Annotated in this window: 728 protein-coding genes, 3 tRNA genes, 86 pseudogenes and 1 riboswitch (2 of these 818 only partly in view); of the genes and pseudogenes, 414 read left to right on the top strand and 403 right to left on the bottom strand. The window is 62.4% G+C overall.

Features of this window, described 5'->3' with window-relative positions; all coding sequences use genetic code 11:
• From modC to AB5975_27880, 6 genes are all read right to left on the bottom strand, one after another.
• A protein-coding gene (modC, locus tag AB5975_27905) for a molybdenum ABC transporter ATP-binding protein (GenBank protein ID XDR20214.1) crosses the window boundary here: on the bottom strand, positions 1 to 131 show its 5' end (the start). 961 nt of this gene lie to the left of the window's left edge; the window shows 131 of its 1,092 coding nt (coding positions 1–131); the start codon lies at positions 129 to 131; its stop codon lies beyond the left edge, outside the window.
• A gap of 1 nt (position 132) precedes the next feature.
• Complete coding sequence (gene modB, locus AB5975_27900) at positions 133 to 813, bottom strand: molybdate ABC transporter permease subunit (GenBank protein ID XDR20213.1); 681 nt, start codon at positions 811 to 813, stop codon at positions 133 to 135.
• Complete coding sequence (gene modA, locus AB5975_27895; protein XDR20212.1) at positions 813 to 1,571, bottom strand: molybdate ABC transporter substrate-binding protein; 759 nt, start codon at positions 1,569 to 1,571, stop codon at positions 813 to 815. The genes modB and modA overlap by 1 nt, the downstream gene beginning before the upstream one ends.
• 82 nt (positions 1,572 to 1,653) lie before the next feature.
• Positions 1,654 to 2,739 carry an NAD(P)H-dependent flavin oxidoreductase gene (locus tag AB5975_27890; GenBank protein ID XDR20211.1) on the bottom strand — a complete coding sequence of 362 codons (1,086 nt, stop codon included), beginning with the start codon at positions 2,737 to 2,739 and terminating at the stop codon, positions 1,654 to 1,656.
• A gap of 51 nt (positions 2,740 to 2,790) precedes the next feature.
• Positions 2,791 to 2,961: a hypothetical protein gene (locus tag AB5975_27885; GenBank protein ID XDR20210.1), complete on the bottom strand. Its 171-nt coding sequence runs from the start codon at positions 2,959 to 2,961 to the stop codon at positions 2,791 to 2,793.
• Positions 2,958 to 3,272: a DUF1883 domain-containing protein gene (locus tag AB5975_27880; protein XDR20209.1), complete on the bottom strand. Its 315-nt coding sequence runs from the start codon at positions 3,270 to 3,272 to the stop codon at positions 2,958 to 2,960. The genes AB5975_27885 and AB5975_27880 overlap by 4 nt, the downstream gene beginning before the upstream one ends.
• A gap of 159 nt (positions 3,273 to 3,431) precedes the next feature.
• Between AB5975_27880 and AB5975_27875 the strand changes: the two genes are divergently transcribed.
• The 8 genes and pseudogenes from AB5975_27875 to AB5975_27840 all read left to right on the top strand — a co-directional run bounded on the left by AB5975_27875 (position 3,432) and on the right by AB5975_27840 (position 10,795).
• On the top strand, positions 3,432 to 3,791 hold the full coding sequence (locus tag AB5975_27875) for a hypothetical protein (protein ID XDR23049.1): 360 nt from the start codon (positions 3,432 to 3,434) through the stop codon (positions 3,789 to 3,791).
• Between the two features lie 77 nt (positions 3,792 to 3,868).
• Positions 3,869 to 4,519, top strand: coding sequence for a cytochrome c (locus AB5975_27870; protein XDR20208.1), 651 nt, complete (start codon positions 3,869 to 3,871; stop codon positions 4,517 to 4,519).
• Positions 4,516 to 5,429, top strand: a pseudogene (locus AB5975_27865) (c-type cytochrome). Before AB5975_27870 ends, AB5975_27865 begins: the two are co-directional and overlap by 4 nt.
• Before the next feature lie 229 nt (positions 5,430 to 5,658).
• Complete coding sequence (gene galU / locus AB5975_27860) at positions 5,659 to 6,498, top strand: UTP--glucose-1-phosphate uridylyltransferase GalU (GenBank protein XDR20207.1); 840 nt, start codon at positions 5,659 to 5,661, stop codon at positions 6,496 to 6,498.
• Positions 6,499 to 6,597: 99 nt separating this feature from the next.
• Positions 6,598 to 7,953, top strand: a complete 1,356-nt coding sequence (gorA, locus tag AB5975_27855; protein XDR20206.1) for a glutathione-disulfide reductase — start codon at positions 6,598 to 6,600, stop codon at positions 7,951 to 7,953.
• A gap of 231 nt (positions 7,954 to 8,184) precedes the next feature.
• Positions 8,185 to 8,748: an alkyl hydroperoxide reductase subunit C gene (gene ahpC, locus AB5975_27850; protein XDR20205.1), complete on the top strand. Its 564-nt coding sequence runs from the start codon at positions 8,185 to 8,187 to the stop codon at positions 8,746 to 8,748.
• A 124-nt stretch (positions 8,749 to 8,872) separates the two neighbouring features.
• Entirely contained in the window at positions 8,873 to 10,438 is a 1,566-nt protein-coding gene (gene ahpF / locus AB5975_27845; GenBank protein ID XDR20204.1) for an alkyl hydroperoxide reductase subunit F, read from the top strand.
• 167 nt (positions 10,439 to 10,605) lie between these two features.
• Positions 10,606 to 10,795, top strand: a pseudogene (locus AB5975_27840) (hypothetical protein).
• A 4-nt stretch (positions 10,796 to 10,799) separates the two neighbouring features.
• On the opposite strand, the gene AB5975_27835 reads toward AB5975_27840, so the two are convergent.
• From AB5975_27835 to nhaR, 3 genes and pseudogenes are all read right to left on the bottom strand, one after another.
• The gene (locus AB5975_27835; protein XDR20203.1) at positions 10,800 to 11,447 is read right to left on the bottom strand and encodes a YceH family protein; all 648 of its coding nucleotides are present in this window, start codon (positions 11,445 to 11,447) and stop codon (positions 10,800 to 10,802) included.
• 88 nt (positions 11,448 to 11,535) lie between these two features.
• Positions 11,536 to 12,747 carry a serine/threonine transporter SstT gene (gene sstT / locus AB5975_27830; protein ID XDR20202.1) on the bottom strand — a complete coding sequence of 404 codons (1,212 nt, stop codon included), beginning with the start codon at positions 12,745 to 12,747 and terminating at the stop codon, positions 11,536 to 11,538.
• Positions 12,748 to 12,818: 71 nt separating this feature from the next.
• Positions 12,819 to 13,711: pseudogene (gene nhaR, locus AB5975_27825) on the bottom strand (transcriptional activator NhaR).
• Positions 13,712 to 13,841: 130 nt separating this feature from the next.
• Between nhaR and AB5975_27820 the strand changes: the two are divergent.
• A complete protein-coding gene (locus AB5975_27820) occupies positions 13,842 to 14,081 on the top strand; it encodes a hypothetical protein (GenBank protein ID XDR20201.1) in 240 nt (79 codons plus the stop codon).
• Positions 14,082 to 14,109: 28 nt separating this feature from the next.
• Positions 14,110 to 14,862: a TerC family protein gene (locus AB5975_27815; GenBank protein XDR20200.1), complete on the top strand. Its 753-nt coding sequence runs from the start codon at positions 14,110 to 14,112 to the stop codon at positions 14,860 to 14,862.
• A 68-nt stretch (positions 14,863 to 14,930) separates the two neighbouring features.
• Here the strand turns inward: AB5975_27815 and AB5975_27810 are convergent, their stop codons facing one another.
• Entirely contained in the window at positions 14,931 to 15,110 is a 180-nt protein-coding gene (locus tag AB5975_27810; GenBank protein ID XDR20199.1) for a hypothetical protein, read from the bottom strand.
• Positions 15,111 to 15,276: 166 nt separating this feature from the next.
• Here AB5975_27810 and AB5975_27805 point away from each other — a divergent pair, with 166 nt between their 5' ends.
• Positions 15,277 to 16,011, top strand: a complete 735-nt coding sequence (locus tag AB5975_27805; GenBank protein XDR20198.1) for a peptidase C39 family protein — start codon at positions 15,277 to 15,279, stop codon at positions 16,009 to 16,011.
• 117 nt (positions 16,012 to 16,128) lie between these two features.
• Here AB5975_27805 and AB5975_27800 read toward each other — a convergent pair whose 3' ends face one another.
• Entirely contained in the window at positions 16,129 to 17,412 is a 1,284-nt protein-coding gene (locus AB5975_27800; GenBank protein ID XDR20197.1) for an NAD(P)/FAD-dependent oxidoreductase, read from the bottom strand.
• A 202-nt stretch (positions 17,413 to 17,614) separates the two neighbouring features.
• Between AB5975_27800 and AB5975_27795 the strand changes: the two genes are divergently transcribed.
• The 4 genes from AB5975_27795 (at position 17,615) to AB5975_27780 (ending at position 19,159) form a co-directional block, all read left to right on the top strand.
• Positions 17,615 to 17,691, top strand: a tRNA-Val gene (locus AB5975_27795).
• Positions 17,692 to 17,858: 167 nt separating this feature from the next.
• A tRNA-Val gene (locus AB5975_27790) sits at positions 17,859 to 17,935 on the top strand.
• 131 nt (positions 17,936 to 18,066) lie between these two features.
• Positions 18,067 to 18,636, top strand: coding sequence for an SPOR domain-containing protein (locus AB5975_27785; GenBank protein XDR20196.1), 570 nt, complete (start codon positions 18,067 to 18,069; stop codon positions 18,634 to 18,636).
• A gap of 97 nt (positions 18,637 to 18,733) precedes the next feature.
• On the top strand, positions 18,734 to 19,159 hold the full coding sequence (locus AB5975_27780) for a GTP pyrophosphokinase (GenBank protein XDR20195.1): 426 nt from the start codon (positions 18,734 to 18,736) through the stop codon (positions 19,157 to 19,159).
• Between the two features lie 3 nt (positions 19,160 to 19,162).
• Here the strand turns inward: AB5975_27780 and AB5975_27775 are convergent, their stop codons facing one another.
• On the bottom strand, positions 19,163 to 19,855 hold the full coding sequence (locus AB5975_27775) for an endonuclease (GenBank protein XDR20194.1): 693 nt from the start codon (positions 19,853 to 19,855) through the stop codon (positions 19,163 to 19,165).
• 6 nt (positions 19,856 to 19,861) lie between these two features.
• On the bottom strand, positions 19,862 to 20,104 hold the full coding sequence (locus AB5975_27770; protein XDR20193.1) for a DUF1654 domain-containing protein: 243 nt from the start codon (positions 20,102 to 20,104) through the stop codon (positions 19,862 to 19,864).
• Positions 20,105 to 20,320: 216 nt separating this feature from the next.
• Between AB5975_27770 and AB5975_27765 the strand changes: the two genes are divergently transcribed.
• On the top strand, positions 20,321 to 22,366 hold the full coding sequence (locus AB5975_27765; protein XDR20192.1) for a TonB-dependent receptor family protein: 2,046 nt from the start codon (positions 20,321 to 20,323) through the stop codon (positions 22,364 to 22,366).
• Between the two features lie 150 nt (positions 22,367 to 22,516).
• Here AB5975_27765 and AB5975_27760 read toward each other — a convergent pair whose 3' ends face one another.
• The 6 genes from AB5975_27760 to AB5975_27735 all read right to left on the bottom strand — a co-directional run bounded on the left by AB5975_27760 (position 22,517) and on the right by AB5975_27735 (position 29,994).
• Positions 22,517 to 23,812, bottom strand: coding sequence for an NAD(P)/FAD-dependent oxidoreductase (locus tag AB5975_27760; protein ID XDR20191.1), 1,296 nt, complete (start codon positions 23,810 to 23,812; stop codon positions 22,517 to 22,519).
• A 53-nt stretch (positions 23,813 to 23,865) separates the two neighbouring features.
• Positions 23,866 to 24,288: a RidA family protein gene (locus AB5975_27755; protein XDR20190.1), complete on the bottom strand. Its 423-nt coding sequence runs from the start codon at positions 24,286 to 24,288 to the stop codon at positions 23,866 to 23,868.
• Positions 24,289 to 24,320: 32 nt separating this feature from the next.
• Entirely contained in the window at positions 24,321 to 25,460 is a 1,140-nt protein-coding gene (locus AB5975_27750) for a tyramine oxidase subunit B (protein ID XDR20189.1), read from the bottom strand.
• 125 nt (positions 25,461 to 25,585) lie between these two features.
• Entirely contained in the window at positions 25,586 to 26,803 is a 1,218-nt protein-coding gene (locus tag AB5975_27745) for a multidrug effflux MFS transporter (GenBank protein ID XDR20188.1), read from the bottom strand.
• Between the two features lie 215 nt (positions 26,804 to 27,018).
• Positions 27,019 to 28,329, bottom strand: a complete 1,311-nt coding sequence (locus AB5975_27740) for a hypothetical protein (GenBank protein XDR20187.1) — start codon at positions 28,327 to 28,329, stop codon at positions 27,019 to 27,021.
• A gap of 177 nt (positions 28,330 to 28,506) precedes the next feature.
• Positions 28,507 to 29,994, bottom strand: a complete 1,488-nt coding sequence (locus AB5975_27735) for an aldehyde dehydrogenase family protein (protein XDR20186.1) — start codon at positions 29,992 to 29,994, stop codon at positions 28,507 to 28,509.
• A 376-nt stretch (positions 29,995 to 30,370) separates the two neighbouring features.
• Here AB5975_27735 and AB5975_27730 point away from each other — a divergent pair, with 376 nt between their 5' ends.
• The 3 genes and pseudogenes from AB5975_27730 to feaR all read left to right on the top strand — a co-directional run bounded on the left by AB5975_27730 (position 30,371) and on the right by feaR (position 33,477).
• A complete protein-coding gene (locus AB5975_27730; GenBank protein XDR20185.1) occupies positions 30,371 to 31,867 on the top strand; it encodes an APC family permease in 1,497 nt (498 codons plus the stop codon).
• Positions 31,848 to 32,420 (top strand): DUF3156 family protein, encoded by a 573-nt coding sequence (locus AB5975_27725; protein XDR20184.1) that lies wholly within the window; start codon positions 31,848 to 31,850, stop codon positions 32,418 to 32,420. The genes AB5975_27730 and AB5975_27725 overlap by 20 nt, the downstream gene beginning before the upstream one ends.
• 113 nt (positions 32,421 to 32,533) lie before the next feature.
• Positions 32,534 to 33,477: pseudogene (feaR, locus tag AB5975_27720) on the top strand (transcriptional regulator FeaR).
• On the opposite strand, the gene AB5975_27715 reads toward feaR, so the two are convergent.
• Both AB5975_27715 and AB5975_27710 read right to left on the bottom strand, forming a co-directional pair.
• Complete coding sequence (locus tag AB5975_27715) at positions 33,459 to 33,824, bottom strand: cupin domain-containing protein (GenBank protein XDR20183.1); 366 nt, start codon at positions 33,822 to 33,824, stop codon at positions 33,459 to 33,461. The pseudogene feaR and the gene AB5975_27715 sit on opposite strands and share 19 nt — an antisense overlap.
• A gap of 30 nt (positions 33,825 to 33,854) precedes the next feature.
• The gene (locus AB5975_27710) at positions 33,855 to 35,153 is read right to left on the bottom strand and encodes an NAD(P)/FAD-dependent oxidoreductase (protein ID XDR20182.1); all 1,299 of its coding nucleotides are present in this window, start codon (positions 35,151 to 35,153) and stop codon (positions 33,855 to 33,857) included.
• 245 nt (positions 35,154 to 35,398) lie between these two features.
• Here AB5975_27710 and hpaR (AB5975_27705) point away from each other — a divergent pair, with 245 nt between their 5' ends.
• Complete coding sequence (gene hpaR, locus AB5975_27705) at positions 35,399 to 35,821, top strand: homoprotocatechuate degradation operon regulator HpaR (protein ID XDR20181.1); 423 nt, start codon at positions 35,399 to 35,401, stop codon at positions 35,819 to 35,821.
• Between the two features lie 11 nt (positions 35,822 to 35,832).
• Here hpaR (AB5975_27705) and AB5975_27700 read toward each other — a convergent pair whose 3' ends face one another.
• Positions 35,833 to 36,432 carry a TetR/AcrR family transcriptional regulator gene (locus tag AB5975_27700; GenBank protein XDR20180.1) on the bottom strand — a complete coding sequence of 200 codons (600 nt, stop codon included), beginning with the start codon at positions 36,430 to 36,432 and terminating at the stop codon, positions 35,833 to 35,835.
• Between the two features lie 202 nt (positions 36,433 to 36,634).
• Here AB5975_27700 and AB5975_27695 point away from each other — a divergent pair, with 202 nt between their 5' ends.
• Together AB5975_27695 and AB5975_27690 are read left to right on the top strand one after the other, a co-directional pair.
• Positions 36,635 to 37,804, top strand: a complete 1,170-nt coding sequence (locus AB5975_27695) for a p-hydroxyphenylacetate 3-hydroxylase oxygenase component (protein ID XDR20179.1) — start codon at positions 36,635 to 36,637, stop codon at positions 37,802 to 37,804.
• A gap of 78 nt (positions 37,805 to 37,882) precedes the next feature.
• Positions 37,883 to 38,812: a p-hydroxyphenylacetate 3-hydroxylase reductase component gene (locus tag AB5975_27690; protein XDR20178.1), complete on the top strand. Its 930-nt coding sequence runs from the start codon at positions 37,883 to 37,885 to the stop codon at positions 38,810 to 38,812.
• A gap of 49 nt (positions 38,813 to 38,861) precedes the next feature.
• Here AB5975_27690 and hpaI read toward each other — a convergent pair whose 3' ends face one another.
• From hpaI to AB5975_27650, 8 genes are all read right to left on the bottom strand, one after another.
• The gene (gene hpaI, locus AB5975_27685) at positions 38,862 to 39,665 is read right to left on the bottom strand and encodes a 4-hydroxy-2-oxoheptanedioate aldolase (GenBank protein ID XDR20177.1); all 804 of its coding nucleotides are present in this window, start codon (positions 39,663 to 39,665) and stop codon (positions 38,862 to 38,864) included.
• A 10-nt stretch (positions 39,666 to 39,675) separates the two neighbouring features.
• On the bottom strand, positions 39,676 to 40,479 hold the full coding sequence (gene hpaH, locus AB5975_27680) for a 2-oxo-hept-4-ene-1,7-dioate hydratase (GenBank protein ID XDR20176.1): 804 nt from the start codon (positions 40,477 to 40,479) through the stop codon (positions 39,676 to 39,678).
• A 17-nt stretch (positions 40,480 to 40,496) separates the two neighbouring features.
• On the bottom strand, positions 40,497 to 41,804 hold the full coding sequence (locus AB5975_27675; GenBank protein ID XDR20175.1) for an MFS transporter: 1,308 nt from the start codon (positions 41,802 to 41,804) through the stop codon (positions 40,497 to 40,499).
• A 53-nt stretch (positions 41,805 to 41,857) separates the two neighbouring features.
• Entirely contained in the window at positions 41,858 to 42,262 is a 405-nt protein-coding gene (locus AB5975_27670; protein XDR20174.1) for a 5-carboxymethyl-2-hydroxymuconate Delta-isomerase, read from the bottom strand.
• A gap of 63 nt (positions 42,263 to 42,325) precedes the next feature.
• Entirely contained in the window at positions 42,326 to 43,249 is a 924-nt protein-coding gene (gene hpaD / locus AB5975_27665; protein ID XDR20173.1) for a 3,4-dihydroxyphenylacetate 2,3-dioxygenase, read from the bottom strand.
• A gap of 77 nt (positions 43,250 to 43,326) precedes the next feature.
• Positions 43,327 to 44,787 carry a 5-carboxymethyl-2-hydroxymuconate semialdehyde dehydrogenase gene (gene hpaE, locus AB5975_27660; GenBank protein ID XDR23048.1) on the bottom strand — a complete coding sequence of 487 codons (1,461 nt, stop codon included), beginning with the start codon at positions 44,785 to 44,787 and terminating at the stop codon, positions 43,327 to 43,329.
• 5 nt (positions 44,788 to 44,792) lie between these two features.
• Positions 44,793 to 45,557, bottom strand: a complete 765-nt coding sequence (locus AB5975_27655; GenBank protein ID XDR20172.1) for a fumarylacetoacetate hydrolase family protein — start codon at positions 45,555 to 45,557, stop codon at positions 44,793 to 44,795.
• Positions 45,558 to 45,567: 10 nt separating this feature from the next.
• On the bottom strand, positions 45,568 to 46,227 hold the full coding sequence (locus tag AB5975_27650; GenBank protein XDR20171.1) for a fumarylacetoacetate hydrolase family protein: 660 nt from the start codon (positions 46,225 to 46,227) through the stop codon (positions 45,568 to 45,570).
• Between the two features lie 171 nt (positions 46,228 to 46,398).
• Between AB5975_27650 and hpaA the strand changes: the two genes are divergently transcribed.
• Both hpaA and hpaR (AB5975_27640) read left to right on the top strand, forming a co-directional pair.
• On the top strand, positions 46,399 to 47,304 hold the full coding sequence (hpaA, locus tag AB5975_27645; GenBank protein ID XDR23047.1) for a 4-hydroxyphenylacetate catabolism regulatory protein HpaA: 906 nt from the start codon (positions 46,399 to 46,401) through the stop codon (positions 47,302 to 47,304).
• 155 nt (positions 47,305 to 47,459) lie between these two features.
• On the top strand, positions 47,460 to 47,882 hold the full coding sequence (hpaR, locus tag AB5975_27640) for a homoprotocatechuate degradation operon regulator HpaR (protein XDR20170.1): 423 nt from the start codon (positions 47,460 to 47,462) through the stop codon (positions 47,880 to 47,882).
• Positions 47,883 to 48,062: 180 nt separating this feature from the next.
• Here hpaR (AB5975_27640) and AB5975_27635 read toward each other — a convergent pair whose 3' ends face one another.
• A complete protein-coding gene (locus tag AB5975_27635) occupies positions 48,063 to 49,151 on the bottom strand; it encodes an asparaginase (GenBank protein ID XDR20169.1) in 1,089 nt (362 codons plus the stop codon).
• Positions 49,152 to 49,459: 308 nt separating this feature from the next.
• Between AB5975_27635 and AB5975_27630 the strand changes: the two genes are divergently transcribed.
• The 7 genes and pseudogenes from AB5975_27630 (at position 49,460) to AB5975_27600 (ending at position 56,387) form a co-directional block, all read left to right on the top strand.
• Positions 49,460 to 50,419, top strand: a complete 960-nt coding sequence (locus tag AB5975_27630; protein ID XDR20168.1) for a sugar ABC transporter substrate-binding protein — start codon at positions 49,460 to 49,462, stop codon at positions 50,417 to 50,419.
• Between the two features lie 19 nt (positions 50,420 to 50,438).
• Entirely contained in the window at positions 50,439 to 51,992 is a 1,554-nt protein-coding gene (locus tag AB5975_27625; protein ID XDR20167.1) for a sugar ABC transporter ATP-binding protein, read from the top strand.
• On the top strand, positions 51,989 to 52,984 hold the full coding sequence (locus tag AB5975_27620) for an ABC transporter permease (GenBank protein ID XDR20166.1): 996 nt from the start codon (positions 51,989 to 51,991) through the stop codon (positions 52,982 to 52,984). Before AB5975_27625 ends, AB5975_27620 begins: the two co-directional genes overlap by 4 nt.
• A 4-nt stretch (positions 52,985 to 52,988) precedes the next feature.
• A complete protein-coding gene (locus AB5975_27615) occupies positions 52,989 to 54,011 on the top strand; it encodes a LacI family DNA-binding transcriptional regulator (protein ID XDR20165.1) in 1,023 nt (340 codons plus the stop codon).
• 15 nt (positions 54,012 to 54,026) lie between these two features.
• Positions 54,027 to 54,934: pseudogene (gene rbsK / locus AB5975_27610) on the top strand (ribokinase).
• Positions 54,931 to 55,329, top strand: a complete 399-nt coding sequence (gene rbsD, locus AB5975_27605) for a D-ribose pyranase (GenBank protein XDR20164.1) — start codon at positions 54,931 to 54,933, stop codon at positions 55,327 to 55,329. Before rbsK ends, rbsD begins: the two are co-directional and overlap by 4 nt.
• Before the next feature lie 56 nt (positions 55,330 to 55,385).
• A complete protein-coding gene (locus tag AB5975_27600) occupies positions 55,386 to 56,387 on the top strand; it encodes a nucleoside hydrolase (GenBank protein ID XDR20163.1) in 1,002 nt (333 codons plus the stop codon).
• Here the strand turns inward: AB5975_27600 and AB5975_27595 are convergent.
• On the bottom strand, positions 56,359 to 56,571 hold the full coding sequence (locus tag AB5975_27595; protein ID XDR20162.1) for a hypothetical protein: 213 nt from the start codon (positions 56,569 to 56,571) through the stop codon (positions 56,359 to 56,361). The genes AB5975_27600 and AB5975_27595 overlap by 29 nt on opposite strands.
• Before the next feature lie 273 nt (positions 56,572 to 56,844).
• Here AB5975_27595 and AB5975_27590 point away from each other — a divergent pair, with 273 nt between their 5' ends.
• Positions 56,845 to 57,165 (top strand): I78 family peptidase inhibitor, encoded by a 321-nt coding sequence (locus AB5975_27590; GenBank protein ID XDR20161.1) that lies wholly within the window; start codon positions 56,845 to 56,847, stop codon positions 57,163 to 57,165.
• A gap of 124 nt (positions 57,166 to 57,289) precedes the next feature.
• On the opposite strand, the gene AB5975_27585 is transcribed toward AB5975_27590, so the two are convergent.
• Both AB5975_27585 and AB5975_27580 read right to left on the bottom strand, forming a co-directional pair.
• Positions 57,290 to 57,502: a cold-shock protein gene (locus tag AB5975_27585; GenBank protein XDR20160.1), complete on the bottom strand. Its 213-nt coding sequence runs from the start codon at positions 57,500 to 57,502 to the stop codon at positions 57,290 to 57,292.
• A gap of 163 nt (positions 57,503 to 57,665) precedes the next feature.
• Positions 57,666 to 57,971 (bottom strand): hypothetical protein, encoded by a 306-nt coding sequence (locus AB5975_27580; protein XDR20159.1) that lies wholly within the window; start codon positions 57,969 to 57,971, stop codon positions 57,666 to 57,668.
• A gap of 337 nt (positions 57,972 to 58,308) precedes the next feature.
• On the opposite strand from AB5975_27580, the gene thrS reads away from it, so the two are divergent.
• The 9 genes from thrS to AB5975_27535 all read left to right on the top strand — a co-directional run bounded on the left by thrS (position 58,309) and on the right by AB5975_27535 (position 65,784).
• Positions 58,309 to 60,231, top strand: coding sequence for a threonine--tRNA ligase (gene thrS / locus AB5975_27575; GenBank protein XDR20158.1), 1,923 nt, complete (start codon positions 58,309 to 58,311; stop codon positions 60,229 to 60,231).
• On the top strand, positions 60,231 to 60,782 hold the full coding sequence (gene infC / locus AB5975_27570) for a translation initiation factor IF-3 (GenBank protein XDR20157.1): 552 nt from the start codon (positions 60,231 to 60,233) through the stop codon (positions 60,780 to 60,782). Before thrS ends, infC begins: the two co-directional genes overlap by 1 nt.
• A gap of 60 nt (positions 60,783 to 60,842) precedes the next feature.
• Entirely contained in the window at positions 60,843 to 61,037 is a 195-nt protein-coding gene (rpmI, locus tag AB5975_27565) for a 50S ribosomal protein L35 (GenBank protein ID XDR20156.1), read from the top strand.
• 27 nt (positions 61,038 to 61,064) lie between these two features.
• Positions 61,065 to 61,421 (top strand): 50S ribosomal protein L20, encoded by a 357-nt coding sequence (rplT, locus tag AB5975_27560; GenBank protein ID XDR20155.1) that lies wholly within the window; start codon positions 61,065 to 61,067, stop codon positions 61,419 to 61,421.
• Positions 61,422 to 61,530: 109 nt separating this feature from the next.
• Entirely contained in the window at positions 61,531 to 62,547 is a 1,017-nt protein-coding gene (gene pheS / locus AB5975_27555; protein XDR20154.1) for a phenylalanine--tRNA ligase subunit alpha, read from the top strand.
• A 33-nt stretch (positions 62,548 to 62,580) separates the two neighbouring features.
• Entirely contained in the window at positions 62,581 to 64,962 is a 2,382-nt protein-coding gene (pheT, locus tag AB5975_27550) for a phenylalanine--tRNA ligase subunit beta (GenBank protein ID XDR20153.1), read from the top strand.
• A 4-nt stretch (positions 64,963 to 64,966) separates the two neighbouring features.
• Positions 64,967 to 65,269, top strand: a complete 303-nt coding sequence (gene ihfA / locus AB5975_27545) for an integration host factor subunit alpha (protein XDR20152.1) — start codon at positions 64,967 to 64,969, stop codon at positions 65,267 to 65,269.
• Positions 65,250 to 65,606 carry a MerR family transcriptional regulator gene (locus tag AB5975_27540; GenBank protein ID XDR20151.1) on the top strand — a complete coding sequence of 119 codons (357 nt, stop codon included), beginning with the start codon at positions 65,250 to 65,252 and terminating at the stop codon, positions 65,604 to 65,606. The genes ihfA and AB5975_27540 overlap by 20 nt, the downstream gene beginning before the upstream one ends.
• A gap of 101 nt (positions 65,607 to 65,707) precedes the next feature.
• A tRNA-Pro gene (locus tag AB5975_27535) sits at positions 65,708 to 65,784 on the top strand.
• A gap of 79 nt (positions 65,785 to 65,863) precedes the next feature.
• On the opposite strand, the pseudogene AB5975_27530 reads toward AB5975_27535, so the two are convergent.
• A pseudogene (locus AB5975_27530) lies at positions 65,864 to 66,091 on the bottom strand (integrase).
• Between the two features lie 256 nt (positions 66,092 to 66,347).
• Positions 66,348 to 66,887 (bottom strand): hypothetical protein, encoded by a 540-nt coding sequence (locus AB5975_27525; GenBank protein ID XDR20150.1) that lies wholly within the window; start codon positions 66,885 to 66,887, stop codon positions 66,348 to 66,350.
• Positions 66,888 to 67,065: 178 nt separating this feature from the next.
• Here AB5975_27525 and AB5975_27520 point away from each other — a divergent pair, with 178 nt between their 5' ends.
• A complete protein-coding gene (locus AB5975_27520) occupies positions 67,066 to 67,674 on the top strand; it encodes a hypothetical protein (protein ID XDR20149.1) in 609 nt (202 codons plus the stop codon).
• 113 nt (positions 67,675 to 67,787) lie between these two features.
• On the opposite strand, the gene AB5975_27515 is transcribed toward AB5975_27520, so the two are convergent.
• Entirely contained in the window at positions 67,788 to 68,618 is an 831-nt protein-coding gene (locus tag AB5975_27515; GenBank protein XDR20148.1) for a hypothetical protein, read from the bottom strand.
• Positions 68,619 to 69,098: 480 nt separating this feature from the next.
• On the opposite strand from AB5975_27515, the gene AB5975_27510 reads away from it, so the two are divergent.
• Both AB5975_27510 and AB5975_27505 read left to right on the top strand, forming a co-directional pair.
• On the top strand, positions 69,099 to 69,503 hold the full coding sequence (locus AB5975_27510) for a DUF3224 domain-containing protein (protein ID XDR20147.1): 405 nt from the start codon (positions 69,099 to 69,101) through the stop codon (positions 69,501 to 69,503).
• Positions 69,504 to 69,641: 138 nt separating this feature from the next.
• Positions 69,642 to 70,100: a GNAT family N-acetyltransferase gene (locus tag AB5975_27505; GenBank protein ID XDR23046.1), complete on the top strand. Its 459-nt coding sequence runs from the start codon at positions 69,642 to 69,644 to the stop codon at positions 70,098 to 70,100.
• 25 nt (positions 70,101 to 70,125) lie between these two features.
• Here the strand turns inward: AB5975_27505 and AB5975_27500 are convergent, their stop codons facing one another.
• Positions 70,126 to 71,052: a LysR substrate-binding domain-containing protein gene (locus AB5975_27500; GenBank protein XDR20146.1), complete on the bottom strand. Its 927-nt coding sequence runs from the start codon at positions 71,050 to 71,052 to the stop codon at positions 70,126 to 70,128.
• A 135-nt stretch (positions 71,053 to 71,187) separates the two neighbouring features.
• On the opposite strand from AB5975_27500, the gene AB5975_27495 reads away from it, so the two are divergent.
• The 3 genes from AB5975_27495 (at position 71,188) to tam (ending at position 74,397) form a co-directional block, all read left to right on the top strand.
• Entirely contained in the window at positions 71,188 to 72,012 is an 825-nt protein-coding gene (locus tag AB5975_27495) for a phytanoyl-CoA dioxygenase family protein (GenBank protein XDR20145.1), read from the top strand.
• An 80-nt stretch (positions 72,013 to 72,092) separates the two neighbouring features.
• Positions 72,093 to 73,484 carry an amino acid permease gene (locus AB5975_27490; protein ID XDR20144.1) on the top strand — a complete coding sequence of 464 codons (1,392 nt, stop codon included), beginning with the start codon at positions 72,093 to 72,095 and terminating at the stop codon, positions 73,482 to 73,484.
• Between the two features lie 136 nt (positions 73,485 to 73,620).
• The gene (gene tam, locus AB5975_27485; protein ID XDR20143.1) at positions 73,621 to 74,397 is read left to right on the top strand and encodes a trans-aconitate 2-methyltransferase; all 777 of its coding nucleotides are present in this window, start codon (positions 73,621 to 73,623) and stop codon (positions 74,395 to 74,397) included.
• On the opposite strand, the gene AB5975_27480 is transcribed toward tam, so the two are convergent.
• Both AB5975_27480 and AB5975_27475 read right to left on the bottom strand, forming a co-directional pair.
• Positions 74,387 to 74,758, bottom strand: coding sequence for a DUF2784 domain-containing protein (locus AB5975_27480; protein ID XDR20142.1), 372 nt, complete (start codon positions 74,756 to 74,758; stop codon positions 74,387 to 74,389). The genes tam and AB5975_27480 overlap by 11 nt on opposite strands.
• A 23-nt stretch (positions 74,759 to 74,781) precedes the next feature.
• The gene (locus tag AB5975_27475; GenBank protein XDR20141.1) at positions 74,782 to 75,678 is read right to left on the bottom strand and encodes a LysR substrate-binding domain-containing protein; all 897 of its coding nucleotides are present in this window, start codon (positions 75,676 to 75,678) and stop codon (positions 74,782 to 74,784) included.
• 243 nt (positions 75,679 to 75,921) lie between these two features.
• Here AB5975_27475 and AB5975_27470 point away from each other — a divergent pair, with 243 nt between their 5' ends.
• From AB5975_27470 to AB5975_27450, 5 genes and pseudogenes are all read left to right on the top strand, one after another.
• Positions 75,922 to 77,238 carry an MFS transporter gene (locus AB5975_27470; protein ID XDR20140.1) on the top strand — a complete coding sequence of 439 codons (1,317 nt, stop codon included), beginning with the start codon at positions 75,922 to 75,924 and terminating at the stop codon, positions 77,236 to 77,238.
• A 14-nt stretch (positions 77,239 to 77,252) separates the two neighbouring features.
• Entirely contained in the window at positions 77,253 to 78,644 is a 1,392-nt protein-coding gene (locus AB5975_27465; protein XDR20139.1) for an FAD-dependent oxidoreductase, read from the top strand.
• 97 nt (positions 78,645 to 78,741) lie between these two features.
• Positions 78,742 to 79,455: a YebC/PmpR family DNA-binding transcriptional regulator gene (locus AB5975_27460; GenBank protein XDR20138.1), complete on the top strand. Its 714-nt coding sequence runs from the start codon at positions 78,742 to 78,744 to the stop codon at positions 79,453 to 79,455.
• 138 nt (positions 79,456 to 79,593) lie between these two features.
• A complete protein-coding gene (locus tag AB5975_27455) occupies positions 79,594 to 80,538 on the top strand; it encodes a LysR family transcriptional regulator (GenBank protein XDR20137.1) in 945 nt (314 codons plus the stop codon).
• Between the two features lie 82 nt (positions 80,539 to 80,620).
• Positions 80,621 to 82,032 (top strand): annotated as a pseudogene (locus AB5975_27450) (DOPA decarboxylase).
• Between the two features lie 35 nt (positions 82,033 to 82,067).
• Here AB5975_27450 and AB5975_27445 read toward each other — a convergent pair.
• Positions 82,068 to 83,441, bottom strand: a complete 1,374-nt coding sequence (locus AB5975_27445; GenBank protein XDR20136.1) for an MFS transporter — start codon at positions 83,439 to 83,441, stop codon at positions 82,068 to 82,070.
• A gap of 288 nt (positions 83,442 to 83,729) precedes the next feature.
• Between AB5975_27445 and quiC the strand changes: the two genes are divergently transcribed.
• Positions 83,730 to 85,637 (top strand): 3-dehydroshikimate dehydratase QuiC, encoded by a 1,908-nt coding sequence (gene quiC / locus AB5975_27440; GenBank protein XDR20135.1) that lies wholly within the window; start codon positions 83,730 to 83,732, stop codon positions 85,635 to 85,637.
• Positions 85,638 to 85,773: 136 nt separating this feature from the next.
• Here quiC and AB5975_27435 read toward each other — a convergent pair whose 3' ends face one another.
• Complete coding sequence (locus tag AB5975_27435) at positions 85,774 to 86,442, bottom strand: class I SAM-dependent methyltransferase (GenBank protein ID XDR20134.1); 669 nt, start codon at positions 86,440 to 86,442, stop codon at positions 85,774 to 85,776.
• Positions 86,443 to 86,532: 90 nt separating this feature from the next.
• On the opposite strand from AB5975_27435, the gene AB5975_27430 reads away from it, so the two are divergent.
• From AB5975_27430 to AB5975_27420, 3 genes and pseudogenes are all read left to right on the top strand, one after another.
• On the top strand, positions 86,533 to 87,045 hold the full coding sequence (locus tag AB5975_27430) for a sigma-70 family RNA polymerase sigma factor (GenBank protein XDR20133.1): 513 nt from the start codon (positions 86,533 to 86,535) through the stop codon (positions 87,043 to 87,045).
• Positions 87,046 to 88,029 carry a FecR domain-containing protein gene (locus tag AB5975_27425; protein XDR20132.1) on the top strand — a complete coding sequence of 328 codons (984 nt, stop codon included), beginning with the start codon at positions 87,046 to 87,048 and terminating at the stop codon, positions 88,027 to 88,029.
• A 108-nt stretch (positions 88,030 to 88,137) separates the two neighbouring features.
• Positions 88,138 to 90,563 (top strand): annotated as a pseudogene (locus tag AB5975_27420) (TonB-dependent siderophore receptor).
• Positions 90,564 to 90,596: 33 nt separating this feature from the next.
• Here AB5975_27420 and AB5975_27415 read toward each other — a convergent pair.
• The 4 genes from AB5975_27415 to AB5975_27400 form a co-directional block, all read right to left on the bottom strand.
• Positions 90,597 to 91,460, bottom strand: coding sequence for a diguanylate cyclase (locus AB5975_27415; protein ID XDR20131.1), 864 nt, complete (start codon positions 91,458 to 91,460; stop codon positions 90,597 to 90,599).
• A gap of 72 nt (positions 91,461 to 91,532) precedes the next feature.
• Complete coding sequence (locus AB5975_27410) at positions 91,533 to 92,861, bottom strand: TolC family outer membrane protein (protein ID XDR20130.1); 1,329 nt, start codon at positions 92,859 to 92,861, stop codon at positions 91,533 to 91,535.
• Between the two features lies 1 nt (position 92,862).
• The gene (locus AB5975_27405; protein ID XDR20129.1) at positions 92,863 to 94,203 is read right to left on the bottom strand and encodes an HlyD family type I secretion periplasmic adaptor subunit; all 1,341 of its coding nucleotides are present in this window, start codon (positions 94,201 to 94,203) and stop codon (positions 92,863 to 92,865) included.
• A 6-nt stretch (positions 94,204 to 94,209) separates the two neighbouring features.
• Entirely contained in the window at positions 94,210 to 95,946 is a 1,737-nt protein-coding gene (locus AB5975_27400) for a type I secretion system permease/ATPase (protein XDR20128.1), read from the bottom strand.
• 545 nt (positions 95,947 to 96,491) lie between these two features.
• Here AB5975_27400 and AB5975_27395 point away from each other — a divergent pair.
• Positions 96,492 to 107,312 (top strand): annotated as a pseudogene (locus AB5975_27395) (peroxidase family protein).
• 58 nt (positions 107,313 to 107,370) lie between these two features.
• Here the strand turns inward: AB5975_27395 and AB5975_27390 are convergent.
• The 11 genes and pseudogenes from AB5975_27390 to AB5975_27340 all read right to left on the bottom strand — a co-directional run bounded on the left by AB5975_27390 (position 107,371) and on the right by AB5975_27340 (position 123,423).
• Positions 107,371 to 108,156 carry an ABC transporter ATP-binding protein gene (locus AB5975_27390; GenBank protein XDR20127.1) on the bottom strand — a complete coding sequence of 262 codons (786 nt, stop codon included), beginning with the start codon at positions 108,154 to 108,156 and terminating at the stop codon, positions 107,371 to 107,373.
• An 11-nt stretch (positions 108,157 to 108,167) separates the two neighbouring features.
• The gene (locus tag AB5975_27385) at positions 108,168 to 108,923 is read right to left on the bottom strand and encodes an ABC transporter permease (protein ID XDR20126.1); all 756 of its coding nucleotides are present in this window, start codon (positions 108,921 to 108,923) and stop codon (positions 108,168 to 108,170) included.
• A 10-nt stretch (positions 108,924 to 108,933) separates the two neighbouring features.
• Positions 108,934 to 109,685 (bottom strand): annotated as a pseudogene (locus tag AB5975_27380) (ABC transporter permease).
• Positions 109,686 to 109,882: 197 nt separating this feature from the next.
• Positions 109,883 to 112,330 carry a TonB-dependent receptor plug domain-containing protein gene (locus AB5975_27375; protein ID XDR20125.1) on the bottom strand — a complete coding sequence of 816 codons (2,448 nt, stop codon included), beginning with the start codon at positions 112,328 to 112,330 and terminating at the stop codon, positions 109,883 to 109,885.
• A 117-nt stretch (positions 112,331 to 112,447) separates the two neighbouring features.
• Positions 112,448 to 114,691 (bottom strand): TonB-dependent receptor, encoded by a 2,244-nt coding sequence (locus tag AB5975_27370; protein XDR20124.1) that lies wholly within the window; start codon positions 114,689 to 114,691, stop codon positions 112,448 to 112,450.
• Positions 114,692 to 114,895: 204 nt separating this feature from the next.
• Positions 114,896 to 115,954 carry an ABC transporter substrate-binding protein gene (locus AB5975_27365; GenBank protein XDR20123.1) on the bottom strand — a complete coding sequence of 353 codons (1,059 nt, stop codon included), beginning with the start codon at positions 115,952 to 115,954 and terminating at the stop codon, positions 114,896 to 114,898.
• Entirely contained in the window at positions 115,951 to 117,015 is a 1,065-nt protein-coding gene (locus AB5975_27360; GenBank protein ID XDR20122.1) for an ABC transporter substrate-binding protein, read from the bottom strand. Before AB5975_27360 ends, AB5975_27365 begins: the two co-directional genes overlap by 4 nt.
• A gap of 19 nt (positions 117,016 to 117,034) precedes the next feature.
• Entirely contained in the window at positions 117,035 to 118,183 is a 1,149-nt protein-coding gene (locus AB5975_27355; protein XDR20121.1) for an LLM class flavin-dependent oxidoreductase, read from the bottom strand.
• 300 nt (positions 118,184 to 118,483) lie between these two features.
• Positions 118,484 to 120,331: an ABC transporter ATP-binding protein gene (locus tag AB5975_27350; protein XDR20120.1), complete on the bottom strand. Its 1,848-nt coding sequence runs from the start codon at positions 120,329 to 120,331 to the stop codon at positions 118,484 to 118,486.
• Positions 120,324 to 122,099 (bottom strand): ABC transporter ATP-binding protein, encoded by a 1,776-nt coding sequence (locus AB5975_27345; GenBank protein ID XDR20119.1) that lies wholly within the window; start codon positions 122,097 to 122,099, stop codon positions 120,324 to 120,326. Before AB5975_27345 ends, AB5975_27350 begins: the two co-directional genes overlap by 8 nt.
• A 91-nt stretch (positions 122,100 to 122,190) precedes the next feature.
• Positions 122,191 to 123,423, bottom strand: a complete 1,233-nt coding sequence (locus AB5975_27340; protein ID XDR20118.1) for an acyl-CoA dehydrogenase family protein — start codon at positions 123,421 to 123,423, stop codon at positions 122,191 to 122,193.
• 290 nt (positions 123,424 to 123,713) lie between these two features.
• On the opposite strand from AB5975_27340, the gene AB5975_27335 reads away from it, so the two are divergent.
• From AB5975_27335 to AB5975_27305, 7 genes are all read left to right on the top strand, one after another.
• Positions 123,714 to 124,775 carry an ABC transporter substrate-binding protein gene (locus AB5975_27335; GenBank protein XDR20117.1) on the top strand — a complete coding sequence of 354 codons (1,062 nt, stop codon included), beginning with the start codon at positions 123,714 to 123,716 and terminating at the stop codon, positions 124,773 to 124,775.
• Between the two features lie 18 nt (positions 124,776 to 124,793).
• Positions 124,794 to 125,525 (top strand): class II aldolase/adducin family protein, encoded by a 732-nt coding sequence (locus tag AB5975_27330; GenBank protein ID XDR20116.1) that lies wholly within the window; start codon positions 124,794 to 124,796, stop codon positions 125,523 to 125,525.
• A gap of 73 nt (positions 125,526 to 125,598) precedes the next feature.
• The gene (locus AB5975_27325; protein XDR20115.1) at positions 125,599 to 126,786 is read left to right on the top strand and encodes an LLM class flavin-dependent oxidoreductase; all 1,188 of its coding nucleotides are present in this window, start codon (positions 125,599 to 125,601) and stop codon (positions 126,784 to 126,786) included.
• A 10-nt stretch (positions 126,787 to 126,796) separates the two neighbouring features.
• Entirely contained in the window at positions 126,797 to 128,371 is a 1,575-nt protein-coding gene (locus tag AB5975_27320; protein ID XDR20114.1) for an ABC transporter substrate-binding protein, read from the top strand.
• The gene (locus AB5975_27315; protein ID XDR20113.1) at positions 128,364 to 129,440 is read left to right on the top strand and encodes an ABC transporter permease; all 1,077 of its coding nucleotides are present in this window, start codon (positions 128,364 to 128,366) and stop codon (positions 129,438 to 129,440) included. The genes AB5975_27320 and AB5975_27315 overlap by 8 nt, the downstream gene beginning before the upstream one ends.
• Positions 129,433 to 130,260, top strand: a complete 828-nt coding sequence (locus AB5975_27310; protein ID XDR20112.1) for an ABC transporter permease — start codon at positions 129,433 to 129,435, stop codon at positions 130,258 to 130,260. The genes AB5975_27315 and AB5975_27310 overlap by 8 nt, the downstream gene beginning before the upstream one ends.
• Complete coding sequence (locus AB5975_27305) at positions 130,257 to 132,041, top strand: dipeptide ABC transporter ATP-binding protein (protein ID XDR20111.1); 1,785 nt, start codon at positions 130,257 to 130,259, stop codon at positions 132,039 to 132,041. Before AB5975_27310 ends, AB5975_27305 begins: the two co-directional genes overlap by 4 nt.
• A gap of 132 nt (positions 132,042 to 132,173) precedes the next feature.
• Here AB5975_27305 and AB5975_27300 read toward each other — a convergent pair whose 3' ends face one another.
• The 6 genes and pseudogenes from AB5975_27300 to AB5975_27275 form a co-directional block, all read right to left on the bottom strand.
• Positions 132,174 to 133,262 carry an LLM class flavin-dependent oxidoreductase gene (locus AB5975_27300; protein ID XDR20110.1) on the bottom strand — a complete coding sequence of 363 codons (1,089 nt, stop codon included), beginning with the start codon at positions 133,260 to 133,262 and terminating at the stop codon, positions 132,174 to 132,176.
• Between the two features lie 27 nt (positions 133,263 to 133,289).
• Positions 133,290 to 135,867: pseudogene (locus AB5975_27295) on the bottom strand (TonB-dependent receptor).
• Positions 135,868 to 136,094: 227 nt separating this feature from the next.
• Positions 136,095 to 137,648: an ABC transporter substrate-binding protein gene (locus AB5975_27290; GenBank protein ID XDR20109.1), complete on the bottom strand. Its 1,554-nt coding sequence runs from the start codon at positions 137,646 to 137,648 to the stop codon at positions 136,095 to 136,097.
• Positions 137,649 to 137,652: 4 nt separating this feature from the next.
• Positions 137,653 to 138,852, bottom strand: coding sequence for an LLM class flavin-dependent oxidoreductase (locus AB5975_27285; protein ID XDR20108.1), 1,200 nt, complete (start codon positions 138,850 to 138,852; stop codon positions 137,653 to 137,655).
• A 12-nt stretch (positions 138,853 to 138,864) separates the two neighbouring features.
• Positions 138,865 to 140,088, bottom strand: coding sequence for a lipase family protein (locus AB5975_27280; protein XDR20107.1), 1,224 nt, complete (start codon positions 140,086 to 140,088; stop codon positions 138,865 to 138,867).
• An 11-nt stretch (positions 140,089 to 140,099) separates the two neighbouring features.
• A complete protein-coding gene (locus tag AB5975_27275; protein XDR20106.1) occupies positions 140,100 to 141,173 on the bottom strand; it encodes an ABC transporter substrate-binding protein in 1,074 nt (357 codons plus the stop codon).
• A 294-nt stretch (positions 141,174 to 141,467) separates the two neighbouring features.
• Here AB5975_27275 and AB5975_27270 point away from each other — a divergent pair.
• A pseudogene (locus tag AB5975_27270) lies at positions 141,468 to 142,525 on the top strand (sigma-54 interaction domain-containing protein).
• A gap of 72 nt (positions 142,526 to 142,597) precedes the next feature.
• On the opposite strand, the gene AB5975_27265 reads toward AB5975_27270, so the two are convergent.
• From AB5975_27265 to AB5975_27255, 3 genes are all read right to left on the bottom strand, one after another.
• Positions 142,598 to 144,988 (bottom strand): TonB-dependent siderophore receptor, encoded by a 2,391-nt coding sequence (locus tag AB5975_27265; GenBank protein ID XDR20105.1) that lies wholly within the window; start codon positions 144,986 to 144,988, stop codon positions 142,598 to 142,600.
• 98 nt (positions 144,989 to 145,086) lie between these two features.
• Positions 145,087 to 146,058: a FecR domain-containing protein gene (locus AB5975_27260; protein ID XDR20104.1), complete on the bottom strand. Its 972-nt coding sequence runs from the start codon at positions 146,056 to 146,058 to the stop codon at positions 145,087 to 145,089.
• Entirely contained in the window at positions 146,055 to 146,573 is a 519-nt protein-coding gene (locus AB5975_27255; GenBank protein ID XDR20103.1) for a sigma-70 family RNA polymerase sigma factor, read from the bottom strand. Before AB5975_27255 ends, AB5975_27260 begins: the two co-directional genes overlap by 4 nt.
• Before the next feature lie 171 nt (positions 146,574 to 146,744).
• On the opposite strand from AB5975_27255, the gene AB5975_27250 reads away from it, so the two are divergent.
• The 5 genes and pseudogenes from AB5975_27250 to AB5975_27230 all read left to right on the top strand — a co-directional run bounded on the left by AB5975_27250 (position 146,745) and on the right by AB5975_27230 (position 153,278).
• Entirely contained in the window at positions 146,745 to 147,254 is a 510-nt protein-coding gene (locus tag AB5975_27250; GenBank protein ID XDR20102.1) for a sigma-70 family RNA polymerase sigma factor, read from the top strand.
• Between the two features lie 3 nt (positions 147,255 to 147,257).
• Entirely contained in the window at positions 147,258 to 148,205 is a 948-nt protein-coding gene (locus AB5975_27245) for a FecR domain-containing protein (GenBank protein XDR20101.1), read from the top strand.
• 114 nt (positions 148,206 to 148,319) lie between these two features.
• Positions 148,320 to 150,804: pseudogene (locus AB5975_27240) on the top strand (TonB-dependent siderophore receptor).
• A gap of 58 nt (positions 150,805 to 150,862) precedes the next feature.
• Positions 150,863 to 151,348: an isochorismatase family cysteine hydrolase gene (locus AB5975_27235; GenBank protein XDR20100.1), complete on the top strand. Its 486-nt coding sequence runs from the start codon at positions 150,863 to 150,865 to the stop codon at positions 151,346 to 151,348.
• Positions 151,349 to 151,427: 79 nt separating this feature from the next.
• Entirely contained in the window at positions 151,428 to 153,278 is a 1,851-nt protein-coding gene (locus AB5975_27230; protein ID XDR20099.1) for a DUF3857 domain-containing transglutaminase family protein, read from the top strand.
• Between the two features lie 22 nt (positions 153,279 to 153,300).
• Here the strand turns inward: AB5975_27230 and AB5975_27225 are convergent.
• Positions 153,301 to 154,190, bottom strand: a pseudogene (locus tag AB5975_27225) (LysR substrate-binding domain-containing protein).
• 150 nt (positions 154,191 to 154,340) lie between these two features.
• Here AB5975_27225 and AB5975_27220 point away from each other — a divergent pair.
• A pseudogene (locus AB5975_27220) lies at positions 154,341 to 155,358 on the top strand (LLM class oxidoreductase).
• Positions 155,359 to 155,393: 35 nt separating this feature from the next.
• Here AB5975_27220 and AB5975_27215 read toward each other — a convergent pair.
• From AB5975_27215 to catA (AB5975_27190), 6 genes and pseudogenes are all read right to left on the bottom strand, one after another.
• On the bottom strand, positions 155,394 to 157,844 hold the full coding sequence (locus tag AB5975_27215) for a TonB-dependent siderophore receptor (protein ID XDR20098.1): 2,451 nt from the start codon (positions 157,842 to 157,844) through the stop codon (positions 155,394 to 155,396).
• A gap of 84 nt (positions 157,845 to 157,928) precedes the next feature.
• Positions 157,929 to 158,609 (bottom strand): FecR domain-containing protein, encoded by a 681-nt coding sequence (locus tag AB5975_27210; GenBank protein ID XDR20097.1) that lies wholly within the window; start codon positions 158,607 to 158,609, stop codon positions 157,929 to 157,931.
• Positions 158,585 to 158,881: a DUF4880 domain-containing protein gene (locus tag AB5975_27205; GenBank protein ID XDR20096.1), complete on the bottom strand. Its 297-nt coding sequence runs from the start codon at positions 158,879 to 158,881 to the stop codon at positions 158,585 to 158,587. The genes AB5975_27210 and AB5975_27205 overlap by 25 nt, the downstream gene beginning before the upstream one ends.
• Entirely contained in the window at positions 158,878 to 159,408 is a 531-nt protein-coding gene (locus AB5975_27200; GenBank protein XDR20095.1) for a sigma-70 family RNA polymerase sigma factor, read from the bottom strand. The genes AB5975_27205 and AB5975_27200 overlap by 4 nt, the downstream gene beginning before the upstream one ends.
• 97 nt (positions 159,409 to 159,505) lie before the next feature.
• On the bottom strand, positions 159,506 to 162,250 hold the full coding sequence (locus AB5975_27195) for an amino acid adenylation domain-containing protein (protein XDR23045.1): 2,745 nt from the start codon (positions 162,248 to 162,250) through the stop codon (positions 159,506 to 159,508).
• Positions 162,251 to 162,525: 275 nt separating this feature from the next.
• Positions 162,526 to 163,430: pseudogene (gene catA / locus AB5975_27190) on the bottom strand (catechol 1,2-dioxygenase).
• On the opposite strand from catA (AB5975_27190), the gene AB5975_27185 reads away from it, so the two are divergent.
• A complete protein-coding gene (locus tag AB5975_27185) occupies positions 163,429 to 163,566 on the top strand; it encodes a hypothetical protein (GenBank protein ID XDR20094.1) in 138 nt (45 codons plus the stop codon). The pseudogene catA (AB5975_27190) and the gene AB5975_27185 overlap by 2 nt on opposite strands.
• Before the next feature lie 31 nt (positions 163,567 to 163,597).
• Here AB5975_27185 and AB5975_27180 read toward each other — a convergent pair whose 3' ends face one another.
• Positions 163,598 to 165,286 (bottom strand): sigma 54-interacting transcriptional regulator, encoded by a 1,689-nt coding sequence (locus AB5975_27180; GenBank protein XDR20093.1) that lies wholly within the window; start codon positions 165,284 to 165,286, stop codon positions 163,598 to 163,600.
• A 375-nt stretch (positions 165,287 to 165,661) separates the two neighbouring features.
• On the opposite strand from AB5975_27180, the gene AB5975_27175 reads away from it, so the two are divergent.
• The 7 genes from AB5975_27175 to AB5975_27145 all read left to right on the top strand — a co-directional run bounded on the left by AB5975_27175 (position 165,662) and on the right by AB5975_27145 (position 171,257).
• Positions 165,662 to 165,919, top strand: a complete 258-nt coding sequence (locus AB5975_27175) for a phenol hydroxylase subunit (protein XDR20092.1) — start codon at positions 165,662 to 165,664, stop codon at positions 165,917 to 165,919.
• Between the two features lie 55 nt (positions 165,920 to 165,974).
• The gene (locus AB5975_27170; GenBank protein ID XDR20091.1) at positions 165,975 to 166,970 is read left to right on the top strand and encodes an aromatic/alkene monooxygenase hydroxylase subunit beta; all 996 of its coding nucleotides are present in this window, start codon (positions 165,975 to 165,977) and stop codon (positions 166,968 to 166,970) included.
• The gene (locus AB5975_27165; GenBank protein ID XDR20090.1) at positions 166,967 to 167,236 is read left to right on the top strand and encodes an MmoB/DmpM family protein; all 270 of its coding nucleotides are present in this window, start codon (positions 166,967 to 166,969) and stop codon (positions 167,234 to 167,236) included. Before AB5975_27170 ends, AB5975_27165 begins: the two co-directional genes overlap by 4 nt.
• A 32-nt stretch (positions 167,237 to 167,268) precedes the next feature.
• Positions 167,269 to 168,783 (top strand): aromatic/alkene/methane monooxygenase hydroxylase/oxygenase subunit alpha, encoded by a 1,515-nt coding sequence (locus tag AB5975_27160; GenBank protein XDR20089.1) that lies wholly within the window; start codon positions 167,269 to 167,271, stop codon positions 168,781 to 168,783.
• 65 nt (positions 168,784 to 168,848) lie between these two features.
• Positions 168,849 to 169,208, top strand: a complete 360-nt coding sequence (locus tag AB5975_27155) for a phenol hydroxylase subunit P4 (protein ID XDR20088.1) — start codon at positions 168,849 to 168,851, stop codon at positions 169,206 to 169,208.
• Positions 169,209 to 169,219: 11 nt separating this feature from the next.
• A complete protein-coding gene (locus tag AB5975_27150) occupies positions 169,220 to 170,281 on the top strand; it encodes an NADH:ubiquinone reductase (Na(+)-transporting) subunit F (protein ID XDR20087.1) in 1,062 nt (353 codons plus the stop codon).
• 76 nt (positions 170,282 to 170,357) lie between these two features.
• The gene (locus AB5975_27145) at positions 170,358 to 171,257 is read left to right on the top strand and encodes a transporter (protein XDR20086.1); all 900 of its coding nucleotides are present in this window, start codon (positions 170,358 to 170,360) and stop codon (positions 171,255 to 171,257) included.
• 152 nt (positions 171,258 to 171,409) lie between these two features.
• Here the strand turns inward: AB5975_27145 and AB5975_27140 are convergent, their stop codons facing one another.
• Positions 171,410 to 172,108: a pirin family protein gene (locus AB5975_27140; GenBank protein XDR20085.1), complete on the bottom strand. Its 699-nt coding sequence runs from the start codon at positions 172,106 to 172,108 to the stop codon at positions 171,410 to 171,412.
• Positions 172,109 to 172,294: 186 nt separating this feature from the next.
• On the opposite strand from AB5975_27140, the gene AB5975_27135 reads away from it, so the two are divergent.
• On the top strand, positions 172,295 to 174,739 hold the full coding sequence (locus AB5975_27135) for a UvrD-helicase domain-containing protein (protein XDR20084.1): 2,445 nt from the start codon (positions 172,295 to 172,297) through the stop codon (positions 174,737 to 174,739).
• A gap of 4 nt (positions 174,740 to 174,743) precedes the next feature.
• On the opposite strand, the gene AB5975_27130 is transcribed toward AB5975_27135, so the two are convergent.
• Both AB5975_27130 and AB5975_27125 read right to left on the bottom strand, forming a co-directional pair.
• On the bottom strand, positions 174,744 to 176,447 hold the full coding sequence (locus tag AB5975_27130; GenBank protein ID XDR23044.1) for an NEL-type E3 ubiquitin ligase domain-containing protein: 1,704 nt from the start codon (positions 176,445 to 176,447) through the stop codon (positions 174,744 to 174,746).
• Entirely contained in the window at positions 176,336 to 179,212 is a 2,877-nt protein-coding gene (locus AB5975_27125; protein ID XDR20083.1) for a DUF6543 domain-containing protein, read from the bottom strand. Before AB5975_27125 ends, AB5975_27130 begins: the two co-directional genes overlap by 112 nt.
• Before the next feature lie 191 nt (positions 179,213 to 179,403).
• On the opposite strand from AB5975_27125, the gene AB5975_27120 reads away from it, so the two are divergent.
• The 4 genes from AB5975_27120 (at position 179,404) to AB5975_27105 (ending at position 182,601) form a co-directional block, all read left to right on the top strand.
• Positions 179,404 to 180,330, top strand: a complete 927-nt coding sequence (locus AB5975_27120) for an alpha/beta fold hydrolase (protein ID XDR20082.1) — start codon at positions 179,404 to 179,406, stop codon at positions 180,328 to 180,330.
• 75 nt (positions 180,331 to 180,405) lie between these two features.
• A complete protein-coding gene (locus AB5975_27115; protein ID XDR20081.1) occupies positions 180,406 to 180,825 on the top strand; it encodes a VOC family protein in 420 nt (139 codons plus the stop codon).
• The gene (locus tag AB5975_27110) at positions 180,822 to 181,601 is read left to right on the top strand and encodes an alpha/beta fold hydrolase (GenBank protein ID XDR20080.1); all 780 of its coding nucleotides are present in this window, start codon (positions 180,822 to 180,824) and stop codon (positions 181,599 to 181,601) included. The genes AB5975_27115 and AB5975_27110 overlap by 4 nt, the downstream gene beginning before the upstream one ends.
• A gap of 118 nt (positions 181,602 to 181,719) precedes the next feature.
• Positions 181,720 to 182,601, top strand: a complete 882-nt coding sequence (locus tag AB5975_27105; GenBank protein XDR20079.1) for a sterol desaturase family protein — start codon at positions 181,720 to 181,722, stop codon at positions 182,599 to 182,601.
• Here the strand turns inward: AB5975_27105 and AB5975_27100 are convergent.
• Positions 182,584 to 183,270 carry a helix-turn-helix domain-containing protein gene (locus AB5975_27100; protein ID XDR20078.1) on the bottom strand — a complete coding sequence of 229 codons (687 nt, stop codon included), beginning with the start codon at positions 183,268 to 183,270 and terminating at the stop codon, positions 182,584 to 182,586. The genes AB5975_27105 and AB5975_27100 overlap by 18 nt on opposite strands.
• Before the next feature lie 194 nt (positions 183,271 to 183,464).
• Here AB5975_27100 and AB5975_27095 point away from each other — a divergent pair, with 194 nt between their 5' ends.
• On the top strand, positions 183,465 to 185,144 hold the full coding sequence (locus AB5975_27095; protein XDR20077.1) for an MFS transporter: 1,680 nt from the start codon (positions 183,465 to 183,467) through the stop codon (positions 185,142 to 185,144).
• Between the two features lie 63 nt (positions 185,145 to 185,207).
• On the opposite strand, the gene AB5975_27090 is transcribed toward AB5975_27095, so the two are convergent.
• The gene (locus tag AB5975_27090) at positions 185,208 to 185,777 is read right to left on the bottom strand and encodes a hypothetical protein (GenBank protein ID XDR20076.1); all 570 of its coding nucleotides are present in this window, start codon (positions 185,775 to 185,777) and stop codon (positions 185,208 to 185,210) included.
• A gap of 36 nt (positions 185,778 to 185,813) precedes the next feature.
• Entirely contained in the window at positions 185,814 to 186,200 is a 387-nt protein-coding gene (locus AB5975_27085) for a VOC family protein (protein XDR20075.1), read from the bottom strand.
• Between the two features lie 164 nt (positions 186,201 to 186,364).
• Between AB5975_27085 and AB5975_27080 the strand changes: the two genes are divergently transcribed.
• Positions 186,365 to 186,547 (top strand): hypothetical protein, encoded by a 183-nt coding sequence (locus AB5975_27080; protein ID XDR20074.1) that lies wholly within the window; start codon positions 186,365 to 186,367, stop codon positions 186,545 to 186,547.
• Positions 186,548 to 186,697: 150 nt separating this feature from the next.
• Positions 186,698 to 187,603 (top strand): LysR family transcriptional regulator, encoded by a 906-nt coding sequence (locus tag AB5975_27075; protein XDR20073.1) that lies wholly within the window; start codon positions 186,698 to 186,700, stop codon positions 187,601 to 187,603.
• 48 nt (positions 187,604 to 187,651) lie between these two features.
• Here AB5975_27075 and AB5975_27070 read toward each other — a convergent pair whose 3' ends face one another.
• A complete protein-coding gene (locus AB5975_27070; GenBank protein ID XDR20072.1) occupies positions 187,652 to 188,125 on the bottom strand; it encodes a YMGG-like glycine zipper-containing protein in 474 nt (157 codons plus the stop codon).
• Between the two features lie 428 nt (positions 188,126 to 188,553).
• Here AB5975_27070 and AB5975_27065 point away from each other — a divergent pair, with 428 nt between their 5' ends.
• The 6 genes and pseudogenes from AB5975_27065 (at position 188,554) to AB5975_27040 (ending at position 194,823) form a co-directional block, all read left to right on the top strand.
• The gene (locus tag AB5975_27065) at positions 188,554 to 189,900 is read left to right on the top strand and encodes a hypothetical protein (protein ID XDR20071.1); all 1,347 of its coding nucleotides are present in this window, start codon (positions 188,554 to 188,556) and stop codon (positions 189,898 to 189,900) included.
• A gap of 132 nt (positions 189,901 to 190,032) precedes the next feature.
• On the top strand, positions 190,033 to 190,629 hold the full coding sequence (locus AB5975_27060; GenBank protein ID XDR20070.1) for a paraquat-inducible protein A: 597 nt from the start codon (positions 190,033 to 190,035) through the stop codon (positions 190,627 to 190,629).
• Positions 190,626 to 191,270: a paraquat-inducible protein A gene (locus AB5975_27055; protein ID XDR20069.1), complete on the top strand. Its 645-nt coding sequence runs from the start codon at positions 190,626 to 190,628 to the stop codon at positions 191,268 to 191,270. Before AB5975_27060 ends, AB5975_27055 begins: the two co-directional genes overlap by 4 nt.
• A pseudogene (locus AB5975_27050) lies at positions 191,254 to 192,892 on the top strand (intermembrane transport protein PqiB). Before AB5975_27055 ends, AB5975_27050 begins: the two are co-directional and overlap by 17 nt.
• Positions 192,893 to 192,903: 11 nt before the next feature.
• Positions 192,904 to 193,439: pseudogene (locus tag AB5975_27045) on the top strand (membrane integrity-associated transporter subunit PqiC).
• A 130-nt stretch (positions 193,440 to 193,569) separates the two neighbouring features.
• Entirely contained in the window at positions 193,570 to 194,823 is a 1,254-nt protein-coding gene (locus tag AB5975_27040) for an MFS transporter (protein XDR20068.1), read from the top strand.
• A gap of 160 nt (positions 194,824 to 194,983) precedes the next feature.
• On the opposite strand, the pseudogene AB5975_27035 reads toward AB5975_27040, so the two are convergent.
• From AB5975_27035 to AB5975_27025, 3 genes and pseudogenes are all read right to left on the bottom strand, one after another.
• A pseudogene (locus tag AB5975_27035) lies at positions 194,984 to 196,162 on the bottom strand (MDR family MFS transporter).
• Positions 196,163 to 196,259: 97 nt separating this feature from the next.
• On the bottom strand, positions 196,260 to 196,928 hold the full coding sequence (locus AB5975_27030) for a TetR/AcrR family transcriptional regulator (GenBank protein ID XDR20067.1): 669 nt from the start codon (positions 196,926 to 196,928) through the stop codon (positions 196,260 to 196,262).
• 168 nt (positions 196,929 to 197,096) lie between these two features.
• Complete coding sequence (locus AB5975_27025; GenBank protein XDR23043.1) at positions 197,097 to 198,878, bottom strand: phosphoethanolamine transferase CptA; 1,782 nt, start codon at positions 198,876 to 198,878, stop codon at positions 197,097 to 197,099.
• 188 nt (positions 198,879 to 199,066) lie between these two features.
• Between AB5975_27025 and AB5975_27020 the strand changes: the two genes are divergently transcribed.
• The 4 genes and pseudogenes from AB5975_27020 (at position 199,067) to AB5975_27005 (ending at position 203,013) form a co-directional block, all read left to right on the top strand.
• Positions 199,067 to 199,582 carry a sigma-70 family RNA polymerase sigma factor gene (locus AB5975_27020; protein ID XDR20066.1) on the top strand — a complete coding sequence of 172 codons (516 nt, stop codon included), beginning with the start codon at positions 199,067 to 199,069 and terminating at the stop codon, positions 199,580 to 199,582.
• Positions 199,579 to 200,502, top strand: a complete 924-nt coding sequence (locus AB5975_27015; GenBank protein ID XDR20065.1) for a FecR domain-containing protein — start codon at positions 199,579 to 199,581, stop codon at positions 200,500 to 200,502. The genes AB5975_27020 and AB5975_27015 overlap by 4 nt, the downstream gene beginning before the upstream one ends.
• Positions 200,503 to 200,605: 103 nt before the next feature.
• Positions 200,606 to 200,818, top strand: a pseudogene (locus AB5975_27010) (hypothetical protein).
• A 95-nt stretch (positions 200,819 to 200,913) separates the two neighbouring features.
• Positions 200,914 to 203,013, top strand: a complete 2,100-nt coding sequence (locus AB5975_27005; protein ID XDR20064.1) for a TonB-dependent siderophore receptor — start codon at positions 200,914 to 200,916, stop codon at positions 203,011 to 203,013.
• Positions 203,014 to 203,067: 54 nt separating this feature from the next.
• Here AB5975_27005 and AB5975_27000 read toward each other — a convergent pair whose 3' ends face one another.
• Complete coding sequence (locus AB5975_27000) at positions 203,068 to 203,514, bottom strand: MarR family winged helix-turn-helix transcriptional regulator (GenBank protein XDR20063.1); 447 nt, start codon at positions 203,512 to 203,514, stop codon at positions 203,068 to 203,070.
• An 82-nt stretch (positions 203,515 to 203,596) separates the two neighbouring features.
• On the opposite strand from AB5975_27000, the gene AB5975_26995 reads away from it, so the two are divergent.
• Both AB5975_26995 and AB5975_26990 read left to right on the top strand, forming a co-directional pair.
• Positions 203,597 to 204,760, top strand: coding sequence for a PLP-dependent aminotransferase family protein (locus tag AB5975_26995; GenBank protein XDR20062.1), 1,164 nt, complete (start codon positions 203,597 to 203,599; stop codon positions 204,758 to 204,760).
• 38 nt (positions 204,761 to 204,798) lie between these two features.
• Positions 204,799 to 204,954, top strand: a complete 156-nt coding sequence (locus AB5975_26990) for a DUF2986 domain-containing protein (protein XDR20061.1) — start codon at positions 204,799 to 204,801, stop codon at positions 204,952 to 204,954.
• Positions 204,955 to 205,017: 63 nt separating this feature from the next.
• Here AB5975_26990 and AB5975_26985 read toward each other — a convergent pair whose 3' ends face one another.
• The 3 genes from AB5975_26985 to AB5975_26975 form a co-directional block, all read right to left on the bottom strand.
• Complete coding sequence (locus tag AB5975_26985; GenBank protein ID XDR20060.1) at positions 205,018 to 205,392, bottom strand: hypothetical protein; 375 nt, start codon at positions 205,390 to 205,392, stop codon at positions 205,018 to 205,020.
• Between the two features lie 161 nt (positions 205,393 to 205,553).
• A complete protein-coding gene (locus tag AB5975_26980) occupies positions 205,554 to 206,381 on the bottom strand; it encodes a PLP-dependent aminotransferase family protein (GenBank protein XDR20059.1) in 828 nt (275 codons plus the stop codon).
• Complete coding sequence (locus AB5975_26975; GenBank protein ID XDR20058.1) at positions 206,312 to 206,863, bottom strand: GntR family transcriptional regulator; 552 nt, start codon at positions 206,861 to 206,863, stop codon at positions 206,312 to 206,314. Before AB5975_26975 ends, AB5975_26980 begins: the two co-directional genes overlap by 70 nt.
• A gap of 264 nt (positions 206,864 to 207,127) precedes the next feature.
• On the opposite strand from AB5975_26975, the pseudogene AB5975_26970 reads away from it, so the two are divergent.
• The 4 genes and pseudogenes from AB5975_26970 (at position 207,128) to cydB (ending at position 212,048) form a co-directional block, all read left to right on the top strand.
• Positions 207,128 to 209,136, top strand: a pseudogene (locus tag AB5975_26970) (DUF2849 domain-containing protein).
• The gene (locus AB5975_26965) at positions 209,126 to 209,602 is read left to right on the top strand and encodes a DUF934 domain-containing protein (protein XDR20057.1); all 477 of its coding nucleotides are present in this window, start codon (positions 209,126 to 209,128) and stop codon (positions 209,600 to 209,602) included. Before AB5975_26970 ends, AB5975_26965 begins: the two are co-directional and overlap by 11 nt.
• A gap of 2 nt (positions 209,603 to 209,604) precedes the next feature.
• Positions 209,605 to 211,026, top strand: coding sequence for a cytochrome ubiquinol oxidase subunit I (locus AB5975_26960; GenBank protein ID XDR20056.1), 1,422 nt, complete (start codon positions 209,605 to 209,607; stop codon positions 211,024 to 211,026).
• 14 nt (positions 211,027 to 211,040) lie between these two features.
• The gene (gene cydB, locus AB5975_26955) at positions 211,041 to 212,048 is read left to right on the top strand and encodes a cytochrome d ubiquinol oxidase subunit II (GenBank protein XDR20055.1); all 1,008 of its coding nucleotides are present in this window, start codon (positions 211,041 to 211,043) and stop codon (positions 212,046 to 212,048) included.
• A 31-nt stretch (positions 212,049 to 212,079) separates the two neighbouring features.
• On the opposite strand, the gene AB5975_26950 is transcribed toward cydB, so the two are convergent.
• The 4 genes from AB5975_26950 to AB5975_26935 all read right to left on the bottom strand — a co-directional run bounded on the left by AB5975_26950 (position 212,080) and on the right by AB5975_26935 (position 215,579).
• Positions 212,080 to 212,673 carry a biliverdin-producing heme oxygenase gene (locus AB5975_26950; protein XDR20054.1) on the bottom strand — a complete coding sequence of 198 codons (594 nt, stop codon included), beginning with the start codon at positions 212,671 to 212,673 and terminating at the stop codon, positions 212,080 to 212,082.
• 74 nt (positions 212,674 to 212,747) lie between these two features.
• Positions 212,748 to 213,539, bottom strand: a complete 792-nt coding sequence (locus AB5975_26945; protein XDR20053.1) for an ABC transporter ATP-binding protein — start codon at positions 213,537 to 213,539, stop codon at positions 212,748 to 212,750.
• Positions 213,533 to 214,528, bottom strand: coding sequence for an ABC transporter permease (locus AB5975_26940; protein XDR20052.1), 996 nt, complete (start codon positions 214,526 to 214,528; stop codon positions 213,533 to 213,535). Before AB5975_26940 ends, AB5975_26945 begins: the two co-directional genes overlap by 7 nt.
• On the bottom strand, positions 214,509 to 215,579 hold the full coding sequence (locus AB5975_26935) for an ABC transporter substrate-binding protein (GenBank protein XDR20051.1): 1,071 nt from the start codon (positions 215,577 to 215,579) through the stop codon (positions 214,509 to 214,511). The genes AB5975_26940 and AB5975_26935 overlap by 20 nt, the downstream gene beginning before the upstream one ends.
• A 288-nt stretch (positions 215,580 to 215,867) precedes the next feature.
• Between AB5975_26935 and AB5975_26930 the strand changes: the two genes are divergently transcribed.
• On the top strand, positions 215,868 to 216,332 hold the full coding sequence (locus AB5975_26930) for a GNAT family N-acetyltransferase (GenBank protein ID XDR23042.1): 465 nt from the start codon (positions 215,868 to 215,870) through the stop codon (positions 216,330 to 216,332).
• 17 nt (positions 216,333 to 216,349) lie between these two features.
• Here AB5975_26930 and AB5975_26925 read toward each other — a convergent pair whose 3' ends face one another.
• Entirely contained in the window at positions 216,350 to 217,123 is a 774-nt protein-coding gene (locus AB5975_26925; GenBank protein XDR20050.1) for a LysR family transcriptional regulator, read from the bottom strand.
• 122 nt (positions 217,124 to 217,245) lie between these two features.
• Here AB5975_26925 and AB5975_26920 point away from each other — a divergent pair, with 122 nt between their 5' ends.
• Complete coding sequence (locus tag AB5975_26920) at positions 217,246 to 217,977, top strand: SDR family oxidoreductase (protein XDR20049.1); 732 nt, start codon at positions 217,246 to 217,248, stop codon at positions 217,975 to 217,977.
• Between the two features lie 62 nt (positions 217,978 to 218,039).
• On the opposite strand, the gene AB5975_26915 is transcribed toward AB5975_26920, so the two are convergent.
• From AB5975_26915 to phnD, 9 genes are all read right to left on the bottom strand, one after another.
• Positions 218,040 to 219,545 (bottom strand): nucleobase:cation symporter-2 family protein, encoded by a 1,506-nt coding sequence (locus AB5975_26915; protein XDR20048.1) that lies wholly within the window; start codon positions 219,543 to 219,545, stop codon positions 218,040 to 218,042.
• Between the two features lie 122 nt (positions 219,546 to 219,667).
• Positions 219,668 to 221,041: an 8-oxoguanine deaminase gene (locus AB5975_26910; GenBank protein XDR20047.1), complete on the bottom strand. Its 1,374-nt coding sequence runs from the start codon at positions 221,039 to 221,041 to the stop codon at positions 219,668 to 219,670.
• A 205-nt stretch (positions 221,042 to 221,246) separates the two neighbouring features.
• Positions 221,247 to 222,074, bottom strand: coding sequence for a phosphonoacetaldehyde hydrolase (gene phnX / locus AB5975_26905; protein ID XDR20046.1), 828 nt, complete (start codon positions 222,072 to 222,074; stop codon positions 221,247 to 221,249).
• Between the two features lie 81 nt (positions 222,075 to 222,155).
• The gene (locus AB5975_26900; GenBank protein ID XDR20045.1) at positions 222,156 to 223,022 is read right to left on the bottom strand and encodes a LysR substrate-binding domain-containing protein; all 867 of its coding nucleotides are present in this window, start codon (positions 223,020 to 223,022) and stop codon (positions 222,156 to 222,158) included.
• A gap of 42 nt (positions 223,023 to 223,064) precedes the next feature.
• A complete protein-coding gene (locus AB5975_26895; protein XDR20044.1) occupies positions 223,065 to 224,360 on the bottom strand; it encodes an MFS transporter in 1,296 nt (431 codons plus the stop codon).
• 88 nt (positions 224,361 to 224,448) lie between these two features.
• The gene (gene psrA, locus AB5975_26890) at positions 224,449 to 225,537 is read right to left on the bottom strand and encodes an iron-containing alcohol dehydrogenase PsrA (GenBank protein XDR23041.1); all 1,089 of its coding nucleotides are present in this window, start codon (positions 225,535 to 225,537) and stop codon (positions 224,449 to 224,451) included.
• A 202-nt stretch (positions 225,538 to 225,739) separates the two neighbouring features.
• Positions 225,740 to 226,558 carry a phosphonate ABC transporter, permease protein PhnE gene (phnE, locus tag AB5975_26885; protein ID XDR20043.1) on the bottom strand — a complete coding sequence of 273 codons (819 nt, stop codon included), beginning with the start codon at positions 226,556 to 226,558 and terminating at the stop codon, positions 225,740 to 225,742.
• Positions 226,555 to 227,355: a phosphonate ABC transporter ATP-binding protein gene (gene phnC, locus AB5975_26880; protein XDR20042.1), complete on the bottom strand. Its 801-nt coding sequence runs from the start codon at positions 227,353 to 227,355 to the stop codon at positions 226,555 to 226,557. Before phnC ends, phnE begins: the two co-directional genes overlap by 4 nt.
• Positions 227,352 to 228,221 (bottom strand): phosphonate ABC transporter substrate-binding protein, encoded by an 870-nt coding sequence (phnD, locus tag AB5975_26875; protein ID XDR20041.1) that lies wholly within the window; start codon positions 228,219 to 228,221, stop codon positions 227,352 to 227,354. Before phnD ends, phnC begins: the two co-directional genes overlap by 4 nt.
• A 112-nt stretch (positions 228,222 to 228,333) precedes the next feature.
• On the opposite strand from phnD, the gene AB5975_26870 reads away from it, so the two are divergent.
• Complete coding sequence (locus AB5975_26870) at positions 228,334 to 229,200, top strand: LysR substrate-binding domain-containing protein (GenBank protein XDR20040.1); 867 nt, start codon at positions 228,334 to 228,336, stop codon at positions 229,198 to 229,200.
• Positions 229,201 to 229,230: 30 nt separating this feature from the next.
• Here the strand turns inward: AB5975_26870 and AB5975_26865 are convergent, their stop codons facing one another.
• Positions 229,231 to 230,811 (bottom strand): aldehyde dehydrogenase (NADP(+)), encoded by a 1,581-nt coding sequence (locus AB5975_26865; protein XDR20039.1) that lies wholly within the window; start codon positions 230,809 to 230,811, stop codon positions 229,231 to 229,233.
• Positions 230,812 to 230,929: 118 nt separating this feature from the next.
• Positions 230,930 to 232,324 carry an APC family permease gene (locus AB5975_26860; protein ID XDR20038.1) on the bottom strand — a complete coding sequence of 465 codons (1,395 nt, stop codon included), beginning with the start codon at positions 232,322 to 232,324 and terminating at the stop codon, positions 230,930 to 230,932.
• Between the two features lie 281 nt (positions 232,325 to 232,605).
• Between AB5975_26860 and AB5975_26855 the strand changes: the two genes are divergently transcribed.
• The 4 genes from AB5975_26855 (at position 232,606) to AB5975_26840 (ending at position 239,562) form a co-directional block, all read left to right on the top strand.
• Complete coding sequence (locus AB5975_26855) at positions 232,606 to 233,448, top strand: helix-turn-helix transcriptional regulator (protein XDR20037.1); 843 nt, start codon at positions 232,606 to 232,608, stop codon at positions 233,446 to 233,448.
• A 42-nt stretch (positions 233,449 to 233,490) separates the two neighbouring features.
• Positions 233,491 to 234,873 (top strand): aspartate aminotransferase family protein, encoded by a 1,383-nt coding sequence (locus tag AB5975_26850; GenBank protein XDR20036.1) that lies wholly within the window; start codon positions 233,491 to 233,493, stop codon positions 234,871 to 234,873.
• Positions 234,874 to 234,979: 106 nt separating this feature from the next.
• The gene (locus AB5975_26845) at positions 234,980 to 236,473 is read left to right on the top strand and encodes an aldehyde dehydrogenase (protein ID XDR20035.1); all 1,494 of its coding nucleotides are present in this window, start codon (positions 234,980 to 234,982) and stop codon (positions 236,471 to 236,473) included.
• Positions 236,474 to 236,676: 203 nt separating this feature from the next.
• A complete protein-coding gene (locus AB5975_26840; protein XDR20034.1) occupies positions 236,677 to 239,562 on the top strand; it encodes an HD domain-containing phosphohydrolase in 2,886 nt (961 codons plus the stop codon).
• A 3-nt stretch (positions 239,563 to 239,565) separates the two neighbouring features.
• Here the strand turns inward: AB5975_26840 and AB5975_26835 are convergent, their stop codons facing one another.
• From AB5975_26835 to AB5975_26815, 5 genes are all read right to left on the bottom strand, one after another.
• On the bottom strand, positions 239,566 to 241,356 hold the full coding sequence (locus tag AB5975_26835; GenBank protein XDR20033.1) for a sigma-54-dependent Fis family transcriptional regulator: 1,791 nt from the start codon (positions 241,354 to 241,356) through the stop codon (positions 239,566 to 239,568).
• Positions 241,357 to 241,439: 83 nt separating this feature from the next.
• Complete coding sequence (locus tag AB5975_26830; GenBank protein XDR20032.1) at positions 241,440 to 242,330, bottom strand: transporter; 891 nt, start codon at positions 242,328 to 242,330, stop codon at positions 241,440 to 241,442.
• Between the two features lie 60 nt (positions 242,331 to 242,390).
• Positions 242,391 to 243,515 (bottom strand): NAD(P)-dependent alcohol dehydrogenase, encoded by a 1,125-nt coding sequence (locus AB5975_26825; GenBank protein ID XDR20031.1) that lies wholly within the window; start codon positions 243,513 to 243,515, stop codon positions 242,391 to 242,393.
• A gap of 18 nt (positions 243,516 to 243,533) precedes the next feature.
• On the bottom strand, positions 243,534 to 245,003 hold the full coding sequence (locus AB5975_26820; protein ID XDR20030.1) for a benzaldehyde dehydrogenase: 1,470 nt from the start codon (positions 245,001 to 245,003) through the stop codon (positions 243,534 to 243,536).
• Positions 245,004 to 245,167: 164 nt separating this feature from the next.
• Positions 245,168 to 246,880 (bottom strand): FAD-dependent oxidoreductase, encoded by a 1,713-nt coding sequence (locus tag AB5975_26815; GenBank protein XDR20029.1) that lies wholly within the window; start codon positions 246,878 to 246,880, stop codon positions 245,168 to 245,170.
• A 194-nt stretch (positions 246,881 to 247,074) separates the two neighbouring features.
• Here AB5975_26815 and AB5975_26810 point away from each other — a divergent pair, with 194 nt between their 5' ends.
• From AB5975_26810 to AB5975_26800, 3 genes and pseudogenes are all read left to right on the top strand, one after another.
• Complete coding sequence (locus AB5975_26810; GenBank protein ID XDR20028.1) at positions 247,075 to 247,851, top strand: IclR family transcriptional regulator; 777 nt, start codon at positions 247,075 to 247,077, stop codon at positions 247,849 to 247,851.
• 139 nt (positions 247,852 to 247,990) lie between these two features.
• Positions 247,991 to 249,042, top strand: a pseudogene (locus AB5975_26805) (Gfo/Idh/MocA family protein).
• A gap of 30 nt (positions 249,043 to 249,072) precedes the next feature.
• Positions 249,073 to 249,888 carry a sugar phosphate isomerase/epimerase family protein gene (locus tag AB5975_26800; GenBank protein ID XDR20027.1) on the top strand — a complete coding sequence of 272 codons (816 nt, stop codon included), beginning with the start codon at positions 249,073 to 249,075 and terminating at the stop codon, positions 249,886 to 249,888.
• Positions 249,889 to 250,099: 211 nt separating this feature from the next.
• Here the strand turns inward: AB5975_26800 and AB5975_26795 are convergent, their stop codons facing one another.
• From AB5975_26795 to AB5975_26775, 5 genes are all read right to left on the bottom strand, one after another.
• On the bottom strand, positions 250,100 to 251,425 hold the full coding sequence (locus AB5975_26795; protein XDR20026.1) for an MFS transporter: 1,326 nt from the start codon (positions 251,423 to 251,425) through the stop codon (positions 250,100 to 250,102).
• Between the two features lie 378 nt (positions 251,426 to 251,803).
• Positions 251,804 to 253,486, bottom strand: a complete 1,683-nt coding sequence (locus AB5975_26790; GenBank protein XDR20025.1) for an FAD-dependent oxidoreductase — start codon at positions 253,484 to 253,486, stop codon at positions 251,804 to 251,806.
• Positions 253,487 to 253,527: 41 nt separating this feature from the next.
• Positions 253,528 to 253,848 carry an NIPSNAP family protein gene (locus AB5975_26785; GenBank protein XDR20024.1) on the bottom strand — a complete coding sequence of 107 codons (321 nt, stop codon included), beginning with the start codon at positions 253,846 to 253,848 and terminating at the stop codon, positions 253,528 to 253,530.
• A complete protein-coding gene (locus AB5975_26780) occupies positions 253,833 to 255,566 on the bottom strand; it encodes an FAD-dependent oxidoreductase (GenBank protein XDR20023.1) in 1,734 nt (577 codons plus the stop codon). Before AB5975_26780 ends, AB5975_26785 begins: the two co-directional genes overlap by 16 nt.
• Before the next feature lie 4 nt (positions 255,567 to 255,570).
• Positions 255,571 to 256,380, bottom strand: coding sequence for a shikimate dehydrogenase (locus AB5975_26775; protein ID XDR20022.1), 810 nt, complete (start codon positions 256,378 to 256,380; stop codon positions 255,571 to 255,573).
• A 155-nt stretch (positions 256,381 to 256,535) separates the two neighbouring features.
• Between AB5975_26775 and AB5975_26770 the strand changes: the two genes are divergently transcribed.
• The gene (locus tag AB5975_26770) at positions 256,536 to 257,306 is read left to right on the top strand and encodes an IclR family transcriptional regulator (protein ID XDR20021.1); all 771 of its coding nucleotides are present in this window, start codon (positions 256,536 to 256,538) and stop codon (positions 257,304 to 257,306) included.
• Positions 257,307 to 257,357: 51 nt separating this feature from the next.
• On the opposite strand, the gene AB5975_26765 is transcribed toward AB5975_26770, so the two are convergent.
• The gene (locus AB5975_26765) at positions 257,358 to 258,032 is read right to left on the bottom strand and encodes a GntR family transcriptional regulator (protein XDR20020.1); all 675 of its coding nucleotides are present in this window, start codon (positions 258,030 to 258,032) and stop codon (positions 257,358 to 257,360) included.
• Between the two features lie 280 nt (positions 258,033 to 258,312).
• Here AB5975_26765 and AB5975_26760 point away from each other — a divergent pair, with 280 nt between their 5' ends.
• Entirely contained in the window at positions 258,313 to 259,635 is a 1,323-nt protein-coding gene (locus tag AB5975_26760; protein ID XDR20019.1) for an MFS transporter, read from the top strand.
• Between the two features lie 13 nt (positions 259,636 to 259,648).
• Positions 259,649 to 260,389 carry an aldolase gene (locus AB5975_26755; GenBank protein XDR20018.1) on the top strand — a complete coding sequence of 247 codons (741 nt, stop codon included), beginning with the start codon at positions 259,649 to 259,651 and terminating at the stop codon, positions 260,387 to 260,389.
• Between the two features lie 56 nt (positions 260,390 to 260,445).
• Here AB5975_26755 and AB5975_26750 read toward each other — a convergent pair whose 3' ends face one another.
• From AB5975_26750 to AB5975_26715, 8 genes are all read right to left on the bottom strand, one after another.
• Positions 260,446 to 261,690 carry an OprD family porin gene (locus AB5975_26750; GenBank protein ID XDR20017.1) on the bottom strand — a complete coding sequence of 415 codons (1,245 nt, stop codon included), beginning with the start codon at positions 261,688 to 261,690 and terminating at the stop codon, positions 260,446 to 260,448.
• A 194-nt stretch (positions 261,691 to 261,884) separates the two neighbouring features.
• Positions 261,885 to 262,928, bottom strand: a complete 1,044-nt coding sequence (locus AB5975_26745; GenBank protein ID XDR20016.1) for a polyamine ABC transporter substrate-binding protein — start codon at positions 262,926 to 262,928, stop codon at positions 261,885 to 261,887.
• The gene (locus AB5975_26740) at positions 262,925 to 264,061 is read right to left on the bottom strand and encodes an NAD(P)/FAD-dependent oxidoreductase (GenBank protein ID XDR20015.1); all 1,137 of its coding nucleotides are present in this window, start codon (positions 264,059 to 264,061) and stop codon (positions 262,925 to 262,927) included. Before AB5975_26740 ends, AB5975_26745 begins: the two co-directional genes overlap by 4 nt.
• Positions 264,058 to 265,416 (bottom strand): FAD-dependent oxidoreductase, encoded by a 1,359-nt coding sequence (locus tag AB5975_26735; GenBank protein ID XDR20014.1) that lies wholly within the window; start codon positions 265,414 to 265,416, stop codon positions 264,058 to 264,060. The genes AB5975_26740 and AB5975_26735 overlap by 4 nt, the downstream gene beginning before the upstream one ends.
• On the bottom strand, positions 265,413 to 265,703 hold the full coding sequence (locus AB5975_26730) for a (2Fe-2S)-binding protein (protein ID XDR20013.1): 291 nt from the start codon (positions 265,701 to 265,703) through the stop codon (positions 265,413 to 265,415). Before AB5975_26730 ends, AB5975_26735 begins: the two co-directional genes overlap by 4 nt.
• Positions 265,704 to 265,717: 14 nt before the next feature.
• On the bottom strand, positions 265,718 to 266,512 hold the full coding sequence (locus AB5975_26725; GenBank protein XDR20012.1) for an ABC transporter permease: 795 nt from the start codon (positions 266,510 to 266,512) through the stop codon (positions 265,718 to 265,720).
• 4 nt (positions 266,513 to 266,516) lie between these two features.
• Positions 266,517 to 267,386 carry an ABC transporter permease gene (locus AB5975_26720; protein ID XDR20011.1) on the bottom strand — a complete coding sequence of 290 codons (870 nt, stop codon included), beginning with the start codon at positions 267,384 to 267,386 and terminating at the stop codon, positions 266,517 to 266,519.
• Positions 267,383 to 268,402 (bottom strand): ABC transporter ATP-binding protein, encoded by a 1,020-nt coding sequence (locus AB5975_26715; GenBank protein XDR20010.1) that lies wholly within the window; start codon positions 268,400 to 268,402, stop codon positions 267,383 to 267,385. Before AB5975_26715 ends, AB5975_26720 begins: the two co-directional genes overlap by 4 nt.
• A gap of 249 nt (positions 268,403 to 268,651) precedes the next feature.
• Here AB5975_26715 and AB5975_26710 point away from each other — a divergent pair, with 249 nt between their 5' ends.
• Complete coding sequence (locus AB5975_26710; protein ID XDR20009.1) at positions 268,652 to 269,479, top strand: IclR family transcriptional regulator; 828 nt, start codon at positions 268,652 to 268,654, stop codon at positions 269,477 to 269,479.
• A 68-nt stretch (positions 269,480 to 269,547) separates the two neighbouring features.
• Here the strand turns inward: AB5975_26710 and AB5975_26705 are convergent.
• A pseudogene (locus AB5975_26705) lies at positions 269,548 to 271,399 on the bottom strand (ABC transporter ATP-binding protein).
• Positions 271,400 to 271,735: 336 nt separating this feature from the next.
• On the opposite strand from AB5975_26705, the gene bcsE reads away from it, so the two are divergent.
• The 12 genes and pseudogenes from bcsE to AB5975_26645 all read left to right on the top strand — a co-directional run bounded on the left by bcsE (position 271,736) and on the right by AB5975_26645 (position 289,313).
• Complete coding sequence (gene bcsE, locus AB5975_26700) at positions 271,736 to 273,226, top strand: cellulose biosynthesis protein BcsE (protein ID XDR20008.1); 1,491 nt, start codon at positions 271,736 to 271,738, stop codon at positions 273,224 to 273,226.
• Positions 273,223 to 273,408, top strand: a complete 186-nt coding sequence (bcsF, locus tag AB5975_26695; GenBank protein ID XDR20007.1) for a cellulose biosynthesis protein BcsF — start codon at positions 273,223 to 273,225, stop codon at positions 273,406 to 273,408. Before bcsE ends, bcsF begins: the two co-directional genes overlap by 4 nt.
• Positions 273,401 to 275,013: pseudogene (gene bcsG, locus AB5975_26690) on the top strand (cellulose biosynthesis protein BcsG). The gene bcsF and the pseudogene bcsG overlap by 8 nt, the downstream one beginning before the upstream one ends.
• Positions 275,010 to 275,228 (top strand): cellulose biosynthesis protein BcsR, encoded by a 219-nt coding sequence (bcsR, locus tag AB5975_26685; GenBank protein ID XDR20006.1) that lies wholly within the window; start codon positions 275,010 to 275,012, stop codon positions 275,226 to 275,228. Before bcsG ends, bcsR begins: the two are co-directional and overlap by 4 nt.
• On the top strand, positions 275,225 to 275,932 hold the full coding sequence (bcsQ, locus tag AB5975_26680; GenBank protein XDR20005.1) for a cellulose biosynthesis protein BcsQ: 708 nt from the start codon (positions 275,225 to 275,227) through the stop codon (positions 275,930 to 275,932). Before bcsR ends, bcsQ begins: the two co-directional genes overlap by 4 nt.
• Positions 275,929 to 278,537: pseudogene (gene bcsA, locus AB5975_26675) on the top strand (UDP-forming cellulose synthase catalytic subunit). Before bcsQ ends, bcsA begins: the two are co-directional and overlap by 4 nt.
• A pseudogene (gene bcsB, locus AB5975_26670) lies at positions 278,537 to 280,823 on the top strand (cellulose biosynthesis cyclic di-GMP-binding regulatory protein BcsB). Before bcsA ends, bcsB begins: the two co-directional pseudogenes overlap by 1 nt.
• Positions 280,823 to 281,938 (top strand): cellulose synthase complex periplasmic endoglucanase BcsZ, encoded by a 1,116-nt coding sequence (bcsZ, locus tag AB5975_26665; protein ID XDR20004.1) that lies wholly within the window; start codon positions 280,823 to 280,825, stop codon positions 281,936 to 281,938. The pseudogene bcsB and the gene bcsZ overlap by 1 nt, the downstream one beginning before the upstream one ends.
• Positions 281,926 to 285,444: a cellulose synthase complex outer membrane protein BcsC gene (gene bcsC, locus AB5975_26660; protein XDR20003.1), complete on the top strand. Its 3,519-nt coding sequence runs from the start codon at positions 281,926 to 281,928 to the stop codon at positions 285,442 to 285,444. Before bcsZ ends, bcsC begins: the two co-directional genes overlap by 13 nt.
• 303 nt (positions 285,445 to 285,747) lie before the next feature.
• Entirely contained in the window at positions 285,748 to 286,617 is an 870-nt protein-coding gene (gene dapA, locus AB5975_26655; protein XDR20002.1) for a 4-hydroxy-tetrahydrodipicolinate synthase, read from the top strand.
• A 208-nt stretch (positions 286,618 to 286,825) separates the two neighbouring features.
• Complete coding sequence (locus AB5975_26650) at positions 286,826 to 288,607, top strand: hypothetical protein (protein ID XDR20001.1); 1,782 nt, start codon at positions 286,826 to 286,828, stop codon at positions 288,605 to 288,607.
• A 289-nt stretch (positions 288,608 to 288,896) separates the two neighbouring features.
• Positions 288,897 to 289,313 (top strand): annotated as a pseudogene (locus AB5975_26645) (dihydrodipicolinate synthase family protein).
• Positions 289,314 to 289,389: 76 nt separating this feature from the next.
• Here AB5975_26645 and AB5975_26640 read toward each other — a convergent pair.
• The 3 genes from AB5975_26640 to AB5975_26630 all read right to left on the bottom strand — a co-directional run bounded on the left by AB5975_26640 (position 289,390) and on the right by AB5975_26630 (position 293,617).
• Complete coding sequence (locus AB5975_26640) at positions 289,390 to 289,926, bottom strand: hypothetical protein (protein ID XDR20000.1); 537 nt, start codon at positions 289,924 to 289,926, stop codon at positions 289,390 to 289,392.
• 31 nt (positions 289,927 to 289,957) lie between these two features.
• Positions 289,958 to 291,652, bottom strand: coding sequence for a DUF262 domain-containing HNH endonuclease family protein (locus tag AB5975_26635; GenBank protein ID XDR19999.1), 1,695 nt, complete (start codon positions 291,650 to 291,652; stop codon positions 289,958 to 289,960).
• Between the two features lie 198 nt (positions 291,653 to 291,850).
• A complete protein-coding gene (locus AB5975_26630; GenBank protein XDR19998.1) occupies positions 291,851 to 293,617 on the bottom strand; it encodes a M24 family metallopeptidase in 1,767 nt (588 codons plus the stop codon).
• Here AB5975_26630 and AB5975_26625 point away from each other — a divergent pair, their 5' ends adjacent.
• A complete protein-coding gene (locus AB5975_26625) occupies positions 293,618 to 295,114 on the top strand; it encodes a PLP-dependent aminotransferase family protein (protein ID XDR19997.1) in 1,497 nt (498 codons plus the stop codon).
• Between the two features lie 27 nt (positions 295,115 to 295,141).
• Here AB5975_26625 and AB5975_26620 read toward each other — a convergent pair whose 3' ends face one another.
• Positions 295,142 to 296,386, bottom strand: a complete 1,245-nt coding sequence (locus AB5975_26620; protein ID XDR19996.1) for a DUF1835 domain-containing protein — start codon at positions 296,384 to 296,386, stop codon at positions 295,142 to 295,144.
• A gap of 226 nt (positions 296,387 to 296,612) precedes the next feature.
• Between AB5975_26620 and AB5975_26615 the strand changes: the two genes are divergently transcribed.
• The 3 genes from AB5975_26615 to mgtA all read left to right on the top strand — a co-directional run bounded on the left by AB5975_26615 (position 296,613) and on the right by mgtA (position 302,728).
• Positions 296,613 to 297,503, top strand: coding sequence for an alpha/beta fold hydrolase (locus AB5975_26615; protein XDR19995.1), 891 nt, complete (start codon positions 296,613 to 296,615; stop codon positions 297,501 to 297,503).
• A gap of 140 nt (positions 297,504 to 297,643) precedes the next feature.
• Positions 297,644 to 299,269, top strand: a complete 1,626-nt coding sequence (locus tag AB5975_26610) for a methyl-accepting chemotaxis protein (protein XDR19994.1) — start codon at positions 297,644 to 297,646, stop codon at positions 299,267 to 299,269.
• A gap of 744 nt (positions 299,270 to 300,013) precedes the next feature.
• Positions 300,014 to 302,728, top strand: a complete 2,715-nt coding sequence (mgtA, locus tag AB5975_26605; protein ID XDR19993.1) for a magnesium-translocating P-type ATPase — start codon at positions 300,014 to 300,016, stop codon at positions 302,726 to 302,728.
• Positions 302,729 to 302,742: 14 nt separating this feature from the next.
• Here the strand turns inward: mgtA and AB5975_26600 are convergent, their stop codons facing one another.
• A complete protein-coding gene (locus AB5975_26600) occupies positions 302,743 to 303,969 on the bottom strand; it encodes an MFS transporter (GenBank protein ID XDR23040.1) in 1,227 nt (408 codons plus the stop codon).
• Positions 303,970 to 304,125: 156 nt separating this feature from the next.
• A complete protein-coding gene (locus AB5975_26595) occupies positions 304,126 to 304,971 on the bottom strand; it encodes a DMT family transporter (GenBank protein XDR19992.1) in 846 nt (281 codons plus the stop codon).
• Between the two features lie 107 nt (positions 304,972 to 305,078).
• Here AB5975_26595 and AB5975_26590 point away from each other — a divergent pair, with 107 nt between their 5' ends.
• Positions 305,079 to 305,555, top strand: a complete 477-nt coding sequence (locus AB5975_26590) for an Lrp/AsnC family transcriptional regulator (protein XDR19991.1) — start codon at positions 305,079 to 305,081, stop codon at positions 305,553 to 305,555.
• Between the two features lie 301 nt (positions 305,556 to 305,856).
• Here the strand turns inward: AB5975_26590 and AB5975_26585 are convergent.
• Positions 305,857 to 306,542, bottom strand: a pseudogene (locus tag AB5975_26585) (TetR/AcrR family transcriptional regulator).
• 149 nt (positions 306,543 to 306,691) lie between these two features.
• Between AB5975_26585 and AB5975_26580 the strand changes: the two are divergent.
• The 8 genes from AB5975_26580 to AB5975_26545 all read left to right on the top strand — a co-directional run bounded on the left by AB5975_26580 (position 306,692) and on the right by AB5975_26545 (position 312,115).
• On the top strand, positions 306,692 to 307,072 hold the full coding sequence (locus tag AB5975_26580; protein XDR19990.1) for a DUF2946 domain-containing protein: 381 nt from the start codon (positions 306,692 to 306,694) through the stop codon (positions 307,070 to 307,072).
• A 352-nt stretch (positions 307,073 to 307,424) separates the two neighbouring features.
• Positions 307,425 to 307,949 carry a putative natural product biosynthesis protein gene (locus AB5975_26575; GenBank protein XDR19989.1) on the top strand — a complete coding sequence of 175 codons (525 nt, stop codon included), beginning with the start codon at positions 307,425 to 307,427 and terminating at the stop codon, positions 307,947 to 307,949.
• Between the two features lie 231 nt (positions 307,950 to 308,180).
• On the top strand, positions 308,181 to 308,888 hold the full coding sequence (locus AB5975_26570) for a hypothetical protein (GenBank protein XDR19988.1): 708 nt from the start codon (positions 308,181 to 308,183) through the stop codon (positions 308,886 to 308,888).
• A 51-nt stretch (positions 308,889 to 308,939) separates the two neighbouring features.
• Positions 308,940 to 310,160 carry a hypothetical protein gene (locus tag AB5975_26565; GenBank protein XDR19987.1) on the top strand — a complete coding sequence of 407 codons (1,221 nt, stop codon included), beginning with the start codon at positions 308,940 to 308,942 and terminating at the stop codon, positions 310,158 to 310,160.
• The gene (locus AB5975_26560; GenBank protein XDR23039.1) at positions 310,082 to 310,594 is read left to right on the top strand and encodes an ATP-binding cassette domain-containing protein; all 513 of its coding nucleotides are present in this window, start codon (positions 310,082 to 310,084) and stop codon (positions 310,592 to 310,594) included. The genes AB5975_26565 and AB5975_26560 overlap by 79 nt, the downstream gene beginning before the upstream one ends.
• 9 nt (positions 310,595 to 310,603) lie before the next feature.
• A complete protein-coding gene (locus tag AB5975_26555) occupies positions 310,604 to 311,515 on the top strand; it encodes a cupin domain-containing protein (GenBank protein XDR19986.1) in 912 nt (303 codons plus the stop codon).
• Positions 311,508 to 311,747: a DUF2164 domain-containing protein gene (locus tag AB5975_26550; GenBank protein XDR19985.1), complete on the top strand. Its 240-nt coding sequence runs from the start codon at positions 311,508 to 311,510 to the stop codon at positions 311,745 to 311,747. The genes AB5975_26555 and AB5975_26550 overlap by 8 nt, the downstream gene beginning before the upstream one ends.
• The gene (locus AB5975_26545) at positions 311,744 to 312,115 is read left to right on the top strand and encodes a nuclear transport factor 2 family protein (GenBank protein XDR19984.1); all 372 of its coding nucleotides are present in this window, start codon (positions 311,744 to 311,746) and stop codon (positions 312,113 to 312,115) included. The genes AB5975_26550 and AB5975_26545 overlap by 4 nt, the downstream gene beginning before the upstream one ends.
• Before the next feature lie 85 nt (positions 312,116 to 312,200).
• Here AB5975_26545 and AB5975_26540 read toward each other — a convergent pair.
• The 3 genes and pseudogenes from AB5975_26540 to AB5975_26530 all read right to left on the bottom strand — a co-directional run bounded on the left by AB5975_26540 (position 312,201) and on the right by AB5975_26530 (position 314,252).
• Positions 312,201 to 313,075 (bottom strand): annotated as a pseudogene (locus AB5975_26540) (universal stress protein).
• 158 nt (positions 313,076 to 313,233) lie between these two features.
• Positions 313,234 to 313,536, bottom strand: coding sequence for an AzlD family protein (locus AB5975_26535; protein ID XDR19983.1), 303 nt, complete (start codon positions 313,534 to 313,536; stop codon positions 313,234 to 313,236).
• Complete coding sequence (locus tag AB5975_26530; GenBank protein ID XDR19982.1) at positions 313,533 to 314,252, bottom strand: AzlC family ABC transporter permease; 720 nt, start codon at positions 314,250 to 314,252, stop codon at positions 313,533 to 313,535. Before AB5975_26530 ends, AB5975_26535 begins: the two co-directional genes overlap by 4 nt.
• 119 nt (positions 314,253 to 314,371) lie before the next feature.
• Between AB5975_26530 and AB5975_26525 the strand changes: the two genes are divergently transcribed.
• Complete coding sequence (locus tag AB5975_26525; protein ID XDR19981.1) at positions 314,372 to 314,836, top strand: Lrp/AsnC family transcriptional regulator; 465 nt, start codon at positions 314,372 to 314,374, stop codon at positions 314,834 to 314,836.
• An 18-nt stretch (positions 314,837 to 314,854) separates the two neighbouring features.
• Here AB5975_26525 and AB5975_26520 read toward each other — a convergent pair whose 3' ends face one another.
• Positions 314,855 to 315,706: a LysR substrate-binding domain-containing protein gene (locus AB5975_26520; GenBank protein ID XDR19980.1), complete on the bottom strand. Its 852-nt coding sequence runs from the start codon at positions 315,704 to 315,706 to the stop codon at positions 314,855 to 314,857.
• A gap of 279 nt (positions 315,707 to 315,985) precedes the next feature.
• On the opposite strand from AB5975_26520, the gene AB5975_26515 reads away from it, so the two are divergent.
• From AB5975_26515 to metC, 6 genes are read left to right on the top strand one after another with little or no spacing between them, the layout of a single operon-like run.
• Complete coding sequence (locus AB5975_26515; protein XDR19979.1) at positions 315,986 to 316,825, top strand: transporter substrate-binding domain-containing protein; 840 nt, start codon at positions 315,986 to 315,988, stop codon at positions 316,823 to 316,825.
• Positions 316,825 to 317,559 carry an ABC transporter permease subunit gene (locus AB5975_26510; GenBank protein XDR19978.1) on the top strand — a complete coding sequence of 245 codons (735 nt, stop codon included), beginning with the start codon at positions 316,825 to 316,827 and terminating at the stop codon, positions 317,557 to 317,559. The genes AB5975_26515 and AB5975_26510 overlap by 1 nt, the downstream gene beginning before the upstream one ends.
• The gene (locus tag AB5975_26505) at positions 317,549 to 318,229 is read left to right on the top strand and encodes an amino acid ABC transporter permease (protein XDR19977.1); all 681 of its coding nucleotides are present in this window, start codon (positions 317,549 to 317,551) and stop codon (positions 318,227 to 318,229) included. The genes AB5975_26510 and AB5975_26505 overlap by 11 nt, the downstream gene beginning before the upstream one ends.
• Positions 318,219 to 319,037: an amino acid ABC transporter ATP-binding protein gene (locus tag AB5975_26500; GenBank protein ID XDR19976.1), complete on the top strand. Its 819-nt coding sequence runs from the start codon at positions 318,219 to 318,221 to the stop codon at positions 319,035 to 319,037. Before AB5975_26505 ends, AB5975_26500 begins: the two co-directional genes overlap by 11 nt.
• A gap of 29 nt (positions 319,038 to 319,066) precedes the next feature.
• Complete coding sequence (locus AB5975_26495; GenBank protein ID XDR19975.1) at positions 319,067 to 319,657, top strand: cysteine dioxygenase family protein; 591 nt, start codon at positions 319,067 to 319,069, stop codon at positions 319,655 to 319,657.
• Between the two features lie 48 nt (positions 319,658 to 319,705).
• Positions 319,706 to 322,396, top strand: a complete 2,691-nt coding sequence (metC, locus tag AB5975_26490; GenBank protein XDR19974.1) for a cystathionine beta-lyase — start codon at positions 319,706 to 319,708, stop codon at positions 322,394 to 322,396.
• Here metC and AB5975_26485 read toward each other — a convergent pair whose 3' ends face one another.
• From AB5975_26485 to AB5975_26465, 5 genes are all read right to left on the bottom strand, one after another.
• Positions 322,397 to 323,410, bottom strand: coding sequence for a methionine ABC transporter ATP-binding protein (locus AB5975_26485; GenBank protein ID XDR19973.1), 1,014 nt, complete (start codon positions 323,408 to 323,410; stop codon positions 322,397 to 322,399). It lies immediately after the preceding gene.
• Positions 323,411 to 323,451: 41 nt separating this feature from the next.
• On the bottom strand, positions 323,452 to 324,222 hold the full coding sequence (locus AB5975_26480) for a MetQ/NlpA family ABC transporter substrate-binding protein (protein ID XDR19972.1): 771 nt from the start codon (positions 324,220 to 324,222) through the stop codon (positions 323,452 to 323,454).
• A gap of 26 nt (positions 324,223 to 324,248) precedes the next feature.
• Positions 324,249 to 324,914, bottom strand: a complete 666-nt coding sequence (locus tag AB5975_26475; protein ID XDR23038.1) for a methionine ABC transporter permease — start codon at positions 324,912 to 324,914, stop codon at positions 324,249 to 324,251.
• A 10-nt stretch (positions 324,915 to 324,924) separates the two neighbouring features.
• Positions 324,925 to 326,148: an SfnB family sulfur acquisition oxidoreductase gene (locus AB5975_26470; GenBank protein ID XDR19971.1), complete on the bottom strand. Its 1,224-nt coding sequence runs from the start codon at positions 326,146 to 326,148 to the stop codon at positions 324,925 to 324,927.
• Positions 326,149 to 326,265: 117 nt separating this feature from the next.
• Entirely contained in the window at positions 326,266 to 327,207 is a 942-nt protein-coding gene (locus AB5975_26465; GenBank protein XDR19970.1) for a LysR family transcriptional regulator, read from the bottom strand.
• Between the two features lie 220 nt (positions 327,208 to 327,427).
• Here AB5975_26465 and AB5975_26460 point away from each other — a divergent pair.
• The 3 genes and pseudogenes from AB5975_26460 (at position 327,428) to AB5975_26450 (ending at position 330,781) form a co-directional block, all read left to right on the top strand.
• Positions 327,428 to 328,491 (top strand): annotated as a pseudogene (locus tag AB5975_26460) (iron-containing alcohol dehydrogenase).
• A gap of 44 nt (positions 328,492 to 328,535) precedes the next feature.
• A pseudogene (locus AB5975_26455) lies at positions 328,536 to 329,878 on the top strand (MFS transporter).
• A gap of 117 nt (positions 329,879 to 329,995) precedes the next feature.
• On the top strand, positions 329,996 to 330,781 hold the full coding sequence (locus AB5975_26450; protein XDR19969.1) for a 2-keto-4-pentenoate hydratase: 786 nt from the start codon (positions 329,996 to 329,998) through the stop codon (positions 330,779 to 330,781).
• Here AB5975_26450 and AB5975_26445 read toward each other — a convergent pair.
• Positions 330,771 to 331,586 carry a helix-turn-helix transcriptional regulator gene (locus tag AB5975_26445; protein XDR19968.1) on the bottom strand — a complete coding sequence of 272 codons (816 nt, stop codon included), beginning with the start codon at positions 331,584 to 331,586 and terminating at the stop codon, positions 330,771 to 330,773. The two genes, AB5975_26450 and AB5975_26445, sit on opposite strands and share 11 nt — an antisense overlap.
• A gap of 105 nt (positions 331,587 to 331,691) precedes the next feature.
• Here AB5975_26445 and AB5975_26440 point away from each other — a divergent pair, with 105 nt between their 5' ends.
• The 3 genes from AB5975_26440 (at position 331,692) to AB5975_26430 (ending at position 332,758) form a co-directional block, all read left to right on the top strand.
• A complete protein-coding gene (locus AB5975_26440; protein XDR19967.1) occupies positions 331,692 to 332,006 on the top strand; it encodes a DUF2834 domain-containing protein in 315 nt (104 codons plus the stop codon).
• A complete protein-coding gene (locus tag AB5975_26435) occupies positions 332,003 to 332,440 on the top strand; it encodes an MAPEG family protein (GenBank protein XDR19966.1) in 438 nt (145 codons plus the stop codon). Before AB5975_26440 ends, AB5975_26435 begins: the two co-directional genes overlap by 4 nt.
• 84 nt (positions 332,441 to 332,524) lie before the next feature.
• A complete protein-coding gene (locus AB5975_26430; protein XDR19965.1) occupies positions 332,525 to 332,758 on the top strand; it encodes a hypothetical protein in 234 nt (77 codons plus the stop codon).
• A 73-nt stretch (positions 332,759 to 332,831) separates the two neighbouring features.
• Here AB5975_26430 and ppk2 read toward each other — a convergent pair whose 3' ends face one another.
• A complete protein-coding gene (ppk2, locus tag AB5975_26425; GenBank protein ID XDR19964.1) occupies positions 332,832 to 333,749 on the bottom strand; it encodes a polyphosphate kinase 2 in 918 nt (305 codons plus the stop codon).
• Between the two features lie 181 nt (positions 333,750 to 333,930).
• Between ppk2 and pstS the strand changes: the two genes are divergently transcribed.
• From pstS to AB5975_26380, 9 genes and pseudogenes are all read left to right on the top strand, one after another.
• Positions 333,931 to 334,962 carry a phosphate ABC transporter substrate-binding protein PstS gene (gene pstS / locus AB5975_26420; protein XDR19963.1) on the top strand — a complete coding sequence of 344 codons (1,032 nt, stop codon included), beginning with the start codon at positions 333,931 to 333,933 and terminating at the stop codon, positions 334,960 to 334,962.
• Positions 334,963 to 335,032: 70 nt separating this feature from the next.
• Positions 335,033 to 336,001, top strand: a complete 969-nt coding sequence (pstC, locus tag AB5975_26415; protein ID XDR19962.1) for a phosphate ABC transporter permease subunit PstC — start codon at positions 335,033 to 335,035, stop codon at positions 335,999 to 336,001.
• Positions 335,998 to 336,890, top strand: a pseudogene (gene pstA / locus AB5975_26410) (phosphate ABC transporter permease PstA). The gene pstC and the pseudogene pstA overlap by 4 nt, the downstream one beginning before the upstream one ends.
• 50 nt (positions 336,891 to 336,940) lie before the next feature.
• Positions 336,941 to 337,729 carry a phosphate ABC transporter ATP-binding protein PstB gene (gene pstB / locus AB5975_26405; protein XDR19961.1) on the top strand — a complete coding sequence of 263 codons (789 nt, stop codon included), beginning with the start codon at positions 336,941 to 336,943 and terminating at the stop codon, positions 337,727 to 337,729.
• Positions 337,730 to 337,823: 94 nt separating this feature from the next.
• Complete coding sequence (locus AB5975_26400) at positions 337,824 to 338,522, top strand: hypothetical protein (GenBank protein XDR19960.1); 699 nt, start codon at positions 337,824 to 337,826, stop codon at positions 338,520 to 338,522.
• Positions 338,522 to 339,121, top strand: coding sequence for a hypothetical protein (locus tag AB5975_26395; GenBank protein ID XDR19959.1), 600 nt, complete (start codon positions 338,522 to 338,524; stop codon positions 339,119 to 339,121). Before AB5975_26400 ends, AB5975_26395 begins: the two co-directional genes overlap by 1 nt.
• 241 nt (positions 339,122 to 339,362) lie before the next feature.
• The gene (locus AB5975_26390; GenBank protein XDR19958.1) at positions 339,363 to 340,547 is read left to right on the top strand and encodes a porin; all 1,185 of its coding nucleotides are present in this window, start codon (positions 339,363 to 339,365) and stop codon (positions 340,545 to 340,547) included.
• Positions 340,548 to 340,693: 146 nt separating this feature from the next.
• Positions 340,694 to 341,857: a nitric oxide-sensing protein NosP gene (gene nosP, locus AB5975_26385; GenBank protein ID XDR19957.1), complete on the top strand. Its 1,164-nt coding sequence runs from the start codon at positions 340,694 to 340,696 to the stop codon at positions 341,855 to 341,857.
• Positions 341,826 to 343,733, top strand: coding sequence for a NahK/ErcS family hybrid sensor histidine kinase/response regulator (locus tag AB5975_26380; GenBank protein XDR19956.1), 1,908 nt, complete (start codon positions 341,826 to 341,828; stop codon positions 343,731 to 343,733). The genes nosP and AB5975_26380 overlap by 32 nt, the downstream gene beginning before the upstream one ends.
• On the opposite strand, the gene AB5975_26375 is transcribed toward AB5975_26380, so the two are convergent.
• From AB5975_26375 to AB5975_26350, 6 genes are all read right to left on the bottom strand, one after another.
• Positions 343,718 to 344,383: a response regulator gene (locus AB5975_26375; protein XDR19955.1), complete on the bottom strand. Its 666-nt coding sequence runs from the start codon at positions 344,381 to 344,383 to the stop codon at positions 343,718 to 343,720. The genes AB5975_26380 and AB5975_26375 overlap by 16 nt on opposite strands.
• 58 nt (positions 344,384 to 344,441) lie before the next feature.
• Positions 344,442 to 344,990 carry a PQQ-dependent catabolism-associated CXXCW motif protein gene (locus AB5975_26370; protein XDR19954.1) on the bottom strand — a complete coding sequence of 183 codons (549 nt, stop codon included), beginning with the start codon at positions 344,988 to 344,990 and terminating at the stop codon, positions 344,442 to 344,444.
• A gap of 137 nt (positions 344,991 to 345,127) precedes the next feature.
• Positions 345,128 to 345,919 carry an ABC transporter permease gene (locus tag AB5975_26365; protein ID XDR19953.1) on the bottom strand — a complete coding sequence of 264 codons (792 nt, stop codon included), beginning with the start codon at positions 345,917 to 345,919 and terminating at the stop codon, positions 345,128 to 345,130.
• Positions 345,916 to 346,656 (bottom strand): ABC transporter ATP-binding protein, encoded by a 741-nt coding sequence (locus AB5975_26360; protein ID XDR19952.1) that lies wholly within the window; start codon positions 346,654 to 346,656, stop codon positions 345,916 to 345,918. Before AB5975_26360 ends, AB5975_26365 begins: the two co-directional genes overlap by 4 nt.
• On the bottom strand, positions 346,653 to 347,642 hold the full coding sequence (locus AB5975_26355) for a YVTN family beta-propeller repeat protein (protein ID XDR19951.1): 990 nt from the start codon (positions 347,640 to 347,642) through the stop codon (positions 346,653 to 346,655). Before AB5975_26355 ends, AB5975_26360 begins: the two co-directional genes overlap by 4 nt.
• A 30-nt stretch (positions 347,643 to 347,672) precedes the next feature.
• On the bottom strand, positions 347,673 to 348,851 hold the full coding sequence (locus AB5975_26350) for an ABC transporter substrate-binding protein (GenBank protein ID XDR19950.1): 1,179 nt from the start codon (positions 348,849 to 348,851) through the stop codon (positions 347,673 to 347,675).
• A 150-nt stretch (positions 348,852 to 349,001) separates the two neighbouring features.
• Here AB5975_26350 and AB5975_26345 point away from each other — a divergent pair, with 150 nt between their 5' ends.
• Both AB5975_26345 and AB5975_26340 read left to right on the top strand, forming a co-directional pair.
• Positions 349,002 to 350,276 (top strand): histidine kinase, encoded by a 1,275-nt coding sequence (locus AB5975_26345; protein ID XDR19949.1) that lies wholly within the window; start codon positions 349,002 to 349,004, stop codon positions 350,274 to 350,276.
• Positions 350,276 to 350,914: a response regulator gene (locus tag AB5975_26340; protein XDR19948.1), complete on the top strand. Its 639-nt coding sequence runs from the start codon at positions 350,276 to 350,278 to the stop codon at positions 350,912 to 350,914. The genes AB5975_26345 and AB5975_26340 overlap by 1 nt, the downstream gene beginning before the upstream one ends.
• A gap of 66 nt (positions 350,915 to 350,980) precedes the next feature.
• Here AB5975_26340 and AB5975_26335 read toward each other — a convergent pair whose 3' ends face one another.
• Both AB5975_26335 and exaA read right to left on the bottom strand, forming a co-directional pair.
• Entirely contained in the window at positions 350,981 to 351,640 is a 660-nt protein-coding gene (locus tag AB5975_26335; protein XDR19947.1) for a pentapeptide repeat-containing protein, read from the bottom strand.
• A gap of 67 nt (positions 351,641 to 351,707) precedes the next feature.
• On the bottom strand, positions 351,708 to 353,603 hold the full coding sequence (exaA, locus tag AB5975_26330) for a quinoprotein ethanol dehydrogenase (protein ID XDR19946.1): 1,896 nt from the start codon (positions 353,601 to 353,603) through the stop codon (positions 351,708 to 351,710).
• Positions 353,604 to 353,857: 254 nt separating this feature from the next.
• Here exaA and pedF point away from each other — a divergent pair, with 254 nt between their 5' ends.
• The 10 genes from pedF to AB5975_26280 all read left to right on the top strand — a co-directional run bounded on the left by pedF (position 353,858) and on the right by AB5975_26280 (position 364,088).
• Complete coding sequence (pedF, locus tag AB5975_26325) at positions 353,858 to 354,319, top strand: cytochrome c-550 PedF (GenBank protein XDR19945.1); 462 nt, start codon at positions 353,858 to 353,860, stop codon at positions 354,317 to 354,319.
• Positions 354,320 to 354,324: 5 nt separating this feature from the next.
• Entirely contained in the window at positions 354,325 to 355,200 is an 876-nt protein-coding gene (locus AB5975_26320) for a substrate-binding periplasmic protein (GenBank protein XDR19944.1), read from the top strand.
• Positions 355,201 to 355,208: 8 nt separating this feature from the next.
• Positions 355,209 to 355,970, top strand: coding sequence for a quinoprotein dehydrogenase-associated SoxYZ-like carrier (locus AB5975_26315; GenBank protein XDR19943.1), 762 nt, complete (start codon positions 355,209 to 355,211; stop codon positions 355,968 to 355,970).
• Between the two features lie 38 nt (positions 355,971 to 356,008).
• Positions 356,009 to 356,950, top strand: a complete 942-nt coding sequence (locus tag AB5975_26310; GenBank protein ID XDR19942.1) for a quinoprotein relay system zinc metallohydrolase 1 — start codon at positions 356,009 to 356,011, stop codon at positions 356,948 to 356,950.
• 208 nt (positions 356,951 to 357,158) lie between these two features.
• Positions 357,159 to 358,946: a PQQ-dependent alcohol dehydrogenase PedH gene (gene pedH, locus AB5975_26305; GenBank protein XDR19941.1), complete on the top strand. Its 1,788-nt coding sequence runs from the start codon at positions 357,159 to 357,161 to the stop codon at positions 358,944 to 358,946.
• A gap of 126 nt (positions 358,947 to 359,072) precedes the next feature.
• On the top strand, positions 359,073 to 360,593 hold the full coding sequence (locus AB5975_26300; protein XDR19940.1) for an aldehyde dehydrogenase family protein: 1,521 nt from the start codon (positions 359,073 to 359,075) through the stop codon (positions 360,591 to 360,593).
• Positions 360,594 to 360,791: 198 nt separating this feature from the next.
• Positions 360,792 to 360,863 carry a pyrroloquinoline quinone precursor peptide PqqA gene (gene pqqA / locus AB5975_26295; protein ID XDR23037.1) on the top strand — a complete coding sequence of 24 codons (72 nt, stop codon included), beginning with the start codon at positions 360,792 to 360,794 and terminating at the stop codon, positions 360,861 to 360,863.
• A 51-nt stretch (positions 360,864 to 360,914) separates the two neighbouring features.
• On the top strand, positions 360,915 to 361,187 hold the full coding sequence (gene pqqD, locus AB5975_26290; GenBank protein XDR19939.1) for a pyrroloquinoline quinone biosynthesis peptide chaperone PqqD: 273 nt from the start codon (positions 360,915 to 360,917) through the stop codon (positions 361,185 to 361,187).
• 89 nt (positions 361,188 to 361,276) lie between these two features.
• Entirely contained in the window at positions 361,277 to 362,440 is a 1,164-nt protein-coding gene (ercA, locus tag AB5975_26285) for an alcohol dehydrogenase-like regulatory protein ErcA (GenBank protein XDR19938.1), read from the top strand.
• Positions 362,424 to 364,088 carry a NahK/ErcS family hybrid sensor histidine kinase/response regulator gene (locus tag AB5975_26280; GenBank protein ID XDR19937.1) on the top strand — a complete coding sequence of 555 codons (1,665 nt, stop codon included), beginning with the start codon at positions 362,424 to 362,426 and terminating at the stop codon, positions 364,086 to 364,088. Before ercA ends, AB5975_26280 begins: the two co-directional genes overlap by 17 nt.
• A gap of 35 nt (positions 364,089 to 364,123) precedes the next feature.
• On the opposite strand, the gene AB5975_26275 is transcribed toward AB5975_26280, so the two are convergent.
• The 4 genes from AB5975_26275 to AB5975_26260 all read right to left on the bottom strand — a co-directional run bounded on the left by AB5975_26275 (position 364,124) and on the right by AB5975_26260 (position 369,671).
• The gene (locus tag AB5975_26275) at positions 364,124 to 364,423 is read right to left on the bottom strand and encodes a hypothetical protein (protein ID XDR19936.1); all 300 of its coding nucleotides are present in this window, start codon (positions 364,421 to 364,423) and stop codon (positions 364,124 to 364,126) included.
• Between the two features lie 79 nt (positions 364,424 to 364,502).
• Entirely contained in the window at positions 364,503 to 365,660 is a 1,158-nt protein-coding gene (locus tag AB5975_26270) for a 3'-5' exonuclease (protein XDR19935.1), read from the bottom strand.
• Positions 365,594 to 367,693 carry a UvrD-helicase domain-containing protein gene (locus AB5975_26265; protein XDR19934.1) on the bottom strand — a complete coding sequence of 700 codons (2,100 nt, stop codon included), beginning with the start codon at positions 367,691 to 367,693 and terminating at the stop codon, positions 365,594 to 365,596. The genes AB5975_26270 and AB5975_26265 overlap by 67 nt, the downstream gene beginning before the upstream one ends.
• Before the next feature lie 103 nt (positions 367,694 to 367,796).
• Entirely contained in the window at positions 367,797 to 369,671 is a 1,875-nt protein-coding gene (locus AB5975_26260) for a PD-(D/E)XK nuclease family protein (GenBank protein ID XDR19933.1), read from the bottom strand.
• A 125-nt stretch (positions 369,672 to 369,796) separates the two neighbouring features.
• Here AB5975_26260 and AB5975_26255 point away from each other — a divergent pair, with 125 nt between their 5' ends.
• Positions 369,797 to 370,243 (top strand): hypothetical protein, encoded by a 447-nt coding sequence (locus AB5975_26255; GenBank protein XDR19932.1) that lies wholly within the window; start codon positions 369,797 to 369,799, stop codon positions 370,241 to 370,243.
• A gap of 249 nt (positions 370,244 to 370,492) precedes the next feature.
• On the opposite strand, the gene AB5975_26250 is transcribed toward AB5975_26255, so the two are convergent.
• The 11 genes and pseudogenes from AB5975_26250 to AB5975_26200 all read right to left on the bottom strand — a co-directional run bounded on the left by AB5975_26250 (position 370,493) and on the right by AB5975_26200 (position 383,661).
• On the bottom strand, positions 370,493 to 371,143 hold the full coding sequence (locus tag AB5975_26250; protein ID XDR19931.1) for a HEPN domain-containing protein: 651 nt from the start codon (positions 371,141 to 371,143) through the stop codon (positions 370,493 to 370,495).
• A 151-nt stretch (positions 371,144 to 371,294) separates the two neighbouring features.
• Positions 371,295 to 372,317 (bottom strand): helix-turn-helix transcriptional regulator, encoded by a 1,023-nt coding sequence (locus AB5975_26245; protein XDR19930.1) that lies wholly within the window; start codon positions 372,315 to 372,317, stop codon positions 371,295 to 371,297.
• Positions 372,318 to 372,399: 82 nt separating this feature from the next.
• A pseudogene (locus AB5975_26240) lies at positions 372,400 to 374,492 on the bottom strand (AAA family ATPase).
• A gap of 185 nt (positions 374,493 to 374,677) precedes the next feature.
• Positions 374,678 to 375,622, bottom strand: a pseudogene (dsdC, locus tag AB5975_26235) (DNA-binding transcriptional regulator DsdC).
• Between the two features lie 35 nt (positions 375,623 to 375,657).
• Complete coding sequence (locus AB5975_26230; protein XDR19929.1) at positions 375,658 to 376,995, bottom strand: D-serine ammonia-lyase; 1,338 nt, start codon at positions 376,993 to 376,995, stop codon at positions 375,658 to 375,660.
• A 34-nt stretch (positions 376,996 to 377,029) separates the two neighbouring features.
• Positions 377,030 to 378,373: a gluconate:H+ symporter gene (locus AB5975_26225; GenBank protein XDR19928.1), complete on the bottom strand. Its 1,344-nt coding sequence runs from the start codon at positions 378,371 to 378,373 to the stop codon at positions 377,030 to 377,032.
• Positions 378,374 to 378,512: 139 nt separating this feature from the next.
• Complete coding sequence (locus AB5975_26220) at positions 378,513 to 379,649, bottom strand: MFS transporter (protein ID XDR19927.1); 1,137 nt, start codon at positions 379,647 to 379,649, stop codon at positions 378,513 to 378,515.
• A gap of 76 nt (positions 379,650 to 379,725) precedes the next feature.
• Positions 379,726 to 380,448 (bottom strand): proteasome-type protease, encoded by a 723-nt coding sequence (locus tag AB5975_26215; protein XDR19926.1) that lies wholly within the window; start codon positions 380,446 to 380,448, stop codon positions 379,726 to 379,728.
• Positions 380,449 to 380,521: 73 nt separating this feature from the next.
• Complete coding sequence (locus tag AB5975_26210) at positions 380,522 to 381,301, bottom strand: transglutaminase domain-containing protein (GenBank protein ID XDR19925.1); 780 nt, start codon at positions 381,299 to 381,301, stop codon at positions 380,522 to 380,524.
• Positions 381,298 to 382,248, bottom strand: coding sequence for an alpha-E domain-containing protein (locus AB5975_26205; protein ID XDR19924.1), 951 nt, complete (start codon positions 382,246 to 382,248; stop codon positions 381,298 to 381,300). Before AB5975_26205 ends, AB5975_26210 begins: the two co-directional genes overlap by 4 nt.
• Before the next feature lie 3 nt (positions 382,249 to 382,251).
• A complete protein-coding gene (locus AB5975_26200; protein XDR19923.1) occupies positions 382,252 to 383,661 on the bottom strand; it encodes a circularly permuted type 2 ATP-grasp protein in 1,410 nt (469 codons plus the stop codon).
• A gap of 551 nt (positions 383,662 to 384,212) precedes the next feature.
• On the opposite strand from AB5975_26200, the gene AB5975_26195 reads away from it, so the two are divergent.
• On the top strand, positions 384,213 to 384,776 hold the full coding sequence (locus AB5975_26195; GenBank protein XDR19922.1) for a hypothetical protein: 564 nt from the start codon (positions 384,213 to 384,215) through the stop codon (positions 384,774 to 384,776).
• A gap of 107 nt (positions 384,777 to 384,883) precedes the next feature.
• Here the strand turns inward: AB5975_26195 and AB5975_26190 are convergent, their stop codons facing one another.
• A complete protein-coding gene (locus AB5975_26190) occupies positions 384,884 to 385,810 on the bottom strand; it encodes a LysR family transcriptional regulator (GenBank protein ID XDR19921.1) in 927 nt (308 codons plus the stop codon).
• Positions 385,811 to 386,078: 268 nt separating this feature from the next.
• Between AB5975_26190 and speB (AB5975_26185) the strand changes: the two genes are divergently transcribed.
• The 11 genes and pseudogenes from speB (AB5975_26185) to lipA all read left to right on the top strand — a co-directional run bounded on the left by speB (AB5975_26185) (position 386,079) and on the right by lipA (position 401,224).
• A complete protein-coding gene (speB, locus tag AB5975_26185; GenBank protein XDR19920.1) occupies positions 386,079 to 387,050 on the top strand; it encodes an agmatinase in 972 nt (323 codons plus the stop codon).
• A gap of 15 nt (positions 387,051 to 387,065) precedes the next feature.
• Positions 387,066 to 388,574 (top strand): aldehyde dehydrogenase, encoded by a 1,509-nt coding sequence (locus AB5975_26180; protein ID XDR19919.1) that lies wholly within the window; start codon positions 387,066 to 387,068, stop codon positions 388,572 to 388,574.
• Positions 388,575 to 388,670: 96 nt separating this feature from the next.
• A complete protein-coding gene (locus AB5975_26175; GenBank protein XDR19918.1) occupies positions 388,671 to 388,850 on the top strand; it encodes a hypothetical protein in 180 nt (59 codons plus the stop codon).
• Entirely contained in the window at positions 388,847 to 390,316 is a 1,470-nt protein-coding gene (locus tag AB5975_26170) for a cytosine permease (protein ID XDR19917.1), read from the top strand. The genes AB5975_26175 and AB5975_26170 overlap by 4 nt, the downstream gene beginning before the upstream one ends.
• 4 nt (positions 390,317 to 390,320) lie before the next feature.
• Entirely contained in the window at positions 390,321 to 392,009 is a 1,689-nt protein-coding gene (betA, locus tag AB5975_26165; GenBank protein ID XDR19916.1) for a choline dehydrogenase, read from the top strand.
• Between the two features lie 353 nt (positions 392,010 to 392,362).
• Positions 392,363 to 393,786 (top strand): annotated as a pseudogene (gene cycA, locus AB5975_26160) (D-serine/D-alanine/glycine transporter).
• A gap of 93 nt (positions 393,787 to 393,879) precedes the next feature.
• Positions 393,880 to 395,412, top strand: a complete 1,533-nt coding sequence (locus AB5975_26155; protein XDR19915.1) for a sigma 54-interacting transcriptional regulator — start codon at positions 393,880 to 393,882, stop codon at positions 395,410 to 395,412.
• Positions 395,413 to 395,668: 256 nt separating this feature from the next.
• Positions 395,669 to 396,045: pseudogene (gene gcvH / locus AB5975_26150) on the top strand (glycine cleavage system protein GcvH).
• A gap of 15 nt (positions 396,046 to 396,060) precedes the next feature.
• Positions 396,061 to 398,930, top strand: a pseudogene (gcvP, locus tag AB5975_26145) (aminomethyl-transferring glycine dehydrogenase).
• A 32-nt stretch (positions 398,931 to 398,962) separates the two neighbouring features.
• Complete coding sequence (gene glyA, locus AB5975_26140; protein ID XDR19914.1) at positions 398,963 to 400,216, top strand: serine hydroxymethyltransferase; 1,254 nt, start codon at positions 398,963 to 398,965, stop codon at positions 400,214 to 400,216.
• A 90-nt stretch (positions 400,217 to 400,306) separates the two neighbouring features.
• Entirely contained in the window at positions 400,307 to 401,224 is a 918-nt protein-coding gene (lipA, locus tag AB5975_26135; protein ID XDR19913.1) for a lipoyl synthase, read from the top strand.
• A 45-nt stretch (positions 401,225 to 401,269) separates the two neighbouring features.
• On the opposite strand, the gene AB5975_26130 is transcribed toward lipA, so the two are convergent.
• The 4 genes from AB5975_26130 to AB5975_26115 all read right to left on the bottom strand — a co-directional run bounded on the left by AB5975_26130 (position 401,270) and on the right by AB5975_26115 (position 404,878).
• Positions 401,270 to 402,199 (bottom strand): LysR family transcriptional regulator, encoded by a 930-nt coding sequence (locus tag AB5975_26130; protein XDR19912.1) that lies wholly within the window; start codon positions 402,197 to 402,199, stop codon positions 401,270 to 401,272.
• Positions 402,200 to 402,297: 98 nt separating this feature from the next.
• Positions 402,298 to 402,807: a flavin reductase family protein gene (locus AB5975_26125; protein XDR19911.1), complete on the bottom strand. Its 510-nt coding sequence runs from the start codon at positions 402,805 to 402,807 to the stop codon at positions 402,298 to 402,300.
• Between the two features lie 25 nt (positions 402,808 to 402,832).
• Positions 402,833 to 403,867: a methionine synthase gene (locus AB5975_26120; GenBank protein ID XDR19910.1), complete on the bottom strand. Its 1,035-nt coding sequence runs from the start codon at positions 403,865 to 403,867 to the stop codon at positions 402,833 to 402,835.
• A 27-nt stretch (positions 403,868 to 403,894) separates the two neighbouring features.
• A complete protein-coding gene (locus tag AB5975_26115) occupies positions 403,895 to 404,878 on the bottom strand; it encodes a DUF1852 domain-containing protein (GenBank protein ID XDR19909.1) in 984 nt (327 codons plus the stop codon).
• A 499-nt stretch (positions 404,879 to 405,377) separates the two neighbouring features.
• On the opposite strand from AB5975_26115, the gene AB5975_26110 reads away from it, so the two are divergent.
• The 3 genes from AB5975_26110 (at position 405,378) to AB5975_26100 (ending at position 407,147) form a co-directional block, all read left to right on the top strand.
• Positions 405,378 to 405,518, top strand: a complete 141-nt coding sequence (locus AB5975_26110) for a hypothetical protein (GenBank protein ID XDR19908.1) — start codon at positions 405,378 to 405,380, stop codon at positions 405,516 to 405,518.
• Positions 405,519 to 405,621: 103 nt separating this feature from the next.
• The gene (locus AB5975_26105; protein ID XDR19907.1) at positions 405,622 to 406,122 is read left to right on the top strand and encodes a peroxiredoxin; all 501 of its coding nucleotides are present in this window, start codon (positions 405,622 to 405,624) and stop codon (positions 406,120 to 406,122) included.
• Positions 406,123 to 406,208: 86 nt separating this feature from the next.
• Positions 406,209 to 407,147 carry a LysR family transcriptional regulator gene (locus tag AB5975_26100; protein XDR19906.1) on the top strand — a complete coding sequence of 313 codons (939 nt, stop codon included), beginning with the start codon at positions 406,209 to 406,211 and terminating at the stop codon, positions 407,145 to 407,147.
• Here the strand turns inward: AB5975_26100 and AB5975_26095 are convergent.
• On the bottom strand, positions 407,124 to 408,254 hold the full coding sequence (locus AB5975_26095; protein ID XDR19905.1) for a porin: 1,131 nt from the start codon (positions 408,252 to 408,254) through the stop codon (positions 407,124 to 407,126). The two genes, AB5975_26100 and AB5975_26095, sit on opposite strands and share 24 nt — an antisense overlap.
• 373 nt (positions 408,255 to 408,627) lie before the next feature.
• Between AB5975_26095 and AB5975_26090 the strand changes: the two genes are divergently transcribed.
• The 4 genes from AB5975_26090 (at position 408,628) to AB5975_26075 (ending at position 412,026) form a co-directional block, all read left to right on the top strand.
• On the top strand, positions 408,628 to 409,929 hold the full coding sequence (locus AB5975_26090; GenBank protein ID XDR19904.1) for an MFS transporter: 1,302 nt from the start codon (positions 408,628 to 408,630) through the stop codon (positions 409,927 to 409,929).
• Position 409,930: 1 nt separating this feature from the next.
• Positions 409,931 to 411,115, top strand: coding sequence for a M20 aminoacylase family protein (locus AB5975_26085; GenBank protein ID XDR19903.1), 1,185 nt, complete (start codon positions 409,931 to 409,933; stop codon positions 411,113 to 411,115).
• Between the two features lie 194 nt (positions 411,116 to 411,309).
• Entirely contained in the window at positions 411,310 to 411,567 is a 258-nt protein-coding gene (locus AB5975_26080) for a hypothetical protein (GenBank protein ID XDR19902.1), read from the top strand.
• Between the two features lie 168 nt (positions 411,568 to 411,735).
• Positions 411,736 to 412,026 carry a hypothetical protein gene (locus AB5975_26075; GenBank protein XDR19901.1) on the top strand — a complete coding sequence of 97 codons (291 nt, stop codon included), beginning with the start codon at positions 411,736 to 411,738 and terminating at the stop codon, positions 412,024 to 412,026.
• Positions 412,027 to 412,080: 54 nt separating this feature from the next.
• Here AB5975_26075 and arsH read toward each other — a convergent pair whose 3' ends face one another.
• The 11 genes and pseudogenes from arsH to AB5975_26020 all read right to left on the bottom strand — a co-directional run bounded on the left by arsH (position 412,081) and on the right by AB5975_26020 (position 433,555).
• A complete protein-coding gene (arsH, locus tag AB5975_26070) occupies positions 412,081 to 412,782 on the bottom strand; it encodes an arsenical resistance protein ArsH (GenBank protein ID XDR19900.1) in 702 nt (233 codons plus the stop codon).
• A 13-nt stretch (positions 412,783 to 412,795) separates the two neighbouring features.
• Entirely contained in the window at positions 412,796 to 413,266 is a 471-nt protein-coding gene (locus AB5975_26065; protein ID XDR19899.1) for an arsenate reductase ArsC, read from the bottom strand.
• A gap of 28 nt (positions 413,267 to 413,294) precedes the next feature.
• Entirely contained in the window at positions 413,295 to 414,578 is a 1,284-nt protein-coding gene (locus AB5975_26060; protein ID XDR19898.1) for an arsenic transporter, read from the bottom strand.
• 21 nt (positions 414,579 to 414,599) lie between these two features.
• Positions 414,600 to 414,946, bottom strand: a pseudogene (locus tag AB5975_26055) (metalloregulator ArsR/SmtB family transcription factor).
• A 120-nt stretch (positions 414,947 to 415,066) separates the two neighbouring features.
• A complete protein-coding gene (locus AB5975_26050) occupies positions 415,067 to 416,575 on the bottom strand; it encodes a TolC family protein (GenBank protein XDR19897.1) in 1,509 nt (502 codons plus the stop codon).
• Between the two features lie 37 nt (positions 416,576 to 416,612).
• Positions 416,613 to 427,137 (bottom strand): annotated as a pseudogene (locus tag AB5975_26045) (VCBS domain-containing protein).
• Positions 427,138 to 427,231: 94 nt separating this feature from the next.
• Positions 427,232 to 429,322, bottom strand: coding sequence for an HlyD family efflux transporter periplasmic adaptor subunit (locus AB5975_26040; GenBank protein XDR23036.1), 2,091 nt, complete (start codon positions 429,320 to 429,322; stop codon positions 427,232 to 427,234).
• Entirely contained in the window at positions 429,322 to 430,668 is a 1,347-nt protein-coding gene (locus tag AB5975_26035; protein ID XDR19896.1) for an efflux RND transporter periplasmic adaptor subunit, read from the bottom strand. The genes AB5975_26040 and AB5975_26035 overlap by 1 nt, the downstream gene beginning before the upstream one ends.
• Positions 430,669 to 430,673: 5 nt before the next feature.
• Positions 430,674 to 431,416: pseudogene (locus tag AB5975_26030) on the bottom strand (efflux RND transporter periplasmic adaptor subunit).
• A gap of 182 nt (positions 431,417 to 431,598) precedes the next feature.
• Positions 431,599 to 432,606, bottom strand: a complete 1,008-nt coding sequence (locus AB5975_26025) for a zinc-binding alcohol dehydrogenase family protein (GenBank protein ID XDR19895.1) — start codon at positions 432,604 to 432,606, stop codon at positions 431,599 to 431,601.
• Positions 432,607 to 432,757: 151 nt separating this feature from the next.
• Positions 432,758 to 433,555 (bottom strand): SDR family NAD(P)-dependent oxidoreductase, encoded by a 798-nt coding sequence (locus tag AB5975_26020; GenBank protein XDR19894.1) that lies wholly within the window; start codon positions 433,553 to 433,555, stop codon positions 432,758 to 432,760.
• A gap of 108 nt (positions 433,556 to 433,663) precedes the next feature.
• On the opposite strand from AB5975_26020, the gene AB5975_26015 reads away from it, so the two are divergent.
• Complete coding sequence (locus AB5975_26015; GenBank protein XDR19893.1) at positions 433,664 to 434,614, top strand: GlxA family transcriptional regulator; 951 nt, start codon at positions 433,664 to 433,666, stop codon at positions 434,612 to 434,614.
• A 14-nt stretch (positions 434,615 to 434,628) separates the two neighbouring features.
• On the opposite strand, the pseudogene AB5975_26010 reads toward AB5975_26015, so the two are convergent.
• From AB5975_26010 to AB5975_25995, 4 genes and pseudogenes are all read right to left on the bottom strand, one after another.
• Positions 434,629 to 435,095 (bottom strand): annotated as a pseudogene (locus AB5975_26010) (DoxX family protein).
• A gap of 10 nt (positions 435,096 to 435,105) precedes the next feature.
• The gene (locus AB5975_26005; protein XDR19892.1) at positions 435,106 to 435,861 is read right to left on the bottom strand and encodes a DNA-binding domain-containing protein; all 756 of its coding nucleotides are present in this window, start codon (positions 435,859 to 435,861) and stop codon (positions 435,106 to 435,108) included.
• A complete protein-coding gene (locus AB5975_26000; GenBank protein ID XDR19891.1) occupies positions 435,858 to 436,691 on the bottom strand; it encodes a DUF692 domain-containing protein in 834 nt (277 codons plus the stop codon). Before AB5975_26000 ends, AB5975_26005 begins: the two co-directional genes overlap by 4 nt.
• Positions 436,692 to 436,707: 16 nt before the next feature.
• On the bottom strand, positions 436,708 to 436,995 hold the full coding sequence (locus AB5975_25995; protein XDR19890.1) for a DUF2282 domain-containing protein: 288 nt from the start codon (positions 436,993 to 436,995) through the stop codon (positions 436,708 to 436,710).
• 186 nt (positions 436,996 to 437,181) lie between these two features.
• Here AB5975_25995 and AB5975_25990 point away from each other — a divergent pair, with 186 nt between their 5' ends.
• Both AB5975_25990 and AB5975_25985 read left to right on the top strand, forming a co-directional pair.
• Positions 437,182 to 437,769 carry a sigma-70 family RNA polymerase sigma factor gene (locus AB5975_25990; GenBank protein XDR19889.1) on the top strand — a complete coding sequence of 196 codons (588 nt, stop codon included), beginning with the start codon at positions 437,182 to 437,184 and terminating at the stop codon, positions 437,767 to 437,769.
• Positions 437,756 to 438,397, top strand: a complete 642-nt coding sequence (locus AB5975_25985; GenBank protein ID XDR19888.1) for a DUF1109 domain-containing protein — start codon at positions 437,756 to 437,758, stop codon at positions 438,395 to 438,397. Before AB5975_25990 ends, AB5975_25985 begins: the two co-directional genes overlap by 14 nt.
• 25 nt (positions 438,398 to 438,422) lie before the next feature.
• On the opposite strand, the gene AB5975_25980 is transcribed toward AB5975_25985, so the two are convergent.
• Positions 438,423 to 439,805: a PLP-dependent aminotransferase family protein gene (locus tag AB5975_25980; GenBank protein XDR19887.1), complete on the bottom strand. Its 1,383-nt coding sequence runs from the start codon at positions 439,803 to 439,805 to the stop codon at positions 438,423 to 438,425.
• A 121-nt stretch (positions 439,806 to 439,926) separates the two neighbouring features.
• Here AB5975_25980 and AB5975_25975 point away from each other — a divergent pair, with 121 nt between their 5' ends.
• The 13 genes and pseudogenes from AB5975_25975 to AB5975_25915 all read left to right on the top strand — a co-directional run bounded on the left by AB5975_25975 (position 439,927) and on the right by AB5975_25915 (position 456,681).
• Positions 439,927 to 440,796 (top strand): DMT family transporter, encoded by an 870-nt coding sequence (locus tag AB5975_25975; protein XDR19886.1) that lies wholly within the window; start codon positions 439,927 to 439,929, stop codon positions 440,794 to 440,796.
• The gene (locus AB5975_25970) at positions 440,797 to 441,009 is read left to right on the top strand and encodes a hypothetical protein (protein ID XDR19885.1); all 213 of its coding nucleotides are present in this window, start codon (positions 440,797 to 440,799) and stop codon (positions 441,007 to 441,009) included.
• Positions 440,988 to 443,302 (top strand): annotated as a pseudogene (locus AB5975_25965) (tetratricopeptide repeat protein). Before AB5975_25970 ends, AB5975_25965 begins: the two are co-directional and overlap by 22 nt.
• 93 nt (positions 443,303 to 443,395) lie before the next feature.
• Positions 443,396 to 444,370: an AAA family ATPase gene (locus AB5975_25960; protein XDR19884.1), complete on the top strand. Its 975-nt coding sequence runs from the start codon at positions 443,396 to 443,398 to the stop codon at positions 444,368 to 444,370.
• An 11-nt stretch (positions 444,371 to 444,381) separates the two neighbouring features.
• Positions 444,382 to 445,332 carry a DUF58 domain-containing protein gene (locus AB5975_25955; protein ID XDR19883.1) on the top strand — a complete coding sequence of 317 codons (951 nt, stop codon included), beginning with the start codon at positions 444,382 to 444,384 and terminating at the stop codon, positions 445,330 to 445,332.
• Positions 445,329 to 445,826 (top strand): DUF4381 domain-containing protein, encoded by a 498-nt coding sequence (locus tag AB5975_25950; protein XDR19882.1) that lies wholly within the window; start codon positions 445,329 to 445,331, stop codon positions 445,824 to 445,826. Before AB5975_25955 ends, AB5975_25950 begins: the two co-directional genes overlap by 4 nt.
• Positions 445,813 to 446,787, top strand: coding sequence for a VWA domain-containing protein (locus AB5975_25945; GenBank protein ID XDR19881.1), 975 nt, complete (start codon positions 445,813 to 445,815; stop codon positions 446,785 to 446,787). Before AB5975_25950 ends, AB5975_25945 begins: the two co-directional genes overlap by 14 nt.
• Positions 446,784 to 448,385, top strand: a complete 1,602-nt coding sequence (locus AB5975_25940; protein XDR19880.1) for a VWA domain-containing protein — start codon at positions 446,784 to 446,786, stop codon at positions 448,383 to 448,385. The genes AB5975_25945 and AB5975_25940 overlap by 4 nt, the downstream gene beginning before the upstream one ends.
• Entirely contained in the window at positions 448,382 to 449,692 is a 1,311-nt protein-coding gene (locus AB5975_25935; protein ID XDR19879.1) for a hypothetical protein, read from the top strand. Before AB5975_25940 ends, AB5975_25935 begins: the two co-directional genes overlap by 4 nt.
• 44 nt (positions 449,693 to 449,736) lie before the next feature.
• Positions 449,737 to 450,747 (top strand): HAD family hydrolase, encoded by a 1,011-nt coding sequence (locus tag AB5975_25930; protein XDR19878.1) that lies wholly within the window; start codon positions 449,737 to 449,739, stop codon positions 450,745 to 450,747.
• Between the two features lie 84 nt (positions 450,748 to 450,831).
• Positions 450,832 to 452,400, top strand: a complete 1,569-nt coding sequence (locus AB5975_25925; GenBank protein ID XDR19877.1) for an arylsulfatase — start codon at positions 450,832 to 450,834, stop codon at positions 452,398 to 452,400.
• An 81-nt stretch (positions 452,401 to 452,481) separates the two neighbouring features.
• Positions 452,482 to 455,009, top strand: a pseudogene (locus AB5975_25920) (fused MFS/spermidine synthase).
• Positions 455,010 to 455,079: 70 nt separating this feature from the next.
• Positions 455,080 to 456,681, top strand: a complete 1,602-nt coding sequence (locus AB5975_25915; GenBank protein XDR23035.1) for a mechanosensitive ion channel family protein — start codon at positions 455,080 to 455,082, stop codon at positions 456,679 to 456,681.
• Between the two features lie 7 nt (positions 456,682 to 456,688).
• Here the strand turns inward: AB5975_25915 and AB5975_25910 are convergent, their stop codons facing one another.
• From AB5975_25910 to aspT, 4 genes and pseudogenes are all read right to left on the bottom strand, one after another.
• On the bottom strand, positions 456,689 to 457,702 hold the full coding sequence (locus AB5975_25910; protein XDR19876.1) for an AraC family transcriptional regulator ligand-binding domain-containing protein: 1,014 nt from the start codon (positions 457,700 to 457,702) through the stop codon (positions 456,689 to 456,691).
• A 72-nt stretch (positions 457,703 to 457,774) separates the two neighbouring features.
• Positions 457,775 to 458,442, bottom strand: a pseudogene (locus AB5975_25905) (DUF3313 domain-containing protein).
• 50 nt (positions 458,443 to 458,492) lie between these two features.
• Positions 458,493 to 459,785 carry an OmpP1/FadL family transporter gene (locus AB5975_25900; GenBank protein XDR19875.1) on the bottom strand — a complete coding sequence of 431 codons (1,293 nt, stop codon included), beginning with the start codon at positions 459,783 to 459,785 and terminating at the stop codon, positions 458,493 to 458,495.
• A gap of 212 nt (positions 459,786 to 459,997) precedes the next feature.
• The gene (gene aspT / locus AB5975_25895) at positions 459,998 to 461,680 is read right to left on the bottom strand and encodes an aspartate-alanine antiporter (GenBank protein ID XDR19874.1); all 1,683 of its coding nucleotides are present in this window, start codon (positions 461,678 to 461,680) and stop codon (positions 459,998 to 460,000) included.
• Between the two features lie 309 nt (positions 461,681 to 461,989).
• Between aspT and AB5975_25890 the strand changes: the two genes are divergently transcribed.
• Complete coding sequence (locus AB5975_25890; protein ID XDR19873.1) at positions 461,990 to 462,967, top strand: methyl-accepting chemotaxis protein; 978 nt, start codon at positions 461,990 to 461,992, stop codon at positions 462,965 to 462,967.
• 170 nt (positions 462,968 to 463,137) lie between these two features.
• Here AB5975_25890 and AB5975_25885 read toward each other — a convergent pair whose 3' ends face one another.
• The 9 genes and pseudogenes from AB5975_25885 to AB5975_25845 all read right to left on the bottom strand — a co-directional run bounded on the left by AB5975_25885 (position 463,138) and on the right by AB5975_25845 (position 475,016).
• Positions 463,138 to 466,284, bottom strand: coding sequence for an efflux RND transporter permease subunit (locus AB5975_25885; GenBank protein ID XDR19872.1), 3,147 nt, complete (start codon positions 466,282 to 466,284; stop codon positions 463,138 to 463,140).
• Positions 466,281 to 467,744: an efflux RND transporter periplasmic adaptor subunit gene (locus AB5975_25880; protein ID XDR19871.1), complete on the bottom strand. Its 1,464-nt coding sequence runs from the start codon at positions 467,742 to 467,744 to the stop codon at positions 466,281 to 466,283. Before AB5975_25880 ends, AB5975_25885 begins: the two co-directional genes overlap by 4 nt.
• A complete protein-coding gene (locus tag AB5975_25875; GenBank protein ID XDR19870.1) occupies positions 467,741 to 468,994 on the bottom strand; it encodes a TolC family protein in 1,254 nt (417 codons plus the stop codon). The genes AB5975_25880 and AB5975_25875 overlap by 4 nt, the downstream gene beginning before the upstream one ends.
• Positions 468,995 to 469,084: 90 nt before the next feature.
• Positions 469,085 to 469,321, bottom strand: coding sequence for a hypothetical protein (locus tag AB5975_25870; GenBank protein ID XDR19869.1), 237 nt, complete (start codon positions 469,319 to 469,321; stop codon positions 469,085 to 469,087).
• Between the two features lie 212 nt (positions 469,322 to 469,533).
• Positions 469,534 to 470,006: pseudogene (locus AB5975_25865) on the bottom strand (OsmC family protein).
• A 401-nt stretch (positions 470,007 to 470,407) separates the two neighbouring features.
• Complete coding sequence (locus AB5975_25860; GenBank protein XDR19868.1) at positions 470,408 to 471,703, bottom strand: DUF1254 domain-containing protein; 1,296 nt, start codon at positions 471,701 to 471,703, stop codon at positions 470,408 to 470,410.
• A 63-nt stretch (positions 471,704 to 471,766) separates the two neighbouring features.
• Positions 471,767 to 473,257, bottom strand: coding sequence for a DUF1254 domain-containing protein (locus tag AB5975_25855; protein XDR19867.1), 1,491 nt, complete (start codon positions 473,255 to 473,257; stop codon positions 471,767 to 471,769).
• Positions 473,258 to 473,552: 295 nt separating this feature from the next.
• Positions 473,553 to 474,110 carry a GNAT family N-acetyltransferase gene (locus tag AB5975_25850; protein ID XDR19866.1) on the bottom strand — a complete coding sequence of 186 codons (558 nt, stop codon included), beginning with the start codon at positions 474,108 to 474,110 and terminating at the stop codon, positions 473,553 to 473,555.
• A gap of 111 nt (positions 474,111 to 474,221) precedes the next feature.
• Positions 474,222 to 475,016, bottom strand: coding sequence for an aminoglycoside phosphotransferase family protein (locus AB5975_25845; GenBank protein XDR19865.1), 795 nt, complete (start codon positions 475,014 to 475,016; stop codon positions 474,222 to 474,224).
• A gap of 170 nt (positions 475,017 to 475,186) precedes the next feature.
• Here AB5975_25845 and AB5975_25840 point away from each other — a divergent pair, with 170 nt between their 5' ends.
• Positions 475,187 to 475,807, top strand: a complete 621-nt coding sequence (locus tag AB5975_25840) for a tyrosine-type recombinase/integrase (protein XDR19864.1) — start codon at positions 475,187 to 475,189, stop codon at positions 475,805 to 475,807.
• 113 nt (positions 475,808 to 475,920) lie between these two features.
• Here AB5975_25840 and AB5975_25835 read toward each other — a convergent pair whose 3' ends face one another.
• The gene (locus tag AB5975_25835) at positions 475,921 to 477,330 is read right to left on the bottom strand and encodes a diguanylate cyclase (GenBank protein XDR19863.1); all 1,410 of its coding nucleotides are present in this window, start codon (positions 477,328 to 477,330) and stop codon (positions 475,921 to 475,923) included.
• Positions 477,331 to 478,053: 723 nt separating this feature from the next.
• Here AB5975_25835 and AB5975_25830 point away from each other — a divergent pair.
• The 10 genes and pseudogenes from AB5975_25830 (at position 478,054) to AB5975_25785 (ending at position 487,497) form a co-directional block, all read left to right on the top strand.
• The gene (locus tag AB5975_25830; GenBank protein ID XDR19862.1) at positions 478,054 to 478,920 is read left to right on the top strand and encodes a pirin family protein; all 867 of its coding nucleotides are present in this window, start codon (positions 478,054 to 478,056) and stop codon (positions 478,918 to 478,920) included.
• A gap of 115 nt (positions 478,921 to 479,035) precedes the next feature.
• Positions 479,036 to 479,725 carry a hydrolase gene (locus AB5975_25825; protein ID XDR19861.1) on the top strand — a complete coding sequence of 230 codons (690 nt, stop codon included), beginning with the start codon at positions 479,036 to 479,038 and terminating at the stop codon, positions 479,723 to 479,725.
• 29 nt (positions 479,726 to 479,754) lie between these two features.
• The gene (gene ycaC / locus AB5975_25820) at positions 479,755 to 480,381 is read left to right on the top strand and encodes an isochorismate family cysteine hydrolase YcaC (GenBank protein ID XDR19860.1); all 627 of its coding nucleotides are present in this window, start codon (positions 479,755 to 479,757) and stop codon (positions 480,379 to 480,381) included.
• Positions 480,382 to 480,453: 72 nt separating this feature from the next.
• Positions 480,454 to 480,861 carry an OsmC family protein gene (locus tag AB5975_25815; GenBank protein XDR19859.1) on the top strand — a complete coding sequence of 136 codons (408 nt, stop codon included), beginning with the start codon at positions 480,454 to 480,456 and terminating at the stop codon, positions 480,859 to 480,861.
• A gap of 45 nt (positions 480,862 to 480,906) precedes the next feature.
• On the top strand, positions 480,907 to 481,848 hold the full coding sequence (locus AB5975_25810; protein XDR19858.1) for a pirin family protein: 942 nt from the start codon (positions 480,907 to 480,909) through the stop codon (positions 481,846 to 481,848).
• Positions 481,849 to 481,850: 2 nt separating this feature from the next.
• Positions 481,851 to 483,275, top strand: a complete 1,425-nt coding sequence (locus AB5975_25805; GenBank protein ID XDR19857.1) for an OprD family porin — start codon at positions 481,851 to 481,853, stop codon at positions 483,273 to 483,275.
• 8 nt (positions 483,276 to 483,283) lie between these two features.
• Positions 483,284 to 485,437, top strand: coding sequence for an FUSC family protein (locus AB5975_25800; GenBank protein ID XDR19856.1), 2,154 nt, complete (start codon positions 483,284 to 483,286; stop codon positions 485,435 to 485,437).
• Entirely contained in the window at positions 485,427 to 485,633 is a 207-nt protein-coding gene (locus AB5975_25795) for a DUF1656 domain-containing protein (GenBank protein ID XDR19855.1), read from the top strand. The genes AB5975_25800 and AB5975_25795 overlap by 11 nt, the downstream gene beginning before the upstream one ends.
• 2 nt (positions 485,634 to 485,635) lie before the next feature.
• Positions 485,636 to 486,582: pseudogene (locus AB5975_25790) on the top strand (HlyD family secretion protein).
• Between the two features lie 6 nt (positions 486,583 to 486,588).
• The gene (locus AB5975_25785) at positions 486,589 to 487,497 is read left to right on the top strand and encodes a LysR substrate-binding domain-containing protein (protein XDR19854.1); all 909 of its coding nucleotides are present in this window, start codon (positions 486,589 to 486,591) and stop codon (positions 487,495 to 487,497) included.
• Positions 487,498 to 487,669: 172 nt separating this feature from the next.
• Here the strand turns inward: AB5975_25785 and AB5975_25780 are convergent, their stop codons facing one another.
• Complete coding sequence (locus AB5975_25780; GenBank protein XDR19853.1) at positions 487,670 to 487,909, bottom strand: hypothetical protein; 240 nt, start codon at positions 487,907 to 487,909, stop codon at positions 487,670 to 487,672.
• A gap of 443 nt (positions 487,910 to 488,352) precedes the next feature.
• On the opposite strand from AB5975_25780, the gene AB5975_25775 reads away from it, so the two are divergent.
• Entirely contained in the window at positions 488,353 to 489,228 is an 876-nt protein-coding gene (locus tag AB5975_25775; GenBank protein ID XDR19852.1) for a hypothetical protein, read from the top strand.
• Positions 489,229 to 489,503: 275 nt separating this feature from the next.
• Here the strand turns inward: AB5975_25775 and AB5975_25770 are convergent, their stop codons facing one another.
• The 3 genes from AB5975_25770 to AB5975_25760 form a co-directional block, all read right to left on the bottom strand.
• Positions 489,504 to 489,911, bottom strand: coding sequence for an ACT domain-containing protein (locus tag AB5975_25770; protein XDR19851.1), 408 nt, complete (start codon positions 489,909 to 489,911; stop codon positions 489,504 to 489,506).
• A 266-nt stretch (positions 489,912 to 490,177) separates the two neighbouring features.
• Positions 490,178 to 490,537: a cupin domain-containing protein gene (locus AB5975_25765; protein XDR19850.1), complete on the bottom strand. Its 360-nt coding sequence runs from the start codon at positions 490,535 to 490,537 to the stop codon at positions 490,178 to 490,180.
• Complete coding sequence (locus AB5975_25760) at positions 490,534 to 491,142, bottom strand: N-acetyltransferase family protein (protein XDR19849.1); 609 nt, start codon at positions 491,140 to 491,142, stop codon at positions 490,534 to 490,536. Before AB5975_25760 ends, AB5975_25765 begins: the two co-directional genes overlap by 4 nt.
• A 268-nt stretch (positions 491,143 to 491,410) precedes the next feature.
• Between AB5975_25760 and AB5975_25755 the strand changes: the two are divergent.
• Positions 491,411 to 491,775, top strand: a pseudogene (locus AB5975_25755) (EamA family transporter).
• Between the two features lie 8 nt (positions 491,776 to 491,783).
• Here AB5975_25755 and AB5975_25750 read toward each other — a convergent pair.
• A complete protein-coding gene (locus AB5975_25750; GenBank protein XDR19848.1) occupies positions 491,784 to 493,253 on the bottom strand; it encodes an aldehyde dehydrogenase family protein in 1,470 nt (489 codons plus the stop codon).
• A 202-nt stretch (positions 493,254 to 493,455) separates the two neighbouring features.
• Between AB5975_25750 and AB5975_25745 the strand changes: the two genes are divergently transcribed.
• Together AB5975_25745 and AB5975_25740 are read left to right on the top strand one after the other, a co-directional pair.
• A complete protein-coding gene (locus AB5975_25745; GenBank protein ID XDR19847.1) occupies positions 493,456 to 494,205 on the top strand; it encodes a class II aldolase and adducin N-terminal domain-containing protein in 750 nt (249 codons plus the stop codon).
• 55 nt (positions 494,206 to 494,260) lie between these two features.
• The gene (locus AB5975_25740) at positions 494,261 to 495,208 is read left to right on the top strand and encodes a choline ABC transporter substrate-binding protein (GenBank protein XDR19846.1); all 948 of its coding nucleotides are present in this window, start codon (positions 494,261 to 494,263) and stop codon (positions 495,206 to 495,208) included.
• 71 nt (positions 495,209 to 495,279) lie between these two features.
• On the opposite strand, the gene AB5975_25735 is transcribed toward AB5975_25740, so the two are convergent.
• From AB5975_25735 to AB5975_25725, 3 genes are all read right to left on the bottom strand, one after another.
• Entirely contained in the window at positions 495,280 to 496,329 is a 1,050-nt protein-coding gene (locus AB5975_25735; protein ID XDR19845.1) for a GlxA family transcriptional regulator, read from the bottom strand.
• Between the two features lie 111 nt (positions 496,330 to 496,440).
• The gene (locus AB5975_25730; GenBank protein ID XDR19844.1) at positions 496,441 to 498,102 is read right to left on the bottom strand and encodes a choline dehydrogenase; all 1,662 of its coding nucleotides are present in this window, start codon (positions 498,100 to 498,102) and stop codon (positions 496,441 to 496,443) included.
• Between the two features lie 22 nt (positions 498,103 to 498,124).
• Entirely contained in the window at positions 498,125 to 499,288 is a 1,164-nt protein-coding gene (locus tag AB5975_25725) for an aromatic ring-hydroxylating dioxygenase subunit alpha (protein ID XDR19843.1), read from the bottom strand.
• 455 nt (positions 499,289 to 499,743) lie between these two features.
• Here AB5975_25725 and AB5975_25720 point away from each other — a divergent pair, with 455 nt between their 5' ends.
• Positions 499,744 to 500,574, top strand: a complete 831-nt coding sequence (locus AB5975_25720) for a hypothetical protein (GenBank protein XDR19842.1) — start codon at positions 499,744 to 499,746, stop codon at positions 500,572 to 500,574.
• A gap of 47 nt (positions 500,575 to 500,621) precedes the next feature.
• Here the strand turns inward: AB5975_25720 and AB5975_25715 are convergent, their stop codons facing one another.
• Positions 500,622 to 500,855 (bottom strand): hypothetical protein, encoded by a 234-nt coding sequence (locus AB5975_25715; GenBank protein XDR19841.1) that lies wholly within the window; start codon positions 500,853 to 500,855, stop codon positions 500,622 to 500,624.
• Between the two features lie 585 nt (positions 500,856 to 501,440).
• Between AB5975_25715 and AB5975_25710 the strand changes: the two are divergent.
• Positions 501,441 to 501,563: pseudogene (locus AB5975_25710) on the top strand (MgtC/SapB family protein).
• A 46-nt stretch (positions 501,564 to 501,609) separates the two neighbouring features.
• Here the strand turns inward: AB5975_25710 and AB5975_25705 are convergent.
• The 3 pseudogenes from AB5975_25705 to mrdA all read right to left on the bottom strand — a co-directional run bounded on the left by AB5975_25705 (position 501,610) and on the right by mrdA (position 506,346).
• Positions 501,610 to 501,834, bottom strand: a pseudogene (locus AB5975_25705) (LysR family transcriptional regulator).
• 199 nt (positions 501,835 to 502,033) lie between these two features.
• A pseudogene (locus AB5975_25700) lies at positions 502,034 to 504,375 on the bottom strand (penicillin-binding protein 1A).
• A 43-nt stretch (positions 504,376 to 504,418) separates the two neighbouring features.
• Positions 504,419 to 506,346 (bottom strand): annotated as a pseudogene (gene mrdA / locus AB5975_25695) (penicillin-binding protein 2).
• Positions 506,347 to 506,611: 265 nt separating this feature from the next.
• On the opposite strand from mrdA, the gene AB5975_25690 reads away from it, so the two are divergent.
• From AB5975_25690 to AB5975_25680, 3 genes are all read left to right on the top strand, one after another.
• Positions 506,612 to 507,535 (top strand): carbon-nitrogen hydrolase family protein, encoded by a 924-nt coding sequence (locus AB5975_25690; protein XDR19840.1) that lies wholly within the window; start codon positions 506,612 to 506,614, stop codon positions 507,533 to 507,535.
• Between the two features lie 148 nt (positions 507,536 to 507,683).
• Positions 507,684 to 508,997: an MFS transporter gene (locus AB5975_25685; protein XDR19839.1), complete on the top strand. Its 1,314-nt coding sequence runs from the start codon at positions 507,684 to 507,686 to the stop codon at positions 508,995 to 508,997.
• Positions 508,998 to 509,068: 71 nt separating this feature from the next.
• A complete protein-coding gene (locus AB5975_25680; GenBank protein ID XDR19838.1) occupies positions 509,069 to 510,598 on the top strand; it encodes an aspartate/glutamate racemase family protein in 1,530 nt (509 codons plus the stop codon).
• Here the strand turns inward: AB5975_25680 and AB5975_25675 are convergent.
• Complete coding sequence (locus AB5975_25675; protein ID XDR19837.1) at positions 510,561 to 511,472, bottom strand: LysR family transcriptional regulator; 912 nt, start codon at positions 511,470 to 511,472, stop codon at positions 510,561 to 510,563. The genes AB5975_25680 and AB5975_25675 overlap by 38 nt on opposite strands.
• A gap of 100 nt (positions 511,473 to 511,572) precedes the next feature.
• On the opposite strand from AB5975_25675, the gene AB5975_25670 reads away from it, so the two are divergent.
• Together AB5975_25670 and AB5975_25665 are read left to right on the top strand one after the other, a co-directional pair.
• On the top strand, positions 511,573 to 511,902 hold the full coding sequence (locus AB5975_25670) for a peptidoglycan-binding protein (protein XDR19836.1): 330 nt from the start codon (positions 511,573 to 511,575) through the stop codon (positions 511,900 to 511,902).
• 25 nt (positions 511,903 to 511,927) lie between these two features.
• Positions 511,928 to 513,628 carry a peptidoglycan D,D-transpeptidase FtsI family protein gene (locus AB5975_25665; GenBank protein XDR19835.1) on the top strand — a complete coding sequence of 567 codons (1,701 nt, stop codon included), beginning with the start codon at positions 511,928 to 511,930 and terminating at the stop codon, positions 513,626 to 513,628.
• A 211-nt stretch (positions 513,629 to 513,839) separates the two neighbouring features.
• On the opposite strand, the gene AB5975_25660 is transcribed toward AB5975_25665, so the two are convergent.
• A complete protein-coding gene (locus tag AB5975_25660) occupies positions 513,840 to 514,811 on the bottom strand; it encodes a LysR substrate-binding domain-containing protein (protein XDR19834.1) in 972 nt (323 codons plus the stop codon).
• A gap of 155 nt (positions 514,812 to 514,966) precedes the next feature.
• Between AB5975_25660 and AB5975_25655 the strand changes: the two genes are divergently transcribed.
• Positions 514,967 to 515,722: a class II aldolase/adducin family protein gene (locus AB5975_25655; protein XDR19833.1), complete on the top strand. Its 756-nt coding sequence runs from the start codon at positions 514,967 to 514,969 to the stop codon at positions 515,720 to 515,722.
• 59 nt (positions 515,723 to 515,781) lie between these two features.
• On the opposite strand, the gene AB5975_25650 is transcribed toward AB5975_25655, so the two are convergent.
• The 14 genes and pseudogenes from AB5975_25650 to AB5975_25585 all read right to left on the bottom strand — a co-directional run bounded on the left by AB5975_25650 (position 515,782) and on the right by AB5975_25585 (position 530,970).
• Positions 515,782 to 516,717 (bottom strand): LysR family transcriptional regulator, encoded by a 936-nt coding sequence (locus AB5975_25650; protein XDR19832.1) that lies wholly within the window; start codon positions 516,715 to 516,717, stop codon positions 515,782 to 515,784.
• A 67-nt stretch (positions 516,718 to 516,784) separates the two neighbouring features.
• Positions 516,785 to 517,510 carry an SDR family NAD(P)-dependent oxidoreductase gene (locus AB5975_25645; protein ID XDR19831.1) on the bottom strand — a complete coding sequence of 242 codons (726 nt, stop codon included), beginning with the start codon at positions 517,508 to 517,510 and terminating at the stop codon, positions 516,785 to 516,787.
• A 14-nt stretch (positions 517,511 to 517,524) separates the two neighbouring features.
• A complete protein-coding gene (locus tag AB5975_25640) occupies positions 517,525 to 518,448 on the bottom strand; it encodes an NAD-dependent epimerase/dehydratase family protein (protein ID XDR19830.1) in 924 nt (307 codons plus the stop codon).
• 10 nt (positions 518,449 to 518,458) lie between these two features.
• Positions 518,459 to 519,289: a polysaccharide deacetylase gene (locus AB5975_25635; protein ID XDR19829.1), complete on the bottom strand. Its 831-nt coding sequence runs from the start codon at positions 519,287 to 519,289 to the stop codon at positions 518,459 to 518,461.
• Positions 519,286 to 520,710, bottom strand: a complete 1,425-nt coding sequence (locus AB5975_25630; protein ID XDR19828.1) for an APC family permease — start codon at positions 520,708 to 520,710, stop codon at positions 519,286 to 519,288. The genes AB5975_25635 and AB5975_25630 overlap by 4 nt, the downstream gene beginning before the upstream one ends.
• Positions 520,711 to 520,727: 17 nt before the next feature.
• Positions 520,728 to 521,684, bottom strand: a complete 957-nt coding sequence (gene speB, locus AB5975_25625) for an agmatinase (protein XDR19827.1) — start codon at positions 521,682 to 521,684, stop codon at positions 520,728 to 520,730.
• 310 nt (positions 521,685 to 521,994) lie between these two features.
• Positions 521,995 to 523,407 carry a cytosine permease gene (locus tag AB5975_25620; protein ID XDR19826.1) on the bottom strand — a complete coding sequence of 471 codons (1,413 nt, stop codon included), beginning with the start codon at positions 523,405 to 523,407 and terminating at the stop codon, positions 521,995 to 521,997.
• Positions 523,408 to 524,023: 616 nt separating this feature from the next.
• Positions 524,024 to 524,803 carry an ABC transporter substrate-binding protein gene (locus AB5975_25615; protein ID XDR23034.1) on the bottom strand — a complete coding sequence of 260 codons (780 nt, stop codon included), beginning with the start codon at positions 524,801 to 524,803 and terminating at the stop codon, positions 524,024 to 524,026.
• 76 nt (positions 524,804 to 524,879) lie between these two features.
• A complete protein-coding gene (locus AB5975_25610; GenBank protein XDR19825.1) occupies positions 524,880 to 525,827 on the bottom strand; it encodes an ornithine cyclodeaminase family protein in 948 nt (315 codons plus the stop codon).
• Entirely contained in the window at positions 525,824 to 526,801 is a 978-nt protein-coding gene (locus AB5975_25605; GenBank protein XDR23033.1) for a threonine/serine dehydratase, read from the bottom strand. Before AB5975_25605 ends, AB5975_25610 begins: the two co-directional genes overlap by 4 nt.
• A 141-nt stretch (positions 526,802 to 526,942) precedes the next feature.
• On the bottom strand, positions 526,943 to 527,941 hold the full coding sequence (locus AB5975_25600; protein ID XDR19824.1) for a succinylglutamate desuccinylase/aspartoacylase family protein: 999 nt from the start codon (positions 527,939 to 527,941) through the stop codon (positions 526,943 to 526,945).
• 399 nt (positions 527,942 to 528,340) lie between these two features.
• Positions 528,341 to 528,946 carry a transcriptional regulator gene (locus AB5975_25595; protein XDR23032.1) on the bottom strand — a complete coding sequence of 202 codons (606 nt, stop codon included), beginning with the start codon at positions 528,944 to 528,946 and terminating at the stop codon, positions 528,341 to 528,343.
• Positions 528,947 to 529,208: 262 nt separating this feature from the next.
• Positions 529,209 to 529,903: pseudogene (locus tag AB5975_25590) on the bottom strand (tyrosine-type recombinase/integrase).
• A gap of 152 nt (positions 529,904 to 530,055) precedes the next feature.
• The gene (locus AB5975_25585; protein XDR19823.1) at positions 530,056 to 530,970 is read right to left on the bottom strand and encodes a LysR family transcriptional regulator; all 915 of its coding nucleotides are present in this window, start codon (positions 530,968 to 530,970) and stop codon (positions 530,056 to 530,058) included.
• Between the two features lie 206 nt (positions 530,971 to 531,176).
• Here AB5975_25585 and AB5975_25580 point away from each other — a divergent pair, with 206 nt between their 5' ends.
• The 3 genes and pseudogenes from AB5975_25580 to AB5975_25570 all read left to right on the top strand — a co-directional run bounded on the left by AB5975_25580 (position 531,177) and on the right by AB5975_25570 (position 535,456).
• A complete protein-coding gene (locus AB5975_25580; protein ID XDR19822.1) occupies positions 531,177 to 532,199 on the top strand; it encodes a zinc-dependent alcohol dehydrogenase family protein in 1,023 nt (340 codons plus the stop codon).
• Positions 532,200 to 532,719: 520 nt separating this feature from the next.
• Positions 532,720 to 534,104 (top strand): annotated as a pseudogene (locus AB5975_25575) (hypothetical protein).
• Positions 534,104 to 535,456 (top strand): GntR family transcriptional regulator, encoded by a 1,353-nt coding sequence (locus AB5975_25570; protein XDR19821.1) that lies wholly within the window; start codon positions 534,104 to 534,106, stop codon positions 535,454 to 535,456. Before AB5975_25575 ends, AB5975_25570 begins: the two are co-directional and overlap by 1 nt.
• Before the next feature lie 111 nt (positions 535,457 to 535,567).
• Here AB5975_25570 and AB5975_25565 read toward each other — a convergent pair whose 3' ends face one another.
• Both AB5975_25565 and AB5975_25560 read right to left on the bottom strand, forming a co-directional pair.
• Positions 535,568 to 536,869 (bottom strand): MFS transporter, encoded by a 1,302-nt coding sequence (locus AB5975_25565; protein XDR19820.1) that lies wholly within the window; start codon positions 536,867 to 536,869, stop codon positions 535,568 to 535,570.
• Positions 536,870 to 536,935: 66 nt separating this feature from the next.
• On the bottom strand, positions 536,936 to 538,249 hold the full coding sequence (locus tag AB5975_25560; GenBank protein XDR19819.1) for an L-fuconate dehydratase: 1,314 nt from the start codon (positions 538,247 to 538,249) through the stop codon (positions 536,936 to 536,938).
• A gap of 101 nt (positions 538,250 to 538,350) precedes the next feature.
• Between AB5975_25560 and AB5975_25555 the strand changes: the two genes are divergently transcribed.
• The 9 genes and pseudogenes from AB5975_25555 (at position 538,351) to AB5975_25515 (ending at position 551,037) form a co-directional block, all read left to right on the top strand.
• Complete coding sequence (locus AB5975_25555; GenBank protein ID XDR19818.1) at positions 538,351 to 539,298, top strand: LysR family transcriptional regulator; 948 nt, start codon at positions 538,351 to 538,353, stop codon at positions 539,296 to 539,298.
• 27 nt (positions 539,299 to 539,325) lie between these two features.
• Entirely contained in the window at positions 539,326 to 540,279 is a 954-nt protein-coding gene (locus tag AB5975_25550) for a LysR family transcriptional regulator (GenBank protein ID XDR19817.1), read from the top strand.
• Positions 540,280 to 540,464: 185 nt separating this feature from the next.
• Positions 540,465 to 542,004, top strand: a pseudogene (locus AB5975_25545) (UxaA family hydrolase).
• 35 nt (positions 542,005 to 542,039) lie between these two features.
• The gene (locus tag AB5975_25540) at positions 542,040 to 543,098 is read left to right on the top strand and encodes an Ldh family oxidoreductase (GenBank protein XDR19816.1); all 1,059 of its coding nucleotides are present in this window, start codon (positions 542,040 to 542,042) and stop codon (positions 543,096 to 543,098) included.
• A gap of 20 nt (positions 543,099 to 543,118) precedes the next feature.
• Positions 543,119 to 544,336 (top strand): fumarylacetoacetate hydrolase family protein, encoded by a 1,218-nt coding sequence (locus AB5975_25535; GenBank protein XDR19815.1) that lies wholly within the window; start codon positions 543,119 to 543,121, stop codon positions 544,334 to 544,336.
• 99 nt (positions 544,337 to 544,435) lie between these two features.
• The gene (locus AB5975_25530) at positions 544,436 to 545,737 is read left to right on the top strand and encodes an MFS transporter (protein XDR23031.1); all 1,302 of its coding nucleotides are present in this window, start codon (positions 544,436 to 544,438) and stop codon (positions 545,735 to 545,737) included.
• 228 nt (positions 545,738 to 545,965) lie between these two features.
• A pseudogene (locus AB5975_25525) lies at positions 545,966 to 547,614 on the top strand (VRR-NUC domain-containing protein).
• Positions 547,611 to 549,871 (top strand): annotated as a pseudogene (locus tag AB5975_25520) (ATP-dependent DNA helicase). The pseudogenes AB5975_25525 and AB5975_25520 overlap by 4 nt, the downstream one beginning before the upstream one ends.
• A 134-nt stretch (positions 549,872 to 550,005) precedes the next feature.
• On the top strand, positions 550,006 to 551,037 hold the full coding sequence (locus AB5975_25515) for a hypothetical protein (protein ID XDR19814.1): 1,032 nt from the start codon (positions 550,006 to 550,008) through the stop codon (positions 551,035 to 551,037).
• Positions 551,038 to 551,068: 31 nt separating this feature from the next.
• On the opposite strand, the gene AB5975_25510 is transcribed toward AB5975_25515, so the two are convergent.
• Entirely contained in the window at positions 551,069 to 552,250 is a 1,182-nt protein-coding gene (locus AB5975_25510) for an NnrS family protein (GenBank protein XDR19813.1), read from the bottom strand.
• A gap of 214 nt (positions 552,251 to 552,464) precedes the next feature.
• Here AB5975_25510 and xerC point away from each other — a divergent pair.
• The 9 genes and pseudogenes from xerC (at position 552,465) to ureG (ending at position 559,214) form a co-directional block, all read left to right on the top strand.
• Positions 552,465 to 553,378, top strand: a pseudogene (xerC, locus tag AB5975_25505) (tyrosine recombinase XerC).
• A 273-nt stretch (positions 553,379 to 553,651) separates the two neighbouring features.
• Entirely contained in the window at positions 553,652 to 554,485 is an 834-nt protein-coding gene (locus AB5975_25500; GenBank protein ID XDR19812.1) for an urease accessory protein UreD, read from the top strand.
• Between the two features lie 9 nt (positions 554,486 to 554,494).
• Positions 554,495 to 554,797, top strand: coding sequence for an urease subunit gamma (locus AB5975_25495; protein ID XDR19811.1), 303 nt, complete (start codon positions 554,495 to 554,497; stop codon positions 554,795 to 554,797).
• A 19-nt stretch (positions 554,798 to 554,816) separates the two neighbouring features.
• Complete coding sequence (locus AB5975_25490) at positions 554,817 to 555,134, top strand: urease subunit beta (GenBank protein XDR23030.1); 318 nt, start codon at positions 554,817 to 554,819, stop codon at positions 555,132 to 555,134.
• Entirely contained in the window at positions 555,131 to 556,834 is a 1,704-nt protein-coding gene (gene ureC / locus AB5975_25485) for an urease subunit alpha (protein XDR19810.1), read from the top strand. The genes AB5975_25490 and ureC overlap by 4 nt, the downstream gene beginning before the upstream one ends.
• Positions 556,835 to 556,844: 10 nt before the next feature.
• A pseudogene (gene ureE / locus AB5975_25480) lies at positions 556,845 to 557,341 on the top strand (urease accessory protein UreE).
• A gap of 18 nt (positions 557,342 to 557,359) precedes the next feature.
• Positions 557,360 to 557,905: a HupE/UreJ family protein gene (locus tag AB5975_25475; protein XDR19809.1), complete on the top strand. Its 546-nt coding sequence runs from the start codon at positions 557,360 to 557,362 to the stop codon at positions 557,903 to 557,905.
• Positions 557,905 to 558,579, top strand: coding sequence for an urease accessory protein UreF (locus tag AB5975_25470; GenBank protein XDR19808.1), 675 nt, complete (start codon positions 557,905 to 557,907; stop codon positions 558,577 to 558,579). The genes AB5975_25475 and AB5975_25470 overlap by 1 nt, the downstream gene beginning before the upstream one ends.
• 11 nt (positions 558,580 to 558,590) lie before the next feature.
• Positions 558,591 to 559,214, top strand: coding sequence for an urease accessory protein UreG (gene ureG, locus AB5975_25465; GenBank protein XDR19807.1), 624 nt, complete (start codon positions 558,591 to 558,593; stop codon positions 559,212 to 559,214).
• Between the two features lie 18 nt (positions 559,215 to 559,232).
• Here ureG and AB5975_25460 read toward each other — a convergent pair whose 3' ends face one another.
• The 11 genes and pseudogenes from AB5975_25460 to mcpP form a co-directional block, all read right to left on the bottom strand.
• On the bottom strand, positions 559,233 to 559,961 hold the full coding sequence (locus AB5975_25460; protein ID XDR19806.1) for a DUF899 domain-containing protein: 729 nt from the start codon (positions 559,959 to 559,961) through the stop codon (positions 559,233 to 559,235).
• A 94-nt stretch (positions 559,962 to 560,055) separates the two neighbouring features.
• Positions 560,056 to 562,257, bottom strand: coding sequence for an LTA synthase family protein (locus tag AB5975_25455; GenBank protein ID XDR19805.1), 2,202 nt, complete (start codon positions 562,255 to 562,257; stop codon positions 560,056 to 560,058).
• A 136-nt stretch (positions 562,258 to 562,393) separates the two neighbouring features.
• Positions 562,394 to 563,674: a hypothetical protein gene (locus AB5975_25450; GenBank protein ID XDR19804.1), complete on the bottom strand. Its 1,281-nt coding sequence runs from the start codon at positions 563,672 to 563,674 to the stop codon at positions 562,394 to 562,396.
• A gap of 46 nt (positions 563,675 to 563,720) precedes the next feature.
• Positions 563,721 to 564,473 carry a hypothetical protein gene (locus tag AB5975_25445; protein XDR19803.1) on the bottom strand — a complete coding sequence of 251 codons (753 nt, stop codon included), beginning with the start codon at positions 564,471 to 564,473 and terminating at the stop codon, positions 563,721 to 563,723.
• 45 nt (positions 564,474 to 564,518) lie between these two features.
• Positions 564,519 to 565,199 (bottom strand): C39 family peptidase, encoded by a 681-nt coding sequence (locus AB5975_25440; protein XDR19802.1) that lies wholly within the window; start codon positions 565,197 to 565,199, stop codon positions 564,519 to 564,521.
• Positions 565,200 to 565,260: 61 nt separating this feature from the next.
• The gene (locus tag AB5975_25435) at positions 565,261 to 566,712 is read right to left on the bottom strand and encodes a heme utilization protein (GenBank protein ID XDR19801.1); all 1,452 of its coding nucleotides are present in this window, start codon (positions 566,710 to 566,712) and stop codon (positions 565,261 to 565,263) included.
• Positions 566,713 to 566,761: 49 nt separating this feature from the next.
• Positions 566,762 to 567,340, bottom strand: a complete 579-nt coding sequence (locus tag AB5975_25430; protein XDR19800.1) for an adhesin — start codon at positions 567,338 to 567,340, stop codon at positions 566,762 to 566,764.
• Position 567,341: 1 nt separating this feature from the next.
• A complete protein-coding gene (locus AB5975_25425) occupies positions 567,342 to 567,782 on the bottom strand; it encodes a hypothetical protein (protein XDR19799.1) in 441 nt (146 codons plus the stop codon).
• 297 nt (positions 567,783 to 568,079) lie between these two features.
• Positions 568,080 to 568,649 carry an AAA family ATPase gene (locus AB5975_25420; protein ID XDR19798.1) on the bottom strand — a complete coding sequence of 190 codons (570 nt, stop codon included), beginning with the start codon at positions 568,647 to 568,649 and terminating at the stop codon, positions 568,080 to 568,082.
• The gene (gene pnuC, locus AB5975_25415; protein XDR19797.1) at positions 568,646 to 569,212 is read right to left on the bottom strand and encodes a nicotinamide riboside transporter PnuC; all 567 of its coding nucleotides are present in this window, start codon (positions 569,210 to 569,212) and stop codon (positions 568,646 to 568,648) included. Before pnuC ends, AB5975_25420 begins: the two co-directional genes overlap by 4 nt.
• 194 nt (positions 569,213 to 569,406) lie before the next feature.
• Positions 569,407 to 571,040: pseudogene (mcpP, locus tag AB5975_25410) on the bottom strand (methyl-accepting chemotaxis protein McpP).
• Between the two features lie 298 nt (positions 571,041 to 571,338).
• Between mcpP and AB5975_25405 the strand changes: the two are divergent.
• On the top strand, positions 571,339 to 572,169 hold the full coding sequence (locus AB5975_25405; protein XDR19796.1) for an undecaprenyl-diphosphate phosphatase: 831 nt from the start codon (positions 571,339 to 571,341) through the stop codon (positions 572,167 to 572,169).
• Positions 572,162 to 572,575 carry a DUF1294 domain-containing protein gene (locus AB5975_25400; GenBank protein XDR19795.1) on the top strand — a complete coding sequence of 138 codons (414 nt, stop codon included), beginning with the start codon at positions 572,162 to 572,164 and terminating at the stop codon, positions 572,573 to 572,575. Before AB5975_25405 ends, AB5975_25400 begins: the two co-directional genes overlap by 8 nt.
• Positions 572,576 to 572,613: 38 nt before the next feature.
• Here the strand turns inward: AB5975_25400 and AB5975_25395 are convergent, their stop codons facing one another.
• Together AB5975_25395 and AB5975_25390 are read right to left on the bottom strand one after the other, a co-directional pair.
• Positions 572,614 to 572,973 carry an MmcQ/YjbR family DNA-binding protein gene (locus AB5975_25395; GenBank protein ID XDR19794.1) on the bottom strand — a complete coding sequence of 120 codons (360 nt, stop codon included), beginning with the start codon at positions 572,971 to 572,973 and terminating at the stop codon, positions 572,614 to 572,616.
• On the bottom strand, positions 572,966 to 573,868 hold the full coding sequence (locus AB5975_25390) for a LysR substrate-binding domain-containing protein (GenBank protein XDR19793.1): 903 nt from the start codon (positions 573,866 to 573,868) through the stop codon (positions 572,966 to 572,968). The genes AB5975_25395 and AB5975_25390 overlap by 8 nt, the downstream gene beginning before the upstream one ends.
• A 133-nt stretch (positions 573,869 to 574,001) precedes the next feature.
• Between AB5975_25390 and AB5975_25385 the strand changes: the two genes are divergently transcribed.
• Positions 574,002 to 574,613, top strand: a complete 612-nt coding sequence (locus AB5975_25385) for an FMN-dependent NADH-azoreductase (GenBank protein ID XDR19792.1) — start codon at positions 574,002 to 574,004, stop codon at positions 574,611 to 574,613.
• Between the two features lie 62 nt (positions 574,614 to 574,675).
• On the opposite strand, the gene AB5975_25380 is transcribed toward AB5975_25385, so the two are convergent.
• From AB5975_25380 to AB5975_25370, 3 genes are all read right to left on the bottom strand, one after another.
• Positions 574,676 to 575,878 (bottom strand): NAD(P)/FAD-dependent oxidoreductase, encoded by a 1,203-nt coding sequence (locus AB5975_25380; protein ID XDR19791.1) that lies wholly within the window; start codon positions 575,876 to 575,878, stop codon positions 574,676 to 574,678.
• Between the two features lie 80 nt (positions 575,879 to 575,958).
• Complete coding sequence (locus tag AB5975_25375) at positions 575,959 to 576,558, bottom strand: helix-turn-helix domain-containing protein (GenBank protein XDR19790.1); 600 nt, start codon at positions 576,556 to 576,558, stop codon at positions 575,959 to 575,961.
• A 39-nt stretch (positions 576,559 to 576,597) separates the two neighbouring features.
• Positions 576,598 to 578,550: an FAD-dependent oxidoreductase gene (locus AB5975_25370; protein ID XDR19789.1), complete on the bottom strand. Its 1,953-nt coding sequence runs from the start codon at positions 578,548 to 578,550 to the stop codon at positions 576,598 to 576,600.
• A 177-nt stretch (positions 578,551 to 578,727) separates the two neighbouring features.
• On the opposite strand from AB5975_25370, the pseudogene AB5975_25365 reads away from it, so the two are divergent.
• From AB5975_25365 to AB5975_25345, 5 genes and pseudogenes are all read left to right on the top strand, one after another.
• Positions 578,728 to 579,770, top strand: a pseudogene (locus AB5975_25365) (ABC transporter substrate-binding protein).
• Positions 579,771 to 580,010: 240 nt separating this feature from the next.
• Positions 580,011 to 580,895, top strand: coding sequence for an EamA family transporter (locus tag AB5975_25360; GenBank protein XDR19788.1), 885 nt, complete (start codon positions 580,011 to 580,013; stop codon positions 580,893 to 580,895).
• 70 nt (positions 580,896 to 580,965) lie between these two features.
• A complete protein-coding gene (locus tag AB5975_25355) occupies positions 580,966 to 581,286 on the top strand; it encodes a YbjQ family protein (protein ID XDR19787.1) in 321 nt (106 codons plus the stop codon).
• Positions 581,287 to 581,424: 138 nt separating this feature from the next.
• Positions 581,425 to 581,613, top strand: coding sequence for a hypothetical protein (locus AB5975_25350; GenBank protein XDR19786.1), 189 nt, complete (start codon positions 581,425 to 581,427; stop codon positions 581,611 to 581,613).
• 140 nt (positions 581,614 to 581,753) lie between these two features.
• Complete coding sequence (locus AB5975_25345; GenBank protein XDR19785.1) at positions 581,754 to 582,065, top strand: hypothetical protein; 312 nt, start codon at positions 581,754 to 581,756, stop codon at positions 582,063 to 582,065.
• A gap of 46 nt (positions 582,066 to 582,111) precedes the next feature.
• On the opposite strand, the gene AB5975_25340 is transcribed toward AB5975_25345, so the two are convergent.
• Positions 582,112 to 582,444: a hypothetical protein gene (locus AB5975_25340; protein ID XDR19784.1), complete on the bottom strand. Its 333-nt coding sequence runs from the start codon at positions 582,442 to 582,444 to the stop codon at positions 582,112 to 582,114.
• 301 nt (positions 582,445 to 582,745) lie between these two features.
• Positions 582,746 to 583,888 carry a class C beta-lactamase gene (gene ampC / locus AB5975_25335; GenBank protein XDR19783.1) on the bottom strand — a complete coding sequence of 381 codons (1,143 nt, stop codon included), beginning with the start codon at positions 583,886 to 583,888 and terminating at the stop codon, positions 582,746 to 582,748.
• 118 nt (positions 583,889 to 584,006) lie between these two features.
• Between ampC and AB5975_25330 the strand changes: the two genes are divergently transcribed.
• On the top strand, positions 584,007 to 584,999 hold the full coding sequence (locus AB5975_25330) for a bile acid:sodium symporter family protein (GenBank protein ID XDR19782.1): 993 nt from the start codon (positions 584,007 to 584,009) through the stop codon (positions 584,997 to 584,999).
• A gap of 46 nt (positions 585,000 to 585,045) precedes the next feature.
• On the opposite strand, the pseudogene AB5975_25325 reads toward AB5975_25330, so the two are convergent.
• Together AB5975_25325 and AB5975_25320 are read right to left on the bottom strand one after the other, a co-directional pair.
• Positions 585,046 to 585,637 (bottom strand): annotated as a pseudogene (locus AB5975_25325) (DUF4157 domain-containing protein).
• The gene (locus tag AB5975_25320; protein XDR19781.1) at positions 585,624 to 586,187 is read right to left on the bottom strand and encodes a TetR/AcrR family transcriptional regulator; all 564 of its coding nucleotides are present in this window, start codon (positions 586,185 to 586,187) and stop codon (positions 585,624 to 585,626) included. Before AB5975_25320 ends, AB5975_25325 begins: the two are co-directional and overlap by 14 nt.
• Positions 586,188 to 586,276: 89 nt before the next feature.
• Between AB5975_25320 and AB5975_25315 the strand changes: the two genes are divergently transcribed.
• Both AB5975_25315 and AB5975_25310 read left to right on the top strand, forming a co-directional pair.
• Complete coding sequence (locus AB5975_25315; protein ID XDR19780.1) at positions 586,277 to 587,008, top strand: SDR family oxidoreductase; 732 nt, start codon at positions 586,277 to 586,279, stop codon at positions 587,006 to 587,008.
• 29 nt (positions 587,009 to 587,037) lie between these two features.
• The gene (locus AB5975_25310) at positions 587,038 to 587,652 is read left to right on the top strand and encodes a 2-hydroxychromene-2-carboxylate isomerase (protein ID XDR19779.1); all 615 of its coding nucleotides are present in this window, start codon (positions 587,038 to 587,040) and stop codon (positions 587,650 to 587,652) included.
• Here the strand turns inward: AB5975_25310 and AB5975_25305 are convergent.
• From AB5975_25305 to AB5975_25285, 5 genes are all read right to left on the bottom strand, one after another.
• Positions 587,625 to 587,924, bottom strand: a complete 300-nt coding sequence (locus AB5975_25305; GenBank protein XDR19778.1) for a hypothetical protein — start codon at positions 587,922 to 587,924, stop codon at positions 587,625 to 587,627. The genes AB5975_25310 and AB5975_25305 overlap by 28 nt on opposite strands.
• Before the next feature lie 2 nt (positions 587,925 to 587,926).
• Positions 587,927 to 588,472 carry a cupin domain-containing protein gene (locus tag AB5975_25300; protein ID XDR19777.1) on the bottom strand — a complete coding sequence of 182 codons (546 nt, stop codon included), beginning with the start codon at positions 588,470 to 588,472 and terminating at the stop codon, positions 587,927 to 587,929.
• A gap of 81 nt (positions 588,473 to 588,553) precedes the next feature.
• Positions 588,554 to 589,759, bottom strand: a complete 1,206-nt coding sequence (locus AB5975_25295; protein XDR19776.1) for an MFS transporter — start codon at positions 589,757 to 589,759, stop codon at positions 588,554 to 588,556.
• A gap of 86 nt (positions 589,760 to 589,845) precedes the next feature.
• Positions 589,846 to 590,379, bottom strand: a complete 534-nt coding sequence (locus AB5975_25290) for a cytochrome b (GenBank protein XDR19775.1) — start codon at positions 590,377 to 590,379, stop codon at positions 589,846 to 589,848.
• Positions 590,376 to 591,428, bottom strand: coding sequence for a catalase family peroxidase (locus AB5975_25285; protein XDR19774.1), 1,053 nt, complete (start codon positions 591,426 to 591,428; stop codon positions 590,376 to 590,378). The genes AB5975_25290 and AB5975_25285 overlap by 4 nt, the downstream gene beginning before the upstream one ends.
• A gap of 124 nt (positions 591,429 to 591,552) precedes the next feature.
• Here AB5975_25285 and AB5975_25280 point away from each other — a divergent pair, with 124 nt between their 5' ends.
• The gene (locus AB5975_25280) at positions 591,553 to 592,074 is read left to right on the top strand and encodes a sigma-70 family RNA polymerase sigma factor (protein XDR19773.1); all 522 of its coding nucleotides are present in this window, start codon (positions 591,553 to 591,555) and stop codon (positions 592,072 to 592,074) included.
• Entirely contained in the window at positions 592,071 to 592,823 is a 753-nt protein-coding gene (locus AB5975_25275) for an anti-sigma factor (GenBank protein ID XDR19772.1), read from the top strand. The genes AB5975_25280 and AB5975_25275 overlap by 4 nt, the downstream gene beginning before the upstream one ends.
• Positions 592,824 to 592,862: 39 nt before the next feature.
• On the opposite strand, the gene xthA is transcribed toward AB5975_25275, so the two are convergent.
• Positions 592,863 to 593,675, bottom strand: a complete 813-nt coding sequence (gene xthA, locus AB5975_25270) for an exodeoxyribonuclease III (protein XDR19771.1) — start codon at positions 593,673 to 593,675, stop codon at positions 592,863 to 592,865.
• 162 nt (positions 593,676 to 593,837) lie between these two features.
• Here xthA and AB5975_25265 point away from each other — a divergent pair, with 162 nt between their 5' ends.
• Genes AB5975_25265 through AB5975_25255 form a run of 3 tightly spaced genes read left to right on the top strand, consistent with a single transcriptional unit; the run spans position 593,838 to position 599,954 of the window.
• A complete protein-coding gene (locus AB5975_25265; GenBank protein XDR19770.1) occupies positions 593,838 to 594,488 on the top strand; it encodes a GNAT family N-acetyltransferase in 651 nt (216 codons plus the stop codon).
• Positions 594,489 to 594,540: 52 nt separating this feature from the next.
• Complete coding sequence (locus AB5975_25260; protein ID XDR19769.1) at positions 594,541 to 596,283, top strand: autotransporter assembly complex family protein; 1,743 nt, start codon at positions 594,541 to 594,543, stop codon at positions 596,281 to 596,283.
• The gene (locus AB5975_25255; protein ID XDR19768.1) at positions 596,280 to 599,954 is read left to right on the top strand and encodes a translocation/assembly module TamB domain-containing protein; all 3,675 of its coding nucleotides are present in this window, start codon (positions 596,280 to 596,282) and stop codon (positions 599,952 to 599,954) included. The genes AB5975_25260 and AB5975_25255 overlap by 4 nt, the downstream gene beginning before the upstream one ends.
• Positions 599,955 to 599,973: 19 nt before the next feature.
• Here AB5975_25255 and AB5975_25250 read toward each other — a convergent pair whose 3' ends face one another.
• The 4 genes from AB5975_25250 to AB5975_25235 all read right to left on the bottom strand — a co-directional run bounded on the left by AB5975_25250 (position 599,974) and on the right by AB5975_25235 (position 602,400).
• Positions 599,974 to 600,528, bottom strand: a complete 555-nt coding sequence (locus tag AB5975_25250) for a DUF2589 domain-containing protein (protein ID XDR19767.1) — start codon at positions 600,526 to 600,528, stop codon at positions 599,974 to 599,976.
• Between the two features lie 74 nt (positions 600,529 to 600,602).
• Positions 600,603 to 601,247, bottom strand: coding sequence for a DUF2589 domain-containing protein (locus AB5975_25245; GenBank protein XDR19766.1), 645 nt, complete (start codon positions 601,245 to 601,247; stop codon positions 600,603 to 600,605).
• Between the two features lie 64 nt (positions 601,248 to 601,311).
• A complete protein-coding gene (locus AB5975_25240) occupies positions 601,312 to 601,692 on the bottom strand; it encodes a Mor transcription activator family protein (GenBank protein XDR19765.1) in 381 nt (126 codons plus the stop codon).
• 249 nt (positions 601,693 to 601,941) lie between these two features.
• Positions 601,942 to 602,400, bottom strand: coding sequence for a hypothetical protein (locus AB5975_25235; GenBank protein XDR19764.1), 459 nt, complete (start codon positions 602,398 to 602,400; stop codon positions 601,942 to 601,944).
• A 151-nt stretch (positions 602,401 to 602,551) separates the two neighbouring features.
• Here AB5975_25235 and AB5975_25230 point away from each other — a divergent pair, with 151 nt between their 5' ends.
• A complete protein-coding gene (locus tag AB5975_25230; protein ID XDR19763.1) occupies positions 602,552 to 602,740 on the top strand; it encodes a hypothetical protein in 189 nt (62 codons plus the stop codon).
• 36 nt (positions 602,741 to 602,776) lie between these two features.
• Here AB5975_25230 and AB5975_25225 read toward each other — a convergent pair whose 3' ends face one another.
• Positions 602,777 to 603,151, bottom strand: a complete 375-nt coding sequence (locus AB5975_25225) for a fe2+ zn2+ uptake regulation protein (protein ID XDR19762.1) — start codon at positions 603,149 to 603,151, stop codon at positions 602,777 to 602,779.
• A 196-nt stretch (positions 603,152 to 603,347) separates the two neighbouring features.
• On the opposite strand from AB5975_25225, the gene AB5975_25220 reads away from it, so the two are divergent.
• Positions 603,348 to 605,657 (top strand): acylase, encoded by a 2,310-nt coding sequence (locus tag AB5975_25220; GenBank protein ID XDR19761.1) that lies wholly within the window; start codon positions 603,348 to 603,350, stop codon positions 605,655 to 605,657.
• 66 nt (positions 605,658 to 605,723) lie between these two features.
• On the opposite strand, the pseudogene AB5975_25215 reads toward AB5975_25220, so the two are convergent.
• A pseudogene (locus tag AB5975_25215) lies at positions 605,724 to 606,445 on the bottom strand (UDP-2,3-diacylglucosamine diphosphatase).
• Positions 606,442 to 606,942, bottom strand: coding sequence for a peptidylprolyl isomerase (locus tag AB5975_25210; GenBank protein XDR19760.1), 501 nt, complete (start codon positions 606,940 to 606,942; stop codon positions 606,442 to 606,444). Before AB5975_25210 ends, AB5975_25215 begins: the two are co-directional and overlap by 4 nt.
• A gap of 248 nt (positions 606,943 to 607,190) precedes the next feature.
• Here AB5975_25210 and AB5975_25205 point away from each other — a divergent pair, with 248 nt between their 5' ends.
• Together AB5975_25205 and cysS are read left to right on the top strand one after the other, a co-directional pair.
• Complete coding sequence (locus AB5975_25205) at positions 607,191 to 608,894, top strand: glutamine--tRNA ligase/YqeY domain fusion protein (protein ID XDR19759.1); 1,704 nt, start codon at positions 607,191 to 607,193, stop codon at positions 608,892 to 608,894.
• Between the two features lie 9 nt (positions 608,895 to 608,903).
• Positions 608,904 to 610,286 (top strand): cysteine--tRNA ligase, encoded by a 1,383-nt coding sequence (gene cysS / locus AB5975_25200; protein XDR19758.1) that lies wholly within the window; start codon positions 608,904 to 608,906, stop codon positions 610,284 to 610,286.
• Positions 610,287 to 610,319: 33 nt separating this feature from the next.
• Here cysS and AB5975_25195 read toward each other — a convergent pair whose 3' ends face one another.
• From AB5975_25195 to csiR, 3 genes are all read right to left on the bottom strand, one after another.
• Positions 610,320 to 611,711 (bottom strand): sensor histidine kinase, encoded by a 1,392-nt coding sequence (locus AB5975_25195; GenBank protein XDR19757.1) that lies wholly within the window; start codon positions 611,709 to 611,711, stop codon positions 610,320 to 610,322.
• Positions 611,689 to 612,369, bottom strand: coding sequence for a response regulator transcription factor (locus tag AB5975_25190; protein ID XDR19756.1), 681 nt, complete (start codon positions 612,367 to 612,369; stop codon positions 611,689 to 611,691). Before AB5975_25190 ends, AB5975_25195 begins: the two co-directional genes overlap by 23 nt.
• Before the next feature lie 74 nt (positions 612,370 to 612,443).
• Positions 612,444 to 613,139 carry a DNA-binding transcriptional regulator CsiR gene (gene csiR, locus AB5975_25185; GenBank protein ID XDR19755.1) on the bottom strand — a complete coding sequence of 232 codons (696 nt, stop codon included), beginning with the start codon at positions 613,137 to 613,139 and terminating at the stop codon, positions 612,444 to 612,446.
• A 196-nt stretch (positions 613,140 to 613,335) separates the two neighbouring features.
• On the opposite strand from csiR, the gene glaH reads away from it, so the two are divergent.
• From glaH to proP, 6 genes and pseudogenes are all read left to right on the top strand, one after another.
• Entirely contained in the window at positions 613,336 to 614,313 is a 978-nt protein-coding gene (gene glaH / locus AB5975_25180) for a glutarate dioxygenase GlaH (protein ID XDR19754.1), read from the top strand.
• Positions 614,314 to 614,427: 114 nt separating this feature from the next.
• Complete coding sequence (gene lhgO, locus AB5975_25175) at positions 614,428 to 615,678, top strand: L-2-hydroxyglutarate oxidase (protein XDR19753.1); 1,251 nt, start codon at positions 614,428 to 614,430, stop codon at positions 615,676 to 615,678.
• Between the two features lie 150 nt (positions 615,679 to 615,828).
• A pseudogene (gabP, locus tag AB5975_25170) lies at positions 615,829 to 617,204 on the top strand (GABA permease).
• 101 nt (positions 617,205 to 617,305) lie between these two features.
• Positions 617,306 to 618,199, top strand: a complete 894-nt coding sequence (locus AB5975_25165) for a PA4780 family RIO1-like protein kinase (GenBank protein XDR19752.1) — start codon at positions 617,306 to 617,308, stop codon at positions 618,197 to 618,199.
• Between the two features lie 173 nt (positions 618,200 to 618,372).
• Positions 618,373 to 619,347, top strand: coding sequence for a porphobilinogen synthase (hemB, locus tag AB5975_25160; protein XDR19751.1), 975 nt, complete (start codon positions 618,373 to 618,375; stop codon positions 619,345 to 619,347).
• 140 nt (positions 619,348 to 619,487) lie between these two features.
• Complete coding sequence (gene proP / locus AB5975_25155) at positions 619,488 to 620,990, top strand: glycine betaine/L-proline transporter ProP (protein ID XDR19750.1); 1,503 nt, start codon at positions 619,488 to 619,490, stop codon at positions 620,988 to 620,990.
• Here proP and AB5975_25150 read toward each other — a convergent pair whose 3' ends face one another.
• From AB5975_25150 to AB5975_25125, 6 genes are all read right to left on the bottom strand, one after another.
• The gene (locus AB5975_25150; protein XDR19749.1) at positions 620,991 to 621,692 is read right to left on the bottom strand and encodes a YoaK family protein; all 702 of its coding nucleotides are present in this window, start codon (positions 621,690 to 621,692) and stop codon (positions 620,991 to 620,993) included.
• Positions 621,693 to 621,701: 9 nt separating this feature from the next.
• Positions 621,702 to 622,331 carry a riboflavin synthase gene (locus AB5975_25145; GenBank protein ID XDR19748.1) on the bottom strand — a complete coding sequence of 210 codons (630 nt, stop codon included), beginning with the start codon at positions 622,329 to 622,331 and terminating at the stop codon, positions 621,702 to 621,704.
• Between the two features lie 133 nt (positions 622,332 to 622,464).
• A complete protein-coding gene (locus AB5975_25140) occupies positions 622,465 to 624,621 on the bottom strand; it encodes a hypothetical protein (protein XDR19747.1) in 2,157 nt (718 codons plus the stop codon).
• Between the two features lie 255 nt (positions 624,622 to 624,876).
• A complete protein-coding gene (locus tag AB5975_25135) occupies positions 624,877 to 627,861 on the bottom strand; it encodes an autotransporter domain-containing protein (GenBank protein XDR19746.1) in 2,985 nt (994 codons plus the stop codon).
• Positions 627,862 to 627,950: 89 nt separating this feature from the next.
• Positions 627,951 to 630,017, bottom strand: coding sequence for a maltose alpha-D-glucosyltransferase (gene treS, locus AB5975_25130; GenBank protein ID XDR19745.1), 2,067 nt, complete (start codon positions 630,015 to 630,017; stop codon positions 627,951 to 627,953).
• Between the two features lie 87 nt (positions 630,018 to 630,104).
• Positions 630,105 to 631,022 (bottom strand): LysR family transcriptional regulator, encoded by a 918-nt coding sequence (locus AB5975_25125; protein XDR19744.1) that lies wholly within the window; start codon positions 631,020 to 631,022, stop codon positions 630,105 to 630,107.
• A gap of 120 nt (positions 631,023 to 631,142) precedes the next feature.
• Between AB5975_25125 and AB5975_25120 the strand changes: the two genes are divergently transcribed.
• From AB5975_25120 to AB5975_25110, 3 genes are all read left to right on the top strand, one after another.
• Positions 631,143 to 631,901 (top strand): 5-oxoprolinase subunit PxpA, encoded by a 759-nt coding sequence (locus AB5975_25120; protein XDR19743.1) that lies wholly within the window; start codon positions 631,143 to 631,145, stop codon positions 631,899 to 631,901.
• Between the two features lie 92 nt (positions 631,902 to 631,993).
• Positions 631,994 to 632,881 (top strand): allophanate hydrolase subunit 1, encoded by an 888-nt coding sequence (locus tag AB5975_25115; GenBank protein XDR19742.1) that lies wholly within the window; start codon positions 631,994 to 631,996, stop codon positions 632,879 to 632,881.
• Positions 632,878 to 633,849, top strand: coding sequence for a biotin-dependent carboxyltransferase family protein (locus AB5975_25110; GenBank protein ID XDR19741.1), 972 nt, complete (start codon positions 632,878 to 632,880; stop codon positions 633,847 to 633,849). Before AB5975_25115 ends, AB5975_25110 begins: the two co-directional genes overlap by 4 nt.
• 136 nt (positions 633,850 to 633,985) lie before the next feature.
• Here the strand turns inward: AB5975_25110 and AB5975_25105 are convergent, their stop codons facing one another.
• Positions 633,986 to 634,834: a TIGR03915 family putative DNA repair protein gene (locus AB5975_25105; GenBank protein ID XDR19740.1), complete on the bottom strand. Its 849-nt coding sequence runs from the start codon at positions 634,832 to 634,834 to the stop codon at positions 633,986 to 633,988.
• Positions 634,825 to 636,045: a putative DNA modification/repair radical SAM protein gene (locus tag AB5975_25100; GenBank protein XDR19739.1), complete on the bottom strand. Its 1,221-nt coding sequence runs from the start codon at positions 636,043 to 636,045 to the stop codon at positions 634,825 to 634,827. Before AB5975_25100 ends, AB5975_25105 begins: the two co-directional genes overlap by 10 nt.
• Positions 636,046 to 636,190: 145 nt before the next feature.
• Here AB5975_25100 and mqo point away from each other — a divergent pair, with 145 nt between their 5' ends.
• On the top strand, positions 636,191 to 637,756 hold the full coding sequence (mqo, locus tag AB5975_25095) for a malate dehydrogenase (quinone) (GenBank protein XDR19738.1): 1,566 nt from the start codon (positions 636,191 to 636,193) through the stop codon (positions 637,754 to 637,756).
• On the opposite strand, the gene AB5975_25090 is transcribed toward mqo, so the two are convergent.
• Genes AB5975_25090 through AB5975_25070 form a run of 5 tightly spaced genes read right to left on the bottom strand, consistent with a single transcriptional unit; the run spans position 637,737 to position 642,614 of the window.
• Entirely contained in the window at positions 637,737 to 639,263 is a 1,527-nt protein-coding gene (locus AB5975_25090) for an ArnT family glycosyltransferase (GenBank protein XDR19737.1), read from the bottom strand. The genes mqo and AB5975_25090 overlap by 20 nt on opposite strands.
• A gap of 4 nt (positions 639,264 to 639,267) precedes the next feature.
• Positions 639,268 to 639,540, bottom strand: a complete 273-nt coding sequence (locus tag AB5975_25085; GenBank protein XDR19736.1) for a lipid-A-disaccharide synthase N-terminal domain-containing protein — start codon at positions 639,538 to 639,540, stop codon at positions 639,268 to 639,270.
• Positions 639,537 to 640,280 carry a glycosyltransferase family 2 protein gene (locus tag AB5975_25080; protein XDR19735.1) on the bottom strand — a complete coding sequence of 248 codons (744 nt, stop codon included), beginning with the start codon at positions 640,278 to 640,280 and terminating at the stop codon, positions 639,537 to 639,539. Before AB5975_25080 ends, AB5975_25085 begins: the two co-directional genes overlap by 4 nt.
• A gap of 34 nt (positions 640,281 to 640,314) precedes the next feature.
• Complete coding sequence (locus AB5975_25075) at positions 640,315 to 641,289, bottom strand: NAD-dependent epimerase/dehydratase family protein (GenBank protein XDR19734.1); 975 nt, start codon at positions 641,287 to 641,289, stop codon at positions 640,315 to 640,317.
• Positions 641,277 to 642,614, bottom strand: a complete 1,338-nt coding sequence (locus AB5975_25070; GenBank protein XDR19733.1) for a UDP-glucose/GDP-mannose dehydrogenase family protein — start codon at positions 642,612 to 642,614, stop codon at positions 641,277 to 641,279. The genes AB5975_25075 and AB5975_25070 overlap by 13 nt, the downstream gene beginning before the upstream one ends.
• Before the next feature lie 244 nt (positions 642,615 to 642,858).
• Between AB5975_25070 and AB5975_25065 the strand changes: the two genes are divergently transcribed.
• Positions 642,859 to 643,905, top strand: a complete 1,047-nt coding sequence (locus AB5975_25065) for a class I SAM-dependent methyltransferase (GenBank protein XDR19732.1) — start codon at positions 642,859 to 642,861, stop codon at positions 643,903 to 643,905.
• Positions 643,906 to 643,962: 57 nt separating this feature from the next.
• On the opposite strand, the gene AB5975_25060 is transcribed toward AB5975_25065, so the two are convergent.
• From AB5975_25060 to yghU, 6 genes and pseudogenes are all read right to left on the bottom strand, one after another.
• A complete protein-coding gene (locus AB5975_25060; protein ID XDR19731.1) occupies positions 643,963 to 645,207 on the bottom strand; it encodes a saccharopine dehydrogenase family protein in 1,245 nt (414 codons plus the stop codon).
• A gap of 33 nt (positions 645,208 to 645,240) precedes the next feature.
• Positions 645,241 to 646,338, bottom strand: coding sequence for a carboxynorspermidine decarboxylase (locus AB5975_25055; protein XDR19730.1), 1,098 nt, complete (start codon positions 646,336 to 646,338; stop codon positions 645,241 to 645,243).
• Positions 646,339 to 646,523: 185 nt separating this feature from the next.
• Positions 646,524 to 647,441: a pyridoxal-phosphate dependent enzyme gene (locus tag AB5975_25050; GenBank protein XDR19729.1), complete on the bottom strand. Its 918-nt coding sequence runs from the start codon at positions 647,439 to 647,441 to the stop codon at positions 646,524 to 646,526.
• Entirely contained in the window at positions 647,438 to 648,112 is a 675-nt protein-coding gene (locus AB5975_25045; GenBank protein ID XDR19728.1) for a transcriptional regulator, read from the bottom strand. Before AB5975_25045 ends, AB5975_25050 begins: the two co-directional genes overlap by 4 nt.
• A 184-nt stretch (positions 648,113 to 648,296) precedes the next feature.
• Positions 648,297 to 649,999, bottom strand: a pseudogene (locus tag AB5975_25040) (amidase).
• A 140-nt stretch (positions 650,000 to 650,139) separates the two neighbouring features.
• The gene (gene yghU, locus AB5975_25035) at positions 650,140 to 650,979 is read right to left on the bottom strand and encodes a glutathione-dependent disulfide-bond oxidoreductase (protein ID XDR19727.1); all 840 of its coding nucleotides are present in this window, start codon (positions 650,977 to 650,979) and stop codon (positions 650,140 to 650,142) included.
• Positions 650,980 to 651,178: 199 nt separating this feature from the next.
• Here yghU and AB5975_25030 point away from each other — a divergent pair, with 199 nt between their 5' ends.
• Positions 651,179 to 652,225, top strand: a complete 1,047-nt coding sequence (locus AB5975_25030; GenBank protein XDR19726.1) for an alpha/beta hydrolase family protein — start codon at positions 651,179 to 651,181, stop codon at positions 652,223 to 652,225.
• Here AB5975_25030 and AB5975_25025 read toward each other — a convergent pair.
• The 4 genes and pseudogenes from AB5975_25025 to AB5975_25010 all read right to left on the bottom strand — a co-directional run bounded on the left by AB5975_25025 (position 652,187) and on the right by AB5975_25010 (position 656,122).
• Positions 652,187 to 653,380, bottom strand: coding sequence for an MFS transporter (locus tag AB5975_25025; protein ID XDR23029.1), 1,194 nt, complete (start codon positions 653,378 to 653,380; stop codon positions 652,187 to 652,189). The genes AB5975_25030 and AB5975_25025 overlap by 39 nt on opposite strands.
• A gap of 195 nt (positions 653,381 to 653,575) precedes the next feature.
• Positions 653,576 to 655,162 (bottom strand): ABC-F family ATPase, encoded by a 1,587-nt coding sequence (locus AB5975_25020; GenBank protein ID XDR19725.1) that lies wholly within the window; start codon positions 655,160 to 655,162, stop codon positions 653,576 to 653,578.
• A 20-nt stretch (positions 655,163 to 655,182) separates the two neighbouring features.
• Positions 655,183 to 655,427, bottom strand: a pseudogene (locus AB5975_25015) (site-specific integrase).
• A 5-nt stretch (positions 655,428 to 655,432) separates the two neighbouring features.
• Entirely contained in the window at positions 655,433 to 656,122 is a 690-nt protein-coding gene (locus AB5975_25010; protein ID XDR19724.1) for an SOS response-associated peptidase, read from the bottom strand.
• Positions 656,123 to 656,366: 244 nt separating this feature from the next.
• On the opposite strand from AB5975_25010, the gene AB5975_25005 reads away from it, so the two are divergent.
• The 5 genes from AB5975_25005 (at position 656,367) to AB5975_24985 (ending at position 658,783) form a co-directional block, all read left to right on the top strand.
• Positions 656,367 to 656,654: a hypothetical protein gene (locus tag AB5975_25005; GenBank protein XDR19723.1), complete on the top strand. Its 288-nt coding sequence runs from the start codon at positions 656,367 to 656,369 to the stop codon at positions 656,652 to 656,654.
• Between the two features lie 376 nt (positions 656,655 to 657,030).
• Positions 657,031 to 657,171 carry a hypothetical protein gene (locus tag AB5975_25000; GenBank protein ID XDR19722.1) on the top strand — a complete coding sequence of 47 codons (141 nt, stop codon included), beginning with the start codon at positions 657,031 to 657,033 and terminating at the stop codon, positions 657,169 to 657,171.
• Positions 657,172 to 657,327: 156 nt separating this feature from the next.
• Positions 657,328 to 657,696 (top strand): hypothetical protein, encoded by a 369-nt coding sequence (locus AB5975_24995; GenBank protein ID XDR19721.1) that lies wholly within the window; start codon positions 657,328 to 657,330, stop codon positions 657,694 to 657,696.
• Positions 657,697 to 657,858: 162 nt separating this feature from the next.
• Positions 657,859 to 658,380, top strand: coding sequence for a DapH/DapD/GlmU-related protein (locus AB5975_24990; GenBank protein XDR19720.1), 522 nt, complete (start codon positions 657,859 to 657,861; stop codon positions 658,378 to 658,380).
• Between the two features lie 94 nt (positions 658,381 to 658,474).
• Positions 658,475 to 658,783, top strand: coding sequence for a hypothetical protein (locus tag AB5975_24985; GenBank protein XDR23028.1), 309 nt, complete (start codon positions 658,475 to 658,477; stop codon positions 658,781 to 658,783).
• 237 nt (positions 658,784 to 659,020) lie between these two features.
• Here AB5975_24985 and AB5975_24980 read toward each other — a convergent pair whose 3' ends face one another.
• The 3 genes from AB5975_24980 to AB5975_24970 all read right to left on the bottom strand — a co-directional run bounded on the left by AB5975_24980 (position 659,021) and on the right by AB5975_24970 (position 659,966).
• The gene (locus AB5975_24980) at positions 659,021 to 659,236 is read right to left on the bottom strand and encodes a hypothetical protein (GenBank protein XDR19719.1); all 216 of its coding nucleotides are present in this window, start codon (positions 659,234 to 659,236) and stop codon (positions 659,021 to 659,023) included.
• Positions 659,237 to 659,339: 103 nt separating this feature from the next.
• Positions 659,340 to 659,540, bottom strand: a complete 201-nt coding sequence (locus AB5975_24975; GenBank protein XDR19718.1) for a hypothetical protein — start codon at positions 659,538 to 659,540, stop codon at positions 659,340 to 659,342.
• A 111-nt stretch (positions 659,541 to 659,651) separates the two neighbouring features.
• Positions 659,652 to 659,966: a hypothetical protein gene (locus tag AB5975_24970; GenBank protein ID XDR19717.1), complete on the bottom strand. Its 315-nt coding sequence runs from the start codon at positions 659,964 to 659,966 to the stop codon at positions 659,652 to 659,654.
• A 259-nt stretch (positions 659,967 to 660,225) separates the two neighbouring features.
• Here AB5975_24970 and AB5975_24965 point away from each other — a divergent pair, with 259 nt between their 5' ends.
• Complete coding sequence (locus AB5975_24965) at positions 660,226 to 660,585, top strand: hypothetical protein (GenBank protein XDR19716.1); 360 nt, start codon at positions 660,226 to 660,228, stop codon at positions 660,583 to 660,585.
• Between the two features lies 1 nt (position 660,586).
• Here AB5975_24965 and osmE read toward each other — a convergent pair whose 3' ends face one another.
• Positions 660,587 to 660,943: an osmotically-inducible lipoprotein OsmE gene (gene osmE / locus AB5975_24960; GenBank protein XDR19715.1), complete on the bottom strand. Its 357-nt coding sequence runs from the start codon at positions 660,941 to 660,943 to the stop codon at positions 660,587 to 660,589.
• A gap of 65 nt (positions 660,944 to 661,008) precedes the next feature.
• The gene (locus AB5975_24955; protein ID XDR19714.1) at positions 661,009 to 662,244 is read right to left on the bottom strand and encodes an NADH:flavin oxidoreductase/NADH oxidase family protein; all 1,236 of its coding nucleotides are present in this window, start codon (positions 662,242 to 662,244) and stop codon (positions 661,009 to 661,011) included.
• Positions 662,245 to 662,356: 112 nt separating this feature from the next.
• Between AB5975_24955 and AB5975_24950 the strand changes: the two genes are divergently transcribed.
• From AB5975_24950 to AB5975_24920, 7 genes and pseudogenes are all read left to right on the top strand, one after another.
• On the top strand, positions 662,357 to 662,773 hold the full coding sequence (locus AB5975_24950) for a MerR family transcriptional regulator (protein ID XDR19713.1): 417 nt from the start codon (positions 662,357 to 662,359) through the stop codon (positions 662,771 to 662,773).
• Between the two features lie 156 nt (positions 662,774 to 662,929).
• A pseudogene (locus AB5975_24945) lies at positions 662,930 to 663,909 on the top strand (quinone oxidoreductase).
• A 13-nt stretch (positions 663,910 to 663,922) separates the two neighbouring features.
• Positions 663,923 to 664,771, top strand: coding sequence for a TauD/TfdA dioxygenase family protein (locus AB5975_24940; protein XDR19712.1), 849 nt, complete (start codon positions 663,923 to 663,925; stop codon positions 664,769 to 664,771).
• Between the two features lie 45 nt (positions 664,772 to 664,816).
• Positions 664,817 to 665,868: pseudogene (locus AB5975_24935) on the top strand (3-keto-5-aminohexanoate cleavage protein).
• Positions 665,869 to 666,060: 192 nt separating this feature from the next.
• The gene (locus AB5975_24930) at positions 666,061 to 667,341 is read left to right on the top strand and encodes an MFS transporter (GenBank protein XDR19711.1); all 1,281 of its coding nucleotides are present in this window, start codon (positions 666,061 to 666,063) and stop codon (positions 667,339 to 667,341) included.
• Positions 667,342 to 667,345: 4 nt separating this feature from the next.
• Positions 667,346 to 667,999, top strand: coding sequence for a DsbA family protein (locus tag AB5975_24925; GenBank protein ID XDR19710.1), 654 nt, complete (start codon positions 667,346 to 667,348; stop codon positions 667,997 to 667,999).
• On the top strand, positions 667,996 to 668,319 hold the full coding sequence (locus AB5975_24920) for a Rieske (2Fe-2S) protein (GenBank protein XDR19709.1): 324 nt from the start codon (positions 667,996 to 667,998) through the stop codon (positions 668,317 to 668,319). The genes AB5975_24925 and AB5975_24920 overlap by 4 nt, the downstream gene beginning before the upstream one ends.
• Before the next feature lie 24 nt (positions 668,320 to 668,343).
• On the opposite strand, the gene AB5975_24915 is transcribed toward AB5975_24920, so the two are convergent.
• On the bottom strand, positions 668,344 to 669,351 hold the full coding sequence (locus tag AB5975_24915) for an AraC family transcriptional regulator (GenBank protein ID XDR19708.1): 1,008 nt from the start codon (positions 669,349 to 669,351) through the stop codon (positions 668,344 to 668,346).
• Between the two features lie 193 nt (positions 669,352 to 669,544).
• On the opposite strand from AB5975_24915, the gene AB5975_24910 reads away from it, so the two are divergent.
• The 8 genes from AB5975_24910 (at position 669,545) to AB5975_24875 (ending at position 682,003) form a co-directional block, all read left to right on the top strand.
• The gene (locus tag AB5975_24910; GenBank protein ID XDR19707.1) at positions 669,545 to 670,123 is read left to right on the top strand and encodes an RBBP9/YdeN family alpha/beta hydrolase; all 579 of its coding nucleotides are present in this window, start codon (positions 669,545 to 669,547) and stop codon (positions 670,121 to 670,123) included.
• Between the two features lie 73 nt (positions 670,124 to 670,196).
• Positions 670,197 to 672,152, top strand: a complete 1,956-nt coding sequence (locus AB5975_24905) for a DUF1302 domain-containing protein (GenBank protein ID XDR19706.1) — start codon at positions 670,197 to 670,199, stop codon at positions 672,150 to 672,152.
• 38 nt (positions 672,153 to 672,190) lie between these two features.
• Positions 672,191 to 673,549, top strand: coding sequence for a DUF1329 domain-containing protein (locus tag AB5975_24900; GenBank protein XDR19705.1), 1,359 nt, complete (start codon positions 672,191 to 672,193; stop codon positions 673,547 to 673,549).
• Positions 673,550 to 673,570: 21 nt separating this feature from the next.
• Positions 673,571 to 674,566, top strand: coding sequence for a WD40/YVTN/BNR-like repeat-containing protein (locus AB5975_24895; GenBank protein ID XDR19704.1), 996 nt, complete (start codon positions 673,571 to 673,573; stop codon positions 674,564 to 674,566).
• A gap of 15 nt (positions 674,567 to 674,581) precedes the next feature.
• A complete protein-coding gene (locus AB5975_24890) occupies positions 674,582 to 677,047 on the top strand; it encodes an RND family transporter (protein ID XDR19703.1) in 2,466 nt (821 codons plus the stop codon).
• The gene (locus AB5975_24885) at positions 677,040 to 680,468 is read left to right on the top strand and encodes a long-chain-fatty-acid--CoA ligase (GenBank protein ID XDR19702.1); all 3,429 of its coding nucleotides are present in this window, start codon (positions 677,040 to 677,042) and stop codon (positions 680,466 to 680,468) included. The genes AB5975_24890 and AB5975_24885 overlap by 8 nt, the downstream gene beginning before the upstream one ends.
• Positions 680,469 to 680,631: 163 nt before the next feature.
• On the top strand, positions 680,632 to 681,432 hold the full coding sequence (locus AB5975_24880; GenBank protein XDR19701.1) for a lipopolysaccharide biosynthesis protein: 801 nt from the start codon (positions 680,632 to 680,634) through the stop codon (positions 681,430 to 681,432).
• 70 nt (positions 681,433 to 681,502) lie between these two features.
• On the top strand, positions 681,503 to 682,003 hold the full coding sequence (locus AB5975_24875) for a methylated-DNA--[protein]-cysteine S-methyltransferase (GenBank protein XDR19700.1): 501 nt from the start codon (positions 681,503 to 681,505) through the stop codon (positions 682,001 to 682,003).
• Positions 682,004 to 682,007: 4 nt separating this feature from the next.
• Here the strand turns inward: AB5975_24875 and AB5975_24870 are convergent, their stop codons facing one another.
• The 3 genes from AB5975_24870 to AB5975_24860 form a co-directional block, all read right to left on the bottom strand.
• Positions 682,008 to 682,250, bottom strand: coding sequence for a hypothetical protein (locus AB5975_24870; GenBank protein XDR19699.1), 243 nt, complete (start codon positions 682,248 to 682,250; stop codon positions 682,008 to 682,010).
• The gene (locus tag AB5975_24865) at positions 682,247 to 682,990 is read right to left on the bottom strand and encodes a carbon-nitrogen hydrolase family protein (protein ID XDR19698.1); all 744 of its coding nucleotides are present in this window, start codon (positions 682,988 to 682,990) and stop codon (positions 682,247 to 682,249) included. Before AB5975_24865 ends, AB5975_24870 begins: the two co-directional genes overlap by 4 nt.
• A gap of 75 nt (positions 682,991 to 683,065) precedes the next feature.
• Positions 683,066 to 683,581: a DUF3016 domain-containing protein gene (locus AB5975_24860; GenBank protein XDR19697.1), complete on the bottom strand. Its 516-nt coding sequence runs from the start codon at positions 683,579 to 683,581 to the stop codon at positions 683,066 to 683,068.
• A gap of 75 nt (positions 683,582 to 683,656) precedes the next feature.
• On the opposite strand from AB5975_24860, the gene AB5975_24855 reads away from it, so the two are divergent.
• Positions 683,657 to 684,382, top strand: a complete 726-nt coding sequence (locus tag AB5975_24855) for a metallophosphoesterase (GenBank protein ID XDR19696.1) — start codon at positions 683,657 to 683,659, stop codon at positions 684,380 to 684,382.
• Here the strand turns inward: AB5975_24855 and AB5975_24850 are convergent.
• Both AB5975_24850 and AB5975_24845 read right to left on the bottom strand, forming a co-directional pair.
• On the bottom strand, positions 684,330 to 684,944 hold the full coding sequence (locus AB5975_24850) for a LysE family translocator (GenBank protein XDR19695.1): 615 nt from the start codon (positions 684,942 to 684,944) through the stop codon (positions 684,330 to 684,332). The genes AB5975_24855 and AB5975_24850 overlap by 53 nt on opposite strands.
• A gap of 115 nt (positions 684,945 to 685,059) precedes the next feature.
• Positions 685,060 to 685,869, bottom strand: coding sequence for an AraC family transcriptional regulator (locus AB5975_24845; GenBank protein ID XDR19694.1), 810 nt, complete (start codon positions 685,867 to 685,869; stop codon positions 685,060 to 685,062).
• A 131-nt stretch (positions 685,870 to 686,000) separates the two neighbouring features.
• Here AB5975_24845 and AB5975_24840 point away from each other — a divergent pair, with 131 nt between their 5' ends.
• Positions 686,001 to 686,624 (top strand): LysE family translocator, encoded by a 624-nt coding sequence (locus AB5975_24840; GenBank protein XDR19693.1) that lies wholly within the window; start codon positions 686,001 to 686,003, stop codon positions 686,622 to 686,624.
• On the opposite strand, the pseudogene AB5975_24835 reads toward AB5975_24840, so the two are convergent.
• From AB5975_24835 to AB5975_24765, 15 genes and pseudogenes are all read right to left on the bottom strand, one after another.
• Positions 686,621 to 689,075, bottom strand: a pseudogene (locus AB5975_24835) (autotransporter outer membrane beta-barrel domain-containing protein). The gene AB5975_24840 and the pseudogene AB5975_24835 overlap by 4 nt on opposite strands.
• A gap of 120 nt (positions 689,076 to 689,195) precedes the next feature.
• The gene (locus AB5975_24830; protein XDR19692.1) at positions 689,196 to 689,471 is read right to left on the bottom strand and encodes a peptidylprolyl isomerase; all 276 of its coding nucleotides are present in this window, start codon (positions 689,469 to 689,471) and stop codon (positions 689,196 to 689,198) included.
• Between the two features lie 32 nt (positions 689,472 to 689,503).
• A pseudogene (locus AB5975_24825) lies at positions 689,504 to 691,461 on the bottom strand (acetoacetate--CoA ligase).
• Positions 691,462 to 691,528: 67 nt separating this feature from the next.
• Positions 691,529 to 692,008: a serine protease inhibitor ecotin gene (eco, locus tag AB5975_24820; protein ID XDR19691.1), complete on the bottom strand. Its 480-nt coding sequence runs from the start codon at positions 692,006 to 692,008 to the stop codon at positions 691,529 to 691,531.
• 55 nt (positions 692,009 to 692,063) lie between these two features.
• Positions 692,064 to 692,834: a 3-hydroxybutyrate dehydrogenase gene (gene hbdH, locus AB5975_24815; protein ID XDR19690.1), complete on the bottom strand. Its 771-nt coding sequence runs from the start codon at positions 692,832 to 692,834 to the stop codon at positions 692,064 to 692,066.
• 10 nt (positions 692,835 to 692,844) lie between these two features.
• Positions 692,845 to 694,236, bottom strand: coding sequence for a GntP family permease (locus AB5975_24810; GenBank protein ID XDR19689.1), 1,392 nt, complete (start codon positions 694,234 to 694,236; stop codon positions 692,845 to 692,847).
• A gap of 269 nt (positions 694,237 to 694,505) precedes the next feature.
• Positions 694,506 to 695,893: pseudogene (locus AB5975_24805) on the bottom strand (sigma-54 interaction domain-containing protein).
• A 19-nt stretch (positions 695,894 to 695,912) separates the two neighbouring features.
• Complete coding sequence (locus tag AB5975_24800; GenBank protein ID XDR19688.1) at positions 695,913 to 696,929, bottom strand: ABC transporter permease; 1,017 nt, start codon at positions 696,927 to 696,929, stop codon at positions 695,913 to 695,915.
• Positions 696,929 to 697,987: a microcin C ABC transporter permease YejB gene (locus AB5975_24795; protein ID XDR19687.1), complete on the bottom strand. Its 1,059-nt coding sequence runs from the start codon at positions 697,985 to 697,987 to the stop codon at positions 696,929 to 696,931. Before AB5975_24795 ends, AB5975_24800 begins: the two co-directional genes overlap by 1 nt.
• A complete protein-coding gene (locus tag AB5975_24790) occupies positions 697,984 to 699,852 on the bottom strand; it encodes an extracellular solute-binding protein (GenBank protein XDR19686.1) in 1,869 nt (622 codons plus the stop codon). Before AB5975_24790 ends, AB5975_24795 begins: the two co-directional genes overlap by 4 nt.
• A gap of 70 nt (positions 699,853 to 699,922) precedes the next feature.
• On the bottom strand, positions 699,923 to 700,204 hold the full coding sequence (locus AB5975_24785) for a peptidylprolyl isomerase (GenBank protein ID XDR19685.1): 282 nt from the start codon (positions 700,202 to 700,204) through the stop codon (positions 699,923 to 699,925).
• A 79-nt stretch (positions 700,205 to 700,283) separates the two neighbouring features.
• A complete protein-coding gene (locus AB5975_24780; protein XDR19684.1) occupies positions 700,284 to 701,345 on the bottom strand; it encodes a 3-deoxy-7-phosphoheptulonate synthase in 1,062 nt (353 codons plus the stop codon).
• 554 nt (positions 701,346 to 701,899) lie between these two features.
• Positions 701,900 to 702,451 (bottom strand): YbhB/YbcL family Raf kinase inhibitor-like protein, encoded by a 552-nt coding sequence (locus tag AB5975_24775; protein XDR19683.1) that lies wholly within the window; start codon positions 702,449 to 702,451, stop codon positions 701,900 to 701,902.
• Between the two features lie 48 nt (positions 702,452 to 702,499).
• Complete coding sequence (locus tag AB5975_24770; GenBank protein ID XDR19682.1) at positions 702,500 to 702,808, bottom strand: hypothetical protein; 309 nt, start codon at positions 702,806 to 702,808, stop codon at positions 702,500 to 702,502.
• A gap of 112 nt (positions 702,809 to 702,920) precedes the next feature.
• Entirely contained in the window at positions 702,921 to 704,216 is a 1,296-nt protein-coding gene (locus AB5975_24765; protein ID XDR19681.1) for an MFS transporter, read from the bottom strand.
• A gap of 426 nt (positions 704,217 to 704,642) precedes the next feature.
• Here AB5975_24765 and AB5975_24760 point away from each other — a divergent pair, with 426 nt between their 5' ends.
• Entirely contained in the window at positions 704,643 to 705,518 is an 876-nt protein-coding gene (locus AB5975_24760; protein XDR19680.1) for an AEC family transporter, read from the top strand.
• 116 nt (positions 705,519 to 705,634) lie between these two features.
• Here AB5975_24760 and AB5975_24755 read toward each other — a convergent pair whose 3' ends face one another.
• The 19 genes from AB5975_24755 to AB5975_24665 form a co-directional block, all read right to left on the bottom strand.
• Entirely contained in the window at positions 705,635 to 708,052 is a 2,418-nt protein-coding gene (locus AB5975_24755) for a TonB-dependent siderophore receptor (GenBank protein XDR19679.1), read from the bottom strand.
• 101 nt (positions 708,053 to 708,153) lie between these two features.
• Positions 708,154 to 709,116: a FecR domain-containing protein gene (locus AB5975_24750; protein XDR19678.1), complete on the bottom strand. Its 963-nt coding sequence runs from the start codon at positions 709,114 to 709,116 to the stop codon at positions 708,154 to 708,156.
• Positions 709,116 to 709,622, bottom strand: coding sequence for a sigma-70 family RNA polymerase sigma factor (locus AB5975_24745; GenBank protein XDR19677.1), 507 nt, complete (start codon positions 709,620 to 709,622; stop codon positions 709,116 to 709,118). The genes AB5975_24750 and AB5975_24745 overlap by 1 nt, the downstream gene beginning before the upstream one ends.
• Before the next feature lie 87 nt (positions 709,623 to 709,709).
• Complete coding sequence (locus tag AB5975_24740; GenBank protein XDR19676.1) at positions 709,710 to 712,226, bottom strand: excinuclease ABC subunit A; 2,517 nt, start codon at positions 712,224 to 712,226, stop codon at positions 709,710 to 709,712.
• A gap of 114 nt (positions 712,227 to 712,340) precedes the next feature.
• On the bottom strand, positions 712,341 to 713,438 hold the full coding sequence (gene tssA, locus AB5975_24735) for a type VI secretion system protein TssA (protein XDR19675.1): 1,098 nt from the start codon (positions 713,436 to 713,438) through the stop codon (positions 712,341 to 712,343).
• 84 nt (positions 713,439 to 713,522) lie between these two features.
• Positions 713,523 to 714,041: an Hcp family type VI secretion system effector gene (locus tag AB5975_24730; GenBank protein XDR19674.1), complete on the bottom strand. Its 519-nt coding sequence runs from the start codon at positions 714,039 to 714,041 to the stop codon at positions 713,523 to 713,525.
• A 143-nt stretch (positions 714,042 to 714,184) separates the two neighbouring features.
• On the bottom strand, positions 714,185 to 716,680 hold the full coding sequence (gene tssM / locus AB5975_24725) for a type VI secretion system membrane subunit TssM (GenBank protein ID XDR19673.1): 2,496 nt from the start codon (positions 716,678 to 716,680) through the stop codon (positions 714,185 to 714,187).
• Positions 716,677 to 717,585, bottom strand: a complete 909-nt coding sequence (gene tagF / locus AB5975_24720; GenBank protein XDR19672.1) for a type VI secretion system-associated protein TagF — start codon at positions 717,583 to 717,585, stop codon at positions 716,677 to 716,679. The genes tssM and tagF overlap by 4 nt, the downstream gene beginning before the upstream one ends.
• A complete protein-coding gene (locus tag AB5975_24715; protein ID XDR19671.1) occupies positions 717,582 to 721,379 on the bottom strand; it encodes a type VI secretion protein IcmF/TssM N-terminal domain-containing protein in 3,798 nt (1,265 codons plus the stop codon). The genes tagF and AB5975_24715 overlap by 4 nt, the downstream gene beginning before the upstream one ends.
• A 30-nt stretch (positions 721,380 to 721,409) precedes the next feature.
• Entirely contained in the window at positions 721,410 to 722,126 is a 717-nt protein-coding gene (icmH, locus tag AB5975_24710) for a type IVB secretion system protein IcmH/DotU (GenBank protein ID XDR19670.1), read from the bottom strand.
• Positions 722,123 to 723,466 (bottom strand): type VI secretion system baseplate subunit TssK, encoded by a 1,344-nt coding sequence (tssK, locus tag AB5975_24705; GenBank protein ID XDR19669.1) that lies wholly within the window; start codon positions 723,464 to 723,466, stop codon positions 722,123 to 722,125. The genes icmH and tssK overlap by 4 nt, the downstream gene beginning before the upstream one ends.
• On the bottom strand, positions 723,463 to 724,185 hold the full coding sequence (gene tssJ, locus AB5975_24700; protein XDR19668.1) for a type VI secretion system lipoprotein TssJ: 723 nt from the start codon (positions 724,183 to 724,185) through the stop codon (positions 723,463 to 723,465). The genes tssK and tssJ overlap by 4 nt, the downstream gene beginning before the upstream one ends.
• 24 nt (positions 724,186 to 724,209) lie before the next feature.
• Positions 724,210 to 726,795, bottom strand: a complete 2,586-nt coding sequence (tssH, locus tag AB5975_24695) for a type VI secretion system ATPase TssH (protein XDR19667.1) — start codon at positions 726,793 to 726,795, stop codon at positions 724,210 to 724,212.
• Positions 726,792 to 727,862, bottom strand: a complete 1,071-nt coding sequence (gene tssG / locus AB5975_24690) for a type VI secretion system baseplate subunit TssG (protein ID XDR19666.1) — start codon at positions 727,860 to 727,862, stop codon at positions 726,792 to 726,794. The genes tssH and tssG overlap by 4 nt, the downstream gene beginning before the upstream one ends.
• Complete coding sequence (gene tssF / locus AB5975_24685) at positions 727,826 to 729,646, bottom strand: type VI secretion system baseplate subunit TssF (protein ID XDR19665.1); 1,821 nt, start codon at positions 729,644 to 729,646, stop codon at positions 727,826 to 727,828. Before tssF ends, tssG begins: the two co-directional genes overlap by 37 nt.
• Positions 729,646 to 730,131 (bottom strand): type VI secretion system baseplate subunit TssE, encoded by a 486-nt coding sequence (tssE, locus tag AB5975_24680; GenBank protein XDR19664.1) that lies wholly within the window; start codon positions 730,129 to 730,131, stop codon positions 729,646 to 729,648. Before tssE ends, tssF begins: the two co-directional genes overlap by 1 nt.
• 26 nt (positions 730,132 to 730,157) lie before the next feature.
• Positions 730,158 to 731,660, bottom strand: coding sequence for a type VI secretion system contractile sheath large subunit (gene tssC, locus AB5975_24675; GenBank protein XDR19663.1), 1,503 nt, complete (start codon positions 731,658 to 731,660; stop codon positions 730,158 to 730,160).
• A 14-nt stretch (positions 731,661 to 731,674) separates the two neighbouring features.
• Positions 731,675 to 732,214 carry a type VI secretion system contractile sheath small subunit gene (gene tssB / locus AB5975_24670; GenBank protein ID XDR19662.1) on the bottom strand — a complete coding sequence of 180 codons (540 nt, stop codon included), beginning with the start codon at positions 732,212 to 732,214 and terminating at the stop codon, positions 731,675 to 731,677.
• 64 nt (positions 732,215 to 732,278) lie between these two features.
• A complete protein-coding gene (locus AB5975_24665) occupies positions 732,279 to 733,028 on the bottom strand; it encodes a hypothetical protein (GenBank protein XDR19661.1) in 750 nt (249 codons plus the stop codon).
• Positions 733,029 to 733,934: 906 nt separating this feature from the next.
• On the opposite strand from AB5975_24665, the gene tre1 reads away from it, so the two are divergent.
• The 13 genes and pseudogenes from tre1 to AB5975_24600 all read left to right on the top strand — a co-directional run bounded on the left by tre1 (position 733,935) and on the right by AB5975_24600 (position 747,971).
• A complete protein-coding gene (gene tre1 / locus AB5975_24660) occupies positions 733,935 to 735,422 on the top strand; it encodes an NAD(+)--protein-arginine ADP-ribosyltransferase Tre1 (protein XDR19660.1) in 1,488 nt (495 codons plus the stop codon).
• Positions 735,419 to 736,533, top strand: a pseudogene (tri1, locus tag AB5975_24655) (ADP-ribosylarginine hydrolase Tri1). Before tre1 ends, tri1 begins: the two are co-directional and overlap by 4 nt.
• A gap of 192 nt (positions 736,534 to 736,725) precedes the next feature.
• The gene (gene tssI, locus AB5975_24650) at positions 736,726 to 738,567 is read left to right on the top strand and encodes a type VI secretion system tip protein TssI/VgrG (protein XDR19659.1); all 1,842 of its coding nucleotides are present in this window, start codon (positions 736,726 to 736,728) and stop codon (positions 738,565 to 738,567) included.
• Between the two features lie 21 nt (positions 738,568 to 738,588).
• Positions 738,589 to 739,182, top strand: coding sequence for a DcrB-related protein (locus AB5975_24645; protein XDR19658.1), 594 nt, complete (start codon positions 738,589 to 738,591; stop codon positions 739,180 to 739,182).
• A complete protein-coding gene (locus tag AB5975_24640) occupies positions 739,179 to 740,411 on the top strand; it encodes a PAAR domain-containing protein (protein ID XDR19657.1) in 1,233 nt (410 codons plus the stop codon). The genes AB5975_24645 and AB5975_24640 overlap by 4 nt, the downstream gene beginning before the upstream one ends.
• Positions 740,412 to 740,675: 264 nt before the next feature.
• A complete protein-coding gene (locus tag AB5975_24635) occupies positions 740,676 to 741,107 on the top strand; it encodes an SMI1/KNR4 family protein (protein XDR19656.1) in 432 nt (143 codons plus the stop codon).
• Between the two features lie 69 nt (positions 741,108 to 741,176).
• Positions 741,177 to 741,513 (top strand): annotated as a pseudogene (locus AB5975_24630) (hypothetical protein).
• Between the two features lie 709 nt (positions 741,514 to 742,222).
• On the top strand, positions 742,223 to 742,537 hold the full coding sequence (locus AB5975_24625) for a hypothetical protein (GenBank protein XDR19655.1): 315 nt from the start codon (positions 742,223 to 742,225) through the stop codon (positions 742,535 to 742,537).
• Between the two features lie 203 nt (positions 742,538 to 742,740).
• Positions 742,741 to 742,866 (top strand): hypothetical protein, encoded by a 126-nt coding sequence (locus tag AB5975_24620; GenBank protein ID XDR19654.1) that lies wholly within the window; start codon positions 742,741 to 742,743, stop codon positions 742,864 to 742,866.
• 241 nt (positions 742,867 to 743,107) lie between these two features.
• The gene (locus AB5975_24615; protein ID XDR19653.1) at positions 743,108 to 744,283 is read left to right on the top strand and encodes a M20 aminoacylase family protein; all 1,176 of its coding nucleotides are present in this window, start codon (positions 743,108 to 743,110) and stop codon (positions 744,281 to 744,283) included.
• 84 nt (positions 744,284 to 744,367) lie between these two features.
• On the top strand, positions 744,368 to 745,678 hold the full coding sequence (locus tag AB5975_24610; GenBank protein ID XDR19652.1) for a citrate-proton symporter: 1,311 nt from the start codon (positions 744,368 to 744,370) through the stop codon (positions 745,676 to 745,678).
• Positions 745,675 to 747,132, top strand: a complete 1,458-nt coding sequence (locus AB5975_24605) for an amidase (protein XDR19651.1) — start codon at positions 745,675 to 745,677, stop codon at positions 747,130 to 747,132. Before AB5975_24610 ends, AB5975_24605 begins: the two co-directional genes overlap by 4 nt.
• 65 nt (positions 747,133 to 747,197) lie before the next feature.
• Complete coding sequence (locus AB5975_24600; GenBank protein XDR19650.1) at positions 747,198 to 747,971, top strand: IclR family transcriptional regulator; 774 nt, start codon at positions 747,198 to 747,200, stop codon at positions 747,969 to 747,971.
• Between the two features lie 26 nt (positions 747,972 to 747,997).
• On the opposite strand, the gene AB5975_24595 is transcribed toward AB5975_24600, so the two are convergent.
• Positions 747,998 to 748,870, bottom strand: a complete 873-nt coding sequence (locus tag AB5975_24595) for a helix-turn-helix domain-containing protein (GenBank protein XDR19649.1) — start codon at positions 748,868 to 748,870, stop codon at positions 747,998 to 748,000.
• A 177-nt stretch (positions 748,871 to 749,047) separates the two neighbouring features.
• On the opposite strand from AB5975_24595, the gene AB5975_24590 reads away from it, so the two are divergent.
• From AB5975_24590 to AB5975_24570, 5 genes are all read left to right on the top strand, one after another.
• Entirely contained in the window at positions 749,048 to 749,875 is an 828-nt protein-coding gene (locus AB5975_24590) for an SDR family NAD(P)-dependent oxidoreductase (protein ID XDR19648.1), read from the top strand.
• Positions 749,872 to 751,590 (top strand): FAD-dependent oxidoreductase, encoded by a 1,719-nt coding sequence (locus AB5975_24585; GenBank protein ID XDR19647.1) that lies wholly within the window; start codon positions 749,872 to 749,874, stop codon positions 751,588 to 751,590. The genes AB5975_24590 and AB5975_24585 overlap by 4 nt, the downstream gene beginning before the upstream one ends.
• Positions 751,590 to 751,913 carry an NIPSNAP family protein gene (locus AB5975_24580; protein ID XDR19646.1) on the top strand — a complete coding sequence of 108 codons (324 nt, stop codon included), beginning with the start codon at positions 751,590 to 751,592 and terminating at the stop codon, positions 751,911 to 751,913. Before AB5975_24585 ends, AB5975_24580 begins: the two co-directional genes overlap by 1 nt.
• A 34-nt stretch (positions 751,914 to 751,947) precedes the next feature.
• Complete coding sequence (locus tag AB5975_24575; protein XDR19645.1) at positions 751,948 to 753,297, top strand: MFS transporter; 1,350 nt, start codon at positions 751,948 to 751,950, stop codon at positions 753,295 to 753,297.
• A 103-nt stretch (positions 753,298 to 753,400) separates the two neighbouring features.
• Complete coding sequence (locus AB5975_24570) at positions 753,401 to 755,461, top strand: TonB-dependent receptor (GenBank protein XDR19644.1); 2,061 nt, start codon at positions 753,401 to 753,403, stop codon at positions 755,459 to 755,461.
• 36 nt (positions 755,462 to 755,497) lie between these two features.
• On the opposite strand, the gene AB5975_24565 is transcribed toward AB5975_24570, so the two are convergent.
• Together AB5975_24565 and AB5975_24560 are read right to left on the bottom strand one after the other, a co-directional pair.
• Positions 755,498 to 756,409, bottom strand: a complete 912-nt coding sequence (locus tag AB5975_24565) for a LysR substrate-binding domain-containing protein (protein XDR19643.1) — start codon at positions 756,407 to 756,409, stop codon at positions 755,498 to 755,500.
• 15 nt (positions 756,410 to 756,424) lie between these two features.
• Positions 756,425 to 757,081 carry an HAD family hydrolase gene (locus AB5975_24560; GenBank protein XDR19642.1) on the bottom strand — a complete coding sequence of 219 codons (657 nt, stop codon included), beginning with the start codon at positions 757,079 to 757,081 and terminating at the stop codon, positions 756,425 to 756,427.
• A 92-nt stretch (positions 757,082 to 757,173) separates the two neighbouring features.
• Between AB5975_24560 and lexA the strand changes: the two genes are divergently transcribed.
• The 4 genes and pseudogenes from lexA (at position 757,174) to AB5975_24540 (ending at position 762,911) form a co-directional block, all read left to right on the top strand.
• Positions 757,174 to 757,791 (top strand): transcriptional repressor LexA, encoded by a 618-nt coding sequence (gene lexA / locus AB5975_24555; GenBank protein XDR19641.1) that lies wholly within the window; start codon positions 757,174 to 757,176, stop codon positions 757,789 to 757,791.
• Positions 757,791 to 758,411 carry a translesion DNA synthesis-associated protein ImuA gene (gene imuA / locus AB5975_24550; protein XDR19640.1) on the top strand — a complete coding sequence of 207 codons (621 nt, stop codon included), beginning with the start codon at positions 757,791 to 757,793 and terminating at the stop codon, positions 758,409 to 758,411. Before lexA ends, imuA begins: the two co-directional genes overlap by 1 nt.
• Before the next feature lie 6 nt (positions 758,412 to 758,417).
• Positions 758,418 to 759,836: a DNA polymerase Y family protein gene (locus AB5975_24545; protein XDR19639.1), complete on the top strand. Its 1,419-nt coding sequence runs from the start codon at positions 758,418 to 758,420 to the stop codon at positions 759,834 to 759,836.
• Positions 759,833 to 762,911 (top strand): annotated as a pseudogene (locus AB5975_24540) (error-prone DNA polymerase). Before AB5975_24545 ends, AB5975_24540 begins: the two are co-directional and overlap by 4 nt.
• 58 nt (positions 762,912 to 762,969) lie before the next feature.
• Here AB5975_24540 and AB5975_24535 read toward each other — a convergent pair.
• Positions 762,970 to 763,790: pseudogene (locus tag AB5975_24535) on the bottom strand (aldo/keto reductase).
• Complete coding sequence (locus tag AB5975_24530) at positions 763,778 to 764,683, bottom strand: LysR family transcriptional regulator (GenBank protein ID XDR19638.1); 906 nt, start codon at positions 764,681 to 764,683, stop codon at positions 763,778 to 763,780. The pseudogene AB5975_24535 and the gene AB5975_24530 overlap by 13 nt, the downstream one beginning before the upstream one ends.
• A 140-nt stretch (positions 764,684 to 764,823) precedes the next feature.
• Here AB5975_24530 and AB5975_24525 point away from each other — a divergent pair, with 140 nt between their 5' ends.
• From AB5975_24525 to AB5975_24485, 9 genes and pseudogenes are all read left to right on the top strand, one after another.
• Positions 764,824 to 765,522 carry a CoA transferase subunit A gene (locus AB5975_24525; protein ID XDR19637.1) on the top strand — a complete coding sequence of 233 codons (699 nt, stop codon included), beginning with the start codon at positions 764,824 to 764,826 and terminating at the stop codon, positions 765,520 to 765,522.
• 34 nt (positions 765,523 to 765,556) lie between these two features.
• A complete protein-coding gene (locus tag AB5975_24520) occupies positions 765,557 to 766,213 on the top strand; it encodes a CoA transferase subunit B (GenBank protein ID XDR19636.1) in 657 nt (218 codons plus the stop codon).
• Positions 766,214 to 766,365: 152 nt separating this feature from the next.
• Positions 766,366 to 767,784, top strand: a complete 1,419-nt coding sequence (locus tag AB5975_24515; GenBank protein ID XDR19635.1) for a short-chain fatty acid transporter — start codon at positions 766,366 to 766,368, stop codon at positions 767,782 to 767,784.
• A 79-nt stretch (positions 767,785 to 767,863) separates the two neighbouring features.
• Positions 767,864 to 768,406: a helix-turn-helix domain-containing protein gene (locus AB5975_24510; GenBank protein ID XDR19634.1), complete on the top strand. Its 543-nt coding sequence runs from the start codon at positions 767,864 to 767,866 to the stop codon at positions 768,404 to 768,406.
• Between the two features lie 251 nt (positions 768,407 to 768,657).
• Positions 768,658 to 768,834, top strand: a complete 177-nt coding sequence (gene eppA, locus AB5975_24505) for an EPS-associated small membrane protein EppA (protein ID XDR19633.1) — start codon at positions 768,658 to 768,660, stop codon at positions 768,832 to 768,834.
• Positions 768,835 to 769,095: 261 nt separating this feature from the next.
• Entirely contained in the window at positions 769,096 to 769,653 is a 558-nt protein-coding gene (locus AB5975_24500; protein ID XDR19632.1) for a polysaccharide biosynthesis/export family protein, read from the top strand.
• 25 nt (positions 769,654 to 769,678) lie between these two features.
• Positions 769,679 to 770,794, top strand: coding sequence for a hypothetical protein (locus tag AB5975_24495; GenBank protein XDR19631.1), 1,116 nt, complete (start codon positions 769,679 to 769,681; stop codon positions 770,792 to 770,794).
• A gap of 19 nt (positions 770,795 to 770,813) precedes the next feature.
• Positions 770,814 to 772,376, top strand: coding sequence for a GumC family protein (locus AB5975_24490; GenBank protein ID XDR19630.1), 1,563 nt, complete (start codon positions 770,814 to 770,816; stop codon positions 772,374 to 772,376).
• Positions 772,377 to 772,387: 11 nt separating this feature from the next.
• Positions 772,388 to 773,193, top strand: a pseudogene (locus AB5975_24485) (CpsD/CapB family tyrosine-protein kinase).
• Positions 773,194 to 773,324: 131 nt separating this feature from the next.
• Here the strand turns inward: AB5975_24485 and galE are convergent.
• From galE to AB5975_24470, 3 genes are all read right to left on the bottom strand, one after another.
• Complete coding sequence (gene galE, locus AB5975_24480; protein ID XDR19629.1) at positions 773,325 to 774,299, bottom strand: UDP-glucose 4-epimerase GalE; 975 nt, start codon at positions 774,297 to 774,299, stop codon at positions 773,325 to 773,327.
• A 105-nt stretch (positions 774,300 to 774,404) separates the two neighbouring features.
• Positions 774,405 to 777,005 (bottom strand): cellulase family glycosylhydrolase, encoded by a 2,601-nt coding sequence (locus AB5975_24475; protein ID XDR19628.1) that lies wholly within the window; start codon positions 777,003 to 777,005, stop codon positions 774,405 to 774,407.
• A 4-nt stretch (positions 777,006 to 777,009) separates the two neighbouring features.
• Entirely contained in the window at positions 777,010 to 778,536 is a 1,527-nt protein-coding gene (locus AB5975_24470) for an O-antigen ligase family protein (GenBank protein ID XDR19627.1), read from the bottom strand.
• Between the two features lie 95 nt (positions 778,537 to 778,631).
• Here AB5975_24470 and AB5975_24465 point away from each other — a divergent pair.
• The 11 genes and pseudogenes from AB5975_24465 (at position 778,632) to AB5975_24415 (ending at position 790,697) form a co-directional block, all read left to right on the top strand.
• Positions 778,632 to 780,007: pseudogene (locus AB5975_24465) on the top strand (oligosaccharide flippase family protein).
• Positions 780,008 to 780,243: 236 nt separating this feature from the next.
• The gene (locus AB5975_24460) at positions 780,244 to 781,710 is read left to right on the top strand and encodes a GMC oxidoreductase (GenBank protein ID XDR19626.1); all 1,467 of its coding nucleotides are present in this window, start codon (positions 780,244 to 780,246) and stop codon (positions 781,708 to 781,710) included.
• Between the two features lie 104 nt (positions 781,711 to 781,814).
• On the top strand, positions 781,815 to 782,432 hold the full coding sequence (locus tag AB5975_24455; protein ID XDR19625.1) for an acyltransferase: 618 nt from the start codon (positions 781,815 to 781,817) through the stop codon (positions 782,430 to 782,432).
• A complete protein-coding gene (locus AB5975_24450; GenBank protein XDR19624.1) occupies positions 782,425 to 783,381 on the top strand; it encodes a glycosyltransferase family 2 protein in 957 nt (318 codons plus the stop codon). Before AB5975_24455 ends, AB5975_24450 begins: the two co-directional genes overlap by 8 nt.
• An 8-nt stretch (positions 783,382 to 783,389) precedes the next feature.
• Positions 783,390 to 783,914 (top strand): serine O-acetyltransferase, encoded by a 525-nt coding sequence (locus tag AB5975_24445; protein XDR19623.1) that lies wholly within the window; start codon positions 783,390 to 783,392, stop codon positions 783,912 to 783,914.
• A gap of 5 nt (positions 783,915 to 783,919) precedes the next feature.
• Positions 783,920 to 784,897, top strand: coding sequence for a glycosyltransferase family 2 protein (locus tag AB5975_24440; GenBank protein XDR19622.1), 978 nt, complete (start codon positions 783,920 to 783,922; stop codon positions 784,895 to 784,897).
• Positions 784,898 to 784,906: 9 nt separating this feature from the next.
• Positions 784,907 to 785,911: a VirK/YbjX family protein gene (locus AB5975_24435; protein ID XDR19621.1), complete on the top strand. Its 1,005-nt coding sequence runs from the start codon at positions 784,907 to 784,909 to the stop codon at positions 785,909 to 785,911.
• A 49-nt stretch (positions 785,912 to 785,960) separates the two neighbouring features.
• A pseudogene (locus AB5975_24430) lies at positions 785,961 to 787,162 on the top strand (glycosyltransferase).
• Complete coding sequence (locus AB5975_24425; GenBank protein ID XDR19620.1) at positions 787,159 to 788,346, top strand: glycosyltransferase family 2 protein; 1,188 nt, start codon at positions 787,159 to 787,161, stop codon at positions 788,344 to 788,346. Before AB5975_24430 ends, AB5975_24425 begins: the two are co-directional and overlap by 4 nt.
• Positions 788,346 to 789,098 carry a WecB/TagA/CpsF family glycosyltransferase gene (locus AB5975_24420; protein ID XDR19619.1) on the top strand — a complete coding sequence of 251 codons (753 nt, stop codon included), beginning with the start codon at positions 788,346 to 788,348 and terminating at the stop codon, positions 789,096 to 789,098. The genes AB5975_24425 and AB5975_24420 overlap by 1 nt, the downstream gene beginning before the upstream one ends.
• Positions 789,099 to 789,275: 177 nt before the next feature.
• Positions 789,276 to 790,697 carry an undecaprenyl-phosphate glucose phosphotransferase gene (locus AB5975_24415; protein ID XDR19618.1) on the top strand — a complete coding sequence of 474 codons (1,422 nt, stop codon included), beginning with the start codon at positions 789,276 to 789,278 and terminating at the stop codon, positions 790,695 to 790,697.
• Positions 790,698 to 790,707: 10 nt separating this feature from the next.
• On the opposite strand, the gene AB5975_24410 is transcribed toward AB5975_24415, so the two are convergent.
• The gene (locus AB5975_24410) at positions 790,708 to 791,649 is read right to left on the bottom strand and encodes a LysR substrate-binding domain-containing protein (protein XDR19617.1); all 942 of its coding nucleotides are present in this window, start codon (positions 791,647 to 791,649) and stop codon (positions 790,708 to 790,710) included.
• Between the two features lie 146 nt (positions 791,650 to 791,795).
• On the opposite strand from AB5975_24410, the pseudogene AB5975_24405 reads away from it, so the two are divergent.
• Positions 791,796 to 793,171, top strand: a pseudogene (locus AB5975_24405) (L-serine ammonia-lyase).
• 69 nt (positions 793,172 to 793,240) lie between these two features.
• Here the strand turns inward: AB5975_24405 and AB5975_24400 are convergent.
• The 4 genes and pseudogenes from AB5975_24400 to AB5975_24385 form a co-directional block, all read right to left on the bottom strand.
• Positions 793,241 to 793,918, bottom strand: a complete 678-nt coding sequence (locus AB5975_24400) for a DUF3313 domain-containing protein (GenBank protein XDR19616.1) — start codon at positions 793,916 to 793,918, stop codon at positions 793,241 to 793,243.
• A gap of 169 nt (positions 793,919 to 794,087) precedes the next feature.
• Positions 794,088 to 795,383: an NAD(P)/FAD-dependent oxidoreductase gene (locus AB5975_24395; GenBank protein XDR19615.1), complete on the bottom strand. Its 1,296-nt coding sequence runs from the start codon at positions 795,381 to 795,383 to the stop codon at positions 794,088 to 794,090.
• Positions 795,384 to 795,396: 13 nt separating this feature from the next.
• Positions 795,397 to 796,484 (bottom strand): annotated as a pseudogene (locus AB5975_24390) (polyamine ABC transporter substrate-binding protein).
• Positions 796,485 to 796,549: 65 nt separating this feature from the next.
• Positions 796,550 to 797,908 (bottom strand): glutamine synthetase family protein, encoded by a 1,359-nt coding sequence (locus tag AB5975_24385; protein XDR19614.1) that lies wholly within the window; start codon positions 797,906 to 797,908, stop codon positions 796,550 to 796,552.
• Between the two features lie 182 nt (positions 797,909 to 798,090).
• Here AB5975_24385 and AB5975_24380 point away from each other — a divergent pair, with 182 nt between their 5' ends.
• Together AB5975_24380 and AB5975_24375 are read left to right on the top strand one after the other, a co-directional pair.
• Positions 798,091 to 798,990 (top strand): helix-turn-helix domain-containing protein, encoded by a 900-nt coding sequence (locus AB5975_24380; GenBank protein ID XDR19613.1) that lies wholly within the window; start codon positions 798,091 to 798,093, stop codon positions 798,988 to 798,990.
• Positions 798,991 to 799,049: 59 nt separating this feature from the next.
• Complete coding sequence (locus tag AB5975_24375) at positions 799,050 to 800,960, top strand: AAA family ATPase (GenBank protein XDR19612.1); 1,911 nt, start codon at positions 799,050 to 799,052, stop codon at positions 800,958 to 800,960.
• Between the two features lie 38 nt (positions 800,961 to 800,998).
• Here AB5975_24375 and AB5975_24370 read toward each other — a convergent pair whose 3' ends face one another.
• Positions 800,999 to 802,384, bottom strand: a complete 1,386-nt coding sequence (locus AB5975_24370) for an aldehyde dehydrogenase family protein (protein XDR19611.1) — start codon at positions 802,382 to 802,384, stop codon at positions 800,999 to 801,001.
• Between the two features lie 107 nt (positions 802,385 to 802,491).
• On the opposite strand from AB5975_24370, the gene AB5975_24365 reads away from it, so the two are divergent.
• From AB5975_24365 to AB5975_24350, 4 genes are all read left to right on the top strand, one after another.
• Positions 802,492 to 803,361: a LysR substrate-binding domain-containing protein gene (locus AB5975_24365; GenBank protein ID XDR19610.1), complete on the top strand. Its 870-nt coding sequence runs from the start codon at positions 802,492 to 802,494 to the stop codon at positions 803,359 to 803,361.
• Positions 803,362 to 803,494: 133 nt separating this feature from the next.
• A complete protein-coding gene (locus AB5975_24360; GenBank protein ID XDR19609.1) occupies positions 803,495 to 803,938 on the top strand; it encodes a carboxypeptidase regulatory-like domain-containing protein in 444 nt (147 codons plus the stop codon).
• Between the two features lie 54 nt (positions 803,939 to 803,992).
• Positions 803,993 to 804,739 (top strand): phytanoyl-CoA dioxygenase family protein, encoded by a 747-nt coding sequence (locus tag AB5975_24355; protein XDR19608.1) that lies wholly within the window; start codon positions 803,993 to 803,995, stop codon positions 804,737 to 804,739.
• 196 nt (positions 804,740 to 804,935) lie between these two features.
• A complete protein-coding gene (locus tag AB5975_24350; protein XDR19607.1) occupies positions 804,936 to 805,457 on the top strand; it encodes an acyloxyacyl hydrolase in 522 nt (173 codons plus the stop codon).
• Positions 805,458 to 805,528: 71 nt separating this feature from the next.
• Here AB5975_24350 and AB5975_24345 read toward each other — a convergent pair whose 3' ends face one another.
• The gene (locus AB5975_24345; protein XDR19606.1) at positions 805,529 to 806,419 is read right to left on the bottom strand and encodes a universal stress protein; all 891 of its coding nucleotides are present in this window, start codon (positions 806,417 to 806,419) and stop codon (positions 805,529 to 805,531) included.
• 288 nt (positions 806,420 to 806,707) lie between these two features.
• On the opposite strand from AB5975_24345, the gene mntP reads away from it, so the two are divergent.
• The 3 genes from mntP to AB5975_24330 all read left to right on the top strand — a co-directional run bounded on the left by mntP (position 806,708) and on the right by AB5975_24330 (position 809,082).
• Positions 806,708 to 807,274: a manganese efflux pump MntP gene (gene mntP, locus AB5975_24340; GenBank protein XDR19605.1), complete on the top strand. Its 567-nt coding sequence runs from the start codon at positions 806,708 to 806,710 to the stop codon at positions 807,272 to 807,274.
• 62 nt (positions 807,275 to 807,336) lie between these two features.
• Positions 807,337 to 808,128 carry a histidinol-phosphatase gene (gene hisN / locus AB5975_24335; protein ID XDR19604.1) on the top strand — a complete coding sequence of 264 codons (792 nt, stop codon included), beginning with the start codon at positions 807,337 to 807,339 and terminating at the stop codon, positions 808,126 to 808,128.
• A 315-nt stretch (positions 808,129 to 808,443) separates the two neighbouring features.
• Positions 808,444 to 809,082, top strand: coding sequence for a hypothetical protein (locus AB5975_24330; GenBank protein XDR19603.1), 639 nt, complete (start codon positions 808,444 to 808,446; stop codon positions 809,080 to 809,082).
• Between the two features lie 2 nt (positions 809,083 to 809,084).
• Here AB5975_24330 and AB5975_24325 read toward each other — a convergent pair whose 3' ends face one another.
• Together AB5975_24325 and AB5975_24320 are read right to left on the bottom strand one after the other, a co-directional pair.
• Positions 809,085 to 809,969: an alpha/beta hydrolase gene (locus AB5975_24325; GenBank protein ID XDR19602.1), complete on the bottom strand. Its 885-nt coding sequence runs from the start codon at positions 809,967 to 809,969 to the stop codon at positions 809,085 to 809,087.
• 93 nt (positions 809,970 to 810,062) lie between these two features.
• Positions 810,063 to 811,041: pseudogene (locus tag AB5975_24320) on the bottom strand (LysR family transcriptional regulator).
• A 361-nt stretch (positions 811,042 to 811,402) separates the two neighbouring features.
• Here AB5975_24320 and AB5975_24315 point away from each other — a divergent pair.
• From AB5975_24315 to AB5975_24240, 16 genes and pseudogenes are all read left to right on the top strand, one after another.
• The gene (locus AB5975_24315) at positions 811,403 to 812,563 is read left to right on the top strand and encodes a glycine betaine/L-proline ABC transporter ATP-binding protein (GenBank protein ID XDR19601.1); all 1,161 of its coding nucleotides are present in this window, start codon (positions 811,403 to 811,405) and stop codon (positions 812,561 to 812,563) included.
• Positions 812,564 to 812,606: 43 nt separating this feature from the next.
• Positions 812,607 to 813,560, top strand: a complete 954-nt coding sequence (gene proW, locus AB5975_24310) for a glycine betaine/L-proline ABC transporter permease ProW (GenBank protein ID XDR19600.1) — start codon at positions 812,607 to 812,609, stop codon at positions 813,558 to 813,560.
• A gap of 70 nt (positions 813,561 to 813,630) precedes the next feature.
• Positions 813,631 to 814,659, top strand: a complete 1,029-nt coding sequence (proX, locus tag AB5975_24305; GenBank protein XDR19599.1) for a glycine betaine/L-proline ABC transporter substrate-binding protein ProX — start codon at positions 813,631 to 813,633, stop codon at positions 814,657 to 814,659.
• A gap of 78 nt (positions 814,660 to 814,737) precedes the next feature.
• Positions 814,738 to 815,793 carry a GlxA family transcriptional regulator gene (locus AB5975_24300; GenBank protein XDR19598.1) on the top strand — a complete coding sequence of 352 codons (1,056 nt, stop codon included), beginning with the start codon at positions 814,738 to 814,740 and terminating at the stop codon, positions 815,791 to 815,793.
• A 223-nt stretch (positions 815,794 to 816,016) separates the two neighbouring features.
• Positions 816,017 to 816,973, top strand: a complete 957-nt coding sequence (locus AB5975_24295; GenBank protein ID XDR19597.1) for an AraC family transcriptional regulator — start codon at positions 816,017 to 816,019, stop codon at positions 816,971 to 816,973.
• Positions 816,974 to 817,100: 127 nt separating this feature from the next.
• Positions 817,101 to 818,460: pseudogene (gene benA, locus AB5975_24290) on the top strand (benzoate 1,2-dioxygenase large subunit).
• Positions 818,457 to 818,942, top strand: coding sequence for a benzoate 1,2-dioxygenase small subunit (gene benB, locus AB5975_24285; protein XDR19596.1), 486 nt, complete (start codon positions 818,457 to 818,459; stop codon positions 818,940 to 818,942). Before benA ends, benB begins: the two are co-directional and overlap by 4 nt.
• Positions 818,943 to 819,014: 72 nt before the next feature.
• The gene (benC, locus tag AB5975_24280) at positions 819,015 to 820,025 is read left to right on the top strand and encodes a benzoate 1,2-dioxygenase electron transfer component BenC (GenBank protein ID XDR19595.1); all 1,011 of its coding nucleotides are present in this window, start codon (positions 819,015 to 819,017) and stop codon (positions 820,023 to 820,025) included.
• A 145-nt stretch (positions 820,026 to 820,170) separates the two neighbouring features.
• Complete coding sequence (locus tag AB5975_24275; protein XDR19594.1) at positions 820,171 to 820,932, top strand: 1,6-dihydroxycyclohexa-2,4-diene-1-carboxylate dehydrogenase; 762 nt, start codon at positions 820,171 to 820,173, stop codon at positions 820,930 to 820,932.
• Between the two features lie 57 nt (positions 820,933 to 820,989).
• A complete protein-coding gene (locus tag AB5975_24270; GenBank protein ID XDR19593.1) occupies positions 820,990 to 822,318 on the top strand; it encodes an MFS transporter in 1,329 nt (442 codons plus the stop codon).
• A gap of 28 nt (positions 822,319 to 822,346) precedes the next feature.
• Entirely contained in the window at positions 822,347 to 823,261 is a 915-nt protein-coding gene (gene catA / locus AB5975_24265; GenBank protein ID XDR19592.1) for a catechol 1,2-dioxygenase, read from the top strand.
• Between the two features lie 116 nt (positions 823,262 to 823,377).
• Entirely contained in the window at positions 823,378 to 824,577 is a 1,200-nt protein-coding gene (locus AB5975_24260; protein ID XDR19591.1) for a benzoate/H(+) symporter BenE family transporter, read from the top strand.
• Between the two features lie 54 nt (positions 824,578 to 824,631).
• Positions 824,632 to 825,882, top strand: a complete 1,251-nt coding sequence (locus tag AB5975_24255) for an OprD family porin (GenBank protein XDR19590.1) — start codon at positions 824,632 to 824,634, stop codon at positions 825,880 to 825,882.
• A gap of 74 nt (positions 825,883 to 825,956) precedes the next feature.
• Positions 825,957 to 827,014, top strand: a pseudogene (locus tag AB5975_24250) (metal-dependent hydrolase).
• Between the two features lie 69 nt (positions 827,015 to 827,083).
• A complete protein-coding gene (locus tag AB5975_24245; protein ID XDR19589.1) occupies positions 827,084 to 827,995 on the top strand; it encodes a LysR substrate-binding domain-containing protein in 912 nt (303 codons plus the stop codon).
• A 100-nt stretch (positions 827,996 to 828,095) separates the two neighbouring features.
• A complete protein-coding gene (locus AB5975_24240; protein ID XDR19588.1) occupies positions 828,096 to 829,076 on the top strand; it encodes an LLM class flavin-dependent oxidoreductase in 981 nt (326 codons plus the stop codon).
• A gap of 47 nt (positions 829,077 to 829,123) precedes the next feature.
• On the opposite strand, the gene AB5975_24235 is transcribed toward AB5975_24240, so the two are convergent.
• The 4 genes from AB5975_24235 to AB5975_24220 all read right to left on the bottom strand — a co-directional run bounded on the left by AB5975_24235 (position 829,124) and on the right by AB5975_24220 (position 834,435).
• Positions 829,124 to 830,221, bottom strand: coding sequence for an alkene reductase (locus AB5975_24235; GenBank protein XDR19587.1), 1,098 nt, complete (start codon positions 830,219 to 830,221; stop codon positions 829,124 to 829,126).
• A gap of 95 nt (positions 830,222 to 830,316) precedes the next feature.
• Positions 830,317 to 831,327: an aldo/keto reductase gene (locus tag AB5975_24230; protein XDR19586.1), complete on the bottom strand. Its 1,011-nt coding sequence runs from the start codon at positions 831,325 to 831,327 to the stop codon at positions 830,317 to 830,319.
• A gap of 72 nt (positions 831,328 to 831,399) precedes the next feature.
• Positions 831,400 to 832,920, bottom strand: a complete 1,521-nt coding sequence (locus AB5975_24225; GenBank protein ID XDR19585.1) for an FAD-dependent oxidoreductase — start codon at positions 832,918 to 832,920, stop codon at positions 831,400 to 831,402.
• A 186-nt stretch (positions 832,921 to 833,106) separates the two neighbouring features.
• The gene (locus AB5975_24220; protein ID XDR19584.1) at positions 833,107 to 834,435 is read right to left on the bottom strand and encodes an MFS transporter; all 1,329 of its coding nucleotides are present in this window, start codon (positions 834,433 to 834,435) and stop codon (positions 833,107 to 833,109) included.
• 163 nt (positions 834,436 to 834,598) lie between these two features.
• On the opposite strand from AB5975_24220, the gene AB5975_24215 reads away from it, so the two are divergent.
• Together AB5975_24215 and AB5975_24210 are read left to right on the top strand one after the other, a co-directional pair.
• Complete coding sequence (locus AB5975_24215; protein XDR19583.1) at positions 834,599 to 835,696, top strand: sugar diacid recognition domain-containing protein; 1,098 nt, start codon at positions 834,599 to 834,601, stop codon at positions 835,694 to 835,696.
• Positions 835,697 to 835,821: 125 nt separating this feature from the next.
• Positions 835,822 to 836,967 (top strand): glycerate kinase, encoded by a 1,146-nt coding sequence (locus AB5975_24210; protein XDR19582.1) that lies wholly within the window; start codon positions 835,822 to 835,824, stop codon positions 836,965 to 836,967.
• Positions 836,968 to 836,973: 6 nt separating this feature from the next.
• On the opposite strand, the gene AB5975_24205 is transcribed toward AB5975_24210, so the two are convergent.
• Positions 836,974 to 837,873, bottom strand: a complete 900-nt coding sequence (locus AB5975_24205) for a LysR family transcriptional regulator (GenBank protein XDR19581.1) — start codon at positions 837,871 to 837,873, stop codon at positions 836,974 to 836,976.
• 127 nt (positions 837,874 to 838,000) lie between these two features.
• Here AB5975_24205 and AB5975_24200 point away from each other — a divergent pair.
• A pseudogene (locus AB5975_24200) lies at positions 838,001 to 838,561 on the top strand (SDR family NAD(P)-dependent oxidoreductase).
• Positions 838,562 to 838,615: 54 nt separating this feature from the next.
• Positions 838,616 to 839,724: pseudogene (locus tag AB5975_24195) on the top strand (SMP-30/gluconolactonase/LRE family protein).
• On the opposite strand, the gene AB5975_24190 reads toward AB5975_24195, so the two are convergent.
• The 5 genes from AB5975_24190 to AB5975_24170 form a co-directional block, all read right to left on the bottom strand.
• Complete coding sequence (locus AB5975_24190; GenBank protein ID XDR19580.1) at positions 839,714 to 840,664, bottom strand: site-specific integrase; 951 nt, start codon at positions 840,662 to 840,664, stop codon at positions 839,714 to 839,716. The pseudogene AB5975_24195 and the gene AB5975_24190 sit on opposite strands and share 11 nt — an antisense overlap.
• Before the next feature lie 65 nt (positions 840,665 to 840,729).
• Complete coding sequence (locus AB5975_24185; GenBank protein XDR19579.1) at positions 840,730 to 841,602, bottom strand: phosphate/phosphite/phosphonate ABC transporter substrate-binding protein; 873 nt, start codon at positions 841,600 to 841,602, stop codon at positions 840,730 to 840,732.
• Positions 841,590 to 843,917: a putative bifunctional diguanylate cyclase/phosphodiesterase gene (locus AB5975_24180; GenBank protein ID XDR19578.1), complete on the bottom strand. Its 2,328-nt coding sequence runs from the start codon at positions 843,915 to 843,917 to the stop codon at positions 841,590 to 841,592. Before AB5975_24180 ends, AB5975_24185 begins: the two co-directional genes overlap by 13 nt.
• An 81-nt stretch (positions 843,918 to 843,998) precedes the next feature.
• Positions 843,999 to 844,982 (bottom strand): SCO family protein, encoded by a 984-nt coding sequence (locus AB5975_24175; protein XDR19577.1) that lies wholly within the window; start codon positions 844,980 to 844,982, stop codon positions 843,999 to 844,001.
• Positions 844,983 to 845,043: 61 nt separating this feature from the next.
• Positions 845,044 to 848,439, bottom strand: coding sequence for an Ig-like domain-containing protein (locus AB5975_24170; GenBank protein XDR19576.1), 3,396 nt, complete (start codon positions 848,437 to 848,439; stop codon positions 845,044 to 845,046).
• 251 nt (positions 848,440 to 848,690) lie between these two features.
• A riboswitch (TPP riboswitch) is annotated at positions 848,691 to 848,805 on the top strand.
• A 79-nt stretch (positions 848,806 to 848,884) separates the two neighbouring features.
• Between AB5975_24170 and AB5975_24165 the strand changes: the two genes are divergently transcribed.
• On the top strand, positions 848,885 to 849,532 hold the full coding sequence (locus AB5975_24165; GenBank protein XDR19575.1) for a TenA family protein: 648 nt from the start codon (positions 848,885 to 848,887) through the stop codon (positions 849,530 to 849,532).
• Positions 849,533 to 849,534: 2 nt separating this feature from the next.
• Positions 849,535 to 850,194: a thiaminase II gene (gene tenA / locus AB5975_24160; protein XDR23027.1), complete on the top strand. Its 660-nt coding sequence runs from the start codon at positions 849,535 to 849,537 to the stop codon at positions 850,192 to 850,194.
• Between the two features lie 118 nt (positions 850,195 to 850,312).
• Here the strand turns inward: tenA and AB5975_24155 are convergent, their stop codons facing one another.
• From AB5975_24155 to AB5975_24120, 8 genes are all read right to left on the bottom strand, one after another.
• A complete protein-coding gene (locus tag AB5975_24155) occupies positions 850,313 to 851,929 on the bottom strand; it encodes a dipeptide ABC transporter ATP-binding protein (protein XDR19574.1) in 1,617 nt (538 codons plus the stop codon).
• Complete coding sequence (locus AB5975_24150) at positions 851,926 to 852,768, bottom strand: ABC transporter permease (GenBank protein ID XDR19573.1); 843 nt, start codon at positions 852,766 to 852,768, stop codon at positions 851,926 to 851,928. The genes AB5975_24155 and AB5975_24150 overlap by 4 nt, the downstream gene beginning before the upstream one ends.
• Positions 852,765 to 853,724, bottom strand: coding sequence for an ABC transporter permease (locus tag AB5975_24145; GenBank protein ID XDR19572.1), 960 nt, complete (start codon positions 853,722 to 853,724; stop codon positions 852,765 to 852,767). Before AB5975_24145 ends, AB5975_24150 begins: the two co-directional genes overlap by 4 nt.
• Positions 853,721 to 855,328: an ABC transporter substrate-binding protein gene (locus AB5975_24140; protein XDR19571.1), complete on the bottom strand. Its 1,608-nt coding sequence runs from the start codon at positions 855,326 to 855,328 to the stop codon at positions 853,721 to 853,723. The genes AB5975_24145 and AB5975_24140 overlap by 4 nt, the downstream gene beginning before the upstream one ends.
• Positions 855,329 to 855,337: 9 nt before the next feature.
• The gene (locus AB5975_24135) at positions 855,338 to 856,657 is read right to left on the bottom strand and encodes an LLM class flavin-dependent oxidoreductase (GenBank protein XDR19570.1); all 1,320 of its coding nucleotides are present in this window, start codon (positions 856,655 to 856,657) and stop codon (positions 855,338 to 855,340) included.
• 50 nt (positions 856,658 to 856,707) lie between these two features.
• Positions 856,708 to 859,143: a TonB-dependent receptor plug domain-containing protein gene (locus tag AB5975_24130; protein XDR19569.1), complete on the bottom strand. Its 2,436-nt coding sequence runs from the start codon at positions 859,141 to 859,143 to the stop codon at positions 856,708 to 856,710.
• A 173-nt stretch (positions 859,144 to 859,316) separates the two neighbouring features.
• Positions 859,317 to 860,285 (bottom strand): ABC transporter substrate-binding protein, encoded by a 969-nt coding sequence (locus tag AB5975_24125; protein ID XDR19568.1) that lies wholly within the window; start codon positions 860,283 to 860,285, stop codon positions 859,317 to 859,319.
• Positions 860,286 to 860,295: 10 nt separating this feature from the next.
• On the bottom strand, positions 860,296 to 861,120 hold the full coding sequence (locus AB5975_24120) for a class II aldolase/adducin family protein (protein ID XDR19567.1): 825 nt from the start codon (positions 861,118 to 861,120) through the stop codon (positions 860,296 to 860,298).
• A gap of 490 nt (positions 861,121 to 861,610) precedes the next feature.
• Between AB5975_24120 and codB the strand changes: the two genes are divergently transcribed.
• From codB to AB5975_24100, 4 genes are all read left to right on the top strand, one after another.
• Positions 861,611 to 862,876, top strand: coding sequence for a cytosine permease (gene codB / locus AB5975_24115; GenBank protein ID XDR19566.1), 1,266 nt, complete (start codon positions 861,611 to 861,613; stop codon positions 862,874 to 862,876).
• A complete protein-coding gene (locus AB5975_24110) occupies positions 862,873 to 864,090 on the top strand; it encodes a PucR family transcriptional regulator (GenBank protein ID XDR19565.1) in 1,218 nt (405 codons plus the stop codon). Before codB ends, AB5975_24110 begins: the two co-directional genes overlap by 4 nt.
• Before the next feature lie 4 nt (positions 864,091 to 864,094).
• The gene (gene codA / locus AB5975_24105) at positions 864,095 to 865,336 is read left to right on the top strand and encodes a cytosine deaminase (GenBank protein XDR19564.1); all 1,242 of its coding nucleotides are present in this window, start codon (positions 864,095 to 864,097) and stop codon (positions 865,334 to 865,336) included.
• A 225-nt stretch (positions 865,337 to 865,561) separates the two neighbouring features.
• Positions 865,562 to 866,542, top strand: coding sequence for a DNA-binding protein (locus AB5975_24100; GenBank protein XDR19563.1), 981 nt, complete (start codon positions 865,562 to 865,564; stop codon positions 866,540 to 866,542).
• Position 866,543: 1 nt separating this feature from the next.
• On the opposite strand, the gene AB5975_24095 is transcribed toward AB5975_24100, so the two are convergent.
• Both AB5975_24095 and AB5975_24090 read right to left on the bottom strand, forming a co-directional pair.
• A complete protein-coding gene (locus tag AB5975_24095; protein XDR19562.1) occupies positions 866,544 to 867,053 on the bottom strand; it encodes a GNAT family N-acetyltransferase in 510 nt (169 codons plus the stop codon).
• A 17-nt stretch (positions 867,054 to 867,070) separates the two neighbouring features.
• Positions 867,071 to 867,784: an MgtC/SapB family protein gene (locus tag AB5975_24090; GenBank protein ID XDR19561.1), complete on the bottom strand. Its 714-nt coding sequence runs from the start codon at positions 867,782 to 867,784 to the stop codon at positions 867,071 to 867,073.
• Positions 867,785 to 868,180: 396 nt separating this feature from the next.
• On the opposite strand from AB5975_24090, the gene AB5975_24085 reads away from it, so the two are divergent.
• A complete protein-coding gene (locus tag AB5975_24085) occupies positions 868,181 to 868,648 on the top strand; it encodes a sterol desaturase family protein (protein ID XDR19560.1) in 468 nt (155 codons plus the stop codon).
• 15 nt (positions 868,649 to 868,663) lie between these two features.
• On the opposite strand, the gene AB5975_24080 is transcribed toward AB5975_24085, so the two are convergent.
• Positions 868,664 to 869,557 carry a bile acid:sodium symporter family protein gene (locus tag AB5975_24080; GenBank protein XDR19559.1) on the bottom strand — a complete coding sequence of 298 codons (894 nt, stop codon included), beginning with the start codon at positions 869,555 to 869,557 and terminating at the stop codon, positions 868,664 to 868,666.
• 184 nt (positions 869,558 to 869,741) lie between these two features.
• Between AB5975_24080 and AB5975_24075 the strand changes: the two are divergent.
• The 6 genes and pseudogenes from AB5975_24075 (at position 869,742) to AB5975_24050 (ending at position 874,858) form a co-directional block, all read left to right on the top strand.
• Positions 869,742 to 870,604: pseudogene (locus tag AB5975_24075) on the top strand (Dyp-type peroxidase).
• A gap of 89 nt (positions 870,605 to 870,693) precedes the next feature.
• Entirely contained in the window at positions 870,694 to 871,605 is a 912-nt protein-coding gene (locus AB5975_24070; GenBank protein XDR19558.1) for an aldo/keto reductase, read from the top strand.
• Between the two features lie 4 nt (positions 871,606 to 871,609).
• Positions 871,610 to 872,893, top strand: a complete 1,284-nt coding sequence (locus AB5975_24065; protein ID XDR19557.1) for an NTP/NDP exchange transporter — start codon at positions 871,610 to 871,612, stop codon at positions 872,891 to 872,893.
• 147 nt (positions 872,894 to 873,040) lie between these two features.
• Positions 873,041 to 873,223, top strand: coding sequence for a general stress protein (locus AB5975_24060; protein ID XDR19556.1), 183 nt, complete (start codon positions 873,041 to 873,043; stop codon positions 873,221 to 873,223).
• Between the two features lie 137 nt (positions 873,224 to 873,360).
• Positions 873,361 to 873,948, top strand: a complete 588-nt coding sequence (locus tag AB5975_24055) for a nucleosidase (GenBank protein ID XDR19555.1) — start codon at positions 873,361 to 873,363, stop codon at positions 873,946 to 873,948.
• 88 nt (positions 873,949 to 874,036) lie between these two features.
• Positions 874,037 to 874,858 carry a Ku protein gene (locus AB5975_24050; GenBank protein XDR19554.1) on the top strand — a complete coding sequence of 274 codons (822 nt, stop codon included), beginning with the start codon at positions 874,037 to 874,039 and terminating at the stop codon, positions 874,856 to 874,858.
• Here the strand turns inward: AB5975_24050 and AB5975_24045 are convergent.
• From AB5975_24045 to ligD, 5 genes are read right to left on the bottom strand one after another with little or no spacing between them, the layout of a single operon-like run.
• The gene (locus tag AB5975_24045; GenBank protein XDR19553.1) at positions 874,853 to 875,551 is read right to left on the bottom strand and encodes a glycosyltransferase family 2 protein; all 699 of its coding nucleotides are present in this window, start codon (positions 875,549 to 875,551) and stop codon (positions 874,853 to 874,855) included. The two genes, AB5975_24050 and AB5975_24045, sit on opposite strands and share 6 nt — an antisense overlap.
• The gene (locus AB5975_24040) at positions 875,548 to 876,147 is read right to left on the bottom strand and encodes a class I SAM-dependent methyltransferase (GenBank protein XDR19552.1); all 600 of its coding nucleotides are present in this window, start codon (positions 876,145 to 876,147) and stop codon (positions 875,548 to 875,550) included. The genes AB5975_24045 and AB5975_24040 overlap by 4 nt, the downstream gene beginning before the upstream one ends.
• 10 nt (positions 876,148 to 876,157) lie before the next feature.
• Positions 876,158 to 876,910, bottom strand: a complete 753-nt coding sequence (locus AB5975_24035) for a PIG-L deacetylase family protein (GenBank protein ID XDR19551.1) — start codon at positions 876,908 to 876,910, stop codon at positions 876,158 to 876,160.
• A complete protein-coding gene (locus AB5975_24030; GenBank protein XDR19550.1) occupies positions 876,907 to 877,950 on the bottom strand; it encodes an acyl-CoA dehydrogenase in 1,044 nt (347 codons plus the stop codon). Before AB5975_24030 ends, AB5975_24035 begins: the two co-directional genes overlap by 4 nt.
• Before the next feature lie 40 nt (positions 877,951 to 877,990).
• On the bottom strand, positions 877,991 to 880,492 hold the full coding sequence (gene ligD / locus AB5975_24025) for a DNA ligase D (protein XDR19549.1): 2,502 nt from the start codon (positions 880,490 to 880,492) through the stop codon (positions 877,991 to 877,993).
• 127 nt (positions 880,493 to 880,619) lie between these two features.
• On the opposite strand from ligD, the gene AB5975_24020 reads away from it, so the two are divergent.
• Positions 880,620 to 881,084 (top strand): phosphotransferase system, HPr-related protein, encoded by a 465-nt coding sequence (locus AB5975_24020; protein XDR19548.1) that lies wholly within the window; start codon positions 880,620 to 880,622, stop codon positions 881,082 to 881,084.
• 45 nt (positions 881,085 to 881,129) lie between these two features.
• Here AB5975_24020 and AB5975_24015 read toward each other — a convergent pair whose 3' ends face one another.
• The 3 genes from AB5975_24015 to AB5975_24005 are packed head-to-tail and all read right to left on the bottom strand — an operon-like array spanning position 881,130 to position 884,055.
• Positions 881,130 to 882,083, bottom strand: a complete 954-nt coding sequence (locus AB5975_24015; GenBank protein XDR19547.1) for a lysylphosphatidylglycerol synthase domain-containing protein — start codon at positions 882,081 to 882,083, stop codon at positions 881,130 to 881,132.
• Positions 882,083 to 883,285: a cardiolipin synthase ClsB gene (gene clsB, locus AB5975_24010; protein XDR19546.1), complete on the bottom strand. Its 1,203-nt coding sequence runs from the start codon at positions 883,283 to 883,285 to the stop codon at positions 882,083 to 882,085. The genes AB5975_24015 and clsB overlap by 1 nt, the downstream gene beginning before the upstream one ends.
• The gene (locus AB5975_24005; GenBank protein XDR19545.1) at positions 883,282 to 884,055 is read right to left on the bottom strand and encodes an endonuclease/exonuclease/phosphatase family protein; all 774 of its coding nucleotides are present in this window, start codon (positions 884,053 to 884,055) and stop codon (positions 883,282 to 883,284) included. Before AB5975_24005 ends, clsB begins: the two co-directional genes overlap by 4 nt.
• A gap of 152 nt (positions 884,056 to 884,207) precedes the next feature.
• Between AB5975_24005 and AB5975_24000 the strand changes: the two genes are divergently transcribed.
• The 4 genes from AB5975_24000 (at position 884,208) to AB5975_23985 (ending at position 885,861) form a co-directional block, all read left to right on the top strand.
• On the top strand, positions 884,208 to 884,582 hold the full coding sequence (locus AB5975_24000; GenBank protein ID XDR19544.1) for a low affinity iron permease family protein: 375 nt from the start codon (positions 884,208 to 884,210) through the stop codon (positions 884,580 to 884,582).
• A gap of 22 nt (positions 884,583 to 884,604) precedes the next feature.
• Positions 884,605 to 885,156, top strand: a complete 552-nt coding sequence (locus AB5975_23995; protein XDR19543.1) for an ATP-dependent Clp protease proteolytic subunit — start codon at positions 884,605 to 884,607, stop codon at positions 885,154 to 885,156.
• 119 nt (positions 885,157 to 885,275) lie between these two features.
• Positions 885,276 to 885,485 (top strand): general stress protein, encoded by a 210-nt coding sequence (locus tag AB5975_23990; protein XDR19542.1) that lies wholly within the window; start codon positions 885,276 to 885,278, stop codon positions 885,483 to 885,485.
• Between the two features lie 106 nt (positions 885,486 to 885,591).
• Positions 885,592 to 885,861: a DUF6555 family protein gene (locus AB5975_23985; protein ID XDR19541.1), complete on the top strand. Its 270-nt coding sequence runs from the start codon at positions 885,592 to 885,594 to the stop codon at positions 885,859 to 885,861.
• A gap of 48 nt (positions 885,862 to 885,909) precedes the next feature.
• Here AB5975_23985 and paaZ read toward each other — a convergent pair whose 3' ends face one another.
• The 15 genes and pseudogenes from paaZ to paaF form a co-directional block, all read right to left on the bottom strand.
• Positions 885,910 to 887,964, bottom strand: coding sequence for a phenylacetic acid degradation bifunctional protein PaaZ (paaZ, locus tag AB5975_23980; GenBank protein ID XDR19540.1), 2,055 nt, complete (start codon positions 887,962 to 887,964; stop codon positions 885,910 to 885,912).
• Between the two features lie 38 nt (positions 887,965 to 888,002).
• Positions 888,003 to 889,235, bottom strand: coding sequence for an OprD family porin (locus AB5975_23975; GenBank protein XDR23026.1), 1,233 nt, complete (start codon positions 889,233 to 889,235; stop codon positions 888,003 to 888,005).
• Between the two features lie 39 nt (positions 889,236 to 889,274).
• A pseudogene (locus AB5975_23970) lies at positions 889,275 to 890,842 on the bottom strand (cation acetate symporter).
• Entirely contained in the window at positions 890,833 to 891,141 is a 309-nt protein-coding gene (locus AB5975_23965) for a DUF485 domain-containing protein (GenBank protein ID XDR19539.1), read from the bottom strand. Before AB5975_23965 ends, AB5975_23970 begins: the two are co-directional and overlap by 10 nt.
• A 169-nt stretch (positions 891,142 to 891,310) precedes the next feature.
• Positions 891,311 to 892,387 (bottom strand): 1,2-phenylacetyl-CoA epoxidase subunit PaaE, encoded by a 1,077-nt coding sequence (gene paaE, locus AB5975_23960; GenBank protein ID XDR19538.1) that lies wholly within the window; start codon positions 892,385 to 892,387, stop codon positions 891,311 to 891,313.
• A gap of 15 nt (positions 892,388 to 892,402) precedes the next feature.
• Entirely contained in the window at positions 892,403 to 892,936 is a 534-nt protein-coding gene (gene paaD, locus AB5975_23955; GenBank protein ID XDR19537.1) for a 1,2-phenylacetyl-CoA epoxidase subunit PaaD, read from the bottom strand.
• Entirely contained in the window at positions 892,923 to 893,681 is a 759-nt protein-coding gene (paaC, locus tag AB5975_23950; protein ID XDR19536.1) for a 1,2-phenylacetyl-CoA epoxidase subunit PaaC, read from the bottom strand. The genes paaD and paaC overlap by 14 nt, the downstream gene beginning before the upstream one ends.
• 8 nt (positions 893,682 to 893,689) lie before the next feature.
• Positions 893,690 to 893,971 (bottom strand): 1,2-phenylacetyl-CoA epoxidase subunit PaaB, encoded by a 282-nt coding sequence (gene paaB / locus AB5975_23945; protein ID XDR19535.1) that lies wholly within the window; start codon positions 893,969 to 893,971, stop codon positions 893,690 to 893,692.
• 25 nt (positions 893,972 to 893,996) lie between these two features.
• Entirely contained in the window at positions 893,997 to 894,986 is a 990-nt protein-coding gene (paaA, locus tag AB5975_23940; protein XDR19534.1) for a 1,2-phenylacetyl-CoA epoxidase subunit PaaA, read from the bottom strand.
• Positions 894,987 to 895,191: 205 nt separating this feature from the next.
• A complete protein-coding gene (gene paaK, locus AB5975_23935; protein ID XDR19533.1) occupies positions 895,192 to 896,511 on the bottom strand; it encodes a phenylacetate--CoA ligase PaaK in 1,320 nt (439 codons plus the stop codon).
• Positions 896,512 to 896,632: 121 nt separating this feature from the next.
• Positions 896,633 to 897,853, bottom strand: coding sequence for a 3-oxoadipyl-CoA thiolase (gene pcaF, locus AB5975_23930; GenBank protein XDR19532.1), 1,221 nt, complete (start codon positions 897,851 to 897,853; stop codon positions 896,633 to 896,635).
• Positions 897,846 to 898,286, bottom strand: a complete 441-nt coding sequence (paaI, locus tag AB5975_23925; GenBank protein ID XDR19531.1) for a hydroxyphenylacetyl-CoA thioesterase PaaI — start codon at positions 898,284 to 898,286, stop codon at positions 897,846 to 897,848. Before paaI ends, pcaF begins: the two co-directional genes overlap by 8 nt.
• Positions 898,279 to 899,796: a 3-hydroxyacyl-CoA dehydrogenase PaaH gene (paaH, locus tag AB5975_23920; GenBank protein ID XDR19530.1), complete on the bottom strand. Its 1,518-nt coding sequence runs from the start codon at positions 899,794 to 899,796 to the stop codon at positions 898,279 to 898,281. Before paaH ends, paaI begins: the two co-directional genes overlap by 8 nt.
• Positions 899,797 to 899,798: 2 nt before the next feature.
• Entirely contained in the window at positions 899,799 to 900,590 is a 792-nt protein-coding gene (paaG, locus tag AB5975_23915) for a 2-(1,2-epoxy-1,2-dihydrophenyl)acetyl-CoA isomerase PaaG (protein ID XDR19529.1), read from the bottom strand.
• A gap of 34 nt (positions 900,591 to 900,624) precedes the next feature.
• Positions 900,625 to 901,398, bottom strand: coding sequence for a 2,3-dehydroadipyl-CoA hydratase PaaF (gene paaF / locus AB5975_23910; GenBank protein ID XDR19528.1), 774 nt, complete (start codon positions 901,396 to 901,398; stop codon positions 900,625 to 900,627).
• Positions 901,399 to 901,752: 354 nt separating this feature from the next.
• Between paaF and paaY the strand changes: the two genes are divergently transcribed.
• Positions 901,753 to 902,352, top strand: a complete 600-nt coding sequence (gene paaY / locus AB5975_23905) for a phenylacetic acid degradation protein PaaY (GenBank protein ID XDR19527.1) — start codon at positions 901,753 to 901,755, stop codon at positions 902,350 to 902,352.
• A gap of 77 nt (positions 902,353 to 902,429) precedes the next feature.
• Positions 902,430 to 903,353: a phenylacetic acid degradation operon negative regulatory protein PaaX gene (gene paaX / locus AB5975_23900; protein XDR19526.1), complete on the top strand. Its 924-nt coding sequence runs from the start codon at positions 902,430 to 902,432 to the stop codon at positions 903,351 to 903,353.
• Between the two features lie 137 nt (positions 903,354 to 903,490).
• On the opposite strand, the gene rfaD is transcribed toward paaX, so the two are convergent.
• Positions 903,491 to 904,522: an ADP-glyceromanno-heptose 6-epimerase gene (gene rfaD, locus AB5975_23895; protein ID XDR19525.1), complete on the bottom strand. Its 1,032-nt coding sequence runs from the start codon at positions 904,520 to 904,522 to the stop codon at positions 903,491 to 903,493.
• Between the two features lie 808 nt (positions 904,523 to 905,330).
• Between rfaD and AB5975_23890 the strand changes: the two genes are divergently transcribed.
• Entirely contained in the window at positions 905,331 to 906,974 is a 1,644-nt protein-coding gene (locus AB5975_23890; protein ID XDR19524.1) for a hypothetical protein, read from the top strand.
• 254 nt (positions 906,975 to 907,228) lie between these two features.
• Positions 907,229 to 908,775 (top strand): IS3 family transposase gene (locus tag AB5975_23885; protein XDR19523.1). Its coding sequence is split into 2 segments (ribosomal slippage): positions 907,229 to 907,715 and positions 907,715 to 908,775, totalling 1,548 coding nucleotides; the frame shifts between segments, so codons are not numbered across the junction.
• Between the two features lie 260 nt (positions 908,776 to 909,035).
• On the opposite strand, the gene AB5975_23880 is transcribed toward AB5975_23885, so the two are convergent.
• Positions 909,036 to 909,824 (bottom strand): tetratricopeptide repeat protein, encoded by a 789-nt coding sequence (locus AB5975_23880; protein XDR19522.1) that lies wholly within the window; start codon positions 909,822 to 909,824, stop codon positions 909,036 to 909,038.
• 43 nt (positions 909,825 to 909,867) lie between these two features.
• Between AB5975_23880 and AB5975_23875 the strand changes: the two genes are divergently transcribed.
• The 3 genes from AB5975_23875 (at position 909,868) to AB5975_23865 (ending at position 911,117) form a co-directional block, all read left to right on the top strand.
• A complete protein-coding gene (locus tag AB5975_23875; protein XDR19521.1) occupies positions 909,868 to 910,335 on the top strand; it encodes a zinc-binding dehydrogenase in 468 nt (155 codons plus the stop codon).
• Between the two features lie 12 nt (positions 910,336 to 910,347).
• Positions 910,348 to 910,782 carry a 4-oxalocrotonate tautomerase family protein gene (locus AB5975_23870; GenBank protein ID XDR19520.1) on the top strand — a complete coding sequence of 145 codons (435 nt, stop codon included), beginning with the start codon at positions 910,348 to 910,350 and terminating at the stop codon, positions 910,780 to 910,782.
• Between the two features lie 152 nt (positions 910,783 to 910,934).
• Positions 910,935 to 911,117, top strand: coding sequence for a hypothetical protein (locus tag AB5975_23865; protein XDR19519.1), 183 nt, complete (start codon positions 910,935 to 910,937; stop codon positions 911,115 to 911,117).
• A 48-nt stretch (positions 911,118 to 911,165) separates the two neighbouring features.
• Here AB5975_23865 and AB5975_23860 read toward each other — a convergent pair whose 3' ends face one another.
• Positions 911,166 to 912,158 (bottom strand): DNA-binding protein, encoded by a 993-nt coding sequence (locus AB5975_23860; protein ID XDR19518.1) that lies wholly within the window; start codon positions 912,156 to 912,158, stop codon positions 911,166 to 911,168.
• Between the two features lie 178 nt (positions 912,159 to 912,336).
• On the opposite strand from AB5975_23860, the gene AB5975_23855 reads away from it, so the two are divergent.
• The 3 genes from AB5975_23855 (at position 912,337) to AB5975_23845 (ending at position 916,075) form a co-directional block, all read left to right on the top strand.
• On the top strand, positions 912,337 to 913,287 hold the full coding sequence (locus AB5975_23855) for a site-specific integrase (protein XDR19517.1): 951 nt from the start codon (positions 912,337 to 912,339) through the stop codon (positions 913,285 to 913,287).
• Between the two features lie 180 nt (positions 913,288 to 913,467).
• Entirely contained in the window at positions 913,468 to 913,743 is a 276-nt protein-coding gene (locus tag AB5975_23850) for a helix-turn-helix domain-containing protein (GenBank protein XDR19516.1), read from the top strand.
• Between the two features lie 277 nt (positions 913,744 to 914,020).
• The gene (locus tag AB5975_23845) at positions 914,021 to 916,075 is read left to right on the top strand and encodes a hypothetical protein (protein ID XDR19515.1); all 2,055 of its coding nucleotides are present in this window, start codon (positions 914,021 to 914,023) and stop codon (positions 916,073 to 916,075) included.
• Positions 916,076 to 916,167: 92 nt separating this feature from the next.
• Here the strand turns inward: AB5975_23845 and AB5975_23840 are convergent, their stop codons facing one another.
• Genes AB5975_23840 through AB5975_23830 form a run of 3 tightly spaced genes read right to left on the bottom strand, consistent with a single transcriptional unit; the run spans position 916,168 to position 922,171 of the window.
• Positions 916,168 to 918,252, bottom strand: coding sequence for a hypothetical protein (locus tag AB5975_23840; GenBank protein XDR19514.1), 2,085 nt, complete (start codon positions 918,250 to 918,252; stop codon positions 916,168 to 916,170).
• The gene (locus AB5975_23835; protein XDR19513.1) at positions 918,249 to 921,065 is read right to left on the bottom strand and encodes a hypothetical protein; all 2,817 of its coding nucleotides are present in this window, start codon (positions 921,063 to 921,065) and stop codon (positions 918,249 to 918,251) included. The genes AB5975_23840 and AB5975_23835 overlap by 4 nt, the downstream gene beginning before the upstream one ends.
• Positions 921,065 to 922,171 (bottom strand): hypothetical protein, encoded by a 1,107-nt coding sequence (locus AB5975_23830; GenBank protein XDR19512.1) that lies wholly within the window; start codon positions 922,169 to 922,171, stop codon positions 921,065 to 921,067. Before AB5975_23830 ends, AB5975_23835 begins: the two co-directional genes overlap by 1 nt.
• Positions 922,172 to 922,395: 224 nt before the next feature.
• On the opposite strand from AB5975_23830, the gene AB5975_23825 reads away from it, so the two are divergent.
• Positions 922,396 to 922,746, top strand: partial view of an NAD-dependent deacetylase gene (locus AB5975_23825; GenBank protein XDR19511.1) — the start only. Its footprint extends 399 nt past the window's final position; the window shows 351 of its 750 coding nt (coding positions 1–351); it begins with the start codon at positions 922,396 to 922,398; the stop codon falls past the right edge of the window.

Below are 922,746 nucleotides of genomic sequence, written 5' to 3'. Positions count from 1 at the left end.
AGGCAGCTGGTCTTGCCAGAGCCGGAGTGGCCAAACAGCGCGCTGATACCGCGCCCAGGTAGGTGCAGGTCGACGTCCAGGGTAAAGTCGTCGCGCGCCAGTTTCAGGCGCGCCACAATCGATGCGGTCATTTCAGCTCCAGCCAGCTTTGCCGCGGCGTCCGGCGTACAGCAGGAGCAGCACCAGGAAAGAGAACACCAGCATGGCACCGGCCAGCCAGTGGGCTTGCGAATACTCCATGGCTTCGACGTGATCGAAGATTTGCACCGAGACCACGCGGGTCTTGTCGGGGATGTTGCCACCGATCATCAGCACCACGCCAAACTCGCCCACGGTATGGGCGAAGCCGAGGATGCTGGCAGTGACGAAGCCGGGGCGGGCCAGCGGCAGTACCACATGAACGAAGGTGTCCCATGGGCTGGCGCGCAGCGTCGCGGCGACTTCCAGCGGCCGCTGGCCGATCGCGCCAAAGGCATTTTGCAGCGGCTGCACCACGAACGGCATGGAATACACCGTCGAGCCGATCACCAGGCCCGTGAAGCTGAACACCACGCTACCCAGGCCCAGCGCCTGGGTAGCCTGGCCGAGCCAGCCGTGTGGGCCGAGGGCGATCAGCAGGTAGAAACCGATCACCGTTGGTGGCAGCACCAGGGGCAATGCCACCACCGCCCCCACCGGCCCGCGCAGCCATGAGCGCGTGCGCGCCAGCCACCAGGCGATGGGTGTGCCGATAACCAGCAGGATCAGGGTGGTCAGGCTGGCCAGTTTCACGGTCAGCCAGATGGCACCTAGGTCACTGGCATCCAGTGGCATCAGAGTTCATAACCGTAGGACTTGATCACCGCTGCGGCTTTCGGGCCTTTGAGGTATTCGACCAGTGCTTTGGCGGCCGCATTGTCCTTGCCTTTGTTGAGGATGACGGCGTCCTGGCGGATCGGGTCGTGCAGGTTGGACGGCACGATCCAGGCCGAGCCATTGGTCACCTTGCCGTCCTTGTAGATCTGCGACAGGGCGACGAAGCCCAGCTCGGCGTTGCCGGTGGAAACAAACTGGAAGGCCTGGGTGATGTTCTGGCCTTCGACAATCTTGCCTTTGGTGGCTTCGGTGAGCTTCAGCTTGTCCAGTACCTGAGTGGCGGCCAGGCCGTAAGGTGCCGCTTTCGGGTTGGCGATGGACAGGTGTTTGTATGCGTTCTTTTTCAACACTTCACCCTTGGCATCCACGTAGCCTTCCTTCGCAGACCACAGGGCCAAGGTGCCGATGGCGTAGGTAAAGCGCGAGCCGGGGACGATTTCCTTCTCTTCTTCAAGCTTCTTCGGGGTGCTGTCGTCGGCGGCGAGGAACACTTCGAAGGGTGCGCCGTTCTTGATCTGGGCGTAGAACTGCCCGGTGGCACCGTAGGCAGCGACCAGTTTGTGTCCGGTGTCTTTCTCGAAGTCTTTGGCGATGGCCTGGATGGGGGCTGTGAAGTTGGCTGCGACCGCGACCTGGACTTCGTCGGCCCAGGCAGTGTTGAAGGCGAACAGGCTGGCCAGGGCAGTGAAGGCCAGGTGGGACGGGCGGATACGCATGAAGACAGCTCCTTGGGGTTATCGTTATGTCCTGAACTATATAGCGATAAGCCATTTGCCGGGAAGAGGCCAGACCTGCCTTTCAAAAAGCCTGGTGCCCAACCACGGCCAGTGCCTTTTCGGCAATTTCCTGGGTCAGCTCACCTGCCGGCATGTGCCGTCCCAGCCGCAACGCCTGCCCCGACCACAGATTGCTGAAGTCACTATTGCCCAGCGGATCGGTGATCGCCCGCAAAGGCATCAATGCCCCACCCGCCAGCGGGAAGCGTGGCGCCAGCGCGCTCATCGGCCCCAGCTCGCGCATGATGCGGTTGTTGATACCCCGCGCGGGGCGGCCGGTGAACAGGTTGGTCAGCGCCGTGTCGCTGGCAGACGCGCTGTCCAGCGCCCGGCGATGCGCTGGCGAAACCTTGGCCTCGGGGCAAAACAGGTAAGCCGTGCCGATCTGCACTGCCGAGGCACCCAGGGCCAGCGCCGCCACCAGCCCACGGTGGTCGCCGATGCCACCCGCGGCAATCACCGGGACGCCGACCGCATCGGCAATCTGGGGTACCAGGGCGAACGTACCGATCTGGCTGGTGATGTCGTCACTCAGGAACATGCCGCGATGGCCACCGGCTTCATACCCCATGGCGATGATCGCGTCGCAACCGTTGTGTTCCAGCCAGATGGCCTCTTCCACCGTAGTGGCACTGGAGAGCACCTTGGCACCGCTGGCTTTTACCCGCTGCAGCAGTTCGGCCTGGGGTAGGCCGAAGTGGAAGCTCACCACCTCCGGGCGCAAGGCTTCGACCAGCTGGCAGCTTTGCTCGTCGAAAGGCGCACGGTTGGACACCGGCGTGGGCGCCGCGAAATCGGCACCCACTTCGTTGTAATAAGGTTCAAGGGCCTGCTTCCAACGCGCATCGTGCTCGGCATCGGGCGCTGGCGGCTGGTGGCAAAAGAAGTTCAGGTTAAGTGGGCGCCCCGGGCAGCCAGCGCGGAACGCGGCGATTTCGGCGCGCACTTGCTCGCCGCTGAGCATGGCGCAGGGCAGGGCGCCCAGCCCACCTGCCAGGCCCACGGCAATGGCCATGGGTGAGCCGGTCGCCCCCGCCATGGGCGCCTGCAGAATGGGCAACTCGATGCCCAGCAGGTCGAGGATACGGCGGTCGGGCCAGTGGCTCATGCGATTCTCCTTGCGTGGGGCGAGCGGCGCGGCGGGGGCTTGTGGCGGTTTTTACAGGGCTTTGCTGACCTGGATGTCGCTGATTTTCTCGGCGTCTTCACCGTGGATCTTGCGCAGGGCCTCAAGGGCTTGTTCCTGCGAGGCATCGGGCATCAGCGCGAAGTCCCAACGACGCTGGCCGTCGAGCTTGTATTTGATGACGTACTTGATGGTCTGGGTCATGGTGGCCTTATCTGAGTTTTCGACGACGAACGACGGATGATCTTGATCTTGTGGGTCAGGGTTGGCTTGCGAGTGACCGAGATCGGGCGTGTGGTCACGGTATCGATGGTGATGTTCCAGAAGCCGGTGCTGGGCACGGTGATCTTCGCCGGGAACTTCTCGAAATGGCCGCCGTGGTAAGTATGACGGCCGCCGTTCTTGAAGCTGCGGAAGTTGGCGTCGTTCATCAGGCGGATATTGCAGCGCTGAGAGCACTCGATGACGACGATGTCGTCCTCGTTGAGGTGCTCGCGCTGGTGTACGAATTTCATGTGATGCTCCGCAAGGTTTGGATCTGCAAAGGCAAAAGATACCACGATGTACCGTTACACTGCCGCGCTGTTCGCCAGGCGCAGATAATTCTGCCAAAGCAGGGAGCAAAACCGCCTGGCAGTGGTCGAAGCGAATTCTTGATGGCAGAGGTGCTGCAAATGAAGTGGATGGTGGCGGCGTTGACGGTGACGCTCGGTGGCTGCGTGAGCGTTACCGAGCTGGAGCAATCGCGTGAAACGCTGGATGTGATCTCTGGCAAGAGCCCGCGCGCCTATGCCGATTGCGTCAAGCAGAAGCTGGCCGATACGCGTGGCCCGCTGACTGAAGAGCAGCGTGGTGACGGCCTGCGGCTGATCGTGCCGCAGAAGCTCACCTCGGGGGCAGGCCCGGCGGCGCTGGTGGATATCGACAAGCGCGGCAGCGGTAGCAGCATCAAACTGCATGAGCGGCTGAACAATTTCCCGCTGCGCCTGGGTGATGTGCGCACTGCTGCAACCCAATGCATCTCCGGAAGTTGATCTGAGGCAACGGCTGTTCCTTGCTTTACTTATATGTTTTGAGCCTAAACATATAACAAAAGAAAAGGAGCTTCGTGATGACACCGTTGAGACGCGTCGTGATCGGCAGCCTGCTGATCCTGGCCTTGCCCAAGGCGCATGCCGTCGATGGCCAGAAGGTCTTCTCCCAGGGCGGGGCCAACCCCGCCGCCATGGCCTGCCTCGGTTGCCATGGCCCGGACGGCAAGGGCATTGCCGCTGCCGGCTTCCCACGCTTGGCTGGGCTTCCAGCCGGTTACCTCAGCAAACAGTTGCATGACTGGCGCAACGGCAGCCGCAAGCAGCCGGTGATGGAGCCGCTGGCCAAAGCCCTGAGCGAAGATGAAATCGAGGCAGTCAGCAGCTACCTGGCCGGCCTGCCGGCAGCCCCCACTGGCGACCTGCGCCGCCAGCAAATTGCCAATGACCCTACCACCCGCGTGGCCCTGTACGGCGACTGGAGCCGGCAGATTCCCGGCTGCGTGCAATGCCATGGGCCGGGTGGCGGCGGGGTCGGTGAACACTTCCCGCCCTTGGCCGGCCAGCCCGCCAGTTACCTGATAGCGCAGCTCAATGCCTGGCGTGACGGCAGCCGCAGCAATGACCCCAACCAACTGATGGTCGGTGTGGCCAAGGCCATGACCGATGACGAGATCAAGGCTGTTGCCGAGTTCTTCGCCCACCCCGCCAGCCAGGAGGTCACGCCATGAAGCCGTTGATTCCAGCCATGTTGCTGCTGGCCGTGGGCAGTGCCCAGGCCGCGCCGATTGCCATGGAAGACCAGTCGCAGTTGAAAGTGCCCGGCGTGCAGGCTGCGCCGCAGTTCGTACCCCCGATGAAAGCGATTTGCCCGACAATGCCTTTGGCAAGATGGTGCGCGAAGGCCATGCCTTGTTCGTCGACACCCGCCGGCTGATGCCCGAGGCCGTGGGCAATGGCATGAACTGCAGCAACTGCCACCTCGACCAAGGGCGGCTGGCGCATTCAGCACCGATGTGGGGCGCGTACCCGATGTACCCGGCTTACCGCAAGAAGAACGACAAGGTGAATACCTACGCCGAGCGTATCCAGGGCTGCTTCCAGTTCAGCATGAACGGCAAGCCGCCGGCCGCCGACAGCCCGCAAATGACGGCGCTGGCGGTGTACGCCTACTGGCTGTCGACCAAGGCGCCGACCGGCGTGGAACTCGCCGGGCGCGGATACCCCGAGGTGGCGCAGCCACAGGGTGGTTATGACTTCAAGCGTGGCCAGCAGGTTTACCGTGAGCAGTGCGCCATTTGCCATGGTGACAACGGTGAAGGGCAGCAGGTTGCGGGCGAGTATGTGATGCCGCCGCTGTGGGGCAAGGACTCCTACAACTGGGGCGCCGGCATGCACCGCATCAACACGGCGGCGTCGTTCATCAAGTACAACATGCCGCTGGGCAAGCCCGGCAGCCTCAGCGACCAGCAAGCCTGGGACGTGGCGGCGTGGATCAACCGCCATGAACGGCCACAGGACCCTCGCCTGGTAGAGGGTTCCATCGAGAAAACGCGGGTGAAGTTTCATGCCAATGATGGCGTGAACCTGTATGGGCAGAAGGTTGATGGGGTGCTGGTGGGGCAGGGCACTGGAAGTTGATGGGGCACTGCCTCTTCGCGGGTGAACCCGTGAAGAGGCGGTATAGGCACCATTATTTTGCTGTCATCCGCCTGTCATGAATGACCGTAATATTCACGATCCCCCGGAACTATCTACACTGGGATATCTCTATGATGGCATCGGTCGCTATCGGGGGGCATTGTAAGGTGACTGCCGCCTGATTAGACTGCGCCGAATTCCACAGGCCTAGCCTTTTGTAAGGACGTTTATGATCAAGAAATGCTTGTTCCCGGCAGCCGGCTACGGCACTCGCTTCCTGCCTGCTACCAAAGCCATGCCCAAGGAAATGCTGCCGGTGGTCAACAAGCCACTGATCCAGTATGGCGTTGAAGAAGCATTGGATGCTGGTCTGAACGAGATCTCCATCGTGACCGGTCGCGGCAAGCGCGCCCTGGAAGACCACTTCGACATCAGCTACGAGCTGGAAAACCAGATCAAGGGCACCGACAAGGAAAAATACCTGGTTGGCATCCGTCGTCTGCTCGATGAGTGCTCGTTCTCCTACACCCGCCAGACCGAAATGAAAGGCCTGGGCCACGCTATCCTCACCGGCCGCCCGTTGATCGGTGACGAGCCTTTCGCCGTGGTGCTGGCGGATGACCTGTGCGTCAACCTTGAAGGTGACGGCGTGCTGGCGCAGATGGTTGCGCTTTACAAGAAGTACCGTTGCTCGATCGTTGCCATCCAGGAAGTCGATCCGCAGGAAACCAACAAGTACGGCGTCATCGCCGGTGAAGAGATCAAGGACGGCATCTTCCGTGTCGACTCCATGGTCGAGAAACCGAAGCCTGAAGATGCCCCTTCGAACCTGGCCATCATCGGCCGTTACATCCTGACCCCGGACATTTTCGAGAAGATTGAGCAGACCGAACCGGGCAAGGGTGGCGAGATCCAGATCACCGACGCGCTGATGAAGCAAGCGGCCGAAGGTAACGTGATCGCCTACAAGTTCAAGGGCAAGCGTTTCGACTGCGGTGGTGCCGAAGGCTACATCGAGGCGACCAACTTCTGCTTCGAGAACTTCTACAAGGCTGGCAAGGCTTACTGATAAGCCCTGTTGGTATTGGAAAGCCACCCTTCGGGGTGGCTTTTTTGTTTGTGGCGGCCAACGGCGTTATGCTGGGCGCCTGCCTAGGAGACTGAATACATGGCCTACGATTTTGATCTGTTCGTGATTGGCGCCGGGTCCGGCGGCGTGCGCGCGGCGCGCTTTGCCGCGGGCTTCGGTGCAAAAGTGGCAGTGGCTGAAAGCCGCTACCTGGGCGGTACCTGTGTCAATGTCGGCTGTGTTCCGAAAAAGCTGCTGGTGTATGGCGCGCACGTTGCCGACGAACTGGAGCAGGCCGCAGGTTTCGGCTGGACCTTGGAAGAAGGGCATTTCGACTGGGGCACCCTGATTGCCAACAAGAACCGGGAAATCGAACGCCTCAATGGCATCTACCGCAACCTGCTGGTCAACAGCGGGGTGACCCTGCTGCAGGGCCACGCACGCCTGACCGGTGCCAATGAAGTGGAAGTGGACGGTCAGCGCTACAGCGCCGAACACATCCTCATCGCTACCGGTGGCTGGCCACAGGTGCCGGATATCCCCGGCAAGGAACTGGCCATCACCTCCAATGAAGCCTTCTACCTCAAAGACCTGCCTCGCCGGGTGCTGGTGGTGGGCGGTGGCTACATCGCCGTCGAGTTCGCTGGCATCTTCCAGGGCCTGGGGGCTAACACCACGCTGCTGTACCGTGGTGACTTGTTCCTGCGCGGCTTCGATGGCTCGGTGCGCACCCACTTGAAGGAAGAGTTGGAAAAGCGCGGCCTCGACCTGCAGTTCAATGCCGACATTCAGCGTATCGACAAACTTGAAGATGGCAGCCTCAAGGCCACCCTCAAGGATGGCCGAGAGCTGGTTGCCGATTGCGTATTCTATGCCACTGGCCGGCGCCCGATGCTGGACAACCTGGGCCTGGAAAACACCGGCGTCGAACTGGATGCGCGCGGCTACATTCGGGTTGATGAGCAGTTCCAGACCACCGCGCCGTCAATCCTTGCCATTGGCGACGTCATCGGGCGTGTGCAGTTGACGCCAGTGGCCCTGGCCGAAGGCATGGCCGTGGCGCGGCGCCTGTTCAAACCAGAGCAATACCGCCCGGTGGACTACCAGAACATCCCTACTGCGGTGTTCAGCCAGCCGCCGATCGGCACCGTAGGCTTGACCGAGGAGCAGGCGCTGGCGGCCGGGCACAAGGTGCAGGTGTTCGAAAGCCGCTTCCGCGCCATGAAGCTGACCCTGACCGACATTCAGGAAAAGACCCTGATGAAGCTGGTGGTCGATGCCGAGACCGACAAGGTGCTGGGGTGTCACATGGTTGGCCCTGATGCCGGTGAAATCATCCAGGGCCTGGGTATTGCGCTGAAAGCCGGTGCGACCAAGCAGCAGTTCGACGAAACCATCGGCGTGCACCCGACGGCGGCCGAAGAGTTCGTGACCATGCGTACGGTCACCCGCTGATAACGCGTAGCCTGCAGGAGCAGCACAAGGCTGCTCCTGCAGGGGTGTGCCGATCCGTGTCACGGCGCGCCGGTCCGCAATCCTTTGCTCAGCCCATTCCCTTCTATTAATTAACCCCGGTTATAGCCAAAACCAATCGCAAGCATGAGCTTTGCCAATGAGCCTTCAGCGGGATGATTAGTTAGGATTCTATCCATCAACTGATTCCAACCCCATGAAGGAGCGTCTCTCATGCCAATCATCAACAGCCAGGTCAAACCGTTCAACGCCACCGCCTACCACAAAGGCGAGTTCGTTCAGGTCAGCGAAGCCGACCTGAAAGGCAAGTGGTCTGTCGTGTTCTTCTACCCGGCCGACTTCACCTTCGTTTGCCCGACCGAGCTGGGTGACCTTGCCGACAACTACGCAGAGTTCCAGAAGCTGGGCGTGGAAATCTACGGCGTGTCCACCGACACCCACTTCACCCACAAAGCCTGGCACGACACTTCGGACACCATCGGCAAGATCGAGTACCCGCTGATCGGTGACCCGACTCACGTCATCTCGCGCAACTTCGACGTGCTGATCGAAGAAGCCGGCCTGGCCGATCGCGGTACCTTCGTGATCAACCCGGAAGGCCAGATCAAAATCGTCGAACTGAACGACGGTGGTGTAGGCCGCGATGCTGCCGAACTGCTGCGTAAAGTGAAGGCTGCCCAGTACGTTGCCGCTCACCCAGGCGAAGTGTGCCCGGCCAAGTGGAAAGAAGGCGAAGCCACCCTGGCGCCGTCCCTGGACCTGGTCGGCAAGATCTAAGACTGTGAGCCAGTCGCGGGCGGTAGTCAGCCGCCAAAGCTGAAGTTGTTACCGCCCCGTCAAACGCCCGGGCGACCTCGCCTGGGCGTTTTTGTATCCGAGTTTTGAAAAAGGAATCGCCCGTATGTTGGACGCCACGCTTAAATCGCAACTGAAAACCTACCTGGAGCGGGTCACCCAGCCGATCGAGATCGTTGCCTCCCTCGACGACGGCGCGAAGTCCCGCGAATTGCATGACTTGCTGGTGGAAATTGCCGGCCTGTCGAACCTCATTACATTCAGCGCGGACGGTACCGATGCCCGTCGCCCGTCGTTCTCGCTGAACCGCCCGGGTGACAGCATCAGCCTGCGCTTCGCCGGCATCCCCATGGGCCACGAGTTCACCTCGCTGGTGCTGGCGCTGCTGCAAGTCGGCGGCCACCCATCCAAGGCCAGTGCTGAAGTGATCGAGCAGATCCAGGCCCTGGAAGGCGAATTCACCTTCGAAACCTACTTCTCGCTGTCGTGCCAGAACTGCCCGGACGTGGTCCAGGCGTTGAACCTGATGGCGGTGCTCAACCCCAACGTGCGCCATGTGGCCATCGACGGTGCGCTGTTCCAGGAAGAAGTGGAAGCGCGCAAGATCATGGCGGTGCCGAGCATCTACCTGAACGGTGAAGTGTTTGGCCAGGGCCGCATGGGCCTGGAAGAAATCCTTGGCAAGATCGACACCAGCGCCGGCGCCCGCCAGGCCGAGAAGATCAACGCCAAGGACGCCTTCGACGTGCTGGTGGTCGGCGGTGGCCCCGCTGGCGCCGCTGCTGCCATCTATGCTGCGCGTAAAGGCATCCGCACTGGCGTTGCAGCAGCCGAGCGCTTCGGCGGCCAGGTGCTCGACACCCTGGCCATCGAGAACTTCATCTCGGTGCAGGAAACCGAAGGGCCTAAGCTGGCCACGGCGCTGGAAGAGCACGTCAAGCAGTACGATGTCGACATCATGAACCTGCAGCGCGGCGAAGCGTTGATTCCGGCCAGCGAGGGTGGCTTGCACGAAGTACGCCTGGCAGGCGGCGCCTCGCTTAAAGCCAAGACCGTGATCTTGGCCACCGGCGCCCGCTGGCGCGAAATGAACGTGCCAGGTGAGCAGGAATACCGTGGCCGTGGCGTGGCCTACTGCCCGCACTGTGATGGCCCCCTGTTCAAGGGCAAGCGCGTAGCGGTGATCGGCGGCGGCAACTCGGGCGTGGAGGCGGCCATCGACCTGGCCGGTATCGTCGCCCAGGTGACGCTGATCGAGTTCGACAGCCAACTGCGTGCCGACGCGGTTTTGCAGCGCAAGTTGCACAGTTTGCCGAACGTGAAAGTCATTACCAGCGCACTCACCACCGAGGTGCTGGGCAATGGCGAGAAAGTGACTGGCTTGCGCTACAAGGACCGCACCACCGATGAACAGCATGACGTGGCGCTGGAAGGTATCTTCGTGCAGATCGGACTGTTGCCCAACACCGACTGGCTCAAAGGCACCGTCGAGCTGTCGCCGCGTGGCGAGATCATCGTCGACGCCAAGGGCCAGACCAGTATCCCGGGTGTGTTTGCAGCGGGTGACGTGACGACCGTGCCGTACAAGCAGATCGTGATTGCGGTGGGTGAGGGGGCCAAGGCTTCGCTGGCGGCCTTCGACCACCTGATTCGCACTTCGGCGCCGGCGTAAGCCTGTACCGGCCCTTTCGCGGCTAAAGCCGCTCCCACAGGTACTGCACAGATTTTGAATGCTGTGCGGTCCCTGTGGGAGCGGCTTTAGCCGCGAAAGGGCCGGCACAAGCAAAGCAGAAACTGAGGGTGTCTATGATTAGTGCAGACACCCTCAGGAGCTTGAACATGACCCTGATCAGCCGCGAACCCTGGTGGCTAGTCCCCCCCCAAGCCCGGGCAGAAAGAGCAGGACCTGCACTGGGGCTACCTGGAAATCTACGCCGACGGGCGCACCGTGTTCGTCGACCAGCGCCCCAGTGACCGGGAGCTGGCCGAGCGCAAGAGCTGCCGCAACTTCCCCGACCCCGAGCCGTGAAGGCTCAGCCTTCCAGCTCGGCCAGCCGTGCTTCCAGCGCTGCAATGCGTGCTTCGAGGGCTTCGATGCGTTCTTCCGACACACTGGCGCCACTGCTGCGTGCGCCACCTTCCTGCTGGCGTGCAGCGAGGATCGCCTCGATTTCCGCCGGGTCGCCCAAGGCGTGGGTGTAGCGGTCCTCACGCTGGCCGGCCTGACGCGGCAGGTGCAAGGCCAGGTCCCGCGAGATCAGGCGCTCCAGCTGATGCTGAATCTGCTCGGTGTCGTCGAAGTCGTGCAGGCGGTTGCTGCGGGTCAGCAGTTCGTTGAGCGTTTGCGGGCCGCGCAGGAACATCAGGCCCATCAGTACCAGCTGTGCGGGCACCAGCTCCAGTGCCTTGTCTACCCGCTGTTCCCAGCGGTCGGCACGGCTGCCCATCTGCAAGCGGGTCAGGTCCTGCCCTTCAAGCGCACGCAGGGCTTGGCCAACCTGGCCTTGGGTGAGGTTCATCACAGGTTCGCGGCTGGTCTTCTGGTTGCAGGCCAGGACCAGGGCATTGAGGGTCAGCGGGTAGCTTTCCGGGCTGGTGGCCTGCTTTTCGATCAGCGAACCGAGAATGCGGATCTCAACGCTGTTGAAGCGGCCAACACCGGCGGTTTCGTGTTCTGACATGGCCCTGTCTCATTACTGGGGAAAGGCCACTAGGGTAGGTAATGCCACCGTGTAAGGCAATTGGGGCCGCACAGCGGCCCCGGCAATCTCAAGGGTTGCGCCGCTCTTCGGCCAGGCAGGCCGCCGCAGTGAACAGCACATCGGTCGAAGAATTCAGCGCCGTTTCGGCCGAATCCTGCAGCACGCCGATAATGAAGCCTACCGCCACCACCTGCATGGCAATTTCGCTGGGGATGCCAAACAGGCTGCATGCCAGTGGAATCAGTAGCAGCGAGCCCCCAGCCACGCCCGAGGCACCGCAGGCGCACACCGCCGCCACCACGCTGAGCAGCACGGCAGTTGGCAGGTCCACCGGGATGCCCAAGGTATGCACGGCGGCCAGGGTCAGTACGGTAATGGTGATCGCCGCACCGGCCATGTTGATGGTCGCGCCCAGCGGGATCGACACCGAATAGGTGTCTTCATGCAGGCCAAGGCGTTCCGACAATGCCAGGTTGACCGGAATGTTGGCGGCCGAGCTGCGGGTGAAGAATGCGGTAATGCCGCTTTCGCGCAGGCACAGCAGCGTCAGTGGGTAAGGGTTGCGGCGGATCTTCCAGAACACGATGAGTGGGTTCATCACCAGCGCCACGAACAGCATGCAGCCGATCAGTACCGCCAGCAGGTGCAGGTAGCCGAGCAGCGCGTTCAGGCCTGACTGGGCCAGGGTGGAGCTGACCAGCCCAAAGATGCCCAGCGGGGCGAAACGGATGACCATGCGCACGATCAAGGTCACGCCATTGGACAGGTCGTCTACTACGGTACGGGTGGTTTCGCCGGCATGACGCAGGGCCACGCCCAGGCCGATGGCCCAGGTGAGTATGCCGATGAAGTTGGCGTTGAGCAGGGCATTGACCGGGTTGTCGACCGCGCTCAGCACCAGGTTCTGCATCACCTCGGTAATGCCGCCTGGTGCGCTCAGCGTGGCCTCGCCCGTGCTCAGCACCAGGTGCGACGGGAACAGCATGCTGGCGACCACGGCCACCACCGCTGCGGCAAAGGTGCCCAGCAGGTACAACCAGAGGATCGGGCGAATGTGGGTTTCCTGGCCGTGACGATGGTTGGCGATCGAAGCCATGACCAGGATGAACACCAGCACGGGCGCAACCGCTTTCAGGGCGCTGACGAATACCTTGCCGAGGAAAGCCAGGTCGCGGGCGATGGCAGGTGCCAGCAGCGCAAGGGCGATGCCGGCGAGCAAACCGATGACGATCTGCGTGACCAGGCTGGTGCGGTTGAGGAAACGGAGGAGGGGGGTCATGTGCAGCGGTATCTCGGAATCTGGAAAGGGCGGACTTTACCATAGCGGCTTGTAGGGCTGCTCCGAGCGCCTCACCAATGAAACAACTCCCGCCGCGCCCCCTCGGTAATCGCCACGATCCCTGGGTGCTTGACCTTGCGCTCCACCGAAATGGCATAGAACGACTCGTGTACGGCTTCGGTCTGGCCGATCAACTGCACGCCATACTGGCGGCACACCTCTTCGGCGATAACGCTGGGGGCAACGAAAATGCCGCTACCCGACTGCCCGAACGCCTGCATCAAGGCACTGTCATCGAACTCCCCCACGATCCGAGGCTGCACCTGCTGTTCGCCCAGCCACCGCAGCAGGCGGCTGCGCACCACGGTTTCCTGGCCTGGAACAAGCAGCGGCGCATCCTGCAAGCAGGCCGGAAAAGGGCCGTCCAGCCGTTGCGCCAGTGCAGGGGTGGCGAAAAGCTCAGCCCGCATTCGCCGAGCTTCTGGCTGTAACCTTTGATGTCCAGGTGGCTGGGCATGGGGCTGTCGGAAATCACAAGGTCCAGGCGCTGGATGGCCAGGTCTGCCAGCAGCCGTTCAAGTTTGTCTTCGCGGCAGTTGATGCGCAGCACCTCGTCCAGTTCCATGGTAGGTGCCAGCAAGCGGTAGACGATGGATTTGGGGACCACGTCGGCTACCCCAACGCGGAACAGGATCTGCTCTTGGGGGCCGGCCCGCAGCAGGGCTTCCAGCTCGCCGCCGATCTGGAACATCTGCTCGGCGTACACCAGCGCCTGGCGGCCGGTTTCGGTCAGCTCAAGCTGGCGTCCGGCGCGCTGGAACAGTTCCAGGCCGTAGGTTTGCTCGAACAGGGTGATCTGCCCGCTGATGGTTTGCGGTGTGAGGTTCAGCTGTTGGCTGGCACGGGTGATGCTGCCAGTCTTGGCCACGGCCCAGAAGTAATGCAGCTGGCGATAATTGAGCACCGTTGGTCGTCCCGATTCGTAAAAACCGAAGTATACGTCATGAAAATACGAATTTTACTGAACTATCGGCGTCTCTAGAATGCACGGCATCAGGCGCCATGCGCCGCCGGAATTTTCAAGCGAGGACACCATGCTGCAACTCAAATCCATCGGCACCCCGTTGGTGCTGGCCTTGGCCCTGTTCACCCTGGCAGGTTGCGACCAGGCCGAGAAATCTGCCCAGCAGATGCTCGACCAGGCCGCGCAGTCGGCCAAGCAGGCCATCGACGATACCAACAAGGCTGCCCAGCAGGCGTTGAGCGATGCCATCGGCAGCGAAGGGCAGAAGCCCAAGGATGCCGAGAAAAAAGAACAAACCCAGGACATTTGACCCCAACCGCCGCTGCAGGATCTGAACAATGGAATATTTGCTGGAACTCGCCGCTAGCCCTACCGCCTGGGTTGCCCTGGCTACGCTGGTGGCCATGGAAGTTGTACTGGGTATCGACAACCTGATCTTCATCTCGATCCTGACCAACAAGCTGCCGGTGGAGTACCGCTCCAAGGCACGGCGTATCGGCATCAGCATGGCCTTGGTCATGCGCCTGGCCTTGCTCAGCACGGTGGCCTGGATCGTCCAGTTGACCGACCCGGTGTTCGAAGTGTTCGGCAACGCCTTCTCGTGGAAGGATGTGATCCTGATTGCCGGTGGCCTGTTCCTGCTGTGGAAGGCGACCAAGGAGATTCACGAAAGCGTCGACCCGCACGGTGCCAAGGAAGAAGCCAAGGTTGGCTCGACCGTTACCCTGGGCTTTGCTGCGGCAATCTTCCAGATCCTGCTGCTGGACATCGTCTTCTCGGTCGACAGCATCATCACCGCCGTGGGTATGACCGAGCACCTGCCGATCATGATCATTGCCGTGATCACTGCGGTGATCGTAATGATGGTGGCCGCCGACCCGCTGGCCAACTTCATCAACGACAACCCGACCGTCGTGATGCTGGCCCTGGGCTTCCTGATCATGATCGGTATGACGCTGATCGCCGAAGGGTTTGGCGCTCATGTACCGAAGGGTTATGTGTATGCCGCCATGGCGTTCTCGACGGCTATCGAGATCCTCAACATCCTGGCGCGTCGGGCGCGTTTGAAGCGTGAGGCAGCTGAAGGTTGATATAAAAGCGGGGCGCATTGCGCCCATTCGCCGGCAAGCCCGCGAATGGGCTTTAGTAAATTTTGAGGTCAGTGCACCCCGGCATGCCGCCGCGCCCGCCTTATTGGCTGTGGCTTGGCCAGGGGCTGCGGTGGCAGGTGGTGATGTTGTGCATGACGCCGCACAATGCGCAGTACACCCCACAGCATGGCGGCTGCAACGCTTAGCCACATGCCTACCAGCATGAGAATTGCCATGGTCAGGCTCATCTGTGCCTCCATCTCTACGGCAAGCCTTCGATTGGCCAGCGCTTGCCTTCCAGACACTGCTTTAGTCTAGCCCTTCGCCTGTGACGTTCCATCGAACAAAGGTCTATCTCTGGGGCCGATTCGCTCTAAGCCGTTGTCGGACTATACCCGCGCCGCTGTCGGACCTATGATCGGTGGCCAGAGCCGGGCGCTGCCTGCCTGGCGTTGGAACAAGCGAGTGTCCATGGAGCAACATTCCGTCAAAACCGCCTACCGACGGCTGCTGGCCGCCTGTCTGATGGCTGCCACCCTGGCCGGTTGTGCCAGCGCACCGCCTGCCAACCTCAAGGGCTTGCCTCAGCGAGTGGAGATCAGCAGCGTGCCGTTCTACCGTGGCAACGCCAACCACAGCGGGGCTATGGCACTGGCGGCCGTGCTGTCGCAACAGGGGGCTCCGATCACACCGGGGCTTCTGGACAAACCGTTGAACCTGCCCCAGGGCGCCGAAGCGCTGGATACCGGTATCCCCCGCGTGGCGCGGGACTACGGCATGGTGGTATACCCGCTGGACAAACAACTGGACGCGCTGTTGACCCAAGTGGCGGCGGGCAACCCAGTGCTGCTGCGTTACGAGGAAGGTTCGGCCTGGTGGGGTGAGCCGCGTTATGCGGTGCTGATCGGTTATGACCGTTACAAGCAGCGGGTGTTGTTGCGCTCGGGCATGCACCGGCGGCAGGTGATGGCATTCGATGAGTTTGCCTCGGCGTGGGCGAAGCAGGGGAGCTGGGCGGTGCTGGTGCAGCCACCGCGACAATTGCCGGCCCAGGTGGATCGCCAGCGCTGGTTGATGGCTGCCGATGAGCTGGCCAAGGCGGGGCAGGAAGTTGCAGCGAAACAGGCGGTGAATAGCCTGAACAAATGAAATGGCCTGAACCGGCCCTATCGCCGACAAGCCTGCCCCCACAGAAATTGCACATTCGAAAATGGTGCGGTTCCTGTGGGGGCAGGCTTGCCGGCGATAGGGTCAGGCCTGTTTACATCAGAAGCCCAGACGATCGCGCAGGCTGTAGTACCAGGCACCGATGGCGCTGAACGGCACGCGCAGCATCTGGCCACCCGGGAATGGGTAGTGCGGCAGGCCGGCGAAGGCGTCGAAACGCTCCGCCTGGCCGCGCAGGGCTTCGGCCAGTACCTTGCCCGCCAGGTGGGTGTAGGTCACGCCGTGGCCCGAGCAACCCTGCGAGTAATAGATGTTGTCGCCGATACGGCCAACCTGTGGCAGGCGCGACAGGGTCAGCAGGAAGTTGCCGGTCCAGGCGTAATCGATCTTCACGTTCTTCAGCTGCGGGAAGGCCTTGAGCATCTTCGGACGGATGATCGCCTCGATGTTGGCCGGGTCACGCGCGCCGTACACCACGCCACCGCCGAAGATCAGGCGCTTGTCGCTGGTCAGGCGGTAGTAGTCGAGCAGGTAGTTGCAGTCCTCGACGCAGTAGTCCTGCGGCAGCAGGGTGCGTGCCAGTTCTTCGCCCAGCGGCTCGGTGGTGATCACCTGGGTGCCGCATGGCATGGACTTGGCGGCCAGCTCTGGCACCAGGTTGCCCAGGTAGGCGTTGCCGGCAACGATGATGAACTTGGCGCGGACTTTGCCCTGCGGGGTGTGAACGACCGGGTTGGCACCACGTTCGATGCGTACCGCCGGGGTTTGTTCATAGATGATGCCACCCAGCGACTCGACTGCAGCCGCTTCGCCCAAGGCCAGGTTCAATGGGTGGATGTGGCCGCCGCTCATGTCGAGCATGCCGCCGACGTAACTGTCACAGGCAACCACTTCGCGGATGCGCTTCTGGTCCATCAGCTCCAGCTGATTGTGGCCAAAACGTTCCCACAGGCGCTTTTGCGACTCCAGGTGGCCCATCTGCTTGCTGGTGATGGCGGCGAACACGCCACCGTCTTTCAGGTCGCACTGGATGTTGTATTTGGCCACGCGCTCACGAATGATGCGGCCGCCTTCGAAGGCCATATGGCCCAGCAGTTGCGCCTGCTTGGGGCCAACGGTGCGTTCGATGACGTCGATGTCGCGGCTATAGCTGTTGACGATCTGGCCGCCGTTGCGGCCCGACGCGCCGAAGCCGACCTTGGCCGCTTCGACGATGCTCACCTTGAAGCCGTTCTCGAGCAGGAACAGGGCGCTGGACAGGCCGGTGTAGCCGGCGCCGATGATGCATACATCGGTTTCCACCTCACCCTGCAGCGCCGGACGTGGCGGCACCGGGTTGGCCGAGGCGGCGTAGTAGGACTGGGGGTAGGGGGTGTTAGCCATGCTGCAGGAACCTCGTGTTTTATATTTTTAACGAATGTACCGATGCTATCAATAATAATAAACACCCGCTAGTCGTCTGGTGAAAATCCTTTACGGGGCGCTTGTCGGCCCTCCTTATATAAAGAGTTTAAGATTCAGTAGCTTAGCGCGAAAAAAAGTGTTGACAGGGTTTTTGGAATGCGTAGAATGCGCACCACACGACAGGCACATAGCTCAGTTGGTTAGAGCACCACCTTGACATGGTGGGGGTCGTTGGTTCGAGTCCAATTGTGCCTACCAAATCGAAGAAGGGGTGATCCGCAAGGGTCACCCCTTTTTTCATTGGGCTCGCGACCGGCCCGAGTCGCATATAGACTCCTCGTGCACGAACCCCGAAAGTTTTTGATTTTTATCAAAAAAAAGCTTTACAGGTACGCATTCGATCACTAGTATGCGCACCACACGACAGGCACATAGCTCAGTTGGTTAGAGCACCACCTTGACATGGTGGGGGTCGTTGGTTCGAGTCCAATTGTGCCTACCAAATCGAAAAAGGGCGATCAGCAATGATCGCCCTTTTTTCATTTGCGCACGAAGCAGCGTGTAACGTTTGGTCGCGGTTCGGGTATGGCCCGCCATGCTAGAATCCGCCCCTTCGAATCTGGAGGTACACGCGTGCGCAAACTGGCTGTGGTAATGGCAGTGCTCGCCCTGGCGGGCTGTGAGAACGAGGTCGAAGGCGTGCACAAGCAGGTGGCCGAACACTTGCACAACCCCAAGACTGCCAAGTTCGGCAACGTACGGATCGACACCCAGGGCACCATTTGCGGCCAGGTCCGCGGCAAGGACGATGCCGGGCAATACGAAGCCTATCGCAGCTATGTGGCGATCAAGCGCGATGGCCAGTACGACATCATCGTCGACGACACCGGCAACAACCTGCGTATCCGCGAGCTTTGCGGCGGTGCCGACCTGCAGCGACGTGCCGAAGCGCTCGCCGACCAGCCGGCGCCCCAGGGTTGGGATGTGGAAGTGGTGCAGGGCGCCAACATGGGCGCGCTGAGCGACATGACCGCACGGCTGATCGAGAAGGGCATCCCATCTTCGGTGGAGTACCGCGACGGCAAGCCGGTGGTGCTGATGGGGCCGTTCCCGACCCGCGAAGAGGCCCAGGCGCGCCGGGACGAGGTGATGGCCAAGCTGGGTACCGATTCGGTGGTCATTCAGCACGGCGCAGCACGCTAAGCCTATGCCGAAGTGTTGGCGGCCTGGCCTGTACTAGACATTGTTCACACAAGTTTGGCTATGCTTGGGTTGGGAGATGCCAGACGGGGAGGGCCTCATGTCTACACTGGAGCGGGCCATTGCCGTGGCCGCCAGGGCGCATGAAGGGCAATACGACAAGGGTGGGGCGGCTTATATCCTCCACCCGTTACGCGTGATGATGCGGGTTGCCACGCCCGAGCAACGGATTGTCGCGGTGCTTCACGATGTGATCGAAGATACCCCGCTGACCCTGTCCGACCTGGCGCGCGAGGGCTTCGCGCTGAAAATCCTTGCCGCGTTGCTGGCGCTAAGCCGCCGCGAGGGCGAGGCCTACCAGGACTTCGTGGTGCGCCTGGGCGATGACCCGCTGGCGCGCACCGTCAAGCTGGCCGACCTGGCCGACAACAGTGACCTCTCACGCATTCCCTGCCCAAGCCCCGCTGACCTGGCGCGGCTGGCCCGCTATCGGGAAGCCAGCGCCTACTTGCAGGCGCTGGTGTGAGGCTCAGCCACAGGCCTTGAGGTTGACCGGCCCGACAAACGCGTTGCCCCGCCCCATCACGCAGGCCACTCGCTGGTTGCGTTGCTGCTCCCAGGCTTGCGGCGGGTAGGTCTTGTTCCAGGCCTCGAACAGCTGGCGGTCCTGGCTGGACAACCGCAGGTTGTACTGCTGGCTCATGTAGAAGTAGGTGCGCGCGATCATGCCGCGGATCGAAGGGCGCGGCATCACCTTCTTGGCCTTGAAGTCGACCTGGGTCAGGCAACGGCCGTACTGGCCGCGTTGTTCGGGCAGCCAGCCGAAACTGAAATTGCTGCGGTCGCCGTTGACCTCGCCGATGCTGGGCACCAGGTTGTGCAGGTCAGCTTCGGCGCGCTTGTACACGTCGTCATGCTGCGCGCACTGCTTGCGCCCGCCGGCCTGCCAGCACTGGCGCTGATGGCCGATCTGCCATGCCGGTACGATGTGCTCCCATTCGATGCGCGAGGCGCGCTGGGCATTCTTGCGCGGGGCATAGCCACAGGACGCCAGGTCGACCTTGTTGCCCTTGTATTTGCAGCCGCAATAAAACTCGGTCGATTGCGGCGCATACAGCTTCCAGGCGACCTTCTTGGCCTCCTGGAAGGTACGCGGGGCGTCGGCTTGAACAAAGGGGGCGGTCAGCAGCAGGCAGGTTGCAGCGAAAAGCGAAACTCTCATGCGTGGTCAGTCTTCCTTCGGCACGGTCCAGAAAATCTGCACGCCGCCATCGTCCCGGTGGGCGAGGGTGACGTTGTCGTTCTCGGCGATTTCCTCGAGCAGCGTCTCCCAGTCATCCGGGCTTTCCTGTTCCAGGCGGAAGATCAGCGCCGCACGGCTGCGCTGGGCGGTGGGGCTGTTGATGATCTTCTGGATGCGTACACCCAGCTGTTCATAGCTGCTCGGGGTGGCAGAGGCGGTGCTGGACACAGGGAATTCCTTATTTTGCTGTATGTGCATACAGTATTTCACTGTAAGTAAAATCGCAACAGCTTGCCAGAGGAAATCCAGCGTTAACCCGTCTTGGCGTTCGCGCTGGCGCTGCTGGTCTGGTGTAATACCGGCAATTTCCGGAAGCTGCGCATGTATCGATTTCTTTTTCGTGTTCCCTCATCTACAAGCCTGGCCCTGCTGTTTGCAGGCGGCATGAGCGCCAATAGCGTTGCCAGGGCCCATTCGCCCGATGTCGTCGTCATGGATCCGCTGGTGGTTACCGGCGCCTACACGCCCACCAGCAGCTTTGACCTGCCGTTTTCGGTCGATACCGTTGACCTGTCCCACGGCACTGATGGCCAGCTTGGCGTCAACCTGTCGGAAGTGCTGAGCAAGGTGCCCGGCCTGGTGGTGCAGAACCGGCAGAACTATGCCCAGGACCTGCAGATTTCCTCACGGGGCTACGGTGCCCGTTCAGCGTTCGGTGTGCGCGGTATCAAGTTGCTGAGCGATGGTATTCCTGCCAGTACCCCCGACGGGCAAGGGCAGGCAGCCACACTGAACCTGGACGTGGCCGAGCGCATCGAGGTGCTGCGTGGCCCGGCTGCGACGTTGTATGGCAGCAACGCCGGTGGCGTGATCCAGATGTTCACCCGCGACGGGCAGGGCCCGGCCCGCGTTGGCGCTGAAACCACGTTCGGCAGTGACGGCTTCAACAAGAATCACCTGTCCGCCGAGGGCGGTAACGACACCGCCGGTTTCGTGCTGGATGCCTCGCGCATGGACACCGATGGTTACCGCGACCACAGTGCAGCACGCCGCGACCAGACGTTCGCCAAGGTCAATTTCAAGCCCGACGACGACTCGCGCATGGCGCTGATCTACAGCAGCCTGGAGCAGAACGACACGCAGGACCCGCTGGGGCAGAAGTGGGATGCCTACAAGCACGACCCTCGTTCTACCGCGGTCGAGGCAGAGAAATACAACACGCGTAAAAGCATCGATCATCAACAGCTGGGCATGAACTACGAGCGCTATTTCGGTGATGCCACATTGCAGTTCAACCTGTACGCGGGGCGACGCAGTGTTGTGCAGTACCTGTCCATATCAGAAAAAGCACCTTCAAACGTGCAGCGTGGTGGCGGAGTCGTTGACTTCGACCGCGAATTCCACGGCGGCACCCTGCGCTGGATCCAGCCGGTTGTCGAGGTGCCCGGTAACCTCACGTTCACCGTCGGCGCCGATTACGACCAGAGCACGGATGACCGCCGCGGCTACCAGAACTTCAGCGGCGACCAGTTGGGCGTCAAGGGCGAACTGCGCCGCGACGAGCAGGACACGGCCACCAGCCTGGACCCCTACCTGCAGGCGCACTGGGAAATCGGCAACTGGACCAGCGAACTGGGGCTGCGCTACAGCACCATGAAAATGCGCGTCGATGACCATTACCTGGCCAACGGTGATTCGAGTGGTTCGAAGACGTACCAGCAGGCCACCCCGTCGCTGTCGGTGATGTATGCGTTCACCCCCGACCTGCGCGGCTACGCAAGCGTTGGTAAAGGTTTCGAAACCCCCACGCAGGCCGAAATGGCCTATGCGCCGGGTGAGGTCGAACGTTTCAACTTCGGGCTCAAACCTGCCACCAGCATGCAGTATGAAGTGGGTGTGAAGTATCGCCTGGGCGAACGCACGCGCTTGAATGCGGCGGTGTATGAAATTCAAACCGATGACGAAATCGTCGTTGCCAACGCTACGGCTGGCCGCACCAGTTATCGCAATGCAGGGCGCACGACAAGACGCGGTTTCGAGGCGAGCCTGCAGAGTGACCTGGGCGAGCAATGGCAGACCACGGTGGTGTACACCCGCACCGATGCGCGCTATGCCGAAGATGTCAGTTCGGCCATCGAACGTGGCAACCGGCTGCCGGGTGTGCCGCTCGACAACCTGTATGGCGAGCTGGTGTGGAAACCCGTTCCGTCGGTCAGCATGGGGGTAGAAGGGCAATACCGCAGCAAGGTGTATGTGGACGACAGCAACAACGCCAAACCGGCACCTGCGTATGCCGTATTCAACTGGCGGACGCGTTTCGAACAGCACGTCGGGCCCTGGACGTTCCATCAACTGGTGCGTTTGGACAACCTGTTCGACCGGCAGTATGTGGGGTCGGTGATCGTTGGCGACAGCAACGGGCGTTATTACGAGGCAGCGCCTGGGCGATCGTGGTATGCGGGGGCGGGGTTGGAGTACCAGTTCAGATAGCTTCGTGGCCATCTTGGGTGTCGCTCCACGCGGCGATGATGCTGGGGGCGCGAAGCGCCCCCTCTATCTCCCTTCGGGACTGGCGCCCAGGGCACCATTGGGTAGGCTGTACACCGAGTACAGCACGTTCATCCACCCTGGCGTGTTAGTTCAGGCGAAGCGCTCGAAGCGGTAAGGGCTTGGGTCAATCAGGGGTGCAGCCTGGGATACCAGGTCCGCCGCCAACTGGCCGGCAGCGGGCGAGGTGCCGAAGCCATGCCCGGAAAAACCGGTGGCCAGGGTCAGGCCTGGGATGCTGGCCACCGGGCCGATTACCGGGTTGGAGTCGGGGGTGACGTCAATCGTGCCAGCCCAGGCGCTGGCGATGCGTGCCTGTTCGAATACCGGCCAGGCCGCTTTGAGGTTGCGCATGGCCTCGTCGTTGAGTGCTGGGTTGGCGTGTGGGTCTTGTACCCTTACGCGCTCGAAAGGGGTCACATCCGTGGCTTTCCAACGCCGGGCCAGGGCCAGGTCCTTGAAGAAGTATTTGCCAAAGCTGATGCGCAAAAAGTCCCGCTGCGCACGCAGCTGGGGCAGGTAACGCTTGCCCAGCAGCAGGTGGTCGAGGGTGAGGAAAGCATCCAGTGCGCCGCGCTGGGTGATGATGTAACCGCCGTCCTTGTGCTTGCGAAACGAAAAGTCCGGTGCGCCGACGGCGATATCGGTAGGCCCGTCCATTGGCTCGGTGCGCAGCACGGAACAGGTCAGCGGCAAGGTCGGCAGGTTGATGCCCAGGTTGCCGAGGAACTTGCGCGACCATAGGCCACCGGCCAGCAATACCTGGTCGCAGCGGATTTCGCCTTGCTCGGTGACCACCCCGCTGATACGGCCGGTTGCGGTGACCAGCGTACGCACCGCGCAGTTCTCCACCACTACCGCGCCTTTGGCAATGGCCGCACCGGCGATGGCGCTGGCGGCCAGCGTCGGTTCTGCGCGGGCATCGGAGGGTGTGAAGATGCCGCCTGCCCAATCCGCCCGACCACCCGGCACTTTCTGGGCGATTTCACGCGCGCTCAGCAGGCGCGAATCCAGGCCCAGCGCCTCGACACTTTTAAGCCAGCCTTCATGCATGCCCATCTGCGTGTCGTTGCGGCCGATGAACATGATGCCCGCCTGGCGATAGCCAACGTCACTGCCTACGCGCGCTGGCATCTCGGCCCACAGCCGGTCGGCCGCCAGTGCCAGGGGGATGTCGTGGGCGTGACGGTTGGTCTTGCGCACCCAGCCCAAGTTGCGCGACGACTGCTCGCCAGCGATGCGCCCCTTTTCCAGCACCACCACCGGTATGTTGCGCTCGGCGAGCGTCAGTGCGGCAGTCAGGCCGATGATGCCGCCACCGATGATCACCACAGTCGTGGCGGCGGGGTGGCGGGTGCTGGTTTGCACGGGGGCGATCGTGGGAGACATGGCTTTACTCATTGTGGTTCGGGCAGAGGAGTGCTCAGCGGCAGCCAGCGGTTTTACTGGCCAAGGCGGATCAGGGTCACTTGCGCTTGCCCCGCACCGCGGTAGGCAGTGACTTCCAGCTCGACCTTGTACACGGTGGAGCCCAACGGCGGGCAGGTGACCGTGGTGGCCGGGTCGATGCCGCGGAACTTCTGGCCGATCACGTCCATGACCTGCGGCACATCGGCCGGGTCCTGAATGAATACCCGCGAATTGATGACGTCGGCCAGGCTGGCATCGACCGCGGCCAAGGCGGTTTCGATATTGGCGAACACCTGGTGGGTCTGTTCGATCACGTCCTCCGGGATCAGCTGGGTCTGCGGGTTGCGCCCGGCGGTGTTGGAAACGTGAATCCAGTTGTCCACCGCCACCAGGCGGGAGTAGCTGGCCATGTCTTCGAATTTGGAGCCGGTTTTCAGTTTGGTGATCTGTGTCATGGGTTTTGCCTCGTTGTCCGGTAATGGGTGAATCAGCTGAGAACGGGGGTTTCCCAAAGGTTGAGCTTCACGCCGATGCCTTGCTCCAGCGCCTTGCGGTACACCACGGTGCCCCAGGCCACATCCTCGACAGGCATGCCGCCTACCGACATCAGGATGATTTCGTCGTCATGCAGACGCCCTGGTGCGTCGCCGCTGATGATCTTGCCGATGTCTTCCACCTGCTCGGCGGCCAGCTTGCCTTCGTGAATCATGTCCATGAAACGCACGCCTACCAGCGGCACGTGGTTATGCGCAGGCTTGGGCAGTTCTTCGAACCAGGCCTCGTAAAGGCCGGTGTTGTCGACCACCTTGCGGACGTCGTCCTGCTCCATGCCGGCATCGATGCTGCACGGGGCTGGCATCGCCAGGAATGCGCCAGGCTTGACCCATTCGCGACGCACCAGGGGGTACTGGCTGGGGTCGCCCACTTCGCCCGAGCTGCAGTAGGTGACCAGGTCGGAGCCGCGTACCACCTCTTCCAGGGTTTCAACCACCTGGACGTTGACGATTTGCGGGAAGCTGGCTTTGACCCAGGCGACGAAGGCATCCAGGTTTTTCTGGCCGCGGCCCTTGATCTTGATGGTGTCGATCAGTGGGCAGACAGCCATGAACGCGGCGACCGTGGTTTTGCCCATCACCCCCGGGCCGGCCAGGCCGATGACCTTGGCGTCCTTGCGCGCCAGGTGGCGGGCACCTACGCCTGGGATGGCGCCGGTACGGTAGGCCGACAGCAGGTTGGCCGACATGTGCGCCAGTGGTGCGCCAGTGTCGGCATCGTTGAGGGTGAACATCAGGATCGAGCGGGGCAGGCCTTTCTCGCGGTTGGCGATGTTCGAGCCGTACCACTTGGCGCCGGCGGTCTGGAAGTTGCCGCCGAGGTAGGCTGGCATCGCCATCATGCGCCGGTCGGCGGTGGGCTTGGGCATATTGGGGAAGGGCGAGTGCTCGGGGAAGGTGATCATCGCACCGTGCGAGTCGCTGTTCGGGCCGGCCATGCGGTAGTCGCCCTGGTACAGCAAGCCGAACATTTCTTCCATGGTGTCGACACAGGCGGGCATGTCGGTGACGCCGGCGCGGATCATGTCCTGCTCGGACAGGTAGATGAAGTCAATTCTGGTATCGAGGGTCATAGCGGGTCTCGCAGGGCTGGCTGCCATCGGATTTATTGTTGGTATCGAGGCAGCCAGTTTCGCTAACGACTGGTAGGTCGTCTTGTGCCTGCCTGCCAGCCGAGTTGACCGTCAGTGCCAGGGCTTCAATGGCCAGCGAGCGAGAAGCTGGCGGGGGTATCGCGCAGGCTGAGAGCGGTCAGCAGGCACACCACCAAGGTGCACAGGGCCAGCAGCGCGGCCCAGGCGGTCGGGCCGTGGTCGAGCACCACGGCGGCCAACGGGGCTGCGCCGGCAGATGCAGACAGCTGAATAGCGCCCAGCAGCGCTGCGGTGGAGCCCAGCGCCTTGTCTTGCGAGGCCATGACCAGCGACATCAGCGTCGATTCGGCTATGCCCAGGCCGAACAGCGCCACCACCATGCCGCCAGCCACACCCGGCAGCCCCAGGCCGGTCAGCGCACCGAGCAGGCTGATGCAGGCGCCGCCAGCCATGCATAGCACGCCCAGGCGGGTCAGGGTATTCAAGCCCAGGCGGCTGATCAGGCGGCTGGCGGCCATGGCGCCAAACAGGATCGATACCCCGGTAGCGCCGAACAGCAGGCCGAAGGCCTGGGCGCTCAGGCCGTAGTGGGCCTGGTACACCAGGGTGGCACCGCCGATGTAGGCGAACAGGAAGAAGAACACCGCGGCCACTGCTAGGGTCGGGCGCAGGAAGCGGCGGTCGGCCAGAATGGCCAGGTAGGTACGGCAGGCGTGGCCCAGGCGCAGCGGTTCGCGTTTGCCCGGGGGCAGGGTTTCCGGCAGGTTCAGCAGGCTGTTGAGCAGCACCGCCAGCCCCATGCCGGCGAGTACCAACATCACCGCGCGCCAGCCGAAATGCGCGTCGATCACGCCGCCCAGGGCCGGTGCCAGGATCGGTGCCACACCTTCGATGGTCATCAGCAGGGCGAACAGTTTGGTCGCGGCAACGCCCTGGCTCACATCACGCACCATGCTCATGATCACGACCAGGGTCAGCGCGCTGCCCAGCCCCTGGAAGAAGCGCAGCATGATCAGGGTGTCGAGGCTGGGGGCCGCGGCTGCGCCGAGTGAGCAGAGGATGAACAGCAGCAGGCCGGCCAGCAGCGGTTTGCGCCGGCCATAGGCGTCGACGATGGGGCCGAAGATCAGCTGGCCGGCGCCCATGGCCAGCAGGAAGAAGGTCAGCGTCAGCTGCACACGCGTGAAACTGGCCTGATAGTGGCTGGCGATTTCCGGCAGGCTCGACAGGTACATGTCGACGGCGGAAGGGCCGAGTGCGCCAATCAGGCCGAGGCCCAGGGCGAAGCTGAAACGTATTGGGGGAGAGGGATCTGCGTGCATGGTCTTCTCTGTCTGTTTTTCGCCTACCGATCGGTAGGTTGGCGAATCTTGTTTGCCCAATCAGAGAAGGTCAAACGCTTCTGGAGGTCAGTCACCCATCCCTGTGGGAGCGGGCATGCCCGCGAACACCGGCAAAGCCGGTGCCATACACCGAGTCGCCTTCTTCGCGGGCATGCCCGCTCCCACGGGTATTCCGAAAGCCTTTAGTGGTTGCTTTAGAACGGCACGGCCACGGTCAGCTGGCTGTACACGTTGGTGCCGTTGCCGCCGACCTGATTGCCACCGTTGCTTTCATCCTTGCGTGGCTGGTACAGGCCCACCAGCGGGCTGATGATCAGGTGGTCGTTGACTGCCCATTCCACATACAGGTCCAGCTCCCTGGCATCGAGGTTGAGGCTATCGCGGGTGCGTACGGTGTCGAAATCGAAGTACAGCGCGCCAACCGTGAGGTTTTCCAACGGCGTCGCCTTCACGCCCACATGGTGGATGCCGGTATTGCTGTTGAACGGGCCGGCGTAGTTGGCGGCGACTTCGCCCTGGAACCAGGTGCCATAACCGGAGGACAAGCCGCTGAACAGCGAGTCCCAGCCGGCTGAGTAGCGGGTGTAGCGGTAGGTGATCGACGGTGCCCAGGGCAGGTCGGCGAAGGTGTAGCCGGCCTGCAGGTACCAGGCTTGCTCGGGGCCGTCGGTCTTGTCCTGCCAAGCGTACTCAAAGGCGAAGCTGGCATTGTCGATGCCGGCGCTGCCTTCGCCGCGCAGGCTGTACACGTCCATGCCTTCGCGGGCTTTCTGGAACTCGCTGGCCCACTGGTCGGCGACGTCGATGCCGTGAATCCAGGTCAGCCCCAAAGTGCCCAGGGCGTGGGTGTAGTCCAGCGTGCCAGCGGCCAGTTCGGTTTCGGCCTGGGCGCGGTTGTCGGATTTCAGCCACAGCAGGCTGCCATGCAGGCCATCGCTGCCACCCAGGCGCAGCATGGCGGTGCGGTCGAAGGCATGGCGGGCGGCCAGATAGTAGGCACCACCCCGATCGAGGGCGCCGTCGGCCACGCCATTACCGAGGTTCGGGCCGTCGTCGTTGATCAGGAAACCACTGCCCAGGCGAATGGTCTGGCGGCCTGCGGAAAGGTCCACGCCATCCTTGCCCAATACCGGGAACAGATCGCCTGAGCGCCAACCCAGGAAGGCGTCCTCGATCTTGGTGGTGCGTTCCGAACCATCGGTATTGCCGGCCGCATCGCCGTCGCCCCAGGTGGCCGAGCTTACCCAGTTCAGGCTGCCATACAGCGTGCCGTTGCCGGCCAGGCCCTGGTCACCGCTGAGGCCATACTTGATGAAGCCTTCGCGCCAGGTCGAGCCGCCCGTGGTGCCGTCGTAGTTCTTGCGGCTATTGAACATGCCCCATACCGCCAGCATGTCGGCGTTCAGGTGGCTGTCCTCGTCGGCGTACAGCTCAACGGCCGGCGCGGCCTGGCTGGCCAGCAAGGTTGCCAGTGCCAGGCTGGACAGCGTCTGTGGTTTGACCATTTGCACATCCCTCGTTTTCTCGGCCGCCTGCAAGGCGGCCCTTGTTGTTCGGGGGCACCCTCGGTCTGGCGAGGGGCCATCGCGGTTGGCGGCGATGGCCTATTAGGGCGTGTGCGGTAGGGCGGGGTCTTGTTCGTGGCTGCCAAGGCGTTTGCACGCCTTGGCCAAGGGGTGTGGTCAGTAGCGAATCATCACCGACTTGAGTTCGGTGAAGTCATCGATGAACGCCGAGCCGAACTCGCGGCCAACGCCGGATGCCTTGATGCCACCAAACGGCACAGCCGGGTCGAGTAGTGTGTGCATGTTCACCCACAGGGTGCCGGCCTGGATTTGCGGGATCATGCGCATGGCCTTGCCCAGGTCGTTGGTCCACAGGCTGGCACTGAGGCCGTAGGGCGAGGCGTTCATCAACTGCAGCAGCTCGTCTTCGTCGTCATACGGCAGGAAGGTCGCCACCGGGCCAAAGGTTTCCTGGTTGAGCAGGGTGTCGTTGGCCGACCTGGCGAGGATTACCGTAGGTTCGACAAAGCAACCGGGGCCGTCGCCCAGCTTGCCGCCATGGATGATTTGGCTACCTTCGGCGCGCGCAGTGGCGAACAGTTCCGCCAGCTTCTGCTGGTGTGGCTTGTTGGCCACCGGGCCGAACTGAGTGGATTCGTCCAGCGGCGAGCCGATCTTCAGTTGGCCCAGGCGCTGGGACAGCGCGTCCAGCAACGGGTCGATGCGCGAATGGTGCACGTAGAAGCGTTCGCCAGCCGCGCAGATTTGCCCCGAGTGCAGGAAGCCGGCTTCGATGATGCCGTCCACGGCCTTGTCGGTTGCCACATCGGGCAGGAAGGCCACCGCATTCTTGCCACCCAGTTCCAGTGTCGCCCGGGTCAGCTTGGCACCCATGGCAGCCTGGCCGACGGCGATGCCGGTTGGGACCGAGCCGGTGAATGAAACTTTGTCGGTACCGGCGTGCTCGATCAGTGCCTTGCCCACCAGGCCGCCACCGGTCAGCACGTTCAGCGCCCCGGCCGGCAGGCCGGCTTGTGTGGCCAGTTCGGCGATGCGCAGCAGCGTCAGTGGGGTAAATTCACTCGGCTTGAGGATGATGCTGCAGCCGGTGGTCAGGGCCGAGGCCAGCTTCCAGATGGCGATCATGGTGGCGAAGTTCCACGGCACGATGCCCACCACCACGCCGATCGGCTCGCGCAGGGTGAAGGCACTGTAGCGCTCACCGGCGAACGAGGGCAGCGACGGGGTGATGGTCTGGCCGGTGATCTTGGTGGCCCAGCCGGCGTAGTAGCGCAGGAAGTGCGCGGCCTGCTCTACTTCGAAGGCGCGGGAGATACCAATCAGTTTGCCGGACTGCACAGTTTCCAGCTGCGCCAGCTCTTCGCGGTAGGCTTCCAGCAGGTCGGCCAGCTTGAACAGCACCGCCGCGCGGGCGGCGGGGCTGGTGTGCGACCAGGTGGCAAAGCCTTGGCGCGAGGAGCTGACGGCATGGTCGACATCGGCCTGGTTGGCGTCGGCGATGTGGGCGATGGTCTGGCCGTTGGCTGGGTTGACCACGGCGATTGTCGACGACGACTGGCTGGCGAGGTGCTGGCCGTGGATGAACACGCCATGCTCGCGGGCCAGGAAGGCCGTGACGGCAGGTAGGAGGGTGATGTCGCTCATGCAAACTCCGGGGCAGGTGGCCAAAGCTTGCAGCTTAGTGAGCGGGGCAGAGCGGTTCTTGTGCCTGCGTGACAGGGGCATGACTGTGGCTGCCAAGCGATGAGTCAGCCTTGCGCGATCCCTTGTAGGAGCGGCCTTGTGTCGCGATCGGGCTGCGCAGCAGCCCCCGTTTTTTGCATCACAGCCAATATCGCCGGGGCCGCTTTGCGGCCCGATCGCGACACAAGGCCGCTCCTACAGGGGCATCGCCAGGCTCTGGAGCTGATTGCTGGCAGGCAGCAACAAGCCCGGCGGCAGCCATCGGCAAGACGGCATGCCACCTGCAGCGCACAGTAATCACTCGTTCAACGCCACAAAAACAAGCCGGGGCATAACGATGTCACTCAATAACAAGCTCACCGAGCACCTCAACCGCGGCACGGTCGGTTTCCCCACCGCACTGGCCAGCACCGTCGGGCTGATCATGGCCAGCCCGGTGATCCTCACCGCAACCATGGGCTTTGGCATCGGCGGCAGCGCCTTCGCTGTGGCCATGGTCATGGCCGCACTGATGATGCTGGCGCAATCCACCACCTTTGCCGAGGCGGCGTCGATCCTGCCGACCACGGGCTCGGTGTACGACTACATCAACTGCGGCATGGGCCGCTTCTTCGCCATCACCGGCACACTGTCGGCCTACCTGATCGTGCATGTGTTCGCCGGTACCGCCGAAACCATCCTGTCGGGGGTGATGGCGCTGGTGAACTTCGAGCACCTCAACACCCTGGCAGAGTCAGCCGGTGGTTCGTGGTTGCTGGGGGTGTGTTTCGTGGTGGCGTTCGCGGTGCTCAATGCCTTTGGCGTCAGCGCGTTCAGCCGCGCCGAAGTGGTGCTGACCTTCGGCATGTGGACCACCTTGATGGTGTTCGGCGTGCTGGGCCTGATCGCAGCACCTGCGGTGGAGCTGGACGGCCCGTTCGGCGTGTCGCTGGTGGGCACCGACCTGATGACCATCCTGTCGTTGGTCGGCATGGCCATGTTCATGTTCGTCGGCTGCGAGTTCGTCACGCCGCTGGCGCCCGAGCTGCGACGCTCGGCCTGGGTGCTGCCACGGGCCATGGCGCTGGGCCTGTTCGGCGTTGCCAGTTGCATGTTCATCTACGGTGCGGCGATGAAGCGCCAGGTGGAAAACGTGGTGCTGGATGCCGCCAGTGGCGTGCACCTGCTGGACACGCCCATGGCCATCCCGCGCTTCGCCGAGCAGGTGATGGGCGACATCGGCCCGGTGTGGCTTGGTATCGGATTCCTGTTCGCCGGTGCGGCGACCATCAACACACTGATGGCCGGCGTACCGCGCATTCTCTATGGCATGGCGGTCGACGGCGCGTTGCCCAAGGTGTTCACCTACCTGCACCCGCGCTTCAAGACGCCGCTGCTGTGCATTCTGGTGGTGGCGTTGATCCCTTGCCTGCATGCCTGGTACCTGGGTGGCAACCCGGACAACATCCTGCACCTGGTGCTGGCCGCCGTGTGCGCCTGGAGCACCGCCTACCTGCTGGTGACGCTATCGGTGGTGATTTTGCGCATCCGTCGCCCGGACCTGCCGCGTGCCTACCGCTCGCCGCTGTTCCCGCTGCCGCAGATCCTCTCGAGCAGCGGCATCCTGATCGGCATGGCGTTCATCACGCCGCCAGGCATGAACCCCGCCGATGTCTACGTGCCGTTCGCCATCATGCTCGGTGCTACGGCGGCCTACGCGTTGTTCTGGACGCTGTGCGTGCAGAAGGTCAACCCGTTCAAGCCGGCGCGGGTCGAGGATGTGCTTGAGAAAGAATTCGCCGCCGAACCTGGCCACGCCGTGGAGCACCTGCAGCATGATCAGAAGTTTGCGTGAGCACCTGCTGGCGCCTCGGGCGCCTTCAGGTTACCGCCCAGGGGCGACGCTGATGTGCTTGGCGCGCAACCTGGGGCAGCAGGACCTTGCAGTTGCGGGGGTGCTCCACGACCCGGCTCAGGGCTGGCAGGCCAAGGTGCACGAACGCGTCGAGGCCCACCTGCTGATGCACATCGTCACCTGTGAGTTCCAGCTGCAGTTGCCTGCCCCGCAACAAGGCGAGGTCAGCCTGGAGCTGCGCCATACCGGTGCGCTGCGCCGTACCGGCCTTGCCTGCGTGTACCGCAAGGGTGATCGGGCACGCTTCGCTCAGTTGCGCGACCGCTTGCTGCAGCAGACCGCGCTGGTGGCGGCGCTGATGCCGCTGGATTTCAAGCGCCTGAGCCTGGCCTGTCGCGACGGTCAATGGCTGCTGACGCTGGAGCACATGGGCGGCAGCGAAGTGGTCAACCGTATGCCGGCGTTTCGTCGCTACATCCCTATCAGCCCGCAACAGCGGGCGCACCTGATGGCCAGCCTGGCTCAGTTCAGCCGTTTGCTCCCCAGCCTCTGACGCAGCTTGGCACATGCCTTGCTGTGTCTAACGACCAATGATGACAGTTGTGCGTGCATTGATAACATGTTAACAATGTGCGCATAACAACAAATCCTGCGTCGAGGGCAGCCATGCATACTCAACAATCCAACCGTCAGGGGCTGGAACGCTGGACCACGGCCATGCAACAGATCTGTGGCCGTTTCGAGACGGAGCTTGCGTCCAATCACTCGCTGTTCATCGGCGAGGTCTCCACCTTTTCCCGCGCTGGCTTGCCGCTGGCCAACCTGCGCACCAATGCCGGCAACATCCGTCGGCTGGGCGAAAACCCCACGCTCGACGATGACCAGCATTGCTTTCTGGTCAGCCAGCGTGCGGGTCACTCCACTGTATCTCAGGGTGGCCTGCAGGTTAGCCTGGCGCCGGGTGAGCTGCTGCTGATGGATTCGGTCGGGCGTTGTGAAATCACCCCAGCGGCCTGATCGAGCATGTCTCGCTGGCGCTGTCGCGCGAGCAGGTGCGCAAGTACGTGCAGGGCAGCGGCCCGATGTTCGGCAAGATATCGTCGAGCAACGCCTGCGGGCGCATGCTGCATGTGTTGATGGACCAGCTGTGCAAGGACGGCAACGTCAGCGGTGATGGTGCCCAGGGTGATGCGCTGCAGACCGCCTTCATCGCCTTGCTGGAGCCGGGCTTCGAGCGTAATGGCGAGGCGCCGGGCAACCTTGGGGCATTGAGCGGTGCCAACCTGCGCGGCTATGTGCAACAGGTGATCGACGAGTCGCTGTCACAGCCTGGGCTGACCCCAGCCAACCTTGCCGGGCGCCTTAACATCTCGGTACGCCACCTGTATCGGCTGTTCGAGGAGGAGGGGGATAGCGTGTGCCGCTACATTCAGCGGGCGCGCCTGATGCGCAGCGCCGATGATCTGGCCAACCCGTTCTTCAAGGGCGAGTCGATCACCTCGATCGCCTACAAGTGGGGGTTTACCGACTCGGCGCATTTCAGCCGTTCGTTCAAGAAGCAGTTCGAACGCTCGCCCAAGGACTACCGGGCTCAGGCCACCGCCAGGTAATGCTTGACGAATGAATCGCTCAACACTTCCCAAAGCACCGGGGTGCCCTTGGTCACGAACCAGGCATCACCGGGCTTGTAGCGGGTGACCTGGCCGTTGGATTCATCGGTCAGCTGGATTTCGCCGGTCACGATCACGGCCTGTTCGTCGAACGGGTAGACCATGCGGAACTTGCCGCGCGTAGTGCCGAAATAAGCACTGCTGACCGCGTCGTCAGGCGCGCCGTAGGTCATCTTGCCAAAGGCTTTCACGTCGCCTTCGAGTATTTCCGAGCCCAAATCGGCAACGCTGCCCCAGGCATCGAGTTCGGATAATTGTACGCCTTGCTTGGCGGCGGTAAGGGTCATGGCAGTTCTCCAGGGTTGAGTCGAACAGGTTCAGCGGCGGCCGTTGAAGTAGCCAGACAGCTGGTGCACGGTCTTGCCGGCGGTGAGCAGCAGCGGGCGCAGGTAGTCCTTGCCGAGGATGCGCGCATGCTTGACCGAACTGACCAGGTCATAGCGCCTGGAGCCTTCGAGCATGCCCTCGGCGAGGATCTTGCAGATGATGTGGCTGGGGGTGACGCCAAAGCCGGAGTAACCCTGCACGTAGAAGGCATTGGGCCGGTTGCCGAGGGTGCCGATTTGCGGAAACAGGTTGGCACTGGTGGCCATTGGTCCGCCCCAGGCCAGGTCGATGCGCACGTTTTTCAGGTAGGGAAAAATCTTCAGCATCAGCGCGCGGTTCCAGGCCTTCAGGTCCAGCGGAACGTGCTCGACGAAGGGGGTGGCGGCGCCGAACAGCAGGCGGTTCTCACGCGTGACCCGGTAGTAGTCGATCACCGGGCGGATATCGCTGTAGGCACCACGTATCGGGCTGATACGCTCGATCAGTTCATCCGGCAACGGCTCGGTCATCATCTGGAAGGCATAGGTGTTGATGGTGCGTGCGTGCAGCTCCGGCTCCAGCTTGTTGAGGAAGCTGTCGCACGCCCACAGCAGCTTGCTGGCGCGTACCGAACCGCGGCCGGTGCGGACCTTGATGCGTTCGCCGTAGGTCACTTCCAGGGCCGGGCTGTGTTCGAAGATGCGCGCGCCATGGCTGACCAGCGCCTGTGCTTCGCCCAGCAGCAGGTTCAGTGAATGCACATGGCCACCGCCCATATGCAGCAGGGCGCTGCTGTAGGCGGTGCTGCCGATGATCTGGTGCACCTCACTGCCGCCGAGAAAGCGGATTTCGTCGCGGGTGTTGATTGCCTTGAATGCCTTTTCCCACTTGCGCAGGGTTTGTTCCTGGCGGTGGTTGAAGCCCATGTAGCCATAGCCGTGGCAAAAGTCGGCGTCGATGGCGTAGCGGGCGATGCGTTCCTTGATGATGCCTGCGCCCAGCTCGCTGATCTCGAACATTTCCTTCACGCCTTGGTCACCCACGCTGCTGCGGATGTTTTCCAGGTCGTGGCCGATACCTGCCATGATCTGCCCACCGTTGCGCCCGGTACCGCCGTAGCCCAGGTAGCGGGCTTCGAGCACGACCACATTGGCCACACCCTGTTCTGCCAGCTCCAGCGCGGTGTTGATACCGGAGAAGCCACCGCCGATCACCACGACATCGGCTTCGATGTCATTTTCCAGGGTGGGGAAATTCAGGTTGTACTTCTTGGTCGCCGAGTAATACGTGGGGCTCTCGAGGGTGATCATGACGCAGCCTGCTGAATTGGAATTGTGATAGGGCCGTTTGCCGGGCGCTGGCACATGAGGCCATTGAGCGCCTGCCGATCATCAGCTGTCTTGCGCTTGCCTGCCAGCAAGTGTAACCAGCCTGCCACACGCAATCGGCGGCTGGCGCTGCTTCTTGGCAATGGGTAGAAAACATTCTATTAATGTATTAATGATTGTGCACTGGCATACTCGCCGGTTTGCTATTCCCAGCCCCACGAGCCCGCATGACCACACCAAGACCCTCCCTGACCCTGACCCTGTTGCAGGCGCGCGAAGCCACCATGGCGTTTTTCCGCCCAGCGTTGAATGCCCATGACCTGACCGAGCAGCAATGGCGGGTAATCCGTATCTTGCGCCAGCAAGGCGAGCTGGAAAGCCATCAGTTGGCTGAGCTGGCGTGCATTCTCAAACCCAGCATGAGTGGTGTGCTCAAGCGCCTGGAACGCGATGGGATCGTGGCGCGGCGCAAGTCGGCAGAAGACCAGCGCCGGGTGTTCATCAACCTGACCGACGCGGGGCAGCAGGCATTTGTGGCGATGAGTGAGGAAATGGCGCGCAACTACGACAAGATCCTCGCCCAGTTTGGCGAGGACAAGCTGCAGCAACTGATGCAGTTGCTGGATGAAATGAAGCGGATCAAACCCTGACGCGCCAGCCGTCAGCGGTTGAGTGACAGCGAGTCTTCGAGCACTTTCAGCAAGGCTGTCGCGCGCCGCTCATAGGCGGCGGGGCCTGCGTACATCAGCTCTACATACAGGCTGTCGATGATGCCCAGGTAGGCATTGGCGTACAGCGCCAGGCGGCTTTGCTGCTCATCAGCCCAGTTGTTCCGAGCTTGCAGGGCCTTGCAGAACCCTTCGCGTATGCCGTCCAGGTACTTTTCGAAGCCGCAAGTGACAACCGGCTTGATGCCCGCCGGGGGCAGGAAGGCCGTGCGCAACACGAAGCGCAGCGCAGCGGAGCCGCGATAACGCTCGGCCAGGTGCAAGGCCAGCCAGTGCCCGGGCGCCAGGCCGTCGCGATCTTCCTGCGCAAAACCCTGTTCGACAAACGTCGTTTCCTGCACCAGCGCACGCTGGAACACCTCCACGAACAAAGCATCCTTGTTGGCGAAGTGTGCATACAGTGAAGCTTTGCGCATGCCGGCCAGCTGGGCGATTTCGTTCAGCGAAGAGGCATCGTAGCCATACTCGGCGAAGTGGCCGACGGCGGCATCGCACACACGCACCGCAGAAGGGGAAAGGTCTTTCAACAGCATCGCTCCGTCAGGGGCGCGGCAGGCCGCGCGCGTCATATGGGTGGGATTGTGGTGATCGCAAATGCACGGGTCAATGCTTGTGGATGGGCAATTTCTGCACACCATGAAAAGTGCAATGTTCCCCTCGTAACGTGCATTCCGCCGCCCAATCGCGGCTCACATACTGAACGCGTCTTCGAATCCAATAAGAAAGAGACCGTTCATGAAAAAGCCAAACCCCCTGCTGGAAGACCTGAGATCCATCCTGCCGACCATCGCCGCCAATGCCATGCGTGCAGAACAGGACCGCAGCGTGCCGGCAGAGAACATCACCCTGCTGAAAAGCATCGGCATGCACCGCGCTTTCTTGCCCAAACACTACGGCGGCATGGAAATCACCCTGCCGCAATTCGCCGAGTGCATCGCCCAGCTGGCGGGCGCCTGCGCCAGCACCGCCTGGGCCATGAGCTTGCTGTGCACCCACAGCCATCAGATGGCGATGTTCTCGCCCAAGCTGCAGCAGGAGGTGTGGGGCAGCGACCCGGATGCCACTGCCAGCAGCAGTATCGCGCCATTTGGCCGTACCGAAGAGGTCGAGGGTGGCGTGTCGTTCAGCGGCGAGATGGGCTGGAGTTCTGGTTGCGACCACGCCGAGTGGGCGATCGTAGGTTTTCGCCGCAACAATGCCGAAGGCACTCAGGATTACTGCTTCGCCATCCTGCCGCGCAGCGATTATGAAATCCGTGATGACTGGTATGCCGTGGGCATGCGCGGCAGTGGCAGCAAGACCTTGATCGTGCGTGACGCCTTCGTGCCTGAGCACCGTATCCAGAAAGCCAAGGACATGATGGAGGGCAAGTCGGCGGGCTTTGGCCTGTACCCGGACAGCAAGATCTTCTTCGCCCCATACCGCCCGTACTTCGCCAGCGGTTTTTCCACCGTGAGCCTCGGCGTTGCCGAGCGCATGCTGGAGGTGTTCCGCGAGAAAACCCGCAACCGCGTGCGTGCCTACACCGGTGCTGCCGTGGGCGCTGCTACCCCAGCGCTGATGCGCCTGGCCGAATCGACCCATCAGGTGGCCGCCGCCCGGGCACTGCTGGAAAAAAGCTGGGACGAAATTGCCGAGCACAGCGCCCGCCATGAATACCCCTCGCGTGGCACGCTGGCATTCTGGCGCACCAACCAGGGCTATGCAGTGAAACTGTGCATCCAGGCCGTGGACCGCCTGATGGAAGCGGCCGGTGGTGGCGCCTGGTTCGAGAGCAACGAACTGCAACGCCTGTTCCGCGATTCGCACATGACCGGCGCCCATGCCTACACCGACTACGACGTTTGCGCGCAGATCCTCGGCCGCGAGTTGATGGGCCTGGAGCCCGACCCGACCATGGTCTGAGTCGCTTTCCGTTTCAATCATCCCTCACAAGCACAACAACAATCAGGGCGGGCTGCCAGGCCTGCCCGGGAGTCTTGCATGTCCAATGAAACCTTCGACGCGCGTGCCTTCCGCCGCGCACTGGGCAACTTCGCCACCGGCGTTACCGTGGTGACCGCAGCCGGCCCCAGTGGCCGCAAGGTGGGCGTCACCGCCAACAGTTTCAACTCGGTGTCGCTGGACCCGGCGCTGATCCTGTGGAGCATCGACAAACGTTCGACCAGCCATGAAGTGTTCGAAGAGGCCTCGCATTTTGCCGTGAACGTTCTGGCTGCGGACCAGATCGACCTGTCCAACAACTTCGCCCGGCCCAAAGAGGACCGCTTTGCCGGTATCGACTACGAGACGGGCGTTGGCGGCGTGCCATTGTTCGTCGATTGCGCGGCACGCTTCGAGTGTGAAAAGTACCAGCAACTGGACGGTGGCGATCACTGGATCCTGATAGGCAGGGTGGTGGCGTTCGATGATTTCGGCCGCTCGCCGCTGCTGTACCACCAGGGCGCCTATTCCATGGTGCTGCCACATACCCGCATGACCCAGCGTGCAGAAGGGCAGGCACCCAGCAGCCACTTCCAGGGCCGCCTGCAACACAACCTGTATTACCTGATGACCCAGGCATTGCGCGCCTACCAGGCTGACTACCAGCCACGCCAGTTGTGCACCGGCCTGCGTACCAGCGAGGCGCGCATGCTGATGGTGCTGGAGAACGATGCGGGGCTGAGCCTGAACGACCTGCAACGGGAAGTGGCGATGCCGGCGCGGGAGATCGAGGAAGCGGTGGCCAACCTCAAGCGCAAAGGGTTGATTGCCGATGATGACGGACGTGTGCGGTTGTCGGTGAACGGCGTGGACGAGACCGAGGCATTGTGGACCATTGCCCGGGAACAGCAGGACAAGGTGTTCGGGCAGTTCAGTGAAGAGCAGCTGGAGACTTTCAAGACAGTGCTCAAGGCACTTATCAACATCTGATCTCGCTGTGGATGGCACCGGAGAGGCCGGTGCCATCCACACAGATACCTCAGTAGACACTCCCCCCGGCACTGCCAACCATCGGCGTACCTTTGAACTTCCCTGCCAGCTCGCGCAGCCCGCGCATCAGCACCGTGGTATCCACACCGACGGCCACAAATGCCGCACCCAGCTCGATATAACGTCGCGCCAGTTTCTCATCCGCGCTGAGAATACCTGCAGCCTTGCCCGCCTTGCCGATGCGTACGATGGCATTCTCGATCGCTGCCTGCACCTGTGGATGCCCAGGGTTGCCCCGATGGCCCATGGCTGCGCTCAAGTCCGCAGGCCCGATGAACACGCCATCCACACCTTCCACCGCAACGATCTCGTCCAGGTTGGCCAGGCCTTCCTTGTTTTCGATCTGCACCAGCAGGCACATCTGTTCATCGGCGTGGTCCAGGTAGCCGGGGATGGTGTTCCAGCGCGATGCCCGTGCCAGTGCGCTGCCCACGCCACGAATGCCGTTGGGCGGGTAATGCATGGCCTTGACCAGTTGCTGCGCCTGTTCAGCGCTTTCCACCATCGGCACCAGCAAGGTCTGAGCGCCGATGTCCAGCACCTGCTTGATCAGCGCGGTATCACCGATTACCGGGCGGATTACCGCCTGGCTGGGGTAGGGGGCCACCGCCTGCAACTGCGCGAGCATGCCGCGCAGGTCGTTGGGGGCGTGTTCGCCGTCGATCAGCAGCCAGTCGAAACCGGCATTGGCGGCCAGCTCTGCGCAGTAGGCATCGGCCAGGCCGAGCCACAGGCCGACCTGCGGCTCGCCGCTGCACAGGCGTTGCTTGAAGTGGTTGATGGGCATGTCCATGGGCTGGTCCTCAAACGAAGCGGCAGGCGATGGCGCCGAGCATGTCGTAGTCGACGTGGAAGGTATCGCCTGGGCGTGCGGCCACCGGGCGGGTGAACGAACCACCGAGGATGATCTGGCCGGGCTGCAAGGTGACGTCGTACGGGGCCAGCTTGTTGGCCAGCCAGGCAACGCCTTTGGCCGGGTGATTGAGCACCGCGGCGCTGACACCGGACTCCTCGATCACGCCGTTGCGGTAGAGCACTGCCGGCACTTTGCGCAGGTCGATCTCGGTGGGGCGCACGGCCCGTCCGCCCATCACCACGCCGGCATTGGCGGCGTTGTCGGAAATGGTGTCGAACACCTTGCGGGTGGCCTGGGTTTGCGGGTCCACCTGCTGGATGCGCGCATCGATGATTTCCAGCGCCGGGATCACCCATTCGGTGGCTTCCAGCACATCGAAAACAGTGACGTTGGGGCCTTTCAGCGGCTTGCCGAGGATGAACGCCAACTCCACTTCAACGCGCGGCACGATGAAGCGTTCGAAGGGGATGTCGCTGCCTTCATCGAACAGCATGTCGTCGAGCAATGCGCCATAGTCGGGCTCGGTGATGTTCGACGACACCTGCATGGCACGCGAGGTCAGGCCGATCTTGTGGCCCACCAGCTTGCGCCCGGCGGCGATCTTTTTCGCCACCCAGGCGCGCTGGATGGCATAGGCGTCTTCGACGCTGATTGCGGGCTGCTCCAGCGAGAACTGGCGCACTTGCTCGCGGGAGCGTTCGGCCTGGTCGAGGCGTTCGGCGGCTTGCTGGATGAAAGCGTTGTCTAGCATGGGGACAGTCTCTTGATTCAAGGGTTGACGATGGCAGCTCGGGTGCGCAGCACCAGCAGGCCACCCAGGGCGATGAAGATGGCGAGCACATACAGGGCCAGGCTGGCGCTGTGGGTGGTGTCGCGCACCCAGCCGATGAAGTAGGGCGTGAAGAACGAGGCGATGCTGCCCAGCGAGCTGATCAGAGCAATGCCGGCGGCCTGGGTGCGGGCGTTGAGGAAGGCCGGCGGCAGTTGCCAGAACATCGGCAGCGCAGCGCTGGCGCCCATGCCGGCCAGCACCAGGCCGGCCATTACCGGCCACGCCTGCTCGGGGGCAAGGGCTGCGATGGCGATGCCGGTGGCGGCCATCAGCAGGGGGACGCACAGGTGCCAGCGGCGTTCGCGCAGGCGGTCGCTGGAGCGGCCGCAGGCCAGCATGAACACGCAGCCGGCCACGTACGGCACAGCGCTGAGCAGGCCGACACTGGCGTCGCTGGCCACCCCGGCACTGTGGATCAGGCTGGGCATCCAGAACGCCAGGGTGTTGACCGCCAGCATCACCGCGCAATACACCGCCACCAGCAGCCACAGTGCACGGCTGGCGAAAATGGCGCTGAACGAGGTCACCGGCTTGCGCTGTTCTTCCTCACCGAATTGCGCGCGCAGCGTGGCTTTCTGCTGATCGTCCAGCCAGCTCACCTTTTCGAAATGCTCCGGCAGCACGGCCAGCACCACCAGGCCCAGCAGCACCACAGGTGCGCCTTCGAGCAGGAACATCCACTGCCAGCCACGCAGCCCTGCGGTGTCGTGCATGAAGGCCAGGATGGCCCCGGACACCGGCCCGCCGACGACTCCGGCCAATGGCACGGCAATGGCGAACAGCGCCGTCACCTGGGCGCGCCGCCCGGCCGGGTACCAGCGGTTGAGGTAGACCAGGATACCTGGGAAGAACCCGGCCTCCGCCGCGCCCAGGGCGAAGCGCAGCAGGTAGAACGCGCTGCTGCTTTCGATCAGCAGCATGCTGGTCGACAACAACCCCCACACCACCATCAGGCAGGCGATCCAGCGGCGTGGGCCGACCCGGTCGAGCATGAGGTTGCTGGGTACGCCAAACAGCGCATAGGCGATGAAGAACAGCCCGGCACCCAGGCCGTAGACGGTGTCGGACAAATGCAGGTCCTGGCTCATCTGCATCTTGGCGAAGCCGATGTTGATGCGGTCCAGGTGGGCGAACAGGTAGCACACCAGCAGCAGCGGCATCAGCCGCCAGGTGACTGCCCGGTGGGTACTGTCGACCCTTTCAGTGTGTGCCTCGCGTGGCGAGGCGTGTTCGAGTGTGCTCATGTTTTTGTACTTGTTCTTCAATGAGGCGGGGAAGGGGCTTTCGAGCCGGCGCGCTAGCGGTTGAACAATGGGTGCAAGGTGCTGTGCTTGGCGTCGTAGACTTGGGCGGTGCTGTGGTCGATCTGTACGGTGATGCCGATTGGGCGCTGTTTCAGCAGTGGGTCCAGGCGGGCTTTCAACACCGCCAGCAGGCTGTCGCCCACCGCCTTGTGCACCTCGGTGCTGCGGCCGGTGGCCATGCGCAGGTTGGCGTACAGGAAACCGTATTCGCCCTTGCCATCTGCCACTGCACTATGGGCGGCGGGGTAGGCCAGCACGCGGGTGCCGCCGGTGGGGAACACAGCTTTGCCTTCACCATCGCGCTGTTCGAGCATGGTGTCGGCCAAGGCGCGGCATAGGCCGGGGATGTCGGCATCGGTTTCCAGGTCGGGGGTGTAGAGCAGAACCAGGTGTGGCATGAAGGGTATCCTCGGCGAGCCGCGCCCGCCATCCGCCGGGACGGCCAGGCGCAAGCAGGTGAATTACAGGCGGCTGGTGGACACCACGGCTGCCGGGTTGGCGGCCTGGGCTGCCGGGATGGCGCTGCCATCCTGCGGGGTAACCGGGAAGATCGCGTTGATCTGGCCGGTGCCGGAAGAGCCGAAGTAGGGCGTGACCACCTCGGCCTTGCCGTCGTAGTCGGACCAGCCCAGCGCACCGAGCAGCATCGCCGTGTCGTGCATGAACCCTTCACCGTGGCCTTTGGCGGCGTATTCAGGGAGCATGCCGCAGAAGGCTTCCCACTCGCCGTCTTGCCACATTTGCACCACGCGATGATCAAGGGTTTCCAGGAACGGGCTCCACACCTTGGTGGCGAAGTCCGGCGCCTGGCCGTTCTGCGCGAAGCGGTGCGACAGCGAACCGCTGGCCAGGAATGCCACGGTGCCGTCGTAGTGGTCTTCTACTGCCTTGCGCATGGCCCAGCCCAGGCGGGCGCTGTCGGCCAGGTAGTGCGAGGTGCACAGTGCCGAGACCGAAACCACCTTGAAGTGCTGGTCCTGGTTCATGTAGCGCATCGGCACCAGGGTGCCGTACTCCGGGGCGAGGGTGGTGGCGTGGTGGGCCATGGTCTCGACATTGAAACGGTTGCATTCCTCTGCCAGCAGCTTGCCCAGCTCGGGGTTACCGGGGAAGGCGTAAGGCATGTTGCTGATGAAGTGCGGCAGTTCGTTGCTGGTGTACACACCCTCGAAATGCGGCCCGCACAACACGTGGTAGTTGGCGTTGACCAGCCAGTGGGTATCGAACACGACGATGGTGTCCACGCCCAGCTCGCGGCAGCGGCGGCTGATTTCGTGATGCCCGTCGATGGCTGCCTGGCGAAAGCCCTGGCGCGGGCCTGGGAGTTCGGACATGTACATGGACGGTACATGGGTAATCTTGGCAGTGAGAGCGAGTTTGCCCATGGAAAGCTCCGGTTACAGAATGTTGTTGTTTTCGGCGGCTGACGCGGTACTTGTGGGAGCGGCCATCTACGGTTTGCTCACACGCCCCAGCGCGGAATGTGGTGGCTACCCATGGAAATACACACGTTCTTGATCTCTGCAAAGACCTCGAAGCTGTACTGCCCGCCTTCACGCCCGGTACCGGAACCTTTCACGCCACCGAATGGCTGGCGCAGGTCGCGTACGTTCTGGCTGTTGATGAACACCATGCCGGCCTCGATGCCACGGGCCAGGCGGTGGGCCTTGCCGATGTCCTGGGTCCAGATGTACGACGCCAGGCCGTACTCGGTGTCGTTGGCCAGTTGCAGCGCTTCTGCTTCGTCCTTGAACGGGATCAGGCACACCACCGGGCCGAAGATTTCTTCCTGGGCAATGCGCATCTTGTTGTTCACATCGGCGAACACGGTGGGCTGGATGAACTGCCCTTTGGCCAAATGCGCCGGCAGGTTGGCCGGGCGTTCCAGGCCACCGGCGACCAGGCGTGCGCCTTCTTCCATGCCGATGCGGATGTAGCCGGTGACCTTGTCGTAGTGCTGCTGGGTGATCATCGAACCGACCTGGGTTTTCGGGTCGGTCGGGTCACCGACGATCAGGCGCTTGGCGCGCGCCGCGAACTCGGCGACGAACTGCGGGTACACGCTTTCCTGGATGAAAATGCGGCTGCCGGCGGTGCAGCGTTCGCCGTTCAGCGAGAAGATGGTGAACAACGCGGCGTCCAGCGCACGCTCAAGGTCGGCATCTTCGAAGATCAGCACCGGCGATTTTCCGCCCAGTTCCATCGAGTACTTTTTCAGGCCAGCGGTCTGCATGATCTTCTTGCCGGTGGCGGTGCCGCCGGTGAAGGAAATAGCGCGTACATCCGGGTGACGTACCAGGGCGTCGCCAGCGGTGGCGCCATAGCCCTGGATCACGTTGAGCACGCCGTTGGGGATGCCGGCTTCGACAGCCAGGCGGCCCAGTTCGTTGGCGGTCAGTGGCGACAGTTCGCTCATCTTCAGCACGGCGGTGTTGCCCAGCGCCAGGCACGGCGCGGTCTTCCAGGTGGCGGTCATGAACGGCACGTTCCAGGGGCTGACCAGGCCGCATACACCCACCGGCTGGTACAGGGTGTAGTTGAGCATCTGGTCGTCGACCGGGTAGGTGTGGCCATCCATGCGTGTGCACACTTCGGCGAAAAAATCGAAGTTGTGCGAGGCACGCGGGATCAGCACGTTCTTGGTCTGGTGGATCGGCAGGCCGGTGTCGAGGGTTTCCAGCTCGGCCAGTTTCGGCACGTTCTGGTCGATCAGCTCACCGAGCTTGCGCATCAGCCGGGCACGTTCCTTGGCCGGGGTGTTGGCCCACTTGGGGAAGGCTTCCTTGGCCGCGGCCACGGCTTGCGCCACTTCTTCGGCGCCACCGCTGGCGACTTCACAAATGGCATCGCCGGTGGCCGGGTTGTAGTTGACGAAGGTGTCTTTGCTCTCGACCTCACGGCCGTTGATCCAGTGCTTGATCATGCTGCTCATGCCTTGTTGTTCTTGAAGAAGTCAGCTTCGCTGACGATGCGGTTGACCAGGCGGCCGACGCCTTCCACTTCCACTACCACTTCATCGCCCGGCACCACGTCGGCCAGGCCTTCTGGCGTGCCGGTGGCGATCATGTCGCCTGGCTGCAGGGTCATGAAGCTGGAGAAGTATTCGATTAGGTGCGGGATGTCGAAGATCATGTCCGCCGTGGTGCCTTCCTGCTTCAGCTCACCGTTGATCCAGGTGCGCAGCTTCAGGTTGCTGACGTCTGGCACATCGGCCGCATCGACGATCCACGGGCCGACCGGGGTGGTGGCGTCGCGGTTTTTCACCCGCAGGTTGGGGCGGTAGTAGTTTTCCAGGTAGTCGCGGATGGCGTAGTCGTTGCACACGGTGTAGCCGGCAACGTAGGCCAGTGCGTCCTCACGCTTGACGTTTTTCGCCGCTTTGCCAATGACCGCGACCAACTCGCACTCGTAGTGCATGTACTCGACGTTGTCCGGGCGCCAGGTGACCTGGCCGTGGCCGGTGTAGGTGCCGGGCGACTTGATGAAGGCCAGAGGTTCGGTGGGCGGCGCGAAGGCCAGTTCCTTGGCGTGATCGGCGTAGTTCAGGCCCAGGGCGAACATGCTGCCGGTGGCGGGCGGCAGCCAGGTGACCTGGTCTTGATGGACCAGGCGGCCATCGGCAAGGCGCAGGTGGTCGCCTTCGACCGTGACATCATGGGCCTGGCCGTCGAACTGGATACGGGCGTGTTTCACAGGTAATTCCTCACTCGGCGACGATGTGGTTGGTCAGCTTGCCCAGGCCGTCGATCTCGATATCGACGCGGTCGCCTGGCTGTACATCGACGCGGCCCTCGGGGGTGCCGGTGATCAGGATGTCGCCAGCGTGCAGGGTCATGAACTCGCTGATTTCGGCAATCAGCTGGGCCACCGTGCGCACGCAGTTGGCGGTGTTGTTGTGCTGGCGCAGTTCGCCATTCACATACAGGCGCAGGCCTAGGGCATCGGGGTTGGCTACCTGGCTGGCCGGCACCAGCGCTGGGCCGATCGGGCAGAAGCCATCACGGCACTTGGCCTTGACGGCCGGGCGGTAGTAGCTGTCTTCGGGCAGGCTGGTTTCGTTGACGATGGTGTAGCCCGCCACATGCTCCAGGGCGTCCTCCACACTGACGCGGCTGGCGTCCTTGCCAATCACCACACCCAGCGCCGGGCCAGGTTGCAGGCGCTGTACGTTGGCCGGGAACAGCACTTGGCCTTCATGCTGGTTGCGCGTGTTCGGGGTTTTGACGAACAGCACTGGCTTGACTGGCAGTTGCTTGTACGGTGCTTCGACGAACGCCGCTTGGTGCTGCTGCAGCAAACCCCGGTAGTTCAGCGCGACGCCGAACAGGGTGCCGTTGGCAACGTCATGCAGGGCATGGCTCATGCTCTTCTCCTGGCAGTGCAGGGCGATGGCCGTCCTGCGAATTTTGTTAATGTGTTAATGTTATAGTTAATATGTTAACGATGGTCAAGAGGTGGCCAGTGGCGCGTGCCGACAAGGCGGTGCACCATGGGCCATCGTCAACAGGGTCAAGCGATTTGCGAGCAAGCAGCCATGAGCGACCGGCATCCGATACCGAACATCAACATCGGCCAGGTCTATGACCAGCGCTACAGCGACAGCGAGGTGCATTACGACCGGCTGGGCAACCTGGCGGGCTTTTTCGGGCGCAACATGCCAGTGCACCGACATGACCGGTTCTTCCAGGTGCATTACGTGAAATCGGGCACGGTGCGGGTGTATCTGGACGACCAGCAGTACATCGAGGCCGGGCCGATGTTCTTCCTCACGCCGCCCACGGTGGCACACGCGTTCGTTACCGAAGCCGACAGCGACGGGCATGTGCTGACTGTGCGCCAGCAACTGGTCTGGCAATTGATCGAAGCCGATGCCAGCCTGCTGCCGGCGGGCATGCAGGTGCAGCCGGCCTGCGTGGCGCTGGGCAACCTGCCGGCCGAATACAGGGCCGAGGCCCACCGCCTGCAAGGCTGGCTGGAAGCGCTGAGCGACGAGTTCGCCACGCAGCAACCGGGGCGCGAGGCGGCGCTGCAGTCGCTGACCCGCTTGATCATGGTCAGCCTGCTGCGGCTGTGCCCCAACTCGCTGGAGTCGACCCCGGCGCGGCATGAGGACTTGAAGATCTTCCACCGTTTCAATGCACTGATCGAAGCGCATTACCTCGAGCACTGGCCGCTGGCCCGCTACGCGCAGCAGGTTGGCGTGACCGAGGCGCGGCTGAACGATGTGTGCCGGCGTATCGCCGACTTGCCATCCAAGCGCCTGGTACTGGAGCGGCTGATGCAGGAGGCCAAGCGCTTGCTGTTGTTTTCCGGTAGCACGGCCAACGAAATCTGTTACCAGCTGGGCTTCAAGGACCCGGCCTATTTCAGCCGCTTCTTCAACCGCTACGCCAAACTCACGCCTGGGGAGTATCGCCAGCGGCAGGCACACTTGCAGTGACAGGGCCATGGCGGCGCACCCGGTATGTGTTGTTATTTGTACCGGATAGTCGCAGCCCGCGCGCTGGGCTTGAATGGGTTTTCCGTGGAACAGATTGCACTTTCCATCGTGCATGCCCTTAAATTTGTGAACTGAGAAAAACCACAGGCTCGACCATGACCAAGACCCAACCTTCGCTCACCCTAAGCCTTTTGCAGGCCCGAGAAGCCGCAATGGCATTTTTCAGGCCGCTGTTGAACGCGCATGACCTGACCGAGCAGCAATGGCGGGTCATCCGCATCCTCAAGCAGCATGGCGAGCTGGAGAATTACCAGCTGGCAGAACTGGCCTGCATCCTCAAGCCGAGCATGACCGGGGTGCTGGGGCGGCTGGAGCGCGATGGGCTGGTGCGGCGGCAGAAGGCAGCGCAGGACCAGCGGCGGGTGTTCGTCAGCCTGACCGAAGGCGGGGAGGCGTGCTTTGCCTCGATGAAGGAAGGGATGGAGGCCAACTACCAGAAGATTCAGGCGCAGTTTGGTGAAGAGAAGCTGCAGCAACTGATGGGCTTGTTGAATGACCTGAAGCGCATTGCGCCCTGAGATCCTGTAGTGGATAGCACCGGTTGTACAGGATGACAGTCGTCGCTGTGGGAGCGGGCATGCCCGCGAAGAGCGCCGCCGCCGGGGCTGGTCATGCGTGGCTCAGAGGCGGTGCCAGGCACCGCAGAGGGAAGGGCGGCAAGAGCCTCAGGGCCGGCGCACCGGCCCTGAGAGGAGCACTCAATACTCCCAGAAGATTCGCTGCAGTTCCTTGCTGTCCTGGGTCTTGGTCATCGCTACCATCGCCAGAATTCGCGCCTTTTGCGGGTTCAGGTCGTGGGCCACCACCCAGTCGTTCTTGTCGTCCGGCTGTTCGGCGTTGCGCAGCACGAAGCCACCCTGGTTGACGTGAGACGAACGGATGATCTGCACGCCGTTCTTGCGCAGCTCTTGCAGCGCCGGCACCACCCGCGACGATACCGAACCGTTGCCGGTGCCGGCATGAATCAGCGCCTTGGCACCGTTTTGCGCCAGTGCCTTGTAGGCAGTGTCGGTGACGTTGCCATAGCCATAGGCAATGTCCACCTGGGGCAGGCTGCTGATCTGCTTGATATCGAACTCGGAATTGACCGTATGGCGCTTGGCCGGCAGGCGGAACCAGTAGGACTTGCCTTCCACTACCATGCCCATGGGGCCCCAGGCGCTCTTGAACGCTTCGGTTTTGATGTTGACCGACTTGCTCACGTCACGCCCGGACTGGATCTCGTCGTTCATGGTCACCAGCACGCCCTTGCCACGCGACTGCTTGTCGCTGGCCACGGCCACGGCGTTATACAGGTTGAGCATGCCGTCAGCGGACATGGCGGTACCTGGACGCATCGAACCGACCACCACGATTGGCTTGTCGGTCTTTTCCACCAGATTGAGGAAATAGGCGGTTTCTTCCAGGGTGTCGGTGCCGTGGGTGATGACGATTCCGTCGACGTCCTTGCTTTCGGCCAGCTCGGCGACGCGTTTGCCCAGCTTTAGCAGGTCGTCGTTGCTGATGCTTTCAGACGCGATCTGCATCACTTGCTCACCGCGCACGTTGGCGATGTCTGCAAGCTCCGGCACGCCGGCGATGAGCTTGTCGACGCCCAGCTTGGCAGCCTGGTAGGTAGCGCTGTTGGCGGCGCTGGCACCGGCGCCGGCAATGGTGCCGCCGGTGGCGAGGATGACCACGTTGGCCAGCTTCTGCTGGGTTTCGGCTTCTTTGGCCGAGGCGGTGGCTGGCAGGATCAGCAGCAGCGCGAGTGCGCTGGGGGCGAAGGTTTTCAGTGCGGCATTCATCGTTATTGTTCTCTCTTCCTAGTGAGATGATTTTTTTGTCGCACCTGGACAAGGCATGTTTCATACCAGCTTGTGTAAATGAGCGTAGGTGCGGACTTGCGCGTTGCCAGGGGGCGTATTGCATTCGGAATCCCGAAAAACATAGGAAAAGGTGTTCGGTTTTTCGGAGAAATCTGGATAATCAGCCGAAGCAGTGCTCTGGCCTCCGACAGCCAAACGGATTTGACAAACCCCGGTCCTGTTTCCATAGTTAGGTACCGCAAACGTTTGCTATCCGATAAAAAACACAAGATTCGGAGTCATCGTCCATGAAACTGCCGTTCCCCGGTCGTCTGCTGGCCCTCGCTGTCGTTTCCTCGCTTTCTCTCGCCCTGCCATTGTCGGCCGCCCACGCCGAAGACAAACCCAAGGTCGCCCTGGTCATGAAGTCGCTGGCCAATGAATTCTTCCGCACCATGGAAGACGGCGCCAAGGACTACCAGAAAGCCCACGCCAGTGAATTCGACCTGGTCGCCAATGGCATCAAGAACGAAACCGACACCGGCGAACAGATCCGCATCGTCGAGCAAATGGTCAATTCCGGCGCCAAGGCGCTGGTGATTGCCCCGGCCGATTCCAAGGCACTGGTGTCGGCGGTGAAGAAGGCCATGGACCAGGGCGTTGTAGTGATCAACATCGACAACCGTCTGGACCCTGATCTGCTCAAGAGCAAAGGCATCAGCGTACCCTTCGTTGGCCCCGACAACCGCAAGGGCGCGCGCCTGGTCGGCGACTACCTGGCCAGCCAGAAGCTCAAGGCCGGCGACCAGGTGGGCATCATCGAAGGCGTGCCGACCACCACCAACGCCCAGCAACGCACCGCCGGCTTCAAGGACGCCATGGAGGCCGCACAGATGAAGATCGTCTCGGTGCAAAGTGGCAACTGGGAAATCGACAAAGGCAACGCTGTCGCGGCGTCCATGCTCAACGAATACCCTGAACTGAAAGCCCTGCTGGCTGGCAACGACAGCATGGCCCTGGGTGCGGTATCGGCCGTGCGTGCTGCCGGTAAGACCGGCCAGGTGCAAGTGGTGGGCTACGACAACATCAACGCCATCAAACCGATGCTTGGTGATGGTCGCGTACTCGCCACCCTCGACCAGGCCGCCAGCCAGCAGGCGGTGTACGGCATCCAGGCGGCGTTGAAAATGGTCAAGGGCGAGAAGCCTGATGTGGATGACGACAACGTCATCCAGACCCCGGTCAAACTCATCACCAAGAAGCCCTGACGCTGCCAGGAGAACGGCCATGCCTGCATTGGCCAACGAAGTGGTACTCGCCGCCCGTGGGTTGGGCAAGACTTACGCCCAGCCCGTGCTAGGCGACGTCAGCCTCAGCCTGCGCGCCGGCGAAGTGCTGGCCCTGACCGGCGAAAACGGTGCGGGCAAGAGTACCCTGTCCAAGCTCATCAGTGGCCTGGAGGTGCCCACCACCGGGCTCATGACCTATCGCGGCCAGGCCTACGCGCCCGCCAGCCGCAGCGAGGCCGAGCGCCTCGGTGTACGCATGGTCATGCAGGAGTTGAACCTGCTGCCGACACTGACCGTGGCGGAAAACCTGTTCCTCGACAACCTGCCCAGCCGCTTTGGCTGGATCAGCCACAAGCGCCTGCGCCAATTGGCCATGGCCGCCATGGCCCAGGTCGGGCTCGATGCCATCGACCCGGATACCCCGGTGGGCGAGTTGGGTATCGGGCATCAGCAGATGGTCGAAATCGCCCGCAACCTGATCGGTGACTGCCATGTGCTGATCTTCGACGAGCCCACTGCCATGCTCACTGCGCGCGAGGTGGAGTTGCTGTTCACCCAGATTGAGCGCTTGCGCCAGCGTGGCGTGGCCATCGTCTATATCTCGCACCGCCTGGAAGAGTTGCAGCGCGTGGCTCAGCGCATCGTTGTGCTGCGCGATGGCAAACTGGTGTGCGATGAGCCGATACAGCGCTACACCAGTGCCGAACTGGTCAACCTGATGGTCGGCCGCGAACTGGGCGAGCATATCGACCTGGGCCGCCGGCAGATCGGTGCCCCCTTGCTCAAGGTCGACAAGCTAAGCCGTGCTGACAAGGTGCGCGAGGTGTCGTTCGAGGTCAGGGCAGGGGAAATCTTTGGTATATCCGGCCTGATCGGCGCCGGCCGCACCGAGCTGCTGAGGCTGATCTACGGTGCCGACCGTGCCGACAGTGGCAGCATCGCGCTCGGCCAGCCACTTCAAGCGGTAACCATCGACTCGCCCAAGGCCGCCGTGCGGGCGGGTATCGCGCTGATTACCGAAGACCGCAAAGGCGAGGGCCTGCTGCTGACGCAGTCGATCAGCGCCAACATCGCCCTGGGTAACCTGGGCGCGGTATCGCGGGCCGGCGTGCTCGATGGCCAGGCAGAGCAAGCCCTGGCCGAACGCCAGATCCAGGCCATGCGCATTCGCAGTGCCGGCGCGCAGCAGGTAGTGGGCGAGCTGTCTGGCGGCAACCAGCAGAAGGTGGTGATCGGCCGCTGGCTGGAGCGCGATTGCCAGGTGCTGCTGTTCGACGAACCTACCCGTGGCATCGATGTGGGCGCCAAGTTCGACATCTATGGCCTGCTGGCCGAACTGGCGCGCCAGGGCAAGGCCCTGGTGGTGGTGTCCAGCGACCTGCGCGAGCTGATGCTGATTTGCGACCGCATCGCTGTGCTGTCCGCCGGCCGCCTGATCGACACCTTCGAGCGTGAGCATTGGACTCAGGATCAGCTGTTGGCCGCCGCCTTTGCCGGATATCAGAAACGTGACGCACTGCTGCACGATGCAGCACCCAGGAAGAATGCATGAAAACCACCCCGCTAGACAGCCAAGGCGCCGCTCCCGTGCGCCGCAGTGGCACGTACTTTGGCTTGGCCACTTACTTGGGCTTGGCTGGCGCCTTGCTGGCGATGATCGTGTTGTTCTCATTCCTCAGCAGCCACTTTTGGTCTTACAGCACCTTCAGCACCTTGGCCAACCAGATCCCGGACCTGATGGTACTGGCGGTGGGCATGACCTTCGTGCTGATTATCGGCGGTATCGACCTGTCGGTGGGCTCGGTGCTGGCGCTGGCTGCCTCCGCGGTGAGCGTGGCGATTCTCGGCTGGGGCTGGGGCGTGCTGCCCTCGGCGATGCTGGGCATGGCCGTGGCCGCGCTGGCCGGTAGCATTACCGGGTGCGTCACCGTGGCCTGGCGTATCCCGTCATTCATTGTCTCGCTCGGCGTGCTGGAAATGGCCCGTGGTCTGGCCTACCAGTTCACCGACTCGCGCACCGCCTATATTGGCGATGCCTATGCCTGGTTCTCCAACCCGGTCGCCTTTGGTATTTCGCCAGCGTTCATCATTGCCTTGCTGGTAATCGTGTTGGCCCAGCTGGTGCTGACCCGTACAGTATTCGGCCGCTACCTGATTGGCATTGGCACCAACGAAGAAGCCGTACGCCTCGCCGGTATCGACCCGCGGCCCTACAAAGTGTTGGTGTTCGCCTTGATGGGCCTGCTCGCCGGCCTGGCCGCGCTGTTCCAGATCTCGCGGCTGGAAGCCGCCGACCCCAATGCTGGCTCCGGCCTGGAACTGCAGGTGATTGCCGCTGTAGTGATCGGCGGCACCAGCCTGATGGGCGGGCGTGGCTCGGTTATCAGCACCTTCTTTGGCGTACTGATCATTTCCGTACTGGCCGCCGGGCTGGCGCAGATCGGCGCCAGCGAACCAACCAAACGCATCATCACCGGGGCGGTGATCGTCATCGCCGTGGTGCTCGACACTTACCGCAGCCGGCGTGCAGCCCGGCGGAACTGACAACATGGCAACCATCAAAGATGTCGCGGCGCTGGCGGGTATTTCTTACACCACCGTGTCCCATGTACTGAACAAGACCCGACCCGTCAGCGAACAGGTGCGGTTGAAAGTGGAAGCCGCCATTATCGAACTGGATTATGTGCCCAGTGCGGTGGCCCGCTCACTCAAGGCGCGTAGCACGGCCACCATCGGCCTGCTGGTGCCCAACAGCGTCAACCCGTACTTCGCCGAGCTGGCGCGGGGTATCGAAGACGCCTGCGAACGCAACGGCTATTGTGTGATCCTGTGCAACTCCGACGACAACCCGCAGAAGCAGCGCAGTTACCTGCGCGTGCTGCTGGAAAAACGCATCGACGGCCTGGTGGTAGCCTCGGTGGGCCAGGACAGCGACCTGCTGCAAAGCCTGGCCTGTGTACGCACGCCCATGGTCATCGTCGACCGTGAGCTGGAGGGCGTCGATGCCGACCTGGTGCGTATCGACCACGAGCATGGCGCGTACCTGGCCACCCAGCACCTGCTGGAGCTTGGCCATCGCGACATCGCCTACATCGGCGGCCCTGCCGAAACCGGGGTTACTCAGCTGCGCCTGTGCGGCTTTCGCCGCGCCATGATCGAAGCCGGTGCGCCCCTGCTGGGCAACCGTGTGCTGCACTGCGACTTCACCAGCCCAGGTGGCCATGCGGCGGCAACGCAGGTGCTGGAGGGCAAGCGGCCCACGGCAATTTTTGCCGGCAATGACATGATTGGTTTCGGCGTGCTGCGCGCTGCAGCCGAACGCAATATCAGCGTACCCGGCGAACTGTCGGTGATCGGCTTCGACGACATCGAGCTCAGCCGCTACGTCTACCCGCCGTTGACCACGGTGGGCCAGTCGATTCGCGAGCTGGGCGAAAGTGCCGCTTCACTGTTGCTGACGCGTATCGGTACACCCCGGCAAGGCGCGGCAGAGCAACGCATCATTGCCCCGCGCATCGTCTTGCGTGAGTCCACCGGGCCACGCCCGGACCTGTTCAATGATTACCGCTAACGCTAAGGAAATGTCATGAATGCCAAGGTTGTGGTGGTCGGCAGCCTCAATATGGACCTGGTGGCCCGCGCGCAGCGCCTGCCCAGGGCCGGCGAAACACTACCCGGCGAAAGCTTTTTCACCGTGCCGGGCGGCAAGGGCGCTAATCAGGCCGTGGCAGTGGCACGGTTGGGCGGTAGCGTGGCGATGATCGGCAATGTGGGGACGACGATTATGGTCGGCAACTGCACCGGGCATTGTACGTCGAGGGTATCGACTGCCAGGGCGTAAGCACGTGCCCAGGGGTTTCCAGTGGTGTCGCACTGATCACCGTGGATGCCGCCAGCCAGAACTGTATCGTTATCATTCCCGGCGCCAACGGCCTGCTTACGCCACGGTCGGTGCAGCGTTTCGATGCGCTGTTGCAGGCGGCTGAAGTGATCATTTGCCAACTGGAAGTGCCGGCCGAAACCGTGGCCTGGACCCTGGCCAGAGGGCATGAGCTGGGTAAGCAGGTAATCCTGAACCCAGCACCTGCTACCGGTCCCTTGCCGGCGGACTGGTTTGCGCATATCGATTACCTCACCCCTAACGAAAGCGAGGCCGAAGCGTTGACCGGCATGGCGGTGACCGACCAGGAAAGCGCCCGGCGCGCTGGCGAGCGGCTGCTGCAACTGGGGGCGGGGAAAGTGATCATCACCCTGGGTGCGCAAGGGGCCTTGCGGATTACTGCTCAAGGCCACCAGCACTATCCGGCGTCGGTGGTGCAACCGTTGGATACCACCGCTGCCGGCGATACCTTTGTCGGTGGCTTTGCGGCCGGGCTGGTGCGGGGGCTGGAGGAGGGCGAGGCTATTGTGTTTGGCCAGCGTGCCGCCGCATTGTCGGTCACCCGTGCCGGTGCCCAGCCGTCGATTCCTTACCTGGCGGAGCTGACACCATGAAGAAAACCCCATTGCTGAACGTTGCCCTGTCGCGGGTTATTGCCGGCATGGGGCATGGTGACATTCTAGTGATCGGTGATGCCGGGCTACCGGTGCCGCCGGGCGTGGAGATGATCGACCTGGCCGTTACCCCAGGGTTGCCGGATTTCGCCAGCGTGTTGCGGGCAGTGCTGAGCGAATTGCAGGTAGAGCGGCACGTGCTGGCTGAAGAAATGCAGAAAGTCGTGCCACCAGCGCTGGTCGAAATCGAGCGACTGAAGGGCAAGCTGGGCAAGCGCGAATGGCTGAGCCATGAGAATTTCAAAGTGCTTTCGCGCAGTGCCCGTGCAGTGGTGCGCACAGGTGAATGCCAGCCCTACAGCAACATCGCCCTCATATCCGGCGTCACCTTCTAAGGGCGGGGGGCAAAGCGGCCCCGGAAACCGCCACCCAGGCAACAGGAGTGCCACCCATGCTCAAACCCCTGCTACAAGGAATCGCCTTCATGGCCACTGCTTCCACCCTTCAGGCCGCCCCTATCGACCTGATCATCGACACTGACCCTGGCGCCGATGATGTGGTCGCGCTGTTTCTGGCCATGGCCTCACCCGACGAACTCAACATCCGCGCCATCACTACAGTGGCTGGCAACGTGCGTCTGGAAAAAACCTCGCGCAACGCGCGCCTGGCTCGCGAATGGGCGGGGCGCGAAGATATCCCCGTCTACGCCGGTGCCGGTCGCCCGTTGGTGCGCACACCTATCTATGCTGCCGACGTACACGGCGAAGAAGGCCTCACTGGCGTACCGGTGCACGAGCCGAAAAAGCCCCAGGCCCAGGGCAATGCCGTGCAGTACCTGATCGACACCCTCGGCGCGGCCACACCCCACAGCATCACCGTGGCCATGCTCGGCCCGCAGACCAACCTGGCCCTGGCGTTGATTCAGCGCCCAGACATCGTCAAGGGCATCAAAGAGGTGGTCGTCATGGGCGGTGCCCATTTCAACGGCGGCAACATCACCCCGGCGGCGGAGTTCAACCTTTACGCCGACCCACACGCCGCCGAAGTGGTGTTGGCCAGCGGCGTGCAACTGACCTACTTGCCGCTGGATGTCACCCACAAGCTGCTGACCAGCGACGCCCGCCTGAAGCAACTGGCCGCCGTGAATAACCAGGCCAGCAAACGCGTGGTAGATATCCTCAATGCCTACATCACCCACGACATGGACCTGTACGGCATGCCCGGCGGCCCGGTGCACGACGCCAGCGTCATCGCCTACCTGTTAAAGCCCGAGCTTTTCAGTGGCCGGCGCATTCACATGAGCGTCGACAGCCGCGAAGGCCCAACGTTTGGCCAGACGATTGCCGACTGGTACGGCGTGCTCAAGCAGCCGGCGAATGTGCTGTGGGTGGAGCAGGGCGATGCCCAGGGGCTGTTCGACCTGCTCAGCGCCCGGTTGGCACGATTGGAATAGCCGCGTGCGGCGCGTAACGCTCAAGCACTTGCTCGATGAAGCCGCGCGCGGCTTCAGCGCCGCGATCGCGCACCAGCAGGTCGATGCCAATCAACAGCAGCTCCTCCGGTGTGCCGGGGCTGTACGCGCTCTGGCCCTCGGCCCATTTGACCTTGATATCGGCATCGATGCTGTGGGTGCTCATGAAAAGCTCTCGCTTGGGGCCCGGAACGAAGGGGAACACCTGACCCTGGTGTTCGATGGAGGCGGGATGCGCTCCACTTCTTGCAGCAAATCATGGCTTTGCGCCAGTGATCGTGCGAGCTAAGCATATGGCAAACGCAGTGGGTTGTGCAAAATCCGGTCACGATTGCTTTTCGCCTCGCTGCTGCAGTTCAGGCAGACTTGGCCGGTTTTGCAACAAATGATGAGTGGAGCTGTCGGATCAGGCAGTTCCCAGACCGATTTAGGAGGCTTCATGTTCCGTACCCGTGCTTACCTGGCAACCCTGGCGGTGGCTGCTGTCCTGGCTGGTTGCAGCACTGGTGACAACGCTGGTGGTGGTGCTGCGCCGGCCACGCCAGCAGGCAACGACGGCCGTTGCGAAGCCAGCGGCGCTGACTTTGCCATTGGCAAGCCAGCCAGCGCCGAATTGTTGGAGCAGGCGCGCAAGGCCAGCGGCTCGCAAATGGCGCGTATTCTCAAACCGCACGACGTGGTTACCCTGGAGTACCGCTCCGAGCGCTTGAACCTGAATGTGGACGAGCAGGGCAACGTGACCCGCGTCAACTGCGGTTGATGCAAGGCTGAGGGGCCATCAGGCCCCCGAAACATGGCGTGCCCGCATAGGCCATTTCACTCAGCCCATGCAAACGCCCATAAAAAAACCCGCCATAAGGGCGGGTTTTTTTACAGCTTCCGAATTACTCCGGACGAACCTGTGCAGCCTGCATGCCCTTCTGACCGCGCTCGGCGACGAAGGAAACAGTTTGGCCTTCTTTCAGGCTCTTGAAGCCGTCGGATTCGATGGCCTTGAAGTGAACGAACAGGTCGTCGCCGCCGCCTTGTGGGGTGATGAAGCCGAAGCCTTTCTCATCATTGAACCATTTGACGGTGCCGGTTTGGCGATTGGACATGGGATGAATCTCCAGAAACTTGAAATTTTTCGAAGTGCCATAGACGCCTGAGCTGTCTGGCACAGATGACATCATAGTCTAATTCTGCGGATGTAGCGCCTTTTACCTTCATCGGATGTTGATTCAAGGCAAAGAATCGCTCGCCAACCTTGGCTTTAAGGTTTCAGCTTTTCGGTTTACAAGCCTGCTGAACGACCGTCTGGGCCTTCTGCATCAGCTTGGCGTCCACGCCATCCTGGCTGTCCAGGTCGGCAATCTCGGCATCGGTAAAATTCTTTTTGATGGCTTGCGCGCCACAGTCGCAGTGCTTTTTCGCAGTGGCAGCGTCAACACCCTGGCCGCTGGCCACCTGCGTGCACTGGGTCATGTAGCCGGCCTCCTTCCCAGGTGGGAAGTTGCCGGCGTTCGCAGCCACGGGCAGCAGCAGGGCGCCAGCGGCCGCCAGGGCCAGAAGAGACGGAACTCGCATAACCAGTTACTCCTTGGGTTAAGGTCTCATCAAGAGTAGGTTGCTTCCCAAGGTCTGATAGGCATTTTTTCCTGATAGTTCACCGTTGCGGTGCAATTTCCAAATATTTCTGCCTGGGGTGCAACCCGCGTGCTAGCATGCTCGGCTTGTGGTCGCGTTGTTGCCGGCTACAGCTATCTTTTTTCTTTCCAGTCACTCTGGTTCGTCCCTGACAAGCTGAAAGGCTTCTGCCACTGTGAGGCAGGCTTTCCTTAAAGAAAGGCAGGTCGGATCTTGTACTGGCTCATCCCAACCCACGTGACCTTTGGTAGGGGTCACCACTAGGAGAGGAGGCGCCATGCCCGTTATTACTCTTCCCGATGGCAGTCAACGTTCGTTTGATCACGCCGTATCCGTAGCCGACGTAGCCGCTTCCATCGGCGCGGGCCTTGCCAAGGCCACCGTGGCCGGCAAGGTCGACGGCAAACTGGTCGATGCTTGCGACCTGATCAGCAACGACGCCACCCTGCAGATCATTACCCCTAAAGATGAAGAGGGACTGGAGATCATCCGTCACTCGTGCGCCCACTTGGTTGGCCACGCCGTGAAGCAGCTGTACCCGACCGCCAAGATGGTGATCGGCCCGGTGATCGACGAAGGCTTCTATTACGACATCGCCTACGAGCGCCCCTTCACCCCTGAAGACATGGCCGCTATCGAAAAGCGCATGATGGAGCTGATCGAGAAAGACTACGACGTGGTCAAGAAGATGACCCCGCGTGCCGAAGTGATCGATGTGTTCAAGGCCCGTGGCGAAGACTACAAGCTGCGCCTGGTCGAAGACATGCCGGATGAGCAGGCCATGGGCCTGTACTACCACGAAGAATACGTCGACATGTGCCGTGGCCCGCACGTGCCGAACACTCGCTTCCTCAAGGCATTCAAGCTGACCAAGCTGTCCGGCGCGTACTGGCGCGGCGATGCCAAGAACGAGCAGCTGCAGCGCGTGTATGGCACCGCCTGGGCTGACAAGAAGCAGTTGGCCGCTTACATCCAGCGCATCGAAGAAGCCGAAAAGCGCGACCACCGCAAGATCGGCAAGCAGCTCGACCTGTTCCACCTGCAGGAAGAGGCCCCAGGCATGGTGTTCTGGCACGCCAACGGCTGGACCGTCTACCAGGTACTCGAGCAGTACATGCGTGGCGTGCAGCGTGAAAACGGCTACCAGGAAATCAAGACCCCGCAAGTTGTCGACCGTATCCTCTGGGAGCGCTCCGGCCACTGGTCCAACTACGCCGAGAACATGTTCACCACGTCGTCGGAAAGCCGTGACTACGCGGTAAAACCGATGAACTGCCCGTGCCACGTGCAGGTGTTCAACCAGGGCCTGAAAAGCTACCGTGACCTGCCGCTGCGCCTGGCCGAGTTCGGTGCCTGCCACCGTAACGAGCCGTCTGGCGCCCTGCACGGCATCATGCGCGTGCGTGGCTTCGTACAGGACGACGCGCACATCTTCTGCACCGAAGAGCAGGTGAAGAAAGAAGCTGCCGACTTCATCAAGCTGACCCTGGACGTGTACAAGGACTTCGGCTTCAGCGACATCGCCATGAAGCTGTCCACCCGTCCGGCCAAGCGTGTAGGTTCTGAAGAGTTGTGGGACCGTGCCGAAACGGCGCTGGCCGACGCCCTGAACGAATCGGGCCTTGAGTGGGAATACCAGCCAGGCGAGGGCGCCTTCTACGGCCCGAAAATCGAGTTCACCCTGCGCGACTGCCTCGGCCGTAACTGGCAGTGCGGTACCCTGCAGTACGACCCGAACCTGCCAGAACGCCTGGATGCCAGCTATATCGCCGAAGATAACAGCCGTGTTCGCCCGGTCATGCTGCACCGCGCCATTCTCGGTTCGTTCGAACGCTTCATCGGCATGCTGATCGAACACTACGCTGGCGTATTCCCGGCGTGGCTGGCCCCGACCCAGGCGGTGATCATGAATATCACCGACAAGCAGGCCGATTTCGCCCTCGAGGTAGAGAAATCTCTGAACGGTAGCGGTTTCCGTGCCAAGTCGGACTTGAGAAATGAGAAGATCGGCTTTAAAATCCGCGAGCATACTTTGCTCAAGGTCCCGTACCTTTTGGTTATAGGGGACCGCGAAGTCGAAACGCAAACCGTCGCTGTGCGTACTCGCGAAGGCGCAGACCTGGGCTCCATGCCCGTCGCCCAATTCGCTGAGTTGCTGACACAAGCGGTTTCCCGGCGTGGTCGCCAAGAATCGGAGTAATGACTATTAAGCGTGAAATGAGAAACGATAAGCGTGCTGTACCGAAGGCCCCGATCAACGAGAATATCTCGGCCCGCGAGGTTCGGTTAATTGGCGCAGACGGCGAGCAGGTTGGCATCGTCTCGATTGATGAAGCGCTGCGTATCGCTGATGAAGCGAAGCTGGATCTGGTAGAAATTTCTGCAGACGCGGTACCACCGGTCTGCAAGGTCATGGACTACGGCAAGCACCTCTTCGAGAAGAAGAAGCAGGCTAACGAAGCCAAGAAAAACCAGAAGCAGATCCAGATCAAAGAAATCAAGTTTCGTCCAGGGACGGAGGATGGGGATTACCAGGTAAAACTACGCAACCTGGTACGTTTCCTTACCGATGGGGACAAGGCCAAGATCTCTCTGAGATTCCGTGGTCGTGAGATGGCCCACCAGGAGCTGGGCATGGAGCTGTTGAAGCGGGTCGAAGCCGACCTCGCCGAATACGGCACCGTTGAGCAGCATCCTAAGATGGAAGGACGCCAGCTTATGATGGTCATCGCCCCCAAGAAAAAGAAGTAATCTCCCGGGCACGGCAGGCCTGATGATTATGTGTAATTTTATCGAATGCGGAGTTCCAACATGCCAAAAATGAAAACCAAAAGCGGTGCTGCGAAGCGCTTCCTGAAGACAGCTTCGGGCTTCAAGCACAAGCACGCTTTCAAGAGCCACATCCTGACCAAAATGTCGACCAAGCGTAAGCGTCAACTGCGCGGTGCCAGCTTGCTGCACCCGTCCGACGTAGCAAAAGTCGAGCGCATGCTGCGCGTTCGTTAATTCTGGTTAAGATAGAGGAAGTTACTCATGGCTCGTGTTAAGCGCGGCGTTATCGCTCGTAAGCGTCACAAAAAAATTCTGAAACTGGCTAAAGGTTACTACGGTGCACGTTCGCGCGTATTCCGTGTAGCCAAGCAAGCGGTCATCAAGGCAGGCCAATACGCCTACCGCGACCGTCGCCAGAAGAAGCGTCAGTTCCGCGCACTGTGGATCGCTCGTATCAACGCCGGTGCCCGCACCAACGGTCTGTCCTACAGCCGTCTGATTGCTGGCCTGAAAAAGGCTTCGATCGAAATCGACCGTAAGGTTCTGGCTGATCTGGCAGTGAACGAAAAAGCGGCGTTTGCTGCGATTGTCGAGAAAGCTAAAGCCGTTCTGGCTTAAGTACCCGCGACAATCACCCGGCGGCGCTAGCGCTGTCGGGCATTGAACGTCATCGATAGGGGAAGAGCCTTCAAAGCTCTTCCCCTATTTTCGTATCTGGAGTCTGTACATGGAAAACCTGGATGCGCTGGTCTCCCAAGCCCTAGAGGCCGTGGAACGCGCTGAAGACATCAACGCCCTGGAACAGATCCGGGTTAATTATCTCGGCAAGAAGGGCGAGCTGACCCAGGTGATGAAGACCCTGGGCAACCTGCCAGCCGAAGAGCGGCCGAAAGTTGGCGCGCTGATCAACGACGCCAAAGAGCGCGTTACCGTTGTGCTCAATGCCCGCAAGGCCGCCTTTGAAGAAGCCGAGCTCAGCGCTCGCCTGGCTGCCGAGTGCATTGACGTCACCCTGCCAGGTCGCGGCCAGGCCACCGGTGGCCTGCACCCGATCACCCGTACACTCGAGCGCATCGAGCAGTTCTTCACCCACATCGGCTACGGCATCGCCGAAGGCCCAGAGGTCGAAGACGACTACCATAACTTCGAAGCGCTCAATATCCCTGGCCACCACCCGGCCCGGGCGATGCACGACACCTTCTACTTCAATGCCAACATGCTGCTGCGTACCCACACCTCGCCGGTGCAGGTGCGGACCATGGAGTCCACTCAGCCGCCAATCCGCATTGTTTGCCCTGGCCGCGTATACCGCTGCGACTCGGATATCACCCACTCGCCGATGTTCCACCAGGTCGAAGGCCTGCTGATCGATCGCGACATCAACTTTGCCGACCTCAAGGGCACCATCGAAGAATTCCTGCGCGTGTTCTTCGAAAAAGAACTGGCGGTACGTTTCCGCCCATCGTTCTTCCCCTTCACCGAGCCTTCCGCTGAAGTCGACATCCAGTGCGTGATGTGTTCCGGCAATGGTTGCCGCGTGTGCAAGCAAACTGGCTGGCTCGAAGTGATGGGCTGCGGCATGGTGCACCCGAACGTGCTGCGCATGTCCGGCATCGACCCTGAAGAGTTCCAGGGCTTCGCCTTCGGCATGGGCGCCGAGCGCCTGGCCATGCTGCGCTATGGCGTCAACGATTTGCGTCTGTTCTTCGACAACGACCTGCGCTTCCTCGCGCAATTCCGCTAGGTCAATGCCCGACGCAACTTTCAGGAGAACAGCATGAAATTCAGTGAACAGTGGCTGCGCGGTTGGGTAAACCCGCAAGTCTCCCGTGACGAACTGGTCGCCCGCCTGTCCATGGCCGGCCTCGAAGTCGACAGCGTTACCCCCGCTGCCGGCCAGTTCAGCGGCATCGTCGTGGGCGAAATCCTCGCCACCGAACAACACCCGGACGCCGACAAGCTGCGCGTGTGTCAGGTGACCAACGGCCAGGAAACTTTCCAGGTCGTATGCGGCGCGCCTAACGCCCGCCCAGGTATCAAGATCCCGTTCGCCATGATCGGCGCCGAGCTGTCTGGCGACTTCAAGATCAAAAAGGCCAAGCTGCGCGGCGTCGAGTCTTTCGGCATGCTGTGCTCGGCTGCCGAGCTGGAAATCAGCGAAGAGAACGATGGCCTGCTGGAATTGGCGGCTGACGCCCCGGTTGGCGAAGACATTCGCAAGTACCTGAGCCTGGACGATGCCAGCATCGAAATCGGCCTGACCCCCAACCGTGGCGACTGCCTGTCCATCGCGGGCTTGGCCCGCGACGTCAGCGCCCTGTACGACACCCCGGTCACTCGTCCGGTCGTGCCAGCCGTAGCGGCGGCCCACGACGAAGTGCGCCCGGTCGAAGTCAGTGCCCCGGCTGCCTGCCCACGCTACCTGGGCCGCGTTATCCGTAACGTCGACCTCAGCAAGCCAACCCCACTGTGGATGGTCGAGCGCCTGCGCCGCAGCGACGTGCGCAGCATCGACGCCGCCGTCGACATCACCAACTACGTGATGCTTGAACTTGGCCAGCCGATGCACGCCTTCGACCTGGCGGAAATCAACGGCGGCATCCGCGTGCGCATGGCTGAAGAGGGCGAAAAGCTCGTCCTGCTCGACGGCCAGGAAGTGGCCCTGCGTGCCGATACCCTGGTGATCGCCGACCACACCCGCGCCCTGGCCATCGCCGGCGTCATGGGTGGCGAGCACAGCGGTGTGAATACCGAAAAAACCCGCGACCTGTTCCTGGAAAGCGCGTTCTTCGAGCCGATTTCCGTCGCCGGTAAAGCCCGCTCCTACGGCCTGCACACCGATGCCTCGCACCGCTATGAACGCGGCGTCGACTCGCAGCTGGCCCGCGAAGCCATGGAGCGCGCCACTCAGCTGCTGCTGGACATCGTTGGTGGCGAAGCCGGCCCGATCGTCGAAGCCGTCAGCGAACAGCACCTGCCGCAAGTGGCCCCTGTCACCCTGCGCGCCGAACGCATCACCCAGATGCTCGGCATGGAAATGGACCCAGCCCAGGTCGAGCAACTGCTCAACGCCCTGGAACTGACCACCACTCGCAACGGGGAAGGGCAGTGGACCGTCAACGTCCCGAGCCATCGCTTCGACATCAGCCTGGAAGTCGACCTGATCGAAGAACTGGCCCGCCTGTACGGCTACAACAACCTGCCGGTTCGCTACCCGCAAGCCCGCCTGGCCCCCCAGGGCAAGCCAGAGACTCGCGGTGACCTGCCGACCCTGCGTCGTCTGCTGGTTGCCCGCGGCTACCAGGAAGCCATCACCTACAGCTTCATCGACCCGAAACTGTTCGAACTGTTCAGCCCGGGCGTAGAGCCGCTGCTGTTGGCCAACCCCATCTCCAGCGACATGGCCGCCATGCGCGCGTCCCTGTGGCCGGGCCTGGTCAAGGCGCTGCAACACAACCTGAACCGCCAGCAAGACCGCGTGCGCCTGTTCGAAAGCGGCCTGCGCTTTGTCGGCCAGCTCGGTGACCTGCAGCAGCAGCCGATGATTGCCGGCGTAATCACTGGCAGCCGCCTGCCAGAAGGCTGGGCCAACGGCCGCGACGGCGTCGACTTCTTCGACGTCAAAGCCGACGTGGAAGCCCTGCTGGGCTACTCCGGTGCCCTGAGCGACTTCACCTTCAGCGCCGGCAAGCACCCAGCCCTGCACCCAGGCCAGACCGCCGCCATCGAGCGTGACGGCACACTGGTCGGCTACCTCGGCGCCATCCACCCAGAGCTGGCCAAGGCCCTGGACCTGGACCGCCCGGTATTCCTGTTCGAGCTGGTGCTGGGCGACGTGGTCGAAGGCCGCCTGCCGAAGTTCAGCGAGCTGTCCAAGTTCCCGGAAACCCGTCGCGACCTGGCCTTGATCGCAGGGCGTGATGTAGCTTCTAGCGCGGTGCTTGAATTAATTCGTGACAATGCAGGCGAATGGCTCACAGACCTCAGGCTGTTTGATGTCTACCAAGGTAAAGGCATTGATCCTGATAGAAAAAGCCTTGCCGTCGGCTTGACCTGGCAGCATCCATCGCGCACTCTTAACGACGATGAGGTGAACACTACCCTGCAAAACATCCTCACCTCGCTCGAACAAAGGTTGAACACCACGTTAAGGAAATAACGGCATGGGTGCTCTGACGAAAGCTGAGATGGCCGAAAGGCTGTACGAGGAGCTGGGGCTTAACAAGCGTGAGGCCAAGGAATTGGTCGAGCTGTTTTTCGAAGAAATTCGGCACGCACTTGAAGAGAACGAGCAGGTGAAGCTGTCCGGTTTCGGCAACTTCGACCTTCGCGACAAACGCCAGCGGCCGGGCCGCAACCCCAAGACAGGGGAAGAGATCCCGATCACTGCACGGCGCGTCGTCACCTTTCGTCCAGGGCAGAAGTTGAAGGCCCGGGTTGAGGCCTATGCTGGAACCAAGCCATAACGACGAACTGCCCCCCATACCAGGCAAGCGCTACTTCACCATTGGTGAAGTGAGTGAGCTTTGTGCGGTTAAGCCGCACGTGCTGCGGTATTGGGAGCAGGAGTTCGACCAGCTTAACCCTGTGAAGCGGCGGGGCAACCGGCGGTATTACCAGCGCCAGGATGTGCTGATGATCCGCCAGATTCGTGCGCTGCTTTATGATCAGGGGTTCACCATTGGCGGGGCCCGGTTGAGGCTCTCCAGTGATGAGGCTAAGGATGAATCCAGCCAATACAAGCAACTGATTCGGCAGATGATTGTTGAGTTGGAGGATGTGTTGGTAGTGTTGAAGAAATGAGCTTGTTTGCTGGTAAGTGAAAATTCTTTGAGAAAAAGCTTTCATTTATCAGGAGGTTAGGGTAGATTCTTCATCGTTCTCAGCAGTATCGAGAATAGAGTCGGGGCGTAGCGCAGCCCGGTAGCGCACTTGCATGGGGTGCAAGGGGTCGAGTGTTCGAATCACTCCGTCCCGACCAATAATCCCAATGGGAAAGGCCAATGTTCCGAGCATTGGCCTTTTTCATTTGCGTGACTTTTGCGTGACTTCTCCGTTTTTCATGCCTTCCTCCTGGTCAGCATCGTGAGTACCGGCCCGCGCGAGTCGGTGGCCAATACCTTGTTTGCTGCATCAATCTTCTGACCAATCTCCGCTCCGGAGTAATGACGGGTCACGCTTCCGCTCTTGTGGCCAAGTAGCGACTTCCGATCTTCCAAACTCACAGCTGCTGCTTTCAGTCTACGTCCGAATGTATGCTTCAGGTCGTGAACCTTGATGGAAGCGAACCGGGTATTTCTTTCCGGCTTCGACCATGAGCCTCAAGGTCGTGATGCCTTTGCTCATTGCGATGAAGGTGTCGCTGGTAGCGCTCTGAACCTCTAGCGGATACTTTTCTTCAGTATGACTTCGTCCTTGCCGCTAAAGCGGCTGACTTTGAAGGAGGAGGAGATGTTTAAATGAAAGGAAGGTTCTGCCAGCACATAGTTTGCGCCGAGCTCGAAATGATGAGGCTACAGGCGTAGCCTCGAATAAAGTGGGACGTTAGCGGAATACGCCGGACTCTTCTGCGCTTTCGAGCCTGTCTTCTCGAGGGTTCTTTTCAAAGCGCGCTACTTTTTTGTATATAAGGCGATCCTTTTCGTCGCTCTCCTTTGCGTCGTTGAAAACTTCAAGAGTATTGTCGTCAATGATTTTCACGTGCATTGACCCGGCGCTTTCATCGTCCCAGAGCTCCACGTACCCGACGCGCCCGCTTTGTCGCGCGTAAAGCTCATATGGAGCAGCTCGAACTTGCTCTTTGTCATAAATAAATCGCTGCATTCCGAAGTACAAGCCGTTGACGGCTCGATCACTGGTGACATTCGGTATGGGGTTCGGGATTGAAGTAATAATGAAACCAGCCCCATTGTCAGCGGCCCACTTGTAACCCTCCATCACTTTCTCAAGGTCTTTAATTTGAGCGCCATATTCCCTGCTAGATCTATCCTGCGGTAGCTCCTGATACTGAAAATCCAGCCGGGCGAAAGCAGTGCTCGAGACGCCAAGGAGGCAGCTGAGCGCGATGGCAACTTTCAACGTCATTCCATTTTCCCCTGTTATTTGCGGCTGCATCAATGCGATGGCTAATTACCATATTTGCTTGCTGAGGGGCCTTTTTCAATGCTTGACCACCCCGCCCATGTAGGCAGGGCTTAGCATACTTGGTCGCCATATCGTGGCAGTGGATAGAGGGGAGAGGGGTTACAGCGTAGGAGTACGGATGTGCTCCTTTCTGGGGTTTGCGCTGTGGCGCGAGGGGCTTGAGTTCCCTGACAACATTGGCAATTTGCCGATGGCGGAAATTACCCGCGAACAGTTCGAGCAGCGTTTCTACCATCGAGCGCTTGCCGGGCGTACACACGATGGCCTGCGCAATTACACCCATCAACTCGACGGCTACCGTGATGGAGGTTCGCAGGCAGACGACGGAAAAGAGGCTTACGAGGCCATGATTGCCCCGGTGTTCGCCCTGACCTTGTCGTTGCTAGGGGCGCTGGTGCATATCGCCAAGAGCGCGTTGCTGGGTGTGCAGTTGAAGAGTGGTTGGCGCTTCAGGAGCCCTTTGTTCAAGGCATGTGCCACTGTAGCCGTGGTGCTGTTGGTACTGGCGCTGGGCAGGACTTTCATCAGTACCAGCCTGACGTCTCACCCCACTTACCAGGCCTGGACTGGCACTGCTGGCGAGCAGGGCAGCGGCACGCTGATGCTGGACACTATGATCAGGATGCAGACGCTTGCCTATCCGGTATTCAAAGTGCCCCTATCGATGATGGGTTACGTAGCCGCTGCGGCCAAGGATTGGAAGCGGCAGGCACCTGCTGTTCAGTAGTTTCTGCCACGCCTGCCCATCAGATGCCCAGGTAAAAAAAGAACTGCCACCGGCCTGGTTGGCCGAACTCGCGATTACTGCGCACCGACGCGGTGACTATTTTCATGTCGTGATCATTGTTGCTTGTTTGCGTTTGGATCGAAGTTGAATATCGTGCGCACAGCGACGTTATACATGCGCTCCATTTGGCGCTGGTTTTCCTCTGGATCACTCTCCGTGAACGGGTTGTTCTCATAGAACTTGAGAAACTCTGCGTACAAGCGCAAGGCAGCTTTGGCATTGGCCCGATACGCAGGGGAATTATAAGCGGGCTTTTGTGTTGGCTTGAGCATCTCTTCGGGTATCACAGGTCGATTTAGATCGACGAACAAGCGTTTGATAGGGTCTGTTCCCTTCTTTTCCGCCACCTTGACCTCTGGCTTAGCTGCTTGTACGGGAGCTACTCGCACGGCAGCGCAGGTTTCCGGGTGATGATTTGAAACCATCCGGTAGGTCTGGGCCTTCAGCGCTACCTTGTACTTTGCACGACACCCGACACAGGTGCGCTCAAAAACAATATTGGAAAAATACTCCGCAGCCACTCGGGCAAACCTCTGGTCTGACACCCCCTCCCCGTAAGGCACCGGGTACCTGAGCACAGAATCCAGGAAAGATACGTCGCCCTGCACGCAAGCATCCGCCACCCGATTACCCAGTTCTTCGGCCAATTCTGCGTACAACGCCACACGATAGGCCTCGACCGAGGCCTTGCTTGTGGGGTTGTAGTCGTTATGAGGGCCTTCATCAAGAGAAAGTCGGTCGAAAAATGCCCGGCACTCCAACACCGAGGCATAGGCTGCATCGTAGTACCGCCCGCGCCGCCTTTGAGTACCAGGTACGAGCTCGCGGGTGCGAATCGCCACAATTCGGTCTGCGAGGTAACTGGTGAATTCGTTGTAGTTCATAGCACATCCTTGAGAGTGAGCTCAGGTTGACAAGAGCCTGATGCAGCGCCGCAAATTGGTTTATAACACTTTTGCCGTTTCAGCTTTGGGCTTCAGCGTTTTGTTCAGGGGCGAATTCATCTAACCCCGCCGCCACCCCGAAATGCCAATCAAATGTTTCCGTAGCACCTGCGCAATAGGGTGGATTTGCCTTGCTGCGCCTTCCCACTCGAAATACTACTTTAGGGATAGGCTCCGATTACACACAGAAATCCGAATACCCCAATTTGGAATGCCTCGAGAACTTCACCGAGCAGCGCATCCCGCTCGCCCAGCTGGGCGAGTGTCGTTTCGGTCACGCATCGTTGGACCTGTCCACGGTAATTGATGGTTGCTTGGATAATGAGATCCAGCCGTACACAGGGCTGAATGATGGCAATTGGAGCTTGGATGGAGTATTACAAGGCACCGGCACGGAGCCGGGTCAAAAAGGAATTTGCAATGCAACAGACCGCCGTAGGGTCATTCGACATCACGCTGAATCCGCAACCCTTGAGCCGTGCTACTGAGAAATCTGGCCTCGGTCGATTGTCTTTGGACAAGCAGTTCAAGGGTGACCTGGACGCCACCAGTCAAGGTGAGATGTTGTCCTTTCGCAGCAGCGTTCCAGGTTCTGCCGGTTACGTTGCCATGGAAACTGTGCAGGGAACCTTGCACGGTCGCAGCGGTAGTTTCGTACTTCAACACAGTTCGACCATGAACCGTGGGGCGCCCGTTCAGTCCATCACCGTCGTACCTGACTCCGGCACTGACGCGCTTTCTGGGCTAACAGGTAGCATGGTGACCACGATCACCGACAGGCATCACTCATACAAGTTTGAGTACATGCTACCCGATCAAAGCTGATTTGCATTTGCAGTCGTTCTGCGATGACGCAGTTTTGGCTTCACGGCTTGCCGTGACCGGTAAAGGAGCAGAGACGTGGGAATTAGCAATGTGTTCGTTCGCCCTATAGCTGCACGTGATTGGCCGTTATATCGGGATATGCGCTTGAGGGCTCTGCAAGACTCACCCGCTGCCTTCGCAAGTACCTACGCTTCTGAAGTGACCAGAAGTGATGACGATTGGGCGGCCCGTATCTCGGCTGTCGCAGCTTCGAAATACGCACAGGCGTTTTTGGCTTTTCAGCACGCTGAGCCTTGTGGTTTGGTGTGGTGTAAATCTTCAGAAGCGGCGTCAGGAGTCGTCGAGATTTTTCAGATGTGGGTGGAACCTGCCGTGCGAGGGGTCGGAGTCGGCCGGTCTCTGCTAGCAGAAGCTATTGCTTGGGCTGAAAGTCGCGGGGCGCAAACTGTCAGGTTAGGTGTGACGATCGCAGACTCCCCGGCGATGAGCTTGTACAGAAAAAGCGGATTTTGTGACAGCGGCTTACCAGAGCCTTTGCGAGAAGGTTCTATGTTGATGTCCCAGGCGATGGACCTGAATCTAGGATCACGCATTTAAGTCGGCCCCAATAGCTTAACTAACTTTAGGGTGAGCTCGGTCCCGCAGGGGCCCCGACTGCTATTTCCCGAGCGACCCAACTTTTGAACGCCTCCGCTACCGGCGAGGGGTGCATCATGCCTGATTGAGCCAGCACCACTTTTTGCGGTGATACGGCTTCCAGCAATGGCCGGCACAACAGCGGTGTGCCGTCATAACAGTGATCCCCAGCAGGCCGGGTGCATGAAAGCGCAACCCCATAGCCATGGGCGACCAGGCCACGTTGCATCTCGAAGGTCTGGGTATATTGCTGTGTACGCGGTTGCAGGTTATGCGCCCAAAACAGTGAAAGGAAATACTCGCGGGTTTGCGCGATATCCTCAAGAATCAAACACTCTTGCGCCAGTTCATGCAGCGGTATCGCGGCCAGGTGGGCGAGCCGATGGTCAGTGGCGATGAGCGCGTAGGGTTTCAATTCGGCCAACACCTGACGCGGCAGCGAGGGATCGAGGCCTATGTCATAGGTAAGCGCAAGCTCGGCTTTACCGGCGCTCAGATGGCGGTGCACGCCTGCCAGGTCGGTCTCGAACAGTGTTACCTCGACTTCGGGATACTGCTTGCGAAAGCTCGACAGCAGCCTGGGCGCGTAATAAGGGCCCAAGTCTTGAAAGCAGATAAGCGACAAGTTGCCGCGAAGTGAGCCTTGCACCGTATCCGCTTTTTGATTCATGGCGATGGCCATGCCAATGATGTCGCGTGCCTGGGCGAGCAAGCGCGTGCCCGCTGAGGTCAGCTCCAGCCCACGGCTGACCTGGCGCCGGAACAGCCGCTCATTCAGCGCCTCTTCAAGCTGAGCAATGGCAACCGACACCGAGGGCTGTGAAACGTGCCGGGCTCTCGCTGCAGCGCTGATGCTGCCATGTTCGGCCACGGCCACGAAGTACTCGAGCTGCCTGAAAGAGAACCCTATCATTTTTTCCTATACTCAAAATTAGGAAATATATTCTTTTCCTATTGGTGCCAAAAAGCAATACTCGCTGTGCACCTTGCTTATTTCTCTTGAAAACTTGCGTGCGCCTGCCCCAATAAAAAGACTAAAGGGTGCTTTATGAATCAATACGCAGAATTCCAACTGAGCGATGAAACCATCGAGGCTTTTCAGCGTGACGGTGCTGTTTGCGTGCGTAACTTGTTTACGCCGGAAGAAGTTGCACTGCTCGAATCCGGCATTGAACAGAACTTGAAAACCCCAAGCGAGCGCGCCAAGGTGGCGAGTCGTCCTGATGACCCCGGTTGGTTCTTTGAAGACTTCTGTAATTGGGGCGATATCACCGCCTATCGTCAGTTCATCTTCGAGAGCCGGGTAGGGGGTGTTGCAGCCCAACTCATGAACAGCGAGACAGCCCGGCTTTATCACGATCACCTGCTGGTCAAGGAGCCTAATACGCGCCAGCGGACGCCCTGGCATCAGGACCAGCCCTATTACAACATCGATGGGCGCCAGAACTGCAGCATGTGGATGCCAATCGACCCTGTTGCGAGGGAGTCCACCCTCGAATTCGTGGGGGGCTCGCACCTGGGGCCGTGGCTGATGCCGCGCAGCTTTCTCGACAGCCAGGCGCAATGGTTCCCGGAAGGCAGCCTGGCTGACTTGCCGGACATCGAGGCCGATCGCAGTGCCTGGAACATTCTCGGCTGGGAACTCTCCCCAGGCGATGCCGTGTTCTTCCACATGCTGACCTTGCATGCCTCTGGAGGTGTCGGGGGCAATCGTCGGCGTCGTGCCTTCTCGGTGCGTTTCCTGGGTGACGACATTACTCATGCACCGCGCCAGTGGAAAACGTCGCCACAGTTTCCCGGGCTGGAAACGCAACTGGCCAGCGGCGCCAAGATGAACCATGAACTGTTCCCGGTGCTGTGGCCACGGGCTTGATGATTGAAATACTGCGTGCCTGATAAAACCGCGCAACCTGTGCGTTGTGCGGACCTGATAATAAAATCAAGAAGGTATCTATGAACGCTCAATCTTCACACCAGCTGAAGCGGGGTCTGTCTACCCGACATATTCGTTTCATGGCGTTAGGCTCCGCTATTGGCACCGGGCTTTTCTACGGTTCGGCATCGGCAATAAAACTGGCAGGCCCTTCTGTTTTACTTGCCTACCTCATAGGCGGTGCAGCCATTTACATGATGATGCGCGCCCTCGGCGAAATGGCGGTTCATAACCCGGTATCTGGCTCGTTCGGACACTATGCCAGCCAGTATCTAGGTCGTTACTTTGGTTTTCTGACGGGTTGGAGCTACGCGTTCTCGATGTTGGTGGTGTGCCTGGCGGATGTGACCGCGTTTGGTGTCTACATGGGGCTGTGGTTCCCTGAAACACCCGCCTGGATCTGGGTGCTCGGGATCGTCTTCTTTATCGGGGCGCTGAACCTGTGTAGCGTGAAAGTGTTCGGCGAAATGGAGTTTTGGCTGTCGTTGCTGAAGGTGACCGCTATCGTTGCCATGATTGTGGCAGGCGGGGCTGTACTGCTGCTGGGCATCCAGTTGAATGACGATGCGGGCACGGTTGCCGGTATCTCGAACCTGTGGAGCCACGGCGGGTTCTTCCCCAATGGCATCGGTGGGATGATTGCTTCCTTCACTGTCGTCATGTTCGCCTTTGGCGGGGTCGAAATGATCGGCATCACGGCAGGCGAAGCAAGGGACCCAAAGCGCGTGCTGCCAAAGGCGATCAATTCAGTGCCGTTGCGCATCCTCTTGTTCTATATCCTCACCCTGTTGGTACTTATGTCCATTTACCCTTGGACCGGTATTGGCAGCCACGGCAGCCCGTTCGTACAGATCTTCAGTGGCCTGGGCATCAGTTCCGCGGCCACCGTGTTGAACATCGTGGTCATTTCCGCTGCTGTTTCAGCGATCAATAGCGACATTTTCAGTGCCGGGCGAATGATGTACGGCATGGCGCAAAACGGCCAGGCGCCTGCCGGCTTCGCCTCACTGTCGCGTTTCGGCGTGCCGTGGATGACGGTTGCTGTCATGGGTGTCGCACTGCTACTGGGCGTGGTATTGAACTACTTGGTGCCAGAAGGCTTGTTCCTGGTGCTTGCCGCAGTCGTCACCTTCTCCATTGTCTGGGTCTGGTTGATGATTCTGCTGTCGCAAGTGGCCATGCGGCGTGGCATGAGCAAGGAGGAGGTTGCTGCACTGGATTATCGAGTGCCACTGTGGCCAGTAGGGCCCGCTTGCGCGATTGCTTTCATGGTCTTCATTTTTGGCGTTCTTGGTTGGTTCCCAGCCAGCCGCACGGCCATGTACGTCGGGGTAGGCTGGTTGATCCTGCTATCCCTGGGCTATTGGCTTTGGGGCGTGCGTACACCACGCCCGGTGTCTGCCAGCGCTTAGGTGTTGAACCGCTTGCGTCCCGGCAATGGAATGCCGAGATGCCGCGAGCGATGGTGCAGTGTGTGGACCGTTAGAGGGTGGCCACAGGCGACAGATGGCATATGCTGAACACATTGTCCGCCCCAAGGAGCTTCACATGGCCTGGTCCGCCACCCAGTATTCCCTGTTCGAAGACGAACGCACCCGCGCCGTACGCGACCTGCTTGCCGCCATCCCGTCACGCCCGGTGCGCCACGCCACCGACCTGGGCTGCGGCCCTGGCAACTCCACCGAAGTGCTGCTGCAGCGTTACCCCGACGCTCAGGTGACAGCGCTGGACAGCGACCCAGACATGATCGACAAGGCTCGCGAGCGCAAGCGGCTGTGCATCCCGCGGGTACGCACGGTCATCGCCGACATTGCCGGCTGGACGGCCCCCGAGCCGCAGGACCTGATCCTGGCCAATGCCTCGCTGCAATGGCTGCCCGACCACGCCTCGCTGTATCCGCACCTGGTGCGCCAGTTGAGCGAAGGCGCCAGCCTGGCCGTGCAGACGCCAGATAATCTCGACGAACCGGCCCACCGGCAGTTGCGCGAAATCGCCAGCCAAGGCCCCTGGGCGGCCAAGTTCGCTGACTTCCAACTGCCGCCACGGCACAGCGCGGCGTTCTACTACGACCTGCTGAGCCCGCTGTGCGCGCGGGTGGACGTGTGGCGTACCACCTATCACCATCCGTTGGCCGGCGGCGCCGAGGCGGTGGTGGAATGGTTCAAGGGATCGGCATTGCGGCCTTACCTGGCCAGGCTTGATGAGCAGGAGCAGGTCGACTTCCTGCAGATGTACCTGCAGGCCCTGCAGCGCGACTACCCGCCGGCCACCGATGGCAAGGTGCTGTTGCCGTTCCCGCGGTTGTTCGTGATCGCTACCCGCTAGGGTGGCGCCAGCGCCAGGCCACGTAGCTGTAGATGCACAGGTTGAGCAGCAGCACGATGCTGCCCAACAGCAGTTGCACGTGCGGGGTCAGCCCGGTGGGGTAGATCAGCGGCCAGATGTAGTGCTCGACGAAACCCCCTTGGTAGCCTGCGTCACCGGCGGCACTGCGCATGCGGTTTTCCCAGCCGGTGAGCGGGCAGCCCAGGTGCAGGCATTCCACCGCCAGGCCCCAGGCCAGGGCCGGCAGGTGGATGAGCAGGGCAGGGCGCCACCTGAGCACCAGCAAACCGCCGAACAGCACCAGCAGGATGAAGGCCAGGTGTAGCAGCACCAGGGTGTCGGCGGCCAGGCGGTAGAGCATGGGCGTGGGTTTGTGGGCTGAGGTTATCCCAGCATAGTCGGGTTGCCTGCACTGGCCTCTTCTTCAACCATCTGCAAGAAGGTCGCCACCACGCGTCGTGTGCGCTGCTCGCTCAAGCACACCAACGTCTCGGTCAAATGCCGCTGACAATCCACAATCGGCAACGCACACACTCGCGCATCAGCGCCAAATTCCGCCGCCGACACCACCCCCACGCCAATCCCCACCACCACCGCCTCACGCGCCGCTTCCCGGCCCTCCACCTGTATCGCCGGACGAATCCGCAGCCCCGCCCGTTGCATCTCTTCCTCCAGTGTCTGGCGCGTCACTGAACCAGGCTCACGCAGCACAAGTGGCATGTCATCGAGGTCAGCCAGGCTGATCGACCCACGGCTGGCCCATGGGTGGTTGTGCGAAACAAACGCCACCATCGGGTCGCGGCGCAGCGGTAGGCAATGCAGGCGCTCATCGTCGACATCCCGGCCCAGCAAGGCCAGGTCGGCCTGGTAGCTGAACAACCGGGCCAGCGATTCGTCAGTATTGCCGGTCTCGATTTTCACCTGAATACCTGGGTAACGCTGGCAGAACCGGGCGATCTGCGGCAGCACGTGCACCGGCGCATCCACCGCCAGCACCAGGCTGCCGGTGTGCAGCGCGCGCGAGTCCTGCAGCAGGTCATGGGCTTCGGCCTCGCAGGTGAACAGGCGCTGGCTGATGCCCAGCAGGCGCTCGCCCAGGTCGGTGAGCTGTACCGAGCGCTTGTTGCGGTGGAACAGCAAAACGCCGAAGCGCTCCTCCAGTTTGCGCACCTGGTCCGACACCGCAGGCTGGGTAAGAAACAGCTTTTCCGCTGCACGGGTAAAGCTGCCGTGTACGGCCACCGCGTGGAAAGCCTTGAGTTGTGCGTGGGAAACCGACATGACGACCTCAGTAACAAGCTGGGCTTATGTGTGTAATACGATAAATCGATTTTATTTATCTTAGCGCAACTGTTTCCATGCATGTCAGCCCGACGCTGGCACCACGAATGCCGCCAGGGCCATGGTGCCCACACGGTGCCATCTGACCCGATGACAGCTTTGTCATCGCTGTGCGTAACACAAGAACAAGACAGGCGTTTCTTCACATTCTGCCGGCACACTTGAGCAAGAGGTCAGACTCACATGAATCAATCCCTAGCCGCGTTCAAACGCTGGCGCATCCAGATTTTCGCTATCACCTGGCTGGCCTACGCCGCCTTCTACTTCACCCGCAAAGCCTTCTCGGTGGCCAAGCTGGGCATCGCCGAAGACCCAAGCTTCATGCTCGACAAGGCCGCCATGGCCAACCTCGACGCCATCTACCTGGCCGCCTATGCCGTAGGCCAGTTCACCTGGGGCATGCTTGCTGACCGCTTCGGCCCACGCGTGGTGGTACTCGGTGGGTTGCTGATTTCTGCGGCGGCGGCGGTGGTGATGGGCAGTTACGCCACCTTCCCGATCTTCGCCACCTGCATGCTGGTGCAGGGCCTGGCGCAGTCCACCGGTTGGGCAGGGTTATGCAAGAACATCGGCAGCTTCTTCCCGGCCTCGCAGCGCGGGCGGGTGCTGGGGCTGTGGAGTTCCTGCTATGCCTTCGGCGGCCTGGTGGCCTCGCCATTCGCCGGCTGGTGGGCCTATACCCTGGTCGGCACCTGGCATGCGGCGTTCTTCTCCAGCGCAGCCGTGGTGGCGCTGGTGGCGGTGCTGTTCTTCTTCTTGCAGCGCAACAAACCTGAAGACGTCGGCCTGCCGGCGGTGGAGCCCGAGCCGCAGAGCATGGCCCCCGCCGACAACCTGTGCAGTGTGTGGGCGCCACTGAGGGAGATCATGCGCAACCGCACGGTGTTGACCCTGGGCCTGGCGTACTTCCTGCTCAAGCCTGCGCGCTACGCCATCCTGCTGTGGGGCCCGGTGATCGTCTTCGAGCAGATGCCCTCGGTGGGCAAGGTGGGCGCGGCAATCATCCCGACCGCCTTCGAGCTGGCCGGGCTGCTTGGCCCGATCATGATCGGCCTGGCCTCCGACAAACTGTTCGGCGCCCGGCGCATGCCGGCCTGCGTGATCAGCCTGGTGCTGCTGACCGTGACCCTGGCGGCGTTCATGGCGGCCATGCACACCGGCAGTGTGATCCTGGTGGTGGCTTTGCTGTTTGTCATGGGCCTGACCCTGTACGGGCCGGACTCGATGATCAGCGGCGCGGCGGCCATCGACTTCGGCACCGCCAAGGCCGGCGCCACCGCGGCCGGCTTCGTCAATGGCTGCGGTTCGGTGGGGGCGGTGTTGGGCGGGCTGCTGCCGGGTTACTTCGACGGCGTCACGGTGTTCATCGTGTTCGCCGGCTGTGCACTGTTCTCCGCGCTGGTGTTGCTGCCGCATTGGAACAGCCGCCCAGCCACCAGCGCGCAAAGCAATGACGTGGCACCGAACACCAGCATGGCAATCAAGCCACTGCGTACCTAAAGGAAAGCGAGCGAATGAGACCCTTCTGGCTGCAACAGGCCCTGGAATCGACGCAGGAGGCGGTGTGCCCGTCACTGCAAGGCGATGCCCGTTGCGATGTGTGCATCGTGGGCGGCGGCTACACCGGCCTATGGACGGCACTGATGCTCAAGGAAGCGGTGCCGGCCCTGGATATCGTGTTGATCGAGGCCGACATCTGCGGCGCCGGTGCCAGTGGCCGCAATGGTGGTTGCGCCTTGTCCTGGTCGGCCAAGTACTTCACCCTCGAACGCTTGTTCGGGGTGGCCGAGGCGGTACGCCTGGTGCGTGAGTCGGAGCGCAGCATCGGCGACATTGGCGCGTTCTGCGCAGCCAATGGCATCGACTGCGACTACCGCCTGGACGGCACGCTGTACACGGCCACCAATGCAGCCCAGGTGGGTGCCACCGATGCCGTCATCGCCGCGCTGGAACAAAAGGGTATCAACTCGTTCCGCCGCCTGCCGCTGGAGCAGGTGCAGCGCCTGGCAGGTTCTGCGCGGCATCTGGAAGGCTGGTTCTCGCCGGCCGCCGCCACCGTGCAGCCGGGCAAGCTGGTGCGTGGCTTGCGCCGGGTGGCCTTGCAGCGTGGCGTGCGTATCTTTGAGGGTACCGCCATGACTGGCCTGGAGCATGGCGCCCCGGTGCAGGTGCGCACGGCCCATGGCACGCTGCGCGCCGACCGCGTGGTGTTGGGCCTCAATGCCTGGATGGCGCGGGCCTTCCCGCAGTTCGAGCGCAGCGTGGCGATTGTCTCCAGCGACATGGTGATTACCGAACCGTGCCCCGAGCTGTTGAGCCAGATCGGCCTGGACAGCGGTATCAGCGTGCTCGACTCGCGTATTTTCGTGCACTACTACCACAACACCGCCGATGGCCGGCTGATGCTCGGCAAGGGCGGCAACACGTTCGCCTACGGCGGGCGCATGTTGCCGGTGTTCGACCAGCCGTCGCCGTACCGCCCCTTGCTGCGCGAAAGCCTTGGCGGGTTTTTCCCGGCCTTGGCCGAGGTGCCACTGGCGGCCAGCTGGAACGGGCCGTCGGACCGCTCGGTGACCGGTTTGCCGTTCTTTGGTCGCTTGGACGGGCAGGGCAACGTGTTCTACGGCTTTGGTTACTCCGGCAGCGGCGTTGGCCCGTGCCATATGGGCGGGCAGATTCTTTCGTCGCTGGCGCTGGGGCTGGACAACCCGTGGACCCGCTCGCCACTGGTCAAAGGGCCGCTGGGCCTGTTCCCGCCCGAGCCGATCCGCTACCTGGGCTCACTGCTGGTGCGCAATGCCATTCGCCGCAAGGAGCACGCCGAAGATCGCGGTTTGCGCCCGCGCCGGTTGGATGTGCGGTTGGCGCGGTTTGCGGCGGCGGCGGGCAAGGCCGATAAAGGCTGATGAGATTTCTTGTCGATCCCATGCCTGAGGGCGTATAAAATGCACCCACTTTTGGCCGGTCGCTTCCTGAACCGGTCGCTGAAACAAGAGAGTCGACATGGGCGCACAGTGGAAAGCCAAACATAGAGAAACAGCAGCCAATGCCAAAGGCAAGATCATGGGCAAGCTGTCCAAGGAAATCCAGATCGCTGCCAAGTCGGGTGCCGATCCCGACATGAACCCGCGCCTGCGCCTGGCCATCGTGCAAGCCAAGAAGGCTTCGATGACCCGCGAGACCCTGGACCGGGCAATTCGCAAGGGTGCTGGCCTGGACGGCGATGCCGTGCAGTACCATGCGGTGAGCTATGAAGGCTTCGCACCGCATCAGGTACCGCTGATCGTCGAGTGCCTGACCGACAACATCAACCGTACCGTCGCGCAAATCCGTGTGCTGTTCCGCAAGGGCCAACTGGGCGCCAGCGGTTCGGTAGCGTGGGACTTCAACCATGTAGGCCTGATCGAAGCCACCCCTGCAAGCGCTGACGCTGATCCGGAAATGGCCGCCATCGAAGCCGGTGCCCAGGACTTCGAGGAAGGTGAAGAAGAGGGCTCGACCCTGTTCATCACCGACACCACCGACCTGGACGCAGTGCAGAAGGCGCTGCCGGAACAGGGCTTCACCGTCACCTCGGCAAAAATCGGCTACACCCCGAAAAACCCGGTAAGCGCAGCCAGCCTGAGTGCTGAAGCACTGGCTGAGGTTGAAGCGTTCCTCGAGGCGATCGACGAGAACGATGACGTGCAGAACGTGTACGTTGGTCTGACTGACTGATCTGCGTAACGGGGCCGCTTTACGGCCCATCGCGACACAAGGCCGCTCCCACACAGGTTATGCATTCCCCTATGGGTGCGGCCTTGTGTCGCGAAACGAGGGCAAAGCCCTCGCCTGCGGTCTGGAGCCGAACCCTCGATGAACCCCACCTTCGCCTCCCTAAGCCTCGCCCACCTGCGTACCCTCGACCACCTGCTGCAGCTGAAAAACCTCAGCCACGCTGCCGAGCGCCTGGGTGTCAGCCAGTCGGCCCTGAGCCGGCAGCTAGCCCACCTGCGCGAAGCCTTCGACGACCCGTTACTGGTGCGCCAAGGCCGCGGCTACGTACTCAGCGAACACGCCGAAGCGCTGGTTGAACCGCTGCGCCAGGTCCTCGAAGAACTTCACGCTCTGCGCCAGCCCGCAGTGTTCGACCCGGCACGCTGCGAGCGGCGCTTCTGCCTGGCGGCCTCTGACTATGTAGCCGAACACATGCTGCCGTTGCTGGTGGCGGCGCTGGAGCGTGAAGCACCAGGCGTATCGCTGGAGTACCGCACTTGGCAGGCTGGCCAGTATGCCTTGCTGGCCAGTGGCGAAATCGACCTGGCTACCACCTTGTTCGACGAGTCGCCACCCAACCTGCATGGGCGCTTGCTGGGTGAAGACCGCGCCGTGTGCCTGATGCGCCACGACCACCCGCTGGCAGCGCATGCTGCACTCAGCCAGGCCGACTACCTGGTGCACAAGCATGTGCGCATTTCCGGCGGTGGCGACAAGGACAGCTTCATCGACCGCCACCTGCGTGCACAGGGGGTGCAGCGGCGGGTCAGCCTGGAAGTGCCGTTCTTTTCCGCCACCGTGAAAGTCATTGCCAACAGCCAGGCCGTGGCCACGGTTCCCGAGCACATCGCCCGGCAGTTATGCCGTTTGCATGACCTGGCCTGGCGGCCGCTTGGCTTCATCGACCACAGCCAGCGCTACTGGGTGGTGTGGCACCAAAGGCTGCAGGCTTCGGCCGAGCACCGCTGGTTCCGCAACCGCGTGTTCGAGCTGTGGCGCCAGTCGCAGTTCGGCGTGCAAGGCGGGCATGCGGGTTCGCCATAGCAGGTATGCACAACGCGGGGTTATTCGGTTGGGCACGGGTGCCTAGACTGGGTGGCAGTGGATCACCCAAAGGAGCCCCCACGTGACCCCCGAACAATTCCGCCAATACGGCCACCAACTGATCGACCTGATCGCCGACTATCGCCAAACCGTCGGCGAACGCCCGGTCATGGCCCAGGTCGAACCTGGCTACCTCAAGGCCGCTTTGCCCGCAGCCGCGCCCCAGCAAGGCGAACCCTTCGAGGCCATCCTCGACGACGTCAACCAGCTGGTGATGCCTGGCCTGTCTCATTGGCAGCACCCGGATTTCTACGGTTACTTTCCCTCCAACGGCACTCTGTCCTCGGTACTGGGGGACTTCCTCAGCACCGGCCTGGGTGTGCTGGGCCTGTCATGGCAATCCAGCCCGGCCCTGAGCGAACTGGAAGAAACCACCCTCGACTGGCTGCGCCAACTGCTTGGCTTGTCTGGACAATGGAGCGGGGTCATCCAGGACACCGCTTCGACCAGCACGCTGGTAGCGCTTATCAGCGCCCGTGAACGCGCCACCGATTACGCCTTGGTACGCGGTGGCCTGCAGGCTGAAGCCAAGCCTTTGATCGTGTATGTCAGCGCCCATGCCCACAGCTCGGTGGACAAGGCCGCGCTGCTGGCCGGTTTTGGCCGCGACAACATCCGGCTTATCCCCACTGACGAGCGTTACGCGCTGCGCCCCGAGGCGTTGCAGGCGGCGATCGAGCAAGACCTGGCCGCCGGTAACCAGCCATGCGCCGTAGTTGCCACCACCGGCACCACGACGACCACTGCCCTCGACCCGTTGCGCCCGATCGGCGAAATTGCCCAGGCCCATGGCCTGTGGCTGCATGTTGACTCGGCCATGGCAGGTTCGGCGATGATTCTGCCCGAGTGCCGCTGGATGTGGGACGGCATCGAGTTGGCCGACTCGGTGGTGGTCAATGCCCACAAGTGGCTGGGTGTGGCCTTCGATTGCTCGATCTATTACGTCCGTGACCCGCAGCACCTGATCCGGGTCATGAGCACCAACCCCAGCTACCTGCAGTCGGCGGTGGACGGCGAGGTGAAGAACCTGCGTGACTGGGGGATCCCGTTGGGCCGTCGGTTCCGCGCCCTGAAGCTGTGGTTCATGCTGCGCAGCGAGGGCGTTGACGCGTTGCAGGCGCGGCTGCGGCGTGACCTGGACAATGCCCAGTGGTTGGCAGGGCAGGTGGGGGCTAAAGCAGAGTGGGAAGTGCTGGCGCCGGTGCAATTGCAGACCTTGTGCATTCGCCATCGGCCGGCGGGGCTGGAAGGGGAAGCGCTGGATGCGCATACCAAGGGTTGGGCCGAGCGGTTGAATGCGTCTGGGGATGCGTATGTGACGCCGGCGACGCTGGATGGGCGGTGGATGGTGCGGGTGTCGGTTGGTGCGTTGCCGACTGAGCGGGGGATGTCGAGCGGCTCTGGGCGCGCTTGCAGGAAGTGGTTGAAGGCTGACAATGCCGGGGCCGCAATGCGGCCCCGGCGGTCTATCAGTGGCTCACTGCCTGAAAGCTGCCTTTACGGCTAGCTTCATACGCTTCCTTCTCCATCGGCTTGGCCGCTGGGTTACCCAGGTCTTCCATCGCCAGGCGGTGGGTTTCCGGGGCAATGTAGGCCGCCAAGGCGCACACGCAGGTGATGAAGAACGCCAGGCTACCGACTACCAGCGGGATATTGTCCGAGCCAGGCGGGGCAACCAGTGCGAACAGCGCCGGCAGCATGGCAGTCAGCATGGTGCCGATGTTCTGCGCGATGGCCATGGCCGAAACGCGGTAGCGGGTGTGGAACAGTTCTGGGTAGAAGCTTGGGAACACCGCGTTGTAACCCTGATACACCATGCCCCACATCACGATCGAGGCGGCGAACGCCATTGGCACGTTCTGGATGCTGATTGCATACAGGTAGACGAAGGCCAGCAGACCAGAGCCCAGGCAGCCGGCGATCATGGTCGGGCGACGGCCGATCTTGTCCGACAGGTTACCCACGAACGGGATCACCAGCACCGCGACGATGTTGCCCACTACCGGGATCCACAGGTACACGCTCTTGTCGAAACCGATGCCATACGCCGGCTGCACCGCGTAGGCGGCACCGAAGATGGTGGCCACGACCGGGATCACGTTCATCAGCGCCATGAACATCACCAGCACCATGTGCTTCCAGCTGTGGCGGAAAGCTTCGCTGATTGGCGACTTGGCAACCTTGTCCTGTTTCTCTTCTTTCACGAACGCCGGGGTTTCGTGCACTTCCTTACGGATGATGAAGCCGGCAATCAGCACGATGGCGCTCATCAGGAACGGAATGCGCCAGCCCCATTCGGTGAAGGCTTCGCTAGGCATGAAGTAAGCCAGTGGCAGGAACACCGCCGCCGCCAGTACTTGGCCCGCTTGCACGCCCTGCAGGGTGAAGCTGGCGTAATAACCTCTTCGGCCGAATGGCGCGTGCTCCATGATCATGGAACTGGCCCCGGAGATTTCCCCGGCCACGGCAAAGCCCTGGATCAGGCGCAGTACCACCAGCAAGGCCGGTGCGAGATAACCGATGTCGTGGTAGGTGGGCAGCAGGCCTACGGCCATGGTCGACAGGCCCATCAGGAACATGCACAGCAGCAGGACGTTCTTGCGGCCGCGGGTATCACCCCAGTGGCCCAACACGAAGGCGCCGACCGGGCGCGCCAGGTAGCCCACGCCGTACGTGGCCAACGAGGCGATGATGGCCATTTTCGGGTCGGTATTGGGGAAGAAGATCTGCGGGAAAATCAGCGCAGCGGCCTGGGCATAGATGAAGAAGTCGTAGTACTCGAGTGCCGAGCCTATCCATCCACTGGCGGTCGCTTTCTTTGCTTGCGAGCTGGAGTGAGCCATCGTTGTCTCCGTTGTTATTGTTGTTTGCGCAGGTTCCGCCAGAGGTTATGCCAAGGCAGGAGGCAACGGTCGGTGTGCCTGCGTCTGTGGTTCATGTTGACCACGGGCCAGCGGTCTAGCAATTCGCCAAAACGGGTTTTGTGCGATAATCGAACGCAAAACTAACCATTCCGTACAAATGAATTGAAGCGAGGACTTTACCTGCGAATAATCGATCGTGCCATAAACTGTGCCCGTGGTTTCTACCTGACCGGCACCGTAATTTTCTAACAACAAGGAACTCCCGCCATGCAGCGTTCGATCGCTACCGTGTCCTTGAGCGGCACCCTGCCGGAAAAGCTCGAAGCCATCGCCGCCGCCGGTTTTGACGGCGTCGAGATCTTCGAAAACGACTTGCTCTATTACGCTGGCAGCCCGCGCCAGGTGCGTCAGATGTGTGCCGACCTGGGCATTGCCATCACCTTGTTCCAGCCGTTTCGTGATTTTGAAGGTTGCCGCCGCGACCGCCTGCAGAAAAACCTCGACCGCGCCGAGCGCAAGTTCGACCTGATGCAGGAGCTGGGTACCGACTTGGTGCTGGTGTGCAGCAACGTCCAGGCCGATGCCCTGGGTGATGAGCAACTGCTGGTCGACGACTTGCGTCTGTTGGCCGAGCATGCCGGCAAGCGCGGCCTGCGCATTGGTTACGAAGCCCTGGCGTGGGGCCGCCACGTCAACACCTATCAGCAAGTCTGGAACCTGGTGCGCCAGGCTGACCACCCGGCCCTCGGGGTGATCCTTGACAGCTTCCACACCTTGTCGCTGAAGGGCGACCCAAGCGCGATCCGCGATATCCCAGGCGACAAGATCTTCTTCGTGCAAATGGCCGACGCGCCGATCCTGGCCATGGATGTGCTGGAGTGGAGCCGCCATTTCCGCTGCTTCCCAGGGCAGGGCGAAATGGATATGGCCGGCTTCCTCGCGCCGATCCTTGCCACGGGGTACCGTGGGCCGCTGTCGCTGGAAATTTTCAACGACGGCTTCCGCGCCGCGCCGACCCGGCAGAATGCCGCCGACGGTTTGCGTTCGCTGCTGTACCTCGAAGAACAGACCCGCTTGCGCTTGGAGCAGGAACACACGCCGATCGAACCTGGCGTGCTGTTCACCCCGCCGGCGGCCAGTGCCTATGATGGGGTGGAGTTCCTCGAGTTCGCGGTCGACGAAGCCGTCGGCGCGCGCCTGAGCAACTGGCTAAAGCGCCTGGGCTTTGCCGAAGCCGGCAAGCACCGCAGCAAGGACGTTCAACTGTTGCGCCAGGGCGATATCAACATTGTCCTGAACGCCGAACCGTATTCCTTCGGCCACAACTTCTTCGAGGCCCACGGCCCGTCGCTGTGCGCCACCGCGTTGCGGGTCAAGGATCCGCAAGCCGCCTTGAAGCGCGCCACCGCCTTCCGTGGCCAGCCGTTCCGTGGCCTGGTCGGCCCCAACGAGTGCGAAGTACCCGCGGTACGTGCACCGGACGGCAGCCTGCTGTACCTGGTGGAGCAGGGCACTGCTGGCCACACCTTGTACGACACCGATTTCAGCCTGGACAAGAGCGCCACTGCCACTGGCGGCCTGCGCCGCATCGACCATATGGCGCTGGCCCTGCCGGCCGAGTCGCTGGACAGCTGGGTGCTGTTCTACAAGAGCCTGTTCGACTTTGCCGCCGACGATGAAGTGGTGCTGCCCGACCCGTATGGCCTGGTCAAGAGCCGCGCCCTGCGCAGCCAGTGCGGCACCCTGCGCCTGCCGCTGAACATCTCGGAAAACCGCAACACGGCTATTGCCCATGCGCTGTCCAGCTACCGGGGGTCGGGTGTACACCACATCGCCTTCGATTGTGATGACATCTTCCGTGAGGTGGCACGGGCCAAGCTGGCCGGGGTTCCGCTGCTGGAAATCCCGCTCAACTACTACGATGACCTCGCGGCGCGCTTCGATTTCGACGACGAGTTCCTCAGCGAGCTGGCGTACTACAACGTGCTGTATGACCGCGACGCCCAGGGCGGCGAGCTGTTCCACGTGTACACCGAACCGTTCGAAGAGCGTTTCTTCTTCGAAATCATCCAGCGCAAGGGGGGCTATGCCGGTTACGGCGCGGCCAACGTCGCGGTGCGCCTGGCGGCCATGGCCAAGGCCCGTAGCGGCGCGGCGCGCAAGCCGGTCCTCTGACCCCAACGTGTAGGAGCGGCCTTGTGTCGCGATGGGCCGCTAAGCGGCCCCGAAAATTGATGCCGCGACACAGAACCTGGGGCCGCTTAGCGGCCCATCGCGACACAAGGCCGCTCCTACACCGACCGTGTATGCATCAGCGGCGCTCAGCCACCAGCAACAACGACTGCGGAACCGCACTCTGCGGGTGCTGTGGCTCCTGCAGGCTGACTAGCCTCAACCCTGCCATGTCCAGCGCATTCAGCCAGCTGGCCAGGGTACGGAAGTACCACGGCATCGGTTGCCAATCCCCCGCAAAACCGGCAAATGATTCTTCCCGCCAGCCATCCTGATAATCCCCACCGGCCACGCTCCATGGGTGCAACGTCTGGATCACCAGTGCGCCGCCCGGCACCAGCAGGTCATTCATTGCCGCCAGCAGCGGGATGATGTCCTGGTGCAGCAGCGCAAAGTTGGCACAAACGAGGTCATAGCCCTTGCCCACGTAAACCTCGCCCTCGGCCAATTGTGCGTAGCTGGCCAGGTGCACCTCGGCGGCGCCCACAGCACGTGCGGCATCCACCAGAGCCCTGTCACCATCGACGCCCACAGCCTCGATTCCACGGTCGTCCAGCGCGCGCAGCAGCCAGCCCTCGCCACAGCCCAGGTCAAGTACCCGTTCGGGCTGACGGCCGAGGATGGCCAGCAGAATGGCCTGGTCAGTGACTTGCCGGCGGCTTTCGATGGCGCCGCTGCGCACGGCATCGATCCAGGCCTGGGCGTTGTGCTGCCAACTGTCGAGCAGGGTGCTTTCAGGGTCAGACATGGTGGTGTCCCGGTAGTTGAACTTGCGTTGTGTTGAAACGCTACCTTAATATTGAAAACAATTCTCACTTGCGCAAACAGAATCGCCCCCATGAGCGACGTGCTACCTGGCTCCGACAATCACCTGCGCAATGTAGAAGCACTCTACAACGGCCACCAAGGCTGGCTGCATGCCAGATTGCGCAGGCGCCTGGGCAACGCGGTGGATGCAGCCGACCTGGTGCAGGATACCTTCGCGCGCATTCTGGCCTCGAAGACCGTGGTGTTTGACGAGCCACGCGCCTACTTGAGCTGTGTCGCAGGCGGCATCCTTGCCAACTGGTGCCAGCGCAAATCGCTGGAGCGTGCCTACCTCAAGGCCCTTGAACACTTGCCGGAACCCGAGGTGCCTTCGCCCGAGGCCCGCTTGCTGATTCTGGAAACCCTGCACGAGATAGATGCCATGCTCGACACCTTGCCGCCGTTGGTCAGGCGCGCGTTTCTGCTATCCCAGCTGGGCGGCATGAAGTACGCAGCCATTGCCGAACAGCTGGGGGTATCGCTCATCACCATCAAGCGTTACATGAAACAGGCGTTTCTCCAGTGCTTGAGGCTGGTCGACTAGATGGTCGATGTCCAGCGTGCCGGCCCGGCGGATACCGAAGTGCTTGAAGAAGCGGCCGAGTGGTTGATGACCCTGAGTGCCGGTGATGTCACCGAGGCGCAACGGGCCGACTGGTTGGCCTGGCGCAGCAGCAGCCCGGCGCGTGCGCAGGCCTGGCAGCGTGCCGAACGGCTGATGGGCAAGCTGGAAGGTCTACCGCCGGCGCTGTCGATGTCGGCACTCGACCGCCCGGCCGACCCCGGCCGTCGGGCGATGATCAGCCGGGTGGCGTTGCTGCTGGCCGTGCTTCCGGCAGGTTGGGCCAGCTGGAGGCTGACCGACCAACATGGTTGGGCCGCCGACTATCGCTCGAGCGTAGGCGAATGCCGCCAGCTCACCCTGGCCGATGGTACGCAGGTCTACCTCAATACCGACTCTGCAATCGACATCCGCTTCGATGGCAACGAGCGTTTCATTCAACTGCGCCGCGGTGAAATCCTGGTGCAGACTGCGCCCGACATCGTGGTCCCGGCGCGGCCCCTACGGGTGGGAACACGGGAAGGGCGCATGCAAGCCTTGGGTACTCGCTTCAGTGTGCGAGAGCGGGATGGGCGCACCTGGCTGGCCGTTGTCGAAGGGGCCGTTCGCATCGAACCCGCCGGTGGAGGCGCCAATGCAGGCGCCGTTGTCCAGGCCGGCGAGCGGGTCGATTTCAATGCGTACAAGGTCGGCCGGCCCATGCCGGTCGACCTCACTGCAACGGCCTGGACCCAAGGCATGCTGCTGGCAGACAGCATGCGGCTGGACGAATTTGTGGCCGAGCTGGCGCGCTACCAACGGGGCTTCATTCGCTGCGACCCTCGCATTGCCGGCCTGCGCATTTCGGGGGCCTTTCCGGTCAGCGATACCAGGCGCAGCCTGAGCATGCTGGAGTCGACCTATGCCTTGCAGGTCTCCGCGCACATGAATGGCTACTGGACCCTGCTTTCTCCCGCGCAGCCCTGAAATGCAAGGTACAGCAAAAAAAAACGGCTACCTGGGTGATACTTTTTTCAATCTCGGCTGGCAACAGGAATGAACACTTCCATTCCCAGCCAGAAGGACCCGCCTTTCATGCCTGTTGCAAGTCGTCCATTCCGTAAGCGTGCTTTAGCTGTTGCTGTGCGCGGCTCCCTTTTTGGCGCAGTTCTGGTGGCAGGGGTTGGCCAGTTGCTGCCAGCCGTCGCGCAGCCCCTGGACGCGGTGGCCATCCGCACTTACCAGATTGCCCCGGGCCCGCTAGGGCGGGTCTTGTCCAGTTTCGCGCTGGCTTGCGGCGTTGCGCTTTCGTTTGAACCGGCATTGACCGATGGCCTGCACAGCCCCGGGCTTAGCGGCGCCTATTCGGCGCGGGATGGTATCGCCCAGTTGCTTGCCGGCAGCGGCCTTGAGCTGGTGGAGCTGAGTAACGGCAGCTATCAATTGATCCGCCAGCCAAGCAGTGGTGATAGCCTCACGCTGGCCGCTACCACCATCGAAGCCAATGGCATACGCCACGAAACCTTGCCTGAAGCCTACGCCGGGGGGCAGGTTGCGCGGGTGGGGCGGCTAGGCATGCTTGGCAACAAGGACGTGATGGATACGCCTTTCAGCGTTACCAGCTACACCGCAAAAACCCTCGCCGACCTGCAGGCGGTTACCGTGGCCGATGCCCTGGAGCGTGACCCTTCTGTGCGTTCTACCGGGCAAGCGGGTGGCATCGTCGATTCGTTCTTCATTCGCGGGTTCCCGGTGGGTGAAGGCAACCTGGGCGAACTGGCGTTCGATGGTGTGTACGGGGTTGCACCCAATTACCGCGTGTTCACCGAATATGCCGAGCGGGTAGAAGTGCTCAAGGGGCCGGGGGCTTTGATGTACGGTATTTCCCCGAACAGCGGCGTTGGCGGCGTGATCAACATCGTGCCCAAACGCGCGCTCGCCGAGGATTTGACGCGTGTCACCGCCAGCTACAGCTCTGACACCCAGGTGGGTGGCCACCTCGACATCAGCCGCCGTTTCGGGGACCAGCGGCAATGGGGCGTGCGTTTCAACGGCAGCCTCGCCCAGGGCGACACGGCTATCGATGACCAGCAGCGTGCCTTGGACATTGGCGCCATCGCCCTGGACTATCAAGGTGAGCGCTTGCGCCTGAACCTAGACTTCATCAGCCAGAAGAGCGTTGGGATGCCGCCTCGCGGCCCTTCACCGTAGCGCCTGGCTTCGGTGTGCCCTCTGCCGCCAGTGGTCGAACCAACCTGCCGCAGGACTGGGGCTGGTCGAATACCCGCGAACAATCAGCGTTGCTGGGTGGAGAATATGACATCAGTGACTCACTGACGGTGTTTGCACATGCCGGTGGCGGCAGGGCAGATGTGGCGCGGATGTCCGACCAAGTACCGAAAATTCTCAATGCGGCGGGCGACACCAGCAACACCCCCGGTTACTACAAGTTCAACGTCGATCGTTCCACCGCCGATGTGGGGCTGCGTGCGCTGTTTGAAACCGGAGCGGTCAATCATACGGTAACGGCCATGGCTACCCGCTACCAGGATGAGCTGTCACGCGGCATCAACTTCGGCAAGGAGATCGTTTCGAACATCTATCACCCGGTGGATGTGCCCAAGCAATACATCGCTGCGCCGAAGGTGAGCCGGGTGTCTGAGTCCGAGCTGACCGGCGTTGCCCTGACAGACACCTTGTCGGTACTCGACGACCGCGTGCAATTGACGCTGGGGGTGCGCCGGCAGGAAATCGAGTCGCGCAACTACACAGCGGGGGTGTTCACCACGCGCTACAACGACAGTGCAATTACCCCCGTCGTAGGCGTGGTGGTCAAGCCGTGGGAAAACGTCGCGCTTTACTACAACTATGTCGAAGGCTTGAGCAAAGGCGATATCGCACCGGACACGGCAACCAATGGCGGTGATGCCTTTGCACCCTACAAGACCAAGCAGCACGAGCTGGGCGTGAAGTACGAACACAACACGTTCATGACCACAGTTTCGGTGTTCCAGATAGAAAAACCTAGCGGTGAGCTTGGCGCCGACCGCCGCTTCTCGGTCCAGGCCCAGCAACGTAACCGCGGTATCGAGCTGAGCATGTTCGGTGAGGTTGCACCGGGCACCCGGTTGCTGGGCGGCGTGACGGTGTTGGACGGCAAGCTGACGGATTCGGCAACCCCCGCCAACAAGGGTAACGAAGCGGTCGGCGTGCCGGACGTGCAGGCCAACCTGTGGGCGGAGTGGGATACACCTTGGGCTGAGGGCGTCACGCTGACCGGTGGTGCTATCTATACCGACAGCCAGTACATCGACCAGGCCAATACCCAGGCACTCGATGCCTGGACACGGTTCGACGTTGGGGCGCGCTATGCCACCCGGATCGATGGCCGCCCTACAACATTCCGGGCAACGGTGCAGAACGTGTTCGACCGCGAGTATTGGTCGGGCGTAGCTTCGTACGGCGCGATATCGCCGGGTTACCCGAGGGCGTTGCAGTTGTCGGCCACGGTAGACTTCTGATGCAGGCCCGGTGCCAAAGCGCAGGGGGTATCGTTACCCGGTCGCTGTGTGTTTTCGCTTGACCCGGTACATATCCCCGTCGGCATGGCGCAGCAGCATGTCGGCATCGTGGCCATCTTCAGGGAAGCACGCCACGCCGATGCTGCAGGAGGGCGCGTCGATGCCGGACAACTCCATGCCGAGTGGCTCGGCCATGGCTGCGAGAATACGGGCTACCTGCTCGGCGATGGCCTCTGGCGATGGGCAGTCGGTCAACAGCACGGTGAACTCGTCACCGCCCATGCGCGCCACCGTATCGGTTTCACTTACGCAACCTTCCAGCCGCCGTGCAAGCGTGCACAGCACCCGGTCACCCACAGCATGCCCGTGCACATCGTTGATTTCCTTGAAGTCGTTGATGTCCAGAAACAGCAACGCCAGCGTGTGATCGTGTCGCCGTGCCGTGGCAAGGGCGGTGTCCAGGCGTTCATTGAACATGGCCCGGTTGGCCAGCCGGGTCAGCGGGTCGTGATGGGCGAGGAAGCGCAGTTCATCTTCGGCCTGGCGCAAGGCGGTCACATCCCGCGCCACACCGATACGCGCTTGAGCCTCTTCGGACCAGCTGGCTGCCCACAGGATGTGCACGACGCCGCCGTCCTTGCGTACATAGCGGTTGCGGAAGTCGTAGTGCGCCTGGCCGTTCATCACCCGCACAATAGAGGCGCGCGTGGCTGCAAGGTCGTCAGGGTGCATGTAGTCGGTGATCGGTGTGCCAACCAGTTCGCAGGCTTTGTAGCCCAGCAACACTTCGCAGGCATCGCTGACGAAGACGATCTGGTTGTCCCTGTCGACCACGAACACCGTATCCAGCATCAGGTGGATCAGCCTGGGGTACAAGGCTTGCAGGTCTACGGGCATGGTTCAGGACGTCCGCGGCAGGGTGACCGATCATAGCGCGAAGAAATGCGTCGCAGCTATGGGAAGTCAGCGTCAGTTGCTCACCATGAGTTCCGGCCCCAGGTAGCTGTTGACCTGTTCGATATCGTCATCCCCGAGGCTGCCCACCGAGGAGGCTAGGCGCAACCGTGACATCAGGTAGTTCAACTTGGCCTCGAACAGATCATGGCGGGCGTCATACAGCAGTTCCTCGGCGTTGAGCACGTCCGAATTGGTGCTGGTGCCGCCTTCCTTGAAGCCCTTGCGGGTCGAAGTCAGCGAGCGTTCGTTGGAGGCCACGGCCTTTTCCAGCGCATGAACGCGCAAGGCGCCACTCTGCACGCCACGGTACTCGCGGGTGGTGTCGGAAATCACCTCCTGGCGCGTTGCGTCGAGTTCGTCCAGGGCTTTGGAACTGTTGGCGCTGGCCTGACGGGTCAGGGCGCTCGTACTGCCGCCGCTGTACAGCGGAATGTTCAGCTCCAGCCCGATCGAGCTGTAGTGGTTGCGCTGGTTCAACTCGGATATCGACTGGCTGCTGCCAGCGGTATAGCCCGCCACGAAATCCAGGGTGGGGTAGTGCCCGGCGCGGGCGCGGTTGACTTCTTCTTCGGCCAGCTCGTAGTTGTGCCGGCGCGCATGAATCAGCGGGCTGTCGGCCTGGGCTTTCACCAGCCAGTCCTGCAGGTTGCCCGGCATCAGCGGCGGGGTGGCGAAGCCTGGCTGCAAAGTGGTCAGCGACTGCGGGGTTTCGCCAATGTATTCCTCCAGCTTGCGCCGGGCGTTGATCAGGTTGTCCTGGGCCTCGATCAGGTCGGCTTCGGCGAGGTCACGGCGGGCCACCGATTCGTCGACATCGGTGATGGTGCCGGCCCCCAGCTCCTTGCGCCGCTTTGCCGAGGCCAGTTGCTCTTCGAAGGCGTTCAACTTGGCCTTGGCCAGGGTGATGGTTTCGCTGGCCAGCAGCACATCGAAGTAGGCGTCGGCCAGGCGCACGGCGGCGTCCTGGCTCTTGGCATCGAACACCGCCACGCTATAGTCGGCCCGTTGCTGGCCCTGGCGGTACTCGGCCATCTTCTGCTTGTTAAACAGCGGCTGGCGCAGGCGCACGTTGGCGCCTTTGGAGTCGTAGTCCAGGTCGTTGTCCTGGCCATTCTGGCGCTGGCTGCCATTGACCCTGTTGAAGTAGGCCGCTGCGTTGATCTGCGGCAGCAGGCCCGCCTCACCGATGGCGCGGTTCTCGCCGCCGGCTTGTTTCTCATGCACCGCGGCGCGGTAGATCGGGCCCTGGTATTGCAACAGGTCCCAGGCTTCCTTCAGGTCCATGGCACTGGCCTGAACGGCCACCCCCAACAGGCACAACAGCAGGCATGGGCGTTTCATGTCATTGCTCCTTGAACGCGGCGTCTACGCGTTCGAGCATGGGTTTGAGCAGGTAGCTGAGCAGGTTGCGTTCGCCGGTCTTGATGGTGACGGTGGCGGGCATGCCGGGGCGAATATGGTTGCTGCCCAGCAGCCCCATGCCGGTTGGCGTCACTTCCACCTGGGCCAGGTAGAACGGCTGCTTGCTTTCTTCGTCGAGCAGGCGGTCGGCGGAAATGGTCTTCACCCGCCCCGGAATGTTCGGCGTCTGAGCATGGTTGAAGGCCGGGAAGGCGATGTCTACGGCCAGGCCTGGCACCATCTTGTCGATGGCCTGTACCGGGATCATCGCATCGACCTGCAGCGGCTGGTCGAGCGGCACCACTTCCATGATCTTGGCACCTGGCTGGATAATGCCGCCGACCGTGGCGATGCTCAGGCCCTGGACCATGCCGTCGATGGGCGAGCGGATCACCGTGTGGGTCACTTCATAGTCCAGCGCGCGCAACCGGTCGGCCAGGGTGGTGTTTTCCTTGGCGGTGTCGGTCAGTTGCGATTCCACTTCCTTCAGGTAGTCGTGCTGGCGTTGCAGCATGCGCAGCTTGATTTCGGTGGCCTGGCTACGCGCCCGGGCAATGTTGTTGAGGTTTTCGGCCTGGCCTGCGGCCAGGTCGGCATTGCTGCGCTCCAGCTCCAGCAGGCGGTTGCGCGGCACATAGCCTTCGGCGGCGAGTACGCGGGTGCCTTGCAGTTCCTGGTTGAGGAAGCCGATCTGCGAGGCGCGGGCGCCGTATACCTGCTGCAGGCCCTTGAGTTGCACCGCCGAGGCCGTGAGGTTTTCTTCGAGGATGCTCAATTCACCGGCGAGCCCGGCGCGGCGGGTGTCGAGCAGCCGCTGCTGCAGGTCCATGGCTGCCAGCAAGCGTGGGTCACTGCCATAGTGTTCGAGCAGGGCGGGGTCGAACGTGACGCTGTCGCGGCCGTCGCGTTCGGCTTCCAGGCGGTTTTCCACGGTTTTGCTGACGATGTACTGGGCGCTGAGCGCGCCTTGTTCGGCCACCGCGCGCAGGGCATCGAGGCGCACCACTTCCTGGCCTTTTTTCACCACATCGCCTTCGCGCACCAGGATCGCCTCGACCGTGCCGCCGCTCAGGTGTTGTACCGCCTTGCGGTTGCTGGTGACCTTGACCGTGCCGGTGGCGACCACCCCGGCATCCAGTGGCGCCAGGCAAGACCACAGCAGAAAGCCGCCAAAGCCGGCAATGACCATCCATACGCCCCAGCGTGCCGGACGCCCTGCATCCAGGTCGATCAGGTTGTTGGCTTCGGCGGGGATCAATTCGGCGTGCTGAATGATCTGCATGATCGGTTACTCCCGTACTTTCACCGAAGCCAGCGGGGCGGCCGCGGTCGCCGGAATCACCGCAGCCTTGCGCAAGGCTGCGAATACTTCGTCGCGGCTGCCGAGCATGTGCACTCCACCGTCGCGCAGCATCAGTATCTGGTCCACCGCGCACAGCACGTTAGGCCGGTGGGAGATGAGGACCACCGTGGCCCCGCGCGTCTTGAGTTCGGCCAGGGCATCGACCAGGGCCTTTTCGCCGACGTCATCAAGGTTGGCGTTTGGCTCGTCCAGCACTACCAGGTTAGGCTCGCCGTACAATGCGCGGGCCAGGGCGATGCGTTGCTTCTGGCCACCGGACAGCGGGCTGCCGTCGGCGGCCAGGCGGGTGTCGTAGCCCTGCGGGAAACGCAGGATCATGTCATGCACGCCACTGCTGCGGGCAGCACGGATCACCGCGTTGCTGTCCACCTCGGCAAAGCGTGCGATGTTTTCGGCGATGGTGCCTTCGAACAGCTCCACGTCCTGTGGCAGGTAGCCCAGCCACGGGCCCAGTTCGGCCTTGTTCCAGTTGAAGATGTCGGCACCGTCCAGGCGCACCTTGCCGGCCTGGGTCGGCCACACCCCCACCAGCAGGCGGGCAAGGGTGGATTTGCCCGAGGCCGAGGGGCCAATGATGCCCAGGCTGTCGCCCGGGGCCAGGCTGAAGCTCACCCCGCGCACGATGCTGGTGCTGCTGCCGGGGGCGCCAGCGATCACATTTTCCACGGCCAGCATGCCCATCGGGCGCTGCAGGGACATGCTCGGTGGCCGTTGCGGGTAGTCCTGCAGCAGGTCGTTGAGCCGGCCCCAGGCCAGGCGGCAGCCCAGCAGTTGCTTCCAGGACGCGATCACCTGCTCCACCGGGCCCAATGCGCGGCCGGTCAGGATCGAGCAGGCGATCATCATGCCGGGGGTGATCTTGCCCTCGATCGCCAGCAGTGCGCCGGTGCCAAGAATCAGTGACTGCAAGGTGATACGCACGAAGCGCCCGGTGCTGCTGATAAGCGCCGCGCGGTCGGAGGCCAGGGTCTGCATCTGCAGGATGCGCAAGTGGCCCTGGTACCAGCGCTTGCCGATTGCCGGCAGCATGCCCATGGCCTCGATCACTTCAGCGTTGCGCAAGTTGTTGTTGGCGTAGCTGGCCGACGACATGGCCGCCTGGTTGGCTTCGGCCAAGGGCTTTTGCGTGGCTTTTTCCGTGAGGTAGGCCAGGCCGACCAGAATCAGCGAGCCGATTGTCGTCACCAGCCCAAGCCACGGGTGGATCAGGTAACAGACCAGCAGGTAGATCGGCGTCCAGGGCGCATCGAAGAAGGCGAACAGGCCGTTGCCAGTAAGAAATTGGCGCACCTGCGCCAAGTCCTGCAGTGCCTGGGCCGGGTTCCCGCCGGCGCGGTTCAGGTTGCGCTCGAAGGCGGCGCTGAAAAGGCGCCGGTTGAGGTTCATGTCCAGGCAGTTACCGACCCGGATCAGCACCCGGGTGCGGACCATCTCCAGCGCCGACATCAGCAGGAACAGCCCTACCACCAGCAGGGTAAGCATGGCCAAGGTCGTGACATTGCGGCTCACCAGGGCGCGGTCGTACACCTGCAGCATGTAAATGGCTGGCGTCAACATCATGACGTTGATCACGCCGCTGAAGGCGGCCAGGGCGTAAAAGCTGCGACGCAAGCGAAACAACACGTCGGCCAGCTCGGAGCGGGTGCGCGGTGGCTTAGGCATCGGAGGCCTCCCTTTATCGCTAAGCGGGAAGCCCTTGCGGCCCCCGTACAACGGTAGTTGTGGCTTCTTGGTCGGCGCGCAGACGGGTCGCTCTCAGGGCGAATAGTCCAAATCGCTGCGTTGCTCCCACATGCTGGAGCGTAGGTTGCAACGAAACATTCGGTAATATCTTTTTGCTCTATAAATACTTTGAACTTTTCATAAGTGCCCTGAAAACAGTTAGTTGCATCGCATTATCATCGGTGAGCGATATTTTTGACGGGATATTGACAAGCTTTTCGCCTACGACTTTAGTCTGATGTATTCGGGCCCTGTGCGAGCTGGGGCCGATACATGTGCGTTACACCGCTGTTTCGCACAATTAACAAGGCCTCCGCTGTGTCAGCGGGGGCCGGCTTGCCGGCGATGAGGCCAGTGGCGCCCGTACTGCACCGCCCACCTGTCCCCAGAACCCATGACCAGATACTGCGCACGTCAACACTGACTGGGCGCGGGATGGACCCTGTTGCCCTGTGATTTCTCCCGAAAGATCGAGGGCAATTGCAATGGCCAATTTCAGCAAGTCGGACCTGGAATTCATTCTCAAACAAATTTTCATCGCCGAAGCCCACGCAGATGGCGCCAGCCTGATCGACCTGCTGCCCAACAGCCAGGTGCCATTTGGCCTGCGCACCGTCGACGGCAGCTACAACAACCTGGTGGCCGGACAAAGCGAGTTCGGTGCCGCCGACAACTCATTCCTGCGTCTGCTCGATGCCTCCTACCGTGCCAACTATGTAGGCACCGGCAATGTCGTCGATTCGCAGCCCCGTACCATCAGCAACCTGATCGTCGACCAGACGGCGAACAACCCGGCTGCAGTCGAGGCCAACGGGCGCCGCCCCGGTAATGAGCCCCGGCATCGACGGGGTGTTCGGCACCGCCGACGACAAACCGGTGTTCTTCATCCCCAACGTGTCGCCGGACGTGGGCCTGACTGCCGGTTTCAATGCCTGGATGACCTTCTTCGGCCAGTTTTTCGACCATGGCCTGGACCTGGTCACCAAGAGCAGTACCGACATCGTGTTCATCCCGCTGCGCCCGGACGACCCGCTGTACAACGCCAGCAGCCCGACCAACTTCATGGTGTTGTCACGCGCCGTACGCACCGCCGGCGCCGATGGCGTGGTGGGCACCACCGATGATGGCCAGCCCAACACCACCTCGCCTTTCGTCGACCAAAGCCAGACCTACAGCTCGCACCCCTCGCACCAGGTGTTCCTGCGTGAGTACATGCTCGACGCCGCAGGTGACCCGGTGGCAACCGGCCGGCTGATCACCAACCGCGACCTTGGCGCGGACGGCAAATTCGGCACTGCCGACGACGGCAACAGCGAAAATGGCGGCATGGCCACCTGGGCGGTGGTCAAGGCCCAGGCGCGCGACCTGCTGGGCATCAACCTCACCGACGCCGATGTGCACAGCGTGCCGCTGCTGGCCACCGATGCCTACGGCAACTTCCTGCGTGGGCCCAACGGCATGCCGCAGGTGGTCATGCGCGTGAACAACGGCGCCGACGGCATCGCCGGTACCGCCGACGACGTCACGACGCTGGTCGAAGGCAACCGCGCCGCGCCCATCAGCTTGGCCAATGCCGTGAGTACCGGGCATGGCTTCCTCGACGATATCGCCCACAATGCCGAGCCGGTGAAGGTTGGCGGGGTACTGCAAGCCGACGCCGACAGCGCCGTCGGCAACGTGCAGCCAGTGGGCCCAGGCGGCAACAACCTGACCTACGACAACGAACTGCTCGACGCCCACTACATCGCAGGCGACGGCCGGGTCAACGAAAACATCGGCCTGACCGCCGTGCACCACGTGTTCCACTCCGAGCACAACCGCCTGGTGCAGCAGACCAAGGACACCCTGTTGGCCGCAGGCGACCTGGCGTTCCTCAACGAATGGCTGATCGATGACGTCACCGCCATCCCCACCACGCCCGCCGGCATCGCCGCCCTGGTGTGGGACGGCGAGCGGCTGTTCCAGGCCGCCAAGTTCGGCACCGAAATGCAGTATCAGCACCTGGTGTTCGAAGAGTTCGCTCGCACCATCCAGCCGCAGATCGACGAGTTCCTCGCCCCCAATGGCTACGACACCTCGATCAACCCGGCCATCCTCGCCGAATTCGCGCATGTGGTGTACCGCTTCGGCCACTCGATGCTCACCGAAACTGTCGACCGCTTCGACCCATCGTTCAACCCAGTCTCCGGCGACCCAGCCAACCCTGACCAGCAACTGGGCCTGATCGCCGCGTTCCTCAACCCATTGGCATTCGCCGGCAGCGGTGCCACCGCCGACGAAGCGGCAGGCGCGATCATTCGCGGCGTTACCCGCCAGCTGGGCAATGAAATCGACGAGTTCGTCACCGAAGCCCTGCGCAACAACCTGCTCGGCTTGCCGCTCGACCTGCCGGCGCTGAACATCGCCCGTGGCCGCGACACCGGCATCCCCAGCCTGAACGAGGCGCGCCGCGAGTTCTATGGCGCTACCGGTGACAGCCAGCTCAAGGCCTACATCAGTTGGGCCGACTTTGCCGACCACCTCAAGCACCCGGCCTCGCTGATCAACTTCATCGCCGCCTACGGTACCCACAGCAGCATCACCGGGGCCACCACCGAAGCGGCCAAGCGGGCTGCCGCGGTGGCGCTGGTGCTTGGCGGCGCGGGTGCGCCGGCCGACCGCCTGGACTTCCTCAACAGCACCGGTGCCTGGGCCAACGTGACGCTGGCCGGCAAAGACGGCATCGCCGGCACGGCTGACGATATTGCCGGGTGACGGTCAGCGGGGTCGATGCCATCGACTTCTGGGTCGGCGGCCTGGCCGAGAAAAAAATGCCCTTTGGCGGCATGCTGGGTTCCAGCTTCAACTTCGTCTTCGAGACCCAGCTGGAAGCGCTGCAGAACGGCGACCGCTTCTACTACCTGTCGCGCACGGCGGGCATGAACTTCGGGACGGAACTGGAAAACAACTCCTTTGCCAAGCTGATCATGCTCAACTCCGACGTGACCCACCTGTCCAATACCGTGTTCCTCACGCCGACCTTCACCCTCGAAGTCAACCAGGCCAACCAGTTCACCGGGCTGGGCGCCGACGGCAAGGCCGACCCGACTGGCGGCATCGAGATCAACGGCGTGGAAATCGTACCGCTGGTGATTCGCGACAACCCCGACACCGTCGGGCCAGACAGCAACTATCTGCATTACACCGGCGAAGATCACGTGGTGCTGGGGGGCACCTCCGGCAACGACATCATCATCTCTGGCGACGGCGACGATACCGTCTATGGCGATGCCGGTGACGACGTGCTTGAAGGCGGTGCGGGCAACGATGCGGTGTTGGGCGGTGCCGGCGACGACATCATCACCGACTCGTTCGGCGACAACCGTCTTGAGGGCAACGCCGGTAACGACGTGATCGTCGCCGGCAGCATGCTGGCAGCCGGCAACCTGATCCTGGGCGGTGACGGCCAGGATTTCATCATCACCACCGAAGACATTTCCACCACCTTCGGCGGCCAGGGCGACGACTTCATCCTCGGCGCCAAGACCAACCTGCCACCGACCGGCAACGAGGGTGACGACTGGATCGAGAAGGGCACCCAGGACGGTGCGCCCGGCGACAACTTTGCACCGCTGCTGGGTGACGAAGTGGTCGGCAACGACATTTTCGTCGGCGGCGGTGGCTTCGACGAAATGATCGGTGAGGGCGGCGACGATATCTTCGTCGGCAGCGATGCCCAGGACAAGATGGACGGCATGTCCGGCTTCGACTGGATTACCAACAAGAACGACAAGGTCGGTGTCACCGTGGACCTGAGCCTGGCCGCATTGGCCCAGCCCCATGGCAATGCACCGAACCAGAACGCCGGCGTGTTCAACCCGGTCGGTGCTTCGCCGGCCAGTATCCTCGACCGCTTTGCCGAGGTCGAAGGGGTGTCCGGTTCCCACTACGCCGACGTGCTCAAGGGCGATGATGTCGATGCCGTGACCATCCTCAACCATGGTGGCGCCACCGGTAGCGCCCTGACCAATGTGGCGCTGATTCGTGGCCTGCAGCAGTTCCTGGCCGATGCGGGCTTGCCTACCACGGGCTTTGCCACCGGTAACATCATGCTCGGTGGCAATGGCAGCGACCTGATCGAAGGCCGAGGCGGCGATGACCTGATCGACGGTGACAAATGGCTGAACGTGCGCATTGCCGTGTACGCACCGGGTGACGTCAACCACACCGGCCCCGAAATCGCCAGCTTCGACAGCATGGTCGACATGATCCCGTTCATGCTCGATCGCACCTACAACCCAGGCCAGCTGAAGGCTGTGCGTGAAATTTTGCCTGGCACCTCGACGGGCGGCGCGGCCTTTGACACTGCCATTTTCTCGGGGGTGCAAAGCGAATATGTAGTGAGCCAGAACACCAAAGGCACGGCCGATGTTGCCGATGATGTGTGGACGGTGACCGACACCGTGGCGGGCCGCGATGGCGTCGATACACTGCTGCATATCGAACGCCTGCAGTTCGCCGACAGCCAGCGCGTGCTGGTGACAGGCGTGAACGCACAACCCACGGGCAGCCCGACCATCACCGATGGCAACGGTGCCGCCATTACGGTAGGTGATCTGCTTACGGTGAGCGTGGCCGGTGTGCGTGACGCCGACAACATCAGCGCAGGCAACCCGCTGGGTACGCTGGCCGACCGCTCGGTGTCGTACTACTGGCAGTTCGAGGCGGATCCCGGTAGCGGTGTGTTCCAGGACATCATCCTGCTGCCGGCCGGCGACTTGGCATTCCAGAGCGCCGATGGCACCTCGTTCAAGGTATCGCCAGACCTGGCCGGGCTGAGCCTGCGGGTCAAGGCGATCTACCAGGACGCCCATGGCACCACCGAAGTGCTGTTCTCTGCGCCAACGGCCGTTGTGCAGCCCGGTGCGCCCGTGGTGCCGACGCCGGCCACCCCGGTGGTGGACGCCACGGCAGGGGGGAGGGGTTGCACATGGTGCGCTCCGACCTCAACTTCATCCTGGCCCAGATCAAGATCGCCGAGGCCGATGCCGCCGGGCAGGACATCCTCTCGTTGATCCCCAACATCCGCGCGCCCCTGGGCCTGCGTGCGGTCGATGGCTCGAACAACAACCTGATGAACCTCAATGGCCACAACAACACCCAGTTCGGTGCCGCCGACAATGTCTTCCCGCGCTTGACCGACCCGGTGTTCAACCCCGCGGAAGGTGCCCCGGCCGGCTTCTTCGGCCCTGGCTCGCCGGCCATTCCCGGCTCGTCGTACCAGCAGACCAGCGGCCCGGTGTTCGACTCGCAGCCGCGCACCATCAGCAACCTGATTGTCGACCAGACCTCCAATAACCCGGCAGCTTATGCCACCGCCTATGACCCAGGTGCCGATGGCGTGCTCAACTTCGGCGCGCCTGGCAACGACGACGTGCTCAAGGATGGCGTACGCATCGTCGCCAGCCCAGGTATGGATGGCCAGTTCGGCACCACGGACGACCACGATGTGTACCTGTTCGAGAACACCGCTGCCGATGCCGGCCTGTCCGCGCCGTTCAACGCCTGGATGACGTTCTTCGGGCAGTTCTTCGACCATGGCCTGGACCTGGTCACCAAGGGCGGCTCGGGTACCATCTACATCCCGCTGCAACCGGATGACCCGCTGTACGTGGAGGGTGGTTTCACCAACTTCATGGTGGTGACCCGTGCCACCAACCTGCCAGGGCCGGATGGCATCCTCGGCAACGCCGACGATATCCACGAGCACACCAACACCACTACGCCGTTCGTTGACCAGAACCAGACCTACAGCTCGCACCCTTCGCACCAGGTGTTCCTGCGTGCCTATGTGATGACCGACGACGGCCCCGTTGCCACTGGCCGGCTGATCACCAACCGCGACCTGGGCGCCGATGGCAAGTTCGGCACCGCCGACGATACCGAAATCGGCGGCATGGCGACCTGGAAGGTGGTCAAGGCCCAGGCCCGCGACCTGCTCGGCATCAACCTGACCGATGCCGACGTCGACAACGTGCCGCTGCTGGCCACCGACGCCTACGGCAACTTCATCAAGGGGCCGAACGGCTACCCGATGGTGGTGATGAAGGGCCTCGACGGCATTGCCGGCACGGCCGATGACCAGCAGGTCGAAGGCAACCCGTTGGCGCCGATCAGCCTCACCAACGCCGTGCGTACCGGGCACCAGTTCCTCGCCGACATTGCCCACAATGCTGTGCCGGTGTTCAGTGGTGGGGTATTGGCGCCGGACGCCGACAACGTCGTTGGCAACGCCGTGCCGGTCAACCCGCAGACCGGTGCCAACCTGGCCTACGACAACGAACTGCTGGATGCGCACTACATCGCCGGCGACGGTCGGGTCAACGAGAACATCGGCCTGACTGCCGTGCATGCGATCTTCCACGCCGAGCACAACCGGCTGGTGGCGCAGACCATGGACACCGTGCTCGACTCGCACGATCTGGCGTTCCTCAACGAATGGCTGCTCAACCCGGTCACCGCATTGCCGGTCACCCCGGCCGAGATCGACGCACTGGTATGGAACGGCGAGCGGTTGTTCCAGGCGGCCAAGTTCGGTACCGAGATGCAATACCAGCATCTGGTGTTCGAGGAGTTCGCCCGTACCGTGCAGCCACGGGTCGACCTGTTCTTTGCCCCGACCCAGGTGTACGACGTCGACCTCGACGCGTCGATCGTGGCCGAGTTCGCCCACACCGTGTACCGTTTCGGCCACTCCATGCTGACCGAGACTGTCGACCGCTTCGACATCGACTTCAACGTCATCAAGGACCCGGCCAGCGCCAACCCCGACCAGCAACTGGGCCTGATCGCCGCGTTCCTCAACCCGCTGGCGTATGCCGCCAGTGGCGTTACCCCCGAGGACGCCACCAGCGCCATCGTGCGTGGCGTCACCCGCCAGGGCGGTAACGAGATCGACGAGTTCGTCACCGAAGCGCTGCGCAACAACCTGCTCGGCCTGCCGTTGGACCTGCCAGCGATCAACATCGCCCGTGGTCGCGACGTTGGCATCCCTTCGCTGAACGCCGTGCGCCGTGATGTCTACGGGCAAACCGGTGATACCCAGCTCAAGCCGTACACCAGCTGGGTCGACCTGGTGCAGCACCTGAAGCACCCTGAGTCGCTGATCAACTTCATCGCGGCCTATGGCACCCACAGCAGCATCACCGGGGCCACCACATTGCTGGAAAAACGCGCTGCGGCCATGGCCCTGGTGTTCGGCGGCGAGGGTGCGCCGGCCGACCGCCTGGACTTCCTCAACAGCAGTGGCGCCTGGGCCAATGTGACGCTGCCCGGCAAGGACGGTGTGCTGGGTACTGCCGACGACCTGAAGGCCGTCACCATCACCGGCGTCGATGCCATCGACCTGTGGATCGGCGGCCTGGCCGAAGAGAAGACCCCGTTCGGTGGCATGCTCGGCAGCACCTTCAACTTCGTGTTCGAAAACCAGATGGAGAAACTGCAGGACGGTGACCGCTTCTACTACCTGGAGCGCACCTCTGGCCTGTCGATGAACGCCGAGCTGGAAAGCAACTCGTTCGCCAAGCTGATCATGGCCAACACCTCGGCCACCCACCTGCCAGGCCTGGTGTTCTCCGACCCAGGCTTGTACCTGGAGCTGGACCAGAGCAAGCAATACAACGACGGCCTTGGTCATGCCGACCCGCTGGGCGAAAACGGCGAACAGGTGGTGTTCCGCGACAGCCCGCTGACGGCTGGCCCGGACAGCAACTACATCCGCTATGCCGGTGCCGAGCACATCGTGCTGGGCGGCACCAACGGTGACGACATCCTGGTGTCCAGCGAGGGTGACGACACGGTCTGGGCGATGCCGGCAACGACCGCATCGAGGGCGGTGACGGCAACGACCAGCTGCGCGGTGGTGCCGGCGACGACATCATCAGCGACATGGGCGGTGACGACAACATCCAGGGCGGCGACGGCAACGATGTGCTGCACGGCGGCAATGGCGTCAACCTGATCATCGGCGGTTTCGGCAACGACTTCATCGTCACCGGTGAAGACGCCTCCGAAGCCATCGGCGGCCAGGGCAACGACTTTATCCTGGGCAGCAAGGCCAACGAGCAGGACATGGGTAACGAAGGCGACGACTGGATCGAGAAGGGCACCTCGGACGGTGCGCCTGGCGATAACTTCGACCCGTTGGGCAACGACCCGATCATCGGCAACGACGTGTTCATCGGCGGTAACGAGAACGACAAGTTCAACGGTGAAGGCGGCGATGACATCATGGTCGGCAGTTTGGGCTTCGGCGACCGCTATATCGGCGGCTCGGGCTACGACTGGGCCACCTTCAAGGGCCTGGCCCAGGGCGTGACCATCGACTACAGCGACCGCTTCTTCGATGTGCCGCCAGTACCGGGTTCGGGCGCTTCGGCGCTGGTGCGCTTCGACATCATGGAGGGCCTGTCGGGTTCGGCCCATGGCGACTTCCTGCGCGGTGACAACGAAGATGCCGCCAGCTTGCCGACCAATGGCGCCACGGGCAGCGTGCTGACCAACATCAGCCTGATCAACGGCCTGTCCAGCCTGCTGGCGGCGGGTGCGACATTCTACGATGGCGGCAACATCATCCTCGGTGGCAGCGGCAGCGACCTGATCGAAGGCCGTGGCGGCGATGACATCCTCGACGGCGACAAATGGCTGAACGTACGCATCAGCGTACGCGCCAATCACGATGGCACGGGCCCTGAAATCGCCAGCTTCGACAGCATGGAACCGATGGTGCCGTTCATGCTCAATGGCACCTACAATCCCGGCCAGCTAGTGATCGTACGGGAGATCCTCAACGGCACCGACAACTATGACACGGCGGTGTTTTCGGGGGTTGCCACCGATTACAGCGTGGTGGTCGATGGCAACGCGGTGATCGTCACCGACCTGGTGGCCGGGCGCGATGGTGTCGACCACCTGACCGGTATCGAGCGGCTGCAGTTCTCTGACCGCTCGCAGGCCTCCGGCGTGGGTACCGCCGTGAACGCCGGCCCGACGGGGCACCTGGTGATTCTTGACGATGCTACCGGGGTGCGTGACGACACACCGGTCACTGGCCAACTGCTGCGGGTAACACCGCTGGCGGTGCATGATGCCGACAACGTGAGCGCGGCCAACCTGAACGGCGCAGTCAACGGCCCTGTGGCGTATTACTGGCAAGTCGAGAACCTGCCAGGCTCGGGGGTGTATGAAGACATCACCTTTGTTGCCGCTGGCGAAGTTTCGCGGGCCATTGGCACGACCTACCGGGTCACGGACGATGTGGCGGGCCTGAGCATCCGTGTACGTGCGGTGTACCAGGACGCCAAGGGCACACTGGAAATCGTCGATTCGTCGCCCAACAGCGCGCCAAGCGCCGGGCCAGCCGTGACCGGGCTGCTGGTGCAGAACCAGACGCTCACCGCCAACCCGGCGACCATCGTCGATGCCGATGGCCTGAGCAACCCACAGTTCACCTTCCAGTGGCAGGCCAACCGGGGTGTGGGCTGGGTCAACATTGCCGGTGCCATCAGCAGCACCTTTGTCCTGACCCAGGCGCAAGTGGGGCAGAACATGCGGGTGGTGGTCAGCTACGTGGATGACTTCGGCGTGCACGAAAGTGTCGCCTCCGACATCCTCGACCCGGTGGCCAACGTCAACGATGCACCGACCGGTGCCGTGCTGATCAGCGACACCACGCCAGACCAGGGCCAGACACTTACCGCGCTCACGGGCGGTATCGCCGACCTCGATGGTTTAGGTGCCTTCAGCTTCCAGTGGCAGCAAGGCACGGGCGGCACCTTCGCCAACATTGCCGGCGCCACTGCGGCCACCTTTACGCCGGGCTTCGCCCAGGGAAACCAGCAGTTGCGGGTGATCGTGCGTTACACCGATGGCTTTGGCACCCTGGAGTCGCTGACCTCGGCGGCCACCGCAGCAGTGACCGTGCCGCCAGGCGTGGTGCTGACGGGTACCAACGCTGCCAACACCCTGACCGGTGGTGCGGGCAACGACGTGATTTCGGGCCTGGGCGGCAATGACATCCTCAATGGCCTGGCCGGTGCCGACCAGCTGTTCGGGGGTGTCGGCAATGACACCCTCAACGGGGGGACGACGCCGACCTGCTCAACGGTGAAGATGGCAACGACATCCTCAACGGCGGGCTGGGTGCGGATGTGATGAACGGCGGTGCTGGTAACGATACCTTCGTGGTCGATAACGTCGGTGACACGGTAACCGAAGCACTGAACGGTGGTACCGACCTGGTTCAGACCAGCCTGGCCAGCTACACCTTGGGCGCCAACGTCGAAAACCTGACCTACACCGGCAGCAGTGCCTTCACCGGTACCGGGAACGCGCTGGCAAACACCATCACCGGTGGCGCCGGCAACGACCTGCTCAACGGCGGTGCGGGTGCCGACCGCCTGGTGGGTGGCGTGGGCAACGACACCTATGTGGTGGATGATGCCGGCGACGTCGTGGTCGAAGCCACTGGGGCAGGGACTGACCTGGTGCGTACCACGTTGGCCAGCTACACCATGGCCGCCAACGTCGAGAACCTCACCTACACCGGGGTGGGTAACTTCAGCGGCACTGGTAACGGCCTGGCCAACATCATCAACGGCGCGGCGGGCAATGACACGCTCGCCGGCGACGGTGGCAACGACATCCTCAACGGCAACGCTGGCAACGACACCCTCAACGGCGACGCCGGCAACGATCAGCTGTTCGGCGGCCTGGGTGCCGACCGCCTGAACGGTGGTGGTGGTGATGACAGCCTCGATGGTGGCGATGGCAATGACACGCTGCTGGGGGATGCGGGCAACGACACGTTGCTGGGTGGTGCTGGCGATGACAGCCTGGACGGTGGCAATGGCAACGACTCGTTGCAGGGCGGCGATGGCAACGACACGCTGTTCGGTGATGTCGGCACCGACACCTTGATCGGGGGGGCCGGTAACGACTTCCTCAACGGTGCAGGCGGTAACGATACGGTGGTGGGTGGTGCCGGCAACGACACCATGATGGCAACCGACGGCAACGACGTGTTCCAGTTCGCGGCCGGCTTCGGCAACGACCTGATCATCAACTTCGATGCCATTGCGGCGGGTGGCCAGGATCGGCTGGACATCACCGCCCTCAACATCACCGCGGCTACCTTTGCCGCCAGCGTTACCATCGCCGATGTGGGTGCCGATACGCTGGTCAGCATCGGCGCTGCCGACTCCATCCGCCTGGTGGGGGTGGCGGATGCGACCACGGTGACTGCTGCGGACTTCATCCTGGCGGGTTGAGGGCCTGAAGGCAAAGCTGTTGGTGTCAAATGCCGGGGGCCGCACAGCGGCCCCCGGCTCATTGCCCCACCAGTTCTCCCAGCAACCGCTGCTTGTACCCCTGCAACACCTGGCTATCGCGCTGGCGCGGGTGCGGCAGGTCGATACGCAGGTCCTCGCGAATGCGCCCTGGGTGTGCATCCATGACGATCACCCGGTCGCCCAGGTACAACGCTTCTTCGATGTCATGGGTCACCATGATCACCGTGCAGCGCTCCTGTACCCAAATGCGCTGCAACTCCTGTTGCAAGCGCACTCGGGTCAGTGCATCCAGGGCGCCAAGCGGTTCGTCCAGCAACAGCACCTTGGGCTTGTTCACCAGGGCACGGGCAATCGCCGCGCGTTGGGCCATGCCGCCGGACAACTGGTGCGGGTAGGCCTGCTCGTAACCACTCAGGCCCACCAGGTCGATGTGCTCGGCCACCAGGCGGTTCTTCTCCAGCGCCGGTAGCGCATGGTTTTTCAAGGCCAGGGCAATGTTTTGCTGCAGGGTCATCCAAGGGAACAGGCGGTGGTCCTGGAACACGATGCCGCGCTCCAGGCCTGGCCCGCGCACGGGTTGCTGGTCCAGCAGGATCTGCCCCTGGTAGTCCTGATCGAGCCCGACAATCAGCCGCAGCAGGGTGGATTTGCCACAGCCACTGGCGCCGAGGATGCTGACGAATTCGCCAGGGCGAATGGCCAGGTCGATGCCTTCGAGCACCGGTACCGGCTTGCCTTTGAGCGGGTACGCTTTGTTCAGGCCGCGAATGGTCAGCGCGCCAGTGCTGGCGGTGGTGGGTAAAGCGTGGGCGATGGCGTTCATGGTTGGGCCTTTCAATGGTTGGTGCGCCAGCGCAGCAGGCGGCGGGTGAGCAGGGTGCACAGCCAGGACATCAGGTAGCCACTCAGGCCGATGCACAGCACGCAGACCACGATGATCTCCATGCGTGCGGTGGCTTCGGCATTCATCATCAGGCTGCCAAGGCCGGCGCCAGCGGACAGGAACAGTTCGCTGCCCACCGAAGTTACCCAGGCGAAGGCCAAGGCCTGCAGCACCCCGGCGGCAATGCCAGGCAGAGCCGCCGGCAGCAGGATCAACCACAGTTGCTGCCAACGGCTGAGCATCAGTACCTGCGCGGCTTCTCGGTGCTGGGCAGTGACCTGGCGCAGGCTTTCGAAGGTGTTCAGCACCATGGGGTACAACGCCGCCAGGCTGACGATCAACAGCTTGGCGCCTTCTCCATTACCGAGCCACAAGGCAATCAGCGGGATCCAGCCCAGCATCGGTACCTGGCGCAGGGCATGGAACAGCGGCGCGATCAGGCGGTTGGCCGGTGCGGACAGGGCCATCAGTGCCCCCAGGCCGACACCGCCGACAATGCCGATGGCCAGGCCGCTGCAGGTGCGCAGCAGGCTCGCCCACAGGTTGACCAGCAATTCACCGCTGCCCAGCAGCTCGGTCAGTGCCGTGCCCACTTGGGCCAGTGGCACGAAGGCATAGGCACCGGCCGCCCCCTGGCGCGAGGCATATTCCCATGCACCGAGCAGCAACAGCGGTAACACCAGGCCACGTATGTTCTGCAGTTTCATCTCATCCTCCTCAGCGGTTTTGCCAGGCAGAAAGGCGCCGTTCCACACGGCGCAAGGTGAAATCCAGGGCAAAGCCGATCAGCCCGGTCAGTACCACGCCGACCATCACCACATCGATGCGTAGCATCTGCCGGCCCATCTCGATCATCTGCCCAGGCCGCTGTCGGCCGCCAGCAGTTCGCAGGCCACCAGCACCACCCAGGCGCGGGTCAGGGCCACGCGAATACCGGTGACGATGGCCGGCACAGCAGCGGGCAGGGCAATCCGACCTACCAGCGTGGGCCAGCGCAAGCGGTACACCGCTGCCACTTCGAAATGACTGCGCGGGATCGCGCGGATGCCTTCGCAGGTGGCCAGTGCCACAGGGAAGAACGCAGTCTTGGCGACGATGACCACCTTGAAGGTTTCGTCGACGCCGAACAGCAGCACGAACATCGGGATCAGCGCGATGCTGGGCACCTGGCGCAAGGTATGGAACAGTGGGGCGCAGTAGGCCTCCACGGTTTTCGACAGGGCCAGCGCCGCGCCAAAGGCAAGGCCTGCCAGGGCACCACCGGTAAAGCCCAGGGCCAGCCGCGACAGGCTGCCGGCCAGGTGTTCCTGAAGCTCGCCGGTGGCCAGCAGGTCGGTGAGGCTGTGCCATACCTCCAGTGGCGGGATCAGCAGGTTGGCCGGAAACAGCCCAGCGTTGGCCACCGCCGCCCAGAGGGTGAGCAGGGCCAGGGGTGAGATGAACCAGGAAAGGGACGAGAGCACGCGCATGGCTGGCCTTGGATAAACAGGGGATACCGGGGTATCGCAAGAGCTGTGCCAGGCGGAGAAAGCCCCGGATTGCGAGGCTGAAGGTCGAGTGTGGTGCTTGAGCAGCAGCGATATGCTGCTTGAGCAGCAGTCATTCAGCAGTATCGGTGCTGGCTTCTTCGCGGGCTTGCCGGCGAAGAAGCCAGCGCGGTATCAGATCAGAAATCGTAACTCACACTGGTGTAGTAGAACGCCCCCTGCGCCCCCTCCGGGCTGGTGATGGAGTATTTCGGTACGCCATACAGCTGTGCGCCCTTGAGCTTGTCCGGGTGGCTGTCGAACAGGTTGATCGCACCCGCCGACAAGGTCAGGCCCAGGTCGAAACGGTATGACACGTCAAGGTCGGTCACCCACTGCGGGCTGAAGGTCTGGTCCAGCGTCGGGTTGGCAGCGTTGCGGTTTTTCCACTCGCCATAGCGGCGCTGGGCCACGGTGACGCTCCAGCCGTCATACAGCCAGTTGGCGCTGAGGGTCAGCTTGTCCTTGGGCGTACCGTCCTCGATCAGGCCCTGGGTGTTGCGGCCGATGATCTGGTTGCCGGGGATGCCGCCCACGTCGTCCAGGCCGGTGATGCGGGTATTGTTGCGCGCGTAGCCGCCGTTTAAGTCCAACCGGCCCCAGCCGGTCAGGTCCAGTTGGTAGTGGCCGGCCAGCTCGAAGCCATCGGTGCGGGTGTCGGCGATGTTGCTGTAGAACGCCGCGCTCTGGATGTTTGCGTAGGGCGTACCGGCGAAGATCGGGCCGACCACCGACGCCGGCAACTGGTCGGACAAGGTAATGCGGTTGTCGATGTCGATGCGGTAGGCATCGAGTGTGACCGACGCGTTTGGCAGTGGCCGCCAGACCAGGCCCACGGAGAAGTTGGTCGACTCTTCCGGCTTCAGCGCCTTGCCGCCAAGCAAGGCGGCCTCGGGGCTGTCGGCGCGCAGGGTGCGTTGCTGCACCTCGACCCAGTTGCCGCTGCCCGGCGGTTGTTCCACCACCTGCACGCTGAACGACGACAGCCCGCTTTGCACCAGTGAAGGCGCGCGGTAGCCGGTGCTGGCGCTGGCCCGCGCGGCAATCTGCGGGGTGAAGTCGTAACGCAGCGACAACTTGCCGTTGGTGGTGTCGCCAAAGTCCGAATAGTGCTCGCTGCGCACCGCCACACCGGCCTGGAATTTCTCGGTGACCTGGGCTTCGACATCGAAGTAGGCGCCGATCACCCGGCGGTCCAGCGACACCGCATCGACCTGGGTGATGCCCGAGTAGTAGCCGGGGATACGCCGGCCGGTGACAGGGTCGATCGTGTTGAACAGTGGCCCGTTGGACCAGCCGGCGGCGTCGCCCTCGCTGAGGTCGTAGTTTTCCTGGCGCCAGGCCAGCCCGGCGGACACGGTCAGCGGCTTGAACAGCCAGGCGTTGGCGAAGTCGCGGGTCCAGTCCAGGGTCAGGTTGGTCTGGTCGGCTTCGCGGCGGCCGGTGTAGATGGTCGACGGACTGGCGGTGCCCCAGCTGGGGTTGATGGCGTCGTGGTCGGTGGAATCGACGCGGTTGTCGCCGTAGTTCAGCGCCAGGTCGAAGTTGCCCAGGGTTTCGTTTTCAAAACGCAGGCCGCCAGTGACGGCAAAGTCTTCCAGGCCGTAGCGGGTGACTGGCAGGCGGCCGTCCGGGTAGCGCGCCAGGGCTACGCTGCCGTAGTTGTTGCGCAACGTGGTCGGCGGGTCGAAGAAGTTCTCGGCGTCGGTGTTCTTGTGCGCATAGGTGGCGAAGCCATAGGCACTCAAGCCTTCGCTCAAACCCATTTCAGCGTTGGCGGTAAAGTTGTACTGGTCCGAGACATTGCCCGAGCCCCAGCGCCAGTTGCGGTAGCGGTTGTTCTGCTCGCGCGGGGTGTCGATGCTGGTGGAGCCTGGGTAGAACAGGCGGTTGTCGTCGCGGGTGTCGCTGGCCGGGTCCTGGCTGCCCGCGTCGAATGCCAGGGTCAGGAAACCGTCGTTGGGCAGGGCAAAGCCCTTCCAACCGCTGAGTTTTCGCTGCAGACCGTCGCCTTTCTTGTAGCCACCGAAGCGGTAGCCGGCGTTGCCGCCTTCGTCGCGCTCCTTGAGCACGATGTTGATCACCCCGGCGATGGCGTCCGAACCGTATTGCGCAGCGGCGCCGTCGCGCAGGATTTCCACCCGTTCGATGGCCGACAGCGGGATCAGGCTGAGGTCCACTGCTGCCGCACCACGGGCGTTGACCAGGCCCTGGCGGGTGACGTTGGCGCTGGTATGGCGGCGCTTGCCGTTGACCAGTACCAGTACCTGGTCCGAGGCCAGGCCGCGCAGCGAGGCGCCTTGGGCAATGGAACCAGCAAAGGCGCCTTGGGGCGACTGCGGGAAACTGAACGAGGGTGACAGCGCGGTAAGCGCTGCGGACAGGTCGCTGGCGCCGGTTTCCTGAAGTTTTTCACCGCTCAGCACATCGACTGGCGCGGCGCTTTGCAGGGCGGTGACGTCGCTGCGATGGGTGCCGACCACGACCACGGTGTCGAGGCGGTCGTTGGGTTCGGCGGCGAATGCGGGCATGGCGAGGCCGGCGATGGCCAGGGCGATGGCGCTGGCCAGGGGGGTGTGGTGGGGCATGGGTAATCCTTCTATACGGCGTGATGCCTTGGGGCTGCTGCGCAGCCCATCGCGACGCGAGGCCGCTCCTACAGAGGGAGCGCGGGCTCCTTGTGGCAGCAGCCCAATGGTTTTCAATCAGAAGCGGCTGGTAACGCTGAGCCCGACGGTGCGTGGGTCGCCGTAGGTGATCACGTACTGCCCGGCAGTGCCGTTGGGCCGGCCATGCACCTGGTAGCGGCGGTCGGTGAGGTTGTTGACGAAGCCCGTCACGCTCAGCTTGTCGTCATGGCTGAACCAGCTCAGCCGCGCGTTGGCCAGGGTGTAGTGGGGCTGGCTGAGGGTTTCGTCGGCGCTGCTCTGGCGGTCGGCCAGGAAATACTCTTTGTCGCGGAAACTCACGTCGCCACCGGCCACCAGCTTGCCGCCGACCTCCAGCGGGATGGTGTAGTCGGCACCCAGCGACACCACGTTGCGTGGCGAGCGCACGAAGCTGTTGCCGCTGTAGTCGCCGGTTACCGCGCCGGTGGTGGGGTTGGTGTTCTTGAAATCGGTGTACTCGGTGTCCAGGAACGACACCGCCGCGCGCAGGTGCAGGCGCTCGGTCGGCTGGCCCTCGACCTCCAGCTCCGCGCCCTTGACCTTGCCTTTGGCGCCGTTGGTCAATGCGGTGGTGAGTACGCCGCTGTTCACTGTCAGCAGGTTCACCTGGATGTCGGAGTAGTCGTAGTAGAAGAGGTTGGCGTTGACGGTCAGGCGACGGTCGAACCACTCCGACTTCAGCCCCAGTTCGTAGGCATCCAGTTCTTCCGGGTCGACCGTGGTCAATTGCGCCAGGCTGGTCGACAGCCCGGTGTTGAAGCCACCCGAACGGAAGCCGTGGGCGTAGCGGAAGAACACCCGCAGGTTGTCGTTGATGCGGTACTCGGGGGTCAGGTCGTAGGTCCAGGCTTCCCAGGTCTTGTCTTCCTGACGGTTGCCGTTGGTGCCTACGCCGCCCAGTGGAATCAGCGGGCCGTTGGCCGTGGCGCGGGTCAACTGCACCAGGTCCAGGTCGATGTCCTTTTTCTCCTGGGTCCAGCGCAGGCCGCCGGTCACGCTGAAGTCATCGGTGAAGTCATAGGTCAAGTTGCCGAACAGCGCGTAGCTGTCGGTGCGGTGATCGTAGCCCAGGTCGCGGAACGCGGTAGTGCCCACCTGGTTCGAGCCGGTACCGTTGGGCGTGGGGCCGGGGGTGACGATGCGCTGGGCAGAACTGTCCAGGTCTTCATGGAAGTAGTGGGCGCCCACCAACCAGTGCAGTGGGCGGTCTTCCGGCGAGGCCAGGCGCAGCTCCTGCGACCACTGGCGGTAGCTGTTGTCGGTGATGGCCGCGCCGTTGACCTCGTAGGGGGTGTAGTCGGCATCGCTGGTGGAGCGGTTGCGGATGTAGTCGTAGGCGCTGATCGAGGTCAGCGTGTAGTCGCCCAGGTACCAGTTGAAGGTCAGCGAGGCGCCGTCGTGGTCCAGGCGGTAGTCTTCGTTGACGTTCAGCGAAATGTCGCGACCCTGCGGGCGTTCGTAACCGACGTTGTAGTAGCGGCCCACCGGCAGCGAACCATTGCTGCCGTCGCCTTTGAACTGGCGGCTGTGCAGCTTGAGCAGGGCGTCCAGGTCGGGGTTGAGCTGGGCCAGGAACTGCAGGCGGATGGCCTTTTTGTTCACGTCGCCATAAGTGTTGCCGTCGAAGTCGTTGTTCTGGAAACCGTCGCGTTCTTCGGAATACAGCGCTACTCGCCCGGCCAGTTTTTCATCCACCAGCGCACCACCAATGGCACCGGTGACGATGCGCTCGTTCTTGCTGCCAAAGCCGACCGTGCCATAGCCATCGGTGTCGAACGTCGGCTTTTTCGAGATCACGTTCACTGCACCGGCAGTGGTGTTCTTGCCATACAGGGTGCCTTGCGGCCCACGCAGGATCTCGATGCGTTCCAGGTCGAACAACGGCCCGCCACCGGCGATGGGGGCGTTGAGGTACACGTCATCGGCGTAGATGCCCACTGGGTAGACCGTTGCCGCACCGGTGTCGCCGGTGCCCAGGCCACGGATGTACCAGCGCGGGCGGCCGTCGCCGTCGGGGTTCTTGGCCGAGGCGTTGGGCACGAAGGTGGTGATGTCGCCCATCGAGCGCACACCGTCGGCAGTGATGCTGGTGCCTTTGATGGCCGATACGGCGACCGGGACTTCCTGCAAGGTCTGTTCGCGATGCTGGGCGGTGACGGTGACAGTTTCCAGGGCTGGTTCGTTTTTATTGTTTTCGTCGGCGGCGATAGCCTGGCTGCCGGTGCCGGCCAACAGCAGCGCGAGGCTGATCTGGCGGGCCAGTGGATGACGTTGGTGCATGGTGAATCTCCCCGTATGTAAAGCGTTGTTGGGGAGAGCTAGAGCAGGGACTGTGCCATGTTGTTAAGTTATTGATGTATAAAGATTTTATTTGAACTATTGGGCTGTGTTGCAGATTGGGCAGCAGTGGGGTGCTGGGCGAGTGCTGCTGGGGCAGCAGTGGTGGGGCTCAGATTGTCGGGGCCGCTTAGCGGCCCCAAAATCTCAAACTGCCAACCGCGACGTCGAACCGATCACACTCTCCAGCACGCGAAAATCAATCCACTCCCGCACATCGAAGCGCCGGGGTATGAACCCCCACCTGAACAGAAACTCGGTAAAGTCCTGCAACGCCCCGATCGAGCGGCTGTCCAGCGTTGTGCGCAAGCGCCGATGCGCATCGTCGCCATAGGCCGCCGCCACCCAGTACTCGCTGGTGTTCAGCTCACGCGCCAGAAAGCGCCGGGTCTCCTCCGGGTTGGCCCAGGCCCATTGCTCGGTGCGCAGCACCGTGTCGACCAGCGTGCGGCTGGCATCGAAGTGGTTCTCCAGCAAGTGCCGGTCCACGGTCAGCGTTCGCGGGGTGCCGTTGTTGCTGCGGATCAGCGGGTCGGGGTGGCTGCCGGTATCCACTACCACGCGCAGCCCAAACTCATGGGCCAGGTGCACGGCATGCGCGCCCTTGAGGAAGATGGCGTCGATATCGCCCCGTAGCAGGCCGATCAGCTCGTTGTTGCGGCGGCTGAAGCGGCTGGTGTCAAGGCTCACTTCGGCGCCATACAGGTGCTGCTTGGCGTCGTCGCTGTAGGTGCCACCGTAGGGGTAGTCGACCAATTCGACATCGGCAACGGCCAGGCCTTCGAGCTTCAGGGCGTTTTCCAGCCCGCGCAGGGCCTGGGCACGGGTGAAATCGATCTGCACGTTGGCCCACTTGGGTATGCCGAAGCGACGGTTTTTCAGGTCGCGGATGCTGCGTACGCCGCTTTCTTCGGTGGTGAGGATCAGCTGCACCTCATCACTCCACGACAGCCCCAGCACGCGGGTATCGACGCCGCTGGCATAGGCCCAGATCGCCGGGATGTTGCCGCCGTGGCGCACCGAGTTCTGCAGGTGGTGGTCGTAATGGGCCTCGCGCACCTCGCGTTCGCTGGATTCGCGCAGCGACTGGATGTTGGTGCCGAACGGCGCAAAGGCCTCAGCCAGGCGCCCCGACTGCACGGCAATGCCGAGGCCGGTGGGCACCGGGCTGTGGGTGTACCAGAGGGTTTCCAGGGGCTTGGTCATGGGGTAACGGGTTTCCTTTCCATGGAGGTGGGGGCCAGCAGCTGGTCCAGTGGTTGCTGGGCGATCCAGTCGCGCACCTCGAAGCGCGCCGGGATGAAGCGCCAGCGTTCGAGGAACTCGACAAAGTCCTGCAAGGCGGTAATGGCCTGATCGTCCAGGCGGGTGCTCAGGCGCAGGTGGGCGTCAATGCCGTAGGCCACTTGCACCCAGTACTCGCTGCTGTTGGTTTCCCGCGCCAGGTAGCGGCGGGTTTCATCCGGGTGCTGATGGGCCCAGCGCTCGGCGCGCAGCACCGAGCCAAGAAGCGTGTGCACCACCTGCGGGTGCTGCGCCAGCAGGTGGCTGTCCACCGCCAGGGTGCGCGGTGTGCCATTGTTGCTGCGGATCAGCGGGTCGGGGTGGCTGCCGGTGTCGATCACCGTGCGCAGGGCAAAGGCGTGGGCCAGTTGCACGGCGCTGGCACCTTTGAGGAAGATCGCGTCCACCTCGCCGCGCAGCAGGCCGGCCAGCTCCAGGTTACGGCCTTCGCTCTGGGTGCTGGATACCGGAGTGCCGGCCACGTTGCGCACTGGGCGGTCGCTGAAGGTGCCGTCGTAGCGGTAGTTGACCAACGCTACGTCGCCCACTTGCAGCCCTTCGAGTTTCAAGGCGTTTTCCAGGCCGCGCAGGGCCTGGGCACGGGTGAAGTCGATTTGCGCCGCAGCCCAGTCGGGCAGGCCGAAGCGCCTGCCCTTGAGGTCTTTGACGGTGTGGATGCCGCTGTGTGGTCGGGTCAGGATCAACTGCGCCTCATCGGCCCACGACAGGCCGATCACGCGGGTATCGCGGCCCTGGGCGCGGGCCCAGATGGCCGGGATGCTGCCGCCATGACGTACCGAGTTCAGCAGGCTGTGGTCAAAGTGCGATTCACGCACGGCCTGCTGCTCGGCTTCGCGTAGCGACTGCACCTGGGTGCCAAGGCTGGCCAGGTCCTCCTGCAGCCAGCCTTGCTGCACGGCAATGCCAAGGCCCGTGGGCACCGGACAACGGGTGTACCACAAGGTATCGAGGGGTTGGCTCATGTTCGGGCTCCGGTCGGGGTCAGGCGCTGGCCTGCAAAAGGGTAGGGGTGGCCTGTTGCACCAGCGGCAGCACTTCCTGGCCGATGCGCAGGGCTTCTTCCAGGTGCGGGTTGGCGGCGAGGATGAAGGTGCTGAAACCGGCATCGCGGTATTCGGCCAGGCGCTCGGCGATGTTCTGGTGGCTGCCCACCAGGCCCACGGTTGGGCCAGGCTTGGCCTTGGCGAAGCCGGCCCACAGGTTGCGTGCCAGGATTAGTTCGTCGAAACCCTGCAAGCCCTGGTGATACGCGGCCTGGCGCGCGCCGCCGACCGAGTCGGAGCCGGTGATGAAGTTTTTCGCCGTGCTGCTGGCCTTGCCTTCCAGGCGCTCGAACTGCTGGCGCAGCTCGCGCCAGGCCTGCTCTTCGGTTTCGCGGGCGAACAGGTCGACGCGCAGGCCGAAGCGCACCGTGCGACCCTGTTTGTCGGCCAGCTCGCGTACCCGTTCGATATGCGGCTTGAGCTTGTCGATCGGTTCAGCCCAGTTCAGGTACACGTCGGCATGGCGCGCGGCCACGTTCAACGCGGCATCGGAAAAGCCGGAGAAGTACACGCCTGGTTTGCGTTCGTGTTGCAGGCCTGGCGGCAGGCTGCCGTTTTCCAGGCGGTAGATGTCGCCATCGTAGGAGAACGAGTCTTGCGTCCACAGGCCTTGGATCACGTCGAGAAATTCGCCCGTGCGCTTGTAGCGCAGGTCGTGTTCGAGGAAGTCGCCATTGGCGCGTTGGCTGGCCGGGTTGCCGCCGGTGATGATGTTCCAGTCCAGCCGCCCTCCGCTGAGGTTTTGCAGAATGGCCGCCTGCTGGGCGGCATAGGCGGGCAGGGTCCAGGTGGCCTGAAAGGCGATCAAAAAGCGGATACGGCGGGTTTCGCGGGCCAGCGCGGCGGCGGCAATCCACGGCTCCGGGCCGGTGGGCAGCAGCGCCCCCTCGAAGCCGGCCAGCTCGGCGGCCTTGGCCACCTGGGCGATGTAGTCGATGTAGGTAAAGCAGTCGGCCTGGCCATCGGGCAGGCGACCGGGGGCGATGTTGCCGGGGCGGTGTACAGGGTTGCCACGGTTGTGGCGGTCGGTGGACAGCTGCGGGCCGTCGGTGCCCAAGGGCAGGCGCCAGAAGAATTCGGTGGTCATGGGGGCTCCTGAAGGGGGAGAGTGTGCGGATGGAGAGGGTGGTGCAACGGCTGTGCCATGCGTGGCGCATGGCCTGTGGGGCGGGGGATTGAGGCGCTAGCGGGGAGAGGGGTGCTGCTGTGGCAGCAGTGCGCCAGCAATGGATGCTGGGGTAGCAGCACGAGTGCAAATCAACCTGTAGGAGCGGCCTTGTGTCGCGATTGGGCGCGCAGCGGCCCCAGATCTCCAGCTTTGCCGCGAAGATTGCCGGGGCCGCTTTGCGGCCCATCGCGACACAAGGCCGCTCCTACAGGGATAGCGTTAATGCGCAGCTTCGGTTGCAACCTCCCCGGCGCTGCGCAGATAGGCTTCGTACAGCGCTGCATAAGCACCGCTACGCCCGATCAGATCGGCATGCGCCCCTTGCTCCACCACCCGCCCATGCTTCACCACGGCAATCCGGTCGGCATCGCGGATGGTCGCCAGGCGATGGGCGATGATGATTGCGGTACGCCCTTGGCACAGTCGACGCAGGGCGCGCTGGATACGCCGCTCGGTGTGCACGTCCACCGCCGAGGTGGCTTCGTCGAGCACCAGCACCGCCGGGTCGGCCAAGTACGCCCGCACCAGGCACACCAACTGCCGCTGGCCATGGCTCAGGTGCGCGCCCAGTGGGCCGACTTCGGTGTGGTAGCGCTGCGGCAGGCGTTCCAGCACTTCGTCGGCACCCAGCTCGCGGGCGGCGGCCACCAACTGCGCGTCGTCGGCGTCGGGCGCGGCCAGGCGCAGGTTGTCGAGGATGCTGCCACTGAACAGCACGTTGTCCTGCAACACCACGCCCACGTTGCGCCGCAGATCGTGCTGGGCCAGTGCGCGCAGGTCGATGCCATCGAGCCTGATGGCGCCTTGCTGCACTTCGTAGAAGCGTGTCAGCAGCTGCACCAGCGTGCTCTTGCCATGCCCGGAGGGGCCGACGATGGCCAGCACCTCACCGGCGCGGATATGCAGGTCGAGCCCATCGATCACAGGCCGGGGGCTGTTGGGTGCGTAAGCAAAACCGACGCTGTCGAAGTCCACCTGGCCGCGCGCACGGGCCAGCGCCTGCTGTACCGGAGGGTCGAGCACCTGCGGGCGGGTGTCGAGCAGCAGGAAGATGCGCTGGGCCGAGGCACTGCCGGTGGCATAGCGCTCGAACAGGTCCGACAGCTCCTGCAATGGCCCAAGGAACAGGAACACGTAGAACAGGCTTTCGGCCACCTGGCCCACACTCACCTTGCCCTCGGCCAGGCCATGGGCGCCGACCAGCAGCAGTACCGCCATGCCGGTGGTGCTCAGCAATGCGGTGAACGGGGCGAACCAGCCGGCGCGCAGGCTGCCGCGAATCAGCGCTTGGTTGAAGTCCTCCAGCAGGCGCCGGTAACGCGCCTGGTTGCGCTGCTCTTGCCCGCACTGCTGGATCAGCCGCACCCCGCTGACGCTTTCTACCAGGTGCGCGGTGAAGCGGCTGCGTTGTTCGGCCACCTTGGCCCAGTTGCGTTGCGACACGCGCTTGAAACGCCAGGTGGCCACGGCCAGCAGCGGCACTGTGGCGGCCAGGCTGTAGAAGAAACTGGGCTCGATGCGCCACAGCATCACCGCCGCCAGGCCGCAGCGCAGCAAGGCACCCAGCAGCTCCGGCGGACCTTGCACCAGCAGCGGCTCCAGCGCATCCACGTCACGGTCGGCGCGGGAAATGATGCGCCCGGCGCGGGTCTGGTCGAAATAGCTCACCGACAGCGCCTGCACATGGGCAAACACCTTCACCCGCAGCGCGTTCAGCACGCCGATGGCAGCGCGTCCGGCAACGAACTGCGACACCCCGGCCAGCAGAAAACGCCCCAGCCAGCTCGCCGCCAGCCCCAGGCCCAACCACAGCACCAGGCGCTCATCCAGCAGCCAGTGGTCGGCGCTGGGCACCAGGCCATTGTCCAGCAGTTCGCGCACGAACCACGGGCGCAGGAACACGGTGAACACCAGCAGCAGTTCGATGCCGATCACTGCCAGGATCTGCCCGCGAACAGGCCGTAGCAGCGGCAGCAGGCGGTGGAACATGCCACGGTCCAGCGCCTGCCGGGCCAGGCGTTGCTCGGTGTCGATATCGCTGGCAGGGGTGTGCTGCACATCAGTCATGGTCGATCCCCAGCAGGTCGCGGTAATGGGCGTTGTGCGTGCTCAGTTCGGCATGGCTACCGGAGGCACCGATGCGGCCGTTTTCCAGCATCAGCACGCGGTCGGCCAGCAGCAGGGTGGACAGGCGGCTGGTGATCAGCAGCAAGGTCGGGCCTTGGCCACTTGTGCTGTGCAGGCGGCGGATGTTGTGCAGTACCTGGCGTTCGCCCAGTGCATCCAAGGCGCTGGTGGCGTCGTCCAGGCAGAGGATATCGGGTGCCCCAAGCAGCGCGCGGGCCAGGCACAGGCGTTGGCGCTGGCCGCCGGACAGGGTCACGCCACGGTCGCCCAGCGGGGTGTCCAGGCCGTGTGGCAGGCGCTCCAGCACATCCTCGGCGGCGGCCAGGCGCAAGGCTTCACGCAACTGCGCGTCGCTGGCCTGCGGTGCGGCCATGCGCAAGTTGGCGGCCAGGCTGTCAGAGAACAGAAAGCTCTCCTGCGGCAGTACCTGCACGCGGCGGCGCAGGTCGGCCAGGTCGAGGTCGCGCAGGTCATGCCAACCGGTACTGTCACTACCGACCTGCACGCTACCGCTTTGCACATCGGCCAGGCGTGGCAGCAGGCTGGCCAGCAGGCTTTTGCCGGTGCCGGTGGCGCCGACCAGCGCCACCACTTCGCCGGGTCGCAGGGTCAGCGAGCAGTCGTGCAGGATGTGCCGGCCCGCTTCTGCAGCACTGACGTGTACCTGGTTGAGCTTCAGCCCCAACGGCCCGGCGGGCAGGGCGGCATGGCCGCCAATGATGGCCGGGCGCTCGTCCAGCAACTGCCAGATGCGTTCGGCGCTGGCGCGGGCATCGGCAAACGTCTGCATCACCCGGCCAATGCCTTCGATACGGAACACCAGCGTGGTCGCCACCAGCAGCGAGGTGACCAGCTCGCCGATGCCCAGCGCGCCGGCTGCCACGCGCTGGGCACCATAGACCAGGATCCACACATGCCCCAGCGCCACCACCGCCTGCGGCAGCGGAATGCGCGAGCTGGCGTAGGCGAGGGCGGTGCGAGCATGGCCGGTGAACACCTCGACCTGGCTGGCAAAACGGGCGATGCGCTGCTTTTCCAGGCCGAAGGCCTTGATTACCCGCACCCCACCAATGCCTTCGGCCAGGTCCTGGCTGACTTGGTCGTAGGCGGCGCCCACGGCACGGTCGAGGGTGACCAGGCGGTCGGTCTGTACCACGAACAGCCACAGCCCGGCACCGGTCAGCAACAAGGGCACCAGGCCCAACAGCGGGTCGTACCAGCTCAACAGGCCAACGGCGGCGATCACCACCAGCGGCGTTTCGATGATCTGCCGCCAGAAGGTGATCAGCGCGTCGCGCACCTTGTCGGCATCGCGGGTGGTGCGGGTAACCAGTTCACCCATGCCGTGGCGCCAGTGGTAGCCCAGGTGCAGGTACTGCACCTGGCTGAGGATGCGCTCACGCAGGCGCGTGAGCAGGGCTTGGCTGAGTACCAGTGACAACACGGCGGCGGCGTATTGCAACAGGCCGCGCCCCAGGGCAATGGCCAGCAGCAGCCACAGCCAGTGCCAGGCTATGCTGGCGTCCAGGCTGCCATCGGCCAGGCGCTGTACGGCGCGGCCGCTGCTGACATCGTCGACCGCGTGGCCGATCAGCCACTGTTGCCAGGCCAAGCCGAGGTTGCCGGCAATGTACAAGGCTGTGACCAAGGCGAAGCGCCAAGGCATTTCGCGATAGATGGCCAAGGCCCGAAGAAGAGGGTGGTTCATGTAAATGCTCGATCAGAATGCGACGCCGCCCCTTGTAGGAGCGGCCTTGTGTCGCGATAGGGGCGCAAAGCGCCCCCGCCCAAACCCCATTTCAGCGGCGTGTAGCGCCCTGGTTCTCCTTGGCATTGAGCACAGCCGTGTACTCCCCGGGATCCGCCCCGTTCAGGTAGTAGTTGCCGACGTTGTGCAGGCGCCAGCGGATCGGGTCGTGGGTGGTGTGCACCCGGGCATTGCGCCAGAAGCGGTCGAGGTTCCACTTGCTGAGCGAAGCGCTGGCCCCCAGCAGCGAGAACAGGTCGCTGGAAATTTTCAGCGACGCCGCATCGGAATGCGCACGGGCGGTAGCCACCGACAAGATCAGCTCATCCTGCAACGCCTTGTTCTGCGGATCGCGCTCGTGTTCGTCGAACACCCGCGCCGCTTCGCGCAGCACCGACTCGGCGCCGCGTAGCGCCACGGCATACTCGCCGACCTGGCGAATCACATGCGGCTCGTCACTGGCGCGCTCGACGCCGCTTTCCACCCAGGCGCGGGCATGTTCGCGCAGGTACTCGACCGCCGCCTGCAATGCGCCTGCGGCGATGCCGGTGTCGATGGCCGCGTGGAGGATCTGCGGGAAGGTCAGACCGGTGCGTTTCATCGGCCCGCTGCGGCGGGTCAGGTAGCGTTCGTCGAGCACGATATCGTCGAACTTCACCGTGCCGCTCACCGAGTTTTGCTGCCCGAAGGCCTGCCAGTCATCGACCAGGGTCAAGCCGGGGGTGTCGCGGTGCAGCAGCACACCGACGCCGCCGTCTTCGCTGGCGGCAGTCAGCGAGATCCACTCGGCCAGGTAGGAGCCGGTGGAGTAGAACTTGCTGCCGTTGAGTACCCACTGGCCGTCGGCGCGGCGCTCGACGCGGGTCTTGAGGGCGAACTTGTTCTTGCCGCCGATTTCGGCCAGGGCATTGCCGAAGCGCTTGCCAGCCAGCACGTCGGCAATCAGCCGGTCGCGTACTTCATCCGGGTAGCCGGTGAAGATGCCGCGCAGCATCACGTTGTGAATCTGCAGCAGTTGGCCGACGCCGCCGTCGGCGGTGGAAACCAGGCGCACGGTTTCGACCACGGTCTGCACCGAGGCACCCAGGCCGCCGAATTCGGCCGGCACGGCGATGGCGGTCAGGCCGCTGCTGGATAACAGCTCGGCTTGGCGGTGGGGGAGCTGGCCGTTGTTGCGCGGGTCGGCGGCCAGCTCGGCGATTTGTGCAGCAACCTGGCGGGCGGCTTCGATGGCTTGAGCTTCGCTGGTGAGGCGGCGGGCGGGGGAGGGTTCTATGGCGCTCATGAAGAGGTCTCGGGTAGGTCTGAAGGGGCCAGTGCGCCTTGGCGCGGTCCCAAGCCCTTGAGCAATATCTTTGCCACCCCCTCTTCAAGCCCCATCCTGCGCGGTCTCTACAACTTTTTGCTGCCCCAGCAGCAGCCGCCTTGCTGATCTGGCAGCACCCCACCCGCAATCTTGCTCCCAATCCAGCACCATGCGCCCTGTCACAACAGCCAACCCCACGTAAATCAAGGCTTCTAGCGGTTGGCACGCACACTGCAATGGTGCTTGCACGACGCCCAAGGAGCCTCCCCATGACCCTCGCAACCCCCACCGCAAAACGCCTGGCGGACGACCCGTCCGCCCTGGAGCGCATCTGGTTCACCCGCTGCCCCGTGCCTACCGCCTCTGGCATCGCCTACAAGCTCGGCTGGCTGGAACAAGAGTTCGCCCCCGACGGCCTGCCGGTCTCGACCTTGCAGGAGGCCCGCCAGCTGGGCCATCACCATTACGATCACCAGCTGCCTGGGCTGCTGCGCGAAGGCGGCAACGTACCGGCGTTGGCGGCGCGCGCTGCAGGCTCGCCCAGCCGGCTGATCGGCCTGACCTGGATCGAGGAATGGCAAACCATTCTGGTCCGCCCAGACTCCGGTATTCGCAGCGCCGCCGACCTGCGCGGCAAACGCCTGGCCCTGCCGGCCTGGGGCGACAGCCGCCCCGGCAGCATCGCTCGGGCCATGAGCCTGCACGGCTACAAAGGCGCCCTGGCTTCGGCTGGCCTGCACCTGGATGACGTGCAGTTGGTGGAAGTGGCTCTGCTTGACCAGGCCGACGCCGCCACCCCGCAGTTGGGCCTGCAACGGCTGTGGTCGGGGCTGGAGTACCTGGCGCGCGGTGACGTCGATGCGGTGTACGTGAAGGGCGCGGCAGCGGCTGATGCGGCACGCCGGTTGGGCCTGGTGGTCGGCGTCGACCTCGACCTGCTGCCCGACCCACGCCACCGCATCAACAACGGTACACCGCGCCCGATCACCGTGCACCAGCGCCTGCTCGACAACCATTTTGACCTGGTGGTGCGCTTCCTTGCTCAGACCTTGCGTGCTGCCGAATGGGCAGCCGGCAACCGTGCCGCGCTCAATCGCATCCTCGAAGAAGAAACCCGCGCTGGCAGCCAAGGCGTGGCTGACGCCTACCGTGGCGATTTCCACACCACCCTGGCGCCAGACCTGTCCGAGCAGCGCCTGGCCTTCCTTGGCACACAAAAAGATTTCCTCTACCTGCACGGCTTCCTCGAAGCCGACTTCGCCATCGCCGACTGGGTCGACCCGCGGCCCCTGCAAGCTGCCCATGAACTGCTGGCCCAGCGCCGCGCCTGACCTGACCGGAGATTGAACATGACCGTACTGATCAACGAACGCCCCATCACTGCCGAACTGCAAACCTTCATCGACCAGGTGGTGGCCGAAGCGCAAGCGGCCTTCAGCGTCTTTCGCGAAACCAACACCATCACAGCCAATGGCACGGTCGGCTTTATCGAGCGGGTGCCCGGTGAAGAACTGCTGGTAGCGGTCAACTACGGCGGCCCGTGGAACCACCACAAGCCACTGCAGGCCACGGTGACCGACTTTTCCGGCAACGTCATCGTCGGCAAGGGCAAAGGTGGCCTGGGCCGTTACACCAAGCTGTTCCAGACCCACGCCGACATCACCACCGTGTCACACGTGCACAGCCCGTACCTCGGCGCCTGGGCCCAGACCCACCGTACCTTGCCGTTCCACTATGTGCCGGTGCAGCGCTACCAACTGGCCCGCGAGCTGCCGGTGTACATCGACCGGCGCCAGGCCGAGGTGGACTTCATTCTCGACAAGATCGTCGAGAACCCGTTCAACCTGGCGATCCTGGAAGCCAACGGCGGCGCCACGGTGTGGGGCAAGCAGGGGTTGCGGGCCACGGCGGAGTTCATCCTGTTGCTGGAGGAGGGCGCGCAGATTCAGCTGTTGGCGGACGCCTTGGGTGGGTCGCGGCCTTATGGGCCGGGGGTGCTGACCCAGCAGTGGAAGATGAGCGGGTTGTATGAGCGCGCTACCGAGCTGGGCTTGGTGCCTGGCATCGATCGACGTAGCTGAGCAGATCGCTGGGGGCGCTGCGCGCCCCTGTCGCGACACAAGGCCGCTCTTACCTGAAACAAGGACTCACCCCATGGCAGTAAAGATCCTCTGGTACCTCACCACCCCCGACGGCCCCTATCCCTGGGAGCCCGAAGGCCGCTGGCACACCGATTTCGAGCACCTCAAGCAGTTGGCCATCGCCGCTGACCGCCTGGGCTACTATGGCTCGCTGCTCGGCTCCAGCCCCAACGAAAGCCTGGCTGTGTCGGCAGCGCTGATCGACGCCACCCAGCGCCTGCGCTTCCTGGTCGCCCAGCACCCCGGCGAGCTGTCGCCAGCAGTGTTGGCCAAATGGGCACTCACCTTCGACCAGTTTTCCAACGGCCGTCTGCTGTTCAACGTGGTCAACGGCAACGACGCTGGCCTGGCCACCTTGGGCGTGCATTATCCGCACGATGAGCGCTACGACTTCAGTCTGGAGTATTGGCGCGCCTTCCAACGTTTCTACGCCGGAGACACCGCGGGTTACGACGGCCGTTACGTCAAGCTTTCACCCCGTTCGCCAGCTGCCGCCCATCACCCGCTGGGCGGCTGGCACCCACCGAAGCAAACGCCTGGCATCCCGCTGTGGGGCGCTGGTACGTCGGCGCCGGGCGTGGCCCATTCGGTGCAACTGCTCGATGTCTACCTGAGCTTCGCCGACACCCCGCAAAAGCTCGGCGACAAGTTTCGCCGGGTGGCGGCCGAGGCGGCGAAGATCGGCCGTGAGCTGACCTACGGCACCCGCCTGCAGGTGATCGTGCGCGAGACCGAAGAAGAAGCCTGGGCCCACGCCGAGCGCCTGTTGCAGCGCACCTCGCTGGCCACCGCGCGTGCTGCCATCGAGCGCCAGCTGCCGCCGGGGCAAACCTTCGACAGCTACGTCAGCGACGACCCGCGCATTCAGCGCAACCTCGACAGCATCCGCGCCGGGCGCCTGCCCACGGCCCGCGAACTGGAGATCTACCCCAATGTCTGGCTAGGCCCCAGCCTGTTTGGCTTCAACATCCTCGGCCCGGCTGCCGGCACCTACCTGGTTGGCAGCGCCGAGCAGGTCGCCGAGCGCATTCGTGAGTACGAGGCCCAGGGCACGTCGGCATTCATCCTCTCGGGTTTCCCGCTGATCGATGAAGCGCACCGGGTGGCTGACCTGCTGTTCCCGCTGCTGGACCTGGACCATGGCTTCGAGGTGCCGCGCCTGGCTGCGGCCGGCAAGCCGCCCGTGGCACAACCGGCGTAAGGAGAGGGTGATGAGCGAGCTGTTTTCGCGCCGGGTGTTTCTCGGCAACAGCCTGGCCGTTGGCGGCAGCCTGCTGCTTGGCGGCGGGTTGCTCAGCGGCTGCGACAGCGGCGCCCCAGCAACCGCCAGCGCGGTGCCGACGGGCACGCCGGTGCGTGGCGGGCGACTGCGGGTGGGCATTATCGACGGTGACCAGGCCGGTAACCTCGATGCGCACAAACCGGTGGGTGGCGGCATCATCCGCGGCTGGGCGTTGTACGCCAAGTGCTGGGAATGGAATGCTGATGTCAGCACGCGCCTGGCACTGGCCGAGTTCGCCGAGCCGAACGCCGATGCCAGTGCCTGGACCATCCGGCTGAAGCCTGGGCTGGAATTTCACCACGGCAAAAGTATCACCGCCGATGACATGCTGTTCTCGATCCTGCGCCTGACCGACCCGCAACTGGCCTCGCCATTTGCCGGGCTGGTCGGCGCCATCGATCGGCAGGCTTTGCGCAAGCTGGACGCGCGCACCCTCGAAATTCGCTTCAAGCAGGGGCAAAGCTTCTACCCCCTGGACGAAACCTTGATCAGCTTCGGCGGCATCGTGCCCACTGACTACCACCCGGTGACCAACCCGGTCGGTGCCGGCCCGTACCGGCTGAAAAGCTTCATCCCCGGCCAGCGCTCGCTCTACACCCGCTTCGAAAACTACTACAAGCCCAACCGTCCCTATGCGGATGAGCTGGAAATCATCGAATTCAAGGACCAGGTCTCGCGGGCCGCAGCGCTGCGTGCCGGGCAGATCGACGTGGCCAGTGGTGTGCAGGCCGAGCACAGTGCGTTGCTCAAGGCCGACCCACGGCTGCGGCTGTATGCCTCGCCGACCACCTCGTTCACCGGCTTCAACCTGAACATGGCCAAGGCGCCGTTTCAGGATGTGCGGGTGCGCCAGGCGTTCCGCCTGCTGGCCGACCGCCAGGAGTTGGTGGCGCGTGGCCTGAATGGTTTTGGGCGGGTGGCCAATGACCTGTATTCGCCCCATGACCCCACCTTCAACCATGCCATCGCCCAGCGCCCCTACGACCTGGACCAGGCCCGTTCGCTGCTGCGTCAGGCCGGGCAGAGCGATTTGCGTGTCGAACTGACAACCACGCCGGGGGCCGGTGTCAACGCCGCGCTGGTGTTCGCTCAGCAGGCTTTGAAAGCCGGGGTGCAGGTGAAGGTCAATCAGGTGGATGGGTCCGTCTTCAATGGCCCGCAGCGTGAGCAATGGCAGCTGTCGCCGGGCTCGACTCCGGCGCGCGGCTTTCTCGCCTCGGCGTTGCACAACGATGCACCGCAGGCCATCTACAACCGCAGCAATTTCCACGACCCGCGCTTTACCAACCTGTTCCAGCAAGCCCTGGCCCAGCCTGACTTGGCATTGCGCAAGGCCTTGGTGCATGAAGCCCAAACCATCCAGCACGAACGTGGTGGGTTGCTGGTCTGGGGCTTTTCCGACGTGCTCGATGCCGCGTCGGCCAAGGTGGGCGGGCTCACCCCGGAACAGACCACCTTCGCCTCCTGGCGTTTTGACGAACTCTGGTTGAACCCCAATGCCTGATACACGACACACGCCCCGCACACCGGCATGGCTGGCCTGGTTCATCGGCCGACTGGGCTATGGCCTGCTCACCGCGTGGGTGATCACCCTGGTGGTGTTCGTCGCCACCCAGGCGCTGCCCTCGGACCCGGCGCGGGTGATTCTTGGCCCGGATGCGCCGCTGGACAGTATCCTCACCCTGCAACGCCAACTGGGCCTCGACCAGCCGATCCTGGTGCAATACCTGCGCTGGCTGGGCGCCGCATTGGGCGGCGATCTGGGCATTTCGCTGGACTCCCAGGTACCCGTGGCGCAGCTGCTGTTTGGCCGGTTGGGCCATACCCTGGCCTTGTTGGCCGGGGTGCTGGCGCTGGTGGTGCCGATGGCGCTGCTGCTGGGCGTGAGCCTGGCCCTGCGCCGCGATAGCCGGCTGGACCGCTGGGGGTTGTCGGCGTTGATTCTGCTCAAGGCCACGCCGGGCTTTTTGCTGGCCATCGGCCTGGTGCTGGTGTTTTCCATGCCGGGCATGGGCTGGCTGCCGGCGGTGTCGATCCTTGACCCGCAGTTGCCGTTGTGGCGGCAATGGCAATCGTTGGTGCTGCCGGTAGTGGCCCTGAGCTTGTCGGCACTGCCGTACCTGACGCGCATGGTGCGTGCCTCGATGATCGAGGCGCTGGAGTCCGAGTACGTGATCGCCGCCCGTCTGCGCGGCATCCCCGAGCGGCGCATCGTCTGGCGGCACACGTTGCCCAATGCCCTGACCCCGGCGATCCAGGGCGTGGCGCTGACCCTGCGCACGCTGGTCGGCGGCGCCCTGCTGGCAGAGGTGATCTTCAGTTACCCAGGTATAGGTACGGCGTTGAACGCAGCGATCCAGATGCGCGACCTGCCGATGATCCAGGGCGTGGTGCTGGTCATCACCCTGGCGGTGGTGCTGATCAACCTGCTGGCTGATCTGTTGACCGTATTGCTTACCCCCAAGCTGCGTACCGCGCGCCGGGTGCGGATGATCCGCCGTATCCGCCGCGGTATCCGCCCGTGGTGGCGACGCGCGCGCAGCACCCCTGCCCAGGAGGCGACCCATGACTGAATCCCGTTGGCTGGCCGACCCGCAGGTACGGCGTGGCGCCGTGATCACCTTGTTGGTGGCGCTGTTGGCCGCGTTCGGCCCCTGGCTGGCGCCGCATGCTCCCACGGCGATGGTGGGGCCGGTGTACGGCCCGCCGGCCGCCGGAGCGCCGCTGGGGCATGATTTTCTTGGCCATGACCTGTTATCGAGGCTGCTCAGTGGCGGGTTATCGGTACTGTGGATGTCGGTTGCCGCAGCCACCTTGGCATTGCTGGTCGGTGGCAGCCTGGGCTTGCTGGCCGGGTTCTCGCGCCGGCGCCTGGACCAGGCGATCAGTTGGGCGGCGGATGTGTCGCTGGCGTTTCCCGACCTGATCCTGGTGCTGCTGATCGTGTCCATGCTCGGCAGGGCGCCGTGGCTGATCGTGTTGACCGTAGCCATTGCCTTCACCCCAGGCGTCATCCGCCTGGCGCGCGGCAGCGCGGTGGCGGTAGCCGGGCAGGAGTTTGTCGAGGCTGCGCAGATGATGGGTTACCCGCGTTGGCGCATCCTCTTTCAGGAAATCCTGCCGAATATTCTTACGCCCCTGCTGGTGCACTTCGGCAACATGCTGACCTGGGCGGTGGGCATGCTGTCGGGCTTGAGTTTTCTGGGCTACGGGGTGGCACCGCCTGCTGCCGACTGGGGGCTGATGATCAATGAAAACCAGGCCGGCTTGCTGGTGCAGCCGTGGGCCGTGCTGGCTCCGGCGTTACTGATCGGCGTGTTTGCCTATGGCACCAATATCCTCGCCGAGGGCATTGGCCGGGTCAGCGCACGGGTCGGGGAGAAACAGTCATGAATGCGCCTTTGAAGGTCGACAGCGACGTGTTGCAAGTCAGCGAGCTGCGGGTGGAACTGGCTGGGCAGGTCGAGGTGTTGGCCGAGGTTTCCTTCAGCCTGGCGGCAGGGGAGATTGTCGGCCTGGTCGGCGAGTCCGGCTCAGGCAAGACCACCTTGGCCACGGCATTGTTGCAGCATGCCCGGCAGGGCGCGCGCATTGTTGGCGGGCAGGTGGTGGTGGCAGGGCAGTCGGTGCTGGCACTCGAAGGCGAAGCCTTGCGCCTGGCCCGTGGCGGGCTGGTCGGCTACGTGGCCCAGGACCCAGCCACGGCGCTGAACCCGGCGTTGCGCCTGGGGGCCTTGCTGCGTGAAACGCTGCTGGCGCACCAGCCCAAGCTGTCGCGCGACGCTGTGCGTCAGCGCATCGGCGAAACCCTGGTGGAGGTGGGCCTGCCCGATGACGACGCCTTCCTGCGGCGCTTCCCGCACCAACTGTCTGGCGGGCAGCAACAGCGGGTGATGCTGGCGCTGGCGTTCGTCCTGCGGCCCCGGTTGATCGTGCTCGACGAGCCTACTACCGCACTGGACGTCACCACCCAGGCCCATGTGTTGCAGACCCTCAAGCGCCTGTGCCGTGAACACGGTGTGGCGGCGCTTTACGTCACCCACGACCTGGCCGTGGTGCGTGAGCTGGTGGACCGGGTCATGGTGATGTACGCCGGGCGGCTGGTGGAGGTGGCCGGGCGCGAGGCGCTGTTCTGCAACCCTGCGCACCCTTACACCCGTGCCTTGCTCGCGGCTATCCCCGACGTTGCCCGGCGTCAGCCGCTGCAGGCGATTGCCGGGCATGCGCCGGCACCCGGGCAGCGCCCGCATGGCTGTGCGTTTGCGCCGCGCTGCGACCGGCATCGGGCCGAGTGTTCGGTGATCGAACCGTCGTTGCTGACGCTCGACGGCAAGCATCAGGTCGCCTGCCTGGTGCCGCACCAAGAACCGCTGCCCCTTGCGGGGGCGGCTGTCGAGGTTGAATCGGTGCCGAACGAAGCCGTGTTGCTAGAGGTTCGGGAGCTGGATGTCGCTTACGATCGCCAGGTGCTGTTCGATGTTTCATTGCGTGTGGGGCAAGGGGAGTGCCTGGCGCTGGTGGGCGAATCGGGTTCGGGCAAGACCAGCCTGGCCAGGGCCATTGCCGGGCTGGGCGAGAACGTTCAGGGGCAAATGCGTTACGCCGGCGAGCCTTTGGCGTTTGCCGCACGCGAGCGTGATGCCCGTTTGCGTCACCAGATTCAGTATGTGTTCCAGAACCCTTATCGGGCCTTGAACCCAAGGCAGACGGTCGGGCAAACGCTCAGCGCGCCGTTGGCGCACTTTTTCGGTGTGCGTGGTGGTGAGGCGCGGCGTCGGGTCGAGGCGGTGTTGGAACGGGTGTCGTTGCCGGCTCGGGTGGCGGATTTGTACCCGCATAGCTTGTCTGGTGGTGAACGGCAACGTGTGGCGATTGCCCGAGCGTTGATCTGCGAGCCAAGGCTGCTGGTTTGTGACGAGATTACCTCGGCGCTGGATGTGTCGGTGCAGGCGTCGATTCTGGCCTTGCTACAGCGTTTGCAGGGGGAGGGGCTGACCTTGTTGTTCGTCACCCATGACCTTGGGGTGGTGCGGGCGATTGCCGACCGGGTGCTGGTGTTGCGACAGGGGCGGGTGGTGGAGCAGGGGAGTGCCGAGCAGGTGCTTGGGAGGCCGGTTGATGCGTATACCCGGACGCTGGTGGAGCATTCGCCTCGGTTGCGTGTTGGCTTCTAGGTTCATGGCTTGGGGTGTTTGGTGCCTGTGAGATCGAGCGCCGCGCGGGCGGCGCTCGATCTCACAGGTGCTGCATACCCCAAGCCATGAACCCAGAAGCCGACACGCAACCCCAACCCATACACCCCATCCTCACCCCACAAACTGCGCCTGCCGCCGCCGCACTTCCTCGCGCACCGCCGGAATCACCCAGCGCCCGTAATCCACCGTGTCATACAGCGGGTCATAACCGCGGTTGAGAAAAGTGGTCACCCCTAGGTCGACATAATCGAGCAACGCCTGGGCCACCGTTTCCGGCGTGCCCACCAGCGCAGTGGTATCGCCATAGGCACCCACTGCGGTCGCCGTCGGCATCCACAACGCCCGATCATGCCGGTCGGCGCGGGCGGCGGCAGCGAGCAGGCGCTCGGAACCGGTGCCTTTGATACGCTTCTGCCACGGGCTGTCTGCCGCAAACTGCGGGTTGGCTTTGATCTGCGCGAGGATCTGTTCGGCGCGCTGCCAGGCCTGTTCTTCGGTGGCAGCCAAAATCAGCCGCACCGACAGACTAATCCTGGGTGCGGCTACGCCTGCGGCGGCCGCGGCCGCCTTGAGTTTGCCGATCTGCTCGGCAACACCGCTCAGCGGCTCACCCCACAGGGCATACAAATCCGCATGCTTGACGGCGATCTGGTAGGCGATATCGGACGAGCCACCGAAGGAAATCGGGATATGCGGCTGCTGCAACGGTTTGACCGGTGAAAAAGCACCTTTGATGTTGAAGTAGCGGCCCTCGAAGTCGAACGGTTCCTCGGCGGTCCAGGTGCGGCGGACAATCTCGAGGTACTCGTCGGCACGCCGGTAGCGCTCGGTCTTGTCCAGCAGGGTGTCACCTTCTTGCGGCTCGGCGGTAATACCGGTAATTGCGTGCAAGCGGATGCGCCCGCCGCCGGTGGTATGGTCGAGGGTGGCGAATGCCCGTGCGGCCACCGTTGGCGCTGTCAGGGCCGGGCGGTGGGCGATCATGAAACCCAGGCGTTCGGTGTGCGCGGCCGCATAGGCGGCAATCTGCAGGCTGTCGGCGCTGCCTGGGCCGCTGGCGATCAGCACCCGGTCGAACCCGGCATGCTCATGGGCGCGGGCGTGGTGACGAATGAACGGCAGGTCGAAGTCCGCTGTGCGCACGCCACGGGTCTCGGACCACTGGCGGGGGAAGATCATGCCGACGAATTCAATGGACATGGCTGAGGCCTTTCAGGTTGAGGGTGATCAGAACTGGTAATCGACCTGGGCCAGCAGCGTGCGGCCCGGCATCGGTTGCAGGAAAGTGTTGGTGGAACCTGCCAGGCCACTGACGAAATTCAGCTCGTCGGTGACGTTGAGCATGCGCACCGTTACGCCCCACTGGGGCTGGCGGTAGTACACGGCAAGGTCGAGGTTGTATTCGTCCGGCACTTTCACCGTCTTGCTCAGGTTCAGGTACCAACTGCTGGTCCACCAGCCAGAAAGCTCGACGCCAAACCCCGAATCGAAGCGGTAGTCGACATAGCCGCCGGCGTTGTATTCGGGGATCTGCACGGCATCGAACTTGCCGGACGGGCGCTGGTTGAGGCTGTTGTTGTCGCCGAATACGGTGCCGTTGTCGGGGATGAACCCCGCCGAGGCAAACCCCGCTTGGCTGGTGAACTCGTTGTAGGCACTGATGCGGCTGAGGTTGAGGCCGCCGCGCAGGTGCTGGTCCTGGTAGCGCAGGGTTGCTTCCCAGCCTTTGACGATCAGCCGGGCAATGTTGTTGTTGCTGTCCGGCGACTGGTCGCGGGCTTGCCGGTAGGCCGCCAGGGTCAGGAACAGCTGGTCGGGCACTGCCTCCACCTTCAAGCCCACCTCATGCAACACGCTCAGGCTCTCGAAGGCCAGCGGGTTGAGCTGGTTGGCCCCGCTGCCACTGCCCCAGCCCAGGCCGTTGGTGAAGAAGCCGGTGTTCACCGCCAGCGAGCGATCGAAGGTGTAATACAGTGTGCTGTTGTCCGTGGGTTTGAAATAGGGGCTGACCTGCACCGAAAACAACCGGTAGTTGTTCGCGTCCTTGCGCGGGTTGCCGCCGGGCAGCACGAATGGGTTTTCGATGCGTGCGTCTATCCAGCTGCGGCTGGCGCCGACGTTCAGGCCTACACGCTCGCCCAGGCGCAGGTTGTGCTGGCTGAACAGGGTCTTGGTGGTCCAGGTGCTGTCTGCGGTGTACGGCGCCACCGATTCGGCATACAGGCCGTGCCCTGCCGGGTACATGGCGGGCAGGTTGAGCCAGCCGTAATAGCTGGAGAATTGCGGCACACCGGGTTGGCCGATCCAGGCAGCGTTGCCGCCAGCTGGGTTGCGGCCGCTCAGGCCGAGCAGGTCGCCGGGGTTCTTCAAGGTGGGGGCGAGGGTCAGGTCATACGCGTTGATGGTACTGCCGAAGCTGTTGTTGGCGGCGATTGACTCGTTGCGCTCGCGGCGGTAGATAAGCCCGGTATTGCTGTCGTCGATCAGGGTCAGGTCGCCCAACTGCCACTGGCCGCGCGCGCGGAACTCGAAGCGGTTGTCGAAGATGTCGTCCTTGCCCTGCACCTGGAACGCGCCCACGGCGTCGGTGGTGTCGGTGGAGTGTTGGTAGAAGGTGCTGTTGGCCAGGGTGATCGACGAGGTCAGGTCGCCTTCGACGCGCAGTTGCGTGGTGAAGCGCCGCGAGCGGTTTTCGTCTTGCGCGCGCTGGCCGGTCTGCGATGACAGCGAAGTCAGGCCGTTACCTGCAAGCGAGGGGTCGTCAGACCCAACCACGCAGGCTGCCGGGGTTGGCCTGGGTGTTGGGCGAGGCGCCCTGGAAACTGCCGTTGACCACCGCGTACTGGCCCTGGGCATTGCGCTGGCGTTGTACCCAACCGAGGACTTGGGCATCGGCGGCGCCAGAGGACAGCACCGGCGACCACAAGGTATTGCCATTCTGAATGATCGGCGTGGCGCGGCCGGCGTAGTACTTGCCGTGGTCGACCAGGCCCTGGCTGGCGCGGTTCCAGCCGTGGGTGATGTTGTAGTCGTAGTAGTCGTCGTAGGCGGCGTTCCAGTCCACCCGCAGGTTGTCATTGCGCCAGGCGAGGGCGCCGTAGAAAGCGTCGAAGTTGTTCTCGACGTTGTCGTAGAAGTCTTCCTGACGCTGGCGGGTAATGCTTACCCGGTAGGCCAGGTTGTCGCTCAGCGGGCCGGTGTTGTCGATGCTGAACTTGGTGGCATCGCGGGACTCGCCATCGGGGATCCAGCTGCCGATCTCACCGCTGAGCTTGGTACGAAAGCGGTTGAAATCGGGCTTCTTGCTCAGGTAATTGACGTAGCCGCCACTGCCGCTGACCGAGCCGTAGGTGACCGACGATGGGCCGGCGACGATGTCGGCGCCTTCGTAGGCGTTGAAATTGGCCGGGTGACGTACACCGTAGGCGCGCTGGCCGTCCTGGAACACCTCGGTGTTCTGCCCGCGCATCTGCGGGGCGATACCGGCGTTCTGGCCACCGCCGCGGGTGATGCCGGGGGCGTATTTGACCAGGTCGTCGGAGCTGCGGATCGGGTCGTTGGCCAGTTGTTCGGCGTTGATCTGGGTGACTGAGCGCGGGGTGTCCAGCACCTTGGCTTCCAGGCCGCCATAGATCGAAGCGGGCGGACGGGTGGGCAGGGCGTCGTCGTCGGTTTGTTCGGCCTGCACGGTGACGGTTTGCAGTTGGGTGTCTTCGGCGAAGGCCATGGGTGTGCTGGTGGCCAGGATGGCCAGCGCCAGGGCGCTAGGCTGGAATTTTGGGTGCAGCAAGGTAACGCGGGGCATTGGCTGGGCCTCGTTCAAGAGTAGGAATGTGGGAGAAACGAGGGCGCAGCCGCGCCTGCGGTTGGTATTGGGTACACGCGGTCCCTGTACGAGCGGCCTTGTGTCGCGATAGGGCCGCAAAGCGGCCCCGGCAATCTATGTATCGACGCTGAAATCCTGGGGCCGCCTTGCGGCCCTATCGCGACACAAGGCCGCTCCTACAAAAGGCAGACCGCGTAGTAACAGGGTCAGGTTTTCAGCCACAGGCTCTCGAACCGCCAGGTACTGAACAGCGACTGCTCTGCCTGCGCGCCACCCACGCGGGTGCTGACACTGTCGAGCAGGTCGGCAAAGCCCCAGATCAACATGCCGCCGCGTTCGTATTGAATGCGTTGCGCCTGGTGCACCAGGTTCTTGCGCTTCTCCAGGTCTGGCTGGGCCATGGCGGCGAGAAAGGCCTGACTGAATTCGGGGTCGTTGAAGTGGGTCTTGTTGGCCACGGCGAATGGCGCATCGGTGTGAATCGCGCTGGCCAGGAACGGCGCACCGATGCTGCCACCGGTACTCAAGGTCCAGTCATCGCGCTGCGGCCCTTGGAAGGTGGCCAGGTCGACCTGGCGCACATTGAGGGTCACACCGATACGCCGGGCCTGCTCGGCCAGCACCAGGGCCGAAGCCAGCCCTGGCCCTGGCGTGGTCACCAACTCCACCTGCAACTGTTCATGGCCGGCTTCGCGCAGCAACTGGGCTGCGCGCTGCGGGTCATGAGGGCGTGGGCCGATGCTGTGGTCGAAGGTGGGGTCGAACGGTGCATACAGGTCGTTGGCCACCCGGCCTTGGCCATTGAGCGCACGGCGCACCAGCTCGTCACGGTCGGCCAGCAGGCGGAATGCCTCGCGCACGCGCGGGTCGTCGAACGGCGCCTTGGCGGTGTTCATGTCGAACGACAGCCAGTTGCCGCTCACCGACTTCAGCAGGCGCAGCCGTGGGTCGGCTTGCAGCACCTGCAGGTGTTCGGTGGACATGACGTTGGCCATGTCGATCTGCCCGGCCCGCAATGCCGCCAGGCGGCCGGTCTGGTCCTTGAAGTCGATGATCTCCAGTTCATCGGCATAAGGCTTGCCGGGTTTGTAGTAGTTGTCGAAGCGGGTGAACAGTGAGCGCTGACCTGGGGTGAAGCTTTTCAGTTTGTAAGGCCCGGCGCCGACCGGGTTGGTGACTGGGTGGTAGTCCACCGGCACGATGCCGCCGAAGTTGACCCAGGTCTCCGGCAGCGGCAGGTAGCTGCGCCCTTCGCGAAAGCCCAGGCGTACGGTACGGTCGTCCAGCTTGACCAGGTTGTCGCGGTCCACCCAGTGCAGCAGCGCCGCGTAGGGCGAGGCCAGCTGCGGGTCGGTGAGGCGGCGGATGGAGAAGATCAGGTCGTCGGCGTCGATGGTCTTGCCGTGGTGGAACTCCAGCCCCGGCTTCAGGCGCAAGGTCCAGCTGCTGGCATCGGCATTGGGCTCGGCGAACTCGGCCAGGGCCAGGCGCGGCTGCATCTGCTCGTCCCATTCCCACAGCTTGCTGTACAGGGCAAAGCCACGCACGATGCCGCTGCCGATGGGCTTGTGGGCGTCGAGGTTGCCGCTCTGGTTGCCGTCGATGATGCCCAGGCGCAGGCGCCCGCCATGGCGTGGCTGGTCGGCCACGGCATGGGTTGGGCCGTCGGCGGGGCCGCAGCCGGCCAGCAACCCGCCGGCCAGCACGCCGGCGTGGCCAAGGAAACTGCGCCGGCTCAGTGGGTAACCGTCCCTGGCCATGGCGTCAGGCTCCGTTGCTGGCGTGCAGTTGCACGGGTTCGGCTACAGGGCGGGCAAGGGCTGCGCGCTGGTCACGAAAGTGCGGCAGGATGTGCTCGCCGATGCGGTAGGCTTCTTCCAGGTGCGGGTAGCCGGCCAGGAAGAACAGATCGATGCCTATGCCGTGGTACTCGCGGATGCGCGCCACTACGTTGGCGTAGCTGCCTACCAGCGCGCAGCCGGGCGGGATGCCGATGTAGCCGAAGCCGGTCCACACATTGGGGTGGATGAAGAAGTCGTCGAAGGCCTGTTGCTCGTCCTTGTCGTTGTAGTCGTGCTCATAGCTCAGTTTGCGTGCCGTGCGCAGGCCCGCATGGGCAGCGCGAGCCTTGACCGTGCCCTTGGCCACGCCTTCGTCGAAGAAGCGCTTGGCCTCGGCCAGTGCCGCCTCTTCGGTATCGCGAGCGATCACGTCGATGGACAGGCCAAAGCGAATATCGGTGCGGCCCCACTTCAGCGCGCGGGCGCGGATATCGGCGATCAGCGCGGCAATCTCGTCCGGGTGCTCGGCGCGCATCAGGTAGAAGTCGGCGTGCTTGGCCGCGAATTCGCGCGCTGCCACCGACGAACCTGCCGTGCAGATCAGCGGCAGCTCGGCTTTTTTCAGCGGGCCGCGCAGGCCACCGCCCTCGGCGCGGTAGTAGGTGCCTTGGTAGTGGAACTGCTCGTTGTGCCAATAGCCGCGCACCACGTCCATGAACTCGGTGGCGCGGGCGTAGCGCTGGTCATGGTCTTCGAAGTCACCGACCTGGCGCTGGATGGCATCCGAACCGCCATTGATGATGTTCCATACCAGGCGATTGCCAGTGGCGCGTTGGTAGGTCGCGGCCTGCTGTACGGCCACCCATGGGGTGTAGTGATAGGGCTGGAAGGCGGTGACGAATTTCAGCGTGCGGGTTTCACGGGCCAGCAGCGAGCACACCGTCCACGGCTCTTCGCCGGTGGGGGCATTGACCATCAGCGCGCCGCCAAAACCGTTTATTTCAGCGGCGCGGGCGATTTGGCCGAGGTAGTCGATGTAGGTGAAGTGATCACCCACGGCAAACCCCGACACTGCACCGGTGCTGGGCCCGCCCGCATGCCAGTCGCCGCGGTTGCGCGGGTCGCCGGGAAGGAACTGGGTTTCGCCATGCAGGGGCAGGCGGGTGAAGAATTCGATGCTCATGGGCTGGCCTCCTTACTGGACGCTTGGGCTGCAATTAGGGGTGACCGGTTGGCCGCTGATGACCTGGCGGGCGAAGGGGATGGAGTCCTTCAACGAGGCATTCACCGTTTCACTGTGGCCCAGGCCTTTGTACAGGTGGCCCTGCACCACCGAGCCTGCCTTGCAGGCGTCCTGCATCAGCGCTACCTGGGTGGCGGCGGCGGGGGTCTTGTCCTCGGCGCCGGTGCCGATGAAGATCGGCTGGGCCAGCTTCAAGGTCGGGTACGACACCTGCGCCAGCCAGGGCTTGAGCTTGTCGCCCTGGTAGTCCTTCTTGGCATTGGCCGGGGTCAGGCCGGTGCCGACCACGTCGCTGACCAGTGCTGACAGGCAACTGGTGCGCGCCTGCTCGAACAGTGGCAGGGCCTTGTCGGTGTAGAAGTCGCGCGGGTCGATGCTCGGGTCATACTGCTGCGCGGCAAGCAGCGTGTAGAAGCCGTAGGCCAGGGCCGGGTCGACCTTGTTCTGGTCCTGTTCGCCGACATTTTTCGAACCCACGGTGTAGATCACCCCTGTGCCGATACTGCCCTTGACGCCCAGCTTGGGCGCAGAGGTTGCCGCATAGGCCCCGGCGGCAAAGGCCCCGGCCCCCCCTTGCGACTGGCCAATGATCAACACCTTGTCGGCCAGCCCCGGTACGCCGGCGACCACGGCCTTGGCCGCATCGAGAATGCCGTAAGCGGCCATGCGGTTGTTCAGCAATGGGTGGCCGCCCGGTACACCCAGGCCCTGGTAGTCGGTGGCGACGATGGCATAGCCTTCATCCAGCCAGCGGTTGAGGTATTGCACGTCGCGGTAGCTGCGCCCGGCCCAGGACGGCGCGCAGATATCCGCCACGCCAACGGTGCCATGGCCCCAGCTGGCGACCGGCCAACCGCCCGCGGGTGCCTTGCCTTTGGGGATGAACAGCGCACCAGAAACCACGATTGGCGTCTTGCCGTCGATACCGTCCAGCGAGGTGTACAGGATGCGTTGTGCGCTGGCCGCATTGGGCAGGCTCAGCGCCTGCTCGAGCGGTTCGCTGCGCAGCAGTTTGCCGGGCGTGGCGGGGATGGCCTTGGTCCAGGTGTAGAAGGCCGACACGCGGCCATCGCCCTGTTGCGGGTCAGGTTTTGGCGCGTAGGTTTCGGCGGCCATGGCGCCGATGGACAGGGCCAGGGCGCTGAGGCCGAAGACGAGCGAAGCAGGCAGTTTCATGGGAAAGGCTCTCAAGGTTGTTGGCTGATCTGGGCGTCGAGGGACGGCCAGTAATGGGTCAGTTGCAAGTCGATCAAGGCCTGGCGGGTAAAGCCCGTGGCCAGGTCGCTGGTAATGTCGTAGGGCGTGCGAATCAGCCGGTTGGCCAGTGCGTACTGGCCCAGGGCGTCGTAATGGGTTTTAAGCTGCGCATCGCTTTTTGGCGCCCAGCGCGCTTGCCAGGCCACGGGGTCGTCCTGGTCGTCACGGCGTAGCACGCTTTCACTGACCCCCGCGCGCGATGACAGCGCGTAGTAGGCGTCGCGGTTCTGTTCCTGGGAAATCCACCAGGCCGCGCGCACCCAGGCGGTGGCCACCAGTTGCGTCAGGTCGGCGTGCTGCTGCACGAAGCGGTCGGTGCCCCACAGGTCCGAGACCAGCCGCCAATCATTGGCGCCTTGCTTGGTCGACCAGAGAATGCGCGCCACGCCTTTGTCTTCCAGGGCATAGGCTTCGTTGAGCAACACGGCGGCATCGACCTTGCCGGCGGAAACCGCAGCGGCGCCCACTTGCGGGTTGAGGTTGGCGATCTTGAAATCACTCAGTTTCAGGCCTTGGCTTTCGAGGAAGTTGCTGAAGGCGAACTCCCACGGGCGACCACGGTGCAGGGCCAGGCGTTTGCCCTTGAGGTCCTGGATGCTGCGCACAGTGGAATTGCTCGGCACCACCAGGTAGATGTTGTTGCCGCTACCGCCCGGCACCACCAGCTTGCCCGGCACCTGGCCAGCCCCGGCGATGACCGAAGGCAGGTCGCCACGCACGGCAAAGTCCAGGCTGTCGTTGCTGAAGCCTTCGTTGATCTGTGGCCCGGCGCCGGCATGGGGCAGGGCGGTCCATTGCAGTTTCACGCCGCGGGCGGCCAGTTGCTGTTCCAGCCAGCCTTCCTCGATCACCCGGCCGGGGATGCCGCCGAACACCGGCGCCCCGCCCTGGGTGAAGGCGACGATGGCAATGCGCACCGCCGCCGGTGGCTCGGCTGCCAGCGCAGCCAGGCTGAGGAACAGGCCGCCCAACAGAGCAAGGGCATGACGCCAGGGATTGTTCATGTGCAGCTCCAGGCAAAGGTTCTACAGGCCAGGAGCGAAATGCATGCCAGCCCTTCGAAAATTGGCTGCAGACCATGCGTGGTGGGGCTTTCAGCCAGGGTTAGGCTGCGTGCGGCGGGCCGGGCCTGCTGGCCGGCGGGCAGGCGAGTGCTGGCGGGTTGCTGCTGTGGCAGCAATGGGCTGCTGAAAAATCGAATATTTCCAATTCGAATATATAAATATTAATTAATAATTTTTTGATCTAATTTGTTTCATGCACTATTGGCCTGCGCGTCAACTGCCAGGAATGCCCCTATGTCGCTGATCACCCACCCCAATGCCCGCGAGCTGACCAAGTCGGTACGTGCCACCGTGCTCGTGTTCAAGGACCCGCGCTCCCAGGAGCTGCTCAGCCGCATCGAGCGCCTGGCGCCCAGCGAGGCCAACACCCTGATCATCGGCGAAACCGGCACCGGCAAAGAGCTGGTCGCCCGTCACATCCACCACCTAAGCCGCCGCGGGCGTGAGCCATTCGTGGCGGTTAACTGCGGTGCCTTTGCCGAAACCCTGGTGGAAAGCGAGCTGTTCGGCCACGAAAAAGGCGCGTTCACCGGCGCCACCAGCAACAAGGCCGGCTGGTTCGAAGCAGCCAACGGCGGCACGCTGTTCCTCGATGAAATTGGCGACTTGCCGCTGAACATGCAGGTGAAGTTGTTGCGGGTGCTGCAGGAGCGTGAAGTGGTGCGCCTGGGCTCACGCACGCCGATCCCGATCAACGTGCGGCTGGTGGCAGCGACCAACGTGAACCTGGCTGATGCAGTGGTGGCGGGGCATTTTCGTGAAGACCTGTTCTACCGCCTGCATGTCGCCACGATTCGCTTGCCGCCGCTGCGAGAGCGACCGGGGACATCCTGCCGCTCGCGGAATTCTTCATCGAGGAGCATTGCCGACGCCTGGGGTACGAGCGTGCCTCGTTGAGCCCGGATGCCGAACGCAAATTGCTGGCGCATAGCTGGCCGGGCAACATCCGCGAGCTGGAAAACGCCATTCACCATGCGTTGCTGGTGTGCCGGTATCAGGTGGTGGCACCGGCGGACCTGCACCTGGTCGATATGCGGCCACAGGTAGCGGCGCCGGTTGCACATGCCTACTTGCCGACAGCCAGCGCGGCACCACCTGACCTGGAAAGTGCGTTGCTGGCGTTGTTCGAGCAGAATGTGCCGAACCTGTATGAGCATATCGAGGAGACAGTGTTCAGGGCGGCGTATCGATACTGCCACGGCAACCAGTTGCAGACGGGGCGCTTGCTGAACATCAGCCGTAACATTGTGCGGGCGCGGCTGGAAAAGATTGGCGAACTGTCGAAGGCATGAGGTGCCTGTGTTGGGGCTGCCGCGCACTTCTCGCGGGCAAGCCCGCTCCCGCAAGTTCGGCGGCGTACCCAGCTACCAGCGATAGGTCAGGTCGGCGGTTACGGTGCGCCCCGTTCCCAACAGGCAGGCTACGGTGGCGAAGCAGCCGGCCACGTAGTACTTGTCGGTCAGGTTTTTCACATTGAGCTGCGCCGACAAGCCCTGCAGGCCGTTGTTGGCCTTGCCGAAGTCGTAAGACAGCATGGCATCGACCAAGGTGTAGCCAGGCACTTCGAAAGTGTTCTGCGCATCGCCAGAGGTGGCGCCGGTGTAGCGCACGCCAAGGCCGCCGCCAAGCCCGGCCAATGGCCCGCCCAGCAGGGTGTAGTCGACCCACAGCGAGGCCAGATGACGTGGGACCCGCACCGGTGCATTTCCCTTGTTGCTGACGCCCAGCGCGTTCGGGTTGTCCTTGGTTACCTCGACATCGTTGTAGGTATACGCGGTGATCAGGTTCAGCCCCGGCAGCGGTTTGGCTACGCCTTCCAGCTCCACCCCGCGCGAGGTCACTTCCCCCTGCTGCACGCTGAAGCCCGGGTGCTCGACATCGGTCGTGGCCACGTTCTGCCGGCGCAGGTCGAAGGCTGCCACGGTGATGTAGTTTTCGCTGCCTGGCGGTTGGTACTTAATGCCCACTTCGTATTGCTTGGCTGTTTCCGGTTCGAACGGGGAACCGTCGAAACTGTTGCCACTGGCCAGTTTGAACGACTCGCTGTAGCTCACGTAGGGGAACAGGCCCATGTCGAAGCTGTAGCCGAACGACGCGCGGGCAGTGGTGGCCTCGTCGGTGATCACCTGGTGGCTGCCATTGATGCGATTGGTGCTGTCCTGGCGCGCCCAGTCGTGACGCATGCCAAGGGTGGCGACCCAGTTGTCGAGGTGCAATTGGTCCTGCAGGTACAGCCCGACCTGGCGGTCGTCGCGGGCGGTGGACAACAGTGAGGTGTAGCGGGAAGTGTCGATCGTTACACCGCGCACCGGGTTGTAGATGTTGATCGATGGCGCGTCGCCGTGCTGCACGTCCTGGCTGCGGTGGCCGCGCAGGTAGTCGGCACCCAGCAACAGGTCATGGCGCAATGGGCCGGTGTTGAAATTGGCCAGCAGCTGGTTGTCCAGGGTGTAGTTGTCGCTGTTGTAATCGCGCAGCTCGTAATAGCGGGCCAGGGTGTTGCCATTGATCACACCGCTGTTGCGAAACAGTTGATCCTGATAGCCGTGCATGTGGCTGTAGCGCAAGTTCTGGCGGAAGCTGAAGGTGTCGTTGATGCGATGGCTCAGCTCATAGCCCAGGTTGTTCATCTCTGACTGCTCGCGGTCGAAGCCCGGCTCGTTCAGCGAGCGGTGGCGGGGTACGCGGCCGTTGGGGTTGGAGCCGTCGAACAGGGAGTAGGCCATGTTCGAGGTGAACAGGTTGGTGTTTTTCTGGTACGACGCCAGCAGGGTCAGGCTGGTGTCTTCATTCGGTGCCCAGGTCAGGCTGGGCGCGACGTACTGGCGGTCGTCCTTGATACCGTCGATCTCGTTGTCGGCATCACGGCCGAGCATCACCAGGCGGTAGGCCAGGGTGCCCTGGCTGTCGAGCAGGTCGCCGACATCCAGGCTCAGTTGCTGGCGGTCGTGATTGCCGAGCGACAGACCGACTTCACGGTGGGCGGCAAACAATGGTTTTTTCGAGACCAGGTTGATCATGCCGCCAGGCTCGCCCTGGCCGTAGATAACCGACGCCGGCCCTTTGAGTACCTCGATGCGCTCCAGGCCAAACGGCTCCGGCGCGTAATAGCCAATGTTGTTGTTGCGCAGGCCGTCGGTGTAGGCATCGCTGTTGATCTGTTGGAAACCACGCACCATCAAGGTGTTGTCGGTGGGGTTGTTGCCAGCGACGTTGGCGTGCACGCCAGCGGTGTAGCTCAAGGCTTCGGTAACGGTCTGTGCACCTTGGGCCTTGATCCGGTCACGGGTCACCACCGACACCGAGGCGGGGGTTTCCAGCAGCGCGCTGTCGGTCTTGCTGGCGCTGCTGGCGCGGGTGGCCAGGTAGCCGTTCACGGCACCGTAGGCGCTGTCGCGATAGGCATCGACGCTGGTGGGCGCCAGTTGCAGGCCCGCACCTTGTGCCGCAGGTTGCAGCCGATACTGGCGTTCGCCGCTGGGCACGGCGATCAGGCCACTGCCCAGCAACATGCGTTCCAGGGCCTGTTCGGGGGTGAATTCGCCTTGCAGCGGTGCGCTGGCCTTGCCTTGGCTGAGCACGCCATCGCCGACAATGTAGATACCGGCCGCACTGGCCAGGCGGTTGAGCTGCTGGGCCAGCGGGCCGGATGGCAGGTCGTAGCGGCGCGGGCTGTCGTCGGCCATCACCGGGGTGGCGATCAGCAACGGCAGAGCCAGCAGCAGAGGGCGCAAGGTAAACGGGAGCAGGGGCATGGGTGTTCCTTGTGGGGGCAGATGAAGCTGGGTGTTCATCTGCTAATCCGAACGAGCCGGGTAAAACCGGAACACCCCTGCGCAAAAAAACGGTGGGTTCAGCGTGGCTCGATGCTGTACCACCAAGGCAAGGTCTTGCGCACCTTGATCGGCAGGGCGCTTTCGAGCATGGCCAGGGTGCGTTCCGGGTCATTGGCTGGGAAGTTGCCCATCACCCGCAGCGCCTGCACTTGTGGAGCAACACCGAGATGACCGGGCAGGTAGGCACGCAGTTGTTCGCTGAACTCGCCAAGGCTGATGTCGTTGGCCAACAGACGGCCATCGCGCCAGGCCTGGCGCGACTCGTCCACCGCACGGGGCGGTTGTGCGCCATGGCGGTCGAAATCCGCTTGCCATCCTGCCGCAACCACCAGGCTGCCTGCGCCATCTGCGGGGTGAAGGCGCACGGCACCGTCGAACACGCTCAGGCGTGCGGCCTGGTCGCGTTGCCAGACGCTGAAGCGGGTGCCCAACGCTTGCAGGCGGCCGTAACGGGTGTCGATCACGAATGGCCGGCTGTCATGGGCGGTTTCTACCAGTACTTCACCGGCCAGCAGCTCCAGGCGGCGCAGGTTGGCGCGGTAGTCGATGTTCAATGCGGTGGCACTGTTCAGCCACAGTTGGCCGCCGTCCGGCAGGCGCAGGCTGCGCACTTCGCCGGTGCCGGTGCGCTGGTCGGCGCTGAGTGCCTGCAGCTGTCGCCTGGCGGCAGGTAGGCGCCAGCCGGCCAAGGCCAGCAGGCTGCCGCCGCACAGCAAACCGAGCAGTCCAACTGCGCGACGGCGGTCGAGGTCGGTGCGGCGCACGCTGCCCAGTGCCTGCAGTGAGGCGTCGGCCTGTAGTTTCAGCGGTGAGAAACGCTGACTGATGCGTTGCACATGGTCCCATGCCACCTGGTTGGCGTGTGCAGTCCCGAGCCATTTCTGCCAGCGCAACTGCAATTGCAGGTCTTGCGGGGCTGCAAGCAACTGCGCATACCAGTTGGCGGCTGCCTGCAAGGTGGCGTGGTCCGGGCGCTCGCTGGCGTTCATGGCAGGTCCAGTTCCAGCAGCAGGCACTGGTACATCGCCTGGGCCATGTACTTGGTCACGCTGCGTTCGGAAACCTGCAGCTGCCTGGCGATTTCCCGGTAGCCCAGGCCCTGTACGTGGGCCAGCAGAAAGGCCTGGCAGACCTTGTCCGGCAATCGCGCGAGCATTCGCTGCACCTGCTCGAGTGCCTCGAACACCAGTGCACGCTCTTCCTCGCTGGGTGCCAAGGGTTCGGGCAGGGCGGCCAAGGCCTCCAGCCAAGCCTGCTGCAGGTGCTGACGGCGCCAGAAATCGATGCACAGATGGCGGGTGACGGTGCTCAGGTAGGCGCGCGCGTGCTGCTCGGTCTGGAATTGCTGCGGCTTGCTCAGCAGGCGCACGAACACGTCATGGGCCAGGTCGGCGGCATCACTGGCATTGCCCAGGCGCTTGTGCAGCCAACCGCGAATCCAGCCGTGGTGGTTGGTGTAATATGTGTGAATCTGCTGGCTGTAAGCGGGGTCGAGACGCGACATCGGGGCATCCTTACGCTATGCGACAAGGTCTCATATGAGAATTTTTCGCAATGGTAGGCCAGGGCTGATGAACACGGCAACACTATCTGATGGCGAGATACGATTGCTAAGCCCTGCAAGACTCGGGTTAAATGAGAGTCATTATTAAAGACGTTCTGATCGGTTCAACCCATGCCCTGCGCTGACCCTTCCCTGCAAAAAGCCGTGCACACACTTTACGAGGACCATCATTCCTGGCTGTGCGGGTGGCTGCGCGGCAAGCTCGGTTGTGTGGAGCATGCCGCCGACCTGGCCCAGGACACTTTCATCCGGGTGCTGACCCTGCGCAAGGCCGCTGAGCTGCGACAGCCACGGGCCTATTTGAGCAGCGTGGCCCGCAGCCTGATGATTGACATGTTCCGGCGACGGGCACTGGAGCAGGCTTACCTGGAAACCCTGGCGACACGGCCCGAGCTGGTAGAGGTTTCGCCCGAGGCGCGCCTGCTGATCATCGAGACCTTGATGGAGATCGATCGCCTGCTCGACGGCCTGGGCACACGCACTCGCGAAATCTTCCTGATGGCCCAGCTCGATGGCTTGAGCTATGTGGAAATCGCAAGGCGCCTGAATGTGTCGCTTACCACCGTCAAAAAGCATGCAGTGCGGGCGCTGACCCATTGCCTGCTGCTGGCTGAGGCGTGACCGGTGACAGGTGCAGACCCCTTGGATCGCAACACGCTGGAGGCTGCCGCACGCTGGTACGTCGAGCTGCGCTGCGAGGCTGACGAGGCCACGCGAGCGGCACATCGGCGCTGGCTGCTGAGTGACCCGCGGCACCAGCAGGCCTGGGAGCGCCTGGGGCGTTTGCAGGGCACGCTGCAGCAGGTTGCGCCGGGTATCGCGCGGCCCATGTTGAACAGTGCCAGGGCCAAACGGCGTGAGGTGCTCAAAGTACTGTCGGTGCTGCTGATGGCGGGCGCGGCAGGTGGGCTGGCATTGCGCGAAGGTGGCGTTGCCAGCTTGATGGCTGACTTGAGCACTGGCGTTGGCAAGCGCCGTTCATTGCAACTGGACGACGGCAGCCAACTGCAGTTGAACACCGACACGGCTGTCAACGTTCGCTATACCGCCGACATTCGCGCACTTGAATTGCTCAAGGGTGAAATCCTGGTGCAAACCGTGCCGGATGCATTGTCTCGCCCGTTCATCGTGCACACCAGGCAGGGCAGTGTCCGCGCGCTAGGAACACGCTTTACGGTGCGCTGCGACAGCGAGACCAGCCGGGTTTGCGTGCTGGAACATGCCGTGGAAGTTCGCAGCGCACGTGGCGCGGCGGTGGTGCGGGTAGGCGCAGGCCAGCAATTGGCATTTCGCCTGGAAGAGATCGGTGCCCTGACACCGGCTGCGGCCATGGCAGACGCCTGGGCCCGTGAAATGTTGGTCGTGGATGACTGGCGCCTTGCCGATGTTGTCAGCGAGCTGCAGCGGTATCGCCCTGGGTACCTGGGCTGTGATGCGGCCGTCAATGATTTGCGGTTGTCCGGGGCGTTTCATTTGAGCGATATCGACAGTGTCCTGGAAAACCTCACCACCACGTTACCTGTGCGTATTCGTCGCTTCAGCCGCTACTGGACGCGTGTCGAGGCGGCCTGAAGCCTGTCCTTGTTTTTTTGTCAGCAGGGTTATCGATTTTCGTTCTCGTTCGACTTGTAGGTAGACGCGCACCAAGCGCACTGAAAAAACTGCCGCAGGGCGAAAGGAAACCGCATGCTCGCTGTCAACGATTGCAACCGTACTCTCCCGATCAACTCGACCCAAGCCAGCCTGGCGCGGGCCGTGCATCGCGCGCTGTTCAGCGTGGCGTTGGCGACACCGCTGGCAGCGGCGATGATCGCCCAACCTGCCGTTGCCCAAACCCAGGCTGAAGCGCTCTTCGACATACCCGCTGGCGCACTTGGCACGGCACTGACGCAATTTGCCTCGGCGGCCGGTGTGACGGTGTCGTTCGAGCCGTCATCGGTACAGGGGCTGCAGTCGCCCGGCCTGCATGGCCGCTACAGCGCCGACGCCGGCCTGCGCCAGGTGCTGGCCGGCAGCCGGTTGCAGGTGCTGAAGCAGGGCAGTGGCAGCTACTCGCTGCTGCCCATGGTGGGTGATGATTCCACCTTGCAGCTCGATACCACCAGCGTTACCGGCACGGCCGTTGAGTCCGCCTATGGGCCGGTAAGCGGCTACGTCGCCAGCCGCAGCGCGACCGGCACCAAGACCGACACGCCGATTCTGGAAATCCCCAGGCCATCAACGTGATCACCGCCGACCAGGTGCAGGCGCAAGGGGCGCGCAACCTGACCCAGGCGCTGCGCTATACCCGGGCCTGGCCACCGGCGGCTTCACCGACCGCAACAGCATTGCCGACGAAATCACCAGCCGTGGCTTTGCCCCGACCCCGTTGTATCTGGACGGCGCCTACTTGCCGTACGCCGGCAGCCTGGGCGGTGCCCCCCAGATCGACCCCTACACGCTGGAGCGTATCGAGGTGCTCAAAGGCCCATCGTCGGTGCTGTACGGGCAAAACCAGCCGGGCGGGCTGATCAACATGGTCTCCAAGCGCCCGACCCGCGAGCAACGTAGCCAGGTAAAGCTGGGCGCCGGTAGCTACAACCGGGTCAACGGTGCCTTCGATACCAGCGGCCCGCTGGACGAGCAGAAGGTCTTCACCTATCGCCTGGTCGGCGTTGCCGACAAAGGCAACGAATTGGTCGCCCATGCCCACAGCGAGCGCTTGCTACTGGCACCCAGCCTGACCTGGGCGCCGAATGAAGACACCTCGCTGACGTTGCTCGCTCAGGTTCAGCGTGACGATGGCTTGCCCGACTACCAGACGCTGCCGATGATCGGTTCGCTCAAGCGTGGCCCGACAGGCCAGCATATCGACCGGGACTTCTTCTCGGGCGACTCGCATTACAACGATTACAAACGCAACCAGTACATTTTCGGCTACGACTTCAACCACCGCTTCAGTGACGAGCTGGCATTTCGCTCTACCGCGCGCTACACCGATGTCCGTGACCGCTACAAAGGCTTTTACCTGCGCAGTTTCGTGACAGAGGGCGATGGGGTGGACTACACCCGCGCCAACCGGGTGAAGCTCGACTGGCGCCAGCACAATATTTCGTACACCGTCGATAACAACCTGGAATACAAGTTCAATACAGGCGCCTTGCAGCACACCGCGCTGGCAGGCGTGGACTACCGTCACTTCACGCGCAAGTACGATGGCTATAACGCCTACAACGTGCTGCCCGTCGATCTCTATGGCAAGAACAACTTCGACACCAGCAGCATCACCCCGGTACTGGATACCCGTTGGGACAATACCGTGCGCCAGACCGGGGTTTACCTGCAGGACCAGATCAAGCTGGACAACTGGATCCTGACCGTAGGCGGGCGCCAGGACTGGGCCGAAATCGACAACAAAGACTTGTTGGCGCACAGCATTGCTTCCCAGCGTGACAGCAAGTTCACCGGGCGCATCGGCCTCACCTATGTCACCGAGTTTGGCCTGGCACCCTATGTCAGCTATTCCCAGTCGTTCTTGCCAACCTTGGGCACGGCGGCCCCAGAGCGTGGCGGCAAGGCGTTCGAGCCCACTGAGGGCGAGCAATACGAAGTGGGGCTGAAGTATCAGCCGTTCGAGGGCACCTTGTTCACGGCCTCGGTGTTTCAGGTGAAGCAGAAAAACGTGCTGACCGGCGATACCGAGTACCCGCAGTACGAGTCGCAAAATGGCGAGGTGCGTTCGCGTGGGGTGGAGCTGGAGCTCAAATCCAGCATCGAGAACGTTGATGTCCTGGCCGCTGCCACCTACATCGACTCGTTCTATACCAAGAGTACCTATGGCGACCAGGGCAACCGCAACGAGTCGCAGGCCCCGGTGTCTGCCTCGCTGTGGGTGGACTATCACTTCACCCAGGCCATGCTCAATGGCCTGACCTTTGGCGCCGGTGCCCGTTACACCGGCCGCAAGCCGGGCAACTCGGCCAATACCTTCGATGTGCCGGCTTATGCCGTGTATGACGCTACCGTCAGCTACGACCTGGGCAAACTCGACCCAAGCCTGCGTGGCCTGCAGGCCAGCGTGAATGTGCAGAACATCTTCGACCGCGAGTACGTATCGGACTGCAACTACGCATTTGGCTGCTACTACGGGCAGGAGCGGGTAGCTTCGGTAGAGATGACCTACGACTGGTGATCAAGCCCCGGCGCCACGCGTTATACTCCGCGCCATTTGCCTATGGCCGGAGTACGCTATGCGCCAGGTTTTGCTCATCGTCGATGTCCAATCCACCTTCAGCCCACCCGAGTGGCTGGTCGATGGCCTGCGGCGTTTGTCGGCCAACATCCCCACCATTGCCTCGGTCGAGTTGCATGATGAACAGGTCACGCCGTTCGAGCGCCAGCTCGGCTGGCACCCGGCCGCCGAGGACGAAAGCCTGGTCGAGGCCGACCAGGTATTCGTCAAGCATGGCTACGGGCAACGTGCCGAGGCGATTGAGTACATTCGGCAATTGGGTGTGGAACGGGTGCTGGTGTGTGGGTTGCAGACCGAAACCTGTGTGCTGGCCGCAGGCTTCGCCCTGTTCGACGCAGGGTTGATGCCAACGCTGGTGACAGACATGACGGTAGGGTCTTCGCTGGACCGCTCGGGCAAGCTCGGTATCGACCTGTGGAAGCACCATTTTCGGCAGGTCACCACCTCATCCGAAGTACTGGCCGAACTGGCCATGCAAGGGTAGTGCATGTAGTCACTTTGCCATCATGCGGTGACAATGCGTATCATTGTCGATTGTAAACCGCTGATCGAGAAGGATCTCCATGCTGAAAATGCTCCGTCTGGCAGCTGTTCTGCTGCCTGTAACCCTGGCCTGGTGTAGCCATGCCCACGCCTTCACCGACGGCACCGACCGTTCCGTCACCCTGGAGAAGATCGCGCAGAAATTCGTGGTACAGAAAGACGGCAGCTTCCGTCTGGATGTCGACAGCGTCATGCTGATCAACGAAGACCGCGCCATCAAGACCAATGCCCAGCACCCGTTGAGCTACAACCGGTCACTGGAAACGCTGGAAGTGGTCGAGGCTTATACGCAAAAGCCCGACGGGCGCAAAGTGCAGGTGGATGCCGCGCACATCAAGGAGCAGCAAGAGCAGGCGTCTGCCCAGGCACCGATGTTCCAGGACTCGGTCAACAAGGTGGTCATCTTCCCCGAGGTTGCGGTGGGTGACCGGCTGGTGCTGCGTTATCAACGTAACCGCTCTACGCCATTGTTCCCTGGGCAGTTCGAAGACATCACCGTGCCGCAGTTCTACCCGGTCGGGCAGTTTTCGCTGACCTACGAGATGCCCCAGGGCATGCCGCTGCAGGCCGATGCCCGTGGTTTCAAGGCGTCGCCGCCTGCCACGAGTGATGGCCGTACAGTGTATCGCTGGGACTATGTACCGGGGGCGCGGGCGCGGATCGAGACGGGGGCGGTGTCGTACCTGGATTACGGCCACTACCTGGCAGTGTCGACGTTCTTAGGGTTCAAGGACTTCGCCCAGGCCTATCAGACCAGGGCCACGGTCGAGGTCACCCCTCAGATCAGCGAGCTGGCGAAGCGCCTGACCGCCGGTGTGCCCACAGCCCGGGAAAAGGCCCTGACCCTCAGTGATTGGGTGCGCCAGAATATCCGCTATGTGGCGGTGTATGTCGGTGCTGGCGGGGTGGTGCCGCATGCCGCGCAAACCGTGCTGGACAACCGCTACGGCGACTGCAAGGACCATGTTGCGCTGCTGGAGGCGCTGCTGAGCGCGGCAGGTATCAGGAGCACACCGGCGCTGGTGAACCAGGGCAACGCCTATGTGTTCCCCAAAGTGCCGACCTTGGGTGTACTGAACCATGTGATCACCTATGTGCCGAGCCTGGACTTGTACCTGGACTCGACCGACCCGTCGATCGCGGCGGGTTACCTGCCGTTGACCGTGCTGAACAAGCGCGTGCTGCTGACGGCCACCGGCGAGTTCGGCAAAACCCCGGCCATGCAGCTGAACCAGGTTTCCAGTGATTTGCTGTTCAAGGTCAAGGCCGATGGTGCCGCCGACTTCACCAACGTTTCCACGGTGAAGGGCTGGGCCAGCGAGATGAGCCGCTTTGGCTTGCAACTGATGAAACCGGCAGACCGCGACATGCTGGTGGAAAAAGTGCTGGCCGCCTACGGCCAGCGCGGCAGTGGTTCGTTCAAGGTCGCGCCGCCCGTGGGCAATGGCGATTTTGTCAGCACCGTCGACGGGCGCACGGAAAACCTGGTCAACCTGCCAGGGCCGGTGGGCGTGGCGACCCTGACCAGCCTGGCGGGCGGTATCTCGCAGAATGTGTACAGCTTCACCCTGGAAAAGGACCGCAGCCAGAGCTTTGTGTGCATTTCCAACGACACGGTGGAAACGTCGCGCTTCGAGTTCCCGGCCCAGGTCAACGTGCTGGCGATCCCCAAGCCTGTGAAGGTGCACGATGGCAATGTCGACTACAGCGCGCGTTACACCCAGGATGGCAATGCGGTGGTGGTGGAGCGGCATTTCAAGTTCAGCCGACCGGATGTGGTTTGCACGCCAGAAGACTTCACGGCCATGAAACCGGCCCTGGAGGCGATGATCCGCGACCTGCAGAGCCAGATCATCGTGCAGGCGGGGTAAATGGAAGAGGTGCAATTCGCCCTCACCATTTGCCCAGTGCCTGGTCTGTGACCCAGTCTATGAACGCCCGCACCTGCGGGCGTTTCAGTGCTTGCTGGTGGGCCACGGCATAGTCGGCGAACCGCGCCGGCCATGGCCTGTCCACCGCTACCACCAGCCTGCCGCTGCGCAGGTCTTCTTGCGCGTGGTGGTCCTGCACCAGCGCAATACCTTGCCCAGCCAGCGCCGCACGCAACAGCAGCAGGTCTTCATCGAAGCTCGGGCCGCGGCTGCAGCGGCCATCCACGGTGCAACCATGCGCCTGCAGCCACAAGGGCCAGTCGGCACGTTCGCCATCTTGCAGCAACGGATAATACAGGCAGTCCGCGGGGGCTTCGATCGCTGGCCCGCTGGCCAGCAGCGCAGGGCTTGCCACCGGCAACAGCACAGGTGCCATCAGGGCGATGCTCTGCAGCCCAGGGTAATGCCCAGGCCATGACGCAGCGCCACATCGACGCGGTCGCGTTGCAAGTCCACCAGCTTCGCTGACGCCTCTACCCGCACCTCGATGCCCGGGTGGCGGGCATTGAAATCGCCCAGGCGCGGTACCAGCCAGGTCGCGGCGAAGGCAGGCACGGTGCTGACGGTCAGGGTGGGCGTGCGGGCCACGGTTTGCAGTTCGGCCAAGGCGCTTTCGATCTGCCCGAAGCCGCGTGACAAGCCCGGATACAGCGTGGTGCCGGCGTCGGTCAGTTGCACGCCCTGTCGGGTGCGTACCAGCAGCGTGACGCCCAGGCGCTCCTCGAGCAGGCGTATCTGCTGGCTAATCGCGCCCGGCGTCACCCCCATATGCTCGGCGGCGGCTTTCAAGGTGCCAAGACGTGCTGTTTCGGTGAACGCGCGCAAGGCAAGCAAGGGCAAGACGGCGCCCATGGGCTGCTCCTGTGTTTAGAAAATCTAAAGTTACATGGCAGAACATATCGTTTCTTATTCAAACCAGTGGTGAATAGGATAACGCTCGGATCAACTGCCAAACATTAGTTTTTCTGAGGGATTGATAGAATGTCCGTTTACGATCCGACGTTGTCGGCTGTTACTCGCGGCGCCGATGCCAACGCGTTTGCCAACCACCCCGGTTACTGCCGTATGTTCGCCCCCCAGCGGCTGACGCTGGGCGTGTTCCTGCCATTGCGCGCCTACCAGGGCGACATGCGTGTATTGCTGGGCCAGGCTGAACAGGTGCGGGCCATTGACCGGCTGGGCTTCGCTGCCGTGTGTGCGCGACGTGCCATTGTTCGACCCATCGTTCGGTGATGCTGGGCAGGTGTTCGACCCATTCGCCTACCTGGCCTTCCTGGCCGCTCAGACCCAACGCGTAGCACTGGCCACCGGTAGTGCCATTTTCACCTTGCGTCACCCCATCGACCTGGCAAAAGCAGCGGCGACACTGGACTGCCTGTCGGGCGGGCGGCTGGTGCTGGGTATTGCCTCGGGTGACCGCGCCGTTGAGTTCCCCGCTTATGGCCTGGCCCATGAAGCGCGCGGCGAGCGTTTTGCCCTGGCGGTGGACTATGTGCGCCGATTGCTGGCGGGGCACACGTCGATCGACTCGCCTCTGGGGTTGGTGCGCGATGCCCAGCTGTTGCCCAGGCCGCTGAGTGGGCGTATTCCGTTGGTGGTTACCGGCCGTTCGCAACAAAGCCTGGAGTGGCTGGGCGAGTATGCCGACGGCTGGCTGAGCTACCCGGACGCCACCCACGATGCCATGGGGCGCACGCGCCTGGCCGAGAAGGTCCGCGCCTGGCGTGCCGCAATCCCTGGCGGCGGCTTCCGCCCGCACATGACCAACGAGTGGATTGACCTGGTCGATGACCCGCATTTTCCACGCACACCCGTGCAGGGTGGCTACGTGTTGAAAACCGGGCGTCAGGGGCTGATCGACTTGCTAGGCGAGTGGCAGGCGGCAGGGGTCAACCATGCCGCGCTGGGCATTCACAAGGCGCAACGGCCTGTGGCAGATATCCTCCAGGAGCTGGCGCAAGAGGTGCTACCGCTATTCCCCAGCCTGCCGGGGCCGCAGCCAATGTGTCAGGACTGGTAGATGCCCGGCGGGCTGGGCGCTGAGTCGCAGACCGGTCAGAAATCCCAGCGGGTGGTGACCATCAGGTTGCGTGGTTCGCCATAGTAGGTCGTATCGAAGTTGCCCAGCCCGGTCAGGTAGACCTTGTCGAACACGTTGTTGGCGTTGACCGTAACACTCAGGTGCTCGTTGTACTGGTAGCGGGCCATCAAGTCGACCAGGGTGTAGCCGCCTTGCTTGATGCGGGTGTAGTCATTGGCGACCGGGCTGTAGATGTTGCCATAGAAGCCGCTTTGCCACCTCAGCCCGCCGCCTACGGTCACCGGATCGAGTACACCAGGCAGGCGGTAGGTATTGAACAGCCGCACTACGTGTTCAGGCTTGGTGGTTGCCAACGGGAAACCGAATATCCGCTGGTCGTCGGCATCGCGGGTACGGGCATAGGTATAGCCGGCGGTGATGTTCCAGCCGGGCGCCAGTTCGCCGGCCAGTTCCAGTTCGACACCTTTGGTGGTTGCACCGTCGATAGCTTTGTAGATGCCTTCATTGGTTACCGGGTTGGTGCCGACGTTGGAGGCGACGTTGTCTTGCTCGATGCGGAAGAACGCCAGGGTGCCGTTCAGCCGGCCATCGAACCAGGCGGCCTTGAAACCTGCTTCGTAACCATCGCCTTCCACCGGTGCCAAGGTCGCGCCGTTGATGTCCTTGTACACTTGCGGCTGGTAAATGGAGGTGTAGCTGGCATAGGCCGAGTAGGTGTCGTCCAGGTCGTAGACCACGCCCGCGTAGGGGGTGACCACACCGTGTTCCTTGTAGCTCGCGTGGGTGTCGCTCAGCGAAGACGTTGGGTAATAGTCTTCATCATCGTTGTACTTGAAGGTGCTGACGCGGGTGCCAAGGATGACCGAAAGCTTGTCGGTCGGCCGCAGGCGGGTGGCCACATAGGCGCCGTTCTGGCTTTGCGTGGTGGTGTAGTCGCCGTTTTTCGGGAAGTGCTGCTCGGGCAGTTTGCCGTTCCAGTCGAAGATGGAGCCGGGCACCCTCTCGAATGCGCTGCCGTCGTAGGTATCACCGGTCTGCCGCGAATGCGAGGTCATGAAGCCTGCCACCAGGTCATGCTCGCGGCCGAACAGGGTGAACGGCCCGGATACATTCAAGTCTGCGGTGTTTTGCACGCGGTGGCCTTCCCAGCGCCCCCAATACAGGAACATCCCTTCGCCGGTGACCGGGTCCGGGTTGCCGCCGCTGGCAGAAGCCAGGCGTGTGTCGTGATCGCTGATCATGTGGTTGAGGCTGAATTTGACCTTCCAGTCATTGACCAGGGCCTGCTCCAGCGAGCTGAAGTAGGTGGTGGACTGGAAGTCGCGACGGCTCCAGTCGGCTGCCGGGTTGTGTGCGCGCGAAAAGTCGGTGCGGCTGCCGTCGGAGAAGTACGTCGGGTTGCCGGTCCAGGACGACCCGCGCGGGGTAGTGGCCTGGTTGTCGATGCCGAATGTCAGCAGCGTGTCGGGTGTCAGGTCGGCTTCGACAATGCCGTAGTAGACGTCCTTTTTCTGCTTGTAGTGGTCCAGGTACGACTTGCGGTCCTGGTAGGCACCTACCAGGCGGCCGCGCACGCTACCGCTGTCGTTGAGCGAACCGGAAATGTCACCTTCGGTGCGGTAGTTGTCCCAGGAGCCGGCGCTGGCGGTGATCGACGCCTTGAAGTCGTGAGTGGGCTTCTTGCGCACCAGGTTGACCGTGGCAGATGGGTCGCCAGAGCCGGTCATCAGGCCGGTCGCGCCCTTGATGACTTCGATACGGTCATAGGCGGCCATGTCGACATGGGTTACGCCCTCGTCGTAGACCCCGTCATAGATGGTGTTGATGCCATCGTACTGGTAATTGGTGATGGCAAAGCCGCGTGCGGAGTACTCCATGCGTTCGCTGTCATAAGCCTGGACTGACACCCCAGGCGTGTTGCGCAGCACGTCGCCGATGTCTTGCGAGCCGTGGTCGTCCATGACCTGGCGAGTGATCACGCTGACCGACTGCGGTGTCTCACGCAGGGTCAGTGGCAGCTTGGTTGCAGTGGTAGAACCACCGGTGGTGTACGCACCGGTACCCTCGGTGACGTTACCCAGCCCCAGGGCATCGACGCGGCTGGGTGCCAACTCCACCACATCGCCCTCGCCGGTGTTCAACAGCAGCGAATAGCGCCCGTCACTTTCCTGTATGGCTTGCAACCCGGTACCGCCCAGCAGCATTCGCAAGGCCTGCTCTACGCCATAGCGCCCGTCGAGTGCCGGCGAACGTTTACCGCGCGTCAAGTGCGTGTCGAACGACAGCACGATGCCGGACTGCGCAGCGAACTGAGTCAGTGTTTCGCCTAAGTCACCCTGCGGCAGGTGGTAATCATGGGCTTGGCTGGCACAGGCGGCGCCGGGCCCACCGAGCAGGGCAGCCAGCATCAGGCAGGTGCGCAGGCCTGGCGCAGTGAAAGGCCTGGGGTTGAAGCGGCGGGTCATGTTTGCGTTTCTCATGTAGGTAAGTGTCGGGTTACCTATGAGTCGGATAAGCCGCAGCAAAGTGATCAGGTAGGGCGAGTTTATTTACACCGCCGTGACCGTTACCCAGTAGCGTGTGCGCGCTTGCACCTGCACCGGCAGGGACGTGGCCAGTGCCCGCAGAATCTGGTCGGTATCACTCAGCTTGTAGGTGCCGCTGATGCGTAGGCCTGCCACCGACTGCGCGCAGCGCAGCCAGCCCGGGCGGTAGCGTGAAAGGTTGGCGATGAACGTGTCCAGGCGCTGATCGTTGGCAATCAGCAAACCCTGGCCCCAGGCATCAGCTGCCAGCGCGACAGCTTCCACCGAGGAGAAGCCCTGTTCGTTGAACTGGCAACGCTGGCCGCTCGCTAGCTGAAGGGTTTGGCCCGAAGCCAGCTTCACCTGTGCCTGCTGGGCGAACACCTCAAGGCTGCTGCTGTCTTCGAACAGCCGCACGGCAAAGCGGCTTTCGCCGGCCTCGATGGTGCCGTTACGGGTAACGACTTTACAGGTCTGGCGTGCCGGCACCGTTACCATCAACTCACCTTGGCGCAGGCGCAGCCACGGCGCTTCGCGCAGGTCACCTACATCCGTTGCCGAGGCAGTGTTGAGGACCACCGCAGTGCCATTGTTCAGCAGTAGCGAACGCTGTTCGCCTACGCCGGTACGCACGTCTGCCAGCCACGCAGACTGCTTCACCTCCCGGTAGCCACCCAGGCTCAGAGCACCGCCGCCCAGAAGCACCAAGCCGGCCTTGACCACCCGCCGCCGGCTGGCGTGCCGGCCGTGTGCCGCCAGCGCCAGCACGCGTGCCGAAGCGGGTTTTCGCTTGCTGCCATGCGCGTTTGCAGCCGCTCGGCCTGCTGCCAGGCCCAGCTATTGACGGGTGTCGCATTCAGCCACAGCTGCCAGGCTGAATAGTCACTGGCCTGCACGTCACCGCTGTTGAGCTGGCTGAACCAGTGCGCAGCCTGGCGCAACGAAGCCCGCTGCTCGGCATCCAGGTGCACGCTCACAGGCCTAGGCCAAGGCTGTAGATCATGCAGTGCTCGGCCGCTTTGGCAACGTAACGGCGCACACTGACTTCGGAAATGCCCAGCTGCGCGGCGATTTGCTTGTAGGGCATGCCATCGATCTGCGAAAGCAGAAATGCCTCGCGCACCTTGGGCCCGAGCGAGGCCAGCATGGCGTCGAGTTCGAACAGGGTTTGCAGCAGGGCCAGGCGTTGCTCGGGGGAGATATCCAGTGCTTCGGGTTGCTCGGCGAGCACCTGCAGCCAGGCCCGTTCCAGGTGCACGCGGCGCAGGTGGTCGATCATCAGACGGCGTGCGATGGTTGCCAGGTAACCTTTGGGTTCGCGCACGGCTTCGAGTTTTACCGCAGCGTCGGCGGCAGACATGACGCGCACGAACACATCCTGAACGAGGTCTGCGGCCAGGTGGCTGCAGTTGACTCGCGGTTTAAGCCAGTTATGCAGCCATTTGCTCTGGGCCCGGTATAGCTGGCTGACTTGAGAAGTGAACGCTACGTCCGGGGTGCTCATCCATGCCGCCTGAAAATGCTTGCAAATGTTAATGGTTCGCATTTTAGGCAGAGTGTTTCAGGCTTTGCAATCACTGCTCCTGTGCCGGCAAGTCAGCTCAGGCTGAGGTGGCGCGCTCGGCAGGGTCTGCTCCGCGTGCCGGGTTGTGCTTGTTTCTGCGGGTAAACAGCAGACGTATCAGGGTATTCCAGCAATAGGCCACCAGCACCCCACCAGCGAGTGCCAGGGCCACCTCGAACAGCGGGTGCCTGGACACATGGTCCGCCACGGACTGGAACTGGAAATGCGTCAGGTAGATAAACAAGGTTGAAGAGGCGATCACGGCGCCTGCCCGGGCAACCAGGGCCGGGACCGGCACCGAGCGAAACCAGATCAGCGCCAGCATCGCCGGCAGGGCGATGTCGACATAGCGCGTGAACGCTTCCCAGCCAACACCGGCCACCGCCATCAGGTCCAGCTCGCCGACCACCAGCACGGCTACTGCGCTGGCCACCCATTTACGTGCGGTGGTGTCGGCGTGGTGCACGGCCATGCCCAGCACCATCACCGCCAGGAAGTGCTGCGGTACCCGGTGGAGCAGGGCACTGGCGTCGAATACGAACTGGTTGATGAGCACATCCAGCGCCACCAGCGCACAGGCCGCGATGATCAGGCAGCGGAACGGGTCGGCCACGACGACCCGGCGCACGCGCCTGATCGACAGCAGCAGGCCAATGATCACGATCATCTGCACCAGCACTTCGATGTACCAGTAGTTGAACAGGCTGACCTCGCTGGCCGGGAACCAGTTGGACACCAGCAGCAGCGATTGCCAGTGCAACCGGTCGAACACCAGCTGGATCAGTGCTGTGTACAACAGCGTCGGCACCACGATGGCTGCCAACGACCTGAGCAGCGTGCGTGCATCACCACGTGCTTCGATGGCCTTGAGCTGAAAGCGTGCCAGGCTGATGCCGGAAACCAGGAACAATACCGAGGTTTCACCGACGATCAGCCAGTGGTCGAATTCGCTCAGGTGGCCAACCACAATCAGGATGATGGCGAGCATGCGCACGAACACCGGCATTTCCATCACCCGCCACGCGCCCTTGGGCGGCGCACTCAGCTCGGCCAGTTGGCACACTGGCAGGGTTTCCCAGCGCTCTGGCAGGTGGCCGATCAGCGCTTCCAACACCCGCGAGGCCTGCACGAAAGATATCGAGTCGCCACCCAGCTCGACAAAGCTCAACCTGGCGTCCAGGCGCGGCACCTGGAGAATGCGTGCCCAGGCCGTGCTGAGCTTTTCGGCCAGCGGGGACAACACTTGGTTGGCACTGTCGTCGAAGGGGGCAGGCAGGGCGCGTTTGTCGACCTTGCCGTTGGGCGTGAGCGGTAGGGCATCCAGGAACACGAACAGCGCCGGCACCATATAGTCCGGCAACTGGCCGGCGAGCGCCTGGCGCAGCTCGTCAGCCCGGGTAGCCTGCTGTGCGACGCAATAGGCAACCAGGCGGGTCGCCCCGCCATCCTGGTTGGCCACCACCACGCATTGCCCGATGTGCGGTTGACGGGTGATGGCGTTCTCGATTTCCGCCAGCTCGATGCGATGGCCGCGGATTTTCACCTGGCTGTCACCGCGCCCCAGAAAACTGGCGCTGCCATCGGCCAGGTAGGTGCCCAGGTCACCGGTGCGATAACAGCGGTCGCTTGCACTGCCGGTGAACGGGTTGGCGATGAACTTGGCCTCGGTCAGTGCCGGGTCGTTCCAGTAGCCCAGCGACAGGTACGGGCTGCGGATCAGGATTTCGCCGGTTTCACCTTCGCTGACCAACTGGTTGGCCGGGTTGACCACCAGCAACTGCGCATCGGCAATGCCTTTGCCCAAGGGTACGCGGGCATCGACCGCCTCCGGTTCGAGGGTATGGAAAGCCATGGCTTGCGGGGTTTCGGTGGTGCCGTAGAAGTTCACATTGACGGCATTCGGTGCGATGGCGCGCACCTGCTGGTACTGCGCCGGGCTGAGCGCATCACCGCCCCAGAACAGGTAGCGCAGCTGGTCGAACACCTGGCTATTCATGTGTGCGCCGGTTTCGATCAGTTTGCCCAGTGGTGGGGTGAGGTGGATCACGCTCACGCCGTGCTGGTGAATCCAGCTGGCCAGCCGTGAGGGGTCGGTCAAGGTCGACTGGGCCGGGCAGGCGAGGGTCGCGCCGATCGACAGTGGTGTGAACACGTCGCGGTACACCGGGTCATGACCCAGGCCGGAAAGCAGCGAGAAGGTGTCAGCTTGGGTGAAGCCATGCTGTTGCACATGCCAGTCGATGAAGTGCACCAACGGCGCGTGGTGGGTGACGATGCCCTTGGGCTCGCCGGTGCTGCCCGAGGTGAAGGTGATGTAGGCCGGTTGCTCGGGGCTGACAGCGGGCAGCGCGACAGGTTGGCGAGGGAAGGCTTGCTGTGCTGCAGTGGGGGCTTCTGGCTCCGCAGCGACAATGAACTGGCCGGCGTCCACGGTTGCCTCGCCGCAGCGCAGGACCACGGCAGGCTTCAGGGTGCTGACGATTTGCTTGATGCGCACGGCGGGGTAGGCGGCGTCGGCCACGGTGAAGGCCAGGCCGGCGCGCAGGCAGCCGAGCATGGCGTACACCAGCGCAGCGCTTCGGCTGGCGACGATGACCACACGATCGGCGCCGCTGGCAGCGTTTTCTACCAAAAATGCGGCAATGCCCTGACTGATCTGCTCCAGTTGGGTGTAGCTGCAGGTGGTGTGCTGGGCAATGATGGCAGTGGCATCCGGGCAGCGGCTGGCTTGCTTGAGAAAAGCCTGATGAATCGGCTGCTCGGCACGGTACTCCAGGCGCAGCGTCGGGTTCGGCGCAGGTCCGGCATGATGGGTGAAGGCTCCGCATGAACGTTGGGGCTGGCTGGTAGCACAACGCTAGTGCAGGGTGGCCGATGGCGCCAATGATTGGAGGCTGCCTTGCGATAGCCGGGTTGGCACGACACTGATTTCGCAGCCAGTCCTAGTGCCCTGTGGGAGCGGGATTACCCGCGAAGAATCCAACGCGGTGCCTGGCACCGGCTGTGCCGGTGTTCGCGGGTAAACCCGCTCCCACAGAGTGGACTGCCCCTGCTAAATCAATCGGTACTTGTTTGCAAAGCCCGAGGCCGCTGGCTGCGCTGTTCATCATCGGCGCTGGCCGCCGCCTGCAGGCAAAAATCGAACACCACCCGCGCCACTCCGTCCGCAAGCTGTTCAACCTCACCCACCAGCCCGTCACGGGTGGCATGGGCAAAGTCATCCCACAAATATTCGTCCCCCGCCAGGTTGATCTGCGTGGTCAGGTGCCGATACCCCGGTGCGCTGATGAAAAAGTGGATATGCGCGGGCCGCTGGCCATGGCGGCCCAACTGGTCCAGGCAGGCTTGGGTCGGCCCGTCGGCCGGGCAGCCATAGCCGCTGGGTACGATGCTGCGGGCGCGATAGCGGCCCTGGGCATCCGTGCGGATACGCCGGCGCAGGTTGTACTCGGCCTGGCTGGTGTCGAAGTAGGAGTACAGCCCCTGGGTATTGGCGTGCCACACATCGACGATGGCCCCGGCCAGCGGTTTGCCGTGCACGTCCAGCACCTGGCCTTCGAGCAGCATTGGCTGGCCCAGGTCGAGGCCATCGTCCAGCCGAGCTTCGCCTTCGCACAGCGGCGCGCCAGCCACGTACAACGGGCCTTCGATGGTGCGCGGTGTACCGCCGGCATAGCCGGCCTGGCTATCGCGGGCATCGCTGAGCAGGTCGAGGAAGTGCTCCAGGCCAAGCCCCGCCATCAGCAGGCCCGCTTCGTTGCGCCCGCCCAGGCGATTGAGGTAGTCCACCGCTAGCCAGAATTCGTCGTCGCTGATCGCCAGGTCTTCGATCAGCCTGGCGCTGTCCTGCAGGATGCGCAGCACGACCTGCTTCAGGCGTGGGTTGCCCTGGTCGTTGCCTATGCCTGCGGCCTTGGCGAAAAAGGCCTGCACGTCGGGGAATGGGATATCGCTACAGTCATGGTTGCCTCACCGGTCGTTGTTGTTATTGCGGTGCAAAGGCTTGAGCAAATGCAATGCCAGGTTGGTAACACGCTGAAATCAGGCAGTTTTGTTGTTCAGGCGGGGGTGAAAGCGGGCGCAGGCTCGATCATTTGATCAACCTGCGCCAGTGTCATTGCGCAAATGCTCAAGGCTTGTCGGGGGCTTTCTTCAGCCGATAGGCAAGGGCAGGGCGGGTTACGCCGAGCAGGCGCGCGGCTTCAGAAACATTCTGCCCGCAGCGCTGCATGGCTTCCTGCATCAGCGCGTCTTCGACGGCATCCAGGCCAGTACCGCTGTCGAGAATCTGCGCCACCCAGCCAGGCGCAGCCTGGTCACTGGCCGCGACCAGCCGGCCATCGCTACCCAGGCCGATGCTGTCGATAGCCGGCGGCTCATGCGGGAACAGCGCGTCCAGGCCGATGCTCTGGTTCTCGTCGGTGATGATCACGCCGCGCTCCATCAGGTTTTCCAATTCGCGGATGTTGCCTGGCCAGTCGTATTGCAAGCACACCTGCAGCGCTCGGTCGCTCAGGCCACGGGTTTTCTTGCCGTAGCTTTGGTGCAGGCGGCCGAGAAAGTGCTCGATCAGCAGCGGGATGTCTTCGCGGCGCTCACGCAGCGCCGGAATGTGCACGGGGAACACGTTAAGCCGGTAGAACAGGTCGGCACGGAAGCGCCCGTCCTTGACCGCCTGTTCGAGGTTCTCGTGGGTGGCAGCGATCACCCGCACGTCCACCGGCCGCGTACGGCTGTCGCCCACCCGCTCCAGTTCGCCCTCCTGCAGCACGCGCAGCAGGCTGGCCTGGGCTCGCGGGGTTAACTCGACGATCTCGTCCAGGAACAGCGTGCCGCCGTTGGCCCGCTCGAAGCGCCCCATGCGAGCCTGCTGGGCGCCGGTGTAGGCGCCTTTCTCGACGCCGAACAGCTCGGCTTCGATCAGGTCTGGCGGGATGGTCGCGCAGTTCAGCGCGACGAATGCCGCGCCGGCACGCTCACTGCGCAGGTGCAGGCTGCGGGCGATCACTTCCTTGCCCACCCCGGTTTCACCCAGCAGCAATACCGAGGCCTTGCCTGGGGCGACCTTGTCGGTGAGCGCGCAGCAGCGCCGGTAAACCGCCGACTGGCCAATGCCGTAGAACTGCCCTGACTCGTATTGCAGGCGCTGGCGCAGGTTGGCTACTTGCACTTGCAGCGATTGCAGCTCGTCGATCACCGGGTCGCTCTGGAAGTAGCGCAAGAAGGTTTCGGCATCGTCCCATTGCTCCACCGGCTTGCCGATGATGCGGCATTCGCTGCCACCGCAACCGCGGCAGCTGACCTCCTTGTACAGCACCTGGCGGCCAAGGAAGAACGAGCTGTAGCTGATGGCATAGCCCAGCAGCATCCAGCACACCGGCTGTTCGGAATGCAGGCCTTCTGACTGGCAGTTTTCCACCTCGAAGGAATCCTGCCACTCGATGTCGGCGTAGAAGTGGCCGTTGTCCAGGTCGATTTCCAGTTGCTGCGGGCGCACCTTGACCATGCCTTTGAGCGAGTGCAGTTGCGGGCCGATGAAGAACATTTCCACCGGGTTGCCGTTGGGCCGCAGCTTGCGGGCAAGCTCGGCGTCCTTCAGGCCTGACTGGTAGCCCAGGCGTAGGAAGAAGCCTTTGGCCCGTTCTTCGCCGAGCATTTCGATCAGCTCGCGACGCATGCTGGCCATGGTCGCAGCTTGCACCAGCAGCATGCGTTGTTCGTCCAGCCAGATCTTGCCTTCGGTGCCTTCGAACCGTACCCGCTCGGTCAGGTCTTTCAGCGCCGGTGCAGGTTCAGGCGCCCTGTACTGGGTAATCATTCGCTTGCGCCCCTTGCTTGTAGTTGTATGGGGATTTGGCGTGCACCCGCTCAGGCTGGGCGGGTTTATCGGTCACGCCGAAACGACCTCGGTGTTGCAGGCAAGGCCCGGGTCGCTCTCTTTTCTAAACCGCCTGAAAGCCGCGCAAAAGTCAATCGCTGGCCGCATTGGCCATTTGCTCCATCCGCCTTGGCCCGATTGAGCAAATGATCAAACGGGCAGGCTTCTGTGTGCGGGCAGGGCCACGTCCGGTTAGCGTCAGTAGAAATTAAAACTCATAAAAAACAATGAGTTGAATGAATTTTTATTTGGTTTGAAAGTGCCTGGCACAGCCGTTGCTCTAGCCCTTGGCACGTCCAGCCGGAGCACCAGCGCATGACCTCAGCCACCCCTTCTTTCGAACAGATGCCGCGCTACGTCCGCGTACGCAGCGAACCGGATGCGGCCTTTGTCGAGTTCGACTTCGCCATCGGTTACCCGGACCTGTTCGTCGAACTGGTCCTGCCGCGCACTGCCTTCGCCAGCTTCTGCGCCAGCAACCGAGTGCGCCACATGGATGCCGCGATGGCCGCTGCCGTCGATGCCGACATGCAGAAGTGGCGCTATGGCGAAAGCCGCGACGCGGACGAGTGAAGCGCCGCTTGCCGGCGCATTGCATCCCCACAACAACAAGTACAGGACGCCTTGCATGAGTATCGAGATCAAGACGGCCACGGTCGAGCCGATCCGCCAGACCTTCAGCCACACCCGCCGCCGTTTCGGTGACAAGCCGGCCAGCCGTTATCAGGAAGCCAGCTTCGACATCGAAGCCGCCAGCAACTTCCACTACCGCCCGCTGTGGCAGCCCGACAAGCTGCTCAACGACCCCAGCCGCACTGCCGTGCAAATGGCCGACTGGTACGCCGTCAGCGACCCGCGCCAGTATTACTACGGCACCTACGTGCAGGCCCGGGCCCGCATGCAGGAAAACGCCGAGCACAGTTTTGCCTTCTGCGAAAAACGCGAACTGCTGACCAGCCTGCCTGCCGAAACCCGCGCCCTGATCGCGCGCCTGTTGCTACCGCTGCGCCATGCCGAACTGGGCGCCAACATGAACAACAGTGGCATTGCCGCCGACGCGTTCGGCACCAGCGTCACCCAGATGCACATGTTCCACGCCATGGACCGCCTGGCCATTGCCCAATATCTGTCGCGCATGGGGCTGTTGCTGGAGGACGACGGCCTGGCACTGCTGGCCGAAGCCAAGCAGCGCTGGCTGGACGAGCCAGCCTGGCAAGGGCTGCGCCGTTACGTGGAGGACAGCCTGGTGCTGCGCGATTGGTTCGAGCTGAGCCTGGCGCAGAACCTGGTCAGCGATGGCCTGCTGTACCCGCTGTTGTTCGAGCACTTCGACGCGCAATTGGTGGCCGCCGGGGCAGGGCAGCTGGGCATGCTCACCGAGTTCATGCGCCTGTGGTTCGCCGAGAGCCAGCGCTGGGTCGATGCCCTGGTCAAGACCGTGGTTGCCGAAAGCCCGCACAACCGTCAGTTGATCGAGGGCTGGGTCAGCCAATGGCGCGGCCGCGCCGTGCAAGCGCTGCTGCCACTGGCCGAGGCCGGCCCCGGCCGCGACGCGCTGGATGCCTGTGACAGTGCCTTCGGCGCACGCCTGAAAAAACTCGGCCTCAGTGGAGATGCCGCATGACTTCCCTCGTTTATATCGCCTTCCAGGACAACGACAGCGCCCGCTACATCGTCGAGGCCATCACCCAGGACAACCCCCATGCCCAGGTGCAGCACCAGCCGGCGATGATCCGCGTGCAGGCCGAAGGGCGCCTGGAAATTCACCGCGCCACGGTGGAAGACAAGCTTGGCCGTGAATGGGACGTGCAGGAAATGCTGATCGACGTGATCACCCTCGGCGGCAACGTCGAGGAAGACGAAGACTGCTTCGCCCTGCACTGGAACTGATCCGCACAACGACAAGAACAAGGGAGACCACCATGGCCGCCAAGCGCCTCAACCAGAAAGACAAGTACCGCTGCCTGACCCGTGACCTGGGCTGGGAGCCGAGCTACCAGAGCAAGGAAGACATCTACCCCTACGAGCGGTTCGAAGGCATCAAGATCACCGACTGGGACAAGTGGGAAGACCCGTTCCGCCTGACCATGGACGCCTACTGGAAGTACCAGGCCGAAAAAGAAAAGAAGCTGTACGCCATCTTCGATGCCTTTGCCCAGAACAACGGCCACCAGAACATTTCCGACGCCCGTTATGTCAACGCCCTGAAGTTGTTCCTGAGTGGCGTCACACCCCTGGAGTACCAGGCCTATCAGGGCTTTGCCCGGGTTGGCCGGCACTTTGGCGGTGCCGGCGCACGGGTGGCCTGCCAGATGCAGGCCATCGACGAGCTGCGCCACGTGCAGACCCAGGTGCACGCCATGAGCCACTACAACAAGCACTTCAACGGCCTGCATGACTTTGCCCACATGCACGACCGGGTGTGGTTCCTGTCGGTGCCCAAGTCGTTCTTCGAGGATGCCCGCACGGCGGGCCCGTTCGAGTTCCTTACCGCTATTTCGTTCTCGTTCGAGTACGTGCTGACCAACCTGCTGTTCGTGCCATTCATGTCGGGTGCGGCATTCAACGGCGACATGGCCACGGTCACCTTCGGTTTCTCGGCGCAGTCCGATGAAGCCCGGCACATGACCCTGGGCCTGGAGGTGATCAAGTTCCTGCTGGAGCAGCACGAGGACAACGTGCCTATCGTGCAACGCTGGATCGACAAGTGGTTCTGGCGCGGCTACCGGCTGCTGACCTTGGTCGGCATGATGATGGACTACATGCTGCCAAACAAAGTGATGTCCTGGGCCGAAGCCTGGGAGGTGTATTTCGAGGAGGCCGGCGGCGCGCTGTTCAAGGACCTGGAACGCTATGGCATTCGCCCGCCGAAATACGTCGAGCAGACCACCATCGGCAAAGAGCACATCAGCCACCAGGCCTGGTCGATCTTCTACCAGTACAGCCAGGCCACCAACTTCCACACCTGGATCCCTACCGACGAAGAACTGGACTGGCTGTCGGCCAAGTACCCGGACACCTTCGACCGCTACTACCGCCCGCGCTACGAGCATTGGCGCGAATTGCAGGCGCGCGGTGAGCGCTTCTACAACCCGACGCTGCCGATGCTGTGCCAGATCTGCCAGATCCCGCTGGCCTTCACCGAGCCGGATGCGCCGACGCAACTGAGCCACCGTAGCCTGGTGCACGAGGGCGAGCGCTACCACTTCTGCTCCGATGGTTGCTGCGACATCTTCGCCTTCGAGCCGGACAAGTACGTGCAGGCCTGGTTGCCGGTGCACCAGATCCTGCAGGGCAACTGCGGGGGCGGCGATGTCGAGTCGGTGGTGCGCGACTACTACAACATCACCCCCGGCCAGGACAACTTCGAGTACCAGGGCTCGCCCGAACAGCAGCGCTGGCAGGCGCTGCAGGGTGCCGAACGCAAGGTTGTCTGAAGTGCCGATCTGCCAGGGCGCGCTTGTTGCGCCCTGGTTTTCACAAGAACAAGAGGACCAACGCCATGCCCGTGACCGCCATCGGCCGCTACACCGCCCAACCCCTGGACTGCCAGGCCAATTTCCACGGCGCCCAGCTGGTGTACCTGTGCTGGGAAAACCACCTGCTGTTCTGCGCACCGTTCACCTTGCCGGTGGACCCGGCGCTGCCTTTTGCCGCCTTCATCGAACAGGTGGTCAAGCCGGCCATTGCCCTGCACCCGGATGCTGCACAGGTCGATTTTGCCGCCGCCCGCTGGCGCCTTGACGAGCAGCCGTTCACGCCTGACCTGGCCCGTGGCCTGGCCGCCAACGGGGTTGCCCACAAGAGCCTGCTGCACCTGCACACCCCCGGCCTCGAAGGCCTGGGCGGCAGCCACAACTGAGGAATGCCGCCATGAGCTATCAAGTCACCATCGAACCTACCGGTGAGCAGATCGAAGTGGAGGAGGGCCAGACCATCCTGGAAGCCGCCCTGCGCCAGGGCGTCTGGCTGCCGTTTGCCTGTGGCCACGGCACTTGTGCCACCTGCAAATGCCAGGTGCTGGAAGGCGAAGTCGACCTCGGCGCTGCATCGTCCTTCGCCCTGATGGACATGGAACGCGACGAGGGCAAGGTGCTGGCCTGCTGCGCGATCCCGCAGAGTGACCTGGTGATCGAGGCCGACATCGATGTCGACCCGGACTTCGCCGGCCTGCCGGTGCAGGACTACCGTGCGGTGGTCACCCAGCTGGTGGAACTGTCGCCGACCATTCGCGGCGTGCACCTCAAGCTCGACCGGCCGATGGCCTTCCAGGCCGGGCAGTACGTGAACTTGCAGCTGCCAGGTATCGAAGGCTCCCGTGCGTTTTCCCTGGCCAACCCGCCCCAGCAGGCCGACGAGGTGGAACTGCACGTGCGTCTGGTAGAAGGCGGCGTGGCCACCGGGTACATCCACCAGCAGCTCAAGGTGGGCGATGCGCTGGCGCTGTCCGGCCCTTACGGGCAGTTCTTCGTGCGCGGCTCACAGCCGGGTGACCTGATTTTCATCGCTGGCGGCTCGGGGCTTTCCAGCCCGCAGTCGATGATTCTCGACTTGCTGGCGCGTGGCGATACCCGGCGCATCACACTGTTCCAGGGCGCCCGTACCCGAGCTGAACTGTACAACCGCGAGTTGTTCGAGGCGCTGGCCGAGCGCCATGCCAACTTCAGCTACGTGCCTGCTCTTAGCCAGGCTGCTGAGGACGAGCAGTGGCAAGGTGTGCGCGGCTATGTGCACGACGCGGCCAGGCAGCATTTCGATGGCCGCTTCAACGGTCACAAGGCCTACCTGTGCGGCCCGCCACCGATGATCGATGCGGCCATCACCTGCCTGATGCAAGGCCGCCTGTTCGAACGCGACATCTTCATGGAGCGCTTCTACAGCGCTGCCGATGGTGCTGCCGAAGGCCAGCGTTCGGCCCTGTTCAAACGCATCTGAACACCTTCAAGCCCGGCGCCCCGAACGCGGGGGGCCGGCGTGCACCCGACCGATAACAACAACAAAGGTTGACCCGATGAACCCGACCCTAGCGAACCTGCTTCGCCTTGCCGTGTGTGCCTCGTTGTTCGGCGCCGCCAACTTGACCCATGCCACCGAAGGGGGTGGCACCTCGTATCCACTGGGGGCCGAGAACTACATGTCCGGCGCCATGCCGCCACCGGGCTTCTATGGCCAGCTGTTCGTCAACCACTATGAAGCAGACAACCTGCGTGGCAACGACGGGCGCAAACTGCCGGTGGACTTTCGCGTGCGGGCCAACGCCATCGTCCCCCGGCTGATCTGGGTGAGTGACTACACCCTGCTGGGCGGTAGCCTGGCGCTGCATGCCATCGTGCCGCTGGTGGACGTCAAGGTCTCGCTCAATGGCCAGTCACAGCACAACAGTGGCCTGGGTGACGTGATCTTCGGCCCGGCACTGGGCTTTCACCACAGCGACAAGTTCCACAGCATCCTGGCCTTCGACATGATTGCCCCCACCGGCCGCTACGACAAAAACGACCTGGCCAACCCAGGGCGCAACTACTGGGTGTTCGAGCCGGTGTATGCGATGAGCTATGTCGACCCGGCGGGGCTCAACCTGGATGCCAAGGTGATGTACGACTTCAACCGGCGCAACCCAGCCACCGATTACCGCTCGGGGCAGGAATTTCATGTGGATTATGCCGTGGGGTGGGGGCTTGGGAATGGTTGGGTGCTGGGGGTAGGGGGGTACTACTACCGGCAGACGACTGACGACAACCTGGATGGCGAGCGCATCGAAGACAACAAAGGCCGCAGCTTTGCCATCGGGCCGTCGATCAAGTACAGCGGCAAGGATGGCTGGTTCGTGACGGCCAAGTGGTCGAAGGAAACCGAAGTGCGCAACCGCGCCCAAGGCGATGCCTACTGGTTGAAGTTGACCTTGCCCTTCTAAGCCTGCGTGGTCCCTGTAGGAGCGGCCTTGTGTCGCGATCGGGCTGCACAGCAGCCCCTCGGTTTCTGCCGCGCTGCAGAGCGTGCTGGGGCTGCTGCGCAGCCCGATCGCGACACAAGGCCGCTCCTACAAACAACGCAGGTCGCTGGGCGTCAGGCCACATCCACCAGCACAATCTCGCTGTCTTCGATAGCGGTCACGCGCAGTACTGCTTCCTGCTCGATTGCCACGCCGTCGCGCGCCTTGGCCCGCAACCCGTTGACCTCGACCAGCCCCTTGGCCGGCACCAGGTAACCCCGGCGTGCGGCATCGAAGCGGTATTCGGCGGTTTCACCCGCACGCAAGGTGGCCGCCACCAACCGTGCATCGGTGCGAATCTGCAGGCTGTCTTCATCACCGGCACGGCCGCTGGCCAGGGTCACGAAGCCTTCGCCACGTTCGCCTTTGGGGAACGGCCGGCTACCCCACTGCGGTGCTTCACCGGTGCGCTCCGGCACGATCCAGATCTGGAAAATGCGCGTATCGACGTCTTCCAGGTTGTACTCGCTGTGCACGATGCCGGTGCCGGCACTCATCACCTGCACATCACCGGCTTCGGTACGGCCCTTGTTGCCCAGGCTGTCCTGGTGGCTGATCGCGCCTTCACGTACATAGGTGATGATTTCCATGTCGCGGTGCGGATGCGGCGGGAAGCCACTGCCGGCTGCAATCAGGTCGTCGTTCCATACCCGCAGGTTGCCCCAGTGCATGCGTGCCGGGTCGTAGTACTCGGCGAAGGAGAAGTGGTGGTGGGCGTCAAGCCAGCCATGGTTGGCGTGGCCGAGGCTTTCGAAGGGTCGCAGTTGCAGCATGATCGTGCTCCTTGAAACAGTGGAATGACGCCATGATGCGCTAAAGAAACATCGAAAATAAGCGTAAATATCGGCTTAAAACAATCTATTTATTGGATTGAATATGCTGCCAAGCGTTATGCGCTTCATCGCCTAATCCACTGATCTGCAAGCATTCGCTGGCGATTTTCCGTCGATGCGGCGAACATGCCCGTTGTTTTGATTTTCAACGGAGTGACCGTGGCCCACGAGCAACCCCAGGCCCTCGCCGACCTTACCCCTCCTGCCCAGTTGCCCTGGTTTCGCCGCCTGGTCGCCCGCCTGCTGGGGCGTGGCCTGACCCGCTTGCAGGCCCAGCACCGTGACTCCTGGTCCCTCGGCCACGCCACTGGCTATGAGGCTGGTCGCCAGGTGTTGGTGATTCGCGATTCGCGCCCCGACACAACCGCTGTGCCTGGCCAGGACGACAACCTGTTCGACGACTGGCGCCTGCCGTTGACAGCCGAGCTGAAGAAGCGCTTCAAGGCGGATGTCGCCCAGCGCCTGCCTACCGAGGCGCAGCCCAGCGCCGCGCAATGGAAGCTGATCTTCAGTGACACCCCTTCCACCTGCGTGGTGGCAGGCGCCGGGGCAGGCAAGTCCACATCGTTGGTGCTGCGCATCCTGCTGTTACGCCATTACCTGGGCTATGAGCTGGATGCAATGACCGTGGTGACCTTCACCCGCGAGTCGCGTAAGGACTTCATCAAGCGCCTGTTGCAGGTCTTCGCCCAGTGGCAGATCAACCTGCAACCGGTGCAGGCCCGCGAGCTGGTGCGCACCTTCCATTCGCGCATCCTGCCGCTGGTGCGCAGCCTGCCGGGCTTCGGCCAGGTGCGAGCATTCGAAACACTGGGCAACGAGATGCCTGCAGGGCGTGAAGCCGAGGCTGACAGCAACCCGTTCGATCTGCGCCTGAACGACGCCCAGCGCCAGCAGCTCAACCAGTGCTACAGCAGCTTGCTGGGCGAGAGCCCGCGTTTTGCCGAGCTGGTAGGCTTGTTGCGCAGCGAAGCGTTGCAGCTCAAACCGCTGGACCCGAACAACCCCGACGTGCAGAAGCGCGCCCAGGTAACCCAATTGGCGGCCCAGCGCGACGATGAACTGTGCGACGTGATCGAGGACCTGTGGTTCGCTGCCGGTGCCTGGCCGATCAAGGGCATCGAACCCTGCCGCGAAACCGTCGATATCCGTGGCAGCCGCTTTCATGTGCATGGCCGTCTGCAAGGCCAGGGGCCGTTGGTGGTGCTGGGCTTCGACCCGGCGGAAAGCGCGCAGTACCAGCGCCCTGGCGCCAAGCTGGCAGTGCGTGCGGAGTGGGCGGTCAAGCGCACGCTGTTGCAGGCTTTCTGCGACAGGCCACTGATCTGGCTGGACAACTACGCCATGGCCCGGCGCCTGGCCGCATCGTTGGCAGGCGATGCGGTGGCTGGCCCCGGCTTCGAGTACAAGGTCAAGGGTGAATTGGCCCCGGCGCCACTGCTGGATGCATTCGTCAGCGCGGCCAACTTCATCGAGAACCTTGGCCTGGACGTTAACAACGCGGTGGCGGCCATGAGCTTCCCGTCCGGCGACAGTGATGCACGGTTCTTCGAAGCCCTGGCGCTGTATTGGAAAGCGCTGGAAATGCACCTGCTGGACCAGTCGCCGCCGGTGATGAGCTACAACCGCATGTTCGCGCTGTTCGGCGAAAACAACCCGGAAAACCTGCAACTGCTGCCCGACCCGTTGCTGCGGCCATTGGCGCACCTGATGATCGACGAGTTCCAGGATGTGTCGCCGCAGATCGTCAGTTGGCTGCGTGCCAGCCTCGCCGAAATCCGCCGACGCGGCTCGGCCATGCATACTGGGCGCCACGCCCAGCATTCGTCGCTGCTGTGCGTGGGTGACGACTGGCAGTCGATCTACGGCTGGCGTGGCAGTTCGCCCAAGTACTTCATGGAGTTCACCAAGGCCTTCCCGTCACCGGCCAATACGCGGGTAATGCTGGTCGACAACTATCGCTGCCAGCAGCAGGTGATCGACGCGGCCGAGCACCTGGTCAAAGGCACCCCGGCGATTGCCGGCAAGAAAGCCCGTGCCAGTGGCCCGGCGGCCGAGCTGCCCGGCTCGCCGGTCAAGGTGTTCGACCGTGACGAGGCCGCCCTGGGCGAAACGCTGATCGAGCATTACCAGCGCGGTGAGACGGTCATGATGCTGTACCGCAAAGGCAGCGACAGGGCCTTGATGGCCGAGCACCTGCAAGGCGTATTGCACGCCGACGCGGCGCTGCCGGCCGAACAGCGTCGGCTGCGCCAACTGACCTACCACAGTGCCAAGGGCCTGCAGGCCGATGCGGTGTTCATGCTGGGTGACTGCCAGTACCTGACCAGCTCGCCGTACAAGAATCAGGTGTATCGCCAAGCCGGCTTGGGCAAGGCTGGTGATGCGCAGCCGTTCGATACGGCGCAGAAGGAAGAGGTGCAACGCCTGGCCTATGTGGCGGTGACCCGCGCGGTGCAGCACTGCTACTGGCATGTGGAGGCCGCCAACGGCGATGCCGCGGTGGCCCCACGGGCGTCGAGCCAAGTGGATGGCAGGCAGGCCTTTTTCGAAGACCTGCGCGGGCAGTAGGGCGCTATCTGTTCGGGTCTTGCAGGCGGGTAAGCGTTTCGAACAACGCTTCGCGCTGCTGCTCACGCCCGGCGTTCAGGCGCCGGCTGGCCAGGTCGTAAGCCTGGCTGCCAAGGTCCATTCTTTGCAATTGACCACTGCCGTCCAACGCTGGCGCGGGCAGCGCCTCGCCGATGGCTTGCAATACCGTACCATCCAGCGAAGTGACGGCTTCGTTTTCAGCGTCCAGGCAATAGTCCAGGTACTGCATGCCTTGGTACCACCGCTCATCCAGCGTGGCGAACTGGCTGGCGAAGTGCTGGGCAAGGTAACGTTGCCAGCTGGGCTGCCGCGCAACCCATGCCCTGCGCTCTGTGGCGGTTTGGTCGAATTGCCGGACGGCGTGTTCGACATTGCTTTCCACCCGTGTCGAAATCATCGCTTCGCGGCGATACAGCATGCCTTGGCTGGTTTCTGGAAAGTCGAGTGGCACTGCCAGTGACTGGCGCAAGGCCAGGCGTATTTCGATCAGGTCCGTCCCGCCAGTGAGCAGGGCGTTGTCACTCAGCTCGTCGAGGCTGTCCAGCGCAGGCACATCAATCCTTGCGGGCTGTGCCTGGGCAGGTAGCCGCTCCAGCTCCAGCAAGCGTGCCTGGCGCGCCAGTCGAGCGAGCTGGATCCGTTCGCCCAGCGCGTTGACCATTTCCCGGCGATAGAGGGTTCTGAAAAAGTTGAACAGGTAGGCGGGGCGCTCTGCTTCCTGGGCCAGTTGGCTGAACACCTGTGCTTCAATTTCGAGGGCGCTGAACGCATCGGTACCGGCGTCGCCACAGGTGGGCGGGTAGTCTTGCGCGACATTGTCCAGATGGGTGCGCAGCGCCTCATCCTGCCCGGCCTGTTCGAGCAACCGCCAGACCTGGTTACTCAGCCCGCGCAAATCCTGCTCGGCTTGCTGCGAGCGAGTCACGCGTTCGATGACATCGCGTAAATGTCGGTTTGCATCGCCCTCGAATAATTCGTTCCAAAGCTGTGTCTGTTCTGGGCTGGCATCCACGAGCCAGAACTCCTCGCTGATATCCGACAGTTGATCGTCGCTGTGCACTTCGACGCCGGCCGCGCGTAGCCGGCGGTTGCTGTTGGCATCCAGGTCGTTTTCGTTGAAGTCCCACAAGGCATCGCGGTTTGCACGCAGGGCATCGGCAAAGGGGCTGGTCAGCAACTGGTTAAGGTCCGGCACCTCGGCGATCGGGTTGTAGCTCAGGCTGAGGTGGCGCAATTGCAGGTCGGCCTGCGCCATCAGTGATGTGAGGCCGCGCGGCCACTCATGCAGGCTGCAGTTGCGCAGTTGCAGGTTGGTCAGGCGGGTCAGACCGGTCAGGTCGGGGGCCTGACCCAGTGGGTTGTTGGTCAAGCGTAGGCCGCGCAATTGGTGCAGGCCGGTGAATCGTGCTGCCAAGGCATCACTCAGCGTAATGTGGTTGTACTCCAGATCAATGTATTCGAGGGGAAGCTGTGCAAGGGTCTGCAGGTCGGCTTCGCTTAGCTGCAGCCTGTTCAGACGCAGGCTCAGCCGGCGCAGGCGGGTAAGGCCGGTCAGGTGTTGGCGCATCCCGTCGGTCAGGCTGCCCAACTGGTTGTTGCCCAGGTCCAGCTCTTCCAGTTGCGGGGTGGACGCCAGTGCACGGAACAGGCCGTCGAAATCGAGCTCTGGGCTTTGCGCCAGGCGCAGGGTGCGCAACGAGGGAAACTCTGGAAGAAGTCTGCAGGTATCTGACGGATGCCGATAGCGCGAATGTTCAGGGTGGTGATGTGATCGAAGCGCGCCGGCAGTGATGGCAGGGCGTCGACTTCCAGGTCTTGCAGTGTCAGGCTGTCGGGGTCGTCACGGCGCCAGGCGGCATTGAACAGGTCGCGTACCTCGTTGCGTGCGTTGCGCTGGTTCTCGTTGCCTTGACTCGCCCAGTCACGCAGCGTGTTGTCGAGGCTGTTGCGCTCGGTTTCCAGCGCCCTGATCTGCGCCGCTACGTCACCGCGCTGGCGCAGTTGGCCGAGCAAGGTATTGCGCTCGCTTGAACTCAGGCTGGGGTACAGTGCCCGCAATCGTCTATTTGCCGTATTGGTCCAAGGCAGCCTTCCACTGAGTGGGTAGCCAAGGCGGCCATCGGCCAGGCGCATCGGCGAACGGTAGCCCGGCCTGATGGGTTGCTGCCCGATCAGCCGTGCCGCATGCGCCCGGTTGGCAATCGCCACCTCATACCGTTGGTGAGGATCAAGCTCAGGGTGTTCGGCCTTGAGTGCGGCATCCAGCACTTCACTGTCGGCAGTGGCCAGGTCAGGGCGATACAGCCCCAGCAAGGCCCTGCTCAAGCGGGCATGTGCCTGAAGCCGCCGGGCCTCTTCGGCGACGCGCAAAGGCACCCTGCCTTGGGCCAGGCGTAGACGCTCACTGGCGCAGGTCCTGGCCATGAGCTGCCGGATGGCGCGCCCCGGCAGCCCCGGAAACTGCCTGGCCAGGGGGTGGGCTCGATCGGCAGGGCTGAGCTGATCCCGTGCGCTAAGGCGGTCGAGTGCATCGGCCAGCAAGGCAGGCGGTTGCTGTGCGGCAACCTGGGTTTGGCGAAGTTCGTCGCCTTGCACACCGGAGCACGCTAGCGCTGCCTTCAGCGCTTCGTCAGTCAGGCCGTCACTGATTGGCCCTAAGCGGCGCAACAGATACAGGTCATCCCATTCCAGCGGCGTTTCATGTTCTGCGCGCCATGCGCCTGCACCGTATTCGCGCACTACCGGCCGATAAGCCTGTGGGGCCAGTGGGTGGGGGATGCGCCACTGGCCCCGCTCATACACCTGTTCGTAGACAACACCATCGATGCGAATGTAGTGGCGCCCGTCTACCGTGTAACGGCCTTGTGCGTCGGGCTCAAGGTGTTCGGCAATCGATACCGGGCTTGCACGGTCCTTCAACGTGGGGTTCCACAGGTAGTCGTTGCCATCCTTGACGATGCTCTGCATGGCATCGACGAATCCTGAGGCCTTCAGCGCTATGGTGGCGCCGCCCATGGCAGCCACTGTGACAATGTTCAGCAACACCGACTCAAGCTGGGCCACAGCCGCTTCATTGTCACCTTCCTCCCACGCTGAAATGCCCTCGAACACGCTGCCCATGATCTGCGCGGCGCCGATGGTCAGCATGATCGGGTTCAGGCAGGGTACGACCATGGCGGCGACATTCAGCACGGTCATGCCCAGGTCCAGCCAGTATTCGATGTTCTGCAAGCGTACCCTGGCGTCAACATCTTCTGTGGGAACCGCCACCTGGCGAGCATCGGCCCGCAGACGTACAAGATGGCGGGATTCCAGCTGTGCCCAAGGGACATCTGGCAAGGTGCTGTCGATGGACTCCAGATGTATCGACTTGCGAGGTTGCCGCTGCGCTCCCTGGTCGGCGTTGCTGTAAAGGGCGCGCTCAAGCTGCTGGTTCAACGCTGCCTGTTGCGATTGCAGCGCCAGGGCGACGAAGCGCTTGCGGTAGTCGTCTTGCAGCAGTTGCTGGCGCAGGTACTTGCGTGCATCGCCCAGCGAGGCAAATTCCCTGAGCGCATCGCCATCTGCCGGGTTGTAGAGAAATACCGGGTCATGGGTGCGGTTTTGCGTGGGCGCGATGAACAGCAGTTCGTGGATCGGGATGCCAAACAATTGCAGCTGCCAGCAACGCAGGGGGCGGCCTTGATAGGTGGGGTCGGCGTTTTCGGCACCGAGGCCATGCAGCGCGAAAGCGCTGGCGTGGCTGAGGTGGCCTTTGTAGGCCGCAATACGGGTTTGCACGCGGAACTCGTCACGCCGTGCGGTGATGGCCAGTGACTGCAGCTCGGCTTTGTTTGCACCGCCGTAGACCTGGTCAAGGTGCTGCTGGTAGCGCTGGCCCAGGTCAAGCGCACGGCACTGGTCGATGAACCCCGCCACTGACATCCCTGCGATTGGCCTGATGTCCTGGCGGCCGTGCTGCAGGCGGCTGAAACGGGTGGTATCGGCAGTTCCTTCGAAATTGTGCAGGGCCGCTTCGAGCAGGCTGCGATACTGCGGGTCACCTTTGGGTACGATCTCGCCCAGCTCACCTGGTACTACAGGGCCACTCGGTATCCCGTCCGGTTGCCTGACGGCGGTGGCTTGATAAACGTATTGCGCCTGAGTGACCGGGGTGTCGATGCCCAGCTGCTTTTGCAGCAGTGGGGCGCAGAACGCAGTGACGCCCTGCAAGTCGCTCAGCGCAGCCTGCAGGGCCCTGCTGCTGGCGTCGCGAGTGGCGATGGCGCGCTGCACGGCCTGACGGGTGAGTGGGTCTGCCTGGCTGTACCAAGGGTAAGCATTGCCTTCGGCATCCTGATAGTCCTTGCGCAAGCGCGCCAGGATGCGACTGGCGTGTTCGCTGTGCAGCGCCTTGCTCCAGCCGGGCAGGGACTGTGTCATTTGCGCGTGGTGGTAAGGGGTGTGGCTCATGTCGTAGCTCCGTGGTCGGTCGCCGCTATGGAGCCGCAGGCGCAGGCGCGAGGTGCGGTAGATAATTGCCTGCCCGAGTCGGTGATGCACATGCAGTTGTCGGCGAGGGGCCAGCAGGTGAGCCGTGGCTGGGCCAAGGTGGTGTGCCGGCCTGACGAGTACGCGCCAGGCACCAGTCAGGGAGAGAGAGCATGCGTTCGCCGTTCAGTCCCAAGGACCATTTACTGGACCTCGACGGTATCGAGATTGCTGTGCGCTGTTGGGGCCCGGAAGAGGGGATACCGGTACTGGCCCTGCATGGCTGGCTGGACAACGCCGCCTCGTTCGAGCGCCTGGCACCGATGCTCGATGGTTGCTTCGTGGTGGCGCCCGACCTGGTCGGCCATGGCCGTTCCGACCATCGTCGTCATGACAGTGGCTATTACCTGTGGGAACACGCCCAGGACATGCTGGCTGTGGTCGACAGCCTGGGCCTGGCGCAGTTTCATGTGCTGGCCCATGGCATGGGCACTGGCGTAGCGTCGCTGCTGGCGGCCATGACCAGTGGCGTTGCCAGCATGACCTTCCTCGACGGCATGGGTGCACCGTTCACGGTGGCCGAGGATGACCGCGTGCAGCACCTGGCACGGGCCTACCGGCTCAAGCGCATGGTACAGCGCAGCCAGTTGCCGGGTTTTGCCGAGCCGGACGCGGGCCGCTTCGACGACCTGGACACCGCCCTGGCGCAACGCCGCGAACGCCTGGACACCGAGCTGTCGGAGGGTGCCGCACGGCTGTTGGCGTTGCGCGACCTGCTGCAACTGGGCGATGGCTATTGCTGGCGCCACGATCCACGGCTGGTGCTGCCCGAACCCATGCCGCTGACCGAGCGCGAAGCCTGCGACCTGCTCAGCCAGATCCGCTGCCCGTTGTACCTGCTGTTTGGCCGCCAGGGCGCATTCACTGGTGAGGCCTTTGTCCGGCGTCAGGCCGCCTTGCCCAGCCAGGCGAAGGTTTCCTGGCACCCGGGCGGGCACCACTTCCACCTGGACGCCCCGGACCGTGCGCTGGTCGACCAACTGCTGCGTATCTTGACGCGCCATGAAGGGGGCGTGCTGCAACGGTTGGTTAACGAGTAGCTGATTCTGGCCACGCCGGGCGAAGCTGGGCTATGGTGGCGACGGTACTCGCACACACGGCATAAGGAGCCCGGCATGCGACCGTTCGCTATCAAGCACATAGACCATCTTGTTCTGCGGGTCCGTGACCTGCCGCGCAGTGTTGCCTTCTACACCGAGCTGCTGGGCTGCAATGTCAGCCGGGTGCGCGAAGACCTGGGCATGGTGCACCTGGCCACGGGCACAGCGATGATCGACCTGGTGACCCTGGACGGCCCGCTGGGCCAGCCAGGCGGGGCGGCACCGGGGGTGGAAGGGCGCAACCTGCATCACTTCTGCCTGCGGATCGAGCCGTTCGACGAGGCCGCACTGACGGCCTACCTGGAGGCCGCCGGGGTAACGGTAGAGCCTGCGGAAAAGCGTTATGGCGCCGAAGGCGAAGGGCTCTCGCTGTACTGCTACGACCCGGATGGCAACCAGGTCGAGTTGAAGGGGCCGGTGGCGGAGGCGGTATGAGCGGCCTGCACATTCGCGAGCACTGGATCGACACCGCGTCAGGCAAGCTGTTCGCCCAGCAGTGGGTGCCGCTGCAGGCACAGGGGGCGCCTATCGTCCTGTTGCACGATTCGCTGGGTTGCGTGGCCTTGTGGCGCGACTTCCCGGCGCAGCTGGCGCAGGCTACCGGGCACCAGGTGATCGCTTACGACCGCTTGGGCTTCGGTCGTTCCGACGCACACCCCGGCAGGTTACGCCTGGGCTTTGTCGAGAACGAGGCGCAGCAGGGCTTCACGGCCCTGCGCGAGTACTTTGACATAGCTGATTTCATTGTCTTCGGTCACAGCGTTGGCGGCGGAATGGCCGTGGCCTGCGCTGCGGCATTCGCCAGCCAGTGCATGGGGTTGATCACCGAGTCGGCGCAGGCCTTTGTCGAAGCCCGCACACTTGAAGGCATTCGGTCAGCGGACCAGCAGTTTGCCGAGCCTGGGCAACTGCAGCGGCTGGAGCGCTACCACGGCAGCAAGGCCCAATGGGTACTGCGCGCCTGGGTGGACAACTGGCTGGCCGAGGATTTTGCCGACTGGAACCTGGATACCGTTTTGGCGCAGGTTCGCTGCCCCTTGTTGAGCCTGCATGGCGATAACGACGAGTTTGGCTCGTCGGCGCACCCCGAACGACTGGTGGCGCTGGCGGGTGGGCCTGGAGTGGCGCGACTGCTGCAAGGCTGTGGGCATGTGCCACACCGGGAGCAGGCAGAGGTGGTGCTGGCGGAGGTCGTGCAGTTCTTGTGGTAACGGTTTTTTCAAGCCAACGCGGGCGATTTGCAGGCGCGGCCATGCATGCGCCGTTCTTTCAAGCGCTCACCTGGGCTGAGGCTCAACACTGGCGGCTCCTGACTACCTGGAGTCGCCCATGCGCACCCTATACGCCCCACTGTTCTTCTTCGGTTTCATTGCCGCCGCCTTGTCATTGGCAGCCCATCCGTTGTGGCTGGTGCCACTGCTGGCCAGCGCAGTGCTGCTGTCATTCGCCTGTGAGCGGCTCATGCCTTACAAGGCTGCCTGGAACCAGGCACAAGGCGATGGCCGTCGCGACCTGTGCCATGCGCTGTTCAACGAGTGCCTGACCCTCGCCAGCGTGGCAGCCATCCCGCTGCTTGCCCACTGGCTCCCGGAAACGGGCCTGTGGCCGGGCCACTGGCCGTTGGCCTTGCAGTTGCTGCTGGCCATTGCCTTGGCCGACCTGGGCATCACGCTGGTGCACTACGCCAGCCATCGCAGCCCGCTGCTGTGGCGGCTGCATGCGGTGCACCACAGTGTCACCCGCTTGTACGGCTTCAACGGTTTGATGAAACACCCTATACACCAGTTGCTCGAAACCTTGGGGGGCACCTTGCCGTTGCTGCTGCTTGGCTTGCCCGTCGAGGTGGCATCGCTGCTGGCGTTCAGTGTGTCTATCCAGCTGTTGCTGCAGCACAGTAACGTGGACATGCATATTGGCGGCTGGCGCCATGTGTTCGCCTGGGCACCGGTGCATCGCTTGCACCACCTGAAGTACGGCACTACCGGCGACGTCAACTTTGCGCTGTTCTTCCCCCTGTGGGACCGCCTGCTTGGCACGCGGCTGTACCTGCCAGGCTATACGCTGGCGGACGACGACATGGGTATCGGTGATCGGCCGGACTATCCGCAGGCGTACCTGGCGCAACTGCGTGAGCCGTGGGCAAGCGCAGATGTTCAGCCACCGGCGGTATTGCCGGCAGGCCTGCGTCAGGCGTTAGCCGAACGTACGTAGGCGCAAGCGGCGCAAAGCGGTACCTGGGCTGAGGCCGAATTGCTGGCGAACGCTGCGGGTGAAATGCGCCGAATCGGCAAACCCCGCCGCCAATGCCGCTTCGGTCAGGCTGGCGCCGCCCAGCGCCTGTTGCAGGGCCATGCGCAAGCGCTGCCACAGCACCAGCCGGCGCACGGACAATTTCAGTGAGCCGCTGAACAGGCGTTCCAGTTGGCTGAGCGACAGCGCAACAGTGCTGGCCAGTTCCTGGGCCGGCAAGGCCTGTTCGTCGAGTGCGCGGATGCGCTCGAGGGCTTTTCTCAGGCGCGGGTCGAGCGGCCGGCGCGGCCAGTGCATGAGGCACTCTGCCAGTTGCTCTGCGCTGTTGCCGGCTTGCTTGCAGGCTAGGGCAAGGTCTGCCAGGTCGAAGGCCAGCGGTTCGGCAAACACGGTTAGGCACGGTACGCCATGGCTGAGGATGGCATGGGGTTGCCGCGACGCGATGAACACCTGTGGGCCGCTGCAAATCCGCTCGCCTAGGCGCACCTCGACATCCGCACCAAGGCCCACAAGCACCTGATGCGCGTAATGCACATGGCTGTCGGTCCTGCCCAGCGTAGACCGCAGCAGGCAGTGATCGTCCGCCAACCAGATATCGCCCTGCCAGCCGGGTATTGCCGTGTCGTCCATGCTGCCCTCTGGTGTATGGCCAGGCGGGTGGATATCCCGGCAATCCCGATTATGCTTCATTTACCTTGCTGCGATCCGAGGCGGCCCGCCTCGTCGTGCTTCGCGCAACCCAAAGCAAGCCCCAGCGCCTGGGTGCGACGGTGAAGTGGTTGTGAGGTGCTCCGGCCTGCATGACGACATGACGGAGGCAACCCATGGCGGTTCTCGACAGCGCATCCACGGGCAGTAGCGCGCCCCAACGCGGTATCACCAAGGAGGAGCGCAAGGTCATCTTCGCCTCGTCCCTGGGCACGGTGTTCGAATGGTACGACTTCTACCTGTACGGTTCTCTCGCCGCGATCATCGCCAAGCACTTCTTTGCCGGGGTCAATGAAACCACCTCGTTCATCTTCGCGCTGCTGGCGTTCGCCGCCGGGTTTGCGGTAAGGCCGTTCGGCGCCATCGTGTTCGGCCGGCTGGGCGACATGATCGGGCGCAAGCATACCTTCCTGATCACCATTGTCATCATGGGCCTGTCGACCGCACTGGTGGGCTTGCTACCCAGCTACAGCGCGATTGGCGTGGCTGCGCCGGTCATCCTGATTACCCTGCGCCTGCTGCAAGGCCTGGCCTTGGGTGGTGAATACGGCGGCGCGGCCACTTATGTGGCCGAACATGCACCCAAGGGCCGACGGGGCTTCTTCACCGCCTGGATCCAGACCACGGCCACGTTGGGGCTGTTCCTGTCGTTGCTGGTGATCATGGCGTGCCGCACCGTCATGGGCACCGAGGTGTTCGAAGCTTGGGGCTGGCGGGTGCCGTTCCTGTTGTCGATCTTGCTGCTGGCGATTTCGGTGTACATCCGCATGCAGCTCAACGAGTCGCCGGTGTTCATGAAGATGAAGGCCGAAGGCAAGGCGTCCAAGGCACCGCTGACCGAGTCGTTCGCCCGCTGGGACAACCTCAAGGTGGTGATCATGTCGCTGCTGGGCGGTACCGCAGGGCAGGCGGTGGTGTGGTACACCGGGCAGTTCTATGCGCTGTTCTTCCTGTTGCAGATGCTCAAGATCGAGCCGCAGACCGCCAACCTGCTGATTGCCGGCTCGCTGCTGATCGGCACGCCGTTCTTCATCTTTTTCGGTAGCTTGTCTGACCGCATTGGCCGCAAGAAGATCATCATGGCCGGCTGCATCATCGCCGCGCTGACCTATTTCCCGATCTTCAAGGCGTTGACCGAGTACGGCAACCCGGATGTGTTCGTTGCCCAGGAGCAGAACCCGGTCGTGGTGGTGGCCGACCCTGGCCAGTGCGCATTCCAGTTCGACCCGGTGGGCAAGGCCAAATTCACCAGCTCCTGCGACATTGCCAAGAGCCTGCTGGCCAAGCGCGCCATTCCCTATACCAACCAGGCGGCCGAGCCTGGCAGTGTGGCGCAGATCCGCATTGGTGAGCGGGTACTGCCCAGCTTTGAAGGCAGCAGCATGGCCGCCGCGGACTTCAAAGTGCAGAGCGAGGCCTTTACCGCCACCTTGAGTGGTGCGTTGAAAGAGGCCGGCTACCCGGAAAAGGCCGACCCGGCGAAGATCCACTACCCGATGGTGCTGTTGCTGCTGACCCTCCTGGTGATCTACGTGACCATGGTCTACGGCCCGATTGCCGCCTGGCTGGTGGAGCTGTTCCCGGCGCGTATCCGCTACACCTCGATGTCGCTGCCTTACCACATCGGTAATGGCTGGTTCGGCGGCTTTCTGCCGACGGTCGCGTTTGCCATGGTGGCGGCGACCGGGGATATCTATTACGGCTTGTGGTACCCGATCGTGATTGCGGTGATGACGGCGGTGCTGGGGATCTTCTTCCTGCCGGAAACCAAGGACCGTGATATCAACCACACCTGATTAATGAAGTTGCCTGTAAGTGTCTCTTCGCGGGTAAACCCGCGAAGAGACCCGCAGAGGCTATCAATCGAAATAGCCACGCAGGCCAAAGGCATATCCTGTATCCACCTCCGTCGCCTCACCCCGGCTCCAGCGCTTCTTCAACACGAACTCGAACGCCGGCTCGTACAAGCCTTCGCGCACCAGCGCCCCGGCCAGCACCTCCACGTCGTACCAGCCATTGTCCAGCTCGATGATCGGCCGTCCCGGTACCTGGTAGCGGGCCATCAGGTCACCCAGAGTCTTGGGTGTGAAGTGCTGCAGGATGCGCCAGGTATAGAGCATCACAGCACCGTGCTCGACGCGCAGCACATAGCCATTGCGCCGATGTTTCAGGCGGCTGCCGGCTTCGCGCAGGGCCGGTGTGTAGCCATCAAGGGTGAACAGGATGCGATAGGGCAGGTTGTCGACCCCGGCCAGCGGCAGCACGATGCCTTCGCGCACCGCTTTGTCGCCGCTGTCGTCGTGAGTGAAGGCGTAGGCCAGGTCGTCCGGTAGCTCGTGCTCCTGCTTGAAGCGCTCTAGCAACTGGATATCGCCAAGCAGGAAGTAATCGACCAGGTCGTTGAGGACTTCGCGGAATTCGTGGCGCATCTGTTTTCCTTATTGGTGCGCTTAGGTTGGGGGCTTTCAGTGTTTCTGGGCGATCTGGATCAAGTTGCCACAGGTGTCATCGAACACGGCCACCGTGACGGGGCCCATGTTGGTGGGTGGTTGGGTAAACTGCACGCCCGCCGCGCACAGCCGGGTGTATTCGGCCTGGATGTCACGTACGCCGAACGAGGTGGCGGGAATACCGTCCTGCTTGAGCGCGGCCTTGTAGGTTTTGGCGGCCGGGTGCGCGTCGGGTTCCAGCAGCAGCTCGACGCCATTGGGGTCATTGGGCGAAGTCAGGGTCAACCAGCGGTGCCGGCCCATGGGGATGTCGTGCCTGGGCTCGAAACCGAGTACGTAGTGGTAGAAGGCCAGAGCCTTGGCCTGGTCGTCGACGAGAATGCTGGTGACCACGATCTTCATAGGCGTACACCGTGTTCCTGATGCCGTTGGGTATCAGTAAAGACGTTTGGGGGTATTTAACCAGTTCGCTGTGGGCCTGCCGTGAGGGTGTTTCCAAATGGGTTGGTGCAGACGCCAGCATTTAAGTTGTTCGGGCAACACAATTCAAACCAGGAGTGAACACCATGCAAGAAGAACCCATGGATCAACTGCCCGATACCTCTGAAGCGTCGCTAGAGGACAATGCTCAACAACCGGAAAGCCTTTCCAGGCGCAAGCGGAGTGTCACCACTTCCGTGGGATTGCAATGCGAGGCAGGCTACAAGATGGTAGGTGACGACTGCGTGATGATAGCGTCGTTCGAGTGAACCGACGTGGAGGGGTGCAGGGCACCCCCCCCCCACAAAAACCTGCTCAAGCCATAGGTAAATCCTTCATCACCCAGCCCCCACTTTGCGTTCGCGAGAGGTAAAGTGTCAGGCATGATCCCAGCGCCGACAGGCGTCAATGAGGTGCCCGTGGCTGCTTATACCCTGCGACAACTCAAGTACTTCGTTACCACCGTGGAGGCTGGCAGCGTTGCCGAGGCCTCGCGCCAGCTGTACATCGCCCAGCCGTCCATTTCCACCGCCATCAAGAGCCTGGAAGAAAGCTTCGGCGTGCAACTGTTCATCCGCCACCACGCCCAAGGCGTGTCGCTGACGCCCAGCGGCAAGCGCTTCTACGCCAAGACCCGAGCGCTGCTACAGATGGCCCACGAGTTCGAGCAGAACGCCCTGGCCGACAACGACACCGTGGCCGGGCAGATCGATATCGGCTGTTTCGAAACCGTGGCACCGTTGTACCTGCCTCGTTTGATCGCCGGCTTTCGTCAACGCTACCCTGGCGTGGATATCCGCCTGCGCGACGGCGAGCAGCAGGACCTGATCCAGGGCCTGACCGCCGGTACCTTCGACCTGGCGTTTCTCTATGACCACGACCTGGATGGCACCATCGAGGCCGAGCCGTTGATGCCACCGCAAAAGCCTTATGTGCTGCTGCCGGAAAACCACCGCTTTGCCGGCCAGGCCCAGGTGTCGCTGCGCGACCTGTGCCCGGAGCCGATGATCTTGCTGGACGTGGCCCCCAGCCGCACCTATTTCGTCAGCCTGTTCAACGAAATGGGGCTGACGCCAAACATCGTCTTCAGCTCGCCGTCAATCGAGATGGTGCGCGGCATGGTCGGGCAGGGCTTTGGTTTTTCGTTGCTGGTCACACGGCCGCACACGGAGTACACCTACGACGGGCAGCGCTTGGCAATGCTGGACATTACCGAGCCAGTGGCGCTTTCTGGGCTGGCTGCGGCGTGGTTGAAGCGCGTGCAGCTGACCAAGCCTGCGCAGTTGTTCGTGGAGTTTTGTCGGGAAGAACTGGCGAAGTTCTGAAGCTGAGCACGCCATGCCTCACCGGCAGGGGCATGGCGTGCCGGTTGCTCAGGGGTTGACCTGATAGCCGCGCCCCTGCAGGCAGCCGCTGTAGGCGCTGGCATGGGCCTGGGTTTTTGCCTGGTCCTGGCTGCGCCTGTCCTGACGCCGGTCCTGACGCTGGCGCATGCCTCCGACCGCGGCACCGGCGGCGGCCACTTCGCCGGCACGGTTCTGCCGGTACTGCTGCTTGGCGTCGTCACCTACCCGGTCATACAGCTCGTCGTGCTGGTTACCGCGTACCTGCGCGCCTACCGCGCCGGCGGCGGCACCCGCGGCCGCACCGCGTACCCGTCCACCGACATGCGGGTCGCTGGACGTCGCCGTGCTGTTCGCGGCATTGCTGGCGACGGTATTGCAATCGTTGATATCCAGTTGCATCTGCTGGCTGCTCTGGCCCTTGAGCGGCACCACCGACTGCGCCTGGGCCGCCGATGCCGCGCACAGCAGTAGCAGCAGGTAACTCCACGTGAACGTACGCATGGCACACCTCCACTGGGCGGAAAGCCCGCTTCACAGAATAGTTCGGCGGTAAGACGGTGATAGGCAAAACGACCGGAAATCGGCTCGGCATGCCAAACGGCTGGCAGTTTTTGCCGTTTCGCCTACACCTGATAGCAAGGAAGAACGGCAAGCGCTCGACAGGAGTCGACACGCGGCACAGCCCGCATACCCCCCTGCGCACACTCCGTTTACACACGCTTTCGATCAACCCTGGCCAAACGGCCTGGGATGTACGCGTTCGCTCGGCAAAAAGCCGGCAGGGAGGTGCGCCACACGCCATTCACTCACCCGTGACAGCCGGCCGCGTTCGGGCGAACTCGGCCCAAAAACAATAAAGGAGTCCCTGCATCCGCCATGGGCACGCGCCCTGTCGATGCCAGGAGTGCAGCCGATCAAGGAGATCATCGATGAACCAGCCCCAAGGAACACTTGCCACACTGGCCATGACGGCCACACTGTACAGCCTCGCCGCACAGGCCGGTACCTATCCGGACTATGGCTACGCGCCACCCGACAGTTACGAAGGGACCAAATTTACCCTCAGCCAAAACTATCCGACGTCACCGCCCAATGGCGTGCCGGCGTTCTTCGGCAAGTTGCCTGCCAAGCGCGACAACAACTTCGAGACATGGCGCCCGTACATGGAGGCTGCGAAGCGCTATTGCCTGGAGGGCAACGTCGAGGCTGACTGGTATGTGCAGCACAACAAGGTTCGGCAGTGGTACCACATGCCGTGGCAGCATTACGGCCCGCTGGGGCGTGAGGGCATACACGGGCTGACCAAGGAGGCGCAGATTCAGGTCAAGCAACTGGCCAGCACGCAGACGGCCACCGGTCAAACCTATGCCGTGGGGATTTATAACGACATTGGCGCCTACACCATTGGGCAAGTCTGGAAGGACCCGAACAACCCAGACCCGAGCCATACCGCCCAACCCAACAGCTTTGCCAACGGCACGGTGGTGTGCAAGGCGCTGTTCGCCGACATCGACCGCAGCACGGTGCCGTTTCTGGCCAACCCGGTGCTGTGGCAGGGCTATATCACAGACACGTTCACCTCGGCCAACCGCAAGCTCAAGGACGTGGCGTTGATCCAGATGGACGTAGCCGTGCGCGACACGCGTATTGCCGAAACCGGGTGGATCTTCGGTACCTTCCAGTACAACGGGGCCATGAGCGGCAAGGCCAGCTGGGACAACCTGGTGCCGGTGGGCGTGATGTGGGGCAACGACCCTCAGGTGACCAGCAATGACTACACTAACCCACAGCCCACCCAGACCCGTATCAACAAGGCACTGCAACAGACCGCCATCAACGCCGATACCCGTGAACTGCCGCCTACCCACCTGGGTTGGAACGGTCGACTCAATGGGCCGGTGGACAACCCCAACAGCTCCTGCCTGAGCTGCCACGCCACCGCCGAGGCGCCGCAGGTGGCGATCATGAACCCATTGTTCCAGAAAAACCCACCGAAACCGGGCTCCGCCGAGTGGATGAAATGGTTCCAGAACATCCCGGCGGGGCACGCCTTCACCCCAGGTACGCAAAGTACCGACTACAGCTTGCAGATGTCGGGTGGCCTGGTGAACTTCTACCAGTGGAAGTGCGACATGAGCGGTATCTATGCGGACGGCAGCAATGCCTGCGCCAAAGTGGCCAGCATGAAGTTGAAGATGTCGGTGCCGGGCAAAGCCGCACAGCAGCCCGTGCAGCGTGTAATGCGTGATCCAAGCCTGGAGCAGTTGCTCGAGTAGCGCTGGGCTAACCTCCGGGCAGCCGTTGCCCGGAGGTTTGCGACGATGGGCACACCCGCTGACGCATTGCGCTTTTCCCGTCTAGGCTTGCTGACGTAGGTGCTGCCTGCAGGTCTATCCGTGGGAACCAACATGACCCAGCCCCAAGATCTGATCATTTGCGAATACTGCGACACGGTGTACCAGCGTGTGCCATTGCTCAAGCACCAGCGTGCCCTGTGCCCGTGCTGTGGCGGCGTGCTGTACCGGCATACGTCGCTCACCATCGAGCAGCGGCTGGCGTTGAGTGTGACCGGTGGCGTCCTGCTGGTATTTGCCAATGCTTACCCGGTCATGACCATCGGGATGCAGGGGCTAACCCATTCGGCGACGTTGTGGGACGCGGTGCAGATCCTCAGCCACGGCAGTATCACCTTCATCGCCTTGGTCATGGCGTTGTCGATCATCTTCGCACCGCTGTTGCAGATTGCCTTGTTGTGCTGGGTGTTGAGTTTTGCCTTGGCCGGCCAGCGTGCCCCCGGTTTTGCCCTGTGCATGCGTGGCCTGGAAAGCCTGCGACCGTGGAGCATGCTGGAGGTGTGCCTGCTGGGGGCGATGGTGGCGGTGATCAAACTGGCGGGGTTGCTCGATGTAATCCCCGGTATCGGCCTGCTGGCGCTGGCCGCGCTGAGCATGCTGATCATCCATATTGCCGGCAAGGACATCCGCGACTTGTGGGAGCAGGTATGACAACCCCGGCCAACGCAGACGACCTTGGCTTGTGCCTGTGTCATGGCTGCGGCCAGGCCTGCGACATGAGTGGCGGTGCGCACACCTGCAACCGTTGCGGCGCGGCCATTCACCGACGCAAGAGCAATGCCATCAGCCGTGGCTGGGCGTTTCTGCTGGCGGCGCTGGTGTTCGATATCCCCGCCAACCTGCTGCCGGTGATGCACACCGAAATGCTCGGCAGTGGCAGCGACAGCACCATTGGCGGTGGTGTGCTGGAATTCTGGGAAGCCGGGGCCTGGGATATTGCGCTGATCATCTTCATTGCCAGCGTGGGTGTGCCCGCGATCAAGTTTTTCTCCCTTGGCCTGCTGCTGTACACCGCCCAGCGTGGTTCCACCTGGGCTTGCCGACAGCGTTCGCAGTTGTACCGCTTCGTCGAGCTGATCGGCTACTGGTCCATGCTCGACGTGATGGTGGTGGCGCTGGTGGCGGCGCTGGTGCAACTGCGCGGGCTGGGCACCATCGAGCCACGGGTGGGTATCCTGTTTTTTGGCATGGTGGTGGTGCTGACCATGTTCTCTGCAATGAGCTTCGACCCACGCCTGATCTGGGATAGCCATGCCAACGAGGGAGGCCGCATTGATGGGGCAACAGACTGACAAGCGCGACGGTACAGGTCAGGTTGACGTGCGCACACGGCGCTGGGGGTGTCGCTGGTCTGGATCGTGCCGATTCTGGCTATCCTGATCGGCGCATCGCTGGTGGTACGCAACTGGATGCAGCAAGGGCCGGTGATCACCATTTCCTTCCACAGCGGGGAGGGGTTGGTGGCGCACAAGACCCAGGTGAAATACCGCAGCGTGGTGATTGGCGAAGTGACCACGGTGGACCTGGCCGAGGACAAGAAGAGCGTGGTGGCCAACGTGCAGCTGTCCAACGATGCCCGCTCTTTTGCCACCCAGGGCGCGCGCTTCTGGGTGGTGCGACCGCGCATCGGCGTAGGCGGGGTTTCCGGGGTGGACACGCTGCTTTCGGGCAGTTTCATCGGGGCTGATTCCGGTGAGTCGAAAGTGCCGGAAAAGTCCTTCGTCGGCCTGGAGCTGCCGCCGCCGATCACCTATGACGAAAAGGGCAAGCGTTTTGTCCTTACCGCCAGCGATCTGGGCTCGCTGGATGTCGGCTCATCGATCTACTACCGCAAGATCCCGGTCGGTGAAGTGGTCTCTTTTGCGCTGCAGGACGATGGCAAGGGCGTGGAGATTGGCGTGTTCGTGCAAGCCCCCTACGACAGCTTCGTCACCGCCGACACGCGCTTCTGGAATGCCAGTGGTGTCGATATGCAGATTGGCGCCAACGGGCTGAAGGTCGATACCGAGTCGTTATCATCGATCCTGGTGGGGGGGCTGGCCTTTGGTTCGCCCGATTTCGCCCCGCAAGCCGAGCCAGCTGCCGACCAGGCCCGCTTCCAGCTATTTGCCGACCGCGACTTGGCGCTGGCCCCTCCCCACGGCCAGGCGCAGTACCTGCAACTGCGCTTCGACCAGGCCATGCGCGGCTTGTCGGTGGGTGCGCCGGTGGAGTTCAAGGGTGTGGAGTTTGGGCGTGTTACCTCTATTCAGCTCGATTACGACGCCGCCAGGCAGACCTTCCCGGTAGTGGTGGATGCAGTAATCTACCCGCAGCGCCTGGGGCCGGTGCACCGCAAGATGCTGGCGGTGTTCAAGCACACCGAAGGCGACATGGATGGTGCGCGGGAGCTGATCGGCACGTTTGTCGAGCATGGCCTGCGGGCCCAGGCGCGCAGCGGCAACCTGATCACTGGGCAGATGTTCATTTCCCTGGATTTCTACCCCGATGCCCCCAAAGTCGCCTTCGACATGGCCGCCAACCCCATCATCATCCCCACGTTGCCGGGTAGCCTGGAGCAGTTGCAGGAGCAGCTGCAGCGGGTCGTGGAACGCATTGCCAAGCTGCCGCTGGAAAGCATCGCCGCAACCTCGACGGCAGCCTGCGTGAGCTGCGCGCCAGCCTCAAGCAATTCAATGGCCAGACACTGCCGGATGTAAAAGTGGCGCTGGACGAAGTGCACAAGACCCTGCGCACCGCCAACTCGGCCATTTCCGAGGACTCGCCGCAGCGCGAGCGAATGGGCGAAACACTGGATGAGCTGGAACGCATGTCACGTTCGCTGCGTGACCTTGCCGATTACCTGGGCCGCCACCCCGAGTCACTGATTCGTGGCCGGCCGAAAGCGGCCGGGCCCGCAGACCTTGAGCCCTGAGGAGACAGCCGATGCAACGACTACGCAATGTTTGTGTGGCTAGCCTGCTGGTATGGCTCGGGGGCTGCAGCAGTACGCCGAACAACTACCACACCTTGGTACCGAGTGAGCCGGCGCGTGACAGTGGCCAGCGCATCCAGGTGGTCAGGGTGGTCGTCCCGCCCCAGGTCGACCGCCCACAGTTGGTGGTACGCGAAGGGCAGAGCGGCCTGGCCATCCTTGAGACGGAATGGTGGGGGCCAACCTGGTGGATGAGTTCCGCAGCGCCCTGCAAGACCAGTTGGGTGGCCCGGCGGGCGGCGGCAAGGCGGCTTTGCGGGTGGATGTGCAGCGCTTCGACACCGTGCCGGGGCGTTACGCCTCGCTGGAGGCCGTTTGGCGCCTGAAGGTGGCGGGGCAGGCTGAGCTGACCTGCCGCACCTCGGTGCAGACTGCGGCTGACAACAGCATCACCAGCCTGGTGAATGCGCATCAGGCCAACCTTCGCAAACTGGCCGAGGCGGTGCGGGGGAGTGCCGGGCGGGGTAGTTGTTCGCCTGTGGCCTGACCCTACATAGAGCCGTTGTGGGAGCGTCTCCTGCGAACCCAGTGCTTTACATTCAGTGCGTATGATAATAGGGTTTTAATCATACGCAATGAATGTAAGTGTGCTTTCGTTCGATAAGGAGAGTCGACCCATGTTCACGACCTACCGCGCGCTGTTCCAGTCACGCGGCACCCTTGGCTTTACCCTGGCTGGTCTGTTGGCCCGCCTGCCGTTGCCCATGACCGGCATCGGTATCATCACCATGCTCGCGCAACTGCACGGCAGCTACGCCCTGGCCGGAGCGGTGGCGGCCACGTTCGTGCTGACCTACGCACTGCTGTCGCCACAGGTTTCCCGTCTGGTCGATCGCCATGGCCAGCGCCGCGTGTTGCCGGCCGCCACCGCGCTGAGCGTGGCCGGTTTGTTGTTGCTGCTGGCGTGCGTCACCTGGCAGGCGCCGGCCTGGTGCCTGTTCCCCGCTGCAGCGCTGGCCGGCTGCATGCCCAGCCTGTCGGCAATGGTACGGGCGCGCTGGACGGCGCTGTACCGCGATACGCCACAGCTGCAGAGTGCCTTTTCGCTGGAAACGGTGCTCGATGAGGTCACGTTCATCGCCGGCCCGCCCCTGTCGGTCGGGCTCAGCGTGGCCTTGCTGCCCCAGGCCGGGCCATTGGCCGCCGCGCTGTTGCTGGCCATCGGGGTATTCGCCTTGGTCGTGCAAACGGGCAGCGAACCCCCGCTGCAGGCTGATGACTCGACCGGCCACCAGCGGGTTGCGGTGATCGCTCAGGCGGACGTGCGCCTGCTGGTCCTGTTGATGGTGGCCATGGGCGTGATCGTGGGCAGCGTCGATATCGTCAGCGTGGCATTCGCTGAACAGGCCGGCATGCCGGCGGCAGCCAGTGTCGTGCTGTCGTGCTATGCCATTGGCTCGTGCGCGGCGGGCCTGCTGTTCGGTGCCGTGAATCTGGCGGCGCCTTTGCACAGGCTGTTGTTGCTCGGCGGCCTGGCGACGGCGGCCAGTACCGTGCCGCTACTGTTGGCAGGCAACCTGTTCGGGTTGGCTGCTGCCGTGTTGCTGGCCGGGCTGTTTTTCGCACCAACCCTGATCGTGGCCATGGCCCTGGTGGAGCGTCTGGTGCCCGCCAGCCAACTGACCGAAGGCATGACCTGGCTGCTGGCCGGCTTGAATGTTGGCGTGGCATTGGGCGCTGTGGCGTCAGGGCAGGTGGTCGACGGGTTGGGCGCCAGCGCCGGTTTCCAGGTGGCGTTGGCGGCCGGGGCGTTGGTGTTGCTGGTTGCCCTGTGGGGCTATCGGCGCTTTGCTCAGGCTCGCCGCAGCGGCACCTCGCGCAGCAACCAGGACAGTGCGAAGGCCACGCTGGTGATCCCCCAGCCAGCATGAACACGCCATGCATCGCCCCGGAAAACGCCAGCAGGTAACTGTGTTGCAGGGCGGCGGGCAGGGCGTGCACGGCGGCTGGTGAAAGGCTCGCCGGGCCACCGGCGCTGGCGGCGAAATCGCTGGCCAGGCCGCCTAGCAGGGCATGCGAGAACAACGCGCCGAACAGCGAAACGCCGATGGCGCCGCCAATCGAGCGGAACAAGGTCGCCCCGGAGGTGGCCACGCCCATATGGCGCGGCTCGACGCTGTTCTGCACCGCCAGGATCAACACCTGCATGACCATGCCCAGGCCGGCGCCCAAAAGGCCCATGTACAGGTTCATCAGCGCCATGGGCGTGTCCAGCTCAAGCCGGCTCAGCAGGCCCAGGGCAACCACTTGCAGCAGGGTGCCAAGGATCGGGAAAACCCGGTAGCGGCCCCAGCGGCTGATCAGTCGCCCGGTAATCGCCGACACCACCAGCAGGCCACCCATCAACGGCAGCATCTGCAGCCCGGCACTGGTCGGCGTGGCGTCTTTCACCACCTGCATGTACAACGGCAGGAAGGTAACCGCGCCGAACAGCGATACCCCGACGATAAAACCGATCAGCCCGGCAAGCACGAAGGTGCGGTGGCGGAACAGGTGCAGCGGCATGATCGGCTCTGCGGCGCGGCGTTGCTCGAGGACGAAACCGACCAGGCCGATCAGGGCGAACAGCGACAGGCACAGCATGTCCAGTGACTGCCACGCCAGCAGGCTGCCGCCCAGGCTGGTGATGAGCACCAGGGCACCCAGTGCCACGGTGAGGAAAAATGCACCGATGTAGTCCACCTCATGCCGCACCAGGGCCACATGCGGGCGAAACACGCTGCCGATCACCAACAGCGCCAACAGGCCCAGCGGCAGGTTGATGTAGAAAATCCAATGCCAGGACAGGTGCTCGACCAGGAAACCGCCGATCAGTGGCCCGACCACAGTGGCGAGGCCGAACACGCCACCGAACAGGCCTTGGTAGCGGCCACGTTCGGCGGGCGGGATGACATCGCCGATCGCGGCCATCGCCACCACCATCAGGCCACCACCGCCCAATCCCTGCAGGGTACGAAAGGCAATCAGCTGGGCCATGGTCTGCGCTGCGCCACACAACGCCGAACCCAGCAGGAACACCACGATGGCGACCTGAAGCACACGCTTGCGGCCGAACTGGTCGCCGAACTTGCCATACAGTGGCACCACCACCGTGGAGGCCAGCAGGTAAGCGGTGACCACCCAGGACAGCCAGCGCAACCCACCCAGGTCGCTGACGATGGTGGGCAGCGCGGTCGATACGATGGTCTGGTCGAGTGCGGCCAGGAACATCACCAGCATCAGGGCTGCCAGCAGCAGTGGGATGGAGGTTTGCGCGTCCGTTGCGGCGGGGGAGGTATCGGTGGATATCGGTTGCACGGGGCTGACCTCAACGGTGTGTGGCGTGGGCCTGGGCATGCTGTTGGCCGGCATCCAGCAGGCCTGCCAGGGCAAAGCGGTACAACTGCGCTGCAACGGCGTCGGCCGGCATTTGCAGAATCTCGTGCAGCGCGCCAGAGCCACCGCGCGGGCCGATCAACAACATTGCCCAGGGCGCCGTGACGCAGAGGATGCAGCGGGTCAGGGCGGGGTCGCTTGCAGGGATACCGCTGATTTCGCTGAACAGAGCCTTGAGCAGCGACAGCCGCAACGGCGCTGCCGCCTGCAGGTGCGCCTGGCCATGGGGGCTGGGGGCGAGGATTTCCGCGGCCAGTACCCGCAGGTGCCAGTTGTCCCGGGCTGAAGTGGCTTTGTGCACCACCAGCTCTACCAGCACGCGCAGCTTGTCCGCGGGTGGTTGGTTGCCTTGGGTGATGCGCTGCAGGTCGCTGAGGTCGAGGAAACGCTGGCGTGCTTCGTCGAGCACGGCCAGGTACAGGCCGTTGCGGCTGCCAAAGTGGTAGTTGATCGAGGCCAAGTCGACCTCGGCCTTGGCGGCAACGGCCTTGTTGCTGGTTTCGGCATAGCCAAGCGCGGCGAACAGTTCGCCAGCGGCTTCAAGGATGCGGGTGCGGGTGACGGCGCCGTCCTTGCGGGTTTCGCGGGGAGCTGTGGACATGGGGCTGCTCTGCGGGCCAAGGGAATGAGCAGAGCGTCGCGCACACGTAATTTAAAATCAATTTAAATTTAATTTATGTGATGTAAGGCTTAAGGCCCTGGGGTTGCTTTGCGGCCCATTGTGACGCAAGGGGCGCAAAGCGCCCCCAACGATCTCAACCAAAAAACATCAGTTCAAGCGCTTGCCGTTCTGCTCTTCGCCATTACTGGCCGCCTGCTGCAAGCCTGCAGCCTTGTCCATCGGCAGGTGGTCGAATTCGCGCAAGCCATCCTTGCGGTACGGGTCACCGATCCAGCGCGGTGCTGCCACGAACTGCGGGCTCACCAGGCTCTTGGCCGGCTCATAGCGGTCATAGCTCAGCCCGGCCAGGTCGGACAGGGTATGGATCAGGTGCGAGCTGCTGTAAGGGCGGCTGGCCATCGCCTGCAAGTCGCGTGGGTGCTCGGCCTGCCAGCTGGGCGAGGTCCATAGCAGGAACGGGATGGTGTACATCGGCCGGGTCGGCGCGCCTTCGTTGCGCCCCAGGCGGTCGTGGTCACCGGAGCTGTACACATCTTCACCGTGGTCGGACAGGTACACCAGGAAGCCATTGGGGTTGCCGGCCGAGTAGCGTTTAATCAGGCTCGACACCACATAGTCGTTGTAGCGCACCGCGTTGTCGTAGAAGTTGTAGGTTTTTACCTGGTCCGCGGTCAGCTGGCCGGGTACACCTGTGTTGTCGGTAAAGTGGGCATAGTCGTCGGGATAGCGGAAGCGATAGTCCATGTGCGTGCCCAGCAGGTGCACGATGATGAACTTGTTCGGCGCAGGGTCTTGCAAGGCCTTCTCGAACGGCGCCAGCACCACATCATCGTACTGGCTGGCATTCTGGTTGCGCTGGTTGTTCAGGTATACCGGCGCATCGGTCTGCTGCGAGAAGGTGGTGAGCATGGTGTTGCGCTTGGTCATGGTCTGCTGGTTGGTGATCCAGAAGGTCTTGTAGCCTGCCTGTTTCATCAGGTTGATCAGCGACGGGTCGGTGAGGAAGCGGTCCGGGTTCTGCTCGTCGCCGAAGGTGAGGATCTGCTGCATCACTTCGATGGTGTACGGGCGTGGCGATACCACGTCGCGGAACACCGTCAGGCCCTTGTCGCTGGCGGCCAGCGCGTCGAGGTTGGGCGTGGTGTCGCGGTTGTAGCCGTACAGGTGCATGTGCTCGCGGGTGGTGGACTCGCCCAGTACCAGCACCAGGGTGCGCGGCGCGGTGCCGCTGCTGTCACGCAGGTTTTGCAGTGGGGGCAATGCGGCGTTCTGGGCCAGCAAGTCCTGCATGTTGTCCAGTTGCTGGCGATACTGACGGTAGCCGACCAACAGTTGCCAAGGCACTGCGGGCTCCATGCGTTGCTGCACTTTTTCAGCGGCATCGGCGAAGTTGCGTTCCTGGGTGACCATCTGCTTGTAGAACGGGTACACCAGGTTGGCCACCAGCAACAGGGCCACCACCGGCAGGCGGCTGCGCAGGGGCAAGCTGACGGGGCGTACACGTTTCCACAGCAGTACTGCAACCAGCGTGTACAGCAGCAGCGCCAGGCCCAGCCACACGCTGAAGTACTGGCTGAAGTATTCGCCGGCCTCGGCGGTGTTGGACTCGAACATCACGAAGATGACGCTTTGCGAGAACTCCTGACGATAGATGCCGAAGTAACTCAGGCCCACCAGCGATGCGGCCCACAATACCAGGCCGATGACAGCCGCCGTGGCGCGGGTGAAGCGGGGCAGCAGCAGCACCGGGGCCAGCCACAGGCTGCTGAGGAAGAACGCATCGCGAAAACCGGCAAAGCCGGTGGTGCCACTGAACAGCAACAACGCCTGGGTGACGCCGGAGAAGTACCAGAAGAACAGCAGAAGCCAGCCCAGGCCGGCCCAGTCCACGCGCTTGTGCGCGGCGGGGATGTAGTGTGTGACACGTATGCCTCGTCGTACCTTGGCGGCCAGCAGATGTGCCTGTGGCCGGAAAAGGCGTGACGCTAATCGGTTGACTGTGAAAATAGCGTCAACACGGTGATGAACATGGCTTGGGCGCTGGCTTCCCAAGGCGAAGGCTTATCAATACAATCGAGACAAATTCTTATTTGCATCACTGCCGGCAGGGAGAAGGCATGTCCACAACGGCCTCTGACGCAGCACCCCACGCGCATCTTCACGCCCTTTACCGTGACCACAACAGCTGGCTGCGCGGTTGGTTGCGCCATCGGCTGAGCAACTCCGCCGATGCAGCGGACCTTGCCCAGGACACGTTCGTCCGTGTGCTTCTGGCACGCTCATCCGGCACCCTGCAGGAACCCCGCAGGTACCTGGCGACCATCGCCCGTGGCCTGGTCATCGACCTGTATCGGCGCCGCAGCCTGGAGCAGGCCTACCTCGATGCACTGATGGCGCGCCCGGAACTGCACGCGCCTTCGGCCGAGACCCGCGCGCTGATCCTCGACAGCCTGCTGGCCATCGACCGCATGCTCGATGGCCTGGGTGCGCGTACCCGGCAGATTTTCCTTGCCGTGCAACTCGATGGGCTCAGCTACGAAAAAGCCGCCGATCGCTGTGGGGTTTCGGTCAGCACGGTGCGCAAGCATCTGGCCAGAGGCCTGATGCACTGCCTGCTGCTGGAAGAAGCATGAAGCGCACCCTGGCCCAGGCAGTGGACTGGTATGTGCGGTTGCATGACAGTGCGGTCAGCGACACTACACGCCGCGAGTGGCAGGCATGGCTGGCGGCGGACCCGCAGCATGCCCAGGCCTGGCAGCGCATCGAGCAACTGCAGCAACGCTTGGGCCAGGCCCCGGCAGGCCTGGCGGGGACAACGCTCGAACAGGCACGGCAACAGCGCCGCGCCGCCGTTAAGATGCTGGCCATGCTGCTGGGTGTGGGGGTCGTCGGCTGGCGGGGCTATCAGGTCTCGCCCTGGGGCGCGGACTACAGCACGCGGGTAGGGCAGCGCCGCCACTTCACCTTGGCCGACGGCAGCCGGCTGGTGCTGGACACCGACTCGCGGGCCGATGTGCAGTTCGATGGCACGCAGCGGCTGATCGTGTTGCACCAAGGCGAAATCCTGGTCGAGACGGCCAAGGATACGCGCCCGCTCAGCGTACTAACAGCCGAAGGCCGTGTGCTGGCCTTGGGCACGCGCTTTACGGTACGCCAGGGGGCGGGCATTTCCCGGGTCACGGTGGAGGCCCATGCTGTCGAGGTTCAGCCACGGCTGGCCATTGGTCAAACCTTGCGCGCCGAGGCAGGCCAGGCAGTGAGTTTTACCGCTGACACTGCGGGGCCGTTGCTGCCGGCCGTGGCGCAGGGTTCGGCGTGGACGCAAGGCATGCTGGTGGTGGTCGATTGGCGGCTGGAAGACGTCGTGGCGGAGCTTTCCCGTTATCGACACGGCTATCTGGGCTGTGCACCGGAGGTCGCTGGGTTGCGACTGTCGGGCACATTCCTGCTGGATGACAGCGAGGGTGTACTGGCCAACCTGGAGGACTCCCTGCCGGTAAGGCTGCGGCGCCTGACGCGCTATTGGGTGCGGGTAGAGGGCAGGGCGGCCTGAAAATATTTCGCGTGGAGGGGTAACAGTTTTTCTTTCCTGTTTCGGCTCTACCTGCACATGCGCATCAGTCGCAGTTATTGCCAACCTTTTCAGGATCCCCTTCATGCTCGTACGTCCCTCACTTCTTGCCCTGAGCCTGACCGGCTCGTTGTTGGTGGTCACGCCCGCCTGGGCCATCGCCTACGACATTCCGGCTGGCAGCCTGGCGGCATCGCTCAGCCAGTTCGCCGCCGCGAGCGGGGTCATGATCACCTTCAGTTCGCAAGACACTGCCGGCCTGCGCTCGCCCGGCCTGCAAGGTGACTATGAGCTGGAGCAGGGCTTTGCCCGCCTGCTCCAAGGTAGCGGCCTGCGCGTCGTGCAGGCCGGGAGAAGCGCTACGTATTGGCCAGGGCCGACAGCAGTGGGGCCATGGAGCTTGGTGCAACCAACATCGACGCGGCGGGCCTGGGGGCTGTCACGGAAGGAACCGGCTCCTACACCACCGGTTCCAGCAACAGTTCGACCAAACTGGCGTTGTCGCTGCGCGAAACCCCGCAGACCGTCAGCGTGATGACGCGCCAGCGCATCGAAGACCAGCAACTGAACACCCTCAGTGACGTGCTCAAGCAAACCCCTGGCCTGAACGTGCAGAACATCGACAGCGAGCGGGTGAACATCTACTCGCGTGGCTATTCGATCGACAACTACCAGTTTGACGGTATCCCCACCACCCTGATCGTGCAGACCAGTGCCAGCCCGCAGAGCATGATCGACACGTCCATCTATGACCGAGTCGAAATCGTTCGCGGTGCCACCGGGCTGATGACCGGGGCCGGCGACCCGTCGGGCAGCGTTAACCTGATCCGCAAGCGTCCGACGGCAAACTTCCAAGGTGCTGTCAGCGCCGGAGCGGGGTCTTGGGACACCTATCGAAGCGAAGTCGATCTATCCGGCCCACTGACCGCCGACGCCCGCCTGCGTGGCCGTGCCGTGGTGGCTTACCAGCAGGGCAACAGCTACATCGACCATTACCAGCAGGAAAAACAGACCTATTACGGCATCCTCGAAGCGGACCTCAGCGACAGCATCCTGCTGACGGTAGGCTTCGACTACCAGAAAAACGACCCGCGTGGGGTTTCGTTCGCCAGCTTCCCGCTGTTCTACGATGACGGCGAGCAGACCGATTTCTCGCGCTCGACCAATGCGGCCTCGCGCTGGAGCTATCGCCAGCAGGACACCCTCAATACCTTCGCCACCCTGGAACAAGACCTGGTCAACGACTGGAAGCTGAAGGTGTCGGTAAACAACATGTACAGCACCCGTGACTACTCGCTGGCGTCCGCCAGTGGCGGTTTCCCCAACAAGCAAACCGGGGAGGGTGCTTACCTGTATGGCGGCGACGGCTATGGCTCGCAACGTCAGTTGGGTATCGATGCCATCGTTCAGGGGCCGTTCCAGTTGCTGGGGCGCCAGCACGAGCTGTTGGCCGGTGTGAGCGGCTCGGCGTTTCACGACTACAGTAACCCGGACGACGATGACCTGGAAATGAAGCCGGTCAATATCTACGACTGGGACAACAACACCGACCGCCCGGTCTCGGTGGGCAAACTGATGAACGATGACACCACCATCCGCCAGGATGCTGCGTACATGGTGGCGCGTTTCAAGCCGACCGACGACCTGTCACTGATCTTGGGCGCCCGTGTCGGCGATTACAGCTACAAGAAAAAGGCCATCTACAACGCGCCCTACACCCGTTCGACCAACCATCAGGCCACCCGCGAATCCGGTTTTGTCACGCCCTACGCGGGTGTGGTCTACGACCTGAATGCACAGCATTCGGTGTATGCCAGCTACACCAAGATCTACAAGCCACAGTCGCTACGCGACAGCAGTGGCGCCACGCTTGAGCCGCGCGAAGGCGACAACTATGAAATCGGCCTGAAAAGCGAGCTGCTGGACGGGCGTGTCAATACAGCCATTGCCCTTTACCAGATCAAGCAGGACAACCTGGGTGTGCTCAGTGGCGGCTTCGTCGAAGGGACCGATCGCGAGCGCGCTTACAAGGCGGTGTCCGGTGCCACCACGCGGGGTATCGACCTGGAAGTCTTCGGCGAGATCACGCCCGGCTGGAACGTCACTGCAAGTTACAGCCACAGCCTGACCAAGGATGCGGACCATGAGCGTATCAACACCATCGCCCCGGCGAACATGGTCAAACTGTGGACCACCTACCGCCTGCCGGGCGAGCTTGATCGCCTGACCGTGGGTGGCGGCATGAACTGGCAAAGCGGCCTGAGCCTGACTGATGCGCCGTGGCAGATTGGCCATACGGTCAAGGCGACCCAGGGCCAATACGCGGTGTTCAACCTGATGGCGCGTTATGACGTCACCCAGCACCTGACGGCGACCGTTAACGTGAACAACCTGTTCGACAAGAAATACCTCAGCGCGCTGGACCCGACCTTTTACACCGGGTTCTATGGCGAGCCGCGCAATGTGATGCTCAGTACCAAGTACAGTTTCTGAGCCTGCGCCTGGCAGGGCTGAGCGCCTGGCCGGCGCAAGTGCCGCCAGGCGTGTTCAGGCAGTAGCCATCTGGCTTTTGCCCAGCGCCGTGTTCACTGCCAGCCAGCCATTCACAGCGTCTTCCCCGGCTTCTGCGAACACCCGCTCCAGCAACTTCACCTGCTCGCGCCGCAGCATCTGCTCCAGGCGCGCGCCTTCCTCGGTCAGGGCCAGCAAGCGCTTGCGTTTGTCGGCCTCGCAGGCCGCACTCTCCACCAGGCGCATTTCCGTCAACTGGCGCATTGGCATGTTCAGCGCTTGCTTGCTGACCCCAAGCAAGGCCAGCAAGTCCTTCACGCTCAGGTTCGGATAGCGCGCGATGAAGAACACGATGCGTTGATGCACCCGGCCCAGGCCACGGCGTTCGAGCATTTCGTCGGCCTTGGCGGTGAACGCCTGGTAGCCGAAGAAAAAGGCCTCCATCGCCTGTTGCTGGGAGGCAGGGTTTTTAAGGTCAATCATATTGACTAATCCACGGGTGGCAGCGTAATTTCGGTCAAATAGTTTGACGTATTTTCCTTCTGCCTTGCTACCGGTGATCCCCATGGCTTTCTCTGAACGTGTCACGCGCCTCAAGAGTTCCCTGATCCGTGAAATCCTCGCCGCTGCCCAGCGCCCTGGGGTGATGTCGTTCGCTGGCGGTTTGCCGGCCGAAGCGATGTTGCCCAAGGTCGACTGGGCCGACATGCCGGTCAACATGGGCCAGTACGGCATGAGCGAGGGCGAGCCGGCCCTGCGCGAAGCACTGGCGGCCGAAGCACGGGCACTGGGGATTGACTGTCAGGCCAGCCAGGTGTTGGTGGTGAGTGGTTCGCAACAGGCCCTGGACCTTGCGGCCAAGCTGTACATCGACCAAGGCACGCAGATCATGCTCGAAGCGCCGACCTACCTGGCGGCGCTGCAGATCTTCCAGCTGTTTGGCGCCGATTGCCTGGCCTTGCCGATGCAGGCCGATGGCCCGGACCTGGCGCAACTGCGCGGGTGCCTGCAGCGCCATCGCCCGGCCTTCATTTACTTGATCCCGACGTTCCAGAACCCCTCGGGCCTGCGCTACAGCGAAGCCAAGCGCGACGCGGTGGCGGCCTTGCTGGATGAGTTCGGGGTGACGTTGGTCGAGGACGAACCCTATCGCGAGCTGAGCTTCGATGGTGGCAGCGCCCAGCCGATCGTCAGCCGCTTGCGTAACGCCAGCTGGATTTACACCGGTACGGTGTCCAAGACCTTGCTCCCCGGCCTGCGGGTGGGCTACCTGATCGCCAGCCCCGACCTGTTCCCGCATTTGTTGCGGCTCAAGCAGGCTGCCGACCTGCACACCAACCGGGTGGGGCAGTGGCAGGTGCTGCAGTGGCTGGGCAGCGACAAGCTGCAGCTGCACCTGAAGACCTTGCGCGACTACTACCGCACGCGCAGGGATGCGTTCCAGTTGGCGCTGGAAGCGCATTTTGCCGACCTGGCCGACTGGCACAAGCCGGATGGCGGGCTGTTCTTCTGGCTGACCCTGAAACAGCCACTGGATACCCGCACCCTATTGGCAGACGCATTGGCGGTGGACGTGGCATTTATGCCGGGTGAGCCATTTTTCCCTGAACCGGACCGGCATCACGGCCATCTGCGCCTGAATTTCAGCCACGTTGCCCCGGACCAGTTGGACGAAGGGCTCAGGCGTTTGGCGCAAGTGCTGCGCAATGCGCAGGCTGCACGGGTATGATGTTGCCAGCAAAACCGCACTGACAGGCCCCGTGGACTATGAACCGTCGTAAGAAGATCAAGCAGCTATTGGAGGCGCATGCCAAAAAGGCCAATGCCAAACTGGCGCCGCGCAAGCCCAAGTACATTTGCAAGGCTGACCGATTGAAAATGGAGGCCGAGGCGGCCGGGGACGTCGCCAAACCGGCTGACTGACGCAGACGGTGCAGGAGCGGCCTTGTGTCGCGATTGGGCCGCTCCTACAGGGGGGCGTCAGTTTCAGCGGCGGTAATAACGGTGTTCGTCGTAATGACGCTGGTGCATGGCCCGCTCATGGCGGCGCTCCCAGTCACGGCGCCGTTCCCAGTCGCGCCGACGCTCCCGATCCCGCCGGGCTTGTTCACGCCGCCACTGTTCGCGGCGCCAGTCGCTTCGGTGGTCGTGCCAGCGGTCGTCATCATGCGCCAGCAGCGTGGCCGGCTGTAGAACGGCCGCATTGGCCACCCTCGACCAGGGGTTGCCGGCTGGCTGCAGGGGCGATTGAACAGCAGGGGCCACGGCCTCGGCTGCTTTCATTTGTGTTGCCGATGCCGTGCCCACCGCCGCGAACGAGAACAGGCCGAGCAGCATCAACCTTGCGACATGCATTTTCATGAGCGAAGCCAACCTCTGATAACAATTGAGCCATCTGGCCAGCAGGTGGTCGGCGAACCTTTTTCGCGTCCCGCTACCTTTCTGTGCCTCCCACATAGACAGGCAATGGAGAAAAAGTTCGCTGCAGCAACAACTTGTAGGACTTTTCCTGCAGCGGGTACTTACACAAACGCCCGCCCGCCACGTCGGCGATCTTCCTTCAACAACCCCTCCACCTTGCGCAAGGCCTGTCCCAGCACTGCTTGGTCTGGCGCTCCACCCAGCGAGAGGCGCACAGCTTCCGGTCCTTGCGGTGCCACGCTGAACGAATCCGCCCCTGCCACGCTCACCCCCACATCATCCAACGCATGGGTGAACCGCTCCTGTTGCCAGTGCGCGGGTAGTGGCAGCCATACGTGCAGCCCGGTGGGGTGCGCCTGGAACTCATGGCTCAGCAGCGTGCGCGCCAGGTGCTGGCGGGCGCGGGCTTCGCGCTGGATTTCCTGTACCAACCCCTTGGCGGTGCCATCGCGAATCCATTGCTCGACCAGCGCCAGCAGCAGGGCGGAACAGCCCATGCTCGATGCACGCAGGCCGTTGAGCAGCCCTTGCCCGTCATCGCCACGCGGTGGCAGCACGAAGGCGGTGCGCAAGCTTGGCCACAGGCACTTGGACAGCGACGCCAGGTAGTACGTGTTGGCCCCCCCGGTCAGGCACGCGATGGGTGCCGGCGCGTCGTCGAGCAGATAGCGGTACGGGTCGTCCTCGATCAGCGTGATGCCGCGCTTGAGCAACACCTCGGCAATCGCCTGGCGCCGGGCTACGGGCATGGTGTGCGCGGTAGGGTTGTGGAAGGTGGGGTTGAGGTACAGCAGGCGCGCACCGCTTTGCTGAAAAGCCTGTTCCAGGTGGTCGGGGCGCATGCCGTCGGCGTCACTGGCTACCTCGACAATGCGCAGCCCCAGTTGCCGGGCGGCCAACAGCAGGCCGGGTAAGTCAGTGGGTCGCAAAGAATGGCGTCACCCGCGCGGGCATGGGCGCTGAGGATGGCGAAGATGGCCGCCTGCGACCCCGAGCACAGCGCCAGGCCGCGCATGTCCAGATCACCCAGTGCCGGTTCCAGCCAGCCCTGTGCGGCCTGCAGCAGCGAGCGGGTGGCCGGTTCGTCCTGGTAAAGCGACAGTGCTTCGATGCGGTTGCGCTGCAGCGCCTGTTCCAGCCCGGCGCTCACCAACTGAGCCATCGAGCCGTTGGCCGGCTGCGGCGGGATGTTCATGGTCAGGTCGATGCCTGCCAGGGTGGTTGTTTGTCGGGCACCCAGGATGAACGACCCGCGGCCACTGTAGGAAGCAATCAGGCCACGGTCGCGCGCTTCGGCGTAGGCGCGGGTCACCGTGGTCAGGTCGACGCCCAGGTGCGCAGCCAGTGCACGTTGCGGCGGAATTTGCTCGCCATCCTGCAAGACTCCAGATTGTATGGATTCTGCAAGCATATCTGCAATCTGTATGTATCTTGGGCCTGACTTCGGCTTGAAAGGCTTTGTCCAGCGCATTTGCGCCGCTTCTTCTGGCGCTCCGGCAACAGGCATAGATCTTCCTCTCGGTTGTAAGTCCATACGCATAGGCATATCATGGCATACAGTTGTTAACAAATCCATACAATATGGAAAGCGTATGGTTTATTTGATGTGCACCGGAACGGCGCGGCAGGGTTGCAACGATAAGCGCTTCCGGGCTGCCAGTCATGGAGATGTTCGATGAATGACTGTCATCTGATCTGCGCCAACCGCCTCGACGATGGGGCTGTGGTCTGGCTTGATGCCGGGCATGAGTGGGTAGAGACACTGCAACAAGCCGGCACCTTCGATGCGCAGGCGCTGGTATCGGCAACCCTCGCTGCCGAGGCTGCCGTGCTGGCCAACCAGGTCGTGGCACCGACGCCTTGTGAGGCCTGGCTGGTCGATGGCCGGCCAGAGCCGAAAAGCCTGCGTGAACGGTTGCGCGCCCGTGGCCCTTCGGTACGCAGCGACCTTGGCAAGCAGGCTGCGGGCACACCGCCAAGCAGCATTGCGCGCATGCGCCCGGTGTTGCCGGTCGAGGCGGGGCAGGCAGGGGTGTATCGCTACGACCGCTTCGAGCGTGAGTTCCTCAAGGACCGCGCCCGCCAGTTCGAGCAGCAGGTTGCCCGTCGCCTGAGTGGCGAGCTGGATGAAGAGGCGTTCAAGGTCTACCGGCTGATGAACGGCCTGTACCTGCAACTGCACGGCTACATGCTGCGTGTGGCGATCCCCTACGGCACCTTGAGCGCGCTGCAACTGCGCCAGCTGGCCTATGTGGCGCACACCTACGACAAGGGCTACGGCCACCTCACCACCCGGCAGAACATCCAGTTCAACTGGCCGCGCCTGGCCGATACGCCGGAGATACTGTCGGTGCTGGCCGATGCCGACCTGCATTGCATCCAGACCAGCGGCAACTGCATCCGCAACGTCACCACCGACCATTTTGCCGGCGCCGCCGAGGATGAAGTGCTCGACCCTCGGGTACATGCCGAGATCCTCCGGCAGTGGTCCACCGAGCATCCGGAATTTACCTACCTGCCACGCAAGTTCAAGATCGCCATCACCGGCAGCCCCAAGGACCGCGCGGCCGTGCGCTTCCATGACATTGGCATCCTGGCGCAACGCAACGCGCAGGGTGAAGTCGGCTTCCAGGTGTATGCCGGCGGTGGCCTTGGGCGTACCCCGATAGTTGGCACCCGCGTGCGCGAATGGTTGCCGGAGCGCGAACTGCTGCGTTACGTCGAGGCCATCTTGCGGGTGTACAACGCCCTGGGACGGCGCGACAACCTGTACAAGGCACGTATCAAGATTCTGGTGCGTGAGCTCAAGCCTGGGCGTTTCATCGAAATGATCGAGGAGGAATTCGCCAGCCTGCCGGCCGACCACCAGTACTTGGAGCCGGCCATCGTTCAGGGCATTCATGCCCGCTTCGTGCAGCCCGCCTTCGAGGCGTTGCCCGGCCTGTGTGACAGCTTTCTGCGCGCACGGGCGGACGACAACGCGTTCGCCAGCTGGGTACGGACCAACACTCACCCGCACAAGAAACGTGGCTACATCAGCGCGGTCATTTCGCTGAAACCACCCGGCGGTATCCCGGCGACATCAGCGCCGAGGAAATGCTCGCCCTGGCCGACCTGGCCGAGGCCTACTCGCTGAACGAGATTCGCGTCTCCCACGAGCAGAACGTGGTGCTGCCGCACATTCGCCTGGTGGATCTGTACAGCGTGTGGCAGGCCTTGCGCCAGGCTGGGCTGGCAACCAGCAACATTGGCTTGTTGTCCGACACCATCGCCTGCCCAGGCATGGACTACTGCAGCCTCGCCACCGCCCGCTCGGTGCCGGTTGCCCAGCGCATCGCGCAGCGTTTCGACGCGGCCCGGCAACAGGACATCGGCGAACTCAAGCTCAACGTCTCCGGCTGCATCAATGCCTGTGCCCACCACCACGTGGCGCACATCGGCATCCTCGGCCTGGACAAGGCCGGCCATGAAAACTACCAGATCACCCTGGGCGGCAGCGCCGAAGAGGACGCGGCGGTCGGGACCATCCTGGGCCGCTCGGTGCCCTTCGAGGAGGTGCCCGACATCGTCGAGGCGATCGTTGCCATCTACCTGCAATTGCGTGAAGACGACGAGCGCTTCCTCGACACCTACCGCCGTGTCGGTATCGAGCCGTTCAAGGAGGTGTTGCGTGATGCTCGTTGACCATGAGGGCCAGGTTCAGACCGATAACTGGCGTTATCCGAGCAGCGACGCGCTGCCGACCTTTGCTGCGCGTACGGTGCTGCAGCCGCAGCAGTGGGACGACTACCACATGCGTTTTGGCCAGCCAGCCGAGGGCCTGTGGCTGGCCGCCGACCAGGACCCGGCGCAGGTGCGGGCACTGCTCGGCCAGCTGACATTGATCGTGATCGAGTTCGCCAAGTCACGCGATGGCCGTGGTTTCACCCTGGCCAGGCTACTGCGCGAGCGGCACGGTTTTACCGGTGACCTGCGCGCCGCCGGGCCATTGCTGCCGGACCAGTTCGCCATGCTGCTGCAGTGCGGTTTCACCAGCGCACTGGTTTCGCCCAGCGTGCCGGCGCAGCGCTGGCACGCTGCCGCAGCCAGCCATCGGCAGGCCCGCCCACGCACTTTGCTGCAACGTCTTTCACAACGGAGCGAGGCATAGCCATGTTCAGCCTTACAGCCTTGGAGCTGGCCCGTATACAGTTTGGTTTCACCATTACCTTCCACATCATTTTCCCGGCCATCACCATTGGCCTGGCAGCATTCCTGGCGGTACTGGAAGGCCTGTGGTTGTGGAAAAAAGATAACGCCTACCTCGACCTGTACCACTTCTGGTCGAAGATCTTCGCCGTCAACTTCGCCATGGGCGTGGTCTCCGGGCTGGTCATGGCCTACCAGTTCGGCACCAACTGGAGCTTCTACTCGCAGTTCGCCGGCAGCATCACCGGCCCCTTGCTGACCTACGAGGTGCTGACGGCCTTCTTCCTTGAAGCGGGTTTCTTGGGGGTGATGCTGTTCGGCTGGCACAAGGTCGGCCGTGGCCTGCACTTTTTCGCCACTGTCATGGTGGCCGTGGGCACGATGATTTCTGCCACCTGGATCCTGGCGTCCAACAGCTGGATGCAAACGCCCCAGGGGCACGAAGTGATCAATGGCGTGGTGGTGCCGGTGGACTGGTTTGCCATCATCTTCAACCCATCGTTCCCGTACCGCCTGGCGCACATGGTGACGGCGGCAATGCTGTCGACCGCGCTGTTTGTCGGCGCCTCGGCGGCCTGGCACCTGTTGCGTGGCAACCGTACCCCGGCGGTGCGGCGGATGTTCTCGATGGCATTGTGGATGCTGCTGTTCACTGCGCCGCTGCAGGTGCTGATCGGTGACATGCACGGCTTGAACACGCTCAAGTACCAGCCGGCGAAGGTCGCTGCGATGGAGGGGCACTGGAGCAATACACCGGGCCAGGGCGTGCCGCTGATCCTGTTCGGCATCCCGGACATGGAGGCTGAAACCACCCGCTACAAGGTTGAAATCCCCAACCTGGCCAGCCTGATCCTGACCCACAGCCTGCACGGGCAGATCCCAGGCTTGAAAGACTTCGCCAAAGAAGACCGGCCCAATTCGACCATTGTGTTCTGGTGCTTCCGGGTCATGGTCGGCCTGGGCATGCTGATGGTTGTGCTGGGCCTGTATGGCGCCTGGCTGCGCTGGCGCGGGCGGCTATACACGTCACGGGGGCTGGCGCGGTTTGCCTTGTGGATGGGGCCTTCGGGCCTGGTGGCCCTGCTGGCCGGCTGGTATGTCACCGAAATTGGCCGCCAGCCGTGGGTGGTGTACGGCCTGATGCGCACCAAGGATGCGGTCTCCGACCATTCGGCGCTGACCTTGTCGGTAGGCCTGGTGGTGCTGGTGGTGATGTACATCGGGGTATTCGGCACAGGTGTCGTCTACATGCTGCGCCTGGTGCGCAAGGGGCCGGAGGTACACGACGACCACCAACAGCCGGTGACCGCCAACCAGCGGCCGGCCCGCCCGTTGTCGGCGGTGGACGAGCCGCTGTATCCGCATTCACCCAACCACATTGACTGACCGGAGACGCTGTCATGGGTATTGATCTTCCGCTGATCTGGTTCCTGATCATCGGCTTTGGCGTGATGATGTACGTCATCATGGACGGTTTCGACCTGGGTATCGGCATCCTGTTCCCGTTCATCACCGACCGCGAGCAGCGCGACACCATGGTCAACACCGTGGCGCCGGTGTGGGACGGCAACGAAACCTGGCTGGTGCTGGGTGGTGCAGGGTTGATGGCGGCCTTCCCCAAGGTGTATGCCATTTTGCTCAGCGCGCTGTACATTCCGGCGCTCGGCCTGCTGGCCGGGTTGATCTGGCGTGGGGTGTCGTTCGAGTTTCGCTTCAAGGCCGATGAGGCGCACAAACCGTTCTGGGACCGGGCCTTCATGGCCGGGTCGTACGCTGCGGCGTTCTTCCAGGGGGTGATGCTGGGGGCGTTCATCGAGGGGCACTCGATCGTCGACGGGGTGGCCACCAATGGCCTGATGAGCTGGCTTACGCCGTTCAACGTGTTCTGCGGGGTTGGGGTGGTGGTGGCCTATGCGCTGCTGGGCGCCACCTGGCTGGTACTGAAGACCGAAGGCCGGCTACAGGCAAGCATCATTCGAGCCTGTACACCGATCACCCTGGCGACGGTGGCGGCCATGCTGATTGTCAGCATCTGGACCCCGCTGACGCATCCGGCGATCTTCGAACGTTGGTTCAGCCTGCCCAACTTCTGGTTCTTCCTGCCGGTACCGGTGCTGGTGCTGGTGGCCACCTGGGCGATTCTCAAATCGCTGCGTGGCGCACCCCATGCCGGGCCTTTCGTCTGGTCGCTGCTGCTGGTGTTCCTCGGTTTCACCGGGTTGGTGATCAGCATCTGGCCTTACGTACTCCCGCCCAGCCTGACCATCTGGGAGGCGGCGGCGCCACCGCAGAGCCTGGGCTTTGCCCTGGTCGGGGCGTTGCTGATCATCCCATTCATCCTGGGGTATTCGGCCTGGTCGTATTATGTGTTCCGCGGTAAGGTGAAGGACGGCGAGGCCTATCATTGAGCCGTCGCGGGTAAACTCACCTCCCACACGGCTAGCGATCCTGCGCGAACACCTCGCGCAGGTGTGCCCGATAACTGTCGAACGCAGCAATCACCCCTGTCACTACCTCTGCTTCTTCTTGCTCACCCAGCACCAGGGCATCCAGCCTGGCAACAAACGCGCGCCAATGCAGCGCCCGGCCATCCGGGTGCGCTGCCAGGTGGCGGGCGCCCTGGTCACCGTCCAGCCCCAGGCGCTGGGTGTGCTTGAACAGGAACGCTGCCCCCAGGTTCGACCCTTCACTGCAATACAGCCAGCCCAGGGCCTGGGCCGGGCTGGCACGTATTTGTCGAGGGGGCGTTGGCAGCGGCAGGCCCAAATCGAGTAGGTCGCCCTCGACCGCCGCAAAACGCGACAGCTCAACCAACCCCGGCAGGCGCTGGTTGAGCTGTTCATCCTGATACAGCGCCAGCAGGCTGCCATGAAAGCGGTGCTGCACCTGCAGAAAGCGGCCATACCGCTCGCGGTTTTCAAAAGGCCGCGCCGCCATCACCAGTTGATCGACACTGTCATGGTCCCGGCTGCTGGCGGCCTTGAGGCGTTTGCAGCGGCTTGGCTCCGTAGAGGGGGAGAGGGCAGCGGTCATTGGCGTATCCGTGGCAACAGGGCAATGCCTCCATCATGCTTGCCTTCCCTGGTACGCAGCAAGTATCACCTCGTTCACCAATCCCGCCCTTGGCCCAGTAATTCCAGCGCATGCTGGCGCAACTCCAGCAACCGTGGGTCATCTCGATGCCGCGGGTAACCCCGCTCGACCTTCAGCTCGGCCAGCACCCGCGCTGGCCGTGGCGAAAACACCAGCACCCGGTCACACAGCAACAGCGCCTCTTCGACATCATGGGTCACCAGCAACGAACTGTAGCCTTGCTGCTGCCACAGGCGGATCAGCTCGCCCTGCATGGCAATGCGGGTCAGCGAGTCGAGCTTGCCCAGTGGCTCATCGAGCAGCAGCAGCCGAGGTTCGTTGATCAGCGCTCGGGCCAATGCCACACGCTGGGCCATACCGCCCGACAACTGGCGCGGGTAGGCATCACGAAACTGCAGCAGGCCGACCTTGTGCAAGGTCTCGTCCACCCGATGGCGCTGGGCCTTCAGCTGGCCACGGGCTTGCAGGCCGAGGGCGACGTTGTCCCACACGCTGCGCCATGGGTACAGCGTCGGGTCCTGGAACACCAGCACGCGCGAGTGGTGTGGGGCAACAATGGCCTGGCCGTCCGCCAGCAAGCTACCACTTTGCGTTGTTTCCAGCCCGGCAACCAGGCGCAGCAGGGTGGACTTGCCGCAACCGGACGGGCCAAGCAGCGCCACGCTCTCACCAGGCGCCAACTGCAGGTCGACCTTGTCCAGTACGGGCAGGCGCTCACTGCCCAAATCAAAGGCGTGGCTCAGCCCACGGATATCCAGCGCCATGCCGGTGTCCTGGGCCAGCACCGCTTGTACGCCACTCACCATTTCACTGCTCCCTTTTGCCAGGCCAGCACCCGGTCACGCACCAGGAACAACAGCGTGATCAGCCCCGAGCACAGCAATGCCATCACCAGCAGCGCTGCATACATGTTGGCGTAGGCAGCCCAGCCCTGCGCCCATTGCAGGTACCAGCCAAGGCCGGCCTTGACCCCCATCATTTCGGCCACCACCAGCACCGAGAACGAAGCCCCCAGGCCCATGAACAGGCCGACGAACACATGGGGCAGGGCAGCGGGGATCGCTACCCGCCAGACCAGGAAGCGCCCGCTGGCACCCAGGGTGCGCGCCACTTCGTAATAGGCCTTGTCAACGCTGGCCACCCCGGACCAGGTCAGCACCGTGACCGGGAACCAGGTGGCCAGGGCTATCAGGAACACGCTGGCGCTCCAGCTGGAAGGGAAGAAGAAAAAGCAGATTGGCAGCAGCGCCGTGGACGGCACCGGCCCGAGGATGCGCAGCACCGGGTGTACCCAGTAGCCGATCCGGTGCGACCAGCCAATCGCCACGCCGGCGATGAAACCGGCCGCACCGCCGATGACTACACCGTTGAGCAGCAGCCACAGCGAATGCAGCAGGCTTTCGCCAAGCCGCGACCAGTCATCGACGAACACTTCGATCAGCGCCTGGGGCGGCGCGAAAAACGGTACCGGCAGCAATACCACCTTGGCTGTGACCAGCAGCCACAGGCCAAGCAACAAGGGCAAGGCGACCAGCCACGCAGCGGCCGGCCGCAACCGAGCGACGCTGCGGGTAAACACCCCCGGCAACAGTGCGAGCAGCGCCAGCAGCCCGCCGGCCACTGCGCCCGCCAATGCCAGTTCGCGGGTGAATGGCCAAGGTTTGCCACCGTCCGGGTAGAACTGGGTGAACAGCGCGAAGGCGACCCAAGCCAGTGCCGCAAGCAGGCCGCCACGCCATACGGCGATGGCGGGTGCTTTGGCGGTTCGGCTTTGCTCAAGCGAATACGTTGGCATGGATGCTCTCCGCGAATTCCAGCGGGTCGGTGCGTGGGCGCAGTACCTCGATGTTCTTCAGGTCACGGGCGTACACGGCAATTTCCTTCACGAAGGTGTTACCCACCGAGTAATAACCGTGGGTGTGTTCGGTGAGGATGGCGCGTACTTCTTCCTTGGAGGTGTTGATGGCGAACTTGAGGAATTCTTCGGCCACCGCGTCGGGGTTACGCGATGCCCACGCATGGGCCTGCAGAATCGAGTGAGTGATGGCGGCAGCGACCGGGGTGTCATTGCGCGCCAGCTGGCCGCTGACGCCGACCACGCAGCAGCTCATGTTGGCGTATTCCTCGACCATATTGGTCGCCAGCTCGCGGAACCCTGGCTGCTGCTTGACCCGGTACATGAGTGGGTCCGAACCGCTGGCAGCCTGGATCTCGCCCTTTTGCAGGGCAACGCTGAGCAGATCGATGGGGTAGACCCGCCAAGTCACGTCGCGCACCGGGTCGACGCCATGGCGCTTGAGCATCAGCGAGAAGAAGTTCTTGTCCGCTGCCGCCATGTCGGTGACGCCGATGGTGGTGCCTTTCAAGGCCGCGAAGTCCTGCGGGCCGCCGTCCAGGGTCAACAGGCGCAGGCAGCCGCCATGGGTGCCGGCGGTCAGTTTGACATCGAAGCCCTGTTCCAGCGCTTTCAGCCAGCGCAGTGCCATGCCGGTGGCGGCATCGGCCTTGCCGGTGGCCATCGACTCCAGCAGCACCTCGGTGGAGTTACCGAAGTTGACGAATTCCACATCCAGGTTGTGGCGTTTGAAAATGCCTTGGCTGTCGGCTACGGCCACCGGTGCCAGGCACACGGCATTGAGGTTGGTCGCCAGCCTGACCTTGCGCGGTTCGGGCAGCACCCAGCGGTTGCTCTCCAGGTCCAGGCCACTGCCGACGGGTTGTACGGCGTGCTCGCTGTGGCCGGCGTGGCTGCTGTCGGCGAAGGCCAAGCGGCCGAACAAGGTTGCCGCCGTGGCGGTGCCGGCCAACGCCAGCAGTTGACGGCGGTTGAATGAAGCAATGGGCATGGCGCCTCCATGTGCGATCAGGGGGCAGGCACCACGTGGTCGGGTAGCGTGCGAGAAACCGGCAGCTCAAGGCCGGCTGAGTGGCTTAGACAGTAAAGGCTTTCTGCATAATAATAAAATTCAATTTAGATATAACTTAATATGCAAAAAATGCATTTATTGCGCTGGGCTGTCGCGACCTGCTCGGTTCGCGACGATGGAGCGCAAGGTCGATGCTCATTTATCATGCTGGCTGCCTTCACCTTGCCCTAGGAAACCTGCCATGAGCGCCCCCAGTTTCGCACCCCCATTCCCGCAGATGCCGAGCGCTGCTACGCCATCGAAATTGGCGCCTATGAGGGGGATGAGGCGGCCACGCTGGAAAAAATCCGCACGCGTATCGCGCAGTACCCGCAAGGCTTCCTGTTGCTGGAACGTGACGGCGAGATCGTGGGTTTCATCAACAGCGGCTGCGCCCACGACGTGGTGATGTCCGACGAAGCGTTCAAGGAACTGGTCGGCCATGACCCGGCAGCGCCGAACGTGGTGATCATGTCGGTGGTGGTAGACCCGGCGCACCAGGGCAAAGGCTACGCCAAGCTATTGATGGACGCGTTCATCGCACGCATGCAGGCGGCGGGCAAGCAGACCATTCACCTGATGTGCAAGGAGCAGCATGTGCCCTTGTACCAGAAGCTGGGCTACCAGTACGTGAAGCCGTCGCCATCGGACCACGGCGGTATGGCGTGGCATGAGATGATCATGTCCCTGTGAGTGCCACTAAAGGCAACTCAACACTGCAAGGCATCGCGCAGTTGCATGACGCCATCGAGCGCCAGCGCCTGGGCTGAGTAGCACAGGCCGATGCGTCGACGCAGGTCCAGTTGGGGCATGGGTTGCCAGCGCACGCCAGGATGCTCGGCGGCCAGTGACTGCGGCACGATTGCAGCGCCCAGCCCGGCGGCGACCAATTCCAGGGCCAACACAAAGCTATCGGCTTCTGCTACCGGGTTCACGCTGTAGAACGGCAGCAGGCGCTGATGGCTCGGCTGCGCAGGGCAGGTAATCCAGTGCTCGGCAGCGCTTGCCTGGGTTGCAAGGGCCAGCACGAACGGGTCGCTGTGCAGCGGCAAGAACAACTCATCTTCACAGCGCTGCTCTTCGCTGGCCAGCCGCACCTCGCCCATGCAGCCGGTTACCAATTGCAGGCGCACTGGGGGCTGGATGGCCGCCGCCGCCAGCACAAGCTTGGCCAGCACCGCTTTGCTTACATCCTGCTCGACGCCAACCTGCAACGGTGAACGTTCACGATCACCCTTGAAACGCCCCAGCAGGCGGTTGGCATCGGCGACCATCCGTTGCGCCTCGGGGTACAGCGCGCGGGCATCTTCGGTCACGTCCACGCCACGGGCCTGGCGCACGAACAGCGTGGTGCCCAAGGCTTCTTCCAGTGCCTTGATACTGCCAGACAGCGCCGGTTGGCTAAGGTGTATCGAACGTGCGGCGGCGGTGATGTTGCGCTCTTCGAACACGGCGATGAAAGCACGGAGCTGGCGATAATCCATGGGTTACCCATAAGTGATGCCGATGGCTGCGAAAGGAATTTCCCATTTTTCGGCAGAAAAACTGGCTTCTATACTCGCTCTACTTCTTACCCATAGGCAAATTGGATAACAGGATGGCGACCATGACCAACACCCATAAACCGCTGGTGGTAATTACCGGTGCCAGCTCCGGCATTGGCCTGGCCACCGCCAAGCTGCTGTCCAGCCGCGGCCATGCACTGTTGCTGCTGTCTCGCCGCCTGGCGCCGATGCAACAACTGCAGTTGCCCAACACGCTGGCGCTGCCGGTCGATGTGACTGACCGCGCGGCTGTGCTGGCTGCCGTTGCCGAGGCCGAGGCACGCTTTGGCCCGGTCGACGCGATCATCAACAATGCCGGTGTAATGCTGCTGGGCGCAATCGCCACGCAGGACCCAGAGCAGTGGGACCGCATGCTCGACGTGAACGTGCGTGGGCTGCTCAACGGCATCCATGCCGTGGCCGGCGGCATGGTCGAGCGCAAGCACGGCACCATCATCAACGTCAGCTCCGTGGCCGGGCGCAAGGCCTTCCCCAACCATGTCGCCTATGTCGGTACCAAGTTCGCCGTTACAGGCCTGTCGGAAAACCTGCGCGAAGAACTGGCACCGAGTAACGTGCGGGTGATCACCATCGAGCCGGGCGCTGTCGACACCGAACTGCTCAGCCACACGACCGATGACGCCATCAAGGCGGGCTACAACGACTGGAAGCAGGAAATGGGCGGGGTGCTGACGGCGCAGACCATTGCCGAGACCATCGGCTTTGCCTATGGCCAACCGCAATCGGTGTGCATTCGCGAAATTGTGGTATGCGCTACCCGTCAGCAGCAATAACCGACCCGATCGACTGGCGCGGTTTCCTCCAGGAGACCGCGCCAGCCTATAGAGGTGCAGTGTCAGTGCATGTGCGCCACTGACGTCTTACCCGTTTTGAAGTGCCCCTCATCAGCCTCCATGATCGGCACTTCGTTGCCGTCCCGGTCATACAGCTTGCCATCACGGAACACATCGCCTTCATTCAACCCGGCGATGTCCCGGTAGCGCAGGGTGCGCTCGCTGGCCGCGACGAACACCGACTGTTGATCGGAGTTGCCAGCGCGCAGGTGGTTGAACAGCAGGTTGAGCAGAATCGCCATGATCGCCGCCGAGCTTATGCCCGAGTGGAAGATGGTCTCGAACCAGGCCGGGAAGTGGTGATAGAAGCCTGGCGCTGCGATCGGGATCATGCCAAAGCCGATCGAGGTGGCGACAATGATCAGGTTCATGTTGTTGCGGTAGTCCACCTGGGCCAGGGTGCGGATGCCGCTGGCCGCGACCGTGCCGAACAGCACCAGCCCGGCGCCACCGAGCACCGCTGTAGGCACCGCGGCGACCAGCCGGCCCATCACCGGCAGCAGCCCCAGGGTCACCAGGATCAGCCCGGCGCTGGCCACCACGTAGCGGCTCTTCACCCCGGTCACGGCCACCAGGCCGACGTTCTGCGCGAAGGCACTTTGCGTGAACGAGCCGAACAGCGGCGCCAGGGCGCTGGAAATCATGTCGGCGCGCAGGCCATTGCCCAGTCGCTTGGAATCGACCGGGGTGCCGATGATTTCACCCACCGCCAGGATGTCGGCCGAGGTCTCGACCATGGTCACCACGATGACGATAAGCATGGACAGAATCGCCGCCACCTGGAACTGCGGCGCACCGAAGTGCAGCACCTCGGGCATGGCCATCCACGGCCCTTGCAGTGCCTGGGAGAAATCAGCCATGCCGGTGGCCATCGCCGCCAGCGTGCCGATCACGATCGCCAGCAGGATCGACAGGCGCGACAGGCTGGCACTGCCCAGCTTGCTCAGCAGCAGTACCGAGGCCAGGGTGAACGCGGCCAGGCCAATGTTAGCCGGGCTGCCGAAGTCGGCGGCCTGGCTGTTGCCGCCCATGGCCCAGCGCGCGGTCACCGGCATCAAGGTCAGGCCGATGGTGGTGATGACGATGCCGGTCACCAATGGCGGAAAGTACTTGATGATGCGTGAGAACAGCGGGGTGATCAGCAGGCCGACCAGCGATGAAACGATCACTGCGCCGAACACCACCTGCATGCCCCCGATACCGTCATTGCCGATGATCGCGACCATGGTGGCGACGCTGGCGAAGGACACCCCTTGGACCAGTGGCAGGCGGCAGCCGAAGAAGGGAATGCCCAAGGTCTGCAGCAGCGTTGCCAGGCCGCCGGCGAACAGCGACGCGGCGATCAGCAGGCCAACGTCGCCAGCGCTGAGGCCGGCGGCTTGGCCGATGATCAGCGGCACGGCGATCATGCCGCCATACATGGTCAGTACATGCTGCAGGCCGTAAGCCAGGTTGGCGCCCACGCCGAGGTTCTCGTCTTCTGGACGAGGTGAAGCGGGAGAAGTCATGGTGAGTAGCTCGCTTTGTTATTTTATGCGTCTAACAGCACGGTCTCAGTCGCATTCGTTGAGAAAAGAACAGGCAGGAATGGGCTGCTGCGCCCGGCTTGGGGCGCAGCAGCCCGGGTGCATCACGCGCCGCTGACCAACTGGTGTGCCAGCTGGTTGTGGCGCTCCAGCACGCGTGGCAGGTCGACGGTGGCCAGCTGGCCATCCTTCACCACCACACGGCCGTTGATCACGCTGGTGTGCACTTGGGTTGGCGTGCAGAACACCAGCGCTGCCAGCGGGTCGTGGTGGCCGCCGGCATAGGCCACGTGGCCCAGGTCGAACGCGACGAAGTCGGCGACCATGCCGGGGGCCAGGGCGCCGATGTCATTGCGGTTGAGCACCTTGGCGCCGCCGAGGGTGGCGATTTCCAGGGCTTCGCGTGCGGTCATGGCGTCGGGGCCGAAGCCCACCCGCTGGAGCAGCAAGGCCTGGCGCACTTCACCGATCATGCTGGCGCCGTCGTTGGACGCCGAGCCATCGACCCCCAGGCCCACCGGTACGCCGTGGTCGCGCATCTTGCGCACCGGGGCGATACCCGAGGCCAGGCGCATGTTCGAGCATGGGCAGTGGGCAACGCCGGTGCCGGTGCGGGCGAACAGCTCGATGCCATGCTGGTCGAGCTGTACACAGTGGGCATGCCAGACATCGTGGCCGACCCAGCCGAGGTCTTCGGCGTATTCGGCAGGGGTCATGCCGAACTTTTCGCGGCTGTAGGCGATGTCGTTGACGTTTTCGGCCAGGTGGGTGTGCAGCGACACCCCGTACTGGCGCGCCAGCACGGCAGCTTCACGCATCAAGTCACGGCTGACCGAGAACGGCGAGCACGGCGCGACCACGATGCGGCGCATCGAGCCGTGGCTGGCGTCGTGGTAGTCCTCGATCAGGCGTTGCGACTCCTTGAGGATGTCGGCTTCCTTTTCCACCACCGAGTCGGGTGGCAAGCCGCCCTGGCTCTGGCCCACGCTCATGCTGCCGCGTGCGGCGTGGAAGCGCATGCCGATCTCGGCGGCAGCGTGGATGCTGTCATCGAGCTTGCAACCGTTGGGGTAGATGTACAGGTGGTCGCTGGAGGTGGTGCAGCCGGAGAGGATCAGTTCGGCCATGGCGGTCTGGGTCGACACCGCGATCATTTCGGGGGTCAGGCGTGCCCAGATCGGGTACAGGTTGGTCAGCCAGTTGAACAGTTCGCCGTCCTGGGCCGCCGGTACCACGCGGGTGAGGCTCTGGTACATGTGGTGGTGGGTGTTGACCAGGCCAGGGATGACCACTTTGCCGGCCATGTCGAGGACGACGTCGGCTTGTTGTGGCAGGGTATCGCTGGTGCCGACCTGTTTGATCAGGTTGTCTTCGATGAACAGGCCGCCGTTCTTGATCTCGCGGCGTTGGCCGTCCATGGTGACCAACAGAGCAGCGTTTTTGACGAGTAACGTTTTTGCAGGGGTTGTAGGTGACATGGCGTAAGCCTGCCGCAATACGCATCGGCGATTACCGATGTCATAGGCGCAGGGCATTGTAATCAAGCTTTTTGCTGATTGTATACAGCTTTGCTGGGCCTGTGCTGGCCTCTTCGCGGGCAAGCCCGCGCCCACAAGGGCGTTGCACAACCCTGAAGGCCGGCGCAATCCTTGTGGGTGCGGGGTTGACCGCGCAGCTTAGGTCTCAACTGCTCTGGGGCATTTCCCCGCGCGCCAGGCGGGCGTTGATATCGGCGATTACCCCGGGTAGCTCGGCGATGGTGTCGATCAGGTAATGCGGTCGCGACCCTTCGAACAGGCTGCCGATGCGCTGGCGTTGCTGTTCCAGTTCCGCTTCGGGCAGGGCCTTGTACTGCTCATGGGTGAGCCCAAGCGCGTTGCCTGAGCAGGTCAGGGCCACGGTCCACATCCCGGCGCTGCGCCCTTCGAGAATGCCCGGCCAGGTGTCGTCGACCTTGACGCAAGCTGCCACGTCGCTCACCCCCAGGGCGACCACGTTGGCCAGTGCCTGCGCGGGGTAGGGGCGGCCATTGGGTACCTCGTCGGTTGCCACCACGTGGTCGGCGCTGTAGCCATTGCGCAAGGCCAGGGCCACTACCTTTTCCATCACCACCGCCGGGTAACCCGAGCACGAGCCAATTTTCAGCCCCTGTTGGCGCATCTGGGCGATGGCCTCCAGCGCTCCGGGGATCAGCGCCGAATGGTCGGCGATCTTCTCGATCTGCAAGGGCATGAAGCGCTCGTAGATGGCTGTTACATCGTCGTCGCTTGGCGTGTGGCCGAAGGCGGCGTGGTAACGCGCAGCGATGGCCGGCACATTGCACAGGGTGCGAATGTGGTCCCACTTGCCCATCCCCATGGGCCCGCGGGCTTCTTCCAGGCTGACCTGCACGCCGAACTCGGCAAAGGCCTCGACAAAGATCTGGGTGGGGGCGAACGAGCCGAAATCCACCACGGTGCCGGCCCAGTCGAGAATGGCGGCTTGCAGTTGCTTGGGTTGCTGATAATGCATGGCAAAACTCCAGTGGGTAAGAACTCAGGGTGCGCGCGGCCCGCCCGGCACACTGGCAGGCTCGCGGTGGTCATGGGGGCATCAGTGCGCGTTGAGCGCGTCGAACAGCTCGGCGATGATCGCCCGGTTACGGCGGATGCCCAGGCAGCACAGGTAGTAATGGATGTGGAACGGGTCTTCGGCAAAGGCGATGGAGCGCGTGCCGGGGCGGTCGGCGTACTCCACTGCCGAGACAAAGCCCACGCCAATACCATGCACCACCGCATGCACGATGGCCTCGCGGCTGTTCAACTGCATCGCGCAATCCAGTGTCACGCCATGCTGGCGGCAGCCTTCTTCGACCAGTTGCCGGGTGCGCGATGCCGCTTCGCGCAATACCACCCGCTGGCCGGCAATGTCCTTGACGCTGACACTCGCCTGCCGCGCCCACGGGTGGTCGTCGCGCACCACCGCCAGAATCGGGCAAGTGCGGTAAAGCCGCGTGCTCAGGCGCTGGTCGAACTCCGACAGGGCGAGGATGGCCAGGTCTATGTCGAAGTTGTACAGCCGCTCCAGCGTGCCGGCTTCGCTGCTGAACGAGGTTTCCAGCTCGATCTGCGGGTAGCGCTGCATCAGCTCGTAGGTCAGGCTCATGGCAATCGGCGGCGACACCGCCCCGATGCGCAACATGCCTTGCTTGCGCTGCTGGAAGCTCTGCAACAGTTGCAGCGCTTCGTCCTCCTGGCCGAACAGGCCCTGGGTAATTTCGTACAGCTGGCGGCCTGCCGGGCTGAGCTCGATAAAGCGCCCTCGACGGTGGAACAGTTCCACGCAAAAGCGCTTTTCCAGGCCACTGACCTGCTCGCTGATGGTTGGCTGGCCGATGCTCAGCAACTCGGCGGCCTGGGTGAAACTGCCGGTGCGCGCCACCGCATGAAATGAGCGCAACCACTTGTGGTACTGGTACATGACACCTCTTTGGCAATGGCATGGACGACATGGCAGGCACCCTCAGCGGCGTACGAACAGGGCGACCAGGGCACTGCAGGCGCAGGCGCTGGTGACCACGATGAAAATCAGCGAGGTGTTGCCGGTGGTGTCGAGCATACGTCCGATCAGCGGCTCTGCCAGCCCGGCGAACAGGTACGAGGCGAAATTCATGATGCCGGTGGCGGTGCCGGCGCGACGCGCGCCGACCAGGTCCGGGCACAGCGCCCAGAAGCTCGATGCCGGGCCGTAGACGAAGAAACCGCAGAGGAACAGCGCCAGCAGGCCAACCGCGCTGTGCGCTGGCAGGCTCCACATCCACAGGCTGGTGAGCGCGCCCAGCACCATGTACAGCATGATCGCCAGGTAACGTTTGCTGCCGAACAGTTTGTCCGACACCCAGCCATTGCTCAGCGCGCCAACGGCCATGCCTACCGGCAAGGCGATGGTGATCCATTTCGGGTCGATGAAACTGTCGCCTTTCTGCCAGTTGGCACCCAGGAAATGCACGGGCACCCAGACGATCAAGCCGTACCGCGCGGCGTTCTGGAAGCCCAATGACACCGCTGCCACCAGCAGGCGCGGGTTTTTCAGCACGGCCAGGTAACGTTGGCGCGAGGTTTCTTCACCGCCCAGGCTGGCCTCGTTGGCACGGTCTTCGGCGTTGGCCACGCCAGTGTCGTCCAGCGCCGGGTAACCCATGTCTTGCGGGCGCTCCCGCGCCACCAGGTAGAAGACGATGCCACCGGCCAGCATCAGCAGCACAGGCAAGCGGAAAATCCAGCGCCACTCCAGGTGCAGCACATCGATCACCACCACCGAGGTCACATACGACAGCACCGATGCGCAGCCAGCGGCGAACACATAGAAGCCATACACCTTGCCGCGCTCGGCAGCGCCCCACCAGTTTGAAAGCAGGCGGCTGCCGGGCGCCCAGCCCAGGGCCTGGAAATAACCGTTGACGCCCCACGGCAGGATCAGGCTGAGAAAACCGCCAGCAAAGCTGGTGACCCAGTTGGCGCCGCACGACAACACGGCGCCGATGCTCATGATGCGTCGGCCGCCGAACTTGTCGGCGAGGTTGCCATTGATGGCTTGGCCAACGGCATACATCCACAGCATGGCGGTGGAGGCCCAGCCGAGGGTTTCCTTGCTCAGGCCGAACTCGGCCTGGATCCCGGGGATGGCGAAGCCGAAGGTTTGCCGCCCGGTGTAGAAGAACAAGTAGCAGAACATCGCGGCCAGCAGCATGCGCCATTGCGCAAGGCGAAACGGCAGGGTGCTGGGCATTGCGCCAGTCAGGGTTTGTGCGCGGTTCATGACGGTTTCCTTTTTGTTCTCTGGCGCCGGCCCATGGGGCTCGGCGAGTCGGCACTCTTGAAAGGTGCTACAGGAAAAACGCAGAAGATCAGGCGGCTTGCGCGCCGATGAAATTGCGCCCGCGGGCGCCCTGCAGGGCGGCGTCGATCATCGCCTCGGCCTCGGCGGCTGTCACGCCGTAATCTTCGAACTCGGTGCGCACGCCCAGGCGGTGAAGAAACGCCCGCAAGCGCTGTTGCGCTGCCGCGAGGTCGTGGCCGAACGCCTTTTGCAGGGTCTGGTCGCGCCCGGCATCACGGCCCCAGGCCAGGCCCAGCACCAGCGGCAGGGTGAACGAGCAGGCAATGCCGTGGGGCAGGCCGTGGCGCAAGGTCATTTCGTAGGAAATGGAATGGGCCAGCGCGGTCTTGGTGTTGGAAAAGGCCAACCCAGCCTTCAGTGCGGCCAAGGCCATGCGTGCGCGCAGTTCGGGGTTGCCAAGGTCTTGTTGCAGGCGTGGCAGGCAGTCGAGGATGTCCTCGATGGCCGACAGCGCGAAGGTGTCGGAGAGTGGGTTGGCGTTGTGGTTCCAGATCGACTCCAGCGCGTGGGACAAGGCATCCAGCCCGGTGGACACGGTTACGGCAGCCGGCACACTGAGCATCAGCTGCGGGTCGATCAATGCAACGCTGGGCCAGGTGCAGGGCAGGTGCAGCGAGTACTTCTTCTGCTGGCCGGCGTCCCACAGGGTGGCCCAAGGCGTCACCTCGCTGCCGGTGCCGGCCGTGGTCGGCGCGGCTACCAGGGTCTTGTGCCGGGGCGGAACAAACGGTTTGCCACTGGCCAGCAGGTCAAGCAGTTCGTCGAATCGGCCTGAAGCGGTACCGACGATCAGTGCCTTGGCGGTATCGATGGCGCTGCCACCCCCCAATGCCAGCACCGTATCGCAATCGCCGTGCTGGGCCCAAAAGGCTTCGTGCACGCCACGCAGCCAGGCGACATCGGGGTTGGGTTGGACGTTGTCGATCACGCACACCAGGCGCTCGCCCAACAGGCTGCGCACCCTGGCCAGCAGGCCGAGCTGCGCAGCTTCGGGAAAGGTAACCAAGGCGACCTTGCCAGGGCAGTGTTCGGCGATCTGGTCCAGGCTGCCACCGCCGAAAACGGTGGTGACCGGGTTGTGGAAGCAGGCAGGCATGGGCAGTTCCTTATTGTTGTTGGAAGGTGCGGCCATGCTCGACGGCTGGCGGTTTTCGTTCCAATCGATTGATTGCAGGGTGCTATCGGCCAGGCCGATAACGGGACGTGCGGGCATTGCGGGAACTCCAGGCATGGTTTGCCCGTCGCGCGCCCAGCGGGCGCACGTGGCAGGTTGCTTGTGTCGAGGGTAGGGCTGTGGATCAGTGGCGGGCGTTGCCCTGAATCGCATGGCGCAGGCGGTTGGAGGCCAGGTCGGCCAATACCACCATCACGGTGATGACCAGGATGCAGGTGGCGGTTTCCTGGTACTTGAACAGTTTCAGGCTGCTGACCAGCTCGAAGCCCAGGCCACCGGCACCGACCATACCCAGTACCGTGGCCGAACGCAGGTTCACCTCGAAGCGGTACAGCACCACGGCGATCCAGGCGGTGATCACCTGTGGTAGTACGCCGAAAGCGATCACCTGCAGTGGCCGTGCACCGGTCGCCTGCAGCGCTTCAATTGGTCCTTGGTCGATCTCCTCGATGCTTTCGGCAAAGAACTTGCCGAGCATGCCCACGCCATGCATCGCCAGGGCCAGCACGCCTGGGAAGGGCCCCAGCCCCACCGCGGAGACGAACACCAGGGCCAGGATCAGTTCGTTGATGCTACGAATCACGTTCAGCACCTGCCGGGTGGCCTGGTACAGCCAGCGGTTGCCGTGCAGGTTGCGCGCCGCGAGAAAGCCCAGTGGCAGGGCGAGGATGATCCCCAGCAAGGTACCCCACAGGGCAATTTGCAGGGTTTCCAGGGCCGGCTGCCAAAGGCTTGGCAGGATGCTCAGGTCGGGCGGCAGCGAGCGGCCAAGGAAATCGCCGATCTGTGGTAGCCCGTTGGCCAACTCGGCCCAGCTCAGTTGTGCGCCTTCGGCGCTCCACTGCAACACCAGGACCACTGCCAGCAGCAGTGCGGCAGTGCCCAGCCAGCCACGGGCGCGGGTGGGTGTATTGACCAGCCATTGGTGGCTTTGTGGGTTCATGCCGAGGCTCCTGTGCCGGTGGTCAGCATCGGCCGGGCCACGGCCAGTGATACTGCGGGCTCATCGGATGAGGGCGTGTGATAGATACGCTGCAGGGCTGCTTCGTCCAAGTGCCCAGGCGGGCCATCGAACACCAGGCGCCCGCTGGCCAGGCCAACGATGCGGTCGGCGAAGGCCCGGGCCAGGTCTACCTGGTGCAGGTTGCACACAACGGTAATGCCGAGGGTGCGGCTGGCTTCGCGCAGGTACTGCATTACCACCTGCGCAGTATTCGGGTCGAGGCTGGCCACCGGCTCGTCGGCCAGGATGACCTGGGGCCGCTGGGCCAGCGCACGGGCGATGCCCACCCGCTGCATCTGCCCGCCAGACAGCGCATCGGTGCGTGAGCCGGCCTTGTGCTCCAGCTCCACCCGGCGCAGGCAGTCACGGGCCAATGCCACGTCGTCGCGGCGGAACAGCTGCAGCAGCGAGGTGAGGGTACTGCAGTGGCCCAGGCGACCGGTCAGTACGTTTTTCAGCACCGACAGGCGCGGCACCACGTTGTGATGCTGGAAGATCATTGCCACTTGCCGGCGCAGGGCGCGTTGATCGGCTGCGCGCATGGCGTTTACCCCGGCTACCTGCAGCTCGCCGCTGTCAGCCTTGGCCAGGCGGTTCATGCAGCGCAGCAGGGTGGACTTGCCGGCACCAGACTGGCCAAGGATCACCACGAATTCACCGGCTTGAACGTCCAGGTCGATGCCGCGCAGCACCGGGTTGTCGGCGTAGCCCTTGGCCAGTCGGCGGATGCGGATCATTTCAGGCTCCGCAGGTCGAGGTCGAGCACCTTGGCCGTGTCGCGAACCACGTTGTAGGCAGCATCGGTGGTTGGCTGGAAGCCATTGAGCATGCCCTGGTCACCCCACGGTACATCCTTGATCTCGGCAAACGCACCGCGCAGTTTGGCCTGCAGTTCGGGGTCGAGGTTCTTGCGCCAGACCATCGGAGATTCGGGAATGTCTGGCGAGGTCCACACCACCTGGAAGTCCTGCTGCTTGACCTGGCCACTGTTCACGGCGCCGGCCAGGATGCGGTCGGCCACGGCGGCGGCATCGACCTTGCGGTTTTCCACGGCGAGGATGCTGGCGTCGTGCGACCCCGAGAAGATCACCCGCGAGAACAGGGTTTTCGGGTCGTGCCCGGCATGCTCCAGGCCGGCCTTGGGGAACAGGTGGCCGGAGGCAGAGCTGGGGTCGACGAAGGCAAAGGTATGCCCCTTGAGGTCGTCGAGCGTGCGGATGCCGCTGTCTTGGCGGGCAATGATCAGGCTGTGGTAGGCACTGCTGGCGGTCTTCCTGGTCACTGCCACGGCAAAGGCTTCGGCGCCTGCTACCTGGTTGGCAAGGACATAGGAGAACGGGCCGAGGTAGGCGACGTCCAGCTTGCCGGCGCGCAGGGCTTCGATCACCCCGTTGTAGTCGGTGGCAACGTACGGCTTGACCGGCATGCCCAGGCGCGCCTGCAACTGGTCGAGCACTTGCTGGCTGCTCTTGATCATGGCCTGGGAGTCTTCCGACGGGATCAGGCCGACGGTCAGCGCCTGCTGGGCTTGCACGGTGGGGGCGAGCAGCAGTGGCAGCAGGGCAAGGCGGGCACAGCGCAACAGTTTCGGGAGGGGTGTCATGGCAATACCGGAGTGGTTGTTGTCGGTAGTGCCAAAACTAGGGCTGTCATGTGACAGTCACGCCATCAATTCAATATGGGTTTCGCCAGCCAACCATTCAAAGGATCTATGGATGTCCACCGCCCGCTTGCGTACGTTCCTTGCCGTGGCCCGGCATGCCAGCTTCAGTGCCGGGGCCAGGGCCATTGGCCTCAGCCAGCCGACCGCCACCAACCAGGTCCAGGGGCTGGAGCGCGAATTCAACGTCGAACTGTTCCACCGCCGTGGCCGGCGCATCGAGCTGACCGCCGTTGGCCGCGCCTTGTTGCCGATTGCGCAGCGGATGTGGATGCTCGAAGCCGAGGCCACCAGCCTGCTGCGCGACAGTGGCCAGCTTAACCGGGGGGAGCTGAAGATCGGTGCGGTGGGGCCGTTCCATGTGATCGAGATGGTCGACCGCTACCGGCAGGCGTATCCACAGATCGACGTATCGATTCGCGTGGGCAACTCGGCGTCGGTGCTGGCCGATCTTCAGGGCTACGTGACCGATATCGGCGTGTTGGCAGGGCTGCATGATGACCCGGCGTTTGTCGCACAACGCTATGCCAGGCACGCGGTGATCCTGTTTGTCCGCGCCGATCACCCGTTCGCCCGTCATGACCAGGTTCTGCTGCAGGCGTTGCAGGGGCAGCCGTTGCTGCGCCGTGAGCAAGGTTCAACTACGCGGCTGGCGTTGGACAATGCACTGGATGCTGCCCAGGTAACACCGCGTATCGTCATGGAGATCGGCAGCCGCGAGGCGCTGCGCGAGGCGGTGATTCGTGGCATGGGTATTGGTGCGGTGTCCGAGGCAGAATACATCGCCGACCCCCGCTTGAAAGTGATCCGCATCGCACAGGACTCGGTGTATACCGAAACCTACCTGTACTACCTGGCCGAGCGACAGGGCAGCCAGGTCATTGCGTCGTTTCAGCGCACCCTTCAAGGCTGGCACGGCTAAAGGTGCCGTGCCAGTTCAACGCGGCAGGTATCACACCCCTTCGCGGCTGCTCACCCCATCGAGCAAACGCACAATCCCCAACGGGTTAGCGTTTTTCAACGCATCCGGCAGCAGCGCATCCGGGTAGTTCTGGAAACACACCGGCCGCAGGAAACGGTCGATCGCCAAGGTGCCCACCGACGTACCGCGTGCGTCGGAGGTGGCCGGGTAAGGCCCGCCATGCACCATGGCATCCGAAACTTCCACACCGGTCGGGTAGCCGTTGAGCAGCAGACGCCCGGCCTTGCGCTCCAGCAAAGGCACCAGCGAGGCAAAGGCGACCAGGTCGTCAGGTTCGGCAATCAGGGTGGCCGTCAGCTGGCCCTGCAGATGGCGCAGTGCTTCGGTCAGTTGCTGCGCATCGGCCACTTCAACCACCACGGTGGTCGGGCCGAACACTTCTTCCTGCAGCAGCGGGTCGCCGTTCAGCAGCAGGCTTACGTCCGCCTTGAACAGCTGTGGCTGGGCCTGGTTGCCGGTTTGTGGTTGCCCGGCCAGGTGCTGAATACCTGGGTGCGCCAGCAGGTGCTGGACACCGTTCTGGTAGCTGCGCAGGGTGCCAGCGTTGAGCATGGTCTGCGGGCCTTGGTCTGCCATGCGTGCAAGCAGTGTTTGCACGAAACGCTCGAACTGCGCGGACCGGATACCCACTACCAGGCCTGGGTTGGTGCAGAACTGCCCGCAACCCACCACCACCGAGGCGGCCAGTTCGCCGGCGACTTGCTCGCCACGGGCTTGCAGCGCCTGGGGCAGGACGATAACCGGGTTGATGCTGCTCATTTCGGCAAACACCGGAATCGGTTGCGGGCGTGCCGCCGCCATGTCGCACAGGGCGCGGCCACCGCGCAGCGAACCGGTAAAACCGACCGCCTGGATGGCCGGGTGCTTGACCAGCGCTTCGCCCACGCCGGCACCGTAGATCAGGTTGAAGACGCCTGCCGGCATGCCGCTGCTGGCCACCGCGCGGTCGATGGCTGCGGCCACATGGGCGGCAGTGAGCATGTGCCCGCTGTGCGCCTTGAACACCACCGGGCAGCCGGCAGCCAGCGCCGAGGCCGTGTCCCCGCCAGCGGTGGAGAAGGCCAGGGGGAAGTTGCTGGCGCCGAACACGGCCACCGGGCCCACGCCGATGCGGTACTGGCGCAGGTCCGGGCGCGGCAGCGGGGTGCGCTGGGGCAGGGCGCGGTCGATACGAGCGGCGTAGAAGTCGCCACGGCGTACCACTTCGGCAAACAGGCGCAGCTGGTTGCTGGTGCGGCTGCGTTCACCACGGATGCGCGCTTCGGGCAGCGCGGTTTCGCGCATCACATGCTGGATGAAGTCATCACCCAATGCGTCCAGCTCGTCGGCGATGGCGTCGAGGAAGGCGGCGCGCTGGGCCGGGCGGGTGCTGCGGTAGGCCGGGTAGGCGGCCTCGGCGGCCTGCACGGCGGCCTCGACCTCATCGCCGGTCGCCTGATGGAAGGCGTAGGGCAGCGGCTCACCGGTATGGGCGTCGACGCTGTTCAGCAGCACGTCACCGTTGCCGCTGAGTTGGCCGGCGATGTGGTTCAGGCGGTGTTCGATGGACATTTCGTCTCCCGTTGGCAATGACTGTCGTTGGGGTTGGACTGTAGGGGGCGAACGGGGGGCTGAATAATGATTAATACGGATCGGGTGATAACGGCCAGTTATCACCCGACGTTCGGCCTCATTCGGCCATCTGCAACTCCGGCAATTTCACCCGGAATGCGCGCGTCAGGCCCATCAGCACTACCAGGCCCATGCCCAGCCAGCACAGGCCAATGGTGAACGACAGGCTGGTCAGGCTGCTCCACAGCCACAGCGTGCTGAGAAAACCCAGCCCAGGAATGGCACCGTACAGCAGGTAGTTGCGGCCGCCGCGCAGTTTCTGGTCGACCAGGTAGTGCTTGACCACCGCCAGGTTCACCGCCGAGAAGGCGAACAGCGCGCCAAAGCTGATCATGTTGGCGACGGTATCGAGGGTGATCACCAGGGCGATCATCGACACCAGGCTGACCACCAGGATGGCCGTGGCCGGCACGCGCTTTTTCGTCGCCAGCTGGCCGAATGCCCGCGGCAATGCGCCGTCGCGCCCCATGGCGAACAGCACGCGCGATACGCTGGCCTGGGACACCATGGCCGAGGCGAAGCAGCCGGCCACGTAGGTGGCGGTGAACGCGGTTACCAGCAGCTCGCCGCCTACCCGGCGCATCACGTCCACCGAGGCCGAATCGGGGTCGGCGAAGCTGCCCCAGTCGGGGAACACCATCTGTGCGCAGTACGACACTACCAGGAACAGCAGGCCACCGATCAGCGACACGGCCAGAATCGCCACGGGAATGCGGTAGGTTGGGTTGCTGGTTTCCTCAGCCATGGTCGACACCGCGTCGAAGCCGAGGAACGACAGGCACAGCACGGCGGCGCCGGTCATGATCAGCGGCACACTGAAGCCTTCGTGGTGAAAGGGCGCCAGCAGCGACACCGGCTCTGCCTGCCCACTGAGCTTGAGCACGGACAGGGCGACGAAGACGATGATGAACACCAGCTGCACCACCACCAGGATCCAGTTGACCCGGGTGATCGACTCGATACCGATCAGATTGAGGAAGGTGACCAGGGCTATGGAGCCGGCCACCCACACCCAGGCGTGGATGGCCGGGAAGTATTCCGACATATAGATGCCGATCAGCAGGTAGCTGAGCAGCGGTAGAAAGATGTAGTCGAGCAGCAATGTCCAGCCGGTGATGAAGCCGATGTGGCTACCGAAGGCTTTGCGCGTGTAGGTGTAGACCGACCCGGAGTAGGGGTGGGCCTGGACCATGCGGCCATAGCTGTAGGCGGTCAGCAGCATGGCGGCGAGGGTCAGCAGGTAGGCGGTGGGCAGGTGCCCTTTGGTCATCTGAGTGACCAGCCCGTAGGTGGTGAATACGGCCAGGGGCACCATGTAGGCCAGGCCGAACAGCACCAGGGCGGTCATCCCCATGGACTTGCGCAAGCGGCCGGTGCTGGCGTCGGGTTGTGTGGGTGCATGCGGGGTGGGGCTATGTGCGGGGCTATGGGCTGTACTTGTTGTTGTATGCATTGCTAACTCCTGGAAAGGGATGCAGGACACCGCAGTACGCGAGCAGGCTCGCTACCGGTGGGCGTTGTGCAAGGAGGTCGAGCGAAAGGCTCGCAGCGCTGGGCGGGTTGATGCTCCCACACCCTGCAGGCACCCGGAATCACCCTTTGGGGTGAGCAGGGGCGGACCTTGTCCGGCTCACCCCAAAGGGTGATTTCGGTGTCCGCAGGGCCGTGGGAGTATCTGGTCAACAACGCACCGCACAGGCGGCGGTGCCACTGAAAAGAAACGGCAGGCCCACAGTGACGACTCAATTGCTTTCAGAACACTGGTTCGAGCACCAGGCCAAGGTCACCGAGGCAATCGGCCGGCCGGGCTTTGCCGCCAACCTGTTTGCCGCACTGGGTGTGATCCGGCCCATCCAGGCCACCACGGTGTACCTGTACCCGCACGATGGCATGCCCTGCGCGCTGTTCGAGCAGGACGACAAGGCGCCTTGGCAGCCCGAGGGCAATGTCAGCCGCTACCTGTCTGGCTTCTACCTGCTCGACCCGTTTTACGGTGCTTGCGTGGAACAGGTCGAATCCGGCTGTTACGGCCTGTTCGAGGTGGCGCCCGACCATTTCGAGGTCAGCGAGTACTACCAGTCGTTCTACCGCCACTCGCACCTTGAGGATGAACTCAACTACATCCTGCAGGTGGCGAACGGGCAAAGCCTGGCGGTTTCGCTGGCCTTCACCGACAAGCTCGATGGGCAAAGCCGCACGCTGTTCGGGCTTGTCACGCCTTGGGTGCTGGCGGTACTCAGCAAGCATTTTGCCGGGCTGGACAGCCGCGCCGGGCGCTTCGAGAACATCCTCGAGCAACGCATCCACGCCGCGCTGAACAACTTCGGCAGTTCGTTGCTGACCGAGCGTGAATGCCGCATCGCCCAACTGATTCTGCGCGGTCACTCGACCAAGTCGCTGGCCGAGCGTCTGGGGGTGTCGGAAGACACCATCAAGTCGCACCGCAAGAACGTCTACGCCAAGCTCGACATCGGTACCCAGTCCGAGCTGTTCTCCCTGTTCATCGACGCGCTGGCCAATGCCCAGGGCGTGCTGGGCAAGGACCCGCTTGAAAGCTACATGGGCAAGCTGCGCTGAGTGCCAGCCACCCTGCAACCCCACCGCAAAGGAAAACCAACAATGAACGCGCCTTTCGCCCCGCAACGCCAGACCCGCGACTACCAGGCAGCCGATGCCGCCCACCACATCCATGCCTTCCTCGACCAGAAGGCGCTGAACGCCGAAGGGCCACGGGTGATCGTCGGTGGCGAGCGCCTGCACCTGTGGGACAGTGAGGGCAAGCGCTACTTGGATGGCATGTCCGGCCTGTGGTGCACCCAGCTTGGCTATGGCCGCCGTGACCTGACTGCCGCCGCCGCCACGCAGATGGACCAGCTGGCCTACTACAACATGTTCTTCCACACCACCCACCCGGCAGTGATCGAACTGTCCGAGTTGCTGTTCAGCCTGCTGCCAGGGCACTACAGCCACGCGATCTACACCAACTCCGGCTCCGAGGCCAACGAGGTGCTGATCCGTACCGTGCGCCGCTACTGGCAGGTGGTCGGCCAGCCCAGCAAGAAGGTCATGATCGGCCGCTGGAACGGCTACCACGGCTCGACCCTGGCGGCCACGGCGCTGGGCGGCATGAAGTTCATGCACGAAATGGGTGGGCTGATTCCGGACGTGGCGCACATCGACGAGCCGTACTGGTACGCCGAGGGTGGCGAGCTGACCCCGGCCGAGTTCGGCCGCCGCTGCGCCCTGCAACTGGAGGAAAAAATTCTCGAGCTGGGTGCCGAAAACGTTGCCGGCTTCATTGCCGAGCCGTTCCAGGGCGCGGGCGGCATGATCTTCCCGCCAGAAAGCTACTGGCCGGAAATCCAGCGCATCTGCCGCCAGTACGACGTGCTGCTGTGCGCCGATGAAGTGATCGGTGGCTTTGGCCGCACCGGCGAATGGTTCGCCCATGAATACTTCGGCTTCGAGCCCGACACCCTGTCGATTGCCAAGGGCCTGACCAGCGGCTACGTGCCGATGGGCGGCCTGGTGCTGAGCAAGCGCATTGCCGAGGCGTTGGTGGAGCGTGGCGGGGTGTTCGCCCACGGCCTGACTTATTCCGGCCACCCGGTGGCGGCGGCGGTGGCCATTGCCAACCTCAAAGCGTTGCGCGACGAAGGCATCGTGCGCCAGGTAAAGGACGACACCGGGCCGTACCTGCAACGCATCCTGCGTGAGGTGTTCGCCGATCACCCGTTGATCGGCCAGGTGCAGGGGGCAGGGTTGGTGGCGGCGCTGCAGTTCGCCGAGCACAAGCCGACGCGCAAGCGCTTTGCCAACGAGAACGACCTGGCCTGGCAGTGCCGCACCTTTGGTTTCGAGGAAGGGGTGATCATTCGTTCGACCCTGGGCCGGATGATCATGGCGCCGGCCTTGATCGCCAACCACAGCGAGCTGGATGAGCTGGTGGAGAAAACCCGGATTGCCGTTGACCGCACGGCGCGGTTGGTCGGCAAGCTCTAACCCGCTCGCAAGCCCGGCACACTTCCTGTTGGAGCGGATAAACCCGCCCCAGCAGGGAGCGCGTTGCCTTTACGAAAAGACTGCTCCAAAGCGATCAGGAGTACAAATGTACACCCTCGAATTCTGGCAACAACGCGCCTCGGATCTGTACCTGCCGTCCCAGGCGTTGATCAACGGCAAACCCGTCAACGCACAGGACGGCGCCACCTTCGCCGCCATCAACCCCGCCACCAACAAGGTATTGGCACAGGTGGCTGCCTGCGGCCAAACCGAGGTCGACCTGGCTGTCGCCAGTGCCCGCCGAGCTTTCGAGCAAGGCCCGTGGCCACGCATGGCCCCTGGGGAGCGCAAGAAGGTGCTGCTGCGCTTGGCCGAGCTGATCATGGCCCATCGCGAAGAACTGGCCTTGCTGGACTCGCTGAACATGGGCAAGCCGGTGATGGATGCCTACAACATCGACGTGCCGGGCTCGGCACATGTGTTCGCCTGGTACGGTGAGGCGCTGGACAAGCTGTACGACCAGGTGGCGCCCACGGCGCCGAATGCGCTGGCCACCATCACCCGCGAAGCACTGGGTGTGGTCGCGGCCGTGGTGCCGTGGAACTTCCCCCTCGACATGGCCGCCTGGAAGCTGGCCCCGGCGTTGGCCGCCGGCAACAGTGTGGTGCTCAAACCCGCTGAACAGTCACCGTTCTCGGCCTTGCGCCTGGCCCAACTGGCGCTGGAAGCGGGCTTGCCGGAAGGCGTGCTGAACGTGGTGCCGGGGCTGGGTGAGCAGGCCGGGCAGGCGCTGGGCCTGCACCCGGATGTGGACTGCCTGGTGTTCACCGGTTCCACCCAGGTGGGCAAGTACTTCATGCAGTATTCGGCGCAGTCCAACCTCAAGCAGGTGTGGCTGGAGTGCGGTGGCAAGAGCCCCAACCTGGTGTTCGAAAACTGCCAGGACCTGGACCTGGCTGCGGAAAAGGCCGCCTTCGGCATTTTCTTCAACCAGGGCGAGGTGTGCTCGGCCAACTCGCGGCTGTACGTGCAGCGCGCCATCCATGATGAATTTGTCGAGCGTCTGCAGGCCAAGGCCCGCCAGTGGTTGCCGGGTAACCCGCTGAACCCGGCGAGCCGCGCCGGGGCCATTGTCGATGCCGAGCAGACTGGGCGCATCGAGGCCGCCATTGCGCGTGCCGGGCAAGAGGGCGCGCGGTTGGTGTGTGGTGGCCGGCGCCTGACCCTCGACGGTTCGGACAACTACATCGAGCCGACTGTCTTTGCCGGTGTCGAGGGCCGCATGAAGCTGGCGCGCGAAGAGGTGTTCGGGCCCGTGCTGGCCGTCAGCGCCTTCGACACGGAAGAAGAAGCGGTGCGCCTGGCCAACGACAGCATCTATGGCCTGGCGGCCTCGGTGTGGAGCGATGACTTCAACCAGGTACACCGGGTCGCGCGGGCGTTGAAGGCCGGCACCGTGTCGGTGAACACGGTTGATGCACTGGATGTGACGGTGCCGTTCGGCGGGGGCAAGCAGTCGGGCTTTGGCCGCGACCTGTCGCTGCATTCGTTCGACAAGTATTCACAACTCAAGACCACCTGGTACCAGTTGCGCGCCTAAGCGCCTGGCGCACTATTTGCCGTGCCTGTGAGATCGAGCGCCCCCGCGCGGCGCTCGATCTCACAGGCGCTGCAAATCCACCGGCAGGCACCTGAACGGCCTAACCCCATACTAATTTCCGTAACCCCAGCAAAAAGCTCACGCGCACTCTACACTGCTCCGGATATCAGCCAAGGCAATGCGCCATACATGGAGTACCTGGGATGGGCTACGTGTCGAATGGTCGTGCCTCTGGAAACGCCGGATGGGGTATTTCACTGCAGTGGCTGGTGGCGCTGGCCATTGTGCTGGGTATGCTGCTGCTGGGCGCCGCCCTGGCCTGGCAAGGCTATCGCGGCATTCGCCAGACCCTGGTAGCCGCCGCAGGCGATTCCGCCTTGCAAATGGGTAAGACCATCGACGAGCGTGCCCGGCGCCTGATCGACCCGGCGCAAAGCAGTATCCGCCTGCTTGCCTACAACCCGGCCGCGCACACCCTGGCGCAGCGCCTGGAGCGGTTGCCGCAGCTGGTGGAAACGCTCGACGCCAACCGCATGCTCAGCGCCGCCTACCTGGGCTACCCCAATGGTGATTTCTTGCTGGTACGGCGCTTGCGTGACCCGCAATTGCTGCAACTTTTCAGCGCGCCACCAGGCACGGTGTTTCTGGTGCAAAGCGTCAACCGTGAGGGTGGGGCGGTACAAGGCGAATGGCGCTTCTACGACCGGGCATTGAACTTGTTGCAGACCCAGGCCAAACCCGAGTACCGCTACGATCCGCGCCTGCGTCCGTGGTTCGTCGAAGCCGCAGCACAAGCCACCACCGTGCTGACCCGCCCCTACGTGTTTTTCACCACCCGGGAAGTCGGCCTGACCATGGCCCAGCGCAGCGTCGACGGGGGGACCGTGATCGGCATGGACGTGTCGGTCAATGACCTGGCCAGCGAAACCCAGGACTTGCGCATGACGCCCGGCACCGAGATTGTCGTGGTCGATGACCAGGGCCGCGTGGTGGCCTACCCAGACCTGCAACGGGTGATCGTGCACGAGGGGCAGGGGGTGCGCCTGTCGAGCGTTGGCGAACTGGGTATTGCCAGCTTGCAGCACCTGTTTGCCGACCTGCCGGCAGGCACCCAGCCGCAGCCTTACCTGGTGGATGGCCTGACCTGGTACGGCATGCGCGTGCAACTGACCACCTTGGCCGGGCAGAACCTGCAAGTGCTGATTGCCGTGCCGGCTGATGAGTTGCTGGCCGGCGCACGCAAGGTGTTGTTCGAGCAGTTGCTCTGGACAGCGGCACTGATGGTCGTCCTGCTGGTGCTCGGCGGTGTGATTGGCCGGCGCATCGCTCGGCCGTTGCGGCGTTTGGCCGAACAGGTGCAGGGCCTGGCCGGTTTCGATTTCGGCCGTGAAGTGGGGGTGCATTCGCGGGTGACCGAGGTGCGTGAGTTGAGCCAGGTGCTGAGCCGCATGTCTGGCACCATCGGCAACTTCCAGGCGATTACCCTCACGCTCAGCCGCGAACGCGACCTGGAGCACATGCTTGATGGTGTTCTGAGCCACCTGGTGAAGGCCGCAGGGGTCAACGCCGGCGTGGTGTACCTGTACGACGACGAGCGTGCACTGCTGCGCCTGGCCGCCTCTTGCCGTGGCGAGCAGTACCCGGTTGAACTGGTCGTGGACAAAGGCGACCAGCAGCGCCTGGCCGTTGCAGTGACCCAAGCCCTGGGCTTGCACGAGCATAGCCTGGCCGTGGTGCTCAATGACCGTAGCCAAGCGCTGCTGGGCATTCTGCTGTTGCAACTGGACGAAGCGCCTGGGCGTGCGCAGGCAGGTCAGCCGTTCCGGCGCTTTGTCGAGGAGCTGTCCGGGGTGGCGGCGGTGGCCATCGAGACGCGCCAGCTGGCCGAAGCCCAGCGGCGTCTGATGGATGCCATGATCAAGCTGCTGGCCGACGCCATCGATGCCAAGAGCCCCTACACCGGCGGCCACTGCGAACGGGTGCCCCAGCTGGCGCAGATGCTGCTGGACCAGGCCGTGGCAGCTGACAGTGGCCCCTACGCCAGCTTCAGCATGACCGAGGCCGAACGTTACGAATTCCGTGTGGCAGCCTGGTTGCACGATTGTGGCAAGGTCACCAGCCCCGAGTACGTGGTGGACAAGGCGACCAAGCTTGAGACCCTGTACAACCGCATTCATGAAGTGCGCATGCGTTTTGAAGTGCTCTGGCGCGATGCCGAACTTACCTACTGGCAGGGCCTGGCCAGCGGTGCCGAGCCGCAGGCCTTACGACGTGCCTTGAGCGTTGCCCAGGCCGAGCTGCAGGGCGACTTTGCCTTCGTCGCCCAGGCCAACATCGGCGGCGAGTTCATGCAGGACGCCGATATCCAGCGCTTGCAACAGATCGGCCAGCGCCGCTGGCTGCGCCATTTCGATAACCGCCTGGGTATCTCCCGTGATGAAGCGGAGCACCTTGCCGGCGTGGCGCAACCTGCGCTACCGGTAGCGGAACCATTGCTGGCCGACCGCCCCGAGCACTGTGTGCCCTGGGGCGCTCGCACGCCGCCGGTGGGCAAGGACGACCCGCGCAATACCTGGGGGTTCGACATGCGCTTGCCAGCCCACGCCAGCAACCACGGCGAGCTGTACAACCTGGCGATCCGCCGTGGCACGCTGAATGACGAAGAGCGGTTCAAGATCAACGAGCACATCGTGCAGACCATCATCATGCTCAGTTCATTGCCGTTCCCGCGCCACCTCAAGCGGGTACCCGACATCGCTGGCAACCACCACGAAAAGATGAACGGCAGCGGTTACCCGCGCCGGCTGGGCGAGCAGGACCTGGGCATTGCAGAACGGGTGATGGCGATTGCCGATATCTTCGAGGCGCTGACAGCGGCCGACAGGCCTTACAAACCGCCGAAGACCTTGTCCGAATCGGTGAAGATCATGGTGTTCATGGTCCGTGACGGGCACCTCGACGGGCAACTGCTGCAGCTGTTCATCAGCAGCGGGGTTTACCGCCAATACGCCGAGCGCTTCCTGCGCGCCGAACAGATCGACGAGGTGGATGTGGCCTACTGGCTGGAGCAGATACGCTGCCCGGCCTGAGCGTTACTGCTTGCCCAGGCGCTTGTACAGGGTAGTGCGCGAGATACCGAGTTCCTTGGCGGCGGCGCTGACGTTACCGGCATGGGCCAGCAGGACGCGTTCGATCACTTCCTGGGTAGCGTCGGCAAGGTTGCACGACGTCACGTGCGCCTGGCCTTGCAGGTCGTCGGGAAGGTGCTGCAGGTTGATGCACGGTTCGCCAGCGGCCAGCACCCCGACCAGGCGCGCCACGTTGTCCAGTTGCCGCAGGTTGCCCGGCCAGTGGTAGGCCTGCAATTGGCGCCTGGCCTCTGCCGCCAGCGGCGGGAAGCCTGGGCGCTGGAAGAAATTGTCGATCAGTTGCGCCTTGTCCAGGCGCTGTTCCAGGGCAGGCAGGGCCACGCGCAGGCCGTCCAGGCGGTAGAACAGGTCCTCGCGAAAGCCGCCGCTGCTCACCAGGCTGGCGAGGTCCTTGTGGGTGGCGGCGACAACGTGGGCCTTCAGCGCCACGCTGCTGGTGCTGCCAACACGGGTGATCTGCCGCTCCTGCAAGGCACGCAGCAGCCGGCTTTGCAGGGCCAACGGCATGTCACCGATTTCGTCCAGCAGCAAGATGCCGTCGCCGGCGGACTCCAGCAGGCCCACGGCGCCGCCTTTGCGAGCGCCGGTGAAGCTGCCTTCGGTGTAGCCGAACAGTTCAGCTTCGATGAGGCTCTCGGGCAGGGCTGCGCAGTTGATTGCAATGAACGGGGCCTGTGGGCAGCAGTGTTCGTGCAGCGCCTTGGCGAACACTTCTTTACCAGAACCGGTCGGCCCGGTGATCAGCACCGGCAGGTTTCCAGCCACGGCCTTGCAGGCATCTGCGAAGCGGGCGTTGACCCGCCGGTCGCTGCCCAGCGCCGTGTGGCTGGCCCGCAGTGGCCGTGGCTTGGCGGCAGGCTGCGCCAATAGCCGGCCATACAGGCGTGAGCCGTCGGCCAAGGCCAGCAGCTGCGGCGAGCCATCCAGGCCGTTGTGGCCAGGGCGGTCGAACAGTTGCTCCAGCGTCAGCCCTTCAGGGCGGTAGCTGGGCACGCCCAGCAACTGCTGTGCGGCGCGGTTGGCTGCGTACACCGTGCCATCGTCGTGCACGGCCAGCAGCGCCTGCAGTGGCGAACCGAGCAGCCTTGGGTCGTGTTGCAGCTCCAGGATGCGGCAGCCCGGCAGGCCGTGGAAGAAATTGTTTTCAGTCGCCAGCGCCGCATGTTTGAGGCGTTCGAGCATGGTCCCGGCATTGCGTGTGCCGATACCGGTCAGGTCCAGCGCCCCGAGCAGCTCGCCATTGACCCCGCGCAATGGCACGCTGACGCAGAAAAACTGGGCAAACTCCTGCAGGTAATGCTGGTTGCCGGCAACGATCGCCGGCAGGCCGTCCATCAGCGTGCAGGCCGGGGCAGTGGTGCCGACGTCGACCTCGCTGACCCGGCGCCCGGTGTGCAGGGCCGACAACGGGCCGTCGATGCCTGATGGCTTGCGGGTCTGGACAATGCGGTTATCCGGGTTGACGCAAAACAGCATCCAGTGCGAATCGCCAATCAGCTCCCATAACCGTTCCAGCTCTGGTTGCACGCAGGCAGCCAGTTGGCTGTCGGCCTCGGTCAGTGGCAGCACATCCAGCTGCCCGTGTGCCAGGCGCGGTTGCCACGGGCTGAGCCCGGCGGCCCTGGAACGCTCCCACGAGCGCTCGATAGGTTCCGGCAGCAGCCCGGCGGGCAACGGCAGGCCTTCGGCGAATTGCTGGCGGGCGCTGTGCAACTGGAGTTGTAGGCGATCCATGGGTACACCTTGTGAGGGTTTACGGCACGCTGCTGACTGCGCACGTTGCGCCGCTGCCAGCAGCGCGTCAAGGCTGCCGAGCATCAGAACAGCAGCAGCGCCCGCAGGTTGACCCCGGTGTCCTCCTGGAAACCACCGACCACGCGGGTGTCGTGGGTCAGCTGGCCGCTCAACTGCACGGTGCTGCCGACCATCTGCTGAAACTCCAGACGCACTTGCTGCACCTCGGTCTTCTGCCCCGTGTAGTCGCCCGACAGGTGCTGCTTGCCGCCTTCGCTGGCGGAGAAGCCCAGGGCCAGGCGCTGGGCCGGGTTGAAGTCGTAGCGCAGGTTGGTCTGCAACTGGTAGGTCGTGTCCTGGCGCAATGTCTGGCTGCCGCTGCCGGCCTTGTCGTTGCTGCCATAGAACACGGCATCGGCATACCACTCCATGGACCAGCGGCCCCACAGCGGTTCTACCCAGCCCAGTTGCAGGTCGCCTTTCCAGCGGTTTTCGCCCAGGTTCACACCGGCGCCGCGGTCGTATCGGCCCCACGGCAGGTACAGCAGTGGGGTAATGCCGAAGTAGCGGCCGCTGGCGCCCAGCCCAGGCTGGTTTACCAGCCAGAAGGTGGCACCGATGATCGGGTCGGCCATGCCGCTGTTGCTGCCCAGCGACTGCCCGCCAACCTTCACGTCGTAGACATGGCCGAAGGGCAGGAGTATTTGCGGGTCCACGGTGATGCCGGCAATCTCGGTGAAATGGATCAGACGCAGGATGCTGATGTTGGAGCGCAGGCTGGTGCCGTGTGTGGCGTCGGGCGCACCGTCGCCGTTGAAGCGGTCGGCGCGGCTGAATTGCTGGTACCAGGCGGCGACGTTGGTGCCTGGGGGCAGCGCCGTGTAGTCGCCGGCATTCACATCGACAGCCAGGGCCTTGGCTGAAACCAGCGCGCAGGCCAGCGTGCCCCAGGCAAGGCTGGAGTTCTTTATCATGTCAGGGGTTCCCTTGTTCTTGTTATGGCGTGGGGCAGCCCATGGCTGCCCCTGGGGGCGTTACTTCTGGATACGGATGATCGGTTTCAGCGTCAGGCCTTTTTCGCTGTCCTCGGCGGCCTGGTTGATCTGCTCGAAGTCATAGAAACGCACCAGTTTGTCGAAGGCGAAGCGGCCCTGCAGGTACAGGTTGACCAGCTCGGGGATGAACTTCTTCGGCACGCTGTCACCCTCGACGATGCCGCGAATGACCTTGCCGCCCAGCAGCAGGTCGTTGACGTCGAACTGTGCAGTGGTGCCCAGCGGCGGCGCACCGACCACCCCCAGTGCGCCACGGCTGCCAAGGGCATCCACGGCCTGGCGCAGCACTTCCGGGCGCCCCGTGGACTCCAGGGCGAACTGCACGCCGCCGCCGGTGATTTCGCGGATGGCTGCCACCGGGTCGGTTTCACGGCTGTTGACCACGTGGGTGGCGCCCAGCTCCAGGGCCAGCGCCAGACGCGAAGGCACCACGTCGACCGCGATGATGGTGGCGGCGCCTGCCACTTGCGCGGCCAGCACGGCGGACAGGCCCACCGCACCGCCGCCAAAGGCGGCAAAGGCGCTGCCCGGGGTGACCCTGAGCGAGTTGATCACCGCGCCGGCGCCTGTCTGGATACCGCAACCCAGCGGGCCAAGCAGCTCGATTGGCGCTTCCTTGGGCACCCGCACGGTGTTGTTCTCGCGCCCCAGTGCGTAGGTGGCGAACGACGACTGGGCGAAGAAGTGGTCATTCAGGGCGTAGCCTTGTTCATCCTGCAGCGCATGTTCGCCTTCGGGGCCAGCACCACTGAAATTGCGCCCGAAAAAGTCCTGGCAGTAGGCGGCCTGGCCGGCGTCGCAGGCCAGGCAGTGGCCGCAGTAGCCGTAGGTCATCACCACGTGGTCGCCCACGGCCAGGTTCTGTACCAAAGGGCCAACGGCCTCGACGATGCCAGAGCCTTCGTGCCCCAGCACCGCTGGCAGCGGCACGGGGTAGTACTGGTCGCGCACGATCATGTCGGTGTGGCACATGCCGGTGGCGACGATGCGCACCAGCACCTCATCACCTTGCGGCGCACGAATACGCGCCTGTTCCAGCACGAAGGGGGCGCCTTTGCCACGGGTGACGGCAGCTTGAATGGGGCGAAACAGAGGTGTTGTCATTGTTATTGTTCTCCGGGGTTACAGGGGGTAGGCAGGCGCTTGGCCCTTGAGGGTCAGCCATTGCCATTGGGTGAACTCTTCCCAGTTGGCGGCGCCACCGATGCTGCTGCCGTTGCCGGATGCACCCACGCCGCCGAAGGGGTTGATGACCTCGTCGTTGACGGTCTGGTCGTTGATATGCAGAAGCCCGGTGCGCAATTGTTCGCCCAGGCGCAAGGCGCGGCCGGTATCGCGCGACAGGATGGCAGCGCTCAAGCCGTAGTCCGTGTCGTTGGCCAGTTCCACGGCCTGCTCATCGCTATCGAACGGCACCACCACGGCCACGGGGCCAAAGATTTCCTCGTGAAATGCCGGGTTGTCACGCTGCACGTCGCTGAGCACGGTCGGCTGGAAGAACAGCCCGTCAGCCGCACCGCCGGTTGCCAGCGTTGCCCCGGCAGCGCGTGCGGCGTCGACGATGCGCAAGGCGTTGTCACGCTGGGCCGCGTTGATCAGCGGGCCTAGGTGTACCTGGCCGCTGGCCGGGTCGCCCACCGTCAGGCTGCGTGCCTTGGCCACCAGGCGTGCGACGAAGGCGTCATCGATGCCCCGTTGCACCAGCACCCGGCCGGTCGACATGCAGATTTGCCCCTGGTGCAGGTACACCCCCCAGGTAGCGTTGGCGATGGCCAGGTCCAGGTCGGCGTCGTCGAGGATGATCAACGAGTTCTTGCCTCCCAGTTCGAGCGAGACTTTCTTCAGGTGGCGACCGGCAGCTTCGCCCACTTTGCGGCCAGCGGCGGTGGAACCGGTGAACTGGATCATCGCCACGCTGGGTGACGCAGTCAGCGCTGCACCGGCCTCTGCGCCGCCCGGCAGCACATGCAGCACGCCTGCCGGCAAACCTGCCAGCTCGAAGATGCGGGCGATGACATGGCCGCCGCACACTGCGGTGCGCGGGTCGGGCTTGAGCACGACCGCATTGCCCGTGGCCAGTGCCGGGGCAACCGCACGCATGGCCAGGTACAGCGGGAAGTTGAACGGTGAAATGACTCCGATCACGCCCAGCGGGCGGCGCCGCGCGATGCTCAGGCGGCCGGCTGTGGAAGGCAGTACTTCGCCTTGGCTGCGCGAGGGAAGGGCACAGGCTTCGTGCAGCGCTTTGATGCTGATGGAGGCCTCGAAGCCGGCCTTGGCCTGGGTCGAGCCACTTTCGCGAACGATCCAGTTGGCGATCTCGGCCTGGTATTGCTCGGCGATAGCGGCGGCCTTGCGCAGGACTTTGGCGCGTTCGTCGTAGGGCAGGGCATACCAACTGCGCTGGGCCGTGGCGGCCTCGCGCGCGCTGTGCTCCACCTGTTTGGCACCGGCGTTGGCCAGGGCACCCAGTGCCACGCCATTGCCAGGGGAGGTTACGGCGGTGGCGGGCAGCTCACCGGGTACCCAGGTACCGGTGAACAGCCGCTCGTTCCAGAGTTCGTTGGGCAGTAAGGTATCCACGCAAAGCATCCTGTGTTGTTGTGTTCACGGATGCTTGTTGCAGGGGGTGTGCCAAGGTGCAGCGGCCATAGAATTCAGGAGCTGCGGGCCTGGCGGTGTTCACAACCTGAACAATCGACGGTTTTGCGAGTGTTCATTTTCTGAACAGGGCGCTGCAAGCCTTTCGGCTTGCCTCACTCGTATCCTTGCGCCCCGGCAATATGCCGCCCGGCCACATAGCCGAAGGTCAGCGCCGGCCCCAGGTTGATGCCGCCCGATGGGTACCAGCCACCAAACACGCTGGCCATGTCGGTACCCGCCGCATACAAACCTGCAATCGGCTGCCCGGCCTCATCCAGCACCTGGGCATTGCCGTCGGTGCGCAGCCCGGCAAAGGTGCCGAAGCAGCCGGGCTGTACTTTCACCGCATAGAACGGCCCGTGCTCGATGGGCGCCACGCAAGGGTTGGGGCCTTTGTGCCCAGGGTCGCCTTGCTTGCGGTTGAACGGCGTGGACCCCCGGCCAAAGGCGGGGTCCTGGCCATTGCGTGCGTGCTTGTTGAAGTCGCTGACGGTGGCCCTTAACCCGGCCGGGTCAATGCCGCAGGCATCCGCCAACGCTTCCAGCGTGGCACCTTGCTTGAGGTAGCCGCTGCGCACATGGGGCCCCACCGGCAACGGCGCGGGGCGGGCGTGGCCCAGCCCGTAGCGGCGCAGGAACCGATGGTCGCAGACCAGCCACGAACACACCGCTTCATCCTGCGGCACCGCCGCGACCATCGCCGATACATAGTCGTAGTAGCCATGCGCTTCATTGACGAAGCGCTTGCCGTTGGCCAGCACGCCGATAATGCCCGGCTTGCCGCGCTCGATAATGTGCGGAAAATGGCCGACGCTGCCGTCGCGGTGCGGCACCTGCGAAACCGGTGCCCAGGCCACCGGCGATTTCAAGTCGGTGGCAACCACGCCACCGGCAGATTCCCCCAGGCGCAGGCCATCGCCCGAGCAGCCCTTGGGCGGCAGCGCCAGGTTGTCGTGGCCGCTGGCATCGCGGGGGAACAATTGCCGGCGGCGGGCGTTGTCGTTGGGGAAGCCGCCTGCCGCCAGCACTACGGCCTTGGCGCGAATCAGCTGCTCGCCCTGCGGTGTGGCCACCCGTGCCCCGCGCACCTGGCCATCCTCGACCAGCAGGTGCTTGGCCGGCGCCGACTCTTGCAGGTGCACGCCCAGGTCCTGCGCCGATTTGGCCAGGCGCGCCACCAGCGCCACGCCGTTGACCAGGTGCATCGCCCGGCCGTAGCGGGCCAGGTGGTACAGGTGGCGGCCAAAGCGTTTGCACACATGCAGCAGGGCTTTGGGCGAGCGGGTCATGTTGAGAAAAGCAGCAAGGTCGGCGCCGGCCATGATCGGCATGCCCATGAATGAGGTTTCGCGCAGGGTCTTGCGCAAGCGCGGCAGCAGGGCGCCAACCTCGCGGGCGTCATAGGGCGCGGCGATCACCTGGTGCCCGCCCTGGGCTGCCCCCGGTGTGTCGCCATGCATGTCGGGTATACCGTTGCCGTCGGCAAACTGCAACGCCGTGTGCTTCTCGAAAAACGCCACCATGTGCGGGCACGCTTCAAGGAAGGCATCGACGCGCTCGGCGTTGTAGTTAGCCCCCAGTTCATGGCGCAGATAAGTGCGTGGCTGTTCGATGTCTTCTACGATGCCGGCCCTGCGCGCCAGTGGATTGCGCGGCGCCCAGGCCCAGCCACCGGACCAGGCGGTGGCACCGCCAAACACCGGTTCCTTCTCCACCAGGATCACCTTCTGCCCATGCCAGGCAGCCGTTACGGCCGCAGCCAGCCCGGCGGCGCCAGAGCCTATGACCAGTACATCGCATTCGGTTTCGAAGGGAGCGGAAGGCATCACGGGATTCCTGTATTGTTATTGGAACAAGGTTCCATATTCTTGTCGGCAGCGTCTCGGCCTGCAAGGGCAGGCGGGTTGTGCCAGGCAAGTACTGGGCGATCATCGGACATTCACAGTCGCTGGCGCTGCGCTGGCTAGCGACGATGTGGAATCATCTTCTAGAATTCGCAAAAAAATCAGGGACCTGTGTCATGGCTGGTAGTCAGATCGAACGCGCCTTCAGTCTTGTAGAAAGCCTTGCCGGTGAGCCCCAGGGGCTACCGCTGCAAACCCTGGCCGAGCGCCTGGACATTCCCAAAAGCGCTGCCCACCGCATGCTCACCGAGCTGGTGCGGCTGGGCTATGTGCGACAAAACCGGGAAAGCAGCCGTTATCAGCTATCGGCCAAGCTGGTCGCGCAGGGCTTTCGTTACCTGGCCAGCAGCGGTGCCGACATCATCCAGCCGATTCTCGACCGCCTGGCCCAGGACAGCGGCGAACTGGTACGCCTGGGTGTGATCGAGGGCGTCCGGCAAACCTGGATCGCCAAGTCCCAGGGCGCCCGCTCCGGGCTGCGCTACGACCCGGACATGGGCCGCGATGCGCCGCTGTTCTATACCGCCTCCGGGCATGCCTGGCTGGCCAGCCTGAACGATGAGCAGGCGCTGCAGATGGTGTTGCGCCAAGGCATTGCCGACCCCGCTCAGTTCGGCCCGAATGCACCGCGCTCCACCGATGAGCTGCTCGCCTACCTGCACCGCGCCCGCGAGCGTGGCTACGCCTGGGTCGAGGAAACCTCCGCCATTGGCACGTCGGCCCTCGCCGCAGTGGTGCGCCGCCCGCAAAGTGACGAGGTCATCGGCGTGCTGAGCATCGCCGGGCCCAGCGCGCGCCTGGCACAAAGCCGCCTGCCCGAGCTGGCACCGCTGCTGCTGGCGGCGGCGGACGAACTGTCGGCTGCCAGCCGCGCCAGCGAGTTGTTCGCTTGAAGGCATAAAGCGGTCGATTACCGCACAGTCTGTTGAGCCGGTTCTTCTGAAAAGCTGAACCAGGTTCTAAATTGTTGATCGTGGATTCTGGAACTGAGTTTCAGAATTCACAAAACAACAATGACAAGAGGACAGGCTGTTGAACGCACCCCTTCGTATTGCCTTGATCGGCGCTGGCATCATGGGCCGCCAGCACTACCAGCACTTGCGCAATGTGCCGCAAGCCCAACTGTGTGCCGTGGCCGACCCGGCCCACAGGCCGAAGCCTTCGCCGCCGAGTGCGGTGTGCCTTGTTTTGCCGACCATCGCCAGATGCTTGAGCGTGTGCGCCCGGAGGCGGTGATCATCGCCAACCCCAACAATCAGCATGTGGCCACCGCGTTGGATTGCGTCGAGGCCGGCGTGCCGGTGCTTGTAGAAAAACCGGTAGGCGTACATCTGGATGAAGTTCGGGCACTGGTAGAGGCTTCGCGTCGGTGCAATGTGCCGGTGCTGGTCGGCCACCATCGCCGGCACAACCCGCTGATCGCCAAGGCGCACCAGGTGATCAGCGAAGGCAAGCTGGGCCGGCTGATCAACGTCACCGCGCTGTGGCAGTTGCAAAAGCCCGACAGCTATTTCGAAACCCCCTGGCGTCGCGAGCCAGGGGCGGGCTTTTTGCTGACCAACCTGATCCACGACCTGGATCTGCTGCGTCACCTGTGTGGTGAGGTGGTGCAGGTGCAGGCGTTCACCCGCAACGATGTACGTGGTTTTGCCAACGAAGACAGCGCAGCAGTGCTGCTGCAATTCGCCAATGGCGCGTTGGGCAGCCTGACGGGCTCGGACGCGGTGGCCGCGCCCTGGAGCTGGGAGCTGGACTCTGGCGAAAGCCCGATCTACCCGCGCCAGGACGGTCAGCCGTGTTACATGCTGGCTGGTACTCAAGGGGCGTTGAGCATTCCCCAGCTCAAGCGCTGGCATTACGCCGAGGCCGGTTCGGGCTGGCACACGCCGCTGCTGCAGTGCGAGGAGAGCATCCCCGCTGGCGAGGCGTTGACCCTGCAGTTGCAGCACTTCGTGCGGGTTGCCCGTGGTGAACAGGCGCCGCTGATCGATGCCGCCGACGGTGGCCGCACCCTCGCGCTGATCGAAGCGATCCGCCAGGCAGCCGAAAGCGGCCGGGCCTGCGCGCCCGAGCACATTGGCTGAAGCAACCTTACTCTTTACTGGTGACGATAAATGACTGATCGGATTTTCTCCCTCGCGGCCCTGACGGTACTCGAGCTGTCCCCACCGGACATGGTCGAGGCTGCCGCCCGCGCGGGTTACAGCCACGTTGGCCTACGCCTGGTGCCCGCTACCGAACACGAGCAGCACTTCCCGTTGGTGGCCGATGCCGACCTGCGTCGGCAGACCCAGGCGCGCCTGCGCGACACCGGCATCAAGGTGCTCGACCTGGAGATTCTGCGCCTCAAGCCGGAAACCTGCGTCGCCGATTTCGAACCGATCCTGGCGGTGGGCGCCGAGTTGGGGGGCACCGAACTGCTGGTGGCTGGCAACGACCCGGACGAAGCGCGGCTGACCGAACGCTTTGCCGCTTTGTGCGAGCTGGCGGCGCGCTACGGCATCTACCCGCACCTGGAGTTCATGCCCTGGACCGACGTGCGCGACCTGCGCCAGGCCATGCGAGTGGTGGCCAACGCCGACCACGCCAATGGCTGCGTGCTGGTGGATGCCTTCCACTTCAACCGATCCCACTCATCGTTGGACCACCTGGCGCAGTTGGCTCCGCAGCGCATGCGCTATGCCCAGCTGTGTGACGTGGCCGGCCCAGTACCGGCCGACATGGACGAGATTCTGCGCCAGGCGCGTAACGAGCGACGCTTCCCCGGTGATGGCGATGCCGACCTGGTCAGCCTGCTGCGCGGCTTGCCGGCAACCGTGCCGCTGAGCCTGGAAATACCCACACGGCAGTTGCTGGAGCAGGGCATCAGCGGCGAACAGCGCGCGCGCATGGCGCTGGAGAAAGCCCTGGCGGTGTTGGCCAAGGTCTGATTTCGACCGGCAGCGCCCCCTTTTGTAGGAGCGGCCTTGTGTCGCGAAAAGGGCCGCAAAGCGGCCCCAGATTCTCAGGCGTGTTGCAGAAATCGCTGGGGCTGCTTTGCAGCCCTTTCGCGACGCAAGGCCGCTCCCACTGTCATGGCCATTATTACTAGCCCAAAAAAAGGGCCCGCAAGGGCCCCGTAGAGAAAAGTGGCTAGCGCCCTCAGGCGCTCTCGACCTTGCGCGGTGCCATGAAGTACATCCACACCAGCGCCAGGAAGTACATGGCCGGGATCATGGTGAACAGCACGGCATAGTTGTTGTGGGTAGCGGTCAACACGCTGCCGACGATTTGCGTCATGAACATCCCGCCAATCGCCGCGCACATGCTGCCAAACCCGAACACCGTGCTCACCAGGTGCTTGGGTGTGTAGTCCATCACCAGGCTCCAGATGTTCGCCGTCCACGCCTGGTGCGCGCCCACGGCCAGCGAGATGGCGGCCACTGCAACCCAAAGGCCACTGGCGTTGGCGGCAAAGATGACGCTGAGCATGGTGCAGGCGAAGATCAGCATCGACACCAGCCGCGCAGTCGTGGCACGCACGCCACGGCCAATCAGCCACGACGACAAGATGCCGCCACCGATGCTGCCAAAGTCCGCCGTCAGCCAGATGATGATCAGCGGGATGCCCATCTGGGTCACGTTGATGCCCAGGCTGTACTGCTGGTTGAGGAATGGCGGCAGCCAGTACAGGTAGAACCAGAACACCGGTGCGGTAATCGCATAGGCCACTGCAAACGCCCAGGTGCCACGCAGGCGCAGGATACGGCTGAACGGCACGCGGGTCGGCTCGGGCTCGTCGTCCTGCTGTATGTACTGCACCTCGCTCTGGCGCACGCTGGGGTGGTCTTCGGGGTTGTAGTACTTCAGCACCCACAGCACCACCCATACCAGGCCCAGGCTGCCCATGGCGATGAACGCGGCCTGCCAGCCCCACACGGCGAGGATCAGCGGCAGCAGGGCCGGGGTGACCATGGCACCGACGTTGGTGCCGGCGTTGAACAACCCGGTGGCAATCGCTCGCTCACCCGCTGGGAACCACAGGCGCACGGTCTTGACGCAAGCCGGGTAGTTGGCGGCCTCGGTCAGACCGAGGATGAAGCGGCACACCATGAAACCTGCCGCCGAGGTAGCCAGGCCATGGGCACCGGTGGCCAGGCTCCACAGCAGCACGGCGAAGAAGAAGGCGCGTTTGACCCCGACTTTGTCGATCAGCCGGCCCTGCAGCAGAAAGCCGATGGCGTAACCGACCTGGAACCAGAAATTGATGTTGGCGTAGTCCATCGCCGTCCAGCTCATTTCCTTGGCCAGCACGGGCTGCATGATGCCAAGGGCGGCGCGGTCGATGTAGTTCAGGGTGGTGGCGAAGAACACCAGGGCAAGCATGCCCCAACGGGTTTTGCCGACGCCGAAGGCGCCGCGAAGCTTGTCGCCGATCGAACCCTGGGACATCCGGGGTGCGGCGGGGGTGATCTTGGAGTGGTTCATAAACTGCTCGTTTCTTGAAATTGTATTCAGCTGCGGTGCTACGGGTACGTGACCGGTTCCCAGGCAGGGGGCACGCAAGGCCGGTGCATGGTGAGCAGTGAAGGCGGCAGCGTCAATTCAAGAGACGGGCTACTGTTCGGTTACCGAACGGTTGCGTTGGCCTGCGGGCGCGGCAGGGATTCACGTCAATAAAGGGTAGAAGGCTTTGAGCCTTGTTGCTGGATGGGCGCAGTTTTGATGAGAAGGGCAGGCTGCCCATTACCCAGCAGCCGTTCACGGGCTTCCGTTTACCGCGAGGGTTGTTGCAACAGCCACTCAAGGTTGCTCAGATGGAGTAACCCTATGAGTAGCCGTTTCGAAAATCAGGCCTCGCTGTGGTCATATTGAGCTCAGGCCACTCAATGCTCTCCCGGCCAGATACCCAAAGGTCATCCCCGGCCCAAGGGTAATACCGCCGCTCGGGTAGTGCCCACCCATCACGCTGTGCATGTCGTTACCCACTGCAAACAGCCCGGGTATCGGCTGCCCCGCGTGGTCCAGCACGCGGGCCGAGGCGTCTGTGCCCAGGCCGGCGAAGGTGCCAAGGCTGCCTGGCAGCAGTTTTACCGCGTAAAACGGCCCCTTCAGCAGCGGGCGCAACGATGGGTTGGGCACTTGCAGCGGTTCGCCCTGGGCCTGGTTGTATGCCGATACTCCTCGCTGGAAAGCAGGGTCTCTACCTTGGGCTGCATATTGGTTGAAGCCTTCTACCGTGCGCTGCAACTGCGCAGCGTCGATCCCACAGCGCTGCGCCAATTGCGCCAGGGTAGCGCCATTGTGCAAATAGCCACTGCGCTGATAGAAGCGGGTAGAGAAGGGAAACGGCTTGGCCCACCCAATGCCATAGCGCCGTTGCGCAGTGTGGTCACAGATCAGCCAGGCCTCTGGCCGCTCGCCTTGCGGCGTGGCGGCGAACAGCGCGTTCATGAAATCGTGGTAGCAATCGGCTTCGTTGACGAAGCGCCGGCCATCGCGGCGTACGGCAATGAACCCGGGCTTGGCGCGGTCGATCAAGTGCGGGAAATGACCGAAACCGCCATCACGTCGCGGCACCCGCGACACAGGTGCCCACGCGCCACTATGGACCGCAGTGGTAGGTACCAGGCCACCGGCCTGTTCGCCCAGGCGCAAACCGTCTCCGCTGTTTTCCCTGGGCGCTGCAGAGTAATGCTGGTCACCGCCAGGCGCGTGCGGCATCAGCTGCGCGATGCGCTGGCGGTCATGCGGGAAGCCGCCACAGGCCAACACCACACCACGGCGGGCATGGATGACCTGGCCATCGGCGAACAGTGCGCCGCTGACCCGCCCTTCGCCCAGCAAGCGGCTGGCGGGTTTGTCGGTCAGCAAGGTCACGCCGAGGTCGAGGGCGCTGCGCAGCAGGCGCGCCACCAGCGCGTTGCCGTTGACCAATTGCAGCCCGCGACGGTGCAGCAGCAGGTCGCGCCCATGACGCAACAGGCGTTTGCCCACATGCAGCGCCGCCTTGGGCGAGCGGGTGGCGTTGAAGAAGGCGGCCATGTCGGCGCCCCCGGCAACGCCCATGCCGGCCAGGCTGACGATATCCAGCGGCGGGCGCAGCTTGTGCAGCCAAGGCCCGAGCAGGCGACCGTCATAGGGCAGCGCACACAGCGAGCGCCCACCGCGTGCACTGCCATCGCCTTCACGCATGTCGGGCATACGGCTACCGCACTGGAACTGCACGGCAGTGTGTTGCTGGAAGAACGCCACCATCTCCGGGCCATGGCGCAGGAACGCGCGTTGGCGTGGGTCCAGCGCGCGGGTGTGGGTTTGCGCTCGTAAGTAACGCTCCGGGGCATCGTCGTTTTCAAGGATGCCCTCGGCGATGGCCAGCGGGTTGCGTGGTATCCACAACCAGCCCCCCGACCAGGCGCTGGTGCCGCCCAGCTGGCTGGCTTTTTCCGCCACGATCACTTGCAGGCCGTGATGTGCGGCGGTTACGGCGGCAGCCAGGCCAGAGGCGCCGGCGCCGATGACGAGTACGTCACAGTCGAGGGGTTGCATGGAAGGGGTCCACTCAGGCATGGGAAGAGGTGGCGTGCGGTTTATTGCAGCGGTGAGAAGCCGGTCGGCCGCAGCAGCCGCGATTGCAGGCGCTGTACCGCACCCAGCTCGCGGTTGCGCCGCGAGAACTCCGCCCAGCGCGGGTCTGCCGCCATGGCTGCGCGGCGAGCCATGCGCTCGTCGAGGCTGGCGTAGCCCCAGATGTGCACCACCTGGTTGACGTCGCCGAACTCACTGGTGAAAAAACCGACCAGGTTGCCCAGGTGTTCGCTTTGCACTTCCAGCGCATGGCTTTGGTACAGGGCCAGCCAGTCGGCCATTTTCAGTGGGTCGAGGGTGTAGGTTCTCAGTTCGTAGTACATGCTGGGGTCTCCGTGTGGGCAGTCGGCGCCTGCAGGCGCGCGGTGATGTGGTTGGCAGCGAGCCAGCCGAAGGTGAGGGCAGGGCCCAAGGTGATGCCGGGGCCGGGGTAGGTACCCTTCATCAATGAGTTCATGTCGTTGCCGACCGCATACAGCCCGGTGATGGGCTGGCCGCTACGGTTCAACACGTTGGCATCGGCGTTGGTCACCAGGCCGCGGGCAGAGCCGAGGTCGCCGGTGTGGATGCGGATGGCGTAGAACGGCCCACTGCTCAATGGCGCCAGGCAGGGGTTGGGCGTGTGTTGCGGGTCGCCCATGTAGCGGTTGTAGCGGTTGCTGCCTTTGCCGAACGCGCGGTCGATGCCATTGCGGGCATCGGCATTGAACTGCTCGAGGGTTTGCGCAAACACCTGTGGGTCGACGCCGATGGCCTGGGCCAAGGCTTGTGGTGTTGCGGCCCGGTACAAGTAGCCGGCGTCGATCAACGCCTGGTTGTTCACCGGCTTTGGCCGCGCCAGACCCAGCCCGTAGCGATTTATCGCTTCGGCATCGCAGACCAGCCAGCAACTGGCAATGCCGTTGGCGAACATGGTCTGCACAAAATGGTGGTAGGAGTCGGATTCGTTGACGAAGCGGCGCCCGGCCGGGTCGACCGCAATCACGCCAGGTTTGGCGCGGTCGGTGACCAGGTGCGGGAAGCGTTCACGCTCACCCCCGGCGTGGCGCAGTTCGGAAACCGGCGCCCAGAAGAAGTTGGCCGCCAGGCCCTCGCCCTCGGCTGCTGCCACGGCCTGGCAAAGGCGCAGGGCGGCACCGTCGTTGGCCGGCGGTGACATGGTCAGGTGCGGCGCCTCTTGGGGCGGTCTGTAGTTGGCGGCCAGTGCGCCAGCAGCGAACCCGCCCATTGCGCACACCACGCCACCACGAGCAGATACCCGCACACGGAGGCCCTCGCGCTGTACAACTACGCCAGTCACCACGCCGCACTCGACGATCAACTCCACCGCTTCGCTGCGCAACCAAAGCTGTGTGCCGTGGGCAAAAGCGCTGGTGGCGAGGCGGGCAATCAATGCATTGCCGGTGGTAAGCCGGGTGCCACGCGGGTGCTGCAGGCGGTCCCGCGCGTAACGCGCCATCAGTTTCAGGCAGTGCCACAGCGACCTGGGCGAGCGGCGAATGCTGAGGAAATGCTGGATATCCACGCGGTTGACCATCATGCCGCCGAACAGCAGCATGCCGGGCGGGGGCATCTGCAGGTCCTTGAAGCGTGCGCCGAGGTGCTTGCCATCGTACTCGACCATTTCCAGCGCGCGACCGAACTGAGTGGCACCGGGGGCATCGGGGTAGTAGTCGGGCGAGTGTGGGCGCAGGGCATAGCGCAACTCGGTGTTCTGCTCCAGCCAGCGCAGCGCCTGGTGGCCTTGTTCGATGAAGGCGTTACCCAGAAGAGGGTCGTAGCCGTCGCCGATCACCTGCTTGAGGTAGGTGCGCATGGCCTCGGGGGAGTCCTTGGCTCCGGCGGCGCGGGCTTGATCGGTGCCGTATAGCCACACCGCACCGCCAGATATCGCCGAGGTACCGCCAAAGTGCTCGGCCTTTTCCACCACCAGTACCTTCAGCCCACGGCGGGCCGCCGTGGCGGCAGCGGCAAAGCCACCGGCGCCGCTGCCCAGTACCACCAGGTCGAAGCGGTGTTGCGTGTCGTCAGTGGTCGCCATGGTTTCAGATCTCCAGCGGCGTTACGCCCATGAAGGCGCCAAGGTGGCCGAGTTGGGCGAAGGCCATTTCCGGGCCGGTCTGGATCGCGCAGCCTACTTGGCGTGCGCGGTTCAGCAACGGGGTGATCTCGGGCGAAGTGACCACGTCGGCGACCAGGGTGTCGGGCTGTAGAGTGGCCACTAGGGCGGCGGACAGTGGCAGTTCCGCACTGTTGCCCATGCCGACAGGCGAGGCGTTGGCCACCAGGTCGAAATCTTCCAGCCCACTGAACTGCGTGCTGATCGTGAGCCCGGGGAAGGCGCTGCCGAGCAATTCGCACACCGCACCCATGCGCGCTGTGCTGGGGTCGCTGAGGGTGATGCTGGCAATACCTGCCTCGCCCAGTGCATAGGCGATGGCACTGCCAACACCGCCGCAACCGATCACCAAGGCCCGCTTGCCCGCTGGCTCGAAACCATGCTTGCGCGCAGCGCCCAGGAAGCCTGCGCCGTCCACGTTGTCGCCCAGCAGGCGCCCGTCGCGCTCGCGACGTATCACATTGACCGAGCCCAGGGCCGCTGCGCGTTCGCTCAGGCCGTCCAGGCGGTTGGCCAGGGCCTGCTTGTACGGCACGGTGACCACACAGCCGCGCAGGTTCTGCCAGCCGCGCAGGGTGCCGGCAAAGCTGTCCAACGCTGCCTCATGCAGGTCGATGGGCAGCATGGCGAGGTTGCAATTGTTGTGGGTGAACCAAGTGTTGAAGTTTTCCGGGGACTTCACCTGGGCGATGGGCGAACCGACGATGGCGACCAGTTCAGTGGAACCACGAATCATGCTGACCTCCTTATTGGCGTTGTTATGGCGGCAAGGGTGGGCCAGAGGGGCGTGGGTAACAATGCGCTCATCGGGTATTTAGTGCGATAATCGCAACCATGAGCCGGTTATCGCAGTAATCGGCTGTTTTTGTCCCCTGCTTGCGAGCCGAATGCATGAGCACACCCGCTATTCACCCCCGTGACCTGATCGCGGGCTTGCAGAAAGGCCTGGCGCTGATGCAACTGTTCAGTGCCGAGCAGCCACGCCTGAGCGTGCCCCAGGCAGCCAGGCTGTCCGGCCTTACGCCCAGCGCTGCACGGCGCTTTCTGCTGACCTTGGTACATGAAGGCTTTGCCGAAACGGACAGCCGTGAGTACTGGTTGACGCCCAAGGCCTTGCGCCTTGGCCAGGCGTATGTCGACTCGGCGCAACTGCCGCGCATGCTGCGGCCGATTGTGGAGCAGGTAGCGCGGCAGACGCAGGAGCATGTATCGGTGGGTACCCGCGATGGTGACGAGATCATCCACCTGGTGCGCAGCCGCTACAGCCATGTGGCGTCGTTGTCGATCAGGCCGGGCTCTCGGGTGCCGATGCATTGCACGGCCGGTGGGCGGGTTTGGCTGGCCTGGCTGGATGAGGCGGACCGGGATGAGTACTTCGTGCGTAACCCGCTGCGTGCGTTGACGCCTTACACGCAGACTGACCGGGCACAGCTGGAGGCTGCGTTGCAGCGGGTGAAGGCGCAGGGTTTCTGCATCGTTGATCAGGAATATGAAATCGGCATGCGGGTACTGGGTGTGCCGTTGCTGGACCGGGCCGGTCAGTTGAAGGCGACGCTGACCATCACGACCCATGCATCACGGCTTAGCGTGGATGAGGTACGGCTGCGCTACTTACCGGCACTGTACGAGGCGCAGGCGCTGCTTCGACCCGTGCTGGATTGAAATGGCCCGGCGGGGGCGTTTCATCGGCTTTTTACAGGGCTAACCCACCCATCAGGCGTTCCCCTGCACCCACTGCACCAGCCGTTCGCCATCGTAGGCATTGTGCTGCCAGGCCAGTTCGCCGGCAGTCTCGCTCTCGCCCTTGAGGATCGCCTGCACAAAGGCCTGATGCTGCTCCAGGATGGTCTCGGGGCTGGTATGCATCAGCAGGTTGGTGGTGTTGATGACCCAGCGCACTTGCTGCTGTACCAGTGCGTACTGGCGGATCAGACGCTGGTGGCCGGTACCTTCGATAATGGCCTGGTGCAGGGTGAAGTCGCATTGGTTGATGGCCTTGCGTGTCCCTTTGGCACAGGCCTTCTGCAGCGCCAGAAACGCCGCTCCGATCGCCTGCAGCACCTGCGCATCGCCTTGCTTGGCCACCAGTGTGGCGGCCAGCCGTTCCAGGCTGCCACGCAGCGTCCAGATTTCCCAGATGTCGTCGGCTGTCAGCTCAGCCACTTGCCAGCCCACATACGGCGTCTGCACCACGATCCCCTCTGTCGCCAACCGGTTCAGGCCGGTGCGCAAGGTGCCGCGGGCGATGCCCAACTGATCGGCAAGTGCCGTTTCGGTAATGCGCTCACCGGGCTTCAGATGCCCCGACAAGATCGATTCACGAAGGCTTTCGGTGGCTTGTTGTTCTGCAGAAAGCTTCGAAACCGGCCGAAGCTGGATGGATTTCATAGACACAGGTCCTGGTGGCGATACGCCCACATATAGCATTCGCCGCCGTTGGCTGTACACCCGGCCGCTCGCACGCGCGCACGGGTTGAGCAGAAACCTTTGGCACGCAGCAGCCAACCTGCTGAAATTACTACCGTTAATTGTTGATTGTTGACAATCAGCAATGTTCGGCCTAGCGTTTCACCGAGCCAGGCCTGGCCAGCGAGACATAACAACAACGACAGCAGTACCTATTCATCAATGCCTACAACTAGAACAAACGTGCATACAAGGTGAAAACATGAAAGAGGCGATCCTTGATGGGGCAGAGCGTGCGCCGGCCCATCAACTCGATGCGATTTACCGCAAGATGTCACTGCGGCTGATTCCGTTTCTGTTCGTTTGCTATGTGCTGGCCTACTTCGCCAGGATCAACGTCAGCTTCGCCAAGCTGGACATGCTGGCTGACCTGCATATCTCCGAAACCGCCTACGGTCTGGGCGCGGGTATTTTCTTCCTGGGCTACCTGGTGTTCGCCGTGCCCAGCAACATGATGCTGGAGCGTGTCGGTGCGCGGCGCTGGATCGGTTTTATCATGGTGGCCTGGGGGTGTCTGACTTCGCTGATGATGTTCATCGAGCAGGCCAGCACCTTCTATGCCCTGCGTTTTCTGATTGGTGTGGCTGAAGCCGGGTTCTTTCCGGGCATCATCTTCTACTTCACGCGCTGGTTCCCCAGCGAGCGGCGCGGGCGGGTCATTGCCTTGTTCATGGCTGCTATTCCGCTATCGGGGATCATTGGAGGGCCGCTGTCGGGCTGGATCATGTCAGCCATGCGGCATGCACCCATGGGCGTGGCGAGCTGGCAATGGCTGTTTCTGTTGTATGGCCTGCCCACTGTCGTGGTCGGTCTGTTGGTCAAACGCTGCCTGCCAGACAGTTACCAGGACGCGAACTTCCTTAGCGCGGCAGAAAAGCGCTTGGTGGGGGACGAACTGACCAGGGATGCCATGCGTCGGCCGTCCAGCGCGCAGCGCAGGTCGCTGAGCAGCTTTCTGTTCTCACCGGTGATCTGGTATTTCAGCCTGGTGTACTTCCTGATCGAAATGGGCGAGTACGCCCTGGGTTTCTGGATGCCGACCATCATCCGCAACGCCGGCTTCGACGACTTGCAGTCGGTCGGCCTGCTGACGGCCATTCCTTACCTGGTCGCCAGCGGCGTGATGATCTACATCGGGCGTTCGGCCGACCTGCGCAACGAGCGCAAATGGCACCTGGCGATTCCACTGTTCATTGGCATGGTTGGCCTGATCATCGCTGCGCACTTCGCCCACAGTGGCGTGCTGGCCATGCTCGGGCTGACCTTGGCCACCTGCGGGGTGATGGCCTCCTTCCCGATCTTCTGGACCGTACCCACTGCGCTGTTGGGGGCCAATGCCGCCGCCGGTGTGGCGCTGATCAACTCGATCGGCAACCTGGCCGGCTTTTTCAGCCCGTTCCTGGTGGGCTGGACCGTGGACTTGACCCATAGCACCGACCTTTCGCTGTACGTGGTGGCGGGTTGTGCGTTCCTCGGCGCGGTGCTGTTCGTGCTCGTGCCTAACCGTTTCGGCAGCAGCCAATAAGGAGAAACGACCTATGCAAGCCGTTCAAAGCCTGGAGCAAGACCTGTACAACCAGCCTGAAGTCGTGCGGTTGCGCGAGCAACTGGCGCTGGCCCTGCGCGCCGCCGCCCACCATGGCCTTGCAGAAGGCGTGTGCAACCACTTCAGCGTGACTTTGCCGGGCCGGCCCGACCTGTTTCTGCTCAACCCGCGCGGCCTGATGTGGGAAGAAGTGCAGGCTGACGACATCGTCATGGTCGATGACTTCGGCAAGCGCCTTGCGGGGCGTCATGAAATCGAACCGACGGCGATGTTCATCCATGCCGCGATCCACCGTGTGGCGCGCAAAACCTGCGTACTGCACACGCACATGCCGCACGCCACTGCGCTAAGCCTGACCGAGGCGCGGGCCCTGGACACCACGCTGTCGCAGAATGCCATGCGTTTTCACGACCGCCTGGTAATCGACGACCAATACAACGGCTTTGCCCTGGACCATCGCGAGGGGGAGCGTATTGCCCAGGCCATGAATGGGGCAGACATCGTGTTCCTTGGCAACCACGGAGTGGTGGTGTGTGCCGAGCGCATCGATCATGCCTATGACGACCTGTATTACCTGGAGCGGGCGTGTGAGGCGGAAGTGCTGGCGCGCTCGACCGGCCTGAAGCTGAAACCGGCCGACCCGGGCATGGCGCGGAAGGTGGCGGAGCAGGTCGAAGGCGAGCGCTTGCAGTCCGAACTGTTCTTCCTGGCGCTGGGGCGCAAGCTCAAGTAACCCCGGTGCCCCTGTAGGTGCGGGTGAACCTGCGCCTACAGGGCCCTGTCAGGTGGTCAGAACAGGTTGAGCGGATACTCGGTGATTACCCGTACTTCATCGATCTGCCCGCCGCGGTCCGAGCTGCGGTAGCTGGCCTGGCGCACGCGAAACGACAGATCCTTGGCCACGCCAGCCTGTACCACGTAACGCAACTCGACATCGCGTTCCCAGGCCTTGCCATCCAGGTCGCCGCCACTGCCGTTCTTGAAGTCGGTGCCTTTCACGTAGCGGGTCATGAAACTCAGCCCCGGCGCTCCGTAAGCGGCCAGGTTAAGGTCATAGCGGGCCTGCCAGGACTTCTCGTTTTCGTAGTCGAAGTCCGAGTACTGCACCGAGTTGGCAAAGTTGTAGACCGCGTTGCCGTCAGGGCCATACACATAGTCGCCGGTGCCGGACACCTTCTGGTACGCCAGGGTGAAGGCATGTGCGCCCAGCGTCCAGGTGCCGCCCAGGCTCCAGATGCGGTTGTCCAGGTCGCCACTGCGGGCCTGACCGATGCTTTGGGTGTCGTAGGCGTTGAAATCCAGCTTCAGTGACTGGCTGGCGCCCAGCGGCAACAGGTAGCGGGTGTTCACGTAGTACTTGCGAAAGTGCTCGGCAGTCTTGGCGTAGTACAGGCTGCTGGAAAGCCGCTCATTGAAGCTGTAGACCCCACCAATGTAGTCGACTGCGGTCATGCGCCCGCTGTCGCGGGACGACTGGTTGCGGTTGGTCAGGCCGGTGAAGTGGCCCGCATCCAACTGCAGGTTGCGGATTTCCTTGCTGGTGAGCGAGAAACCGTCGACGGTCTCTGGCAGCAGGCGGCTGTCGGAGGTGGCCAGCACCGGCACCGCCATCACTTGTGTGCCGTATTTGAGTACGGTGTTGGACGCACGCACTTTCAGCGCCGCACCGGCCTTGCCGATGTCCTGCTTGGCGCCGTGGCTGTCTTGCTCTAGCAGACCAGTGCCGCCACCGGTGCGGCCATCGCCGGTGTCGAGCTTGAAGGCGTACTGGCCGATCAGGTCGATACCGAAACCCAGCGTGCCTTGAGTGAAGCCGTACTGAAAGGTGCCGATGAAACCCTGGGCCCATTCCTCGCCGTAGTTCTGCCGGGCGCCGCTGGCGCGGTTATCACGCTGCATGTACATGTTGCGTGCCTTGATCGACAGCTTGCTGCCTTCGATGAAGCCTGCCGATTCGGATTGCTCGCTGGCCTGCAACAAGGGGCTGGCGGATGCCAGCAAAAGGGCGGTGACACCGAGTGGGTTGATGCTCATTTCATGCTCCGATTGCTTGTTCTAGTTAAGTGGCAGCGTGATGCAAGGGGTGCCTGAGCCGTTTTTCGGGCGTGCAGAAGCCCTATCCGCGCCTTTGCAGGGCAGAGCGACTTTGCGGTTATTGGTGGCTCAAGCGGGTGGTGCGCCCGCTGGCCGGCACCTGGGGGGCCGGCAGCGGGTCAGGGGGCCTCGGCCTATCGCTCGATCTGGCGATTCCAGCGGGCGTTCCATTCCGGGCGTTGGGTGTTGACCTGGTCCCAGTCGATGGTCACCGCCGTTTGCAGGTAGGTTTGCATGGCTTCGACCTGGCCACGGGTCTTGTCGCTGGTCGGGGTGTTGGGGTTGGACGGGATCTGGTCACCCAGCTCCAGCGCCGGTGCTTGCGCCTCGGGGCTGAGCAGGAACTCGGCAAGCTTTTGTGCAAGCTCGGGCTGGTCGTTGTTGGCGGTGACGCACTCGGCCTGGTTGAGCACCACGGCGCCTTCTTTCGGTGCGGCATACTCCACCGGGATGCCCTTGAGCTTCAGTGCGGTCACCTGGGTAGGGGTGAGCGGGAACAACGCGGCTTCGTCGGTTTGCACCATTTCCGACAGCTTGGCCGAGTTGGGGATGTACTCCAGCACGTTCGGGCCAACGTTTTTCTTCCACGCAGTGAAGCCTGGGTTGACGTCGGTATCGCTGCCGCCGTGCAAGCGGTTGTACATCAGGAAACCGTGCAGGCCAAAGGTGGACGAGGCCATCGACTGGAACACCACCTTGTCCTTGAAGCGCGGGTCGGCCAGGTCGTTCCACGAAGTGGGCGCTGCCCAGCCCTTGGCCTTGAACAGGCGGCTGTTGTAGGCAAGCCCGGTCACGCCCAGGCTGACGGCGGCGGCCTTGTCCTTGATCAGGGCCTTTTCCGGCAGTTGGGCCAGCGTCGGGTTGGGCTTGAGCGTGCTGCACAGGCCCATGCCGATGGCGCGGTACATGATGCCGTCATCCAGCACCATCACATGGATCGACGGCTTGTTCGGGGTGGCCTGGACCTTGGCCAGGATGTCGGCCGAAGTACCGGGGACGATCACCACTTTCACCCCGTTGGCCTTCTCGAACTGGGGCAGGATATTGTCGCTGAACAGCCGCTCCATGGTGCCGCCGTTCATGCCCAGGTACAGCGTGGGTTGAGCCATGGCGGGCAGGCAGGCGAACAGGCCGGGCACGGTGCAGAACAGGGCGAGCAAACGTTGCTTGTGCGTCATGACAGGTTTTCCTTGTAGTGGTGGTTGGGCTGAAAACGGTCGATGGAAAAGGCTGCCAGGCTGATTGCCGGCGCGCCATGGAGTACGCATTGCGCCAGGGCCTCGCCAGCTGCCGGGCCAATCTGGAAGCCGGCGCCGGCAAAGCCGAAGCCATGCAGCAGGCCAGGTTGCAGCAGGCTCGGGCCGAGCACCGGTTCGTCATCGGGCAGGTAGCCCTCGGTGCCGCTCCAGGTGCGAATGGCCTGGGCGCCGGCCAATGCCGGGTACAGCTCGGTGGCGTTGCGCAGGATATCGAGTACGGCGGCTTGCCCAGGGCGCGCGGTGGTCGCGGTCAGGGCGAAGCCACGGCCACCGCCCAGCACGCAGTTGCCGCGTGCCACCTGACGGGCGTAGATGCCACCGCCTTCGACCCCGGTGCTGGCGGTCATGAACAGGGGGAGCGGCTCGGTGACCAGCATGGCCGGGTGGGCTGCGCTCAGCGGCACCGGCTCGCCGTATTGCTCGGCCAACTGCGCCGACCAGGCGCCAGCGCAGTTCAGCAGCCAGGGCGCCTTGAAGCACTGGCCTGAGCTGGTGCGCACAGTGAAGCGCTGGCCGTCGTGGTCCACTTCCAGCACCTTGCACTGCTCATGTACCTGGGCGCCGCTGTGCCGGGCGGCCTGGGCGAACGCGGGTGACACCAGGCGAGGGTTGGCGTGGCCATCCTCGGGGCAGTACGAGGCGCCAACGGCGATATCGCCCACCCAGGGGAAGCGCTGGCGCAGTTCGCGGCGCTCCAGCAATTGCAGGCGTAGGTCAAAGGCCTGGGTCCGCCGGGCATAGGCTTTCAAGGCGTCGAAGTCGGTTTCGCTGCGTGCCAGCTTCAGGTGGCCGCTGCGGGCGTATTCGCCATCGATGCCGATCCACTCGCGCAGTTGCCCCCAAATGGCGTGGGCACGCATCGACAACGGCAGTTGCGCCAACGAGCGGCCCTGGCGGCGTACACCGCCGTAGTTCACGCCGCTGGAATGCGAGCCACAGAAGTCGCGCTCCAGCAGCGCCACCTGCTGGCCACTGCGGGCCAGGGTCAAGGCGGCGCTGCTGCCGACGATGCCGCCGCCGACGATGATGGCATCCACTTCGATCAGCGTCATGGCTTGATCTCCAGGCCGAAGGGCAGGGGCTTGATCGGGGCCTGGCCGCGCAGGCGGCCGACCTGGTCAATGGGGCGACCGCTTTCGCAGGCGATCAGTTCGGCGGCGGCTGCACCGCACACGCGGCCCTGGCAACGGCCCATGCCGACCCGGCACATGGCCTTCACCCGGTTTATTTCCCAGTGCCCGGCGCGCACGGCGGTGCGGATTTCGCCAGCGCTGATCTGCTCGCAGCGGCAAGCCGTGAGCAGGTCCGGCGCTTGCCGGGCCCACTGCTGCGGGAATGGGAAGGCTTGTTCCAGGCCTTGGCGAAAGCGTTGCAGGGTGGCCAGGCGCTTTTCCAGCTGCTGCTGGCGTTGCGGGTTGCCAGGCTTGCCCAGGTCGGCCAGCAGCGTCAGGGCGGCCAGTTCCCCGGTCATTTCCGCGCCGTCGGCACCGAGGATGCCGGCACCGTCGCCGGCCAGGTACACGCCTGGGCTGCTGGCGCGGCCTTGGGCATCACGTACCGGTAGCCAGGCGCGGTTGAGGGTATTCCAGGCAAACTGGCAGCCGAGCAGGTCGGCCAACTGGGTTTCACTGCGCAAGGCGTGGGCGAACGCCACGGCGTCGCAGGGCAGGCTGTGCTGCTGGCCATTTCGTGCCCAGCGCACACCGCTGGCACGGTGCTCGCCGTCGATACCCAGCAGCGTCACACCCTGATGCACCGGCACGCCCTTGGCGGCCAGCCAGGCGCGGTAGTACAGGCCCTTGGCGAAGGTGCCTGGCTGCAGCAGCAGGCGTGGCAGGGCGCGTACCTGGGCACTGAACGGCGATGTATCGAGCACGGCACTGACCGTGGCGCCGGCCTTGGCGTACTGGTAGGCCACCAGGTACAGCAGCGGCCCGCTGCCCGCCAGCACCACCCGCTCACCGATGGCGCAGCCCTGGAACTTCAGGGCAATCTGTGCGGCGCCCAGGGTGTACACCCCGGGCAAGGTCCAGCCGGGGATCGGCAACACGCGGTCGGTGGCACCAGTGGCGACGATCACTCGGTCGAAGGCCAGTCGGTCGGCCAGTTGGCCCTGCTGCAAGGTGTCCAGCACCTGCTGCTCGGCGTTCCACACCAGGGTTTCCGGACGGTAGTCGATCTGCCCGTGCAACTGCTCAAGTGTGTTGTGCAGGGCCTGCGCCTTGCCGGCCTCAAAGCCATACAAGGCTTTGGCCGGGCGGCGAAAGTTGGCCGGCTGCTGGCGATAGATCTGCCCACCGCCACGGCTGGCTTCGTCCAGCAGCACTGGGTGTACGCCGTGGGCCACCAAGGTTTGCGCGGCGCGGATACCGGCAGGGCCGGCACCGATGATGACGATTGCACTCATGGTCGGCGCCCCGGATCACGGCTCACGCAGTGGCCTGGCTCAAGGAACGTCGAGCAGGCGCGCACCCGGCGGCCGTCCTGCAGGCGTACCCAGCAGTCCTGGCAGGCGCCCATCAGGCAGAACCCGGCGCGTGGCTCGGCGCTGAAGTCACTACCGCGCAGGTGCTCCGAATGGGTCAGGATGGCCGTCAGCAGGGTGTCGCCGTGCATGCCCTGGGCCGGCTGGCCGTCGAGCAGGAAGGGCACAGGCTCGCGGTCGTGTTCGGCCACGCGCTTGAACAGGGGCATAAGGGCATTCCTTGTCATTGCTTGCCCACCAGCACGCGGTCCAGGCCGTATACCCGGTCCAGGGCGATCATGGTCAGGGCGGTGACGGCGATCACCAGGGCCGAAACGGCGGCCATCATCGGGTCGATCGATTCGGTGGCGTATACGTACATGCGTACAGGCAGCGTTTGGGTGGCGGGCGAGGTGACGAAGATCGACAGGGTCACTTCGTCGAAACTGTTGATGAACGCCAGCAGCCAGCCACCGGCCACGCCCGGCAGGATCATCGGCAGTGTCACTTTGCAGAACAGCGTGATGCGGCCGGCGCCCAGGCTTTGTGCGGCCTGCTCGGCGCTGCGGTCGATGCCGATGGCCGCAGCCAGTACCAGGCGCAGCACGTAGGGCGTGATCACCACCACGTGGGCGAACACCAGCCAGGCAAAGCTGCCATTGACCCCCAGCAGGGCGAACAGCCGCAGCAGCGCTACGCCCAGCACCAGGTGCGGGATGATGATCGGCGACAGCAGCAGGCCGTTGACAAAACCTTGGCCAGGGAAGCTGTAGCGGGTCAGCGCCAGGCCCGCCGGCACGGCGATCAGGGTGGCCAACGAGGCCGCCAGGGCGGCGAGTTTCAGGCTGTTGTAGAACGCGTCAAGGAAGTCGGCGCGCTCGAACACGGCGCTGAACCAGCGCAGCGAGAAGCCAGCGGTGGGCAGGCTCAGGGTGTTTTCCGGGGTAAATGCCACCAGGCACACCACCACCAGCGGGGCGAGCATGAACAGCATCACCAGGGCGTGAAAAGACAGGGCCAACGGGCCGTTACGGGTCATCGGTTCAAACTCCAAGTGCGCGTTTGTAGCGGCGTTCGACCAGCCGGTTCCAGCTGAGCATCACCAGCAGGTTGATCAGCAACAGGGCGACCGCGATGGTGGCCCCCATCGGCCAGTTCAGTTCGGCCAGGTACTGGTCGTAGATCATGGTGGCGACCATCTTCAGTCGGCGCCCGCCCAGCAGGCCGGGGATGGCGAACGAACTGGCAGCCAGGCCGAACACGATCAGCGTGCCCGACAGCACACCGGGCATGATCTGTGGCAGCACGATGCGGCGGAACACCGTCCACTGGCTGGCGCCCAGCGACAGCGCGGCCTGCTCGGCGGCCGGGTCGAGCTTTTGCAGCGAGGTCCACACCGGGATGATCATGAATGGCAGCATCACGTGGACCAGGCCGATGATCACCGCAAACGGTGTGTACAGCAGCTTCACCGGCTGCCCGCCGAGGGCCGTGATGCCTTGGTTGACCAGGCCATCGGCACCCAGCAGCAGGCTCCAGCCGAATGCCCGCACCACCACCGAAATCAGCAGCGGAGTCAGCACCAGGATCAGGAAGATCGAGCGCCACGGCGCACTCATGCGGCTGAGTACCATGGCCTCGGGGATACCGATCAGCACACACAGCAAGGTGACCAGGGCACTGATCCAGAAGGTGCGGAAGAAAATCTCGTAGTAATAGGTGTCGGTCACCAGGCTCAGGTAATGGCTGAGCGTGTACTGGCCGGCCTGGATACCCGTGGTGTAGTCGAACGCGTTGAACGACAGCAGCACGGTCAGCCCCAGCGGCATCACCAGCAGCGCCAGGAACAACAGCAGGGCGGGGCTGCTCAGGCCGTAGCCCCAGGCGTTGCTGCGCAGTTTTGCGGTACTCATGCCGCCACCTCAGCCGCGTTCAGTACCCGCAGCAGGGCATCGTTCCAGTCCAGGCCAACGTGCGTGCCTTCCTCCAGCGGTGCGTTGCCATCGTTGGCACGAACCACGGCCAGGTTGCCCAAGGCCGTGTCGACGCGGTACAGCCACTGGCTGCCGAGGAAGTAGCGGCAGCTGATGCGGCCCGCCAGCTTGCCGCTGCCGGCGGCGCCAAGGTTGATCTTTTCCGGGCGCAGGCTGAGGGTCAGCGGGCCTTGGGCCGCAGCCTGCGGTTGCCCGCCGGGGCCGGTTACGCCTCGCAGGCGGTTGGCCTTGCCGACGAAGTCGGAAATGAACGGCGTGCCTGGGTGTTCGTAAAGCCGGTAAGGGTCATCGACCTGGGTGATACGCCCGGCTTCCATCACCACCACCCGATCACTGATCGACAAGGCTTCGGCCTGGTCGTGGGTGACCATCAAGGTGGTGATGCCCACCTCGTGCTGAATGCGACAAATCTCGAACTGCATTTCTTCACGCAGGTGCGCGTCCAGGTTGGACAGCGGCTCGTCCAGCAGCAGCACCGGCGGTTCGATCACCAGCGCGCGGGCCAGGGCTACACGCTGACGCTGGCCGCCGGACAGTTCCCGTGGGTAGCGTTCGGCATGTTTGTCCAGGCGTACCAGCGCCAGGGCCTGGTCGACGCGGCGGGCGATGTCGGCATTGGCCACCTTGCGCATGCGCAGGCCAAAGGCGACGTTGTCGCGCACGGTCATGTGCGGGAACAGCGCGTAGCTCTGAAACACCACCCCCAGGCCGCGGCTGGCCGGTTTGGCATGGGTGATGTCACGGCCATCGAGCACGATGCGCCCGCTGGTGACTTCGACGAAGCCGGCGATCATCTGCAGGGTGGTGGTCTTGCCACAGCCGGAAGGGCCGAGCAGGGAGACGAACTCGCCTTTTTCGATGGACAGTGACGAGCTGGCCACTGCCTCCGTGGCGCCATAGCGCTTGCAGAGTTTGTCGATCAACAGAAAGGTCATGGCTGTGCTCCATCGCAAACGGAACCGGGGTCAACCGGCAGTTTCAGGGTGGGCAGAGCGCCAGCGGCGAAAAGCAAAGCTTTTACGGACGTTGGCGCTCGCTTCTGTGGCGGCGGCCGATGTTGTGATATCGCCCTATGGACCGGAGAGTAGGGCAATGATTAGGATGGCGACAAAGGGTAATTTCACTGAGTGACAGCTATTTTGAAATTATTCCACTCATTGGAATTTCTTAGGGTTAAGTGAAAAATGGATTCCGATAAACGAAATGAACAAGGCAAGGAAGTCGGCGTCACTGCGGTGTCCCGTTTGTTCGCCGTGTTGCGTGCGCTGGGTGATTGCGCTGGCGAGGGTGAGAAGGTTAGCCAGCTAGCACAGCGGGTTGGCCTGGCGCAGCCGACCACCCACCGTTTGCTGCGCAGCCTGATCGAAGAGGGCATGGTGGACCAGTGTGCGACCAGCAAGCGCTACCGCCTGAGCCTGGATTTCTTCGCCCTCGCGGCCAAGGCCGGGCAGGCTGGCAACCTACGCGATGTGGTACGCCCGAGCCTGCTGAGGCTTTCGGCTTCATTGGGTGATTCGCTGTTTTTGCTGGCACGTTCAGGGTTCGACGCGGTGTGCCTGGACCGCAGCGAAGGGCCGTACCCGATCCGTACCTTCACCGGTGATATCGGTGGCCGCGTGGCCTTGGGCGTGGGGCAGGGCAGCCTGGCGATCCTGGCCTTCCTGCCCGAGGAGGAGCGTGACGAGGTGATCCGCTACAACTTGCCGCGCTTGAAGGACTTTCATCATTACGACGAAGTGCTGCTGCGTGCCGAGATCGACAACGTGCGCAGCCTGGGCTATGCCGGGCGCAATACCGGCGTGCTCGACGGCATGGCCGGTTTGGCGGTGCCGATCCTTGACCGTAATGGCCATGCGGTCGCGGCCCTGAGCGTGGCGACCATCAGCGACCGCCTGGGGCCCAACCGCATGCCGACCGTGGTGGCATTGCTCAAGCGCGAGGCAGCGGCGATTGGCGAGCGTATCAACCCGTTTGATCCGGTGTTGCGCCGGCCTTCTCATGTGTTTGGTTAGTGCCAAGGCATTGCCGCATCGCCAGAACAACAGTTGGGGCCGCCCTGCGGCCCCAACCAATAGCAGGCCTACTCCACAGCCTCTGCAACACCCTGGTCTTCCCCAGGAAGCCACCGCTCTGGTGCTGCCACAACCGCGCATAGGTGCCATTCTTCGCCAGCAGTTCGGTGTGGGTGCCTTGCTCGATGATGTGCCCTTCATCCATCACGATCAGCCGGTCCATGGCGGCGATCGTCGATAAACGGTGGGCAATGGCGATCACGGTCTTGCCTTGCATCATTTCATCCAGGCTCTCCTGAATGGCTACTTCCACTTCGGAGTCCAGCGCGCTGGTGGCTTCGTCCAGCAGCAGGATCGGTGCGTTCTTCAGCATGACCCGGGCAATGGCGATGCGCTGGCGCTGGCCACCTGACAGTTTGATGCCGCGCTCCCCCACCAGTGTGTCGTAACCGCTGTTGCCCTGGCGGTCGCTGAGCTGGCCGATGAATCCATCGGCTTGGGCGTTGGCTGCAGCGGCGCGGATCTGCGCCTCGGTTGCATCGGGGCGGCCATAGGCGATGTTGTCGCGAATCGTTCGGTGCAACAGCGAGGTGTCCTGGGTCACCATGCCGATAGCATTGCGCAGGCTGTCTTGCGTGACCTTGGCCACGTTCTGCCCGTCGATGCGGATTTCCCCCTTGTCCACGTCGTAGAAGCGCAGCAACAGGTTGATCAAGGTGGACTTGCCCGCACCGGAGCGACCCACCAGCCCGACTTTTTCGCCTGGGCGAATCTTAAGGCTGAGGTCGTTGAGCACCTGGCGCTCGCCGTTGTAGTTGAAACTGACCTTGTCGAAGCTCACCGCGCCACCGGTGGTGACCAGCTCGGTAGCATCTGGCGCATCCTGCACCTTGGGGCCGCGGGTGAGGGTGGCCATTCCGTCCTGCACGGTGCCGATGTTTTCGAACAGCGAGGTGATCTCCCACATGATCCAGTGCGACATGCCGTTGATACGCAAGGCCATGGCGGTAATTGCCGCCACCGCCCCGGTGCCGACCTGGCCCTGGTGCCACAGCCACAGTGCATAGCCCCCGGCGCCCATGATCAAACCCACCACCAGCGCCTGGTTGACGATTTCGAACTGGCTGACCAGGCGCATCTGACGAAAGCCGGTCTGTTTGAAGTCTTCCATGGCCGCACGGGCAAAGTGCGCTTCGCGGTTGGAGTGGGAGAACAGCTTCACCGTGGTGATGTTGGTATAGGCGTCGGACACCCGCCCGGTCATCGACGACCTGGCGTTGGCCTGCTCCTGCCCGACTTTGCCCAGGCGCGGTACGAAATACAGCATCGCCAAACCGAACAGCACGACCCAGGCGATGAATGGCAACATGAGTTTCAGGGCGAAACCGCCGGCCAGGGCAATGATCGCGATGAAGTACACGCCAATCCCAGGGAGGATTTCGATGAGTGTGAACAGCACATCGCGCACTGCCAGTGCTGTCTGCATCACCTTGGTGGTGACCCGGCCGGAAAACTCGTCAGAGAAGAACGACAAGCTCTGGCGCAGCATCAAGCGGTGGAAGTCCCAACGCAGCCGCAGCGGCAAGTTGATTGCCAGCACCTGGTGTTGAACCATGGTGCGCAGCGCCACCAGCCCGACGCTAACCAGCAGGACGATGCCGATGCCCCAGAGTACGCGGCTTTCGTCGGGGCCGACGGTGCCGCCGGCCTGCCACGCCGAAAGCAGGTCGACCACCTGGCCGAGGAAGGCGAACAGCCAGGCTTCATAGATCGATACCCGGCACTGAGCAGTGCCAGCGCCAGGATGTAGCCTCGGGCGCCGCGGGTGCAGGCCCACATGAAGCGCACCAATCCCATTGGCGGCGGTGGCACCTCGTCGGGCGGGAAGGGGTCGAGCCTGCGCTCAAAGATACCAAGCATGCTTGTCTCCGGAATATCGATTTTTACTTAACCGGTAACCATACAGCACAGCGCGGGATTCGCCTTCAGCAGCCAGCACCGATGCAGGCAAAGTGCATCACATCAAGCGCTGTGCAGGGCCGCCTGCGGGGCGTCTGTTAACAAAACTTTGCAATTGATTACATTTTCGTCTGATTGCAAATTGCCTTGGTGCTGTAGGATTGACGCGCTTTTATCTTTCGTGATGTTTTTGTCGTTTTATTGACGTAGCTCATGAGGCTTCCTCAGCGGGCATGTCACATTCTCCTTTCAAGCCCTTTCGATTTACTTAGCAGAGCCAGTGTTTTGACGTATGCAATGCCGTTGTTGGCTATTTCCGGCCTGAGCGCCGAGAGTAGCCAGCTTCATCAGCAAGGATTGTATTGGTTAGCCTGTGACGCCACCGAAGACGCCACTTTGCTATGCCGCCAGGTGGTCGAAGGCATGCCCGCTCATACCAGGGCAGCCCTGATTGCCGAAACGCAAGCCATGGATGACGTGCTGGGTGCGCTCGACGCCGCATGCGGCCCGGCCGAGCTGGCGCTGTATGAAGCCAACCCGCGTGCCACCCGCTACCTGTTGCATGATCTTCCCCGTCTCGATGCCCCTGGGCGTGTGCTGGTGCTGCTGGCACCGGCCGATGCCTGGGCGGGCACCGAAGTCGAGCACTGGTGCAATGCCCTGCGCCCCGCTTTGGTGGCCGAGGCAGCGCTGCTGCTGGTCATCAGTGGCGGGCAGGGTACCGCCCTGGTCGAGCGCCTGCGTGCAGTCAATCAAAGCGTGGACGGGTTGGCCCAGGTGTACCGTGGCAAAGGTGGGGTGCGCTACCTGCAGCATTTCTGGAGCAACCCGCTCGGCAAGGCTGGTGCGTGTGAACTGCAACTGGAGCGCCGTAATGCGGGTTTTGCCGTTACCGGAGCGCCGCAGGTGCCAGCCGACACCGGTGGCGATGAGCTGCTGTGCCTGGCCCAGCGCCCAGTACTGGAAGGCGCACCCGCGTTCTCCGAGCACTGGCAGGTCTGCGAAAGCCTTGATGAACTGAGCGCCAAGGCCAGCCGTGCGGTCTCTGCCACGGTAATCTTCGCCATCGATGGTGGGCAGCGCCTGGACCACCTGGCGCGCCAGCTGCACCGCCTGCGCCAGCGGCGTGGCAATGCCTTGAAGTTGGTGGTGCGCGAAATGGCACCCACCCTGCGTTACCAGGACGAACAACTGCTGCTGGCCTGCGGCGCCACCCAGATCGTGCCGTTCGGCGCCAGCTTGTCGCGCTTTTTGACCATGGTCGAAAGCATCCAGGGCTATGTCTGGCGCCGGAACCTGCCAAGCGACTTCGATGCCTTGCTGGCCCGCCTGCGGCCGCAGGCCATCTGCGGGCTGGTGGCACCCCGGGCATTCGCCGAAGCGGTGCAAACCATGTGGCAGGGTGTGCGTCACGGTGAAATCGTCCACCAGTTACTGGTGCTGCACCCGGCGCCTGGGCTGACCCCACTGCAGGCTTGCTCGCGCACGGCGTTCCGCCGTGATGGCGACATTGCGTGCGTGGTTGGCGAGGTGTTGTTCCTGTTCCTGTTCGCCTGCCGCTGCGAAGGTGTCGAACAAGCGCTGGATCACATCTTCCAACTGTCGTGGAAAGAGCTGTTCATTAGCCAGGAGGTGCTTGCCGACCTCGACAGCCTGGCCGCCCCGGCGTTTCTCGACAGCAGCTTGCCACAGCCACCCCGGGCCGATCCGGTGGTGCAGCGGCAGGCACAGGCGTGGCCGGCACTGGCCCCGCGCAAGGTCGCTCTGGCCAAGCGGGGGGGCGCATGAACTTCGTGCAACTGCTGCAGGTGGTCGGCATTACAGCCCTGGTCACATTGGGCCTGGCTTTGTTGATGTTGCGCCTGTGCGCGGCCCTGCGCACTTGGTTGCGCCGTCGCCTTTCCCCCCGTTACCTGAAACCACTGGGCGTACGCCACCGCGCTGTACGCCAGGGCCCCCAGAATGACTAATACCACCGTCACCCTCCCGGTACTGGCCCGCTGGCCTGGACTGGGAGGGTGAACCTCTATTTTTTTGCCAAATTTTTGTTGGTCGCCCTTGGCATGCTCGACTTCCAGGCATTGCCAAACCTGCTGTTCGCTGCGTTTCTGCTGATCCCGTTGCCGGGCAAGTGGCTGCGTATTGCCCGGCAACTGCTGGCGGTACCCATCGCAATCGCGCTGTTCTACCAGGACACTTGGCTACCACCCTTCAGCCGCCTGTTGGCGCAGCCGGGGGTGCTGGATTTTTCGTGGGACTACCTGCTTGAACTGCTGGGCCGCTTCGTCAACTGGAACCTGTTGGGCGCGCTGACGCTGTTGCTGGTGGGTTACCTGTACCTGCGCCATTGGCTGCGCCTGAGCACCTTGAGCCTGCTGGGGCTGGCCTGGTTGGCAGCTGGCGGCTTGCCATCGCTGGGGGCGGGCCAGGCGCCCGGCGTGGTGACGAGCACCCCGGCCGAACCGCTGCCCACCACCGCAGCCGCTGACAATGCCACGCTCGACAGCTGGCTTGAGCGCTTCTTCGCCAGCGAGCGCGAGCGGGTAACGGCGTTTCCTGCCGTGAATGCCGATGAACAGCCGTTCGACCTGCTGGTGATCAACATCTGTTCGCTGGCCTGGGATGACCTGTCCGCCGTGGGGCTGCGCGACAACCCGTTGCTGTCGCGCATGGACGTGGTCTTCGACCAGTTCAACTCGGCAACTTCCTATAGCGGCCCAGCCGCCATTCGCGTGCTGCGTGCCAGCTGTGGGCAGTCGTCGCATGCTGGCCTGTACCAGCCTGCCCCGGAGCAGTGCCTGTTGTTCCAGAACCTGGCCCGGCTGGGTTTCCAGAGCAACACTTTGCTCAACCACAGTGGCCGGTTCGACAACTTCATCGGTGACATTACCCAGCAGCGCATGCCACAACCGGGCATGCGCAATACCGACTTCCCAAGGGCACTGGTGGGCTTCGACGGCTCGCCGATCGCCAGCGACCTGGAGGTATTGCGCCGTTGGTGGGGGCAACGCAAAAGCACTGCGAATGAGCATGTGTCGCTGTTTTACAACAGCATCAGCCTGCATGACGGCAACCGTATCGTCACCGCCGACGGCGGTACCCGCGTGGCCGACTACGCCACCCGCGCCAATCGCCTGTTCGGCGAGCTTGGCACCTTCCTCGACGAATTGGAGCGCAGTGGCCGCCGGGTAGTGGTGGCCATTGTTCCAGAGCATGGCGCTGCGTTGCATGGCGACCGCATGCAGCTGTCGGGCATGCGCGAAATCCCCACGCCGTCGATTACCCATGTGCCAGTCGGGCTGAAGTTCATCGGCATGGGCCAACCTGCCCGCAGCGAGCCGCTGCGGGTCACGGCAGCCACCAGTTACCTGGCGTTGTCCGAGCTGATCTCCCGTGTGTACGCGGGCCTGGGCCAGCAGCACGTGCTGGATGTGCCCGGCCTGCTGACCGACCTGCCAACCACCGAACAGGTTGCCGAAACCGCCGGCGCGCAGGTGCTGAATTACCAGGGGCGCGCCTACATGCGCCTGCAAGGCCAGCCTGACTGGCAGCCCATCCCCAAGGAGCGCCCATGATCACTGGCAAGGCAGACCCGTCCGACCGCAGCGACGACATCGCCCAACTGCGCCAGCACCTGGACATGCCCGAGCTGAACTACCAGGACATCTCGATGCTGGTGGGCGTTCAGCAAGCCCTGCAGCGCTGGCCGTTGCTGGGTGAAAGCTGTCGGGCCAGCAGCCAGGACGGGTTGTACGCGGCTGTCAGGCAGCGCGAGGGCGTTTCGTCATGACCAGCCTGGCCCTGCACGGGGTGCGCGGAGGCCTGGGGCGCAGCGCCTTGTTGGCTGCGCTGGGCTATGCGCTGCAGGGTATGGGCGAGCGGGTGCTGCTGATTGACCTGTGCCCAAGCAATTTGCTCGGCCTGCACTTCAACCTGCCGCTGGATACGTCCGAGGGCTGGGCGCTGGCCGAGCGGGAAGGGCGGCCGGCCAGCGATGCTGTGTATGAGGTGCTCGATGGCCTGTGCCTGCTGCCGTTCGGCAACCTGCCTGGCAGTTCGCGGCACCTTGTGCCTGACGCGCTGGCATGGCGTGCTCGCCAGGCCGAACTGGCTGAGCAGTTCGATTGGGTGTTGTTCGACCTGCCGCAACCGTTGGCCGACAGCGCTGGCAACGGCATCGAGACCGATGTGCGGGTACTGGTGGCTGAGGCCGAAATGGCCAGCCACCTGCTGCTCGGGCGCCGACCGGTTGAGCACTACGACATGCTGCTGGTCAATCGCTACGACCCGGCCAGCCGTTTGCAGAGCGACCTGTTGATGGTGTGGCGCGACCTGTTCGGTGAGCGCTTGCCGATCCAGGTGGTCCACCGCGACGAAGCCTTCCTCGAAGCCCTGGCGTGCAAGGCGCCGCTTGGCCATTACGCCCCGCAGAGCCTGGCCTGCCGGGACGTACAAAGCCTGGCGGTACGCTGCCTGACGAGGCGCGGGCCGTGACCTTGACTCCTCTGTCGGCCTATACGTGGTTCACCGCCCGTGGTGCGCGGCTACCGGTTGCCTGGCTGTTTACCTTGGGCGTGTGGCTGGCCTTTCTGTTCCTGCGCCTGGAGTCACCCGCCTGGCAGGCATTGCTGGCCGAACGCCAACGCCTGTACCCGCAGCTTTCAGGCAAGCGCCCGAGCCTGGGTGACCCGCTACGGCTGCTGATCCAGAGCCTGTGGTTGCTGGTGCGCCGTCAACCGGTGGCACGCACAACAGGGCCTGGCCGCCGAGCATGGGGCGCAGTGCGCTTGCGACTGCGGGGTGTTGGCCAGGTTGGGCGCCATTACCGAGGGCTGCTGATCGATGCACTGCATCGGGTGCCCGCGCGCTACCGCGCCAGTGCTTTCAGGCACGAAGCCTCGGCACGCCTGCGCGGCCTTAGCGTGCTCGCCAGGCGGGTGTTCTACAGCGTGTTGACGGTGTGCGCCGCAAGCCTGGCCCTGCTGTGCGTGACTGAACCGTTCGGCTACCTGGCGCAACTGATGTTCATCTGCCTGTTGCTGGGCATTGCCATGCTGGTGCGACACATGCCGGGGCGCTTCCCGACCCTGATGCTGATCGTGCTGTCGACCATTATCTCGTGCCGCTACCTGTGGTGGCGCTACACCTCGACCCTGAACTGGAACGACACCACCGACCTGGTGTTCGGGGTGATTCTGTTGGCAGCCGAAACCTATTCGTGGTTCGTATTGATCCTGGGTTACATCCAGACCAGCTGGCCGTTGCAGCGCAAACCGGCCAACCTGCCGGCCAACCCGCAGCACTGGCCGACTGTCGATTTGTTGATTCCTACCTACAACGAAGACCTGTCGGTGGTGCGCACCACGGTACTGGCCGCGCTGGGCCTGGACTGGCCGCGCGAGTGCCTGCGCATCTACATCCTCGATGACGGCCGCCGTGATGCGTTTCGTGCTTTTGCCGACGAAGCCGGGGTGGGCTACATCGTGCGGCCCGACAGCAAGCACGCCAAGGCCGGCAATCTCAACCATGCGCTGGGTGTGACCGACAGCGAGCTGATCGCCATCTTCGACTGCGACCACGTGCCGGTGCGCTCCTTCCTGCAAATGACCGTGGGCTGGTTCCTCAAAGACCCGAAGTTGGCGCTGGTGCAGACACCGCACCATTTCTTCTCGCCCGACCCGTTCGAGCGCAACCTCGGCTCGTTCCGCCGTCGCCCCAATGAAGGCGAACTGTTCTACGGCTTGATTCAGGATGGCAACGACATGTGGAACGCGGCGTTTTTCTGCGGCTCGTGTGCCGTGCTGCGCCGCACCGCATTGGAAAGCATCGGCGGTTTTGCCGTCGAGACCGTGACCGAAGACGCCCACACCGCCCTGCGCATGCACCGCCAGGGGTGGTCGTCGGCTTACCTGAGCATTCCGCAGGCCGCGGGCCTGGCCACCGAAAGCCTGTCGGCGCACATTGGCCAACGCATTCGCTGGGCCCGTGGCATGGTGCAGATCTTCCGCACCGACAACCCGTTGTTCGGGCGTGGGCTCAGCCTGTTCCAGCGGGTGTGCTATGCCAACGCCATGCTGCACTTCCTGGCCGGCTTGCCACGGCTGATATTCCTGACCGCGCCGCTGGCGTTCCTGTTGCTGCATGCCTACATCATCTACGCACCGGCGTTGATGATTCTGCTGTACGTGCTGCCGCACATGATCCACGCCAGCCTGACCAACTCGCGCATGCAGGGCAAGTACCGGCAAACCTTCTGGGGCGAGGTGTACGAGACCGTGCTGGCCTGGTACATCGCCCGCCCGACCACGGTGGCGCTGTTCGCGCCGAAAAAGGGCAAGTTCAACGTCACCGCCAAAGGCGGCCTGATGGAGCAGGCGCAGTTCGACTGGCGTATCGCCCAGCCTTACCTGTGGTTGGCGGCGCTCAACGTGGTTGGCCTGGGCTTTGCCGTGTGGCGCCTGTTCACCGGCCCCACGGCAGAAATCGGCACGGTGATCGTCAGTTCGCTGTGGGTGATCTACAACCTGCTGATCATTGGCGCCGCCGTTGCCGTGGCCGCCGAAGTGCGCCAGGTGCGCCGTGCCCACCGCGTGCAGATGCGCTTGCCGGCGGGGCTGGTACTGGCCAGCGGTCATGCCTACCCCTGCACCCTGGTCGATTACTCCGATGGCGGTGTCGGCCTGCAGGTGCAGCAAGGCCTAGAGCTGAAACCGGGGAACAGGTACGTCTGCTGCTCAATCGCGGCCAGCGTGAGTTCGCCTTCCAGGCGTGTGTCACCCGTACCGTCGGGCAACACGTGGGCCTGGTGTTCCACGCACTTGACCAGCAACAGCGCATCGATCTGGTCCACTGCACCTTTGCCCGTGCCGATGCCTGGCTTGGCTGGAGCGAGCAGCATGAGGTGGAGCGCCCGCTGCGCAGCCTGATCGATGTACTGAAGCTGGGCGGTGTCGGTTACCTGCGCCTGTTCGAGCACATGCCACCCTGGCTGAGGGCGCGCTTGCGCCCACTGCGTACGCTGGCGCTGTGGTTGGCCAGCTATTGGCCCCGCACACCGCGGGCAATCCCTTCCATGAACCCTGTTGATCGAGACGCATGATGACTGGTTATCCCGCGCGTGCCTGGGGCCTGGCGATGGCGCTGCTCACCGCCTTGTCGCAGAGCGCCGCTGCTACCTCCCAAGCCCCGCTTGCCGAGCCCGCAATACCTACACCCACGGTACCGAACTGGCCGGTTGCGAAAACCTTCGAGCAGCTTGGGCATGCATCCGACAGCCTGCTGCTGGGTGTACGCAACAGCGAGCATATCGAGTTCGGCTTGCGTCGCGACCGCCTGGCCACCGAGGCCAGCTTGCAACTGGACTACACGCCTTCGCCGGCGCTGCTGCCGAACCTGTCGCACCTGCGTGTTTACCTCAATGACGAATTGATGGGCGTGGTGCCGGTGGAGAAGGACCAGCTGGGGCAACGCGTGCGCCGCCAGCTGCCGCTGGACCCGAAGCTGCTCAGCGACTTCAACCGAGTACGCCTGGAGTTCGTCGGGCACTACACCGATATTTGCGAAGACCCAGCGCACAGCGGCCTGTGGCTGAACCTGAACCGCAAGAGCCAGGTGCAGTTGCACGAGCAAGCCCTGGTGCTGGAAAACGACCTGGCGTATTTCCCGTTGCCATTTTTCGACGCGCGCGATACCGGCAAGGTGGAGTTGCCGGTGGTGTTCAGCGGCGTGCCGAGCCTGGGCGAGCAGCGTGCGGCGGCCATCCTGGCGTCCTATTTCGGCAGCCAGGCCGGTTGGCGCAAGGCCAGCTTTCCGGTGCTGTACAACCAATTGCCTGCCCGTGGCGACAAGCCTGCACCGAGCATCGTGTTTGCCAGCAACGACCGCCGCCCGGCGCTGCTCGCCGACCTGCAGCAGTTCCCGCTGGTCGATGGCCCGGTGCTGCAGATGATCGACCACCCCGACGACCGCTTCAGCAAAGTGCTATTGGTGCTGGGCCGTAACGACGACGACCTGGTCAAGGCGGCCTCGGCGCTGGCGGTTGGCAACAACCTGTTCCGTGGCGCGCGGGTGAAGGTGGAGCAGATGACTGCCTTGCAACCGCGCCAGCCCTACGATGCGCCGAACTGGACGCGCACCGATCGGCCGGTACGTTTTGCCGAGCTGCTGGATTACCCTGAGCAACTGCAAGTCAGCGGCCTGCAACCGCGACCTGTGACACTGGCGCTCAACCTGCCACCCGACTTGTTCGTGTGGCGTAACCAGGGCATTGCGCTACGCACCCTGTATCGCTACACGGCGCCGGCGGTGACCGATGAATCGCGCCTGAGCATCAGCGTCAACGACCAGTACATCACCAGCATGCCGCTGGTGGGCAATGACCGGCGCGGCGGTACGCTCGAGCAAATGCGCCTGGCCGTGCTGTCCGCTGACAACACGGCAGTGACCGAGAAGTCGCTGGTACCGGCGCTGAAGATTGGCGACCGCAACCGCATCCGCTTCGATTTCAGCTTTGCCAGTACCCTGGGCAGTGCTCAGCGTGACCGCTGCCAGACCTCGCTGCCGGTAGACGTGCGCGCAGCGATCGACGACAACTCGACCATCGACCTGTCCGGTTATCACCATTACATCGCCATGCCCGACCTGCGTGCCTTCGCCCGCAGCGGCTTCCCGTTCAGCCGCATGGCCGACCTTTCCGAGACCCTGGTCATCATGCCGGCCAAACCCACGGCGATGCAGGTTGGTACGTTGCTCGACACGGTTGGCGGGCTAGCCGGGCAGATCGGTTATCCGGCGCTTGGCCTGCAACTGATCGATGACTGGAAACACGCCGCAACGGCAGACGCCGACTTGTTGCTGATCGGCAACCTGCCCGAGGCTTTGAGCGATGCGCCCAACCTTGGCCTGCTGCTCAGCGCTCAGCGTGACTGGCTGCTGCAGGGGGCGCAGCGCAAGGTTACCTGGCGGCCAGCGCTTCGATACCGAGCCGGTGGCTGCGAGCAGCCGCGTGGCAGTCAGTGCGCAGGCGCCGATTGCCGCCATCACCGGCCTGAAATCGCCATTTCACCAACAGCGCAGCGTGGTCGCCTTGTTGGCCAACAGCGACGGCGATTACGCGTTGCTGCGCGATGTGCTTGGCGATGTGGGCAAGCTCGATGCGGTGGCAGGCTCGGTAACGCTGGTGCGCAGCAGTGGCCTGAGCAGCCAGTTTGTGGGCGAGCACTATTTTGTCGGTGCGCTGCCGTGGTGGCTGCTGCTGTGGTTCCACTTGTCCGAGCACCCGGTGTTGTTGGCGGCGATCGCGGCGGTGTGCGTGGTGCTGTTCGCTTTCTTGCTGTGGCGAGCATTGCGCTGGGCCGGCAAGCGCCGCTTGGGTGAGGCGAGGTGATGATGCGCCAGATGCTGGTAGGGTTGGTCGCCCTGGGCCTGCCCGTTTTCGCCAATGCCGAGGCGGCGTGCTCATGGCCTGCCTGGGAACGTTTCAAGGCCGAGCTGGTGAGTGCGGACGGCCGGGTGATCGACCCGAGTGACGCGCGCTTGATCACCACGTCGGAAGGGCAGAGTTATGGGTTGTTCTTCGCCTTGGTGGGCAATGACCGCGACGCCTTCGCCCAGTTGCTGCGCTGGACCGGCAACAACCTCGCCGAAGGTGACCTGGCCAGGCACCTGCCGGCCTGGCTGTGGGGGCGTAACGAGCAGCAGCAATGGCAGGTGCTGGACGCCAACAACGCCAGCGATGCCGACCTGTGGATCGCCTACAGCCTGCTGGAAGCAGGGCGCTTGTGGCAGCAGCCCGCATACACGCAACTGGGCCAGCGCCTGCTGTGGCGTATCGCGGCGCAGACCGTGCGCAAGCTCCCAGGCCTTGGGGTGATGCTGCTGCCAGGTGACTACGGCTTCGAGGACGCCCAGGGTACCCGCCTGAACCCCAGCTACCTGCCGCTGCAGCTGTTCGACCGCTTCAGCGAGGTGGACCCCTTGTGGGGAGAGCTGGCGGCCAATACGCGGCGTTTGTGGTTGGCTTCGTCGCCAAAGGGCTTCGCCCCGGACTGGTTGCTGTGGACACCGGCCGGCAAGCCAGCGGCAGACCCGCAGCATGGCAGTGCCGGTGATTACGACGCCATTCGTGTGTACCTGTGGGTCGGCATGTTGGCCAAGGATGCGGTGCAACGCAACGAATTGGTCGCCCATTACGCGCCGATGGCGGCATTGACCCAGCGCCAGGGGCTCCCCCCCGAGCGCGCGGACGCACGCAGCGGCGAAGCTAGCGGCCAGGGGCCGGCCGGCTTTTCTGCGGCATTGCTGCCATTGCTGGCAGCCTCGCCGGCGCACGTGGCCGGCTTGGCGGCCCAGCGTCAGCGTTTGCGCGATCAGCCGGTCGAGGCCAAGGCGTATTACAGCCAGGTGCTGGTGCTGTTCGGCCAAGGCTGGGATGAGGCCCGTTATCGTTTTGACCCGCACGGCCGCTTGTTGCCGGCCTGGAGCGCGCCATGCAACGAATGATCGGCGTGCTGATGCTGGCGACAGTCACCTGCCAGGCAGCGGCGCAACCCAAGGATGCCGATGAGCAGCGCCAATGGCTGCTGGACCAGGTACGTCGCGGCGAAGCGCTGCACCGTGACGACCTGGTCCGTGATGCACTGGGCCGGCTGCAGTTGCTGGAACCGCGCAATCCGGATGTATTGCTGGCAGCCTTGAGCCTGGCACTGCGCGAAAAGAACAGCAGCGCTGCCGAGCAATTGGGCGCCCGGATCAGTGCCGTGGCACCTGGCAGCCTGCAAGCACGCCAAGCCAGTCGCCTGCTTGAGCTGCAACACCCCGAGTCTGCGCGGCGCTTGCAGCAGGCGCGCCTGTTGGCGGTGACCGGCCGCTATGAAGAGGCACTGGCGGTGTACGAGCAGCTGTTTGCTGACGAGCCACCCAGCCTGGAGTTGGCCCTGGACTACTGGCGCGTGCGCGGCAATCTGCCGGGCCAGCGCCCTGGGGCGATTCGCCAGTTGCAGCGGTTGGATCAGCAGTACCCAGGCAGTGCCGGGCTGCGCCAGACCCTGGCCGGTTGGCTGTTCGCCGAAAAGCGCGATCGCGAGGCTTTGGCCTTGCTCGATCAGCTGTCACGCGACCCTGGTGCACGGGATGCTGCGGCCCAGCGCGAGTTCGATTACTTGGCGGGGCAAGCGGTGAGTGCCAGCAGCGCGGTGGCCTGGCAAGCCTTTGTCCAGCGCTACCCCGCTTCGCCACTGTTGGCGCAGGCCAGCGAGAATCTGCAACAGCAGCGCAAACTGTTGGCCGACCCGGCCTGGCAGGCTGGTCAACGGGGCAAGGCGCTGCTCGACAAGGGACGTCATGCCGAAGCCGAAGCACAGCTGCGCCGGGCGCTGCGCCAGTACCCAGACGATGCCAGCCTACATGGGGCGTTGGGTTATGCGCTGATGTCGCAAAAGCGATACGACCAAGCCAATGCATCTTTTCGGGCTGCGACTGACAAGGAACAGGACAGCTACAAGATCAGCAAGTGGAGCGATATGGCGTCGGCAAGCCGATACTGGGCGGTAATCCAGAGCGGGGACCGTGCGCTTGCTGCAAACGACCTGCCAACAGCGCGCTCACGCTATCAGCAGGCACGCCAGCAGCGTCCAAACGATGAGTTCGCCTTGTTGGGCCTGGCCGATGTGTTAATGGCCGAGGGCAATACAGTTGCTGCCGAACGGCAGTTTCTGCAGGTCCGGCGTATGGCGCCGGATAACGGCATTGCCGTGCGTGGCTTGATGCGCGTTTACCAGGCGCAATCGCCAGACAAGGCGCAGGCCTTCCTGGACAGCCTGCCAGCACGTCAGCAAACGCAGTTCGCCGGCCTGCGCCGCAGCCTGGCGCTGGCGCGCTTACGCCAGCAAGGGGATGAAGCCTTGCAGCGCGAAGACTGGTCGACGGCCAGCCAGGTGCTGAACCAGGCCGCGTCTTTGGCCCCTGATGAGCCTTGGCTGGTCTACCAGTTGGCCAATAGCCTGCGTCATCAGGGGCGCACCGCCGAGGCCGACGCAGCCTTCGCCAGGGTGGTGCAGCACCAGCCACATGACCCGGCAACCCGCTATGCCCACGGTCTGTTCCTGGAGTCCAGCGACCGTGATGCCTTGGCCCTGGACAGCCTGGGAGCGATACCGCAGCCGGCCTGGACCCCGGACATGCACGCGCTTGAGCAGCGTATCCAGCGGCGCATGACCCAGGCCTCGGCGCAGCAGTTGCAGGCGCAAGGCCGCAACGCCGATGCGACAGCCTTGCTTGAAGCCAGCCTGGCGCGTGGCGAAGCCAGCCCGGATGACCTGATGCTGTTGGCCGACTGGGCCGCCGCGCTTGGTGAGCCTGGTAAAGCGCGGGGCTATTACCAGCGTGTACTTGCCGTGCAACCTGGCCGAGCCGATGCGCGCCTTGGGGTGATGGAAAGCGCAGTGGCCGAGGGTAATCTGGCGCAGGCTCGGCACATGCTGGGCGTGCAGGTGCCACAATTGGCTGCCGATGACAGTAATGCCCAGCGACGCCTGGCGGCGGTCTGGGTTGCCTTGGGCGAACACCAGCAGGCGGCCAGGCAGCTCGACCGGGTCGCAGCGCAGCAGACGCGCCCCGATCCGTTGTTACGGCGCGACGCCGCCCGCCTGGTAGTGCAGGAGGACCCGCAACGGGCGCTGGACCTCTATGCGGCAGCCATGGCTGATGCACAGATGTTGGACCGCGCTGCGCTAGCACCACGGGATGACTGTGCATTGACGCTAGCCAGCCGCGAGCAGGAGGGTGACGACTGGCTGGCGCGCAGCCTGCGCAGTGACGTGGATGCCCTGTATCGCCAGCGCAATACCCACGTGACGCTGATGCACGATTACGGCTGGCGCGAGGACGACGGTACGCCTGGCACTTCCGAACTGAGTAAGCATTCGACCTTGTTGCATGTCGATACCCCTTGGCAGGACGGCACTGCCTTTGCGCGGGTAGAGCGCATCGGCATGGATGCAGGCGCGTTTGAGCAGAACGATGAGGGGCGCTACACCCCCGACTTCGGCAGCTGCCAGTTCGTTGGCCAGACCGCTGACGGCAAAACGCTGCCGGCGTGTACGGGCGGTTCGCAGACAGCGAACGGCAGCGTGCTGGCGTTGGGTTGGCAGGGCAGCCGCTGGGCGTTCGACCTGGGCACCACCCAAGGCTATGCCATCAACAATTGGCTGGGCGGCGCAACGGTCAACGGTGACCTGGGCCAGGTTGGCTGGTCGCTGACCGCCTCGCGCCGGCCGATGAGCAATTCCCTGCTGTCGTTCGCCGGGGCACGCGACCGCCCGACGGGCGTGCGCTGGGGCGGGGTCACCGCCAACGGTGCCACGCTGGGCCTGAGTTGGGACCAAGGCGGCGACAACGGGGTGTGGGCCAGCCTGGGGCACCATTGGCTGTACGGCGAGAACGTGGCTGACAACCAGCGTACTCGGGCCATGGCGGGCTATTACCACCGCGTAGTGGAAAAGGCCGACGAGCGTGTGCGTGTTGGCCTGACGCTGATGCACTGGCGCCACGACAAGGACCTGAGCGGCTACAGCCTGGGGCAGGGTGGTTACTACAGCCCGCAGCGCTACAGCTCGGTGGGCGTGCCGGTCAGTTATGCCTGGCGCAACTACGATTGGTCGGTGCTGCTGGAAGGTTCCGTCAGCTGGTCCCAGGCCCACAGTGACAGCAGTCGCTTGTATCCGCACGCGCACGTCAATCGCAAGGTGCTGGCGCAGCATGGCGTTGACTCCAACATCGATGCCATGACTGAAGCCAGCGACAGCAGCGGCTTGGGCTATCGCGTGCGTGGCCTGTTCGAACGGCGCCTGAGTGATCAGTGGGTGCTGGGCGGCGGCTTCGACTGGCAGCACAGCGATGACTACGCGCCTAGCCATGGCATGCTCTACCTGCGCTACCTGTTCGAGCCATGGCGCGGCAACCTGGCATTGCCGGTAACGCCGCTGGAACCCTACAGCGAGTGGCGTTGACTGCATCGACATGGCCAGGGTTGACAGCAGCCCCGACGCACCACCATTATCCAGCCATATCTACGCAACCGGCTTGCCAGCATGTCCATATCCAACCACGCCATTTCCGCTTCGGGCTTCATCGCCCAGGCAGGCGCGTGCGTTGCCGTTGCCAAGAAATCCAAGAAACAGCCGCTCATCTGACCGAGGCGCGCTGTCTCGTCAGGTGGGCTGACGAGACAGAAGGCGCCAGGTATCCCTGCCAGACCACTTCGACTCTTCATCCTCTGACGCTGACTTTCGGTCAACATCAGGAGTTTTTGCATGTCGAATTTCCGTGGTATCTGGATCGCCCTCGTCACGCCAATGCGCGACAACGAAATCGATTTCCCTGGCCTGGAGCGGTTGGTGAAGAAGCTGCTCGAAGACGGCGTGGCCGGTTTTGTGGTGTGCGGTACCACGGGGGAGGCGGCGGCGTTGTCCAAGGCCGAGCAACTGGCCGTGCTGGATGCCGTGTTGGCCTGGGTTGAGCCGGGTAGGGTGGTGATGGGCCTGTCGGGTTACAACCTGCGCGAGTTGCTGGGCTTGCAGGCTGAAATCCAACAGCGCGACATTGGCGGGCTGCTGGTCCCCGCACCTTGCTACATTCGCCCATCGCAGGCCGGCATCGAAGCCTTCTTCGCCACCGTGGCCGATGCCGCCCGCGTGCCAGTGATCGTGTACGACATTCCTTATCGCACCGGCGTGCGCATCGAGCGTGAAACCCTGCGCCGCATCGTGCGCCACCCGCGTATTGCGGCCGTGAAGGACTGCAGCGGCGACAGCGAGACCACCATGGCCCTGATCGAGGACGGCCACGCCCAGGTGCTGGCCGGTGAAGACCTGCAGATCTTCAACAACCTGTGCCTGGGCGGTGCCGGGGCCATTTCAGCCTCCGCGCATGTGCGCGCCGACCTGTATGTGCGCATGTTGCAGCAGGTCGACCGCGGCGATTGGGCGGCTGCGCGTGGCACGTTCTACCAGTTGCTGCCGTGGATCAAGGTGGCCTTTGCCGAGCCGAACCCGGCCGTGGTGAAGGCGGCGCTGCAGATGCAGGGGCTGACGACCGACGAACTGCGTGAGCCAATGCAATCATGCAGCCAAGCCATACGCGACAAGCTCGCAGGTGTCCTGGGCCTGTCCGCTGCCTTGTAGGAGCAGCCTTGTGCTGCGAAGAGGCCCACGCAGCCCACGGAAAAGCCAGGTATCAACCTGGTTTTTTCGCTGCTAATGAGGCTGTTCGACCGCCCTCGATAGTTGAGAGCTTGTATGTCGAGCTTGCAATCGTGTTGGTAGTCACCGAATATTTTACTTGAAGGATGGGATGTCAAGCGCCATGCATGATGGAAATCAAGGAAGTGTAATGACTGACGATCTTATGAATCCAGTGGGTACAGATGGCGAGGAAATAAGTGAAAAACACTTCTCCCGTCTATGTCTAGCGCAGTACGAAGCCGAAACCATCGCGTACTTCAGTAATCAATTGGCACCCCCGGAGCTGGACTGGGTATCGCTTAGGGAATCCGTTGAGCGAGGTGTTCTCAGCCTGGGCTTTGACGCGACCCATGCGCTTTCAATAAGGCAGTATTTGTTGGCGAAGCTGAAAAAAAGCGAGGGTGATTTAGAGGCGCTTGAATTTTTTCGTGAAAAAGTCGAGTGGTTTGTAAACGATAATTGGTCGGATTTTGAAAAGGCGCTAGCAGATAAAGCGTTATCTTGTTTTCGTAAAACTAATAGTGAATTCTTTGGGTTTGCATCGCTACTCGACGAATGGCCATTACTTGTGAGCAGCCCAGCGCTCCTCGATCAAGCGGTCGCCTGCTATGTCGATGATTATTCCAGTGGAGTGTGGCAGCTGAAGGGTTTAGCCATGCTCTGCGGCAACCCGGTTTACCTCCGCCCACTTTTGATCAGGGCATTGACGCTCACTGATCGCAACCCGTCATCCGCTGACAATGTTCAAGCGTTTTCGAATCTTGCGTATAAGTGGACTCCGAAATGTCCGTGGGTTCAACTTCTGCTTCTTCTGTGGGGTGACAGAGAACATGTCAGCGTGGCATTGCCGGCGGACGTGACCTTGGCCTGGGAGAAACTCTCATTTGTCCGGTTCGATCCACACGGCCCGAGGCCGAAGCTCAGGCTGAATAGCCTATGCGCAGAATCAGAGGCCGCTTGGCGTCGTCAGCTCAGAGACGCTGTTGGAAACAATCGCTCGTTAAGAATGGCGGTGACCGAACTGCTTTTATGGTTCGGTCATGTTGACCATGATCGCGCTATTATTTTTGCAGTACTTGAGGTTTGGGGCAATCAAGTGGGTGAGGCCTTGTCTGAGATGGCGAGCCACCCTGACTCACTGGTAAGGCTACGCGCCGAAGCCGTGCGCGGCTTGATCGAACAAGCCCCCGACGCCGCTCAGCTTCTGCAGCAGGCCCAATCTATTCGACTGAACCTGTCGACATCTTCCAACTGTGGCGCTCCCCCGAGGACTTGGTTGGCGGACGCAACGATCGAGCGTCTGATCGAGGCTGAGTTCGAAGCAGGTGCGGCCAACTACAGTCACTGGGTTCCAAAGACTGGGGGCAGTGGAGAAGAAACCCATGTGGCGATGCTTTTCGAAAAGCTCGCAGCAATATTCAAAAACATAAACGATCAAGTCTCATTGCTTGCCAGTCAACGCAAACAGAATGAACACCTCGAGTTTGAGCTGAGCTATCGGATCGTCGGGAAATTCGAAGAGGGTAATCCTCATTTAGCTGCGAAGAAATTTTCAACAGATATATGCCTTGTTTTTGAGGCGCATGACGTGGGGAATCAGCCATTCACGAGCCGCGCTTCGCTCATTCAAGCAAAGCGCCTCCATGGCGGGCATGTGGTTGGCAAGTCTGGTTCTTATCCCATTGACTTTTCACAGCTCCAGAATCTTATTTTACAAACGCCATCAAGCTATTTACTGCTTTTGGGTCCGTGTGCAGTGGCACCCATGCCCGTGATTCCGGTGCGATTGTATCTGGATCTCATTGCCCGAGGGGCATCCCCTACAGGTATCAGCCCTGATTTCGCGTCTAATATTGGTAAAAGCCTGGCCAGCTGGTTGCTTTATGATGTGATTGGGTTGTGGGCCGGGACCCGAATCCAAAACTTTTAGATAAAGCTAAGGGCTGTGCGGGAAGTGAGCCTTACATTCTTGCGAAGCTAACCGCGAGAAATGTAAAAGTTATTATTTAGGTAATACCCAAGGAGGGAATCACTCAGCCCAGCAGGTTATGTGAGGTTGCTGAGGAATGGTGAGCATGGCGGGGGTTTGCGATGCCTGCACTGTTTTGCAGGGTGCCAGAGCTTTGCGATCTGGCAAGGGCTTTGCCCCTCGTTTCGCGGCACCCTGCACCATCCTTCAGCCTCCAGTTATTGGTTACAACTGTGCGTGCACCTCACTCATCGTGCGCCACCCGCGCATTGCGGCCGTGAAGGACTGCAGTGGTGACAGCGAGACCACCATGGCCCTGATCGAGGACGGCCACGCCCAGGTGCTGGCCGGTGAAGACCTGCAGATCTTCAACAACCTGTGCCTGGGCGGTGCCGGGGCCATTTCAGCCTCCGCGCATGTGCGCGCCGACCTGTATGTGCGCATGTTGCAGCAGGTCGACCGCGGCGATTGGGCGGCTGCGCGTGGCACGTTCTACCAGTTGCTGCCGTGGATCAAGGTGGCCTTTGCCGAGCCAAACCCGGCCGTGGTGAAGGCGGCGCTGCGGTTGCAAAACCTGATTGCAGACGAGTTGCGCCAGCCGATGCAGGCGTGTACGCAAGCCACTCGGGACACGCTGCAACGCGTGCTGGGTTCACTCGGCGCCTGAATCGGCAACCGCGGAGTCTCTACCTGCGCCCTTGCTTACGCTAGCCCGCGGCAAGGGCGCCGACAGGGGGTAAGCGTTAGCTCTGTTTCCATTTGCTCCTCAGGTTTTTTATGGAGGTGCGCAAATTGGCGTTTTGGCCATCGGGCGTCAGTAAACAAACGGAGCCATGGGGTAAACCGAACACCTTCTCGATAGTGGTTTGAATGGTTTTGACCGAGGCATCGCTTCGAGCCACCTTGAAACGCGTGCCGATAGGCTTTTTATCCAGCGCAAGCGCGTTGTCTTCTTCAACGCTTATTTCGAGCTGCCACCGGAAGGGTTTGCTGCACAACGTTCTGCTGGGCTTGCTGACGCGTTCGATTTTTACCTGGTAACCGTCAAATTCAAGGTCGTAGACGATATGGTCTTCAATCCTTTTCACATTGACTGAGTTCCAGGTGGTCCAGTCGGCCGACCTGGTGAGAACCTCAATGTGACAAGTTAATGGCTTCTTGTGGTCGTGGTGCAACATCAGCGAGTCTGCCAAATCCAGCCTGCTGCGAGCAGAGTCGGCGATGACTTCATTTTTTGCATTAAAGCAAGTGATCTTTGAGTGGGCGGGCCATTGAAGCATTTTTCAATTCCATGTGGTGTCTATCGGTTACTTAAAGCTCAGCCATCAGTGCGGCGACGATTTTATCGTGCCGAACCTGGATTGCATCTCGGTCCCACAGGCCGCCGGCGCTGACGAACGTAGCGATTTCCCGCTGCTGGAAGGTGTGCTTATAGGTCGCCAGCTTTTCGCTGAATGGGATGTTCCCCACTGCACAGTTGTGGGGTTTGGACAGCAGCAAGTAATTGCCGAGGCAGTTCAGATATTCGCCCTTGAACGTTTCGTCGTAGGTACCGTAACCATGTGGGCGAGCGGCGGGCTCGGTGCTGGGCGCGATATGCTCCAGCTCTGGACGCTCGGTGTCGTTGCTGCGCCGTGGCGCGTAACCGCGCTGGCCTTGTCCTTCCAGGTGGACTTCATACTTCCAGAGCAAATGCCTGGCGATGGAATGCCGGATATTCCATTCTAAAGCCTCTGCCAGCCTTTCATTGTTCCAAAAAGCCCACCAGCCGCTGGTTACGGTCTTGAGGTACTCGATGCGCGCGAGGATAGGGGCTATCGTCGGCGCGTCGCTGGTAAAGGCCTCGTAGACATCATTGATGCGTGACGTGATATCCGCACGGGTACCAATCAGGCGATGACGGATGATCAAGCTTTCAAAAGCGACGCACAGCGCGTTCCTGTCCGGCAGGGGAAGGCCAAAACGATAGGCCTTGAGAATAAAGGGCAATGCAATCGCGATCCCGCCCAAGCTCACCAGTGAGTGAATCGGAAAACTGCTTCGCTCGTCATCGCCGAAGAACTCTGACAAATGCTCGAAACTGATGGCCAGCGAGCAGGTAAAGTCTCGCACAAACTCAAGAGGCGCCTCAGCTGCGAGCATTTTCTCAATCCGCTCCAGCGCGCCACTCTCCCACAGGGTATTGAAATGGACGCGCAAGGTGTACTGCAGCACGTCGTCTTCGTTGATGCGGTATTCAATGGCTGAGATCGACTTGTAGATGGTCTCGAAGCGCTGCTGGACCTCTTCGATCAGGCTGTCTTTCGCTTGCTGATCTTCGCCATGAAGGTGGATGGCATACATGAACTGCGCCTTCACCACCTCAAGGTTGGACGGGCGCTTGCCGCGGTTGTTCTGGAAGATGAACATCTGAATGGCTTCTGCCTCGTCCCGCACCGGGTGCGTACTGCACGAAGCCTGGGACACTATCCGCAGCATGTCCGTCAGGTACGCTTCAGGCTGAGCCCCCAGCTTCTTTTTGAAGAAGTCGAACCCATTGATGAGTCGCTGGGCAGATGTGGTGAGCGAAGCAGGAGCGACAGTTCTGGATTGGTTGATTACATAATCGACAAAGATCTGGTTGTCGTATTCGACCGTCTTCAAGCGGATCTGACTGTCCCGTCTGATCATGTCCTTGTAGCAGTCCTGCTCATCTTCGGTCAGGGCGCGTTTGGCTTGCAAGCACGCGAACAGTGCCGCCAAAAACAGCGTGATCGTGGTCAGGCGCTGCTGGCCGTCGATGACCCGATACTCTCCCTGCGTCTGTTCGAACAGGAAATGGCCGAAGTAATAAGGGCTGCGGGAGTGGCTGTTGCGGTAGGCTTCCAGGTCGGAAAGAAACACCTGTGTCTGGCTGGCGCGGGTCGAACCTTCAACTGGCGTATCCCAGGCATAGGCGCGTTGATAGGCAGGCACCACGATGCGGTTGTTGGCCAGCATGCTGCGAATGGTTGACGAGGCGTCCACGGGGTATGTCCTTATGGGTGGTGGCGTTTTGCCTCATCATCGCTTGAATCAAGTTTTTTTGCATGCCTGGGCACTACATTTCGCGCGTCTCAGGCAGCACCTCGTACGCCTGCCTTGAGGTGTTCGGCGATGCCGCTCATAGCCTGCCGAAGTGGTCGCGCGCCTGATTGACGCGCACCTTGCTTGCTGACGGTGGTATCAAGCAGCCGTAGCCACGGCCGACCTGGCGTCGCCAATCAGGATATCTTCAAAGAATGCCCCGACCGGCTCGGTAGGGTGGCACAACTGAATCTCCAATACCCACACCACTTCGCTGGGCACGATTCCCACCTCGGCCAGCTTGTCCTGGCCATACAACACATGCGGGAAGTCTGCGATGCGGTGCCCGGCCAGGTTGCGCTCCAGCTGCCAGCCTTTGGCCTGGGCACTGCGCTCGGCGAAGTCATAAAGCTCGCGACCGGTCAGCCCACGCCCCCAGGCCTGGCAGGTTTCGTCGAACACTTCATGCAGTGCCTTCACGCAGGCGTGGTGCAGTGGGTGCTGGCCAAACACGAAGGTGTCGCCATAGTCGCCCTCATAGCCATCCCACACCGGGCCCACGTCGACCACGACAATGTCTGTGCTACGTAATACGCGCTGCAGATCAATGCCTTGCCGGGGTGTGCGTACGGTATCGTCGCCAAAACGGATGTAGGTGGGGTGCCAGGTGTGCGACGCGCCCATTGCCTGCAGGGTTTGCGCGGCCATCTCCAGCGCCTGGGCGGTGGTCATGCCGACTTGCAGTTGGCTGGCAATAGCGGCCACGGACCGTACCGACTGCTCGCGGGCCGCGAGCATGCCGTCCAGCGAGTAGCGTGGGCCGACCTTTTCCAGTTCAGGGTGCAGCGTGCTGGCTGCTGAGGCCTGGGTGGCCGCCGCGCCGCTGGCGACAAAGGCCTCGGCGACAAAGCGATGGGGTAGCACGCCCGCCGCAACGCATTGTTCGCGCGCCTGGCTGATCATCGCGGGATTGCCGCAGGCATAGACCTGGGTTTCTTCCCAGTGGTGGGGCTGGCCGAGCGCGACCTGCTGGATGCGTGCCTGGCCCGCGAGTACCGGGTACCAGCGAAAGTGTGGGTGCGCCCCACTGGCCTGGTCGAGAAACGCGTGGTCGTAGAAATCGGCCGTCGATGAGCCACCCCAGTACAGGGCCACCTCGGCGTCGCGAGCCAGGGCAGTCAGCAACAAGGGCTTGATACCGGCGTAGCCTGTGCCGGTGGCCAACAGCACCAGCGGGCGTTGCTCATCGTGCTGCCAAGTACAGGCGCCCAGCGGGCCTTCGAGCTTTACCGAAGCACCTGCTTGCAGGGTGGGTAGCAGACCTTCGGTGAACAGGCCACCGCTGACCTTGCGGATGTGAAACACCAACTGCCCTTGCTGCTGGGCAGGCAGGTTGGCAATGGAGAAACAGCGGCTGTCGCCGTTGCCCAGTTGGAACCTAACGTACTGGCCAGCCCGCACATCCAGCGGCTGAGCAGGCTGCAGTACCAGTTCGACGATATCAGCGCTCAGCGCACGCTGGCCGACAACCTGAGCGTGGGTTTCCAAGGTTGGGGTGTCCAGCGACCAGCCGGGTATCTCCAGGCGCATGTCGCTGCAGGCATGGCTTTGGCACAACAGCATTTCGTCTGCAGCCAGGGGGTAGGAGGGGGCCGGTGTGTCCGCATCCCGCTGCTTGTCCTGATACTGCCCCGACACCACCTTGACCTTGCACGAGCCGCAGGCGCCGCGGCGGCACGAGAAAGGTACCGGCAGCCCGCTGGCGAGCATGGCATCGAGCAGCAGTTCGTGGCTGGCGTCGAAGGTTTTGCCCGAGGGCGACAATTCGATGACGTGGCGGCTTTGCATGAACACCTCGGGGCAATTGGAGGTTCGATTGTTGCTATAGTCCAGGACCAGCAGAACCTCCAGTTTTGGATAATTCATATGGTCCAGCTTCGTAAATGGCAGCCACTGCTCAAGCTCGATGGGGCGCAGGCTTCGTACCGGCAGATCGTCGAGGGGCTGGTGGCCGCGATCAGCGAGGGCCGCCTGCGCCCTGGCACGCCGTTGCCGGGCACGCGGGAGATGGCGCAGTTGCTGAACGTCAACCGCAAGACAGTGATCCTGGCCTACGAGGAAGCCGAAACCAAAGGCTGGCTGCAAAGCGTGCAGCGTCGGGGCACCTTCGTCAGCCAGCAGTTGGCGCCTGGCACACTGGTCGCGCCGAGTGCCGCCAGGCCGTTTGCCCTGGCGCTGCCCGTGGAGCCCGCCGTTGCCTACTTCAAGGCGAACGAGCAGGCTGCGGCGCAGCAGGGGCGGCCAGGGGCCTTGTTTTTCGACAACGGCGCCTGTGATCACCGGCTGCTGCCCCAGGCTGTTTTGCACCGCTATTACCGCAATGCCTTGCGCAGCAGCTTCACCAGCAACAGCGTGCGCCACGGTAGCGATTGTAGCGGCCTCTACCTGCGCGCCGCCCTGGCCGACATGCTGCGGCACAATCGCAGCCTGAACGTCGGCGCCGAGCATATCTGCCTGACCCAGGGGGTGCAGATGTCGCTGTCGCTAGTAACCAGCGTGTTGCTCAAGCCAGGTGACGTTGTGCTGGTCGAGCGCCTGAGCTATCCCCCAGCGTGGGAGATTTTCCGTCAGCTGGGTGCCCGGCTGGTAACCGTGGACCTGGACCATGAGGGTTGCCGTGTCGATCAGATCGATGCCCTGTGCCGGCAGCACAAGGTGCGAATGATGTACATAACGCCCCATCACCAGTTCCCGACCACGGTCAGCCTGCCCGCCGGGCGCCGGCAGCAGTTGTTGGAGCTGGCGCGACAGCATGACTTCTGCGTGGTCGAGGAAGACTACGACTACGAATACCACTTTTCCGGGCGGCCCTACCTGCCTTTGGCCAGCGACCGCCAGCAGCGCCATGTGATTTACATCGGCACACTGTCCAAACCCTTGGGCAGCACGTTCCGTTGCAGCTACATCGTCGCACCGGTGGAGGTAACAGCCGTGCTGGAGCGTAGGTCGACGCTTACCTTGGGGCAGGGCGATGCGGTGATGCAGCGGATGCTGGCGGACTTGATCAATGATGGCGAACTGAAGAAACACTTGCGCCGGGTCAACCGTGAGTACCGTCGGCGCCGCGAAACCTTGCTGGCGTGTTTGCATGGCGCGTTCGGCGAACAGATCACCGTACAGGAACCCGAAGGTGGGTTGGCGCTGTGGGTGAAGTTCGCCGATGCGATCAACGTGGATCAGCTGGTCGACAACGCGCTGGAGCTGGACCTGGTGGTGCGCAGTGGGCGGCAGTTTTCGCCGTTTGGCCATGCCGAAAATGCGTTGCGCCTGGGGTTCGCTTCGCTGGATGTGGGTGAGATCCGGTTGGCTACCCAACGCCTGGCGGACGCAGCGAAAGCGATTGGCAAGGCGCGGTTTGTGTAGACGCGACACGAGGCCGCTCCCACCGGTCTAGGTGCGCTGCCAGACTTCGCCCTGCTCGCTGACTACCCAAGGCCTGTCTGCCGCATTGATCAGTACCCCGCCAACCCAGCGCTGCGCGGGGTTGTGATCAAGCCAGTGCGCTTTTCCTGCAAGCACTTGCTCGGCAAGCGCGGTCAGCCGCAACGGCCGTTGTGCCCAGGCTTCTCCAGGGCCCTCCAGCAGCAGCGGCTGTGGCGCATGGATCAACGGTTGCAGCAGCACATGGAACATCAGGTCACCCAGGTAAGGCAGCGGATCGTCCTGCATCATCAACTGGCCAAACACGCGGCCAGCCGGTAGCTCGCCACGAGAGGCCAGCACGCCTAACAACAGGCGTTCGGTAAGGCTCAAACCATCATTCGCTCCCGGTAGCTCCTGTAGCTGGCGCGCCAGTGCCCGGCCCAGCAAAGGCAAAGCCGTGTGCTGCTGGCCGGCGAGCGCCGCCCAGGCCTGTGGCGCCGGCGCGGTATAAGCCGCCCATGCCTGGCGTGCCAGGGCCAGGGCATCTTCACCCAGTGCACGTCGTTGTGGCCACAGCCAGGCCAGCAGGTCAGGCGCCAGTTGCCCGATGCCGATGAAGCGCTCGACACCGGGCACTTGGTCAGCTTCGATCAGTTCCAGCCGGCGTGGCAGGCCGGGGAGGCTGGCGAGCACGCGAATCAGGAACAGCTGGTCGTAAGCGTCGGCCTCGCACCACAGTACCAGCTTGCTGTCTGTGCTCAGGCCGGCCAGCGCCGCTCGCTGTGCGGCCTGGCGCTGTTCAACGTCCTCCGCCCGCAGGTTGAACGCCTGCTGCACGTAGTCTCCACGCACCCGCCAGTACCGTTCCTCGGGCAACGCCGGTACCGGGCCCATGACCATGGGGTCGTCGAACATCTGGAATGCACCGGCAAACCCGGCGGTGCGCAGGCTGTGGGCGATGTCGTTGCCGCAGCGCCAGTGCTGCACGGTGGCTTCGTCATCGGCGGCAAAACCGGGGTGGCGTGCGGCAAAGGCCACGGCGTCGGCATGTGCCTTGAGCTTTGGCCAGCTGGCAAAGCCGGCCTCGCGGGCCACCAGCCATTGGGTATCGGCAAGCCGGTAGTCGGGGCCGGGCAGGCCGAGCGTACGCAATTGCTCGCGGGCGTCTTCGGCCTGGTGATTGTTCAGGGCGTTCAGCAAGCGCTTGGCGCGTTTGCGCAAGGCGGGCAGGTCGAGCAGACCGTGCTGACGGGATGCATTGATGGCGGGCATGCCAACTCCTTTGGGGCTCGGTCCGCCGACAAGCCGGGAGCTGGTATGGGAATGTGTTGACGCAAGGCTCGGGCAACCCCTTCGCGCGGACCGCAGGCGCAGCCAGCGCCCAGGCCCTGACTTTAACGGTGCAGCGCAGCGGGTTGCAAACGATAGTTTTCCCATGCCTTGTCGCGCGTCTTATAGTGGCGGGCTTTTCTCAGTCGAAGTCAAAGGAGTGGCTGACATGCGTGTACGTACCCTGCTGGCGGCAATCGGGGCCAGCTTGTCGCTGTCTTCGGCATTGGCCGCGCCCGGCCAGCCAGAGCCCGCGCCAAGCGAACGTATTTCAGTGCAGGTCGAAGGCGCTGGGCCGGACGTTATCCTGATCCCGGGGCTGGCCTCATCGCGTGAGGTATGGGCGGGGCTCGCCAGCACGCTGCGCCAGCAGCACCGCCTGCACCTGGTGCAGGTCGCGGGTTTTGCCGGCTCGCCAGCCGTGCCCGCCGTGGACGGGCGCGTGGCCGCTCCGGTGGCCGAGGCGGTAGCCGACTACATCCGCAGCCAGCGCCTTGAGGCACCGGCCATCATTGGCCATTCGCTGGGCGGTGAGGTCGCGCTGATGCTGGGGGCACGTCATCCTGAGCAGGTAGGCCGGCTGATGGTCGTCGATGCGCTGCCGTTCTACACGTTGCTGATCGACCCCAGGGCAACCGCCGAAACCGCCGCACCGCAGGCTGCCGCATTCCGCGATGCAATGTTGGCGGCCCCTGCAGCGCAGGCCGAAGCGATGCAGCGCACGGCCATCGACCGGTTGGTCAAGACCGCAGCGGCACGGCCTGCACTTGTTGCGGCGGCGCTGCGCTCGGACCGCAAGGCCGTAGCCGATGCCACCCACGAACTGATGACCACCGACCTGCGCCCGGAGCTTGGCGCTATCCAGGCGCCGATAGAGGTCGTATACGCCTATGACCCTATGTATGGCATACCTGCCTCCAGCGTCGATGCAACCTTCGCTAATGCCTATGCCGGCACGCAGGGCATCAGCTTCAAGCGAATCGATGGCAGCTTCCACTTCGTCATGCTGGATCAACCCCAGGCCTTCACAGAGGCGGTGGTCGACTTTCTCGGTCGCTGAGGCTGGCCTCGGCGCAATCTGTTCGGTTACCGCCCATAACCGCATGCCGGCGCCTCAAGCCTGCGCCAGCTACTCCGATAGCAGCACACCCACCGTCGAATCATCGACCAGAAGTGGTGCCAACAAGGAGTACTGCCCGCATGCTTGCCAACCTGAAGATCCGCACCGGAATGTTCTGGGTGTTGTCGCTGTTCAGCCTGACCCTGCTGTTTTCCACCGTCAGTGCCTGGTGGGCAGCAGTGGGCAGCGACCAGCAGATCACCGAGCTGGACCAGACGGCGCACCAGTCGGACCGGTTGAACAATGCGTTGCTGATGGCGATTCGTTCCAGCGCCAATGTGTCCTCGGGCTTCATCGAGCAGTTGGGTGGCCATGACGAGAGTGCTGGCAAGCGCATGGCGCTATCGGTGGAGCTGAACGACAAGAGCCAGGCGCTGGTCGATGCGTTTGTCAAAAATGCCCGTGAGCCAGCCCTTCGCACGTTGGCACTCGAGCTGCAGGCTACCTTTGCCGAATACGCCAAGGCGGTTGCCGGGCAGCGCGAGGCGACCCGTCAGCGTTCGCTGGAGCAGTACTTCAAGGTCAACAGCGATGCCGGCAATGCCATGGGCCGGCTGCAAGGGCTACGCCAGCAGTTGGTCGGCGCACTGAGCGAACGTGGCCAGCAAATCATGCTGGAGTCCGACCGGCGTCTGGCCCGTGCGCAGTTGCTGAGCCTGTGCCTGCTGGGTGTGACCCTGCTGCTGGCGGCACTGTGCTGGGCTTTCATTGCCCAGCGTGTGCTGCTCCCGCTGCGTGAAGCCGGTCGGCATTTTCAGCGCATTGCCGGTGGCGACCTGAGCGTACCGGTGCAAGGGCAGGGCAACAACGAGATCGGCCAGCTGTTCCATGAGCTGCAGCGCATGCAGCAGAGCCAACGCGACACCCTTGGGCAGATCAATCACTGTGCCCAGCAGTTGGATGCCGCCGCCACGGCGTTGAATGCGGTCACCGAGCAAAGCGCCAACAACCTGCGCCAGCAGGGGCAGGAGCTGGAGCAGGCCGCTACCGCCGTGACCGAAATGACCACGGCCGTGGAGGAGGTTGCGCGCAACGCCATCACCACCTCGCAAACCACCAGCGAGTCCAACCAGCTGGCTGCGCAAAGTCGCCGGCAAGTCGGTGACAACATCGACGGCACCGAAGCCATGACCCGCGAGATCCAGACCAGCAGTGCGCATCTGGAACAGTTGGTCGGGCAGGTGCGGGATATCGGCAAGGTACTGGAAGTGATTCGCTCGGTGTCCGAGCAAACCAACCTGCTGGCGCTCAATGCTGCCATCGAAGCCGCCCGCGCCGGTGAGGCCGGGCGCGGCTTTGCGGTGGTGGCAGACGAGGTGCGCACGCTGGCCTACCGCACGCAACAATCGACCCAGGAAATCGAGCAGATGATCGCCCGCGTGCAAGCCGGCACCGAGGCGGCGGTGGCTTCGATGCAGGCCAGCACCAACCGGGCGCAATCGACACTGGAGGTGACCCTGGCCTCGGGGCAGGTGCTGGAGGGCATTTACAGTGCGATCGGCGAAATCAACGAGCGCAACCTGGTCATTGCCAGTGCGGCCGAAGAGCAGGCCCAAGTGGCGCGGGAGGTAGACCGCAACCTGCTCAATATCCGCGAGCTGTCTCACCATTCAGCGGCGGGAGCGCAGCAGACCAGCGAAGCGAGCAAGGCGCTAGCGGGCCTGGTGGGGGAGATGACGGCGTTGGTGGGGCGGTTCAAGGTTTGAGTGATGGTGGCCACGCCAGCAAGTAACATTAAAACAAGGTGAAACTTATTTAAAGTTCTGCTTGCTGGTTGACTTCGATACTACGCTTGAATAAAGTTCGACCGGCCCTGGACAAGGGCCTTACTTTCAATCACTGAAGAATTCAATGGACACAGTATCTAGTCGCTGCCTGACCACCGCCGTACGGCCAGGTCAGGCACTTGAACCGGAACACCGGTCCCGACGCCTCGGTCGGGCAAGCCGCGCCAGAGCCTGATGCTCCGCCGTAGCTTGCCGCCGCCGGTGTCCGCCGGTTGGAGGCAAGCTCATGAACCTCACTTCATTCGTTTCATATCGCCTGCTCGCCTGCTTTGCGGCGCAGCAGGCCTGTGCCTGGCCGCGCCGCCTGCACGGGTACCCTGATGACTGCCAGAACCCCCCAAGTAGATGCGGGGCGCTGGCGCGTTAGCACGCCGGAACCCCCAAAACTTCTCACTGAATAAAAGATATCAAACGGTATCTTTGTGCTCGAACTTTTTAAATGAAAAGTTTGCGGTGGCGTATGGCCTGTTGTTTATGACAAAGGAATAAAACCATGGATTGCGCGAGTAGAAAGTTCGCTGCCGAAACAACTTCCGACCCTCGGCAGCGGACAGATTTCTGTCGGAAAGAACCCGTATTCATCTGCGACCCGACATGCCTTCGTTCACCGCCTGAGTGAAACGTCTGTGTGTCGTGCCGCCGCAGCGGCAGGAGCACAGCAACATGACTGTCAAACACCGCGACACCTCATCGGCCAAGACCGAACGCGAAACCCGCTTGTCCACGCGTGCCGCCCGTGAAGCGCGCAATGGCCTGGCTGTCACCCTCGCCAACCTCGATGCCTGCGAGCAGGGCCTGACCGAGCACGAAGCCGCCAAGCGCCTGGAGCGCGACGGGGCCAACCAGGTCGCCCACGACCCGCAACCGCATGCCCTGGTGCAATTGCTCAGGGCCCTGCACAACCCGTTCATCTATGTACTGCTGACCCTGGCCGGGATCAGCTTCGTCACCGACTACTGGCTGCCGCTTCGCGCAGGCCAAACGGATGACGCCGACCTGACCAAGGTCATCATCATCATGACCATGGTCAGCCTCAGCAGCGTGCTGCGCTTCTGGCAGGAGTACCGCTCGACCAAGGCCGCCGATGCGCTCAAGGCCATGGTGCGCACCACTGCCACCGTGCTGCGCCGCGAGCAGGTCGGGCAGGCCCCGCGTCTGCGCGAAGTGCCCATGGACGAACTGGTGGCCGGCGATATCGTGCAGCTTTGCGCAGGCGACATGATCCCCGCTGACATTCGCCTGCTCGAATCACGTGACCTGTTCATCAGCCAGGCGGTGCTCACTGGTGAAGCGCTGCCGGTCGAGAAGTACGACACCCTTGGCCATGTCGCGCAGAAGTCCGCTACCGGGGGCAGCGGTAGCCAGGACAACCTGCTCGAGCTGGCGAACATCTGCTTCATGGGCACCAACGTGGTCAGTGGCCGCGCCCGCGCAGTGGTGGTCGCCACTGGCCCACGCACCTATTTCGGCTCGCTGGCCAAGGCCATTGCCGGCTCGCGCAGCCAGACCGCTTTCGACCGTGGGGTGAACAGCGTCAGCAGCCTGCTGATCCGTTTCATGCTGGTGATGGTCCCGGTGGTGTTCATGCTCAACGGTGTGGTCAAGGGCGACTGGGGCGATGCTTTCCTCTTCGCACTTGCCGTGGCCGTGGGCCTGACCCCGGAAATGCTGCCGATGATCGTCAGCGCCAACCTGGCCAAGGGCGCCGTGGCCATGGCCCGGCGCAAAGTGGTGGTCAAGCGCCTGAACGCCATCCAGAACCTGGGTTCCATGGACGTGCTGTGCACCGACAAGACCGGCACGCTTACCCAGGACCGTATCATCCTCGAACACCACGTGCGCTTTGACGGCCAGCGCGACAGGCACATCCTCGAGCTGGCCTGGCTCAACAGCCATCACCAAAGCGGCATTCGCAACCTGATGGACCAAGCTGTGCTGCATTTCGCAGGGCAGGACCGCCAGTTCCAGGCCCCCTACGCCTATGCAAAGGTCGACGAGCTGCCGTTCGACTTCATCCGCCGTCGCCTGTCCGTGGTGGTGAAGGATGCCCTGGGCGACCACCTGCTGGTAAGCAAAGGGGCGGTCGAGGAAATGCTCGCCATCGCCACCCATGTGCAGGAAGGCGACGGTGTCGTTAACCTCGATCCGCGCCGCCGCCAACAGCTGCTGGCCAGTGCCGACGCCTTCAACCAGGACGGCTTTCGCGTACTGGTGGTCGCCACCCGCCAGATCCCGGCGGCCGAAGGCAAGGCGCAGTATCACGCCGACGATGAGCGCGATCTGGTGATCCAGGGCTTCCTGACCTTCCTCGACCCCCCCAAGGAAACTGCCGGCCCGGCCATTGCCGCTCTGCGGGACATGGGCGTGCGGGTCAAAGTGCTGACCGGCGACAACCCGGTGGTGACGTGCAAGGTCTGCCGTGAAGTTGGCCTGGAGCCAGGCCTGCCATTGCTCGGCCAGGACATCGAGCGCATGGACGACACCACCCTCACGCTGCAGGTCGAAGAACGCACGGTCTTCGCCAAGCTCACCCCGCTGCAGAAATCACGCGTGCTCAAGGCCCTGCAGGCCAATGGTCACACGGTGGGTTTTCTTGGCGACGGTATCAACGATGCTGCGGCCCTGCGCGATGCCGACGTCGGTATCTCGGTAGACAGCGGTACCGACATCGCCAAGGAATCGGCCGATATCATTCTGCTGGAAAAGAGCCTGATGGTGCTTGAAGAGGGTGTGCTCAAAGGCCGCGAGACCTTCGGCAACATCATGAAGTACCTGTGCATGACTGCCAGCTCCAACTTCGGCAACGTGTTCTCGGTGCTGGTGGCCAGCGCGTTCATCCCATTCCTGCCGATGCTGGCGATTCACCTGCTGCTGCAGAACCTGATGTACGACTTCTCCCAGCTGTCGCTGCCTTGGGACCGCATGGACAAGGAGTTTCTCAGCAAGCCACGCAAATGGGATGCGCGCAACATTGGCCGCTTCATGCTGTGGATCGGCCCTACGTCGTCGATCTTCGACATCACCACCTTTGCCCTGATGTGGTACGTGTTCGCGGCCAACAGCGTCGAGATGCAGGCACTGTTCCAGTCCGGCTGGTTCATCGAGGGGTTGCTATCACAGACCTTGGTGGTGCATATGCTGCGCACGCGCAAGGTGCCGTTCTTCCAGAGCACCGCCGCGCTGCCAGTGGTGCTGGCAACGGGGCTGGTGATGGCGTTGGGTGTCTATATCCCGTTCTCGCCGGTGGGGGCGATGGTTGGCCTGGTGCCACTGCCGTGGGCGTACTTCCCTTGGCTGGTTGCCATCCTGCTGGGCTATTGCGTGGTCGCCCAGGCCATGAAGGCCCTCTATATCCGCCGCTTCGGGCAGTGGTTCTGAACCTGTGCAGCAGCTCAGCCTGGCTGCGTCGCCAGGCTATTGCTGACGTTGCGTCCCAGCACCAGCACGGTGACGAAGCCACAGCCCACCAGCGCCGTGGCCAGGCTCAACAGCACTGCGGTGCCCATATGGTCGACCACTTGCCCGCCGAAGAACGAGCCCACGGCAATGATCACCTGGAACATGGCCACGAACAGCGGCATGCCGCGTTCGACATCCTTGGGCGCCACCACGAACATCCAGATATTGGCGCAGGCCGGGAACGCACCGAAAGCAAAGCCCCACAGTGCGATCAGCATCGCGGCGCCCGTCATGCTGGTGGCGAAGTGCGGGAACAGGGCGGTACTGACTGCGATCATGAGCGCGACCAGCATCAGGGTATGTCGCACGCTGCGGTTGGCGGCAAAGCCGGCGAAGATGTTGCCCATGAAACCGGCCACGCCGTACAGCAATAGCAACGAGCCGATGGTCGGCCCGTCGAAGCCGGCATTCTGTTTGAAGAACGGTGCAACATAGGTGTACGCCGCAAAGTGCGCCAGGCCGATCAGCAAAACAGCGATCAAGCCGACCCGTGCTTGCGGGTTGACGAACAGCGCTGGCAGGTCGCTGATGCGAATGGCCTTTTCCGGCATCAGCCGTGGCAACAGCAATACCTGCGCCAGCAGCACGGGTACGCCGACCAGGGCGGTGACCAGGAAGGTCATGCGCCAGCCCATCAGGCCACTCAGCCAGGTGCCCACGGGTACGCCCACTACCGTCGCCAGGGTTACCCCCGCCATGATGATGGAGTTGGCCTTGGCTACGCCCATGCCGTCAGGTGCCAGCCGCCCGCTGAGGGCGATGGCGGTCGCCCAGAAGCCGCCGATACTGACACCCAGCAGCACGCGGCCGACCAACAGCAGGTTGAAGTCACCGGCGTAGGCCACGATGGCGTTGGCGATGATCATGATCAGTGTCAGGCCGATCAGCAGGTAGCGCCGGTCCAGCGCCCCCACACCCACCGAGATCAAAGGCGCGGCCAGCGCGGCCATGATACCGGGCAGGGTCACCATCAGGCCGGCAAGGCCGGCACTGATGCCAAGGTCGCTGGCGACATCGTTGAGTACCCCCACCGGGAGGAACTCACTGGTGACCAGGGCGAAGGCGCCCACGGCGACCGAGAGGATGGCCAGCCACTGCTGCGTGACACTCTGTTGATTATGTTCGGGAAGGCCACGAGAGGCCTGGCGGTTGCTTGGCATGGGGTTCGGTTCCATGAGGGATGTCGCCTGTAGCAGGCGCAGGAGCGGGGGGATTTGCAGGCGATTATAGAGACGGCCTGGTCAGGCCGACAGGCAGGCCGCTCGATAGTAATCATCAGCGCCATCGATGAAAGGCCTTGCGTAGAGCGCCCGCGCTCAGCGACCACGCCCTACCAGTGCCGCCCCTGCGCAGGCCAAGGCAATGGCTGTTATGCCCAGCCACTGGGTCAGTGCCAGCACTTCACCGAGGATCAACCAGCCTGCTATCGCCCCCGCAGCGGGCGAAGCGCTGAGCAGCACGCCAAAAATACTGGGCGGCAAGTGCCGCATGGCATACATGTCGAGCAGGAAAGGCACCGTGCTGGAAAGCAGCGCTACGCCCAACCCGACCATAAGCACCCATGGCGCCAGCAACTCGGCACCGGCGTGGTTGACACCAAGTGGTACGCCCAGCAGCGCGGCAAACAACATCCCGGTGCCGACTGCCTGTTTGCCGTGAACCGCCACTTTGCTGCCAAGCATCACATACAGCCCCCAGGCCAATGCAGCCGCGAGCGCGTACATCACCCCGCGCGGGTCGAGGCCCTGACTGCCCGTGCCCCATGGCAGCAAGGTAAGCCCGGCGACCGACAGGGCAATCCACAGCAGGTCGATCCGCCGCCGGGAAGACAGCAAGGCCGCGCCCAGTGGGCCGATGACCTCGATGGACACCGCGATGCCCACCGGGATATAGAGGAATGCCCGGTAAATCAGAATATTCATCAGCCCCATCATTACGCCATAACCCAACAAATGAAGCATGTTGGCCTGGCCCCAGATGCGCCAAGGGCGCAGCACCGCCAGCAAGATGACGGCGGACAAGCCCAGCCGCAGGGCGACAACGCCTTCGGGGCCGATCAATGGAAACAAGGTTTTTGCCAAGGCAGCACCGGTTTGCACCGAGACCAGCGCGGCGATGGCTGCGCCGACAGGGGCGAAGGTTCCAGCAGTTTTTGCGTCCACGCGTGGCTCCAGCATCGGTCGAGGCGACATTTTAGTGCTCGGCCTGCGAAGCAATTACTGTGAAAATGGGCCTCTGACGAGTGAACTGCTTTCTTTGGAACCCGAAAATGAGTGACTGCGCCAACCGTCCGCTGGACGGCTTCGATCACGCGATTCTGCGGCTGCTGCAGCAAGACAACAAAACCTCGCAGCGCGCCATTGCCGAGGAAATCGGCCTGTCCACACCGGCTGTACAGCGGCGTATTGCACAGATGGAGGCGAGCGGAGTGGTCACTGCCAACACCGCAGTCATTGCCCCGGAGTGTGTTGGCCAGATGATCACGGCCATCGTCGAATCACGCTTGCGGGACGATCGCTCGCAGGTGATGGACCGCGCCAAGCGTTATTTCGCCAATGTGGCAGAGATACAGCAGTGTTACTTCGTCAACGGCGGGGTGTCGTTCATCATCGTCATGCTTGCCCGTGACGTGGCGCATTTCGAAAAGCTGGTGAGGCTGCATTTTGCCGATAACGAAGACATCCTGACTTACCGCACGTTGATCGTTCTGGACAAGGTCAAGGTCGGGTTGTCTGTGCCGCTTTGAATGTTTCGCGCGACTGAAATCACTCAGCGCGGCAAACCAATGTTCCGGGCGGCGTCCAGTACCAGGCTGCGCAGCCACTTCTGGTCCAGAGGAAATCGCGTGGGGCACGATTTGCAGGTGCTTTGGGGCTCTTCCAACGCATGACGCAGTTAAAGGCCGATGGTGCCCAGCGGCAGCATCCTGGCAGGCAATCGCGGTCGTGGACACGTCAGTTCTCCTTGCTATGGATGCGGCATTGTCGGCGCAAGACCAGGCCTCTACCTGGCATCACGGCAGCACCTGCTTGCTGCCAGGTTGCCGGTCATGCCGGGACGATACCGCCCAACACCATTTGGGTGACCGTTCGGGTGGCGCGGTCAAAGTCAGCCTTGTCAGGTTCGGCTACGCCTCTGAGCTGCGACATTTGCCAGGCCAGATTGGTGTAGGTGCGTGTCGACGACCAGATGAAGATCATCAGGTGCTCAGGATCACAGGGCGCCAGCCGGCCATGGTCGATCCAGTTGCGCAGGCAGGCGACGTTGCGCTGGGCTTCCTCGTGCAGCAGGTTCTTGCATGCCTCTGGCAGATGCTTGCCCCCTGAGAGCAACTCCTGGCTGAACACGGCGGCGCTGAACGGGTGCTCGCGAATGATGCGGATGAGGGCTTTGATATAGGCCCGCAGGCCTACTATCGGGTCGTCGCTTTTGCGCAGCGCTGCCGAGGCCCTCACCAGCGGATCAACGAAGCTCATCAGCACCTGCACGTACAGGTTCTCTTTGGATTGAAAGTAGTAGTAGAGGTTGGCTTTAGGTACCCGGCACGTTCGGCAATATCATGCGAATGAGTGGCGGTGAAGCCGGTCGTGGCAAACGCTTCGCTGGCAGCCTGCAGAATCAGCTTCTGATTCCTGCGCCGAATGCCGGCATTTCCCACGGTGTGATTGGTTGCGCCGAGCAGAGCGTCAGCGCCGTTGTCGGACTCGTTCAGCATTTCGATTTGCAGGCACATCACGGCTTCATCTGGCTTTACGGGTATCGGTGTATATAAAAGTATATAGCGATTGACGTGCTTTTTCCCGGTCCTTTACGCACGTAGCCATTGAAGTGGTGCGATGCTGTCTTTCTCACTCGCGAGCCTGGATGCTAGAGTTGCCGGCCATGGATCGCTGCACCGGTAATCGGCCCCTCATTGCCTGGGCATTGTATTTCAGTGTCCTGTTCAACGTGCTTTGCTGTGGCCTGGGTCACGGGCAGGCATTGGGCTTGGCGCTCAATGGCATCGGTGGCGGCTTCTGCAGCCTGGCCAATGACATCTCCACCTCACAGGCCCAGCAACACGGCACATCGTCCACGGCGGACTGGAGCAACCTGTTCGCCTGTCCAACGTGTACGGCGAACTTCCTTACCTTGGTGTTCCTCCTGGGGGTCGCCTGGTTGCTCAGCTGTGCGAACCCAAGGCGGTTTTGCAGCGAGGTGCGCAGCCAGGCGCCTCCACGCTATTGCTGGCCCACGGCCAACCCCCGAGCTTCTCCTTTTTGACGTTGCCGGCGCCTAGGCGCTGATGCGGGCTCGCGCCCGCGTATCGAGCACGATGCCTGGCTGCGCATGCCCGCAGCAGGCGCTGCTATCTGCAACGTCGGTCAAGGATCAACCCTCTCATGACGGTACTGACCTGCGCCAGCCATGCGCCTCGGCATCGCTGGCTTTCGCTTTATCCGCGTGCTCCCCCCTATCTACCTGTCAGAACGGTCCCGAAACGCACACTACCCGCCAGGAATCAAGGCGGGGCCTGTTCAAGGCTATCTGATGCATGGAGCACATGATGTCTCGCCCTTTGGCCACTTCACGCTTTTGCCCCCCGGCTCGCGCTGCACGCTTGAGTGAGTCTCGCTTGCCGTTTCCCGATTACCCCTGCAACGCCCGTACGTTCGTCAAGCTGGACGCGCGACTACTGCCGTACTGGCACACGTTGTTCGACGTGTGCCCAGGCTTGCTCAAGCTAGACCCGCCGGAAGGTCTGGAACTGTTCCGCTGCTTCATGACCTGGGCTTATCGACATCACCCGGCCTTGGATTGGAGCTATTACATCAGCGTCTGCCGTTGGCTGCTGGGCTCACCCTACAAGGCACAGGTAACCGAGACGCACATCGAGGCATTCATGGTCGCGGCGGCTGCCTTATGGATAGCTGCCGACATGTCTGAGGCGCGTGGCCTGGTCCTGGCGTGGCAGCCAATGGCAGATGTGGTGGTGGAATGGAAGCCGGGCATGCGGCCAACCCCCTTCACAGTGGAGCAGACGAACTGCTTGCCCCCTCCGCCCTGGGAGTTTTCCTGGAGCCCACTCAGTGGTAAAGGCCCGGACAGTTTTCGCCGGTGGTTGCCCGTCCCGGGCGCACTAGCGGGGTCAAGGGGGTGATGCGGCTGCGACAATCTACCGCAGCATGGCAGTGGCGCCTGGCATGGCGGACGGCAGCCCTGGGCTTGGCTTTCAGGGTGCGACAGCCTGTCGCAGTTCGGGGGTGCAAGTGGCAAGTGTTAAGTTCAAATCTGGCGTGAAGCGGGTGGCTGAAAAGTTTCAATACAGGCACGCCCCACGACCAAGCCCGGTAACTGCAAGGGCGATATCAATGCATGAAAAGGATATTTTATGCTACAGCAACGAATTACCAGCGATGCCATCGTCACACCCCTGCGCGTTGCAGACGCGCAGGCGGTATCGCAGTATAAAAATGAAGACGTTGTACTGAAGTTTTGCAAGGAGTGGGATGTCACGCGCGAGGAGGCAGAAGAGCTCTTCGAGGAAACCAAGAAATTCCTGTTGCTGGCTGCGCAGTGCCAGCGAGAGTGTTTCAGTGTGTCCATTTACTATCAGTTTCAAGTGATTGATGAAATGTGGCATACCTTTCTTCAGTTCACCGACCACTATTATGCGTTTTGCAATGAATACATGGGTGGGTTTCTTCATCATTTTCCGTTCTCGCGGAACATGCTGAAAGAGGAAATAAAGCACCTGGCCAAGCACAACATGACCTTTGCAACGCAGAAACAACAGGATTTTGCTTTCCAGTTGCGCAAAACCCAGCAAGTGCTGGGCGACGATACGGTCATCAAGTGGTACGGCGAGTATGCGCAGAAGTTTAGCATCGAAAGCCTCAATGCTCGACGTAAGCCGCTGATGCTGGACGACCTGCAAACCGACGAGCAAGGGCGGGTGAACGCAGAGATGCTGAAACTTCCGAAGGAGCAAATTCTCAAGTACATACTGGATCGCAATGTCGTGCTCAACAATGTGTGCGGTTGCTCCGGCAAGGGCTGTGGCGCCGGTTGCATGTGCAATTCCAATCGTAACCATTGATGGACGGGTCGCCCACCCTTGGGTGGGCGATCGACGACAACGAGTGCTACCGTGACCGAAATCGAAAAACGTACACTTAAAACCGGTATTGCCAGGCAGGTGGGGATCGCTGGCCTGACATTGCTCGCCTCGCTGCTGTTCGTGTCATTCGGTTTGATGATGCGCTTTGCAATCGATCATCCTGAATCAGTCGCGAGCCTTGCCGGCCTGGTTGCATTCTGCGCGGGCTTCCTGGCCATTCGCCTGGCGATGCCCTGCAGCTTTGCCCTCGTGGAGTGGTTGTCACACGGCTACTGCATCAGGGTTGAGTCGCTGCTCAGGGCGGCGTACCTCGACAAGCTTGGCCGCATCTACCTTGAACAACTGGAACAGCTCAATAGGAGCGAGATGGTGGCTACCTATGAAGCCGCCATGTCATCGGTCAGTGCTTATATCAGGGTTATCTGGGGTGAGGCGTTGCCCATCTTATTTCAAACCGTGTTCGTCATTGGCTGTGTCAGCTTCTATTTTGATGGCGTGATTGCAGGCAGTTTCACTCTAGTGGTTGCCACCTATATGGCGGTGGTCATCAAGATGACCAGTGCACGCTTTCCGTTGATCAAGCGAGTTGCAATCACGCAAAAGTATTTGAATGGCGTGCTCCACAGTGTGATCGCGGCAGGGCTCTGCGAAAAACTGTTCAATGCAGGTGGCAGGTTGAAGCATAGGCATGGGGTGGCCGTAGACCGCTACCTCTCAGCGCAGCAGCGTGTTCGCCAGGTATTCTTCAGGTTCGGCATTGTCACCACCCTCGTATCATTTACCGGGAGTGCAATGGTGTTGGCGGGGGCCGCATTCAGATTCAACCAGGGCTACGCCACGATGGGCAGCCTGATCATGCTGGCCACGTTTCTTTTTCAAGTATTTCTGCCCTTGAACCGTATCGGTGTGCTGTGGCGCACACTTAACAAGGCGCGCATCGATTTCGTCGTACTTGAGGAATCGCTTGGCCGTATGGCAATGCACGCCGCCGCGGTGCATCACGATCAGCCCGCCGACCCTGCAAGTATCGACATTTCCCTGCACCAACTTTGCAAGAGCAAAGGCGGCAGGCCCATCCTGCAAGGCGTCACCGCGAACGTGCCTTGCAAAGCAGGCCTGCCCACTTTCGTGACGGGTACCAACGGCACGGGAAAACGACGCTTGCGCGCCTTATCGCCGGGGTTGACCGCCCTGACAGCGGGTGCATTCGTTTCAATGGCGTCACCCGGCAGCCTGAGCGTTATGGTTTGACACCCGACTGGATCGCCATGACCAGCCAAACCATGGTCTTTATCGGTGGTACGGTTGCCGAGAACCTTGAGACCTTTCTGGGCCCCGTAGACCTGGACGCATACGCCGTACTGGCAAGTACCCTGTCATTCGACAAGCCGCTGGCGTATGAGGTGGGTGAGCAAGGGCAGAACTTGTCAGCGGGCGAGCGACAGAAGCTTGGCATTATCCTGGCTTTGTTGAAGAAGCCCGCGTTGCTCGTCATGGACGAGCCCACCACCCACCTTGACCCGGCGTCGGTCACAGGCTTGCAACGCCTGGTTGAACAAAAGGCCTTGATCTCCCGCGTACTGATTGTGACCCATGACAGCCATTTCATGAGGCATTTTGACTGCGCGCCGAGATTCGGCTTGACGCAAGGCACCCGCACCACAGATGCTGAAAAACTGATATAGGGAATATTAATGGACCGCATGGATTTTGCGTTACCTGAAATGGACTTCTTCATTCGCTCGGCCTTTCAGAAGAAACCCTTCGTATTCGAGTCGGTCACGGGCCACCAGCTGGTGGGCTGGGGTGAAATCAACAACCTGCTTGAGAAGGATATTCTCGATTACCCCAGAATACGCCTGGCGAACGATGGCATCCCCTCCGAGCGTGGCTTCAAGGGGTTTGTAACCTATACCCTGACGGTGACAGGTGAGACCTCGCCGCATATCAACCGTTACAACCTTCTGAAGCGTTTGCAAACCGGTAGCACATTGATCATTGATCGCTGCCAGGCATTTTTTGAGCGCGCTCAACAAGCGGCAAGCTACTTGTCTACACACCTGCGTTGCCGGTCCGGGGCAAATCTTTATTGTGCCTGGAGTTCAACGCCAAGTTTTGGTGCGCACTTCGACAACCACGATGTAATTGCAGTGCAGATCGAAGGTGTGAAACGGTGGGAAGTCTATGCGCCCACACGTCCCTATCCACTGTTGAATGACAAGAGTTTCGACCAAACGCCTCCCGCCGGCGAGCCCATGCTGTGCCATACCTTGACGCCAGGCCAGGCCATCTATGTACCTGCCGGTTATTGGCATAATGTGTTCACTGAAACTGAGCGTTCGATGCACATTTCCTTCCCTGTTGTACGGCCCCGTAAGATTGACCTGATCAGGATGGTCCTGGAGCGCCTGGAGGCGTCGGCGGAACTGCGCGAACCCATTGCCCACGGCAGTGATGCTATTGGCAATGCCAGGTTGAGTGGGGTGCTTTACGCCTGCCTTGCGAATATTGACATTGATGAGTGGGAGGCGGCGGTTGTCGAAGACTGTATGCAGGGAAGAGATATAAAATTCAACCTGCCTGATATAAGGACCCGAGATGCCTGAAATTTCACTTTCACCGGAAGCGCGAGCGCTCATGATTGGCAAGTTGAAGGCGTATTGTGCCGATACCTTTGAGTTGCAGTTGGGGCAGTTTGAGGTTGAGTTTTTCCTCGATTTCATCGAAGAGGTCTGCGGTCCGGCGTTTTACAACAGTGGCGTTGAGCAAGCGATAAAAACCTATGCGGCATGGAGCGAGCGGGTTCAGGAAGAAATGGACCTGAAGAGGATACTGTGAAGATCTCATCAAATTTGTCGTTGATGCGCAAAGAGTGGTACAACGCTTTTTATACACTGAATATCGAGCAGTTGGATTACTTGGAAGCGGACTGGTTCTTCTCGACGAACGGCATAAAGTTCATGTACAAGAAAAACCAGTTACATAAACTTTCTGTGCTCCGTGGCCAGGACGCGTCAGCTTTTTCTCAGCACAAACGAACGGAGTCGAATGTCGAAGTGCGAGAGCTGGGTAACCTTGCAGCTGTCAGTGGTGTGGCATTCATTGTCACGCCGCAAGGGAGCAAGCAGATAAATTTCGTCGAGAGCTGGATCAAAATCAACGACAGTTGGAAGTTGCAATTTCAATCATTCGAAGGTGAAGGCTGACGCAACAGATCAGGCCAGCACAGCGTGTTCAAGCCTGTGCTGGCAAGATCGTTGCGCACTACTCCGTCAGCGCAAATACGGCGAGCTAAGGCGTTACCAGCACATCACACTGCGATTCGTCCAGTACATGCTTGGTGACGCTACCCACCAACAGCTCTTCCAGCGCGCTCGTACCCTGCTTGCCGACCACGATCAGGTCGCATTCCAGCTCCTGTTCCTGCTCGGCAATGCGCCAGCCAGGGTCACCGTGCACCACGATCTGCCGGGCATCGGCTACGCCGGCAGCTTCGCTCAATGCGGCCAACTGTGCCACTGCATCCTGGCGGATGACATTGCGGTAGCGGGTGAGGGTGTCCTGGTCGATATGGGCGAAGCGCACGCTGCCTTCGAACGGGGCTTCGTACGCATGCAGCAGGATGATCTCGGCCTGCGGGGCAATGGCCTTGGCCAGTTGGATCGCGCGCAGCGAAACAGGTGAAAAATCGACGGGAACCAGCACGGTGCGGTAGGCGTCACGAGGTGCCGGCTTGACGACCAACAACGGGCAGGGCATGTGGTTGAGCATTTTTTGCACGGTCGAGCCCAGCAGCAGGCGCCGCGCCACGCTCTGGCCCTTGGCTCCGCACACCAGCAGGTTGCTGTGTTTGTCCTGCACTACCCGGGTGATTTCCGTGATCACCGAACCACTGGCAACCTGCACACCCGCAGAAATGTCGTAGCGCTGGAACAACATGGCGGCCAGTGCGCGGGTTTTTTCGCCGGCGCTGTCCAGTACCCGTTTCAACAGGTCGTCATCAGGCGCCACCAGTTGCTTGAGGCGCTCGAAGGGGGCCGGGTTGGCAACGTACAGCAGGTCCAGTGCGGCCTGCTGCGTGTTGCTCAGGTAGGCAGCGCGCTCTGCTGCGTTGCGGGCATGGGGGACAGGTCGGTGGCGACCAGTATGTGTTTCAGCGGGCTCATGTGGGGCTCCTTTTCAAGGCCGCGCACAGTGGTCGAAGGCAAACCTTGAACAATGTGCGCCTGGCGGTGCTTGAGTCATTCCTTGCGTGCAGCCATCGTCGCGTGAACCCGGCGCGAGGGCTTGATTTGGGTCAATGGAGTGTAGGTGCAGCGGCGGATCATGCCAGCAACAGCATCCGCAGCACCCCGGTCACGACAATGGCGAACACCACCACCGGCAAGAGCGAAAACCGTGTGGCTGCGTACACCGTGAGCCCCAGCGCAATCAGGTCGGCCGGCTGCCCGGAAACGAACTTGGGAGCGATCACGGCAATCAACACGCAGCCGGGCGCGGCGTTCAGCACCTGGGTCAGCTGTGGCCCCAGGGTGCGCTTGCGCAGCAGCAAAAAGCCCAGCGCACGGGTCAGGTAGGTGGCCACGGCCATGCCCAGGATGGTGACCAGCGTCGAAACGTCCATCATGGCTTGGCCCACAGGTAAGCGCTCACCAGGCCAGCCACGGTACCCGCAAGCACGTACCAACCACCGGGGATCAGCAGGTAGAACAGCGCTGCGGTGAGCAGGCTGAACAGCCATGGCACGGCGGCATGTACGCCTTTCCACATGCCTTTGAGAAGTACCAGGAAGACTGCCGCGAAGGCCATGTCGAAGCCATAGCTGCGAAGGTCGCCGAGCAGCGGCCCGGCCTGCGCGCCCAGGCTGGTGAACGTGACCCAGGTGGCCCACAGGCTCAGCGACACGCCCATGAAATAGCGCAGGCTGAAGCCACCGCGCTGGCGCGCATCGGCCAGGCCCATGGCCCAGCTCTCGTCACACATGAAGAACAGCGCCCCCAGTGCCTTGGGTAATGGCAGGTGGCGCAGGTACGGCGCCAGTGTCGCGCCCATCAGCAGGTGGCGGCTGTTGACCAGCAAGGTCATGGCGACAATCACCAGGATTGCCGGTGGTGAGGTCCACAGCTCGATGGCGGCGAACTCCGAGCCGCCACCGAAGTTGAGGCCGGTCATCAACGCCACTTCGCCGGCTGCCAGCTGGTGCTGGGAAGCTTGCGCGCCCAGTACCAGGGCGAAGGGGATGAAGCCCAGCAGCACCGGCAGGGCGGCAACGGCGCCCCGGCGCAATTCGCTTTGCGGTGTGGTGGCAGGGGGATCGTTCAGTACAGGTTCAAGGGTATTCATGGTCACCTCCAGTGGAGGAAAATTATTCCAATGAATCGCTGGAATTGGCTTGCGTAGTTGCACAGATGCGCAGAGCATTTGGCATCTGCTACCGAATACTTAAAAAAAGAGAACGTTCAATGCCAATCAAGCTCGATGCCATCGACCGCCGCATCCTGCGCGCGCTGCAGCGCGACGGCAGGTTGCAGAATCAGGAACTGGCCAAACAGGTGGGGTTGTCTGCTTCGCCGTGCCTGCGACGGGTGCGGCTGCTGGAGGAGGCTGGGGTGATCGAGCGTTATGTGGCATTGCTGGACCCGGCCAAGGTCGCGCTGGGCCTGACCCTGTTCGTGCGCGTATGGCTGAAGCGTCAGGATCAGGACACCACCGATGAGTTTGTCGAGGCCGTGCGCCAATTGCCCGAAGTGGTGGAGTGCCATGTGATGGCGGGCGACTGCGACTTGTTGTTGCGGGTGGTGGCGGCTGACCTGGAAGCCTATCGGCGCTTTCAGATCAAGCACCTGACCAGCCTGAGCGTGGTGCAGAACGTGAAGACCGAAGTACCGATGGAAAAGATCAAGCTGACCACTGAGCTACCGGTGTAGCTGCGCGGGTGCCAGCCATCACAGCCCCGCGCTGGCGCGCACCATCGCGTAGGCCTGGCGCACCAGCGGGTTGACGGTGTTGGCCCGCACCCACAAGTGGTAGGTGACATCGGGTAGCGCCGGCAGGCCGTCGCTTTGGCCGAGCACACGCATGTCGGGGCCGACCATCTCCTGGCTGCGCGCAGTAATGCCCAGGCCGGCGCGCACCGCTGCCTTGACGCCGATCAAGTTGGACGCCAGGTACGCCTGGCGCCAGGCGATACCGGCCCGTTCCAGGGCCTCCAGGGCCAGTTTGCGGTACAGGCTGGGCTCGTCCACCAGCACCAGCGGCAACGGCTCGCTGGGCAGGTGCTGATACTGCGCCGCGCATATCCACCACACCGGTGAGGTACGCAGCGCAAAGCCTTCCAGGCCCGGTGCGGTGCGGGTTGAAATGACCATGTCGACCTTGCCGCGCTGCAAGTCTTCCATCAGGAACGGGCTGCGGCCAACGTCGATTTCCAGGCGCAGGTTGGGCGCCGAGCGGGCGATGTGGCTGAGCAGTGGCGGCAGGATGGTGTCGGCGATGTCGTGGGGCGAGCCGATCCGCAGCACGCCGCTGGGGCCATCCAGCCGCAGGCCGGCGAGCGCCTCGTCATTGAGCGCGAGCATTTGCCGGGCGTGGCGCAGCAACTGACGGCCAGCGTCGGTCAGCGACTTGTGGCGGCCTTGCTTGCGCAATAGCGGTACACCTACCTGTTGTTCCAGGCGTTGCATGTGTTGGGTGACCGAGGCCTGGGTGCGGCCCAGGTTGCGGCCGGCTTCGGCGAAGCTTGAATGGTCGGCGATGGCGACGAACGTACGAAGCAGGTCGAGGTCGAGGGTGCTCATGGAGTGGGCCAGGCAGCGTTGGGGGAGAGGGGCGCACAGTGCTTTTACATTAATGATGCACGGCTAAAGATAATGAATACTTATCTATTGTTGGGTGCTTGATCAAGAGGCTATCTGTGTGCCCCCTATTTTTCGAGGCTTATATCCATTTTGAAAATTTTCCGTTCATTCAGTGTTATAACGATAGGCGATATTTGAATTTCCCCTCATCCCTGCAACTTTCTAGCATGCGCGCTCATTGGCCGGGTGTTCCGGCTGCCGGGACGAGGAACCCCCATCATGTCGCTGTCCACCATTGCCCGTCGCGGGCTGCTCGCATCGTTGCTGGCCACCACCACGCTGGCCGCCAGCGGCCTGGCCCAGGCCGATGCCACCCTGGACAAGGTCCAGCAACGCCACAAGCTGGCCGTGGGCGTGGTGTTGTCCGGTGGCCCGTTCGGGGCCATCGACCCAGCCACCCGCGAACCGGTCGGTTTCAGCGTCGACCTTGCGCGTGACCTGGCGCGCCAGCTGGGCGTGGCGGTCGACCTCGTTGCGGTGCAGCCGGCCAACCGTGTGCAGTTCCTGCAGCAGGGCAAGGTCGACCTGCTGATCGCCAACATGGAATGGACCCCCGAGCGCGACAAATTGCTGGGCCACGTGCCCACGCCGTTCTACCGCGTGGGCGGTACCGCGGCGCTGGCCAAGGACAGCCCGATCAACACCTGGGCCGGGCTCAAGGGCCAGCCGGTGTGCACTTCGCAGGGCAGCAGCTACACCCAGGCGCTGGTGGAGCTGGGTGCCGACATCAAAGCCTTCAAGACCTCGGCCGAATCGCTGCTGGCCCTGCGCGGCAACAACTGCGTGGCTGCCGTGCACGATGCCACGCTGATCAACCCGCTGCTGGCCAAAGGTGGCGAGTGGAGCGGCTACCGCGCCCTGGCCCCCGAACTCAACCCGGCGCCGTCGGTGATCTGGACGCGCCTGGGTGAGACCGACACCCAGCAGCGCCTGGACCCGTTCGTCAAGCAGTGGCACCGCAGCGGCTGGCTGATCGAGCGTGAGCAGGCCAACCACATCACCCCGGCCTCGCCGGCGTTGGTGGAACTGCGTGCCAAGTTGCAGGGCGAAGGCGCCTGATGAGCGAGGTTCTGCACGGGCTGGTCGGGCAGCTCGCCCGGCTTGGCCTGAATTACGGCTTTCTGTTCGACACCTACGCCAGCGGCAAACTGCTCGAGGGCGCGTTGACCACGGTCTACCTGTGCCTGTTCAGCGTGGTCGGCAGCCTTGTGGTTGGCGTCTTGCTGGCGGCGGCGCTTACGTCCGCACGTCGCTGGTTGGCCTGGCCGGCGCGGGCCTTTATCGAGGTCACTCGTAATACGCCGACGCTGGTGCAGTTGTACTGCGCGTTCCTGGTGCTGAACATGCTGATCAACCAGAGCCTGGGCAACGCCAACCCGATGACGCCCTTTGCCTGGGTGGTGCTGGTGATATCCCTGCACAAAGGGGCGTTTCACGCCGAGGCCTTGCGCGCCGGCATCGAGGCGGTGCCGGCAGTGACCCTGGAGGCGGCCAGCTCGCTGGCCTTCAGCCGCCGCCAGCAACTGCTGCAGGTACAGCTGCCGCTGGCCGTGCGCTTTGCCTTGCCGGCGCTGGTCAACAACCTTATCGACCTGGTGAAGATGACCGCCGTGGCGTCGGCGATCGCTGTCAACGATATTACCTATGCCTCGATCATGATCTGGACCCAGGGCGACAATGTCATCGAACTGATGATTCTGATCCTGGCGTTCTACGGCCTGCTCAGCTTCGCTGTCAATTGTGCCGGTCGCGCCGTGGAAGCGCGCCTGAGGATGCCGGGTTATGGCCATTGAGAACCTCGCCACACTGTGGCATTGGTCACCGACCCTGGGGGCGGGCCTGTTGCAGAACATCCAGATCAGCGTTGGCGCCATTGGCCTGGGCACGTTGCTGGGCTTGCTCATAGGCGTTCTGTCGCTGTCGCCCTTGGCGCCACTGCGCGGTGTCGCACGGCTGTGGGTGCAGGTGTTCCGTAACGCACCGTGGCTGGTGCTGATCTACTTCACCTCGTACGTGTTCCCGTTCGAAATCCAGGTGGCCGGCACCTGGCTGGCCTTTCCCGACTGGCTCAAGGTCACGATCGGCCTGGCCCTGCCTGCCAGTGCCAATGTTGCCGAGATTTTCCGTGGTGCGGTGGCTTCTATCCCGGCTACCCAGTGGGAGGCTGCGCGTTCGCTGGCCTTCAGCCGCGTGCAGATCTTCCGTTCGATCATTCTGCCGCAGTGCCTGCGGCGCATGTTGCCGCCCTGGATGAACTTGTACGCGGTAGTGACCATGGGCACCGCGCTGGCTTCGCTGGTGGGGGTGCACGACCTGATCGACAGCGCGCAGATTGCCGCCAACACCGTCAACCGCAGCGGCTTCACCGTGCTGGTGTACTTCAGCGTGCTGGCGTTGTTCTTCGCCTACTGCTACCCCATTGCCCGCCTGACCCAACGCCTGGAGCGCCGCTATGCCTTCTGAACCCTTGATCCAGTTGCGCGACGTGCACCTGGCTTTTGCCGACAACCCGGTGTTGCGTGGCATCGACCTTGATGTGCAGGCGGGCCAGGCGGTGTCGATCATCGGCCCGTCCGGCTCGGGCAAGTCGACCATCCTTCGCTGCATGACCGGCCTGCTGCGGCCGCAGCGTGGCAGCATCTGCATTGGTGGTACCCAGGTCGAGCGTTTGCGCGGCGAGGCGGAGCTGATTGCCCTGCGCAAACAGGTGGGCTTTGTCTTCCAGCAATACAACCTGTTTCCCCATTTGAGTGTGCTGGACAATTTGCTGATCGCCCCGACCAAGGTGCTTGGGCGCAACCGCGCCGAGGCCCGCGAGCAGGCCCTGGCGCTGCTCGACAAGGTGCGCCTGGGCCACAAGGCAGCAGCCTTCCCAGGTGAGCTGTCGGGTGGCCAGCAGCAGCGTGTTGCCATTGCCCGTGCCTTGGCGATGCGGCCCAGGTTGATCCTGTTCGATGAAGTGACCTCGGCGCTGGACCCAGAGATGGTTGGCGAAGTGCTGGCGGTGATCCGTGAGCTGACCGAGGAAGGCATGACCTGCGTGCTGGTCACCCATGAAATGCGCTTTGCCGAAGAGATCAGCGACCAGGTGTATTTCACCGAGCATGGCCGGATCGTCGAGCATGGCAGCGCCGAACAACTGTTCCGCGCCCCGCAACACGAGCGTACCCGTGCCTTTCTGCAGCATGCGCTGGGTGAGGGCGGCCAACGCCCGAGCCGCCCGGCGCCCGATGTTTTCAGCAACCTGGGGCGCTACAGCCTCAGCGTGTGACCTCCGCTAGCCAAGAAGAGAAACCGATAATGTCCCGTGAATCCGTGATCCAGCCGTTTCTGGCGCAAGTGCGCGCTATCCATGAGCGTGGTGTCGACCGCGCCGCCCTGCAGCAGATCGTCCGCTTGCTCGAAGGCCTTGCCGAGCGCCGCGAACTGTTCAATTTCGAGCGCTTCCCGGCACCGGACGCGACCACCGGCGAGACCCAGTTCCGCTACCGCCTGAACGATGATGGCGAGTCGCCGACCCTGTACGTCAACTCGCTGCTGCCGGGCAAGGCGACCCTGCCACACAACCATGAGACATGGGCAGTCATCGTCGCCGTCGAGGGGCAGGAGCTGAACCGGGTGTATCGCCGCGAAGATGACGGCAGCGACCCGGCCCGTGCACGCCTGGCGCTGGAGCAGGAGATCGTGGTGCAGCCAGGGACCTCCGTGGCGTTCCTGGGTGAAGACCTGCATGGCATTCGTGTGGAGGGAGATCAGCCGACCTTGCACTTCCACCTTTATGGTCGGCCGCTGGAGTCGCTGGAGAACCGTTACGGGGTCAAGGACGACGGCAGCGTGGTGAACTACAACAAATCACAGATGGCGCCTTCGATCGCGGCATACGGCCTTTGATCCGTATTGCCTGAGCTCAACCCTGTAAACGACCACGGACTGCGTCCCATGACTCCCAGCATCACCCCCGCGCTACTGCATGACTGGCTGTTCGACGGCCACGAAATCGCCCTGTTCGACCTGCGCGAGCACGGCCAGTACGGCGAAGCTCACCTGTTCTACGCCGTGAACCTGCCGTACAGCCGGCTGGAAATCGAGGCCCCGCGCCTGGCGCCCAACCCGCTGGTGCGTCTGGTGGTCTACGACGCAACCGGCGGCGAACTGGTGCAGCGCGGCGTGCAGCGCCTGCAGGCGCTGGGCTACAAGGCCGTGCATTGGCTCGAAGGCGGTAGCCAGGGCTGGCAGGCCGCTGGCTTTGAATTGTTCGCCGGTGTGCACCTGCCCTCCAAGGCCTTTGGCGAACTGGTCGAACATGCCTGCCACACCCCACGCATCAGCGCCCAGGAGCTGGCCGAATGGCAACGCCAGGGCAAGCCGCTGGTACTGCTCGATGGCCGGCCACTGGACGAGTTCGCCAAGATGAACATCCCCGGCGCCACCTGCTGCCCCAACGGTGAACTGGGCTACCGCCTGGAGGACCTGGTGCATGACCCCCAAACACCGGTGGTGATCAACTGCGCAGGGCGTACCCGCAGCATCATCGGCGCGCAAACCCTGATCAACCTCGGCATCGACAACCCGGTCTATGCCCTGGAGAACGGCACCCAGGGCTGGTACCTGGTCGACCTGCCACTGGAGCACGGGGGGCAACGCGGGTATCCGCCGCATAGCGGCCAGGCACTGGGGCGGCAACGGGCACGCGCCACGGGGTTGGCGCACAAGGTCGGGGTGCAGTGGGTGGCAGCGGCGCAGGTACAGGCCTGGCAGCAGGATGCACAACGCACGCTGTTCCTGTGCGATGTGCGCACCCCGGAGGAGTTCACCGCTGGCAGCCTGCCCGGCGCGCAGCATTGCCCAGGCGGGCAACTGGTGCAGGGCACCGACTTGTACATTGGCGTGCGCAAGGCGCGCGTGGTGCTGTTCGATGGCGACGGCGTGCGTGCCCCGGTGGTGGCCAGCTGGCTGCGGCAGATGGGGCATGATGCGTACGTCCTCGAAGGCGGCCTGGGCAGTGGCTTGGCATTGCCGGCACAGCCGCCGCTGGCGGTAACCTTGGCCGAAGCCAGCGCTGCAGAACTGGAGGGCGCCTTGCTGCTGGACCTGCGCCCGAGCACGGCCTACCGCCAGCGCCACGTGCGCGGCGCGCAGTGGGCGATCCGCCCAGGGCTGGCCGAGCAGGTGCGTGAGCAGTCTGGGCGCCTGGTGTTCATTGCCGACGACCCTCGCGTCGCCGAGTTGGCTGCCAGCGAACTGCCAGATACACAACGTCGCGCTGCGCGCCTGTTCCCCCAGGCGTTGCTGGCCGAGTGGCCGCAGGTCGCGGACGACACCTCGTTGCCAGACGCCGCCTGCATCGATTTCCTGTTCTTCGTCCATGACCGACACGCCGGCAACAAGGAGGCGGCACGCCGCTACCTGGCCTGGGAGACCGGGCTGATCGCACAGATGAGCGCCGCCGAGGTTGCCAGCTTCACCCCCCTGACGCACAGCGACCCGGTCGCTACACGGCTGGTGCATGCCGGGCGTGGCGAATCGGGCCAAGGGGCCCACGGCGTCAACCCACCGGTCAGCCGCCTGAGCACCGTGCTGTTCGACAGCGTCGCCGAACAGCGTGAAGCGCGCAGCCATCGGGACCAGCAACGGGTGCTCAGCTACGGTGCCCGTGGCAACCCCACGGCCTTTGCCCTCGAAGACCTGGTCAGCGAACTGGAAGGCGGCTACCGCTGCAAGTTGTTCGTTACCGGGCTGCAAGCCATCACTCAGACCTTTCTCGCCTACTTGCGCCCCGGCGACCATGTGCTGCTCAGCGATGGGGTGTATGGCCCGGTGCGGCGCCTGGCGCGCGAGCTGCTGCAGCCGTTCGGTGTGCAAGTCAGCTATTTCGCCGCCGATGGCCACGGCCTGGAGGCCGCGTTGCGCCCGAACACCCGCATGGTCTACAGCGAGAGCCCGAGTTCGTTGCTGTACGAGCTCAATGACCTGCCGGCCATGGCTGCGTTGTGCAAGCCGCGCGGGATCCTGCTGGCGGTCGACAACACCTGGGGTTCGGGTTACTTGTACCAGCCGTTGGCATTGGGCGCAGACATCTCGGTGATGGCCCTGACCAAGTACGTGGGCGGGCACAGCGACGTGATGATGGGCAGCGTGTGCACCACCCAAGAGGCCTTCGCCGCGTTGTCGCGCAGCAGCGATACCTGCGGCTGCACGGTCAGCCCGGACGATGCTTGGTTGGTGCTGCGTGGGGCGCGCAGCCTGGCCAGCCGCATGGCCGTGCACGGGCGCCAGGGCCTGGAGATCGCCCAGTGGCTCCAAGCACGCGAGGACGTGGCGCGGGTGTATCACCCGGCGTTGCCGGAGCACCCGGGGCATGCCCTGTGGCGCCGCGACTTCAAGGGCAGCAATGGCCTGCTCAGCCTCGAACTGGCCGACGCCAGCCTGGGCCGGGCAGAAGCGTTCATCGATCGCCTGCGCCTGTTCGGCATCGGTGCCTCCTGGGGTGGCTACGAGAGCCTGGTGACCCTGGCCGAGCTGGGTGAGCGCAGCTTCGCAACCCCGGTGCGTGGTGCATTGGTGCGCCTGCACGTGGGCCTGGAAGAGGTCGGCTCGCTACAGCGCGACCTCGACCAGGCGCTGCGCTGATCAGGCCCAGTCGGCGCGGTCTGCCAGCAACCTGGCCTGGCGCAACAGCTCGTCGTCTGGCGTCGCGCTGGCGATGGCCAGGCGCAGTTGCCCAAGGAACCGCCCCTGGATAGGGGCGATCGTGCCCGAGAACAGGCTCACCCCATCGCCCAGCGCGGCACCGATGGCCGCCAGATCGGGCTTCAGCCCTTTGCCGCCGGTGTAGTGCAGGTCGAGGTAGCGTTTGTCGGCAGCAATGGCCTGTGCTGCAGGCGCGGCCTCGCCGAGCAACGTGCGGCTGACGGCGTGCTGCGGGTTGCCGAACACTTCCCACACCGCGCCCGTTTCGACGATGCGGCCTTGTTCCAGTACCGCTACACGGTCGCACAGATCACGGATTACCTGCATTTCGTGGGTGATCAGGACGATGGTCAGGCCCAGCCGCTGGTTGATGCTGCGCAGCAGGTCGAGGATCGCCTGGGTGCTTTCCGGGTCCAGCGCCGACGTCGCTTCGTCGCACAGCAGAATCTGCGGCTCCAGCACCAGCGCCCGAGCAATGCCGACGCGCTGCTTCTGGCCGCCGGACAGTTGCGCGGGGTAGGCGCCGCCACGGCCGGCCAGGCCGACCAGGCGCAACAGCTCCGCCACCCGGGCGCTGCGCTGTGCTTGCGGCACCCCGGCCATGCGCATTGGCAGCTCGATGTTCTGGGCGACCGTGCTATTGGCCAGCAGGTTGAAGTGCTGGAAGATCATCGCCACCTTGCGCCGCAGCGCGTGCAAGGGCTTGCCTTGCAGCCCGGCGATGTCCTGGCCGTCGATCAGTACCTGGCCGGCGCTGGGTGCTTCCAGGCGGTTGAGCAGGCGAAGCAGCGAGGACTTGCCCGCGCCGCTGCGGCCGATGATGCCGAACACCTCGCCCCGGCGCACTTGCAGGTCGATGGCGTCGAGCGCGCTGACGGCGCCATAGCGTTTGTGGATGCCGCGCAGGCACAGGTGCGCGTCGGTTGGCTGGATTTGCTGCTGGTAACGGCTCATGTTCGGGTTCCATGCCCTCCGTCACCAGAGGGCGTCAGGGGTCAGAAACCAGGGGCGATCTGGCCTTTGTAGCGGGTCAGGATGAAGTTGCGCACTTCAGGGGAATTGAGTGCCTTGGCCAGCTTCTGGATACCCGGGTCCTGCAGGTTGTCGGGGCGGGCGACCAGGTATTCCACGTACAGGTCCTTGCCTTTTTCAACGATCAGCGCGCTGTTGGTATCGATGCCGGCCTCCAGTGCGTAGTTGGCGAAAACGAAGGCCAGGTCGACCTGTTTCACCGAGCGGGCCAGCATGGCGCCTTCCAGTTCGCGGATCTTCAGGTGGTGGGGGTTGTCGGTAATGTCGCGCTGAGTGGACTGCGGGTTGGCCGGGTCTTTCAGCGTGAGCAGCCCGGCCTCGGCCAGCAGTACCAGGGCACGGCCAGTGTTCACCGGGTCGTTGGGAATGGCGACGCTGGCGCCGTCGGGCAGCTCGGCAAGGGTTTTGTACTTGGCCGAATAGGCGCCGAATGGCTCGATGTGCACGCCTACCACCGGCACCAGGTCGGTGTGCCGGGTCTTGTTGAAGTCGTTGAGGAATGGCCGGTACTGGTAGTAGTTGGCGTCCAGGTTCTTCTGCGCCAGTTGCAGGTTGGGCTGGATGAAGTCGTTGAACACTTTGATGTCCAGGTCGACCCCTTGCTTGGCCAGGGCCGGTTTGACGAACTCGAGGATTTCCGCATGCGGTACCGGCGTGGCGCCAACCACCAGGTGTTCGGCGGCCTGGGCACTGAAGGCGAGGAAAGCGGCGAGGGCGGTGAGGGTGTTTTTCATGGTCAGTACCTGAGAAGAGTCGGGGTTCAGCGGCGGGTGAAGTGTCTTACCAGGCGGTCACCGCTCATCTGCAGCACCTGCACCAGCAGGATCAGTAGCAGCACGGTGACCACCATCACATCGGTCTGGAAGCGTTGGTAGCCGAAGCGGATCGCCAGGTCGCCCAGGCCGCCGCCGCCGATCACACCGGCCATGGCGGTGTAGTCGACCAGCACGATGGCGGTGACGGTGACCGCCGCGATCAGCCCGGTGCGCGCTTCGGGCAGCAAGGTGTAGCGGATGATCTGCGCGATGCTGCCGCCCATGGCCTGGCTGGCTTCGACCAGGCCACCGTCCACTTCGCGCAGTGCGGTTTCTACCAGGCGGGCGAAGAATGGCGTGCAGCCGACCACCAGCGGCGGGATGGTGCCCTTCACGCCCAGCGACGTGCCGGTCAGCAGGGTGGTCAGCGGAATCAGCACGATCAGCAGGATGATGAACGGCAGCGAGCGCAGCACGTTGACCACCACCGACAGGCTTCGGTACAGCGGGCCGTGCGCCAGTAACTGGCGCTGCCCGGTCAGGTACAGCAGTACGCCAAGGGGCAGGCCGAAGAGCACGGTAAAGCCCAGTGCGGCGCCCAGCATGCTGAGCGTTTCCAGGCAGGCCTGGGCGATTTCCGCCCAGTCGACGTTGGTCAGCAGGTCATTCATTGGCGTGGCCTCAGTTCCAGTCATGGCGAGGCGGCTTGACGCCGTTCAGTGCCCAGTTACCGACCAGATGGTACTTCCAGCGCACCGGGTCGTGCAGGGTGTGCACGCGGGCGTTGCGCCAGTGGCGGTCGAGATTGTGCCGGGTCAGCGACGAGCGCGTGCCGCCCAGTTCGAACAGGCGGTTACTGGCTTCGATGGCGGCCTCGGTGGTCAGTACCTTGGCCTTGGCCACTGCAATCGAAGCCAGGGCCACGTTGTTTTCATCAGGGGCGGGTTTGGCCGCATCCAGGGCCTGGCCTGCACGTTCGAGCAGGGCTTCGGCGGCTTCCTGACGAATCTCCAGCGAGCCGACCTGGATGATGGTCAATGGGTCTTCGCTGGCCTTGTCGACCTGGGCATCGATCCACGGCCGGGCATGCTCACGCACGAAGGCGAGGGTGTCGTCCAGCGCTGCGCGGCCGATGCCGGCGTCGATGGCCGCTGTGGTCAACTGAGCGAAGGGGCCGGCGAGGGTCGGGCTTTCGTAGGAGCGGTAGCTGGGGAACAGGTTGAATGCCGGCACCCGCAGGCCGTCGAGCAGCACCGTGCCGCTGGACGTGGTGCGCTGGCCCATGCTGCTCCAGTCATCGACGATCACCAGGCCGGCACTGCCTCGTTGCACGAAGGCCAGTTGGGCACGGTCCTGCTCGTCCAGGGCCAGCACGCCGAGCCAATGGGCGTACAGCGAGCCGGTGCAGTAGCCTTTGCGCCCGTCGATGCGGTAGCCATCGCCCTCGGCGACCAGGCGTGTGCGAATGTCCTGGACGGTTTTGCCGCCGGTTTCCGACAGGGCGTTGGCAAATCGGTGCCCTTGCAATACCAGGTCGTAGAAGTAGCGTTGCTGCTCTGGCGTGCCTTGCAGGCGTATGTCTTCGAGCAGGCAATAGTGGTTTTGCGGAATTTGCCCAAGGGATGGGTCGGCAGCGGAGACGATGGCGATCACGCGGGCAAGCGTGGCGAACGATACTTCGGCGCCACCGTAGGCCCGCGGCACGGTGATGCCCCATAGCCCGCTGTTGGAAAAGGCGTCGACGATGTCGGCCGGTACTTCGCGGTTGCGGTCGCGTTCGGCTGCGCCCTCGCGCAGCAGTTCGGCGACTTGATGGGCGACGGCAAGCGCCTCGGCGTCATCGCGAATGATGTGCGCCGCTGGCGTGCGGATTTCGTAGTTGGCGGATACGGTAGGGGCAGGCATGAGCAACTCGTCGTGTAGGCGGATACCTTCACGTTGCAGCTGCTGTGCCAACCTTTAAAGCCAATGAAATCAGGCTTTTAGCTTAGTGTTTCGAGGGGTATCTGCCTGAAAACCCAACTAACTGTTGTTGCACTGTCGGCCCTGCAACAGCAGCAGTTCACTGAGCTTGTCCATGGCCGGTGTCGCCTGGCTGCCTTTACGGGTAACCAGCTCGTAGGGGTCGCTGACCGAGCCCATGCTCAGGGGCAGAATGCTGACCTGTTGATTCATCGCACATTGCCGGGCCACGTCGATCGACACCAGTGCGACGAAGTCAGGGCGGTTTTGCAACAACGACAAGGTTGCCAGGATCGAGGTGGTTTCAACCAGGTGCAGCGGGAAGCGCAGCCCGGCATCGTGGAACTCGCGCTCCAGTTGCACGCGCATCGGCATGTTGGCCCGGTACACGATCCAGCGGCTCTCGGCCAGCTCGGCAAGGCTCAGGCTTGCCGCATGCTTTAACGGGTGGTCGATGTTGGCGATGACCGCCAGCGTCTCATCCTGGACAAAGGTGCTGGCGAACAACTGTGGCGTGTTGCTGACGCTGGTGCGGCACAGGGCGATGTCCAGGCGGCCGCTCTCGATCTGCGCCAGCAATGACTGGCTGGTGTCCTCGATGATTTCGAACGACATCTGCGGCTGGATGCCGGCCAGCTGAGACACGGCTTTCATCAGCAACGGCACGGCGCCCATGATCGCCCCCACCGCCAGCCGGCCGCCAACCCCACGCAGGATGGCATCCAGGTCATGCCGCAGGTTGGCGATATCAGTCTGTACCACGCGGGCGTAGCGGATGGCGCAGTGCCCCGCGGCCGTAGGCTCCAGCCCGCGGTTGGTGCGGTTGAACAGCACGGTGCCGAAGGTGGTTTCGATTTCCTGCAATGCCTTGCTGGCACCAGGCTGGGTAAGCCCGACGCTGCCTGCTGCACCGAGCAGCGAGCGGTGCTCGTCCAGCTCGATCAACAAGCGCAGGTGGCGGGCGTGCAGGCGGGACATGATCGAATTGAGCGAGGGGGTCATCGGGTATGCGTCCTGGTTATACCGATATGGATTGTTCTCAATACCATGGCCAGCCGTGCATTCCTATACTGGCGCTGCACAGCGTCGCTTCCCTTGCGGTTGAGACGCCCAGAACAATAAAGCCAGGAGCCTGCCAAGCCTTATGTCCCTGATCAACTACGTCACCCAGATTCAATTCGAAATCGGCGCCATCGCCCGCTTGCCTGCCGAGTGCGAGCGCATTGGTATAACCAGGCCTTTGATCGTGACCGACCGAGGCGTGCGCGCTGCCGGTATTGTCGATACGGCGTTGAACACCTTCGGCGACAGCACCGCGCAACTGCCGATCTATGACGGTACGCCACCCAACCCCAACGAGAATGCCGTGCGTGAAGCCGTGGCCATGTTCAAGGAGTGCGGCTGTGACGGCATCATCGCCATTGGCGGCGGTTCGGCGATCGACCTGGCCAAAGGGGTGGCGGTGTGTGCCCGACACGATGGCCCCTTGAAAAGCTTTGCGGTGATCGAGGGCGGCCTGGCCCGCATCACCCCGGCAACCGCGCCGGTGATTGCGGTACCGACCACCGCCGGCACGGGCAGCGAGGTAGGGCGGGGCGCCATCCTGATTCTGGATGACGGGCGCAAGGTGGGGGTGATCTCGCCCATGTGGTGCCCAAGGCTGCCATCTGTGACCCGGCGTTGACCCTTGGCCTGCCGGCACAGCTCACGGCTGCCACTGGCATGGATGCGATTGCCCACTGCCTGGAAACCTTCATGGCCCCTGTATTCAACCCGCCTGCCGACGGTATTGCCCTTGACGGCCTGTGGCGCGCCTGGCGCTTCATCGAGAGCGCCACCCGCGAACCGGGCAACCTGGACGGGCGCATCAACATGATGAGTGCTTCGCTGCAAGGTGCGTTGGCTTTCCAGAAGGGCCTGGGCTGCGTGCACAGCCTTAGCCATGCGCTGGGCGGGATCAACCCGCGCCTGCATCACGGTACCCTCAATGCGATCTTCCTGCCTGCCGTCATCACCTTCAACCGCCAGGCCGAAACGGTGCTTGACGAGCACAAGATGCAACGCATCGCCCAGGCGATGGGGTTGGCGGACGACAGCCAGATCGAAGAGGCCATCCGCAACATGACCCGCACGCTGGGCCTGCCGACCGGGCTGCGCGAGCTGGGCGTCAGCGAGGACCTGTTCCCGCGCATCATCCAGGGCGCGCTGGCCGACCACAGCCACCGCACCAACCCGCGCGAAGCGTCTGCCGAGGACTACCAGGGGTTGCTTGCAGCGTCCATGTAAGCCGTTACTTGCGGTTCTTCCAATAACAACAAAAGTGAACGCCCATGAATAGCAAATACGCGCAAGCCGAGCTTGCAGGTTCGCCGGAAGCGGTCGCCAGCGCGAACCCCTTCAGAAAGTATCAGGTCATCACCGTCAGCCTGTTGCTGGTGATTGGCATCATCAACTATGTCGACCGCAGTGCGCTGTCGATCGCCAACACGTCGATCCAGCGCGACATGGGTATCACGCCGTCACAGATGGGCATTCTGCTGTCGGCGTTTTCCCTGGCGTATGCCTTTTCGCAACTGCCCCTGGGCATGATCATCGACCGCCTGGGCAGCAAGATCTCGCTGGGGGCGGCCTTGTTGGGCTGGTCGGTGGCGCAGACGGCTTCCGGCCTGATCAACAGTTTCTCAGCGTTTATCGGGCTGCGGGTGGTGCTGGGGATTGGCGAAGCGCCGATGTTCCCGTCGGCGGCCAAGGCGCTGGCAGAATGGTTCGAGGCCGAAAAGCGGGGACGCCGACCGGCATCGTACTGTCATCGACCTGCATTGGGCCGTGCCTGGCGCCGCCGTTGCTCACGTTGCTGATGGTCACCTGGGGCTGGCGCGGCATGTTCATCGTCACCGGGGTGTTTGGCATCTTGGTCGCCGCCTGCTGGTTCGCCTTCTACAAAAGCAAGGCGCGCTACCTGGCCGAACTGCCTGCCGAAGAGCGTGAGCGGCTGCTGGCGACCCAGGCGTGTAAACAGCCGGAGGCAAGTGCCAGGCCGAGCCTGCGGGCACAACTGGCGGCGTGGGCCGAGTTGTTCCGCCACAAGAGCACCTGGGGCGCTGTATTGGGCTTCATGGGGGTGATCTACATGCTGTGGCTGCACCTGACCTGGTTGCCGGGCTACTTCGAACGTGAGCATGGCTTGAGCCTGTACCAGACGGCCTGGGTGGTTTCGCTGGCCTATGTGTTCGGTGCGCTGGGCACCATTGTCGCGGGACGCATCTGCGACCGCCTGGTGAAAAACGGCGCCAGCGTGCTGGGTAGCCGCAAGCGGGTCGTGGTGACGGCGTTGTTCGCGGCGGCGGCATTTACCGTTCCGTTGTCGTTCGGTAGCGGTTTCATGCTCAGCGTGGCATTGCTGTGCTGCGCGTTGTTCAGTGTGAACATGGCCAGCTCCACCGCCTGGATGATCGCCAATACGGTGGTTGACAGCCAGCGTGTGGCCTCGTTTGGCTCGATCCAGAACTTCGGCGGCTACCTGGCGGGCTCGGTGGCACCGATCGTGACCGGGTTCAGCATCCAGCAGACCGGGTCGTTCGCTTCGGCATTCCTGATCAGTGCAGCGGTGGCGGCAGTGGCGGCGATGGCTTATGTACTGTTGCTGAAGCAGCCGGTTTCAACGGATCAGTGATCGTCATGCCGATTCATAACGGCTTGTTATGCCAGGCATCATGACAATATATTTACCCTCATCAATTTCAGGCCCTAGCATCTGTTGCCCGCCATCGCCCATTTCCATGAGGTTTTGATGAACAGTTCGCTCTTCGTACACCAACGCACCGCAGCCCTGTTAATGCAGCACTGGCGCAGTGGTGACCTGCTGACGGAACTGCCCGCCAGCCTCAAGCCTGAGACGTTGAAGCAAGGTTATGACAGCCAGGACCAGTTGTTTGCCGCTGCCGCTGGCCAGCGCGCAGGTTGGAAGCTGGGCGTCGGCAGCCCCGCAGCCATGCGAGCAGCCAACTTGTCGCGGCCACTGATTGGCCAGCTGGAGGCGGGGCGTTGTCATGCGGATGGCGCACACATCCAACTGCCGGCCATTACACCGGTGACCATCGAGTGCGAGATCGCCTTCGTGCTTGACCGTGATATCCCGCCACAAGCTGGGCGGGCCCCGGTCAGTGAGGACATCCGCGCTACCTGCGTCACCTTCGAAGTGGTGCGCTCGCGCTTTGTCGACCGCAAGGCGGTCGGCTGGCCGAGCTTTGTGGCAGACAACGTAGGCTTCGAGGCGCTGGTGGTCGGCAGCAGCCTGGGCGCAGGCATCGCTGTACCGCTGTTGGCCGACCTGGCCGAAACCACCGAGGTGCACGTAGACGGTGAATTGCGGGCGCGTGGCCTGTCGGGCGAAGCGGCGACCGACCCGCGGGTGTCACTGGCCCACCTTTATGCACATGCCGCCGAACGCGGCGAGACCTTGAAGGCAGGTGATGTGGTGACCACGGGGGCCATGTGCCAGCCCTTTGACCTGGATGGAACCGGGTATCGGATAAGCGCCAGGTTCCTTGGCCAGGTGCTGTCGTTCACGCTGTAACGGCCGACCATTGCTCGAACGCCGCCTGCATCCTCTGCCGGGTCTGTGGGTCGGCGGGGATCAGGTGTTCGATGCGCAGTGATTCCACCGTGATATCCAGCGGCATGCCGAAGGTGGTGAACGTGGACAGGAACCTCAGCTCGCCATAGGGGCTATGCACACGCGTCAGCAGCACTGGTGTGGCAGCCGTTTCGAGCGGGCTGCCCGGAATCGGCAGTTTGCCCAAGCGCTCTGCCAGCGCCGGGTTGCCTGCCGCCTCCCTGGACGCACGTTGCCAGGCAGCGCTGCGAATTTCTTGCGCATTGGCCAGATGATCGCCCAGGCCGCCGGGGCAGAGCAGTGTCTGCAGCAGGTTGAGGCCTGTGGCCGGCTGTGCTGTAACGCCGGCCATCGCCAACAAGAGCCCGGTACTGGTATTGGCGGCGATGACGTCCCAGTTGCTGTCGATGACGATCGCAGGTGCGGGGTTGTTGACCTGCAGGATGTGTTCAATGGCGGCTTGCACCAGCGCCAACTCGGGCGCATCGAGTGGCGAGGCCGCGTAGCGGGGCGCGTAGCCGGCAGCGACGAACACTTCATTGCACAGCTCCAACGGCGCGCCAAGGGCCGAAAGCAGCGCATGCAAGGTGCTCGGGCTGGCCCTGGCGCGGCCGGTCTCCACGCAGCTCAGATGGCGCTGCGACAGCCCCGCCAGCAGCGCCAGGTCCAGCTGGCTGAGGCTGGCCTGCCGACGCAGGTGGCGTAGATGCTGGCCTGCCGAAGTATGTGGGGCAGGGCTATTGCGATGGAACAGGTGCTGATTCATGCGTGGCCTGATCGTCCTTGAGTGCAATGTACATGACCTCACTGGTCATTGAGCGCCAACAACCCTACCACTACTGTGCCCGCAAACCCTACCAAGGAGAACGATATGGGCTTGCGTATCTGCGCGCTGGCAGTGCTGATGCTGTTTTCGCTGTATACCGGCTGGACGATGCTGATTGCCGAGCAATCACTGCTGGCGTTCGGGCTGGCGCTGTTGTCCCGGCCGGACACTGCCCAGGTAGTCATCGACCTGTACCTCATGGCGGGGCTGGCTTGCCTGTGGATGGTCAAAGACAACCGACTACGGGGCAGTGCCGGCGTCGCGGTGCTGCCTTACCTGCTGCTGACCGTTGTCTTCGTTTCGCTGGGGCCGTTGTTGTACCTGGTGATACGAGGCGTTGCCGGAGGGCGACAGCCATGAGCGGTGCCTTGCAGGTGTACGCGTTGTGCGTGGTCGTGCTGTTTCTCAAGATGTTGTTGGTTTCCTGTTATCAGGGCTATCACCGCTTGCGTTTCGTGGCCTTCACCAACCCGGAGGACGCCGCTGTATTCAAACGCGCCGCACAGGCCACGGAACGCCCGCAGGTGTTGCGTGCAGCCAAGGCATGGGCCAATGACCTGGAAAATATCCCGTCCTTCTTCGCCCTTGGTGGCTTGGCCATCGCCCTCGACACACCGGCGGCGCTCGGTGCCTGGTTAAGCATCGTGTTCACCTGCGCCAGGGCCCTGCACACTTGGGCCTATCTGGCGGGGGTGCAGCCCTGGCGAACGCTGTTCTATGGCGTCGGGGTGGTCTGCCTGTTGGGCTTGTGCGCAATCATCGTGCTGAAGGTACTGAAGGGTTTGCTTCACTGATTCTGGCGAAAGAGCAAAGTTTGCATGAGTCAACTTGATGCTTTCCCGCATTGCTACTAATACTTAGGTACTGCCGGGAGAGGGATGATCATGCAGACGCGCTTTGTGGTGGTTCCAGCGGTGCCGCTCAAGAAAGAAATCTATCCACGCAACCTTGGCTTTCCCGCCACATTGGCGGCGGGCTATGACTTGTATGACACGCAAGAAAAGCTGCGTCTGAGCCTGCACTACCCGACACGCGCCGAAGCTGAGTTTCAATGTGCATGCCGCAACCGTTGTCGGGATGCCGACGAGGCGGATATCGCGGGAATTGGTTGAGCCCAGTGCAACATTGATACATGCAGAAAACCAAGGGCCGCCAGGCGGCCCCAATGCGTTGGGCTGACAGGCGTCAATAAATCTGCGGCACGATGATATCCATCGGCGTCGGGTTGCGAATGTAGTCCTCCTTCCTGACCCGTTGCGGCAGCTCGATCATCGGCACCTCCACTTCTTCATAAGGCATTTGCCCCAGCAGGTGGTGGATGCAGTTGAGCCGGGCTTTTTTCTTGTCGTCGGCCTGTACCACCCACCAGGGTGCCTCGGCGATGTGGGTGCGTTCGAGCATGATTTCCTTGGCCTTGGTGTAGGCCTCCCAGCGCCGGCGTGACTCCAGGTCCATGGGGCTGAGCTTCCATTGCTTGAGCGGGTCGTGCAGGCGGCTGAGAAAGCGCAGGTGTTGTTCCTGGTCGGAAATGGAAAACCAGTACTTGATCAGCTGGATGCCTGAGCGGGCGAGCATGCGTTCGAACTCCGGTACCGTGCGGAAAAACTCCTCGTACTGGTCGTCGTTGCAAAAGCCCATGACCTTTTCCACGCCGGCACGGTTGTACCAGCTGCGGTCGAACAGCACGATTTCGCCTGCCGCCGGCAAATGCGGAACATAACGCTGGAAGTACCATTGCGTGCGTTCGCGATCATTGGGGGCGGGCAGGGCGGCCACCCGACAGACACGGGGGTTGAGGCGCTGGGTGATGCGCTTGATCACGCCACCTTTGCCAGCCGCGTCACGGCCCTCGAACAGGATTACCACCTTGTGGCCGGTCTTGACCACCCAGCTTTGCAGCTTTACCAATTCCCCTTGCAGGCGGAACAGCTCGCGAAAGTAAGTCCTGCGTGCGGCTTTTTCGCTGCCATCCTCGACATGTTCATCAAACAGCGCATTCAGGTCATGGCCGCCTTCGGCCAGTTCCAGCTCCAGTTCTTCATCGCTGTGGTCAAGCAGTTCGCGGTGGATGCGCCGCATCAAGGCGTGTTCTGTGGCGGTCATGGCAAAGGCTCTCGTTAGCGGAAATGGCCAAGTGATAGTCCGCTTCGGTTACCAAGGCATGACATCAAGTTGCCGTCATGGCACAGGTAAAGCGCTCTAACACGCGGATGCCATTCAACAGTCACAAAGCTGTAACACAGCTGATGCAAAGTGTGCCGGCCATCACACGGAGCACTTTTTGATGAAACGCCTGATGAAGTCTGCTGCACTCGCCGTTGCGGTTTCCCTTTGCGCCACTTCGGCAGCCTTTGCTGCAGAAAACGTCCGCCTGACTGGTTCCGGCGCCAGCTTCCCTGCACCGATCTACCTGACCTGGTTCAAGGACTTCAGCAAGAACACCGCTGGCGTCACCGTTGACTACCAGTCCAAAGGGAGCGGGGCGGGTGTTCAGGACTTCCTGAACAAAACCGTCGACTTCGCCGCCAGCGACTCGGCCATGAGCGAAGCAGACATTGCCAAGGTTGGCGAAGGCGTGCAGTTGCTGCCAATGACCGCCGGTGAAATCGTCCTGGCTTACAACCTGCCGGGCAACCCGAAAGGGCTGAAGCTGCCGCGCGATGTGTATTCCAACATTTTCCTCGGCAAGATCACCCAGTGGAACGACCCGCAAATCGCCGCGGCCAACCCTGAGCTGAAACTGCCTGCCACCCCGATTACCGTGGTCGTGCGTGCCGACTCCAGCGGTACCACTGCGGTCTTCACCAAGCACCTGTCGGCCATCAACGCTGACTTCAAGCAAGGGTTGGGTGAAGGCAACACCGTCAACTGGCCGGCCACCGACAAGTTCATCAAGTCGCCGAAAAACGATGGCGTAACCGCCACCGTCCGCCAGACCCCAGGTGCCATCGGCTACATCGAGTACGGCTTCGCCAAGCTGGCCAAGGTCGACTTCGCCGTGCTGCAGAACAAGGCTGGCCAATACGTCGTGCCGAATGCCGAGAGCGGTGCCGAAGCACTGGCTGCGGTGAACATGCCGGAAAACCTGGTGGCTTGGCTGCCGGACCCGGATGGCGCCAAGTCCTACCCGATCACTTCCTACACCTGGATGATCTTCCGCAAGGACAACGGCAACCCGGAAAAGGCCAAGGCCATGCGTGAAATGGTCGAGTACAGCCTGACCAAAGGCCAGACCATCGCCGACTCGATGGGTTACATCCCGCTGCCTGCTTCGGTCGTCGACCAGGTGCGTAAAGCGTCCGCCAACATCCAGTAATACCCAGGCGCTCCCGGTATTGGCATGACGCCATGCCGGGGGTGTTTGTCCCTTGTCCCGGAACTCGCCAATGAACACACCCTTTGCCATACCGGATAACCCAGACTCCGCGTGCCAGCCACCGTCTGCGAAAGACTTCCTGGTCGATCGCACCTTCCGTGCGCTTGCGCGCATTGGTGTGGTGCTGGTGCTGGCGCTGGTCTTCGCGCTGGTCTACGAAGTGGGCCGCAAGGCACTGCCTGGCATCGAAAAGCACGGCTTTGACGTGCTGTTTGGCAGCGTCTGGGACGTCAACCAAGGCAAGTACGGTATTCTGCCAGCGATCTGGGGTACGCTTTACAGCGCCTTGATCGCCCTGTTGATCGCCGGTTTCTTCGGCGTCAGCATGGCCATTTTCCTTACCCAGGATTTTCTTCCGGCCAAGCTCGCCGCGGTGTTTCGCACCATCGTCGAGCTGCTCGCCGCCATCCCCAGCGTGGTCTATGGCCTGTGGGGCATCTATGTGGTCATCCCGGCAATTCGCCCGCTGACCGCCTGGTTGAACAGCGAGCTGGGCTGGATCCCGTTTTTCGGTACCTCCCTCAGTGGCCCCGGCCTGCTGCCAGCGGCGCTGGTACTGGCGATCATGATCCTGCCGACCATCGCTGCGGTTTCCCAGGATGCGCTGACCAGCGTGCCGATGAAAACCAAGCAGGCTGCCTATGGCATGGGGACTACCCATTGGGAAGCCATCCTCAAGGTGATGGTGCCATCGGCCGCTACCGGCATCTTCGGATCGCTGGTGCTGGGCCTGGGCCGTGCGCTGGGTGAAACCATGGCGCTGGCCATGCTGGTCGGCAACGCCAACACCATTTCCCTTTCCTTGTTCGCCCCGGCCAATACCCTGGCGGCGCTGTTGGCGCTGAACTTCCCGGAGGCCGGCCCCAACGAGGTCGAAGTGCTGATGTACGCGGCACTGGTGCTGATGTTCATCACGCTGCTGGTGAACGTGCTCGGCTCGATGATCATGCTCTACGCCCAGCGGGGTAACAAACAATGACTGACCTGACGACCCCTGTGGCCGCGTTGCCCAGCCTGCAGCGCAAGCTGGAAGGCCGTGCCCTGCGCAGCCTGGTATTGACCACCCTGGCCTGGCTGGCGGCGCTGGTGGCCAGCGTGCCGCTGATTTCCGTGCTGTACATGCTGATCACTCGTGGTGGTGCACGCCTTAACCTGGAAGTGTTCACCGAGTTGCCGCCCACCGGCTTCGAGATGGGTGGCGGTTTTGGCAACGCCATGGCCGGCACGTTCGTCATGGTCGGTATTGCCGCCGCCATCGCGGTACCGGTCGGTATCCTGGCCGCGGTGTTCCTGGCCGAGCTAGGCCCGGACAGCAAGCTGGCCAACGCCGCGCGCTTTGCCGCCAAGATGCTTACCGGCCTGCCGTCGATCCTGGCCGGCGTGTTTGCCTACGCCCTGGTGGTGATGACCACCGGTACCTACTCGGCACCGGCAGGCGGTGTGGCCCTGGCGGTGCTGATGCTGCCGATCGTGGTGCTGACCGCCGAAGAGTCGATGAAGATGGTGCCCAAGATCATGAAGGACGCTGCCTACGGCATGGGCTGCACCCGCGCCCAGGTGATCTGGAAGATTGTTTTCCCACCGGCCTGCCGGCCATCCTCACCGGCGTGATGCTGGCCGTGGCCCGCGCCGCTGGTGAAACCGCGCCACTGCTGTTCACCGCACTGTTCAGTAACTACTGGATCTACCACGACGGTAGCCTGGCGGTCATGAACCCTACGGCCTCGCTCGCCGTGCTGATCTACAACTTCTCCGGCATGCCGTTCGACAACCAGCTCGAGCTCGCCTGGGCGGCCTCGCTGGTGCTGGTAATGATCGTGCTGGTCATCAACATTCTGAGCCGAGTCTTCGGCAAGCCCAAGTATTGAGAAAGGGAGCATCCAACTTGAACGTATCCACTGCGCAAAGAGCCGCTCCCATGGTCAGTGAAGCTACCCCGATCGTCATGGACTGCAAGCTGGACAAGATTTTCTACGGCAATTTCATGGCCGTGCGTGACAGCCATGTACCGATCCGCAAGAACGAGATCACCGGCTTCATCGGGCCGTCGGGCTGCGGCAAGAGTACCGTGCTGCGTAGCCTGAACCGCATGAACGACCTGGTGAAGGGCTTCCGCTTCGAAGGCCATGTGCACTTCCTGGGCCAGGACGTTTATGGCAAGGGCGTTGACCCGGTGGTGGTACGCCGCTACATCGGCATGGTGTTCCAGCAGCCCAACCCGTTCTCGATGAGCATCTTCGACAACGTCGCCTTCGGCCTGCGCCTGAACCGCTACAAAGGCGACTTGGGTGATCGCGTGAAGCACGCCTTGCAAGGCGCCGCGCTGTGGGACGAAGTGAAGGACAAGCTCAAGGTCAGCGGCCTGTCGCTGTCCGGTGGCCAGCAACAGCGCCTGTGCATTGCCCGTGCCATTGCCACCGAGCCAGAAGTGCTGTTGCTGGACGAGCCGTGCTCGGCGCTCGACCCGATCGCTACCCGCCGGGTGGAAGAGCTGATGGTCGAGCTGAAGAAGGACTACACCATCGCGCTGGTGACCCACAACATGCAGCAGGCGATTCGTGTGGCCGACACCACGGCGTTCTTCTCGGTCGATATCTCCCAGGGCACGCGCACCGGCTACCTGGTCGAGATGGGCCCTACCGCGCAGATTTTCCAGAACCCGCGCGAACAACTGACCAGCGACTACATCAGCGGCAAATTCAGCTGAGCCATGCATGCCCAAGGTGGCCGGGTGTCGCAGCCAGGGAGGTTGCAACACCTGGCCGCGTTACCTTCCGTTAAAGTGTTACCCAGGATTTCCAATGCGAGCGATGCGTCGTCTTGATCTGTCAGCGGTAGAGCGCGCACTGCGCGAGGTGCAGGGCCGCTTTGCAGAACTCAGCCAGCATTTCACCGAACCGCGCGACCCGTTCACCGACGAGGTGCTGCTGAATGTGCTTGAAGGCTATGCCCTGATTGACGACTATGTCGCTCGCGGTATCGACCTTTTCGACCTGCAACAGCTGAACCTGATGCTGGAAATCAATGCCACCGTGCTGTGCGGCAGCGACCCGGCCCGCCGCCTGGAGTTCGCCCCGCACCTTGCCGCAACCGAGGCGCACTTTTTCAACAACGTGGAAGGTGGCATCAAGGATTTGTACAACTGGTACTGCTCGTACCGCAGCGATTCGATCTGGAAGCGGGCAGCCGGTGTGTATGTACGTATCCTCAGCAAACCGCAGCTGTTCATCGAAGGCAACAACCGCACCGGTTCGCTCATCGTCAGCTACTTGCTGATGCGTGCCGGGCTGCCGCCATTCGTGCTGTCGCTGGATAACGCCGAGGGTTACTTCAACCCGTCCTCGGTCATACGCAACTCCGCTAAACACGGTGTCAAGGCTTTGTACGAACTCCCCAAGATCAAGAAAAAGTACGCCGCTTTCCTTGAAGCGAAGGCGCCTGAGCCCGGCAAGTTCTTCCTGAGCGGCACACCCGTGCCCGCCTGTGAGGGGCGCCGCTGATGCAACGGTCATCCATGTTCGCACGCGGGCGCCAAGCCATCGAACGCAAGCTCAAGCGTGGCCAGGTGCGCATTTCGTTCGATATCGACGACACGCTCGCCTGCCTGCCCGAGCACGCCGCCGCCGAAGACAGCAAGCTGCCAACCTTCGTCCACCGCTGGCTCGGCGAGCCCCTGCGCAGCGGCACCCGTTCGCTGATTCGCGATCTGCGCCGCCAAGGCTGCAGCATCTGGATCTACACCTCGTCGGGGCGCACCCCGGCTTACATCCGCCGCTGGTTGATGCTGTACGGCATCCATGTCGATGGCGTGGTCAACAGTGACCGGCACCAGCACATCCTGGCGCAGAAAGGCCTGGAAAATTCGCCGTCCAAGCTGCCATCGGCGTTCGACATCGACCTGCATGTCGATGATTCCGAAGGTGTGCGGCTGGAGGGCGTCGACCACGGTTTTCGCGTGGTGGTGGTGTGCCCGAAGGATGAAAACTGGGCGCAGAAGGTGATAGACGCGGCGGCCGATGTGCAGGCGCGGCTGGCCTGGCAACAACCGCACCGTTATGAGATGCCCGTGCGCCAACGCTCGCAGGCGCTGGCTTCCTGAAGTAACGCGATAAGGGGGCCGCAAGGCGGCCCCCAGTTCGTTCAGGCGTATTGATACCCGCCTGCTACTGATGTGTACACCCTAAGTCTTGCGCCCCGGCCCAGGCAGGTACTGGGTCCGAATCATCACGCCATACCCGCCGCTCCAAAGCACCCACCCAATCGCGCCAAAGCAGCGTATCTGGCAATTTGCCCACTTCTGATAATCGCCTCCGACATCCAGTCCCCGTTTGGAGCGCGCCATGCACAACAATAAGCACCTGCCGCCTCGTTTCCTCGCCGCCGCCATTGCCAGTGTTTCTGCCCTGGGCCTGAGCGGTGTCGCCGAGGCCGAGATCATGCTGTACGACAAGGACCAGACGACGTTTTCCACCGATGGCTATATCAACGCCTTCTACGTCAACAGCAAGGTCGACCGTGAGGGCGAACAGTTCGACCGCCGCCAATCGCGGGTGAAAATGGGTTTCTTGCCCAACTACCTGGGCTTCAACATGGGCAAGCAGGTGGATGACCTCAAGCTCGGTGCGCGTGCCTCGTTCTGGGTAACCATCAACGACAGTGAAACCAACGGCACCGACACCGCCATCGACGTGCGTCAGTTCTACGGCACGGTGGCCAACCCCGAATGGGGCGAGGTGCTGATCGGCAAGGACTTCGGGCTGTTCGCTCGTTCCAACATCCTGCTCGACGAACTGCTGGCCGGTTATGGCCAGGTCAGCGACACGCTGGGGCTGGTGGATGGCGGCGGGGTTTCGTTCGGCAACATCGGCAGCGGCTACCCGTACCCGTTCCCCACCTCGCAGATCACCTACCGCACCCCGGTGATGGACGGCCTGCGGGTGGCGGTGGGCATCATGGACCCGGTGGACACCAACGACAGCAGCCCCACCGGCAAGGCCTACCAGGAAAACCCCCGCACCGAGAGCGAGATCACCTACCAGTTCGACCTGGGTGGCGCGCAGATCTACAGCTGGGTCAACGGCAGTTACCAGACCTCTGACAACACGGACTCGACAGTAGAGACGATCACCTCCAAAGGGGTGGGGTACGGGGTGCAGGCGAAAATGGGCGGCTGGTCGCTGACCGGCTCTGGGTTCCAGGCCAAGGGCATCAACCCATTCTTCACCAACAATGCTGGCGAACCGGTGTTGCGCAATGTCGACAGTGACGGCTACCTGCTGCAGGGCTCGTACAAGTTCGGCAAGAACCGCGTGGCGCTGTCCTATGGCAAGACCAAGGACGATGGCAATGGCGCGGTGGGCAGCGGGGCAGACTACGAAACCCGCGGCGTGGCGTTGTTCCACGACATCAACGACAACCTCAAACTGGTGGCCGAGTACAACCAGTTCTCCATTGACGGGCATGACACCAGTGCCCAGAACGAAGACACCGATACCTTTGCGGTGGGCGCGGTGCTGACCTGGTGAGTGGTGGGGGCCGCGAAGCGGCCCCTGCAATGACAGGCTGACAACAGTACTCCCATGGAACCGCCCACCCGCTACCCAAGTAGCATTCGTCCCCCGTACCCACCTTCGTACACTGATCCCTCAGCCACCCCGCGCCGGAGACCACGATGCAGCAGGCCCAAAACGACGGTGTGGTCAGCGCCATGTCCCAGGCAACCGACGCACGGCTGGCAGCTCAGGACCTGGCGCGGCAGTTGCTGCACCCGCACTTGGGTTTCGTGTTGTTCTTCTGTTCCGCCGAATACGACTTGCAGGCCTTGGGCGAAGCGTTGGAGCAGGATTTTGGCGGTATTCGACTGGTCGGTTGCACCAGCGCCGGCGAAATCACCCCGCAAGGCTACGGCCGTAATTGCGTGACGGCGGTGGGCTTCGATCACCGGCACTTTTCCATCGCCACCGAGTTGATCGATGAAATGGAGCGCTTCAGCCTGATTGATGCGCAGCAGATGGTCGAGCGCCTGGTCGGCACCTGCCGCAGCAATACCCTGGCGCCCATCAAGGGCCACAGCTTTGCCCTGACCCTGCTCGATGGATTGTCCAGCCGCGAGGAGATGGTGCTCGCGGCCCTTAGCGCAGCACTGGGGGAAATCCCGCACTTCGGTGGATCGGCCGGTGATGACAACTACCTGAACCGCACCCATGTGTACTACGCCGGAGCATTCCACAACGGCGCAGCGGTGGTGGTGCTGGTCAACACCTGGCTGGACTTTGAAGTGTTCACCACGCACCACATTCTGCCGCGCCAGGAAAAACTGGTGGTCACCGGGGCCGACAGTGCTCAGCGCCGGGTTTTCGAACTGAATGCCGAGCCCGCTGCCGAGGAGTACGCCCGCCATATCGGCGTGCCGGTGGCCGCACTTGATCACCGGGTGTTCGCCGCCCACCCGCTGGCGGTACGCATTCACGATCAGTACTACGTGCGGGCGATTCAGCAGGTGCACCCGGACCTGAGCCTGAGCTTCTACTGCGCGGTGGAGAACGGCATCGTGCTGACGGCCATGACCCCAGGCCCGTTGTTGCCGAACCTGCACCAGCTATTCGACGGTTTGCACCAGCGGCTCGGCCCGTTGCTGCTGACCATCGGTTGTGATTGCTTCCTGCGGCGCCTGGAACTGGAGGCCCGGCACGGCCTGGAGCCAGTCGGTGCGTTCCTGCGCGAGCAACGGGTGATTGGCTTCAACACCTACGGAGAACAGTTCAATGGCATGCACATCAACCAGACCTTTACCGGGGTCGCCATTGCCCGCAACCGGCCGCCTGTCGGTCGCTGAACTGCAGGCCGAGGTTACCCGGCTGCAGCATCAGAACCACAAGCTGCAGCGCATCAACGGCGCGCTGATCGAACGCATCGAGTCCGGGGTAACCCGTGGCAACGACCCTTACGCCGCTTTCCAGCATTCGGTGGTGCTGGCCGAGCAGGTGCGTGAACGCACCGATGCGCTGAACCAGGCCATGGCGGAACTCAAGGCCGTCAACCGCTTGCTCAGCGAGGCCCGGCAGCGTGCCGAGACTGCCCACCAGCACCAGATTCGCCTGATCACCGACAACGTCCCGGCACTGATCGCTTACCTGAACGCTGATCTGGTCTATGAGTTCACCAACAAGGTTTACGAAGAATGGTATTGCTGGCCGCACGGGGTGATGCTTGGCCAGAGCCTGCGTGAGGCCCACAGCGAGCAGCATTACCAGCGCCTGGAAGCCTATGTGGCACGTGCGCTGGCGGGGGAGAGCGTAACCTTCGAGTTTGCCGAAACCAATATCAACGGCCAGGAGCGCTACATGCTGCGCTCCTACGTGCCTAACCGCCTGGCCAGCGGCGAAGTGGTGGGTATTTTCGTGCTGATCCGCGACATCACCGAACGCCGCAACACCGCCCAGGCGCTGCACCAGGCCTATCAGCACCTTGAGCAACGGGTGCGCGAACGCACCGCCGAGCTGACCAGCCTCAACGACCAGTTGCTGCGCGAAATCGAAGAGCGCAGCCAGGCAGAATCGCGCCTGCGCGAGGCCAAGCGCGAAGCTGAACAGGCCAACCTGTCGAAAACCAAGTTTTTGGCCGCGGTCAGCCATGACCTGCTGCAACCGCTGAACGCGGCGCGGTTGTTCACCAGTGCGCTGCTCGAACGCCGTGAGCCGCAGAACGCTGGCCACCTGGTGCGCAATGTCAGCAATTCGCTGCAGGATGTGGAGAACCTGCTCGGCACCCTGGTGGATATATCCAAGCTCGATGCCGGCGTGATCAAAGCCGATGTCGCCCCGTTCGCCCTCAGCGAGTTGATGGACAACCTAGCCGCCGAATACGCCCAGGTGGCGCGCAGCGAAGGGCTGGCGCTGCACTTCGTGGGCTGTTCTGCCGTGGTGCGCAGCGACATCCAGTTGCTGGCGCGCATTCTGCGCAACCTGCTCAGCAATGCCATCCGTTATACCCGCAGCGGGCGTGTGGTGCTGGGGTGTCGGCGCCTGCGTGGTGGCCTGCGGATCGAGGTATGGGACAGTGGCATCGGCATTGCCGAGGAGCACCTGGAAGACATGTTCCTGGAATTCAAGCGCGGTGATGTGCAACGCCCGGACCAGGACCGCGGGCTGGGCCTGGGCCTGGCGATCGTGGAGAAGATCGCCGGCATCCTCGGCCACCGGATCCGCGTGCGTTCGTGGCTTGGGAAAGGTTCTGTGTTCGCGGTCGAAGTGCCGCTGAGCGCCACGGCACCCAAGGCCCAACCGAGCCAGGCGATGTGCGAGCCGATGCTCGAGCGCCTGCGTGGTGCACGGGTGTGGGTGCTGGATAACGATGCGGCGATTTGCGCCGGCATGCGCACCTTGCTGGAGGGTTGGGGTTGCCAGGTGGTCACCGCGTTGTCGGAGGAAGACCTGGCGCGCCAGGTGGACAACTACCACGCCGAGGCCGACCTGTTGATTGCCGACTACCACCTGGACAACGATTGCAATGGTGTCGATGCGGTGGCGCGGATCAATGCCCGCCGCGCCCAGCCGCTACCGGCACTGATGATCACCGCCAACTACAGCAACGACCTCAAGCAACAGATCCGTGAGCTAGGCCACACCCTGATGCACAAGCCGGTGCGGCCGATGAAGCTCAAGACAGCGATGAGCCATTTGCTGGCCGGTGCAGGTCAACGCCGTAGGTAATCGGCGAAATCGATATCGCCGGCACTCAGGATCGCCTGCACCCGGTTGTGCACATTGAGTTTGCGCAATATCGCCGAAACATGGGCCTTGACCGTGGTTTCGGCGATATCCAGGGTGTAGGCAATCTGTTTGTTCGATTCGCCTTTGGTCATGCGCTCGAGCACCAGCAGCTGCTTGCGGGTCAGGGCCTGGAGCATTTCCGGCGGGAAGCTCGGGGCGTCGTTGTGGCGCCGGCTGGTGCTGCTTTTCTGGGCGCGGATGATGTCGGGCGGCAGGTACACATTGCCATTGAGGATTTGCTCGATCGCTTCGATCATCTGTGAGCGTGGCGAGGACTTGGTGATGAAACCCACGGCGCCGTAGGTAATGGCCTGCAGCACGATTTGCTTTTCCTGCTCGGCCGAAACGATCACCACCGGCGTGGTCGGTGCCTCGTTGCGCAGGGTGATCAGGCCGTTGAGGCCATGCATGCCGGGCATGTTCAGGTCGAGCAGGATCAGGTCGAGGTCGTCGTGTGCCTGAGTCAGTGCCAAGGCGCTGTCCAGGTCGGCGGTTTCCATGACTTCACTGCCCTGGAAACCATCGCTGATGACGTTGTGGATGGCTTCGCGAAACAGGGGGTGATCGTCGGCAATCAAAATTTTGTACATGGCCTTTTCACCTTGTTTTTATTGGATGGAGCGGGGCACGCATGCGCAGGCAGGCAATTCAGGGGAAGGGCACTGGTTGCGCCGGCTGCAATGGCAGGTTGGCTTGCTGCCAGGCATCCACGCCGTCGCGGTACCAATACAGGTTGTTATAGCCCAGGGCTTTCGCGCGTTTTACCGCGTTCCAGCTTAACCAGCAATCGGAGCGGCAGTAAAACACCAGTGGTTGCTCCGGGTGACCGGCGCTGGCTTTGTGCAGGTTACGCACGAAGTAGTCCTGCCAGGCCTGGGTCAGTTCGCCGTCGCCGGTGTTGGCCAGCCATAGGCTGCCGGGGAGGTTGGCGTGCGGCTCGTCTTCGATGAAGCGCCCTTGCAGCCATTGGCGGCGATAGACGTCGATCAGCACCGGCCTGGGGGTTTGGCCCAGCAGGTGCTGCAGCGTGGCGGTGTCGATGACCTGGCCGCCTTCGACCTGTTGCGGGGTCGGGCTGCGGTAAAGGGTGGCGCGATAGCCCTCGGCGGTAAACAACGGCGCGGTGTCGGCGTGGGCGATACCCAGTGACAGACACAGCGTAAGGGCAGCCAGCAGGGGGCGCGGGGCACGTGGCATGGTTTTATCCTTTTTGTTATAGGCCCATTACATGCCAGTGGTGGTGCGTTGTGAATGCGACGATCAGACAGCAAAGGCAGTACTAAAGTAGTAGGCGGCCGCCGCCACAAGAAAGGCGCACTCACAAGCCTGGTTGATCAGCGGGGCTTGCGCAGCGCCGCATGCTGGGGGTTGAAGGTGAGTATCGCCAGCAGCGTGAACAATGCGGTCAACCCAAGGCACACCACCAGTGCCAGCAGGTTCAGGCGCTCATAGAGCGCATACCGCACCAGCTCCACGGCATGGCTGAACGGGTTCACAGCGCACAGCCAATACAGCCACTGGCTGGCCTCGCGCATCTTCCACAGCGGATACAACGCTGAAGACAGGAAAAACAGCGGGAAAATCACGAAATTCATCACCCCGGCAAAGTTCTCCAGTTGGCGAATCGCGTTCGACAGCAACAGCCCCAGGGCGCTGAGCATGAAGGCCACCAGCAACAAGGCCGGCAACGCCAGCAGCAAGCCCGCAGCCGGTGGCTGCACGCCGTACAGCCAGGCGATGGCGAGGAAGGCATAGACTTGCAGCAGGGATATCAACGAGGTCGCCAACAGCTTGCTGGCCAGCAGAAACGGCCGGGGTAACGGGCTGGTCAGCAATACGCGCATGCTGCCCATCTCGCGGTCATACACCATCGACAGTGAGCCCTGCATGCCGTTGAACAACAGAATCATGCCGGCCAGGCCCGGAATGATGTACACCTCGTAGGGGATGTAGGTGTCGTAAGGCTCGATGATGGCAATGCCCAGCGCCGCGCGAAAGCCGGCTGCGAACACCAGCAACCACAGCAGTGGGCGCACCAGGGCGCTGAGCAGGCGCGTGCGCTGCAACACGAAGCGCAGCCATTCGCGCAGCATGATGCCGTTGAAACATTGCCAGTAGGCGTTCATTGGGCGTCGGCTCCTGAAGGGGTGCTGGTCAGGCGGGCAAAGGCGTTGTCGAGGTCGCCGCCGTGCTCCAGGCTCAGCGCATCGGCCGTGCCACTGGCCACCAGGCGCCCCTGATGCAGTATCAACAGGTCATCGCTGGGCTGCACTTCGTCCAGCAGGTGGGTGGCCCACAACACACTCAGTTGCTGCTCGCGGCACAGCCGACGCAGGTGCTGGTTGAGCGCCAGGCGGCTGGCCGGGTCGAGGCCCACACTGGCCTCGTCGAGCAGTAGCAGGCGTGGTTCATGCAGCAGCGCGCGGGCAATTTCCACCCGGCGGCGATGGCCGATGTTCAGCTCGCGCACTCGATCGCGCCGGCGCTCGCCAAGGCCTTGGCGGGCCAGTTCGGCTTCGACGCGCTGGTCGCTCTGGCGCCGCGACAGGCCATGCAACGCGGCGTGGTAGCGCAGGTTTTGTTCAACGCTCAGGTCCAGGTCCAGGGTGCTTTGTTGAAACACCACGCCCAACTGGCGCAATGCCGGGCGTGCAGCGTTGCGCAGCGAGCAGCCGCACACGCGGATGTCGCCGTGCTGCAGGTCGTACAGCCGGGTAAGCAGGGCGATCAAGGTCGATTTGCCGGCACCATTGGGGCCCAGCAACGCGGCAAAACGCCCGGGCGCCAGGCTGAAACCGACCTGCCGGAGTGCCTCGCGCGCGCCATAGGCAAAGCTCACGTCACTTACATCGAGGGCGTTCATGGTGTCACCACCACACCCCAGGGGTAGCGCCCGACCTTAACCGACTTGAGCACCTTGAGGTTCTTCACATCGATGACCGAAACGTCGCCGCTGACACCGTTGGTGGCCAGCAACTGGCTTTGGTCCGGGGTAAAGGCCAACTGCCAGACTCGCCGCCCGACCAGCAGGTAGTCGAGTACCTCGTAGGTCTTGGCATCGATCACCGCCACATGATTGGCCGGGCCCAGGGCGACGAAGGCGTACTTGCCATCGGCGCTGAGCTTGATGCCCACCGGCTGGACCTTGTCCGGGTGCACGCCCTTGATCTGGAAGTTCAGGGTTTTCAGCACCTGGCGCGTGGCCACGTCGAGGATGGTCACCGTGCCGCCGATTTCCGCCGAGGCCCACAGTTTCGAGCCGTCCTTGTCGAACTCGACGAAGCGCGGGCGTTGATCGACCAAGGTGCTGTCGGCCAGGGTCTGGGTGCTGGTGTCGATCCAGTGCAGCATGTTGGTGGTTTCGCTGGTGTTGACCGCCCATTTGCCGTCGGGGCTGACCGCCATGCCTTCAGGTTCGATGCCGACGTCGATCTGCCCGAGCACCTTGTCGGTCACGGTGTCGATCACCGTCACCAGCGCATCGTCTTCGTTGGACACATACAGCCAGCGGTCATTGGGGTGCAGGGCGAACTGCTCGGGGTCCTTGCCGGAGGGCAGCTCCTTGATGATCTTGCGGGTGGCCACGTCCATCACTTGCACCCGGTCCGAATCGCTGGCGCAGATGTACAGCAGCTTGTTGTCGTGGGACAGCAGCAGGCCGCGCGGGCGCTGGCCCACCGGCAGGGTTTCGGTGACTTGCAGTGTTTGCATGTCGATCAGGCTGAGGCTGTTGTCCTTTTCGTTGGAGACCCAGGCGGTGGCCGCCGTGGCGTGCCCGCAGGCCAGCGCCAGGGCGCCCGACAGCAGGCTGGGGTAGAGCAGGGCCCGGTGGAAGAAGGGGCGGCGCATGGCGAATTCCTTGTTGTTGTGGTTGTTGGGTCAGGGGTAGCTGCACGTCACTTCGGGCTTGTCGTAGCCCAGGCTGTCCATTTCATTGAAGGGATGCAGGAAGCCCTCCTGCGGCGAGGTGCTGACCAGGGCCCGCGGCTGCACCAGCGCAATCGGCTGGCGCAGTTCACCGTTCCATGGGCGGTAACTGAGCTTGCGGCCCTTGAAGCCGTCCAACGGCAACTGCTCGCTGAGCAGCAGTTGCTGCAGCGCGCGTGGTTCGGCCTGGCGCAGCTTGCTGGCCGCGCTGGCGACGCTGCGCACAGCCATCCAGGCGGCGAAGTCGCGGTCGTTCATCCAGCGCCCGGCCTGGGCCTCGAAGCGCTTTTGCAGCTGGGCCGCACCGAAGGTTTCCACGGTCTTGTGCCAGCCCGTGGGGGTCAGGCCCTGGGTGCCGGCCACCGGGCGCGGGTACCAGGTCTGGTAGGGCAGGTATTCGCCGAAGTCGCCGCGTTCGTCAGCCACCAGCACCACGTCGTATTCGGCGGTTTGGGTGAACAACGGCATGTCGGCCTGGGCGCTGCGGCGCTGGTCGTTGTCGAAGGTCCAGGTTTTTTCCGCGACCAGTTGCACACCAAAACGCTTCAGTGCGCGGCGCAGGGCGTCGGCGTAGGCTTTGTCGTCCTCGGTCTGGCCGACCACCAGCAGCGCCCGCTGCCACTTGCGCAGCACCAGGAACTGCACCAGGGCATCGGCCAGCATGGCCCGGCCCGGCAGGCTGTGCAGCACATTGCCCAGGCACTGGCTGCTGCGCAGGCTGTCGTCAGGGCTGCCGGCATTGAACAACAGGCTGTCGGGCAGGGCGGCGGACAGCGCGCGCAGGCTGGCTGCTGGGGCGTTCACCACGAACAGGCGCAGGCCTTGGTCATGTTGGGCGTTGGCGGCCTGCAGCAGGGCCTCGGGGCTGTCGACCGTGGCGCTGGTCAGCTGGAAGTGCTGTTTCAGGAAGCGCCCGGTGCTGTTGCTGTCGACAATCGCCAGTTCCGCCCCTTGCAGGCCGGCGTCGGCAGGCTCGGGGATGATGTTGGACAGCAGTGGGCCGGGGTCGGGGCGATAGCCCAGGTAGCCGATGCGCACCTGCAACGGTTCTGCAGCGCACACCAAGGGCGCCGACAACGTCGCGGCCAGGGCCAGCAGGCAGGTCAAGGCAAGTTGGGCAGGCTGGCGCATAACACACTCCACGGCAGATGGCGCCAGCATAGGAACCCCGCCGGGAGGGGGAAATATGCAGAAAGTAGCGCTCGGCCGGTACCAAGGTAGTAATTCACCGCGCAGGCCACGGTTTTACGATGGGCCGCAGCGCCCCGAGGAGAACCGCCCATGCGCCTCATCAACCTGTCTGCCCTGTGGCGTATCAACCTTTGGGTCACCTTCTGCTTTGCCCTGGTGACGCTGGCGTGCGCCGGGGTGCTGTTGCACCAGGCGGTGGCGGACGTCGAGCGTGAGTTGCAGTCTGCCGAAGCCGTGGTGGCGTACCTTGGCGACACTGCCGAGCGTGACCCGGCGAGCCTGCAACCCGGCCTGACCGAGCGCTTGCGCCATGTGCGGGTGCACTGGCTGGCGCCGGGTGAAGCTGCACAGCTTCCACACCAAGGCGGTGTCGATGCCTGGCTGGGGCGTCAGCTGTTTGGCGAGCGCGATCACAGCAGTCGGCTGCTGGCGCTGAGTGACGGGCGCCGAGTGTTGATAGCCGTGGATGCGCGGGATGAAATCGACGAAGTCTGGGATTCGCTGCAGCAACTGCTGAGCCTGTGCGGCCTGGCCCTGTTGTTGAGCCTGTTGACCATCCGCTGGGCGGTGCGGCGTGCCATGGGCCTGCTGGAGGAATTGCTGGGTGCCTTGCGCCAGGTTTCAGGCGGGCAATTGACAGCACGCCTGCGCGAAGCCGGCCTGCCGGAAGCGCGCCAGTTGGCGGAACACTTCAACCGCATGGCTGCCACGCTGGAGCAGGCCCAGGCTGACAATGCCCACCTGACCCAAGCCCTGTTGGCGGTGCAGGAACAAGAGCGTACCCAGCTGGCGCAGACCCTGCACGATGACCTGGGGCAGTACCTGGCCGGCATGCGTGCTCAGCTCTGCCTGTTGCGCATGGTGGCCGATCAGCCTGCGGTGGTGACGCAGACGGCGCACGCCCTCGAATTCAATTGCGAGCGCTTGCAGCAGGGTTTTCGCGCGCTGGTGCACAACCTGTACCCCGTGGCGCTGCACTACATGCCGCTGGCCGAGGCTTTCGGCCTGCTGGTGAGCCAGTGGCAGGCCAGCCAGGGCATCGAATGCCGGCTACGGGTTGGCGAGCACTTGCCGGCGCTGCCTGGGCCGAGCAGAACGCACTTGTACCGCTTGCTGCAGGAGGCGCTGACCAACGTCGCCCGGCATGCCGGCGCCAGCCAGGTGCGGGTACGTCTGCAGCGCAGTGCCAAGGGTTTGCGCCTGTTCATTCGCGACAATGGCTGCGGCGCACGCCCGCCCCAGCGCCCAGGGCTAGGTTTGCACTCGATGGCCGAGCGCGCCCGTAGCCTGGGCGGGGAGCTGCGTATTTTCAGCCGCCCGGGTGGCGGCTGGGCGCTGGCCCTGAACATTCCCAAGGAGGTGTGATGAATATCGTGTTGGTCGATGACCATGCCGTGGTCCGCCAGGGCTACGCCAGCCTGCTGCGGGCGGTGCTGCCGTTGATGCAGGTGCGTGAGGCTGCCAGTGGTGAAGAGGCGCTGGCCCGGGTGCAGGAGCAAGTCCCCAACCTGGTGATCATGGACTTTGGCCTGCCCGGTATCAGTGGCCTGGAAACCACCCGCCGCCTGCGCCAGCGCCTGCCGCAACTGCGGGTACTGTTTTTCAGCATGCACGACGAGCTGCCGCTGGTGCGTCAGGCGCTGGACGCGGGGGCCTCGGGCTACCTGACGAAGAACTCGGCGCCCGAGGTGTTGATCGAGGCGGTGCAGCGGGTGATGGCCGGGCATGCCTACATCGAGCAGCCTCTGGCCACCCAGTTGGCGTGCACGTCACAGCAGAGCGCCAGTGATCCACGGTTGCAGCGCATGACCCAGCGCGAGCTGGAGATTTTCACGATGCTGGCCAAGGGGACGCCGATGCGGGTGATTGCCGAGCAGTTGTGTATCAGTGCCAAGACCGTGTCCAACCACCTGACCTTGCTCAAGAGCAAGTTGCAGGTCAGCTCGCATGCCGAGCTGGTGCACCTGGGGATCGACCTTGGGGTGGTACGGGTGGCGGGGTGATGGCCGACATGACAGAAGTGGCGCTCGGTCTCCCAGGCGCCACACATCCCACGTCGAACCCTGCGCTCACTTGTCCCAAGTCTCAGGGCACCCTTTGCACCCTTCCATGTTGGCCTCCTGAAAATTCCCGTAATGCTGCCGCGCCCCGCGCAAATCGGCGCGGGCCAGGTTGCTCTGGCCAAATTTTGCTTCCTGCAGGTTGGCATCGCCCAGGTTGGCCCCTTGTAGATCAGCCTTGCTCAACCAGGCCATCTCCAGGTCCGCCGCCTGCAAGTTGGCCTGCTGCAGCTTCGCCCCGGACAGCCTGGCGAACTGCAGGTAGGCCGCACTGAGGTCGGCCTTGGCAAACTGTGCCCCTTGGGCGAACAGCCCCCAGCCCTGAATGGCCACCAGCCTGCTATTGCTCAGGTCGGCCAAGCGCAGGTTGCTCTGTTGCAGGCTGGCGCGGGTCAGGTTGGCGCCTTGCAGGCGGGCCCTTTCCAGGTTGGCCAGGTCCAACTGGGCATGGCGCAGGTCGGCATCGCGCAGGTCGGCGCCGGCCAGGTTCATCTTGCGCAGGTCCTGGTTGGCCAGCTTGGCGCCGCGCAGGTTGGCCCCCGGGCACTGGCTGGCTTCGGCAATCACGCAGCCGTTGATGGTCAAAGGGGCATCGTTGCCAGCATCGTCGGCATTCTCGGCCATGGCAGGGGACAGCACCAACAGCAAGGCAAAGGGTAAGTAGTTCATGGCGAAAGGCTCTATGCAGAAGAAGGGCTGATGCGGGGAGGGGCACAGGCCCGCTCCCCGCTGCAGGTCAACGCTGTGCAGTCTTGGTGTCCCAGCTAGGGATCTTGAACACCCAGAACGAGCCGCCCTGCGCCACGGGTTTGGTCAGCTCGGCCATGTCGCCGCCCCACAGCGGCACCGCGCCGCCATAGCCCACGGTCACGCCGATGTACTGCTCGCCATCCTGCTCCCAGGTGATGGGCGGCGAAACGATGCCGCTGCCGGTCTGGAACTTCCACAGCTCCTTGCCCGTCTTGGCGTCGAACGCCTTGAAGAAACCGTCACCCGTGCCGGTGAATACCAGGTTGCCCTTGGTGGCCAGCACGCCTGCCCACAGCGGCAGGTGCTCCTTGTGTTCCCACACCAGCTTGCCGGTAGTCGGGTCCATGGCGCGCAAGGTGCCGACGTGGTCGTCGTACATGCGCTTGATACGGAAGCCCATGCCCAGGTAGGCCGAGCCTTTCTTGTAGTTCACTTCCTCGGTCCAGTATTCCTCTTTCCACTGGTTGCCGGGGATGTAGAACAGGCCAGTGTCTTGGCTGTAGGCCATGGGGTTCCAGTTTTTGCCGCCAAGGAACGGTGGCGAGACTTCCACCGGCTTGCCCTTGGTTTCACCCGGCAACGGCTTGGCCGGGCGTTGGCCGGGGTTTTCCACCGGGCGCCCGGTCTTCAGGTCGATGTGGCTGGCCCAGGTGATGTTGTCGACGAAGGGGAAGGCGTTCTGCAGCTTGCCGTTGTTGCGGTCTACCACGTAGAAGAAGCCGTTGCGGTCGGCGTGGGCGGTGGCCTTGACCACTTTGCCGTCCTTATCTTTGTAGTCGAACAGCACCAGCTCGTTGTTGCCGGAGAAGTCCCAGGCATCGTTGGGGGTGTGCTGGTAGAACCATTTGACCTCGCCGGTGCTCGGGTCGACGCCGACCTGGCCGGAGGTGTACAGGCTGTCGAAGTCATGCGGGTTGCCGTCCTTCGACGTGCGCGCCCAGGTATTCCACGGGCCGGGGTTACCCGCGCCAACGATGATGGTGTTGGTCTCGGGGTCGAAGCTGGCGCTTTGCCAAGGGGCGCCGCCGCCGTGGCTCCAGGCCTCGACCTTGCCGGTTTCGGTGGTGGGGTCGTCTGGCCAGGACGGCGCCTTGACATCGCCGGTTGGGGTGCTGTCCTTGCCGTTCAGGCGGCCCATGTGGCCTTCGACGAAAGGCCGCATCCACACCTCTTCGCCGGTGTCCGGGTCGCGCGCGAACAGCTGGCCGACCACGCCGAATTCATCGCCGGAGCTGCCGTGGATCAGCAGGACCTTGCCGCTGGTCTTGTCCTTGATCAGCACCGGTGCGCCGGTCATGGTGTAGCCGGCGCTGTGGTCGCCGAACTTCTTGTTCCACACCACTTTGCCGGTGTTTTTGTCCAGGGCGATGACCCGCGCGTCTAGGGTGCCGAAGTAAATCTTGTCGCCGTAGATCGCTGCCCCGCGGTTGACCACGTCGCAGCACGGGCGAATGTTGTCGGGCAGGCGATGGTTGTAGGTCCACAGGCGTTTGCCGGTCTTGGCATCGAGGGCGAATACCCGTGAGTAGGAGCCTGTGACGTAGACCACGCCGTCGCTGACGATGGCCTGGGACTCCTGGCCGCGCTGCTTCTCGTCGCCGAAGGAGTAGGACCAGGCCGGCGTGAGCTTGAACACGTTCTGGTCGTTGACCTGGGCCAGCGGGCTCCAGCGCTGGGCGTTGGTGCCCATGCCGTACTGCAGCACGTCCTGGGTGGTCAGGTGGTCATTGGCGATGTCTTCCCAGGTGACGTGCTTGCCGGCAGGTGCAGCAGAGGGGGTGGCCGCTGTTGCCACAGTGCCCAGGGCCAGGCTACCGGCCATCAGCAGGACGCGCACGCTCAAGGCCAGAGGGGAAAGGGCGGGTAGCGATCTTATTGTCATGGTTGCAGTTCCCAGTGGAGGTTTTGGCCTGCACAGGGTGGGGTGGGGCGGTGGTTGCGGGATACGGAAAAATTCCCGCCCTTGCCGGGAAGAGTTCCCGCACGGCACCTCAATTGGCCCTTCGCCACAAGCCCTACTACCAAGGGAGTAAGGCCCGGCCACCAAAGCAGCATTCGGCCGCCTGCGGGCTGTTTCTAAGATGGCGGCACGGCCTCTGTGGTTGAGGCTTTGCGTGCAATGGTGAGGGCATAACAATGACAAAAAAACGCGATGTGTTGCTTGCTGCAGGGTTGCTGGCCGGGGCTGTGCTGACCGGCACGGCCTGGGCCCATGGCAACGTGGTGCCCCAGGCCGTGGAGACCAAGGGCTTGACCTCGATCAAGGACGCTGGCGTTAGCCTGGACGGCGACGGTTGGGCGGCAGTGAACCCTTACCGCAGCTCACCCGAGCACGACAAGGCCGTGGAAATCGGCGCCTCGGCCTACAACCAGAACTGCGCGGCCTGCCATGGGCTGGAGGCCAAGTCCGGCGGTATCGCCCCGGACCTGCGCATGCTCGATGCCGGTGATGCCGGCGATGAGTGGTTCGTTGAGCGGGTGCGCCACGGTGCGGTGCGCGACGGCCGCGTGTACATGCCTAAGATGGCCGATTACCTGAGCCAGGAAGCGCTGTGGGCGGTGCGCACCTACCTGGACAGCGTGCACGTCGAGGAGTGACGGCCATGCGCCTGTGGACGGTGCTGTTGAGTGGCCTGCTGCTGTGTTGCGCGGTGGCTCAGGCGCAGGTGCGCAACTACGACGCGATCATCGCCGCCGGCGAGTTGAAAGTGGCGGTGTACAAGGATTTCGCACCCTACAGTTTCCAGGACCACGGCCAGCCGCGAGGCGTCGATGTGGAGCTGGCACAGGCCCTCGCCACGGCCTTGGGGGTGCGCCTGCAACTGATTTGGGCACCGCCTGGAGAAAAGCTCGACGATGACCTGCGCGACTACATCTGGCGCGGCAGCCCGCTGCGCCACCAGCAATTGGCCGACCTGATGATGCGGGTGCCATACGATCACGATTACGCGCAGAAGCGCAACGAACTGGGCGAGCTGGAAAACGCCCAGGTGGTGATGTTCGGCCCCTATCAGCAAGAGCGCTGGCAGGTGGCCTATGACCAGCGCCGGCTGGCCTCGGTGGCCAGTGTGGCGGTGTTCCAGCAGCACCCGATCGGGGTCGAGGTCGACAGCGTGCCGTCGTTCTACCTGACCTCGGTGTTCAACGGCATGCTCAGCGCCAAGACCCACCATTACCCCAACGTGCAGCAGGCATTTGCCGCGATGCAGGCCGGCCAGGTGGACGCGGTGATGGCGATGCGCGGCGAGGTCGACTGGCAGCTGCACCAAGCCGCCGACCCGCAACTGGCCCTGGCGGAAAACGCCTACCCGAACCTTGGCAAGCAAGCCTGGGAAATCGGCATGGCTGTGCACGAAAGCAACCGGCAGTTGGCCTATGCGGTGGAGGAGGCCCTCGAGGGCATGATCCGTGATGGCCGGCTCAAGGCGATGTATGCCACTTACGGCCTGCGTTACGAGGTCCCGGAGATGTATCAATAGGAGTGGCCATGAACTGGCGAGCGACGTTCCTGCTGGCCTGCTGGATGCCCTTGGCGGCCCAGGCTGCGACGCAGGGCACCCACATAGACCCGGTGCCCTCGGTCATGTGGGACTTCTACCACAAGCAGATACTGGGCCAGGCAGCGTTCGTGTTCGATGACCGTGTAAAACTGCTGGCGCCGCCCTTTGCCGAGGACGCGCGGCAGGTGCCGCTGGAGATCGACGCCCGGGCGTTCACAGGCGAGGTGGTGCGGATCATCGCCTGGGCCGAACTCAACCCGCTGCCGCGCATCGTCGACTTCCAGCCTGGCGAGCGCGTGCTGCCCTGGTTGTCGATCCGTATTCGTATCGAGCAGGCCACGCCGCTGCGTGCCGCCGTGCTGACGCGCGATGGCCTGTGGCATGTCGGCTCGACCCTGATTGATGCCGCAGGTGGCGGGTGTACCGCGCCCAGCGTAGTCCGTACCCAACCCGGCTGGGAGGAGCACCTCGGTGAAGTGCTGGGCGGGCGCTACCCGCGTGGCGACAGCAGCCGCCTGCGCCTGCAGGTGGCCCACCCGATGGATAACGGCCTGGTCAGCGGCATTCCCGAGTTCTTCCTCAACCATGCCGAGTTGCAAGGCGACGACGGCCAGCGCCTGGCGAGCCTCGAGCTGTACCCGGCGGTCAGCGAAAACCCCAACCTGGGCTTTGACATCCGCGGCACCGGGCCAACCCGGCTGTTGTTGCAGGACAACAGCGGCAACCAGTTCGAGGCAGCGGTGCCCTGAGCAGTTGCCCGACTTCACCCCAGACCAGAGGCGCCGTCATGCGTTGGACCCTGCTATTGCTACTGTGCCTGGGGCTGCCGGCCCAGGCCGACCTGGAATACCGGCTCACTCCCCGGCAGATCGCCGAGGGCACCTGGTTGCTGGAAGGCAGCACCGACAATTTTGCCAAGGCCAATGGCGGCAATGTGGTCAACACCGCATTCATCGTCACCGACAGTGGTGTGGTGGTCATCGACAGCGGGCCATCGAAACGCTATGGCGAAGCGATGCGTCAGGCGATTGCCACCGTCACCGAAAAGCCGGTGCTGGAAGTGCTGTTGACCCATCATCACCCTGATCACGTACTGGGCAACCAGGCCTTTGCAGATGTGCCGATTGGCGCCTTGGCCGGCACCCGCGACCTGCTGCGCCAGCAAGGCGACGCCATGGCCGAAAACATGTACCGCCTGGTTGGCGACTGGATGCGCGGTACCGAGGTGGTGTTGCCGACCCAGGTGCTGCAGCCGGGGGGGCGTGAAGTGGGCGGGCACCGCCTGCGGCTGCTGGCGCTGAGCGGGCATACCGGTGCCGACCTGGCGATTCTCGATGAAAACACCGGCGTGCTGTTCGCCGGCGACCTGGTGTTCTACGAACGTGCCCTGACCACGCCCAACAGCCCGGGGCTGGAGGTGTGGCTCAAGGACCTGGACACCTTGCAGGCGTTGCCCTGGAAGCAACTGGTGCCCGGCCACGGCCCGGTGGCCAGTGATGCGCAGCCGTTCGCGCAGATGCGTGACTACCTGGGTTGGCTGGATGGCCTGATGCGTGATGGCGCGGCGCGCGGCGATGACATGGCAGAGATGATTCGCAGGCCCATCCCTGAGAGGTTTGCCGGGATCAGCTTGACGCGGTATGAGCTGATTCGCAGTGTCAGCCATCTGTATCCGCGTTATGAGCGACAGCAGCTGCGGCGGGTGGATGGGGGCGGTGAGGCTTTTTAGGGTTCGTCATGGCATTTTTTGCGCCTGTGAGATCGAGCGCCGCGCGGGCGGCGCTCGATCTGTGCCCCCACGCAAATCCCAAGCCGATACCAAGGAACTAGAAATCTCCGCACTGCGGCCAATTGTTGGTAACCGGGTAGGCAACCAAGAATTCTCGGCACACCGGGAAATTTTCCCGGACACAACAATAAAGCCAAAGGTAGCCGTCATGACCCGATCCCCACGTCGCCCCTTGTTCGCCGTGAGCCTGGTGCTCAGCGCCATGCTGCTTGCCGGCGCGGCTCACGCCGCTGTCAGCAATGAAGAAATCCTCCAGGACCCGAAGAACCCGCAGCAGATCGTGACCAACGGCCTGGGCGTGCAGGGCCAGCGCTACAGCCCGCTGGACCTGCTCAATGCCAACAACGTCAAGGAACTGCGGCCGGTCTGGGCGTTCTCCTTCGGCGGTGAGAAGCAGCGCGGCCAGCAGGCCCAGCCGCTGATCAAGGACGGGGTGATGTACCTGACCGGCTCCTACTCGCGGGTGTTCGCCGTGGACGCCCGCACCGGCAAGAAGCTGTGGCAATACGATGCACGCCTGCCGGATGACATCCGCCCGTGCTGCGATGTGATCAACCGTGGCGTGGCGCTGTACGGCGACCTGGTGTTCTTCGGCACCCTCGACGCCAAGCTGGTGGCCTTGAACAAGGACACCGGCAAGGTGGTCTGGAGCAAGAAAGTGGCCGACCACAAGGAAGGCTACTCCATCAGCGCCGCGCCGATGATCGTCAACGGCAAGCTGATCACCGGCGTTGCCGGTGGTGAGTTCGGCGTGGTGGGCAAGATCCAGGCGTACAACCCGGAAAACGGCGAGCTGCTGTGGATGCGCCCCACCGTGGAAGGGCACATGGGTTATGTGTACAAGGATGGCAAGGCGATCGAAAACGGTATTTCTGGCGGTGAGGCGGGCAAGACCTGGCCTGGCGACCTGTGGAAGACCGGCGGTGCGGCGCCATGGCTGGGCGGGTACTACGACCCGGAAACCAACCTGATCCTGTTCGGCACTGGCAACCCTGCGCCGTGGAACTCGCACCTGCGCCCCGGCGACAACCTGTACTCCTCGTCGCGCCTGGCGCTGAACCCGGACGACGGCACCATCAAATGGCACTTCCAGAGCACGCCCCATGATGGCTGGGACTTCGACGGCGTCAATGAGCTGATCTCGTTCAACTACAAGGACGGCGGCAAGGAGGTCAAGGCTGCCGCCACGGCCGACCGCAACGGCTTCTTCTACGTGCTGGACCGCACCAACGGCAAGTTCATCCGCGGCTTCCCCTTCGTCGACAAGATCACCTGGGCCACCGGTTTGGACAAGGATGGCCGGCCTATCTACAACGACGCCAGCCGCCCAGGCGCGCCGGGTAGCGAGGCCAAGGGCAGCTCGGTGTTCGTCGCCCCGGCCTTCCTCGGTGCCAAGAACTGGATGCCGATGGCCTACAACAAGGACACCGGGCTGTTCTACGTGCCGTCCAACGAGTGGGGCATGGACATCTGGAACGAAGGCATCGCCTACAAGAAGGGCGCGGCGTTCCTCGGCGCCGGCTTCACCATCAAGCCGCTCAACGAAGACTACATCGGCGTGCTGCGCGCCATCGACCCCATCAGCGGCAAGGAAGTGTGGCGCCACAAGAACTACGCGCCGCTGTGGGGCGGGGTGCTGACCACCAAGGGCAACCTGGTGTTCACCGGCACGCCGGAAGGCTTCCTGCAGGCCTTCAATGCCAAGACTGGCGACAAGGTCTGGGAGTTCCAGACCGGCTCCGGCGTGCTCGGCTCGCCCGTGACCTGGGAAATGGACGGCGAACAATACGTTTCGGTGGTTTCCGGCTGGGGTGGTGCGGTGCCGCTGTGGGGCGGCGAAGTGGCCAAGCGGGTCAAGGACTTCAACCAGGGCGGCATGCTCTGGACCTTCAAACTGCCCAAACAGTTGCAGCAAACGGCAAGCGCTCAGCCATAACGCTGTAACCCTACTACCAAATGACGAGAGCCCCGCTGCCAACGATGCATTCGCCCGGCACGCGGGGCATTTTACCATCGGTCCATCGCCTGTCGTGGGACAGGCATCGACCCGCAGAGGCTCAGCATGATCTACGCACAACCCGGAACTCCAGGTGCCGTCGTGTCCTTCAAACCACGCTACGGCAACTTCATCAATGGCGAGTTCGTGCCGCCGCTGGCTGGCCAATACTTCACCAACAGTTCGCCGGTCAATGGCCAGCCGATTGCCGAATTCCCGCGCTCCACTGCCCAGGACATCGACCGCGCCCTGGACGCCGCGCATGCCGCCGCTCAAGCCTGGGGCAAGACCTCGGTGCAAGACCGCGCCCTGATGCTGCTGAAAATCGCCGACCGCATCGAACAGAACCTGGAAGTGCTGGCCGTCACCGAAAGCTGGGACAACGGCAAGGCCGTGCGCGAAACCTTGAATGCCGACGTGCCGCTGGCGGCGGACCACTTCCGTTACTTCGCCGGTTGCATCCGTGCCCAGGAAGGTGGTGCCGCCGAGATCAACGAAGGCACCGTGGCCTATCACATCCATGAGCCGTTGGGCGTGGTCGGGCAGATCATCCCGTGGAACTTCCCGCTGCTGATGGCCGCCTGGAAGCTTGCCCCGGCGCTGGCCGCCGGCAACTGCGTGGTGCTCAAGCCGGCTGAGCAAACGCCCCTGTCGATCACCATTTTCGCCGAGCTGATCGCCGATTTGTTACCGGCCGGTGTGCTGAACATCGTCCAGGGCTTTGGCCGCGAGGCTGGCGAGGCCCTGGCTACCAGCAAGCGCATTGCCAAGATCGCCTTCACCGGCTCCACCCCGGTGGGTTCGCACATCATGAAGTGCGCGGCCGAGAACATCATCCCGTCCACCGTCGAGCTGGGCGGCAAGTCGCCGAACATCTTCTTCGAAGACATCATGCAGGCCGAGCCCGCGTTCATCGAAAAGGCCGCCGAAGGCCTGGTGCTGGCGTTCTTCAACCAGGGCGAGGTATGCACCTGCCCGTCGCGGGCGCTGATCCAGGAATCGATCTACGAGCCGTTCATGGCCGAGGTGATGAAGAAAATCGCCAAGATCACACGTGGCAACCCGCTGGATACCGAGACCATGGTCGGTGCCCAGGCTTCCGAGCAACAGTACGACAAGATCCTTTCGTACCTGCAGGTTGCCAAGGAGGAGGGCGCGCAGCTGCTGACTGGCGGCAGTGCCGAGCGGCTGCAGGGCGACCTGGCAAGCGGTTACTACATCCAGCCGACCCTGTTGAAGGGCAACAACACGATGCGCGTGTTCCAGGAAGAAATCTTCGGCCCGGTGGTGGGCGTGACCACCTTCAAGGACGAAGCTGAAGCGCTGGCGATCGCCAACGACACCGAATTCGGCTTGGGCGCCGGTCTGTGGACCCGCGACATCAACCGCGCCTACCGCATGGGCCGGGGGATCAAGGCCGGGCGGGTATGGACCAACTGCTATCACCTGTATCCGGCGCATGCAGCGTTTGGTGGCTACAAGAAGTCGGGTGTTGGCCGTGAGACCCACAAGATGATGCTCGACCATTATCAGCAGACCAAGAACCTGCTGGTGAGCTACGACATCAACCCGTTGGGCTTCTTCTAAACCACGCCGCTTGCTTGGCGGGCACGCCCGCTCCCACAGGGACCGCACAACTGCAGGCCTGTGGGAGCGGGCGTGCCCGCGAAGAGGCCCCTACCAACGCACCCCGTAAGCTCGTTCCAAAGTAGCATTCGGCCCAGCCCGCCCCCGTGCATTAATGCTTCTACCGGAATTCTCCGGCACAAGAAGAGGACTTGCCCGATGTGGAATAAACCCGCTTACACCGACTTGCGCATTGGCTTCGAAGTGACGATGTATTTCGCCAATCGCTGATGCCTGCCCGGCCACCGCATCGGTGGCCGGGCCTTCAGTGCCGATGCCCCTGTGAAGCTGATCGATCGCGAGCACACACTGGCTTTGGGCAAAGGTTTCCGCCTGCACTGGGAGCCGCTGCAGGCTTGCCATGTGCTGCTGTACCCCGGAGGCATCATCGAGCTCAACGCCAGTGCCGGTTGGGTACTGGAGCTGCTGGACGGCCAGCGTAGCGTGGCTGCCATCATAGATCGCCTGGCAAGACGCTTCCCCAGCGCAGCAGGGCTCGAAGAGGACGTGCTGGCGTTCCTGGAGGTGGCCCGCGCCAAGGCCTGGGTCGAATGAACCGTGGCCCCGCTTTGGTCTGGTTGCTTTCGCGGCCGGATGCTTTACGCTGGCGGTTACCTTCCAGAACAATAAGAACAGGCTTTCCGATGAGCCAGAGTTTCAGCCCGCTTCGCAAGTTCGTATCGCCTGAAATCATCTTTGGTGCCGGTTGCCGGCACAATGTCGCCAATTACGCCAAGACCTTCGGTGCACGCAAGGTCCTGGTGGTCAGCGACCCCGGCGTGATCGCCGCCGGCTGGGTGGCGGATGTGGAGGCCAGCCTGCAGGCCCAGGGCATCGACTACTGCCTGTACACCGACGTGTCTCCCAACCCTCGAGTCGAAGAGGTAATGCTCGGCGCCGAGATCTACCGGCAGAACCACTGTGACGTTATCGTCGCCGTTGGCGGCGGTAGCCCGATGGATTGCGGCAAAGCCATCGGCATCGTGGTCGCCCACGGGCGCAGCATCCTCGAGTTCGAAGGCGTGGATATGATCCGCGTGCCCAGCCCGCCACTGATCCTGATCCCGACCACCGCCGGCACCTCGGCGGACGTGTCGCAGTTCGTGATCATTTCCAACCAGCAGGAGCGCATGAAGTTCTCCATCGTCAGCAAGGCGGTGGTGCCGGACGTGTCGCTGATCGACCCGCAAACCACCCTGAGCATGGACCCGTTCCTGTCGGCCTGCACCGGCATCGATGCGCTGGTGCATGCCATCGAGGCCTTCGTCTCCACCGGCCATGGCCCGCTGACCGATCCCCATGCGCTGGAAGCCATGCGCCTGATCAATGGCAACCTGGTGGAGATGATTGCAAACCCCACCGATATTGCCCTGCGCGAGAAGATCATGCTCGGCAGCATGCAGGCGGGGCTGGCGTTCTCCAATGCGATTCTGGGCGCGGTGCATGCCATGTCGCACAGCCTGGGCGGGTTCCTCGACTTGCCCCATGGCTTGTGCAACGCGGTGCTGGTGGAGCACGTGGTGGCGTTCAACTACAGTTCGGCACCCGAGCGTTTCAAAGTGATTGCCGAGGTATTCGGCATCGACTGCCGTGGCCTCAACCATCGGCAAATCTGCGGCCGCCTGGTGGAGCACCTGATTGCCCTGAAGCACGCCATCGGCTTCCATGAAACCCTGGGGCTGCATGGGGTGCGTACTGCCGATATTCCGTTCCTGTCGCAACATGCGATGGATGACCCGTGCATCCTCACCAACCCCCGTGCGTCGAGCCAGCGTGATGTTGAGGTGGTCTATGGCGAGGCCCTCTGACGAGCAGCAACGGGCGCTGGCCGGGCTGCTGGGGCTGGGCGACCACTCGGCGCGCAAAAGCCACTACCCGGAACTTTCCGCCCGTCTGGACGAACTGGAGGCCGAACGCAACCGCTACAAGTGGCTGTTCGAAAACGCCGTGCACGGGATTTTCCAGGCCAGCCTGCAGGACGGCATGCGTGCCGCCAACCCGGCGCTGGCGCGCATGCTCGGTTACGACGACCCGCAAGCGGTATTGTTTTCCCTGACTGACTTGGCCGCACACCTGTTTGACGGCGGCACCGAGGAGTTGCAGGCCATTACCGCTATCCTCGCCCGCGAGCACAGCCTGCATGGCTACGAAACCCGTTTGCGGCGCAAGGACGGCAGCCACCTCGATGTGCTGATGAACCTGCTGCTCAAGCCCGGCCAGGAGGGCATAGTAGAGGGGTTTGTCGCCGACATCACCGAACGCAAACTGGCCCAGCAGCGCCTGCAACAGCTCAATGACGAACTGGAGCAGCGGGTTGCTGCGCGTACCGATGAATTACTGGAGGCGCGTGATGCCGCAGAGGCGGCCAACCGCAGCAAGGACAAATACCTCGCCGCCGCCAGCCATGACCTGCTGCAACCGCTGAACGCTGCGCGCCTGCTGATCTCCACCTTGCGCGAGCGGCCGTTGCCAGAGGCCGAGCATGTGTTGGTGGAGCGCACCCACCAGGCCCTGGAAGGCGCCGAAGACCTGCTGACCGACCTGCTGGACATTTCTCGGCTCGACCAGGCGGCGGTCAAGCCGGACGTAGCCGTGTACCGCTTGGATGAGCTGTTCGCGCCGCTGGTCTCGGAGTTCAGCTCGGTCGCCGATGCTGCAGGCCTGAAGCTGCATGCGCGCATAGCCGACTATGCCATCTGCACTGACCTGCGGTTGCTGACACGTATCCTGCGCAACTTCCTCAGCAACGCGTGCCGGTACACCGACCAGGGGCGGATCCTGCTCGGCGCGAGGCGCCGCGGCGGCCATTTGCGGCTGGAGGTGTGGGATTCCGGGCGGGGCATTGCGCAGGATCGGCTGCAGGCCATTTTTCTCGAATTCAACCAGCTGGACGTTGGCCGCGCGGCGGATCGCAAGGGCGTGGGCCTGGGGTTGGCGATCGTAGAACGGATCGCCAAGATTCTCGGCTATCGGATCGAAGTGCGTTCGTGGCCTGGGCGTGGCTCGATGTTCAGCATCGAAGTGCCGCTTGGTAAAGCGGCGCCCCTGGCCGCTCACCAGGCCGTGCCGCTGCCAAGCGTCGGCAACCCGCTGCCGGGCCGCCGCCTGTTGGTGCTGGACAATGAGGTGAGCATCCTTGAAAGCATGGGCGCGCTGCTAGGGCAGTGGGGCTGTGAAGTGGTAACCGCAACCGACCAGGAAGGCGCCTTGCAGGCCTTGCAAGAGCGCGCTCCAGAGCTGATCCTGGCGGATTTCCACCTGGACCATGGTGTGGTGGGCTGCGAGGTGGTCAGGCACTTGCGTGAGCACTTTGCCGCGCCGATACCGGCGGTGATCATCACCGCCGACCGCAGCGATCAATGCCGGCGGGCCTTGCACAAGCTTGGCGCACCATTGCTGAACAAACCGGTAAAACCGGGGAAGTTGCGCGCGGTGTTGAGCCAGTTGCTGGGGTAATTCGCTAAAGCCCCGGTGTGAGGTTGCAGTTACGGCTATTGATCGTCTGCGAGAACCTTGTAGGTACTGTGCGCCACGCGCAGGAATTTGGCGGCGGCGCCCTTGTTGACGTTGTAGCCGCCTGCGCCGCTGTGAGCGTCACGGGCATAGTTGGCGATGGTGGTGCCGATTGCTGTTCTCATGAAAAACTCGAAACCGATTCGATACTTTTCGACCAGCGCTGGCCCGTTCGGGCACATTACCCGGCGGTGCTCGGACGTGAGCTCTTGAAGCTCGAAAGTATCTCCCAGAGCGCCATTACGGGTTTCCAGGACAATGGATTCGTACAACGTCATGTTCTTTCCTTGGTAAATGGGGCGGCCTGCTCAGTCAGGCCGCCTGAGTCTATCTGCAAACCTTGCAAGTGGCTGGTTTTCAGAACACGCGAACGGCACCGGCAGCTACGGGCAAGAACAGCCAGGCCTCTGTCACCGGCTTGCCTGATGCGGCCTCCACAGCCTTGGCGTAGGCCTGCAACTGCCCCGCGTGCGTTGCCGCCAGCCGCTGCCATTGCGCCTCGGGTGCCGGGTTGGACTTGTGGTCGATCAACACCCAACCCTCTGGGGTGGCCAACAGCAGGTCAATGCGGCCATCCAGTACCTGGCCGGCATCCAGCAGTTGTTGTACCGGGTATTCAGCCTCCGCGTCGGCGTGGGGCCAGCGACTTGCAATCCAGGCATGCAAGGCCGTCACCTGGGCCAGTACCTGGCGGGCATCGACGTGTTCGAGTACGTCCAGGCCCCGCAGCAATCGGTTAACCTCGTCCTGGCTTATCGGGCGCTCCGGGTCGCTGAACGACAGGCCAAGGCTGGCATGAATCGCAGTGCCTACTGCGCTCATGTCCGGGTTGCCTTGCAAGGTGATGCGGCTACCGATACGGCAGGTTTCCTGTGCACCAGCAAGCGCGCTGGCCTGGGTGGCCGAAGGCTGCACCCCAAGTGGCAATCGAGGTGTAACGCTGTCGGGGGACGCAAACCAGTGCAGCTGGTTGGTGGTGGCTGTTGCAATGACTGGCGCACTGCCGGCGCCAAGCGTGCGATGCTCGACGCGCACGGTTGTTCCACTTTTCAGCTGCAATTCATGTGTGCCTGCTTCGGTCGTCAGCCATGGAGCCTGGACGCAATCTAGCCACGGCCCAGTCAACCGCCTGCTGGAACGAGCAATCACCAGAAAATCACGGGCGCGGGTCATGCTCACGTACAGCAGGCGCTTGGCTTCCTCGACAGCCTCATCGCGGCACGCCTTGGCAGCGGGGGTTTTGCCGATGGTGTCCGCCAGCGGCACGTTTTTCTGCTTGCCCAGTGGCCACGGCCAGTAACGGATAAAGCGGTCGCGCAATGGATCATTCGGGTCCAGGGCACTGTCGGATTGCGCCGAAACCGACCACAGCCGCTCGCCAACGTCCCGCGCCAGGTCCATCAGGATGACCACGGGCCACTCCAGGCCCTTACTGGCGTGGTGAGTCATCACCCGGACCGCATCCAGGGCCGGGGTTGCCAGCGCATCATTGCCCGCGCCGGCGGTTTGCCCCACCAGAGCACCAGCCCGGAAATCGATGCCGCCCCCAGCCCATTGCGACAGAGGTCTTGGTAGCGTTGCGCCAGTTCAAGCAACGCGTCCAGGTTGGCCAGGCGCTTCTGCGCCTGTGCCGGCGTGGTCGACCAGCCCGTTACGCAACGGGCCAAGTCGCATTCGGCGATCAAGCGCTGCAGCGCCTCGACCGGCGTCAGCAATGGCAGGTCGGCACGTAGCCGTGCCAGTTCGGCGACCAGCGGATGTGCTGCATGCGCATCGACTGTTTGTTCTCGCCATTGGCCTTGCGGGTGCCCGGCGTGCAGATAGTGCAAGCGCTCTGCAACCCAGCTTTCTGGTTCTTCGGCGCTGGTCATGGAGACGATCTGGGCGGTGGCCAGGGTATCCGTCGGGTCATTCAACCGGCGCAAGCAGGCCAGCGCCAGTGTCGCTTCTGGCGTTGCCAGCAGCCCGGGCTGGGCGGTGGAGCAGGGCAGGCCTGCGGCGGCCAGGGCCGCCGCTACCTTGGCCACATTGCTGTGGGAGTAGCAAAGCACGGTGATATCGCCAGCCTGCAGGTCACGGGCCTGCTGGGTGGTCTTGTCGAACACCTGGTAGCGGCTTTCGAGCAGTTGCCCTATCCCTTCGGCAAGTGCACAGGTCTGCTGCTCGGCATTGCTGCCATCGAGTATCCAGTTGGCAAAGGCGGGCCCGCCAAGCGGGTCCTGTCGAGTAGGCGTGAGCCGGACCTCGTCGGCGGACAGGCTGTTGCTGAACGCCTGGGTGAACACTTCGTTGGTCAACTCGACAAGCTCAGGGCGCGAGCGCCAGGATTTGGGCAATACCTCTTTGACCCCGCCCATGCCAGGCAAAGCGCCAAGGATGGCTTGCATCAAGGCGCAGTCGCTGCCACGAAAACCGTAGATCGCCTGTTTGATATCGCCTACCCAGTAAACCCGCTTGGCGATGCGGGCAAGCTTCAGGAAAATCGCCAACTGCATAGGGCTGGTGTCCTGGAACTCGTCAACCATGACCAGGTCCAGTTCTTGCTCCAGCACCTCGATGACCGCGGGGTTGTCCAGCAATCTGAGCAACGCATGTTCCTGGTCGGCGAAGTCCAGCACGCCCAGCTCGATCTTGTTACGGCTGTACAGTTGCAAGGCATCGATGGCGAGGTTGAATATCTGGTCCAGGTATTCCCTCAGATCGGCGTGCAGGCGCGGGTGCTCGGCATAGCGCTGTACCCTTTCGGTCACGCCGGCCACCAACGGTGTCAGCTTGGCTTCCGGTGCCGTTTTAGCCAGCTTTGCCCAGTCGCTCCAGCGGGCATTGCCTTGCTGCAGCTCACGCTGGAAGTCCTTGAGCAAGGTGATGTACGTTGCTGTCAGCTTGACTTTGCTGTTGGCGGCTTGCAGCAGTGCAAGCACATCGGGAAGGGTGCGCAGCAGCTCAGCGTCCAGATCGCTGCTGGTCACGCTGGGGAAGTGCGCAAGCAGGTCCTGGGCGTTACGCGCAGCGAAGTCGCGCGCGCGCTCAAGGTCAATGTCATTGCTGCGCAGCTGATCCAGCAGTCGGCGTAGTGCGTCTTGCCAGCTGTCACTCGGAAGGTCGCTCTGCTGCAGGGTAACCTCCAGCCCCAGGCGCCGACTGATGGCAAGGAACGCCTCCATGCGCGTACCGTCAAGGACGCTATCGACGGCCTGGTTGAGCAGCACCTTCGCCTGCTCTTCTTCCAGCACGCGCTGTTGCGGTGGCATGCCGGCTTCAAAGGCGAAGTGCTCGAGCAACTGGCCACACAGGCTGTTTACCGTACCGATGCGTGCCTGGCCCATAGCGCTGGCCAGGCCGACCTGCCCCTTGTCGAGCAGGTGGCTGCGCACGCGCTCGCGCAGCTCGGCAGCGGCTTTGCGGGTGAACGTGGTGGCGATGATGCCCTCTGGCTGCACCTGTTGGCTGGTCAGCTCCTGGTACAAAAGCTCCGTGAGCCGATAGGTCTTGCCGCTGCCAGCGCCAGCGCTGATGAACGTGATGCGCGGGTTGTCGGACATGCTCATTGCTCCCATCCAGCCAAGCTCAGGTAGTCGTTGTAGGCTTCTTTGAGGTATTCCATGGCCAGTGCATGCGCCGGTGGCTGGGAAGCCTCGTCCTCCTCGATGCCTACCAGTGCCAGCTCGAAGTGGCCATCGGCAAGCTGCCCTTGCCGCCATTTCCAGGCTTTGATGAAGGCCTGCCACAGCTCGCGGGTGTTGCCTGGGGGTTGGCAGGCACCTGTTGCGCGTCGGCGAACACGCGGTCGTCCGGTGTCAGCAAGCGTGCAGGCTCCAGAATGAAATACGCCACGGATGGCACCGAGCCGGTCTGCTGCTGCAGCAGTTCGGCATAGATCGCCAGTTGCAGATGGCGGTTGGCCTGAAGTTGGTCGGGGTACTTCTTGCCACCGGCCCACTTCATGTCGACGACCGCACGCAGTTCGTTTGCGGTGGTCACTACCAGGTCTGCCGAGCCTGCCAGCGCACCGCCCACGAAGGTGCCGGCCAGTGGCTGCTCAGTGGTGACAGCCACGACATTGGCCCGTGCGAAGTGGCTGCGCAGCTGGATCATTGCGCGACGTACGCGGTGGCGCAGTGTTGCCAGATCGGCGCCACGGCCGCGCATCAGCAGGACCGCCCCTTCCTCGAGCACCACCTGCTCGAAGTGCGTGGCGAACCAGGTATCGAACGCGTCAGTGGACATCGTCAGCGCGTCCGGCACGTTGAAAAAGCGCTCGGCCAGGCGGTGTGCGAGCGCGCCATTCAGTCGATAGCTGTCGCTCAAGCTGGGGCTGTTGCTGGCCTGGATCCTGGCACCGTACTGCAGCAGCCAGTGGTAAGGGTTGAACAGCAACAGGTTAAGGCTTGTATACGAAGCCTTCTCTGGCGCAGCCAGTGGGGTGCCGGCAGGCAGCTTCCACCAGCGTTTGCGTAGCGGCAGCGCGTGCAGGGTTTGTGCCTGGCACAACGGCCCTGGCGCGAGCATGAGGTCCTCCAATGCGTGCACGTGCGGCTGGCTGACGACCGTTTCGATCAACTGCCAGAGCGGGTGGGGCTCTTCCTGGGGCGGCGCCAGCACCAGTGTCAACTGCTGCCGTGCTGCCAGGACGGGACGCAGCCAGTCCTGGGCTGCCTGAGCCAGTTGCGCGGTGCTGTCGGGCAAGGCGACACCCAGGTCTGCCCATTGGCGGCTTTCAGCTCTGGACCACGGGGAGCGTGCCGGCAACGCCGGCATGGCCAGGTTCCACCATGTCACAGTGTCGGCCGGTTCGATGGCTGCACCCGGGCGAGTGACGGTCAGGTAGGCGCCGGCCTGTGCCGCCAGCAGCGGGTTGTCCGAACCGTTTGCAGTCGCTTGCTCGACAACCTGCTGCAACTGCCGTGGGCGCAGGAACTCGACACCTTGCTGCTCGAGGGCGGCCAGTGCCTGCAGCGCTGCCTGACATTGGCCATGGCCGGCCTGCGCTGCCTGGCGCTGTGCTGGGTCCTGGTGCCCCAGGCGCAGCTGAAAGAACGCTTGCAAGCGCTGAACGCGCACCTGCACTTCGTTCAGCGGAGCACCCGTGTCAGGGGAAAACGTGGGTGCTTCGAGCCAATGTTCGATAGACGTGCGAACACTTGGCGCGTCAGGGCCGTAGTACGCGCTGATGCGTTCGAGCAGCCTGTCCCATTCGGCCCCGACAATGCCGGGCATGCTGGATATCTTGGCTGCCAGCTGGCGGCGGGCAAACAGCCGAACGGGGTTGATCGGATGGGTCAGGAACTGCAGAAGCACCGGGTAATTCAGCGGTGCCCAGAGCAATTCCATCGTCAGCGGCAAGACTTGCAAGGCCGGCCGCAGAATGCTGCTGCCAGAAAGGCCATGCCGGGCCTGGTTCGCACCTGCCAGGTGGCTGTCCAGGCAGGCGCCGTCGGCAGTGGCCACCAGCAGCGTCTGCCGGCCTTGGGGCAATGTGCGGCTGAGCCAGGTAGCGGCCAGCGTTCGGGTCTGCGCCTGAACCACCCGGACGCTTCCGTCATCCTGCCAGGGCACGGGGGAGACGGGCGCGCCTGCAACACTGTCGCGCAACACCGCCTGCAACTGCCCGAGAAACCTGGTGCAGCACCCGACGGGTTAGGCAGCTGCGCGTGAGGCAGCCGTTGCAGCACCCGTTGCCAGGCCAGGGGGTACACCTCCCATGCATCGCTGAGGTACACGTTGGTAATGCAGGCGCGGCGAACGGCCAACGCTTCGGCAACCTGTTGCAGTCGTTGCCCGATGGACGGTGGCACGACCTCGCAAGCATCGGCTTCAACTTCGGCAAGGTCGTTGATCCGTTGGCTGGCAACTGCTTTTGCGCGTCCGTCCCAGCCGTGGAGGTACAAGTCGTCGCGCCAGGCCAGCAGCGTGGCTGCCACGCCCAGTTCGTCGGCGCTGAAGCTGGCGTGATAGAAGCGTCGCCCGTTATCGCACTGGGCCAGGCAGGCGCGGTACGCGGCTGCGCGCTGCGCTGCACATGGCCGCACGGCGAGCAGGCCCAGCTGGCCTTCGAGGATGTCCAGCAAACCTTGTGGCCCGACTGTCAGGGCGCCTAGCCGATTGCCGGGCTGTGTAGCCCGCTGACCGTCGAGTTGCATTCCGAACGTGATGAGCATTTCAGGCACTTTGGCGCTCCTTGTATCCAGCGCACCACTTGGGCAGCAGTGACGTTGGCCTGTGGGCAGGTTTGTTCCATTGTGTGAGCGGGGGGCGACAGCTTGTGTCGCAGCCAGCTTGTGCGCTGGCTGGCGGGCAATTGGCGCGATGGTGGCGTTGGCTGGACGTCAGGGCTCCGGGTCAGGAGGTCAGTCGCTGACCACCGGGTAGCAGGCGTCGCCCCAGAGGGTGTCGGGGTTGTCGAGCATAAGCAGGATGATCAAAGGGACCAGCTTGCCCAGCAGTTTGGTGCAGTCGCGCAGCTGTGTGCGATTGACGCTGCCGTTCCAGGTCGCACCGCCGTGCATCAGTTGATTGCGCAAGGTGTAGATGCGGTTGAACAGTACCCCCAGAACCTTGGCCGTATCACGTTCCGCCAGTGCGTGGTGGGCGGCGCGTTTGCCGTTGCGCAGGCGTTCTTCCCACTCGGCTTCGCTGATTTTGCCGTTCTGGAACTCCCAGAAGCTCTGGAACACATAGGGGTTGTCCAGCAATGCACGGATGCTGCCAGAAAACTCCGACCACACCAGTTTCTCGATGACATGCTCACTGTCCAGCACGCAGAGCTTGTGCAGGAAGGCCTTGAATGCCTCTTGTTCGGACAACCGATACTGCTCGTCGATATCCGTGGCGTAGGCGGCGTTGAAGGCGATCCACAGGAAAACGAAACGACCATCGACGTCGTCGGCCTGCTCGGCGCGCTGTAGCCAGCTCAGGGCCCGGTGTATACGAATCGCCAGGTTGGGGTGATGGGCGTCGCGTTCAATGCGCTGACGAGTCTTGAGCGACTGGTAGTCCATTGCGTTTGCTTCCTTGGCTTGGGGCAATGCTGGCTGGGAGGCCGTATTCGCGGGGCAGGGCCCATCAGGTAAGTTATGGCTATAGGCTATCACTCATTGCAGTCATGACTCTACTCGGTTACCGGGCTGTACCGCTTCGGGCACCAGGTGCTCAGGCCAGGCACTGTTCAGGCGCGTACGCGGCGGCGGCGCGGCGCAGCGTATCGCCGATCTGTTGGCGCAATTGTGCTGGCGCATGCACCACCACCGCGTCACCGAGCGACAACAGCCACCAGTGCAACTGCCAGGTATTGTTGACCGTTGCCTGAAGGCGGAAGCCTTGCTCCCACGGTTCGAGCGTCATGTCCGTGCTCAGTGGGGTTTCGCGAATCAGGCGTGCCTGGCGTTCGCTCACCCAAGCTTCCAGGCAGATCTTTTCGGGTTTGCCAAATTGCAGGGCATCCGTGGCGAGGTAGCTGTGCAATTCGAACGACTCCAGCCCCTGGCACGGCGAGTCGAGTACGGTCACCTCTCGGAAGCGGTGCACCGCGAATTGACGGACATCGGTGTAGGGCGCCGCCGTGGCGATGAGGTAAGTGATCAAGCCGCGCTGCACAATCGCCAGCGGGTTGAGTGTCAAGTCGCTTTGCTTGTCATTGTGCGCCGAATAGTACTGGCAGCGGATCTGCTGTTCGCTGATCAAGGCGTGCTGCAGGGCTTCAAGCGTTTCTGCATGAACCTGCGGCGCTTGCATGTTGAAGTCCGGCCGCACGCTGGCCACTTTGTCTGGCCAGCGGGCGGCTGGGTTGCCGTCGCCCAACCCCTTGAGCTTTTGCCGTGCGTGCTCGAAGCGTGGTTCCAGAACACTCAGCATGCTCCCTGGCAACAAGGGGCGAACGGCGTCCTCGACCAGCGCCAGGCTGACGGCTTCGGTCAACGTGATGCCTTGCAGCTCGACACTCACACCTGGCTTCCAGTACCAGCCCGATGGCGTTCCCCCTTCGTTGCGCTGCAACGGAAACACCAGGGAAAGGTCATGCAGATCGCGCTCGATGCTGCGTCTGCTGATGACGTAGCCCGCATCCGTCAGGCGGGCCAGCAGTTCAGTCACCGTGCTGCCGGGGGCGCGTTTTGGCAGCTGGCGCAGCAGCTCCCACTGGCGGCTCAGCGCGGTATGGGTCTTGGCTGAAGGCAAGAGAGTCATCCTTGTGGTGGCAGGGCTGGCTTATGGCCAGCAATGGCGGCTAGTCTGCCTATCGGCGCCAAACCTGCAACCTTTAATTCGTCCACTGGGTGAAGCCGATGGGGCGTTGTTGCGCCGTAGTTTTCAGGCGGCATTCGGCAATCAACGCCGTGGCCAGTTCATTGGCGTTGGCAAAGGGTTTGAATCGGCCGCGTCGGGCAACCGCGGCGAAGTCACCCGGGGTCAGGCAGGTTTCGCCGCGCAGACGGGCGGCGGCGTGCTGTGGGTCTTTGAGCCCCAGCGCCTTGAGGTGTGCGCTGAACAGCGCTTGAACCTGGGCGGTTTTCAGGTAGCCGAAATGCACTTTGAGGTCGAAGCGGCGCAAAGAGGCTTCATCCAGATCGCTCATCAGGTTGGTCGAGGCGATGAACAGCCCTCGGTAGCTTTCCATTTGCGTGAGCATTTCATTGACCGCAGTGACCTCCCAGCTCTGGCGAGCCTTGCGGCGGTCCTGCAGGAAGCTGTCGACTTCGTCGAGCAGCAGAACGGCCTGTTCTTGCTGGGCACGATCGAACGCTTGTGCCAGGTTCTGCTCGGTCGTACCCACGTAGGGCGAAACCAGGTCCGAGACTCGCTTAACCATCAGCGGTTTGCCCAGCTGTTGCGCCAACCAGTGGCCAAACGCGGTCTTGCCGGTGCCTGGCGGGCCGTAAAAACAAAGCCGGGCCTCTGCGTCAGCGCGTAGCCCGTCGACCAGCCCGTCGAGGGGCTGGTCGGTGTTGATCCAGGCGGGGAATAGAAAGCGGGCAGAGAATGCTCATTGCTTTGCAGCTTGTCGAAACCTTGTGCCTTCAAGGTCGCGTTCACGACGCAACGAATGGTGTTGTCCAGCATCTTGCCGGCGCGCGGGGCCACGCTTCGCCCCACACGCACTGCCCGGTCCAGCACAGCAGGGGTGACCTGGTCATGGGCGCTGAGGTGTTCTACCAAGGTACTGCCCAGCTTGCCTGCGCCACATTCGCGCAGCATCTGCTGGCGCTGCGCCAAGGGCGGGTTCGGCACCTCGATCACCAGGTCGAAGCGACGAATATGCGCAGCGTCGATGTCTTCGATGCTGTTGCTCAGCCAAAAGCACGGCAGCGTGTTTTCTTCCAGCATGCGGTTGATCCAACCCTTTTGCGAGCGCTTGCCAGCGTCTGCACTGGCGGCCTGGAAGATGTCTTCGATTTCGTCCAGTACCAGCAGGGCGGATTGCGTTTGCAACACACTGTTGGCCGCGCGCAGCGAACACAGGCGCTGTTTTGCCGATACCGGGTCGCCGTGGCTGTCGGTGCAGGCTACTTCATAAAGCGCACGGCCCAAGGTATTGGCGAGTAGCCTGCTCAGCTGGGTTTTGCCAGTGCCAGGAGGGCCGTACAGCAGGATGTTCACACCTGGGCGCTGTTTGGCCAGGACGCTGCCCAGGTAGCGCTCGGCGATCAGCAACTGCTGGCTGACATGGCTGTAGTGTTCCGCCGTCAAGCTGCCAGGAGGGCTCAAGCGAAAAGCGTAGGCGAACAGCTCCAGGGGGGTACCCTTGTTGAAGCGCAACCGGCCAGGCAGCTCCTGGTTGCTCACCGACAACATCGAGCTCAGCGCCATGGCGGCGCGGTTGCTGGTGCTGATTTCCAGCAGGCCGGTGCGCAGCAACGGGCTGTTGTGTGCCAGGCAGGCTTCTACGGTCGCAAGTGGCAAGCCGAGGAGTACAGACAGCACTTTCACTGCTTGTTTGAACCCCAGCATGCCCAACTGGTCGGTGGCATCGCTCAGCGTTGGGTCGCAGTGCAACAACACGCAGAAGCCGAGTACCTGCAGGTCCGCTTCGGAAAAACTCAGCAATTGCCCCAAAGCCTCGAGATTGGCCGCCAGGTTATCCGGGTAATCTACTTGCGGATGCTCGGCGGTGAAGGCGCGCGCGCTCTTGCGCAACGCGGCCAAGGCAAGGGCAGGTTTGTAGTGGTCGTCATCCACCCACTTTGCGATGCCCAGCTCATAACCCAGGTCATCGTCATTCAGCCCGTGGCGGCCGATGAACGTACGATGCGCCCCAAGGTCCAGGAGCAGCTGGAAACTCCACTTCAGGGACAGTGTGCAGGTATCGACAGTGCGACGGCTGTCGAAGGCGAAGGGGTGCAGTCGAGAACCCATGATGAACATCCTGATGCTGTGGGGTGCTCATGGTCTGGGGGGCGATGGTCAGAATGTGTCGTCATCGGCGCTGCGCACCCCAGCGCAGCCGACCGCAAACAAATGAAAAGAAGCAATCGAACACGGGCGCGAAGCTTGGATACATCGATAAAGATAAAGGGTTGAAGCTTGCGCCGTCGTGCAAGTCATGGGTTCGGGCCAGGTGACTGGGCGCATTCCACGAGCCAGTCGATCAACACCTGCAGGCGTTTGGGCATCGGGTCATGATGCGGGTAGACCAGGTAATAGCCATAGTTGGGGGTGTCGACGAAACCGCCGAACGGCAGGACCAGTTCACCTTGCGCAATGCGCGTTCTGACCAGTTGTTCCCGGCCGATCGCGACGCCTGTGTGGTTCAGTGCCGCGAGCGTGCAAAGGTCGGAGCGATCGAAGGTGAGGAACCGGCGCGGGAGGCTGATACGCGCACCTGTGGTGCTGGCCCAGAGCTGCCATTCGGCATCGAATGCAGCGTTGTCCCAGGCCGCTACATCATGCAATGTGGTGCATTGATCCAGCCGGTTCAGGTCATTGGCCAATGCATGGGTCTGAGCGTAATGAGGGAGCACACCGGGGCGATTCGCTCGTTCATCAAATGGATGCTCTGCAAACCCGGATGGTGACCATCCGAATAACAGAGGACCAGGTCGATCTTGCGGGTGCGGTAATCGATGCTCTCGTTGCCCACCCTGATATCGAGCTGGATGTCGGGGTAACGGGTGGTGAACTGCGCCAGCCGTGGCACCAGCCAGCACTGTGCGACTGACGGGCGTACATACAGCGTCAGCTGGCCGGCGATTTCGGCGTGCGCGCGTGCCTGCACGGCCTCGCTGAGCTCATCCATGGTGCGCTGCATGACCGCGAACAGGCGCTCGCCGTCTTCGCTGAGGCTGACTTTGCGCGGCATGCGGTGGAACAGCTTGAGCGCCAGTTCATCTTCCAGTCGATTGATGCGATGGCTCACGGCACTGGCCGTCAGGCACAGCTCATCCGCCGCGCGAGAGAGCTCAAGTGCCGTGCGGCCACCAGAAAGACATGCAGGCTGCCCAGGTGCGAGCCACTGAGTTCACGGCGCCGCCGCTGGGCTTTTTCATGGTTCAATCCTTCCTGTGCAGTTCACTGATTGCGGTTACACGCTGCGCCCTTTCGCCAGGTAGGCGTTGAACTCATCTTCCGGCACCATGCTGCCACCGGTTCCCCAGACGAGGTGGGTTGCCTGCTGCAGCTGGGTTGGGGTGAAGCCTTGACGAGCCAGGTACTCGTCTGCCTGCAATACCCGTAGCATACCGGGTACGCCGGCCAAGGCAGAAGGTTCCAGTTTGACCTTGTCCTGCTCATGGGCGATGACCATCAAGCGGTACAGTGCTTCGTCGGTCACGGTGTAGTAACCATCGATCAGCCGCTGCATGGCTTTGCCGACGAACCCGGATGGCCGCCCGACCGCCAGACCGTCGGCGGCGGTGATGTTGTCGATGCCGAAGTCCTGCACGCTGGTTTCATCGTGCAGGCCGGTGTACACGCCCAGCAACATGCAAGGGGAGTGGGTGGGTTCGGCAAAGATACAGTGCACCGCATCGCCGAATACCAGCTTCAACCCGAACGCTACGCCGCCAGGGCCGCCCCCTACGCCGCAAGGCAGGTAGACGAACAGCGGGTGATCTGCGTCCACCTGGATGCCAGCCTGGTCGAACTGGAGGGCCAGCCGTTCAGCGGCGACGGCATAGCCCAGGAACAGCTGAGGCGAGTTCTCGTCGTCAACGAAGTAGCAGCTGGGGTCGGCTGCCGCCTGTTGGCGCCCTTGCTCGACCGCAACGCTGTAGTCGGAGGCGTGCTCGACCACGGTCACGCCGTTGGCACGCAGCTTGTCCTTTTTCCACTGCCTGGCGTCGGACGACATGTGCACGCTCACCTGGAAGCCCAGCTTCGCGCTCATGATGCCAATCGACAAACCCAGGTTACCGGTCGAGCCCACGGCGATCTTGTACTGGCCGAAGAAGGCGCGCGCCTGCTCGCTTGCCAGCCGGGTGTAGTCATCCGTTGGCGTGATCAGGCCGGCCGCCAGGGCCAGGTCTTCGGCATGCTTGAGTACTTCATGAATACCACCCCGGGCCTTGATCGAGCCGGAAACAGGCAAGTCGCTGTCTGCCTTGAGCCACAGGCTGCCGGCGTTGCGCAATGCGCCTTCCTCGATCAGCCGTTGGCGAAGCAGCGGCAATGGGGCGATGTGCGACTCGATGATGCCACCGGCTGGCGCTGTTTCGGGGAAGACTGTTGCCAGGTACGGCGCAAACCGCTGCAGCCGTGCGCTCGCCGCCTGCACGTCTGCAGCCGTGAGGCCCACGTCGCGTAGGGCTTCGGATGCCTGGGCGATACCCGGGTTGAACCAGCTTGTTTCTTTCAGGGCGACCAGGTCGGCGATGATCGGGTGGCTTTGTTGCCAGGCTTCCAGGGTTTTTCCGTGAATCATGATTTCACCTGTTGTGCAGTCTTTGCAGAGTAGATCAGACAATTTTTGAAAGGAGCAGGGTCAGGCACAAGGCGATCACCGAGGCCAGCACTGTCGCCGCAGTGAATTTTTTCAACGCATCGCTGAGTGACAGCCCCAGATACTCCTTCACCACCCAGAACGCCGAATCGGTAATGTGTGTCCAGCCGATGGCGCCTGCACCGATGGCGATCACCAGGATTTCCCGGTTGTATTCGGGGTGTTGGCCCAGGATCGGCATGACCATGCCGGCCGCGCTGATCATTGCCACCGTGGCCGAACCGACCGCGAAGTGCATGATCCCAGCGATCAGCCAGGCGAGGATGACCGGGTTGAGCTGGGTCTGGTTGAGCACGTCAGCCAGCGCCTTGCCGATGCCGCTACCGACCAGCATGTCGTTGAAGGCGCCGCCGGCACCGATAATCAGCAAAATACCGGCCAGGGGCGGGAAGCAGCGCTGGGTCAGGTTGAGCAACTGCGCCATGTCCAGGCCGCGGCGCAGGCCCAGTGCCCAGTAGCCGAACATAACCGACAGCGCCAGGGCGATCAGTGGGTTGCCAACGAAGGCCACCCACTCGTACAGCGTGGAGCCCTTTGCCAGCACCATGACGGCCAAGGTTTTGCCGACCATCAGCAGCAACGGCAGCAGGACGGTGGCGAGGGTAATGCCGAAAGCAGGCAGCGGCTGGTCATCGACCTGGGCTTCGGTACGTGCCGAAAGGAAGGTATCTTGCGCTTGTGTTGCGCCGCGCTTGCAGGCGAAGCGTACCCAGACCGGGCCGGCGATGATGGCAGTGGGCAAGCCAACGATCAGGCCATAGAGGATGACCGTGCCGATATCGGCATTGAGCATGCCGGTAATCGCCGTAGCAGCTGGGTGTGGCGGCAGAATGCAGTGCACCACCATCAGCGAGGTGGCCAGCGGGACGCCGAGGTACAGCATGCTGATGCGGGTTTGCCGGGCAACCACGTAGATCAGCGGAATGAGCAGCACGAAGCCGACCTCGAAAAACACCGGGATGCCAGCGATGAAGCCCACCAGCATCATGGCCCATGAAGCATTGCGTTCACCCAACAGGTTCAGCAGCGTGGTGGCGATGCGCCTGGCCCCACCCGACTCTTCCAGCAGTTTGCCGAGGATACTGCCCAGGCCGATGATGCCGGCAAGAAAGCCCAGCGTGCTGCCCATGCCTTTTTCGAACGCGGCAACCATGGCCGTCGGCGGCATGCCGGTACCAATGCCCACCACCAGGCTTGCGGCCAGCAGTGCCAGGAAGGGGTGGACCTTGAGCTTGCTGATCATGACCACGATCAGCAGTATTGCAGTGCCCAGAACGATTAATGAGAACGTTGGAGTCATCGTGTAGTTATCTCTATCGCTGATCGCTTCCGTGCGAGCTTCTTGTTGGTTTGCAACCATTAGATTTCAGCGATTTGATCGACTCAAACGATCACTCCTCACACCATAGGTGAGCCCATGTCATGCATGGCGTCAGCACTCATTGTCGCGCCGACCAGGCGCAATTCAAGGCTGCCATCGCGATCGCCAGTGCCGCCCCGGCGTAGGCCCAGATCGCTGGCACCTGCGGCAGCAGCACACCCGCCAGCATCGGCCCGAGCCCCGCGCCAATGTCACGCCACACGGCGTTGCCGGCCAGCGCCTGGATGCGTTGTTGCGGGTTGCGCAGGGCCACCAGCGTCATCACCAGCGGCAGTTGCAGGGCGCGTAGCACCAGCACGAAGAAGGCGCCGATGAACAACCAGTGGCTGGCAAACAGCAGCAGCGCCAGCGACGTGGCCAGTGACAGCGCTACCAGCATGCGCAGCGGCCCGAAGCGGTCGGCCAGGCGCCCGCCGAAGGGGCTGAAGAGCATTTCGCTCAGGTAGCGCACCGCCATCAGCACGCCCGCTGCCAGCACGCCGGACTCCCCCAGGTGGGTTTGTGCGTAGAGCGAGAGGCCGAAGATGAACAAGCCGTCCAGGGTCACCCCTTCGATGAAGGACCAGGTAGCGATGCTGTCGGGCAGGCGCAGGCGCCGGCCCCCGCGGCTGGCGACCGCGTGGCCGGTGCCGGGCAGGGCGCGCGCACGCCACAGCCCGAACAGAGCACCGATGCAGAGCACGAAGAACACACTGCGCGGGCCGTAGGCCTGTGCCATCAGCGCACCCAGCGGCAAGGCCAGCATTGGCCCGATGGAAAGGGTCGCTCGCGAGCGTCCCGCACGGCGTGCCGCCCCTTGTACCTCAGCGGTAGCGAGGGTTTGGGTACTCAGGTTGAACGTGGCAAAGCACAGGCCCCAGACCAGGCGCAGCAACAGTAGCGCGGCGAAACCGGTCAGCATCGCATTGCCCAGTGCGCACACGGCGGCGGCGAAGGCCGCAAGGCTGCAGGCCGCGCGGTCGCCATGGCGGGCATAGAAGCGCACGACCCAGCCGTAACCGATGATGCGCACCAGGCGGTTGGCCGCCAGCAGCACGCCAGCTTCGGCCAAGGTCACGCCGAAGTCGGCTGCGTACATCGGCAGCAGCAGGTAGAGCAGTACGTCACTGGGCAGGCACAGGCTGAGCACCTGGGCCGCGTTGCGCGAGTCTCGGTCGGCGCGTTGGGTTTGCACCGGAGTGGCGACGGACGACATGACAATCTCGTGACAAGGGGAGGGTGCAGGATAACCTGCGTCGCTTCCCCAATGAAACCTGGCCACGGCGCCTCATTCAGCCATAAGGCGGCGCCGGCAGTTCAGCCAGGAGTGTCTTCAACCCGTCGCTCCATTGCTTGCGAATTTGCTGGTAATAGGCATCGTCGCTGTTGATGCGCCTGCGTGTCATGCTCTCCAGGCTGTTTTTGCGGTACACCAGCAAGTCCAGCGGCATGCCCACCGACAGGTTGCTGCGGATGGTGGAGTCGAACGAAATCAGGCCACAGCGCAACGCTTCATCGAGCGGCGTGCGGTAATCCAGGTTGCGGTCGAGTATGGGCCGGCCGTACTTGCTTTCACCCAGTTGCAGGAACGGAGTATCCGGCGTGGCCTGAAAGAAATTGCCCTGCGCGTAGACATTGAAAATGGCCATGGGCCCGGCGGCTATCTGGCCGCCGACAATGAATGAACTGCTCAGGTCGATGCCCGCGGTGAGTTTGCTGCGGTCACGGCTGACCACTTCGCGCAGGGTGTCGGCAACCAGCACCGTGGCATCGAAAAGCGTGGCAACGTTCAGCAGGTGCTGGCCGCTGCCCAGGGTACGCTGGCGCAGCAGGTTGACCACGGACTGCGAGGTCGCCAGGTTGCCGGCGGTCTGCAGCACGATCAGCCGCTCGCCTGGCACGCTGAAGACGAACAACTTGGCAAAGGTGGAGATCTGGTCGATGCCGGCATTGGTGCGTGAGTCGCTGATGAAGACGAGCCCGTCCTCCAGGTGCATGGCGACGCAGTAAGTCATGCGGTTTCCCTTGTGTTGCGTATGGAGTGGCCTTGCCGCGCTCGCGCGACAAGACCTGCCTGCAGCCAACCTGTCACTGGCGATGAACGTGGACGTTGGCCTGCATCGATTCGACGCCGCCGCCACGGCGCACCCCCCTGACTGGGCAGGCATCGAGGTAGTCCAGGCCAACTGCCAGCTTCAGGTGACGTTCTGGGCGCGTCAGGCGGTTGGTGACGTCGAAGCTGAACCAGGCGTCGTTGATCCACGCTTCGGCCCAGGCGTGGCTGGCCAGATGCTGCTCGTCCTCGGTGCACAGGTAACCGGAAACGTAGCGTGCCGGCACCCCCAGGCTGCGTGCGCAGGCCAGGAAGGCATGGGTGTGGTCCTGGCACACGCCAGCGCCACCCCTGAACGCTTCGATGGCTGTGGTGCCCACCGAGGTGGCCCCAGGGCTGTAGGGCATGTGCTCGGCCAGGCCTTGCATCAGCCCCGTCAATGCCCCCCGGTCGCGATGCTTGCCGCACTGCCGGTTGGCGAAGGCCTTGAGTGTGTCATCGGCTTGAGTCAGTCGGCTGTCACGCAGGAAGGGCAGAGGCGACTGGCTTTCGCCCTCCTGCTCGCAATCCGGGTCGATCTCTACCTGGCCACTGGCAGTCAGTGCAAGGTGCCCGTGGGGTTTGTCCAGGGTCAGCACATGCAGGATGTTGCCGTACGGGTCGATCTGGCTCTTGACCTTGCTGGGAAGGACCAGTTGCCAATCATCGATGCGTTGGCGTTCGCTGCTGCGTGGCGTCAGGCGCAGGAACTGAATGCTGTTGCTGACGTCGCTGGCGTAGCTGTAGGTAGTGTCGTGGCGAATGCACAGTTTCATACAACCTCCAGGTAGGAGTGATGGACCGCCTGGCCCAGTTGGTTGACGCGGCCGATGAAGTCGGTCAACCAGGCGTGCAAGCCTGCGTCGAGGACTTCGTCGATGGCGGTGTAGCGCAGGCGCGCATTGAGTTCGGCGGCCATGCGCTGGGCGGCGCGCCCACTGCTGCCGGGCAGGCCGGCCAGAATCAGGTCCAGCTCCTCGATGCAGGCATGCAGCGAGCGCGGCACGTCCACCCGCAACAACAGCAGCTCGGACACCGGCCGGGCACTGGGCGCCGCGCGATACAGCTCGTTGAAGGCTTCATACGAGGTCAGCGCCCGCAGCAGGGCGCTCCATTGGTAATAACCGCGGGCGGAGCTGTCGCTGACCTCTTCGGAAGCCTCGCCGAACATTTCGTAGCGCGCATCGAGCAGGCGCAGGGTGTTGTCCGCCCGTTCCAGGAAGGTCCCCAGGCGGATGAAACTGTAGGCGTCGTTGCGCATGATGGTGCCGGAGGTCGCGCCACGGAACAGGTGCGAGCGCTCCTTGACCCAGTCGCAGAACTGGCTGATGCCATAGCGGCCAAGGCCATTGCTGGCGATGTTGCGCATTTCGATCCAGGTGGCATTGATGTTCTCCCACATGTCGGCGGTGATCCGGCCGCGCACCGCATGGGCATTGGTCCTGGCGGCCTGCAGGCAGCAATAGATACTGCTGGGGTTGGTCGCGTCGAGGGCGAAGAAGTGCAGCATGCGCTCGGTGTCGAGCTCGGTGTGCCGGCGGATGTAGTCGTCCAGTGTGCCGGAGGCCAACAGCGACATCGCCAGCTCGGCATGGCCGTCGCTGCGCCCAGCCTGTGGCATCAGCGACAGCGAATAGCTGACCTCAAGCATGCGCGCGAGGTTTTCTGCACGTTCCAGGTAGCGGGACATCCAGTACAGGTCCGAAGCGGTTCGCGAAAGCATGGTTCAGTCCTCCACCACCCAGGTGTCCTTGGTACCGCCGCCCTGCGACGAGTTGACCACCAGCGAGCCTTCCTGCAATGCCACGCGGGTCAGGCCGCCGGGCACCAGGCGCGTTTCACTGCCCGATAGCACGAACGGGCGCAGGTCGATGTGGCGCGGTGCGATGCCACTGTCGACGAAGGTCGGGCAGGTTGAAAGGCACAAGGTGGGTTGCGCGATATAGGCGTGCGGGCGGGCTTTGATGCGCGCACGAAAGTCCTCGATCTGGGCTGCAGTCGACGCCGGCCCGACCAACATGCCATAGCCGCCGGAGCCTTGGGTTTCCTTGACCACCAGTTTGGGCAGGTGGGCCAGCACATGGGACAGGTCCGCCGGCTTGCGGCATTGCCAGGTCGGCACGTTGTTGAGGATCGGCTCTTCGCTCAGGTAGAAGCGGATCATGTCGTCGACATACGGGTAGATCGACTTGTCGTCGGCCACGCCCGTGCCCACTGCGTTGGCCAGCACCACATTGCCGGCACGGTACACCGAGATCAGCCCCGGTACGCCCAGTGTCGATTCCGGGTTGAAAGACAGCGGGTCGAGGTAGTCGTCGTCCAGGCGCCGGTAGATCACGTCCACTTGTTGTGGGCCGGCGGTGGTGCGCATGTAGACATGCTCGTCACGCACGAACAGGTCAGCGCCTTCGACCAGCTCGATACCCATTTCCCGGGCCAGAAAGGCATGCTCGAAGTAGGCGCTGTTGAACCGGCCAGGGGTGAGCAGCACGGCAGTGGGGTTGTCCAGTGGGCTGGCGCTCTTGAGTGTGTCCAGCAGCAGGTTGGGGTAGTGGTCGATGGGCGCGATACGCTGCGCGGCAAACAGTTCGGGGAACAGGCGCATCATCATCTTGCGGTCTTCGAGCATGTAGCTGACGCCGCTGGGGGTGCGCAGGTTGTCTTCCAGCACGAAGTAGCTGCCATCGCCGTCCCGCACCAGGTCGACCCCGGCGATATGGGCATACAGCCCACGGTGCAGGTCCAGGCCCTGCATGGCGATCTGGTAGCCCTCGTTGGCCAGTACTTGCTCTGGCGGGATGATGCCGGCCTTGAGGATGCGCTGGTCGTGGTAGATGTCCTGCAGGAACAGGTTCAGCGCCTGCACCCGCTGGATACAGCCACGCTCGACCGTGCGCCATTCGCTGGCGCGGATGCTGCGCGGGATGATATCGAAGGGGATCAGGCGTTCGGTGTCCTGTTTGTCGCCGTACAAGGTGAAGGTGATGCCAGCGCGGTGGAACAGCAGATCGGCCTCGCGCCGGCGCTGCTCCAACAGCTCCAGCGGGGTGTTGGCCAGCCAGCGGGCGAACTCCTGGTAATGCGGGCGGCAACTGCCGTTCGCTTCGTACATTTCATTGAAAAAAGCCCGGGACATACCCACTCCTTGCCGCCGTCGCCGGCAGCTTCATTGCTGTTTTTCTGGGTTCTACAGGGTGCTGCCTTGCTGGGTCGGTGGGTGCTGTGAGCCTCGGTTGCAAGTGATCGTCTATGCGTCATGCGCACAATTGCCTTTGCAATGAAGGTGCCTAAAGGCCTGTGGCGTTCCGAAATAGAGTGGAACGGGCGCGAAAACAGCAAATAGGTGCTGCTTCAGGTTGCCAGTACACGGCGGTGTTCGCCTCGGCCCCAAACAAGCAACACCTGGCTGGAAGAAGACGTGCATCAAAAAAGGGCACTTTGAATCCGCTTATGGGTTTTGACCCGCGTTGGGGCGTGCAGCGAGCAGGCTGTCCGGTGTCACCTGCGAAGAGGGCGGTATTACTTGCCAGAGCGCTCGGGAGCAAGCTTCGGAGGTAATGGCTTATGGACCTGGCACCTGATGGATGGCACTGACGAATACAGCGGTGGCACAATAATGGCGGTCACCTTTGTAGCGTTTGCGCAAGGCTGGCGCTATTTCCAATCTTTCGTTTGCCAGGGACACCCATGCGTCAACCAATAAGAACGCTGAACGCCGAAAACATACACGCCATCAAGAGTGAGTTTGAACAGAGCCTTGATTGCCTGGGGGCGTCAATTCAAGGCAAGCACGGTGTTCAGCTATTGACTTCGATCAAGCGGGATAAGGTGGGGGCCGGCCCCTACCCGCAGGTCACCCTCTTTGAAGCTGCCAACCGAATCATGTCCGACCTGGTGATCCTCAATGGCATCGCTGGCCTGCTTAGAGAAAAAACATTCCCGTTCACCGAATACACGGTGGAGTTTGGAAATGAAGACAAGAACGGCTTCGACATTCGCGCCTCCTCCCCCAGCGAAACGCTGATTGGCGAGGCCTTCAATGTCGCGCCGTCGTTCTTCCAAGGCAAAAAGGCCAGCGCCCTGCGCAAGTTACGTCAAGGCGGCGCTGCCGCACGCTACAAGCTGCTCATGTTCAATTCAGATGCCACGCCTGAACGGTATTCAGCCAAGCATGAACCGGGCACCTTCCACATTGCAGTCGATATTGCCTCCGGCATGATCTCGGTGCGCTGCGCGCCGGTGACAGCGTAAATTTCAACAACGAAAAGATCAGTCCAAAACCTGGTGCAAGGTTCGTCAGGAGGATGAGCATTTCAGAGTGACTACGTATTTGCTGAAGACATTGCTCAAAGACATTTCTAGACGGCGTCGAGATGAGAGGCCGTCCTCACGGTACAGGCAGCCAAATCCTCCAGAAAGGCCTGCAGGATAGGCGGGCGCGACACACCGCGCCGGGTAGCCACATCGAAGGGCGAGCTGAGGTCCAGCGTGTTGGCCCCCAGGCGGCGCATTTCGCCGGTCTTGACCCATTGCTCGGCAAAGTGCACGGGCAAAAAGCCGATATAGGCCCCGGAAATGATCAGGATCGCCGCTGCCTCGATGTTCTCCACCGTCGCATCGGCCTTGGTGATGCCCAACTGCTCCAGGTCGTACTGCTGCATGTAGCCGCGCACCACGATACGGCTTTGGCGCACGTCCTCCATCAGTCGGCCGTTGCCCGCATTGCTGGCAAACAGCGGGTGACGCCTGCCGCAGTACAGGCCAAGCGCCTCGTCATAAAGCGGCAGGTAGGACAGCCCGGCGACGCGCAAGGGAAAATGGCCGATTGCCAGGTGCAGCCTGCCGTCCAGCACGCGCTCTTCAAGTTCTGCCGGGGCACCGATGTAGATGTGCAGGTGGGCATCATGCCCACGTGAAACGAAGCGTTGGGTGGTGCGCGGCAGTGGCGAGACGGGGTCGGTCAGGGTGGAGTCGATGATGCCCAGGTTGAGCTTGCCGCTGATGTGCTGCTTGAGCACGTCGGCGTCCAGGCAAAAGCTCTCCACGGCACTGAGCAGGCGCAGGGTTGCCTCATGGATTGCCACCCCTTGCTCGGTCAGGCGAAAGCCACTGCGCCCGCGCTGGCAAAGCCTGACCCCCAGGCGGGTTTCCAGGTGCGACATCTGTTCGCTGATGGTCGACTGCCCGGCATTGAGCGCCGCTTGCGCTGCGGAAAAGCCGCCGCACCGGACGATAGTGGTGAATACCCTGAGCAGCTTCAGGTCGACATCGTGGAGCTGGATCACCGTAGCCTCCCGGCAGAGCCTCACATCGCCAGTGCTGATATGAGCGCCCATGTATTGTTCTTGTTGCGCAAGCTAAACATGAGCGCCTCGCCACTGCAATGCCTGGCATTTTCTGGACTCGCTGCCTGCCAATACTTCGGGCTATGGCGATGTATGTATCTGCACTTGCGCATTTTTCCCCGCCAACCCGGTTGCCATAGTGGCTGCAACGGTGGTCGAGCAGTCGCCCCGTCTCCTGACATAGAACAACAAGTGGAGAAAGCAGAACATGGCAAAGCACGGTTACGAGTCTGGCCGCCTGAACCTGCCCTTCGTGGGCCATTGCACGTTCGCCAAGGCGCCGGTATGCACCGACTGGGCGGCAATCGACGCCGATGTGGCGATTTTGGGGGCACCCAACGACATGGGCACCCAGTGGCGTTCGGGTGCGCGTTTTGGGCCGCGCGGCATTCGTGAGGCATCGACCTTGTTTTCCTTCGGCCATGCCGGTGCCTATGACTTCGAAGATGACGCCACCTACCTGACCGAAGACCAGGTGCGCATGGTCGATGTGGGCGACGCCGACATCGTGCACACCGACATGGCCAGCAGTAACGCCAACATCGAGTCGGCCGTGCGGCAGATTCTTGCGGCGGGGGCGATGCCGGTGGTGCTGGGCGGTGACCATTCGGTGCATGCCCCGGTGATCAAGGCGTTCGAAGGCCATGGGCCGATCCACATCGTGCATTTCGACGCCCACCTGGATTTCGTCGACGAGCGCCACGGCGTGCGCTACGGCCACGGCAGCCCGCTGCGCCGCGCATCGGAGCTGGAGCACATCGTTGGCATGACCCAAATGGGCATCCGCAACGTGTCCTCATCCAACCGCGACGACTACGACGCCGCGCGTGACGCCGGTTCGCAGATTCTTTCGGTGCGTGACGTACGTCGGTTGGGCTGCGAGGGCGTGCTGGCGAAAATTCCTGAAGGCCGCAACTACTACATCACCATCGACATCGACGGCTTCGACCCGTCCATCGCCCCGGGCACTGGCACGCCGAGCCATGGCGGATTCTTGTACTACGAAGTGCTGGAGATCATCCAGGCCCTGGCCCGGCGCAGCCATGGCCGCATCGTCGGCATGGACCTGGTCGAAGTGGCCCCGGCCTACGACCCCACCGGCATGACCTCGATCCTGGCCGCACAATTGCTGATGAACAGCATCGGCTTCATCTTCCACGCGCGCGCCAACGCCCGCTGACCCGGAGACTGTACTGTGGACAACAAGGTTAAAGCCTACTTGCAGGCCTTTGGCGTTTCCGAGGCGACCCAGCGTTTTCTCAGCAAGCCGCAGCGCATGTTCATCGGCGGTGCCTGGCTGGAGGCCAGCGACGGAGGTACCGCCGAGGTCATCGAGCCCTCCACCGAAGGGGTACTGACACGCATCCCCATGGGCACCGCAGATGACCTCGACCGTGCCGTGTGCGCCGCGCGCGCGCAGTTCGACGGTGGTGCCTGGCGCCAGCTGAAGCCGCTGGAGCGCGAGCGCCTGATTCATCGCCTGGCCGACTTGATCGAAACCCACGGCGACGAATTGGCGCAGATCGAAGCCATCGACATGGGCAAGTCGGTGGTGCAGGCGCGCGCAGTCGACATCCAGGGCACGGTCGATACCCTGCGCTATTTCGCCGGCTGGGCCAGCAAGATCCACGGCCGCACGGTCGAGCCTTCGCTGCCTGGCAATTACCTGGCGTATACCCGCAAGGAGGCGGTGGGAGTGGTCGGCGCCATCGTGCCGTGGAACTTCCCCCTGCAGACCATGGCCTGGAAACTGGGCGCGGCGCTGGCCACCGGCTGCACCGTAGTGGTCAAACCGGCAGAGCTGACCTCGCTGTCGGCGCTGCGCTTTGCCGAGCTGGTACAGGCGGCAGGTATTCCCGATGGCGTGGTGAACATCGTGACCGGGCGCGGCAGCGTGGTCGGCCAGGCGATGTCCAGCCACCCAGGCATCGACAAGCTGAGCTTTACCGGCTCTACCCCAGTGGGGTGTGCGGTGGGCAAGACGGCGATGGACCAGATGAAGCGCCTTACCCTCGAACTGGGTGGCAAGTCACCGGTGATCGTGTTTGCCGACGCGGACATCGAGGCGGCGGCGCAAGCCGTGGCCAATGGGGTGTTCTTCAACTCTGGGCAGGTGTGTGATGCCGGTACCCGTGCGTATGTAGAGCGCAGTGTCTATCCGGCATTTCTCGACGCGTTGGCACGCTACACGGCGACGTTGAAGATTGCCCCAGGGCTTGACCCCGATTGCTTCATCAGCCCGATGGTGTCGCAGCAACAGCAGCGGCGCGTGCTGGACTATATCGCCCTGGGTAAGGCCGAAGGCGCGCAGGTGCACTATGGTGGCGAGCTGCTCGACGGCCCCGGCTTCTACGTGCAGCCGACGATCTTCGCCCATTGCCGCAATGACATGCGCATCGTCAGCGAGGAGATCTTCGGCCCTGTGCTGGTCACTCAGCCGTTCGACAGCCAGGAGGAGGCACTGCAGCTTGCCAACGACTCGCTGTTTGGTCTGGCAGCGGCGATCTACTCCAACGACCTGGGCAAGGTGCATGGGCTGATCCCGCAGCTTCGCGCCGGCACCGTATACGTCAATGCCCACAGTACCCTCGACCCGGCCATGCCGTTCGGTGGCTACAAACAGTCCGGCTACGGCAAGGACCTGGGCGCGGAACAACTGGAGTTTCTGCTGGAGACCAAGGCGGTGTGGATCACCTTGCCCTGAGGTTCAGGGCCGGCCTGCGTCGCTGAGGTTTGGCGAGCGACGCGGGTTCAATCAAGCATCGAATTTCAAGAACAAGAACCTGTAGAGGTGATGCCGATGAACAGCCAAGTGGATGTAGAGCGTGCGCAAGACCTGGAAAGGCGCCTGTGCGCCTATGAGGAACTGGAGAGGAGGGCGCATTGGCCGGGCGCCCTGACGGCGGCAGATGTGGTCGCACTCGCTTTGCTGGTGCTGGTGATGATCGCTGGCGCGTACTACCTGGGAGGCCACCCATGAGTGCTTCCCGTGAGCAGGAGTTTCGCCTGGGTGCGGAACGTGGTGACACCCCCTTGCTGCCCAGTGAGCGGGTGTGGGGTTTTTGGGGCTTTGCCTACGCCAACTCGGCGCTGGCGGTGGCTACCTGGGTGTTCCTGATCGGCGGTGCCACGGCGCTGTTCGTCGGCCCCTTGCAAGGGATTGCGGCGATCATCATCGGCAACATCATCGGCGTGGTCCTGGCAGCCTCGTCCACCTGCCTGCCCTGCGGCAAGTACGGTGTCGAGCAGTTCACCTTCCTGCGCAGCATGTTCGGCCTCAATGGCAGCCGCCTGGTCTACTTCCTCTCGGTGGTGGTGCTGACCATGGGTTGGCTGGCGGTGCTGGGGCTGATGTGCGGGCGGGCGCTGGACAACCTGCAGACCCTGGTGCACCAGGCCCAACCCAGCGGCGACGGTTGGCTGGTGACCGGCGGGGCGTTGCTGGCCATTGTGCTGGCAGCGCTGGTCGCCATGCGCGGGCCAGACATGATCCGCCGCCTGAGTGCGGTGATCGCGCCCAGCCTGATCCTGATCATGCTGGCGCTGATGTACTTCATTTCGCGCCGCTACAGCCTTGACCAGCTGCTGGCCATGCCGCCCTTGCAGCCACCGTTCGAGAACCCGCACGTCAACTTCATGGTCGCGGTGGAAATCAACATTGCCGCGGGCTTTTCCTGGTGGCCCTACATCGGCAACCTGTCGCGCCTGTGCAGCAACCAGCGTACCGCCTTCTGGCCCAACCTGGTGGGCATCTTCGGTGCCGCTTCACTGGGCGAGTCGGTCAGCCTGTTCGCCGCCACCACCCTGGGCAGCAGCGACCCTACCGCCTGGATGCGCCTGGCCGGTGGCATGGGCTTTGGCATCATCGCCCTGAGTTTCCTGGCGCTGGCCAACCTGACCGGCATGGTCAACATCCTCTACACGGCGGTGATCGGCCTGCGTCAGCTGGCCGGGGAACGGCTGCGCAGCATGGGCTGGGGGGTATTGATCTCGCTGTTCTGCATCATCCCGGTGGTGATCGTGGTGCTGCTGCCGGGTATCTACGATGGCTTCTTCATCTTTTTGGTGTGGACCTCCGCACTCAACAGCGCCCTGGCCGGCATTGGCATCGCCGATTACTTCTTCCTTCGCAAGCAGCGCTTGAACCTGCGCCAGCTCTACGCCGAACCAAGCGTATCACCCCTGCGCTACTGCAAAGGCTTCAACCCCATTGCGCTGGTGGCGCTGGTGGCGGGCTTTGCGATCTATGTGGTGGTGTTCAACCCGCAGACCCTGGCCCATACCAACTTCTTCACCTTCGCCACGGCCTCGCTACCGTCCTGCCTGCTGGCCGGGCTGGTGCATTACGGCTTGACCCGACTGCTGGCCGCGCGCCTGGGTTGGGGCGGCTATCCAAAGCGTAACGAACGCAACATCGAGGCCGTCGGCCTTCGCGCACAGGACTAGAACAATGACCAAGCGATACGACTACATCATCATCGGTGCGGGCTCTGCCGGCTGCGTGTTGGCCAACCGCCTCAGCGAAGACGCCGGTACCTCGGTGCTGGTACTGGAGTTCGGTGGCAGCGACCGCAGCGTGCTGATCCAGATGCCCAGTGCGTTCTCCTTGCCGATGAACACCAAGAAATACAACTGGCACTACGAGACCGTGGCCGAGCCGCATCTGGACAACCGGCGCCTGCATTGCCCTCGGGGCAAGGTGCTGGGCGGCTCGTCGTCGATCAATGGCCTGGTCTACATCCGCGGCCATGCCTGTGATTTCGATGAGTGGGAAAGCCTCGGCGCGAAAAACTGGAGCTACCGCAACTGCCTGCCGTACTTCAAACGTGCCGAGCAGTACAAGTTCGGTGGCGACGACTACCGGGGCGGCGCCGGGCCGCTGTCGACCAACAACGGCAACAATATGCAGAACCCGCTGTATGGTGCCTGGGTCGAGGCGGGCGCCGAAGCCGGCTACATCAAGACCGATGACTGCAACGGTTACATGCAGGAAGGCTTTGGTGCCATGCACATGACGGTGAAGGACGGTGTGCGCTGGTCCACCGCCAATGCCTACCTGCGCCCGGCGATGACCCGGCCGAACCTGACCGTGATCACCCATGCCATGACCCGGCGTATCCTGCTCGATGGCAAGCGGGCGGTGGGCGTGGAATATGACCATGGCGGGCAGACGCACAAGGTCATGTGCAACCGGGAAGTGCTGGTGGCGTCCGGCCCGATCGGCTCACCGCATTTACTGCAGCGCTCTGGCATCGGCCCAGCGGCGGTGCTGAAAAGCGCCGGCATTGAGGTGCGCCACGACCTGCCGGGGGTGGGCGAGAACCTGCAGGACCACTCGGAAATCTACATCCAGTATGCGTGCAAGCAACCGGTGACCCTCAACGGCAAGATGAACCTGCTGGGCAAGGCCATGATCGGCTTGCGCTGGCTGCTGTTCAAGGACGGGCTGGGGGCCAGCAACCACTTCGAAGCCGGCGGTTTCATCCGCTCGTCCAAGGGCTTGCGCTGGCCGGACATCCAGTTCCACTTCCTGCCGGCGGCCATGCGCTACGACGGCGACAAACCGTTCAAAGGCCATGGTTTCATGGTGCTGACCGGGCCCAACAAGCCCAAGAGCCGAGGCCATGTGCGGGCGTTGTCGGCCGACCCGTACCAGCATCCGCAAATCCGCTTCAACTACCTGGAGAGCGAAGAGGACCGCGAAGGTTTCCGTCGGTGCGTACGGCTGACCCGCGAGATCATCGCCCAGCCGGCCATGGACCGCTACCGTGGCGAGGAGCTGGCGCCCGGGCCGCAGGTGCAGACCGACGAAGAAATCGACGCCTTCGTGCGCGCGAACATGGAAAGCACCATGCACCCGTGCGGCTCGTGTCGTATGGGTGAGGATGAGATGGCGGTGGTCGATTCAATGCTGCGCGTGCGTGGATTGCAGGGGCTGCGGGTGATCGACTCGTCGGTGTTCCCGAGCGAGCCCAACGGCAACCTCAACGCGCCGACCATCATGCTGGCCGAGCGCGCAGCCGACCTGGTGCGCGGGCGTCAGCCGCTGGCGCCGGTCGATGTACCGGTGGGCCTGGTGGGGGGCTGGGAGGAGGAGCAGCGTAGCCGCAAGCCCGTGCGGGAGATGCCTATCCGTTAAATATCCGCTTGATGGGGTCAACGTGGGAGCGGCCAAGGCCGCTTCCACAGAGGCCAGTCGATGATTGTGGAGTGAATACGCTCCATTGGAATGATTTCGATACGTGGCGGGCAAGTGCAGTGCTGCCGATGCCTCCGGCAGTTAAACCGCCTGATTGATACGAATATATGGAGTGACTTCTTTACAGGAAGTACCCGTGCTCTCAATAAACCCCCTCTAACTAGCGCTATTTGCACTTGGCACAGACCTTGCTCCCGACCTTGCACTCGATCGGCGTTGAAAGTTGTTCATCCGGTCTCGAGCGTTGAACTTGTGACGTTATAAAAACAATTAAACTAGCAAGGTACATGACAATGAATAACTTGCCGCACGGTCACTGCCCGCCTGAGGGCGATACTCACGAACTCAAGCGCAACCTTTCCAACCGCCATATCCAGCTGATCGCCATCGGCGGTGCCATCGGCACCGGCCTGTTCATGGGCTCTGGCAAGACCATCAGCCTTGCCGGGCCTTCCATCATCTTTGTCTACATGATCATCGGCTTCATGCTGTTCTTCGTCATGCGGGCCATGGGCGAGCTGTTGCTGTCCAACTTGAATTACAAGTCGTTCATCGATTTTTCCGCCGACCTGTTAGGGCCGTGGGCAGGCTTCTTTACGGGCTGGACTTACTGGTTCTGCTGGATCGTCACCGGTATTGCCGACGTGATTGCGATCTCTGCCTATACCCAATTCTGGTTCCCGGACATGCCGTTGTGGATACCGGCGCTGGCGTGCGTTGGCCTGTTGCTCACGCTGAACCTGATGACGGTGAAGATGTTCGGGGAAATGGAGTTTTGGTTTGCCATGATCAAGATCGTGGCTATTTGCGCCCTGGTCTGCACAGGCTTCTATATGGTGGCGGCAGCGTACCAGTCGCCGGCCGGGCATGCGGCCGCGCTGGCCAACCTGTGGAACGACGGGGGATGTTCCCCCATGGCGCCATGGGCTTCTTCGCTGGCTTCCAGATCGCCGTGTTTGCCTTCGTCGGCATCGAGCTGGTTGGCACCACTGCGGCCGAAACCAAGAACCCGGAGCGCAACCTGCCGCGGGCGATCAATTCGATTCCGGTGCGTATCATCGTTTTCTACGTGCTGGCGCTCATCGCCATCATGGCCGTGACCCCCTGGCGCGAAGTGGTGGCCAACAAGAGCCCCTTCGTCGAACTGTTCGTGCTGGCCGGCCTGCCCGCCGCTGCGGGCATCATCAACTTCGTGGTGCTGACCTCGGCCATGTCCTCGGCCAACAGCGGGGTGTTCTCCACCAGCCGCATGCTCTATGGCCTGGCGGTGGATGGTGATGCGCCCGGCAAGTTCAGCGCACTGTCCAGCCGTGCCGTGCCCTCCAATGGCCTGATCTTTTCCTGCGTGTGCCTGACCGGTGGGGCATTGGTCATCTACTTGGTGCCGAACATGCTCGATGCCTTCACGCTCATCACCACGGTGTCGGCCCTGCTGTTCATGTTCGTCTGGTCGATCATCCTGCTGTCGTACCTGGCGTACCGCAAGCAGCGCGACCCGTTGCACCAGATGTCGAAGTACAAAATGCCGGGCGGTACCTTCATGTGCCGGGTGTGCCTGGCGTTCTTCGCCTTCATCCTGGCATTGCTGGCCCTGGAAGCCGACACCCGTATGGCCCTGTACCTGGTGCCGGTGTGGTTTGCCGTGCTGGGGCTGGCGTACCGCTCCATTCGCCAGAAGAAACAGGAGACCGCGCAGTTGTCATTCGACGCCGATTGATCGGCACACTCACGTTTTGCCCAAGGGGGACGGCGCCATTGCGCTGTCCCCTGTTGTCTTTCTGCCAGGCAGGGCTTTGGATAAGGAGCTTTGATGAGAATCCACGTCACTTTCGTCGACCGTGTCGGTATCACTCAGGAAATCCTGTCGCTGCTTGGGGCGCGCAACCTCAACCTGGACGCGGTGGAAATGATTCCGCCCAACGTCTACATCGATGCCCCAACTTTGTCTCCGGCCGTGCTGGATGAGCTGTATGCAGCCCTGTTGGGTGTGGACGGTGTGCAGGAGGTGTCGCTGGTCGACTTCCTGCCTGGCCACCGCCGGCGCCTGCAGCTGGAAGCCTTGCTGGCGGCCATGAGTGACCCGGTGCTGGCTGTGGACCCCGCTGGCCATGTGCTGTTGGCCAACCCGACGCTGGTCAGCCTGGTGGGCCGCGAGCCGGCGGGGGAGCCGTTGAACAGATTGTTTGCCGAGCCGAACCTGGCCCGCACCCTGATCGACAAGGGCTTTCGCCTGCCGATGTGCGAGGTGAGCTTTCAGGACCAACCGTTGCTGTTGGAGGCTACGCCCATCAGCGGCGGGGCCGATGGCCTGGTCGGTGGCCTGCTGACCCTGTACCCGGCGAGCCGCATCGGCGAGCGCCTGGCCTCGTTGCTGCATGACAACGCAGACGGGCTGGGCGCGTTGTTGGGGGAGTCGGCGGTGCTGCAGGCGCTAAAGGCACGTTTGCACAAAGTGGCGAGCCTGGAGGCACCCTTGCTGATCCAGGGCGAGACCGGCACCGGCAAGGAGCTGGTGGCCCGCGCCTGCCATGCGCTCAGCGCCCGGCGCGACACGTCTTTCCTGGCGCTGAACTGCGCGGCACTGCCCGAAAGCCTGGCTGAAAGCGAACTGTTCGGCTATGCCGCTGGTGCCTTCACCGGCGCCCAACGTGGCGGCAAGCCAGGCCTGCTGGAACTGGCCGACGGCGGAACGGTGTTTCTCGATGAAGTGGGCGAGATGTCGCCGTACTTGCAGGCCAAGCTGTTGCGCTTTCTCAATGACGGCAGTTTTCGCCGGGTAGGGGGCGGCAACGAAGTGCGGGTGAATGTGCGCGTGGTCTGTGCCACCCACCGCAATCTGGAGAGCATGGTGATGGAGGGCAGTTTTCGCGAAGACCTGTACTACCGGCTGAACGTGCTCAACCTGAAGGTGCCGCCGCTGCGTGAGCGGGGCAAGGACATCCTGCTGCTGGCCGAACACTTTCTGCGCCAGGCCTGTGCGCAGATACAGCGTGCGCCATGCCGTCTGGCGTTGGCGACCCATCCGCTGCTGCTGGGCAATCGCTGGTCAGGTAACGTGCGCCAGTTGCAGAACGTGATTTTCCGCGCTGCGGCGATCAGCGAAGGCGAGGTGATCGATTGCGATGACCTGGAGCTGGCCGGTACCGCGTTGAGCAGTCAGCAGGCTGACGGGGCCGAAATCATCAGCCTGGAAGCCGCCGTTCAGGCCTTTGAAAAGTCCTTGCTTGAAAAGTTGTACGAGAGCTACCCCTCGACTCGGCAGTTGGCCGTGCGTCTGCAGACGTCCCACACTGCCATCGGCCAGCGCCTGCGCAAGTACGGGATCGCCAGCCGGGCTTTGTAACCGGCTCGGTGCGAATGCGCTCCGCTGGAGCGATAGCGCTCCGTTTGTCTGTGAGGCGCGCATTCAATGGGCGGCCCCAAAAGAAGCAGGCAGAGGGTTCAGGCAGTGGAGCGAATACGCTCCGCTGCAGGGGAAAACACTACGATACGTCTATAAGCACCTGATAAATATAAATAAATACTGATTGGCATTGCTCTTGCTCTGGTATCCGGCAGCCCCGCGAAGGGGCCTACCCAATAACAAGAGAGGACAATCCATGAGCACTCTGCGTTTTACCCCGAACACGAATGGCTGCGCCTGGAGGCGACTGGCGAGTTGACCGTCGGTATTACCAGCTATGCCCAGGCGGCATTGGGGGACGTGGTGTACGTACAGCTGCCGGAGCCGGGTGCGTATGGCGAGGGCAATGAAGTCGCGGTGCTTGAGTCGGTGAAGGCCGCCAGCAACATCACCATGCCTTTGACCGGCACCGTGGTGGCCGTCAACCAGGCGCTGGCCGACGACCCAGAGCTGGTCAACGCCTCGCCAATGCAGGACGGCTGGTTCTTCCGCATCCAGGCCAGCAACCCTGGCGACCTCGATAGCCTGATGGACCAGGACGGCTATGACCGTTTCCTGGCCGAAAACGCCTGAGCCGGGGTGGCAGCCATGAACAAACCGCGCATCCCGCTGGGCACCGATAATGAGTTCGTCGCCCGCCACATTGGCCCGCGCGAAGACGATATCGCGGCCATGTTGGCGCTGACCGGCCATGAATCGCTCGACGCGCTGATCGACAGCGTCATCCCTGCCAGCATCAAGGGCAGCAATGTGCTCGAGCTGACCCCAGGGCTGGGCGAAGCAGAGGCCTTGGCCGCGCTCAAGGCCGTTGCTGCCAACAACCAGCTGTACCGCAACCATATCGGCCAGGGTTATTACCCCTGCCATACCCCGACACCGATCTTGCGCAACCTGCTGGAAAACCCGGCCTGGTACACCGCGTATACGCCCTATCAGCCAGAAATCTCCCAAGGGCGCCTGGAAGCGCTGCTGAACTTTCAGACCCTGGTCAGCGACCTGAGCGGGATGGAAATCGCCAACGCCTCATTGCTCGATGAAGCCACGGCTGCCGCCGAGGCCATGACCTTCTGCAAGCGCCTGGCAAAAAACAAGGCGCCGGCGTTTTTTGCTTCCCGTCATTGCCACCCGCAAACCCTGGATGTGTTGCGTACCCGTGCCCAGCCACTGGGGATCGACGTGGTCATCGGTGACGAGGCGGCCCTGGATGGCCAGCCGCTCGACGGCTATTTCGGCCTGCTGCTGCAGTACCCGGCCAGTACCGGCGAAATTGTCGATCATCGTGCCTTGATCCAGCGCGCCCATGCCGATGGCGCACTGGTTTCGGTGTGCGCAGACCTGCTGGCACTGACGTTGCTGACCCCGCCGGGAGCGCTGGGTGCCGACGTGGTCATCGGCAGCGCCCAGCGCTTCGGTGTGCCGCTGGGTTTCGGCGGCCCGCATGCGGCCTATTTTGCAACCCGTGACGCGTTCAAGCGCGACATGCCTGGCCGGCTGGTCGGGGTATCCATCGACCGCTTCGGCAAGCCGGCATTGCGCCTGGCCATGCAAACCCGCGAGCAACACATCCGCCGCGAGAAGGCCACCAGCAACATCTGCACCGCGCAGGTACTGCTGGCCAACATCGCCAGCATGTATGCGGTGTATCACGGCCCTCAGGGCTTGAGCCAGATCGCTCGGCGTGTGCATCGCCTGACCACGATCCTGGTGCAGGGGCTGCGTCAGCTTGGGCATCGTGTGGAGCAGGCGCATTTCTTCGACACCTTTACCGTGGTGACTGCAGGGCCAGTGGCCGATGTGCTTGCCGCGGCTAAAAGCGCAAGACTGAACCTGCGTCCGATCGACTCGGTGCGGGTCGGCCTTTCACTGGATGAAACCTGTGAGCAAGACAGCGTCGAGGCGCTGTGGCAGGTGTTTGCGGTGGCCGGGCAAACGCTGCCGGATTACGCCGCCCTGGCGGCCGACGGCACCGACTGCCTGCCGCTGGCGCTGCTGCGCGCTACGCCATTCCTGCAATACCCGGTGTTCAACCGTTACCACTCGGAAACCGAGCTGATGCGCTACCTGCGGCGCCTGGGTGACAAAGACCTGGCCCTGGACCGCAGCATGATTGCCTTGGGGTCGTGCACCATGAAGCTCAATGCGGCCAGCGAGATGATCCCGATCACCTGGCCCGAGTTCGCCGCCCTGCACCCGTTCGCCCGGCCGAGCAAGCGCTGGGCTACCGTCAGTTGACCGATGAGCTCGAAGCCATGCTGTGTGCGGCCACCGGTTATGACGCCATGTCGCTGCAACCCAACGCAGGGTCCCAGGGCGAGTACGCTGGCCTGCTGGCCATTCGCGCCTACCACGCCAGCCGTGGCCAGGCGGGGCGCGATGTGTGCCTGATTCCATCGTCAGCCCATGGCACCAACCCGGCCACGGCGCAGATGGCCGGCATGCGGGTGGTGGTGGTCAACTGCGACGCGCGTGGCAACGTCGATATCGACGACCTGCAGTGCAAGGCCGAGCAGCATACAGACACGCTGGCGGCCTTGATGATTACCTATCCCTCGACCCACGGTGTGTTCGAAGACGGCATCACGCGCATCTGCGACATCATTCATGCACACGGCGGCCAGGTTTACCTGGATGGCGCCAACATGAATGCCATGGTTGGCCTGTGTGCACCGGGCAAATTCGGTGGCGACGTGTCGCACCTGAACCTGCACAAGACCTTTTGTATTCCCCATGGGGGCGGTGGCCCTGGGGTTGGTCCGATCGGGGTCAAGGCGCATCTGGCACCGTTCCTGCCGGGGCATGGCCATTTGCAGAAGCAGCAGGGCGCGGTCAGTGCGGCGCCGTATGGCAGCGCCAGTATCCTGCCGATCACCTGGATGTACATCCGCATGATGGGCGGGGCAGGGCTCAAGCGTGCCTCGCAGCTGGCGATCCTGAGTGCCAATTACATTGCCCGGCGCCTGGAGGAGCATTACCCGGTGCTGTACACCGGCGACAACGGCCTGGTGGCCCACGAATGCATCCTCGACCTGCGCCCGCTCAAGGACAGCAGCGGCATTGGCGTCGAGGACGTAGCCAAACGGCTGATCGATTTTGGTTTCCATGCCCCGACCATGTCGTTTCCGGTAGCCGGCACGCTGATGGTCGAACCGACCGAGAGCGAGTCGAAAGAGGAGCTGGACCGCTTCTGCGCCGCGATGATCTGCATCCGCGAAGAAATCCGTGCGGTGGAAAACGGCACGCTGGACGCACTCGACAACCCATTGAAGAACGCCCCGCATACCGCCAGCGAGCTGGCGGGCGAATGGCCGCACCGCTATAGCCGGGAGCTGGCGGTGTACCCGCTTGCCGACCTGCGCGAAAGCAAATACTGGCCGCCCGTGGGGCGCGTGGACAACGTCTACGGCGACCGCAACCTGGCCTGCGCCTGCCCGCCGCTGTCGAGTTATCAAGACGCCTGAACTTGCCGATCTAACCAAAAGGAATCACCCCCATGTTCCATAAAAGCCTGACCCTGTCTGACTTCGACCCTGCGCTGTCCGAGGCCATTCGCCGCGAAGTGCAACGCCAGGAAGACCACATCGAGCTGATCGCCTCGGAAAACTACACCAGCCCGCAGGTGATGCAGGCCCAAGGTACCGAACTGACCAACAAGTACGCCGAAGGCTACCCAGGCAAGCGCTATTACGGTGGCTGCGAGCATGTCGACGTGGTCGAGCAACTGGCCATCGAGCGTGCCAGGCAACTGTTCGGCGCGGGTTACGCCAACGTCCAGCCGCACTCAGGCTCGCAGGCCAACGCCGCGGTCTACCTGGCCTTGCTGCAGGCCGGGGATACCCTGCTGGGCATGAGCCTGGCGCACGGCGGCCACTTGACCCACGGCGCCAAGGTGTCGGCTTCGGGCAAGCTGTACAACGCTGTGCAATACGGCATCGATGCCAACGGCTTGATCGACTACGACGAGGTTGAGCGCCTGGCCGTCGAGCACCAGCCGAAGATGATCGTGGCAGGCTTCTCGGCCTATTCGAAAACCCTCGACTTCCCGCGTTTCCGGCAGATCGCCGACAAGGTCGGGGCCTACCTGTTCGTTGACATGGCCCACGTCGCCGGCTTGGTGGCGGCAGGCCTGTACCCCAATCCGCTGCCTTATGCCGATGTGGTCACCACCACCACCCACAAGACCCTGCGCGGGCCACGGGGTGGCTTGATTCTGGCCAAGGCGGACCCGGAGCTTGAGAAAAAGCTCAATTCGGCGGTGTTCCCAGGCGGGCAGGGTGGGCCGCTGATGCATGTGATCGCAGCCAAGGCGGTGTGCTTCAAGGAGGCCCTGGAACCTGGTTTCAAGGACTACCAGCGCCAGGTCGTCAACAACGCACAGGCCATGGCGCAAGTCTTCATGCAGCGGGGCTTCGACGTGGTTTCCGGGGGCACCGACAACCACCTGTTCCTGCTTAGCCTGATCCGCCAGGGCATCACCGGCAAGGACGCCGACGCCGCGCTGGGCCGGGCGCACATCACGGTGAACAAGAACGCCGTGCCTAATGACCCACAGTCGCCGTTCGTGACGTCGGGCCTGCGCATTGGCACCCCGGCGGTAACGACCCGTGGTTTCAAGGAAGCGGAATGCCGGGCCCTGGCGACCTGGATCTGCGACATCCTCGACCACCTTGGTGATGCCGATGTCGAGGCCCATGTGGCGGGGCAGGTGGGCGAACTGTGCAAGCTGTTCCCGGTTTATCCGGCCTGAGCCCAACACCTGAATCGCAGGCCAGGAGCCAGCCATGTCAACCGAACAACTGCAACACAGCCCACCGCGTCCCCAGCCGCTGCAGGCCGGGTGAAACTGCGCGGTGCCGAGAAGGTGGCGCGCATCCCGGTGAAAATCCTCCCCACCGAAGATGTACCCCGCAAACCCGACTGGATCCGCGTGGCGATTCCCACTACACCGGAGGTGGCGCGGGTCAAGGCCCTGCTGCGCAAGCACAAGTTGCACAGCGTGTGCGAGGAAGCCGCCTGCCCGAACCTGGGCGAGTGCTTTTCTGGCGGTACGGCGACGTTCATGATCATGGGCGACATCTGCACCCGGCGTTGTCCGTTCTGCGATGTCGGCCATGGTCGGCCCAAGCCGCTCGACGTCGACGAGCCGAAGAACCTGGCCATCGCCATTGCTGACCTGCGCTTGAAATACGTGGTCATCACCTCGGTAGACCGCGACGACCTGCGTGACGGTGGTGCCCAGCACTTTGTCGATTGCCTGCGCGAGATCCGCGCATTGTCGCCGGGCATCCAACTGGAAACCCTGGTGCCGGATTACCGTGGGCGCATGGACGTGGCGCTGGCGATCACCGAGCAGCAACCACCGGATGTGTTCAACCACAACCTCGAGACCGTGCCACGCTTGTACAAGGCGGCACGTCCGGGCTCGGACTTCGAGTGGTCGCTGGACCTGCTGGAGCGCTTCAAGCAACGTGTACCCACGGTGCCGACCAAGTCAGGGCTTATGCTTGGCCTGGGCGAAACCGATGCCGAGGTGCTCGAAGTGATGCAGCGCCTGCGCGAGCATCAGGTCGACATGTTGACCTTGGGGCAGTACCTGCAACCTTCGCGCAGTCATTTGCCGGTGCAGCGCTTCGTCCACCCGGACACGTTCGCCTGGTTTGCCGAGCAAGCGTTGGCGATGGGTTTCAGGAATGTAGCTTCCGGGCCATTGGTGCGCTCGTCCTACCATGCGGACCGACAGGCGCAGGCTGTGTAAGCGTGGGTTGGGCAGCGGGGGATGAAACGGCTGCCCAACTTTCTTTCAGAGGACCGGGCCTGAAGCCACGCTGACACCCGCCAGCGTGGTGAAGGAGATGTCCTTGGCCGTGAGCAGAAAATCACTCACGTAGGGTACTTCCAGCATGTCGCTGCGCAGCGCTGCGTAGAGGTTTGCCTGCAAGCCGTGTTCGCCGAGGCGCTTGGCGGTGACATAGCCGCGTGAGCTGTACTCATGCACTGCCCAGTTGGGCAGGCAGCAAACGCCGCGCCCGGAGGCCACCAGTTGCATCATCATCACGGTCAGTTCAGAGGTGCGCACCTGTGCGGGTTCGACGTCGGCGGGGTCGAGGAAGCGGGTGAAGATGTCCAGGCGGCTGCGTTCGATCGGGTAGGTGATCAGTGTCTGGCTGGCAATATCGGCGGGCCCAAGGTAAGGCTTGTGGCGCATGACGTGATGGTTGTCGATGGCCAGCAGCGCCTCGTAGCCGAACAACGGCACGTAGCTGATACCCGGCAGGGTCACCGGGTCGGAGGTCACCACCAGGTCCAGGTCCCCGCGCTCCAGGGCCGGCAGCGGCGCGAAGGAAAAACCGGAAGCGAGGTCCAGCTCTACCTCTGGCCAGGCGCCACGGAACTCATCCACCGAAGGCATCAGCCACTGGTAGCAGCTGTGGCATTCGATGGCGATGTGCAAGCGCCCGGCGGAGCCCCCGGCCAGTTTGCCCAGGTCCCGTTCGGTGCTGCGGATCTGCGGCAGTACCTGATCGGCCAACTGCAGCAGCTTCAGCCCGGCACTGGTGAAGCGCACCGGCCTGGATTTGCGCACGAACAACGGCATGCCGATGCGCTCCTCCATATCGCGGAACTGGTGCGACAGGGCTGATTGGGTCAGGTGCAGGCGCTCGGCGGCCTCGTGCAGGCTGTCGGTTTCACGCAGCGCGTGGAGGGTTCGCAGGTGGCGTAAATCGATCATGGGTAAATTACGGATCCACTCGCTAGAGGTGGGTTTTCCTCATTATCGAGTGGTCCTGACAATCCCTTTCAGTGGGTTTCCGTGAGTAGGGCTGAGGCTCAAGCCGCGTGGTGCGCGGCGAGGTTGCAATATTGCCCCTTGAAATACAGCAGCGGCTGCGCAGCAGCACCTGCCTGCAGGTTCAGCGCTTTCACTTCGCCAATCACGATCAGGTGATCCCCGGCGGTGTGCTCGGCGTGAATTTCGCAATCGAGCCAGTGCAGGCAGCCGGCAATGATCGGGTTACCCAGCGGCGACACCTGCCATTGGACGCCGTGCCACTTGTCGGCGCCTCGCTGTGCAAACCGGTTGGAAATGCCGGCCTGTTCACCCGACAGGATATTGACCATGAAGCGGCCAGCCTGGCGAATTCTTGGGTAGCTGGCCGAACTGGACATCACACTGAATGACACCAGCGGCGGGCTCATCGACACGCTGTAGAACGACTGGCAGGTGAAGCCGATCGGCTCACCGTCATGGTGCGATGAAATCACCGTGATACCAGATGCGTAGTGCCCGAGTGCCTGGCGAAAAGCCGATGGCTCGATAGCCTTACCGGTAAGCAACATAGTAGGTCCTGTGGCTGCGTTTGCTTCAGCGTGCGTTAGCGAGTTCCTGGCGGACGATGGCCGCGCCTGCACTCAACGCTTTGAGCTTGCCGCTGGCAACTTGGCGCGGTAGCGGCGCCATGCCGCAGTTGGTGCAAGGGTAGAGCTTGTCGGCGTCGACGAACTGCAGTGCCTTGCGCAAGGTGGCAGCGACCTGCTCGGGTGTTTCAATGGTAGGGGTGGCCACATCAATGGCACCGACCATGACTTTCTTCCCGCGAATCAGCTCGATCAGGTCCATCGGCACATGCGAGTTATGGCACTCCAGCGAAATGATATCGATGCTGGACTGTTGCAGCTTGGGGAAGGCTTGTTCATATTGCCGCCATTCGGCGCCCAAGGTCTTTTTCCAGTCGGTATTGGCTTTGATGCCATAGCCATAGCAGATATGAACGGCCGTTTCGCACTTCAGGCCTTCAATGGCCCTTTCCAATGCGGCCACGCCCCACTCATTCACGTCGTCAAAGAAAACATTGAAGGCGGGTTCGTCGAACTGGATGATGTCAACGCCCGCGGCCTCCAGTTCCCTGGCTTCCTGGTTGAGAATCTTGGCGAACTCCCAGGCCAGCTTCTCACGGCTTTTATAATGGCTGTCATACAGCGTATCGATCATGGTCATGGGGCCGGGCAGCGCCCACTTTATCGGCTGTGTGGTTTGCTGGCGCAAGAACTTGGCATCGTCGACAAAAACCGGTTTTTGCCGAGCGACTGCACCCACCACTGTAGGAACGCTCGCATCGTAGCGGTCACGGATTCTAACGGTTTCACGTTGCTCGAAATCAACACCACTGAGGTGCTCGATAAACGTGGTGACAAAGTGCTGACGGGTTTGCTCACCATCACTGACGATGTCGATACCGGCGTGTTGTTGTTCTTGCAACGCCAGGCGCAAGGCATCCTGCTTGCCTTCGCTCAGTTGTTCGTCTTGCAACTTCCAGGGTGACCAGAGGGTTTCGGGTTGGGCCAGCCAGGAGGGTTTAGGCAGGCTGCCGGCAGTGGAAGTGGGGAGCAATGTGTTCATGAACAGTGACCTTGTACTTTGAATTAATCAACGGGCGTATTGCGCGGACCATTGTTCCAGCGTGGCCTGGTAGGGTTTGACAAATTGCGCTTCGGCAAATTTGCCCTGCTCGATCGCCAGGCGACCGCGCTCTTCCCGGTCGTAGACAATGCGCGTGAGCGAGTAGTCCTGGTGCTTCAGGCTGGGCTGGTAGGCATGGCCCGCAGCGGAGTTGGCGTTGTAGATCTCGGGTCGGTAGATCTTCTGGAAGGTGTCCATGGTGCTGATGGTGCTGATCAACTCAAGGTTGGTGTAGTCAGCCAGCAAGTCACCGGCAAAATAGAACGCCAACGGCGCGACACTGTTCGGCGGCATGAAATAGCGCACCTTCAAGCCCATCTTGTTGAAGTACTCATCCGTCAGGGAGTATTCATCCTGCTGATACTCGATACCCAGCACGGGGTGCTGGTTTTCGGTCCGATGGTAGGTTTTGCTGCTCGAGACGCTCAGGCAGATAACCGGTGGTTTGTTGAAGTGCTCCTTGTAGGTTTGCGAGTTGACGAAGCACTTGAACAGGTTGCCATGCAGTTCGCCAAAGTTGTCAGGCGTGCTGAAGGCTGGCCGATGCTTGTTGTGTTCGAGCAGCAGCACGCTGAAGTCGTAGTCACGCACGTACGAGGAAAAGTTGTTACCTACCATGCCCGCCAGGCGGGTGTTGGTTTTGCGGTCGACAATATGGGTTTTCAATATTTCGATCAACGGCAGTGCATGGCCGTGCCGCTCGGCTTCAATGTTCAATTCGACCGATATGATTTCCAGTTCGACGTGATATCGATTACTTTCAGGGTTATCCCAATGCGCCAGTGCATTGAAACGGTTGTCAATCATGGCCAACGTGTTGCGCAGGTTTTCCTGGCGGTTCGCACCCCGCGCCAAATTGGCGAAGTTGGTCGTGATGCGGGTGTTTTCGGCAGGGTGATAATGTTCGTCGAAGGCGATGCGTTTGACGGTAAATTCAGGTTCAATATTCATCTTGGGCGCTGTCCTGTTGCCTGAGGTCGATCGACTCGGTCATTTCCCGGGGCCTTCACTCAGGCGTCTTAATGTTGTCCTTGATTAAGACGTATTTTAGGCAGCCCCCTTGCATGAAGGGTATTGAAGATATTTCACAGATTTTTTAGTGCTGTTCATGATGCGTTCTACGATTCGGCCTGTTGGGTGTCAGGGCTGAGGACCGAATTGTCCAGCAAGGGCACTGCTTGCAGGGTTGATGAGGCGGTTTTTGGGCCAGGCGGCTGTGCGTGATAGGGCCACAGAAGTTGTCACACACATTGGAGGGATTTACAGTTGGCATGAATATCTCATGCCAATCGCAAGCCATACGATTATCCAGGCTTATCAACCACCCTCCATGGATGAAGAACAAAAGGGGGCTTACATGAGTTGTCTGATCTGCGCAGGGCAGGCGGAATCCGTCGAGTGTGCCCACGGGTGGGAAGAGCGGTGTTGTTCCCGATGCGGATGTTACCGAATGTCCCAGGCGCTCATTCTGGTCATGATGGAAGAGGGGCAGATCTTCGATACCGAGCGCATGCGCGAATGGCTGGTCGCGCAGCGCGGTCAGGTGTCGGTTCCTGCCATCGATCATGCTCAGGCGATACTGTTCCCCTGAGCAGCGGGTTAACTGGCGGGCGTTGGCGCAAGCACTGTGTACCTGGCGTGGCGCACTGCGGCATCATATCCCGCTCGGCCATCACCCTAATCAGGAAACAGCGATGATCAAAATTGGCGATCAACTGCCCGACGTTACCCTTTACCAATACAACACTGACGCAGGCGCCTGCGCGATCGGCCCGAATGCCTTTTCCATTCGCGAGCGTTGCAAGCAGAAAAAAGTACTGATCTTCGCATTGCCGGGCGCGTTCACACCGACCTGTTCTGAACGTCATGTTCCCGGTTATGTCGCTGAAGCACCTGCGCTGTTCGCGGCTGGCATCGACGAAATTCTCTGTGTCTCGGTGAACGATGCCTTTGTCATGAATGCCTGGGGCAATAGCCTGCAGGTGGGTGACGCGGTCAAGATGATCGGCGATGGCAATGGCGAATTCAGCGAGGCGCTGGGCCTGATCCAGGACCTTTCGGCGCGCGGTATGGGGCGTCGTTCACAGCGCTATGCCATGTTGGTCGACGACCTGGTGGTCAAGCACATCGCGGTGGAAGCCCCCGGCAAGTTCGAAGTCAGTGATGCCGCCAGCATGCTGGCTGCGCTGCGCTAGTTTCACGCTTCAGGCCTTGCCGGCATAGGCTGTCGGGGCCGCCAAGGAACATTTCAAACCGCCCGCTAACAACAAGGTAAAGACGGTTGAAACTTCACCAACTCAGGGCGCTGGTCGCCATCCATAACGCAGGCAGCATCCTTGAAGCTTCCAAGCTGATGCACATTACTCAGCCTGCGCTGAGCCGTTCGATCAAGGAACTGGAGCGGGAGGTGGGCTTCATCCTGTTGCAGCGTTCTCACAAAGGCATGGCGCTTACCGAAGAAGGCAAGCGTGTCATCCGCCATGCCAACCTCGTGGTGGAAAGCATCCGCCGCCTGCAGATCGAAGCGGCGAGCATTCAGGATGCGGCGCTGGGGGCGGTGTCGATCGGGGTGACATCGCTGACGGCAATGCTGGATGGGGTCGACGAAAGTATCCTGGCGTTCAGGCGCAAGTACCCTCGGGTAAAGATCACCATCACCGACTTGCGCCCCAGCCAGATCCTGCAGCGTTTGCGCGACGGTAGCCTGGACTTTGCCATTACCTCGCAGCAACCCCTGAGCCGGCTTAGCCTGGATTGGGAGGCACTGGGCAGTATCAAGGGCAGGGTGATCTGCCATGCCTCTAACCAGCAAAAGTTCACCCAGTCACTGCGCACCTTGCAGTATGCCCACTGGATCAGCCTGGACGAGCTGTCCGACCAGGCTTCCCAGTTCCATCAGCTGTTCGAAGCCAACGGCCTGCGGGTACCGCAGAACACCGTCGAATGCACCTCGGTGATGATGGCGCTCAAGCTGCTGAAGAACACCGAATCGTTGATGACCATCAGCCAGCTGGCGGTGGACCAGGGGTTCACCTTCGGCGTCGATTGCGAGTACGTGGCAATGCCGGTGCAAGAGCTGATTCCCGATTACCCCATCAACCTGGTCTGCATTGACCGCCACAGCCTCACGGCGCCTGCCCAGGAGCTGTTCCATAGCTTGCGCGGGCAGGTGCTCAGGCAAACCCGTCCAGTGGCGTCAGAAGTGGTAGTACATGCCTAGCGACACGTTGCTTGGGTTGTCACCCACCTGATCCACCGGGGTGCCTGCGTAGGTGACCGATGACGCGCGCTGGTTGCCGATCATGCCGAGCCGCCCGTACACGGCCCAGCGCGGGGTGATGAAGTGGTCATAGCCGACCATCGCCCCCCATGCGTCCTTGTCATGGGCGGTGACCTGGCGCTGCATCACCGCCAGGCGCAGCACATCCCGCTCGCCGACTGGCGCCATCACGCCGAAAGTGTACAGCGTGGTGCTGGGCGTGCCGGCCTGGTCCACGTCCTGGCGCTGCCAGGTCAAGCTGGTGGCCAGCGGACCGAAATCGTAGAACGCTGACAGGCTTTTGTAATAGTTGGCGGTCTGGCGAGAAACGCCACCGTCATCCCAGGGGTCGCTGTAGTACAGGTTGTACGAGGCCAGCAGCATCACCCGGCTGTTGCGGTATTGCAACCTGGCACCGCCGCCGCGCACGGTGCGCCCTTGGCTGGCGGCATCGTCGAAGCCGAAACTCAGTGCGGTACCGAGGCTGAAGCCGCTGAGGGTAGGGCTCGTGTAGGCCAGGGTGTGCTTGGGGCGCAGGTCCAGGTAGAAGGCGCCCTTGCCGGCGGCGGGCAACGCCAGATAGGTGTAGGGCGAGCCATAGGTGGCCAGGAACGGGTCGGCGTAGGTGGGGGTGCCCATGCTGTAGGTCTTGCCGAATTCGAGTTTGCCCAAGGTGCGCGAGCGCAGGGCAACGGTCGCCAGGCGCAGGGTACCGAGGGTGTCCCAGGTGCCCTCCAGGGCCTTGCCATTGACGTTGAAGCCTTCCTCGACGTCAAGTTCCACGACGGTATCGGGGGTCAGCCCCTTGCGTGCATACAGCCCGAGCTTGTTGGTCCAGGCACCGCCACCGGCCAGCTTGAAGCCCGAGTGGTGCTGTGAATCGTGATAGCTGGCGAACGCATCCACGGTGCCGTAGACCTTGAGTTTGTCATCGAAACCTTGATCCACCCCGTAATACCCAAAACCCGGCGCAATCCGAGCGAGCGTCGGAAAGCCCTCTGCCTGTGCCTGCGCGGCCAGGCAGGCCCCTTGGATCATCAACAGCAACGACGTAGTGCGAGTGTTCATTCACGACTCCAGGCCAGCACGGTGATGTGGTGGCTGTAGCCTCGGTGAACAACAGGTTGCAGCGTGATTGCTTATTCAGCCAGGTCATGCCGTTTGGTTAATCAAAGGCCGGCGCAGCGCGAGGATTGGCGCTAGCACGCGCATTAGACAGGCGTGGAACAGGCTGCAAGGCCGCCCCAAGGTCGCTGCTCGGTGAGCCTTGTTGGGGCAGCGCGCGGAGTGAGGGCGAACTGTGCGCCAGCTCAGGGCAATTTAGCCAACGGCCGCGCCAGGCAATTAACCATTGGTTAGCCACATGCCGAAACTGCAAGTGTGTTGAGTGCCCGATTGGCTGATATTCGCTGCACGCCGCGATTTGCCAACGGAGATAACAATGACCAGACCGCTACCCGCATCGCCAAGCTTGCACAAGGGCGCGCATTCTGCCGCGCAGGCATCGTCTTCACGCAAAACCTTGATCGCCTGCTCGTTGGGCAATGCGCTGGAAATGTACGACTTCACGATCTACAGCTTCTTTGCTGTATTGATCGGCAAGCATTTCTTCCCCTCCGACTCGGCGATGGCTTCGTTGTTGATGTCGCTGGCCACGTTTGGCGTCGGTTTCCTGATGCGCCCGGTCGGGGCGATGATCATCGGTCGCTATGCCGACCGGCATGGGCGCAAAGCGGCATTGAGCCTGACCATCGGGCTGATGACCCTGGGCACCGCATTGATTGCCTTTGCCCCCACGTATTCGCAGATCGGTATTTTCGCCACGCTGCTGCTGGTAACCGGCCGGCTCATCCAGGGGATGTCGGCGGGTGGGGAGATCGGTACCGCGTCGGTGTTCCTGATGGAGTCCAGTGCGGTTGGCAACCGCTGCCAGAGCGTGAGCTGGCAGGCCGCCAGCCAAGGCTATGCCGCGTTGGTCGGGGCCGGCTTTGGCCTGGCCCTCAGCCAATTGCTCGACCCCGCTGCGCTCGAAAGCTGGGGGTGGCGGATACCGTTCATTTTCGGCCTGCTGATCGGGCCGGTCGGTTGGTACATTCGCACGCGTTTGCCGGAAACCCACGAGGCCGCGCCGGCGCGCGAAGGGGAGAAGAGGCTGGACGGCGACCTGCTCAAGCGCATCGCGCTGGGCATCGGCCTGATGGCCAGTTCGACCATTGGCATGTACCTGTTCGTGTTCTACATGCCCACCTACTTGACCACGGCCTTGCATTATCCGGCGGGCAGCGCGATGGCGATTGCCTGTATCAGTAGCGGTTGCATGGCGGTCATCTGCCCGTTGGCGGGCAAGTTCGCCGATAAGTACCAGCTCAGAAAGCGCCTGCTGGTGTGGACGGTTGCCGCGCCAGTGGTGTTGACCTTGCCGGTGTTCTCCCTCTTGGGGCATGTGCAGCACATGGGCCTGGCCATGATGTGTGTGGCAATTCTGATCCTGCCGACCTGTATCGGTGCCGGTGCGTTCTTTGCGCTGATCATGGAGGGCTTCCCGAAGGCCAGTCGCTCCTTCGGTACTTCGGTCAGCTACAGCCTGGGGGTGACGTTGTTCGGCGGCTTTTCTCCGTTGGTGGCCACCTGGCTGATTGCCGCGCTGGGCACGCCGTTGGCACCTGCCTATTTCCTGCTGGCCGGCGGTGTCGTCAGCCTGGCCTGCCTCAAAAACTTCCCCGAAAACAAAGGATGCGCGTGATATGGGTATTTTGCACAGCAATCAACCCCGGCACTCGGCAGCAGCGCTGGACGAGTTCGTCATGCTTCGCCGGCAGATCCACGCCGCGCCGGAGCTTGGTGGCGACACCCCCGATACGGCGGCACTGGTGGCCGACAAGCTGCAGGCCTTGGGCTATGTGGTGCATCGCAATGTGGGCGGGCATGGTGTGGTCGGGGTGCTCAAGGTTGGCGACAGCCCGCGCAGTGTGGGCCTGCGGGCAGACATGGACGCATTGCCCATGAGCGAAAAGAATCCCTTTGCGCATGCCAGCAAAACCCCTGGGCGTATGCATGCCTGCGGCCATGATGGGCATACCGCGATCCTGCTGGCAGCCGCTGCCCAGCTGGCGGCAACGCGCAACTTCAACGGCACGCTAAACGTGATCTTCCAGCCGGATGAAGAAGGGCTGGCCGGCGCCAAGGCGATGATCGACGACGGCCTGTTCGAGCGCTTCCCGTGTGACTCGGTATATGCGCTGCACAACATGCCCGGCATGCCGGTGGGTACTTGCGTGGTGCAGGCGGGGCCAACCATGGCGTCGTCCGAGCGTGTCAGCATTCGAATCACCGGCAAAGGCGGGCATGGTGCGATGCCGGAGCTGTCGGTAGACCCGGTGATGGCGTTGAACAGCCTGATCAGTGGCATCCAGACCATCAAGTCGCGCAACCTGAGCGTGGAAGAGTATGCGGTCATCAGCATCGGCATGATCCAGGCTGGCACCGTTTACAACATCATCCCCGATGAGGCCTGCATGCTGCTGAGTGTGCGCACCGACACGGCCGAGACGCAGCAGAAGATCAACAGCCGCATTGACGCCCTGGCCAAGGGGCACGCCGCAAGCTTTGGCGTGGAGATCGAGGTGCAATTCACCCAACTGGCGCCGGCATTGTGCAACAGCGATCACGAAAGCGCGTTGTTGCGTGAAAGCCTGCGGCCGTTGTTCGTTGAAGGCGCGTTGCTGGACAAAATGCCGAAGAAGGTCATGGGCACCGAAGACTTCGCCTACATGCTGCAGGCACGGCCTGGCTGCTACTTCATGCTGGGTAATGGCACCGGCGAGTTTCATGGTTGCTCGGTGCACAACCCTCATTATGATTTCAACGATGCGTTGGTGAAGGTGGGCGCCGATTGTTGGGTGAAGTGGGTCCAGGACTATTTGCGCTGACACCTTTGCCGGGGCCGCAAAGCGGCCCCGATGGCTTGTCTGGCTTGCGCTCGTTCAAGCCAGGACATCCACGCGGCTACGCCGAAATAGACTACCCTTTCAGCCGAAGCCCGCCGTAATGGGCTTTCATCCTGCTATCGTCGCTCTGGCGATTCACACCGGCGGACCAGATTCGGTCCCAAGAGGGTGCACCGATGGCGACCATCGAAACTCAGGCCCTTGAAAAAGGCCTGCAGCAGGTTGAAGCCTGCTGGCAAAAGTATACCTCGTCACAGCGACTTGTCGAAGGCCTGAAGGGGAGTGACCTGAGCGCAGCCGTTGACACGGCCAAGCGAGATTTCACAAGGTTTCAGAACCAATGCCAACTTTTCTACGCCGAGGTGCGCAAGCGGGCAGCGGACGCGGACAAGCTGGAAAGCGACATGGCACGGTATCCCCATCACTACCCGTAGACGCCGGATTCGATCCAGCGGCGCATCGGTATTTAGCGTGGCTCAGTATCAAGTCACTGCATTTGGTATCGCTCATCGGAAACGTCGGGAATAGATGCACCCACGCCAGCAAACCCACAGTCGTACAAACACACAGGCCTTTCTGTGTGTGACTTGAGGTAAGCGATCATGGCTAACAATCAAGACAAGGGCGGCAATCAGGGCAATACCAACACCGGTGCGGGCAACAACACCGCGGGTGCTGGCCAACAAGCTGGTCAAGGCTCGGGTGGCGGTAGCCAAACCGGACAAAAACCTGACGACAAGATGAACAGGGAAGGAGACCGCGCTAGTGATACTGGCAGCAAGGGAGGCAGCCCTGAACACCGCGGGACCGACAAGCAGAATGTGACGGATAAAGACCGCATGGGCGGCCAGCAATCGCAAACCGATAAACCGCAGTGGGACAAAGACCGCTAATCGGTGCTCATGCGCACCGGGGTGGGATAACCACTCCGGTGCGAACGGAACGCGTCAGATTGAGCGCTGATTGACGCGGGCAGATAGCTGCTCGGCGCTTTCCTTGCGCTCCGAATAACGATCCACCAGATACGCCTGGCGGTCGCGCAGCAGTAGGGTGAACTTCACCAGTTCTTCCATCACATCAACCACGCGATCGTAATACGGCGAAGGTTTCATGCGCCCGGCCTCATCGAATTCCAGATAGGCCTTGGGTACCGACGACTGGTTGGGGATGGCGAACATGCGCATCCAACGGCCCAGGACGCGTAGCTGGTTGACTACGTTGAACGACTGCGAACCGCCACACACCTGCATCACGGCCAGGGTCTTGCCTTGGGTTGGGCGCACCGCACCCAGCGCCAGGGGGATCCAGTCGATTTGCGCCTTGAACACGGCGGACATCGCCCCATGACGCTCCGGCGAGCACCACACCTGGCCTTCCGACCACAGCACCAGTTCCCGCAGTGCCTGCACCTTGGGGTGCTCCACGGGCGCATCATCAGGCAACGGCAGGCCTGATGGGTCGAACGTGCGGGTTTCGGCACCGAAGTGCTCCAGCAGGCGCGCGGCTTCTTCCACCAGCAAGCGACTGAAAGAGCGCTCGCGGGTCGAGCCGTACAGCAGCAGGATGCGTGGTTTGTGTTCGCAGGTTCCGGCTGCCGCTGGCGGCAGGTCGAACAGCGTGAGGTCGAGGTTAGGCAGTTGCTCGGACATGTATTCCTCCTGCTCAGAGCGTGCCGATGCGGTCCAGCTCATGCTTGAGCTGCTCGCGGTCGAGGGTGCCGAAAGGCAGAGCGAAGAAGGCCTGGCAACGGTACTCGATGCGGGCCAGAGTGGCGCGGAAAGCCGCGTCGACCGACGCCTCGTCCCCCTTCACATCGGAGGGGTCTTCCAACCCCCAGTGTGCCTTCAGTGCAGGGCCGAAATACACCGGGCAGGCTTCGCCGGCAGCCTTGTCGCACACGGTGATGACGATGTCCGGCGGATTATCTTCGAAAGCATCGTTGCCTTTGCTGGTCAGGCCTTTGGTCGAGATGTTGGCGTGCTGAAGTGTGGTCAGGCTGCGGGGTAAAACCTGCCCCTTGGGAAAGCTGCCGGAGCTGACTGCCTCGAAACCGGGCGGCGCCAGGTGGTTGAACAGCGCTTCGCAAAGGATGCTGCGGCAGCTGTTGGCCGTGCACATGAACAGGACTCGCATGGAGGGTTCCTCGGTTTGATGGCGGACGTCAGAGGCTCAGGCGCAGTGCCAGGGCCGAGAGGGTGATCAGCAAAACCGGCAGGGTCAGCAGGAGGCCGACAGCAAAGTAGTAACCCCAGGTGATGCGCATGCCTTTGCGCTCCAGCACATGCAGCCAAAGCAGCGTGGCGAGGCTGCCTATCGGGGTGATTTTTGGACCGAGGTTGCAGCCGATGACGTTGGCGTAGATCATCGCCTCACGTATCAGGCCCTCTGCGCCGCTGGCCTGGATCGACAAGGCGCCGACCAGAACGCTGGGCATGTTGTTCATCACCGAGGACAGCAGCGCCGAAACAAGGCCGGTGCCGATGGCAGCACTCCATAGGCCTTGTTGCGCAAGCCGGTCGAGCAGGTGAGTGAGCATGTCGGTGAGACCGGCGTTTTTCAGGCCATACACCACCAGATACATCCCGAGCGAGAAGATCACCACCTGCCACGGGGCCTCTCGCAGCACGCGACGCGTTGAAATACGGTGACCGTAAGCAGCGACGGCGAACAGAGCGGCGGCACAGGCTGCGGCCACCGCACTGATCGGGATACCCAGCGGCTCCAAGGCGAACAGGCCTGTAAGCAGTGCCACCAGTACCCACATTCCGACTTTGAAGGTGGCGCGGTCGACAATCGCCTCGCTCGGTTTCTTCAGCGCATCGAGTGCATACCGCCTTGGGATGTCACGGCGGAAAAACAGATAAAGCACCACCAGGGTGGCTGCCACGCTGGCGATATTCACCGGCACCATTACCGAGGCATATTCGGTGAAACCCAGGCCGAAGTAATCGGCCGAGACGATGTTGACCAGGTTGGAGACCACCAGCGGCAGGCTCGCCGTGTCGGCAATAAAGCCCGCAGCCATGACAAAGGCCAGTGTCGCAGCAGGCGAGAAGCGCAATGCGAGCAGCATCGACATGACGATTGGTGTAAGAATCAGCGCCGCGCCATCGTTGGCAAACAGCGCCGACACGGCGGCGCCGAGCAACACGCTGAAGGCGAACAGGCGATAGCCGCTGCCGTTTGCCCAGCGCGCAACGTGCAGCGCGGCCCATTCGAAGAAGCCGGCTTCATCGAGCAGCAGGCTGATGATGATGACGGCGATGAAGGTGGCGGTAGCGTTCCAGACAATGGCCCACACGGTGGGGATATCGTGCAGGGAAACCGCGCCAGCCAGCAAGGCAATGACGGCACCCAGCGCGGCACTCCAGCCGACGCCAAGCCCCTTTGGCTGCCAGATGACGAGGGTGAGGGTGAGGACGAAGACAGCAATAGCGACCAGCATGAACATTTCGCTTGGTGAGGATCAGCAGCAGGCGGAATCACGAACGGGGCGCCCGTCCATGTTCTTCAGGCGAAGGGAATTGTCTGCCAGCCACTGCGAATTGGCCTGCAGGGTGACCTGCAACATTTCAAGTACCCAGGCGGGCAACTGTGGATTCAGGCGGTAATACACCACTGGCCCTGGCGGCGATCCAGCAACATGCCGTTGCTGCGCAGTTGCGCCAGGTGGCGACTGATCTTGGGTTGGCTGTCGTCCAGCGCGCACATCAGTTCGCAGACGCACAACTCCCCCAGACTGGCGATCAGCAGGGTGGCACGAGCGCGAGTCTCGTCTGACAGGCTTTTGAAAACTTCAGGTGGAGTGATCATGGCAGCACCAGACATATGGAAAAGCGAATATACGTTTATCCATATGTTTGGTGCAAGCGCAGCTTGGCTGAAGCTCAGGCGAGGGTCACCCACTGGCGCAGGGTAACCTGCGCCGGTCGGTCACTTTGCAGCGGATATCAGGTTTTCCTGGCTCTGCTGCTCGACCGTTCGCTGGATCTCCCGCGCCAAGGTCTTCACATCATGCTGCTCGATTTCCTTGGGCATCACTTCAAAGCCAACCGAGTTGTACAACCGCCCCCAGGCGGCCTGTGCATCGGAGTAGGCCGCCTCGCGCTGGTAGCGTGACAGCAGCAGGCGGCCTTCGGCGCGGATCAGTTCCAGCTCGCTACCCAATGCGGCGCTGCGCGAGGAACGGGCGTAGTCCAGCAGGCTTTGATCGACGCGCAGGCTTTCGTCGGCGAAGTCCACTTCCTGGCGGGCCAGCTGGTAGCGCAGCAGGCCCACGCGGACCTGGGTGAGGATGGCCATGGACAACGCCGTGCGGCGCATGTCGTCGGTCTTTTCCTGGCTTTTTTCCGCAGCGGTGATGTCGGGGTATTGCAGCAGGCGCAGCAGGTTCAGCGAGACATTGATGCCGGTCTGGTTCCAGTCGCTGTTGTACAGGTACTTGTTGGAGTCGTACTCGTAGCCGTAGTTGAAGCTCACGTTGGGCCACAACTGGGCCTTGGCGATCTTCAGGTCGTTCATGCTCACGCGCTTGCGGTACCACTCTTCCATGATTTCCGGGCGGCGCTCCAACGACAGGCGTTCGAGTTTTTCCATGTTGCCGTTGAGCAGTGGCAGCGGCTGCTCGTTGGTGTCGGCCAGCACCATGCGGGTGTTCGGCGGCAGCGACATCAGCGCGGCCAGTTCGGCGCGGGCGAACTCCAGGTCCTGGCGGCGCACGGTGAGCATGTACACCGAGTCGAGCAGGGCGCGTTGGTAGGCGAGGATGTCCTGGCGCGGCAGCAGGCCACGGCCCTCGGCTTCACGGGCAGAGGTCAGGGCACGGTGGGTACGCATCAGCAGGCCGTCCACTTCCGGCAGCAGGCGTTGCGCACCGAGGGCACGCCAATAGGCGTTGCGCACGTCCTGCAGGACGTTTTGCGCCACCTTTTCCCGGCGTTCCTCGGCCATCAGCATCTGGTCGTTCTTTTGCTGGGTGCGGAAGTAGGCAACACCGAAGTCCAGCAGGCTCCATGACAGGCCGAGGCTGTAAAGCGTGCGGTAGCGCTCCTCGGAGGTGGACGGGCGCAAGCTGACCTGGCGGTCTTCGATGCCGATCGAGGTGCCGCCGGAATCGTTGTCGCGCCCGGCGTAGCCGGCGGAGGCCACCAGGCGCGGCAGCATCTCGTGGCTGGAAACATCGCGCAGGTCCGAGGCCAGGGCGCTCTCCAGCAGTTTCAGGCGATAGTCGAGGTTGTATTTCAGGGCCCGCGCCGACGCTTCGTAGAAGGTAATCGGCCCGTTGACCGGTTCCTGTTCCTTGTACATGCGCGCCTGGTCCTCGATGACCCGCTGACGCATTTCGTCTTCACTGTAGGGCTTGGGCTCGAAGGCCGAGCAGGCGCCGAGCAGCAGGCCGAGGGCTGTGACGGTGCTCAGGCTTTTCAATGTCGATACGGGCATAGGCTGTCCTTGTTCAATCCGTGATGAGACATCGGCGTCATGGTGCGTTGCTACCGCGACGCTGCGCGGCTTCGCGCAATTGTGCGCGGAAGCCGTTCGCCGGCTGCGCGCGTTGTTCAGGCGCCATGTCACGAGGCAGAGGTGCCCACAGTGACGGGTCTGGCAACAGGCCATCGGCACTCAGGCTGATGACGCCCTGGCGGCCGTCGACCCAGTCCTTGTCCTCCTCGCTGGCCAACCGGCTGGCGGCCACTGCCTTGGCGACGAACTGGCCGTTGACCAGGCCAAGCTGGGCGCCGAGGGACTGGCTTTCGATTTCGGGTGTGGCGAACAATTGAACGTTGCTGCCATCGGCTCCCCAGGCCGACAGGGTCAGGGACTGGTTGATCTGTTCCACCACCGGCGTGACGTAGATCGCTGGCGTAACCTCCGGCAGCGGCAAGCCGCCCAACCTTTCCTGGCTGTCGCGGTCCAGGTACGGCCCCGGTGGAATGTAAGGCGTGGAAATATCCAGGGTGATGGTCAGCTGGGCCTGGTCGGTTGCACCGGCCAGGTCGCTGACGGTGTAGGTGAAATAGTCCTGGAGCACTTGCCCCAGGCCCGCCGCCGCCAGCACCTCGCGGTTGCTCAGGTCGATGGTGTAGGTGTAGCTGCCGTCGGCATTGAGCACCAGGGTGCCGTAGCGGCCGGCGATGGGCTGGCCAATGACACCGGCAGTGCCACTGGCGCCTTCCTGGCCGCTGCGGATACCCGTGACGGTCAGGCTATCGCCGCCGTCCACGTCGCTGTCGTTGGGCAGCACATTACCGCTGGTGTGCGGCGCTGGTACCTGGTCACTGGCAGTGTTGCTGTCATCGCGGGCCACCGGGTTGTCGTTGGCCCCCTGGACGGTCACGCTCAGACGTGCCTCGGAGGTGGCGCCAGCGGTATCGCGCATGCGGTAGGTGAACACTTCGCGTAATGTTTCGTTCGCACTGCGCATGGCCTGCACGATGGGGTTGGTGTTGTCGACCAGGTATTGGTAACTGCCGTCAGCACTGATCAGCAGGGTGCCATACAGGCTTTGCAGCAGTTGGCCGGCGCTGGCGGTCTGGCCGTTTTCGGCGCTGTACTGCAGCACGGTCTTGCTCTCACCGTACTGCACGCCGTCCACGTCGGTGTCGTTGTCCAGCACGTTGCCGCGCGGGTCTACCCCCGCGCCGGTATTGTTCACACCGCCGGCTTCCACGGCGATGGCGGTGTCATCGTGGGCTACCGGGACGTCGTTGCGGCCGTCGATGGTAATGCTCAGCAGGCCGTTGGCGGTGCCGCCCCAGAGGTCGGTGAGCAGGTAGGTGAAGTTGTCCACCAGGGTTTGGCCGCTGACACGCAGTGCCTGCACCGTTGCCAGGCTGTTGTCGAGCACGTAGCTCCAGCTGCCGTCGGCGTTCAGGGTCAGGTCGCCGTACTGGCCGCGCAACGTTTGCCCGACTGCGGTGGGGCTGCCTGGCAATGGCCCGTCGCCGCTCCAGAACGCCAGCACTTCGAGGGTTTCCGGCACGATGATGTTGATGGTGTCGGGGTCGCTGTCGTTGTCCATCACGTTGCCGGACGGGTTGCTGCCGGGGATGGCGTTGTCCAGGCCGCCGGCTTCGATGGCCAGGCCCTGGTCAGGGTTGGCCACCGGTGGCTGGTTTTCACCGCGGATGAGCACGAAGAGGGTCGCGGTGTCGCTCAGGCCGCCGCCGTCGGTGACCTGGTAGGTGTAGCGCTGGATGACGAAGCCCAACGGGCCGAGTGCGATGATGTCCGGGTCGCTGGAGTTGACCACGAAGCGGTAACTGCCGTCGGCATTGAGGGTCAGGGTGCCATAGTTGGTGGTGACGGTGGCGCTGCCGGTCAGCGGGTCGAGCGTCGGGTTGCTGCTTTCTTCGCCCACACCCACGGCGGTGACGGTCTTGCTGTCATTGGCATCCACGTCAGTGTCGTTGTTCAGCACATTGCCGGTGGGGTTGCGCCCGCCATTGCCATCGTCATCGGTGGCCACCGCGTACGCCAGGTCATCATGGGCCACGGGGGTGTCGTAGCGCCCTTCGATGGTGATGGTGATTTGTGCCTGGGAGCTGGCACCTTCGGTGTCGTGCATGCGGTAGCTGAAGGTTTCGACCAGGCTTTCGCCGGCCTTGAGAGCCTGTACGGCCGCCAGGCTGTCGTTGACGGTGTAGACGTAATTGCCGTTGGCATCGATGCTCAAAGTGCCGTAGCTACCGGCTACCTGCGTGGCGCCCGCGCCAACCTGGACGAACGTACCGCCGGCGGCGAGGGTGCCCAGGTAAACACCATCCAGCGTCTTGCTGTCACCGGCGTCCACATCAAGGTCATTGCCCAGGGCATTGCCGCTGCCGGCCTGGCCTGGCGTGCCGTTGTTCACGCCACCGGCTTCGACGGCGATGGCGCTGTCATTGGCGGCGATCGGCGTGTCATTGCGACCGTGAATGACCACGGTAAAGGTGGCGGTGACGGTCTTGCCGTTACCATCGCTGACGCTGTACTGGAATACCTCGGTGAGCCGGTCGGCATCGGTACGCAGGGCCTGCACGGCGCTGTTGGCGTTGTCTACCACGTAGCGGTAGTTGCCCTGGCTATCCAGGACCAGGCTGCCGTAGTTGCCCGCCAGTGGTTGCCCGAGAATGCCTGTCACCCCCGTTGGGCTGAGCACGCCGCTGATGCTCAGGGTATCGCCGTCGGGGTCGCTGTAGGCAGCACTGATGTTGCCGCTGGGATCGACGCCGGCGATGGCGTTGTTCAGGCCGCCGGCTTCGATGGCGTCGATGCTGACGGCGTTGACCACGGGTGGGTCGTTGACCCCGGTGACGGTGATCACCAGCTGCGCCTGGTCCGTCAGGCCGCCGCTGTCGTGGATCTGGTAGGTAAAGATCACGTCGAGGCTTTGCCCGGCCGCCAAGGCACGTATGGCAGGGTCGGCACTGTTGACGATGAAGGTGTAGGTGCCGTCCTGGTTGAGGATGAGCTGACCGAAGTTGCCGCTGATCAGGCTGTTGTCGGCCAGCCGGGCCACGCTGCCGTCTATGGCTGCGGGGCTGCCGGCGCCGACCGGGGTGAGTGCACCCCCGGTGCTTTCCAGGCCACTGCGCACACCGTCGACCTTGAGCTGGGTGGCGGTTGGCTGGTCAAGGTTGTCGACGTCGGTGTCTGCGCCCACGCCACCGTTGCCGGTGATCACGTTGCCACTGGCATTGACCGGTGCTGGGCTGCCATCGCTGGCACCGGCAGTGGCGGTGCCATGGTCGTCCACGGCCACCGGCGCATCATTGGCACCCTGGATGGTGATAACCAGCACGCTGATGGAACTGAGGCCATCAGTATCGGCCATCTGGTAGCTGAACTGTTCGACCAAGGTCTGGCCGGGGGACAGCGCCTGGACGGCAGCGTTGTTGTTGTCGACCACGTAGCGGTAACTGCCGTCGGTGTTGAGGGTCAGGGTGCCAAAATTGGCCACCATGGTGGTCGACCCACCGCTGGGCAGGGGGATGATGCGCCCGCCGCCCGGGCCGTCGAAACGTAGGGTGGTGACATGCTTGGTTTCGCCCAGCGCTGGGGAGTCCACGTCAGTGTCGTTGTCCAGCACGTTGCCGACTGCGTCCTGGCCCGGTGTGCTGTTGTTGGTGCCCCCGGCTTCGATGGCAGTGGCGACGTCGCCGTGGGCGATCGGCGTGTCGTTGGCACCGTGGATGTTGATCTGCAGCACCGCGCTGCTGCCCAGGCCGCCGGTGTCGACGATGTCGTAGCTGAAGAACTCGCTGATGAACTGGCCAGCGGTGCGCAGCGCCTGCACAGCGGGGTTGTCGTTGTCGACGATGTACTGGAAGCCCCCATTGGGCCGCATGACCAAGGTGCCGTAGAGGCCCTGCAAGACTGTGACGAGATTGTCGCCCACCGCCACACCCCCTGGCGTGAGGTTGTTGGCAATGCGGGTGACGGTAAGCACGTCGCCGTTGGTCTGGATATCGACGTCGGTGTCATTGAGCAGCACGTTGCCGGTCGGGTTCACGCCCGGGTCGCCGTTGTTGAAACCGCCGGCCTCCACCGCGATCGCCAGGTCGGCGTTGGCGATGGGCGCGTCGTTGACCGGGGTGATGATGATGTTCATCACGTCGGTGTCGGTCAGGGCATCGACCGGGTTTTGCCCAGGAATACCGTCGCCGTTGAGCGGGTGGTCGCCGTAGTTGCCCTGGTCGTTGGTGACCATGGTCAGGGTTTCGGCGGTGCGTGCCGTGTTGAAGTCCTGGTCGCCTTTGTAATAAAGCTGCGCGAGCAGTGCGTTCAACTCGGCCAGGGTGCCAGTCAGTACCAGGCTGCGTCCGGCACCGGCCGGTGGTGTGGCATTGGCTGCCGGAGGGGTGGCGCTTTGCCAGAGCACCCCGTGGAGTACCGACAGGGTAATGGTCATGACTCCGTCGGCATTGCCAGCATTCACGTCCACGTCGCTGATGGCCAGCCCCGTGAGGTGCAGCACCGTGTCTTCCAGCCCCTGTTGGTCGGCCACGGTGTTGACCGGGGCTTCGTTCAGGTGCACGTAGCCGGCATCGGCGGTGCCAGTCGAGCCTTCGCCCAAGGCCAGGTTGATGCCGCCAAGCCCGTTCGCCGCAGTGCCGGTATCGCTGTCGATGCGTAACCGGAAGTTGTTGTTCGCCGCTGCTTGATGGTCTTGCGCCACGGCCACCAGGTAGCTGCCCGAGGGCAATAGGGCGAACTGGTACAAACCGCCATTGGCGGTAACGGTGGTGAAGGTGCGATCGTCAGCGGTGCCGAACTGGCCGTCGTCTCCGGCCCAGGTCAGGGTCACGTCGATGCCGTCCAGGCCTGGGCCATCGGGGGTGACGCTGTCGGTGGCGCTGCGGGTGTCGTCCCATAGCGTGCCTTGGATCACGCCCATGCCAGCCCCTTCGCTGAGCACGTAGTTGTTCAGGCCGTTGGCGCCGTCCTGGCCGTTGCGCTCACCGGTGGCGCCACCGGCGATGGCGGGCAGCGAGCCGCCCCAGCCGTTGTTCTCGAAGTCGGTGGGCAGGCTGGTCCAGGTCAGTACCGCAGAACTGGCAGCATTGTCGGCGATGGTGACGTTGGGCAGGGTGACCGTGTAGATCACCTGCACGGTGTCGCCTGGTGCCAGGCGATCGAAGCCCAGTGAAATTCCCGTACCGTCGCTGAAGCTGACGCCTGCCGGCAGGTTGGCCAGGTCCAGCGCCGCGCCGTTGAGCAGAATGCTTTGTACCAGGTAGTTGCTGCCGTTGGGGAACTGGTCGGCCAGGTGAGTGTTGTAGGCGGGCACGTCACCGTTCTGGGTGAAGCTTACCGAAACCGTGGCGTTGGTGGTGCCGTTGCCTGGGCTGACGTCGATGACCGATTTGTCCAGGTTGACGAAGCTGGGCTCGACCACCCGCTCGAACAGGGTGTCGCTCTTGCCCCTGTCCACGCCGCCGTTGAGGCCGACGTGTTCGTGGGCCGACACGCCCAGGTTGGCACCGGCCTGGTTGCTGGCCACGTTGCTGACGCGCACGTTGAATTCCAGCACCACGCCTTCGACATCGGGGTCGTTGATTTCGTTGTTGATCAGGTTGCCCAGGCTGAACGTGACGGTCTGGCTGCCATCTGCATGGGTGGTAATGACCAGCCGCCCATTGTTGATGTCGAACACCCCGGTCGGTACGGCGCCGGACAGATCTGGGTTGATGCCTTGCGCCACATCGCTGAGCTCGTTGCCCGGCATGCTCAAGGTGCCGCTGCTGATCAGGTTGGTGGCATCGGTGGTCAGCCCGGTAGGGGTGTTGGACAGGAAGGCGATGAGGATGTTGTTGAGGCTGGCGGGAATGAACTCCAGGCCTGCGGCGAGTTCGATGCGGATCTGGTAGTCAGGGTTGTCGCCGGTGGGCACCAGCACAGCCACGCGATAGCGCACGATTTCACCGACCACCACAGTCTCGGAAACACCGCTGGTGTCGGTCACGCCGCTGCTGTTGGTGGCGGGGGCGTGTCGGTGACGCCGCCTACCCGAGAGATGCGCACGCCGTTGCTGACCTGGAAGGTGAGCAACGATGCCAGTCGGTAATCGTTCAGGCTGCCGCCATTGAGCAGGCCATCTTCGCCACTGCGTTCGCCATTGACGGTGTCGATCGCATTGCTGCTGCCGTCAAGGCTGGTCCAGCGCACCTCCACGGCGTTGGCAAAGGCCGCTTCACCGGCTGCCGTGGCGTTCACGGTGCCGGTCAGTTGCAGCACGATGCGACCGCCGTTGGCGATGTCGATATTGGCCCCGCTGACGCTGATCAGTTGGCCACCCTGGATGATGAAGTCCGCGCCGCCATTGTTGGTCGCACCACCGCTGTAGGTAATGCCGGTAATGCTGACGCCAGAGAGTTCGGTGGGCAGGCCGTCGAGCAGGCTGATATCGAAGGCGTTGGTACCCGAAGTGTTGGTGATGACGATCTCGAAGGTGACCACGTCGCCGTCTTCGTAACCTCCGAACACCGGCGTAGAGGTGATCTGTTGCGTCACCGTCAGCGTCGGCTCGACGATGGTGACGCTCGGTTGCTGTGCGCTGACCACGTTGCGCTCTACCGGCGTGGCGCCATTGGGGGTATCGCCGTCGGGGTCGCTGTATACCAGTTGCGCCCCGTTGTTCAGCGTGGTGCCTTGCTGGTTGCCAGTCACGTTGCTGGCCACCAGTACCAGGCGGATGACGAAGCTGTTGTTGCCGGTTACGTTGTCGGCGTTGGCACCGGCACTGCTGAACACCAGTTGCAGGTCGGCACCGTCACTGCCGTCCGGCGTGAGTGGGTTGATACTGACGCTGCCATTGAAGTCTGCGGTCAGCGCCGCGCTGCCGGCCACCGTGGTAATCAGCTGGTAGCCGAGGTTGCCATTGAAGCGTGGGTCCAGGCGCAGGCCGGGCGGGATCAGGTCGTTGAGGCGCAGGTTGCTGGTCACGCCTTCGGGCAAGGTGATGACGATGTCGTAGGTCATGCTTTCGCCGACCACCAGGTTGCTGCCGGTGGTGTGCGCGGCACTGGAATCATCGTCGCTGAGGCTGCCGTTCTGGTAGGTCTTGCTGATGCCAGGGGCGGCGACCTGCTGGTTGGCGACTTCCACCAGGTCGGTTGGGGTGAAGTCCTGGCCGCCATTGACGCTGGCGTAGTTGGTCAGCGCTGCGCTGCTTTGCAGGGTGCTGGAGGCGAGGATCGCGTCGTTGACAGTGACGTCGTAGGTGATGACTACCACGTTGGCACCGGACAAGTCGCTGGCGGTGCCTGCACGGCCAGCCAGGAGGGTGGCCTGGCCATTGGCGTCGAGGAACGTGATGGTGCTGCCGTTGACGCTGTAGTCGGTGCCGGCCACCAGCAAGGTGCCGTCGCCACGGTAGATTTGCAGGTTGGCCGCCGCCAGGCTGCCACCGACAAAGGCAAGCCCGGTGGGCAGGGTGATGCTGGTGCTGACATCGTAGGCACCGCCGCCACCGGTGTTCTTGAGGGCGGTGGCCAGGCGCAGGGTGTCGGCGCCGTCGATGCCACTGACGTTGCCGTCCACCGCCGCCAGGCTGGTGACGCTGCCGCCGAACGGCACGCCGCTGGTGCCGGGTGCGTTCCAGCTGCCCGTGGTGCCGGTGACCGTGCCGTTGCTGCTGGAGACAACCCCGTGCTTGATGTCCAGCACCGGTTCGGCCACCGACTCGATCACCGCCACGTCCGAGGAGACGAGCACGGTCTTGTCCACCGTGGTGGTCTGGCTCGATTGCGCCAGCACGTCGAGTTCACGCTGGTCGGCGAACGGCTGGTCGCCGACCACCATGGTGAAGCGCACTTGCACCGTGCCGCCATTGAGGCCGCCGGAGGCGTAGTTGCCGAAGTCGAAGACGATGGAGTTGCCGGGGCCGGTGGTGACGCTGTCCGGCACGTCCAGAATGGTGTTGCCGCTGCCGATGCTCCATTGCCCGACACCGGTGCCGAAGCTCCAGCTGATGCCGCTGGCATCCAGCAATGGCAGCGGCAGGTAGGCGGTAAGCTTGAAATTCTCGTAGTCGGCTATCAGCAAGTCGTAGCTGATGGTGAAAGTCACCACATCGCCTGGGCGCAGCTCACCGTTGGCGGGCGGGTTACCGCCGTTGACCTGGGTGAGCTCGATATCGACGTTGGAGGTTTCGATGGTGCTGAGGGTGCTGGAACCATCCGTCTGGGTGCCGCCGATGTTCAACGCATCGCGCAGCACAGTAGCGGCCACGATGGCATTGTTGCCCACGCTGTCGCCTTCGTTGAGTTGGTCGTGGGGCGGGTGGTCGGTGGTGTAGGTGGTGTCGACAGTAGCGTCATAGACGATGCGCAGGCCGGTAGCGCCGTTCTGTTCGGTATCGTCGTAGAGGTCACCGAACAAGGCCGCCACGCCGGGGCCGGCGATTGCCTGGCGAATGGATTCGGCAATGTCGAACACCAAGGTGGTGCTGCCGTCGGCGTTCACCGTCTGGGTAAAGACCAGGGCGATGCTCAACGACGTGCCGTTGCCCTGCAGCAGCAGGGTGGGTGGGTTGGCTGAGCTGAACGTCAAGCCGTCGCCGAGCTGGTCGGTGACGGTGAACTGGCCTTGCTCGAGGATGTTTTCGCCGAAGGCGAAGAAGTCGGAAATGGCCACGTCCATGGTGTAGCGCAGGGTGTCGCCGGGGGTGAGGCCGACGCTGCCGACGTCGTTCTGCAGGTCGACTTGCTTGAGCAAGGTGATCGACTTGGCGACGAAGGTCACGCCCTGGCCATTGCCGGTTTCACTGAACGGGTAGCCGTCCGGGTCCAGCGGGCGGTCGCGCGGGTCGAGCGGGTTCCAGCCGCCTGTGACGCTGGCGGTCCCGAAATTGATGGTGACCGGGTTGCCGGTAGTCGGGTCGAGCACTGGGCGGCCATTGGCGTCGATTTCCGGCACATAGAAGCTCACCTGGGTTTCGCTGGCGGCGCTCAGGCTGTCGTAGTGAATGGCATAGCTGGCCACGAAGGCGTTGGGGTTGGCCAACGCTGCTGCGATCAGCGCGGGGTCGGTCAGCACCGTGCCGTCGTGCAGGGTGACCGACGTCAGCGTGCCGCCGGGGCCTGGGGTGATGGCGCTGACATGGACCTGATCGGGCACCGTCTGGGTCACGGTGACGTTGGTCAGGGTCTGGCCGGGGGCCGGGTCACGGTGACCGTCTGGGTGCGGGTGTAGTTGGGGCCGGTGACGGTTTCGCCTTCGGGCATGTTGACCGTTTGCGTGACCTTGAGCAGGGTGGGGGTGATGATGAAGCTGTGCAGCGAGGCTTCGACCAGGCTTGGGTCCTGAACCGGGTTGTTCAGCGAGTCGTTGCCGTACTCGAAACCGGCCCTGGCATTGATGGTGAGGTTGGGCGCGCCATCGGAGTAACTGGTATCGGCCAGGTTGCTCAACAGCCCGGTGACCTGGATGTCGATGCTGGGCTGGCCATTGGTCACGCTGGCGTAAGGCAGTTGCAGCACCACCATCTGGTCACCGGGCTTCATGCCGACACTGGCGGCATTGATTACCAGTGCATTGCCACTGGCATCCTTGGCCAGCGGGTGGCTGGCATTGCCGTTGGCATCGAAGGTGATCACGAAGCTGTTCACTGCCTGTCCCAGATAGGTAGCGGACACGAATGTGGCGCCATCGTTGCCGTCACGGCCAGTGGCGGGCATGAACAGGTCGAGATAAGGGGCGTAGCCTTCCTGGGTCGAGGGGTTGGTGAAGCTGACGGTAAAGGTGAATTGTTCGCCCAGCTGCACTTCGGCGCCACCGCTGCCAAGGCTTGCGGTGGGGCTGGCATCGGCCAGCAGGCCCTGGAAGCTGGTCAGCGTGGAGGCGGCCAGGGCGATGGTCTTGTCCACGTCGCCGCTGCGCACTTCCAGGCGCCAGTCGCCACCGGCCAATTGGCTGCCGGTGGCATTGTTCGAGGCGCCGACATCGGCGCCGGTCCAGCGCGCCAGTTCGTCAACCAGCGCCTGGCCGCTGCTGCCGGCGCCGACGTCGCAGCCGTACAGCTGGATGTCGGCCCCGGCATTGAGTTCGCCGCGCCATGCGCTGAGGCGCTCGCCCAGTTGCTCGACGGATTGCTGGGTGAACACCTGGTTGCCCAGGGTGAACTGGCCAGCGGCGCCGTGGGAGAACACCTGAATGGAATCGACCTTGCCCAGTTGCGCCAGGGTATTGCTGATGGCCGCGATGGCGTCCTGGCCTGCGTCCACGACCAGTGCGGTGGTGCCGGCCGGCAGGCTGGCGACGAGCTGGTCGCGGTTTTCCACGCGGGCGTCGACCACCACCAGGTTGCGCGGTTGGGCGGCGGGTGCGGCGGTGGTTTGCGCTTCACTGGCGGTGGGGGCGGGGTGGCTGGTGTCCTTGGCCTCGGCGTGACCGGGGTCGCTGTGCTGCTGGTCGACAGCGGCAGCGGCTGCACCGTCGAACAGAATCCGTTGTTCGAGGGCCAGGGTTTGTGACCGGGGGCGCAAGGTAGCGCCGATACCGGCTCTGTTCTTCATGTCCATGATGAATACCTGCTCGCAGAAACGTCACCAGAATCGGGATCTCAGCAAGCGTAGTCGCTTCCCATTCTGGTGCAAGCATGGCCGGTGCGGTCGTTCAGAAGCCGCTTTCGCGCAACACTACCGACGCCAGCCAGGTGCCCAGTTCCCCTAGTACGCTGCGCCGCTGCCCTTCGATCTTCAGCCTGCCACGCATCTCGTGCAGGCTTGCAGGAGGCTCGTCCAGTGCGATCAGTACTTGGAACATGGCGTTGTTGGGCACCAGCGGTTGCGAGCCGGTTGGTACCGGCCCGCCGAAGTGCGAAGACAGCATGCGGTGGGCCAGCTGGCTGGCGCGCGTGCTGCCGATGGCCAGGACCTTGCCGCGCAAGGCGCTGGCCTGCCCCTCGGGATAGAACAGTACGGGGTTGCCGACGGCCAGGTGGTGAACCTGGTCCTGCGCCACATAGGCATCGATCTGCCAACGGCTGGGGTCGATCAGGATGCCCAGGGGCTCCTGGCGACTGACCCACTGGCCGGGGCGCAAGTCCTGGTCGTGGTCCAACCAGGTGCCTGCGAACGGCGCTTGCAGGTTAAGCCGGGCGATTTCGTTGCGTGCGGCACGCGCCTCTTCGTTTTGCACACTCAGGCGTTGCTGGGTGGCCGCGTCCACGCTCAGCCCGGCCGGGTCGGCCAGCAGGCCGGACAGGCGTGCCTGATAACTGCGGGCGGTGGCTTCGCTGCTGCGCAGGCGTGAGTCCAGGTCGGGTTCGTCGAGCACTGCCAGCACTTCGCCGGCCTTGACCGGGCCCTGTTCACGCAGGGTTTGCAGGCGCGCTGGGTAGGGCGTGTAGACCCGCAGTTGATGCTCGGCGCGGGCCACCCCTACGGCATCCACCTGGCTGTGCCAAGGGATCGCCAGCGCCAGCACGGCCAACCCCAGGCCCAGGTAGAACAGTTGCTTGCGCCGCCCCGGGATGCGTGTACGTTGCTGCCACCAATGGTTCAGCTCGCGCTTCACCGGCAAGGCAATGAACCAGGCGATTTCAACCATGAACAGAACGATCCCCAGCAGTTTGAAGAAGAACAGGTACACCGCCACGGCGATACCCAGAAACAGCACCAGGCGGTACAACCAGGTGGCGAAGGCGAATGCCACCAGCAACCGACGTTGCCCGACAGGGAACGGCTCTGGCCACGCTTCCTGCAGCCCCAATAGGTTGCGCCGCAGGGCAACCCGTGCCAACGCGGAAGCGCGTTCGTGCAGGTTGGGAAAGTCGAGCAGGTCGCTGAGGATGAAATAGCCGTCGAAGCGCATGAACGGGCTGGCGTTGAGCGCCAGTGACAACACCCAGCTGGTGGTCGCCAGGTACAGCAGGGCATTGCGCAGCGGGCCGTCGTCACATAGCGCCCAGCCCAAGGTTGCAAGGCCCGCCAGGGACAGTTCGGTGGCGATGCCTGCCGAGGCGATCGCCAGTCGCTGGCGGGGACGTTTGAGCTTCCAGCTTTCGCCGGTATCGGTGTACAGCATGGGCCACAGCACGAGAAAGGCCACGCCCATGTGCCCGACCCGCAACCCCAGGCGTGTGGCCACCAATGCATGGCCCAGCTCATGCAAGGTCTTGGCGACGATCAGCGCCAGGGCGAAGCTCAACAGCCCTTCGCTGGAGAACGACTCCACCACCGCATGGGTGAAGCTGTCCCACTGTTGCATCACCAGGATGATGCCCAGCAAGCTCAGCGCGACCACCGACAGGCCGGTCAGTGGGTGGAACAGCCAGCCCAGGGCTTTGGCCAAATGCTGCAGCGCCACTTGCGGGCGCAGCAGCGGGATGCGAAAGAACAGGTAGTGGTGCAGCCACCAGCGCCAGCTTGACCAGGTGCGCGCTTCGCTCTGCGCCTGCAGCCGGCCCAGTTGCTCGCTGCCGGGGCGCAGCAAGTGGTGTTGTTCGAGAAACGCACGCAGCTCCAGCACCTGTTCCACATCCGGGTTCAGTGCGCTGTCGCGTGACACTTGGGCGCTGATCTGGCGGGGCGACTGGCCCCAGCGCAGCAGGCATTCGAATTCCAGCCAACCGATGCGGTAGAAGCGGTTGATGACCGTGTCGTGGATCATCCAGGCAGGCTCGCCGTCGCGGTTGTCGGCCGCTTCGCACAGGCGCAGGTCTTCGCGCAGCGGCGGCAATGGCAGGTCGGCGGGATCGAGCATCACCAGCCGCTCCAAGCCCGCAGGCTGGCCAACGGTCGGCGCAGCAGGTAATAGCCGAGTATCACCCGGTCGCCGTAGAGCTTGGCTGTGCCATGCAGGCCAAGGCGGGCATGCGCGGCATGCTCGTCGATGCTGGCCAGCAGGCGGTAGGCCACCACGCCATCGTCGGCAGGCCTGGCCTGGTAGCTGGTTTCAAGGACTTTGCCTTTGAGCGGGCTGAGCGGGTAGGCGGTGAGGAACAGGGTGACTTCTGCACCCGGCTCCAGGGCGATGGCATCGGCCACGGCGAGTTGAATCTGCATCGCCGGTTGCGCAGGGTCGGCGACTTGCATGATCCGTTCGCCGGTCGAGACAGGTTTGCCGAGCCAGTCGTTGGGGTCACTGAATACCGCCACGCCGGCCCGTGGTGCCAGCACCTGGGTACGCTTGAGCTGCGCCTGTACGGCGGCAAGCTCCGCGCGCCGCTGCTGGGCCCGGCCTTGCAGCAAGGTCAGTTCGCCCTTGCTTTGCGGGTTGTCGAAGGCGCGCTGGCTGGCGGCCACAAGCTCGGCATCGGCCACTGCAACTTCTTTGCCGAGCACATCGGCGCGGCTTCGCAGGGTGGTTTCGTCCAGGGCGAACAAGGGTGTACCGGCCTCGACCGGTTGGTTGGGGCGTACCTGTACCTGGTTGATCACCCCATCGATCGGTGAAGTGACGATCTGCGCCTGGCGCGAAACGATTTGCGCCGGCGCCAGTGCAGTCTGGCGCACGGGCACCAGCAGCAGGGCGCCGAACAGCAGCGCGACCAGCAGCACCTGGCGGCGGCTGGGGCGCCAGCGGCCGAGGCGCTGGCGGCGGGTCAGGGCGCTCCAGCAGTAAGCCCAGGTACGGGTCAGACCGTCCAGGTGCTGGTACAGCGCAGCGGGCGGGGCTTCTTCGAGCAACAGCACCAGCACGCCCAGGCGTTCACCTTCTTGCGTATGCAGCGGCACGCAGAGCAGGCCAGACGGCCACCATTCCGACCAGCCTTCGGCAATGTCTGGCGGGGGCGTGGCCGTGGTCTGGGTCAGCCACGCAGGTGTTCGATCGGTCAACTGCTCAGCCAGCCAGCGGCTGGAGCGCTTGAGCCAGACCAGGTAGGGCGAGTCTTCGCTGGGGCGCGCCAGGCCCGATACGCACAGCAGCTCGAGCGCCCCCTTGGCCTGCCTGAATACCAGCGCTTGGTGAAACGGCAGTAGCGGGTAAAGGTCGTTGGCCATACTGAAGGCCAGGGCATTCAACGACTCGGCGGTCATGGCCTTGTCGCGCAAGGCGTCCAGTTGCAGCAACAGCTGGGGGTGGGGCAATGGCTGGTTCATGGTCATGGCGCGAACCGCGCCGTGCCGCTCATGCCCGCCATCAACTCAGGGAACGGCTGGTCGAAGCGTGCTTCCAGTTCTACGGTCTGAGCCACCGCGTCGACCCTGGCGTTGATCACACTGACTTTCGCCGGGTAGGTCTTGCCGGTTTCATGCACCTGCACTTGCAGCGCTTGGCCGGGGCTGAGTGTCTTCAGTTGGCTGGAGGGCACATTCAAGCGCACTTTCAAGGCGCCATCACTGACCAGGTCGAACAGTGGCGTGCCAGCGCTGACCGTCTGGTAAGGCTTGACGTAGACCTTGGCGACATGGCCGGAGAACGGCGCTTGTACCTGGCAGTAACTCATCTGTGCCTCGCCCATGGCCCGCGCCCCGTCGGCTTTCTGCACTTCGGTGTTGGCGGCGGCCACTTCGATATCGCCCACGGCATCCAGCTTGCGCAGCTGCTTCTGGCCTCCAGGTTCTGCCGGGCCATGGCCAGTTCGGCCACCGCCACCTTGCCCCGTGCCTGGGCTTCGCTGCAGTTGAAGCGGGCCAGGGTCGCGCCCTTGGCCACCCGTTCACCGAAGCTGGTTTTCAATTCGCCCAGCGTGCCGTTCATCTGGCTGGACAGGGTGGTTTCCAGCTCGGCGGCGAGCAGTACACGGATCGGCTGTGTGCCCTCGGCCGGTATCTCCTGTTCGGCATAGGCACAAAGGCTGGTCAGGGCCAGCAGCATGGGCAGGCAATGACGGGCAACGACGGGTATGGGCATTCTCGGTTCCTTGTCGAGAGGCGTCGGGACACGCAACAACAATGCTGCAACGCCTTCATACTAGAAAGGAAACCGATTTTTGCCCAATTGCCTCCAACGTTTTTGCAGGGCGCAGCCGATCAGCACAGGGTACGCAGCGGCAAACCGGCTGGCAGGCTCAAGCAAGGTGAGTCAACACACGATCAGAAGCCTTCCAGAACGATCTTGCCACGTGCTTTTCCACTCTCGATCATGGCGTGGGCACGTTTGAGGTGCTCGGCGCTGATCGTGCCGTAGTGCTCGCCGAGGGTCGTCTTCAGCACGCCCTCATCGACCAGCTGCGAAACGCGCTCGAGCAGTTGATGCTGCTTGATCATGTCCTCGGTCTTGTACAGCGAGCGCGTGAACATCAGCTCCCAGTGCAGGGACAGCGACTTGCGCTTGAGCGGCACCACATCCAGTTGCGCCGGGTCGTCGATCAGTGCCAGCTTGCCTTGTGGGCGAAGCACTTCGATCAGCTGGGTGAGGTAGGTGTCGGTGTGCGTCAGGCTGATCACATGGTCGACCGGGTCAAGCTTGAGCGTTTCCAGTTGCAGGGGGATCGATTCGGTGTGGTCGATGACATGATGAGCCCCCAGTGCTTTGACCCACGCTTGGGTTTCAGGCCTTGAAGCGGTGCCGATGACGGTCAGCTGGGTGAGCTTGCTGGCGAGCTGCACCAGGATCGAGCCAACCCCGCCAGCGGCACCGATCACCAGAAGGCTCTGGCCCTGGCCGCCGTTTTCTTCAACGCCCAGGCGGTCGAACAGCAGCTCCCAGGCGGTAATGGAGGTCAGGGGCAGGGCAGCGGCATTGGCGTTGTCCAGGCTGCGGGGCTTGTGCCCGACGATACGCTCGTCCACCACATGGAATTCGCTGTAGCTGCCAGGGCGGTCGATGGCGCCGGCATAGAAAACTTCGTCGCCGGGCCGGAACAACGTTACTTCTGGGCCGACTTCGCGGACAACGCCGACCGCATCCCAGCCGAGGACCTGTGGTTGCTCTCCACCACGGCTTGCACGGATCTTGGTATCGACCGGGTTGACGGCGATGGCCCTGACTTCAACCAGAAGGTCTCGGGCGCCAGGTTTCGGTGTGGGCAGTTGTGTGTCGTACAGCGACTGTGGGTCCTGGATCGGCAACCCAGGCTGGGTGTAAACGACGGCCTTCATTGGCGCTACCTCATTGGGGATTGGAAAAGTGGGTTCAGGCTATGCGTTTTGATTGAGTCGATAAACAGCTTGAATAGCGCAAGACTTTCTCTCTTGAAATGAAAGTTGCATGAAGCGCTGGCGGCAAGGTCCCAGCGCTCCACGCCAGCCCTTACTCAACGCTGTAACGCGGCGCCAACTGGTTGCTGGACAGCAAGCCGAACAGGGCCTGTCGGCCAGCTTCGTACTGGTCGAAAGCTTGCAGGTCGTGCAGTGATGGAAGGGAGATCAGCACGCCGTTGTCGAAGTCCTGCAGCGCGCCGTCCACCAGGTCCTGGGCCGACATCACGATGGCGGGGTCGAGGTTTTCAACCGGCAAGCCGCCGATTTGCCAGAAATCAGTGGCGGTGGCCCCAGGCAGTACCGCCTGTACCTTCACGCCCTTGCCCGCCAGTTCCTTGTTCAACGCTTGGGTAAAGGCGGTGACATAGGCCTTGCTGCCGCCGTAGACGCCGTTGAGCAGCTCTGGCGCCAGGCTGACGACGGACGAGATGTTGATGACCGCACCTTGCCCGCGAGCGACAAAACCAGGTACAGCCGCATAGGTCAGGCGGGTGAGGGCGGTAACGTTGAGGGTGATCATTTCGGCCATGCGCTCGACATCGCTGTCCAGCAGGCTGGTATGGGTGCCGATGCCGGCATTGTTTATCAGCACGCTGATGCTGGCGTCTTCGCGCAACTTGCGTTCGACCTTGGCCAGGTCATCGGCATTGGCCAGGTCTGCCGGGAACACTTCCACGTTCTGTCGGGTTTCGCTGGTGAGCCGGCCGGCCAATGCGTTCAGGCGCTCCCGGTTGCGTGCCACCAGCACCAGGTCATAGCCGCGGCGTGCCAGCCGCTCTGCGTAAATCGAACCGATGCCGGTGGAGGCGCCTGTGATGAGCGCGGTGCCTTTGAATACCTGTGTCATGGTGATACTCCGTTGTTTGGGTATGTGTGGCCATGATGCAGAAGGCGCTGCTTGTCTTAAACGACGTATATGGTAGTGTTTCAGGACATTGCGCAGAGGGCTTCCACCATGCACCGGGTCGGCTATTTGATCACCGAAGGCTTCCAGATCATGTCACTGGCCACGCAAACCGTGTTCGAGCTCGCCAACATCGTCGTGGGCAGCGCGGTTTACCGGATCGAGAATTTTTCCATCGAAGGCGGCATGGTGCGCTCCTCGCTGGGGATGCATATCGACACGCTACCCATGGCCGCCCCGGGCCTGGCGGACACCTGGATGGTCACTGGCACGTTGACGCCCTGGACGCCGCCCGGTGCAGAGGTACTGGCCTGCGTGCGGGGCTTCGTCGATGCTGCGCGGCGCACAGCAGGGCTTTGCACCGGCTGTTTCGTGCTGGCGCAGGCAGGCGTGCTGGATGGGCGACGCGCAACGACCCACTGGGCCTATGCGCCCAAGCTGCGTGAATTGCACCCCAAGATCGATGTCGAGGAAGACCGGATTTTCATCGTCGATGGAAACATATGGACGTCTGCCGGCATGACCGCCGCCCTGGACATGGCGTTGGGCATGGTGGAAAAGGACCTGGGCGCCGAGATGGCCAGGTCGGTTGCGCACAAGATGGTCATGCACCAACGCCGTTCCGGCGGGCAGTCCCAGCACTCCGAACTGTTGTCGCTTGCGCCCAAGTCGGACCGTATCCAGAGCGCGCTGGACTACGCACGCAAACACCTAAGCCGCCCATTGAGCGTGGAGGAGCTTGCCGAAGTGGTGCACCTGAGCCCGCGCCAATTCACCCGTGTGTTCACCGCCGAGACCGGGCAGTCACCGGCCAAGGCCATCGAGAGCCTGCGCCTGGAGGCTGCCCGGCTGATGATCGAGCAGAGTCGGCACAGCCTGGATGTGGTGGCCAAGGAGGCTGGCTTCAGGGACCGTCGCCATATGCGCGAGGTGTTCATCCGTGGGTTTGGTGTACCCCCTCAAGCCGTGCGAAGAGATGCTCGGCAGGTGCCGGCCCTCTGACAGGGAGGGCCACCTCAACGCAGCCCCAGTCGGCGATCGAGCGACAGCGCACCCGCTCCACGCCCGATCAGCAGCAGCAACAGGCCGGCCCAGGACAAATGGGTCGGCCAGGCATCGGGGTAGACGAACACCTCGATCACTGTGGTCATACCCAGCAGCGCGAACGCCGAAAGCCGTGTGAACAGGCCAAGCACCAGCAGCAGCGGGAACAGGTGTTCAGCGTAGGTGGCCAGGTGGGCTGCCAGCCAGGGCGATACCAGCGGCAGGGCGAACTCGCCTTGGAACAAGTCGTATGTAGAGGGGGTGATGGTCAGCAAGCCCTCGACTTTGGTGCGGCCAGAGAGAAGAAGATCGAGGCGATGGCAACGCGCGCCACCAGGCACAGCAGGGTGTCGCTCAACAGCGTCTGCACCCGGTCGGCAAGGTGGTTCCAGCGCTGGCGCAGGCCATTGCCGGGGTGGGAGAGGTGAGTGGTGTCCATGACGCCTCCTTCAGGCGAATGACAGGGGACGAAAGACCTGTGCCGCCAGCATGCGGCTGAGTAGCTGTGTGAAGTCCAGGTCGGGCTGGGCCGACAGTGCGACCTGTGAGGCTTGTTCCAGGGGCAGGCCTTGGGCGCAGGCATCCAGGAAGGCGCAGCCGCCGACTTCCAGTGTTTGTTTGGCGACACCTTCTGCCGTGCCGCTCAACAGCGCGCCCTCTGCGATCCAGGGCTGCTCTGGCGGCCAGGCCAGGCCCTCGCGGCTGTAGTGCCACAGGGTGAAAACCGGGTGCTGTGCGAACCAGTGCCAACGCACGCTGCTTCGTGGTACCAGGCAGCTGTTTGCCAGGTCTGCGGCGGTCATCCCAGCCAGGTCGGTCAATACAAGGCAGGGCTCCAGGGGCGCTGCAAATGCTTCGCACCAGGCAAAATCCAGGCGGGCGACATCGGCCAGGTAAGGCATGTCGTAGTGGCGCTGCAGCGGTTCGAGAAAGGCGGCGAAGGCCGCGCCATAGTGGATCAGCCGTGGGTCGTCTGGCGGCATTCGTTGTGCGTAGGCCGCGGCGACCTCCTGCATCCAGGCCTGGCCGACCAGCGCTTCGACGCTGGGGAAGTTGCCGCGCAGGGCTTCGACAGCACCTGCCAGCACGCTGTTGCGGTACACCGAGAATGCAGCTTGGCCCGCCAGTGCGGCCAGTTGGGGGGCAGGGCGGTGATACAGTGCGTCGATGAAAGCGTCCTGAAACTGGCCAAGGGAAAGTGTCATGGTCGTGTACCTGCCTGATCGAGCAGCGCCTGGGCGGTGTCACGCTCTGCCAGCAATTCATCGAACGCAGGCAGGTTGCCGTCGCGCTCGACCAACGTCGGGCGGGGGCCGATACGGGCGATCAACTGCTGATACAAGGCCCAGACTGGCGCGGTGATGGCGGCGTCATGGGAGTCGATCAGCAGGCTGCCCTCGGAGTCGTGGCTGTGGCCGGCCAGGTGTATTTCGCTGATGGCCGCAGCCGGAAAACGTTCAAGGTACGCTGCCGCGCTGAACCCGAGGTTGTGGGCACTGACGTATACATTGTTGACATCCAGCAACAGGCTGCAGCCAGTGCGACGCACCAGCTCGTTGAGAAAGCCGATTTCATCCCAGTCATGCCCCTCCAGTCGCAGGTAGTGGCTGGGGTTCTCCAGGGCGATGCAACGCCCCAGGGCATCCTGGGTGCGCGAGATGTTGTCGCTGATGCGGGCCAGGGCCTCGTTGCTGCGGGGGAAGGGCAGCAGGTCGGGGTGGTACAGCCCGCGCCAGGTCGACCAGGCCAGGTGCTCCGACACCAGCGTCGGCTGCACCTCATCGACCAGCGCCCGCAGGCGTTGCAGGTGTGCCGCATCCGGTGCGGCGTCCGCCGCCAGCGATAGCGCGACACCGTGCAGCGACAGCGGGTGGCGCTCGGCGAAGCGTTGCAGCCAAGCCCTGCGCGGGCCGCCGACCATGTAGTTCTCCGGGTGCACTTCGAACCACAGCCCACTGGCCTGGCACGGCAGGGCGTCGGTGTAGTGCTCGGCCTTCAGCCCGAGCCCGGCGCCCAGAGGCGCGATGCTATTCATGGTCGGCGGCCTGCGCTCAGGACTTGATCGGGGTCAGCGAGCCCATGCCGCTGGGTGTCTTGATGGACGTGCAGGTGCCTGCGGGCACGTTTTTCCAGTGCATGCCGTCGTAGTCCTTCTTGGCACTGCCGGCACAGGTGGTGCCGGCACCAGCCTTGCAGTCGTTCTTGCCGGCCATGGCGACGCCGTAGCATTTCTCCATGGCAGCGCCAGCGCTGGTGGTGTTGGCCGGGTCAGCGGCCAGCGCAGCACCGGCCAGCGAAGCCAGGGCGAGGGCGGCGGTGGCGAGGGCGAGGGTTTTCATGATGCGGTCTCCGGAAGATGGGGCCGCGGCGTTGTACCGGCGGCTCATGGAGTAGTTCGCCCGCTGGGCCGAACCGGTTACAGCACCTTGAAAAAAAAGTGCGGCCGCGTGACAGTCGCCTACCGTATGAAGGCGGCAGGTTTTACGCGACAAAAACTTCCACGGTGGGTGTAACCCGGGTGGCCGATGCAACGAACTATTACTCAGGAGGCACTTGGCGCACGCGAGGCCCAGTTGCAGGCGTTGCTGCTGCAAGGGCTGACCGGCGATGCGGCGGCCTATCGGATGTTCCTGGCGGCGTTGGCCGTGCACGTGCGCAGTTTTTTGTCACGGCGCCTTGCTCAACGCCCCTGCGAAGTCGAAGACCTGCTGCAAGAGGTGTTGTTGGCCGTGCACAACGCCCGCCACACCTACCAGGCGCAGCAACCGCTGACCGCCTGGGTGCAGGCCATTGCCCGCTATAAACTGGCGGACCACTATCGCAGTTACGCCCGCCACGATGCGTTGCACGAAGGGCTGGAGGATGACAGCGACCTGTTTGCCGCCAGCGAGCAAGAGGCGGCTCAAGCCACTCGGGACCTGGCCAAGCTGTTGGCGCAATTGCCAGAGCGCCAGCGCTTGCCCATCGTCCATGTCAAGCTGGAGGGGCTTTCGGTGGAAGAAACCGCGCGCATGACCGGCCTGTCCAGCTCGGCTGTGAAAGTGGGCATTCACCGGGGCCTGAAGGCATTGGCCAAGCTGATGGGAGGCAAGGGCGACGATGAAGACCGATGACCTGATAGCCCTGCTGGCCGCCGGCGAAGGGCCGGTGCAACGCCATGCGCTGGCCCGACGCCTGGCGCTGGCGGTGCTGGGCGGTGCGTTGGGTGCGGTACTGATGACTGTGGCCTTGTACGGTGTGCGCGCCGACCTGGCATTGGTGGCGCACACCCCGCTGTTCTGGGCCAAGCTTGCCTTGCCCGGTAGCGTGGCGCTGCTGGCGCTGTGGCTGACCCAGCGGTTGGCCAGGCCTGGAGTGAAAGGCGGCGCGCTATGGGGGCTGCTTGGTTTACCGCTGCTGTTGGTCTGGCTGGGGGCTGCGACGAGCTTGCTCGGTGCCCCAGAGGGTGCCCGTGCCGAGTTGATCCTGGGGCGCACCTGGCGCACCTGCGCCTTGAACATCGCCTTGCTGTCGGTACCCACCCTGATTGCCATTGGCTGGGCGCTGCGTGGCCTGGCACCCATTCACCTGCGTCAGGCGGGCGCGGCGGGCGGTCTGCTGGCAGGTGCCACGGCTACCCTTGCCTATTGCCTGCATTGCCCGGAAATGGAGGCGCCGTTTTGGGGGCTCTGGTATGTGCTGGGCATGCTGGTGCCGGCTTTGGCGGGCACCTTGCTCGGGCCACGCCTGCTGCGCTGGTGACCGAGGCAGCTTTGTGGCCTTGCGGCTAAGCACCCAGGGCCCGTTTCAACACGTCGTAAACTCTGGCGTCACCTGATTGAGCAACGTTGAAACGAAGGAAGTCGCCTGCCGTCATGGACTGGCTAAAAGCATTTCCGGGCGCAAGCACTACACCGTCATTCAAACAGGTTCTCGCCAGCGTTGCTGCGTCCTTGCCTTGTGGGAGCTGGCACCACACGTACATACCTGCCTGGGGCGTTATCCAGGGTTTGATACCAATGGCCTGAAGCCTGGCCACTGTTACGTCCATTTGCTCGGCCAACCGGAGGCGAACGCTTTCCATGTGTTTGCGGTACCCGCTATCGGTAATAGCGTGATGGATGATGTCCGCGGCCAAGCGCCCACCGCCGAAGGTTGTCGCAATCTTGAGGTCGACCAGGCTGTCGATCCATTCACCACGCGCAGCGATATAGCCGCAGCGGACAGAGGCGGAGATAGTCTTGGAAAAGCTGCCGATCTGGATGACGCGAGAGAGGCCATCGAAGGCAGACAGGCGTGGCGCGGGCGTATGTTCGAAGTCGGCGAAGATATCGTCCTCCACGATCACCAGGCTGGAGTTGTCGGCCAGCTTGAGCAGGCGGTGTGCCGTGACCGGAGAGAGGGTGGCCCCTGTTGGGTTGTGGATGCCGGAATTGGTGATGTACAACCGGGGGGCGTGCTCGAGCAGGGCAGTGCCGAACGCCTCGATGTCTGGGCCCGTTGCCGTGTAGGGTACGCCTACGATGTTTACCCTGTGCGCTTTCAGAAGTGCGTGAAAGTTGAAATAGCAGGGGTCGTCCACCAGCACCGTGTCGCCCGGTTCCAGCAGAAAACGGCAAATCAGGTCGATGGCGTGCGTGCCCGATTCGGTGAGCATGATCTGTTCAAGAGGGGCTTCGATCCCGATGCCAGCCAGCCGCCGTGACAAAAACTGCCTGAGCGGCGGATGCCCAAGCGGAGAAGCGTATTCAGTCAGTTTGGCCGTGTCTGAACGGGCAACGACCCGAAGCGCTTTACGCATGCCCGCTTCGAACATCCAGGAGGGCGGTAGCCAGCCGCATCCCGGTTTCAGCGCATCGCTGGAGGTTTCCAGAGACTGGCGCGAGATCCACAACGGGTCGACCTCAAGATCAAGTTTTGGGCCAAGTTCGGTGAGTGCCAATGGCGCCACCGGCCCGGCTACGTAAAAGCCCGAACCAGGGCGCGAGCTAAGTACACCCTCTGCCATTAACCGCTCGTAGGCCTCAAGGACGGTAGAAACCGAAAACTGCATTGTCTGAGCCATTGCGCGGACCGAAGGAACTCTCGCACCCGGTGTGTAGGCCCGAGAGGCTATCCTGGACTGGATCTCACCCATGACCGTTCGAATTCGCGTGCCATTGCGCTTCATCGCATCCTCAACTGTGCTGGATTAATGTGCATAACAGTTCTGTTGAATTGTATTGGATTGTACGTGGCCTTGGTGAGCCTGTCAGTGATGTACTGAGCCCTGACTTATCGAGGGCTTACCGATGGAAAGAACAACAAGCGGGTGGATCAACGGCTTCATTGGCGTCGCGATCTTTGCGGGCTCGTTGCCCGCCACCCGTGTGGCAGTGGCGGCCTTCGAACCTACGTTTCTGACCTGTGCCAGGGCAACGATTGCCGCCACGGTGGCTGCGTTGTTTTTGATCGTGCTACGGCAGCCGCGACCTAAACGTGGTGATGTGTCCTCCTTGGTGGTTACCGCGCTGGGTGTCGTTATCGGTTTTCCGCTACTGACGGCGCTGGCCCTCCAGCACATCACCTCGGCACATTCCATTGTTTTTGTCGGGCTGCTGCCACTGTGTACCGCAGCGTTTGCCGTTTTGCGGGGCGGTGAACGACCTCGGCCACTGTTCTGGCTGTTCTCGTTGACCGGTGCTGGGCTGGTCGTTGGCTATGCGTTGATGAATGGCGCAGAGGCGTCGGTGGTGGGCGATTTGCTGATGATGGCTGCTGTAGTCGTTTGTGGCTTGGGGTATGCCGAAGGGGCGCGTCTTTCGCGAACATTGGGCGGGTGGCAGGTGATTAGCTGGGCGCTGCTTGTAGCCTTGCCGTTTATGTTGCTGCTGACTATCGCCAATTTTCCAGCACCTGATGCCTTTGCCAAGGTAAGCGGCCCTGCGTGGTTCAGCTTCGGCTACGTTTCACTGTTCAGCATGCTGATTGGCTTTGTGTTCTGGTACCGAGGGCTGGTCCAGGGTGGCATCGCGGCAGTGGGTCAGCTGCAACTCTTTCAGCCGTTCATGGGGCTTGGGCTGGCCGCATTGCTTCTGCACGAGCACGTCAGCTGGCTGATGCTTGTGGTGACGCTGGGTGCGGTTATCTGTGTTGCCGGGGCCAAGAAATACGCGCAGTAAATGGCTGACGCCGTTTTCATCCAGACGATACCGGGGCGCAATTTTCTTGCGGCGCTGCGCCTGTACGGCAGTGAAGATGCCTTCTACGATCAGACCTGGAAGTCGGACGCCGTCGCGAACGTCAGACAAGGGGCACGACACGCGACAGCACTGAAAACAGCCCGGGACAGGGCGGAGCGTGGAGCTGATGAATGGGATGGCGTACACAGGTGATGCAGGGCGGTTGGGTGGCGCTCTGCCTGGGGGTCCTATTACTCATTTCAAGTGGTGTCAGCCTTGGCGCGGCAGCTGTTGGTGAAGGCCAACTACCTGCCTTGGCCAAGGACCGCGAGGGCTACGCCGATGCCGACAGTTGCCAGGGCTGCCATGCCCAGCAGGCCGGGCAGTGGCAGCATTCCGACCATGCCTGGGCGCTGCGCGACGCCAGCGCGGCGAATGTGCTGGGCGATTTCAACGATGTGCACTATGACCAGGACGGGGTCAAGGCACACTTCTATCGCAAGGGTGGCGGGTACTTCGTCAACATCGAGGGCGAGGATGGCAAGCCTGCGGACTTCCAGGTGCTGCATACCTTTGGCTACGCGCCGCTGCAACAGTACCTCGTTGCCTTGTCGCGCGGCCGCCTGCAGGCGCTGACCATTGCCTGGGACAGCCGGCCAGCGGAGCAGGGTGGGCAACGCTGGTTCTCGCTGTACCCGGGCAGCGCTTTGCACCGGGCGATCCGCTGCACTGGACCGGCCGCTACCAGAACTGGAACGGCATGTGCGCCGATTGCCATTCGACGCGGCTGGTCAAGCATTACGACGATGCCAAGGACAGTTTTGCCAGTACCTGGCAGGAGAAGACCGTTGGCTGCCAGGCTTGCCATGGCCCAAGCCAGGCCCATGTCGACTGGGCCCGCGAGCATCCCGGCGCTTCGCCAGCCCAAGGGCTGAGCGTGGACGTCAAGGCGTTGGGCAGCAGAGGCCAAGTGGAACAATGCGCCTACTGCCACAGCCGTCGGCAGAGCCTGGGCACTGGCCAGATGCCTGGCCACCCGCAGTTGGACCAGAGTTTGCCGGCCACACTGCGCACCGGCTTGTACCATGACGACGGGCAGATCGACGGCGAGGTCTACGAGTACGGGTCCTTCACCCAGAGCAAGATGTTTGCCGCCGGGGTCGGTTGCACCGATTGCCATGATCCCCATACCACCCAGGTGCGTATCGAAGGCAACGGCTTGTGCCTGCAATGCCACAACGCTCAACCCAACACCGCGCGCTTCGCCGGCCTGCAGGCCAAGGACTACGACAGCCCCGCACACCATCACCATGCCGCCGGCTCACCTGGGGCGCAGTGCGTGAACTGTCACATGCCAAGCAAGGATTACATGGTGATCGACCCTCGGCGTGACCACAGCTTGCGCATCCCTCGGCCTGACCTGGCTGCCCAGGGCATTGGCCCGGATGCTTGTACCACCTGCCATCAGGGCCGCGAGCCGGCGTGGGCTGCCAGTGCGATCGATAGCTGGTTCACCGCACCCAAGCGCGCGGCCCATTACGGGCAAGCGTTCCATGGCGTTCGTCAAGACCCAGGCACCAGCCTCAGCCGGCTGGGCTACCTCCTCGCGGACAAGCACAACCCTGCGATCGTGCGGGCAACGGCTGCCCAGCAACTGGCCGATCTTGGGCCTGCGGCCGCCAGCAATCTGCGCTGGGCGTTGCAGGACAGTGACGCGCTGGTACGGGCCTATGCCGTGGGCAGCTTTACCCGTTTGCCGGCTGAACAGCGTATTGCGCCGTTGCTGCCGCTGTTGCAGGACCCCGCCCTGGCGGTACGCGATGAAGCCGTGCGGGCCTTGGCCGATGTACCCGCCGCACAGCTTCCCGAAGCCAGCCGCGCAGCGTTCACCACTTCGCTTGCCGACTACGAGCAGCGCTTGCGGGGTAATGCCGACCTGCCTGGTGGGCGGCTCAACCTGGCGGTGCTGATGCAGCGCCAGGGCCATGACGCGCAGGCCATGGAGCAGTACCGCCAGGCGTTGCACATGGACCCGTATTTCACACCGGCCAGGGTCAACCTGGTGACCCTGGCCAGCAGCAGCCAACGTCTGGATGACGCCGAAACACTGCTGCGCGAAGGCGTTGCGCTGGACAAGATGCCGGCAACGGACCGTGGCAACCTGGCGTACATGCTGGCCCTGTTACTGGTCGAGCGGAGCAAGCCGCAAGAAGCGGTCGACTGGATGGAGCAGGCAGCTGTGGCGCTGCCGGGCAATTCGCGTATTCGCTACAACCAGGGCCTGTTGCTGTCCCGCATGAACCGCCGCGACGAAGCGCTGCAGGCCTTGCGCAGCGGCCTGCAGCAAGCGCCTGAAGATGCCGACTTGCTGTATACGCTGATCTACCTGCATGCCTTGGCCGGTGAGCGTGAACAGGCCTACCCGTATGTGCGGCGAATGCGCGAGGCCGCGCCCGACGATCCACGGTTGCAGGCGATCGAACCTTACTGGCGCAACAACCCGTGAGTGCTGCCATGTTCTCTTCACGACACCCCATTGCAGCCTTGCCGTGCGCGTCTAGATTTACCACACCGCTCATCCCACCGAAGGACCGTTGCCGTGAATACCCACGAACACGTCCAGGCACTGGAAGCATCGGTCGCGGAAAAGGTCCTCGGCCAGGCTGATACCATTCGCCATGTCCTGTTAGGCCTGCTGGCCAACGGTCATGTCCTGCTCGAGAGCCTCCCAGGCCTGGCCAAGACCCGCACGGTCAAGGCACTGGCGACGCACCTGGACGCGCAGATGCGGCGCATTCAGTTCACCCCCGACCTGTTGCCTTCGGACATCACCGGTGGCGAGGTGCTGCAGCAGACGGCCGAGGGCAACACGATCAGCTTTCAGCCTGGCCCGTTGTTCGGCAATGTGATCCTGGCCGACGAAATCAACCGTGCTCCGGCCAAGGTCCAGGCAGCCTTGCTCGAGGCCATGGAAGAGCGCCAGATCACGGTGGCCGGGCAGAGTTACCCGATGTCTGGGCTATTCATGGTGCTGGCGACCCAGAACCCGATCGAACAGGAAGGCACCTACCCGTTGCCCGAAGCGCAGATGGACCGCTTTCTCATGAAGCTGCAACTCGATTATCCACGCCCTGAAGATGAAACCCAGGTACTGCGCTTGGTGCGGGAAGAGGACCAGGCCGGTCATGAGGCGGCGGCGCAACCTGCGCGCCTGGCCCAGCAGGTGATCTTCGATGCCCGTCGCGAGGTGGCGCGGGTGCACGTATCGCAGGCCATCGACCGATACCTGGTCGACCTGATCAATGCCACGCGCTATCCCGCCACGCATGACCCTGACCTGGCGCGCTGGATCAGGATCGGTGCCAGCCCGCGCGGCGGCATCAGCCTTGACCGGGTGTCGCGCGCGCATGCCTGGCTCAACGGCCAGGATTTCGTTTCGCCCGACAATGTGCGTGCCGTGGTGCACCCGGTACTGCGCCATCGCCTGCAGCTTTCCTATGATGCGATCACCGATGGCGTGGCGGCCGACCAAGTCATCGACCGGTTGTTGGACAAGGTGGCCATTCCCGCCTGACGGACTTGCCCATGGATGCGAACATGGTAGTGCCGGATGGTTTCGCGTATGCCTCGCTTGCCGAGTTGATGGCGCTGGAGGCCCGTGCCCAGGGGTTGAGCTTTGTCGCGCGCCAGCCGCTTGCGAGCATCCTTTCCGGCAACCATGCCTCACGCCTGCGAGGCAGGGGCCTGAGTTTCGACGAGCTGCGCCGCTACCTGCCCGGCGATGACCTGCGTCACCTCGACTGGCGCGCGTCGTTGCGCTATGGCAAGCCCTTCGTGCGCACCTTCACCGAGGAACGTGACAGGCCCACCCTGGTGCTGGTCGACCAGCGCATGAGCATGTACTTCGGCTCGCAGCGTTACTTCAAGTCAGTCAGCGCCGCGCAGTTGGCGGCGATCTGTGGCTGGGTGGCCTTTCACGCCGGTGACCGGGTGGGTGGCATGGTCTTCGATGGCCAACGGGTAGAGTATGTAAGGCCCCTGCGCAGCCGAGCACGGGTTGAAGCGTTGTGCAGCGCAGTGGTCAAAGCCAATCATCGGCTGTCAGCCTATGCCGCTGATCAGGAAAACGATGCACAGCTGGACAAGGTGTTGCGTAGCTGCGCCGCCAGTGCCGGTCACGACCACCTGATCTGCATCATCAGCGATTTTGCCGGCACTACGGCCGAAACCTTGCCGTTGTTGCGCCGGCTGAGCCTGCACAATGATGTGATCGCCATCCAGGTCTATGACCCGATTGCCCTGCAGGTGCCGGACAAGGGGCGGTTGAATGTCACCCAAGGCGCCGAGCAGGTCGAACTGGCGGTGGGCCAGCGGCGTATCAACCGGCCGTTGGCCGAGTTTCTTGCCGGGCGCCTGCAGGGTGTGGCCGAACTGCTGCGCCGTAGCCAGGTGCCATTGATGCGGGTCAGCACCGCCGATGACAGCCTGCAGCAACTGCGCCGCGAGCTGGGCCGCCTGGCTCAGGTGCCGCGATGAACGCTGCCGCCCCCTCCATCGACCAGTTGCGCGAGCTGACGCCGGGTGTGCCGCCGTTCAGCTACCTGCCGCAGACCTGGGCCTGGTGGGTGCTTGGCGTACTGGTGCTGTTGCTGGCCTGCCTTTGTGGGGCGCTGCGCTGGCACCGTTGGCGGCGCGACCGGTACCGCCGTGAAGCGCTGGCCCGGCTTGATGAGCTGGCAGCGAGTGAGGGTGAACAACGGCTTGTGGCGTTGCGTGAACTGCCCGAATTGCTCAAGCGTGTGGCGCTGTCGATGCCGGATGCGCCGCCCGTGGCGAGCTTGGCCGGCGCGCAATGGCAGTGCTTCCTCGACCAGCGCGCCCGCCGGCCGCTGCCATCGGGCTTTGCCGACACCCTGCAGTTGCTTGCCTATGCGCCGGACGCGACCTTGCGCCGGCTGGACACGCAGCAGGCGAACGCGTTGTTCGGTGCCAGCCGTGGCTGGATCGAGGGGCACCATGTGGCGCTTTGACTACCCGTGGGTGTTCCTGCTGTTGCCGCTGGCGTGGTTGGCCTATCGTGCGCTCAGCCCGTACCAGGAAGGCCGTAGCGCGTTGCGGGTACCCTTCTTCGCAGCCATGAGCCGCGCTGTCGGCAAGCAGCCCGGGAGGGCCAGCAGCGGGCAAGGGCATGTACTGCTGAACCTGCTGGTGTGGTGCCTGTTGGTGGCCGCTTGCGCAAGGCCTGTGCTGGTGGAAAAGCCGATCCAGCGCGAGCAGCCAATCCGTGACCTGATGCTGGCCATCGACATTTCCCAGTCGATGGAAGCGACCGACTATACCGACGCCAATGGCGCTAAAAGCGACCGCCTTAGCGCGGTGAAGTCCGTGGTGCGCGACTTCATCGCCCGGCGCAAGGATGACCGCATTGGCCTGATCGTGTTTGGTACCGGTGCCTATCCGCAGGCGCCGTTGACCCTCGACCATGCCAGCCTGTTGCTGTTGCTCGATGAGGTGGGGATCGGCATGGCTGGGCCAAACACCGCGCTGGGCGACGCCATCGGCTTGACCATCAAAGCCTTGGAGAAGACCCCAGAGCAGGAGAAAGTGCTGATCCTGCTGACCGATGGCAATGACACCAGCAGTGCCATTACCCCTGACCATGCGGCCCACCTGGCCCAGGCCAACGGTATCGTGGTACATACCATTGGTATCGGCGACCCGCAGGCGACTGGTGACGCCAAGGTCGACCTGACGACCTTGCAGGCAATCGCCCGCACCACCGGCGGGCAATTCTTCCGCGCCGACGACCGCCAGGCGCTGCAACAGGTGTATGCCACCCTCGACCGCCTGAACCCGCACAAGGTGCAGACCTTCAGCCACCAGCCCAAGCGTGACTTGTTCGTCTGGCCATTGGGTATGGCAGCCGGTTTGCTACTGGCGGGGCAACTGCTGGCCCTGGTCCGGGCACGGCTTGCGCAGGTGCAGGCATGACCATCGACCTTGCGGCCTTTCACTTCCTTCGCCCCTGGTGGTTGCTGCTGATCGTGCCGGGTGTCGTGCTGCCCTTGCTGTGGTTGCGCCGACACGATCTGCGGCATCAGTTGAGCGGCATCATCGCTCCACACCTGATCAAGCACCTGATGATCACCCCGGCCCACGCGCGGCGGCTGCGCCCGGTCCACCTGCTGGGTGCGGCACTGGTGTTGAGTGCCATTGCCGCTGCCGGGCCGACCTGGCAGCAGGACACACCTGATTTTCTCGACGACCGCGCACCGCTGATCGTTGCCGTGGACCTGTCGCCCTCGATGGATGCCGACGATGTGCCGCCCAGCCGGTTGGCCGCAGCCCGACATACCTTGCACGACCTGGTCATGCGCCGTGGCGGCGCGCGTACCGGCCTGATCGCCTATGCCGGCAGTGCGCATCTGGTGTTGCCTTGCACTGAAGACCCAGGCTTGCTGGATACCTTTATCCAAGCCTTGTCGACCGACTTGATGAGCGCGCCCGGCAAGAATGTATTGGGCGTGATCGACGAGGCCTTGAAGCTGCTGGGTGCGGAAAAGTCCCCTGGAACCTTGCTGCTGTTGACCGATGGCGCCGATGCCAGCCAGTTCGACGCCATCGCCAAGCGGCTAGCCGGCACGCAGTTGCAAGTGTTGGTGCTGGCTGTCGGCAGCCAGTCCACCGGCCCCCTGCGCAACGCCCAGGGCATGCCGCGCCTGGATACCCTGGGCCGGCCGGTGCTAGGGGGCTTTGACGTTCAGGGCCTCAAGGGCCTGGCCAAGGCTGCCAGTGCGCCCTTGGGCAGTTTATCGCTGAACGATGACGACCTGGATTGGGTCGAGTTGCATGCCCAGCGGCACTTCAAGGCCGCCAGTGCCGAAGCCGACCAGGTGCACTGGAAAGATGCCGGTTACTGGCTGTGCTGGCCGTTGTTGCTGGTGGTGCTGTTCAGCGTGCGACGTGGCTGGCGGGTGAACTGGCTGCCGGGGCTTTTGTTGGCCGTGCTGCTGGGGACAGGCGCTGAGCCCGTCAGGGCCGGGGGATTGGCCGATGCGTTTTTCACGGCTGACCAGCAAGGGCGCTGGGCATTCGAGCATGGCCGTTACCCGCAGGCCGCCGCGCACTTTCGCGACCCTTACTGGAAGGGCGTTGCCGCCTACGAAGCGGCCGACTACCCGGCCGCGCTGGCGAACCTGGGCAAGCTGGACACGGCACCGGCCTGGTTCTATCAGGGCAACAGCTATGTACGGCTTTTCAAGTTCCCGCAGGCAATAGCGGCATATCGCCAGGCGCTGCGCCTGCAACCTGACTTTGCCGAGGCCAAGGCCAACCTGGCGCTGGCCGAGGCGTTGCTCAAGGACTATGAGGGCCAGCAGCAAGCCGGCACGCCTGACGAAAAGGCCGACAAGGTGGTGGAGGATCAGACACCCGCCGCCGGCGACCAGCAACAACAGCAGAAAACGCCGCAGGCGGCTTCCGACCAGCTGTGGCTGAACAACCTCACCACGTCCCCTGCGCAGTTTCTCAAGCGCAAGTTCTCGATCCAGGATGCCGCCGCGCAGCAAGCGGCCAAGGAGGCGCCATGATCCGCCTGGTGGTGCTGGTGCTGGCTGGCCTGGCAACCGTTGCCATCGCCGCCGAGCCCGAGGTACGGGTGCAGGCGCGCTTGGTGCCGGATACAACGGTCATGGTCGGGGCCAGTGTGACACTCGAGGTCGATTTGCTGGTCGACACCTGGTTCACCGCGCCGCCGGAGCTGCCGGTGTTGCAGTTGGCCGGTGCCGTGGTCAGCCCGCCCGGTGGCGAGGCTGAGCACCTCAATCAGCGGCTCGATGGCAAAGCCTTCTTCGGCCTGCGCTACCGCTATCAGATCACACCGAGCGTGGCGCAGTCGTTCACGGTTCCGGCACTGACAATCCGTGTCCATCCTGGCCAGGCCAGCGCTGCGCAGACAGTGCAAAGCCAACCCTTGTCGTTTGCCGCCAAAGGGCAGGCCGGTGGCGATGGCGAACAGCGCTTGGTGGCACAGGCGCTCGACGTCAGCCAGGCCATCGAGCGCTCGCACACGCCGCTGCGCGCTGGGGATAGCATCACCCGCCGTTTGCACATCGTGGCCCGCGGGGGCCAGGCAATGCTGATTCCGCCGCCGATCTTTGCCGAGGTCGATGGCCTCAAGCGCTACGCGCAGACCCCAATCGTGTCACCGGTCAGCGACGGGCGCGGTGGCACCCTGGGCGGCCAGCGCGAGGACAGCGTGACCTATGTGGCCGCTGCCGCTGGGCACTATCGGCTGCCTGCCATCGAAGTGACGTGGGTGGACGCTGCGAGTGGTGAACCGCGCACGGCCTCGGTGCCAGCGCTGGACATGGAGGTGGGCAAGGGCAGTTACCAGGCACCGTTCTCCTTGAGCGAAGATTTGCGCGCACTTGGCCGAGGCGCGCAAATCAGCATCGCTAGCCATTGGGTAGTGCTGGTGCTGCTGGCGTTGCTGGTGGGCGGGGTGGGCTGGGCCGGTCGCGCTTGGGGGCAGGGCGCCTTGTTGCACTTCAAGCGCTGGCGGGCTGGCCGCCAGCAGGCCTGGCTGAATTCACCGAACTACGCCTGGCGTCAGGCTCGTCGACAGTGCGCCAGCGAGCCGGCACGGCTGGATGCCATGTATCTGTGGCTGCGTCGGGCCACAGGCCAGCGCACGCTGTCGTCAAGTGAACATCCTCGTGGCAGGCAAAGCGAAGAGGCTTTGCTAGCCTTTTTGCAGGATTTCTATGCTGCCGGGCGCCTTCGGCCACCCCCCGCCGATGCCAGGCTGAGCCTGTTGTACAGCCTGCGGCAACAGGTTGAGGCGCACCCAGCCAAGCCTGTCGGCAAGCACGCGCTCAAGCAACTCAATCCCTGACAGCCTAGCTGTCAGGTCGGCAACTCAAGCAGGGATGATTGGCCATGCGCAAGGTCCTGGTGAGCACCGCTTCCGTTCGTGCGCTGTTATGTGTCTTGCTGCTGGTGCCGGCCCTGCAGGTGCTGGCCGCTGAGCCGTTGGCCTCTTGGCGTGACGGGCCGTCGCGCCAGGCCATCGAGGCTTTTGTTGGCGCGGTCACCCAGCAAGGTGGCCCCGACTATGTCGCCCCGGCCGAGCGCATCGCGGTGTTCGACAACGATGGCACGTTGTGGAGCGAGCAACCGTTGTATTTTGAAGTGCTGTTCGCCATGGATGAGGTCAAGCGCCTGGCGCCGCAGCACCCGCAGTGGCGTAATCAGCAGCCGTTCAAGGCGATACTCGAGAACGATCACCAGGCGCTGGCGGCGCAAGGCATGGACGGCATGCTCAAGATCGTCGCGGCCACCCATTCGGGGATGAGCAGTGAGGATTTCATTGCCCGCAGCCGCAGCTGGCTGGTCAGCGCCCGTCACCCACGCACCGGCAAGCCGTACACCGAGATGGTGTTCCAGCCAATGCTCGAGCTGCTGGGCTACCTGCGTGACAACGGCTTCAAGACCTACATCGTGTCAGGTGGCGAGGTCGCCTTCATGCGCGCCTTTGCCGACGAGGTGTATGGCATCCCGCCGGAGCAGGTGATCGGCACGACCCTGGAGGCTTCGTTTCAGGACCAACAGGGCAAGCTGAGCATCCAGCGTTTGCCCAAGGTAGTGCACAACGACGACGGCCCGGGCAAGCCGGTGAGCATCGATTCGATCATCGGCCGCCGACCGCTGCTGGCGTTCGGTAATTCCGACGGCGACCTGCAGATGCTGCAGTGGACTAAAGCGGGCAAGGGCCGACGCTTTGCCGGGCTGGTCCACCACACCGATGCCCACCGCGAATGGGCCTATGACCGCAAGAGTTCGGTCGGGCGCCTTGACAAAGCCCTGGACCAAGCCACCGCCAAGGGCTGGACCGTGGTCGACATGGCCAGTGAATGGCGCCGTGTCTACCCCTTTGAAACACCGCAATGATTCATCAACCAGCCGCAGCAGCACGGCGATCGCCGTGCCAGCAGTCGTGGACGACAGCAGTGACGTGAAACGGAGAGCGTAGCTATGAAGTCCAGTAGAGCATGGTTGTCGGCGGCCGCCCTCGCGGCAACGGCAACGTTCGGGGCGGGGCTGGCCAGTGCGGCGGACAAGCCGAACATCCTGGTCATCTTCGGTGACGACATCGGCCAGACCAATATCAGTGCCTATGGCAAGGGCGTGGTCGGTTACCAGACGCCGAACATCGACCGCATCGCCAAGGAAGGCATGATGTTCACCGACTATTACGCGGAGAACAGTTGCACCGCCGGCCGGTCGACGTTCATCACCGGTCAGTCGGCATTGCGCACCGGCCTGTCCAAGGTCGGTATGCCTGGCGTACCGGTGGGCCTGCAAGCACGCGACGTTACCATCGCTCAAGCGCTCAAGGCACATGGCTATGCCACTGGCCAGTTCGGCAAGAACCACCTGGGGGACAAGGACGAGTACTTGCCGACCAACCATGGCTTCGACGAGTTCTTTGGCAACCTGTACCACTTGAACGCCGAGGAGGAACCGGAGCGCCCTTACTGGCCCAAGGATGATGCCGAATTCGTCAAGGCCGCTTCACCACGCGGTGTGATCAAGTCCAGCGCCGACGGCAAGATCGAAGACACCGGTGCGTTGAACAAGAAACGCATGGAAACCATCGACGACGAGACCACCCAGGCGGCGATCAACTTCATCGACAAACAGGTCAAGGCCGACAAGCCTTTCTTCGTGTGGATGAACACCACGCGCATGCATGCCTTTACCCATGTGCGCGAGTCGATGCAGGGCCAGAGCGGCATGGTGGGTAACGAGTATGCCGACGGCATGCTTGAGCATGATGGCGACGTGGGCAAGCTTTTGAAAACCCTCGACGACCTCAAGGTGGCTGACAACACTATCGTGGTCTACACCACTGACAACGGCCCGAACCAGTGGTCCTGGCCGGATGCGGCGACTACACCGTTCCGCAACGAGAAGAACTCCAACTGGGAAGGGGCCTTCCGTGTACCGGCTATGATTCGCTGGCCAAACCATGTCAAGGCGGACACCGTCTCCACCCAGATGATGTCGGGGCTGGACTGGTTCCCGACGCTGCTTGCGGCCATTGGTGACACTGATATCAAGGACCGCTTGCTCAAAGGGGCCGATGTCGGTGGCAAGAACTTCAAGGTGCATCTGGACGGCTACAACCAACTCGACTACCTCACAGGCAAGAGCGACAAGAGTGCACGAAACGAGTTCTTCTACTTCAGTGACGACGGCGACCTGGTAGCGATGCGCTACGACAACTGGAAGATCGTTTTCTGCGAGCAGCGTGCGCCAGGTGGTCTGAAGGTATGGAGCGAACCGTTCACCTGCCTGCGGGTGCCGAAGCTGTTCAATCTGCGGATGGACCCATACGAGCGGGCAGACGTAGTGTCTGACCAGTACTACGACTGGCTGACCAAAAACGACTATCTGATATTCAACGGCGTGAAGAAATCGGCGCAATTCCTGCAAACCTTTGTCGAGTACCCACCTAGCCAGCGGCCGGCCAGCTTCAGCATCGACCAGATCCGCGCTGACGTGGACAAGAAAATTGAAGAAAAGATGAACAAGCAGTGAGGACTACACTGTAGTGCCATGACCGCAGGGGCGGGCGTGCTCGCTCCTGCATCTTTACCCGTATGCACAAGGCGCTCATTCATGGCATCACCTGCAGCATCTTCCGCTGTTTCCCGTGAGCCTCGCACCCAGTCCCGTCCACTGCTCGCATTGCCTGCCACGCTGCTGTTCCTCTCCGGTGCTGCCGGTCTTGTCTACCAAGTGCTGTGGATCAAGCAACTGTCATTGGTCGTGGGTGTGGAAGTGCATGCCGTCGCCACCGGTATCAGTGCCTTTTTTGCCGGGCTTGCCTTTGGCGGCCTGCTGTTCGGGCGTTGGGCCGACCGCCTGCAACGCCCAGTGCGCCTGTACGTTTATCTTGAGCTCGCCGTTGCGCTGCTGGGGCTCGGCGCCACCCTTGGCCTGGCCCATGCCGCCGGACCGTTCGCCCGCCTCGAGGCCAGTGCCGGCCTGCTGGCCTGGGCGCTGCCCTTCGTGCTGGTGGGCGTACCGGCCTTGCTCATGGGCGGTACCTTGCCCGTACTGGTGCGCACGCTGGCGCCTGTCACCGGGCAGTTGGCAGAGGCGGGTGGGCGCTTGTACGCGGCGAACACCGCTGGCGCGATTGCCGGCACGCTAGCGGCGGCCTTCGTACTGCTGCCGCGCCTTGGCGTTACAGGCAGCGCCTGCGCAGCTGCCAGCCTGAACCTGCTGGCAGCATTGGGTGCCTGGCTTTCTTACCGGCGAGAAGTGAGCTTGCCGCCGCTTGCCAATGCCTCGTCGACATCACGCTCGCCGCAGGCACGCCTGGCCATCGCCCTGTATTGCATCGCCGGGGGAGTGGCGCTGGGCTACGAGGTGGTGTGGAGCCAGTCGATCGTGCCCTTCATGAGCACCCGGTCCTATGCCTTTGCCGTGGTGCTGGCCACTTACCTGGCCGGGCTGCTGGCCGGTAGTGCGCTGTATGCCAGGCGTGCCGACCGAATTCGTGATCCTTGGGGTGTGTTCGGGCTGTTGATTGCCATTGCCGGGCTGCTTGCCCTGTTGCAGCTTGCCGGGCTGGGCCGCTGGCTGGTGCAGGCCCAGACGCAGGCCGAACTGTTCGCCCTGCAGCTGACTGGCAACGAACTGCTCGGCATGTGCGCGCGTTTCGCGGTGGCGGCCGCGTGCATGGTGTTGCTTCCAACCACATTGCTGGGCGCCGCATTTCCACTGGCCTTGCGCCTGGTGGTGGACAGCGGTCATGTGGGGCGGGATGTGGGCGCGGTGGTGGCGCTCAACACCCTGGGTGGCATCGCCGGCGTGCTGCTCACGGGGTTCGTACTGGTGCCGCAATTGGGCCTGGTACGTGCCTTGGGGGCGCTTGCCGCAATGGCCGTGCTGGTAGGGTTGGTGGCGGTGTGGCGTGGCCAGGGTGTACGTCGCCCTGCTGCGTTGGCCGTGTGCCTGGTGGCCCCTGCAACCGTGCTGGTGGTGCTGTTGATGCCGCCGCAGCGCCTGGCCGAGCTGCTGCCAGGCGCACGCAACGGGCAACTCACCTACTACCATGAGGGCAAGGGCGGCACGGTGGCAGTGGTCACCCAAGGGCGCCAGGGGCAAACCTTCAGCCGCCTTTACATCCAGGGTGTTTCCAATACCGGCGACGCCATGCCATCGCTGCGCTACATGCGCTTGCAAGCCTTGCTGCCGTTGCTGATCCACAATGGCGAGCCGCGCTCGGCCTTGGTGATCGGCTTTGGCACCGGTATCACCGCCGGGGCGATGCTACGTTACCCTGGACTGGAGCGCCCGGTGGTGGCCGAATTGCTGCCTGAAGTCTTGCAGGCGGCGCCCCGTTTCAAAGGCAACTATGCCGCGGTGGCGGACCCACGCCTGGACATTCGCTTGCGCGATGGTCGCCGTGAGTTGCTGCGCAGTGAGGCGCGCTACGATTTGATCACCCTGGAACCACCGCCACCCTCGGCGGCCGGCGTGGTCAACCTGTACTCGCGCAACTTCTATCAGCTGGCCGCCGCCCGCTTGCAACCTGCTGGCCTGGTCGCGCAGTGGCTGCCCTTGCCGACCCAGAACGACGAAGACAGCCGCTCGCTGGTGCGCAGCTTCATCGATGTCTTCCCCATGCCACGCTGTGGACCACTGAGTTCCACGAAATGCTGCTGATCGGCTCATTGCAGCCATTGCAGTTGGATGTACCGCGTATCCGCCAGCGCCTGGCGCAAGCGAGCGTGGCCCAGACGCTGGCCGAGGTGGGTGTCGCTTCGCCAGAGGCCTTGCTGGCCACCTGGATTACCGACCGTGCCGGGCTTGAACGTTACGCCGGCAATGCATTGCCAGTGACCGACGATCAGCCACGCATCGAGTACGCGCCGTGGGTGCGCCCCCGGGAAATCACCCGTGTGCTGCCAGCCTTGCTGGCCCTGCGCAGCACGCCACCGCTGCAGGGCGCGGAACCAGGCTTCGCCAGCGCGGTGAGTGACCAGTGGCGCAGCCTGGCACTTTTCTACAGCCTCAGCTTGCATGCCTACAACGGCAACCGCCAGGCCTGGGCGCGGGAAGCCCGCGAACTGGCCCGCAGCGACGGCGGCAACCCGTATTATCGCTGGTTCCTTGGCCCCAGTACCGGCCAGTGAAGCCTGTGCTATCACTACAGGACTATCGGCCAGGGAGTGAGCAATGAACCGTCTGTTGACTGCGCTGTTGATGCTGTGTGCCTTGCTGCCGCTGGCGGGGCATGGCAAGGATGCGGTGGGTAGCGCGACCGATGGCGTGCCGGGTGAACCGGCAGAACTGCGCATCGCCAACCGCAGCATCTTCACCTTCCACGCCACCTTGCTCGGCGAGACCCCGGCCGCGCGCGCGCAGCGGGCGACGGCGGTGATCGATGAGGCATTGCGCGGCACCGACGAGCTGAAAGTCAGCGTCGACCCCATCGTCAACAGCCACCTGGTGCTGCTAGGTGGGCGGCGGGCCTTCATCGTCGCCCCGCAGGACCTGGGCGTGGAGGGTGGCGACACCCGGGAGGCGGCCGAGCAGGCTGCGGCCACGTTGCGTCAGGTCGTGGATGAAACCGGCGAGGCGCGCAGCCTGCGTTTTCTGCTCAAGGCGCTGGGCTTTTCCGCCGTCGCGACACTGGTGTTCGTGCTGCTGATCAAGGCTGCCAACCTGGGCCGACGCAGACTGCGCGGCCGTTTGCCGCAATTGATGCGAGAACGAGCCCGGCAGATCAAGGTAGGCCAACTGCCGCTGTTCGACATGCAGTATGTGTACTTTGTGATCGACCGGCTGCTGCGCCTGATGTACTGGGTGATCGTCTTGCTGCTTGGCTACCAGTGGCTGAGCTTCGTGCTGTCGCAATTCCCCTATACCCGGCCGTGGGGCGAAAGCCTCAACGTGCATCTGCTCGACCTGCTGCGCTACCTGCTCGACGGCATTCTGCATGCCATTCCCGGTATTGCCGTGGCCGTCATGATCTTTTTCATCGCCCGCGGCATCAGCGGCTTCAGCCGCCGCGTGCTGGAGCGCATGGCCCGCCCGGGTACGCTGAAGTGGTTGACCGAAGAAACCTTGCAGCCCACCACCCGGCTAACTTCACTGGCGATCTGGCTGTTTGCCCTGGTGATGGCTTACCCGTACCTGCCGGGCTCTGGCACCGATGCCTTCAAAGGGCTTTCGGTGCTGTTGGGCCTGATGATTTCGCTGGGTGCCTCCAGCGTGGTCGGGCAGGCTGCGGCGGGGCTGATCCTGACGTATTCGCGCACACTGAAGGCCGGTGAATACGTGCGGGTAGGGGATAACGAAGGCACGGTGACCGAGGTGGGCATGTTCAACACCACCATCCGCACCGGTTTGGGCGAGGTGTTGACGCTGCCCAACTCGATGATCACCGGGTCGGTGACGCGCAACTATTCACGGGTGGTGCAGGGCCAGGGGTACATCGTCGATACGGTGGTCACCATCGGCTATGACACGCCCTGGCGCCAGGTCGAGGCGATGCTGGTGGAGGCCGCGCAGCGCACCGAGGGCATTCTTGCCAAACCCAGGCCGCAGGTGTTCCAGACCGGGCTCTCGGACTTTTACCCCGAATACCGCCTGGTGGGCCAAGCGGTGCCCAGCGAGCCACGGCCGCGCGCCGAGCTGTTGAGCCTGTTGCACGCCAACATCCAGGATGTATTCAATGAATACGGCGTGCAGATCATGTCGCCGCATTACCTGGGCGACCCGGCTCAGGAGAAGTGGGTGCCGCGTGAGAAGTGGTTTGCCGCGCCGGCGCGGGAACCGGGTGGCGATGGCAAGGATGCCTGAGCGCTACTCAAAGTGCGGCGATCACCGGGTCGCCGTATTGCCGTCGATGCTCAAGCGGCGTGATATCGAACCAGCGCAAATGCGCACGGCAGAACGAGGTGGTACGGCGATAGCCCAGCTCGTTGGCGATCTGCCCGACAGACAAGGTGGTCTTGCGTAGCATCTGTTGTGCCTGGCAGCGGCGAATACCGTCCAGATAGCCTTCGAATTCGATACCATCGCTGGCCAGGTGCCGTTGCAAGGTGCGTGAATTCATGTTCAAGGCCAGCGCCACCTGTTCCAGGGTGCAGCGTTGGGCGGGCAGCAGCATCTGGATCTTGCGCTCTACCGAGGCCAGCAGGCTGTCGCAAGGGACGGCCTGGTTCTCCAGGAAGTGGCGGACGATGGCATGCAGGTCGGCGTCATGGTGCACGCAGGCTTCTTGCAGTACGTCAGCCCCCAGCACCAGGCTGTTGTGGGCCTGGCCGAACAGCACCGGGCAGTCAAAGTAACGTGTGTAGCCCGAGGCATCGCCCAGCGCGGCGTGGCGCAAGGTCACCGCCCGTGGCCGCAGTGGCGCGCCGCGCAGCTCGCCAATCAGCAGCCGCGCCCCCATCACTGATTTCTCGACAATTTGCGGCGTCTGTTCGGAACTCGGCAGGCCGTTGTCGAAAAACAGCATGGCCTGCCCGGCGCGGTGTTCCAGGCGAAAGTGGATAGCCGGGCTGTAGTGGCGCATGTAACGGATTACCGCCACCAGGGCGTGGCCTACGGTGGGGGCGGAGTTGGCCAGGTGGCGCAGCGGGCCGACCAGGGTCGAGCCTTGGCGCAACGCCAGCTCCAGGCCGAAGCGGGGCAGGCTCAGGGCGTGCGCGCTGCCTTCGAACAGTTGCACCAGGCTCAGGTAGGGTAGGTGCTTGCCGTAGTTGCCGACCACATCCGGGGCAATGTGCAGCGGGGCCAGAAAGTCCCGCTGCGCAGCACCGTGTTCGACCAGTAGCTGGTCATATTGCAGCAATGCGCTGCCGCGAATGCTGTCCATGGAATCGCGCCTCATCAGTGACCGGGGCAGGCCTGCACGCTCCTGGGCAGGGCCGTGCTTGAGGGAAGCGGCCTATTTCCGCAATGCCTGGAAGGAGCCGACCATGTCCTTGGCCCAGCCATCGAGTACGGCTTTGGCGTCTTTTGCCTGCATGACCTGGGATGAGTCATCCAGCTCGGTACCTGCACCTTTGCGCACCACTTCGGCCACCACCTGGTTGCTGTCACCATCAAGGAACGCCGCTTCGGTGGCGATGCTGGTGTCCTGGTCACGGATACCGGTGGCGGTGCTGATGCCTGCGGCGATCAACGCAATCGGAATGACTTCATAAGGGCGCAGGCTTTTGGTCTGGGCGCTCACCGCCGTTATCGCCGGGCGCACCACCAGTACGCGCGGACCAGGGCTGGTGGCCAGCGGTAATACCTGGGAGAAGTGGTTCTTCAGGGTCTGGTCGTAGTACTGGGTGATCCCCGTCAAGGTCGATTGCGGCACTTTGTCGGTCGGTTGCGGTTTGGGGTAGAGCTGGCTTGGCTCTATGTACACGCTGGTGTAGCGCTTGGCATCGACCCGGGCTTGATCCAGCGCATGACTGGCGCGCCGGACGGCGACTTGTCTTCCTTGAGGATGCTGTAGTCCTTCAGGAACCCTGAATACTGGTCGGACTCCACGTACTTGCTGGCGCACCCCTGCAGCATGAGGGTTGCAAGGCACAGCGATGCAGCCAATGTCTTGGTGTTCATGCAGCTTCTCCTTCGTTGCGTTGATCAATGCCCACCGCTTTGCCGGGGCGTCAGAAGCGCCAGGTGGCGCCACCGCCAATGATGTGCAAAGCGCTGTTGTCATAGCTGCCTGACAGCGTGTTGCCCGAGCGCGCCTTGGTCTGCTCGACGTCCATGTCGCCGAGCCACACCAAGGTGTAGGCCAGGTGCAGCTCCAGGCCCTCATCGACCTGGTAGTTGACCCCGGTAGCCAACCGCCAGGCCTCGCCCATGGGGTTGTCGACCGTGCGGTCCTTATCGTCCACGGCCGAGCTGTCGTAACCCAGGCCGACGCTCCAGCGCCATTGTCGGGTGGCCTGGTACTGTGCGCCCACGGAGGCATGCCAGGTGTCCTTGTATTGGCGGTCGACGGTGCGGCTGGTGCCGCCAGCGTCGCTGTCCACCTCCACGCCGACGTCGCCAAAGTCGCTCCAGTCCTGCCAGTTGAGGCTGCCGAGCAGGGTCCACTGGTCGTCCAGCTCGTGGGCGATGCTGAAGGTGACGGTTTGCGGCACGTTGAGGTCGAGCTCCAGCGAATCTACGTCGAGGCGGCGCAGGGCGACGTTGAGCAGCGGGTTGTCGATGTCCTTGAGGTGCGGCTTGTCCTCGAACTCCAGCTTGACCTTGCTGGTGTAGGCCAGGCCCACACGGGTGCGGGCATCAAGCTGGTACAACAGGCCCAGGTTGACGCCTACGCCGACATCGGTGTCCTTGTACTCCAGCTGGCCATCGGGCCGGTCGGCCAGGCCCAGCAGGTTATTGTTGATGGCCATCTCGGTGCGGTAGTAGCCGACCATGATGCGCGGGCCAACCCCGATGGACAGGTCGTCGGTGAACTTGTAGGCCCAGGTCGGTTGCATCGAAACGCCAATCACTGCGGCCTCCTGGGTGAAATAGCGGCCGGCCCAGTCGTCGTCGTAGTCCAGCGCCAGGCCAAAGTTGCCATACATGCCGAAACCGATGGCAGAGCGCTCGTCGAGCTGGTGGCTGATGAACAGGCTGGTACCGGGCAGGTATTGCAGCGCATTGCCGCCTTCGTTGCCGTCGAACTGGTTGCCGGCGTCGCGGGAAAAACGCAGGTCGCCAAGAATGACCTGGGCGTTGGCGCTAATCTGAGTGCCTTTGAGCCGGGTGATGCCCGCCGGGTTGCTCATCAGCACGCTGGGGTCGGTGGCCAGTGCGGCAGACCCGGCATTGGCCAGGCCGTTGCCCTCCTGGCCGGCTTCATAGATGAGGATGCCACCAGCCCAGGCCGCATTGCCGAACAAGGATGCCGTGCAAAGCAACAGGGCTGCTGAGCGGCGCAGGCAGTACAACGATTCCATCAGACGCTCCTTGTGACTGAAGCGCTGTACCGTTTTATGGCAACTACCAGCGAACGTTGAGGCGTAGTAGAAGCAGGGTAGCCATGTTGAAATCAGGCAGCTGGCGCCGGGCACACTCTTTTCACGACAATTTCACATTCTGAATGAGTAGCAGCTGCTGGCACTGTGAGTCAGTACTTTAGACGACACTTGCCGGCGGGCAAGTCGAGGCGTCAGGCAAAGGCGATGATGATCGGGCCACATACTGCGAGCAGCACATTGGAGACGGCATAGCAGACGGTGAAACCGATGACTGGGGTATTGCTTCCCGACTGCTCGATGATCTTGTTCATCGAGGCCGCTTCGGTCTGTGCTCCGGCCAGCGCGCCCAACAGGATCATCGGATGCAAGCGCAGCACGTAGCGGCCAACGTAGAGTGTGACCAGCGGCGGAATGAGGGTCACCAGTGCGCCTGCCAGCAACAGTGCCATGCCTTGTTCCCTGACCGCCGTCAGCGCCGCCGGCCCGGCCAGCAAGCCCACGACCGCGCCGAAGGCGGTCAGGCCAAACTCGGAAAACGCCCACTGTGCGGCAGGTGGCAGGGCGCCGAGATCGGGATGTCGCGAGTTGTACCAACCGATCAACAGCCCGGCTAGCAACACGCCACCGCCGATGCCGAGTTCCACTGGAATCATGCCGATGTGGGTAGACAGCAGCCCCACCAGTGAACCGGCAACCAGGCCCAGCGCATGGATGGCGATATCGCTGCGGTAGCTGGCGTGTCGGATCCGGCCCAGTTGCGCGGCCAATGCGTCAACACTGCTGGCTCGCCCAGTAAGGCTGATGACATCGCCCCGACGCAGAATGGTTTCCGGCAAAAGGGGCAGGGGCAGGCCTTGACGGGTGATGCCCGTGAGAAAGCAACCCATGCGCTCGGAACCGGTAAGTGCGGCCTTCACCTGATGCAGGCTGCGACCGGCCAGGTGGCGGCTGGTCAGCACGATGTCGGCGCTGCGGGTGGCGAACGACAGGCTTTGCGGGTGATCCACTTCCGGGCCTATCCAGCCGTGCAGATCGCTCACAGCATCGCGCAGGGCGTATATGCCCAGGATGTCGTCACGTTCAAGGCGCAATGCCGGGTCGCGCTCCAGGTGTTGCCCGGCGCGGGTGACGCGTTCGATGCTCAGCGCCGGGTGCAGCGCCTCCACATCGGCGATGGTTGTGCCGGCTGCATGGGCGGCCGTGAGCCGATGGGCGCGCACGACGATGCGGGTATAAGGGATGCTGATGGCGTCTTCATTGCGTTCAATGCCCAGTTCACGCTCCAGCGCCTGGGCGCTGCTGCGCAAGTCCACCCCGAGCAGGCGTGGCGCCAGGCTGCCGACGAAGACGATCAGCCCGACGGTGCCGAATACATAGGTGATCGCATAGGCTACAGCCATGTGGCTGTTGAGCTCGGCCTTGGCTGCCGCGTCCAGCGGTAATTGGGCGATCGCGCTGCTGGCCGTGCCCATGATCGCCGTGTCCGTCAGGGCGCCGGCGCCCAGGCCTGCGGTAAAGCCTGCATCGAAGCCGTACAGCGCGTTCATCGCCAGAATCACTGCCAGGGCAGTGCCGCACAGCACCAGCGAGAGAATGACCAGCTTGAACGTGCCGCGGTTGAGGCTGCCGAAGAATTCCGGCCCACTCTTGAAGCCGACCGCATAGATGAACAAGGCGAAGAATACCGATTTCAGTTCGTGGGGCACTTGCAGGCCGATCTGACCAATCAGCAGCCCCATCAGCAGTGCGCCAGCGACAGAACCCAGATGGAAACTGCCCAGCTTGATACGGCCGAGCAGGATGCCCAGGGCAATGGCGAGAAATACAGCGATTTCGGGATTGTCTCGCAGTGCATCCATGACCCGGTCAAGCATGGTGGCAACCTCCTGAAGCGGCGATGGCGGACATGTCTTCATGAGTATGCGTGCAATTAGCTGATGCACGGTGCATGTCGCCAAATGCGCATGCTCTGGTGGACCGCATGAAAGTCACGCAGGGACAAGCTGGCTGGCAGGTTCAAGCAAGCAATAGGGGCTGGCAGTAGAGGATAGTGGCGCTGCCTCACCAGGCGATCTCTTACTTCATACGTACTGCATTTAAGCGCCGGCCTCCCGCCGGCGTTTTTTGTATGACGTCCAGAGCGCGTACGCCTGTACGTCGAAAACCACAGCAGGAGCGGGTGCATGTTTTTCAGGAAAGTCCACTGGATGCAGGCGTTTTCCCAGGCACTGGCCCAGGCCCAAGCGGGGCAGGTGCCACAGCGCTTTGAGTACCCGCTGCTCGCGCGTTGTCCCGAGGTGCTGCAAGGTTTGAGCGAGGTGGTTGCGCAGCGCCAGCAGAGTGCTTTGGCGTTGCGCCGGCTGGAAGTGTCGCTGGGAGCCCGAGAGGTAGAACTGGAGGCCGCTCGCGCTAGCTTGCGAGCAGCGGAGCTGCGTGAAGCTGGCCTTGTCGAGCGCAATCGTGAACTGGACGCACGACGTGTCGAGCTTGCGCAGCAGGCGCAGGTATTACTGGATCAACAGCAGCTTTGGGCGTTGTTGCAGACCACGCTTACCGAAGGGGTGTGGGATATCTCGGTAGCCCATGGCGATGTCGGGCACCCGTCCAGTCACATGCGGTTTTCCGACCAGTTCCGCTGCCTGATGGGCTATACATCCGAAGAGTTGCCTGATGGCTGGCAATCTCAGGTCGACATCACTCATCCAGACGACCTGCCGGGCATCATGAGCGTCTTCGATGCCGCGATCATCGCGCCGGTTGAGGCGGCGGAGTACGTGTTCGAATACCGCATGCGCCACAAGCAGCGGGGTTATATCTGGTGCCGCGAGCGAGGGCGCGCAGTGCGAAACGAGCAAGGGCGGCTGGTGCGCGTGATCGGGGCTGTGCGGGATATCAGCGATGAGCGCAGTGTCCAGGCCAGCCAAGCGCAGATGCGCCAGCAGAATCAAGCCAGCTACGAGCGTATCGCACAGATGATCAGCGTCATTCGAAGTATCGCCGAGCAGACCAACCTTCTGGCGTTGAATGCGGCCATCGAGGCCGCCAGGGCGGGCGAGGTGGGGCGAGGGTTTTCGGTGGTTGCCGATGAAGTGAAGAAACTCGCGCAAAGTACCCGCCAGGCGACGCAACAGGTTCAGGACATGCTCAATGGGCTTTCCTAGCCGGTTGCCAGGCCGTGCAGATGACCGACACCTGCGTGGACTGCACCCAAAGGTCACTTGAAACTCATCCTGTTTGCTGGGTTCTGGCAAACAGGATGAGCAACCGGAGGGTTAGTGCTTGCGGATGTCTTCGATCGTCGCAGCGCTCCCCTCCATAGGGAAATCGAACCTCACCTTGCCCCTACCTTCAAGCCGTCAACCTGTCGGCGTCGGATCATCCAGTACGCTGCGGGGATGACGAACAGCGAGAGCAAGGGTGCAGTCAGCATGCCGCCCACCATCGGTACAGCGATTCGCGCCATCACTTCGCTGCCGGTGCCGTCGCTCCAGAGAATCGGCAGCAGCCCTGCGACAATTACCGCCACGGTCATGGCTTTGGGGCGAATACGATGCACGGCACCTTCGCCAATCGCGTCCAGCAGCGCTGCTTGCGTGTGCTCGCCTTTGGCTAGGCGCTCGGCCCAGGCGTTGTTCAGGTAGAGCAGCATGATGACGCCGAACTCCGCGGCCACCCCTGCCAAGGCGATGAAGCCGACACCCGTGGCCACCGACAGGTTGAAACCCATCAGATAAAGCAACCACACACCACCGGTGAGGGCGAAGGGCAAGGTACCCATGATCAGCAGCGCTTCTTCCATACGGCCGAAGGTGAGGTAAAGCAGAACGAAAATGATCGCCAGCGTTGCCGGTACCACCCACGTCAGGCGAGCATTGGCACGCTCCAGATACTCGAACTGGCCGGAGTAGCTGAGGCTCATGCCGGGTTCAAGCTTCACCTCGCGCTCTACCACTTGGCGCAGGTCGGCCACCACGGACGACAGATCACGACCGCGTACGTCGATGTAAACCCAGCCCGAAGGGCGGGCGTTCTCGCTCTTGAGCATCGGTGGACCATCGGTGATGCGCACCTGTGCGACGGTACCAAGGGTGATCTGCCCGCCCTGGGCTGTGTAGATCGGCAACTGACGCAGTGCATCGGCGGAGTCTCGCCATTCCCGTGGGTACCTTACGCTGATGGGATAGCGCGCCAACCCTTCAACCGTTTCGCCAATGGTTTCACCACCGATGGCTCCGGCAACAATGGCTTGCACGTCTGCGATGTTCAGGCCGTGGCGCGCTGCCGCCTGACGGTCGATATCGAGGTCGATGTAGCGCCCGCCAGTCAAGCGCTCAGCCAATGCCGAGGTCACGCCGGGCACCGTTTTCGCTGCCCGCTCGACGGCCAGTGTCACGCGATCGATCAGCCCGGGGTCGCTGCCAGCCACTTTCACGCCAATGGGGCTCTTGATGCCGGTAGCCAACATGTCGATCCGGTTTCGAATGGGCGGAATCCAGATGTTGGTCAGCCCTGGTACCTGAACTGTCCGGTCGAGCTCTTCAATCAGCTTCTCGCTGGTCATACCCGGTCGCCACTGGTCTTTCGGCTTCAGGCGCACGATGGTTTCGAACATCTCCAGCGGCGCGGGGTCGGTCGCCGATTCGGCGCGCCCGGCTTTGCCAAATACGCTGGCCACCTCGGGCACGGTCCGAATCAGCTGGTCGGTGCGCTGCAGCAACTGTGAAGCTTTTTGGGTGGATAACCCAGGAAGCGCAGAGGGCATGTACAGCAGGTCGCCCTCGTCCAACGGCGGTAGAAACTCCCCGCCTAAATGGTTCAATGGCCACAGGCTGCTGAGGAGGATCAGCAGTGCGCCCATCAGCGTCATGCGTGGTCGGCGTAACACAACCTCCAGCGCGGGGCGATACAGCCGAATCAGCCCGCGGTTAAGCGGGTTGCGCGCCTCCGCTGGCAGCGGGCCGCGAATCCAGTAGCCCATCAGCACCGGTACCAGCGTCACCGCCAGCCCTGCGGCAGCAGCCATGGCGTAGGTCTTGGTGAACGCCAACGGTGCGAACAACCGTCCTTCCTGGGCCTGCAAGGTAAAGACCGGAACGAACGACAGTGTGATGATCATCAGGCTGAAGAATAGGGCCGGCCCCACCTCGACTGCCGCCTCGGTCATGACCTTCCAGTGTTGTTCGCCCTGCAGCTGGCCCCCCGGGTTGCGGGCATGCCAGGCCTCGACATGCTTGTGTGCGTTTTCGATCATTACCACTGCCGCGTCGACCATTGCACCGATAGCGATAGCGATGCCGCCAAGTGACATGATGTTGGCGTTCATCCCCTGATGGCGCATGACGATCAGTGCAATCAGCACCCCCACTGGCAGGGAGACGATCGCCACCAGTGATGAACGCAGGTGCCAGAGAAACGCCGCGCACACCAGTACGACCACGATGAACTCTTCGAGCAGTTTTTGGCTCAGGTTGTCCACGGCGCGGTCGATCAATTGGCTGCGATCATAGGTGGTGACCAGCTCCACCCCGGCGGGCAGGCCCTTCTTCAACGCTTCGAGTTTTTCCTTGACGCGGGCAATGGCTTCCCTTGCGTTTTTGCCGCTGCGCAAAATGACCACACCACCCACGGCCTCGCCCTGGCCATCCAGTTCACCAATCCCTCTGCGCGCCTCTGGCCCAAGCTGTACGGTGGCGACATCGCCAAGCGTTACTGGTGCGCCATTGGTGGCCAGACGCAGGGGGATGGCGCGCAAATCATCGAGTGTCTTCAGGTAACCCGAAGCACGAACCATGAATTGCGCCTCACCTTGCTCAAGGACACCCCCGCCGGTTTCCTGGTTGGCCTTGGCGATGGCATCCGTCACCTGCGCTTGGGTAATGCCAAGCGTGGCCAGGCGCAACGGGTCGAGCACCACTTGGTACTGCTTGACCATGCCGCCGATACTCGCCACTTCGGCGACATCAGGCAGGGTCTTGAGCTCGAAGCGCAAGAACCAATCCTGCAGGCTGCGCAGTTGCGCCAGGTCATGACCACCACGGCGGTCGACCAGCGCGTATTGATAAATCCAGCCCACACCTGTGGCATCTGGCCCGAGTATGGGTTTGGCCGACGCAGGTAGGCGCGATTGCACCTGGCTCAGATACTCCAGGACCCGCGAGCGTGCCCAGTAGAGGTCGGTGCCATCCTCGAACAACACGTAGACGAAGCTGTCGCCAAAGGCCGAGAAGCCGCGCACTGTCTTGGCGCCAGGCACTGAGAGCATGGTGGTGGTCAGTGGGTAGGTCACCTGGTTTTCCACAATCTGTGGCGCTTGCCCAGGGTAGGAGGTGCGAATGATGACTTGCACGTCCGACAAGTCCGGCAACGCGTCGATTGGCAGGCTACGCACCGAGAGCACGCCCCAGGCCACCAAAAACAACGTGGCGAACAGAACCAGCACCCGGTTGCCCACCGACCAGCGTATCAGTTGCGCAATCATGGCTGACTCTCCTGCGCACCGATCTGCTCGATCACCATGCCTTCGTCACGTTCGCGGATACCAAAGTGAATGCGACTACCCACTTTCAGCCCGGCGAGCATCACGGAGTCGGCCACCGGGAAGGTCATGGTCATTCCAGGCATGCCCAAGGTGATGAAAGGGCCATGGGCGATGGTGAGCTGCTTGCCGTCTATCTGCACAATTTGCCCGTCTGCCTCGTGCAGTGGCGGTTGTGCAGGTACCAGTGGGGTCTCTTGCGCAGTTGCAGCCTCGATGCCCTTGAGGCTGGCCTCGGAGTCAATAAGAAATTGCCCCGACGCCACTACCCGCTGGCCTGCCTGCAGCCCTTGCAGCACGGCGACCTGGCCACCGCTTTCCTGGCCCAGCACCACTTCGATCGGGCGGAAGTGGCTTTGATCTTCGGCAAGCATCACCACATTGCGTTTACCGGTACGGATCACGGCCTCGGCAGGTATCAGCAAGCTGTCATCGGCTTGCCCAACCGGATGCAGGGTGACCTGGGCGGTCATGCCAGGGCGCAATCGACCCTCGAGGTTGGGCAGCTCGATGCGCAGCCGCAAGGTACGGCTTTGCAGGTCCGCATCAGCCAGCAGCGCTGTCAGCTTGCCGGTCAATGCATGGCCGGGATAGGCGGGCAGTTCGGCTTGCACTGCCAAGCCTTCACGCAAGCCCTGAGCCTGAGCTTCAGGTACTGCTGCCTCAAGCCAGACGTTGGTCACACCGTTGATGCGCGCCAGGGTAGCGCCAGGTAGTACGGTCATGCCTGGGCGTAGCTCCAGCGCCTGGATGACACCGGCGGTGGGGGCAACCAATGTCACCAGGGCCTGCACCTTGCCGCTGCGTGCGACCCGGTCAATCAACGTCGCCGGCATTCCCGCCAGCAACAGGCGCTGGCGGGCGGCTGCCTGCAGGCCGGCATCACCCGAACGACGCAGCGCCAGAAACTCTTCTTGCAACCCTACCCATTCTGGCGCAAGTACATCGGCCAGCGGTGCCCCCTTGGTCACTGCATCACCTGTGGCGCGCCCGTAAGTGCGTTCGACGAACCCTGCGGTTCGCGCTTGCAGCACACTGAAGTCGCGCTCGTCGAAGGCCAGTACACCGCTGACCTGCAGTGTGCGCTCAAGGCGACCCTGGGTAACTGTCGCCAGCCTGACCCCAAGGTTCTGCTGGATACCCGGCGTAATCTGCACAGCGGGCCGTGTGTCATCCGGGGTGCCTCCCGCGTATTTCGGCACCAGCTGCATATCCATGAAGGGCGACTTGCCTGGTGCGGAAAAGTGTTGCTGCGGGTACATCGGGTCGTACCAGTAAAGTGCCTTTTGCTCCTCTGAACTCGGCGCCTTGGCACTTTGCCCGCGTGCTGCCAACCAATAGCCCGCACCGCCACCCAGAGCCAATGCAACGGCTGCGATCAGACCGATAGACGTACTTTTCATGCCCGCACCTCGCCGTACGCGAAATGCAAACGTGCCGCTGTCGCTGCCAGTTGGCCTTGCAGGTCTAAGTCCTGTAACCGCGCGTCTACCCGTTGCCGCCGCGCCGCGAGCACTTCACTCAAGGCCGATTTGCCTGCTCGGTAATCTGCCAATGCCAAACGCACGCGTGCTTCGGCGAGCGGTAGCAGGGTGTCTCGGCTTCGCGCCACTGCACGCTGCAGGCGCTGGTATTCAGCCATGTCTGCCTCCAGCTGCGCGGTATGCTCCCGCAGGGCCGCGTCTTGCTCGTCCTCCAGCTGGCGCACCTGTGCACGCCGGGCGGCGATCATCGGGTCTTGCCGAGAGCCTGCGAACAAGGGCAATTGAAAACTGACCTGCACACTCACCATGTTGCTGAATGCCGGCCCGCGCCGTTGGTAGTCCAGTTGCCAACCCCAGTCAGACTTCTTCTCGGCTTGCGCCTGATGCACCTGGGCTTCGGCTTCTCGGCTCATGGCGCCATAAACCGCCAGCGCAGGGTGGGCGTGTAGCGCATGCAGGTAGTCAGTTGCATTTACCGCCCACTGAGGAAATGCGCGTGCTTGCACATCTGCGTCCTGGCCGGTCCAGCGTTTGAGGGCGGCTCGCGCCTGGCTCGCCTGGCTTAGCAGCAGGTCTTTCTGCGCGTCCAACTGAGCCATTTCCTGGTTTGGAGCAAGTGCATCGGTTGCTGCACCGCCTCCGCCGGCCAGGCGGGCGTGGACGGCCGAAGTCAGCAGCTGATTCTCTTTGTAGAATTCGTCGAATTGCTGCAGCTTTCGCTGCACCGTGTAGGCCGCCAGCCACGCCTGTGCCGTCGCTGCGCGTACGTTTTGACGCTCCAGAACCGCCTCGGCATCGGCGCGTTCAACCGCTGCCCGCGCGGTTTCGACCCGTGCCTTGCGTTTGTCTCTGTTGGGCACTTCCTGGGACAGGCCAACCACCTGCATGGTCATGAAGTCTCGGCTTGTGCTCCAGCGATCACTGCCGTCCACCGGCAGGTTCTGCAGCCCGAGATTCAGCCGAGGGTCGGGCAGTTCACCCGCAGGCAGGATCGCGCTGCGTGTCGCCGACACCTGCTCCTGGCGTGCCTGAAGCGAAGGGGCATTGCGCTCTGCCAGTTGCAGCGCATCGTCCAATGAAAATGAAGCGGCCTGCGCCGATAGCGTCGGCAGCAGGATTACCAGGCCGAGCGCAAGCGTCCGTCCTGGATGCAAACGTAGGGGAGTCATGAGCATGATTCCTCGAAAAAACCAGCGCGCACGCGCATGCCATCGTTCGGCCGCCAAGGCAGAACAATCGTGTGAGGTTTTACGAAGGAATCAGGCCCGAGGAGGGCGCCAGTGGTCAGGCGGGGCGCTGGCTACCAGGCTTTCGGTATAGGTATCGGCAGGGTGCGAGGTAGCGAAGGTCAACACAGGCTCCAGCATGCTGACCTGGAGCGCAGTCGCCGTTCTACATTCCTGGCCGACCTTGCAGGTTTTGGTGTCGTGATGGGAGGACTTGCCCTGATCTTGCTCCTGGCAGCAGTCGTGCTCCATGCCGGCCATCATTTGCATACCCATGGCCTGCATGGGGCACGGTTCTATGGGTGAGTCGATACCCGCCATCCCGTTGAAAGGAAGCGCGATAACCAGCAAGAAGAGGGTAACCAGTCGCAAGAAGCGGTTCATGCGGCGAGTGTAAGCGAAGTCGATTAGCGCTGCATTAACGTTGCTTGGCGCGATACCGGGCACGGTGGCATGCGCCAGCTTGCTGACCCACTGGGAATCTAGCGCTGATGGTGAATGACAGCCCTGCATTTGATGGGGAAGTTGACCGAGTTGGCAATAAGCACTCATGATGAGCATCGTCATGCAGACGCATCGCGAGGTCGATATCCGATTGGCTGCTGATGACGATCTGAGGCCGCAACTCTGCGTCCTTGAAATGCCCCTTTTGCTGTGCATCGCCCTCAACCATCCGGGCCACTGGGTAGTCGACGTACTCCAGCACGTTCACATTGTTGACCGCACACAAATGGAGATACCACAGTTTATGGCAGGCCGAGATCGAGGCCAGCAACATGTCTTCTGGGTTCCAACGATTGGAATTGCCGCGAAAGGCCGGGTCGGCGCAGCCGAGGATTTGTGGCTTGCCCAGGCCTTCTACAGTGAAGTCCCTCTGGTAGGACGTATAGCTGGAAGTACCTTCACCCGTGTTTCCCGTCCAGTTTACGGTAACAGCGTATGCGTGTTCTTTCATCGTAGCGCCTGTGTTGTAAAAGCTGCCCGGAAGATAATGTTGGCCCCTGCCTGTGCTGAAAGTATCTTGCACGCGCTAGGTGGCTTCGCACCAGCACCTGATGATTGCAGTGGTGCATGCCCTCACGGTGCGTACGCACAGCGTCTTCCAGCGTTCTGGCCTGATGCTATCCTTGCTGACCGGCAGCTCTGGGTTGATAACGGCTAACCCTGATCACACAAGACGCCTCCAGCAGTCAGCTGGGGCGGGGGTTAATTTGCGTGTTTAGAAAAAGTTTCTTTTGCGTCAAGGGAGCAATCAAGGTGTGAAAGGGCCAGGCCCGAAGACGTCTGCGTAACTCAACGGCTCCTGAGCGCACCCTCAGAAGCCTTTACCAGAGAATGCAATACCCTCCGCACGAATCAGTGCGAGGTCACTTCGACGGGCGGGAACTTGTACCCGCCGCCTTGCACTGCCTTGCTCGGGCCATACAACCTCAAGACAATGTAGGCATCCTTTTCCGGAATTGGCAGGTAATTGGGGTTGCTCTCTTCACCCTTGGCGCTCAGCTCAATGGTGTATTCGCCATTGGCATCCGGTTTGAGTGTGCGGTCGCCGCAGCTATGGCGATTGATGGCGTTGTGGGCCATCAGGCGGTTGTCTGAGGCGTAGACGGTAAAGGACCAGAACTGGCTGACCTCGGGCGCCTTGAAGTGCATGGCGTACGACTTACCATTGGCACCATTGATCGGCTTACCGTCGGCAGCGGTCTCGGTGCGCAGGTAGATACTTTCATCTGGGGGCAGCCCCCACTGGCCGATGTAGGTGCCCTCGGCGAACAGGTCACGGGGGCCGTCACCCAACTGCTCGCGGGTGCCCAGCAGCTTGCCGGCGTCGGTCATCTTCGGAGCGAGGTCCTTGATGTGCTTCATGCCCAGTTCCTCACCCTTCTTCGCAGCTGCCAGCTGCTCCTTGGTGAAGTTTTCTTTGCAGGGTTCGACGCCGACTGACTTGTACTGGTCGAGCCATTTCTTGTCGGCCTGGCCCATGTTGCCGTCACACAGCACGAAGTTCACCCGTTGCAGCCAATTGGTCTTGGCTGGGTCGGGGTAAGTGCGCTGCTTGGCTTTTGGGCCGGGCTCGCCCAGGTAGGCCGAAAGCGTACGGATGTTCCAGTCATCCATGTAGGCAAGCGCCTTTTTCTGGTCCTCAGGCCCGGTGGACATGATCCTGCCCATCAATTTAACCAGGTTGGACTCGACACGGATCACTTCGGTGACACTGTCGGGCACCGTGCCCTTCCACTGGGGTGAGGCGAACATGAAGTGGCCGCCTTTGGTGTCCCGCGTGCGGGAGCCGATCATGGACGTCGTGTAATGGCCCATGTCCATGGTGTGCAGGATCCAGTAACGACCTTTTTCCATGTCCGGAACGCTGACGATCACGGGTTCTGCGGCGATATCCAGCCAGCCCATCAAGTGCAGCGTGTCATTGTTGATGGTCGGGTGATCGACGTAGGTGTCATCGGCCAGGTGGCGGATGTTCTGAAAGCGATTGAGCGGCGTGTTGGTCTTGACTGCCGTCTCATAGAAGAACTTGTAGGCCTCGTCCATTGAGTAACCATAGATGTAGGCATCTTCCGCCAGCTTGTCGGGGATCTGTGCGAAGGCCGGCACGGCAAGCGAAAGCAGGGCTGCTCCAAGCACCATGGGTTTCATCAAGTCTCCTCGGGCCAGCGGGCCAGCCCCTTTGGTTTGGTTTTTCAAGGTTGTAGGCAGTGCTCAGGGGATTACCCGTTCGAAGTCGGGCAACTTGAAAGTCTTGTTGTTGAACGCTTCGGTGGGACCGTAGAAGCGCATGGCCGGCAATGGGCGCTTGCCGGAGGTGGGAATCCAGTTGGCTTCCTCGCCTTGTGGGGCCGTCGGCCCGATATAGATCGTCACGCCGCCATCGGCATTCTTCTTCATCTTGTCGACGTCGAACGACGACAGCGTGGTGCGGTTGCTGTCGCTGTAGATGAACGAGAAGGTGGCTCGGTCATATACCGTCAGCGCCCAGAACTGCTTTACCGGCATGTCCTTGGGCACATCGAGCTTGTAGAGCTGGCCGGCTTCCAGCGGTTTTCCATCCTTGTCGGCCATCGCCATCTGGTACGACGTCGCCGGTGAGGCGCTGAGGACTTTAGGCATGTAAGTGCACCAGAAGTACTCCGCTGCCCGTTCGAGCAGGTCGATGCGATCTTCGTAGATGAACGTGAACTTGTGATTGGCATCTGGCTGCAACAGCGAGACGTAGTGCCGATCCGGCCAGTACACGCGCTTGGACATCTCGGTGTCGAACCATTGCTGGAGGAAGAACCAGGCATCGATGGCGGCCTGGTGCATGGCCTTCTTGGCGGTTTCGTCCGGTGCGAAAGGTTTGCCCTTGACGATGCCCAGGGACGACAGCATGCCCATCATGACCTTGTCGTGTTCGCGCACTGGCTCCACGCTCATGATCGCGTGCATGTCTTCGAAGTGACGTTCGTCGTAGAACGGCAGCGTCGGGTAGCGCTCATGGGCTGGGTCGATGAACTTCTGCTGCGGTGGCGACTTGGCTTCAGCCAGGTAATACATGCGCAGGCGCTTGGCGTATTCGTAGGCGTCCTTGGCGGTCTTGCCCGCGGGCGGCACCGAGCGAAACGCCAGGGCGATACGGTAGTTAGGCGAGGCCACATGGATATAACCCTTGGGTACCTCACCCTTGTAATCAGGTGCCGTGAACAGGTACTTGCCACCTTTGCCTTTGTCGAGCCCTGCCGGGCCTACATCGGCGATGGTGAGTTGCCAGGCATCCACCACCTGGCCATAAAGGCTACCGTCCGCAGAGGCTGCCGGGATTTCCAGCACCACAGGGCCTTTGCGCAGGTCCGTGTAGGCTGCGATGTAAGGCGTGGTGCTATTGGCAGTAATGGCTTCAAGTTGCGGGCTAGCCGTTGCCGAGTAGGCAATGATGTCATTGTCCTTGTAGCCAAGATCCTTTTCGGCAGCACGGCGGAAGGAATAGATGGCAATCGCCGGCATGTTCCAGAGGATGGCTTCGAACGCACGCTGGTACTTGATCTGGTAGTCGAAGTCCTTCACCGAAGGGGTGGCTCCCGCTGGGGGTTGCCCGCCCAAGGGTTCGGTTGCTGCCTGCGCGGTGACGACAGTACAAGCGGCAATGGCTGTGACTAGCAGGCAAGGCTTCAGACAGGTGACCATCCGAGTCATCAATCCCTCAATGGCATCCATGAGGATCTCCTGTGGGCAAGAGACTGCCGGTAGCCCGCTGCTTTGCAGCATGGCCGCCTTCATCGAACTTGAAGCAGTGTAGGTGAGGTTTTCTGGACAATCGGGAAAATGCTTACGTTTTGCACCCGTTCTTTAACGCCGCTGCGGTGGCACGGGTTGCATCACTCGCCAAGGCTGCACCACCACTTATGGCATCACGGAATCGACCTATGACTGGCATTTGCGCGAGTGGTCTATCCCCATCAATCTGACCGTCACCCAACTGCTCAGATGGCGGCGACTGAGTGCATAAAAACTAGCGGCCGGCAATTGACCTTTCTAACCAGTCAGCACGAGTCATCTCCCATATTTCGACCTCCATCATTCCAGATACAAATTCTCCTGCCTGCACGTCTACCAAGCGCATACCCTCATGTTTCGAGACCCTGCGAGATGCGTCGTTGGCAACAGCTTTGGGAACCTGCATGACCGGACGCGACAGTGTCTCGAACCAATAGGCATTGATAATCCGGCATGCCTCACGCATGTAGCCCTTTCCCCACCACTGTGGTGCGAGCCAGAAGCCTCTGTTGTTTCCAGGCTGATCATACAAACTGATGCTACCCAGGGTGCAGCCAGCATCGTTGCGCATGCGGATCATCCAGTGCCTTTCACGACCTGCTGCCATAGCAGGCAGGGCGATATCTCGGACATAAACCAGCGCCCCGTCTTCTGGATACGGCCATGGGACACGACGATCCAGGTAGCGAACCACCTCCCAGCAGGGGAACAGCTCCTGAATGATGGGTGAATCCTCCAATTGGAGAGGGGTGAGAACCAGCCGATCGGTGATCAGCGTCGGAAGACAGTCCATGACATTCGTTCCTGGGCATCCCTGTGAGACGTTGATTATCAGTACAGGGCTTGCCTGTGTCGACCGCTCTCTGATTTGTGAAACGTCACTGGCCTCGCCCTACCGTAAAACTCACAAACCGAGCGCCAACGCTGCAAGCTTCGCCACCTCAAGGGGTACATTCGGATCAATGTCGTCCTCGAGCATCCAGGCTGCTGACAACCCGGTCCAGGCGAGCACCCATTGCAACAACCTGCGGCGATCAATTTCGGAAGCTTGTGCCACGACCCCTATACGGCGCTCGAAACAACCTGGAGCCAAAGCGCTTTTGATATCCGGATTGCAGAAAATATTCGCGTAATCGAAGCCGCGCTCACCGTACAGTCCCTTAGGATCGATAGCGAGCCATCCCTTGGGGCCAAAGTCCAAGACATTTCCGTGATGGATATCGCCATGCAGTACCGTGACTTCGCGAGGGCACCTAAAAAGTTGGCGGGCGGTTTCTGCGCTTTGTTCAAATACACCTCTGTGCGTTGCCGCTGCGCTCCATAAGGCTTCGAACCGTTTAACCAGGGGGACCAAAGCAGGTAGCGGTTTTGTACGAGGGATGTGGAGGCGGCGGACCACCGCACAGATAATACGAGTAGCCTCGTCGTCCTGGCCGCAGCTTACCATGTGCCCAAGGGAGACCGAGCCGTTCGCCCGCTCCATGAGTAAGGCCTCACCGTCATGTGCCAGCACGGGAGCTGCTCCTTCACCGTCCCACCAAGCCATAAGCAGGTTGCCTGCTTGCTCTTCTAGCGCTTGCGAGATTTTGAGCATGGCTGGCAGGCCGTGGTGGCGAACGGGCAGTAGATGTCCATTCAGCGAGGCGAAAGCATCACCGTCGATGGTCAGCTCCCATCGTTTCAAGTATTGATCAAACATAAATTTATTAACTTTCGCACTTTCCAGAGCAGCATCATGAATGATTGAGGCATAAGACGAAATGTCTGCTTAGGTCAGCACTGCTGACTTGTCCCTCGGGTAGCTTTGGTCGGTTAGCGCCCCTGGATCGGGATGACCATCCTTGTCCTCCCTCACGTGGAGGACAAGCCATGAAAACCATTACGACCGGCAGCCATCAACCTTGGAACAAAGGAAAATTGGTCGGGCAGAAAGCCCCGCTCCGACTCAAAGATATCTGGGCCATTCGGGTAAGGCTCCAAATCGCGGAGGAAACTCGTGATTTAGCTCTCTTCGATCTGGCCATCGACAGCAAGCTACGAGCCTGCGATTTGACCAAGCTTCGTGTACGCGACGTTGCGCATGGGGAGCACGTGTCATCGCGAGCAATAGTGATGCAGCAGAAAACCCAGCGCCCCGTGCAGTTTGAGATTACTGAGCAAACGCGGGTGGCTCTGGAGGCCTGGATACATCAAGCCCATCTCCATAGCGAGGATTGCCTTTTTCCAAGCCGGCTACACGCCTCACTGCAACTCTCTACCCGGCAATACGCCCGAATCGTCAAAGCTTGGGTAAAAGCTATTGGCCTTGATCCAGCCATGTATGGCACCCACACGATGAGACGTACGAAGGCATCGCTGATCTATCGCAGGACGAAGAATCTGAGAGCAGTTCAGCTCCTGCTAGGCCATACGAAGCTTGAGGGCACGGTGCGATACCTGGGCATTGAGGTCGATGACGCATTGGAGATGGCGGAGCAGACGGAGGTCTGACAACTTACAGCGGCGGTCGAGGTATGACCGTCGCTATCCGACCCATAGCAGACAGCGATCCAAAGCTCTATAGTCAGTACCGGCTGCATCGCCGGCAAGCTGTGCAGGATCAACTAACAGTTGTCCGCATGCCGTATAGGAGCGATTACTATCCGATTTTTGCCCCTTTTTTTTGCTTGATACATTGCGTCGTCAGCCTGGGCTAAAAGCTGATGCGTGTGCATTCCGTGCGTGTCGTAGAAGGCAGTCCCGACACTGACTGAAATTGAAGCTTTCTGACCTTCAAAGCAGAAGTCTATTTTTGCCTCGTTTAGGATGCGGTTCAAAATAACATCGGCTTCGTGCTCATGGTTCAGGTTGCCTAGAATTAATACAAACTCATCTCCTCCGACGCGCGCAAATGTGTCGGAGTTGCGAAGGCAGTGCTGTATGCGCGAGGATACCTCAACTAAAACTTTATCTCCAGTGGCGTGCCCGAAGGTGTCATTAATTTTTTTTAGCCCATCCAAGTCTAAGTATGATATCGCGACCTTTCTTCGAGTTCGATTTGCGTCGTCGGTGGCCAGTTCTAGTCGTTCCATGAGTAAACGGCGATTCGGTAGTCCAGTTAGTGCGTCGTAAAGGGCGATGTCTTTAAGTTCTTTTCTCTGTAGGGCGAGCTCTATGCCCATGTAGGCTGACCAAGCTATGAAGCTACAAATGAGTAGTGCTAGACAGATTGCAAGAAATAGTTTTCTATATCCTAGTTGGTTTATGCGCGCCAGTCTTAGCGTTAATGATGTACCCATTATCTCTCTTTCAATTGAGCGCTGTTGCTCGTCGGGCGCTATGTCGGAGCTGGGTAAGACTTCTAGCTTTCCGGTGATCGGATTTGTTCCAGATATCTCATGGTGATATCCTCTCTGTTTTACGGCTTTCAGATCAAAATCAAGGAAGGAGTTGGTTAAGCTAATGGCAACAACTGTCAGCCCCCAAAATGTTTTATCTTCAGGGTGCTTTCCGATGTAGATCGGTAGGATGCCAATTGCCCCCAAAGACCCATTACCTAGACGTATTGGTCCTTTGAATGTCACTTTGTCTTGAGGTAATTTCAACAGTTCCAAATCGTAGCGATATCCATTGAATAGGCTGGCCAAGTCGCCATTACCAACCAGGAGTGGGCGTGACGCAGGTGCAACCGAGTCAATAGTGCCATTCGGCGCTAGTGCAAGGGCGTAAAGATGTTCGTCATGAGGGACTATGTATTTAGCTAATTCTTGAAAATCGTCAAGTCTGCCTTGGTGGTGTCGGACGGCGGCACCGAGACCGTACGCCGCATTCAATGAGTGGCTAAGGGAGCGTTCAAGCGCATGAGCCAGTTGGTCAGCGGCTTCGTGCGCTTTACCGGTACGTATTTGTCTATAAGAGTCTTCGAGTGCAAATACAATCGTGAGGGCTGTCAGAAATGAGAGGATGAACGCTATAAGAGGAAGAGTCAGTTTAGGCTTAATGGTTGTCCTTGCTATTGTCCCTGGCATGCTCATAAAAAAATCCTATTATTTAATCGAATACTGCTGAGCTGTAGCGCAAAAGGGTGGCTGTTTGAGGTTTGGCGTGAGGCGTAAGGGTGTGGCTGCTGATAGCACGCAAACTGCTAACAGCTAGGTATCATTCCATCAAAAAAGCATCCACTCATACGGATATATCAGGACTTTGTAATAATCAACAAATTAGTTGGCGATGTCGCTTTTTTGTAAGAAGCGTGTCGTGCGGAGGCTCTACCCTGGGCGATGGTGCTGAACATCCCCAACTCAAAAATAGCCGATGCCATGACTAAGAATTAATCGCAGTTGGCTTTGGGCTCTGGCTATTGTGGATGCTGCTGTGGTCATCAGCTATGGCACATGCCGCCCGGTAGAAACGATGTTACTAGAGGCGGCTGGGCGACCATCGGTATCGCGCAGCCCCTGCCAAAATGCTCCAAGCCGGCCTCTCGTACATTTACTCCGAATACCGTCTAGTAGCCTAGGCGATTCTCTTTGTCCAAGATGGCCTAGGTCGCGCATCGCCGACGCGAGATCGACTGCTTGCACTACGCGGGGATAGAGCCCTATGGGATGTATGTTCGAGAGGGATTAGCATTTGCCGCTCACGATCGCGTGTCAGTGTTCATGCAATAGAACGCTGAGATCCATTTTTAGCCCTATCGCTGACGGTGTGGTGTGACTAGCTTTAGCGCCTACCGTCGTCGCGGCAGAGGCTGAGCCATGAATAAGATTCTGGGTGTATACACAAGCGCCAGTCCGCATTGGGTTGGGGACGGTTTCCCGGTGCGCACGCTGTTTTCCTACAGCAACCAAGGGAAGCATATTAGTCCGTTTCTCTTGTTGGACTACGCCGGGCCTCAGGACTTCACTCCAACCGATCAGCGTCGAGGCGTAGGGCAGCACCCTCATCGCGGCTTTGAAACTGTCACGATCGTTTACCAGGGTGAGCTGGAACATCGGGACTCGACAGGCGCAGGTGGGCGTATTGGCCCAGGTGATGTGCAATGGATGACAGCTGCAGCAGGCATCCTGCATGAGGAATTTCACGCTGAAACCTTCAGCCGGGTGGGCGGCACGCTGGAAATGGTGCAGTTGTGGGTCAACTTACCCGCTCACGACAAAATGTCATTGCCGCGGTATCAGACCCTACTTGACCACACCATCCCTGCCATTCCATTGAATCGAGGAGCGGGAACGCTTCGCCTGATCGCCGGTGCGTTCGATGGTCGGCAAGGACCAGCGCTCACCTTCACACCCATTGATGTATGGGACATACGACTCAAACGTGACAGGTCGCTCAAATTGCCACTCTCCAAGGGGCGCAACGTCATTCTGGTGGTGTTGCAAGGCACCTTGCAGGTGAACGGTGACCAGATCGTGCGCGAATCTCAGACAGTGCTGTTTGACCGCATGGGCGATCGGCTGCTGCTGGTAGCGAACGATGATGCCCATGTCCTGTTGTTGAGCGGGGAACCCATCGATGAGCCAATCGCTGGCTATGGGCCTTTCGTGATGAACAGTGAAGCTGAAATCCAGCAGGCGATTCAAGACCTCCAGGCGGGGCGTTTCGGAGTGCTGAACGACTAGCGGTGACGGTGCATCCGTGATGTTCACCTAATCTGATTATCCCCACGAGGGATATGTGGATACGTTCTGCCCTGATTGGCAGGACGGCCTTAAACCCGTGAAAGAGGAACGCATCATGAGCAACTTTGGACAAATCGCCAATCTCAACGGTCAGGTCCCACGGATTGACCCTGACAAGGCCGCGATGCTGTTGATCGATCATCAAAGCGGATTGTTCCAGACGGTTAAGGACATGCCCATGACCGAGCTGCGGGCCAATGCCATCACCCTGGCGAAGATCGCCAGCCTGGCCAAGATCCCGGTGATCACCACTGCCTCTGTTCCACAGGGCCCCAATGGCCCGTTGATCCCTGAAATCCACGAAGCCGCGCCTCATGCCCAGTACGTCGCCCGCAAAGGTGAAATCAATGCCTGGGACAACGCTGAATTCGTTGCCGCTGTTGAAAAAACCGGCCGCAAGCAACTGATCATCGCCGGCACGATCACAAGTGTCTGTATGGCTTTCCCCAGCATCAGCGCCGTGGCGGCCGGCTATCAGGTGTTTGCGGTAATCGATGCATCAGGCACCTACTCCAAGATGGCCCAGGAGATCACCTTGGCGCGCATCGTCCAGGCCGGCGTGGTGCCGATGGACACCGCCGCCGTGTGTTCCGAAGTACAGCAAACCTGGAACCGGCCGGACGCCGCCCAGTGGGCCGAGGCCTACAGCGCGGTGTTCCCCCACTATCAACTCCTGATCGAGAGCTACATGAAGGCTCAGGCGGTGGTGAGCAACCACGAGCAATTGGATTCCGAACGTAAGTAACTTTTTCTACTTCAGAAAGGAACACAACCATGGCTTTCCAATACAAGCGTCTTGACAAGAACAACGCCGCTGTTCTGTTGGTCGATCACCAGACTGGCCTGCTCTCACTGGTACGGGACATCGAGCCTGACCGTTTCAAGAACAATGTGCTTGCCCTGTCGGATCTCGCCAAGTACTTCAAGCTGCCGACCATCCTCACCACGAGCTTCGAGAATGGTCCCAACGGCCCGCTGGTGCCCGAGCTCAAGGAGCAGTTCCCAGATGCGCCTTACATCGCTCGCCCAGGCAATATCAATGCCTGGGACAACGAGGACTTTGTCAAGGCGGTGAAAGCGACCGGCAAAAAGCAACTGATTATCGCCGGCGTGGTGACCGAAGTATGCGTGGCCTTCCCGGCGTTGTCTGCCTTGGAGGAGGGCTTCGATGTCTTCGTGGTCACCGATGCCTCCGGCACCTTCAACGAACTGACCCGCGATTCGGCCTGGCGGCGGATGGAAGCTGCCGGTGCCCAGCTGATGACCTGGTTCGGCGTAGCCTGCGAGTTGCACCGTGACTGGCGCAACGACATCGAAGGCCTGGGCGCGTTGTTCTCCAACCATATCCCGGATTACCGCAACCTGATGACTAGCTTCAGCTTGCTGAACACTTCCAAGTAAGCCCACATCGAGGAGCCGTATCGTGGTGTATGGCTCCTCGAACCGTTGAATTAGTTCAGTATAGGCGTCTCAATGAAAGAGCTCTCCGTCCGCGCATCCTCTACAAGCGCGGCATTCCAGGTCATCTTGACCGATGATCAGCACCACTGGAGTAGCGATGTTCCCGAAGCATTAGGTGGAGGGGGCACCGCACCGACGCCTCACCAACTGCTGCTGTCGTCTTTGGGGGCATGCACGTCCATCACGGTCGCCATGTACGCGCAGCGAAAAGAGATGCCGCTGACGTCCATCGAGGTGAATCTGAGCATCCTGCACGAGCGGCTTGGCAACGATGCCCAGCTCCAGATTTCCCGGGATATTCGTTTGTGTGGCTCACTGAGCGATGAGCAGCGTGCTCGCTTGCTGGATATCGCCAACGCTTGCCCTATTCACAAGGTGCTCAGTGGTGAAATCACCATTGCCAGCACATTGATCGAGTGAGCATGTGTGCCATGAGCGCAAGGCTCCATCGTCGGGTACAAAAAAATGAGTACACACGAAACCCATAGCGAGCTCTCCTCGTCGCACGACTGTCCGATCATTGGCGGTGTGCGGGCGATTCAATGGATCTCGGCGCGAAGTGCCGAGGTCGGCGGTGGTATCCCGGTGAGTCGATTGCTGCCTTCGCGACACCGACGGATGATCGGCGCATGGTGCTTCCTCGACCATGCAGGCCCGGCGGTGTTCAAGTACGACAACGGTTTGCGAGTGGGACCACACCCGCATATTGGTTTGCAAACCTTCACCTGGATGATCGAGGGCGAGGTGCTTCACCGTGACAGCCTGGGCAATACACAGGTGATCCGACCTGGCCAGGTGAATTTGATGACCGCGGGCTACGGAATTACCCATACCGAGGAGTCCTTGCCAGGCCAAGAGCAGTTACACGCCGTCCAGCTGTGGATCGCCTTGCCATCGTCCGCAAGCGACCGCCCGGCAGCCTTCACGCACTATGGTGATTTGCCTCGGTGGCACGTCGACGATTTCGACCTGACCCTGCTGGCCGGAGTTTTTGAACATCATCATGCGCCTGCATGCATCTACTCGCCCCTGATGGGGATAGATCTGGTCGCCGGTGACGCCGCGCGCACTCGCATCAAACTTGATAAAGGGTTCGAATACGGGATCTTGCCCTTGGAGGGCCAGTGGCGAGTCAACAGCGAGGATTTCGGCGCCAACGAACTCGCCTACTTGGGGTGTGGCCTGGACCCGCTCGAGCTGCAAGCTTCCCCTGGAGCTCGCGCCATTCTGGTCGGTGGCCGACCATTTGAGGAGGAGATCTTCCTGTGGTGGAACTACGTCGGGCACACCAAGGAAGCGATCATTCAGGCCCCGCGTGAGTGGGAGGATGGCAGCATCAGGTTCGGTGATGTCACCGGGTTCGACGGCGCGCGTCTGACAGCGCCCACAATTCCTTGGCGAGCTTGAAAATGAGCGCCGCAGTGACTCATCGGTACCTGCTGCTGTGCAATTGGGCGGTTGGCGTGCTGTTGTGTTCGCCCGCCGAGGCCGACAATGCCTTGGGGCAGAAGGACAACATCTTCACTGGCGTCAACGAGCGACAGGCTGTCGAACTGGGCATTGCGCCGGGCTTGATCGAGGGGGCGCGACTGGATGCACTGGCCAGGAATTACTACTTCCAGCGCGACAATCACTCCGACCTGGTCACTCGGGACCCGACTGAATGGGCACAAGGTTTTCTGTTCTCGTTCAGGTCCGGTTTTACCGATACACCGGTTGGCGTGGGTGTGGATGCCCATGGCTTCCTGGGGCTCAAACTCGACGGTGGTGATGGCAGTGGAGGCGCTGGCTTACTTCCGCTGGATGCGTCCCTCAAACCTGAGTCCGAGTTCGCCAGCGCGGGCGCGGCCCTCAAACTCAGGTATCTCGACACCTTGGTCAAAGCAGGTGACCAACTGATCGAGAACCCGATTGTAGCCAGTGGAACGAGTCGCCTGTTCCCACAGGCCTACCGTGGCGTGACGCTGAAGAACTACAGCGTTGAGAACCTGTGGCTGGATGCGGGGTTTGTGGAATCCACCCGACTGCGTAACCAGAGTGGTCATTCCCACCTGGTCACGGCCTATGGCGCGCGCAACAACGCTGGTGTCGCCGCGGACCGCGAAAGCCCGCACATTGGCTGGGTGGGCGCTGCCTATAGCCGACCCGACGGGTTGCAGCTCACCGTCTATGGCGGCCAGCTAGAAGACATGTGGAATCAGTATTACCTAGGGTTGTCGGAAACCTTCCAGATGAATGACGTACTCGTGCTCAAACCCTACCTGCACTATTACAAGACACGGGATCAAGGGCGTAGTCAGTTGGGTGACATCGACAACGACACCTATAGTGTCGGCATTTCAGCGACAGCATATGGTCAGACCCTCACCCTTGGGCTGCAGAAGGTCGATAGTAGAACCCCGTTCGATTACATCACGCAAAACGACCGGATCTTCTTGTACCTGAGCAATTCGCAGCAGTTCGCCGACTTCAACGGCCCTGGAGAAAAATCCTGGCGCTTGCAGTATGAAACCAATCTGGCGGCGCTCGGCGCGCCTTCTCTACAGTTCATCGCGACCTATACACGCGGCGAGGCGGACCTGACCCGGGTGGACCCCAGTAGCATCGGCTATGGCTACATCTACAACCCCGATGGCAAGCACGCCAAGCATTGGGAGCGGGACCTGGCGTTCAAGTATCAGGTGCCTTCAGGCCCGGCCAAGGACCTGTCGCTGACTGTGCGCTGGGCCACGCACCGAGAGGGCGGCGGCTATACTGCGCCAGGCAATACTCGTGGCAACTCCAGCGCGGATGAGTACCGGCTGATCGTCGATTATCCGATCAGCGTGTTTTGAGGCGCCCGATGGCTCCGTTGATCTCTTATTTAAAAATGGCCTTGAACCCTGGCCGCAGGGTGCTGTTTTTCGCCTTGCGCACCATTTTCGCCGGCTTGTTGTGTCTGTACCTGGCGTTCATTTTCGATCTGGAACAGCCGAAGTGGGCGCTGATGACTGTGATCATCATCAGTCTGCCGCTGGCCGGCATGACTCTCAAACGCAGCTTTGCCCAAGTGGTGGGAACAATGGTGGGGGCGGCGGTGGCAGTGGCGATCATGGCACTGTTCCCCCAGGCACCGATGCCTTTCATCGTCTGCCTTGCCCTGTGGCTGGCCTTCTGTACGGCAGGGGGGACCCTGCTGCGTTATACCGACTCGCATGCGTTCGTCCTGAGCGGATTTACCGCTGTGGTGGTGGCGATGCTGGCGGTCCCGGAGCCGGACGGCATCCTCATGCTGGCTATCACACGGCTGACCGAGACCCTTCTCGCGGTGGCCTGCGTCGCGGTGGTCAGCCTGTTGACGGCGCGCCCCCAGGCCGTGGCGCAGGGGTATTTCAGCAAGGTCGACAGTTTGGTCAAGCTGATCGCCCAGCATGCCGCCGAAGTGGTCCGGACCGAGGAGGACGATGCAGCGTTCAATAGGCGCCAGGCTCAACTGATCGCCGAAGTTAGCGCGTTGGAAGGCCTACGTCGGCATCTTTATTTCGATGCCCCGCACTTGCGCAGCGCTGACGGGCTGGTGCAGTTGCTGGCCAACCAGCTGGTGTTGTTGGTGTCGCGCCTGCAGGTATTGCGTCAGCAGCGTGCGCTGATCAAGCAGCATTGGCAAGGGCCGCTGCCGTCGGATATCCAGCTGTTGCGCGAGGCAGAACTCGACAGCCTGGATGCGCTTGCACTTGACGGTGTAGCACTGTCGGCCTCGCGTCGCGAGGCGATCCGCAGGTTGCACCAACGCTTCGACGAAGCCGCCGACCGTGTCGAGTACCTCAACGAGCCATTGTCGCCGCCTATGCGCCCGCTGGCCTGGGCTTTGCGTTGGGAGCAGGCACGCTTACTGGAACAGTTGGACGAACTGATCGAGCTCAACGAAGCGATTCAACAGGGGCGGATGGCCAGTTGCCCCCAGGTGCAAGGGGAGGTCAGCGCTCTGCATCTGGACTTTCGCCTGGCCGGCATGAATGCGGTGCGGGCGTTCCTGGCGCTGTTGCTCTCCGGCTGGCTGTGGATCGAGACGGCTTGGGATGGTGCGCGTTCAGGCGTGATCCTGATGGGCGTCATGTGCTCGCTGATGGCGACGTTACCCCGGCCCTTGCTAGCCAGTCAGAACTACAACCGTGGCTTGCTGGTGGCGATGGTGTTGTCAGCGGTCTACCAGTTCGCCCTGCTGCCGCTCTTCACCGATTTCGAAATGCTCGCATTGTGCCTGATACCACTGCTCTACCTGGCCGCCGTAGGCCTGGCAAGCCCCATGACCGCAGGCATCGGCATGGGTATCGGGCTGATCGGGTTATTGATGATCGGCCCACAAAATGTCGGCACTTACCACAATACGGCCATCCAGTGGTTCGAGTTCGCTGGCGGGTACGCGGCCGCCGGTGTGCTGGCCATGGTGGTGTTCGCTCTGGTGTTTCCATTCAACCCGCAAAAGCGCATGGCCCGGCTGTTCAGCTTGAGCCGCGAGGACGTCTACCAACTGGTGACCGCGCCTTCCAGCTTGGTGCGTCAGTTCGATTTCGAGAGCCGTATGCTGGATCGGCTATCGGCGATGATCGGTGTGCTGCCGGCCACCAGCGATGCTCGTTCCCGGGCGTTGTTCGAGTGCGCTCTGGTGTGCCCCGTGCTGGCGACTGTGTTGGTACAAGCACATGCTCAGTGCACCACCAGCGAGGTGTTGCCGGAATACACGAAGTCGCGTTTGCGCCTAGTGTTGCAGGAGATGGCGGAGGTGATCGGTGCTCGCCGGCAGGTGGACGTCGATGCTTTGCTGCGAGCGTCGGATGAACTGGGTGAGGCCTTGGATGCATTGCACCAGAGACATTCTGATGCTGGGAGGGAGGCTCTGCGTCGGTTGTTCATCTTACGGGTCGCGTTGGCAATCGCCGGCCAGTTGCTGCGGCGCTACCGAGTGGTCCTGGCGCCGAGGGCCGCGCCAAAAGAGGAGGGCGTTTATGCCCATTGATTTTGAGTTCGGCGGTGTTTATCTGCCGCCGATTGCCCAGGCGTTGTTGCTGGCGTTGCCATTGTTCCTGATCGCGGATGCCGTGTTGCGTCGGGCTGGCGTGCTGGCGCTGGTGTGGCACCCAGCCCTGTTTCAGGGGGCTCTGTATGCCACTATCTGCGCGGTGCTGGTGTTGTCGATGGGAGTGAGTCTGTAAAGATGACTGCGTCGAAACCTGTTCTTTCCAAGGCCTTGACCCTGGTGGTCCTTGCGCTTGCGTTGGTACTGGGCTGGTTTGCCTGGGACTGCTCTACCCGTGCGCCCTGGACACGTGATGCACGGGTGCGAGCAGATGTGGTGACCCTGTCAGCCGAGGTCACGGGTCGCATCATCGACCTGCCGGTGCACGACAACCAGTTCGTCCGCCAGGGCGATCTGCTGCTGCAGATCGATCCTGCTCGCTATGAGCTGGCCGTACTGCATGCCGAACGTGCCGTCGAGGTGGCGCGCGCCGCCCTAGGCCAGTCCCAGGCGTCCATCGTCGCCAACGAGGCCCTGCTCAAGCAGCGTCGCAGCGAGGAGCAGCGGCGGCGCAAGTTGCAATCGCTGTCAGCGATCTCCGCCGAGGAATGGGAGAAATCCAGCACTGACGTGGCGGTGGCCCAAGCTGAGCTGCTGCGTGAGCAGTCCAATCTCGGCCTGGCTCAGGCCAATGTGCAACTTGCCGACGCCACCTTGAAACAAGCGCGGTTCGACCTCGAGCGAACTCGGATCAGTGCCCCGGTCAGCGGCTATGTAACCAACCTGCTGACACGTCAGGGGACTTCGCTCAACCGGGGACTCCGCTGTTGGCCTTGGTGGACAGCTCCTCGTTCCACGTCAGTGGCTATTTTGAAGAAACAAAGTTGCCTAAGATCAAGGTGGGCAGCCGCGCGCGTATCGCCTTGATGAGTGGTGAGGTGATGGAGGGCACGGTGGAGAGCATCGCTTACGCCATCACCGATCGCGAGAACCAGCCGGGTAACCGGTTGCTGGCCAACGTCAACCCCAGCTACACCTGGGTAAAGCTAGCCCAGCGGATCCCCGTGCGCCTTCGCCTCGAGCGCAGCGCTGATGCGCCACCGTTGCGAGCTGGCACCACAGCGACAGTCACCATTCTGGAATGAAGCTGCATGTTCGATCTGAATGATTTGTATCTTTATACCAAGGTTGTCGAACACGGGGGCTTTGCTTCGGCGGGTAGGATACTTGGCCTGCCAAAATCGCGTTTGAGTCGGCGTGTAAGCAAGCTCGAAGAGCGGTTGGGGGTGCGACTGATTCAGCGCTCCACTCGTCAGTTCACGGTCACCGAACTGGGGCTTGAATATTACAAGCACTGCGTCTCGATGATGGACCGAGCTTTGGCCGCAGAAGATGCAGTCGAGCGCAGCAGGGGGCTACCCAGTGGAGTCATTCGTCTGGCATGCAATACATCACTGTTAGATACGCATTTGGCACCGATGTTGGCACGCTTCATCGCTGAATGCCCGGTGGTGGAGTTGGTGGTCAAGAGCTTTAACCGACGGGTGGATGTCATCGGTGAGGGCTTCGACTTGGTCCTGAGCTTGCATCATCGTCCGCTTGAAAGCAGCGAACTGGTGATGCGCACGCTCGCCGAGAGCCGCCAGTGTCTGGTGGCCACGCCACACTTGCTCGCCGGTCTCGTTCATCCGCTGTTGCCAGCGGACCTCTTCGAGCTCCCGAGCCTTGGCTGGGGGATCAGTGCTCAGGAGTACACTTGGGACCTGGACGGGCCGGACGGCATCGCAACATCTATTCGCTTCCGGCCCCGACTGGTGTCGGACGACTTGGCCGTACTACACGAGGGCGCGTTGGCTGGGGTCGGGGTGGTGGTGTTGCCAGAAGAATTGGTACGTGCCGATCTGGCTAGCGGACGGCTGGTTCATGTATTGGAGCGCTGGAGTCCGCAAAAATTTGAGATCGTAGCCCTGTTTCCGTCGCGACGCGGTCTGATGCCAGCGGTGCGCAAGTTGATCGACTTTCTGGTAAATGAATTCCAAAGTACAACGCGCACGTCATGAATCAGGCGCTCATACTTGAGCACATTGCGGGTGCTGGTATCGTAGTGCTCGCTGAACGACCGCTTTGGGTCGGAAGCGGTCATTCGCGACGGGCTGCATTCGCCCCATAGCAAACTGTGCAGAAGCAGGGCCTAGTCATTTTTCTGACCCCGAGCTGTGTGAGCAATGGTGATCAGAAGGATGTGCGTACTCGCTGCCACTCCTTCCAGCACTCCTCTGGGACGATGTCTCTATAACCCCGCTCTTTCTCCATCGCGAAGGCGACACTGAACGGCACTGCCGTCGCGGTTGCATGATCACGAATTTCAAGCACCTCACGCTCGCTGAGTACTGAGCCTTTACGATCCTCTGCCGCCTTTAACAGTACAACAAGCGCCGGTACGAAAACGAGACATAGCGGGTCTGTAGACAATGGTTAGCCCCTAGCGGAAAAGTAATCCGTACTCCTAGTTGCAGCTTATAGGCCTGAGCGAGCACAGGCAAAGCTCAAGCCCACCTTTGCTGCTTCAGACATTCGCGGCGATCAACTACAGGTCTAAGCCGCCGGTGCGGGCGGTCGCTGTCGACCCAAAGCTGCCGCTCATAGAGGGCAGCTTTCGTCCAGAAGCGGATATCCACGCAGAAGCCATGGAGACCGTCCAAGCCTGATTGTATCTCGTGAGCAAGAAATGCTTCTCGCTCGCCATGGAGCGCGGCAACTCGGGTTGCAACTCCATCTGGGGAACCGAATTCATTTTAGCTGACAAGCACCAACAACTCGCAGTAATGAGCCCGATCAAGCAGACTTACGCCAAAGAAGCATCTTCAAATCTCAACATGTACGGTCGATTTTTAGATTGGGGAAATAACTAGAGGATGGAAGAAGTGCTAAAGGGAAGAGACGTAATTGACGCATTCAAGTCTGACATAGAGGGGTTCTTCTACCCTACGGCAGGCTTTGTAATGAATATCTCTGTGCAAGGCACGCGCACAGCATATAGAGGCAGTGCAGACAGTGGAGGCATCCTGATCAGCACTGACCTCGCGGAATGTGAGGTCGACAGCCTAGAGAGGATGATGTTTATACTCCTGGTTCTGGGCCACGAGACAGCACACCTACTCAACGTGCATGGCGGATTTCGAGATGAGTCCAACCAAGACACCAAGGCTCTTGAAGTATGGGCAGACTTCTTCGGCACTAAGGTAGCCATGGTGGCAATGACGATTGGCGACAGGATACAAGACATGGTGACCGGGTTGCCCGGCGGGAAGGAGACGGGTGCGCGCGTGGAGGCGATTGGCGCGGCAATCGGCCTATTAGGAACGACGTATTTCGAGACCGGAAGTACCCGATATGAGCCCGCACCTGTTCGTGTGGCGACTTGTGTTGCGGGCGTCATGTCTGCACTGGACACATTTTGGTCGTTGAATGGTATCCCGCGCAACGTAGGGCGTTCGATGTCGCTGCAACTGCGGCTGTATAAGTCGCCCGCAATGCGCTTGATGCTCAGCAAAGTGGAAGGTACGGGCGTTCCTGAGCGCGGTCAGTTCCCGACCATTCGACGAATTCATCAGCACATCCAGAGCGACAGAACCTCCATAACAGTGGGCATGCTCCCTATCCCATCGGCTTGGCTGCACACTAACTATGAGGGAAGCGAGCAGGAGCGTATGGCGGAAGCAGAACGGCAGCTGGATAAGCTGAAGGAAGAGCTCGCTAAACTTGGGCTGGATCTGCCTGAGGACTGGTAGGAACGCTACTGTTCGAAAACCTTGACTTATCATATGGGGGACTACCCTTTTGATGCAGTTCGACATTAGCGGCGCTGGGGCCAGTCAATAGGTCGACGTATAACCAGACCGCGCGCTCGCGTCAGAGACTGGCACACATTCCAGCCGACACGCATGTGGATGTCCGCTTAGGGTCGATTGCGGCCACTCGCGACCGTCTGCCTTCGATCCAAGGCGGGCGCTCACCATTGGCACATTTCGCCAATAGGCAGACTTGAAGCATCTTGGCTAGGGGGCTAACTGGATTCGCCTGCGCGAGATAAAGCTTGGAGGACATCGATGGCTTTAGCGGCATCATCCTTGGCCACGAAAATGTGATCATGGTAGAACGCGGCGATCACGTTGCAACTGATGCCAGCCTTTCCGAGTGCGGTCGCGAATGCGGCCGTCAAACCCACCGCATCAAGCGCTGAGTGGATCGTGAGCGTGATCCAAGCCGCCACAAAATTGTACTCAAGGCCCAGTGCATCAGCGCGTTCGCGCTCAATGATGACAGTGAAGCCTTCTTTTTCGCGGAATGTACCAAGTACATCGGTACCCAGAAGCGCGGACGCGTCCGGCACTGTGCAGAATACAAAGTCGCCTTCATTGAGGACTGGGCTCATGCCGCGGAGCAGGGCTGAGATGGATTTTTCGCCTGACATAGGGTTACTCCCGCTTGAAAGGCAGTAGTGTGCATTTCAGCGGGTCATTAGTTTAATCAATTCTACTCATTATCGATTAGTTCTACTTATGCAAGATCCCGCCCAAGTCACCTTTCGTTCACCAGGCTAGACCAGGTCTGCCAGACGCGAGTGGCGCCATGCAGTAGAGGGCTGTTGTAGCCTCCTGTGTAGAGCATTCGAGCGCCGCCAGTAGGCAAGCATGCAAACTGTCCTTGCGCTGCGCTCGATGAAACGCAACCCCGTGCCTAGTTCGTGGGCAAGAGGATCACGAAGTTCTTTTTCATATCTTCCAGCACGGTCCATTTCCCCTTGGCGCCCGGCTCGATAATGAACGTGTCCCCAGCGGCCAGTGTGAGGGGGGCGCAACCTTCAAGTTCAATGACGCAGCATCCACTCAGGACATGGCAGAACTCCCAAACTTTGTAGTCGATGCGCCACGCTCCGGTGCTGGCTTCCCATTCTCCAGAAATGCGACCTTGCTGTTCATCGTGATAGTACTTGGACGTCAGCGTATGAGGGGTGCCTTCCACGACCTCTTCAAAAAAAGGCAGGTCGCGCACCGGTTGGATATCCAGTTCGCGGAACACGGTCAGTTTCTTGTTCATGGTTTTTTCTCGAGCACGTTGTGGGTAGGGCGATACATCAAATAGGCTTCGCCGGTTACGCTCAGCATGGGGTGCGGAACGATCTGGCAGGTTTTAACAATTTGAAAACCGTGACGTTCATAGAAGCGGCGTGCACCGTGGTTTTCTGCATAATCGATCAGGCATAGCCCATCCAGGCCAGCGTCGTCGGCGCGCTGCTGGGCGTGGCGAAGAAACTGGACGCCCAGCCCCTGGCTGCGCCAGGCCTCATCTAACGCCAGGCTGGATATGTATAAGGTGGCGGGTATTTCCATGTCGGAATAAGGCGCGAGGACCGGGTCTGTCTCGACAGGCCTGTCAGGGGTCTCGCGCAAGGCATAGCTATGCATCATGCCGATGACGCGCCCTTCGAAAGTGGCCATCAAGCAGTTCTTGTAGGAAAAGTCACCCTGTTCCCTGGCATAGCGAGACGCACCGACACTCAGCAATGCTTCTCCTGGCACGGCAAGCTTGCTCCATATGTAATCGGCCATGCCCTCCGATGTCAGTTGAAAGAAGCGCGCAATATCGTGCGCGTCCGCGGCTTGAGCGGGTCTGAATTCGATAGACATGTACGGTGCTCCCATGGGATCGGGTAGTTCGTTTTCAAGGATTACGCCTTTGACAGGGTGGCAGGGTAGGCGGGTTTAACGGTTCCCATCATGCTCTGGGCGAACACCGTCAGCATGGTGTGCGACGCTATCCCACGATCAAAGGCTCGTGGCCGTCTAATGGCTCAAGCCTGGGAAATCGATCGATCAGTTGCCGGAGGTGGTGAGGCGAGAAGCAGGGCAACGTGTACTTCCATGGCGGGATGGCAGGATTCAGCGCGGGTTTGCCTCCTAGTGGGGGCGTCTAGGAGCCGCACTGGCTATCGCTGGAATTTCGGTAATCTTCGGTGGCGACCTGCAGCCGGTTTTAGCCTGCAAGGTGCTGCGCTCACCTCCATTGCCGGCACCGGCTATGGGGCCTTTTCGGTTGCCATGAAACGTATGGAGGTATCGGGAGGGCTGCACTTCACCCGGCTGTTGTTGCTCTTTGGCAGCCTGTATCTGCTGATGCCGGCTGCCGCCGAACGTTTCGTGATCGGCGAGTTGTCGCCGCTGCTGGCGCTGGCTACGCTGCCGACAATCCTCGGTTTATTCTGCACCACCAAGGCCATCGAGTACCTTAAGCCATCCCACGTCCAAGCGTTGGAGCTTACGGAGCCACTGTTCGCCAGAAGTCGTCATGTGAACCAGTTCAACGCCCGAGGCTCGCAATTGAGTAGCACGTGTTTGAGTTCACTGAATTCCTCCAGGCCCGTCGCCGATAGCTCGCGGCCGATGCCGCTGGCCTTGAAACCACCCCAGGGCGCCTGGGGAAATGCCAGGTTGTAATCGTTCACCCACAGTGTCCCAACCCGCAGCCGCCGGGCCATGCGATTGGCGCAGCCCAGGTCGCCGGTCCAGACCCCGGCCGCCAGGCCATAGGGCGTATCGTTGGCCAACCGCACGGCATGTGCCTCGTCGGTGAAGCGTTCGACGGTGATTACCGGGCCGAAAATTTCTTCGCGAGCAATGCGCATGTCGGCCTGCACGTCACTGAGCAGGGTAGGGCGTAACCAGAACCCCTTTTCCAGGTGCGCATCCGTGGGGCGCTGGCCGCCGGCGCGCAGGCGAGCGCCTTCGCCTTGTGCCGCCTGGATCAGCGACAGCACGCGATTCCGCTGGGCCGCCGATATCAGAGGCCCCATACGCGTGCGGCTGTCGAAGCCATCGCCGAGAACAATAGCGTCGATGCGTTCGACCAGGCGCGCGACGAAGCGATCATGCACGGAGGCTTGCAACAGCAGGCGCGAGCCGGCCGAGCACACCTGCCCTGCGTTGAAGAACACGGCGTTGAGCGCCTGGTCCAGGGCCACGTCGAGGTCGGCATCAGCAAACACGATATTTGGGTTTTTGCCACCGAGCTCCAGCGCCAGGCGCTTGAAGTTGCCACTGGCGGCCTGCATCACCTTGGCACCGGCTTGGGCGCCACCGGTGAACGACACCATGTCCACCCGGTCGCTGAGCGCCATGTGGTGGCCTACGGTGCCATCGCCGCAGACCAGGTTGAACACCCCGGCTGGCAGCGCCAGGGCGGCCAGCAAAGCCGTCAGGTGCAAGGCACTTAGCGGCGTCAGTTCGCTGGGCTTGAGAATCACCGTGTTGCCCGCAGCCAAGGCGGGGGCGAGCTTCCAGGCGGTTTGCAGCAGAGGGTAGTTCCACGGCACGATCAACGCGCAGACACCTACCGGCTCATGGCGTGTGACGCTGATGACGTGGTCGGGGGCATGCGGGTGAGCGCGATCGGTGCGCGCTTCAAGCAGCCCTGCGTAGTAGCGGAAGGTGGCCACCACGCAGGCCATATCGGCCTCGCTCTCGCACAGGGTCTTGCCGGTGTTGAGGGTTTCCAGGCGCGCCAGTTGCGCGGCATCGGCTTCGATGGCTGCCGCGATGCGCAGCAGCCAGGCGCTGCGCTCACTCGGTGGCAACTGCGGCCAAGGGCCGTGGTCGAAGGCGTGACGGGCGGCGTCGATCGCGGCGTCGACATCCTGGGCGCCGGCTTCTGGCGCCAAGGCCAGCAAGGACTCGTTGGCGGGGTTGAGGATTTCCCGATAGCGGCCGCTGTGTGGCTCACGCCATTGCCCTGCGATGAATAGCGATTGATGGGACACACTGAGTCTCCTGGCTTGCCTATGTATGGGCACACCATAGACAGGCAGCAGGGTGCGAACTTGACGAAATACGACAGGCCAGTGCTGCGCTCGTTCGCGACAAGGCAGGTCGCATCGCATCAAGTCAAAAGCGTCGCCATCCCTAGACTCGAAGGGTATGAACGCGCCCCCGAGGGGCGCGCCTGCCGCCCGAGGAGCTGCCATGCACAACTCATCCATCGCTGTTCTAGACGCCCATGCCCAGGCCCGCGTCGAGCTCGCCTGCGCATTTCGCTGGACCGCCCGCCTAGGGATGCACGAGGCGATTGCCAACCATTTCAGCCTGGCTGTTTCCGAGGATGGCCGGCGTTTTCTGATCAATCCCTATGGCCGGCATTTTTCCAGGATCCGCGCCAGCGACTTGCTGCTGCTCGATGCCGACGACCCCTCGGCGTTGCAGCGCCCCGGGGCGCCGGACATCACTGCCTGGGCCCTGCATGGCGCCTTGCACCGGCGGCATCCGCATGCGCGCTGCATCCTGCATGTGCATTCGAAGTACGCCACCGCCTTGGCCTGTTTGGCCGACTCGCGCCTGCCACCGATCGAGCAGAACGCCATGCGCTTCTTCGAGCGCGTGGCCATCGACGAGGGGTTCGACGGCATGGGGCTGGGGGATGAAGCCGAGCGGGTAAGCCGCCAGTTGGGCGACAAGCCGATTCTGCTGATGGGCAACCACGGTGTGCTGGTGGCGGCCCCAAGCGTGGCCCAGGCCTTCGACGACCTCTACTACTTCGAGCGGGCCTGCGAGCTTTACCTCACCGCGCTTGCCAGCGGCCGCCCTCTGCGTATCGCCAGCGATGCCGTGGCGCGCAAGACAGCCCGGCAATGGCTTGATTATCCGGATTTCGCCGCCCGCCATTTCGCTGCGCTGCAGGAAATCCTCGATGAGCAGGAGCCGGACTATCGCAGCTGAGTGCATACGCCCGTGCATTGTCACGCCCACCCTGAACCGTTCTGGAGTCGCTCGCATGCCAAAGAAAACCTCAGTGCCCGTGCTTGCCGCATCGCTGCTCGTCGCGTCCATCGCCACCGCCCAGGCCAGTGACCCCGCTGCCTGCCAGACAGTCAACTTCGCGGAGGTCGGCTGGGCTGACATCGCCGCCACCACTGGGCTCGCGACTACCGTCTTGCAAGGCCTGGGTTACAAGACCAAGACCCAGATGCTGTCGATCCCGATGGCGTACCAGGCCATGGAAATGAAGAGCATCGACGTCTACCTTGGCGCCTGGATGCCGTCGATGGCGGCAATTTCCACGCCTTTTCTGGAAAAAGGCAGCGTCGAGCGGGTACGCACCAACCTGACCGGTGCCAAATACACCCTGGCCGTGCCGGACTATGCCTACGAGGCCGGGCTCAAGCGCTTCGAGGACATCGCCCGGTTCAAGGACGAGTTGCAAGGGCGCATCTACGGCATCGAGGCCGGCAATGATGGCAACCAGATCATCCAGGGCCTGATCGACAAGGACAGCTATGGCCTCAAGGGTTTCCGCCTGGTCGACTCAAGCGAGGCCGGCATGCTGGTGGAAGTACGCCGGGCGGTGCGCTCGAAAAAGCCGATCGTGTTCCTGGGGTGGGAGCCGCACCCAATGAACAGCCAGCTGTCGATGCGTTATCTGAGTGGTGGCGACGCTGAGTTCGGCCCGAACTACGGGGCTGCAGTGGTCGACACCCATACGCGCAAAGGCTTCGGCCAGGAATGCCCGAACGTAGGTGCGTTATTGTCTCGGATGGCGTTTGAGCTGGGGATGGAAAGCCAGATCATGGGGGCCATTCTCAACGACAAACAAAAGCCTGCGCTGGCATCACGGGAGTGGCTCAAGCGCAACCCACAGGTGCTGGAGAACTGGCTGGCGGGGGTGACGACGTTCGATGGCCAGCCAGGGGCATCGGCGGTGCGCAGTTACCTTGGGCTTTAACCTATGGCCCTGGGGCGCTTTGCGCCCCAGGGCGGCGATGCATCTGTGCAAGCCCGCGCAATGCACCGAGATCAGATCGCCAACGGTTGCCGGTCATGCCCCAACGGCTGGCGCATGACCGGGGCGCTCAAACTCTGCGAACGGTCGTTGCTCGGTGCACAGCCGAATTTGGCGCGGTAGGCGCGGGAGAAGTGTTCCAGCGAGCCGAAACCTGCACTGGCTGCAACCTGGGCAACGCTCATGCGGGTTTGCTGCAACAGGTTGTGGGCGCGTGCCAGGCGCAGGCTGAGGTAGTACTTCAGCGGCGTAAGGCCGGTGTGCTGCATGAACTGGCGCTCCAGTTGGCGACGCGACAGTGCCACACGCTCGGCGATGGCCTCGCAGCTCAGCGGTTCTTCCAGGTGCTGTTCCATCAACTCGATGGCCCGCCCCATCTTGCCGGCCTGGGCATGCAGGTTGCGGCGATAGCCTTCGGCTTGCTGGACCTGCGGCTCGCGTACCTGCTCGATGAGCATGTGCATGGCCACTTCGCGTGCCAGGTTGCCACCGGCCAGCCGGTCCAGCCAGCTGAGCACCATGTCCAGCACGGCAGTGGCGCCTGCGCAGGTCAGGCGCTTGCGGCCCAACGAGTAGAGCTGCGCGCAGGCTTGCACCCTAGGGTAGCTTTCCTGGAAACCTTGCAGGTTGTCCCAATGGACGGCGGCCGGGTGGCCGTCGAGCACACCTGCCGCAGCCAGCAGCTCGGTGCCGGTTTCGATCCCTACCATGACTGCGCCGAAGGCCGCCTGGCGCTTGATCCAGGCCTTGAGGGCCGGGTTGCGCGCGTGGCGGTGCACATCGAAGCTGGCGATCACCACGCAGGCATCGAATTCGCTGTGCTCGCCGATGCCCGCCTGGGCACCGGCGAGCAGGCCGTTGCTGGCGGGCACCGGCTGGCCGTCTACCGAGAGCAGGGTCCACTGGAACAGGTTGCACTGGGCCAGCCAGTTGGCGATCGAAAGCGGCTCGATCAGCGAGGCCAGGCCGAAGTTGGAAAACGAAGGCAGCAACAGGATGCCGATGCGCAGCGGAGGGCTGGCAGGGCCCTGCCACTGAAGGTCAAGGGTTTCGGATCGTTTCATGGTTGCACCAGGCTCGGCAATGGGCGCCGGCTGCATTGGCCGGCACCTCGTTCACAGGAAAGGCCCGCTGCGCCTATGCAAGCGCAGTGGGCCGGCTTTGGCAAGTACCCCTCAACGCTGGCATTCGCGCCAGCGTGGGTGAACCCACACAGGTGCATCGCTTGCGGTAAGCGCGGTGAGGCCACGGATCAGGTCGCTGGCCTTCTCGGCGATCATCACCGTGGGCGCGTTGGTGTTGCCGCTGACGATCTGCGGCATGATCGAGGCATCGACCACCCGCAGCCCGCGCAGACCGTGCACGCGCAATTGTGGGTCGACCACTGCTTCGGGGTCGCTGGGCGGGCCCATCTTGCAGGTGCCGCTGGCGTGGTAGCCAGTCTCGGTGATGCGTCGCGCCCAAGCGTCGAGCTGCGCATCGCTCACCTGGTCGGCACCGGGTACCAGCTCGTCACCGGCATAGGCGCGCATGGCCGGCTGGGCGAGGATCTCGCGTACCAGGCGGGCGCCTGCACGCATGTCGGCGCGGTCGCGCTCGGTGGTCAGGTAGTTGAAGAGGATGCGCGGCGCCAGGTGCGGATCGGTGCTGACCAGGCTGACGCTGCCCAGGCTGGTGGGGCGCATCAGGTCGATGTGCACCTGGAAGGCGTGCTCGGGCACCAGGTCTACGCTGCCTGGCTGGACCGCCAGCGGCATGAACGTCAGTTGCAAGTCGGGAAACTCCACCCCGGCCCGCGAGCGAATGAACGCGCCCGCCTCGAAATGGTTGCTCGCCGCCAGGCCATCGTGGCTGGCGAACCAGCGCGCGCCGATCAGCCATTTGCCTGGTGCACGCGTCCAGGGGTAGAGCGACACCGGCTGCTTGCAGCGATACTGAACGACGGTATCGGGGTGATCGTTCAGGCGCTGGCCTACTCCCGGCAGGTCGCGTACCAGGGGGATGCCCAGGCGCCGCAGATGCTGGGCCGGGCCGACGCCAGAAAGCATCAGCAGTTGCGGTGAGTTGATGGCGCCAGCACTCAGTAGCACCTCTTGGCGCACACGCACCTGGTGCACCACGCCGTCCATTTCGAACTCCACCCCGTAGGCTTGTTCGCCGTCGAAGAGAATCCGCCGGCTCAGCGCCGAGGTGGCGATGGTGACGTTGCCGCCTTTGAGTGCTTCAGCCAGGTAGCCGCGCGCGGTGCTCCAGCGCTTGCCGTCGCGGGTGGTGCGGTCGACCGGGCCAAAGCCTTCCTGGCGGTGGCCATTGAGGTCGCTGCTCACGCCATAGCCGGCTTGCTGGCCGGCCTCGATGAAGGCCTGGCACAGTGGCGGCGAGGTATCGCCTGGTGTGACGTGAAGCAGCCCGGTTGCGCCGCGGTAGGTGTTGGCGCCGTCCCGATGGTTTTGCGCCCGCATGAAGTAGGGCAGCACCTCCCGATAGCTCCAGCCTTCGCAGCCTTGTGCAGCCCAGCCGTCGTAGTCGCGGGCATGGCCACGAATGTAGACCATGCCGTTGATCGACGACGAGCCGCCCAGGGTGCGCCCGCGTGGTGTGCCGATGCGTCGGCCGTCCAGGCCCGGCTCCGGTTCGCTGGTGTAGCTCCAGTTGAAGCGGGTGCCGCCTACCACGATGCCCACTGCCGAGGGCATGTCGATGGTCCAGCTGGCGTCCGGCGGGCCGGACTCCAGCACCAGGATGCGCAGGGCCGGGTTCTCTCCCAAGCGCTTGGCCAGCACGCAGCCGGCCGAGCCGGCACCAATGATCACATAGTCGTATTCATGCCCGAGCATAAAGGCTCCCCCATGACAGTGGTCAGCGGCCTGCGCCGATGCCGTCGAACACCAGCTTGTGGAAGTGATGCACCAAATGCTCGCTTTCGTTGCTGCGCTCGGCGTCGATCATGTAGCGGCCCTGGTCGTAGCCGAGCGAACGCAGGCCTTTCTGCACGCTGATGTTGAGCTCGATGTCCTCGGGGCCGAGGTCCTCGTTCATCCACTTCATGCAGGCGTGGGAAACCTCCGGGACCTGCTCGTGGGGGCTGTAGTAGCCAAAACGCAGCAGTGAGCGCTCTGCGTCCAGCGGGATCATGATGAACGTGCCGAGAAACGCCGAGAAGGGGAAGGTATAGAAGGTGTTGTTCGGCCACAGCCCGATGTTGAAGAAGCGCTCATCGGGGTTGCGTGGCCCGCTCAGCTTGACGCCGTAGGCTTCCTCGGCCTGCTGGTTGGCCGGTGCGATGTACGTCCACCAGTTGTCGCGCTTGGTCAGGCGGTAGCCCTTGAAGTCGATCAGCTTGGCCAGGTCGATATGGCAGGGCCCGGACAACTTGAAATGGTACCCCTCGATGGAGTTGTCCATGATCACCTTCCAGTTGGCCGGTACGATCACGTCCTGCTCTTCGATCAGGCGCATCTTGCCAAGGTCGGGAAAGACCGCGCGCATTTCTTCGTCGGCACCTGGGAACAGCTCCGCCAGCGACGGCGCGTCTGCGTCGAAGTTGAAGTAGACGAAACCGCCGAGTTCTTCGACGCGGACCTTGGGAATGTTGAATTGCTGCTTGTCGAAGGCTATCAGCCGTTCGCTGCGTGGCGCACTGCGCAGGCTGCCGTCCATTTCGTAGCACCAGGAGTGGTAGGCGCAGCGCAGCACTCGGGTGTCGTTACCACGACGCACATCCAGCAGGCGATTGCCACGGTGCTGGCAGACATTGTGGAAGGCATTGATCTTGCCATCGTTGCCACAGGCCACCACCACGCTCTGGTCGAACATGTCGCACACCACGAACTGACCAGGCTCGGCGAACTCGTTGCGATGGCCGGCCAGGTGCCAGGCACTCATGAAGATACGGTCGCGTTCGGCAGCGAAGATCTGCTCGTCGAAAAAGTACCGCGAGGGCAAGGTGAAGGCGTGTTCCGGGCGCTGCTCGGCCCAATCTGCAATGGAAGTGCTGTGTTTGAACTGCTCGACGGATTGCATGGCTGGTCTCCTCCAGACACTGCCCCTGGGGTTCGATCAGGGGCTCGCTCGGGAGTTAATCTAGGGGAGGGTGAGGGGCTGCTCTTGATGGAAAGCGACAACATACGCCGATGTGCGCGGTGTCGAGGCTTCGAGAGGACGGACACCTTGCAGTGCTGTCGGAGCAGATATGGAAACGTGAGCTTTGCCGCCAGCCTGGCCATGAGAACTGGGGGTGTCTTGTTGGTGGCACTTTGATATTGCATGGTATTGCATGCAGACTAGGCGCGGTCACGACTAGATCGGGGCGCCCATCTGCTGATCAAATTGAGGGAACATGAGATATATCTATTTGATTTTGACCGCTGCCCTACTGGGGGGTGGGCAAATACAACGCGGTCGACACCCTGTCTGACGCTAAGCCGGATAGTCGAGACATTGGTCTGTGTGGAGGCGGACTTGGCATCGACAATCAGGTGGGTCTGATCATTCGTAGTGAGGCCGAAAAATCAGGTGGTGAGCTTTCGGCTTCTCAACGTTCGAAAATCCAGGCGTCAGCGGTCGATGCGGGGATTTTGTCAACCAACGACAATTACGAAACCTATGTGAAGTGCATCCTCGAGCTAAACAAGCGACGTGGCGACACCCAGACGCTGAATCTGCAAAAGCGCCTGCAGCAACCTGCGTTGAAGGTCTGGCGTCAGGGCTATGAACACGAGTCCAGTTACGTTCGGCGCTTGGTGATCGAAAACACGGGTGAGGAGCTGACAGAACTGCAGGTCACCCAAGCGCCCTTTCTTGTGATCAGCGGAATGTGCACTATTGATCTGGCCAGGGAATACGACAAGAAGAAGTGCCGTGATTTACCCGTCGCATATATTCCCCTTGAAAATTATTACTCCTTAGTTACCTGGGTTGGCGCCTATACGGGCGAGCTCTATTCGGTCGATGAAGCACCAGATGGCATGGATGAGGTGGTGAAGCGTTTTGCAGGTGCCAATGCTCTGCCCGGAGCCCTAGCATTGAATGACAATCTGGTGCTTCTGGTGAGGGTTCGTTACAAGGACAAATTTCAAGAGACGCACGAACGCTTTTTCGATGTAACGTTCACGCAGATTGAGCTTGAGGCCGATCTAGGCCAAGCGCTCTTTGCAAGCCGAGATGAGCTGCTTCAGGCTGGCTTGGTGGTCGATGTGCGAAGGATTGCGGTATCACGGCTGCTAGAGGTCTGGTCAAGCCTTCAGCAGCCTAGGAGTGAGCTGCCGACTTTCTGGCAGCGTTTTGAAAAGCGTCGGAGTGAGGTCTGAACTCAACTTGGCAATCTACGCAATGGAAATGAATAGATCTCCATGATCTATGAGGCGGCAGAAATGATTAGATGAACAACCCGCCCGACGATGCCTAGAGACTGTCCGGATCCCCGAAGAACTTTTGGAAAGGCCTCTGGAACGGCATTTCTGGCTTCAAAAAGCAGAAATGTACCCCCAAAAATACCCGCGATACCCCCAGCAGGATGCACGATCGAGAATGGTGACCGCTGTCGCCGTCCCTTGTACATACCGTACTTGTCGTGTTCTTCGAAGTTCATAGTACGCTCCTGGCCAGCGGCCACAGGCAGCAGAGCCTCTCGACTCTTGGTTCAACGCTGCTCGGGTGACGCCGGCGGGAATGTCGGCGTCATCTGACCTTTTATAACCGCGCGATATCCGTCGAGCATTTAGCAAGGCTCGTACGAGAAGCGGGCGGGACAGCGAGCGACGGAATAGGACACTAAGCTACGACAGCCTGGATGCGTTCTGCGGCGCTCAGAATAGGAGAGTGGTCAGCATAACCAGCCGTTCGCTATTTGCGACCAGTGGTGGGACATGGAGTCGACTGAAGCGGCTGCGGATTTCCGTCAATTTGGTCCGAACGCCTTAAGGACACACAGCACGCGTCGAGAACATCTACGGCGACCCGCGCTACTTGATGCTGACCGTTAATTGCAGAGACGAACAAGAGGTTTGCCCACGAATACTGCACGGTGACCATTTGAGCGTTCGATGCAGCAAGCTCGCAGTCACACACTGTAACTGCCTCCGGAAGACCCGGCCATGCCCATCGAGATCATGAAAACGCCTATCCGCGTACGCGCCAGCAGAGGCCGAACGTGTAAACGGCCCGGACCCCGTCCATGGATCTGATCTGGCAAACAATCCAGGCCGAGTTCGCCGACATTGGCGATGAGCGCGGGATCGTGCGAATCCTCGTACGCCTGTTGATGGCTGCCGTACTGGGCGCGGTACTGGGCTTCGAATGCCGTAGGTAATGGCCTCTCGTAAAACATAGCCCAGAATGTGTTCACCTTCGGTTTTTTCACCACGCTCGATGTCTCTAAGCATAGACGTGGAATAGGCCGACTCTGGGTCAGTGAAAACCTCTCGATAATTTCGAAGGAACTCTGAGGTCATGGGGTACTCATGCTCCAGTTGGTGAATTTGCCGTCCCAAAGCAGAGGCGGTCAGATTGACGCAGAGAGCGGCTGATGAGACAGAACCTTGTTCTGCCACCGCTAGCACGTAATTCATTACTTGAAGTGGCATGCGCAGCAAAGCGCCTACGATTTTCGATCTACCCAACGATCTCTCCTGAAAACAAACTGGCCAAGTTAAGCCGCTCCAGATGGTAGCTATCCTTGATTGATGCGTGTTGTTTGGCCCCAGACTCATCCTAGGTCGAGGTTCATCGGCAGTTTCTATTTTCGCTACCACATTTCAGTGGCTTCTATCAGAACAGATCCTGTGGGATTTGGTCTCCGGCGTTCGCAGAAGAGTCGACACCGATCGAGTGCACTTCCGGTGAATTCTCAACTTTGAAAACCTCCAAGGCCGTCTTCGGCCCGTGCGCAGTTGCCGCCGTACCGTCATCGGTATTAATGAGCCGGGTTATGATCCCGTCGGGCTCAGGCTGCGAGTAAGGGGCTGTCCCTGCAAGTGCCTCCTTCATGAAGTCCATCCAGATAGGTAGGGCAATGGTTACCCCCCATTCCCTCCGCCCCAGGCTCTGCGGCTGATCGAATCCTGCCCAGACGCTCGTCACGTAATTGCCATTGTAGCCCGTGAACCAGGAGTCCTTGGCTTCGTTCGTGGTACCCGTTTTCCCCGCGATGTCTGGGCGATGCATAGCTGAAGCGGCACGACCGGTGCCGCGTTTGATGACATCCTGGAGCATGCTTGTGAGTAAGTAAGTCGTACGGCTGTCTACCACCTGTTCAGCGACGGATTCTGGCGTTGGATTCTGTTCGCTGGGCGCAGTGCGGGGGCAGCCTGGAAGACAACCCGGCCTATGCGGTCTTCGATCCTGTCAATGAAGAACGGCGTGACCTTGTAGCCGCCATTGGCGAGGACACTCCAGCCGCCGACAACTTCCATAGGCGTCACGGAAGCTGTGCCCAAGGCGAGGGAGAGGTTATGCGGCATGTCTTTGGGATCGAATCCGAAACGCGTGATGTAGTCGATGGTCGGGTCGATCCCCATGGCCTGCAGAAGGCGTATCGAGATCATATTCCTGGAGCGATAGAGCGCTTCACGTAGGCGAATGGGACCAAGAAACGTGCGGTTTTCGTTCTGTGGGCGCCATGCCGGCCCTGAGTAGTCGCTGCCCAACACGATAGGGGCGTCATTGACGATGCTTGCCGGTGTGTATCCGTTGTCGAGCGCCGCACAATAAATGAAAGGTTTGAAGCTAGAGCCCGGTTGCCGCTTGGCTTGCACCACACGGTTGAAACCGCTCTGGTGAAAATCGAAGCCACCGACAAGAGCCTGGATCGCGCCATTTTGCGGAGCTACCGAAACCAGCGCACCCTGAACCTTGGGTACCTGGCTAAAACTGAGCGTCTGGGAGTCTTCCTGATCAACCCTGATGACGTCGCCTGGCCTGACCACGTCTGCAGGCCGCAGGGGTTGTGGCCCTAATGCACTGTGGTTAATGAATGGGCGCGCCCATGCCATGGTCTGCCAAGCGACTGGGCGTTGCTGACCGGTCTGGTCGACCACCATGATGCGGTTGTCGAAGACCTTAGTGACGGCTACGGCTTTCAACCCCCCAAGCACGGGATACGCTTTCAATCCTTCCAGCCATGCCTGGCTCAGGTTGCCTGGGAAATGGCCTTCGGGGCCGCGATAGCCATGGCGCTTGTCATAGGTTTTCAAACCATTTTGTAACGCATCGTTAGCGGCCTGCTGCAACTTGCTGGAGACGGTTGTCACCACGCGAAAGCCTTGCGTGTAGGCTTGATCCCCGAAACGATCGAACATCTGCGCCCTGGCCATTTCAGCGATGTAAGGCGCAAGGACTTCGGTTTCAGGCGCGTGATAGCGGGCTGTGATGGGCTCTTCCAGCGCTGCGTGGTAACGAGCGTCATCGATGCTACCCAGCGCGAGCATCCGGCCCAGAATCCAGTCTCGGCGCTGCTTGGCCCTTGTGGGGTTGTTGATGGGGTTGAACCGTGAGGGTGCCTTTGGCAAACCCGCGATCATTGCGGTCTGTGCCAGCGTCAGTTGCGATACCGGCTTTCCGTAATAGATCTGAGCGGCTGCAGCGATGCCATAAGCCCGCTTGCCCAGGTAGATCTTGTTGACGTACAGGTTGAAAATTTCATCTTTTGATAAGGCCCGTTCTATTTTCAAGGCCAGCAGTATCTCGGTCAGTTTGCGAGAGAATGTCCGTTCTTTACTCAAGAAGAAGTTCTTTGCCACCTGCATGGTGATGGTGCTTCCCCCGGAGCGTACATGGCCGCTCATGACCAAGGCTAAAGCCGCACGCATCAGGCCTGTAGGGTCGACGCCAGGGTGGTGGTAGAAGTTGGCATCTTCTGCGGCCATGAAAGCGGCCAGGAAGTCGCTGGGAATCTGCGAGTAGGGCAGGGGGATTCGACGTATTTCTCCAAATTCGGCGATCAGTCTTCCGTCGGCGCTCACTACTTGCAGTGGCTCTTGCAGTTGCACGTCCTTGAGGGTTGCTACATCGGGCAACTGTGGGCTGAGGTAAAGATACGTACTGCTTGCGCCCAGCAGTATCACGCTGGTGATTGCCAACGTACACCAGCCAAGGGCTTTTAAAAGCCGCATGCATCGCTCCTTATATACAATGTTCGATTCCCGTGTACAGGCTTCAGAGGATTCCAGTGCGTGCGTCGGCACCTATCGCATTGGGTATCGAGGCGTTTTGCAGGGTATTCGGGACGGTAAATTTCGGCTTAAGTTGCCCGTTCGCATCCAATAGCCAGGCGTCCATGACCTTGCGCACCACCGGCCCCGCCACTCTGGCCCCGGCTTCTCCGTTTTCAATCATGACCGCGACCACGATGGCCGGACGTTGCGCGGGGGCAAAGCCGACAAAAAGCGCGTTGTCCCGGTGGCGTTCCTGGGTCTTGTTGCGGTTGTATCGTTCACCCTGCTTGATCGCGATGACCTGTGCTGTCCCGCTCTTTCCGGCTATTCGATAGTGCGCACCTTGGGCCGCCCGGCGCCCGACTCCTCGAGGGTTGTGCATGACCATTTCCATGCTCTTTACAACCTCGTCCCAGACCCTCGGATCCTTGAGGGTGATATTGGGAAACGGATGGGGATCGCCTGGCTTCTCGCCTCCAATTGAGCGCGCCAGATGTGGGCGGTGCCAGATGCCTTTGCTGGCAATCAGGCTGGTGGCCTGCGCCATTTGCAGGGGCGTCATCTGCATATAGCCCTGTCCGATGCCCAGTATCAGCGTTTCGCCGGGTACCATGCTTGACGGCGGGTTGCGCGTTTCCATGCGGGGGATGGCATCAGCCCAGGGGACTCTTCGAACAGATCAATTGAGATCTTCTGCCCGAGGCCAAACTCACTGAGGTAGGTGTCCAACCGTTCAATACCTAGCTTGTGCGCCAAGTCGTAGAAGTAGGTGTCATTGGAGCGCATGATGGCGTCGTACATGTCGACCCAGCCGTCTCCCGCCCGATTCCAGTTGCGGTACTTGTGATTGTAATTGGGCAGTTCGTAGTAGCCACGGTCGAATACCCGTTGGCTTGGGGTAATCACGCCACTGTCCAGACCTGCAACCACGACCATGGGTTTGATCGTTGAACCAGGCGGGTAGAGCCCGCGAAGCACGCGGTTGAACAGCGGCATATCGGCTGAGTCGCGCAAGGTCGCATAGTCGCGGGCCGTGATGCCTTTGACGAACGGGTTGGGGTCGAAGCTTGGCCGGCTGACCATGGCCAAGACTTCCCCTGTGTCGGGGGCCAGTGCAACCAACGCGCCACGCCGGTCTCCCAATGCCTGCTCGGCAGCGGCCTGCAGTGCCACATCGAGCGTCAGCACGATGTCCTGGCCCGGCACGGGGTTGTGACGGCCCAGCACACGCATGACCTTGCCTTGAGCATTGGTTTCTACTGTTTCGAAACCCATCTCGCCATGCAGAACATTCTCATAAAACCGCTCGATGCCGGTTTTTCCGATCAGTTGCGTGCGCAGGTACTTAGCGTGATCGAGGTGCTTGAACTCTTTTTCGTTGATGCGCCCCACATAACCGACCGAGTGCGCAAAGTGCTCACCCAACGGATAAACCCTGGAGAACTGCGCTTGAACCTCCACGCCTGGTAACTGAAATTGGTTCACCGCGACCCGTGCAATTTGTGTTTCAGTGAGGTCCGACATCAGGATGACGGGCTCGAAGGCTCTGCGCGGGCGATGCAGAGCCCTGTCCATCTTGTTCATTTGCTCGGTGTTCAGCGCAAGGACCTGGCCGAGCTTTTTGACGACCGCCTGCACATTGCCTGCGCTTTCGCGGAGGATAGACAAGTTGAAGATAGGAATATTGTCGGCCAGCACCACTTTGTTCCGGTCATAGATAATGCCCCGTGCGGCAGGCAGTGGCCGGATATGGATGCGGTTCTTTTCTGCAACAGCAACGTGTAGATCATGTTGAGTGACTTGCAAGAAGAACAATCGGCAGACCAATGCAATTGTCAAGGCCAGTACCAGAAGGGCGCTGGCGATAATGCGGGTTCTTACAATTCTGTTACTGGCTTCCCGGTCCGATAGGTGGGTGGGGTATGTCATCAATAAACCATTACCGCTTAATCAGCTCTCGCTTCCTCGGATTTCGATTATTTTACGGTCAATGAATTATACGGCAATGGGGTTTTTTAAATATCTGATATAATTTCAATTGATGTCGTGATGTTTCAGTTGGTGTTGAAATCCGAGCGAAAAGTGCGGCATGATATAAAATAAGTTGATATCAGATGTGCTTTTTTGCGCGTTGCTCTATATCGAGGCGGGGAGGAGTATTCATCAACCTTCCATCACCTGAGAATAACAACGTATGACTATTTCTACTGTTGCTGCACTGCAAATGGGTTCGCACCCGGACGGCAAACAGAAAACCCTGGAGGCGATTCTTGCCTACGAGTCTGAAATAAAGGAGGCCGGCGCCCAGCTGGTGGTGATGCCGGAAGCTTTGTTGGGCGGTTACCCCAAGGGCGAAATCTTTGGTACGTATATGGGATATCGCCTGCCTGAAGGCCGAGAAGCCTTTCGGCATTATTTTGCCAATGCCATTGATGTTCCCGGTGCTGAAACAGCGGAGCTCGAAGGCTTGGCCCAACGTACCGGCGCGCAATTGGTGGTTGGCGTCATCGAACGCGCTGGCAGTTCCCTGTTCTGCTCTGCGCTGTTCTTCTCACCGGAAGAAGGCCTGGTGGCGAACCACCGCAAGCTGATGCCCACCGGCAGCGAGCGCCTGATCTGGGGCCAGGGCGATGGCTCTACTATTCCCGTGATCGATACCCCAGTGGGCAAGATCGGGGCAGCGATCTGTTGGGAAAACCACATGCCACTGCTGCGCACGGCGATGTACGCCAAAGGCATCGAGGTCTGGTGTGCGCCGACGGTGGATGAGCGCGATAACTGGCAGATATCCATGCGCCATATCGCTCATGAGGGGCGGTGCTTCGTGGTCAGTGCCTGCCAGTACCAGCCGTCACCGCGCGACTTGGGGGTGAGCCTGCCGCACTGGGATGACGACCGTCTACTGATGCAGGGTAACAGCGTCATCATCGGCCCCATGGGCGAGGTCATCGCGGGCCCATTGAAGCACGGCTCTGGCTTGCTGGTGGCCCAGATCGACTCGGCGGATCTGGTTAAGGCGCGTTATGACTTTGATGTGGTCGGCCATTATTCACGCCCTGATGTCTTCACCTTGATAGTTGATGAGCGGGCGAAAGCCTCGGTGAAGTTTCAGCGATAACGTAACGCTGTCTTTACCTGCCCTGGCATCTTCCTGATGCCAGGCGTTTGTTCAGTCTGGCGTGCATCGGTTATTTGATGTCGTCTTGCAATACCTGTGTTTCACGTAGCCCTGGATCAATAAGAAAAATATTTGAGGCTTGTCAGAAATGAATAATGATTCGCTCATGTTGTACAGGAAGATTGCCTGGAAAATATTGCCCTTGTTGTTTGTCAGTTATATCGTCTCCTACCTAGATCGGGTCAATATCGGGTTTGCGGCGTTGCGCATGCAGCAGGACCTGAATCTCAGCGATGCCGTTTACGGCCTCGGTGCCGGCGTGTTCTTCATTGGTTATGTACTGTTTGAGGTGCCCAGCAACCTGCTCCTGACCCGGATCGGTGCGCGCAAGACCATCATGCGCATCATGATTTCCTGGGGGATCGTGTCGTCCTGCATGATGTTCGTGCAGACGCCGCTGCAGTTTTACATTGCGCGTTTTTTGTTGGGGGTGTTCGAAGCCGGTTTTTTCCCGGGGATCATCCTCTACCTGACGTATTGGTTCCCTGTGCGCATGCGCGGCAGTGTGATCGCCGTGTTCATGTCGGCAATTGCCCTCGCGGGCATCATTGGCGGGCCGGTTTCAGGCTGGATCATTCGTGCCATGGAGGGTGTCAGTGGGTTTAGTGGCTGGCAGTGGATGTTCCTGCTGGAAGGGGCGCCAGCTGTCATCCTGGGCATCCTCGCCGGCTTCATGTTGATCGACCGCCCCGAGCAAGCCAAATGGCTGAGCAGCGATGAGCGCAAGCGCATCGCGCTGGAAGTCGGTACACCCGCCAGCAGCGAAAGCCACAGGCTTGGTGCGGTAGTACGCGACCCACGCATCTATGCGCTCGCACTGGTGTATTTCTCGGTGATGGCCGGGCTTTACATTCTCGGTTTCTGGCTTCCGGGGATGATCAAAAGCTACGGCGTTTCAGATCCTTTCCATATCGGCCTGCTGACGGCTGTGCCTTACATGGCCAGTGCTGTGGGGATGATTGTGATCGGTAGGCACTCCGATGCCGTGGGCGAGCGCAGATGGCACCTGGCAACCTGCATGGTGGTGGCCGCCTGTGCCCTGATCACCTGCACCTTCGTACCGGGCAACCTGGTGCTGGGCCTGGGTACCTTGAGCGTGGCGGCGGTGGGCCTGTATGCCTCGATGCCATTATTCTGGACCATCCCCACCCGTTACCTGGGCCGCGAATCGGCTGCTGGCGGCATCGCGCTGATCAACTCCCTGGCGCTGTTTGGCGGCTTCACCAGCCCTACGGTGCTAGGCCTGGTCAAAGCCAATACCGGTAGCCTGGACATCGGCCTGTACCTGTTCGCCGGCCTGCTGGTCGTGGGGGCCACGACGTTGATCCTGGCGCTGCCCGCTCGGCTCATCAAGGAAGACTTATCGGTGCCGGTACAGGGCCAGGTCTGCGAGTCGCTTTGAATCAGGCTAAGCCACTCAGGGTTCGCGCCGTGAGTGGCTTGTCCGTGGTTAATATCCAACAGGCCAAGGTCATGAAAATAAAGATGCAAGCGGGTGGTGATGTCACGGTGCAGAAGATCGGGGTGATCGGCGGGCTTGGGGCGCTGGCATGTGCGGACTTGTTCTTCAAGTTGACCAGATCACGGCAGGTGCTTGCGGAGCAGTTTCACTGCCACCTACTACTGGAGCAGCAGGCCTTCGACGATGCCGCGTTGCCGCTCAACAAAGGGGTCAACATCGCGTCCCGCAAGTTTTACGTCTATGAGATGTGCAAGGTATTCGAGGCGCGCGGTATCGAGCGGGTGATGTTGCCTTGTTTCGCCAGCCACACGTTCCTGGACGAAGTTCAGGCGCAATTGAGCCTGCGCATCCTCGACATGATGGAAGCTGTGAAGCGGCATATTGATGGCCGCTATGCCTCCGGGACGGCCCTGGGGGTACTGACGTCGGATATGGTGCGTGAGTCTGGGTTGTTCGAGCGCTATCTGGGCAGCCATACCCTCATCTACCCGTCAGCCCCCGAGCAGGCGGCACTCATGGAGGCGGTGTACGGTGCCGGTGGGATCAAGGAGGGAGGGCTCGAAGGCGGGTCACTCGAAACCGTTCAGCGGTTGTCCGCCGCGTTGCAGGCGCAAGGTGCGGCGGTCATCGTGCCAGGCATGACCGAACTTGCGCTGGTGTGCGTGGCTTTGCAACGCAGTGGTATTGCCATGCTCGACAGCAACGAAATCTATGCCGATTTCGCTGCCAGCGAGCAGCACTCGCACGCAGCAGCGCCGTTCAAGCTGGGGGTCGTCGGGGGTGTCGGGCCCGCAGCCACGGTGGATTTCATGGACAAGGTCGTGGCCAATACGCCTGCAGGCAAGGACCAGGACCATATCAAGATGGTGGTCGAGCACAACCCACAGATCCCGGACCGCACCGCCAACCTGCTCCGGGCTGAAACGGACCCGACCATTGCGCTCTATGCCACCTGCCAGCGGCTGGCTGACGCCGGTGCCGATGCCATCGCTATCCCGTGCAACACCGCGCATGCTTTTATTGCGCGTATTCAGCAGCATCTGGATGTCCCGATCATCAACATGCTCCACGAGACGATCGCGTCCATCGTCTTGCAGCATGGGGCAAGCACGCCATTGGGGTTGCTCGCCACCTCGGGTACGGTGCAAAGCCGTGTCTACCATGAGGCTGCCAGGTCCGCTGGTTTGAACATCATCACGCCTGGCCATGAATACCAAGCGCTGGTGATGGAGGCCATTTATGGGCCTCGCGGTATCAAGGCAGGTTTTACCGATGGCATCTGCAAGGAGCAGTTGCTGGTAGTGGCGGAGCACCTGTGCGAGCTGGGTGCCGGGGTATTGATACTGGGCTGCACGGAGCTGCCCCTGGTGCTTGCGCATGCGGATGCGTTCCCGCTGGGCAGGCACCGGGTAGCGATGGTTGACCCGACTACAGTGCTTGCCCTCAAGTGCGTTCAGCTGGCGCTCGATGCACGCGCAAGCCGAGGCGATGCAGACACAAGCGTCAGGACAGGCAGAAGGAATTCTCTACCAGCTCGATGATCAGTGCCTTGACCGTTTGCAGCGTGTTGTCGTGCTTGCTGCCTACCCGTGTGCCGATCTCCAGGTCGTAGGAGGGCAGGGGCACAGGGCAGGGGAAGGTTTGCAGCGTGCTGACGCGTTCCATGGCCTGCGCCGCGTGGGTAGGCACCGTGGTGATCAGTTTCGAACCTACCAGCAGAAACGGCACTGCGGCGAAATGCGAGGTCGAGGCGCGAATGCTGCGCTTGTATCCGGCAGCATTCAAACCTTCGTCGACGATGCCGACGAAGCCGCCCGACGACACCAGCAGGTGGGGCCGTTGGGCGTAGTCTTCAGCGGTCGTCGGTATGTCGTTATTCGCATCGGCAATGCACAGGTAATTGCCCCGTCCCAGGCGTTGCCGCGCAATCAACGGCGAAGATAGCCCACCGGCAGAAACGGCGATATCTATCTGATGGCGCATCAACATGTCCTGGACCAAGCCACTGTGGGTTTGCCGAAAAATGATGCGCAAACCGTGCAGGTGCTCGTCGATCTGCGAAACCAGGCTTTGGCCCAGGGCGATTTCACTGTCATCGGACAAGCCGATGGTGATCGTCCTGCCCTTGATGTCTTTGCCGCCTACGGAAAGCGCGAGCGCTTGCCGGCAGCAATTGAGCGCTTCGCCAATCAACGGCGCCAGTTCATTTGCACGCATGGTCGGGCGCAGGCCTCGGCCGGTACGCTCGAACAACGGGTCGGCATATATTTCCCGCAAACGGGCAAGTGCTGCACTGACCGCAGGTTGAGTAACGCCCAGGCGAATGGCCGCGCGACTGGCGCCGCCTTCCTCGATCAGGGCGACAAATACCCTGAGCAAATTCAGGTCGACAGCGTCGATATCAGTTGTGTTCATATCAGATATCTTGATAGTTAATTGATTTATAGTATAGGGGTGCGGACAATGCCCGACAAATAGCTAACAGCTTTTTAATCGCTCACTCTCTGAAAAGGTGATGTTCACACTCATGAAGGGCAGGAAAGTTGTGGCAGCAGTGGGCCTTGTGATGTTTGTCAGTACGTTGGAGCCTGCGTCTGCACAGCCGCAAGATATACCGCAAGGCAGCATTTTCACACCGCTCGGCAAACAGTTGATTGCCGAGCTACAAGTCGCTCTGTTCGGGCGCAATTATTATCACGGTGAGATCGATGGGCTGTTTGGCAGCGAAACCCAAGAGGCCATCTACCTATTGCAAATGGAACAGGCATTGCCAGTGACCGGCAGTATTAATGCGCAAGTACTGAAAGGGCTCGATATTGATCCGCCTGCCTGGTTGCCGCACTGATTAACCGTTGCAAGTGAGTATGGCCATGTCTTCTGCTGACGCAGCTCCGCCGGGTTATCCGTGGCGGTTCAGGTTCGTCGTTTGCCTTGTGCTGATCCTGGCGTTGGTCCTGTGCTGGCGAATTATCGAATTGCAGGTCGTCGATAAAGCCTTCCTTCGCCAACAGGGCGATGCGCGAAGCCTACGGTACTGGTCTGAACCTGCGCCGCGCGGGGTGATTACAGACCGGGCCGGACAACCCTTGGCGGTCAGCACCCCGATGGTGAGCCTATGGGCTGACATGCGTGAACTGGCCACCGAAAAGCCTAAATGGCCGGTGCTCGCCCAGGCGTTGGAAATGCCACCAGCCGAATTGGAAACACGCTTGTCCCATAACCTGCGCAAGGCGTTTTTCTACCTGCGTAGGCGCCTTTCCCCCGAGCAGGCCGGACAGGTTTTGCAGGTGGTTCAGCAACAGCACATCAAGGGCATCTATAGCCTCGAAGAGTCGCGACGCTTTTATCCTGCCGGCGCCATCGCCGCGCATGTAGTAGGTTTTACCGATATCGACAACAAGGGCAGTGAAGGCCTGGAGCTCGCATACGATCAGTCCCTGCGTGGTGTCAGCGGCAAGCAGCAGGTTATCAAGGACCGCAGAGGGCAGGTGATCCAAGACCTGGGCGTAACCTCGCCGGTAAGGCCCGGGCAGGGTCTGGCGTTGTCCCTGGATATGCGGCTGCAGTACTTCGCCAGCCACGAGCTGGAAAAGGCCGTGGTCGACAATGGCGCCGACGCCGGCAGCGTCGTCATTCTCGATGTTGAGACTGGGGAGTTGCTGGCACTGGCCAACTATCCGACCTACAACCCGAATAACCGCGCCCATGCCAGCCCCGCAGCAATGAGAAATCGGGCGCTGGTAGATGTGTTCGAGCCTGCTTCGACGATCAAGCCCTTTTCAGTTGCAGCGGCGCTGCAAACCGGGCGCTGGAAAGCTTCCGACACCGTGTTGGTGAAATCGGGCAGCTTGAAGGTTGGCAAGTTCACCATTCGCGATGCCTCTCGCACCGCGGGTGAGCGGCTTGACATGACCGGGATCCTGGTACGCTCCAGTAACGTTGCGATCAGCCAGGTGGCGTTCGATGTCGGCGGCGAGACGATTCACGATCTGCTGCAGCGGGTCGGCCTGGGGGAGGCGACCGGGTTGGGATTTCCAGGAGAACGTTCAGGGGTGCTGCCCAGCCGTCGCCAGTGGCGGCCCACCGAAACGGCGGCGCTGTCTTACGGCTACGGCGTTTCTGTCACGGCCGTTCAGCTGGCCAAGGCCTATGCGACTTTGGTTAACAGCGGCAGGCAGGTGCCGGTGTCGCTGTTGCGGGTGTTGAAACCGCCGGTGGCTACCCAAGTGATGCCTGCGGAAGTGGCCGATGCACTCAAGCACATGTTGGTACAGGTCGTCGAAGCACCTAGAGGTATTTACCGTGCCAAGGTGCAGGGCTATCACGTCGGGGGCAAGAGTGGCACGGCCAGAAAGCCCAGCGCTACCAGTAAGGGCTACCAGAGCAATTCGTACCGGGCGATGTTCGCCGGGTTCGCGCCTGCTGACGAGCCGAAGTTTGTTGTGGTTGTCATGATCGACAACCCTACGAAGCACGGCTTTTTCGGTGGTCTGGTTTCTGCGCCAGTCTTCAGCAAGGTCATGGCGCACGCGCTTCGGTTGTACAACATTGCCCCGGACAATCTTCGCTGAAACCTCAGCGCGGGTTGACCAGCGCAGTACCAGGAGGGCGTCCAAGGCGATTACCAGCGACAACAGGTACAGCGCCAGGCTAGCACCTTGAGCGCAGCGGCGTCTGTGGCTCGGCTTTTCGTCCGAATAGAGATCTCGTGGGGATCTGAAATTGCTAATGCAACTGGCGCAGATAGGCCAGCTTCGAGCTGGTTCGGCTCAAGGACCGGAGTCAGGTTGTCTGAGCGAGTGTTTCAACCAGCCAATCGCTGAACGCCTTGATGATAGGGCGGTCTGCCTTAGCTGGATGGCAGACCAGAAAGTACGCCCGGTTTGAGCGCGTGCTGATCTCGAACGGGCTCACCAAGAGACCACGCCTCAGTGCATCGCTGCTAAGCAAGTTATCGCCCATCGCGACGCCTTGGCTTGCTAAGCAGGCGGCCAGAGCACAGGGGGCGTCGGAGAACAAAATTCCGGAGGAGGAATCAACTTGGTTGCGGCCTGCTGCCCCCAGCCATACCCGCCAATCCGTGTAGTCGTTCATGTGCAGCAGCGTGTAGTTCAGTAACTCATCGGTATGCCTGAGACCGCCGTTGGCATAGAGCAGTTGAGGGCTCAACACCGGAAAATAATGCAGGTCCACCAGCGGCGTTACCTGCAGATTCGGCCAATCACCCGTGCCGTAGGAAATGAAGATATCCGCTTCGCTCGAACTGGTATCGGCCGGGGTTCGTGGGGAGATCAGGTGGAATTGAACCTGAGGATAGAGCGTCATGAACTCATTGATGTGCTGGCACAGCCAGGCGCTGGCAAAACCGGTGTTGCAACTGACGCACAGGCGCCCCGCGATCTGTTGCCCATGCTGTCCTGCTGCGGCTAGTTGAACGCGCTCAAGGATCTGCTGCACCTCCCGGGCGAACTGCTCCCCTCGAAACGTTAGCCGGATGCCTCGGCCAACTCGTTCAGTCAGCGCGAACCCCAGCTGTTCCTCAAGCGTGCTGATGCGGTGGCTGACCGCACTTCGCGTGAGGCTGAGCTCGTCAGCTGCACTTGAGATGCTTCCGAGTCGTGCCACCGCATCCAGTGCACGAAGCGCCGTCATTGATGGGAAGTGCATAAAGCCCCGCACGTGGAGAAAATGAGCAATTGGTGAAACTAACACTACATCACTAGCGAAATTAATTCGATTGTTGCTAGTTTTCATTCACCCATACTGAACCTAAGGATCAGTGCCCACTCGACTACCTCGAGAAGAGGTGACTCGCTTTTCAGACGGCGTAGACCACTAACGTCGCTGATGGCTGGAGAGGACACAGAGCGACCAAGCCAGAGCCTCACATCAGTATTGGAGCGAAATGCATGACCCCAACCGAACACGTGCTGCGCGAAGAGCTAGCCGCCTGCTTCCGACTAATCGCGCATTTCCGCATGACTGATTTGATCTTTACCCACATCTCGGTGCGTATACCTGGTCCAGAGCATCATTTCCTGATCAATCCCTACGGACTGATGTTCGATGAAATCACGGCCTCCAATTTGGTCAAGATCGACCTGGATGGGGCGCCCGTTGGCGATACGCCTTACGCAGTCAACCCAGCCGGTTTTGTCATCCACAGTGCTATCCACCGTGCGCGCCATGATCTTCAATGCGTACTGCATACCCACACTCGCGCCGGCTGTGCGGTTGCTGCGCTGGAGTGCGGTTTACTGCCCGTGAATCAGATGTCCATGGAGTTCTACGGCGAGGTCGCCTATCACCACTATGAAGGAGTTGCCTTGGATCTCGATGAGCAACAACGTCTGGTCGCGGATCTGGAAGACAAGAACGTGATGATCTTGCGTAACCACGGCCTACTGACGGGAGGACGCACCGTGGGGGAAGCGTTCATCAGGATGTACTACCTGGAAAAAGCCTGTGAGATACAGCTCGCGGCCCAGCAGGCTGGTCAGTTGCTGTTGCCTAGCCATGAAATTTGCGCCCATACAGAGCGACAATTCAATGAGCCGCAGCGCGAGCTGAAAGAGGGTGAGTTGTCAGATCCCGATGCGGCTACCCTGGCCTGGAAGGCCTTGCTGCGCATGCTAGACCGAGTCGCTCCCGACTACCGCAACTGAATCGGGAATATCCCGCGGGATCAATGGGGGCAGCGTTCGTCGCACCCTCCACTGATCAGTCAGGTGCTTGCCGGCATCGGAGGTTCACTCGCAGATAGCTGATTGACGCTTGTGAGTATGTTGAGGAAGCTGGCCAAGCCTGTCTGCAAGTCCATGCCTTGCCGAGTGATGCAGTGAAACGCTGAAGTGTAGGCGAGCCGATCCGGAAGAATCGCTCGCAGACGCCCTTGTTCGACCCAGGTTTTCGCATAATGGGATGGGAGGTAGCCGATGTACGTCCCCGAGAAAACCAGCAGTGCGATGGCCTCCATCGAGAAGGCACTGATCATGTTGTTGAAGCGCAGTTCGTAAGGCCGGCGGTTTTCTGCGACGTAGCCGCGATCCACATAGTCGGAAGCACTGATCTCTTCGATGGAGAGTGTTTCATCTGCTCGTTCAAAGAACGGATGATCACTGCTGCAGTAGAGGTTCTGCTCCTCGTTGAACAGCGGTCTGTAGTCCAGGCCTGAGAGCCGATGGTGAAAGGCCCCCATCGCCAAATGCAGGCGTTCTTCCAGCACTGCTTGCTCCAATTCATCGGGACGCATCACATGCAGCTGCAGGCGAATCCTTGGGTGGTTTTTGCGAAAACGGGCAATTGCATTCGGAAGAGGGCTCTCCGGCATTGTTGCCAAGCTGTCTACGGTACCCAGCTGAAGGTGTTCCTGGCTACGGCCGTTCACCTCCACTGTTCTTTGTCGAAAGCGTTCAATATCGGCAAAGAGTTCCTGGGCAGCGCTGTAGGTGGCCAAACCTTCTTCTGTGAGCTGAAAGCCGGACTTTCCCCGTTTGCACAACGAGTAACCCACACGAATCTCGAGGTCGCGGATCACGACACTCAGCCGCGGCAGACTCATGTTCAAACGGGTCTGGGCTGCAGTGAACCCCCCAGCTTCAACAATCGTGCAGAACGTGCGGAGCATCCGCAGATCCACGTCATTTAGATTTCCAAGCATGACCACCTCTAGTCGTGTGGGCTTTTTGAAGCCCTGCTACCGAGATAGCAGGGCTGATGAGCAGACCTTACCCGTTCATCACGCCGCCGCCGTTCACGCCCAGTACCTGGCCTGTGGTGAAGCTGGCTTTCTCGGAGGAAAGGAACACCACTGTATGAGCGATCTCGTCTGCGGTCCCGAGGCGCTGGAGTGGATATCGTGCCGCTTCTTCTTTCACGTAGGCCGGCCCAAGTCGCTCGACCATTGGTGTAAGTGTGCCACCAGGTGCCACCGCGTTCACTCTCACGGCATGGGGCGCGAGTTCTCTGGCTAGCGATTTGGTGAAAGCGATAATCCCACCTTTTGCTGCGCAGTAGTGACACAGATTGGCGCAGCCCAGCTGGCCAAGGTCAGAGGCAATATTGATGATGGCGCCACTGCCTTGTCGGGTCATGAGTCGAGCGGCTTCCTGCGCGAACAGGAAGGTGCCGTACAGATGCACGCGTATCATCAGGTCCCATTGCTCGAACGCCATCTGGGTGATCGGCGCTTCGCTCAGGATGCCAGCATTGTTTACCAGCACATCCAGTCGTTCCAATCCGCTGAAGGCGTGTTTCACCGTCGTCGGCGACGAGACGTCACCCAACGCAATACGAGTTGTGACACCTTTGGATTCCAGTTCCTGGACCAGCGATTCAAGCTCATGGCTGAAGCTCAGATCATTCAGCACTGCCGTGTCGCCAGTTTCAGCCAAGGCGAGGGCGATAGCGCGGCCGATACCATTGGCGGCGCCTGTCACAAGGTAGGTTTTCATGAAGCGGTTCCCGATCAGTAGGGGTGGTTTTCGAGCCAGCGTGCGTAGGTCACCAAGCCGTCGCTTAACAGAAACTCAGGGTGGTAAGCGAGCTGTTCACGTGCTGCGGTGATGTCGAACCGGGCGTTCTCATCGAGGACGTCAATCGTGCCGGGGCCGATGGCAATGTCCGCTGCCGGATATAGAGCGCGCACGCGCTCGGCAACTGAGGAATAGCTCTCCTGCTCGCCGGCGGTGACGTTGAACACGCGCTGAGTCAATCGACCATCTTCAACGGTCGCCGCCAGTAGGCAGGCCGCTGCTACGTCCGTAACGTGCACGTATTGCAGGCGGTAATCACCGCCAGCGGTTTCAGCGAGTGGCTTTCCATCGATGGCTGCACGTAGCAAGTCCTTGAGATAGCACTGCATGAATTGGCCTGGCCCGTAGATCCAGCCCGGGCGCAGTGAAACAACACTGACCTGGTAGAGGTCGGTGTAGACCTGGCCAAGCTTTTCGGTGAATACCTTGGTGCAGCCGTAGGGGGTGGTTGGTTGTAGCGGCACCGACTCGTCGATCACGCCGAGTGCTTGGTTATTGCCGTAGGCACATTCGGAACTGAGGTTCACGACTCGCGGTGTTCCGCTCAGGCGTGCGGCTTCCAGCACGTGAGTAGTGCCCAGCGCGTTGGTCAAAACGGTCTGAAGAGGAATGCGCCGCGAATCAACAGGGTGGGAGATTGCTGCCGTATGGATGACAGCATCAAACTTCTGGGTCTGGAAGGTTTCCAGCAGACTGGCCAGGTCGATCAGATCGCCCTGGCGATATTGGTAGTCAGCAGCTTCGATTGCACAGGTCAGGCTGCGATCATAGCCAGTCACGCGGTGACCTTGCCTTAGAAGCTGACGCACGACTTCTTGTCCGAGGAAGCCCTTGGACCCTGTCACGAGAACATTCATGGGAAACCTCTCAGTAGGGGTGAACGGGCAGATCCAGCGCGCCCTTGCGCACCTGTTCGTACACGTCGTCAGGCGTGCACCACCAGGCGTCGTCATGCTGTTGAATGCATTGGATCAGGCGCTCCAACATCAGGAGCCTTGATGGCCTGCCAATCAGCTGTGGATGCATGGTGAGAATGAAATGGCCGCCATACGCGTGCATGCCTTCTATCTCTGCGGTCCAGAGACTCAAGACCTTGTCCGGCGCCTCGATCACGCCCCCCACGGCAGGCTCCGCGGAGTAGGCAAATTGTTCCCAGTCATCCAACGCCCAACTGACCGGCAACTCTAGAAGTTGCCCTGGCTCGCCGCCTACCAGATAGGGACGGTCATCACCCATCAGGCTGCTATCGGTTCTGAACCCGAGCTCGACCAGTGAGCTGATGACATCCGGCGTGATTTCCCAAACCGGAGCACGATAGTGATTCACCTCGCGTCCAATGGTCCGCTCTAGCACTGCTTTGCTATCGCGGAGGATGCGCAGGTTCTGCTCTGGTGTTTGTTCGTCGACGCGTTCGTGGAAATACCCATGACAGCCAATGCCATGCCCGGCTTCTGCGATTGCGCGAACGACATTTGGGTCCATCTCGGCGATCAAGGCCGGGATGTAGAACTGGGCACGGACGTCGTACTTCGCAAGTAGCTCGAGAATGCGGGGTACACCCACGCGACGGCCATAGGCGCCCATCGAGCGCAAGGTCAGCCGGCGCCCATCCAGGCTGGACGATTCCCATGCCGTTTCAGCATCCAGGTCAAAGCTCAGGGTTACAGCGAAACGTTTTCGATCAGGCCACATGGTCATGGGGAAACGATCCTTTGTGAAGGCGCCTTTCGGCGCAGTCGGTTGTAAGTGAGCACGACCGCACCGCTGGCGATGATGACGATGCCGCAGTACCAGGCGTGATAGAGATAGGCAGGGTCCGCAGGTTGGGCGCCTGCGGTGTAGGCGATGTAGGCGAGAGTCAGCAGCGCCAAGGCTGGCAAGCCGGACATTGCGAAGGCTTTACCAAGCGGCTGCTCGCGGAAGACCGCGAAGATGAAGCAGAGGATCATCGTGCCATAGGAGATCATCATGGTGATCGACACCACATCGTAGTACCACTGCAAGTCGCTCACCGGTTTCGCCCAGATCATTGCCAACCCACAGACAGTGCCAATCACGGTCAGTCGCGCAGGAACCCGCCTCGGGTTTAACTTCTCCAGCGCCGCCGGCAACTCGCCATCGCGACTCATGCGATAGCCTGCGCGAACCCCAGCATTCAGCGAGATGTTCAAACAGTTGCAAGCTGACGTGATGATTACCAGGGTCGGTAACCAAAGCAGCCAGGAGGGCAGGTATAGCTGTGCAATGCTGCCGATTGCTTGTGCGCTGTCGGCGAACATGCCGGCGAGGGTGCTGGCAGGGACTGCCATTTTCCAGCCGATAGCTGCCATCGAGTAGATCACCAGCATTGCAGTCAGCGTCAGCAAGAATGACCGCTGGATGGTTCTCACGGGGGTTTTGGCCTCTTCAATGAAATTGATCGAAGAGTCGAACTGCGCGAGCATCCACATCCCAAATAACATGCCTGGGCCAATGGCCGTCCAGAAGCTGTCCAGTGACGAGGGCAGGTAGGAGCTCAGCACGCCTGCACTGGGTACTTGTGGATGGATGATGCCTGCCAAACCCAGCCCCAAGAGCACTGCGAGTTCGAGGGCCAGCAAGCAGATGGCAACTTTGGCAGTAGCCTCAACACCCCTCAGATTCAGCACCATGAATACGAGGAGCATCGTGCTGGCCACGACCTGCCCGGTATGAGCTGAACCATCAAGGCCGAGGAGGCTTTGTGCGTATTGCGCCCCGACTAGCGCGCACATCGCGGTCACGCTGAAGCACATGATCACGTACGTCCAGCCAAGAATGGTGGCCGCTCCTGGTGTCAGATAGCGTTTGCTGAACACAAACACGCCACCTGCTGCAGGCGCCCTTCGAACCAGGTACACAAGGCTGAAGGCGATCACCATCATCGGGAAGAAGTACGCAGCGAGAATCGACAGTGGAGCCAGTTCTCCAGACAGCGTGTAAAGCAGGGGCATCGACGATACCCCGACCCACGCAGGACCATTGAAGGCCAGTGTGTTGGCACAGACGTTGAGCGTGCTCAAGCGTCCCTTGGACAGGGTGGTATCGATCTCTCGAACCTCACCCTGCCGGTCGTAACCGATGAAGTCGCTGAAGCTCATGATGGCTTCTCCTCGACTTAGGCGTGGTCAGCCAGAGCATCCGCGAGTATGCAGAGCAGTTCGAACATCATCGTTGCGCCGACGAGTGCTGTGGCGCCTCCCAGGTCAAACGGTGGGGAAACCTCAACGACGTCAGCACCGACCAGGTTCAAACCGCGCAGACCGCGGATCATTTGTTGGGCCTGCAGCGTTGTCATCCCGCCAATTTCTGGTGTGCCAGTTCCAGGTGCGAATGCCGGATCCAAGACATCTACGTCGAAGCTGATGTAGGTAGGATCGTCGCCAACCACTCGGCGAACCTCTGCCAGGGTGCCCTCCACACCGAGATCGCAGAACTCCTCCATGTGGATCACTCGGATCCCACACTCCTCAGCGAATGCTTCATCTTCGGCAGAGTAGATCGAGCCGCGAATGCCGATTTGCACGGTGCGTCGCGGGTCCAGCAGACCTTCTTCAATCGCTCGGCGGAAGGGCGTGCCATGGGTATAGGGGTTGTTGCCGAAATAACGATCATTGGTGTCGGAGTGAGCATCGAAATGCACCATACCGATTGGGCGGTGACGGGCGAGTGCACGGAAGATCGGCAAGGTGACCAGATGATCGCCGCCAACAGACAAGGGGATGACGCCAGCCTGGTGCAGTTTGCTGAAGAACCCTTCGATCTGCTTCAGCGAGTCGAGTAGGTCGATCGGGTTGACGGGCGCATCGCCTAGATCTCCGACGCGGACCAAGTCGTAGGGCGCGATGCGGCTCACGTGATGAACCTTGCGCATGAGGCTGGACATGTTCCGCACTTCACGAGGTCCATGGCGTGCGCCGGCACGGTTGGTGGTACCGCCATCCCAAGGTACACCTACCAAGCCAATACGAACCTGGGTCGGGTCTTCGAAGGCCGGTAGCCGCATGAACGTGGGGATGCCTGCGAAGCGTGGCACCAGGGCCGCATCAATAGGCTGTGGGTTTTTGTTAGTCATGTAGGTCTCCACGTCGACCTATATTGGTCGACTTTTTATGTTTGTCATTAAGGAGCGAGTTACAGGTAAAACCGTTTGAGTAATAACGGCAGGCAAGGCAATAGCCCGGGAGGATGGGGCAATGCTGTATGCTTTTTTGTTGTTACTCTTTAGCCAGGCCAGAGTATGAATAGCTTGCGCTCAAATAAATCGCCAATTACGAAAGCTGGCTTATCCAAAAGTGAAAGTGAACCGTGGGCGGCGTAGCTATATCATTGATGGGCTGAGTGATGCCAAAGCAGGCGCTAGTGGCCTGCTTTGGCACATGCTGTTAAGTATTGGGGTGTGCCTGGGCAAGCATAGTCGACACGTTTCGTTTCGCAAAGATGTAATACACAACGCCGGGGATGATAAGCCCAATAATCCAGGAGATATCTACTCCGCCCATTTTCTCGACCAAGGGGCCGGTGTACAGGCTGGTCGAGATAAAGGGCATCTGGATCAGAACACCGAGGATGTAAGTGCCAATCCCCACCATGTTCCAGCGGCCATACTGCCCGTTGGGGTCGAACAAAGCGTTGAGGTTATATTGCTCCTTGTTGATGAAGTAGAAGTCAACAAGGTTAATCGCGCTCCATGGCGTGAAGAAGGCAAGCAGGAACAATATGAATGATTTGAAGGTTCCGATGAACGAATCCTCTCCGAGCAATGCCACTGTCGTGGATGCGCCGACGATGCACAACACAAAGCAAACCCTTTGAGCCGCGCTGATTGCCACATCGCCACGGAAACCGCTGATGACCGTGGCGGCGCACATGAAGCTGCCGTACGCGTTGAGTGTCGAGATGGTGAGCTTGCCAAATGCGATGCTGAAATAGATCAGCGCTGCTGCCAGGCCCGTGCTGCCGAGCCCTACGATGACGGATACCTCATGACCAGCGAAGCTGGCCCCGGCCAACGCGGCTGCGAACACGCCAAGTACCATAGAAACTTGCGCGCCGATCACTGAGCCCAACCCGACAGCCAAAATGGTTTTGAGAGGCGATGTTTTGCTTGGAAGGTAGCGAGAGTAGTCCGCGACGTACGGGCCATACGCGATTTGCCATGAAGCCGAAAGCGACACGGCGAGCAGGAAGCTACCCCAGTCAAAGTGACGAATTGCCAGGAGCTGGCCGATATCATTGGTCATCGTCAGGCGGACAAACAGATAGCAGAACGCGATGACACCCACCACGCTCGCTGCGCGACCTGCGATGTGAATGAAGCGGTAGCCCATGATCGTCATGAGCATGGTCAGCCCAGCAAAAATCAGAATGCCGCCACTGTTGCTCACCCCAACTAATTGCGCCACGGCCTGGCCGGAGAGGATGGCGCCTGTAGCGTTGAAGCCCAGGTACATGAGGGCGACCAGCACGATAGGAATCGTTGCCCCGTATACGCCAAACTGGACTCGACTTGAGATCATCTGGGGCAGGCCGAGCTTCGGCCCTTGAGCGGCATGAAGGGCCATGACGGCGCCGCCAAATATCTGGCCGACCAACAGTCCGATCAGCGACCAGAACACGTCACCGCCCAGAACGACCGCAAGGGAGCCGGTCAACAGTGCGGTAATTTGCAGGTTGCAGCCGAGCCATAGCGTGAATTGGCTATAGAGGCTGCCATGTCGTTCTGATTCTGGAATATGGTCGATAGAGCGTTTTTCGAGCAAAGCGGGCTGACGCGGTTCAACCGAAGAGGTGGGCATTTGCTATCTCCACGGGACATTTAACTGTCCTCGTAATTTTTGTTGGCGTAAGAGATGGGCAGTAGCGAATTGAGCGAGGTACACGTTGTACTTATTGTGTGTTGCTACCAGTGAAGGTTATCCTCGAAAAAGGCAGCGGTATACGCTTAGTTGGTTAAGCCAGCTTTATGGTTCTGTTAACTGAAGGGGCGAAGAGGAGAGAAGGCCGGCTGCGCCATCGTCAACCGGTCTTACTAGTTATCGCAAAGGGGGGTGTGGTGCTTGGATCGCGGTGACCTCTAAAGGCCAGCGCCCCGAGTTAGAAACAGCCTCAAGGCAAAGCTCAACATCGCTCAGTGGCCAGCATACGAAGAATCCACCATCTATCAAGTCAGGATGCGAGAACTGCCACGTGCGTTCACTTTCCTGAGTAAAAGGTAAGATTGGTCTTTCACATTTTATGACTGTGAAGAAGCCTGAAGAAGTTACTTGGCGTTCTACCACTTCGCTAGAGCACTGCTCAAAGGCCTCTAGCATCTCGTTGAGAGCAGTTGTTTCCAGAGAGTCAAGATTCATCAGGGCCGCCTTATTTATCGTTATCAGCGCCTTAATTTATTCGAACTGTGAGGCTGGTCTTTTACTCGCCGTAGATGTCGAACTTGAAGTACTGATCTTGAATGGCTTTGTATTCGCCGTTTGCGCGGATGGCCGCTAGAGCCTGGTTGAAGCGGTCCGCTAACCCTTTGTCACCTTTGCGCACGGCGATACCTACACCCTCGCCAAAGTATTCAGGGTCTCTCAACGGTTCACCTGCGAACGCGTAGCCTTTGCCATTCGGGGTATCAAGGAACCCGATCTGCACAGCCACATCGTCACCTTGCACCGCATCCAGTCGCCCGGCAATCAGGTCCAGGTAGGCTTCATTCAGCGAGGCGTAGCGAATGACCTGTGCCCCGATCGGCGCCAGTACTTTTGTTACGAAGCGGTCGTGAATGCCTGCTCGCTGCACGCCCACTCGTTTACCGACCAGCCCTGAAAAATGGGTCCCCAGGTCGGCCCCTTCCTTCATCACGATTCGCCCGGCGGCTTGGTAGTAACGATTGGTGAAATCAACGGATTTTTTTCGCTCCTCGCTGATGGTCAGCGACGAGAGAATGGCGTCGATCTTCCTTACCTTCAATGAGGGGATCAGCCCATCGAACTCTTGTTCGACCCACTGACACTTGACCTGCATTTGCGCACACAGAGCATTACCGATGTCGTAGTCGAAGCCAACGATCTCGCCGTTACCGGTTTTCGATGCAAAGGGCGGATAGGCGGCTTCGATGCCAATGCGCAAGCTATCGGCCGCTCCGGCGTGGGAGGCCAAGAAAAGCGCAAATATTGAACTTGAGAAGAGGATGGAGAGTTTTTTTATTTTCATGACGTCACTCCAGCAGTAGTGCACCCCGCGCCCTGAGAGCTGGGCGCGAGAGTGCGAAGGGAAGGGAGAATCAGCCTTGCATGGAGGCCAATGCACAGCTCGAAATCTGAGCGTCCTGGACGGCCACACCGGTCAGATCAACCAGGGTGATCTGATCGTCGTTTTCACGGCCACGTACTTTGCCAGCAAGCAGTGCACCCAGTTCAGCCAGTTGGCTTTCACCGATCAAGCCGGCGTTGAGTGCATGAGAAATCTCGCCGTATTGGCTGCACTGATAAATCGAGTCGACGATGATGCGGTCTGCCCGTGCGACGAGCGCGGCGTCGAGCTCCTGTTTGCCTGCAGCGTCGGCGCCGACAGCGGTGATGTGAGTGCCAGGCTGTACCCACTCGCTCATCAGCAGAGGTTCGCGGGAAGGGGTTGCGCTGACGATAAGGTTCGCGGCGCGGGCAACATCAGCGGCGTTTTTGGTGGTCTGCACCTGATACCCCAGCTCGGTGGCGAAGGCCTTGTAGGCTTCGAGCTCGGGCTCACTGCGGCCCCATACGATGACCTTGCGGCACGTAATAACAGCACCTAGTTGCTCCAGTTGCATCCGCGCCTGCATGCCGGCGCCGAGAATGCCGATAGCTTTGACGTTTTTGGGAGCCAGCAGACGGGCTGCGATACGGCCAGCCAATGCGGTGCGGATGCATGTCAGCCAACCTTCATCCTGCATCAGCGCGAGTGGCCGTCCAGTCCTAGCAGACAGCACCATCATCAGGCCGTCGTTGCTTTCCAGGCCTTTGGACGGATTGTCGTAGAAACCGGTCGAAATTTTCACGGTGAAGGTGTCGCTGCCTTCCACGTATGCCGACTTCACACAGCAGTCACCATTCGCAGCAGTGAACGCAAATGCTTGAACCGGTGGCACCTGAACCTTGCCGGCGGAAAAGGCAACAAAACCTTCTTCCAGGCGCTGTACTGCCCGTTCCAAGTTGAGTTGAGAGATGATTTGCTCTTTGCTAAAGACTTTCATTGAACTGCCCCAAGGAACTTTTCGAGAAGGATGTTGCGGCCGCAAATGACCACCGCGACACGCTTGCCCCGGTATTCCTCTGCCAGTTTTTGCGTGCTGGCCACCGCGACGCCGGCAGCGCCCTCGATGATCCAGCGTTCGCAGCTAGCGACATCGCGCATCGCCGCTTTGATTTCTTCCTCACTGACCAGCACTGTCCGCGTCAGCAGGCTCTGGCAGAGGGGGAAGGTGATGCTGCCTGGCTCGATGCCACCGGCAGTGCCATCGGAAATGGTGTCGTCTTCTTCCATTTCGATGATTTCGCCAGCTTCGAGGGATTTCTGCATGGTGGGGGCGTTAGCTGGCCAGCAACCAATGATGTCGATCTTCGGGCTCAGCGCGCGCAAGGCAGCCCCGATCCCGGAAATCATTCCGCCACCGCCAACGGCGACGAATACCGCATCCAGGTCCGGTGCCTGTTCGAAGAGCTCGATTCCGATCGTGCCTTGGCCCGCGATGATTTCTGGATCGTTGTAGGGCGACACGAAAGGCTTGCCTTGGATCTCGGCCTGACGAGCTGCTTCCAGCTCTACACTCAGCGGATCCATGTCGAGGCTGACGACTTTGGCACCAAGGGCCCGGATGGCATCCAGCTTGTACGGGGACGCAGAGGTCGTGGTATAGACCGTGACCGGTACCCCCAGCACTTTGCCGGCGAGTGCCAGACCTTGCCCGTGGTTCCCCGACGACGCAGTGATCACCCCAAGCTTGCGCTGCGCTTCAGGCAGTAACCGGATCTTGTTGCTGGCCCCGCGGAACTTGAAGGAGCCCGTGTGCTGAAGGTGCTCACATTTGAGGAAAACCTCGCATCCTGTCATGGCGGACAGGCGTGCGCTGTGGGCAAGTGGTGTGACACTCACTGCCGGGCGCAGTGCTTGGTGCGCTTCGGCAATTGCCTCGTATAGCGAAAGCAGGTATTTGGCGTCGACAGTCATTTTTTGACCCTTGGTAAATTCAGAAGTGATTGAGCAATTGGCCGGCTTGTCGATTGGGCAGCGGTTCGGTACCGGCAAGCAGTGCAACGCGTTGGCCAGCTCGTACCAGCTTAAAGAGCGGTTGAACCACGAGAACACCATCTACATCGCTGTGAATGGGCGTTCTCGGGTGCCGATCGAGGCGTCGATCGAAACGAGCTCGGCGATCAATTCGCCCTTCGAGACGCTGTCCCCAGGACGTTTTTTCCATGCCAGCAGACCATGCCCTGGTGAGGGCAGATGGCTTGCGCCCTCGAGTGGGTAAACTTGAGGTGAGCGTTTCACAAGCGGCTGGTCGTCGAGTCGCAAGAGCCCCTCGCTTGCCAGGAAATTCAGAATTCCTTTCGCGTCCTCCCGGGCTAATTCGTCGTCCACATCTGCTTGCCCACGAAGCTCGATGCTGGCGGCGAAAAGACGCTCTTCCTGGGGGCTCAACCCTTGGTCGATGAGCCAATTCCATGGGCGGTTGCACGACTCATCGAATGGTTGGCCACCCGCTGAATGCTCGAGAAAGACAACATCGATGTTCATGCAGGCAGCAAGTCTCGTTGCCCGTTCACGTTGGGCCTCATTCGCGTACAGGTGCAGCACACCTGCGGTATCGCAATGCAGATCCAGCACGACGTCATGCTGGAGCGCTTCGCTCAAGAGTGCTTTGCGCAGCGCGCTGACGGTGTCCGTGGCCGGCAGTGCGGCAATCGCTTCCTGTAACTTCTGCTCCGGCATCGCAGCACTGCTGTCGATGTGCTGAGCTTCCAGCAACGGGATGAGATCTGGAAAATTGCGATTGAAGTTTTCACCGTTGGCTAAGTTGAAGCGGCCGGTCCAGAACCCGAGTACGTTTTGTGTCATTCCCACTGGATTAGCGAATGGACAGATCACGATCTTGCCCAAGATTCGACCTTCCTGGTGCAGGTCAACAAGCATTTCCTGCAGATGCCAAAGAGCAAGCAGCCCTGGATGCTCGTCAGCATGAAGGCCGGCTTGGATATAGGCACTACGGGCAGATTCCTGTCCGCTGAATTCATGGGTGAGCAGGCGGACCGTATTACCGGGCCCGAGGGGGGGCAGGTCCGTGAAGCGAGTCTGAATAGACATCATGCAAGGCTCTTTCGTGGAATATTTATCCACAATAGACTTGTTATCTCTATTCGACAAGGCCCCTCAGGCGCTCGGATTCCCAATTTACGCCGGTCCCGACTCAGATTCGGGTGAGCTAGTACCGCCTAAATCAGTGCTTTCACGGTGCTCGTGTAGCAACGGCAGCGCGTGGAGGAAAAATCTCTAATGGATATCTTTATGTCTATCCCAGTCGTACCCGTCTTCCATAAACAGCACAGTGGAGGCCTGCCATCATGGTGATGGACATGATTGTGGGCGAGGTCCGTTTGCCTAGCCTGAAGCGTAAGATCGGAGTGATGGCCGTCGACCGAAAGGTCTTGCGCTACGGTGGAGAGTGAGGCCGACTAATCAAAGGCGGACCTCGCGTGCGAGCGAGAGCTAGGCTCTCAGTTCCTTGAGGTACTTGTAGACGGTTGCCCGGCCCATGCTTAGTACGTTGGCCACGTAGTCCGCACCACTTCGGCCCTCGAATGCGCCCTCCGCGTGGAGGGCCTCAACGAGGGTTCGCTTATCATTCATTTTCAGTGTGCGCAATGACAGATTTCGTTCTTTGAGCCAGCTGTGTAGGAACGTGTTTATCCGTTCCTGCCAATCATCTTTGAACAGCGAGTCGGGTTGCGGGATCAAGCGGCTGACCTGGAAGAATGCATCCAGCGCTTCGCGTGCTTGCTCCAGTACCGAGAAATTCAGATTGATGCAGAGGAGATATTCGGCTTCTCCGTGCTGATCGTACAGAACGCTGGTGATCGAGCGGATTTTCTGCCCATCCCAATTGACCTTCTCATACGGGCCAATGCTAGCGGAGCTACGAAAATCGCCGAGTTCCTGGTCAAGTGCCGAATCGTCTCCCAGCTGCCGCTTGGAGAAATTGTTGGCTATGTGAACGACGGTTTGGCTTTCAACCTCATGGACGATGACTTCCGCATGAGGGAAGAGCAGCAGCGCAATGCTGTCAGCGATCGCTTTGTAGTTCTCTATCTTCATCATCTGGAAAGGTCGATTTTTTGAATGTGTAGTCTGCTAGGCAGAGGAGGGCTTTGAGTGCGTGGCAATTTTTTCCATGGTGGACTGAAAAGGTACCGCTTTCAAGAGAATAGGCCGCCTGCGCCTAGTTGTGGCGTGAGGATGAGGGAGGAGCTGTGGCGGCTTTTGAATCACCCCTGATTTCGTAGATACCTCCAAGCCTCAGTTCAGGAACTCCACTTGAGCATACGGCTACAGCCTAGACATCAGGTGTGGGATTCTGAAATTTGCCAAGGTCGGCAGGTCTTTCTATCGCAGGGTTGCTAGTCACTACATGCCGGACTTTGAGCTCCTCAATATTGCTTAACGAGACGTTTCGATCTACCCAACCGCGCCCTTCGGCAAAACCCAGTACAGCCCGAATGATCGTGCGTACACGCTTGGCCATTGCCATGGTACCTCGCCGCCGAAGCGTGGTGAGGATCGAGCCAATGTGCTCCAGTTTGATCTCGGTGACCGGTTTTTTACCTATCGCTGGGAGGACATGGTGGTCTAGTGCACCTCGAAATCCAGCAAGCGATTTGCTGACCAAATCCCCGGATTTGAAGGTGAGCCATTGCTCAGCCACATATTCGAAGGTGCGCTCTTCGTTCAGTAGTAGGGCTTCGATTTTGGAAGTTTTGGCTTTCAGGGGAGCTATGGAGTTGGCAATGTCTCGCCGTGCGCTCAGCGCAGATTCTCGGGCAGCCTTTAGCCCTACCTCTGGGTAAGCGCCAATCGAGTAGCGATTTTCCTTGCCGTGCAGTCGGTACTTCAATCGCCAGTGTTTGGATACAGGTTTTCCGCTCTTGCGCGACGCCCTGACTCCAGGTAAAGGCCAGGCATCTCACCGTCTGTGTATTTGCCTGGTTCGGTCAAGGCGCGAATGTAGGCGTCGCTAAGTTTCCGCCTGAAAATCGGTGATTTTTCTGGGGATATCATTTGGGGGCATCACTTTTACAAATCCAGCTGTTGCCCCCAAGTATGCCCCCAAGCGCTGCGGAAACCAGTGGACCTGACGGGTGGCTGTGGATTCCAATTATCATAAAGTACTGATTTTTATTGGCTTTATGGAGCTCAGTGGAATTCACTCACAGACTATCGGGGTCCCCGAAGAACATCTGTATCCGCGACCGCAGCCACCGCTCCGCCGGGTCGTTGTCCTGCGCCCCGCGCCAGGCCATGTGCAGTTCGAAACTGCGCACGGGTATGGGCAAGTCCTCGGCGCGCAACCCGCCCGCCGCCGTCAACGCCTCTGCGGTGTAGTCCGGCACCGTGGCGACGATATCGGTGCCCGCCAGCAAGCTCCCCAGCCCGTTGAACTGCGGCACCGCCAGCACGACATGCCGCTTGCGGCCAAGTTCTTCCAGGGCTTCATCGATGAAGCCAGACAGGTCCCCGGCAAACGACACCAGTGCATGCGGCCGTGCGCAGAAGTCGTCCAGGGTGATGTTGCCGGGTACGCTGTCGGCCCGCAGCAGTTTAGGCATGCTGCGGCGCAGCACCTTGCGCTTTGCATTGGCCGGCAGTTCGCTGGTGTAGCTGACACCCACCGAAATCTCGCCCGAGGCCAGCAGCGTGGGCATCAGCAGGTAGTTGACCCGTCGCACCACCAGCACGATACCAGGGGCTTCGGCGCGAATACGCTTGAGCAGTTGCGGCAGCAAGGCGAACTCGGCGTCATCCGAGAGGCCGATGCGGAACACTGCGTTGCTGGTGGCTGGGTCGAATTCGGCGGCGCGGCTGACCGCCGTGGAAATCGAATCCAGCGCCGGCGACAGCAGGGCGAAGATCTCGTGGGCCCGTGCCGATGGCTCCATGCTGCGGCCGGTGCGCACGAACAGCGGGTCGTCGAACAGGTTGCGCAAGCGCGACAAGGCTGCGCTGATGGCCGGTTGGCCGAGGAACAGTTTTTCCGCGGCACGGGTCACGCTGCGCTCGTGCATCAGCGTTTCGAACACGATCAGCAGGTTGAGGTCTACGCGACGCAGGTCGTTTCGATTCATCGGTGTGCTTCGCCTAAAGTGGGGCAGGGGTGAATCTTAAGGCCAAAGGCTGTTACCCTGCACGGGTTTAGGGGGACCAATCGCAGGGAAAGTCAGGTGCCCAATCGATGACAAGCATGTCGACTATTAATGACCACTGATGGTCTAACGAGCAAAGCCCGGATAAAGTCAGTGGTAATTAGAGGTTCACAAAGGCGAGGTATGCGATGTCCCGCATGATCCGTTTCCACAAGTTCGGCGCTGCCGATGTGCTCCGTTGCGAGGAGCAGGCCGAACCGTCACCCGCTGTCGACGAGGTACAGATCCGCGTCGAGGCGATTGGCGTCAGCTGGTATGACGTGCTTTGGCGCCAGAACCTGGCACCATCCCAGGCACGCCTGCCAGCGGGGATCGGCCACGAAATGGCTGGGGTGGTGACTGCGGTCGGTGAAGGGGTCGAAGACATTGCCGTCGGTGATCGGGTTGCCAGCTTCCCGGCCACCAGTGCCAACGACCACCCGGTGTATGGTGATGTCATCGTGCTGCCGCGCACTGCCATTACCCGCTACCCGGATGTACTCACCCCCATTGAGGCCAGCGTGCACTATACGCCGCTGCTGATCGCCTATTTCGCCTACGTCGACCTGGCGCGGGCCAAGGCGGGTCAGACTGCGTTGGTCACCGATGCCAGCCATTGCGCCGGCCCTGCTTTCGTGCAACTGGGCAAGGCACTGGGGCTGAAAGTGTTCGCCGCCACCAAGGAAGCGGAGCAGCGTGAGTACCTGCTGGGCCTGGGTGCCGACAAAGTGATCGTTACCGAAGAGCAGGACCTGCTGCTGCAGATTGGCAAGTACACCGATGGCCGTGGCGTGGACATGGTCCTCGATGGCATGGGTGGGCCGCAGATGTCGCTGCTGGGTGATGTGCTGGCACCGCGTGGTAGCCTGGTGCTGTATGGCCTGCAAGGCGGCAACCAGACGCCGTTCCCGGCCTGTGCGGCATTTCAGAAGAACATTCAGTTCTATGTCCACTGCATCGGCAATTTCACCGGCAAACCAGAACTTGGTATCAGCCAGGATCAGGTGGCACTGCAGCGTGCCTTGCGCGATATCAACCAGTTCACTGCCGACCAGTTGCTGACACCGCAGATCATCAAGGTGTACCCGTTCGAGCAGGTGGTGGAGGCGCATCGCTATATGGACCAATGCCCGTGTGGCGGACGTGTGGTGCTGGACATGGCACAACACTGACGGTTCTTTGTGTTATCGGAAAGCCCGGGCAGCGTCCCGGGTTTTTTTATGCGTGGGGTAAAATGATTTAAGTCTTAAAAAGTAGGAGCGTTCCTACAATTAAATACGACATGGACTACATTCTGGTCGATGACTTTCGGGGTGTTGGAAATATTGCGCCAAGTATTCAGGCTTGAACTCTTTTTCTCTGGGGTGCAATGTGGGGTCGCACTTTTGCTGAATGGTTTTTTTACCGTGAACTGTGTCTTCAATTCGCTCTGAATTCCTCTCGATAATGGCCCAATGATAGTTTGCGCAAGGAGCGTGGAATGAGCATGGCTATGCCTGGAGTAGGGCGGTGTGTGGCAGCGGCTGGCCGTCGCAGTGGTGGTTATTTTTCGATGGCTTGGCGACAGTGAAGGGTTACGTCATTACTTTCATTTTGTTGTAGGAAATTTCTTCTGGAAAAGTTCAGGGTATGTCGACGCGCCAGTGTTTGGCTCGGCATTCGCTGGCTGCATGAAGTTGATGAGGTGATTTCGTGACTGCTATTCACGACCAGGCAATGCATTATATCTACCAGCAAGTGCTCGAACGCTTGCTGAGCCACATGTCCCAGGCACAACGTGCTTCCCTGCAGTTGCTGATACAACGGCTGCTGGTTGCTGCCGGCGGGCCCGAATACATCGGTACCTTCCGTTTGCAGGTATTGCAAGGCAGTGATCCCCAGGGCATCCGGCTGCTGGCCATGCTGCGTGCCGCGCAACTGAGTATTGCCCTGCGTGCCCCGGAGACCTTCCAGTTGCGGGTGCTGGTGGTCAGCCTGCCGGTTGTCGATGGTGCCACGCTGGAGGCTCACGAGCGCAGTTTCAGCGCCTTGTTCATGCAGGATGACCCGCGGGTGCAATTGCAGATGATCGAGGGGTGCACGGTTGTGCCGTTCAGCCGTCGGCCCTCGGCAACGCCCGAGCATTGGCTACTGGCAAAGGACGCCATGTTGATGTTCGGCCACCTGATCGATGCCAGGCCCGAAGCCCTGCTGGGTAGCCGCTTGCACCTGGAACTGGCGGGTGCCGTTGGTTTTGCGCTGCTGGCAGAGGCGCCCGCCGATGCATTGGTCACGGCTATACCCGCCTTTCAGCGCCGTCGATACCTGGCGTGGGCGAGGCGTAGCCTGCGCCTTGCCGGGGAGCGCGGTCCGTATGCGGTACACCAGTGCCTGGCGGCGCTGGTGAATGGCTTGGGCCGGTTACATGGCGCTGCCGGTGGCGCGCAGGGTAGCCTGGTAGAGCCGGCATTGGGTGCTGCACCGGAAGGGGCGACGGTGCGGCTGTTAGCCCTTGATGACTTGCTGCCGCACTTGCTTGAAGAGCAGCCGCTTGATGCCATGCTGGGGTGTGGTTTCGAGGCCGTCCCGGATGCTTTGCCACTGTCGGAATTCGTCGACTCGCTAACCATGGCACAGTTGCACCAACTGCGTGCGCGCAGTCTGGAGCCACAGGCTGGTCGTCCAGCGCTGCGGCTGGCAGGGCAGGTGGCCGGTAGCAAACAGCGCGAGGCACATCAGTTGCAACTCGGCAAAGCCTACGGCATCAATCAGACCCAATTGGTGTGCTTGCTGTTCAGCCCCTTTGCCAGGCAGGGAAAAATCTCGAGCGGTTCTTGCAGTGTCGGCATGCCGACATGCTGGTAGCGTTGCCGTACCTGCACAGGGCCTTGCAAGGCAAACCCTGCCCCGATGCGGTAAAAGCCTGGTTGGTGAACACAAGTGGCATGCCGCTGGGCCAATTGCGGGCGATTTATGCCGGGCAGTTGCCGCTGACTGCCTGGCGTCTGCTTAACTATCTGGCCCGCCGCGATGTGCACCTGAGGTTGTTGCCGCGGCAGGCGTCGGGGCGGCGGCGCGGCTTTGTGGGGCTGCCTTGATGGGGCGAGCGACCGCCGGCGAGTTCGCGTATCGCAAGGTGTATCGCTACCTGGAAGCATTGATCGATCAGGCTGCTGGCGATGGCCCATGCCGGTTACCGTCATTGCGTGCGCTGTCCCGGCGGCTGCGGGTGTCGTTGGCCACGGTACAGAATGCCTATAGCCTGCTGGAAGAAGAGGGCCGCGTGCACTGCCGGCCGAGGTCGGGCTATTACGTGGATAACGCTGGCAAAGAACAGGCCGTGGCTACGCACAGGCAGCCTCCCTTGCCGGCGCAGCCGCTGTTGGAGCGCATTCTGCTAGGCCACGAGCGGCGCCTGGCCCGCCAACGTGACTGCAGCGTTGCACCCTGGGATGCGCTTGGCAGCACCCGATTGCGCAATGCCATTGCTGAACGCTATACCCGCTCCTCCAGCCAGTACTGGCGTGCCGATGATGTGCAACTGGCCCCCGATGTGCTGGCGTTGATCGAGACACTGCTCGCGGCGCTGGCCTTGCATGGCGGTACTGTGCTGGTACATTCGCCCTGTTGCTGGCAGGTTTTACGCGCCTTGGCGCGTGCTGGCATGCGCGTATTGGAGGTGCCACTGGATGCTCAGAGCAACCCAGACCTGCCTGCCTTGGCCAGGTTGCTGGGGAGCGAGCCGGTAAACATGCTGGTCATGCCATCGTGCCTGGGCATGCCACAAGGGCGGCTGCTTTCACCGTACTATCAGCAGCAGCTTGGTCTATTGCTTGGCCAGTACCCTGTGTGGTTGCTGGAAAACGACCTGGACAGCGAACTCTGTTACAGCGGGCCACCGAACAAACGCTTGCGCGACTGGGTGGACCCGCGTTGGCTGTTGGTGATGGGCACGTTCGAGGCTGCGGTGGGGCCCGAAGCGCCGTATGCCTATTTACTGAGCCGTGACGCCGAGTTGGCCAAGGCGTTCGCCGAGCGAGCATTTCGGCTGGCGCCGCTACGCTTGCAGGCGCTTGCGCACATGCTGGGCAAGGGGGAAATCGAGACGCAATGGGTACAGTTACGCCTGGACCTGCAAAGGCGCACGCAATGCCTGGCGCGTGTGCTGGCGTTGCAATTCGGCCAGCGGGTGGTGCTGGAGATGCCGCAAGGCGGGCAGATGCTGTGGGTGCGCTTCCGTCAGCCGCTGGTGTGGGAGGGTATTAACGCAGCGTTGGCAGGCTCACCGTTGCATGTGCTGTCCGGCGAGCAGTTCAGCCTGCAGGGGCGCTACACGCAATACCTGGCATTGATGTGGTTGGGGGGGCACCCGGATGATCTGCAACAGGCGGTAACGCGCTTGGCACAGGCGTTGGAGCCGCGTTGCGGGCGTCGTACTCGCAACCTGTAGCAGTAGCCTTGTGCTGCGAAAGGGTCGGCATGCCAAATAACTGCATGAGGCATTCATGGCTTTTTCGTAACACAAGGCTGCTCCTGGCAGGGGCGTGAAATTGCGTACTACTTAGTGTTGTTCCTGCCCTTGGCGCAAACGGGTACTGACCAGTGCCGCCAATACGAGCAATGCTGCAATGATCCATAGACCATGGCGGGTGCTACCGGTGGTCTGCTCGATCAACCCCATCACCGACGGCCCGACGAAGCCACCCAACAGGCCACAGGTGGTGACGAAGGCCAGGCCCGCCGCCAGTGCGTTACCGCTCAGACGGCTGGAGGGGAAGACAAAGATGATCGACTGCACCACGAACAACATCAGTGCGGTAAGGGAAAAACCGATCAGGCCAATGAAGGAGCTGCTCAGCGATGCCAGCAGCAACCCGGTGGCCATGGTCAACAGGCCGAAGAACAGCAGCGTGCGGCAGCGGCGCGGTGAGGTGGCCAGGCGTGGGAAGGTGGCGGCGCCTATGGCAGCGGCAATCCAGGGCACTGCTGTCAGCAGGCCGACCTGGAAGGGTGATAGGGCAGCGTAGGTGCTGATGATGCCGGGCAGGAAGAAAATCACCGTGTAGATGGTGATCTGGTGCACGAAGTACACCCCGATCGCCAGCCAGATCTGCCGGTCGCGGAACATCTGCCCCAGCTTGCTCTGCTGCGGTGCGGCAGCCCGTTCGGCGGCCAGGCGGCGTTCGATGTCCTGGGCGTCGGCGGCCGACAGCCAGGGCGCCGAGGCCGGGCCGTCCGGCAGCTTTTTCCACACCACGAAGGCCAAGGCCACGGCAGGCAGGCCCTCGAGCACGAACAGCCACTGCCAGCCGTGCCAGCCCAGCACACCATCCATTTCCAGCAGGGCACCGCCCAGCGGGCCACTGAGGATGTTGGCCAGGCACACGCCCAGCAGGAAGTAACCGGTGGCGCGGGCGCGCTGTTCGCGGTCGAACCAGTAGGTCAGGTACAACATTACACCGGGGAACAGGCCCGCTTCGGCCACCCCCAGCAACAGGCGCATGATGTAGAACGACGTTTCACCCTGGACGAAGGCCATGCCCGCCGAGAGCAGGCCCCAGGTAATCATGATGCGGGTGATCCAGAAGCGCGCGCCCACCCGGTGCATGATCAGGTTGCTGGGCACTTCGGCCAGGGCATAGGTGAGAAAGAACAAGCCAGCGCCCAGGCCATAGGCTGCTGCCGAAAGGCCCAGGTCGATGCCCATGCTCGCTTTCGCCAGGGCGATGTTGGTGCGGTCAAGAAAGCTCATCACGTAGACGACGATGAGCAGTGGCATCAATCTGCGTAGCAGCAAGCTGTTCAGGCGCTGTTCGTTCGTGGCGGCAGGGGCCGAAGCCGCTGCGCGGGTGAGGGTTGTCATTGTTTTTTTCCCCATGAAAAGTGCTGGTGGCGTGCCGTGTGGCCACGGCACACCCAGGTCTGTGGGTCAGGAGCGGTTGATGTCGAGCCACACTGCGCCATTGGGGTACTGGTAGCGCTCCAGGGTCTCGGCGTGCATTTCAATGCTGTAACCGGGGCGTTGTGGCGGCATGTAGCGCCCGCGTCGGATCACCACCGGGTCGATGAAGTGCTCGTGCAGGTGGTCGACATACTCCAGCACCCGGTTGTGCAACGAGGCCGACACCGCGATGTAGTCGAACAAGGCAATGTTCTGCACATATTCGCACAGCCCGACGCCACCGCCGTGCGGGCACACCGGCACGTCGTACTTGGCCGCCATCAGCAGTACGATCAGCACTTCGTTCAGGCCACCCAGGCGGGCTGCGTCCAGCTGGCAGAAGTCCAGCGCACCGGCCTGGAACATCTGCTTGAACATCACCCGGTTATGGCAATGCTCACCGGTGGCCACGCCAATCGGCGCGATGCGCTGGCGTATGGTGGCGTGGCCGAGGATGTCGTCGGGGCTGGTCGGCTCTTCGATCCACAGTGGTTCGAAGGCAGCCAGGCGGCGCATGTTGGCAATAGACTGCTCCACGCTCCACACCTGGTTGGCGTCCATCATCAAGGTGCGGTCCCAGCCAATTTCTTCGCGCAGGATGCTGGCGCGGCGGATGTCCTCTTCCAGGTCGGCACCGATCTTCTGCTTGATATGGGTCCAACCGTCTGCCACGGCCTCGCGGGCCAGCGTGCGCATTTTCTCTTCGCTGTAGCCCAGCCAGCCCGGTGCAGTGGTGTAGCCTGGGTAGCCTTCACGCAGCATCTGCGCCTCGCGCTGGGCTTTGCCCGGTGCCTGACGGCGCAGCAGGGCGATGGCTTCTTCGGGTGTGAGCACATCGGTGACGTAGCTGAAGTCCAGGCAGTGCACCAGCTGTTCGGGTGTCATGTCGGCCAGCAGCTTCCAGACGGGCTTGCCCTCGTGCTTGGCCCACAGGTCCCATACGGCATTGATGATGGCGGCAGTGGCCAGGTGGATCACGCCCTTTTCCGGGCCCAGCCAGCGCAGCTGGCTGTCGCTGACGGTAAAGCGATGCCAGAAAGCGCCCATGTCGGCGGTGATTTCTTCAAGGGTAAGGCCGACGATAAGGGGGGCCAGCGACTGCACCGCTGCCGCGCAAATCTCGTTGCCACGGCCGATGGTGAAGGTCAGGCCGTGGCCTTCAAGGGCTGCTGCGTCAGTGTGCAGCACCACGTAGGCCGCCGAATAGTCGGGGGCGCTGTTCATGGCGTCGGAGCCATCCAGCGACAGCGAAGTGGGGAAACGGATGTCACGAACGCTCAGGTGGGTAATACGTATGCTCATGGTCGGCTCTTGTTCTGTTCAAGCACTGGGAGCGCTGACTGTAGGTTGTCGAGCGATACAGGCATAATCGCCAAATCTTAACCAGCGATACCGGATTCGATATGTCTCGCTCGTCAACCGACAACACCCAGGTGCCTGCCAGCCTCGGCGCACTGAAGATCTCCAGCCGGCAGATCACGTTGCTCAATGCCTTGGGCGAATTCGGCAACCTGCGCCGTGCGGCGGCCGCGATGCACACCACGCAACCGGCTGCCAGCCTGTTGCTGCAGCAGCTCGAGGAGCGCCTGGGGGTGCGTTTGTTCGAACGCCTGCCACGGGGTATGCAAGCGACGCTGTATGGCGAGGTGATGATCCGCTATGCGCAGAACGCGTTGCATGAGTTCGAGCATGCCCAGGCGCAAATTGCCGAACTGGCGCGCGGGGCTTCCGGCCTGGTGCGGGTGGGCAGCGTCATGGGCCCGGTACCGGGTGTGCTGACCAAGGCGGTGCTGGCCTACAAACGCGACCACCCCAACGTGCGCATCGCCTTGGAAGTAGGCACCAGCGATACTTTGCTGCCCGCCTTGCTGCGTGGCGACTTCGACATGGTGGTGGGGCGCCTGCCGGACCAGAGCGACAGCCAGGCGTTGAACATCGAGCTGTTCGAAGGCGGTGAACAAATGCGCGTGATTGCCCGCGCAGGCCATCCCTTGGCTACAGTCGCCTGCCTGCAGCTAGCCGATCTGGTGCACTTGACCTGGATTCTGCACCCCATCGGCAGCCCGATGCGCCGCCGCGTCGAAAGCGCATTGCAGGCCGGGGGCATGGTGCAGTCGCTGGATATCGTCGAAACCGCCTCGATCCTGGCGACCACTGCCATGCTCGAAGCGTCTGAAATGATCGCGGTGGTGCCCAATGACGTGGCCCAGCACTATGCCCGCTATGGCATGGTCGCCATCCTGCCCGTGGAACTTCCTCTGGCCATGGCCAACCTTGGCGTGCTGACCCTGCGTTCGCGGCCCAACTCGGTTGCCCTCGATACCTTGCTGGGCTATTTGCGCGCTCAATAACTTTCACCCGCACGAGGCCCTGCGTCTATGCCGCCGGACATGACCCATTCCAGTTTTTGCAACTGGATCCGCTACAAGCACCTGGTGCTGATCGATACCCTGGCGCGCACGCGCAACATGCACGCTACTGCCACACGCATGAACCTCAGCCAACCAGCACTCAGCAAGATGCTGCGTGACCTTGAGGAGCAGTTCGGCTTTGCCCTGTTCGAGCGCCTGCCACGCAGCATGCCGCCCACCGAGCTGGGTGAATACGTGGTGCGTTACGCCCAGGGTGCGCTGGCCGAGTCGCAACAGTTTGTCGACCAGGTCAACCGCCTGCGTAACGGCGGGCATGGCTTTATCCGCGTTGGTGGGATCTTTGCCGCAACCGCCTTGGTGCTGCCGCAGGCCATCGCCGCCATCAAGGCACGCAGCCCATTGCTGTCGATTGAAGTGGTGGAGCATTCCAGTGATCACCTGCTGACCATGCTTGAGCAGAACAAGCTGGACATCATGATTGGCCGTTTCACCGAAGAGCGTTTCAGCCAACTGTTCGACTTCCAGCCGCTGGAGCCCGAGCCCTTCAGCCTGGTAGTGAACAGCGAGCACCCGCTCAACCAGCTCGACAGCACGCCACTGGAAGCACTCGGCGACTGGCCGTGGGTGCTGTACCCGGTGGGCACGCCGATCCGCAACCGCCTGGAGCAGGCGTTTCGGGTGGCCGGTATCGCAACGCCCGCCGACAGCGTGGAGACCATCTCCATGCCGATGTTCCTGCAACTGCTGCAATCAGCCCCGATGATCGCCATGTTACCGCGCTCGATGGTTGCTGCGCAGTTGGCCAGCGGGCAGTTCAAGGAGCTGCACAGCCCCTTGCATGTGCCGGCGCTGGAGTATGGTGTGGTCACCCGCAAGGATGAACCGCTGAGTGCTTCGGCCCGCGCGTTTGTCGAGATCTTGCTGGAGGGCGCACAACGTCGCAGGGCAGCGCTAGCATAGGAAGCGGGGGGCTGCTGCACGACCCAATGGCCCCCATAGTCGATTGAAGATTTCGCACCGATATCTTGTTGCGATAACGCCAGGTTATCGTTCGATCGGATCATCTCATTGGGAATGTTGCGCAAGGCTTCTTACAGTGGCGACAGCCATAACAAGAAGTCAGCCGCACCGCCCTGAGAGGTCCCATGCAACTGATTGCCAAATCCGGTGACCCAGCCGTCATCCGCCTCAACCCGCTGGACAATGTGCTCATTGCTCGCCAGGCCCTGCCGCAAGGGCTGCGCCTGGATGCCGAGGCGATCACCGTGCGCCAGCCAATTCCCTCGGGCCACAAGCTCGCCACCGAGCGTGTGGAGCAGGGCCAGCCGCTGCGCCGTTATGGGCAGATCATCGGCTTCGCTTCGCAGGCTATCGACGCTGGGGACCATGTCCATGTGCACAACGTGCAGATGGGCGATTTTGCCCGTGACTATGCCTTTGGTGTCGATACCCGCACTCAGCCGGGCAGCACCGCACAGTTTCAGGGCATCGTGCGCGCCGATGGCCGGGTCGCTACCCGCAACTACATCGGCATTCTTACCTCGGTGAACTGCTCGGCGACCGTGGCCCGCGCCGTGGCCGACCATTTTCGCCGTGACATCCATCCCGAGGTGCTGGCCGACTATCCGAACATCGACGGCGTGGTGGCCCTGACCCACGGTGCCGGTTGCGCAGTGGACCCCAGCGGCGAAGCCCTTGGCCTGCTGCGCCGCACCTTGGCCGGGTATGCCGTTCACCCCAACTTCGCTGCCGTGCTGATCATTGGTTTGGGCTGCGAAACCAACCAGATCGAAAGCCTGCTGGAAACCCAGGGCCTGCAGGCCAGCGCGCAACTGCGCGCATTCACCATCCAGGGGATTGGTGGCACGTCGAAAACCATCGCAGCCGGTATCGCACAGGTCAAGACGCTGCTGGCCGAGGCCAATCAGGTGCGGCGTCAGCCGGTCAGCGCCCGGCACCTGGTGGTCGGCCTGCAGTGTGGCGGCTCCGATGGTTACTCGGGGATTACCGCCAACCCGGCATTGGGCAATGCTGTCGACCGCCTGGTGGCAGCCGGTGGCACCGCGATCCTCTCCGAGACCCCGGAAATCTACGGTGCCGAGCACTTGCTGACGCGCCGCGCGGTAAGCCGTGAGGTGGGCGAAAAGCTGGTGGCGCGCATCCGCTGGTGGGAAGACTACTGCCAGCGCATGAACGCCGAACTGAACAACAACCCCTCGGCCGGCAACAAGGCAGGGGGCTGACCACCATCCTCGAGAAGTCCCTGGGGGCGGTGGCCAAGGCTGGCTCCAGCAACCTGGTCGATGTGTACCAGTACGCGGAAGCCGTGCGTGCCCAGGGCCTGGTGTTCATGGACACCCCTGGCTACGACCCGGTATCGGCCACCGGTCAGGTGGCCGGGGGGCCAACCTGATCGCCTTCACCACCGGCCGTGGTTCGGCCTACGGCTGTGCCCCGGCACCGTCGATCAAGCTGGCGACCAACAACCGGGTCTTCGAGCACCAGCAAGAGGACATGGACGTCAATTGCGGTGGCATCGCCGACGGCTCTACCAGTATCGAGGAGCGCGGCGCATTCATCTTCGAACAGATGCTGCGCATTGCCTCTGGAGCACGCAGCAAGAGCGAACAGCACGGCTATGGACAGAACGAATTCGTGCCCTGGCAGATTGGGGCAGTGACCTGATCGACCGCTCCCGTCCCCTTTTCGAGGTAACTGCCATGACTCAAAACACGCAGTACGACGCGCAAGCACTGACCACGTTTGTCGAGCGACTGTTCACCAAAGCCGGTGCCGATGCCGATGTCGCCCAGGCGGTGACCCGGGTGCTGCTCGAAGGCGAATTGCTCGGCCATCGTACCCATGGCCTGAACCTGGTCAGCCGCTACATCGACGGTATGCTCAGCGGGCACGTCAAGGCCCGCGCGCAGGCGCTGGAACAGGTCGCGGACAGTGGCATTTCCAGCTTGTTCGACGGCCATTATGTGTTGGGGCCGTATTGCGTCAGCCGGGCCCTGGACTGTGCGGCCAAGGGCGCGACCGCACAGGGCATCGGTATTGCAGTGGTGCGCCGTGCGGCGCATATCGGCTGCCTGGCTGCCTACCTCAAGCCCTACACCGACCAGGGCTTGGTGGCCATGGTTTACTCTTCGGACCCTTCGTTGGGGCTGGTTTGCGCCCATGGCGGCATTGACCCGGTGTACACCCCCAACCCGATTGCTGCCGGTATCCCGACCCAGGGCGAGCCGATTCTGCTCGATGTCAGCATGTCCACCGTCACCCTCGGCCTGGTCGGCCAATGCCGCGATGCCGGCAGCCGCCTGCCGCACCCGGTAGTGGTGAGCAATGAGGGGCAACTGAGCGACGACCCAGGTGATTTCTTCACTCGCCCGCAAGGCAGCATCCTGCCCTTGGGTGGCCAGGCCTTTGGCCACAAAGGCTTCGCCCTGGCGCTGCTGGTTGAAGCCCTGACGTCGGGCTTGGGCGGCCACGGGCGCAAGGATGCACCAGAGCAGTGGGGTGCCTCGGCTACTGCCGTGGTCATCGACCCGCGCTTCTTTGGCGGCCTGGAAGCGTTCACCGATGAAACCAGCTTCCTGGGCCGACTGGTACTTGCCAGCCGCCCGCTCGACCCCGAGCGCCCAGTGCGTTTGCCTGGGCAAGCTGGCCTTGCCCTGCGTCGCCAGGCCCTGGAGCAGGGCGTGAATCTTTCGCCTCAGGTGGTGGCCGACCTTGACCGCCTGGCCGGGCAGTTGCAACTGCCGGCACTTTCCCATTGATGCACATTAAGGGTACACCGATGACTGAACGATCGAACGCCAATCAACCGCTGACGCTAAAACATGATGCCAGCGTGTTCGATAACGGCAGCTGGGTAGGGCGGGTCTGGTTGCCGGACCAAGGGCCGGCGGTAGTGCTGGTGAAAGGCGGTGCCGTCTACGATATCAGCACCCACGTGGCGACTGTATCGGCCCTGCTGGAAGTGGCCGACCCGGTGGCCTACCTGCGTGCCTTGCCGTTGGCCGAACCCTTGATTGCGTTGCCGGCATTGCTGGGCAACAGCGACCCCGCCCAGCGCGACCCACGCCAACCCTGGCTGCTGGCGCCGATCGACCTGCAAGCGGTAAAGGCCGCAGGCGTGACCTTCGCCACCAGCCTGCTGGAGCGTGTGGTGGAAGAACAGGCCAAGGGCGACCCGGCCAAGGCTGACGCTATCCGTGACACCCTGGCCAGCCGCATCGGGGCCGATTTGTCGCAGATCGTACCTGGCTCGGCCCAGGCCGAAGCGCTACGCAAGGTGCTGGTAGAGCAGGGCCTGTGGTCGCAGTACCTGGAGGTGGGCATCGGCCCGGATGCCGAAGTGTTCACCAAGGCCCAGCCGCTGTCGGCCGTTGGTCACGGCGCCGACATTGGCATCCACCCCAAGTCCAGCTGGAACAACCCAGAGCCCGAAGTGGTACTGGCGGTGTCGAGCGATGGCAGCATCAAGGGCGCCATGCTCGGCAACGACGTCAACCTGCGTGACTTCGAAGGGCGCAGCGCCTTGCTGCTGTCCAAGGCCAAGGACAACAACGCGTCCACTGCACTGGGCCCGCTGCTGCGGCTGTTTGACGAAAGCTTTGGTCTGGACGATGTGCGCGCCGCCGAGGTGGACCTGCGGGTCGAAGGCATGGACGGTTTCATCCTGTCCGGGCGTAGCTCAATGCGGCAGATCAGCCGTGACCCGCAAGACCTGGTGCAGCAAACCCTCAACGAGAATCACCAATACCCCGACGGCCTGGTGCTGTTCCTCGGTACCCTGTTCGCTCCCAAGCAGGACCGCGATCAGCCGGGTAACGGCTTTACCCACAAACCGGGTGACGTGGTGAGCATCAGCAACCCGCAACTGGGTACTCTGTGCAACCGCGTGACCACCAGCGATCTGGCACCGCAGTGGGCCTTTGGCCTGCGCGCGCTGATCGACAACCTTGGCCAACGTGGCCTGTTGGAGGTTGCAGCCACCGCGCGCCAGTTTTGAACGACACGCTGCGTCAGGGAGGGGCGCAGCAGCATCGAGGGATCGTCAAGGCGCTGATAGCGCGGCAACAATAATAAGAAAGGTCATCACATGAACCCTATGAAGAAGTACCAGCGCATCACCGTCGTGTTCCTGCTGCTGATCGGCATCGTCAACTACCTGGACCGTAGTGCGCTGTCGATTGCCAACACCTCCATCCAGAAAGACATGATGATCAGCCCGTCGCAGATGGGCATTCTGTTGTCGGCGTTTTCCATTGCCTATGCCTTTGCCCAATTGCCCATGGGCATGATCATCGACCGCCTGGGCAGCAAGATCGCCTTGGGTGCCTCGTTGCTGGGCTGGTCGGTAGCCCAGGCAGCGTTTGGCATGGTCAACAGTTTTGCCGGATTCATGGGCCTGCGGGTATTGCTGGGGATTGGCGAGGCGCCGATGTTCCCATCGGCGGCCAAAGCCTTGTCGGAGTGGTTCGACGCCAACGAACGCGGCACCCCGACCGGCGTGGTCTGGTCGTCGACGTGCCTGGGCCCATGCCTGGCGCCACCCTTGCTGACGCTGTTCATGGTCAACTTCGGCTGGCGCGGCATGTTCATCATTACCGGTGTGATCGGCGTGGTACTGGCGGTGTGCTGGCTGACCTTCTACAAGAGCAAGGCCCGTTACCTGGCAGAGCTTGCGGCCGAAGGCAAGCCATTGCCGGGCGAGCACCAGGCGCCGGTAACCGCTGCAGCCACGCCGAAGGCATCCTACTTCGCCGGCTGGCTCGACCTGTTCAAGCACCGCAGTACCTGGGGCGCGGTGCTGGGTTTCATGGGGGTGATCTACATGCTCTGGTTGCACCTGACCTGGCTGCCAGGCTACTTCGAGCGTGAACATGGGCTGGACCTGTACAAGACCGCCTGGGTCGTGTCGCTGGCCTACGGTTTTGGTGCCGCGGGTACCATCGTTGCCGGGCGCTTCTGTGACTGGCTGGTAAAGCGTGGCATGAGCGTGCTGGGTGGCCGCAAGTTCAGTGTCATCACCGGCCTGGTGCTGGCCGCGCTGTTCACCTTGCCCCTGTCCTTCGTCACCGGCCTGACCGGCTGCATCATCCTGCTGTGCCTGGCGCTGTTCAGCATCAACATGGCCAGTGCCACCGCCTGGATGATCGTCAACACCATTGTCGACAGCCAGCGCGTGGCGTCGTTTGGTTCGATCCAGAACTTTGGCGGTTACATCGCCGGTTCCGTGGCACCGATCGTGACCGGGTTCAGCATCCAGTATTCGGGCTCGTTCACCACGGCGTTCATGATCAGCGCGGTGGTGGCGTTGTGCTCGGCAGTGGCGTACTTCCTGCTACTGCAGGCGCCGATCGGCAGTGCCAAGGTCGAGGCAGAGGGGATGGTTCCAGCAACCAAGTAGTTTGATACGTCACGCAACCCCTGTAGGAGCGGCCTTGTGTCGCGAAAGGGCCGCCAAGCGGCCCCAGTGATATTGGCGTTGTTCTCGATATCCGGGGGCTGCTGCGCAGCCCATCGCGACACAAGGCCGCTCCTACACAAAGCACCATCGAACTGACCCACGGCGCTTGTCAGGCATGCTTGTCTGTATGTATAACCAGTGCCTGTTACCGCAAACTGACCTTAATCCGTGATCGCCCATTCCGTCGACGACCCGTTCTACTACCTGTTCAACTTCCGCCAGGTTGTGCTGTGGGTCGAACAGCGCTACCAAGACCTGCTCGATGACCAGGAACTGGCTTTCATCCGCGCATTCAGCCAACTGCAAGCACCAGCCCAAGCCTTGATGGTGCGTATGGTCATGCGCAAAGGCGAGTTGTTTCGCAGCGACCGGCTCGACTACGTCGAAATCGGCGACACTGCGCTGGCGCTGCAGCCATTGCAGGCCCTGGGCTGGGTGCGGGAGCCCGAACAACTGGAACTGGAGCAGCTGTTCGCCTTGCTACGCAAGGACGAACTGGCCCGTTGTTTCGCCCGACAACTGAGCCGCCCGCGTGCCGCCAAGCATGAGCTGTTGGCACAGCTGAAGCCACTGGAGCTGGCGGCCCGGCCTTTGGCCGAATGGTTTCCCGACAGCGAGGTGCGCATCCTTCAGTGGTGCTTGCAGCCTCTGTGCGACCGGGTGCGTTTGTTGTTCTTCGGCAACCTGTACCAGGACTGGTCAGACTTCGTCCTCGCCGACCTTGGCCTGCTGCGCTACGAGCAGGTGCCGTTCAGCAGCGATTCCCGAGCCTTGCAACGGCGTGACGAGCTCGACCTGGCCATGGCGTTGCACCAGTGCGCCGAGCGCCTGGAGCAGGGTGGCGACCCAGTGTCGATCCTCGCGACCCTGCAAGGGCTGCACAGTGAAAACCCTTGGCTGGCCCGGCGCCATGCGCGGCTGCAATTCGCCTTGGGCCAACAATGCGAGCGCCAGGGTGACTGGGATCTGGCCATGGCCGTGTACGCGCAGTGCGACCATGCCCAGGCACGCATTCGCCAGGTGCGGGTGCTGGAGCGCAGCGAACAGTGGCCCCAGGCCCATGCACTGGCGCTACAGCTGGCTGCGGCACCGGCCAATGCGCTGGAAGTGCAGGCCCTGGAACGGATGCTGCCACGCCTGGCCCGCAAGCTTGGCGGCCCGCCACAGCGGCGCCAGCGTGTCGCGCCGCTGGAGCTGATCGAACTTGAACTGCCCCGCGAGCACGCGGCACTGGGCGTGGAAGAAGCCGTGCGTCAACACCTGGCGCTAGAGGGGGGCAGGCACATTATGTGGAGAACACGTTGTTCAACAGCCTGTTTGGCCTGTTGTGCTGGGAGGCCATCTTCGCCCCGGTGCCCGGCGCATTCTTCAACCCGTTCCAGGCTGCGCCACAGGACCTGCACGACAGCGACTTCCAGCAACGGCGCAGTGCACTGTTCCAGCGCTGCCTCGGGCGGCTCGATGACGGCAGCCATCACCAGGCGATTCTCGACTGCTACAAGGGCAAGCAGGGCCTGCAGTCGCCGTTCGTGTTCTGGTCCATGCTCAGCGAAGACCTGCTGCAACAGGCTTTGGCTTGCCTGCCGGCCGCCCAACTGAAGCAGTGCTTTCTGCGCCTGCTGCAGGACATTCGCAGCAACCGCGCCGGCATGCCGGACCTGATCCAGTTCTGGCCCGAGCAGGGCCTTTATCGCATGGTCGAGGTCAAGGGGCCCGGTGACCGTCTGCAGGACAACCAACTGCGCTGGCTGGAGTTCTGCAGGCAACACGGCCTGCCCGTCGCGGTGTGCCATGTGCGCTGGAGCGAAACGCCTTGAGCTACAGCGTGGCAGTGCGTGCCTTGTGCGAGTTCAGCGCCAAGGTCGGTGACCTGGACCTGCGTTTCACGCCGTCGCCCACCGCCCAGGAAGGCATTGAAGGGCATCAGCGGGTAGTGGCCCGGCGAGCTGCGGGCTACGAGTCCGAAATCACCCTCGAAGGCCAATTCGAAACCCTCAAGGTGCGGGGCCGCGCAGACGGTTATGACCCTGGCAGCAATCGCCTGGAAGAGATCAAGACGCACCGAGGCGACCTGGCGCGTCAGCCGGCCAATCACCGCCAGTTGCACTGGGCACAGGCCAAGGTCTATGGCTGGCTGATGTGCCAGGCACGCCAACTGCCGAGCATCGAGGTGGCGCTGGTGTACCTGGACGTGGACAGCGATGGCCAAACGTTGTTCAGCGAGCACTACACGGCTGCCGAGTTGCGGGAGTTCTTCGAAATCCAATGCCAGCGCTTTCTCGGCTGGGCCCACTATCAGCATCGACGCCTAGGTGATCGTGATCAAGGCCTGCAGGCACTGAGCTTCCCCTATCCACAATTCCGCCAGGGCCAACGGCAGCTGGCCGAAACGTTGTACAAGGCGGTGAGCACCGGCCGTTGCCTGATGGCCCAGGCCAGCACTGGCATTGGCAAGACCCTAGGCACCTTGTTCCCGCTACTGAAGGCAATGGTGCCGCAACAGCTGGACAAACTGTTCTTCCTCACCGCCAAGACCCCAGGCCGGGCGTTGGCCCTGGACGCCATCCGTCAGATCACCGATGCCACGCCGCAACCTGCCTTGCGCACACTGGAGTTGATCGCCCGCGACAAAGCCTGTGAGTACCCGGACAAGGCTTGCCATGGCGAATCCTGCCCATTGGCTGCGGGTTTCTACGACCGTTTGGCGGCAGCACGCGAGGCTGCGGCCGCACAGCCGTTGCTCGACCGCGCCAACCTGCGCGAAGTGGCGTTGGCACACCAGGTATGCCCGTACTACCTGGGCCAGGAGATGGCGCGCTGGGCCGACGTGCTGGTTGCCGACTACAACTACTACTTCGACGCGCATGCCTTGCTGTTTGGGCTGACCCAGCTCAACCAGTGGCGCGTAGCGGTGCTGGTGGACGAAGCGCACAACCTGGTCGAGCGTGGGCGCGGCATGTACAGCGCCAGCCTTGACCAAGGGCAACTGCTGGCCTTGCGCCAGAGCAAACCGCCCGGGCTGGTCAGTGCGCTGGACCGCCTAAACCGGTACTGGAACGCGCTGTATAAAGAGCAGCGTGCGCCGTACCACGCCAGCGAGTCGCTGCCCGACGGGCTGTTGCGTGCTTTGCAGCAGTGCATCGGGCTGATTCAGGAGCAAATGAACCAAGCGCCGGCACACGTGGACCCGCAGGTATTGCAGTTCTTCTATCAGGCCTTGCAGTTCAGCCGGGTTGCCGAACTGTTCGATGAGCACTTCCTGTTCGACATCAGCCAGCGCCAGGGCACGCGCAAACGGCGGCTGGCCACACTGTGCCTGCGCAACGTCACCCCGGCGCGCCTGCTGGCCCCACGTATGCAGGCGGCGCGCAGTGTGACGCTGTTTTCCGCCACGTTGAGCCCACGGCACTTCTACAGCGACCTGCTAGGGATGCCCGCTGACACCGCCTGGCTCGAAGTGTCCGCGCCGTTTCGCGCCGAACAGCTGGAAGTACGCATTGCCAGCCAGGTGTCCACCCGCTACCAGCAGCGCCAAGCCTCCCTGGCACCTATCGTCGAGCTGATTGCCCGACAGTATGAGCGCATGCCGGGCAACTACCTGGCGTTCTTCAGCAGTTTCGAGTACCTGCAACAGGTGGCCCGGCTGTTGGCCGAGCAGCATGGCCAGATTCCACTGTGGGCTCAGGAACCGGGCATGGACGAGGCGGCCCGCCAGGCATTCCTCGATCGCTTTGTCGCCGATGGCCGAGGTGTGGGCTTCGCCGTATTGGGCGGTGCTTTCGGCGAAGGGGTGGACTTGCCAGGCACGCGGTTGATCGGCGCGTTTGTCGCCACCTTGGGGTTGCCCAGGTCAACCCGGTCAACGAACAGTTCAAGCAGCGCCTTGGGCGGCAGTTTGGCGCGGGGTTCGACTATGCCTATCTCTACCCGGGCGTGCGCAAGGTGATCCAGGCGGCTGGCCGGGTTATCCGTGGCGACCAGGACCGCGGGGTGTTGGTGCTTATTGACGAACGTTTCGCTGAGCCCAGGGTTCAGCAAATGTTCCCTGGGTGGTGGCCGGCGGCTATCGTCTAGCGGTTTCTTGCCTTGGGCGATCACTCGCAATCCGACTGACTTGTAGGACGTATCTGAATTTCAACGGGTGACGATTACAACTCCCTTGCTGATGTTAGGTTTTCCAACCTGGACCATGCACAGGGAGTTTGTTTATGCGAGCCAATCTGGAAGGACAAGGTCAGGCAGTCGACGCATTGCCTGGTACGCTGGAGCCTGGCTTTTACGTGGTTCCTCGACGCATGTCGTTCCCCCAGGTGCTGCTGCAACTGGCCGAGCACGCTGCCACGTTGCCGATTTCCCTGTTACAGCGGCTCAACCCGACGTTCGAGCAAGGGTTCAAGGCAGGTGAAATCTTCGTCATGGGTGACCCTGACAACGAACATGCCTGGGGGCGCGAGGAGCGAGAACTGATGGCAGCTGCACAGCACGCGCGGTACGCGCTGAAGGTGCTCGATTTCGCTGAAGCGGACTTCATGATGCAGCACCAGGCCGATATCGCCGGTTTGCTCGGCAACGCCAGCCTGTCCATGGGCGTGGGGAGGGACAAGCTGGATCAAGGCTTGGAGCGGGTCATTCATACATTGATGCGTATCGAGCAATTGCACATCAACTACAGCCCGGCTTTCTTTGCCGAACGCCGGCAGTTACTACAGCAGTTGGATGATCAGCTGAAGGCGGCATTCCTTAACAAGCAGGTGAATCTGGGGCGCTATGAACGGCTGAAGAATCGTTTGAATATTTCGACCAAGTGCCTGGTGCACCATTGGTCGAAAGCGGGAGGCCCGGGGCAGATTGCGGGGTATGCGACGCATTTGGATAAGGTGGCGCGGCTCGGTAAGTACCTTAAAGAGGGTGGGCATGCTGCAATTGGGCTCGGAGGTACTTCGTCTTGCATGAACATTCAGAAGGTTTGCCGGGCCGGTGAGACGCAGGTGTGCAGAAAGATCCGAATGACAGAGGCAGTTAGTTTTGCCGGAAGCCTTGGGTTAAGTGCGCTCGTTTCCACTGGCGCTGGATTGGCCGCCGGTACGTTATGCGCGGCTTTTGCGGTTGGGGCTGGCGGCATCAGCGTTCCAGTGTGTGGGATTCTACGGGTCGGAGCTGAAGGGGCTGTTGGCGGCCTCGAGAGGGAAGTGCTTGGTGAGAAGGTAGGTGAATTCATCTACGCGGCTACAAGCGATTGACGTTAACGACTGGCCCATTTCGGCGAGCCCGTTAGCCCGGCATGCCGTCTGTCCTCGGCTGCAACAGGATGGGGAGATAATGGCGCAGGAATAGCAGCAGTGCCAGGCACCAGCACAGTGCCGAAAGGCTAACCCCCAGCGATGAGAACAGCGGCAGAACCACCCGCGCCAAGGTCGCCAGTTGCATCAGGGCAAAAGCCCAAACCATGCTGGTTGGCACCTGCAATGGCCTGCCGGTGTGGCCCAGGCTGACCCGCGCCATCATGGCCAGGATCAGCCCGGTCATGGCCCCGACCGTCAGGGCATGGGTCACCAGGCTAGGGTTCAGTGCCACCCCGGCGTGCCACAGTGCCATGCCCAGGCAGGCGAGGGCGATCCAGGCGTAGGCCAGGTGCAGCGACCACAGCAGCGGTACGTGCCACAGGCCACGGTCGTGCCACAGCACCAGGCGGGCCGAGTGCAGCGTGAACAGTGCAAAGAACAGCACCGCCAGGCTGGCACGCGGTGTATCGGCAAGGCCACTGACAAACGCCAAAGGTACGGCCACGCTGAACAACAAGCAGGCCCGGTCCAGCCATGGGCGGGCAGGGGCCGCGCTCATGTTGCCCAGGCCTCGGCGGGTAAAGAACGGAATGACCCGGCCGCCGAGCACGGTCATCATCGCCGCCACCAGCCACAACCCGGCAAACACGCCCCGGCGTTGCCACAGTTCGTCCTGGCGCAGCCAGCCGGCCAAGGTTAGCCACTGGCAGGCGGCGATCAACATTACCAGGCCGACGATCGGGTAATTGTTGCGCAGGCGCCGTTGCACGATCGGTCGCGCCAGGCTAAGCGCCACCAGCGGAAGGAAGCTGCCTTCGATCAGCACCAGCAAGCCACCCGGTAACGGCAGGAACCAACTTGCCCGGCCCAGCAGCCAAAGCAGGAACACACCCTGCAGCGCCCGCCCGCTCAAGCCAGGGATGCCACTCCAGTTCTGCACGGCGGTCAGCAGGAAACCCGCGATAATGGCAGCGGCGAAGCCGTAAAGCATTTCGTGGCGGTGCCAGGCGAGCATGCCGCCCGGCGGGGCAGGGGCCAGCGCCCCGGTCAGTACACCGACCCACAACAACAAGGCGACCAACGCAAATAAACTGCCCCCCAGGAAGAACGGGCGAAAACCTAGGCCCCAGACGGCCTGGCGTGGGCGTGAAGCGATCGGTTGCACGAGCATGGGCGGTCCTTGGTTCGTTCAGTAGGCTTCAGTTGGGGTAAGATCACGATCCGTGCCAGTTGCAAAGCCCTTGAATATCAAGGTGATGGCACTGCTCAGGGTCCGAATGACATGCGCGTTTCGCGGTCATTGGGACTTGCATGTATGTCGTTTTGACTTGCTTCAGGGTTTGCCGGTTTGCTCCCGGCTGACGCTTCGCTACAGGATTCACGCTTTGTCCGACCTCTCGAAAAATCCGCTGCTGCAGTACATGGCCCGCCTGGCCCCATCCAGCCAGCAAACCATGCGCTACATCCTTCAGGACGCCGCCGATCGGCTCGGCTTTGTCGACTGCAACATCGTCGATGTGCCCTGGCATCGGCTCGAGCCCGGCCATGTGATCGCGCTGGTGGCGGCGCTGCGGGCCGACGGTTACGCGCCCAACAGCTCATCGCTGTATGTCAACGCGATTCGCGGGGTGATGAACGAGGCCTGGCGCCAAGGCCTGATCGACCATGAGCTGCTGTTGCGCATTCGCGAGGTCAAACCGGCCACGGGCACCCGCCTGCCGCCAGGGCGCAACCTGCGGCGCAGCCTGATTCGCGAGTTGATGGACGTGTGCGCGGCCGACCCCAGGCCACAGGGGGTGCGTGACGCGGCGATCATTGCCTTGCTGTACGGCACAGGCATGCGCAAGTCGGAGTCGGTCGACATCGACCTCGACCAGGTCGACTTCCAAGCGCGCAGCTTGCAGGTGGTGGGCAAGGGCAACCACCAGTTGGTCAAGTACGCACCGCCGTGGGCGTTCGAGAAGTTGCAAGCCTGGCTTGACCTGCGCCGCCAGGACCTGCCTGCCGGGCGGAAGATGACCCGTTCCTGTTCAACCGCATCCGTCGTGGCAGCCACATCACCCGAGCGCGAATCACCAAGCATGCGATCTACTACATCGCCCGCCAGCGCGGCGCGCAGGTGGGGGTGAAGATCATGCCGCACGACTTCCGCCGGGCGTTCATTACCCGTGTGATCGAAGAGCACGACCTGTCGATCGCGCAGAAGCTGGCGCACCATGCCAATATCCAGACCACGGCCATCTATGACCGGCGTGATGACAACGAGCGCCGGCGTGCGGTGGACCGCTTCGACTACTGAGCTTTGATTGTTTGGGCTGCAGAGCAGCCCCATCTGCACGTATAGCACCGAAACAGGGCCCAAGCGCGCCCCCGCTTTGTGCGCCATCTCCTGTATGCCCGATGCCAGAGCGGTCGCGGCAAAAGTTTCATCATCGTTCACCTGCGAAGTTGGCCCGCAACCTGCTATATCCAGCCTGCGAATTTGATCGAGTGGTCAGGCCGTGCGCGCTAGCAGCCGCCCGCGCCGTACCCTCTAAACGGCCAGCAGGCCACGTATTTCAGGGGCCGCAGGATGTCGCTCGCGGAGCAGATCGAACAACAACAAGGCGATGCGGGCTGGAGCGCTCACTTGCAACTGCGCTTTGTCCAGCGTGGCGACGTGACCCGCCTTGGTGCGTGGAAACATTTCGGACCTCTTTTGGTGCAGCGGCCTTTCTATCCCGAAGGTTCGCCGTGCCATGTCTATGTATTGCACCCACCGGGAGGCATCGTCGCCGGCGACCGCCTGGAGCTGAACATTCACCTGGAGCCGGGCAGCCACGCGCTGCTGACCATGCCCGGCGCCAGCAAGTTCTACCGCAGCATCGGCCCGACCGCGCGGCTGACCCAACGCTTTCACCTGGCCGCTGGCAGCACCCTGGAGTGGTTGCCGCAGGACAGCATCTTCTTCTCGGGCGCCCGCGCCAGCCTTGCCAGCCGTTTCAGCCTTGAGCCGGGCGCCCGCCTGCTGGCCTGGGAAACCCTGTGCCTGGGCCGCCCGGTCATGCACGAGCGTTTCGACCACGGCACCCTGTACAGCCTGTTGCACATCGAACTGCCCGACGAGGTTGGCCTGCATGAGCGCCTGCGTATCGCCGGCGGGCATCTGGACAAGCTTGGCGGGCATCCGCTGCTTGCCACCTTCTGTGCCGCACCGGCCGATCAGGCCGTGCTGGAGCAGGTCCGCTCATTGCTCGACGAACTGGGCAACCCGGCTGGCGCGACCCTGCTCGGGTCGCTGCTGGTGATCCGCCTGCTCGACCACGACAACCAACACCTGCAACGCACCCTGCAACGCCTGTGGCATGTACTGCGCCCGGCCATCCTCGGCCTGCCATCCTGCCCACCGCGTATCTGGGCCACCTGAGAGAGCCCCATGGAGCTTACCCCGAGAGAGAAAGACAAACTGCTGCTGTTCACTGCCGCGCTGCTGGCCGAGCGTCGCCTGGCCCGTGGCCTGAAGCTCAACTACCCGGAAGCGGTGGCGCTGATCAGTGCCGCTGTGCTCGAAGGTGCCCGCGATGGCCGGACGGTCGCCGAGCTGATGAGCCTGGGGCGCGAGGTGCTGACCCGTGAGCAGGTGATGCCCGGTATCGCCGAAATGCTCCACGACGTGCAGGTCGAAGCGACCTTCCCGGATGGCACCAAGCTGGTGACCGTACATGACCCCATCGTCTGAAACTACCAATGAGGGCAGCATGATCCCAGGTGAAGTCCAGGTCGCCGCAGGCGACATCGAGTTGAACAGTGGCCGTGAAACGGTCACTACAACGGTGGCCAACCATGGTGACCGACCGGTGCAGGTCGGCTCGCACTACCACTTCTTTGAAGTCAACGAGGCGCTGGTGTTCGACCGTGCGCCAACCTTGGGCTTTCGCCTGGATATACCGGCCGGCACGGCCGTGCGCTTCGAGCCGGGCCAGGCACGCACCGTGCAACTGGTGGCCTATGCCGGAAAACGTGAGGTGTACGGCTTTCAGGGCAAGGTGATGGGCGCGCTGGAGGGCAGGGCATGAGCCGTATTTCCCGCCAGGCCTATGCCGACATGTTCGGCCCTACCGTGGGCGACCGCGTGCGTCTGGCCGATACCGCACTGTGGGTTGAGGTAGAGAAGGACTTCACGGTTTATGGCGAAGAGGTGAAGTTCGGCGGCGGCAAGGTCATCCGCGATGGCATGGGGCAGGGCCAGATGCTGGCTGCCGAGGCCATGGACCTGGTGCTGACCAATGCCCTGATCATCGACCACTGGGGCATCGTCAAAGCCGACATCGGTATCAAGCACGGGCGCATCGCGGTGATCGGCAAGGCCGGCAACCCCGATGTGCAGCCAGGGGTGAACGTGCCGGTCGGGCCGGGGACCGAAGTAATCGCGGCCGAGGGCAAGATCGTCACCGCCGGTGGGGTGGACTCGCATATCCACTTCATTTGCCCGCAGCAGGTGGACGAGGCCCTGAACAGCGGTGTCACCACGTTCATCGGCGGCGGCACCGGGCCTGCCACCGGCACCAATGCCACCACTTGCACGCCGGGCCCCTGGTACCTGGCGCGCATGCTGCAGGCCGCCGACAGCCTGCCGATCAACATCGGTTTGCTCGGCAAGGGCAACGCCTCGCGGCCTGAAGCGCTGCGAGAACAGATCGCGGCCGGTGCAGTTGGCCTCAAGCTGCACGAGGACTGGGGCTCGACGCCAGCGGCCATCGACTGCTGCCTGGGCGTGGCCGAGGAAATGGACATCCAGGTCGCGATTCACACCGACACCCTCAATGAGTCGGGCTGCATCGAAGACACCTTGGCGGCCATTGGCGACCGCACCATACACACCTTTCACACCGAGGGGGCCGGTGGCGGCCATGCACCGGACATCATCCGCGCGGCGGGGCAGGCCAACGTGCTGCCGTCCTCGACCAACCCGACCCTGCCGTACACGATCAACACCGTGGACGAGCACCTGGACATGCTCATGGTGTGCCATCACCTGGACCCGAGCATCGCCGAGGACGTGGCCTTTGCCGAATCGCGCATCCGCCGCGAGACCATCGCCGCCGAGGACATCCTCCACGACATGGGCGCCTTTGCCATGACCTCGTCCGACTCCCAGGCCATGGGCCGGGTTGGCGAAGTGGTGCTGCGCACCTGGCAGGTCGCGCACCAGATGAAACTACGCCGTGGGCCGTTGGCACCGGACACCTATTACAGCGACAACTTCCGGGTCAAACGCTACATCGCCAAGTACACCATCAACCCGGCACTCACCCATGGCATCGGCCACGAAGTGGGCTCGGTGGAGGTGGGCAAGCTGGCCGACCTGGTGCTGTGGTCGCCGGCTTTCTTCGCGGTCAAACCGGCCCTGGTGCTCAAGGGCGGGATGATTGTCACGGCGCCGATGGGCGACATCAACGGCTCCATTCCAACGCCACAGCCGGTGCACTACCGGCCGATGTTCGGCGCGTTGGGCGCGGCACGCCATGCCACGCGCATGACCTTTCTGCCCCAGGCTGCCATGGACCGTGGCCTGGCCGAGGAACTGAACCTGCGCAGCCTGATTGGCGTGGTCAACGGCTGCCGTCGGGTACGCAAGCCCGACATGGTCCACAACACCCTGCAGCCCCTGATAGAAGTCGATGCGCAGACCTACCAGGTGCGTGCCGATGGTGAGCTGCTGGTGTGCGAGCCGGCCAGCGAACTGCCGCTGGCCCAGCGTTACTTTCTGTTCTGAAGGAGCACCGATGATTGTCTTGACCCGCCGTATCAGCGACCCGGCACGCTTGCTGTGAGTGGCACCGTCACCCTCGATGTGGACAGTCGCATCAAGAGTCGTTTGCGGTTAACCCTGGACGATGGCCGCGAGGCCGGCTTGATGCTCGAACGCGGCCACCTGTTGCGCGGCGGTGAACTGCTGGCCGATGCCGATGGCACCCACCTGATCCGCGTGTTGGCGGCGCCCGAGGCAGTGTCCACGGTGCGCTGCGCCGACCCGCACTTGCTGGCCCGCGCCGCCTACCACCTGGGTAACCGTCATGTGCCGCTGCAGATCGAACCCGGCCTGCTGCGCTTTCAGCACGACCATGTGCTGGACGACATGCTGCGTGGCCTGGGCCTGACGGTCGAGGCCGAACAGGCCCCGTTCGAGCCGGAAGCGGGCGCTTACCAAAGTGCACCCCATGGCCACAGCCATGCTCATGGCCACGATCACCCGTTCGTACGCCTGCCTGCCCATTCCTGAACTGCCCTGGAGCAACCGATGAAAAAGACTTTCGCCCTGTTTCTGCTGATGCTGGCGCTGCCAGCCTTTGCCCACCCTGGTCATGACAGCAACCCGCTGCAGGACGGCCTGTTGCACCCGCTTACCGGGCTCGATCACTTGCTGATGCTGCTGGGCACTGGGGTGCTTGCCGCGTTGACTCGGCGCAGCCTGACGTTGCCCCTGGCTACGCTGGCTGCAATGTTCGCAGGCGCTGTGTGCGGGCACCTGTTCGGCGATGTGCTGGGCATGGAAGCCCTGATTGCCGCGTCGCTGCTGGTGGCTGCCGGGGCGGTGCTGCTGCCGAGCCGCCAGTTGCTGCTGGCAATGGCCATGCCGGTGTTTGCCTTGTTCCATGGCTGGGCCCACGGTGTAGAAGCCACGCCAAGCGCGTTCTGGCAGTTCAGTGCTGGCTTCGTCACCGTCAGCGGTCTGCTGCTGGCGGCCGGCTTCGCGGTTGGTTGCCTGCTGCGCCGCCACAGCGGCCTGCAAAAGGCTTTTGGCGGTGGCCTGCTGGCCGGCGCCGCGTTGGTACTGGCCGGTTGATGAACAGCGACCTGGCGTTGCTGCGCCTGCTGCAGCTGGCCAGCCCCGGCTTGCCGGTGGGCGGCTTCACCTACTCGCAAGGCCTGGAGTGGGCGGTCGAGGCCGGCTGGGTGCGTGGCGTGGACGGCTTCGTTGCCTGGCAACGCGAGCAGGTTCATGACACCCTGGCTTGCCTCGACTGGCCGGTTCTGGCGCGCTTGTACCACGCATGCCAGGCCGAAGATGCCGCAGCGTTCGGCCATTGGAGCCGGTTCTTGCTGGCCAACCGTGAAACGGCCGAGCTGCGGCTGGAAGAACAGCAGCGCGGTGCGGCATTGGCGCGGTTGCTCGACGGCTGGCAATTGGGCCAGGCACCGGCCTGGCGCGCCAGCCTTGAGTTAAGCCAGCTGGGCGGCATGGCCTGGCTGGCCGCGCACTGGGCCATCCCGCTGCGCCAATTGGCATTGGGCCATGGTTTTGCCTGGCTGGAGGGCGCGGTCATGGCCGGGGTCAAGCTGGTGCCGTTCGGCCAGCAGGCTGCCCAGACCTTGCTGCGCGACCTCGGCAACGAATTGCCCGCTGCGCTCGACCAGGCACTGGGCCTGGGCGACGACCAGCTCGGCGGTGGCCTGCCACTGCTGGCCATTGCTTCATCGCGTCACGAAACCCAATACACCCGTTTGTTCCGTTCCTGAGGACTGCCTGCATGCAAAGCTATAAACAACCCCTGCGCGTCGGTGTCGGCGGCCCGGTCGGCTCTGGCAAGACCGCGCTGCTGGAAGCGCTGTGCAAGGCCATGCGTGATCACTACCAGATTGCCGTGGTGACCAACGATATCTACACCAAGGAAGACCAGCGCATCCTCACCGAGGCCGGCGCCCTGGAGCCTGAGCGCATCGTTGGCGTGGAAACCGGCGGCTGCCCACATACGGCTATTCGGGAAGACGCTTCGATGAACCTGGCGGCGGTCGAAGCGCTGGCACGCAAGTTCGGTAACCTCGAAGTCATCTTCGTGGAAAGCGGCGGTGACAACCTCAGCGCTACGTTCAGCCCGGAGCTGGCTGACTTGACCATCTACGTGATCGACGTGGCCGAGGGCGAAAAGATCCCCCGCAAGGGCGGGCCGGGCATTACCAAGTCGGACTTCCTGGTGATCAACAAGACCGACTTGGCGCCTTATGTAGGGGCTTCATTGGAAGTGATGGAGCGCGACACCCAGCGCATGCGGCCGCAGCGGCCCTGGACCTTCAGCAACCTGAAGAAGGGCGAAGGGCTGCAGGCGGTGATCGACTTCATCGTCGAGCGCGGGATGCTGGGTGTGCGTGGCTGACATCGTGCGGCCCCTGTATCAGTTGTGACAGCAGTGTGCCTTGTCTGGCTGCCCTTCATAGCGGTCATGGTGCCGCACCCAGTCCATGGTCCCGCCTTCATTGCGTCCCAGTGGCGCAATGTCGAGGAAGTTGTAGGTATTGACCAGGATGTCCAGCCCGCGGGCGTAGGTTGAGTAGGTGTGGTACACGCTGCCGTCCGCTTCGCGGTAGAACGCACTCAAGCCAGGCAGCTCGCTTTCACTGCCGTTATACGGCTCATAGTTGTACTGCCGTTCACCCTCGTTGCCGACACTTACGCCAAAGTCTTCGTTGAAACCGCTGCCGTGTGACGAGTACCACGGGAACTGCCAGCCCATGCGCCGACGGAACGCCTGGAACTCGGCATACGGTGCCCGCGATACCGCAACCAGGGACACGTCGTGGTGTGCAAGGTGCAAGTTGGCACCGTCAAAATGGTCAGCCAGGAACGAGCAACCGGGGCAGCCCTCGCTCCAGCCCTCGGCGAACATGAAATGGTAAAGCAGCAATTGGCTGCGACCCGCGAACAGGTCGGCCAGGCTCAATTCGCCGTCCGGCCCGTTGAAACGATAGTCGTGTTCGACTTTGACCCAAGGTAGGGCGCGACGGGCTGCGGCCAGTGCGTCGCGGTGGTGGGTAAAGGCTTTTTCGTGCAGCCAGAGTTGCCGGCGAGCTGCCAGCCACTGGCTGCGAGAAACCACCGGGTGCCTGCTGTCGCTAGTGCTCATGGTGCTGTCTCCACGCTGGGGATTCACACCTTAGTCGAGCACGCCCAGGTCGAATCGACAGGCACCGGTGGCCGGGCGATGAGCGGTACCTTGCTCAGCCCGAGTGGGCGATATGCCCCTCGGCAAGCTCATCGGCGCCGTCATCCTCGCCAGGCAGGGCGGTGATCACGCTGAAATCGCTGACTTCCACCTTGCCGCCGCCATAGCCCAGCAAATGGAAGGAAAACGCCTTGCGCTCGGTCGGGTTGTCGAAGCTGAACTCCATCTCCAGCGGCTCGTCGGCGGTGACCTTTACCTCTTGTGGCAGGCCCAAGGGTACGTCCTGCTCCAACTGCTTGGCCTTGAGCTGGATATAGGCCGCACGTTTAGGGTCCAGCGAGCGTACCTTGACCCGCACACGGGTGTGCGAGCCTTCCGGCATTTCCAGGTACTGTGCGCCAATCAGGTTGTCGGCCCAGTCATCGTGGATGCGCTTGCGCAACTTGATCGGCGAAGGGCCGCCGAATTGGTAGCGCAGGTTGAGCGGGGTTTGCAGCAGGGATTGGTCGAGCACCCCGGCCAGGGCGCCGATCTGCTGGCCCAGCAGGCTGTCGCCTGGCCCAAGATAGCGGGCCTGGTCGGCGATGAAGCCCTCGCTGGCATAACGCCGGCAGCGCTGCTGGAAGTCACATTCGGTGAACACGCCCTGGCCGTTGTGGTAGCGCAGCATGCCGTTGGTGTAGGAGATCATCTCGCGGCCGGTGTCGTAGTCACGGTACAGCGAGCGACCGCCAAGCGCGACAGGAATGGGCAGTGCGAAGTAGTCGAGCAACGAGGTGGCCAGGTCGATGTGGCCGTAGGTGCCGCGCTTGATGGTCGGTAGCTGGGCCTGCTCCGGCGCCAGGGTAAGGTTGAAGCCCCAGGACGAAGCCAGGCGCACGCCATCGATGCCATGGGACTCGTCGGACGTCAGCACCACCAGCGTGTCCTTGAGTACGCCCTGGCGTTCGAGGTTGTCGAGAAATGCCCCGACGGCGTCGTCCAGGTAGGCGACCGCTGCCTGTTTCGGCGTGTCGTAGCGCTCGAGGTACTCGGCCGGCGCCGAGTAGGGCTGGTGGGTGCCCACGGTGAGCAGGGTCAGCATCCATGGCTTGTCCTGCTTCTGCAACTGGCCGACGTAGCCCAGGGCACCCTCGAAGAAGGCGCGGTCATCCTTGCCCCATGGGAAGTCCAGGTAGTTCTTGTTGCGGAACCACTCCAGGCCATGCACCGAATCGAAACCGATGTGCGGCATGATGCGGTCCTTGGCCATGAAGCGCAGGCCCGCGCCTTGCAGGTAGTGGGTAGTGAAACCGGCCTGGCGCAACTGTGCTGGCAGGCAAGCCTGGTTGCGCTCGTTCTGGGTCAGCAGCTCCACGCCCTTGGGCGTGCCATTGGCCAGTTTGTCGTAGTCGCCGCACAGCATCGCGTACAGGCCGCGGATGGTCTGGTGGGTGTGCAGCACGTAGTCCGGGGTGTTCATGCCGCGCTCGGCCCACTTGCTGAGCTTGGGCATCAGGTCTTCGTCGAAACGACTGTTCAGCGCCTGGCGGTTGGGCCGCAGGTAAGCGCCGGGGATGCCTTCCATGGTGATGACCAGCAGGTTGCGGGCAGTTCCCGGGCCGGTAAACAGCCTTTGCCCATGCAGGTCGGATTGGGTCAAGCCGCTGCTGGCCAGCGGGGTGAAGGGTTGCGTACGGCCAAGCCAGCCTTCGACCTGGCGTTGCAGGTTGCCAGCCCCGGCAGACATCAGCTGGTGGGTGAGGTTGTATTGCCGCCACTGGTCGGCATCGGAAGGCACCAGTTGCTGGCTGCCCCAGTGGGCGCCAAACAGCAGTACGGGGATGGCCCAGGCCTTGCGCGGCAGTGGCTGGCTACGCTGTGCGCGGCTGCGCCAGGCACAGGCCAGCCAGGCCAGCAGAGCACTGCCCAGCACCCAAGGCAGCCAGGCATGGGCCAGGCCGCCACCGGTGGAGTTCTCCATGAACTGCGGGTCGAGCAGGTAGGTCAGGTCGGCGCTGGTGGGCAACCGGCCCACCGCGCTTACGAGTTCGGCCGAGGCTACCCACAGGGCCGCCCAGGCCAGCAGCACGGGCAGTGCCAGCCACCACGGCCGGCGGTGCAGCAACAGCACCAGCAGGCTGCCGAGGGCGAGGTCGGACAGGTAACCGAGCGGGTTGGACCAACCCAGCATGGCGCGCGTACCCAGTGGGATCACCAACACCAAGGCTGCCAAAGCGGCAAGCCGGGTGCGTGGGTGGTCGGACAGGTTCTTCACAAAAACTTCCCTTTTGCCATTAAATCGTCATGCATCTGTGCTTGATGATAACAGGCCGGGGCAGGGAAGGCGGGCGGTTACAAGGCTGGTAACCAAAAGCCGGGCCCGTTCGCACGGGCTCGGCCGATGGCAAGTCTCAGAAGTAGTAAGGGAATTTCAGGCTGAAGGAGAAGTCTGGGGCATCGTCGGTCAGACCAATGGACAGGTTGGGCACGATGGTCAGGTTGTTGGTGGCGGCGAAGGTCAGGCCGATGTTGAAGTTGGCGGCGTTGTAGTCACTGTTGGAGATCGATTGCCAGTCACCGCCATCGGGTTTGATCTTGCTCTTGCGGGCGAACTGGTCGGACACCGAGAACGACATGCTCATCTTCTCGTTCAGGGCAAAGGCGATACCGCCGCCGATCTGCCACGAGTCGCCGAGCTTGACGTCACCCGGCACCTTGCTGTTGACCTGCGGGCTGATGTCGCTGAACGAGTCCTGCATGTTGTAGGTGTAGGACAGGCTGCCGAACAGCACAGCCGGGTCGAAGGTCTTGACCAGCGAGATACCCGGTGTGATCGACCATACGCCGTTGCCGGTGGGCAGGCTTTCCGGCACCGACAGGTTGCTGTTGCCGTCTACCTCGCGCAGCTTGATGCCATACGGGTCCTTGCCGGTCGGCGCCTTGACCCGCAGGGTGGCGACGGCGTCAGGCCAGGTTTCGTCCTCGTCGAGGAACTTGTAGGCCACTCCAACGTTGACATCGCCAATTTCAGGGTCGCGAGTGACGGTTGCATCGGAGGTACTGGCCCCGGCGCCACCGGCGCCGCCAGACGAGTAGGTGGACTCGCGGTACACCACGGGCACGTTGATATCGAACTGCCAACGCTGCGCCAGGTTGTAGCGCGCAGTCATGTCCAGGGTCCAGTTGTCGGCCTTGATCCGGTCAAGGTTGATGCTGCCCAGAAAGATCGAGTCCAGCGCCAGGAAGCCATTGAGCGTAAGCGCCCGGGTATCGTAATGGGTATACGTGACGCCTGTTTCGAAGCTGAACTTGCCGCCGCCAAAGAACCCGCTGGCTTCGTCATAGAGGTTGGAAACGCTTTGCGCCGGTTCGGAATCGGCCGTCAGCGCCTGCCCGTACGAGCTACCAGTGGTGCCAGGCGTGCCAGAAGCGACAGTCTGCGCACCCTTCACCCCCTCGGCGGGGGACTTGACCAGGCGTTTGGGCGGCGCCGCTGCAGGGGCCTCCTCAACCTGGCGCACGCGTTGCTCCAGCACCATCAGTGCCTGTTGCTGTGCCTCGTACCGACGTTTGAGTTCGATCAGTTCCTGTTTCAGCGCTTCGACCTGAGGGTCGGCGGCTGCGTAAAGTGCTGTGGCGGGGGCCAGGGTAGCGAAACACACAAAAGCTCTAAGCGTAAAAGATCGGTACATGGAGTTGCCGTCCCTTCCAACTACTTTTGATGAGACTGAGCGTAGATCAGTATCCGAAGGTGCGAAGACCTTTGAGCTGGTCAAGGCTGCCGTTGAGCGAAGCCGCGGTCGGCACGCTCTCACGCATCACGACATTCAATGATGTGACGTTGCTGACCAGGTTGCCGTTGCCGAGCAGTGTCGAGTTCTGCATCAGGCCGCCTTGGGCCAGCCGCTGCATGCTGCTGCCTTGGTTATTGCTGGCATTGATGTTGAGTTGCACGCCCACACCGCTGGAAGACACACTGAGCGCACCAGCGCCGTTCTCCCCAACCAGGGTCTGGCCGGCGGCCAGTACCTGCCCTTGCTGTTGTACGGCGGGAGCCTGGTTGGCCTTGGTCACGTTGATGTCGACGTTGTTGTAGGCGGCATTGTTGTCGCCGGCCGCGCGTACCACCTGGGTCACACCCTCGGTGGTGGCAAGGCCGTTGCCACCTGTGACCACGCCAGTCCCGGCGGCGGAGGCACCGCTCGGTGCCGTGCCGGTGCCTTTTTCATCAATCATCGAGACATAGAACTGAGGCTTGATGGTCGACTGCTGAACCTGCAGCGTTGACGTTGCCCCGATCACATCGCCCTTGGCATTTTGCCAGGTGCTGGACATGACGATGCCGAAGCTCACGATTCGTCCGGGCATCACGTAACGGCCGCGTAGGTTCGCCAGCTCCTGGTCCTTCAGTTCGATGGGTTTGAACGCCTCTGCGTGGCTGGGCAAGCTGGCTGCCAGGCAGGCCATGGCCAGCCACAATGAAGTCTTCATGAAATGCTCCCTGGAGCATCATGCTCCTTGTCATTAGAACAGTCGTTAGAAGAAGTCGCTTTTGATGAAGCCGAAGTCCAGTAGCTCGGTGTCCTTCACTGGGGTGAAGTTGTTCACCCGGCCCTTGGCGGTCAGTGGCAGGGGCGGGTCGAGCAGGACGTTGTTCTTGTCGTAACCTTGGCCGATCACGGCGAAGATGATGCCGTTCCAGCCTTTGAGGAAATCGTCGATCTTGTAGCGCCTGTGGCCCAGCACCGGGTCACCGACGTACACCCAGCCTTTGTCGACCTTCTGCATGACCACGAAGTGCTTGTAGCCGCGCACATCCATCAGCACCACGACCGGAATGCGCACGCTGTGCAGGGTGTCGGGGGCCACCCGGTAACCGCGGGCACGCATCCCCAGGCTCTCGACGTAGCGTTTCATGTCGAGCATCGAGAAGCCTTGTGTGCGCACCAGGTCCTGGTCGGCGTGGGCCAGCATGCCTTCGATGATCTGGTGTTCGTCCACATCCAGCCAGTAGGCCTGGCGCAGGATGGTCGCCAGCGCGGCGGCGCCGCAGCTGAAGTCGGTCTTTTGTTGCACCAGGTCGGCGAACTTGCGCTCGCGAACGCTCTGGATTGGTTTGAACACCACAGCACCGCCCGGCAGGACGGACAGTGGCATTTGTGCAGCTTCGCTCACGCTGGCCAGGCACAGCAGAAACGCCAGGGCGATAATGCGCATGATCGGATGCCTTCCGGTTCTGTTGAAGAAAGGCCCCCGAAGGGGGCCTCAAGCACAACGGTCAGAACGAGGTGTTGGAGATGGCCAGCGAGTTGCTCTGCTGGTTGCCCACACCGGCTGCCACGTTCACGCCCAGGTTGCCGCTGCCACCGTTCACCGAACCGCTAAGGGTTGCAGTGTTGGTAACAGGGTTGGCCCAGCCGGTCGGGGTCAGCACTTGGAAGGACACGGTATTGCTCAAGTCGTAAGCACTGCTTTCGCTGTAGCTCTTCGACACGTCGTTCGAGGATTGTTTCGATTTTTCGCCAGACTTCGAGAAGTCAGACGCCGAAGCATTCTCGTACGAAGAATCGTGAGACTTGGTGTACGAAGAATCCTTGGACTTCTCGTACGACGATTGATGCGACTTGTCGTAGTTGGAGTCGAAGGCCTTCTCGAACGACGAGTCGTAGGCACTTTCGTGCGACTTGTCGACCGAGACATCCAGCGATGCATTCAACGAACCGTCGAAGGTGCTGGAGCGGGTGCGCTCGCGACGGCCATCATCGGTGGTGAGGGTGCGGGTAGCGTTGGCTGCTGCATCCAGCGATGCGTTGAGGTTGGCGCTGCTCGACGAGCTGTTGCTGCCGCTGGCTGAGCCGTTCAGGCCCCAGCTGTTGGAGCCACTGGCGCTGGAGTTGTTGGAGCCGCTGGCGTTCGAGCTGCTCGAACCGCTGGAATTCCAGCCACTGGAGCCGCTGGAGCTGGCGCTTTGCGCGCCGGCCACGCTGAAGCTCGACGACGAGCTGCGGTCGTCGGTCGAGTTGAACGTGCCATCACGCGAGCTCGAGCCGCTGGCCGAGGTGGTGATGGTGATCGTATCCACACGGTAGGTGCGGTCGGCGCCGTTGTTTACCGTCAGGCCTGGCCCGTCCTGATTGGCCGAAGCGGTGGCGGTGGCGTTACCCAGTGGGGCGCCGGTGTTGGCGATGGCCATGGTGTTTTTCTGCTGGTTGAGGTCGCCGCCGGCGATGTTGATGCCGATGTTGCCCTCAGCCCCGCTGGCCGAGCCGCTCATCACAGCCGAAGACTGGGTCGAGTAATTGTCGACCCGGTTGTTTCTGCTGGTTTGCTCGACGTCGGCGGTGGCGTTGGCCATGCCGAACACGAAGCTGTTGTCCAGGCTCGACTCGGAGCCGGCGTTGGCAATGGCCGCGGCGTTATCCTGCTGGTTACCGTTACCAGCCGCCACGTTGATGCCGACGTTGCCGCTGGAGCCTGTGCCAGAGTCACTCATCTCGGCTTCGTTGATGGTGCCTTGGTTGGTGATGCGGTTATCGGTGCTGGATTGGGTATCCCAGGCATTGGCCGTTGCATACACAGGGATTTTGGTGGGTGGAGGCGTGTGCTGACCATTGTTATGGTGGCCGTTATGGTGGTCATTACGCCGATCGTTTTGCCCAGCTTGTACAGCAACAGCCATGACCGCAGCAATTGCGAAAACCAGAGGCTTGATTGCCATCGAGGGTTTCATGGTGATTCTCCGTACTCTATTAGGTTAAGTGTCGTTCTTAACTGAAGGGTCAATCCGCGACCCGGATGCTCAAGGTGTTGGCCATGCGGTTTCCCACCCCGGCACTCTGGTTCAACTGGATCACGCCACGGCTACCGGTGAAGGCCTGATCACTGGTGGTGACCTGGCGATAGCCGGCTGGAATGTCAGTTGCTCCGGAGTTGTTGATCAGCGCCACGTTCTGTTGCATGAGGACGCTGTCGTCGATGCTTTGCGGCTGCGCACCAATACTGATGCTCAGTGCGTTGGCTTGCTGGGTGTTGGCGCCGGCGCTCTGGTTGACCCCCAGGGCGCCACTGCCGTTGCTGAAGGCGTTGCCCTGGATGGTCGAGCGGGCATCCATCGCGGGGTCGGCGGGGGTGTTCAGGCGTTGGCGGATCTGCGTGCTGGCGTTTGCTTCAGGGCCGACGGCGATGGCGCGCGCATTGACCTGTTGCTGCTTGTCGCCAGCGGCCTGGTTGACCGACAGGTTGCCCTGATAGCGGCTACCGGAGCTGTCGATGTCGGCGTTGTTGATGACTGGAACCAAGGATTGCGCGAAGGCCGGTGCGCTGCACAGAGCGGCCAGAATCAGCAGCATGTGCTTCATCTCACTTGCCCCCGCCGGTCAGGATCTGCAGCGGCGCGAGGCCACGCTGCACACTTGAGTTGACCATGTTGGCGATGCCGTTACCTGAGCCACCGGTGCCGCGCCCGCCCGACAGATTGGGTAATTGGTTCTGGTTACCGAGGTTACCGCCCAGGTTGTTGGTCTGCTGGGTGATCATGTTGCTGATGCCTGCGCCGCTGCTGATGCTGGCGAAGTCGCCATCACTCAGTTCGTTGGTTTGCTTGAGCACGTAGGCAGAAGGGTTGGCGTTGACCGTGGTAGGGCTTGGGTCTGGGATCAGGGGAGGGATCGTCGCGTTGCGTACCTGCACGTCGCGCTTGATGATGATGATCCCGTTGTCCGCTTGGGCCGTCAGGCTCAATGACCCCAATACGCAACCTACCAACAGCAGGTGATGGAGGCGTTTGTCTCTTTTCCTCACGACGGCAACTCCTTCTTTGAGCGCTGGCCCTGTTCAGCGATGCGAACAACAGAGCAGAAGGTGTGCCGTTTTTGAGAAGCGTTTGCAGATCAAGCGGTTAGCCTGGATGGCTAACAAACTGCGGCGTATTCTGTCTCAGTGATGAAACAGCTGGCCGCAAGCGTTGCTAGGCAAGCCAGCAGTGGCCTTGATTGGAAGGGTTTTTGCAAGGGTGTTTCATGAGCTTGACACTGTGCCCGAAGCGGGGGAAAGCCCCGCAATTTCGGGGGCTTTGCCCCAACGGAGTGTGTCAGGGGCTTAACACTCGGTCGGGCAGGCTGGCGTATCGCTATCAAGCAGCGTAGCAACTGCTTGCAAGGCCAGCAATTGGCGCTGTGGCCAATTGCCCTCAAGTATCTGGTGCGGCTGATTGTTCCGCTTCAGCCAGGCCAGGCTGTCGTCGAAAAAGCGTTGGCGGTCGCCAAGGTCGGGCTGGCAACGCTGGCCATCGCCAACCCAATCCACCCCTTGCGGGCTAAGCAACAGGTGCAGGTCGTAACGCCGCGCCAGCAGTGCCTGTTCAAGCCAGGTCGGGCAGTCATCGAACAGCGCTTGGCTCCAGAGCATATTGCTGAGCAGGTGGGTGTCCAGAATCAGCAGCGGCGGTGCCTGCTCGCGTGCCCGGTCTTCCCAGGCCAGTTGCCCGCGGGCGATGGCGGGAATGTCGGCGTAGCAGGTATCGCGGCGTTCCTGGTCGATGAAATGGCGCACGTACTCGGCCACTACCACGCCACCGAAATGCGCCTGGATCACCCCGCCAAGCCAGCTTTTGCCGCTGGACTCGGGGCCGCATAGCACCAGTACCTTCATGGCCTGCTCTGCGTTCATGGCTGCACCAATGCCGGGTCACGGCGCCATTCCAGCCAGCCGCGCAGGGCAATCAGGGTGAGTACGGCGAAGAAGCCTGCGGTGAAATACAGCTGCTGGTGCAGGTATTGGCCTACATAGATGATGTCGACCACCACCCACAATGGCCAGCACTGCAGGCGTTTCTGTGCCATCCACAGTTGCGCCACCAGGCTGAAGCCGGTCAGGGTGGCGTCCAGCCAGGGCAGGGCAGCATCGGTCCAATTGGCCATGGCCGCGCCCAGGGCGGCGCTCAGCAGCACCCCGGCGGCCAGGCCGGTGAACAGCGCCGGGCGTTGCAGGCGGGAGACCTGGCGGGCTTCTTCTGCGTGCTCGGGGCGCTTCCACTGCCACCAGCCGTACAGTTGCAGGATGGCGTAGGCCACTTGCAGCAGCATGCCCGAGTACAGCTTTACCTCGTAGAACAGCCAGCCGTAGATCAGCACCATGACCAGACCGATCGGCCAGCACCAGGCGTTCTGCTTGACCGTGAGCCAGACAGCGGTGACGCCGAGGACGGCGGCGATGAGTTCAAGGCCGGACATCGGCGATCCTTGGAGAGACTATCGGGGAAGGGGCGCGATTGTAACGGGTCGGCCGGGGAAGGTGTAGGGCCGTGAGGGAGCGGCCTTGCGTCGCGAAAGGGCCGCAAAGCGGCCCCAGGATTACGGCGTCAGCGCATAGATTGCCGGCCTTTCGCGGCACAAGGCTCCCACAAGGGCTGCGCTGCGTTCTATCGCTATACCCGAAACTGCCGCAGTAACTGCTCCAATTCCTCGCTCAACTGCCCCAACGCCATCCCGGCATCGCTGGACTGCCGCGCCGCATCAGCGGTCTGCTGGGACAGCCCTGCGGTGTCCAGCACGTTGCGGTTGATTTCTTCGACCACATGCGCCTGCTGCAAGGTGGCACTGGCGATGGATGCATTCAATGCAGTGAGGTTGTTCAGTGCCTGGTTGATGGCGTCCAGGCTTGCTCCGGCCTCGCGGGCTTGCTCGACGGTCTGGCGTGACGCCTCGCTGCTGGTGTCGATGGCCTTGACCGCAGCGTCCGACTGGCTTTGCAGGTGCTCGATCATGGTGTGGATTTCGGCCGTTGACTGCGCCGTGCGCTGGGCCAGCAGGCGCACCTCGTCGGCGACCACGGCAAAACCGCGGCCTTGCTCGCCGGCCCGTGCCGCCTCGATGGCCGCGTTCAGCGCCAGCAGGTTGGTCTGCTCGGCAATGGAGCGAATCACCTCCAGCACGCCGCCAATGCGTGTACTGTGCCCGGCCAGGTCGCGGATTACCTGCACGGCCTGCTCGATGGTCAGCGACAGCCGATCGATTTGCGCCAGGCTGCCGTGAATGGCCTGCTGGCCGTGCGTCACCTGCTGCTGTGCGGTGCGCATTTCCCCGGCGGCTTGTTCGGCAGTCTTGGCCACGTCCTGCACGGCGTAGGTCACCTCATTCACCGCCGTGGCCACCTGGTCCATCTGCAGCGATTGCTGGGCGCTGTGTTGTTGTGCGGCGCCCGCATTGTCGCCGACGTGCCCAGCGGACTGGGCCAGCGCATGGGCCGCCCCCTGCAGCTGGCCGACCACGCCTTGCAGCTTGCCGTTGAAGCGGTTGAAGTGCTCGCCCAGGTGGGTGATTTCATCGCGGCCATGGGTGTCCAGCCGTCGAGTAAGGTCGCTTTCGCCGCTGGCGATGTTGCCCATCGCCTGCACCGCTTCTTGCAACGGGCGGGCGATGCTGCGGGCAATCAGCATGACCAACAGCGCCATCAACAGGGCAATGCCCACGCCGACCAGCGAGGCGTCGCGTAGCTGGCGAGCGAACTCGGCCTGTACGTCATCGACGTACACGCCGAACCGATGATCCAGCCCCACGGTTTGAACAGCTGTATATAGGAGGTTTTAGCGACCGGCTCGCTGGCGCCGGGCTTGGGCCAGCGATAGTTGACCGGGCCGGCGCCCTGCTGGCGGGCCAGGGCGACCATTTCGTTGAACACGGCAAAGCCATCGGGGTCGCGGATGGCGGAAAGGTCCTGGCCGTCGAGCTTGGGGTTGGCCGGATGCATGATCATCGTCGGCCCCAGGTCGTTGATCCAGAAATAGTCGTCGTGGTCGTAGCGCAGCGCTCGCACCACTTGCAGTGCTTGCTGCTGGGCGGCTTCGCGGCTGAGCGTGCCGGCCGCCTCCAGGCCTTGGTAATAGGCCAGCACACCGGCGGCGGTCTGCACCACATGGCGGGTCTTTTCTGCCTTGGCCTGGTACAGGTCACCGTGGATCTGGCGCAGCATCAGCAGGCCCAGCACCACCAGCATGGCCACCGCCACTACAAGGATCAGCCACAGGCGACGACTGATCGACATCGATCTCAGAGTGTTCATCCACCAGCTCCCGCATTGTTCTTTTTATTGAGGTGCATCGAAGCATGCTTTGCAGCAAGTCCCACCCGACTAATGGCTAAGTGCTATCTTCGTAATAGTCTGCAGCAGGTCGCGTAAAGCGATTGCAAAGGCGCTCTGCTAGGATTTCGGCCGCGCAAGATGAAACCTTTAACAAGCGTGAACTTTTCTACTGGCGTTGCGCCCAACAGTCGCTGTAAAACAGCCGGGCCGCGTGCGGCAATCACAAGCAAATCAAGAACAAGGGGCCTGCAACGAGCAGCGCTCCATCGGGGGAATGATGGATTTTTGGACTGCCTTCCAGGCAATCATCTTGGGCGTGGTCGAGGGGTTGACGGAGTTTCTGCCGATCTCCAGTACCGGCCACCAGATCATCGTCGCCGACCTGATCGGTTTTGGCGGCGAACGGGCCATGGCTTTCAACATCATCATCCAGCTGGCGGCGATCCTGGCGGTGGTGTGGGAGTTTCGCGGCAAGATTCTCGAAGTGGTCTTCGGCCTGACCAGCCAGCCCAAGGCGCGCCGCTTCACGGGCAACCTGCTGTTGGCGTTCATGCCGGCGGTGGTCCTGGGCGTGCTGTTCGCCGACCTGATTCACGAGTACCTGTTCAACCCGATCACCGTGGCAACGGCACTGGTGGTCGGCGGCGTCATCATGCTCTGGGCCGAGCGCCGCGAGCATCGTGTGCAGGTGGACCATGTGGACGACATGCGCTGGAGCCATGCGTTGAAAATCGGCTTTGTCCAGTGCCTGGCGATGATCCCGGGCACGTCACGCTCCGGCTCGACCATTATCGGTGGCCTGCTGTTTGGCCTGTCGCGCAAGGCAGCGACCGAGTTCTCGTTCTTCCTGGCAATGCCAACCATGGTCGGTGCAGCGGTGTATTCGGGCTACAAGTACCGCGACCTGTTCCAGCCCGCTGACCTGCCGGTGTTTGCGATTGGCTTCGTGACTTCGTTCATCTTCGCCATGATCGCCGTACGGGCGTTGCTCAAATTCATTGCCAACCATAGCTACGCGGCATTCGCCTGGTACCGTATCGTGTTCGGCCTGCTGATTCTGGCGACCTGGCAGTTTGGCTGGGTTGACTGGTCGACCGCACATGGCTGAGGCACTGCGCGGGCAACGAGCCGAAGGCGTGCGCAATGTGCGCCTGAAGCTGTTGCTGTTAGGCCTGCTGTGCCTGTTGCCAGGCCTGGGTGCGGCGCGCATGGCCTGGAACGACCAGGCCTGGTGGCCGCTGGCGCTGTACCCGGCGATGAGCCTGATCAGCCTGTTGCTGTACTGGCAGGATAAACGGCAGGCGCGTACCCAGGCCTGGCGCACACCGGAAAAAGTGCTGCATGCCAGTGAATTGCTGGGCGGCTGGCCGGGGGCGCTGTTGGCGCAGCAGCTGTTCCGACACAAGACCCGCAAGGTCTCGTACCAGTTGGTGTGCTGGGGGATTGTGCTGGTGCACCAAGTGTTCTGGGCCGACTGGCTGTTTTTTGAAGGGCGCTATCTGCCCTTTGCTTGAGGTTTACCTGTACCGGCCTTTACGCGGGTACAGGTCGATCACATGACCAGCCCCACCTGCAACCGCTTGGGCAGGCGTCGCACCACCAATTGATGCGAGCGCTGCAATAAGTCACACAGCTCATCACGCCCCATTGGGTAGGGCAGTGCCATGCTGACCCACTTCGCCCGCGCCAGGTATGGCGCCGGCCGAACCCCAGGGCGGTCGCAATAGCCGAGAAACAGCTCGTCGGCCACCTTGAACGACAAGCCTGCGCCGGCCAGGTCGAGTACCGCGAACATCTTGTTGCCCGCCACCGAGAACACCCGGATGCCGCCCCATTTGTAGTCTTCCCGCGCACCCGGCAGGCTCAGGCAAAACGCCGCCACCTGGGCTTGGCTCATCTTTCGCTCAGACATACCGCTCTCCACAGGCTTCGAATGATGCCGCCAGGTGATCGATCCACACCCGCACTGCAGGCAGCAAACCACGCCGATGGGGATACACCGCCTGCAGATAGCCACCCGGTAGCGACCAGTCTGGCAGCAGGCGCACCAGTTCGCCGCGCTCCAGTTCTTCTTCACAAAACATGCTGGGCAACGCAGTGAAACCCAGGCCGGCTCGTACAGCAGCATTACGTACTACGAAATCATCGATCGCCAAGCGTGGCTCTAGGGCGATTTCCTGCTGCTTGCCATCGGGGCCGAGCAGGCGGAAGTGCACCAGCCGGTCTGCCTCGGCGGCGCCCAGCACCGGTAATGACGCCAACTCGCCTGGTTCTCGAATGTGGTCAGCGAAACCGGGCGCGGCCACCAGTTGCATTTGCGCCTGGCGCAGGCGGCGGGTAACCAGGGCCGGGTCTTCGTCGCCCAGGTCGCGTACGCGCAACGCCACATCGATACCTTCGGAAATCAGGTCTACCCGGCGGTTGATCAGCACCATGTCCAATTGCACCAGCGGGTACTGCTCAAGAAAGCGGCTGATCACATCCGGCAGGAACGCATGCGCCAGAGCTACCGGGCATGACACGCGCAAACGCCCGCGTGGTTCGCTGCTCATGCTGGCCACGGTTTCATCGGCAGCTTCGGCCTCCAACAGCATGGCCTGGCAATGATGCAGGTAGCGCTCACCTACCGCGGTGAGCTTGAGTTGCCGGGTGGTGCGTTGCAGCAGGCGTGTGCCCAGGCGCTCTTCAAGTTCGGCGATACGCCGTGACAGGCGCGACTTGGGGATGCCTAGCTGGCGCCCGGCGGCGGCGAACCCGCCGGCTTCGACCACGCGTGCGAAGTAAAAGAGGTCGTTGAGGTCTTGCATGGGAATGTCTCACTGTTCCACCTGTGGGACAAACTAACGCATTTTTGCCAGCTTATCAGCCATTGCTCACCTCGGTAGGATTCTCCCCATCGTGATCGCCCACTGATGCGGTCTTCATTAACAGGAGAGTCCCATGAAACTGTTGCACATCGATTCGAGCATCCTGGGCGACAATTCCGCCTCCCGCCAGCTGAGCCGCGAAGTGGTCGAGGCCTGGAAGGCTGCAGACCCAAGCGTCGAGGTGGTTTACCGCGACCTGGCGGCCGATGCCATCGCCCACTTCTCTGCCGCTACCCTGGTAGCTGCGGGCACCCCTGAAGACGTGCGTGACGCCGCCCAGGCTTTCGAAGCCAAGCTGAGCGCCGAGACCCTGGAAGAATTCCTGGCTGCCGACGCTGTTGTGATTGGCGCGCCGATGTACAACTTCACCGTGCCGACCCAGCTCAAGGCCTGGATCGACCGCGTCGCTGTCGCCGGCAAGACCTTCCGCTACACCGAAGCTGGCCCCGAAGGCCTGTGCGGTGACAAGAAAGTGGTGCTGGTTTCCACCGCCGGTGGCCTGCACGCTGGCCAGCCGACTGGCGCCGGGCATGAAGATTTCCTGAAAGTGTTCCTGGGCTTTATCGGTGTCACCGACCTGGAAATTGTTCGCGCCCATGGCCTGGCCTATGGCCCGGAGCAGCGCAGCCAGGCGATTGATGCTGCACAGGCGCAGATTGCCAATGAGCTGTTTGCTGTGGCCTGATTCAACGGCCCTGCTCGGAACATGAAGGTTTTCGCGCCCCCACAGCGGGGGGCGCGACAGCCTTACGCTACCGGGATCGCCGGATCAGCCGCAGCCAGTGCTGCTGTGCGATCGGCTGCTGGCGGGTAAATCCACACGGTATTGATTTGCGATTTCAGTACTTTGGCCTCGGCCTTGTCCTGCGGTGGTGACACCGTACGTTCCCATCCCTCGGTATACACCGCACCCCAGGCACCCAGGTCAAGGCAAGTCACGTACTTGGGCTGGCTATAGGTCTTCGGCACCACGCCAACCAGTTCGGCGGCCGCATTGTTGCCCGCATGACGCCCCAGCGCAATCGCGTGCTGGCAAGACATCACCGCATGGTTGCCAAGTTCGTCACAGGCGGCGTAAGCCACGTCTCCAGCGGCATACACCGAATCACTACCCTTGACCTTGAGGTTGCCATCGACGTGCAGGCGCCCCTGATGGTCGCGCTCGCCACTGATCTGCTCGGTGAGCGGGTTGGCCTTGAAGCCCACAGTCCAGATCACCGTACCCGCGTCGATGCGTTGGCCGTTGTCCAGCAGCACGCCGGCAGGCTCTACCGAAGCCACCGTAGCGCCACAGATCCATTCAACGCCCAACGCCTCGCTTGCCTGCTCGATGCTCGGGCGGATGCCGTCACCCAGGGCCGCGCCAATTCTTGCGCCTCGGTCGACTATCACCACACGCAACGCAGCGTCTTCACCCAGTATCGCGCGCAAGCGGGCCGGTAGTTCGGTGGCGGTCTCTATGCCGGTAAAGCCGCCCCCGGCCACCACCACGGTATTGCGTGCCGGTGTGTCGGGCAGCCTTGCCAGCGACTTGAGATGGGTTTCCAGGCGTGCGGCACTCTCGAGTTTGTCGACATCGAAGGCATGTTCGATACCGACCCTGTCAGGCCGGTTCAGCTCGCTGCCACAGGCCACGATCAGGCGGTCGTAGGGCAGGGCGCACGACGTGCCGCTGGGGGTGCGATAGCTGACTCGGCGCGCCCCTTCATCAATATGGCAGGCGGTGCCTTGCACGAAGCGGACATTGACGGCATCGAACAGCGTGTGCAGCGGCGCGGCCATGGTGTGTACGTCGGGCTCGTAGAAACGCGGACGCACATGCAGCTCGGCCTGAGGCGCAAGCAGGGTGACCTCGACATCCTTGCTGCCGTTGAGGTCAAGCTGACGGATGGCGCTGAGCGCGCTCCACAGGCCGGCAAAACCCGCGCCAATGATCAGGATCTGCTTCATGGTTGTGCTCCTTTGAAGTTCGGATGACAAGGTAGACCCAATTGGGGGTCAACGGTGTTACCAGCGTCTGCAGGAGTGCTTCAGAATGTTGGCGGCGTGATTACCCAGATCACCACGGCATCCACTTCACCGGGGTTGCCATAACGGTGTGGTTCCTGGCTCGAGAAGCTGAAGCTGTCGCCTTCGCTCAGTTGGAAATGGCGCTCGCCTACCCATAGCTCGAAGGTGCCGCTCAGCAGGTAGCCGGCTTCTTCGCCGTCATGGCTGTAGCTTTGCTGGCTGTAGGTGCCCGGGGGGAAGCGTGAGTGCAGGATCTCCAGCTGGCGGTTGGGCTGCGGGGTGAGCAGTTGATCGACGATGCCGTCTTCATAGTGCACGCTCAGGCGGCTGTTGCGCCGCACCACATAGCCCTGGTCCTCGGGCGCGGTGGTGGCTTCGCTGGCGAAGAACCACTGGATGGTCACGCCCAGGCTGCGGGCGATGTTGAACAGCGCCGGGATAGACGGGTAGGAGAGGTTGCGTTCCAGCTGGCTGATGTAGCCCGCAGTCAATTCACTGTGTGCGGCCAGCTCCGCCAGGGTCATGCCGCGGCGCTTGCGCAGGCCGCGGATGCGTGTGCCGAGAAACTGCGGTGCGGCGCCCCCGGTTTCGCTGGCGGGGGGCTGGGGGAGTTGGCTCATGCACGTCGGTCCATCGCAAAAGCCGCAGTATGTACAGCCTCAGAGCGCCCAGGCAACTGTCAGGCCATCGTGAATGGCCTCTTCGGCCGTGCGCGGCGCCAGGCAGTCGCCAATCCGTCGTACCTCCACCAGGCCTGCCAGTTCAGTGGCAAGGCGGTCTTCCGGTTGATGGCCCAGGCACAGCACCAGGGTGTCGATGCCTTCGAAGATCATTGGTTCGCCGCTGGCGGTGTGCTGCAGGTACACCGTATTGTCGTCGCTGCCATACAGGCGGGCATAAGGGGTGATGGGGATGCCCAGGCGATGCAGCTCGCCGGCCAGTTGATCGCGTACATAAAGCGGCAGGCTTTCGCCGCAATGGGTGCCGTTTACCGCCAATTGCACCTGATGGCCCTCGCGTACCAGGCGTTCGGCGATACCGGGGCCGATCCAGTCGCAGCGCCAGTCGACCACCAGCACCGAACGCCCCAGCTTCACTTCATTGCGCAGGACTTGCCAGGCGTCCACCACCTGCAGCTCCCCGGTACGCTCGAACGCCGGCCAGTATGGGGTGGCACCGGTTGCCGCGATGACCAGGTCCGGGCGCTCGCGTTCGACCAGGGCGCGGTCGACCCGGGTATTGCGCACTACCTCTACACCGGCCAGGGCCATTTCCCGCTGCAGGTTGGTGCTGGCACCGCCGAACTCGCTACGCCTTGGCAGCAGCTGGGCCAGCAACACCTGCCCACCCAGCTGCGGGCCGGCCTCGTACAGGGTGACCTGGTGCCCGCGCGCGGCGGCCACGGCGGCGGCCTTCATACCGGCAGGCCCGCCACCTGCGACCATGATGCGCTTGGGCGAAATGGCGGGCGTAAGTTGCCCGTATTGCAGCTCACGACCGGTTTCTGGACGCTGAATGCAGGAAATGGCCAAACCACGGTGGAAATGGCCGATACAGGCCTGGTTACACGCGATGCAGGCACGTACGTCCTCGACCTGGCCGCGTTCGGTCTTGCTCGGCATCAACGGGTCGCAAATCAACGCTCGGGTCATGCCGCACACATCGGCCTGGCCGCGCGCCAGGATCAGCTCGGCTTCCTGGGGCTGGTTGATGCGCCCGGTGACGAACAGCGGTATATCGAGCTGTTGCTTGAAGGTGCCGGCCTCGCGGGCCAAGTAAGCCGCCTCGATCGCCATCGGCGGCACGATATGCACGGCGCCGCCCAGCGATGCCGAGGTGCCGGCGACGATATGCAGGTAATCGAGCTGGCCCTGCAAGGCCACGGCGGCCGCCAGTGACTCGTCTTCGCTCAGGCCCTGGGTGTCGCGCTCGTCAGCGCTGATGCGCAGGCCGATGATGAAATGTTCGTCGGTGGCGGCGCGCACAGCGGCCAGCACTTCGCGCAAGAACCTCAAGCGCTGCGCCAGTTCGCCGTTGTAGCCATCGCTGCGCAGGTTCACCCGCGGGTTGAGGAACTGCGCGGGCAGGTAGCCATGGCTGGCGACCACCTCGACGCCATCCAGCCCGGCCTGGTGCAGACGGCGGGCGGCGCTGGCGTAGCCCTGGACGATTTCGTCGATCATCGCCTGGTCCAACGCGCGCGGCATTACCCGGAAGCGCTCATTGGGCACTGATGAGGCCGAGTAGGCCACCGCCAGCAGGCCGTCCGCCGACTCCATGATCTCCCGCCCGGGGTGGAACAGCTGCGACAGCACCACGGTGCCGTGCGCATGGCAAGCCTCGGCGAGCTGGCGGTAGCCATCAATGCACGCATCGTCGGTGGCCATCAGTACGTGTGAGGTGTAGCGGGCACTGTCGTGCACCCCGGCGACCTGCAGCACGATCAGGCCGACGCCACCGGCAGCACGGTCCCGCTGGTAGGCGATCAGCTTGTCGTTGACCAGGTTGTCGGTGGGCAGGCAGGTGTCGTGCCCGGTTGACATGATGCGGTTCTTCAAGCGTTTGCCGCGGATCTGCAAGGCTTCGAACAGGTGAGGGAAGGCGGTTTGCATTCTGGCGGCTCCGGTGCGGTGTTGTTCTTGTTTTTATTATGAAAGTGTAGCAACAGTAAAAAATCAACTTGTTTTTTTAATGGTGCACGACTAGGTTTTCGTCACCCTCTCAGCGAGGGTGTGACCTCACAACAACAAGAAAACGGGCCCGTCAGGCACCAGCAGAGGGAAACTACGATGCAGCTATTTCCACGTGTGACCAGCCTTTGTGCAGCCTTGCTGGCCCTTGGTCTGGGCAATGCGCATGCCGCGCCGCAGATGGTCGTGGTCGGTTACGGCGGCGCAGGCCAGAAAGCCCAGGATGAGGCGATCTTCAAGCCCTTCAGCGCCCAGGATGGCAGCAAGCTGATCCAGAGTGAGTACAACGGCGAGATGGCGCGCATTCAGGTAATGGCCGACACCGGTAATGTCGACTGGGACGTAGTGCAGATCGAGGGGCCGGACTTGATGCGCGGCTGCGATGAGGGCGTCTACGAGCACTTGGACTGGCAGCGCCTGGGCCATGCCGCCGAGCTGGTCCCTGACGCGGCGCAGGACTGTGGTTCGGCTGCGCTGGTGTGGAGCGTGGCCATCGCCTATGACCGTAGCAAACTAGCCCAGGCGCCGGCTTCGTGGGCCGATTTCTGGGACGTGAACAAGTACCCGGGCAAGCGGGGCCTGCGCAAGCGCGCGGTGTACAACCTGGAGTTCGCTCTGTTGGCTGACGGGGTCAAGGTCGAGGACGTTTACCAGGTTCTGTCCACGCCGGCGGGTGTCGAGCGGGCGTTCGCCAAGCTCAGTGAACTCAAACCCTACATCCAGTGGTGGGACGCCGGCGCCCAGCCAGCGCAATGGCTGGCGGCGGGGATGTGGTGATGACGTCGACCTACAGCGGGCGTATCGCTGTGGCCGCGCAGCAGGGCAGCCCGCTGGCCGTGGTCTGGCCTGGCAGCCTGTACGGCATGGACTATTGGGCAATCATCAAAGGCTCGCGGCATGTCGACCAGGCGAAACGGCTGATCGCCTACGCCAACCAGCCAGATACGCAGGTGCGGTATGTGCAACAGATCCCCTATGGGCCGACCAACACCCAGGCAGCCGCCAAGCTTGACCCGGCCTTGGCCAGCTGGGTGCCTACGTCGCCGCAAAACCTGCAGGGGGCGCTGGCGATGAATGTGGAATTCTGGGTCGATCATGGCGAAGAACTGGAGCAGCGCTTCAATGCCTGGGCCAGTAAATAGCGCTCAGCACAGGCACAACCATGATGACTGCAACAAAAAAGCCAGCGGCAGGCGCTGGCGGCCTGGCTACGGATGCTGAGCAAGGTCTCGCCCGATTATCAAGCATGAACGTGCCGATACTGGTGAGTAGGAACAGTCACTGTTGCGCAACCCTTGGCCACAACTGTGCTGGTCCCAACTCAAGGAATAGCCTTATGCTGTAACGAAATATGTCTAGAAAGATTGCAGAAGGAAGTCGCAATGCCGCTCAAGGACCTGCTCATCGCCCTGGTGGTGATTGTCGCCTGGGGAGTCAACTTCGTGGTCATCAAAGTTGGCCTCGATGGCTTGCCGCCGATGTTGCTGGGGGCATTGCGCTTCTTGTCGGTGGCGTTCCCGGCGGTATTGCTGGTCAGGCGGCCGAAACTGCCGTGGCGCTGGTTGATCGCCTACGGCGCGACCATTTCGCTGGGCCAGTTCGCGTTCCTGTTCCAGGCCATGTACAGCGGCATGCCGCCAGGGTTGGCTTCGTTGATCCTGCAGTCGCAAGCCTTCTTTACCCTTGGTTTCGCTGCGCTGTTCCTCGGTGAGCGGCTGCGCCTGGCCAGCGTGCTTGGGCTGTTGGTGGCGGCCAGCGGCCTGGCGTTGATCGGCAGCGAGGACGGCGGCCACGTGCCAATGCTGGCGCTGGTGCTGACCCTGTGTGGCGGTGCCATGTGGGGGCTGGGCAATATCATTACCCGGCGTTTTGGCTCGGTTGACCTGGTGGCATTGGTGATCTGGGGTGGGTTGATCCCGCCGCTGCCATTCCTGGCGCTGTCCTGGTGGCTGGAAGGCCCTGAACGCATCGGCCATGCCCTGGCCAACATCAGCTGGAGTTCGGTACTGGCCCTGGCGTACCTGGCGTTTGTCGCCACCATGCTTGGCTACAGCCTGTGGAGCACACTGCTGTCGCGTCACCCGGCAGGCAAGGTGGCACCGTTCTCGTTACTGGTACCGGTGATCGGCTTGAGCTCGTCGGCGTTGCTGCTGGGCGAACGCCTGACCACTACCCAGGGCTGGGGCGCATTGCTGGTGATGGCTGGTTTGCTGGTAAACGTGTTTGGTGCGCGGATCGGCCAGCGTTTGCGGGCTGCCATGGCATAAAGGGCTTAAATTCATTGAGCTGCGCTCTGTTAGAATCGGTCTCTTTTGGCCAGACCTGCGGAGCGCATTCATGATCATTTCCACCACCAGCCAACTCGAAGGCCGCCCGATTGCCGAGTACCTGGGCGTGGTCAGCTCCGAATCGGTGCAAGGCATCAACTTCGTGCGCGATTTCTTTACACGCTTTCGCGATTTCTTCGGCGGCCGTTCGCAAACCCTGGAAAGCGCGCTGCGCGAGGCCCGCGAACAGGCCACCGAAGAACTCATGGCGCGGGCACGCCAGTTGCAAGCCGATGCGATAGTGGGGGTGGATTTCGAGATCAGCATGCCGTCGGTACAGGGCGGCATGGTCGTGGTATTTGCAACCGGTACGGCAGTGCGCCTGAAGTAGAGCCGTCTGCCACTGGTCGGCGGCAAGGTGCTTGTCCGAGCGGTCTGCAAATGACCAGCTAGTCTCACTTTCACAGGCCGCGTTTCCTGGGCAACTTTTCTGGTTGCCGGCGCGACCGCCACTGGAGGGAGACAGGGCATGAGCGAATCCTTTTTCGAAGACCTGAACGATGCGTTCCCGATCAACAGCCAGGTGCGTTGCGGCCAGGCGGCATTCCGCCTGGGGTTCGCCCACATGACGCTGGATGATTCCGAACAGCTCCAGCCTGCACATCTGCAGCGCAGCAAAAAAGGCCGCTTCATGCCGCGGGTACCACTGAAGAAGTAAGCCCGCTCCAGCAAAGCCCCGCCCAATGGCGGGGTTTTTTTTGCCATTCGTTGATACGCCTCATGGTATTGCCGGGTAACGCTCGCCGGATGGCCAAGGCTGTGGTTTTCTGATGCGGCATTCCAGTAACGGAGGATTGAATGCTCATGCGAGTCAGGGAACAGACCTATTGGCAGTGGGCCGACGCCCAGCTGCACAGCCGCTGCCACGACGAAGCACTCAGCGACGGCACCACACTGGACGTACAGGTGCGCTTGTCGCGCCTTGGGGCGACGCAGCTGTTTCTGGGTTTGTACGCCGGGGATGGGCGGGCGTTGCTGGAAGAGTATTACCCCGCCCGGCCAGGCGAGACCATGACCCGCGCGCTGGTATGGGGTGTCGACCGCGCCCGAGCGATGGCAACGGGCGCCTTGCCCTTGCCGGAAACCCGCCTGCAGCGGCGCCAGGCATGAAAAAGCCCGGCCTATGCTGGCCGGGCTCTGGTAAGGGTGCGAACCCTCAGTTAAGCGGTTCGATCACCTTGACTGCCTGCTGCTCACGGGCAGCGGGCCATTCTTGTTGCAGGGTCTGCAGCACGCGGCCAACGAACTCGGTGTCGGCGGCGGCCTTCTTGCCGACGTAGCCTTGGCCACGGCGGTAGACCTTGAAGCGGGCACGCATGCTGGGCAGGTGCTCTTCAAATTCATCTTCGACGGTGTTCGGTGGCAGGCGGTCGAGGCGCACTTCACCGGTTTGGCTAACCCACAGCAGGTGGTCGTCGAGGCTGTCCTTGCGGATGGCGAACAGCTGAGCCAATTGGTCGATAGTCGGATTGTTGTTCAAGTTCATCATAAAGCCCCCATTACCCATTCGTAGGTGATTTTCACAGTTGGCGCTACCACGGTGTAGCGCACTACCAAGGCTGCTACAGCAGCATCGCAACAGGGGCTTTCTCACGCTGCCTTTTGGACAGTTTCCCTCTCCACGGACGGCCTGCGTTACCGCGCAGGCCGTCTGGAACACCCTTGCCACCGCTCCCGATCGGGGAGACGGCTTCATCATGCACAAGCGCGATGAACGGCGTCAACTATTTTGTAGTGAATATTTTCGAGCACTACATTTCTGTCGTTTTGTTCGACAATCGCGGCTTCGGCTACAGCCCGGACAGTATTTCGAAGGCCGCGCGAACCCGCGCTTCGTTCGGATAATTCCGGTTGGCCAGCAGCACTACTGCCAGCTGTTCGGAGGGGACAAACGCGGCATAGGCGCCGAAGCCATTGGTTGAACCTGTCTTGTTGTACCAGGCTGCCGACAGCGCGGGCAGGGCCGGTTGCAAGCGTGTGGTTGCCTGCGGTTCACGGATCAGCCGTGGGCTGTTGCCATCGACCAGGGTGCTTAACGTAACCGGGTAGGGGTAGCGTTCCCAGCCCAGGCCTTGGGTCATGGCGCCGACCTGGAAGTAGCCCTGCTGGGTAATGGCCGTGGCTTTCACCAGCGCCGCTGGCAGGCCCTGTGGCTGCATCTGCAGGCGCACATAGCGTAGCAAGTCGCTGGCGCTGGTCTTGATACCGTAGGCCTCGTCGGCATAAGGGCCGGGGCCGACGCGCACTGGCTTGTCGGTGGCGTCGTAGCCTTGGGCATAAAGGCCGTGGGCACTGGCTGGAACCTGCAAGTAGGTGTTCTCCAGGCCCATTTTCGCCAACAGGCCTTCGCGCATCAGCGTGGCGAACGGTTGGTGCTGTGCGCGGGCGGCCAGGTCACCGAACAAGCCCAGGCTGGGGTTGGAATAGCAGCGTTGGGTGCCGGGTTTGGCGCGAGGTTGCCAGTGGCGGAAGAAATCGACCACCTGCTGTGGTGTTTGCACCGTATCCGGGAACTGCAGCGGCAGGCAGTCGGCGCTGTAGGCGCCCAGTTCCAGCACGGTCGCGTCGCCAATGGGTACGCCGGCCAGTGCCGGATGATAGCGCTTTGCCGGGGCATCGAGGTCCAACTTGCCTTCGGCACTGGCCAGTGCGGCGAGGGTGGCGGTGTAGGTCTTGCTCAGCGAGCCGATCTCGAACAGCGTGTCGCGGCTTACCGGCACGTTGTCGGCCTTGCTGGCCACGCCGTAGCTGAAGTAGTGCGCATGGTCGCGGGCATAGATGGCCACGGCCATGCCGCTGATGCCTTGTTCCTGCATCAGCGGGCGGATGATCTGGTCGACCTTGGCCTGCAACTGGTCGTCGGCCTGTGCGCAGGCGTGACCCAAAGTGAGGGTGATGGCGGCTGCAAGTGCAGCCAGGCGAGGGCGGGGCATGGCGGGTCCTTTTATGGCGCGTGTCCGTTGAGCGATACCGCTGGGGGTTCCGGCGTTAGCAGCGAAAAGCCGCAGACCTTATCGTCTGCCCTTGCACAATGACAAGATGGACACAGTGATGAAGTATCTACGCATGTTATTCGACAATTTCACCCTGGCCTTGCTCGGGGTGGTGCTTATCGCCACCGTGCTGCCTTGCTCGGGCGATGGCGCGGTGTATTTCGGCTGGCTGACCAACCTGGCCATCGGCCTGCTGTTCTTCCTGCATGGCGCCAAGCTGTCGCGTGAAGCGATCATTGCCGGTGCCGGGCACTGGCGCCTGCACCTGCTGGTGTTCGCCTGTACGTTCGTGCTGTTCCCGCTGCTGGGCCTGGCATTCAAGCCGCTGTTCGTGCCACTGGTGGGTAACGAGCTTTACCTGGGCGTGCTCTACCTGTGCGCCTTGCCGGCTACCGTGCAGTCGGCCATCGCCTTCACCTCGTTGGCCCGTGGCAATGTGCCGGCGGCGATCTGCAGCGCGGCGGCTTCCAGCCTGCTGGGTATCTTCCTGACGCCGTTGCTGGTGATGATGTTGTTGGGCGCCAGTGGTGATACGGGCTCTGGGCTGGATGCGGTGTTGAAGATCACCCTGCAACTGCTGGTGCCGTTCGTTGCTGGCCAGATTGCGCGGCGCTGGATTGGCGCCTGGGTCAAGCGCAATGCGCGGTGGCTCAAGGTGGTGGACCAGGGGTCGATCTTGCTGGTGGTGTACACGGCCTTCAGCGAGGCTGTGGTGACCGGCCTGTGGCACACCGTATCGCCGCAGCACCTGGCCGGCTTGTTCGTGGTGTGCGGTATTTTGCTGGCGGTGGTGCTGTTTGGTACTCGCCTGCTTGGCAAGGCATTGGGCTTCGACCTCGAGGACCGCATCACCATCCTGTTCGCCGGTTCCAAGAAAAGCCTGGCTACCGGCGTACCCATGGCCCAGGTGTTGTTCGTGGGCAGTGGTATTGGCGCGATGATCTTGCCGCTGATGCTGTTCCACCAGATTCAGCTGATGGTGTGTGCTGTGCTGGCGCAGCGTTACGCCAGCCGTGAGCAGGTGGCGCAAGAGGCTTCGGCGGCGCCCTGACTGTCACGTAGCAGCAGATGCCGCACCCGCGCAGCGGCAACTGCTGCTATCTGGCCTGCCCGGAAGTACGCTCGCGCAGCGCCTTGCTCACCCGGCCTCGATCTTGTAAGCGGGGCCTTCCAGGTCGTCATAGTTGCGCGTATAGCGTCGGGCAAACTCCTCCACGCCCAGTTCCTGGTACTGCTGCACATGCTTGAGTTCGTGCGCCCACAAGGCCACGTTGTCCTCGGCATCGTTGGCACGGCGGAAGATGATCGTGTCGATCAGTGTCACGGCGTTCACATCGGGGTTCTGCAATAGCGCATTGGCTGCGCTCATCTGTTGCTCATCCCCACCCGAAAGCGCGCCGCATCGAGCACGGCAAAGTCGTACCAAGGTTCAAGTTGCGCCCGAATATGCAACGGAATCGGCTGCACTCCGCTGGCCGTGGCCTCGTCGCGAGCCTGGCGCAAGGCGTAGGTCAGACTGGACGAGGCCATCACCTCAACATCCTTGAGGATCTGCCCGGCCTGGCCAGGGTCGATCGGGGCGCAGAAGCAGCCCATCAGGCACACCTGGTACTGGCCTGGCGGGCAGGCCTGTTCGGCGAACGCTGGCAGGGCCAGCAGCAACCCCAGCAGGGCACTAATCCGCCTCATGCAAGGCCTGTTCGACAAATTGGCGGCTGGCGTCCAGTACCTGCGCTTGTACGCTTTCACTGGCCAACATGCGCCCGACCAGCAGTGCGCCGACGCACTGGCTGATCAGCACCCAGGCCAATTGTTCATCCTCCAGGGTTGTGCTCCAGGCACGGTGCAGTTCCAGCAGCCAGTGCTCAGCCACTTCACGCACCGGTGCTTCGGCGCGGGCAATTTCCACTCCCAGTGGCGGCAGTGGGCAGCCACCCTCGGCATTGTGCAGATGGGCCAGGCTCAGGTACTGCTGCAGGCAGCGGCCCAGGCGCTCGCGGTTGGCACCTTGGCTGGTCAGGCGTGTCAGCGGGCTGTTGCACAGCTCCTGGCGTACTACCTCGGTGAACAGGTCGTCCTTTGACGGGAAGTGGTTGTAGAAGGCACCGCCGGTCAGGCCAATCGCCTTCATCAGCCCTGCCACGCCGGTACTGGCGAACCCCCCGCGTTTGGCCAGCGCGCCGCTGCTGGCCAGCAACCGGTCGCGGGTTTGCTGTTTGTGTTCGTTGGAGTAGCGCATTCACATGCCTCTGCAAGCGGGCTTGACGAAGACCGCGATCATAACATAGCGTTCGTTTACTAAACGATCATTCACCAATGGAGGCGGGCATGACAGAACAACAAAAAGTGGTGCTGGTGATCGGGGCAGGGGACGCCACCGGGGGCGAGATTGCCAAGCGCTTTGCCCGTGAGGGCTACATCGCCTGCGTAACTCGGCGCCAGGCTGAGAAATTGCAGCCGCTGCTGGAGGAGATACGCGCCACTGGCGGCCAGGCCCACGGGTTTGGCTCTGATGCGCGAAAAGAAGATGAGGTAGCTGCACTGGTCGAGACCATCGAGCGCGATATTGGCCCAATCGAAGCTTTTGTCTTCAATATCGGCGCCAATGTGCCGTGCAGCATTTTGGAAGAAACCCCACGCAAGTACTTCAAGATCTGGGAAATGGCCTGCTTTGCCGGCTTTCTGACGGCCCAGGCGGTGGCCAGGCGCATGGTCCAGCGTGAGCGCGGCACGATTCTGTTCACCGGTGCCACTGCCGGTACCCGCGGCGCGGCTGGTTTTGCTGCCTTCGCCGGGGCCAAGCATGGCCTGCGTGCCCTGGCGCAGAGCATGGCGCGCGAGTTGGGGCCACGCAACATCCATGTCGCCCATGTGGTGGTGGACGGTGCCATCGACACGGCCTTCATCCGCGACAGCTTTCCCGAGCGCTATGCCCTCAAGGACCAGGATGGCATCCTTGATCCGGCGCACATTGCCGACAGCTACTGGTTCCTGCACGCCCAGCCTCGCGATGCGTGGACGTTCGAGCTGGACCTGCGCCCCTGGATGGAACGCTGGTAAGCCCCTATCACCCCGCAAGGACCCTAAGCATGAACAAGACTGTCGATTTCTATTTTGACCTGGGCAGCCCGGCCAGCTATCTGGCCTGGACCCAACTGCCGAGCCTGTGTGCCCGCCAAGGTGCCACACTGCGCTACCAGCCAATTCTGCTTGGAGGGGTGTTCCAGGCCACCGGCAACGCCTCGCCGGCGACGATCCCGGCCAAGGGGCGCTACATGTTTACCGACCTGGCACGCTTTGCCGCACGCTACGAGGTACCGTTCGGGATGCCATCAGGGTTCCCGATCAATACCCTGGCCTTGATGCGCGGCGTGCTGGGTACCCAGTTGCGTTCACCGGAGCGGTTCGAGGCCCTGTTGTCGGCGCTGTTCAATGGGCTATGGGCACAACGCCGCAACCTGGGCGATAACGCAGTTCTGGATGAGACGCTGACCCAGGCAGGCTTCGACCCGCAGGTATTTCACGGGTTGACGGCTGACGGTGAGGTAAAAGCTGCGCTGAAGCAGGCAACCGAGGCGGCTGTGGCGCGCGGGGTGTTTGGTGCGCCCACCTGCTTTGTGGGCGATGCGATGTTCTTTGGCCAGGACCGCCTGGACTTTGTCGAAGAAGCGCTGCGTCAGGGCGCCAGCAGCTTCTCCAGCTGAGTGCGCTCCCACAGGCTGAGCAGGTCGGTGGGGTTGGTGCCGTAGCGCTGCCAGTCCTCAAGCCCGGCCTGTTCACCGTCGGGGGCCTGGCAATGAATGCAATGTGCCAAGCCTTCGGCATCCAGGGCCAGCGTCAATCGCCAGCCCTGGATGTCGACATCGACCAGACCGCCATCGTGGCGTGCACTCACCTCCAGGTGCTGCACACCAAGGGCCGCGTTGCGCAGGCGCTGGTAAATATCCCGAGTGTTCAGTGCACCGCTGCGCGCCAAGATCAGAAATTGGCCGGCGTGTTGGCGCTGATGATCTCGGCCTCGTCCGGGCCGATGTTCTTGAAACTGTGCGGCAGGGTAGTGGGGATGTAGTAGCCGTCGCCCGAGTTGAGCACGCTGACCTGCCCATCGACCCACAGCTCTACGGTGCCGCGGGTGACCAGGCCACATTCTTCGCCCTCGGCATGCACGATCGGCTCGCCCGAATCGGCGCCGGGTGCATACAGCTCGCGCAGCATGCGCATCTGCCGGCCTTCGACGCTGGCGCCGACCAGCAGCATGCGCAGGCCGTTGCGGCCCAGATCCGGTTGTTCGCCACCCCGGAACACGTAGCGCTCTTCACGCACCGGCTCGTCGAAGCTGAAAAACTCCGCCAGGCTCATGGGTATGCCTTCGAGCAGCTTTTTCAGGGAGCTGACCGAAGGGCTGACGCGATTCTGCTCGATCTGCGAGATCGTCGAATTGGTCAACCCGCTGCGGCGGGCCAGTTCCCGTTGGGAGAGGTTGTTGCGTTCACGCACCAGTTTGAGTCGCGTCCCCGTGTCCATAGCCGCCTTGTAATCAGAGGTGTCAATAATAATGAGCGATGCGCATTAAAACACACTCTGCGCGCTTGCGCGCTGTGCTTGTCAAACCCGCTGTTCACGTGGCATCGGCCACAGTCCGACGAGCAGCAACAGCACGGCTACGGCCAAGAATGGCAGGCGCGGATCAAGGGCATATACCAAGGTGCCGGCCAGCGGCCCGATCACCGCACCCATGCCCTGGGCAGCTCCCACGGAGCCGGCTGTGGCGCCCTGCTCGGAGGCGTGCATGGCATTGGCTGCCAGTGCCGAAAACGCTGGGAACACAAAGCCCATGCCGGCTGCCGCAACAAAGTAGCAAGCCCATAGCCAAGGGGCCGTGGTGGCCAGCGACCCGCAGGCAAAGCCCAGTGCCGATACCGTGGCACCTACCCGGATCATCTTCAGCGGTGGCCACTCTAGCTGGCGCAGCAATACCTGCGCCAGCATCAGCGCTACGCCCACCGTGGTCAGCGCGATGCCGGCAGCCTGGGCCGCTTCGGCGGGGCCCAGATGCAAGCGGTCGAGGGCAAAGAAACCGACGATGATCTGCGACACGGTCACGCTGAGCATGGCGCTGAATGCCACCAGCAACGGCCTGCGCAGGCGCGGGTCGTTCAGCCGCACCGGGCTGGGGGCGTGGGCGTGCGGCAGCGCCTGTGGTTTTAGGGTAAAGAGCAGCACGAGGAAGGCCGTGGCCGGTAGCAGCGACATGATGTGGAACGGCAGGCTCAGGCTGTGCCGTGCCAGTAGCGCCGCCAGCGCTGGCCCGACCACCAGGCCGACGGCGTTGGCCGCGCCCAGCGAGGCCATGGCCCGGGCCCGGCGTTGCGGCTCGACATGGTCGGCTATCAGCGCATTGCAGCCCACTGGGATGGCGGCGTAGAAGGCGCCGATGCAGCCGCGGGCGACGATCAGGCCGATGAACGCCAGGGTCGCGCCCGGCAACCAGCGCAGCGCGCCTTCAACGAACAGGCATAGCAGCCAGTAAGCCAGGGTGAAGCCGGCGCTGCCCAGCAGCAGGATGCGCCGGCGGCCGAGGCGATCCGATAATCGCCCCCAAGGCCGGGCCAGCAGCACCCAAACCACGCCAGCCACGGTTACGGCGGCGCCAGCTTGCCAGGTGGCCATGCCGAGTTGGCGGGCAATCGGGCCGATCAAGGCGACGAAGGCCATCATCGACATGGTACAGGCCATGTTGGCCAGCAGCAGCGGGCGCAAGTCCAGGGTGCTGGCAGGTAGCAGGGTTGCAGGATCCTTTGCGACGTTCATAGGGCAGTCCAGGGCAGTACGGCAAATAGAAAGCCGATCTTATTAAGAATGATTATTGATTGTCGAACGCCCCGGCATGCAGCAGGTCATTCGCTGCGGCGCAAGGGGCCAGGCCACATGCTACGCAACACACCGTCGCGGCGCACCCATGCATGCATCAAGGCTGCACCCACGTGCACCAGCACCGTGGCGAACAGCAGGTAGCCGGCCCAGCCATGGGCCTGACGCAGCACGGCATACAGCTGCAGGTTGTGCGGGGCGATGGCGGGTAAACCGAGCGGGCGCGGGTAGTCGCCCGCCGATAGCATGGCCCATCCCAGCAGCGGCATGGCCAGCATCAGCCCATAGAGCAGCAGGTGCGAGGCCCCGGCGGCCCAGCGCTGCAGCACTGGCAGGTCGTGTGGCAGCGGTGGGTGCGGCACGCTCAGGCGCACGGCGATGCGCAACAGCACCAGCACCAGCAGGGCCAGGCCGGTGGCCTTGTGCAGGCTGATCAGCAGCGGGTGGCGTGGCGACAGGTCGGCGACCATGCTCACGCCGATGAACAGCATGGCCAGGATCAGCACGGCCATCAGCCAGTGCAACAGACGGGCGAAGGGGTGGAAGGCTTCGGGTTTCATGGACGGGCTCCAGTGCTGAGCGATTCACGGCTGCGGCGGTTGAAGGATTCCGAATAGGCGGCGGACCGGGCGGCGAGGATCGGGTCGCCGGACGCTTCGATACCCCGTGGCAGAATCAGCGGGTCGAAGTTCAGGTCGCGGCAGGCCCCTTGCTCTGGAGCGTCGACGTGCTCCAGCACCAAGGTGCCGGCGTCCACGCTACGACGCTCGGCGGGCCAGAGGCGGGCAGGGTCATCCACGGCATCGCCCGGTTCGGCCAGCACCAAACGCAACGTCCAGCGCAACGGGGCCTGGGCCAGGCGTTGCTGCAGGTCGTGTTGCAGGAACTGTTTGTCATCAACCTGGCCAGGTAGTGCGGCAAACGCGGTTTGTGGCTCGAGCTGCCAACGCACCGGGTGGGCCGTGCCAGCTGAGTCGATCAGGCGGAAGGCATTGATGCTGTGATACTGCGTGCTGGCGAAGCTGTCACTTGGCTTGTAGCTCGCCGCCCACTGGCGAAATGCCGCGCTTTCGGGGTGGGCGGCGAAGAACGCTTGCATCTTGGCCGGGTTAGGTTTGCCGGTGGCCGGGTCGGGCGCGCCCGCGAGCACTTGCTCATAGAACCCTTGCGGGGTACTGACCGCCAGCACCGGCGGGTTGTTCATGCCGGTACGCCAGACCTGGCCGTCGTCGGTGCTGAGTTGAACTGCCAGGCTGCGCACCGGGATGCCTGTATCCGGGGCGAACGGGTTGGCACCGCCGATGGCGAAACGGCCGATAACCGGCACCCGTTGCTGGCTGAAGGCGCGTGCAATGGACAGGTTGGCGGCCTGCCCGCTGGGCTGGAAGTAGCCGCTCACGCACAGGCCCTTGGCGTGGTTCTTGCGGTAGCCCGGGTAGTGACCGGCCTGGGCCTCGAAGGTGTCGATGATGCGCTGTGGCGTCAGCCGGGGTTCGCCGAGCCAGCCGGCGGCATAGGCAAAGCCGGCACCTGCGGCCAGCATCACGGCGCCAATGGCTGCCAGGCGCAGCGCTTTGGCCGGGCCGTGCAAGGGTGAGTTCATGGTCATCGTCCGGTTCAGGGAAGGTGCCAGTACGACGGAGCAGGGAAAAACTTATTCCATCGCCGGGAATAGAATTTGTTCACAGGCGTCTGCCCTTTACACTGACAATCCCAAAGGCCGGTACCTAGCGATGCATGACCTGGACGACCACCAGTGGCGCGAACTGCTTGCCCGTCTGCGACGCTTTGCCGTGTGGCTGACCCGCGAACCGGGCAGCGCCGACGACCTGGTGCAGGCAACGGTCGAGCGGGCCCTGAGCCGGCGCGACCAGCAACGTGACGCCGATGCCCTGCGCGCTTGGTTGTTCACCATTCTTTATCGACAGTTTCTCGACGGTAAACGCCGCGAGCGTCTGCATGCGCGTTGGTTGTCCTGGTTTGGCGGCAGCGGGCACGACGAGGAGCCTGTCGGTGACAACCTCGAAGCCATCGTCCTGGCCCAGGCCGACCTGCAGGCGTTTGCCCGGCTGACGGCGGAGCAGCGTGCCTTGTTGCTGCTGGTCAGCATCGAAGGCCTGAGTTACAAGGAGGCCGCCCAGGCTTTGGGCATCCCAATCGGCACTGTGATGTCGCGCCTGTCGCGCGCGCGCAATGCCTTGCGCGAATTGACCGAGGGCAACCCCCAGCCACCGGCCTTGCGGAGACTGAAATGACCCGTCTGATCCCCAGCGAAGACGAACTGCATGCTTATGTCGATGAGCGCCTGGAGCCTGTGCGCCGGGCCCAGGTGCAGGCCTGGCTGGAGGCCAACCCGCAGGCGGCGGCACGGGTGGAAGGTTGGCGTGCCGATGCCCGCCGGCTACGCGTGGCGTTGGCCGGGTTTGATGACCTGCCTGGTGCCGCGCAGCTGGAATTGGGCCCGTTGCGTCGGCAATTGCGCCAGCGCCGGCAGCGGCGTTGGGCCGCTGCGGCGGTGGTGATGTTAGCGCTGGGTGTGGGTGGTTTAGGCGGTTGGCAAGTGCGCGATGCAAGCTTGGCGCGCGTTGACTTGCCCATGGCCGACGCTGTGCAGGCGCATCGCTTGTTTGCTGGCAGTGAAGCCTTGGATATCCAGGCCAGTGACCCAGGGCAGTTGCGCGACTGGCTTGGGCGCCATTTCAGCCGCGTGGGCCAGCTGCCGGACCTGGCGGGCTATGGCTTCAAACCGGTGGGTGCGCGCTTGCTCAGCAACGAGCAAGGGCCGGCGGCGTTGCTGGTGTTTGAAGATGGCAAGGGCCAGCGCATCAGCCTGTTCCTGCGCTCACCCGGCGAGCAATATCGGCGCATGCCGGACGGTCAGCGGGTCGACGGTCAGCTGGAGGCGCGGTATTGGTCGCATGGGGCGTACAACTTTGCTTTGGTCAGCGCGGCGGACGATGTGCGCGGAGCGGGGGTGGGGGAGGCGTTGCGGTTGGGGTTGTGAGTGAGGCCAAGGCATGCACCTTGGCGCCCACCCTCCGACTCAGCTCAATTCCAGCCAGATCGGCGCATGGTCCGACGGCTTTTCCATTGCGCGCAGTTCATAGTCCACACCTGCTGCCTTGATGCGTGGCACCAGATGCTGCGAGGCCATGATCAGGTCGATGCGCAGCCCGCGCTTGGGGTCGTCCTCGAAGCCGCGGCTGCGGTAGTCGAACCAGCTGAAGCGGTCCGTCACCTCCGGGTACAGGTGACGGAAACTATCGACAAGGCCCCAGCCTTTCAAGCGTTCCATCCACTCGCGCTCTTCCGGCAGGAAGCTGCACTTGCCGGTCTTCAGCCAGCGCTTGGCGTTGTCCGCACCGATGCCGATATCGCAGTCCTGCGGCGAGATGTTCATGTCGCCCATCACCAGCAGTGGCTGGTCGTTGCGGAACTGGCCTTCGAGCAGGGCCTGCAGGTCGCTGTAGAAGCGCTGCTTGGCCGGGAACTTGGTGGGGTGGTCGCGGCTTTCACCCTGGGGGAAATAGCCGTTCATGATGGTGATCGGGTTGCCGTCGGCATCAGGGAAGGTGCCCCAGATAAAGCGGCGCTGGGCGTCGTCTTCATCGGTGGCAAAGCCTTTGTGCAGGCTCAGCGGCGCCTGGCGCGACAGCAGCGCCACGCCGTAGTGGCCTTTCTGGCCATGGTAGTGCACGTGGTAGCCCAGTGCCTGCACGTCGGCCAGCGGGAACTGATCGTCGCTGACCTTGGTTTCCTGCAGGCCGATCACGTCCGGCTGGTGCTTTTCGATCAGCGCCGCCAGCTGGTGCGGGCGGGCCCGCAGGCCGTTGATGTTGAAACAGACGATCTTCATGGAAAGACAATCCCGGTAAAAGCCGCGATGCTAGCCGACATCGTCCATCATCACCAGCATGGCGGCATGGTCATCCTGCTGCTAACGTGCTCCAGGGGGTGAACGAAGCGCGCAGGGGCACCTCCAAGGCACTGTACGCCCATTCCAGGAGGTCTGCCCGCAATGCCCGAAACCACAGCCGCTCCGGCCCGTGTCTGCTTGCTCGATGATGGTTACAGCCGCGAAGCGCGTTCATTGCTGTACAACGCTTACCGCCATGAGCCTACCTTCGCCTACATCTTCGAGGCCCAGCGCCCCGGTTATGAGCGGCGCTTGCGGGTGATGGTGCGCGAATGGGTGCGCCAGCACTTCTATCTGCAACTACCCGCCATCGGCTTGCTGGTAGAGGATCGCCTGATTGCCCTGGCCCTGATCGTGCCGCCACTGCGCCGCCTGGGCGTGGCCGACAGCTGGGCCTGGCGCCTGCGCATGATGCTGGGTACAGGCCTGCGCTGCACGCGGCGCTACATGGACTACCAGGCCGCGCTGGCCACCTGCCTGCCCACTGACCGGGTGCATGTGCTGCCATTGCTGGGGGTGCACCCGCAATTCCAGGGCAAACACTACGGCGAGCAATTGTTACAAGCTGTGCACGACTGGTGCGCGGAGGACCCAGGCACCCAAGGGGTCGTGCTGGATACCGGTAACGAGCACTACCTGGCTTTTTATCAGCGCCAGGGTTATGAAGAGATAGGCGAGGTAGCTGTAGGACCAATCCGAGAAAGGGTGTTCTTTCATCCTAATCCAATCTCTTCAAATTCCGCTTTTGCCTGAACAGGCCGCCAGGCGGCTCCCTTGAGCGCCTGGCTCTGGTAGCATTCGCCGCATGACGTATTCAGGAAGATTCACCTGGGGCCTGGTTTTCTGGGCCGCCAGTTTCGCAGCGTGGGGCCAGAGCGAGTTGCTGGTGAAGGTAAAACCGGCCAACAAGGCGCTCAAGGCCAATGTCGAAGGCTATATCGGCACCTTGGGTGACCGCGATGAAGAAGCACTTTTACGCTTCAGTCGCGGGGCCGAGGAGCAGGCGCGCAAAGCGGCGCAGGCACTTGGCTACTATCAGGCACAGATCGATACCGAGGTAAAACCCGCCAGCGACGCTGACCATTCCCCGCAACTGATCATCAGCATCAACCCTGGCGAGCCCATTCGCCTGCGCAACGTGACTGTGCGCATCGAGGGCCCGGCCAGCGAAATGAAGGCCTTCCGCGTGCCTGACAGCAAGGCGCTGCGCGCGGGTGAGCAACTCAATCACGGCCTTTATGAGGATGCCAAACGGCTGATCCAGAACCAGGCGTCGCGCTACGGTTTCTTCAGTGGACGTTTCAGCAGCCAGCGCCTGGCTGTGGACCCGCAGGCCGGCGTGGCCGATATCGAACTGGTCTACCAGAGTGGCCCGCGCTATCGCCTGGGCGCTGTCACCTTCGGGGGCGACACGCCGTTGGATGACGATCTCTTGCAGCGTATGGTTTCATTCAAACCGGGCACCCCCTACGACTCGGAACTGGTCGCCGAGCTGAACAATGACCTGCAATCGAGCGGCTATTTCGAAGGTGTGCGCGTAGACGCGGCACCTACTGCCGCCGTAGGTGAAGAAGTCCCGGTGGATGTCCGTCTGGAAACCCGTAAACCACGCACCCTGGGCCTGGGCCTGGGTTTCTCGACTGACGTCGGGCCGCGCGGCAAGGCCAACTGGACCCGCCACTGGGTCAACCCGCAGGGCCACAGCTACGGTTGGGAAACCGAGCTGTCCGCACCACGGCAGAACGTCGGCCTGTGGTACGACATTCCCCTCGACCCGCCGCTGACCGACAAGCTGCGCTTTGCCGGTGGCTACCAGAATGAAGAGCTTGCCGGTACCGACACGCTCAGCAAGCTGTTGACGGTCGGCCCCGAGTGGCACAGCAAGCTGCCCAGTGGCTGGCAGCGGGTGATATCGCTCAAGTACCAGCGCGAGGAGTATCGCCTGGGCGACGACTCCGGGCTGAGCAACTTGCTGATGCCTGGCGTGAGCTATTCCTTCCTGCGCAGCGACAACCGCATCGACCCACACAACGGCTATCGCCTGCAATTCGATGTGCAGGGCGCCAAGGAAGGGCTGGTTTCCGATACCAACCTTCTGCACGGCAACGTATTGCTCAAAGGCCTGACCACGCTGGGCCAAAACCACCGCTTTCTCGGTCGCGTGCAGTTTGGCGGCAGCGCGACCAATGGCTTCAAGAACAGCATTCCGCCTTCGCTGCGCTTCTTCGCCGGTGGCGACCAGAGCGTGCGCGGCTACGACTACCAGACCCTGTCGCCGAAGAACAGCGACGGCGACCGCATTGGCGGGCGCTACCTGGTGGCTGGCAGCGTCGAGTACCAATATTCGCTGACCGAAAAGTGGCGGGTTGCGACGTTCGTCGACCAAGGCAACTCGTTCAACAACCTGGAGCTGCCCAGCCTCAAGACCGGTGTTGGCTTTGGTGTGCGCTGGGTGTCGCCGGTGGGGCCGTTGCGCCTGGACCTGGCCAAAGCGCTGGATGACGAAGGGGGCATTCGCCTGCACTTTTCCATGGGGCCCGAGCTGTGAAACGCGTGATCAAATACATTCTGCTGGGCCTGCTTGGGGTAGTCGCGAGCTTGGGCCTGGCACTGGGCCTGCTGCTGGGGACCGAGGCTGGCAGCCGCTGGGCACTGGGCAAGGTGCCCGGGCTCGAAGTGGCCGATTTCCAAGGGCGCCTTGCGGGCAGTTGGCAAGCTAGCCAGCTGATCTGGGCCGACGCCGGCAGCAAGGTAGAGGTACAGGCGCCGATGCTGGCTTGGTCGCCTGTTTGCTTGCTACGCGCCAGGTTGTGCATCGACCGGTTGCAGGCCGAACGCATCGACATGGCCTTTGCGCCAAGCCCCGAACCCACCGACAACGCACCGCTGCAATTGCCGACCCTGCGCTTGCCACTGGCTATCGAGCTGGGCGAGGTCAAGGTTGGTCAGCTGCGCCTGGATGGCAGCGAACTGCTTGGCGACTTGCAGCTCGCGGCGCACTGGACCAACAGCGGGATGCGCATCGACAGCCTGCGGCTGCAGCGCGACGACCTGAATTTGAACCTGCAAGGCGACCTGCAGCCCGAAGGTGACTGGCCGCTGCAACTGCAGGCGCAACTGCAGTTGCCTGCGGTAGAGGGCAAGCCTTGGCAGCTGGCACTGACTGCCAGCGGTGAATTGCAAAAAAACCTGAAACTGGCTGGCACCAGCAGTGGTTACCTCGATGCCACGCTGAGCGGCCAATTGCAGGCATTGGCCGAACACCTGCCAGCTACCTTGCAGATCCGCTCCGAGGCATTCAAGCCGGCTGGCACGTTGCCCGACACTTTGCAGCTGAACCAGCTGAAGCTCGACGCCCAGGGTGATTTGCTCAAGGGCTATCACCTGTCGGGCACGGCCAGCCTGCCCGCCGAACAATCGCCGATCGCCCTGGCCTTGTCCGGGTTGGTGGACAGTAAAGGCGCCAGGCTCGATGCCTTGGACCTGACCGCCAACGACAACCAACGGGTCAAGTTGCAAGCGACGGCTGACTGGCAGCAAGGCCTGAGCGCCGATGCGAAGCTGGACTGGCAGGATTTCCCGTGGTTGCGCCTGTACCCCTTGGAGACTCCGCCTGAGGTCACCCTCAAGCGCTTCAATACCCAGGTGCATTATCGCGATGGCAATTACCAGGGCACCTTCAAGGGTGAGCTGGACGGCCCGGCGGGGGCGTTCAGCCTGGCCAGCCCGTTCGAAGGCGACCTGAGCCAGGTGAAACTGCCACAGTTGGCGCTGACTGCCGGCCAGGGCAAGGCCGCCGGCAGTGTCGCCGTGCGTTTTGCCAACACGCTGGCCTGGGATGTCGACTTGCAGCTTTCCGCGCTCGATCCGGCCTATTGGCTGGCCGAGCTACCGGGCACCCTGGCGGGGCCACTGCGCAGCAAAGGCGAGCTTAAAGGCGAGGCGCTTACCCTCGATGCCCAGCTCGACCTTAAAGGCCGCCTGCGTGGCCAGCCAGCCGTACTCAAGGCCGAAGCCCAGGGGGCAGGGCAAAACTGGACCCTGGGCGCACTGGCTATCCAGCTGGGTGACAATCGCATCAACGGCAGTGGCAGCCTGCAACAACGGCTGGCCGGGCGAATCGACCTCGACTTGCCGCGCCTGGGCCAGTTGTGGCCGAGGCTGCAAGGGCAGGTCAAGGGGCGGCTGGATGTCGCCGGGACGCTGCAGGCTCCGCAAGGTACCCTGACCTTGCAAGGTCAGCGCTTGGCCCAGGCCGAAAACCGCCTGCAGCAGCTGGACCTGGAGGCGCGCCTGGACAACGCTCAACGCGGCGTTGTCGAGCTCAAGGCCACAGGTATTCACCTGGGTGACACGGCCTTGGGCACGCTGCAGGCCAACGGCAAAGGCGACATTCGCCAACAGGCCGTGACTCTGGCGTTGGACGGCCCGCAACTCAAGCTCGACCTTGGCCTGGATGGCCAGTTGAACAAGGGTGACTGGCGTGGTCGTCTGGCCAGCGGGCGGATTCAGGCCGGCGGCCAGGATTGGCAGTTGCAGGCCCCGGCACGCCTGCAGCGGCTGGCCAGCGGTCAGCTGGACTTCGGGGCCCACTGCTGGCGCTCCGGGCAGGCCAGCCTGTGTGGCGAGGACCAGCGCCTGGCCCCCGAGCCCCGCCTGCGCTACCACCTCAAGCAGTTCCCACTGGACAGCCTGGCCCAGTGGCTGCCGAAGGACTTTGCCTGGCAAGGCCTGCTCAATGCCGATATCAACCTGGACATCCCGGCCAGCGGCCCCAAGGGTACTGTCGTTGTCGATGCCAGTGGCGGCACCCTGCGGGTACGCGACAAGGGCCGCTGGATCGACTTCCCGTATCAGGCCCTGCGCCTGGACAGCACGCTGGCACCGCGACGCATCGATACGCGCCTGGCGTTTCGCGGTGAGCGTCTGGGGGAACTGAGCGTCAACGCCCGGCTCGATCCGCTAGGCAAGAACAAGCCATTGTCGGGTGATTTCCGCCTGGCCGGGCTAGACCTGTCGGTGGCCCGTCCGTTTGTGCCGATGGTCGAACGCCTGGCCGGGCAGCTCAATGGCAGTGGCCGGCTTTCAGGTACTTTGCTGGCGCCGCAGGTCAACGGTAACCTGATGCTCAGCGGTGGTGAAGTCAGTGGTGCAGAGCTGCCGGCCAGCCTGCAGGACCTGTCACTGCAGGCACTGATCAGCGGTGAGCAGGTGCAGCTCAACGGCAATTGGCGCAGTGGTGAGGCTGGGCGTGGGCAGTTGAGCGGCAACCTCACCTGGGGCCAGGCGCTGGGCATGGACGTGCGTTTGCAAGGCCAGCAACTGCCGGTCACGGTCGAGCCCTATGCCGCACTGGAGGTGGCCCCAGACCTTACCTTGCGCCTGATCGACGACAAGCTGGCGGTGACCGGCAAGGTACAGGTGCCCAAGGGCAAGATCACCGTTCGCGAGCTGCCGCCGTCCACCGTCAAGGTGTCGGATGACACGGTAATCGTCGGTCACCAGACCGAAGAGGGCAAACCGCCCATGGCGATGGCCATGGACATCGACGTCGAAGTGGGCCAGGACAAGCTGTCGTTCAGCGGCTTTGGCCTTACCGCCAACCTGCTTGGCCATGTGCACATTGGTGATAACCTCGACACCCGTGGCGAGCTGAGCCTGGCAGACGGCCGCTACCGTGCCTACGGTCAACGCTTGACCATCCGCCGAGCGCGGCTGCTGTTCGCCGGCCCAATCGACCAGCCGTACCTGGACATCGAAGCAATCCGCAAGGTTGACGATGTGATTGCTGGTATCCGCCTGAGCGGCAGCGCCGAACAGCCCACCACGAAGGTGTTCTCGGAGCCGGCCATGAGCCAGGAGCAGGCGCTGTCGTACCTGGTACTGGGGCGGCCATTGGGCACCTCCGGCGAAGACAACAACATGCTCGCCGAGGCGGCCTTGGGCTTGGGGCTGGCCGGCAGTGCCGGCATTACCGGCAGCCTGGCGTCGAGCCTGGGCATCGACGACTTCCAGTTGGATACCGAAGGGTCGGGCAACAGCACCAGCGTGGTCGCCAGCGGCAACCTGACTGAAAAGCTGAGCCTGCGTTACGGGGTAGGGGTGTTCGAACCCGCCAACACCATCGCCTTGCGTTACAAGTTGAGCAAGAAGGTCTACCTTGAAGCCGCCAGCGGGCTGGCGAGTTCACTGGATATCTTCTACAAACGCGACTTCTAAGCCTGCGCCGGGGCGGTCGTCAACGGACGATGGCCGCCTCGATGAACTCATTGGTGTCGGTTGGGGGCGGCGATTGGGTAGCGCGTACCGGGACGATCAGGCTGGTGTATTCCTCGATCAACCGGTTCAGCGCCTCCGGCGGCTCACTCGCCTGGAACTGCATGCGGATCTGCACTTCGTCTGGGTCCCGGCTTTCACCCTGACGGCCCTGGCCGCCGATGGTCACCTTGAAGCTGGCGGCCTTGCTCTCGGCTGCCGTCAGCAGCGCCTGTTGCGCTTCAGTACCTTTGACCCTTACAGACAAATCGACCTGCATGCGCTCCAGGGCCAGGCCCTTGGGTGATACCAGGGCGAACAATGGAACGCGCATGATGTGCTGGCCGTCCATCGCCACCTCGACCATCTTGGCCTTCATAGGGGCGCCCAACGCCTCGGTGTCGCATTCGAAGAACTGGTCGAAGAGGTTGATGTACTGCTGGGCGATCAAACTGTTGGTGGCGCTGGCGGCCTCTTGCAGGCCACGGGTGATCTCGCGCAGGTCGATGGAGGTCATGGGGGCAGGGGGCTTTTGCAACGATCCGACTCCTCAAGCCAGGTTATGCCCCTCTCATTGCGGGAAGAGGGGCTCGAGGGTGAAGTGCAAGGGTCTTAAGGGGTCGGTAGTTTTTCAGGCTCAGGCCCTTTCAAGGTATCGGCCTGGGAAATTTCGTCCGGGCTTTCCAGCGCGGCCGTTCTGACAACGGTTGGCTTGGTCGCGGCGTCAGTCAGAAACTCGATTACCCTCATCATCGCTTCGGGCGGTTCCTGGCGTTTCAAGGTCGTGTTGAAGGCATAGCGGGCGCGGGTATCTGTCTTGCGGGTTTGCGTGGACTTGTGGCTCACGCTGCCTTTCACGTTCAGCTTGAACGGCCCCCAGCCCAGGGAGGCGGTCGTTTCTGCATTCATGTCCTTGCTGGATACATCTTCGGACATCTGGCTGATGACCAGCTCGAACTCGACATTACCCTCTTCAATGGAAATGTTCGGGTGGGTAATGGCCGCCAGCAGCGGCACTTTCATGGTCTTGCTGACTACACCCTTGTATTCGCCTTGTTCGTCGACGATGGTTTCGTCGTAGTCGAACTGGATGGCGACGGCCTTGCCATCCTGGACGCACACCTGCATCAGGAAGTCGGCGTACGATTTACTGGCAGTCACCTGCGCCTGGACCATGGCCTGCAAGGGGCCAGCAATCAGGCGGTCCATCGGCAGGGCGTTGATGACGGAGCCAATCAGGCTGTTATCTATCGACATATAAGGAAACTCATCTTCTGGTGGGTTGAGGCAACCGCATAAGGGCTGCTACGGTGCTTGGGTATCAGCGAGTGCAAGGCTCCTGGCGCCGGATGTTGCCGATCTGGCGCAGGCTCAGGCCGTACTTGTTCGCCAGCAGGCTGCGTGACAAGCCGTTGGCGCTTTCCTTCTGGATCTGCTGGTTGCGCAGTTGGCGCAGAAAGTGGTCAGCCTTGGGAATTTCCAGTGCGACCCCGGCAAAGCGCTTGATCAGTGCGTCTAACGCTTCGGCTGGCTGCACGTCGGCGAGCTTGGTGCGCTCGCGGTGCTTGGGAATGTATTTGGGCCTGCCGCCGTAGGCGCAGGTGAGCTGGTAGGCGTTTTCGATACCGATACACTCGATCAAGGCCTGCAACGAGTGGGGCAGTTGGCTGATATCGATCTGGCTCAAATCTGGCAGTTGCATATGGCGCTCCTTCGGGATGGGTGGATGTGCGACCCGATCACCCACGGCGTTATGTCGAAGGTGTGAGCAAATTCTGTGCGACAGCCAAGGCGCGTCGCTAGGCGACATAGGGGCTGGGGGTTGTAGCTTCGGTGAGTAGGTTTTGCAGGCAACGATATCTGGCGGTGTAGGAAATCGCGTTGACTTCCGGCTGTACCGTAAGGCGACCCATCTGGTTACTCCCATTGATGCGAATGGGTCAGGCAACCATCAGTCGCACGGATAGCTGCTCAGCAAGCTGGCGCTAGCCAGGTAGGCGTGAGGGGTGGCGCGCATGCCTTGGGGCAATGTGCGCCAATCGACCAACAGGCAAAGCGCATGCAACGGCTGCCCGTTGCGCTGGCCAATGGCCGGGCCGGCAAAGCTGCGGCGGTACAGTGCCTGTGTCTGGCGCAGTGCCTGTACCTGGTCGGCCTGGGCCAGGGTTTGCCGAGCCAGGTCGGGTAACCGGGCCGCAGGCACGCTGAAATGTACCGGCGCAGCACCAGCCTGCAGGTAGCCGGCCTGGCGGACACGTTGCCACAATTGTTGCCATTGGCTGGCACCGGCATGGGTAGCCAACTGGTGGCCCAGTTCGAGCAGGTGTTCGTCAGGCGTCTGCTGGGTGTCCAGCGCATGAAGGGAGAGGGGGGACAGAAACAGCGATGCGAACAGCAACGTTTTGTACATGGTGCCTCCGGCATGGGTGCTTGGAACTCCCATGCTTTCAGGCCCGCGCTGCCCCACCCAGCAGGAAATACAGCGCTGTGGGCAGTGACCGTTGTATCATTGCCGCCGCTCGTTGCGAGCCATTTGCCCCTGATGTTGCAAGGAACCTTCGATGACACACGTGCAGCGCCTCAAATATTCACTTTTGATCATCCTGGTGGTATTGGGCCTGATGCTGGGCCTGTCCCATCTGCAGAAGCAGGGCACAATCAGTGAACAGACCTTCCAGATGCTGGCCATCGCCATTGCCGTGGTGGTCGTGGTGATCAACGGCATTCTGCGGCGCAAGGTCAAGCCCTGATCTGCGCGGGCCGGCCAGGCATGGCCGGCCATGCGCTCAGCGCGAGAGTGTTTGCTCCAGTACGGCACGCGCCTGGGGGTTGAGGCTGTAACATTTGTCGCTACCCAGCTGGATGACGCCTTCGGTGCACAGGCGCTTGAGTACTTCGCGCACACTGAGGAACGACAACGGGATATCCAGTTGTTCCAGTTGTGCATGCACACCGCGCACGCCAATACTGCGGCCATTGCGGTCGGCGGCGTGCAAAGCGTCGATCACCTTGAGGCGGATCAGGCTGGTGCGCAGGCCGAAGGTGCGCAGCAGCTCGCGGATCTGTTCATTGCCGATGCGTTCTTCAGAAAAAGCGTCCTGTCCATTGGGCGCTTTGCCTGGGACGCGCCCGGCCTGGATCGAGGGTTGCGGGTTGTACATGTGAATGCTCCTTTTCGTGGACGAACCCGAAATGTGGTTGCCTCACTTACTAGGACGAATGAGAACGCAAAAACTGCAACTCACTCGTAAAAAAAATGCCTGCTCCTCATCAAGACGTTCCATCGCCTTGTAATACGTAAAATTTTCATCTGGCCATTCGTCTGATCGGGATGACCCCCGAATCCGAGGAGTGCCCGTGTTTCCACTTTCCCGTCCCATGACGTGCGCCGGCCTGGCCGCTGCCCTGGTGGCCTTCAGTATCGGCGTACAGGCGCAGCCCGCCGTAGCCGATACCAGTGCCCAGATCCGTCGCACCAGTTTTGGCGTGCCGCATATCGTGGCCAAGGATGAGCGCGGCCTGGGCTATGGCGTTGGCTATGTCTATGCCCAGGACAACCTGTGCCTGCTGGCCAATGAAGTGCTGACCGTGAGCGGTGAGCGATCGCGCTTTTTCGGCGCCAAGGGCAAGACCCTGGAGCAGCGTGACAACCTGGCCAGCGACCTGTTTTTCACCTGGCTCAACAGCCCGGCGGCGGTCGATGCGTTCCTGCAGGCACAGCCAGCGCCGGTACAGGCACTGCTGGCGGGTTATGCCAGCGGCTACAACCGGGCATTGGCCGAGCGCCGTGGCCAAGGGCTGCCCGCCGAATGCGGCGAGGGTGAGTGGGTGCGGCCTATCAGCAGCCAGGACCTGGTCAAACTGACCCGCCGGTTGCTGGCCGAGGGCGGTGTCGGGCAGTTCGTCGAGGCGCTGGCGGGGGCACACCCTCCAGCACTGACCCGCCAGGCATCCTCAGCGGGTTTTGCCGCTGCGCTGGCCCGGCAGGAGCGGTTCGCCTCGGAGCGTGGCAGCAATGCTGTGGCAGTAGGTGCGCAGCGTTCGGCCAATGGCCGCGGCCTGTTGCTGGCCAACCCCCACTTCCCGTGGATGGGCGGCATGCGCTTTTACCAGATGCAACTGACCATTCCAGGCCAGCTCGACGTGATGGGCGCAGCATTACCGGGCCTGCCGATGATCAACATCGGTTTCAACCAGCACCTGGCGTGGACGCACACCGTCGACACCTCTAAGCACTTCACCCTCTACCGCCTGCAGCTCGACCCCAAGGACCCGACGTGCTACTTGCTCGATGGCAGGTCGCTACCGCTGGCCCGGCAAACCATCCGTGTGGCGGTCAAGGCCGAGGATGGCAGCCTGAGCCAGGTAGAGCGGCAGGTCTACAGCTCGCAGTTCGGCCCGGTGGTGCAATGGCCAGGTCGCCTGGACTGGGATGTGCATGCGGCCTACAGCTTGCGTGACGCCAACCTTGAGAACACACGTGTACTGCAGCAGTGGTACCAGATCAACCGTGCCGACAGCCTCGCGGCATTGAAGGGTTCGGTCGAGCAGTTGCAAGGCATCCCTTGGGTCAACACGCTGGCCGTGGACCAGGGTGGGCGGGCTTTGTACCTGAACCAGTCGGTCGTGCCCTATGTCGACCAGCAACTGCTGGATACCTGCAGCAACCCGCAGGCGCAAGGGCGCGTGGTGGTGCTGGATGGTTCGCGTAGCGCCTGCCAGTGGAAGGTGGACGCGCAGGCGGCGCAACCGGGCATTTTCCCGGCCCGCTTGCTGCCGAGCCTCGAGCGTGAAGACTTCGTGCAAAACTCCAACGACCCGGCCTGGATGGCGAACCCTGCACAGCCGCTGACCGGCTACTCACCCTTGGTCAGCCGCAATGACCAGCCGCTGGGCATGCGTGGCCGTTTTGCCCTGCAGCGTTTGCAAGGCACCGCCCGGTTGGGTGTGGATGAGCTGCAGCGCATTGTCACCGATGACGAGGTCTACCTGGCCAGCCTGGTGCTGCCGGACCTGCTGCAATGGTGCAAGGGTGCCAGCGCGGATGTGCAGGCCGTGTGCAGCAGCCTGGCTGCCTGGAACGGCAAGGCCGACCTGGACAGTGGCATTGGCCTGGTGCATTTCCAGAATCTGTTCACTGCCTTGGCCGAGCACCCGGAAAGCTGGCGGGTGGCGTTCGACCCGGCCGACCCGCAGCACACCCCGCGCGGCCTTGCGGTCGAGCAAGCCGCGGTGCGTAATCTGGTACACGATGCAGCACTGGCGTCGATCAAGCAGGTAAGTGAGAGTGGCGTGGCCGGGGAGGCGCGTTGGGGGCAGGTGCAGCAGGCGCTTGATGGCACGCCGGTACCGGGTGGCCCGCAGGCGCTGGGGGTGTACAACGCGATTTACAGCGTGCCGCACGGGCACGGCAAGCGGCTGGTGGTCAGTGGTACCAGCTACCTGCAACTGGTCAGCTTCACCGACAAAGGGCCAGAGGCGCGTGGGCTGCTGGCGTTCTCGCAGTCCAGCGAGGCCGCTTCGGCGCACGCCAGTGACCAGACCAAGGCCTTCGCGGCCAAGCAACTGGCGCTGATACCGTTTACCGAGGCACAGATCAAGGCGGACCCTGAGTACCGGGAGTCGGTGATCAGTGAGCGGGACAAGGGGGCAATGGCGCAGCAGTAAGGCATGCTGGCCACTTCGCGGGTCACCCCCGAAGTGGCCAGTGCTGGCAACCCGCTGGTGTCGGGGTCAGGAAAACTCGAACGGCGCCAGCTGGAACCCTTGCTCGTCAACCTGCAGGGCCCAACCCCGGCGGTCCAGTCGCCCAGCACGATGCGCCGTGCTGGCTGCCCATCGACCATCAGCTTGTGGATCGCCGGGCGGTGGGTATGGCCATGCACCAGCGTGCGCACGCCATGCGCCGCCATCACCTTCGGTACTTCCTCCGGCGTGACGTCGACAATTTCGGTGGATTTCATCCGCGTTTGCGTGCGGCTTTCGCTGCGCAGCTTGCGCGCCAGCTTGTAGCGGGACGACAACGGCAGGTGGCGCAAAATCCACAAGCTCAGCGGGTTGCGCAGCAAACGGCGCATTTTCATGTAACCCAGGTCGCGGGTGCACAAAGTGTCGCCATGCATCAGCAGCACCTGTTCACCGCCCAGCTCGATCACGCTGGGGTCGCTCAGTAGCGTGCAGCCTGCGGCGTCGCAGAAGGCCTGGCCAATCAGGAAATCACGGTTGCCGTGCATCAGGTAGATGGCCGTGCCGCTGTCGCTCAGCCGGCGCATGGCCTGGCAGATCGACTGCTGGAAGGGCGTCATGGCATCGTCACCGATCCACGCTTCGAAAAAGTCGCCAAGAATGTACAGCGCCTTGGCGTGGCGGGCACGGCCATCGAGCAGATCAAGAAACGCCCGGGAAATATCCGGGCGTTCTTCTTGCAGATGCAGATCGGAGATCAGCAGTATCACTCAATGATCTCGGCTTTCTCGATGATCACGTCGTCTTTCGGTACGTCCTGGTGACCCGCTTTGGAGCCGGTGGCGACTTTTTCGATAGCGTCGACAATTTCACGGCCTTCGATCACTTCGCCGAACACGGCGTAGCCCCAGCCCTGCACGTTCTTGCCGCTGTGGTTGAGGAAGTCGTTGTCGGAGGCGTTGATGAAGAACTGCGCCGAGGCGGAGTGCGGCTCCATGGTGCGGGCCATGGCGATGCTGTACTTCGTGTTCTTCAGGCCGTTGTCGGCTTCGTTCTGGATGCTGGCGCGGGTTTTCTTCTGGCTCATGCCGGCCTCGAAGCCGCCGCCCTGGATCATGAAGCCCTTGATGACACGGTGGAATACGGTGCCATCGTAGTGGCCGTCCTTGACGTACTGAACGAAGTTTTCGGTAGTCAGAGGCGCTTTCTCGGCGTCCAGGTGCAGGACGATGTCGCCGTGGTTGGTGCTCAGTTTGACTTTGGACATGCTGAAACTCGCTCTTTCAAGGCAATCAGAAATTAGGGTGCGCAGTGCGCGGGTTATCACCTGACGCAGGATCAAGCGAACTCGACACATGGCGCGCACTGGCCATTTTGCCAGGCTGCGGCAAAAAGCCGTGATAAATCACATCAGTTTGTTTGGGCCCGACTGTCAGCAGCTTGACTGCTTCGGCTATGATAGGCCCTTTGATTCAATCGGCCTACCCAGGCTGGACACACGCATTCAAGGATCCTATGAGCAAGCCCACTGCCGACAACGCGCCCAACGCCGCTGCCAAAGGCGCCCCCGCTGTCCCTGCGAACTTCCTGCGGCCGATCATCCAGGCCGACCTGGACTCGGGCAAGCACAGCAGCATCGTCACCCGTTTCCCGCCGGAGCCCAATGGTTATCTGCACATCGGCCACGCCAAGTCGATCTGCGTCAACTTTGGCCTGGCAAAGGAATTCGGCGGCGTCTGCCACCTGCGTTTCGACGATACCAACCCGGCCAAGGAAGACCAGGAGTACATCGACGCCATCCAGAATGATGTCAAGTGGCTGGGTTTCGACTGGGCCGGCGACGTGCGTTATGCCTCCGACTACTTCGACCAGTTGCACGACTGGGCGGTCGAGCTGATCAAGCAGGGCAAGGCCTACGTCTGCGACCTGACCCCTGAGCAAGCCAAGGAATACCGCGGCACCCTCAAGGAGCCGGGCAAGAACAGCCCGTTCCGCGAGCGCAGCGTGGAAGAAAACCTCGACCTGTTCGCCCGCATGAAGGCCGGCGAGTTCAAGGACGGCGAGCGCGTGCTGCGGGCCAAGATCGACATGGCCTCGCCGAACATGAACCTGCGTGACCCGATCCTGTACCGCATCCGCCATGCCCACCATCACCAGACCGGTGACAAATGGTGCATCTACCCCAACTACGACTTTACCCACGGCCAGTCGGACGCCATCGAGGGCATTACCCACTCGATCTGCACCCTGGAATTCGAAGGGCATCGTCCGCTGTACGACTGGTTCCTCGACAACCTGCCGGTGCCGGCACATCCGCGCCAGTACGAGTTCAGCCGCCTGAACCTGAACTACACCATCACCTCCAAGCGCAAGCTCAAGCAGTTGGTGGACGAGAAACACGTCGACGCCTGGGACGACCCACGCATGTCGACCCTGTCGGGCTTCCGTCGCCGTGGCTACACCCCGGCCTCGATCCGCAACTTCTGCGAAATGATCGGCACCAACCGTTCCGACGGCGTGGTCGACATGTCGATGCTGGAGTTCAGCATCCGTGACGACCTGGACCGCACCGCACCGCGCGCCATGTGCGTGCTGCGCCCGCTGAAAGTGGTCATCACCAACTACCCCGAAGGCCAGGTCGAGCAGCTTGAGCTGCCACGTCACCCGAAGGAAGACATGGGTGTGCGCGTGCTGCCGTTCTCCCGCGAGCTGTACATTGACCGCGACGACTTCATGGAAGAGCCGCCGAAGGGCTACAAGCGCCTGGAACCGGCTGGTGAAGTGCGCCTGCGTGGCAGCTACGTGATCCGCGCCGACGAAGCCATCAAGGATGCCGACGGCAACATCGTCGAGCTGCGTTGCTCGTACGACCCGGACACCCTGGGCAAGAACCCTGAAGGCCGCAAGGTCAAAGGCGTGATCCACTGGGTGCCGGCCGAGGGCAGCGTCGAGTGCGAAGTGCGCCTGTACGACCGCCTGTTCCGCTCGCCGAACCCGGAAAAGACCGAGGAGGGCGGCAGCTTCCTGGACAACATCAACCCTGGTTCGCTGCAAGTGCTCAGCGGTTGCCGTGCCGAGCCGTCGCTGGCGCAGGCGCAGCCCGAGGACCGCTTCCAGTTCGAGCGCGAAGGCTACTTCTGCGCCGACCTGAAAGACAGCCAGCCGGGCCGCCCGGTGTTCAACCGCACTGTCACCCTGCGTGACTCCTGGGGCAGCTGAGGAACCACCGTGCTTACCATTTACAACACCCTGAGCAAAGCGAAGGAAACCTTCAAGCCGCTGGATGGCAACAAGGTGCGCATGTACGTGTGCGGCATGACCGTGTACGACTACTGCCACCTGGGCCATGGTCGCAGCATGGTGGCCTTCGACCTGGTCACCCGCTGGCTGCGCAAGAGCGGCTATGACCTGACCTACGTGCGCAACATCACCGACATCGATGACAAGATCATCAATCGGGCCAACGAGAACGGCGAAACCTTCGACGCGCTCACCGCCCGCATGATCGACGCGATGCACGAAGACGAGCGTCGCCTGAACATCCTGCCGCCGGACCAGGAGCCGCGTGCCACCGACCATATCGCCGGCATGCACGCGATGATCCAGACCCTGATCGACAAGGGTTACGCCTACGCCCCGGGCAATGGCGACGTGTACTACCGCGTCGGCAAGTTCGTCGGCTATGGCAAGCTGTCGCGCAAGAAAATCGAAGACCTGCGCATCGGCGCACGCATCGAGGTCGACGAAGCCAAGCAGGACCCGCTGGACTTCGTGCTGTGGAAAGGCGTCAAGCCGGGCGAGCCGAGCTGGGAGTCGCCATGGGGCCCAGGTCGTCCGGGCTGGCACATCGAGTGCTCGGTGATGTCCACCTGCTGCCTGGGTGAGAGCTTCGACATTCACGGTGGCGGCAGCGACTTGGAGTTCCCGCACCACGAGAACGAGATTGCCCAGAGCGAGGCGGCCACTGGCAAGCAGTACGCCAACGCCTGGATGCACTGCGGCATGATCCGTATCAATGGCGAGAAGATGTCCAAGTCGTTGAACAACTTCTTCACCATCCGTGACGTGCTCGAAAAGTATCACCCGGAAGTGGTGCGCTACCTGCTGGTGGCCAGCCACTACCGCAGCGCGATCAACTACTCGGAAGACAGCTTGCGTGATGCCAAGGGCGCGCTGGAGCGCTTCTACCACGCCCTGCGCGGCCTGCCACGGGTGGCGGCCAAGGGTGGCGAAGCGTTCGTCGAGCGCTTCAGCGTGGCGATGAACGACGACTTCGGCACCCCTGAAGCCTGCGCTGTGCTGTTCGACCTGGTGCGCGAGATCAACCGCCTGCGCGACAGCGACCTGGAAGCGGCTGCCGGCCTGGCTGGTCGCCTGCGCGAGCTGGGTGATGTGCTGGGTGTGCTGCAGCTGGAAGCCGATGACTTCCTGCGTGCGGGTGCCGAAGGCAAGGTCGATGCTGCCGAGGTGGAAGGCCTGATCCAGGCGCGTCTGCAGGCGCGTACGGACAAGAACTGGGCAGAGTCGGACCGTATTCGCGACCAGCTCACCGCCATGGGCGTAGTGCTGGAAGACAGCAAGGGCGCGACTACCTGGCGTCTGGCTGACTGATCGGCGTATAGGGGCCGCAAAGCGGCCCCGCTTTTACTTGGCCAGCCCCGCGAGCGGGCAGTGCAGCACTAACCTGGCCCCACCCAGCTCGCTCTCTCCAATCTCCAGCCCAAACCCATGCAGGTCGACGATCGCCGCAACGATCGACAACCCCAGCCCGAACCCGGCATGGCGGTGGCCTTCATCACTGCGGTAGAACCGCTTCAGCACCGCAGTACGCTCTTCTTCGGGAATGCCCGGCCCGCTGTCCTCGATGGCCAGGTGCACGCCGGTATCGTCCTGTGTCGCGAAAATCCGCACCTGCCCACCCTCGGGTGTAAACTTGATCGCATTGCCTACCAGATTGGCCAGCGCCTCGAACAGCAGTTCGCGGTCACCGTGCAGAGCCGGCAGCTGTGCGGGCTGGTGCAATTCCAGATGAATGCCGCCATCCTCGGCCAATGGCAGGTAAAAGTCGTGCAGTTCGACCAGCAGTTCATGAGGGTCCAGCTGGACGAAACCAGCCCGGCGCTGGCGGTCTTCCAGCTCGCTGATGCGCAGTAACCCACGAAAGCGCGCCATCAAGGTGTCGGTTTCGCCAATGGCCTGGTCCAGCGCCTCGGCTTGCGCGGAATCCACGTCGCTTTGCTGGCGAATGCGGTAAAGCTGGGCGCGCAGGCGGGTCAGCGGGGTGCGCAGGTCATGGGCAATGTTGTCGCACACGCCTTTGACCTCGTGCATCAACCGCTCGATGCGGTCGAGCATGGCATTGACGATGGCGGCCAGCATGTCCAGTTCGTCGCGCCTGGCCGACAAGGGCAGGCGGTGAGTCAGGTCACCCGCGACGATAAGCTCGGCCTGGGCCTGGATCGCACGGATACGCTTGAGCGGGCGGCGGCGCAACAAATACCAGCCGGCAAAGCCTGGGATCAGCGTCAAGGAGATACCCCAGAGCAGGGCATCGAGAATGATCCGGGTAACCACGAACAGTGAGCCGTTGTCGCGGAACAGTACCAACCAGCGGCCATCCTGTACCTTGATCGCTACCGCGTCGCAGCTGTCGCGGGGCAGGTGTGGGTCGTCGGCATCCAGGCAGCGTTTCAATTCATGGATCTTGCCGTCCAGCCTGAGCTCCGGGGGCAAGGCTCGCACACTGCCGCCAATCGGGTTGAGCTGGGTGTCGAACAAGCCATAGGCATCGAAGCTGCGCTCCTCGAAGGCCTGGCTGGCGATCAGGGCGTCGTCCAGTTGTTTGCCGCTCATGTGCGCGAACAGGTGCTGACGCTGCAGCATGGAGTGGCGGGTGAGTTTGTTCAGGTAGCTGGACACCTCGAAGTACAGCACCCCCATGAGGATGCTGCTCCAGGCCACGAACAGAAAGCTGTACAGCGCCAGCAGGCGGCTGGTCGAGGAACTCCAGCCTTTAGACGGGTTCAGCAATGGCATAGCCGGAGCCCCGTACCGTACGGATCAGCGGCGATTGGCCGGGGGAGTCGATTTTCTTGCGCAGGCGGCCGATGTGCACGTCGATCAGGTTGGTGCCCGGGTCGAAGTGGTAGCCCCAGACTTCCTCGAAAATCATCATCCGCGTGATTACCTGGCCGCTGTGGCGCATCAGGTATTCCAGTAGCTTGTACTCGGTGGGCAGCAGGTTCAGCGTGTTGTCACCGCGACGCGCTTCGTGGCTGATCAGGTCCAGTTGCAGGTCGGCGACCTGCAGGCGGGTCTGGGTCATGGGCACGCTGTTGCGGCGCAGCAACACCTCGACCCGCGCGGCCATCTCGTCGGAGGCGAACGGTTTGGTCAGGTAGTCGTCACCGCCGGCACGCAGGCCGCGCACCCGCTCATCGACGTCGGAGAGGGCGCTGATCATCAGGATCGGCGTGGCGATCTTGAGGCTGCGCAGGGTGGTGACGATGGTCAGGCCATCGACCTCGGGCAGCATGCGGTCCAGGGTGATCAGGTCGTAGCCGCCGGCAATGGCCTTGGCCAGGCCCTCACGGCCATTGTCGGCCCAATCCACCTCCAGGCCGTGGCTGGTAAGTTCGGCGACGATTTCCTGGCCGGTGACGGCGTCGTCTTCGATGGTCAGTACGCGAGGCATGCTGGTTCCTGGGCATCTAATAGAGATTTGATTGTGCCAAAGAATAGACAACCGGCGATTTAAGAAAAATTCATCTAGCGTGCGCCGATACCTTCAGCATGCATGATCTGCGCAATGATCGGCACCGGGGTCATCAGGTGCGAGCGCATCATGGCGCTGGCGCGCTTGGCATCACGGGCGAGAATCACCTCGACCAGCGCTGCATGCTCCTGGCGCTTGAGCTCCAGCGCCTGCTCGGAAAACACCGTCTGCGTCAGCCACAGATGGCGGTAGCGTTCGGCCTGGTCGAACAGGTAGGTGCGCGCTTGCAGCAGGTGCTTGGAGCCGCAGCCCGAGGCGATGGCGGTATGGAACGCCTTGTGCCGTTCGTCCCACACGTCCAGGCGCTGTTCACGGGTTTTCACCTCCACCACTTTGGCCAGGGTGTGCGAGTGGGCCAGCACCGAGGCCTCCCAGGCGTCGTCGCCGCGTTCGATGGCCAGGGCGATGATCATCGCTTCCAGGTTGGCGCGGGCATCATAGATGTCGTTCATCTCGTCCAGCGACATGGGCGCCACCCGGTAGCCTTTCTGGCTTATCGCGTTGACCAGGTGCTCTGCCACCAGTTGTGACAGTGCTTCGCGCAGCGGGCCCACGCCCAGGTCGTAGCGTTCCTTGAGGGCGCTCATCAACAGTTTTTCACCGGGTTTGAACACGCCGCGGATGATGTCCTTCTTGAGCCTCTCATACCCGCTGAATGCTGAGTTTTGTCGGGGGGCGAGCGCTTCCAAGATCCTGTTCCTCAAAACGTTTTGCCGATCATACCGAAACCCTCTGCCGACGAAAAACAATGGACAAAAAAGTCTAATGTCGCTGAATGATAAAAATGTAGACATTTTGAGTTTGTAGCGATATTTTTACCTCGCCCGCACTGCTCCAGGTCACTACCGGACGGCGCCACACAACTTTTTTTGCCAGGACACTGCCATGAACGCCTTTACGCAGATCGACGAACTTGTCATGCCGCTGCCGCTCGAACCGCAGGGCTACACCATTGCCCCCTCGAAACAGTCGCCGCGCCTGCTGGAACTGACCTTTGCCCGGGAAACCGTCGAAGCGTTCGTGCAGGCGGTTGCCCAATGGCCGGTACAGGCACTGGAGTACAAGTCGTTCCTGCGTTTTCGTGTAGGCGAAATCCTTGACGAGTTGTGCCAGGGCACCTTGCGCCCGGTGTTGCTCAACACCATCCTCGACCGCGCCAGCGGCGGCATGCTGATTACCCCTGTCGGCCTGGACGACGTGAGCCAGGCCGAGGACATGGTCAAGTTCACCACCGCTTGTGCACACCTGATCGGCCGTTCCAACTACGACGCCATGAGTGGCCAGTTCTACGCGCGCTTCGTGGTGGTCAACAGCGATAACTCCGACAGCTATCTGCGCCAGCCGCACCGGGTCATGGAACTGCACAACGACGGCACGTTCGTGAACCAGATCACCGACTACGTGCTGATGCTGAAAATCGACGAAAAGAACATGGAAGGCGGCAACTCGCTGCTGCTGCACCTGGACGACTGGGAGCAGTGCGACGAATTCTTCCGTCACCCGATGGCACGCCGCGAAATGCGTTGGACCGCACCGCCGAGCAAGAAGGTGGCCGAAGATGTGTTCCACTCGGTATTCGACACCGATGCCGAAGGCCGCCCGACCATGCGCTACATTGACCAGTTCGTGCAGCCGGAAAACTACGAGGAAGGCATCTGGCTGAACGCCTTGTCCGATTCGTTGGAAGGCAGCGAGAAGAAGGTTTCGGTACCGGTGGGGGTGGGCAGCTTCCTGCTGATCAACAACCTGTTCTGGCTGCATGGCCGCGACCGCTTCACCCCGCACGAGGGGCTGCGCCGCGAACTGATGCGCCAGCGTGGTTACGTCGCTTTCCCTAAACCGCTGTACCAGCGCGGGCAATAATGACAGGGCGCGGGGCGGGCGCCCGCCCACGCGTCTTTGCACAAAACGATGCCACCTGGGCCCGCGCGGGCCTCGGTGAGCAAGCCAGGCAATGCCTGCGTGTGAGGTAAGGCTGTGTACGATTTCATCATTATTGGCGGTGGCATTGTGGGCATGTCCACGGCCATGCACCTGATCAAGGTCTACCCGGACGCAAAGATTCTCCTGCTGGAGAAAGAGTCTGGCCCGGCCCGCCACCAGACCGGCCACAACAGCGGCGTGATCCACGCCGGTGTGTATTACACCCCCGGCAGCCTCAAGGCGCGCTTCTGCCTGGAAGGCAACAAGGCCACCAAAGCCTTCTGCACCCAGCACGGCATCCGCTTCGATGAGTGCGGCAAGCTGCTGGTAGCCACGAACGACCTGGAAATGCAGCGCATGAAGGCGCTGTGGGAGCGTACTGCGGCCAATGGCCTGGAACGCTACTGGCTGTCGGCTGACGAATTGCGCGAGCGCGAGCCCAACATCGTTGGCATGGGTGGCATCTTCGTGCCGTCCAGTGGCATCGTCAATTACGCTGAAGTCACTGCTGCCATGGGCGCCGAATTCCAACGTGCCGGCGGTGAAATCCGCTATGGCGCCGAGGTGGTCGGCCTGCAGGAGCAGGCCAGTGAAGTGATCGTGCGCACTCAGCGCGACGAGTTCCGCAGCCGTTTCCTGGTGACTTGCTCGGGCCTGATGGCCGACCGAGTGGTGAGCATGCTGGGCCTGCGCACCGAGTTCGTAATCTGCCCGTTCCGTGGCGAGTACTACCTGCTGCCCAAACAGCACAACCAGATCGTCAACCACCTGATCTACCCGATCCCCGACCCGTCGATGCCTTTCCTGGGTGTGCACTTGACCCGCATGATCGACGGCACCGTCACCGTTGGCCCCAATGCTGTACTGGCGATGAAACGCGAGGGCTACCGCAAGACCGACGTCAGCCCCAGTGACTTGTTCCAGACCCTGACCACCCCTGGCATCCTCAAGGTGCTGGCGAAGAACTTCCGCCCGGGCCTGATCGAGATGAAGAACTCGTTGTTCAAGGGCGGGTACCTCAAGCAAGTACAGAAATACTGCCCGAGCATCACCAAGGCCGACCTCACGCCTTACCCGGCTGGTGTGCGTGCCCAGGCAGTATCGCGTGATGGCAAGCTGATCGACGACTTCCTGTTCGTCAACACCGCGCGCAGCGTCAACGTGTGCAACGCACCGTCGCCAGCTGCCACCTCGGCTATCCCGATCGGCGCCTATATCGTCGAGAAAGTTTGCGAGCAGGTCAGCCTCCAGGGCGGCAGCTTCCCCAAAGCAGACCTGGCTGCCAACCAGCGGGCGGCTAGCTGACACCGCCGTAGCACCTCTTGCGGTTTCGTTTTACTCAACCCGAACTGCCCTACTCACCATTTAGGGCAGGGCGGGCTTTTTCGCGCCTGCGTCGGTGACGTGCAGCCGGCGGCCCCAGCGTGGGCATGACAAAAACAACAAGGTAGCGCCATGCAAACCCACAAGAACAATTTGAGTCATGGATTGAAATCACGGCATGTGACCATGCTGTCCATTGCCGGCGTGATCGGCGCCGGCCTGTTTGTCGGTTCTGGCCGCGCCATCGCCGAAGCAGGCCCGGCCACCATCCTGGCCTACATCCTGGCAGGCGGGCTGGTGGTATTGGTAATGCGGATGCTGGCCGAAATGGCGGTTGCCTCGCCGGATACCGGCTCGTTCTCGACTTACGCCGACCTCGCCATCGGCAAATGGGCCGGCTACACCATCGGTTGGCTGTATTGGTGGTTCTGGGTGCTGATCATCCCGATCGAGGCCAATATCGCCGCTACCATCATCAACTCCTGGGTCCCGCAGATGGAGATCTGGGTCTTGTCGTTGGTGATCACCTTGCTGCTGACCGCCACCAACCTGTTCAGCGTGAAGAACTACGGCGAGTTCGAATTCTGGCTGGCACTGGTCAAGGTGGTGGCCATCGTCAGCTTCATTGCCCTTGGCGTTTGCGCTATTTTCGGCCTGTTGCCGGGTCCGGCGTCAGCGGCGTTTCGCGCCTTTGGGATACCGGCGGCTTCATGCCCAACGGCTTTGGTGCGGTGCTGAGCGCGATGCTGATCACCATGTTCTCGTTCCTCGGGGCCGAGGTGGTGACCATTGCCGCCGCCGAATCCGACGAGGCGGGCAAGCATATTTCCAAGGCCACCAATTCGGTGATCTGGCGGATTACCCTGTTCTACATCCTGTCGATCTTCATCGTGATCGCACTGGTACCGTGGACCGACCCTCGCTTGGCTACCGAAGGTTCTTATGTCACGGTGCTGGATACACTTGGCGTGGCTAATGCCAAGGCCATCATCGATTTCGTGGTGCTGACGTCGGTGACCAGCTGCCTCAACTCGTCGCTGTACACCGCCTCACGCATGGTTTATTCCCTGAGCCGGCGCGGTGACGCCCCGGCCTGTGCCCAGGTAACCAGCCGCAGTGGTACGCCGGTGGTGGCGGTGCTGTTGTCCACGGGTGCTGCATTTCTGGCGGTGATCGCCAACTACCTGGTACCGGCCAAGGTGTTCGGCTTCCTCATGGCAAGTTCCGGCGCCATTGCCCTGCTGGTGTACCTGGTCATCGCCATTTCCCAGCTGCGTCTGCGCCAGCGCCTGACTGCACAGGGTAAGACGTTGGGCTACCGCATGTGGTTGTTCCCGTGGCTGACCTGGGGCGTGATCCTGTTCATCAGCGGCGTACTGGTACTGATGCTGTTCCGGCCGGATCACCGCCTGGAAGTGGTGTCGACCATGGTGCTGGCGGTGCTGGTGGTGTGTTCGGGGCTGCTGGTGACCCGGCGCCGGGCGCGCGCGGTGGTGGTGGGGGCGTAGGGCAGGGCGCCTGATGCGTCCGGCCTGAAGACAGACGAGCAAGTCGCATCAGGCTGTGAGAGGATGTCCGCCAACAAAGCCAGGACCCTGAACGCAGCCTGATGAAGACACCTAAAAGAATCGAACCCCTGATCGAAGACGGCCTGGTCGACGAAGTACTACGGCCGTTGATGAGTGGCAAGGAAGCCGCTGTGTATGTGGTGCGCTGCGGCAGCCAGGTGCGCTGCGCCAAGGTTTACAAAGAAGCCAACAAGCGCAGTTTCCGCCAGGCCGCCGAGTACCAGGAAGGCCGCAAGGTGCGTAACAGCCGCCAGGCACGCGCGATGGCCAAGGGCAGCAAGTTCGGCCGTAAAGAAGCCGAAGATGCCTGGCAGAACGCTGAAGTGGCGGCGCTGTTCCGTTTGGCCGGCGCTGGTGTAAGGGTACCCAAGCCCTACGACTTCCAGGACGGCGTGCTGTTGATGGAGCTGGTGACCGATGCCGATGGCGATGCGGCCCCGCGCCTGAACGATGTGCACCTTGAAGCCGAAGATGCCCGCGTATTCCATGCCTTTGTCATTCGTCAGATCGTGCTGATGCTGTGTGCCGGGCTGGTGCATGGCGACCTGTCCGAGTTCAACGTGCTGCTTGGCCCGGACGGGCCGGTGATCATCGACTTGCCGCAGGCAGTGGATGCGGCGGCCAACAACCATGCCTTCAGCATGCTGCAGCGCGACGTGGACAACATGGCCCATTATTTCGGGCGCTTTGCCCCGGAGCTGAAAAGCACCCGCTATGCGCAGGAAATGTGGGCGTTGTACGAGGCCGGCAAATTGCTCCCTGACAGCCCGCTGACTGGGGTGTTCGAGGATGACGAGCACGAGGCTGACGTGACCGGGGTAATGCGGGAGATCGACGCCGCCCGGATGGATGACGCCCGCCGTCGTGCGGCGCGCGCCGAGGCGGAGCATGGGCCGGCCAAGGCAGAGGAGCCGACGCCGCCCTGGCTGCAGTAACCGCTTGACTCACCGGCCTCTTCGCGGGCTCGCCCGCGAAGAGGCCGGCGCATGAGCGCACGCGACCGAAGCAGCCCTTGCCATTGACGCAAGACATAATCTCGTCATTTGGCCTTTTCACTGGCGCGCGACAGGCATAAGGTATACGCCGTTCAAAATGCCCTGGAGCTGTCATGTCCAACCAATTCCCGTCCGTTCGTCCCCGCCGCCTGCGCCAGAACGAGTCCCTGCGCACGATCTTCCAGGAAACCGAGTTCCGCCTGGAAGACCTGATCCTGCCGATCTTCGTCGAGGAGGGTATCGATGATTTCGTGCCGATCACCAGCATGCCCGGTGTCAACCGCATCCCCGAGAAGCTGCTGGCCCAGGAAATCGAGCGCTATGCCCGTGCCGGTATCAAGTCGGTGATGACCTTTGGCGTCTCGCACCACCTGGACGCCACTGGTAGCGACACCTGGAACGAAAACGGCCTGGTCGCGCGCATGTCGCGCATCTGCAAGGACACCGTGCCGGAAATGGTGGTGATGTCCGACACCTGCTTCTGCGAATACACCAGCCACGGCCACTGCGGTGTGCTGCATGACCACGGTGTGGACAACGACGCCACCCTGGCCAACCTGGGCAAGCAGGCGGTCATCGCGGCGGCGGCGGGTGCCGACTTTATCGCCCCGTCGGCGGCGATGGACGGCCAGGTACAGGCTATCCGCAGCGCGCTGGATGGTGCCGGTTTCCACGACACTGCGATCATGGCCTACTCGACCAAGTTCGCCTCGTCGCTGTATGGCCCGTTCCGCGAGGCCGGCGGCACTGCGCTGAAAGGTGACCGCAAGAGCTACCAGATGAACCCGATGAACCGCCGCGAAGCGGTGCGCGAGTCGCTGCTCGACGAGCAGGAAGGTGCGGATGTGCTGATGGTCAAGCCGGCCGGTGCCTACCTTGACGTGATCGCCGACATTCGCGCAGCCTCGCGCCTGCCGCTGGCGGCGTACCAGGTGAGTGGCGAGTACGCGATGATCAAGTTTGGCGGCCTGGCCGGCGCCATCGATGAAGGCCGGGTGGTGCGTGAAAGCATCGGCGCGATCAAGCGTGCCGGTGCCGACTTGATCCTGACTTACTTCGCCATGGACCTGGCCCGCGAAGGTATCTGAAGCCCAGCCTTCAGCAAACAAATGCCGCTGCTATTGCAGCGGCTTTTTTATGCCAATGCACAAAAAATCAGTAAGCGCTGAATTATTTAGTGTCCCGTTGTATCTGATCCCTTAGAGCATTCATCGACAGGGATACGGGTATGAAACCTCGCAAGAAAAGCGTCCAGCCAATCGGCCTGAAGGACATCACCATCGTCGACGACGCCAAGATGAAGAAGGCGATCACCGCCGCTGCGCTGGGTAACGCCATGGAGTGGTTCGACTTTGGCGTGTACGGCTTCGTCGCCTACGCCCTGGGCAAGGTGTTCTTCCCCAATGCCGACCCCAGCGTGCAGATGATCGCGGCCCTGGCCACCTTCTCGGTGCCGTTCCTGATCCGGCCATTGGGCGGGTTGTTCTTCGGCGCCTTGGGCGACAAGTTCGGGCGGCAGAAAATCCTCGCTGCGACCATCGTGATCATGTCGCTCAGCACCTTCGCCATCGGCCTTATACCGTCCTACGCCAGCATCGGCATCTGGGCGCCGATACTGTTGTTGCTGGCCAAGATGGCCCAGGGTTTTTCAGTGGGGGGCGAGTACACCGGTGCCTCGATCTTCGTTGCCGAATACGCCCCTGACCGCAAGCGCGGTTTTCTCGGTAGCTGGCTGGACTTCGGCTCGATTGCCGGGTTTGTGCTAGGTGCTGGAGTGGTGGTGCTGATATCCACCATTCTCGGTGAAGAGAAGTTCCTTGAATGGGGCTGGCGGCTGCCGTTCTTCCTGGCCCTGCCGCTGGGCATCATCGGCCTTTACCTGCGCCATGCGCTGGAAGAGACACCCGCGTTTCAGCAGCATGTCGACAAGCTGGAGCAGGGCGACCGTGAAGGCCTGGCTTCTGGGCCCAAGGTGTCGTTCAAGGAGGTGGCTACCCAGCACTGGCGCAGCCTGGTGACCTGCATTGGTGTGGTAATCGCCACCAACGTCACTTACTACATGCTGCTCACCTACATGCCCAGCTACCTGTCGCACAACCTGCACTACAGCGAAGACCATGGTGTGCTGATCATCATCGCGATCATGGTCGGCATGCTGTTCGTGCAGCCGATGATCGGCCTGCTCAGCGACAAGTTTGGCCGTCGGCCATTCATCATCGTTGGCAGTGTTGGCCTGTTCGCCCTGGCCATTCCGGCATTCATGTTGATCAACAGCGGCGTGCTGGGGGTGATTTTCGCCGGGCTGCTGATCATTGCTGTGCTGCTGAACTTTTTCATCGGCGTGATGGCCTCCACGTTGCCAGCGATGTTCCCTACGCACATCCGCTACAGCGCCCTTGCCGCTGCATTCAACATTTCGGTGCTGATAGCCGGGCTTACCCCGACCCTCGCCGCCTGGCTGGTGGAGAGTACCGGCGACCTCTACATGCCGGCCTACTACCTGATGGTAATCGCCGCCATTGGCCTGCTGACCGGCCTGACCATGAAGGAAACCGCCAACAAGCCGCTGCGCGGCGCAGCGCCGGCGGCATCGGACATCGAGGAAGCGCGTGAGCTGCTGCAGGAGCACCACGACAACATCGAGCAGAAGATCGAGGACATCGATGCGCAAATCGCCGAACTGGAAGCCAAGCGCGAGACGCTGGCCCAGCAGCACCCGCGCATCGAATGATCAGCGCGGCATGTAGCCACGCTGCCAGGCGCGCGGGATGAACCGCGACACCAGGGCCAGCAGGCAGGCCAGCGCGCAACTGCCGGCCAAGGCCTGCAGGCCCAGGTGTTGTTGCAACCAGGCGCCGAGCGCAGCCCCCAGCAGCATGCCGGCCCAAGGCACCAGCTGCACCCGCCAGCCGTTGCGCCGCTCACCCAGCAGCCAGCGCCCCAGGCCACGGCCGAAACGCGACAGGGCGCCGGTCACGTAGGTCAGGCCGATGGGCAGGCCATTCACCTGTTCGACCACAGCATTGATCATGCCCATGGCCAGCGTTGCGGCCAACAGCGCCGGGAAGGTGGCTGGCAATGGCCACGCTGCCGCGAACGCCAGCAGTGCGGCAACCACCAGCAGCACCGGCCAGGCCCGACGGCCCAAACCACGCGCCATCAGCACGCCCAATGCATTGCCCGCGACAAAACCCAGCACTGCGCCACTCAGGCGCAGCACCAGGGCCAGATCTGCCTCACTGATGGCCACTGCCAGGCGTGTGGTGTTGCCACTCATGAACGACACGAAGTCGCCCAGTGCCAATAGGCCAATGGCATCGGTCATGCCGGCCAGCACCGACAGCGCGGCGACCAGGCCGAGGCCGACGCGGCCACGCAGTACTTGCAGGCGTAAACGCTTGGCCGTGCGCGCGGTGAGGGCGTTAGGCAGCATGTGCAGGCCTCAAGGCAGCTGTTTTTCGCGGGCCAGGGTGCCTTTGATGGTGCGCTCCACCACATCGACCAGCACCATGGTCTGGTGGTCGACCTCGATGTTTAGCAGCTCGCCGGCCTTGTAGCTGGCGAAGGTGGTCTGACGCAGGGTTTCCGGGATCAGGTTGATGGTGATGACGTTGTCCTCCACATCAGCGACGGTCAGGCTGCAGCCATTGACCCCGATGAAACCACGCGCAAACACGTACTTGCCCCATTCCGGCGGCATGCGGAACTTGATGAAGGCGCCGGTTTCCTTGATCGACAGCTCGACGATTTCGGCAGTGGTGGCGATGTGGCCAGCCATCAGGTGGCCGCCAACTTCGGCGTTCATCTTCGCTGAACGTTCGATGTTCACCCCTTGGCCTGCCTTGAAGTTACGCAGGTTGGTGCGTTCGAGGGTAGCGGTCATGGCGTCGAACCTGACCTGGCTGCCGTCGATTTCGGTGACCGACAGGCAAGTGCCTTCGACGCTGACGCTGGCGCCGATCTTCAGCGCTTCGAGCAGTTCTGGGGTGAGGTCGATGGTGAACTGGTTGTGGCCCGGGTAGGTGGTCACATCAAGCAGAGGGCGGACGGCCTGGACGATGCCGGTGTACATGGAGTTGCTCCTGGGCGCGGAAAAGAAAACACCCGAACGCTATGCCCGTAGCGCTGTAAATGCAAGGCTTCGCACGACCTTGCTTTGCTACTGCCAATTTGTAAAAGCCCCCGCCTGGCTTCCCTCCGTGCAGTCATGCGTGAGAACCAGCCCCTCGGCGGGACAACGTTCCATCCGCAGGAATACTGATAAGTAGTTCAGGCGCGGATGCAATTGGCAACCACACTTCGTTCAGGTTGAAATACAGCGTGACGTCTAGTTTTAACATTGCGCTTTTTGAGGATGGGGTCGTGTGATTGAACCACTGCATGAATCCATCCGCCAATTGCTCGACCAGCGTGGCAAAAGAGTGGGCGTTGTCGGCGATAGTTTCAGAGTCACCGTTCGCAATACTCACATTGTCTACCAGCAGAATCGGAACCTCGCACCAAGCGTCCAATGCAGCAGCACTGGGGGCGGTAATCTGAGAGCGCAAACCCATGGCTATACTGAGGCAACATTCCCGGGGCCGTGCACGGCTTGCATTGGCGAACGGCGTCAAGGCAAGCTCGATAGCAGTGAACAAGTTGCCATCGCAGGCGAACTGGCGGCTTGGTAGGATGATATTTGGCACAACGGGAGCGCTGAAAGCAGATGCCGGCGACTGATAGACCAAGGCTGAGTTGGTCCGCGCCCCCGCAGAACCTTCAAGATTCGCGTTTCGCACCATCCACCAGGTCGAGCAAGCACTCTGGTATGTTCCGATATCGATATTCGCCCAGACGAATTCGAAGGAAGGCTCGTCCATCGCTGAAAGCGCTTGATCATCGTACTGTGCCACATACCAGCATGAGTCGTTATTGAGTGCCGCTACTTCACCTGCAAACGCTACGCCGCAGGGGTGTTGGCCATTGATGGTTGGCCAGCCCATCTTCGAAAGGCCACACCCTGCCTCCACTTGTGAGCTTTGAGCGAACAGGCGCAGCGTCTTGCGCCCATTGGAGGCGCACGCGAAATCCAAAACATACAGAGCGCTTGCCTGATCAGCGGGAGGAGGAGCCGTTGACGCTCTCGGCACAGTTGCGCATGTGGGCCAACGCCAGTTAGCCCATGTTTGGATGACGTGTTCAAACTGATTCAGCAATGCAGTAGTTACCCGTTGCTTTGCGGGACCATCGGTATGCCGTTCTGATGCCTCTTGTTGCAATGCCTGCATCTGTGGCCACAAGACCGGCCAGGCAACATTGAATGACGCAAGCGCGGCAAACATTTCCTGGTGATCACCTATGTCAGTTGAGTCGCAATCCTGTAGCGGCTCATCGATTGGCTTGTTGTAGGCCAGTCTTACCCAAAGCTGGTCTTGAGCACCGTGTGCGGGCAACTCCACTTGCGCCTCATAACTCCACTGCAGCGCTGTGCAGGCAGAGGCCTGGACACGCGCCTCGTGGGACAGTTTTGCTCGTTGACTCAACAGCGACGGTTGATGAGGGAATTCCCGCCTAGGCATTGGTACTTCAAGCATGGACATCGTTGTGAACTGGGGACCAGCCTGGTGACCCAGTACACAACGATTTCCATGCGAGTGCGTATAGCCAAACTCCATGAGTGTACCTATGAAACGCGGGACGCTCGATTCAGCTCGCAATGGAACCGGCGTGCTGACAGCGGCTGGTATTTGTACAATCGAGGCATGCAGATACGCATTTGAGAACGACGTTTGCACATGCTGCTCAAACTGATCCCGTGCGGCGCTCAGGTCGCCGTCTGACTGCATGGCGAAAACCGGAGCGACACCTGTGGCAAGCACTTTGGCAAGGGTTTCCTTCAACGTTACAAGCCGCTGATAGACGGTATCGTCGAACGAGGTGGGTGCGCCGTTGGTCATCAATGCGAGGAAATCGTCGAATGCGGACATGAAGGATTGCGCCCAGATGTCGAGGTCTAAGTCCCTGAATGTGAGCGTGTTGTAAGTCGGTTCCAATGTGCAGGTTTCATAATTTGGTACCACTGCCGTGCCGCTTATCAATCTATTGCTGATGGGCAACAGGGTGAAATAGCTTGCCGTTCTGCTCCGTGTAACAAAGTCCACATGGTAGGGCTCACCCCAGCGCATGCCCCATAGTGACACCTGCGGCGTGAGCAGCTTGGCGAACAAGCCCGCATAGCGGTCGAGTGCCTCGCGCATTTGCTGGCAGACACAATTATCGTTGTTCGCAGTACGGCAACCGCTCATGCACGAAGCGGGTTGCTCGCATGGCAATTGTTGCCAATTCACGCTTGGTACGCTGTACATTGCAGTCAGTGTGTACATGTGCCTGTATTCAGCTCCATCGAATTACTGGTTTATCGAGCGCTTGTTGCCAGGGAAAATCTTCGCGTACCGATTTTCTCTCACTGGGGCGCTCAGCAATGCCGACTTTTGAGGGGGTAGATGGCCTGGCGACTGCCATCACATTAGGTCACGGACACTGTGCAGACAAACCAAAACCAGAAATTCTCAAGCGCAATGTTGACTGTACGAATAGTGGGCAAGGCCACTGCCGTACGCAGTGACCGTACTCTGAAATCAGAATTTCAACTGCCACTGCCCAACCACCGCATGGTTACGGCTGTTGCTGCCCAGTTCACCGCTATACCCGATGCCTACGCTTTGCCGCGCACTCAGCCCCAGGTCCAGCCCGGCCTCGACCAGCAAGCTGTCGCGGTCGATCGCACTGCCTTCGACACTGAACGCATCACCCCCTGCGATAAACGCCTGCCGCGTGCGGGTATCGATGCTGCCGTAAGTGTGCCGCCAGCCCAGGGTCGCCCGTGGCGTCAGGCTCATGCCGTTGTCCAGCTGCCCCAGGTGCGCCAGGCGCACACCGAAGGTGCTGCTAACGTTGTCCTGGGTATCGGCGTCCACGGCCAGCGCCGCATCGCCGCCTTGTTCCCGGTAATTGTCGCGGTGGTAGCGCTGGTAGCCGAGGTTGGCGAACGGCTCGGCGCTCAGGCGACCGCTGCCCATGGCGTAACCCAGCTCGATGAAGGCCTGCTGACTGTCGGCGTCGTAGTCACCCTTGAGGCGCTCTTTGAAACCGGCAAACGCCACGTCGCGCTTGCTGTCGCCGTCGTGGCTGCTGTACGCCGCACCCAGGCGCACGGCCAGTGGGCCGCTCTGATGCTGGGCGTAGACGCCAGCGTGCCAGCTGCGCACCGTGCCATCCAGGCCAGTGGCGTCCAGGCGGGTGTGCGAGTAGCCACCCAGCAGGCCCACGCGCCAGTCACCAGCCAACGCCCAGTCGACGCCCAGCACACCACCGCCGGTACGCTGCTCCAGTGTGCTGGCGCCATGGCTGCCATCGACCTTGCCGTAGCTGCCCAGCGCCTGTGCCCAGACGCGCCCCTGGGCAGTCGGGTCGTTGAGGCTGCGCGCTTCACGCGGCACGCCGGTGGCGGCCAGCGCCGGGCCGTCGCTGTCGTTCAGGCCAACCAGCAGGCCGCCAGCGCTGCCCATTGCCTGCATCGCGCCGAGCATGCTGCTGCCGACCTGCAACGCGCCAGCCAGGGTGGCGGCCGCGAGGTTGGCGGTATTGCTGCCGGACAGCTGCTCGATGGCATTGCCGGCACCGGCTGCGGTGGTACCGAGCACGGCGTTGTACAGGTTGCTGTTCTGCCCGAGGCTGGCCAGGCTGCGCGCGGCGACAGCCGCGTTGGCGGACGGTGCATAGTGCTCGAAGGCTACGTCGTTGCGGGTGTAGTCCAGACCTACCGAGGTGTTGTTGTAGCGCAGGGTAGGGGTGAGGAAGGCATAGTCGCTGCTGACTTGGGTGAAGGTGCCGTTCACGGCACCGGCGGTCAGCACGGTGTAGTGGCTCTGCCACGGGTATTCGCCGGCGCTTGGCTGCACATGCAACGTGGCGCCATCGAGGTTGGCAGTACCGCTGACATGGATCGGTGCACTGCTGCCGTCAGCGTTGACGCCATACACCAGGCTTGAACCCTGGCCAAAGCCCAGGTCCCCCGCAACGGCGGCGACGCCCAGGCCGGTGTTGGTGAGCAGGGTGCCGTTCACTTGCAGCCCGCCGACCGACCCGCCACCGGCATACGTGGCGCCTTTTTCAATCAACATCGAGCCGAGGATGCTGCCCTGATTGATCAGCGTGGCGCCCGAGTTCACCACGCCACCTTGGCTGAAGTCTTCGAGGCTGGTCAGGGTCCAACTGCCGCCGCTGACCTTCAAGGTTTCGAAGTTGGCGCTGTTGCCGAAGTTGCCAGTGCCGTTCAGGGTCAGGCTGTCGATGCCAGCACCGCCATCGACCAGGCCGTTGAACGTGCCACCAGTCAGCACGGTGAGGCTGTCGTTGCCGGCACCCATGCTCAGCGCAAGGCCGTTGCCACCGCTGATAGTCCCGCTGTTGATCACGCTGTCGTCGTACTCGCCGATCAGCTTGATGCCAAAGCCGCCTTCGCCCTCGATGCGTCCGGCGTTGCTGATAGTGGTCGCGGCCACACCGGCACCTTCGGCGCCGTCATCGACCAGGATGCCGTTGTCGACACTGCGAATGACCCCACTGGTGGTATTGACGATGCTGCCACCGCCCATGGCAATGCCTTCGCTGCCATTTGGCCGGCCACCACTGTCGACGCCCTTGGCGCCCAAACCCTGGATGGTGCCGGCGTTGTATACATGGCCGATGTTGTCGATATCGACGCCATCGCCGTCGCCATTGATCTTGCCGTCGGCGATGGCACCGGTGATGGTGCCCCAGTTGTACACCGTGCCGCTGCCGTCGGAGCCGAAACCCGAACCGTTGCGCCCGGTAACGCTGGCGCCCTCGTAGTTGTACAGCGTGGCATCGGTCTTCAGGTCGACGCCGTGGCGGTCGGCGCTGATGGTGCCGTGGTTGTACACGGTGACCCCGGTAGAAGTGCCGATCTTGATGCCGTCCCACTTCTGGTCCAGGCCGTTCTTGTCCTGTGGCGCGGTGTCGGTGTAGATCAGCCCGTAGTTGGTGATCGTGGCGTTGGAGCCGGTCTTGATCGCGTCGTTGCCTACGGCGTGGATCACGCCTGTGGCCTGGTTCTCCAGGGTGGTGGTGAACGCTGGATTGTTCAGCGTTTCGAGGTCGATGGCCTGGCCGTCGACGGTGGACGCGATGGTGCCCGCGTTGATGATGCTCAGGCTACCGCCGGCGGCAGGGTTGGTCTGCAAGCGCAAGCCGTCGTTGCTGCCTTGGATCAGCCCCCCGGCGTGGTTGGTGATGACGAAGTGGCTGAGGTCTTCGCCGTCGCCCTTGCTGTCAATGCCACGGCCATCGGTTGAGCGGATGATGCCGGCGTTATCGACGCTCACCGTTGCACCACTGGTGTGCTTGGGCAAAATCACGCCGTCGTCGTCACTGGCCACGATGCTGCCACTGGCCGTCACTATCAAGGTGTCGGACTTTTTCAGCTCCAGGGTGTCGGTGCTGGCGCGGTCGATCAGGTAATCCTTGGCAAAGGCGCTGGGGGCGAAGGCAGCACAGGCCAGGGCGATGCACAGGGCCAGGCGGTTGGGCGTGAAATGCATTGGGCGACCATGGGTGAGTGTTCAGGGGCGCCCAATATGGCCATTCGATATTACGATTTGATTGATCGGGTGGCTGTTTTCATCGCCAATTACACATGTCCGCTACTGTTGACGATGCGCAGGCACAGCGCCTCGTACGGGTCCAGGTTCACCATCAACCGCCCATCTTCGCTCAAGTCGCCTTCGACCGTTTCGTTGATCATGTCCACCACCGGCCCAGGCGTGAACCCGTCCAACAGCAGCTCCTCGGCAATCGTTTCATGGCCAAAGTTCAACGCACTGATCTGGATGCCGCGCCCGGCTGGCAGCTCATGCACCATCACCAGCAGCCCCGGGCTGATGACCTCGGGTACCAGCACCTGACGGCTGGTGGCAATGCCATAGGCCTGGCGTACCGCTAGCAGTTTCTTCACTTTGCAGGCAAACGAATCAACCGCTTCCAGCTGGCTGTCGAGGCTGCCGTACAGTGCCCGTGCACGCGGCATGCCACGCACTGACGCCTCGGCTTGCGGGTCAAGCCCGGCAAGGTCATAGCCGCCCCGGTGAATCCAGCGGGTATCGCCATCGAGCATGCGCTCGGCCACGGCTTCGGCGGGCAAGGGCAGGGCGCCGACCAAGTCCCAGCCAGACAATGCGACCACCCCGGGCTGCATGGCGTTGTACATGACCAGCAGCAGGTGCACCTTCTGGATCAGTTCGATGTCAGCCGTGCCAATCTGCTCGAGGTCGCGAATGCCCAGTGCGGCAGCGATCAGGCTGGCGGTGGTGCAGGCGATGCCATTGGTGACGAAACGCAGGTTGTAGGGCGCATGTTCGCCCGACAGCCGTTCGTAGATCTCTTCGCGGATGTGTTCGCGCAGGATGCTGCCAGGCAGGGTCTGGCCTTTGTACAGGTACATGTCGTGGGCATGCAGGGTCCAGAAGTGCACCAGTTCCACCGTCAGCTCGTCGTGGTTCTGCAGGGCATGGATCAGCGAGGCCGGGTCGATGCCGAAGGCATGCATTTCTTTGAGCATCAGGCGCAGGAACGCGGTGTCGCCGGTCAACAGCGCATGCTGATAGGCCGGCCGGGTAATGAAATCGTAGGACAGGTCGGCACCGCCCTTGGACATCTGCGCAATGTCATCAAGGGTCAGGTTGAGCTCCTGGAAGCTGAAACCACCGGCCTTGCGGATCATGCCGCCGATCAACTGGTTGCCGACGATCGACAGCGGATGGCTTTCCGACCAGGCGGTGCCGCTGGCGCGCGTTTCCACGCCGAGAAAGCCGTTGGCGTCCAGGCGCAAGCCGCGCGCACCCAGGCAATCCAGGGCGTGTAGCGCGTCGCCAATGATCATCTGCTGGGCGGCGAAGGTCGGGTCCAGCCAGTTCAGCGACGGTTGGCCTTCCTTGAAGTAGTGCAGGTACACCCAGCGCCGGGTCTTGCCGTCGACGCCTGTGACCGGCGGCGTGGCGCTCCAGTCGGTTTCCTTGACGCCCGGCTCGAAGAAAATGACCCGTTGCAACTGGCCGACGATGTAGTGGCGGGCCTTGAGCTCGTCGCACTGAGCTGGCAGCAGGTTGACCGCGTCGCGGCCGACGGGCACCTCGGGCAGTAGCGGCCAGTCTTCTTCGCGCACCTCGACCATGTGGTACAGCCCAGGGTAGGGGCCGTGGGCAAGCTCGGCGAGGCGGAAGTCGGCCCCCTTGCCGGTGTGCGAGGGGATCAGGTCGTCAATGGTCACGGCATTGTGCGCGGCGGCCATGCGGCTCATCTGGATCAACTCCTGCTCGCTGCCGTACAGCGGGTCGATGTCGAAACTGATGCGGTCGAAGTTGCCATCCACGCTGGGGGTGAGTTCGCGGCCGCGGATACCCCCGGAGCGCTTGATCGGGCCGGTGTGCAGGCCCTGTACGCCGATTTCCGACAGGCGCTTCCACAGCGCTTCGTGGGCCAGGGCACCCAGCACCGAGCAACCCTCGGGGGCGATGATGGCGTCAGGGTAGACGGTCAGCCACACCGAGGCGATTTCGGTGGCGCGCCGGGGCTGGGCCTCGGCATAGGGTTGTTGCCACAGGCGTGACTGGCCTGAATACAGGCTGGCGCGCGCCTGAGAGGCCTTGAGCATGGCGCGGTCTTCGAGCCATTTGACGTATGACGGGTCGGGCTGGGTCATTGCGCGTCCTCTTTGCGTGTCGGCACCGGCTCAGCTTAGGACGGTTGTGGCGGCTGATCGTTCGGCTTGCGATCGGTTTTGCCTTCATCAGCGCCGAGCCGACAATTGTTGCGGCGCCAGAAACGCATCGTGGAAGTAGTTGCGCACGGCCTGCATCGCCGGGCTGAACGCGCGCTCCCGGTGCCAGGCCAGGCCCACGCTCATTGGTGTGACCGGGTCACTGATGGTGACCGTCTCGATACGCTTGCCCTCAAGCGACCAAGGCCGGTGCACCAGGTCCGACAGGATCGCCACGCCGCTGCCGTTGGCGACCATGCTGCGCACGGCCTCCACCGAGCTGGTGCGTACCCGTACACTGGGCCGTTGCCCGGCCTGTTCCCAGTAGCGCATGGCACTTTGCTCGGCCTCATCGACAGTCAGCAGGATGAACGGCTCACAGGCCACATCGGCCAGGCTCACTGCCGAGCGTTCGCACAACGGGTGATGCCCGGGCAGCCACAGCCGGCGTTCGGAGTTGAACAGGGTTTCCGAGACGATGTCGGGGTGGGTGAGGTTGGCGGTGAGTACCACCGCCATGTCGAAACGCCCCTCCAGCAGGCCTTGCTCGATAGCGCTGCGCTCCTGCTCGTACAGCTCCAGGGTTACGTCCGGGTGCCAGTGCTCCAGGCGTTGCAGGTGGTGCGGCAGGAAGTAGCCGATCACTGTGTAACTGGCCGCCAGGCGCAACAGGCCGCTGGCGCGCACGTCCGGTAGCGGGCTGTTCAGCGCGTCGTCGACACTGCGCAGGATGACGTAGGCGCGGTTCAGAAAGTGCCGGCCGGCCTCGGTCAGGCTCATGCCTTGGGCCGAGCGCTGGAACAACAGCACGCCGAGCATCGCTTCAAGCTCCTTGATGGCCGTGGTCACAGCCGACTGGGAGATGTTCAAGTGAATCGCCGCTTGGGAAATCTGGCCGATTTCGGCGGTGGCGACGAAGTAGCGGACCTGGCGCAGGGTCAGTGACACGGTAGGCTCCCGGTGTATCTGTTTTTCAGAAGACACCCTATCTGTTTATAGATCTTCCCAAGGGGGTACAGAGAATCTAACGTGGCATGCATGCAGTCACAAGTGCCAGGAGATGCCGTCATGCAAGCAGTGGATTTCAATTCGGACATGGGTGAGGGCTTTGGCCCCTGGACGATCGGTGATGGCGTCGATAACGAGCTGATGGGCTACATCAGTAGCGCCAACATCGCCACCGGCTTCCATGCCGGTGACCCTGGCACGATGCGCCGCACTGTCGAGCGCGCCAAGGCCCTGGGTGTTGCGGTAGGGGCGCACCCAGGCTTTCGTGACCTGGTCGGTTTCGGTCGCCGGCACATCAATGCTCCGGCGCAGGAGTTGGTCGACGACATGCTCTATCAACTGGGCGCGCTGCGTGAAATTGCCCGCGCCCAAGGCGTGCGCCTGCAGCACATCAAGCCGCACGGGGCGCTGTACATGCACTTGGCGCGTGACCAGGAGGCAGCGCGTTTGCTGGTGGAAAACCTGCGAGTGATCGAGCCCGAGCTGATGCTGTACTGCATGCCGGGTTCGGTGATCTGCCGTATTGCCCAGGAACTGGGACAGCCGGTGGTTCGCGAGTTTTACGCAGACCGCGAGTACGACCTGAGCGGGTCGATCGTGTTCACCCGCAATGTGCGGGGGTATGAGCCCAAGGCTGTCGCCGAGCGCGTCTTGCGCGCTTGCCAACAAGGCGTGGTACGCACCGTCGAAGGCCAGGACCTGGCCATCGAATTCGATTCCATCTGCCTGCACAGTGACACCCCAGGTGCGCTCGACCTGGTCGAGGCCACGCGCAAGGCGCTGGATACGGCCGGCATCGTGGTGCGTGCGCCACGCTGAAACCGTTGGGCATCCGGCAAACTGACAAGCCGCAGCCCGTGCATTTTGTTTTTGCCTGCCTTTCTATAAAGATTCCAAGAAAAGGAACAGTCATGGCCGAACCGCTTGCTACAACCCCGATCCGCTACAGCTTCGGCGCCGACGAGCACCTGTTTGCCGAAGTCAGCGAAAGCATGTCACTGGAGGCCTTTTTCAAGGGTATGGCCGTCACCCGCGCGGTGGAGCGGCTGGCCCTGGATGGCGTGCTGGATGTGTGCCTGGCCAACGCGTCGTTCCAGATTCGCTTCGACCCGGACCGCATCGCCCCCGAGGCGTTGCTTGAGGCCGTGCGCGGCGCCGAAGCGCAGGCGGTGGCGGAGCGTTCGTTGCAGACGCGGATCATCGAGATCCCGGTGTTGTACAACGACCCCTGGACCCATGAAACGCTGATGCGATTTCGCGACCGCCACCAGGACCCGGCCAGCACCGACCTGGAGTACGCCGCACGCATCAACGGCCTGGCCGATGTCGAGGCCTTCATCGCCGCGCACAGCGGCGCGCCGTGGTTCGTGTCGATGGTCGGTTTCGTCGCCGGCCTGCCGTTCATGTTCCAGATGGTCGAGCGCGAGCGGCAGTTGCAGGTGCCCAAGTATTTGCGCCCGCGTACCGACACGCCGAAGCTCACCTTGGGCCATGGCGGCTGCTTTGGCTGTATCTACTCGGTGCGCGGGGCAGGCGGCTACCAGATGTTCGGTGTTACCCCAGCACCGATCTACGACCCGCAGCAAACCTTGAACTACCTGAAGGACCACATGGTGTTCTTCCGCCCGGGCGACATCGTGCAGTTCAAGCCCATTGACCGCCGGGCCTACGACCAGGCGGTGGCGGATGTGGAGGAAGGCCGCTTCGACCTGCGCATTCGCCCGGTGGCGTTTTCTCTGGATGCCTTCCTCGCCGACCCGGTCGGTTACCCCAAATCGTTGCAGGAGGTGCTGGTATGATCAAGGTGCTCAAACCCGGCCTCGCGACTTCCGTGCAGGACCTGGGCCGCGAAGGTTACTACCACCTGGGCATCCCACCGTCCGGCGCACTCGACCAATACGCCTTGAGCGCGGCCAACCACCTGGTGGGCAACCCGGCCGGCGCTGCGGGCCTGGAATGTGCGTTGGTGGGGCCGGAGCTGGAGTTTCAGCAGGACGCACTGGTGGCCGTTTGCGGTGCGCAGATGCCCGCGTTGCTCGATGGCCGCGAGCAGCGGCCGGATACGGCGTTTGCCGTGCGCGCCGGGCAAGTGTTGCGTTTCGGTTTTCCTACCGCAGGTGCTCGGGCCTACCTGGCAGTGGCAGGCGGCATCGACGTGCCCGAAGTACTGGGTAGCCGTTCCACCTACGCGCTGGGGGCCTTGGGCGGCTTTCATGGGCGCAAGTTGATGGCGGGCGACCTGCTACCGGTCGGCGTGCCCAGCGGCAAGACCCGTGCCGGTGCAAGCCTGCCGATGGCCTTGCGTCAGGCCCTGGGTGGCGAGGTGGTGTTGCGGGTGGTGCCTGGGCTGTACTTCCACCGCCTGACCGCACCTGCGGCACAAAGCTTTTTCACCGAAGCCTGGACAGTCGGCTCCGAGGCGGACCGTATTGGCTATCGCTACAAAGGCGGCAGTGCCTTGAGCTTCCAGCCACGGGAGCAGCCGTTCGGTGCTGGGTCGGACCCGTCGAACATCGTCGACAGCTGCTACCCAATCGGCTCGATCCAGGTGCCGGCGGGGTTGGAACCGATCATCCTGCACCGCGATGCTGTGTCCGGTGGCGGTTACGCCATGATCGGCACCGTGATCAGTGCCGACCTTGATTTGATCGGGCAGATGCAGCCTAACCAGCAGGCACGGTTCCTGGCGGTTAGCCTGGAGCAGGCGCTGGAGGCGCGGCGGTCGTACAAGAAGAAGCTTGGTTGCCTGGATAGGCTCTTCGCCTGACGTCGAGGCAAAGCCGCGGTGCTTTTTTGTGGCTGCGGCCTTGCGTCGCGGTAGGGCTGCGCCGCAGCCCTAAAAGATCAGCCTCGCTGCTGGAATCAGCGCCCGCTTTGCGGACCATCGCGGCACAAGGCCGCTCCTACACCGACCGCGTGTGCATGCTGATTTGCTTGCCGGATTGAGCGGCCACTTCAAGGGCCTGGCCGTCCCGCTGCTTGCCCTGGCGCGCCAAGCCTTCCAGCTGCGGTATCAGCATGCCTTCCGGCAAATGCCGCCAGAACCGCCCGGGCATGTGCAGGCGCAAGGCGTCCGGGTTGAGGCGGGCCGGGTTGAAGGTATGGCGGTAGTACGTGCGCCAAAGCTCGGCGCCAGGGTCGTCGGCGTTGCGCGCCCACTGGCGCCAGGCTTCGGGGCACTGGCGCTGGTAATCGAACACTTGACCGTCAAAGCGAATGCCATCCTGTGGTGTAGCGATAAGCCAGCGCAAACGCCCCAGGCGGTCGGCGAAATGCGGGCTGGCACTTTGCAGAATGTCATGCGCCGGCTCGTGATAGGCCACCAGGTCCAGCTGCAAATGCGCGACCAGTTCATCAGGCAACGGCACGAAGCGCACGAACGCATGCAGGTGATGTGCTTCGCGGCTCACCTGCTTGATGCGCCGTTGCAGCTCACTGCCCAACCTGTCACCCGCCAGCATGGCTGTGCGGTCGCCATGGGCGACGCGCCAAAGCACTTCGTACAGCAGGTTCCAACGTTGCTCTCCACGGTAGCGGGAGGCCTGTTCCAGTTGGCTCAGCAAGGCTGCCGGGACTTTGGCGCGAAAAGGGCCGGGGCCTTCCGGGGGCGCAGTCGGCATGGCCAGCAGGTCCGCCATCGGACCTTGCGACCAGGTGACTTCGGACGGGTCGATGCCATGCCCCAACAACACCCGAGCCTGATCGCGCCAAGTGGCGAACAGGTCGTCGCAGTCGAGCGCGATCACCCCCATAACCCCATCTGTACCGGTGCTTGCGGCTCACGCAAACGCGCCCTTAGCAGGCCGCTGCGCAGTTCGGCTTGGGCCGGGCGGTAGTCGCTGGTGACGATGAACGGCCGAGCCTTGTCCAGCACGCAACGCAGCTGGATCAGGTCGTCATAGCGGATACGCCGTTCCCGGCGCAGGGCGACCAGGCGTTGCACACTGCGCAGGCCGATGCCGGGGATGCGTGCCAGTAACGCTGGCTCGGCGCGGTTCACATCCAGCGGGAAGACCTCGCGGTTGGCCAGCGCCCAGGCCAGCTTGGGGTCGATGTCCAGGGCCAGGTTACCGCTCTGGCCCAGCAGCTCGCCAGCCTTGTAGCCATAGCCACGCAGCAGGAAGTCGGCCTGATACAGGCGGTGTTCGCGCAGCAGCGGAGGTGCGGCGAGGGGCACGCTGCCTGGGCTGTCGGGGATCGGGCTGAAGGCGGAGTAGTACACGCGCTTGAGGCCGTAGCCCTGGTAAAGCGACTCGGCATTGCGCAGCAAGGTGCTGTCGTCGGTGCTGTCGGCGCCGACGATGACCTGGGTGCTTTGCCCCGCCGGGGTAAAGCGTGGCGCCTTGGGCTCGTTGGCCACGGCTTGCTGGCCTTGGTGAATCACGCCCATGGCCTGGCGAATGGTGTGCGCCTGTTTTTCCGGCGCCAGGCGTTTGAGGCTGGCGTCGGTCGGCAGCTCGATGTTGACGCTGAGGCGGTCGGCCAGGCGCCCGGCCTGTTCGATCAGCAGCGGGTCGGCGTCGGGAATTGTCTTGAGATGAATGTAGCCGCGGAAGTTGTGTTCTTCGCGCAACAGCCGGGCCACGCGGATCAGCTGCTCCATGGTGTAGTCCGCCGAGCGGATGATGCCAGAGCTGAGGAACAAGCCGCTGATGCAGTTGCGCCGGTAGAAGTCCAGGGTCAGGCGTACCACTTCCTCGGGGCTGAAGCGCGCGCGTGGCACGTTGCTGGAGCGGCGGTTGACACAGTACTGGCAGTCGTACAGGCAGAAGTTGGTGAGCAATACCTTGAGCAGCGATACGCAACGGCCGTCGGGGGTGTAGCTGTGACAGATGCCCATGCCATTGGTGGCCCCCAGGCTGTCGGCACCGCGCGAGTTACGCTTGGGCGCACCGCTGCTGGCGCAGGAAGCGTCGTACTTGGCGGCGTCGGCGAGGATGCCGAGTTTGGCAATGAGTTGCATGGTACTGTCTCGCAATACTGAATATTCATACAGTATTTTGAGATGTGATGGATTGCAAGTGCTTGTGCGCCGGCCATACCTGAGCAAATCCGTCAGCTAAGCTTGTGGCTGAACTTATGGATAGGCACGAGGCACGGGAGAGGTTATGAAGATCACCATCAAGCCGAAACTGGCGCTGGCCGGGCTGGCCTTGGCAATCGGCATGCTCAATGCCCAGGCTGCGGAAACCAGAAAGGTCGATGTGCTGCTGGTGGGCGGCGGCATCATGAGTTCTACCTTGGCCGTGTGGCTCAACGAATTGGAGCCAGGCTGGTCGATGGAGATGGTCGAGCGCCTGGACAAAGTGGCTGAAGAAAGCTCCAACGGCTGGAACAATGCGGGTACCGGCCATTCGGCCCTGGCTGAGTTGAACTACACCCCGGAAAAGGACGGCAAGATCGACATCAGCAAAGCGGTGGAGATCAACGAGTCGTTTCAGATCACCCGGCAGTTCCTTGCTTGGCAGGTGAAGCAGGGGGTGCTGAAGAACCCGCATTCGTTCATCAACACCACCCCGCACATGAGCTTTGTCTGGGGCGATGACAATATCCGCTTTTTGAAGAAGCGCTACGAGGCCCTGCAGGCCAGCCCGCTGTTCAAGCCCATGCAGTACTCCGAAGACCATGAGCAGATTCGCAAGTGGGTACCGCTGATGATGGAGGGCCGCGACCCTAACCAGAAGCTGGCGGTGACCTGGACGCCGATTGGCACCGACGTCAACTTTGGCGAGATCACCCGGCAGTACGTGGGTTATCTGCAGACCCGACCGAACTTCGACCTCAAGCTGTCGAGCGAGGTGCAGGACATTACCCGCAACGGTGACGGTTCCTGGCACGTCGAGTACAAGAACCTCAAGGATGGCAGCAAGGCGGCCACCGATGCCAAGTTCCTGTTCATTGGTGCCGGCGGTGCCGCGTTACCGCTGCTGCAGAAGTCGGGTATCGACGAAGCCAAGGACTATGCCGGTTTCCCGGTCGGCGGCTCGTTCCTGGTCACCGACAACCCGGCCATCGCCCAGCGGCACATGGCCAAGGCCTACGGCATTGCCGCCACCGGTGCGCCGCCCATGTCGGTGCCACACCTGGACACCCGGGTGCTCGATGGCAAGCGCATGATCCTGTTCGGGCCGTTCGCCACATTCTCGACCAAGTTCCTCAAGCAAGGCTCGCTGCTCGACCTGCTTGCCAGTACCAGCGTGCACAACGCTTGGCCGATGGTGCGGGTAGGGGTCCGCGAGTTCGACCTGGTGCAGTACCTGATCGGCCAGGTGTTGCAGTCCGACAATGATCGCTTCGAAGCACTGCGCACCTACTTCCCCGAGGCGAAGAAGGAAGATTGGCGGCTGTGGCAGGCGGGCCAGCGGGTGCAGATCATCAAGAAAGACGAAGCTCTCGGTGGCGTGCTCAAGCTCGGTACCGAGGTGGTGACGTCCAAGGACGGCAGCATCGCCGGCTTGCTGGGGGCCTCGCCTGGTGCTTCGACCGCACCGCCCATCATGCTCGATGTGCTGAACAAGGTGTTCAAGGACAAGGTGGCCTCGCCCGAGTGGCAGGCGAAAATCAAGCAAATCATCCCGTCCTATGGCATTCGCCTGAACGACCACCCGGACCAGGTGCAAAAGGAGTGGGCGTATACCAACGAGGTGCTGCAACTTAGCCCTCCTGCGCCTTAGCCCAGGTGAAGTGGTAGACGTGGTCGGGGGCAGTGGCGCGGCACTGGCCGTTGTCGGCATCGGCACCGACCACATACCACTCGGCCCGCGAGGTCTCGCCCAGCTTGCGGGCCTTGTCGGCGTTGAAACAGCGGCCCAGCTCGGTGGCTGGAACCAATGCGAACGCAGAGGGGTGCTGGCGCAGCCAGTAGGCCGCCGCATCGGCTTTGGGTTGGCCCGTGAAGCCGAAATGCACGATGGGTTGCCGGGCGAACAGCCAATGGCCCTCGCGCCAGTTGACCAGCACCAGTTCAGCACCGTCGGTGGCTTGAGCGGCGTCGCTCATCAGCGTGTCATGCGGGTTGCGGCCTTCCTTGATCGGCTCGACGAAGCCTCGGGCGAACCACAGGGCGAACCATGTCAGGGCTACGGTAGTGAAGGCCCTGCGCCAACCCGGCCGGCGCTGCCACCAGCGCTTGAGCAGCCAAGGCACCAGCGGCGCCATGGCCAGTACCAGGCCAGGCAGGGCCGGGAAGATGTAGAGCTTGCGCTTGCCGCTGCTGAGGCTGAAAAACAGCAGCACCAACGCCACCCAGCCGAGTAACAGCAGGAAGCGGCCATCGCGTTTTTGCAGTTGCCGGCGCCAGGCCGGTATCAGCCAGGGCAGGGCCAGTATCAGGGGCAGCCAGTACTTGGGGATGACCTTGACGAAGAAGTACCAGAACGGCTCGCGATGGTCCCAGGCATTGGCGTAGCGGCTGGCGGTCTGGCGCAACAGGATTTCTTTCAGGTAGGCCAGCTCTGCCGCGCCACCGCCCTGGGCGATCGACACCAACAGTGGCAGCAGCCACACCGCGCAACCGGCCAACAACCACAGCAGCCCCAGGCTCCAGCGCCATCCCTGGCCCGGCATCGCGACCACGCCGTGCCAGCGCTGGCGTACTGCCCAGGCGTAAGGCAGCAGCATCAGCGCCGGGACAAAACCCACACCCTTACTGATGATGCCCAGGCCCATCGCCGCGCAGGCCAGGTAGAACCAGCCCCAGGCGGGCCCCAGCAGCAGGTGGCGCAGCATGCCGTAGAAGCCGAGCGCCACCCACAGGCACAGAAAACTGTCGATCTGCCCGGTGCGCAGGATGCTGTAGCTCTGGTAGGTGGCCAGGAACAGCAAAGCTGCGATTACGCCGATGCGCCGGTTCCACAGGCGCCGCCCGAGGTCATGCAGCACCCAGGTGATGGTCGCCGCCGACAGCAGCCCTGGCAGATAGAGGGCAACCTTGGGTGAGCCGGTCAGGTAGCTGAACAGTGCCACGGTCCACATGAACAACGGTGGCTTGTCGCCGTAGATCTCCGCGGCCCGGTGCGGGATGAACCAGGTGCCGCTCTGCAGCATTTCCAGGGCCACGCCGAGAAAGCGTTCTTCATCGACATTCATTGGCTGGCGCCAGCCGATACCGGCGCCCACCAACAACACGGCGAGGGCGATCAGGGCCAGGCGTTCGGCCGCAAGCGTCTTGAACTTTGGCAAAGGCCTATTCCTTCTGTTCCTGATGGCGGGCAATCAGCTGCAGGTTGCGCAGGTAAACCAGAAAGCCGAAGCTTTGGCCGATGATGAATACCGGGTCCTGGCGGTAGATGGCGTAGGTCAGCAGTAGTGCGCTGCCGAGCATGCTCAGGTACCAGAAACCCACCGGGATCACGCTGCGGCGCTTGAACTCGCTGTACAGCCACTGCAGCACGAAACGCCCGGTGAAAACGGCCTGGCCGGCAAACCCGACGATCAGCCACAGGGTTTCGCGGGTCATCCTTCAAGCTCCTGCGGGTGGCTGTCCAGGCGGGTTCGGCGGATCAGCCACCACACCCCGATCAGGTCGAGGATGCCGACCAGGGCGCGGTCCAGGTTGCCGTATTTGGAGACACCCGCGTGGCGTGGCCGGTGATTGACCGGGTGCACCAGCATGCGGCCGTTGTGGCGCAGGATCAGTGCCGGAATGTAGCGGTGCATGTGGTCGAAGTAGGGCAGGCGCAAGAAGGCTGCACGCTCGATCAGCTTCAGCCCGCAGCCGGTGTCGGGCGTGGCGTCCTTGAGCAGGCGGCTGCGCAGGCCATTGGCGAAGCGCGAGGCCCAGCGTTTGCTGGCGCTGTCACGCCGGTTGACCCGGTGCCCGGCCACCAGCTTGACGCCGCCGGCCAGGCCCTGGTTGGCACGCACCAGGGCCAGCATGCCGGGGATGTCCGCCGGGTCGTTCTGGCCGTCGCCATCCAGGGTCGCCAACCAGTGGCCGCGGGCCGCCTGGGCGGCATGCCACAGAGAGGTGCTCTGGCCCTGCGAGCGTTCGTGACGCAGGATGCGCAATTGCGTGTAGCCCTGGCTTTTCAGTTGCTGCAATACGCTCAAGGTGCGGTCGCTGCTGCCGTCGTCGACCACCAGCACCTCGTAGCGTTCGGCGGTGAGTGCAGCGCGTATCTCCATCAGCAGTGAAGGCAGGTTGTCGACCTCGTTCTTGGCGGGGATCAGTACCGAGAGGTCAAGTGGATCTGTCATGAGGCTACCTGTGATCATGTTGTTATTACGTGGATCAAACCCGGTAGAAATCCCGGTACCAGCCAACGAAAGCGTTGACGCCGTGCTCCAGCGACGTGCCTGGGGAGTAGTCGATCCAGCGTGCCAGTGAGCCGACATCGGCCCAGGTCTCCAGCACGTCGCCCGCTTGTAGCGGCAGGTAGTCGCGCTGGGCCTTGATGCCCAAGGCGGCTTCCAGGCATTCGACGAATTGCAGCAGCCTTACCGGCTGCCCACGGCCGATGTTGAACAGTTGGCAGGGCGGCTGCCCCTCGGTCGGCCGGGGTGGTTTCAGGCGCAGGCGCACGATGCTTTCGACGATGTCGTCGATGTAGGTGAAGTCGCGGCCCATCAGGCCGTTGTTGTAAACCTCGATCGGCCGTCCTTCGAGCATGGCGCGGGTGAACTTGAACAGCGCCATGTCGGGCCGGCCCCAGGGGCCGTAGACGGTGAAAAAGCGCAGGCCGGTGGTTGGTATCCGATACAGGTGCGCGTAGCTGTGCGCCATCAGTTCATTGGCACGCTTGCTGGCGGCGTACAGCGAAACCGGCTGCTCGACCGGGTCATCGATGCTGAACGGCAGCTTGGCATTGGCGCCGTACACCGAGCTGCTGGAGGCGTAGATCAGGTGGCGTGGTGGCTGCTGGCGGCAGGCTTCGAGGATGTTGAGGAAACCGACCAGGTTGGCCTGCCCGTAGGCGCCAGGGTTGTCCAGCGAATAGCGCACCCCGGCCTGGGCCGCCAGGTGGATCACTTCACTGAACGCCTGCCTGGCGAACAGCTGTTGCAGGTCGGCGCTGTTGGCGATATCGAGGGTTTGGAAGCGGAAATTGGCGAAGCCGAACAGCCGTTGCAGGCGCGCCAGTTTCAGCTCGACGCTGTAGTAGGCATTGAGGTTGTCGATGCCGACCACATCGATGCCTGCCTCGCACAGGCGGCGAGCGACATGGAAGCCGATGAAGCCGGCCACGCCGGTAATCAGTACGGGCATGCTGGCTGCACCTGGCCGCGACCAATACCGTAATAGGTGAGGCCGGCGGTGGCCATGTGCTCGGGCTCGAACAGGTTGCGCCCGTCGAATACCACTCGGTCGGCCAATTGTTGCGGCACTTTTTCCAGGTTGAGCACGCGGTAGTCCTGCCACTCGGTGATGATTACCAGCGCATCGGCACCCTCCAGTGCATCGTCCTTGCAGGGCACCAGTTGCAGGTCGGCGCGCGGGCCGTAATGCCGCAGGATTTCTTCCATCGCCTGCGGGTCATGGGCCTGTACCCGCGCGCCAGCGGCCCACAGGGCCTCCAGCAGGACCCGGCTGGAGGCCTCGCGTATGTCGTTGGTGTTGGGCTTGAACGACAACCCCCACAAGGCAAATACCTTGCCCCGCAGGCCACCGGGATAATGCCGCTGGATCTTGCTGAACAACCGGCCCTTTTGATGTTCGTTGACCGACTCCACCGCACGCAGCAACTGCGGCTCGAAGCCTTCAGCCTCGGCGCTGCGGCGCAGGGCTTGCAAGTCCTTGGGGAAGCACGAGCCGCCAAAGCCGCAACCGGCGTAGATGAAGTCATAGCCAATGCGCGGGTCGGAGCCGATGCCACGGCGCACCATCTCGATATCGGCCCCCAGGTACTCGGCCAGGTTGGCGATTTCGTTGATGAAGGAGATCTTGGTCGCCAGCATGCAGTTGGCCGCATACTTGGTCAGCTCGGCGCTGCGCGCATCCATGGTCATAAGCTTTTCGCGGTTGCGGCTGAACGGCAGGTACAGCTCGCGCAGCAATTCCACTTCGGCCGGTTCGGCGCCGCCGATGATGATGCGGTCCGGACGCATGCAATCATCCACGGCCGAGCCTTCCTTGAGAAATTCCGGGTTGCTGATGACCTGGAAACGACTGGTGTCGGCCACGGCCTGGGCTATACGCGATTTGATGCGGTGCACCGTGCCGACTGGCGCGGTGGATTTGTTGACGATCACCTTGGCGCCGTCGGCATGTTCGAGGATGCTGTCGACCACGGCAAAAACGTGCTTCAGGTCGGCGCTGCCATCGGCTTGTGGCGGAGTGCCGACTGCGATGAACTGCAGCCTGGCGAAGTGAACTGCTGCCCTGGCATCCGTGGTGAAACGCAGGCGACCGCAAGCCAGGTTTTTCTCCAGCAGCGGCGCAAGGCCGGGCTCGAAGATCGGGCAATGGCCTGCACTGAGGTTGGCAACTCGTTCGGCATCGACATCCATGCACAACACCGAATGGCCCACCTGGGCCAGGCACACTGCCTGGGTGAGGCCGACATAGCCAGTACCGAAAACCGTGACTTTCATCTAACAGCTCCTTGATAAGAAAGCTGAAAAAAAATGTCACATTGTTGTTTAGGAATTGTTACCCAGCGGATGATTCCGTGGGCTGCGCGGCCGCGATGCCACTTCACCTGGGGAGACCATCTAAACTTACAGACGGCTCGCGGTCATGTGTTTCAACGCGATCCGTAACCCTTGAACCGACCACCGCCTCCCAGGAGCGGATGTCCCTCGCTGGCGATGGCCTTCTTGCAGAGGAGGGCAGGTCATGGACGAGGCAAGGCTTCACGATTTCATGGGCAAGCTGGTGAACGACATGGGCGCAGCGGCGACACTGGCCAATGTCATCCTCGGCGATGAGCTGGGGCTGTACCGGGCCATGGCCGACAGCCAGGCGGTTACCCCCGAGCAACTGGCGGAAAAGACCGGCTGTCATCCGCGGTTGGTGCGCGAATGGTTGAATGCACAGGCGGCATCGGGCTATGTGGTGCATGACAAGGGCCGCTTCGTACTGCCTGAAGAGCAGGCCATGGCCCTGGCGCTGGAGGATTCCCCGGCTTACATGGCCGGCGGTGCAGCCGTGGTGGCGGCGCTGTTCCATGACAAGGACAAGCTGGTAGCCGCCATGCGCGGCGATGGCGGGCTGGCCTGGGGCGACCACCATCCGTGCATGTTCAGCGGCACCGAGCGGTTCTTCCGGCCGGGGTACCGCACCTTTCTGGTGGCCAATTGGCTGCCGGCGCTGGAGGGTGTGGTGGCCAAGCTGCAAGCGGGCGCCAAGGTGGCAGACGTGGGGTGCGGCCATGGTGCCTCGACGCTGGTCATGGCGCAGGCGTTTCCGGCGTCGACCTTCGTGGGGTACGACTATCACGGGCCTTCGATCGTCACCGCCAACCAGCGTGCACGTGAGGCGGGCTTGGTGGAGCGGGTGGGTTTCCAGCAGGCCAGCGCCAAGGACTACCCTGGGCATGACCACGACCTGGTTTGCTTCTTCGACTGCCTGCACGACATGGGTGACCCGGTGGGGGCAGCCAAGCATGCCTATCGTGCTTTGAAACCTGACGGCACGGTGATGTTGGTAGAGCCTTATGCCGAGGACTCGCTGGACGGCAACCTGACGCCGGTCGGGCGGTTGTTCTATGCGGCGTCGACGTTCATCTGCACGCCAAACTCGTTGTCGCAGGAAGTGGGGCTGGGGTTGGGCGCGCAGGCCGGCGAGGCGCGTTTGCGGGCAGTGTTCGAGGAGGCGGGGTTCAGCCGGTTCCGGCGGGCGACGCAGACGCCGTTCAACCTGATTCTGGAGGCCCGCAAGTAGGGGCCTGGCCTGCAAAAGCAGAAGGGGCGCCCTGTTGGCGCCCCTTCTGTTTACGGCTTAGGCTTCAGCGTCCCAAGGACGATCGCCTTTTTCATCTTTGACGCGGGTCGGCAAGCCCATCACATCCAGCGCCTTGAGGAACGGCTCTGCTGGCAGCTCTTCGACGTTGACCATGCGCTTGGCATCCCATTCACCACGGGCAACCAGCAGGGCGGCAGCCACTGGCGGTACACCGGCGGTGTAGGAAATGCCCTGGCTGTCGGTCTCGGCGTAGGCTTCTTCGTGGTCGGCCACGTTGTAGATGAACACTTCGCGCGGCTGGCCATCCTTGGTGCCTTTTACCAGGTCACCGATGCAGGTCTTGCCGGTGTAGCCAGGGGCCAGCGAGGCTGGGTCTGGCAGTACGGCCTTGACCACTTTCAGCGGTACCACTTCCAGGCCTTCGGCGGTTTTCACCGGTTGCTCGCTGAGCAGACCCAGGTTTTTCAGCACGGTGAACACGTTGATGTAGTGCTCGCCGAAGCTCATCCAGAAACGCACGTTCGGCACGTTGAGGTTCTTCGAAATCGAGTGAACTTCATCGTGGCCGGTCAGGTACAGGTTTTGCGAGCCTACCACTGGCAGGTCGTCGGTACGCTTGACCTCGAACATGGTGTTGCTGGTCCACTGGCTGTTCTGCCAGCTCCACACTTGCCCGGTGAACTCGCGGAAGTTGATTTCCGGGTCGAAGTTGGTGGCAAAGTACTTGCCATGCGAACCGGCATTGACGTCGAGGATATCGATCGAATCAATGCTGTCGAAATACTGCTGCTGCGCAAGCTTTGCGTAGCTGTTCACCACACCCGGGTCGAAACCGACGCCGAGAATGGCGGTAATGTTCTTTTGTTGGCACTCTTCGAGGTGTTTCCACTCGTAGTTGCCGTACCACGGCGGGGTCTCGCAAATTTTGCCCGGCTCTTCGTGGATGGCGGTGTCCAGATAGGCGACACCGGTATCGATGCAGGCACGCAGCACCGACATGTTGAGGAAGGCGGAACCCACGTTGATCACGATCTGCGATTCGGTTTCGCGGATCAGTGCCTTGGTCGCCTCGACATCGAGGGCGTTGAGCGAGAAGGCCTGGATGTCGGCGGGTACCTTGAGGCTACCCTTGGCCTTGACGCTGTCGATGATGGCCTGGCATTTGGAGATGTTCCGTGACGCGATAGCGATACGACCCAGTTCGTCGTTATGCTGTGCGCACTTGTGGGCCACCACCTTGGCGACACCTCCTGCACCAATGATAAGAACGTTCTTCTTCAATTTACCCTTTGCTCCTTACTTGGAAAGCCGGTCTTACGACAGGCTGGAAACGTAGTCTTCAAAACCGAACTCGCGGACGACTTCGACGCTGCCGTCGAGTTGCTTGACCACGATGGAAGGCATTTTCAGACCGTTGAACCAGTTTTTCTTGACCATGGTGTACCCCGCCGTGTCGATGAACGACAGGCGATCGCCAATGGCCAACGGACGATCGAATTGGTACTCGCCGAAGATGTCACCGGCCAGGCACGACTTGCCGCAGACCATATAGGTGTGCTCGCCGTCGTTGGGGGCCATCTTGGCGTTGAGGCGGTAAATCAGCAGGTCGAGCAGGTGCGCTTCGATCGAACTGTCGACCACGGCCAGGTGCTTGCCGTTGTACAGGGTGTCGAGCACGGTCACTTCCAGCGAGGCGCTGTTGGTGATGGCGGCTTCGCCGGGTTCCAGGTACACCTGCACACCGTAGGTTTGCGAGAAGGCCTTGAGGCGCGCGCAGAAGGCGTCTACCGCATAATCTTCACCGGTGAAGTGAATGCCGCCACCGAGGCTGACCCACTCGACCTTGTGCAGCAGGTGGCCGAAACGCTCTTCGATGTGCGTGAGCATCTTGTCGAACAGGCCGAAGTCACCGTTCTCGCAGTTGTTGTGGAACATGAAGCCGGAGATCTGTTCGATCACCTGTTCGATCTTGGCCGGGTCCCGTTCGCCCAGACGGCTGAACGGGCGGGCCGGGTCGGCCAGCAGGTAGTCGGAGCTGCTGACCTGCGGGTTGACGCGCAGACCACGCACTTTACCTTCGGACTGTTCGGCAAAACGCTGCAGCTGGCCGATCGAGTTGAAGATGATCTTGTCGCAGTTCTCGAGCATCTCCTCGACCTCGTCGTCGGCCCAGGCCACGCTGTAGGCGTGGGTTTCGCCGGCGAACTTCTGGCGGCCGAGCTTGAGCTCGAAGAGGGAGGACGAGGTGGTGCCGTCCATGTACTGCTGCATCAGGTCGAACACCGACCAGGTGGCGAAGCACTTGAGGGCGAGCAGCGCCTTGGCACCGGAGTGTTCACGCACGTAGGCGATCTTCTCCATGTTGCTGAGCAGCTTGGTTTTATCGATGAGGTAATACGGCGTCTTGATCATTTAAAGGCCCCCGGCCAGGCCGGCCAAAAAAAGGACACGCATTGTGCCTTCACTTGCCGCAGACCGAAAGGGTGGGATACGCATTTCGTCAGGGTTGACGCCATTGCGAGGGCAATTTCGGTTGCGGCGGGCCTAGTAGATCAGGTGCATATGACTATCGTAATCACCACCGACAGGTGGCAGCTTCAATCTGCCTGCCGCAACCACGCCTGAATTTGCTCAAGCGTTGCCGTAGCGCCGCCACACACCACCACCAGCACATTCTGGTATTGCGCCAGGGCGCCCGGCGCATACGCTAATGCCAATGCTGCGCCACAGGCGGGTTCCACCAGCAGGCGATGGTCCAGCAGGAATCGCTCACAGGCCTCCAATGCCGCACGATCGGTGACCAGGTGGCTGTGTACCGGGTGTTGCTGTGCGCAGGCTAGCGCCTGATCGGCGACCCGCTTTGCCCCCAGCGAGGTCGCCACCGAGGCGATGCGCTCCAGCTCAACCGAATGCCCCGCCTGAAGGGCCGCGTGCAGCGACGCGGCGCCATTGGTTTCCACCGCCAGCACCGGTACATCACCCCAGCCATTGCGCTGCAGCCCCTCCACCACGCCGCTGAGCAACCCGCCACCGCCTACCGACAGCACCACGGCGTCCGGTTTCACGCCGGCTTCGGCGACTTCATCGATCAGGCTGGCATGCCCGGCCCACAGCAGCGGGTCGTCAAACGGGTGGATAAACGCATCATTCGGCCCTACCAAGGTCTGCGCCAGTGCGTTCGCCTCCTGCCAGGAACTGCCATGCACCACCACGTTGGCGTCTTCCAGGCGCAGCAACTCCTTGGCCCGCTCGGTAGTGGTCTCGGGGACGACCACGGTCACCGGCACACCCAGCTTGCGGCCCGCATAGGCCACCGCCAGGCCGGCGTTGCCGCCCGAGGAAGAGATGAACTGCCGGGCGCCACGGGCTTGATGCACTTCGCAGGCGTGGCCCACCCCACGCAGCTTGAACGAGCCGCAAGGTTGCAGGGCGTCGAGCTTGAGCCAGATGTTTCGGCCCGCGACCAACGACAGCGAGCGGGATTCGATCAGGGGTGTGTGGATATGCAAGGTCATTGGCTGGCTCCGCGCAGTTGTTCAAGGTAGTTGTAAATGGTGTAGCGGGTTACGCCGAGGGCACTGGCGGCCTTTTCCACGCCGCCTTTGACGATGAACAGGCCGCGCTCCTGCATGACCTGTACGGCCTCGACCTTGGCCTGTTTGTTCATCCGGCCCTGGCCGCTGCGTTGCAAGGCAGCCTGAATGATCTCGCTCATCAGCAGTTCCATGTCGGCGGGTTCGTTGACGGCAGGCGTGGCCCCCAGCGGTTGGAACTGCTGGAGAAAGCTCATGGCGGCGTCCAGGCCGGTGACGTCGGTGTTGACGCAGAGGCTGGCGAAGGGGTGGCCGTTGCTGTCGCGAAAGATTGCGGTGGCGCTGCGCAGCGTGCGGCCCTTGAGCGTGGTGGGGTAGTCGGGCAGTACCACCGGCTCGCAGCCATGCTGCTCGGCCGAGGCCTGCATCAGCGCCTTGAAGCCTTGGTCCTGCTCCGGGGCGGCGAGGATCGGGCTGCCGACGCTACGGCCGGAGAGATGGCCGTTGACGATCGCCACCACGGAATGCTCCGGGTGGTCCAGGTCGTGCAGCAGGATTTCCATGTTGCGTGCGGCAACGCTGCCCAAGGCCTGGATGGCGGCTTTGAGCACGGTGAGGGTGAGGTGGCGTTCTTCAGCGGGGGGAATGGGCATGGCAAATTGCACAATTCAACTTTTTGTGCATTTTTACACAAAAAGTTGAATTGTGCGATTTGCTTTTTCAGGCCCATTCGCGGGCAAACCCGCCCCCACAGGATCGCCACAAGCCTTGAGACCTGCGCAGTACCTGTGGGAGCGGGTTTGCCCGCGAATGGGCCGCAAAGCGGCCGCTGTAAATTCAGCCCAGAGCTGGAGTGCGCGGCGGGATCATGCGGCGCGAGCCGGTCGCCTCGAAGGCCGCACCAAAGCTCAGCAGCGCATTGTCGCTGTAGGCTCGGCCGGCAAAGGTCAACCCCACCGGCATGCCGATATCGGCCATCACGCCCATTGGCACGGTCACGGTCGGTACGCCCAGGTGGCGGATCGCCAGGTTACCGTTGGCCACCCAGATGCCGTTGCTCCAGGCGATGTCCGCCGACGCCGGGTTGACGTCGGCGTCAGCCGGGCCAACGTCCGCTACGGTTGGGAACAGCACCGCATCCAGGCCCAGCTTGTCCATCCAGTCTTCCAGGTCCAGCTTGCGGGTCTGCTCCAGGCCGCGCAGGCCATCTGGCAGGGTCTCGATCTGGTCCCAGGTCTTCAGGCCGCGCTTGGCCATGTTGACGTACTCGTCCATGCCCGCCGCCAGGTCGTCCTCGCGGTTGGGCAGGGTGCCTGGGTCGTGTGGGAAATCTGTGGGCCATCGACATCGGCCAGGCGGTTGAGCTTGGGGTCGTCATTGGCACGCAGGAAGTCGTCGAAGCCCCAGCCCGAAAGCTCCCACAGTTCGTCATGGAGGAACTCCTTGCTGACGATACCGCGGTTGTAAACGGTCGGTGCGCCCGGGCGGTCGCCTTCGCAGTTGGACACCAGCGGGAAGTCCACTTCCAGCACTTGCGCACCGGCCGCTTCCAGGGCCTGGCGCGCTTGCTGCCACAGGTCGATGACCGTGGCGCGGGTGTTGATGCGTTGGCCAGTCGGGCCGCCGATGCCTGGTTTTTCGGAGGTACCGGCCTCGGTGTCGGCATTGATGTACATGCGTGGCACGCCAAAGCGCTTGCCCTTGAGCGCGCTGGCATCTACCGCCAGGTCCAGGTACGACGCCGGGCGCACCTTGGAGGCCGCCGGAATCGGCACCCACGGTTGCAGGCGCCACAGGTCGCCGCGCTTGTCGACGTCATCGGCGACCACCACGTCGAGAATTTCCAGCAGGTCGGCCATGGTGCGTGCATAAGGCACCACCACGTCCATGGTCGGGGTCAGCGGCCAGTTGCCACGCACCGAAATCACCCCGCGCGATGGGGTGTAGGCGCACAGGCCGTTGTTGGACGCCGGGCCACGGCCGCTGGACCAGGTTTCTTCGGCCAGGCCGAAGGCACTGAAGCTGGCGGCGGTGGCGGTGCCGGCGCCGTTGGACGAGCCCGAGGCGAACGGCGCGGTCAGGTAGTTGGCGTTGTAAGGGCTTTCGGCGCGGCCATAGACACCGCGCTGCATGCCACCGTTAGCCATGGGCGGCATGTTGGTCTTGCCCAGGCACACGGCACCCGCGGCGCGCAGGCGCTCGATGGTGAAGGCGTCGCGCTGGGCGACCAGGTTCTTGAAGGCAGGGCTGCCGGAAGCGGCAGTCAGGCCCTTGACCAGGTAGCTGTCTTTGGCAGTGTAGGGAATGCCGTCCAGTGGGCTCAGCACCTGGCCCTTGGCACGGCGGGCGTCGGAGGCCTCGGCCTCTTTCAGCGCCTCCGGGTTGCGTACCACTACGGCGTTCAGGGCCGTGGCCGTGTCGGCGCCATCGTAGGCATCGATACGTGCCAGATAGGCCTTGACCAGCTCGACCGCCGTCGTGCGGCCCGACTCGAGCGCGTCGCGCAGCGCGGCAATGGAAACCTCGGTTACCTCGATCATGCGTTCACCAAAAAAATGTGCAGGTGGGGGCTAGTGCGAGGAGTGTACAAGAAGGGCTTGGTGGGCGCAGGTTTGCGCAGGGGCAAATGGTTTTATGCAGGCGGGCATTGTCGGGGTCGCGCAGCGACCCCGGCCAGCAGTTAATCCAGGTCTGCCGCTGAATGGCGCTCCGGCACCTGGCTGTCTTCATCGCCCCAGGTACGGTTGACACGGGTACCGCGTTGTACCGCCGGGCGCAGGGCAATTTCCTCGGCCCAGCGCTGTACGTTGGGGTATTCGTCAACCGCCAGGAACTCAGCGGCGCCGTACAAGTTGCCGCGCACCAGCTGGCCATACCAAGGCCACACGGCAATGTCGGCGATACTGTACTCCTCGCCGCCCAGGTAGCGGCTCTCGCCCAGACGGCGGTCGAGTACATCCAGTTGACGCTTGGCTTCCATGGTGAAGCGGTTGATGGCGTACTCGAATTTTTCTGGGGCATATACGTAGAAGTGGCCAAAGCCACCGCCCAGGTAGGGTGCAGCGCCCATCTGCCAGAACAGCCAGTTCAGGCTCTCGGTACGTGCAGCTGGCGATTTTGGCAGCAGTGCACCGAACTTGTCCGCCAGGTACAGCAGGATCGAACCCGATTCGAATACCCGTACAGGCGGTTCGACGCTGCGGTCGAGCAGGGCAGGGATCTTCGAGTTGGGGTTGACCTGGACAAAGCCACTGGAAAACTGGTCGCCTTCGCCGATGCGGATCAGCCAGGCATCGTATTCGGCATTGGCGTGGCCCAAGGCGAGCAGTTCTTCAAGGGCAATGGTGACCTTCACCCCATTGGGCGTGGCAAGGGAATACAGCTGCAGCGGGTGCTTGCCTAGCGGTAGCTCCTTGTCGTGAGTCGGGCCGGCAACCGGGCGGTTGATGCTGGCGAACTGGCCGCCGGACGCTGCGTCGTTGCGCCAGACCTTGGGTGGCACGTAGGCGGGCTTGCTCATGCATGAATCTCCTTCATTGGCGCGAAACGGTCACGTAAGACGTGGACCTGCATCTATGCCACGGGTTCGACGCAATGCGCAAATGCATAGGGCGCAAGCGCGACATGCATGACGGCGTTTTCATCCAGTTTTCATCCGGCACAGGCCCGGCCGGTTTTATGCTGGGCCATCACTTCGCCCTGCAAGGAACCGCCGGCCGATGACCATTCCTCGCTGCTTGTTGGCGCTGGCTCTGCTCGGCGGCCTGTTGGCCCGCGCCGAAGCCGCGCCCTGGGTTGCCGGCCTGCACCACATGACCCTGGCCGACCCGGTCGATAGCCGCCCGATGCAAGCGTTGGCGTTCTACCCGGCCAATGGCGCAACCCGGAGCAGCCGCATAGATGGGTACCCGGTCGAAGTGGCCGAAGAAGCGCCCGTTGCCATGGGCCGGTTCCCGTTACTGGTACTGTCTCACGGCAATAACGGCAGCCCGTTGGCCTTGCACTACCTTGCCACGTCGTTGGCGCGCCAAGGGTTCGTGGTGGTCGCGGTGGTGCACCCAGGGGACAACGCGCGCGACCACAGTCGCCTGGGCACCCTGAGCAATCTTTATGGGCGGCCGCTGCAAGTCAGCGCCGCCATTAGCGCTGCACGCGATGATGCCGTGGTCGGGCCCTATCTGAATGAAGGCAAGGTGGGCGTGATCGGCTACTCGGCAGGCGGCGAAACCGCGTTGATCCTGTCTGGCGCGCGCCCTGATCTGGATCGGTTGCGTCAGTATTGCCTAGAGCGCCCGAATGACGCTGACGCCTGCAAGACCCACGGCATACTGATCGCCGACCGCAGCGAGCTCGCGCCTGAGGCTGATCCGCGAGTGGGTGCCGTGATGTTGATGGCGCCGCTAAGCCTATTGTTCGGTCGTCATGCACTGGCCGGGGTGCAGATACCCGCGCTGATCTACAGCGGCGACAGCGATCAACTGGTGGCCGTGGACCGAAATGCCGAAGCCTTGGCCCGCAAGCTGCCAGTCACGCCAGACTATCGCCTGTTGGCCGGTGCCGGGCATTTCGTGTTCATGGCCCATTGCGATGCCGAGCAATATGCGCGGATGCCGGCGCTGTGCAAGGACGCCGACGGCGTCGACAGGCGGCATATCCATCGCTCGCTGCAACGTGAAACGGCAGCATTTTTCAGCCAGGCTTTGGGGGCACCAGAGCCCGCCGAACGCTCAGCTGCGACGGGCACGCCGCGCCAGCAGCAACGTTAGGCCGACCCCGGCCAGGGCGAGCAGGGCCGCCACGCAGAAAATCGAGGCATAGCCCAGGTGCACGGCTACGGCCCCCATCACGGGGCCGGCGATGGCCAGCGCCATGTCGAAGAACACCGCATAGGCACCCAACCCCGCGCCGCGGCTGCTGCTGGGCACCTGCTTGATCGCCTCCACGCCCAGTGCCGGGTACACCAGCGAGAGCCCGAAACCGGTCAGCCCGGCGCCAACCAGCGCCCAGGGCGGCGAGGGCGCCAGCCACAGCAGGCACAGGCCGAGCACTTCGGTGGCCATGCAGGCTACTGCCACGTTGTAGCCACCAAAGCGGTTGACCGCGTTGACGAACAGCAGCCGCGAAATGATGAAGCACACACCGAACGCACTCAGGCACCAGGCCGCGCCTGCCCAGCCGCGCTCGAGGTAGTAGAGGGTAACGAAGGTGGTCAGGGTGCCGTAGCCGATCGAGGCCAAGGTCAGGCCCAGGCCACACGGCGCAACCCGGCCGAACGCTGACCAGAAGGGCAGACGCTCGCCGCGTACCACTACCACGTCGGGGCGCTTGCGCAGCACCAGCAGAGCAAGGGTTGCCAGTACCAGCAAGGTCGGCCCCAGTACGCTGAAGTCCAGCCCGTCCACGGCCAGTACGCCCAGCGGTGCACCGATGGCGATAGCGCCATAGGAGGCGATACCGTTCCATGAGATCACCCTGGCCGTGTGCTCGGGGCCGACCTGGCTGATGCCCCAGCTCAAGGTGGCCACCCCGATCAACCCTTGGGCGACACCCAGTAGCAAACGCCCGCCGAGTAACAGGGTCAGGCTCAGCAGTGGGGCGCTCAAGGTCCAGGCCGAGAACAACGTCAGCACACCGCAACCGGCAATCCCCAACAGGCCGAAGCGGATGGCCCGTTTACCACCCAAGGTGTCCGCCACCTTCCCCGCAAACGGGCGGCTAAGCAGCGTGGCCAGGTATTGCAGGCCAATCGTTACCCCAGCGATCACTGCGCCAAAGCCGAGTTGGTCGTGCACATAGCTGGGCAGTACTGCAATCGGCAAGCCGATGCAGAGGAAGGCAATGAAGGTGTAGAAAACGATCGACAGGATCTGCAGTGTGATGTGCAGCGTATTGCTGGTGGGGGCGGGTTGTTGCGCGGTCATGGGCTCTTCGCGGGCGGGCGGTTGGGCGTGGCCCATCATGGCCGCTGCGCGAAATAAATGAAAGCAGGCTAACGAATTATTCGTCGGGGGATACCCACCTTCAGGATTGGTAGCAGGTACTTCACCTGTAGGAGCAGCCTTGTGCTGCCAAGAGGCCGGCCCAGCCACCTCAGATGGCCAGGCCTTACCCGTCAATCAGACCAATACGCCCTGGCTACGCAGGTAATCGTCATAGGTACCGCTGAAGTCCACCACGCCATCGGGCGACAGCTCGATGATGCGCGTGGCCAGCGACGACACGAATTCGCGGTCGTGGCTGACGAACAGCAGGGTGCCTGGGTAGTTTTCCAGCGCCAGGTTCAGCGCCTCGATCGATTCCATGTCCAGGTGGTTGGTCGGCTCGTCCATTACCAGCACGTTCGGCTTCTGCAGGATCAGCTTGCCGAACAGCATGCGACCTTGCTCACCACCGGAAATCACCTTCACCGACTTGAGGATTTCGTCGTTGGAGAACAGCATCCGCCCCAAGGTGCCGCGGATCACTTGCTCGCCGGAGGTCCACTGGCCCATCCAGTCGAACAGGCTCAGGTCGTCTTCGAAGTCGTGGGCGTGGTCCTGGGCGTAGTAGCCCACCTCAGCGCTGTCGGTCCACTTCACCGAGCCTGCATCCGGGGTCATTTCGCCAACCAGGGTGCGCAGCAGGGTGGTTTTGCCAATACCGTTGGGGCCGATGATTGCAACGCGCTCGCCCGCTTCGACGGTAATGTCGAAGTTCTTGAACAGCACCTTGTCGTCGAAGGCTTTGGCCATTTTTTCGACGACCACTGCCTGGCGGTGCAGCTTTTTCGTCTGCTCGAAGCGAATGAACGGGCTGACGCGGCTGGACGGCTTGACCTCGGCCAGTTGAATCTTGTCGATCTGCTTGGCACGCGAAGTCGCCTGCTTGGCTTTCGAGGCGTTGGCCGAGAAGCGGCTGACGAAGGTCTGCAGCTCGGCGATCTGGGCCTTTTTCTTGGCGTTGTCCGACAGCAGTTGCTCACGCGACTGGGTGGCCGCGGTCATGTACTCGTCATAGTTGCCAGGGAACAGGCGCAGTTCGCCGTAATCCAGGTCAGCCATGTGGGTGCAGACGCTGTTGAGGAAGTGCCGGTCGTGGGAAATGATGATCATGGTGCTGTTACGCGCCGTGAGGATCGTTTCCAGCCAGCGAATGGTGTTGATGTCCAGGTGGTTGGTCGGTTCGTCGAGCAGCAGCACGTCCGGGTCCGAGAACAGCGCCTGGGCCAGCAGTACACGCAGCTTCCAGCCCGGTGCCACTTCGCTCATCGGGCCGAAGTGCTGCTCCAGCGGAATACCCAGGCCCAGCAGCAGTTCACCGGCACGGGATTCGGCGGTGTAGCCGTCCATTTCAGCGAATTCGGTTTCCAGCTCGGCGACGGCCATGCCGTCTTCCTCGGTCATTTCCGGCAGCGAGTAGATACGGTCACGCTCGGCCTTGACCTTCCACAATTGGCCGTGGCCCATGATCACCGTGTCGATCACGGTGAATTCCTCGTAGGCGAACTGGTCTTGGCGCAGTTTACCCAGGCGGGTGTTCGGCTCGAGCATGACCTGGCCACCGGACGGCTCCAGGTCACCGCCAAGGATTTTCATGAAGGTCGACTTGCCGCAACCGTTGGCGCCGATCAGGCCGTAGCGGTTGCCGTTGTTGAATTTGACGGAAACGTTTTCGAACAGCGGCTTGGAGCCGAACTGCATGGTGATATTAGCGGTGGAGATCAAAGGGCTTACCTATCAGTAACTTACGACGCTGGGCTTTCAGCTGATACCGATTTGATACCAATCTTGAGGTTTTCCAGCTCGCTCCAGTCGGAGCTTGAGTTAAGCCAACGGGCATACGTCGACAGCAGCATCTGAACGCTGTGACCCAGCTGTTGGGCGATAAATGCGGGGTTGAGGCCGGACATTGAGCGTATTGTCGCATAGGTGTGACGGCAGTTGTATGGGGGCGACGCCTGATCCCCAATTCATTCAGCTCGGGCACCCACGGTTTTACGTATTCGGCATTGATAGGGGCCGATCAATCGGGAGGATCAGTCCGGCGCCCTGATTACGCACATTGCCGACGGCAGTGCTCACCCGATACCACTCGAAGGCCTCGGCCGGTTCGCTTAGGTTGAGCACCAGTTGCTCTGCATGCTCGCTTGGCATGCCCGCCGCGATCCACTCGCATGCCAGTTCTGGCGAAAGCACGACAGGCCTGCGGTCGTGCACGTCAACCATTCCTCCCTGGGCGTCGGCGGTAATGATCACGAAGCCGTCGTGCTCGTTGCCAGCAAACTGGCCGATGGACGCGCAAAGGGCAGGGCGCCCGTCACGCCGATGGATGAAGTACGGCTGCTTCTTCGGGCCGCCTTCATCTTTCCACTCAAACCATCCGTCCACTGGCGTGATTGCCCGGTGTGGCCAGATCGCACGGAAGAACGCGCCGTGCGCCACCTTTTCGACCCGAGCATTGATCGGCGCAGCACGGTCAGTCGCCCAGTGCGGCCGCCATCCCCACCTCACCAAGTCAGCGCGCGGGCCTGCATCATCCTCCCGCAGCACTGCCACCGGCATGGTCGGCGCGACGTTGTACCGTCCGAGCGCCTGGTCGCCGACATTGTTGCGCCAGGCCTCTGGCATGCTCAGGGTCTCAACGAAGTCATGGATCCCGCGGTACTGGCTCAGCCTTCCGCACATTCCCATTCCTCCTACTGGAGCACAAAGGATAGCCCGCCGGGCGGTGCTGGCCTGCGCGCAATAGTTTTTGAGCCGGCTGGAAATGGCTGCACGTTGAGACGCAGGTTATCTGGAGCCACGGGTAGCAGCCATTTGCCCCATGGCAGGCTCGTCAAACGGGTGGGCCTTCTGCACAATGAGGCCGTGCAGGTAGTGCAGCGTGGTTTATCACTCGCCCCCCGACAACCACAGGAGGACACCGTAGATGAAGCGTTTGTTACTTGGCATCTTGCTCCTGGCGTCGGGCACTGCCCACGCCGGCATTCCGCTGTTGAACGCGACGTGCCCCGGAAACATCGAGGTTCATGCCGACAAGGGCGGGCCGATCTATATCAATGGCAAGGAAGGCAAACTGAAAAAATTCAACGACAACTACTACGAAGCCAAAGGCAGCGGGTTAACGGTATCGTTGTCGATCAATCCGGATGGCTCGCCTGACGTCTCATATACCGGCAAGAACAAAGCCAATGGTGTATGCCAGGTCAAGGACTAATTGCCCCACCTGTTTGCTTGGCTCCACCGGCGCCCGCAGGCTCCACCCAGTAGATGGAACGGGAATTGCTGTAGTCCTGAGACATTGATCATGCGGAGTACGCAGAAATGACTCAGGATGACCGCTATTACATGATTTTCGGCGTGGTTGCTGTGTTGGTGCTGGACCTGGCGGCAACTTACGTGTTTCTCAATGCCATTGCCTGACCCCTGTTATGGGTACGCCATACGCGTAATCGGGGCCAACCGCAGCCAGGGCCGCCGGGTAAATGAAATTATGCATGGAAGATGACCAACGGCCTGCGCCTGCCTGAACATCCCAACCCCGTGCGGTCCAACTCAGGGAAGGCATGGCTTCGCCCGCCGGAGGTTCGCACATGAAACGCAAGACTGCATGGGTTGTGGTGTTGTCCGGTTTGTTGTTGCTCAGTGGTTGTTGGCCGTACTGGCACGACGGCAGGCATCACCGCCATTACTATGACGGAGACCGTGGCGGGCAGGAATACCGTCGCTACTGATGCAGGGCGCGAGGGGTACGCCCCAGAACCTATATAGCAAACAAACCTAATGCCCGGTTGTCATTGAGCAGTAACATGGGCATAAGAAAACCAAAAAATGGGCAGGCTGCTTGGCAACACTTTCCCAGTTTTCGATGGGGGGCAGGAGCGTGTCGCGTGAAGAGCTCAAGATCGCTTGCCGGCGCAATACTGGTGTCCGGGTTTGCCACGTTGTTAATGGCAGGCTGCGCACAAAACCCTGATGTGCGTGACAGCCACGATTATACCGCTGGCACGACCGCGAAAAGCCCACCCGCGTATCTGGGGTGCGTCAAAGGCGAACTTCCAGGGCATGTGAAAACCTATGAAGTCGATGGCGATAACTCGGTCAAGCTGTTCATCGAAAGCACCGACCCCGACAAGGCTGATGGTCTTGTAGAATTGCGCGGCACGGGAACCCAGCACCAGTTCACGGCTTATCAACGTGATGCCTGGTACGACCACGGCAGGTTGCTGGATGCCGCGCTGATGTGTTCAAAAGCGTGATCATTCAACCGACGAAACAAAAAAGCCCGCCGTCCAGAGCGGGCTTTTTGCCAATGGGCCGCGTAAACTCGCGTGCTCAAGAAATGGCAGGAGGCACCGATAAGCTGCCTGCTAGTGTCTCGCTGACGCGATCAACACCATTACCACTGTCGGATGTCTCGCTTGCTCCTATTCGTCGCAAAACTCAAAAAACACCTGTCTCCGCGTCAGTTCATGCGCCTGCTGGATACCCATGACCTGGGTAAAAAACAGTTGAATCGCCTATTGGCCAAAACCGGTGTCCGTACCCAAAGCCATGTAGTCATTCGCCCGCCGTTCTACTTCGAGCGCGGCAACCTTGAATTGGGGCAGGGCGCTTTCATCAACAGCGGGTGCGTGCTCCTCGACGAAGCAACTATCCGCATCGGCCGCATGGCCATGCTTGGCCCGCAGGTGCGTTTGTGTACGACCAGCCACGATATCAACCCCCAGCGGCGCAAGGACAATGACTACATCGCCCCGATTACCGTGGGCGACAATGCCTGGATTGGCGCGGGTGCCGTGGTATTGCCTGGCATCAATATTGGCCATAACAGCGTGATCGCGGCGAACAGCGTGGTAACCGAGGATGTTCCGCCCAATGCGCTGTATGCCGGCTCACCGGCAAAGTTCAAGAAGTGGCTGGTGGAGCCGGAGCTGGCTTGAACCGCGCCGTTTTTGCATTTGCTGGCCCCGCCCGCGATAATCGTCGCATTTGAATGGAGAACAGCGGGTGGAAGCAAGAAGCGTTGTCGCCGAAATGTTCATTGGGATCCCGACGCATTTTTGGGTGTTGCCGGTTGCTGGCCTGGTTGCTTACTACGGCCTGAAGTGGTCCGCCAGGCTCGGCAATCGTGCCACTTGGCTGCAAGCCTCGACCTACTTGTCATTGCTGGCGCTGGCTGTGCTGCCCAACGGCTTTTATGCCCTGTTTCCGCCCGCGCCTGACCCGGATGTGCTGTTGAATCACGCACCGCTGCCCAACTATGCAGGGCGCTTCTACCTCGATGCATTCTATGTCTTCAGTGGTTGGGCGCTGAGCAAAGTGTTGAAGCTCAAGTTCAGCTGAGTCGCTGTCCGGTTACCACATGGTAACTGGAGCATTAATTGCAAGCCCCCAGAGAAAGTGGTGCATTTGGGGGAACGGCAATGCTTACTGAAGACCTGTACGTCATGGCCCTGTTTGTAGGCAGTGTACTGGCCTTGGATGTTGCGGCCATCGTACTGTACCGGGGAGCCAAGCCCTGACCCCGCGTTTGGGGGCGGCGCCTTGAACCGGGTAGATTTCCCGTTCAGATGCCTATCATCAAGCACCTTCAATGTCGTCGATTCTTGCGGCCACGGCGCGCAACTCGTGCGCCACCACATCGATGGACCTGATGTGCGCGGTAACATCGAGCTCGCTCGGAGAGCTACCTCGCGCCGCCATGAACCTGGCGTGGCCACTCATGGCTTGGCTGAGTTTGTCCAGGTGCTCGGCAGTTCTGACCAGGTCTGACTTGATGTTGTGCAGCGTCTCCATAGTGCTAAAGGCCTTCCTTGTCTTCTGCTTCGACGGGCCTGTGAGCATCGCCTCAGGGCGGGGTGAAACGCAATAGCTGTGTGAAAGGCGCTTGCTTGGAACTTCAGCTTTTCTCCTGCACCTGCAGCACCGAGCCCTTGTCGTCGGTCACCAGCAAGCCGCTGGTGTGGGTGCCGTTGGATTGTTGCTCGGCCAGTGGCACATCCGAAGAACGAAAGATGCTACGGCCCTGTTCACCGGTTTTAAGGGTGATGAGTTTGCCGTTCTGATAGAAGAACAGCGTGCTGTTGGCGTTATTTTGCATGGTAGGTTTCCTTGCCGAGTCGTAGTGATGCCCCATGGGCAGTTTCACTTTCTCAGCGTTCCGCCGCCCACGCTACTGGCAGAAATATCAGGTGTGCGCCAGTCATCGCGCTCAGGCTTCGTCTTGCAAACGCCCGGGGCTGAAGAAAAACGAGGCCACTACCACCGCTGTTATCACCCCTGTTGCATCGGCAAGGAACAGCAGTAGGGCACTGACGTCACCAGGCGCCATGTGATTGCCCAACGCAAAGTCCACGCCATGTGGGCATGCGGCGATCATTAGCAGCATGGCGGCCAGCAGGCCAGAGAGGACCTTCATGTAGGCCCTGCCGAATGCCAGGCCATAAGCCCAGAACACGAAGATACAGAGTACCGCCAAGCCGGTGGAAGTTACGTATTGGGCGAGTATTTCCAGCCACCACAACATGGGATTCTCCTTGGCGAAGCGCGCTGATCAATGCGGGTGGGTGAAGCCGGCCGGTGATTGCCGTTGCCGGATGCTAATCAGAAGCAGGGAAGAACGAATTCGTTCCCTCGCTTAAAACAATTCATTACTTTCAACCAGCCTTGGTTAATCAGCCGGCGTGTTGTTTGGTTGTCGTTGGCGCGTTGTGACTGTGTCAATTGCGCGAAAAAAACGCAGCAAGACCTTGGTTGATTAGAAACTCGGCGCAACCCCCGTTAGAATGCGGCGTATCCCTAATGGCCAATTGCAAATGCCTATTTTTCGTATCTTTGTCGCTTCTGCGCTAGTCGCCAGCCTTGCCGGCTGCGCAACGCCTGGCAAGCCCACTGCCAGCAAACTGACCAAAAAAACGCCGCAGCAGTACGCCACCTGTGTCTTGCCCAAATGGCAGGCGCTGGCGCCCCAGGCCACGCAGAAGTCGATAGCCCATGGCTACCGGCTGACGGCATCCAGCGCGGTGGCAAGTGACGATGTGCTGGACGTGGTCGACTCCCGCGATGGCAGCCGCGCGACTTTCTACAAGGGCAGCTTTCTGTCTGGCGACAAATTGCGTCAAGCTGCCAAGGACTGCCTGGACTGAATCAGTAGCCCGAGCCGCTTGAGCCGCCCATGCTGGGCAGGCGGGCCTTGTGCTGGGCATTGCTCCATTCGGCGCAGGTCATGAAGGCGGTCTTGTCCACCTTGCCGTTGCCGTCGAAGCTGACGCTGTAGGGTTGCCGTTTGCCGGCCTGGGTCAGCATGTAGTCGAAGCAGGTGCCGGGCACCACGGTACGGTCGGTCTCGGCATCAGGTTTGCCGCCTATTTGCACGACCTGGTCTTTGCTCATGCCGGTACCGACCTTGGCCACCAGTGGCTGGTCTTGGTACTGCGCAGAGTTGGATGAGCAGGCAGCAAGCGCAGCCAGGGCGAAGAGCAGCGCGTGATGGGGTTTGTTCATGGCAGTGCTCCGGTAGAGAACGGCGATGAAGGCAGGCCAGGCGAGTTGAGGCGGCAGGTAGCCCCTCATCCAGCTCGGCTTCTCATCATACGCCTGTACTGCCTTACCCGCAGTAACGTGCAGCCTTGCTCCAGCAACAAGGCGCGCAACGGTGACGCATGCGCCTTGGGCCTGTTGCCTGCTGCCAGCCGGCGCATCTGCAGTTTCACCAAGGCCATGTACGCCAGTGCGGCAAACGCCTTGCGCTTCCAGCGAATCGGCTGCAGTTCGGCGCTGGCTGTCGCTTCGCCGTTCAGCCAGCGCTGGGGCAAGCCAGGCTCTACAGCCAGGGCTGTCGCTATTCCGGCCATGGCCACGCCACTGGCGAGCACGTGCTCGACCACCGGCAGGCGGCGAATACCGCCGGTGACCATCACCGGCATCTTCGCAATGGCGGCGATCTCTCGGGCAAACTCCAGGAAGTACGCCTCGCGGGCCAGGGTCCGGCCGTCACGGGCGTCGCCCTGCATGGCCGGTGCTTCATAGCTGCCACCGGACAGCTCCACCAGGTCTACGGGCAATTGGTTCAGCCACAGCACCACCTGACGGGCATCTGCAGGTTCAAAACCGCCGCGCTGGAAGTCCGCTGAATTCAGCTTCACGGCCACGGCGAAGCCGGGCGAAACCACCTTGCGCACGGCTTTGACCACCTCCAGCAATAACCGCGCGCGGTTCTCCAGGCTGCCGCCCCAGCGGTCCCGGCGCTGGTTGCTCAACGGCGACAGAAACTGGCTCAGCAAATAACCATGGGCGGCGTGCACCTGTACACCACTGAAGCCGGCCTCTTCGGCCAGGGCCGCAGTACGAGCGAAGCGCTCGATCAGTGCGGCGATCTCGGCTTCGTCCAGTGCCTTGGGCCGAGGGAACAGTTTGGACAGGCCGCCCATGTCCAAGGCGATGGCCGAAGGCGCTACCGTGGGCTGCCCAAGGTTGGCCTGCATCTGCCGCCCTGGGTGGTTGATCTGCATCCAGAACTGCGCGCCATGGGCACGGCCTATACGGGCCCAGTCGCGAAATCGCTGCAGCGGCTGGCTGGCGTCGAGCATGACACCGCCCGGGCCGGTCATGGCGCTGGGGTCGACCATCACGTTGCCGGTGAGCAACAGCCCGGCACCGCCTTCGGCCCAGGCCTGGTACAGCCGCAGCAATGAGTCGGAAGGGGTCTGGTCCGGGTTGGCCAGGTTCTCTTCCATCGCCGCCTTGGCGATGCGGTTGGGTATGACACTGCCATTGGGCAGCAGCAGGGGTTGGAACGGCGTCATGGCGATCTCCGAATGGTGGCTACCACGCATCGGTTACTGCACGCGTGGGCTAGGTTCGGGAGAAGGCTAAGGTTAAAGTCAACTTTAAGGTCAATAGCGCAAGGGTATCGAGATGAAAATTGGTGAACTGGCGCGACGTACGGGGCTCAGTGCGTCGCGTATCCGCTTCTACGAAGCCACCGGGTTGATTGCCGCCCGGCGCCTGGGCAATGGTTACCGGGACTACCCGGAGCAGGTGGTGCGGGCGCTGGAAATCATTACCTGTGGCCAGCAGGCGGGGTTCAGCCTGGATGAAATGCGCAAGCTGACCGACGCCTCCGGTGCAGCCCCGGCTGATCATGGTTTGTTGCTGGCAAGCCTCAAGCGCAAAGTGGCAGAGATCGAGGCGATGCAGCAGCGATTGGCGCAGAACCGGGCACAGCTGCTGGCGGTGATTGCCGGTATCGAAGACAAGCCGCAGGGGATGGATTGCGAAGAGAATGCCCAGCGTCTGATTGCCGGCTTTGACAAGCATCCAGCAGGCTCATGAATAAAGCAGGTTGGCCGAACGCTGGGCGATGAACGCGCTGTCATCAAATGAAAACCCGCTGTCGTCCGATGCGAAGCACCCTGCAAGCCAAGGGCATACAGTCCAATCACCCAGAACTGACGCCTGGCGTCCAGATCGATGATTGGAGAGACAAGCATGTCCAAAGTCGTACGTTTCCATCAGACCGGTGGCCCCGAGGTACTGCGCTATGAGGACGCCGAAGTGGGCGAGCCCGGCCCGGGGCAGGTGCGATTGCGCCAGGTGGCGGTTGGCCTGAACTACGCCGACACCTACTTTCGCAACGGCACTTACCCGATCCCGCTGCCCAATGGCATCGGCGTGGAAGCTGCCGGGGTAGTGGAGGCGGTGGGCGAGGGGGTGACCCAGGTGGGTGTCGGTGATCGGGTCACCTACACCGGGTTCCTCAATACCCTGGGTGCTTATTGCACCGAACGCCTGATCCCCGCTGCGGCGCTGATCAAACTGCCGGAAACCATTGCCTTCGAGACCGCTGCCGCCATGACCATGCGCGGCCTGACCTCGGCCTACCTGTTGCGCCGCCTCTACGCCTTCAAACCCGGTGACAGCGTGCTGCTGCATGCGGCTGCTGGCGGCGTGGGCCTGATTGTCGCGCAGTGGGCACGGCTGCTGGGCTTGAACGTGATCGGCACCGTGTCCACCGAAGCCAAGGCCGAGGTCGCCCGCGCCCATGGCTGCAACCACATCATCAATTACAGCGTCGAGGACGTGGCCAGCCGTGTACGCGAGCTGACCGACGGGGTTGGGGTGAACGTGGTGTTCGACAGTGTCGGCAAGAACACCTTCACCGGCTCGCTCGACTCGCTCAAGCGCCGCGGGCTGATGGTATGCGTTGGCACGGCGTCGGGCACCATCCCGCCGTTCGACCCGCAGTTGCTGGCGATCAAGGGTTCTCTGCAGCTCACCCGGCCGGCCCTGGCCGACTTCATCGCCGACCCGGCAGAAAAGCCGACCTGGCCGGCGAGTTGTTCGATCACGTCAGCAGCGGGCGCATCCGTATCGAAATCAACCAGCACTACGCCCTTCAGGACGCGGTTCAGGCCCACCGTGACCTGGAAGCCCGCAAAACCACCGGCTCGTCGATCTTCGTCATCTGAAGAGGGCAACAGCATGCACATCGAACAACTGACTTGCGCGATCGGTGCCGAGGTGAGTGGCGTCAACCTGGCCGACGCGATTCACGACGACGACCTGTTCGCCCAGCTGCGCCAGCAGTTGCTTCAGCACCGTGTGCTGTTCCTGCGCGACCAGCACTTCAGCCGTGCCGAACACGTGGCCTTCGCCCGTCGCTTCGGCGAGCTGGAGGACCACCCGGTGGCAGGAAGCGACCCGGAGCACCCGGGCCTGGTGCAGATCTACAAGCGCCCGGACCAGCCCAATGACCGCTACGAAAATGCCTGGCACACCGATGCCACCTGGCGTGAAGCACCGCCCATGGGTTGCGTGCTGCGCTGCGTCGAATGCCCACCGGTGGGCGGCGACACCCTGTGGGCGAACATGGTGCTGGCTTACGAAAACCTGCCCAGCGAGGTGAAGGCCAACATCGAAGGCCTGCGCGCCCGCCACAGCATCGAGGCCAGCTTCGGCGCCGCCATGCCGTTGGAAAAACGGCTGGCACTCAAGGCGCAATTCCCCGATGCCGAGCATCCGGTGGTACGCACCCACCCGGAAACCGGCGAGCAGGTGCTGTTCGTCAACGCCTTCACCACCCACTTCAGCAACTACCACACGCCGCAGCGGGTGCGTTTCGGCCAGGACGCCAACCCCGGCGCAGGCGACCTGCTGCGTTACCTCATCAGCCAGGCTTACCTGCCCGAATACCAGGTGCGCTGGCGCTGGAAGCCCAACAGCGTGGCAATTTGGGATAACCGCAGCACCCAGCATTACGCCGTCATGGATTACCCACCGTGCCATCGCAAGATGGAGCGCGCCGGGATCAAAGGCAGCCGCACCTTCTAAGCCAGCCGCTGGCAACCGCACAAAAACAATAGCGAGGACTACAGCATGCAATTCTTCGACGATTCGTTGCACCCGGAAAACATGGAAAAGGTGGTGATCACCGTGGCCCCCTATGGCCCTGAGTGGATGCCCGAAGATTTCCCTGAAGACATTCCGCTGACCATGGACGAGCAGGTGCAAAAGGCCGTCGACTGCTACGAGGCAGGCGCAACCGTGCTGCATTTGCACGTGCGTGAGCTGGACGGCAAAGGCTCCAAGCGGCTGTCCAAGTTCAACGAGCTGATCGCCGGAGTCCGCGAAGCGGTGCCGGACATGATCATTCAGGTTGGCGGTTCGATTTCCTTCGCCCCGGAAGGCGAAGGCGAGGCAGCCAAGTGGTTGTCGGACGACACCCGGCACATGCTCGCCGAGCTGACACCGCGCCCCGATCAGGTCACCGTGGCCATCAACACCACGCAGATGAACATCATGGAGCTGCTGTACCCCGAATACCTCGAAGGTACCTCGCTGGCCAGCCCCGCAATCCACGCCGCCTACAGCGAAATGACCGTACCGGCCGGCCCGGCCTGGGTCCGTGAGCACCTGCGCCGCCTGCAGGCCAGCAACATCCAGCCGCATTTCCAACTGACCGGCATGCATGCCCTGGAAACCCTCGAGCGCATCGTGCGCCGTGGTGATTACATGGGCCCGCTGAACCTGACCTGGATCGGCATTGGCGGCGGTTTCGACGGCCCCAACCCGTTCAACTTCTTCAACTTCATCCACCGCGCACCGGACGGTTGCACCCTGACCGCCGAATCGTTGCTGAAGAACGTGCTGCCGTTCAACACCATGGCCCTGGCCATGGGCCTGCACCCGCGCTGTGGCAACGAAGACACCATCATCGACCAGCACGGCAAACGCTTCACCTCGGTGCAGCAGATCCAGCAGACCGTGCGCGTGGCCCACGAACTGGGGCGCGAGATTGCCAGCGGCAAGGAGGCCCGGCCATTTACCGCATCGGGCAGCAGTACGACAGTATCGAGCAGACGCTTAAAGCCAATGGCATGGCGCCGAACCGCCAGGCGGGTGAGAAGGGTGTGCCGCAGCGTACTTGATACAAACGTTGGCACGGCCAGATGAGTGCGGCCTTGCGTCGCGATAGGGCTGCAAAAGGTGCATCTGCACTGAAATCCTGGGGCTGCGTTGCAGCCCTATCGCGACACAAGGCCGCTCCCACAGGGGCCGACCAAGCTTGAGCAGTAGTGCATAACAACAAGAAAAACCCACACCACACCCAAGGAGGCAACATGGCCACCTATCTCGCCAGTGCCGAAGACTCCGGCACCGACACCGCCCACAGCGTCCCCCGGCGCTACGCCTGGGTGGTGTTTGCCCTGACCTTCGGCCTGTTGATCTCCGACTACATGTCGCGCCAGGTGCTCAATGCGGTGTTCCCGCTGCTAAAGGGCGAATGGGCGCTCAGCGACAGCCAGCTCGGCTTGCTCAGCGGCATCGTCGCGCTGATGGTCGGCCTGCTGACCTTTCCACTTTCCTTGTTGGCCGACCGCTTCGGCCGGGTACGCAGCCTGGTGTTGATGGCAGTGTTGTGGAGCCTGGCCACGCTCGGCTGTGCCCTGGCGGAAAACTACCCGCAAATGTTCATTGCGCGCTTTTTGGTCGGGGTTGGCGAGGCAGCCTATGGCAGTGTCGGCATTGCCGTGGTGGTCGCAGTGTTCCCCCGCGACATGCGCTCGACGCTGGCCGGGGCGTTCATGGCCGGCGGCATGTTCGGTTCGGTGCTGGGCATGGCCTTGGGCGGCGTGCTGGCCCAGCATTTGGGCTGGCGCTGGGCATTTGCTGGCATGGCATTGTTCGGCCTGGTGCTGGCGATGGTGTATCCGATGATCGTCAAGGAGGCGCGCATTGCACCCAAGTGCGCGCAGCAGGCGCTCGACAAGGCCAGCCGACCGCTGCGCACGCTGTACAGCAGCCGGTCGGTCATCGCCGCCTATGTCGGCAGCGGCCTGCAACTGTTCGTCGGTGGCACCCTGATCGTGTGGATGCCCAGTTACCTCAACCGCTATTACGCCATGGGTACCGACCGTGCCGGGGCAATCGCCGCCGTCATCGTGCTGTGCAGCGGTATCGGCATGATCCTCTGCGCCATGCTCTGCGACCGCCTTGGGCGACAGCGCCCGGACCGCAAGATCAGCCTGGCCATCGCCTACTGCCTGGGCAGTTGCATGCTGCTGAGCATTGCCTTTGCGCTGCCTGCCGGCACCGCGCAACTGGTACTGATTTGCCTGGGCATGATGATCGCCGCCGGTACCAATGGCCCGTCCAGCGCCATGGTTGCCAACCTTACCCATGCATCGGTGCATGGCACGGCATTCGCCACCCTGACCCTGGCCAACAACCTGCTGGGCCTGGCCACCGGGCCACTGATCACGGGTCGGGTGTCCGACTTGATCGGGCTGCAGGCCGCGCTGCAATTGGTGCCGCTGATCAGCATCGCGGCGGCGGCCGTGTTCTTTATCGCCAAGCGTCACTACCACCGCGACATGGACCGTCTGCGCTCCAGGAGTTGAAACTGTGAAACAGCTGTTGTCCATCGAAGTGTTTTTCGATTTCGTCTGCCCTTGGTGCCTGATTGGCCAGCGGCACCTGCAAGCGGCCTTGTTGCTGCTGCAGCGTGAGCAGCCACAGGTACAGGTGCAGATACACTGGCGGGGCGTTCAGTTGCTGCCGGGGCTGCCTGCCAACGGGGTGCCTTTCAATACCTTCTACCTGCAACGCCTGGGCAGCGAGCAGGCGGTACGCGAGCGCCAGGCTCAGGTGCGTGCTGCTGCCAGTGTGGTGGGCGAGGACATCGATTTTTCGCGCATCCGTCGCATGCCCAATACCGGCAATGCCCACCGCTTGATGCAACGGGCCGGCAGCCTGCTCAGCGCGCCGCAGCAGGAAGCGTTGCTGGCGCAACTGTTCATTGCCTATTTCCACCAGGGCCGCGACCTGGGTGATACCCGCACATTGCTCGGCATCGCCCAGGGTTGCGGGCTTGAGCCCGGGCAGGTGATCGACTGTTTGCGTGACGATGGCAGCCCGTTCCTTGACGGTGCAGGGCGAGCGGGCAGCGCCGTACCACGCTATCGCTTCAACCAGGGCCCGCTGCTTGCCGGGGTGCGGCCAGCCGAGGCGCTGTTTGCCGCCATGAATGACGCCTTGCAAGCGGTGGTGCAGGCATGAACCGGCGTATCGCACTGAGCCCTCAGCAACTGCCGGAGCGCAATGGCCGGGTGCTGCTGGCCTGCGAGGGCCGCAGCGTGGCCTTGTTCAATGTCGCCGACACGCTATACGCCATCGACGACAGTTGCCCGCACCAGGGCGCGTCGTTGTGCGGTGGGCGCCTGGAAGGGCGGGTCATTCAGTGCTGTGCGCATGGTCTGCGCTTCGACCTGGCCAGCGGCTACCTGATCAACTCCAAGGCCTTGAAAGTCGCCAGCTACCCGATCGAGCAACAGGATGGGCAGGTCTTTATCGTGCTGGACGGCGAAGCGGCGTCTTGAACCGCCGCCAAGACCACCATGGGCTCATGGCTGCGGCGTGTGCTGAACCCGCCAAACAGCCGGTGGCATGCCGAACTGGGCGATGAACCAACGGGTGAACGAACTGGGCATCGAGTAACCGAGCATGTCGGCGATGCGCCCCAGCGAGTAGCCGGGGTTTTCCAGGTAGCGCATCACCAGGTCGCGGCGCACGTTGTTGATCAGGTCCTTGAACGTCAAACCATTTTCTTCCAGCCGCCGCTGCAATGTACGCACGTTCATGCCCTGGGTCTGCGCCACCTGCTCGATGGTGGCACGGCCCATGGGCAGCAGCAGGTAGATGGTTTTACGCAGTTCCAGTTCCAGCGACGGTACGCCGCTGGCCGGCAGCGTGTCGAGGTAGCGCCGTGCCAGGCGGGCCATGGCTTCGTTGGCCTGCGGGCTGGCGCTGTCGAGGTCGGCGGCGGGGCAGACGATACCGTTGAACTCGCTGCCGAACACCAGCGTGCAGCCGAAGATGCGCCGATGAATGGCGGGGTCGGCGGGGGCCGCATGCGTGAAGTTGGCACTGATCGGGTGCCAGTGGGCGCCCAGCAGTGCCGCGCACAAGCGCATCATCACGCCGATGGCCAACTCGGTGGCCTGGCGGCTGCAGGGCGCGCGTTCGTTGATCACCTCTTCGCGAATGATCACGGTCTTGCCGGCTTCTTCGATATGAATGGCCAGCGCGTCATTGAGCAGGTGGCGGTATTGCACGATCACCTGCAGCGCATCGCGCAGGTTGCGTTGGTGGCTGAGCAACAGGCTGATTTCGCCGAAGTCCGATAGCTGGCGCAGCTCGGCCATGCGCAACCCAAAACTCTCGCACTTCGTGGCGCTGGCGGAAGCTTCCAGCAAACTGATGACGCTGGCCACCGGGATACGCCGGTTGGGGTCGTCGAGCAAGGCGGCGTTAAGGCCGACCTGCGCAAGCAGTGCATGGGGGTTGAGGCCCAGATGGCGGGACACTTCCAGGTAGTTGGTCAAGCTGGCGGCACGAACGAGAGCAGGCATTTTTTATTGTTGTCCCTAAAGCCGGGGTTTGCAGGGCCACTGGTTTTATAGCCTGCGTGTCATCAATTGAAAAGCAAAGCCCTGTTTATGTGGTTGTCATCAAATGAAAAGCGCCTGACGCCCAATGTAAAGCACCCCGGTGGAGGCCTGTTTACTGTGAACTTCAAGCGCTAAACCGCACACGAGGTTCACCGTGGAAAAACTGCAAACCACAGCCACCGTGCTGATTGTCCCTGGCCTGCGCGGCCACGTGGCCGAACACTGGCAGACCCTGCTTGCCGGCCGCCTGGCAAAGGTGCGCAGCGTACCGCCGCTGGAAGTCGACGGCCTGTGCTGTAACGCCCGGGTCGAGGCAATCCAGCGCGAGCTGGAACAGGTCGATGGCCCGGTGCTGCTGGTGGCACACAGTGCCGGCACTTTGATGGTCGCCCACTGGGCGGCGCGCTACGGGCGGGCGATCAAGGGCGCATTGCTGGCGGCCCCACCTGACCTCGACGCCCACTGGCCCGAGCATTACCCAAGCCCGGCCAGCCTGGCCGAGATGGGCTGGTCGCCACTTCCACCTACGCCGCTGCCCTTTCCCAGCATTGTCGCGGCCAGCAGCAATGACCACCTCGCCAGCTACGCCGCTGCCGGTGAGCTGGCCCGGCGTTGGGGCAGCGAGCTGGTCAACCTGGGCGCCGTTGGCCACCTCAACCCGGCTTCCGGTTTCGGCCCTTGGCCGTTGGCCGAGGCGTTGATCCGCCGACTGGACGCCGCAAACCTGCAGTAACGCATGGACGCCCCAGCCACGCCCGCAACAGACGGGCGGCTAAAAAACAATAACAATACGTGGAGCCATCGTAATGCCAGAACACCGCATTCACCGTGCTGTGAAACCACAGCGCTGCCTGCTCGCCTGCGCCATCGGCCTGCTCACGCTGCCCGCCGCCCAGGCGTTCGAAGTCGATACCGGCCATGAAGACTGGGCCGTGCGCTTCGACAATACCGTCAAATACAACTACGGCGTGCGTACCGAGAGTGCCGACAAGCGCCTGCTGGGCACGCCCAACAGCAACGACGGCGACTACAACTTCCGCAAGGCCGGCACCAACATCACCAACCGGGTCGACCTGCTGACCGAGCTGGATGTGGTGTACCAGGGCAACAGCGGTTTTCGCGTCAGCACTGCCAGCTGGTACGACAAGGCCTATGACAACACCGGCTCCAACAGCAACCCATTCGTCAACGGTAACGGTGACCAATCGGGTATCAACCCCAGCCTCAATGGCCTGCCTGGGACCGGCATCCCGCTAGGCAGCCCACACCTGAGCAACTACGCCCAGCGTTACTACAGCGGCCCGTCTGGCGAAGTGCTGGATGCCTTCGTGTTCATGAGCCGTGACGTGGGCGAAGCGTCGCAGGTCAGCGCCAAGCTGGGCCAGCACAACCTGTTCTGGGGTGAAACCTTGCTCAACCCGGTGCATTCGCTGAGTTATGGCCAATCAGGCCTGGACCTGGCCAAGCTGGCGGCCTCGCCGGGCACCGAGGCCAAGGAGCTTTTCGTACCCCGCAACCAGCTGTCGACCGCGTTCCTGGTCAACTCCGAGCTCACCCTGGGTGCCCAGTACTTCTTCGACTGGGATGCCGCCCGGCTGCCTGAAGCCGGCACGTACTATGGCGGCTCTGATGTGGTGGGTGAGGGCGCGCAGAGCTTCCTGTTGGGCCACACCGGTACGCCGGGGTTGATCCCGGTGCGCGGTGCGCTCACCACCATTCGCCGCGGTCATGACCTGACCCCCGGCAAAAGCGGTGACTGGGGCATCATGGCCAAGTGGTCGCCAGAGTGGCTGGGCGGCACCCTCGGCTTCTACTACCGCAAGACGTCCGAGATCCTGCCCCAGGCCTGGCTCGATGCGCGCGGCATGACCGTGGCCAACGGCCCATTCGGCAACCCACCGGGCAGCCGCCAAGGCGCGATCGGCAACCTCTACAACTCGCTGCAAAGCACCACTTACCAGTTTGCCTACGCCGACAACATCGACATTTATGGGCTGAGCCTCTCCAAGGATGTGGCGGGCATCAGCGTCGGCAGCGACCTGAACATCCGCCACAACATGCCGCTGGCGAGCATTCCGGCAATCGTCAGCGCCCCCGGCCAAGGCGGCCTGGGCGGCGGCTTTGGCCTGCTGCCGGCACGGCTGCCCAGCAGCGGGGTGATCTACGACGTGCCCAAGGATGGCGACAGCCTGAGCGCCACCGGCGACACCTTGCACTTCACCCTCAACGGCCTGATGACGATTGGCGACACACCGCTGTTCGACTCGGCAACCCTGCTGGGCGAGCTGTTCTACAGCAACCTGCTCAAGCTCGATAGCCACAACGAAGCTTTGTACAAAGGCAAGAGCAGCTACCGCGGCATCGACAAGGCCACCCGCGACAACTGGGGCATCGCCGTCAATTTCACCCCTACCTGGTACCAGGTGTTTCCGGGCATGGACCTGAGCATGCCGCTTTCGGTCAACGTCGGCATCGACGGTGTATCGCCGGTGCAGGGTGGCGGTGCCGAGAACACTGGCAACTACGCGGTGGGTTTCAGCGCTGCGATCTACAACCAGTACTTCGTCGACCTCAAGTACGTCGACAGCTTCGGTGAGACCAAGGCCTGCAAGGACGGCCAGACCGACGGCAGCACCCCCAATGCCCTGGACGGCGAACAGGATTACACCTGCTACGGCGGCGGCTACGCCTCCTTCTCGGGGGGTGGTGCCACCACTGAAGACCGTGGCGCCCTGTACCTGACCGTCAAGACGACCTTCTGAGTCATGTTTCCTACCGCCTACACAGGAAGACAACCATCATGAATTTCGTACGTACCCTGCTTGCCTCGTGCCTGTCGCTGGCCGCGCTCAATGCCGCCCAGGCGGCCGTTTCCCCTGACCAGGCTGCACACCTGGGCAGCAACCTGACCGCCATCGGCGCCGAAAAGGCCGGCAATGCCGACGGCTCGATCCCGGCCTACCAGGGCGGCCTGCAAACGCCCCCGGCCAGCTACCAGAGCGGTGCCAGCATGCGGCCGGACCCGTTTGCCAGCGAGAAGCCGCTGCTGGTGATCGATGGCAAGAATGCCGATCAGTACAAGGCTCAGCTGACCGCCACCACCCTGGAACTGCTCAAGCGCTATCCCAGCTACCGCGTCGACGTGTACCCGACGCATCGCAGCGTAGCGCTGCCGCAGGCGGTGCTCGACAACACCCGCAAGAACGCCACCGCTGCCAAAAGCCAGGAGGGCGGCACTGCGGTAGACAACGTGCTGCCGGGTATCCCGTTCCCCATTCCGCAGAACGGCGCCGAAGCCATGTGGAACTTCCTGCTGCGTTACCAGGGCGTGAGCATGACCGCCAAGTACGACTCGTGGAACGTCGACGCCGCCGGCAAACCGTCGCTGTCGACCACTGGACAGGCCAACATCAGTTACCCGATTTACGAGGACATGGCCAAGCCGATCGGCGCCAAGGACACCTACTACCAGATGAAACTGGTGTACACCGGGCCCGCACGCCGTGCCGGTGAAGCGATGATGCTGCGCGACGCCGCAAACCCGCTGGTGCAGCCACGCAACGCCTGGCAATACCTGCCAGGCCAGCGCCGGGTGAAGCTGGCGCCCAACCTGGCCTACGACACGCCCAACCCGGGCACCTCCGGCTCTGGCACCTACGATGACGTGTTCGTCTTCAACGGCGCGCTGGACCGCTACGACTGGACCCTGGTGGGCAAGCAGGAAATGTACGTGCCGTACAACACCTACCAGCTGACCTACAACACCGACGTCAAGCAGGTGATCACGCCCAACCACCTGGCACCGCAGTTCGTGCGCTGGGAAAAACACCGCGTCTGGGTGGTGGAAGGCAAGCTCAAGGACGGCGCACGCCACATCTACCACAAGCGCCGCTTCTACCTTGACGAAGACAGCTGGATCGCCCTTGCCTCCGACCAGTACGACGCCCGTGGCCAGCTGTACCGGGGCTCGTTCGCCTTCCTGACCCAGAGCTACGACAAGCAGACCCCGGACGCCACGCCGTTCATGATCTACGACCTGATCGGCGGCACCTACAACCTCAACGGCGTGGTCGGTGCCTATGGTGGCATCCGCTACATCGAGCCGCTGTCGAAAACCCAGTGGTCGCCCGAGTCACTGGCCGGCAATGGCATTCGCTGAACCATGGAACAGAGGTTGCCAATGTCTGTCTTCAAACGATGCAGCGTGGTGATGTTGGCCCTGGCCGCGCTGCAGGGCGCGGCACAGGCGGCGCCATTCACCGATGTGCTGGATGTGCCCGCCATGCCCAGCACCCTGGCCAGCAGCAGCGCCCTGCGTGATGTGACCTTGGCCGGGCAGCGCCTGGTCGCGGTCGGCCCACGCGGGCATATCCTCTATTCCGACGACCACGGCGCGCACTGGCAGCAGGCCCAGGTGCCGGTCAGCGCCGACCTGAATGCGGTGAGCTTTGCCACGCCTGAACTGGGCTGGGCGGTCGGCCATGATGGTGTGGTACTGCACTCCCGTGATGCTGGCGTGCACTGGCAAAGGCAGCTGGATGGTCGAGCGTTGGCTGAACAGCTGCCCGGCGCTGGCACCGACAATGCCTTGCTCGATGTGTGGTTCAGCGATGCTCGTCATGGCTACGCGGTGGGCGTGTTCAACCTGCTGCTGCGCACCACGGACGGCGGCGAGCACTGGCAGCCCTGGCTCGACCACAGCGACAACCCGCAAGGCCTGCACCTGACCAGCCTGGCCGCAGTGGCTGACAACCTGTACATCACGGGCGAGCAGGGCTTGCTGTTGAAGTGGAACGGCGAGCGCTTCAGCCGCGTCGATACCCCCTACGCCGGCACTCTGTTCGGCGCCATCGGCAAGCCCGGTGTGCTGCTGATATACGGCCTGCGCGGCCACGCTTATCGCAGTACCGATGGCGGCGAGCAGTGGCAGCCGGTCGACACGGGCGTCAATACCAGCCTCACCGCCGCCGGTATCGATCGCGACGGGCAGCTGTGGCTGGCCAGCCAGGCCGGCGACCTGTTGCTCAGCCGCGACGACGGCGCCAGCTTCCGCCCGGTGCCACAAAGCGCCCGTGGCCCGGTGACCGCACTCGCCAGCGATGCCGACAACGGCCTGGTGCTGGTGGGCGAGCGGGGCGTGCGCAACCTGTTCGGTAACCCCACGCCGCACCCATAACAAGAGAAGACCCTGATGGCCGCTAACCGCCAAGATACCCTTCCGGTAATCCGCAACCTTGCCGATTTCGACACGCGCTCGGGCAATGGCCTGGAACGCCTGGTGTTCAACCACCGCCTGCCATTTCTGCTGTGCATGCTGTTGGCGACACTGGTGCTGGGCTTCATGGCGCTGACCCGCCTGGAGCTGCGCCCCAGCTTCGACAAGATGCTGCCGCAGAGCCACCCCTACATCCAGAACTACCTGGCCAACCGCACCTCGTTGCGCGGCCTGGGCAATGCGGTGCGGGTAGTGGTGGAAAACACCCAGGGCGATATCTTCGACCCCGGCTACCTGCAGACCCTGCGCCACATCAACGACGAGCTGTTTCTCAGCCAGGGCGTGGACCGGGCCTGGGTGAAGTCGCTGTGGAGCCCGGCGGTGCGCTGGACCGAGGTTACCGAGGAAGGTTTTCAAGGTGGCCCGGTCATGCCCGACGGCTATCAGGGCGCGGCTGGCGACATCGAACAGCTGCGGCAAAACATCGAGCGCGCCAACATCGTCGGCAGCCTGGTAGCGCGCGACTTCAAGTCGAGCATGCTGGTGGTGCCGCTGCTCGACCAGGACTCAGCCACCGGCAAAGGCCTGGACTACCATGCCTTTTCGCAAAAGCTCGAACAGTTGCGCAGCCAGTACCAGGCCAGCGGCCAGTACCGCATTCATGTGATCGGCTTTGCCAAGCTGATGGGCGACCTGATCGACGGATTGATCCAGGTGATGGCGTTCTTTGCCCTGGCGGTGCTCACCAGCCTGGTGATCATCTACTGCTACACCCGCTGTGTGCGCAGCACCTTGCTGGTGGTGCTGTGTTCGCTGACTGCTGTGGTATGGCAGCTGGGTATCGTCGCCTGGTTGGGTTATGCCATCGACCCGTACTCGATCCTGGTGCCGTTCCTGATCTTCGCCATCGGCGTGTCGCATGCCGCGCAAAAGATGAATGGCATCCTCCAGGACATAGGCCGTGGTACCCATCGGCAGATTGCCGCCCGTTATACGTTCCGCCGCCTGTTCGTGGCAGGTGTCACCGCATTGCTGGCCGATGCCGTGGGCTTTGCCGTGCTGATGCTGATCGACATTCCGGTGATACAGGACCTGGCAATTACCGCCAGCATTGGTGTGGCGGTGCTGATCTTCACCTCATTGCTGTTGATGCCCGTGGCACTGTCCTATGTCGGTGTGGGCCGCCAGGCTGCCGAGCGGGCGCTGCGCATCGATGCCCGCGCGGATCAACACCGTGGCTTCGGCCGGCTGTGGGACCTGCTTGACCGCTTCACGCAACGCAGGTGGGCCAGCGCTGCGCTGCTGGTTGCCCTGGCCTTGGCCGCCCTTGGTATCTGGGGCAGTCTGCAGTTGAAAATCGGCGACCTCGACAGCGGCGCCCCCGAGCTGCGCGCGGATTCGCGCTACAACCTCGACAACGCCTACATCACCCAGCATTACGCACTGTCCAGCGACACCTTCGCGGTCATGGTCAAGACCGCCCCCGAAGGCTGCCTGCAATACCAGACCTTGATCCTCGCTGATCGCCTGGCCTGGGAGCTGCAACAGTTGCCGGGTGTGCAGACCACCGTGTCGCTGGCCAACGCCGTGCGCCAGATCACCGCCGGTACCTATGAAGGCAACCCGCGCCTGAACAGCCTGCAGCGCAACCAGGACGTGCTCAACTACGCCGCGCAGCAAGCCTCGGTCAACGCACCGGAGCTGTTCAACAACGATTGCTCGCTGATGCCGGTGATCGCCTACCTCAAGGACCACCGCGCCGACACGCTGGCCCAGGTCGCCGCAGCGGCCGAGCGCTTCGCCCAGGCCAACGGCAGCGCCGAGCATCAGTTTCTGCTGGCGGCCGGCAGCGCCGGTATCGAAGCCGCCACCAACGTGGTGGTGCGCGAGGCCAACCACCGCATGCTGTTGCTGGTTTACCTGGCGGTGACGCTGTTCTGCCTGATCACCTTCCGCAGTTGGCGTGCCACGCTGGTGGCGATTCTGCCGTTGATGCTCACCTCGGTGTTGTGCGAGGCGCTGATGGTGGCCATGGGCATTGGTGTCAAAGTTGCCACCTTGCCGGTCATCGCCTTGGGCGTGGGTATTGGCGTGGATTACGCGCTGTACCTGCTTAGCGTGCAGCTGCATTACCAGCGCGCCGGCCTGAGCCTGGCCCAGGCTTATCAGAAAGCCGTGGCTTTCACTGGCCGGGTGGTAGGGCTGGTCGGTATCACCTTGGCGGCCGGCGTGGTCGGCTGGGCCTGGTCACCGATCAAGTTCCAGGCCGACATGGGCTTGCTGCTGACCTTCATGTTCCTGTGGAACATGCTCGGCGCGCTGGTGCTGATACCGGCGCTGTCGCACTTCCTTCTGCGCGGCGTGGGCCCCCAGGCAACTGCCGAAGCCCAGGCCAAAGCCCATTCGAAAACCCAAGAAAGCGAGTGTTCGCCTCATGTCTGATTACCTTCCGCCACTGCGTGACATGGATTTTCTGTTGAACGAAGTGTTCGACATCCCGACCTGGTGGGCGCAAACGCCCGCACTGGCCGAGGTGGTCGACGGCGACACGGCCCGGGCCATACTCGAACAGGCCGGCAAGCTGATCGCCGAGCGGGTAGCGCCGCTCAACCGCAGTGGCGACGAGCAGGGCTGCCGCTGGGAGGCTGGCCAGGTACGTACTCCCGATGGTTTCGCCGATGCCTATCGGGCATTCGCCACCGACGGCTGGGTAGGTGTGGCCGGGGCCCCGGAATACGGTGGCATGGGCATGCCGAAGGTGATCGGTGCTCAGCTCGAGGAGATGCTCAATGCCGCCAATCTATCGTTCGGCCTGTACCCAATGCTGACCGCCGGGGCCTGCCTGGCACTGCTCAACCATGCCAGCGAGCCGCTGAAGGCGCTGTACCTGCCGCCGATGTACCAAGGCCGCTGGACCGGCTCCATGTGCCTTACCGAACCGCACGCTGGCACCGACCTGGGGCTGATCCGCACCCGCGCGGAGCCCATCGCCGAAGGTTGCTACCGCCTCAGCGGCACGAAGATCTTCATCACTGGCGGCGAGCAGGACCTGACCGAAAACATCATCCACCTGGTGCTGGCGCGGCTGCCCGATGCGCCCGCCGGGCCCAAAGGTATCTCGCTGTTTTTGGTGCCCAAGGTGCTGGTCGACGCCGACGGTGCGCTGGGCGAGGCCAACGCGGTAAGTTGCGGCTCTATCGAGCACAAGATGGGCATCAAGGCCTCGGCCACCTGCGTGATGAACTTCGATGGCGCCACCGGCTACCTGGTCGGCGAGCCGAACAAGGGCCTCAATGCCATGTTCACCATGATGAACTACGAGCGCCTGGGCGTGGGCATCCAGGGCCTGGCCCTGGGCGAGCGCTCCTATCAGGGCGCCATCGCCTATGCCCGTGATCGCCTGCAAGGCCGCGCGCCGACAGGCGCCGAAGCACTGGCGCAGCATGCCGACCCGATTGTCGTCCACCCGGACGTACGCCGTATGTTGCTGACCATGAAAGCGCTGAACGAAGGTGGGCGGGCGTTTTCAACCTACGTGGCGTTGCAGCTGGACCTGGCCAAGTACAGCGATGACCCGGCTGCCTGCGCCAAGGCCGAAGCCAAGGTGGCGTTGCTTACACCGGTGGCCAAGGCCTTCCTCACCGACATGGGGCTGGAGACCACCGTGCACGGCCAGCAGGTACTGGGTGGCCACGGCTATATCCGTGAGTGGGGCCAGGAGCAGTTGATACGTGACTGCCGCATCACCCAGATCTACGAAGGTACCAACGGCATCCAGGCCCTCGACCTGGTCGGGCGCAAGCTGTTGGGTGATGGTGGCAAGGCTTACCTTGGCGTGTCTGACGAAATGGTCGCCTTTGCCGAGGCGCTGCCGGTGGAGCACGCCGAGTTCGCTGCGCCACTGCTGGCTGCCGTGCACAACGTCGACGAACTGAGCGCTTGGTTGCTCGACCGTGGCCAAGGCAACCCGCGCGAGCTTGGCGCGGCGGCGGTGGAGTACCTTCAGGTGTTTGGCTACACCCTCTACGCCTACCTGTGGGCGCGCATGGCTGTGGTGTGCCTGGCCCATGCGGCACCTGAGCCGTTCCACCTGAGCAAGCTCGGCACCGCGCGCTTCTACTTTGCCCGCCTGCTGCCACGCATCCACTCGCTCAGCGCCAGCGTGAGGGCCGGCAGCGATAGCCTGTACCTGCTCGAGCCGGGCAACTGTGAAGGCCACCCACATGATCACTACCCGCGTCATGCCCCCGGCCGAGCAGGCCTATGCGTACCCGCTGCTGATCAAGCGCCTGCTGTTGTCGGGTGTGCGCTACCAGCCCAACCAGGAAATCGTCTACGCCGACAAGCTGCGCTACACCTACACCACGTTGCTGGAGCGTATTCAACGGCTGGCCAACGTGCTGAGCGCTGCCGGGTCCAGCCTGGCGACACCGTGGCCTTGCTCGACTGGGACAGCCACCGCGCATTGGAGTGTTTCTTCGCCGTACCCATGCTGGGCGCAGTGTTGCATACGGTAAACGTGCGGTTGTCCAGCGAGCAGGTGCGCTACACCATGAACCACGCCGAGGACCGGCTGGTGCTGGTGCACGACGACTTTCTGCCGTTGATGCAGCAGCTGCGCGCCGACCTGCCGACAGTGAAGGGCTTCATCCGCCTGAGTGACGGCGGTCACGCCGCGCAAGGCGTGCCTCTGCTGGGCGAGTACGAAACCATGCTGGCGGCTGCAGAACCGTACTTCGAATTCCCGGACTTCGACGAAAACTCGCTGGCCACGCTGTTCTATACCAGCGGTACCACCGGCAACCCCAAGGGTGTGTACTTCAGTCACCGGCAACTGGTGCTGCATACCCTGGTCGAGCAGGGCACTTTGGCCGCGTGCGGTGAGGTACCGCTGCTGCGCACCGGCGATGTGTACATGCCGATCACGCCCATGTTCCATGTGCATGCCTGGGGCGTGCCTTACGTGGCGACGGCACTTGGCATCAAGCAGGTCTACCCGGGGCGCTACGAGCCCAACCGCCTGGTGCGCCTGTTCCATGAGGAGGGGGTGACCTTCTCCCATTGCGTGCCAACGGTGCTGCAGATGATGCTCGACAGCGAGCAAGGGCGCCGCACCGACCTTGCCGGCTGGAAAATGCTGCTGGGCGGCAGCGCGCTGACCCTGGGCCTGGCCCAGCGCGCCAGCGAGCGCGGCATCAGCGTGCACTGTGGTTACGGCATGTCGGAAAGCTGCCCGCTGCTCAGCATCACCTACCTGAGTGCCGAGCTGCTGGCAAAGCCCATCGCGCAACAATTGCCGCTGCGCATCGATGCCGGTGTGCCGATTGCCATGGTGGACCTGCGTATCGTCGACAGCGAGGGCCGGGAGGTGCCGCACGACGGTGAAAGCCTGGGTGAAGTCGTGGTGCGCGCGCCTTGGCTGACCCAAGGCTACCTGCACGAACCGGAGCAAGGCGCAGCACTGTGGTTGGGGGGCTGGATGCACACCGGTGACCTGGCTTGTATCGATGCGGCGGGCGTGGTGCGTATCCGCGACCGGATCAAGGACGTGATCAAGACCGGTGGCGAGTGGGTCAGCTCGGTAGCGCTGGAAAACCTGATCAGCCAGCACCCGTTTGTCGCCTCGGTGGCTGTCGTCGGTGTTCCTGATCCACAGTGGGGGGAACAACCCTTGGCCCTGGTGGTCTGCTGTGAGGGTGTGCAACTGGACCAGCCGTCATTGGCCAGGCACCTGCAGCCGTTTGTCGACAGCGGGCACTTGAACAAGTGGGCGATACCACGGCAGTTGCGTTGTGTGGACGAGATCCCCCGGACCAGTGTCGGCAAGATCGACAAGAAACGTATCCGCCAGACGGAAGTCTAGCGTTGGCTTGCGTTTTTCTGGGGCTGCGCAGCGGCCCCAAAACCCCGCCAAACAAGGGATGGCGGTTGACTGATGTTCAGCTAGGTAAAGTTAGGTAAAAGCGGCCACGGCATATACACGGATCAGTATTGTGGTTTGTACTGTCCAGTTAAAGATGCCATTGATGAACACACTTCCGTCGCAGCCAAGCGCTGAACGCGGGGCGTTCTCCCATTTCGAGGCGTGTCGCAACACCCAGCAGGGCCCCGTGGTGATACTTGCCTCCGGTGCGTCTGCCAAGCATTTTCCATTGGGCGAATTCGCCCATTTGCCCATCATCGCCATGAACGGCTCGGTTGCCATGACCGCCGAACACGGTATCAAACCGTTCTTTTACGTGTGCACCGACAAAAGTTTTCGCCTGCAACAGCCGGCCTTGTTCGCCACGGCCTTGCGCGACAGCGAGCGCCTGGCACTTTGGCCCGAGCAGTATGCGGGTGCCAATGTGCCAGCGGATACCGAGTGTTATGCCTTGCACAAAGCCGACACGCCAGGCCTGCTGGACGGTTTGCGTGGCCACGGTGACAGCTGCGTGTGCAACCGCGCACTGTGGAGCAAACGTAGCCGTTCGATTGCCTTCAGCAAAGACCTGGCCCATGGTTTCTTCGATGCTCGCACAGTGGCGTACGTGGCCTTGCAGCTGGCTTACCACCTGGGCTTCGAAGAGGTGCTGCTGGTAGGGGTAGACCTCGATCAGAGCGTCGGGCGCTTCTACGAGAACGGCAACGGCGAGTGTTCGCCGTGCGGGCTGGACCAGCATTGGGACAGCCGCATTCTGCCGTCGTTGACACTGATGGCCAGAGAAGTGGTCAACGAACATTTTCATGTCTACAACCTGTCGGCGACTTCGCGTATTCCTGACGATCTGATCCCCAAGGTCAACCTCAGCCAGGCGCGGTGCATTGCCGGCTGCGCAATGACTTGAGCAAGAAAGCGGGTGCATCAGTAACTGTGGATGCGTACAGTAAGTTGATCGCAACCAGCAGGAGCCCGCTATGTCCAGCGCTTTCACTTTCATGCAATCGCCCGTCGGCACGCTGACCCTGGTGGCCCGTGGCGACAGCCTGGCAGCTGTGCTGTGGGAAGAGGAGCGGGAAAACCGCGTACGCCTGGGCGCCCTGCACCGTGATGACCAGTGCCCGGTACTGGTGGAAACCGCTCGCCAGCTCGGCGAGTACTTTGCCGGCAAGCGCCAGCGTTTCGAACTGGCGCTGGACTTTGCCGGCACCGAGTTCCAGCGGCAGGTGTGGGCCGCGCTGCTGGCGATACCGTTCGGCGAAACCCGCAGCTACGGCGATATCGCCCGGCAAATCGGCAACCCCAGCGCGGTGCGTGCCGTAGGCGCCGCCAATGGCCGCAACCCGATTTCGATCATCGCCCCGTGCCATCGGGTAATCGGCGCGTCGGGCAGCTTGACTGGCTTTGCCGGTGGCCTCGCGGCCAAGCAGTACCTGCTGGCGCTGGAGGGCCGGCAAAGCCTGGCGCTGGACTTCTAAGGCTTCAGCCGAACCAGCTGGCGACCAGGCAGACCAGTACGGCCAGCACCGAGCCGGCCATCAGGGTGTAGTGCCGATGCGCTCGACGCGCAAGGGGCTCGACCTCCCGCAGGTACTCGCCGGGCGTAGGTGCATCGGGCCGATGGCGCAAACCCTCGGCCACATCGGCAAGTTGGCCCTGAATCAGCAAGCCGACCAGGTAGTAGGTGCAGGCATAACTCAGCAACGCAAGAAACAGATAGATCATGCAGGGTGCGGGTCCAAAGGCAGCGCGCTTGCGCTGGCATTACGGGTGTCGAGTACGATCAGCCCTTCACTGTGCTCATCCAGGCTGGCCAGCAAGCGCCCCTGGCTGTCCCACGCAGCGGAGCCGCCGGCGCCGATGAAGGTGTCAGCCGGCCCCACGCAGTTGGCCATCAATACCGGCATGCCAAGCTCACGCGCCACTTCTGGGTAATGCGCGTGTCCCTCGCGGATGCCTTTGGCGGTTTTCGCCACGCTGACCAGGTACAGGTCGGCACCGTGCTCGCGGGCCATGGCCGCATGTGCCATGAACATCGATTCGTAACAGATTGCCGGCGCCACCCGGTGCTCCCCCATCTCCAGCAGCAAGGCCTGATCGCCTGGGGTGAAGTAGGGCAGTTCATCATCGTGCAAGCGCCGCTTGGCATAGGCCTGGCGGGGTGCCCCAGGGCTGAAGATCGGCATGCCGATGCGTATGCCGTCCGGCGTTGGCAGTGGTAGGCCCACGGCAATAGTGATGCCCAGGCGGTCACAAGCGGCTTGCAGCGGGTCCAGCCGTGTGGAGGCCACCGGCAGGGCGGCCTGGCGCGCCACACTCGGCTCGTAGCCGGTCAGCGACAGTTCGGGAAACACCACCAGTTCGGCACCCAGGGCCGAAGCCTGCTCGATGCAGGCCAGGTGACGCTGGAGGTTGCCTGGCAAATCGCCCTTGAGCGATGCCAGTTGTACGGCGCACAGTTTCATGAGAACCATTCCCTGGTACAGGTTGAAGGGCCGAGCATACTATCGGCACCAACACCTGTACCAGTGAAGGGTTTTTCAGGAAGCCGAGTGCGTCGCGAAGCGTTGGCGGAACCAGTCGCTGAGCATGGCCTTTTCGGCATACAGGCGGTCACTGCTGCTGGCGACCCGGCCCGGGCGGCTCAGGTACATCTTGTCGCTGACCCGCTCCTGCGCCTGCTGATCGGGTTTGCCAGGTTGGCTGAGGGTGTAGGTGAGGTCGATGGTCGGCCAGGTGATCTCGCGCATGAAGCGCACATCGTAGGCCTGGCTGTGCCAGGGCTCGAAGCGCCCGGCCAGGTCGATGTCGCGGATGTCGATGACCAGTTGCTGGCCCGGTTGCAGGTAGCGCTGGCCGAGCTGCTGCAGGTATTGGCTGAGGGTTTTCATGACATAGGCGTCGGCACCACGTTCATAACCGTGGCTGTCGAGGCTGGCATCGCGGAATTTTTCCGGGTGGTCGAAACGCACCTCGACCTGCGCGGCCGGGGCACCTTGTGCCATGCTGTCCAGTGACAGCGCCATGAGCACGGCACACACGAGGGCGGTACGCATGATGCACCTCCGGGGCAGATTGCGTGTGCTCCCATTTTACCCCTGGCGTGGCGCTACCAGCAGAGGAAGATTGTAATGGGACGGTTTCGGCGGCTGATCGCCAATATCCGGGGACGGGACCTGGCGGTCGGCGATATCCATGGTCACTTCCAGCGCCTGCAACAGTGCCTGGATGCGGTCGGGTTCGATCCAGCGGTGGACCGCCTGTTCAGCGTGGGTGACCTGGTCGACCGTGGGCCGCATAGCGAGGCAGCACTGGAGTGGTTGGCGCAGCCCTGGTTCCATGCCGTGCAAGGCAACCACGAGGCCCTGGCAATTACCCGCGTGCGCGGTGGGCGGCTGGACCTGGACATGTACCGCGCCGCTGGAGGTAGCTGGTTTCTCGACCTGCCACGGGGCGAGCAATTGCGCTTCGTGGAGCGCTTCGAGCAACTGCCGATTGCGATAGAAGTAGAAAGTGCGGCCGGGCTGGTGGGCCTGCTGCATGCCGACAGCCCGTTTGCCGACTGGGCAGTACTGCGCACCTGGCTGGAACTGGAGGACGACCCCAAGGTGCGGGAAGTGTGCCAGTGGTCGCGGCGGCGGCTGAAGGAAGGCGACACCCAGCCGGTGCAGGGCCTGCGTGCCTTGCTGGTCGGCCACACGCCGGTGCTGGAGGCCAAGCAGTTGGGCAATGTCTGGCACCTGGACACGGGCGGGTGGGCCAGTGGCCATTTCACCTTGATGGACATGCGTACCCTGAAACTGATCAGCCCCGCGCCAGGTGCAGCAACAACGCCCCCGCCAAAACCACCAGCATGACCCCCGAGGCCCGCTCCAGCCACGGCAGGCTGCGGGCGAAGCGCCGCAATACTCGCTGGTTGCCAATGGCCACGGCAACCGCTAGATCCCAGAGCAGTACGATGCTGAACATCCACGCGGCGTAGGCCGTTTTCCAGCCGACGCTGGCACTGGCGACCATGCTGGCCAGGCTGGCATAGAACAGCGCGTTCTTGGGGTTGAGGACGCCGGACAAGAAGCCCATGCCCACATTGCGCCACCAGCCTTGAGCCCGCTGGCTGCCAGCGACTGTGCCCAGGCTGGTTTGCCCGGCATGGCGCAGAAACAGCACGCCGATGTACAGCAGGTAGCTGGCGCCGGCCAGCTGCAGCGTGGTGAACAACAGGCTGCCTTCCTGCAGTACCGAAAGGCCGGTGAAGGCCATGGCGATGAATGCGCCGTTGGCCAGGGCGATGCCCAGGCAAGCACCGCTGGCAGTGCACCAGCCGCTGTTGATCGAGCTGCGCGCGACCAGGAAGAAGTCCGGGCCGGGAGAAAGCAGGGCGAGAAAGTGGGCGAGGGCGATGATCAGAAACTGTTGCATGGGTGGGGCTGCTCTGCGGAAAAAACCGCAGTCTGCTGCCCCGCGTGTTGGGCGTATTGAAGAATATTGCAAACCCCAAAAAGCCAACGCGGCCCCTTGGGGACCGCGCACGCCTTCAATCGCCTCGGTACTGCCCCGGTGTCACCCCCACATGGGCCTTGAACACCCGCTGGAAATGGCTTTGGTCGGCAAACCCAAGCTGGTAGGCCACCTCTGCCAGTGCCAGCCCTTTACTCAACAGCTTTCGGCCGCGATTGACCCGGGCATTGAGTAGATAAGCATGGGGCGTAAATCCGGTCGCTGCGCGAAATGCTCGGATCAGCTGATAGCGCCCAAGCCCAGCCTCCCGCGCCAGTGCTTCCAGGCTCAATCGCGCTGGGTTGAGGTGCTCGATACGCTCGAGCACCTCACTCAATGTCGCGGCTTCCAGGGCAGGGGCCGCTACCAGTGGTGGGTGCGCGGAAAAATCCAGGTCCCCCAGAAAGGCAACCAGCGCCGCATCCTTCTCACTGTTGCTGGCGCGGGAAAACAGCAAACTGTTCAGCTCGCAGAACTGCCGATAGACCTGCGGCGCCCGGCAAATGCGTGCTGGCTCGCCGGCCTCGGTGCCGCTCAGCCCCGACTCCAGGCGCAGCTGCGTCAGCCAGTCGGCATCCACATGCAGCATCTGGTAGCTCCAGGCCTGCCCAGGCTCGGGGTTGCAGGCATGCACACGGCGGGCCGGGACCAGTACCAACGTGCCGGGTGTCAGGCGCTCTTGCCCACCGGCAGCCCCGGTGAAATGGCTGTGGCCGGCATCCACCGCACCGATGGAAAACGTCGGGTGGCTGTGGGCCTTGTAACAGGCGCGGCTATTACAGGCGCGGCGGCTTTCGACATGCGCCAGGGCCGGGTCGCGCCACACGACGGCGTGGGAACGGGGCATTACAGGCTCCTCGGTAGTGTCGGCAGGGTAACAGCTGGCGCATACCCGTACAGTTTTTATCGCTGGCTGTAACTTGACCGCAAGGCGCGACACACGCCGAAATAGGCGCCTGTTGTCAGAGGAAAACAAGAATGGACCTTTCAAGCCTGCTGCTTTTCATCCCTGCCTGCTTCGCTCTGAACATGGCGCCGGGGCCGAACAACCTACTGTCGCTGCACAATGCCAGCCGGTACGGCCTGCGCACCGCCTGTGTGGCTGGTGGGGGGCGCATCCTCGCCTTCAGCGGCATGATCGCCCTGGCCGCCATGGGCCTGGCGGTGGTGCTGCATACCAGCGAATACCTGTTCCTGACCATCAAGGTAGTGGGCGCGGCGTACCTGTTCTACATCGCCTGGCAACTGTGGCGCGCACCGGTGGGCGAGGCCGTGGTGGCCAGCGATCACCCACGCGGCACCTGGCGCCTGGCGCGGCAGGAATTCTGGGTGGCGGCTGGCAACCCCAAGGCCATCCTGATATTCACCGCCTTTCTGCCGCAGTTCGTTTCGGTTGGCAGCACTACGCCTGTGAGCGAGCAGTTCCTTTGGCTGGGCGTATTGTTCCTGTTGCTGGAATGGGCGGCGATCGCCATCTACTCGGGCCTGGGCGCCTACATGCAGCGCTGGTTCAGCCAGCCCGGGCCACGGCGCATGTTCAACCGGGTCAGCGCCTCCCTGCTAGGTTGCGCTGGCCTCGGTTTGCTGGCGGCGCGGCGCTAGAACTGCCAGCGAACACCCAGGTTCACGCCGCTGGCTTCCTGCTGGCGGCTGTCCAGGTTGGCGGTGTACTGCACGCCGCCATGCAGGCTCAGTGCTTCGCTGACCTGCGCCACCACGCCACTTTCCAGTTGCACCGCGGTATAGCGGTAGTCGGTCTTGATCTTGTCTACCCCATCGAAGGTCAAGGTGTCGCGGCCACCGTCGCCGTGCCATAGGTTGACCTGCGCATAGGGCTGCAACAGGCGGCCGCTGCTTCCTGTGAACGCACCTTCCATACGCACACCCAGGCGGCCGGTCAGCTCAACCTGGGCGTCATGGCTAATGCGCGAGACGCTGTCTCTGGCGCTGTCGAGCGATACCTTTTGCGCGATCAACTGAGCTTGCGGCTCCACGGTCCAGCGTTCGGACAGGGCGATAGGGTAGCCAGACTCCAGCGAAGCGGTCCAGGCATGGCCATCGATGTTCAGCTTGTCGCCACGGTCGGAGCGCGCCCGGCCATCCAGGCGGGTGTACTGCAGCACCGTATCCAGGTATTCGCCTTGCGGCCCAACCAGCGTCCAGTAGGCGCCCACACTGTCGCCATCGAGCTTGAGGTCTCCCACCCGGCGGTCCTGCACGGCCAGGGCGAAACCTTTGACGTCGGCGTCCAGGCGGCTGTGGCTGACGTACAGGCCGACATGCTGGCGGTAGCCGTTGTCGCCCACCTTGGCATACAGGTCCTGGCCCACCTTGAAACCGTACAGGTCGCCATCCAGGCTCGGGTTGACCGTACCGCTCCATTGCTGGCGCAGTGCGCCGCCATAGGCCTGGCCCCAGCTGGCGGGCAGGGCGCCGTCAGCTTTGAGCAACTGCTGGTCACCCTGGCGCTGGTGGAATGTTCCTAATGCCTGACGGGCGATGATCGCGGCACCTCTGGCGCCGCGGCATACACCGGGACTTCTGGGCGATACAGCGGCAGGCTTTCGCCCTGCACTGGAGCAGGCAGGTCGACCTGGCCGGGCGCTGGCGCAGCAACGGGTAGAGTGGCGGCTGGGGCGACCACCGGTGGCGTGCCCGGTTCGTTTGGCTGGCTGGGTTCGGTTGGCTGTGTAGGTTCGCCAGGTTCCGGCACGGGTTCCGGTAAAGTAGCCGGAGCAGGTGGCGCGACCAGGGTGGAGCGCAGGTACCAGCTGTTTTCGCTACCTGCCGTCACGCCCCCTTTGAACAACCGGTAGTCGAAGGCACCGGCCGAAAGCGTCTGGGTCTGCACGAATGCGGTGGCCGTGCTGGTAGCGCCATCGCGGGCTTCGACCACCTGGATGCCGTTTTGCGTGGTTGCCGCACCTGCACCCTTGAAGTTGTTGATGAACATCTGGGTGGAGCCACCAATGGCCCCCCGGCTGACCACCAGGCGGTCGGAAGCTGCGTCATCGCCTGCCAGCACGCTGTTCAGGCGCAGGGTGCCGTTGTTGCCGGTGTAGTCGCCCTGGAGGGTCAGGCGGCCCCGCGCGTCGTTGCCACTGCTCAGGTCGATGGTGCCGGCGTTCACGACCGATGCCTTGTTCTCAACTTGAATACTGACGATGCTGCCCTGGCGGCTGATCAGCGTGCTATTTGCATCGATTTGCAAGGTGCCGGTGCCCGTGGCGGGGATCACGCGTGGCTGGGTGGCGCCCACGTCTCCCAATGTCAGCGTGTCGTTGAGGGTAAGCTGGCTGCCTTGCTTGAGGGCGATGGACTCCCAGTTGACGTACAACGCACCTTTGCCGACCTGAGCCTGCTCGAACGTCAACGTGTCGGTACCGGTGCCGCCGTCCAGGGTAACTGTTGAGTTGCCGAGGTCCAGGGTGCGTACCGTGGCTGTGTCATTGCCGTTCTCCAAGATGATTCTTTTACCGACCTGTCCCCCCGTCCAGGTAAACACATCGTCATCGTTGCCAGTCCGTATTTCGCCTTTGAGCGTGCCGCCGCTGATGGTTATCTTGTCAACGCCGCTGCTGGTACTGATATCACCGCCGATGGTGCCGCCAGTCATAATGATCGTGTCGTTGCCAAGCCCGCTGACAACATTGCCAACAACGAGGGTTTCGACCCCGAGATCCTGGGATATTTCAAGGAAGTTGTCAGCGAGCTTGAGGTCTATTCGGCCAATGCTGCCGCCTTTGAAAAAGGCCGAGTCACCGTCTTCGAATGCGCCCGTGATGGTGCCGCCGGTCATGCTGAACGTGTCGAAGTCACCGCCTTGATTCAACGACCCTAGCGTGCCGCCAGACATGTTGAATGTGTCTTGGCCATTACCTTGCTGCAATGACTGAACCGTTCCGCCCGTGGGGTAAATTCATCAGCGGCATTCGTCTGCACAAGGGCGCCAAGGTTTTCACCGGCTGAAACCGTCAGGGATTGGGAGTGAGCCAACAAAGGCAACGTCAGTAGGGGCAATGCGACAGGCAGCAGCAAGCGGTGGCATCGCATACACAGGTCTCCGTGCCCATTGAAGGAGCCACAACCTGAAGCGACGCTTCGGCCCTGCCTGTGTTGTATGTAATGTGACGTGATGGCACAACTGGCAAAAATGCTAGGTGCCCGTTGCTGTCAATCGCGGTAGAAGGTTTGCACCAGGTGGTAGCCAAACTTGCTTTTGATTGGCCCGTGGACCACGCGTAAAGGCTTTTTGAAGATCACCTGGTCGATAGCGCCGACCATTTGCCCAGGGCGCACTTCGCCCAGGTCACCGCCGCGCTTGCCCGAAGGGCAGAGAGAGAACTTTTTCGCGAGCACATCGAAAGCCTCGCCATTGGCGATGCGCTGCTTGAGCTTTTCGGCTTCGTCAGCGGTCTTGACCAGAATGTGGCGGGCTTGGGCTTTCATGGGCTACCTGTGCATCGGAAAAAAGGACGGCATTATGCCTGCTCGCGCAATTCCACGCGATCACGAAACTGCTCCAGTGCCTCTGGGTTGGCCAGGGCATCGGTGTTCTTCACCGGCAACCCGTGCACCACGTTGCGTATCGCCAGCTCCACCAGCTTGCCGCTGATGGTGCGCGGTATGTCGCTGACCTGGGCGATCACCGCAGGTACGTGGCGGGGTGTGGTGTACTGACGTATCACCTGGCGAATGCGCTGGCGCAGGGCGTCATCCAGTTGCAGGCCTTGGTGCAGGCGCACGAACAGCACCACCCGCACATCCCCGTGCCAGTCCTGGCCGATGGCCACGCTTTCCATTACCTGCTCGACTTCTCCACCTGGCGGTAGATTTCCGCCGTGCCAATGCGCACGCCGCCAGGGTTGAGCACGGCGTCGGAGCGACCGTGGATCACCACGCCCCCGCTGGCACGTTGCTCGGCATAGTCGCCCTGGGCCCACACCCCCGGAAACTGGCTGAAGTAGGTGTCGTGGTAACGGCTACCGTCCGGGTCATTCCAGAACCCCAGCGGCATGGAGGGAAAGTGGTGCGCGCACACCAGTTCGCCTTTTTCGTCCACCACGGCATGGCCTTGCTCGTTCCACACTTGCACCGCCATCCCCAGGCCCTTGCACTGAATTTCGCCACGGCGCACCGGCAAAGTCGGGTTGCCCAGCACGAAGCAGGAAACGATGTCGGTCCCACCCGACATGGACACCAGCCACAGGTCGGCCTTGATCTTGCCGTACACGTAGTCATAGCTGTGAGGTGACAACGGCGAACCGGTGGACAGCAGCAGCCGCAGGCTGCCCAGGCGGTGGCTGGCGGCAGGTTCAAGGCCCGCCTGCTCCAGTGCTGCCAGGTACTTGGCACTGGTGCCAAAGGCGTGGATGCCTTCGGCGTCGATCAGGTCCAGCAGGCGCTCGGGGCCAGGGTGGAACGGTGAGCCGTCGTACAGCACCAGCGTGGCCCCCACCGCCAGGCCGCTGGCCAGCCAGTTCCACATCATCCAGCCGCAGGTGGTGTAGTAGAACAGCACGTCATCGGCCTTCAGGTCATTGTGCAGGCCGTGTTCCTTGAGGTGCTGCAACAGCACGCCACCGGCACGATGGACAATGCACTTGGGCACGCCGGTGGTACCACTGGAGTAGAGAATGTACAGCGGGTGATCGAAAGGCAGCGGGGTGAAGCGGGGCTCGCCGCCGGGTTGGAAGAAGTCATCCCACAGGCTGACGTTGGTTGCCTGGAACTCGTCGGCGCGTGTACCGCTGCGGGTATGGGGCACCACGATCAGCTGCTCCAGGCCGGGCAACTGAGCGCACACCTGGTTGACCTTGGCTACTTGCTCGATGGCCTTGCCGGCGTATTGGTAACCGGCGCAGACAATCAGCAGCTTGGGTTCGATCTGGCCGAAACGGTCGATGATGCCGTGCACGCCAAACTCGGGCGAAGAGGTGGACCAGACCGCGCCAATGCTGCTGCAGGCGAGCATGGCGACCAGTGTTTGCCAGGTGTTGGGCATGACGGCGGCCACCCGGTCGCCGGGGGCGATACCAATGGCCTTGAGCGCCGTTTGCAGCCCGGCGACCTGTGCGGCCAGTTCAGCATGGGTGAACACTTCACGTTGGCCGTCTTCGCGCACGGCGACCACGGCCGGGCGGTCGTCACGGCGGCGCAGCAGGTGTTCGGCGAAGTTCAGGGTGGCATTGGCGAACCACTGTGCATCGGGCATCTGCGGCCCTTCGCTTAGCACTTGGCTCGGCGGAGTATGCCAATGAACGTGGAAATACTCGGCAAGGGTTTGCCAGAAGGCGGGCCGCTGCTCGATGCTCCAGCTGTGCAGCGCATGGTAGTCGTTCAGTTGCAGGTTGTAGCGCAGGTTGACCCGGCGGCGGAAGGCATCCATCCGGCTGGCCTCGATTTGCGCCGTAGAGGGGCGCCAGAGCACATCGTTCATGCCGAACCTCCTGAAGCCTGCAAAGCCCTCATCGCCGGATTGCCGGCGATGAGGGCACCCTCAAGATTTACTCTACGTTGGCCTTTTGCACATCCTGCGACGCCGACCACACGCGGTAGCGCACTTCGACATCCTTGGGCACATAGACCACCACCGGCAGCTTGCTGTTGTAGCGCAGCAGGAAGCCGTCACCGACCACCGGTACGAAGGCTTCGGTCTTTTTGCCATCTGGGCAGGCCATCAGCGTACTGGCCGGGCCGCTGACTTTGTCCAGGCGGTAGTAGTTGTAGCCCCAGCCTTCCAGGGTGCGTTCTTCCAGGCTGCCGCCCAGGCGCTGGCGATTGCAGTCGACCTTCAGCGTTTTGCCAGCGAGGATTTCGAGTTTATAGGCCGATTCATCGGCCTGGGCCGGCAGGTGGATGACCTGCCGGGTGAAGCCTTTTTCCGCTTCTGGGTAGGGGGCGACGTCCTTCAGGCTGGCAGCCATCGCAGGTGCGGCGGCAGCCAGGGTCAGGGCCAGAATCGCGGTCATCGGGGTTGGGCGCATAGGGCCTCCTTGCAGATAAACGAATGCGAGACCACCGCCAGGCCCAGGCCGCCCGTCACTGGGCCAACCAGCCACCATCGACGTTCCAGGCGGCGCCGCGAACCTGGCTACCGGCCTCGCTGCACAAGAATAGTACCAGTTCACCCAAGTGCTCGGGGGTAACGAAGGCCAGGGACGGTTGCTTTTCTGCCAATAGATCGTGTTGCGCTTGCAGTGGATCGCCACCGTTGGCGGCACGATCGTCGATCTGTTTCTGTACCAGCGGGGTCAATACCCAACCTGGGCAGATCGCGTTGCAGGTGACCTTGCTGGTGGCGGTTTCCAGGCCTACCACCTTGGTCAGCCCGACTACACCGTGCTTGGCCGCCACGTAGGCTGCCTTGCCGGTCGAACCCACCAAACCATGCACCGAAGCGATGTTGATGATGCGCCCCCAGTTGCGCATGCGCATGCCCGGCAGCGCCAAACGGGTGCCATGGAATACGGCCGACAGGTTCAGGGCAATGATCTTGTCCCAGCTTTCGGTGGGGAACTGCTCCACCGGCGCCACATGCTGAATACCGGCGTTGTTGACCAGAATGTCGACGCCGCCGAATTGGCCTTCTGCTAGGTTGAACAAGGCCTCGATCTGGGCCACGTCCGACAGGTCTGCCGGGTGATGGACCACCTTCACCCCGTGCCGGGCAATCTCGGCCATGGCCGGTGCCGGGTCGCCAAAGCCGTTGAGCACGAGGTTGGCACCCGCGCGGGCCAACACCTGGGCGATGCCCAGGCCGATGCCGCTGGTGGAACCGGTGACGAGTGCAGTCTTGCCGTTGAGGGTCATGCGAAGCTCCTTAAACGATGCCGGTGGCATAGAACGTGGCGATGACCACGAACACCGCCAGGGTCTTGATCAGAGTAATACCGAAAATGTCCTTGTAGGCCTCGCGGTGAGTCAGGCCGGTAACGGCCAGCAAGGTGATCACCGCGCCGTTGTGTGGCAGTGTGTCCATACCGCCACTGGCCATGGCGGCCACCCGGTGCAGCACTTCGAGCGGGATGTTGGCGGCATGTGCGGCGGCGATGAAGGTATCGCCCATGGCCGCCAGGGCGATGCTCATGCCGCCCGAAGCAGAGCCGGTGATGCCGGCCAGCAAGGTCACGGTGATGGCTTCATTGACCAGTGGGTTGGGGATGCCGCGCAGGGCATCGGCCAGTACCAGAAAGCCCGGCAGCGAGGCGATCACTGCGCCAAAACCGTATTCCGACGCGGTGTTCATCGCCGCCAGCAGCGCGCCGCTCACCGCGCTTTTGGTGCCTTCGGCCAGGCGTGTGCGAATGGCGCCGAAGGCGCACACCAGCACCATCAGGATGCCCACCAGCAACGCCGCCTGCACGGCCCAGATGGCGGTGAGCTTAGCCACGTCGCTTTGTACCGGCGCGCTCATGCCTGGCAGTTGCAGGCTGTGGCTGGGGCCGTACCACTGGGGGATCCAGTGGGTGAACAGCAGGTTCATCACCCCCACCAGTATCAGCGGCGAGAGTGCCAGCCAAGGGTTGGGCAGGGTCAGGTCGGCAGCGGTTTCTGGCTCGTTGCGCAAGTCGGTGCCATAACCTTCACCGGCGCGCTGGGCCTTGTTGCGTTGGCGCTGCAGGTAGGCCATGCCGGTAAAGAACACAAACAGCGTGCCGATCAGGCCCAGCCAGGGCGCAGCCCAGGCGGTGGTGTTGAAAAAGGTGCTGGGGATGATGTTCTGGATCTGTGGGGTGCCGGGCAGGGCGTCCATGGTGAACGAGAAGGCGCCCAGGGCGATGGTGGCCGGGATCAGGCGTTTGGGGATGTTGCTTTGGCGGAACATTTCGGCGGCGAACGGGTACACCGCGAACACCACCACGAACAGCGACACACCGCCGTAGGTGAGCAGGGCGCAAACCAGCACGATCACCAGCATCGCCTGGCGCGTGCCGAGCAGGCGGATGGCCGCCGCGACGATCGAGCGAGAGAAACCGGACAGCTCGATCAGCTTGCCGAACACCGCGCCCAGCAGGAATACCGGGAAATACAGTTTGATGAAACCGACCATTTTCTCCATGAACACCCCGGTGAATGCGGGGGCCACGGCGGATGGGTCGGTAAGCAGGACGGCGCCGAGGGCGGCGATGGGGGCGAACAGAATTACGCTGTAACCGCGGTAGGCAGCCAGCATCAGCAGGGCCAGAGCGGCGAGAGCGATGAGCACGGTCATCGGGGTGGGTCTCCTGGGTGAGTCTTGTTTTTATCGGTTTGCAGGAGGTAGCGGGAATCGTGCCAGTTTTTAAGTCATTGAAATATAAAGAAAAATTGTTTTTGTTGAGCGTTTTGTCTCTCTTTTGAGATTTTGAGGCCGCTTTGCGGCCCATCGCGACACAAGGCCGCTCCTACAGAAGGGCGCGTTTCCCTTGTAGGAGCGGCCTTGTGTCGCGATCGAGGGCGAAGCCCTCGCGACAATCTCAAAATTGAAACATAAATCTCCAATCAGAGACCGAGTGCCACCATTTTCTTGTACAGCGTTGACCGACCCAGCCCTAGCGCTGCCGCAGCTTGCGGCACAACGCCCCCATGCTCTGCCAATGCCTGGCCAATCAGCTGGCGTTCAAACGCTTCGCACGCCTCGCGGTAGGTCTGCCGCACAGGCGCAGGCGCATCCGCCAGCGGGCTCAAAGGCCCCAGCGCCGCCCGCAAATCCGCCGCTTCCAACCGGGGCTGATCCGCCAGCAATGTTGCGCGCTCCAGTACATTGCGCAGTTCGCGAATGTTCCCCGGCCACGCATGCATCGCCAGCAGGTGCTGCGCGTCTGCCTCCAGTTCGTACCGGCTACCCAGTTCACCCAGTATGGCCTCGCACAGCGCCGGCAGGTCCTCCAGCCGCAACCGCAGCGGCGGCACATCGATCGGCAGCACATTCAGTCGGTAATACAGGTCGGCCCGGAACGCCCCACGGGCCATGGCGGCCTGCAAGTCGATGGAGGTGGCGGCGATGATGCGCACGTCACTGCGCAGCATCTGGTTCGAGCCTACCGGCTCGTATTCCTTCTCCTGCAGCACCCGCAGCAGCTTGCTCTGCAGGGCCAGCGGCATGTCGCCGATCTCGTCGAGGAACAACGTGCCGCCCTCGGCCAACTGCAACTTGCCACTGCGGCCTTTGCGGTCGGCACCGGTAAATGCACCTGGCGCAGTGCCGAAGAATTCGGCTTCCAGCAGCGTTTCGGGATTGCCGCGCTGTTGATACTGACAAAGGCTTTGTGTGCCCGCGCTGATGCGGCATGGATGGCGTGGGCCAGCAGCTCTTTGCCGGTGCCGGTTTCGCCCAGCAGCAACACCGGCGAATCGCTGGCCGCGCCACGCCGGGCGCGGCGCTTGGCTTCCAGGCAGGCAGCGCTGCTGCCAACGAACTGGGCGAAGCTGTACTTGGCCTGGCGGGCGCGCAGTTGCGAGCGGGTCGAGGCCAGTTCCTGCTGCATGCTGGAGTAGCGCTTGAGCAGCGGTGACAGGCTGCGCAGTTCGTCGAACAGGGCAAAGCCGATAGCGCCGATCAGCGTGCCTTGGTCATCGTGGATGGGCAGGCGCATTACCACCAGCGGCTCATTCGGGGTGTCGAGCATGTCCAGCAGAATCGGCCGGCCATTACTCACCACCTCGCGCATCAGGCTGCCGGGGATCACTGTTTCACACGGCTGGCCGATGGCACTGGCCGCGTCGGCCAGGCCAAAGCGTCGGGCGTAGCGCTCGTTCATCCAGACGATGCGTGCCTGGCGGTCGACGATCACCGTGCCTTCACTGGACTGCTCGATGATCTCGAACAGCGAGCGGATCGCCAGTTGCCGTACTTGTGGGTAGTCCTTGAGGCTGTCGCTGTCGTGCATGGGTAAAAATCCTGAAAAATCATCCTCGAGGATCGAACGCCTCGCGCAGGGCATCCCCGATAAACACCAGCAGCGACAAGATCACCGCCAGCGCAAAGAACGCGGTAAAGCCCAGCCATGGCGCCTCCAGGTGCTGCTTGCCCTGGGTCACCAGCTCACCCAGCGAGGCGCTGCCCGCCGGCATGCCAAAGCCAAGAAAGTCCAGCGCGGTCAGTGTGGTAATCGCCCCGGTCAGCATGAACGGCACATAAGTCAACGTGGCATTCATGGCATTGGGCAAGATATGCCGCAGCATCACCTGGCTGTCCGGCAGCCCCAGCGCCCGGGCGGCCTTTACATACTCAAGGTTGCGCCCACGCAGGAACTCGGCGCGCACCACGTCGACCAGGGTCAGCCAGGAAAACAACGCCATGATCCCCAGCAGCCACCAGAAATCCGGCTCGACAAAGCCGCTGAGGATGATTAGCAGGTACAACACCGGCAACCCCGACCATACCTCCAGCAAACGCTGGCCGAGCAGGTCGACCCAGCCGCCGTGGTAGCCCTGCAGAGCGCCGGCCACCACACCGATGAGCACGCTGACCACGGTCAGGGCGAAGGCGAACAGCAGCGATACCCGCGTGCCGTACAGCACCCGCGCCAGCACGTCACGGCCCTGGTCGTCGGTGCCCAACCAGTTGCTGGCACTGGGCGGGCTGGGGGTGGGTACCAGCAGGTCGTAGTTGGGGGTATCGGCGCTGAACGGGATAGGCGCGAACAGCATCCAGCCGCCCTGGCCTTCGATCAGTTGGCGCACATAGGCGCTGCGGTAATCGGGCTGAAACGGCAGTTGCCCGCCAAACTGCTGCTCGGTGTAGCGTTTGAGCGCCGGTACATACAGCTGGCCTTTGTAGCCCAGCAGCAGTGGCTTGTCGTTGGCCACAAGCTCCGCCCCCAGGCTCAACAGCAGAAGGCCGGCGAACAGCCACAGCGACACCCAGCCCAGGCGGTTGCGGCGAAAGCGTTGCAGGCGACGGCGCGATATGGGCGAGAGCATCAGTGCGCCCTCGTGTCGAAGTCGATGCGCGGGTCCAGCAGGGTGTACGACAGGTCCCCGATCAGGCGAATCAGCAGGCCAGCCAGGGTGAAGATGAACAGCGTGCCGAACACCACCGGGTAATCTCGCGACACGGCTGCTTCATAGCTCATGCGGCCCAGGCCATCGAGCGAGAAGATCACTTCGATCAGCAGCGAACCGGCGAAGAATACCGTGATCAATGCCTGCGGCAGGCCAGCCACCACCAGCAGCATGGCATTGCGCAGCACATGGCCATACAGCACACGGTGCTCGCTGAGGCCCTTGGCCCTGGCAGTCACCACATACTGGCGGGAAATCTCGTCGAGGAAGGCGTTCTTGGTCAGCAGCGTGAGGGTGGCGAAACCACCGATCACCAGGGCGCCGACCGGCAACACCAGGTGCCAGAAATAGTCCGCGACCTTGCCCAGCAGGCTGAGCTCGTCGAAATTGTCCGAGACCAGGCCACGCACCGGGAACCAGTTGAGCGAGGTGCCGCCGGCGAACAGCACGATCAGCAACAGGGCGAAGAGGAACGAGGGCAGGGCGTAGCCAATCACGATCAGCGCGCTGCTCCAGGCATCGAAACGGCTGCCGTGGCGCACTGCCTTGCGAATACCCAGCGGGATCGACACCAGGTAAGTGATCAGCGTGGCCCAGAAACCCAGCGACAAGGTAACCGGCAACTTGTCGAGGATCAGGTCGGTCACCTTCGCTCCGCGAAAGAAGCTGTTGCCAAAATCCAGCCGGGCATACTGACCCAGCATCAGCCACAGGCGTTCGGGGGCGGACTTGTCGAAACCGTACTGGCGCTTTATCTCATCGATCAGTTTTGGGTCCAGGCCACGGGTGGCGCGGGATTCACCATGCACAACCTCAGCCCGCGCGCCGGGTGCGCTGCCACCGAGGCCCTGCAGGCGCGCCACGGCCTGCTCCACCGGGCCACCCGGCGCGGCCTGGACGATGGCGAAATTGACCAGCAGGATTGCCAGCAGCGTCGGAATGATCAGCAACAGGCGGCGCAGCAGGTAGGCGGTCATGGCGAGGCCTTCCGGCGTTCGGCCATTTGCTCATTGGTCAGCGCGGTGGGGCTTGCCTCCCACCAGGTGTCCAGGCCTTCGTCATAGGCGGCCTGTACCTTGGGCAGGCCGAAGCGGTTCCACCAGGCGGTGGAGCTGCCCGGTGGGTAGTAGTTGGGGATCCAGTAGTAGTTCCATTGCAGTACCCGGTCCAGCGCATGGGCATGATGCAGCATGTCGGCCTGAGTTTCGGCCCGCACCAGGCCGTCGATCAGGCGGTCCACGGCGGGGTCCTGCAACACCATCAGGTTGTTCGAGCCAGGGTCGTGCGCGGCCGTCGAGCCGAAGTAGTTGTACAGCTCGGCACCCGGCGACAGGGTGACCGGGTAGCCGGTGACGATCATGTCGTAGTCGCGCGCCATCAGCCGGTTGACGTACTGGGCCGAATCGACGTTGCGGATGTTCAGGGTGACGCCGATCTGGGCCAGGTTGCGCTTCCACGGCAACAGCAGGCGCTCCATGCCCGACTGGCCGTTGAGGAAGGTAAACGCCAGCGGTGTGCCCTGGCTGTTCACCAGGCGGTCGCCTTCAGGGTGCCAGCCGGCTTGTTCGAGCAGGGCAAGGGCCTGCAACTGCTGCTGGCGGATGATGCCCGAACCATCGGTAACCGGGGCGGTGAACACGGTGGTGAAGACTTCGTCCGGCACCTTGCCGCGCAGTGGCTCAAGCAGCTTCAGCTCGCTGGCATCGGGCAGCTTGCGGGCAGCCAACGGGGTGTTGGAGAACACACTCTGTTGGCGGATGTACATATTGCGCATCATCTGCCGGTTGCTCCACTCATAGTCCCACAACATGCCCAGCGCCTGACGCACACGGCGGTCCTTGAACTGCGGCTGGTCGAGGTTGAACACGAAGCCTTGGGCCACCTGCGGCTTGGCCGGGCCCAGGTGAGCGCGTTGCAGACGGCCGTCGTCCAGTTGCACGCCGTTGTAGCCCAAGGTGTAGGCGGTGGCGGAGAACTCGCGGTTGTAGTCGTAGCCACCGCCTTTGAGCACTTGGCGCGCCACTTCGGTGTCGCCGAAGTACTCGATGCGCCACTTGTCGAAATTGTAGCGGCCTCGGCTGGCGGGCAGCTCACGCGCCCACCAGTTCGGGTCGCGCTCGAAGGTGATGCTGCGGCCATTGTCGATGCGCCCGATGCGGTACGGCCCGCTGCCGACCGGTTTGTCGAAGCCGGCACCGTTGGCGAAGTCGCGCTGTTGCCAGTCGTGCTCGGGCAGCACCGGCAGGCTGGCGAGGTCCAGCGCCAGGGTGCGGCCGTGCTTGGGTTTGAAGTCGAAACGCACGCTGCGCGGGCTTTCCACGGTAACGCCGGTGACGTCGGCGAACTGGGTGCGGTACTTGAGGCTGCCCTTGCTCATCAAGAGTTCGAAGGTGAAACGTACATCGTCGGCACGCACCGGCTTGCCATCGGCGAAGGTGGCGCGCGGGTCTATTTCGAAACGCAGCCAGACGTCATCGGGCCCGCGCTCCATGCGTCGGGCAATCAGGCCATACACGGTGTAGGGTTCATCGAACGAGCGCACGGCCAGAGGCGCGTAGAGCAAGCCATCGACTTCGCTGACGCCGATACCCTTGTCGATGTAGGGGAGGATGTGGTCGAACTGACCAATCTCGATGGCCGAGCGGCGCAGGATGCCACCTTTGGGGGCGTTGGGGTTTACATAGTCGAAATGCTGGAAGCTGGCGTTGTAGCGGGGGGCTTCACCGTAGACGGTGAGGGCGTGGGAGGGGGCGGCCTGCGTGTTGAATGCGAAACAAAGCAGGAACAGGCAACACAGAACCTGTAGGAGCGGGTTTACCCGCGAATGCGTCCATCCATGCAACCTTGTTGCCTGATCTGGCGCATTCGCGGGTAACCCGCCCCCCACAGGGACATGAGCAGCTACTGGCTACTTAGTCCTGGCGGCTGGTCACTTCCAGCAGGTGGTAGCCGAACTGGGTCTTCACCGGGCCTTGCACGGTGTTGACCGGGGCGCTGAACACCACGGTGTCGAATTCCTTGACCATCTGGCCTGGGCCGAACGAGCCCAGGTCGCCGCCCTGGCGGCTGGACGGGCAGGTAGAGTTGGCTTTGGCGATTTCAGCGAAGTCGGCGCCTGCTTCGATCTGGGCTTTCAGTTCGTTGCATTTCTCTTCGCTGCTGACCAGGATGTGGCGGGCGGTTGCACGGGCCATGGGTACTGCTCCTTGGGGTAAAAAAGCAAGCCTAGCGCACTTGCTTGGGGTATGTCTCGCCAGGCTTGCAACCATCGGCCTAGAGTTTTTGTGCCGCCTCGCGCAACAGGGATTCGGTCGAAGCCCAGCCCAGGCAGCCATCGGTAATCGACACGCCGTATTTCAGTGCGCCCTTGCCCAGCGCCTGGCAACCCTCGAACAGGTGCCCCTCGATCATCACGCCGACCAGCGAACGGTCGCCGGCCAGACGCTGCGCCAAAACATCATTGAAGACGGCCGGCTGGCGCGCCGGGTCCTTGCCGCTGTTGGCGTGGCTGCAATCGACCATGATCCGTGCCTGCAGGCCGGCTTTGGCCAATGCCTGGCGGGCCATGGCGATACTGTCGGCATCGTAGTTCGGGCCTTTGTGGCCGCCACGCAGCACCAGGTGTGTGTCCGGATTGCCCAGGGTATCGATGATTGCCGGGTGGCCCTGCGCATCCATGCCGAAGTGGCGGTGCGAGTGGGCAGCGCTGCGCATGGCGTCGCTGGCGATGGCAATACCGCCGTCGGTGCCGTTCTTGAAGCCCACCGGCAGCTCCAGGCCACTGACCATTTCGCGGTGGATTTGCGATTCGGTGGTGCGTGCGCCAATCGCGGCCCAGGCCAGCAGGTCATCGAAGTAGCCGGCGGCCATCGGTTGCAACAGCTCGGTGGCGATGGGTAGGCCGCGCTCGATCATGCTCAGCATCAGCCCACGGGACAAGGCAAGCCCCGAGTGCATGTCGTCGCTGCCATCCAGGTGCGGGTCGTAGGCCAGGCCTTTCCAACCCACTGTGGTACGCGGTTTTTCGACGTAGGCGCGCATCACCAGCAGCAGCTTGTCATCGACTTCGCGGCTGAGGGCGGCCAGGCGGTCGGCGTATTCCAGGGCTGAGCGAGGGTCGTGAATCGAGCAGGGGCCGACGATGACCAGCAGGCGCTGATCGCGGCCTTCGAGGATGTTGCGGATAGCCTGGCGATGGGCCTGGACTTGCTGGGCCAGTTCGCTGGGCAGTGGCATCTGCTGCTTGAGCAGGTGCGGGCTGGGCAGGCGTTTGCTGACGGTGGTGTTGGCCGCTTGCGGCTGGGTCAGGGGCAGGGCGAGGTTGGAAGCTTGCATGGCGTTTTTCCCTGGGCGGACGGCGGGTTCAAGCCCGCGTGGTCGGCCCTATCGAGGTGTTCGACAGATCGTTGAATTCGTATTGGCTGCTGCATTGCCACCTGTAGAGGACCGATCGGAGGCGGCAGGCTGGCCCGAACGGGATTGGCTAAATCGCCAGGCATAGGTGTTTGCGTAGTAGTAAGTGGCGTAGTTCATGAATCTGTCCTCAATGTGAATCGGTGTTGTTCAAAGGCCTGAAAAGCAAAACCCCCGGTCGGGGAGCCGACCGGGGGTTTGAGTATTCTCATGTTCGGCGGCCCCTCGAAGGTGGGCGCCGTGTGGGTATCGGCGCCTAGTGGCTAAACCAATACCCAAAGTAATAGCTGGCAGGTGCCACGCAGCCGGCAACGGCAAGCACAGGGCGCAGGCTGCGACCGGTGTGGTTGGCGTGGTTGCGGGTGTGTTTCGGCATGTTGCTCTCCAGTGAATGACCCCGAGCTTACTTCAGTTGGTGCGGGCCATTCAATGGATAAATGCTATGGAGCTGATCATTTATTTTTGTACTGAATGGTTCAATGGCCGTAGCGCCCGACCAGGCTCTGCGCCCCCAGTGCGTGGCCTTGCAGCAGCTCCAGCAGGCCGTTGCGGTCCAGGTCTTCGGGCAATGTACCTAACGGCAGGTCGGTGGCGATCAGGGTCAATGCATAGTGGTGCGGGTTGTCGCCGGCGGGTGGGCAGGGGCCACGGTAGCTGCGGGTGTCCCTCGAGTTTCGGCCCACGGTCAGGTACTGCCCGCTCAGCCCGGCCATACCTTCCTTGAGCCCATCCTGTTCGGGGTCGATGTTGTAGGCAACCCAGTGCACTACGCCGACACCCTTGCCGCCGTCTGGGTCGAACATGATCAGGGCCAGCGATTGGGTGCCTTCGGGCAGGTTGTCCCAGCTCAGTTGCGGGGTGCGCTCCTCGCCGGCACCGCAGGCCGGGTCCAGGCCAACCTGCTGCAACGCAATCACGCCACCATCGGTGAACGACGAGGAGCTGATCGACAGCGCGCCTTGGTTGCTGCTGTTAGCCAAGGCCGCGCAAGGCATCAGGGCGGCGAGCAGCCAGGGTTTGAGGTTCATGGCAACTCCTTGGCAGGGCGTTGGAGCGCAGTGTAGCCCAGGCCCGCGTCAGTGGCTGTCCTGGTCCTCGGCGGTGCCACCGCTGTACCCGGCGCCGGAGCCCGTGGCTTCGCCAGTGCTGTTGGAACCGCCGCTGGCGCCGTCGGCGGCATCGGTATTGCTGCCGGTGTCGCTGCTGTCGTTGCTTTTGCCACTGCCGGGGCTGTTGACGCTGCTGTCATCACCGGCGGTCTTGCCGCCAGACTGGTCGGTTTGCGGGCGGCTGTCGGTATGGGTATCGGTGGCGGCGAACGTAGTGCCGGCGAGGCTGGTCAGGGCCAGCGCCAGACACAGGGAGAGCGGGCGAATGCGGATCATGGGACGTCTCCTTTGCGGATGATCTGTCATTCGTTTGGCTGGGGGTGTGAGGAGGGGTGCCTTCTGGGCGACGAGTGGTCGCAGGGGAGGGGCCGCTGTGCGGCCCCTGGGGTCAGTGCGTTTCGCTACGGGCAGCCTGCACGGGCTCCACTGGCTCCAGCGGCGGATGCTCCTGGGCCGCATGCATCAGGTCTTCGGTCACCCTCAGCTCGGCGCCGGTTGGCGAGAAGGTCGTCGAAGCGGTGAACGGGGCTGGGTGCTCCGCGGCCGGGCGCTTGCCACGGCGCCACATGAAGAAGCACACCATGGCCAGGTTGACCACGGCAAAGGCCCAGAACAGCCCGGCCTCGCCAAATTCGCTCATCATCGGCGAAATGGCCACCGGCGCCATGGCCGAACCCAGCGAGTTGATCAGCAGCAGGCCCTGAATCATCGGTACCAGCGCATCGGAAGGCGCGCGGTCGGCCGCGTGGCTGACCGCCACCGGGTACAGGGTGAACACGCCGCCACCGAGCAGGAACAGCATGGCCGGCAGCAGGAACGAGTCCGACGGCAGGAACACCGTGATCAGCGACAGCACCACGCACAGGGCAGCCAGGGCAATCAGCACATCTTGGCGGTCCTTGCGGTCGGACCAGCGCCCGACCGGGTATTGCAGCAGCATGGCACCCAGGATCACCCAGGCCATCATGTTGCCAACTTCCCCTACCTCCAGGCCGATGCGTTGCAGGTACAGCGGCAGCAGCGCATAAATACCGGCAATGGCCACGCCCGAGCCGAAGCAACCGACCAGGCCCGACGGCGCCACACCCAGCAATTGGCGGGGCTTGAGGGGTTCGACCTGGTCCAACAGCGGCGACACCCGCGGCAGGATCACGATTGGCAGCACCGACAGGGCGGCCAGCACGCCAGCCAGCATGAAGGGTGCGGTTTCGCCCAACTGGGTAATTTCGCCAAGGCCGGCCTGGGCGATTACCCCGGCACCATAGAAGGCGATCATGTACAGCGCCAGCAAGCGACCACGGATTTTCGCGTCACCGGCCAGCAGCAGCCAGCTTTCGATCACCAGGAACACGCCGACGGCCGCCCAGCCATTGATCAGGCGCAGCACAGACCACCAGGTGACGTCATAGAACAGCCCCTGCAGCAGGATGGTCACGGCGATCAGCGAGGCGAAGCTGGTATAGGCGCGGATGTGGCCGATGCGCAGGATCAGCCGGTCGTTGAAGATGGCACCAAGGGTCAGGCCGATGAAGTAGGTCGACGAGACGATACCAATGGTGGTGGCGGACTCACCGGCAGCGCCCAGGCGCAGGGTGGTCAGGGAAGACATGAAGCCGTTGCCCAGGGCGATGATGAACAGCCCGAGCAGGGGCGCCAGCGCCATGGCCAGCAAACGCGGAGACATACGTACCTCTAGTTGGATGAGCGGAATGAGCGCCTTCTCGGACGCGCACACCGGCTCAGCCCAACAAGGGGCGAGTGGCGACACGGATGCGACCTGGGCAAGACTCAACCGCTGGGCCTTTTGGGAAGGGGCCGGGCGGGGAGGGTTGAGCCTATTTCACATGTGCGTTCATGTGTTCAGGCGCTGACTCTGTCTTTGCTGCTGGTTGCCACCGTTCAAGGCGACGGGCGAAAAGGAAGCGGGATTCTACGGGCTTGGAAGCTTTTGCCCAAGGGGCAACGGTATGCGACGAGACGCCGCAGTCTGTGGGCGACATGAAAGTGTCTTTTACAGACAATCTTGAGGGCTGCTCCGGCAGGGGTGAGGTTATCTGGGCAATCTTGCAGACTGCTGCATAATGCTGAACCCACACCAAGGAAGGCCCCCATGTTCGCGTCGTTGTTTGCAGTCCTGGCCCCGGTATTCATCGTCGCCGGCATCGGCTATATCTGGGCCCGCAAGGGCCTGGACTACCCCACCGAGTTCATCGCTCGGGTGGTGATGACCGTTGGCACACCGTCATTGGTACTGTCCACCCTCAGCCGCACCGAGCTGGACCCCGCCGCCTTCACCAGCATGGCCATGGCCTGTCTGCTGTGCACCCTGGGCATGGCCATGGCCGCTTTGCTGGTGTGCCGCGTTTCGGGGATGCACTGGCGGGTACTGCTGCCGGCGTTCATGTTCCCCAACACCGGCAACATGGGGCTGCCGATCAGCCTGTACGCCTTTGGTGAACATGGCCTGGCCCTGGCCGTGGCGTTCTTTCTCACCCTCTCGATCGTGCAGTTCACTATTGGTATGGCCATTTCCGGCACTGCCGCTTCGCTCAAGGCTTTGCTGCGCAACCCCATCGTGATCAGCCTGGCCGGTGCCATGCCGATCATATTTCTGGACTTCGAGCTGCCGCGCTGGCTGGCCAATACCGCGGACTTGCTGGGTGGCATGACCATTCCGCTGATGCTGCTGACCCTCGGGGTATCGCTGGCCAGCATTCGCCTGCGCCATGTTGGCAGTGGCATGCTGCTGGGTGGTTTGCGCATTGGCCTGGGGGCCGGGGTGGGCTGGGCGGTGGGCGCAGCGCTGGGTATGGAGAGCCTGGAGCGTGCAGTGCTGGTGGTGCAGTCGGCGATGCCGGTAGCCGTGTTCAACTACCTGATGGCGGTACGGGCCAACCGTGAGCCGGAGCAGGTGGCAAACCTGGTGATGTGCTCGACAGTGCTGTCGTTTGCCTGGTTGCCGGTGGTGTTGGCCTGGTGGATGTAGGGCAGTGGCCACGACATCTTCCGGCCCTTTCGCAGCACAAGGCTGCTCCTACACGCACTGCCTCGTATTTGCAGGCGATGCCGTCGCTGTAGGAACAGCCCTGTGCCGCGAATGGCTCAGAAGTCTACACTGGCCGACAATCGCAGCACTCTCGGCGTACCTTGGGTCAAGTAGTTGTTGGAAGTCGACGCCGAAGCCCAGTACGCCTTGTTCGCCACGTTCTCCACGTTGGCGCGCAATGTCACTTGCTTGTCATCGACCTTGAAACGGTAGCGTGCGCCCAGGTCCACTCGGGTCCAGGCCGGAATGCTCAGGCTGTTGGCCGCATTCACATACTGGCCACCCGTGCGCAGCAAGCGGGCACTGAGCGCGGCGCCTTGAATGCCAGGCACGTCCCAGTCGGCACCCAGGTTGTACTGGAAGCGTGGCACGCCAGCGGCGCGGTTGCCGTCGTTGCTGCCATAGGCCGTGTGCTTCTGCTCGGTGTGCATGAATACCGCGCCTGTCAGCAGGCGCAAGCCGTCGACGGGCTCACCAAACAGGTTCAGTTCCACGCCTTTGTTGACCTGCTCGCCGTCCATGCTGAATGTGTCCAGCGCAGCGCCCGGAGCGCGGTAGGTGACGCTGTTGGGCTGTTCGATGCGGTACACGCCCAAGGTGGCGCCAAAACTGTTCCAGTCCAGTTTCACCCCAGCCTCGACCTGCTTGCTGCGCTTGGGCGGGAACACCTCGTTGGCATTGCTGACACTCGACGGTGCCGTCGGGCCCTGGGCCAAGCCCTCGATGCGGTTGGCATAGAACGACACATGCTCCCAAGGCTTGATCACCAAGCCATACACCGGTGTGGTGATCGACTCGTCGTACGGCGTGTTGCGCACCCCCGTGGCGGTCGCCCAGCTGTCGACGCTGATCGATTGCCGGCGCACACCCACGGTCAACAGGACGCGGTCATCAAGAAAACCCAGGGTGTCGGACAATGCGACGCTCTTGTTGCGGTTTTTGCCGACGATGCGCGGGTCGTGCAGGTCGCTGCCAAAGTAGGTGTCGGTGGGGCGCGGCACTTTCACCGGGTTGTACAGGTTGCTGTCATAACGCTTGCTGGCAGCCAGTGCCTCGTAGGCCGAACGCTGTTCACCCCACATGGCTGACAGGCCGAAATTGACCCGGTGGCTGACCGGGCCGGTGGCAAAGCGGCCATTGAGCCCGGCGACGGCGCTTTTGTTGTCCTCGTCGTGGGGCGAATACAGAAAACCGCCGCGCGCGGTGCCGTTCGCGTCGCTGACGTACAGCGAGGAGTATTCGCCGTTCTCACGCGTGTGCTTGGCGCCGGCGCCGGCATACAGCATCCAGTTGTCGTTCAGGTCGTACTCGGCGTTGAGCATGCCGTAGGTGTCTTCCAGCTGCGACCAGCTCCAGGCTTGCGAATAGTTGTCACGCGCTGAAGGCGCGTGGGGCACCTTGCTGCCGGTGGGGTAGATCACCGCGCGGCCCTGGTTGATGCGTTCCTTCTGGTAGCCCAGATCGGTGGACAAGCGCAGCCGCTCGCCACGGTAATCAAGGGCCACGGCAACCAGGGTGGAATGCTGGGCTTCGTCGTCCACGCCAGTGCCGCCGTCATGCTGGGCCAGGTTGATGCGGGCGCCGAAACGATTGTCCTCACCAAACCGCGTGCCCAGGTCGAGATGGCCGCCAATGTTGTCGCCAGTGGCATAGTCGAGGGTAACGTGCCGTGTGGGGGTATCTTCGGCGCGCTTGGGCACCAGGTTGATTGCACCCCCAATGCCGCTGCCTTGCGGTGCGACCCCATTGAGGAAGGCACTGGACCCTTTGAACACCTCGACTCGCTCGAGCGCTTCGGTGGTCACGATCTGCCGCGGCAGTACGCCGTAAAGGCCGTTGTAGCTGATGTCGTCGGTGTTCAGCGGCAAACCGCGAATGGTGAACACTTGCGAGAAGTTGCCGAAGCCCGCCGACTGGCGCACCGACGCGTCATTGAGCAACACGTCACCTAGGGTGCGGGCCTGCTGGTCGGCGATGGTCTTGGCGGTGTAGCTGGTAACGCTGAACGGCACGTCGCTGATGGCCTGGTCGCCGAGCACGCCCAGGCGCGCGCTGCGGGCTACCTGGCCACCTTGCCAGGTGTCGCTGCTGGCGGCCAGGTCGCTGTTGATGGTGGTCGCACCCAGTTCCAGGGCATTGCCCAGGTCGACCGTCGGCGCCAAGGTATAACCGCCGCTGTCGGTGGTGATCAGGCTGTAGCCACTGCCGGCCAGCAGGCGGGTGAAACCTTCCGGGACGCTGTAGTTACCCTGCAGGCCCTGGCTTTGTAGGCCGTTGAGCAGGGCCGGGTCGAACGACAATGGTACTCCGGCGCTGGCGGCGAAGCGCGCCAGCACGTCGGCCAGTGGGCCAGCGGCCAGGTGATAGGTGCGCGGGGTGGTGTCGGCGGCCATCGCCGTGGGGGCCAGGGCGGCCATGGCGATGGCAAGGCTCAGTGCCTTGAAGGGCAGGCGGTACGGCTGGCGGGGCGTCATGCAAGCATCCTGTGGGTGCAGAAAATGAAGGTTCTGCACTCATCACCGGACGACGCAGGTAAAGGTATCACTGACTTTTTCGCGGTCCCTGTAGGGGCGTGTCAGCTTAGGGGCTCCACCGTCACCCAGTAACGGGTCAAACCCTGGATTGATACAGGTAGGGTGTCACCCAGCAGCCGCAAGCTGGCGTCGGTGTCTGCCACTGGAAAGGCGCCCGATACCTTCAGCTCGCGCACTGCCGGGTGGCAGCGCAGCACGCCTGGGCGATAGCGACCTAACTCCAGCAACAGGTCGGCCAGGCGCATGTCGCGCGCCAGCAGCATGCCGTGCTCCCAGGCCAGGTCACCGGTTTCCAGCGCTGAGGCGGGCAGTACTCGGTCGGCATCGAAAGCGCTGCGCTCGCCAGCCTTGAGCAACAGGCTTGCGGCATGCAGCGGGCGTGTAGCCACTTCGCCTTCAAGTACGGCCACCCGGGTCAGCGCGCCATCGATACGCACGCTGAAGCGTGTGCCCAGCGCAGTCGCCTGACCATGCAGGGTGCGCACTAGCAGCGGCCGCGCCAGGGTGGCAGGGTCCTTGGCGCTGGTGAGCAGAATCTCGCCCGCCAGCAGGTCGATGCGGCGCTGTTGGGCGTCGAAGGTGATATCGATGGCTGTGTCGGTGTTCAGCAGCACCTGGCTACCGTCGGCAAGTGTCAATGCGCGTTGCTCACCGACCGCGGTGCGCGCATCGGCGGTCCATTGCTGCCAAGGCGTTTCACGCCAGGCCAGCCAGGCCGTGGGTGCTGCCAGCAGCCACAGCCCCAGGCGCTGCAGGGCCTGGCGACGGCTTACCGCCCCGTTGCGGCTCAGGCGGCGCAGGGTTTCACCGGTAACCGGGTTGGGCAGGCGGCGGAAATCACCGAGGATGGCTTCGGCACGCTGCCACGCCTGGGCGTGCTGGGCGCTGCGTTGGCACCAGGCCTGGACCGCACGGCGATCGTCCTCGGTGGCGTTGCCCGACTGCAGCTGCACCAGCCAGTCAGCGGCTTCGCCAAGGATCAGTGGGTCGATGCGCTGCACCATCAGTCGATGCTCAGGCAGGCAAGGAAAGCCGTGCGCATGTCGCGCTTGATGGTGATCAGCGAAACCTGCAGCTGTTCTGCAATTTGTGCGTAGGTCAGCCCGTCCAGCTGCGACAGCAGGAACACCTGACGTACACGGGCCGGCATGTCGCGCAGCATGGCGTCGATGCGGTACAGGGTTTCGAGGATCAGCCAGCGCGTTTCCGGCGAGGGCACCTCGGGTTGCGGCAAGTGTGCGATGGCTTCCAGGTAGGCGCGCTCGACTTCCTGGCGGCGCCAGCGGTCGATCACCAGGCCCTTTGCGATGTGGGTCAGCAAGGCCCGGGGTTCATTGCCGAAAAAGCTGTTGCCCTGCCGGCTGAGCAGGCGCACGAACGTGTCATGAGCCAGGTCGGCGGCATCGCAGGCATTGCCCAGTTTTCGCCCCAGCCAGCCCTGCAGCCAGCCATGGTGCTCGGTGTACAGCGTCTGGACTTGCAGGTTCAGGGTAGGGTCGGCGGGCGGCATGACGGGCGCGAGGCTCCGGGCGAAGGGTGCAATTAAGAATTGATCGCATTCTAAGCGCCATCCACGGAGCCTGGCAATGCGCAGGCACTACAAGGCTTTGGCCAGAAACGCCGCTGTACGGCTTTCGCTACAGCCAGCCACGACTTGCGGGATGCCGTTGACCACCACCTTGCCCCCGGCATCGCCAGCTCCCGGCCCAATATCGATCACCCAGTCGCTTTGCGCCACCACACGCATGTCGTGCTCGACCACTACCACGCTGTGCCCGCCCTCGACCAGGCGGTTCAACTGCACCAGCAGCCGGTCGATGTCCTGCGGGTGCAAACCGTTGGTGGGCTCATCCAGCACATACAGCGTTGCCCCGCGGGCGATGCGTTGCAGTTCGGTAGCCAGCTTGATCCGCTGCGCCTCGCCACCGGACAGCTCGGTGGCCGGTTGGCCCAGGCGCAGGTAGCCCAGGCCGATATCCTGCAGCACTTGCAGGCAACGTCGCACCGGTGGCTGTTCGGCAAATACCTGCAGGGCTTGGTCGACGGTCATCTGCAGCACTTGCGCGATGTTCATGCCTTGCCAACTCACCGCCAGGGTTTCGGGGTTGTAGCGGGCGCCATGGCAGGTTGGGCAGGGCGCGTAGACACTGGGCATGAACAGCAACTCGACGCTGACGAAACCTTCACCCTCGCAGTTGGCGCAGCGGCCCTTGGCAACGTTGAAAGAAAAACGCCCAGCGTCGAAACCCTGCGCCTTGGCCTGCTCGGTGGCGGCGAACAGCTTGCGTACATGGTCGAACAGGCCGGTATAGGTGGCCAGGTTGGAGCGCGGTGTGCGGCCGATTGGCTTCTGGTCGACCTGCACCAGGCGCTTGATGCTGCCAAGCCCCGCACTCACCTGGCCGCTACTGGCCTGATCAGGTTCGTCTTCCAGGCTGTGTTCTTCGGGCTCGCCACGTTGCTCGGCATGACCCAGGTGTGCCCCTACCAGTTCCAGCAGGGCCTGGCTGACCAGGCTGGACTTGCCAGAACCGGAAACACCGGTAACGGCGGTGAAGCAGCCCAGCGGGAAGGCAGCGCTGAGGTTATCGAGGTTGTTGCGCGTGATGCCTTCAAGCTTCAGCCAGTCGCAGGGCTGACGGGGGGCGCGTTTGGTCTGGGGCGGGGCGCTGAACAGGTAGGCACGGGTGCATGACTGCTCGACCTCGGCCAGGCCCGCAGGCGGCCCGCTGTAAAGAATGGTACCGCCATGCTCGCCGGCAGCCGGCCCTACATCCACCAGCCAGTCGGCGCGGCGCATGGTGTCCAGGTCGTGCTCCACCACATACACCGAATTGCCTGCATGCTTCAGGCGTTGCAAGGCTTCGAACAGCGCTTCGCTGTCGGCTGGGTGCAAACCGGCCGATGGCTCGTCGAGCACGTAGATCACGCCGAACAACTGTGAATTCAGTTGGGTAGCCAGGCGCAGGCGTTGCAGCTCGCCGGAGGACAACGTCGGGGTGCTGCGCTCAAGTGCCAGGTAACCAAGGCCCAGGCCGAGCAATGTGTCGATACGCTCCAGCAGTTCGTTGGCGATGCGTTGGGCGGCCAGGCGCTTTTCCAGCGTCAGCTCATCCTGCTGCAGTGTCAGGTAGTCTGCCGCCGCCACCTTGCGCAACACTTCGGCCAGCGCCTGCAACGGCAGGTGCGACAGCTCGGCGATGTCCAGGCCGGCGAAGGTCACGCCCAGCGCGTCGCGCTTCAGGCGCTTGCCCTGGCACAGCGGGCAGGGGCTGGGGCGCATGTACTGAGCCACGCGCTTGCGCATCTGCGCGCTTTGCGAGTGCATGAACGTATGCAGCACGTAACGCCGTGCACCCATGAACGTGCCTTGGTAGCTGGGCTCCAGTTTGCGCTTGAGTGCGTCGCGGGTCTGCGCTGGGGTCAAGCCGGCATACACGGGCGCGGTAGGCGTTTCTTCGGTGAACAGGATCCAGTCGCGTTGCGCCTGGGGCAGGTCGCGCCAGGGAATGTCCACGTCATAGCCCAGCGTCACCAGGATGTCGCGCTGGTTCTGCCCCTGCCAGGCCATCGGCCACGCGGCCACCGCCCGCTCGCGGATAGTCAGCGACGGGTCGGGGACCATGGTCGCTTCAGTCACTTGGTAAACCCGGCCCATGCCGTGGCACTCCGGGCAGGCGCCCTGAGGTGTGTTCGGTGAAAAGTCCTCGGCGTACAGCATTGCTTGCCCGGCCGGGTAGTGGCCCGCGCGCGAGTAGAGCATGCGGATCGAGCTGGACAGGGTGGTGACGCTGCCCACCGAAGAGCGGGCACTTGGCGTACCACGTTGCTGTTGCAGGGCCACTGCCGGCGGCAGGCCGTCGATGGCATCCACGTCGGGCACGCCAACCTGGTCGATCAGGCGCCGGGCATAGGGCGCTACCGATTCGAAATAGCGGCGCTGGGCCTCGGCATAAAGCGTGGAGAAGGCCAGCGATGACTTGCCCGAACCGGACACGCCGGTAAACACCACCAAGGCGTCGCGAGGGATATCGACATCGATGTTCTTCAGGTTGTGCTCGCGGGCGCCACGGACGCGGACGAAACCGGTGGGAGAGGGTGAGCGTGGCGGCATCTGAGCGGTCCTTGGCAGTTTGGAGCGCTCACGTTAGCAGCATTTGCCGAGGCTGTACTGGCCTGCGCCCTGGCAAGTCGGTGCGCGAAGAGGCCGGGTCGGCCCGAACGAGTATCAGGACCTTGGTTCGCGAGTGCCTAGCACATCACGAATGTTGTCCACCACGTTGCTGTCTTTGATCACATCGCTCAGCCAGCCCTCCAACGGCATGTTGCCCCACTTGATCGCACGTTCGATCAAGTAAGGTACCGGGCTCTGCGGCTCGCTTTGCTTGAAAAACTGGGCGATGCCCGCAAGCATGGTGAAAGCCTCGTCGCGGGTCAGTGGTGTCGTGCGCATAGGGGCAGGCGCAGAGGCCTGGACGGGCGTGTTCATCGGTTCACCTGCTGCGTCAGTAGAGACAAAGATGGCCTCGGGTTCTGCTACCGCCACCGCTGCGGGGTGCAGCTCGACGCCGCGATCCTTGAGCAGTTTCTCCGCCAGCTGGCTGGCGCGCGACAGCATGTCGGCAAGGCTGGCGAAGCTGGGCGCCTCGTGGCCGAACAGGCGGTCGGCGCTGGCCTGCAGGCGTTTGCACGCATTCAGGCTGGTGCCGATCTGCAGCGCCTTGGCACGCAGGTGATCAGTGTCGCTCAGCGCTACCGAGCGCTGGAAAATCTCGGCGTTGATCTTGCCTTCGTTCAGTGCTGTCTGCATTGCCTTGGGGTTCTGCAGGGCGAGGTTTTCGACGTGGCGTGACTCGTCATAGCGCAACACGCCAAAATGCTGCCCTTGGGTAATGGGCAAGCCACCGGCAATGTCGGTGAGCGTGGTCTTCAGCCAGGACAGCCGCGCCGCGCGCTCGTCCAGGCCGTCTTCAAGCGTTGGGAACAGGGTGTCCCAGAAGGTATCCAGAAGCTGTTCGGTCAGCTCTAGGCCAAAAGTGATGCCTTCGAAGTGCTCACGCTGGGCCAGGCCCTCGCTGAGCCAGGCCACCAGCATCAAGTCTTTGCTGTGCTGCGCCAACCCTTGAGCCGACAGGTTGATTACCTGCTCCCAGTCGGCAGTCTTCAAGTCGGTTTGCCAGTCGCCCTGGGTCAGGTAGTCAGGGTCCGCCCGGCGGGCTTCCTTGATCTGGTCGAACAAGGCAGAGAAGCTCAAGTCTTCGCCACTGCCACCTTCGATGGGTGCGGCCAGTGTGGCCAGCGAGAGGTCATTGAGGATTTCAGGCATATAACACTCTGGACATGGCTGATGAACAGCGTGCCAGAAAACCTGGCACGCCGCGCAGTACAGGCCGCCGAAGCGGCCCATGGCTTAGGCGAACACTTTGTTCGCGGTACGGTCCCAGCCACCGACGATGTTGCCGCCGGCCTGGCCGTCGGTGCGGTTCTGCTGGGTGTAGGTGGTCTTGATACGGGCAAAGTTGAAGCTGATTTCTTCTACAGGCAGGTCGCTGACCGCCTTGTCTTCACCGCCTTGGTTGCCACCGGCGATGAACTTGACCGACGACACCACGACTTCTTCCATGTCGATGGTCAGGTAGGTGACCTTGTCGCCACCGGCGCGGTTCACGTTCAGCTTCAGCTTGGCGATGTGCTTGCCGGTGCAGCAGTGCTCGAACAGTTTGGCCGAAGCCTTGTCGACGGCCTTGCGGATCTTGAAGTCGCTCAGGGCAACACGCTCGGAAGACGCACCACCCGAGGAGCTGGCGGTAGCCGAGGTTGCCTGGGTGGCGCCGTACTCGTAGCCCAGCACTTCGATCCAGTCCTTGTGTTTTTCATCCAGTACTTCGCCTGGGATGCCGTCGATTTGGATATACGCGTCAAATGCCATTGTGAAACTCTCCATTAACAACGTGTAAAGGGTTGCTCATGCGCCCCTTGGTTTTGACCTCGCCGGGCATACCGGCAGAGGTAGCTTGCCGCCACCCGGGCCTCCTCCTGTGAGGCCCGGGCGACCGGTTCTTGCGGCGTGGCTCAGTTCAGCCCACGCACTTCGATTTCCACCCGGCGGTTGGGCTCCAGGCACTTGATCAATTGCGCCCGCGGTTGTTGCATGTCGCAGTTGACCAGTGGTTTGCGGCTGCCTTCGCCTTGCGCGACCACCAGCTCGGCGGGCACGCCCTTGCCGACCAGGTAGGTGCGGATGGTTTGCGCCCGTTGCTTCGAAACCTGCAGGTTGCCCTGGCTGTCGCCGAGCTGGTCGGCGTGGCCAGAGATGACCACCTTGCCGATGTTCGGGGTGTTCAACAGCTTGCTGGCAATCGCGCTCAGTTGGTTCTGGCCTTCGTTCTTCAGGCTCTGGAAGTCGGCGCGGCCAAAGGCGAACAGGGTGTCGGATTCCAGCGTGATGGTCTCGATCGAGCGCAGCGACTGGGCCCGCAGGCTGTCGATGTAGTTGCGTGAGCTGGACATCAGGAAGGCGTTGTCGAGGATGCGTGGCACGTCCGGCTCACGGATCTGGTCGCTGTAGAAGGTGATCTGGCGGCTGGCGTACAGGTAGTCCTGGTCGCCGCTGGCGTCGCTACCGGCTGCGGCCATGCGCTTGCCGGTGTGGCGGGCGATGGCTGGGTACCAGTAGTCCGGTAGGTGCGCCTTGAGGAACGCAGGGTCAGCCTTCTCGCGCATTGCCTGCGAGAGCATCACGTAGGTGTCCAGGGTTGCTTTGCCGAAGTCGGCGATCGACTGAGCGCGGTTATCATGCGGCAGCGCCTCGGCCTCGACACTGTCGACGCCGCTTACCGGCTGCAGCTCGCGGGTGTTGCGTTGGTAGACCTTGAGCGTGGTCAACAGGTACAGGGTACGGGTCAGGTTATCGGCCGTGGGCTTGAGCATCACGTTCTGCAGCGTGGCGAAGTAGCGGCTGCGCAGCAGCGGCTCGACCGCATGGCCCTGGTACAAGCCCAGGCGCATGCCAAGCGGCACGCCCTGCTCGTGGTGTTGCTGATAGTAGTGCGCGGCCCAGAAGCGCAAGCGGTCAAGGCTTCTCCAGGCGGTGTACTGGCCGCTGCCAGCCTGGTCGTCGGCCTTGGCCTGAGCCAGCTCGCCGGCAATGCTGGCCAGGGTGGCGCGGTTGTTCAGGTACGACCAGCCCCACAGGCTGCAGAGCACCAGCGCTGCCAGGCCGGCGGCGCCAACCCAGCCGGCCTTGCGCCGGCGCTCGCGGTGGTTGCTGGTGTACAGCGCCACCAGGTGCTGGTCGGGAATGATGACCTTGCGGAACAGGCTGTTGATGAACAGGGGGGCTGGCTGGCTGCCGGCAGTGCCAGAACCTTCAACCTGCTCGAGTGCGAAGCGTTCGGCCACATGCTGGCCGTGGCTGCCCCACTGGGCCTCGTCGGCTTGCAGCGCAGCGGTGAAATAGAACCCGCGCAGCAACTCTGCATTCTGGTAGGGGTTGGCACGCAACAGGCTGTCGACGAATTGCTGCAGGCGCGGCTTGAGCGCGGCCAGCTCCAGCGGGAAGCGATAGGCCGCGTTGTTCTGCCGAGTGACCTGAATGTCCTGGTGTACCAGTTGTTGGCCAGCCACCTGTCGCCAGTAACTGGCCAGCTCGTCCATCGCGTTGCCAAAGCGCTGGCCCCAGTCGGCCTGCTCGTAACCCTTGTGCGAGAAGGTTTTGCCCATCACTTCACCACGCGCAGCGTCGTCCAGCTGGCGATAGAACGGCGTGAAACCGGGGATCAGATCGCACTTGGTGAAGACCAGATAGATGGGCAGGCGCACTTCGAGCAGTGCGCAGCTTTCCTGGATGCGTTCGCGCAGGCGTTTGGCCACGCGCTCCTGGTCCTCGGCCGAGCCATGCAGGATGTCGGCGATGCTGACGCTGACGATCAAACCGTTGAGCGGGCGGCGCTGGCGGTGCTGGCGCAGCAGTTGCAAGAAGCCACGCCACTTGCCGGCTTCTTCGGGGCTGTTCATGTAGCGCCCGGCGGTGTCCAGCAGCACCGCTTCGGAGCTGAAGAACCAGTCGCAGTTGCGCGTGCCGCCCAGGCCTGCGACCCGTGCGCCTTCGCGCTCGGCGTAGGGGAAGTTCAGGCCCGACTGCAGAATCATCGTGCTCTTGCCCGCGGCCGGCTGGCCGATCACCAGGTACCAGGGCAGGGCATACAGCGCGTCCTTGGCCGAGGCGCCGCGCGCTTTGTTGCTGTGCAGGCGCTCGATGCTCTGCAGCAGGCGCTCGCGCAACAGGCTGACCTCTTCCCGGTCGGCCGGGGTGGCGCTGAGTACGGCCTGGTCGGCGTCGTCGCGCAGCAAGCCTTCGAGGTTGTGGTGCTGGCCAGCACCGCGGTACAGCAACAGTACATAGCCCGCCGACAGCAGCAGAAACGCACCGATACCCGCTAGCAAGCTGTGCAGCGAGGCAAAGCCCAATGCACGGCCGATGGCCCAGACCAGGAAGATCGCCAGGAAGAACGCCACACCCAGCAGGTAGGGTTGGTAGCGCAGGCAGTAGTACTTGATCTTGTTCATACAGGCGTCGCATCCAGTGCATCGACGAACTGGTCGATGACGTGTTCAAGAGGTCGGTCGTAATTGTGCTGCCGTGGTGCGCCTGGTAGCGGGTTGAGCAGCTTCAGGTGCTGATGTGTGTCGGCGCATTCACTGAGCAGGCGGTAGGCGCTGTTGGCGTGGCGCGACGGGAAGCAGTACAGCCGCGGGTGCATGAAATCGTCGACCAGCAGGCTTACCGCCGGCACGTCGGGTTGCCGGCTCATGCGGGTGAGCCAGGTCAGCCAAAGGTCGGCCGTAGGGTTTTTAAGGCCACGTTCGGCCGGCAGCGGCAACTCGATACCGCCTGCAAAATCGCCATGCAGCGCGGCCCGGCTGATCTGCAGGTGGGCCAGGGCGGTGGCGCTGTCGAAATTTGGCCAGGAACCGTGTAGGGCTCGGGCGACATCAGTCAGGCTGTAATCGTGGAGAAACTTGGTGTGCACGCGGCGGAACAGGTCAAGGTCCTGGCCCTGTAGCGGGCGCAAGGCCTTGATCCGCTCGAACAGGCTGGCGCTGCCAGCGCCTTGCACGGCCTGGTGCAGCAATGGCTTGATCTGTGCGCTGAACAGCTCGCCAAGGGTGTACGGGTTGACCTGTGCAGTGCCTGCTTCACCCTTGAGCAACTGGAAGATGAAAAACGGGTAGCGCCGTTGACTGGCATCGCGCGAGCTGAGCAGGCCACCCAGCAGCCAGTTGCCGTTGCGTGCGCGGTAGTTGAAGAAACACACCGGCAGCGCGTCGAACAACGCCTGCCAGTCATCGCAGTGGCGCATGGCCGCCAGCGATGACTGCAACCAGGCGTCGAACTCGCAGACTTCCTCCGCCGCGCCATGCAGGCTGACGAAGTCCGCGCTCGACGGTAGCTTGCCGAAACAACCGATCATTGGCCGCCCCTGTCGTTCAGGGCGCTCAGCGCCTTGACGTCACCCAGGTCGGTCAGCTTGACCCCGCCAAAGTTGCGCACCACAAGGCTCACGCGACCACTGGCGGTGTTCCAGCTGAAGCGTTGCTGAATGCCATCCAGGTCGTCTACGCGGGCGCTTTCGTTCATACGCAGCAAGCCCCAGCGCCCCGGGAAGTCGAACACGGTCACCCGCGCACCGCTCAGGGTCACTACGTCCAGGCGTGCGCCAGGTGCGTTGTTGGTGCCCGGCCAGGCGAAGCGGTTCCAGCTGCTACGGCCGTTGCGGTAGTGCTGCTCCTGGCCGTCGAGGGTGAACACGATGTCGGTGAAGTTGGCCGACGGCTCCAGCATGATCTCGAAGCCGTTGTCACGGTCAGACAGGCTGGCGATCACCTGGCCCACCGAGCTGGCCTTGTCGATGCTGTTGAGCATGCCAGGGTTGACCAGCGCTGGCCCCTTGCTGTCGCCCACACCCAGGCCCTCACCGCCGGCCAGGTTGCCGATTTCGTTACGTTTGAAGGCGGGCAGCAGGCCGCTGTCCGGGTCGACGAAGCGTTGCAGGTCTTTCACCGACGCTTCATTGTTGCTGCCGCCGGCAATCGGGTAACGGTGCGCCATGACCTGTTCCCACGGTTTGGCAATCTGTTGCGCCCAGGCCTTGGCGATCTGCTGGCCGGCCGGGTCACGCAGGGTCGCCCAGGCGTACTGGATGGGCAGGCTGAACAGCCCCTGCAGTGAGCGGGACAAGCCGTCCTGGCTGGTGTCGACGCTGCTCTCCACATAGTTGCGTACGGTGGTGACTTCGCTTGGCTGGCCTTCCAAGGTTTCGCTGATCAGCTGCTTGCTGCTTTTGCCCACATCCTGCGAACGCTGGATGTTGTTCATGCGTACCTTGAGCTTGCGCAAGGCGGCCAGGTAGCGGTCCATGATGGTGCTGTCGGCGCCTTCGGCGTTGTTTTGCGCAAACACTCGCGCCACCGGCTCGAAACGTTTGGCCAGGCTGCCGTCGTCCACCGCCGGCAAGGCCGGGGCGACGCTGGTGGGCAGGGCGTTCTCGGTGTCGAACAAGCCTGTGACCTTGCTCCAGAAACCGTCATCGCGAGCGGCGCCAGGGGCCGGGATCGCGTGCTTGGTCGGCAGGTCCCACTGGGTGTTGTCATTGACCGCCGCCAGCAGGTTTTTCACAGGCGAGTTCTGCACGTCACTGAGCAGGCCCAGTTGCTCGGTGGCCGAGGCCAGGTCGGTGAAGTGGCGCACACCGACGCTGCTGACCATCTTGTACCAGGCCTGGGTGTAGTCGCGCTTGTAGCGGGTCATGAACTCGCGCACGAAGTTGGCTTTTTGCACGAGCGCGTCGCCGCCTTCACCGTCCAGCACCCAGTCCGACTCGTTGCGCAGGTTGCCCGACACCAGCTTGATCAGTTCGGGCTTGACGAAGGTGTCCCAGCCCTGGCGCGTGTAGATTGCTGGCACGCCAGCGGACCCGTACAGCAGCGCACGGCCCGGTTGCGGCACCAGGTCGTTGAGGCTCAACGTCGGGAACTGGCGGCTCGACTCAAGTTGCAGGCGCAGGTATTCACGATCGACCAGCGAGCTGGAGATCATGAATGCCTTGAGGTTCTGCCGGGTCTCGTCGATAAGTTGCTCGTTGCGCGGCAGTGCCGGCGCCTGGCCTTGCTCCAGCAACTGCACGTAAAGCGGTGCGTTTTCTTCGATTACCCCGGCGTCGGCCGGGGCCCCTTCAGCGGCTGCACCTGTCCAGGCCTGGGGCAGGCTGGCAGCGACGAAGGCCGGATCTGGATGTATCTGGGGCTCGGTCAGCAGCAGGTACAGCTTGAGCGTGTTGTAGGCGTCGATGATCGAGGCCACCTGCTGTTCGTCAAGTCGGCCGAGCATTTCTTCGGACAACGACAGGCCACCGGTGGTGGCGGACAGCTCGGCGGCATCGCTGGCGGTGGCCAGGTTGACCTTGGCGGCGTAGCCACCCAGGCGGGTGTTGGCTGCTGTGGCCTTGGCGGCCAAGGCAGGGGCGAGAGGCTTGCCGTTGCGTTTTTTAGGCAGCGGCGCTGGGGTGAACTCCAGTTCCTGGTTGATGCCGTTGGCGAATGTGTTGAACGCGCGCATCTGCACTTGCAGGCTGCGGGTGATCGGCTCAAGCGCCTGGCTGCGCAGTTGCGCCAGGTATGCGGCACTGCTCACCTGATGGACTGCTTCACCGTGGTAAAGGCCAGCAGCCAACGGCAGGGGGACGCCTTGCAGGCGATGGGCTTCGACTACCGCCATCTGTTCGCGCAGCACTTCCAGGCCCTTGCCTGCGGCCAGCAGTTGCTCGCGATCCTGCGCATGTTCGATCTGCGCCAGTTGCCCGCGCAAGCCATCGAGCCACTGCCGGTTGTTGATGAACGACAATGCCTGCCAGCCGATGAACAGGACACCCGTGGCAACGGCCAGGCCCAGTAACAGCGGGCTGAACGTGGCCTGCCGGCCCAGGCGTGACTGGTACAAGGTCAGGTCGCGGTCCGGGAATATCACCTGGCGGAAGGTGTCGGTGATGAAGTAGCTGCGGTTGCCCACGGGTTTGCCAGCACGTTCGGCAGGCTCATCGTAGGCCGCTTGCAAGGCGAACTCGTCGGCGATGACGTCTTCATAGACTTGTCCCAGCTGCTGCCCGGTCTGCAGCGCACTGGTGAAGTACAGGCCACGCAGCAGCAGCGGGGTCCCGCCGCGATGGCCACGCGTGAAGTGGTCGAGGAATTGCTCGAGTACATCGCTGAGTGCGGCGAAGTACTGCGGGAAGTTCAACAGCGCACTGTCGGCCTCGGCGCCGAGGGCGATCATCTGCGCATCGACGTGCTGGCGAACGTGACCCTGCAAGTTCTTCAGGCGCGTCTGCAGCACGGCGTGCAGGCCACTGTTGCGGATTTCCGACAGGCCAAAGGTCATGCCCAGCGGTTGCTGGCGCTCATGCAGGTCGAGGCCGTCGAATGCCTGGCTGAAGCCCGGTAACTGGTCGGTCTTGCTCAGCATCAGGTAGACCGGCGGGTTGGCGTCGAGGCATTCGGCGTATTCTTCTACCCGTGCCACCAGCTGCGCCGCCAGGGCATTGCGCTCATCGCTGTTGGCCGCCAGCAGCTCGGGCAGGCTGACCACCAGCACCAAGCCATTGATCGCCGCCTTGCCGCGTTGCTTGCGCAACATGCGCAGGAAGGCCGAGAACTCACTGGCTGACTGGTCGTCGCGCAAGTAGCGCCCGGCGGTGTCGATCATTACGGCGTCGGGGCTGAAGTACCAGTCACAATGCTGGGTACCGCTTTCACTGTCGTTGGCCGTGGCGATGCTGGCCGACAGACCGGAATGGGTCAGCAGCGAGGTCTTGCCGGCAGCGGACATGCCCACCACCAGGTACCAGGGCAGGTCGGACAGCGCCGCCTTGCCGCCGCCACCGGCTGAGCGATCGGTGCGCAGCATGGCGATGGCGTGCTTCAGGCGCTCGCGCAATACCTGTTGGTCTCGGAACTCACCCGTGGCGTTCCACGAGCGGTCGACTTCGATTTGCAGCAGGTTCTCCAGGTTGTGCTCGGCGCGGATGCGCTGGTACTGGCGCAGCACGATCACCAGCAGGAAGCAGGCACTGATGATGGCCAGCGCTTCAGGTACGTGATGACGCAGCCACGGCACCAGCGGCGCGACCAGCCAGCCAATCAACAGGCTCGCCAGCCACAGCAATGGCAGCAGCACCCAGAAACTCTTCAACAGACGCAGTAATGTTTTCATGTCTTCCTGACTCGGCTACCTGATGTGTGCTCAGGCACTGAACAGCTGGCGGATTTGTTCGGACAGGGCGGCAACGTCCTTGTCCAGCAACCAGTCAAGCGTCAGGTACACGGCGACGCAGACCAGCGCGATCAGCGCCAGATACACCCACAGCGGCACTTCATGGCGCAGCATCTGCGACACCTGGTCGGGCAGTGCCCAGTCCGGTGACAGCGCTTTGGGCGCCTTGCGGTAGCGGGCAATGTCCTGGCCCAGGGTATTGGCCAGGTAACGCAGCTGGTCTTTCTGGCCAAGGCTGAACTTGCCCTCGAAGCCCAGGGCCAGGCACAGGTGGTAGACCTCGAGCACATCGACGTTTTGCTTGGTGTCAGCACGCAGCGCTTGGACTTTTTCGAAGAAACCTTCCCCGGCCAGGTGCACACCGAAATAGCGGAACTGCAACGGCTGCAGCTCAAAATGCCGACGCAGCGCGTTGTCGCCTGAGCGCAGCACGCTTTCATCAAGGAACGCGCACAGCGCGTACTGAGTGTCCTTGACCTGCTCGACGCTGTAGTTGGCCGCGCGGGCATCCCGCTCCAGGTTGGCGAAGAAGCGTTCTACGCTGCCCTCGAAGGCCGGCACCGAGGTGACCTGGCGGCCGCGACGTACGATCAGCGCCATGCTGATGAAGTCCTGGACCAGGTCCTTGAGCGTCGGTTTGTCGTTGGCGGCCGCGACGGCGCCCTGTTGCAGTACGGCTTCGGTCATTTGAGCACCGCCATCAGTTCAAGCTTGAGGTTGGTAAAGGCGCTGGGCGCATAGAAGCAGATGGCCTGGGCATTGATCATTCGCTCATACACAGTGCCGTGCGGCTCGATGGCGAAATACTGGTTATCCAGGCGCACCGGAATCGCGTTCGGTAACCGCGCGGCATGATTGAGGGTGACGCCAGGCATGGCGCTGTTGACCACCACCTCGATGTCTTCCGGCGAGCCGACCTTGAACGCTCGGGGCACCAGTTCCAGCAGGCTGGCACCGGGCATGTCGGCGTGCACGGCAATATAGAAGTCGGCTTCGGCCAGGCGTGGGTCGTGCAGCTGGCCTTGCCAATGGGACGGTTTGGTCTGGGTCAGGTTGATGACGATGCACTGGTTGGGCACCACGTTGTCGAGCATTACGCGGATCATTTCGTCCAGTTTCACCAGCGATGCCGCAGGGTCCTGGTGGTCGTACTCGGGGATGTCGCTGAGCTGGGTGTCCAGGGTGAAGGTCAGGAGCCCGCCGGCCAGGTCGACGAGGAACAGGTACAGGCGCTCCGGGTGCAGGCGCGGATGGGCCAGCAGATGCGCCAATTGCGGGTGGGCACGGTTGACCGTGTTCAACAGCCAGAACAAGGTGACGTCGCTGGAGCCGAACTCGGCGATCTGGTCGGCGCGCTCGCGGCGTCGGCCGGACAGCGCCTTGCTCTTGGCCTGCAGGGCACCGAGCAGGCGTTTGCCGAGGCTGGCGATGGTTTCGTGGCTGCCCAGGTGCAGGGTAGGGTGGACGAAATGCGGGTCGAGGTTGAAGCCGCCCATGCTGTTGCGTGTCAGCTTCGCCAGCGGGCAGTAGCTGTAGCCATCGAGGCTGTCGCCGTCGACCAGCATGACCACGTTCAGGCGCAGGCTGGTGATCTCGTTCTCCAGCTCACCTTCATTAAGGTCGGGCAGGGTGTCGAACTGCTTGCGAAAGCGCCGTGCGGCCTTGTGCTCGTGGCCATCCTCGACGTAATTGAGGCCGAATGGCTCGGGCAGCTTGAGCGCGGCATAAACCTTCAGGTCGTTGGCCTTGAGCAGGTCCTTGAGGTCACGCGCGGCCGGCAGCGGATCGTGCTGCGGAGCGTCGTACAGGCTGCCATCAGGGAACACCAGCTTCAGGCGCTTGAGCTGCAGCGAACCGTTGGCCAGGGCGTCTTCGTCCACCTGCAGCGCCTGTACACCCCAATGGAAAGGAGTACTGCGCAGGGTCGCCTCAGCCAACTGGTGCTGGTGGAACTCGTCCTGGTACTGGAAGTGCTGGGGCAGCAGGAACATGCCTTCCGACCACATCACCCGGCTCTGCTTGCTCATTTGACGCTATCCACTAAAGAGTTGAAGGTTGAATCCATGGCGTTGCTGGCCGACTGGCTGGCGGCGTCGCTGGCTTTTTGGATGACCGCGTCCTGCACCTTGTCGGTGAGCGTCGGGGCGGCATCCTTGGCCTTCTGCGCCGCCGCGAGCTGGTCGGCAGTCGGGGGTTTGTTCAGCACATCCACGCCCCGCATGGCACTGATTTCGGTTTTATCCACCAGTACCCGCAGCCCGTCGGATGAGAACCAGATGCCGTCCTTGCGCAGCGAGTTTGCGTCGAAGGCGACTTTCCAGCGTGCGCCTTGTTCATCACGGAAGAACGCCGCCACGCCGACGTAGCGAGCGCTATTGGCCAGAGGCCACTGGTCGATCTGGCCAATGCCCGGTAGCAGGGTGATCTCGCGGGCTTCCACCAGGGTATTGCCCAGTGCCTTTTCCGGGGTATCCCACAGGGTTTCGGCATCGGTTGCGGCGAAGCGCTCAAGGTCGGTCAGCTGGTACACGCGCATCACCACCGACAGCGGCTTGCCCTCGGTATCGGGGTTGAGCTGGTTGCCGCCGTCGGAGGTCAGGATGACCTTCTCGCTGTCAGCCAGCATGTCGGCCGCCCAGCTGTCCTCCATGCGTTTGCCGATACGGTCGGTGACCCCGCAGCCCGCCAGCGCCAGCAGCAGGGCGGCGGTGGTCAGGCGCTTGAAGGCGATGTGCTTGTGTTGCATGACGGCTAAACCTCCGGGTACTGGTCAGGCCAGGCGATAGGCGAAATCGCCATCGCTGCCCAGTTCGATCACAAGGCGCTCGATCGGTGTGTCCTGGGCCATGCGTTCGAGCACACGCTGGGCGAGCTCGGGCATCAGGGTTTGCGACAGGATGTTGTCGATGTTGCGTGCGCCGCTGTCGACCTCGGTGCAACGGGCGGCGATGGCTTTGACCAGCGCCTCGTCGTAGCCCAACTCGGCCTGGTGGTTGCGGGCGAAGCGCTTGGCGATACGCTCGAGCTTGAGGGCGACGATGCGCTCGAGGATCTGGTCCTGCACCGGGTAGAACGGCACGATGTTCAGGCGGCCGAGAAACGCCGGCTTGAACACTTGGTTGAGCTCGTTGCGCAGGCCTTCGACGATGGCCTCTGGCGTTGGCAGCTCGGTGGCATTCAGGCAGGTTTGCATGATGCGTTCGGTGCCGGTGTTGGAGGTGAGGATGATCACTGTGTTGCGGAAGTTGATCTCGCGGCCTTCACCGTCGTCCAGCACGCCCTTGTCGAAGACCTGGAAAAACAGTTCGAGTACGTCGGGGTGGGCTTTTTCCACCTCGTCCAGCAGCACCACGCTGTAGGGTTTGCGGCGTACCGCCTCGGTCAGCACGCCGCCTTCGCCGTAACCGACGTAGCCGGGGGGCGAGCCTTTGAGGCTCGACACGGTGTGGGCCTCCTGGTACTCGGACATGTTGATGGTGATCAGGTTGCGCTCGCCGCCGTACAGCGTATCGGCCAGGGCCAGGGCAGTTTCGGTCTTGCCGACGCCGCTGGGGCCGAGCAGCAGGAACACGCCGATGGGTTTGTTGGGGTCTTCCATGCGCGCACGGGAAATCTTGATGCGTTTGCCGATTTCCTGCAGGGCATGGTCCTGGCCCAGTACGCGCTCGCCCAGCAGGGCCGGCAGGCGCTGTACGGTATCGATTTCGTCGCGCAGCATCTTGCCCAGCGGGATGCCGGTCCAGCCGCTGATGACCTGGGCAATGGCGCCGCTGTCGACCAGGGCGTGGACCAGTGGCTGGTCACCTTGCACACGGGCCAGTTCGGCGCGCAGGGTATTGAGCTGCTCGGCGTCGGTGTCGTTGGCGGCATCCAGTGCCTTGAGTTGCTCGACCAGTTCCAGCTCCTGTTGCCACTGCGCGATGAGCTGCTGCTCGCGCTGCTGTTCGGTCTGCAACGCGGCCTGCAGCTCGCCTAGGCGACGGGCATGGTCATGGCCTTTGCCCGCTTCGTGGCCAAGAACGGCGATTTCTGCCTGCAGGTTGTCGATCTGCCGACGGCAGTCTTCCAGCAAGCCTGGCTGCGACGACTGCGCCAGGGCGATGCGGGCGCAGGCGGTGTCGAGCACGCTAACGGCTTTGTCGGGCAGCTGGCGGCCGGTGATGTAGCGGTTGGACAGGCGCACCGCTTGTACCAGCGCTTCGTCCATCACCGCCACCTTGTGGTGCTCGCGCATCTTGCCCAGTAGCCCGCGCAGCATGTGAATGGCTTTGTCTTCATCAGGTTCTTCGACCTTTACTACCTGGAAGCGGCGGGCGAGGGCGGCGTCTTTCTCGAAGTACTTCTTGTATTCGGCCCAGGTGGTGGCGGCGATGGTACGCAGTTCGCCACGGGCAAGGGCCGGCTTGAGCAGGTTGGCGGCATCGTTCTGCCCGGCCTGGCCGCCAGAACCGATCAGGGTGTGGGCTTCGTCGATGAACAGGATGACCGGGTGCAGGCTGCGCTTGACCTCTTCGATGACCGCTTTCAGGCGGTTTTCGAACTCGCCCTTTACCCCGGCGCCCGCCTGCAGCAGGCCCAGGTCAAGGGTGTGCAGGGCCACATCCTTGAGCACCGCTGGTACATCGCCCTGGGCGATTCTCAGGGCCAGGCCCTCGACCACGGCGGTTTTGCCGACCCCGGCTTCACCGGTGAGAATCGGGTTGTTTTGCCGGCGACGGGTGAGGATGTCGACCATTTGCCGCACTTCGAACTCGCGGCCCAAGACTGGGTCAATGCGGCCTTCGCGGGCACTTTGGGTAAGGTTGACGGTGTACTGGTCCAGCGCTGGGGTCTTGCCCCCAGCTTTAGTGCTGCTGGCGACTGGCGCCGCGGGGCTGGCCTGCCGCGACTCGGCGCTACCTTCGACCAGTGCGGCAAGGTTCAGGCGCAGGTCATTGGCATTGATCTTTTCCAGCTCCGGTGCCGAAGCCATCACCACTCGGCGCAGTTCGGCATCATCAAGCAGGGCTTGCAGCAAGTGGCCGCTGCGTACTTGGCCAACGCCATACTCGATCGATGCCAGCAACCAGGCCTGCTCGATCATGCGGGTGATGTGCGGCGACAGCGCTGGGGTACGGGTATTGCCTTTCTTGAAGGTGCCCAGGGCGGTGACCAGTTGCGCCTGCAGGCGCTCGGTGACGACCTCATAGTGGCGCAGGATCGGTGCCAGGTCATTGTCACTGCTGTCGAGCAGTTGCAGCAGCAGGTGCTCAACCTCGACATCGTAGTGATGCTCCGACAGGCACAGGGCCGCCGCGCTTTCGGTGGCCGTGCGGCTGGTTTCGTTTAGCTTGGCGAACAGAGACTTCAGGTTCACAAGGCGACCCCATCGTAAGGAATGTGGAAAACGGCGCAACGCGAAGGCTCCGCGTCACGGCCAGGGCGTTTGAGCCAGCCCATCCAGCCCAAGGCGACATTGCCTTTGCGGCCGAGCTGGGCGCGTGGCACTGCCTCGCGCTTGAGGCGCGGGGCGATTTCGAAGTCCAGCCCGGCACCTATATAGAAGCGCACCAACTCGACCAGCTTGCGATAGCACTCGGTGCCCGGCTGAAAACGCTGGTAATCGGCCAGGCTCAGTGGGCTCAGCTCGATGCGAATGCACGATTGGTAATCCCAGGTTCGCTTGCCCGCTACGGCGCTTTGGCCGAGCTGGGCGTTGCGCCGCCCAAGCTGGGTGCGCTGTTCAGGCGGCAGGTGCAACCAACGACCGGCGAACTGCTTGACGTGGATCGGCAACGAGAAATAGAAGCCGAGCATCCGTTCGAGGTTCAGCGCATTGCGCGGCTTCTGGCTGAGCAGGCCGGCAAAATAGCTGAACAGCTCACGACGCAATACTGACGGTTGTTCTTCGAACTTCAGTTTTTGCGCGCGCGGCCCGAAGCCCGCCAGGTTGAGCAGGTAGCCATCGAAACCCGAGGTGCCATTGCGCTCGTGCTCGATATGGAACTTGTATTTTTGCCAGGCCTCGTAGAACAGCGTGGTCATACGGTGCGAGAAGATGTCGAGAAACGCATGGGCGGCATCGTCGCGGTATTGCACATGGCGCTCGAGCAGCAACTCGGTATACGGGCGCGGCAGCACGCCCGACGGCCCGACCAGGCCCATGAAGGTAACCTGCACTTCCGACAGTGGCAGGCCAGCCGGCGATAGCTTGCCTTCGCGCTCAAAGTGCAGGTCGCTGACCTCGCTGGCCGGAAATGCCAGCGACAACTGGGTGCGGAAACGCAGCGGGTCTTCATGGGGCCGGGTTGCCAGGTCCATGCGACCGGTGCGGCTGTAGTGCAGGCGGAGCAGGCGCACCAATTGAAAGAATTCGAATCGGTGCGGCTCGGCTCGGGCCTGATCGATCAGACCAGGGGCTGATCGCCAGTGCGTGCTGGCCATTGGACGACTCTCTTTTCTCGTTGTTGGGTACGCAGGGTCAGTTGGGTGAAGCTGTTCATCGAGCAGTACTGGCCGAAGAAGTGGTCCAGCACCATGCCGAACAGGAACACGCCGCTGCCGGTGTATTGGTGCTCGTCGAGGGTGAGGGTAATGCCTACGCCCCGCACAAAATTCGGCCGCGGATGGCCGATGCGCGCAACCACTGGCTCGCTGCTGATGGCCTTGATGCCATTGATCTGTTTGCGGATGGCCGACACGTTGCGGTAGTTGTAGAGCGACAGCAGTTCCAGCAGCACTTCGCGGCCTTGGCTGACCAGCGACATATGGTTCAGCGACAGGTGCGCGATCAGCCGCCAGATCAAGCCTTTTCCCAAGGGCACGCGCACGGTGGCAGTGGGCTTGCGCAGGCAGCGGATGTCCTTGATTACCGAGTTGGCGGGAATGTTGAAATCGCCACGCTCGCCACCGAACGGCAGCATCAGCGGCACATCGCGGTTGCTGCAGGTGAGGCCGATGCTGAGGGTGTCGCTGCTGGCGCCGATCAGCTCCAGGTCACGGTCGACCACGCGGATGCTCATGGCCGTGGCGTCACCCTGATTGCGCCGACGGGCGACCCAGAAGCTGCTGTGCGGGTCCTGTTCGCCACGGGGCTCGAAAAACGGCAGGCAGGTGGTGACCTGGTCGATGCCGCCAAGTTTGCGCACCCGGCGCACGCGGTCGATCGACACCACTTCGGCAGCGTTGTGCAGCCGGGTATCAGGCGTGACCGGGTACTCGTGCTGGGTGTGGGTCAGCTTGATCGGCTCGGCCTGCTGGCGGAACAGATTGATGATTGGCGTGCAGTTGAGCTTGAAATTGTTGCGCCCGATGTTCTGCGTCAGCCGCGCCAGGCGCTCGCTGAGGTCGTAGTCGGAAAAATAGAAATTGATCTCGACCTGCTCGATAGCCTTGCCTTGCAGGATGCGTGCAAAACCACTGAGGTCGAAGAACATGAATTTGTCGGGGAAGGTGAAATACTCGTGCAGCAGCCGGTAGCCCAGGAACGAGCGCTCGGAGTAATCCACCAGGCCTTCGTCACGGGTAAAACCCACGGCATTTAGCGCACCGGCTGGCAGCGCGACTTCACGGCTGCGGCCCTCGTCGTGGAAGCTCAGGGTGGCCTTGGCCAGGTTGTTGAACAGCAACTCATATAGATGCAGCATCAGCGTGGCTTCGCCGTCGAGGAAAAACCGCAGGCGGTCCATTTCCATCTGCCCGAACAGGGCATCACCTGTGGCGGTCAGGCGGATACGCAGGCGTGCGACCAGGTCGGCGCTGTGGCCGTTGAATGCCGAGCGTTCCATTTCGGCGAACGAGGCCTGCTGCACGGCAATCGGCCACAGCTCTACGGGGTAACAGGTGCGGAACTTGCACACCACGCCCTCGACGGCATTGGCATGCATTTCGGTATGGCGCGCCACGTGGTATGCCTCGGTGACTTTCTCATGCCTGCCCAGGCTCAACTCGGCAATCGACATGGACGGGGTCGGGCGCAGGTAATGCGGGTACAGCACCTCGAGGAAGGATTCGACGATTTCCGGGAACTCGTCATCGAGCTTCTTGTGCACCCGCGCAGAAAGGAACGAGAACGCCTCGATCAGGCGCTCGGTATGCGGGTCCTCGCAGTTGTCGCCCTCGATCAGCAAACGAGAAGCGATTTTCGGGTACTGCGCAGCAAACTCCTGGCCGAGGAAGCGCAGGTGCGACAGTTCCTTTTCGTAGTAGGGCAGCAGTTCGTCGAGCATCAGTTGAGGTTCTGCACTTTGTATTCCTGGGTGTTGACCTGCAGCACGGCGTCGAACGACACCTGGCGGCTGATGTCCTGCAGACGCAACACGGCGTCCACGCGGAAGGTCAACATGCGGTGGCCGTCCTGCTGGGCCAAGAGCTGCACACGGACCCGGCGAAAGCGCCGGTCGCCGGTGCTTATCGCACGCTCCAGTTGCTGCTGAATAAGGCGACGATCGTGTGGGTCGAGCACGCTGCGGCTGATGAAGTCAGGCATGCCGTATTCAAGGATGGAACCACCGAGTTGGCTGAAACCGTCGAGCGCCTCGGCGACCAGCGATTGGCGGGTATTCACCAGCACTTCCAGGTCGCGGACGATGCTGGCCTTGTACTCGGCCAGCGAGCAGGTACGCTGCGCGGCCGGCTCGGCCGACTGATAGGGACGGTCGTCCAGCAGTCGGTCGTCGAGCAGCGAGGGCAGCAGGCGGGCCTGGTTACTCATGTGTCATCCCTGTACACAGCGGGCTGTCAGCCGCGCGCGCCTTGTGGCAGCTCGGCGACCAGCCGCAGCGAGGCGGTCAGTTCGTCCAGTTGGTAGTGCGGGCGCAGGTACGTGACGGCCTTGTACACGCCTGGCTTGCCTGGCACCTCGAACACCTCGGCGCGGGCCTCACGCAGCGGGAACTTGGCCTTGGCTTCCTGGCTGGCGGTATCGTCGAGCAGCACATAGCTGGCCAGCCACTGGTTGAGGAAGCGCTCCACGTCCATGCGCGAGGCGAAACTGCCGATCTTGTCGCGCATGATCGCCTTCATGTAGTGGGCGATACGCGAGGTGGCGAAGATGTATTGCAGTTGGGCCGACAGGCGTGCGTTGGCATTGGCGATGTCGGTGTTGTACTGCTTTTGCTTCTGCGCCGACTGGGTGCCGAAGAATGCGGCATAATCGGTGCCCTTGCAGTGCACCAGGGGGATGAAGCCCAGGTCCGACAGCTCTTTTTCGCGGCGGTCGGTAATGGCGATTTCGGTCGGGCACTTGAGGGCGATTTCGCCATCGTCGGTGTTGAAGGTGTGGGTCGGCAGGCCTTCGACCAGGCCGCCCCCTTCCACGCCGCGGATGGCTACGCACCAGCCGTAGCGGGCGAAGGCATCGGTGACGCGGGTGCCAAGGGCATAGGCGGCGTTCATCCACAGGTATTTGTTGTGGTCACGGCCGTCGACGCTTTCGACGAAGTTGAATTCCTCCACCGGCGTGGTATCGGGGCCATACGGCAGGCGGCCAAGCACATGGGGCAGGGTGAGGCCGACGTAGCGAGAGTCTTCCGATGCGCGGAACGATTTCCACTTGGCGTATTCGACGGTGTCGAAGATCTTCGCCAGGTCTCGCGGGCCGGACATCTCGGTGAACGAGTCCCAGCCGAACAGTTCAGGGGAGGCGGCGGAGATGAACGGCGCGTGCGCCGCTGCGGCCACGTGCGAGATCTCTTCCAGCAGGTACATGTCTTCGGGGTTGCGGTTGAATTCGTAGTCGCCGATCAGCATGCCGAACGGCGCGCCACCGAAAGTGCCGTACTCTTCTTCGTAGACTTTCTTGAACAGTGCGCTCTGGTCGAATTCGCTGGCAGCCTTCAGATCACGTACCAGGTCTTTCTTGGAGGCATTGAGCAGGTGAATTTTCAGCGTGGTGCTGGTTTCGGTCTGGTCTACCTGGTACTTCAGGCCACGCCAGGAGGCTTCCAGCTGCTGGAACTCGCGAGCGTGCATGATTTCGTTCATCTGCTCGGAGAGCATCGCGTCGATTTCGGCGATACGCGAGTCGAGCACGGCGATCAGGTCCTTGCTCGGGGTCATCTCGCCTTCGAGCATCTGGTTCACCAGTTCGCCGATCAGGTCGCGGGTGCGGTTGCGTTCGGTGTCGGAACGGGCCACGCGGCTTTGCGAAATGATGCTGTCCAGCAGCGAGGGCTGTGGGGCGAAGTTTTCCACTTCGACCAGTTCGCCGGCCTGTTGCGGTGCGGTTTGCTTGTCGGTCATGTTAAGGCTCCTGCTCAGGCGCGATCGCTGCTGGATGGGTCTTTCACTTCGGCTTCACGGCCGAATTCCTTGCCCAGGGTCTTGAGCTTTTCGGTGTTTTGCAGCACGTCCATCAGCAGCTCTTCGAGCTTGTCGTTGCCGCCCATCTTGTTGCGCAGGTCGGCCAGCTTGTTGCGCACTTCCAGCAGCTTGCGCAGTGGTTCCACCTGCTTGACCACGTTCTGTGGCTCGAAGTCTTCGAGGCTGTTGAAGTTCAGCTCCACGCCCAGCTGGGTGCCGTTCTTGGCCAGGGTGTTGTCGACGCGGTAGGTCAGGCGTGGCTTGATGCCCTTGAGCACACCGTTGAAATTGTCGCGGTCGATGAAGACGAACTTGCGGTCCTTGAGCTTGGGCAGCGGCTCCAGCGGGTTGCCGGAAAAGTCGCCCAGTACGCCGACGACGAAGGGCAGCTCCTTTTTCTCGATGGCATCGCCGATGTCCACGTCGTAGGTGATATGGACCCGAGGCGCGCGGACGCGGTCGAGTTTGTGCTGAGTGCTTTCCTTCTTCGCCATCGTGTTCTCCAGTGCGAGCAGTTCGCTGCGAATCATTGCGCGGCCCGGTAAGGGGCGTTGCGGGTTACAGGCCTTCGATCGTCAGCAGCAGGCGCTGACGGATGTCGTCGTTCATTTCCAGAATGTTGTCGCGGCCCACCAGCTCTTCGAAGCTGGTGTTGCCGGCAATTTGCGTGCTGCTACGGATGACCGAATCGTCGGGAAGTTCCGAACGCACCGGCGAGCTGATGACGCAGAACGGCAAGTCACCAAAGCCCTTGAGGCGCTCGAAGCTCAGGCTGTAGCGCAGGCCTTCGAACAGCCGGCCAAGGCCTGGCGACTTGCTCAGGCAGTAGAACAGCACCAGGTAGTGCACCACGAAGCGGTACAGCTCGGCGCTGCTGCGGTTGGGGTCTTTGATGACGTTGCGAAACCGCGCCAGTTCGAAGGTGTGGAAGCCCACCACCCAGCGTGTCGGGCTGGTGATGCGGATGACCTGGCCGCTCTGTGCGAGGGCCTTGTCGTACTCCAGCGGGAACAGTTCGGGGGTGGTGCTGATCAGGTTCAGCGGCACTTCCAATTCGCTGACCAATTGGAATGGCGCGGCCGAGCCGATGCGATCGTAGAGTTCGATCAGGGACTGGAAATGGCCCTGGGTTTCGCGCCCGCTGCTGCGTTGGGCGCCTTGCAGGTATTCGCCAAACAGGGTTTGCGGACGGATCAGCGGCGCCACGGTGGCAAGGTAATCCGCCGCCTGCGCCTTCAGCGCATCGGAGATCGCCCGCGTCTGGCTACGCAGCTTGATCAGTGCTTCGACATCGAATGTCTGGGTCATCGGTGCATCGTCCATGTGCCTGCTTGATCGTCCTGAAACGCCAATGGCGCGGACCTGAAATAGAGCCTTCGGCGGCGGTAAATTTGAGTGCTGGCACATGAATATTGTGTTGCCAGCAATGCCGAGTAGGGCACCTCACTGCGGAAGAAGTTCCGGCGAAGGGGGCGATTTATTACTCGTATTGTGACGCGGCGCAATAATGGCGCTGTGATATTGGCGATGGGGCCGGGGCGCGGGGAACGGCGGCTCAAGCCCTAAATTTGGGGGGCGAGTAGGGCCGGAGATCGATGAAAATTATCGGCAAAAATATCTTTCAAAAAGTGAATCAGGTCCCATTTTTTGCGGCGACCGAGTGCTTGGCGGGGTGATGACAAGGCAAGGTGGAATGATGGCAGTGCGACGGAATATGGCGTGGCTCAGGCACCTGTGAAGGGATGCTATCGCCCGTCAACCTGTTGAACTAGAGGCGAGAGGCGTTCATAGCTGTCGAGGCTGTGCGGCGACATTCAATCGGGGCGTTGGATCTTCACGCCGCGACCGGACTGAATGGCCACGTAATACGCGTTCTCCAACCCAACGGACACAATCCGACTTACTTAATCGCGGACGCGTCTACTGCTCCAACAACCCGTAATACGCCATTTGGTAAAGGCATTTTGACGTTAGCTCCATGGCCCTATAGCGCAAGGCCATCATTTGACAGCCTCTGTCAAGCACGTTTTCATTGGGCGATTTCCAGCTTGATGCAGGATGCATTGACATGATTACGGACGCCCTCGAATCGGTGCTCACGCGGCAGACTTCGCGTAGCAGGCATACGCTATCAGTTGGCTCAGTTGTGTTTCCTTCAGGCTCGCCAAGGTGTGTGTCAATTACGCCATTCTTCAACGGACTGTGATCTAGAAAATGGACCTTTTAGCTAACGTCCCTAGCTGGAGTGACATCGAGCGCAGCCTCGATCAGAAATTCAGCGCGGTGAACCAGAGCATCCACCAGGGGCTGCAGAGCGCCAATGACAGCTGGCACGGTTTCTCTCGGCGCGTTAGTGATGGCGCCGGCCAAGCCTATGGCTACCTGGGTGGCCATCGCATCGACAATGTGCAACAGGCACTGGCGATGTCGTATCCGATCTTCCAGGAAGACCTCAAGCGCAAATGGGCTTCGATCGGTATCGAACAGATTTTGCCGGTGCTGCTGCAACTGGTGAAGGAAGTGTCGATGATCCTCGGTGGGAGTATTGCCGTGGGCTCTGCTGCAGGCGGTGCGATCGGTGCTTTGGCCTTTGGCGTCGGCGCGGCGCCCGGCGCCGTGGCAGGGGCGGGCATCGGTCTGGAGGTCGGTAACCTGATCCTTCTTGCGTTGGGCCTGTCGGCGATCGCCGAATACTTCATCAAAGGGCTGCCGGTTTGCCTGGCCACTCTTCAGGAGGGTATCGCTACGGCCTGGAATGCCGAAGAAGGCGTCAAGCCTGCCGGGCTGGACCCTACTGGAGGGTCGGTGGCCGTTATCCAGGAGCGAACCGAACGCGCCGCGCGGCAGCTGGCCCGCGGGCAGGAACAGCTGGTGTTGTTGTTACTGATGGCCATCGTCACCTACCTGCTGCGTGGACAGATGAAGGCCGGCATCATGGGCAGCATGGAGAACATTGCCACGCGCAGTGCCAAGCTGCAGGCCGACATTGCCAACAAGCAGTTTGGTGCCTGGCTTGCCAAGAACGAAGCCAAGCTGCTGGCTCACCCAGACCTGCAGATCAAGGGCCCCACCCCCGTCAAGAAACCTGAGCCGCTGCAGCCCGCTCGTCAACCGGAAAAAGCCTCGGCACCGAAGCCTGTAGCAAAACCGGCAGTCATGTCTTTGCGAGAAGCCGTGGGTAGTCAGACTGCAGACCGCTGGATATCCACGGGCAGGCGCATCGCCGACTTCACCGACCCTAAGCGTTCAGCCTTGCTCACGGACGATCAGATCGGCGCGCTGCATGGCTACACCACCAACGAAGGCTATCAGTGGATCAACCCGGCGCTGCGCGGGCAGACCCCGCTTAGCCCGCAGATGGAGGCCTTCGTCACGCATGCCAACGAAGGCCTCGCAAAGCTACCGTCCTACACGTTGGGGGATACCTTCCGCGGTACTACGTTGCCGGAGGATGTCATGTCGAGGATGCAAGTCGGTCTGCCAACCAGTGATGCAGCGTTCCTGAGTACTTCTGCAGACCGTGCCCTGGCATTCAACGGTAATGTGAAGATGACCTTGCAGGGCGTGACTGGCAAAGATATCAGCTTTCTGTCTGGCCACAGGGAAGCTGAGGTATTGTTTGGGCCAGGCACGCGCTTCAATGTTGTCGACAGGGTCGACAATGGCTCCGTCACTCAATTTATTCTCAAAGAAATCCCATGATCGATCTAAGAAGCCCAAACGCATTGCTGTCCGACTACGTCGAGCGCTACGCGCACCTGTCGCCGGAGCCCTCCCGGCAGCTGCAGCAGAGGATGGACTACAACGTGCGGGCAGACGCCCCAGCAGAGCCGGCGAGCAAGCCGCGCTGGTTGCAGTCCAGGGCCTGTACCTTGACGCCAGAACAGGCACTGGACCGCGCCAAAGGCGCGTTGCTGGGCCTGGCCATTGGCGATGCGGTAGGCACCACGCTCGAGTTCCTGCCGCGCGACCGGGAGCATGTGAACGACATGGTCGGTGGCGGGCCATTCAGGCTTGCTGCCGGCGAGTGGACCGATGACACTAGCATGGCGCTTTGCTTGGCGGATACGTATGTAAGCCAGGGCAAGTTCGACTACGCCACCTACGCAAATGCCTTGGTGCGCTGGTATCGACACGGGAAAACAGTGTCAATGGCCGTTGTTTCGACATCGGCAACGCTACACGTAACGCGCTTGAAGGCTGGTTGCGCGAAGGCATCGGTTGGCAAGGCAACTACGACCCGTCCACTGCAGGTAATGGCTCGATCATACGCCTCGCGCCCACGGCCATCTTTCGTCGACATTCACTGTCTGCGAGTTGGTGGGAAAGCGTCACGCAGAGCAGCGTGACCCATAACGCCGATGAAGCGGTGAACTGTTGCCAGTTGCTCGCCGCACAACTGCATCTGGCACTGAACGGTGCAGACAAGGAAGAAACCCTTGCACCTGCGGTGCGCTCGCTGCGTCCGCGCCCGATGATCATCAATGCTGGCGAGTACAAACAGAAGAGCCGCGATCAGATCCGCTCTTCTGGTTATGTGGTCGACACGCTGGAGGCAGCCCTGTGGGCTGTATGGAACAGCAACAACTTCCATGACGCGATTCTTCTGGCCGCCAACCTTGCCGATGATGCTGACAGCGTCGCGGCCACAGCCGGCCAGCTGGCTGGCGCGCTGTACGGTGTGTCAGGCATGCCACCGGAGTGGGTGGAGAAGGTCGCCTGGTCGCAGCATATCCAGAAGCTGGCACAGGAACTGTTCGACCGCGCACCGCAGGTGGATGAACTGGATGCACTGTTGTACGGGAAGCGATAACGGCAGGCTCAGGAAATTGCCCTGACGTGCAAAAGCGTGACAGTTGTCGCGTTTCTGTCAACGCGCCGCGGCACTTTTTCGGGTGCTGTCGGTCGCATGAAATCGCGGTGCGCCTGCCTGGCATCCCGCATGAACAAAGTTGTAGCTAAGCATCGCAAGCGCGTGCTGGCCCTGTTTTCAAGGAGATTTCGCATGATCATGGAACTGGCCTCCGCGCTGCTATCGCCGCAGAACCGCCGGCTGTTCAAGTTTCACAACCTGGCCAACCCTGAGCAGGAACTGTTGCTGGAAACCTTCAAGGGCGTCGAGGGCCTTTCGCGGGCGTTCAACTACGAACTGCTGCTGATCTGCGAAGACTCTGGCGTGCCGCTTAAATCCATGATGGGCCAGCACGTGAGCATCGAGATCGAGTTGGCCGAAGGTGCTCCACGCCACATCACCGGTTACCTTACGCGCTTTGCCAGCATTGGCAGCGATGGCGGCATGGCCCGTTACACCGCCACCCTCAACCCCTGGTTTTCGATGCTGAAGAACCGCTTCGACACGCGGATCTTCCAAGGCAACACGGTCGAGGAAGTGGTCACCGAAGTATTCGCCCTGTGTCCGGCTTTCTCCCGCCACGAGTTCCGCCTGACCCGCCCGCAGAAGCGCTACACCTACATTACCCAGTACCGCGAAACCGACTTCAATTTCGTCCAGCGCCTGCTGGAGGAAGAGGGGATGTTCTATTACTTCGAGCACACCGCAGAAGGCCACACCATGATCATCTGCGATGACTCCAGCACACTGGTGGACATCCCCGAGCAGCCGCAAATCCGTTTCCACAGCGCCTCGGTTACCGAGACCGCCGACTCCATCACCCAGTGGAGCGGCAACCGCCAGCTGCAGTCCGGCAAGATGGCCACGCAGACCTTCGATTACCGCCAGCCCAACAACCGCCTGCCGGTGGCGCTGAACAGCGTGAACAAGCAGGGCGATGTCGAGAACTTCGAGATCTACGACTTCCCCGGTCAGTACACCCACGGCACCTACGATGAAGGCGAAACCCTGCTGCGCTTACGTATCGAAGCGCTGGAGCTGCGCGGCAAAAAGTTCGAAGGCGCCAGTAATTGCCGCGCCATGAAGCCCGGCTATACCTTCGAACTGCTGCAGCACTACAGCCACGATCAAGGCGCCGTAGAGGACCGACAGTTCCTGCTGATGAGCGTGGAAAGCGAAGGCCACAACAACTACCTCAGCGGCCAACAGGCGAGCTATTTCAACACGTTCAGTTGCGTGCGCAAGAAGATCCCGTTCCGCCCGCAACTGAGCACTCCCCGGCCGACCATCGCCGGCCCGCAGACTGCCATCATCGTTGGCCCACCCGGCGAAGAGATATTCACCGACGAACTGGGCCGGGTGAAAATCCAGTTTCACTGGGACCGTAAAGGCCAGCACAACGACCACAGTTCGTGCTGGGTACGCGTCGCCCAATCCGGCGCCAGTGGCGGCTTCGGCAGCATCCAGATCCCGCGCGTGGGCGATGAAGTGGTGGTGGTGTTCCTCGACGGCAACCCGGACCGCCCGTTGATCATGGGCAGCCTGTACAACAGCAGCAACACCCCGCCGTGGGCACTGCCGGCGAACAAGACCCAGAGTGGGTTCCTGACGCGCTCTACCAAAGGCAAAGGGTCGAATGCCAACTTCTTCCGCTTCGAAGACAAGGCCGGCGCCGAGCAAATCATCATGCATGCTGAGCGCAACCTGGATACCGAGGTTGAGGCAGATGAGAGTCTCAAGGTGGGTGGCAATCGAACGATCAATGTCGAAGGTAAGCATTCCGAGACGATCAAGCTGGAAACCAGCATTGCGGTGGAAGAGGGGTCGTACTTTGTGACCGTGGATCAAGGGGCGGTGAAAATTAAGGCGGCAACGTCTATTACGCTTGAGGTCGGAAACAGCAAGCTGGAGATGAAGTCGGATGGCACGATTACCCTGTCAGGTATCACTGTGGACGTTGCAGGCAGCACGATAATTAATCTGAACAAGTCTTGATTAGCGACAAGGAAAGGTCCCATGCGCGGTAATATCTACGACCGATTAGCTGAGCGACGCGAGCGCGAAGAGCGCGTTGAACGTGAGCGTCTGGAAGAGGGCGCTCTCAATGTAGAACCTCCTCCGCCGGAGCGCTTTCTTACAAATGAATTGAGCTTCGTTCGTCCAGAGAACTTAAAAGACAAGACTTTTCATGTTTTTACATTGACGGATATAGGGCCAAGCCCGTTCTCGCTCGTTGTTGGGCGTTCGCCTGCGGAGCAGGATGCAGACTTGGAGACGCTTGCACAACAACTGCTGGGTGAATTGAAAAAGACGTTGTCCCATGTTCAGTGGATCGAGCCGGTTACCCCGGTAGAGGTGGCTGGGTTGGAGGCGCGGCGTGTAGAGTTTCGCTGGCGGCAACAAGGCCAACCGGTTCATCAAGTACAGCTGATTTTTCTGCATCACGATGAGCACAAGCGCCCTTTGCTCATGCAGATTACCGGTACGAGTAACAATGCCAAAGGCATGACAGAAGATGAGCGTAGTGCTTTCAATACTTTAGTTGATAGTCTTCAATTGCGCCTTCCGCCTGCGAGAGAGGGGGATGCGCAACAGGTCGAGTCGGCATGACTGCGGCTGCCGCGAGATTAGACGATCCAATCGAGCACTCTAGCGCCTTAGGCGGATTACTTGCTGGTTTGGCGATTGGTGCAGGTGCAGTGCTCATCGGTATTGCTGTGGTTGGCACCGGCGGGCTTGGGGCGGTAGCCCTCGCTGCGATGGTGGGCGCGGGAGCCGCTACTGGTGCTGGAATTGGTCAACTGATTGGTAGCTTATCGTTCGCCTGTAGTGAAACGGGACAAATACGATCAGGGTCGGGCAACGTTTATATAAATGGGAAACCTGCTGCGAGGGCGCATCTGGATAATGCCGAGTGCTCTGATCATCCCGGGATCCCTAAGATATTAGCTCAGGGCAGCGATTCGGTATATATAAATGGTCAGCCTGCGGCTCGAGTAGGTGACAGAACAGTTTGCGATGCGAAAATAAGTGCGGGCTCTCCCAATGTATATATAGGTGGGGGCACCGAGACGACGGATGCCATTGACCCGGAGGTCCCTGTCTGGCTGGAGCGTGCAGTGATGGGGGTGGGACTGGCAAGTGCATTTGTGCTGGCAAGTCCTGTTTTGGTGGTGGCAGGGTTGGTGGGTGGTATAGCGGGTGGAATGGCAGGGCATTGGGCCGGCGGCGAGTTGTTTGGAGAGGGCTCCGACGGCCAGAAGTTGATGGCGTTTGGTGGTGCTCTGCTTGGAGGGGGGATCGGCGCCAAGGGCGGGAAGGCGTTTGATGCTCGCTATGAAATTAAAGTGCAGGGACTTGGTTCTAATCTCGGTAATCTAAAACTTGTAAGGAAACCGGTTCTCCCCCCAAAAACTGATAAAATTTCACCTGAATTGTATGGTGAACTGAGGAAAAAGACCCCCAGCGCTTCAATACGGAAAGCTGTTAATAAAGATGTCGTCCTTCCCATGAAAGATCCCGCGCTTCCAGGGCTTCAGGTTACGAGGGCCTTGCACGCGGACCATATTGTTCCCATGAAGAAAATTACAGAAATGGAAGGGTTCTCTCGGTTGACTTTCGAAGATCAAGTAAAGGTGCTAAACTACGAGCCAAACTTCCAGGGGTTGAGTGAAATTGCAAATACCTCAAAGGGGGCAAGGTCTTTTGCTGAATGGGAACTATACAAGAAAGGAGATATTCCTGTTGATCCAGCATTCCGGTCTGCCATGATGGATAAGGCTGCTAAGTTGGAGCCAGAGCTTCAGCAATATATTAATGGTTTGCTTTCAGGGTATTAAGGGGGTGAGAATGAATTGGTCTGAGTCTTTAAAGCAGCGTATTGTGACTGAGTTAAATGGCTATGATGTGTATTTCGCATCTTGTGACGTGCCCCTTGAAGTAAAATTCCCCAAGCAGTGGCTTGGCTTTGGTTTTTTAGATGATGAAAAAAATATATCCCGGCGGAGTGGGTCGATTTTTCTGAAAAGTTACCATGGGTAAGCTCGTGGCTTGATAAGTGCGTGCTAGGCACTGTTTTGGCCGTAAGTGATAAGCCGTATCTTATGTATGTTTACGTCGATGGTGGTGATTTGTGCTTCTATATGGGGGGCGCTCCAGCAGGTATTGAAAGTTCGAGTTTAGATTACTGTCCTGACCTGCCTGCGGATTTTAAGCAGTTTTACTCAAAGCTGCATAATGGCTTTGGTTTTTACATCGGTTGTACCATGGGTCCATCGAGACTAGAGGATTTCGTTCAAATAAAGGACCTATGTGACGAAGAGTATCCAGCGCTTCCCGATATGTTAGGCGTATTTTCTAGCGGGGCTGGTGATTACTTGGCTATAGGTGAGGGGGCATTTAAGGGTGAGGCGTTTATTTGGTGGCATGAAAAGCCAGATACTCCTACGAAAGGAATCGATGTTTGGGATGTAATGGATTCGTGGATGTCAATATTTTTGGAGAATTCAGAGTCAAACGAGAACTTTCGGGCGTAATTTTTAGTTATTTTGCGAAAATACTTAGTGCGAGCCATGAACCACACCTACTCAAGGTGGAACCCAAGGTTAAGCGCTACCGGCGGCCTCCGTGCGCACCTGCATTATGACAACCCGCAGGGGCGCCTGACCGACATCAAACGGCTGGTCAACAATGAGGCGGTCGAGACACTCGCGCAGTATCTCTACTACGAACACGGCCAGCTGACCGCCGTACCTGAACAGCGACGACGGCCTGCCGCACACCATCCTCGATGCAACAGACAAGTCCAAGCACCTGTGGTGGAATACCCTGGCCCAGGTGGAGCGTTACCAGGACTACTCGGGCAAGAGCACCTATTACCGCTACGGCGAGCGTCAGCACCTGGTCGCGGTGACCGACGCGTTGAGCCAGACCACTACCCTGTCAGGGGTCACACTGGACGTAGCAGGCAGCACAATAATTAATCTGAATAAGTCTTGATTAGCGACAGGGAAAGGTCCCATACGCGGCAATTTTCACACGGATTAGCTGAGCGGCGTGAGCGCGAAGAGCGCCTTGAACATGAGCGTCTGAAAGAGGCCGCATCTTAATGCAGAGCCTCCTTCACCGGAGCGTTTTCTTACAATTGAACTGAGCTTCGCCAATAGCTCCGAGGGTGCAAAAATGGGAGCTAGCGGGGCTAGATATAGACAAGATACTGGTCCGAACTACGAGTGAGGCATGTTGCAATGATATCATGAAATGATCTGCTTGAAGAATACGACTCCGTTAGAGATCTTGTTGGCGGCGTTCACTTTTTCCAGGATGTAATGCGGGATTATACATACAATTATTGGTTAAGGCCGTCCAGTGATCTGGATTTGATTGTAGTTTCTCAAGGTGAGATAAAAGACTCGCTGGCGCTGGATATTTTAAATTCTGTTGCGCCGGAGGTGAGTCGAGTACATCCTTCGATATTTGTGCTGAACTCATCCGAAAGAGGCTTCACTCATGTGTTTGTTATTCCCAGTAATTTCCATGGTTACCTGAAGGGCAATGGCGGGGTGGTTAGGGATAAACTTTTTTATGTTTGCCAATCTTCAGGTGTGAGTTTTCCGGGCGCGAGACTACCGAAGAGTTTAAAGAGTTGCGTTTGCATTACGTCCCGACACTAGATGGGCAGAGACAGGCTTGCCCTAAGCTTCGGGTTTATTTTGATAATCCCCAAACCGGTGGTGGCACCGATGGCGCGGGGGTATTCCTCAAGTGGGCAGATTTATTAAGGGAGATTGACGCGCTTGACGGTATTTCAAATGGATTTATTGAAGTGGCCAATTGGCGCGATGAAGTCATTGAGATTACCTCTCCTGGCGAAGGTGAGTATATTTTGATTAGGAACAGAAAGGATGAGCAGGCACTGTCAGTTGAAGGCCTGTTTGATGAAATTAAAATTTTCGCTTTCGCTTGATCAGTGTTGAAGTTCGATTTGGCCGAATTCCGGGGTGGGTATTCCCACTCTAGTTGACTCGTTTGCTTTAAGTCCGATGCGATCTCTGCTGGGGCAATTACCAAGGTCTCACCCAACGTTGTCATCAACAGCCGAAAACTCGCCAACGCCTTGGGCCTGATCGCACTGGTCAACTCGACGGCAAGGGCCAGACGACCCGCCTGGTGCGCACGGCCCGTGGCCTGCCGAGCAGCCGCCAGGATGCCAAGGGGCAGCGGGTGCGCTACGAGTACGACAAGGCCGTCCGCCTCATCCCTAAAGCTTTGCCTACGACGTGTCGGACCGGCTAAGCGAAGAGGTGCGGGTGGATAACTTGACCCGGCGTTTCAGCTACTAAGCCCCGGAAATTTGACCACTCCCTTGCTCGCACCACTTCCCGCCTCCGCGACTGGTTCCGCTGGGTGGAACCACATTCGTTTGTTATCCCTCGTCACTCGCGCTTATCTGTCAGCCAAGCACGACCTGCCTTACGTGTCGTGACCTCAAGGCGAACAACAAGAACGGGAAACCACCCGCGCGAGGAGACTCTACATGTCCCGACATCAGCACATTCTGGCCTGGCTGAACGATGTGGCCAGCGACCTGCACGCGATCCGTCACGATATCCATGCCCACCCGGAACTGGGGTTCGAAGAAAGCCGCACTTCGGCGCTGGTCGCCCGGCTGCTCCTGGAATGGGGCTATGAAGTACACACCGGCATCGGCAAAACCGGTGTGGTCGGCGTGCTGCGCAATGGCAGCAGCCCACGCCGCCTGGGCCTGCGCGCCGACATGGACGCGTTGCCCATCCACGAAGCAACGGGCGCGGCCTACAGCAGCCAGCATCAAGGCTGCATGCACGCCTGTGGCCATGACGGGCACACCACCATGCTGCTGGGCGCGGCGCGCTACCTGGCGGCGACCCGGCAGTTCGACGGCACGCTGACGCTGATCTTCCAGCCGGCCGAAGAGGGCCAGGGTGGCGCCGAGGCAATGCTGGCCGACGGCCTGCTGGAACGCTTCCCCTGCGATGCACTGTTCGGCATGCACAACATGCCTGGGCTGCCGGCCGGGCACCTTGGCTTTCGCGAGGGGCCGATGATGGCCTCGCAAGACCTGCTCACGGTGACCCTCGACGGGGTGGGCGGCCATGGCTCGATGCCGCACCTGACCGTCGACCCGCTGGTGGCAGCGGCCAGTGTGGTGATGGCGCTGCAAACCGTGGTGGCGCGCAATATCGATGCGCAGGAGGCGGCGGTGGTCACCGTCGGTGCGTTGCAGGCTGGCGAAGCGGCCAACGTGATCCCGCAACAGGCGCTACTGCGCCTGAGCCTGCGCGCGCTGAACGCCGAAGTACGGGCGCAGACCCTGGAACGGGTGCGGGCGATCATCGTCAGCCAGGCCGAAAGCTTTGGCTGCCGCGCCAGCATCGAACACCGCCCGGCTTACCCGGTGCTGGTCAACCATGCAGCGGAAAATGCCTTCGCCACGCAGGTAGGGGTAGAGCTGCTCGGTGCCGAGGCGGTGGATGGCAACACCCGCAAGCTGATGGGCAGTGAAGACTTCGCCTGGATGCTGCAGCGCTGCCCGGGCGCCTACCTGTTCATTGGCAATGGGGTATCGCGGCCGATGGTGCACAACCCGGCCTATGACTTCAACGACGACATCCTGCTGACCGGCGCCGCCTACTGGGGCGCGCTGGCAGAGCGCTGGCTCGCGCCCGCCTGATCGGCCTTTTTTGGACGACTGCCGCTGGAACCTGGGCGCGCCCGCGCCTGGGCGTTCACCCAATCATTGTGTGGAGTGTTCCCTATGCAGACTTCGAGCACTGGCGTGTCGCGTACCCGGCAAGTGGTCGCCGCCGTTATCGGCAATGCCCTGGAATGGTATGACTTTATCGTGTACGGCTTTTTGGCCAGCATCATTGCCCGGCAGTTTTTCCCGTCCGACGATGAATACGCTTCGCTGCTGATGGCCTTGGCCACCTTCGGCGTCGGCTTTTTCATGCGCCCGGTGGGTGGCGTGTTGTTGGGCATGTATTCCGATCGCAAGGGCCGCAAGGCGGCCATGCAGATGATCATCCGCCTGATGACCGTGTCGATCGCGATGATCGCCTTTGCCCCCGACTACCTGGCCATCGGCATGGCGGCGCCGCTGTTGATCGTGGTCGCGCGCATGCTGCAGGGCTTTGCCACGGGTGGCGAGTATGCCAGCGCTACGGCGTTTCTGGTGGAAAGCGCGCCGGCCCACCGCAAGGGGCTATATGGCTCGTGGCAATTGGTAGGGCAGTGCCTGGCGGTGTTCTCCGGCGCGGCCATGGTGGCCCTGGTTACTCACCTGTGCACGCCTGAAGCGCTGGACAGCTGGGGCTGGCGTATTCCCTTCGTGCTGGGCCTGCTGATCGGCCCGGTGGGGCTGTGGATTCGCAAGCATATGGAAGAGCCCGAAGAGTTCGTCGAGGCGCGCCGCCAGGCCAAGGGACAGTCGCCCAGCCTGTGGCAGGTACTGCGTGAACATCGGCGTAGCCTGCTGGTGTCGATGGGCCTGGCCTGTGGCGCGACGGTGTCGTTTTACGTCGTGTTGGTGAACATGCCGACCTTCGCCCACAAGAACCTTGGGCTGCCGCTGGACCAGGTGCTGCTGGTACAGATGCTCGCGGTCGGGCTGATGACCGTGGTGATTCCGTTGTCTGGCGCGCTGTCTGACCGGTTGGGTCGGCGCCCGGTGCTGATGGCCTTCACCCTGGCGTTCTTCGTGATGGTCTACCCGCTGTATGTGTGGGTGGCCGCCGCGCCCTCCGTGGAGCGGCTGCTGGTCATGCAACTGCTGCTGTGCACCGCCATTGGCGGCTTCTTTGGCCCGGCACCTACCGCCTTGGCCGAGCAGTTCCCGGTCGAGGTGCGTTCCACTGGCGTGTCGGTGGCCTATAACGTAGCGGTAATGGTGTTCGGCGGCTTTGCCCCGTTGATCGTGACCTGGCTGAGCAAAGTGCTGGGTACCCCGGTGGCGCCATCGTTCTACGTGCTGTTCGCCTGCCTGCTGACGCTGTTGGCTACCTACTGCCTGAAAGAAGCACCCCGGGCGGGCCAGCCTGCCACTTTCAACCTTGGAGTAAAACCGTGAAGCCGCTAGCCATCGACCCCATCGTTGCCCTCGATGCAGAGGCATTGTCCCAGGCCATTCATGGCGGCCAGCTGTCGTGCCGGGAGGTGATGCAGGCTTACCTTGCGCATATCGAACGCTTCAACCCGCAGGTCAATGCGCTGGTGTCGCTGCGCCCGGCCGAGGTGCTGCTGGCCGAGGCCGACGAGCGCGACCGCGAACTTGCCCGTGGCCATTCGCGCGGCTGGATGCATGGCATGCCGCAGGCGATCAAGGACCTGGCCGCCACCGCCGGGCTGCGCACCACCCTGGGTTCGCCGCTGTTCGCCGAGCAGGTGCCCGAGCAGGATGCGATCAGCGTGGCGCGGGTGCGGGCTAGCGGGGCGCTGATCGTGGGCAAGAGCAACGTGCCTGAGTTCGGCCTCGGCTCGCAAACCTACAACAGCCTGTTTGGCACCACTACCAATGCCTACGACTCAGGGCGGGTGGCCGGTGGCAGCAGCGGCGGGGCGGCTGCGGCACTGGCCATGCGCTTGCTGCCGGTGGCCGACGGCAGCGACATGATGGGCTCGCTGCGCAACCCGGCGGCGTTCAACAACGTGTTCGGCCTGCGCCCGTCACAAGGCCGGGTGCCGCATGGGCCGGCGCCGGAGTTGTTCGTGCAGCAGCTGGCCACCGAGGGGCCGATGGGCCGCAGTGTGGTCGATGTGGCGCGGTTGTTGTCGATACAGGCTGGCGTCGACGCACGGGTGCCGCTGTCGTTAAGCGAAGGCCGGCGCGATTTCACCGACGCCTTGCAGCGCGACTTCCGAGGTGTGCGGGTCGGCTGGCTGGGCGACTACAACGGTTACCTGCCGATGGATGACGGGGTGATGAGCCTGTGCGAGTCGGCGCTGGCCGACTTTGCCGAACTGGGCTGCCAGGTCGAGGCCTGCCAGCCGGCATTCGACCTGGCACGCTTGTGGCAATGCTGGCTGAGCCATCGCCACTTCCTGGTGCACGGCAACCTCGGCGCGGCCTATGCCGACCCAGCCAAGCGCGCACTGCTCAAGCCCGAAGCCCAGTGGGAGGTGGAAGGTGGCTTGCAGATGAGTGCGGCGGCGCTGTACCAGGCCTCGTTGGACCGCAGCGATTGGTACCGCGCCTTGGCCAAGCTGTTCGAACGTTACGATTTCCTGCTGTTGCCCTCGGCCCAGGTGTTCCCTTTCGATGCACGCCAGCCATGGCCGACGGCGGTCGGCGGGCGGGCGATGGACACCTATCACCGTTGGATGGAGGTGGTGATCGGGCCAACCCTGGCCGGCTTGCCGAGCATCAGCGTGCCGGTCGGGTTCAATGCTGGCGGCCTGCCCATGGGCCTGCAGATCATAGGCCCGGCGCAGGCGGACCATGCCGTGTTGCAGCTGGCGTATGCCCATGAGCAGCTCACCCGCTGGGTGGAGCGTTGCCCGCCACAATGCCTGCAGGGTTCATGAAAGCACTGGGCAGGCGCGGTTCTTGCTGGCTATCCTGACCATCCCGCTACAAGGAGGTCATACCCATGGGCATCACGGCAGACAGCGGCGGCGTGCGTTCGGTGGAGCGGGCGCTGGCCATTGTCGACCTGCTGGGCGAACACCAGGCACTGGGCCTGGAAGAACTGCATTACCTGACGGCGCTGCCCAAGGCCACGGTGTCGCGCATGCTTGCCACCCTGCAGGAGCAAGGCTGGGTGTACCGTGGCCTGAGCGACAGGCGCTACCGGCTGTGCGCGCGGCGGCTGTTCGGTGACCGCCAGTTGCGCTTCAAGCGGCGCCTGGTGGAAAGCGCCGCGCCCATGCTGCTGGAGCTGAGTGAACGCACTGGGCTGGTAGCGGACCTGTCGTGCTTCGACGGCCAGCGGCTGGAAGTGATGGAAAGCGCCATTCCCCAGGTGTTGCGCAAGCGTTACCCGCACACCTGCCAGATCGTCGGGCACCATGCCAGCCTGTTCCATTCGGCGATGGGGCGGGCCTGCCTGGGTGAGCTGGCGGAGGACGAAGTGCAGCGCCTGGCGGCCCATGCGCGGCTGGGTGACGACACGTTGCTGCGCGATATCGAAGAAGAAGCCCACAAGGGCTTTGGTCAGCGGACCGAGGGGCACTGGGAGTACCCGGTGCGCCTGCCGTTCCTGATCCGCGCCATTGCCTTGCCGGTGCATGCCGAAGGGCGCCTTGCCGGGAGCATTGCCTTGCACTGGCCGCTGGACCAGGCGCCGGTGGAGCGGGTATTGAATTTACACTTGAGCAGCCTGGCGACCACCGTCGGCGAGGTGCAGCGGGCCTTGGCTGTTTGATCGTTCCTGCACCGCCCCTGCAGGTGTCAATGGCCTTCACGGAAAGCACTCGGGCTCACCCCAGCCTGCTTGCGAAAGAACCGGCTGAAATACCCCACATCGGCAAACCCCAGTTCATGGGCGATCTCTTTCACACTAAGGCTCGAATGCCCAAGCATGCGCTTGGCCTCCAGCACCTGGCGGGCATTGATCACGTTCATGGGTGTCATGCCCAGGTGCTCCTGGCATAACCGCCCCAACGTCGCCAGGGTCATGCCCAGTTCGGCGGCGTAGTCTGCCAGTGGCCTGTGCGCGCGGTAGTGCATGTCTACCAGCTCGCGAAAAGCGGTCAACTGCTGGCTGCGCCTGGATACCGGTCGCTGTTCCCCCTGGGGCAGGTGCGGCTCATGGCGCAGCACCTGGATCATCAGCGTCAGCAATAGCGCCATGCTGCTGGCCACATGCTCGCGGGCGCGGTTGTGGTATTCCTCGCGCAGGGCCCGGCACAGTGGCAGCAACGGGTCCTCATCAGCGGCCCATTTCGGCAGGGCGACCACCTGCGGTTTGCGAAGTTGCACCAGCAGGTTGGGCGCCAGCACCTGGGCGATGCTCTCCAGCGGGTGTTGCGCGGCAGTGATCACCTGGCCCTCGACCTGGCCGGCCCAATGAAAGCCATGCACCACTTGCGCCGGCACATACACCACGCAAGGCGCATGAACCTGCAACCGGTCACTGTCGAACAGCACTTCACCGCCACCGCTTTGCAGGTACAGCAGCTGCAGCAAGCCTTCGTGACGGTGTGCGGCGATTTCCCAGTTGTGCGCGCCAGAGCGCTGGGAAATCTGCTCCACGTGCAGGGCTTCGTGCCACACCGGCTGTGCGGTTTCACCGTACAGGGCGTAATTGGGGATTTTGTTCATGTTGTTGTAATTGTTCTGTTCGGTACCTGATCACTGTGCCACAGCTGTACGCAGGCTTCAGGGCACAAAGGAAAAAATGACGGGAATGTGGGGCTGGTTGCAGGTTTTGTCCATTCTGCCGATGGGCCTGCCGGCCATAGGCTGTTGTCCAGAACAAGCGACACTCTGGAGAACAGCATGAACAACAATAAGATTGCCTCTCAGTGGCTGGGCCTGGACTCGGCCGTATGCGTGGTAACCGGCGCCGCCGGCGGCATTGGTGCCGCGCTGGCCGCAGCCTTGGTGGAGCAGCAGGCCCACGTGGTGCTGCTGGACCGCGACCTGGACAAATGCCGCGAACTGGCGGCCACCTTGGGTGAGCACAGCACGGGCGAAGTCAGCGCCCTGGCCTGTGACATTGCCGACCCGGCCAGCGTGGAGCAAGCGGCTGCCCAGGTGCAGGCACTGCATGGGCGCTGCGATGTGCTGGTCAACAATGCCAGCGTGCTGCGCCCCGGCGCGCTGGACACGCTGAGCCTGGAGCAATGGAACCAGGTGCTGGCGGTCAACCTCAGCGGCTACCTGTTGTGTGCCCAGGCCTTCGGCCGCTCGATGCTGGCTCGCGGCCAGGGCCGCATCGTGCATGTAGCCTCGATTGCCGCCCATTACCCGCAACCCAACAGCGGTGCCTACAGCGCGGCCAAGGCTGGCGTGAGCATGCTGTCGCGGCAGCTTGCCGTGGAGTGGGGGCCGCGGGGTGTGCGCAGCAACGCCGTGTGCCCGGGCTTGATCCGCACGCCCTTGTCGGCGGCGTTCTATGCCGACCCGCAGGTGGAACGCCAGCGTAGCGCCATGACCGCCAACCGTCGCATTGGTGAGCCGCAGGATATCGCCGAGGCCGTGCTGTTTCTGGCCAGCCGCCGCGCCGACTATATCAACGGCGCCGAGCTGACCGTGGATGGCGGGCTGGAGTGCATGCCCATGGCATTGATCCCGCGCCCGGGCTTCGAGGGGGCTGGCCAATGAATACGCGTAGCTGCGATGTACTGGTAATCGGCGCGGGGGCTGGCGGCCTGGCGACAGCCATCACGGCGAAAAAGCTTGGCCTGGATGTCATCGTCATTGAAAAGGACGACTGCTTTGGTGGCACCACGGCGTTTTCCGGTGGCGTGTTGTGGGTGCCGGGCAACCCGCACGGGGCCGAGGACAGCCATGCAGCGGCCATGACCTACCTGCGCAACGAAGCCGGTGCCTGTTTCGATGCGGCGGGGGTGGAAGCCTTCTTGCGCTACGCGCCGCAGATGGTGGCGTTTTTCGAGCGCGAAACGGCGGTCAAGTTCGTGCCCACGCTGTACCCCGATTACCACCCACAGGTGGAGGGTGGTGTCGATGTGGGCCGCTCGATACTGGCCGCTCCTTACGACATTCGTGGCCTGGGGCCGGACATGGCGCGCCTGCGCCCGCCGCTGAAGACCATCACGTTCATTGGCATGATGTTCAATTCGTCGAATGCCGACCTCAAGCATTTCTTCAATGTCACCCGCTCGCTGACTTCGTTCGTGTATGTGGCCAAGCGCCTGATAACCCATTTGAAGGAGCTTGCCCTGTACCGACGTGGCACCCAGGTCACCAGCGGCAATGCCCTGGCAGCGCGGCTGGTACGCTCGGCACTGGACCTGGGCATCCCGATTCTCACAGGTACACCGGCGCGGCAACTGCTGCATGAAGAGGGTCGAGTGACAGGGGCATTGGTCGGGCAGGCTGACAGCGAGCAGCGCATTCAGGCCCGGCGTGGGGTGGTACTGGCTTGTGGCGGTTTCTCCCATGATTTGCAACGGCTGCGCCAGGCCTACCCGCATGTGCGGCGTGGCGGCGAGCACTTTTCGCCGGTGCCGGCGGGCAATACCGGTGACGGTGCGCGCATGGCCGAGGCGTTGGGGGCCAAGGTCGATATCCGCCTGCAGGCAGCCGCCGCCTGGATGCCGGTATCGAAGGTGCCAGTGGCTGGCGGGCGGCACATTGCCTTTCCGCATTTGCTCGACCGCTACAAGCCAGGTGTGATCGGCGTGCTGCGTTCGGGGCAGCGTTTCACCAACGAGTCGAACTCTTACCATGACGTGGGCGCAGCATTGATCGAAGCCTGCGCCGGTCAGGCAGAAACCGCCATGTGGCTGGTGTGCGACCGCCGCACCCTGGCCAAGTATGGCCTGGGCTTTGCCAAGCCTGCACCGATGCCGTTGGGGCCCTTGTTGCGTAATGGTTACCTGCTCAAGGGCAAGACCCTGGCCGAGCTGGCGGGCAAGGCCGGTATCGACGCGCAAGGGCTGCAGCAGACCGTGCGCGAATACAACCTTGGCGCGGTGCAGGGCGAAGACCGCCAGTTCGGTCGCGGCAGCACCAGCTTCAACCGCTACCTGGCCGACCCGCAGCAACAGCCCAACCCGTGCGTGGCGCCGGTGGGCGAAGGGCCGTACTTTGCCGTGAAGGTGATCATGGGCGACCTGGGCACCTTCGACGGGCTACGCACCAGCGTGGTCGGTGAAGTATTGGCGGCCGATGGGCAGGCCATCGACGGCCTGTACGCGGTGGGTAATGACCGCGCCAGCATCATGGGTGGCACTTACCCCGGCGCGGGCATCACCCTGGGGCCGATCATGACCTTTGGCTACATCACTGGCCGTCACTTGGCAGGTGTCGAGCAGGGGCTGGCGGCGGCGGGCAATGCACGGGAGGTGGCGTGATGGACAAGCCTGTGGTCGACCACCGTATCTACACCATTCGCCCACGCTGCATGGCGGCGTTTCTCGAAGCCTTTGACCAGTTGGCGATGCCGATCTTGCTGCGCCACCTCGGCGCACCCCTGGCGTTCTACACCAGCAGCATCGGCCCGTTGAACCAGGTGGTGCACTTGTGGGGCTATGACAGCCTCGATGATTTTGAAAAGCGCAGCGCGGCGCGGGATGCCGACCCGGACTTTGCTGCCTATCTGCATGCCACCCGCGACCTTGTGGTAGCGCAGGAGACACGGATCATAAGGCCTGTGCGCTTGCCCAGCCTGGGCTGAAACACCGTCATAAAAACAACAACAGGTGATACCCATGAACAACACGCTCGACGTGCGCCAACTGATCGACCAGCAACCCATCGGCCGCTACCAGAAATGGGTGGTGTTCCTCGGCTTTCTCATCATTGCGCTGGACGGCCTGGACGTCGCCATCATCGGCTTCATTGCCCCACAACTGAAAAGCGATTGGCACCTGGGTGCGCAAAGCCTGGGCCCGGTTTTGAGCGCCGCGCTGATCGGCCTGGCGCTTGGCGCGCTGATTGCCGGGCCCCTGGCGGACCGCTACGGGCGCAAGGCGGTGCTGCTGTACAGCGTGCTGCTGTTCGGCATCTGGACCTTGGCCTCGGCCTTTTCACCCAACTTGGACACCTTGGTTGCGCTGCGCTTTCTCACGGGCCTGGGCCTGGGGGCGGCCATGCCCAATGCCAGCACCTTGGTCAGTGAATACGCCCCAGCACGCAGCCGCTCACTGCTGATTACCCTGGCGTTCTGCGGGTTCTCCCTGGGGGCGGCGATGGGTGGGTTCGTCAGCGCCTGGATGATCCCCAACCTGGGGTGGCGCAGTGTTCTGGTGCTGGGTGGGGTGTTGCCGCTGCTGGTCCTGCCGCTGCTGTATTGGCGCCTGCCGGAATCGGTAACGTTCCTGGTCAGCAAAGGTGCAGAGCGCAAGCGCATTATGGCCATTGTCCGCCGCTTGGCACCTGAGCATGTCAACGCCGACACCACCTTTGTCATGCCCGGCAACGCCCCGGCTGCAGGTGGAGCCATCGGCACCATCCTCTCACCGCGCTATCGCTTTGGTACCTGCATGCTCTGGGCGGGCTATGTGTTGGCGCTGTTTCTGGTCTATCTGTTCAGCGGCTGGCTGCCGACGCTGGTGAAGGAGGGCGGTGGTTTTTCGGTCTCGGAAGCGGCCATTGTCACGGCCTGTTTCCAGATAGGCGGCCCGGTGGGGGCGATTTCAGTGGGTTGGGCCATGGACCGTTGCAATCCGCAGCGGGTGTTGATGCTGACGTTTCTGTTCAGTGGCGCGGTTATCTTCACGATTGGCCAAGTGGTGGGGGATTTCGCCTGGCTGTGCGCCATAGCCTGCGCTGTGGGCTTTGGGCTGAACGGCGCGAGTGTTGGCATGAATGCATTGGCGGCGGCCTTTTACCCTACGCAAGCGCGGGCGACCGGGGCCAGCTGGATGAGCGGCATTGGGCGCATCGGCGCCGTGCTCAGCGCCTTCGCCGGGGCTCAGATGCTGGCGTTGGGCTGGAGTTTTGCACAAGTGTTTGCATCATTACTGGTCCCTGCCGGGTTGGCGGCTTTGGCCGTATTGCTGCAAGGGTGGCATGTGAGCAGGGCTTCATCCGTCACTAATGCGACGTATTACCAATAGTATTTACTTCCCATTACCTTTACTCCAGACTCCGCTCCGCCTGCAGGGAGGAACGTGCAGGCATACGGCAAATAACAACAGCAATCTGTCGAAGGAGCGGGGCGTGGACGTCAAGAAAAGTACACTGGCACTGGCAGTGGGCTCGGCCCTGTGCCTGGCAAACAATGCCTGGGCAGCAGCACCGGTTGGGGCGGTGGAGCTGGAACAGATCACGGTGACCGGGGAAAAGATCAACCGCACCCTGGAGCAGACCCAGTCGAGTGTAGTCGTGATCACCGACAAGCAACTGCGCGAGAAGGAAGACCACAACCTGGTCGATGTGTTTGCGCGCACGCCCGGTGTGTACAACCAGTCTGGCAATGAAAACTGGGGGATCCGCGGCGTACCCGTATCCGGCTTCGAAGACCAGGGCCCTGCCACGCTCAACGGTGCGGTGTCGGTGTTTGTCGACGGCGCTGTACAACCCAACCGCGCCTTGACCTTGAGCCCCATGCCGCTATGGGATACCGAGCAGGTTGAAGTGTTTCTCGGCCCGCAATCCACGACCCAGGGCCGCAACTCCTTGGCGGGTGCGGTGGTGATCCAGACCCGTAACCCGACCTTCGACCCCAGCTTTTCGGCGCAGACCAACATGGGGAATTACGGCGAACGCGGGGCGGCCGTGGCCGGTGGCGGTGCGTTGGTCGACAACAAGGTCGCTGGCCGCATTGCCGTGGACTATCAGGAAGGCGATGGCTACATCGACAACACCACCCTGCATGACGATGCCAACCCCACCCGTACCGCCAATGCCCGTGGCAAGTTGCTGATCCTGCCCAGCGACGACCTCGACATCCTGCTGACCTACGCCCACGGTGAAAGCCGCAAGGGGGATAACACGGTCATGCGGCAAAACGGCAAGGTTCGCTATTACAAGATGACCTCCGACACCAAGGCCTTCGACAAGCTGCAGCAGGACACGGTCAGCGCCAAGGTCGACTATCGGTTGGACGATTACTGGTCGCTGACCAGTCTTACCGCCAACACAAGCTCGGACTACGACGCACGCCTGGACTTCGACCAGTCGGCCGACGCCAACCAGGTGGTGTTGCGTCAGCAGGACGGCAACCTGTTCAGCCAGGAACTGCGCCTGAACTACAACGGCGACACCTTGAAGAGCTTCGTCGGGGCCTACTACGGGCACAACACCAACGATTTCCATGATCGCCTGCTCTTCGACAACCAGCTGTTCGGCACTGCCAAGGGCGATACCACAATTGAAAACCAGGCGCTGTTCGGCGAGATCAACTGGACCTTCGTACCGAGCTGGACACTGATCACTGGTTTGCGATACGACCACGAAACCAATGACACTGACATTGACCAGGACGACTTCTCCAGCCCCGGAAAGGTCAGAAAATCGTTTGATGCGGTTCTGCCCAAGCTTGGCCTGGACTATGAATTGGCCGATGGGCAGTACCTGGGCTTCATGGTGCAGAAGGGTTATCGCGGTGGCGGTGTGAACATGCGTGCCGGTGGCGGTCACGAGGCCTACGACCCGGAATACACCACAAACTACGAGTTGTCTTACCGGGGCTCGTTACTTGACGATACGCTGCGCACCCGCGCCAACCTGTACTACACCGACTGGAAAGACCAGCAGGTCAGCGTGCTGGACCCCAACATCGAGTTCGTCCATGTGTTCAATGCCGGCCGCAGCGATATCAAGGGCCTGGAAGTGTCGGTCGAGAAAGACCTGGGCCAGCAGTTGACCCTCAACGGTGCAGCCTCGGTAACCGTTGGCAAGTACAAGGACTTCGTGACCGGCGATGGTCGCGACATGAGTGGCGAAGACTTCCTCTACTCGCCCAAATACAAGATGTCGCTGGGCGCGACCTACCGTTGGAACGAGCGCCTCACCCTCAACACCGACCTCGTCTACCAGAGCACGTCGCCCTCCGAGTACGAGTTTGATGACGCCGGGCAGGTCACCGACGAGCGTCGCAGCGACAATTATTGGCTGGTCAACTTCAATACCGAGTACAAGATTACCCGCAACATTGCCGTGTCCGGTTTTGTGAAAAACGCCTTCGACAAGGAATACATCACCAACAATCGCAGCGGCGACATCCTCGATGTGGGCGCCCCGCGCACGGTAGGCCTGGCGTTGCGTTACGACCTTTGACCCCATGAACCTGCGCTGGCCGTTGCTGGCGCAGGTTCAGTTATCTCGGCTGTACATTCGGCACTCTGCCAACAACGCCAACAAGTTTGGCTCCCGCTCGCGCGCCTTCAGAAACACCACGCCAATGTGCTGCTGCAGGCGATATTGCGGCTTCAAGGCAATCAACCTGACGCGGTTCTCGTACACCGCCGCGATGCGCCCAGGCAGCAGGGCGAAGCCCACGCCTGAACTGACCATGCTCAGCAGGGTGAAGATATCGTTCACCTGCATGGCCACCTTCGGCTCGAACCCGGCCTGCTGGAACACCCGGGCGCCATCGCGGTGTGTGGCGAAGCCCTGGGTCAGGGTAATGAAAGTGGAGTCGGCGAGGTCGGCCAGGTCTACCTCGGCCTGCCCGGCGAAGGGCGAATCAGTAGGTACGGCAAGGAAAATGTCGTCGGAGAACAGCGGCAGTTGCTCGCAGGCCGGGTCGCTGGCGCTTTCGTCGAGGGAGACGAGGATGGCCTCCAGTTCGTGGTTCTTCAGGCGCTGCAGCAGGTCGACGTTGGAGCCCAGGGTCAGGTCGATGTTCAGTTCGCTGCGGCGCAGCTTGAGGCCCATGACCAGCTTTGGCACGGTTTTCACGGTCAGCGAGTAGAGTGCGCCGAGGCGGAAACGTTCGGCGTAGAAACCGGCGGCTTCGCGGGTTTGACGCACCATCTGCTCGGCATCCTGGATCAGCTGCCGGGCTTTCTTTTCCAGCACGTAGGCGCTTTCCAGCGGGATCAGCTGGCGGCCTTCGTGCTTGAACAAAGGGCAGCGCAGCGCGCTTTCCAGCGAATGGATGGCACGGTGCACGCTGACTGCGCTGGTCGACAGCTCGGCGGCGGCGCGGCCGAGGTTGCCGGTGCGCATGAAGGCGAGGAAGGTTTCCAGCTTTTTAAGGGTCAGTTCTTCGTCGATCAGCATGGGGGCCCCAGATGCTTACTGCATGGACTCGATCAGGGCCCACAGTGCAGGGTCGTTGAAGTCATCTATCACCAGCTGTGCACCCGCCGCCAGCAAACGTTCAGCGGTCTGCGTCGTTGCCACGCCCACGGTAAAGATCCCCGCGCCACTGGCAGCGGTCACCCCCGGCAATGAGTCCTCGAAAGCCAGCGCCTGCCTGGCCTCGGCACCCAGCTGCTGCAGCCCGGTGAGGTAAGGCAGCGGGTCTGGCTTGGGCCGCGCCAGTTCCTCGGCCACCAACACATGTTCAAAGCGCTGGCCAAGGCCCATGGCGTTCAGCATGTGCTCGGCGTTCAGTCGCGGTGCGTTGGTCACCACACACATGCCGATGGCATGGGCCTGGGCGTGCTCCAACAGGCGCAGCAGGCCTGGCATGGGTTCAAGTGACGGCGACAGGTCGCGGAACAATGCCTCCTTGCGGTCGGCCAACGCCTGGCACTGTTCGACACTGGCGCCGTTGAACAGCTCGGCGAACAGTTCACCATTGGCGCGGCCACTGACCTGAGCATCGAACTGCGCCTGGCTCAGCTCACGGCCGTCGTGCTCACGCAGCAGTTGGCGAAAGGCCTGCAGGTGCAGGGGGTCGGTGTCGGTAAGGGTTCCGTCGAGGTCGAACAGCAGGGCGGTCAGCATGGGATATCCAGATCAAAAAAACACAAGCCAAGGGATCATAACCAAAGTGGACGACAAAGGGGGCTGGTCAGCGCGCCACGAAAAGAGTACAAATGTGCTCCATGGACAATCTTACCCCCAAGCGCCGCGCCATTTTCGAATTCATCCGCGAGCGCATTGCCGAGCACAGCCAGCCGCCAAGCCTGGCCGATATCGCCACGCGCTTCGGTTTTGCTTCGCGCAGCGTCGCCCGCAAGCACATTACCGCCCTGTGCCAAGCCGGTTACATCGATGTCACGCCTAACCAGGCGCGGGGCATTCGCCTGGCCGAACCGTTGCGCCGGCCGGAGATTCTCGAAATCCCGGTGCTGGGCCAGGTAGCGGCAGGCGCCCCCATAGGCCCGGACCTCGATATCCACGAACAGTTGCTGCTCGACCCCAGCATGTTCCGCCGCACCCCTGACTACCTGCTTAAAGTGCGTGGCGACTCGATGATCGACGACGGCATCTTCGACGGTGACCTGGTCGGCATCCTGCAACAGGCCGACGCCCGTGACGGGCAGATCGTGGTGGCGCGCCTGGACGGCGAAGTGACCATCAAGCGCCTGCAACGCCAGGGCGGCAATTACCGGCTGTTGCCCCGTAACCCGGCCTATGCGCCCATCGATGTGCAGCCAGAACAGGAATTCTTCATCGAAGGCGTATTCTGCGGCCTGCTGAGGCGCGACTGATGGGCGCGGTGGTCGACCTCGACAGGCTGCTCGACCAGCGCCGTATCTGGCGCGGTCGGCAGGCCGAGGCGCGGCCACTCGGGTTGCAGCCAACCGGCCATGCGGCCCTCGACGCCCGCTTGCCCGAAGGCGGCTGGCCGGCGGCAGCACTGAGCGAGCTGTTGCTGGCCAGCCCCGGCTGTGGCGAGTTGCACTTGCTGTGGCCAACCCTGGCCCGGCTGAGTGCAGATGCCAACCGCGTAGTGCTGGTGGCACCGCCCTTCATTCCTTACGCACCGGCCTGGCAGGCAGCAGGTGTGGACCTGCGCTGGCTGGTACAAGTGGACGCCGAACCTGCCGATGCCCTGTGGGCCGCCGAGCAGTGCCTGCGCTCGGGCAGTTGTGCGGCGGTGCTGTGCTGGCCGGAGCGCGCCGATGACCGCGCCCTGCGGCGCTTGCAGGTGGCCGCCGAAACCGGTCAGGCGTTGGCATTCGCCTGCAGGCCGCAGCAGGCGGCGCACAACCCTTCACCGGCAGCACTGCGCATTGCCGTCGACACTCGGCCGGCACAATGGCGCGTGCTGAAAAGCCGTGGTGGCATGCCTCCAGCGCTGCCCATTGCCTGCCCAGGGCGGGGCTGATGCGCCATGCTCTGGGCTTGCATTCTGCTCCCCCAGCTTGCGCTGGATACCGTGCTGCGTGAGCGTGACGACCTTGATACCCCCTTGGTACTCATTGGCGGGCCGACTCAGCGACGTGTGTTGCAGTCGGTCAACATGGCCGCCGCTGCACTGGGCCTGCGAGCCGGGCAAACCCTGACTGCAGCGCGTGCCCTGGCGGATGGCTTCACCTGCGTCGAAGTCGACCCAAAACGCATCGACCAGGTGCAGCAACTGCTGGCAGCCTGGGCTTACCGCTTCAGTGCCCAGGTCAGCCTGCATTACCCTCGGGCGCTGTTGCTGGAAGTAGGCTCCAGCCTGCAACTGTTCGGCCCCTGGCCTTTGTTCGAGGCGCGCCTGCGCCAGGAGTTGGCAGAACTGGGCCTGCGCCAACGCATCGTTCTGGCTAGCAACCCGGTGGCGGCTCGCATGCTTGCCAATGGGCACGATGGCTTGGCCGTGAGCGATGCCGAGGCCACCCGTGCAGCGCTGTTGAGCATGCCCATCACACGTGTCGGCTTGCCGGCAGAAGCCGCCGAAGCTTTTGCCCGCATGGGCCTGCGCCAGCTGGGCCAGGTAGTGGCCTTGCCGCGCGACACGTTGGCCAGACGCTTTTCTGCCCAGGTGCAGTTGCACCTCGACCAGCTGCTAGGCCTGCGCAACCTGGGGCTGGACTTCTATCGGCCACCGGACCGCTTTGAAACCCGTCTCGAACTGAACTTCGACGTCGAATCGCACCAGGCGCTGTTGTTCCCACTGCGGCGCATGCTCAACGACCTTGCTGCCTTTCTGGCCGGGCGCGACTGCGGGGTGCAGCGCTTTTGCCTGTATCTGGAGCATGCCGAGGGGCCAGACACGGTGCTCAAGGTTGGCCTGCTGGCGGCCGAACGCGATGCGTCGATGTTGTTCGAATTGGCCCGTGGCCGCCTGGAGCCGCTACGCATACCCGCACCGGTGCGCAACCTGCGGCTGGTGGCCGAAGACTTGCCACCGTTCGTGCCACAGCATCAGGCGTTGTTCGACCCTCGGGCGCAACAGGCGCAACCCTGGGAGCAATTGCGTGAGCGGCTGCGCGCGCGCCTGGGGGATGAGGCCGTCAAGGGGCTAAGCGCGGCAGCCGATCACCGCCCCGAATGCGCCTGGCAACTGGCAGAGCAGGGCGCTCAAGGCCACATGCCGGTTGCCCCAGGCAGTCGCCCAGGCTGGCTGCTGCCGGCACCGATGGCGCTGGATGGCGCCGGCTATCAGGTGCAGGGTTACGCTGAACGCATCGAATCCGGTTGGTGGGATGGCGGCGATGTGCGACGCGATTACTACCATATCGAAACCCGTGACGGCCTGCGCGGCTGGGCCTACCGCGACTTGAGCCAGGCCGGCCCACTGTGGTTGCAGGGCTGGTTCGCATGAGCACGCCGGGTTATGCCGAGCTGCATTGCCTGTCCAACTTCAGCTTCCAGCGCGGTGCGTCGAGTGCCGATGAGCTGTTCCGGCGCGCGCGCGAACAAGGCTACCAGGCCTTGGCGATTACTGACGAATGCACGTTGGCCGGTATCGTGCGCGCCTGGCAGGCCGCCAAGGCGCATCAGCTGCGGCTCATCGTCGGCAGCGAGGTGCAGTTGCACGACGGGCCCAAGCTGGTGCTGTTGGTCGAGAACCTGACCGGCTACCAGAACCTGTGCGCACTGATCACCCGTGCCCGGCGGCGGACAGAGAAGGGTGAGTACCAGTTGTTTCGTGACGACCTGCAGCAGCACCATCAAGGCCTGCTGGCCTTGTGGGTGGCCGACGACAGTGTTGATAAAGCCACCGGTGAATGGCTGTGCAGTGTATTCGCCGAGCGTCTGTGGCTGGCCGTGCACCTGCACCGGGGCTGTGACGATGCCATGCGCCTGCAGCGTCTGCAGGCACTGGCGGCTGATGTGGGCGTGCGCGCCGTGGCCTGTGGCGACGTACATATGCATGTGCGAGGCCGCCGTGCCTTGCAGGACTGCATGACTGCCATCCGCCAGCATTGCCAGGTAAACGAGGCCGGGCGCTTTCTGTTTGCCAACGGCGAGCGGCACCTGCGCAGCCAAGCGCAACTGGGGAACTGTACCCGGCCAACTTGCTGGCAGAGACCTTGACCATTGCCCAGCGCTGTCAATTCGACCTCAGCGAATTGAAATACCAGTACCCGTGCGAACTGGTGCCCGAGGGCCACACCCCGGCCAGCTGGTTGCGTGATCTGTGCGAGCAGGGCTTGCCGTTGCGCTGGCCAAACGGGCCAAGTGAAAAGGTGCGCGATGTGCTGGCCAAGGAACTGGCGTTGATCGAAGAGCTTGGTTACGAAAGCTATTTCTTGACCGTGCACGACATTGTCGCTTTCGCCCGCAGCCAGCGCATTCTGTGCCAGGGCCGTGGCTCGGCAGCCAACTCGGTAGTGTGTTTCGTGCTGGGCATCACCGAACTCGACCCTATGGAGCATCACCTGCTGTTCGAGCGATTTCTGTCTCGCGAACGCAACGAGCCGCCCGATATCGATGTGGATTTCGAGCATGACCGACGCGAAGAAGTGATCCAGTACGTGTTCCGCCGCTATGGCCGGCACCGTGCAGCACTGACGGCGGTGGTCAACACCTATCATGCCGCCGGAGCTGTGCGGGATGTGGCGAGGGTGCTGGGGCTGCCTGCCGACCAGGTGGATGCATTGGCCAAGTGCTGTGGCCGCTGGAGCGACCGTATACCCGATGAGCAGCGCCTGGCCGAGGCCGGTTTTGAGGCCGGCAGCCCTTCGCTGCGGCGGGTGCTGGTACTTGCTGGTGAACTGATCGGCTTCCCCGGCACCTGTCGCAACACCCAGGTGGCTTCGTCATCTCCCAGCAACCGCTCGACCAGTTGGTGCCAGTGGAGAATGCGGCCATGGCGCAGCGTACGGTGATCCAGTGGGACAAGGACGACCTGGACATGGTCGGCTTGCTCAAGGTCGACGTGCTGGCGCTGGGCATGCTCAGTGCCTTGCGCCGTTGCTTCGACCTGCTGCAGCGCCACCGTGGCCGGCAGCTGACCCTGGCGACCATCCCCAGCGAAGACCCAGCCACCTACGCCATGATCAGCCGCGCCGAGACCATGGGTGTGTTCCAGATCGAGTCACGCGCGCAAATGGCCATGTTGCCCAGGCTGCGGCCCACCACGTTCTACGATCTGGTCATCGAAGTGGCCATCGTCCGCCCCGGTCCGATCCAGGGCGACATGGTTCATCCGTACCTGCGCCGGCGCCTGAAACAGGAGCCGGTGACGTACCCGTCCGCGCAACTCAAGGCAGTCTTCGAACGTACGTTGGGTGTACCGCTATTCCAGGAGCAGGTGATGGAACTGGCCATGGTCGCAGCCGACTATACGCCGGGCGAGGCTGACCAGTTGCGCCGCAGCATGGCGGCCTGGAAGCGCCATGGGGGCCTGGAACCGCACCGCGAGCGGCTGGTACAGGGCATGCTGCGCAACGGTTACGAGCTGGCGTTTGCCCAGCGCATCTTCGAGCAAATCAAGGGCTTTGGCAGCTATGGCTTCCCTGAATCGCATGCGGCCAGTTTTGCCCTGCTGTGCTACGCCAGCAGTTGGTTGAAGTGCCATGAGCCGGCGATCTTCACGTGTGCGTTGGTCAACAGCTGGCCGATGGGCTTCTACAGCCCTGACCAGTTGCTGCAGGAGGCTCGCCGCCAGGGTATCGAGGTGCGGCCCGTAGACGTTTGCCACAGTGAATGGGACTGTACCCTCGAGCCTGATGAGCATGGCACGTTGGCCATTCGCATGGGCTTGCGCCTTGTGCGTGGCCTGGCCGAAGCCGATGCCAGGCGTTTGCAGCAGGCAAGGGCGCAACGGCCATGGCGCGACGTCGAAGACCTGTGCCTGCGTGCCGGGCTCGACTCACGGGCCCGAGCCCGCCTGGCCGATGCCGGAGCGCTGCGGGCCTTGGCCAGCGATCGGCATCAGGCACGCTGGCAGGTGGCAGCGGTGCAGCCGCAGCTGCCGTTGTTCGCCGACGTGCAAGCCTTGCCGGAAGTGGCGGTGGCTTTGCCTGCACCTACCGTGGACGAGGACCTGGTAGCCGATTATCAAACCCTCGGTACTACGCTTGGCCCGCATCCACTGGCCCTGCTGCGCTCACGCCTGAGGGCGCTGGGGTGTCGTAGCTCGAGTGAGCTGCAAGGTGTCGAGCATGGCGACACCATTGCCGTGGCCGGGCTGGTAGTAGGCCGCCAACGGCCCCAGACCGCGAGTGGAGTGACCTTCGTTACCCTGGAGGATGAGCACGGGATGGTCAACGTGGTGGTGTGGCGGGATATTGCCGAACGGCAGCGGCGAGCCTTGGTGGGGTCTCAGCTGCTCAAGGTCAGTGGGCGGCTGGAGCAGGAGAATGGTGTGCGGCACTTGATTGCACGGCGGCTGGAGGATGTGAGCCCGCTGTTGCAAGGGCTGGATGTGCGTAGCCGGGATTTTCATTAACCGTACGCTAATTGTATGAGCGGCCCAAGGCCGCTCATACAATTAGCAGTGCTACCACTCAGACCATCGCTAACCGCTGCTTGCGCGTGGGTGCCGGGAACGCCCGATCAATCGCTCGCAGGTCTTCGCGGGTCAAGGTCAGCGCACCCGCAGCCGCATTCAGCCGCACATGCTCGGGCGTCACCGCCTTGGGGATGGCAACCACCCCGTCATCACGGGTCACCCAGGCCAGGCTAACCTGGGCCGGTGTGGCGCCATGGCGCTCGGCGATTTCTGCCAGTACCGGGTGTTGCAACAAGCGCCCGCCTTGGGCCAGCGGGCAGTAGGCCATGGTCGGTAATGCACGCTTTTCGCACCACGGCAGCAAGTCGAATTCGATGCCACGTTGGGCCGGGTTGTACAGCACCTGGTTGGTGGCACAGTCAGGGTTGTGCAGTTCGCGCAGGTCATCGACGTCGAAGTTGGACACGCCCCAGCGCTTGATCTTGCCTTGCTCGCGCAAGCGTTCGAAGGCTTCGACGGTTTCCTCCAGCGGGTGCTGGCCTCGCCAGTGCAACAGGTAAAGATCGATGCAGTCGGTGCCCAAGCGCGTGAGGCTACGTTCGCAGGCGGCCGACATGTTGCGGCGGCCGGCATTGTGCGGGTAGACCTTGCTGACCAGAAACACCTGCTCGCGGCGCCCGGCAATGGCCTGGCCAACGACTTCTTCCGCCCCCCCTTCGGCATACATCTCGGCGGTGTCGATCAGGTTCAGGCCCAGCTCGATACCCTGTTGCAGGGCCGCCACTTCGTCAGCCTTGCGCGCAGGGTCTTCCCCATGTACCAAGTGCCCTGGCCGATGGCCGGGACCTGCGTACCTGCCAGTTTCACATAACGCATGTCACCTCCGGGATGCGGGTATTGGAAAGCAGAACTTCAAGCAGCGCTTGCGCTGCGGTGGAAAGCTGGTGCTCGCTGAGCGCAATCACGCCAATGCGCCGCTCGACGACAGGCTCGACCAAGGTCACGCAACGGGCGCCCAGCTCCTGCATCTGGTTGATGCACAGCGCCGGCACTGCACTGACCCCCAGGCCGCTGGCGACCATGCGGCCAATGGTTGTCAGCTGGTGGCTCTCGAAGGCCACTGCCAGCTTGCCGTGTTGGGCCGCCACATTCTGCTCCATCAGCAGGCGCACCGCCGAAGGGCGTTGCAGGGCCACGAAATCTTCGGCCATCAGCTGTGCCCAGCTGACCTGGGGCAGCAGTGCCAAGGGTGAGTCGGCGGGCAGCACTGCAACGAAGCGGTCCATGTACAGCGGGTGAAAGTCCAGCCCATCGATGTTATCCGGCTCGAAGCCGATGCCCAGTTCGACGCGGCGATGGCGAACCAGTTCCTGTACCTGTTCGTTGATCACGTCATGCACGGTGACGTTGACCTTGGGGTAGCGTTGGCGAAACACCTTGAGCGAATGGGGCAGCAAATTGCCGGCGAAGGCCGGCATGGCCGCCACCGACACGCGGCCCAGTTGCAGGGTGAAGCGCTGGCGCAGCATCTCCTCGGTGTCGTCCCAGTCGGCCAGCAGGCGCCGTGCCAGTGGCAGTAGCACTTCGCCTTCGGCGGTCAGGCTGACGCTGCGCGTGGTGCGGCTGAGCAGGGCGCCGCCAAGGTTTTCTTCCAGGGCCTTGATGGTCAGGCTCAAGGCCGGTTGCGAAACATGCAGGTGTTCACCGGCCTGGGCGAAGCTCTGGTACTTGGCCACGGCGACAAAGGCGCGCAGTTGCTTGACGTTCATGTCGGGCCTATTGTTTGTTTTGTAAAAGTTATCAATCGATGACGAAAACAAAATTAACAAATCAGTCGCTTGCGGTGAAGATGTCTGCACACGCTCACCGACAGCCTCGTCGGTTCAACAACTACAAAAGGCGGATCAGCATGGCCGGACTGGACAAGCGCGTTGCAACCTATGAACAGGCCCTCGAAGGCCTGACCGACAACATGACGGTACTGGCCGGTGGCTTTGGCCTGTGCGGCATCCCGGAAAACCTTATCAGCGAAATCAAGCGGCGTGGCGTCAAGGGCCTGACGGTGGTCTCCAACAACTGCGGCGTCGACGGCTTCGGCCTGGGTGTGCTGCTGGAAGACCGGCAGATCCGCAAGATGATCGCCTCCTACGTGGGCGAAAACGCCGAGTTCGAGCGCCAGCTGCTCAGCGGCGAACTGGAAGTGGAACTGACCCCGCAGGGCACCCTCGCCGAAAAAATGCGCGCAGGAGGGGCCGGCATCCCGGCGTTCTACACTGCCACCGGCTACGGCACACCGGTAGCCGACGGCAAGGAAGTGCGCGAGTTCAAGGGCCGCAAGTACATCCTCGAAGAATCCATCACCGGTGACTTCGCCATCGTCAAGGGCTGGAAGGCCGACCACTACGGTAACGTGGTGTACCGCAACACCGCGCAAAACTTCAACCCGCTGGCGGCCACCGCCGGCAAGATCACCGTGGTCGAAGTGGAAGAAATCGTCGAGCCGGGCGTGCTGCTGCCCAGCGAAATCCACACCCCGGGCATCTACGTGGACCGTGTCATCGTCGGCACCTTCGAAAAGCGTATCGAAAAGCGCACCGTCAAGGCCTGAGCGCCATCACCAGAACAACAAAGAGATCCTGACCATGGCACTGACCCGCGAACAGATGGCACAACGCGTCGCCCGTGAACTGAAGGACGGCTACTACGTCAACCTGGGCATCGGCATTCCGACCCTGGTGGCCAACTATGTACCGGCCGATATGGATGTGATGCTGCAGTCGGAAAACGGCCTGCTCGGCATGGGCGAATTCCCGACCGAAAGCACTATCGATGCCGACATGATCAATGCCGGCAAGCAAACCGTCACCGCCCGCCGCGGTGCCTCGATCTTCGATTCGGCACAATCGTTCGCCATGATCCGTGGTGGCCACGTCGACCTGACCGTGCTGGGTGCTTTCGAGGTGGACGTGCAGGGCAACATCGCCTCGTGGATGATCCCGGGCAAGCTGGTCAAGGGCATGGGTGGCGCCATGGACCTGGTGGCTGGCGCCGACAACATCATCGTCACCATGACCCACGCCTCCAAGGATGGCGAGTCCAAGCTTTTGCCCCAGTGCAGCTTACCGCTGACCGGTGCCGGTTGCATCCGCAAGGTGCTCACCGACCTGGCCTACCTGGAAATCGAAGACGGCGCGTTCATCCTGCGCGAGACTGCGCCGGGGGTGAGCGTCGAGGAAATCATCGAGAAAACCGCCGGCAAGCTGATCGTGCCGGATGATGTGAAGGAAATGACCTTCTAAGGCATTACACGATCCTACCCTGTGGGAGCGGGCGTGCCCGCGAATGCTGCGGTGAATTTACCGATGCATTCGCGGGCATGGCTGTTCCCACAGGGTTTTGTGTTTTCTGGCAACACGTGTCACCTCATAAAACCAATAAAAGGAATTCAACTGTGGCCGCTGAAATTCAAGACAGCCGTTCCGCGCGCTTTGCCTTGCGCTGCTCCAACTGGGCCGAACGCTGGTTCCCCGATTCCTGGGTGTTCGCCGCCTTGGCGGTGCTGCTGGTGTGCATTGGCGCACTGGCCATGGGGGCCAAGCCGACCGACACCGCCAAAGCGTTTGGCGACGGTTTCTGGAGCTTGATCCCGTTCACCATGCAGATGGCCTTCGTGGTCATTGGTGGCTATGTGGTTGCCAGTTCGCCGCCCGCCGCGCGTCTGATCGATCGCCTGGCGCGCATCCCCGGCAACGGTCGCTCGGCCGTGTGCTGGGTAGCGCTGATATCGATGCTGGCCTCCTTGCTCAACTGGGGCCTGTCGCTGGTGTTCGGTGGTTTGCTGGTACGCGCCCTGGCGCGGCGCACCGACCTGAAAATGGACTACCGCGCCGCCGGTGCGGCTGCCTACCTGGGCTTGGGCGCGGTGTGGGCGCTGGGCCTGTCATCGTCGGCGGCGCAGCTACAAGCCAACCCGGCCAGCCTGCCACCCTCGATCCTGTCGATTACTGGGGTGATCCCGTTCACCGAAACCATTTTCCTCTGGCAGTCCGGCGTGATGTTGGCGGCGCTGGTGGTGGTCTCGCTGGTGATCGCCTACGCCACCGCCCCGGGCCCGAACAGTGCACGCAGCGCTGAAGACTGTGGTGTCGACCCCACCTTCACGGCGCCGCCCGCACCGCAACGTACCCGCCCAGGTGAGTGGCTGGAGCACAGCCCCATCCTGATTCTGCTGCTGGTGGCCCTGGCCGCTGGCTGGCTGTACCAGGAGTTCGCCACCAAGCCGGCGATTACCGCTATCTCCGGGCTGAACACCTACAACCTGTTGTTCATCATGCTCGGTGCCTTGCTGCACTGGCGCCCGCGCAGTTTCCTTGACGCGGTGGCGCGTGCCGTGCCGACCACCACGGGGGTGCTGATCCAGTTCCCGCTGTACGGTTCGATCGCCGCCATCCTCACCCAGGTGAAGGGTGTCGACGAACAGACCCTGGCCCACCATATTTCGTTGTTCTTCACCCAGATTGCCACCCATGACACCTATGCCGTGCTGATGGGGGTGTATTCGGCGGTGCTGGGCTTCTTCATCCCCTCGGGCGGTGGCAAGTGGATCATCGAGGCCCCCTACGTGATGCTGGTGGCGAATGACCTGCAGTACCACCTGGGCTGGGCGGTGCAGATCTCACACGCCGCCGAAGCTTTGCCGAACCTGATCAACCCGTTCTACATGCTGCCGCTGCTGGGCGTACTGGGGCTCAAGGCGCGCGACCTGATCGGCTTCTCGTTCGTGCAGTTGCTGGTGCATGTGCCGTTGGTGCTGGTGTTGCTGTGGGCACTGGGTACGACGTTGCAGTACGTACCGCCAGTGATGCCTTGATTGAAGGCCATCCCTGCAGGCTTGGCGTCAGCTTTCAGACGCGTATCATGGCTGCCTCAGCCTGGGAAACACGCGTTACATGTCTATTCGATTGAAACTGCTGCGTAAGAAACTGGGGATGACCCTGGAAATGCTCGCCGAAAAGACCGGCATGACCAAAAGCTACCTGTCCAAGGTCGAGCGCGGCCTCAACACGCCCTCGATCGCGGCGGCGCTGAAACTGGCACGGGCGCTGAACGTCAATGTCGAAGAGCTGTTCGCCGAAGAACAGGCTGGGCAGAGCCGCTACAGCCTGGTGCGCCATGGCCAGCGCCAGGCGTTGGTAGGCGATGGGCAAGGGCCGGGATACGCGGCCCTCACCAGCCAGGTCGGCCAACGCAGCCTGCTGCCGTTCCTGATTCAGCCACCCTCCGAATTCAGTGACCCCACGTTCAAGGAACACCAGGGCGAGGAGTTCCTGTTCGTGCATGCTGGCCAGGTGGAAGTGGACTTCATGAACGAACGGGTGCTGCTGGAACAGGGCGATGCCCTTCATTTCAACGCCCAGACGCCGCACCGGCTACGCTCGGTAGGTGTCACGCCGGCGCAGTTGCTGGTCGTGGTTCACCACGCAGACGAGTGAAACCTCTGGGGGCAGGGCATGCCCCCTATGCGTTCTCAGCCGTGAAACGCAGCCTCCGCCCTGATAGCGCGCCCTTGCATAAATTGCATGTCGATATTTTGACGAAAGCCCCCATCGCCCATTGAATTTTATTATGGTGTCGGATCATTGACGTAATGTCATTGTGCCCATAAGCTCAAGTCAACAAAGAAACAACTCCCGCCACACCGCGCTAATAACTATTTGATTTTTCCTGTTTTCTGGAGGGGTGTATGCGCACGACTCTGATTATCAAATCGATGTTTTTGCTGGTAATGCTGAGTGGCGCTGCGCGCGCGGCAGATTCGTATATAAATCAGAACAGTATCATTCCTGTTTCAACTGCCGGCTGGTTCTTTGCCTTTGCCGTCATCGGCTTTGTAGCCGTTGCCAACCGCAGAAAGATCTGAACCGCATGCCTGGCATGTGAAGGGATGCATGCCGCAAGCGCAAGACCTGGCTTGTGAATTCTTCAACCGTTGCTATATTCCCAGTAGCCTGTATAGGCCCATGTCTGCAGGGTGTTGCAGCCCACGTCTACAGCGTCAAGGTAAGGGCCTCCAGGAAGGTCGAGGCCATCGCGGCAGCGGTACGTCGCGAAGCGGAGCGAGAGTTGGTGTGTTGTTCTCATTCAGTGCTCTTTGTCGGGCCATTTGGCCGGAGGGACCCTCATGGTGCGTTCAATGTTTGCCGCGTTCTGCCTGCTGACGGTGTGGTCTGGCGCCGGTAACGCCGACCAGAGCAGTGCTGCCTATCTGCTCAGCCCCGGCGATGTGGTGATGGTTTCGGTGTGGCAGGAAGACAGCCTGCGTCAAGAAGCCACCGTTCTTCCCGATGGCAGTATCACCTTCCCCCTGGCCGGGCGCATCAATGTCGCCGGCCTGGATGTGACGGCAGTCGAAAAACAGGTGGCTGCCAAACTCGAAAAGTTCCTTCCCGACCCTAACGTCAGCGTTGTCGTCAAGAGCATCGCCGGCAACATGGTCTACGTACAAGGCAAAGTGATCAAGCCTGGGCCGGTGCAAATGGCAGGCCCTACGGCGGTGCTTCAAGCTTTGAGCATGTCGGGTGGCCTGGACAAGTTTGCTGACGAAAGCGAAATCAAGGTGGTCCGTGGCGCAGGCGCTTCCCAAAAGATCCTGCCCGTGCGATATAAGGACCTGGTGTCTGGGCGGGACATGTCCACCAACATCCAACTTCAGGCTGGCGATACGCTGGTCGTTCCTTGATCTTGCCTTTTAATAAGAACATTTAATGCCTCTTCTTAGAACAACTAGCATTGCAACGGCAATCTTGGCCTTGCCGTTTACGGACGCGGTCCTGGCGGCAAATTGGCAGTCTACGGTGGCGGTACCGACATCCGTCGAATATGACAGCAACCCTTTGTTGCTGACCTCGGGGGAGAAGGGCATAACGCGCACGATCATTGCGCCTGATTACACCCTGATCGGTACGTTCGACCGTGACGAATTGAGGTTGGGGCTGGGCATGCATGTGTTGCGCTCGTCCGACACGGATATAGTCGATGACCGTGAAGATCCCGATATCAGCCTGGGCTGGCAGCGCACCACCGAGCGTGGGCGGTTCGGCCTGGTGGCGCGCTACAACGAAAGCTCGACGCTGTCGGGGACAGTGCTGGACACCGGGGTGATCACCACCGACGGTACGCAAAAGCTCTACACCCTGACGGGCAACTGGAGCCAGGCGGTAACTGAACGCAGCACCTTGAGCAACGAAACCACTTACAACCGTGCCCGTTATGACATCAGTACGCTGACGGGCTACGAGGAGCTGGCGAACGTATTTACCTGGACTTACGCCTGGAGCGAGCGGGCCGATGTGTACACCCGCTTTGGCGCACGACGCTATGAGCCTGAGCAGGACCTTACCGCGACCGCCTCCAACAGCTACACCCCTGCAGTCGGCGTCAAGTACCAGCTTGCCGAAGGTTTGAGCGCCGATGCCCACATTGGCGTCAACCAGGTGTCTGGTGACGACGGCGGCCGGCGTGGGGAGGGTGGGGTTGCGTTGCTGTACACCGGCCCGCGTGCCGATGCCAGCTTTACCGCCGAACGCAGCACGGTGGCCAGCGCCGAAGGCGGTTTCGCCGAGCTGGACCAGGTACGTGGTGTATGGAGCTACGCGGTGGCCGAACTGACTCGGGTGGGCGCCGACGCGGCCTGGCAAGACAGCAAAGGGCAGTCGCCCAACACGCTGCAGACTTACAGCGTATGGGCCAGCCGCCAGTTTTCGCCTTACTGGGACCTGCGCCTGTCACTGATGTACAAGGAACGGCAACAGGACCATGTACCGGATGCGACCGCAACGATCGTTGGTTTGACGTTGACGTACAGGTACCCCGACATCTGAACCGCAGGCAGGTGGCCCCATGAAGTCTGACTACGAGCTCTCCCTCAGAGATTACATCGCCATTATCAAGGACAGAGCCCTGGTGCTAGGGGTGAGTGCCGCAGTCATTCTTGTCGCGACCGTCGCCGTCGCCTTGATGGTGCCGCCGATCTACCAATCGACCGGCACCATTCTGGTGGAGTCGCAGCAGATTTCGCCCGAGCTGGTGTCGACCAACAACACCAGCTTTGCCGATGAGCGCATCGAGGTGATCCGCCAGCGGGTGATGACCCGTGAAAACCTGCTGCGCATCATCGGCAAGTACGACCTGTTCGCCGACAAACGCCTCAGTGAAAGCGACAAGATCGACCAGATGCGCAACGCCATCGTGGTCGAAACCCTCACCACCTTTGTCCGTGGCCGTGGTGAAGCGACCGTGGCGTTCAATGTGTCGTTCGAGCACAAGCAAGCGCAAGTGGCCAAGGAAGTCGCCGACGAGTTGGTGACGCTGTTCCTCAACGAAAACCTCAAGCAGCGCACCGAGCGGGCCAACGAAACCACCGAGTTTCTTACCCAGGAAGCCAACAAACTGGGCGCCGAACTGGCCAGCCTGGAAAACCAGCTGGCCGATTTCAAGCAGGCTCATGCCAATGCGTTGCCCGAGCACCAGACCCTGCGCATGAACATGCTGTCGCGTTCGGAGCTGGAGTTCCGCGAAGTCGACCGTGACTACAAGGCTGCCCAGGAAGAGCTGCGCTACCTGGAGCTGGAACTGTCCGCGGCCAATGCCGGCCTGGCGACCAAAACGACTGAGGGCACCAGGCCAGCCTCTGCCGACCAACCCCAGGACCTGCCAAGCCTGAAGGCCGAGTATGCCCGGCTGCTGACCCGCTACAAGGACGCCCACCCGGATGTGGTGGCGATCAAACGCAAGATCCAGGCGCTCGAAGCCAGTGGCGATCGTACGGCGGCAGCGTCCACGGTCAGCCTCGACGTGGCCCGTGTGCGCGCCAAGATGAGCGCTGCCCAGGAGCGGATTGCCTCACTGTCCGAGCAGAAGCGTGAGCTGACCAAGAAGATGGAAGGCTATGAAGCCGAGATCCTCGAAGCACCGCAGGTCGAGCGCGGGTTGGTGACCTTGATGCGTGACCACGACAACGCACGTAAAAAGTATGAAGAAATCCGCGCCAAGGAAATGGGCGCGAAGATTACCGAAAGCCTCGAGCAGGAAAACAAGGCCGAACGCTTCGTGCTACTGGAGCCCCCTCTGCTGCCTGAGAAGCCGATCAAGCCAAACCGCAAGAAAATCGCGGCGCTTGGCCTGGTGCTGGCACCTGCTGGCGGCGGTGCGCTGGTGATGCTGATGGAAATGCTCAATCAGCGCGTGCGCGGTGTTGGCGCCCTGGAAAACCTGCTGGGTAAACGGGTTTTGGTTGCGGTGCCCTATATCGATACCAGGGCCGACGTGGCCAGGCGCAAGCGCTGGCGCAACCGGCTGATCCTGGCGGCACTGGCGTTGGCGGCTATCATGGTAGTGTTGGTGCACATGTTCTACATGCCACTGGATGTGCTGTTGTTCAAAGTCATGTCTCGGTTTGTATAGGGAAAGCAGTGATGGACAGGACCAAGCCGGCTGTTGGCAATAATCTTCATCAGGTTACCCCAGGCACACCCCAGGCACTGTCTCCCGCCCCCGGTACGGCGCTGGCAGAAGTGCCGGGGCAGTTCGACTACGTGAATACCAAGGTGGTGCCCCTGCGTGCGGACCACCTGGAGCGCCACCGCATCGTGGCGTACAACAAGAACTCCAACATGAACGGGCCGATCGACCTGCTGCGCACGCAGGTGCTCAGGGCCATGGAGGAAAACGGCTGGCGCACGCTGGCGATCACCTCGCCAACGCCTGAAGCGGGCAAGACGGTGCTGGCGATCAACCTGGCCATGAGTATTGCCCACCACACCACCAAGACGGCGTTGCTGGTGGACTTCGACCTGCGCCGGCCCAAGGTTGGCAGCACCCTGGGCCTGCCCATGGAGCAGGCGTTGAACGAGTTCCTGACGGACAAGGCCGAGTTGCAGGAATGCCTGGTCAACCCGACCTTGCCGCGCTTTGTGGTGCTGCCAACGCGGGTGCCAGTCCCGCTGTCCACCGAGATGCTGTCGTCGCCCAAGGTGAACAACCTGATCAGCGATTTGCGCAACCGCTACGAGTCGCGTATTTGCATTTTCGATTTGCCACCACTGCTCAGCTCGGACGATGCGATCACCGTGATACCCAAGTTCGATTGTGTGTTGCTGGTGGTGGCCAACGGGATGACAACAAAAAGGAAATCGAGGATTGCCTGCATCACCTGGCCACGGTGAACCTGATTGGGACGGTGTTGAACAAGGCGGACGAGCAACCGCGGACCTATTACTGATTGTCGGGCTGCTTTGCAGCCCATCGCGACACAAGGCCGCTCCCACAGGTGCAGCGCAAAAATCGACCATTTGCGCTGCACCTGTGGGAGCGGCCTTGTGTCGCGATGGGGCGCAAAGCGCCCCCAGATCCTCAGCCCTGCTGCACAGTCCAGGGATACTGCAACTCCCACTGCCAGGCATGCCGCACAATCTGCTCCAGCGAGGCAAACTCTGGCCGCCAGCCCAATACCTGTATCGCCTTGCTCGCATCAGCCACCAGCCGTGGCGGGTCGCCAGCGCGGCGCGGCGCATCGAGGGCATTGATCTGCCGCCCGGTCACCGTCCGCGCCGTATCGATCACCTGCTGCACCGAAAAGCCCAAGCCGTTGCCCAGGTTGAACGCGGTACGCTCGCCACCTGCCAGCAAATAGTCCACTGCCAACGCATGGGCCGCCGCCAGGTCTGCAACATGCACGTAGTCACGTATGCAGGTGCCATCCGGCGTATCGTAGTCGCGGCCAAACACGGTCACCGCCTCCCGCCGGCCAGATGCCGCCTGCAGGATCAATGGAATCAGGTGGGTTTCCGGGTCGTGACGTTCCCCCAGTTGCCCTTCGGGGTCAGCGCCTGCGGCATTGAAATAGCGCAGGCAAACCGACTTCAAGCCATAGGCACGGTCGAAGTCCTCAAGAATCTGCTCGACCATCCATTTACTCAGCCCATATGGGTTGATCGGCCCCTTGGTGTGCGCTTCATCGATCGGCACGTACTGTGGGTTGCCATAAACGGCGGCACTCGAAGAAAACACCAGGTGCTTGATGCCGGCATTCACCATGGCCTGCAGCAGGGCAAGGGTGGCTGCGACGTTGTTCTGGTAGTACTTGCCGGGCGCGCTGACCGACTCGCCCACTTGAATGAACGAGGCAAAATGGAACACCGCATCGAAGCGACAGACGCCAAACAGCACATCCAGTGCGGCCTCGTCGGCAATGTCGAGCTTGGCCCACTGGATGCCCGGGCCAGGCCAGACCAGGTCTGCCACCACCACTTCGTGGCCCACAGCAAGCAGGTGCTTGACCATGTGCGAGCCAATGTAACCCGCGCCACCCACCACCAGAAATTTCATCCCTACCTCCTGGAAACTGCTGTTTACAGACGCAGCGAACCCTCCCTGAAACGTGCAGGTGGGATGATCAGCGACAGATGACCTGAGCGTAGATGGCCATATGCTCTATTTCAAGAACAGCCAGTTGGACATGTAGTGACCGTCGAAGGTAAGGGTGTATTGCCCATCCTTGTACGCCGCCGGCAGTGGCTTCAGTTGTGCCTGCGCATCGCGGGCGAACAGTTTCAGGCCAGCGGGCGCTTTGAGGGTCAGGCTGCCTTCAAGGGGTTCGACATTGAAGGGTGTCTTGTCATCGGCCTTGGGCATGGCACGGGTGCCCAGAGAAAGCAGCAGCTCACGCGACTGGCCCAAGGGTTTACCGTCCAGGCTCTGCACCACGACGCTGGCATAAGGTGTTTTCGAATTAACCTCAATGGCCCCCAGGCTGATCGAGCGGCCGCCCAGCCAGCCGGTGGCGGCCTGGGTCAACGGCGTGTCGATGGTGTAGAGGCCTTGTTGCCAGTTGCGTTTGAGCTCGCCAGTGTCGGTTACCGACTCGGTGGCATCGGCGGGCAGCAGCGATTGCCCTGGGTCCTGCAGTACCTGTGCGCCTGCCGGGATAGCCGCAGGCTTCAGCCAAGGCAGTTCCGGTGTTTGTGGCAGCGCGATCTGCAACTGGCCCTTTTCCATGGCCGTGCGCAACAGCACTGAATTGCGTGGAGTGATTTCCTGATCGTAGAGGGTGGCAGGTGTTGGTGCGAACACGTAGCGAGTGGTGGCTGGCTTGACGTCCGCACGGCGGTAGAGCAGGGCGGCGGCGGGTAGCGTGGCGATCATCGCCGGGTCGTTGTAGGCGTGCCAGTTGTCCGCGGTGCGCCAGCCGGGGTTGAACCCCTGTTGGCTGTAGGCGTATTGCATCATCGCGTCCCAGCCCTGATGGCTGGCGGTACCGGCCACGTATAGCGGCAGTGAGTGACGGTCGGGCAGCGGGAAGGGTTCAGCGTTCCACTCGGTGACAGTAAGTGGTTTGCCGACCACTTGGGCGGCGCCTATCCAGTCGATCATGCCGTCGCTGGTCAGTGGGTTCTTCTCCAGCTGGCCATTGGCACCGTAGCTATGGGCATCGATGACATCCCCTGCGGTAAGCGCCGGCAACGCGCTCAAACCGTTGCCGCCCCAGGTGCTGGTGGTCGCGATCGGTACTTTTACACCGAGGCCGCGCAAGTGGGCGATCATGTCGGCATTGAAGCGCTGCTCCAGGTCATTGAGAAACAGCTTGGACGGGCCATGCTCCCAGGCACGCCAGGTGAGGTCGGCGGGCAGGTCATGTTGCCTGGCGAAGGCCTTGGCGGCCGACATGTAGCGTTCGCTGTGGCGTGGTACATCCTTGTCTGGCAACAGGGCGTTGCCGTAGTGCTGGGTGAGGTCGTTCTCGTTGGTGATCAGCACGGCGGCGATGGCCGGGTCGTCCTTGTACGCCAGCCCAGTGTACTCGTTCACATGGGTCATGTACTGCTCGGCAAAGCGCTTCATCGCTTTCTGGATACTGTCGTTCACGTAGGCGTAACCCTTCAGGTCAACGCGACCTTCCTTCTCGGGCAACTCCTTGAAGTCTTCAATGTTGTCGTTGGCGGTAAATGCACGCTGCACATGCATGTCCAACCAGATGTAGATGCCTTCGTCCTTGAGCGCTTTGATCCACAGGTCTAGTTTGCGTAACGATTCGGCGCTGAGCTGCTGGGTATCGCGCACCAGGGTGCCGTCGCCGAACACGTTGGGGCTGACCCAGGGCGAGTCGTGGTGATGCAGGCGCACCAGGTTGAAACCCAGGGCCGACAGGCGCTTGGCCTGTTGGCGGATTTCTTCGTCCGGGCTTTTGAACAGCGAGTAGGCAGACAAGTTGGTGCCCCAGAAGCGCACCGGGGTGTTGTCGGCGAACATCAACTGGTCACCGACCGCCTTGACGAAGCCGCGCTTGCCGGCGGGCTTTTCTGCGGCGTTGAGGAATGCCAGGTCCACCGGTGAGGTGCGCCAATCCAGTTGGTCATCGGGCCAGCTGGCAGGGTCGGCCAGCCCGAAGCGCTCGTTGGGGGTGGGGCCCAGGTCGATGTCGCCGGTCACGTTGAGCACGGCCTTGAGCTGTTGGCGGCCGGCGGCGATCGGGTCCTTGTAGAGGAATGCACGCAGCTCGGACGGGTTGCCGCGCTCGAAGTAGACCTTGGCCAGTGGCGGGTCGAAGCGCATCTCGATGCGCCGGCCCTGGTCGGCCTTGCCCCACGTCCAGCCGCGGTTGTCGGGCAGCAGCTGCGGGGCGCCCATGTCGCCGGCGATTTGCGCCGGGTCGAACTGGAACACCATGCCGCCTCCCATTACACCGCGCTGCTGGCTGTGGGCGTCGAGGTCGAAGGCCCAGCTCAGGGTTTGCGCCTGTTCCTTGCGGATATCTGCCTGCAGGTCGAAGTCCAGTTCCTTGTTCTTGCCCTTCAGCGTGTAGTGGTAGGGGCCATTGACCTTGAAGTCGGTATAAAAGCCAGTCCAGCTCCAGTTGGCGGCCCAGAAATCGAACTTGGCCTTCATCACCGGGCCGCCACCGCGTGTCACGGTAGGCAGGCCATTCTGCTCATCGACACTGACCTGCCAGTCTGAGCCCCAGCCGGCCAACGGTAACAGGGCCAGGCCGGCAAGGGCCGAAAGGCGCACGAAATGACGCAAGGTAAGCACGTTCATGAAATTACCTGGGTAGTAGGCCGGGTTCGGCCAGTTCCATGGCCTGGCTGTTGTGCAGCCGGCGCACCATCTGGATGTAGGCCACGCCCAGCCCGGCGACTGACCAGTACACCACCGGGATGAAGGTGATGCTGCTGACGGTGAAGATGATCACCAGAATGCCGATCAGCGTCGCCAGCAACACCCGGCCGAGCTGTCTTCGCTCGTCATCCTTGTCGGGGAAGCTGAGCATGGCTCTGCGGATGCCCCTCAGCACCACGGCAAAGAACGCCACGAACAGGCCGAGCCCGACCAGCCCGACCCTCAGTGCCAGGTTGATGTAGGTGTTGACGATGTCGATGATGCCTTCGCCCTGGATCATCGACTGCATTTCCGGGGTGTTGCGGAAGTCGAACGAGCCGAACAGCGGGTTGCGCTGGATGACGATCCAGGAGTTGTCCATCAGTCGCTCGCGGTAGGTGATGTTCTCTTTTTCGATGTTGCCGATGTACGGCAGCAGGTCCAGCACCTTGTCACCGCCAGGCACGACGGTCAGCAGCGGCAACGCCAGCATGCCGGCCGCGCCTAGCAGCGCCAGACGCTTGACGGCGCCTTTGCCCAAGGCAATGAACACCACCACGATGACCACTACGCCGATCCACGGGCCACGCGATAACGGCGCGAACAGCCCGGCGGCCAGTAGCAGGGCGCCCATGGCCCTGTGCAGCGGGCGCTGCACATAACCCTGGACGAACAAGAACAACCCAATCGCCACGCTCATCACATAACCCAGGGCAATCGCCTGGCCGGTGGTGACGCTGGCCCGCAGCGCGCCGCCGCGGCTCAGGTAACCGGACATGCTCCATGGCACGCCCATGGCGTCGACCAGGGCGCTGTACAGCAGCCAGTGGCGCACATATTCAGCCACGGCAATCAGCGCCATGACGAAGGCGGTGAGCACGAAGGCCAGCAAGGTGTCCTTGAAGTCGCTGATCTGGCGCAGGCCACGGCTGGCCACGTAGTACGGCAGGAACACATCGACATACAGGTACAGCGCCTGGCGCAGGGTGTCGGTGGGCGTGGTTTCGCGCAAATACAGCACGCTCATCAGCACCAGGCCGGCCGCCAGCAGCTTGTCGGCCCAGGTGCGGCCAAAGCGCAGCGTGTCAGGTTGGCGGCGTAGTTGCAGCGCGGCCGGCAATAGCACACACAGGGTCAGCAGGCGGATGTGGTTGAGGTCGACCAGGTAATTGACCACGCCAAACCCCGGCACCTGCACCGACGCTGGCGGGATCAGGAACAGCAGCATGTAGAACAGCGCCATGGGGTTGTGCTCGCGGCGCCCGGCAAGCAGCAAAATGACCGCGCCCGCCCCCAGGTACAGCCAGAAGCTGTGAGAGGCAAAGGCCAGCACGGTCAGCAGGAACCACAGATTGCGCCGGCGCTTGTAGTCGCCAAGCGGAATCAGGTCGGTGGCAGGCCGCCGCGCCAGCAGGAAGACCACGCTCGCCAAAAACAGGATGACGATCAACGCACGAAAATGTTCAGGCATCGGCTATGTACACCTTTCCTTCGGTGGGCAACGGCTAGCATCGTGGCTAATTGAAACTATAGTGACTTTTAGCCAATCAGTCAGAGAATGAAGTCATGCCGTCGATTGATGCGTCAGCCACTGCGAGCCTGCGCAAGCGGGCCCTGAACGCCGGGTCGTGGAACCTGGTCTCGCAGGTGGCTTCTCAGGTGATGCGCCTGGGCGGCAATCTGATCATGGCCCGCTTGCTGCTGCCGGAAATGTTCGGGGTGATGGTCATTGCCACCACCGTTTCGGTACTTCTGCATCTGCTTTCCGATGTCGGCCTGCGGCAGAACATCATCCAGAGTCACCGCGGTGACGACCCGGATTTTCTCAACACCGCCTGGACCGTGCAGATCATTCGCGGTTTCCTGCTGTTCGCCCTGACCCTGCTGCTGGCACTGGGCGCCTGGTTGGCTCAACTGGCCGAGCTGTGGCCAGCGGACTCTACCTATGCCGCCCCGGTGCTGCCGATGGTACTGGCGATAACCGGGCTGTCGGCGGCCATCTGGGGGTTCCAGTCCACCAAGATAGATGTGGCTGTACGAACTTTCCAACAAAAGCGCGTGGTGCTGGTCGACCTGGCCTCGCAAGTAGCCGGCCTGGTGGTGATGCTGGTGCTGGGCTTGCTGACCCACTCGATCTGGGCACTGGTGGTCTCGGGCCTGGTGTCGGCGGTGGCCTGGACCGTGCTGGGCCATACCGCCCTGGAGGGGCCGAACAACCACCTGCGCTGGGACCGCACGGCGCTGACCGAACTGATCGTGTTTGGCCGCTGGATCCTGTTGTCGTCGATGGTCGGCGTGCTGGCCATGTACGGTGACCGCATCTGGTTTGGCGCCAGCATGTCGGCGGCGCAACTGGGGGTGTATTCGATTGCGGTGCTGATCCTTGGCGCGGTGCAGACAGCGCTGATGAAAATAGTGGGCGCCGTGGCGCTGCCGGCGTTCAGTGAAGCGGCCCGGGCCGACGACAAGGAACGCCTGAAAGCGCTGTATCACCGCTTCCGCCTGCTGGTCGACCTGCTGGTGCTGTTTATTTGCGGTGGTTTTCTGACCGCCAGCCCGCTACTGATCGGCTGGATGTACGATGATCGCTACCGTGAAGCTGGCCCGATGCTGGCAATTCTTTCGCTGTCGTTCATCGTTATGCGCTATACATTGGCTCATCAGGTGTGGATTGCCTTGGGCCTGACCAAGTATCAGGCCATGGACAACATCATTCGCCTGGTTTCGCTGTGGGGGCTGCTACCGCTGTTGCTGGCGATTGGTGGTGTGGAGTGGGCGATCTGGGGGTTGCCCTGCATGCCGTGCCAACGCTGGTGCTGGTTGTGTATGTGAACTGCAAACTGGATATGTTCAGCCTCAAACGTGAGCTGGTGGTGCTGCCGATGTTGCTGGTCGGGGCGCTCTGCGGGGCGTTGCTGACGGCCTTTTTCGACTGGCTGTAAAGCGGCGCGCTGGGTGTAACTTTCATGGGTACAGGTCACGGGATCATGGGGAAGCTCACTTTTTGTACTGCGCAATTGGGCCGTAGAGGCTTTCTCCAAAGTTGTGTCTTGCTCGGTGTGGGTGGCGCGGTGTTTGGCGCCTCGGCGGCCGTTGCTGGCAAGCCGCTCGAAAAGCCTGGGTTCGTGGTCATCAACGGTTGGGTATTGCCGTCCCGTTATTTCCGGAACGAGCCAGCATGATCAAGGACTATCAGCAGCAGAAGGCGCTGCGCGACAACTACGATTTCTGCATCATCGGTGCCGGGCCGGCGGGCATTACCCTGGGCTTACGCCTGGCCGCCGCTGGCTGGAACGTGATGCTCGCCGAAGGCGGTGGGCGCGAATATGCGCCGCATTCGCAAAGCCTGTACGCCTGCGCATCCACGGGCCTGGAGCTGTATCCCGAGGAAACTCGCCTGCGCTATCTGGGAGGCACGTCCAACCACTGGGCAGGGCGCTGTCGGCCGTTCACCCCTTCGGACTTTACCATCGCCCCTCCGGGTGATTTACCGGGTTGGCCTATTCCTTATTCGGAGATCGAAGGTTACCTGCCGGCAGCCATGGATATCGTCGACCTGCCTGCCGGCTCGGATTTTCGCGCCATGAACACCGGCCTGACGGGTGGTGACTTCGAGGCAGATCGGTTTCTGCTCAGCACGCCGACACGCTTTGCGCAAAAGTACGCCACGGCACTGGAGCAGACCAAAGGCCTGGACGTGTTCATCAACTGCAACTGCGTGGACCTTGAGTTCGACAAAGCTTCCGGCCACCTGGCGGCGGTGGTGTTGTCCGACTATGAACGCAATCGTCAGCGCCTGGTGGCCAGAAACTTCATTCTGGCCACGGGGGCCATCGAGAATGCCCGGCAGTTGCTTAACAGCGAGACGCTGGTGGCGGCCGGTGTGGTGAACAAGGAAGGGCTGGCCGGCGGGTGTTTCATGGAACACCTGAACATCGACCTGGGCACCTTCATCCTCAAGTCCGGGCAGGACCCGGAGCCCCGCCAGTACTACACCACCGATGCCTTCGTCGACGAGTACAAGGCCGGTAAAGGCAATGTCACCGCCGCTTTGCTGGCGGATGTGCAAACCTATGGCCGTACTGCCGAGGTCAAGCACTTTCTGGAGAACCTGGCCTGCGACATGGGGGTTGCCAGCAAGGTCGCCTTCGTCGCCAAGTTCAGCTGCCCTGGTGACGGCGTGATCAGCACGATGATCGAGCAGTTCCCCAACCTGCACAGCCGCATCTCGCTGCTGGAGGAAAAGGACGCACTGGGCGTAGCCAAGGTCAATGTCAACTGGGCGCTCAGCGCCGATGACCGGCATACCATCAAGTGCATTGGCAGCGAACTGGCCAAGCAGTTCGCCGACATGGACCTGGGCTTCGTCAAGCTGAACGACTTCGTTTATGACACCTCGATTCCGCTGAAAATGGCGCCCCATGCCCACCACATGGGCACCACGCGCATGGCCGCTTCGCCGCAGTTCGGTGTTGTCGATGCCAATTGCAAAGTGTTCGGCACCGAAAACCTGTATGTCGCCGGCAGCAGCATCTTCGCCAAGGGCGGCGCTTCCAACCCGACCATGCCGCTGTTGCAATTTGCAGTGCGGCTGGCCGACCACCTCGATAGCAAGATGAGAGCGGCCAGCGGCGCCGCTGCGTGATGCAGGTTGTACATGGGTTGAGTGCGCTGCGGTCAGCACCTAGAAGAACGAGACCGGAACGCCTCAGGACACTCCAGATTGTTCGAATCGCGAGGCCAGGCAGTATGAAGGGATGGATACGCAAGGCAGTGGCGCACTATGCCCATGCAACGGGGCGAGGGGGCAGGTTCTACAGGAGGTTCTGCAACCCTTCCGGGCTTGAGTGGGGCGCCTACCTCGCCAAGTGGGGTAATTTTCACTCGGTCGGCAGCAACTTCTTCGTCAACACAGGCTGCAAGTTTCTTGACCCTTCGCTGGTACGCATCGGTAACAGCGTGGGGTTGTCCGACTGCACGTTGATCGGTCATGACGGGGTGGTATTGCTGATCGAGCACCGCTTCGGCAAGCACCTCGATTCGGTTGGCTTCATCGATATCAAGGACAACTGCTTCATCGGCCATGGTGCGATCGTGATGCCCCGCGTGACCATCGGGCCAGAGTCCATCGTAGCCGCAGGGGCGGTGGTGACCAAGGATGTGCCGCCAGGCACCGTCTATGGTGGTAACCCGGCCGTGTTTATCTGCACGACCGAGCAGTTGATTCAACGGGTCGAGGCACGTTGCGAATCCTACCCGTGGATCGACCTGGTGAAGCAGCGCAAGGGAGCCTACGACCCGGAAGTTGAACCGTTGTTGATGGCGCAGAGGCGCCAGTATTTCTTCGGGGACAGCAAGAATGGGTAGCAAACCCGTGGACGTCATGGTGGTCAACTTCAATACTGCCGGGCTGCTGCAGCCGATGTTCGATGCGCTGCGCCGGGCCGATAGTGAACGGCTGGCCAGTTACCTGGTGGTGGACAATGCCTCGCGCGATGACTCGGTGCAGCGCATGGCCCAGGTGTGCCCCGAGGCACTGCTGCTGAGCAACAAGCAAAACGTGGGTTTTGGCCGGGCCAACAACCAGCTGCTGGCGCACCTCAAGGGCAAGTACGCCTTGCTGCTCAATACCGATGCCTTCGTTGCCGCCGACTCCCTGCAAAAAACCCTCGACTACATGGATGCTCACCCGGAATGCGGCGTGTTGGGGGTGCGTCTGGAGGGGCGCGATGGTGATTTGCAGCCCAGTTGCCGTTACTTCCCCACGCCGCTCAATGTGTTTGTCGGGCGTACCGGGCTGGGCCGCTTCTTCCCTGGCTTGAAGATGGTCGACGAAATGAACTGGGACCATGCTTCGGTGCGCGAGTGTGACTGGCTGCCTGGCTGCTTCTACCTGGTACGCCGCGAAGTGCTCGACACGGTGGGTTTGTTCGACCCACGCTACTTCCTTTATTACGAAGAGGTGGACCACTGCAAACGGGTGAAGGAGGCTGGCTGGAAGGTGGTGTTCTACCCGCATACCACGGTGGTGCACATCGGTGGCGAAAGCTCCAAGTCGGTGGCGGAACTGGAAGCGGCCAGCCGGCAGATCTCGTCCTACCAGATCGAAAGCGAGTTGCTGTACTTTCGCAAGCATCACGGGGTGGCGGGGCTTGCCCTGCACATGCTGTTGGTCACCCTGGGCGACCTGGTGCTGGCACTCAAGGCGCTGTTGAAGCGACGCGGCTGGGGCGCGATACAGGCCTGCTGGCGTCATTGCCGGGCAACCTGGTCACTGTTGTACAAGACCCGGTACGCCAGCCAACCGACAAGGTAGGTGGAGCCATGTTCGAGAATATTCGGGCCGACCTGCGGGCCCATGGCGGGGATTGGGGCGCCCAGGGTTTCTGGGTATTGCTGGTGTACCGCTTTGGCCGCTGGCGCTATACCGTGCGCCCGGCACTGCTGCGCAAACTGTGCTCATTGATCTACAAAGTACTGTTCAAATTCGTCCAGATCATCACCGGTATCGAACTGCCTTGCGAAGTGGTGATCGGGCGCAACTTCGTCATCGACCATTTTGGCGGCATTGTCGTCAGTGGCTATGCCCGCTTTGGCGACGACTGCCGCATCCGCAACGGCGTGGTGGTGGGCCTGAAGAATGTCGAGGAGCCGATTGCCCCGATATTCGGCAACAACGTCGATATTGGCACCGGTGCCAAAGTGCTCGGCAGCATTCGCATTGGCAACAACGTGATCATCGGCGCCAATGCTGTCGTGCTGGTGGATGTGCCTGACAATTCTTTGGCGGTGGGGGTACCGGCCATCATCAAGGCTCGGCAACCGGCTGCTGCAGCGCCAGTCGAGTGAGGCCCATGGCGACTGTGATCGGTGTGGTAGTGATCGGCCGCAATGAAGGCCAGCGCCTGGAGCGCTGCCTGCGTTCGTTGGCCCAGGGGGCGGACAAGGTCATGTATGTCGACTCGGGTTCCACCGACGGTTCGCTGCAGTTGGCCGCCAACCTGGGGGTGGAGGTGCTGGCGCTGGACATGAGTACCCCGTTCACTGCGGCACGTGCTCGCAACGAAGGCTTCGCCGCCTTGCAGCAGCTGTTGCCACAGATGCAACTGGTGCAGTTCGTCGATGGCGACTGCGAGGTGGATGCCAGTTGGTTGGCCACCGCGCAGGCATTTCTTGAGCAGCACCCTGCAGTGGCGGTGGTGTGTGGTCGCCGGCGAGAGCGCTTCCCTCAGCGCTCGGTGTACAACCTGCTGTGTGACCTTGAATGGGACACCCCTGTCGGTGAGGCCAAGGCCTGTGGCGGCGATGCGCTGATGCGCGCAGATGCCTTTGCTGCGGTTGAGGGCTTTCGCCCTGACCTGATCGCGGGAGAAGAGCCAGAGCTGTGCGTGCGTTTGCGGGCCAACGGCTGGAAAGTCTGGCGCCTGGCCGCCGAAATGACCCTGCACGACGCCGGCATGACCCGCTTCAGCCAATGGTGGCGGCGTAGCCTGCGCGCTGGGCATGCCTATGCCGAGGGTGCCTACTTGCATGGCCAGCCACCCGAACGGCACTGGCTGCGCGAGTCGCGCCGGGCCTGGATATGGGGGCTGGGCATACCCGTGTTGATCGTACTGGCCTGCCTGGTGTCAGGCGGCTGGGGCCTGCTGTTGCTGTTGATCTACCCACTGCAGGCGCTGCGCCTGGCCCGCCGTGGTGGCAAGTCGGCGCGCGAGAACTGGCTGCAGGCGGTGTTTCTGGTGTTGGGCAAGTTCCCGGAAATGCTCGGCCAGCTGAAGTTCCTGCGCCACCGCCTGGCGGCTGGTAAATCGGCTTTGATCGAGTACAAGTGAGAGAAACCCATGATGCTCGGCACCCTCGTGAAAAGCGTGTTCACCTTGCAACCGGGTTACTCGTTGCGGGCGTTGCACAACAAGTACAAGTTGACGCGGCAGATCGCCAGGCAGTGGCCTGAGCTGAACGGGTTCATGCGGCGCATGACCTCGGCGCTGGGCCCGGATGGTTTGCATCGGCTGGGTGTGGATTGCATTGGTGTCGTTCAATGGCCTTACATCAGCCAATGTTGGGAGGCCCCACAGCGTTTGGATGTGGTGGCTACGCACTTCGAACTGGTGACTGGGCAGTTTCCGGCGTTGTTACTGCTGGGGCGCGACGAAAGCCTGCGGCTGTGTGACCTGTCCAGCCATTCGCCGGGCTGCAGCCTGGTGCTGGACCGGCCGATCTGGTTCAAGCGCGAAGGCGAGCTGGTGTTGAACCTGTTCCAAGGCGACCTGCGCGTGGCATCCCTGGCCTTTACCCTGGGCCATGGCCAAGGTGAACCAAGCCTGTTCATCGGTGCGGTGCAGGGCATCCATAAAGGCATCGACAGTGAAACTTCGCTGGCCATCTACCGCGACCTGACCAAGGACTTCGAAGGGCTGCGCCCACGCAGCCTGCTGCTCGAAGCATTGAAATGCCTGGCCAGGAGCTTGGGTGTGACGCGGCTGTATGCCGTCAACGATACCTGTCGGCACCATCGACACCCGTATTTTGGCAACGACAAGGGCCAGGACCTTGCAGCCAACTATGACGTGATCTGGCAGGAGCACGGCGCCACCGCGTCTGACCGTGAGGACTTTTTCACCCTGCCGCTGGCCCCGGCGCAACGGGCGCAAGCCGACATCCCGGCGAAGAAACGGGCGATGTACCGCCGCCGCGAGGCGTTGCTCGACGATGTTTTTACCCGCTTGCAGGCAGCATTGCCAAGCAGCAATCACAACCTTGGACTACAAGGAAAACAGGGGGATGCATTTGCTGTGAGTGCATCGGCAGTGGACAGACCTCCCGTGGTCGACAGCCTGAAGTGAAGGTTGCCAGGGAAGGTACGTCATCAAGCGGGTTTGGATCTGGATTCGTATGCGCATTGCTTACTTCATCAATCAGTACCCGAAGGTCAGCCACAGTTTCATACGTCGCGAAATTCTGGCGCTGGAGCGCCAGGGGATGGATGTGCAGCGTATAGCGCTGCGCGGGTGGGACGCCCAGGTGCAGGATGCCGAGGATGCAACCGAACGGGACAAGACCCGCTACGTACTGCAAGGCGGGCTGAAGGGGCTGCTGGGGCCTACGTGGCAAGTGCTGCGTGCGCAGCCGCGGCGGTTTTTCCAGGCGCTGTGGCTGGCCATGCGCCTTGGTTTACGGGCCGATCGTGCCTGGCCCTACCATCTGGTCTACCTGGCCGAGGCCTGCCAGGTGCTGCAGTGGTTGCAGGCAGGGGAGGCGACACACGTGCATGCACATTTCGGTACCAACTCTACTGAAGTGGTGATGCTGGCCAACGTCCTGGGCGGGCCGGCTTACAGCTTCACCGTGCATGGGCCGGAAGAGTTCGATAAACCACAGTTCCTGCACATGGGTGAGAAGGTGCGGCGTGCCGCCTTTGTCGCGGCGGTAAGCTCGTACGGGCGCAGCCAACTGTACCGGTGGGTGGCCCACGAGCATTGGGGCAAGGTGAAGGTGGTGCATTGCGGCCTGGAACGTGGTTTCCATGATGTGGCGCCGGTTAACGTGCCTTGCGCACCACGCCTGGTGTGTGTCGGGCGCCTTTGCGAACAGAAAGGCCAGTTGTTGCTGCTTGAGGCGGCGCACCGCCTCGCGGCCCAATCAATCGACTTCGAGCTGGTGCTGGCAGGTGACGGGGAAATGCGCGAGGAGATCGGGCGTTGATTGCCCGACACGGCCTGCAGGCGCAGGTGCGCATCACCGGCTGGATCAGCAGCGCGCAGGTGCGCGAAGAAATCCTTGCCGCCCGTGCGCTGGTGCTACCCAGCTTCGCCGAGGGCTTGCCCGTGGTCATCATGGAAGCCATGGCCTTGCGCCGACCCGTGCTGACTACCTATGTGGCGGGTATCCCTGAGCTGGTACGCCCTGGCGAGAACGGCTGGTTATTCCCTGCCGGTGCCGTGGACGAGCTGGCGGCAGCCATGGCCGACTGCCTGGCGCAACCGGCCGAAGTGCTGCAGCACATGGGCGAAGCGGCCTACCAGCGAGTCTTGCAGCGGCATGACATCGACACCGAGGCGGCCAGGCTGGCCGGCTATTTCAAGGCATACGCATGATAAGTGTATTGGGTTGGTTACTGGGCCTGCTGGCGATCATCGTCCTGGTGCCGGTGTTGGTGCTGTTGCTGCAGGTGTTGCTGGCCTGCCTGCCGGCGCGGTCTAAGCCCCAGGGCACTGGCGGGCGCCCGTCGGTAGCGGTGTTGGTGCCTGCCCACGATGAGGCTTCGATCATTCGCGCGACGTTGGCCAGTATTGTCCCGCAACTGCTGGACGGTGACCGCTTGCTGGTGGTGGCGGACAACTGCTCGGACGACACTGCCCAGCTCGCGCGAGAGGCTGGTGCGCAAGTGGTCGAGCGCTACGATACGCGGTTGCGCGGCAAAGGCTACGCCTTGGACTTTGGCGTGCGTCACCTGGCTCAGCGGCCACCCGAAGTCGTCATCGTGGTGGATGCCGACTGCCAGGTGGGCGAAGGGGCAATCGACTGCCTGGCGCGCCGCTGCCGCGAAGTTGCCCGCCCAGTACAGTCGCTGTACCTGATGCGTGCCTCGGCAGGTGCTGGGTTGAAGGTGCAGGTGGCCGAGTTCGCCTGGCGCGTCAAGAACCTGGTGCGGCCACGCGGCTGGTCGCGCCTGGGCCTGCCATGCCAGCTGATGGGTGCAGGCATGGCGTTTGGTTGGCATGACCTGAGCCTGATCAACCTGGCCAATGGTCACCTGGTCGAGGATGTGAAGCTTGGCCTGGACCTTTGCCAGCAGGGCAAGCCCCCTGTGTTCTGCCCCGAGGCATTGGTTACCAGCCAGTTTCCGCTCAGCCAGCAAGGCCTCAACAGCCAGCGCACGCGCTGGGAGCACGGCCATCTGGGTTTGATGCTGGCCGACGCGCCCAAACGGGCGCTGGCTGCCATTACTCAGCGCAACGGCAGCCTGGCGGCCATGACCCTGGACTTGCTGGTGCCCCCCCTGGCGTTGCTGGTGTTGTCCTTGCTCGGGCTTAACCTGCTGGCCTGGCTGGCGTACCTGCTGTTCGGCCTGGCGGCACCGGCGTGGCTGGCACTTGCCGCCTTGGCCATGCTGGGCTTGGCCGTGGTGTTGGCCTGGGCGCGTTTCTGCCGTGAGCTGATACCGTTCTCGGTACTGTTGTACGCGCCGTTCTACGCGGCAAGAAAGGTCCCCTTGTACTTGAGTTTCCTGATCAAGCGCCAGGTTGAATGGGTGCGTTCAAAACGGGATGACGACTGATGGCACAGTGGCCACATCGCTGGAAGCGTGTTATCGAAAAGCTGGAAGTGGTCGTCGACGACGCTGCCGCGCAGCACCTGCTCGAGCGCCTGGCCACGCCGGAGTCGGCCACCGTGCTGGGCTTCGTCAATGCCCATGCGATGAACCTGGTGGTGCGCGATGGCGCCTACTGCGGGGCACTAACTGCCGCGGATGTGCTGCTGCGTGATGGTTCTGGCATGGCGATCCTGTATCGCCGGTTGGGGCTGGAGCCTGGGCTGAACATGAACGGCACCGACTTCATTCCCCGCCTCATGGCTGCATACCGTGGGCGCAAAGTCGCTTTCTGGGGCACACGGCAACCTTATCTGGGCCAGGCGGTACAACGCTGTGAAGCCGAGTTTGGCATTGTGCCGGTGTCAGTTCACGATGGTTTTGCCAACGTTGAAACCTATCTGCAGCTGGCCCGCGAGCAGCAGCCCGAACTGATCGTACTGGGCATGGGCATGCCCAAGCAGGAAGCGGTAGCGGCAGAATTGGCAGCCATTGGCGTGCCCTGCCTGATCGTCTGCGGCGGGGCGATTCTGGACTTTCTCGGCGGCAAGGTCAGCCGGGCCCCCGAGTGGTTGCGGCGTCTGGGTGGCGAGTGGCTGTACCGGTTGTTGCGCGAACCCAAGCGCCTGTTCCTGCGTTATGTGGTGGGTAACCCGCTGTTCCTGTTGCGCACGTTGTTGTACCGGCGGGCGGCGGTTTCGGCCAGGCGCACCGTATGAATCGGCCAAAATGCGTAGCAGCGGCGATTCCGGGCACGCCAGCGGCGGGTGGCTGCTACAGTGAGATCAATGGCTTGGGGGCCCCGCGAACCTGCTTCACTGGCTTTGCATAAGCTGGTTTCAAGACTTGCTGTTTGATGGAAGGCACTTGCTACGCTCAAATTGATGAGGTCTGAAATGGTTTTCGAACCCAGAAGCAGTCGTTCCTTACTCCAGAGAAGAAGCAGTGTCAGTAACGCCATTCAGGCCGGCCTCGATGGCATTGCCGTGACCGGTATCGCCTGGTACCTGATCTACGACCAGTTCGGCTACATCACCTCCGATTACGTGATCATGCTGCTGTTGCTGATTGGCGCACTGGCCGTGATTTATGATCATTACGCCATTTATCGCACCAACGTGGGGCTTTCGATCAAGGCCTTCCGCCTGTTCAAAGCCTGGTCGGCAACCTTTTGCTTCCTGGTGGTCATGGCCTTCCTGACCAAACAGAGCGAAACCTATTCGCGGCTATTGGTGGGGCAGCTATTCGTCATTGGCTATATCGCCCAGTTGTTTTTGCATTTTGCCGTACGCGAACTGCAAAAACGCTTTAGCGCGCATGCGCGCCTGGACAATGCGCTGATCATTGGCGCCGGCGACCTGGCCAATTTCCTGTACCAGAAGATCAGCAACAACCCCTGGTTTGGCGAGCGGGTGCTAGGTTGTGTACTGATCGACAAGGCCGATGAGCAGGGGCGCGAGAATGCCGAGGGCAAACAGCGCCTGCCAGTGTTGGGGCACATTGCCGACCTCGACGAACTGGTGGCCCAACATGCAATCCGCACCGTGTACCTGGTAACGCCATTGGGCGGCTCTGAAGTCATCAATGACGTGTATTTCAAGTTGCTCGACAAGTGCATTGCGGTCAACTGGGTACCGGATATCTTCTCGTTGCGCCTGATCAACCACAGCGTGCGGGAAATTGCCGGCATTCCGGTGCTGACCTTGTCGGAAACGCCGCTGACGGGCATGAGTCTGTTCTTGAAAAACCTCGAGGACCGGGTGCTGGCAGCCTTGATTCTGCTGTTCGCATCACCGGTGCTGTTGGCGGTTGCGTTGGCTATCAAGCTCGACAGCCGCGGCCCGGTGTTCTTCCGCCAGGAACGCACCGGTTGGACAGGGGAATCATTCCGTATCTGGAAATTTCGCAGCATGCACGTTCACCAGCCAGAGAATGGCGAGGTCAAACAGGCGCAGAAAAACGACCCACGGCTCACGCGTATTGGCGCGTTCATCCGCCGTACCAGCCTGGATGAACTGCCGCAGTTGTTCAATGTGCTGACCGGGGAAATGTCGCTGGTCGGGCCCAGGCCACATGCCTTGCAGCACGACACCTTGTATTCGCAGGATATCGTCGACTACTTTGCCCGCCACAACATCAAGCCCGGCATGACAGGCCTGGCGCAGGTGCGCGGGTTCAGAGGGGAGACCAAAGACATCGAGCAAATGATCCAGCGGGTGGACTCGGACATCGAGTACATCAACAACTGGTCGTTGTGGCTGGACTTCGTGATCCTGGTGCGCACGCTCAATGCGTTCACAGGTAAACAGGCCTATTGAACCTGTTGGGCTATTCCTTGTTCAGCGGATGCAGCTCCCTGAACACACGCGCTTCCTCCACCAGCCAGTCATGCACTGCCCGCGCGCCTGGCTGGTTCAAGCCACCTGGCGGGTAATGCACCACATAACGCTTGTGGTTGGCGATTGGCACACCAAACGGCACGATCAAAGCGCCGCGCTCCAGTTCGTCGTTGAGTAGCGTGCGCCGGGCGATCGCTACGCCGATGCCGGCAATCGCGGCCTCGATGGTCAGGTGGTTGCGGTTGAAGGTATGCCCACGCCGCACATCCAGCCCGACGGCGCCAATGCCTTCCAGATAGAACTCCCACTCGGCATATTCCGAACTACCGCGCCAGGCAGTGATGTCGTGCAGCAGCGGGTAGTGCGCCAGATCGGCGGGCCCGTGTAACGGCGGGCGCCCGCGCAACAGCATGGGTGAGCACACCGGGAAGATCTGCTCGTCCAGCAGTGGCGTCGAGAGCATGCCGGGGTAACTGCCATCGTTCAGGTCGATGGCCAGGTCGAAGTCACCCGGGGTCAGCGCCTGGGCGCTGTCTTCGGCTACCAGACGCAGTTCGATATCCGGGTAACGCTGTTGAAAACGCGGTAAGCGAGGCGTGAGCCATTTGGCCAGGAATGAGGGGATTGAACGGACGCGCAACGTGCCGCGAATTTCTCCTGCGTCCAGCCGCAGCAGCTCGGCCTCGATGCTGCCATAGGCCTCGGCCACAGTCTGGGCGAGGCGTTGCCCCTCGGCGCTCAGTTCCACGCCCCGCGCTCGACGCAGAAACAGCCGATAGCCCAGGCGTTCTTCCAGCTGACGCATCTGCTGGCTGACCGCGCCCGGGGTGATGTGCAGTTCTTCGGCGCAGCGGGTGAAGGATAGGTGCCGGGCTGCGCAGGCGAATACATGCAGCCAGACGAACATCTGACCATTGAGTTGTCGTCGCATCGTTTAGTACCACTAAAGCCTTGCTTAGAAAGTTTCGTTGGTCATCCGTGAGTCAGCGCGTCAGTATCGCGCAAAATCGCAATATCGCTCAATTTCTTCAGACAACCGTACTGTGGATGCATATCAGGGTACGGTCAGGCATTAGCATGGCTATCAGTGTTTTCGACCTTTTCAAAATCGGCATCGGGCCGTCCAGTTCTCACACCGTCGGCCCGATGCGGCGGCCGCTACCTTTGCCCAGGCCCTGCGCGAGCAGGGGCTGCTGGCGCGGGTAACGCGCGTGGAGGTGCGGCTGTATGGCTCGCTGTCGGCGACCGGGGTTGGCCATGCCACCGACCGTGCGTGCCTGCTTGGCCTGATGGGCCAGTGGCCAGACCGCATCGACCCAGCCACTATCGAATCGCGTATAGGCCAGGCCCTGCAGGAGCACTGCCTGATGCTCGATGGCAGCCATCCGCTGGCCTTCGAATATGGCCGTGACATGCTGCTGCTCGACGAGAACCTGCCTTATCACCCCAATGCCATGAGCCTGGAGGCCATGGACGGGCAGGGTAGCCTGTTGTGCCAGACGTATTATTCGGTGGGCGGCGGTTTCATCGTCGAGCAGGCCGAGATCGATGCGCCGGCAGGCGAAACGAATGCAGTGCGACTACCCTATGAGTTCGACAGTGGCGCCCAATTGCTGGCTTTGTGCAAGGGCCATGACCTGAGCGTGGCGCAACTGATGATGGCCAACGAATGCGCCTGGCGCCCGGAGGCCGAGGTCCGGGAAGGGTTACTGCGCATCTGGGCGGCCATGCGTGAGTGCGTGGCGAACGGTCTGCGCAATGAGGGCATCCTGCCAGGCGGCTTGCACGTCAAGCGTCGCGCCGCGCGGCTGCACCGCAGCCTGCAGGAACTTGGCAAGCCCAACGTGATTGGCTCGACCCTTGGCGCCATGGAATGGGTCAACCTGTTCGCCCTGGCGGTCAATGAAGAGAATGCCGCCGGTGGGCGTATGGTTACCGCGCCCACCAACGGTGCCGCCGGTATTATCCCGGCGGTATTGCACTACTACATGAAGTTCAATCCCAACGCCTGCGACGCTGATGTCGTGGACTTCCTGCTTGGCGCAGCGGCAGTCGGCATCTTGTGCAAGAAGAATGCATCGATCTCCGGTGCCGAAGTGGGTTGCCAGGGGGAGGTCGGCTCAGCCTGCTCGATGGCCGCTGCTGGCCTGGCGCAGGTGCTGGGGGCTACGCTGCCGCAACTGGAAAATGCGGCCGAGATTGCCCTGGAGCACAACCTTGGGCTGACCTGCGACCCGGTGGGCGGCCTGGTGCAGGTGCCGTGCATCGAGCGCAATGCGATTGCTGCAGTCAAAGCGATCAACGCTGTACAGATGGCGCTGCGGGGAGATGGCGAGCACTTCATCTCGCTCGACAGGGTCATCCGCACCATGCGTGATACCGGTGCGGATATGCATGCCAATTACAAGGAAACCTCGCGCGGCGGTTTGGCTGTTGCGTTTGTTGAGTGCTGAGTTTTAACGCAGTCGCTTGCAGGCGTGCTCCTGCAAGCGACCGCATTGAACAACCGGGTCAAAACCGCATCAGCGAGCTTTCTGCTTCGCCGCCAGGAAGCTCGCACGCATGTCCTTGGCCCAGCCATCGAGCACTGGCTTGACATCATTCAAGGTCAGCTTCTGGGTATCGTTTTCCAGCTCCTGGCCGGTACCTTTGCGTACCACCTGGGCCAGTACCTTCTGGCTGGCACCATCGAGGAATGCTGCTTCCACGCCGACATCCACCTCCTGATCACGGCCACCCATGGCGGTGTTCACCCCCGCCGAAATCAGCGCGATAGGGATCACCTCGTACGGCTTGAGTCCCTCGTTGCTGGTAGACACCGCGGTGATTGCAGGGCGCACCACGATCACCCCGGGGCCTGGCCCCTTGGCCAAGGGCACTACGCTACCCATTTCACGGCGCAGAGCTTCATTGAAGTAGCGGGTGATCTCCTGCAAGGTCTGCTGCGAGATCACCGCTGTCGGCTGCGGCTTGGGGTAGAACTGGCTGGGCTCGATGAACACCTGGCTGTACTGGTTGACGTTGACCTTGGGGTCGATCCAGCGCATTACCGGGTCACCCGACGGGCTCTTGGCCTCCTGCAGCCGGCTGTAATCCTTGAGGAAGCCGGAGTAATCCTTGGGGTCCACGCGATTGCTGGAGCAAGCGGCCACCGCAAGCAGGGCGGCGCACAACAGGGTAATGCGATGCAGTGATTTCATGATGAAGAGGCATCCTTGAGAGGTCGGCCTCAACAACGCTAGCAGGTGCGTGACAGTTGGCCAGTGGGTTTAATCCCAAGTGCTCGTCTTGGATCATCTGGTGCCTGGAAGACCGAGCGCCGCCCGCGCGGCGCTCGATCTCCCGGGCGCCGCAAAATCCACCCCGAACTCACCCCAGCGCTTCGCGCAACCGGTACCACAGCATGCCCAGTGCCAGCAACGGCGAGCGCAATGCCTTGCCGCCAGGGAAGGTGAGGTGCGGCACGGCGCTGAACACATCCAGGCCGTGGCTGTGACCAAGGGCGATGCTTTCTGCCAGCAGCTTCGCTGTCCAGTGCGTCACGTTCAGCCCGTGCCCGGAATAGCCCTGGGCGTAATAGACGTTGGGGTGCTGGTTCAGGCGCCCGACCTGGGGGAAACGGTTGGCGGTGATGCCGATCATGCCACCCCATTGGTAGTCGATGCGCACGTTGGCCAGTTGCGGGAATACCTTCAACACCTTGGGCCGCATGTACGCGGCAATGTCCTTGGGGTCACGCCCGGAATAGTGGCAGGCCCCGCCAAACAGCAGGCGCCGGTCGGCGGTGAGGCGGTAGTAGTCCAGGCCGACCTTCTGGTCGCACAGCGCCATGTTCTGCGGGATCAGGCTGCTGGCCAAAGCTTCGGGCAAGGGCTCGGTGGCCACTACATAGCTGCCGGCCGGCAGCACCTTGCCGCTCAGGCGCGGCTCCAGCTCGTCGAGGTGGGCGTTGCAGCCCAGCACCAGGCTGCTGGCGCGCACCTTGCCACGGGCGGTGTGCAGGGTCACGCTGGGGCCGTGCTCGATGCGCAGTACCGGGCTTTGTTCGAAGATGCGCACCCCCAGGCTGTGGGCTGCGCGGGCTTCGCCCTGGACCAGATCAAGTGGGTGCAGGTGGCCCGAGCCCATGTCCACCAAGCCGCCAGCGTACTGGTCGCTGGCAACGACCTCGTTCAGTTGCGCAGCACCGACCAGGCGGGTTTCATGGCGATAGCCCAGGGCGGCCAGGTCGTCCTGCTCATCCTTGAAGGCGGCGAACTGCGCCGCTGTGTTGGCCAGCTCGCAAAAGCCCCAGCGCAGGTCGCAGTCAATGCCATAGTGGGCGATACGGTCGGCCACCAGCTCCACCGAATCGATGCCGGCCTGCTTGAGGTAGCGCACACCGTCCTGGCCGACATGCCGGGCAAAGCCGCTGACATCATGGCCAATACCGCGAATCAGCTGGCCGCCATTGCGACCACTGGCGCCCCAGCCGATGCGCCGGCCTTCCAGCAGCACCACCGAGAGGCCGCGCTCGGCCAGCTCCAGGGCCGTATTGACCCCGGTCAGCCCGCCGCCCACCACGCACACGTCGGCTGTCAATTCGCCGTCCAGGCTAGGGTAGGGTGCCGCGTCGCGCGCCGTGGCGGCGTAGTACGAAGCGGTGTGTTGGTTGTTCAAAGGCATGGGCGTTCTCGACTCAGCGGTTGGACTTGATCTTGCTCCAGGAACGGGTCATGACGCGCATGATCTTCGGGCTCGGGGTGCTGGAGATGTACAGTTTGTCCAGCACCTCCTGGGGTGGGTAGATTTCGGGGTTGTTCACCAGCGATGCATCCATGTAGGCGTTGGCGTCCGGGTTGGCGTTGGCATAACCGACCGTGGCGCTGACCTTGGCAATCACCTTGGGGTCGAGCAGGTAGTTGATGAACGCCAGGGCTTGCTCGGGGTTGTTGGCGTCCTTGGGGATGGCCAGCAGGTCGAACCACAGGTTGCTGCCTTCCTTGGGAATGCTGTAGGCCACCTTCACGCCGTTTTTCGCCTCCACAGCGCGGTTGGCGGCCTGGAACACGTCGCCGGAGTAGCCGAACGCCACGCAGACATCACCGTTGGCCAGGTCGGAGACGTACTTGGAGGAATGGAAGTAGGTGATATAGGGGCGCAGTTCGAGTAGACGGGCCTCGGCCTTTGCATAGTCGCCCGGTTTTTCGCTGCGTGGGTCCATGCCCAGGTAGTTGAGGATGGCCGGGAACAGTTCGTCGGGCGAGTCCATGAATGCCACGCCACACTGCTTGAGCTTTTTCAGGTTTTCCGGCTCGAACAGCACCGCCCACGAATCGATATGGTCCACACCCAGGGCTGCCTTGACCTTGTCGACGTTGTAGCCAATGCCATTGGTGCCCCACAGATAGGGTACGGCGTACTGGTTGCCGGGTCATTCTGTTCAAGCTGCTTGAGCAGCTTGGGGTCCAGGTGCTGCCAGTTCGGCAGCTTGCTGCGGTCCAGCGGCAGGAAGGCACCGGCCTGGGCCTGGCGGGCGAGGAAGTGGTTGGACGGCACCACCACGTCATAGCCGGTGCGCCCGGCCAGCAGTTTGCCTTCCAGGGTTTCGTTGGAGTCGAACACGTCATAGACCACCTTGATTCCGCTGCTGGCCTGGAAGTCGGCCAGGGTGGTGTCACCGATGTAGTCGGTCCAGTTGTACACGCTTACCGAAGGGGTGGCGTGGGTGGTGGTGGCGAACAGCAGGGTGAATGCGGCGGGGATCAGGGCTTGCAGATGACGCATGGGGACACCTCGTTGGTCTTGTTCTTCGAGTTAGGTGCAGGGGGCTGCAAAGCCCCCATGGTGGATCAGACGCTCAGCATCAGGAATTCACGCTCCCACGAGCTGATCACACGCTTGTAGTTTTCGTGCTCGGCCCGTTTGACCGCCACGTAGCCCTGGACGAACTGCTTGCCCAGGTACTGCTGTACGGTCTCGCAGTCTTCCATGTGCTGCAGCGCGTCCTCGATGGTGATCGGCAGGCGCAGGTTGCGCCGTTCATAGGCGCGGCCCTGTACCGGCGCGCTCGGGTCGATCCGCTCCACCATGCCCAGGTAGCCGCACAGCAGGCTAGCGGCGATGGCCAGGTACGGGTTGGCATCGGCGCCTGGCAGGCGGTTTTCCACGCGCATCGCCTCGGGGCTGGACGTGGGCACGCGCAAGCCGGCGGTGCGGTTTTCTTCACCCCACTCGACGTTGACCGGCGCCGAAGTGTCCGGCAGGAAACGGCGGAACGAGTTGACGTTGGGCGCGAACATCGGCAGCAGTTTGGGGATGTACTTCTGCAGGCCACCGATGTGGTGCAGGAACAGCTGGCTCATGCCGCCGTCTTCGTTGGCGAAGACCGGTTTGCCGGTGGCGATGTCGACCACGCTCTGGTGCAGGTGCATGGCACTGCCCGGTTCGTCGGTGATCGGCTTGGCCATGAACGTGGCGGCCACGTTGTGCTTGAGTGCCGCCTCGCGCATGGTGCGCTTGAACACGGTGATCTGGTCCGCCAGGTCCAGCGCGTCGCCGTGGCGGAAGTTGATCTCCATTTGCGCCGGGCCGTCTTCGTGGATCAGCGTGTCCAGGTCCAGGCCCTGGATCTCGCACCAGTCGTAGACGTCTTCGAACAACGGGTCGAATTCGTTGGCGGCATCGATCGAGAACGACTGGCGGCCGCTTTCGGCACGACCGGAACGCCCCAGTGGCACCTGCAGTGGCAAATCCGGGTCTTCGCAGCGCTTGGTCAGGTAGAACTCCATCTCTGGTGCGACAATCGGCTGCCAGCCCTTGTCGGCGTAGAGCTTGAGGACCTTCTTCAATACGTTGCGCGGCGACAGCTCGATCGGGTTGCCTTGTTTGTCGAAGGTGTCGTGGATCACGATCGCGGTCGGCTCGATGGCCCACGGGATCTGGTACACGGCGGTCGGGTCGGGGCGGCAGACCATGTCGATGTCGGCAGCGTCGAGCAGGTTGTAGTAGATGTCATCGTCAACGTAGTCGCCGGTGACCGTCTGCAACAGCACGCTTTCAGGCAGGCGCATGCCGCGCTCGTGGAGGAACTTGGCGGTGGGCGCGATCTTGCCGCGGGCAATGCCGGTCAGGTCGCTGATCACGCATTCGACTTCGGTGATCCGGTGTTCTTTCAGCCAGGTGGACAGCTGATCGAAGGGGGCGTTCATACAGACCTCTTGGTTGGGTTTTAGTGTGGAGCCACTTCGCTGACGAAAGTCGTTACACGGTTTCGAAGGCGCTGCGCTTCCCAGGTGACGCGCTGGAGACTATCTTGGTCGCAGCCCCCCGGGGCAATCTATCCACTTTCTCCGGTATCGAATGCACCAAAAGAGTGCATACAGGAAGATGCGTGACAATCGCCAATGCGTTGCAGGTCCAGGCTTTCCACACCACCGACGTCACCGAACAAGTGCGCGCCACCCCTGGGTGGCAGCAGCAGTACCGGCAGATGTCACCGGGGCATTTCAGCGGTGAGCTGCGTTGCCTGGGGCTCGATGGCGTGGAGGTGTACGAAGAGCGGCTCAACACCCGGGTGGAGCAGTTTTTCCGTGCGCCAACGGGTTCGCTGGCGTTCTGCTTCGACCGCAGCGAGAACAGCCTGTACCTGCTGAACGAACAAAGCCGCAATATCTGGATCACACCGGAGAACTACCAGGAGGTGGCGGTCGTGTTCGACCAGGCCTTCCTGGCCCGCCATGGGCTGGACCCGCAGCGCCTGGAAGGGTTGTTCATGGTGCCGCTGGGCAGCGGCCAGAATGCACTGTTCGGCAGTTGGCTGAGCGCAACGCTGACCCGGTTGGGCGAGGCCGATTGCCCGCTGCAGGGGCAGGCCCTGGCAGAACAACTGCTCGAAGACTGCTTGTTCATACTCGACAACGCCTGCCAGCGCTTGCAGGGCGTGGCTTTGGGGCGGCGTGACGAGGAGCGGGCGATCATGCGGCGGGTCAGCGAATGGGCGGCCGACTGCCCGGAGGAGACGCTGAACCTGGTGGAGTTGGCTGAGGTGGCCGGGGTTTCATTGCGCCAGTTGCAGCAGGCCTTCAAAGCGTTCACCGGTATGCCGCCTGCGCACTGGTTACGGTTACGCCGGCTCAATGGTGCGCGGCGTGATCTCTTGCGCGGGGGTGGGGTGACGGTGGCCGAGGTAGCAATGCGTTGGTCGTTTTGGCATTTGGGAAGGTTTTCAGAGAGTTACAGGCAACTGTTCAAGGAGTTTCCCAGCGAGACGTTGAAGCGGGGCAGGGGTTAAAACCAGCATTCCTCACTGAAAGTTGCTATCGTGCCGCCCTGTTTCCACCCGAGGTGCCGATGTTCTACCTGCCTTTGCCCAGCGACCAGGCCGACCGCCTCGCCAACGCGCCTGACAGCGACTTCTTCACTACTGCCAGCATGCTTGATGCCGCTGCGGTACTGTTTATCCAAAATCTGCCACGCCAGCCCGCCACCGCCTCGGCCGACGCGCAGGAGCGCCGTTTTGCCGAAATCGTGCGCATCGCCAACGAAGTCGAAGGCGTCGCGCCTGGGCGATTCCAAGGTCAGGTGGCGCAGCATTTCGATCATGAGGCGTTCGCCATGGGCCTGGGTATGCTCGGCGAAAATGGCATTGCGCTGCTGTCGGCCGAAGTGGCGTATCAGGCAGTCGAGCTGCTCGATGGCGAGGGCCAGTGGAACTTCCAGTTCGCCGACAGCTACCGCCAGCGTGTCACCCCGCTGCATCCGGTGCACCTGCCGTCGTTGGCCAACGACCTGATGCTCAGCGACCAGCAGAACCGTCTGCTGCGTGAGTTCCTAAGTGGCGTCGACGAATCGGTGGCCGTGCAAGGCTTCGCCGGCACCGGCAAGACCTTTCTGATTCACCAGTTCGCCCGCCTGCTGGAGCCACAGCGCACGTTGCTGCTGGCACTGACCGAAGGCCAGTTGCGCGCCCTGCAGGCGCGGGTCAAGGACGCTTCGGCGTACACCGCGCTGACCTTCGGCCAGCTGGCCGACGAGCTGCTCAACCGCGACCTCACCAGCAACGGCTGGCGCCTGCGTGACCCTTATCGCACCAAACTGTCATGGCGCCCGCAGGACGCGCAGGTGGTGCGCTGGCTGGCCATCCCCGACATAGGGCCGCTCGCTGCGCGTGATGTGGTCGCCTTGTGCATCCGCGCCGTGCGCACGTTCTGCCACAGTGCCGATACCCAGTTGCAGTTGCACCATTTGCCCTGGGCCGGGCCGGGCACCTCGCCGCTGGATCAAGAGGTGCTGCTGGAAAAGGCCCGTTTGTACTGGCAGGAGCTGATTCGTCCGTCGGCGCGGGACATCCAGCTGCCGGTGCGTGACTATCACCGGGTGAAACTGTTGTCGCTGACGGATCATGTGATTGACAGCCGCTACACCCACGTCATCGTCGATGAGGCCCATGAGCTGTCTGCACCGATGCTTGCCGTGCTCGATCGCAGCCCGCAGTCGATCATTGCCCTGGGTGACGAACTGCAGAACCTCAACGGCCTCAGCCCGCATCATGGCAGCTTCATCCGCCAGCGCTGCATCGACCATTCGCTGCGCGCCGGGCCGGCAATGGACAACGTGCTCAACCCGCTGATCCAGGCGCACCCTGCCGCGATTCAGGCGGCCTTCAGTGGCAGCGCCGAGCATTACACCCGGGTCAGTTTCTTCGATACGGTGACAGTGCCGCAGCAGCCCACGGCGCTGATCGTCGACGACGAATGGGGCCTGTTTGGCTGGTTCCAGCGCCTGACGCATCAGGGCGTGCCGTTCATCTTGCTGAAAAGCGCACGTAAGGACTTCGAACTGTTCGTCGAGGACTGTATCGAGCTGTACCGCTACGGCACTCGGGCGCGCCATCCAATGCTGTTCCGTTATCCCAGCTGGCAGGCGTTGGAGCAGGACAAGGGTGACGACAAAGCGTTTCTCGCGGTGGCCAGCATGCTGCGCAAGGGCTATACACCGGAGCACTTCGCCAAGGCCAAGAGCCGTTACCGCTGGGACAAGGCGCCGAAATTGTTCCTGGGCCGGGTGCGGGATGTGAAGAACATGGAGTTTGCCCGGGTGATGGTGTCGCCAGAGCTGATGGTCGCGCCCCAGGTGGCCGGGAACCGCAATGAGCGGGCGCGGATGCTGGCGGGTTTGTATACCGCCTGTTCACGGGCGCGGCATGAATTGATCGTGCCGGGAGGGATGCTGGACTGGGTCAAGGACCAGGTTCGGGATTGAAGCAGTTGGGGCCGCGAACCAGCCCCAATGCCTTTGAATCAGTTACGGTCCAGCCACACGGTCTGGGCATTGGTGAACTCACGCACACCAAAGTGCGACAGTTCACGGCCGAAACCGCTCTTCTTCACGCCACCAAACGCCACACGGGGGTCGGAGGCGCAGTAGCCGTTGATGAACACGCCACCGGTATCCAGCGCGGCGGTCATGCGCTCGGCCAACCCATAGTCGGCGGTGTAGATGGTCGATGCCAGGCCAAACTCGCTGTCGTTGGCCAGTTCCACTGCATGGTCGGCATCGCGTGCGGTGATGATCGCCGCCACCGGGCCGAACAGCTCCTGCTTGAATGCGGTCATGTCCGGGGTAACGTTGGCGAACACCGTGGGGGCGTAGAAGTTGGCCACGCCTTCGACCTTGTTGCCGCCCAGCAGCAGGGTGGCGCCTTCGGCCAGCGTCGCCTGGACCTGGCCATCCAGCTCGTCGCGCAAGTCATAGCGGGCCATCGGGCCGATGTAGGTGTCGTCTTCAAGCGGATTGCCGACTTTCAGCTGGCGCGTGGCTTCTACGAACTTTTGCGTGAATTGCTCGACAATGCTTGCTTCCACGATCAGGCGCTTGGCGGCAGCACAGACCTGGCCGGTATTCTGGTAGCGGCCGATCACCGCAGCCTTGACGGCAGCATCCAGGTCGGCGTCAGCCAGCACGATGAACGGGTCGGACCCCCCCAGCTCCAGCACGCACTTCTTCAGTGCTGCGCCGGCCTGGGCGCCAATCGCCATGCCGGCACGAACGCTGCCGGTCAGGGTCACAGCGGCGATACGCGGGTCGTTGATGGCGCGGGTGACGCCATCCGGGGTCACGTTCAGCACTTCGAACACGCCCTCCGGCAGGCCGGCGTCCTTGAACAGCTCACCCATAAGGTAAGCGCTGCCCATCACGTTCGGGGCGTGCTTGAGCACGTAGGTGTTGCCCGCCAGAATCGCCGGCACGGCGCCGCGCAGTACCTGCCAAACCGGGAAGTTCCACGGCATCACCGCCAGGATGGGGCCGAGTGGGCGGTATTCGATACGGGCTTTTTCCACCTGGGTTGGCTCGGCGGCAAGCATGGCTGGGCCGTGTTCGGCGTACCAGCGGCACAGGCCTACGCATTTGCTGACTTCACCGCGTGCCTGGGCAATCGGCTTGCCGATTTCGCGGCTGATCATTTGCGCGAAGGCTTCGGCCTTGGTTTCGAGGGTGCTGGCCAGGGCGAGCAAATACTCGCTGCGCTGACCCAGCGACACCTGGCGCCACTGGCGGTAGCCAACCTTGGCACGTTGCAGCGCCGCTTCCAGTGCGGCGTCGGTGTCGAATGGGTAGGCGCCGATCTGCTCGCCGCTGTACGGGTCGAGGGAGATGGCGTGGGTCAGGCTGCTGATCGCGCTCATGGCGGGACACTCTCGTTGTTGTTAATCAATGACGCCAGACTAGTGGGCTATGGCTTTAATGAAAACTGAATAATAATGAGCGAAACATTCACGTTTGGAGAAAGGCTGTGGACCTGGTGCAACTGGAGATCTTCAAAGCCGTGGCAGAGCAGGGCAGCATCAGCGCTGCCGCGCAGCACATCCATCGGGTGCCGTCGAACCTGACCACGCGCATCAAGCAGCTGGAAGAAGACCTGGGCGTGGAGCTGTTCATTCGCGAGAAGAGCCGCCTGCGCCTGTCGCCTGCAGGCTGGAACTTCCTCGAATACACGCGCCGCATTCTGGACCTCGTACACGAGGCGCGGCTGACCGTAGCAGGTGAAGACCCACAGGGCACCTTTGCTCTGGGCTCGCTGGAAAGTACCGCAGCGGTGCGTATTCCGGCCTTGCTGGCGGCGTACAACCAACGCTACCCCAAGGTTGACCTGGACCTGTCCACCGGGCCTTCCGGGACCATGCTCGAAGGCGTGTTGTCTGGCCGCTTGGTGGCCGCGTTCGTCGACGGCCCGGTGCTGCACCCGACGCTGGAGGGCATACCGGTCTTTGAGGAAGAGATGATGGTGATCGCCCCGTTGAACCATGCACCCGTAACCCGCGCCCAGGACGTAAACGGCGAAAGCATCTACGCCTTCCGTGCCAACTGTTCGTACCGTCATCATTTCGAAAGCTGGTTCGTGCAGGACCAGGCAGTGCCGGGCAAGATCCACGAGATGGAGTCCTACCACGGCATGCTGGCCTGCGTCAGCGCCGGTGCCGGCCTGGCCATGATGCCACGCAGCATGCTCGACAACATGCCCGGGTGCAGCACCGTCAGCGCCTGGCCGATGTCGGAGGACTTCCGCTACCTGAAAACCTGGCTGGTATGGCGCCGAGGCACAGTATCGCGCAGTTTGAGCATGTTCGTGAAACTACTAGAGGAAGGGCGCACAACCAATTGATAAACAGCTAAATTTACGTTTATTTGATGGCTTAGTGCCGAATATCACGATGACGACCATGCATCAGCACGAACACCACCCCCCTGAGAGGATCAGATAATAGGTAAGCCATCCTCTAAAGGAGGGTCGTACCATGCGTAACCATCACTATGCACTCGGCGCCGCGTTGCTGTTAACCCTGGCCTTGCCATGGACCCTGGCTGCCGCCGCCGATCTCAATGCCCCCATCGACATGCAGGCCGTGCAGTTGCAACCGCAGGAACAGAACGGCGTGCATTACTTGCAAGGCGGTATCGGCCAGGATGAGGCCAATGCGCTGCGCAAGACATCTGGTTATGACCTGCATGTGGAGCTTTCCACTGGCGCGGAAGGCAAATTCCAGAGCGGGGCTTCAGTCGATATCCAGAACGCAAAAGGCCAGCCTGTACTGAGCATCACGGATGCCGGGCCGCTGCTGTATGTGCAGTTGCCTCCTGGCAAGTACAAGATCATGGGCAACGCCCAGGGTGAGACGGTGCAGCAATTGGTGACCGTGAATGGCAAAGCCCCCACAACCGTGAACCTGAACTGGCGTTGATGGATAAACGGGCGGGAGTACAAATGTGCTCCCGTCATGGCGGAGCACATCGTCATGAACCTGGACCTTCAGCTGGAGATGTTGGACGAGCGGGGCTATGTGCTGCTCCCCGGTGTGCTCGAACCCCTGCGCATCGCCTTGTTGCGCTGCGCCATCGATGACCTGCAGCCGATTCACTGGGACTACCAGGGGCTGCTGGAACACTACAAGTGTGTGTTCAACCGCAACCCGTTGTGGTTGCCCTTTCTCGACCTGCCGCCTGTGATAGCCCTGGCTGAAGCGGCGCTGGGCGCTGATTGCCATCTGATCGGGCAAACTGCCTGGCGCAGCCATCCGGGTTACCCGGGCATGGCCTTGCACCTGGATTATCTGCCCATGCAGTTGCCTGATTGGCTAAGCGCGCAAGGCGACTTCACCCAACCCGCACAAATCCTCACTGCGCAGCTGTACCTCAGCGACATCGACCACGGCATCGGCCCGACCTGCATCGTACCCGGCAGCCACCGCGCGGCGCGGCCACCCCAGGCGGGGGAAGATCACTGGCAGGGGCGTGAAGCACAGGCCGTGTTGTGCAAGGCGGGCGATGCACTGGTGTTTCGCAGCGACGTCTGGCACAGCGCCGGGCCCAATTGCAGCCAGGCTCGCGAGCGCGACATGCTGCAGGTGCACTATGGCCGGCGCATGGTCGCGCAGAAGTTCTCGCCGTACTTGAACTGGCGCTTCAACCCGCAGGTGCTGGAGGAAGCCACGCCTCGGCAAAGGCGTTTGCTGGGTGAGCATGAAGAGGCGGAATACGACTGAAGTGCTGTGCACGGCAAGGCACATCTTAAGCAAGCGATTTAGCCAATAGTGGCAATACACTTTCAACTTTCTGATTATCTGGACAATAATCAAAAAACTATTACTTCGTGTGACCGGTCTGGATGCGCCGGTCCACCCTAAAAGATCGAGGGGCCTAAGCCCCCGCTTGCCGTGTAGACCATCAGGAGAGTCGTTGATGAAAACCCGTCTCGCAGCTTCGCTGGCCGCTGCAGTGCTGGCCTTTGCAGGGGCCAACCTGGCCCAGGCCGCGCAGGTATCCGGTGCCGTGGGCGCCACTAGCCAAGGCGACATGACCTACCGTATCGGCCTGTCGTTCGACTGGGACAAGAAATGGCTGGAAAGCAGTACCGGTTACGTGACCGGTTACTGGGATGCCGCCTACACCTATTGGGAGGGCGGTGACGCCAGTGGCGCGCACTCGCTGTCATTCAGCCCGGTGTTCACGTACGAGTTCAGCGGTTTCACCTACACACCGTACATCGAGGCTGGTATTGGCCTGGCGGCGTTTTCCAAGACCGACGTGGGCGACCAGCGCCTGGGCTCGTCGGTCAACTTCGAAGACCGCATCGGTTTTGGTCTGAAGTTGCCGGGCGAGCAAAAAGTCGGGATCCGCGCGATGCACTACTCCAACGCTGGGCTCAAGCAGCCTAACGACGGGATCGAGTCGTACTCGCTGTTCTACAGCAAGGGTTTCTGACACAAGATAGGAGCAGCCTTGCGCTGCTCCTATTCATTCCCGCGAAGAGATCGGTTCAGGCACACTCGCATTCAGCGTAAGGCCTTGATTGCCAGCACGTTACACAGCGGATGCTCCAGCACATGCGCCGTGGTCCCACCCAGGAACGTCTGCATCGCGTCATGCCGGTGGCTGCCCATCACGATCACATCGGCCCGGCTGTGGCCGACGAACTGAGCAATGGCCTTGATCGCTGCGCCCTCCAGGAAATGCCTGCGTTCCAGCGGGATCTGATGATGGTCGCCCAGGCGGTTGAACGCTGCTCGCTGCGCAGTGCGCACGCTGCCCTCGAAGCCGGGCATGGTCACCGTGCCAGCACCGAAGTCGGCAATGTGGGTCTTGGCCGCGTCGCACACATGCAACAGGTGCAGCTCGGCGTTGCATTGCAGGGCCAGGGCGTGCGCGCAGTGGATTACCTGCTCGTCCAGGTGCTCGCCTGCGCCATGGCTGTTCAGGTCCACCGCGGCGGCGACTTGCCGGGGCAGGGGCAGGCGGATGTCGCTGACCAGGTGCACGGCGACCGGGCTGTCCTTGAGCAACTGCCAGTCCAGTGGCGTGACCAGCAGGCGTTTGAGCACCGGTTCGTGCTGTACGTCCTTGACCAGCAGGTCGCAGCCCAGCCGTTCGACCCGCTCCAGCACGCAGCCTAGTGGGTCGCGGGTCAACAACAGCTCGGTGGACACGTCGAGGCCGGCGTTGCCCAGTTGCTCGGCCTCGTCCGCCAGCCATTGGCGGTTGTCGCTGAGCAGCCGCTCACGCTCGCGACCATCGCTCATCAAGCCAAAGGTGTCGACGTCGTCGACGATCACATTGATATCCAGCAGAGCACCACTGGATTCCGCCAGCGCCGCTGCGCGTTGCAGCGCTGGCGTGTGGCGCATTTGCGGGCCGAGCATGACGAACAGACGCTTGAACTGGCTCATCTCACACCTCCACGTGTGGCAGCCCCCCGGTCACCTGGTTCTGTTCAGTCTAGTCCTGTGTGGCCGGTAAAGCCGTTCACGCTTTTTTCACCTGGGGCTGTTATCATCGCCGCACTCTTTGGGGAGTAGCCTGCCTTCGCACCCAAGCGAAGGCGCACCGGTCAACATATTTGGCAACCTGCCATGGCCTGTGCATCCAGCTGGATTGGCGAGACCAACGACCTTTCTGTAGCCAAGCCGGGCCTGCAGGGAGCTGTCGTTGACTCGTAGCCCGGCGGAGCCTGATCGTTGAATCCCATTTCCCTCGTTTTCCTTGCCTTCGCCATGTCCACGGATGCCTTCGCGGCCGCCATCGGCAAAGGTTCCAGCCTGCACAAACCCCGTTTGGCCGAAGCCCTGCGCACCGGCCTGATCTTTGGTGTCATCGAAGCCATAACCCCGATCATTGGCTGGCTGCTGGGCCAGGCGGCTAGCCAGTACGTTGAACAATGGGACCACTGGATTGCCTTCTTCCTGCTGCTGTTACTGGGTGCGCACATGGTGCACGCCGGCCTGAAACCGGATGAAGAAGAGGAAGAAAAGCAAAGCCAGCACTCTTTCTGGATTTTGGCGGTGACGGCGGTGGCGACCAGCATCGATGCCCTGGCGGTGGGCATTGGCCTGGCGTTCGTCGATGTGAACATCTGGGTGGCGGCTGCGGCGATCGGCCTGGCGACCATGACCATGGTCACCCTCGGCACCATGCTGGGGCGGGCCCTGGGTTCGGTGGTGGGCAAGCGTGCCGAGATCATCGGCGGCATCGTGCTGATGCTGGTGGGCGCGACCATCCTGTATGAGCACCTGACGGCTGTTTGAGTGCGGCTGGCACGGCGTGTCGGGTATGATGCTGGCCCCATCATTGTCACGAGGCCTGCCCCATGTCCCTGAGCGCTGAACAGATCGGCGAATTCCGTACCTTCGCCGAGCAGTTGGCCGATGCTGCCGCTGTGGCGATCAAGCCGTACTTTCGCGCCAGCCTGGATGTCGAGGACAAGGGCGGGCGCCTGTACGACCCGGTGACGGTTGCCGACAAGGCCGCCGAGGACGCCATGCGCGAGTTGATCCAGGCGCGTTACCCCGAGCATGGCATCCTTGGCGAAGAAGCTGGCGTGGCCGTCGGCAGCAGCCCGCTGACCTGGGTGCTCGACCCGATCGACGGCACCCGCGCCTTCATCACCGGCCTGCCGCTGTGGGGCACGCTGATTGCCCTTAACGACGGCACGCGCCCGGTGGTTGGGGTGATGAACCAGCCGTTCACCGGCGAGCGCTTTGTCGGCACCCCCGAAGGCGCCTGGCGCAGTGGCACGCCCTTGCAGACCCGTGCCTGTGCCGACCTGGCTTTGGCCACGCTGATGTGCACCACGCCAGACATGTTCGACACCGCCGAGCGCAAGGCCGCGTTCGAGGCCGTTGCCGGCAAGGCGCGGTTGATGCGTTATGGTGGCGACTGCTACGCGTACTGCATGCTGGCCTCGGGCTTTGTCGACGTGATCGTCGAGGCCAGCCTGCAGCCGTATGACGTACAGGCGCTGATGCCGATCATCGAAGGGGCGGGTGGGGTCATTACGGCCTGGGATGGCAGCTCGGCGCAGAACGGTGGTTGCGTCGTAGCCTGTGGTGACCCGGCGCTGCATGCGCAGGTGGTGGAGATGTTGCGTCACGCCATGTGATGGGTGTGTCTCCTATACGGGCCTTTTCGCGGGTAAACCCGCTCCCACAAGTGGGGCACAGTTTTCAAAACTAGTGCTGAACCTGTGGTAGCGGGTTTACCCGCGAAGAGCCCTTACAGGATACTGCTTTCCTGATCACCGCACTTTTTCCAATTTCCGGGCTCTATGCTTGGCCAGGCTGCTCTGATCCCCAGAGCAGCCGCCGTATATTGACCCGGTGCCGATGGTTGCAAGACACCCCAAATTCTTCCCCGCCTGCTGCTGGCCGGCGCCCTTGCGGGCCTTTGTGCCTGCACGCCGGAACAGGGCCGCGATATGGTCAGCCAGTTCGGCAATGGCAAACCCAGCGAGCTGTTCCAGACCAGCGTCGACCGCCTGGCCACGTTGTCGATGCGCGACAATTTGCAAAGCCTGTACCTGCTGATGAACAAGCTGTACCTGCGCAACCCGAACCAGTGGAAGATGTCGGGCTACGTCGACGCCGCCACTGCCGAGCGCCAGATCCGCATCGCCATCGAGCAGCGCCGGCCGCTGCCGCAACTGGGCAACCGACGCGACCTGGCGGCATTGAGCTACGCCCTTAGCCCCGAGTTTCGCGGCGACCGCGTCGGCGCCTTCATCTACGCCATCGGCAGCATGCTGATCACCGCGCACGGCGGGCGTACCGAGTTCTACATGACCGACACCATCGACCCGCTGTTCATCAACAACGCTGCGCGCAATATCGAAAAGGCGACGTGGATGCTCAGCCAGCGACAGGACGCCAATGGGGTGCTGCTGTTGTTCTCCAACGAAATCTCGGAGGAGGGCAGCAACCTGAGTTTTGCCGTGGAGTTCGGCAAGATCGTCGCGCGGCTGGATTTGCTGGCCGAGCTGCTGGATGAGCGGTATCGGCGGATTGGCTTGAATTATGCGCAGAGCCTGTTGCTGATGAACTTTCTGCCGGTGCAGTAACTTCAGAGCAGCGCTTGTATGGCGCGTTTATAGCGCTGCCCGGCCAGGCTCATGCTGTTGTTATGGGTTGCCCCGGGCACCAGCAGCAATGTCTTGGGCTGGTGGGCTGCTTCATACAATTGCTGGCTGAAACGCGCTGGCACGAATCGGTCATCCAGGCCGTGTACCAGCAGCACAGGCAGGCCAACCCCCTTGATCTTGTCCAGCGAGTCGAACTTTTGCGACATCAACCAGCGCACTGGCAAGGAGGTATTGGCCACTGCCGCCGCGACATCGCCCAGTGAAGTGAAGGTCGACTCCAGGATTAACCCGCGTGCCGGCACACTGGCACCGTTGTTCTGTGATTCGCGTGTCAGCTCACTGGCCAGTTCCACCGCCACCGCGCCCCCCAAAGAATGGCCGAAGATCAGGCGTTTGCCGGCATCTGGCTGCAGCTGGGCGAAGCGCTCCCAGGCAATGCGTGCATCTTCGTAGACCGTGGCCTCGGAAGGTAGGTCGCCACGGCTTCGGCCAAAGCCACGATAATCCACGGCCAACACCGAATAACCCATGGCATGCAGCTGTTCTATGCGGAACAACTGGCCGGTAAGGTTCCAGCGCACGCCGTGTAGGTAAAGGATGGCCGGCGCGTTGGCGCGTTTGGCCGGCCACCACCAGGCGTGCAGGCTCTGGTTATCGCTGAAGCTGTGCGGGCGCAGGTCGAGTTCCTGCACGCCGCTGGGCAGCCCGCGAAACCAACTGGCTTGGCCAGGCTCGATGCGGAACACCAGCTCGCGCTCCTTGTACTGCAGCACGGCGCAGCTGGTGGGCAGGCCGATGACCAGCAGAATGGCGCACACCCAGGGGAGCCAGCGGCGGCGCAGGTGGGTGACGAAGAGAGTAGGCATGTGGGCTTTCTAGCAGAAGCACTGTGCTGGGTGTCGAAAAAGTGACGGGATGGCAGGTTGGTTTGGTTGCAAGCTGTTTCCGAAAGCGCAGGGTTACCGATTACCCAACGACTCCAACAACGGCTGAAACTCGTCCAGCAACCAGTCCCGCAAGCGCAGGCAGCTGGCCTCATGCTCCTTGTCTTCATTGAATGCCAGGAAGTGAAAGGTGTCCTTGAGCACCAGTTCTTCTGCCACTGGCCTTACCAGCATCCCCTGTGCCACCAGCGACTCGACCAAGTGATGCCAGCCCAACGCCACGCCCTGGCCGCCAAGGGCCAGTTGCACCAACAGGTTGTAGTCGTTGGCATTGAAGAAATGCGGTGCGGTACTGGCGCGGCTTTTCAGGTCGACGTCATGGAAGGCCAGCCACACATTCCAGTCCACATGTTCGGCGACTTGCGAGCGGCCGTAGGGGCTGAGGTTCAGCAAGGTACCATCGCGCAACCCTTTAAGGGTTCCTACCTCCGGGTGCTGCGCCAAATACTGCGGCGTGCACACTGGGTAGATCACGTCATGGTTGAGCGGGTGCGAGCTATAGCCCGCCTGCACCTTGCCCAACTTGGTGATGTAGATGTCCGGGCACCCCGGGCTCCATCGACAGAAAGTTCTGGGTGGTTACCAGGTTGATGTCGATGTCCGGGTGCTCGGCGAAGAACTTCGGCATGCGCGGCCCCATCCACAAGGCGGCAAAGGCCGGTGAACAGCACAGGGTGACTACCTGCTTGGTATTGGTGTTGCTGCGGATACGCTCGGCCGCCTGGGAGATGTTGACGAACGATAACTGCACCGCATCGAAGAAGATCGAACCGGCCACGGTCAACTCCACCGCACGGCCCACACGGGTGAACAACTCGGCGCCCAGGTAGGTCTCCAGCTCGCGGATTTGCCGGCTGACTGCAGCCTGGGTGACGCACAGCGCCTCGGCGGCACGGGTGAAGTTCTGGTACTTGGCGGCGGCGACGAAGACTTTGACCGCACGCAGCGAGGGCATCTTGATCAGCGTCTGATCGGGTTCGGAGTGTCTGACCATGGGTAGCGGGGAGGTCCTTCATCTAGCCAATCACGCCACTCTAGCCTGTTCCTCGCCAACAGGTAAATGTGCGGGCGGCTCTACCTACGGCCTCAGCGCCCGATTGATAACTTCAGGTAATGGTTAGCGCCATACAAATGTCGTTGGACCCGCTCTGGCGCTGGGCCTAACGTTAACGCCACGGCGCGACATTCGAGACATCGATGTCGGATAACTTTTTGAAGCAGGACATTCTGCGTGCCGGTTTTGACTCACGTTCGAATTTGAACGGACTGCCAAGCGTACTCGCACTGATCGCTACCCGCCTTATTGAAAGTGCGATGTTGATTGATTGGTTAATAAGCATAATAAAGAGGGTCGTATGAGCCATGCCGATGAGATTCTTTCGGTAAACAACATCTTCAAGGTGTTCGGTCCCAACCCGAACATGGCCATGGAGATGCTCCGCAAGGGCGCCGACAAGAACGAAATCTTCAGCAAGACCGGCCACGTTGTCGGCGTGTTCGATGCAAGCTTTTCCGTCAAGCGTGGCGAGATTTTCGTCATCATGGGCCTCTCGGGCTCGGGCAAGTCGACCATGGTGCGGCTGTTCAACCGCCTGATCGAACCCACTTCCGGCAGCATTCACCTCAACGGCAAGGAAATTACCGGTCTTTCAGACAAAGCCTTGCTGGATGTGCGCCGCAAGGAAATGGGCATGGTGTTTCAGTCCTTCGCGTTGATGCCGCATATGAGCGTGCTTGAGAACACCGCCTTCGGCCTGGAAATTGCCGGTGTGCCGGAAGCCGAACGCCACAGCCGCGCCCGTGAAGCCTTGAGCCAGGTTGGCTTGGCCGGTCACGAGAACAGTTACCCGCACCAGTTGTCTGGTGGCATGCAGCAGCGTGTGGGCCTGGCCCGGGCGTTAGCCAACGACCCGGCGATCTTGCTGATGGACGAGGCGTTTTCCGCACTCGACCCGCTGATCCGCAGCGAGATGCAGGGCGAACTGATCCGCCTGCAGGCTGAGCAACAACGCACCATCATCTTCATTTCCCATGACATCGAAGAAGCCATCCGCATCGGCCATCGCATTGCGATCATGGAAGGTGGCCGTGTGGTGCAGATCGGCACCCCACAAGAGCTGATCAACCAGCCGGCCAACGACTACGTGCGTACTTTCTTCAAGAGCTTCGACAGCTCGCGGGTGCTCAAGGCCGGCGATGTGGCCAGGTTCGACCCGGCCGTGGTGTGCAAGGTCAATGGCAAGGCGCCGAGCTTCCAGGCCGGCGTGCCGTTTGGCTACCTGGTCGACGAGCGCGGGCAGTTGCTGGGCGTGGTCGACACCGACGTCAACGGCGCCACTGCCAGTGACCGCTACAGCCTGCACGAACAGCGCCCGGTGTACACCGACACGCCGCTGCACGAAGTCCTCGGGATTGCTGCCGACCTGCCGTACCCGGTGCCGGTGCTCGACCGTCAGGGCGCCTTCAAGGGCACGCTGTCGAAGAACGAGCTGCTGCAGACCCTGAGCCGCAACTAATCCAAGAAGCGCCCGTAGCGTTTATTAGAACAGGTAAGCCCTCATGTCCGAATTCAGCCTGCTTGACCCGTTCCAGGCGGCCACCATCCCCTTGGGCGACTGGGTCACCGCGACCCTGAACTTTCTGGTGCACAACTTCCGCGAGGTGTTCCGCGCCATTCGCTGGCCAATCGACCAGGTGCTCAATGGCATCGAGTTCACCCTGCAGAGCATCCCGCCCACCATCGGCATCCTCCTTTCGTCATTGCTGGGCTGGCAGCTGGCAGGCAAGCGCATGGCGGTACTGTGCTTCATCACCCTGACCTTGCTCGGCCTGATCGGTGTGTGGTCGGAGTCGATGACCACCCTGGCCCTGGTACTGACGTCGGTGTTCTTCTGCGCGGTCATCGGCATTCCGTTGGGTATCGTCTGCGCCCGCAGCAACCGCCTGGAAAGCATTATCCGCCCGCTGCTCGATGCCATGCAGACCCTGCCGGCGTTCGTTTACCTGGTCCCGGTGGTGATGCTGTTCGGCATCGGTAATGTACCTGGCGTGCTGGTGACCATCGTGTTCGCCCTGCCGCCGCTGGTGCGCCTGACCAACCTGGGTATTCGCCAGGTGCCGGAAGACAAGATCGAAGCCGCCCGCGCTTTCGGCTGCACCCCACGGCAGATGTTGACCCGCGTGCAACTGCCGCTGGCCACTTCGACCATCATGGCTGGCCTCAACCAGACCCTGATGCTGTCGCTGTCGATGGTGGTCATCGCCTCGATGATTTCGGTCGGTGGCCTGGGCCAGATGGTACTGCGCGGCATCGGCCGGCTGGACATGGGCCTGGCCACGGTCGGTGGCGTGGGGCTGGTGCTGCTGGCGATCTTCCTCGACCGCCTGACCCAGGCCATGGGCGCCCGCACCAGTGCCGACCCGAGCCTGCGCTGGTACCACACTGGCCCCGCAGGCGTGGTGATGCGCCTGTGTGGCGCAGCGCCCGTGAAAGGGCGGCGCAAGACCGCCTGAGCACAGCAAGACACTTGATACGTTCGATCTGCCGCACTTGAAGATAAAAATCAGAAGAAGGTAAGCGACGATGCACGAATCCAAATTCACCCGCAGCATCCTCAAATGTGCCACGGCATTGACCCTGGTGGCCGCTGCGCTGGGCGCAAACGCTTCGGCGGACAAACCGGGTGATGGCGTGAAGGTAACGCCGATTTTCCCCTCGATCGCCGAAGAGCGTTTCCGCGGTGAAGTGGCCATGGAAGGCCTGCGCGAGCTGGGCTACAACGTGCAGGAACCCAAGGAGACCGAATACGGCGTGATGATGGTGGCCTTGGCCAACGGCGATGCCGACTTCACCGTGCACCTGTGGGAAAAACTGCACGACAAGTTCTACCAGCAGGCTGGCGGCGATGATGTGATGGTCAAGACCGGCAACATTCTGCCGGGTGTCGCCCAGGGCTACTTGATCGACAAGAAAACCGCCGACCAGTACAACATCAAGTACATCACCGACCTGAAAAAGCCGGAAATCGCCAAACTGTTCGACACCGACGGCGACGGCAAGGCCGACATGACCGGTTGCAATCCGGGCTGGGGTTGCGAGCTGGTGATTTCCCACCACATGAAGGCCTACGACCTGGACAAGAGTGTCAACGTCAACCAAGGCTCGTACTTTGCGCTGATGGCCGACACCATCGCCCGTTACAAGGAAGGCAAGCCGATCCTGTATTTCACCTGGGTGCCGCAGTGGATCGCCAGCGTGCTGGTCGAAGGCAAGGATGTGGTCTGGCTGGAAGTGCCGAAGACCGACCTGCCTGATGGCAAGAACGACGTCGACACCACCTACCACGGCAAAAACCTGGGCTTTGCCATCGACAAGGTGGTGGCCGTGCTGAACAAGGACTTTGCCGAAAAGAACCCGGCGGCGCTGAAGTTCCTGTCGCTGGTGCAGATCAACACCGACGACGAGAGCAACCAGAACCTGAAGATGCAGCAGGGCGAGAAGAAGCCCAAAGACATCGAGCGCCATGCCAAGCAGTGGGTTGCCGCCCACCGCCAGCAGTTCGATCAGTGGCTGCAAGCCTCACGCGACGCAGCGGCCCAGGCCGGCAAGTAACCTGTTCCAGCACTGCTGGCTTCTTCGCGGGCAAGCCCGCGTGGAAGCCAATGCAACTCCCGCAGTTGAGTTAAAGCCATGAGCCACTTCGAAAGCATCCTCAAAAGCACCAACCTGGCCCACCTGGCCCCGGCCATCCGCACTTCGCTTTCAATGCCGTGCCAGCGCGTGGCCTTCGTCCTGCGCGAGCACTTCTCGATGATGGCCTTCACAGCTGCGATGGACAGCCTGGTCACCGCCAACCTGATGAGTGCCACGCCGTTGTTCCAGATCCAGGTGGTGGGCGAGGGCGCGCAAGTGATGAGCGACCTGGGCATCGCCTTGCCGGTCAACACTCAGCTCGCTGACCTGGATGTGCACGGCCTTGACTGCCTGCTGGTGTGTGGTGGCTTTCGCGTGCGCCTGGAGGCCGCGCCGCAACTGCGTGCCAAGTTGCGCCAAGCCGACCAGTACGGCTGCCAACTGGGCGGGCTGTGGAACGGCGCTTACTTCCTGGCCGAGGCTGGCTTGCTCAATGATCACGACTGCGCCTTCCACCCCGATGGCCGAGCGATGATGAACGAGCTGTTCCCCAAAGTACGTATCAGCCGCCAGGCCCATGTGCTGGACCGGCGACATATGAGCTGCGCCGGTGCCAGCAGTGCCTTGGACATGATGTTGGCAATGCTTGAACAGTGCGGTGGCGTACCCTTGCGCCGGGCCGTGGAGCAGATGCTGGCCTGTGACCGTGCGCGGGTCATGAGCGACGCACCTGCCAGCGCCCCGGAAATCGACCCCAGCCTGCCCAAGGGGGTGCGCCTGGCCCTGGAATTGATGCATGCCAATATCGAAGACCCCATTGGCATCGACGAAATCGCCGAACATGCCGGCTTGTCTCGCCGGCACTTGGAGCGGCTGTTCCGCCGCCATGTGCAGGCCACACCACCGCGTTACTATCTGGAGCTGCGCCTGACCCATGCGCGCCAACTGTTGCAACACACCAGCAAGTCATTGACCGAGGTGGCAGTGGCCAGCGGGTTTGTCAGTTTCCCGCATTTCTATCGGCGGTTTCGTGAGTTGTTTGCCGTTGCTCCGCGCCAATATCGTGCCCGTAGCCAGGGGTGGGCAGGGCGGCAGGAAGAAACTGTTCGATAAACGAACACAGGCTGCACCTGGCCTGTCCGTTATCCGCCCATCCAATCCCATCGCCGCATTGCCCAACCCCCGCCTTTTTGCTGTAGTGTGCCCATCCACCGGTTGTCGCCTGCCCCCGCGACCCGCAACCGGCCCGATAGAATGACCGTGACGACCGCAACCACAGCCCACAAGGCAGTAGGACGCGGCGACCAGAACAATAACGATACCGAGTGCCTTGCCTATGGAAAGCCGCCTGCTGAGCGAACGCAGTAGCGTGTTTCACCACGCCGACCCTTATGCTGTGTCCGATTATGTGAACCAGCATGTGGGCCAGCATTGCATCGGTCTGTCGCGTACCACCCACCCTCAGGCCAGCCTCAGCCACCGCAAGTTCGCCGAACTCGACTTGTGTCGTATCAGCTACGGTGGCAGCGTGCGCGTTACCTCGCCAGCACTGGAAACCATTTACCACCTGCAAGTGCTGCTCAACGGCAATTGCCTGTGGCGCGGGCACAAGCGCGAACAGCACCTGATTCCAGGGGAGCTGCTGCTGATCAACCCGGACGACCCAGTTGATCTGACTTACTCAGAAGACTGCGAGAAGTTCATCCTCAAGGTGCCGACCCGCTTGCTGGACTCGATCTGCGATGAACAGCGCTGGCATCGGCCAGAAGGCGGCGTGCGGTTCTTGCGCAACCATTATCGGTTGGATGAACTGGACGGGTTCGTGAACCTGCTGGCGATGGTTTGCCATGAAGCGGAAGTGAGCGACTCGCTACCCAGGGTGCAGGGCCATTACAGCCAGATTGTCGCCAGCAAGCTGCTGACCCTGATGAGCACCAATATCCGCCGCGAAAGCCTGGGATCGCCTGGCGTAAGCCTTGATCGGATCATCGAATATATCGATCGCAACCTCAAACTTGAGCTGCCAGCCGAGGCGCTGGCAGAGCAGGCGTGCATGAGCCTGCGGTCGTTGTATGCGTTGTTCGACCGGCATCTTGGTACTACGCCCAAGCAATATGTGCGTCAGCGCAAGCTGGAGCAGGTGCGTGCCTGTCTGGGAGATGCCAGTTGTGCAGTGCGTAGCGTGACTGAACTGGCCTTGGATTATGGCTTCCTGCACCTGGGGCGCTTTTCCGAAGTGTATCGGCACCAGTTTGGTGAATTGCCTTCGGAAACTTTCCGTAACCGGCGCTGAACTTCGCCACCCCCTTCGCGTGCAAGCCTGCACAAAACGGATACTACTGCGCACAAACCGGATACTCCCGCCTAATACCAGCGCCCAAACTGACCAGGTCTAAACAATAACAATGGAGACCCTGGCCATGTCCCTGGGATTCGACTACCTCAATGCCATGCTCGAGGACGACCGTGAAAAGGGCATCTACCGCTGCAAGCGCGAGATGTTCACCGACCCACGCCTGTTCGACCTGGAGATGAAACACATCTTCGAGGGCAACTGGATCTACCTGGCCCATGAAAGCCAGATCCCCGAAAAGAACGACTTCCTCACCCTGACCATGGGGCGCCAGCCGATTTTCATCGCGCGCAACAAGGACGGTGAGCTCAATGCCTTCCTCAATGCCTGCAGCCACCGTGGCGCCATGCTGTGCCGGCACAAGCGCGGTAACCGCTCCAGCTACACCTGCCCATTCCACGGCTGGACGTTCAACAACAGCGGCAAGCTGCTGAAGGTGAAAGACCCGAGCAATGCCGGCTACCCCGACAGCTTCAACTGCGACGGCTCCCACGACCTGACCAAGGTGGCGCGCTTCGAGTCGTACCGGGGCTTTCTGTTCGGCAGCCTGAACGCCGATGTAAAACCGCTGGTGGAACACCTGGGCGAGTCGGCCAAGATCATCGACATGATCGTCGATCAGTCGCCGGAGGGTCTGGAAGTGCTGCGCGGTGCCAGCTCGTACATCTACGAAGGCAACTGGAAGCTCACCGCCGAAAACGGCGCCGACGGCTACCACGTCAGCTCCGTGCACTGGAACTACGCCGCTACCCAGAACCAGCGCAAGCAGCGCGAAGCGGGTGACGAGATCAAGACCATGAGCGCCGGTTCCTGGGCCAAGCAGGGCGGCGGCTTCTACTCCTTCGACCACGGCCACCTGCTGCTGTGGACCCGCTGGGCCAACCCCGAAGACCGCCCGGCCTACGAGCGCCGCGACCAGCTGGCCGCCGACTTCGGCCAGGCCCGCGCCGACTGGATGATCGAAAACTCGCGCAACCTGTGCCTGTACCCCAACGTTTACCTGATGGACCAGTTCAGCTCGCAGATCCGCGTTGCCCGGCCGATTTCGGTGAACAGAGACCGAAATCACCATCTATTGCATCGCGCCGAAAGGCGAGAGTGCCGATGCCCGTGCCAAGCGCATCCGCCAGTACGAAGACTTCTTCAATGTCAGCGGCATGGCCACCCCGGACGACCTGGAAGAGTTCCGCTCGTGCCAGACCGGCTACGGCGGCGGCACCGGTTGGAACGATATGTCCCGCGGTGCTAAACATTGGGTCGAAGGCGCTGATGAGGCCGCCAAGGAAATCGAACTCGAACCGCTATTGTCCGGCGTGCGCACCGAGGACGAAGGCCTGTTCGTGCTGCAGCACAAGTACTGGCAGGACACCATGATCCAGGCCCTCAAGGACGAACAGCAACTGATCCCCGTGGAGGCCGTGCAATGAGCCTGTATGAAACCGTGCGCGACTTTCTCTACCGTGAAGCGCGCTACCTGGACGACGCCCAGTGGGACCAGTGGCTGGAGCTGTACGCCAGCGACGCCACCTTCTGGATGCCCAGCTGGGATGATGACGATACCCTGACCGAAGACCCACAGAGCGAAATCTCGCTGATCTGGTACGGCAACCGGGGTGGCCTGGAAGACCGAGTGTTCCGCATCAAGACCGAACGCTCCAGCGCGACCGTGCCCGACACCCGCACCTCGCACAACATCAGCAACATCGAGATCGTCGAACAGGGCGAGGGCAGCTGCCAGGTGCGTTTCAACTGGCACACCCTGAGCTTCCGCTACAAGACCACTGACAGTTATTTCGGCACCAGTTTCTACACCCTCGACCTGCGCGGCGAACAGCCGCTGATCAAGGCCAAGAAGGTGGTGCTGAAAAACGACTACGTGCGTCAGGTCATCGACATCTACCACATCTGACACAAGGTTTTGCGAGCACTGCCCGGTGCGTCCTGCGACGCGCCGTGGGCCGGCTCGCCCGCGAGGTGCAACATGAGCTACCAGATCGCACTGAATTTCGAAGACGGCGTTACCCGTTTCATCGAGGCAAGCGGCCACGAGACCGTGGCCGATGCCGCCTATCGCCAGGGCATCAATATTCCGCTGGACTGCCGCGACGGTGCTTGCGGCACCTGCAAATGCAAGGCCGAATCCGGGCGCTATGACCTGGGCGACAACTTCATCGAAGACGCCCTGAGCGAAGACGAAATCGCCGAAGGCTACGTGCTGACGTGCCAGATGCGCGCCGAAAGCGACTGCGTGATCCGCATTCCGGCTTCGTCGCAGCTGTGCAAGACCGAGCAAGCCAGTTTCGAGGCGGCCATCAGCGATGTGCGCCAACTGTCGGCCAGTACCATTGCCCTGTCCATCAAGGGCGAGGCCCTCAGCCGCCTGGCATTCCTGCCGGGGCAGTACGTCAACCTCAAGGTGCCGGGCAGCGAGCAAAGCCGCGCCTACTCGTTCAGCTCACTGCAGAAGGACGGCGAAGTCAGCTTCCTGATTCGCAACGTGCCGGGCGGGCTGATGAGCAGCTTCCTCACCAACCTGGCCAAGGCCGGCGACAACATGAGCCTGGCCGGGCCGCTGGGCAGCTTTTACCTGCGGCCAATCCAGCGCCCGCTGTTGCTGCTGGCGGGAGGGACCGGGCTGGCACCGTTCACTGCAATGCTGGAGAGGATCGCCGAGCAGGGCAGCGAGCATCCGCTGCACTTGATCTATGGCGTGACCAACGACTTCGACCTGGTCGAACTCGACCGCCTGCAAGCGCTGGCGTCGCGCATCCCCAACTTCACCTACAGCGCCTGCGTGGCCAACCCGGACAGCCAGTACCCGCAGAAGGGTTACGTGACTCAGCACATCGAGCCACGCCACCTCAATGACGGCGATGTGGACGTGTACCTGTGCGGGCCGCCACCGATGGTAGAAGCGGTCAGCCAGTACGTGCGTGAGCAGGGCATTACCCCGGTCAACTTCTACTACGAGAAGTTTGCGGCGGCGGCCTGACTCCTTTACCCCGAACACAACACTGCCCCCTGTAGGAGTGGGTTTACCCGCGAAGAGACCGGCCGGTACAGCGGTTATGTCTTGTCGGACGCATTCGCGGGTAAACCCGCTCCCACAGGGATCGTGGTGAACCGGAGAGATGGATATGAACAATAGATTCCAAGGCAAGGTCGCCCTGGTCACCGGTGCCGCCCAAGGCATCGGCCGGGGTGTGTGTTGGCGGCTCAAGGCCGAGGGCGCGCAAGTGGTCGCGGTAGACCGTTCCGAGCTGGTCCACGAACTGGCCGGCGAGGGCATGCTCACCCTCACTGCCGACCTGGAGCAACACGCTGACTGCGCCCGAGTCATGGCCAGTGCGGTCCAAGCCTTCGGCCGCCTGGACATCCTGGTCAACAACGTTGGTGGCACCATCTGGGCCAAGCCTTTCGAGCACTACGAAGTCGAGCAGATCGAAGCCGAAGTGCGCCGCTCGCTGTTCCCGACCCTGTGGTGCTGCCATGCCGCGCTGCCGTACATGCTCGAACGCGGCAGCGGCGCCATCGTCAACGTCTCGTCCATCGCCACCCGTGGCGTCAACCGTGTGCCCTATGGCGCGGCCAAAGGTGGCGTCAACGCGCTGACCGCGTGCCTGGCCTTTGAAACCGCCGGCCGCGGCATCCGCGTTAACGCCACCGCGCCCGGCGGCACCGAAGCACCGCCCCGGCGCGTGCCGCGTAACAGCGCCGAGCAGAGCGAGCAGGAAAAACGCTGGTACCAGCAGATCGTCGACCAGACCCTCGACAGTAGCCTGATGCACCGCTACGGCAGCATCGACGAGCAGGTGGGCGCCATTTTGTTCCTTGCCTCTGACGAGGCTTCGTACATCACCGGCGTGACCCTGCCGGTAGGGGGCGGCGACCTCGGCTGAGCAGCAACCTCACGGCAACAGCTTTCCTCCACAACAAAAACAAGAGCGACAGATGCCATGCGAACCCTTGACGTACACCCGATCATCGATAATGCGCGCTTTACCCCGTTTCACTGGATGGTCATGGCCTGGTGCGGCCTGCTGCTGATCTTCGACGGCTATGACCTGTTCATCTACGGCGTGGTACTGCCGGTAATCATGAAAGAGTGGGGCCTGACCCCGTTGCAGGCGGGTGCGCTGGGCAGCTATGCGCTGTTCGGCATGATGTTCGGCGCCTTGGCATTCGGCAGCCTGGCCGACCGCATCGGGCGCAAGAAGGGCATTGCCATCTGTTTCGCCTTGTTCTCGGGGGCGACCATTCTCAATGGCTTCGCCAGCAGCCCGAGCGAGTTTGGCATCTACCGCTTCATTGCCGGCCTGGGCTGTGGCGGCCTGATGCCCAACGCCGTGGCACTGATGAACGAGTACGCGCCCAAACGCCTGCGCAGCACGCTGGTGGCGATCATGTTCAGCGGCTATTCGCTGGGCGGCATGCTGTCGGCGGGCGTTGGCATCTTCATGCTGCCGCGCTTTGGTTGGGAATCGATGTTCTTCGCCGCTGCGGTGCCACTGTTGCTGTTGCCGGTGATCCTCTACTACCTGCCGGAATCCATCGGTTTTCTGGTGCGTCAGGGCCGTAGCGATGAAGCGCGCAAGCTGCTGAAACGGCTGGACCCGAACTGTGACGTGCAGGCCGATGACGTGCTGCAGGCGGCTGATCGCAAAGGCAGCGGGGCGTCGGTACTTGAGCTGTTCCGCAACGGCCTGGCGATTCGTACCCTGGCGCTATGGCTGGCGTTCTTCTGCTGCCTGCTGATGGTCTATGCGTTGAGTTCCTGGCTGCCCAAGCTGATGGCCAACGCCGGTTACAGCCTGGGTTCGAGCCTGTCGTTCCTGCTGGCCCTGAACTTTGGCGGCATGGCCGGGGCGATCCTCGGTGGCTGGCTGGGTGACCGCTACAACCTGGTCAAGGTGAAGGTGGCGTTCTTCATTGCCGCTGCGCTGTCGATCAGCCTGCTGGGGGTGAACAGCCCAATGCCCGTGCTGTACCTGCTGATCTTCATCGCCGGCGCCACCACCATTGGTACGCAGATTCTGCTGTATGCCGGCGCTGCGCAAATGTACGGCTTGTCGGTGCGCTCCACCGGGCTGGGCTGGGCTTCGGGCATCGGCCGCAACGGCGCCATCGTCGGCCCGCTGCTGGGCGGCGCGCTTATGGGTATCAACCTACCGCTGCAACTCAATTTCATAGCCTTCGCCATCCCTGGCGCCATCGCAGCGCTGGCCATGGCCGTGCACTTGGCCAGTGGCCGGCGCCACGCTCAGGCCGTTGCGGCGCAGGCCTGAACCGAAAAGAACAAGATGAGGTAAACCCATGACCGTGAAAATTTCCCAAACTGGCGAAGTACAGCAGTTCTTTGCAGAGGCCGCAGGCGTTGGCAACGATGCCGGCAGCCCTCGGCTCAAGCGCATCGTGCAGCGTGTGCTGCAGGACACTGCGCGGCTGATCGAAGACCTGGAGATCAGCGAGGACGAGTTCTGGCATGCCGTCGACTACCTGAACCGCCTGGGTGGCCGCGGCGAAGCCGGGCTGCTGGTGGCGGGCCTGGGCCTCGAGCACTTCCTTGACCTGCTACAGGATGCCAAGGACCAGCAGGCCGGGCTGGTCGGCGGCACCCCACGCACCATCGAAGGCCCGCTGTACGTGGCCGGTGCACCGATTGCCCAAGGTGAAGTGCGCATGGACGACGGTAGCGAGGAGGGCGTAGCCACGGTGATGTACCTGCAAGGCCAGGTGCTCGACCCGCAAGGGCAGCCGCTGCCAGGCGCCACGGTGGACTTGTGGCATGCCAATACCCGTGGCACCTACTCGTTCTTCGACCAGAGCCAGTCTGAATACAACCTGCGTCGGCGCATCGTCACCGATGCCGAAGGGCGTTACCGCGCACGCTCCATCGTGCCGTCGGGTTACGGATGTGACCCGCAGGGGCCAACCCAGGAGTGCCTGGACCTGCTGGGCCGCCACGGCCAGCGCCCGGCGCATGTGCACTTCTTCATCTCGGCGCCGGGTTACCGGCACCTGACCACGCAGATCAACCTGTCGGGGGACAAGTACCTGTGGGATGACTTTGCCTATGCCACGCGCGATGGGCTGGTGGGGGAAGTGGTGTTCGTCGAAGGCGAGGCGGGGCGGCATGCCGAGTTGAAGTTCGACTTCCAGCTGCAGACGGCCCTGGGCGGCGCGGATGAGCAGCGCAGCAACCGGCCACGGGCGTTGCAGGACGCCTGAACCACCGAGTTGGCTGCTACGGGGCTCGCTCCCATAGGGATCGCGCGAGCCCCCGAAACTGCCAACACAGAACAAGAGCCAGCCTCCAAGGCCGGCCGATGCCTTGCGAGAGTCTCATGACAACCTTGATCAAGGACAGCTCGCTGTCCGCCATCATCGCCGGCTGCATCGCCACGATGATCTCCTACGCCGGCCCGCTGGTGATCATCTTCCACGCCGCCGAAGCCGCCGGCCTGTCGCACCAGCAACTGTCGTCCTGGGTCTGGGCCGTGTCCATGGGCAGTGCCGTGCTCGGTGCGCTACTGAGCCTGCGCTACCGCGTACCGGTCGTGATCGCCTGGTCCATCCCAGGGTCGGCGCTGCTGGTCACCGCCTTGCCGCAACTGGGGCTGGAGCAGGCCGTGGGCGCCTATCTCGTGGCCAACCTGGTTCTGCTGCTGATTGGCATCAGTGGAGCCTTCGACCGCATTATTGCGCGGTTGCCGGGCTCCATTGCCGCCGGCATGCAGGCCGGCATTCTGTTCAGCTTCGGCATCGAGGTGTTTCGGGCCTTGCCGATGCAACCCATGCTGGTGTTGGCGATGTTCATCACCTACGTGCTGATGCGCCGGGTGCAGCCGCGCTATGCAGTGGCTGCGGTGCTGTGCGTGGGCACCGTGGTGACCGTGGCCAGCGGTGCGTTCCGTAGCGAAGCACTGGTGCTTGAACTGGCCTCGCCCCAGTGGGTCTCTCCGCAGTTCAGCCTGGCGGCGGTGTTCAGCCTGGCGCTGCCGATGGTGCTGGTGGCGCTTACCGGGCAGTTCATGCCGGGCATGGCGGTACTGCGCAACGCCGGCTACCCCACGCCTGCCAGCCCGCTGATCAGCGCCAGCGCCCTGGCCGGGGCACTGCTGGCGCCATTCGGCTGCCACGGGCTGAACCTGGCGGCGGTCACCGCCAGCCTGTGCACCGGCCATGAAGCCCATGAAAACCCGAGGCGGCGCTACGTGGCGGCGGTAGCTGGCAGTGCGCTGTACCTGCTGCTGGGCATTGCCGGGGCCACCTTGATGTCGCTGTTCGCAGCCTTTCCTGCCGCACTGATCGCCGCCCTGGCCGGTCTGGCCCTGTATGGCGCCATCAGCGAGGCATTGGCCCGCAGCCTGGCAGAACCGGCCGAGCGCGATGCCGGGCTGTTCACCTTCCTGGTCACCGCGTCTGGGGTGGCTTTCCTGGGCCTGTCGGCGGCGTTCTGGGGGCTGTTGTTCGGCCTGCTGGCTCACGCACTGCTCCGGCTGCGCCAGCCACGTGCCCAGGAGGTGCTGCGCCGTAACCCATGACCTGCCGTGTTCCCAACGCTTTACCCATAAAAACAAGATCAAGAGAGCTTCGGAATGAATCACACCCCTTGCGTTGCCCTGGGCCTGACGTTGCTCAGCCAGCCACTGCTGGCTGCCGAAGGCGGCTTCTTCGAGGACTCGAAGGCCACCTTGAGTGCCCGTAACTACTACTTCAGCCGCGATTTCTCCGACATCGTCGGGGCCGACAAGCAGTCCAAGGCCGAGGAGTGGGCCCAGGGCTTCATCCTCGACTTCAAGAGCGGCTACACCCCAGGCACGGTCGGCTTTGGCGTGGATGCCCTGGGCCTGCTTGGCATCAAGCTCGACAGCAGCCCCGACCGGGCCAACACTGGCCTGCTGCCGGTGCATGGCGATGGCCGCGCGGCCGACGAGTACAGCCGCCTGGCACCCACCTTCAAGGCACGGCTATCAAAAACCGAGCTGCGTATAGGCGAGCTGCAACCGAACCTGCCGGTGCTGACCTTCAGTGATATTCGCCTGCTGCCACCGACCTACCAGGGCGCCAGTTTGAGTTCGTCGGAAATCGACGGGCTGACCCTGCAGGCCGGTCACTTGAAAAGCACCCACCTGCGCAACGAGGGCGGCGATGGCAAGATGAACGCGATGCTCGGCCATGTGCCGATGCGCCAGGCTGAGAGTGATGCGTTCAACTACGTGGGTGGCGACTACGCCTTCAATGCCAACCAGAGCAGTGTCAGCCTGTGGTACGGGCAACTCGAAGACATCTACGAGCAGGGCTTCGTCGGCCTGAAGCACAGCAAGCCAGTGGGCGACTGGGTACTCAGCGCCAACCTGGGGTACTTCACTGCACGCGAGGATGGCGATGCTTTGCTGGGCAATATCGACAACCAGGCCTTCTTCTCGATGTTCACCGCCCGGCATGGCGGCCACAGTTTCCATGTGGGTTACCAGGGCATCTATGGCGACAGCCCGTTCCCACGGGTATTCGCCAACATTTCGCCGCTGGGTAACGAGGTGCCGACCTATGAGTTTGCCTATACCGACGAACGCTCGTACCAAGTGCGTTACGACTACAACTTCGCCGCCATGGGCGTACCGGGGCTGACGGCGACCGTTCGCTACATAACGGGTAACAATGTCGATACCGGGCTGGGTTACGAAGGGCGTGATCGCGAGCGTGACCTGGATATTGGCTATGCGGTGCAGAGCGGGGTGCTGAAGGGGCTGGGGATTCGGGTACGCAATGCCATGGCGCGGTCCAACTACCGCAGCGACATCGACGAAAACCGCCTGACGCTGGTGTACACATGGCAACTGTTCTAAGCCATTCAGGGGAATTGCGCATCAGGGGTGTATGCAGGTAGCTTCCGAATACGACTCTTTCAGGAATGCCAACCTTGGACTCCATCACCCAAGCCGTACTGGGCGCGGCCCTGCAAGGGACCGTGCTCGGCGCATTCAGGGCCGCCGCTCGCTGCTGTATGGCGCCGCACTGGGTACGCTGCCAGACCTGGATGTGATCATTCGCTACGCCGACCCGGTGTCGCAGATGACTTACCATCGCGGCTTCTCCCACTCGCTGTTGGTGCTCACCGGGCTGGCCTTGCTGTTGGCCTGGCTGGTCAACAAATGCTGGCCTGGCAAGGGTTATACCTTGCCCAGGCTTTTTCTGGCGTTTTGGCTAGTGTTGGTCACCCACCCGGTACTCGATGCCTTCACGGTCTACGGCACGCAGTTGTTCTGGCCTTTGCAGACCACGCCGCAAAGCTGGGCGGCGGTGTTCATCATCGACCCGGTCTATACCTTGCCGCTGCTGGCTGGGGTGATATACGCCATCATCAAAGGGATGACCGGCCAGGCTACCCGCCTGCTGACCCTGGCATTGGCATTGAGCACCTGCTACCTGGGTTTCGGCCTGGCCGGGCGCATGGCGGCCGAGCAGCGCTTCCAAGCGGCGCTCGACCAGCAAGGTATCGTCGCGAACGAGGTACGTGCCGTGCCGATCGCATTCAACAGTTTGGTCTGGCGGGTACTGGCCAAGACGCCGAATGGCGATTACTACGAAGGCATCAGCAGCGGGTTCGACCGGCAAGTGCCTGAAATGCAGCGTTTGCCGCGCAACCTGGCGCTGGCGCAAGCATTGAAGAACGATCCTTTGCACCAGCGTTTGCGTTGGTTCACCGATGACTGGTTGCGGTACGACCAGATAGGCGACGCGCTGGTGGTCACCGACCTGCGCATGGGCATCCCCGGGAACTACACCTTCCGTTTCAACATGGCGCACCGTGATCACCAAGGGCACTGGGTGGTCGATGTACCTTCGCAGTGGAAAGGCAGCGGGCCTGGTTCGATGCTTGATGGTGATGATCTGCTGCTCATCTGGCGGCGCATTGTCTATCAGCAACCACCCCTGCCGCTGGCCAGCTGGACAGACCGCTACCTTGAAGGTCGATAGGGGCCAGCACCTTGTATTGGCTGGAATTGCACCCATCTAAGGCGGTCTCATCAGCGTCAGGATAACACCATGGAACCCAACCGCTTCGGCGACATCGCCGCCTTCGTCAGCGCCGCGAAGGCTGGCAGCTTCACCGCCGCCGCTGCCAGCCTGGGCCTGACCCGTTCAGCGGTGGGCAAGAGCATCGCGCGCCTGGAAGCACGCATGGCGGTACGCCTGCTCAATCGCACCACGCGCAAACTGAGCCTCACCGATGAAGGCCTGGTGGCGTTCGAGCGCTGGCGGCAGATTCTGGATGACCTGGACGAAGTTGAAAGCACCATGGCCCAGCGCCGTGGCAAACCCACCGGCACCCTGCGCCTGACCGCGCCGCTGTCGCTCGGCCAGCGCCATGTACTGCCGATTCTCGACCAGTACCTCAAGCAATGGCCCGAACTGCGTGCGGACATCCGTTTTACCGACCGTTTCGTCGACCTGGTGGAGGAGGGCGTGGACGTCGCCGTGCGCATAGGTGCCCCCAAGGAGGACTCGCAGTTGCTGACTCGCACGGTGGCCTGGCAGCAGTTCGTGACCTGCGCATCGCCTGCTTATCTGGAAAAACGCGGCGTACCTCAAGTGCCCGGTGACCTCTACGGCCACGACAAGATTGCCTTCCTCGCGGGCGAAAAGGCCATGCCCTGGCGCTTTCACACCGAAGCCGGCCTGCACCTGTGCGAAGACCCCGGGCGGCTGAACATAGACAGTTCCGAGGCCATGCTCGACGGCGCCCGGGCCGGTTTCGGGCTGATTCACCTGCCCACCTACATCACCGGCGACGACCTGCGCGCCGGCACCCTGGTGGAAGTACTGCATGGCTACCGGCCACCGGCAGACCCGATTCGCATCGTGTACCCGAGCAAGCGCCACTTGTCCCCTCGGGTACGCGGCTTCATCGATTTGCTGGTGGCCAGCTGGGAACCGGGCGTGCCCTGGGAATACTGATTGGGGAATGACAGGCCCCTATGCCGGGCCTGAAGCTGGGTTTATCGCTGGCGGCGGAGCATAGAAACTGTCAGCCACTGATAATCCCACTGGAGACCCCATGACTGCACTGTCCGTACTGGATCTGGTCATGATCGGCGAAGGCAAGACCTTCGCCGACGCGATCGAAGAATCCCGCCAGCTGGCGCGGCATGTCGAGCAACAGCACTACAGCCGTTACTGGATCGCCGAACACCATGACATGCCGGGCATCGGCTCGGCTGCCACTTCGCTGGTGATCAACGAAATTGCCAATGCCACCCAACACATCCGTGTCGGTGCCGGTGGCATCATGCTGCCCAACCATGCACCGTTGGTGGTGGCCGAGCAGTTCGGCACCCTCGACACCTTGCACCCAGGCCGCATCGACCTGGGCCTGGGCCGTGCGCCAGGTACTTCCGGGCCGACCGTGCGCGCCTTGCGCGGTGCCGCGCCAGAGCGTGATTTCAGCCAGGACATCGCCGAGCTGCGGGATTACCTGGCCGACAATGGTAAACGCCGAGTGCGTGGTGTGCCCGGCAGACACGATGTGCCGGTGTGGATCCTTGGTTCCAGCCTGTTTGGCGCCGATCTAGCGGCCAAGCTGGGCCTGCCTTATGCCTTCGCCTCACACTTTGCCCCGCGTTACCTGCTGCAGGCAATTGCCCATTACCGGGCCAACTTCCAGCCTTCCGAGCAGTTGGCCAAACCCTATGTGATGGTGGGCATGAACCTGTTCGCCGCCGCCAGCGATGCCGAGGCGGACTACCTGGCCAGCTCGCACCGCAAGTGGATGCTGGACCTGCACGTCGGGCGCTTGGGCTTGTTGCCCAAACCGCAGGAGGGCTATGTCGAACGCCTGCCTGAGCATGAGCGTGCGGTACTTGAACAGGTCATGGCCTGTACGGTGGCCGGTGGGCCACAGCGGGTACGGGAAGGGCTGCGCTCGCTGATCGAACAGACCGATGCGGACGAGCTGATGATCGACTGCCGCATCCATGACCCGCTGGCGCGGCAGCGCTCGCATGCCTATGCAGCGCAGGCGCTGGCCGAACTGCGTTAAAGCTGCTGGCAAGAAAAACGGGAGCCAGCTGAGCTCCCGTTTCAGCATCAAGCCTGCTTCAGGAACGGATAGTCCGTGTACCCTTCAGGCCCATTGGCGTAATCGAACTGCGCCCTGTGCTCATTCAACGGCGCCTGCAGCCGCAGCCGCTCCACCAGGTCCGGGTTGGCGATGTAGCTGCGCCCAAACGCCACGGCATCGATCAAGCCGCGGGCGATCAGGTCTTCACCTTTCTCGGCGGTGTAGGCACCTGCTGCGATGATCACCCCTGGGTAGGCCGCGCGTATCGCCTGGCGGAATTCGTCACGCAGCGGCTTGCCGCCAGCCCAGTCCGGCTCGGACAGGTGCAGGTAGGCAAGGTTGCGCTTGGCCAGCTCGCGGATCAGATACAGACCAGCGGCTTCCTGGTCTTCGCCATTGTCCACGCCATTGAAGCCACCCAGCGGGAATACACGGATACCCACACGTTCGGCGCTCCAGCTGGCAATGGCTGCGTCCACCGCTTCAAGCACGATGCGTGCACGGTTTTCGACACTGCCGCCGTAGCGGTCTTCGCGCTGGTTGGCGCTTGGCGTCAGGAACTGATGCAACAGATAACCGTGCGCAGCGTGCAACTCGATGAAATCGAAGCCAGCCGCGCGGGCATTGACCGCTGCCTGACCGAAGTCGGCAACGATCTCGGCGATTTCCGCTTCGCCGAGCGCCCGTGGCGCCGAGGTTTCCACGCGCATCAGGTTGCCTTGCTCGTCACGCAGGGTCGTACGCGCACCGGCCGGCAGCGCCGATGGCGCCACCGGCGCTTCGCCGCCAGGTTGCAGCGAGGTGTGCGACACCCGCCCGGTGTGCCACACCTGAACGGCGCTGTGGCCGCCATCAGCATGAATACCTTGGTTGATGTGCTGCCAGGCAGCGATCTGTTCGGCGCTGTGAATGCCGGGCGAGCCGGAATAGCCCTTGGCCTGGAAGGAGATCTGCGTGGCCTCGGTGATGATCAACCCGGCGCTGGCACGCTGGCGGTAGTACTCGGCCATCAGCGCGGTGGGTACGTCGCCCGGTTCCAGGCTGCGCAGCCGGGTGAGGGGGGCCATGAACACACGGTTGGGCAAGGTGAGTGGGCCGATTTGCAGCGGTTGCAAGAGTTTCATTGCAGCTCCAGAGGTGAAAAACCAATGGTGCGCACGATACCGAGGTGATTGGGGAAAGGGGGGACCGGGAGCCCGGCGTTGGGCTCCCCAATGGCTCAGCTACGCGCCATCCGCCCGCTCACATAATGGGCCACATCATTGAACCCCGGTGTCGACGCATGCCCAGGCGTCACCAGTGAATCGATGAAGGCTTCATCCTCTGCGGTTATCTTCACCGCCAGTGCGCCGCCGTAGGTCTCCCACTGCTCTTCGGTACGTGGCCCGACAATCGCAGAGCTCACCAGTTGGTTGTTCAACACCCAGGCAATGGCGAACTCGACAATGCCAACACCCTTGGCCTCGACATACGTTTGAATCTGCCGGGCAATGGCCAACGACTCCTGGCGCCATTCCACTTCCATGATGCGTTTGTCCTGCCGCCCTGCACGGCTCCCGGCGTCCGGTACGGCGCCCGGCGCATACTTGCCACTGAGCACGCCTCGGGCCAGCGGGCTGAAAGGCACTACGCCAAGGCCATGGGCCGCTGCGGCGGTGAGTTGCTCGGGCTCGGCCTGGCGGTTGACGATGTTGTACAGCGGCTGGCTGACCACCGGCTTGGGTATGCCCAGGCGCTCGGCAATGTGGCAAACCTCGGCAATGCGCCAACCACGGAAGTTGGACACGCCCCAGTAACGGATCTTGCCCTGGCGCAGCAAGTCGCCAACGGCCTGCACGGTTTCTTCCAGCGGCACCTTGTGGTCTTCGCGGTGCAGGTAGTAAATGTCGAGGTAATCCATGCCCATGCGGGTCAGCGTGGCCTCCAGGGCATTGAAGATGTGCTTGCGCGACAGCCCGCTGCGGTTGGGCAGGCCGTCGGCCGGGCCGAAGCCGACCTTGCTGGCGACGATCCAGTCGTGGCGATGGCGCGCCACGGCTTCACCGACGATTTCTTCCGAGCGCCCAGCGTTGTACACATCGGCGGTATCGATGAAATTGATGCCCTGATCCCAGGCCTTGTCGATGATGCGCAAGGCGTCCTCGGTGCTGGTCTGCTCGCCGAACATCATGCTGCCCAGGGTAAGGGCGGAAACCTGCAGGCCACTGTGGCCGAGTGGGCGGTAGATCATGCGCGGGGGTCCTTTTGCAGTCGGCTGATCCACCTGTTTTACACACAACCGGGACGCATTGAAAGGCGGCCTTCAGCCAATCACCTGCAACGCCTCCTGCAGGCTCAATGGCCGCTTCATGCGTTGCGACAGCGCCGCCATGGCATCGGAGTAACCCTTGGCGATCACGGCTTCGACCCGTTCATCCACACACTGCAGGGCAATGAAATCGCCGTTCTCGGGCTCACCGACGAACTCGATCCGGTTCCAGTCCTGGGCATGGCCGAGTACTTCATAGGTGCGGCCGTGCTGGTAAGTCCAGAAGAACGGCACATCGGCATAGCGGCGTTGTTCGCCAAGCATGTTGGCGGCAGCGATCACCCCATGTTGCTGGGCCAGGCGCCAGTGCTCGATACGCACTGGCCGGCCACTGAACGGAAAGGTGGCGATATCACCTGCAGCCCACAGCCCATCGGCAGCGCGCATTTCTGCATCGACTCTCACGGATTTGTCCTCGGTCAGCGGCACACCTTGAAGGAAGCCAGTGGCCGGTTTGACGCCAGTCCCCAGCAGCACCAGGGGTGTCTGCAGCCGTTCACCGTTGGCCAACTGCACGGCTTCGACGCTGCCCTGGCCCTCGATGCGTTGAACGTCAGTGGGGCCGTGGAAAGTGACACCTTTGCGTTCATGCAGCTCACGGATGCTGCGGCCGATACGTTCACCCAACTGCCGGGCCAGTGGGGCTTCATGGCGAGTGACCACGTGTACTTGTACGCCATATTTGCGCAATGCCGAGGCGGCTTCGAGGCCGATAAAGCCGTCACCGACGATCACCACGGGTTGGCCAGGCTCGGCAGCGTCCAGCAACTGGGCGGCATCCTCCCGAGAGCGAAGGGTGAACACCCCGGGCAGATCAACACCGGCAATGTCTGGGCGCAGGGCTTTGGCGCCGGTTGCCAGCAGGCAGGCGTCATAGTCGATCTGCTGGCCATCGGCGAGCGTAAGTTGGCGTTTCTGGCTGTTCAGTGTGCGCACCTTGCCATGCTTGCGCTCCAGATGGCCCTTGCGCAGGGCGTCGGCTTCGAACAGTGCGGGCACCTCATCGGGCGCCATCTGCCCGGCAATCACGAATTTGCTCAGGGCCGTGCGGTCGTAGGCTGGCTGGCGTTCCTGATCGACCCACACCAACCGGCCAGCGAAGCCATGGGCCAGCAAGGTGGCAACCGCAGCGCTGCCGGCGGCACCGGCACCGACCACCACGAAGCAGCGAGCATCGCTGTGCCTGGGCGGCTCGATCACTGGCAGTGGTTGGTCATCGACCCAAATTTCATCGTCCTTGACCCAAGCCTTGTAGCGTCGCAGGTCGGCCAGCGCAGGGGGTTCACAAACAACCCCGTCGTCTACGGCGAAAGCCGCTTTGTGCCAGGGGCAGACCAGCAGACCGCCGCAAACCACGCCTTCATCCAGAGGGGCACCTGCATGGGGGCAATTGCCCTGGTAGGCATGCACCTGATCGCCCTGGCGGATGAGGATGAGTTCTTCGTTGCCGGCCTGTACGCGCAGGGGGCGGTGTTCGTCGAGCTGGGCCAGGCGGGCCACGGCGTGCTGGGTCATGGGGCTACTCCAAAGGGGCCTTTGGAACCATTTGACGCCTGGGATGAGGAGGAAATGCGTTGAGCTGACGATCGGTGGACAATCCGGCCTGGGCGGGCCTCGTCGCGGGTAGGCCCAACCCCACAGGATCACCTCAGTCTTTGAGGTTGTGGTATCCCTGTGGGGCCGGGTTTACCCGCCAATGCCTTAATTGGCCCGTGCAGTATTCAACGCACCCGCGCGGGTAACGCGCAAGGCCACCAGGCTACCCAGCACGATCAGCGCCGCCAGCGAATACAGCGCGGCGTCGGTGGAGCCGGTCTGGTCCTTGATGAAGCCCACCAGGTAAGGGCTGAGGAAGCCGGCCATCTGGCCCACCGAGTTGATCAACGCCAGGCCCGCGACCGCTGCACCGGCACTGAGTAACGCGGTTGGCATTGGCCAGAACATCGGCAGGCCGGTTAGCGCGCCCATGGTGGCGATCGACAGGCCAAGAATGGCGATGGTGGGGTTAGCCGCAAAGTTCACCGCAATCAACAGGCCGACGGCACCCATCAGCATCGGCACCACAAGGTGCCAGCGGCGTTCGTTGCGCAGGTCTGCCGAGCGCCCGCAAAGGATCATGAACACACCGGCCAGCAGGTACGGGATGGCACTGAGCCAGCCGATCAGCAGCGGGTTGTCGAAGCCCATGCCCTTGATGATCGATGGCAGCCAGAAGTTGATCGCGTACACGCCGCTTTGGATACAGAAGTAGACGAAGCCAAAGGTCCAGATCAGCGGGTTGGTCAACACCGCCAGCACGCTGTCACCGGTGGTGGTCGGCTTGCTGGCGGCATCGGCCTCCAGGTCGGCGGCGATCAGTTGGCGTTCGCTCGGGCTCAGCCAGGTGGCTTTCTGGTAGCCGTCACTGAGCAGGAACACCGCCAGTACGCCCAGTGCAACAGTTGGCAAGCCCTGGATCAGGAACATCCACTGCCAGCCGGCCAGGCCGTGCTGGCCGGCGGCGAAGTGCTCGAGAATCCAGCCGGAGAACGGCCCGCCGAGCAGGCCCGACACCGGGATCGCCGACATGAACAGGGCCATGATGCGCCCGCGTCGGGCCGCCGGGAACCAGCGCGAGAGGTACAGCACCACACCCGGGAAGAAGCCGGCTTCGGCGGCACCGGTGAGCAGGCGCAGGGTGTAGAACTCGGTTGGGGTGGTGACGAACAGCAGGCAGGTGGAGAGGCTGCCCCAGGCGATCATCATCAGCGCGATCCAGCGCCGTGGGCCAAAGCGGTTGAGCGCCAGGTTGCTCGGCAAACCGCACAAGACGTAGCCGATGAAGAAGATGCCAGCGCCAAGGCCGTACACCGTTTCGCTGAACTTAAGGGCGTCGAGCATCTGCAGCTTGGCAAAGCCGACGTTGACGCGGTCCAGGTAGTTGAACAGGTAGCAGATGAAAATGAACGGAATCAGCCGCAGGGTGATGCGCCGGTACAGCGCGTTGCGGGTGGTGTCCGTGCCTTGGTCAGGGGCGGGGCTGTGTGCCATGATCGGGTTCTCTGTTGTTATGGTTTTCGCCGCGTCGCCTGTTCCGGCGCTCGCCCTGACGAGTCTCGGGGACTGCGGCTAGCCTGTCTTTGTGCTTTTGCACAGTGCTCGGCCCAAGCTGCTGTGCCCGAGCCCAAAAGCCTAACACCTAAAGGACCACGCAATGTTCGAGCTCGACCATGACCTGGCGCAGGATATCGTTGACCGGGCGATGGCCATCCTGCCGTGCAACGTCAATGTCATGGACAGCCAGGGCCTGATCCTGGGCAGTGGCGAACCGGAACGCATCAACACCCGTCACGAGGGGGCACAGCTGGTGTTGGCCAACGGCCGGATCGTCGAGCTGGATACCGACGCAGCCAAATGCCTGAAGGGCGTGCAGCCGGGGGTCAACCTGCCGTTGATGCTCGATGGCCGGCTGATGGGCGTGCTGGGCCTGACCGGTGACCCGCAACAGGTGCGCACCTATGGCGAACTGGTACGCATGACCGCCGAAATGCTGCTGGCCCAGCGCAATCTACAGGCAGACCAACAGTGGCGAAGGCAGCGCTGTGACGACCTGCTGGCGCTGTTGCTGGGCGGCAGCGGTGACTCCCCGCGCTTGCTTGACGAAGCTCGCCAACTTGGCCTGAAACCCCAGCTACCGCGGGTACCGTGCCTGTTTGAAATTGCCTCGGGGTCAACGGCCGAGGCGCTGGCCGCATGGTTGACGAGCCGATACCCGGATAGCTGGTGCGTAAGCCCGGCGCGCCAGTCGTTGTTGTGGTGCCGCCCGGCAGGAGTAGCACTGGATGAGCTGCGCCTGCTGGAGCGCCTGCAACGCCATGGCTGGGAGGTCGAACGGCTGGCCCTGGGCAGTGTTGCTCAGAGCCTGGAGCAGGTACGTCGGGGTTACCGCCGGGTACGTGACCTGTTGGCCTATGGCCGCGAGGTATTGCCCACCCAACGCTTGCTTAGCCTGCAGCGTTACCGGTTGCCGGCACTGCTGTGGCGCCACCGCAACGATGACGCACTGGATGAGTTGCTGGAGCCGCTACAGCGTATTCGCAGCAAGGACGGCAGTGGCCAGTTGCTCACCACCCTACGCGCCTGGTGTGCCCATGACGGCCAGAGCCAGGCCTGTGCCGATGCCCTGGGCATTCACCGCAACAGCCTGCGCTACCGCCTGGAGCGGATTGCCGAACTGGGCGAGGTCGACCCGTTGCGTATGGAAGGGATGCTTAGCTTGTACCTGGGGCTACAGCTGTTGCCGGCAGACTGAAGCGCAAGCAGGGTGCGTCACGAAGGCATCCGCCCAAACAACCTGCCCGGCGTTTTGTGCATTTGACCGAGGCGACCCAAGCGGGCACCTGTCAGCATGCCGCTCATCAGGACAGGAGAAACCCCATGAAGATCGTCATTGCCCCCGACTCGTTCAAGGACAGCCTCGACGCTGCAGGTGTCGCCCGCGCCATCGCTGCGGGCCTTGGCCAAGTGTGGCCGGACGCTGAACGGGTCGAGTGCCCGATGGCCGACGGCGGCGAAGGCACCATGGAGGCGATCCTTGCTGCCAGCCATGGCGAACTTCGCCGTCAGGCCGTGCGCGGGCCACTGGGGCACTGCGTCGAGGCCGGTTGGGGCTGGTTGCCACAAAGTCGCACGGCGATCATCGAGATGGCCCAGGCCAGTGGCCTGCAATTGGTGCCAACCGGCCAGCGCGATGCATGCCGCAGCAGCACCTGGGGCACCGGCGAGCTGATCGCAGCGGCCCTGGCCGCTGGCGCGCAGCGGGTGGTGCTGGCCATCGGCGGCAGCGCCACCAATGACGCCGGCAGTGGCATGTTGCGCGCGCTTGGCCTGCGCCTGCTGGATGCCGACGGCCATGCGCTGGAGGAGGGCGGCCTGGCCCTGGCCAAGTTGGCACGTATCGATGCCAGCGACCTCGATCCGCGCTTGGCCGAGGTGCAATTTGAAGTGGCCGCAGACGTCGACAACCCGCTGTGCGGCGTCAACGGGGCATCGGCGATCTTCGGCCCGCAGAAGGGTGCCAGCGCGCAGCAGGTGGAGGCGCTGGACATGGCACTGGGGCATTTTGCCGACCATTGTGCACGGCTGCTGGGGGAAGATGTACGTGACTATCCGGGTTGCGGCGCCGCAGGTGGCATGGGTTTCGCCGCGCGGGCCTTCATGGGCGCGCAGTTCCGCCCAGGCGTGGAGGTGGTGGCCGAGCTGGCCGGCCTCGATGCGCTGGTACACGGCGCAGACCTGGTGGTAACCGGCGAAGGCCGTTTCGATGCGCAGACGCTGCGCGGCAAAACCCCAATGGGGGTGGCTCGAGTGGCCAAGCGCCATGGCGTGCCGGTGGTGGTACTGGCCGGGACCTTGGGTGAGGGCTATCAGCAGTTGTATGCCCATGGGGTGGATGCTGCATTCGCCCTGGCCAGCGGGCCGATGAGCCTGGAACAGGCGTGTGCCAATGCGGCTGAATTGTTGCAGGCTCGGGCTTGCGACATTGGGAGGCTGTGGCGTAGCGCGACCCAAGGCCACGCCTAGAAAGCCTTATGCCTGCGTGTTGAACATGGCAATGAAGTTGGCCAGCGCCGGCGAAGCGTTCTGGGCGCTCCACTTCATGTACAGCCCAAGGCCTGGGGCCGGTTGATCATCGATCGGCCGGATCGGGCGAAACCGCACGCGCTCGCGCGGCGTTGAACTGGCAAACGATTCCGGCACCAGCGCCACGCCAAAACCGCAAGCCACCAGGCCAAGCAGGGTATGGATCTGCGCGGCCTCCTGTACCACCTTTGGGTAGAAACCCGCCGCCTCGCACAGGGCAACCAACTGCGCGTGATAGCCGCCGCCCAGTGCTTGCGGGGTAAAGACGAAGTCTTCCTCGGCAAACTCGCGCAGGTCGATTTCTTCGTGCTGAGCCTTCGGATGGCTTGCGGGCAGGGCCATGACGATCTGCTCGTCAAGCAGCAACCGTGCTTCAAGGGTGCCCACCGGCAGCGGCAACCTGCGCATGAAGCCGATGTCCGCCTCGCCGGCCAGCAACGCTTTGGCCTGCGAGGCCGATGGCATCTCGCGGATGGTCAGTTGCACGTTTGGATAGGTCTCGCGAAAGCTGCGCAGGCTGCTGAGCAGCGAGTCGTAATAGGCGATGGAAATGGCTGTGATGGTCAGCTTGCCGCTGACCCCCGCGGACACATTGCGGGCGTACTCGATCCCCTGTTCCAGCTCAGCCAACGTGCGGTAAGCCGTATCTAGAAAAGCTGTACCTGCCGCCGTCAGACGAACACCGCGCTTGTTGCGCAGAAACAGGCCAAAACCGAGCTTTTCCTCGAGCCGGTTGATTGCCTGGCTCAATGGCGGTTGTGCCATGTGCAGGCGCTCGGCGGCCTTGTGAAAATGCAGCTCTTCGGCCACGGCGATGAACTGCCTCAGCAAACGTGTTTCGATCATCCTGCATTCCTAACAGCACGGCGATTTGGCGGTGATATCTGTGAGATATCAAAGTTGCATGCTTTTAATATTAAGTCATTGATTTTTTTGTTGATATCGTAAAAAGGAGAATTGAAGGTAGCCAGAAATGCCCGTTACAGACCCTTTCCACAATAAAGTTGCGGTCATTACAGGTGCCGCACAGGGCCTGGGCCTGGCCTACGCCATGGCGTTGGCCGAACGCGGCGTGCGGGTAGTGATCAGCGACCTGGGCACCGACCGTTCGGGGCAAGGGCAGGACGCCTCGGCGCTCGAGCACGCACTGGCGGCCATGCGCGCCAAGGGCTTCGCGGTGGTTGGGCACGCAGGGCAGCTGGAAAACGAGGCCGCCTGCAAGCAACTGGTCGAGCTGGCCGTCGCGCATTTCGGTGCGCTGGACATCCTCATCCACAATGCCGGTTGGGTCGACTATCAGCGTATCGAGGCCCAGGACGACGCCTTCTTGCAGCGCGCCTTGGGCATCAACGTGCAGGCACCGGTGTGGCTGGCCAAGCATGCCTGGCCACACCTCAAACGCTCCGCAGCACCGCGGATAGTGCTGACCACCTCCGACCGCGCCATGTACCAACGCTATGCCCAGCCTGGCCTGGTGGCCTATGCCGCTGGCAAGATGGCCCAGGTCGGTATCATGAACGCCCTGAGCATGGAGGGCCAGGAGCACGGCATCCTGGTCAATGCCATTTCACCGGTGGCCAAGACCCGCATGTGGGGCATCAGCCAACCGCCAGAAGAGCTGAAACCCGAGTGGGTGACGCCGGGCGTGCTGTACCTGGCCAGTGCGCTGTGCCATGACACGGGTTACATCTTGCGCGCCAGCAACGGCCAGTTCACCGCCACACGTTTCAACGAAAACAGCGGCGTCAGCTACCCCCGAGACCTGGGCCGTGTGCAGGCCAGCGACCTGGCGCAGGTGGCCGAGCGCTGGAACCGCATCAAGGAATGCAACTACGTGCCAGTCAAAGTCGCCAACACGCGCGCGGACTTGGGTGAAAGCCTGGTCTGGGATGAGCGCAGCGGCGTGTTGTACTTCGTCGATATTTCTGGCGGGCGCATCAACTGCCTGACGCCCGATGGTGAAGTCGAGAGCCTTTACGAATCAGCCGCCGCATTGGCGCCCTGGCACTGACCGACCGGGGTAACCTGATCTTCACCGAAGATGCCAGCGTGGCCATCTTCGATGTGCCATCACGCAAGGTGTGTCAGCATTCGGCATCGGTCCATCCACGCTCGACCTACCGTTTCAACGACGGTGCCTGCGACCCGCAAGGCCGCTTCGTGACCGGGTTGATGGACGATGCCTACAGTGGCAATACCGGGGCATTGTTCCGCTTCGACGGGCAGTTGAGCGACCAGGTGATCCACGACGACATAGCGTTGCCCACTGGCATTGCCTGGTCGCAGGATGGCCACACGGTGTACTTCGTCGATTCGGCGGCGCGTGCGATCTACCGTGCCGAGTACCTCGTCGAGGGCCGGCTGGGCGAGGTTACGCTGTTTGCCGAAACGCCCGCCGAACTGGGGCGGCCGGATGGCTTGGCGCTGGACCGCGACGGTGGGTTGTGGGTGTGCCAGTACCATGGCAGTTGCCTGCTGCACTACGATCGTCACGGCCACCTGACCGACCAGGTGTTGATGCCGGTGCCGTGCCCCACCAGTTGCTGCTTTGGCGGCCCGGGGATGAACACCTTGTACATCAGCACCGCGCGCTTCGACATGAGCCCCGAAGACCTGCACCACTATCCCGATGCTGGCGACCTGTATGCCATACGCCCGGAAACGGGCGGCGTGGCCCGGCACAGCTTCAAGGAATAAGCCGTTGCGCCTGACTGGTCGGTAGCACGGCCAGTTCGCCAAAGCGCTGCGCCGCGTCGATGTAGCGCAGCGCCGACTTGGCGTCTTTCCAGCCCACGTAGCTCATCAACGACTTCAATTCCCAGCCATTGGCGGTTGCCCAAGTGGCGAAGCCACGCCGCAGCGAGTGGCCGGTATACAGCGCCGCCGGTACCCCGGCACGCTCCAGCATGCGCCGCAGCAGGCCGACCAGGCTGTTGCTGTTGAGCGCGCTGTCGCCAAGGTTGCCCCAGCGGTCGAGCTTGCGAAACACCGGCCCATGGGCAATGCCGGCGACTTCCAGCCATTGCAGGTAGGCCGTGACCGGGCACAAGGCTTTGAGGGCAGGGGTACGATGTTGCACACCCAAGGCTTCGCGGTCGCCCTTGCTGCGTGGCAGGAACAGCGTGATGCCGACACCGGCCTCGGCCTGGATGTGCTCGATGCGCAGGCGTGCCAGTTCATCACCGCGAAAACCGCGCCAGAACCCCAGCAACAGCAACGCGCTGTCACGACGTGCCCGGCGCAGGGCGGCCAGGTCGTGGTGTTCACGGGCCTGGCGGGCTTCTTCTTCAAAACACGTCACGGCGGTTTGCAAATGTTGCAGCAACAGCGGGGCAGCCTGTTTGGGGGGTGTCGGGTGCAGGGTGCGGATGCCGCGCAGCACCTGACGCACCAGCGGCGCCTTGGTTGGGTCGGGGAAGCCTTGGGCGACGTGCCATTGGCTGAGCGCGGCCAGGCGTTGGCGCAGGGTGCTGACCGCATGCTGGTCGGCGTGGTCAACCAGGTAGCGGGCGATGCTCTCGGCGGTGGCCGGGAGAAAACCGCCCCAGTGGCTTTCGAAGTGCTCGATGGCGGCCTGGTAGCTGCGCCGGGTGTTGTCACGGGTGGCGGCGCGAAGGTAGCGCTCGATATCGGTCATGGTGCGGGTGTCGATGGGTAGTGGAGCACACCATAACGCGTATCAAGGGATATTGCATGCCAGGGTCAGCGCGGCAGCGCGGCATCCATCATCCGCTGCAGCGGCGCATATTCGGCTTGGCTGACTGGCACCAGCCCACTGGCATCCTGCGATTGCACGAACGCCGCCAGGGCCTGCGGGTCTTCGAGCATGGCGTGGCGAATACGCGCCCTCAGCGCCGGGCACAGGCTGGCACTGAACACGTATGGGTCGTAGTAGATCGGCCGCGAGCGCCACAGTGCCTTGAGCCGTGTCGGCGCCATGGCGTGCCGGGCCAGGTAGGCATCGGTGCGCTCGCTGGCAACGAACGCCGCATCCACTCGGCCCTCCAGCAGGGCTTCCAATGCCTTGTCGTGATTACCGGCATACACCAATGCGCCAAAGAACCGCGACAAGGGCATGCCTACCCGGGCGGCGAATTCGACGCTGGGCACCAGGCTGCCCGAAGTGCTAGCCGGGTCGGTCAGGGCCACACGCTTGCCCCGTAGGGCCTCGATGTCTTCTGGCGTGTCGTCACGGGTCAACAACAGTGCCTGATAATGGTTGCCCGCCGGGGTGTACGGGCCGGCACTCAAGGTAAAGGTGGCAAACGGCTCGATACGCGGGTCGCGACGGTGTGCCAGCACATACGAAGCCGGGCCGAGCCGGGCGATGTCCGCGCCCCCCGACACAATGGCATCCACCACGCTTTCGTAGGAGGCCGCGATCACCAGTTCCACCGGCACCCCAGCCGCCTGACTCAGGCGCTGCAACAGTGGCTGGTGCTCACGGGTCATGTCTTCGGCGCTTTTGATCGGGATAACGGCCAGGCGCAGGCTGTGCGGGGTGCAATCGGCCAACGCGACATTGGCTGACAGGTTGAGCGCCATCAGGCATACCAGTGTTTTCAGTACACGCATGCCTTGTCCTCGACGCCGTTGAAGGGCGGGTAATCGCATAACTGTGCCGGCGACAGCGGTCGGCTGAAGTGATAGCCCTGGGCGATATCGCAGCCGGCAAGCTTCAGGTACACCACCTGCTCACGGGTTTCGACACCCTCGGCCACCACTTCCAGGCCCAGGCGTTTGGCCAGGATGATGGTGGAGGACACGATAGGGCTGTCGTCATGGCTGTTGGACAGTGCCGCAATCAGCGACCGGTCGATCTTCAGCTTGCTTAGCGGCAGCGAGTGCAGGTGGGCAAAACCAGCGTAACCGCGGCCGAAATCGTCCAGGCTGATGCCCAGGCCCGCACCGCGCAGGGTGTGCAGATGGGTCACCGCCGTGCCTTCGGGGTCGAGGATGGTGGTTTCGGTAATTTCCAGCTCCAACTGCTGTGGCGCGATGCCGTGATGCTGCAATTGGCTCAGCAGGCGGGCAGCGAAGTCGCCTTGGCGCAACTGCAGCGCGGATACATTGACTGCCAGCCGAGTTTCCCGGCCCTGGGCATCCCAGCTCGACAACGCTTCACAGGCCAGGCGCAGCACCTCCCAGCCCAGTTCGACGATGAAACCACTGCGCTCGGCCAGGTCGATGAAGCGGTCCGGGTACAGCAAGCCGAACTCTGGGTGGTCCCAGCGCACAAGGGCTTCGTAGCCCAATACCTGCTGGGTGTCGAGGCGAATCTGTGGCTGGTAGTGCAGCACGAACTGGCGTTCGGCCAGGGCACTGCCGAATGCCTGCTCGAGGGTGAAGGCCTGGATGTCGGCCAGGTTCAGCGAAGGGTCGAAGAAGCGGTATTGCGCACGCCCGGCCTGCTTGGCCGAATACATCGCGGCGTCGGCGCTGCGGATAAGGCTGTCGATATCCTGGCCATCGCGTGGGCAAATGCTCACCCCAACGCTTGGGCTGGTGTTGACCTCCTGACCATCCAGGGCGTAAGTGGCTGACAGTTTTTGTACCAGTTCGCGAACCCAGGCGTTGATCTGCTCTTCGCTGCGCTCGCCGGCCAACAGCACTACGAATTCGTCGCCGCCAAAGCGCGAAGCCTCGTCACCGGGTTCCAGCAGCCGCTGAATGCGCCCGGCCACAGCTTGTAGCAGCAGGTCGCCAATCTTGTGCCCCAGCGAATCGTTGATCGACTTGAAGCGGTCCATGTCGATGAACAGGATCGCCATCAGCCGGCGCTTGCCACGCTGTCGCGTCAGCGCCTGGCCGGCCACCTCGACGAACTGGCGGCGGTTGTGCAGGCCACTCAGGTGGTCGGTGGCGGCGGCATGGCTGCTGCGCCGATGTTCGTCCTCGAGGCGCCCGATCAGTTGCTGGTTGACCTGCTGGGCATGTTCCAGCGCATCGAATGCCTCCTGGCGTTTACGCAGCAGGCGCAAGGTCCATAGCAGGCTGGCAAGAATCATCAGTGTCATGCTCAGGTTCAACCAGAACTGCCGGGAATAGGCCAGCGCCGAGGGGGCGAGGATTTCATCCTGGCGCTGGCTGACCACCACACTGAAGCCGCGCTCAGGTACATGGCGGTACAGGCTTTGGTAAGCGTCGCCCGCCACGTACTGGGTCATCATGCCCGCTTCAGTGTCAGTGCCAGGCAGCTCGGGCTGCAATGAATCGCCAGCCACCACCACGCCGCTGGTATCGATGCGCAGCCGCTCCAGGCCGTCTTCCTGCAGCAGGCGCACCAGGCCGCTGCTGCCCAGGTCGATATGCTGGAACAGCACTGCCAGGTAGCCAATATCCAGTTGCACGACCAGGATGTTGTCGATTTCTCGGCCGGCCGGGTCGGTCAGCGGCAGCAGAAAGGGCAAGCGCCAAGTGGGCAGGGCGGTGGGTTGGCCGGGGGGCTGAATGCTTGGCAGGAAGGGTTTGAAACCGTAGCGACCTGCATGGCGCCGCAACTGGCGCAACCAATCGGCAGGTAACTCGGCGACCTCGTCGGCATGGCTGGCCGACAGCAGCCGGCCTTGCCGATCGTACAGGCTCATGCGCTTGAACACCGGGTCTTCAGCCAGGATACGCGCCAGGCTGAAGTTACCTTGACGCAGCACTTTCATGTCGTCCTGGGTAACCCGGCCCACCGCTTGGGCACGGTCAACCAGCTGGCGCAGGCTTTCGCCGACAATACTGGCCAGGTTCAGGTGTTCGGCGGCCTTGGCCGACAACGCATCCTGGCGGGCGGCGGCTTTCTGCGTAACGTGCAACCCCCAGAGAAAGGCCAGGGTCGCTGCACAGAGCATCAGGATCAGCAGCCGCAAAAGGCTGGAAGAGGAAAGCGAACGGCGTATCACTGCTGATAGTTCCCGACCCTGGGTGATGTTCGGAAAATACGACAGTAAGATGACAACCTAATGACTGATGGCCAATCGCCTTTAGGGGTTTTCCCTATTCGCCACGGGTGTCTGCAGACGTGCGGTTTCTTCTTCGATGTAGCTCATCAATGCGCTGACTTCGGCATCGCCGAGGCGCATGTTGGGCATGGCCAAGCGGTTGTATTGCTCATACAGCAGCATGGCCAGCGGGTCTTTCTCGGCCAGCATCTGGTCGGGCTCCTTCAGCCAGCGGGTCAGCCAGTTGGCGTCACGCTGACGCGTCACGCCCAGCAGGTCGGGGCCGATGCCTGGCTGGCCTGGCTCGATGTTGCCCAAGGTGTGGCAGGACGAGCAGCGGGTGCGGAAGATCTGCTCGCCACTGCTGGGCGGACGCACCTGCGGGGCCTGGGCATAGTCATTGGCCAGGGCGCTGGCCTGCTTCCAGTTGTGCAGGCTGTTGCCCAGACGGTCGGCGAGGATATACGGGCTTTCGAAGGGCGAAGCCTTCATCCAGCGGCCAGTGGCCTGGTTACCGATGATCAAGCTCAGGTTGTGGTCTTTGGAGCGGCCGTTTTCCAGGCCATCGATCCACAGCCCCAGGCTGCGGCGCAGTTGCTCGATATCGTCGGGTTCGCCGGTCAGCAGCGTCCAGCCAGGGCCTATGCCGAACTTTTCGGCATAGCGTTTGAGGGTGGCGGGAGTGTCGTTGTAGGGGTCGATGCTGATGGAATAGAGGAAGATATCCTTGCCGACACGGTCACCGAGGATTTTCTGTACCTGCCGCAGGCGGGCGGTTTCCACCGGGCAGGAATCGGAACAGCCGGTGAAGATGAAGTTGATGGCGACCACCTTGTCCCTGATCAGGTCGTCGAAGAAATGCACTTTTTCGCCGTCCTGGGTCAGCAGGGGTATGTTGGGGAAATAGCTGGCACCCCAGGGCGTGGCGGCTTCTTCAGCTACCGGTTGTGGCGGCTGCAGTGGCCAAAATGGAATGCTGGCGGCGAACAGCGCGAGTACCAGCAGGAAACGCCATGAGCCGTGCATGATGCGATCCTCGTTGCTTGGTTGAAGTGGGGCCGCACAGCGGCCCCGTTTCACGCGTCGGTTACTTGATGCTGATCGGCACCGTCACACTTTGCCCCAGGGCCGATTTCACGGTCACCGTTGCCGGCGTTGCCGGGCCCGTGCCGGTGGTGGTCACCGACAGTTTCCAGCGAGCACCGGAGGTGGCGACCGTCAGCGTGGCATTGCCCAGATTCAGTGGGCCGCTGGTAGACGCTGCAGTCACACTGATGCTGTTGCCGGTCGCCACCGAAGTCGTGCCCGCCACGTCCCAGGTGTAGCGGTTGCCACTGCGCACCTGCACCGTGGCACTGGTGACCTGGACCTGGTCGACCGCGGCTGCCGGGCTCACGGCAATGCTGACGGTGGCCGGGGTTACCGACTCGGCACCCTTGGCATCACGCGCGGTGTAATTGAAGCTGGCAGTGAACGGCGTCTCGACCGTGGCCGGTGGGGTATAGGTCACCGTGGTGCCATCCGTGCTGACGGTGCCCTGGCCAGAGTCCGGTTGGCTGAGGCCGGTCACGGTCAGCGGTACGTTGCCGTCCGGGTCGGTGTCATTGGCCAGCACGTTCAGGGTGATCGGTTTGCCAGCGGTCGTTGCAGCACTGTCGTTAGCCGCCACAGGTGGTTTGTTGGCCGGGTCGTCGTTGTCGTCATGGCCTTTGGTGCGGAAGGTCGGCAGGCCAACCGACGCCATGTATTGCACGCCATCCCACCCTGGCAGCGGTGTCGGCATCACCTGGAACTGCCCTGGGTGTTCAATGTCCCAGCGCAATAGCATCGACGAGTCTTCATGCTGGGTGTTGTGGCAGTGCTCCATGTAGGTACCGGCGAATTCGCGGAAGCGGATGGCCATTTCCACCTCTTCCGAAGAATCGGCATCCGGCCCGATACGGTATACGTCCTTGCGTGCCCATTTTTCCCATTCTGGCGGGGCCTTGCCGTCACGGCTAAGAATCACGCCTTCCTCGAAGTGCACGTGTACCGGGTGGCTCCAGCCATTACCGCCGTTCTTGATCTTCCACACTTCCAGGGTGCCGTCGCCACTGAAGCCGCCGTCGGTGGACTGGTTGGCCAGTTGCGGTGCCGCACTGATACGCCGTGGGTCCATGCTGTAGCCAAAGCCACCGTCGGTCTTGATGGTCCAGGGGGTGGTGTCGGTGCCATCGGAGCGGCCAAAGATGAACTCACGGTGGCGGGCATCCTTGATCTTGGCCAGGTCGGTAGCCGAGTTGCGATCAATGGGCAGCGGCAGCATTTTCAGGCCTGCGGCTTTGCCTGGTTTGGCTGGCTCGTAGGCCACCGGGTCCATGCTCAGGTCCTGGCCGGTGTATGGCTGCACCAACAGTTGCAGGAACTTGCCGACCGCTGGGTCGCCTTTATCCCACTGTGGGCCTTTGCTGGTCTGCTTGATCACCGCCTTGTATTTTTCCGACAGTACGTCGGCCAGCGAAATGGTGCCTTCCGGGCCCTTGCCCGTGCGGTGCTCTTCCAGGTTGACGAAGTACAGCTTGTCGCCCGCCTTGATGCCGTTCTTGGCGAAGTTGATGATGATGTCGTAGCGCTCGGCGATGCCTTGCAGCGGCAGAATGCCGTTGTTGTCCTGCAGGTTGCCGTCACCGTTGAGGTCCAGGGTGCCGTCGAACGGCACGGCGTGCTCCATGATGTTGCCGTCGTTGGCGATCATGTGGAACGGCACTCGGGCATACGATACGTTGGAGCCGGAAGGGCCTTTGAACTCGCCACTGGTGCCGGCAATTTCCCGCACCACGGCAAACTTGAAGTAGCGCGACACCGAGCCGTTGAGGATACGGAAGCGGTAGCTGCGTGCACGCACCTTGAGTTTGGGCTGGTACTGCCAGTTGACCAGGATCTGATCACCCAGGAAGCCGTCGGTGTTGAACGGGTTGAACCACAGTTGGCCGTTGGCATCCCAGGCCTTGTCGGCTATCACCAGGTTGACGTCGTAGTCACGGTTACCCCACGGCATGCCCGAACCGCTGGGGAAGCGCAGGTTGACGCCGTCCTGCAGGGCTTCGTTGCCACGGTCCAGGGCGCTGTAGTAGTTCATCATCACGGCGTTGCCTTTGTAGACGTTCTGCGCCGTGAAATCCATCATGTGGTCGTGGAACCAGTGGGTGCTCATGGTTTCACGCCAGTCGCCGCGAATCTTGATGCTGCCGTTCTGGCAGGTTTTCAGGCCCGGTGTGCCGTCGTTGACGAACAGGGTTTCGCCCGGCGAGCAGGGGAAGGCCGCACGCGGGTCCTGGGCACGGGTGTTGATGGTGTCGTAGCCGGCCAGTTGCACCGGCCAACGGTAGTCGTAGTACTGGCCGGGGAAGAAGTAGGCGTTGGCGAAACCATCGCTTTCGGCCGGGGAATGGCCGTTGTGCTCGTGGGTCGAGATGGTGTGCAGGCCAAAACCGCCGTTGGCCGACGGGTCGATCGGCAGGGCATTGTAGTGGCGCATCAGGATCGGCTGGCCGTAGCGCACCATCAGCAGCTTGGGCGGGAAGGTGCCGTCGAAGGTCCACAGCGACTTGTGGTTCTGCAGCGGGAAGTTCGGGTGGAAGCGGGTATCGATGCCCTTGGTGGTGCCCAGCGTGGTCGGGATATCGGAGGTCTGGTAGTACAGGCCACCTGGGGCGAATTCCCCGACTGTGTAGTTGTGCATTTGCCTGCGATCGCGCAGGCCAAGGTTGATGCGCGCGCCAGCCTGCGCGGTCTTGAATGCCGCCTGCGGATAAAACTCGTTCCAGCGCTGGTGCGACCAGCCTTTTCCTGGTGGACGGCCTTCGGCGGGCGAACCGACCGGGTGGCGGTTGAGGAACATCTCGATCTGTGCTTTCCACGGGTTTCGATCAAGCACGTTGGAGAACTGGGTCGGGAACGGGTACAGGCCCGGTTGCTTGAGGAAAGCTTCCAGTGCTGTGCCACTGGGGCCGCTGCGGGCCACTACGTTGGGGTCTTGAGCCGGGGCCGCGCCCAAGGTGGGCACCGGGAAGGTCAGGTCTGGCGGCGGCAGTGTCGGGTCGAGTTTTTCCGGGCCGAACTCTTCGAAAAGCAGCAGTTGCTGGGTGAAGGGTTGCGCACCGAACAACGGGCTGGGCTTGCCGTTGGTGGGGTACCTGTCCGAGGTTTGCAAGGCGGGTGGCAGCACGTTGTCGGTACGCACCGTATCGCGGTTGCCGTACACGCCATCGGTCAGCTCCAGCGAGCCTTCGTTGGCTTCTGGCAAGGTGCTCAGGTTGAGCAAGGCCGGGGTCGGGTCGTCCGGCTGGTCGGTGTAGGCCGAGGGGTCCGTCGGCGGTGGCGGGCTGTTGTCGTCCAGCGGGCTCGCCATGGCCGTGATCAGCCCAAGGCTGAGCATCAGCGCGGTGACGGAAGAGAGCTGGAATACATACCGGTTCGGGTGAATCACGGCAGGTGTTTTCATTGCCTTATGCCTCGCTCACGGCTGTATGGCTGAGGGCCATCAATGGCGTTTTGCCTGGTCTTTGGGCCTGAGCAACGGCTGTGCCAACAGGTATTTCAGTAATGCTTTGTCATACAAAACCTTGCGGCGCCTAGGGTGCGCTAAATAATGGCGCGTCAAGAATGGGCCTAAGTCCCCAAAAGCGGGTGACCCAATGCCCACTCACTGGGTGGATCGGGGCGTGACAGCCCCGACGCACTGGGGTATACCTGTTCGCCACCAAGGGGAGCCCGGCAATGGGCTGAGAAACCGCTGAACACTGCAGCGCGGTGACCCTTCGAACCTGATCCGGATCATGCCGGCGAAGGGATGGGGCTTGTAACCTGCCTTTTTGCCGGCCTCACTGCGAGGCCCAGTCCATGTCAACTGCCAAGGTCTCGCTGTCACCCTCATCAAGGACAGCAACATGACCGAACGTTTCAGCCAGTCCCTGCACCGCCAGAACGAGCCGACCTGGTCGGCAGCCGTTGGCCACCGTTTCGTGACCCAATTGTGCGACGGCAGCCTGCCGGACCCGATCATGGTCAACTACCTGGTACAGGACCACCGCTTTCTTGACAGCTTCCTGACCCTGCTGGGCGCGGCCATCGCCACCGCCGACACGTTCGAGGCCCGCCTGCGTTTCGGCCGCTTCGCCGGGATGATCTCAAGCGACGAGAACACGTACTTCCTGCGCGCCTTCGAGGCCCTGGATGTCAGCCCGGCGCAACGCGATGAACCAGCCGATACCGCGCCTACCGCAGGTTTCAAGGCGATCATGCGCGAAGCGGCAGCCACCCGGTCCTACGCAGCGGCCCTGGCGGTGCTCAACGTTGCCGAAGGCCTGTACCTGGATTGGGCGCTGAAGGCACCGAAACCGATGCCGGAAAACTTCGTCCATGCCGAGTGGATCACCCTGCACGACAACCCGGCATTCCAGGACTTCGTCGCCTTCCTGCAGGCCGAGCTGGACCGCGTCGGCCCGCAACAGGCCGCGCTGGCAAGTGACTTCTACCAGCGCACGGTAGCGTTGGAGCTGGCCTTCTTCGATGCCGTCTACCCGGAGGGCCAGTGAGCATGGATATCTTCGAGCGCCTCAAGACCGCTGCCGCGCCGCAGTGGAACCGCTACGTGGACCATGACTTCGTGCGGCAGATGGGCGAGGGCACGCTGAGCGAGCAAGCGTTCCGAACCTACCTGGTGCAGGATTACCTGTTTCTGATCCAGTTCGCCCGCGCCTGGGCGCTGGCCGCCTACAAAAGCCGCCGCCCGGCCGACATCCGTGCCGCGCAGGCCGGGCTGGCGGCGATCCTGGATGAAACCGAGTTGCATGTGCGCCTGTGCGCGCGCTGGGGGTTGACTCAGGCTGATATCGAGGCCGCACCAGAGCACCAGGCGACGGTGGCGTATACCCGTTACGTGCTGGACTGCGGCGCCGCCGGCGACCTGCTGGAGCTGCATGTGGCACTGGCACCTTGCGTGATCGGCTATGCCGAGATCGGCCGAACCTTGGCCGAACGCATCGGCGATTTGAGCAACCACCCGTACCGCGAGTGGATTGGCGAATATGCCGGGGAGGGCTACCAAGGCGTGGCGGCGGCCGCGCGCAAGCATCTGGATGAACTGGCTGCGCGAAGCATGACAGAGCAGCGGTTTGCTGAGCTGGTGGGGATTTTCGGCCAGGCGTCCAGCCTGGAAGCGGATTTCTGGCAGATGGGGTTGGACGGGGCTGCGTAGGCCGTTACGGCCGCTTTGCGCCCCCATCGCGGCACAAGGCCCTTGTAGGAGCGGCCTTGCATCGCGATGGGCTGCGAAGCAGCCCCAGCATCGGTGATCCAACCCAATCGCTGCAGGCTCACCCCACCTCACGCACCAAGGGCCGCTCCCCCTGCAATACCCGGCCCAATCCTGGCATATCCTCCAGCAAGCTCCGCGTGTAGTCACTCGCGGGCCGCTCGAACACCTGCTCGGTCGGCCCTTGGTCCACCAGCCGCCCCTGGCGCATCACCAGCACCTGATCGCTGATGCCGCGCACCGTCGCCAGGTCGTGTGAAATGAACAGGTAGGTCAGCCCCAGCTCAGCCTGCAAACGCTGCAACAACGCCAACACCTGTGCCTGCACGGGCGCATCCAGGGCCGACAGCGGCTCATCGAGCACCAGCAGCTCCGGTTCAGCCGCCAAGGCACGAGCGATAGCCACACGCTGGCGCTGCCCACCAGACAACGCTCCAGGCCGACGCAGCAGCAACTCGGCGGGTAACCCGACCCGCTCCAGCAAACCCAGCACCCGCTGCCGATCGTCTCGTCGCGCGCCAATGGCAAAGGCGCGCATCGGCTCACTGACGATCTGCAGCAGGTTGTGCCTAGGGTCCAACGCAGCCCAGGGGTTCTGGTAGACCAGTTGCACTCGCCGCCGGTAGGCATGCAATTGGCGCCGGCTGGCGCCCAGTATTGGCTGGCCGTCGAACAACACGCTGCCTGCACTGGCTTGCTCCAAGGCCAGGATGATGCGGGCAGTGGTGGACTTACCCGAACCTGACTCGCCCACCAGGCTGGTGGTACTGCCACGGGGCAGGGTGAAGCTGACACCGTCGACCACCGGCGCGGCATGCCGGTTGAAACGCCGCATCAGGCCACTGACCTGCAACAGGGGTTCGCCAACTGCGCTGGCTGGGCCAGTACGCCGTTGCTGCAGGCGTGCCAACGGTGAGGCCGCCAGCAGCTGCCGCGTGTAGGGATGCTTGGGTGCATGCCATAACTGCGCGGGCGTGCCGCTCTCCAGCAGTTGGCCGTTGCGCATCACCAGAATGCGATCGGCACGGTCCAGCGCCACCGCCAGGTCATGGGTGATGAGCAACAAGCTGCTGCCGCGTGCGCGCACCAGTTGCTGCAGGCGGTCTAGAATTTGCCGCTGCACGCTGACATCCAGGGCGCTGGTGGGTTCGTCGGCGATCAACAGCGGTGGGTCATTGGCCAAGGCGATTGCGATCAACACCCGCTGGCACATGCCACCCGACAGCTCATGGGGGTAGCGGCGGGACAGTTGCTCGGCATCCCTGAGGCCCACCTGCTGCAGCAGTGCCAGCCCGCGCGCACCGGCTTCACGGCCCGGCACGCCATGCACGGTCATGGCTTCGACCAGCTGTGCACCGATGGTCTTGACCGGGTCCAGCGAGGTGCCGGGGTCTTGTGGCACGAAGCCGACCAGGCGGCCACGGCGTTGGCACCAGTCACGTTCAGCAAATTGTTCCAGCGCCTGGCCTTGCAGCCACAGTTGGCCTCGCTGCCGCGCCGCGGCTGGCAGCAGCCCGGCGAGGGCCGCAGCGGTGGTGGATTTGCCCGAACCGGACTCGCCCACCAGGCAGACAATTTCACCTGCGGCAATTTCCAGGTCCAGCGCCTGTACGGCGGCTTGCGGGTTGCCTGGATAATCGACGCTTAACTGCTGGATACGCACCAATGGGGTGTTCATCGCACATCTCCCTGTAACTGTTGCAGCCCATGGGCGAGTTGATGAGTGGCCAGCACCACGGCGGCCACCACCAAGCCCGGCAATGTGGTGTACCACCAGGCCACGACCATGTAGTTGCGGCCTTCGGCGATCAGCAGGCCCCACTCCGGTTGCGGTGGCGGTGCGCCAAAGCCGAGAAAGCTCAACGCCGACACAGCCAGCACGGCACTGGCGAACTCCAGTGCGGCCAAGGCCAGTAGCGGCCCGGCGGCGTGCGGCAACACATGCCGCCAGAGGTTGCACCAGCTGCCCACACCGGCCACCTGCGCCGCCTCGACAAAGCTGCGGCTGCGCCAGCGCAGCACTTCGCCGCGGGCCAGCCGGGCGAAGATGGCCACGGATGACAGCCCTACGGCTACGGCGATTTCCAGCGTGCCGAAGCCCAGCGCCGTGACAATCGCCATCGCCAGCAACAATGCGGGAATGGCCATCAGCACCTCCACCAGCACTGTCAGCGCACGATCGGCCAGGCCACCGAACCAGCCGGCGATGCCACCCAGCAGACTGCCGACCAGCAAAGCGATCAGCACGGCGATGCTGGTCGCCTGCAGTGACAGCGCCGCGCCATGGACACAGCGCGCGTACAGGTCGCGGCCAAGGTGGTCGGTGCCGAACCAGTGCCGGGCGGAAGGGGCTTGCAAGGCCTGACTGGGATCGGCCAGCAACGGGTCGGCGCGGCTGAACAGCTCTGGCCAAAAGGCCCAGCCCAGTACCAGCAGGAACAGGACGACACTCAATGCCAGTGGCAGGCGAGGCCAGCGTTTCGCTTGTACAAAGCCATAGGCGGTTTTTACGCTCATGCCCGGCCTCCTTGGCCAATACGTGGGTCGAGCAGGGGGTAGAACAGGTCGGTCAGCAAGTTGGTCAGCACGTACAAGGCCGCAGCCAGCAACACCACACCCTGAACCACGGCGATGTCCTGGCTGGCCACTGCGGCCTGGGCCAGGCGGCCGATACCCTCACGCGAGAACACGGTTTCGGTCACCACCGCCCCGGCCAGCAGGTTGCCCAGCAAGGTGCCGGCCAGGCTCAGCAGCGGTATTGCTGCATTGTGCAGCACGTGCCCGCACAACAAGCGCCAAGGCCCTAGCCCTTTGCTGCGCAATGCCTGGACGAATGGCTGGCGGCTGACACTGGCCAGTGAACGTCCCAGTACCTGAGCGATCATCGCCGCACAAGGCAGGGCCAGGGTTAGCGCCGGCAGCACCAGGCTGGCCGGGCCTTGATTGCCCATGGCCGGCAGCCAGTGCAGTTGGAAGGAAAACAGCTGCAACAGCACCAGGCCAACCCAGAAGGTCGGCAACGACACCACCACGGCCGGGGCGTTATGCAAAGCGCTCTGCAACGTGCGCTGGCGTACCTGATGCGCCGCCAGGGCCAAGCCGATGCCCAGTGGCACGGCCAGGGCCAGTGCGGCGAACGCCAGGGACAAGGTGGCGGGCAACGCGTCTGCCAGGGCCTGAGCCACTGGCTTGCCGCTTTGCAGCGAATGGCCCAAGTCCAGCTGCAACAGGCGCCAGAGTGCACCGCCGTACTGTTGCCACAAGCTGCCATCGAGGTGGTAGCGAGCGCGCAGTTCGGCCACCTTTGCCGGGTCTACCGCGCCTGGCTCGCCGCTCTGTGCCAGCAAGATCGCCACCGGGTCACCGGGCAACGCGTAGAGGATGACGAACGACAGGGAAAATGCAGCCCACAGCACCAGCAGTGCCTGGGCCAGCCGCCACGGTACGGCGTGGCGATAAGTCAGCGTGGTCATGGTTTGGTGGCCTCTGGTTGTGCCAGCCAGGTGTCATAAAACTGCAGACGAGTCGAGGCTTCGTAGTGCAGGCCGCGCACGGCATGGCGAAACGCTGTGACCGTTGCAGCCTCCACCAGCGGAATGACATGGCCTTGCTCCAGTAACGCCTGGCTGGCTTGAGCGATCAGCTCGCCACGTTTGTGCGCATCCAGGCTGGCTGCCGAATCGAGCAGGGCCTGGTCCAGTGGCAGCGCGCCACGCACGTTGACGTTGCGACCTGCGGCGAGGAACACGGTGCGCAATACGTCCGGGTCGGCGCGGGTCAGGTTGAAGAACCACAGCTGGTAGTTTTGCGAAGTCTGCAGCAGGCTCACCTGGCCAATGGTGGACTTGTTCAGGCGCAGCTCCACGCCAGCCTGGCGCAGTTGCTGCTGCACCAGTTCCAGCACCGGGGTGGTGGCCTGCCAGTAGTCGAGGGCGAAGCTCAGGCGCTGGCCATCGCGCTGGCGCCAGCCATCGGCACCTTTGGCCCAGCCCGCAGCATCCAACAGCTTGGCGGCACCTTCGGGATCGAAGGCGAGGCTGGCACTGAGGTCCTGGTAATACGGCGTGCTGCTGGCCAGTACCGAGCTGGCCGGTTTCTGGTAGCGCGAGATCACCGACTGCAACTGGCTGCGGTCGATGGCCTTGTTCAGTGCCCGGCGCACATTGGCGTCGTCCAGCGGCGGGTGCGACTCGTTGGGTGTCAGGTTGAAGACAATGCCAGGGTTGGAACGGGCGATCGACGGCACGCCCTGAGCTTGCAGCACGGCCTCGTCCTGCACCGGCACGCTTGTGTTGACGTCGATCTGCGCGGACAACAGGCTGCCCAGGCGCACGCCGGATTCCGGCAGGATGTGGAACTCGATGGCGTCGAGCCAGGCGCGGCCCTGGTGCCCGGCCAACGACGATGGCCAGGCATAGTCGTGGCGGGCCTCGATACGCACCAGGCGGTTATGTTCGAAGCGCTTGACATTGAACGGCCCGCTGCCTACCAGCGCACCTTGGCAGCGTTCCTCGGCGGAGCGCTTGAGGGTGGCCGGGGCTAGCAACCCCAGGCTCATGGTAGAGCTGGCCTGGAGGAATTGTGCGTTGGGTTGGTGGAAACCAATGCGCACGCTAAGCGGCCCGAGCACTTCAATGGTATCCAGGCCGGCCAGGTAGGTACTGGCCAGCTGCGCCTGGGCACCCAAGGCGATGATAGCCTCGAAATTGGCCTTCACCGCCGCCGCATCCAGCGGGCTGCCGTCTGCGAAGGTGGCGCCTTCGCGCAGGTGGAAAGTGAACTGGCGCGAGTCGTCACTGACCTCCCAGCGCTCGGCCAGCCACGGCACGATTGCAGCACTTTGCGGGTCTTGATCGGTAAGCGAGTCGACCAGTTGCCGGCCGACGTTGAGGGCAGTGTTGTTGCCCGCCTGCTGCGGGTCGATGCAGTTGGGGTCGCCGTCAAAGGCTACCCGTAGCACGCCGCCTTGCTGCGGGGTGGCTGCCTCAGCGCTGCTGGCCGGTTGCGCCGGTTTGTCGTCGCAACCGGCCAGGGCCAGGGCAATGGCCAGGCTCAATGAAGCCAAAGGTCGGAACATGAACACTCCTTAGAAAAAGCGGTTGGCGCGGTAAGGCAGGCCGAGGTTTTCCCGCAGCGTGCTGCCGGCGTATTCGCGCTGGAACAGCCCGCGCCGTTGCAGCTCAGGCACCACGCCGTCGACAAAGTCGTCGATGGCCGAGTGCAGGCCGCTGAACATGATGTTGAAACCGTCGGCGGCGCCGGCCTCGAACCACGCCTGCAGATCGTCGGCAATGCTCTGCGGGGTGCCTATCAGGATGCGGTGGCCACCGGAGGTGAGTTGGTTGAACAGCTGCCGCACCGTCGGCCGCTCGCGGCGGATCAGGTCGTACACCAGCTTTTGCCGGCTTTGGTGGGTGTTGGTGGTGAAGTGCTCCGGCGGCAGGGGCACCACCTCATCGAATGGCAGTTCCGACAGGTCGTAGCCAAGGCTGGCGAAACGCGAAATGGAGCTGAGAAAAGCCTTGGGCTCCAGCAACTGCTGCTGGCGGTCGTACTTGGCCTGGGCGTGGGCGAGGGTCTTGCCCACCACCGGCGCGACGCCGGGGAGTACCTTGAGTTCGTGGCCCCCACGGCCCAAGCCGGCAGCGGCCTGCTTGGTTTCGCGATAAAACGCCTTGCCCTGTTCCAGGGTGTGCTGGGCGGTGAAGATCAGTTCGCCCACCCGCGCCGCCAGCCGTTTGCCGGCTGCGGAGGCGCCCGCCTGGGCCACCACGGGATGGCCTTGCGGCGAACGCGCGACGTTCAAGGGCCCGCGCACCTGAAAGTGCTCGCCCTGGTGGTTGAGCACGTGCAGCTTGTCGATGTCCAGCCAGGTACCGCTGGCCTTGTCCTGAACGAAGGCATCGTCGGCCCAGCTGTCCCACAGGCCGCTGACCACATCGTAGAACTCTTCGGCGCGGGCGTAGCGGTCATCGTGCTCGACATGCTCCTGGCGGTTGAAGTTTTCGCCGCCACCCAGCGAGGTCACCAGGTTCCAGCCAGCGCGGCCACCGCTGAGGTGGTCGAGCGCGGCAAACTTGCGGGCGATGTTGTAGGGCTCGTTGTAGGTGCTGCTGGCGGTGGCGATCAGGCCGATATGCCGGGTGCTGGCCGCCAGCGCCGGGGCAAGGATCAGCGGGTCCCAGCGCACGCTGTTGGGGCCGCGCTGCAAGGCCAGGTCGAGTTTGACATCGAGGGTGTCGTTGAAGAACAGCGAGTGGAAGCGCCCGGCCTCCAGCTTGCGGGCGATGTACTGGTAATGCTCGAGCTGCCTGAACGTGTCCAGCGGTGCTTCGGGCAGACGCCAGGCGCTGCCGCTGAGGGTACCGGGGATAAAGGCGCCGAGAACAAACTGGCCTTGGCTCATAAAGGTTCTCCTGGCGCCCGCCAAGCGCGGCGGGCGCACGGTCGGTGGGGTCAGAAGTTGTAGGCGATGCGCGTGTACCAGAAGCCGCCGTAAGGGTCGAACGGCGAGATCGAGCCAAATTTCGGGAAGCCGTTGATGTCGCCCGCGGGGTAGCCGTTGTTGTCGGCGCGTACGTCGAACAGGTTGTTGGCACCTACGGCGATGTCGAAGTTGTCGGTCAGGGCATAGGCCACTTCCAGGTCAGTGAGCCATTTCGCGCCGTAGGTCACGTCATAGTCAGGATTGGCGTCACGGGCGATGACCTTGTCGTAGCGGGTCAGTGCAGCATTGATGGTGAAACGTTCGATCTGCCAGTTGGCGCTGAGGATCAATTTGGTCTTGGGGTTGGCAACGGTCAGGTAGCCCTGTGCCACGCGGTCGAACAGTTCCAGGTTATTGCCCGCAGCCCGCAACGATGCCGGCGTCTCCTTGATGTCGTCGATCTCGGTCTTGTTGTAGTTGAAACCCACGCCGTACTTGGCCCGGCCATAGCGGCCGTAGTCGACGCGGTAGTCGGCCACCAGGTCGACCCCGCGGGTGGTGGTGTCGGCGGCGTTGGTGAAGTACTTGACCCGGTATCCGGGCCTGTAGCCGTTGTCGAGCAGTACCTGGTCGACGCCGTTGCCATAGAGGAAGCCGGTGAGGGCAATGCGATCGCGGATTTCGATCTGGTAGGCATCCAGGGTCAGGCTGGCCTGGGGCAGAGGCTGCCAGGTAAAGCCGATGCTGATGTTGCGCGATTTCTCCGGGCTAAGGTCTTCAGCCCCCAGTGCCTGGGCCAGTGGCGAATCGACACGCACGGTCTTGGCCTCGACGAACTGCGCCACGCCATTGACGAGGGTGTACTGGTTGGACGTCTGGGCGTAGACCGACTGGGACAGCGATGGTGCGCGAAAGCCGTTGCTGAGGGTGCCGCGCACGGCGAAGGTGGAGGTGAAGTCGTAGCGTGCGGAAAGCTTGCCGCTGCGTGTGTTGCCGCTGCTGTCGTCGTACTTCTCGAAACGCGCGGCCACCCCCAGCCACAGTTTGTCGGTGGGGTTCAGGCCCAGGTCGAGGTAGCTGGCGTAGCTGTTGCGGCTGAGCTGGCCTTCGTCTTCGGGGGTCAGGGTGATTGCGCCCTGGGCGCCGACTGCACCCGGCTGGCCAGCCAGTGGGCCACTGGGGTAGATGTAACCGCCATTGATGTACGAAAGCGGGTCATCGGACTCGGTCTTGTAGCGCTCATGACGATGCTCCAGGCCCCACGACACCTGCAGCGGCTTGGCCAGGCCAACCTCGAAGGCGCGAGTCAGGTCGAGGTTGTTGGTCCACTGGTCGAAGTAGTTGGTGTAAGTGTCGAAGCGCGTCGGGCTGGTCGGGCCGAGCGAGGCGTTAAGGGTTTCGTCGGCACCGGCCTGGCCCTTGTCACGGCCAAAGGTAGAGCTCAGGTCCCAGTGCCATTCGCCCAGCTCGCCACGGCCGCCGGCGGCAGCCTGGTAGTCGGTTTCTTCCAGGGTATAGAAGGGCGCAGTACCGTCCGGGTAGATCTCGGGGATGATGTTGGTCGAGTTCGGGCGGCGGTAGTTTTGCCCGCCACGGGCATCGCGTTTGCTGAACGTGGAGAACGAGTAAAGAGTCAGGGCGTCATTGACGGGCAGCTCGGCGTTGTAGGACAGGTTGATGGCCTTGATCTTTGGCAGGCCATTCTTCTGCACATGGCGGTCGGCGCTGTCGTTGCGTGGGTCGCCGGCGAAGTACAGGTTGCCGGTGGCCTCGCGCGAGCGGGTGGCAGTCTGTACCGACTTGGCGTCCAGGGCGTAGTTGAAGAAGCCGCCGTTGTCGCCCAGGGCCAGGCCCTGGTTGAGGGTTTGCCGCAGGTTATCGCCATCGCCCTTGTAGTACTGGCCGTACTGGGTGCTGACCGAACCACCGTTGTCGCGCTGCTTGAGGATGATGTTGATCACCCCGGCGATGGCATCGGAGCCATACTGCGCCGAGGCACCATCACGCAATATCTCGACGTGGTCGATGGCGCTGATGGGGATCATGTCGAGGTCGACGGGGTTGGTGCCGTAGGCGGCGGTGGAGTCGAGGTTGATCACGGCACTGTTGTGGCGGCGCTTGCCGTTGACCAGCACCAGCACGTTGGAACCGTTCAGACCGCGCAGGCTGTAGGGGCGGGCGACGCTGTCATTGGACGTACCGGAAGGGCGTTGGGAGAACGATGGCAAGGTTTTCTGCAGCGCACCGCGCAGGCTGGATTCGCCAGTCTGTTCCAACTGCTTGCTGTCGATCACGTCGATCGGTGCCGGGCTGCTGGTGACGGTACGCACATCGCTGCCCCGCGAGCCGGTGACGATCACCGTGTCGAGTGCAGCGTCAGCCTCGGCCGCCATGGCCAGCGGGGTGAGCAGGTAGCCGGCGAGCAAGGTGGGGGCCAGCGTTAAAGGGGTAAACACAGACTTCATGACTGTTCCTTGGGTTCGATTGGCAGATCAGGCCCTGGATGTGCGATCGAACGGGCTCTCATGGGTGTTGCACGCAGTGCAGGCGCAGCCTGGTCCGCGGGAGGTGCGTTGCTCCCGGGTCGATGTGCCTTGGAGTCGTCCGGCGCGCGCCGGTGCGTTTGCCGCAGCGGGGCCTAGCCGCTGAGCAGAAGGTTGAAGCGATCGTCCCAAAAGCGACGTACCTGCAGTGGCTGGCGCAGCAGGCCGCTGTCATGGAACAGGTCGGCGATACGCTGCTGGGCCGCGATCGCGTCTTCGCTGACCGGCAGCAGGCGGCTAGGCAAGCGGCGTTGCTCGTATTGCTGCAAGTAGAGTGCGCGGGGGATACCGGTCAGGCGCTCGCTACGTTCCGCCCAGGCCTGAGGGTGCTGCTCGACCCAGGCCCACGTGGCTTTTTCGCGTTGCAGAAAATCGCGAATGGCCGCTTGCTTGCCCGGCTGCTGCAGCACCTGGGCGCTGGTAGCGATCAGGTAGTTGCTGCACGGGTAGCGGTTGGCCTCGGCCAGCACCACGCCGTTCATGCTGACCTGGGCCTGCAGTGCGCCGATGCCGCCGGCGACGAGGGCGTCGAGATGGCCGTTCTGGAATGCCACCAGGGCATCGCGGGCTGGCATTGGCCGGGCCTGGATGTCAGCGAGGGTCAGTTGCTGATCGCGCAAAAGGTTCAGCAGCAGGTAATGGGTGTCGGTGGCACGTACAAAACTCACCCGCTTGCCCTTGAGGTCGGCCAGGGTATCGATCCCCCTGCCACGCTTGACGATCACGCTGCTACGGTTCTGCTCGCCTTGATAGCTGGCAATCAATACCAGCGGGTTACCGGCAGCGCTTGCAAACAGTGGCAATACCGGGCTCATGAAGGCGTAGTCCAGGCTGTTGCCGGCGAAGGCCTCCAGTACCATGGCCCCACCAGGCACATCCACCCACTGCAGTGGATAAGGTGTAGCGGCTTGCCCGGCATCGGCGAGGAAGCTCGCCGCCTGGCCTTTGTAGCGCCACACCCGCAGGGCCTCGCTGGCGTTGGCCAGCTGTGGGCCGAGCCCCACGGCCAGGGCTGCAGCGGCGCTGCGTTGCAGCAAGGTGCGGCGGCTGATGGAGTAAGCCATGCACTGCACCTCAGTCCAGGAGGTCGGGCTGCTGCTGGACGATACGGTCCCACAGCGGCACAAAGTTCAACCAGGCGAACAGTTCGCGTTGGGCCGGGTTGCTGGCCCCTTCGAGCTGTTCCGGTACGCGCGGCTGCCCGGCAGCATAAGCGAGCAAGTGCGCGCGAGCGGTGTCGTCGGCGAGGATGAAACGCCAGGCTGCGCTTTCGACCGACTGGCCGGTGACCCACAGCCCATGGTTCTGCCAGACCAGCAGGTTATGCCCGGCGAAGGTTTCGACGAAGGCCCGGGCAACCAGGTCGCGGTCTTGCAGCAGGCCACCGCCGGCATCACGCAGGGCGTTGCGGTCGAACAACACCTGCTCGCCACGGAAGGCCGAGGCTTCGGCCGTGATCGGCTGGAACAGCTGGCCCAGCGATGACCAGACCCGGCCATGAAAGCTGTGCAGGTGGGCGATACCGATCACTTCGGGGCGTGCCTGCTGCAATTGGTAATGCAGCTCGAGCGCGCTGGTGTTGAGCAGGCCGTTGCCTTCGACGACCTGGCCTTGGCCATCCACGCGTAGCAAGTCTGAGGTACGGATTTGCGTAAATGGCACGCCCAGCGGGTTGATCCAGTAGTGGTCAGTCTCGATCGGGTCGCGGGCGGTGAAATGGCCCGCCAGGCCCACTTCGAAGCCCAGCTCGGCAAACAACCTGTACGAGGCGGCCAGGCGTTGCTTGCGGTGCAGGCGTTCGGCAGACAGGTCGCTGAAGGTAGGCGGGGCACTTAGCTGCAAGCGATGGTTCTGGTGTGGCAGGTTGGTGATGCTGTGGCGTGGGGCTACTTGGGACATGGCGCTAACTCACGGAGGAAATGATCGTCAATCCGGTCATCCGCACTGCCACTGGTGCCCCGTTTCGGGCAGCTCGCAGGTGGATGAATCGGGGCCTCCACCGTGCGAGGGGTCGGGTCTGGAAGGACTGTAACAAGGGGGTGAGTAAGGCAGAAATACTGTTTTGATCTATTTTTATTATTATTTTTCAGAATATAAAAATATGCTTGATATTTGATTGGTGCATTTTGATTGCACCGCTTGCGTGCTCATGCATGCGCGACGCCCGGTTGGCTGGGTGATTAGTTCCCAGCCCAGACCCGCTTTGGTGCATGAATGCCTCAAAATAAGTCGTCAAGCACACTTTAATATCCTCATATAGGCGCTTTAATGTTCATGTTGCACATGAATATCTAGGCTTCCCGCCCGCTTTTTCCTGGGTTGCGGCCCTGGAAAAAGCGGCCCGCATATTGCTCTTTCTGCTCCCAACTACAATCCGGAGCCCCGTGCAATGAGCTCACCCAGTGAATTCCCCCTAAGCGAAGCCCCGCAGTCCGCCCGCAAGGGCCTGCTACCGATCGCGATGGTCCTGTTCAGCTTCACCTTTTTTACCGGCACGATGTTCGCTGGCGGCAAGCTGGGCATGGCCTTCGGCTTTGTCGACATGTTGTGGGTGGCAACCCTTGGCAACAGCCTGTTGGCCTTGTATGCCGCAGCGCTGGCGTTCATCGCCTCGCGCAGCGGGCTTAACACGGTGTTGATGGGGCGCTTCTGTTTCGGTGAGGCGGGCAGCCGGCTTTCGGATTTTCTGTTGGGTTTCGCTGAACTGGGCTGGTATGCCTGGGGCACGGCCACGGTAGCCATCGTGCTGGTCAAGCTGCTGGGGTTGGCAGAGGGCTTCAGCGTACCGCTGATGGTGCTGTTCGGACTGGGCTTCAGTGTCACTGCCATCATCGGCTTCAAGGGGCTGGACGTGCTGTCGCGGGTGTCAGTGCCATTGATGTTCGTGCTGCTGTTGGTGTCCATGTACATCGCCACCCGCGATGCCGGTGGCTTTGCCGGCCTGGCCGCCGTGATACCACACGAAACCATGACCTTTTCAGCGGCGGTGACCATGGTCTTCGGCACCTTCGCCAGCGGTGCCACCCAGGCCACCAACTGGACGCGGCTGTCACGCAGCGGCCGGGTAGCGGTGATCGCCAGCGTGGTGGCATTCCTGCTTGGCAACGGCCTGATGGTGGTGGCCGGTGCCTGGTGCGCGATGGTTTACCAGCAGGCCGATATCGTCGAGGTAATGATGCTGCAGGGCCTGTCGTTCGCGGCGGTGGTGATGCTGTGCTTGAACCTGTGGACCATCCAGGGGCCGACTATCTATAACGTGTCGGCCGCCGCCTGCCACCTGCTACGCAGTGAGCGTCGGCGCACGGCAACACTGATGGCAGCCGGGGTTGGCATCGTGCTGGCGATTGGCGGCATGTATGAAATGCTGATCCCGTTCCTGGTACTGCTGGGCTCGATCATTCCGCCGGTGGGCGGGGTCATCATGGCCGACTTCTGGTATCGCCACCGTGGCAAGTACCCGGCACTGAGCACGGTAAGCCTGCCACGCTACAACCTGACAGGCCTGTTTGCCTATGCCGTAGGTGCGGTACTGGCCTACGCCTCGCCATGGGTCGCTCCGCTGGTGGGTATCGGCGCCTCGGCGCTGTGCTATATCGTCATCCATGAGCTGGGTGCACGCCGCCGTGCGCCTGGCCAGGCGGGCGTCGAGCCGTGAGCCTGGCGCTGGACGAGATCCTGCATTTACCCGGCCTGCACGAAATGAGCGTGCGGGCCGGAGCGCGCAACCTGCAACGGCGAGTGCGCTGGCCTTACGTGGCGGAAAACGAGGGCATCGCCGAATGGGTGATGGGCGGTGAACTGGTGTTCGTCACGGGCATCAACCATCCGCGCGGCGAGGCCAACTTGCTGAGCCTGGTAGAGGACGGCGAGGCCGTGGGCATTGCCGGCATGGTGATTCTCACTGGCGGCAGCTTCATCCAGAGCATCCCGGCGTCCGTTATCGCATATGCAGAGCAACTGGGCTTGCCGCTGATCGAGCAGCCCTACGCGCTGAAGATGGTGGTGGTCACCCACCTGATCGGCACGGCACTGGTGCAGATGAGCCAGGTGCGTCGCTCGCGCAACGACATCCTTGGCCAACTGCTCACAGGCGACTACCCGAGCCTGGCGATTGCAAGGCAGCGAGCAGCGCACCTGCAACTGGCGCTGGACCACCCACGGCGCCTGCTGGCTTTGCGCCTGGCGGGCGTAGATAGCTTGTTCGAGCGCCACGGGCTGGCTCACGGTGAGCGTACCTGGCAGGCTACCCGTCAGGCCCTGGAGGACCAACTCGAAGCCTGGTGCCGTCAGCGGCCAGGCAGCGTAACGGCGCAGTTACCGGGCGACCTGTTCGTGGTGCTACTGGCCGACACGCCCGACCTGGCCGAGACGTTGGCGGTGCTGTACCGGCAACTGCAGGCCGCGACGGGTGAACTGAGCCTGTACATGGGCTTGTCGAGCCTCGCCGAAGAGTGTGCGCACTACCGCCAGGCCCTCAACGAGGCGCGCCAGGCGCTGGATGTGGCGCAGCACCTGCGCCCAGCCAACGGCTTTTGCAACTTCAGCGAACTGGGCGTACTGCGCCTGCTGCAAGGTATTGTCGACCGCTCGCTGATCGACGACTTCGTCAGCCGCACCCTCGGGCCGCTGATCGCCCCTGGGCGCAAGCAGGCCAATGCCCTGGTGCATACCCTCGACGCCTTGCTCATGGAAAACGGCAATGGGCTGAAGGCCGCACAGCGCTTGGGGTTGCACCGCAACACCATCAATCAGCGCATCCAGCGCATCGAACAACTGAGCGGGCAGTCTCTCGACGACCCGCTTTTTCGCATGAATGCTTCGGTCGCCATGCTGGTGTGGCGCATGAGCGAAGCCCACGGCAAGGAGTAACAGCATGAACATTATCAACGCACGCCTACGCGGCAAACCCGGCCTGTTCCGTATCGAACTGAACGGCGCGCGCATTGCCGCCATCGTGCCCCAAGCCGAGGTGGTGGCGCTCGCGGGTGTCGATGACCTGGACGCCGGGCAAAACCTGGTCGTGGCGCCCTTCGTGGAGCCGCACATCCACCTGGACGCCACACTGACTGCGGGTGAACCCAGGTGGAACATGAGCGGCACCTTGTTCGAAGGCATCGAATGCTGGGCTGAACGCAAGGAAACCACCACCCATGACGACATCAAGACGCGCGCGAAAAAGACCATCGGCATGCTGGTCGACCACGGTATCCAGCATGTGCGCACCCATGTCGATGTAACCGACCCGAAACTCACTGCGCTCAAGGCAATGGTCGAGGTGCGTGACGAAGTGCGCGAGCAGGTCGACCTGCAGATCGTCGCCTTCCCCCAGGAAGGGATCGAGTCGTACGCCAACGGACGGGCGCTGATGACCGAAGCGGTGGCCATCGGTGCCGATGTGGTCGGCGGTATTCCGCATTTCGAGAACACCCGCGACCAGGGTGTATCGTCGGTGAAGTTCCTGATGGACCTGGCCGAGCGCACCGGCTGCCTGGTGGACGTGCACTGCGACGAAACCGACGACCCGCAATCGCGTTTCCTCGAAGTGTTGGCCGAAGAAGCCCGGGTACGCGACATGGGGGCGCGGGTTACGGCCAGCCATACCGTGGCCATGGGCTCGTATGACAATGCCTACTGCTACAAGCTGTTCCGCCTGCTCAAGTTGTCTGGCATCAACTTCGTGTCGTGCCCGACCGAGAGCATTCACCTGCAGGGGCGCTTCGACAACTACCCGAAACGCCGTGGCGTCACCCGCGTGGCCGAGATCGACCGCGCCGGGATGAACGTGTGTTTTGGCCAGGACTCCATCGTCGACCCGTGGTACCCGCTGGGCAACGGCAACATTCTGCGCATTCTCGAAGCAGGGCTGCACATCTGCCACATGCTCGGCTATGAAGACCTGCAGCGCTGCCTGGACCTGATCACCGACAACAGCGCCCGCACGCTGAACCTGGGCGAACGCTATGGCATCGAAGTGGGGCGCCCCGCAAACCTGTTGCTGCTGTCGGCGCCGGATGATTACGAGATGGTGCGCAGCCAAGGGCATGCACTGGTGTCGGTGCGCAATGGCAAGGTGCTGATGCGCCGCACGCCTGCGCGGGTCGACCGCTCGTTCTGATACGCCACTACGCCCCTATGCAACGCCCCGCAGGCCCCGTGCCTGGCGGGGCGTTTTGCTTTTGAACATACGGTTATTCGCGATCGTTTTGCCAATTTTATGCCTGACATGCGATAAGCCGTGATTATTCAACCATAGTAATTGATTGCAGCTGCGCTTTGAAGTCGTCATAATTGGTACGTAATTACATATTACATAACACAGTACAGAATCGTAGGAGCAAGCATGGCGCGCGGCGGTATCAACAAGGTGGTAGTGCAGCAGGCGCGGCAGGCGCTGATTGCCCGGGGCGACAACCCCAGCATCGATGCCATACGTATCGAGCTGGGCAATACCGGCTCTAAAACCACCATTCACCGCTATCTGAAGGAGTTGAACGGCCAGCAGCCGGTGGCCTCCGAAGGCGGCGCTGCGCTGAGCGATGTGCTGAGCCGCCTGGTCGGGCAACTGGCAACCCAGCTGCAGGACGAGGCCGATTTGAAGATCGAACAGGCCGAGAGCACCTTCACCCAACAGCGGGAAACGCTTGAGGCGCAGCTGGAAATCGCCCAGCAGGCGCTGAATGCAGCTCATCAGCAACACAAGATCGATGCAGCGGCCTTGGCCGCCGAGACAGAAAAACGGCTGTCCACGCAAAGCACGTTGCAAGCGGAACAACTGCGCAGCGCCAGCCTTAACCAGTCGCTAGGTGAATTGCAGGTGCGCCTGACCGACAAGGACGAGCAGGTCAAGTCGCTGGAAGACAAGCACCGCCATGCCCGCGATGCTCTGGAGCACTACCGCAATGCCAGCCGTGAACAGCGCGAGCAGGAACAGCGCCGCCATGAAGCGCAGTTGCAGCAGATGCAGGTGGAAATACGCCAGCTACAGCAAGGCATGATCGTCAAGCAGGACGAGCTAACCCGTCTGCACCGCGATAACGAGCGGTTGCTGGGCGAGCACCGCCAGGCCGCCAGCGAGTGCCGGGCGCAGGGCGAGTTGCTGGAACAGCGTGAAGCGCAGATCCAGGGCTTGCGCACGATCCTGGCCCAGGCCCAGGGCGCCAGCGAGGAAATGCGTCGCCAACTGGAGGAGCAAGCGCAAAACCTGGAGCACAGGCACGATGTGTGCGCCGAGCAGGCTCGCCAGTTGCAGCGGCTCGAGGAGCGCGTGAAAGAACGGGACGAGGCGCTGGCCCAGTGCAGAGCGGCCTTGCCAGCCCCATAGGTTAATGGCCGACGCAGAGGCGCATTGCACAACGCCCTTCGAGACCGTGAGCGTGCTCGCTGGCCAGAATGCCCCGGAGTCGATCGTTCAGCAGCCTTTCATGCAGCCTCTCAAACCCAAAACGGGCATAAAACGGCGCATTCCAGGGCACATCGACAAAGGTGGTCAAGGTCAGCTCGCGCACACCGGCGCAGCGTGCGGCATCGACCACTTGCCGCAGCAAGCGGCGCCCGACACCTTGCCCTTGGCCCTCCCGGCACACTGATATTTCATGAAGGTGCAGCGCTTGGTCCGCAAGCCTGGCGCAGGCAAAACCGACAATGCGCCCAGCCGGATCCTCAGCGACCCAACTACCACCTTCCTCGACGAAAGCCCTGTGTGCAGCGCAGTCCATCACATCACCTTGCGCCAGCCAGGCCAGTGCCGGCCAGCCGACAAAAGCCTGGGCTGCCGATCGCTCGACGCCTGGCAGCCGTTGAATGTCGCGCTCAAGGGTAGGGCGGATAAGCATGAATCACTCCTGTCGTTCTAATCAGCCGCCAACACCTGCGGCTGTAATTGCCAGCGCACCGAGCTTACACCTTTCTCCAGGCTGACCCGGCTGACCAGCCGCTCCAGCTGCGCCGGCGCCTGCGTGGTGCCCAGCAGTTCGGCACGTACTTCCAGGCGTGCAGGGTTGTCCAGGTCTGCGCTCTGCAGTGACTGCAGCCGCAGTTGCGGGTCGCCCAGGCTATGCAGCATCAGGCTGCGCACCTGAATCTCGTCCTCGGCGCGGCAGACGATACGTACTTCGAAGTGCTGCTCCACCTCGCTGGCCGGCACCACGTCCTGACGGTCCAGGCGCTGGGCGATGTCGCGCAGCAGGATATTGGCGCACAGCACCACCAGGCTACCCAGCGCAGCCTCCAACAGCAGCCCAAGGCTGCACAGCACGCCGACTGCAGCCGTGCACCACAAGGTGGCTGCGGTGTTCAGGCCACGCACGTTGAAACCGTCGCGCATGATCACGCCGCCACCCAGAAAGCCGATGCCCGACACGACATAGGCGGCCACGCGCGACGCATCGGCAGGCGCCATGCCTGGCACTGCCTGGGTCATCAGCACGAACAGGCAGGCACCGGTACTGACCAGTGCATTGGTGCGCAGCCCGGTCAGGCGTTGGCGCAATTGCCGTTCGGCACCGATCAGCGCCCCCAGCAGCAGGGCAATGGCAACGCGCAGTAAAAATACTTTCCAATCCATAGCAAACCTCTTCCGCAGGCAAACGCCCGCATGAACGCCATCAGTTGGCGCGGTTGAAAAACCAGAAAAATGCGCAGGACCACGAGGAGGGAAGGAGGTGCGGGGTTACAAGAAACCACCGTCTTGCCAGAGCGGCCAGACAGTGCAGGACACTGCCGGGCTAGCGCGCCACGTGGGCCTGTCGCAAGCGACTGGGGCTACTGTCCAAGGCAGGTCTCCTGTTGAGGAAGGCAAAATTGCGCCGCGGACCATACGCCGCGTGGCAGGGCAGGTCAAGGGCAAAAACATGACAATGGCTTCATCCGCGAATGGCCTGCAGCCGGTCACGCCCGCATGGAAAAATACCTGAGCAGCCGGTACCCTTGCGCCTCCCTTTGCCATCACCCGGACCGTTCCATGCTGTTCAATTTCGCCGTCCTGTTCGGCACCCTGGTGGCCATGGAGGGCGTTGGCACGCTGGCTCACAAGTACATCATGCATGGCTGGGGCTGGTGGCTGCATCGCTCGCACCATGAGCCACAACTGGGCATGCTCGAAACCAACGACCTCTACCTGGTGGCCCTGGGGCTGATTGCCACGGCGCTGGTGGCGCTCGGGAAAAGCGGTTTTGCACCGCTGCAGTGGGTAGGCGGCGGCGTGGCAGGGTACGGGGTGCTGTATGTGCTGGCCCACGACGGCTTCTTTCACCGGCATTGGCCGCACAAGCCACGGCCGGTCAACCGCTATCTGAAACGCTTGCACCGGGCGCATCGGTTGCACCATGCGGTGAAGGGGCGCACGGGGAGTGTGTCGTTCGGGTTCTTCTATGCGCCGCCCCTGAAGAGGTTGACGGCGCAGCTTCGACGCAAGCGCAGCCAGCCGTGATAAACCGACAGGGGTTCAATTCGCCGTTTCCCCTTTGGGTTGCGCCGCCACCTGCCCTCGGCTGACCCACCAGCCGAACCCAGCCGCAGTAAAGAACATGATCAGGCTGTACAACGCAGCCGGCACTGCCATGGTCGCGTTGTTCAGCAGCGACGGGCTCAATGCAAGGGCAATGGCCAAGGTCCCGTTATGGATGCCGATCTCCATGCCGATGGCAATCGCCTGGCGCTTGGGGATGTTCAGCAGCCGTGGCACCCAATAGCCCACCGTCAGGCTCAGCAGGTTGAACAGCAGCGCGGCCAGGCCTACCACCGGTGCGTACTCGACCACGGTCTGCCAGTCCTTGGCCAATGCCAAGACGATGGTGAAGGCCAGGAACAGCGCCGCTACCAGTTTCATCGGCTTTTCCATGCGCGCAGCGAATGCCGGGGCGAAATGGCGAATCAGCATGCCCAGCGCCACCGGCAGCAAGACAATGGCAAACACCTGCATGACCTTGGCGAACTGCAATGGGATAGCCTGGTCCGAAGCCATGAACCAGCTCAGCGACAGGTTCACCAGCAACGGCATGGTCAGGATCGCAATCAGCGAGTTGACCGCCGTCAGGGTAATATTCAACGCCACGTCACCATGAGCCAGGTGGCTGAACAGGTTGGCCGTGGTGCCGCCTGGCGAGGCGGCCAGCAGCATCAGCCCCACTGCCAAGGCAGACTCCAGACCAAAGCCGTTGGCGATCAGGAAGCACACCAGCGGCAGCAGCAGGATCTGACAGGCCAGGCCTACCACCACCGGCTTGGGGTACTTCACCACGCGAGCGAAATCAGCCAGGGTGAGCGACAACCCCAGGCCGAGCATGATGATGCCCAGGGCAAGCGGCAGAAAGGCTGTGAGCAAGGGCGAGGCGGTCATGGGCGGTCTCTCGGGCGAAGGATCTCGAGCAGTGTAGGCCGGCCCTGATTGATAGCTAATCGCAAAGGGCCAGCACTTGGTAACCGTTTGTTACCAAGCGCAGCGCGTGGCGAGGCTGCATGCCGCATTGCAGCGGGCCTGTGGGCGCAGTAGCATGCCGCTTTTAACCGAGGATTAGCCTGTCATGCCGTTCCAGCAAGGTCTGCTTGCCACCCCGGTGCCGGCCCACGCCCGCCACCTGTTCTTCACCCTGCAGTCGCCCGAGGCGTTGCCTGCCGCCCTGGATGCCTTGCTGCCACAGGTCGATGGTGAACAGCTTCTGCTCGGTATTGGCGCCCCGCTGGTCAAGGCCATGGGCCGTGATGTGCCAGGCTTGCGCGCCTTCCCGCTGCTGGATGCCGCCGTGGAGAACCCCAGCACCCAACACGCCCGTGGCTGTGGTTGCGTGGCAACGAACGTGGCGACCTGCTGTTGCGCGCCCAGGCGCTCGAGCAGGCGCTGGCACCGGCATTGCGCCTGGCCGACAGCGTTGATGGTTTCCTGCACCGTGGCGGCCACGACCTGACCGGTTACGAAGACGGCACCGAAAATCCGGTGGACGAAGCTGCCGTAAAAGCGGCCATTGCCGCCGATGGTTCCAGCTATGCCGCGTTCCAGCTGTGGAAGCACGACCTGGAGTATTTCAAGTCGCTGCCCCAAGCTGATCAGGACAACATCATCGGCCGCCGCCTGAGCGACAACGAGGAACTCGACGATGCACCCGAGTCCGCACACGTCAAACGTACGGCTCAGGAAAGTTTCGAACCCGAGGCGTTCATGGTCCGTCGCTCGGTGGCCTGGGCCGACCAGCGCGGTGCCGGCCTGGCCTTCGTCGCCCTGGGCCAAAGCTTCGATGCGTTCGAAGTACAGCTGCGACGCATGAGCGGCCTGGAAGACGGCATTATCGACGGTCTCTACCGCTTCAGCCGGCCACTCACAGGCGGCTACTACTGGTGCCCGCCGATGGCTGAGACGGGTGTCGACCTGAGCCAACTGCTGCGGGCCTGATCACTAAACATCCAGATACAGAAACACCCGCTGGCGTGGGTTAGAGCGGCTAGCCTTGAAAGTTTCCGATTCATGACGGGAGCTTTTTCATGTACGCACGTCGTGATGTCCTACGCACAGGTGCCACGTTGGGCTTGCTGACCGTCGTCAGCCCCTGGCTGCATGCTGCCACCCCGGTGGGCTTGCTGGCTCGCAAAGTGCCGTCCACCGGTGAAGCCTTACCGGTGATCGGCGCGGGCACTTCCGGCAGCTTCGAGGTGGAGGCTGGCTCGGCTCAGTACCAGCAGCTCAAAGCGGTGCTCAAGGCGTTTTTCGACGGTGGCGGGCGGGTGATCGATACCTCGCCCAACTATGGCGGCGCCGACAGCATTCTTGGCCAATTGCTGGAGGAGGGCGGCTGGCACCGGCAATGCTTCATCGCTACCAAGATCGCCGCCGACAACCGGGCTGACGCCGAAAGGCAGTGGGCCGGCAGCCTCAGAAGCCTGCGCACCGACAAGGTCGACTTGCTGCAGATCCACAACCTGCGCGACTGGCAGACCCAACTGCCCTATGCCCGTGAGCTGAAGCAGCAAGGCAAAACGCGTTACGTCGGCATCACCCATTACCTGAACAGTGGCCAGGACGAAGTCGCGCGAATAGTGCGTAGCGAGCCGCTGGACTTTATCCAGATCAACTATTCGGTCAACGCCCCCGACGCCGCCCGTGAGCTGCTGCCGCTGTGCCAGGACAAGGGCGTTGCCGTATTGATCAACCGTGCCTTCGACGATGGCCGCCTGTTCGCCCGGGTCAAGGACCAGGCCTTGCCGGGCTGGGCCGCTGAAGCGGGCATCGGCAGCTGGGCGCAGTTGTTTTTGAAGTTCGCCATCAGCCACCCGGCAGTGACCACGGTCATCCCCGCCACCGGCCGGCCCGACCGCCAGCTTGACCAGCTCAAGGCTGGGCATGACCCCATGCTCACTCACGCGCAGCAACAGGCGCTGATCAAGCAGTTCGCCTGACACCATGGAGGCGTGGCGGCGGCGTCTGGACCAAGGGCTGAACATCCAGCCCGGCGAAGGGCCGGCGGTCATCGCCGGCTTGCTGTTGTTCTACCTGTTGTTCACCGGTTACTTCATGCTGCGCCCGGTGCGCGAAACCATGGGGGTTGCCGGTGGCGTGGACAACCTGCAATGGCTGTTCACCGGCACCTTCATCGCTACCCTGGCGTGCCTGCCGCTATTCGGTTGGTTGGCCTCCAAGGTGCAACGCAGGCATATCCTGCCCTGGGCCTACGGTTTCTTCGCCAGCAACCTGCTACTGTTCGCGGCACTGTTTGCCGGCAATCCAGACGACCTGTGGACTGCCCGAGCCTTCTACATTTGGCTATCAGTGTTCAACTTGCTGACGATCTCGCTGGCCTGGAGCGTGCTCGCCGACTTGTTTTCAACCGCGCAAGGCAAGCGCTTGTTCGGCCTGCTGGCGGCCGGGGCAAGCCTGGGTGGGCTTAGCGGCCCCCTGTTCGGCGCCTTGTTGGTCGCACCGCTGGGCCATGCCGGTTTGTTGGTGCTGGCCGCGGCATTTCTGATAGGCAGTATCGTCGCGGCCTTGTTCCTGCAACGCTGGCGGGCGCGCCAACCGCTGCCGGCGCAAACAGAACGTCTGGCCTCGCGCCCATTAGGCGGCAACCCGTTTGCCGGCGCCACCGCCGTGCTCCGTTCGCCGTACCTGTTGGGTATCGCGTTATTCGTGGTGCTGCTGGCCAGCGTCAGCACCTTTCTGTACTTCGAACAGGCGCGCATCGTCAGTGAAACCTTTACCGACCGCACCCGGCAAACCCAGGTTTTCGGCCTGATCGACACCGTTGTGCAGGCGCTGGCCATCCTCACCCAGGTGTTCATTACCGGGCGCCTGGCTCGTCGGCTAGGCGTTGGGGTCTTGCTGGTGGCAGTGCCGGTGGTGATGGCAGCAGGCTTTCTGTGGTTGGCACTGGCGCCGGTGTTCGCCGTGTTCGTTGTAGTGATGGTGGTGCGCCGTGCCGGCGAGTATGCGCTGGTGCGGCCAGGTCGCGAGATGCTGTTCACCGTGCTGCCCGCCGAGGACAAGTACAAGGCCAAGAACTTCATCGACACCGTGGTCTATCGTGGCGGCGATGCCCTGAGCGGCTGGGTCAAGCGTGCGCTGGACGTCATCGGCGAGCACCCGCAACTGGCGATGTTGATCGGCGCGCTGATTGCCCTGGGCTGGGCAGCGACAGGTGGCTGGCTGGGTCGCCACCAGGCTCGTATGGATAGCCCGCCGCGCGACTGACAGGCGCGCCAAATATGGCGTTGCCGCTTATTTAACGCCACCGGTCCGAACCCTTCGCAATAAAACGAATCCCGCGATATCGCCGAACTCCGAACCTGTGTACGGCAGCTTGCCGTGCATTCCGAAGTCACATGAGGTTTGAGCACCATGGCCACTAAAGACAACAGCCGTACCGGCAATCAACAAGGCAGCCAGGGCGGTAACAAGAACCCAGGTAATTTCGCCAATGACCGAGAAAAGGCTTCTGAAGCCGGACGCAAGGGCGGCCAGTCTTCGGGCAGCAACATGCCGCACGATCGCGAGTCGGGTCGCAAGGGCGGCCGCTCGTAATTGACCGACGCAGTGCCGGGGCGACCTGGCACTGCAATCAGCGAAAAGGGCGGCACTCAGCACCGCCAGGCTTGCAATTAGCCGGGGTTGGCCGACAATGGCCGCGCCCCTTGCAGCCACGCGGAAACACCTGCTCAATGATGCTGATCAAGCAATTCCCCGACATTTCCCTGAATGACACGCTGTTCGTTTTCGCCCTCGAGGCCGAGGCTGGCGATGTGTTCAACGAGGTGAACACCGTGTTCACTGGCATTGGCAAGGTCAATGCGGCTATTGCGCTCACCAAAGCGATCGCAACGCGCAAGCCCAAGCTTATCGTCAACCTTGGCTCAGCTGGCAGCCAGCGCCATGGCAAGGGCCAGGTGGTGTGCTGTAACCGCTTCGTGCAACGCGACATGGACGTGACCCCACTGGGCTTTGCCCGCTACGAAACACCCTTGTCGGATATCCCGGTAGTACTGGAGCATGGGGCAGTGATCCCCGGCCTGGCCCTGGAAGCCTGTGGCAGCGGTGACAGCTTCGAAATCAACCACGGCGATGCACCTTACGACGTGGTCGATATGGAAGCCTATGTGCTGGCGTTGATCGCGCGTGACGAAGGCATTCCGTTTGTTTGTCTGAAGTATGTTTCCGACGATGCCGGCAGCGATGCGGCGGGGGATTGGTCGGTGCAGGTGCACCTCGCGGCCGAGGCGTTCAAGCGGGTCCTGTTCAGCCAGGCTTGACTGCTGGTCGGTGCCCGCGCCCGCCGAGAAACCATTGACGCCCGCCGCAGTCACTTCTGGTATCGGCAGGCAATCTTCGGAGCACTTCATGGCTCGGGCAATCTGGAAAGGCGCCATCAGTTTTGGCCTCGTGCACATCCCCGTGGCACTCCATACCGCCGTGCGTACCGAGCGGGTGGATTTCGACTGGCTCGACAAGCGCAGCATGGAGCCTGTGGGCTATAAGCGGGTGAACAAGGTGACCGGCAAGGAAATCGACAAGGACAACATCGTCAAGGGCGTGGAATTCGAGAAGGGCCGCTACGTGGTAATCAGCGAGGAAGAGATCCGCAAGGCTCGGCCCGAAGCGACCCAGACCATCGATATCTTTTCCTTCGTCGAAGCTGGCGAGATCCCACTGCAGCATTTCGATACGCCGTACTACCTAACCCCGGACCGCCGTGGTGGCAAGGTGTATGCCTTGCTGCGCGAGACGCTTCAGAAGACCGGCAAGGTGGCACTGGCCACCGTGGTACTGCATACCCGCCAGCATCTGGCGCTGCTGCGCCCCCTGGACGACGCGCTGGTGATGATTACCCTGCGCTGGCCCGAAGAAGTACGCGGGCTGGAGACGCTGGAACTGGACAGCAGCGTGACGGACAACAAGGTGGAAAAGCGCGAGCTGGACATGGCCAAGCGTCTGGTGGAGGACATGAGCGAGCCTTGGAAGCCCGAGGCGTATCACGATGCCTTCCGCCAGACCATCATGGACCTGGTGGAAGAGAAGGCCAGCAAGGGCAAGATCGAGTCTGTGGTGAACGGCGACGCTGCGAGTGCTGAAAAGGGTGCGGACATCCTCGACCTTACCGAACTGCTCAAGCGCAGCCTGGCAGGCAAGAAGCCGGCGAAGAAAGCGCGCAAGGCGTCATGAGGTTTTAACCGGAGGGCTGTCGGGGGCGCTTTGCGAGGCCTGTGCCTGCAACCTCGCCAGATAATCACCAAACCCTTCGCGGGCGCGGCTGTCAAGCCGGCTGCTGGTGGCCACGCTGTGCCTGGCGGTCCAGACGATCTGTGCGCCGCAGGCCTGAAGGTCACTGACCAGTTGCACATCTTCATGCGCCGCCAACGGTTTGAAGCCGCCCACCCGCGCGTAGGCATCGGAACATACCCCCAGATTCGCGCCGTGCACATGCCGGTGGCCTTCGCGCGCTTCATAACGGCTCTGGTACACCTTGCGCAGGGCGGCTGTGTGCCAGGGTTGCCAGTAGTCGATGTGCACCGTGCCGCACACCACATCGGCGCTGCAGGCCAGCTGCGACATCAGCCAGTGTGCCGGTACCCGGCTATCTGCATCGGTGCAGGCCAACCACTGCGCGCCGCGTTCGAGCATGTGCGCCGCACCCACCCGGCGCGCCATGCCGACATTCCCGGCATCCACCATCAAGGCCTGGACACCGAAACGCCTTGCCACCGCGGCGCTTGCGTCACTGCAGCGGTCGAGTACCACCAGCACCTCCACGCGGTACCCCGCCTGCTGCGCCTGCTGGGCAGCGACCAGCACCGCCCGCAGGCAGCGTCCCAGCCGGCGCGCTTCGTTATGCGCAGGGATGACCACGGCAATCATGGGCAGGTCTCGTCGAGGTCGACCACGCTGGGCTGGCAGGACCAGTATTCCAGCACGAAGTCCGCCTCTTCATGCTGGAACTGCTGATACAGCGGCAGGTGCCGGGCGAGCATGCGGTGCACTTCACGGCCATCCTGCGGGCAACCGACGATGGGATGCTTCCAGTGGCACGCCAGCAGCCCACCGTCGTAGGTCAGGCTGGCCGCTGATTGCTCGATCACATGCAGCCAGTCGGTGGAGTCGAGGTAGTAGCCCACTTCGCTGAGCACGATCAGGTCAAAGCGCCCGCTCGGCCAGTGCGTAGGTAACCGGGCCAGTTCCACCGAGGCATTGGGTACCTGTGCAAGCCGCACGCGGGCCAGGTTCACAGCGGTCGGGTCCAGGTCCTGGCAGAGCAGGTCGGCGCAGCGTTCGGCCAGCAGCGCACTGAGCTCGCCATTGGCACAGGCTGGCTCGAACACTCGCTGATAGCACTGCCGAGGCAGGCTGGCCATGACCAACTCGCGCTTGCGTTTCTCGTACCAGCGAGTGCGGAAGGCCCAAGGGTCTTCGTTGGTGGCGTAAAGCTCGGCGAAATACTGCGAATCGAGGCTCATGAAGGCTCCACTACAGAAAGACCAGTTCGAAAGGTTGCAGCAGACAATCCAGCAGATTGGACGGCAGCACTGGCTGTTCGTCGTCCCGTCCCAGCTGGCTGACGTGAGCGGCCAACGCCTTGCGCTTGCGTGCCAAGCGGCTTTCATCGAGTTGCAGACGGTGGGCACGGGGCCACGGCAGACGTGGATCGTCAGGCTCTGCCCAATGCCATGCCCAAACCGGTACCTCGGCCAATTGCACCTGGCGGGCCGCCGCCGCATGCGCGGCAGCGCGGCCGACGGCCTCGTGATCGCAATGCCCGTCATTACGCCAGGTAGCCATCAACAGGTCATCGGGCCGCAGCAACTGGGTGAGGTGGCTAACCAGAAACGCTTCTTCACGCGGCAGCTGGCCGTCCCTGAGATGCAGCCTGCGCCAGTCCATCTGGTTTGGCTCCAGGCCCAGCTGCTTCAGGGCCTGGCGGCTCTCCAGAGGGCGCTGGCGGCGCAAGCGGTGCTCGCTCCAGTGGCTGGAACCTGGGTGACTGCCCTCACCATCGGTGGCGGAAATCAGCACCAGTTCTTCTTCGCGACCGGTGAACCCCGCCAGCAGGCCGCCGGCCATGAGTATTTCGTCGTCCGGGTGGGGTGCAATCAATACCAGGCGGCGCCCTGGCGGGCAAAGCTGGCGCGGATCGAGCCAGGTAGCACGGGCCAGATGCGCGGCCTGTTGCCAGGATGCCCAAGGCGTGCCACTGCTCGACTGAATCAGATTCTCGTTCATAGCTGCCAGGCTCCGGCCGGCCCCTGGGCCAACTGCTGGCCCAACACCGCCAGGTCACGCTCGGCATGACTTTGGCGAATGAACACCGGCAGATCGGCGCTCAGCCGAGCAAAGTGGCTGCTGCGGCAGAAGGGTGTAGCGCCCAGCGCTCGCCCGACATGGCTGATCACCTGTTCCACCGCCTGTTCTACCTGGGCACGGGTACGGCGCACTTCGAAACTGGCATCTGCTGCAGGCTGCAGGTCGATCCAGGCGGCGCACTCGCGCAGCGCTGCGCGGGCACCGTACAACGCAGCGTCAACGGCCCCCAGATGGGCATCGGCATGCGGGTCGGGGCGGGGCCTGCGGCAGTGTTCGCGCAGGTAGTCCGCCAGCGCTTCAGCCGCGCCGAACCAGCAGGCGGCGATGCCTGCACCGCCGTGCCAGAAGCCTGGGCGTGCAAGGTATTGGCCGGCCTTGCCGATGAGCGTACCAGGAGTGTCGTTGAACGACAGTTCGACGCTGGCAGTCGTGCCCATGCCTACAGCCTGCCAATGCTCGATGTTCAAACCCTGGCTCGGTTGCGACAATTCGATGGCCACCAGTTGCGGTTGCTCCGCCTCATCCCAGGCGGTGATCAACGCCCGGTCGATCTGCAAGGCGCCTGAACACCAGGCCTTGCGGCCGTTCAATAGCACCTGTTTACCTTCGCGAGCCGTGATCCGCGTACGGGCATCAGGCGGTTCGGCGGCCCACACGCCCCAGATGCCGTCGCGCGCGTGGTACGCGGCACCACACTCGGCCAGAATTGCCAGGGCATCTGTGTGGCCTTCATAGAGTTTGGCCAGAGCCAGGTCGCAACCCGCCACGCGGGCCAAGGTCTGCCAGCGACGCAGGGTGTTGCCTTGCCCCGGCAAGGGCAGCAGGTCCAGGTGGTCAGCTTGCAGCGCCTGAATCAGCTGCGGCAGCTGGGTGTCGAGGTTAAGCGCTTGCTGGCGTTCGCCAAAGGCGCGCAACAGGCGGTCAAGGGTGGTCAGGTTGAAGTCTTGAACGATGCTCATGGGCGTGTCTCCCGGGTCATGTCCATTCGCTGTTGCGCCATCACGAGAGCCCCAGTTGCTTGCGCATGCGGGCAGTGATGGACTGGCGCACCTTGCCCAGGTCGGCCCATGGGTCTTCGACTTCTGCGAGACGCTCGCGCACGTTGGCGATGTTCCACGTGTTGGCGGCTTTGAGCTGCACCAGCTCGTCGCGCCATATGGGCACCGAAACAGGCAGCCCCTCTCGGGCACGCAGGGAGTAAGCGCACGCGGTGGTGGCGCCTTTGCTGTTGCGCAGGTAATCGATGAAGATGCGCCCAACACGGTTTTTCGGCCCAGACACCGCGCTGAGACGGTCCGGGAACAACGTGGCCAGGTAGTTGACGATGGCGTGGCTGAAGCCTTTGACTTCGTCCCAGCCGGCGCGCCGGGTCAACGGCACTACAACATGAATGCCTTTGCCTCCACTGGTTTTCAGGAACACCTTCAGGCCTAGCTCGTCAAGCAGGGTAAGGGTGAGCTGAGTCGCCTCCAGCATGGCCTTCCAGGGCAACGCGGGGTCAGGGTCCAGGTCGAGCACGAAGCGGTCGGGTTTGTCGAAGTCCTTGTCCGTGGCGTTCCAGGTGTGCAGTTCAAGCATGTTCATCTGCACCGCGCCTAGCAGCGTGTCTGGGCGATTGATAACCATCGCCGCCTGGCCGGCCTCGGCCTTTTCGTAGCTAAGCACGTTGGGTATGTGCAGCTGGCCCGCGTTCTTTTGGAAGAACAGCTCGCCGGCCAGGCCGTCCGGTGCGCGAACCAGCGCCACCGGGCGGTGCTTGAGCTGTGGCAGGATCCATTGGCTGATGTCGGCATAGTATTCGGCGACTTCGCGCTTGGTCGCACCCAGGGTGGCGTCGATCACCCTGTCAGGATGTGTCAGGTGCAGTTCATCCGGGGTTTCAGACGTCTTGGCCTGCTTGCTGCGCTTAGGCACGGTCTTGGCGGGCATGGCGCGCTCCAGGTCGATAGCTGTTGCCGCCTTGTCGTCGCGCAGGCCGTGGAAAACCGAGTGGCGCACGATGCCATCACGGGTCATCTGGGCATAGGCGACTTCAGCGAGCAGTTTCGGTTGCAGCCAATGCACACCACGGGCTTCGGCACCGGTGGGCGGCCTGGCCACGGCTGGCTTGGCAGTTTCCAGGGACGTTAACCGGGCAAGCAGGGTGGCCAGGGTGGTATCACTGAAGCCGGTACCTACCTTTCCGGCATAGCGCAGCTCACCACTGTCGTTGTCGTGCAGGGCCAGCAGCAAGGCCCCGAAGCCGCTGCGGCTGCCTTTGGGGTCGGTGTAGCCGACGATCACGAATTCCTGGCGTTGCTTGCACTTGAGCTTGACCCAGTCCGAGCTGCGGCGGCCACTGTACGGGCTGTCGACGCGTTTGCCGATCAGCCCTTCGAGCTGCAGACGGCAGGCGCTGTCGAGCAGGGATTCGACAGGCTGGTCAAAGTCGGCAGAAAACTTGAGTACGTCCGACTTATCGTGCCCAAGCAATTGGCGTAAGGTGTCGCGGCGGCCCTGCAGCGGTACCTGACGCAGGTCCCGACCACCAAGAAACGGCAGGTCGAACAGGTAATAGGCAATGCCTTCGTCATGCTCGGTATCGAAGGCGTTCTGCAAGGCTTGGAAGTCTGCTGCGCCATTTTCGTCAACCACCACCATTTCGCCATCGAGCCAGGCCGAACCGACACCCAGCGCGCGCAAGGCAGCGACCTGCCGGGGCATTTTGCTGCTCCAGTCGTGGCCATTGCGGGTGAACAGGCGGATGTCTTCGCCGTCGATGCGGGCCATGATGCGGTAGCCGTCGAACTTGACTTCATAGCGCCAGTCGCCGCTAGGCGGGGAATCCACCAACGTTGCAAGCTGCGGCTGTAGCTGCGCTGGCAACGGCGCATGCTGGCCTTTTCCGGTGCGTTGACGGTTGGTGCGCGGTGTAGTGGCCTTTTTTGCAGCGGCCTTGCGTGGCAACAAGGTGCGGTCGCTGAGCACGCTGTCAGGCTGGGCCTCGACAATGCTGTAGTCAGCTTCGCTGCGCGCCTGGCCATCGTGGGACTTCACCAGCATCCATTGCTCCTTTTTGCCGGCCAGGTGGGTGCGAAACAGGTTCCACACACCACTGAGCTTTTCACCCTGCAGGCGAAAGCGCAGCTTGCCTTTGGCATAAGCCTCACGGGCATCGCCCTCGGGCTCCCATATGCCACGGTCCCAAACGATCACATCGCCTGCACCATAGTGGCCTTCGGGGATATGCCCCTCGAAGTCGGCGTAGTCCAGCGGATGGTCCTCCACATGCACGGCCAGTCGGCGCACCTTGGGGTCCAGCGACGGCCCCTTGGGGATCGCCCAGCTCTTCAGGGTGCCATCAAGCTCCAGGCGGAAGTCATAGTGCAGGTGGCTGGCGTCATGCTTCTGGATGCAGAACAGCAGGGCGTGGGCCTGTTTACCACGGCTGCGCCTGCCGTCTGGCTCGGGCGTGGCGCTGAAGTCACGCTTGCGCGCATATTCCTGCAGGGGCTTGGCCATGGAGGGCTCCGGGTGGTTCGCAGTCTCTAAGGTGGGAGGCGCTGCAGTGAGGGGTAGTTCAAAAAACTCTGAATCTTCAACAGGCAGACGCAGTCGACCGAATGAAGCCAACCGACGGAGAACCCACATGGCCAGAACAGATAAACCCACGCCGTATACCCCTACAGAAATCGATGACACCGAAGACCGCATGGGCAGCGTCCACGAGTTGGACTTCGATGAGCGCCTGGATGAGCGACAAGGACGTGTGGGCGACGAACGACCGGCCGACGACGTCGCTCGGGAGTTTTCACCACGGCGTGTGGCCGAAAGCGGCATGACCGGCGGCGAGGCGCTGAGTGATAGCCTGCATGAAGACAACGTCACCTATGACGATTTGAGCCAGGACACTCTGCTGGACGAAACAGGTGCCCGCGACCCGTATGAGTCTGGCGACAGTGAGGGCCCGGCGGATCAGACCTTGCGGCAGGTGAACGCCGATGAGATCGGGGGCGGCATAGGCTTGGACGAGGCCGAGCTGGCGCGGTCCGCGCCGCTGGACGGCATACCGTGGAGCGATGATGCGGTCATTGACGAGGACAGCAAGCCTTGAGCGAGCCGAGCCGCTGAGCGGCTGGACGTTGCCCTGAAGCCAGTGTCAGGTTTGGGCGGGTGTGTCGTCCTGGCGCATGGCTTTGGCGCGCTTTTCCAGGATCAGGTAGCAGATCACCGCCAGCAGCAGCGGGATCAAGTAGTACAGCGTGCGATAGCCCAGCAGGGCAGCCACCAGCGTGCCCTGGGCCATCTGCCCGTGTAGCAGAGCCAGAAACACTGCCTCCAGCACGCCCAGCCCGGCCGGTATATGCGCGACCACGCCAGCCACGCAGCTGATCAGCAGAATGCCGAGTATCGAGGGGTAAAACGCGTTGCCCGGCAAAAGCCAGAAGATCAGCAGCGCCATCAGTGCCCAGTTGCTGGCGCCCAGCGCCACCTGGCTCAACGCCAGGCGCAGCGACGGTAGCGTCACTTCGTGATCGCGCCAGCACCAGGTGCGCTTTTTGGCAAAACCACAGGCCAGCAGATAACCGCCGGCGATCGCCAGCAGCAGCAGGCCGATCAGGCGCAAGCCTGTAGCGCCCACCGCCCAGTTACTGGGCAGCTCGACCAGGTCCAAAGCAAATACTGTGCCGCCCAGTAGCATGTAGCCCATCCAGTTGGTCAGCAGGCCCAGGGTTAGAATGCGTGTGATCGTCGCCGTGTCCAGGCCAAGGCGCCCGTATAGCCGGTAACGCAAGGCGACGCCGCCCACCCAGGTGGTAAAATTGAGGTTGAAGGCGTAGCACACGAACGCGATGGGCACTACCTGCCGGGCAGGCAAGTGGTGGCCGGTGTAAGCCCGTGCCAGCAGGTCGTAGCTGGCGAACGTGAGGTAGCTGCACAGCGCAATCGCCAAGCCTATGACGAGGGCACCAGGTTTGTAGGCCAGCAAGGACTGGCGCACTTCGTTCCAGTCCAGGTTGCGCGCCAGCAGGTACAGCAACACAGGGATGAGGACCAGGAACGCCAGCGTGAACAAGCGTTTGCCCCAGCTTTGCCAGCCTTTGCGCGCCATCAGGTGCTGCCCTCGTGCAAGTCGCCTTGCGGCTCGGCTTCCGGCTGCACCGAGCGCAACCGCTGGCGGTGCGCCGGGAACCAGCCGGCAATGCGCGGAAAATGGCGAATCACGTGGAAACATACGAAAATCAGCGGTGCCCGCCACCAGTAACCGCGAATCATGCGCTCCAGGGTGACTGGCTTGCAGTGTTCGTTGGCCAGGGCCTGCAGGTGCTGATTCAGTTGCTGGTTGAAGGCTCGGTCACGGATGAACAGATTGGCCTCCAGGTTGAATGACAGGCTCAGTGGGTCGAGGTTGCTGGAACCGACGGTGGCCCACTGGTCGTCCACCAGCGCCACCTTGCCATGCAGCGGCCGCTGGCAGTATTCGTTAATCACCACGCCGTCGCGCAGCAGGTAGTTGTACAGCAGGCGTGAGAGTGCGCGGACCCAGCGCATGTCGGGTTGGCCCTGCAAAATCAAACGCACTTCCACGCCACGCCGGGCTGCATTGCGCAGCTCACGCATCAGCCGGTAGCCTGGGAAGAAATACGCATTGGCGACCACGATGCGCTGCTTGGCCCCCCGAAAAGCCTGAAGGTAGTGGGCTTCGATATCGGTACTGCGCAGCCCGTTGTCGCGCTCGACCAGCACGGCGCTGCTGGCCCCGGCAGGCTCGGTAACCGGGCGAGCCGCACTGGGTGGCTGCAGCACTGGCGACATCAGGCGCTTGCTGGCGGCATGTACCTGTGCAACCACCGGGCCGGTGACTTCCACGGCATAGTCCTGCTTGGCCATGGCACCAAAGTCGCCCAGGTGGTCGGCGCTGTAGTTGATGCCTCCGATGAAGGCCCGCTCACCATCGACCACCACGATCTTGCGGTGCAGGCGCCGGAACAGGTTGGTACGCATGCCCACTAGCCGCGGCTGCGGGTCGAACGCGTGGAAGCTCACGCCCACATCGGTCATCGCCGAAATGAACGCGCCTGGCAGGTCGGCGGTGCCGTAGCCGTCTACCGCCACTTCCACACGCACGCCGCGCCGGGCCGCATCGATCAGCACCTGCTGCAGTTGCTGGCCAACCTTGTCGTCGAAGATGATGAACGTTTCCAGCAGGATTTCTTCTCGCGCCTGGGCCATGGCCTCGAACACGCGGGGGTAGTACTGCTCGCCATTGATCAGCAACTGCACGCTGTTGCCGTCTACCCAAGGTCGGTTCACAGGTTGATCTCCGCAGCCAGTGGGACGTGGTCGGAGAGGTGCGACCACGGGTATTTCGACAGCACCTGGGCAGCACCGGGCACGGCGTTGCGCAAGTAGATGCGGTCCAGGCGTAACAACGGCAGGCGCGCGGGGAAACTGCGCGCCGGCTTGCCGAAGGCCTCTATCAGGTGCTCGCAGAGCACGGCGTCGGCCTTAAGCCGCCAATCGTTGAAATCGCCGGCGACGATCACCGGCGCTCGGGGCGGCAGGCTGGCCAACAGGTCCAGCATCAGCGTGACCTGGCGCTGCCGGTGGGCCTCACGCAGGCCCAGGTGTACGCACACCGCATGCACCTGATCATGGCCCGGCACTTCCAGCTGGCAATGCAGCAAGCCGCGCTGTTCGTTGCCCTGCACTGAAACATCCAGGTTGTTGAAGTGGCTGATGGGGAATTTCGACAGCAACGCGTTGCCGTGGTCGCCATGCGGGTACACGGCATTGCGCCCATAGGCGAACTGCGGCCACATGCTGTCGGCGAGAAACTCGTATTGCGGCGTTTCTGGCCAGGCCGCATGGCGCTGGGCATGTTGCTGGTGGCTGCCGTGCACTTCCTGCAAGAACACCAGGTCAGCGCCGGTGGCGCGCACCGCCTCGCGCAACTCGGGCAGGATGAAGCGCCGGTTGAAGAAGGTGAAGCCCTTGTGCACGTTAAGCGTCAGCACATTGAGCCGGCGCACCGTGGTGACTGTGTCGATGCTACGGTTTGGGGCGGGCAGGGTCTTGTCCACAAGGCGCCTTCCATTCAGTTGCTCTGAATGTGCGACTGGTGGAGCCCCCGCTGGGTTCAGCGCACGTGACCAATGGGAAGTGCTGATGTCGGGTTGAACTTTAGAGCGGCTGACGTTTCCACCGGTTATCCGCTTCGTGGAAGGGTGCCAGCATGAAATTCGACCGCTTCGCCCACTGGCTGGCCAATTGGGCCGGACGCCCGCTGAGCTTTGGCATCGCCTGCCTGCTGATCTTGACCTGGGCAGTGACCGGGCCGCTGTTTCACTTCAATGACACCTGGCAACTGGTGATCAACACCTCGACCACCATCATCACCTTCCTGATGGTGTTCCTGATCCAGAACACCCAGAACCGCGACAACGACGAACTGCACATCAAGATCGACGAACTGCTGCGCACCACGCGCCGGGCACACAAGGCGCTGCTGGACCTGGAGGATATGGACCCCGCCGAGCTGCACGCCCTGCGCAAGCAGTACCGACAGATGGCCGGGCAGGGCAACGATGCGCAGAACACCAAGGAATGAGCTGCCAACCCTGGAGGCAAGCATGGCCAGACATATCATTCACTTCACCGGGCCGATCAATTCCTCGACCTGTGGCAACCTGATCAGTACCTGTTCGCGGGCGTTGCAGCAGGGGGCCGAGGTGTTGCAACTGAACATCGCCACCATGGGCGGTGAATGCAGCTATGGGTTCACTTTGTACAATTTTCTGCGGGCGTTGCCAGTGGAGGTGCATACCCACAACCTGGGCACCGTGGAATCCATGGGCAATATCCTGTTCCTGGCCGGAGAACGGCGCACGGCGTGCAGTTTCAGCAAGTTCCTGTTCCATCCGTTTCACTGGACTTTGCATGGTTCGGTGGACCATTCACGGATGGCCGAGTATGCGATGAGCCTGGATTACGATCTGCGGCTCTATGCGCAGATCGTCACCGAGCGGACCGAGGGGGCAGCCGAGGTGCTGGATGTGCCACGCTACCTGATGGCCTATCCGCGGATTCTAGGGCCACGCGAGGCGATGGAGAACGGGCTGATTGATGCCATTGACGAAATGCCGATCGGGGTGGAGGCCGTTCAGTGGAGTGTGCATGCCTGAGTTTCGTGCCATTGGTCAGCTGCCGGCAAAACCATTGAGCAGACTCATCATTCAGAGGCTCGGAAGCTAGGCATGGCAAAGATTCATGCGACCAGCGACCCATCGCAAGGAGAAACGACATGGCGCAAGACCAAGAGCGAACCCGCCAGCGCGGCGGCACCAAGGAAACCAACCCAGGCAACTTCGCCAATGACCGGGAACGGGCTTCGCGCGCTGGCCAAAAGGGCGGCAAGGCCTCTGGCGGTAACTTCGCCAACGATCGCCAACGGGCTTCGGAAGCAGGCCGCAAGGGTGGGCAGAACAGCCACGGCGGGAGCCGTAGCCAATGAGTGACAGCGCTCGCAGATGATGCCAATTGTTCGCCGAAATTTTGAATTTTCTGGCCATGGCCTGATCAATCAGGGTGTCATCCATGGAGAAGAGGAGGCCCCAGCGATGCCAGGCCCACAGCTGTACATCATCGATTACCAACTGCATGGCCAGCCGCGCAGTTTCATCATTCGTCTGGAGCGGCTGGACAATGCCGAAGCCTGGCATTGGGCAAGTTGCGATGCGGGCATCGGCATCATTCCCAAGTTTGGTCGCGAAAAGATCAAAAAGGTCAGCCGGCCCATGGCCGAACGCTATGGGATTACCGCCGTGAGCTGGCGGGTTTCGGGAAGCAAGCCAAACCAATCGGCGGGAGACCCGGCGGCGACAGGGTAATTGGCCTCTGCGCGGCTGACTCGCGAAGAGGCCAATAGCTTCAACGGGTCATTGTGGCTTTTTCAGCACCAATGTCAGGATGTCATAGCTGGCCACCAGCTCACCCAGCTGGTTGGTCACCTCGACATCCCACGCCACCACACCCTGCGGCTGCCCCAGCGGGCTGGTCTTGCCTTGGTCGATCTTGCGCTTGCAGGTCAGGCGCGCCTGGATGGTATCGCCAATGCCCACCGGGTTGATGAAGCGCAAGGTATCCAGCCCATAGTTGGCCAGCACCGGCCCGGCACCGGGCGACACGAACAACCCGGCCGCCGCCGACAGCACGAAGTAGCCGTGGGCAATGCGTTTACCGAACTGCGATTCCTTCGCGGCGATTTCGTCGAAGTGCATGTAGAAATGGTCGCCCGACAGGCAGCCGAAATTGACCAGGTCAGCTTCCGTCACAGTGCGCCGATGGGTGAGCAGCGACTCGCCGATGCGCAGTTGCTCGAAGTAGCGGCGGAACGGGTGCACTTCGGTTTCGATCACTTCACCACCACGCACGTATTCGCCGGTGACCGCCGTGAGCATGCTCGGCGAACCTTGTATGGCGGCGCGCTGCAGGTAGTGCTTGACGGCCCGCAGGCCACCCAGCTCTTCACCACCACCGGCCCGGCCCGGGCCGCCGTGCTTGAGCTGCGGCAGTGGCGAGCCGTGGCCGGTGGATTCCTTGGCGGCCTCGCTGTCGAGCACCAGCAGGCGGCCATGCCAGGCAGCCGCCGCCGGGATTGCCTTGGCAGCCACGCTGCGGTCGGCGGTAACCAGGGTCGCCACCAGGCTGCCTTTGCCACGCGCCGCCAGCGCCAAGGCCTCGTCGAGGTCGTCATAGGCCATTAGCGTGCTGACCGGGCCGAACGCTTCGATATCGTGGGCGCCACCTTCGGCATGCGGGTCGCGGGCTTGCAGCAGAGTCGGGGCGAAGAAGGCGCCCTCGGCCACGCCCTCGCCACGCGGGGCAAAGCCGTCGCTGGCGCCGAACAATTGGTCACAGCTTTGCAGCAAGCTGCGCACGCGCTCGGCCACGTCGTGCTGCTGATCGTGGGAGGCCAGGGCGCCCATGCGCACGCCTTCCACCGACGGGTCACCGATCACGACTTTGCTCAACCGCTCGCGTAGGCGCGTGGCGACCGCGTCCAAATGCTTGGCCGGCACGATGGCGCGGCGGATGGCGGTGCATTTCTGCCCGGCCTTGGTGGTCATTTCACGCACCACCTCCTTGATGTAAAGGTCGAACTCTTCGCTGTCCGGGGTTACGTCCGGGCCAAGAATGGCGCAGTTCAGCGAGTCGGCTTCAGCCGTGAACGGTACCGAATTGCGTACAAGGTTCGGCGTGACACGCAATTTGGCGGCCGTGTCGGCGGAACCGGTGAAGGTCACCACGTCCTGGCCTTGCAGGCGGTCGAGCAGGTCGCCGGTACTGCCGATCACCAGTTGCAGACTGCCTTCGGGCAGCAGGCCGGAGGCATTCATCAGGCGCACCACGGCTTCGGTCAGGTAACTGGTCGAGGTCGCTGGCTTGACGATACATGGCATGCCGGCCAGGAAGGTCGGGGCGAATTTTTCCAGCATGCCCCAGATGGGGAAGTTGAACGCGTTGATGTGCACCGCAACGCCTGCACGCGGCACCAGAATATGGCTGCCGGCAAAGTGGCCTTGCTTGCCCAACGGGATGGCTGGGCCTTCGTGCACCAGGTTGCCTGATGGAAGCTCGCGGCTGCCGATGCCGGCATAGGAAAACAGCGTGGCGTTGCCGCCTTCGATGTCGATCCAGCTGTCGGCACGGGTTGCACCGCTGTGGTGGGACAGCGCGTAGAGCTGCTCCTTGCGTTCGGCCAAATACAGGGCCAGGGCTTTGAGGCGTTGGGCGCGCTGCTGGAAGTCCATGCCCATCAGCGAGGCCAGCCCCCGCGCTCGCGCGTAATCCACAGCTTCGGCGAAGTCCGGGCGCTCTTCATGGCTGTAGGCCAGCACGTGGCCGTCAAGGGCGCTGCGCAGGGCCTGGGCGCCGTGCTGGCCGAGCCAACGGCCGGCGATGAAACTTTGCAGAGTAGGGGCGGCAGACATGCTGTTCTCCATGCTGTTCAAATGTGAGGGGGGCGCTGTTACCACAGCGCCAGGGTGTAACCGATGATCAGGCGGTTCTCGTCCACGGCGTTGGTCAGGCCATTGCCGGAGCGGAAGGTGACGTTGCGCCAGCGCAGGCTGACGTCTTTGAACGGGCCGCTCTGGATGACATAGGTGATGTCGGTATCGCGCTCGCGCTCGCGGCCATTGCTGACGGTGGCGGTTTGCGCATGACGGCCGTCGGTGTAACGGGACATGAAGCTCAGGCCAGGGATACCCATGGCAACGAAATCGTAGTCGTAGCGCACTTGCCACGAGTCCAGCCCGGCCCGGGTGAAGGTGTTGTAGGTGACCAGGTTGACGGTGAACGGGTCGCCACCGTTGACGAACGGGAAGGCGCTGTCACCGGACATCTGCTGCCAGGTGGCGGTGAACTTGTGCGCCCGTACACCCAGGGTGAACATGGCGTTGAAGTTGCGGTTATCGATGTTGCCGGCACGCTCGGCGCCATCATTGCGGCTGTCGAAATAGCGCAGGTCGCTGCGCAGGCTCACCCCTTCACTCAATGGGCGGGTATCGATCAGGCCGACGAACTGCTGGCGATAGATGTCCTCAAGCTTGGCGTAGTAGTAGCTGACGCTGGTTTGCGGGGTGATGGCGTAGCTACCACCACCAAAGTCCAGGTGGTCGCTGGTCGCGGCGCCGTAGCCGATGTCATCGCGGCCCGAGGAATCGCGCAGGTTGGCCTTGGTCAGGCGGCCGCCATTGAAAGTAAGGCCTTCGAGGTCCTGGCTGGTCAGCAGGCCACCCTGGAAGGTGGATGCCAGCAGTCGGGTGTCGTTGTACACCACCACCGGCAGAATCGGCTGCAAGGTGCCCAGGCGCAAGGTGCTTTTGGACACCCGCACCTTGCCGGTCAGGCCCAACTCACTGTAGTCGTCGACGGGTTCATGGCTGTTCGGGCCGAAGGGCAACAGGCCGGTGTTGCGACGGTCCCGGCTGGAGTCGAGCTTGATGCCCAACTGGCCCATGGCGTCGACGCCAAAGCCGACGGGGCCTTCGGTGAAGCCCGACTCCAGCTTGGCGGTGAAGCCCTGGCCCCATTCCTCGGCCTTGGCCTGGGGCGCATTGCTTTGGCGGAAGTCGCGGTTGATGTAGTGGTTGCGCAGCTCCAGGCGTGCATGGCTGTCGCCGATGAAGTCCGCCAGCGCCGGCATTGGCAGGGCGAGGGTGGCCAGCCAGGCGGCTGACATGAAGTGCGTGCGGTTCATTGTTGTTGTTTTACCCGACATGGTTGTTCGTCCTTGAAATCAGTGCTTGCTGGCGCCGGCAGCGCCGATGCCGGTCATGGAGCGGATGAACTGGCCCAGGTAGCGGCCACGTTCCTCGACGGCACGTTCGGAGCTGTCGGTAACCGAGAACACCCAGGCACTGAGGAAGGCCAGGCTCATGGAGAACAGTGCCGGGTTGCTGTAGGGGAACAGCGCCGTCTCGTTGTGCAACACGTTGACCCACACTGCTGGGCCCAGCACGACCAACAGCACCGCCGAGACCAGGCCGGCCATGCTGCCGCACACCGCGCCGCGGGTGGTCAGGCCTTTCCAGAACATCGAGAGCAGCAGCACCGGGAAGTTGACCGAGGCGGCTACCGCCAGCACCAGGCCGGAGAGGAAGGCGATGTTCTGCGACTCGAACATCAGGCCGAGGATCACCGCAAGCAGGCCGATGACCAGCGTGGCAACACGCGACACGCGCATTTCCTCTTGCTCGGTCGCCTTGCCTTTGCGCATCACGCAGGCATACAGATCGTGGGAGACCGCCGATGCCCCGGACAGCGCCAGGCCGGCGACCACGGCCAGGATGGTGGCGAAAGCCACGGCAGAGATGAAGCCGAGGAACAGGTTGCCACCCACGGCCTGGGCCAAGTGCACGGCGACCATGTTGCCGCCGCCGATGATGGCGCCGGTGGCATCGCGGTAGGACGGCTCGGTGCCAACCATCACGATGGCGCCAAAGCCGACAATGATCAGCAGCAGGTAGAAGTAACCGATGAAGCCAGTGGCGTAGAACACGCTCTTGCGTGCTTCCTTGGCATCACTGACGGTGAAGAAGCGCATCAGAATATGCGGCAGGCCGGCGGTGCCGAACATCATGCCTAAACCGAGAGAAATCGCGTCCACTGGGTTTGACAGCAAGCCGCCCGGGGCCATGATCGCCTGGCCCTTGGCATGCACGGCCACGGCGCTGGCAAACATCGCTTCGGTGCTGAAACCAAAGTGCTTGAGCACCATGAAGGCCATGAAGCTGGTGCCCGACAGCAGCATTACGGCCTTGATGATCTGCACCCAGGTGGTGGCAAGCATGCCGCCGAAGGTGACATAGGCGACCATCAGCACACCGACCAGCATCACGGCGTACAGGTAGCTGATGCCGAACAGCAGCTCGATCAGCTTGCCGGCGCCGACCATCTGCGCCACCAGGTACATCAACGCCACCACCAGGGTGCCAAAGGCCGAGGTCAGGCGCACCGGGGTTTGCGCCAGGCGGTAGCTGACCACGTCGGCGAAAGTGTACTTGCCCAGGTTGCGCAGGCGCTCTGCAATCAGGAACAGGATGATCGGCCAACCGGCCAGTACGCCCAGGGCATACAGCAGGCCGTCGTAGCCGTTCATGAACATCATCGCGGAAATACCCAGGAACGACGCGGCGCTGATCATGTCACCGGCGATCGCCAGGCCGTTCTGCATACCGGTCAGCCCCCGCCAGCGGTGTAGAAGTCGCTGGCTGAGCGGGTGCGCATGGCAGCCCAGCGGGTGACCATCAGCGTGAAGCAGACGAACACCATGAACATCGAAATGGCGGTCCAGTTCATTGTGCGCACTCCTGCTTGACCTTGTCGTTGAGCGGGTCGAGCACGTTGTTGGCGCGGTGCACATAGATGCCGGTAAGGGCGAAGGACAGCAGCACCATCAGCACGCCCACCAGCATGCCGACAGTGGTCACGCCGCCGCTGAGGGACTGGCCCAATGTGCTGGGCGAGAACGCCACCAGCAGGACGAAGCCGTAGTAGATCACCAGCATGGCCAGGGTCAGGCTGCCATTGAGACGGCGCTTGCGCCGCACCAGGTGCTGGAAGTCGGGGTGGTTGGCGATGCTTTCTATGCGTTCGGGTGTCATGGGTTGCGATCTCTGGGTGTTGTAATTGTTTTGTTGAGGTCACGCGGGTGTTGCGGTGTTGCTGATGGCCTCTTCGCGGGCTTGCCCGCTCCCACAGGTAAGGCGTTGCTCTTCGCCTTTGTGCGATCCCTGTGGGAGCGGGCGCGCCCGCGAAACAGGCGACGCGGTGTCAAAGCTGGTCGAAATCGAGCACCACCTTGTCGCTCACCGGGTAGGTCTGGCACGACAGCACGTACCCGGCCGCCACTTCGTAGTCTTCAAGGGCATGGTTGCTGTCCATTTCCACTTCGCCCTCGATCACTCGGCACTTGCAGGTGGAGCACACGCCGGCCTTGCACGAGTAGGGCAGCTCGGCGCCGATGGCGTTGCCGGCGTCCAGCACGTTCTGGGTGTTGCGCGGCAGGTCGAAGGTCAGCGCGCGGCCGTCGCTGATCACGGTGATATGGCTGAGCGCCGCGTCCACCTGGCGCGCAGCTTCGCGGGCCTCGCGTCGGGCTTCGTTGCCGGCAGCGGCGAACAGCTCGAAATGGATACGCTGTTTTTCCAGGCCGTTGGCTTGCAAGCTGTCACGCACCGTTTCGGTCATTGCCTGCGGGCCGCAGATGAATGCGGCGTCCAGGCCGGGCACGTCCAGCCAGCGCGAGAACAGCTGGCCGCACTTGTCGGCGTCGATGCGGCCGTTGTACAGGTCAACGTCCTGTTGTTCGCGGCTGAACACGAAAATCAGGTTCAGGCGGTCGAGGTAGGTGTTTTTCAGGTCTTCGAGCTTGTCGCGAAACAGCGCGCCCGAGCTGGAACGGTTGCCATACAGCAAGGTGAAGCGGCTGTTCGGCTCGCTGGCCAGGGTCGTGGCAATGATCGACAGAATCGGCGTAATGCCACTGCCGGCCGCCACTCCCAGGTAATTGCCCTGGCGAGTCGGGTCCAGCGGCACGAAGAAGCTGCCCGATGGCGGCATCACTTCCAGCTGCTGGCCGGCCTTGAGCACTTCGTTTGCAAACGCCGAAAAACGCCCGCCTGGCACACGTTTGACGGCCACACGCAGCTCGCCGTCCTGCACCGCGCTGCAGATGGAGTAGGAGCGGCGGACTTCTTCGTTATCCAGCTGGGTACGCATGACCAGGTACTGCCCCTGGGTGAAGCGGAATTGGTCCTGCAGGTGCTCGGGTATATCGAAGGCGATCGACACCGCATCACGGGTCTCGTTGCGCACTTGCTTGATGGTCAGGCTGTGAAACTGGCTCATGGCGTTCTCCACGGCTCAAATGCATTTGAAATAGTCGAACGGCTCCAGGCACTCGCGGCAGCGGTAAAGCGCCTTGCAGGCCGTGGAACCGAACTGGCTGAGCAATTCGGTATGGGTGCTGCCGCATTGCGGGCAGCACACCTGAGGCGCTTCGCCAAGCAGGCTGCGTTTGCTGGCGCTGCCTTGCGGCGGTGCGATGCCATAAGCACGCAGGCGCTCGCGGCCCAGCTCGGTGATCCAGTCAGTGCTCCAGGCCGGGGTCAGCCGGCGCTCAAGCGCTGGTGCGGCGAAACCGGCCTGCTCCAGCGCCTGGCGGATATCACCCTCGATCACCTCGGTGGCCGGGCAACCGGAGTAGGTCGGGGTGACCACCAGGTGCAGGTGGCCGGCCCGCCAGTCGAGGTCGCGCACGATCCCTAGGTCGACCACGCTGACCACCGGGACTTCCGGGTCCATGACCTGGCCCAATACCGCCCAGGCGCGTGCCAGGTCGCCCCCTTGCAGCGCCCGCGCACCGCGGTCGCCGGCAATCAGCTCACCAGGTTGCATCGGGGTAGGCCCTTGGCAGGAACTGCATCTCGGCCAGCAGCAGGCCCAAGTGCTCGGTGTGCAGCCCTTTGCGGCCATCCAGGTAGAAATGGCTGGCGGCCTTGGGCAGCGGCAGCTCGACCGAAGTGAAGGTCGTTGTGACCTGTTGGAGCCAGGCGGCACCGACAGCGGCAGGGTTGGCGCCGATACCGGCTTCGGCCAAATGCACTTCGTTGTCGCTGCCGGTCGTGAGTTCGACAGTGAAACGCCACAGTGACGGGATAGCGGCGAGCATGCGCTGGCGGCTTTCTTCGGTGCCATCACCCAGGCGTTGTACCCACTCGCTGGAGCGGCGCAAGTGGTAGGTGACTTCCTTCAGGGCCTTGGCGGCGATGCCGGCGACACGCGCATCGCTGGACTCGACCAGCCCCTGAAGCACGGCGAAGTGCCAGGCGTCGTAGAGAAACTGCTTGGTCATGGTCACGGCAAAGTCGCCGTTGGGTTGCTCGACCAGCAGCAGGTTGCGGTAGGCGCGCTCGTCACGGCGCAAAGCCAGGGCATCGGCATCACGGCCGTCATCGAGCAGCTCGGCGGCATACTCCAGCCAGTTGCGCGCCTGCCCGACCAGGTCGAGGCCGACGTTCATCAAGGCCAGCTCTTCTTCGATGGCAGGCGCACGGCCACACCATTCGCAAAGGCGCTGGCCCTGCACCAGGGCACTGTCGCCGAGCAGCAGCAGGTAAGGAATAAGGGCTTCTTTATGCATGGCCAACCTCACATGTGTCCGACTTCGTCGGGCAGCTCATAGAAGCTGGCATGGCGATAGACCTTATCGTCCGAGGGGGCGAACAGCGGGTCTTTCTCGTCGGGGGAGGAGGCGGTGATCAGCGCCGAAGGCACCACCCACAGGCTCACGCCTTCGCTGCGGCGGGTGTACAGCTCGCGGGCGTTCTCGATGGCCATGGCGGCATCGGCAGCGTGCACGCTGCCGACATGCTTGTGGTTAAGGCCGTGCTTGCTGCGCACGAACACTTCGTAGAGGGTCCAGACAGACATTTTCGATCTCCGCATCAATCGCCGCTCAGGCGGCGTTCTTGTTCTGTTGCTTGCGCGCGTAGGCCACGGCGGCCTCGCGTACCCAGGCACCGCTCTCGATGGCGTTGCGCCGAGTGGCGACACGTTCCAGGTTGCACGGGCCATTGCCCTTGATCACTTCGTAGAATTCGTCCCACTGGATTTCGCCGAAGTCGTAATGGCCGCGTTCGGCGTTCCACTTCAGCTCAGGGTCCGGGGCAGTGCAGCCAAGTAGCTCGAGCTGTGGCACGGTCTGGTCGATGAAACGCTGGCGCAGCTCGTCGTTGGTCTGGCGCTTGATCTTCCAGGCCATCGACTGGGCGCTGTTGGGCGAGTGTTCGTCGCTGGGGCCGAACATCATCAGCGCAGGCCACCACAGGCGGTTGATGGCGTCCTGGACCATGTCCTTCTGGGCCTGGGTGCCATGACGCATCATGGTCAGGAGCATTTCGTAGCCCTGGCGCTGGTGGAAGCTCTCTTCCTTGCAGATACGGATCATGGCGCGGGAGTAGGGGCCGTAGGAGGTGCGTTGCAGCACCACCTGGTTGACGATGGCCGCGCCATCTACCAGCCAGCCCACTGCGCCCATGTCGGCCCAGCTGAGGGTGGGGTAGTTGAAGATGCTTGAATACTTGGCCTTGCCGCTGTGCAGCTTGGCCACTTCTTCGTCGCGGTCGGCACCCAGGGTTTCCATGGCGCTGTACAGGTACAGGCCGTGGCCGGCTTCGTCCTGGATCTTGGCCATCAACTGCAGCTTGCGCTTGAGGCTGGGGGCGCGGGTGACCCAGTTGCCTTCGGGCAGCATGCCGACGATTTCCGAGTGGGCGTGCTGGGAGATCTGCCGGATGAGGGTTTGGCGGTAGGCCTCGGGCATCCAGTTCTTGGCTTCGATCTTGATTTCGGCGTCGATCTTTTCCTGGAAGTTGCGCTCCTCGGGGGACATTTCTTCCAGCGATTTGACGCGCTTGACTCCGGTTTCCACTAGCTGTGCGTACATGAGTTCAGACTCCTGCTGAGGCATGAGTCATTTGTAAGCGATACAAAACATAACGTCAAACAGTTTTATATGTATCGAATAAGATTTGTGTATCACATTGCCCACCGACGGGGGCTGCCTTGCAGGCCAATCGCGACGCAAGGCCGCTCCAACAGGCAAAAAAAAGCCCCGGACCATGCCGGGGCCGAAAAGGCAGCCGAATGACTCAGCTGGCCAACCGTTTGTCGAACACGTGGCACGCCTTGCCTTCTGAGCGCTTGAGCGTGCCGCAGGGTTGCAGGTGCACCTGGGTGCTGATGCCGATGTAGGTCTTGATCTGTTTGCTCAATTCCCCGATAACCAGCTTGCGCTGGCCTTCATCGAGGTGCTGGCACTCCGCACGCAACTCCACATGCACCTCGACACTGTCCAGGTTGCCATTGCGATACAGATGAATCTCATAAAGCTCTGAAAGCTGTTTTATTTTTAATACCTGCTCCTCGATCTGCGTGGGGAACACGTTGACCCCGCGAATGATCAGCATGTCGTCACTGCGGCCGGTGATCTTGCCGATTCTGCGCATGGGCCGGGCGGTGCCGGGCAGCAGACGGGTAAGGTCACGGGTGCGGTAGCGCACCATCGGCAGCGCTTCCTTGCTCAGTGAGGTAAACACCAGCTCGCCCAGCTGGCCGTCCGGCAACACTTCGCCGGTGACTGGGTCGATGATTTCGGGGTAGAAGTGGTCTTCCCAGATGGTCGGGCCGTCCTTGGTCTCGATGCATTCCATCGCCACCCCTGGGCCCATGATCTCCGACAAGCCATAGATATCGAGGGCGTTGATACCCAGACGCTGCTCGATCGAGCGGCGCAGTTCATCGGTCCAGGGCTCGGCACCGAAAATGCCCAGGCGCAGCTTGAGGTCGTGCGGGTCGATGCCCTGGCGCTCGATCTCGTCGGCCAGGTTGAGCATGTAGGATGGGGTGACCATGATGATATCGGGCTGGAAGTCGCGAATCAGCTGCACCTGCTTCTCGGTCTGGCCGCCGGACATGGGGATGACTGTACAGCCCAGGCGCTCGGCGCCGTAGTGCGCACCAAGCCCACCGGTGAACAGGCCATAGCCGTAGGAAACATGCACCTTGTCGCCTTTGCGCCCGCCACCGGCACGGATCGAGCGGGCGACCACATTGGCCCAGGTGTCGATGTCGTTCTGGGTGTAGCCGACCACCGTCGGCTTGCCAGTGGTGCCACTGGAAGCATGCAAGCGCACCACGTCTTCCTGCGGCACTGCGAACATGCCGTAGGGGTAGTTGTCGCGCAGGTCGTTCTTGCCGGTGAAGGGGAACTTCGCCAGATCTTCAAGGCACTTGAGGTCATCGGGGTGGGCGCCGCACTCGGCAAAGCGCTGACGGTACAGCGGCACGTTGTCATAGGCGTGCTTCAGGCTCCAGCGCAAACGCTCCAGCTGATGCTGGCGCAGGGCGTCGACGCTGGCGGTTTCCATCGGGTCCAGCAGGGCACGATCGGCATCATGGTACATATTCATGGCTTCACTCGAATTGTTCTTGTACGCCGCGCGCCTGCGGTTGCAGGCCGCGCGGTGAGTGTCATGGAGGCAGCATATACGGCTGCGTTCAGTTCGGTAACAGGCGGATGGTGTGAACCGCTCAGAGGCGCTCGATGACCATGGCAATGCCCTGGCCAACGCCGATGCACATGGTGCACAAGGCGTAACGACCGCCCGTCTCTTCCAGCTCGTGCAGCGCCGTGGTCACCAGCCGCGCACCGCTCATGCCCAGCGGATGGCCCAGGGCAATCGCGCCACCGTTGCGGTTGACCCGCGCGTCGTCGTCAGTGAGGCCTAGCTCGCGCAACACGGCCAGACCTTGTGCGGCGAAGGCCTCGTTGAGCTCGATGACATCCAGGTCAGCCAGCGACAACCCAGTCATTTCAAGTACCTTGCGGGTTGCCGGCACCGGGCCGATGCCCATCAGCCGCGGCTCAACCCCGGCCACGGCCATGCCGAGGATGCGACCGCGCGCTTTCAGACCATGCAGGCGGGCAGCGTCGCTGCTGGCCAGTAGCAGGGCGCAGGCGCCGTCATTGACCCCTGAGGCATTGCCGGCGGTTACGCTCCCCCCCTCTCGGAATGGAGTACCCAGCTTGGCCAACTGCTCCAGCGTCGTGTCGCCGCGTGGGTGCTCGTCATGCTCGACCACTTTGGCCGGGCCTTTGCGCTGCGCAATCTCGACCGGCACGATTTCCCGGGCCAGGCGACCTCGGGCCTGCGCTGCGGCAGCCTTGTGCTGGCTGCGCAGGGCGAAAACATCCTGGTCGGCGCGGGAAATACCAAACTGCTCAGCCACGTTCTCGGCAGTTTCCGGCATCGAATCGGTACCGTAGGCGGCCTTCATCCGTGTGTTGACGAAACGCCAGCCGATGGTGGTGTCGAACAGTTCCGCCGTGCGACCGAATGCCTGTTCCGACTTGCCCATTACAAACGGCGCACGCGACATCGACTCCACGCCGCCAGCCAGCATCAGCCCGGCCTCACCACAGCGCAGGGCGCGGGCCGCATTGCCGATGGCATCCAGGCCAGAACCGCACAGGCGGTTGATGGTAGTCCCCGGCACTTCGAGCGGTAGCCCGGCCAGCAGGCTGGCCATGTGGGCCACGTTGCGGTTGTCTTCGCCTGCCTGGTTGGCGCACCCGAGGATCACGTCATCAACGGCCTTCCAGTCCAGTTCGGGGTGGCGCTGGATCAACGCCTTGAGCGGGACGGCCGCGAGGTCGTCGGCGCGAACGCTGCTCAAGGCGCCGGCATAGCGGCCAATGGGGGTGCGCACGGCGTCGATGATCAAGGCATCGGCGAGGGTCGGTTCAGTCATCTTGCGTCTCCTGCGCCAGCACGGTGCCGCGCACTTTGTAGGATTTGCCATGGAACATCGCCACCAGCTCACCGCGCTGGTTGTCGATGCGCACGTCGTACAGGCCGGTACGGCCTTTGCGGCTGACTTCGCTGGCGTGAGCGGTGAGCACGTCATCGCGCAATGCCGGGGCCAGGTAGTCGATGCTGCAGCCCAGCGCCACGGTGGCTTGGTCGTAGCTGTTGCAGGCGAAGGCAAACGCCGAATCGGCCAAGGCGAACAGGAAGCCACCATGACAGGTGCCATGGCCCTGAATCATGTCGGCACGTACCGGCATGCGCAGGCTGGCCCGGCCCGGCCCGGCATCCAACAGGCTGATGCCCAGGCCCTGAGTGGCCTGGTCGCGGGCGTACATGGCGTCGGCACAGGCTTGTGCCAGTTCCACTTCAGTCATGCAGGGTGCCTCCTTTGGCTTCGCAGCGGCGCAACAGCAGGGAAGGGCGGTAGCGACTCTCGCCATAGCTGCGTTGCAGGTTGTCCAGTACGCGCAGGGTGTGGCCAATACCGATGTTCGCGGCCCAGGCCAGAGGGCCGCAGGGGTAATTGACGCCGGCGCGCATGGCCAGGTCGATGTCGGCAGCGCTGCCGACACCCTGCAACACGGCATCGGCGGCTTCGTTGGCGAGCATCGCGACGGTGCGCAGTACCACCAGGCCTGGCAGGTCGGCGACGCCGGTCACTTTAAGGCCTGCGCGCTGCAGCAGGGCAACGGCTTGGTCGCGGGCACTTTCGCTGGTATCGGCCGACCAGCTAATGGCGATACGCGTGGCGCTGCCGTAGTCCAGCGCCAGGTCGAGCAGCACCAGGTTACGCAGGCCGTCTTCACGGGCGCGTTGGCTGGCCAAACGGCCGTCGGACAGGGCCAGGGTGGCATCGCCCACCTGGATCAGGCCGCTGCCGGCGCGCTGGGTCACGGCAATGCCGCTTTGGCGCAGGCGTTCGGCCAGCGGTTGCATCACGCCCAGGCAGCCCTCGACAACGCAGGCACCTGCAATGGCGAGGCTGTGCAGTTCGGCAGGCTGGGGGCGTTCGGCGCCCTCGGCATAGCTATAGAAGCCCTGGCCGGTCTTGCGCCCAAGGCGACCGGCGTCCACCAGTTCTTTCTGCACCAGTGATGGCTGGAAGCGGAAATCACCATAGAACGCATCGAAAACCGAGCAAGTGACAGCGTAATTGACGTCGTGGCCGATCAGGGTGGTGAGTTCGAACGCCCCCATGCGGAAGCCCCCGGCCTCGCGCAGCAGCGCATCGAGGCTGGCGCAATCGGCGGCACCTTCTTGCAACAGGCGCAGGCTTTCGGCATAAAACGGCCGCGCCACGCGGTTGACGATAAACCCCGGTGTAGAGCGCGTGTGCACCGGCTGTTTGCCCCAGGCCTGGGCAGTGGCATAGATGCATGCGGCAACTGTCGGGGCGGTTGCCAGGCCAGACACCACTTCGACCAGCGCCATCAATGGAGCAGGGTTGAAGAAGTGCATGCCGACCACGTGCTGCGGGCGCTCAAGACCGGCAGCAAGGCTGGTGATGGACAGCGACGACGTGTTGCTGGCAAGAATGCAGTCGGCGCCGCACAGGGTTTCGAGCTGACTGAACAGCGCCTGTTTCACCTGCAGGTTTTCGACGATGGCTTCAATCACCAGGCCGGCATCGGCCAGAGCTTCGAGCGTATCGACCGGGCACAGACGGGCGCTGATCGCTTCCCGTTCAACGGCCTGCAGCTTGCCCTTTTCCACTTGCCGGGCCAGCTGCCGATCAATACCCGCCACTGCCTGGGCAGCTGCCCCCGGGCGGTTGTCATAGAGCTTCACTGGGTGGCCGGCCTGGGCCGCCACCTGGGCGATACCGGCGCCCATGGCACCGGCACCGATCACCGCCACCTGCACATTGCTTGCGAGTGCGCTCATGTTCAGCGCCCCTTGAAAACTGGCGTGCGCTTGTTCATGAAGGCACTCACGCCTTCGCGGTAGTCCTCGCTGCGCCCGGCCAGGCGCTGCAGGTCGCGCTCCAGCTCCAGCTGCTCGTCAAACCCATTATCGAAACTGGCATTGAGGCTGCGCTTGATCAGGGCCAGGCCGTAGGTGGGCTGGGTGGCGAGCTGGCGGGCGAGGGCGAGGGCTTCGTCTCGCAGTGCGGCATCATCCACCACCCGGTGGATCAGCCCCCATTGCTGGGCCTGCTCGGCGCCAAGGCGCTCACCCAGCATGGCCAGGGCCTTGGCCCGCGCCATGCCAACCAGGCGCGGCAGCAGCCAGGTGCCGCCAGAGTCCGGCACCAGGCCGATCTTGCAGAAGGCCTGGATGAAGCTGGCGGAGCGGGCGGCCAGCACCAGATCGCAGGCCAGCGGGATATTTGCGCCAGCGCCGGCAGCCACGCCGTTGACCGCACAGATCACTGGCAGCGGCAGGTCGCGCAGGGTGCGCACCAGCGGGTTGTAGAACTTGTCGATCGACTCGCCCAGGTCCGGTATTTCGGCGCCGGGGGCAACGTTGCGGTCGGACAGGTCCTGGCCGGCGCAGAAGCCCCGGCCTTCAGCCGTCAGCAACAGCACCCGCGCTTCACTGCTCTGGCGTACTTGCTTGAGTGCTTCGCGCACTTCCATGTGCATGGCGGTGTTAAAGCTGTTCAGTTGCTCGGGGCGGTTCAATGAAAGGAGGGCAACGCCGTCCTCGATGGAAAACAGGATGTGCTGGAAAGTCATGACAGACTCGCTCCGTCAGTCGAGGGAATGATGTTTAGCGGCCCTGGAAACGAGCCTGGCGCTTTTCCTGAAAGGCCCGGATGCCTTCGTCCCGGTCGGCGGTACCGGCCAGCAAGGTGAACGCATGGCGTTCGAAGCGCAGGCCACTGGCCAGGTCGGTATCACCGGCCTTCAGGAGCGCCTCCTTGGCCAGGCGCACGGCAAGCGGCGCCTTGGCAGCGATGCTGCGGGCGACCTGCATGGCGCGCTCGACGGTAAGTTCGGGCTGGGAAATTTCGCTGACAAGGCCCGCCTGCTGGGCGTGGCGAGCGGTGATTGCTTCACCGGTCAGAACCATCTGCATGGCCAGCGGCTTACCGACGGCACGCAACAGGCGCTGGGTGCCGCCGGCACCGGGAATGATGCCGAGGTTGATTTCTGGCTGGCCGAAGCGGGCATCGGTGCCAGCGATGACGATGTCGGCGCACATCACCAGTTCGCAACCGCCACCCAAGGCGTAACCATTGACAGCGGCAATCAGTGGCTTGGTGAATGCCGCGATGCTTTGCCAGTGGGCTACGCGCGGATCATTGAGTATGCCGACCAGGTCACGCTCGGCCATTTCCCGGATGTCGGCACCTGCAGCGAATGCCTTGGCGCTGCCGGTAATCACAACAGCGCCGATCTGTTCGTCGCCAGCGGCTGCCTGTAACGCAGCAGCCAGTTCTGCCAGTAGCTCGGTGCACAGGGCATTCAAGGCCTCGGGCCGTTGCAAGGTAATGAGCTGAACGCCGTGTTCGGGCGCCTGCACAGCGAGATATCGCGGCATGTCGGGTTCCTCTGGCTGCACGCACGGCACATCGTGGGGCCGGCATTTCTTGGAATTGTTTGCAGGGGCGTGATGCGGGATCACGACCAGGTGCGGCCAGTATATGCATTACGCGATACATAAATGCAACATTCAAAAATGCATCTCGTATCCCTTTATTGTATTTTTTGCCAGCATCATCGACCTTATAAATTCTTGATGAAACGTTTGATCAAGGCATTTAGGCAGACGATTTGCCACTTTCTTTCAGCTTACTTGGCCTGACTGAAGCGATACACGATCTACCCGGTTGACGACGAAATGTCTTGTGATACAAGATCGAATGGCATTTCAAATCATTTCAGGAGCTTTGCCATGCCTTGCTATCGACTGGACGGCCTGACGCCCGTGGTTCATCCCACAGCCTACGTGCACCCCAGCGCGGTCCTGATCGGTGACGTCATCGTTGGCCCTCGTTGCTACATAGGCCCTCTGGCGTCGCTGAGGGGCGATTTTGGCCGCATCGTGCTAGAGGAGGGCGCCAACCTTCAGGACACCTGCGTGATGCATGGCTTCCCAGGCGGTGACACCGTAGTGGAGCGCAATGGGCACGTCGGCCATGGTGCCGTGCTGCACGGATGTCGCGTGGGTGAGGACGCCTTGATCGGCATGAACGCGGTGGTGATGGATGGCGCCCACGTAGCGCCACGCTGCATCGTTGCGGCCACAGCGTTCGTCAAGGCCGGCTTCGAATGTGCCGTGCAGAGCCTGGTGATGGGTTCGCCGGCTCAGGTCAAGCGCCCATTGACCGATCAGGAGCTGGCCTGGAAGCAGCGCGGCACCGCGCAGTACCAGCATCTGGCGCAGCGTTGCATGAACAGCATGGTCGAATGCCCGCCGCTGGCCGAGGCAGAACCGGGGCGCCCACGCATGGAAGACTCCGGTGTCAGGCCCAAGGGCCAGGCAAGCGCATGAACCTGGCAGTGACACGCCATGGCCAGGCGGCCCGCCGCACAGGTATAGTCGGTGCTTTCTCCGCGCACAGTTCGCCCATGAGCAATCTTGCCCCACTGAACAATTTGATTACCCGCTTTCAGGAGCAGACGCCGATTCGCGCCAGCTCTCTGATCATCACGTTGTACGGCGATGCCATCGAGCCCCACGGCGGGACAGTCTGGCTAGGTAGCCTGATCAATCTGCTGGAGCCGATCGGCATCAATGAACGGCTGATCCGCACATCGATCTTTCGCCTGACCAAAGAAGGTTGGCTTACCGCTGAAAAGGTTGGCCGGCGCAGTTACTACAGCTTGACGGGCACTGGCCGCCGACGTTTCGAAAAAGCCTTCAAACGCGTCTACAGCCAGAGCCAACCCGCTTGGGACGGCGCCTGGACGCTGGTGTTACTGTCACAACTCGAGGCTGGCAAGCGCAAGGCGTTGCGTGAAGAGTTGGAATGGCAGGGGTTCGGCGTCATGGCTCCGAACCTGCTGGGCTGCCCAAGGGCTGACCGTGCCGACCTGGCTGCCACGTTGCGCGACCTTGAAGCCAGTGACGACAGCATCGTCTTCGAAACCCACACCCAGGAGGTTCTCGCGTCCAAGGCCATGCGCGCTCAAGTGCGAGAAAGCTGGCGTATCGAGGAGCTGGGGGAGCAGTACAGCGAGTTCATCCAGCTGTTCAGGCCGCTGTGGCAAGGTTTGAAAGAGCAACAACTGCTGGATGCGCAAGATTGCTTCCTTGCACGCACACTGCTGATACACGAGTACCGCCGCCTGCTGCTGCGCGACCCGCAACTACCGGACGAGCTGCTGCCAGGGGACTGGGAGGGAAGGGCTGCGCGACAACTGTGCCGCAATCTCTATCGGCTGGTGTTTGCCAAGGCAGAGGAATGGTTGAACGCTGCGCTGGAAACCGCAGACGGACCATTGCCGGATGTGAACGAGAGCTTCTACAAGCGTTTTGGTGGGTTGGCCTGAAGAAAAAGTGCAGGCATTAACCTGACCTTTTATATAACTACGCTAAATGACTATTTAGTGTAGTTATCGTCAATAATTCACCAATAAATCGCACCAAAGCAGGTAAAAGCATCTGCCAACCACACAAATACGCAACATCAAGCTGCCGCCGCTTGCTTGAAAGGAGCGGGCGGCGGGCTTTGGTTACCCTGCAACCAGTCACAGTAGCGGGCCACGCCTTGCTGGACTGTCAATGTAGGCGCCTTGTAACCAGCAGCGCGCAAGCGCTCCAGGTCGGCACAGGTGTAGCACTGGTATTTGCCACGCAAATGATCAGGAAATTCGCTGTACTCCAGCACCCCCTCAAGCAAGGCCATATCAAGCGACAAAGGGGGTAGGTCTTGCCGTTCGCGCAGCCGATTGATCACAGCCAGAGCAACGTCGTTGAATGGCTGGGCACGACCACTGCCAACATTGAATATGCCACTGAGTTGTGGTCGCTCAAGGAAGAACATATTGACCTTGACCACATCCTCAACAGAGACGAAATCCCGCAGATGGCCACCGCTGGGGAAGTCCCCATAGCTACCGAACAAGCTGACTTTTCCGCGAGCCTGGTACTGATTGAAGCAGTGTAAGGCCACTGAGGCCATCGGGCCTTTATGCTGCTCATGGGGCCCGTAGACATTGAAATAACGCAAGCCGACGACCTGGCTGCGAGCCGCCGTCAGTTGCCGGCGCACCTGTTGATCGAACAGAAACTTGGAATAGCCATAGACGTTCAGCGGGCGTTCACACTCACGCTGTTCGCTAAAGATGCGTCCTGCGCCGTATACGGCGGCCGATGATGCATATAGCAGCGGGATTTCCTGGTGCTGTGCAGACGTCAGCAACTCACGGCTGAACCGGTAGTTGTTGTCCATCATGAAACGACCGTCGCCTTCGACGGTGCTTGAACACGCACCCTGGTGCAGAACGGCGCGCACCTTGCCAAACTGGCCGCGACCGAACCGGTCGAGAAAATCGTCCTTGTCCAGGTAATCGGCAATTTCACTGTCGGCCAGGTTGCTGAACTTGTCGCCATCGGTCAGATCGTCGACGGCAATGATATTGGTCTCGTTGCGTTGGTTGAGTGCCTGAACGAGATTGCTGCCGATGAATCCCGCGGCGCCGGTTACGATGATCGTCATGCCAGATTCCCCGTGAGGGTGCGGAGCTCGCATTTTACTCAAGGTAATGTGAGCCAACCTTAACCTGGATCAATTAAGCCAACGGTTTGAATGAGTGAGGAGCTTGTGCTGGCTTAACATCTGGCCGTCCACGGTACGGCACTGAAATATGAGGTTACTCATAATGCATATTATGTTAAATAGTGTATTTGAGGGGACGACTCCACTCAGCGTCCTCAACTCTTAGCACGGCATCAATTAACGCTATCTGTAACCCTCACTGATTAAGTGGAAACGTGAGCGAGTTAACCGGAAAGCCAGGAACATCAATCTGCTGTGTCTCACAGCTGACGTACTATCTCAATCCGGTGGCTACCTACAGCTCAGTGCTTAATCGGAAACAACCGGCCTCAAGCCATTGATTTCTCGTATCTGCAGCCAACGAGAAATTCTTTTTCGTGTGTACTGTGGCGAAAGTAAATTGGAAAACAGAATTCACCCAGTCCCAGCGCTGACGCAGATTCCTGTTTTCTATCAATTTGTTCTCGCGCCGAAATTGCGGGCCTGTGCCATAGCCTGGCCTTTTGCTGAAAATTAATCGGACAATAATCCCTCTGCATCGACTGATGCGCCCTGATGTTTGCTTTCGCGGCATGTGCTGTCTAAATTTCAGCCCCTGGGATATCTAAGACTCGGGACTATTTCCCTTCGCGATTGCTGGGCCGTGTTCGGACTACAAATTATGAGTTTGAGATTTCATGCCTTGCTGACGCACCCCGACTCGCCTGCCGAAGGTGCGAGCGGAAGATCTTGCGCGGAAAAAAAGCTGGTGAACGTTTACATCGAAAGCCTTCCGCCGGCTTTGCGGGCTCAAGAAAGCCAAGCACTGATGGCTGATTACGCGATTGCTATAAGGGCTACGCCAAATTATACCCGCTGGAATATTTCGGTTTTGGAAAAGTTTTTACTGTGGAGCTTCATTGTTGCAAGGAAATCCCTGGCAGAACTGAACAACAAAGACGTCCTAGATTTCTTGAACTTTTGCAAGAATCCTCCTGAGTCATGGATATCCAAGCATGTCAAGAGATTTATAAAAGAAGATGGTGCTCTAAAGCCCAATCCGAAATGGCGCCCATTTAATGCCCCCTTACGTTCGCCTGACACCAGATGCGTTATTAATAGATTTTTTGCTCTGTGTTCTGAGTCTATTGGTCTCGTGTACTGTCCTCTTCCCCGCTCTGAAATCCCACGAAATAATACATGTTGCTGCAGTTCAGCAGAGTCTTGGTGCCGCAATTATCTGGATGAATTTAAAGAAAACACTAAAGGAAAGGCGGGGTTAGAGCTTGGCTTGCTTTTGTTTGCCACCTCATTTTACCTCAAAATACCCCTGAGAGATTGCGCTGACTACCTTACCTGGGATTGCTTTGATTTATCAGATCGGGACAATGGTCGATTCAAAGTCAACACGGGTCAGGGATCTATTGCTGGTGAGATTCCTGAGGCTTATATGGAGTATTTTTTTCGTTGGAGAAGCATTTCTAAGCTGCCGGCTTACCCTACAACAGATGAAATTCGACCGCTATTTCATTGCCGAGCCAGAAATTACTCGGCAGCGTATATCCCCAAGCTTGGTTCAAGTGGCTTGATTCCAACTAAAATGTTAAGAGCCTTTCTTTTGGGGTGCGCACGATGCCGAGCGCATGGAAGTCCCTGGCAGAGTGGTTTTGATAGGAACAAGCGGCACAGATCAAGGCTAACTAACAAGAAATTAGACTTCTCTGCTATCAATAAGTTTTACCAAGAGGCTGCTGGGCTAAGCCTTTGCACACCTGCCACACCAGTCCCTTTGTATCTCGTGAAAAATGAGATTGCGGCCCCGCTTCCTATAAAGGTAATAACCTATTTATTAACTTCATTTAATCCGGCGGCAAATGGGGATATCTGCTCGGCTGGCGCATCACTGTTCCATTCGTTTATCAACATGGGGCCTAATCACCTTAAGCTTCGAGCATTCGAAAAATTGACTCTGTGGTCGGTGCTTATAGCTGGCAAAAGTCCGGCTAATCTAGTTGGATCAGATGCCGAATCATTCTATCTTTACTGCCTGAACCCTCCGGCACAGTGGGTCGGCGCGAGGATCTATCCTAGATCGAGCATTTTATGGCGGCCATTTCTTAAACTTCGGCCGGGAAAAGAAAACTCAGCAGACCTGGCTCCAGTTAGGCCGCGAAGCAATACCGCTAGGCCATCCCAAAGACGTTGCCGCAGGCTTTGCTTTGCTACTCTGCCCAACCTTTCCAGCCGTTCAATCCTGGCAATCATCAGTGTGATGCCACGTCGTGCACGTTGGCGGCGTCCATTCCTTCTCATAAACCGGTCTCCAAATGTCCCAAGCTGGTCACTCAAATCACTACTGGTAGATCGGTCACCGTACCATTGGCCGCGGCCGCAGTGCCAGCCGCTATGCTGAACCGGTAACGGCCAGTCAGTGAAAACCCACTAAACTGTATTTATATACAGTATCGTTCCAGACCTCGCGAGAGCCTAAATTCGGGATGCTTAAATCCCGCCATTCTGAGTTCGGAGCCATCCAAAAATGGCTCAAAGCAAAGCGCCACAAGGCCTGTAGCCGTTTTTAACCGATTGGTATTCCCGCCGCGTCAGGATAGTTGTCGTGTGAGTTGATTCGATGAGTCTTGGTCGGTGGGCGGAAGTGAGAGCCGTGTGGCGCGTTATTCGATAGAGCATCGGGAGTGGGTGGTGCGGCAGATGATGCCGCCCTTGAACCGGACGGTGCCGGAGCTGGTGGAAGCGACAGGCATTACTGATGCCACCCTGTATGCTTGGCGCAAACAGGCCAGAGCAGCGGGAGCAGTGGTGCCGGCAGATGGACAGCAGGCCGACCAGTGGTCGAGCCAGGACAAGTTTCGGGTGGTGCTGGAAAGCGCCAGCCTCAATGCGGCTGAGCTGGCGGAGTACTGCCGGCGCAAAGGCCTGTATGTCGAGCAGATCAACGCCTGGCGCGAAGCCTGCGAGCAGGCCAACAGCCTGGCTCAGCCGAGCAAGACCCGGCGCGAACGCGAAGAGGAAAAGGCCGCGAAGAAGCGCATCAAGCAGCTGGAGCGTGAACTGCGGCGCAAGGATGCGGCGCTGGCAGAAACCGCAGCTCTGCTGGTGTTGCGAAAAAAAGCCGAGGCGCTCTGGGGGAAGGACGAGGACGAATGATCAGCGCCCCGGATCGCCGTGAAACGCTGCAGTTGATCGAGGGCGCCGTGGCGGCGGGAGCGCGGCGGGCGCAGGCCTGCGCCGAACTGGGCCTGTCGCTGCGCAGCCTGCAGCGCTGGCAGCACTGCCCGGAGGATCGGCGTCCTTCGGCACAGCGAGCTGAGCCGGCCAACAAGCTGACCCCGCAAGAGCGCTGCCGCGTGCTGGAGGTCGCCAACCAGCCCGAGTTTGCCAGCCTGCCGCCGCAGCAGATCGTGACGCGGCTGGCCGATCAGGGCACCTGGCTGGCCTCGGAGTCGACCTTTTACCGGTTGCTGAAGGACGCCGAACAGCAGCATCCGCGCGGCCGTAGCCGCCCACCGGTGAAACGAGCGCTGACGACCCATGTGGCCGACGGCCCGAACCAGCTGTGGTGCTGGGACATCACCTGGCTGCCGACCACGGTCAAGGGCCGTTACTTCTACTGGTACATGATCAAGGACGTCTACAGCCGGAAGCTGGTGGCCAACGAGGTGCATGAAAGTGAAAGCGCCGAGCAGGCCGCCCAGCTGCTACGCCAGGCCTGCCTACGTGAACAGCGGGCAGGCCAGCCGCTGGTACTGCACTCGGACAACGGCAGCGCGATGAAGGGCTCGACCATGCTGGCGGCCATGCAGAACCTGGGTGTGATGCCCTCGTTCAGCCGCCCGCGGGTGAGCAATGACAACGCCTATGCCGAGGCCTTGTTCCGCACGGCGAAGTACTGCCCGCTGTGGCCGGAGCGGCCCTTCGACACGCTGGAGCAGGCCAGGAACTGGGTGAACAGCTTCGTGGCCTGGTACAACCATGAACATCGCCACAGCGCCCTGAAGTTCGTGACCCCGGCGCAGCGACATACTGGCCAGGCAGAAGAGTTGCTGCGCAAGCGTATCGAGCTGTACGAGGCGGCGCGTGCACGGCACCCGGAGCGCTGGAGCGGCAACATCAGGAACTGGGTGCTGGCACCAATCGTGTGCCTGAACCCGGAGCGGGAAGCGGTACTGCAGCAAACATCAAAGGCAGCGTGACACGCTCACGCGACAACTACCTTGAAAATCGCCGTATTACGACTGGAGATCCTCTGCGAAAAGGTCACTGAGGTGCAATTTCGCGGGATGAAATAATAGACTGTATATATCTACAGTATGTAGGCGACACTCGCCTCAGGCGAAGCGCGTTGCTCTGCATCTGGGAGTTCAACTACATCTATTGGTGATGGCTGATCAGTGGATGGGAAAGCATGTAGGTGGGCTGTCGCTCTGGCCGCGGTCGCGCATCGCCGTTGAGTTCAGCTGCAGAAGCTCCAGTGGGTTGGGCACGGCCTGCGGCACGGCTGTCGTGAACCAAGCCCCGACTGCGTCTGGGTCTTGGCCCTCCGGGCTTCCATCCTCGTGTCAGCCTTCATCAGCTTACTCACCAAAGCCAGCCTGCGCTTAACGCCTATTTTTGGATTCAAAGCCAGCGCTTCCTCATAAACCCGGGCTGCTTCAGGGTGCTGGCCCAACTGCTCGTGCGCAAGCCCCTGGACTTTGAGCGCTGTGGGCCTCCAGGCAGGGTTTTCATCTGCGCCGAGTGTACGGGCACGCTGTACAGCGGTCAGGACTTCCAGCGTGCGCTCGTCTGTCAGGTCGCCCTCCCCTAAAATCTTCTCTGCGGCGAGGATGATGCGGTCGTAACGGGAGGAGTTGAGTTTGGCATCGCCTAGCGGATCAGCATCGATGAATTGGCCGTGAACGTTATACCGGAAGCTCCCCATGTCTTTGAACAACGCCATGAGCTCCCCTGTACTCTCGTCCACTTCATAGCTATCAGGCCATCCGGCCTTAGGCGTGACGCTGTACATTTCGACCCGATTGACCAGGTCAAACAGGAACACCTTGTTACCATGATCGGTTGGGCTGTTGGCTGTGGCGCAGAATGCGTATTTCCCATGCCTAGAAATACCGCTGGTGAGAATATTTGCCGTCAGCTCTTTAGCTAAGATCACAGAACCGCTGGGGTCGAAAACGCTGAACGTCCCAGACAGGGTGCTACCAAAATGCCAATCTTCCAGGCAAAACAGGCCGGCGTCACACACGTGGCCATTGTTTGGCCTAGGCATACTCCCGTGGCAGGCAACGGTGCCGCTGCTCACATCTGCAAGCGCGTACGCCCCTAAGCCAGTCGGCACTATCTGCTCGGCAGGCCTGACGCCGGAAGAAGTGGCCGAAAAAGTTCGTGAAGTGAATGGTGGTCGAGGGGTCAATGCATCCATCGATGCAGTCGGTATCAGCAACGCAACCCTGACCGCTCTGGAGGTGCTTCAGAAAGGCGGCCGGATGTGCACCGTCGGCCTCACCAGCCAAGAGGACAAAGGCCAGCTGGATATGCCAGTCGACAAGCTGGTGTTCAACGAATGGTCGATCATCGGCAGCCTCGGCAACCCACATCCTGAGTACAAAAAGCTTCTGTCCATGATTGCAGCTGGACGGCTGAACCCGGCACAACATGTTACCGAGCAGGTCTCTCTCGACCAGGTGCAATCAGTCATTGAGCGCATGCCTACGTTTGATACCAAAGGCTTTGTCGTCATCACCAAGTTTGATTAAGCAGGACGGATCATGCCGCTCATCTACGTTTACAGCCCGCAAGGCACCTTCACAGACTCGGCGCGCGACTTGCTAGCTGACGAACTCACTGACATCGCACTGGCTTGCGAAAAACTGCCAAATACCCCGTTTGTAAAGAGCACCACCTGGATCTACTTCCGTGATCACGATCGGTCGCACGTTTACCATGGCGGAAAATCGACTGGAACAAAGGTCATTTCGCTTGAAGTTAATGCGTTCCAAGGTGGTTTCGATGTCCAGGCCAAAAAAGAGCTCTTTGCTCAGTTTACGGATGCCATCCGCAGGCATGCAGGGCTGCCCGAAAACGATCTAGTGCCCGTCTACATCGTCATGCGAGACGTGCCTCCTGCGGATTTGGGTGTCTTCGGCGACACCATTACGTTGGATGCGCTTCGAAATCCGCCACTGGATGCGAAGCCAGTCTGATCGGCAACTCCCCTGGAGTGGAGGTTGGTCGAAACGCTCCGGCCGACCTCCCCTGGCACCATAAGCAAAGGCGAGACTCTCTGGGCGCCTTTCCTAACCGGCCAGGATGTGCTCAGCTATCTGTCCATATTCTTTCTGTGGATGCGTCCGCCGTGAAATCTTTCATCGACCGAAACCCAAAGGAAAAGGCTGTAGAGGAAGCTTTCGCCACCCTGGCGCGCAATGGCTACGAGAGTGCACGACCCGATCCGGCAGACAACGTGTTTGCAGTTGTTGAGCGATTGAAAAGGCAGCAAGGCCTAACCGAAGCGGCGCCCGAATTACGTAAAGTTTGATCGTGCCTCGCGGCGTCACGGCAAGTCCTTCACCGGCCCCCCCTGTGGTCATGATTCGCCAGTCATATCAGGCTGTTCACCGCGGCAAATCTTCAGTGCTTTGGCTGTATCAGCCAGCTCCTGGCTAAGTTTCACGACATTGGCTCGTAGCGAGGAAATTTCAGACGAGAGCCCCTCGTTGGTATTTTTCACGGTCACCAATTGCTCCTGGAGCATCTCTTTAGCGCCTTCAGCCCTGGCTGTGGCCATGTTTGCGAGCCCCAGATCCCCCTCTAGTCGCTTCATCGAATCCTGATTCTGGTGAGCAAGCTTGCTGTGCTGGCGCGCTTCACTCAGCAGGCGCTCGTTGTCACGATTTAGGCGCGTCAATTCATCCTGGCGAACCATCAGGGCCTGTTGTAGTTGCAGGAGTTCCTGCTGGACTTGCTGAAGCTGGGTCTCATGGCGGCGCTGATCTTGTTCTCGCTGCTCCTTGATGGCGGTGCGGTAGTGCTCCAGCGCATCCCGGGCATGCGTGTGCTTCTCCTCTAGCGAGCGCACATGCCCATCCTTCTCTTGCATTCGCAGTTCCAGGTCTGCACAGCTTTGGCTGAGGCGCGCGTTCCGGGTTATCTCGGCCTGCAAAGAGGATTGGCATGTTCGCAGCTCTTCGGCTTGGGCGATCAATGCCGCATCACGGCTCGCGGTGATTTGTTTGCTGTTTTTGAGTTCTGCATCTAGGTCGCTGATGCGCTGACTCAGGGCTGCGACGCTCTGCTCGTGGCTGACTCGCTCCTGCGCCAGGGCTTCGTTGCCCTCCTCCAAAACACGCTTCAAAAGCTGGCCGACCATCGCTGTCAGCTCATCACTCAGTCGATCCGGATGGGCCTGCGGGCGCACGTCTGCCGACTCCAACTCCTGCATATACCGCGAAATTGTGGTCTTGGATCCCGTATTTCCTAGCTCGATTCGCACCGCGTCAATGCTTGGATTGACGCCGCGGGCGATCAGCGCCGCGCGTGCCTTCTGCACCAAAGCCTTGTTAATGCCGCCGCGAGCCATGACCTCTCCTACGATTTCGTAATGTGTTACATAACACGTTCATACGTGACATTGTAGATGATTTTATGACCAATAAATACCCCGAAATCCAAGAGTAAATAATGGAGAGTTATGTGTTCTTAGGCGGCAAAATGGGTGAAAATCGCCCTCTAGTCTGTATGAATGGCAGGAACGGGAGATGGACAAGGCTCAGCGGTACCTGACGGCGGGAACGCGAGAAAACACACGTAAGAGCTACCGCGCGGCGATCGAGCACTTCGAAGTCACGTGGGGTGGGTACCTGCCAGCGACAGCGGAGGGGATCGTTCGCTACTTGGCCGAGTATGCTGAAACCCTCGCTCTTAGCACGCTCAGGCAACGGCTTGCTGCGCTGGCACAATGGCACATTAGCCAGGGTTTCCCTGATCCGACGAAGGCTCCTCAGGTGCGGCAGATGCTTAAAGGCATTCGCGCAGTTCACCCTGCACAGCAGAAGCAAGCTGCGCCCCTTCAGTTGCGTCATCTGCAGAAGGTGGTGGCGTGGCTGGACATTAAAGCCGCACAGGCCATTGAGGCTGGTGATTACCAGAGCTTGATGCGGTACCGCCGCGATTCCGCCCTGTTGCTAATTGGCTTCTGGCGCGGATTTCGAAGCGATGAACTGGCGCGACTCCGTGTTGAGACGACTCAGGCGGAAGCCGGTGTTGGCATCACCTTCTATCTGCCCTACTCCAAGGCCGACCGCGACTACCAGGGCAGCACCTTCTACACCCCCGCCCTCAAGCAACTTTGCCCGGTCGAGGCCTACATCAACTGGATCAGCCTGGCAGGTATCGCGGACGGGCCGATATTCCGCAAGCTCGATCGCTGGGGTAATCTTTCCGACAGTGGCTTCAGGGCCAGTAGCTTGATTCCCCTGCTGCGCCGGATTCTAGAGGCTGCGGGCATTCCAGCCGCGGCGTACAGCAGTCACTCGATGCGAAGAGGCTTTGCAACGTGGGCGTCGGCTAACGGATGGGACATCAAAGGTTTGATGACCTATGTGGGGTGGCGAGACATGAAATCTGCGTTGAAGTATGTAGACGCCAGTAACTCCTTCGGCAGCTTGGCAGCTCAATCCCAATCGACCGACGTCCTTGAGAAAACCTGAATCGTCGTGGTTTCTCTATGGCGATGCAGGATGCCATCTGGATGAAAACTGTAGTGGTAGACTCCCAAACGACAGTAGGAACCGTCACGATAAGCTCGCGCGCTAGGACGCAAGGGCTACTACACAGCAAGGAGTATAACCAGGCATGCGAACTGATGATGAAATGAGCGGGATGGCCTCATGACACTCAAGGCTTCATTCGCAACAGTCCTACGCGCCAAACGAAATATTTCCCAGCGCGAGTTCGCAGACACGACAAGACGCACCTACCTCTCAAAGCTGGAGGCTGGTAAGTCGAGCATCACCTCGGACAAGCTGCAACAGTTGAGTGACCGCCTATGCCCCAGCCCGCTGACGCTATTGACGTTGACTATCAGCGAAAGCACCGACGAATCGACCACCGAACTGGTCAATAAGCTTAGCGGGGAGATTTACGGGCTTGCCAGCAAAGGGTGAACCGCAAACTCTTCAACCCCTCTGAGGCCAAAGCACCCTACCCCAGTTCCTGTTCGCAGTGCTTTGCTTGCGCTTACCTGCATATTAGAAATCGGAGAAGCTCATCTGGCTCATGGGCAAGGCTTGCTGCGGTAGCTGAACGGAAGGTTATTTCAGCACAGTCGCGTGGTCTGTGCTGACTTGTTCGGAGAATCCCTAGGACTCTTGTCTTGGATGGGCAGCCTGAAGTCAGAGATCAAAAAAAACTAACCAACACACACCAAAAGGAATTAAAGCATTGAACCTTGAGCAGGAAATCGAAAACTTTCATAGCCACCTTGACAAGGTATTCCGTGACGCGTGCCGAGCTTCATCCTCGCCTGCTGAAGTCAAAAGAATTATTTCCATAATTATCGATCAGCAAAATAACGCGCCCGCAGAAGAAAAGTTACCGTTATACTTTTATCAATTAATTTTTGCAACCCAGGCTCTTTACGACTCGTATGCAGTCTATGAGCTTACAGAAATGGGGAGCTGGATTGGGTGGGCGCTATCAGAAGACACCAATGAAAGTCACACAAAAACCTTGCACACAGGAAGAGTTTTTGAGTTTTGTTCGTCACCGCCGATAAGAACTTGGCCAGGTTTCGTACCAGTAATGGTAAAATTTTTTGGTGCATTCTTTTACTACGCTCGCGAGCGTACGGCTATGAATAACATCGCACATGAATTTTGGCCCTTCGCCACGATGATTTTTGAAGCCTCTATGAGCTTGCCTGCGGAGCACATCTTCGCCGATGAAGCATATCTCGGGAGCCACTTGGCGTGCTGGGCTGCGAAAGAAGCGCCCAACTTAGCTAAAGTGTTCATTCCAGTCGTGGAAGATATCACTGAGAAAGACAACCTCTCTGAAAAGGCGCGATCTATTCTATTCTATAGCCTGACCACCATCGCAGGCAACTTTTCAAGCAAGACATCCCATGAATGGGCAATTACAACACTCGACAAGTTCAACAAGATACTTGCTGAGCCGCATAAATTGCAATTACTTTCGACCATTTATGCAGGAGGTGAAAATGAAGATCCGACAGCGCTTCTCAGTCAAATAGATCGCGTTCAAAATTTTTACAAGACAAAACTAGATGGAATAACGTTTTTCCGCGACGCTGCATTCCGAAGCGGTTCGATTCAACCCTTTGTTGTCAAAGCCCTCAGCGCCGGCGACTCCTGCTTAGCCTTACAAGGCTTACTGCTTTGGCACCAGTTGCTAACACCCGGCATGAATGTCTCCGCTGAAGATTTGTGCATATCAATTCCATTCGGTGAGCATGGTTACTTGGCCATCCTTGGCAAAGAACGCACATTCATCGAGCGCGACTCTCAGGCTATTTTAGAACAACTGGTTCCTGCTAGTAATGAGTTCTTAGGTGTAGCAAAGACTCTAGCTTATTCTGACAACTCCGGTGTAACCATACCGACTCGGATAGGAATACCTAAATACGGCTGCTCTGAAGATTATGAGTTAGCTCTTACCAACGGGTACTGCTTTACCCCGTTCCCCTTTCACTCCAAACCCTCAAGCCAATTAATTATTGACACTGAATGCACCCCAATTCAATCAATTCAGCTGAAAGTTTGGGGGGAGACATGGCCGATATCCTCCTCATTATCTATCCCTAAGCCTGACCGAAAACCGCAGCGCATTTTAATTTGGTGTGGCGGAGGGAGTCTGACAGAGGAATTGGAAACGGATGTAATCAGGCACGTTTTCGAATCTGCTGGGGCTGCAGTTGATGTTGTAACCTTCACCGAAGCCACACAACAAAGGTTCCTCGAAGCTTATCAAGACCCTGTTTACGATATCATTTGGGTAGCATCTCACGGTGAATTTGATCACTGGTCACCCAAGTATATGAAGATGCATATCGGTCATGAATTATCCGTTTCGCTTGAAGATCTATGGGAGAAAGCTCCTGTCCTTGAAAAACGGCGGCTGACATTTCTTAACATCTGCGATGGAGCGCGCTTTGAAGAACGAGGCCTGCTTCCTAAAATAGGAATAGCGCCAGGCATCGCGAGCGCCGACCAAGCGACAATTTCCCACTTGTGGCCCGTTATGGGATACCCCGCTGCAGCGTTCGGATCCTACCTCGCCTTCAACTTAGCGGCTGGAGCCCCGTTTTTCGATGCCTATAAAATAGCGATTAATTCGATCCGGAAGTCTACACCAGAGATTGCAGAAGACCTTGCGTCTAAAATCGGAGGGGAGTTTGATCTGATCCGCCAGCTTCGTGGAAAAGAGGAAAATTACGCCCTACTTGAATTCTATGGGTCGGCGGCTTTCTATCAATAGTAGTGCCGCTCTCAAGCTTAAATAATCCAGCAAGGCAGAGAGCAGTCAGGGCGGCAAAGCCCATCCTCAAAAAAGATGGGCCTAATGCTGCGTCAGTTATGCAAGCAGACTTCAACGATCTTCTGGAAAATCGAAGTCTTGGCCGCCTCGCGAAGCCTTACGATGTCGTAGGTGAAGCTGGAGAAGAACAGCTCGCCCAGTGGGTGGTTCAGGACAGGAATACGGGTACCGACCTCATCGGTAATCACAACGTTGTACACCAAGCTTTGCTTCGCGATGGTTCCGTTTGTGGCTTTGTTGGACGCCACAAAGTACCACGCGCCCTCTAGGCCATTGTCCTGGATGAACACGCTGTGCCGCTGGCTCTGCTTTGTTGGCGTGAGGTAGTAAGGCAGAGACGCCACTTCAGCACTGACCTGGCGGGACGGTGAGGTACCCTCGTCCTGCCGCTCCTGGTTATCGAACAGAGTGTTGCCGATGATGCGGGGTACCCGGGGGGTGTTGTAAGCGTTCAGCCAAGTATTCGTCTCCTTGTCGCGGATCAGGAATGCGCCGTCCCAGAGGGCATCAAACGCCTTGGTACCTGCTTTTCTGAGCACCGCGCTCAGCTGCTTGAACTCGTAGTTGAACTCACCCGCGCAGGTCTCATCGAAGCGGCGCGAGCGTTCAATCTTGATGGTCTCGCCATTCACGGTCACGTCGAGCACCTGGATGTAGATGTTCTCCTTTCGGTCACATCGGCAACTCACCAGCTGCAGCGCATGGTCAGGCAAAGCTGCGCCACTGATGGTCACGGCCTTGTCTCGGAAGATCGATTCCTTCAGTGCCAATTCCTGCAGGCTTTTCTCAATAGCTGAATCAGAAGGTTTCTTTTTGAGATCGACGTCGAAACCCTGGCAGATGGTGTCGACGGATGTCGTGAAGCGATGCAGCTTCACCGACGTGTAGTAATCGAACTGCGCACCTGGATTGCGTTGGCTATCGTTGAGCGCTTGCCAGAAGGTGTTGTAGGCCTGCGTCTCCTCCCCTTCCGATTTCGAAATGCTGGAACCGTTCTTGCTCTTACCGGAGGTTTTGACCTTCTCGCTGACGACCAGGTAGTTCGTGTTGCCCACTGCAAGCTCAGTGGGCAATGGCAGTCCATCACCGCTCAGTACCTTGCACGCGCCGAACTTCTCTGCGAGGGTCTTGATAGTGCTTAGCCAAGCTTCACTGTCCGCTGTGTCCTTTGCTGTATCGAGCAGCCAAAGCGGATTTGACATGGTCGGCAATCCTGCCAGGAATGTCCTGACCTGATGGGTGGCTTGGTACACCATAGGACTGAATTCAATGCCCGCACGCTTCAGCAGTCGCTCGATGCGGTTCAGGCAGTCAGTTTGGTGGTAATTGATGCTGTTGTGGTAAAGGTCGAGTGCCTTTGCCTCGGAGTAGTTCGTGGCAAACGCCATGTACTTGCGATCACTGTTGGTGGTCGCGTTGAGAGACTGTACGCGCTGGTAACGTTTACCACTCCAATCGAACATCAACATGCCGGAATCGGTGACTGGCCTGCTCGCTGACTCCACAGACGAAGCGCACTCCATGACTGCACGCTTGAGGGAGAGAACGAGCTCCTGCTCCTTGGAGAAATACAGCTCGTACTCCAGAGCCTCGAACACCTCATTACCGTTTCTGGCCTTACGGCTGAAAACAAGTCCCAGGTACAAATTCGCGTTGTACTCGACAGGTTCTATAGCGTAGCGCTGGTGGACGTCATTGAGGTACGAGAGCTTGAGCTTCAGATCCACCAGTGCTTGGATCACGTAGCAGGGATAGAGTGAGTGCTCGCTGATCACTTGGCGGACATGGCCAGGCGCCGGCGCATGCGTGCTTAGATAGATGAACCCGAACACCCCCTTCCTGCCACTGAATTTGCTGTAGTGCACCTTGGTGGACGCTGGGACGCCCAGCGATTTACGGATGAAGTCCTTGATGGTGGCATCGACCCGCGGGTAATAGACCTCTGACTCTTCACCATACTTCCTGGAGACCTCAACCACAGCCGCCTGAATGTGACCGTAACCCTCATCAATGACTGCTAAGCGGTCAATGATGTCGTCAAGGTTGCCGGGCAGTTTCAGCATGTTGGTGCGCGCCTTGGCAGCAGCACCCATTTCCAGAGGGTTGATAGACGTCATTTCGCGTTCCTTAGCAGCTGTATCAATGTGGGGTTGATCATCAGACGGTCATCCACCCGGTGAACGGTGCCTGCCTCGGTCACTGGCACGTAACGGGTCATGATCTTGAAGGCATTCAGAAAGTGGATCGACTCTCCATGGGTGAACTCACGTTCAGCGTTTAGATCGTTGTCGTCTGGTTGCGTGTTGACGTACAGGAAGCGCGGCGTGAGGTTCAGGCCAGCGCACAACTCACTCATATCCTTGCGTTTGGCTTCTGCTCTGCGAAGCGTTTTGAGCGAGAGCTCGTGGCTATCCAGGCTGCCCGACCAACGCTTGACGTCGATGCAGATGAGCGTGTCTTGCACCCGAACGAAGATGTCATAGCTCTCATACACTGCGGGCCCCAGGCAGTCGATGAACTGGTTGAGGTCAAGTGGAGTGATCTCTAGCACCGCGAGCACTCGGGCGAAAATGAACTCGCCAACGTTGCCCTTCAGTAGCGGTATCAGCGCCGGATTGGGCAAGTGGACATCAATCCCTTCGCTGGCCATGTTGCAGGCCATGTTGATGATGCCAGTACCTGATTCCCGGTCATCGCCATCGTTGCGGACGTAGTCTGGAACAAGCCACTTCCCAGGCTGATACACAGCCTGCCCATGCAGTAGGTCACTCAGGTGGTTGTGGCTCTCGATGGTCGTGCAGATGGTGACCCGATCCGTCACAGCCCGCGGCAAGTAGAAGGCGTTGATGATTTCCTGGTAGTAGCCGGAGGCTTTTACGAGTGGCGAGGCCAGAAGCCTGCGCACGTACTTCTCTGGTGCTGTGATGCTCTCGGGAGATCTAAGCATCTCGTTAAACGCCATCGCTTCCCGGTCACCTTCGCGTGCGCTTCTGAGGATCTTGCTGCGAAAAGCGCCGTTGAAGAACCTATCAATGTCGTCAGCGTCGGCAGCCACCTGAGCAGTGAACTGCTCTCGCTCTTCCTCGGTACCAAAGCAGCGACCCTCTGCTTGAGACAGGCAGAACTGCATAAGCTTGTGATTGAGCAGCGAAAGGCTGTTGATGAGCAGATCATTGCCCTCACGGCGTAGTCGGCTGTACCGCACCACCAGATCGTTGATCACATCACTGGGCAGGAAAATTTCGCTGTGCAGGTGGGTATCACGTCGCTCGACACGCCCCACCGCCTGGATGATGGCTTTGAGCACCGCCAGATCATGCTCTTGATTCAGGATGCGGCGGTTCTTGGGCTGCATCAGATTGGAGTCGAACTGCGACAACCGAACCGCCTCGCTCCCCCCAGACGCGATGTGCTTGAGAAGCAGAATGTGGTTCTTGACGGTATTGAGGCCAGTATCCTTTTCGCGGATGGAGCTATAGAACGGCGTGTTAACCAGCACAAGGCGATCGAAGTCCTGGTGGAGGCCATCCTCGGCGCGCTCAACGAAAAGGTTGAGACCCGTGCCAGCGCTGCCGTAGGACGAGACCAGGCATATCCGCGTGTCAGAATCCACCTTCAGGTATTCATCGATATTGACCTCTCTGGCCAGCTGGGCGCTGAACAGGATGACCCGAATCTTGGTTCCACCCACGAAGGGTTTCAGCTCGAAGATTTTGTCCTGGTACTGCGTCGAAAGCCCCTTAATGCGGCCCTCGATGCCCTGCGCGAACAGCTTTTTGAACAGATCGGCAAAGCGGTTGTTGAGCGAGAGCACGAAGGTGTTCTTGCCATCCCAGGCGGCCATCAGCATCGCCTCGATCTGCCGGCGGTAAGCAGACATCCGGAACTTGTTGTCACGAAAGCCTGGCGGCATCAGGGAGTTTGACCAGAAGCTGAAAGCGCTTTTGAAGGCAGGCTCGCTGCGCAGCCCGCTAATGTCGTCAGCCGATGTTTTGTAGAAAGGCCTGACTTCCATCGTCCTGGCCTTGGCCCGGGCCGCCCGAAGGTCTGCCATCGCATCTACATCCGCGAGGGAGCGCTCAACGACGCGTACATCTAGATTCGATGGTTGGGTCTCACCATAGCGAACCAGCATCTTTCTCGAAAAATTGCCCGAGTAAGAATTCTTGAAACCTGTCGTAGCGCTGAGGCACATCGCGCTGTTCTGGGTGCCATGCAGGATACGAAGCAGCTTCACTTCAGGAAGCTCAAGGATCAGGTCAAGGTGGAAATCGACGAAGACCCGATTCTTCACCGCATCACCGCCAAAGGGGATTTCGTCCACTTTGATCAGCGAAAAGACAATTTTCGGGGCGAAGAAAGTGAAGAAGGCATCTACGAAGATTTCAGCGTCCCTGGCGCGGTCAAACACCGAGGCTACGTAGGCGTGATGCTGCCGGGAAGTTTTGATGAACTCCAGCAACGGTGCGTTCTGGCTGGCCTCCTGGCCAAGCTCCAACAGCTGTCGCAGTGGGCTTTTCTGGGGCACTTTGGAGCAGGCGTACAGAGCGCACAGCATGACCTGCAGAAAGTCGTGCAGTGTGGGGTCGGGATCGTCAGTGGGGCTTCCATCATCGAAATACAGACGGATCTCACTTTTACCGCACACAGACCGCATCCTGATTCGCTTGAGTGCTTCCTCGTTGTAGAAGCGCCTCGGGGTGAGGCTGAAGATATTCCGAGACAGCGCCAGGATTTGTTCGACATCACGATTGTTGATCGTGATGTGACCCACGTTGCCCGAGCACATCATCAGGATGGCATCCAACGAGACGCTGGTTTGGCAGTCCTCTTCGTAATGCCGACGAAGATCCTGCATGAGCTCAACCGTTTCGTTGAACGCGATAGGTTCCTCATTATCGGGGCCATACTTCTCCGAGACCATCTCCATCAGCCGGTGCAGGCCAGCAATGACGTGGGGCGCTTCACCCGCTCGCTGACCAGCTTTTTCTTGCTCTCCTCGAAAATTCGGTCGTAACTGTCATGTTCCTCGTCGATGACGAGGTTAAAGGTGATTCCGTGGGCCTTGAAGAAATTTGCCTCGTCGGAAATAAAGAAGTCGTCTTTGAGGTAGGCGATTTGCTCGTCATGGGACAGGCTACAGGCGGCGCCGATAGGCGCGATGTTGTCTTCCTCAGCATTCGTGGGCGAACGCTTGGCTCCCAGTATGGCGTCGAAGCTCAGCTTCTTGATGTTTGGTTCTTTCTTCTTGTCGATGTACACGATGAACGCGCGCTTGAGGAATCGCGCAGTGGTAGCGATGAATATGGTTGGCCCCACCTTGGCCCACTCGAACGGCAGGACATGATCAATCACTTCGATCTTCGCGCGTTCACGGTCAGTTCGAGCATCCCTGAAGCGGTCTTCGGTGGTCACGAACTGAGAACCGACTTTCTCCCTGATCACGGCTTTGGCCAGATCCTGCAACGCAAAGAGCAGGCGTTGCTTCGACGCGTCGATTCGACGCCGCAGCTCAATGTCCCGAAGATGATCCATCACGCCTAACTTCAGGTAGCGCAGGTGCTCGGACTCAGTGGCTTTCAGCCCGCTGATGGCGCTGCTCAGTTCGCTGACCGCTTCGCGGTAGTAGTCGGTACTAAGGGCTCTGATCCAGCCGCCGTAAAGGTCTTCATTACGTACCTTGGTCACCCAACCGACGAAATTGAGGTCAGACAAGTCCCGCTCGGCCAGGAAGCTCAGAATGCTGACACCCCGCGCTGCCGCCCTTTCCTGAGTGACCTTGGAAACGTCGATCTGTGCTTTATGCGGGGTGATGAAGAATAGGTTGCGGTGGCCCCCGCTTTCGTTACGAACAGCGGAGTTTTCGACGAACTGGTCAAAGACGTTATAGGACTTGCCAAAGCCAGTCCCATCATTGGCAAAGCTAACTGACGGGTTAGGTTTGGCGTTGCCGTTGAAGAACGGAGCCAGTCGAGCCCGGTGCGAGTTGATTTCGTGGCTGAGCGCTGAACTGATGCGACCGTCCCTGCAGTTCATGGATAACCTCGATGACCTTCTAATGATGGCAATCTAATGCATGTCACAGCCGAGGGTGCTGGCAAAGCGCATGAATTGCAAGTGCGCCAGTTGCTACGCTTGGTGACATTGGGTGTTCAACGACACGCTCTAGAATGTACCTCAGCGGCGACAGCAATAATCCAGCACCGCCCTGTGTGATTCACATTGGTAAGCTGGGATAACGAATTTCGGAGCACCCACCCATGGCAATCAATGCTATCGCTCAGCGTTTGCGAGAAGCCAAGCGCGTCGTTGTTTTCACCGGCGCTGGCGTTTCGGCAGAAAGCGGTATTCCCACCTTTCGTGATGCGCTGACAGGCTTGTGGGGGCGGTTCGACCCTGCCCAACTGGCGACCGCCGCAGCCTATCGAGCCGATCCAAGTCTCTGCTGGGGATGGTACGAGTGGCGCAGGTGCATGGTTCTCCAGGCGCAGCCGAATGATGCGCACCTTGCTATTGCAGAGCTCGCCCAGCATGTGCAAAAGCTGACGGTGGTGACGCAGAACGTAGATGATCTGCATGAGCGGGCTGGGAGCCAGGGAGTCATCCACCTG

Origin of the sequence: Pseudomonas putida, from assembly GCA_041071465.1 — a bacterium.
Taxonomy (GTDB): domain Bacteria; phylum Pseudomonadota; class Gammaproteobacteria; order Pseudomonadales; family Pseudomonadaceae; genus Aquipseudomonas; species Aquipseudomonas putida_P.
This window is presented reverse-complemented; position numbering and strand designations above follow the sequence as displayed.

Coding starts and splice junctions, on each gene's coding strand:
- AB5975_25005 (XDR19723.1), top strand. CDS start 656,367: ATGAAGCGTTTGTTACTTGGCATCTTGCTCCTGGCGTCGGGCACTGCC.
- AB5975_25745 (XDR19847.1), top strand. CDS start 493,456: ATGCACAACTCATCCATCGCTGTTCTAGACGCCCATGCCCAGGCCCGC.
- AB5975_27820 (XDR20201.1), top strand. CDS start 13,842: ATGCTGCAACTCAAATCCATCGGCACCCCGTTGGTGCTGGCCTTGGCC.
- codB (XDR19566.1), top strand. CDS start 861,611: ATGAGCTCACCCAGTGAATTCCCCCTAAGCGAAGCCCCGCAGTCCGCC.
- AB5975_24175 (XDR19577.1), bottom strand. CDS start 844,982: ATGCACGGCTCATGGCGTTTCCTGCTGGTACTCGCGCTGTTCGCCGCC.
- phnC (XDR20042.1), bottom strand. CDS start 227,355: ATGATCCGCATCCGCCGACTGGCCAAGGGCTACGCCGACAACCCGGTG.
- AB5975_26590 (XDR19991.1), top strand. CDS start 305,079: ATGAGTGACTGCGCCAACCGTCCGCTGGACGGCTTCGATCACGCGATT.
- AB5975_24130 (XDR19569.1), bottom strand. CDS start 859,143: ATGAAGTCTGTGTTTACCCCTTTAACGCTGGCCCCCACCTTGCTCGCC.
- AB5975_26790 (XDR20025.1), bottom strand. CDS start 253,486: ATGCAACCCCTCGACTGTGACGTACTCGTCATCGGCGCCGGCGCCTCT.
- AB5975_27700 (XDR20180.1), bottom strand. CDS start 36,432: ATGCTGTTGAAAGACCTTTCCCCTTCTGCGGTGCGTGTGTGCGATGCC.
- speB (XDR19827.1), bottom strand. CDS start 521,684: ATGACTAACAAAAACCCACAGCCTATTGATGCGGCCCTGGTGCCACGC.
- AB5975_24885 (XDR19702.1), top strand. CDS start 677,040: ATGTCTGATTACCTTCCGCCACTGCGTGACATGGATTTTCTGTTGAAC.
- AB5975_24595 (XDR19649.1), bottom strand. CDS start 748,870: ATGAACAAAATCCCCAATTACGCCCTGTACGGTGAAACCGCACAGCCG.
- AB5975_27430 (XDR20133.1), top strand. CDS start 86,533: ATGAGCGACGTGCTACCTGGCTCCGACAATCACCTGCGCAATGTAGAA.
- ycaC (XDR19860.1), top strand. CDS start 479,755: ATGGCTTTCCAATACAAGCGTCTTGACAAGAACAACGCCGCTGTTCTG.
- AB5975_25210 (XDR19760.1), bottom strand. CDS start 606,942: ATGTCCAAAGTCAAACTGAGCACCAACCACGGCGACATCGTCCTGCAC.
- AB5975_27730 (XDR20185.1), top strand. CDS start 30,371: ATGTCACTCAATAACAAGCTCACCGAGCACCTCAACCGCGGCACGGTC.
- AB5975_27650 (XDR20171.1), bottom strand. CDS start 46,227: ATGAGCCATGCCCTGCATGACGTTGCCAACGGCACCCTGTTCGGCGTC.
- pedF (XDR19945.1), top strand. CDS start 353,858: ATGACAAAAAAACGCGATGTGTTGCTTGCTGCAGGGTTGCTGGCCGGG.
- AB5975_27350 (XDR20120.1), bottom strand. CDS start 120,331: ATGACTGATGTGCAGCACACCCCTGCCAGCGATATCGACACCGAGCAA.
- AB5975_25805 (XDR19857.1), top strand. CDS start 481,851: ATGAGCGCCGCAGTGACTCATCGGTACCTGCTGCTGTGCAATTGGGCG.
- AB5975_26230 (XDR19929.1), bottom strand. CDS start 376,995: ATGATTCACGGAAAAACCCTGGAAGCCTGGCAACAAAGCCACCCGATC.
- AB5975_26920 (XDR20049.1), top strand. CDS start 217,246: ATGACCAACACCCATAAACCGCTGGTGGTAATTACCGGTGCCAGCTCC.
- AB5975_27015 (XDR20065.1), top strand. CDS start 199,579: ATGAAGCGCACCCTGGCCCAGGCAGTGGACTGGTATGTGCGGTTGCAT.
- AB5975_26310 (XDR19942.1), top strand. CDS start 356,009: ATGCGTTGGACCCTGCTATTGCTACTGTGCCTGGGGCTGCCGGCCCAG.
- AB5975_26445 (XDR19968.1), bottom strand. CDS start 331,586: ATGAATCAGCACCTGTTCCATCGCAATAGCCCTGCCCCACATACTTCG.
- AB5975_27630 (XDR20168.1), top strand. CDS start 49,460: ATGAAACTGCCGTTCCCCGGTCGTCTGCTGGCCCTCGCTGTCGTTTCC.
- AB5975_25635 (XDR19829.1), bottom strand. CDS start 519,289: ATGACCATGTGGCCTGATCGAAAACGTTTCGCTGTAACCCTGAGCTTT.
- ihfA (XDR20152.1), top strand. CDS start 64,967: ATGGGTGCTCTGACGAAAGCTGAGATGGCCGAAAGGCTGTACGAGGAG.
- imuA (XDR19640.1), top strand. CDS start 757,791: ATGGGCGCGGTGGTCGACCTCGACAGGCTGCTCGACCAGCGCCGTATC.
- AB5975_26115 (XDR19909.1), bottom strand. CDS start 404,878: ATGAATATTGAACCTGAATTTACCGTCAAACGCATCGCCTTCGACGAA.
- AB5975_25570 (XDR19821.1), top strand. CDS start 534,104: ATGGGGCGAGCGACCGCCGGCGAGTTCGCGTATCGCAAGGTGTATCGC.
- AB5975_26215 (XDR19926.1), bottom strand. CDS start 380,448: ATGACTTACTGCGTCGCCATGCACCTGGAGGACGGGCTCGTCTTCATC.
- AB5975_27060 (XDR20070.1), top strand. CDS start 190,033: ATGACCCAGCCCCAAGATCTGATCATTTGCGAATACTGCGACACGGTG.
- AB5975_27085 (XDR20075.1), bottom strand. CDS start 186,200: ATGAAGATCGTGGTCACCAGCATTCTCGTCGACGACCAGGCCAAGGCT.
- paaY (XDR19527.1), top strand. CDS start 901,753: ATGCCTTGCTATCGACTGGACGGCCTGACGCCCGTGGTTCATCCCACA.
- AB5975_24575 (XDR19645.1), top strand. CDS start 751,948: ATGAACAACACGCTCGACGTGCGCCAACTGATCGACCAGCAACCCATC.
- AB5975_25135 (XDR19746.1), bottom strand. CDS start 627,861: ATGCATTTCACGCCCAACCGCCTGGCCCTGTGCATCGCCCTGGCCTGT.
- AB5975_24810 (XDR19689.1), bottom strand. CDS start 694,236: ATGACCGTGCTCATCGCTCTCGCCGCTCTGGCCCTGCTGATGCTGGCT.
- AB5975_27055 (XDR20069.1), top strand. CDS start 190,626: ATGACAACCCCGGCCAACGCAGACGACCTTGGCTTGTGCCTGTGTCAT.
- AB5975_26000 (XDR19891.1), bottom strand. CDS start 436,691: ATGAATAGCATCGCGCCTCTGGGCGCCGGGCTCGGGCTGAAGGCCGAG.
- AB5975_25390 (XDR19793.1), bottom strand. CDS start 573,868: ATGCAAGACCTCAACGACCTCTTTTACTTCGCACGCGTGGTCGAAGCC.
- AB5975_27160 (XDR20089.1), top strand. CDS start 167,269: ATGGCCGCCAAGCGCCTCAACCAGAAAGACAAGTACCGCTGCCTGACC.
- AB5975_25800 (XDR19856.1), top strand. CDS start 483,284: ATGGCTCCGTTGATCTCTTATTTAAAAATGGCCTTGAACCCTGGCCGC.
- AB5975_24100 (XDR19563.1), top strand. CDS start 865,562: ATGGCGCGCGGCGGTATCAACAAGGTGGTAGTGCAGCAGGCGCGGCAG.
- AB5975_26740 (XDR20015.1), bottom strand. CDS start 264,061: ATGACGCTGATCGAAGTGGATGCCATCATCGTCGGCGGCGGCATCGTC.
- AB5975_24015 (XDR19547.1), bottom strand. CDS start 882,083: ATGGCGCGCAAAGGCTGGCAAAGCTGGGGCAAACGCTTGTTCACGCTG.
- AB5975_27335 (XDR20117.1), top strand. CDS start 123,714: ATGACCCTCGCAACCCCCACCGCAAAACGCCTGGCGGACGACCCGTCC.
- AB5975_25785 (XDR19854.1), top strand. CDS start 486,589: ATGTTCGATCTGAATGATTTGTATCTTTATACCAAGGTTGTCGAACAC.
- AB5975_27515 (XDR20148.1), bottom strand. CDS start 68,618: ATGAACTACAACGAATTCACCAGTTACCTCGCAGACCGAATTGTGGCG.
- psrA (XDR23041.1), bottom strand. CDS start 225,537: ATGCCTGCCTGCTTCCACAACCCGGTCACCACCGTTTTCGGCGGTGGC.
- AB5975_24295 (XDR19597.1), top strand. CDS start 816,017: ATGGAAAGCCGCCTGCTGAGCGAACGCAGTAGCGTGTTTCACCACGCC.
- AB5975_27310 (XDR20112.1), top strand. CDS start 129,433: ATGACTGAATCCCGTTGGCTGGCCGACCCGCAGGTACGGCGTGGCGCC.
- AB5975_27600 (XDR20163.1), top strand. CDS start 55,386: ATGCTCAAACCCCTGCTACAAGGAATCGCCTTCATGGCCACTGCTTCC.
- AB5975_25165 (XDR19752.1), top strand. CDS start 617,306: ATGAAGACACCTAAAAGAATCGAACCCCTGATCGAAGACGGCCTGGTC.
- AB5975_26265 (XDR19934.1), bottom strand. CDS start 367,693: ATGAGCATGTCCGACAACCCGCGCATCACGTTCATCAGCGCTGGCGCT.
- AB5975_25140 (XDR19747.1), bottom strand. CDS start 624,621: ATGTACACACTGACTGCAATGTACAGCGTACCAAGCGTGAATTGGCAA.
- cydB (XDR20055.1), top strand. CDS start 211,041: ATGGGTATTGATCTTCCGCTGATCTGGTTCCTGATCATCGGCTTTGGC.
- ureG (XDR19807.1), top strand. CDS start 558,591: ATGCAAAGCTATAAACAACCCCTGCGCGTCGGTGTCGGCGGCCCGGTC.
- AB5975_25775 (XDR19852.1), top strand. CDS start 488,353: ATGGAAGAAGTGCTAAAGGGAAGAGACGTAATTGACGCATTCAAGTCT.
- AB5975_24125 (XDR19568.1), bottom strand. CDS start 860,285: ATGGCTTACTCCATCAGCCGCCGCACCTTGCTGCAACGCAGCGCCGCT.
- AB5975_25815 (XDR19859.1), top strand. CDS start 480,454: ATGAAAGAGCTCTCCGTCCGCGCATCCTCTACAAGCGCGGCATTCCAG.
- AB5975_24865 (XDR19698.1), bottom strand. CDS start 682,990: ATGAAACTGTGCGCCGTACAACTGGCATCGCTCAAGGGCGATTTGCCA.
- AB5975_27355 (XDR20121.1), bottom strand. CDS start 118,183: ATGACCACCGAATTCTTCTGGCGCCTGCCCTTGGGCACCGACGGCCCG.
- AB5975_26840 (XDR20034.1), top strand. CDS start 236,677: ATGGGCTACGTGTCGAATGGTCGTGCCTCTGGAAACGCCGGATGGGGT.
- AB5975_26250 (XDR19931.1), bottom strand. CDS start 371,143: ATGGACTACCAGTCGCTCAAGACTCGTCAGCGCATTGAACGCGACGCC.
- AB5975_24785 (XDR19685.1), bottom strand. CDS start 700,204: ATGGCCCGTGCAACCGCCCGCCACATCCTGGTCAGCAGCGAAGAGAAA.
- AB5975_25990 (XDR19889.1), top strand. CDS start 437,182: ATGCAACGAACTATTACTCAGGAGGCACTTGGCGCACGCGAGGCCCAG.
- AB5975_27300 (XDR20110.1), bottom strand. CDS start 133,262: ATGTCCATTGAATTCGTCGGCATGATCTTCCCCCGCCAGTGGTCCGAG.
- AB5975_27065 (XDR20071.1), top strand. CDS start 188,554: ATGAACCAGCCCCAAGGAACACTTGCCACACTGGCCATGACGGCCACA.
- AB5975_24600 (XDR19650.1), top strand. CDS start 747,198: ATGGGCATCACGGCAGACAGCGGCGGCGTGCGTTCGGTGGAGCGGGCG.
- AB5975_24000 (XDR19544.1), top strand. CDS start 884,208: ATGAAATTCGACCGCTTCGCCCACTGGCTGGCCAATTGGGCCGGACGC.
- AB5975_25580 (XDR19822.1), top strand. CDS start 531,177: ATGTCCCGCATGATCCGTTTCCACAAGTTCGGCGCTGCCGATGTGCTC.
- AB5975_23835 (XDR19513.1), bottom strand. CDS start 921,065: ATGGAGATGGTCTCGGAGAAGTATGGCCCCGATAATGAGGAACCTATC.
- AB5975_26130 (XDR19912.1), bottom strand. CDS start 402,199: ATGATCGATTTACGCCACCTGCGAACCCTCCACGCGCTGCGTGAAACC.
- AB5975_24345 (XDR19606.1), bottom strand. CDS start 806,419: ATGAGCCAGTTCAAGCGTCTGTTCGTCATGCTCGGCCCGCAAATGCGC.
- AB5975_27325 (XDR20115.1), top strand. CDS start 125,599: ATGGCAGTAAAGATCCTCTGGTACCTCACCACCCCCGACGGCCCCTAT.
- AB5975_27410 (XDR20130.1), bottom strand. CDS start 92,861: ATGAAACGCCCATGCCTGCTGTTGTGCCTGTTGGGGGTGGCCGTTCAG.
- AB5975_24370 (XDR19611.1), bottom strand. CDS start 802,384: ATGAGCGCGATCAGCAGCCTGACCCACGCCATCTCCCTCGACCCGTAC.
- AB5975_24870 (XDR19699.1), bottom strand. CDS start 682,250: ATGATCTATCTGTTTCTTGCGTTGCTGAGTTATGCCTGCACCTACTAC.
- AB5975_24425 (XDR19620.1), top strand. CDS start 787,159: ATGATAAGTGTATTGGGTTGGTTACTGGGCCTGCTGGCGATCATCGTC.
- AB5975_24640 (XDR19657.1), top strand. CDS start 739,179: ATGACTGCGGCTGCCGCGAGATTAGACGATCCAATCGAGCACTCTAGC.
- AB5975_27155 (XDR20088.1), top strand. CDS start 168,849: ATGCCCGTGACCGCCATCGGCCGCTACACCGCCCAACCCCTGGACTGC.
- AB5975_26040 (XDR23036.1), bottom strand. CDS start 429,322: ATGCTCGATCCCGCCGACCTGCCATTGCCGCCGCTGCGCGAAGACCTG.
- AB5975_24455 (XDR19625.1), top strand. CDS start 781,815: ATGAAGGGATGGATACGCAAGGCAGTGGCGCACTATGCCCATGCAACG.
- AB5975_24715 (XDR19671.1), bottom strand. CDS start 721,379: ATGAAAACATTACTGCGTCTGTTGAAGAGTTTCTGGGTGCTGCTGCCA.
- AB5975_27810 (XDR20199.1), bottom strand. CDS start 15,110: ATGAGCCTGACCATGGCAATTCTCATGCTGGTAGGCATGTGGCTAAGC.
- AB5975_24020 (XDR19548.1), top strand. CDS start 880,620: ATGGCCAGAACAGATAAACCCACGCCGTATACCCCTACAGAAATCGAT.
- AB5975_27180 (XDR20093.1), bottom strand. CDS start 165,286: ATGATTACCCAGTACAGGGCGCCTGAACCTGCACCGGCGCTGAAAGAC.
- AB5975_27480 (XDR20142.1), bottom strand. CDS start 74,758: ATGCTCTACCGCCTGGCCGCCGACACCCTGGTGCTGCTACACCTGGCC.
- metC (XDR19974.1), top strand. CDS start 319,706: ATGACTCCCAGCATCACCCCCGCGCTACTGCATGACTGGCTGTTCGAC.
- AB5975_25860 (XDR19868.1), bottom strand. CDS start 471,703: ATGAAACCCATGGTGCTTGGAGCAGCCCTGCTTTCGCTTGCCGTGCCG.
- paaK (XDR19533.1), bottom strand. CDS start 896,511: ATGAATATGTACCATGATGCCGATCGTGCCCTGCTGGACCCGATGGAA.
- AB5975_26340 (XDR19948.1), top strand. CDS start 350,276: ATGAATATCGTGTTGGTCGATGACCATGCCGTGGTCCGCCAGGGCTAC.
- mqo (XDR19738.1), top strand. CDS start 636,191: ATGAAGATCACCATCAAGCCGAAACTGGCGCTGGCCGGGCTGGCCTTG.
- AB5975_24450 (XDR19624.1), top strand. CDS start 782,425: ATGGGTAGCAAACCCGTGGACGTCATGGTGGTCAACTTCAATACTGCC.
- AB5975_26395 (XDR19959.1), top strand. CDS start 338,522: ATGCAACGGTCATCCATGTTCGCACGCGGGCGCCAAGCCATCGAACGC.
- AB5975_27070 (XDR20072.1), bottom strand. CDS start 188,125: ATGCGTACGTTCACGTGGAGTTACCTGCTGCTACTGCTGTGCGCGGCA.
- AB5975_26110 (XDR19908.1), top strand. CDS start 405,378: ATGTCCCAGGCGCTCATTCTGGTCATGATGGAAGAGGGGCAGATCTTC.
- AB5975_26505 (XDR19977.1), top strand. CDS start 317,549: ATGGCCATTGAGAACCTCGCCACACTGTGGCATTGGTCACCGACCCTG.
- AB5975_25850 (XDR19866.1), bottom strand. CDS start 474,110: ATGGACTGTCTTCCGACGCTGATCACCGATCGGCTGGTTCTCACCCCT.
- AB5975_24120 (XDR19567.1), bottom strand. CDS start 861,120: ATGTCCCAAGTAGCCCCACGCCACAGCATCACCAACCTGCCACACCAG.
- AB5975_27870 (XDR20208.1), top strand. CDS start 3,869: ATGACACCGTTGAGACGCGTCGTGATCGGCAGCCTGCTGATCCTGGCC.
- AB5975_23830 (XDR19512.1), bottom strand. CDS start 922,171: ATGAACTGCAGGGACGGTCGCATCAGTTCAGCGCTCAGCCACGAAATC.
- AB5975_26175 (XDR19918.1), top strand. CDS start 388,671: ATGAACAGCCAAGTGGATGTAGAGCGTGCGCAAGACCTGGAAAGGCGC.
- pstC (XDR19962.1), top strand. CDS start 335,033: ATGAACACACCCTTTGCCATACCGGATAACCCAGACTCCGCGTGCCAG.
- AB5975_26765 (XDR20020.1), bottom strand. CDS start 258,032: ATGAAATCCATCCAGCTTCGGCCGGTTTCGAAGCTTTCTGCAGAACAA.
- AB5975_27415 (XDR20131.1), bottom strand. CDS start 91,460: ATGCCCGTAGACCTGCAAGCCTTGTACCCCAGGCTGATCCACCTGATG.
- hpaH (XDR20176.1), bottom strand. CDS start 40,479: ATGCTAGACAACGCTTTCATCCAGCAAGCCGCCGAACGCCTCGACCAG.
- AB5975_26105 (XDR19907.1), top strand. CDS start 405,622: ATGATCAAAATTGGCGATCAACTGCCCGACGTTACCCTTTACCAATAC.
- pheT (XDR20153.1), top strand. CDS start 62,581: ATGAAATTCAGTGAACAGTGGCTGCGCGGTTGGGTAAACCCGCAAGTC.
- AB5975_25385 (XDR19792.1), top strand. CDS start 574,002: ATGAAACTGTTGCACATCGATTCGAGCATCCTGGGCGACAATTCCGCC.
- AB5975_26830 (XDR20032.1), bottom strand. CDS start 242,330: ATGATAAAGAACTCCAGCCTTGCCTGGGGCACGCTGGCCTGCGCGCTG.
- AB5975_25600 (XDR19824.1), bottom strand. CDS start 527,941: ATGATGTCTATTCAGACTCGCTTCACGGACCTGCCCCCCCTCGGGCCC.
- AB5975_26075 (XDR19901.1), top strand. CDS start 411,736: ATGGCTAACAATCAAGACAAGGGCGGCAATCAGGGCAATACCAACACC.
- AB5975_26950 (XDR20054.1), bottom strand. CDS start 212,673: ATGACCGCTGCCCTCTCCCCCTCTACGGAGCCAAGCCGCTGCAAACGC.
- AB5975_26715 (XDR20010.1), bottom strand. CDS start 268,402: ATGACCTTTCTGTTGATCGACAAACTCTGCAAGCGCTATGGCGCCACG.
- thrS (XDR20158.1), top strand. CDS start 58,309: ATGCCCGTTATTACTCTTCCCGATGGCAGTCAACGTTCGTTTGATCAC.
- AB5975_25555 (XDR19818.1), top strand. CDS start 538,351: ATGTCTCGCTCGTCAACCGACAACACCCAGGTGCCTGCCAGCCTCGGC.
- AB5975_24615 (XDR19653.1), top strand. CDS start 743,108: ATGTCCCGACATCAGCACATTCTGGCCTGGCTGAACGATGTGGCCAGC.
- AB5975_26065 (XDR19899.1), bottom strand. CDS start 413,266: ATGCGAGTCCTGTTCATGTGCACGGCCAACAGCTGCCGCAGCATCCTT.
- AB5975_26995 (XDR20062.1), top strand. CDS start 203,597: ATGGCTTTCTCTGAACGTGTCACGCGCCTCAAGAGTTCCCTGATCCGT.
- nosP (XDR19957.1), top strand. CDS start 340,694: ATGCAGCAGGCCCAAAACGACGGTGTGGTCAGCGCCATGTCCCAGGCA.
- AB5975_24730 (XDR19674.1), bottom strand. CDS start 714,041: ATGGCATTTGACGCGTATATCCAAATCGACGGCATCCCAGGCGAAGTA.
- AB5975_25245 (XDR19766.1), bottom strand. CDS start 601,247: ATGTCGATAGATAACAGCCTGATTGGCTCCGTCATCAACGCCCTGCCG.
- AB5975_25585 (XDR19823.1), bottom strand. CDS start 530,970: ATGAATCGAAACGACCTGCGTCGCGTAGACCTCAACCTGCTGATCGTG.
- AB5975_25885 (XDR19872.1), bottom strand. CDS start 466,284: ATGATTGCGCAACTGATACGCTGGTCGGTGGGCAACCGGGTGCTGGTT.
- AB5975_26770 (XDR20021.1), top strand. CDS start 256,536: ATGAGCACACCCGCTATTCACCCCCGTGACCTGATCGCGGGCTTGCAG.
- AB5975_25880 (XDR19871.1), bottom strand. CDS start 467,744: ATGAAAAGTACGTCTATCGGTCTGATCGCAGCCGTTGCATTGGCTCTG.
- AB5975_26760 (XDR20019.1), top strand. CDS start 258,313: ATGAAAGAGGCGATCCTTGATGGGGCAGAGCGTGCGCCGGCCCATCAA.
- AB5975_26365 (XDR19953.1), bottom strand. CDS start 345,919: ATGAACGCCTACTGGCAATGTTTCAACGGCATCATGCTGCGCGAATGG.
- AB5975_25205 (XDR19759.1), top strand. CDS start 607,191: ATGAGCAAGCCCACTGCCGACAACGCGCCCAACGCCGCTGCCAAAGGC.
- AB5975_25190 (XDR19756.1), bottom strand. CDS start 612,369: ATGCCTCGCGTACTGACCATCGAAGACGACGCCGTCACCGGCCAGGAA.
- AB5975_26860 (XDR20038.1), bottom strand. CDS start 232,324: ATGCATACAACAACAAGTACAGCCCATAGCCCCGCACATAGCCCCACC.
- bcsQ (XDR20005.1), top strand. CDS start 275,225: ATGACCAGCCTGGCCCTGCACGGGGTGCGCGGAGGCCTGGGGCGCAGC.
- AB5975_26125 (XDR19911.1), bottom strand. CDS start 402,807: ATGTTGCTTACCGGTAAGGCTATCGAGCCATCGGCTTTTCGCCAGGCA.
- paaA (XDR19534.1), bottom strand. CDS start 894,986: ATGTACGCACAGCTAGTGGAAACCGGAGTCAAGCGCGTCAAATCGCTG.
- AB5975_24155 (XDR19574.1), bottom strand. CDS start 851,929: ATGAACACCCCATTGGTGCGTATCCAGCAGTTAAGCGTCGATTATCCA.
- AB5975_25945 (XDR19881.1), top strand. CDS start 445,813: ATGTGGCGCTTTGACTACCCGTGGGTGTTCCTGCTGTTGCCGCTGGCG.
- AB5975_24560 (XDR19642.1), bottom strand. CDS start 757,081: ATGCTGACCGCCCTGCTGTTCGACCTCGACGGAACCCTTACCGACACC.
- AB5975_25795 (XDR19855.1), top strand. CDS start 485,427: ATGCCCATTGATTTTGAGTTCGGCGGTGTTTATCTGCCGCCGATTGCC.
- AB5975_27175 (XDR20092.1), top strand. CDS start 165,662: ATGACCTCAGCCACCCCTTCTTTCGAACAGATGCCGCGCTACGTCCGC.
- AB5975_25645 (XDR19831.1), bottom strand. CDS start 517,510: ATGAAAACCTACCTTGTGACAGGCGCCGCCAATGGTATCGGCCGCGCT.
- AB5975_27305 (XDR20111.1), top strand. CDS start 130,257: ATGAATGCGCCTTTGAAGGTCGACAGCGACGTGTTGCAAGTCAGCGAG.
- paaG (XDR19529.1), bottom strand. CDS start 900,590: ATGACTTTCCAGCACATCCTGTTTTCCATCGAGGACGGCGTTGCCCTC.
- AB5975_25500 (XDR19812.1), top strand. CDS start 553,652: ATGTCGCTCGCGGAGCAGATCGAACAACAACAAGGCGATGCGGGCTGG.
- AB5975_26465 (XDR19970.1), bottom strand. CDS start 327,207: ATGACCCCCTCGCTCAATTCGATCATGTCCCGCCTGCACGCCCGCCAC.
- AB5975_24090 (XDR19561.1), bottom strand. CDS start 867,784: ATGGATTGGAAAGTATTTTTACTGCGCGTTGCCATTGCCCTGCTGCTG.
- AB5975_26815 (XDR20029.1), bottom strand. CDS start 246,880: ATGCCTTCCGCTCCCTTCGAAACCGAATGCGATGTACTGGTCATAGGC.
- AB5975_24070 (XDR19558.1), top strand. CDS start 870,694: ATGTACGCACGTCGTGATGTCCTACGCACAGGTGCCACGTTGGGCTTG.
- AB5975_27695 (XDR20179.1), top strand. CDS start 36,635: ATGAAAAAGCCAAACCCCCTGCTGGAAGACCTGAGATCCATCCTGCCG.
- AB5975_24190 (XDR19580.1), bottom strand. CDS start 840,664: ATGACCGATATCGAGCGCTACCTTCGCGCCGCCACCCGTGACAACACC.
- AB5975_25675 (XDR19837.1), bottom strand. CDS start 511,472: ATGAACACAACTGATATCGACGCTGTCGACCTGAATTTGCTCAGGGTA.
- AB5975_25050 (XDR19729.1), bottom strand. CDS start 647,441: ATGACCTTGCATATCCACACACCCCTGATCGAATCCCGCTCGCTGTCG.
- AB5975_24740 (XDR19676.1), bottom strand. CDS start 712,226: ATGCCGCCACGCTCACCCTCTCCCACCGGTTTCGTCCGCGTCCGTGGC.
- AB5975_26085 (XDR19903.1), top strand. CDS start 409,931: ATGGGTATTTTGCACAGCAATCAACCCCGGCACTCGGCAGCAGCGCTG.
- gorA (XDR20206.1), top strand. CDS start 6,598: ATGGCCTACGATTTTGATCTGTTCGTGATTGGCGCCGGGTCCGGCGGC.
- AB5975_26710 (XDR20009.1), top strand. CDS start 268,652: ATGGATTCCGATAAACGAAATGAACAAGGCAAGGAAGTCGGCGTCACT.
- AB5975_26015 (XDR19893.1), top strand. CDS start 433,664: ATGCACCGGGTCGGCTATTTGATCACCGAAGGCTTCCAGATCATGTCA.
- AB5975_26275 (XDR19936.1), bottom strand. CDS start 364,423: ATGACGTTGTACGAATCCATTGTCCTGGAAACCCGTAATGGCGCTCTG.
- AB5975_25620 (XDR19826.1), bottom strand. CDS start 523,407: ATGCCCACCTCTTCGGTTGAACCGCGTCAGCCCGCTTTGCTCGAAAAA.
- AB5975_27125 (XDR20083.1), bottom strand. CDS start 179,212: ATGAGCCACACCCCTTACCACCACGCGCAAATGACACAGTCCCTGCCC.
- AB5975_24060 (XDR19556.1), top strand. CDS start 873,041: ATGGCCACTAAAGACAACAGCCGTACCGGCAATCAACAAGGCAGCCAG.
- AB5975_24940 (XDR19712.1), top strand. CDS start 663,923: ATGCACATCGAACAACTGACTTGCGCGATCGGTGCCGAGGTGAGTGGC.
- AB5975_25235 (XDR19764.1), bottom strand. CDS start 602,400: ATGTACAAAACGTTGCTGTTCGCATCGCTGTTTCTGTCCCCCCTCTCC.
- AB5975_24840 (XDR19693.1), top strand. CDS start 686,001: ATGGACCTTTCAAGCCTGCTGCTTTTCATCCCTGCCTGCTTCGCTCTG.
- AB5975_27805 (XDR20198.1), top strand. CDS start 15,277: ATGATCGGTGGCCAGAGCCGGGCGCTGCCTGCCTGGCGTTGGAACAAG.
- modA (XDR20212.1), bottom strand. CDS start 1,571: ATGCGTATCCGCCCGTCCCACCTGGCCTTCACTGCCCTGGCCAGCCTG.
- AB5975_23840 (XDR19514.1), bottom strand. CDS start 918,252: ATGACGTCTATCAACCCTCTGGAAATGGGTGCTGCTGCCAAGGCGCGC.
- rpmI (XDR20156.1), top strand. CDS start 60,843: ATGCCAAAAATGAAAACCAAAAGCGGTGCTGCGAAGCGCTTCCTGAAG.
- AB5975_25515 (XDR19814.1), top strand. CDS start 550,006: ATGCGAGCCAATCTGGAAGGACAAGGTCAGGCAGTCGACGCATTGCCT.
- AB5975_26335 (XDR19947.1), bottom strand. CDS start 351,640: ATGAACTACTTACCCTTTGCCTTGCTGTTGGTGCTGTCCCCTGCCATG.
- AB5975_24970 (XDR19717.1), bottom strand. CDS start 659,966: ATGTTGTGGTGGCTGGAAATACTCGCCCAATACGTAACTTCCACCGGC.
- AB5975_26035 (XDR19896.1), bottom strand. CDS start 430,668: ATGACCATGAACCAGCCATTGCCCCACCCCCAGCTGTTGCTGCAACTG.
- AB5975_27425 (XDR20132.1), top strand. CDS start 87,046: ATGGTCGATGTCCAGCGTGCCGGCCCGGCGGATACCGAAGTGCTTGAA.
- AB5975_25950 (XDR19882.1), top strand. CDS start 445,329: ATGAACGCTGCCGCCCCCTCCATCGACCAGTTGCGCGAGCTGACGCCG.
- AB5975_26510 (XDR19978.1), top strand. CDS start 316,825: ATGAGCGAGGTTCTGCACGGGCTGGTCGGGCAGCTCGCCCGGCTTGGC.
- AB5975_25530 (XDR23031.1), top strand. CDS start 544,436: ATGAAGAAGTACCAGCGCATCACCGTCGTGTTCCTGCTGCTGATCGGC.
- AB5975_25145 (XDR19748.1), bottom strand. CDS start 622,331: ATGTACACCGGCATCGTCCAGGCCGTCCGCCCTCTGCTTGATGTGACC.
- AB5975_27500 (XDR20146.1), bottom strand. CDS start 71,052: ATGATAGGGTTCTCTTTCAGGCAGCTCGAGTACTTCGTGGCCGTGGCC.
- hpaD (XDR20173.1), bottom strand. CDS start 43,249: ATGGGCAAACTCGCTCTCACTGCCAAGATTACCCATGTACCGTCCATG.
- AB5975_25280 (XDR19773.1), top strand. CDS start 591,553: ATGCATGACCTGGACGACCACCAGTGGCGCGAACTGCTTGCCCGTCTG.
- AB5975_25440 (XDR19802.1), bottom strand. CDS start 565,199: ATGCGCATTATCGCCCTGGCGTTTCTGCTGTGCCTGGCCAGCGTGAGC.
- AB5975_26360 (XDR19952.1), bottom strand. CDS start 346,656: ATGAACGCCCTCGATGTAAGTGACGTGAGCTTTGCCTATGGCGCGCGC.
- AB5975_26940 (XDR20052.1), bottom strand. CDS start 214,528: ATGCCAACGTATTCGCTTGAGCAAAGCCGAACCGCCAAAGCACCCGCC.
- AB5975_24875 (XDR19700.1), top strand. CDS start 681,503: ATGTCCAGCGCTTTCACTTTCATGCAATCGCCCGTCGGCACGCTGACC.
- AB5975_27625 (XDR20167.1), top strand. CDS start 50,439: ATGCCTGCATTGGCCAACGAAGTGGTACTCGCCGCCCGTGGGTTGGGC.
- AB5975_25670 (XDR19836.1), top strand. CDS start 511,573: ATGTTCACACTCATGAAGGGCAGGAAAGTTGTGGCAGCAGTGGGCCTT.
- AB5975_26220 (XDR19927.1), bottom strand. CDS start 379,649: ATGTCGTCCGTCGCCACTCCGGTGCAAACCCAACGCGCCGACCGAGAC.
- AB5975_25740 (XDR19846.1), top strand. CDS start 494,261: ATGCCAAAGAAAACCTCAGTGCCCGTGCTTGCCGCATCGCTGCTCGTC.
- AB5975_27100 (XDR20078.1), bottom strand. CDS start 183,270: ATGGACGACACGGCAATACCCGGCTGGCAGGGCGATATCTGGTTGGCG.
- AB5975_27290 (XDR20109.1), bottom strand. CDS start 137,648: ATGGCCAGGGACGGTTACCCACTGAGCCGGCGCAGTTTCCTTGGCCAC.
- paaE (XDR19538.1), bottom strand. CDS start 892,387: ATGAGCCAGTTTCACAGCCTGACCATCAAGCAAGTGCGCAACGAGACC.
- tssM (XDR19673.1), bottom strand. CDS start 716,680: ATGAACAAGATCAAGTACTACTGCCTGCGCTACCAACCCTACCTGCTG.
- AB5975_27255 (XDR20103.1), bottom strand. CDS start 146,573: ATGTCGCGTCTCGACCCCGCTTACAGCCAGCAGATTCACACATATTAC.
- AB5975_27140 (XDR20085.1), bottom strand. CDS start 172,108: ATGCTGCAACTGCGACCCTTCGAAAGCCTCGGCCACGCCAACCATGGC.
- AB5975_27260 (XDR20104.1), bottom strand. CDS start 146,058: ATGAACGCCAGCGAGCGCCCGGACCACGCCACCTTGCAGGCAGCCGCC.
- AB5975_26910 (XDR20047.1), bottom strand. CDS start 221,041: ATGTCACCTACAACCCCTGCAAAAACGTTACTCGTCAAAAACGCTGCT.
- AB5975_27755 (XDR20190.1), bottom strand. CDS start 24,288: ATGACACAGATCACCAAACTGAAAACCGGCTCCAAATTCGAAGACATG.
- AB5975_26580 (XDR19990.1), top strand. CDS start 306,692: ATGGATCGCTGCACCGGTAATCGGCCCCTCATTGCCTGGGCATTGTAT.
- AB5975_24095 (XDR19562.1), bottom strand. CDS start 867,053: ATGCTTATCCGCCCTACCCTTGAGCGCGACATTCAACGGCTGCCAGGC.
- AB5975_25690 (XDR19840.1), top strand. CDS start 506,612: ATGACTATTTCTACTGTTGCTGCACTGCAAATGGGTTCGCACCCGGAC.
- AB5975_25855 (XDR19867.1), bottom strand. CDS start 473,257: ATGGATGCCATTGAGGGATTGATGACTCGGATGGTCACCTGTCTGAAG.
- AB5975_26795 (XDR20026.1), bottom strand. CDS start 251,425: ATGAACCACTCCAAGATCACCCCCGCCGCACCCCGGATGTCCCAGGGT.
- AB5975_25405 (XDR19796.1), top strand. CDS start 571,339: ATGGATTTTTGGACTGCCTTCCAGGCAATCATCTTGGGCGTGGTCGAG.
- rfaD (XDR19525.1), bottom strand. CDS start 904,522: ATGACGATCATCGTAACCGGCGCCGCGGGATTCATCGGCAGCAATCTC.
- AB5975_25285 (XDR19774.1), bottom strand. CDS start 591,428: ATGACCATGAACTCACCCTTGCACGGCCCGGCCAAAGCGCTGCGCCTG.
- AB5975_25395 (XDR19794.1), bottom strand. CDS start 572,973: ATGTCTGAGCGAAAGATGAGCCAAGCCCAGGTGGCGGCGTTTTGCCTG.
- AB5975_24950 (XDR19713.1), top strand. CDS start 662,357: ATGAAAATTGGTGAACTGGCGCGACGTACGGGGCTCAGTGCGTCGCGT.
- AB5975_26355 (XDR19951.1), bottom strand. CDS start 347,642: ATGCGCCGCCCCTTCTTCCACCGGGCCCTGCTCTACCCCAGCCTGCTG.
- AB5975_26730 (XDR20013.1), bottom strand. CDS start 265,703: ATGCCCCTGTTCAAGCGCGTGGCCGAACACGACCGCGAGCCTGTGCCC.
- AB5975_27580 (XDR20159.1), bottom strand. CDS start 57,971: ATGCGAGTTCCGTCTCTTCTGGCCCTGGCGGCCGCTGGCGCCCTGCTG.
- AB5975_24645 (XDR19658.1), top strand. CDS start 738,589: ATGCGCGGTAATATCTACGACCGATTAGCTGAGCGACGCGAGCGCGAA.
- AB5975_24225 (XDR19585.1), bottom strand. CDS start 832,920: ATGACCCAGCACGCCGTGGCCCGCCTGGCCCAGCTCGACGAACACCGC.
- AB5975_27775 (XDR20194.1), bottom strand. CDS start 19,855: ATGAGAGTTTCGCTTTTCGCTGCAACCTGCCTGCTGCTGACCGCCCCC.
- tssE (XDR19664.1), bottom strand. CDS start 730,131: ATGAGTAACCAGGCCCGCCTGCTGCCCTCGCTGCTCGACGACCGACTG.
- AB5975_27585 (XDR20160.1), bottom strand. CDS start 57,502: ATGTCCAATCGCCAAACCGGCACCGTCAAATGGTTCAATGATGAGAAA.
- osmE (XDR19715.1), bottom strand. CDS start 660,943: ATGAACAAACCCCATCACGCGCTGCTCTTCGCCCTGGCTGCGCTTGCT.
- AB5975_24545 (XDR19639.1), top strand. CDS start 758,418: ATGCTCTGGGCTTGCATTCTGCTCCCCCAGCTTGCGCTGGATACCGTG.
- AB5975_27435 (XDR20134.1), bottom strand. CDS start 86,442: ATGTCTGACCCTGAAAGCACCCTGCTCGACAGTTGGCAGCACAACGCC.
- paaB (XDR19535.1), bottom strand. CDS start 893,971: ATGTCTGTCTGGACCCTCTACGAAGTGTTCGTGCGCAGCAAGCACGGC.
- AB5975_25640 (XDR19830.1), bottom strand. CDS start 518,448: ATGAATGTTCTCGTGACAGGGTCCAAGGGCTTCCTCGGACAAGAAGTC.
- paaF (XDR19528.1), bottom strand. CDS start 901,398: ATGCCGCGATATCTCGCTGTGCAGGCGCCCGAACACGGCGTTCAGCTC.
- pcaF (XDR19532.1), bottom strand. CDS start 897,853: ATGACTGAACCGACCCTCGCCGATGCCTTGATCATCGACGCCGTGCGC.
- AB5975_27005 (XDR20064.1), top strand. CDS start 200,914: ATGGAGCTTGGTGCAACCAACATCGACGCGGCGGGCCTGGGGGCTGTC.
- eco (XDR19691.1), bottom strand. CDS start 692,008: ATGCGCCCAACCCCGATGACCGCGATTCTGGCCCTGACCCTGGCTGCC.
- AB5975_25730 (XDR19844.1), bottom strand. CDS start 498,102: ATGCTCGGGCATGAATACGACTATGTGATCATTGGTGCCGGCTCGGCC.
- pnuC (XDR19797.1), bottom strand. CDS start 569,212: ATGTCCGGCCTTGAACTCATCGCCGCCGTCCTCGGCGTCACCGCTGTC.
- AB5975_27670 (XDR20174.1), bottom strand. CDS start 42,262: ATGCCACACCTGGTTCTGCTCTACACCCCCGACCTGGAAACCGATGCC.
- AB5975_26225 (XDR19928.1), bottom strand. CDS start 378,373: ATGACTCCAACGTTCTCATTAATCGTTCTGGGCACTGCAATACTGCTG.
- yghU (XDR19727.1), bottom strand. CDS start 650,979: ATGAGCAAGCCCGCCTACGTGCCACCCAAGGTCTGGCGCAACGACGCA.
- AB5975_24745 (XDR19677.1), bottom strand. CDS start 709,622: ATGCCGCCCGCCGACCCTACCCTGAACCTGCAAGTCCAGACGCTGTAC.
- AB5975_27030 (XDR20067.1), bottom strand. CDS start 196,928: ATGTCCACAGCTCCCCGCGAAACCCGCAAGGACGGCGCCGTCACCCGC.
- AB5975_27145 (XDR20086.1), top strand. CDS start 170,358: ATGAACCCGACCCTAGCGAACCTGCTTCGCCTTGCCGTGTGTGCCTCG.
- AB5975_26170 (XDR19917.1), top strand. CDS start 388,847: ATGAGTGCTTCCCGTGAGCAGGAGTTTCGCCTGGGTGCGGAACGTGGT.
- AB5975_25445 (XDR19803.1), bottom strand. CDS start 564,473: ATGAAGACTTCATTGTGGCTGGCCATGGCCTGCCTGGCAGCCAGCTTG.
- AB5975_26400 (XDR19960.1), top strand. CDS start 337,824: ATGCGAGCGATGCGTCGTCTTGATCTGTCAGCGGTAGAGCGCGCACTG.
- dapA (XDR20002.1), top strand. CDS start 285,748: ATGTCGAATTTCCGTGGTATCTGGATCGCCCTCGTCACGCCAATGCGC.
- AB5975_27110 (XDR20080.1), top strand. CDS start 180,822: ATGAGCGGCCTGCACATTCGCGAGCACTGGATCGACACCGCGTCAGGC.
- AB5975_24985 (XDR23028.1), top strand. CDS start 658,475: ATGTTCATTGGGATCCCGACGCATTTTTGGGTGTTGCCGGTTGCTGGC.
- AB5975_26745 (XDR20016.1), bottom strand. CDS start 262,928: ATGACGCACAAGCAACGTTTGCTCGCCCTGTTCTGCACCGTGCCCGGC.
- AB5975_27285 (XDR20108.1), bottom strand. CDS start 138,852: ATGAGCATCGAATTCTTCACCCGCCTGCCCCTGCATGGCGAAACCCAG.
- AB5975_24205 (XDR19581.1), bottom strand. CDS start 837,873: ATGATCGAAACACGTTTGCTGAGGCAGTTCATCGCCGTGGCCGAAGAG.
- AB5975_26470 (XDR19971.1), bottom strand. CDS start 326,148: ATGCCTGCCCCTACCGTATCCGCCAACTACGAAATCCGCACGCCAGCG.
- AB5975_24385 (XDR19614.1), bottom strand. CDS start 797,908: ATGAACGCCCCCTTCGATCAGCTGTCCACCTGGCTGAAAGAACACCGG.
- AB5975_27800 (XDR20197.1), bottom strand. CDS start 17,412: ATGGCTAACACCCCCTACCCCCAGTCCTACTACGCCGCCTCGGCCAAC.
- AB5975_25665 (XDR19835.1), top strand. CDS start 511,928: ATGTCTTCTGCTGACGCAGCTCCGCCGGGTTATCCGTGGCGGTTCAGG.
- AB5975_27620 (XDR20166.1), top strand. CDS start 51,989: ATGAAAACCACCCCGCTAGACAGCCAAGGCGCCGCTCCCGTGCGCCGC.
- AB5975_26990 (XDR20061.1), top strand. CDS start 204,799: ATGAACCGTCGTAAGAAGATCAAGCAGCTATTGGAGGCGCATGCCAAA.
- AB5975_26090 (XDR19904.1), top strand. CDS start 408,628: ATGACCAGACCGCTACCCGCATCGCCAAGCTTGCACAAGGGCGCGCAT.
- AB5975_26350 (XDR19950.1), bottom strand. CDS start 348,851: ATGCGCCAGCCTGCCCAACTTGCCTTGACCTGCCTGCTGGCCCTGGCC.
- AB5975_25510 (XDR19813.1), bottom strand. CDS start 552,250: ATGCTCGTGCAACCGATCGCTTCACGCCCACGCCAGGCCGTCTGGGGC.
- AB5975_25045 (XDR19728.1), bottom strand. CDS start 648,112: ATGCCCATTCCCCCCGCTGAAGAACGCCACCTCACCCTCACCGTGCTC.
- AB5975_26320 (XDR19944.1), top strand. CDS start 354,325: ATGCGCCTGTGGACGGTGCTGTTGAGTGGCCTGCTGCTGTGTTGCGCG.
- AB5975_25765 (XDR19850.1), bottom strand. CDS start 490,537: ATGAACAAGAAACTGACCGTGTTCCGCGAACTGGATATCCAACCGGTG.
- AB5975_24520 (XDR19636.1), top strand. CDS start 765,557: ATGGCACTGACCCGCGAACAGATGGCACAACGCGTCGCCCGTGAACTG.
- AB5975_24635 (XDR19656.1), top strand. CDS start 740,676: ATGTATGTTTACGTCGATGGTGGTGATTTGTGCTTCTATATGGGGGGC.
- AB5975_27365 (XDR20123.1), bottom strand. CDS start 115,954: ATGACCAAGCCCCTGGAAACCCTCTGGTACACCCACAGCCCGGTGCCC.
- AB5975_24490 (XDR19630.1), top strand. CDS start 770,814: ATGAAGTCTGACTACGAGCTCTCCCTCAGAGATTACATCGCCATTATC.
- AB5975_25290 (XDR19775.1), bottom strand. CDS start 590,379: ATGAAACCCGAAGCCTTCCACCCCTTCGCCCGTCTGTTGCACTGGCTG.
- AB5975_26925 (XDR20050.1), bottom strand. CDS start 217,123: ATGGATTATCGCCAGCTCCGTGCTTTCATCGCCGTGTTCGAAGAGCGC.
- AB5975_26430 (XDR19965.1), top strand. CDS start 332,525: ATGATCATGCAGACGCGCTTTGTGGTGGTTCCAGCGGTGCCGCTCAAG.
- quiC (XDR20135.1), top strand. CDS start 83,730: ATGCAGCGTTCGATCGCTACCGTGTCCTTGAGCGGCACCCTGCCGGAA.
- AB5975_25630 (XDR19828.1), bottom strand. CDS start 520,710: ATGAGCTTCAGCGACTTCATCGGTTACGACCGGCAGGGTGAGGTTCGA.
- AB5975_25450 (XDR19804.1), bottom strand. CDS start 563,674: ATGTACCGATCTTTTACGCTTAGAGCTTTTGTGTGTTTCGCTACCCTG.
- modB (XDR20213.1), bottom strand. CDS start 813: ATGCCACTGGATGCCAGTGACCTAGGTGCCATCTGGCTGACCGTGAAA.
- AB5975_25970 (XDR19885.1), top strand. CDS start 440,797: ATGGCTGACGCCGTTTTCATCCAGACGATACCGGGGCGCAATTTTCTT.
- AB5975_25550 (XDR19817.1), top strand. CDS start 539,326: ATGCCGCCGGACATGACCCATTCCAGTTTTTGCAACTGGATCCGCTAC.
- AB5975_24230 (XDR19586.1), bottom strand. CDS start 831,327: ATGATCTACCGCCCACTCGGCCACAGTGGCCTGCAGGTTTCCGCCCTT.
- AB5975_27835 (XDR20203.1), bottom strand. CDS start 11,447: ATGTCAGAACACGAAACCGCCGGTGTTGGCCGCTTCAACAGCGTTGAG.
- AB5975_27710 (XDR20182.1), bottom strand. CDS start 35,153: ATGATCACCCTCGAGAGCCCCACGTATTACTCGGCGACCAAGAAGTAC.
- hisN (XDR19604.1), top strand. CDS start 807,337: ATGTCCCTGAGCGCTGAACAGATCGGCGAATTCCGTACCTTCGCCGAG.
- AB5975_24900 (XDR19705.1), top strand. CDS start 672,191: ATGAATTTCGTACGTACCCTGCTTGCCTCGTGCCTGTCGCTGGCCGCG.
- AB5975_24240 (XDR19588.1), top strand. CDS start 828,096: ATGACTGCACTGTCCGTACTGGATCTGGTCATGATCGGCGAAGGCAAG.
- AB5975_24210 (XDR19582.1), top strand. CDS start 835,822: ATGAAGATCGTCATTGCCCCCGACTCGTTCAAGGACAGCCTCGACGCT.
- AB5975_26835 (XDR20033.1), bottom strand. CDS start 241,356: ATGGATCGCCTACAACTCCAGTTGCACAGCGCCCGCCAGCAATTCGCC.
- AB5975_24750 (XDR19678.1), bottom strand. CDS start 709,116: ATGGTGCAGCGCATCGACCCACTGATCCTTGGCGAAGCCGCTGACTGG.
- AB5975_24510 (XDR19634.1), top strand. CDS start 767,864: ATGTCTATTCGATTGAAACTGCTGCGTAAGAAACTGGGGATGACCCTG.
- AB5975_25065 (XDR19732.1), top strand. CDS start 642,859: ATGGACGAGGCAAGGCTTCACGATTTCATGGGCAAGCTGGTGAACGAC.
- AB5975_25900 (XDR19875.1), bottom strand. CDS start 459,785: ATGGAATCGTTGTACTGCCTGCGCCGCTCAGCAGCCCTGTTGCTTTGC.
- hpaR (XDR20181.1), top strand. CDS start 35,399: ATGACCACACCAAGACCCTCCCTGACCCTGACCCTGTTGCAGGCGCGC.
- AB5975_26755 (XDR20018.1), top strand. CDS start 259,649: ATGCAAGCCGTTCAAAGCCTGGAGCAAGACCTGTACAACCAGCCTGAA.
- benC (XDR19595.1), top strand. CDS start 819,015: ATGAGCTACCAGATCGCACTGAATTTCGAAGACGGCGTTACCCGTTTC.
- AB5975_24500 (XDR19632.1), top strand. CDS start 769,096: ATGGTGCGTTCAATGTTTGCCGCGTTCTGCCTGCTGACGGTGTGGTCT.
- AB5975_25680 (XDR19838.1), top strand. CDS start 509,069: ATGAAAATAAAGATGCAAGCGGGTGGTGATGTCACGGTGCAGAAGATC.
- AB5975_24275 (XDR19594.1), top strand. CDS start 820,171: ATGAACAATAGATTCCAAGGCAAGGTCGCCCTGGTCACCGGTGCCGCC.
- AB5975_27080 (XDR20074.1), top strand. CDS start 186,365: ATGCAAGAAGAACCCATGGATCAACTGCCCGATACCTCTGAAGCGTCG.
- AB5975_25000 (XDR19722.1), top strand. CDS start 657,031: ATGAAACGCAAGACTGCATGGGTTGTGGTGTTGTCCGGTTTGTTGTTG.
- AB5975_24470 (XDR19627.1), bottom strand. CDS start 778,536: ATGCCTGAACATTTTCGTGCGTTGATCGTCATCCTGTTTTTGGCGAGC.
- AB5975_26485 (XDR19973.1), bottom strand. CDS start 323,410: ATGAGCCGTTACCAGCAGCAAATCCAGCCAACCGACGCGCACCTGTGC.
- benB (XDR19596.1), top strand. CDS start 818,457: ATGAGCCTGTATGAAACCGTGCGCGACTTTCTCTACCGTGAAGCGCGC.
- AB5975_24850 (XDR19695.1), bottom strand. CDS start 684,944: ATGCAACAGTTTCTGATCATCGCCCTCGCCCACTTTCTCGCCCTGCTT.
- AB5975_26625 (XDR19997.1), top strand. CDS start 293,618: ATGGTCCAGCTTCGTAAATGGCAGCCACTGCTCAAGCTCGATGGGGCG.
- AB5975_27375 (XDR20125.1), bottom strand. CDS start 112,330: ATGCCCCACCACACCCCCCTGGCCAGCGCCATCGCCCTGGCCATCGCC.
- AB5975_27445 (XDR20136.1), bottom strand. CDS start 83,441: ATGGCTCACTCCAGCTCGCAAGCAAAGAAAGCGACCGCCAGTGGATGG.
- AB5975_25230 (XDR19763.1), top strand. CDS start 602,552: ATGACACACGTGCAGCGCCTCAAATATTCACTTTTGATCATCCTGGTG.
- AB5975_27750 (XDR20189.1), bottom strand. CDS start 25,460: ATGACCCTCGATACCAGAATTGACTTCATCTACCTGTCCGAGCAGGAC.
- AB5975_27390 (XDR20127.1), bottom strand. CDS start 108,156: ATGAACGCCATCGCCCACGCTTTACCCACCACCGCCAGCACTGGCGCG.
- AB5975_25260 (XDR19769.1), top strand. CDS start 594,541: ATGACGTATTCAGGAAGATTCACCTGGGGCCTGGTTTTCTGGGCCGCC.
- hpaR (XDR20170.1), top strand. CDS start 47,460: ATGACCAAGACCCAACCTTCGCTCACCCTAAGCCTTTTGCAGGCCCGA.
- bcsE (XDR20008.1), top strand. CDS start 271,736: ATGCCGTTGTTGGCTATTTCCGGCCTGAGCGCCGAGAGTAGCCAGCTT.
- AB5975_27520 (XDR20149.1), top strand. CDS start 67,066: ATGTGCTCCTTTCTGGGGTTTGCGCTGTGGCGCGAGGGGCTTGAGTTC.
- AB5975_25195 (XDR19757.1), bottom strand. CDS start 611,711: ATGCCATTGCTGAACCCGTCTAAAGGCTGGAGTTCCTCGACCAGCCGC.
- AB5975_24855 (XDR19696.1), top strand. CDS start 683,657: ATGGGACGGTTTCGGCGGCTGATCGCCAATATCCGGGGACGGGACCTG.
- AB5975_25225 (XDR19762.1), bottom strand. CDS start 603,151: ATGTACAACCCGCAACCCTCGATCCAGGCCGGGCGCGTCCCAGGCAAA.
- AB5975_26870 (XDR20040.1), top strand. CDS start 228,334: ATGTCCACCGCCCGCTTGCGTACGTTCCTTGCCGTGGCCCGGCATGCC.
- AB5975_24035 (XDR19551.1), bottom strand. CDS start 876,910: ATGAACGAGAATCTGATTCAGTCGAGCAGTGGCACGCCTTGGGCATCC.
- AB5975_27020 (XDR20066.1), top strand. CDS start 199,067: ATGTCCACAACGGCCTCTGACGCAGCACCCCACGCGCATCTTCACGCC.
- AB5975_25105 (XDR19740.1), bottom strand. CDS start 634,834: ATGGGGGTGATCGCGCTCGACTGCGACGACCTGTTCGCCACTTGGCGC.
- AB5975_24355 (XDR19608.1), top strand. CDS start 803,993: ATGAACCTGGACCTTCAGCTGGAGATGTTGGACGAGCGGGGCTATGTG.
- AB5975_25540 (XDR19816.1), top strand. CDS start 542,040: ATGACTCAAAACACGCAGTACGACGCGCAAGCACTGACCACGTTTGTC.
- AB5975_27135 (XDR20084.1), top strand. CDS start 172,295: ATGCCCGTTGTTTTGATTTTCAACGGAGTGACCGTGGCCCACGAGCAA.
- tssI (XDR19659.1), top strand. CDS start 736,726: ATGATCATGGAACTGGCCTCCGCGCTGCTATCGCCGCAGAACCGCCGG.
- AB5975_26825 (XDR20031.1), bottom strand. CDS start 243,515: ATGACAACACCTCTGTTTCGCCCCATTCAAGCTGCCGTCACCCGTGGC.
- AB5975_25660 (XDR19834.1), bottom strand. CDS start 514,811: ATGAAAACTAGCAACAATCGAATTAATTTCGCTAGTGATGTAGTGTTA.
- AB5975_23985 (XDR19541.1), top strand. CDS start 885,592: ATGCCAGGCCCACAGCTGTACATCATCGATTACCAACTGCATGGCCAG.
- AB5975_25605 (XDR23033.1), bottom strand. CDS start 526,801: ATGACTGTCGACGCCAAATACCTGCTTTCGCTATACGAGGCAATTGCC.
- AB5975_27275 (XDR20106.1), bottom strand. CDS start 141,173: ATGAACAATCCCTGGCGTCATGCCCTTGCTCTGTTGGGCGGCCTGTTC.
- AB5975_25400 (XDR19795.1), top strand. CDS start 572,162: ATGGCTGAGGCACTGCGCGGGCAACGAGCCGAAGGCGTGCGCAATGTG.
- paaC (XDR19536.1), bottom strand. CDS start 893,681: ATGCATAAAGAAGCCCTTATTCCTTACCTGCTGCTGCTCGGCGACAGT.
- proP (XDR19750.1), top strand. CDS start 619,488: ATGAAACCTCGCAAGAAAAGCGTCCAGCCAATCGGCCTGAAGGACATC.
- catA (XDR19592.1), top strand. CDS start 822,347: ATGACCGTGAAAATTTCCCAAACTGGCGAAGTACAGCAGTTCTTTGCA.
- AB5975_25985 (XDR19888.1), top strand. CDS start 437,756: ATGAAGACCGATGACCTGATAGCCCTGCTGGCCGCCGGCGAAGGGCCG.
- AB5975_26195 (XDR19922.1), top strand. CDS start 384,213: ATGCGTCAACCAATAAGAACGCTGAACGCCGAAAACATACACGCCATC.
- AB5975_25825 (XDR19861.1), top strand. CDS start 479,036: ATGAGCAACTTTGGACAAATCGCCAATCTCAACGGTCAGGTCCCACGG.
- AB5975_24065 (XDR19557.1), top strand. CDS start 871,610: ATGGAGGCGTGGCGGCGGCGTCTGGACCAAGGGCTGAACATCCAGCCC.
- ahpF (XDR20204.1), top strand. CDS start 8,873: ATGTTGGACGCCACGCTTAAATCGCAACTGAAAACCTACCTGGAGCGG.
- AB5975_26370 (XDR19954.1), bottom strand. CDS start 344,990: ATGCCACGTGCCCCGCGCCCCCTGCTGGCTGCCCTTACGCTGTGTCTG.
- AB5975_27490 (XDR20144.1), top strand. CDS start 72,093: ATGAACGCTCAATCTTCACACCAGCTGAAGCGGGGTCTGTCTACCCGA.
- AB5975_26935 (XDR20051.1), bottom strand. CDS start 215,579: ATGCCCATTGCTTCATTCAACCGCCGTCAACTGCTGGCGTTGGCCGGC.
- AB5975_25380 (XDR19791.1), bottom strand. CDS start 575,878: ATGAAGCAGATCCTGATCATTGGCGCGGGTTTTGCCGGCCTGTGGAGC.
- AB5975_27360 (XDR20122.1), bottom strand. CDS start 117,015: ATGAGCCAACCCCTCGATACCTTGTGGTACACCCGTTGTCCGGTGCCC.
- AB5975_25925 (XDR19877.1), top strand. CDS start 450,832: ATGAAGTCCAGTAGAGCATGGTTGTCGGCGGCCGCCCTCGCGGCAACG.
- AB5975_26810 (XDR20028.1), top strand. CDS start 247,075: ATGGCTGGTAGTCAGATCGAACGCGCCTTCAGTCTTGTAGAAAGCCTT.
- ppk2 (XDR19964.1), bottom strand. CDS start 333,749: ATGACCGCCACAGAACACGCCTTGATGCGGCGCATCCACCGCGAACTG.
- AB5975_25935 (XDR19879.1), top strand. CDS start 448,382: ATGATCCGCCTGGTGGTGCTGGTGCTGGCTGGCCTGGCAACCGTTGCC.
- AB5975_26735 (XDR20014.1), bottom strand. CDS start 265,416: ATGAGTGCAATCGTCATCATCGGTGCCGGCCCTGCCGGTATCCGCGCC.
- AB5975_24185 (XDR19579.1), bottom strand. CDS start 841,602: ATGCGTGTACTGAAAACACTGGTATGCCTGATGGCGCTCAACCTGTCA.
- AB5975_24980 (XDR19719.1), bottom strand. CDS start 659,236: ATGGAGACGCTGCACAACATCAAGTCAGACCTGGTCAGAACTGCCGAG.
- AB5975_25995 (XDR19890.1), bottom strand. CDS start 436,995: ATGAAAACCCTCGCCCTCGCCACCGCCGCCCTCGCCCTGGCTTCGCTG.
- AB5975_24965 (XDR19716.1), top strand. CDS start 660,226: ATGCGGCGTATCCCTAATGGCCAATTGCAAATGCCTATTTTTCGTATC.
- AB5975_26985 (XDR20060.1), bottom strand. CDS start 205,392: ATGAAAATGCATGTCGCAAGGTTGATGCTGCTCGGCCTGTTCTCGTTC.
- AB5975_25495 (XDR19811.1), top strand. CDS start 554,495: ATGGAGCTTACCCCGAGAGAGAAAGACAAACTGCTGCTGTTCACTGCC.
- AB5975_26080 (XDR19902.1), top strand. CDS start 411,310: ATGGCGACCATCGAAACTCAGGCCCTTGAAAAAGGCCTGCAGCAGGTT.
- AB5975_24375 (XDR19612.1), top strand. CDS start 799,050: ATGTTCTACCTGCCTTTGCCCAGCGACCAGGCCGACCGCCTCGCCAAC.
- AB5975_27525 (XDR20150.1), bottom strand. CDS start 66,887: ATGACGTTGAAAGTTGCCATCGCGCTCAGCTGCCTCCTTGGCGTCTCG.
- AB5975_27875 (XDR23049.1), top strand. CDS start 3,432: ATGAAGTGGATGGTGGCGGCGTTGACGGTGACGCTCGGTGGCTGCGTG.
- lexA (XDR19641.1), top strand. CDS start 757,174: ATGTGCTCCATGGACAATCTTACCCCCAAGCGCCGCGCCATTTTCGAA.
- AB5975_27635 (XDR20169.1), bottom strand. CDS start 49,151: ATGAATGCCGCACTGAAAACCTTCGCCCCCAGCGCACTCGCGCTGCTG.
- AB5975_26120 (XDR19910.1), bottom strand. CDS start 403,867: ATGAACACATTGCTCCCCACTTCCACTGCCGGCAGCCTGCCTAAACCC.
- AB5975_24140 (XDR19571.1), bottom strand. CDS start 855,328: ATGTTCCGACCTTTGGCTTCATTGAGCCTGGCCATTGCCCTGGCCCTG.
- AB5975_25735 (XDR19845.1), bottom strand. CDS start 496,329: ATGAAACGATCCGAAACCCTTGACCTTCAGTGGCAGGGCCCTGCCAGC.
- AB5975_24890 (XDR19703.1), top strand. CDS start 674,582: ATGGCCGCTAACCGCCAAGATACCCTTCCGGTAATCCGCAACCTTGCC.
- AB5975_25930 (XDR19878.1), top strand. CDS start 449,737: ATGCGCAAGGTCCTGGTGAGCACCGCTTCCGTTCGTGCGCTGTTATGT.
- AB5975_27405 (XDR20129.1), bottom strand. CDS start 94,203: ATGCAGATCATTCAGCACGCCGAATTGATCCCCGCCGAAGCCAACAAC.
- AB5975_24260 (XDR19591.1), top strand. CDS start 823,378: ATGACAACCTTGATCAAGGACAGCTCGCTGTCCGCCATCATCGCCGGC.
- AB5975_24610 (XDR19652.1), top strand. CDS start 744,368: ATGCAGACTTCGAGCACTGGCGTGTCGCGTACCCGGCAAGTGGTCGCC.
- AB5975_24775 (XDR19683.1), bottom strand. CDS start 702,451: ATGAACCTCAAACCCTGGCTGCTCGCCGCCCTGATGCCTTGCGCGGCC.
- AB5975_24145 (XDR19572.1), bottom strand. CDS start 853,724: ATGACCACGCTGACTTATCGCCACGCCGTACCGTGGCGGCTGGCCCAG.
- rplT (XDR20155.1), top strand. CDS start 61,065: ATGGCTCGTGTTAAGCGCGGCGTTATCGCTCGTAAGCGTCACAAAAAA.
- AB5975_25430 (XDR19800.1), bottom strand. CDS start 567,340: ATGAAGCACATGCTGCTGATTCTGGCCGCTCTGTGCAGCGCACCGGCC.
- paaD (XDR19537.1), bottom strand. CDS start 892,936: ATGCAACCTGGTGAGCTGATTGCCGGCGACCGCGGTGCGCGGGCGCTG.
- AB5975_25085 (XDR19736.1), bottom strand. CDS start 639,540: ATGACCCGCGAAACCCTGTGGCTGATCGTCGGGTTTGCCGGCCAGGCC.
- codA (XDR19564.1), top strand. CDS start 864,095: ATGAACATTATCAACGCACGCCTACGCGGCAAACCCGGCCTGTTCCGT.
- AB5975_27540 (XDR20151.1), top strand. CDS start 65,250: ATGCTGGAACCAAGCCATAACGACGAACTGCCCCCCATACCAGGCAAG.
- AB5975_24235 (XDR19587.1), bottom strand. CDS start 830,221: ATGAAACTCTTGCAACCGCTGCAAATCGGCCCACTCACCTTGCCCAAC.
- AB5975_27890 (XDR20211.1), bottom strand. CDS start 2,739: ATGAGCCACTGGCCCGACCGCCGTATCCTCGACCTGCTGGGCATCGAG.
- AB5975_25100 (XDR19739.1), bottom strand. CDS start 636,045: ATGCAACTCATTGCCAAACTCGGCATCCTCGCCGACGCCGCCAAGTAC.
- AB5975_24080 (XDR19559.1), bottom strand. CDS start 869,557: ATGACCGCCTCGCCCTTGCTCACAGCCTTTCTGCCGCTTGCCCTGGGC.
- AB5975_25080 (XDR19735.1), bottom strand. CDS start 640,280: ATGACAGATCCACTTGACCTCTCGGTACTGATCCCCGCCAAGAACGAG.
- AB5975_27170 (XDR20091.1), top strand. CDS start 165,975: ATGAGTATCGAGATCAAGACGGCCACGGTCGAGCCGATCCGCCAGACC.
- AB5975_26535 (XDR19983.1), bottom strand. CDS start 313,536: ATGATGGACGTTTCGACGCTGGTCACCATCCTGGGCATGGCCGTGGCC.
- AB5975_23860 (XDR19518.1), bottom strand. CDS start 912,158: ATGGCTCGCGGCGGCATTAACAAGGCTTTGGTGCAGAAGGCACGCGCG.
- AB5975_24460 (XDR19626.1), top strand. CDS start 780,244: ATGATCAAGGACTATCAGCAGCAGAAGGCGCTGCGCGACAACTACGAT.
- tagF (XDR19672.1), bottom strand. CDS start 717,585: ATGATCGGTTGTTTCGGCAAGCTACCGTCGAGCGCGGACTTCGTCAGC.
- AB5975_24880 (XDR19701.1), top strand. CDS start 680,632: ATGAACACACTTCCGTCGCAGCCAAGCGCTGAACGCGGGGCGTTCTCC.
- AB5975_27340 (XDR20118.1), bottom strand. CDS start 123,423: ATGAGCGCCATAGAACCCTCCCCCGCCCGCCGCCTCACCAGCGAAGCT.
- AB5975_25120 (XDR19743.1), top strand. CDS start 631,143: ATGCAAGCAGTGGATTTCAATTCGGACATGGGTGAGGGCTTTGGCCCC.
- AB5975_25870 (XDR19869.1), bottom strand. CDS start 469,321: ATGCAAATGATGGCCGGCATGGAGCACGACTGCTGCCAGGAGCAAGAT.
- AB5975_26800 (XDR20027.1), top strand. CDS start 249,073: ATGACTGATCGGATTTTCTCCCTCGCGGCCCTGACGGTACTCGAGCTG.
- AB5975_26205 (XDR19924.1), bottom strand. CDS start 382,248: ATGCTTTCGCGAACCGCTTCGGACCTGTACTGGATGTCCCGCTACCTG.
- AB5975_26345 (XDR19949.1), top strand. CDS start 349,002: ATGCGCCTCATCAACCTGTCTGCCCTGTGGCGTATCAACCTTTGGGTC.
- AB5975_24395 (XDR19615.1), bottom strand. CDS start 795,383: ATGCCTTTGAACAACCAACACACCGCTTCGTACTACGCCGCCACGGCG.
- AB5975_25115 (XDR19742.1), top strand. CDS start 631,994: ATGGCCGAACCGCTTGCTACAACCCCGATCCGCTACAGCTTCGGCGCC.
- tssG (XDR19666.1), bottom strand. CDS start 727,862: ATGGCCAGCACGCACTGGCGATCAGCCCCTGGTCTGATCGATCAGGCC.
- AB5975_24435 (XDR19621.1), top strand. CDS start 784,907: ATGATGCTCGGCACCCTCGTGAAAAGCGTGTTCACCTTGCAACCGGGT.
- AB5975_25320 (XDR19781.1), bottom strand. CDS start 586,187: ATGCGCTACTCCAACGAACACAAACAGCAAACCCGCGACCGGTTGCTG.
- AB5975_24770 (XDR19682.1), bottom strand. CDS start 702,808: ATGATCCGCATTCGCCCGCTCTCCCTGTGTCTGGCGCTGGCCCTGACC.
- AB5975_24215 (XDR19583.1), top strand. CDS start 834,599: ATGTTCGAGCTCGACCATGACCTGGCGCAGGATATCGTTGACCGGGCG.
- ligD (XDR19549.1), bottom strand. CDS start 880,492: ATGGCCAAGCCCCTGCAGGAATATGCGCGCAAGCGTGACTTCAGCGCC.
- tam (XDR20143.1), top strand. CDS start 73,621: ATGGCCTGGTCCGCCACCCAGTATTCCCTGTTCGAAGACGAACGCACC.
- AB5975_26600 (XDR23040.1), bottom strand. CDS start 303,969: ATGCCAAGCAACCGCCAGGCCTCTCGTGGCCTTCCCGAACATAATCAA.
- AB5975_25470 (XDR19808.1), top strand. CDS start 557,905: ATGAACAGCGACCTGGCGTTGCTGCGCCTGCTGCAGCTGGCCAGCCCC.
- AB5975_25240 (XDR19765.1), bottom strand. CDS start 601,692: ATGCAACTGCCAGATTTGAGCCAGATCGATATCAGCCAACTGCCCCAC.
- AB5975_27465 (XDR20139.1), top strand. CDS start 77,253: ATGAGACCCTTCTGGCTGCAACAGGCCCTGGAATCGACGCAGGAGGCG.
- AB5975_23995 (XDR19543.1), top strand. CDS start 884,605: ATGGCCAGACATATCATTCACTTCACCGGGCCGATCAATTCCTCGACC.
- AB5975_27315 (XDR20113.1), top strand. CDS start 128,364: ATGCCTGATACACGACACACGCCCCGCACACCGGCATGGCTGGCCTGG.
- paaZ (XDR19540.1), bottom strand. CDS start 887,964: ATGTCTGCCGCCCCTACTCTGCAAAGTTTCATCGCCGGCCGTTGGCTC.
- AB5975_24445 (XDR19623.1), top strand. CDS start 783,390: ATGTTCGAGAATATTCGGGCCGACCTGCGGGCCCATGGCGGGGATTGG.
- AB5975_26480 (XDR19972.1), bottom strand. CDS start 324,222: ATGAAAAACACCCTCACCGCCCTCGCCGCTTTCCTCGCCTTCAGTGCC.
- AB5975_26375 (XDR19955.1), bottom strand. CDS start 344,383: ATGTACAAAATTTTGATTGCCGACGATCACCCCCTGTTTCGCGAAGCC.
- AB5975_27815 (XDR20200.1), top strand. CDS start 14,110: ATGGAATATTTGCTGGAACTCGCCGCTAGCCCTACCGCCTGGGTTGCC.
- AB5975_25110 (XDR19741.1), top strand. CDS start 632,878: ATGATCAAGGTGCTCAAACCCGGCCTCGCGACTTCCGTGCAGGACCTG.
- paaI (XDR19531.1), bottom strand. CDS start 898,286: ATGACTGAAGTGGAACTGGCACAAGCCTGTGCCGACGCCATGTACGCC.
- AB5975_25010 (XDR19724.1), bottom strand. CDS start 656,122: ATGTGCGGAAGGCTGAGCCAGTACCGCGGGATCCATGACTTCGTTGAG.
- AB5975_27735 (XDR20186.1), bottom strand. CDS start 29,994: ATGAGCGACATCACCCTCCTACCTGCCGTCACGGCCTTCCTGGCCCGC.
- AB5975_25340 (XDR19784.1), bottom strand. CDS start 582,444: ATGATGAACTTGAACAACAATCCGACTATCGACCAATTGGCTCAGCTG.
- AB5975_25030 (XDR19726.1), top strand. CDS start 651,179: ATGACCATTCCTCGCTGCTTGTTGGCGCTGGCTCTGCTCGGCGGCCTG.
- AB5975_26200 (XDR19923.1), bottom strand. CDS start 383,661: ATGTCCCGGGCTTTTTTCAATGAAATGTACGAAGCGAACGGCAGTTGC.
- bcsZ (XDR20004.1), top strand. CDS start 280,823: ATGATGCGCCAGATGCTGGTAGGGTTGGTCGCCCTGGGCCTGCCCGTT.
- mgtA (XDR19993.1), top strand. CDS start 300,014: ATGACTGTCAAACACCGCGACACCTCATCGGCCAAGACCGAACGCGAA.
- AB5975_25265 (XDR19770.1), top strand. CDS start 593,838: ATGCCCGAAACCACAGCCGCTCCGGCCCGTGTCTGCTTGCTCGATGAT.
- AB5975_25315 (XDR19780.1), top strand. CDS start 586,277: ATGACAGAACAACAAAAAGTGGTGCTGGTGATCGGGGCAGGGGACGCC.
- AB5975_24410 (XDR19617.1), bottom strand. CDS start 791,649: ATGCGACGACAACTCAATGGTCAGATGTTCGTCTGGCTGCATGTATTC.
- AB5975_24975 (XDR19718.1), bottom strand. CDS start 659,540: ATGCAAAATAACGCCAACAGCACGCTGTTCTTCTATCAGAACGGCAAA.
- AB5975_27475 (XDR20141.1), bottom strand. CDS start 75,678: ATGTCGGTTTCCCACGCACAACTCAAGGCTTTCCACGCGGTGGCCGTA.
- AB5975_24590 (XDR19648.1), top strand. CDS start 749,048: ATGAACAACAATAAGATTGCCTCTCAGTGGCTGGGCCTGGACTCGGCC.
- AB5975_24795 (XDR19687.1), bottom strand. CDS start 697,987: ATGACCGCCTACCTGCTGCGCCGCCTGTTGCTGATCATTCCGACGCTG.
- AB5975_26520 (XDR19980.1), bottom strand. CDS start 315,706: ATGAGCACCCTCGACCTCGACCTGCTTCGTACGTTCGTCGCCATCGCC.
- AB5975_24530 (XDR19638.1), bottom strand. CDS start 764,683: ATGAACGTCAAGCAACTGCGCGCCTTTGTCGCCGTGGCCAAGTACCAG.
- AB5975_26550 (XDR19985.1), top strand. CDS start 311,508: ATGCCTGAAATTTCACTTTCACCGGAAGCGCGAGCGCTCATGATTGGC.
- AB5975_24360 (XDR19609.1), top strand. CDS start 803,495: ATGCGTAACCATCACTATGCACTCGGCGCCGCGTTGCTGTTAACCCTG.
- AB5975_26475 (XDR23038.1), bottom strand. CDS start 324,914: ATGAATGACCTGCTGACCAACGTCGACTGGGCGGAAATCGCCCAGGCC.
- AB5975_24955 (XDR19714.1), bottom strand. CDS start 662,244: ATGACGCCGTTCCAACCCCTGCTGCTGCCCAATGGCAGTGTCATACCC.
- AB5975_25420 (XDR19798.1), bottom strand. CDS start 568,649: ATGAACGCAGAGCAGGCCATGAAGGTACTGGTGCTATGCGGCCCCGAG.
- AB5975_25845 (XDR19865.1), bottom strand. CDS start 475,016: ATGTTTGATCAATACTTGAAACGATGGGAGCTGACCATCGACGGTGAT.
- AB5975_25835 (XDR19863.1), bottom strand. CDS start 477,330: ATGAGCATGCCAGGGACAATAGCAAGGACAACCATTAAGCCTAAACTG.
- AB5975_25535 (XDR19815.1), top strand. CDS start 543,119: ATGACTGAACGATCGAACGCCAATCAACCGCTGACGCTAAAACATGAT.
- AB5975_26975 (XDR20058.1), bottom strand. CDS start 206,863: ATGCTTGCAGAATCCATACAATCTGGAGTCTTGCAGGATGGCGAGCAA.
- AB5975_27265 (XDR20105.1), bottom strand. CDS start 144,988: ATGCCCCTGCTCCCGTTTACCTTGCGCCCTCTGCTGCTGGCTCTGCCG.
- AB5975_27090 (XDR20076.1), bottom strand. CDS start 185,777: ATGCGCCACGAATTCCGCGAAGTCCTCAACGACCTGGTCGATTACTTC.
- hbdH (XDR19690.1), bottom strand. CDS start 692,834: ATGACCCTCAACGGCAAGACTGCACTCGTCACCGGTTCCACCAGCGGC.
- AB5975_25375 (XDR19790.1), bottom strand. CDS start 576,558: ATGAGCCAACTCCCCCAGCCCCCCGCCAGCGAAACCGGGGGCGCCGCA.
- AB5975_26640 (XDR20000.1), bottom strand. CDS start 289,926: ATGCTTCAATGGCCCGCCCACTCAAAGATCACTTGCTTTAATGCAAAA.
- AB5975_26965 (XDR20057.1), top strand. CDS start 209,126: ATGCTCGTTGACCATGAGGGCCAGGTTCAGACCGATAACTGGCGTTAT.
- bcsR (XDR20006.1), top strand. CDS start 275,010: ATGATCACTGGCAAGGCAGACCCGTCCGACCGCAGCGACGACATCGCC.
- paaX (XDR19526.1), top strand. CDS start 902,430: ATGAGCAATCTTGCCCCACTGAACAATTTGATTACCCGCTTTCAGGAG.
- AB5975_27330 (XDR20116.1), top strand. CDS start 124,794: ATGACCGTACTGATCAACGAACGCCCCATCACTGCCGAACTGCAAACC.
- AB5975_27460 (XDR20138.1), top strand. CDS start 78,742: ATGGGCGCACAGTGGAAAGCCAAACATAGAGAAACAGCAGCCAATGCC.
- AB5975_27590 (XDR20161.1), top strand. CDS start 56,845: ATGTTCCGTACCCGTGCTTACCTGGCAACCCTGGCGGTGGCTGCTGTC.
- AB5975_26610 (XDR19994.1), top strand. CDS start 297,644: ATGCTTGCCAACCTGAAGATCCGCACCGGAATGTTCTGGGTGTTGTCG.
- AB5975_27505 (XDR23046.1), top strand. CDS start 69,642: ATGCGCTTGAGGGCTCTGCAAGACTCACCCGCTGCCTTCGCAAGTACC.
- AB5975_27885 (XDR20210.1), bottom strand. CDS start 2,961: ATGACCCAGACCATCAAGTACGTCATCAAATACAAGCTCGACGGCCAG.
- AB5975_24905 (XDR19706.1), top strand. CDS start 670,197: ATGCCAGAACACCGCATTCACCGTGCTGTGAAACCACAGCGCTGCCTG.
- AB5975_23850 (XDR19516.1), top strand. CDS start 913,468: ATGACACTCAAGGCTTCATTCGCAACAGTCCTACGCGCCAAACGAAAT.
- AB5975_27470 (XDR20140.1), top strand. CDS start 75,922: ATGAATCAATCCCTAGCCGCGTTCAAACGCTGGCGCATCCAGATTTTC.
- glyA (XDR19914.1), top strand. CDS start 398,963: ATGTTCCATAAAAGCCTGACCCTGTCTGACTTCGACCCTGCGCTGTCC.
- AB5975_25150 (XDR19749.1), bottom strand. CDS start 621,692: ATGCTGCCTAACGCCCTCACCGCGCGCACGGCCAAGCGTTTACGCCTG.
- AB5975_26630 (XDR19998.1), bottom strand. CDS start 293,617: ATGAATTATCCAAAACTGGAGGTTCTGCTGGTCCTGGACTATAGCAAC.
- AB5975_27780 (XDR20195.1), top strand. CDS start 18,734: ATGTCTACACTGGAGCGGGCCATTGCCGTGGCCGCCAGGGCGCATGAA.
- AB5975_26720 (XDR20011.1), bottom strand. CDS start 267,386: ATGAGTACCGCAAAACTGCGCAGCAACGCCTGGGGCTACGGCCTGAGC.
- ampC (XDR19783.1), bottom strand. CDS start 583,888: ATGCCCCGCCCTCGCCTGGCTGCACTTGCAGCCGCCATCACCCTCACT.
- tssJ (XDR19668.1), bottom strand. CDS start 724,185: ATGCAACACAAGCACATCGCCTTCAAGCGCCTGACCACCGCCGCCCTG.
- AB5975_25295 (XDR19776.1), bottom strand. CDS start 589,759: ATGAACGTCGCAAAGGATCCTGCAACCCTGCTACCTGCCAGCACCCTG.
- pstB (XDR19961.1), top strand. CDS start 336,941: ATGGTCAGTGAAGCTACCCCGATCGTCATGGACTGCAAGCTGGACAAG.
- AB5975_24270 (XDR19593.1), top strand. CDS start 820,990: ATGCGAACCCTTGACGTACACCCGATCATCGATAATGCGCGCTTTACC.
- AB5975_24325 (XDR19602.1), bottom strand. CDS start 809,969: ATGCCTACTCTCTTCGTCACCCACCTGCGCCGCCGCTGGCTCCCCTGG.
- AB5975_26960 (XDR20056.1), top strand. CDS start 209,605: ATGTTCAGCCTTACAGCCTTGGAGCTGGCCCGTATACAGTTTGGTTTC.
- ahpC (XDR20205.1), top strand. CDS start 8,185: ATGCCAATCATCAACAGCCAGGTCAAACCGTTCAACGCCACCGCCTAC.
- tssK (XDR19669.1), bottom strand. CDS start 723,466: ATGAGCAAGCAGAGCCGGGTGATGTGGTCGGAAGGCATGTTCCTGCTG.
- AB5975_24580 (XDR19646.1), top strand. CDS start 751,590: ATGGACAAGCCTGTGGTCGACCACCGTATCTACACCATTCGCCCACGC.
- AB5975_27715 (XDR20183.1), bottom strand. CDS start 33,824: ATGACCCTTACCGCCGCCAAGCAAGGCGTACAATTATCCGAACTCGAT.
- hpaI (XDR20177.1), bottom strand. CDS start 39,665: ATGGACATGCCCATCAACCACTTCAAGCAACGCCTGTGCAGCGGCGAG.
- AB5975_25830 (XDR19862.1), top strand. CDS start 478,054: ATGAATAAGATTCTGGGTGTATACACAAGCGCCAGTCCGCATTGGGTT.
- AB5975_26650 (XDR20001.1), top strand. CDS start 286,826: ATGACTGACGATCTTATGAATCCAGTGGGTACAGATGGCGAGGAAATA.
- AB5975_25075 (XDR19734.1), bottom strand. CDS start 641,289: ATGCCCGTACTGATTACCGGCGTGGCCGGCTTCATCGGCTTCCATGTC.
- AB5975_24440 (XDR19622.1), top strand. CDS start 783,920: ATGGCGACTGTGATCGGTGTGGTAGTGATCGGCCGCAATGAAGGCCAG.
- AB5975_27280 (XDR20107.1), bottom strand. CDS start 140,088: ATGAAACTGCCTGCTTCGCTCGTCTTCGGCCTCAGCGCCCTGGCCCTG.
- AB5975_26570 (XDR19988.1), top strand. CDS start 308,181: ATGCTACAGCAACGAATTACCAGCGATGCCATCGTCACACCCCTGCGC.
- galE (XDR19629.1), bottom strand. CDS start 774,299: ATGAAATTTCTGGTGGTGGGTGGCGCGGGTTACATTGGCTCGCACATG.
- tssB (XDR19662.1), bottom strand. CDS start 732,214: ATGGCGAAGAAGGAAAGCACTCAGCACAAACTCGACCGCGTCCGCGCG.
- AB5975_24050 (XDR19554.1), top strand. CDS start 874,037: ATGGCTCGGGCAATCTGGAAAGGCGCCATCAGTTTTGGCCTCGTGCAC.
- AB5975_25345 (XDR19785.1), top strand. CDS start 581,754: ATGCTCATGCGAGTCAGGGAACAGACCTATTGGCAGTGGGCCGACGCC.
- AB5975_26060 (XDR19898.1), bottom strand. CDS start 414,578: ATGCTGGTCGCTATTGCTGTCTTCGTCCTCACCCTCACCCTCGTCATC.
- tre1 (XDR19660.1), top strand. CDS start 733,935: ATGGACCTTTTAGCTAACGTCCCTAGCTGGAGTGACATCGAGCGCAGC.
- AB5975_26915 (XDR20048.1), bottom strand. CDS start 219,545: ATGACTTCTCCCGCTTCACCTCGTCCAGAAGACGAGAACCTCGGCGTG.
- proW (XDR19600.1), top strand. CDS start 812,607: ATGTCCGAATTCAGCCTGCTTGACCCGTTCCAGGCGGCCACCATCCCC.
- AB5975_25875 (XDR19870.1), bottom strand. CDS start 468,994: ATGACTCCCCTACGTTTGCATCCAGGACGGACGCTTGCGCTCGGCCTG.
- AB5975_27200 (XDR20095.1), bottom strand. CDS start 159,408: ATGAGCACCCCGGACGTAGCGTTCACTTCTCAAGTCAGCCAGCTATAC.
- AB5975_26820 (XDR20030.1), bottom strand. CDS start 245,003: ATGCTTTGCGTGGATACCTTACTGCCCAACGAACTCTGGAACGAGCGG.
- AB5975_27000 (XDR20063.1), bottom strand. CDS start 203,514: ATGATTGACCTTAAAAACCCTGCCTCCCAGCAACAGGCGATGGAGGCC.
- AB5975_25595 (XDR23032.1), bottom strand. CDS start 528,946: ATGAAGATAGAGAACTACAAAGCGATCGCTGACAGCATTGCGCTGCTG.
- AB5975_26095 (XDR19905.1), bottom strand. CDS start 408,254: ATGAACACTCGCACTACGTCGTTGCTGTTGATGATCCAAGGGGCCTGC.
- hpaE (XDR23048.1), bottom strand. CDS start 44,787: ATGATCAAGCACTGGATCAACGGCCGTGAGGTCGAGAGCAAAGACACC.
- AB5975_25070 (XDR19733.1), bottom strand. CDS start 642,614: ATGAAAGTCACGGTTTTCGGTACTGGCTATGTCGGCCTCACCCAGGCA.
- AB5975_26615 (XDR19995.1), top strand. CDS start 296,613: ATGCGTGTACGTACCCTGCTGGCGGCAATCGGGGCCAGCTTGTCGCTG.
- AB5975_25910 (XDR19876.1), bottom strand. CDS start 457,702: ATGGACAGCATTCGCGGCAGCGCATTGCTGCAATATGACCAGCTACTG.
- tssC (XDR19663.1), bottom strand. CDS start 731,660: ATGACCGACAAGCAAACCGCACCGCAACAGGCCGGCGAACTGGTCGAA.
- xthA (XDR19771.1), bottom strand. CDS start 593,675: ATGAAGATCGTCTGTTTCAACATCAACGGCCTGCGGGCCCGCCCGCAC.
- AB5975_24525 (XDR19637.1), top strand. CDS start 764,824: ATGGCCGGACTGGACAAGCGCGTTGCAACCTATGAACAGGCCCTCGAA.
- AB5975_26525 (XDR19981.1), top strand. CDS start 314,372: ATGCCAATCAAGCTCGATGCCATCGACCGCCGCATCCTGCGCGCGCTG.
- AB5975_26315 (XDR19943.1), top strand. CDS start 355,209: ATGAACTGGCGAGCGACGTTCCTGCTGGCCTGCTGGATGCCCTTGGCG.
- AB5975_26025 (XDR19895.1), bottom strand. CDS start 432,606: ATGAAGGCCGTCGTTTACACCCAGCCTGGGTTGCCGATCCAGGACCCA.
- AB5975_24245 (XDR19589.1), top strand. CDS start 827,084: ATGGAACCCAACCGCTTCGGCGACATCGCCGCCTTCGTCAGCGCCGCG.
- AB5975_24150 (XDR19573.1), bottom strand. CDS start 852,768: ATGAGCGTAAAAACCGCCTATGGCTTTGTACAAGCGAAACGCTGGCCT.
- AB5975_26850 (XDR20036.1), top strand. CDS start 233,491: ATGAACGCGCCTTTCGCCCCGCAACGCCAGACCCGCGACTACCAGGCA.
- AB5975_25940 (XDR19880.1), top strand. CDS start 446,784: ATGACCATCGACCTTGCGGCCTTTCACTTCCTTCGCCCCTGGTGGTTG.
- AB5975_25975 (XDR19886.1), top strand. CDS start 439,927: ATGGAAAGAACAACAAGCGGGTGGATCAACGGCTTCATTGGCGTCGCG.
- galU (XDR20207.1), top strand. CDS start 5,659: ATGATCAAGAAATGCTTGTTCCCGGCAGCCGGCTACGGCACTCGCTTC.
- AB5975_25810 (XDR19858.1), top strand. CDS start 480,907: ATGAGTACACACGAAACCCATAGCGAGCTCTCCTCGTCGCACGACTGT.
- AB5975_25330 (XDR19782.1), top strand. CDS start 584,007: ATGAAGTATCTACGCATGTTATTCGACAATTTCACCCTGGCCTTGCTC.
- AB5975_24760 (XDR19680.1), top strand. CDS start 704,643: ATGTTCGCGTCGTTGTTTGCAGTCCTGGCCCCGGTATTCATCGTCGCC.
- AB5975_24495 (XDR19631.1), top strand. CDS start 769,679: ATGCCTCTTCTTAGAACAACTAGCATTGCAACGGCAATCTTGGCCTTG.
- AB5975_25435 (XDR19801.1), bottom strand. CDS start 566,712: ATGAAACCCTCGATGGCAATCAAGCCTCTGGTTTTCGCAATTGCTGCG.
- AB5975_27740 (XDR20187.1), bottom strand. CDS start 28,329: ATGGTCAAACCACAGACGCTGTCCAGCCTGGCACTGGCAACCTTGCTG.
- AB5975_25685 (XDR19839.1), top strand. CDS start 507,684: ATGAATAATGATTCGCTCATGTTGTACAGGAAGATTGCCTGGAAAATA.
- AB5975_24400 (XDR19616.1), bottom strand. CDS start 793,918: ATGAAATCACTGCATCGCATTACCCTGTTGTGCGCCGCCCTGCTTGCG.
- AB5975_24040 (XDR19552.1), bottom strand. CDS start 876,147: ATGAGCCTCGATTCGCAGTATTTCGCCGAGCTTTACGCCACCAACGAA.
- tenA (XDR23027.1), top strand. CDS start 849,535: ATGGATATCTTCGAGCGCCTCAAGACCGCTGCCGCGCCGCAGTGGAAC.
- AB5975_27150 (XDR20087.1), top strand. CDS start 169,220: ATGAGCTATCAAGTCACCATCGAACCTACCGGTGAGCAGATCGAAGTG.
- pedH (XDR19941.1), top strand. CDS start 357,159: ATGACCCGATCCCCACGTCGCCCCTTGTTCGCCGTGAGCCTGGTGCTC.
- glaH (XDR19754.1), top strand. CDS start 613,336: ATGAACGCCTTTACGCAGATCGACGAACTTGTCATGCCGCTGCCGCTC.
- AB5975_27690 (XDR20178.1), top strand. CDS start 37,883: ATGTCCAATGAAACCTTCGACGCGCGTGCCTTCCGCCGCGCACTGGGC.
- AB5975_24030 (XDR19550.1), bottom strand. CDS start 877,950: ATGAGCATCGTTCAAGACTTCAACCTGACCACCCTTGACCGCCTGTTG.
- AB5975_25355 (XDR19787.1), top strand. CDS start 580,966: ATGATCATTTCCACCACCAGCCAACTCGAAGGCCGCCCGATTGCCGAG.
- infC (XDR20157.1), top strand. CDS start 60,231: ATGACTATTAAGCGTGAAATGAGAAACGATAAGCGTGCTGTACCGAAG.
- AB5975_25840 (XDR19864.1), top strand. CDS start 475,187: ATGAAAACCATTACGACCGGCAGCCATCAACCTTGGAACAAAGGAAAA.
- AB5975_24845 (XDR19694.1), bottom strand. CDS start 685,869: ATGCCCCGTTCCCACGCCGTCGTGTGGCGCGACCCGGCCCTGGCGCAT.
- AB5975_24045 (XDR19553.1), bottom strand. CDS start 875,551: ATGATTGCCGTGGTCATCCCTGCGCATAACGAAGCGCGCCGGCTGGGA.
- AB5975_27745 (XDR20188.1), bottom strand. CDS start 26,803: ATGCACGCAGATCCCTCTCCCCCAATACGTTTCAGCTTCGCCCTGGGC.
- AB5975_24895 (XDR19704.1), top strand. CDS start 673,571: ATGTCTGTCTTCAAACGATGCAGCGTGGTGATGTTGGCCCTGGCCGCG.
- AB5975_24755 (XDR19679.1), bottom strand. CDS start 708,052: ATGACGCCCCGCCAGCCGTACCGCCTGCCCTTCAAGGCACTGAGCCTT.
- AB5975_25350 (XDR19786.1), top strand. CDS start 581,425: ATGAGCGAATCCTTTTTCGAAGACCTGAACGATGCGTTCCCGATCAAC.
- paaH (XDR19530.1), bottom strand. CDS start 899,796: ATGAGCGCACTCGCAAGCAATGTGCAGGTGGCGGTGATCGGTGCCGGT.
- AB5975_24665 (XDR19661.1), bottom strand. CDS start 733,028: ATGACCCAGACATTCGATGTCGAAGCACTGATCAAGCTGCGTAGCCAG.
- phnE (XDR20043.1), bottom strand. CDS start 226,558: ATGAACCCACAAAGCCACCAATGGCTGGTCAATACACCCACCCGCGCC.
- AB5975_25650 (XDR19832.1), bottom strand. CDS start 516,717: ATGCTTGGAAATCTAAATGACGTGGATCTGCGGATGCTCCGCACGTTC.
- AB5975_24415 (XDR19618.1), top strand. CDS start 789,276: ATGGTTTTCGAACCCAGAAGCAGTCGTTCCTTACTCCAGAGAAGAAGC.
- AB5975_27510 (XDR20147.1), top strand. CDS start 69,099: ATGCAACAGACCGCCGTAGGGTCATTCGACATCACGCTGAATCCGCAA.
- AB5975_27235 (XDR20100.1), top strand. CDS start 150,863: ATGCGCCAGGTTTTGCTCATCGTCGATGTCCAATCCACCTTCAGCCCA.
- AB5975_25565 (XDR19820.1), bottom strand. CDS start 536,869: ATGACAACCCTCACCCGCGCAGCGGCTTCGGCCCCTGCCGCCACGAAC.
- AB5975_25770 (XDR19851.1), bottom strand. CDS start 489,911: ATGTCAGGCGAAAAATCCATCTCAGCCCTGCTCCGCGGCATGAGCCCA.
- AB5975_24300 (XDR19598.1), top strand. CDS start 814,738: ATGAGCCACTTCGAAAGCATCCTCAAAAGCACCAACCTGGCCCACCTG.
- AB5975_27215 (XDR20098.1), bottom strand. CDS start 157,844: ATGACCCGCCGCTTCAACCCCAGGCCTTTCACTGCGCCAGGCCTGCGC.
- AB5975_25360 (XDR19788.1), top strand. CDS start 580,011: ATGCCGCTCAAGGACCTGCTCATCGCCCTGGTGGTGATTGTCGCCTGG.
- phnD (XDR20041.1), bottom strand. CDS start 228,221: ATGACACCCCTCCCGAAACTGTTGCGCTGTGCCCGCCTTGCCCTGCTG.
- AB5975_24585 (XDR19647.1), top strand. CDS start 749,872: ATGAATACGCGTAGCTGCGATGTACTGGTAATCGGCGCGGGGGCTGGC.
- AB5975_27185 (XDR20094.1), top strand. CDS start 163,429: ATGGTTGCCTCACCGGTCGTTGTTGTTATTGCGGTGCAAAGGCTTGAG.
- AB5975_25725 (XDR19843.1), bottom strand. CDS start 499,288: ATGCAATCCGTCGAGCAGTTCAAACACAGCACTTCCATTGCAGATTGG.
- AB5975_25715 (XDR19841.1), bottom strand. CDS start 500,855: ATGAACTTCGAAGAACACGACAAGTACGGTATGTACAAGGGACGGCGA.
- AB5975_26020 (XDR19894.1), bottom strand. CDS start 433,555: ATGACACAGGTATTCAAAGGCACCGCGCTCATCACAGGCGCCTCCACC.
- AB5975_26845 (XDR20035.1), top strand. CDS start 234,980: ATGTACACCCTCGAATTCTGGCAACAACGCGCCTCGGATCTGTACCTG.
- AB5975_27455 (XDR20137.1), top strand. CDS start 79,594: ATGAACCCCACCTTCGCCTCCCTAAGCCTCGCCCACCTGCGTACCCTC.
- AB5975_24315 (XDR19601.1), top strand. CDS start 811,403: ATGAGCCATGCCGATGAGATTCTTTCGGTAAACAACATCTTCAAGGTG.
- AB5975_27115 (XDR20081.1), top strand. CDS start 180,406: ATGCGACCGTTCGCTATCAAGCACATAGACCATCTTGTTCTGCGGGTC.
- AB5975_27675 (XDR20175.1), bottom strand. CDS start 41,804: ATGAGCACACTCGAACACGCCTCGCCACGCGAGGCACACACTGAAAGG.
- AB5975_24920 (XDR19709.1), top strand. CDS start 667,996: ATGAACCGGCGTATCGCACTGAGCCCTCAGCAACTGCCGGAGCGCAAT.
- AB5975_26495 (XDR19975.1), top strand. CDS start 319,067: ATGTCCCGTGAATCCGTGATCCAGCCGTTTCTGGCGCAAGTGCGCGCT.
- AB5975_25980 (XDR19887.1), bottom strand. CDS start 439,805: ATGAAGCGCAATGGCACGCGAATTCGAACGGTCATGGGTGAGATCCAG.
- AB5975_25475 (XDR19809.1), top strand. CDS start 557,360: ATGAAAAAGACTTTCGCCCTGTTTCTGCTGATGCTGGCGCTGCCAGCC.
- eppA (XDR19633.1), top strand. CDS start 768,658: ATGCGCACGACTCTGATTATCAAATCGATGTTTTTGCTGGTAATGCTG.
- AB5975_27595 (XDR20162.1), bottom strand. CDS start 56,571: ATGAGCACCCACAGCATCGATGCCGATATCAAGGTCAAATGGGCCGAG.
- AB5975_26555 (XDR19986.1), top strand. CDS start 310,604: ATGGACCGCATGGATTTTGCGTTACCTGAAATGGACTTCTTCATTCGC.
- AB5975_25310 (XDR19779.1), top strand. CDS start 587,038: ATGAACAAGACTGTCGATTTCTATTTTGACCTGGGCAGCCCGGCCAGC.
- AB5975_27320 (XDR20114.1), top strand. CDS start 126,797: ATGAGCGAGCTGTTTTCGCGCCGGGTGTTTCTCGGCAACAGCCTGGCC.
- AB5975_24135 (XDR19570.1), bottom strand. CDS start 856,657: ATGAGCCAAGGCCAGTTTGTTCTCGGCGCCTTTATCCCCGGTACCCTC.
- AB5975_25055 (XDR19730.1), bottom strand. CDS start 646,338: ATGATCAAGACGCCGTATTACCTCATCGATAAAACCAAGCTGCTCAGC.
- AB5975_26390 (XDR19958.1), top strand. CDS start 339,363: ATGCACAACAATAAGCACCTGCCGCCTCGTTTCCTCGCCGCCGCCATT.
- AB5975_24780 (XDR19684.1), bottom strand. CDS start 701,345: ATGCAAGCTTCCAACCTCGCCCTGCCCCTGACCCAGCCGCAAGCGGCC.
- tssF (XDR19665.1), bottom strand. CDS start 729,646: ATGCTCGACGAACTGCTGCCCTACTACGAAAAGGAACTGTCGCACCTG.
- AB5975_26900 (XDR20045.1), bottom strand. CDS start 223,022: ATGTACCAGTACCACAAGTGGTTGCGCTCATTTCATGCGGTGGCGCGC.
- AB5975_27370 (XDR20124.1), bottom strand. CDS start 114,691: ATGCACCAACGTCATCCACTGGCCCGCCAGATCAGCCTCGCGCTGCTG.
- AB5975_27765 (XDR20192.1), top strand. CDS start 20,321: ATGAGCGCCAATAGCGTTGCCAGGGCCCATTCGCCCGATGTCGTCGTC.
- hpaA (XDR23047.1), top strand. CDS start 46,399: ATGAGCGACCGGCATCCGATACCGAACATCAACATCGGCCAGGTCTAT.
- AB5975_24565 (XDR19643.1), bottom strand. CDS start 756,409: ATGCTGATCGACGAAGAACTGACCCTTAAAAAGCTGGAAACCTTCCTC.
- AB5975_24220 (XDR19584.1), bottom strand. CDS start 834,435: ATGGCACACAGCCCCGCCCCTGACCAAGGCACGGACACCACCCGCAAC.
- AB5975_27120 (XDR20082.1), top strand. CDS start 179,404: ATGCGTTCGCCGTTCAGTCCCAAGGACCATTTACTGGACCTCGACGGT.
- AB5975_25560 (XDR19819.1), bottom strand. CDS start 538,249: ATGAGCATACGTATTACCCACCTGAGCGTTCGTGACATCCGTTTCCCC.
- AB5975_24255 (XDR19590.1), top strand. CDS start 824,632: ATGAATCACACCCCTTGCGTTGCCCTGGGCCTGACGTTGCTCAGCCAG.
- AB5975_26785 (XDR20024.1), bottom strand. CDS start 253,848: ATGTACTACGAACTGAGAACCTACACCCTCGACCCACTGAAAATGGCC.
- AB5975_26620 (XDR19996.1), bottom strand. CDS start 296,386: ATGCCCGCCATCAATGCATCCCGTCAGCACGGTCTGCTCGACCTGCCC.
- AB5975_27385 (XDR20126.1), bottom strand. CDS start 108,923: ATGAAACTGCAGAACATACGTGGCCTGGTGTTACCGCTGTTGCTGCTC.
- AB5975_25300 (XDR19777.1), bottom strand. CDS start 588,472: ATGGACACGGGGACGCGACTCAAACTGGTGCGTGAACGCAACAACCTC.
- AB5975_26155 (XDR19915.1), top strand. CDS start 393,880: ATGAGAATCCACGTCACTTTCGTCGACCGTGTCGGTATCACTCAGGAA.
- AB5975_26780 (XDR20023.1), bottom strand. CDS start 255,566: ATGGCGACCACTGACGACACGCAACACCGCTTCGACCTGGTGGTACTG.
- rbsD (XDR20164.1), top strand. CDS start 54,931: ATGAAGAAAACCCCATTGCTGAACGTTGCCCTGTCGCGGGTTATTGCC.
- AB5975_24165 (XDR19575.1), top strand. CDS start 848,885: ATGACCGAACGTTTCAGCCAGTCCCTGCACCGCCAGAACGAGCCGACC.
- AB5975_25610 (XDR19825.1), bottom strand. CDS start 525,827: ATGAAAGTCTTTAGCAAAGAGCAAATCATCTCTCAACTCAACTTGGAA.
- betA (XDR19916.1), top strand. CDS start 390,321: ATGACCAAGCGATACGACTACATCATCATCGGTGCGGGCTCTGCCGGC.
- pstS (XDR19963.1), top strand. CDS start 333,931: ATGAAACGCCTGATGAAGTCTGCTGCACTCGCCGTTGCGGTTTCCCTT.
- bcsC (XDR20003.1), top strand. CDS start 281,926: ATGCAACGAATGATCGGCGTGCTGATGCTGGCGACAGTCACCTGCCAG.
- treS (XDR19745.1), bottom strand. CDS start 630,017: ATGACCCAGCCCGACCCGTCATACGTCAAATGGCTCGAAGACCGCGCC.
- AB5975_25460 (XDR19806.1), bottom strand. CDS start 559,961: ATGAGCACTAGCGACAGCAGGCACCCGGTGGTTTCTCGCAGCCAGTGG.
- AB5975_26300 (XDR19940.1), top strand. CDS start 359,073: ATGATCTACGCACAACCCGGAACTCCAGGTGCCGTCGTGTCCTTCAAA.
- AB5975_26005 (XDR19892.1), bottom strand. CDS start 435,861: ATGACACTTTCCCTTGGCCAGTTTCAGGACGCTTTCATCGACGCACTG.
- AB5975_27250 (XDR20102.1), top strand. CDS start 146,745: ATGCCCTGCGCTGACCCTTCCCTGCAAAAAGCCGTGCACACACTTTAC.
- AB5975_26750 (XDR20017.1), bottom strand. CDS start 261,690: ATGAGCATCAACCCACTCGGTGTCACCGCCCTTTTGCTGGCATCCGCC.
- speB (XDR19920.1), top strand. CDS start 386,079: ATGGCAAAGCACGGTTACGAGTCTGGCCGCCTGAACCTGCCCTTCGTG.
- AB5975_24420 (XDR19619.1), top strand. CDS start 788,346: ATGGCACAGTGGCCACATCGCTGGAAGCGTGTTATCGAAAAGCTGGAA.
- AB5975_23965 (XDR19539.1), bottom strand. CDS start 891,141: ATGACACCCGAACGCATAGAAAGCATCGCCAACCACCCCGACTTCCAG.
- hemB (XDR19751.1), top strand. CDS start 618,373: ATGTCCAACCAATTCCCGTCCGTTCGTCCCCGCCGCCTGCGCCAGAAC.
- AB5975_23870 (XDR19520.1), top strand. CDS start 910,348: ATGCCGCTCATCTACGTTTACAGCCCGCAAGGCACCTTCACAGACTCG.
- AB5975_27230 (XDR20099.1), top strand. CDS start 151,428: ATGCTGAAAATGCTCCGTCTGGCAGCTGTTCTGCTGCCTGTAACCCTG.
- AB5975_26865 (XDR20039.1), bottom strand. CDS start 230,811: ATGTCCATCGAACACCGCCTGAACCACATCGCCGGCCAACTCAGCGGC.
- AB5975_26280 (XDR19937.1), top strand. CDS start 362,424: ATGGCGAGGCCCTCTGACGAGCAGCAACGGGCGCTGGCCGGGCTGCTG.
- AB5975_23855 (XDR19517.1), top strand. CDS start 912,337: ATGGACAAGGCTCAGCGGTACCTGACGGCGGGAACGCGAGAAAACACA.
- AB5975_26500 (XDR19976.1), top strand. CDS start 318,219: ATGCCTTCTGAACCCTTGATCCAGTTGCGCGACGTGCACCTGGCTTTT.
- AB5975_25955 (XDR19883.1), top strand. CDS start 444,382: ATGGATGCGAACATGGTAGTGCCGGATGGTTTCGCGTATGCCTCGCTT.
- AB5975_24830 (XDR19692.1), bottom strand. CDS start 689,471: ATGAAAGCCCAAGCCCGCCACATTCTGGTCAAGACCGCTGACGAAGCC.
- exaA (XDR19946.1), bottom strand. CDS start 353,603: ATGACAATAAGATCGCTACCCGCCCTTTCCCCTCTGGCCTTGAGCGTG.
- tssA (XDR19675.1), bottom strand. CDS start 713,438: ATGCCTGAAATCCTCAATGACCTCTCGCTGGCCACACTGGCCGCACCC.
- AB5975_25890 (XDR19873.1), top strand. CDS start 461,990: ATGTTTTTCAGGAAAGTCCACTGGATGCAGGCGTTTTCCCAGGCACTG.
- AB5975_27725 (XDR20184.1), top strand. CDS start 31,848: ATGATCAGAAGTTTGCGTGAGCACCTGCTGGCGCCTCGGGCGCCTTCA.
- AB5975_25655 (XDR19833.1), top strand. CDS start 514,967: ATGACCCCAACCGAACACGTGCTGCGCGAAGAGCTAGCCGCCTGCTTC.
- bcsF (XDR20007.1), top strand. CDS start 273,223: ATGAACTTCGTGCAACTGCTGCAGGTGGTCGGCATTACAGCCCTGGTC.
- AB5975_24475 (XDR19628.1), bottom strand. CDS start 777,005: ATGAACGTGCTTACCTTGCGTCATTTCGTGCGCCTTTCGGCCCTTGCC.
- AB5975_27345 (XDR20119.1), bottom strand. CDS start 122,099: ATGAACCACCCTCTTCTTCGGGCCTTGGCCATCTATCGCGAAATGCCT.
- AB5975_26530 (XDR19982.1), bottom strand. CDS start 314,252: ATGAATACCCTTGAACCTGTACTGAACGATCCCCCTGCCACCACACCG.
- AB5975_23990 (XDR19542.1), top strand. CDS start 885,276: ATGGCGCAAGACCAAGAGCGAACCCGCCAGCGCGGCGGCACCAAGGAA.
- AB5975_27760 (XDR20191.1), bottom strand. CDS start 23,812: ATGTCTCCCACGATCGCCCCCGTGCAAACCAGCACCCGCCACCCCGCC.
- ercA (XDR19938.1), top strand. CDS start 361,277: ATGAGCCAGAGTTTCAGCCCGCTTCGCAAGTTCGTATCGCCTGAAATC.
- AB5975_26725 (XDR20012.1), bottom strand. CDS start 266,512: ATGACCCGTAACGGCCCGTTGGCCCTGTCTTTTCACGCCCTGGTGATG.
- AB5975_24765 (XDR19681.1), bottom strand. CDS start 704,216: ATGTCTCCGCGTTTGCTGGCCATGGCGCTGGCGCCCCTGCTCGGGCTG.
- ureC (XDR19810.1), top strand. CDS start 555,131: ATGAGCCGTATTTCCCGCCAGGCCTATGCCGACATGTTCGGCCCTACC.
- phnX (XDR20046.1), bottom strand. CDS start 222,074: ATGCATTATCAGCAACCCAAGCAACTGCAAGCCGCCATTCTCGACTGG.
- AB5975_25760 (XDR19849.1), bottom strand. CDS start 491,142: ATGGGAGCACCGTACATGTCTATCGAATTCAGACCCGCTCAAGCCGCG.
- AB5975_26450 (XDR19969.1), top strand. CDS start 329,996: ATGAACAGTTCGCTCTTCGTACACCAACGCACCGCAGCCCTGTTAATG.
- AB5975_26515 (XDR19979.1), top strand. CDS start 315,986: ATGTCGCTGTCCACCATTGCCCGTCGCGGGCTGCTCGCATCGTTGCTG.
- AB5975_26210 (XDR19925.1), bottom strand. CDS start 381,301: ATGAAACTGTGCATTCGCCACGACACTACCTACAGCTACGCCAGCGAC.
- AB5975_25025 (XDR23029.1), bottom strand. CDS start 653,380: ATGACCGCGCAACAACCCGCCCCCACCAGCAATACGCTGCACATCACA.
- AB5975_27040 (XDR20068.1), top strand. CDS start 193,570: ATGTTCACGACCTACCGCGCGCTGTTCCAGTCACGCGGCACCCTTGGC.
- AB5975_27095 (XDR20077.1), top strand. CDS start 183,465: ATGGCGGTTCTCGACAGCGCATCCACGGGCAGTAGCGCGCCCCAACGC.
- AB5975_24800 (XDR19688.1), bottom strand. CDS start 696,929: ATGCTCTCGCCCATATCGCGCCGTCGCCTGCAACGCTTTCGCCGCAAC.
- sstT (XDR20202.1), bottom strand. CDS start 12,747: ATGACCCCCCTCCTCCGTTTCCTCAACCGCACCAGCCTGGTCACGCAG.
- icmH (XDR19670.1), bottom strand. CDS start 722,126: ATGACCGAAGCCGTACTGCAACAGGGCGCCGTCGCGGCCGCCAACGAC.
- AB5975_24170 (XDR19576.1), bottom strand. CDS start 848,439: ATGAAAACACCTGCCGTGATTCACCCGAACCGGTATGTATTCCAGCTC.
- AB5975_27615 (XDR20165.1), top strand. CDS start 52,989: ATGGCAACCATCAAAGATGTCGCGGCGCTGGCGGGTATTTCTTACACC.
- AB5975_26945 (XDR20053.1), bottom strand. CDS start 213,539: ATGGTGAGTGGCGTACAAGCGGTGCTGGCCCAGGACACCGGCATGGCG.
- AB5975_27880 (XDR20209.1), bottom strand. CDS start 3,272: ATGAAATTCGTACACCAGCGCGAGCACCTCAACGAGGACGACATCGTC.
- AB5975_24930 (XDR19711.1), top strand. CDS start 666,061: ATGGCCACCTATCTCGCCAGTGCCGAAGACTCCGGCACCGACACCGCC.
- AB5975_25915 (XDR23035.1), top strand. CDS start 455,080: ATGCTGTGTGCCTTGCTGCCGCTGGCGGGGCATGGCAAGGATGCGGTG.
- AB5975_25490 (XDR23030.1), top strand. CDS start 554,817: ATGATCCCAGGTGAAGTCCAGGTCGCCGCAGGCGACATCGAGTTGAAC.
- pheS (XDR20154.1), top strand. CDS start 61,531: ATGGAAAACCTGGATGCGCTGGTCTCCCAAGCCCTAGAGGCCGTGGAA.
- AB5975_24860 (XDR19697.1), bottom strand. CDS start 683,581: ATGCGTACCGCCCTCGTGTGTGCCGTGCTCATGGCGCTGTCACTGGAC.
- AB5975_24915 (XDR19708.1), bottom strand. CDS start 669,351: ATGCCTGCTCTCGTTCGTGCCGCCAGCTTGACCAACTACCTGGAAGTG.
- AB5975_24055 (XDR19555.1), top strand. CDS start 873,361: ATGATGCTGATCAAGCAATTCCCCGACATTTCCCTGAATGACACGCTG.
- AB5975_24085 (XDR19560.1), top strand. CDS start 868,181: ATGCTGTTCAATTTCGCCGTCCTGTTCGGCACCCTGGTGGCCATGGAG.
- AB5975_27495 (XDR20145.1), top strand. CDS start 71,188: ATGAATCAATACGCAGAATTCCAACTGAGCGATGAAACCATCGAGGCT.
- AB5975_24330 (XDR19603.1), top strand. CDS start 808,444: ATGGTCAGCCAGTTCGGCAATGGCAAACCCAGCGAGCTGTTCCAGACC.
- arsH (XDR19900.1), bottom strand. CDS start 412,782: ATGTCCGAGCAACTGCCTAACCTCGACCTCACGCTGTTCGACCTGCCG.
- AB5975_26435 (XDR19966.1), top strand. CDS start 332,003: ATGAGCGGTGCCTTGCAGGTGTACGCGTTGTGCGTGGTCGTGCTGTTT.
- AB5975_25275 (XDR19772.1), top strand. CDS start 592,071: ATGACCCGTCTGATCCCCAGCGAAGACGAACTGCATGCTTATGTCGAT.
- AB5975_25370 (XDR19789.1), bottom strand. CDS start 578,550: ATGCAAACCGCCTTCCCTCACCTGTTCGAAGCCTTGCAGATCCGCGGC.
- proX (XDR19599.1), top strand. CDS start 813,631: ATGCACGAATCCAAATTCACCCGCAGCATCCTCAAATGTGCCACGGCA.
- AB5975_23975 (XDR23026.1), bottom strand. CDS start 889,235: ATGAACCGCACGCACTTCATGTCAGCCGCCTGGCTGGCCACCCTCGCC.
- AB5975_27400 (XDR20128.1), bottom strand. CDS start 95,946: ATGCCTAAGCCACCGCGCACCCGCTCCGAGCTGGCCGACGTGTTGTTT.
- AB5975_24350 (XDR19607.1), top strand. CDS start 804,936: ATGAAAACCCGTCTCGCAGCTTCGCTGGCCGCTGCAGTGCTGGCCTTT.
- AB5975_27165 (XDR20090.1), top strand. CDS start 166,967: ATGACTTCCCTCGTTTATATCGCCTTCCAGGACAACGACAGCGCCCGC.
- AB5975_26775 (XDR20022.1), bottom strand. CDS start 256,380: ATGATTCGTGGTTCCACTGAACTGGTCGCCATCGTCGGTTCGCCCATC.
- AB5975_27105 (XDR20079.1), top strand. CDS start 181,720: ATGCGCACCCTATACGCCCCACTGTTCTTCTTCGGTTTCATTGCCGCC.
- AB5975_26050 (XDR19897.1), bottom strand. CDS start 416,575: ATGCCCGTATCGACATTGAAAAGCCTGAGCACCGTCACAGCCCTCGGC.
- aspT (XDR19874.1), bottom strand. CDS start 461,680: ATGCTTGACCGGGTCATGGATGCACTGCGAGACAATCCCGAAATCGCT.
- AB5975_26895 (XDR20044.1), bottom strand. CDS start 224,360: ATGAACCGCGCACAAACCCTGACTGGCGCAATGCCCAGCACCCTGCCG.
- AB5975_26440 (XDR19967.1), top strand. CDS start 331,692: ATGGGCTTGCGTATCTGCGCGCTGGCAGTGCTGATGCTGTTTTCGCTG.